Origin of the sequence: Micromonospora narathiwatensis, from assembly GCF_900089605.1 — a bacterium.
GTDB lineage: Bacteria > Actinomycetota > Actinomycetes > Mycobacteriales > Micromonosporaceae > Micromonospora > Micromonospora narathiwatensis.
The window spans coordinates 2,792,462-3,715,207 of record NZ_LT594324.1; the positions used below are offsets into that span (position 1 = coordinate 2,792,462).

Annotated in this window: 684 protein-coding genes, 2 tRNA genes and 9 pseudogenes (1 of these 695 running past the window's edge); 288 read left to right on the forward strand and 407 right to left on the reverse strand. The window is 72.6% G+C overall.

Features of this window, described 5'->3' with window-relative positions; all coding sequences use genetic code 11:
* Positions 1–390 carry the end of a tryptophan synthase subunit alpha gene (gene trpA, locus GA0070621_RS12310; RefSeq protein WP_167666837.1) on the forward strand. 438 nt of this gene lie to the left of the window's left edge, so only the last 390 of its 828 coding nucleotides appear in the window; the start codon falls outside the window, past its left edge; its stop codon occupies positions 388–390.
* Positions 391–403: 13 nt separating this feature from the next.
* Here trpA (GA0070621_RS12310) and GA0070621_RS12315 read toward each other — a convergent pair whose 3' ends face one another.
* Positions 404–3,238, reverse strand: coding sequence for a condensation domain-containing protein (locus tag GA0070621_RS12315; RefSeq protein ID WP_091194764.1), 2,835 nt, complete (start codon positions 3,236–3,238; stop codon positions 404–406).
* A 140-nt stretch (positions 3,239–3,378) separates the two neighbouring features.
* Here GA0070621_RS12315 and GA0070621_RS12320 point away from each other — a divergent pair, with 140 nt between their 5' ends.
* From GA0070621_RS12320 to GA0070621_RS12335, 4 genes are read left to right on the forward strand one after another with little or no spacing between them, the layout of a single operon-like run.
* Positions 3,379–8,931: a non-ribosomal peptide synthetase/MFS transporter gene (locus tag GA0070621_RS12320; protein ID WP_167666838.1), complete on the forward strand. Its 5,553-nt coding sequence runs from the start codon at positions 3,379–3,381 to the stop codon at positions 8,929–8,931.
* 1 nt (position 8,932) lies between these two features.
* The gene (locus GA0070621_RS12325) at positions 8,933–10,465 is read left to right on the forward strand and encodes a class I adenylate-forming enzyme family protein (protein ID WP_091194768.1); all 1,533 of its coding nucleotides are present in this window, start codon (positions 8,933–8,935) and stop codon (positions 10,463–10,465) included.
* Positions 10,466–10,483: 18 nt separating this feature from the next.
* Positions 10,484–13,600, forward strand: a complete 3,117-nt coding sequence (locus GA0070621_RS12330) for a non-ribosomal peptide synthetase (protein WP_091194769.1) — start codon at positions 10,484–10,486, stop codon at positions 13,598–13,600.
* Entirely contained in the window at positions 13,600–13,884 is a 285-nt protein-coding gene (locus GA0070621_RS12335; RefSeq protein WP_091194772.1) for an acyl carrier protein, read from the forward strand. The genes GA0070621_RS12330 and GA0070621_RS12335 overlap by 1 nt, the downstream gene beginning before the upstream one ends.
* A gap of 63 nt (positions 13,885–13,947) precedes the next feature.
* On the opposite strand, the gene GA0070621_RS12340 is transcribed toward GA0070621_RS12335, so the two are convergent.
* Positions 13,948–15,243, reverse strand: a complete 1,296-nt coding sequence (locus GA0070621_RS12340) for an MFS transporter (protein WP_091194776.1) — start codon at positions 15,241–15,243, stop codon at positions 13,948–13,950.
* Between the two features lie 174 nt (positions 15,244–15,417).
* Between GA0070621_RS12340 and GA0070621_RS12345 the strand changes: the two genes are divergently transcribed.
* The gene (locus GA0070621_RS12345) at positions 15,418–16,641 is read left to right on the forward strand and encodes a L,D-transpeptidase (protein ID WP_091194779.1); all 1,224 of its coding nucleotides are present in this window, start codon (positions 15,418–15,420) and stop codon (positions 16,639–16,641) included.
* Between the two features lie 44 nt (positions 16,642–16,685).
* Here GA0070621_RS12345 and GA0070621_RS12350 read toward each other — a convergent pair whose 3' ends face one another.
* The 4 genes from GA0070621_RS12350 to GA0070621_RS12365 all read right to left on the reverse strand — a co-directional run bounded on the left by GA0070621_RS12350 (position 16,686) and on the right by GA0070621_RS12365 (position 31,861).
* Entirely contained in the window at positions 16,686–18,173 is a 1,488-nt protein-coding gene (locus GA0070621_RS12350; RefSeq protein WP_167666839.1) for a DUF7405 family protein, read from the reverse strand.
* Positions 18,174–18,176: 3 nt separating this feature from the next.
* On the reverse strand, positions 18,177–18,620 hold the full coding sequence (locus GA0070621_RS12355; protein ID WP_091194783.1) for a hypothetical protein: 444 nt from the start codon (positions 18,618–18,620) through the stop codon (positions 18,177–18,179).
* Positions 18,621–18,678: 58 nt separating this feature from the next.
* Positions 18,679–28,443, reverse strand: a complete 9,765-nt coding sequence (locus GA0070621_RS12360) for a pre-peptidase C-terminal domain-containing protein (RefSeq protein WP_091194786.1) — start codon at positions 28,441–28,443, stop codon at positions 18,679–18,681.
* A 334-nt stretch (positions 28,444–28,777) separates the two neighbouring features.
* The gene (locus GA0070621_RS12365; RefSeq protein ID WP_091194788.1) at positions 28,778–31,861 is read right to left on the reverse strand and encodes a discoidin domain-containing protein; all 3,084 of its coding nucleotides are present in this window, start codon (positions 31,859–31,861) and stop codon (positions 28,778–28,780) included.
* Between the two features lie 210 nt (positions 31,862–32,071).
* Here GA0070621_RS12365 and GA0070621_RS12370 point away from each other — a divergent pair, with 210 nt between their 5' ends.
* The 5 genes from GA0070621_RS12370 (at position 32,072) to mce (ending at position 39,744) form a co-directional block, all read left to right on the forward strand.
* Positions 32,072–33,847, forward strand: coding sequence for a discoidin domain-containing protein (locus GA0070621_RS12370; RefSeq protein WP_091194791.1), 1,776 nt, complete (start codon positions 32,072–32,074; stop codon positions 33,845–33,847).
* Positions 33,848–34,073: 226 nt separating this feature from the next.
* A complete protein-coding gene (locus tag GA0070621_RS12375) occupies positions 34,074–36,245 on the forward strand; it encodes a discoidin domain-containing protein (protein WP_167666840.1) in 2,172 nt (723 codons plus the stop codon).
* A 166-nt stretch (positions 36,246–36,411) separates the two neighbouring features.
* The gene (locus GA0070621_RS12380; RefSeq protein WP_091194794.1) at positions 36,412–37,953 is read left to right on the forward strand and encodes a ricin-type beta-trefoil lectin domain protein; all 1,542 of its coding nucleotides are present in this window, start codon (positions 36,412–36,414) and stop codon (positions 37,951–37,953) included.
* Between the two features lie 124 nt (positions 37,954–38,077).
* A complete protein-coding gene (locus GA0070621_RS12385; RefSeq protein WP_091194797.1) occupies positions 38,078–39,196 on the forward strand; it encodes a LacI family DNA-binding transcriptional regulator in 1,119 nt (372 codons plus the stop codon).
* Positions 39,197–39,273: 77 nt separating this feature from the next.
* Positions 39,274–39,744 carry a methylmalonyl-CoA epimerase gene (gene mce, locus GA0070621_RS12390; RefSeq protein WP_091194804.1) on the forward strand — a complete coding sequence of 157 codons (471 nt, stop codon included), beginning with the start codon at positions 39,274–39,276 and terminating at the stop codon, positions 39,742–39,744.
* A gap of 91 nt (positions 39,745–39,835) precedes the next feature.
* Here the strand turns inward: mce and GA0070621_RS12395 are convergent, their stop codons facing one another.
* The 14 genes from GA0070621_RS12395 to GA0070621_RS12460 all read right to left on the reverse strand — a co-directional run bounded on the left by GA0070621_RS12395 (position 39,836) and on the right by GA0070621_RS12460 (position 85,952).
* Positions 39,836–42,160, reverse strand: coding sequence for an MMPL family transporter (locus GA0070621_RS12395; RefSeq protein WP_091194807.1), 2,325 nt, complete (start codon positions 42,158–42,160; stop codon positions 39,836–39,838).
* Positions 42,161–42,293: 133 nt separating this feature from the next.
* Positions 42,294–43,277, reverse strand: coding sequence for a TauD/TfdA family dioxygenase (locus tag GA0070621_RS12400; protein WP_091194810.1), 984 nt, complete (start codon positions 43,275–43,277; stop codon positions 42,294–42,296).
* Positions 43,278–43,418: 141 nt separating this feature from the next.
* Entirely contained in the window at positions 43,419–46,316 is a 2,898-nt protein-coding gene (locus GA0070621_RS12405) for a non-ribosomal peptide synthetase (protein WP_157739953.1), read from the reverse strand.
* 127 nt (positions 46,317–46,443) lie between these two features.
* Entirely contained in the window at positions 46,444–47,214 is a 771-nt protein-coding gene (locus GA0070621_RS12410; protein WP_091194814.1) for a thioesterase II family protein, read from the reverse strand.
* On the reverse strand, positions 47,168–48,898 hold the full coding sequence (locus GA0070621_RS12415) for a cyclic peptide export ABC transporter (protein ID WP_091194818.1): 1,731 nt from the start codon (positions 48,896–48,898) through the stop codon (positions 47,168–47,170). The genes GA0070621_RS12410 and GA0070621_RS12415 overlap by 47 nt, the downstream gene beginning before the upstream one ends.
* Complete coding sequence (locus GA0070621_RS12420; RefSeq protein ID WP_091194821.1) at positions 48,895–53,580, reverse strand: condensation domain-containing protein; 4,686 nt, start codon at positions 53,578–53,580, stop codon at positions 48,895–48,897. The genes GA0070621_RS12415 and GA0070621_RS12420 overlap by 4 nt, the downstream gene beginning before the upstream one ends.
* Positions 53,581–53,582: 2 nt before the next feature.
* Positions 53,583–58,310 (reverse strand): non-ribosomal peptide synthetase, encoded by a 4,728-nt coding sequence (locus GA0070621_RS12425; RefSeq protein ID WP_091194824.1) that lies wholly within the window; start codon positions 58,308–58,310, stop codon positions 53,583–53,585.
* Positions 58,311–58,404: 94 nt separating this feature from the next.
* A complete protein-coding gene (locus GA0070621_RS12430; RefSeq protein ID WP_091194826.1) occupies positions 58,405–64,095 on the reverse strand; it encodes a type I polyketide synthase in 5,691 nt (1,896 codons plus the stop codon).
* A 16-nt stretch (positions 64,096–64,111) separates the two neighbouring features.
* Entirely contained in the window at positions 64,112–67,501 is a 3,390-nt protein-coding gene (locus tag GA0070621_RS12435) for a non-ribosomal peptide synthetase (RefSeq protein WP_091194829.1), read from the reverse strand.
* 1 nt (position 67,502) lies between these two features.
* Positions 67,503–72,335, reverse strand: coding sequence for a type I polyketide synthase (locus GA0070621_RS12440; RefSeq protein WP_091194832.1), 4,833 nt, complete (start codon positions 72,333–72,335; stop codon positions 67,503–67,505).
* Entirely contained in the window at positions 72,332–81,475 is a 9,144-nt protein-coding gene (locus GA0070621_RS29945; protein WP_331715208.1) for an SDR family NAD(P)-dependent oxidoreductase, read from the reverse strand. Before GA0070621_RS29945 ends, GA0070621_RS12440 begins: the two co-directional genes overlap by 4 nt.
* Before the next feature lie 660 nt (positions 81,476–82,135).
* A complete protein-coding gene (locus tag GA0070621_RS12450; RefSeq protein WP_091194835.1) occupies positions 82,136–83,746 on the reverse strand; it encodes a flavin monoamine oxidase family protein in 1,611 nt (536 codons plus the stop codon).
* 121 nt (positions 83,747–83,867) lie between these two features.
* Positions 83,868–84,845 (reverse strand): SIS domain-containing protein, encoded by a 978-nt coding sequence (locus tag GA0070621_RS12455; protein WP_091194838.1) that lies wholly within the window; start codon positions 84,843–84,845, stop codon positions 83,868–83,870.
* 12 nt (positions 84,846–84,857) lie between these two features.
* Complete coding sequence (locus GA0070621_RS12460) at positions 84,858–85,952, reverse strand: hypothetical protein (RefSeq protein WP_157739954.1); 1,095 nt, start codon at positions 85,950–85,952, stop codon at positions 84,858–84,860.
* Between the two features lie 112 nt (positions 85,953–86,064).
* Between GA0070621_RS12460 and GA0070621_RS12465 the strand changes: the two genes are divergently transcribed.
* From GA0070621_RS12465 to GA0070621_RS12480, 4 genes are read left to right on the forward strand one after another with little or no spacing between them, the layout of a single operon-like run.
* Entirely contained in the window at positions 86,065–87,177 is a 1,113-nt protein-coding gene (locus tag GA0070621_RS12465) for a polyamine ABC transporter substrate-binding protein (protein ID WP_167666842.1), read from the forward strand.
* Positions 87,178–88,101: an ABC transporter permease gene (locus GA0070621_RS12470; protein WP_091194847.1), complete on the forward strand. Its 924-nt coding sequence runs from the start codon at positions 87,178–87,180 to the stop codon at positions 88,099–88,101.
* A complete protein-coding gene (locus GA0070621_RS12475; protein WP_091194850.1) occupies positions 88,094–88,864 on the forward strand; it encodes an ABC transporter permease in 771 nt (256 codons plus the stop codon). Before GA0070621_RS12470 ends, GA0070621_RS12475 begins: the two co-directional genes overlap by 8 nt.
* Positions 88,861–89,919, forward strand: a complete 1,059-nt coding sequence (locus GA0070621_RS12480; RefSeq protein WP_167666843.1) for an ABC transporter ATP-binding protein — start codon at positions 88,861–88,863, stop codon at positions 89,917–89,919. The genes GA0070621_RS12475 and GA0070621_RS12480 overlap by 4 nt, the downstream gene beginning before the upstream one ends.
* Before the next feature lie 29 nt (positions 89,920–89,948).
* Here GA0070621_RS12480 and GA0070621_RS12485 read toward each other — a convergent pair whose 3' ends face one another.
* The gene (locus GA0070621_RS12485) at positions 89,949–90,599 is read right to left on the reverse strand and encodes a TetR/AcrR family transcriptional regulator (RefSeq protein ID WP_091194852.1); all 651 of its coding nucleotides are present in this window, start codon (positions 90,597–90,599) and stop codon (positions 89,949–89,951) included.
* Positions 90,600–90,719: 120 nt separating this feature from the next.
* Here GA0070621_RS12485 and GA0070621_RS12490 point away from each other — a divergent pair, with 120 nt between their 5' ends.
* The 4 genes from GA0070621_RS12490 (at position 90,720) to GA0070621_RS12505 (ending at position 95,817) form a co-directional block, all read left to right on the forward strand.
* Positions 90,720–92,018 carry a glycosyltransferase gene (locus GA0070621_RS12490; protein WP_091194855.1) on the forward strand — a complete coding sequence of 433 codons (1,299 nt, stop codon included), beginning with the start codon at positions 90,720–90,722 and terminating at the stop codon, positions 92,016–92,018.
* On the forward strand, positions 92,015–93,460 hold the full coding sequence (locus tag GA0070621_RS12495) for an NAD(P)/FAD-dependent oxidoreductase (RefSeq protein ID WP_091194856.1): 1,446 nt from the start codon (positions 92,015–92,017) through the stop codon (positions 93,458–93,460). Before GA0070621_RS12490 ends, GA0070621_RS12495 begins: the two co-directional genes overlap by 4 nt.
* Before the next feature lie 9 nt (positions 93,461–93,469).
* Positions 93,470–94,876, forward strand: a complete 1,407-nt coding sequence (locus tag GA0070621_RS12500) for an aminobutyraldehyde dehydrogenase (RefSeq protein ID WP_091194858.1) — start codon at positions 93,470–93,472, stop codon at positions 94,874–94,876.
* Between the two features lie 113 nt (positions 94,877–94,989).
* Complete coding sequence (locus GA0070621_RS12505) at positions 94,990–95,817, forward strand: DUF72 domain-containing protein (protein WP_197674027.1); 828 nt, start codon at positions 94,990–94,992, stop codon at positions 95,815–95,817.
* A 44-nt stretch (positions 95,818–95,861) separates the two neighbouring features.
* Here the strand turns inward: GA0070621_RS12505 and GA0070621_RS30800 are convergent, their stop codons facing one another.
* The 3 genes from GA0070621_RS30800 to GA0070621_RS12520 all read right to left on the reverse strand — a co-directional run bounded on the left by GA0070621_RS30800 (position 95,862) and on the right by GA0070621_RS12520 (position 100,485).
* On the reverse strand, positions 95,862–97,520 hold the full coding sequence (locus GA0070621_RS30800; RefSeq protein WP_091194861.1) for a cellulose-binding domain-containing protein: 1,659 nt from the start codon (positions 97,518–97,520) through the stop codon (positions 95,862–95,864).
* Between the two features lie 389 nt (positions 97,521–97,909).
* Positions 97,910–99,286 (reverse strand): transaminase, encoded by a 1,377-nt coding sequence (locus tag GA0070621_RS12515; RefSeq protein ID WP_091194864.1) that lies wholly within the window; start codon positions 99,284–99,286, stop codon positions 97,910–97,912.
* Positions 99,287–99,420: 134 nt separating this feature from the next.
* Positions 99,421–100,485: an acetylxylan esterase gene (locus GA0070621_RS12520; protein ID WP_091194867.1), complete on the reverse strand. Its 1,065-nt coding sequence runs from the start codon at positions 100,483–100,485 to the stop codon at positions 99,421–99,423.
* Between the two features lie 482 nt (positions 100,486–100,967).
* Between GA0070621_RS12520 and GA0070621_RS12525 the strand changes: the two genes are divergently transcribed.
* The 7 genes from GA0070621_RS12525 to GA0070621_RS12555 all read left to right on the forward strand — a co-directional run bounded on the left by GA0070621_RS12525 (position 100,968) and on the right by GA0070621_RS12555 (position 111,087).
* Complete coding sequence (locus tag GA0070621_RS12525; RefSeq protein ID WP_091194869.1) at positions 100,968–101,957, forward strand: ABC transporter permease; 990 nt, start codon at positions 100,968–100,970, stop codon at positions 101,955–101,957.
* On the forward strand, positions 101,954–102,883 hold the full coding sequence (locus GA0070621_RS12530) for a carbohydrate ABC transporter permease (RefSeq protein ID WP_091202301.1): 930 nt from the start codon (positions 101,954–101,956) through the stop codon (positions 102,881–102,883). The genes GA0070621_RS12525 and GA0070621_RS12530 overlap by 4 nt, the downstream gene beginning before the upstream one ends.
* Positions 102,884–102,933: 50 nt before the next feature.
* Entirely contained in the window at positions 102,934–104,571 is a 1,638-nt protein-coding gene (locus GA0070621_RS12535; protein WP_091194872.1) for an ABC transporter substrate-binding protein, read from the forward strand.
* A gap of 86 nt (positions 104,572–104,657) precedes the next feature.
* Entirely contained in the window at positions 104,658–106,217 is a 1,560-nt protein-coding gene (locus tag GA0070621_RS12540; RefSeq protein WP_091194874.1) for a GH39 family glycosyl hydrolase, read from the forward strand.
* Positions 106,214–106,903 carry a DUF624 domain-containing protein gene (locus GA0070621_RS12545; protein ID WP_091194877.1) on the forward strand — a complete coding sequence of 230 codons (690 nt, stop codon included), beginning with the start codon at positions 106,214–106,216 and terminating at the stop codon, positions 106,901–106,903. The genes GA0070621_RS12540 and GA0070621_RS12545 overlap by 4 nt, the downstream gene beginning before the upstream one ends.
* Entirely contained in the window at positions 106,900–108,942 is a 2,043-nt protein-coding gene (locus tag GA0070621_RS12550; protein WP_231921007.1) for a beta-galactosidase, read from the forward strand. The genes GA0070621_RS12545 and GA0070621_RS12550 overlap by 4 nt, the downstream gene beginning before the upstream one ends.
* A gap of 36 nt (positions 108,943–108,978) precedes the next feature.
* On the forward strand, positions 108,979–111,087 hold the full coding sequence (locus GA0070621_RS12555) for an alpha-glucuronidase (RefSeq protein ID WP_091194880.1): 2,109 nt from the start codon (positions 108,979–108,981) through the stop codon (positions 111,085–111,087).
* 43 nt (positions 111,088–111,130) lie between these two features.
* Here the strand turns inward: GA0070621_RS12555 and GA0070621_RS12560 are convergent, their stop codons facing one another.
* The 4 genes from GA0070621_RS12560 to GA0070621_RS12575 are packed head-to-tail and all read right to left on the reverse strand — an operon-like array spanning position 111,131 to position 116,653.
* Positions 111,131–113,449 (reverse strand): beta-xylosidase/alpha-l-arabinosidase, encoded by a 2,319-nt coding sequence (locus GA0070621_RS12560; protein ID WP_091194883.1) that lies wholly within the window; start codon positions 113,447–113,449, stop codon positions 111,131–111,133.
* A gap of 38 nt (positions 113,450–113,487) precedes the next feature.
* The gene (locus GA0070621_RS12565) at positions 113,488–114,354 is read right to left on the reverse strand and encodes a carbohydrate ABC transporter permease (RefSeq protein WP_091194885.1); all 867 of its coding nucleotides are present in this window, start codon (positions 114,352–114,354) and stop codon (positions 113,488–113,490) included.
* Positions 114,351–115,349: a carbohydrate ABC transporter permease gene (locus GA0070621_RS12570; protein WP_091194888.1), complete on the reverse strand. Its 999-nt coding sequence runs from the start codon at positions 115,347–115,349 to the stop codon at positions 114,351–114,353. The genes GA0070621_RS12565 and GA0070621_RS12570 overlap by 4 nt, the downstream gene beginning before the upstream one ends.
* On the reverse strand, positions 115,346–116,653 hold the full coding sequence (locus GA0070621_RS12575; protein ID WP_091194890.1) for an ABC transporter substrate-binding protein: 1,308 nt from the start codon (positions 116,651–116,653) through the stop codon (positions 115,346–115,348). The genes GA0070621_RS12570 and GA0070621_RS12575 overlap by 4 nt, the downstream gene beginning before the upstream one ends.
* Before the next feature lie 139 nt (positions 116,654–116,792).
* On the opposite strand from GA0070621_RS12575, the gene GA0070621_RS12580 reads away from it, so the two are divergent.
* Positions 116,793–117,797, forward strand: coding sequence for a LacI family DNA-binding transcriptional regulator (locus GA0070621_RS12580; protein WP_091194893.1), 1,005 nt, complete (start codon positions 116,793–116,795; stop codon positions 117,795–117,797).
* Positions 117,798–117,828: 31 nt separating this feature from the next.
* Here the strand turns inward: GA0070621_RS12580 and GA0070621_RS12585 are convergent, their stop codons facing one another.
* On the reverse strand, positions 117,829–118,848 hold the full coding sequence (locus GA0070621_RS12585) for a LacI family DNA-binding transcriptional regulator (protein WP_091194896.1): 1,020 nt from the start codon (positions 118,846–118,848) through the stop codon (positions 117,829–117,831).
* Positions 118,849–119,226: 378 nt separating this feature from the next.
* On the opposite strand from GA0070621_RS12585, the gene GA0070621_RS12590 reads away from it, so the two are divergent.
* The 4 genes from GA0070621_RS12590 to GA0070621_RS12605 all read left to right on the forward strand — a co-directional run bounded on the left by GA0070621_RS12590 (position 119,227) and on the right by GA0070621_RS12605 (position 124,688).
* Positions 119,227–120,852, forward strand: coding sequence for a glycoside hydrolase family 43 protein (locus GA0070621_RS12590; protein ID WP_091194899.1), 1,626 nt, complete (start codon positions 119,227–119,229; stop codon positions 120,850–120,852).
* Between the two features lie 122 nt (positions 120,853–120,974).
* Positions 120,975–122,168: an endo-1,4-beta-xylanase gene (locus tag GA0070621_RS12595; protein WP_091194902.1), complete on the forward strand. Its 1,194-nt coding sequence runs from the start codon at positions 120,975–120,977 to the stop codon at positions 122,166–122,168.
* 489 nt (positions 122,169–122,657) lie between these two features.
* Entirely contained in the window at positions 122,658–124,091 is a 1,434-nt protein-coding gene (locus GA0070621_RS12600; RefSeq protein WP_091194905.1) for an endo-1,4-beta-xylanase, read from the forward strand.
* A 135-nt stretch (positions 124,092–124,226) separates the two neighbouring features.
* On the forward strand, positions 124,227–124,688 hold the full coding sequence (locus GA0070621_RS12605; protein ID WP_091194909.1) for a hypothetical protein: 462 nt from the start codon (positions 124,227–124,229) through the stop codon (positions 124,686–124,688).
* A gap of 66 nt (positions 124,689–124,754) precedes the next feature.
* Here GA0070621_RS12605 and GA0070621_RS12610 read toward each other — a convergent pair whose 3' ends face one another.
* On the reverse strand, positions 124,755–125,540 hold the full coding sequence (locus GA0070621_RS12610; protein WP_091194970.1) for an SGNH/GDSL hydrolase family protein: 786 nt from the start codon (positions 125,538–125,540) through the stop codon (positions 124,755–124,757).
* A 304-nt stretch (positions 125,541–125,844) separates the two neighbouring features.
* Here GA0070621_RS12610 and GA0070621_RS12615 point away from each other — a divergent pair, with 304 nt between their 5' ends.
* Complete coding sequence (locus GA0070621_RS12615) at positions 125,845–126,807, forward strand: EamA family transporter (protein WP_091194971.1); 963 nt, start codon at positions 125,845–125,847, stop codon at positions 126,805–126,807.
* A 47-nt stretch (positions 126,808–126,854) separates the two neighbouring features.
* Here GA0070621_RS12615 and GA0070621_RS12620 read toward each other — a convergent pair whose 3' ends face one another.
* Positions 126,855–127,589, reverse strand: a complete 735-nt coding sequence (locus GA0070621_RS12620) for a hypothetical protein (protein WP_091194972.1) — start codon at positions 127,587–127,589, stop codon at positions 126,855–126,857.
* Positions 127,590–127,744: 155 nt separating this feature from the next.
* Between GA0070621_RS12620 and GA0070621_RS12625 the strand changes: the two genes are divergently transcribed.
* The 4 genes from GA0070621_RS12625 to GA0070621_RS12640 are packed head-to-tail and all read left to right on the forward strand — an operon-like array spanning position 127,745 to position 131,031.
* Positions 127,745–128,674, forward strand: coding sequence for a hypothetical protein (locus GA0070621_RS12625; protein ID WP_091194974.1), 930 nt, complete (start codon positions 127,745–127,747; stop codon positions 128,672–128,674).
* On the forward strand, positions 128,671–129,126 hold the full coding sequence (locus GA0070621_RS12630) for an ABA4-like family protein (RefSeq protein WP_091194976.1): 456 nt from the start codon (positions 128,671–128,673) through the stop codon (positions 129,124–129,126). Before GA0070621_RS12625 ends, GA0070621_RS12630 begins: the two co-directional genes overlap by 4 nt.
* A gap of 4 nt (positions 129,127–129,130) precedes the next feature.
* Positions 129,131–130,408, forward strand: coding sequence for a sensor histidine kinase (locus tag GA0070621_RS12635; RefSeq protein WP_091194978.1), 1,278 nt, complete (start codon positions 129,131–129,133; stop codon positions 130,406–130,408).
* The gene (locus GA0070621_RS12640) at positions 130,405–131,031 is read left to right on the forward strand and encodes a response regulator transcription factor (protein WP_091194980.1); all 627 of its coding nucleotides are present in this window, start codon (positions 130,405–130,407) and stop codon (positions 131,029–131,031) included. Before GA0070621_RS12635 ends, GA0070621_RS12640 begins: the two co-directional genes overlap by 4 nt.
* 29 nt (positions 131,032–131,060) lie before the next feature.
* Here GA0070621_RS12640 and GA0070621_RS12645 read toward each other — a convergent pair whose 3' ends face one another.
* The 3 genes from GA0070621_RS12645 to GA0070621_RS12655 all read right to left on the reverse strand — a co-directional run bounded on the left by GA0070621_RS12645 (position 131,061) and on the right by GA0070621_RS12655 (position 133,841).
* Positions 131,061–132,005 (reverse strand): ion transporter, encoded by a 945-nt coding sequence (locus GA0070621_RS12645; RefSeq protein WP_091194982.1) that lies wholly within the window; start codon positions 132,003–132,005, stop codon positions 131,061–131,063.
* 224 nt (positions 132,006–132,229) lie between these two features.
* The gene (locus tag GA0070621_RS12650) at positions 132,230–132,889 is read right to left on the reverse strand and encodes a response regulator (protein ID WP_091194984.1); all 660 of its coding nucleotides are present in this window, start codon (positions 132,887–132,889) and stop codon (positions 132,230–132,232) included.
* Positions 132,882–133,841 carry a sensor histidine kinase gene (locus GA0070621_RS12655; protein ID WP_091194986.1) on the reverse strand — a complete coding sequence of 320 codons (960 nt, stop codon included), beginning with the start codon at positions 133,839–133,841 and terminating at the stop codon, positions 132,882–132,884. The genes GA0070621_RS12650 and GA0070621_RS12655 overlap by 8 nt, the downstream gene beginning before the upstream one ends.
* A gap of 343 nt (positions 133,842–134,184) precedes the next feature.
* On the opposite strand from GA0070621_RS12655, the gene GA0070621_RS12660 reads away from it, so the two are divergent.
* Both GA0070621_RS12660 and GA0070621_RS12665 read left to right on the forward strand, forming a co-directional pair.
* Positions 134,185–134,496: a hypothetical protein gene (locus tag GA0070621_RS12660; protein WP_091194988.1), complete on the forward strand. Its 312-nt coding sequence runs from the start codon at positions 134,185–134,187 to the stop codon at positions 134,494–134,496.
* On the forward strand, positions 134,493–134,993 hold the full coding sequence (locus GA0070621_RS12665; protein ID WP_091194990.1) for a cation:proton antiporter regulatory subunit: 501 nt from the start codon (positions 134,493–134,495) through the stop codon (positions 134,991–134,993). The genes GA0070621_RS12660 and GA0070621_RS12665 overlap by 4 nt, the downstream gene beginning before the upstream one ends.
* Positions 134,994–135,254: 261 nt before the next feature.
* Here the strand turns inward: GA0070621_RS12665 and rpmG are convergent, their stop codons facing one another.
* Together rpmG and rpmB are read right to left on the reverse strand one after the other, a co-directional pair.
* Complete coding sequence (gene rpmG / locus GA0070621_RS12670) at positions 135,255–135,422, reverse strand: 50S ribosomal protein L33 (RefSeq protein ID WP_091194992.1); 168 nt, start codon at positions 135,420–135,422, stop codon at positions 135,255–135,257.
* Positions 135,422–135,658 carry a 50S ribosomal protein L28 gene (rpmB, locus tag GA0070621_RS12675; protein WP_091194994.1) on the reverse strand — a complete coding sequence of 79 codons (237 nt, stop codon included), beginning with the start codon at positions 135,656–135,658 and terminating at the stop codon, positions 135,422–135,424. The genes rpmG and rpmB overlap by 1 nt, the downstream gene beginning before the upstream one ends.
* 177 nt (positions 135,659–135,835) lie before the next feature.
* Between rpmB and GA0070621_RS12680 the strand changes: the two genes are divergently transcribed.
* From GA0070621_RS12680 to GA0070621_RS12695, 4 genes are all read left to right on the forward strand, one after another.
* Positions 135,836–137,134, forward strand: coding sequence for a CobW family GTP-binding protein (locus GA0070621_RS12680; protein WP_091194996.1), 1,299 nt, complete (start codon positions 135,836–135,838; stop codon positions 137,132–137,134).
* A complete protein-coding gene (locus GA0070621_RS12685) occupies positions 137,131–137,400 on the forward strand; it encodes a type B 50S ribosomal protein L31 (protein ID WP_091194998.1) in 270 nt (89 codons plus the stop codon). The genes GA0070621_RS12680 and GA0070621_RS12685 overlap by 4 nt, the downstream gene beginning before the upstream one ends.
* Before the next feature lie 110 nt (positions 137,401–137,510).
* Positions 137,511–137,903, forward strand: coding sequence for an SCO5389 family protein (locus GA0070621_RS12690; protein WP_091195000.1), 393 nt, complete (start codon positions 137,511–137,513; stop codon positions 137,901–137,903).
* Positions 137,904–138,077: 174 nt separating this feature from the next.
* The gene (locus GA0070621_RS12695) at positions 138,078–139,055 is read left to right on the forward strand and encodes an ATP-binding protein (RefSeq protein ID WP_091195001.1); all 978 of its coding nucleotides are present in this window, start codon (positions 138,078–138,080) and stop codon (positions 139,053–139,055) included.
* 18 nt (positions 139,056–139,073) lie between these two features.
* Here GA0070621_RS12695 and GA0070621_RS12700 read toward each other — a convergent pair whose 3' ends face one another.
* The gene (locus GA0070621_RS12700) at positions 139,074–139,478 is read right to left on the reverse strand and encodes a Fur family transcriptional regulator (RefSeq protein ID WP_407940344.1); all 405 of its coding nucleotides are present in this window, start codon (positions 139,476–139,478) and stop codon (positions 139,074–139,076) included.
* Positions 139,479–140,127: 649 nt separating this feature from the next.
* Between GA0070621_RS12700 and GA0070621_RS12710 the strand changes: the two genes are divergently transcribed.
* A complete protein-coding gene (locus GA0070621_RS12710; protein ID WP_091202303.1) occupies positions 140,128–140,847 on the forward strand; it encodes a TIGR03943 family putative permease subunit in 720 nt (239 codons plus the stop codon).
* A gap of 155 nt (positions 140,848–141,002) precedes the next feature.
* Positions 141,003–141,611, forward strand: a complete 609-nt coding sequence (locus GA0070621_RS12715) for a DedA family protein (RefSeq protein ID WP_091195005.1) — start codon at positions 141,003–141,005, stop codon at positions 141,609–141,611.
* Positions 141,612–141,665: 54 nt separating this feature from the next.
* Here GA0070621_RS12715 and GA0070621_RS12720 read toward each other — a convergent pair whose 3' ends face one another.
* The 3 genes from GA0070621_RS12720 to GA0070621_RS12730 are packed head-to-tail and all read right to left on the reverse strand — an operon-like array spanning position 141,666 to position 144,362.
* Entirely contained in the window at positions 141,666–142,694 is a 1,029-nt protein-coding gene (locus tag GA0070621_RS12720; protein ID WP_091195007.1) for an ABC transporter substrate-binding protein, read from the reverse strand.
* A gap of 29 nt (positions 142,695–142,723) precedes the next feature.
* Positions 142,724–143,560 carry an ABC transporter permease gene (locus GA0070621_RS12725; RefSeq protein ID WP_167666847.1) on the reverse strand — a complete coding sequence of 279 codons (837 nt, stop codon included), beginning with the start codon at positions 143,558–143,560 and terminating at the stop codon, positions 142,724–142,726.
* Positions 143,553–144,362: an ABC transporter ATP-binding protein gene (locus GA0070621_RS12730; RefSeq protein ID WP_091195009.1), complete on the reverse strand. Its 810-nt coding sequence runs from the start codon at positions 144,360–144,362 to the stop codon at positions 143,553–143,555. The genes GA0070621_RS12725 and GA0070621_RS12730 overlap by 8 nt, the downstream gene beginning before the upstream one ends.
* Before the next feature lie 121 nt (positions 144,363–144,483).
* On the opposite strand from GA0070621_RS12730, the gene GA0070621_RS12735 reads away from it, so the two are divergent.
* The 4 genes from GA0070621_RS12735 (at position 144,484) to GA0070621_RS12750 (ending at position 149,463) form a co-directional block, all read left to right on the forward strand.
* Positions 144,484–146,073 carry a sensor histidine kinase gene (locus GA0070621_RS12735; RefSeq protein WP_167666848.1) on the forward strand — a complete coding sequence of 530 codons (1,590 nt, stop codon included), beginning with the start codon at positions 144,484–144,486 and terminating at the stop codon, positions 146,071–146,073.
* Positions 146,070–146,759 (forward strand): response regulator, encoded by a 690-nt coding sequence (locus tag GA0070621_RS12740; RefSeq protein ID WP_091195011.1) that lies wholly within the window; start codon positions 146,070–146,072, stop codon positions 146,757–146,759. The genes GA0070621_RS12735 and GA0070621_RS12740 overlap by 4 nt, the downstream gene beginning before the upstream one ends.
* Positions 146,760–146,812: 53 nt before the next feature.
* Positions 146,813–147,685, forward strand: a complete 873-nt coding sequence (locus GA0070621_RS12745; protein WP_091195012.1) for an LLM class F420-dependent oxidoreductase — start codon at positions 146,813–146,815, stop codon at positions 147,683–147,685.
* A 488-nt stretch (positions 147,686–148,173) separates the two neighbouring features.
* Positions 148,174–149,463, forward strand: a complete 1,290-nt coding sequence (locus GA0070621_RS12750) for a D-alanyl-D-alanine carboxypeptidase family protein (RefSeq protein ID WP_091195014.1) — start codon at positions 148,174–148,176, stop codon at positions 149,461–149,463.
* A gap of 99 nt (positions 149,464–149,562) precedes the next feature.
* On the opposite strand, the gene GA0070621_RS12755 is transcribed toward GA0070621_RS12750, so the two are convergent.
* On the reverse strand, positions 149,563–151,608 hold the full coding sequence (locus GA0070621_RS12755) for a S8 family serine peptidase (RefSeq protein WP_167666850.1): 2,046 nt from the start codon (positions 151,606–151,608) through the stop codon (positions 149,563–149,565).
* A gap of 468 nt (positions 151,609–152,076) precedes the next feature.
* Here GA0070621_RS12755 and GA0070621_RS12760 point away from each other — a divergent pair, with 468 nt between their 5' ends.
* From GA0070621_RS12760 to corA, 3 genes are all read left to right on the forward strand, one after another.
* Positions 152,077–152,658: a LemA family protein gene (locus GA0070621_RS12760; RefSeq protein WP_091195017.1), complete on the forward strand. Its 582-nt coding sequence runs from the start codon at positions 152,077–152,079 to the stop codon at positions 152,656–152,658.
* A gap of 16 nt (positions 152,659–152,674) precedes the next feature.
* Positions 152,675–154,552, forward strand: coding sequence for a DUF2207 family protein (locus GA0070621_RS12765; protein WP_091195018.1), 1,878 nt, complete (start codon positions 152,675–152,677; stop codon positions 154,550–154,552).
* 391 nt (positions 154,553–154,943) lie between these two features.
* Positions 154,944–156,089 (forward strand): magnesium/cobalt transporter CorA, encoded by a 1,146-nt coding sequence (gene corA, locus GA0070621_RS12770; protein ID WP_091202306.1) that lies wholly within the window; start codon positions 154,944–154,946, stop codon positions 156,087–156,089.
* A gap of 54 nt (positions 156,090–156,143) precedes the next feature.
* Here corA and katG read toward each other — a convergent pair whose 3' ends face one another.
* The gene (gene katG, locus GA0070621_RS12775) at positions 156,144–158,375 is read right to left on the reverse strand and encodes a catalase/peroxidase HPI (protein ID WP_091195020.1); all 2,232 of its coding nucleotides are present in this window, start codon (positions 158,373–158,375) and stop codon (positions 156,144–156,146) included.
* A 33-nt stretch (positions 158,376–158,408) separates the two neighbouring features.
* Positions 158,409–158,813 carry a Fur family transcriptional regulator gene (locus GA0070621_RS12780; protein ID WP_091202307.1) on the reverse strand — a complete coding sequence of 135 codons (405 nt, stop codon included), beginning with the start codon at positions 158,811–158,813 and terminating at the stop codon, positions 158,409–158,411.
* A 392-nt stretch (positions 158,814–159,205) separates the two neighbouring features.
* Between GA0070621_RS12780 and GA0070621_RS12785 the strand changes: the two genes are divergently transcribed.
* From GA0070621_RS12785 to GA0070621_RS12795, 3 genes are all read left to right on the forward strand, one after another.
* The gene (locus GA0070621_RS12785; RefSeq protein ID WP_091202308.1) at positions 159,206–160,144 is read left to right on the forward strand and encodes a serine hydrolase; all 939 of its coding nucleotides are present in this window, start codon (positions 159,206–159,208) and stop codon (positions 160,142–160,144) included.
* A gap of 203 nt (positions 160,145–160,347) precedes the next feature.
* The gene (locus GA0070621_RS12790) at positions 160,348–162,222 is read left to right on the forward strand and encodes a Xaa-Pro dipeptidyl-peptidase (protein ID WP_091195022.1); all 1,875 of its coding nucleotides are present in this window, start codon (positions 160,348–160,350) and stop codon (positions 162,220–162,222) included.
* A gap of 290 nt (positions 162,223–162,512) precedes the next feature.
* The gene (locus GA0070621_RS12795; protein WP_157739955.1) at positions 162,513–163,595 is read left to right on the forward strand and encodes a ribosomal eL19 family protein; all 1,083 of its coding nucleotides are present in this window, start codon (positions 162,513–162,515) and stop codon (positions 163,593–163,595) included.
* A 113-nt stretch (positions 163,596–163,708) separates the two neighbouring features.
* Here GA0070621_RS12795 and GA0070621_RS12800 read toward each other — a convergent pair whose 3' ends face one another.
* From GA0070621_RS12800 to GA0070621_RS12825, 6 genes are all read right to left on the reverse strand, one after another.
* A complete protein-coding gene (locus tag GA0070621_RS12800) occupies positions 163,709–164,761 on the reverse strand; it encodes an esterase-like activity of phytase family protein (protein ID WP_167666852.1) in 1,053 nt (350 codons plus the stop codon).
* A gap of 314 nt (positions 164,762–165,075) precedes the next feature.
* Entirely contained in the window at positions 165,076–166,539 is a 1,464-nt protein-coding gene (locus GA0070621_RS12805) for a hypothetical protein (RefSeq protein WP_091202309.1), read from the reverse strand.
* Positions 166,540–166,556: 17 nt separating this feature from the next.
* A complete protein-coding gene (locus tag GA0070621_RS12810; protein WP_167666853.1) occupies positions 166,557–167,114 on the reverse strand; it encodes a DUF3558 domain-containing protein in 558 nt (185 codons plus the stop codon).
* Entirely contained in the window at positions 167,111–167,434 is a 324-nt protein-coding gene (locus GA0070621_RS29520) for a hypothetical protein (protein ID WP_157739956.1), read from the reverse strand. Before GA0070621_RS29520 ends, GA0070621_RS12810 begins: the two co-directional genes overlap by 4 nt.
* 375 nt (positions 167,435–167,809) lie before the next feature.
* Entirely contained in the window at positions 167,810–169,969 is a 2,160-nt protein-coding gene (locus GA0070621_RS12820; protein ID WP_091195026.1) for a BTAD domain-containing putative transcriptional regulator, read from the reverse strand.
* A gap of 334 nt (positions 169,970–170,303) precedes the next feature.
* Positions 170,304–170,708, reverse strand: coding sequence for a hypothetical protein (locus GA0070621_RS12825; protein WP_091195028.1), 405 nt, complete (start codon positions 170,706–170,708; stop codon positions 170,304–170,306).
* Positions 170,709–170,836: 128 nt separating this feature from the next.
* Between GA0070621_RS12825 and GA0070621_RS12830 the strand changes: the two genes are divergently transcribed.
* Positions 170,837–172,105: an ROK family transcriptional regulator gene (locus GA0070621_RS12830; protein ID WP_091195030.1), complete on the forward strand. Its 1,269-nt coding sequence runs from the start codon at positions 170,837–170,839 to the stop codon at positions 172,103–172,105.
* 3 nt (positions 172,106–172,108) lie between these two features.
* Here GA0070621_RS12830 and GA0070621_RS12835 read toward each other — a convergent pair whose 3' ends face one another.
* From GA0070621_RS12835 to GA0070621_RS12850, 4 genes are all read right to left on the reverse strand, one after another.
* Complete coding sequence (locus GA0070621_RS12835; RefSeq protein ID WP_157739957.1) at positions 172,109–173,275, reverse strand: glycoside hydrolase family protein; 1,167 nt, start codon at positions 173,273–173,275, stop codon at positions 172,109–172,111.
* 290 nt (positions 173,276–173,565) lie between these two features.
* Positions 173,566–174,096, reverse strand: coding sequence for a P-loop NTPase family protein (locus tag GA0070621_RS12840; protein WP_091195033.1), 531 nt, complete (start codon positions 174,094–174,096; stop codon positions 173,566–173,568).
* A gap of 10 nt (positions 174,097–174,106) precedes the next feature.
* Complete coding sequence (locus GA0070621_RS12845; protein WP_091202312.1) at positions 174,107–175,018, reverse strand: NAD-dependent epimerase/dehydratase family protein; 912 nt, start codon at positions 175,016–175,018, stop codon at positions 174,107–174,109.
* A 103-nt stretch (positions 175,019–175,121) separates the two neighbouring features.
* The gene (locus GA0070621_RS12850; protein WP_091195035.1) at positions 175,122–175,628 is read right to left on the reverse strand and encodes a hypothetical protein; all 507 of its coding nucleotides are present in this window, start codon (positions 175,626–175,628) and stop codon (positions 175,122–175,124) included.
* 233 nt (positions 175,629–175,861) lie between these two features.
* Here GA0070621_RS12850 and GA0070621_RS12855 point away from each other — a divergent pair, with 233 nt between their 5' ends.
* On the forward strand, positions 175,862–177,238 hold the full coding sequence (locus GA0070621_RS12855; RefSeq protein ID WP_091195038.1) for a glycosyl hydrolase family 18 protein: 1,377 nt from the start codon (positions 175,862–175,864) through the stop codon (positions 177,236–177,238).
* Between the two features lie 140 nt (positions 177,239–177,378).
* On the opposite strand, the gene GA0070621_RS12860 is transcribed toward GA0070621_RS12855, so the two are convergent.
* The gene (locus tag GA0070621_RS12860) at positions 177,379–178,356 is read right to left on the reverse strand and encodes a DMT family transporter (protein ID WP_091195041.1); all 978 of its coding nucleotides are present in this window, start codon (positions 178,354–178,356) and stop codon (positions 177,379–177,381) included.
* Here GA0070621_RS12860 and GA0070621_RS12865 point away from each other — a divergent pair.
* Positions 178,355–179,761 carry an aminotransferase-like domain-containing protein gene (locus GA0070621_RS12865; RefSeq protein WP_091195043.1) on the forward strand — a complete coding sequence of 469 codons (1,407 nt, stop codon included), beginning with the start codon at positions 178,355–178,357 and terminating at the stop codon, positions 179,759–179,761. The two genes, GA0070621_RS12860 and GA0070621_RS12865, sit on opposite strands and share 2 nt — an antisense overlap.
* On the opposite strand, the gene GA0070621_RS12870 is transcribed toward GA0070621_RS12865, so the two are convergent.
* The 5 genes from GA0070621_RS12870 to GA0070621_RS12890 form a co-directional block, all read right to left on the reverse strand.
* The gene (locus tag GA0070621_RS12870; RefSeq protein WP_091195046.1) at positions 179,736–180,935 is read right to left on the reverse strand and encodes a metal-dependent hydrolase family protein; all 1,200 of its coding nucleotides are present in this window, start codon (positions 180,933–180,935) and stop codon (positions 179,736–179,738) included. The genes GA0070621_RS12865 and GA0070621_RS12870 overlap by 26 nt on opposite strands.
* 79 nt (positions 180,936–181,014) lie before the next feature.
* Positions 181,015–181,713: a GntR family transcriptional regulator gene (locus GA0070621_RS12875; protein ID WP_167666854.1), complete on the reverse strand. Its 699-nt coding sequence runs from the start codon at positions 181,711–181,713 to the stop codon at positions 181,015–181,017.
* A gap of 97 nt (positions 181,714–181,810) precedes the next feature.
* On the reverse strand, positions 181,811–183,196 hold the full coding sequence (locus GA0070621_RS12880) for an aldehyde dehydrogenase family protein (protein WP_091195051.1): 1,386 nt from the start codon (positions 183,194–183,196) through the stop codon (positions 181,811–181,813).
* Positions 183,197–183,232: 36 nt separating this feature from the next.
* Positions 183,233–184,243, reverse strand: coding sequence for a proline racemase family protein (locus tag GA0070621_RS12885; RefSeq protein ID WP_091195053.1), 1,011 nt, complete (start codon positions 184,241–184,243; stop codon positions 183,233–183,235).
* A gap of 18 nt (positions 184,244–184,261) precedes the next feature.
* Positions 184,262–185,158, reverse strand: coding sequence for a dihydrodipicolinate synthase family protein (locus tag GA0070621_RS12890; RefSeq protein ID WP_091195055.1), 897 nt, complete (start codon positions 185,156–185,158; stop codon positions 184,262–184,264).
* A 233-nt stretch (positions 185,159–185,391) separates the two neighbouring features.
* On the opposite strand from GA0070621_RS12890, the gene GA0070621_RS12895 reads away from it, so the two are divergent.
* The 3 genes from GA0070621_RS12895 to GA0070621_RS12905 are packed head-to-tail and all read left to right on the forward strand — an operon-like array spanning position 185,392 to position 188,323.
* A complete protein-coding gene (locus tag GA0070621_RS12895) occupies positions 185,392–186,588 on the forward strand; it encodes an NAD(P)/FAD-dependent oxidoreductase (protein WP_231921009.1) in 1,197 nt (398 codons plus the stop codon).
* Positions 186,585–186,854, forward strand: coding sequence for a (2Fe-2S)-binding protein (locus tag GA0070621_RS12900; RefSeq protein ID WP_167666855.1), 270 nt, complete (start codon positions 186,585–186,587; stop codon positions 186,852–186,854). The genes GA0070621_RS12895 and GA0070621_RS12900 overlap by 4 nt, the downstream gene beginning before the upstream one ends.
* Positions 186,851–188,323, forward strand: a complete 1,473-nt coding sequence (locus GA0070621_RS12905; protein WP_091195060.1) for an FAD-dependent oxidoreductase — start codon at positions 186,851–186,853, stop codon at positions 188,321–188,323. Before GA0070621_RS12900 ends, GA0070621_RS12905 begins: the two co-directional genes overlap by 4 nt.
* A 55-nt stretch (positions 188,324–188,378) precedes the next feature.
* Here the strand turns inward: GA0070621_RS12905 and GA0070621_RS12910 are convergent, their stop codons facing one another.
* The 4 genes from GA0070621_RS12910 to GA0070621_RS12925 all read right to left on the reverse strand — a co-directional run bounded on the left by GA0070621_RS12910 (position 188,379) and on the right by GA0070621_RS12925 (position 195,751).
* On the reverse strand, positions 188,379–189,008 hold the full coding sequence (locus tag GA0070621_RS12910; RefSeq protein WP_157739958.1) for an alpha-galactosidase: 630 nt from the start codon (positions 189,006–189,008) through the stop codon (positions 188,379–188,381).
* A 363-nt stretch (positions 189,009–189,371) separates the two neighbouring features.
* Positions 189,372–191,969, reverse strand: a complete 2,598-nt coding sequence (locus GA0070621_RS12915; RefSeq protein ID WP_091195065.1) for a M64 family metallopeptidase — start codon at positions 191,967–191,969, stop codon at positions 189,372–189,374.
* 95 nt (positions 191,970–192,064) lie between these two features.
* Positions 192,065–194,191, reverse strand: a complete 2,127-nt coding sequence (locus tag GA0070621_RS12920; RefSeq protein ID WP_091195067.1) for a Xaa-Pro dipeptidyl-peptidase — start codon at positions 194,189–194,191, stop codon at positions 192,065–192,067.
* Between the two features lie 363 nt (positions 194,192–194,554).
* A complete protein-coding gene (locus GA0070621_RS12925) occupies positions 194,555–195,751 on the reverse strand; it encodes a cytochrome P450 (RefSeq protein ID WP_157739959.1) in 1,197 nt (398 codons plus the stop codon).
* A gap of 732 nt (positions 195,752–196,483) precedes the next feature.
* On the opposite strand from GA0070621_RS12925, the gene GA0070621_RS12930 reads away from it, so the two are divergent.
* From GA0070621_RS12930 to GA0070621_RS12965, 8 genes are all read left to right on the forward strand, one after another.
* Positions 196,484–199,582 (forward strand): beta-L-arabinofuranosidase domain-containing protein, encoded by a 3,099-nt coding sequence (locus tag GA0070621_RS12930; protein WP_167666856.1) that lies wholly within the window; start codon positions 196,484–196,486, stop codon positions 199,580–199,582.
* A 653-nt stretch (positions 199,583–200,235) separates the two neighbouring features.
* Positions 200,236–200,934 (forward strand): L-ribulose-5-phosphate 4-epimerase, encoded by a 699-nt coding sequence (locus GA0070621_RS12935; protein ID WP_167666857.1) that lies wholly within the window; start codon positions 200,236–200,238, stop codon positions 200,932–200,934.
* 145 nt (positions 200,935–201,079) lie between these two features.
* Positions 201,080–202,084 (forward strand): ABC transporter substrate-binding protein, encoded by a 1,005-nt coding sequence (locus GA0070621_RS12940; protein ID WP_091202335.1) that lies wholly within the window; start codon positions 201,080–201,082, stop codon positions 202,082–202,084.
* A 190-nt stretch (positions 202,085–202,274) separates the two neighbouring features.
* On the forward strand, positions 202,275–203,819 hold the full coding sequence (locus GA0070621_RS12945) for a sugar ABC transporter ATP-binding protein (protein ID WP_091195076.1): 1,545 nt from the start codon (positions 202,275–202,277) through the stop codon (positions 203,817–203,819).
* Positions 203,816–204,886 (forward strand): ABC transporter permease, encoded by a 1,071-nt coding sequence (locus tag GA0070621_RS12950; RefSeq protein ID WP_091195078.1) that lies wholly within the window; start codon positions 203,816–203,818, stop codon positions 204,884–204,886. Before GA0070621_RS12945 ends, GA0070621_RS12950 begins: the two co-directional genes overlap by 4 nt.
* Positions 204,886–205,881: a galactofuranose ABC transporter, permease protein YjfF gene (gene yjfF / locus GA0070621_RS12955; protein WP_091195082.1), complete on the forward strand. Its 996-nt coding sequence runs from the start codon at positions 204,886–204,888 to the stop codon at positions 205,879–205,881. The genes GA0070621_RS12950 and yjfF overlap by 1 nt, the downstream gene beginning before the upstream one ends.
* A 28-nt stretch (positions 205,882–205,909) precedes the next feature.
* Complete coding sequence (gene araA / locus GA0070621_RS12960; RefSeq protein ID WP_091195086.1) at positions 205,910–207,415, forward strand: L-arabinose isomerase; 1,506 nt, start codon at positions 205,910–205,912, stop codon at positions 207,413–207,415.
* 210 nt (positions 207,416–207,625) lie between these two features.
* Positions 207,626–208,618: a LacI family DNA-binding transcriptional regulator gene (locus tag GA0070621_RS12965; protein ID WP_231921011.1), complete on the forward strand. Its 993-nt coding sequence runs from the start codon at positions 207,626–207,628 to the stop codon at positions 208,616–208,618.
* A 66-nt stretch (positions 208,619–208,684) separates the two neighbouring features.
* Here the strand turns inward: GA0070621_RS12965 and GA0070621_RS12970 are convergent, their stop codons facing one another.
* The 18 genes from GA0070621_RS12970 to GA0070621_RS13055 all read right to left on the reverse strand — a co-directional run bounded on the left by GA0070621_RS12970 (position 208,685) and on the right by GA0070621_RS13055 (position 232,921).
* On the reverse strand, positions 208,685–208,939 hold the full coding sequence (locus GA0070621_RS12970; RefSeq protein ID WP_091195091.1) for a hypothetical protein: 255 nt from the start codon (positions 208,937–208,939) through the stop codon (positions 208,685–208,687).
* A 148-nt stretch (positions 208,940–209,087) separates the two neighbouring features.
* Positions 209,088–210,413: an extracellular solute-binding protein gene (locus GA0070621_RS12975; RefSeq protein WP_157739960.1), complete on the reverse strand. Its 1,326-nt coding sequence runs from the start codon at positions 210,411–210,413 to the stop codon at positions 209,088–209,090.
* The gene (locus GA0070621_RS12980) at positions 210,410–212,281 is read right to left on the reverse strand and encodes a vWA domain-containing protein (protein WP_157739961.1); all 1,872 of its coding nucleotides are present in this window, start codon (positions 212,279–212,281) and stop codon (positions 210,410–210,412) included. The genes GA0070621_RS12975 and GA0070621_RS12980 overlap by 4 nt, the downstream gene beginning before the upstream one ends.
* A 241-nt stretch (positions 212,282–212,522) precedes the next feature.
* Positions 212,523–213,593 (reverse strand): hypothetical protein, encoded by a 1,071-nt coding sequence (locus GA0070621_RS12985; RefSeq protein WP_091195100.1) that lies wholly within the window; start codon positions 213,591–213,593, stop codon positions 212,523–212,525.
* A 228-nt stretch (positions 213,594–213,821) separates the two neighbouring features.
* Positions 213,822–216,032 (reverse strand): glycoside hydrolase family 31 protein, encoded by a 2,211-nt coding sequence (locus GA0070621_RS12990; RefSeq protein WP_167666859.1) that lies wholly within the window; start codon positions 216,030–216,032, stop codon positions 213,822–213,824.
* A 14-nt stretch (positions 216,033–216,046) separates the two neighbouring features.
* Positions 216,047–217,162, reverse strand: coding sequence for a glycoside hydrolase family 15 protein (locus GA0070621_RS12995; RefSeq protein WP_091195103.1), 1,116 nt, complete (start codon positions 217,160–217,162; stop codon positions 216,047–216,049).
* 83 nt (positions 217,163–217,245) lie between these two features.
* Positions 217,246–218,526, reverse strand: coding sequence for an ABC transporter substrate-binding protein (locus tag GA0070621_RS13000; protein WP_091195108.1), 1,281 nt, complete (start codon positions 218,524–218,526; stop codon positions 217,246–217,248).
* A 36-nt stretch (positions 218,527–218,562) separates the two neighbouring features.
* The gene (locus tag GA0070621_RS13005) at positions 218,563–219,375 is read right to left on the reverse strand and encodes a carbohydrate ABC transporter permease (RefSeq protein WP_091195110.1); all 813 of its coding nucleotides are present in this window, start codon (positions 219,373–219,375) and stop codon (positions 218,563–218,565) included.
* Complete coding sequence (locus GA0070621_RS13010; protein ID WP_231921012.1) at positions 219,368–220,318, reverse strand: carbohydrate ABC transporter permease; 951 nt, start codon at positions 220,316–220,318, stop codon at positions 219,368–219,370. The genes GA0070621_RS13005 and GA0070621_RS13010 overlap by 8 nt, the downstream gene beginning before the upstream one ends.
* Positions 220,315–221,532 carry an ROK family transcriptional regulator gene (locus GA0070621_RS13015; protein ID WP_167666860.1) on the reverse strand — a complete coding sequence of 406 codons (1,218 nt, stop codon included), beginning with the start codon at positions 221,530–221,532 and terminating at the stop codon, positions 220,315–220,317. The genes GA0070621_RS13010 and GA0070621_RS13015 overlap by 4 nt, the downstream gene beginning before the upstream one ends.
* A 154-nt stretch (positions 221,533–221,686) precedes the next feature.
* On the reverse strand, positions 221,687–224,020 hold the full coding sequence (locus GA0070621_RS13020; RefSeq protein WP_091195116.1) for an FUSC family protein: 2,334 nt from the start codon (positions 224,018–224,020) through the stop codon (positions 221,687–221,689).
* Between the two features lie 180 nt (positions 224,021–224,200).
* Positions 224,201–224,917 carry an FHA domain-containing protein gene (locus GA0070621_RS13025; protein WP_091195118.1) on the reverse strand — a complete coding sequence of 239 codons (717 nt, stop codon included), beginning with the start codon at positions 224,915–224,917 and terminating at the stop codon, positions 224,201–224,203.
* Positions 224,917–226,206: a VWA domain-containing protein gene (locus tag GA0070621_RS13030; RefSeq protein ID WP_091195121.1), complete on the reverse strand. Its 1,290-nt coding sequence runs from the start codon at positions 226,204–226,206 to the stop codon at positions 224,917–224,919. Before GA0070621_RS13030 ends, GA0070621_RS13025 begins: the two co-directional genes overlap by 1 nt.
* Entirely contained in the window at positions 226,203–227,198 is a 996-nt protein-coding gene (locus GA0070621_RS13035) for a PP2C family protein-serine/threonine phosphatase (RefSeq protein ID WP_091195124.1), read from the reverse strand. Before GA0070621_RS13035 ends, GA0070621_RS13030 begins: the two co-directional genes overlap by 4 nt.
* Positions 227,195–229,450, reverse strand: coding sequence for a serine/threonine-protein kinase (locus GA0070621_RS13040; protein ID WP_091195126.1), 2,256 nt, complete (start codon positions 229,448–229,450; stop codon positions 227,195–227,197). Before GA0070621_RS13040 ends, GA0070621_RS13035 begins: the two co-directional genes overlap by 4 nt.
* Positions 229,447–230,631, reverse strand: a complete 1,185-nt coding sequence (locus GA0070621_RS13045; protein WP_091195128.1) for a hypothetical protein — start codon at positions 230,629–230,631, stop codon at positions 229,447–229,449. The genes GA0070621_RS13040 and GA0070621_RS13045 overlap by 4 nt, the downstream gene beginning before the upstream one ends.
* Before the next feature lie 20 nt (positions 230,632–230,651).
* Positions 230,652–231,620 (reverse strand): glutamate ABC transporter substrate-binding protein, encoded by a 969-nt coding sequence (locus GA0070621_RS13050; RefSeq protein ID WP_091195131.1) that lies wholly within the window; start codon positions 231,618–231,620, stop codon positions 230,652–230,654.
* A complete protein-coding gene (locus GA0070621_RS13055) occupies positions 231,617–232,921 on the reverse strand; it encodes a hypothetical protein (protein WP_091195134.1) in 1,305 nt (434 codons plus the stop codon). Before GA0070621_RS13055 ends, GA0070621_RS13050 begins: the two co-directional genes overlap by 4 nt.
* Positions 232,922–233,251: 330 nt before the next feature.
* Between GA0070621_RS13055 and GA0070621_RS13060 the strand changes: the two genes are divergently transcribed.
* The gene (locus GA0070621_RS13060; RefSeq protein WP_091202352.1) at positions 233,252–234,913 is read left to right on the forward strand and encodes a Na+/H+ antiporter; all 1,662 of its coding nucleotides are present in this window, start codon (positions 233,252–233,254) and stop codon (positions 234,911–234,913) included.
* A 250-nt stretch (positions 234,914–235,163) separates the two neighbouring features.
* Here the strand turns inward: GA0070621_RS13060 and GA0070621_RS13065 are convergent, their stop codons facing one another.
* The gene (locus GA0070621_RS13065) at positions 235,164–235,916 is read right to left on the reverse strand and encodes a YcnI family protein (RefSeq protein WP_091202353.1); all 753 of its coding nucleotides are present in this window, start codon (positions 235,914–235,916) and stop codon (positions 235,164–235,166) included.
* A 528-nt stretch (positions 235,917–236,444) separates the two neighbouring features.
* Positions 236,445–237,119, reverse strand: a complete 675-nt coding sequence (locus GA0070621_RS13070; protein WP_091195136.1) for an HNH endonuclease family protein — start codon at positions 237,117–237,119, stop codon at positions 236,445–236,447.
* 58 nt (positions 237,120–237,177) lie between these two features.
* Between GA0070621_RS13070 and GA0070621_RS13075 the strand changes: the two are divergent.
* Positions 237,178–238,584, forward strand: a pseudogene (locus tag GA0070621_RS13075) (potassium channel family protein); the annotation flags it as partial.
* A 329-nt stretch (positions 238,585–238,913) separates the two neighbouring features.
* On the opposite strand, the gene GA0070621_RS30440 reads toward GA0070621_RS13075, so the two are convergent.
* From GA0070621_RS30440 to GA0070621_RS13095, 4 genes are all read right to left on the reverse strand, one after another.
* Positions 238,914–240,305: a glycosyltransferase 87 family protein gene (locus GA0070621_RS30440; RefSeq protein WP_231921013.1), complete on the reverse strand. Its 1,392-nt coding sequence runs from the start codon at positions 240,303–240,305 to the stop codon at positions 238,914–238,916.
* Positions 240,302–241,711: a polyprenol phosphomannose-dependent alpha 1,6 mannosyltransferase MptB gene (gene mptB / locus GA0070621_RS13085; RefSeq protein ID WP_091195143.1), complete on the reverse strand. Its 1,410-nt coding sequence runs from the start codon at positions 241,709–241,711 to the stop codon at positions 240,302–240,304. The genes GA0070621_RS30440 and mptB overlap by 4 nt, the downstream gene beginning before the upstream one ends.
* A 127-nt stretch (positions 241,712–241,838) precedes the next feature.
* Positions 241,839–242,504: a methyltransferase domain-containing protein gene (locus GA0070621_RS13090; RefSeq protein ID WP_091195147.1), complete on the reverse strand. Its 666-nt coding sequence runs from the start codon at positions 242,502–242,504 to the stop codon at positions 241,839–241,841.
* Positions 242,505–242,608: 104 nt separating this feature from the next.
* Positions 242,609–243,520 (reverse strand): GNAT family N-acetyltransferase, encoded by a 912-nt coding sequence (locus tag GA0070621_RS13095; RefSeq protein WP_091195150.1) that lies wholly within the window; start codon positions 243,518–243,520, stop codon positions 242,609–242,611.
* A 249-nt stretch (positions 243,521–243,769) separates the two neighbouring features.
* Between GA0070621_RS13095 and GA0070621_RS13100 the strand changes: the two genes are divergently transcribed.
* From GA0070621_RS13100 to GA0070621_RS13120, 5 genes are all read left to right on the forward strand, one after another.
* A complete protein-coding gene (locus tag GA0070621_RS13100; RefSeq protein WP_091195152.1) occupies positions 243,770–247,012 on the forward strand; it encodes a S8 family peptidase in 3,243 nt (1,080 codons plus the stop codon).
* Positions 247,013–247,222: 210 nt separating this feature from the next.
* The gene (locus GA0070621_RS13105; RefSeq protein WP_091195155.1) at positions 247,223–247,735 is read left to right on the forward strand and encodes a hypothetical protein; all 513 of its coding nucleotides are present in this window, start codon (positions 247,223–247,225) and stop codon (positions 247,733–247,735) included.
* A 52-nt stretch (positions 247,736–247,787) separates the two neighbouring features.
* Positions 247,788–248,990, forward strand: coding sequence for a sensor histidine kinase (locus tag GA0070621_RS13110; protein WP_091195158.1), 1,203 nt, complete (start codon positions 247,788–247,790; stop codon positions 248,988–248,990).
* The gene (locus GA0070621_RS13115; protein ID WP_269455582.1) at positions 248,987–249,661 is read left to right on the forward strand and encodes a response regulator; all 675 of its coding nucleotides are present in this window, start codon (positions 248,987–248,989) and stop codon (positions 249,659–249,661) included. The genes GA0070621_RS13110 and GA0070621_RS13115 overlap by 4 nt, the downstream gene beginning before the upstream one ends.
* 133 nt (positions 249,662–249,794) lie before the next feature.
* Complete coding sequence (locus GA0070621_RS13120) at positions 249,795–250,631, forward strand: CPBP family intramembrane glutamic endopeptidase (protein WP_091195161.1); 837 nt, start codon at positions 249,795–249,797, stop codon at positions 250,629–250,631.
* 101 nt (positions 250,632–250,732) lie between these two features.
* Here GA0070621_RS13120 and GA0070621_RS13125 read toward each other — a convergent pair whose 3' ends face one another.
* Positions 250,733–252,862: a cellulase family glycosylhydrolase gene (locus GA0070621_RS13125; protein WP_091195164.1), complete on the reverse strand. Its 2,130-nt coding sequence runs from the start codon at positions 252,860–252,862 to the stop codon at positions 250,733–250,735.
* Positions 252,863–253,095: 233 nt separating this feature from the next.
* Between GA0070621_RS13125 and GA0070621_RS13130 the strand changes: the two genes are divergently transcribed.
* Complete coding sequence (locus GA0070621_RS13130; protein ID WP_091195167.1) at positions 253,096–253,662, forward strand: hypothetical protein; 567 nt, start codon at positions 253,096–253,098, stop codon at positions 253,660–253,662.
* A 63-nt stretch (positions 253,663–253,725) separates the two neighbouring features.
* Here the strand turns inward: GA0070621_RS13130 and GA0070621_RS13135 are convergent, their stop codons facing one another.
* Positions 253,726–255,102, reverse strand: a complete 1,377-nt coding sequence (locus GA0070621_RS13135; RefSeq protein WP_157739962.1) for an FAD-dependent oxidoreductase — start codon at positions 255,100–255,102, stop codon at positions 253,726–253,728.
* Between the two features lie 212 nt (positions 255,103–255,314).
* Between GA0070621_RS13135 and GA0070621_RS13140 the strand changes: the two genes are divergently transcribed.
* On the forward strand, positions 255,315–256,160 hold the full coding sequence (locus GA0070621_RS13140; protein ID WP_091195170.1) for a trypsin-like serine protease: 846 nt from the start codon (positions 255,315–255,317) through the stop codon (positions 256,158–256,160).
* 45 nt (positions 256,161–256,205) lie between these two features.
* Here the strand turns inward: GA0070621_RS13140 and GA0070621_RS13145 are convergent, their stop codons facing one another.
* The 4 genes from GA0070621_RS13145 to GA0070621_RS13160 form a co-directional block, all read right to left on the reverse strand.
* On the reverse strand, positions 256,206–261,437 hold the full coding sequence (locus GA0070621_RS13145; protein ID WP_231921014.1) for a DNA repair ATPase: 5,232 nt from the start codon (positions 261,435–261,437) through the stop codon (positions 256,206–256,208).
* Positions 261,430–263,451 (reverse strand): flotillin family protein, encoded by a 2,022-nt coding sequence (locus GA0070621_RS13150; RefSeq protein WP_091195173.1) that lies wholly within the window; start codon positions 263,449–263,451, stop codon positions 261,430–261,432. Before GA0070621_RS13150 ends, GA0070621_RS13145 begins: the two co-directional genes overlap by 8 nt.
* A gap of 166 nt (positions 263,452–263,617) precedes the next feature.
* Complete coding sequence (locus tag GA0070621_RS13155) at positions 263,618–264,256, reverse strand: hypothetical protein (RefSeq protein WP_091195177.1); 639 nt, start codon at positions 264,254–264,256, stop codon at positions 263,618–263,620.
* A gap of 204 nt (positions 264,257–264,460) precedes the next feature.
* Entirely contained in the window at positions 264,461–269,941 is a 5,481-nt protein-coding gene (locus tag GA0070621_RS13160) for an ATP-binding protein (RefSeq protein WP_091195180.1), read from the reverse strand.
* Positions 269,942–270,235: 294 nt separating this feature from the next.
* Between GA0070621_RS13160 and GA0070621_RS13165 the strand changes: the two genes are divergently transcribed.
* From GA0070621_RS13165 to GA0070621_RS13180, 4 genes are all read left to right on the forward strand, one after another.
* A complete protein-coding gene (locus tag GA0070621_RS13165) occupies positions 270,236–272,218 on the forward strand; it encodes an ABC transporter ATP-binding protein (RefSeq protein ID WP_091195182.1) in 1,983 nt (660 codons plus the stop codon).
* Positions 272,219–272,375: 157 nt separating this feature from the next.
* Positions 272,376–272,936 (forward strand): hypothetical protein, encoded by a 561-nt coding sequence (locus tag GA0070621_RS13170; protein ID WP_091195185.1) that lies wholly within the window; start codon positions 272,376–272,378, stop codon positions 272,934–272,936.
* A gap of 91 nt (positions 272,937–273,027) precedes the next feature.
* Positions 273,028–274,365: an SWIM zinc finger family protein gene (locus tag GA0070621_RS13175; protein ID WP_091195187.1), complete on the forward strand. Its 1,338-nt coding sequence runs from the start codon at positions 273,028–273,030 to the stop codon at positions 274,363–274,365.
* The gene (locus GA0070621_RS13180; RefSeq protein WP_167666863.1) at positions 274,362–277,016 is read left to right on the forward strand and encodes a DUF6493 family protein; all 2,655 of its coding nucleotides are present in this window, start codon (positions 274,362–274,364) and stop codon (positions 277,014–277,016) included. Before GA0070621_RS13175 ends, GA0070621_RS13180 begins: the two co-directional genes overlap by 4 nt.
* Before the next feature lie 67 nt (positions 277,017–277,083).
* Here GA0070621_RS13180 and GA0070621_RS13185 read toward each other — a convergent pair whose 3' ends face one another.
* The 4 genes from GA0070621_RS13185 to GA0070621_RS13200 form a co-directional block, all read right to left on the reverse strand.
* The gene (locus GA0070621_RS13185) at positions 277,084–278,175 is read right to left on the reverse strand and encodes a hypothetical protein (protein WP_091202362.1); all 1,092 of its coding nucleotides are present in this window, start codon (positions 278,173–278,175) and stop codon (positions 277,084–277,086) included.
* Between the two features lie 49 nt (positions 278,176–278,224).
* The gene (locus GA0070621_RS13190) at positions 278,225–279,322 is read right to left on the reverse strand and encodes an SPFH domain-containing protein (RefSeq protein ID WP_167666864.1); all 1,098 of its coding nucleotides are present in this window, start codon (positions 279,320–279,322) and stop codon (positions 278,225–278,227) included.
* A gap of 159 nt (positions 279,323–279,481) precedes the next feature.
* Positions 279,482–280,330: a GNAT family N-acetyltransferase gene (locus GA0070621_RS13195; RefSeq protein ID WP_091195191.1), complete on the reverse strand. Its 849-nt coding sequence runs from the start codon at positions 280,328–280,330 to the stop codon at positions 279,482–279,484.
* Between the two features lie 116 nt (positions 280,331–280,446).
* The gene (locus GA0070621_RS13200) at positions 280,447–281,475 is read right to left on the reverse strand and encodes a LacI family DNA-binding transcriptional regulator (protein WP_091195194.1); all 1,029 of its coding nucleotides are present in this window, start codon (positions 281,473–281,475) and stop codon (positions 280,447–280,449) included.
* 649 nt (positions 281,476–282,124) lie between these two features.
* On the opposite strand from GA0070621_RS13200, the gene GA0070621_RS13205 reads away from it, so the two are divergent.
* A complete protein-coding gene (locus GA0070621_RS13205) occupies positions 282,125–285,535 on the forward strand; it encodes a family 43 glycosylhydrolase (RefSeq protein ID WP_167666865.1) in 3,411 nt (1,136 codons plus the stop codon).
* A gap of 91 nt (positions 285,536–285,626) precedes the next feature.
* On the opposite strand, the gene GA0070621_RS13210 is transcribed toward GA0070621_RS13205, so the two are convergent.
* The 12 genes from GA0070621_RS13210 to GA0070621_RS13265 form a co-directional block, all read right to left on the reverse strand.
* Positions 285,627–286,082: a hypothetical protein gene (locus tag GA0070621_RS13210; protein ID WP_157739963.1), complete on the reverse strand. Its 456-nt coding sequence runs from the start codon at positions 286,080–286,082 to the stop codon at positions 285,627–285,629.
* 128 nt (positions 286,083–286,210) lie between these two features.
* Positions 286,211–286,999, reverse strand: a complete 789-nt coding sequence (locus GA0070621_RS13215) for a rod shape-determining protein (protein ID WP_157739964.1) — start codon at positions 286,997–286,999, stop codon at positions 286,211–286,213.
* Between the two features lie 157 nt (positions 287,000–287,156).
* Complete coding sequence (locus GA0070621_RS13220; RefSeq protein ID WP_091202363.1) at positions 287,157–287,360, reverse strand: hypothetical protein; 204 nt, start codon at positions 287,358–287,360, stop codon at positions 287,157–287,159.
* Between the two features lie 100 nt (positions 287,361–287,460).
* Positions 287,461–289,629, reverse strand: coding sequence for a carbohydrate-binding module family 20 domain-containing protein (locus tag GA0070621_RS13225; RefSeq protein ID WP_091195202.1), 2,169 nt, complete (start codon positions 289,627–289,629; stop codon positions 287,461–287,463).
* Positions 289,630–290,026: 397 nt separating this feature from the next.
* Positions 290,027–291,415: an FAD-dependent oxidoreductase gene (locus tag GA0070621_RS13230; protein WP_091195205.1), complete on the reverse strand. Its 1,389-nt coding sequence runs from the start codon at positions 291,413–291,415 to the stop codon at positions 290,027–290,029.
* Positions 291,416–291,605: 190 nt separating this feature from the next.
* Entirely contained in the window at positions 291,606–292,157 is a 552-nt protein-coding gene (locus GA0070621_RS13235) for a copper resistance CopC family protein (protein WP_091195207.1), read from the reverse strand.
* Between the two features lie 12 nt (positions 292,158–292,169).
* On the reverse strand, positions 292,170–292,766 hold the full coding sequence (locus GA0070621_RS13240) for a hypothetical protein (protein WP_091195210.1): 597 nt from the start codon (positions 292,764–292,766) through the stop codon (positions 292,170–292,172).
* A 99-nt stretch (positions 292,767–292,865) separates the two neighbouring features.
* Positions 292,866–293,657 (reverse strand): YaaA family protein, encoded by a 792-nt coding sequence (locus GA0070621_RS13245; RefSeq protein WP_091195213.1) that lies wholly within the window; start codon positions 293,655–293,657, stop codon positions 292,866–292,868.
* Entirely contained in the window at positions 293,657–294,058 is a 402-nt protein-coding gene (locus GA0070621_RS13250) for a DUF1801 domain-containing protein (protein ID WP_091195216.1), read from the reverse strand. The genes GA0070621_RS13245 and GA0070621_RS13250 overlap by 1 nt, the downstream gene beginning before the upstream one ends.
* A 129-nt stretch (positions 294,059–294,187) precedes the next feature.
* Positions 294,188–295,207, reverse strand: coding sequence for a hypothetical protein (locus GA0070621_RS13255; protein ID WP_157739965.1), 1,020 nt, complete (start codon positions 295,205–295,207; stop codon positions 294,188–294,190).
* A gap of 79 nt (positions 295,208–295,286) precedes the next feature.
* On the reverse strand, positions 295,287–296,849 hold the full coding sequence (locus GA0070621_RS13260; protein ID WP_091195222.1) for an MFS transporter: 1,563 nt from the start codon (positions 296,847–296,849) through the stop codon (positions 295,287–295,289).
* Positions 296,850–297,030: 181 nt separating this feature from the next.
* Positions 297,031–298,215 (reverse strand): epoxide hydrolase family protein, encoded by a 1,185-nt coding sequence (locus GA0070621_RS13265; protein WP_091195224.1) that lies wholly within the window; start codon positions 298,213–298,215, stop codon positions 297,031–297,033.
* Between the two features lie 374 nt (positions 298,216–298,589).
* Here GA0070621_RS13265 and GA0070621_RS13270 point away from each other — a divergent pair, with 374 nt between their 5' ends.
* The 8 genes from GA0070621_RS13270 (at position 298,590) to GA0070621_RS13305 (ending at position 308,473) form a co-directional block, all read left to right on the forward strand.
* The gene (locus GA0070621_RS13270) at positions 298,590–299,795 is read left to right on the forward strand and encodes a pyridoxal phosphate-dependent aminotransferase (RefSeq protein ID WP_091195228.1); all 1,206 of its coding nucleotides are present in this window, start codon (positions 298,590–298,592) and stop codon (positions 299,793–299,795) included.
* A gap of 4 nt (positions 299,796–299,799) precedes the next feature.
* Entirely contained in the window at positions 299,800–301,395 is a 1,596-nt protein-coding gene (locus GA0070621_RS13275; protein ID WP_091195231.1) for a class I adenylate-forming enzyme family protein, read from the forward strand.
* On the forward strand, positions 301,392–302,195 hold the full coding sequence (locus tag GA0070621_RS13280) for an SDR family NAD(P)-dependent oxidoreductase (protein WP_091195234.1): 804 nt from the start codon (positions 301,392–301,394) through the stop codon (positions 302,193–302,195). The genes GA0070621_RS13275 and GA0070621_RS13280 overlap by 4 nt, the downstream gene beginning before the upstream one ends.
* Positions 302,192–303,610 carry an aldehyde dehydrogenase family protein gene (locus tag GA0070621_RS13285; RefSeq protein WP_091195238.1) on the forward strand — a complete coding sequence of 473 codons (1,419 nt, stop codon included), beginning with the start codon at positions 302,192–302,194 and terminating at the stop codon, positions 303,608–303,610. Before GA0070621_RS13280 ends, GA0070621_RS13285 begins: the two co-directional genes overlap by 4 nt.
* Positions 303,607–305,010, forward strand: coding sequence for a UbiD family decarboxylase (locus GA0070621_RS13290; RefSeq protein ID WP_091195241.1), 1,404 nt, complete (start codon positions 303,607–303,609; stop codon positions 305,008–305,010). Before GA0070621_RS13285 ends, GA0070621_RS13290 begins: the two co-directional genes overlap by 4 nt.
* Positions 305,011–305,162: 152 nt before the next feature.
* On the forward strand, positions 305,163–305,480 hold the full coding sequence (locus tag GA0070621_RS13295) for an ArsR/SmtB family transcription factor (protein WP_091195244.1): 318 nt from the start codon (positions 305,163–305,165) through the stop codon (positions 305,478–305,480).
* Between the two features lie 265 nt (positions 305,481–305,745).
* Positions 305,746–307,077 (forward strand): FAD-dependent oxidoreductase, encoded by a 1,332-nt coding sequence (locus GA0070621_RS13300; RefSeq protein WP_091195247.1) that lies wholly within the window; start codon positions 305,746–305,748, stop codon positions 307,075–307,077.
* A gap of 166 nt (positions 307,078–307,243) precedes the next feature.
* Positions 307,244–308,473, forward strand: a complete 1,230-nt coding sequence (locus tag GA0070621_RS13305) for an acyltransferase family protein (protein ID WP_091195250.1) — start codon at positions 307,244–307,246, stop codon at positions 308,471–308,473.
* Between the two features lie 229 nt (positions 308,474–308,702).
* Here the strand turns inward: GA0070621_RS13305 and GA0070621_RS13310 are convergent, their stop codons facing one another.
* From GA0070621_RS13310 to GA0070621_RS13365, 12 genes are all read right to left on the reverse strand, one after another.
* On the reverse strand, positions 308,703–309,305 hold the full coding sequence (locus GA0070621_RS13310; RefSeq protein ID WP_091195252.1) for a hypothetical protein: 603 nt from the start codon (positions 309,303–309,305) through the stop codon (positions 308,703–308,705).
* A complete protein-coding gene (locus tag GA0070621_RS13315) occupies positions 309,302–310,366 on the reverse strand; it encodes a glucose-1-phosphate thymidylyltransferase (RefSeq protein WP_091195255.1) in 1,065 nt (354 codons plus the stop codon). Before GA0070621_RS13315 ends, GA0070621_RS13310 begins: the two co-directional genes overlap by 4 nt.
* A gap of 69 nt (positions 310,367–310,435) precedes the next feature.
* Positions 310,436–311,437, reverse strand: coding sequence for a quinone oxidoreductase family protein (locus GA0070621_RS13320; protein WP_091195258.1), 1,002 nt, complete (start codon positions 311,435–311,437; stop codon positions 310,436–310,438).
* Complete coding sequence (locus GA0070621_RS13325; RefSeq protein ID WP_091195260.1) at positions 311,437–311,703, reverse strand: ubiquitin family protein; 267 nt, start codon at positions 311,701–311,703, stop codon at positions 311,437–311,439. Before GA0070621_RS13325 ends, GA0070621_RS13320 begins: the two co-directional genes overlap by 1 nt.
* A 14-nt stretch (positions 311,704–311,717) precedes the next feature.
* Positions 311,718–312,584 (reverse strand): formylglycine-generating enzyme family protein, encoded by an 867-nt coding sequence (locus tag GA0070621_RS13330; RefSeq protein ID WP_091195263.1) that lies wholly within the window; start codon positions 312,582–312,584, stop codon positions 311,718–311,720.
* Positions 312,585–312,700: 116 nt separating this feature from the next.
* Positions 312,701–313,915, reverse strand: coding sequence for an aminotransferase class V-fold PLP-dependent enzyme (locus GA0070621_RS13335; protein WP_231921050.1), 1,215 nt, complete (start codon positions 313,913–313,915; stop codon positions 312,701–312,703).
* A gap of 593 nt (positions 313,916–314,508) precedes the next feature.
* The gene (locus GA0070621_RS13340) at positions 314,509–314,925 is read right to left on the reverse strand and encodes an SgcJ/EcaC family oxidoreductase (RefSeq protein WP_091195271.1); all 417 of its coding nucleotides are present in this window, start codon (positions 314,923–314,925) and stop codon (positions 314,509–314,511) included.
* 35 nt (positions 314,926–314,960) lie between these two features.
* Positions 314,961–316,142 carry an acyl-CoA dehydrogenase family protein gene (locus GA0070621_RS13345; protein WP_407940336.1) on the reverse strand — a complete coding sequence of 394 codons (1,182 nt, stop codon included), beginning with the start codon at positions 316,140–316,142 and terminating at the stop codon, positions 314,961–314,963.
* A gap of 129 nt (positions 316,143–316,271) precedes the next feature.
* Complete coding sequence (locus GA0070621_RS13350; RefSeq protein ID WP_091195276.1) at positions 316,272–317,069, reverse strand: helix-turn-helix domain-containing protein; 798 nt, start codon at positions 317,067–317,069, stop codon at positions 316,272–316,274.
* Positions 317,070–317,907: 838 nt separating this feature from the next.
* The gene (locus tag GA0070621_RS13355; protein ID WP_167666869.1) at positions 317,908–318,921 is read right to left on the reverse strand and encodes an enediyne biosynthesis protein; all 1,014 of its coding nucleotides are present in this window, start codon (positions 318,919–318,921) and stop codon (positions 317,908–317,910) included.
* A complete protein-coding gene (locus GA0070621_RS13360; protein ID WP_091195279.1) occupies positions 318,918–320,837 on the reverse strand; it encodes a CRTAC1 family protein in 1,920 nt (639 codons plus the stop codon). The genes GA0070621_RS13355 and GA0070621_RS13360 overlap by 4 nt, the downstream gene beginning before the upstream one ends.
* A gap of 429 nt (positions 320,838–321,266) precedes the next feature.
* Complete coding sequence (locus tag GA0070621_RS13365) at positions 321,267–321,956, reverse strand: MerR family transcriptional regulator (protein ID WP_091195282.1); 690 nt, start codon at positions 321,954–321,956, stop codon at positions 321,267–321,269.
* 538 nt (positions 321,957–322,494) lie between these two features.
* On the opposite strand from GA0070621_RS13365, the pseudogene GA0070621_RS31345 reads away from it, so the two are divergent.
* A pseudogene (locus GA0070621_RS31345) lies at positions 322,495–322,665 on the forward strand (helix-turn-helix domain-containing protein); the annotation flags it as partial.
* Between the two features lie 503 nt (positions 322,666–323,168).
* Here the strand turns inward: GA0070621_RS31345 and GA0070621_RS13375 are convergent.
* The 6 genes from GA0070621_RS13375 to GA0070621_RS13400 all read right to left on the reverse strand — a co-directional run bounded on the left by GA0070621_RS13375 (position 323,169) and on the right by GA0070621_RS13400 (position 333,466).
* Positions 323,169–324,539: a cytochrome P450 gene (locus GA0070621_RS13375; protein ID WP_091195284.1), complete on the reverse strand. Its 1,371-nt coding sequence runs from the start codon at positions 324,537–324,539 to the stop codon at positions 323,169–323,171.
* Positions 324,536–325,087: a flavin reductase family protein gene (locus GA0070621_RS13380; RefSeq protein ID WP_091195287.1), complete on the reverse strand. Its 552-nt coding sequence runs from the start codon at positions 325,085–325,087 to the stop codon at positions 324,536–324,538. The genes GA0070621_RS13375 and GA0070621_RS13380 overlap by 4 nt, the downstream gene beginning before the upstream one ends.
* Entirely contained in the window at positions 325,084–325,524 is a 441-nt protein-coding gene (locus GA0070621_RS13385; RefSeq protein ID WP_091195290.1) for an acyl-CoA thioesterase, read from the reverse strand. The genes GA0070621_RS13380 and GA0070621_RS13385 overlap by 4 nt, the downstream gene beginning before the upstream one ends.
* Complete coding sequence (locus tag GA0070621_RS13390; RefSeq protein WP_091195292.1) at positions 325,524–331,334, reverse strand: polyketide synthase family protein; 5,811 nt, start codon at positions 331,332–331,334, stop codon at positions 325,524–325,526. Before GA0070621_RS13390 ends, GA0070621_RS13385 begins: the two co-directional genes overlap by 1 nt.
* A gap of 42 nt (positions 331,335–331,376) precedes the next feature.
* Positions 331,377–332,363: a DUF1702 family protein gene (locus tag GA0070621_RS13395; RefSeq protein ID WP_407940337.1), complete on the reverse strand. Its 987-nt coding sequence runs from the start codon at positions 332,361–332,363 to the stop codon at positions 331,377–331,379.
* A gap of 101 nt (positions 332,364–332,464) precedes the next feature.
* Positions 332,465–333,466: a DUF1702 family protein gene (locus tag GA0070621_RS13400; RefSeq protein WP_091195295.1), complete on the reverse strand. Its 1,002-nt coding sequence runs from the start codon at positions 333,464–333,466 to the stop codon at positions 332,465–332,467.
* A gap of 305 nt (positions 333,467–333,771) precedes the next feature.
* On the opposite strand from GA0070621_RS13400, the gene GA0070621_RS13405 reads away from it, so the two are divergent.
* From GA0070621_RS13405 to GA0070621_RS13425, 5 genes are read left to right on the forward strand one after another with little or no spacing between them, the layout of a single operon-like run.
* Entirely contained in the window at positions 333,772–334,602 is an 831-nt protein-coding gene (locus GA0070621_RS13405; protein ID WP_091195298.1) for a TIGR03084 family metal-binding protein, read from the forward strand.
* Positions 334,599–335,168: a DUF5987 family protein gene (locus GA0070621_RS13410; protein WP_407940345.1), complete on the forward strand. Its 570-nt coding sequence runs from the start codon at positions 334,599–334,601 to the stop codon at positions 335,166–335,168. Before GA0070621_RS13405 ends, GA0070621_RS13410 begins: the two co-directional genes overlap by 4 nt.
* The gene (locus tag GA0070621_RS13415) at positions 335,165–336,802 is read left to right on the forward strand and encodes a GMC family oxidoreductase N-terminal domain-containing protein (protein WP_091195304.1); all 1,638 of its coding nucleotides are present in this window, start codon (positions 335,165–335,167) and stop codon (positions 336,800–336,802) included. Before GA0070621_RS13410 ends, GA0070621_RS13415 begins: the two co-directional genes overlap by 4 nt.
* A gap of 32 nt (positions 336,803–336,834) precedes the next feature.
* Complete coding sequence (locus tag GA0070621_RS13420; protein ID WP_091195307.1) at positions 336,835–337,938, forward strand: carboxymuconolactone decarboxylase family protein; 1,104 nt, start codon at positions 336,835–336,837, stop codon at positions 337,936–337,938.
* A complete protein-coding gene (locus GA0070621_RS13425) occupies positions 337,935–339,263 on the forward strand; it encodes a cation:proton antiporter (RefSeq protein WP_091202367.1) in 1,329 nt (442 codons plus the stop codon). The genes GA0070621_RS13420 and GA0070621_RS13425 overlap by 4 nt, the downstream gene beginning before the upstream one ends.
* A 126-nt stretch (positions 339,264–339,389) precedes the next feature.
* Here the strand turns inward: GA0070621_RS13425 and GA0070621_RS13430 are convergent, their stop codons facing one another.
* Positions 339,390–340,634, reverse strand: a complete 1,245-nt coding sequence (locus GA0070621_RS13430) for a class I SAM-dependent methyltransferase (RefSeq protein ID WP_231921015.1) — start codon at positions 340,632–340,634, stop codon at positions 339,390–339,392.
* Positions 340,635–341,209: 575 nt separating this feature from the next.
* On the opposite strand from GA0070621_RS13430, the gene GA0070621_RS13435 reads away from it, so the two are divergent.
* Genes GA0070621_RS13435 through GA0070621_RS13445 form a run of 3 tightly spaced genes read left to right on the forward strand, consistent with a single transcriptional unit; the run spans position 341,210 to position 345,074 of the window.
* Positions 341,210–342,541, forward strand: a complete 1,332-nt coding sequence (locus GA0070621_RS13435; RefSeq protein WP_269455586.1) for a nucleotide sugar dehydrogenase — start codon at positions 341,210–341,212, stop codon at positions 342,539–342,541.
* Positions 342,538–343,533 (forward strand): NAD-dependent epimerase/dehydratase family protein, encoded by a 996-nt coding sequence (locus GA0070621_RS13440; protein WP_091195309.1) that lies wholly within the window; start codon positions 342,538–342,540, stop codon positions 343,531–343,533. The genes GA0070621_RS13435 and GA0070621_RS13440 overlap by 4 nt, the downstream gene beginning before the upstream one ends.
* The gene (locus GA0070621_RS13445) at positions 343,530–345,074 is read left to right on the forward strand and encodes a 4-hydroxyphenylacetate 3-hydroxylase family protein (RefSeq protein ID WP_091202370.1); all 1,545 of its coding nucleotides are present in this window, start codon (positions 343,530–343,532) and stop codon (positions 345,072–345,074) included. The genes GA0070621_RS13440 and GA0070621_RS13445 overlap by 4 nt, the downstream gene beginning before the upstream one ends.
* Positions 345,075–345,143: 69 nt before the next feature.
* On the opposite strand, the gene ligA is transcribed toward GA0070621_RS13445, so the two are convergent.
* The 7 genes from ligA to GA0070621_RS13480 form a co-directional block, all read right to left on the reverse strand.
* Positions 345,144–347,312 carry an NAD-dependent DNA ligase LigA gene (gene ligA / locus GA0070621_RS13450; protein ID WP_091195312.1) on the reverse strand — a complete coding sequence of 723 codons (2,169 nt, stop codon included), beginning with the start codon at positions 347,310–347,312 and terminating at the stop codon, positions 345,144–345,146.
* Positions 347,313–347,391: 79 nt separating this feature from the next.
* Positions 347,392–348,810, reverse strand: a complete 1,419-nt coding sequence (locus tag GA0070621_RS13455) for a nucleotide disphospho-sugar-binding domain-containing protein (RefSeq protein ID WP_091195315.1) — start codon at positions 348,808–348,810, stop codon at positions 347,392–347,394.
* A gap of 66 nt (positions 348,811–348,876) precedes the next feature.
* Entirely contained in the window at positions 348,877–349,587 is a 711-nt protein-coding gene (locus tag GA0070621_RS13460; protein ID WP_091195317.1) for a class I SAM-dependent methyltransferase, read from the reverse strand.
* 201 nt (positions 349,588–349,788) lie between these two features.
* On the reverse strand, positions 349,789–351,201 hold the full coding sequence (locus GA0070621_RS13465; RefSeq protein ID WP_091202371.1) for a condensation domain-containing protein: 1,413 nt from the start codon (positions 351,199–351,201) through the stop codon (positions 349,789–349,791).
* Positions 351,198–352,733: a tryptophan 7-halogenase gene (locus GA0070621_RS13470; RefSeq protein WP_091195319.1), complete on the reverse strand. Its 1,536-nt coding sequence runs from the start codon at positions 352,731–352,733 to the stop codon at positions 351,198–351,200. The genes GA0070621_RS13465 and GA0070621_RS13470 overlap by 4 nt, the downstream gene beginning before the upstream one ends.
* Before the next feature lie 33 nt (positions 352,734–352,766).
* Positions 352,767–354,377: a tyrosine 2,3-aminomutase gene (cmdF, locus tag GA0070621_RS13475; protein WP_091195321.1), complete on the reverse strand. Its 1,611-nt coding sequence runs from the start codon at positions 354,375–354,377 to the stop codon at positions 352,767–352,769.
* Positions 354,370–357,585, reverse strand: coding sequence for an AMP-binding protein (locus tag GA0070621_RS13480; protein WP_167666872.1), 3,216 nt, complete (start codon positions 357,583–357,585; stop codon positions 354,370–354,372). Before GA0070621_RS13480 ends, cmdF begins: the two co-directional genes overlap by 8 nt.
* A gap of 186 nt (positions 357,586–357,771) precedes the next feature.
* Between GA0070621_RS13480 and GA0070621_RS29950 the strand changes: the two genes are divergently transcribed.
* The 3 genes from GA0070621_RS29950 (at position 357,772) to GA0070621_RS13485 (ending at position 359,770) form a co-directional block, all read left to right on the forward strand.
* Complete coding sequence (locus GA0070621_RS29950; RefSeq protein WP_167666873.1) at positions 357,772–358,050, forward strand: phosphopantetheine-binding protein; 279 nt, start codon at positions 357,772–357,774, stop codon at positions 358,048–358,050.
* Positions 358,051–358,204: 154 nt separating this feature from the next.
* Positions 358,205–358,408, forward strand: a complete 204-nt coding sequence (locus tag GA0070621_RS29525; protein WP_157739968.1) for a hypothetical protein — start codon at positions 358,205–358,207, stop codon at positions 358,406–358,408.
* 309 nt (positions 358,409–358,717) lie between these two features.
* A complete protein-coding gene (locus tag GA0070621_RS13485) occupies positions 358,718–359,770 on the forward strand; it encodes an alpha/beta fold hydrolase (protein ID WP_091195325.1) in 1,053 nt (350 codons plus the stop codon).
* Positions 359,771–359,917: 147 nt separating this feature from the next.
* Here the strand turns inward: GA0070621_RS13485 and GA0070621_RS13490 are convergent, their stop codons facing one another.
* Positions 359,918–361,684 carry an FAD-dependent monooxygenase gene (locus GA0070621_RS13490; RefSeq protein WP_157739969.1) on the reverse strand — a complete coding sequence of 589 codons (1,767 nt, stop codon included), beginning with the start codon at positions 361,682–361,684 and terminating at the stop codon, positions 359,918–359,920.
* Positions 361,685–362,004: 320 nt separating this feature from the next.
* Here GA0070621_RS13490 and GA0070621_RS13495 point away from each other — a divergent pair, with 320 nt between their 5' ends.
* From GA0070621_RS13495 to GA0070621_RS13520, 6 genes are all read left to right on the forward strand, one after another.
* Positions 362,005–363,051 carry a methyltransferase gene (locus tag GA0070621_RS13495; RefSeq protein ID WP_091195329.1) on the forward strand — a complete coding sequence of 349 codons (1,047 nt, stop codon included), beginning with the start codon at positions 362,005–362,007 and terminating at the stop codon, positions 363,049–363,051.
* A 69-nt stretch (positions 363,052–363,120) separates the two neighbouring features.
* Positions 363,121–368,310, forward strand: coding sequence for a type I polyketide synthase (locus GA0070621_RS13500; protein ID WP_091195331.1), 5,190 nt, complete (start codon positions 363,121–363,123; stop codon positions 368,308–368,310).
* Complete coding sequence (locus tag GA0070621_RS13505; RefSeq protein WP_091195333.1) at positions 368,310–369,953, forward strand: (2,3-dihydroxybenzoyl)adenylate synthase; 1,644 nt, start codon at positions 368,310–368,312, stop codon at positions 369,951–369,953. The genes GA0070621_RS13500 and GA0070621_RS13505 overlap by 1 nt, the downstream gene beginning before the upstream one ends.
* A gap of 238 nt (positions 369,954–370,191) precedes the next feature.
* Complete coding sequence (locus GA0070621_RS13510; protein ID WP_157739970.1) at positions 370,192–370,650, forward strand: enediyne antibiotic chromoprotein; 459 nt, start codon at positions 370,192–370,194, stop codon at positions 370,648–370,650.
* A gap of 499 nt (positions 370,651–371,149) precedes the next feature.
* Positions 371,150–372,016 carry an alpha/beta fold hydrolase gene (locus tag GA0070621_RS13515; RefSeq protein ID WP_091195340.1) on the forward strand — a complete coding sequence of 289 codons (867 nt, stop codon included), beginning with the start codon at positions 371,150–371,152 and terminating at the stop codon, positions 372,014–372,016.
* A 243-nt stretch (positions 372,017–372,259) separates the two neighbouring features.
* Positions 372,260–373,018 carry a hypothetical protein gene (locus GA0070621_RS13520; RefSeq protein ID WP_091195343.1) on the forward strand — a complete coding sequence of 253 codons (759 nt, stop codon included), beginning with the start codon at positions 372,260–372,262 and terminating at the stop codon, positions 373,016–373,018.
* Positions 373,019–373,135: 117 nt separating this feature from the next.
* Here the strand turns inward: GA0070621_RS13520 and GA0070621_RS13525 are convergent, their stop codons facing one another.
* Positions 373,136–373,537, reverse strand: coding sequence for a DUF6069 family protein (locus GA0070621_RS13525; RefSeq protein WP_157739971.1), 402 nt, complete (start codon positions 373,535–373,537; stop codon positions 373,136–373,138).
* 544 nt (positions 373,538–374,081) lie between these two features.
* On the opposite strand from GA0070621_RS13525, the gene GA0070621_RS13530 reads away from it, so the two are divergent.
* Positions 374,082–375,191 (forward strand): hypothetical protein, encoded by a 1,110-nt coding sequence (locus GA0070621_RS13530; RefSeq protein ID WP_091195348.1) that lies wholly within the window; start codon positions 374,082–374,084, stop codon positions 375,189–375,191.
* A gap of 89 nt (positions 375,192–375,280) precedes the next feature.
* Here GA0070621_RS13530 and GA0070621_RS29530 read toward each other — a convergent pair whose 3' ends face one another.
* The 4 genes from GA0070621_RS29530 to GA0070621_RS13545 form a co-directional block, all read right to left on the reverse strand.
* Entirely contained in the window at positions 375,281–375,940 is a 660-nt protein-coding gene (locus GA0070621_RS29530; RefSeq protein WP_157739972.1) for a hypothetical protein, read from the reverse strand.
* Between the two features lie 582 nt (positions 375,941–376,522).
* Entirely contained in the window at positions 376,523–378,904 is a 2,382-nt protein-coding gene (locus tag GA0070621_RS13535) for a DUF4132 domain-containing protein (protein ID WP_091195351.1), read from the reverse strand.
* Positions 378,904–379,290, reverse strand: a complete 387-nt coding sequence (locus GA0070621_RS13540; protein WP_091195353.1) for a hypothetical protein — start codon at positions 379,288–379,290, stop codon at positions 378,904–378,906. The genes GA0070621_RS13535 and GA0070621_RS13540 overlap by 1 nt, the downstream gene beginning before the upstream one ends.
* Positions 379,291–379,815: 525 nt before the next feature.
* Positions 379,816–380,142 (reverse strand): integrase core domain-containing protein, encoded by a 327-nt coding sequence (locus GA0070621_RS13545; protein ID WP_157739973.1) that lies wholly within the window; start codon positions 380,140–380,142, stop codon positions 379,816–379,818.
* A 20-nt stretch (positions 380,143–380,162) separates the two neighbouring features.
* Here GA0070621_RS13545 and GA0070621_RS30815 point away from each other — a divergent pair.
* From GA0070621_RS30815 to GA0070621_RS13560, 3 genes and pseudogenes are all read left to right on the forward strand, one after another.
* A pseudogene (locus GA0070621_RS30815) lies at positions 380,163–380,633 on the forward strand (helix-turn-helix domain-containing protein); the annotation flags it as partial.
* 595 nt (positions 380,634–381,228) lie between these two features.
* Positions 381,229–381,597, forward strand: coding sequence for a hypothetical protein (locus tag GA0070621_RS13555; RefSeq protein ID WP_157739974.1), 369 nt, complete (start codon positions 381,229–381,231; stop codon positions 381,595–381,597).
* A 148-nt stretch (positions 381,598–381,745) separates the two neighbouring features.
* A pseudogene (locus GA0070621_RS13560) lies at positions 381,746–382,148 on the forward strand (cyclic-phosphate processing receiver domain-containing protein).
* 105 nt (positions 382,149–382,253) lie between these two features.
* On the opposite strand, the gene GA0070621_RS13565 reads toward GA0070621_RS13560, so the two are convergent.
* Entirely contained in the window at positions 382,254–382,595 is a 342-nt protein-coding gene (locus tag GA0070621_RS13565) for an HflX-like GTP-binding protein (protein ID WP_167666876.1), read from the reverse strand.
* 267 nt (positions 382,596–382,862) lie between these two features.
* Here GA0070621_RS13565 and GA0070621_RS13570 point away from each other — a divergent pair, with 267 nt between their 5' ends.
* Together GA0070621_RS13570 and GA0070621_RS13575 are read left to right on the forward strand one after the other, a co-directional pair.
* The gene (locus tag GA0070621_RS13570; RefSeq protein ID WP_091195364.1) at positions 382,863–383,213 is read left to right on the forward strand and encodes a PadR family transcriptional regulator; all 351 of its coding nucleotides are present in this window, start codon (positions 382,863–382,865) and stop codon (positions 383,211–383,213) included.
* Positions 383,210–384,277 (forward strand): hypothetical protein, encoded by a 1,068-nt coding sequence (locus GA0070621_RS13575; RefSeq protein WP_167666877.1) that lies wholly within the window; start codon positions 383,210–383,212, stop codon positions 384,275–384,277. Before GA0070621_RS13570 ends, GA0070621_RS13575 begins: the two co-directional genes overlap by 4 nt.
* A gap of 364 nt (positions 384,278–384,641) precedes the next feature.
* On the opposite strand, the gene GA0070621_RS30820 is transcribed toward GA0070621_RS13575, so the two are convergent.
* The 11 genes and pseudogenes from GA0070621_RS30820 to GA0070621_RS13630 form a co-directional block, all read right to left on the reverse strand.
* On the reverse strand, positions 384,642–384,800 hold the full coding sequence (locus tag GA0070621_RS30820; protein WP_167666878.1) for a hypothetical protein: 159 nt from the start codon (positions 384,798–384,800) through the stop codon (positions 384,642–384,644).
* 527 nt (positions 384,801–385,327) lie between these two features.
* Positions 385,328–385,609, reverse strand: a complete 282-nt coding sequence (locus GA0070621_RS29540) for a hypothetical protein (protein WP_157739975.1) — start codon at positions 385,607–385,609, stop codon at positions 385,328–385,330.
* Positions 385,610–385,954: 345 nt separating this feature from the next.
* Positions 385,955–387,037 carry a tyrosine-type recombinase/integrase gene (locus tag GA0070621_RS13585; protein WP_091195370.1) on the reverse strand — a complete coding sequence of 361 codons (1,083 nt, stop codon included), beginning with the start codon at positions 387,035–387,037 and terminating at the stop codon, positions 385,955–385,957.
* The gene (locus tag GA0070621_RS13590) at positions 387,027–387,512 is read right to left on the reverse strand and encodes a hypothetical protein (RefSeq protein ID WP_157739976.1); all 486 of its coding nucleotides are present in this window, start codon (positions 387,510–387,512) and stop codon (positions 387,027–387,029) included. The genes GA0070621_RS13585 and GA0070621_RS13590 overlap by 11 nt, the downstream gene beginning before the upstream one ends.
* A 249-nt stretch (positions 387,513–387,761) precedes the next feature.
* A complete protein-coding gene (locus tag GA0070621_RS13595) occupies positions 387,762–390,476 on the reverse strand; it encodes a DUF2075 domain-containing protein (RefSeq protein ID WP_167666879.1) in 2,715 nt (904 codons plus the stop codon).
* Positions 390,477–391,017: 541 nt separating this feature from the next.
* Positions 391,018–392,109, reverse strand: a complete 1,092-nt coding sequence (locus tag GA0070621_RS13605) for a tyrosine-type recombinase/integrase (RefSeq protein WP_091202376.1) — start codon at positions 392,107–392,109, stop codon at positions 391,018–391,020.
* Positions 392,109–392,582 (reverse strand): hypothetical protein, encoded by a 474-nt coding sequence (locus tag GA0070621_RS29545; protein ID WP_157739977.1) that lies wholly within the window; start codon positions 392,580–392,582, stop codon positions 392,109–392,111. The genes GA0070621_RS13605 and GA0070621_RS29545 overlap by 1 nt, the downstream gene beginning before the upstream one ends.
* 315 nt (positions 392,583–392,897) lie before the next feature.
* Positions 392,898–393,239, reverse strand: a complete 342-nt coding sequence (locus GA0070621_RS13615) for a hypothetical protein (RefSeq protein WP_157739978.1) — start codon at positions 393,237–393,239, stop codon at positions 392,898–392,900.
* A 253-nt stretch (positions 393,240–393,492) separates the two neighbouring features.
* Positions 393,493–394,873: pseudogene (locus GA0070621_RS13620) on the reverse strand (IS1380 family transposase).
* Between the two features lie 810 nt (positions 394,874–395,683).
* Positions 395,684–396,703 (reverse strand): tyrosine-type recombinase/integrase, encoded by a 1,020-nt coding sequence (locus GA0070621_RS30825; protein WP_091195382.1) that lies wholly within the window; start codon positions 396,701–396,703, stop codon positions 395,684–395,686.
* The gene (locus GA0070621_RS13630) at positions 396,700–397,065 is read right to left on the reverse strand and encodes an AbrB/MazE/SpoVT family DNA-binding domain-containing protein (RefSeq protein WP_167666881.1); all 366 of its coding nucleotides are present in this window, start codon (positions 397,063–397,065) and stop codon (positions 396,700–396,702) included. The genes GA0070621_RS30825 and GA0070621_RS13630 overlap by 4 nt, the downstream gene beginning before the upstream one ends.
* Positions 397,066–397,631: 566 nt before the next feature.
* On the opposite strand from GA0070621_RS13630, the gene GA0070621_RS13635 reads away from it, so the two are divergent.
* The 4 genes from GA0070621_RS13635 to GA0070621_RS13650 all read left to right on the forward strand — a co-directional run bounded on the left by GA0070621_RS13635 (position 397,632) and on the right by GA0070621_RS13650 (position 402,063).
* Positions 397,632–398,597: a hypothetical protein gene (locus GA0070621_RS13635; RefSeq protein ID WP_091195385.1), complete on the forward strand. Its 966-nt coding sequence runs from the start codon at positions 397,632–397,634 to the stop codon at positions 398,595–398,597.
* Between the two features lie 175 nt (positions 398,598–398,772).
* A complete protein-coding gene (locus GA0070621_RS30830) occupies positions 398,773–399,126 on the forward strand; it encodes a hypothetical protein (RefSeq protein WP_167666882.1) in 354 nt (117 codons plus the stop codon).
* Positions 399,083–399,340, forward strand: a complete 258-nt coding sequence (locus GA0070621_RS30835; RefSeq protein ID WP_167666883.1) for a hypothetical protein — start codon at positions 399,083–399,085, stop codon at positions 399,338–399,340. Before GA0070621_RS30830 ends, GA0070621_RS30835 begins: the two co-directional genes overlap by 44 nt.
* A 1,508-nt stretch (positions 399,341–400,848) precedes the next feature.
* Entirely contained in the window at positions 400,849–402,063 is a 1,215-nt protein-coding gene (locus GA0070621_RS13650; protein WP_157739979.1) for a hypothetical protein, read from the forward strand.
* A 270-nt stretch (positions 402,064–402,333) separates the two neighbouring features.
* Here GA0070621_RS13650 and GA0070621_RS13655 read toward each other — a convergent pair.
* From GA0070621_RS13655 to GA0070621_RS13670, 4 genes and pseudogenes are all read right to left on the reverse strand, one after another.
* Positions 402,334–402,870: pseudogene (locus GA0070621_RS13655) on the reverse strand (DUF2201 family putative metallopeptidase); the annotation flags it as partial.
* Between the two features lie 30 nt (positions 402,871–402,900).
* A complete protein-coding gene (locus GA0070621_RS13660) occupies positions 402,901–403,209 on the reverse strand; it encodes a YgjP-like metallopeptidase domain-containing protein (protein WP_091195389.1) in 309 nt (102 codons plus the stop codon).
* Positions 403,206–403,427, reverse strand: coding sequence for a hypothetical protein (locus tag GA0070621_RS13665; RefSeq protein ID WP_167666885.1), 222 nt, complete (start codon positions 403,425–403,427; stop codon positions 403,206–403,208). The genes GA0070621_RS13660 and GA0070621_RS13665 overlap by 4 nt, the downstream gene beginning before the upstream one ends.
* Before the next feature lie 194 nt (positions 403,428–403,621).
* Positions 403,622–405,985, reverse strand: coding sequence for a DISARM anti-phage system protein DrmE domain-containing protein (locus GA0070621_RS13670; RefSeq protein WP_157739980.1), 2,364 nt, complete (start codon positions 405,983–405,985; stop codon positions 403,622–403,624).
* 162 nt (positions 405,986–406,147) lie between these two features.
* Here GA0070621_RS13670 and GA0070621_RS31105 point away from each other — a divergent pair, with 162 nt between their 5' ends.
* The 8 genes from GA0070621_RS31105 (at position 406,148) to GA0070621_RS13705 (ending at position 425,459) form a co-directional block, all read left to right on the forward strand.
* Positions 406,148–412,573 carry a hypothetical protein gene (locus GA0070621_RS31105; protein WP_091195394.1) on the forward strand — a complete coding sequence of 2,142 codons (6,426 nt, stop codon included), beginning with the start codon at positions 406,148–406,150 and terminating at the stop codon, positions 412,571–412,573.
* Positions 412,570–414,741, forward strand: coding sequence for an MBL fold metallo-hydrolase (locus tag GA0070621_RS13680; protein WP_091195395.1), 2,172 nt, complete (start codon positions 412,570–412,572; stop codon positions 414,739–414,741). The genes GA0070621_RS31105 and GA0070621_RS13680 overlap by 4 nt, the downstream gene beginning before the upstream one ends.
* Positions 414,742–415,027: 286 nt before the next feature.
* On the forward strand, positions 415,028–418,444 hold the full coding sequence (locus tag GA0070621_RS13685) for a P-loop NTPase family protein (protein ID WP_091195398.1): 3,417 nt from the start codon (positions 415,028–415,030) through the stop codon (positions 418,442–418,444).
* 58 nt (positions 418,445–418,502) lie between these two features.
* Positions 418,503–420,338 (forward strand): hypothetical protein, encoded by a 1,836-nt coding sequence (locus tag GA0070621_RS13690; RefSeq protein ID WP_091195401.1) that lies wholly within the window; start codon positions 418,503–418,505, stop codon positions 420,336–420,338.
* Positions 420,314–421,153: a phospholipase D-like domain-containing protein gene (locus GA0070621_RS13695; RefSeq protein WP_091195404.1), complete on the forward strand. Its 840-nt coding sequence runs from the start codon at positions 420,314–420,316 to the stop codon at positions 421,151–421,153. Before GA0070621_RS13690 ends, GA0070621_RS13695 begins: the two co-directional genes overlap by 25 nt.
* A 762-nt stretch (positions 421,154–421,915) precedes the next feature.
* Positions 421,916–423,499, forward strand: coding sequence for a PIN-like domain-containing protein (locus GA0070621_RS29550; protein ID WP_157739981.1), 1,584 nt, complete (start codon positions 421,916–421,918; stop codon positions 423,497–423,499).
* A 100-nt stretch (positions 423,500–423,599) separates the two neighbouring features.
* Positions 423,600–423,905 carry a hypothetical protein gene (locus GA0070621_RS13700; protein ID WP_091195406.1) on the forward strand — a complete coding sequence of 102 codons (306 nt, stop codon included), beginning with the start codon at positions 423,600–423,602 and terminating at the stop codon, positions 423,903–423,905.
* 258 nt (positions 423,906–424,163) lie between these two features.
* Positions 424,164–425,459 (forward strand): protein NO VEIN domain-containing protein, encoded by a 1,296-nt coding sequence (locus tag GA0070621_RS13705; protein WP_091195409.1) that lies wholly within the window; start codon positions 424,164–424,166, stop codon positions 425,457–425,459.
* A 68-nt stretch (positions 425,460–425,527) separates the two neighbouring features.
* Here GA0070621_RS13705 and GA0070621_RS13710 read toward each other — a convergent pair whose 3' ends face one another.
* The 4 genes from GA0070621_RS13710 to GA0070621_RS13725 are packed head-to-tail and all read right to left on the reverse strand — an operon-like array spanning position 425,528 to position 433,466.
* Positions 425,528–428,092 (reverse strand): RNaseH domain-containing protein, encoded by a 2,565-nt coding sequence (locus tag GA0070621_RS13710; RefSeq protein ID WP_091195413.1) that lies wholly within the window; start codon positions 428,090–428,092, stop codon positions 425,528–425,530.
* A 15-nt stretch (positions 428,093–428,107) separates the two neighbouring features.
* Positions 428,108–431,353: a DEAD/DEAH box helicase family protein gene (locus tag GA0070621_RS13715; RefSeq protein WP_167666886.1), complete on the reverse strand. Its 3,246-nt coding sequence runs from the start codon at positions 431,351–431,353 to the stop codon at positions 428,108–428,110.
* 23 nt (positions 431,354–431,376) lie between these two features.
* The gene (locus tag GA0070621_RS13720; RefSeq protein WP_091195416.1) at positions 431,377–432,558 is read right to left on the reverse strand and encodes a restriction endonuclease-related protein; all 1,182 of its coding nucleotides are present in this window, start codon (positions 432,556–432,558) and stop codon (positions 431,377–431,379) included.
* Between the two features lie 2 nt (positions 432,559–432,560).
* Entirely contained in the window at positions 432,561–433,466 is a 906-nt protein-coding gene (locus GA0070621_RS13725; protein WP_157739983.1) for a hypothetical protein, read from the reverse strand.
* Between the two features lie 322 nt (positions 433,467–433,788).
* On the opposite strand from GA0070621_RS13725, the gene GA0070621_RS13730 reads away from it, so the two are divergent.
* Entirely contained in the window at positions 433,789–434,472 is a 684-nt protein-coding gene (locus GA0070621_RS13730; protein ID WP_157739984.1) for a DUF6236 family protein, read from the forward strand.
* Between the two features lie 341 nt (positions 434,473–434,813).
* Here the strand turns inward: GA0070621_RS13730 and GA0070621_RS13735 are convergent.
* The 3 genes and pseudogenes from GA0070621_RS13735 to GA0070621_RS29555 all read right to left on the reverse strand — a co-directional run.
* A pseudogene (locus tag GA0070621_RS13735) lies at positions 434,814–436,178 on the reverse strand (IS1380 family transposase); the annotation flags it as partial.
* Between the two features lie 168 nt (positions 436,179–436,346).
* Entirely contained in the window at positions 436,347–438,155 is a 1,809-nt protein-coding gene (gene ltrA, locus GA0070621_RS13740; RefSeq protein ID WP_231920987.1) for a group II intron reverse transcriptase/maturase, read from the reverse strand.
* An 838-nt stretch (positions 438,156–438,993) separates the two neighbouring features.
* Positions 438,994–439,164 (reverse strand): hypothetical protein, encoded by a 171-nt coding sequence (locus GA0070621_RS29555; RefSeq protein WP_157739985.1) that lies wholly within the window; start codon positions 439,162–439,164, stop codon positions 438,994–438,996.
* 140 nt (positions 439,165–439,304) lie between these two features.
* Here GA0070621_RS29555 and GA0070621_RS13745 point away from each other — a divergent pair, with 140 nt between their 5' ends.
* Entirely contained in the window at positions 439,305–440,084 is a 780-nt protein-coding gene (locus GA0070621_RS13745) for a helix-turn-helix domain-containing protein (protein ID WP_157739986.1), read from the forward strand.
* Between the two features lie 387 nt (positions 440,085–440,471).
* Here the strand turns inward: GA0070621_RS13745 and GA0070621_RS13750 are convergent, their stop codons facing one another.
* The 3 genes from GA0070621_RS13750 to GA0070621_RS13760 form a co-directional block, all read right to left on the reverse strand.
* On the reverse strand, positions 440,472–441,488 hold the full coding sequence (locus GA0070621_RS13750) for a tyrosine-type recombinase/integrase (RefSeq protein ID WP_167666888.1): 1,017 nt from the start codon (positions 441,486–441,488) through the stop codon (positions 440,472–440,474).
* The gene (locus GA0070621_RS30845; RefSeq protein ID WP_167666889.1) at positions 441,485–441,961 is read right to left on the reverse strand and encodes an AbrB/MazE/SpoVT family DNA-binding domain-containing protein; all 477 of its coding nucleotides are present in this window, start codon (positions 441,959–441,961) and stop codon (positions 441,485–441,487) included. The genes GA0070621_RS13750 and GA0070621_RS30845 overlap by 4 nt, the downstream gene beginning before the upstream one ends.
* Before the next feature lie 117 nt (positions 441,962–442,078).
* Positions 442,079–442,162 (reverse strand) — tRNA-Leu (locus GA0070621_RS13760).
* A gap of 101 nt (positions 442,163–442,263) precedes the next feature.
* Between GA0070621_RS13760 and GA0070621_RS31280 the strand changes: the two are divergent.
* From GA0070621_RS31280 to GA0070621_RS13795, 7 genes and pseudogenes are all read left to right on the forward strand, one after another.
* Positions 442,264–442,557, forward strand: a pseudogene (locus GA0070621_RS31280) (hypothetical protein); the annotation flags it as partial.
* Between the two features lie 1,851 nt (positions 442,558–444,408).
* Complete coding sequence (locus GA0070621_RS31110) at positions 444,409–445,368, forward strand: fibronectin type III domain-containing protein (RefSeq protein WP_269455618.1); 960 nt, start codon at positions 444,409–444,411, stop codon at positions 445,366–445,368.
* Positions 445,369–445,519: 151 nt separating this feature from the next.
* Entirely contained in the window at positions 445,520–448,156 is a 2,637-nt protein-coding gene (locus GA0070621_RS13775; protein ID WP_091195427.1) for a fibronectin type III domain-containing protein, read from the forward strand.
* 32 nt (positions 448,157–448,188) lie between these two features.
* The gene (locus GA0070621_RS13780; protein WP_091195429.1) at positions 448,189–449,184 is read left to right on the forward strand and encodes an AAA family ATPase; all 996 of its coding nucleotides are present in this window, start codon (positions 448,189–448,191) and stop codon (positions 449,182–449,184) included.
* 16 nt (positions 449,185–449,200) lie between these two features.
* Positions 449,201–450,355 (forward strand): DUF58 domain-containing protein, encoded by a 1,155-nt coding sequence (locus GA0070621_RS13785; protein WP_091195432.1) that lies wholly within the window; start codon positions 449,201–449,203, stop codon positions 450,353–450,355.
* Positions 450,331–452,664 (forward strand): transglutaminaseTgpA domain-containing protein, encoded by a 2,334-nt coding sequence (locus GA0070621_RS13790; RefSeq protein WP_407940338.1) that lies wholly within the window; start codon positions 450,331–450,333, stop codon positions 452,662–452,664. The genes GA0070621_RS13785 and GA0070621_RS13790 overlap by 25 nt, the downstream gene beginning before the upstream one ends.
* Positions 452,665–452,695: 31 nt before the next feature.
* Positions 452,696–453,016 (forward strand): hypothetical protein, encoded by a 321-nt coding sequence (locus GA0070621_RS13795; RefSeq protein WP_091195436.1) that lies wholly within the window; start codon positions 452,696–452,698, stop codon positions 453,014–453,016.
* Positions 453,017–453,095: 79 nt separating this feature from the next.
* Here the strand turns inward: GA0070621_RS13795 and GA0070621_RS13800 are convergent, their stop codons facing one another.
* Together GA0070621_RS13800 and GA0070621_RS29985 are read right to left on the reverse strand one after the other, a co-directional pair.
* Positions 453,096–453,995 carry an META domain-containing protein gene (locus GA0070621_RS13800; protein ID WP_157739987.1) on the reverse strand — a complete coding sequence of 300 codons (900 nt, stop codon included), beginning with the start codon at positions 453,993–453,995 and terminating at the stop codon, positions 453,096–453,098.
* Positions 453,992–455,326, reverse strand: coding sequence for a permease-like cell division protein FtsX (locus GA0070621_RS29985; RefSeq protein ID WP_167666892.1), 1,335 nt, complete (start codon positions 455,324–455,326; stop codon positions 453,992–453,994). The genes GA0070621_RS13800 and GA0070621_RS29985 overlap by 4 nt, the downstream gene beginning before the upstream one ends.
* A gap of 143 nt (positions 455,327–455,469) precedes the next feature.
* Here GA0070621_RS29985 and GA0070621_RS13810 point away from each other — a divergent pair, with 143 nt between their 5' ends.
* From GA0070621_RS13810 to GA0070621_RS13820, 3 genes are all read left to right on the forward strand, one after another.
* A complete protein-coding gene (locus tag GA0070621_RS13810) occupies positions 455,470–456,087 on the forward strand; it encodes a DUF6518 family protein (RefSeq protein WP_091195441.1) in 618 nt (205 codons plus the stop codon).
* 87 nt (positions 456,088–456,174) lie between these two features.
* The gene (locus GA0070621_RS13815; protein WP_091195444.1) at positions 456,175–456,780 is read left to right on the forward strand and encodes a permease-like cell division protein FtsX; all 606 of its coding nucleotides are present in this window, start codon (positions 456,175–456,177) and stop codon (positions 456,778–456,780) included.
* Complete coding sequence (locus GA0070621_RS13820) at positions 456,744–457,370, forward strand: SigE family RNA polymerase sigma factor (protein ID WP_167666893.1); 627 nt, start codon at positions 456,744–456,746, stop codon at positions 457,368–457,370. The genes GA0070621_RS13815 and GA0070621_RS13820 overlap by 37 nt, the downstream gene beginning before the upstream one ends.
* A 16-nt stretch (positions 457,371–457,386) precedes the next feature.
* Here GA0070621_RS13820 and GA0070621_RS13825 read toward each other — a convergent pair whose 3' ends face one another.
* Together GA0070621_RS13825 and GA0070621_RS13830 are read right to left on the reverse strand one after the other, a co-directional pair.
* Positions 457,387–458,187, reverse strand: coding sequence for an SDR family oxidoreductase (locus GA0070621_RS13825; protein WP_091195446.1), 801 nt, complete (start codon positions 458,185–458,187; stop codon positions 457,387–457,389).
* Positions 458,174–459,163 carry an LLM class F420-dependent oxidoreductase gene (locus GA0070621_RS13830; protein ID WP_091202390.1) on the reverse strand — a complete coding sequence of 330 codons (990 nt, stop codon included), beginning with the start codon at positions 459,161–459,163 and terminating at the stop codon, positions 458,174–458,176. Before GA0070621_RS13830 ends, GA0070621_RS13825 begins: the two co-directional genes overlap by 14 nt.
* 458 nt (positions 459,164–459,621) lie before the next feature.
* On the opposite strand from GA0070621_RS13830, the gene GA0070621_RS13835 reads away from it, so the two are divergent.
* The 3 genes from GA0070621_RS13835 (at position 459,622) to GA0070621_RS13845 (ending at position 462,979) form a co-directional block, all read left to right on the forward strand.
* Complete coding sequence (locus GA0070621_RS13835; RefSeq protein ID WP_091195450.1) at positions 459,622–460,608, forward strand: DUF4331 family protein; 987 nt, start codon at positions 459,622–459,624, stop codon at positions 460,606–460,608.
* 218 nt (positions 460,609–460,826) lie between these two features.
* Positions 460,827–462,053, forward strand: a complete 1,227-nt coding sequence (locus tag GA0070621_RS13840) for a low temperature requirement protein A (protein ID WP_091195453.1) — start codon at positions 460,827–460,829, stop codon at positions 462,051–462,053.
* Between the two features lie 71 nt (positions 462,054–462,124).
* On the forward strand, positions 462,125–462,979 hold the full coding sequence (locus GA0070621_RS13845; RefSeq protein WP_091202396.1) for a DUF1028 domain-containing protein: 855 nt from the start codon (positions 462,125–462,127) through the stop codon (positions 462,977–462,979).
* A 30-nt stretch (positions 462,980–463,009) separates the two neighbouring features.
* Here GA0070621_RS13845 and GA0070621_RS13850 read toward each other — a convergent pair whose 3' ends face one another.
* On the reverse strand, positions 463,010–463,684 hold the full coding sequence (locus GA0070621_RS13850; protein WP_091195456.1) for a maleylpyruvate isomerase N-terminal domain-containing protein: 675 nt from the start codon (positions 463,682–463,684) through the stop codon (positions 463,010–463,012).
* Between the two features lie 106 nt (positions 463,685–463,790).
* Here GA0070621_RS13850 and GA0070621_RS13855 point away from each other — a divergent pair, with 106 nt between their 5' ends.
* On the forward strand, positions 463,791–464,243 hold the full coding sequence (locus tag GA0070621_RS13855; protein ID WP_091195459.1) for a YbhB/YbcL family Raf kinase inhibitor-like protein: 453 nt from the start codon (positions 463,791–463,793) through the stop codon (positions 464,241–464,243).
* Here GA0070621_RS13855 and GA0070621_RS13860 read toward each other — a convergent pair whose 3' ends face one another.
* Positions 464,244–465,131, reverse strand: a complete 888-nt coding sequence (locus GA0070621_RS13860) for a phosphatase PAP2 family protein (RefSeq protein ID WP_197673960.1) — start codon at positions 465,129–465,131, stop codon at positions 464,244–464,246.
* Between the two features lie 85 nt (positions 465,132–465,216).
* On the opposite strand from GA0070621_RS13860, the gene GA0070621_RS13865 reads away from it, so the two are divergent.
* On the forward strand, positions 465,217–465,900 hold the full coding sequence (locus GA0070621_RS13865; RefSeq protein ID WP_091195462.1) for a DUF3159 domain-containing protein: 684 nt from the start codon (positions 465,217–465,219) through the stop codon (positions 465,898–465,900).
* 285 nt (positions 465,901–466,185) lie between these two features.
* Here GA0070621_RS13865 and GA0070621_RS13870 read toward each other — a convergent pair whose 3' ends face one another.
* The gene (locus GA0070621_RS13870) at positions 466,186–469,074 is read right to left on the reverse strand and encodes a glycoside hydrolase family 48 protein (RefSeq protein WP_197674041.1); all 2,889 of its coding nucleotides are present in this window, start codon (positions 469,072–469,074) and stop codon (positions 466,186–466,188) included.
* An 863-nt stretch (positions 469,075–469,937) separates the two neighbouring features.
* On the opposite strand from GA0070621_RS13870, the gene GA0070621_RS13875 reads away from it, so the two are divergent.
* On the forward strand, positions 469,938–471,434 hold the full coding sequence (locus tag GA0070621_RS13875) for a GH1 family beta-glucosidase (protein WP_091195467.1): 1,497 nt from the start codon (positions 469,938–469,940) through the stop codon (positions 471,432–471,434).
* A 53-nt stretch (positions 471,435–471,487) separates the two neighbouring features.
* Here GA0070621_RS13875 and GA0070621_RS13880 read toward each other — a convergent pair whose 3' ends face one another.
* The 3 genes from GA0070621_RS13880 to GA0070621_RS13890 form a co-directional block, all read right to left on the reverse strand.
* On the reverse strand, positions 471,488–471,913 hold the full coding sequence (locus tag GA0070621_RS13880; RefSeq protein ID WP_091195470.1) for a roadblock/LC7 domain-containing protein: 426 nt from the start codon (positions 471,911–471,913) through the stop codon (positions 471,488–471,490).
* Entirely contained in the window at positions 471,910–474,534 is a 2,625-nt protein-coding gene (locus GA0070621_RS13885; RefSeq protein WP_167666895.1) for a sensor histidine kinase, read from the reverse strand. The genes GA0070621_RS13880 and GA0070621_RS13885 overlap by 4 nt, the downstream gene beginning before the upstream one ends.
* Positions 474,535–474,670: 136 nt before the next feature.
* Positions 474,671–476,047 (reverse strand): FGGY family carbohydrate kinase, encoded by a 1,377-nt coding sequence (locus GA0070621_RS13890; protein ID WP_091195472.1) that lies wholly within the window; start codon positions 476,045–476,047, stop codon positions 474,671–474,673.
* A gap of 271 nt (positions 476,048–476,318) precedes the next feature.
* Here GA0070621_RS13890 and GA0070621_RS13895 point away from each other — a divergent pair, with 271 nt between their 5' ends.
* Positions 476,319–478,232 (forward strand): chorismate-binding protein, encoded by a 1,914-nt coding sequence (locus tag GA0070621_RS13895; protein ID WP_091195475.1) that lies wholly within the window; start codon positions 476,319–476,321, stop codon positions 478,230–478,232.
* 54 nt (positions 478,233–478,286) lie between these two features.
* Here GA0070621_RS13895 and wrbA read toward each other — a convergent pair whose 3' ends face one another.
* Complete coding sequence (gene wrbA / locus GA0070621_RS13900; RefSeq protein ID WP_091195478.1) at positions 478,287–478,904, reverse strand: NAD(P)H:quinone oxidoreductase; 618 nt, start codon at positions 478,902–478,904, stop codon at positions 478,287–478,289.
* A gap of 382 nt (positions 478,905–479,286) precedes the next feature.
* On the opposite strand from wrbA, the gene GA0070621_RS13905 reads away from it, so the two are divergent.
* From GA0070621_RS13905 to GA0070621_RS13930, 6 genes are all read left to right on the forward strand, one after another.
* Positions 479,287–480,018, forward strand: coding sequence for a YsnF/AvaK domain-containing protein (locus GA0070621_RS13905; RefSeq protein WP_091195481.1), 732 nt, complete (start codon positions 479,287–479,289; stop codon positions 480,016–480,018).
* A gap of 109 nt (positions 480,019–480,127) precedes the next feature.
* Complete coding sequence (locus tag GA0070621_RS13910) at positions 480,128–481,225, forward strand: winged helix DNA-binding domain-containing protein (RefSeq protein WP_091195484.1); 1,098 nt, start codon at positions 480,128–480,130, stop codon at positions 481,223–481,225.
* A 75-nt stretch (positions 481,226–481,300) separates the two neighbouring features.
* Complete coding sequence (locus tag GA0070621_RS13915; protein ID WP_091195487.1) at positions 481,301–482,275, forward strand: hypothetical protein; 975 nt, start codon at positions 481,301–481,303, stop codon at positions 482,273–482,275.
* Positions 482,272–482,688 (forward strand): immunity 51 family protein, encoded by a 417-nt coding sequence (locus GA0070621_RS13920; protein ID WP_167666896.1) that lies wholly within the window; start codon positions 482,272–482,274, stop codon positions 482,686–482,688. Before GA0070621_RS13915 ends, GA0070621_RS13920 begins: the two co-directional genes overlap by 4 nt.
* A gap of 3 nt (positions 482,689–482,691) precedes the next feature.
* On the forward strand, positions 482,692–483,126 hold the full coding sequence (locus tag GA0070621_RS13925) for a hypothetical protein (RefSeq protein ID WP_091195490.1): 435 nt from the start codon (positions 482,692–482,694) through the stop codon (positions 483,124–483,126).
* Between the two features lie 326 nt (positions 483,127–483,452).
* On the forward strand, positions 483,453–483,659 hold the full coding sequence (locus GA0070621_RS13930) for a hypothetical protein (protein ID WP_091195492.1): 207 nt from the start codon (positions 483,453–483,455) through the stop codon (positions 483,657–483,659).
* Between the two features lie 55 nt (positions 483,660–483,714).
* Here the strand turns inward: GA0070621_RS13930 and GA0070621_RS13935 are convergent, their stop codons facing one another.
* Positions 483,715–484,584: a hypothetical protein gene (locus tag GA0070621_RS13935; RefSeq protein ID WP_407940339.1), complete on the reverse strand. Its 870-nt coding sequence runs from the start codon at positions 484,582–484,584 to the stop codon at positions 483,715–483,717.
* 130 nt (positions 484,585–484,714) lie between these two features.
* On the opposite strand from GA0070621_RS13935, the gene GA0070621_RS13940 reads away from it, so the two are divergent.
* Genes GA0070621_RS13940 through GA0070621_RS13950 form a run of 3 tightly spaced genes read left to right on the forward strand, consistent with a single transcriptional unit; the run spans position 484,715 to position 487,536 of the window.
* The gene (locus GA0070621_RS13940) at positions 484,715–485,611 is read left to right on the forward strand and encodes a helix-turn-helix domain-containing GNAT family N-acetyltransferase (RefSeq protein WP_091195497.1); all 897 of its coding nucleotides are present in this window, start codon (positions 484,715–484,717) and stop codon (positions 485,609–485,611) included.
* 45 nt (positions 485,612–485,656) lie between these two features.
* Positions 485,657–486,634 carry a sigma-70 family RNA polymerase sigma factor gene (locus GA0070621_RS13945; RefSeq protein ID WP_091195500.1) on the forward strand — a complete coding sequence of 326 codons (978 nt, stop codon included), beginning with the start codon at positions 485,657–485,659 and terminating at the stop codon, positions 486,632–486,634.
* Positions 486,635–486,693: 59 nt separating this feature from the next.
* Positions 486,694–487,536 carry a YybH family protein gene (locus GA0070621_RS13950; RefSeq protein WP_157739988.1) on the forward strand — a complete coding sequence of 281 codons (843 nt, stop codon included), beginning with the start codon at positions 486,694–486,696 and terminating at the stop codon, positions 487,534–487,536.
* Between the two features lie 52 nt (positions 487,537–487,588).
* On the opposite strand, the gene GA0070621_RS13955 is transcribed toward GA0070621_RS13950, so the two are convergent.
* A complete protein-coding gene (locus GA0070621_RS13955; protein ID WP_091195506.1) occupies positions 487,589–488,692 on the reverse strand; it encodes an XdhC family protein in 1,104 nt (367 codons plus the stop codon).
* A gap of 78 nt (positions 488,693–488,770) precedes the next feature.
* Here GA0070621_RS13955 and GA0070621_RS13960 point away from each other — a divergent pair, with 78 nt between their 5' ends.
* From GA0070621_RS13960 to GA0070621_RS13970, 3 genes are read left to right on the forward strand one after another with little or no spacing between them, the layout of a single operon-like run.
* A complete protein-coding gene (locus GA0070621_RS13960) occupies positions 488,771–489,319 on the forward strand; it encodes a 2Fe-2S iron-sulfur cluster-binding protein (protein ID WP_091195508.1) in 549 nt (182 codons plus the stop codon).
* Positions 489,316–490,302, forward strand: coding sequence for an FAD binding domain-containing protein (locus GA0070621_RS13965; protein ID WP_091202402.1), 987 nt, complete (start codon positions 489,316–489,318; stop codon positions 490,300–490,302). Before GA0070621_RS13960 ends, GA0070621_RS13965 begins: the two co-directional genes overlap by 4 nt.
* Complete coding sequence (locus GA0070621_RS13970; protein ID WP_091195511.1) at positions 490,299–492,395, forward strand: xanthine dehydrogenase family protein molybdopterin-binding subunit; 2,097 nt, start codon at positions 490,299–490,301, stop codon at positions 492,393–492,395. Before GA0070621_RS13965 ends, GA0070621_RS13970 begins: the two co-directional genes overlap by 4 nt.
* A gap of 51 nt (positions 492,396–492,446) precedes the next feature.
* On the opposite strand, the gene GA0070621_RS13975 is transcribed toward GA0070621_RS13970, so the two are convergent.
* The 4 genes from GA0070621_RS13975 to GA0070621_RS13990 are packed head-to-tail and all read right to left on the reverse strand — an operon-like array spanning position 492,447 to position 496,831.
* Complete coding sequence (locus GA0070621_RS13975; RefSeq protein WP_091195514.1) at positions 492,447–493,655, reverse strand: ABC transporter ATP-binding protein; 1,209 nt, start codon at positions 493,653–493,655, stop codon at positions 492,447–492,449.
* A 9-nt stretch (positions 493,656–493,664) separates the two neighbouring features.
* Positions 493,665–494,501, reverse strand: coding sequence for a carbohydrate ABC transporter permease (locus tag GA0070621_RS13980; protein WP_091195516.1), 837 nt, complete (start codon positions 494,499–494,501; stop codon positions 493,665–493,667).
* Position 494,502: 1 nt separating this feature from the next.
* Positions 494,503–495,498, reverse strand: coding sequence for a carbohydrate ABC transporter permease (locus tag GA0070621_RS13985; RefSeq protein ID WP_091195519.1), 996 nt, complete (start codon positions 495,496–495,498; stop codon positions 494,503–494,505).
* Positions 495,499–495,544: 46 nt separating this feature from the next.
* Positions 495,545–496,831, reverse strand: coding sequence for an ABC transporter substrate-binding protein (locus GA0070621_RS13990; protein ID WP_091195522.1), 1,287 nt, complete (start codon positions 496,829–496,831; stop codon positions 495,545–495,547).
* A gap of 225 nt (positions 496,832–497,056) precedes the next feature.
* Between GA0070621_RS13990 and GA0070621_RS13995 the strand changes: the two genes are divergently transcribed.
* The 3 genes from GA0070621_RS13995 to GA0070621_RS14005 all read left to right on the forward strand — a co-directional run bounded on the left by GA0070621_RS13995 (position 497,057) and on the right by GA0070621_RS14005 (position 498,700).
* A complete protein-coding gene (locus tag GA0070621_RS13995; RefSeq protein WP_091195524.1) occupies positions 497,057–497,761 on the forward strand; it encodes a VOC family protein in 705 nt (234 codons plus the stop codon).
* Between the two features lie 184 nt (positions 497,762–497,945).
* The gene (locus GA0070621_RS14000; protein ID WP_091195526.1) at positions 497,946–498,377 is read left to right on the forward strand and encodes a RusA family crossover junction endodeoxyribonuclease; all 432 of its coding nucleotides are present in this window, start codon (positions 497,946–497,948) and stop codon (positions 498,375–498,377) included.
* A 47-nt stretch (positions 498,378–498,424) separates the two neighbouring features.
* On the forward strand, positions 498,425–498,700 hold the full coding sequence (locus GA0070621_RS14005) for a hypothetical protein (protein WP_091195529.1): 276 nt from the start codon (positions 498,425–498,427) through the stop codon (positions 498,698–498,700).
* Between the two features lie 75 nt (positions 498,701–498,775).
* On the opposite strand, the gene GA0070621_RS14010 is transcribed toward GA0070621_RS14005, so the two are convergent.
* The 7 genes from GA0070621_RS14010 to GA0070621_RS14035 form a co-directional block, all read right to left on the reverse strand.
* Positions 498,776–500,656 (reverse strand): AfsR/SARP family transcriptional regulator, encoded by a 1,881-nt coding sequence (locus GA0070621_RS14010; protein WP_091195532.1) that lies wholly within the window; start codon positions 500,654–500,656, stop codon positions 498,776–498,778.
* 221 nt (positions 500,657–500,877) lie between these two features.
* A complete protein-coding gene (locus tag GA0070621_RS31350) occupies positions 500,878–501,030 on the reverse strand; it encodes a DUF7919 family protein (protein WP_456237996.1) in 153 nt (50 codons plus the stop codon).
* A 254-nt stretch (positions 501,031–501,284) separates the two neighbouring features.
* Positions 501,285–502,250, reverse strand: coding sequence for a hypothetical protein (locus tag GA0070621_RS14015; RefSeq protein WP_157739989.1), 966 nt, complete (start codon positions 502,248–502,250; stop codon positions 501,285–501,287).
* Between the two features lie 32 nt (positions 502,251–502,282).
* A complete protein-coding gene (locus tag GA0070621_RS14020; RefSeq protein WP_157739990.1) occupies positions 502,283–510,931 on the reverse strand; it encodes a golvesin C-terminal-like domain-containing protein in 8,649 nt (2,882 codons plus the stop codon).
* Between the two features lie 103 nt (positions 510,932–511,034).
* Positions 511,035–511,673, reverse strand: a complete 639-nt coding sequence (locus GA0070621_RS14025) for a L,D-transpeptidase family protein (protein WP_091195539.1) — start codon at positions 511,671–511,673, stop codon at positions 511,035–511,037.
* Positions 511,674–512,057: 384 nt separating this feature from the next.
* Positions 512,058–512,843, reverse strand: a complete 786-nt coding sequence (locus GA0070621_RS14030) for a DUF4184 family protein (RefSeq protein WP_091195542.1) — start codon at positions 512,841–512,843, stop codon at positions 512,058–512,060.
* Positions 512,844–512,864: 21 nt separating this feature from the next.
* Entirely contained in the window at positions 512,865–513,539 is a 675-nt protein-coding gene (locus tag GA0070621_RS14035; RefSeq protein WP_197674045.1) for an HAD family hydrolase, read from the reverse strand.
* Positions 513,540–513,730: 191 nt separating this feature from the next.
* Here GA0070621_RS14035 and GA0070621_RS14040 point away from each other — a divergent pair, with 191 nt between their 5' ends.
* Positions 513,731–515,068, forward strand: coding sequence for a hypothetical protein (locus GA0070621_RS14040; RefSeq protein ID WP_167666897.1), 1,338 nt, complete (start codon positions 513,731–513,733; stop codon positions 515,066–515,068).
* Positions 515,069–515,146: 78 nt separating this feature from the next.
* On the opposite strand, the gene GA0070621_RS14045 is transcribed toward GA0070621_RS14040, so the two are convergent.
* Positions 515,147–517,867, reverse strand: a complete 2,721-nt coding sequence (locus tag GA0070621_RS14045; RefSeq protein WP_091195545.1) for an MGH1-like glycoside hydrolase domain-containing protein — start codon at positions 517,865–517,867, stop codon at positions 515,147–515,149.
* 42 nt (positions 517,868–517,909) lie between these two features.
* Between GA0070621_RS14045 and GA0070621_RS14050 the strand changes: the two genes are divergently transcribed.
* The 12 genes from GA0070621_RS14050 to GA0070621_RS14105 all read left to right on the forward strand — a co-directional run bounded on the left by GA0070621_RS14050 (position 517,910) and on the right by GA0070621_RS14105 (position 533,940).
* On the forward strand, positions 517,910–519,850 hold the full coding sequence (locus tag GA0070621_RS14050; protein WP_091195547.1) for an amylo-alpha-1,6-glucosidase: 1,941 nt from the start codon (positions 517,910–517,912) through the stop codon (positions 519,848–519,850).
* A gap of 146 nt (positions 519,851–519,996) precedes the next feature.
* On the forward strand, positions 519,997–521,322 hold the full coding sequence (locus GA0070621_RS14055; protein ID WP_091195550.1) for a glycosyltransferase family 4 protein: 1,326 nt from the start codon (positions 519,997–519,999) through the stop codon (positions 521,320–521,322).
* A 78-nt stretch (positions 521,323–521,400) separates the two neighbouring features.
* A complete protein-coding gene (locus GA0070621_RS30865; protein WP_091195552.1) occupies positions 521,401–523,254 on the forward strand; it encodes a serine/threonine-protein kinase in 1,854 nt (617 codons plus the stop codon).
* Positions 523,255–523,452: 198 nt separating this feature from the next.
* A complete protein-coding gene (locus tag GA0070621_RS14065) occupies positions 523,453–524,262 on the forward strand; it encodes a metal-dependent hydrolase (protein WP_091195553.1) in 810 nt (269 codons plus the stop codon).
* A 42-nt stretch (positions 524,263–524,304) separates the two neighbouring features.
* Complete coding sequence (locus tag GA0070621_RS14070) at positions 524,305–525,216, forward strand: amidohydrolase family protein (RefSeq protein ID WP_091195555.1); 912 nt, start codon at positions 524,305–524,307, stop codon at positions 525,214–525,216.
* Between the two features lie 147 nt (positions 525,217–525,363).
* On the forward strand, positions 525,364–526,479 hold the full coding sequence (locus GA0070621_RS14075) for a LacI family DNA-binding transcriptional regulator (RefSeq protein WP_091195556.1): 1,116 nt from the start codon (positions 525,364–525,366) through the stop codon (positions 526,477–526,479).
* 37 nt (positions 526,480–526,516) lie between these two features.
* On the forward strand, positions 526,517–527,821 hold the full coding sequence (locus tag GA0070621_RS14080; protein ID WP_091195558.1) for an ABC transporter substrate-binding protein: 1,305 nt from the start codon (positions 526,517–526,519) through the stop codon (positions 527,819–527,821).
* Between the two features lie 61 nt (positions 527,822–527,882).
* Positions 527,883–528,860, forward strand: a complete 978-nt coding sequence (locus GA0070621_RS14085; protein ID WP_091195559.1) for a carbohydrate ABC transporter permease — start codon at positions 527,883–527,885, stop codon at positions 528,858–528,860.
* Positions 528,860–529,735: a carbohydrate ABC transporter permease gene (locus GA0070621_RS14090; RefSeq protein WP_091195561.1), complete on the forward strand. Its 876-nt coding sequence runs from the start codon at positions 528,860–528,862 to the stop codon at positions 529,733–529,735. Before GA0070621_RS14085 ends, GA0070621_RS14090 begins: the two co-directional genes overlap by 1 nt.
* Positions 529,732–531,954, forward strand: coding sequence for an alpha-xylosidase (yicI, locus tag GA0070621_RS14095; protein ID WP_091195563.1), 2,223 nt, complete (start codon positions 529,732–529,734; stop codon positions 531,952–531,954). Before GA0070621_RS14090 ends, yicI begins: the two co-directional genes overlap by 4 nt.
* On the forward strand, positions 531,951–533,354 hold the full coding sequence (locus tag GA0070621_RS14100) for a GH1 family beta-glucosidase (protein ID WP_091195566.1): 1,404 nt from the start codon (positions 531,951–531,953) through the stop codon (positions 533,352–533,354). The genes yicI and GA0070621_RS14100 overlap by 4 nt, the downstream gene beginning before the upstream one ends.
* A 214-nt stretch (positions 533,355–533,568) precedes the next feature.
* Entirely contained in the window at positions 533,569–533,940 is a 372-nt protein-coding gene (locus tag GA0070621_RS14105; protein ID WP_091195567.1) for a hypothetical protein, read from the forward strand.
* Positions 533,941–534,081: 141 nt separating this feature from the next.
* On the opposite strand, the gene GA0070621_RS14110 is transcribed toward GA0070621_RS14105, so the two are convergent.
* The 7 genes from GA0070621_RS14110 to amcA (GA0070621_RS31195) all read right to left on the reverse strand — a co-directional run bounded on the left by GA0070621_RS14110 (position 534,082) and on the right by amcA (GA0070621_RS31195) (position 540,190).
* Positions 534,082–535,035, reverse strand: coding sequence for a helix-turn-helix domain-containing protein (locus GA0070621_RS14110; RefSeq protein ID WP_231921055.1), 954 nt, complete (start codon positions 535,033–535,035; stop codon positions 534,082–534,084).
* A gap of 270 nt (positions 535,036–535,305) precedes the next feature.
* The gene (locus GA0070621_RS14115) at positions 535,306–537,864 is read right to left on the reverse strand and encodes a CHAP domain-containing protein (RefSeq protein ID WP_157739992.1); all 2,559 of its coding nucleotides are present in this window, start codon (positions 537,862–537,864) and stop codon (positions 535,306–535,308) included.
* 421 nt (positions 537,865–538,285) lie between these two features.
* The gene (locus GA0070621_RS14120) at positions 538,286–538,855 is read right to left on the reverse strand and encodes a kinase (protein ID WP_091195575.1); all 570 of its coding nucleotides are present in this window, start codon (positions 538,853–538,855) and stop codon (positions 538,286–538,288) included.
* 15 nt (positions 538,856–538,870) lie between these two features.
* A complete protein-coding gene (locus GA0070621_RS14125; protein WP_091195578.1) occupies positions 538,871–539,533 on the reverse strand; it encodes a pentapeptide repeat-containing protein in 663 nt (220 codons plus the stop codon).
* A 63-nt stretch (positions 539,534–539,596) separates the two neighbouring features.
* A complete protein-coding gene (gene amcA, locus GA0070621_RS31190) occupies positions 539,597–539,731 on the reverse strand; it encodes a multiple cyclophane-containing RiPP AmcA (protein WP_331715214.1) in 135 nt (44 codons plus the stop codon).
* Positions 539,682–540,029: a hypothetical protein gene (locus tag GA0070621_RS14130; RefSeq protein ID WP_091195580.1), complete on the reverse strand. Its 348-nt coding sequence runs from the start codon at positions 540,027–540,029 to the stop codon at positions 539,682–539,684. The genes amcA (GA0070621_RS31190) and GA0070621_RS14130 overlap by 50 nt, the downstream gene beginning before the upstream one ends.
* Positions 540,026–540,190, reverse strand: coding sequence for a multiple cyclophane-containing RiPP AmcA (amcA, locus tag GA0070621_RS31195; protein ID WP_331715177.1), 165 nt, complete (start codon positions 540,188–540,190; stop codon positions 540,026–540,028). The genes GA0070621_RS14130 and amcA (GA0070621_RS31195) overlap by 4 nt, the downstream gene beginning before the upstream one ends.
* Before the next feature lie 424 nt (positions 540,191–540,614).
* Here amcA (GA0070621_RS31195) and GA0070621_RS14135 point away from each other — a divergent pair, with 424 nt between their 5' ends.
* Together GA0070621_RS14135 and GA0070621_RS14140 are read left to right on the forward strand one after the other, a co-directional pair.
* Positions 540,615–541,958 (forward strand): hypothetical protein, encoded by a 1,344-nt coding sequence (locus GA0070621_RS14135; protein WP_091195583.1) that lies wholly within the window; start codon positions 540,615–540,617, stop codon positions 541,956–541,958.
* Entirely contained in the window at positions 541,955–542,530 is a 576-nt protein-coding gene (locus tag GA0070621_RS14140; RefSeq protein ID WP_091195585.1) for a flavoprotein, read from the forward strand. Before GA0070621_RS14135 ends, GA0070621_RS14140 begins: the two co-directional genes overlap by 4 nt.
* Before the next feature lie 184 nt (positions 542,531–542,714).
* On the opposite strand, the gene GA0070621_RS14145 is transcribed toward GA0070621_RS14140, so the two are convergent.
* The 7 genes from GA0070621_RS14145 to GA0070621_RS14175 form a co-directional block, all read right to left on the reverse strand.
* Positions 542,715–543,308, reverse strand: a complete 594-nt coding sequence (locus GA0070621_RS14145; RefSeq protein ID WP_091195587.1) for a nucleotidyltransferase family protein — start codon at positions 543,306–543,308, stop codon at positions 542,715–542,717.
* A gap of 142 nt (positions 543,309–543,450) precedes the next feature.
* Positions 543,451–545,124, reverse strand: coding sequence for a bifunctional 3'-5' exonuclease/DNA polymerase (locus tag GA0070621_RS14150; protein ID WP_167666900.1), 1,674 nt, complete (start codon positions 545,122–545,124; stop codon positions 543,451–543,453).
* A 100-nt stretch (positions 545,125–545,224) separates the two neighbouring features.
* Positions 545,225–546,175, reverse strand: coding sequence for a carbohydrate ABC transporter permease (locus tag GA0070621_RS14155; RefSeq protein WP_091195590.1), 951 nt, complete (start codon positions 546,173–546,175; stop codon positions 545,225–545,227).
* Positions 546,176–546,188: 13 nt separating this feature from the next.
* Positions 546,189–547,130 carry a carbohydrate ABC transporter permease gene (locus tag GA0070621_RS14160; protein WP_091195591.1) on the reverse strand — a complete coding sequence of 314 codons (942 nt, stop codon included), beginning with the start codon at positions 547,128–547,130 and terminating at the stop codon, positions 546,189–546,191.
* Positions 547,131–547,152: 22 nt separating this feature from the next.
* The gene (ngcE, locus tag GA0070621_RS14165; protein ID WP_091195594.1) at positions 547,153–548,565 is read right to left on the reverse strand and encodes an N-acetylglucosamine/diacetylchitobiose ABC transporter substrate-binding protein; all 1,413 of its coding nucleotides are present in this window, start codon (positions 548,563–548,565) and stop codon (positions 547,153–547,155) included.
* Between the two features lie 25 nt (positions 548,566–548,590).
* Positions 548,591–549,340 (reverse strand): SIS domain-containing protein, encoded by a 750-nt coding sequence (locus tag GA0070621_RS14170; RefSeq protein WP_091195596.1) that lies wholly within the window; start codon positions 549,338–549,340, stop codon positions 548,591–548,593.
* Entirely contained in the window at positions 549,337–550,299 is a 963-nt protein-coding gene (locus GA0070621_RS14175; protein WP_091195598.1) for a MurR/RpiR family transcriptional regulator, read from the reverse strand. The genes GA0070621_RS14170 and GA0070621_RS14175 overlap by 4 nt, the downstream gene beginning before the upstream one ends.
* Before the next feature lie 198 nt (positions 550,300–550,497).
* Between GA0070621_RS14175 and GA0070621_RS14180 the strand changes: the two genes are divergently transcribed.
* Both GA0070621_RS14180 and GA0070621_RS14190 read left to right on the forward strand, forming a co-directional pair.
* Positions 550,498–551,487, forward strand: coding sequence for an N-acetylglucosamine kinase (locus tag GA0070621_RS14180; protein ID WP_091195599.1), 990 nt, complete (start codon positions 550,498–550,500; stop codon positions 551,485–551,487).
* 645 nt (positions 551,488–552,132) lie between these two features.
* The gene (locus GA0070621_RS14190) at positions 552,133–564,108 is read left to right on the forward strand and encodes a hybrid non-ribosomal peptide synthetase/type I polyketide synthase (RefSeq protein ID WP_091195603.1); all 11,976 of its coding nucleotides are present in this window, start codon (positions 552,133–552,135) and stop codon (positions 564,106–564,108) included.
* Between the two features lie 267 nt (positions 564,109–564,375).
* Here the strand turns inward: GA0070621_RS14190 and GA0070621_RS14195 are convergent, their stop codons facing one another.
* From GA0070621_RS14195 to ngcE (GA0070621_RS14210), 4 genes are all read right to left on the reverse strand, one after another.
* The gene (locus GA0070621_RS14195; RefSeq protein ID WP_167666901.1) at positions 564,376–564,735 is read right to left on the reverse strand and encodes a hypothetical protein; all 360 of its coding nucleotides are present in this window, start codon (positions 564,733–564,735) and stop codon (positions 564,376–564,378) included.
* A 90-nt stretch (positions 564,736–564,825) separates the two neighbouring features.
* Positions 564,826–565,731, reverse strand: coding sequence for a carbohydrate ABC transporter permease (locus GA0070621_RS14200; protein ID WP_091195605.1), 906 nt, complete (start codon positions 565,729–565,731; stop codon positions 564,826–564,828).
* The gene (locus GA0070621_RS14205) at positions 565,728–566,636 is read right to left on the reverse strand and encodes a carbohydrate ABC transporter permease (protein WP_091195607.1); all 909 of its coding nucleotides are present in this window, start codon (positions 566,634–566,636) and stop codon (positions 565,728–565,730) included. The genes GA0070621_RS14200 and GA0070621_RS14205 overlap by 4 nt, the downstream gene beginning before the upstream one ends.
* Before the next feature lie 64 nt (positions 566,637–566,700).
* A complete protein-coding gene (gene ngcE, locus GA0070621_RS14210; protein ID WP_091195609.1) occupies positions 566,701–568,113 on the reverse strand; it encodes an N-acetylglucosamine/diacetylchitobiose ABC transporter substrate-binding protein in 1,413 nt (470 codons plus the stop codon).
* A gap of 213 nt (positions 568,114–568,326) precedes the next feature.
* Here ngcE (GA0070621_RS14210) and GA0070621_RS14215 point away from each other — a divergent pair, with 213 nt between their 5' ends.
* Positions 568,327–569,751: an acyltransferase family protein gene (locus GA0070621_RS14215; protein ID WP_091195611.1), complete on the forward strand. Its 1,425-nt coding sequence runs from the start codon at positions 568,327–568,329 to the stop codon at positions 569,749–569,751.
* On the opposite strand, the gene GA0070621_RS14220 is transcribed toward GA0070621_RS14215, so the two are convergent.
* Positions 569,723–571,213, reverse strand: a complete 1,491-nt coding sequence (locus tag GA0070621_RS14220) for a CoA-acylating methylmalonate-semialdehyde dehydrogenase (protein WP_091202405.1) — start codon at positions 571,211–571,213, stop codon at positions 569,723–569,725. The genes GA0070621_RS14215 and GA0070621_RS14220 overlap by 29 nt on opposite strands.
* 14 nt (positions 571,214–571,227) lie before the next feature.
* Entirely contained in the window at positions 571,228–572,535 is a 1,308-nt protein-coding gene (locus tag GA0070621_RS14225) for an aspartate aminotransferase family protein (RefSeq protein WP_091195613.1), read from the reverse strand.
* Between the two features lie 205 nt (positions 572,536–572,740).
* Here GA0070621_RS14225 and GA0070621_RS14230 point away from each other — a divergent pair, with 205 nt between their 5' ends.
* Complete coding sequence (locus GA0070621_RS14230; RefSeq protein ID WP_167666902.1) at positions 572,741–573,718, forward strand: hypothetical protein; 978 nt, start codon at positions 572,741–572,743, stop codon at positions 573,716–573,718.
* A 162-nt stretch (positions 573,719–573,880) separates the two neighbouring features.
* The gene (locus GA0070621_RS14235; protein ID WP_091195614.1) at positions 573,881–576,487 is read left to right on the forward strand and encodes an MXAN_6230/SCO0854 family RING domain-containing protein; all 2,607 of its coding nucleotides are present in this window, start codon (positions 573,881–573,883) and stop codon (positions 576,485–576,487) included.
* A gap of 61 nt (positions 576,488–576,548) precedes the next feature.
* Here the strand turns inward: GA0070621_RS14235 and murD are convergent, their stop codons facing one another.
* Complete coding sequence (gene murD / locus GA0070621_RS14240) at positions 576,549–577,895, reverse strand: UDP-N-acetylmuramoyl-L-alanine--D-glutamate ligase (RefSeq protein ID WP_091195616.1); 1,347 nt, start codon at positions 577,893–577,895, stop codon at positions 576,549–576,551.
* A gap of 89 nt (positions 577,896–577,984) precedes the next feature.
* On the opposite strand from murD, the gene GA0070621_RS14245 reads away from it, so the two are divergent.
* The gene (locus tag GA0070621_RS14245) at positions 577,985–579,352 is read left to right on the forward strand and encodes a hypothetical protein (protein ID WP_091195618.1); all 1,368 of its coding nucleotides are present in this window, start codon (positions 577,985–577,987) and stop codon (positions 579,350–579,352) included.
* Positions 579,353–579,434: 82 nt separating this feature from the next.
* Here the strand turns inward: GA0070621_RS14245 and GA0070621_RS14250 are convergent, their stop codons facing one another.
* The 8 genes from GA0070621_RS14250 to GA0070621_RS14285 form a co-directional block, all read right to left on the reverse strand.
* The gene (locus GA0070621_RS14250; protein WP_091195619.1) at positions 579,435–581,327 is read right to left on the reverse strand and encodes a PucR family transcriptional regulator; all 1,893 of its coding nucleotides are present in this window, start codon (positions 581,325–581,327) and stop codon (positions 579,435–579,437) included.
* 258 nt (positions 581,328–581,585) lie between these two features.
* Positions 581,586–582,509, reverse strand: a complete 924-nt coding sequence (locus GA0070621_RS14255; RefSeq protein ID WP_157739993.1) for a hypothetical protein — start codon at positions 582,507–582,509, stop codon at positions 581,586–581,588.
* A 252-nt stretch (positions 582,510–582,761) separates the two neighbouring features.
* Positions 582,762–583,658: a TrmH family RNA methyltransferase gene (locus GA0070621_RS14260; protein ID WP_091202408.1), complete on the reverse strand. Its 897-nt coding sequence runs from the start codon at positions 583,656–583,658 to the stop codon at positions 582,762–582,764.
* 71 nt (positions 583,659–583,729) lie between these two features.
* Positions 583,730–584,287 carry a dihydrofolate reductase family protein gene (locus tag GA0070621_RS14265; RefSeq protein WP_091195624.1) on the reverse strand — a complete coding sequence of 186 codons (558 nt, stop codon included), beginning with the start codon at positions 584,285–584,287 and terminating at the stop codon, positions 583,730–583,732.
* A gap of 113 nt (positions 584,288–584,400) precedes the next feature.
* Entirely contained in the window at positions 584,401–586,599 is a 2,199-nt protein-coding gene (locus GA0070621_RS14270; RefSeq protein ID WP_091195627.1) for a transglycosylase domain-containing protein, read from the reverse strand.
* Positions 586,600–586,708: 109 nt separating this feature from the next.
* Positions 586,709–587,557, reverse strand: coding sequence for a hypothetical protein (locus GA0070621_RS14275; RefSeq protein WP_167666904.1), 849 nt, complete (start codon positions 587,555–587,557; stop codon positions 586,709–586,711).
* A gap of 146 nt (positions 587,558–587,703) precedes the next feature.
* Positions 587,704–588,813: an SPFH domain-containing protein gene (locus tag GA0070621_RS14280; RefSeq protein WP_091195629.1), complete on the reverse strand. Its 1,110-nt coding sequence runs from the start codon at positions 588,811–588,813 to the stop codon at positions 587,704–587,706.
* Between the two features lie 5 nt (positions 588,814–588,818).
* Positions 588,819–589,292, reverse strand: coding sequence for an NfeD family protein (locus tag GA0070621_RS14285; RefSeq protein WP_091195631.1), 474 nt, complete (start codon positions 589,290–589,292; stop codon positions 588,819–588,821).
* Between the two features lie 119 nt (positions 589,293–589,411).
* Between GA0070621_RS14285 and GA0070621_RS14290 the strand changes: the two genes are divergently transcribed.
* From GA0070621_RS14290 to GA0070621_RS29995, 3 genes are all read left to right on the forward strand, one after another.
* The gene (locus GA0070621_RS14290) at positions 589,412–590,725 is read left to right on the forward strand and encodes a serine hydrolase domain-containing protein (RefSeq protein ID WP_091195634.1); all 1,314 of its coding nucleotides are present in this window, start codon (positions 589,412–589,414) and stop codon (positions 590,723–590,725) included.
* A gap of 47 nt (positions 590,726–590,772) precedes the next feature.
* Positions 590,773–593,055 (forward strand): DUF1707 domain-containing protein, encoded by a 2,283-nt coding sequence (locus GA0070621_RS14295; RefSeq protein WP_091195636.1) that lies wholly within the window; start codon positions 590,773–590,775, stop codon positions 593,053–593,055.
* 79 nt (positions 593,056–593,134) lie between these two features.
* Positions 593,135–594,655 (forward strand): DUF1707 SHOCT-like domain-containing protein, encoded by a 1,521-nt coding sequence (locus GA0070621_RS29995; protein ID WP_167666906.1) that lies wholly within the window; start codon positions 593,135–593,137, stop codon positions 594,653–594,655.
* A 4-nt stretch (positions 594,656–594,659) separates the two neighbouring features.
* On the opposite strand, the gene GA0070621_RS14305 is transcribed toward GA0070621_RS29995, so the two are convergent.
* Positions 594,660–595,472, reverse strand: coding sequence for a DUF3097 domain-containing protein (locus GA0070621_RS14305; RefSeq protein WP_091202410.1), 813 nt, complete (start codon positions 595,470–595,472; stop codon positions 594,660–594,662).
* 238 nt (positions 595,473–595,710) lie between these two features.
* On the opposite strand from GA0070621_RS14305, the gene GA0070621_RS14310 reads away from it, so the two are divergent.
* Positions 595,711–596,505, forward strand: a complete 795-nt coding sequence (locus GA0070621_RS14310) for a hypothetical protein (RefSeq protein WP_091195641.1) — start codon at positions 595,711–595,713, stop codon at positions 596,503–596,505.
* Between the two features lie 66 nt (positions 596,506–596,571).
* On the opposite strand, the gene GA0070621_RS14315 is transcribed toward GA0070621_RS14310, so the two are convergent.
* The 4 genes from GA0070621_RS14315 to fabG all read right to left on the reverse strand — a co-directional run bounded on the left by GA0070621_RS14315 (position 596,572) and on the right by fabG (position 599,993).
* Positions 596,572–597,351 (reverse strand): HAD-IIA family hydrolase, encoded by a 780-nt coding sequence (locus tag GA0070621_RS14315; RefSeq protein ID WP_091195644.1) that lies wholly within the window; start codon positions 597,349–597,351, stop codon positions 596,572–596,574.
* 30 nt (positions 597,352–597,381) lie between these two features.
* Positions 597,382–598,419, reverse strand: coding sequence for a ferrochelatase (locus tag GA0070621_RS14320; RefSeq protein WP_091195647.1), 1,038 nt, complete (start codon positions 598,417–598,419; stop codon positions 597,382–597,384).
* An 80-nt stretch (positions 598,420–598,499) separates the two neighbouring features.
* Entirely contained in the window at positions 598,500–599,267 is a 768-nt protein-coding gene (gene fabI / locus GA0070621_RS14325; protein WP_091195650.1) for an enoyl-ACP reductase FabI, read from the reverse strand.
* 21 nt (positions 599,268–599,288) lie between these two features.
* Positions 599,289–599,993, reverse strand: a complete 705-nt coding sequence (gene fabG, locus GA0070621_RS14330) for a 3-oxoacyl-[acyl-carrier-protein] reductase (protein ID WP_091195653.1) — start codon at positions 599,991–599,993, stop codon at positions 599,289–599,291.
* A 152-nt stretch (positions 599,994–600,145) separates the two neighbouring features.
* On the opposite strand from fabG, the gene GA0070621_RS14335 reads away from it, so the two are divergent.
* From GA0070621_RS14335 to GA0070621_RS14350, 4 genes are all read left to right on the forward strand, one after another.
* Positions 600,146–601,375, forward strand: coding sequence for a sensor histidine kinase (locus GA0070621_RS14335; RefSeq protein ID WP_091195656.1), 1,230 nt, complete (start codon positions 600,146–600,148; stop codon positions 601,373–601,375).
* Positions 601,372–602,034: a response regulator gene (locus GA0070621_RS14340; RefSeq protein WP_091195658.1), complete on the forward strand. Its 663-nt coding sequence runs from the start codon at positions 601,372–601,374 to the stop codon at positions 602,032–602,034. Before GA0070621_RS14335 ends, GA0070621_RS14340 begins: the two co-directional genes overlap by 4 nt.
* A 99-nt stretch (positions 602,035–602,133) precedes the next feature.
* Positions 602,134–603,033, forward strand: coding sequence for an alpha/beta hydrolase (locus tag GA0070621_RS14345; RefSeq protein WP_091195661.1), 900 nt, complete (start codon positions 602,134–602,136; stop codon positions 603,031–603,033).
* A 176-nt stretch (positions 603,034–603,209) separates the two neighbouring features.
* Positions 603,210–604,427: an acyltransferase family protein gene (locus GA0070621_RS14350; protein ID WP_157739994.1), complete on the forward strand. Its 1,218-nt coding sequence runs from the start codon at positions 603,210–603,212 to the stop codon at positions 604,425–604,427.
* Positions 604,428–605,024: 597 nt separating this feature from the next.
* On the opposite strand, the gene GA0070621_RS14355 is transcribed toward GA0070621_RS14350, so the two are convergent.
* From GA0070621_RS14355 to GA0070621_RS14365, 3 genes are read right to left on the reverse strand one after another with little or no spacing between them, the layout of a single operon-like run.
* Positions 605,025–605,975: a VWA domain-containing protein gene (locus tag GA0070621_RS14355; RefSeq protein ID WP_091195668.1), complete on the reverse strand. Its 951-nt coding sequence runs from the start codon at positions 605,973–605,975 to the stop codon at positions 605,025–605,027.
* Positions 605,972–606,988, reverse strand: coding sequence for a DUF58 domain-containing protein (locus GA0070621_RS14360; protein ID WP_197674046.1), 1,017 nt, complete (start codon positions 606,986–606,988; stop codon positions 605,972–605,974). The genes GA0070621_RS14355 and GA0070621_RS14360 overlap by 4 nt, the downstream gene beginning before the upstream one ends.
* Positions 606,967–608,073, reverse strand: coding sequence for an AAA family ATPase (locus GA0070621_RS14365; RefSeq protein ID WP_091195674.1), 1,107 nt, complete (start codon positions 608,071–608,073; stop codon positions 606,967–606,969). Before GA0070621_RS14365 ends, GA0070621_RS14360 begins: the two co-directional genes overlap by 22 nt.
* Positions 608,074–608,313: 240 nt before the next feature.
* Between GA0070621_RS14365 and GA0070621_RS14370 the strand changes: the two genes are divergently transcribed.
* The 3 genes from GA0070621_RS14370 to GA0070621_RS14380 all read left to right on the forward strand — a co-directional run bounded on the left by GA0070621_RS14370 (position 608,314) and on the right by GA0070621_RS14380 (position 610,653).
* Complete coding sequence (locus GA0070621_RS14370) at positions 608,314–608,544, forward strand: hypothetical protein (protein WP_091195677.1); 231 nt, start codon at positions 608,314–608,316, stop codon at positions 608,542–608,544.
* Positions 608,545–608,575: 31 nt separating this feature from the next.
* A complete protein-coding gene (locus tag GA0070621_RS14375) occupies positions 608,576–609,103 on the forward strand; it encodes a PH domain-containing protein (protein ID WP_091195680.1) in 528 nt (175 codons plus the stop codon).
* A 269-nt stretch (positions 609,104–609,372) separates the two neighbouring features.
* On the forward strand, positions 609,373–610,653 hold the full coding sequence (locus tag GA0070621_RS14380; protein WP_091202411.1) for a PH domain-containing protein: 1,281 nt from the start codon (positions 609,373–609,375) through the stop codon (positions 610,651–610,653).
* 40 nt (positions 610,654–610,693) lie between these two features.
* Here GA0070621_RS14380 and GA0070621_RS14385 read toward each other — a convergent pair whose 3' ends face one another.
* Positions 610,694–611,761: a phosphatase PAP2 family protein gene (locus GA0070621_RS14385; RefSeq protein ID WP_091195683.1), complete on the reverse strand. Its 1,068-nt coding sequence runs from the start codon at positions 611,759–611,761 to the stop codon at positions 610,694–610,696.
* 110 nt (positions 611,762–611,871) lie between these two features.
* On the opposite strand from GA0070621_RS14385, the gene GA0070621_RS14390 reads away from it, so the two are divergent.
* Together GA0070621_RS14390 and GA0070621_RS14395 are read left to right on the forward strand one after the other, a co-directional pair.
* A complete protein-coding gene (locus GA0070621_RS14390; RefSeq protein ID WP_091195686.1) occupies positions 611,872–612,279 on the forward strand; it encodes a thioesterase family protein in 408 nt (135 codons plus the stop codon).
* Positions 612,276–613,106, forward strand: a complete 831-nt coding sequence (locus GA0070621_RS14395) for an MBL fold metallo-hydrolase (RefSeq protein WP_091195689.1) — start codon at positions 612,276–612,278, stop codon at positions 613,104–613,106. Before GA0070621_RS14390 ends, GA0070621_RS14395 begins: the two co-directional genes overlap by 4 nt.
* Before the next feature lie 176 nt (positions 613,107–613,282).
* Here the strand turns inward: GA0070621_RS14395 and GA0070621_RS14400 are convergent, their stop codons facing one another.
* Positions 613,283–614,215, reverse strand: coding sequence for a carbohydrate kinase family protein (locus tag GA0070621_RS14400; RefSeq protein ID WP_091195691.1), 933 nt, complete (start codon positions 614,213–614,215; stop codon positions 613,283–613,285).
* A gap of 371 nt (positions 614,216–614,586) precedes the next feature.
* On the opposite strand from GA0070621_RS14400, the gene GA0070621_RS14405 reads away from it, so the two are divergent.
* Positions 614,587–615,714: a lytic polysaccharide monooxygenase gene (locus GA0070621_RS14405; RefSeq protein WP_091195693.1), complete on the forward strand. Its 1,128-nt coding sequence runs from the start codon at positions 614,587–614,589 to the stop codon at positions 615,712–615,714.
* 77 nt (positions 615,715–615,791) lie between these two features.
* Here the strand turns inward: GA0070621_RS14405 and asnB are convergent, their stop codons facing one another.
* Complete coding sequence (gene asnB, locus GA0070621_RS14410; protein WP_091202412.1) at positions 615,792–617,753, reverse strand: asparagine synthase (glutamine-hydrolyzing); 1,962 nt, start codon at positions 617,751–617,753, stop codon at positions 615,792–615,794.
* Between the two features lie 112 nt (positions 617,754–617,865).
* Between asnB and GA0070621_RS14415 the strand changes: the two genes are divergently transcribed.
* The 3 genes from GA0070621_RS14415 to GA0070621_RS14425 all read left to right on the forward strand — a co-directional run bounded on the left by GA0070621_RS14415 (position 617,866) and on the right by GA0070621_RS14425 (position 623,524).
* Positions 617,866–619,341 (forward strand): aminopeptidase P family protein, encoded by a 1,476-nt coding sequence (locus GA0070621_RS14415; RefSeq protein WP_091195696.1) that lies wholly within the window; start codon positions 617,866–617,868, stop codon positions 619,339–619,341.
* Positions 619,342–619,637: 296 nt separating this feature from the next.
* Positions 619,638–621,398 (forward strand): hypothetical protein, encoded by a 1,761-nt coding sequence (locus tag GA0070621_RS14420; RefSeq protein ID WP_091195698.1) that lies wholly within the window; start codon positions 619,638–619,640, stop codon positions 621,396–621,398.
* 452 nt (positions 621,399–621,850) lie between these two features.
* A complete protein-coding gene (locus GA0070621_RS14425) occupies positions 621,851–623,524 on the forward strand; it encodes a hypothetical protein (protein WP_167666909.1) in 1,674 nt (557 codons plus the stop codon).
* Between the two features lie 80 nt (positions 623,525–623,604).
* Here the strand turns inward: GA0070621_RS14425 and pulA are convergent, their stop codons facing one another.
* The gene (gene pulA, locus GA0070621_RS14430) at positions 623,605–629,091 is read right to left on the reverse strand and encodes a pullulanase-type alpha-1,6-glucosidase (RefSeq protein ID WP_091195705.1); all 5,487 of its coding nucleotides are present in this window, start codon (positions 629,089–629,091) and stop codon (positions 623,605–623,607) included.
* Positions 629,092–629,249: 158 nt separating this feature from the next.
* A complete protein-coding gene (locus GA0070621_RS30870; protein ID WP_167666910.1) occupies positions 629,250–629,540 on the reverse strand; it encodes a cellulose binding domain-containing protein in 291 nt (96 codons plus the stop codon).
* Here GA0070621_RS30870 and GA0070621_RS30875 point away from each other — a divergent pair.
* Positions 629,515–629,961, forward strand: a complete 447-nt coding sequence (locus GA0070621_RS30875; protein ID WP_167666911.1) for a hypothetical protein — start codon at positions 629,515–629,517, stop codon at positions 629,959–629,961. The genes GA0070621_RS30870 and GA0070621_RS30875 overlap by 26 nt on opposite strands.
* A 115-nt stretch (positions 629,962–630,076) precedes the next feature.
* Here GA0070621_RS30875 and GA0070621_RS14440 read toward each other — a convergent pair whose 3' ends face one another.
* Both GA0070621_RS14440 and GA0070621_RS14445 read right to left on the reverse strand, forming a co-directional pair.
* Positions 630,077–630,466, reverse strand: coding sequence for a hypothetical protein (locus GA0070621_RS14440; RefSeq protein WP_091195711.1), 390 nt, complete (start codon positions 630,464–630,466; stop codon positions 630,077–630,079).
* A 39-nt stretch (positions 630,467–630,505) separates the two neighbouring features.
* The gene (locus GA0070621_RS14445; RefSeq protein ID WP_091195713.1) at positions 630,506–631,168 is read right to left on the reverse strand and encodes a hypothetical protein; all 663 of its coding nucleotides are present in this window, start codon (positions 631,166–631,168) and stop codon (positions 630,506–630,508) included.
* A 19-nt stretch (positions 631,169–631,187) separates the two neighbouring features.
* Between GA0070621_RS14445 and GA0070621_RS14450 the strand changes: the two genes are divergently transcribed.
* On the forward strand, positions 631,188–631,379 hold the full coding sequence (locus GA0070621_RS14450) for a hypothetical protein (protein ID WP_091195716.1): 192 nt from the start codon (positions 631,188–631,190) through the stop codon (positions 631,377–631,379).
* A gap of 12 nt (positions 631,380–631,391) precedes the next feature.
* Here the strand turns inward: GA0070621_RS14450 and GA0070621_RS14455 are convergent, their stop codons facing one another.
* The gene (locus GA0070621_RS14455) at positions 631,392–631,769 is read right to left on the reverse strand and encodes an ArsC/Spx/MgsR family protein (protein WP_231920961.1); all 378 of its coding nucleotides are present in this window, start codon (positions 631,767–631,769) and stop codon (positions 631,392–631,394) included.
* Positions 631,770–631,841: 72 nt separating this feature from the next.
* On the opposite strand from GA0070621_RS14455, the gene GA0070621_RS31115 reads away from it, so the two are divergent.
* Both GA0070621_RS31115 and GA0070621_RS14465 read left to right on the forward strand, forming a co-directional pair.
* A complete protein-coding gene (locus tag GA0070621_RS31115) occupies positions 631,842–632,564 on the forward strand; it encodes a dienelactone hydrolase family protein (protein WP_091195718.1) in 723 nt (240 codons plus the stop codon).
* A gap of 604 nt (positions 632,565–633,168) precedes the next feature.
* The gene (locus tag GA0070621_RS14465; RefSeq protein ID WP_091195721.1) at positions 633,169–633,786 is read left to right on the forward strand and encodes a C39 family peptidase; all 618 of its coding nucleotides are present in this window, start codon (positions 633,169–633,171) and stop codon (positions 633,784–633,786) included.
* 159 nt (positions 633,787–633,945) lie between these two features.
* Here GA0070621_RS14465 and GA0070621_RS14470 read toward each other — a convergent pair whose 3' ends face one another.
* A complete protein-coding gene (locus GA0070621_RS14470) occupies positions 633,946–634,602 on the reverse strand; it encodes a DedA family protein (protein WP_091202417.1) in 657 nt (218 codons plus the stop codon).
* Between the two features lie 292 nt (positions 634,603–634,894).
* Here GA0070621_RS14470 and GA0070621_RS14475 point away from each other — a divergent pair, with 292 nt between their 5' ends.
* The gene (locus GA0070621_RS14475) at positions 634,895–637,750 is read left to right on the forward strand and encodes an aconitate hydratase (RefSeq protein WP_091195724.1); all 2,856 of its coding nucleotides are present in this window, start codon (positions 634,895–634,897) and stop codon (positions 637,748–637,750) included.
* Positions 637,751–637,847: 97 nt separating this feature from the next.
* Here GA0070621_RS14475 and GA0070621_RS14480 read toward each other — a convergent pair whose 3' ends face one another.
* From GA0070621_RS14480 to GA0070621_RS14510, 7 genes are all read right to left on the reverse strand, one after another.
* Positions 637,848–638,453 carry a GTP-binding protein gene (locus GA0070621_RS14480; RefSeq protein ID WP_091195726.1) on the reverse strand — a complete coding sequence of 202 codons (606 nt, stop codon included), beginning with the start codon at positions 638,451–638,453 and terminating at the stop codon, positions 637,848–637,850.
* On the reverse strand, positions 638,434–638,823 hold the full coding sequence (locus tag GA0070621_RS14485) for a DUF742 domain-containing protein (protein WP_091195729.1): 390 nt from the start codon (positions 638,821–638,823) through the stop codon (positions 638,434–638,436). The genes GA0070621_RS14480 and GA0070621_RS14485 overlap by 20 nt, the downstream gene beginning before the upstream one ends.
* The gene (locus tag GA0070621_RS14490; protein ID WP_091195732.1) at positions 638,820–639,245 is read right to left on the reverse strand and encodes a roadblock/LC7 domain-containing protein; all 426 of its coding nucleotides are present in this window, start codon (positions 639,243–639,245) and stop codon (positions 638,820–638,822) included. The genes GA0070621_RS14485 and GA0070621_RS14490 overlap by 4 nt, the downstream gene beginning before the upstream one ends.
* Before the next feature lie 67 nt (positions 639,246–639,312).
* The gene (locus GA0070621_RS14495) at positions 639,313–641,802 is read right to left on the reverse strand and encodes a sensor histidine kinase (RefSeq protein ID WP_091195734.1); all 2,490 of its coding nucleotides are present in this window, start codon (positions 641,800–641,802) and stop codon (positions 639,313–639,315) included.
* Positions 641,803–641,913: 111 nt separating this feature from the next.
* Positions 641,914–643,551, reverse strand: a complete 1,638-nt coding sequence (locus GA0070621_RS14500; RefSeq protein WP_167666912.1) for a prenyltransferase/squalene oxidase repeat-containing protein — start codon at positions 643,549–643,551, stop codon at positions 641,914–641,916.
* A gap of 2 nt (positions 643,552–643,553) precedes the next feature.
* Positions 643,554–644,447 (reverse strand): terpene synthase family protein, encoded by an 894-nt coding sequence (locus GA0070621_RS14505; RefSeq protein WP_091195737.1) that lies wholly within the window; start codon positions 644,445–644,447, stop codon positions 643,554–643,556.
* Positions 644,444–645,790 (reverse strand): cytochrome P450, encoded by a 1,347-nt coding sequence (locus GA0070621_RS14510; RefSeq protein WP_167666913.1) that lies wholly within the window; start codon positions 645,788–645,790, stop codon positions 644,444–644,446. The genes GA0070621_RS14505 and GA0070621_RS14510 overlap by 4 nt, the downstream gene beginning before the upstream one ends.
* Positions 645,791–646,449: 659 nt before the next feature.
* Between GA0070621_RS14510 and GA0070621_RS14515 the strand changes: the two genes are divergently transcribed.
* Positions 646,450–646,698, forward strand: a complete 249-nt coding sequence (locus GA0070621_RS14515) for a DUF2630 family protein (protein WP_091195741.1) — start codon at positions 646,450–646,452, stop codon at positions 646,696–646,698.
* A 220-nt stretch (positions 646,699–646,918) separates the two neighbouring features.
* Here the strand turns inward: GA0070621_RS14515 and GA0070621_RS14520 are convergent, their stop codons facing one another.
* From GA0070621_RS14520 to GA0070621_RS14530, 3 genes are all read right to left on the reverse strand, one after another.
* Positions 646,919–647,848, reverse strand: a complete 930-nt coding sequence (locus tag GA0070621_RS14520) for a serine protein kinase RIO (protein ID WP_091195745.1) — start codon at positions 647,846–647,848, stop codon at positions 646,919–646,921.
* Positions 647,849–648,014: 166 nt separating this feature from the next.
* On the reverse strand, positions 648,015–648,659 hold the full coding sequence (locus tag GA0070621_RS14525) for an HAD family hydrolase (protein ID WP_091195748.1): 645 nt from the start codon (positions 648,657–648,659) through the stop codon (positions 648,015–648,017).
* A gap of 56 nt (positions 648,660–648,715) precedes the next feature.
* Positions 648,716–649,558 carry a carbon-nitrogen hydrolase family protein gene (locus GA0070621_RS14530; RefSeq protein WP_091195750.1) on the reverse strand — a complete coding sequence of 281 codons (843 nt, stop codon included), beginning with the start codon at positions 649,556–649,558 and terminating at the stop codon, positions 648,716–648,718.
* Between the two features lie 105 nt (positions 649,559–649,663).
* Here GA0070621_RS14530 and GA0070621_RS14535 point away from each other — a divergent pair, with 105 nt between their 5' ends.
* A complete protein-coding gene (locus tag GA0070621_RS14535; RefSeq protein ID WP_091195753.1) occupies positions 649,664–650,236 on the forward strand; it encodes a TetR/AcrR family transcriptional regulator in 573 nt (190 codons plus the stop codon).
* A 115-nt stretch (positions 650,237–650,351) separates the two neighbouring features.
* On the opposite strand, the gene GA0070621_RS14540 is transcribed toward GA0070621_RS14535, so the two are convergent.
* Positions 650,352–651,563 carry an RNA-guided endonuclease InsQ/TnpB family protein gene (locus tag GA0070621_RS14540; protein ID WP_091202422.1) on the reverse strand — a complete coding sequence of 404 codons (1,212 nt, stop codon included), beginning with the start codon at positions 651,561–651,563 and terminating at the stop codon, positions 650,352–650,354.
* Between the two features lie 154 nt (positions 651,564–651,717).
* Here GA0070621_RS14540 and GA0070621_RS14545 point away from each other — a divergent pair, with 154 nt between their 5' ends.
* The 6 genes from GA0070621_RS14545 to mug all read left to right on the forward strand — a co-directional run bounded on the left by GA0070621_RS14545 (position 651,718) and on the right by mug (position 655,957).
* Positions 651,718–652,632: a TIGR04222 domain-containing membrane protein gene (locus GA0070621_RS14545; RefSeq protein WP_091195756.1), complete on the forward strand. Its 915-nt coding sequence runs from the start codon at positions 651,718–651,720 to the stop codon at positions 652,630–652,632.
* The gene (locus GA0070621_RS14550; RefSeq protein WP_167666914.1) at positions 652,629–653,510 is read left to right on the forward strand and encodes a DUF692 domain-containing protein; all 882 of its coding nucleotides are present in this window, start codon (positions 652,629–652,631) and stop codon (positions 653,508–653,510) included. Before GA0070621_RS14545 ends, GA0070621_RS14550 begins: the two co-directional genes overlap by 4 nt.
* Before the next feature lie 155 nt (positions 653,511–653,665).
* Positions 653,666–654,100 (forward strand): hypothetical protein, encoded by a 435-nt coding sequence (locus GA0070621_RS14555; RefSeq protein ID WP_091202424.1) that lies wholly within the window; start codon positions 653,666–653,668, stop codon positions 654,098–654,100.
* 77 nt (positions 654,101–654,177) lie between these two features.
* Entirely contained in the window at positions 654,178–654,396 is a 219-nt protein-coding gene (locus GA0070621_RS14560) for a hypothetical protein (RefSeq protein ID WP_091195760.1), read from the forward strand.
* A gap of 74 nt (positions 654,397–654,470) precedes the next feature.
* Positions 654,471–655,232 carry an SDR family oxidoreductase gene (locus tag GA0070621_RS14565; protein ID WP_091195764.1) on the forward strand — a complete coding sequence of 254 codons (762 nt, stop codon included), beginning with the start codon at positions 654,471–654,473 and terminating at the stop codon, positions 655,230–655,232.
* 161 nt (positions 655,233–655,393) lie between these two features.
* Positions 655,394–655,957: a G/U mismatch-specific DNA glycosylase gene (gene mug, locus GA0070621_RS14570; RefSeq protein WP_091202425.1), complete on the forward strand. Its 564-nt coding sequence runs from the start codon at positions 655,394–655,396 to the stop codon at positions 655,955–655,957.
* A gap of 161 nt (positions 655,958–656,118) precedes the next feature.
* Here mug and GA0070621_RS14580 read toward each other — a convergent pair whose 3' ends face one another.
* From GA0070621_RS14580 to GA0070621_RS14595, 4 genes are all read right to left on the reverse strand, one after another.
* Positions 656,119–658,101 (reverse strand): ABC transporter ATP-binding protein, encoded by a 1,983-nt coding sequence (locus tag GA0070621_RS14580; protein WP_091202433.1) that lies wholly within the window; start codon positions 658,099–658,101, stop codon positions 656,119–656,121.
* Between the two features lie 114 nt (positions 658,102–658,215).
* On the reverse strand, positions 658,216–658,983 hold the full coding sequence (locus GA0070621_RS14585; protein ID WP_091195771.1) for an enoyl-CoA hydratase/isomerase family protein: 768 nt from the start codon (positions 658,981–658,983) through the stop codon (positions 658,216–658,218).
* Between the two features lie 46 nt (positions 658,984–659,029).
* Positions 659,030–659,257, reverse strand: a complete 228-nt coding sequence (locus tag GA0070621_RS14590; RefSeq protein WP_007462679.1) for a helix-turn-helix domain-containing protein — start codon at positions 659,255–659,257, stop codon at positions 659,030–659,032.
* Between the two features lie 223 nt (positions 659,258–659,480).
* Entirely contained in the window at positions 659,481–661,088 is a 1,608-nt protein-coding gene (locus tag GA0070621_RS14595) for an ABC-F family ATP-binding cassette domain-containing protein (protein WP_091195774.1), read from the reverse strand.
* A 248-nt stretch (positions 661,089–661,336) separates the two neighbouring features.
* Here GA0070621_RS14595 and ypfJ point away from each other — a divergent pair, with 248 nt between their 5' ends.
* The 6 genes from ypfJ to GA0070621_RS14625 all read left to right on the forward strand — a co-directional run bounded on the left by ypfJ (position 661,337) and on the right by GA0070621_RS14625 (position 669,744).
* Entirely contained in the window at positions 661,337–662,248 is a 912-nt protein-coding gene (gene ypfJ, locus GA0070621_RS14600) for a KPN_02809 family neutral zinc metallopeptidase (protein WP_091202435.1), read from the forward strand.
* Positions 662,249–662,420: 172 nt separating this feature from the next.
* The gene (locus tag GA0070621_RS14605; RefSeq protein ID WP_091195776.1) at positions 662,421–663,725 is read left to right on the forward strand and encodes a CapA family protein; all 1,305 of its coding nucleotides are present in this window, start codon (positions 662,421–662,423) and stop codon (positions 663,723–663,725) included.
* A 136-nt stretch (positions 663,726–663,861) separates the two neighbouring features.
* Positions 663,862–666,093 carry a cache domain-containing protein gene (locus tag GA0070621_RS14610; protein ID WP_157739995.1) on the forward strand — a complete coding sequence of 744 codons (2,232 nt, stop codon included), beginning with the start codon at positions 663,862–663,864 and terminating at the stop codon, positions 666,091–666,093.
* A gap of 1 nt (position 666,094) precedes the next feature.
* Positions 666,095–668,203: a poly-gamma-glutamate synthase PgsB gene (gene pgsB / locus GA0070621_RS30890; RefSeq protein ID WP_091195782.1), complete on the forward strand. Its 2,109-nt coding sequence runs from the start codon at positions 666,095–666,097 to the stop codon at positions 668,201–668,203.
* Positions 668,200–668,682: a poly-gamma-glutamate biosynthesis protein PgsC/CapC gene (locus GA0070621_RS14620; protein WP_091195785.1), complete on the forward strand. Its 483-nt coding sequence runs from the start codon at positions 668,200–668,202 to the stop codon at positions 668,680–668,682. Before pgsB ends, GA0070621_RS14620 begins: the two co-directional genes overlap by 4 nt.
* 39 nt (positions 668,683–668,721) lie before the next feature.
* Positions 668,722–669,744 carry an NlpC/P60 family protein gene (locus GA0070621_RS14625; RefSeq protein ID WP_091195788.1) on the forward strand — a complete coding sequence of 341 codons (1,023 nt, stop codon included), beginning with the start codon at positions 668,722–668,724 and terminating at the stop codon, positions 669,742–669,744.
* A 54-nt stretch (positions 669,745–669,798) separates the two neighbouring features.
* On the opposite strand, the gene GA0070621_RS14630 is transcribed toward GA0070621_RS14625, so the two are convergent.
* The 13 genes from GA0070621_RS14630 to GA0070621_RS14690 form a co-directional block, all read right to left on the reverse strand.
* Positions 669,799–670,725 (reverse strand): hypothetical protein, encoded by a 927-nt coding sequence (locus tag GA0070621_RS14630; RefSeq protein WP_157739996.1) that lies wholly within the window; start codon positions 670,723–670,725, stop codon positions 669,799–669,801.
* A gap of 124 nt (positions 670,726–670,849) precedes the next feature.
* Entirely contained in the window at positions 670,850–671,119 is a 270-nt protein-coding gene (locus GA0070621_RS14635; RefSeq protein ID WP_091195793.1) for a DUF6225 family protein, read from the reverse strand.
* Positions 671,120–671,182: 63 nt separating this feature from the next.
* A complete protein-coding gene (locus GA0070621_RS14640) occupies positions 671,183–671,836 on the reverse strand; it encodes an acVLRF1 family peptidyl-tRNA hydrolase (RefSeq protein WP_167666919.1) in 654 nt (217 codons plus the stop codon).
* A gap of 95 nt (positions 671,837–671,931) precedes the next feature.
* Positions 671,932–675,624 (reverse strand): M12 family metallo-peptidase, encoded by a 3,693-nt coding sequence (locus GA0070621_RS14645; protein WP_167666920.1) that lies wholly within the window; start codon positions 675,622–675,624, stop codon positions 671,932–671,934.
* Positions 675,625–676,016: 392 nt separating this feature from the next.
* The gene (locus tag GA0070621_RS14650) at positions 676,017–676,640 is read right to left on the reverse strand and encodes a LysE family transporter (RefSeq protein WP_091195801.1); all 624 of its coding nucleotides are present in this window, start codon (positions 676,638–676,640) and stop codon (positions 676,017–676,019) included.
* Positions 676,641–676,864: 224 nt separating this feature from the next.
* On the reverse strand, positions 676,865–677,284 hold the full coding sequence (locus GA0070621_RS14655) for a metal-sulfur cluster assembly factor (RefSeq protein WP_091195804.1): 420 nt from the start codon (positions 677,282–677,284) through the stop codon (positions 676,865–676,867).
* Positions 677,281–677,754, reverse strand: coding sequence for a Fe-S cluster assembly sulfur transfer protein SufU (sufU, locus tag GA0070621_RS14660; RefSeq protein ID WP_091195806.1), 474 nt, complete (start codon positions 677,752–677,754; stop codon positions 677,281–677,283). Before sufU ends, GA0070621_RS14655 begins: the two co-directional genes overlap by 4 nt.
* Positions 677,755–677,799: 45 nt before the next feature.
* Entirely contained in the window at positions 677,800–679,104 is a 1,305-nt protein-coding gene (locus GA0070621_RS14665) for a cysteine desulfurase (RefSeq protein ID WP_091195809.1), read from the reverse strand.
* A gap of 23 nt (positions 679,105–679,127) precedes the next feature.
* Entirely contained in the window at positions 679,128–679,901 is a 774-nt protein-coding gene (gene sufC / locus GA0070621_RS14670) for a Fe-S cluster assembly ATPase SufC (protein ID WP_089006138.1), read from the reverse strand.
* Positions 679,901–680,245: a non-heme iron oxygenase ferredoxin subunit gene (locus GA0070621_RS14675; RefSeq protein WP_091195812.1), complete on the reverse strand. Its 345-nt coding sequence runs from the start codon at positions 680,243–680,245 to the stop codon at positions 679,901–679,903. The genes sufC and GA0070621_RS14675 overlap by 1 nt, the downstream gene beginning before the upstream one ends.
* A complete protein-coding gene (sufD, locus tag GA0070621_RS14680; RefSeq protein ID WP_091195814.1) occupies positions 680,245–681,387 on the reverse strand; it encodes a Fe-S cluster assembly protein SufD in 1,143 nt (380 codons plus the stop codon). The genes GA0070621_RS14675 and sufD overlap by 1 nt, the downstream gene beginning before the upstream one ends.
* Before the next feature lie 94 nt (positions 681,388–681,481).
* Entirely contained in the window at positions 681,482–682,912 is a 1,431-nt protein-coding gene (gene sufB, locus GA0070621_RS14685; protein ID WP_091195817.1) for a Fe-S cluster assembly protein SufB, read from the reverse strand.
* Positions 682,909–683,664, reverse strand: coding sequence for a helix-turn-helix transcriptional regulator (locus tag GA0070621_RS14690; RefSeq protein WP_167666921.1), 756 nt, complete (start codon positions 683,662–683,664; stop codon positions 682,909–682,911). The genes sufB and GA0070621_RS14690 overlap by 4 nt, the downstream gene beginning before the upstream one ends.
* Before the next feature lie 97 nt (positions 683,665–683,761).
* Here GA0070621_RS14690 and GA0070621_RS14695 point away from each other — a divergent pair, with 97 nt between their 5' ends.
* Entirely contained in the window at positions 683,762–684,724 is a 963-nt protein-coding gene (locus GA0070621_RS14695; RefSeq protein ID WP_407940287.1) for a COX15/CtaA family protein, read from the forward strand.
* Between the two features lie 108 nt (positions 684,725–684,832).
* The gene (locus tag GA0070621_RS14700; protein ID WP_091195825.1) at positions 684,833–686,500 is read left to right on the forward strand and encodes a right-handed parallel beta-helix repeat-containing protein; all 1,668 of its coding nucleotides are present in this window, start codon (positions 684,833–684,835) and stop codon (positions 686,498–686,500) included.
* Between the two features lie 36 nt (positions 686,501–686,536).
* On the opposite strand, the gene GA0070621_RS14705 is transcribed toward GA0070621_RS14700, so the two are convergent.
* The 3 genes from GA0070621_RS14705 to GA0070621_RS14715 all read right to left on the reverse strand — a co-directional run bounded on the left by GA0070621_RS14705 (position 686,537) and on the right by GA0070621_RS14715 (position 689,011).
* The gene (locus GA0070621_RS14705) at positions 686,537–687,457 is read right to left on the reverse strand and encodes an ATP-grasp domain-containing protein (RefSeq protein WP_091195828.1); all 921 of its coding nucleotides are present in this window, start codon (positions 687,455–687,457) and stop codon (positions 686,537–686,539) included.
* Between the two features lie 6 nt (positions 687,458–687,463).
* Positions 687,464–687,799 carry a hypothetical protein gene (locus tag GA0070621_RS14710; protein ID WP_091195830.1) on the reverse strand — a complete coding sequence of 112 codons (336 nt, stop codon included), beginning with the start codon at positions 687,797–687,799 and terminating at the stop codon, positions 687,464–687,466.
* 252 nt (positions 687,800–688,051) lie between these two features.
* Entirely contained in the window at positions 688,052–689,011 is a 960-nt protein-coding gene (locus tag GA0070621_RS14715; RefSeq protein WP_091195833.1) for a heme o synthase, read from the reverse strand.
* A gap of 264 nt (positions 689,012–689,275) precedes the next feature.
* On the opposite strand from GA0070621_RS14715, the gene tkt reads away from it, so the two are divergent.
* From tkt to pgl, 6 genes are all read left to right on the forward strand, one after another.
* Positions 689,276–691,414: a transketolase gene (gene tkt, locus GA0070621_RS14720; RefSeq protein WP_091195837.1), complete on the forward strand. Its 2,139-nt coding sequence runs from the start codon at positions 689,276–689,278 to the stop codon at positions 691,412–691,414.
* A gap of 16 nt (positions 691,415–691,430) precedes the next feature.
* Positions 691,431–692,600, forward strand: a complete 1,170-nt coding sequence (gene tal / locus GA0070621_RS14725) for a transaldolase (protein WP_091202437.1) — start codon at positions 691,431–691,433, stop codon at positions 692,598–692,600.
* 89 nt (positions 692,601–692,689) lie between these two features.
* Positions 692,690–694,324 carry a glucose-6-phosphate isomerase gene (locus tag GA0070621_RS14730; protein ID WP_091202439.1) on the forward strand — a complete coding sequence of 545 codons (1,635 nt, stop codon included), beginning with the start codon at positions 692,690–692,692 and terminating at the stop codon, positions 694,322–694,324.
* A 97-nt stretch (positions 694,325–694,421) separates the two neighbouring features.
* Positions 694,422–695,936 (forward strand): glucose-6-phosphate dehydrogenase, encoded by a 1,515-nt coding sequence (zwf, locus tag GA0070621_RS14735; RefSeq protein ID WP_091195840.1) that lies wholly within the window; start codon positions 694,422–694,424, stop codon positions 695,934–695,936.
* Positions 695,937–695,958: 22 nt separating this feature from the next.
* Positions 695,959–696,975: a glucose-6-phosphate dehydrogenase assembly protein OpcA gene (locus tag GA0070621_RS14740; RefSeq protein ID WP_091195843.1), complete on the forward strand. Its 1,017-nt coding sequence runs from the start codon at positions 695,959–695,961 to the stop codon at positions 696,973–696,975.
* A gap of 93 nt (positions 696,976–697,068) precedes the next feature.
* Positions 697,069–697,839 (forward strand): 6-phosphogluconolactonase, encoded by a 771-nt coding sequence (pgl, locus tag GA0070621_RS14745; RefSeq protein ID WP_091195845.1) that lies wholly within the window; start codon positions 697,069–697,071, stop codon positions 697,837–697,839.
* 9 nt (positions 697,840–697,848) lie between these two features.
* Here the strand turns inward: pgl and GA0070621_RS14750 are convergent, their stop codons facing one another.
* From GA0070621_RS14750 to rapZ, 8 genes are all read right to left on the reverse strand, one after another.
* The gene (locus GA0070621_RS14750) at positions 697,849–698,193 is read right to left on the reverse strand and encodes an RNA polymerase-binding protein RbpA (RefSeq protein ID WP_091195848.1); all 345 of its coding nucleotides are present in this window, start codon (positions 698,191–698,193) and stop codon (positions 697,849–697,851) included.
* 135 nt (positions 698,194–698,328) lie between these two features.
* Positions 698,329–698,589: a preprotein translocase subunit SecG gene (gene secG, locus GA0070621_RS14755; protein WP_073837985.1), complete on the reverse strand. Its 261-nt coding sequence runs from the start codon at positions 698,587–698,589 to the stop codon at positions 698,329–698,331.
* 94 nt (positions 698,590–698,683) lie between these two features.
* Positions 698,684–699,475: a triose-phosphate isomerase gene (tpiA, locus tag GA0070621_RS14760; protein ID WP_091195852.1), complete on the reverse strand. Its 792-nt coding sequence runs from the start codon at positions 699,473–699,475 to the stop codon at positions 698,684–698,686.
* Positions 699,476–700,675 carry a phosphoglycerate kinase gene (locus GA0070621_RS14765; protein ID WP_091195854.1) on the reverse strand — a complete coding sequence of 400 codons (1,200 nt, stop codon included), beginning with the start codon at positions 700,673–700,675 and terminating at the stop codon, positions 699,476–699,478.
* On the reverse strand, positions 700,672–701,676 hold the full coding sequence (gene gap, locus GA0070621_RS14770) for a type I glyceraldehyde-3-phosphate dehydrogenase (RefSeq protein WP_091195857.1): 1,005 nt from the start codon (positions 701,674–701,676) through the stop codon (positions 700,672–700,674). The genes GA0070621_RS14765 and gap overlap by 4 nt, the downstream gene beginning before the upstream one ends.
* Positions 701,677–701,941: 265 nt before the next feature.
* Entirely contained in the window at positions 701,942–702,922 is a 981-nt protein-coding gene (gene whiA / locus GA0070621_RS14775; protein WP_091195860.1) for a DNA-binding protein WhiA, read from the reverse strand.
* A gap of 54 nt (positions 702,923–702,976) precedes the next feature.
* Complete coding sequence (locus GA0070621_RS14780) at positions 702,977–703,963, reverse strand: gluconeogenesis factor YvcK family protein (RefSeq protein WP_091195864.1); 987 nt, start codon at positions 703,961–703,963, stop codon at positions 702,977–702,979.
* On the reverse strand, positions 703,960–704,868 hold the full coding sequence (gene rapZ, locus GA0070621_RS14785) for an RNase adapter RapZ (protein WP_197674050.1): 909 nt from the start codon (positions 704,866–704,868) through the stop codon (positions 703,960–703,962). Before rapZ ends, GA0070621_RS14780 begins: the two co-directional genes overlap by 4 nt.
* Before the next feature lie 274 nt (positions 704,869–705,142).
* On the opposite strand from rapZ, the gene recQ reads away from it, so the two are divergent.
* Positions 705,143–706,984, forward strand: a complete 1,842-nt coding sequence (gene recQ / locus GA0070621_RS14790; protein ID WP_091195867.1) for a DNA helicase RecQ — start codon at positions 705,143–705,145, stop codon at positions 706,982–706,984.
* A 67-nt stretch (positions 706,985–707,051) separates the two neighbouring features.
* Here the strand turns inward: recQ and GA0070621_RS14795 are convergent, their stop codons facing one another.
* The 5 genes from GA0070621_RS14795 to rsgA form a co-directional block, all read right to left on the reverse strand.
* A complete protein-coding gene (locus GA0070621_RS14795) occupies positions 707,052–707,669 on the reverse strand; it encodes a C39 family peptidase (RefSeq protein ID WP_091195870.1) in 618 nt (205 codons plus the stop codon).
* 484 nt (positions 707,670–708,153) lie between these two features.
* A complete protein-coding gene (gene uvrC, locus GA0070621_RS14800) occupies positions 708,154–710,094 on the reverse strand; it encodes an excinuclease ABC subunit UvrC (protein WP_091195873.1) in 1,941 nt (646 codons plus the stop codon).
* Positions 710,095–710,186: 92 nt separating this feature from the next.
* On the reverse strand, positions 710,187–710,678 hold the full coding sequence (locus GA0070621_RS14805) for a Rieske (2Fe-2S) protein (protein ID WP_091195876.1): 492 nt from the start codon (positions 710,676–710,678) through the stop codon (positions 710,187–710,189).
* A 151-nt stretch (positions 710,679–710,829) separates the two neighbouring features.
* On the reverse strand, positions 710,830–713,775 hold the full coding sequence (gene uvrA / locus GA0070621_RS14810; protein WP_091195879.1) for an excinuclease ABC subunit UvrA: 2,946 nt from the start codon (positions 713,773–713,775) through the stop codon (positions 710,830–710,832).
* Positions 713,776–713,979: 204 nt separating this feature from the next.
* A complete protein-coding gene (gene rsgA / locus GA0070621_RS14815) occupies positions 713,980–715,059 on the reverse strand; it encodes a ribosome small subunit-dependent GTPase A (RefSeq protein ID WP_091195881.1) in 1,080 nt (359 codons plus the stop codon).
* A 196-nt stretch (positions 715,060–715,255) separates the two neighbouring features.
* Between rsgA and GA0070621_RS14820 the strand changes: the two genes are divergently transcribed.
* Positions 715,256–715,972, forward strand: coding sequence for a maleylpyruvate isomerase family mycothiol-dependent enzyme (locus GA0070621_RS14820; RefSeq protein ID WP_091195884.1), 717 nt, complete (start codon positions 715,256–715,258; stop codon positions 715,970–715,972).
* A gap of 8 nt (positions 715,973–715,980) precedes the next feature.
* On the forward strand, positions 715,981–716,634 hold the full coding sequence (locus GA0070621_RS14825; RefSeq protein ID WP_091202442.1) for an MBL fold metallo-hydrolase: 654 nt from the start codon (positions 715,981–715,983) through the stop codon (positions 716,632–716,634).
* 13 nt (positions 716,635–716,647) lie between these two features.
* Here GA0070621_RS14825 and GA0070621_RS14830 read toward each other — a convergent pair whose 3' ends face one another.
* Together GA0070621_RS14830 and GA0070621_RS14835 are read right to left on the reverse strand one after the other, a co-directional pair.
* Positions 716,648–717,268 carry a DedA family protein gene (locus GA0070621_RS14830; protein ID WP_091202443.1) on the reverse strand — a complete coding sequence of 207 codons (621 nt, stop codon included), beginning with the start codon at positions 717,266–717,268 and terminating at the stop codon, positions 716,648–716,650.
* A 99-nt stretch (positions 717,269–717,367) separates the two neighbouring features.
* Complete coding sequence (locus GA0070621_RS14835; RefSeq protein ID WP_407940288.1) at positions 717,368–718,054, reverse strand: class I SAM-dependent methyltransferase; 687 nt, start codon at positions 718,052–718,054, stop codon at positions 717,368–717,370.
* Positions 718,055–718,221: 167 nt separating this feature from the next.
* On the opposite strand from GA0070621_RS14835, the gene GA0070621_RS14840 reads away from it, so the two are divergent.
* On the forward strand, positions 718,222–718,425 hold the full coding sequence (locus GA0070621_RS14840; protein ID WP_091121867.1) for a cold-shock protein: 204 nt from the start codon (positions 718,222–718,224) through the stop codon (positions 718,423–718,425).
* 143 nt (positions 718,426–718,568) lie between these two features.
* Here the strand turns inward: GA0070621_RS14840 and GA0070621_RS14845 are convergent, their stop codons facing one another.
* From GA0070621_RS14845 to GA0070621_RS14855, 3 genes are all read right to left on the reverse strand, one after another.
* Positions 718,569–719,477 (reverse strand): hypothetical protein, encoded by a 909-nt coding sequence (locus GA0070621_RS14845; protein ID WP_091195889.1) that lies wholly within the window; start codon positions 719,475–719,477, stop codon positions 718,569–718,571.
* Positions 719,478–719,644: 167 nt separating this feature from the next.
* Positions 719,645–721,300, reverse strand: a complete 1,656-nt coding sequence (locus GA0070621_RS14850) for a CocE/NonD family hydrolase (RefSeq protein ID WP_091195891.1) — start codon at positions 721,298–721,300, stop codon at positions 719,645–719,647.
* Between the two features lie 2 nt (positions 721,301–721,302).
* The gene (locus tag GA0070621_RS14855) at positions 721,303–721,899 is read right to left on the reverse strand and encodes a MarR family winged helix-turn-helix transcriptional regulator (RefSeq protein ID WP_157739997.1); all 597 of its coding nucleotides are present in this window, start codon (positions 721,897–721,899) and stop codon (positions 721,303–721,305) included.
* 82 nt (positions 721,900–721,981) lie between these two features.
* On the opposite strand from GA0070621_RS14855, the gene GA0070621_RS14860 reads away from it, so the two are divergent.
* Complete coding sequence (locus tag GA0070621_RS14860; RefSeq protein ID WP_091195897.1) at positions 721,982–724,111, forward strand: MMPL family transporter; 2,130 nt, start codon at positions 721,982–721,984, stop codon at positions 724,109–724,111.
* 54 nt (positions 724,112–724,165) lie between these two features.
* Here GA0070621_RS14860 and GA0070621_RS14865 read toward each other — a convergent pair whose 3' ends face one another.
* The gene (locus GA0070621_RS14865; protein ID WP_091195900.1) at positions 724,166–725,038 is read right to left on the reverse strand and encodes a lytic transglycosylase domain-containing protein; all 873 of its coding nucleotides are present in this window, start codon (positions 725,036–725,038) and stop codon (positions 724,166–724,168) included.
* Between the two features lie 101 nt (positions 725,039–725,139).
* Positions 725,140–726,519, reverse strand: a complete 1,380-nt coding sequence (locus GA0070621_RS14870; protein WP_091202445.1) for a DedA family protein — start codon at positions 726,517–726,519, stop codon at positions 725,140–725,142.
* A gap of 129 nt (positions 726,520–726,648) precedes the next feature.
* Between GA0070621_RS14870 and typA the strand changes: the two genes are divergently transcribed.
* On the forward strand, positions 726,649–728,517 hold the full coding sequence (gene typA, locus GA0070621_RS14875) for a translational GTPase TypA (RefSeq protein ID WP_091195904.1): 1,869 nt from the start codon (positions 726,649–726,651) through the stop codon (positions 728,515–728,517).
* A 73-nt stretch (positions 728,518–728,590) separates the two neighbouring features.
* On the opposite strand, the gene GA0070621_RS14880 is transcribed toward typA, so the two are convergent.
* The gene (locus GA0070621_RS14880; protein WP_091195908.1) at positions 728,591–729,256 is read right to left on the reverse strand and encodes a class I SAM-dependent methyltransferase; all 666 of its coding nucleotides are present in this window, start codon (positions 729,254–729,256) and stop codon (positions 728,591–728,593) included.
* Between the two features lie 66 nt (positions 729,257–729,322).
* Between GA0070621_RS14880 and GA0070621_RS14885 the strand changes: the two genes are divergently transcribed.
* Positions 729,323–730,189: a serine hydrolase gene (locus GA0070621_RS14885; RefSeq protein ID WP_091195911.1), complete on the forward strand. Its 867-nt coding sequence runs from the start codon at positions 729,323–729,325 to the stop codon at positions 730,187–730,189.
* 34 nt (positions 730,190–730,223) lie between these two features.
* Here the strand turns inward: GA0070621_RS14885 and GA0070621_RS14890 are convergent, their stop codons facing one another.
* A complete protein-coding gene (locus GA0070621_RS14890) occupies positions 730,224–731,021 on the reverse strand; it encodes a tyrosine-protein phosphatase (RefSeq protein WP_091195912.1) in 798 nt (265 codons plus the stop codon).
* Positions 731,022–731,065: 44 nt separating this feature from the next.
* Between GA0070621_RS14890 and GA0070621_RS14895 the strand changes: the two genes are divergently transcribed.
* Positions 731,066–732,163, forward strand: a complete 1,098-nt coding sequence (locus tag GA0070621_RS14895) for a mandelate racemase/muconate lactonizing enzyme family protein (RefSeq protein ID WP_091195915.1) — start codon at positions 731,066–731,068, stop codon at positions 732,161–732,163.
* Positions 732,164–732,207: 44 nt separating this feature from the next.
* A complete protein-coding gene (locus GA0070621_RS14900) occupies positions 732,208–733,137 on the forward strand; it encodes a C40 family peptidase (RefSeq protein WP_167666926.1) in 930 nt (309 codons plus the stop codon).
* A gap of 58 nt (positions 733,138–733,195) precedes the next feature.
* Here the strand turns inward: GA0070621_RS14900 and GA0070621_RS14905 are convergent, their stop codons facing one another.
* Positions 733,196–734,194, reverse strand: a complete 999-nt coding sequence (locus tag GA0070621_RS14905; RefSeq protein ID WP_091195918.1) for a TerC family protein — start codon at positions 734,192–734,194, stop codon at positions 733,196–733,198.
* A gap of 392 nt (positions 734,195–734,586) precedes the next feature.
* On the opposite strand from GA0070621_RS14905, the gene GA0070621_RS14910 reads away from it, so the two are divergent.
* Together GA0070621_RS14910 and GA0070621_RS14915 are read left to right on the forward strand one after the other, a co-directional pair.
* Positions 734,587–734,880, forward strand: coding sequence for an antibiotic biosynthesis monooxygenase family protein (locus GA0070621_RS14910; RefSeq protein ID WP_091195921.1), 294 nt, complete (start codon positions 734,587–734,589; stop codon positions 734,878–734,880).
* 135 nt (positions 734,881–735,015) lie between these two features.
* Positions 735,016–735,774 carry an SDR family oxidoreductase gene (locus GA0070621_RS14915; protein ID WP_091195923.1) on the forward strand — a complete coding sequence of 253 codons (759 nt, stop codon included), beginning with the start codon at positions 735,016–735,018 and terminating at the stop codon, positions 735,772–735,774.
* Between the two features lie 75 nt (positions 735,775–735,849).
* Here the strand turns inward: GA0070621_RS14915 and GA0070621_RS14920 are convergent, their stop codons facing one another.
* Both GA0070621_RS14920 and uvrB read right to left on the reverse strand, forming a co-directional pair.
* On the reverse strand, positions 735,850–736,788 hold the full coding sequence (locus tag GA0070621_RS14920) for a DUF5753 domain-containing protein (RefSeq protein WP_091195924.1): 939 nt from the start codon (positions 736,786–736,788) through the stop codon (positions 735,850–735,852).
* Positions 736,789–736,908: 120 nt separating this feature from the next.
* Complete coding sequence (uvrB, locus tag GA0070621_RS14925) at positions 736,909–739,017, reverse strand: excinuclease ABC subunit UvrB (RefSeq protein ID WP_091195927.1); 2,109 nt, start codon at positions 739,015–739,017, stop codon at positions 736,909–736,911.
* A gap of 477 nt (positions 739,018–739,494) precedes the next feature.
* Here uvrB and GA0070621_RS14930 point away from each other — a divergent pair, with 477 nt between their 5' ends.
* Complete coding sequence (locus tag GA0070621_RS14930; RefSeq protein ID WP_091195931.1) at positions 739,495–741,081, forward strand: hypothetical protein; 1,587 nt, start codon at positions 739,495–739,497, stop codon at positions 741,079–741,081.
* A 17-nt stretch (positions 741,082–741,098) separates the two neighbouring features.
* On the opposite strand, the gene coaE is transcribed toward GA0070621_RS14930, so the two are convergent.
* Together coaE and rpsA are read right to left on the reverse strand one after the other, a co-directional pair.
* A complete protein-coding gene (gene coaE, locus GA0070621_RS14935) occupies positions 741,099–742,277 on the reverse strand; it encodes a dephospho-CoA kinase (protein ID WP_091202450.1) in 1,179 nt (392 codons plus the stop codon).
* A 285-nt stretch (positions 742,278–742,562) separates the two neighbouring features.
* Positions 742,563–744,047 carry a 30S ribosomal protein S1 gene (gene rpsA / locus GA0070621_RS14940; RefSeq protein WP_091195933.1) on the reverse strand — a complete coding sequence of 495 codons (1,485 nt, stop codon included), beginning with the start codon at positions 744,045–744,047 and terminating at the stop codon, positions 742,563–742,565.
* A 354-nt stretch (positions 744,048–744,401) separates the two neighbouring features.
* On the opposite strand from rpsA, the gene GA0070621_RS14945 reads away from it, so the two are divergent.
* From GA0070621_RS14945 to GA0070621_RS14955, 3 genes are all read left to right on the forward strand, one after another.
* On the forward strand, positions 744,402–745,202 hold the full coding sequence (locus GA0070621_RS14945) for a class I SAM-dependent methyltransferase (RefSeq protein WP_091195936.1): 801 nt from the start codon (positions 744,402–744,404) through the stop codon (positions 745,200–745,202).
* Positions 745,203–745,297: 95 nt separating this feature from the next.
* Positions 745,298–745,516 (forward strand): hypervirulence associated TUDOR domain-containing protein, encoded by a 219-nt coding sequence (locus GA0070621_RS14950; RefSeq protein ID WP_091202452.1) that lies wholly within the window; start codon positions 745,298–745,300, stop codon positions 745,514–745,516.
* Positions 745,503–745,934, forward strand: a complete 432-nt coding sequence (locus GA0070621_RS14955; protein WP_091195938.1) for a DUF3140 domain-containing protein — start codon at positions 745,503–745,505, stop codon at positions 745,932–745,934. The genes GA0070621_RS14950 and GA0070621_RS14955 overlap by 14 nt, the downstream gene beginning before the upstream one ends.
* Before the next feature lie 119 nt (positions 745,935–746,053).
* On the opposite strand, the gene polA is transcribed toward GA0070621_RS14955, so the two are convergent.
* The 11 genes from polA to GA0070621_RS15010 all read right to left on the reverse strand — a co-directional run bounded on the left by polA (position 746,054) and on the right by GA0070621_RS15010 (position 758,803).
* Positions 746,054–748,753 carry a DNA polymerase I gene (polA, locus tag GA0070621_RS14960; RefSeq protein ID WP_091195941.1) on the reverse strand — a complete coding sequence of 900 codons (2,700 nt, stop codon included), beginning with the start codon at positions 748,751–748,753 and terminating at the stop codon, positions 746,054–746,056.
* A 138-nt stretch (positions 748,754–748,891) separates the two neighbouring features.
* On the reverse strand, positions 748,892–749,701 hold the full coding sequence (locus GA0070621_RS14965; RefSeq protein ID WP_091195943.1) for an amino acid ABC transporter ATP-binding protein: 810 nt from the start codon (positions 749,699–749,701) through the stop codon (positions 748,892–748,894).
* Positions 749,698–750,678, reverse strand: coding sequence for an amino acid ABC transporter permease (locus tag GA0070621_RS14970; protein WP_091195944.1), 981 nt, complete (start codon positions 750,676–750,678; stop codon positions 749,698–749,700). Before GA0070621_RS14970 ends, GA0070621_RS14965 begins: the two co-directional genes overlap by 4 nt.
* A gap of 1 nt (position 750,679) precedes the next feature.
* Entirely contained in the window at positions 750,680–751,591 is a 912-nt protein-coding gene (locus tag GA0070621_RS14975) for an ABC transporter substrate-binding protein (protein WP_091195948.1), read from the reverse strand.
* A gap of 29 nt (positions 751,592–751,620) precedes the next feature.
* Complete coding sequence (locus GA0070621_RS14980; RefSeq protein ID WP_091195950.1) at positions 751,621–752,331, reverse strand: ABC transporter ATP-binding protein; 711 nt, start codon at positions 752,329–752,331, stop codon at positions 751,621–751,623.
* Positions 752,321–753,166: an ABC transporter ATP-binding protein gene (locus GA0070621_RS14985; RefSeq protein WP_091195952.1), complete on the reverse strand. Its 846-nt coding sequence runs from the start codon at positions 753,164–753,166 to the stop codon at positions 752,321–752,323. The genes GA0070621_RS14980 and GA0070621_RS14985 overlap by 11 nt, the downstream gene beginning before the upstream one ends.
* On the reverse strand, positions 753,159–754,304 hold the full coding sequence (locus tag GA0070621_RS14990) for a branched-chain amino acid ABC transporter permease (protein ID WP_091195955.1): 1,146 nt from the start codon (positions 754,302–754,304) through the stop codon (positions 753,159–753,161). Before GA0070621_RS14990 ends, GA0070621_RS14985 begins: the two co-directional genes overlap by 8 nt.
* Positions 754,301–755,251: a branched-chain amino acid ABC transporter permease gene (locus tag GA0070621_RS14995; RefSeq protein ID WP_091195957.1), complete on the reverse strand. Its 951-nt coding sequence runs from the start codon at positions 755,249–755,251 to the stop codon at positions 754,301–754,303. The genes GA0070621_RS14990 and GA0070621_RS14995 overlap by 4 nt, the downstream gene beginning before the upstream one ends.
* Before the next feature lie 105 nt (positions 755,252–755,356).
* Entirely contained in the window at positions 755,357–756,517 is a 1,161-nt protein-coding gene (locus tag GA0070621_RS15000; RefSeq protein ID WP_091195960.1) for a branched-chain amino acid ABC transporter substrate-binding protein, read from the reverse strand.
* 263 nt (positions 756,518–756,780) lie between these two features.
* Positions 756,781–758,121 (reverse strand): beta propeller repeat protein, encoded by a 1,341-nt coding sequence (locus GA0070621_RS15005; RefSeq protein ID WP_157739998.1) that lies wholly within the window; start codon positions 758,119–758,121, stop codon positions 756,781–756,783.
* A 61-nt stretch (positions 758,122–758,182) separates the two neighbouring features.
* Positions 758,183–758,803 (reverse strand): ANTAR domain-containing response regulator, encoded by a 621-nt coding sequence (locus tag GA0070621_RS15010; protein ID WP_091195965.1) that lies wholly within the window; start codon positions 758,801–758,803, stop codon positions 758,183–758,185.
* A gap of 92 nt (positions 758,804–758,895) precedes the next feature.
* Here GA0070621_RS15010 and GA0070621_RS15015 point away from each other — a divergent pair.
* Together GA0070621_RS15015 and GA0070621_RS15020 are read left to right on the forward strand one after the other, a co-directional pair.
* Positions 758,896–758,972: transfer RNA gene (locus GA0070621_RS15015), tRNA-Leu, on the forward strand.
* 88 nt (positions 758,973–759,060) lie between these two features.
* Positions 759,061–759,750 (forward strand): transcriptional regulator, encoded by a 690-nt coding sequence (locus GA0070621_RS15020; protein WP_167666931.1) that lies wholly within the window; start codon positions 759,061–759,063, stop codon positions 759,748–759,750.
* A gap of 56 nt (positions 759,751–759,806) precedes the next feature.
* Here the strand turns inward: GA0070621_RS15020 and GA0070621_RS15025 are convergent, their stop codons facing one another.
* A complete protein-coding gene (locus GA0070621_RS15025) occupies positions 759,807–760,964 on the reverse strand; it encodes a trans-sulfuration enzyme family protein (protein ID WP_091195968.1) in 1,158 nt (385 codons plus the stop codon).
* Between the two features lie 102 nt (positions 760,965–761,066).
* Here GA0070621_RS15025 and GA0070621_RS15030 point away from each other — a divergent pair, with 102 nt between their 5' ends.
* Complete coding sequence (locus tag GA0070621_RS15030; protein ID WP_091195972.1) at positions 761,067–761,546, forward strand: Lrp/AsnC family transcriptional regulator; 480 nt, start codon at positions 761,067–761,069, stop codon at positions 761,544–761,546.
* A gap of 35 nt (positions 761,547–761,581) precedes the next feature.
* Complete coding sequence (locus GA0070621_RS15035; protein ID WP_167666932.1) at positions 761,582–762,592, forward strand: LLM class flavin-dependent oxidoreductase; 1,011 nt, start codon at positions 761,582–761,584, stop codon at positions 762,590–762,592.
* Positions 762,593–762,768: 176 nt separating this feature from the next.
* On the opposite strand, the gene GA0070621_RS15040 is transcribed toward GA0070621_RS15035, so the two are convergent.
* Complete coding sequence (locus tag GA0070621_RS15040; RefSeq protein WP_091195978.1) at positions 762,769–765,048, reverse strand: rhamnogalacturonan lyase family protein; 2,280 nt, start codon at positions 765,046–765,048, stop codon at positions 762,769–762,771.
* A 217-nt stretch (positions 765,049–765,265) separates the two neighbouring features.
* Here GA0070621_RS15040 and GA0070621_RS15045 point away from each other — a divergent pair, with 217 nt between their 5' ends.
* Positions 765,266–766,699 carry a pyridoxal-dependent decarboxylase gene (locus GA0070621_RS15045; protein ID WP_167666933.1) on the forward strand — a complete coding sequence of 478 codons (1,434 nt, stop codon included), beginning with the start codon at positions 765,266–765,268 and terminating at the stop codon, positions 766,697–766,699.
* Positions 766,700–766,831: 132 nt separating this feature from the next.
* Here the strand turns inward: GA0070621_RS15045 and GA0070621_RS15050 are convergent, their stop codons facing one another.
* From GA0070621_RS15050 to GA0070621_RS15070, 5 genes are all read right to left on the reverse strand, one after another.
* Complete coding sequence (locus GA0070621_RS15050; protein ID WP_091195983.1) at positions 766,832–767,854, reverse strand: sulfite exporter TauE/SafE family protein; 1,023 nt, start codon at positions 767,852–767,854, stop codon at positions 766,832–766,834.
* Positions 767,855–768,020: 166 nt separating this feature from the next.
* Positions 768,021–768,506 carry an RrF2 family transcriptional regulator gene (locus GA0070621_RS15055; RefSeq protein ID WP_091195986.1) on the reverse strand — a complete coding sequence of 162 codons (486 nt, stop codon included), beginning with the start codon at positions 768,504–768,506 and terminating at the stop codon, positions 768,021–768,023.
* Positions 768,507–768,577: 71 nt separating this feature from the next.
* A complete protein-coding gene (locus tag GA0070621_RS15060) occupies positions 768,578–769,462 on the reverse strand; it encodes an acyl-CoA thioesterase (protein WP_091195988.1) in 885 nt (294 codons plus the stop codon).
* Positions 769,463–769,517: 55 nt separating this feature from the next.
* Positions 769,518–770,966, reverse strand: a complete 1,449-nt coding sequence (pyk, locus tag GA0070621_RS15065) for a pyruvate kinase (protein WP_091195991.1) — start codon at positions 770,964–770,966, stop codon at positions 769,518–769,520.
* A gap of 416 nt (positions 770,967–771,382) precedes the next feature.
* Positions 771,383–771,748 carry a YciI family protein gene (locus tag GA0070621_RS15070; protein WP_091195993.1) on the reverse strand — a complete coding sequence of 122 codons (366 nt, stop codon included), beginning with the start codon at positions 771,746–771,748 and terminating at the stop codon, positions 771,383–771,385.
* A 244-nt stretch (positions 771,749–771,992) separates the two neighbouring features.
* Here GA0070621_RS15070 and GA0070621_RS31120 point away from each other — a divergent pair, with 244 nt between their 5' ends.
* A complete protein-coding gene (locus tag GA0070621_RS31120; protein ID WP_091202455.1) occupies positions 771,993–773,597 on the forward strand; it encodes a GMC family oxidoreductase in 1,605 nt (534 codons plus the stop codon).
* A gap of 65 nt (positions 773,598–773,662) precedes the next feature.
* Here GA0070621_RS31120 and GA0070621_RS15080 read toward each other — a convergent pair whose 3' ends face one another.
* From GA0070621_RS15080 to GA0070621_RS15105, 6 genes are all read right to left on the reverse strand, one after another.
* Positions 773,663–774,481, reverse strand: a complete 819-nt coding sequence (locus GA0070621_RS15080; RefSeq protein WP_091195996.1) for a lipase family alpha/beta hydrolase — start codon at positions 774,479–774,481, stop codon at positions 773,663–773,665.
* A gap of 187 nt (positions 774,482–774,668) precedes the next feature.
* Positions 774,669–775,109 carry a hypothetical protein gene (locus tag GA0070621_RS15085; RefSeq protein ID WP_091196000.1) on the reverse strand — a complete coding sequence of 147 codons (441 nt, stop codon included), beginning with the start codon at positions 775,107–775,109 and terminating at the stop codon, positions 774,669–774,671.
* Between the two features lie 6 nt (positions 775,110–775,115).
* Complete coding sequence (locus GA0070621_RS15090) at positions 775,116–775,379, reverse strand: DUF6244 family protein (protein WP_091196003.1); 264 nt, start codon at positions 775,377–775,379, stop codon at positions 775,116–775,118.
* A gap of 233 nt (positions 775,380–775,612) precedes the next feature.
* Positions 775,613–776,392: a hypothetical protein gene (locus GA0070621_RS15095; protein ID WP_091202456.1), complete on the reverse strand. Its 780-nt coding sequence runs from the start codon at positions 776,390–776,392 to the stop codon at positions 775,613–775,615.
* Positions 776,393–776,405: 13 nt separating this feature from the next.
* Positions 776,406–778,994 (reverse strand): FtsK/SpoIIIE domain-containing protein, encoded by a 2,589-nt coding sequence (locus GA0070621_RS15100; protein WP_091196005.1) that lies wholly within the window; start codon positions 778,992–778,994, stop codon positions 776,406–776,408.
* A gap of 166 nt (positions 778,995–779,160) precedes the next feature.
* Complete coding sequence (locus GA0070621_RS15105; protein ID WP_091196008.1) at positions 779,161–779,754, reverse strand: TetR/AcrR family transcriptional regulator; 594 nt, start codon at positions 779,752–779,754, stop codon at positions 779,161–779,163.
* A gap of 226 nt (positions 779,755–779,980) precedes the next feature.
* Between GA0070621_RS15105 and GA0070621_RS15110 the strand changes: the two genes are divergently transcribed.
* The gene (locus GA0070621_RS15110) at positions 779,981–781,447 is read left to right on the forward strand and encodes an MFS transporter (RefSeq protein WP_091196010.1); all 1,467 of its coding nucleotides are present in this window, start codon (positions 779,981–779,983) and stop codon (positions 781,445–781,447) included.
* A gap of 220 nt (positions 781,448–781,667) precedes the next feature.
* On the opposite strand, the gene GA0070621_RS15115 is transcribed toward GA0070621_RS15110, so the two are convergent.
* The 3 genes from GA0070621_RS15115 to gltB all read right to left on the reverse strand — a co-directional run bounded on the left by GA0070621_RS15115 (position 781,668) and on the right by gltB (position 789,859).
* Positions 781,668–783,311 (reverse strand): MFS transporter, encoded by a 1,644-nt coding sequence (locus tag GA0070621_RS15115; RefSeq protein WP_091196013.1) that lies wholly within the window; start codon positions 783,309–783,311, stop codon positions 781,668–781,670.
* A gap of 220 nt (positions 783,312–783,531) precedes the next feature.
* Positions 783,532–785,049: a glutamate synthase subunit beta gene (locus tag GA0070621_RS15120; protein ID WP_091196015.1), complete on the reverse strand. Its 1,518-nt coding sequence runs from the start codon at positions 785,047–785,049 to the stop codon at positions 783,532–783,534.
* Positions 785,042–789,859, reverse strand: a complete 4,818-nt coding sequence (gene gltB / locus GA0070621_RS15125) for a glutamate synthase large subunit (RefSeq protein ID WP_091196018.1) — start codon at positions 789,857–789,859, stop codon at positions 785,042–785,044. The genes GA0070621_RS15120 and gltB overlap by 8 nt, the downstream gene beginning before the upstream one ends.
* Positions 789,860–790,005: 146 nt before the next feature.
* On the opposite strand from gltB, the gene GA0070621_RS15130 reads away from it, so the two are divergent.
* Positions 790,006–790,851 carry a GNAT family N-acetyltransferase gene (locus GA0070621_RS15130; RefSeq protein WP_091196021.1) on the forward strand — a complete coding sequence of 282 codons (846 nt, stop codon included), beginning with the start codon at positions 790,006–790,008 and terminating at the stop codon, positions 790,849–790,851.
* 48 nt (positions 790,852–790,899) lie between these two features.
* Here the strand turns inward: GA0070621_RS15130 and GA0070621_RS15135 are convergent, their stop codons facing one another.
* A complete protein-coding gene (locus GA0070621_RS15135) occupies positions 790,900–792,087 on the reverse strand; it encodes an FAD-dependent oxidoreductase (RefSeq protein WP_091196023.1) in 1,188 nt (395 codons plus the stop codon).
* A gap of 11 nt (positions 792,088–792,098) precedes the next feature.
* Positions 792,099–793,268, reverse strand: a complete 1,170-nt coding sequence (lgt, locus tag GA0070621_RS15140; RefSeq protein ID WP_091196026.1) for a prolipoprotein diacylglyceryl transferase — start codon at positions 793,266–793,268, stop codon at positions 792,099–792,101.
* A 104-nt stretch (positions 793,269–793,372) separates the two neighbouring features.
* Between lgt and GA0070621_RS15145 the strand changes: the two genes are divergently transcribed.
* Positions 793,373–793,960 carry an NUDIX hydrolase gene (locus GA0070621_RS15145; RefSeq protein ID WP_091196030.1) on the forward strand — a complete coding sequence of 196 codons (588 nt, stop codon included), beginning with the start codon at positions 793,373–793,375 and terminating at the stop codon, positions 793,958–793,960.
* A gap of 258 nt (positions 793,961–794,218) precedes the next feature.
* Here the strand turns inward: GA0070621_RS15145 and trpA (GA0070621_RS15150) are convergent, their stop codons facing one another.
* From trpA (GA0070621_RS15150) to trpC, 3 genes are read right to left on the reverse strand one after another with little or no spacing between them, the layout of a single operon-like run.
* The gene (gene trpA / locus GA0070621_RS15150) at positions 794,219–795,022 is read right to left on the reverse strand and encodes a tryptophan synthase subunit alpha (protein WP_091196033.1); all 804 of its coding nucleotides are present in this window, start codon (positions 795,020–795,022) and stop codon (positions 794,219–794,221) included.
* A gap of 4 nt (positions 795,023–795,026) precedes the next feature.
* Positions 795,027–796,256 (reverse strand): tryptophan synthase subunit beta, encoded by a 1,230-nt coding sequence (gene trpB / locus GA0070621_RS15155; RefSeq protein ID WP_091196036.1) that lies wholly within the window; start codon positions 796,254–796,256, stop codon positions 795,027–795,029.
* 38 nt (positions 796,257–796,294) lie between these two features.
* Complete coding sequence (gene trpC / locus GA0070621_RS15160) at positions 796,295–797,098, reverse strand: indole-3-glycerol phosphate synthase TrpC (RefSeq protein WP_197674055.1); 804 nt, start codon at positions 797,096–797,098, stop codon at positions 796,295–796,297.
* 474 nt (positions 797,099–797,572) lie between these two features.
* On the opposite strand from trpC, the gene GA0070621_RS15165 reads away from it, so the two are divergent.
* Positions 797,573–797,845 carry a hypothetical protein gene (locus GA0070621_RS15165; protein ID WP_091202457.1) on the forward strand — a complete coding sequence of 91 codons (273 nt, stop codon included), beginning with the start codon at positions 797,573–797,575 and terminating at the stop codon, positions 797,843–797,845.
* Here the strand turns inward: GA0070621_RS15165 and GA0070621_RS15170 are convergent.
* The 5 genes and pseudogenes from GA0070621_RS15170 to GA0070621_RS15185 form a co-directional block, all read right to left on the reverse strand.
* Positions 797,838–798,416: a Trp biosynthesis-associated membrane protein gene (locus GA0070621_RS15170; RefSeq protein ID WP_091196041.1), complete on the reverse strand. Its 579-nt coding sequence runs from the start codon at positions 798,414–798,416 to the stop codon at positions 797,838–797,840. The two genes, GA0070621_RS15165 and GA0070621_RS15170, sit on opposite strands and share 8 nt — an antisense overlap.
* Positions 798,417–798,530: 114 nt before the next feature.
* Positions 798,531–800,084: an anthranilate synthase component I gene (locus GA0070621_RS15175; protein WP_091196044.1), complete on the reverse strand. Its 1,554-nt coding sequence runs from the start codon at positions 800,082–800,084 to the stop codon at positions 798,531–798,533.
* Positions 800,081–800,515 carry a phosphoribosyl-AMP cyclohydrolase gene (gene hisI / locus GA0070621_RS30910; protein ID WP_091202459.1) on the reverse strand — a complete coding sequence of 145 codons (435 nt, stop codon included), beginning with the start codon at positions 800,513–800,515 and terminating at the stop codon, positions 800,081–800,083. Before hisI ends, GA0070621_RS15175 begins: the two co-directional genes overlap by 4 nt.
* Before the next feature lie 180 nt (positions 800,516–800,695).
* Positions 800,696–801,370, reverse strand: a pseudogene (locus GA0070621_RS30915) (phosphoribosyl-AMP cyclohydrolase); the annotation flags it as partial.
* A gap of 219 nt (positions 801,371–801,589) precedes the next feature.
* A complete protein-coding gene (locus GA0070621_RS15185) occupies positions 801,590–801,979 on the reverse strand; it encodes a MerR family transcriptional regulator (protein WP_091196046.1) in 390 nt (129 codons plus the stop codon).
* A gap of 105 nt (positions 801,980–802,084) precedes the next feature.
* On the opposite strand from GA0070621_RS15185, the gene GA0070621_RS15190 reads away from it, so the two are divergent.
* From GA0070621_RS15190 to GA0070621_RS15200, 3 genes are read left to right on the forward strand one after another with little or no spacing between them, the layout of a single operon-like run.
* Positions 802,085–802,828, forward strand: coding sequence for an ABC transporter ATP-binding protein (locus GA0070621_RS15190; protein ID WP_091196049.1), 744 nt, complete (start codon positions 802,085–802,087; stop codon positions 802,826–802,828).
* Positions 802,825–803,580: an ABC transporter permease gene (locus tag GA0070621_RS15195; protein ID WP_091196051.1), complete on the forward strand. Its 756-nt coding sequence runs from the start codon at positions 802,825–802,827 to the stop codon at positions 803,578–803,580. Before GA0070621_RS15190 ends, GA0070621_RS15195 begins: the two co-directional genes overlap by 4 nt.
* A complete protein-coding gene (locus tag GA0070621_RS15200; RefSeq protein WP_091202461.1) occupies positions 803,580–804,179 on the forward strand; it encodes a TetR/AcrR family transcriptional regulator in 600 nt (199 codons plus the stop codon). The genes GA0070621_RS15195 and GA0070621_RS15200 overlap by 1 nt, the downstream gene beginning before the upstream one ends.
* Positions 804,180–804,225: 46 nt before the next feature.
* On the opposite strand, the gene GA0070621_RS15205 is transcribed toward GA0070621_RS15200, so the two are convergent.
* Positions 804,226–806,004 (reverse strand): ABC transporter ATP-binding protein, encoded by a 1,779-nt coding sequence (locus tag GA0070621_RS15205; protein WP_091196053.1) that lies wholly within the window; start codon positions 806,002–806,004, stop codon positions 804,226–804,228.
* Positions 806,001–807,875 carry an ABC transporter ATP-binding protein gene (locus tag GA0070621_RS15210; RefSeq protein ID WP_091196056.1) on the reverse strand — a complete coding sequence of 625 codons (1,875 nt, stop codon included), beginning with the start codon at positions 807,873–807,875 and terminating at the stop codon, positions 806,001–806,003. The genes GA0070621_RS15205 and GA0070621_RS15210 overlap by 4 nt, the downstream gene beginning before the upstream one ends.
* Positions 807,876–808,006: 131 nt before the next feature.
* Between GA0070621_RS15210 and GA0070621_RS15215 the strand changes: the two genes are divergently transcribed.
* The 3 genes from GA0070621_RS15215 to GA0070621_RS15225 all read left to right on the forward strand — a co-directional run bounded on the left by GA0070621_RS15215 (position 808,007) and on the right by GA0070621_RS15225 (position 811,686).
* Positions 808,007–808,636, forward strand: a complete 630-nt coding sequence (locus GA0070621_RS15215) for a TIGR03085 family metal-binding protein (RefSeq protein ID WP_091202462.1) — start codon at positions 808,007–808,009, stop codon at positions 808,634–808,636.
* Between the two features lie 129 nt (positions 808,637–808,765).
* Entirely contained in the window at positions 808,766–809,716 is a 951-nt protein-coding gene (locus GA0070621_RS15220; protein ID WP_091196059.1) for a terpene synthase family protein, read from the forward strand.
* A gap of 143 nt (positions 809,717–809,859) precedes the next feature.
* Positions 809,860–811,686: an AMP-dependent synthetase/ligase gene (locus tag GA0070621_RS15225; RefSeq protein ID WP_091196062.1), complete on the forward strand. Its 1,827-nt coding sequence runs from the start codon at positions 809,860–809,862 to the stop codon at positions 811,684–811,686.
* A 168-nt stretch (positions 811,687–811,854) separates the two neighbouring features.
* Here the strand turns inward: GA0070621_RS15225 and GA0070621_RS15230 are convergent, their stop codons facing one another.
* Together GA0070621_RS15230 and yczR are read right to left on the reverse strand one after the other, a co-directional pair.
* Complete coding sequence (locus GA0070621_RS15230) at positions 811,855–813,168, reverse strand: low temperature requirement protein A (protein WP_167666938.1); 1,314 nt, start codon at positions 813,166–813,168, stop codon at positions 811,855–811,857.
* A 62-nt stretch (positions 813,169–813,230) separates the two neighbouring features.
* Positions 813,231–814,688, reverse strand: coding sequence for a MocR-like transcription factor YczR (yczR, locus tag GA0070621_RS15235; protein WP_091196064.1), 1,458 nt, complete (start codon positions 814,686–814,688; stop codon positions 813,231–813,233).
* A gap of 58 nt (positions 814,689–814,746) precedes the next feature.
* On the opposite strand from yczR, the gene yczE reads away from it, so the two are divergent.
* Positions 814,747–815,421 carry a membrane protein YczE gene (gene yczE / locus GA0070621_RS15240; protein WP_091196067.1) on the forward strand — a complete coding sequence of 225 codons (675 nt, stop codon included), beginning with the start codon at positions 814,747–814,749 and terminating at the stop codon, positions 815,419–815,421.
* 140 nt (positions 815,422–815,561) lie between these two features.
* Complete coding sequence (locus tag GA0070621_RS15245) at positions 815,562–816,023, forward strand: hypothetical protein (protein ID WP_091196070.1); 462 nt, start codon at positions 815,562–815,564, stop codon at positions 816,021–816,023.
* A gap of 115 nt (positions 816,024–816,138) precedes the next feature.
* Here the strand turns inward: GA0070621_RS15245 and hisF are convergent, their stop codons facing one another.
* The 9 genes from hisF to hisD all read right to left on the reverse strand — a co-directional run bounded on the left by hisF (position 816,139) and on the right by hisD (position 822,378).
* Positions 816,139–816,906 (reverse strand): imidazole glycerol phosphate synthase subunit HisF, encoded by a 768-nt coding sequence (gene hisF, locus GA0070621_RS15250; protein ID WP_091196073.1) that lies wholly within the window; start codon positions 816,904–816,906, stop codon positions 816,139–816,141.
* Between the two features lie 91 nt (positions 816,907–816,997).
* Complete coding sequence (locus tag GA0070621_RS15255) at positions 816,998–817,390, reverse strand: RidA family protein (RefSeq protein WP_091196076.1); 393 nt, start codon at positions 817,388–817,390, stop codon at positions 816,998–817,000.
* A complete protein-coding gene (priA, locus tag GA0070621_RS15260; RefSeq protein ID WP_091196079.1) occupies positions 817,387–818,115 on the reverse strand; it encodes a bifunctional 1-(5-phosphoribosyl)-5-((5-phosphoribosylamino)methylideneamino)imidazole-4-carboxamide isomerase/phosphoribosylanthranilate isomerase PriA in 729 nt (242 codons plus the stop codon). The genes GA0070621_RS15255 and priA overlap by 4 nt, the downstream gene beginning before the upstream one ends.
* A gap of 15 nt (positions 818,116–818,130) precedes the next feature.
* A complete protein-coding gene (locus GA0070621_RS15265) occupies positions 818,131–818,454 on the reverse strand; it encodes a hypothetical protein (RefSeq protein WP_091196082.1) in 324 nt (107 codons plus the stop codon).
* A 73-nt stretch (positions 818,455–818,527) separates the two neighbouring features.
* Positions 818,528–819,151, reverse strand: coding sequence for an imidazole glycerol phosphate synthase subunit HisH (gene hisH / locus GA0070621_RS15270; protein WP_091196084.1), 624 nt, complete (start codon positions 819,149–819,151; stop codon positions 818,528–818,530).
* Positions 819,151–819,321: a hypothetical protein gene (locus GA0070621_RS30015; protein WP_167666939.1), complete on the reverse strand. Its 171-nt coding sequence runs from the start codon at positions 819,319–819,321 to the stop codon at positions 819,151–819,153. Before GA0070621_RS30015 ends, hisH begins: the two co-directional genes overlap by 1 nt.
* Complete coding sequence (hisB, locus tag GA0070621_RS15275) at positions 819,321–819,932, reverse strand: imidazoleglycerol-phosphate dehydratase HisB (protein ID WP_091196087.1); 612 nt, start codon at positions 819,930–819,932, stop codon at positions 819,321–819,323. Before hisB ends, GA0070621_RS30015 begins: the two co-directional genes overlap by 1 nt.
* A gap of 53 nt (positions 819,933–819,985) precedes the next feature.
* Positions 819,986–821,059, reverse strand: a complete 1,074-nt coding sequence (locus tag GA0070621_RS15280; RefSeq protein ID WP_091196091.1) for a histidinol-phosphate transaminase — start codon at positions 821,057–821,059, stop codon at positions 819,986–819,988.
* Positions 821,056–822,378, reverse strand: a complete 1,323-nt coding sequence (gene hisD, locus GA0070621_RS15285) for a histidinol dehydrogenase (RefSeq protein ID WP_091196094.1) — start codon at positions 822,376–822,378, stop codon at positions 821,056–821,058. Before hisD ends, GA0070621_RS15280 begins: the two co-directional genes overlap by 4 nt.
* Positions 822,379–822,485: 107 nt before the next feature.
* Between hisD and GA0070621_RS15290 the strand changes: the two genes are divergently transcribed.
* A complete protein-coding gene (locus GA0070621_RS15290) occupies positions 822,486–823,175 on the forward strand; it encodes an LON peptidase substrate-binding domain-containing protein (protein ID WP_091196097.1) in 690 nt (229 codons plus the stop codon).
* Here GA0070621_RS15290 and GA0070621_RS15295 read toward each other — a convergent pair.
* The 25 genes from GA0070621_RS15295 to mraZ all read right to left on the reverse strand — a co-directional run bounded on the left by GA0070621_RS15295 (position 823,141) and on the right by mraZ (position 849,492).
* Positions 823,141–824,046 (reverse strand): DUF2567 domain-containing protein, encoded by a 906-nt coding sequence (locus tag GA0070621_RS15295; RefSeq protein WP_091196099.1) that lies wholly within the window; start codon positions 824,044–824,046, stop codon positions 823,141–823,143. The two genes, GA0070621_RS15290 and GA0070621_RS15295, sit on opposite strands and share 35 nt — an antisense overlap.
* Before the next feature lie 41 nt (positions 824,047–824,087).
* Positions 824,088–825,605, reverse strand: coding sequence for an AAA family ATPase (locus GA0070621_RS15300; RefSeq protein WP_197673904.1), 1,518 nt, complete (start codon positions 825,603–825,605; stop codon positions 824,088–824,090).
* Between the two features lie 118 nt (positions 825,606–825,723).
* Positions 825,724–826,602 carry a hypothetical protein gene (locus GA0070621_RS15305; protein ID WP_167666940.1) on the reverse strand — a complete coding sequence of 293 codons (879 nt, stop codon included), beginning with the start codon at positions 826,600–826,602 and terminating at the stop codon, positions 825,724–825,726.
* Between the two features lie 49 nt (positions 826,603–826,651).
* A complete protein-coding gene (locus GA0070621_RS15310; protein ID WP_091196105.1) occupies positions 826,652–827,596 on the reverse strand; it encodes an RluA family pseudouridine synthase in 945 nt (314 codons plus the stop codon).
* A complete protein-coding gene (gene lspA, locus GA0070621_RS15315; RefSeq protein ID WP_091196108.1) occupies positions 827,593–828,219 on the reverse strand; it encodes a signal peptidase II in 627 nt (208 codons plus the stop codon). Before lspA ends, GA0070621_RS15310 begins: the two co-directional genes overlap by 4 nt.
* Positions 828,220–828,287: 68 nt before the next feature.
* The gene (locus tag GA0070621_RS15320) at positions 828,288–828,707 is read right to left on the reverse strand and encodes a TraR/DksA family transcriptional regulator (RefSeq protein WP_091196111.1); all 420 of its coding nucleotides are present in this window, start codon (positions 828,705–828,707) and stop codon (positions 828,288–828,290) included.
* 224 nt (positions 828,708–828,931) lie between these two features.
* On the reverse strand, positions 828,932–830,434 hold the full coding sequence (locus tag GA0070621_RS15325) for a potassium/proton antiporter (protein WP_091196114.1): 1,503 nt from the start codon (positions 830,432–830,434) through the stop codon (positions 828,932–828,934).
* 22 nt (positions 830,435–830,456) lie between these two features.
* The gene (locus tag GA0070621_RS15330; protein ID WP_091196117.1) at positions 830,457–830,765 is read right to left on the reverse strand and encodes a DUF167 domain-containing protein; all 309 of its coding nucleotides are present in this window, start codon (positions 830,763–830,765) and stop codon (positions 830,457–830,459) included.
* A gap of 2 nt (positions 830,766–830,767) precedes the next feature.
* Complete coding sequence (locus tag GA0070621_RS15335; protein WP_091196122.1) at positions 830,768–831,439, reverse strand: hypothetical protein; 672 nt, start codon at positions 831,437–831,439, stop codon at positions 830,768–830,770.
* Positions 831,440–831,512: 73 nt separating this feature from the next.
* Positions 831,513–832,319: a DivIVA domain-containing protein gene (locus GA0070621_RS15340; protein ID WP_091196125.1), complete on the reverse strand. Its 807-nt coding sequence runs from the start codon at positions 832,317–832,319 to the stop codon at positions 831,513–831,515.
* A gap of 41 nt (positions 832,320–832,360) precedes the next feature.
* A complete protein-coding gene (locus GA0070621_RS15345; protein ID WP_091196127.1) occupies positions 832,361–832,666 on the reverse strand; it encodes a YggT family protein in 306 nt (101 codons plus the stop codon).
* 28 nt (positions 832,667–832,694) lie between these two features.
* Positions 832,695–833,402 carry a cell division protein SepF gene (locus GA0070621_RS15350; protein ID WP_091196129.1) on the reverse strand — a complete coding sequence of 236 codons (708 nt, stop codon included), beginning with the start codon at positions 833,400–833,402 and terminating at the stop codon, positions 832,695–832,697.
* A gap of 194 nt (positions 833,403–833,596) precedes the next feature.
* On the reverse strand, positions 833,597–834,346 hold the full coding sequence (locus tag GA0070621_RS15355) for a YggS family pyridoxal phosphate-dependent enzyme (protein ID WP_091196130.1): 750 nt from the start codon (positions 834,344–834,346) through the stop codon (positions 833,597–833,599).
* Positions 834,347–834,355: 9 nt separating this feature from the next.
* Positions 834,356–835,471, reverse strand: coding sequence for a cell division protein FtsZ (gene ftsZ, locus GA0070621_RS15360; RefSeq protein ID WP_091196132.1), 1,116 nt, complete (start codon positions 835,469–835,471; stop codon positions 834,356–834,358).
* Between the two features lie 243 nt (positions 835,472–835,714).
* Complete coding sequence (locus GA0070621_RS15365; protein ID WP_091196134.1) at positions 835,715–836,533, reverse strand: cell division protein FtsQ/DivIB; 819 nt, start codon at positions 836,531–836,533, stop codon at positions 835,715–835,717.
* Positions 836,530–838,020, reverse strand: a complete 1,491-nt coding sequence (gene murC, locus GA0070621_RS15370; RefSeq protein WP_091196135.1) for a UDP-N-acetylmuramate--L-alanine ligase — start codon at positions 838,018–838,020, stop codon at positions 836,530–836,532. Before murC ends, GA0070621_RS15365 begins: the two co-directional genes overlap by 4 nt.
* Before the next feature lie 28 nt (positions 838,021–838,048).
* A complete protein-coding gene (gene murG, locus GA0070621_RS15375) occupies positions 838,049–839,155 on the reverse strand; it encodes an undecaprenyldiphospho-muramoylpentapeptide beta-N-acetylglucosaminyltransferase (protein ID WP_091196137.1) in 1,107 nt (368 codons plus the stop codon).
* Positions 839,155–840,561, reverse strand: coding sequence for an FtsW/RodA/SpoVE family cell cycle protein (locus tag GA0070621_RS15380; protein ID WP_197674057.1), 1,407 nt, complete (start codon positions 840,559–840,561; stop codon positions 839,155–839,157). The genes murG and GA0070621_RS15380 overlap by 1 nt, the downstream gene beginning before the upstream one ends.
* A 221-nt stretch (positions 840,562–840,782) precedes the next feature.
* Positions 840,783–841,910, reverse strand: a complete 1,128-nt coding sequence (gene mraY, locus GA0070621_RS15385; RefSeq protein WP_091196141.1) for a phospho-N-acetylmuramoyl-pentapeptide-transferase — start codon at positions 841,908–841,910, stop codon at positions 840,783–840,785.
* Positions 841,907–843,304 carry a UDP-N-acetylmuramoyl-tripeptide--D-alanyl-D-alanine ligase gene (locus GA0070621_RS15390; RefSeq protein WP_091196142.1) on the reverse strand — a complete coding sequence of 466 codons (1,398 nt, stop codon included), beginning with the start codon at positions 843,302–843,304 and terminating at the stop codon, positions 841,907–841,909. Before GA0070621_RS15390 ends, mraY begins: the two co-directional genes overlap by 4 nt.
* The gene (locus GA0070621_RS15395) at positions 843,301–844,866 is read right to left on the reverse strand and encodes a UDP-N-acetylmuramoyl-L-alanyl-D-glutamate--2,6-diaminopimelate ligase (protein WP_197673905.1); all 1,566 of its coding nucleotides are present in this window, start codon (positions 844,864–844,866) and stop codon (positions 843,301–843,303) included. Before GA0070621_RS15395 ends, GA0070621_RS15390 begins: the two co-directional genes overlap by 4 nt.
* Before the next feature lie 52 nt (positions 844,867–844,918).
* Complete coding sequence (locus GA0070621_RS15400; RefSeq protein ID WP_091196145.1) at positions 844,919–847,144, reverse strand: peptidoglycan D,D-transpeptidase FtsI family protein; 2,226 nt, start codon at positions 847,142–847,144, stop codon at positions 844,919–844,921.
* 3 nt (positions 847,145–847,147) lie between these two features.
* Positions 847,148–847,747, reverse strand: a complete 600-nt coding sequence (locus GA0070621_RS15405) for a hypothetical protein (protein ID WP_091196147.1) — start codon at positions 847,745–847,747, stop codon at positions 847,148–847,150.
* On the reverse strand, positions 847,744–848,853 hold the full coding sequence (rsmH, locus tag GA0070621_RS15410; protein ID WP_091202468.1) for a 16S rRNA (cytosine(1402)-N(4))-methyltransferase RsmH: 1,110 nt from the start codon (positions 848,851–848,853) through the stop codon (positions 847,744–847,746). Before rsmH ends, GA0070621_RS15405 begins: the two co-directional genes overlap by 4 nt.
* A 207-nt stretch (positions 848,854–849,060) precedes the next feature.
* The gene (gene mraZ / locus GA0070621_RS15415) at positions 849,061–849,492 is read right to left on the reverse strand and encodes a division/cell wall cluster transcriptional repressor MraZ (protein WP_091202469.1); all 432 of its coding nucleotides are present in this window, start codon (positions 849,490–849,492) and stop codon (positions 849,061–849,063) included.
* Between the two features lie 355 nt (positions 849,493–849,847).
* Here mraZ and GA0070621_RS15425 point away from each other — a divergent pair, with 355 nt between their 5' ends.
* The 4 genes from GA0070621_RS15425 to GA0070621_RS15440 are packed head-to-tail and all read left to right on the forward strand — an operon-like array spanning position 849,848 to position 853,282.
* Positions 849,848–851,095: a MurT ligase domain-containing protein gene (locus tag GA0070621_RS15425; RefSeq protein WP_091196150.1), complete on the forward strand. Its 1,248-nt coding sequence runs from the start codon at positions 849,848–849,850 to the stop codon at positions 851,093–851,095.
* Positions 851,085–851,807: a type 1 glutamine amidotransferase gene (locus GA0070621_RS15430; RefSeq protein WP_091196152.1), complete on the forward strand. Its 723-nt coding sequence runs from the start codon at positions 851,085–851,087 to the stop codon at positions 851,805–851,807. The genes GA0070621_RS15425 and GA0070621_RS15430 overlap by 11 nt, the downstream gene beginning before the upstream one ends.
* A gap of 53 nt (positions 851,808–851,860) precedes the next feature.
* Positions 851,861–852,517, forward strand: a complete 657-nt coding sequence (locus GA0070621_RS15435) for a TVP38/TMEM64 family protein (RefSeq protein WP_231921060.1) — start codon at positions 851,861–851,863, stop codon at positions 852,515–852,517.
* The gene (locus tag GA0070621_RS15440) at positions 852,518–853,282 is read left to right on the forward strand and encodes a phosphotransferase (RefSeq protein WP_091196156.1); all 765 of its coding nucleotides are present in this window, start codon (positions 852,518–852,520) and stop codon (positions 853,280–853,282) included.
* A 158-nt stretch (positions 853,283–853,440) separates the two neighbouring features.
* Here the strand turns inward: GA0070621_RS15440 and leuS are convergent, their stop codons facing one another.
* Entirely contained in the window at positions 853,441–856,281 is a 2,841-nt protein-coding gene (leuS, locus tag GA0070621_RS15445; RefSeq protein ID WP_091196157.1) for a leucine--tRNA ligase, read from the reverse strand.
* 391 nt (positions 856,282–856,672) lie between these two features.
* Between leuS and GA0070621_RS15450 the strand changes: the two genes are divergently transcribed.
* The 3 genes from GA0070621_RS15450 to GA0070621_RS15460 all read left to right on the forward strand — a co-directional run bounded on the left by GA0070621_RS15450 (position 856,673) and on the right by GA0070621_RS15460 (position 861,578).
* Complete coding sequence (locus tag GA0070621_RS15450; RefSeq protein ID WP_091196159.1) at positions 856,673–857,719, forward strand: AAA family ATPase; 1,047 nt, start codon at positions 856,673–856,675, stop codon at positions 857,717–857,719.
* A gap of 1 nt (position 857,720) precedes the next feature.
* Positions 857,721–859,019: a DUF58 domain-containing protein gene (locus GA0070621_RS15455; protein ID WP_091202472.1), complete on the forward strand. Its 1,299-nt coding sequence runs from the start codon at positions 857,721–857,723 to the stop codon at positions 859,017–859,019.
* A gap of 96 nt (positions 859,020–859,115) precedes the next feature.
* The gene (locus GA0070621_RS15460) at positions 859,116–861,578 is read left to right on the forward strand and encodes a transglutaminase TgpA family protein (protein ID WP_091196160.1); all 2,463 of its coding nucleotides are present in this window, start codon (positions 859,116–859,118) and stop codon (positions 861,576–861,578) included.
* Positions 861,579–861,803: 225 nt separating this feature from the next.
* Here the strand turns inward: GA0070621_RS15460 and GA0070621_RS15465 are convergent, their stop codons facing one another.
* From GA0070621_RS15465 to GA0070621_RS15505, 9 genes are all read right to left on the reverse strand, one after another.
* A complete protein-coding gene (locus GA0070621_RS15465) occupies positions 861,804–862,196 on the reverse strand; it encodes a DUF3040 domain-containing protein (RefSeq protein ID WP_091196162.1) in 393 nt (130 codons plus the stop codon).
* A gap of 115 nt (positions 862,197–862,311) precedes the next feature.
* Positions 862,312–863,571, reverse strand: a complete 1,260-nt coding sequence (locus GA0070621_RS15470) for a DNA polymerase IV (protein ID WP_091196165.1) — start codon at positions 863,569–863,571, stop codon at positions 862,312–862,314.
* A gap of 55 nt (positions 863,572–863,626) precedes the next feature.
* Entirely contained in the window at positions 863,627–864,790 is a 1,164-nt protein-coding gene (locus GA0070621_RS15475) for an alkaline phosphatase family protein (protein ID WP_091196166.1), read from the reverse strand.
* Positions 864,787–865,536: a methyltransferase domain-containing protein gene (locus GA0070621_RS15480; protein ID WP_197673906.1), complete on the reverse strand. Its 750-nt coding sequence runs from the start codon at positions 865,534–865,536 to the stop codon at positions 864,787–864,789. The genes GA0070621_RS15475 and GA0070621_RS15480 overlap by 4 nt, the downstream gene beginning before the upstream one ends.
* A gap of 14 nt (positions 865,537–865,550) precedes the next feature.
* Positions 865,551–865,730 (reverse strand): hypothetical protein, encoded by a 180-nt coding sequence (locus GA0070621_RS15485; protein ID WP_091196170.1) that lies wholly within the window; start codon positions 865,728–865,730, stop codon positions 865,551–865,553.
* A 95-nt stretch (positions 865,731–865,825) separates the two neighbouring features.
* Positions 865,826–869,206 carry an error-prone DNA polymerase gene (locus GA0070621_RS15490; protein WP_091196171.1) on the reverse strand — a complete coding sequence of 1,127 codons (3,381 nt, stop codon included), beginning with the start codon at positions 869,204–869,206 and terminating at the stop codon, positions 865,826–865,828.
* Between the two features lie 102 nt (positions 869,207–869,308).
* Positions 869,309–870,982, reverse strand: a complete 1,674-nt coding sequence (locus tag GA0070621_RS15495) for a DNA polymerase Y family protein (RefSeq protein ID WP_091196174.1) — start codon at positions 870,980–870,982, stop codon at positions 869,309–869,311.
* Positions 870,979–871,731, reverse strand: a complete 753-nt coding sequence (locus tag GA0070621_RS15500) for a hypothetical protein (RefSeq protein WP_091196178.1) — start codon at positions 871,729–871,731, stop codon at positions 870,979–870,981. Before GA0070621_RS15500 ends, GA0070621_RS15495 begins: the two co-directional genes overlap by 4 nt.
* Positions 871,732–871,872: 141 nt before the next feature.
* The gene (locus GA0070621_RS15505) at positions 871,873–872,376 is read right to left on the reverse strand and encodes an SAV_6107 family HEPN domain-containing protein (RefSeq protein ID WP_091196181.1); all 504 of its coding nucleotides are present in this window, start codon (positions 872,374–872,376) and stop codon (positions 871,873–871,875) included.
* A gap of 559 nt (positions 872,377–872,935) precedes the next feature.
* On the opposite strand from GA0070621_RS15505, the gene GA0070621_RS15510 reads away from it, so the two are divergent.
* From GA0070621_RS15510 to GA0070621_RS15520, 3 genes are read left to right on the forward strand one after another with little or no spacing between them, the layout of a single operon-like run.
* Positions 872,936–874,333, forward strand: coding sequence for a ferredoxin reductase family protein (locus GA0070621_RS15510; RefSeq protein ID WP_091196184.1), 1,398 nt, complete (start codon positions 872,936–872,938; stop codon positions 874,331–874,333).
* A gap of 20 nt (positions 874,334–874,353) precedes the next feature.
* Positions 874,354–874,830, forward strand: a complete 477-nt coding sequence (locus tag GA0070621_RS15515; protein ID WP_167666943.1) for an FMN-binding protein — start codon at positions 874,354–874,356, stop codon at positions 874,828–874,830.
* A 14-nt stretch (positions 874,831–874,844) separates the two neighbouring features.
* Positions 874,845–875,654, forward strand: a complete 810-nt coding sequence (locus tag GA0070621_RS15520) for an FAD:protein FMN transferase (protein ID WP_157739999.1) — start codon at positions 874,845–874,847, stop codon at positions 875,652–875,654.
* Here the strand turns inward: GA0070621_RS15520 and GA0070621_RS15525 are convergent.
* Positions 875,636–876,799: an FAD-dependent monooxygenase gene (locus tag GA0070621_RS15525; protein ID WP_167666944.1), complete on the reverse strand. Its 1,164-nt coding sequence runs from the start codon at positions 876,797–876,799 to the stop codon at positions 875,636–875,638. The two genes, GA0070621_RS15520 and GA0070621_RS15525, sit on opposite strands and share 19 nt — an antisense overlap.
* A gap of 109 nt (positions 876,800–876,908) precedes the next feature.
* On the opposite strand from GA0070621_RS15525, the gene GA0070621_RS15530 reads away from it, so the two are divergent.
* A complete protein-coding gene (locus GA0070621_RS15530; RefSeq protein ID WP_167666945.1) occupies positions 876,909–877,634 on the forward strand; it encodes a TetR/AcrR family transcriptional regulator C-terminal domain-containing protein in 726 nt (241 codons plus the stop codon).
* 59 nt (positions 877,635–877,693) lie between these two features.
* On the opposite strand, the gene GA0070621_RS15535 is transcribed toward GA0070621_RS15530, so the two are convergent.
* Together GA0070621_RS15535 and GA0070621_RS15540 are read right to left on the reverse strand one after the other, a co-directional pair.
* On the reverse strand, positions 877,694–878,365 hold the full coding sequence (locus tag GA0070621_RS15535; protein WP_167666946.1) for a lysophospholipid acyltransferase family protein: 672 nt from the start codon (positions 878,363–878,365) through the stop codon (positions 877,694–877,696).
* Positions 878,366–878,382: 17 nt separating this feature from the next.
* Complete coding sequence (locus GA0070621_RS15540) at positions 878,383–878,973, reverse strand: TetR/AcrR family transcriptional regulator (RefSeq protein ID WP_091196192.1); 591 nt, start codon at positions 878,971–878,973, stop codon at positions 878,383–878,385.
* A gap of 108 nt (positions 878,974–879,081) precedes the next feature.
* Between GA0070621_RS15540 and GA0070621_RS15545 the strand changes: the two genes are divergently transcribed.
* From GA0070621_RS15545 to GA0070621_RS15570, 6 genes are read left to right on the forward strand one after another with little or no spacing between them, the layout of a single operon-like run.
* Entirely contained in the window at positions 879,082–879,591 is a 510-nt protein-coding gene (locus GA0070621_RS15545) for a YbaK/EbsC family protein (RefSeq protein ID WP_091202478.1), read from the forward strand.
* Positions 879,588–880,340: a monooxygenase gene (locus GA0070621_RS15550; protein WP_091196196.1), complete on the forward strand. Its 753-nt coding sequence runs from the start codon at positions 879,588–879,590 to the stop codon at positions 880,338–880,340. The genes GA0070621_RS15545 and GA0070621_RS15550 overlap by 4 nt, the downstream gene beginning before the upstream one ends.
* A complete protein-coding gene (locus tag GA0070621_RS15555; protein ID WP_091196198.1) occupies positions 880,337–880,915 on the forward strand; it encodes a GNAT family N-acetyltransferase in 579 nt (192 codons plus the stop codon). Before GA0070621_RS15550 ends, GA0070621_RS15555 begins: the two co-directional genes overlap by 4 nt.
* Complete coding sequence (locus tag GA0070621_RS15560) at positions 880,912–881,808, forward strand: carotenoid biosynthesis protein (protein ID WP_091196201.1); 897 nt, start codon at positions 880,912–880,914, stop codon at positions 881,806–881,808. Before GA0070621_RS15555 ends, GA0070621_RS15560 begins: the two co-directional genes overlap by 4 nt.
* Positions 881,805–882,932, forward strand: a complete 1,128-nt coding sequence (locus GA0070621_RS15565; RefSeq protein ID WP_091196204.1) for a glycosyltransferase — start codon at positions 881,805–881,807, stop codon at positions 882,930–882,932. Before GA0070621_RS15560 ends, GA0070621_RS15565 begins: the two co-directional genes overlap by 4 nt.
* A gap of 12 nt (positions 882,933–882,944) precedes the next feature.
* A complete protein-coding gene (locus GA0070621_RS15570; protein WP_091196207.1) occupies positions 882,945–884,432 on the forward strand; it encodes a phytoene desaturase family protein in 1,488 nt (495 codons plus the stop codon).
* A 125-nt stretch (positions 884,433–884,557) separates the two neighbouring features.
* On the opposite strand, the gene GA0070621_RS15575 is transcribed toward GA0070621_RS15570, so the two are convergent.
* Together GA0070621_RS15575 and metF are read right to left on the reverse strand one after the other, a co-directional pair.
* Positions 884,558–885,247 (reverse strand): CDP-alcohol phosphatidyltransferase family protein, encoded by a 690-nt coding sequence (locus tag GA0070621_RS15575; protein ID WP_091196209.1) that lies wholly within the window; start codon positions 885,245–885,247, stop codon positions 884,558–884,560.
* A gap of 45 nt (positions 885,248–885,292) precedes the next feature.
* Complete coding sequence (gene metF, locus GA0070621_RS15580; RefSeq protein ID WP_091196212.1) at positions 885,293–886,210, reverse strand: methylenetetrahydrofolate reductase [NAD(P)H]; 918 nt, start codon at positions 886,208–886,210, stop codon at positions 885,293–885,295.
* 228 nt (positions 886,211–886,438) lie between these two features.
* On the opposite strand from metF, the gene GA0070621_RS15585 reads away from it, so the two are divergent.
* On the forward strand, positions 886,439–887,815 hold the full coding sequence (locus tag GA0070621_RS15585) for a helix-turn-helix domain-containing protein (protein WP_091196215.1): 1,377 nt from the start codon (positions 886,439–886,441) through the stop codon (positions 887,813–887,815).
* Positions 887,816–887,825: 10 nt separating this feature from the next.
* Complete coding sequence (locus GA0070621_RS15590; RefSeq protein ID WP_091202480.1) at positions 887,826–888,908, forward strand: polyprenyl synthetase family protein; 1,083 nt, start codon at positions 887,826–887,828, stop codon at positions 888,906–888,908.
* Between the two features lie 101 nt (positions 888,909–889,009).
* Here the strand turns inward: GA0070621_RS15590 and GA0070621_RS15595 are convergent, their stop codons facing one another.
* On the reverse strand, positions 889,010–889,399 hold the full coding sequence (locus GA0070621_RS15595; RefSeq protein WP_091196218.1) for an Rv2175c family DNA-binding protein: 390 nt from the start codon (positions 889,397–889,399) through the stop codon (positions 889,010–889,012).
* A gap of 164 nt (positions 889,400–889,563) precedes the next feature.
* On the opposite strand from GA0070621_RS15595, the gene pknB reads away from it, so the two are divergent.
* Together pknB and GA0070621_RS15605 are read left to right on the forward strand one after the other, a co-directional pair.
* A complete protein-coding gene (gene pknB / locus GA0070621_RS15600; protein WP_091196221.1) occupies positions 889,564–891,546 on the forward strand; it encodes a Stk1 family PASTA domain-containing Ser/Thr kinase in 1,983 nt (660 codons plus the stop codon).
* A 5-nt stretch (positions 891,547–891,551) separates the two neighbouring features.
* Complete coding sequence (locus GA0070621_RS15605; RefSeq protein ID WP_091202482.1) at positions 891,552–892,448, forward strand: deoxyribonuclease IV; 897 nt, start codon at positions 891,552–891,554, stop codon at positions 892,446–892,448.
* 112 nt (positions 892,449–892,560) lie between these two features.
* Here GA0070621_RS15605 and GA0070621_RS15610 read toward each other — a convergent pair whose 3' ends face one another.
* From GA0070621_RS15610 to GA0070621_RS15620, 3 genes are all read right to left on the reverse strand, one after another.
* Positions 892,561–893,595: a threonine aldolase family protein gene (locus GA0070621_RS15610; protein WP_091196224.1), complete on the reverse strand. Its 1,035-nt coding sequence runs from the start codon at positions 893,593–893,595 to the stop codon at positions 892,561–892,563.
* Positions 893,596–893,654: 59 nt separating this feature from the next.
* Positions 893,655–895,061: a class II 3-deoxy-7-phosphoheptulonate synthase gene (locus tag GA0070621_RS15615; protein ID WP_091196227.1), complete on the reverse strand. Its 1,407-nt coding sequence runs from the start codon at positions 895,059–895,061 to the stop codon at positions 893,655–893,657.
* Between the two features lie 110 nt (positions 895,062–895,171).
* The gene (locus GA0070621_RS15620; protein WP_091196230.1) at positions 895,172–895,675 is read right to left on the reverse strand and encodes a hypothetical protein; all 504 of its coding nucleotides are present in this window, start codon (positions 895,673–895,675) and stop codon (positions 895,172–895,174) included.
* A 258-nt stretch (positions 895,676–895,933) separates the two neighbouring features.
* Between GA0070621_RS15620 and GA0070621_RS15625 the strand changes: the two genes are divergently transcribed.
* Positions 895,934–896,914 (forward strand): AraC-like ligand-binding domain-containing protein, encoded by a 981-nt coding sequence (locus tag GA0070621_RS15625; protein WP_167666949.1) that lies wholly within the window; start codon positions 895,934–895,936, stop codon positions 896,912–896,914.
* Positions 896,915–896,979: 65 nt separating this feature from the next.
* On the opposite strand, the gene GA0070621_RS15630 is transcribed toward GA0070621_RS15625, so the two are convergent.
* Positions 896,980–898,608, reverse strand: a complete 1,629-nt coding sequence (locus GA0070621_RS15630) for a glycosyl hydrolase family 18 protein (protein WP_091196237.1) — start codon at positions 898,606–898,608, stop codon at positions 896,980–896,982.
* A gap of 143 nt (positions 898,609–898,751) precedes the next feature.
* Between GA0070621_RS15630 and GA0070621_RS15635 the strand changes: the two genes are divergently transcribed.
* A complete protein-coding gene (locus GA0070621_RS15635; protein ID WP_091196240.1) occupies positions 898,752–899,240 on the forward strand; it encodes a glutathione peroxidase in 489 nt (162 codons plus the stop codon).
* A 165-nt stretch (positions 899,241–899,405) separates the two neighbouring features.
* Here the strand turns inward: GA0070621_RS15635 and GA0070621_RS15640 are convergent, their stop codons facing one another.
* Together GA0070621_RS15640 and GA0070621_RS15645 are read right to left on the reverse strand one after the other, a co-directional pair.
* Entirely contained in the window at positions 899,406–901,379 is a 1,974-nt protein-coding gene (locus GA0070621_RS15640) for a glycoside hydrolase family 44 protein (protein ID WP_091196242.1), read from the reverse strand.
* A gap of 148 nt (positions 901,380–901,527) precedes the next feature.
* Positions 901,528–902,334, reverse strand: coding sequence for an SGNH/GDSL hydrolase family protein (locus GA0070621_RS15645; protein ID WP_091196245.1), 807 nt, complete (start codon positions 902,332–902,334; stop codon positions 901,528–901,530).
* A 248-nt stretch (positions 902,335–902,582) separates the two neighbouring features.
* On the opposite strand from GA0070621_RS15645, the gene GA0070621_RS15650 reads away from it, so the two are divergent.
* Positions 902,583–903,272, forward strand: coding sequence for an NADPH-dependent F420 reductase (locus GA0070621_RS15650; RefSeq protein WP_091202483.1), 690 nt, complete (start codon positions 902,583–902,585; stop codon positions 903,270–903,272).
* A gap of 99 nt (positions 903,273–903,371) precedes the next feature.
* Here GA0070621_RS15650 and GA0070621_RS15655 read toward each other — a convergent pair whose 3' ends face one another.
* The 6 genes from GA0070621_RS15655 to GA0070621_RS15680 form a co-directional block, all read right to left on the reverse strand.
* Complete coding sequence (locus GA0070621_RS15655; RefSeq protein WP_091196247.1) at positions 903,372–903,857, reverse strand: GNAT family N-acetyltransferase; 486 nt, start codon at positions 903,855–903,857, stop codon at positions 903,372–903,374.
* 106 nt (positions 903,858–903,963) lie between these two features.
* Positions 903,964–904,314 (reverse strand): DUF2203 domain-containing protein, encoded by a 351-nt coding sequence (locus tag GA0070621_RS15660; protein ID WP_091196250.1) that lies wholly within the window; start codon positions 904,312–904,314, stop codon positions 903,964–903,966.
* Positions 904,315–904,446: 132 nt separating this feature from the next.
* Entirely contained in the window at positions 904,447–905,040 is a 594-nt protein-coding gene (locus tag GA0070621_RS15665) for a maleylpyruvate isomerase N-terminal domain-containing protein (RefSeq protein WP_091196252.1), read from the reverse strand.
* 62 nt (positions 905,041–905,102) lie between these two features.
* Positions 905,103–905,921 (reverse strand): pyrroline-5-carboxylate reductase, encoded by an 819-nt coding sequence (gene proC / locus GA0070621_RS15670; protein ID WP_091196255.1) that lies wholly within the window; start codon positions 905,919–905,921, stop codon positions 905,103–905,105.
* A 72-nt stretch (positions 905,922–905,993) separates the two neighbouring features.
* Positions 905,994–907,022, reverse strand: coding sequence for a 6-phosphofructokinase (locus GA0070621_RS15675; RefSeq protein WP_091202485.1), 1,029 nt, complete (start codon positions 907,020–907,022; stop codon positions 905,994–905,996).
* Positions 907,023–907,199: 177 nt separating this feature from the next.
* The gene (locus GA0070621_RS15680) at positions 907,200–907,694 is read right to left on the reverse strand and encodes a polyadenylate-specific 3'-exoribonuclease AS (protein WP_091196258.1); all 495 of its coding nucleotides are present in this window, start codon (positions 907,692–907,694) and stop codon (positions 907,200–907,202) included.
* 249 nt (positions 907,695–907,943) lie between these two features.
* On the opposite strand from GA0070621_RS15680, the gene GA0070621_RS15685 reads away from it, so the two are divergent.
* A complete protein-coding gene (locus GA0070621_RS15685) occupies positions 907,944–908,636 on the forward strand; it encodes a Crp/Fnr family transcriptional regulator (protein ID WP_091196260.1) in 693 nt (230 codons plus the stop codon).
* A 224-nt stretch (positions 908,637–908,860) separates the two neighbouring features.
* Here the strand turns inward: GA0070621_RS15685 and GA0070621_RS29580 are convergent, their stop codons facing one another.
* Positions 908,861–909,037 carry a hypothetical protein gene (locus GA0070621_RS29580; RefSeq protein ID WP_157740000.1) on the reverse strand — a complete coding sequence of 59 codons (177 nt, stop codon included), beginning with the start codon at positions 909,035–909,037 and terminating at the stop codon, positions 908,861–908,863.
* Positions 909,038–909,241: 204 nt separating this feature from the next.
* On the opposite strand from GA0070621_RS29580, the gene GA0070621_RS15690 reads away from it, so the two are divergent.
* Positions 909,242–910,456 (forward strand): MFS transporter, encoded by a 1,215-nt coding sequence (locus GA0070621_RS15690; protein WP_091196263.1) that lies wholly within the window; start codon positions 909,242–909,244, stop codon positions 910,454–910,456.
* 57 nt (positions 910,457–910,513) lie between these two features.
* On the opposite strand, the gene GA0070621_RS15695 is transcribed toward GA0070621_RS15690, so the two are convergent.
* The gene (locus tag GA0070621_RS15695) at positions 910,514–910,756 is read right to left on the reverse strand and encodes a hypothetical protein (RefSeq protein WP_091196266.1); all 243 of its coding nucleotides are present in this window, start codon (positions 910,754–910,756) and stop codon (positions 910,514–910,516) included.
* Positions 910,757–910,894: 138 nt separating this feature from the next.
* Between GA0070621_RS15695 and GA0070621_RS15700 the strand changes: the two genes are divergently transcribed.
* Positions 910,895–914,371, forward strand: a complete 3,477-nt coding sequence (locus GA0070621_RS15700) for an ATP-binding protein (RefSeq protein WP_091196269.1) — start codon at positions 910,895–910,897, stop codon at positions 914,369–914,371.
* Between the two features lie 16 nt (positions 914,372–914,387).
* Here the strand turns inward: GA0070621_RS15700 and GA0070621_RS15705 are convergent, their stop codons facing one another.
* Entirely contained in the window at positions 914,388–915,080 is a 693-nt protein-coding gene (locus GA0070621_RS15705) for a lysophospholipid acyltransferase family protein (protein ID WP_091196271.1), read from the reverse strand.
* A 250-nt stretch (positions 915,081–915,330) separates the two neighbouring features.
* Between GA0070621_RS15705 and GA0070621_RS15710 the strand changes: the two genes are divergently transcribed.
* Positions 915,331–916,167: a hypothetical protein gene (locus GA0070621_RS15710; protein ID WP_091196274.1), complete on the forward strand. Its 837-nt coding sequence runs from the start codon at positions 915,331–915,333 to the stop codon at positions 916,165–916,167.
* Positions 916,168–916,344: 177 nt separating this feature from the next.
* Entirely contained in the window at positions 916,345–917,763 is a 1,419-nt protein-coding gene (locus GA0070621_RS15715; RefSeq protein WP_091202486.1) for an alpha,alpha-trehalose-phosphate synthase (UDP-forming), read from the forward strand.
* Positions 917,764–917,779: 16 nt separating this feature from the next.
* Here GA0070621_RS15715 and GA0070621_RS15720 read toward each other — a convergent pair whose 3' ends face one another.
* The 5 genes from GA0070621_RS15720 to GA0070621_RS15740 all read right to left on the reverse strand — a co-directional run bounded on the left by GA0070621_RS15720 (position 917,780) and on the right by GA0070621_RS15740 (position 922,732).
* Positions 917,780–918,601: an alpha/beta hydrolase gene (locus GA0070621_RS15720; RefSeq protein ID WP_091196278.1), complete on the reverse strand. Its 822-nt coding sequence runs from the start codon at positions 918,599–918,601 to the stop codon at positions 917,780–917,782.
* A gap of 233 nt (positions 918,602–918,834) precedes the next feature.
* Positions 918,835–920,241: a flavin-containing monooxygenase gene (locus tag GA0070621_RS15725; RefSeq protein WP_091196281.1), complete on the reverse strand. Its 1,407-nt coding sequence runs from the start codon at positions 920,239–920,241 to the stop codon at positions 918,835–918,837.
* A gap of 102 nt (positions 920,242–920,343) precedes the next feature.
* Positions 920,344–921,045: an endonuclease/exonuclease/phosphatase family protein gene (locus tag GA0070621_RS15730; RefSeq protein ID WP_091196284.1), complete on the reverse strand. Its 702-nt coding sequence runs from the start codon at positions 921,043–921,045 to the stop codon at positions 920,344–920,346.
* A 1-nt stretch (position 921,046) separates the two neighbouring features.
* A complete protein-coding gene (locus tag GA0070621_RS15735; protein WP_197673907.1) occupies positions 921,047–922,003 on the reverse strand; it encodes an ROK family glucokinase in 957 nt (318 codons plus the stop codon).
* A gap of 63 nt (positions 922,004–922,066) precedes the next feature.
* Positions 922,067–922,732, reverse strand: coding sequence for a hypothetical protein (locus GA0070621_RS15740; RefSeq protein ID WP_091196290.1), 666 nt, complete (start codon positions 922,730–922,732; stop codon positions 922,067–922,069).
* Between the last annotated feature and the right edge of the window lie 14 nt (positions 922,733–922,746).

Sequence of the window (922,746 nt, forward strand, 5' to 3'; positions counted from 1 at the left end):
CTGCTCGCCTCCCCGTCGACCACGGCGCGACGCCGGGTCGAGATCGCCAGGCGCAGCCGCGGCTTCGTGTACGCGGTCAGCATCATGGGGACCACCGGCGAGCAGGCACAGCTACGGGAATCCGGTCGCCACCTGGTGACCTCGCTCCAGCAGGCCACGGATCTGCCGGTGCTGCTCGGGTTCGGGATCTCCGGCCCGGAACAGGCGGCCGAGGCGTGCGGATACGCCGACGGGGTCGCCGTGGGCTCGGCGCTGATGCGCCGGGTGCTCGACGGCGCCGGGGCGGCGGAGCTGGGCGCGTTCCTGGCCCGGCTGCGTACGGCGCTGGACGCGTCCGACCAGTGGGTCTCCCCTGCCGTGGACACCTCGGCGTCGGGCGGCGGTTCGTGACGGGTGCCGGCGGTCAGCCGGCCGGGTCCCGGCCGGGGAAAGGGGACCACGGCCAGGGCACGTCACGGAAGGCCGCCTCGACCAGCAGCGCCTCGACGCCGCGCAGGAACGGCTCGACCCGCTCCGCCGGGAGATACCGGGTGTCGGCGGTGACGACCAGCTCGACCGCGCCGGGCGCGTCCAGCGCCTGCACCCGGCAGCGCCAGGCGAACTGGTCCAGCGGCTCCCGCCAGCGGAACGCGCCGCGGGCCACCGTCGCCCGCAGAGCCGCCTCGTCCGGGCCCGCCGCGTCGGTGCCGACGTCGTGCGACAGCCGGATGTCGTTGAGGTAGCAGAACGGGGCGAGCACGCTCCGGTGGTCGTGGCCCAGGTCGGTGAAGGCCTGCTCGAACGCGGCCGGGTCGTAGTAGGCGTGCCGGTAGGCGTCCAGCGCCGCCCGGCGGGCACGGGGCAGCAGCTCGGCGAAGCCGGGCCGGTCGGCCAGGTCGAGCCGGCAGAGCCCGATCTGGTTGACGGTGCCGACGGCGCGGTCGTACCCGGGCAGGAAGCGGTTGTTCGCCATCACGACGATCCCGCAGGTGTCCTGCCCGGGGTCCGCGCTCAGCACGGCGGCGGTGGCCGCCAGCAGGGCCGTCGAGGAGCTGACGCCGTGCCGGGCCGCGACCAGCCGCGCCGCCTGGTGCACCGCCGGCGAGACCAGCGAGCCGCGCCGGTAGCGGGGGCCCGGCGCGGGCCCGACCGGGTCGGACAGGCTCGCCGTGAGGCCGTCGAACTGCCGGAGCCAGTACTCCACCGCCCGCTCCGAGCGCCGCCGCTCGACGCCGCGCTCCCGCTCGGCGAGGTCCAGCGACTGAAGGCCCGGCGGGGTGTCCAGCGACCCGCGCAGCAGGAGCACCCGCAGGTCGCGCAGCACGGTCTCGGCGGCGTGGAAGTCGACGGTGGAGTGGCTGAACACCGCCACGACCTGCCGTACCCGGTCGTCGACCGTGACCAGCGCGACCCGCAGCGGCCACTCGGTGACGTGGTCGAAGGGCGACCCGCCCAGCCGCTCGGCGAGCTCCGCCGCGGCGGTCCGGCCGTCGGGGTCGTCCGCCGGCCGGGGCACGGCGTGGACGAGGACGGACAGCCGCCCCGACGCCGCCGCCTCCTGGTGCAGCTCGCCGTCCCGGCGGCGGATCCGGGTACGCAGCGACTCGTGCCGGGCGACCAGCCCGCCGAGCGCCCCCAGCGCCCGTGGCACGGCCACGTCGGCCCGCGCCGAGACGGCCAGGGTGCGGGGCAGGCTCAGCACCCGGTACGCGGCGGGGGACGCGAACTCCTCGACGGTCCGCCACATCGCCCGCTGCCCCCAGCTGAGCGGCCCGGTCCCGGCCCGCCCGCCGTGGAACTCCGCGTACGCCGTCTCCTCGACGCCCGCGACGGGGACCGGCACGGGGGCTTCCCCCGGCCGGGCGTCTACGGGCGACCACGGCCACGGCACCTCGGCGAACGCCGCCTCCACCAGCAACTCCTCCAGTCCCCGTAGGAACGGCTCCACCGTGTCCAGCGCGACGTGCCGGGTGTCGACGGTGAGGGTGAACCCCACCCCGGCCGCCTCGTCGACCACATGGGTCAGCAGGTGCCAGGACGCCTGGTGCAGGCCAGCCGTCCAGGAGAACGTGCTGTGTGCCAGGGCGGCCCGCAACTCGCTCCGGGTCGCCGCCGGCACCGGGTCGACGCCGCCGACGGGCAGCCGGACATCGTTGAAATAGTAGTGCGGCAAAAACGCCGAAGCGTGGTCGACGCCCTGTTCCCCGAATGCGTGCCGCAGCGTAGCAGGATCGTAATAGGCGTGCCGCAGGCCGTCCAGGGAAGCGGCCCACACGCGGGACAGCAGTCCGGCGAAATCGGGGCGTCCCGCCAGGTCCACCACGCAGAAACCGATCTGGCCGAGATTTGCGACGGCATTCGCGTACCCGGCGCGGAACCGATTGTGCGCCATCGGAAAAAGGCCGCAGATCCGTCGCCCGGAACGACCCGCGGCCAGCGCCGTCACGCCCGCCAGCAGCACCGCGGAGACGCTGACCCGGTGCCGCGCGGCGATCAGCCGGGCGGCCGCGCCGGCGGCCGGGGAGACCAGCACACCCCGGCGCAGCGGCGGCTCCAGCCCCGGGCCGGCCGAGGGCAGCGGCTCCGCCGGCAACCGGCGGAACTCCCGCAGCCAGTACGCCACCGCCCGCGCCGAGCGGCCCCGGTCGGGCCCGTGCTGCAGCCGCGCCACGTCCAGCGACTGGGGGCCGGCCGGCGTGTACAGACCACCGCGCAGCAGAATCAGCCGCAACTCCCGCAGCACCTGCTCGGCGGCGTGCGCGTCCACCGTGGAGTGACTGAACACCGCCACGACCTGCCGTACCCGGTCGTCCACGATGATCAGGGCGACGCGCAACGGCCACTCGGCAGCGTGGTCGAACGCCACGTCACCGAGCCGGCCGGCGACCTCCCGGGCGGCCCGGGCGCCGTCGCCCGTGCCGGCGCGGACCAGCAGCGGCAGCACCCCGGCCGCCGCCGTCTCCTGCCGCGGCTCGCCGTCGACCACCCGGACCCGGGTACGCAGCGACCCGTGCCGGCCCATCCACGCCCCCACCGCACGGACCGCCGCGGCCAGGTCCACCCCGGCCCGGGCGGACACCGGCACGGTACGCCGCAGGTTGAGGAAGACGTGGTTCGAGCCGTACCGGGCGACCGAGCGCCACATCACCTGCTGCGCCCAGGTCAGCGGCGCCGACCCGGTCCCCGCGCCCGAGAACTCGGCCCGGACCAGCGTCTCCGATGCCCATTCGGCGGGCACCACCACGTCGACGAATCCCATTCCCGACCGTACGTCGGATCCGTTCGGTGTCGATTCGCTCGATCGTGTTTTGCACAGTGGACCATTCAGCCGATCCGGCGCCTCGGGCACGGCGGGCACACTACTGGCTCCTGCCCGCCATCGCAGTGAGAAGGCACCGCGTGACCAACGTTGACGTACCGACGCGGGCCGCCCCCATCCCGCCGAATTCGACCTTTTACCGCGCCACCGGAAGTCCCTGCCTGTCATTCGGGCAGGAGCGGATCTGGTTCACCGAACAGCTCACCCCCGGCACCGCCGCGTACGTCGTCCACACCACCGTGCGGCTGCGCGGACCGCTGGACGTCGACCTCCTGCGCGCCGCCCTCGACGCCACCGCCACGCGGCACGACAGCCTGCGCATGCGGTTCACGGAGAACGCCGACGGCGAACCCGTCGTGGCCGTGCTGCCCGAGGTGCGGGTACCCGTCACCGTCACCGCCGCGCCGACCGAGCCCGCCGCCCACGAGCTGGTGGCCGCCTCCGTCCGCACCCCGTTCGACCTCGGCGCCGCTCCCCTGCTGCGGGCGCTCCTCGTCCGGCTGGCCGACGAGGAACACGTCCTGCACCTCGCGATGCACCACATCGTCAGCGACGGCTGGTCGCTGGACCTGCTGCTCGGCGAGGTCGCCGCCACCTACGGCGCGCTGCGCGACGACGGCACCCCGCCCCCGACCCCGGCGACCGCGTACGTCGACTACGCCGCCTGGCAGCGGGACCGGCTCGACGGGCCGGCGACCGGCGACGGATTCGCCTACTGGGCCGGCGCGCTGGCCGGCGTACCCCCGCTGGAGCTGCCCACCGACCGCCCCCGCCCGGCCGTGCAGTCGTACGCCGGCGACACCCACCGCTTCGCCCTCGACGCCGACCTCACCGACGGGCTGCGCCGGCTGGGCCGCGCCCACCGGGCCACCCTCTACATGACCCTGCTCACCGGCCTGCAGGCCGTGCTGTTCCGCTACACCGGCCAGCGGGACTTCGCCATCGGCTCCCCGGTCGCCGGCCGGGTGGTGCCGGAGCTGGAGAACCTCGTCGGCCTCTTCGTCAACACCCTCGCCCTGCGCGCCGACCTCACTCCGGTCCGGGCGGCCGACGACGCCCCCGGCGCCGAGCCGAGCTTCGCGGACCTGCTGCGGCGCACCCGTACCACCGTCGTCCGCGCCCTGGCCCACCAGGAGATCCCGTTCGAACGCCTGGTCAAGGAACTCAACGTCGCCCGGGACGTCAGCCGCGCCCCGGTGTTCCAGGTGCTGTTCGCCCTGCAGAACTACGCCCGGGGCGGCGGCCGGTGGCCCGACGGCCTGAGCGCCGAGGGCGTCGGCACCGACGCCGCCGCCGCCCGTTTCGACCTGTCGCTGTACGTCGGCGAGACCGCTGACGGCCTGCGGGGCATGTTCGTCTACAGCACCGACCTGTTCGACGCCGCCACCGTACGCCGGCTGGCCGCGAGCTTCGAGACGCTGCTGCGCGCCGCGGTCGCCCGGCCCGACCGGCCCGTCGCCGACCTGGACCTGCTCGGCCCCGCCGAGCGGGACCGGATGTTGGCCCTCGCCCGGCCCGACCACGACGGCGCCGCCGGCGCGGTCACCGGCCCGGCGACCACCCTGGCCGACCTGCTCGGTCCGCACGTCGCCGCCACCCCCGAGGCCCCGGCCGTGGTCTGCGGCCCCGACACGGTCAGCTACCGGGAGCTGGACCGGCGGGCCAACCGGCTCGCCCACTGGCTGCGCGCCCACGGCGTCGGCCCGGACCGGCTGGTCGGGGTCCTATTGGAACAGTCGGTCGAGTTGGCCGTGACGCTGCTCGGCGTGCTGCGGGCCGGCGGGGCCTACCTGCCGCTGGACCCGGAGCAGCCCGCCGCCCGGCTGGGCCTGATGCTCGCCGACGCCCGGCCGACCGTGGTGCTGACCAGCTCCGACCTGCGCGGCCGGCTGCCCGCCGAGACGGTGGCGACCGGCCTGGACGAGATCGCCGCCGAGGTCGCGGCCCGGCCCGACACCCCACCCGCGACCGCGACGACCGGCGGGAACCTCGCGTACGTCATCTACACCTCCGGCTCCACCGGCACGCCGAAGGGGGTGGCCGTGGCGCACCGGCAGGTGCTGCGCTACCTCGACGGGGTGGCCGACCGGTTCGGGATCGCCCCGGCCGCCCGGTACGGGCTGCTGCAGTCGATGTCGTTCGACTTCAGCGTCACCGTCTTCTACCTGGCGCTGGCCACCGGCGGCGCGGTGCACCTGCTCCCCCGCCGGTGCACCGGCGCCGAACTCGCGCAGCGGCTGCGCGCCCAGCGCATCGACTACCTGAAGATCACCCCGTCGCACCTGGCGGCGCTGGCCGCCGACGCCGAGCCGGGCGATCTGCTGCCCACCCGCGCGCTGGTCCTCGGCGGCGAGTCGTCCGACCTGGACCGCGTCGTCCCGCTGGCCGCGGCCGGCCCGGCCCGGGTGTTCAACCACTACGGCCCCACCGAGGCCACCGTCGGCGTCGCCACCCACGAGGTGACCGCCGACGCGCCGGGCACCGGCCCGGTGCCGACCGGCCGGCCCCTGCCGCACGCCCGGGTGCACGTGCTCGACGAGCGGATGCGGCCGGTGCCGGTCGGGGTGACCGGCGAGCTGTACCTCGGCGGGGACCGGCTCGCCCGCGGCTACCTGAACCGGCCGGGCCTGACCGCCGAACGGTTCGTGCCCGACCCGTACGGGCCGCCCGGCGCGCGCCTCTACCGCACCGGCGACCTGGGCCGCTGGCGCTCCGACGGGCAGCTGGTGTTCCTCGGCCGCCGCGATCACCAGGTGAAGATCCGTGGCTACCGGGTCGAGCTGGGCGAGGTCGAGGCCGCGCTGCGGGACTGTCCCGGGGTGCGGCAGGCCGTGGTGCTGCTGCGCGACGAACGGCTGGTGGCGTACCTGGAACCGGTGCCCGACGCCGTCGCACCGGAACCGGCGGAGCTGCGCCGCCGCCTCGCCGACCGGCTGCCCGAGCACATGGTCCCCAGCCGCTGGGTACGCCTGGACCGGCTGCCGTTGCAGGAACACGGCAAGGTGGACCGGCGGGCCCTGCCCGAGCCGACCGACGACGGGCCGGCCGGCGAACGGGTCGCGCCGGTCGGGCCGGTCGAGACCCTGGTCGCCGGGATCTGGCGGGCGGTGCTCGGGGTGGCCGAGGTCGGCGCCACCGACGACTTCTTCGACCTGGGCGGGCACTCGCTGCTGGCCACCCAGGTGGTGGCCCGGCTGCGCCGGGAACTGCCCACCGTCGGCGTCACGGCGGCGGTCAGCGTGATGGACCTGTTCCGCCACCGCACCGTACGCGAGCTGGCCGGCCTCGTCGTCGGCACCGGAGCCGGCACCGGTGGGCTGCTGCACGAGCTGACCCCGCCGGTGCCCGCCGCCGACCGGATCGCCACCCTGGTCTGCGTCCCGTACGGCGGCGGCAGCGCCGTGGTGTACCAGCCCCTCGCCGACGCGCTGCCGCCCGGGTACCGGCTGCTGTCGGTGGCCGTGCCCGGACACGACATCGGTCTCGCCGACGACCCCGCGCCCATCGAGGACGTCGCCGCCGACGTCGTCGCGGAGATCCTGGCCCGGGTGGCGGGCCCGCTGATCCTGTACGGGCACTGCGGCCCCGGCGGCGCGCTGGCGGTGGAGGTCGCCCGGCGGCTGGAGGCCGCCGGTCGGGACCTGCTGGCGGTCCACCTCGGCGCGGTCTTCCCGTTCGGCCGGCCCGCCGGCGGGCTCCTCGGGCCACTGCTGCGGCAACGGCTGGTCGAACGCCTGCGCAGCGACCGGATCTACCGCACCTGGCTGCAGGCGCAGGGCACCGCCGTCGGGTCGCTCGCTCCCGACGAGGTCCGCTTCCTGATCCGCGCGATGCGGCACGACGCCCGGGTCTCCGAGGACTACTTCACCGAGCTGATGCGCCGGCGGGTCACCCCGCTGCGCGCGCCGGTCGTCTCCGTGGTCGGCGAGCGCGACCGCGGCACCGACTACCACGAGGAGCGGTACCGGGAGTGGCACTTCCTCGCCGACCGCACCGCGCTCGCCGTGATCGACGAGGGCGGGCACTACTTCCTGAAGTACCGGGCCGGTGAGCTGGCCGAGATCGTCACCGGCGTACACCGGCGGCTCGACGCGCCGCCCCCACCCACGCCGGCCGAGCCGGACGGTACGCCACCGGCCTGGCAGCTCGCCGGCGTCTCCCACCGGCCCGCCCCGGTCGTCGACGCCGAAGCCGCGCCCGGCGGCCCGACCGCCCGGCAGCCGGGGCGGGACGAGCGGACCCCGGCGACCGCGCCGCCGCCGAGCATGCGCCGCTTCGGCCTGGTCGCGGCCGGCCAGGTCGTCTCCGGCATGGGCACCGCCCTGACCACCTTCGCGATCCCGCTGTGGATCTACACCCAGACCGGGTCGCTGGCCCGGTTCGCGCTCTTCGCCGTGCTCGGCCTGCTGCCCGGCCTGCTCGTCGCGCCGCTGGCCGGGGCGCTCATCGACCGCACCAGTCGGCGTCGCGTCCTGCTGCTCGCCGGCGTGGCCGCGGGGAGCGCCAACGCGGTCATGGCCGGGCTGGTGCTGGCCGACCGGGTCGAGGTGTGGCACTTCTACCCGTTGACCGGCTGGCTGTCGGTGGCGCTGGCCTTCCAACGCCTCGCGTTCGTCTCGGCCGTGCCGCAGCTCGTGCCGAAACGTTTCCTCGGCCACGCCAACGGCCTCACCCAGACCGCCGTCGGCCTCACCCAGTTCACCGTCCCGCTGGTCGCCGTCGCGCTGCTGGAGGCCGTCGGGCTGCGCGGCATCCTGCTCCTCGACGTGGCGTCGTACGCGTTCGCGCTCGGGGTGCTGGCGACCGTCCGGTTCCCCCGCACCCTGGCCCTGCAACGCCGCGAGAGCATCGGCGCGGAGATCGTCGCCGGGCTGCGCTACTCGCTGCGGCGCCGGGAGTTCCGCGCGATGCTGGCGTTCTTCGCCGCGCTGAACTTCTTCCTCTTCCCCGCCCTGTTCCTGCTCTCCCCACTGGTGCTCGGCTTCGCCGACCTGAGCGACGTGGCGCGGGTCGCGTTGACCGGCGGGGTGGGCGCGGCCACCGGCGGCCTGGTGATGCTGGTGTGGGGCGGCCCCCGCCGACGCCGGATGCGGGCGGTGCTGCTGGGCACCCTCGGCATCGCGGTGGCCGCCGTACTGACCGGGCTGCGGCCCAGTCTGCTCGTCGTCGGCGCGGGCGCGTTCGGCATGTATCTGGCGCTCGGCATCGTCAACGGCGTCTACAACACGATCATCCAGACCAAGGTGCCGCCCCGCGCGCACGGCCGCGTCTTCGCGCTCAACCAGATGGTCGCGCAGTCCACCCTGCCACTCGGCTGGGGGCTCGTCGCGCCGTTCGCCGCCCGGGTGGTCGAGCCGCTGCTGCTGCCCGACGGCGCGCTGGCCACCACGGTCGGCGCGGTGATCGGCGTCGGCCCGGGCCGGGGTCACGGGCTGCTCTACGTGCTGTTCGGGTTGTGCATCGCGATGACGGCGCTGGTGTCGCTGGCCACGCCCGTCCTCGCCCGGTTCGACGACGAGGTGCCCGACGCGCCACCGGACGACCTGGTCGGCATCGAGGAACGCCGGGCCAGGGCCGCCGGCATGCCGGAACACCGGGCACGGGTGGCCGTGGCCGGACGGGAGGTGGGCTGAGATGACCACGACGACCACCGGCCGGGGGGCACCTCCGCCCCGGACCGTGCCCGAGTTGCTCGACTGGCGTACCGCGCTGCACCCGGACCGGGTGGCGGTCGAGGTGCACGGCGTGGCAAGGCTGACCTTCGCCGAATGGTCCGCCGGTGCGGGCGCCGTCGCCGCCGCCCTGCGGCACCGGGGCCTGCGCCACGGCGACCGCGTCGGCCTGGTGTTCGGCGCCCACGACTGGACGCGGTTCGCGGTGGCGTACTGCGGGGTGCTGCGGGCCGGCGGCGTCGCCGTACCGCTCTCCGACCGGCTCGCCGCCGGGCAGCTCGGGTACGCGCTGACGCACTGCGCCGCCACCGCCGTCGTACACGGCGACGACACCCCCACCCCGCCCGTCCCGCCCGGCCTGCCGGTCTGGACCTGCGGCGACCTGCTCGCCGATCCCGGCACCAACCCCGACCAGGCCGACACCGACCCCAAACTGTCGGCCGCCCGGCCCGGCGACCTCGCGCAGATCCTCTACACCTCCGGCACGACCGGCCGCCCGAAGGGCGTGGCGGCCAGCCACGCCAACCTCACCGCCGGCGCGCCCAGTCACCCGCGCCGGCTCGCCCTGGCCCACTCGGAACGGTTCCTGCACGCGTTCGCCATCGGCACCAACGCCGGACAGACCATGCTGCTCAACGCGCTCACCGCGAAGGCCGGCGCGCTCACCCTGCCCCGGTTCACCCCGCTCCGGTTCGCCCGGCTGGTCGAGGCCGCCGGCACCGGAACCGTGTTCGTCGTACCGTCGATCGCCGTCGAGCTGCTCGACTCCGGGGCGCTGCGCGGCCGGGACACCTCCGGCGTACAGCTGATCGGCTCCACCGCCGCGCCGCTGGCCCCGGCGATCGCGGCCCGGCTGGCCGCGGCCTTCCCGCAGGCCACCATCGTCAACTACTACACCTCCACGGAGGCGGCCCCGGCCCAGACCACCATGATCTACGACCCGACCCGGCGGGACGCGGTCGGCCGGCCGGTCGGCGGCCAGCTGATGGTCGCCGACGCCCACGGCAACCCGCTGCCCGCCGGTACGACCGGCGACGTGTGGCTGTGTGCCCCGTACCCCCGGGCCTACTACCGGGACGAGGCGGCCAACCGGGCCACCTTCCGGGACGGGTGGGTACGGATGGGTGACGTCGGACGCGTCGACGCCGACGGCTACCTCTACCTCACCGACCGGCACCAGGACGTGATCAAGACCGGCGCGTTCAAGGTCTCCACCCTGGAGGTCGAGGCGGCGCTGCACGAGCACCCCCTGGTCGCCGAGGCAGCCGTCGTCGGCGTGCCCCACCCGGTGCTCGGCTCGGCGGTCGCCGCCGCCGTCGTGCCCCGGCCGCCCACCGGCCCGGACGGGCTGTCGCTGCCGGCGCTGCGCGGGTTCCTCGCCGACCGGCTCGCCGACTACCAGCTGCCGGCCCGGCTCCTGCTGCTGGACCGGCTGCCCCGCAACGAGGGCGGCAAGGTGCTCAAACGGCAGCTCACCGGCCTGTTCGACAACTGACCACCGGATTGAACGATCATGGGAGAGCATGTGGGCACCGCCGAGGCGACATCCGCGCAGCACGCCGTCTGGTTCACCGAGCACGCCGGGGTCGCCGGCACGGCGTACCACATGGCGCTGGGCGTACGGTTCGCCGCCGAACTCGACCGACGGGCCCTCGTCGCGGCGTGCGCCGCGGTCATCGAACGGCACCCGGTCCTGGCCGCCCGGGTCACCACCGACGACGACGGCACACCCCACCTGGCGCCGGCTGAGACCCGCCCGACGGTCACCGTCGGTGAACTGACCGACGCCCGGGTCGCCGAGGAGATCGCCCGCCCGCACGACCTGCGGACCGGACCACTGGCCCGGTTCACCCTGCTGACCGGCGCCGACGGGACGCACCTGCTGCTCGTCACCGCCCACCACCTGGCCTTCGACGGCATGTCCAAGGACGTCCTCGCCCGCGACCTGGCCACCGCGTACACCGCCACGCACCGGGGCGGCCCGACCGAACCCGCGCCACGCTCGGACGGGTACGCGGGTCTCGCGGCGGCCGAACAGCAGCGGGTCGCCGTCGATCTGCCCGCCGCCCGCGCCTACTGGGCACGGCACTGGTCCGGCCCCGGCGACGTCGTCCTGCCCGGCCTGCGCCGGCTGCCCACCGGTGCGGAGCCGGGCGTCGCCGTGACCGTCGACCTGCCCGCCGACCTGGTCGACGGCGTCGAACGGGCCGCCCGGTCGCTCGGGGTGACCCGCTTCGAGCTGCTGTTCGCCGCACTGCACGCCCTGCTCGCCCGCTACGGCAACCGGGGCACCCCGGTCGGCGTGGCCCTGTCCACCCGTACCCCGGACCAGGCCGACCGGATCGGGCTGTTCGTCAACGAGCTGCCCGTCGCCGCCGACCCGGCCGGCGGAACGTTCCGCGACCACGCCCGCGCCGTCCGGTCCCGGCTGCGCGAGGTGTACCGGTACCGCGCCGTGCCGCTGGCCCACGCCGTGTCCGGCCTACGGCCCGCGCCGGCGTTGACCCCGGTCAGCATCGGCTACCGGCGGCGCGGCGGCGAGCCGGCCTTTCCCGGGGTGGCCGGCGAGGTCGACTGGACGCTGTTCTGCGGCGCCGCCCGCAACGCCCTGCACGCGCAGATCGTGGACGCCCCCACCGGCATCACGGTCAGCCTCCAGCACAGCCCCTCGGCCATCGACACCGAGGCGGTACGCCGGATCGGCGGGCACCTGCGTACCCTGCTGACCGCCGCGGTCGCCGACCCCGACCGGCCGGTGACCGATCTGCCGGTGCTGCCCGCCGACGAGCTGGACCGGGTCACCCGCGCCTGGAACGACACCACCCGGACGTACCCGGCCGGGGCCAGCGTGCCGGCCCTGTTCGCCGCCCGGGTCGCCGCCGCACCGGACGCGCCGGCCCTGGTCGACGGCGACCGGACGCTGAGCTACGCCCAGCTCGACGCCGCCGCCGCGCGCCTCGCCGAGCTGCTGCGGCAGCGGGGCGTCGGCCCCGGGTCGCTCGTCGCGGTCGCGCTGGACCGCTCCTGGCAGGCGGTGGTGACCCTGCTGGCGGTGCTGCGCCGCCGGGCCGCGTACCTGCCGGTCGACCCGGGACATCCGCCGGCCCGCCGGGAACTCGTCCTCGCCGACGCCGCCCCGGCGCTGGTCGTGACGCCCACCGCGACCGAGGCGGCCCGGCCCACGCTCGCGCTCGACCGGATCGACCTGCTCGACGGCCCCGTGCCGGCGGAGACCGCCGAACCACCGAGCGCCGACGATCTCGCGTACATGCTCTACACCTCCGGCTCGACCGGCCGGCCGAAGGGCGTGGCGGTGCGGCACGGGGCGCTGGCCAACCTGCTGCTCGGCGTACGGGACGTGCTGGGCAGCGGCCCGGCGGACCGGTGGCTGCACCTGACGTCGCTGTCGTTCGACATCTCCGCCGTGGAGGTCTTCCTGCCGCTGGTCACCGGCGGCCGGGCGGTCGTCGCGTCGACCGTCAGCGCGCTGGACGGCGCGGGCGTGCTCCGGCTGGTCCGCGCCGCCGGGGTGACCCACGCGCAGGCCACCCCGTCGGGCTGGCGGGTGCTGCTGGAGGCCGGCCTCGGGGCGCCCACGCCGGGCGCCGCCGAGGTCGTGCCGGAGCCGCTGGTCGCGGTCGCCGGCGGCGAGGCGCTGCCGGTCGCCCTCGCCCGGGACCTGCGGGCCCGCACCGCCCGCCTGGTCAACGGGTACGGGCCGACGGAGGCGACGGTGTACGCGACGATGGCGGACCTGCCCGCCGACCCCGACGAGGTCACCATCGGCCGGCCGCTGCCGAACGTGCGCGCCTACGTGCTGGACGAGGCGCGCCGGCCCGCCCCCGTCGGGGTGCCTGGCGAGCTGTACCTGGCCGGCGCCGGGCTGGCCGCCGGCTACCTGGGGCGGGACGACCTCACCGCCGAGCGGTTCGTGCCGGACCCGTTCGGGCCGGCCGGCGGGCGGCTCTACCGCACCGGCGACCGCTGCCGATGGCTGCCGGACGGGCGGATCGACTTCCTCGGCCGCGCCGACGACCAGGTCAAGATCCGGGGGCACCGGATCGAACTGGGCGAGATCGACACCCGGCTCCTCGACCATCCCGGCGTGGCCGGAGTGGCGACGGTGCTCCGGCGGGACGACGACGAGCCGCGCCTCGTCGCGTACGTGGTGGCCTCGGCCGGCACCGCCCCGGAGCCGGCCGAGCTGCGCCGGCACCTGGCGCTGACCCTGCCGCAGGCCGTGCTGCCGACCGACTTCGTGGCGCTCGACCGGCTGCCGTTGAGCCCGAACGGCAAGGTCGACCGGGCCGCCCTGCCCGCCCCGGCGCCCCGGGACGCCGTCGTGGACGCCTCCGGGGCGGCGGACGCGGACCCCGCCGACGCGGGCGACGCCGGCGACGACCCGGTGGTGGAGCAGCTGCGGCAGATCTGGCAGGAGGTGCTGCGGATCCCCGACATCGGCGTGCACGAGGACCTGTTCGACCTGGGCGGGCACTCGTTGACCGTGACCCGGATCAGCGGCCGGATCCAGCAGCGGCTCGGGGTCGAGGTGCCGCTGGACGCCTTCTTCGACACCCCGACCATCGCGGAGATCGCCGAGATCGTCCGGCGGTCCGGAAAGGAGTTCTGATGGGCAGCACCGACCTGCGCGCACGGATCGCGGAGCTGGTCAGCGAGGCCACCGGAGGGGAGGTCTCGGCGGCCGACGTGCTCGCCGGCGGGTCCATGATCGCTCTTGGCGTCGACTCCCTGGGGCTGCTGCGCCTGGTCGACGCGATCGAGCTGGAGTACGGCGTCGAGATCGAGCTGAACGGGCCCGGCCGCCCCCTGGACACCCTCGACGACCTGGTGGCGCTGCTGGCCGCCGTCGCGCCGGACGAGTCGTCGCCGGGGGCGGTGGCCGCCCAGGGTTGACCGGTCGACGGGGCGGCGGGCGCTGCGGCCCGCCGTCCCCGGGTCCACCGCGTCCGGTGTGGATCAGGCGCGGACGGGTGGTTCGGCGGGCGCGGCGGCGTCGCCGGGGTCCGGTTCGCGGTCAACCGGATCGGCCGGTGCCGTGCCGGTGGCGCGGGCGGCGGCTCCGGCCTGGAGCCGCCGAACGTCTCGGCTGGTCAGCATGCCGAGGACGGAGAACACCATCAGCGCCGCGAGGATGAGCAGCGTGTCGCGGTTGCCGATCGCCGCGGCGACGGGCCCCACCGCCACCTGGCCGAGCGGGATGGCGACGAAGGACCCCAACATGTCGTACGAGTAGACGCGGGCCAGCCGGTCGGCCGGGATGTGCTGCGCGATCGACGTCTCCCAGGCCACCGCGAACTGTTCGACGGCGATCCCGGCCGCGACCCCCGCCGTCACCAGCACGACGACGGTCGGCGCCAGGGCCAGCCCCAACAGCAGCAGCGACTCGGCGAACATGCACGCCACCCCGAGCAGCAGCAGCCGGCGTACCCGGATCCGCAGCGCGATCAACCCGCCGACGACCATTCCGGCGGTCTCCGCCGCCAGCACCACACCCCAGGCGCCGCGGCCGATCGTCGCGTCCGCGACGGCCGGGCCGAGCACGTTCAGGCCGCCGGCGAGCGCCGCGTTGAGGATCATGAAGCCGAGCACCACCACCCAGACCCAGGTACGCGCGGTGAACTCGGTCCAGCCCTCCCGGAGGTCGGCCACGATGCTCGTGCCGGTCCTGCCCGCCCCCGGTGCGGCGACCCGCAGGCCGGTGAACGCGACGGCGGCGACGGCGAAGGTGAGCGCGTCGATGCCGAGGCCCCACCCCGGTCCGACGACCGCCACCAGCACGCCGCCGAGGGCGGCGCCGCCGATCATGCCCGTGTTCATGCCGAGCCGGATGATCGCGTTGGCGGGCTGGATCAGCTCCGGCGGCACGGTCTGCGGCGTCGCGGCGGCCGAGGCCGGCTGGGCCAGCGCGCTCACGATCCCGTTGGCCGCGCTCAGCGCCAGCAGCAGCGGGATCGACGCCGTGCCGGTGAGCACCAGGGCGGCCACCGCCGCCTGGGTCAGCGCGCCGAGCAGGTTGGAGCCGACCAGGACCACCCGGCGCGGGAGCCGGTCGGCCACCACCCCACCGAAGAGCACGAACAGCACGTTCATCAGCGACCGGGCGCCCACCACCAGGCCCAGGTCACGCACCGAGCCGGTCAGGTCGAGCACGGCGAAGGCGAGCGCGATGGGAGCCACCCCGTTGCCCAGCATGTTCACCAACCGGCCGGCGGCCAGGTAACGGAACGCGGCATACCGCAGTGGCGCGAACATCGCCGTCCTCCCTCCAGAACTGGGCAACGGTACCGCCGACGTGGATCATGCCGGGGGCGGGTGGCGCCGGGGGCGGGGTGTGGAGTCACATTTTTCGATCGACTTCCCACGACGCGGCACCGGCACTCCCGCGGCGCGCCGCCGGCAAGTACTCTCCCCGCGGAGAGGAACGCAATGATCAGTCGTCGAAAGTTGATCGCCACCGGTCTCGGCGTCACGGCCGGCCTGGTGACGGCAGGTTGCAACCAGAAGACCTCGTCCGGCGCCGCGTGGTCGCAGGCGGACCCGGACCCGTCGGCGACGAGCTCGCCGGTGGACGAGGCGCGGGTGACCGTCACGCCGGCTGCCGACGCCACGAAGGTGTCGCCGCTCGATCCGGTCGTCGTGGCGGCCGAGAGCGGCACGCTCAAGCACGTCTCGGTGGCGACGGGCGGCAAGACCGTCGCCGGCAAGCTGGACGACGATCAGACCTGGCGATCGACCGGCAAGCTGGCCTACGGCAAGACCTACACGGTCACCGTGTCGGTGGCCGACTCCGCCGGCACGCTGACCGAGCACACGAGCAGCTTCAGCACGGTGAAGCCGTCCGGGGTCGCTTCGGTCACGTTCCAGGCAAGCGCGCTGGCCGCGCTCCGGACGGGCGGTACGTACGGGGTCGGTCAGCCGGTCATGGTGAACTTCAGCAAGCCCGTCAAGAACCGCGCCGAGGCCGAGAAGGCGATGGTGGTGGAGACCACCCCGGCCGTCGAGGGGCGGTGGCGCTGGATCGACGGGCAGAACGCGCACTGGCGGCCGGAGAAGTACTGGGCCTCCGGCACGAAGATCTCGGTGCAGATCAACCTCTTCGGCGTGGACCTCGGCAAGGGGGTGTACGGCGGCTCCAACGCGAGCACGAACTTCACCATCGGCCCGTCCCGCATCGCCATCGCGGACGCCGGCACCCACCGGATGAAGGTCTACATCGACGGCAAGATGGTGCGCGACGTCCCGATCAGCATGGGCAAGGGCGGCACCACCAAGGGCGCGAACGGTGAGGTCATCAGCTACTGGACGCGCTCCGGCCCGCACGTGGTGATGACCCGCGAGCCGTCGCACCGGATGACCTCGGCCAGCTACGGGATCGTCGACCCCAAGAACCCCAACTACTACGACGAGGTCATCCAGCTCTGCCTGCGGATCTCGTACTCGGGCGAGTTCGTCCACCTGGCGGACTGGAACATCGGTGCACAGGGCAACCGGAACACCTCGCACGGCTGCATCAACGTCGGCCCGGCCGACGCCCGGTGGTTCTACGACACGTTCCGGCTCGGTGACGTGGTCGACGTACGCAACACCCCGCGACCGATGACGCTCACCGACGGGGTGGGTGACTGGACCATTCCGTGGGACAAGTGGTGACCCCGGGCGACGCCCCGCCCCGGTGAGCCGGGGCGGGGTGCGGCTCAGTCGGCCAGTTCGACCAGCGGGAACGCCCGGTGCCGCCGGGGCGGGACGAGGAAGTTCTGCCGGCGGGTACAGGTCAGGAAGCGTTCCAGGCCGTTGTCCTGTTCGGCCACCCGGTGCTTGCGGGCCAGGTCCACGGCCGCCTGGCTGTGCCGCATCCGGGCGAAGAAATCGGCGGTCGGCACGAACACGCTGAAGTGCAGCTTCGGCTGACTGCTGCCGTCCGGCACGTCCAGGACGTCGAAGCCGGGGCCGTCGATGCGCAGGTGCATCGGGGTGCCGTCCGGCGCCCGGGAGCTGCGCTGGAGCGTGGACAGGTGACCCATCCGGCGCTCGCCCCGGGGCAGGCCGATGCCCTGGGCGGTCCGCTCGGCGTACCCGGGGCCGCGGTTCTCCGCCGGCAGGAACGACGGCCCGCCGCCGTCGGTGAGCTGGTCGGGGTTGCCGGGGTGCACCGCCGGGGCGTGGAACATGTACTGCACCCGTTTGGTGAAGTTGCCGTTGTCGCTCGGCGGGGTGTCCGGCGAAGCCATGTCATAGAACTGGAGCATGTCGAGGATGACGTGTGACAGGTGCTGGATGCTGCCGTTGTCCAGGTAGTCGCCCGCCTCGGCGGTGGTCAGCCGGGCCGACGGGTGGCCGGCGAAGGTGCAGATCGCCGGCGGGCCGGAGGCGTTGGACTGCTGGTCGGAGAAGCCCATCCACATCGGCGAGTCGCGTTGGATGAACCGGGCGTACGGCAGCCGGTTCTGCTCGGCCACCGAACGGGGCAGTCCGACCTGGGTGAACATGTGCCGGCTGGAGGTGACGGTGAGCAGCCCGGCGAAGGCCGGCGAGGGCGTCGGCCGGGCGGCCAGGGTGCCGCTGCCGTCGAACCAGGCCAGCACGTCCTGGATGACCGTCGCCCGGTCGCTGCGGAAGGTGAACAGCAGGTCGTTCTGCTCGATCCGCACCGGGACGGTGAAGCGCTGCTTGGTGACCCCGGGGTTGTCCGGGTGGACGTCGGTCGGCGCGGGTGCCGCCTCCTCGAGCACGGACCGGGACGGGTCCGCGAGCAGCCGCGGCAGGTGCGCGCTCACCAGGTCACCGGTGAGGCCGCCCGGCAGCCGTCGGAAGTACGGCAACCCGTACGAGACGAACGTCATCAGGCCGGCCGCGCCGAACGGGTACCGCGACTCCAGCGCGGCGAGCACCCGGGCCAGTTCCCGCTGGTCGTCCGGACCGGGGCTGCGGGACAGCGCGGCGGTGAGGTAGACGGTGTGCACCGGCGGCATGACGAACGGGCCGCCGGTGGGCGAGGACTGCTCGGGCGCGCTGAACCGGGCGACGTCGAACTGGATGTCGGGCAGGCCCGCCGCCGGGTGGGGCGCGGCGGGACGCTGCGGCGTGCGGGCGCCGGTGGAGCAGGCGGCGAGGGCGGACGCGGCCATCGCCAGCGCGCCGCCGGCCAGCACCGTCCGGCGGCGGACCCGGGACTCGTCGACCATGCGTCAGCGGGACCGGTCGAGCGCGGCGCGCAGGGCCTCGCCCAGCTCCGCGTCGCCCGGGTCGGTCAGCCGCACCGCGTGCTCGGTGAGCCCGACGAAGCCCTCCCGGGCGCCGCCGTTACGGGTCGGGCTCACCACCACCGTGCCGGCGTCCTGCTCGACGTCCACGTGCCGGGTGCCCTTGGCGTAGGTGGCCCAGGTACGCAGACCGAGCGCGTCGAGGACGGGCGCGAACGGCGACGGGCCGTCCCGCAGGGCGGGGGTGGGGACGCCGGCGCGCGAGGCGCCGAGCATCCGGCGTACGGCGGCGCCCAGTTCGCGGGCGTCGGCGGGCTCGTCGAGGACCTGAAACGTGCCGTTGGCGATCCACATGCCGTCGGCGGTCAGCGACGAGGAGTGCGCGACGTAGCGGCCTCTGCGCAGGTCGAGCGCGGCGAGTCTGGTCATGAGGGTCCTCGATGGGGAGGGGGACGCCCCAGGATAACCGTGGGACGTCCCCGCCGGTCTATCTCATCGTGATGACGCGGACGGTGACCCCCTTGCTCGCGCCGTACTGGACGATCTGGTTGAGGACGTTCTGCTGGGCGGCGGTAGCCGTCCCTCGGGGAATCGCGATCTCCAGTTCCCGGGCGGCGACCTGGCCGGGTCTGATGGTGACCCCGTCCCAGGTGACCGCGTTGTTCTTGGCGAACCCGGCGGCCTTGTCCACGTAGCCGGTCAGCCGGCTGCTGAGCTGGCTGGCACTCTGATACGTCTTCGCGGTCAGGTCGACGCTCTTGATGCTGGTGGCGGTGCCGTTGGCGAACCGGTCGATGGTCGGGAAGCTGCGTGGCAGGTTGCCGCCGAGCTTCGCCTCGATGGCCAGGCCACGCTCGAACTGGTTGAGCTTCCAGACCGAACTGCCGCCCTTGAGGGCCGCCCCGAGGCCGCCGCTGAGGGCGCCCAGCGCGCCGCCGATGGCGAAGTCCTTGAGGGCGTCGCCCATGGTGTACTTGCGCCCGGTCAGCGCCGCGATTCCGGCGCCGATGCCGACCGAGGAGGCGCCACCGATCAGCGCCCCGATCAGGATCGGCACGCAGATCGGGCAGTCGCCGTTGGGGTCGGAGAGGTTGACCGGGTCGTTGAGGGCGTAGCTGTAGAGGTTGGCGCTGCCGCCGCCGAAGCCGGCCGGGTCCTGGCTGAGGAAGCGGCCCGTCTCCGGGCTGTACCAGCGGGCCCGGTGGTAGGACAGCCCGGTGTCGGGGTCGCGCTCGCGGCCGGTGAACTGCTGGGTGTTGCCGCTGGCCGCGCCGCTGGCGGTGGCCACACCGAACGGGTCGTACCGGTATTCGGTGGTCAGGGTGCCGGCGGAGTCGGCGAGACCGAGGACGCTGCCGAGCGCGTCGGTGACCGGCACCCGGGCGCCGGCGGCGTCGGTGCGGACCAGGGTCTGGTCGAGCCCGGCGGTGAGCCGGTCGACGGCGGTCGCGCCGGTCGACTCCCGGACCAGGTTCGGGCCGTCGTAGAGGTTGTTGGTGGTGGTGCCGGCGGCGGTCCGGTCGGCCAGCCGCCCGGCGGCGTCGTAGCCGTAGGAGACGGCCAGGCCGGGGCCGGTGACTCCGGTCAGCTCGCCCCGGGCGTTCCAGGCGTAGCCGAGGATCCCGTCACCGGTCAGGTTGCCCTCGTCGTCGTAGCTGAACGTCCGGTCGCCCCGGCTGGTCAGCCGGTTCGCGGCGTCGAAGCTGGCCGGCGGTCCGGTGCCGGGAACGGTGACGTTGGCGAGGCTGCCGGTGAGGCCGAGCACCCGGCCGGCGCCGTCGTACGAGTACGCGAGGTGGCCGATCGGCACGCCGCCGGTGCTCTCGTACGACATCCCGGTGAGCTGCGACGCCGTGTCGTACGCGTACCGGGTGACCACGCCGGCCTGCTCGACGCGGTCGGTGCGGCCCGCGCCGTCCCGGTGCCAGGTGGCGGTGGTCCCGCCCTGGGTGATCTGCTCGATCAGGCCGGTCGGGTCGTAGTGGTAGGAGATCGCCGGCTGCCCGGGCACGGTCATCCCGGAGCGGCGGCCGGCGGCGTCGTAGGAGTAGCCGACGGTGCCGGCCGGGCTGGCCACGCTGACCACCTGGTCGAGGTCGTTCCAGCCGAGGGTGAGCAGCCCGCCGGCCGAGTCGTCGATGGTGGTGAGGCGGTCCAGCGTGTCGTAGCCGAACCGCTTGGTGCTCTCGTAGCCGCCGCCGGTGGTCGCGCCGTAGCCGACGAAGGTGGTGCGGCCCAGCGCGTCGTACTCGGTGACGGTCCGTTGCCCGCGCCGGTCGGTGGCGGAGACGACCCGGCCGAGCACGTCGTACGTCTGCCGGGCCTGCTTGCCGAGCGGGTCGGTGACGGTGGTCGGGCGGTCGGAGTTGTCGTAGGCGATGTTGGTGCTGTTGCCCCGGGCGTCGGTGACCTTCGTCAGGTTGCCGTTGCCGTCGTACTCGTAGCTGGTGCCGCGGCCGAGGCCGTCGGTGCTGGTGACGATCTGGTTGTCCGGGTCGTAGCGGACGTGTTCCTGGACCCCGGTCGGGTCGGTGACGGCGACCGGTCGGCCGACGGCGTCGACGAAGGTGCGGGTGGTGCGGCCCAGCGGGTCGGTCACCGCGACGAGGTCGCCGTGCTCGTACGTGTAGTGGGTGGTGTTGCCGAGCGGGTCGGTGAACGCGGTGACCTGGCCGGCGGCGTTGTACGCGTACCGGCGGGTGCGTCCGGCGGCGTCGGTGGCCGCGGTGAGGTTGCCGTGGTCGTCGTACGTTGTGCGGGTGGTGCGGCCCTGGTCGTCGGTGACCGAGGTGACCTGCCGGTACGGCCCGCCGGAGGTGACCGTGGCGGACTGGGCGGCGGCGGTGCCGGCGAGGGTGGTGAGCGAGGTGAGCTGCCCGTCCGTGTCGTAGTCCAGGGCGGTCCGCCGCCCGTACGGGTCGACCAGCGCGGTGGGCAGGTGGGTGACCGGGTCCCGTTCGGTGGTGGCGGTCCGGGCCTGGGCGGTGCCGGCGGCGGTGGTCTCGGCGACCACCCGCCGGTTCGCGTCGAAACTGGTCTCCCGGACCTGGCCGTCCGGCTCGGTGACCGCCGTCTTCACCACCCGGCCGCCCGCGTCGGTGGTGTACGCGAACCGGTAGGTGACACCGTCGGGCATGGTCTGGGTGGCCACCCGCCCGGCCGCGTCGTAGCTGTTGGCGAGGTAGGTGACGCCTCGGGCGTCGGTGACGGTGGTCATCCGGTTGGCGGTGTCGTACGTGTACGTGGTGGTGCGCCCGCCCGGCGAGGTGACCGTGGTGAGCCGGCCGGCGGTGTCGTAGCCGTACTGCACGGTGCGGCCGGCGTTGTCCTGGGCCCGGGTGACCCGGCCGCTGGTGTAGGAGAGCTTGATCCAGCGGCCGTTGGGCGAGGTGATCTGGGTGATGTCGCCGGACTGCCCGCCACTGGACCGGGTGAGGGTGATCTGGTTGCCGTGCCGGTCCCGGACGGACTGCAGCGGCGTGTTCTCGCCGAAGACGTAGGTCATCCCGTCGGTGCGGACCAGGTCCCAGCCGTTGCCGTTCCAGGTCATCACGGCGTCCCGGAACGGCCCGGTGGTGTCGACGGCCTTGAAGACCGCGTCGGTCCAGCCGGTGCCGGGGCTGATCCGGTCCATGTGGACCTTGCCGCTGTCCGGGAAGACCAGGTCGGCCTCGCTGTACTGCCGCTCGGAGTAGATGAAGATGCCGTAGGTGAAGTTGGCGCCGATGCCGAACTCGCGGGTCTGGGTGTCGTTCTGCCGGTAGGTGCGGGTGATGGCGATCGGCAGGACGTCGTTGACCACCAGGTCGGTGTGCTCGTCGACGAAGAGGCCGCTGGCCAGATCGACGGGGTCGCCGCCGGAGTCGCCGTCCTCGCCGGGGCCGCTGCCGGCGGGCCGCTTGCCGCTGCCGTTGAACATCGCCCCGGTGAACTCCCAGACCCGCACGTCCGGGTCGGGCACGATCTGCCGTCCGTCTGGGGTGACGGTGCCGTGGCCGTAGATGTACCAGCCGGCCTCCGCGCCGGTCACCGCGCAGACCGAGGGCGCCTTCGCCGCCTTCCCCGGCTTCTTCGGGTACGACTTCACGGGCGCCTTGGTGCACGGCACACGGCCCGGGTCGTAGTCCCAGAAGTCGAGCCGGCTGCCCGGCGCCAGGCCCTGGGTGTTCGGGTAGATGATCTGCGCGCCCTCGGGCAGGATCACCGAGCCGCCGGGCTGGACGGTGAAGTAGACCGGCGTACGCACGCCGGCCGGGAGCGGGAACGGCGGCTGGTCCACCGGGAGCGCGGTGATGGACAGCTCGGTGACCGGCTTGCCGGCCCGGTCGCGGATCACCGCGCCCTTGGGCAGCCGCACCTCGAAGCCGGGGATCGCCGGGGTGGTGATGACGGTCTGCTTCCGGGTGGGCGACGGGAAGCGGACGCTGTGGTCGGTGTCGAGCCGGGTCATCCAGATCGGGTACGACAGCTCGACCGTCTCCCCCGCCCGCAGGTCCACGCCGGTCTCGAAGCGGCCGAAGGCGCGACCCGGGCTGCTGGCCGTCGCGCCGTCGATGACCAGGACGTGGTGCCCGGCGGTGAGCCCGGTGAGCAGGAACCGGCCGCTGGCGTCGGTGCGCGTGCTGCGCCGGCCGACCGAGAGGGTGACGTCGGCCAGCGGCCCGCCGTTGAGCAGCAGGGCCTGACCGGCCAGCGCGGTCACTCCCGCGTCGGCGCGCAGCGCCGGCTGGAGGTGGCCGTACGCCCCGGTGCGGTGGCTCGCCCAGTCCTCGCCGGCGAGGTTGAACCGGTCCGGCGTCCAGGTCTCGGTCACGTCGCCGGCGGCCCGGGCGGCGCTCGTGGCCGACGTGGTCCGCGCGTCGGCGCTCTTCGCGTCGGAGGTCCTGCCTGTCGGCGCGGCGAGGCCGGCGGGCAGCCGGACCTCCCCGGTCAGCGTCCCGACGGTGGTGGACGACGGGTCGACGAAGACGCTGTACGTGCCGGTGACCGGCAGGGTGACCGAGGTGAAGGTGCAGGTGTCGCCGCAGTAGGTGCTGCTGCCGAGGTTCGACCCGTCCGGCTTCCGGATGACCGCCGTGGCGTTGTAGCGGCCGTACGTGCCGGCGCTCATCACGACGGTGACCACCTGGCCGGCGGTGCCGGGGAAGGTGAACGCCGCGTTCTGGCCGGGCACGGTGGTGGTCAGGGTGACCGCCGGGCCGCCGGGGGTGGTGGCGGCGGTGGCGTCGGCGGGCACGTCGTACACCTGGAGGGTGACCGTGCCGGTGTACATCCCGTCCGGGTTCAACAGGATCGTGTACGTCCCGCTCACCGGCAGGGTCGTGACGTCGAAGAAGCACGTCGCCCCGCAGTAGGCGCTGCCGCCGAGGTTCGACCCGTCCGGCTTGCGGATCACCGCCGTGGCGTTGTACGTCCCGTACGTGCCGCCGCTGCCCTGCACCGAGATCCGCTGACCGGCCGTGCCGGCGAACGACAGCACCGCGTTCTGGCCGGGATCGGTGGTGGTGAGGGTGACCGGGGCGCCGCCGACGGTGGCGGTCGCGGCGGCGTCGGCCGGCACGTCGTAGAGCCGGAGGGTGACCGCGCCGGTGTACATCCCGTCCGGGTTCAACAGGATCGTGTACGTGCCGCTCACCGGCAGCGTGGTCACGTCGAAGAAGCACGTCGCCCCGCAGTACGCGCTGCCGGTCAGGTTCGACCCGTCCGGCTTGCGCACGATCGCCGTCGCGTTGTACGTCCCGTACGTGCCACCGCTCCCCTGCACCACGATCCGCTGACCCGCCGTGCCGGCGAACGACAGCACCGCGTTCTGGCCGGGATCGGTGGTGGTGAGCGGCACGCCCGGGCCGCCGATCGTCGCGCTCGCCGCCACGTCGGCGGGCACGTCGTAGACCCGCAGGGTCACCGCGCCGGTGTAGGCCGCGTCGGGGTTCAGCAGGATGGTGTACGTGCCGCTCACCGGCAGCGTGGTCACGTCGAAGAAGCACGTCGCCCCGCAGTACGTGCTGCCGGTCAGGTTCGACCCGTCCGGCTTGCGCACGATCGCCGTCGCGTTGTACGTCCCGTACGTGCCACCGCTCCCCTGCACCACGATCCGCTGACCCGCCGTGCCGGCGAACGACAGCACCGCGTTCTGCCCGGGGACGGTGGTGGTCAGGGTGACGGCGGCCCCGCCGGGGGTGGTGCTGGCGGTGGCGTCCGGCGGCACGTCGTAGACCCGGACGGTGAGCGCGCCGGTGTAGCTGCCGGCCGGGGTGAGCAGCAGGCTGTATGTGCCGTCGACCGGCAGGACGGTGGTGTCGAAGATGCAGGAGCCGCCGCAGTACGTGCTGCCGATCAGATTGGACCCGTCCGGTTTACGCACCACCGCCGTCGCGTTGTACGTGCCGTACGTGCCGCCGGTGCCCTGGATCAGGATGCGCTGGCCGGCGGTGCCGGGGAACGACACCACACCCTTCTGCCCGGGGACGGTGGTGGTGACGGTGACCGGGTCGCCGCCCGGGGTGGTGCTCACGGTGGCGTCCGGTGGCACGTCGAACACCTGGACGGTCAGGCTGCCGACGGCCGCCGCGACCGGGTCGACCAGCACCGTGTAGGTGCCGGCGGCGGCGAGCGACACCGAGCTGAACGAGCAGCTCGTGGCGCAGGACGAGGTGCTGGTGACCGTGCTGCCGTTGGGGGCGCGCAGCGCCACGGTCACGCTGCCGCCGCCGAACGCGCCGGCGGAGAGGTTGACGGTGACGACCTGCCCGGCGGTCGCCGGGAACGACACGACGGCGTTCTGCCCCGGCACGGTGGTGGTCACGGTGACGGCGGCCCCGCCGGGCGTCGTGCTGGCCGTACGGTCGGCGGGCACGTCGTACACCCGGACGGTGAGCGCGCCGACGGCGCTCGCCCGGCCGTCGACCAGCACGGTGTACGTGCCGTCGGCCGGCAGGGTGGTGACGTCCAGGAAGCACGACGTGCCGCAGGACGAGTTCGACACGATCGACGTGCCGTCCGGCCGGCGCAACGTCACCGTCGCCTCCGACGACCCGAACGTACCGCCGGAGAGCTGCACCGCCACCCGCTGACCGGCGGTGGCGGGGAACGACACCAGCGCGTTCTGCCCCGGCACCGTGGTCGTCACCGTCACCGCCGCGCCGCCGGCGGTGGCGGCGGCCGTGGCGTCGGCCGGCACGTCGTGCACCTTCGCGGTGATGCTGCCGACGACCGTGCCCTTCGGGGCGACGAGCACGGTGTACGTGCCGGCCGTGGACAGCGCGGTGACGTCCAGGAAGCACGACGTGCCGCAGGACGAGTTGGAGACGATCGACGTGCCGTCCGGCCGGCGCAACGTCACCGTCGCCTCCGACGACCCGAACGTACCGCCGGAGAGCTGCACCGCCACCCGCTGACCGGCGGTGGCGGGGAACGACACCACGCCCTTCTGCCCCGGCACCGTGGTGGTCACCGTCACGGCCGCGCCGCCGGGGGTGGTGTTGGCGACCGCGTCGTTGGGCAGGTCGTACACCCGGGCGGTGATCGCGCCGAGGGTGGTGCCGGTCGGGTTGACGAACACCGTGTACGTGCCGGTGGTCGGCAGGGTCACGGCGTTGAACGAGCAGCTCGCGCCGCAGTAGCTCTCGCTGACGATGGTGGAGCCGTCCGGGGCGCGCAGGGTGACGGAGGCGTTGTAGGTGCCGAAGGTCCCGTTGGCCAGGGTGACCGAGACGGACTGCCCGGCGGTGCCCGGGAAGGAGACGACGGCGTTCTGCCCGGGGACGGTGGTGGTCACGGTGACGGCGGCGCCGCCCGGGCTGGTGGTCGCCGAGGCGTCGGCGGGTACGTCGTGGACCTGGGCGGTCACCTCACCGACGTAGGTGGTGTCCGGGTTGAGGAAGATCGTGTACGTGCCGTCGACCGGCAGCACCACCGTGTCGAAGAAACACGACGCCCCGCAGTACGCACTGCCCGTCAGGTTCGACCCATCCGGCTTCCGGACCACCGCCGACGCGTTGTACGTCCCGTACGTGCCCGCACTGAACTGCACCGAGACCCGCTGCCCGGCGGTGCCGGCGAACAAGATCACGGCGTTCTGCCCGGGGGTCGTGGTGCGTACGGTGACCGCGGCGCCACCCGGGCCGGCGGTGGCCGTGGCGTCCGGCGGCACCACGTGGACCTGCGCGGTCACCTGACCGTGGTAGACGCCGTCGGGGTTGAGGAAGATCGTGTACGTGCCGTCGACCGGCAGCACCACCGTGTCGAAGAAACACGACGCCCCGCAGTACGCGCTGCCCGTCAGGTTCGACCCGTCCGGCTTGCGCACGATCGCCGACGCGTTGTACGTCCCGTACGTGCCCGCGCTGAACTGCACCGACACCCGCTGCCCGGCGGTGCCGGGGAAGGAGATCACGGCGTTCTGCCCGATCGTGGTGGCCACGGTGACCGCGGCGCCGCCGGGGTTGGCCGCCACCGTCGCGTCCGCCGGCACGTCGTACACCTGGGCGGTGACCGCCCCGACGTAGCTGGTGTCGGGGTTGACCAGGATCGTGTAGGTGCCGTCGGCCGGCAGGACGGTGCTGTCGAAGACGCAGGAGCCGCCGCAGTAGACGCTGCCGGTCAGGTTCGACCCGTCCGGCTTCCGCACGATCGCCGACGCGTTGTAGGTGCCGTAGGTCCCGGCGGTCAGGTGGACGAGGACCCGCTGGCCGGCCGTGCCGGGGAACGAGACGACGCTGTTCTGGCCGGGCACGGTGGTGGTGACGGTGACCGGGTCGCCGCCCGGGGTGGTGCTCACGGTGGCGTCCGGCGGCACGTCGTACACCTGGACGGTGATGGCGCCGGTAGCGGTGGACTGCGGGTCCACGACGATGGTGTACGTGCCGTCGGTGGGCAGCACGGTGGTGTCGAGGAAGCAGGCGGTGCCGCAGGAGCCGTTGGAGACGATCGTGCCGCCGCCCGGCTTGCGCAGCGTGACCGCGGCGTTGTAGGTGCCGTACGTGCCGCCGCTCAGCTTGACCGAGACCCGCTGTCCGGTGCTGCCGGCGAAGGTGACGGCGGCGTTCTGCCCGGGCACGGTGGTGGTGACGGTGACCGGGTCGCCGCCCGGGGTGGTGGCCGCGGCGGCGTCGGCCGGCACCTCCCGCACGGTCGCGGAGATCGAGCCGGTGGCCGTGCTGGACGCGGCCAGCAGCAGCGTGTACGTGCCGGCGGTGCGGGCCGTCACCGTGTCGATGAAGCCGGTGGCACCGACGCAGCCGGACGAGGCCGCGGTACGCCCGAAGGGGTCGAGGAGCTTCGCGGTGGAGATGCCGCAGGAGCCGAAGGTGCCGTTCGCGAGCTGGACGCTGGCCTGCTGCCCCTCGGCCAGGTCGAACACGACCAGCGCGATGCGGCCGGCGCTGGGGATCGACACCGAACTGGTGCCGCCGATCGCGACCCGGGCGGTGTGCACCACGTCGGCGACCGTGTACGGGGCGGGCGCGACGAAGACGTCCGCGGCGCCCTCGCCGCTGCCGTGGCGGGTGCGTACGCCGATCCGACCGGAACCGGCGCCGGCGGGCACCTGGACGGTCAGGCTGCCGGCGGCGACCGCGGAGGTGGAGGCCCGGGTGCGGTTGAGGGTGACGGCGTTGTCGGCGGCGTCGGGCGCGAAGCCGGTGCCGGTGACGGTGACCGTGCCGCCGGCCACGACGACGTTCGGGGAGACGCCGGTGACGGTGGGCGCGGACTCGTCCGGGCCGGTGACCACGAAGGACTGCGGGCTGGTCGCGGTGGCCCCGGCGACGGAGACGGTGACCAGTCCGGTGCTCGCCCCGGCGGGAACCCGGGCGACCAGGCGCCGGCCGCTGGCCGAGGCGACGACGGCCGGGACGCCGTTGAACTCGACGGTGTTCTCGCTCGCCACGGTGGAGAAGCAGCCGCCCTCCAGGGTCACCTCGGCGCCGACCGCCGCCCGGGCCGGCACCACGGAGAGCAGGGCGAGAGCCGGGCTGCCGTCGTTGGTGACGGAGGTGATGTTGCCGGCGGGGTCGTACCGGTAGCGGGCGGTGCGACCGGCCTGGTCCTGCACGCCGGCCAACTGCCCGGCGGCGTCGTAGGCGTAGCCGACCGAGTCGCAGGAGACCGAGGCCGGGACGATGTCGGGCAGGTCCGCCCGGGCCCCGAAGGCCAGCAACAGGACCAACGCCCCGAGACTCGCGGTGAACCGCAGGCGGGCTCCGGCCCAGACCTTCGATCGGATGCTGCGGCGGCCGAGCGGTCCTGACATGGTGCCTCCCCCAGACGCGACCTCTGCCTGCAAGGTAGGCGAGCGCCATCGGCCGGCATAGATGCGTACGGGAGCGGAGGCCGAACGACAGGGATAACTGTCGGTGAACGATCCATCTACCGGCTGAAATGATCCGGGCAGCCCGTGATCGTGTCGACTATCGGACACTCAGTTGTGTTGCCCGATCCCGGACGAAAAGAGGGCAGGTCAGAGCGATCCACCGCAGCGTGCCCGAAGCCGGCCGGATGACGCCATCACGACTGCGGGACGGCAGTGCGGCGGGGCCGCCGGTCCGGGGCACGGACCGACGACCCCGCCTCCCGATCGCCGTGGCTCAGAACCCCGTCCGCCCGGCCCCGTACGGATAGAGCGGGTTCCCGTACGTCGTCGCCGGCGGCTGGCCGGCGTCGATGCTGGCCCGGATCTGGTTACGTTCGGCCGCCGTGGCCCCCAGGTCGTACGGCAGGTCCCAGGCCTCGACGGCGTCGGCCGGTACGTCGGTGCCGCCGGGCCGGAGCACGTCGGCCAGGCTGCGCGGCAGCTGCCACGGCAACTTGCCGCTCGGCACGTAGTCGCCGAAGAGCAGGCTCGCCAGCGCCGGGCCCATCTCCTCGCCGCCGCGATAGGTGACGACGATGGCGTTGGCCAGGTCGCGCCATTCGGTGATGACGTACGGCCGGGGCATGACCAGCGCCACGACCACCGGGATTCCCCGGGACCGGAAGTTCTGGATCAGCGCGAGCTGGTCCGGTGGGAGGTAGGGCTGTTCCTTCGGCCAGTTGGTGGCGTGCGTGTAGGACGCCTCCCCCACCGCCACGACGGCCAGCTTCGGGTTCGGCCCGTCGTCCGCGTAGACGTTGACCCCGTTCTTCGTGGCCCGGCTCCGGACCGCGTCCAGGATGGTCTGCGAGCCGTACTCCTGATGGAAGAAGCTGGTCCAGACGCAGCAGCCGGCGGGGTCGGCCGCCCGCGGCCCGGCCACCACGATGTTGTCGCCCGGGTTCAGCCGGACCGGCAGCACCGCCCCGTCGTTCTTCAGCAGCGTCATCGCCTCACGGGACGCCTGGTTGGCCAACGCCGTGTAGGACGGCTGGTGGAAGCGGTACGGACCGTTGACCGGGTCGCCGTAGGGGTTCTCGAAGATGCCGAGCTGGAACTTCAGCCGCAGCACGCGCCGGACGGCGTCGTCGATCCGGGCGGCCGGCACGTTCGCGGTGAAGGTGGCCATCGAGAAGCCGGTCGCGCCCGGGTCCGCGCCGCCCATGACGTCGGATCCGGCCTTCGCCGCGCCGACCCACGAGCCGGACGGCAGCCAGTCGGTCGTGATCAGGCCCTGGTAGCCGAGGTTCTGGCGCAGGTACGCCAGGATCGGCGCGCTGTCCCCGGCGCCCGGTCCGCCCGGGTCGAGGAAAGAGCTGCCCGCGTACCCGGGCATGATGTTGACCGCGCCCGCCTCGATCGCCGCGCGGAACGGGATCATGTGGTACTTGATCGTGACCCCGTCGTAGACGATCAGCGCCTCGCCGCCGGCACCCTCACCGGGCCAGTGCTTCACCGTCGCGAGCACGGACTGGGGGTTCAGCTCCGGGCCGCCCTGGAGCCCGGCCACCAGCGCCCGCACCTGGGCGGCGGCGACCTGTGCGTTCTCTCCGTTGCCCTCCTGGATACGCGGATAGATCACCTTGGTGCCGACCTCGGCGAGCGGCCCGAGGACGCCGCGTGTGCCGACCTCGAGCTGCTCCCGCCGCTGCATGTCGCCGAGCTTGTAGTCCAGCGGGTAGTTCTTCGCGGCGGCCAGCGCGCTCTGCATCGGATAGGTGGTCTGGTAGCCGTGGATGGTGTCGCCCGCCGAGACGAACGGGATGCCCAGCCGGGTGCCGGACGACGCGAGGAGCTGGTTGTGCAGGTCCTGCGCCCCGGCGGGGCCGAAGTGCCAGCCCGAGCGGGGGTACGCCTGGGCGTTGTAGAACATCTGGTACGCCTTCTCCTCGGCCGTCATCCGGCTCAGGAGGTCGGTCACCCTGGTCTCGACCGGCTGCCGCCAGTCCTCGTACGGCTCGATGGTGCCGTTCCTGTTGAGGTCCCGGCTGCCGGCGACGATGTTGACGCCGTCGGCGACGGTCTCGAGGGTGGGCAGGTAGACGCTGAACCGGCGGATGTTCGAGGTGGTCGTCGTGGTGCCGACCGAGGTGACGTACCACATGTAGGTCCAGCGGTCCGGCAGGTCCCAGGTCGGCGTGTAGGAGGTGCCGGTCGGCTCGGCGACCTTCGTGTAGAGGTCGAGGAGGTTGCCGGCTGCGGTGAAGTCGTAGTCGGTCCGGCTGATGTTGATCCACACCTGGTAGCGGGTGGCGCCGGCGACGGCCGCCCAGGAGAGGGTGGGCCGGCGGGTGGTGGTGATCATGGCGGCGTCCGCCGGGGCGGCCAGCGCGAACTGGTTGAGCGTGCCGGGCGGCCTGGTGGGGCCGGAGAGCATGGGTGCCGTGGTCGCCGTGTCGTCGAGGGTGCCGTAGACCTGGAACTCCCACAGCGAGTACCCGTAGCCGGTGGCGCGGGCGGTGCCGTAGAACCGGAGGTAGCGCCCGGTGCCGGTGACGGTGAGCTGCTCGACGCCGCCCCGGCCGGTGGTGGTGGAGTAGATGGTCGTCCAGGTGTTGGCGTCGTTGGACGTCTCCAGCCGGTAGCCGGTGGCGTACGCGGCCTCCCAGTTGAGGACGACCTTGTTCACCGTGGCAAGGCCACCGAAGTCGACGCGGAGCCACTGCGGATCGCTGAACTCGCTCGACCAGCGGGTGTTCGTCCGGCCGTCCAGCGCGGCGGCGGGCGCGTTGCCGCCCTCCCAGGAGGACGCGGCGACCGTCTTGAACTCCGAGATCGGCCGGCCGCTGGGCGGACCCGAGCCGCCGCCGGTGGTGCCGTAGACCTTGAACTCCCAGAGGGAGTAGCCGTAGCCGGTGGCGCGGGCGGTGCCGTACATCCGTACGTAGCGGCCGGATCCGGAGACGGTCAGCGTCTGGGTGCCGCCGGTGCCGGTGGTGGTGCTGTAGATCGTCTGCCAGGGTCCGGACGCGCTGTCGGAGACCTGGATCTGGAAGGACTTCGCGTAGGCGGCCTCCCAGACGAGTTCGACCTGGTCGACCGTGGCGGACGAGCCCAGGTCGACCTGGAGCCACTGGGGGTCGGCGAAGGCGCTCGACCAGCGGGTGCCGGGGTCACCGTCGGTGGCGGCCGACGCGGGGAAGACGGCGTTCTCGACGGAGGACGCCGTGGTCGGTTTGCCCTGCGAGATCAGCGGCCCGGCGGCAGCGGCGGTCTGGACGGGGACGGCCGCGTAGGTGGCGAGCAGGGTGAGCAGCGCCGCTATCGCGGAGGCGAGGCGGCGGCGCGGGCGGGATGGCGGTGGTGGCGCTGTCGGCATGGTGGGCTCCCGGACGGGTGGTGGTGGCGACGGGAACGGAGAGCGCTCTCCACCAGAGTTATCGAGCTGCTTCTATCAGTCAAGAGGGCGTGGCGGACGGTCGCCCGCCGTTAGTTCCGGAACCGCAGCGGCCTTGACACGGGTACGACCGAGGGGTGACTCTCGGCGCGAGAGCGCTCTCCGCCGGACACCACCCCGCAGGAGACATCCATGAATGTCGCTCACCCAATCCCCCGCCGGCGTCGCCCGGCCCGCCTCCTCACCACCGCCGTCGCCCTGCTGGCACTCCTCGCCGGCTACGCGGCGGCGACCGCCTCGGCACCCGCCGACGCCGCGTCCGCCCTCCTCTCCCAGGGGCGGCCCGCGACCGCCTCGTCCACCGAGAACGCCGGCACGCCCGCCTCGGCGGCGGTCGACGGCAACGCCGGCACCCGCTGGTCGAGCGCCTTCGCCGACCCCCAGTGGCTCCAGGTCGACCTGGGCTCGTCCGCCACGGTCGACCAGGTCGAACTCGTCTGGGAGGCCGCCTACGCGAAGTCCTTCCAGATCCAGGTCTCCGACAGCGCGTCCGGACCCTGGCAGACGATCTACAGCACCACCACCGGCACCGGCGGCACCCAGACGCTGACCGTCTCCGGATCCGGCCGCTACGTACGGATGTACGGCACCGCCCGCGCCACCGGCTACGGCTACTCCCTCTGGGAGTTCAAGGTCTACGGCACCACCGCCACCAGTTGCACGGGCAACGCCGCGCTCAGCCGTCCGGCGGCGGCCTCGTCGGCGGAGAGCGCCGCCATGTCCGCCTCGGCGGCGGTCGACGGCAACGCCGGCACCCGCTGGTCCAGCACCTTCGCCGATCCACAGTGGCTCCGGGTCGACCTGGGCAGCACGCAGACGCTCTGTCAGGTGGTGCTGCAGTGGGAGGCGGCGTACGCGCAGGCGTTCCAGATCCAGGTCTCCGCCGGCCCCGACGGGCCGTGGACCACGGTGTACGCCACCACGACCGGCACCGGCGGCACCCAGACGCTCAACGTGTCCGGATCCGGCCGCTACGTGCGGATGTACGGCACGGCGCGCGCCACCGCGTACGGCTACTCGCTGTGGGAGTTCGTCGTGCGGACCACGTCGTCGGGCACCACCCCGCCGCCGACGAGCCCGCCGCCCACCGGCGGTTTCTGGGGCGACACCGGCTCGATTCCGCCCGCCCAGAACGTGCTCATGGTGAAGGTGCTCAACCGCACCAACGGCCGCTACCCCGACAGCCAGGTCTACTGGAGCTACAACGGGCAGACGCACTCGATCGCGGAGCAGCCGTACTTCGACATGCCGGTGAACACCGCCGGCCGGATGTACTTCCGCCTCGGCTCGCCGACCAGCCAGTACAGCGACTTCATCGAGTTCACCGTCGGGCCGAACCAGTTCAACGGCAACACCACCCGGGTCGACGCGTTCGGGTTGAAGCTGGCGATGCGGCTGCACGCCCGCACCGGGTACGACGTCTCCGTCGGTGAGACCGAGGCGACGTTCGCCGAGGACCGGACGGTGACGTTCCAGCGATTCTCGGACGCGATGCCGGCCGAGTTCAAGCACCTCGCCACTGTCGAGTCGCCGTACCGTATCCCGTCACCGGGCAACACGCCGCAGTTCCGCGCCGGCGGCCAGTACGCGAGCTACCTGAGCGGATACGCGTCCTCGGTCGGGCTGCCGGCCGCCACCTCGGACATCTTCGGCTGCGCCGGGCCGCTGGCGGGCGATCCGGCCGGCTGCGCGGCGCTCAACCGGCACGTCGCGCACCTGCCACGGGCACAGTGGTCGGACCCGAGCCTGTTCTACCAGCAGGCGCCGGCGAACTACTACTCGAAGTTCTGGCACGACAACGCCATCGGTGGCCGGGCGTACGGCTTCCCGTACGACGACTACGCCGACCAGTCCTCGTTCGTCTCGACCGGCGATCCCCAGTGGCTGCTCGTCGCCGTGGGCTGGTGACCCGCCTGAGCTATTGACATCTTCCGATTGAAGCGTGACCCTGCTCCTCGGAGAGCGCTCTCCGACCCGATGGTCACCGACCGGGCGTCCCGCCGTCCGTCCCGGCCGCCGCCCACCACCACCCGGCGGCCGGGACCGGACCCGGCCCGCACCGCACCCGCCGGGCGCGCCGGCGAACTGGTCCGCCGCGCGCGCCCGGCCCGACCGCTCCGCTCAGGAGACGCCAATGTCTGTCCTCCCCGTCCCGGCCCTCGCCCCGCCACCTCCCGTGTTCGCCCGACGCCGGCTCGCCGTCGTCCTCCTCCTGGTGGCCGTCATGGTCGCCAGCCTCGTCGCGGCCGTGACCCCGGCCGCCAGCGCGGCCGATCCGCTGCTGTCGCAGGGCAGGCCGGTCACCGCCTCGTCCGTCCAGAACGCCTCCTTCCCCGCCTCGGCCGCCGTCGACGGCGACCTCGGCACCCGGTGGTCCAGCGCCGCCGCCGACCCGCAGTGGATCCGCGTCGACCTGGGCGCCACCGCCACCATCAGCCAGGTCGCGCTGAACTGGGAAACGGCGTACGCGACCGCGTACCAGATCCAGGTCTCCGCGGACGACTCCACCTGGACGACCGTCTACGCCACCACCACCTCGACCGGCGGCACCCAGACGCTCACCGTCACCGGCTCCGGCCGGTACGTGCGCGTCTACACCACCGCCCGCGCCACCCAGTACGGCGTGTCGCTGTGGGAGTTCCGGGTGTACGGCACGACCACCGCCACCGGCTGCGACACCGCCGGCAACGCCGCACTCAACCGTCCGGCGACCGCGTCGTCGACCGAGAACGCGGGCTTCCCCGCGTCGGCCGCCGTCGACGGCAACCTCGGCACCCGGTGGTCCAGCGCCGCCGCCGACCCGCAGTGGATCCAGGTCGACCTCGGGTCGTCCCGTACCATCTGCCGCGTCGACCTGAGCTGGGAGGCCGCGTACGCGACGGCGTACCAGATCCAGGTCTCCGACAACGGCTCCACCTGGACGACCGTCTACGCCACCACCACCTCGACCGGCGGCACCCAGACGCTCACCGTCACCGGCTCCGGCCGGTACGTACGGGTCTACGGCACCGCGCGGGCGACCGTCTGGGGCTACTCGCTGTGGGAGTTCGCGGTACGCACCTCCGCCGGACCACCGCCGTCGACTCCCCCGCCGTCGACCCCTCCGCCGTCCAGCCCCCCGCCGGGCGGGGACGTGCTGCTGTCCTACGGCAAGCCGGCGTTCGCCTCGTCGTACCAGGACGACGGCGCCTGCTGGCAGTGCTACCCGTCGCGCGCGTTCGACCTCGACCCGGCCTCGCGCTGGGCGACCAGCGCCACCACCGGGTGGGTCGACCCGGGCTGGATCTACGTCGACCTCGGCGCCACCGCGACCGTCCACCGGGTGGTCCTGCAGTGGGACCCGGCCTACGCGACCGCGTACCAGATCCAGACGTCGAACGACGCGGGCACCTGGACCACCATCTACAGCACCACCAGCGCCAAGGGCTTCAAGCAGACCCTCAACGTCACCGGCACCGGCCGCTACGTGCGGATGTACGGCACCGCCCGCAGCAGCACCTACGGCTACTCCCTCTGGGAGTTCCAGGTGTACGGCACGGGCGGTGCGCCGACCGCCCCGCCGGCCGCGCCGCCGGACCCGACCTTCCCCGCCACCCGGCTCGTCTTCGCCGACGAGTTCAACGGCGCGGCCGGCAGCAAACCCGACCCGGCGAAGTGGACCATCGACCCCGGCACCGGCCAGAACGGCGAGTTGCAGTACTACACGGACAACGCCAACGCCGCGATGAACGGCAGCGGTCAGCTCGTCATGGAGGCCCGGCGGGAGACGGCCGGCGGGCGCTCGTACACCTCGCACCGGATGAACACCAGCAACAGGTTCCACGTCCAGTACGGCCGGGTGGAGGCCCGGATCAAGGTGCCCAAGGGCAACGGGTTCTGGCCGGCGTTCTGGATGATGGGCGCCGACTTCCTGACCGGGCGCCCGTGGCCGTACAACGGCGAGATCGACATCATGGAGATCCTCGGCCGCGACACCTCCCGCAGCTACACCACCCTGCACGCGCCGGCGTACAACGGTGGCGGCGGCTACGGCCAGGAGCACGTCTGGACCGCCGACCTCTCCACCGCGTTCCACGTGTACGCGGTGGAGTGGGACAGCAAGGGGATGCGCTTCTTCGTCGACAGCACGGAGGTCTTCTACGCCAGCAAGGAGACGGTGGAGGCGACGCGCGGCCCGTGGGTCTATGACCACCCGTTCTACCTGATCCTCAACCTGGCGGTCGGTGGTGACTGGCCGGGGCCGCCGGACGCGTCGACACCCTTCCCGTCCCAGATGCTCGTCGACTACGTACACGTCTACCAGTGACCGGCGCCGTGCCGGGCGGGCCCGCCCGCCCGGCACGCGCCGTCGGACCGTGGGCCCGTCCGACTTGACAAGAGACTTAACTAATCGACAATCTCCGATAAGAGAGCGCTCTCACGCCCCCTTGTCTGCCGCCGGGCGCGTTCGCCGCCCGGACGGAAGGAGATCGATGAACAAGCTCCTCGGGCTGCTCACCTCCGGCGTCCTCGCCGCCGGCCTGACCGCACCGCCCGCCCAGGCCGCGCCGGAATCGGGCGCCGCCGGCCCCGCGCCCGGCGCCGCCACCGGCCTCGCCCCCGGCATGGCCGACGCCATGCGACGGGACCTCGGACTCACCGACCGCCAGATCGCCGACCGGCTCCGCGTCGAGGCCGCGGCGTCGTCGATCGACCGGCGGCTGCGGGCCCGGCTGGGCACGCGGTACGCCGGCTCCTGGCTGACCGACGGTCAACGGCTCACCGTGGCGGTCACCGACGGGTCCGCCGCCGCCACCGTCCGGGCCGAGGGCGCCGAGCCCCGGCTCGTCGCCCACAGCCTCGCCACCCTCACCGCCGCGAGCGCCACCCTCGACCGGTACGCGACCCGCCACCGACCGGCCGACGCCGTGCGCGGCTGGTACGCCGACGCCGTCGACAACTCCGTCGTGGTGCTGGTCGAGCCCGGCCGCACGGCGACGGCCCGGTCCTTCGTGGCGGCCAGCGGAACACCCGACGCGCTCGTCCGTTACGTCGCCGAGCCGGAGACACCCCGGCCCGTGTACGACATCCGCGGCGGTGACCAGTTCGTGATCAACGGGAATGTGCTCTGTTCGGTGGGCTTCGCGGTCGCCGGGGGCTTCGTGACGGCCGGGCACTGTGGCGGCACCGGTAGCTGGACCCTCGGCTACAACAACGCGTCCCAGGGCACCTTCGCCGGCTCGTCGTTCCCCGGCAACGACTACGCCTGGGTCCGGACCAACGGCGACTGGACCCCCCGGCCGTGGGTCAACAACTACGCCGGCGGCAACGCGCCCGTGGCCGGCTCCGCCGACGCGGTGATCGGCAGCTCGGTGTGCCGCTCGGGCCGGACCACCGGGTGGCGCTGCGGCACCCTCCTCGGCCGCAACGAGACCGTCAACTACGCCCAGGGCGCGGTCTACGGGCTGAGCCGCAGCAACGCCTGCGCCGAGCCCGGCGACTCCGGCGGCGCCTGGCTCTCCGGAGACCAGGCGCAGGGGGTCACCTCCGGCGGCACCGGCAACTGCTCGACCGGCGGCACCATGTGGTTCCAGCCGGTCAACCCGATCCTCGGCGCGTACGGCCTCTCGCTGGTCACCACCGGTGGCGGCGGCGGGACCCGGCTCATCAGCAACTGGAACAACCGGTGCGTCGACGTGCCGTACTCGAACTTCTCCGACGGGGTCCCGTTGTGGACCTGGACCTGCAACGGCACCTCCGCGCAGAGCTGGACGTTCACCGGCGGCACCCTGCGTACCCAGAACAACATGTGCATGGACGTGGCGTGGGGCTCCCGCGACAACGGCGCCGTCATCCAGATCGCCTCCTGCAGCGGCAACCCCGCCCAGCAGTTCGTCCTCACCGCCGCCGGTGACCTGGTGAATCCGCAGGCCAACAAGTGCGTCGACATCAAGGACTGGAACAACTCCGACGGCGCTCGCCTCCAGCTCTGGGACTGCGCGGGCACCGCCAACCAGAAGTGGCGCACCGGCTGAGCACATCGGAACGCCCGGCCCGCCGGGCCCGCCGGACGAGTTCCGCCGGGCCCGGCGTCCCCGCGCGGAGGCACGGAGAGCCAGGTCAGAGAGCGCTCTCCCGGTATCGTGCTATAACAACGGCATGGCGAATCCGTCCCGACCAGGTTCCCGCGCCACGGGGTACACACCGCGAACGGCCGGGCCGCACACCGCCGGACGGACCGCCGCGGACCGGCCCCGGCTGCCGACGCTGGAGGACGTCGCCCGCCTGGCCGGGGTCTCCCGGGCGACCGTGTCCCGGGTCATCAACGGCGTACGCAACGTCGACCCGGACCTGCACGCCGTGGTCTGGTCGGCGGTGGACGCCACCGGCTACGTGCCCAACCGGGCGGCCCGCTCCCTGGTGACCCGGCGCGCCGGCACCATCGCCCTGGTCGTCTCCGACAGCCACGACCACGACGCCGACCCGTTCTTCAGCCGCTTCCTCGCCGACCCGTTCTTCGGGCGGGCCGTCGGTGGCGCGATGAGCGTCCTCGGCGCGACCACCATTCAGCTCGCCCTGCACCTGCTCGGCAGCGAGCAGGCGCGGGCCAGGCTGGTCGGAGACCTGCGCCACGGCCAGGCCGACGGGGTGCTCCTGCTGTCCCTGCATCCGGACGACACCCTGCCGGCCCGCCTGGTCGAGGCCGCGATCCCGGTGGTCCTGGTGGGACGGCCGGCCCGACCCACCCCGATCAGCTACGTCGACGTGGCGAACGAACTCGGTGCCGCGCTCGCCGTCGACCACCTGCTCTCGCGCGGCTGCCGGCAGGTGGCGCTCGTCGGTGGCCTGGCGGACACACCGGCCAGCCAGGACCGGTCCGCCGGCTTCCGGCAGGCCATGGCGCGACGGGGACGCGCCTGGTCACCGTACGAGGCCGGGGACTTCACCCGGGACAGCGGCGAGGCCGCCATGCGCCGCCTGCTGGACCGGCATCCCGACGTCGACGGCGTCTTCGTCGCCAACGACCTGATGGCGCAGGGCGCGCTCAACGCGCTGCGCTCGGCCGGTCGCCGGGTGCCCGAGGACGTGGCCGTCGTCGGCTTCGACGACAGCAGCGCCGCGCAGGCCGCCCAGCCACCGCTCACCACCGTCCGGCAGCCGCTGGAGGACATGGCGGCGGAGGCGACCCGGATGCTGCTGGCCCGCGTCGACGACCCGGGGCTGGCCAACTCCTCGGTCATCTTCGACCCCCTCCTGGTCGTACGCGCCTCGGCCTGAGCGCGATCTCCGTCCCGAGCGGCCTCCGTCCTGATCGGACCCTTCGTCTGATCGACGACGACAACTAGGCTGGACCCATGTCTGACGATGTTTCCCAGCCCGCCGACGGGTCGGCGCTGTCCGGCGTAGGCCTACGCGGCATCGACCACATCGGCATGGCCGTCAACGACCTCGACGAGGCGATCCAGCGGTACGAGACCCTCTTCGGCATGCGCTGCGTGCACGTGGAGGAGAACGCCGAGCAGGGCGTACGGGAGGCGATGCTGTCGATCGGGCCGGACCCGGCCATGGGTCGGCTCCAGCTGCTCGCCCCGTTGACTCCCGGCTCACCGATCGCCCGCTTCCTCGACCGGTCCGGCCCGGGTGTGCAGCAGATCGCCTGGACCGTGGACGACGTCGAGAAGACCGCCGCCGAGCTGCGCGAGCGCGGGGTGCGGCTGCTCTACGAGCAGCCGAAGCGCGGCACGGCCGGCTCCCGGATCAACTTCGTGCACCCCCGCGACGCGGGCGGCATCCTGGTCGAGCTGGTGGAGCCGGCGGCCGAGTGACGACGCCCGGGGCGGCCCGGGCACGGACGTACGACGGAAGTGGGTCCCGCCGGTTCGTCACGATCCGGCGGGACCCACTTGTCGCGTCGGGTCAGTGCTGACCGGCGCGGGGCAGCACGCGGTCCAGCCAGCCGGGCAGCCACCAGTTCCCCCGGCCGAGCAACTGCATCAGCGACGGGACCAGCAACAGCCGGACGATCGTCGCGTCGATCAGCACGGCCAGGGCGAGCATGAAGCCCATCTGCTTGATCTCAAGGATCCGGGTGAACATGAAGGACGCGAAGACGACCACCATGATGGCCGCCGCGGCGCTGATCACCTTGGCGGTTCGGGTCAGGCCGAGTCGGACGGCCGCCCGGTTGTCACCGGTCCGGTCCCACTCCTCGCGCATCCGGGAGAGCATGAACACCTGGTAGTCCATGGAGAGGCCGAAGACCAGGGCGAACGCGAACAGCGGCAGGATCACCTGGATGAAGCCGGTCCGCTCGACGCCGAGCAGGCCGGCGGCGTGTCCTTCCTGGAAGACGAGCACCGCCATGCCGAAGGCGGCCCCCGAGGTGAGCAGGTTCATGAAGATCGCCTCGAACGGCAGCACCAGCGACCGGAAGGCGATCAGCAGGAGGACCCAGCTCGCGGCCAGCACCGCGCCGATGACCAGCGGCATGGCCCGGGAACTCTCGTCGGTGATGTCGACGATCTCGGCCGGGCCACCACCGACGTGGGCGGTCAGCCCGGTGCCGGCGAACGCGCCCGTGGCCTCGGTACGCAGTTCGCGTACCAGGTCGGCGGTCTCGTCGGTGTCGGCGCCGTGCCGCGGACGGATGGTGATGACCGTGGTGTCGGCGTCCCTGCTCACCACCCCGGCCAACGCGGCGCCGGCGGTTTGCACCGCGGCGTCGAGGTGGGCGGTGGTGTGCCCCTGGGCCTGGGCGTCGAGCACCCTGGTGATGCTGACGACGTCGGCGACCTCGCGGTTGCCGGCGGCCTGGTCGCTGAACCGGGCGACGGCGTCGAGCTGCGGGTCGTTGAGCTTCGTGCCCCCGGCGGAGACGACCACCGTGATCGGGGTGAGCACGCCGGGCGCGAACGCCTCGGAGACGACGGTGTACCCCTTGCCGGCCGGGGATTCGGCGACCGCGCCGGCGCCGAGGTCGACGCCGTACCGGAGGTGGAAGACCGGGATCGACAGGCCGCCCAGCAGGACGGTGCCGAGCGCGGCGATGAGCACCGGGCGACGCATGACCACGGCGATGGCCTTGGCCCAGACGGAGTGCTCCGGGTCGGGGTGCGCCAGGGAGCGGCGGGCCCAGGGCAGGGCGAGCCGGTTGATCCGGCCGCCGAGGAGGCCGAGCAGCGCGGGCAGCAGGGTGACCGCGATGAGCATCATGACCAGCACCGCCGTGCTCATGCCGACGGCCATCGAGTAGACCTTGGCCGACCGGACCAGCCAGAGCCCGGCGAGCGAGACGACCACGGTGACGCCGGAGAAGAGAACGGCCTGCCCGGCGGTGGCCACGGTCCGGCCGACGGCCCTGGCCCGTTCCTGCCGGCTGTCGTCGGCGGCCTTGGCCAGTTCCTCGCGGAACCGGGTGACGATGAAGAGCGTGTAGTCGATGCCCAGCGCGATGCCGACCATGCTGACCGCGGTCTGCACGAAGACGTCGAAGCTGGTGAAGTGGGCGGCGATGCCGAGGGCGCCGAAGGCGGCCAGCACGGCGACGATGCCGAGGAGCAGCGGAATGGCGGCGGCGACCAGCGAGCCGAAGGCGAGCAGCAGGACGATGGCGGCGGCCGGGAAGCCGATGGTCTCGGCCATGGAGAGGTCCTCGTTACCCTGCTCGACGGCGGCGGCGGCGAGCGGGGAGGCGCCGGTGAAGTAGACCTCGATCTGGTCGGTGCCGAGTTTCTCGGCGCTCGCGCCCAGCGGCCCGGCCTGTTCCTGGAGCTGCTTGTCGTCGCCGTCGAGCGTGATCGGGATGAGCGCGGTACGGCCCGCCGGGGCGATGAGCCGGTCCGGGGCGTCGTACGGGCTGGTCGCCCCGAGGACGTCGGGGTCCTGACGGTAGCGGTCGACGGCGGCGCCGACCACCGCGCGGAACGCCGGGTCCTGGGCGGTCAGCGTGGCCGAGTGCAGGACGACGAAGTCGGTCTCGCTCGGCGTGTCCGGGAACTCGTCGGCGATGAGCTGGTTGGCCTTCTCCGAATCGGAGCCGATCACGGAGTTGGTGTTGCCGGTGAGGTGAGAGGTGAAGTAGCCGGCCGAGACGACGGCCGCGGCGAGCAGCAGCAGCCAGACCAGCATGACCTTGACTGGGTTGAGCGCGGCCCAGACGGCCCACCGGTAGAGGCGGCCCTCTTCCAACGGACGGCGGCCGCCGCCGCCTCTCCGGGTGCGCCTCAGGGTCTCGGTCATCATGTCCCTTTCTCGGCTGGCGACCGGTGTCCCGGCCGGCCACGGGGGCGGCGGTCGGCGGCCGGCGCTAACGCTCCGGCGCCGGCCAGCCTACCGTCGGTAGAAGTGGATCTATGGAAATTTACGCGTGTCGGGATCAGTTGAGCACGGCGCCGGCATCGTCCCGGTGCGCCCGGCTGCGCCGGTTGTCCAGGTGCACGTAGACCCGGTGCAGCCAGCGATCCCGCCCGTCGAAGCGGGGGGTGAACTCGGTCCGGCCGTGCAGCACCAGCCGGTTGTCGATGATGGCCATCGAGCCGGACTGGAGCACCAGCGAGGTGGAGACGTCGGTGAGGATCTGCTTGAGCCGGGCCATCACCTCGCGGGCCTCGTCGTCCAGCCCTGCGGTGGCGTTCAGGTCGAGGCAGATGTTCGGGTCCTCGGGGCTGCCGGTCAGCACCGGGTGCGGCATGGTCCGGTCGCCGTGGTGGAACGAGGGAGGCGGGGCGGTGATGAACCGGGGCTCGCGCAGCACCTTCCGGTCGGTCTCCTCGATCAGCGGCAGGGCCTGCCGGATGCAGGTGACCAGGGTGCCGGCCCGCTTGGCGTGGTCGTTGCGCAGACAGAGCAGCCCGACGTAGTCGGGGCGCTGCGGGTGGAAGGCGTTCTCCACATGGAACTCCAGCGGCACCGATCCGGCGTTGCTCTGCGTCCCTTCCAGACCGGGCACCGGAACCACGTTCTGCACCAGGGCGCCGGTCTTCTCGTTGCGGTAGGCGATCACCTCGCCGAGCTGGAGGCCGACCAGCATGGCCACCACGGCGGGCACGGTGGCCGCCCGCTCCACCGATTCCCGTTCGCTCGGCGTCTCCGGCAGGCCGTCCTCGTCGACGGGGAGTCCGGTGAGGATCAGCGCGCCGGTCGCGCCGGCATCGTTGCGGAAGGCGCGCAGCGTCGCCATCAGCCGTAGCGGCAGCCGGCAGCTCGCCTGCCGGACCTGCGCCAACCAGGCCAGATCGTCCAGCAGCGCCGGCGGGGTGGCCACGAGCTGCCGGGCCAGCTCCCCCAGCGCGGCCCGTTCGTCGTCGGTGAGATCCAGCGTCAGCCCCTGCGGGGTACGCGTCAACTGGTCGAGGGTCATCGGTTCGGTCCTCTCGTAGGGATTCCGGGGTCGCCCCCTCCGGCAGGCCCCCGTCGGCTCCGCCCGGATCCAGCCGGCGGCTGGCCCGGGTGCAGCGCGGTGTGGTGAATGGACGGATGTTCGGCGGTGCGGTGTGGCGGCTCACCCGGCGGGCAGCGCACGGTTGTCCACCTTCCCGTTGGTGGTGAGCGGGACGTGGTCGATGGCGACGAAGGCCGCGGGGATCATGTAGTCGGGCAGGTCGGCGGCGAGGTGTACGCGCAGCGCGGCCGGGTCCAGCCGGTGCCCGGCGCCGAGGACCAGGTACGCCACCAACCGCTTCTCGCCCGGGCCGGATTCGCGGGCGATCACCACGGCGTCGCGCACGTGCGGGTGGGCGGCGAGCCGGGCCTGGATCTCGCCGAGTTCCACCCGGTATCCACGGATCTTGACCTGGTTGTCGATCCGGCCGAGGAACTCCAACGTGCCGTCGGGCAGCCACCGGGCCAGGTCCCCGCTGCGGTAGAGGCGGCTGCCGGCGGCACCGTACGGGTCGGGCACGAACCGCTCGGCGGTCAGGTCCGGTCGGCCGAGGTAGCCGCGGGCCACCCCGACGCCGCCGATGTAGACCTCCCCCGGCACGCCGACCGGCACCGGCTCCAGCCGATCGGTGAGCACGTACATGGTGGTGTTGACGATGGGTGCGCCGAGCGGCACCAGCTCGGTGGCCGGCGGCTCGACGATCGGCTGCCCCGAGTTGCCGATGGTGATCTCGGTGGGGCCGTACTCGGTGGCCACCTTCGTGCCGTCCGGTCCGGCCAGCTCCAGCCAGCGGGCGGCCAGCGCCTCGGTAAACGAGTCCCCCGCCGCGATGACCATGCCGGCCAGGTCCCGGGCCTGCTCGGCGGTGAGCTGCCAGGTGAGCAGGTCCAGGTGGCCGGGGGTCATCTTGATGAAGCTGTACGGCGACCCGTCGAGCAGGCACGCGCCGAGGTCGGCCGTGTCCAGCGGCTCGGGCAGCAGGTGCACCGGTTCCCCGGTGATCAGCGGAGTGAAGATGTCCGGGATGCCCAGGTCGAAGGAGATGGAGGAGAAGACCGGCGCCCCACCCGGGCCGTGCGCGGCGTACGCGTCGACCGTCCAGAGCAGGTAGTTGGCCAGGCCGGCGTGCGGCACCAGCACCCCCTTCGGGCGGCCGGTGGAGCCGGAGGTGAAGATGACGTACGCGAGCTGCGCCGGGTCGATCGGCACGTCGACCGGGGTGTCCGGGCGGGCCGCGAGGGCCGCCGCGTCGGTGTCGACCAGGACCAGGGTGCCGTCGTACAGCTCGGTGAGGGCGGGCCGCTGCACGGTGGAGGTGACCACCACCCGGGCGTCGGCGGCGTCGAGCATGTGCCGCAGCCGCTCCGGCGGCAGTTCCGGATCCAGCGGCAGGTAGCCGGCCCCGGTCTGCCAGACGCCGAGCAGCGCGGGGACCAGGTCCGGCGTCCGGCCCAGGCAGACCCCGACCAGGGTGTCCCGGCCGGCCCCCAGGTCGAGCAGGTGGTGGGTGAGCCGGTTGGCCCGTCGGATCAGCTCCCGGTAGGTGAGCCGGACGTCGCCGACCCGCACCGCGATCCGGTCCGGGGTGGCCGTCGCCTGGGCCCGGATCAGGTCCACCACGGTCATTCCGCCCCGGTCCACGGTCCCGGCTACCGCCCAGTCGACCAGCACCGCACGCCGCTCGTCGGCCGGCAGCCGGGCGCCCCGGGCGTCGCCGTCCGGGTCGGCGGCCATCGCCACCAGCACCTCCCGGTACAGGGCGGCGAGCCGGCGGGCGTACCCGGGGTCGACGGTCTCCCCGGCGGCGCGCAGCCGCAGCCGGTCCGGGCCGGCGGTGACCCGCAGGCCGTACGCCGTCCGGTCGGCCGGCAGGCCGGGTACCGGCTCGCCGGGGGTGTCGGCGGCGGCGTCCCACTCGAAGAGGGCGTGCTGTCGCTGCCCGCCCCCGGCGGTGGACGGCCGGTACGCGTACCGGTGGGTCCAGGCGGCCCGCTCCTCCTCGGCGACCCGGGTGACGAGGCGACGCCAGGTCGCCGCGCCGGTGACCATCGGCACGGGCAGGGTGAACCGGTGCAGCAGCCGTTCGCATCCGGTGCCGGCCGGCTGCCCGTACGGGGCGAGGGCCGCCTCGGTGTGCCCGGCCGGTTCGACGCCGAGCATGCCGAGCACCGTCTGGTGGGCGGCGAGCAGCACCGTGGACAGCGGCACCCCGGCCGCGCCGGCGAGCGTGGTCAGGCCGGCGACCAGGTCGGCGAGGTCGACGGTCAGTTCGGTGCTGCCCGGCTCGCCACCCCAGCCGCCGGGCAGGGCGAAGGCGGTGCCCGCCAGCAGCCGGGTCCAGTGCTCCGCGCCGTCGAAGTCGGCGGCGGCGTCGAGCCCGGCGGCCACGCAGGGCGCGTGCCGGGTGCCGGTGACGGCCGGGTCCGCGTCGGCGCGGCCCGCGCCCTGGTAGGCGCGGAGCAGCTCGGCGAGAATTCCGGACAGGTCCACCGCCGAGGTCAGCGCCCGGGGCGCGGCGACGACCAGCGTCCAGCTCCGCTCGGTCTCCAGGATCACGGTCAGCCGCAGCGGCCCGGGGGTGGTCGGGTCGAACGGGGTGGCCCGCTCGGCCGCCAACAGCGAGCCGAACATCGCCTCCCGTTTGGGCTCGTCCACGCTGCGGTGGTCGTGCTCGGCCAACGGGATCGCGGCGTCCGGGTGCACCAGGTACACCGGCTCGGTGCCGCCGGACACGTCGACCGAGGTACGGAGCAGCTCGTGGGCGCGTACCACGGCCCGTACCGCCGCGGCGAGGCGCTCCGGCGAGAACGGGGCCGGTTCGGTGATCCGCCGGCCGTCCAGGTCGACCTCGGCGAAGGCCGGCTCCTCCTCGACCAGCTCGGCCTGCGCCTCGGGCAGCGGGTAGGCGTCCCGCGCGCCGGCCGGGACGATCTTCCGGTCCCGGGGGCTGAGCAGCGTGAACGGCTCGATCTCGATCTCGTCCGGCCGCTGGCTGGTCACCGAATCGAGCGTGGTCATGTCTCGCCTCCTGGGGATCCGGTCCGGTCCCGGCGCACGTTGGGGAGCGCCGGTCGGGCCGGTTCGCGGTGGTCGTCTGGATCGGTCGGTCCTGGTGCTGGTCGGTGGCGGGTCGGTGCGGTGAGCGTCAGTGGGGCAGCCGGGCCGGCCCGGCGACGGCCGCCGCGCCGGAGTCCCGCACCACCGTCGACATCAGGTCGGCGGTGGCGCCGTGCAGAAAGAAGTGGTCGCCGGGGAAGAGGCACAGTCGGGAGCCGGCCGAGGTGTGCCGCTGCCAACCGTCGAGTGCCCTCGGCGGCACGATCCGGTCCGCCCGGCCGCCGAGCACGGTCAGCGGCACCGACAGCGGCGCCTCGGCGCGGTACTCGTACGTCTCCAGCACCGCGAAGTCGGCCCGCAGCACGGGCAGCATCAGCTCCATCAGCTCGACGTCGTCCAGCAGGCCCGGAGGTGTGCCGCCCAGCTCCGCCAGGCGCCCGAGGATCTCGCCGTCGGTGGCGCAGTGCAACAGCGGCCGGCCCGGCGCGGTGCCCGGCGACGCGGCGGCGGAGATGAAGACGTGCGCGGGCTGGCGGACCGGGCGGCGCCGCAGTGCCCGGGCCAGCTCGAACGCGAGCAGCCCGCCCATGCTGTGCCCGAAGAGGGCGTACGGGCGGTCGAGCGCGTCGGTCAGCGCGTCCGCCACGGACCGGATCAGCGGGGCGAGCCGCCGGAACGGCGCCTCCCGCAGCCGGGTGCCCCGGCCGGGCGGTTCCAGCGCCACCACCTGCACCCCGGCCGGAGCCGCCTCCTGCCAGGCCCGGTAGACCGCCGCGCCGCCCCCGGCGTACGGCAGGCAGAAGAGCCGGAAGTCAGCGCCCGGACTCAACTCCCGGCCGGCCAGCCACCGCCTGTCCACCCGGAATCTCCTCCTCTCTGATCTGGCCGTAGTCGAGCCGGACGAGCCGGTCGGCGGCGTGGAAGTACCGGTCGTCGTGGCTGATCACCACGACCGCCTTGTCCCGGTCCCGCAGTTCCGGAAGCAGCTCGCGGTAGAAGAAGTCCTTGAACGTCGGGTCCTGGTCGGCCGCCCACTCGTCGAAGAGGTAGAAGGAGCGGTCCTCCAGGTACGCGACGAGCAGGGCCAGCCGCTTGCGCTGCCCGAGGGAGAGCGCGGTCGTGGAGAACCGGTCCCCGGTGATGCGTACCTTGTGGTCGAGTTGCAGGCGGCGCAGGTAGTGCTCGGCCCGGGCGGCCCGGTCGGCCGGGAGCCCGAGCAGGCTGTCGAAGAGGTGGAAGTCGGAGAAGACCGCGGAGAAGAGGTTGCGGTAGTCCTCCCGGTCGGCCGCGGTGACCTCGACGCCGTCCACCTGGATCACCCCCGCCTCGGGCGGGTAGAGACTGGTCAGCACCTTGGCCAGGGTGGTCTTGCCGCTGCCGTTGGCACCGACGACGAAGAGGATCTCGCCCCGGCGGAACTCGAAGTCCAGCGGGCCGAGCACGAACTCCTCGCCGGTGGGGCCGGGATAGACGTGGCTGACCCCCCGGAAGGCGATGCCGCGCCAGTCGGCGAAGCGGTTGGTGACCACCGTCGACGTCCCGGTCGCGGGAGCCGGCGCGGCAACGACGGCCGCATCCGGCCCGGCGGTCGATGTCGAGGCGGCGGGCTCGCCGGCGGCGGGCTTCAGCGCGGCCAGCCGCTCCTCGATCGTGGCCAGCGCCACCGAGGCCCGGCCCAGGGCGGGGAACCAGACGAGGACGCCCTGGAGGCTGGAGACGGCGAAGAGCAGGATCAGCACGCAGGCCGCCAGCGTCTGCCCGGTGAGGGCGAACCAGGCGGGGAAGCCGAAGAGCAGCAGGCCGATGAAGGCGAAGAACACCGCCTGCCCGCCACCGGTGGCTCCCTCGTAGACGGAGAGGCCGACGACGCTGTGCCGGCGGTAGGCGAGCGCGGTGTGCTCCAGTTCCTGCTCGACCAGGGCGGCACGCCGGTCCCGGTTGAGCTTCAGCTCCTTGATGCCCTCGGTGACCGAACGGAAGTGGCCGAAGAGGACGTCCTGCTCCCGGCGGGCGGCCTTGAGCGCGCCGAGGCCGGTGGCGGACATGAGCAGGTAGAGCAGCACGCCGACGACCACCGTGCCGCCGGTGGCCAGCGCCACCACCGGCGAGACGATGACCAGGTACGCGATCGCCACCAGCACGAACGCGGCACCGGAGCAGATGCCGGGCAGACCGGGCAGCGCGTCGGCGATCACCACCACGTCGTCGGAGAGCGCCGAGTAGAGCCGGGCGGTGCCGGTCTTCTCGACCGTCCGCAGCGGGGCGCCCAGGATGCCGTCGATCAGACGACGACGCAGGTGGTAGATCGCCGCCTGGGAGAGCCGGTACAGCATGGCCTGGGAGACGAACCGGGTGAGCAGGGTGGCCAGGCAGAGCGCCACGTAGCCCCAGATCAGCCGGACCGTCGGAGCGCCGTCGGCGTCCAGGGCCAGGTTGACCATGGCGATGAACGCCGCGCCGGTGCCGCCGCTGACGATGCCGGCCACGATGGCAAGCAGGAACGGACCCCGGCGGTAGCGCAGCAGGTAGGCGAAGAGGCTCACGCGGCCACCCGCCCCAGCCGGGCGCGCAGGCCGGCCAACCCGGCGGCCGGCTCGTCAGCCAGCCAGCCGAGCAGCCGGTCCCAGCGGCGCATCATCAGGTCCAGGGCACGCGCGTCGAAGACGTCGGTGGAGTAGAGCCAGGTGCCCAGCAGCTCCGCCCCGCGTTCCCGCATGATCAGGGCGAGGTCGACCTCCGCCGGCTTGAGGTTGCTGCCGAGCACCTCGGAGAAGACGTAGTCGTCGCCCACCTCCAGCGAGCGCACCCGCAACCCGGGCAGCGTCAGCTCGGGCACCTCGGCGTTGAGCAGGTTGAACAGGACGCGGGTCGGCTCGCCGGCCGACCCGGCGTGGGTGACCATCCACAGCGGGGCGCCCCGGTGCGCGTACGCGTCCAGGGTCCGGTCACGGACCTGGCCGACCAGATCCCGGAAGGTCGACGCGGCGGTCAGGTCGGCCCGCACCACCAGCGGGTTGACGAACCAGCCGACCAGCTCGGCCGTCTCCGGCCGTTCCCGGCCCGCCTCGGGGAAGCCGACCGGGATGTCGTCCCGCCCGGAGAACGCCGCGAGCAGCAGGTCGTACGCGGCCAGCAACACCATGAAGAGGCTGGCCCCCTCCCCCTCGGCGAGCCGGCGCAGTTTCGCGGTGACCGCCGGGCCGACCCGGAACGCCCTGGTGAAGCCGGAGGCGGCCGGTGCGCCGGGGTCGACGCCGGTTCCCGTGGCCAGCGGTTGCAGGGTCAGCGCCGGGGGCAGGTCGGCCAGCGTGCGCCGCCAGTGGTCCAGGTGGACGTCCAGCGCCCCGGCGGCGAGCTGCTGGCGCTGCCAGGCCGCCACGTCCGGGTACTGCACGGCCAGTGCCGGCAGCCGCGGCGCCCGGCCGGTGGCGTGGGCCGTGTAGTGCTCGGCCAGGTCCCGCACCAGCACCCCGTACGACCAGTTGTCGGTGGCCAGGTGGTGGATGGTGAGCACCAGCGCGTGCTCGTCCGCGCCGAGCCGGGCCAGCAGGCCGCGCACCAGCGGCTCCGCGTCGATCCGGAACGGCCGTCGCCCCTGCTCCTCGATGAGGGCGCGGAGCCGGACGGGCTGGTCGGCCTGGTCGGCGTCGCGCAGGTCCACGGAGTCCAGCGGCCAGCCGCCGGCCGGGTCGACCCGCTGCGCCGGCCCGTGCGGGCCGTCGACGATCCGGGTACGCAGCGCCTCGTGCCGGGCCACGATGTCGTCGAGGCTGCGGCGCAACGCGGCCTCGTCGAGCGGCCCGGTCAGCCGCAACGCGGTGACCACGTTGTGGATCGGGTCCACCGGGCCGAGCGGGTGGTGCCGGATCAGGTGTTCCTGGGAGAAGGAGAGCGGCAGGTCACCGTCCCGGTCGACCCGGGGGATCGGCGCCGGCCCGGCGTCCGAACCGGTCCTGTTCCGCCGGACCTGCTCGGCCAGCCAGCCGACCGTCGGGTTGCCGAAGAGCTCACGCAGCGGCAGCCGTACGCCGTAGCGGGCGTCGATCTGCGCGGCGAGCTTGGTGGCGAGCAGCGAGTGACCGCCCAGGGCGAAGAAGCTGTCGGTCGGCCCGACCTCGTCCACCCCGAGCAGTTCGCGCCAGATGTCGGCGATCGCCTGCTCCACCTCGTCCCGCAGGGCCGGGCGGCCGGCCGGCGGCTCGACGGCGGCCGGGGCCGGCTCGGGCAGTACGGTCCGGTCCACCGTGCCGGTCAGCGTCCTCGGCAGCTCCGGCAGGTCGACGTAGGCGGTGGGGATCAGGTGTTCCGGCAGCCGCTCCTGCAGGTACGCCGTCAGCTCCCCGGCGGTCGGGACGGCGTCCCCGGCGAGGTAGCCGATCAGTCGGGCGTCCCGCCCCTCGCCCCGGACCACGACGGCCGCCCCGGTGACGCCGGGGTGCCCGGCCAGGGTGGCCTCGACCAGGTCCAGGTCGACCGGGAAGCCGCGCAGCCGCAGCCGCCGCTCCCGGTGCCCGAGGTGCTCGACCGTCCCGTCGGCGCGTACCCGGCCCAGTTCGCCGGTACGCAGCAGCCGCGCGCCGGGCTCCGGGGCGTACGGGTCCGGCGCCAGGCAGGCGGCGACCGGGACCGCTGCTCCCCCGACGTGCAACTCGCCGACCACGCCGACCGGGACCGGCTGGCCGGCCCGGTCCAGGACGTGCACCCGGGTGCCGGGCACCGGCCGGCCGACCGGCACCGGCCGGGAGCCGCCGTCGTCCACCGTGCCCGGTTCGGTCGGCTCGCCGTCGACGGCGCAGCGGTGGGCGGTGACCGGCGCGGCCACGTCCACCGGCACGAGCAGGTTGTGCAGGGCCGCCGGGGACCGCTCGACGAAGCGGGCCACCACCTCCCGGGTCAGCGGCGCGCCCGCGCAGAGCACGTGCCGCAGCGCCGTGCAGCGCTCGACCCCGCGCTGGTCGAGCAGCTCGGCCAGCAGGTCGGGCACGAAGCAGGCCACGCTGACCCGCTCCGCCCGGATCAGGCTGACCAGGTGCCGGGCGTCCCGGTGCCCGCCGGGTCGGGCCAGCACCACGGTCGCGCCGGCCAGCAGCGGGGCGTACAACTCCCAGACGGCGGAGGCGGCCGAGGCGGGGGCCTGCTGGAGCACCCGGTCGTCTGCGGTCAACCCGACCGCGTCCCGCAGCCAGCGCAGCCGGTCCCGCAGCGCGGCGTGGCGGTGCACGCTGATCCGCGGCGGGTTCGAGGCTTCGGCCGGATAGCTGACGTAGGCGGGGTCGCTGCCGGCCACCGGGGCGGAAAGGCCGCCGGCGGGGTCGGCCGCGGCGGACGCCGGGTCGGCGGACGGGTCGTCCACCAGGCAGGTCGGCCCGGCCCAGGGCAGCGCGTCGCCCTCCGAGCGCCGGGCGAGCAACAGCGCGACCCCGGCCGCCGTCAGCAACTCGACGGTCCGGTCGGCCGGCAGCGCGGGATCCACCGGTACGACCACCCCACCGGCCCGCCACACCGCCAGCGGCGCGGCCACCAGCTCCACCGAGCGACCCAGCCGGACACCGACCGGGGTGCCCCGGCGTACGCCCGCCGCCGTCAGCCGGCCGGCGAGGGCGTCGACCAGGGCGTCCAGCTCGCCGTAGCTGACCGTCCGGGAGCCGAACCGGACCGCCGGGGCGGCCGGGTCGCGGCGCACCGCCTCGGCGAAGGCGTCGACGACCAGCGGCAGGTCGGACCCGCCGGCCACGGCGGCGCGGGCCGGGCCGGCGGCCAGGGCGAGCAGCTCGTCCCGCTCGGCGACGCCGACCAGTGGCAACGCCCCGATCGGGGTGTCCGGGTCGTCGAGCAGGCCACGCAGCAGCCGGTGGAACATCCGCACGTAGCGCTCGGCGGTCGCCGCGTCGAAGAGATCCGTGCTGTACTCCAGCCGACCCCAGATCGTGTCGCCGTCCTCGAACAGATCAAGCAACAGGTCGAACTCGGCCTTGCGGGCGTCGAGCGAGACCGGCTCGACCCGGACCGGTCCGTCGTGCCAGGCCGGGAAGGGCACGTTCTGATACGAGAAGAGCACCTGGAAGACCGGCGTGCTGGCCGCCGACCGTTCCGGCTGCAACTGCTCGACCAGCCGCTCGAACGGGATGCCCTGGTGGTCGTACGCGGCCAGGCAGACCGCGCTGACCCGACGCAGCAGTTCCCGGAAGGACGGGTCGCCGCGCAGGTCGGTGCGGAGCGCGAGGGTGTTCATGAAGAGCCCGATCAGCGGCTCCAGCTCGACCAGCCGCCGGTTGGCCACCGGGGAGCCGACCACGATCTCCTCGTCGCCGGTGAGCCGGTGCAGCAACACCTTGAAAGCGGCCCCCAGCACCATGAAGAGAGTGGCGTTCTCCTCCCGGGACAGCCCGCGCAGCCGGGTCACCACTGCCGGCGGGATCTCCACCGGCACCGAGTCGCCCCGGTAGCTCTTCTCCCTCGGCCGGGGCCGGTCGCCGACCAGGCCGATCTCCGGTGGGGCGCCGCCGAGCTGGCCGGTCCAGTACGCCAGGTCCGCCGCCCACGCCTCCTGGGCGGCCGGCTCCTGCTGCCAGTGCGCGAAGTCGGCGTACTGCACCGGCAGCTCGGGCAGGTCGTTCGGCAGCCCGGTGACCAGGGCCCGGTAGCCGGCGATCAGCTCCCGCAGCAGCACCCCCATCGACCAGCGGTCGGAGACGAGGTGGTGCAGGTTGAGCAGCACGCCGGTCCGCTGTGGACCGAAGCGGAGCAGCCGGACCCGCAGCAGCGACCCGGCGGACAGGTCGTAGGGCTGGTTGATCAGCTCCTCCTCGCGGCGACGCAGCTCGGCGTCGACCGCCTCCGGCGCCACCCCGGGCACGTCCTCGATCCGCACGTCCGGGGGCAGCTCGGCCCGTACCTGCTGGTGCGGGCGGCCGTCCAGCTCGAAGAAGACGGTCCGCAGCGACTCGTGCCGGCGGACCACCTCGGCGCAGGCCCGCGCGAAGAGGTCGGCCCGGAAGTCGCCGTGCACCCGCATCGCCGTGGAGATCACGTACGCCGAGGTGTGCGCGGCGAACTGCTCCAGGAACCAGATCCGGCTCTGCGAGAAGGTGAGCGGGACCGGGGCGTCCCGATCCGTACGGGGCTGCACGGTCCGCGCCGGGGCGCGGTCGATGCCCTCCTCCTTGAGGAGGTTGCCCAGCAGCGCCAGCCGCTGCGCGGAGAGCGCGAACCGGCCTCTGGTCATGTTCAGCTCCTCCCGTCGGTGGTGTCGAGCGCCTGCTGCACCTCGTCGTCGGAGAGCTGGCTCAGCCTGATCAACAGCTCGGCGGTCTTCTCGACGATCGCCCGCTGGGCGGGGTCGGCGCTCAGGACGCGGGCGAGCCCGGCCACCGTCGGGTCGCTGAAGACCCGGTGCAGCGGCACGTCCACCCCGAACGCCTCCCGGACCCGGGCCACCATGCGGGTGCTGAGCAGCGAGTGCCCGCCGAGCGCGAAGAAGTCGTCCAGCACACCCACCCGGTCGACGCCGAGTGTCTCGGCCCAGATGCCGGCGATCACCTCCTCGACCGGGTTGCGCGGCGCCACGTACGCGGACTGCACCTGCCGCCGGCCGGCCTCCGGCGCGGGCAGCGCCTTCCGGTCGACCTTGTTGTTCGGGGTGAGCGGCAGCGCGTCCAGGAATACGTAGATGGCCGGCACCATGTAGTCGGGGAGCTGCTCGCCGAGGGCGGCCTGGAGCCGGGGCAGCAGCCGTCGGGTCCGGCGCCCCAGGGCGTCGTTGACGTACCGGTCCCAGCGCGGCTCCTCACTCACGCCAGGCTCCAGGTCGCGGCGCGGCGTCAGACGCGCCGAGCTGGAGTTGTCGGCGACAGGCTCCAGGTCGCGGCGCGGCGTCAGACGCGCCGAGCTGGAGTTGTCGGCGACAGGCTCCAGGTCGCGGCGCGGCGTCAGACGCGCCGAGCTGGAGTTGTCGGAGGCCTCGCCCAGTCGGGGCAGCGGCCGTTCGGGGCGGCCGTCCGGGTCCAGGCGGCGCAGCACCGCGTCCAGGTGCCCGGCCGGTCCGTGTCCGGACCAGTCGAGGTCGAGCCGGTAGCCGGTCTCGTCGGCGAGCCGGCGCAGCTGCTCCGGCTCGGCGGCGGCCGGGTCGTCCCCGGCGGCGACCAGCTCGGCCCAGAGGTCGGCGACCGTGCCGCCCGCCTCGGCCAGCGCCGTGGCGGCCCGGGTCCAGCGGTCGACCCGGGCGTTGGGTACGCCCCGCAGGGCGAGCAGCGCCGGGCGCTCGCCGGTCAGGCGGTCCCGGAGCCCGTCCGGGGTCAGCCGCTCGGCGTTCCAGTCGACCCACCCGACGTCGCCGGCCTCGACCGCCTCGGTGTCGCCGCCGGCCACGGTGAGCCGTACGTCGTAGCGGAACCGGGTCAGCTCGTTGCTCACCGCGCCGAGCTTCGGCAGCACCCGCACCTGCGCGAGCTGCGGGAAGCGGGCCGGCAGCGCGGTGAAGAAGCCCGGGTCGAAGACCAGCTCCTTGTCGTCGGCGACGGCCCGGCGCACCCGCTCGCGCAGCTGCTCTGCAGTGTCCTCCGGCGCGGCCCGCTCCAGCTGCACCGAGGCGTGGAAGGAGTCGAGCAGCGGCAGGCTGCGGATGTCGCCGAGGAAGAGCGAACCGCCCGGGGCGAGCCGGGGCAGCGCGCCCTCGATCACCCGCAGCAGGTAGCGCTCGTCGGCGAAGTACTGCACCACCGAGTTGAGCACGATCACGTCGAATCGCCGGTCGGGCAGGGTGTCCAGCTCGTCGGCCGCGCAGCCGAACAGCTCCACACCGGACAGCCCCCGGTCCGGCCTGGTGACGTCGGCGCGGAGCCGGTTCAGGGCGACCGCCGAGATGTCGGTCCCCCAGTAGCGCCACACGTGCGGGGCGACCCGGTAGAGGATCAGACCCGTCCCGCAGCCGATCTCCAGCACCGTCCGTGGGCCGGTCTCCAGGATCCGCTCGGCGGTGGCCTCGGCCCAGCCGCGCATCTCCGGCACCGGGATCGGCGCCCCGGTGTAGCTGCTGTTCCAGCCGCGCGTGTCGAAGGTCGGGTCGACCTCGCCGCTCTCCGCGACGTCGTACGCGGCGTCCCAGACGTCCCGCCACTGGTCCGTCTCGCGCGGCCACTCGACGTCCGCCTCGGCGTCCGCGTCGGGGTCGGCCACCACGTACGCCACCAGCCGCTGGTCGCCGGGGGTGTCCTCGCGTACGGTGAGCACCGCCTGCTTGACCTGCGGCTGCCGCTCCAGCACCGACTCGATCTCGCCCAGCTCGATCCGGAAGCCGCGCAGCTTCACCTGGTGGTCCAGCCGGCCGAGGAACTCGATGCTGCCGTCGGCACGGCGGCGGACCAGATCGCCGGTGCGGTAGAGCCGGTCGCCCAGCCCGACCGGGAACGGGTGCCGGACGAACCGCTCGGCGGTCAGCTCGGGTCGGTCCAGATAGTCCCGGGCCAGGCCGGCGCCGCCGATGTGCAGCTCGCCGGGGACGCCGAGCGGGACCAGCGCCCCGCCGCCGTCCAGCACGTGCAGTTCGGTGTTGGCGATCGGCTCACCGATGGAGATCGGCCCGTGGTCGACCCGCGCCACCGCCGACCAGATGGTCGTCTCGGTCGGGCCGTACATGTTCCACAGCTCGGCGCATCTGCCCAGCAGCCGCTGGGCCAGCTCGGCGGGGAGCGCCTCGCCACCGGCCAGCACCCGCAGCCCGGGGCGCCCGGCCCAGCCGGCGTCGAGCAGCATCCGCCAGGTGGACGGGGTGGCCTGCATCATGGTGGCGCCGGAGCGGTCCAGGGCGGCGGCCAGCCGCTCGCCGTCGGCAGCGACCTCCCGGCTGACCACGATCACGCTGGCGCCCTCCACCAGTGGCAGGAGCAGCTCCAGCCCGGCGATGTCGAAGGAGAGGGTGGTGACCGCCAGCAGCGCGTCACCCGACGTGATGCCGGGCCGTTCGGCCATGGCGAGCAGGAAGTTGCCCAACGCGCCGTGCGGGATCCGTACCCCCTTGGGGCGTCCGGTGGAGCCGGAGGTGTAGATGACGTACGCCAGATCGTCCGGGCGGACGTCGAGCGGCAGCGGCTCGGCCGACTCGGCGGCCAACTCGTCGCGGAGCAGGTCGAGGCAGAGCGGCTGCGCCTTCACCCCGCCCAGGCTCTCCAGCACGTCGCTGCTGGTCAGCAGCACGGACAGGGCGGAATCGGCCAGCATGAAGGCGATCCGGTCGGGCGGGAAGCCCGGGTCCAGCGGGACGTACGCGCCGCCGCTCTTGAGCACGGCGAGCATCGAGACGACCATGTCGGCCGAGCGCTCCAGGCAGATGCCGACCAGCGTCTCCCGGGCCACCCCGAGCTGCCGCAGCCGGTGGGCCAGCTGGGTCGAACGCCGGTCCAGCTCGGCGTAGGTCAGGGTTTCCCGGTCGGTGCGCAGCGCCGGGGCGTTCGGGGTGGCGGCGGCCCGGGCGGCGAAGCGCTGCGGCACGGACACCGGCTCCGGCCAGTCCCGTAGGGTGTCGTTCCAGCGCAGCCGCAGGTCGCGCTCCTCGTCGGCGGCGAGCATCGGAACCTGGTCGATCGGCCGGTCCGGCTCGGCGAGGAGGTTCTCCACCAGCTGCGCCAGGTGGCGGGACATCCGTTCGACGGTGGCCGGCTCGAAGAGGTCGGCGTTGTACTCGAACCAGCCGGTCAGCCCATCCGGCCGGTCGAAGACCTGTAGTTCCAGGTCGAACCGGGCGGTGGCGCTCTCCACGTCGACCGGCTCCAGCCGCAGTCCGGGCACGTCGAACTCGGGCATCGGGATGTTCTGGAAGATGAAGTGCACCTGGAAGATCGGCGAGCGGGACAGGTCCCGGCGCGGGGCCAGTTCCTCGACCAGCCGTTCGAACGGCAGCTCCTGGTGGGCGAAGGCGCCCAGGCAGGTCTGCCGGACCCGGCCGACCAGCTCGCGGAAGCTCGGGTCGCCGGAGAGGTCGGTACGCAGCGCCAGGGTGTTGACGAAGTAGCCGATCAACCGTTCGATCTCCGGCCGGTTCCGGTTGGCCACCGGCACCCCGACCACGATGTCGTCCTCGCGGCTGTAGCGGTGCAGCAGCACCTGGAAGGCCGCGAGCAGCGTCATGAACGGGGTGGCGCCCTCCCGCTGGCTCAGCGCGCGCAGCCGGGCCATCACCGGCTCGGGCAGGGCGAACGGGCGGGAGCCGCCCCGGGTGCTCTGGACGGCGGGGCGGGGCTTGTCGAGCGGCAGCTCCAACGCGGCCGGCGCCCCGGCCAGCGTGTCCTTCCAGTACGCCAGGTCGGCGTCGAGGGCGTCGCCCTCCAGCCGCTGCCGCTGCCAGACGGTGTAGTCGACGTACTGGATCGGCGGCTCCGGCAGGGTCGACGCGCGCCCGGCGGAGAAGACCCCGTAGAGCTCGACCAGCTCGGCGATGGCCACCGACATGGACCACAGGTCGGCCGCGATGTGGTGCATGGTCAGCAGCAGGACGTGTTCCTCCGGGCCGAGCCGGAGGAACTTCACCCGCAGCAGCGGGCCGTTGGTCAGGTCGAACGGGCGGGTGAACTCCTCGCGGGCCAGCTCCTGGATGCCGGACTCGCCCGCCGGGCCGCGCAGGTGGGCGCAGTCGACCACGGTGAACTCCGGCTCGCCGGTGGCGTTGACCACCTGTCGGGGTTCGCCGTCGACCTCGGTGAACGTGGTCCGCAGCGCCTCGTGCCGACGGGTGATCTCGTTGCAGCTGCGCCGCCACACCGCCAGGTCCAGCGGGCCGTGGATGCGGACCGCGCCGGGGATGTTGTACGCGGCGCTGCCCGGCGAGAGCTGCTCCAGGAACCAGAGCCGTTGCTGGGAGAAGGAGGCGGGGAACTCCCGCCGCTGCTTCTTCTGCCGCAGCCGCTCGGCCAGCAGCGCACGCTTCTCCGCGGCGGACAGGCTGCCCAGGTCGGTGGTCGTCACGGGCGATCATCCTCGGTTCGCTGGTGGGCCGGTGCGGTGACACGGGCCGGTGCGGTGGTGCGGGCCGGCTCACGCCGGGTGGTGCGGATCCGGGTCACGCTTCCCCTCCCTCGTCCTCGGCGAGCAGGGCACGCAGCTGCGCCTCGACCTCCTCGTCGGAGAGGTCGTCGAGGCCGGCCAGCTCGTCGTCCGGCCCCGTCCGGCTGACCGCCTCGATCCGGTCGGCCGCCGGATCGGTGGGGGCGCCGGGGTCGGCCAGCACGGTCACGGTGTGCGCCACGGTCGGGCTGTCGAAGAAGCCGCGCAGGTTCAGCTCCACCCCGAACCGGCCGCGGATCTTCGCGCCGATCTGCACGGCGGCCAGCGAGTGTCCACCGAGGGCGAAGAAGTCGTCGTGGACGCCGACCCGGTCCAGCCCGAGGACCTCCTGCCAGATCTCGGCCACCGCCCGTTCCGCGTCGGTGCCCGGCGCGACGTACGGGGTGGCCAGGTCGGGGCGCGGGTGGGTGCCCCGGGGCGGGGCGATCTGCTCGACCTCACCGGCGAGCAGCGCCGGGGTGATCGAGCCGGCGAGCCGGCGCAGCCCGGCCAGGTCCCGGCCGGTGACCACCACCTGCTCGGGCAGGACGGCCGCGCCGAGGAGCCGGTCGAAGGCGGCCATCCCGTCGGCGGCGGTCATCCCCTCACTGAGGACGTGCAGCGTGCCCGGAGTGGCCTCCGCACCTGGGTCAGGGACGGTGACCGCGCCGCCGCGTACCTGTTCCAGCAGGCCGTCGATGTCGTTGATCCGCTTGATGGTGAAGTCGACGATGCTGGCCAGCAGCCGTCCCTGCGGGGAGAGCAGCTCGATGCTGACGGTCAGCGTCTCGCGGGAGTCGCCCGACTCGGCGACCTCCACGTGGCAGTGGACCACCCGGGTCAGCGGGGCGAAGACCCGCAGGCTGCGGTAGGTGAACGGCAGATAGAAGACGTCCCGGGCCCGGATCCGGGCCGAGGCGCCGGCCACGTCGAGCAGCGCCGGGTGCAGCGGGTAGCGCTCCAGGTCGGCAGCGAACTCCTCGGCCAGTTCCAGGGTGACCATCAGCCGTTGCGCGCCGGCCTCGATCCGGCGCAGGCAGCGCCAGCGCGGGCCGAAGGAGAACTGCAACCGGCCGCCCTGCTCCACGCGGTCGAGCTTCAGCCGGCGCTTCAGCTCGTCCTCGGTGTCGATCACCTCGGTGACCGCGCAGTCCTCGCGCAGCCGCGCCAGATCCCGGTTGGACTCCGTGGCCCGTTCGAGGAAGGAGACCAGGCCGGTGGCGTGCTCCTGCCAGCGGGCCGAGTCCCCGTCGGCGCGGCTCTGCACGCTGAACCGGAGCTGCCCGTCGCGCTCCTCGACGGTGGTGAACAGCTCGCGGGTCTGCCCGTCGGGCACGATCACCGGCATCATGAAGAGCACGTCGTGCAGCTCGACCACCCGACCGGCGGCCTGCTCGGCCACCGCCGCGTTGACCAGCTCCAGGTAGGTCGTCCCCGGGACGAGGCCGTGCCCCATGATCCGGTGCTCGTCGACGATCCAGCTCTCGGCGGTGCTCAGCGTGGTGGCGTACGTCCGGGACTTCCCGGTCGAGGCGACCAGCCGGTGCAGCAGCGGGTGCCCGGCCAGCGTCGTACCGCCGTGCAACCGCTCGACGAGGCCGGCGGCCATGCCGGTGTTGCGCCAGGTGTCCCAGTTGACGGCGGCGACCGGTGCCCCGGTGGTGGCACGCCGCCACTGGGCGAACACGTCCAGGAAGGCGTTGGCCGCGCAGTAGTCGCTCTGCCCCGGGCCGCCGAGCAGCGCGGTGAGCGAGGAGCAGAGCAGCAGGAAGTCCAGTTCGTCGGTGCCGCAGACCGCGTCCAGGTTGAGCGTGCCAACGGTCTTGGCGGCCAGGACGTCCGCCACGTCCTGCGCGGACTTGACCGCGATCAGGCCACGGGACGGGAGCCCCGCCGCGTGGATCACGCCGTGCAGCCCGCCGCCGACCGCGCGCAGCCGGTCGACCGCGCCGGCCAGGGCGTCCCGGTCGGTGACGTCGGCCTCCAGCACGATCACCCGGGCGCCCAGGTCGCGGAACTGCTCAAGGCGGCGGATCCGCCGGCTGGTGTCGTCCTGCTCGCCGTGCCCGGCCAGCCAGGCGGGCCACTCCGCCTCGGTCGGGAAGGCCGAGCGGGTGAGCAGCCCGAGCACCGGGGCGTCGACCGCGCGGGTGATCTGCTCGGCCAGGGCCAGGCCGACGCCGCCGAGGCCACCGGTGATCAGGTAGACGCCGCCGGGGCGCAGCCGGCCGCCCACCGCTCCCGGGGGGTCCAGCCGGACCGCCTCGAAGGCGCGTACCCACCAGTGCCGGCCGCGCAGGGCCAGCTCCCGTTCGGCGGCGGGCGCGGTCAGCCGGGCCAGGACGGCGGCGGCGGTGCCGGGCCACCGCCGTCCGGTGGACCCGGCCGGGCCGGTCGGCGTGCCCCCGCCGGTGAGGTCGGCGCCGGTCAGGTCGAGCACCCGGCAGGTGACGTCCGGCACCTCCTGCGGGATGACGGTGGTGGCGCCGAGCAGCGGGGCGTTCTCGGGCTGGAGGTCCTCGTCGCCGGTCACGCCGAACAGGCCCCGGCTGAGCACGTCGAACTCGACCGGGCCGGTAGGCTGCACGTCCCCGACCGCCTGGGCCAGGGCCAGCAGGCTGTCGAAGCCGAACCGGCGGGCCCGGTCGACCCGGGCCGCGTCCAGCCCGTCGGCCGGCTCGACGGTCAGGCTCCACAGGTGCACCACCCGGACCGTCCCCGGGGCGTACGTCTCCAGCGACTTGAGCAGGCCGGCGTGCTGATCCCGGCTGGTCGGGTCCAGCGCCCAGGCCCGATCGCCGGTCTCCCGCAGCTCGTCCCCGGCGCTGACCCGCACCACGACGGCCCCACCGCCGGCCAGTCGCGCCGCCAGTTCGGCGCCGAGGGGCAGCTCGGCGCCGAGCAGCACCCAGATGGTCGCCCCGTCGGCGGTGCCGCCGACCGCCTCGGCGGCCGGCGTGGTCAGCCGCCGCCAACCGGGTACGTGGAACCACTCCGCGTCCGCCCCGCTGGTCAAGGCACGGCGCGGCGCCGGCGTGGTCTCCGGGTCGATCCAGTAGCGCTGCCGCTGGAAGGCGTACGTGGGCAGGCGCACCAGCCGGCGGGCCGCGTCGCCGTCCCGGGTCGTCCAGTCGACGGGCACTCCGGCGGACCAGAGATCCCCCAGCCCGGCCAGCAGGTACTCGTGATCGTCCCGTCGCTCGTCCGGGTGCCGTACCGAGCCGGCCACGGTCCGCCGCTCGTGCCAGGCCCGGTGCTGGCGTACGAAATTGCGCAGCGTCTGCCCCGGGCCCACCTCCAGCAGCGCCAGCTCCTCGTCGGCGAGGAGCACGTCCAGGGCGTCGGCGAAGCGCACCGGCGCCCGCAGGTGCCGACCCCAGTACGCCGGATCCGTGGCCTGCTCGTCGGTGATCCACGCGCCGGTCACGTTCGACACGAACGGAATCGCCGGTGGGTGCAACGTGACCTGACGCACCGCCTCGACGAAGGGCGTCACCGCCGCGTCCATGCTCGGCGAGTGGAACGCGTGCGAGGTCCGCAGCCGACGACGCGCCACCCCGGCCGCCGCCAGCCGCCGCTCCAGCTCGTCGACCGCCGCCGTCGGGCCGGCCACCACACACAGTCCGGTGGAGTTCACCGCGGCCAGGCACAGCTCGTCGGTCAGCCAGCCGGCCACCTCCGCCTCCGGCAGGAACACCGCCAGCATCGACCCGGTCGGCATCGACTGCACCAACCGGCCCCGGGCCGCCACCAGCGCCACCGCGTCCTCGAGGGAGAACACTCCGGCCAGGCAGGCGGCCACGTACTCGCCGACGCTGTGCCCGACCATCGCCGCCGGACGCACGCCCCACGACATCCACAGCCGGGCCAGCGCGTACTCGACCAGGAACAGCACCGGCTGGGTGATCGAGGTACGGGCCAACGCCCGTGCCGCCTCGGCCGGCTCGTCGTCGACCGCGAACAGCGGCACCCGTGGGTCCTCCCCCAGGTGCGCGGCGAACAGTTCGGCACAGCGGTCCAGCTCCACGGCGAACGCCGGCACCGACCGGTACAGGTCCCGGGCCATGCCCACGTACTGCGCGCCCTGGCCGGGGAAGAGGAACGCCACCGGCGTGTCCCGCCCGGCCGGCGTGCCGGTGCCCGCCGCCGCGACCTGCCGCAACGCGCCGACCAGGTCGGCGGCCTCCCGACCGACCACGGCCGTCCGGTGCTCGAAGGCCCGACGCCGGCTGGCCAGGGTGTACGCCACGTCGTCGAGGTCCGCCTCGGGGTGGGCCGCCAGGTGGTCGGCGAGCCGACCGGCCGCCTCGGCCAGCGCCGGCGCCGACCGGGCCGACAACGGCAGCACCCGGGGCACGGCACGGTCGGCGGCCCCGGCCGCGGCCGGCTGCCCGGCGGGCGCCTCCTCCAGGATCACGTGCACGTTGCTGCCACCGATGCCGAACGAGCTGACCCCGGCCCGACGCGGCGCCGCCCGCCGGGGCCACGGCCGCAGCTCGGCGTTGACGAAGAACGGGCTGCTCGGCAGCGCCAGCTCCGGATTCGCCCGGGTGTGGTGCAGGGTCGCCGGGATGGCCTCGTGCCGCAGCGCCAGCACCGCCTTGATCAGGCTGGTCACCCCCGCCGCCGCGTCCAGGTGCCCCACGTTGCTCTTCACCGAACCGATCGCGCAGTAGCCGACCCGGTCGGTGTGCTCCCGGTACGCGCGGGTCAGCGCCGTGATCTCGATCGGGTCGCCGAGCGCGGTGGCGGTGCCGTGGGTCTCCACGTAGCCGATGCTGTCCGCGTCCACCTCGGCCACGGCCAGCGCCTCGGCGACGACCTGCGCCTGACCGTCCACGCTGGGCGCGGTGTAGCCGACCTTCAGCGAGCCGTCGTTGTTGACCGCGGTGCCCAGGATGACCGCGTCCACGGTGTCTCCGGCCGCGCGGGCGTCGGCCATCCGCCGCAGCACCACCACGCCCGCGCCGTTGCCGGCGACGGTCCCCTGCGCCTGCGCGTCGAAGGGCCGGCAGTGCCCGTCCGGGGAGAGAATGCCGCCCTGCTCGTAGAGGTAGCCGCCGTGCAGCGGCACGCTGACCGAGACCCCGCCGGCCAGCGCGATGTCGCACTCGCTGTTGAGCAGGCTCTGCACCGCCAGGTGCACCGCGGTCAACGAGGTGGAGCAGGCGGTCTGCACGGTCATGCTCGGCCCGGTCAGGTCCAGCTTGTACGACACCCGGGTGGCCAGGAAGTCCTTGTCGCTGGAGATCAGCGTCTGGTAGCTGCCGGCCGAGTCCACGGCACGCTGGTTGGCGAGCAGGTTGAACAGCAGGTACGAGTTGAGGCTCGCCCCGGCGAAGACGCCGATCCGCCCGTCGAAGGTCCTCGGGTCGTACCCGGCCGACTCCAGCGCGGTCCAGACGCATTCCAGGAAGACCCGGTGCTGCGGGTCGAGCACCTCGGCCTCGCGCGGGTGGAAGCCGAAGAAGCCCGCGTCGAACCGGTCCGCGTCCGCGAGCACCCCCTTGGCCCTGACGTAGTTCTCCCGCGCGGCCAACTCCGGGTCGACCCCGGAACCGGTCAGTTCCTCGTCGGAGAGGCTGACGACGCCCTCCCGGCCGGCCGCGAGGTTGGCCCAGAGGGTTTCCACGTCGGGGGCGCCGGGAAAGCGCCCGGCCATCCCGATGACGGCGACCCGGTTCAGGTCTCCGGTTTCGTCTGACACCTGCCTCACCTACCGTTCATGCCCGCGCCCGACGAGCGGCCGCCTGTTGACGTCGACTCAGGGACTGCCGGCGGCTCTCCGCCCGATCCCGGGCGTCGGCCAGCACGTTTTCGCCGCCGCCGGCCCGGTTGAGGTGACCGGCCAGCGCGCCGACGGTGGGGAACTGGAACAGCTCGACCAGCGCCACGTCCCGACCGACCGCCGCGACGAGCCGGAGACGTACCTCGGCCATCAGCAGCGAGTGGCCGCCCAGTTCGAAGAAGTTGTCGTCCACCCCGACCCGGTCCACGCCGAGCAACTCCCGCCAGATGCCGGCGACGGTCCGCTCCAGCTCGCCACGGGGGGCCACGTACGGGCTGCGCAGCTCCGGGCGGGCCAGCTCCGGCTCGGGCAGCGCCCGCCGGTCGACCTTGCCGTTCGGGGTGAGCGGCAGGGCCGGCAGGGTGGTGAAGACCGACGGCACCATGTACTCGGGCAGCCGCTCCTTGAGCTGCGCGATCAGCTCACCGGCGCCCGGCACGGCCGGCCCGACCAGGTACGCCACCAGCCGGGTGTCCCCGGCGTGCGTCCGGGGCACCACGACCGCCTCGGTGACCCCGTCGCACCCGGTCAGCGTCGCCTCGATCTCGCCCAGTTCGATCCGGAAGCCGCGCAGCTTCACCTGGTGGTCGAGGCGGCCGAGATACTCGATCGCCCCGTCGGCGCGGATCCGGCCCAGGTCGCCCGTCTTGTAGAGCCGGGCCGGCGGCCGGTCCGCGTCCCGGTCCCCGTCGGCGGCCGGGCTCCCCGTTAGGCCGTCCCGCCGTCCGGTGCCGGCGGTGGCGAACGGGTCGGTCACGAACCGCTCGGCGGTCAGCTCGGGGCGGTTCAGGTAGCCGAGCGCCACGTTGACCCCGCCGATGTGCAGCTCGCCGGGCACACCCACCGGGACCGGCTCCAGGAACCGGTCCAGGACGTACACCTGGGTGTTGACGATGGGACGGCCGATGGGCACCGGCCGCGGGTCGTCCCGTCGGCAGGCCCAGAAGGTGACGTCGACGGCCGCCTCGGTCGGGCCGTACAGGTTGTGCAGTTCGGCCTTGGACGAGGCGAGGAACCGGTCCTGCAACTCGCGGGGCAGCGCCTCGCCGCTGCAGATCACCCGGCGCAGGCTGGTGCAGTCCGCCACGTCCGGCTCCCGCAGGAACGCCTGGAGCATGGAGGGTACGAAGTGCATGGTGGTGATCTGCTCGGCCTGGATCGTCTCGACCAGGTAGCGGCCGTCGCGGTGCCCGTCCGGGCGGGCCACCACCAGGGTCGCGCCGGTCATCAGCGGCCAGAAGAACTCCCAGACCGAGACGTCGAACGAGTACGGCGTCTTCTGCAGCACCCGGTCGCCGGGGCCGAGGCCGTACGCGTCCTGCATCCAGAGCAGCCGGTTACGGATGCCGGCGAAGGTGTTCGGCACCCCCTTGGGCTGGCCGGTGGAGCCCGAGGTGTAGATGACGTACGCGACGTCCGCGCCGCGTACCGGGGTGGCCGGATCGTCGTGGGCGTCGTCGGTCGTCGCGGTGAGCAGTTCGTCGGCGTACCAGAGCGGCCCGTCCCAGGAGAGCTTCTCGGCCAGCGGCCGCTGGGTGAGCACCACCGCCGGGTCGGCGTCGTCGAGCATCAGCGCCACCCGACCGGCCGGCAGTCCCGGGTCGACCGGGACGTACGCGCCACCGGCCTGCCAGATCGCCAGCAGGCTGACCACCAGCTCGACCGAACGCTCCTGCACCAGGCCGACCAGCACGCCGGGGCCGACCCCGGCGGTACGCAGTCGCCGGGCCAGCCCGTTGGCCAGCCGCACCAGTTCGCCGTAGCTGACCGTCCGGTCCGCGAAGCGCAGCGCCGGCAGCTCCGGCGTCCGGCGGGCCCGCGCCACGATCTGCTCGTGCACCCAGCCGGCGTCGGGCCACTGCCGGGCCTCGCCCCGGGACAGGGCCAGCACCGCGCGCCGCTCGTCGGCGTCCAGCAGCGGCAGCTCGTCGACCGGGGTCTCCGGCCGCTCGACGACCAGCTCGATCACCCGCCGGAAGTGGCCGGCCAGCCGGGCCATCGTCCCGGCCTCGAAGAGGTCCCGGTCGTACTCGAACCAGCCGCTCAACCCGCCCGCGTCGTTGAAGAACTGCAGCTCCAGGTCGAAGCGGGCGCCCTGGGCGCGCAGCGGCAGCCGCTCGAACTCCACCCCGGCCAGGGCCAGGGTCGGCAGCGGGTCGCTCTGGTACGACAGCCCCACCTGGAAGATCGGCGGCCGGCTCAGGTCCCGGGCCGGTTTCAGCTCCTCGACCACCTTCTCGAACGGCACCCGCTGGTGGGCGTAGCAGCCGAGGCAGGCGTCCCGGACCCGGCCCAGCACCTCGGCGAAGGTGGGGTTGCCGGCGAGGTCGGCCCGGACCGGCAGGGTGTTGACGAAGAAGCCGATCAGCGGCTCGACCTCGGCCCGGTCCCGGTTGGCCAGCGGTACGCCGACCACCACGTCGTCCTGCCCGCTGTAGCGGTGCAGCAGGACGCCGAAGGCGGCCAGCAGCGCCATGTACGGGGTGGCGCCGTGCCGCTTGCCGAGCGCGCCCAGCGCGGTGAGCACCGGTTCCGGCAGCTCGAACGGGTGGGAGGCGCCCCGGAAGCCCTGCACCGCCGGCCGGGGCCGGTCGGTCGGCAGGTCCAGCACGGCCGGCGCGCCGGTCAGGTGCTCCCGCCAGTACGCGAGGTCCGCCGACAGGTCCTCCCGGCGCAGCCAGTCCTGCTGCCAGGCGGCGTAGTCGCCGTACTGGACGGCCAGCTCGGGCAGCGCCGGCCGCGCGCCGGCGACCAGGGCGGCGTACCGGGTGGAGAGTTCGCCGAGCAGCACCCCGACCGACCAGCCGTCGGAGATGAGGTGGTGCATCGCCACCCCGAGCACGCAGTCGTCCGGGCCGAGCCGCAGCAGGGCCAGCCGCAGCAGCGGGCCGGTGGTGATGTCGAACGGCTCACGCAGCTCGGCGAGGATCCGCTCCTCCAGCTCGTCACCGTAGGGTGCCGTGCCGGACAGGTCCGTCTCGGGCAGCGGGAGGTCGAGACCTGCGCGGACCACCTGCACCGGGCGTCCGTCCCGCAGCTCGAACGTGGTCCGCAGCGACTCGTGCCGCTGGACGACCCCGTTGACGGCCTGGCGCAGCAGCCCGGTGTCCAGCGGGCCGCGGATGCGCACCGCCGCCGGGATCAGGTACGCCGGGTTCCCGGGCCTGAGCTGTTCCAGGAACCAGATGCCCTGCTGCATGACGGAGATCGGGAAGACGTTCTCCGCCCGGGTGGGCCGTGCCTGCCCGCGTTCCCGCAGCATCTTCTCGAACAGTGCCCGCTTCTCCGGGGAGAGCGAGGCGAGCCGTGCGTCGAGGTCGGTCATCTCACCCCTCCTGCTCCAGTGCGGCCCGTGCCTGCTTGTCGGAGAGGCCCTCCAGCTCGGCGAGGAGCTCCAGGGCGACGTCCTCGAAGCGCTCGACCCGGTGGATGCCCGCCGTGTCGGCGGATCCGTCGTCCTCGCCGACCGGCAGCCCGCTGATGATCTGGTCGGTGAGGGTGCGCAGGGTGGCGCCCTCCAGGAAGACCGCGATGGAGAGGGCGACGCCGAGCTGGCGCTCGATCTCGTTCTTCAGCTCCACCGCCATGAGCGAGTCCAGGCCCAGGTCGAACAGCGGCTGGTCCCGGCCGACCGCCTCCGGCCCGGAGCCGAGGGTGGCCGCGACGCTGAGCACCAGCTGCCCGATGAGGGTCTCGGCGCGCCGGTCGGCCGGTAGGGCCAGCAGTTGCGCCCGGCTGGGCAGCAGGCTGGCCCTGGCCCGGCGCCGGGCCGGGCGGGCCGGGCCGTCGCCGCGCAGCAGCGGGGCGAGCAGCGCGGAGCCGGACACCTCCTGGTAGCGGCGGCCCCACTCGGCCCAGTCGACCGGGACCACGGCGATCTGCGCGTCGTCGTGGTGCAGCAGCCGGTGGAAGACCCGCAGCGCCTGGCCGGGCCGCAGGGTGCCCATGCCCTTGCTGAGCCCGGGGTTGGCCTCGGCGCCCCGGTTCGCCAGGCCGACCCCGCCCCAGATGCCCCAGTTGACGCTGAGCCCGGGTAGTCCGGCGGCGCGGCGCCGGGCCGCCAGGGCGTCGAGGAACGCGTTGGCGGCGGCGTATCCGGCCACGAACGGCGAGCTGAGCAGCGAACTGGTCGAGGAGAAGAGGACGAAGAAGTCGAGTTCCCGGTCGGCGAAGAGGCGGTGCAGCACCCAGGCGCCGACCGCCTTGGGCAGCAGGGGCCGTTCCAGGTCGGCCCGGGTCAGTTCCAGCAGCGGCGCGACCTCACCGGTGCCGGCCGCGTGGATGACGCCCCGGATCGCCGGCCAGCCCTCCCGGTCGTAGCGGGTCAGCAGGGCCCGCATGGCGGCCTCGTCGGCGACGTCGGCGGACTCCAGGTGGACGCTGGCGCCGAGCGCCTCCAGCTCCCGTACCGCGGCGACCCGCCGCGCGATCGGGCCGTCGGCGGGCAGGTCGGCCCACTCGGCGCGGGGCGGCATCGTGGTCCGGCCGAGCAGCACCAGCCGGCGGGCGCCGGCGCGCACCATCGACCGGGCCACCTCCAGGCCCAGGCCGCCGAGCCCGCCGGTGATCAGGTAGCCGGCGTCGGGCCGCCACGGCCCCTCGCCGACGCCGACCTCGGGTACCGCCTGGCGGACCAGCCGGGCCACGTAGCGCTGGTCGCCGCGCAGCGCGATCTGGTCCTCGGCGTCCCGCCGGGTCAGCTCGCCGACCAGCCGGTCGGCCAGCGCGGCCGGCGTCGCCCGCGGGTCGAGGTCGATCAGGCCGCCCCAGAGGGCGGAGTGCTCCTGTTGCAGCGACCGGCCCAGGCCCCAGAGGGTCGACTGGGCGACCTCCAGCGACACCGGGCCGCCTGCGGTGTCGGCGGCGCCGGTGGGCTGCACCGCGCCCCGGGTGACCAGCCAGAGCCGGACCGACTCCGGGCCCTGCGCCCGGGCCAGGGCCTGCGCGGCGTACACCGCGCTCAGGCCGCCCCGCTCGTGGGCCCGCAGCAGCGCGGCGGCGTCGGCGGCGCCGGTGCCGGCGTCGACTCCGTCGAGGCTCCACAGGTGCAGCACCTGCAGGTCGGCGCCGTCGAGCCGCAGCTCGTCGAGGAGCCGGCCCAGGTCAGCCGGGCCGTCGATGCGGACCTCGGCCTCGGCGCCGCCGCCGAAGCGGTACGCCGCACCCGGCACCACCCGGACCGCCCGCTCGCCCCGGGCGGCCACCGCGTCGGCGAAACCGGTGCCGATCCCGGCCGCGTCGGCCAGCACCAGCCAGGTCCGGGCCGGTGCCGGCGGCGCGTCCCCGGCCGACGCGGGAGCCTCGGCCGGCTGCCAGTCGAGCCGGTAGAGCAGGTCGTCGTCGGCGTACTCGTCGGCCGGGTCGTCGGTGCCGACGGCGGCGCCGGCCGGGGCCGCGTACCGGTCCCGGTCCGTGCGCCGCCGCTCCTGCCAGCAGTGCGTCTGCTCGAACGGGTACGTCGGCAGCGGCACCCGCGCGCGCCGGTAGTCCCGGTCGAAGCCCGACCAGTCCAGGTCCACCCCGGCGGCGTAGAGCCGGGCCACCGTGTTGAGCAGCACCGCCCAGTCGTCGTGCTTGGGGCGCAGGCTCGGCACCAGCAGCGCCTCCTCCCCCGCCGGCAGGTTGTCGCTGATCATGCCGAGCAGGGTCGGCGCCGGCCCCATCTCGATGAAGGTCCGGTAGCCCAGCTCGCGGAGGGTGTCGATGCTGGCCGCGAAGCGCACCGGTTGACGGGCGTGCCGGCACCAGTAGTCGGCGTCCGGGGCGGTGTCCCAGGGCCACAGCTCGCCGGTCAGGTTGGCGACCAGCGGCACGCGCGGCGGGGTGAAGGACACCGAGTCGGCCGCCTTGCGCAGGCCGGGCAGGATCGGCTCGATCAGCGGGGAGTGCGACGACGTGGTGATGTGCAGCTGCTTGGTCTTCACCTCGCGCCGGTCGAACTCGGCGCAGATCTCGGCCAGCGCCTCCCGCTCCCCCGAGATGGAGGTGGTCCCGGGCCCGTTCACCGCCGCGATGGAGACCCGGTCGGCGTACGGGGCGAGCACGTCGGCGACCTCGGCCTCGGCGGCGAAGACGGCGACCATCGCGCCGTTCTCGGCCAGCTCCCACATCAGCCGGCCACGGTCGACGACCAGCCGCAGCCCGTCCTCCAGGCTCATCATGCCGGCCACGCAGGCGGCCACGTACTCGCCGAAGCTGTGCCCGAGCACCGCCACCGGCTCCACACCCCAGGAGCGCCAGAGCTGGGCCATGGCGTACTGCACGGCGAAGAGCGCCGGCTGCGAGTAGGTGGTCCGGTAGACCAGGTCGGACTCCGGGTCGGCCGGATAGATCACGTCCAGCAGCGGCACCTCCAGCAGCGGCCGCAGAATCTCGTCGCAGCGGTCGATGACCTGCCGGAAGGTGGGCTGGGTCTCGTACAGGGTGCGGGCCATGCCGACCCGCTGCGGACCCTGTCCGGTGAAGAGGAACACCACCTCGTTGCCGCCGGCCGTGCCGACCACCGGCAGGTCGCCGGGAAGCCCGTCGACGTAGTCGGCGAGCTGGTCGGCGACCTCCTGGCGGGAGCCGACGGCGGCCAGCCGGTGCGTGAAGTGGGCCCGGCCGATGCCGGCCGAGTAGCAGATGTCGGCCAGCGGGGTGGCCGGGTCGGCCGCCAGCCGCCGCTGGTAGCGCTTGGCCAGCTCCAGCAGGCCGTTCGGGGTCTTCGCGGACAGCGGCAGCACCGACCGGGGCCGCTCCGCGGCGGGCCCTTCGGGCGCGGCCGGCGGCTCCGGCGCGGCCTGGAGGATCAGGTGCGCGTTGGTGCCGCTGAAGCCGAAGCTGCTCACCCCGGCGATCGGTCGCTCGGCGACCGCCGGCCATTCGCTGAGCGCGGTCGGTACGACGAACGTGGTGCCGGCGAAGGAGATGTGCGGGTTCAGCCCGGTGAAGTGCACGTTCGGCGGGATGGCCCCCTGGTGCAGGGCGAGCACCACCTTGATCAGCCCGGCGATGCCGGAGGCCGCCTCGGCGTGCCCGATGTTGGTCTTCGAGGAGCCCAGGTAGACCGGGGCGCCCTCCTCCCGGCCGTAGACCTCGGCCAGCGCCTCGACCTCGATCGGGTCACCGAGGGTGGTGCCGGTGCCGTGCGCCTCGACGTAGGAGACCTGCTCGGGGGCCACCTCGCTGGCCTCCAGCGCGCGGCGCAGCACGTCCCGCTGGGCCACCCCGTTCGGGGCGGTCACGCCGGAGCTGCGCCCGTCCTGGTTGACCGCGCCGCCCCGGATCACCGCGAGCACCCGGTCGCCGTCGCGGACGGCGTCGGAGAGCCGCTTGAGCACCACGATGCCGCAGCCCTCGCTGCGGACGTAGCCGTTGGCCCGGACGTCGAAGGTCTTGCACCGGCCGTCCGGCGCGACCATCCCGGGGAACTGCGAGAAGGCCACGCTGGGCAGCGGGGACAGCACCACGTTGACCCCGCCGCCGAGGGCCAGGTCGCACTCGCCGGTACGCAGGCTCTGCACCGCCATGTGCACCGACACCAGCGACGAGGAGCAGGCGGTGTCGACCGCCACACTCGGGCCGCGGAAGTCGAAGACGTACGAGATCCGTCCGGTCACCACGCTGTGCGCCGTGCCGGTGCTGGCGTACGCGGTGATGTCCTCCAGGCCGGGGAAGTTCTCGGTGGCGAAGTCGTTGCTGCACACCCCGAGGAACACCCCGGTACGGCTGCCGGCGAGCCCGGTCGGCGCGTGCCCGGCGTTCTCCAGCGCCTCCCAGGAGACCTCCAGGGCGAGCCGCTGCTGCGGATCCATGGCCAGCGCCTCGCGGCGGGAGATGCCGAAGAACTCGTAGTCGAACCGGTCGACCCGGTCCAGGAAGCCGCCCCAGCGGGTGCGCATCTTGCCGGGCTGCTGCGGTTCGGTGTCGTAGAACTCGTCGACCGGCCAGCGGTCGGCCGGGATCTCGTCGACCGCGTCCACCCCGTCCCGCAGGATCCGCCAGTAGCTCTCCGCGTCGACCGCGCCGCCGGGGAGACGCAGCCCCAGGCCGACGACGGCCACCGGCTCGGTACGGGTGCGCTCGTACTCGGCGAGCCGCCGGTGCAGCCGTTCCATCTCCAGATAGGCGCGCTTGAGCGTGGAGGTCGGCGCCTGCGCCTGCTGGCCAGTGGTCATCCCTGACGCCTTTCATCGATCTGGGTGAGCTTGGCCAGCAGGAGCGCCTCGACGTCGTCGTCGGAGAGCTGCTCCAGCTCCGTGGCCAGGTCGTCGTCGGCCGGCGCGGCACCCACTCCGGCGGGTGAACCGCTGCCGGCCCCCGACGTGACGGCGGTGGTGGTCGCCGGGCCGGCTGCCGGGGGCCCGTCGGCGGCGGGTTGGGCCGCGAGCGGGATGTCCATCCGCTCGGCGAGGAACGGAACCAGCGCGTCGATGGTGGGGAACCGCCACGCGATGGTGGCGGAGAGTTCGACGTCCAGGGACGTCTCCAGCCGCTTGCGCAGCTCCAGCGACATCAGCGAGTCGAAACCCATGCTGGCCAGCGGCGCGGTGACGTCGACCCGGGCGACGTCGAGCTTGAGCACCCGGGCCACCTCCCCGGCCACGTGCTGGGTCAGCAGGTTGCGTCGGCGGCGGCCCGGTTCGACGGTGAGCAGCCGCTGGCGTACCTCGCCGGAGCGCTGCCGTTCCGCGGCGGCCGGCGTGCCGTCCGCCGCGACCAGGTCGGCCAGGAGCGCCGGCAGCAGCCCGCCGGTGGCCGCCGCGCGGAGCCGGTCCCGGTCCACGGGCAGGACGGCGGCCTGGGCGGCCGGGGTACGCACCAGCCGGTCCAGCGCCTCGATGCCGTCGCTCGGGTCGATGCTCACGATGCCCTGCCCGGCGAGCTGGCCGCCCCGGTCCGGGCGGGCCGCCAGACCCGCCTCCGACCAGGGACCCCAGTTGACGCTCAGCGCGGCCCGGCCCTGGCCCCGGCGCAGTCGCGCGAGGCTGTCCAGGAAGGCGTTCGCGCTGGCGTAGTTGGCCTGGCCCGGGGAGCCGAGCAGCGCGGCGGCCGAGGAGAAGAGGACGAAGAAGTCCAGGTCCTTGTCGAGGGTGGCCCGGTGCAGGTGCCAGGCGCCGTCCACCTTGGGCGCGGCGACCGCGCGGAACCGGGCCCGGTCGAGCTGGAGCATCAGCCCGTCGTCGAGCACACCGGCGGAGTGCACGATGCCGGCCAGCGGCGGCAGCTCCCGGTCGATCCCGGCCACCACGGCGGCGACCTCGTCGTAGCGGCCGATGTCGGCGTGCCGGACCTGGACGTCGACGCCGCGTCCGCGCAGCTCGTCGAGGATCCGCCCGGCCGCCGCCGAGGGCCGGCTGCGGCCGAGCAGCACCAGGTGCCGGGCGCCGCGGTCGGCGAGCCAGCGGGCGGTACGCAGGCCGAGGGCGCCGAGACCACCGGTGATCAGGTACGTGGCCGCCGGCCGGACGGGGACCTCCCCCGGCGGTACGACCGCCTCCCGCACGTCCGGCCGCAGCACGATCTTGCCGGTGTGCCGGGCCTGCGCCATCTGGCCGAACGCCTGGGCGGCGTCGGTGTAGCCGAAGGTGGTGACCGGCAGGGCGGAGAACTCGCCGTCGGCGAAGCCCCGCCGCACCCCGGCGAGAAGGCGCGCGATCAGCTTCGGCTGCTCGGCGAAGGCGCGTTCCAGGTCGACGGCGAGGAACGACCGGTTGTGCCGGAGCAGCTCCAGGCCAAGGTGGCTGTTGGCGTAGATGTCCTGCTTGCCGATCTCGACGAACCGGCCGTTCGGGGCGAGCACGCGGAGGCTGCGGGTCAGCGCCTCGCCGGTGAGCGAGTTGAGCACGACGTCCACGCCCCGGCCGTCGGTCAGCGCCAGCACCTCGTCGGCGAAGCGCAGCGACCGGGAGTCCATGACGTGCTTGACGCCGAGGCCGCGCAGCAGTTCCCGTTTCTCCTCGCTGCCGGCGGTGGCCAGCACCTCGGCCCCGTTGCGGCGGGCCACCTGGAGGGCGGCCAGCCCGACGCCGCCGGTCGCCGAGTGGATCAGGACGGTGTCGCCCTCGCCGAGGTGGCCCAGGTACTCCAGGCCGTAGAGCACGGTGAGGAAGGCGATGGGGATCGCGGCGGCCTGCTCGTCGGTGAGCCCGTCCGGGACGCCGGCGACCAGCTCGGCCGGCGTGGTGGCGTACGCGGCCATGCTGGACGGGGCGACCGCCATCACCCGGTCGCCGACCCGGTGGCCGGTGACGCCCGCGCCGACCGCGGTGATCCGGCCGGCGCACTCGCCGCCGAGCGGCACGATGCCCGGGGGTACGCCGGGGCAGATCTCCATCGCCTTGAGGACGTCGTTGAAGTTGAGCCCGGCGGCGGTGACCTCGATCTGCACCTGGCCGGGACCGGGCGGGGTCCGTTCCCAGAGCACCGGGGTCAGGCTGCCCAGGTGTCCCCGCAGGGACAGGAGGCGGTGATTGCCGTCGGTCCCGTCGAACGGGTGCGGCCGCAGGTCGGCGTCGGTCGGGGCGGGGGCCCGCCAGGGGGCCAGCCGGGGGGTGTGGCGCCGCCCGGCCCGGAGCGCGACCTGCTCTCCGCCGGCCCGGTGCAGCAGTTCGTCGGCGAGGCCGGCGATGGTGTGCGCCTCGGTGGCCGGGTCGAGGTCGACAATGGTGGGGCGCAGCTCGCCGTGTTCCAGGGTGACCACCCGGGCCAGCCCCCAGAGACCGGCCTGGGCCAGCGCCGGGGTGCCGGGCTCGCCGGCCACCACCTGCGCGCCCCGGGTGACCAGCACCAGCCGGGGCGACCGGCCGGCGGCCCCGGTGAGGGCCTGGACCAGGTGCAGGACGGCGACCGGGCCGAGCAGTTCGATCCGGTCGAGTTCGGCGTCCCGCCCGCCGGCCGGGGTGGCGTCGGTGGCCGGGTCCGCGACGGCCGGCTGGCGTTCTCCCCGAGCGGCGTCGGCGAGGGCATGTTCGGTGAGCGCCGTGTCGAGGCTCCACGCGTGCACCACCCCGGCGCATGGTTCCGGCCGGGCCGCGCGCAGCTCGGTGAGGAGGGTGACGAAGTCCTCCGGACGCGCCGGGTCGATCTCGTACCGGTCCGGGGCCGCCTGCCGGTAGGCGTCGCCGGGGGCGACGGTCACGGTGGCCACGCCCCGGCCGGCCAGCTCGGCGCGGAGTTCGGCGCCGACCGGGTCGGCGTCGGCGAGCAGCAGCCACCAGCCGGCGGCGGCGGTCTCCTCCGGCTGGTCGGCCGTCTCCCGCCAGGAGAGTTCCAGGAGAGACTCGGCGACCCGGTCGGCGGCGGCACCGGCCAGCCGCTGGAGCCTGACCCCGGTGATCTCGCCCGCCGGTGCGCCGGCCGCGTCGTAGAGCACGACCCGGGCGTCGGTGATCTCGGGCGCCCCGACGCTCGCCCCGTCGACCACGGCGTGCGCCCACCTCGGCACCACCCGCTCGGCGGCGAGCCGGAAGCGAGCCACCCCGACCGGCAGGTACGTCCCGGCGTCGGTGCCGTCGCCGGTCAGGGCGGCCGCCAGCACCTGGAGGCAACTGTCCAGCAGCGCCGGGTGGACCAGGTACGGGTCGTGGTCCCCGGTCAGCTCGGCCGGGTCACGCAGCTCGGCGAGCGCCTCGTGCCCGTCCCGCCGGATCGAGCCGACGCCCTGGAAGGCGGGGCCGTAGCGGAGCCCGGAGCGGTCCAGCCGGGCGTAGTGCTCGGCGGCGTCCAGCGGCTGCGCGCAGCGGGCCCGTACCGTGGCCAGCGGCTCGGCGGTCGCGTCCGGCTGGTCGGGGGCACCGGCGCCGTACCGGCCGTGGGCCACCTCGCGCCACGTCCCGTCGGGCTCGGTCGGGCCGCGGCTGTAGATCCGCAGCGCGCCGCCGGCGCCGGTCTCCGGCAGCAGGACGAGTTGGAGGGTGTCCTCCTCGGCCAGTTCGTCCACGACGGTGATCCGGGTCAGCTCGATCCGCTCGACGACGGCGGTCGGGTCGTCCAGCAGTCGCCGGGTGGCCGACAGAGCGGCGTCCAGCAGCAGGCTGGCCGGCAGGACCGGGGTGTCCTCGACCACGTGGTCGCGCAGGTAGCCGAAGCCGGCCAGGTCGATCCGGGCGCTGAAGTGGTGCCCGCCCGGCTCGGCGGCGGAGCGGACGTACGTCTCCAGCACCGGGTGTCCCCGATGGCCGGTACGGCGCGGTCGCGGGTACTCGTCGGTGATCCAGTGCCGGTCCCGTTGCCACGGGTACGCCGGCAGGGCGACCATCGGCACGTCCGGCCCGTGGACGCGGCGCCAGTCGACCGGGTGGCCGGCGGTGTAGAGGCGGCCCAACTCCCCGAGGATGGTGGCGTGGCCGGACTCGTCGCGGCGCAGCGAGCCGACGACGACGCCCTCGCGCTGCTGGCGGGCGATCCGCTCGGTGACCGGGTCGCCGAGCATGGCGTGCGGTGAGATCTCCACGAAGATGTCGTGCCCGGCGTCCACCAGGCCGGTGACGGCGGAGTCGAAGAGGACCGGCTGCCGCAGGTTGGTGGCCCAGTACCCGGCGTCGAGCGCGGTGCCCTCGATCGGGCGGGCGGTGACCGTGGAGATGATCGGCACGGTGGCCGGCCGTGGGGTGAGCCCGTCCAGCAGCGCGCCGAGTTCGGCGCGCAGCGGTTCCATCTGCGGGCTGTGCGAGGCGTAGTCGACCGATTCGAGCAGCCGACAGAAGATCCCCTCGGCCTGGACCGTCTCGGCGAGGGCGGCCAGCGCCGTACCGTCGCCGGAGAGCACGGTGGACTCCGGGCCGTTGCTGGCGGCGACCGAGACGGCGCCCGGTTCGCGCTCGGCGAGCAGCCGCTCGGTCCGGTCCAGCGGAAGCCCGATCACCGCCATCCGTCCGTTGCCGATGGCGGCCCGGATGACCCGGCCGCGCTGCCAGGCGACCCGCATCGCGTCGGGGACGCTGAGCGCGCCGGCGACCTGGGCCGCGGCCACCTCACCGACGGAGTGCCCGACCACGGCGGCCGGCTCGACACCCCAGGAGCGCCACAGCGCGGCGAGGGCGATCTGCACGGCGGTCAGCGTCGGCTGGGCCACCGCCGGGTCGCTGAGCAGTTGCTCGTCGGCCCGGCCGGTGACCAGGTCGAGCAGGGACCAGTCGACGTACTGCCGCAGCGCCCGGGCGCACTGCTCCAGGGCGTCCCGGAAGACCGGTACGGCGAGCAGGTCGTCGGTGAGCGGCCACCAGCGCGGGCCCTGGCCGGAGAACATGAAGACGGGCTTCGGGTGCCGGCCGACCCGCCGGCCGCCCCAGGAGAGTCCGGCCCGTTCCTCGTCCGCCGCGTACGCGGCGAGCGCCTCCCGCAGTTGGTCGGGTGAGTCGCCGACGCAGGCCAGCCGCTGCTCGTGGTGGCTGCGGCGGGTGGCCGCGGCGGCGCAGACGGCGGCGAGCCCGGCGCCGGCGTCCGGCGCGGCCAGCCGGTCGGCGTAGCGGGCGGCCAGCTCGCGCAGCGCCTCGGGGGTACGGGCCGAGATGGCCAGCAGCCGGGCCGCACCCCGCTCGGCCGGCTCCGACCCGTCGGCCGCTGTTCCGTCCGACGCCGGGCCGTGCGCGCCGGTCCGACCGTTGACGTCGATTCGGCCGTTGGCATCGGCCCGGCCATTGACGTCGGCCCGGCCGTTGGTGCCGCTCCGGCCGTTGGTGAGCGGTCCGCCGGTCGCCGCCGCCGCGTCGGACGTCCGGGCGATGCCGGCGGCCCGGGGCGACTCGCCGAGGACCAGGTGCGCGTTGGTGCCACCGAAGCCGAAGCTGCTGACCCCCGCCACGGCCGGGGCGTCCGGGGCGGGCCACGGCTGGCGCCGGTCGGCCACCCGGAGGGCGAGCCGCGCGAACGGGATGTGCGGGTTGGGCTGCTCGTAGTGCAGGCTCGGCGGGATCTCCCGGTGCCGCAGGACCAGCGCGGTCTTGATCAGCCCGGCAATGCCGGCGGCGGCCTCCAGGTGCCCGAGGTTGGACTTGACCGAGCCGACGAGCAGGGGCTGTCGCGGGTCGCGGTCGACGCAGGCCACCGCGGCCAGCGCCTTGGCCTCGATCGGGTCACCGAGGAGGGTGCCGGTGCCGTGCGCCTCGACGTACCCGACCCGCTCCGGCGGTACGCCGGCCCGCTCGTACGCGCTGCGCAGCACCGCTTCCTGGGCGTGCGGGTTCGGCGCCATCAGCCCGTTGGTCCGGCCGTCCTGGTTGACCGCTCCGCCGAGGATCACCCCGTAGATCGGATCGTGGTCGCTGACCGCCCGGGACAGCGGCTTGAGGACGACCACTCCCGCGCCCTCGGCCCGGACGTAGCCGTCGGCGCGGGCGTCGAAGGTCTTGCAGCGCCCGTCGCCGGCCATCGCGCCGGCCTTGCTGAAGTTGATCGCCAGTGCCGGGGAGAGGACCACGTTGACCCCCCCGGCGACGGCCAGCGTGCAGTCGCCCCGGGCCAGGCTGGCCACGGCCTGGTGGACCGCGACCAGTGAGGAGGAGCAGGCGGTGTCGACGGCGATGCTCGGGCCGCGCAGGTCGAACAGGTACGACAGGCGGTTCGCCGCGATGCTGAACGCGTTGCCGGTGCCGGTGTAGGCGTCCACCCGGTCCAGGTCCTGGAAGGTCAGCTGCCCGTAGTCGTTGGTCGCGATGCCGACGAACACGCCGGTGGCGGAGCCGGCCAGGTCCTCGGCGACCACACCGGCGTCCTCCAGCGCCTCCCAGGTCACCTCGGCGAGGAGCCGTTGCTGCGGGTCCATCCGGGCGGCCTCGTGCGCGGAGATGCCGAAGAAGTGCGGGTCGAACTTGTCGATCCGGTCCAGGAAGCCGCCCCACCGGGTGGTGGTCCTGCCGGGTACGGCCGGGTCGTCGGTGTGCAGTTCCTCGACGTCCCACCGGTCGGCGGGCACCTCGCGGATCGCGTCGCGCCCCTCGGTCAGCAGCCGCCAGAAGCTCTCCGGGCCGTCCACGCCACCCGGGAAGCGGCAGCCGATGCCGATGATGGCGACGGGTTCGGGCTGGCCCGCCGTACCCGCGTCACCGGCCCCGCCGGCGGTGGTCGCCGCCGCGCCGGGGCGGACGGCGGCGTCGCCGGCGGTGGTGGTGGCCGGGCCGTCGGAGGCCGGGGTGGCGCCGGAGGCCGGTTCGCTGAGGAACGCGGCGAGCGCGTCGATCGTGGGGTACTCCCAGATCAGGGTCGAGGAGAGTTCCCGGCCGAGCCAGCCCTCCAGCTCCCCGACCAGACCGACCAGGTCGACCGACTGCAGGCCGTAGGTGGCGATGGGCCGGGTCGGGTCGACCGCCCGCGGGCTGACCTTCAGCCGGGCGGCGAGCGTCTCGACGAGACGCCGTTCGACCTCGGCCCGGCCGGGCGTGCCGGCGGGCGCCGGGGGGACGGTCTCCGCCCGGCCGGGACCGGCGGTGACGCGCTCCGGGTCGGCGGCGCTCCAGCTCGCCAGGATCTCCAGGCGACCGGCGAGGTACGACCGGCGGGCGGCGTGCCGCTGGAGCTTGCCGCTGGACGTCTTGGGGATGCTCCCCTGTTTGATCAGGACCACGTCGTACGCCTGGAGACCGTGTTCCTGGGAGACGGCGCCCCGGATCGCCGCGATCAACCGCTCGGCGTCGAACCGGAGCCGGCTGCCGCCGACCTCGTGGATGACGACGAGCTGCTCCTCGCCGTCGACCTCCACCGAGCAGGCCACACCGCAGCCGGGCCGCAGGGTCGGGTCGCTCTGCTCGACCGTGAACTCGATGTCGCTGGGGTAGTGGTTCTTGCCGGCGATGATGATCAGGTCCTTGTGCCGGCCGGTCACGAAGAGTTCCCCGTTGTCGTCGACGAAGCCGAGGTCGCCGGTACGGAGGAAGGGCCCGTCGCCGGTGCCGGCGATCCGTGCCCGGAAGATCTGCTCGCTCTCCTCGGGACGCCGCCAGTAGCCCTGGGCGACGCTCGGGCCGCCGAACCAGATCTCACCGACCCGCCCGGCCGGGAGCCGCTCGCCGGTTGCGGGGTCGACGACGGCCAGCTCGTGGCCGGCGGCGGACGGTCCGCAGCTGACCAGGGTCCGGCTCTCCTCGTCGGGGCCGGCGTCGATCGCCCGGTTGCCGGCGAGGTCGGCGGCGCGCACGCGGCGGATGCCGGGCTCGGCCCCCGCGAGCCCGCCGGCGACGAAGAGGGTCGCCTCGGCCAGTCCGTAGCAGGGGTAGAAGGCACTGCGCCGGAATCCGCTGGGGGCGAACGCCTCCACGAACCGGTCGATGGTCTCGGCCCGGACCGGCTCGGCGCCGCTGAACGCCAGGCGCCAGCTGCTCAGGTCCAGCGCGGCCCGCTGCTCCGGGGTCGTCTTCGCCACGCAGAGCTCGTAACCGAAGTTGGGGCTGCCGCTGAGCGTGCCCCCGTACGTCGAGATGGCCTGCAACCACCGGACGGGTCGCTTGAGGAACGACGTCGGGGACATGAAGGTGGCGGAGAAGCCGGCGTAGAGCGGTTGCAGCATCGAGCCGATCAGCCCCATGTCGTGGTACGGCGGCAGCCAGCTGATCAACCGGGTGTTCTCGACGTCGGTGACGAAGCGCTGGTTGGTCACCTCGAGGTTGGCCAGCAGGTTGCCGTGGCTGAGCACCACGCCCTTCGGCCGGCCCGTCGAGCCGGAGGTGTACTGGAGGAAGGCGATGTCGCCGCCGTCGAGGTCGGGCTCCCGCCACCCCTCGGCGACGGCGTGGTCGATCCGGTCGACGGCCTCCCAGATCAGCGACCCCAGGGCGGGGGCGAGCGCGGTGATCGGGTCGGCCATCGCGATGATCTCGGCCGGGGCCAGCACGATGGCGGGCTGCGCGTCCTCGATCACGCCGATCAGCCGGGGCAGGGTCCGCTTGAGCAGCACCGGGTTCGGCGGATACACCGGTACGGCGATCACCCGGGCGTAGAGGCAGCCCAGGAACGAGGCGAGATAGTCCAGGCCCGGCGGGCAGACGATGAGCGCCCGGTCGCCCTCGTTCACCCGCTCCCGCAGGGTGGCCGCAATGGCCCGTGCCCGCCGGTCCATGTCGGCGTTCGAGATGACCAGTTCGTCATCCTCGCCGTCGACCAGGAACCGATACGTCGACGCCTCCGGATGTCCCAGAAGAACAGCCCGAAACTGGTCGACGAGTGTGCGTGGCTTTCGGGAGCGGCCGGTGGACCCGGCCGGTCGCCCCACCGGGCCAACCTGGCTCTCATGTACGTCGTCTCGCCCTGGGACCGACATGCTCACAATCCGGTTCCTTCTGACGTCTGCTCCACGGATCAGCGGGGTCCGGGCGGGCGAAGACATTGCTCCACAATCACGCCCCGGTAAGGTCGCGAAAAGCCGCACACGAATTCCACGACGTGTTTTGCATTCACCCCCGCCGATGATCCTTTCGATCGCGACGCCAGCATGGCAGCGCCACCAGTCCAATGTCAACGATTGCTGGTCGACTCCGATGAAACCCCTTGTGAACAGCAGCTTCAGCCCACCCCTAGCGACCGACGGGGGCACCCCTACCCACCATTAAGCTGACCCCTGACCGGGATCGAACCAAGCCTCCACTAAGGAGGGAGTCGGGCGATCCGCCGCGGTGCGAGATTCGTCGCACAATGGCTGACCCCACACACTCCCGGTCGCACCACGACGTCGTCGGCAATTATGGGAATTCGGAATGAAATCTGGCGCTCGACCGGCACGGCCACGGGGCGACGTCCGCCGCGTCGTTTCGGCGAATGATGGAAGCGCGCCCATTGACAGAAACAGCAGGTCGGCATGACGGGCACGGCCGGTGGGTGGATGCGGTATGCCGGGTCGACACGACGACATCGGCGGCGCCGGAGGGTGAACCGAATCGGCCGGGCGCACGATGTCGCCGGCGAAAAGGAATGGTGCTGCCTCACACCCCGGGACCGCGCCCGGATGAGGCAGCACCATCGCACACGTTGCCGTTGAGACCCCGGTCGGCTACGGCCCCGCGACCTCCTTGGCGGCGCGCTCGCCGGATTCGACCGCCCCGTTGAGGTAGCCGAAGTACTCCACCGAGGTGTGCTCGCCGGCGAAGTGGACGTTGCCCTCGCGGGTGGCCTCGACGCCGAAGAAGCGGGTGGACTGGCCCGGCTTGAGGGACGAGTAGGCGCCCTTCGACCAGGGGTTGAGCGGCCAGGCGTCCCGGTACGCCCGGCCGTTGTAGGCGGCGGTGATGCCCGGGTAGATCGGCTCCAGCTGGTTCAGGAACGACGTGACCTGGGCGGCCGGTGCCGCGCCGAACGCCGCGCCGGTCCACGCCCTGGTCTGGCTGCCGCCGGGGAACTCGCAGAGCACGCCGGTGGTGGTCGACTGGTTGACCGCGTCGTCCCAGGCACACTGGAAGCCGGTGACGTTGGTGTAGGTGGAGCCGCCGTAGCCCTGCGCGACCCAGGGTCGGCTGGTGAACTGGACGTGGAGCTTCGCGTTGCTGCCCAGGTCGAACTCGTTGACGGAACGCATCTTCACCGTCGAGAACCCGGCCCTGGACAGGTCACACTCGCGCAGCGTGGTGAACGGCAGTGCGAGGATGACCTTGTCGGAGGTCACGTCCGTGTACGTGGTGCCGGTCTGGAAGGTGCAGGTCACCGAACCGTTGGCGTTGGCCTTGACCGCCACCAGCTTACGGTCCAGCGTCACGGTGCCCGCCGGCAGCTGGGCGACCATGGCGGTCAGCAGCTGGTCGTTGCCGCCGATGATCGTGTACTTCTCGTCGCCGCCGGTGAGCGGGGCCAGCGAGTTCGGCCCGTTCCAGCCGAGCAGGTAGATCAGGTTGAGCGCCGACTGCTGGTCCGGGTCCATGCCGTACTCGGCGACGACGTTGCTCTGCATCAGCTTCGCGAAGCGGCTGGAAAGCCCTCCGGGGATGTTCGCGTCCAGCCACTGGTTGACGGTCTGATTGTCCAGTTGCAGCCCCGCGGCGGTGTAGCTGTCGTATCGCTGCGGGTAGGGAGCGGCCTGCACGGCCGACTTGAACGCCTGGTAGACCTGACCCCAGTCGGCGTTCGCCGCGCTGTAGGGATAGTTTGCGCCGTCGATCCAGTACTTGTCCCCGCCGGGCGGCTGGTTGCCGCCGTTCACCAGGCGCAGGCTGAGGCCGAGGTTGTTGGCGAGGCTGCGGATCGTGTTGTGCTCGGTGTTGATGAACGCGCCGCCGTGCTCGACGACGACCCCGTCGTCGAAGAAGCCGCGCAGGGTGTGGCAACGGCCACCGATCCGGGAGCTGCCCTCGTAGACGGCGGCCCGGATCCCCTTGACCTTGTAAAGCCAGTGGGCGGCGCGGATGCCGGCGAGCCCCGCCCCCACGATGGTCACCGACGGTGGCGGGGCGGGTGCGGCGGCGGCCGCGGCGGGCCGGGGCAGGCCGGCGGCCGAGGCGACGGCGGCCGCGCCGACGACCGCGGCGCCGCCGAGCAGCCTGCGCCGGGACAGCCCGGCGGCGCGCATCTCGATGACCTCGTCGACCGGGATCCCGGTCCGTTCGGATTCGGCGTGCGCGGCGAACGTCGCACGCAGTTGGCTGGTGAGTTGTGTTCGACCCCTGGAACCCATGGCTGACCTCCGGTCGCGAACGCCTGAGCTGGCGTGACCGACATTTAAAGGCCGATTCAGTTAGGTAGTCAAGAACTTCACTGGCCAGTCAGGGGGTTTGCTGTTGAAGCTGACCTCTGATTCAGGAACGGGACCACCAGCGGGCGGCCACGAGTTCGGCGACCAGGGTCTCGGTGAGCAGTCGTACCCCCGGGTCGTCGTCGCCGTGGTAGCGGATCACCGCCGCGGCGCCGGCCACCTCCGCGCCGACCGCGAGCACGGTCGACCTCCGCTGCCGCAGCCAGTCCAACGCCGGCGCGTCGTACCGGGAGCCGGGGAAGAGCAGCGCCCGGTAGTCGAGCGTCTTGGTGAGGTAGACGTCGACGTGCGACCAGTCACCGGTCTCGCATCCGACGGCGGGCCGGCGGGGGCCCTCGCGGACCATCAACGCCGACTGCATCGCGGAGGAGAGCCGCTCGACCGGTGCGAGGGCGTGGACGCCGTGCGGGCCGTCCAGGAGCGCGTCGGCCGCGGTCAGCCACTCGTCGCGGCGGGCGAGCAGGTCCTCGGAGGCGTCGGCGGCGCGCCGGGCGAGGCCGGCGACATCCGGCCGCCCGAGGTCCGCGGCGGCGGTCCGCGTACTCAGCCGGGCCGCCAGGTCCAGCAGCAGGACCAGGGTGTGCTGGAAGGTCCGGCAGGCCACCCCGCCGGTCTCGGCGCCGGCGTGCATCGGTACGACGAGGTCGGCGACGTCGGCCAGCGGCGAGTCCGGCGCGTTCGTCAGGGCGACTAGGCGGCCCGACCCCTGGTAGCGGTCGGCGGCGTCGAGGGTCTCCTGGCTGGTCCCGCTGGCCGAGATGGCGACCACCAGGGTGCGCGGTCCCGGTGGGCAGGTGGCGGCGGCCGAGGCGTACTCGGCAATCGCGTCGACGCCGGCGGCGCGCAGCCGCAGCGCGGCCATCTCCGCCGCGTAGCGCGAGCTGCCCATGCCGAGCAGGAGCACTCGATCAACCGGGTCGGGCAGCCCGTGCCACACGTCGCCGTCGGCGAGCGTCGCGGCCAGGCGGCGCAGCGACTCCGGCTTGGCTTCCAGGTCGGCCAGGAACAGGCGCGGGTCCATCGGCTCCTCGTTCTAGTCGTACCAGCGGCGCAGCACACCCATCGGGGCGTACCGCCAGCGGGGCAGGAAACGGGCGGCGTAGCACAGCTCGCGGCACTCCTGCTCGACCTCGAACGGCCGCAGCAGTCGCGCGTCGAAGAGGTACGCCATGCCGCGCTCGTCCAGGGTGCGCAGGTAGGTCGCGAGAAGCTCGTCGACCGCCCGCCGACACCAGTCGGTCACGGCCGACCGGTGTCGGCCCCCGGTACGCCGGTTGGCGATCTCCCCGACGTGCAACAGGCTGGTACGCAGCTGCGCCACGTCCCGCGCGGTCGGTTCGGTGAGGGTGCCGCCAGGGGTGTCGAGGGTCGGGTTCCCGTCGAAGTCCGTCACGGCGAGCCCGCCGCGCCACCGCAGGACCTGCCCGACGTGCAGGTCACCGTGCGGCTGGATCACGTACGTCCGGTCCACCTGGCGGGAAGGCTCGATGTCGGCGGCGAGCCGGGGCACCCGCGCGGCGAACCAGCGGGCCTCCTCGTCGTCGACGGCCGCGACGAGCCGCCGTGCCTGGTCGAGGACGGCCAGGCCGCCGGCCGCCCAGTCCCGGTCGCTGACCGCGACGGGCGCCGGGACGGTCTCGGACGGCGTGGCCAGGGCGCAGTGCAGCTCCGCGGCCAGTACCCCCAGGTCGCCGGCCAGGTCGGCCGGCGGCCCCCCGTCGAGCTGGTCGAGCAGGGCGTCGACGCACCAGTCCCAGCCGTCGGCGGCGTCGGGCAGGAAACCGGTCACCACCGCCACCAGACCGCCCGCCGCCGCGTCACGGTAGACGGCCGCGTACGGCGTCGGCGTGCGGGCGAAGCCGGCGGCCGTCAGATGCGCCAGCAGGTCGGGGGCCCGGCCCGGCGAACCGTCACCGGTCACGGGCCGCATCCATTTCACCACCACGCGCTCGCCCACCACGACCGAGGTGTTCGTCTGGTCGACGGTGATCAACCGTTCCCCGAGGGGGCCCGGGGCGAGCGGGACGAATCGGCGCACCCGCAGACCGGTCACCGCGCCACCGGTGGCGATGGCGTCGACGAGCGCGGCGGAGGCACCGGGCGGGACCTGAGCGTCTGTTGAATCCAAGTTCAGTTTCCGACGTAAAAACTCAGCTACAAAAGGCGGCATGAGTCTTGCGCACGTTGACGCTCGTTGCAACACTCCGGTTCACTGTCTCGACTCCCGACAGGAGCGGCGAGTGTTGCTGTTGAGAAGAGCCCGGCGTACGGCCGTCCCGGCGGCCCTCGCCGCGGGCCTCGTGCTCGCCCTGGCGGCGTGCGGCGGTGGCGCCGACACCGCCGGCGGATCGAGCGCGGACACCCTCGACCCGAACGCCGACCTGAGCAAGCAGAAGCTCACGGTCTCCAACTGGGACGGCTACATGCCGGAGGACCTGCCCGCGAAGTTCAAGGCGGCGAAGGGATCCGCGGTCACCGTCACCAAGCACGCCACCAACGAAGAGATCATGGCGAAGCTGACCGCGGGCGGGGACAGCGGCATCGACGTCGCGTTCGTCTCCGGCCAGTTCGCCCAGGCGCTCGCCGAGCAGGGTCTGGTCGAGCCGATCCACGCCGATCTCGTGCCCAACCTCAAGAACCTCTACCCGGAGGCCGGGCAACTGGCCTACGACAAGGGCAACAAGTACTCCGTGCCGTACACCTGGGGCACGACCGGCCTGTGCTACCGCACGGACCTGACCGGCTACACCCCGGACAGCTGGGAGGACCTGCTCTCGCCGAAACCGCAGCTCGCCAAGAAGGTGACCATGATGGCCACCGAGCGATGGCTCATGCTCCCGGCGCAGAAGTCCCTCGGCTTCTCGGCGAACACCACCGACGCGGAGCAGCTGGAGCAGGTGAAGCAGAAGCTGCTCGCGGCGAAGAAGACGCTGCTGGCCTACGACGACACCACCTTCGGCGACCGGCTCAAGTCCGGCGAGGCCGCCCTGGTCGAGGCCTGGGACGGCTGGTGCCCCACCGACGACCCGAGGATCAAGTTCGTGGTGCCGAAGGAGGGCAGCGACCTCTGGGTGGACACCATGGTCGTGCTGAAGACGTCGAAGAACAAGGAGGCGGCGCACGCCTTCATCAACTACATCCTCGACCCCGACAACCACTCCTGGGCCGCCGCGAACATCCTCTACAAGGTGCCGAACGGCGCCGCCATGGCCAAGGTCGACGCCAAGCTGCTGGAGACCCATCCGCAGCTGAGGACGGCCCCGGCAGACCTGTTGAAGGGCGAGGTTCCGGTCGACCTGGGTGACGCCGCTCCGGTTTACACCCGGATCGCGACCGAGGTCTCGGCCAGCTAGATGAGCTCCACTCTCGCCCCTCAACGCGCCGCCCGCGCGGACGTCGGTCCACGCGGGCGGCGCGCGGCCCGACGTGAGCGGCTGCTCGGGCGGATGGCCACGCTCGGGCCCGGGCTGGGCTACCTGATCGTCTTCATGCTGGTGCCGCTCGCGCTCGTGCTCAGCTACACGCTGTTCCACCGGGGTCGCTTCGGCGGGATCGTCTACGAGGCCTCGGCGGAGAACTTCACCCGGGTCGCCGACGGTCTCTACCTCAACGTCGTCTGGACCTCGGTGAAGCTGGCCGGGCTCACCACGCTGTTGGCGCTGCTGCTCGGCTATCCGACCGCGTACCTCATCGCCCGGCTCCCCCGCCGCTGGCGCACCGTCGCGCTCGTCCTCGTGGTGCTGCCGTTCTGGACCAACTTCCTCATCCGCACCTACGCGTGGATCATCCTGCTCAACAGCGAGGGCGTGATCAACCGGACGCTGACCGGGATCGGGATCATCGACCGGCCGCTGGAACTGCTCTACACCCCGGGCGCCGTCGTCGGTGGCCTGCTCTACGCGTACCTGCCGCTGATGATCCTGCCGCTGTACTCGGCGATCGAACGCCTCGACCCGCAGCTCCGCGAGGCGTCGGCCAACCTGGGCGCCCGACCGGCCCGGACCTTCTGGTCGGTGACCCTGCCACTGACCCTGCCCGGCGTGCTGACCGGCTGCGTCTTCGTGTTCGTACCCAGCCTCGGCAACTTCGTCGTCCCCGAGCTGCTCGGCGGCGGTCGGACGGTGCTGGTCGGCAACCTGATCCGCGACCAGTTCCTCAAGGCGCGGGACTGGCCGTTCGGGTCGACCCTCGCGCTCATCGTGATCGCCCTGCTCGTGCTGCTGCTCATGGCGCAGGCCTGGGCGGCCCGACGACTGGCGGGCGGCAACCGTGCGTAGATTCAGTTGGCTCCACGTCCCGGCGGGCCTGACGTACCTCTTCCTCTACCTGCCGATCGTGGTCCTCGTGATCATGTCCTTCAACGCCGCCGACACCCCGTACCGGTGGGACGGGTTCGACACCGCCTGGTACGGGCGGCTGTTCGCCGACCGGGCGGTACGCGAGGGCCTCGTCAACACGCTGATCGTCGCGACCGGTGCCACCGCCCTGTCGACGGTGCTCGGCACCCTGCTCGCCGTCGGTCTCGCCCGGTACACGAGGTCGAAGCTGCTCGACGCGATCGCGGTGGCGCCCGCCGTGCTGCCCGACATCGTGCTCGCCATCGGCCTGCTCGCCTTCTACACCGCGGTTCAGTTCACGCTCGGCCTGCACTCGATCCTGCTGGCGCACACGGTGTTCGGCACGGCCTTCGTCGCGGCCGTGGTACGCACCCGGCTGGCCCACGTCGACGGCTCCCTGGAGGAGGCCTCCCGCGATCTGGGCGCCACGGCGGTGCAGACCTTCGTCCGGATCACGCTCCCGTCGCTCGCCCCGGGCATCGTCGCCGGCGCGCTGCTGGCCTTCTCCCTGTCCCTCGACGAGTTCGTCATCGCCTTCTTCACCGCCGGCCCGCAGGACCCGACGCTGCCCATCGTGATCTATTCGATGGTGCGGTTCGGCGTCACCCCCGAGATCAACGCCCTGGCCACGCTGCTGCTGGCGGTCAGCTTCACGTTCGTCATCCTGGCCCAGCGCCTGTCCCGCCTGACGGAGTCACTGTGAGCAATCCCCCGGTCAGCGAACCGCTGGTCAGCATTCAGGGCGTCAGCCGGCGCTTCGGCGACATCCGCGCCCTGGAACAGGTGAGCCTCGACATCCGCCAGGGCGAGTTCTTCGCCCTGCTGGGTCCGAGCGGCTGCGGCAAGACGACGCTGCTGCGGATCCTCGCCGGCTTCGAGCACCCGGACAGCGGCTCGGTCACCCTCGACGGCGCCGACCTGCTCGCCGTTCCCCCGCACCGGCGACCGGTCAACCTGATGTTCCAGTCCTACGCGCTGTTCCCACACATGAGCGTGGCCAAGAACATCGCGTACGGGCTGGAACGCGAGCGGGTGCCGAAACGGGAGATCCGCGAACGGGTGGACGAGGTGCTCGCCACCGTCGGGCTCACCGGCCTGGCCCGCCGCCGGCCGCACCAGCTCTCCGGTGGCCAGCGGCAGCGCGTCGCGCTGGCCCGGGCGATCGTGAAGCGCCCCCGGCTGCTGCTGCTCGACGAGCCGCTGTCCGCGCTGGACAAGAAGGTACGCGCCGAGATGCAACTGGAGCTCAAGCGGTTGCAGCACGAGGTCGGCATCACCTTCGTGGTCGTCACCCACGATCAGGAGGAGGCGATGTCGCTGGCCGACCGGATCGCCGTGCTGAGCGAGGGCCGGGTGCGCCAGGTCGACGCCCCGGTGCCCCTCTACGAACGGCCCGCCGACCTGTTCGTGGCGGACTTCGTCGGAGCCAACAACCTGATCACCGGCGTGGTCACCACGGACGGCCTGCGGGTGCCCGGGGTCGGCGTACTGCCCTGTCCCGCCTCTCCGGACGCCGTCGGGGACACCGCGACCCTGGCGGTCCGTCCCGAGCGGGTCCGGCTGGGCGCCGACGGCGGCCTGGTCGGGGTGGTGCGGGACGTGACCTTCTTCGGCGGGACCACCCGGGTGGCGGTGGACGTGGCCGGGCTCGATCGACCGCTGCTCGCCACGGTCGCCGGCGCGGCCGTCGTGAGGCTCGGCGAGAAGACCCGGGTGGACTGGTCGGGCGCCGAAGCGGTGCTGCTCGGCCCGGTCTGACCACCGGTGCCGCGCCCGCCCCGGCCGCGCTACGTCGTAGCCTTGCGGGCGCGCGGCGGCTTGGCCGGCTCCTCCGGTACGTCCAGCGGATTGCCGGTGACCAGCCGGGCGTACGACAGGATCAGCTCGACGGCCTCGGCGGCGTGCAGGGTCGGGTGCCGGGCGACGATCCGGTAGCCGTACGCGTCCTCCAGCGCCACCAGGTTGCGGGCGATGGTCTGCGAGTCGGCCGCGAGGGTGAACGCGCTCTGGGCCGCGCCGAGTTCGAGGATCATCTGGTACATGGAGACCTGCCGGTCGTAGAGCGTGGTCAGCAGGGCGGCGTAGACCCGGTTGCGGCCGGCCGCCCCGCCGAGTTCGCAGAGCAGGCGCACGTCGGCGTCCTCGGCGTCGGTGGGCAGGCCGGAGCGGATGGTCACCACGAGCTTGCGTACCGGGTCGGAGATGTCGGCGATCTTCTTCACCCGCAGCTCGTAGAAGCGCTCCATGCCGGCGTGGTGCGCCTCGAGCAGCAGGTCCCGCAGGTCCGGATAGTGGTAGAGGACCGCGCCGGAGGTGAGGCCCGCCTGCTCGGCCACCTGGTTGAGCAGCACCGTGTCGGTCCCGTGCTGGAGCATTGCCCGGCGCGCGGCCTCGATGAGGTCCTGCCGGCGCTGGGCGCGGGACTTGCGGGTTTTCATGTGGCACCCGATCCGAAGTACGACGTCAACACTCTCCCCAACACCATAGTGCCTGCGTATTGACTGCCGAGCGAGGACCTTGTTGAATTTCGATTCAACAGTCACCCCTCTGGAGATGCGATGTCTCAGCTGACGGTCCTGTTCATGCCCGAGAGCGCGTACGGCCCCACGAACAACTGCATCGGCATCGGCGACGTGCTGCGCCGACGCGGGCACCGGGTGGTGTTCGCGGCCGAGGCGTCGTGGCGGGGCAAGCTGACCGCGCTCGGGTTCGAGGAAGACCTCGTCGACCTCGCCCCGCCGCCGGAGAACGTCGAGGAACAGGACGCCGGCCAGTTCTGGAAGGACTTCATCCGCGACACCGCGCCAGAGTTCCGCAAGCCGACGATCGAGCAGCTGGAGACCTGGGTCAAGCCGGTGTGGGTCGAGCTCATCAACGGCGCCCGGTACTGCCAGCCCCGGCTGCTGGAGATCATCGACCGGGTACGACCGGACGTCGTCGTCGAGGACAACGTGGTCGCCTTCCCGGCGCTCAACACGGCCGGTGTGCCCTTCGTCCGGATCGTCTCCTGCAACCCGCTGGAGATGAAGGGACAGGACATCGCTCCCGTCTTCTCCGGATACCCGGCCGCGGACCGGTCCGGCTGGGCGGCGTTCCGGGCCGAGTACGACCGGGTGCACCGTCCGGTGTGGGAGGAGTTCGACGCCTGGGTCCGCGAGCAGGGCGCGCCGGGCCTGCCCGAGCTGGAGTTCATCCACGAGGGCGACCTCAACCTCTACGTCTACCCGGGCGTCGCCGACTACGCCGACGCCCGGCCGCTCGGCCCGACCTGGCAACGCCTGGAGTCGTCGGTACGCGAGACCGACGACGAGTTCACCATGCCGGCCGAACTCGCCGACCGGGACGGCGCGCTGATCTACTTCAGCCTCGGTTCGCTCGGCTCCGCCGACGTCGAGCTGATGCGACGGGTGATCGACTCGTTGGCGAAGACGCCGCACCGGTACATCGTCTCCAAGGGTCCGCTGCACGCCGAGATCGAGCTGGCGGAGAACATGTGGGGCGCCGAGTTCCTGCCGCAGACGAAGATCATTCCTCGGGCCGACCTGGTCATCACCCACGGCGGGAACAACACCACGACCGAGGCGTTCCACTTCGGAAAGCCGATGATCGTGCTGCCGCTCTTCTGGGACCAGTACGACAACGCCCAGCGGGTCGACGAACTCGGCTTCGGGGTGCGCCTCGACCCGTACCGGTTCACCGACGAGCAGTTGCACGGGGCGATCAAGCGCCTGCTGGCCGACGAGGACCTGCGCGGCCGGCTCGCGGCGCACGGCGCGGCGATCCGGGCCGCCGACGGCCTGCGGCAGGCGGCCGACGCGATCGAACGGTTGGGCATCACGGCCGGGACTCCTCGTTGACGAACTGGTACGCCCCAGCGGCCCGGAACGGCTCGGGCGCGGCGTCGGCGAGGGCGGAACGGGCCCTCGCCGACGCGGCACCCACCATCTTCTGGACCGACCGTCCCGATCGGCCGCCGCCGCGGCCACGGCTGACCGGCGCGCACACCACCGACCTGGTGGTGATCGGCGGCGGGTTCACCGGCCTGTGGGCCGCCATCCTGGCCAAGCAGGACAACCCCGCCGCCGACGTGGTGCTGGTGGAGGGCGAGCGGGTCGCCTTCGGCGCGTCCGGCCGCAACGGCGGGTTCGTCGCCGACTCACTCACCCACGGCCTCTCCCACGGCACGTCGCAGTGGCCGACCGAGACGGCGGCGCTCGTCCGCCTCGGTCGGGAGAACCTCGCCGCGATCGCCGAGACCGTGCGGCGGTTCGGTATCGACGCGGGCCTGCGGCTGTGCGGCAAGACCACCGTGGCGGTCGCCCCGCACCAGGTGGCCGAGCTCGCCGCCCTGGCCGAACTGCACCGGGCGTACGGCGACGACGTGACGCTGCTCGACGCCGAGCAGGTACGCGCCGACGTGCCCTCTCCCCTGTATCTCGCGGGCGTACGGCTGCGCGGCACCGGCGGCCTGGTCGACCCCGCCCGACTGGCCTGGGGCCTGGCGAGCGTGGCCGAGTCGCTCGGCGTGACCATCCACGAGGACACCCGGGTCACCGGCCTCGACCGGTCCGGGGGCGGCGTCGTGGTGCGCACGGCCGCCGGACGGATCAGCGCCCGGCGGGTGGTCATCGGCACCAACGCCTATCCCCCGCCGCTGCGGCGGTTGCGGCACTGGATTCTGCCGGTCTACGACTACGTCCTGGTCACCGAACCGCTCGACGACGCCCGGCGGGCCGAGCTGCGGTGGCCCGAGGCGCAGGGCGTCACCGACGCCGGGAACCAGTTCCACTACTACCGCCTCACCGACGACAACCGGATCCTGTTCGGCGGCTACGACGCCATCTACCGGTTCGGCAACCGGGTGGACGCGGCACTGGACCAGCGCGACGCCACCCACCGGCTACTGGCCCGGCATTTCGCGCAGACGTTCCCGCAGCTCGACGGGCTCCGGTTCACCCACCGTTGGGGCGGGGTGATCGACTCCACCACCCGGTTCACCCCGATGTTCGGCACCACCCGCGACCGGCGGATCGCGTACGCGGTCGGCTACACGGGTCTCGGCGTGGCCGCGTCCCGTTTCGGCGCGCGGGTGGCGCTGGACCTGCTCGCCGGGCGGGAGACCGAACGGACCCGGCTGCGGATGGTACGGCGGCGGCCGGTGCCCTTCCCGCCGGAGCCGCTGCGCTATCCGGTGGTGGAGATGACCCGCCGCGCGCTCGCCGCCGCGGACGCGCGTGACGGGCGCCGGGGGCCGTGGTTGCGGCTCCTGGACCGATTCGGTGTCGGTTTCGACAGCTGAGGAGCGACCGTGGCGATATTGACCAACCCGGCGACCGGTGCCGTCATCGGCGAGTTGCCGGATACCGACCCCGCGCAGGTCGCGGAGCGGGTGGCCCGGGCGCGGGGCGCGTTCGAACAGTGGCGGGAGGCCACCCCGGCGGAACGTTCGCGCGTCCTGCTGCGCCTGGCCGACCTCGTGGAACGGGACGCCGAGGAGCTGAGCCGGCTGGAGGTCGAGGAGACCGGAAAGCCGGTGTCGGTCATGCGCGACGGCGAGCTGCCGTTCGGCGTGGACAACCTGCGGTTCTTCGCCGGCGCGGCGCGCTCCCTGGACGGCACGGGCGCGGGCACCCTCTCCGCCGGCTACACGTCGCTGCTGGTACGCCGGCCCGTCGGCGTCGTCGGCTCGATCGCGCCCTGGAACTTCCCGCTGATCATGGCCGTCTGGAAGATCGCCCCGGCGCTGGCGGCCGGCAACGCGGTGGTCGTCAAGCCCGCGCCGCAGACACCCCGCACCACCCTGGCGTTGGCGCGACTGGTCGAGGAGGCGGGTGCGCCGGCGGGTCTGGTGCAGGTCGTCACGGGTGGCGCCGACGTGGGGACGGCCCTGGTCGCGGACCCGGGCGTGGACATGGTCAGCGTCACCGGATCGACCCGGACCGGGCGCGAGGTGATGCGTGGCGCGGTGGCCGGGCTCAAGCGGGTGCACCTCGAACTCGGCGGCAAGGCGCCGGCGATCGTCTTCGACGACGCGGACCTGTCCGAGATGGCGTTCGGCGTGGCGATGGGCGCGACGTACAACTCGGGCCAGGACTGCACGGCCGCCACCCGGGTCTACGTCCAGCGGTCCGTCTACCCGGACGCGGTCGGTGCGCTGGAGGCGGCGCTGGCGAAGGTGCGTGCCGGTGACCCCTGGTCGGCGGAGACCGACATCGGCCCGCTCATCTCGGCCGACCATCGGGACCGGGTGGCGGGGTTCGTGGCCCGCGCGGCGGCCGAGGGCGCCACCGTCGCGTTCGGTGGTTCGCCCGCGGAGGGGCCCGGGTTCTTCTTTCCGCCCACCCTGGTCGTCGGCGCCGAGCAACGCAGCGAGATCGTGCAGGGGGAGGTCTTCGGGCCGGTGGTCGTGGTGCTCGCCGTCGACGACGAGGACGACGCGGTGCGGCTGGCCAACGACAGCCAGTACGGCCTCGCGTCGTCGGTCTGGACCCGCGACGTCTCGCGGGCGCTGCGGGTCAGCCACCGCCTCGACGTCGGCGTCACCTGGATCAACGACCACCTGCCCATCGCCTCCGAGGCGCCGCACGGCGGCGTGAAGGGCTCCGGCTTCGGCAAGGACATGAGCCAGGAGGCGGTCGCGGAGTACTCGGTCACCCGGCATCTCATGATCAAGCACGCGGCGCCGGCCGCCCGCGACTCGTTCCGGCCCGCCTGACCGCCGTCGGCCGCTCGGGCCCCGGGCCGGATACGGTACCCGCGGCGCGGGTCACCCCCGCCCGGGTGGTCGAGCGATGGGAGGGCCGGATGCGGCTGCACGTGGGGTGCGCGATGTGGACGCACAAGTCCTGGCAGGGGCGCTTCCTCGCGCACCCGCTGCCGGCACACGAGCGGCTGCGCGCGTACGCCGGGTGGTGCACCGCGGTCGAGGGGAACACCACCTTCTACGCGACCCCGTCCCGGGAGACGGTGGCGTCGTGGGCGGGGCAGACCGGCCCCGACTTCCGGTTCGTGCTCAAGCTGCCGAAGGTCGTCACGCACGAACGGCGACTCACCGGCGCCGACGAGGAGCTTCGGGCCTTTCTGAGCGCGATCGAGCCTCTCGGCCCCCGGGCGCACGCGCTGTGGATCCAGTTGCCGGGCTCGTTCGGCCCCGCCGACGTGCCCGCGCTCGCCCGCTTCCTGCGCGGGCTGCCCACCGCCCACCGGTACGCCGTGGAGGTCCGCCACCCCGCGTTCTTCGACGATCCCGGGGCGGTGCGGACGTTGGAGGAGATGCTCGTCAGGGTCGACGCGGAGTGGATACCGTTCGACACCACCGCGTTCTTCCGCACGCCGCCGACCAGCGACGCGGAACGGGAGGCGTGGACCCGGAAGCCGCGTACGCCGCTGCGCACCCGCGCGCTGACCGAGCGGCCGATCGTCCGGTACCTGGGCCGGGACGACCCCGCGCGGACGGTCGAGGGTTGGCAACCGTGGCTCGACGTGGTGACCGGCTGGCTGCGCGAGGGCCGTTCGCCGACCGTCTTCCTGCACACCCCGGACAACGCCGACGCGCCCGACCTCGCGCGCCGGTTCCACGACGAGGTCCGGGCGCGGCTGCCCGAGGTCGAGCCGCTGCCCGAGCCGACGCCGGTCGGGCCGCAGACCCTGTTCTGAGGCCCGGTGCGGAGGCTCGCCGCCCCGCACCGGGCCTCAGCGGGCTATCTGGCGGTGCAGGTGGGGGTCTGCCCCGGGGCGGTGCCGGTGCCCTGGAAGCCGAACTCGGTCGACTGGCCGGGCGCGATGGAGCCGTTGTAGCTGACGTTGGTGAACTGGACCGTGCCGGTGCTCCCGCTGGCGGTGGCGTTCCAGGTGTTGGTGACGCTGCTGCCTGACGGCAGGGTCACGCCGACGGTCCAGCCGTTGACCGGCGAGGAGCCGGCGGTGACCCGCACCGTGGTGGTGAAGCCACCCACCCATTGGTTGTTCGTCACCGACGCCGAGCAGCCACCGGTCGGCGGGTTGGTCGTCGGCGGCGCGGTGGTGGGCGGCGCGGTGGTGGGCGGGGTGGTCGTGGGCGGCGCGGTGGTGGGCGGCGGCGTGGTCGGGCCGCCGTCGGAGAGGGTCGGCGTCTGCCAGTCGCGCCAGTCGGCGAGGTTGCCGGCCTTCTTGCTGGCGATCCTGATCGTGCCCGGGTCGTTGCCCGTCCTGGTCAGGAACTTCTTGATGAACTTCTGCAGGGGGTCGCGCCACTCGGACCGGACCGCGCAGTGGGTGCCGTCCTGGATGTCGGACCAGTAGGTGATGTTGTCGCCCGCGCCGAGCGCCTTGTAGACCTCGGCGCCGCCGAGCGCGGCGACGCTGCCGGACCTGGCGGCCAGCCAGTCGATGTGGGGGTTCTCCATGATGAGCAGCCCGCGCGGGGCGACCATGGCCACCATCTCGTGGGTGTCCACCGGCAGCGTGTTCGGGTTGCCGGTGAAGGAGTTGAACGCGTCACCCAGCCACGGCTGCTCGCCGTAGGCGCTGCTCAGCGGCTGCGATCCCGACTCCCCGGGGGTGCCGCGGAAGATCGGAGCCCCACCGCTGCCCGACTCGATCGGCATGGTCAGCGCGATGCGCTGGTCGAACGCACCGGTCACGAAGGTGCCCTTGCCGTATCGCGAGCATCCCGTGACGCCGGTCGCGTCCGCCTTGAGGATGTTGCCGCCCGACTGCTCGATGACGTCGATGATGCGGCTCACCCCCCAGGCCCAGGCCATCAGCAGACCGGTGCTGCTCGTCGCGCCGTAGATGCTGTAGAACGCGCCCTGCTTGTTGTTCCGTGGCGTGCCCTCCTTCCCGACGGAGAGGGGGTCGTAGCTGATGACGGCGGCACCGGCGGCCTTGATGGTCGCCGTGTCCGCGCCGAGTCCGCCGAGGACGACGACGGCCGGGAAGGGCCCGGTGCCGCTCGGCAGTTCGACCCGCGTCGAGAAGCTGGAACTCCTGCCCTGGTCGGTCACGTTCACCGTGATGTTGGTGGCCGAGACCGTACCCGTGACGGTCGCGGGCTTCCGGGGTTTCCTGCCGTAGACGTACCGCTCCGCCAGGTCCTTGATCTCCGCCCGCCGGCACCGCCAGTCCGACCTGGTGGTGATCCGCGTACCGTTGATCTTCTTGAAGGGATCGGGAAGCTTGGCGTTGGCCGTCAAAGAGCCAGGGTCGGGCACCGCGCAGTCGGCCCCCTCGTCCTCGACGGGCGCGGCGGCCGCGAGGACGCCGGCGGCGGCGGTCGTGGTTCTCGCTACTACCGTCACCGTTCCGGTGACCGCGAGCGCCGCCGCCGCCAGCACGACGACCGCCGAACGGGTCCTGGAGCGGCCCGAGCCGATGATCACTACGGCTCTCCTTCCGGTTGGGGTGATGGACGGGATCGTGATCGATGATCACAGATGTCCAGGTACGCCCCAGGGTCGAGCAAGACACCGCTGCGGGTCAACGACTTCCGGAAATTTTCGGCATTCTCGCCGTAATCGTTTCGTCATCGGAAGAGGTCGCCGCAATCGGCTGCCACGGACGCGTTGCGGCTCGGCGTGTGGCCAAGGCGCTTCACCTGCCGGCACCGGGCAAACCGCGCCGTGCCGGCGGCACCCGACGACACGGGGGCGCGCCGACCCGACCTACGCCGACGATCGGCGGCGGTTCCGAAACTTCCGAGGGCCAGGGCCGTCATCGACCCGATCCGATCGCTCGCCGCCCGGCGGCCACCCGGCCCGCCCCGGCACGCTCAGCGCAGCAGTTCGCCGAGCGCGTCGGCGAAGACCTCGTGGTGCCGGGCGACGTCCTCGACGGTGGTCTGCGGGCACATCAGGGCCATGTTGTGGAACGGCGTCATCAGGACGCCCCGGTTGATCAGGTAGACGTGCAGGTAGTCCTCCAGGCCCGGGTCGGCGCAGCCGGCCGACTCGGTGCCGGTGCGGGGCGCCGGAGCGGCGAAGCGGTACTCCACCCGCGCGCCGAGCTGGCTCACCGACCAGGGCAGCGCGCACCCGTCGATGATCTTGCGGATACCGTCGGCGAAGACGGTCGCCACGTCGATCATGCCGGCGAACGCGTCGTCGGTGAGCACCTCCCGCAGGGTGGCCGCAGTGGCCGCGATCGAGACCGGGTTACCGGCGAGCGTGCCGCCCACCCCGCCCATGTCGACCAGGTCGAGGTCCGGCCGTCCGGTCAACGCGGCGGCGAGTTCGGCGGAGAGGCCGTACGCGCCGACCGGGACGCCGCCGCCGATGGCCTTGCCGATCGTGACCACGTCCGGCGCCAGGCCCCAGGCTGCCGTCGCCCCGCCCGGGCCGGCGGAGAACGTGTGCGTCTCGTCGTTGATCAGGTAGGTGCCGTGCTGCCGGGTCAGCGCCCGGACCCCGTCGAGGTAACCGGGCTCGGGCAGCACGATGCCGATGTTGGTCAGCGCCGGCTCCATCAGCACCGCGGCGACGTCGCCGTGTGCGAGTTCGCGGGCCAGCCCGTCGAGATCGTTGAACTCGGCGACCCGGCTGGTGACGGTCACGTCGCAGGGGGCGCCGACGTTGCCCTCGCGGCTGCGCGGACGCCCGTCCGGCCCGACCACGATCAGTGACTCGTCCACGGAGCCGTGGTAGCAGTAGCTGTTGACCAGGATGCGCGGACGGCCGGTGACGGCCCGCAGCAGCCGGATCGCCCACCGGTTGGCGTCGGTGGCGGTCAGGGTGAAGCTCCAGGCGGGGAGCCCGAAGCGGCGGCTGAGTTCGGCGCCGACCGTCGCCGCCTCCTCGGTGGGCAGCATCGTGCTCGCCCCGCCCAGCTCGGCCAGTCGCCGGGTGACCGCGGCGACGACCGGTGCCGGCGAGTGGCCGGCCATCGCCCCGGTGTCGCCGAGGCAGAAGTCGACGTAGTCGTTTCCGTCGATGTCGGTGAGCCGAGCCCCGCGGGCCCGCTCCACGTACACCGGGAAGCCGGCCGCGTTCTTGTTCATCCAGGTCATCGGCACCTTGCCGAACAGGTGCTCGGCGCGGTCGTACGCGGCGGCCGACCGGGGGTGCCGGGCGACGAACGCGGCCCGCTCCCGCTCCAGCAGCCTGCCGAGGCGTTCGCGGTCGACCCCGCCAGCTTCGAAATCCGTAGGCATCGGGCGACGGTACCAACGAAGTAGTCATCCAACCAGTGGCCGCGCGACTGATTCCCGCCCTCGACGCCGGGCGGACCGCCTCCGCAACCTCATCGCGCGCCGGCGCGGCAGAGGGACCAGGCCCGCGCGGGTGGCTACGGCCGGCCGGCCACCGGCTCGACCGACCGACCGATCGGCCCGGGTACGCCCGGCCGATCGACCCGTCCGGGCTCCGGCAGCACCGACGCGAGCCACCGCAACTGGCGCCGCACGTGCAGGGCCTCCCCGCCCTCGTGCTGGTTGAACGGATAGACGTGCAGCTCCCGCGCCGGTGGCGTCGGCCGACCGTTGGCGGCGCCGTACTGGTTGTGGGCGGCGAAGCCCGTGCTCGGCGGGCACACGTTGTCGCGCAGGCCGATCCCGAAGTGCGCCGGGGCGGTGGCCCGGCGAGCGAACGTGACACCGTCGACGTAGGACAGGGTCCGCCGGACCGCCCCCTCCGCCTCCCGGTTGACCGCCAGGTAGCGCACGATCTCGCCGTACGGGGCGGCGTCGGTGATCTCGATGGCTCGCTGGATGTGGCAGAGGAACGGGGCCGTGGTGAGGACCGCGGCGAGGTCGGGCACCAGCCCCGCCACGGCGAGAGCGAGACCGCCGCCCTGGCTGTTGCCGGCCGCGACGACCCGGGCGGGGTCGACGCCGGGCAGGGCACGCGCCGCCTGGACCGCCCGCACGGCGTCGGTGATGAGCCGACGGTAGTGGTAGTCGTGGGGCGACAGGATGCCCCAGGTCGCCGGCCAGGGACCGCCGGCGGCCCCCTGCCCCGGGTCGGGAGTGTCCCCGCCGCCGTGCTGGCCGGCCTGTCCCCGGCAGTCCATCAGCAGGTGCGCGTAGCCGGCCACCGGCCAGGTCAGGCGCTCGTGCGGCAGGCCGCGTCCGCGCCCGTAACCGGTGAACTCCACCACTGTGGCCAGCGGTTCGTCCACTCCGGCCGGACGGGTGTACCAGGCCCGGACCGGATCGCCGCCGTAGCCGGAGAAGGTGACGTCCCAGGAGTCGACCAGGCGCAGGTCGGTCGGCTCCGGCCGCACGTCGAGCAGGATCGGCCGGTTGGCGGCCTCCGCGAGCGTCGTACGCCAGAACGCGTCGAAGTCGGTCGGCTCGGCGACCACCGGCGCGTACCGGCGCAACTCGTCGAGGGGCAGGTCGAACAGGGGCATGGCTCCTCGCGGGGTCGGCGCGGCGGGCGGCGGGCGGCGGGTCGGTGACACGGCGACTGGTGGGTCATACGGCGCGACGCCCCGCCCGGCACCACCCACGATCACGGCGGGGTCGGGAACGCGCCCGCCGACGACCGTCGCGGATGCCTGCAAGAGCGTCCGGAAGTTTCGCCGAACCGTATCACGTTTGCCGTCGGGCCTACGCCCTCGCGAGGGCCGCCACGGTCGACAAGGGAATTCATCTTCGTCAGTGGCGCCTGCCGTAACAACCCTTCGTAACCTTCACTTGGTGGCCCTTGACACATTCACGCCGACACCCCTAGGTTGCCGAAAAAGTACCGTCGCGCCGCCGAAAGTTTCGGTGGCCGATACCGTGCGGACCGGGTGGCATACGGATTGCCCGGGTCGGTCGAGGGGGTCCACGTGAACAGCAGATTGCCCGACGACGGTCGTTCGACCAGCCGGGCCGAAGCGCGCCGACCATGACCACGTCGGACACGGTGAGCCCGGTCGCGGGGCCGGAGAGCCCGCCCGGGCCAGCCAGCGGTACGCGCCGCCGACGCGCCGGTCGGCGTACCTGGCGGCAGGCGCTGCGGCGGGACTGGCAGCTCTACTCCCTGGCGATCCTGCCGCTGCTGTTCTTCCTGATCTTCCGCTACCTGCCGATGCTGGGCAACGTGATCGCCTTCCGGCGGTTCCAGCCCGGCGGGAGCGTCTTCGGCGAGCGCTGGGTGGGCCTGCGGTACCTGCGCATGTTCCTGAGCGACCCGACGTTCTGGGACGTGTTCACCAACACGCTGGTGCTGGGCGCGCTGACCCTGTTGTTCTGTTTCCCGCTGCCGATCGTCCTGGCGTTGCTGCTCAACGAGTTGCGCAGCCGCCGGCTCAAGCGGTTCGTCCAGTCGGTGTCCTACCTGCCGCACTTCCTGTCCATCGTGATCGTGGCGGCGATGGTCATGCAGCTGGTGTCCGTCGACGGGGCGGTGAACCAGTTCGTCCGCGCCCTCGGGGGCGAGGCGGTGCCGTTCCTGCAACAGGCCGGTTGGTTCCGGACGATCTACGTCTCCTCCGAGGTCTGGCAGACCGTCGGCTGGGGCACCATCCTCTACCTCGCCGCGCTGACCGCCGTCGACGAGGACCTGTACGAGGCGGCCCGCATCGACGGCGCCAACCGGTGGCGGCAGACGTGGCACGTGACGCTGCCCGGGATCCGGCCGACGATGGTCACGCTGCTGATCCTCAACATCGGCACGTTCATGGCGGTCGGCTTCGAGAAGATCCTGCTGCTGTACAACCCGCTGACCTACCCGACGGCCGACGTGATCTCCACCTACCTGTTCCGGGTCGGCATCGTCTCCAGCAACTTCAGCTACGCGGCGGCGATCGGCCTGTTCGAGTCCGTGATCGGGCTGACGCTGGTGCTGTCGGCGAACGCGATCTCCCGGCGCACGGTGGGGACGAGCCTGTGGTGACCCTCGACACGAGCACGCCCGCCCCCGCGACCAACCGCCGGCACGGCCCCCACAGCAGCCGGGGCTACCGGATCTTCCGGGTGGTCAACGCCGTCGTCCTGACCGGCGTCGTGCTGGTGACGTTGTACCCCTTCGTCAACATCGTGGCGCGCTCGCTCAGCGACAACGCGTCCATCGTGTCGGGTGAGGTGAACCTGATCCCGCGCGGGTTCAACATCGCCGCGTACAAGGCCGTGATGGCCGACCCGATGTTCTGGACGAACTATCGCAACACGCTGGTGTACACGGCCGTCGCCACGGCCGTCTCGCTCGTGCTGACCACCTGCTACGCCTACGTCCTGTCCAAGAAGCACCTCAAGGGCCGGACGGCGCTGGTCGGGATCGCCGTGTTCACCATGTTCTTCAGCGGCGGGCTGATCCCCAACTACATCCTGGTCACCAGCCTCGGGCTGAAGAACACCGTGTGGGCGATCGCGCTGCCCAACGCCATCAGCGTGTTCAACCTGCTGGTGATGAAGGCGTTCTTCGAGAGCCTGCCGGTCGAACTGGAGGAGGCCGCCGCCGTCGACGGGCTCAACACGTACGGCATCCTGCTGCGGATCGTGCTGCCGCTGTCGAAGGCGGTGGTCGCCACGATGTTCCTGTTCTACGCGGTCTCCTTCTGGAACTCCTGGTTCGCCGCGTTCCTGTACATGGACCGCATGGATCTGTTCCCGGTGACCGTGTACCTGCGCAACCTCATCGCCGGCGCGACCGACGCGACCTCGACCGGCGGCGGCCTCGGCAGCGCCAGCGACGTCGTGCAGTCCGCCGCGACCATCCAGTCCGTGACCATCGTGCTCACGGTCCTGCCGATCCTGGCGGTCTACCCCTTCATCCAGCGGTACTTCGTCTCCGGAGTCATGCTCGGCGCGGTCAAGGGATAGCCGCCGGCGCAACCACCCCCCACCGCTCCCCCACCCGAAAGGAATTCCCCATGGTTCAGCTGTCCCGGCGCCATCTGCTGTTCGCCGCGGGCGCGGCCGCCGTCGTCTCGATGGCCGGCTGCGGCGACGACGACGCCGACAACAAGGACCTCGCCGACAACCGGGTCGGCGCCATGGACAAGTACGGCGTCGGCGACCAGTTCAAGGCCACCTCGGCGGTGTCCTTCTCGATGCTCTACAACAACCACCCGAACTACCCGTTCAAGGACGACTGGCTGTTCTGGTCGGAGCTGCTCAAGCGGACCGGGGTCAAGATCGAGCCGGTCGCCGTGCCGCTGAGCGACTACGAGCAGAAGCGCAGCGTCCTGATCGGCGCCGGTGACGCGCCGTTCATCATCCCGAAGACGTACCACCCGCAGGAGGACGCCTACGTCTCCTCCGGCGCGATCCTGCCGGTCAGCGACTACCTCGACCTGATGCCCCACTTCAAGGACCGGATCGAGAAGTGGAACCTCCAGCCGGAGATCGACTCGCTCCGGCAGGAGGACGGCAAGTTCTACCTGCTTCCGGGGCTGCACGAGAAGCCGTGGCAGGACTACACCCTCGCGGTCCGGATGGACATCCTCGAGGAACTCAAGATCCCCGTCCCGACGACCTGGGACGAGGTGTACGACATGCTCAAGGCGATGAAGGCGGCGTACCCGGACGTCTACCCGTTCTCCGACCGGTTCGGTAAGCCCAACCCGGCCGGCAACCTGCTGAACATGCTCGCCGTCTCGCACGGCCTCGCGGGGGCAGGCTGGGCCTACCAGCACACCAGCTGGGACGCGAACGCCAAGAAATTCGTCTACACCGGCGCCTCCGACAAGTACAAGGCGATGCTGGAGTTCCTGCACAAGCTGGTCGACGAGAAACTGCTCGACCCGGAGACCTTCACCCAGACCGACGACCAGGCCCGCCAGAAGCTCGCCAGTGGCAAGTCCTTCGTCATCAGCGCCAACGCGCAGTCCATCGTCAACGACTACCGGCCCGACATGGCGAAGAGCCTGCCGAACGCGCGGATGGCCAAGATTCCGTTCCCGATCGGACCGGTCGGGCCGATCAACCCGGCGAGCCGGCTCGAGAACGGCGTCATGATCTCCAAGAAGGCCCGCGACAGCAAGAACTTCGTGGCCATGATGCAGTTCATCGACTGGCTCTGGTATTCCGACGCCGGCCAGGAGTTCGCCAGGTGGGGTGTCGAGGGGACCACCTACACCAAGGACTCCGCCGGCAAGCGCACCCCCACCCCCGACGTCGACGTCCTCGGGCTCAACCCGAAGGGGACCAAGCATCTGCAGAAGGACTTCGGCTTCTACAACGGCATCTTCGCCTACGGTGGCCACCTCGAACTGGTCCAGTCGTTCTTCTCCGCGGAGGAGATGGAGTTCCAGAAGGTGCTCAACGAGCGGCCGAACGTCACGGTCGCGCCCCCGCACCCGCTCAGCGACACCGAACGCGAGCAGGTGACCCTCTGGGAGACGCCGCTGAAGGACTACGTCTACCAGAACACGCTGAAGTTCACCCTGGGCCAGCGCCCCCTCGGCGAGTGGGACGCCTACGTGACCGAGCTCAACGGCAAGAACATGGGCTCCTACGTGGACGTCGTCAACAAGGCGTACGACCGCTACCAGCAGAAGCACGGCTGAACCCGGCCGCGGTCGGGTCCGGCACCGGGCCCGACCGCGCCGGTGAGACCGGCCGGCAACCCGCCCGGGCGGAGGAGAGGAACGAGATGCGGATCGTCGTACCGGAGCAGGCCACGGGCCGGCTGACCGACGCGTGGCGGGCCTGCGTCGGCACCGGCCGGTTCGAGCTGGCGCTCCGGCGTGACTACCAGGAGTCGCTGGCCGTCGTCCAACGCGACATCGGTTTCCGCCACATCCGCGGGCACGGGCTGTTCAGCGACGGCACCGGCGTCTACCGGCCCTACGAACACCAGGGGTCGCGCCAGGTGCGGTACGCGTTCACGTACGTCGACCAGGTGATCGACGCCTACCTCGCGCTCGGCGTCCGGCCCTTCCTGGAGTTGGGCTTCATGCCCGCCGCCCTCGCCTCCGGCGACCAGACCGTCTTCTGGTGGCGCGGCAACGTCACCCCGCCGAGGTCCTGGACGGACTGGGCCGACCTGGTCCGGGCCACGCTGCGCCACCTCGTCGACCGCTACGGGCTCGACGAGGTACGCCACTGGCCGATCGAGGTGTGGAACGAGCCCAACCTCACGGTGTTCTGGCAGAACGCCGACCAGGACGCCTACCACCGGCTCTACGAGGTGACGGCGCACGCGGTCAAGGAGGTGGACGCCGCGCTCCAGGTCGGCGGCCCGGCCATCTCCCCCGGCTCCGACGAGTGGCTGCTGCCGTTCGCCGAGTTCGTCACCGCCCGGTCGGTGCCGGTCGACTTCGTCAGCCGGCACGCGTACACCTCCGGGCCCGCCCAGCACGTGCCGTTCGGCACCCACCAGACCCTCGCGCCCGCGTCCAGCCTGCTGGACCAGTTCGCCAGCCCGCGCCGGCACCTGCGCGGCAGCGCGCTGGCGGAGCTGCCGGTGCACATCACCGAGTTCAACTCCTCGTACCGGCCCGACAACCGGGTCCACGACACCGCCTTCAACGCCGCCTACCTCGCCCCGGTGGTGGCCGTCGGCGGCGACCTGGTCGACTCGTTCTCCTACTGGACCTTCAGCGACATCTTCGAGGAGGAGGGGGTGCCGACCTCGCTGTTCCACGGTGGGTTCGGCCTGCTCACCCACCGCCAGATCAAGAAGCCCACCTACCACCTGTACGCGTTCATGGCCCGCCTCGGTGACGAGGTCCTCGCCCGCGGCCCGGACCACCTGGTCACCCGGGACGCCGCCGGTCGGATCGCCGTGCTGGCCTGGGCGCCGGTGGACGCCGCCGGAGACACCCCCGGCCCGGACCGGCACACGGTCCGCCTGTCGCTGCCCCTGGGCACCGCGACGGGCGCGGCGTTCCTGCTGCGCTCGTCGGTCGACGAGGAGGTGGGCAACGCCTGGACGGCCTGGTGCGAGATGGGCCGCCCGCACTCCCCCACCACCCGGCAACTGGACAACCTGCGGGAGGCCGCCGAAGCGGCCCGGCGGCACGCCAGGCTGCCGATCGAGGGCGGCCGGGTCGCGCTCGACCTGCACCTGTCCCGGCACGAGGTGACCCTGGCCGAGCTGACGGCGGTGGCCGACGAGACCCCGCCGTGGTGGGACGACGACCGGCTGCTCGGCCGCACCGCCGGCGACGGGTCGCCGCGCGGTGCCGGGCCCGACAAGGAGGCGACGTGAGCGACGTCCTCGGCGCACGGCGCCAGTTCGGTGACGGGCCGCTGTCCCGCGCCACGGCACGGATCTACACCGTGCTGGTGGTCGAACTGCTGCTCCTGGTCACCACCGCACCCGGCCTGGTCGCGCTGCTGCTGCTGGACCGGGACGTCAGCAACCTCCCGCTGGTCGTGGCCTGTGCCCTGCCGCTCGGCCCGGCCGGCTCCGCCGCCCTGTACGCGCTGCACCACCAGCGTCCCGACCCGACGGAGCTGCGCCCGGCCCGCGCCTTCTGGCGCGGCTACCGCACCAACCTCGCCGACGTCCTGCGGATCTGGGTCCCGCTGCTGCTCTGGCTGGCCGTCATCGGGGTGAACCTCGCCCACCTCCCGGCCGCGGGCGTCCCCCGCTGGTGGGCGGTGCCCCTCGTGCTGGTCGGGGCCGGCGTGACGCTGGTCGGGATCAACGCGCTGGTGATCACCTCGCTGTTCTCCTTCCGCGTCCGGGACGTCCTGCGGCTGGCCCGGTACTTCCTCGGCCGCACCCCGTCGGTCACCCTCGGCAACAGCTGCCTGCTGGTCGCGGTCGCCGCCCTCACCCTGGTCACCTCGGAGGCGGTGGTCGCGGCACTGGGCGCGGTGCTCGTGCTGGCCCTGCTGGCCGGCAGCGGCCCGATGATCACCGCCATCCGGAAGGACTTCACCCCGTGAGCGAGCTGAGCCTGCCGGTCACCGTCAAGATCGGCTTCGGGGGCGACTACAACCCCGAACAGTGGCCCGAGCCGGTGTGGAAACAGGACTACGAACTCTTCGATCTCGCCCGGATCGACACCGTCACCCTCGGCGTCTTCGACTGGGCGCTGACCCAGCCGGCCCCCGACGTCTACGACTTCACGCTGCTGGACCGGATCGTCGGACGGGCGACCGCCGAGGGCCGGAGGATCTGCCTGGCGACCGGGACGGCGGCCCACCCGCCGTGGCTGGCCCGCCTCCACCCGGAGGTCACCCGGGTCGACTTCGAGGGCCGCCGGCACCGGTACGGGCAGCGGCACAACTCCTGCCCCAGTTCCCCGGTCTTCCGCCGGCTCTCCGCCGAGCTGGCCCGCCGCGTCGCCGCCCGGTACGCGGCCAACCCGGCGATCGTGGCGTGGCACGTCGGCAACGAGTACGGCGGCGCGTGCTATTGCGAGCTGTGCGCCGCGGGCTTTCGGGACTGGCTGCGCCGCCGGTACGGGACCCTCGACGCGCTGAACACGGCCTGGTGCACCACCTTCTGGTCGCACACCTTCACCGACTGGGACCAGATCGAGCCGCCGTCGGCCCTGACCGAGCACTGGCGCGGCCCCGACCACACCGCGTTCCAGGGCATCACCCTCGACTACCTCCGGTTCTCGTCCGACGCGATGCTGGCCAACTTCCTCGACGAGAAGGCGGCGATCCGCGAGTCCAGCCCGGACGTGCCGGTGACGACCAACCTCATGGGCATGTACCGCCCCATCGACTACCACCGCTGGGCGCCGCACCTCGACTTCGCCTCGTGGGACAACTACCCCCCGAACGACGACTCCCCGGCCTGGATGGCGCTGAGCCACGACCTGATGCGGGGCCTCAAGGACGGCCAGCCGTTCTGGTTGATGGAACAGACCCCGAGCCACACCGCCTGCCGGGACGTCAACCCGCTGAAACGTCCCGGGGTGATGCGGTTGTGGAGCTGGCAGGCGGTGGCGCACGGCGCGGACGCCGTGCTGTTCTTCCAGCTCCGGGCCGCCCGTGGGGCCTGCGAGAAATACCACGGCGCGGTCGTCGGCCACGCCGGCCGCGCCGACACCCGAGTCTTCCGGGAGGTCTCGCAACTCGGCGCGGAGTTCGACCGGCTCGGCGGGGCGACGCTGGGCGCCCGGACCCCGGCCCGGATCGCGCTGCTGTTCGACTGGGACAGCTGGTGGGCGCTGGAGATCTCCGACGGTCCGTCCCGCCTGGTGCGCTACCAGCAGGTCGTGCTGGCCTACCATCGGGCGCTCTGGGACGCGGGGGTCGACGTCGACGTCGTCGCGGTGACCGCGGACCTGTCCCGCTACGACGTGGTCGTCGCGCCGGCGCTGCACCTGATCAAGGGCGACCTGCCGGTACGGCTGGCGGAGGTGGCCGCCCGGGGCGGGTCGGTGGTGACCACCTTCCTCTCCGGACGGGTGGACGAGAACGACAACGCCTTCCTGATGGACGTGCCCGGCCCACTGGGAGAGCTGATGGGCGTACGCGTCGACGAGTGGGACGCCCGCGGCCCGGAGTTCGTGAACCCGGTGCTGCTGCGGGCGGGCACCGACCGGATCGAGGTGGCCTCCCGGCTGGTGTTCGAGCTGGTCATCCCCCAGGGCGCGGAGGTGGTCGGCACGTACCAGGCCGACTTCTACGCCGACACCCCGGCGGTCACCAGGAACGCGTTCGGCGACGGCGAGGGCTGGTACGTCGCGGCGGGGCTGGATCAGGAGGGGGTCTCCTGGGTGATCCGCCAGGTCCTCGACCGGCACCACCTGGCCGGCCCCTACGCGGACGTGCCGGACCTGGAGACGGCCGTCCGGGTCGCCCCCGACGGGGTGCGACTGCGCTTTCTGCTCAACCACCGCGCGGAGCCCGTCGAGGTGACCGCGTACGCCGGCGGGGTCGACCTGCTGACCGGCGACCGGGTCGAGGGCGGCCAGCCGGTCCGGCTCGACCCGCGGGGGGTCATGGTCGTACGTGAGGACGGCTGAGGTCCACGTGATCGACCCACTCGACCGGGAGGTCCGGTGAACACCGTACTGCCGAACGACGTCCACCCCGCCTGGCTGCCGCCGGAGGCGTTCCGTGCCCTCGGTTCGCGGCGCAGTCTCGTCTGCGGCGAGGGCACGCTCGTCGACACTGTGCGCCACGAGCTGGCCCTGGCGTGCGCCCGGTACGGCGGCAGCACGGACCAGCCGCACCCGCGCCCGGACGCGCCGCCGTCCGACGACCGGCCGGCCGCCGGCACCTCGTACGAGCTGGTGTTCGCGCTGGTCCCGGCCGGTCTCCTGCCGATCGCCGCGGCGGCGGTCGACGTCGTGTATCGGCGGCGGCACGGGGCGGGCGCGCTCGGCGAGGAGGGTTTTCTGCTGGCCCGGCACGCCGAGGTCACGGTGGTGCTGGCCGAGGCGCCCGCCGGGCTGCTCCACGGCCTGTTCCACCTGGTCCGGCTCGGCGAGTCGGCGTTCGGTCTCACCCGCCCGATGGAGCTGCACCGCCCGGCGACGCGGCTGCGCATGCTCGACCACTGGGACAACGTCGACGTGCACCCGGTGATGGGGCAGGTCGAGCGCGGCTACGCGGGCGGATCGATCTTCTGGCAGGACGGGGCGCGGCGGGAGGACCTGACCCGGGTGGGGGCCTACGGACGGCTGCTGGCCGCCGGCGGCGTCAACGCGGTCTCGGTGAACAACGTGAACGTCCACGCCACGGAGGCGCGGCTGCTGACCGACCGGCTCGGCGACGTCGCCGCGTTCGCGGACGTCCTGCGGCCGTACGGGATCCGGGTGCACCTGTCGGTCAGCTTCGCCGCGCCCGTCACCCTCGGCGGCCTGCCCACCGCGGATCCGCTCGACGACGGCGTGCGGGGATGGTGGGCCGACACCACCAAGCAGGTGTACGAGAGCATCCCCGACTTCGGCGGCTATGTGGTGAAGGCGGACTCCGAGGGGCAGCCGGGCCCGTTCGGGTACGGGCGCAGCCACGCCGACGGCGCGAACGTCCTCGCCGACGCGCTGGCGCCGTTCGGCGGTGTGGTGCACTGGCGCGCCTTCGTCTACAACCACCGGCAGGACTGGCGTGACCGGTCGACCGATCGGGCCCGCGCCGCCCACGACCACTTCGCCCCGCTCGACGGGCAGTTCCGGGACAACGTGATCCTGCAGGTGAAGCACGGCCCGATGGACTTCCAGCCCCGGGAACCGATCTCCCCGGTGATCGCGGCCATGCCCCGCACCCGGCTGGCGGTGGAGTTCCAGGTGACCCAGGAGTACACCGGCCAGCAGCGCCACGTCTGCTACCTGGCCCCCTGGTGGAGCGAGGTGCTCGGGTTCGCGCCGTGGGGCGACGACGGGCCGACCGTCGCCGCCGTGGCGGCCGGCGGGCCGGCGGACGGCGGTGGTCTGGTCGCGGTCTCCAACGTGGGCGACGATCCGTTCTGGACCGGGCATCCGTTGGCGCAGGCGAACCTGTACGCCTTCGGCCGGCTGGCCTGGGACCCCCGGCTGGACCCGGCGGCGGTGCTCGACGAGTGGATCGAACTCACCTTCGCGGGCGCGTCGCCCGGCGGCCCCGGGCCGGTGCGCCGGGCGCTGCACGCGATCATGGACGACTCCTGGCGCACCTACGAGCGGTACACCGCCCCGCTGGGCGTCGGTTTCATGGTCCGTCCCGGCCACCACTACGGACCCGACGTGGACGGATACGAGTACACCCCGTGGGGGACCTACCACTTCGCCGATCGGGACGGCGTGGGCGTCGACCGTACCCGCGCGTCGGGGACCGGTTTCACCGGCCAGTTCCCGCCGCCCTGGCGTGACGTGTACGAGTCGATCGAGAGCTGCCCCGACGAACTGCTGCTCTTCTTCCACCACGTGCCGTACGGGCACGTGCTGCACAACGGGTCGACCGTGATCCAGCACATCTACGACACCCACTTCGACGGCGTGGAGCAGGTGGCGGCGATGCGACAGCGCTGGGAGCGGCTCGCCGGCGTGGTCGATCCGGGGGTGCACGCCCGGGTGCGGGAACGCCTCGACGAGCAGTTGCGGTGCGCCGAGGAGTGGCGGGATCAGATCAACGCCTACTTCTTCCGCAAGTCGGGGGTGCCGGACGCCCGTGGCCGCCGGATCCACTGAAAGGTCCGCCGGCCGCCCCGGGGGGACGGCCGGCGGACCGACCTCAGCTGATCTCGGACGTCGTCCACCGCGCGGAGGCGCTGGTGACCGGCACGATGCCGCCGACCAACGTGGTCAGCGCCTGCGTGTCCCGCTGCGCGCTGGTACCGACCCAGAGTTCGACGTCACCGGGCTCCACGACCCGGGTGAGGGTGCGGTCGGAGAGGGCCAGGCGGGTGGTGGGCACCGTCAGCTCGACCGTGACCGACTGGCCCGGTTCCAGGTGGACCCGGCGGTAGCCGAGCAACTGCGCCACCGGTCGGGTCACCGAGGCCACCAGGTCGCGGCCGTAGAGCTGCACCACGTCGTCGCCGGCGACCGCACCGGTGTTCGTGACGCGTACGGTCACCGGCAGCGCGCCGTCGGTCGGCACCGTGGCGGGCACGGTCAGGCCGGTGTGCTCGAACGTGGTGTAGGACAGACCGTGGCCGAACGGCGCCGCCGGCGTCGCCGGCAGGTTGGTCACCTCGTTCCCCTCGCCGAGCGTGGGATGCAGGTACGAGTACGGCTGCGCCCCCGCCGAGGCGGGCAGGCTGACCGGCAGCTTGCCCGACGGGTTGACCCGCCCGGAGAGCACTCCCGCGATCGCCCCGGCACCTTCCTCACCGGGGAAGAACGCCTGTACCACCGCCGCGCACCGGGCCAGCGCCCAGTCGACCGCGTACGGTCGGCCGGTGAGCAGCACGAGGACGACCGGCGTACCCGTCGCCAGGACCGCCTCGACGAGTTCGCGCTGGACCCCGGGCAGCTCCAGGTCGTCGCGGTCGCAGCCCTCGCCGACCGTGCCGCGCCCGAAGAGGCCGGCGTGGTCGCCGACGACCAGTACGGCGACCTCCGCGGCGGCTGCCGTGGCGACGGCCTCGTCGAAACCGGACCGGTCGTCGCTGTCCACGTCGCAGCCACGCGCCCAGGTGACGTGGTCGGCGCCGAACTCGTCGCGCGTCGCGTCGAGAACGGTCGGCACCTCGATGCCGGTCTCCACGTCGGGGTGCTGGACGAGCACGTGGTTGAGGAACGAGTAGCACCCGAAGAGCGCGCCCTGCCGGTCGGCGTTCGGGCCGATGACCGCCACCCGTCGTCCCGCGGGCAGCGGAAGCACGTCCCGGTTGGCGACCAGGACGATCGACTTCTCCGCGAGGCGGCGGGCGATCGACCGGTGTTCGGGCGAGTCGAGGTCGACCGCCTGGGGCGGTTCGTCCGTGAAGGTGGCGTCGAGCAGCCCGAGGTCCAGCTTCTGGCGCAGGACCCGCAGCACCGCCCGGTCGACGAGCGCCTCGTCGAGCCCGCCGGCCCGTACCGTCTCCCGCAGCGTCAGATAGGCGTCGCCCGTCGGCAGCTCGATGTCGACACCGGCGGCCAGCGCCTGCCCGGCCGCCTCGGCGTGGTCGCCGGCCACGTGGTGCAGCAGGTTCAGGAACGCCACCCCGTAGTAGTCGGCCACCACCGTGCCGTCGAAGCCCCACCGGTCCCGCAGCACGCCGGTCAGCATGGTCGGATCGGCGGCGACGGGCACGCCGTCGATCTCGGCGTAGGAGTGCATGACCGAACGCGCGTTGCCGTCGAGGATCGCCATCTCGAACGGGAGGAACAGCACGTCGGCGAGTTCCCGCGGGCCGGCGTGCACCGGGGCGAAGTTGCGCCCGGCGCGCGAGGCGGAGTAGCCGGCGAAGTGCTTCAGCGTGGCGTGCACCCCCTGGGACTGCAGGCCCCGCACGTACGACGTGCCGACGGTCCCGACCAGGTAGGGGTCCTCGGAGATGCACTCGTCGACCCGACCCCAGCGCGGGTCGCGGATCACGTCGAGCACCGGGGCGAGCCCCTGGTGGATGCCCAGGTCCCGCATCGACGCCCCGATCGCCGCGGCCATCTCGGTGACGAGAGCGGGATCGAACGCGGCGCCCCAGGCCAGCGGGGTCGGGAAGGTGGCCGCCTTCCACGCGGAGAGCCCGGTGAGACACTCCTCGTGGACGATCGCCGGTATGCCGAGCCTGGTGCCCGTCACCAGGTCCGACTGGAACTTCCACAGCCACGACGCGCGCGCCGCGGGCTCGACGGGACGCGTGCCGTAGGCCCGGGTGAGATGCCCGAGACCGTGCCGGGAAAAGTCCTCGAGCTTGGTGATGTCGCCGAACTCGCCCTGCAGGGGTGCGACGGCCTCGCCGTCCTCCTTCTCCCAGAAGCCGACGAGCTGCGCGACCTTCTCCTCGATCGTCATCCGGCTGAGCAGCTCACGTACGCGAGCCTCGCCGGCTTGCCCATCCGGCCGGTCGTGGTCCGGACCTGCCGGTGCCGGCCCGTCCACCGCCCCGTGGACCTCACTCATGCTGTGCCTTTCTCTGGTTGTGCTGGTACCGCTGTCGCTCAGCCCTTGACCGCGCCCTGCAGGCCACCGACGATCTGCTTCTCGGCGAACGTGAAGAAGAGCAGTGCCGGCAGCATCGCCAGCGACGTGAAGGCGAGAACGCCCGCGGTGTCGGTCGTGTACTGGCTTGAGAAGTTCTGCACGCCCAGCGGCAGGGTGTGCAGGTTGACGTCGCCGAGGACGAGCAGCGGCAGGAGGAACGCGTTCCAGCTCGCCACGAACGCGAGGACCCCGACGGTGACGAGCGCGGGCCGCGACAGCGGCAGCACGATGCGCCAGAGGAAGCCGAGCCGGCCCGTGCCGTCGATCGCGGCGGCGTCCTCCAACTCGCGGGGGATGGCGGACAGGAAGGGACGCAGGATCACGATCGTGAGCGGCAACGAGAACGCGACCTGCGGGAGGATCACGGCGTAGTAGGAGTTGGTCAGGTTCAGGTCACGCAGCATGAGGTAGAGCGGCAGGATCGCCGCCCCGGCCGGGAAGAGCAGGCCGAGGGTGAAAAAGGTGTAGAGCCCCTCGCGCCCGCGGAAGGTGTACCGGGCGAGCACGAACGCGGCGCAGACCCCGAGCACCACGACGCTGAGCGTCGTGCCCAGGGCGATCACCGCGCTGTTGAACGCCTGCTGCCAGAAGTTGCTCTGCGTCAGCACCCTGGCGTAGTTGTCCCAGACCCAGGGGTCGGGCAGCCCGGACGGGTTCGCGACGATCTGCGGCGTGGTGCGGAAGCCGCCGATGATCACGTAGAGCACCGGGGCGATCGACACGGCCGCGACCGCGAGCGCCAGCGCGTACGTCAGCGGTGTGCTCCACGCCACCGGGCGACGGTCGGAGGGCCGGGAGAGGACGGTGTTCGCGGCCACGGTCAGTTCACCCTTCCGGTGGTGGCGCCCTGGATGTCACGACGCAGGAGGAAGCGCTGGAACAGCAGCGCCGCGACGAACGAGATGACGAACAGGATCACGGCGACCGCGTTGCCGTAGCCCCACAGCCGGGCGAAGAAGCCGTTGTCCACCATGTACGTCGCCATGGTGGCGGACGCGCCGAGCGACCGCACGGCGGGCACCGAGGTCACCCAGATCACGTCGAAGACCTGCAGCGAACCGATCATCGACAGGAACATCCAGATCCGGATCGTCGGACCCAGCAGCGGGAGCGTGATGTGGCGCTGGATCTGCCACCAGCTGGCGCCGTCGATCGCGGCGGCCTCGGTCAGCTCGTGCGGCACGTTCGACAGGCCGGCGAGCAGGAGGATGATGGCGAAGCCGACGTACTTCCAGGTGAGGACGAACAGCAGCGTCCAGATCACGACGTCGAGGTCGGCGAGCCACGCCTGCACCAGGCCGCCCAGTCCCAGCGACCGCAGCATCGCGTCGACCGTGCCGCCGTCGGTCAGGATCAGCTTCCACATGATGCCGACGGTGACCTCGGCCAGCACGTAGGGCACGAACACCAGCAGGCGGAACACGGTACGCCCGCGGAAGCGACGGTTGAGCAGCAGGGCGATGCCCAGCGCGATGGGGCCCTGGATCAGCAGCGACCCGAACACGATGATGGCGTTGTTGCGCAGCGCGTCGAGGAAGATCGGATCCTGGAAGGCGAGCTTGTAGTTGTTGAACCCGACGAACTCGGTGGGCGGTCCGACCCCACGCCAACGGAACAGGCTGTAGTAGACCGCGAAACCCATCGGCACCAGCACGAACATCACGTACACGACGATCGCCGGCGTGGTGAGGCCGATGATCTCGTACCACTTGCGTCGGGTTCCGGCCGCCCGGGAGGAGGAACGGCGGGCAGGCCGGACACCCGCCGGCGACGCGGACGCGCCGCCGGCGGGGTTCAGGGTTGGGTGGATGGAGGTCACTTGCTTGCGGCCGACTTCATTGCCGAGACGACCTTCTCGGGCGTGCCGGTGCCCGCGAAGATGGCGACGATCCCGTCGTTCATCGCGTTGCCGACGGTGCTGCCGTAGGCCGTGTCCAGCCAGAGCTGCACGTAGGTCGCGCTGGACGTGGCCTCCAGGATGGACTTCAGCGCGGGGTCCTCGACGCCGCCCTCGGCGCCCTTGGCGACAGGCAGGCCGGTGCCGGTCTCGGCGTAGCCCTTCTGCACCTCGGGGCTGACGATGTACTTGAGGAACTCGACGCACTCGGCCGGGGCGTTCTTGGCGCAGGCGAAGCCGTCGCCGCCGCCCAGGGCCGCCTTCGGGTCACCGGCGGAACCGGAGATCGCCGGCACGGGGAACCAACCGAGGAACTTGGCCAGGGCGGCCTTGTCCGCGGCGACGGTCTCCAGGGTGCCCTTGTTCCAGTCGCCCATCAGCTCCATCGCGGCCTTGCCGTTCGCGAGCAGTCCGTTCGCGCTGGTCGGGTCGTTCTGGCCCGGCGTGGCGATGAAGTTGGGCTGGAACGGCTTGGTGTCGATGAACTTCTTCAGGTCCTCGCCGGCCTTCACGAAGCACGGGTCGTCGAAGACGCGGTCGGTGGACGCCTTCTTCAGCGTGTCGATCGAGCAGGCGCGCAGGGCGAAGTTGTACCACCAGTGCGCGGCCGGCCACTTGTCACCGGCGCCCACGGCGATCGGGATGACGTTGATCGCCTTGAGCTTCGCGACCGCGTCGTTGAGCTCGTCGAACGTGGTCGGCGGAGCCGCGATGCCCGCCTTGGCGAACATCTCCTTGTTGTACCAGATGCCCTCGATGCCCATCCGGAACGGCAGGCCGTACTGCTTGCCGTTGACCTGCCAGATCTCGACCGCGCTGCCGATGTTGGCGACCTCGCCCTTGACCTGGTCGGTGATGTCCTTGAGGTAGTCGGCCTCCACCTGCTCGCGGATCTCGCCACCGCCCCAGGCCTGGAAGATGTCCGGCGGGTCGTTGGTCAGCAGCGCGGCGGGGAGCCGGGTGCGCTGGAGCTGATTCGTCTCGATCGCCTCGATCTCGATCTTGACGGTCGGGTGGAGTGCGGAGAAGTCCTTGGCGACCTTCTCCCAGTAGGTCTTGCCGGGTCCGTCCTGCGAGGCGTTGTGCCACCAGGTCAGGGTCACCGGGTTCTTGTACAACTCGTTCGCGCTTGGCGCTTCGCTGTCGCCGCTGTTACAGCCGGCGGCAAGGAGTGCGCTGGTCGCGATCAGCGCTAGGACGGCGCCGGCGCGGCGCTTCATCGCCATTGAAATCTCCTCGACTAGCAGTCGCGGTACTCGGCCTGACGGGGAGTTTTACAGCCGTGTAACTCGATGTCAATCGGTATCGATAACGTTTTCGACTCGGCCCGCAGTGAGATGCTGGGGGGCCTCTATCATCGTCGGCGTGGTGTTCTCGCAGCGCGTGAAGATGTCGGACGTGGCCCGAACCGCCGGCGTCTCCGTGGCAACCGTGTCCAAGGTTGTCAACGGGCGGTACGGCGTGGCGCAGGCGACCGCGGAGCGCGTCCAGCAGGTCATCCGCGAACTCGGGTACGAGGCCAGCCTGGGCGCGCAGGGCCTGCGCAGCCACCGCACGAACGTGCTGGGCATCCTGGTCGCCGAGTTCGAGCCGTTCTCGACCGAGCTGCTCAAGGGCGCGTCCCGGGAGGTCGCTGGCAGCGGATACCAACTCCTGGCCTATTCCAGCGGCGACGGCGACGGCGCGGCCATCGGCTGGGAACGACGGTCGTTGGCCCGTCTCTCCGGCACCCTCATCGACGGGGCCGTGATCGTCACGCCGACCGTGCTCGAGACCAAGCACGGCTTCCACGTCGTGGCCGTCGACCCCCACACCGGCCCGTCCGGCCTGCCCACCGTCGACTCCGACAACTTCGCCGGCGCCGTGCTCGCGACCAACTACCTGCTCGGTCTCGGCCACCGCCGGATCGGGCACATCAGCGGCCGCCCCGACCTCGAGTCGGCCCGCCTGCGCGAGGCCGGCTTCCGCAAGGCCATGACCGACGCCGGCGTGCCGGTGGACGAGAGGCTCGTACGCGTCGGCGGATTCCGGATCGAGAGCGCCGCCGGCACGGCCGCCGAGCTGCTCGCGCTCCCGGACCGGCCGACCGCGATCTTCGCGGGAAACGACCTTTCGGCGATCTCCACGATGGACACCGCCCGGAGCATGGGCCTCACGGTGCCCGATGACCTGTCCGTGATCGGCTTCGACAACGTCCCGGAGTCGGCGCTGGTCAATCCGCCGCTCACGACGATCATGCAACCGTTGCAGCGGATGGGCGCCGAGGCACTGCGCCTGCTCATCGACCTGATCGGCGGCGTCGAACGCGACACCCACATCCAACTCCCCACCGAGCTGGTCATCCGCGCGTCCTGCCGCCCTCATCGCTGACCGGTGATGATCATCGCCGCTCACCCGAAAGTCAGGCGTGCAGCGGGGCGGCGCTGTCACGGACGATGAGTTCGGTGGCCAGTTCCACCCGCGGGCTCTCGATCCGCTCGCCCTGGGCCAGCCGCAGGACCGTACGGGCGGCGAGCAGACCCATCTCGGCGAGGGGCTGACGGACGGTGGTCAGCGGCGGGGAGCACCACCGGACCTCCGGCAGGTCGTCGAAGCCGACGACGCTGATGTCGTCGGGCACCCGCAGGCCGCGTTGCCGCACGGCCTCGTAGACGCCGAGGGCCATCTGGTCGCTGGAGGCGAAGATGGCGGTGGGCGGGTCGGGCAGACGCAGCAGGTGGCTGCCGCCGGCGAAACCGCCCTCGTGGTAGAAGTTGCCCTGGTAGATCAGCTTGTCGTCGACGCCGAGACCGGCGGTCTCCAGCGCCGCCCGGTAGCCGTCGAGGCGAGCGCGGCTGCACATCAGCTGCGGTGGCCCGGCGATGAAGCCGATCCGGCGGTGGCCGAGACCGAGCAGGTACTCGGTGGCGCGCAGGCTGCCCACCCAGTTGGTCGCGCCGATCGTGGGCGCCTCCTGCGGGGGCACCCCGGCGGGGTCGACGATCACCACGGGGATGTTGAGGCGGCGCAGCTCGGCCTGTAGCGGCGGCTCCAGGGTGGAGGTCACGAAGATGACCCCCTCGGTGGAACGGGTGCGCATGTTGTCCAGCCACTGCTTGGCCGACGAGCTGCGCCGGTGGATCGCGGACACCACGGTACCGATACCGGCCGCGTGCGCGACGTCCTCGACCCCACGGATGATCTCGACCGCCCACGGGCTGTCCAGGTCGTTGAAGACCAGGTCGACCAGGCCGGAGCTGGCCCGCATGCTTGGCGGGCGACGGCGGTAGCCGTGCCGGGTGAGCAGCTCCTCGACCCGTTCCCGGGTCTGCGGTGAGACGTCGGAGCGGCCGTTGATGACCCGCGAGACGGTGGGCACCGAGACGCCGGCCAGGCGCGCAATCGTCGCGATGGTGACTTTCCGGGAATCGTCCAAGGCCACGGTTAGCCCTTTCGTCATCGCCGGAGCCCACGGCGGGAATCTCCCCGGCCCGGCCACCACGGCGGTGGGGCGCCGTGTCGCCGCCCGCCACCCGAGGGGCGGCGTCCACCAGCCCTGGCCGGTGCGGTCATGCGCCCTCCCTTTCGCGGGCCGTCGAGGTGCTCGGAACCGATCAACGGTGGGTGCGGAAGCGTGGTCCCGGAACTTTCGGCCGGGTGCCGGTATTTCTGAGTGATTGCGGGCACGTTATGACGCGCGGCGTTCCGGGTCAAGGCTCTGTCGCATCTCGATCGGAACCGATACGGTGGGCGGGATTTCTGAAACTTCCGGCCATCCTTTCCGGAAGCTCGTCGGGGCACTCGACCAAAGGAGCCGTACATGTCGACCGAGACCGCAGACGTGGCCACCACCGCCCGGTCGATCCGCAACCCGGTCCTCACCGGCTTCCACCCGGACCCGTCGATCCTGCGGGTGGGTGACGACTACTACCTGGCCACCTCCACCTTCGAGTGGTATCCGGGCGTCCGCGTCCACCACTCCCGCGACCTGGTCCACTGGCGCGCGCTGGGCGGCATCATCACCAACCGTCGCCTGCTGGACCTGCGTGGCTGTGGCGACTCAAACGGCGTATGGGCGCCCGACCTGACGTACCACGACGGCTTGTTCCACCTGGTCTACAGCGACGTCGCCAGCTTCGCCAGCGGCTACTGGGATCCGCAGAACTACCTGGTCACCGCCCCGGACATCAGCGGGCCATGGTCGGACCCGGTGAAGCTGCACTCGCACGGCTTCGACGCCTCGCTGTTCCACGACTCCGACGGCAGCACCTGGCTGCTCAGCATGAGCGCGGACTGGCGACCGGGGCGCGACCGCTTCGGCGGCATCGAGATCCAACGCTACGACCGCGAGCGACGCCGGATGGTCGGCGAGCCCCGGATCATCTTCCGCGGCACCTCGGCCGGCCTGACCGAGGGACCGCACATCTACCGGCGGGACGGCTGGTACTGGCTGGTCACCGCCGAGGGCGGCACCAGCTGGGAGCACCAGGTCACCGTCGCGCGGTCACGGCACCTGCACGGCCCGTACCTGGCCGACCCGAACGGTCCGCTGCTCACCTCCGCGGGCCACCCGGAGCTGCGGCTGCAGAAGGCCGGCCACGGCTGCCTGGTGGAGACCCAGCACGGCGACTGGTACCTGGCCCACCTGGTGGGACGCCCCTACACACCGCTGGGCAACTGCGTGCTCGGCCGAGAAACCGCGATCCAGAAGGTCGACTGGGCCACCGACGGGTGGCCCCAGGTCCCCGGTGGGGTGCCGGCCGAGGCCATTCCCGCGCCAAACCTGCCCGCGCACCCCTGGCCGGACGAGCCGGCGACCGACCACTTCGACGGCCCCCAACTGGCCACGTGCTGGTCGACGCTGCGCCGCCCGGCGGACGCCGACTGGCTCGACCTGCGGGCGCGTCCGTCACACCTGCGCGTCCACGGCGGACAGTCGCCGGTCGGCAAGCAGACGCCCAGCCTGATCGGCCGACGGGTCGGCGCGGCGCGCTGCACGCTGGAGACCGTGGTCGAGTTCGATCCCGTCAACCACCGGCACCTGGCCGGCCTCACCGCCTACTACAACACCCTGAACTGGCACTACCTCTACCTGACCCGGGCCGACGACGGCCGGGCGGTGCTGGAGTTGCTCAGCTGCGACCAGGGCCGCCGGCGCGTCCACCCGGACTTCACCGTCGATGTCGCCGACGCCGTCCGGGTCGGCCTGCGGGCGGAGTTCGACGGGCCGGTGGTGCGCTTCGGCTACGACCTCGGCGCCGGCTGGCGGGAGCTGCCGATGGAACTGGACGCGACGATCCTGTCCGACGAGCACGCCGCGATGATCATCGACGGCGAGCCGGCGGCCTGGGGTTTCACCGGCGCCTTCCTCGGGCTGTGGGTACAGGATCTCGGCAACGACGGCGTCTACGCCGACTTCGACCACGCCACCTACCTCGAGCACTGACCCCTCCGCCGCCACGGACCCGTTGACGCACGCCATCGACCTCCGCACGTCTGTGGCGTCACCCGCACCACCCCACGTTCCCGTGCCCTCGACCCAGTCGACCCCGCCCCGGAAGGAACACCATGAAGCTGAGACGCTGGCTCGCCGCCGGCGCGGTCGCCGTCGCGACCGTCGCCGCCCTCAACGTCACCCCCGCCACGGCGGGCCGCCCGTACGACCCCGCGGCCCAGAGCCTGCGCGACCTGGCCATCCGCCACGGCCTGTACGTGGGCACCGCGGTCGACATGGCCGTCCTCAACGACGCCGCGGACCCGCGCTACCGCGAGCTGACCGCGTCGGAGTTCTCCACCGTCACGGCGGAGAACGTGATGAAGTGGGAAAGCCTGGAGCCGACCCGCGGCAGCTACAACTGGGGGCCGGCCGACGAACTCGTCGCCTTCGCCCGCCAGCACAACCAGCGCGTACGAGGTCACGTGCTGGTCTGGCAGAACCAGCTGCCGAGCTGGTTGACCAGCGGGGTCGAGAACGGCTCCATCAGCAAGGCGGAGCTGCGCCAGATCCTGCGCAACCACATCACCAACGTGGTCACCCACTTCAAGGGCCGCATCTGGCAGTGGGACGTCGTCAACGAGGCGGTCAGTGACCCCTGGGACAACCCGTCGACCCTGCACTACAAGGGCTTCTGGGCCCAGCACCTCGGGCCGGACTACATCGCCGACGCCTTCCGTTGGGCCCGTGCCGCCGACCCGAAGGCGCTGCTGTTCTACAACGACTACAACATCGAGGCCTTCGGCTCCGGCAACCCGGCCAACGACAAGACCCAGTTCGTGTACGACATGGCCCGCGACCTGCTGGCCAAGCGCGTGCCGATCGACGGTGTCGGCAGCCAGGGCCACCTCGGCACCCAGTACGGCAACTACGACACCCTCCAGGTGGCCGCGGCGCTGAAGAAGTTCGCGGGGCTGGGTCTGGCCACCGCGTTCACCGAGGTCGACGTGCGCAGCCAGCTCACCGCGGGGGTCCAGGCGGGCGACTCCGCCGAGATCAACCCCCGGCTGCAGGCGTCCGCGGCGAACTTCAGCGTCCTGCTGCGGGCCTGTCTGGCCGAACGGCACTGCCTGTCGTTCACCCTCTGGGGCTTCACCGACCGGCACTCGTGGGTGCCGGGCTGGTTCTCCAACCCGCCGGAGGGCCTGGCCACGGTGTACGACGAGAACTACCAGCCGAAGCGGGCGTACCAGGAGATCAAGGCCGACCTGATCTTCGCCGGGCCGCCCTACGTGCTGCCCCGGGCGGTGCAGACGCCCCGCCGGTAGACGCCAACCGACGGCGGGGCGGTCAGCCGACCGGCCCCGCCGTCGCCCCGTCGCCGCCCAGCGGGTGGCAGGCCGCCTACCCGGCGGAAAGCTCCGAAAATTCCGGAAGTTGGTTCCAGCGCGGCGCGGCGATCTCGGCGGCGTACCGGGCCAAGTGGCCGGCTCCGGCCGGCGTACCCTCGCCCGGTCCCGCTGCAGGCCACATCGGATCGTTGGCGCCCCGGGCAGTCCGGTGTACCGGTCGCCACGCCGGCCCCGCGACGCCGTCCGCAGGCACCGACGGCCGCTGGATACGACGCGATCGTGAGTTGAGAATTCGGTACCGTCCCGGTACTTTTTCGGGAGAGATGGCTTTCGATCAGCTCACGGTGAACGGGAGACGATCCCGGTACGCGCGGCCCCCGGGCAGCCGCGCAGCGAGCCGACCACCGTGGCGGGCAGCGGTCGAAGCACCTTCCTGATGCCACACAACTACGGAAAGGTTTCCTGATGGACAAGGTGCTAGCCCGCGGCAGCGGGAGCTCGGTGGCCCGGCCACGCGCGCGTACCGCCCTCGCGACGGCGGTGGCCGGTGCGGCGGTGATCGCCGGGACGGTGGCGGTCGCGTCCAGCGCCAGCGCCGGCACGACCCTGGGTGCCTCGGCGGCGGAGTCGGGCCGCTACTTCGGCACGGCGGTGGCGGCGAACAAGCTGTCCGACAGCACGTACGTCGGCATCCTGAACCGCGAGTTCAACATGGCCACCCCCGAGAACGAGATGAAGTGGGACGCCACCGAGCCGTCCCAGGGGCAGTTCAACTACAGCAACGCCGACCGGATCGTCAACCACGCGCAGGCCAACGGGATGCGCGTACGCGGGCACGCGTTGGCCTGGCACTCGCAGCAGCCCGGCTGGGCGCAGAACCTCAGCGGCACCGCGCTGCGTCAGGCGATGACCAACCACGTCACCCAGGTGGCCACGTACTACAAGGGCAAGATCTACGCCTGGGACGTGGTGAACGAGGCGTTCGCCGACGGCGGCACCGGCGCCCGCCGCGACTCGAACCTCCAGCGCACCGGCAACGACTGGATCGAGGTGGCCTTCCGGGCCGCCCGGGCCGCCGACCCCGGCGCCAAGCTCTGCTACAACGACTACAACACCGACGGGCAGAACGCGAAGTCCAACGCCGTCTACGCGATGGTGCAGGACTTCAAGTCCCGGGGCGTGCCGATCGACTGCGTCGGCTTCCAGTCCCACTTCAACAGCGCCTCGCCGGTGCCCAGCGACTACCAGGCCAACCTGCAGCGGTTCGCCAACCTCGGCGTCGACGTGCAGATCACCGAGCTGGACATCGAGGGCTCCGGCACCGCCCAGGCCGACAACTACAACCGGGTCGTCCGGGCCTGCCTGGCCGTGTCCCGCTGCACCGGCATCACCGTCTGGGGCATCCGTGACTCCGACTCGTGGCGGGCCAGCGGCACCCCGCTGCTCTTCGACGGTAGCGGCAACAAGAAGGCCGCGTACACCTCGACCCTGAACGCCCTGAACGGCGGCGGCACCACGCCGCCGCCCACCACCGCTCCCCCGACCACCGCTCCCCCGACCACCGCTCCGCCGACGACGGCCCCGCCGACCACCCCGCCGCCGTCGGGCACCGGCTGCACCGCGACCCTGTCCAACAACCAGTGGCAGGGCGGCTTCGTCACCAACGTCACCGTCCGGGCCGGCACGAACCCGGTCAACGGGTGGGCCGTCACGCTCACCCTGCCGGGCGGCTCGATCATCACCAACACCTGGAGCGCCCAGCCCAGCGGCACCAGCGGCACCGTGACGTTCCGCAACGTCGACTACAACCGCACCATCGCTGCCGGCCAGTCGACCGAGTTCGGCTTCCAGGGCAACGGCACCGCACCCACCGGCACCGCCACCTGCAGCGCGAGCTGACCCACCCGGGGCCCGGCGCGGAAGCCACCGCGCCGGGCCCCGTCCTGGTTCGTTCGGCCGGCGTCGCGGGAGCCGACGATTCCGCCGGCATCCACTGACATCACGTGTCAGCGGTACGGCCCTAGCGTGCCCGCCATGACGAACACCGATTTCGACTTCCTGGCCGGCCAGTGGAACAGCCGCCAGCGCCGACTGGTCGAGGTGCTGGCGGGATGCGACGAGTGGTACGAGTTCGACGCGACGCTGGACTGCCAGGTGCTGCTCGACGGCGGCGGCGTCTTCGACGTGCTCCGCGCGCCGGAGCGCGACCTGGAGGGCCTCACCCTGCGGTTGTACAGCCCGCAGGAGCGGGTGTGGCGGATCTGGTGGGCGGCCAAGAGCAGCGGAGGCCAGCTGGATGTGCCGGTCGTCGGCCGGTTCGCCGACGGGATCGGCACCTTCGAGTGCGACGACACCTGGCAGGGCACCCCGATCCGGGTGCGCTACCGGTGGTCCCGGATCGACACCGCGCACCCCCGGTGGGAACAGGCGTTCTCCGCCGACGGCGGGCAGACCTGGGAGGTCAACTGGGTCGCCACGTTCAGCCGCCGCCCGTGACGTGACCAGCCGTGCCGCGGCCTGCGCCGGGTGTGACCGGACGCAGGCCGCGGTGGGTCCGGCGGATCAGGCGCGCAGCGCGGGCTCGACGATGTTCGCGTACCCGAGGTGCCCGTTCCGGTTCGGGTGGTACGACTCGCCGATCGGCAGGGACGTGCCGTTGATCCACTCCACGGCGTCACAGACGGCGTGGCCGGTGAACGGGCCGCGCGCGTCCACGAAACCGAATCCCCGCGCCTCGGCCCGCGCCTTGATGGTGGTGGCCAGGAGGTCGGCGGTCGCGTTCAGCTCGGCCTGCTCGCCGGGCGAGATGCGGGCGATGGCGTTGCACTCCACGCCGTTGAACAGCCGTGGGTAGCCGACCACGACCACCCGTGCGTTCGGGGCGAACGCGCGGATCCGGGTGTAGAGCTGGTCGAGCTGGCCGGGAAGGGTGTTGCGGATGTACGCCTCGGCCTTGTCGATGTCACCCCAGCAGGTGTACGGCCAGGGCTTGGCGCACTGCACGATCACCGACGACCAGCCGATGTCGTTGCCGCCGACGCTGACCGTGACGTAGCGGGTGCTGGCGTTGAGACTGCCCAGCTGGCCGTTGAGGACGTCGGGCACCTTCGCCCCCGCGCAGGCGGCGAAGGTGAGCGTGGCGCCGAGCCGGGCCGCGTCGAGCACGGGGTAGGCGTGCGGCGAACGCTGGCAGCCGCTGTTGTCGTAGTACTCGCGGGTGCCGGTGCCGGAGGCGTACGAGTCGCCGAGCGCGGTGTAGCCGGGTGCGGCGGCGTGCGCGGGTGGCGCGACCAGCACGAACGAGAGCACCGCCAGCAGGGGTACGGCGGCGCGGAGCGAAAGGCGCATGTGGGCTCCATCACGGGAGGGGTGAGTGGTGCGCACATGGTGTCAGAAACATCGAAGAACATAAAGATCGATCCGCGTCGCCGTCCAGGTTGGGCGAGGACGGGAGGTCACGGAACGGCAGGTACGATCGCCGCGTGAACACCTACTGGCACGTCGTACTGCCGCCGTTGTGCGTCTGACCGGGCGCACCCCCTGACGGTTTGATCCGCGGCCCCGGCCGACCCACTGGGCGGTCAGGGAGCAGTGTCGTGCGTCCGTTTCGAAGCCAGATCCCCGCAGGTTCTCGACGACGGAGTTCACGACTGTGCCGACCCACGCCTCTTCCCCGTCCCGCACCCGCCCGGCTCACACCCGGCCACGGGCGCACCACGTCAGCCCGCTCACCGGGCCGGTCCCCATCCTGGTCGCCGCCGCGCTGTGGGGCACCACCGGGACCGCCAGTTCCCTCGCGCCGGCCGGAGCGCCGGCCGCGGCCGTCGGCTCCGCCGGTCTGGCCCTCGGCGGCCTGCTGCTGTTCCTCTCCACCCGAGGTGCCCACTCGCTTCCCAGGAGGTGCACCCGGGGCGAGCGGTGGCTGCTCCTGCTGGGCGCGGTGACGGTGGCCGGATACCCGGTCAGCTTCTACCCGGCCGTGACGCGCTCGGGGGTGGCTGTGACCACCGTGATCGCGCTGGGCAGCGCACCGGTCTTCGCCGGCGTGCTGGCCTGGCTCACCCGGCAGGGCCGGCCGACCGCGCGCTGGACGTACGCCACCCTGGCGGCGGTGCTCGGCTGCGCCGTCCTGGTCCTGGCCCCCGCGCTCGCCGACGGCGCCTCGGCCGTCGACCTCATCGGCGTGGCACTGGCCGCGCTCGCCGGCCTGTCGTACGCCGGCTACTCGCTCATCGCGGGCAAGCTCATCGCCCGCGGGCATCACTCGGGCGCGGTGATGGGGGCGATGTTCGGTGCGGCGGCGCTGCTGGTCCTTCCCGTGCTCTGGTACGGCGACGGGCAGTGGCTGTTCACCCTTCGCGGCGCGGCGGTGGCCGCGCACCTCGCGGTGGTCACCACCTTCCTCGCCTACCGGCTCTTCGGGTACGGCCTGCGGCACACCACCGCGCAGGTGGCCACCACACTGACCCTGGCGGAGCCGGCCGTCGCGGCGGTGCTGGGCGTCGCGGTGCTGGGCGAACGCCTGCCGGCCCTTTCCTGGGGCGGACTGCTGGTGCTCGGCGTGGGCCTGGCCTTCCTCACGCCCAGCGCCGGCGATCGCCGGCGCGGGCACTGAGCGCGGCCGGGCGAGGGTTCGACCGGGGCCGGCAGGTCACGGCCGCGTCAGCAGGCGCCGGCCCCGGTCTCCCAGTTCAGCTTGCCCCGCCCGAACGGCACCACACCGGGCTTGAGGGTCTGCGGGATGCTCCAGTTCCCGGCCACCACGTACCAGGATTGACCGCAGCTGCCCGGAAGGGCGAGTCGCATGGTCCAGGTCGGTGCGGACCGGTCGAGGTAGTGCACCTGCGACCCGTACAACTTCGCACCCCCGTCGGCCGTACGGCTGTAGGTGGCCCAGAAGACCCGGATCCGCTCGCCCGGGCAGAGCTGGTTGGTCGACTCGCCGTCGGTGCGGGCCGCGACCTTCGCCACCCCGTAGGTGACGACCTGGACCACGTCCACCACGCCGGCGGGGGTGCAGCTCGGTTTGGGAGTGGTGGTCGTCGCGGAACGCCGTGGGGCGGACGTCGTGGTCGACCGGGCGGGCGCGGGCCGCCGCGTCGGCACCGACGTGCGGGAGGGGACGGCCGTGGGGCTCGCCGTGGGAGTCGACGTGCGGGCGGGATCCGGGGTGGCGCTCGGGGCGGCGGCACCGGTGGTCGGCGGGAGCGAGGTCGCCGGCAGCGGGGTCGGCACGGCGGCGGGCCGGGCCGCGGGACGCTCCGTCTCGGGTCCGGTCGCGGCGACCGTGACGAGCGGCACCACGACGGCCGCGGCGAGCCCGGCCGCCGGCAGCAGCCAGCGCCGCCGGGCCCGACCGGCCTCGGGTACGTCGATGGCGGGCGGCGGATCGGACATGCGGACTCCCGAGGGGTGGCGGCGAGGATTCGCCACGGCGGGTGGATCTTATCGGCGCCTCCTACCCGGGTAGGAGGGAGCGCTCCGACCGCCGGCCGCAACCGGGGCTTCAGGTCGGGGGCCGTCCGGTGACCCGTTCAGCAGCATCTACAGGCATGACTACCACGTTGCGCCGGGCGGCACACTGGCACCGCCCCATGATGGTCTTCGTCTCGGCGATGGCGGTGCTCGCCGTCGTCTCCGCGGTCGGCGTCCTCGCCGATTCACGCGTCCTCACCGGCGCGCCGATCTGGCTCAAGCCGCTCAAGTTCTCCGTGTCCTTCGTGCTGTACGGCACCACCCTGGCCTGGATGCTGTCCCTGTCGCCGAGGCGGATCCGGATCGCGGAGTGGGCCGGCACCGTCATCGTCGCGACGGGGGTGGTCGAGATGGTGGTGATCGTCGGGCAGGTGCTGCGCGGCACGACCAGCCACTTCAACGCGACCACCCCGCTGAACGGCGCCCTGTTCGGACTGATGGGCGCGGCGATCCTGGTGCTGGCCCTGGCGCACCTCGTCATCGGGATCGTGGTGTTGCGTCAGCCGGTCGCCGACCGGGTCGCCAGGTACGCGGTGGGGCTGGGGCTCGGCCTTACCCTGCTGGGCATGTTGGTGGCGATACCGATGGTGCTGCCCAGCCAGGAGCCGGGCATCGAGGGGATCTCCGGGGCGCACAGCGTGGGCGTACCGGACGGCGGACCCGGGCTGCCGCTGGTCGGCTGGAGCACCACCGGCGGCGACCTGCGGATCGGGCACTTCGTGGGGTTGCACGCCCTGCAGGCGTTGCCGATCCTGGCGATCCTGCTGAACCGCTTCCTCGGGGCCCGGCTGGACGAGCGCACCCGGGTACGGCTGTTGGTCGTCGGGGGCGGCGCCTACGGCGTACTCACGATGCTGTTGACCTGGCAGGCGCTGCGCGGGCAGCCGCTGCTGCGACCGGACGCGCTCACCCTGGCCGCGGTGGCCGCCCTGGTGGTCGCGACCGCGACCGCCGCGGGCGTGGTCCTGACCCGCGTGGGCCGACCGGAAATGGCGCGGGTCGCATGACCGGGACGCTGTTCACGCTGACGTTCGCGGTGGCCGCGCCGTTCTGGGCGCTGATGATCCTGCTGCCGCGCTGGGTCTGGACCGTCCGGATCGTCACGTCGCCGCTGATCGTGGCACCGGTCCTGGTGATCTACGCGGTGCTGGTGGTCCCGGCGTTCGGCGAGGTGCTGCCGGCCGTGGCGGCGCCGACCCTGGACGGCGTACGCGATCTGCTCGGCACGGCGGACGGCGCGGCGGCGGCCTGGGCACACATGATCGCGTTCGATCTGTTCGTCGGCCGGTGGGCGTTCCTCGACAGCCGGGAGCGACGGGTGCCGGCGCTGGTCATGGCTCCGGTGCTGGTGCTGACGATCCTGCTCGGGCCGCTCGGCCTGGCCGCCTACCTCGGGGTCCGGGCCCGGTGGGCGCCGCCGGCGGCGGCTCGTGGCCGCGCGCCGCAGCACCTAGGCTGACCGGATGGGGTGGCTGCGACGGCTGTTCGACGAGCGGGACAAGCTCGTACGGACGGTGCTGCTCGACCTCAGCGGCGTCGGCTATCTGGTCTTCAGCACCCACGACGGACGCTCCCCCACGGCGACCCAGTGGCTGCTCGCGGTGATCGCCTTCACCGTCGCGCTGTCGCTGCACCGCCGGCAGGTGGTGAACCTGGTGGGGCAGTCCGCGCTGTTGCTCGTCGCGATCCACTCGATCGACGACATCACGATCAATCAGGTGGGTGCCAGCTGGGCGTTGCTCGAGGTGACCATGTCGGCGCGCCGACCACGGACCATCTGGTTGGCCGCCGGGCTGCTGGTCGCGGTCGACCTGACCGATTCGATCGGGGATCCGCTCGACCGGGTCCTCTCCGGCGTCTTCGGGCTGGCTGTCGAGGTCGGCGTGCCGCTGCTGCTCGGCCTGGTCATCCGGACCAGCCGGGAACTCGGCCGGCAGGCCGAGGAGCGGGCCGAGGAGGAGCAGCGCCGGCGCGCCTCGGAGAGCCGGGCCGCGCGGGCCGACGAACGCAGCGCGATCGCCCGCGAACTGCACGACGTGGTCGCCCACCATGTGGCGTCGATGGTGCTGCGGGTCGGCGTGGCCCGGCACGTGCTCACGGATCTGGATCCGCGGGTGAGCGAGGTGTTCGACGACGTGCACGGCACGGGCACCGCGGCCCTGGCCGATCTGCGCCGACTGGTCGCGGTGCTGCGCGACCCGGACGGCGTCCGGGGCGACGCGGCACTCACCGCGATCGACCCGTCGGCGCTTCCCGCCGCACTCGGCGCGGCGGTCGACCGGGCCCGGCAGGCCGGCGTCACGGTGGAGGCCGACATCGACCCCGCGGTCGGCTCACTCGACGCGGTACGGGGCATGGCGGTGTTACGACTGACCCAGGAGGCGCTGACCAACGTGGCCAAGCACGCCGGCACGTCCGCGCTGGCCCGCCTGTCGGTCTCCGTGGTCGACGGGGCGGTCCATTGGGAGGTCTCGGACAACGGGGGTGGATGGGTGCCCACGGCGGTGCCGCCCGGCGGCGGCCACGGCATCACCGGAATGCGCGAGCGCGTCGAGGTCCTCGGCGGTCGGCTCGATGCGGGACCGACCGGCGCGGGTTGGCGGGTGAGCACCGTCCTCCCGTCGACGCTCCCGCCGCCCGCCGCCGCGCCGGCACCCGCTTCCGTCCCGTCCGCTGGCCCGCCGCCCTCGCCGCGGGGGCACGACGCGCCGGCCGGGCCGCCCGCGCCGGAGCTGGCATGATCCGCGTCCTGCTGGTGGACGACCAGCACCTCATCCGCGCCGGCCTGCGCATGCTCTGCGACGCCCAGCCCGACATCGAGGTCGTCGGCGAGGCCGACAACGGCCGGGAGGCCGTCTCCCTCGCCGCGCGGCTCCTGCCCGACGTGGTCGTCATGGACCTGCGCATGCCCGGTGTCGACGGGATCACCGCGACCAGCCGCATCCTCGCCGAACGCCCCGCCACGCGGATCCTCGTGTTGACCACGTTCGGCGACGACGACCACCTCTATCCGGCGCTGACCGCGGGGGCGTGCGGGTTCCTGCTCAAGGACGCACCGCCGGCCGACCTGCTGGACGGCGTACGCCGCGCCGCCGCGGGCGACAGCCCGTTCAGCCAGGAGGTGCTGCGACGCCTGGTCCAGCGCGCGGTGCACGCCCGTGCCGAGACTCCCTCACCGGCCCAGGGGCTGACCGCGCGCGAGCAGGATGTGCTGAACCTCGTCGCGGAGGGCCTGTCCAACACGGAGATCGCCGACCGGCTGCACATCGGCGTCACCACGGTAAAGACCCACATCACCAGCCTGATGACCAAGACCGCCAGCCCCAACCGGGTACGCCTCGCCCTGTTCGCCCGCGGCCTCTGAGCGTCGCCGCACTCGCCGGCCGGGCCCGCTCACCCTGGTGGCGGTCGTCGGTCCCGGGGGCTCGATCTCGGTTGTCCGTCCTTGCGGTCGATCTGCAGCTCCCGCTCCAACGCGGCCACCAGCGCGCGCAGGTCGTCCAGCCGCTGGCTGATCATGATCCGGTCGAGGTGGTCCGGTACGCCGTCGCGGTCCTCGTCGACCGCCATCCGTTCGGTCATCTCCAGCCGGCGGGCCTCCTCCATCGAGTTCACGATCACCGCGATCAGGATGTTCAGCAGCAGGTTGACGGTGAGTATCACGAAGCTGACGTAGTAGACGAGGGTCCATGGCGACAGCGCCACGCCCTGTTCGATCAGATCGGGCAGGTTCTCCAGCGACAGCAGCACGAACAGGGTCAGCACGGCCTGCCCGATGGTGCCGTACTGCTCGGGGTAGGTGTCCTTGAAGATGAGCCAGCCGGCCATGCCGTACACGTACAGGGAGACCAGGGCGAGGGCGAGGAATCCGCCGACGCCGGGAAGGCTGCGCAGCAGGGCGACGACGATGGTGCGCAGCCCGGGTGAGAAGCGCACCAGTCGCAGCACCCGGGCGATGCGGATCACCCGCAGGGCGGCCGACTCGCCGTGCAGACCGGGGATGAACGCCGCGGCGATCACCGCGAAGTCGAAGACGTTCCAGCCGTGCCGGAAGAAGTCCTGCGGCCGGCGGCCGTGCGCCAGCACCCGGATGGCGATCTCGACGACGAACACCGCACGGAAGAACCACTCCAGCGCCCGCAGCAGTGTCCCGAGCGAGCCCGGGTGCGGGTAGGTCTCGACGCCGAGCAGCAGCGCGTTGAAGCCGATGACGAGGACGATCGTCAGATCGAACCAGCGTGATTCGACGATGCCGGCACACCCTCGGGCCAGGTGGGCCAGCCGGGACGAGGAGTCCGCCGGGACGGCTCGCTGGCGCGGCAGCGGCTGCTCGCTCACCGCTGCGCCCCCGCCGCGGTCGCCGTGCTGGCGGCCCCGCCCCCCGCAGCACCGGCCCGATCGGTGACGGGCAGTCGACGCCCTGCCGCACTCCGGTCCGACCCGGGCAGCCGGTCCTGTTCTGCGGACGAGGAACGCGTCACGGCCTCGGCGCGGGGCGGCGACAACAGCGGGAAGATCACCGGGTCAGCCTACGGGTGCCCGGCCCTCCCCACGTGACGTCGCTACGGCTCGATCAGTCCGGCGCGGATGGCGTACCGGGTCAGCTCCAGCCGGTCCCGCAGCCCGAGCTTCTGCAGCAGGTTGGCGCGATGCCGTTCCACCGTCTTGACGCTGATGACGAGCATGTCCGCGATCTGCTTGGACGAGTAGCCCTCCGCCACCAGTTTCAGGACCTCCTCCTCCCGGTCGGTGATGGCCCGGCCGGGCTGGTCGTCGCCCTTGGCGACGCGTTCGAGGTAGTTGCGGATCAGCGCGTTGACCGCACCGGGATACAGGAACGGTTCGCCGCGCACGGCGGCGCGGCACGCCTCCACCAGGTCACGGTCGGCGACGGACTTCAGCACGTACCCGGACGCCCCGGCCTTCAGCGCCTCGAAGAAGTACTGCTCGTTGTCGTACATCGTCAGGATCAGGATGCGCATCTCGGGCAGCAGCCGAGACAGCTCCCGGGCGGCTTGCAGGCCGGTGAGGCGCGGCATGGCGATGTCCAGGATCGCCAGGTCGGGCCGCTCGTCACGGGCCCGGGCGATCGCTTCGGCGCCGTCGGCCGTCTCGGCGACCACGGTCAGATCCGGTTCGTTGTCGAGGATCAGTCGCACCCCGCGCCGGACCAGGGCGTGATCGTCGGCGAGCAGGATGCGCACCGGTCGGACCTCAGCCATCGGCAACCGGCTCCTGACTGCTGGGGACCCGCAGCCGCACCTCGCTGCCGCGACCGCCGGCCGGCCCCACGGTCAACTCCGCGCCGATGAGCAGCGCCCGTTCCCGCATCCCCCGGATACCGGCACCCTCCACCGCGTCACCCAGCCCACGTCCGTCGTCGCGGATGCACAACTCTACGCCACCGGGTCGACGGCGCAGGGTGAGGACGACGTGGCTGGCGTCGGCGTGGCGGGCGGCGTTGGTCAGTGCCTCCTGGGCGACCCGGTAGAGCACCAGTTCGGCCTCCCTGCCCAGCTCGGGGAGGTCGTTGTCGACGCTGGGCCGCACGGTCAGCCCGGCCGTGGCGAACTCGCCGGCCAGGGCCCTCAGCGCGCTGGCCAGGCCGAGTTCGTCCAGCACGCCGGGGCGCAGCCGGCGGGCGATCCGGCGGATCTCGTCGAGGCTGTTCCGGGTCGTCTCCTGCACCTGGTGCAGCTGGTCCCGCACCGCCGGCGGCGCCTGGTCGGCCACGCGTTTGAGTTCGAGCAGGACGGCGGTGAGGGTCTGGCCGATCTCGTCGTGCAGTTCCTGGGCGATGCGGCGCCGCTCGGCCTCCTGGGCGGACAGGGCACGGGCGGAACTGGTGGCGCGTTCGGCCTCCAACCGATCGAGCATGGTGTTGAAGGCGCGGATCAGCGCGGCGATGCCGGCGTGGCCGGTGACCGCCAGGCGATGCCCCGGACGCAGCAGGTCGATGGTGCCCATGGTGCGGCTGAGGCGTTCCAGCGGGGCCAACCCGATACGCAGCAGCACCGCGTTGGCGACCAACATGGCGGAGAGCCCGCCGGTCAGGATGAGCGCCTCGGTCAGCAGCACCGGGGTGGACACGGTGACCGGGCCGAGCATGAGCAGCGCCAGGGCCACCGCGAGCACGGCCGCGTTGAGCAGGAAGATCCGCCAGAACAGCGACACTCCGGGTGGTCTCCTCGTGGGTGTTGTCCGATTGGGCCGGCAGCCGGCCAGGTTACCTCCGACCGTAGCCGCACCAGCCTGACTCGCCCTCGGACGGCTGTCGATCGGGGCTGACACCCATTTCGCCATGGGGGCGGGGCCCCAGATGGGCCGGCCCGCCCGCACGATTTGGGTGTCGGCACCGATGGTGGTCGCCGGGTCACCCGGGGCAGGGTGGAACCCGACGCCGGATCGCGCGACACGACCCGGCGTCGGCACGGCCGGATGGCGCGTCCGGCACCTCCGCCCGGTCCGGCTTCTCCGCACCCGGTGGGGACAACGGCCGCGCCCGGAGGGAGGAGTGATGGATCGCAGCGGCCGGCGGGAGAAGAGCCGGAGGCGGTCGCCGCGGGGCGGCTGGGCACTGCTGGCGTTCGCGGTGGTCACCATGGCGTTCGGCATCGCCATCGGCAACGGACTGGTGCTCGCGGCCGGCCTCGTCCTGGCCGCGACCGCCGTTCACCTGCTCACCCCGGCCACGGCGGCCCAGGTGCCGGCCAGCACCGAACCGCCTGACCACGCCCACCTCACCGACATGCCCGACGCGCGCCGGCCGCACGGCGCATCACCGCGACCGAGGTCGGCCGACACCGCGTCCGGCTGGAGGAGATCATGAGAATCGAACGCACCGCGCTGCCCGGCGTCGGCGTCAACCACGCCACCACCACCGCCGACGGCCAGCGCCTCGGCGTCATCTGCCACCTCACCGGCCGCCGCGACCTCGTCTTCTACGACCCCGAGGATCCGCAGGCGGTCGCCGCCACGGTCGTCCTCCAACCCGACGAGGCGCACCAGATCGCCGACCTGCTCGACGCCACGATCACCATCGACCACCTCGCCCACCTCGAGGAGCAGATCACCGGCATCACCGCGGCCCGCATCCGGATACCGGCGGGGTCCGCGTACGCGGACCGTCCGATCCGCGACACCCGCGCCCACCCGGGCGCCTTGATCGTCGCCGTCATCCACGACGAGCGGATCACCACCACACCCGATTCCGACCTCGTGCTCCGCCACGGCGACACCGTCGTCGCCGTCGGCGACCAGGACGCCATCACCGCGCTGGCCGACCTCCTCACCACGGAGCACCACCACCCGTCGGCGCACCGGTAGCCGGCCTTCGGCCGGGGAGCGGCCGAGGCACCAGCCGCTCCCCGGCTCCGACGACCGCGACACCTCGGGGCCAGGGCCCGGCTCAGCCGTCCCCCGGCCGGGACGCACACCGTTCGGGCCGTCCCGTGGCGACAGGTCCGCTCGGGGCCGTCGCGGTCACCGGGCGGCTCGCAGCCGCCTCACCTCCGCCCGCCGTGGCCATGCCGCGCGACCAGTTCCGCGCGGCGGGACCGCCGGTTGGGTACGCTCCGGCGCGTCATCTCAACGCTCCTCGCGGTACTCGACGTGCCGGCGCAGGACGGGGTCGTACTTGCGCAGGACGAGGCGGTCCGGATCGTTGCGGCGATTCTTGCGGGTCACGTACGTGTGGCCGGTGCCGGCGGTGCTGCGCAGCTTGATGATCGGACGGATGTCGGTCCGGCGGGCCATCAGAGCCGCACCCCCCGGCCGCGCAGCTCCGCCACTACCTTGTCGATGCCCCTACGGTCCACGGTGCGCATCGCCTTCGCGGTCAGGGTCAGGGTGACCCACCGCTTTTCCGACGCCAGCCAGTACCGGTGGTGCTGCAGGTTCGGGTTCCAGCGGCGGCGGGTGCGCCGGTGGGAGTGGGACACGGCGTTGCCGAAGCTCGGCTCGGCGCACGTGACATCACAGCGTCGGGACATGGTCTTCTGCTCTCCTTCGACGATTCGGGGCAACGGGAACGTGCGCGCTTCTGTCGCAACCGTCCGACCGGATCCGGGTGGGTCGCGTGTCCGTCGCCACCCGCACCTCCCTGGACGTGTCCTCGCCCACCGACTCTATAATGACAATCGTTTTCAGTAAGAGTCGAGAGGACTGTGATGTCGACGTCACCGCTCGCGCCACCCGACCAGGGGGCCACGGACACCGGAGCGCGCCCGTCCCTGACCGTGCTGGCCGGCTTCTGGCCCGCCGCGACGTACGCCGTCGCCCGTGCCCTGCTCGCCGCGGACGCCTCCCTGTTGCTGGTGCGGCACGACCTCACCGGCGTACGGGACGGGCACGTGCACCGGGTGGTGCGCGACCGGGACGGCCTGCTGGAGGACGAGCGGGTCAGGCTGGCCCACGGCTGCGTCTCCTGCACGCTGCGCGAGGACGTGCTGCCGACCCTGGCCCGACTGGCCCGCCACCACCCCGACCGGGATCTGCTGCTCATGCTGCCCGAGGTGGTGGAGCCGGAGGCGATGGCCGCCGCGTGCGCCCACTGCCTCGTCGACGGTGCGACCGTCACCGACCTGGTGCACATCGACTCGTACCTCACGGTCGTCGACATGGAGCACCTGCTCGACGGGCTGGCCAGCACCGACGACCTGAAAACCCTGGGCATCCAGGCCGCCGACGACGACGACCGGGCGCTGGCCGACGTGATCGTCCGCCAGATCGAGTACGCCGACACGCTGGTCCTGTGGGGCCGGTCCCGCGACGGGGCGTACGACACCGGCCGACTGTCGGTGCTGTTGGCGCGCATGGCGCCGTGGGCCACCCAGGTCCAGGTGGACGGCGAGGTCCTCGACGCCGGCGTCCTGACCCGCCGGCTGCGCGGCACCCTCCGGCATCGTCCGGAGACGCCGGGCGTGCTGACCCGCGGGCTGGAGGGCTACCCGCTCGGCCTCCACGAGCCACACGCGGAGCAGGGTGTCGTCTCCGCCGTGTTCCGGGCCCGCCGCCCCTTCCACCCCCGCCGCCTGCACGACGTCCTCGAGACGGTGAACGTCGAAATGATCCGCTCCCGCGGGCACCTCTGGCTGGCCAGTCAACCCGAGACCGTCCTCACCTGGGACTTCGCCGGTGGCGGACTGTCCATGGGCGCGCTCGGTCGCTGGCTCACCGCCCTGCCCGACCACCGCTGGGGCGACGTGTCCGACCATCGCCGGCTCGCCGCCGCGCTGGAGTGGGATCCGTACTACGGGGACCGGCACCAGCATCTGGTCTTCATCGGCCTGGACGTCGACGCCGCCGGGCTGCACCGCGCCCTGTCCGCCTGCCTGCTCACCGACGCCGAGCTCGCCGACGGCGAGGAAGCCTGGCGGGACTACGACGACCCGCTCGCCGGCTGCTTCCCCCTCATCGAGCCCGATCCGACCCGGCACCGCACCGACCACGAAGGAGAATCCGCGTGAAGCGCGACATCCACCCCGAGTACCGGCCCGTCGTCTACCGCGACCGCGCCGCGAACTTCGCCTTCCTCACCCGCTCCACCGCCACCAGCGATCAGACCGTCGAATGGAGCGACGGCAACACGTACGCGGTGATCGACGTGCAGATCTCGTCCGCCAGCCACCCCTTCTGGACGGGCCGGCAGCGCCTGCTCGACACGGAGGGGCCGGTGGAGAGGTTCCGCGCCAGGTACGCCCGCCACCGCCACCGGCATGGCGCGGGCAGTTGAGCGGGCGCAGCCCTATTGACGGTACGGCGGGTGACGTGGTGTGCTCGATGCGTAACGCTAACGAAAACCGTGATCGTTAATTCGTGATCGCTGCCATGACGAGGAGGAGCATGTCTCTCACCGTGCCGCCCAGCCTGCTCGAGGCCGCCGAGTCCGGCCCCGTCGACGACGAGGACTTCGCCGCCTGCGTACGCGACTCGCTGCCCTACGCGTGGCAGACCGTCAGCCGCGTGGTCGCCGACCTGCGGTCCGGTGACGCGGAGTTCGCCGACAACGCGGTTCCGCCGCCCACCGAGGCGGAGCGCGGGCAGTTGTTGAGAGCCCTGGCGAGCGACGCCATCCGGGCCAGCCTGGAGAGCCACTTCGGGGTGCGGTTGGCGTTCCAGAACTGCCATCGGGTGGCGGCCTTCCGACCGTCCGCCGTGGACTCCGACACCTACCGCAGGTTCGTCTCGACCCGGGGCCAACTGCTCAACCAGTCGCCCGAGCTGCGCGACTGCTGACCCGGCCGGTGCCCGGCGGGCACGGTGCGGGCGCGGACGCGCCTGAACCCGCCCGCCGGGCATCGGCGGAGCCGACACGCCGAACGGGTGATCCCCGCCCCGGAGGCGCCACCTTCCGGTAGCGTTACCGCTCATGACAACGGTTTGCAATAGAAGTGTCGGAGGGTGTCAGCGGTGAAGGTCGCTTTCGTGGGCAAAGGCGGCAGCGGAAAGACGACGCTGGCGGCCCTGTTCGCCCGCCACCTCGCCGGCCAGGAGCGGCCGGTGCTGGCCATCGACGCCGACATCAACCAGCATCTCGCGGTCGCCCTCGGCGGCGACGCGCACGCCCTGGCGGGACTGACCCCGCTCGGCGAGCACCTACCGGCGATCAAGGAGTACCTGCGGGGCGGCAATCCCCGTATCGGCACGGCCACCCAGATGGTCAAGACCACTCCGCCCGGGCGCGGTTCGCGGCTGGTGCGGGTGGTCGAGGAGAACCCGGTCTACGCCGCCTGCGTACGCCGGCTCGGCGGGGTACGGATGGCGGCGACCGGCGAGTTCAGCGCCGAGGACCTGGGGGTGGCCTGCTACCACTCGAAGGTGGGCGCGGTGGAGCTGCTGCTCAACCACATGCTCGACGGGCCCGGCGAGTACGTGGTGGTGGACATGACCGCCGGCGCGGACTCCTTCGCCTCCGGCCTGTTCACCCGGTTCGACCGCACCTTCCTGGTGTGCGAGCCGACGGTGCGCAGCGTCGGGGTCTACCGGCAGTACGCCGGCTACGCCCGCGACTACGGAGTGGCCCTGTCGGTCGTCGGCAACAAGATCGAGGACAGCGACGACGTGGACTTCCTGCGTGAGCACGTCGGCGCGGACCTGCTGACCTGGGTCAGCCGCTCGCCCTACGTACGCCGCGCGGAACGGGGCACCGTCGCTCCACTGGCGGACCTCGAGGCCGCCAACCGCGCCGTTCTGGCGACGTTGGCGGAGACCGTGGACGGCACGGCGCAGGACTGGGCGGCCTTCACCCGGTGGGCGCACGAGTTCCACCGACGCAACGCCGCCGCCTGGGCCAACGACCGCGCCGGGACGGACCTCGCCGCCCAGATCGATCCCGACTTCCGGATGGGCACGCAGGTTCTCAGCGTGCCGGCAGCGGTGACCGCGTGAATCCGTCGGCCGCCATGGTCACCCGGCGCACTGCGCGCAGGTGCCGAAGATCTCCAGGGTGTGGCCGACGTCGGTGAAGCCGTGCTGGCTGGCGATCTGGTCAGCCCAGCGCTCCACCGCCGGGCCGGCCACCTCGACCGTGCGCCCGCACTCCCGGCAGACCAGGTGGTGGTGGTGCCGGCTCTGGCTGCACCGGCGGAAGAGCTGCTCCCCGCCGGGCAGCCGGGTCGAGTCGATCTCCCCGGTGTCGACCAGCAGTTGCAGGGTCCGGTAGACGGTGGTCAACCCCACCCGCGCCTTGCGGGCGACGAGCATCTGGTGCAGCTGTTGCGCGGTATGGAAGCCTTCCACCTCGCGCAGCAGCGCCAGCACCTCGGCGCGCTGCCGAGTGTTCCGGGTCGCCTTCGGGATCACCTGGGTCACCGTACCGCCGTCTCCGCTCGTCGCCACGCGCCGATCACGACGCCGTTCCTGCGCCCCTGCGCACCTGCCGGCCGCGCGGGCACCCGACCCATTATGCGTTGCGCATACGTGCATGCCGCGAGCCGGCGAGCGGGAGCGTGGACGTTCCCCCGCCTCTGACCCTACGTCACATTGTCGTCACTCTAGGATGTTCGGGTTGGACATCGGAGAAGGTGATCGCCCTGAGCACGACCGACCCCGCCCCTCCCGTCGCGCCGTACCCGCCCCCGCCCCGGGCCCCCGACGCCACGCCCGCGCCGCCGTCCCGGCGTGGTCGGGTGTTCGGTTCGGTTGAGGTGTTGTGTGTGCTGCTGATTCTTGTCGGTGTCCTGCATCGGCAGGTGGGTGGGTTGGTGGCGGATGCGTGGTTGCGGACGCGGTTGACGGTGTTTGTGTCGGTGCTGGTGCAGGCGGTGCCGTTCCTGGTGTTCGGGGTGGTGTTGTCGGCGGTGATCGCGGTGTTCGTGCCGCGGTCGTTCTGGTCTCGGGCGTTGCCTCGGCGTGGGGGTTGGCGGTGCCGGTGGCGGGGGTGGCGGGGGTGGTGTTGCCGGGGTATGAGTGTGGGTCGGTGCGCGGTGGGTGTCGCGGCGGTGGTCGGGATGGTGGTCTGGTGAACCGGGGCGCTCAGGCGGTGGTGATGGTGTTCCTGGGCGGCGCGATCCTGCGCGCGAGTGTCACCGACGTGTATCTGCGCTACGTCAAGCAGGGTCTGCGGCCGTTCCTCATCGTCGCCGGTGTCCTCCTGGTCGTCACCGCACTGGCCGCCCTGTGGCAGGAGTTCCGCGACCACCGCCGGACCGGCGAGGAACACGACGACGGGCACGGGCACCATCACTCCGGGCCGGCGGTGGGTTGGTTGCTGCTGCTGCCGGCCGTCGCCCTGCTCTTCGTCGCGCCTCCCGCACTGGGCGCCGACACCGCCGCCCGCGCCGGCTCCGCCCTCACCGGCAACCAGGACACCGCGTACCCGCCCCTGCCGCCCGGCGACCCGGCGAGGCTCACCCTCCTCGACTACGGCTACCGCGCCGTCTACGACAACGGCCGGACCCTGCGCGACCGGCAGATCCAGCTCACCGGCTTCATCGCCCCCGGCCCCGACGGCCAACCCATGCTCGCCCGCATCATCCTGTCCTGCTGCGCCGCCGACGGCATACCCATCAAGATCGGACTGGGCGGCGACGTGCCCCAACTGCCCGCCGACACCTGGGTGCAGGCCACCGGTCGCTGGCTCCCCCACACCGCCAAGGATCCCGTCAACGACTCCGACATCCCGTACTTCCAGGTGGACGCCTGGCAGAAGGTCAATCCACCCGCCGAACCCTACGAATAGTCACCCCGGGGAGATCGACGGGTACGCGAAACAACCGGCATGCCGCTCGCTCTGGCGGGGAACCAACCGATCGTGTCCGCCGTACCCAAGCCGCGCCCCCGCCCGGCGCTGCCCGGCCTCGGGGCAGCCGCCGATGAGGCGGCCGTGCCAGGCCGGTGACCGCTGGCGGCCCTCTCACCAACCTGGTGGCCCAGTACGGCTACCTGGGCGTCGCCCTGCTCGTCGGGGTGGAGAGCTTCGGTGTTCCCGCGCCGGGTCAGACAGCGATCATCCTCGGCGCCGGATACGCGGCGCACGGCCACCTGGCCGTTCTCGGGGTCGCGGTGACCGCGTTCCTGGCCGCCGTGGTCGGAGACAGCATCGGCTACCTGATCGGTCGCGCCGGCGGGCGGCGGATCATTCTGCGCTACGGCAGCTACGTCCGGCTGACGCCGGAGCGGTTCGCGCGGCTGGAGGGGGTGATGCGCCGGCACGGGCCGAAACTCGTCGCGGTCGCCCGTTTCGTCGAGGGTCTGCGCCAGTTCAACGGGATCATCGCTGGCGCCACCGGCATGCCGTGGCGACGATTCGCCGTCTTCAACGCCATCGGTGCCGCCCTCTGGGTGGCTGTGTGGGTGACCGTCGGCTACTTCGCCGGGGACCACATCCGCGCCATCGTGGCGCAACTGCACCACTTCCAGTGGTACCTCGTCGCCGCCGCGCTCGTCGTCGCGCTCGCCTACCTCGGATGGCGGTTGGCCCGTCGACAGTCCCGCCCGGGATGATCGATCTCTTGGTGGTCCCGCCGGGCCGCGCGGAGGCGGCCCGGCGGGACGATCTCAGCTGGCAGCCTTCACGAACTCGGTCGTGTACGTCTTGGTCAGGTCGATCTGGTCGGCCTTCGCCTTCACCGCCTCGTTCGACGGCTTCAGCACCTCCAGGACCGTCTGCGGGCCGTCGGCCGGCATCACGCCGTCGGCGGTGAACATGCCCTTGGAGTCGTTGATCGACTGCTCGTAGAGCTTCGGGTCGGAGCCCGCGTAGTCGGCCGGCATCTTCGCGGCGATCTCCGCGGCGGTGTGCGTGTCGATGAACGTCAGCGTCTTGACGAAGGCGTTGACCATCTTCTGGATGGTCTCCTTGTGCTTGGCGACGAAGTCGCACGGCATGTAGAGGGAGGCGCCGGGGTAGAGGCCGCCGAGGGCCGCCCTGGTGCCTTCCTGCGTCCTCATCTCGATGAAGACCTTCGCCTTGCCGGAGCTGGTCAGCTTGGCGATCGTCGGGTCGGTGGTCATGCCGGCGTCGATGCCGCCGTTGTCGATGGCGGCGATGAAGGTCTGGCCGGCCCCCGCCTTGACCGTCGTGTACTTCGACGGCTCGACGCCGTTGCGGACGGCCAGCGCCCGGGTGATCATGTCGGTCGAGGAGCCGGGGCTGGTGACGCCGAGCTTCTTGCCCGCGAAGTCCTTCGCCGAGGTGATCGTGCCGGCCTTGCCGCTCGCGACGACCTCGGCCTCCCCGGGGACGTCGGCGAACTGCACGACGCTCTCCACGCACTTGCCCTTGGCCTGCAGGTCGACGGTGTGGTCGTAGAAGCCGACGACGCCGTCGACCTCGCCGGCGAGCATGACGTTCTCCGCCTGGGCGCCGGACGGCTCGCTGAGCAGCTGCACGTCGACGCCGGCGTCCTTGAAGTAGCCGAGTTGCTCGGTGAGCTTCGCCGGCAGGTAGATGACCTTGTCCAGCCCGCCGACCATGATCTTGATGGTGGTGGGCTGCTCGCCGCCGGCGGCGGGCGACTGGCCGCGGCAGGCGGTCAGACCGAGCGCCAGGGCGGGGATCGCCAGCAGCGCGATTGACTTACGCATGTGCAACTCTCCTATTGTGATGGGGGTTTTCAGCGGGGTTGCCATTTGGTCAGCCGGCGTTCGACGACCGTGAGCACGGCCTCGGCGAGCAACGCCAGCACGGTGGTGATGATCATGGCGGCATAGATGCCGGCCGCGTCGAACGTGCCCTGGGATTGCGAGATGAGCAGGCCGAGGCCCTTGTCGGCGCCGGCGTACTCGCCGACGATCGCGCCGATGAGCGCGAAGCCGAAGGCCGTGTGCAGGCTGGCCAGGATCCAGGTGGTCGCGCTGGGCAGCACGACGGTACGCATCAACTGCCAGCGGGTGGCCCCGAGGATGCGGGCGTTGTCGTCGATGACCTTCGACACCTCGCGGGCACCCTGGAACGCGTTGAAGAAGACGCCGAAGAAGACCAGTACGAACGCCGTCGCCACCTTCGAACTCATGCCCAGGCCGAACCAGATGACGAAGAGCGAGGCGAGGACGATACGTGGGATCGCGTTGGCGGCCTTGATGAACGGCGCGAGGACCTCGGCGATGAACCGGGCCCGGCCGAGGACCACGCCCATCACGACGCCGGCCAGAGCCCCGAGCACGAAGCCGAAGACGGCCTCCTGCAGCGTGTAGGAGATCTGGGTCCAGATGGAGCCGACGGCGGTGCCCTCGGCGAACCAGACGACCAGCTTGTGCCAGATGGCGCTGGGCGAGGAGTAGAAGAACGGGTCGATCCAGTAGGTCGCGGCGAGCTCCCAGGAGCCGAGCCAGAGCGCGACCAGCGCCAGGCGGGCCGCCAGGACGCCCCACCGGATCCCGCGCCCCACCGATGACCGGGGGGTGGCGGTCTCGACCTGGGCCGGGGATTCGGCCAGCGCGATGTCAGCCACGGGAGGCTCCCTTCTTGCGGGCGATCTCGACCTCGTCGCGCAGCGGTTCCCAGACCTTCCGGTAGAGGTCGAGGAAGTGCGGGTCGAGGCGGATCTCGTCGACGTTGCGCGGTCGGGGCAGATCCACCGTGACGACGGTCTTGACGGTGGCCGGCGCCGCGGTCATGACGACGACCCGGTCGGCCAGGGCGATCGCCTCGGTCAGGTCGTGGGTGACGAAGACGACCGCCGCGCCGGTGCCCGCCCACAGCCGCAGCAACTCGCCCTGCATGAGTTCGCGGGTCTGCACGTCGAGCGCGCCGAAGGGCTCGTCCATCAGGATGATCTCGGGCTCGGTGATGAGGGTCTGCGCCATCGCCACACGCTTGCGCATGCCGCCGGAGAGCTGGTGGGGGTAGTACCTCTCGAAGCCGGTCAGGCCGACGGTGTCGATCCACCTCTGGGCCCGGGCGCGGGCGTCGGCCTTCGACACGCCGCGGTAGCGCAGGCCGAGGGCGATGTTGTCGCTGACCGTACGCCAGGGCAGCGTCGCGTCCTGCTGAAACATGTATCCGACGGTGCGTGGGATTCCGGTGACCGGGGCTCCGCCGACGGTCACCGTTCCCCCGCTCGCCGGTTCGAGGCCGGAGATCAGCGAGAGGGTGGTCGATTTGCCGCAGCCGGTGGGACCGACGACGGTCACGAACTCCCCGGGCGCCACGTCGAGCGTGACCTCCCGCATCGCCGTGAAGGAACCGCCGTTCGTGGACGGGAATATCTTGGTGGCCCGATCCAGCCGGATGGCGGGTGTGCTCTGGGTCATAGCGGCAGACCGTAGCTGTGAAGAAGAAGTTTCCGCGCGGTTTCGTCCATTGCGCGGCCAACTCGCGTAGATCCCTTTCTGCGCGTTCTGCTCACCACGTTTGCGCAGGTAGCGTGGCGGCGTGAAGCGACGCCCCCTCCGCCTGGTCACGCAGACGATGCTGCTGCAGGTGGTCGTCGTCGCGATCGTGGCCGCCGCCGGATTCACCCTCGCCACCCTGCTGCTGCGCGAGGAACTGGAGCAGCAGTACGAGCAACGGGCGCTGGCCATCGCCCGCTCCGTCGCCCAACGTCCGGGCCTCGCCGAGGAGGTCCGCACCGGCACGCCGTCGGTCGCCGGCGACGTGCAGCGGTACGCCGAACAGGTCCGCACGGCGAACAACGCGTTGTTCGTCGTGATCGCCGACCGCGACGGGATCCGCTTCTCGCACACCGACGGCCGGCTGATCGGCGAGCACGTCAGCACCGATCCGTCCGGGCCGCTCGCCGGCCGCGAGGTGGTCAACGTCGAGCGCGGCACCCTCGGGCTCTCCGCCCGCGGCAAGGTGCCGCTGCGTGACCAGTCCGGTGTCGTTGTCGGCGAGGTCAGCGTCGGTATCGACGCCGACGAGATCGACAACCGCCTCCACGAGCTGCTGCCGGTCGCGGAGGTCTTCACGGCCCTGGCGCTCGGCGTGGGCGTCGGAGGGGCGGCGCTGCTCGCCGTCCGCCTCAAGCGGCGCACCCTCGGCCTGGAACCCACGGACCTCGCGGACCTGGTCCGGGAGCAGGTCGCGGTGCTGGAGGGCGTACGCGACGGAGTGCTGGCGGTGGACGCGGAGGGACGCGTGAGCGTCTGCACCAAGCAGGCGACGCGCCTGCTGACCGAGCCGGTGACACCGGGCGCGCCGGCCACCGACGAGGTGCTCGACCTGCTCGAGGACCGCTCCCCGCTCACCGGCGGCCTGCGACTGCTCGGCGACCGCGTGGTGGCGGTGACCCGCCGGCCGGTCCGCCGCAACGGTCAGGATCTCGGCGTCGTGTTGACCCTGCGCGACCACACCAACCTCGACGACATGGCGCGCGAACTGGAGGCGACCCGGGCGCTGACCGACGCGCTGCGGGCCCAGGCGCACGAGCACACCAACCGGCTGCACGCGCTGAGCGGGCTGCTGCACCTCGGCGACATCGGCCGCGCGCAGGCGTACCTGCGGGAGCTGACCGCCACCGCGTCGGTCACCGCGCCGCCGGGGCGGATCGGTGACCCGTATCTGGATGGCCTGCTGGCGGCGAAGACGGCGGTGGCCTCGGAGGCCGGGGTGACGCTGCGCCTGGGCGAGGACACCTGGGTGCCCGGTCGGCTGACCCGCCCGCTGGACGTCTTCACGGTGCTGGGCAACCTGGTCGACAACGCGATCCGAGCGGCCACCGCGGGAACCCGGCGGCCCGGCTGGGTCGAGGTGAGCCTCCTGGCGGACGAACGTGACCTGCACATCTACGTGGCGGACAGCGGCGACGGGATCGCTCTGGCGGACCCCTTCGCGCCCGGGACCTCGACCAAGGAGGAACCCGGGCGGGGGCTCGGGCTCGCCCTGGCTCGCCGTATCGCCCGCAGCCACGGCGGCGACGTCCGCGTCGGCCCGGTCGTCCCGGGGCAGGGCGCGGTGTTCGTCGCCGAGATCCCCGGGGTGCTGAACCCTGCCGCCGCGCTGAGTTGGGAGGGCACTGGATGATCCGGGTACTCGTGGTGGACGACGACTTCCGGGTCGCCGCCCTGCACTCGTCCTTCGTCAACCAGGTGTCGGGCTTCACCTCGGTCGGTGTCGCGCACACCGCCGAGGCGGCGGTGGCGGCCTCCGCCCGGCTCCGGCCCGACCTCGTCCTGCTGGACCAGTACCTGCCCGACGGCCTGGGCACCTCGGTGTTACGTGATCTCGCCGCCGACGTCATCATGCTGACCGCGGCCGACGACTCGGTCACGGTCCGCGCGGCCCTCTCCGCCGGGGCGCTGAACTACCTGGTCAAGCCGTTCACGCCGGCTCAGCTCGGGGAGCGGTTGCTCGCGTACGCCCGGTACCGCGGCCAACTGACCGGCGAGCGCGGCCTCGGGCAGGATGAGATCGATCGAGCGATGGCGATGCTGCACGACGCGGACGCGCCCGCCGCGGGGCTGCCCAAGGGCCGTTCCGCGGTGACCGCGCAGCGGATCCTGTTCGCGATCCGGGACGCGGTCGCCCCGATGACGGCGGTGGAGATCGCCGACGCGACCGGTGTTTCCCGCGCGACCGCCCAGCGCTACCTGGCCGACCTGGCCCAGAGCGGCAAACTGGAGCTGAGCCTGCGGTACGGGTCGGCGGGACGCCCCGAGCACCTGTACCGGTGGCGGGGCACCTCCCGTGCCGGCGGTGGCACCGGCTGACCCGCCTGCCCGGCATAATGCCAGTTGTCCGAACAGGAACGGGAAGGATGGCGATGAGGTTAGGTCTGCACTACTGGAACTTCTCCACGCCCGCCGACCCGGCGGAGATCGCGCCGACGCTGGCGGAGACCGCCCGGATCGCGGAGCAGGCCGGTGTGTCCGCGTTCTCGGTCATGGACCACTACTTCCAGATGGAGTTCAGGACGGCGGCCGAGGAGCCGATGCTCGAGGCCTACACGACGCTGGGCTACGTGGCGGCGAAGACCGAGCGGATGACGCTCGGCGTCCTCGTCACCGGGGTGATGTACCGCTACCCGGGCCTCCTCGCCAAGATCGTCACCACTCTCGACGTGCTCTCCGGCGGCCGGGCCCGGCTCGGCATCGGCGCGTCGTGGTACGACCGCGAGCAGCATGGCCTCGGCGTACCGGTCGTCCCGGTCGGCGAGCGCTTCGAACGGCTCGAGGAAGCCCTGCGGATCTGCCGGCAGATGTGGAGCGAGGAGAACGGCCGGTTCGACGGCAGGCACTACCAGCTGGCCGAGACGCTGAACGTGCCGGCGTCGATCAGCCGCCCGCACCCGCCGATCATGATCGGTGGCGGCGGTGAGAAGAAGACCCTGCGGCTGGTCGCCCGCTACGCCAACCTGTGCAACCTGTTCGGCGACAGCCCGTCCGAGGTCGCGCGGAAGCTCGACGTGCTGCGGGAACACTGCCGGGCCGAAGGCCGTGACTACGACAGCATCGAGAAGACCGTGCTGGTCATGCGACCGCCGCTGGCCGACGTCGACGCGTTCGTGGCCGAGGTCGCCGAGTACGCCGCGCTCGGCGTGACCGAGGTGCAGACGATGCCCGACCGCCACCCGGTCGAGTTCGCCCGGCAACTGGCCGAGCGGCAGGTCGTCGCGCGGCTGGCCGGACTCGCCTGATCCCGCCCGGAGGCGGAGCCCCGGCCTCGTGCGGATACCGGGCTTCCCACGCCCCGGCTCGCTGTCGCGTGATCGCCTGTCGGCTCAGACCACGGTCGAGCCAGAGCCGGAGCGGGTGCGGCGGCGGGCCGGGTCAGGATGGTCCTCGTACGCGGTTCGTACGGGTCGTCGGCTGAACCGGGTCGACGCCTCCTCGCGTATCTGGATGACCGGCACCGCCCGGGCTCCTGCGGCACGATCTCACCGACGTGGCTGGTGACACCGGCCGCGACAAGCACGGCGTCCGGCCCGGTCAGGCCGTCCACCGGAAGGCCCCGCACGAGCGCGAAACCTCGGCCGGTGATGCAACCGCTGGGGGCGGATCGCGCGTGTAACACGACGGTGGGAAACTCGATCTTGACGGTACGCCGACGGCAGCGACACCGACATCAGCGCGCCGGCGGCAGCGTGGGGCGGGCCGGCGGGCCGCCCGGGGGGAGACATTCAGGATGCTCGACGCTGCGACGACCCAGGTGATCGGGCCGGTCCCGACACGACCACCGGGCCGGCGTCGAGCCCGCGGCCCCTGGATGCTGATCAGCGGCCTGCTCACCCTGCTCCTGGCCGGCACCGCGCTGTTCGCGGTCGCGCCGCTGCGCCGCCCGCTGCCCGCGCCGACGGTCACACGGACCGTGCCCGCGTCGACGGTCATCCCCGGCACGGCCCCGGTGGTGCCGTGGCCGAAGATCGGGCAGGCCGCCCTCTCGGTGGAGGGGGTCGGCTCGCTCGGCACCTCGGGCGGAAGCAAGCCGGTGCCGATCGCGAGCGTGACCAAGGTGATGACGGCCTACGTCATCCTGACCGAGCATCCCATCGGCCGGGGCGAGCACGGACCGAAGCTGACCGTCAGCTCGGCGCAGGCCGCCGCGTACCCGAAGGAGCAGGCGCGCGGCGAGTCCCTCGTGCCGGTGGTCGCGGGCGCGGTCTTCACCGAGCGCCAGGCGCTCCAGGCGCTGCTGCTCCCGTCGGCGAACAACATGGCGCGGATCCTCGCCGCGTGGGACGCCGGCAGCATCGAGGCATTCGTCGCCAAGATGAACGACACCGCCGCCGCGCTCGGCATGACCCACACCCACTACACCGATCCGTCCGGGTACGACCCGGGCACCGTGAGCACCGCCGTCGACCAGGTGATCCTGGCCCGCAAGGCGATGAAACTGCCGGCGTTCGCGGAGATCGTGGCGCAGAAGACAGCCACCCTGCCGGTCGCCGGCACCGTGCGGAACTACAACTCGCTGGTGGGCCACGACGGCGTGGTGGGAATCAAGACCGGGTCCACCGACGAGGCAGGGGGCTGCCTCGTCTTCGCCGCCGTCGTCAAGGTGGACGGCCGGAAGATCACCGTCGTGGGTGCCGTCCTGGGGCAGCCCGGGGCCAACACCCCCGTGCAGTTGGCCCGGGTGTTCCGGGTGACCCGTCCGCTGGTCCGCACCGCCGCCGGCGCGATCGGGGTGCACCCCGTCGTACGGGCCGGCGACGAGGTCGCCCTCGTACGGGGGCCGCTCGGTGCGGTCACCACGCTCGACGCCGCGCGGGACGTGACCGTGGTGGGCTGGCCCGGCATGCGGGTACGGCTGGACGTCGACGTCCCGGAGGTGCCGGCACGGCTGCCGGCCGAGGCCGAGCATGGCCGGATCACCGCGGCCGCCGGCGGGATTGTCTCGGCCGGGGTCCCGCTCCGCAGCGCCGTCGAGCTGGAGCCGCCCAGCACCTGGGACCGCATTCGCCAGCATCGCTGAGCCGCATTTGGTCGACCGCGGCTGGCCGAGGTGGCGGCATCCCTCTTCCCGGGATGCCGCCACCTCGGCGATCTGGATCAGTTGCCGTTCGGACGAACGCTAGTTGAACAGGAAGTTCGCCGAGTGGGTGGTGCCGTCGACGAGGGTGACCTCCAGGCGCCCGCACGTCTTCGCCAGCGACTTGTCCGTCTTCCAGACGTACTGGTACTGCTTGCTGACCGGGTCGTACGTCAAGGTGCTCGCGCCCGCGGTGACCGTCTCCACGGCCACCTCCTGCTGGGCCGACGTGTCACAGGTCGTCGCGCGCAGCTTCGGGAAGCCCGCGGCGAGGATGCCCAGGCCCTGGTCGCCACCGAGGCCGAACTTGACCGGTACGGCGCTGCCGGCCTTCACGACGTTGACCTTGTCGGCGCTGACCGGCGCCCCGAAGGTGCGCCAGTCGTAGACGACCTGGTAGGTGACGCTGACCGGGGCGGCCTTGTTGCCGGCGCGGTCGCGAGCGCCGGAGCAGGTGGCGGTGAAGTATCCGACGCTCGGTCCGCCGGTAACGGACAGGGTGGCGGACGCGGCGACGCCGCTGCTGCCGTCCGTGGTCGAGCAGCCCGGCGTCACCGGCTGCCCGAGGGTGATCTGCTCACCCTGGGCGACCCCGGTGACCTTGACGGTCGGCGGCGTCACGTCCTCGTCCTCGGTGACCGCCTTGTAGGCGTTGACCAGGCCGTAACCGAAGAAGCCGTTGACGTTCGGGTTGTTCGGGTCGACCTTGCACCGGCCCTGGGTGTAGTCGGTGCCGGAGGTGGGGCAGGCGAGCGGAATGGCCTGCTTGCGCAACAGCTCCGCGATGTAGTCGGGGGTGGCCCCGGGGTGCTTCGACACCAGCAGCGCGGCGACGCCGGCGACGTGCGGCGAGGCCATGGAGGTGCCGGAGAGCGTCCGGTAGCTGGCCACCCCGGTCGACGGCGAGGTGGAGTAGATGCTCGATCCGGGAGCTGCCACGTCCACGGCCCCGAGCCCGAAGCTGGAGAACGACGAGCGCGCCGGCTGTGTGGTCAGACCCGGGTACCACGGCCCGACCGCGTTCGCGGGGGCGGTGGGCTGGGTGGTCGACGACACCGACACCACGTTGGGCAGTTCCGTCGGCAGGTTGAGGCAGCTCGGGTCGAGAGTGCGTCGGACCGGCTTGGTGTCGTCCGGGCTGGTGGTGTCGACCGTCTTGTTGGCGAGGTCCTGGTTCTCGTTGCCCGCCGCGGCGACGTTCAGGATGCCATTCTCGGTGGTGTAGTTCACCGCGCGCCGGACCGCCTCGACGATCGCCGCCTGGTCGGCCTGGCTCTCGCACCAGTACAGCCACGGGTCGATGTAGTAGCTGTTGTTCGTGACCTGGATGCCGTGCTCGGCCGCCCACACGAAGCCGCAGATCGCGTACTCCGGGTAGATGAAGCCGTCGGAGTTGACCACCTTGATGGCGGCCAGCTTCACGCCGGGTGCGACGCCGACGATGCCGACGCCGTTCTTCGCCGAAGCGATGGTCCCGGCCACGTGCGTGCCGTGGTAGTCGGCGGTGAGGCTGGTGGGCCGCCACGCGCCCGGCGTGGTGTCCGGAGCGCCGGTACCGACGCAGTTCACCGACTTCGACTGGTCCACCACCGGGGCGAGGTCCTGGTGGTTGGCGTCGATCCCGTCGTCCAGCACGCCGACGGTGACCGTCGAGCTGCCCAGGTTGACCTCGTGGGCCGCGCGCGCCCCGATGAGGATCATGTCGCTCTGCCGGGTCGCGTTCTCCAGGGCGTCCGGCTCGTACGCGTCGAGTTCCGCGGTCTCGTCCGTCATGGCGGGCAGCGCGGCGGTCCGGGTGGCGCCGGCGGAGTGGACGGCAGCGCCGTGCGCGACGGACTTCACCTTCTCGGCGAACGCCGGGTCGGTGGAGCGGGCGATGACCACGCCGATCTGCGCGTACGAGGCCATCACCTGACCACCGGCCTCGGTGACCGCGGCGGCGGCGTCGGTCGTCTGCGCCTTGCCGACGGCGTTGACGACGTAGCTGAGGTTGGGACCGTCCGCCGCCGCGGCGCTCGGCGCGAGGACCGCACCGAACGCCGCGACGAGGCTGGTCGCTGTTGTGACGATAAGGGATCGTCTGCCCAACCTGGAATGCATTCCGGGCCTTTCGAAAAGAGGGTGAGGGGGTCACCCGATCTTGAGTTGAGCGATCATAGGGTGAATTTTCAGCGGAATGCACTCGGCTGGACGGCTGATGACCCTGCCCAGGTGAACACCTAGGTTCCCGACGGATCGGGAACCCCAGAAATCGAAATACGCCGAGGAATGTTGGCGATCGGTGCTTACGGGAGCTGTTTGCCCTGGGGCGGTTGGGACGACGATTCCGCCGCCCCGACCGTTCGCCTGATTGCGCCGGGCGGCCCGGCTGCGCATGCTCGTGGCAGTTGGGACGCTGGTGGTGGCGACCCGTCGCGGCCGGCGGCGGTGACGGGCGGGACCAGGGGTCGGGGCCCCTGCCCGGTACGGAAGTCCGATGGCCGACAGCCGCACGTGGCTACCGGCTGCGCGCCCGCATCATGATGCGGACACGAAGATCCAATGCGGGAGTCACAGATGGGCAGTGGCGTCATTCTGGGCCTGGTCGGCGGGCTGTTCTGCCTGCTCGTGGTGGCCGTGATCGGCTGGGCGCTGGCCGCGTACAACCGGCTGGTGCGCCAGCGCAACCAGGTGCAGGCCTCCTGGGCACAGATCGACGTCCAACTCAAACGCCGGTACGACCTGATCCCCAATCTGGTGGAGACGGTCAAGGGCTACGCGGCGCACGAGCGCGGCACGCTGGAGTCCGTGGTGTCCGCACGCACCGGCGCGATCCAGGCGGCCGGGGCGCCCGGCGTGGCCGACCGCGCCGCTGCCGAGAACGTCCTGACCCAGGCGCTCGGCCGGCTCTTCGCGCTCGCCGAGGCGTACCCGGACCTGAAGGCCAACCAGAACTTCGCGGCCCTGCAGGGCGAGCTGGCGCACACCGAGGACAAGATCGCCTACGCGCGGCAGTTCTACAACAGCGCCGTCCAGACGTTCAACACCACGGTGCAGTCCATTCCCACGAACATCATCGCGGGCGTCGGTGGGTTCCGGGCGATGGACTTCTTCGAGACCTCCGACGGCGAACGCGTCCCCGTCCAGGTTCGCTTCTGACGACGCAGAGCGCGCGATGGACCGGCGCCTGCTCCTCGACCTGGCGGTGAGCGCGGTCGCGCTCGCCGGCTGGTTCCTCGTCTACGGCATCGCTCGGCTGGTCACCCGGCCGGCCAGTCCGGCGCCCGCGCCGGCCACCCCGGAGCTCGGTTCCGAACCGCCCGCGGTGGTCAGCCTGCTGGTCAATCGCTGGTCGATCACCGAGGACGCGGCCGAGTCGACGCTGCTCGACCTCGCCGCCCGCGGCTTCGTCGAGCTGCGCCAGCCGGGCAACGACCCGATGCAGACCACGCTGCACCTGCCGCCGGCGCCGCCGGACGACGGCGGGCTGCGGCCGTACGAGCGCCGGGTGCTCGACCGGGTGCGCGGGCTCGCGGTGCACGGCGTGGTACCGCTGACCGCGCTGACCTTCCGTGACCAGGCGCAGGCCAAGGCGTGGAACAAACGGCTGCGCAGGCAGGTCGTCGCGGACGCCCGGACGGCCGGACTGTCCCGGCGGCGGTTCGGTCCGGCGGTGACCTCCCTTCTGGTCGCCGCCGCGGTGGTCGCCGGGGTGGCCGTCGGTCTCGCCGTCCTGCACTACGGCGTCTGGCACCAGGAGGACGACAATCCTGGTCTCGCCGCCGGTCTCGTCACGTTCGCCGCGCTGACCGCCATCGCCGGGGCCTCCCCCGGCGAACGCGACACCGCCCTCGGCCGTGAGGTGGCGGCGCGGTGGCTCGGCGTCCGCGCCTGGCTACGCGGGCACGAGCAGTTCGACGAGCTGCCGCCGGCCTCGGTGGCGATCTGGGACCGATATCTGGGCTACGGCGCCGCCGTCGGCGCGACCCGCCTGGCCAGTGCCGTCCTCGACCTCGGCATGGGCGACCGGACGCTGGTCTGGTCGTCGTTCGGCGGCACGTGGCACCGGGTGCGGGTGCGCTACCCGCGCGTCTTCGCGCGCTACGGCCGGACGGTGCCGAGACTGCTGCTGCCGGCGGTGATCAGCATCGCGGTCGGTGTATTCCTGCTGAAGGTGTTCGGCGGCTCCGTCGACCTCGTACCGTCCGCAACCGACCAGGTGGACCGGACGCTGATCTTCGTGGCCGACGGCATCGTCGCCGTGGCGCTGCTGTCGCTGGTGTCCGGGGGCTACAAACTCGTACGCGGTCTCGCCGACCTCGCCACCGAGCGCACCATCACCGGGGAGGTGCTCTGGGTGGAGGTGTGGCGCTCGACCGCGCAACGTGACAACCGACCGTCCCAGCCCTGGCTGCACTATCTGGCGGTGGACGACGGAACCGGCGACCGCACCACCGCCTGGGCGTTGCCCAGCCAGTGGGCGGCCGGCTGCCACGACGGCGACGCCGTCACGATCCGGGTACGGCCCTGGACGAGGCGGGTGGTCAGCCTGTCGGTGGTCGGCCAGGGCCGCTCGCGACAGTTGACGGAGCCGGTCGGGTCCGACGACACCGATGACCTGCTGCCGGCGAGCGGACTCCGCGCCGGCTCCGGACCGGCTCCGTCAACACGACCGGCGGAACTCTTCACCCCCGAGGAGGTCGGGCAGGCGCTGGATCTGCCGGTCCTGCCCGCCGAACGGCTCGACCTGCCCGGCCCGCTGGCCGGCGCCCAGTTCCGCTCGGCCACGGACGGCCAGCCCGTCCTGATGGTCCAGGCGGTAAGCGGGGCACCGGGACGGTGGGTCTGGCGACTCCACTCCCGGGGGCAGGAGCTGCCCGGCATCGGCGACGGGGCGTACGCGTCCGGCGAGCAGGTCGTCATGCGGGTCGGCGACAGTACGGTGGTGGTGCGGGCCGTCGGCGACGCGCGCGGCCAAACCGGCCACCTGCCCTGGCTGCTGACCCAGGGCGCCACACGGCTGTCAGCCGGGCACGACGAGGCGACCACCTAACCCGAGCCGACCCGTCGGCACCCTCCCCGCCCCCACCCCTCCCCGCGATCTTGCAGGTTCTGTCGCCGATGGGAGGCTTTTGTCCGGCTTGACTCGACCGAAAGTGCAAGATCGCGGGGAGGGGTGGGGTGGGGAGGGGGCGGGGTTGGTCTATTGGGGCGGGTTGCGGGTACACCTCAGGGAGTGGTCTGGGGCGGGTGGGTAGACTGCGGCGCACGAAGGCGTGCGGCGGAGCGTGCGGCGGAGGGAGGTGGTACGCGATGGGCAATGAGCCCCCCAGTACCACCGGCATCCCGAGCACCACCACCCCCGCGACCGCCGTTTAGACAGCAGGTGCCGTCGGCGGACTGTCGGGGTGTGCCCCCTCTCCACCGCCCTGAGGGAGACCCTCATGCCTGCGAAGCGCCGCACGTTTCTGCTCCCCACCGCCCTGAGCCGCCGACGGGTGCACGCCGGCCGGCCCGACGCCACCGCACCGGCCACGGACGCGACGGTCGCTGCCGCCGCCCCGCCGGACAGCCGGCTCATCGACAGCGCCGTCTACACCAACGGCCACCGGTACGCTTCCCCGAACAGCCTCGCCGAGACCTACCAGTGCCTGCACGAGCAGGACGGTGCGATGGCCTGGATCGGGCTCTACCGGCCCAACGCCGACCAGATCGCCTCCCTGGCCGAGGAGTTCAAGCTGCACCACCTGGCCGTCGAGGACGCCATCACCGCCCACCAGCGGCCAAAACTCGAACGCTACGGGGACACTCTCTTCGTGGTGCTGCGCGCCGCCCGCTACGACGACGCACGCGAAGAGGTCGAGTTCAGCGAGCTGCACCTGTTCATCGGGCCCGGCTTCGTCATCACCGTCCGGCACGGCGAGGCGCCCGACCTCGCCGCCGTTCGCCGGCGGATGGAAGCCGAGCCCGAGATGCTCGCCCGCGGCCCCGAGGCCGTGCTCTACGCGGTCCTCGATCAGGTCGTCGACGGGTACGCGCCCGTCGTATCCGGCCTAGAGAACGACATCGACGAGATCGAGACCGAGGTGTTCGGTGGCGACCCGAAGGTCAGTCGCCGCAGCTACGAACTCAGCCGCGAGGTCATCGAGTTCCAACGGGCCGCCCGCCCACTCCTCGGCGTGCTGAACGCCCTCAGCACCGGCTTCGCCAAGTACGGCACCGAGGAGGAGCTACAGCGGTACCTGCGCGATGTCGCCGACCACCTCACCCAGGTCGTCGAACGCGTCGACGGGTTCCGGCACCTGCTGCAGAACATCCTCACCGTCAACGCCACGCTCGTGTCCCAGCAGCAGAACGAGGAGATGCGCAGCCTCACCGCCGCCAGCTACGAGCAGAACGAGGAGATCAAGAAGATCTCCTCGTGGGCCGCGATCCTGTTCGCCCCCACCCTCATCGGCACCGTCTACGGGATGAACTTCGACAACATGCCGGAGCTCAAGTGGCACCTCGGGTATCCGTTCGCGATCGCCCTCATGGGCCTTGTCTGCCTTGGCCTCTATCTCATCTTCAAGCGCCGCAACTGGCTCTGATCGGCGGGCCCGGGCATCCGGGCCGGCCCACCAGGGCCGGCCCGGACGACGGGATCACGCGAGGTCGAACCGGTCGAGGTTCATCACCTTGACCCACGCGGCGACGAAGTCCCGCACGAACTTCTCCCGGGCGTCGTCGCTCGCGTAGACCTCCGCGAGCGCGCGAAGTTCCGAGTTCGAACCGAAGAGGAGGTCGACGCGGCTGGCGGTCCAGGTGACCTCGCCGGTGGCGGAGTCACGACCCTCGAAGGTGTTCGCGTCCTCGGACGTCGCCGTCCACGTCGTGCCCAGGTCGAGCAGGTTGACGAAGAAGTCGTTGGTCAGCGACCCGGGGGACGTGGTGAGGACGCCCAGCGACGACTGCTGGTGGTTCGCACCCAGGACGCGGAGACCGCCGACGAGCACCGTCATCTCGGGCGCGCTCAGGGTCAGCAGGTTCGCCTTGTCGACCAGGAGGAACTCGGCCGGCAGGCGGTGGCCCTTGCCGAGGTAGTTGCGGAACCCGTCCGCGGTCGGCTCGAGCGCGGCGAAGGACTCCACGTCGGTCTGCTCCGGCGAGGCGTCCGTGCGGCCCGGCGTGAAGGGTACGTCGACCACGTGGCCGGCGTTCCGGGCGGCCTGTTCGACGGCCGCCGAACCGCCGAGCACGATCAGGTCGGCGAGGGAGACCTGCTTGCCGCCGGTCTGGGCGGCGTTGAACGCCTCCTGGATCCCCGTCAGGGTGTTCAGCACCCGCGGCAGTTCGTCGGGGTTGTTGACCTCCCAACCCTGCTGCGGCTCAAGGCGGATGCGCGCCCCGTTGGCGCCGCCACGCTTGTCGCTGCCGCGGAACGTCGATGCCGACGCCCACGCGGTGGAGACAAGCTGGGACACGGAAAGCCCCGAGTCGAGGATCTGCCCCTTGAGGGTGGCAACGTCCTCAGCGTCGACGAGCTCGTGCGTCACCGGCGGCAGCGGGTCCTGCCACAGCAGCGTCTCGGCCGGGACCTCCGGGCCGAGGTAGCGGGCGATCGGCCCCATGTCGCGGTGGGTCAGCTTGAACCACGCCCGGGCGAAGGCGTCCGCGAACTCGTCCGGGTCGGCCAGGAAGCGCCGCGAGATCTGCTCGTAGACCGGGTCGAACCGGAGCGCGAGGTCGGTCGTGAGCATCCGCGGCTCGCGGCGCTTCGACGAATCGTGCGCCTCGGGCACCATGTCGGCGCCCGCGCCGTTCCTGGGCCGCCACTGGTGGGCGCCGGCCGGCGACTGCGTCAGTTCCCACTCGTACGCGAAGAGGATGTGGAAGAACTCGTTGTCCCACCGGGTCGGGTGGTAGGTCCAGGTGACCTCGATCCCGCTGGTGATGGTGTCGGCGCCCTTGCCGGTGCCGAAGCTGTTCTTCCAGCCGAGGCCCTGCTCCTCGAGCGGGGCGCCCTCGGGCTCCGGGCCCACGTGGTCGGCAGGACCCGCACCGTGGGTCTTGCCGAAGGTGTGGCCACCGGCGATGAGCGCGACGGTCTCCTCGTCGTTCATCGCCATCCGGCGGAACGTCTCACGGATGTCCCGGGCCGCGGCGACCGGGTCCGGGGTGCCGTTCGGCCCCTCCGGGTTGACGTAGATGAGGCCCATCTGCACCGCGGCGAGCGGGTTCTCCAGCTCCCGGTCGCCGGTGTAGCGCTGGTCACCGAGCCAGGTGGTCTCCGGGCCCCAGTAGACGTCCTCGTCGGGCTCCCAGACGTCCTCGCGGCCACCGGCGAAGCCGAAGGTCTTGAAGCCCATCGACTCCAGGGCCACGTTGCCGGCGAGGATCATGAGGTCGGCCCAGGAGATGTTCTGGCCGTACTTCTTCTTCACCGGCCACAGCAGGCGACGCGCCTTGTCGAGGTTCCCGTTGTCCGGCCAGCTGTTGAGCGGCGCGAAGCGCTGCTGACCGGCCCCGGCGCCGCCGCGGCCGTCGCTGATGCGGTAGGTGCCAGCGCTGTGCCACGCCATCCGGATCATCAACGGGCCGTAGTTGCCGAAGTCGGCCGGCCACCAGTCCTGCGAGGTCGTCAGGACCTCGGCGATGTCCTGCTTCACCGCGGCCAGGTCGAGGCTCTTGAACGCCTCGGCGTAGTCGAACCGCTCACCGAGCGGGTTGGCCACCGCGGGGTTCTTGGCGAGGATCTTCAGGTTGAGCTGGTTCGGCCACCAGCCGCGGTTGCCACCGCCCTGGGTCGGGTGCGGGGCGCGTCCGTGCGCGACCGGGCAGCGGGACTCGCTCCCCGCTTGCGCGTCGTGGACAACGGCGTCGTGGTTCTCGGACATCGGATTCCTTCCATGACATGGCGGATCGAAGGGTCAGGAATTGCTTGCGGGGGAACAGTCGGGGCACACGCCCCGGTAGACGACCTCGGCCTCGTCGATCGAGAATCCGTGATCGTCGGACGCGGTCAGGCAGGGCGCCTCGCCGACGGCGCAGTCGACGTCGACGATGCGACCGCAGGACCGGCACACGACGTGGTGGTGGTTGTCCCCGACCCGCGACTCGTAGCGCGCCACGGAGCCGGGCGGTTCGATGCGCCGCACCAGCCCCGCGACGGTCAGCACCCGCAGCACGTCGTAGACGGCCTGGTGGGAGACCGTGGGGAGATCTCTCCGCACGGCCTCGAGGATCGAGTCGGTGCCGGCGTGCGGATGCGCGTGCACCGCGTTCAGCACCGCCACCCGGGGACGGGTCACGCGTAACGCGGCCCCGCGCAGCATCCGCTGGAAGTCCAGGGGCGTGGCCACGTCCCACAGTCTGGCCCGCTTTCTGGAATCAGTCAAGAAAATGCCCGGCTCATCACACCGGGCTCGCGCGAGGTCACGCACCGTCGTAGGCGTTCGGTCGCCACCGCGGGGACCCGGACGATCGCGGCGTCCCCGGATCGTCCTATGGGGACGGCGGATCCGGACAGGGTCCCCTATGGTGGCCGGACAGGACGGGCGCGGGTCGGGCGGCAGGCTTGCCACTCACCCCGCCGACGTCTGAGGACCGTTTTTCCGCGTTTGGGACGGGAGAGTTACGAGTGGCGAGCAAGGTGAATCGTCGGACCGCACTGGGTCTCGGCACGGTGGCCACCGCCGGTGCCGTACTTGGGGTGTCGGGTCCGGCCATGGGGGCACCAGGCAGCGCGACCAGTGGCGCGTCGGACACCGGGGCAGCCGGCTCCCCGGCGAACCGGGTCGCCGAGGCGTACCAGCGGGAGAAGGCCCGGGCCGGCGGGAACTGGTACGCGTACCTGAGCGTCGCGGGCGGCGGCGGAGCGCCGCAGGTGGCCGTACAGGATAAGGCCGACGTGGTGGTCGAGGCGTACAGCGTCAACAAGATCGCGGTGGCGGTCGCGGTGCTGGACAAGGTCGACCGGGGCCTGCTGACCCTGGACCAGCGGGTGGAGGTCACCGCGGCGATCGTGGTGCCCGGCGGGGACGGCATCTTCGGCCTCGACAGCGCCTACCCGAGTTCGGTGACCCTGGGGCACGCGCTCGCCGCGTTGCTGACCATCTCGGACGACACGGCGGTCCGGCTCTGTGGGCTGGTCTGCCCCGCCGCCGAACTCAACCAGATCCTGGTCGCCAAGGGCTTCCCCAACACCCAGGTGGAACCGGTCGCCAACCCGAACCGGTTCTTCCTCGGCACCAGCACCGCCCGGGAGACCCACAACCTGTTGCAGGCGCTGGTCGCCGGCACCCTGCTCTCGCCCGCCTCGACGGCCTTCCTGATCAACGTGCTGCGTGCCCCGATCGCGTTCACCGACGGGATCCGCCGCACCATGTCGTCCGACGAGCGGGCCCGGGTCGCCACCAAGGCGGGCTGGTTCGCCGACGCCCGCCACGAGGCCGGGATCATCTTCAACGCGGCCGGCGCGCCGGTGCTGACGTACGTCCTGTTCGCCGACGGGCAGGCGGACCCGGACAACTTCGGCGCCACGCACCCGGCGGTACAGGCCCGGGCGGCGATGGGTCCGAAGTTCCTGGCGGCGGTGAGCGGGGTGACCAACTCCGCCGTGCCGACCCGCCGGCCGCGGGCCTACCGGCCGACCAACGGCGGCTGAACCGGCCGGTCCCGGTCCGTTCGGCACCCGGTCAGCCGCTGCCCGGGCCCACCGTCGGTGGGTGGGCCCGGGCAGCGCGTCACGCGATGCCACGCCGCCGGACCGAGTTCGGCGTGCGCTTACGCCCCGGCGGTCATCGACCGCGATGACTGGCGCAACTACCATGGTTGCCCCCGGGACCGCCCCCATCACGGGAGGAATCCATGCGTTCACCGCGCCACCGCGCACTTCTCGCCTCCGCACTGGCCGTCACGTCGGTCCTGGCCGCACCCGCGGCACCGGCCGGCGCCGCACCGGTGCCGTCACCGGGCATCGTCGTCAGCGACGGGCTCACCCAACCGGTGTTCTCGTTCGCGGATGCCATCGAGGAACGGGTGTGGGTCGAAACGCCTCTCGACACCGACCACGACGGCGTGCTCGACCGGGTCGTCGCCGACATCTCCCGCCCTCGGGAGACCGCCACGGCGGGATTCAAGGTCCCCGTCATCTTCGAGCACAGCCCGTACCGCAAGAACACCTGGGACGACGTTCCGTACCCGAGCGTGCTGGTGGACGAGCTGCCGCAGACCGGGTTCAGCCGGCGGTTGAGCGCCCGGTCGCAGCCGGTCGGGATCCAACGGGCCAAGGCCAACCTGCCCGGCTCCCTCGACGACTACTACGTCCCGCGCGGGTACGCGGTGGTGCTCGGGCAGAGCATCGGCACCGCGGACTCCGACGGCTGTCCGACCAGCGGCGACATGGCGGAAACGCTGGGCGCGAAGGCGATCATCGACTGGCTGGGCGGTCGGGCGCGGGCGTTCGACGCCGCCGGTGACCCGGTCACCGCCGACTGGACCACCGGAGCGGTGGGCATGACCGGCGTGTCGTACAACGGGACGCTGCCCAACATGGTGGCCACGACCGGTGTCGAGAACCTGAGAACCATCATCCCGGTCTCCGCGATCAGCAACTGGTACGACTACTACCGGGCGAACGGGCTGGTGGTGGCGCCGGGCACCTTCCAGGGCGAGGACCTCGACATCCTGGCGCAGTACACCGCGGGCCGGGCACGCGCCGAGGGCAGGTGCGCCGACGAGATCGCCCGGCTGACCGCGGAGCAGGATCGGGCCACCGGGGACTACAGCGAGTTCTGGCGGACTCGCGACTACCTGCCCGGCGTCAAGGACATCAAGGCCAGCGTCTTCGTCGTGCACGGGCTCAACGACTGGAACGTGAAGACGGAGAACTTCGCCGGCTGGTGGGACCGGCTCGCCGCGGCCAAGCTGCCGCGCAAGATCTGGCTGCACCAGGGCGGGCACGGCGGCCCGGGCAACTCGGCGACGGTGACCCTGCCCGGCGGGCGGGCGTGGACCTACAAGCAGACCGAGAACCGCTGGTTCGACCACTGGCTGTGGGGCGTGCCGAACGGCATCATGGACGAGCCGAGGGCGGTCCTGCAGCGGGAGGACCGCTCCTACACCACGTACGCCAACTGGCCGGACCCGGGCGCACGCGAGGTGACGCTGCGGTTGACCGCCGAGAACGCGACGGAGCCCGGCGGCCTGACCACCGCTGGCGCCTCGGATCAGCCCGTCGGGCAGTCCTTCGTGGACGAGGGCCGTACGATCGGCCCGGCCGCCCTGGTGGCCGGTCCCGACTCGGCCAGCGCCAACCGGCTCGTCTACCGCTCGCCCGTGTTGACCCGCGACGTGCGCCTGTCCGGGCGGCCCGAGATGCGGTTGCGCATGTCGATCGACAACCGCGCCGACGCGAACCTGTCCGTCTACCTGGTCGACTACGGCGCGCCCGGCTCGACCGCGCCGCCGTTCGTGGTGACCCGGGGCTGGATGGATCCGCAGAACCGGACCGGCTGGTCACACACGACGGCGGTCAAGCAGGGGTCGATGTACGACTACCGGTGGACCCTGCAACCGAAGGACTACGTCTTCGCGGCGGGGCACCGTATCGGGGTGGTCGTCTTCTCCAGCGACCAGGAATACACGCTGCTGCCCCTCGGCGGCACCCGACTGACGGTTCAGCCCGGCGCCAGTCGTCTCACGCTGCCGGTCGTCGGCGGTCGAGCGGCCGTCGGCTTCTGATCCGCACCGCCGGCCCGGACGGTTCGCGAGCCGTCCGGGCCGGCATACGCACAGTGGCGTCGAGGCGATTCCCCGTCGAGGGAAAAGGCATCCTCGCGCAATTCCCGGCGGCGGTTTGGTGCGAGTTCGACGCGGAACGCCGGCACGCCCATACACATTCATAGACGTAAATGCATGTCGGGCGGCCGCATTTTCCTTCATCTGCCCAATAAATCTGGTGATTGATGACAGTCGATGAGCTGTTCGGCAGCATTCTGGGCACCCGGTCCGCTACCCGGAAGGTAGGGAACATGTCCACAAGACTGCTCCGCGGCCTGGCCGCAGTCGCCGTGATGACCGCGGCGACGCTGGTCACGGCGGGCACCGCGAGCGCCGCCCCGGCCACCCTCACCGCGTCGACCAGCGCCGTCATCGGAAGTCCCGCACAGCTCAGCCCGGACCTGGCCCGTAACGTCGCGGGCAACGGCGCCGACGCCCGGCAGCAGGCCCTCGCCGCGTACTGGACCCCGGCCCGGATGAGGGCGGCCAAGCCGGACACCGAACTCCCCGCGGTGAAGGCGGCGCTCGCCGACAGGGCCCGGAACCAGGCGACGAGCGCCACCCGTCCGCAGGGCCCGTCCGGCAGCGTGGCGCCGGTCGCGCCCGCCACCGAGCCGAAGGCGAGCGGATCCACCGTCGCGCCGTCGGACATGTCGACGCAGGCCTACTACCCCAACTACCCGGTCGGCCACCCGGTGGCCCGCACCTCCGGCAAGGTCTACTTCACCCTCAGCGGCGGCAACTACGTCTGCTCGGCGACCATCGTGAACACCGAGGGCAAGTCCGAGGTGTGGACCGCGGGTCACTGCCTCACCGGCAACCGGGTGTGGGCGAGCAACTGGACCTTCGTTCCGAACTACAACAACGGTTCGGCCCCCTACGGCTACTGGTACGCCACTCAGCTCTGGACGACCACGGCCTGGTTCAACAACAACAACGACTTCGCCAACGACGTCGGGTCGGCGGTGATGGCCCGCAGCAACGGCTGGCGGATCACCGATTACCTCGGCGGTCAGGGCATCGCCTGGAACTACCCGATCGGCCAGTACGACTACGCCTTCGGTTACCCGGCGGCGTCTCCGTTCAACGGCGAGGTGCTCACCGCGGAGAACGGCTCCACCTACGACGGGGGTGGCGGCACCATCTACATGGTCAACTACATGACCGGCGGGTCGTCCGGCGGCGGTTGGCTGATGGCGTTCGACGGCAACTGGGGTTACCTCAACGGGCACAACGACTTCAAGTACAACACCCTCCCGCAGTACATGTTCTCGCCGTACTACGGCAACCAGGTGGCGGATCTGTACAACACCGTACGGAACATCTCCAGCTAGTCGCCGAACGGACGGCGCCGGGTCCGCTCGGACCCGGCGCCGGTTCGTGGCACGGACGTCGACGCCTCCCGGGAGCCGGGCTCGTCGCGGCGGGGCGACCGGTTCGACGGCCGTCAGGATCCGTTACGCCGGGACCTGGCCGTTCCGAGCAGGCCCACCCCGACCAGACCCGCCCCCGCCAGAACCAGTGCGCCGAGTACGCCCGCCAGGTCCCCGTGGCGACCAGGGCCGGCGGCGGCCGGCGCCCCCGTGGCGGCCGTGGCCGACGCCGACGCCGGGGCCGAATGCGGCGTCGTGGCCGACGCCGATGCCGGGGCCGAACGCGGCGCGGTGGCCGGGAGGCGGGGCGTCGGGTACCGCGTGATGGTCGGTCGGGTGCCCGGCGGCTGGTCCGCGGTCTCCGAGACGGTGAGCAGGAATCGGCCGTCCGGGGTGTAGGTGATGGACTCCCCCTGTGGCTCGTCGGGCAGGGGGACGATCCGCGGTGTCCCGGTGGTCAGCGCACGGACCACGTCGCCGTCGGGGACGTCGAACTCGAACGCGTCGGCGTACGTGCGCAGCACCACCCGCCGCCCGTCCGGCGCGGCGGCGGCGCCGGTGACGACCGCACGACCGAGGAAGCCGAACGGGTTGCTCGTGTTCGTGCCGGGAAGCCGCACCTGCCCACGCCGCGTCATCGGCACCGTACCGCCTGGCACCGGGTCCCGGGTCGGGGCGTAGACGCCCGCCGCGCCGCCCTGTTTCGTCACGATGAGTGGCCGGCCGTCGCCGGTCAGCAGGAGCGCCTCCGCGTCGTGCGGCCCGTCCGGGTAGGTCAGCCGATGCAACACCGGTCGGTCACCGCCCGGTGCGAGCCGCCACACGGCGACGGTCTCCCGGGAGCGGCGGTTGTCGCCGATGTCGGCGATCCAGATCGTGCCGTCCCGTCCGAGTGCCAGGTCCTCCGTGTCGCGCGGCCGCGAGGGATATCGCAGCGTCCGTACCACCCGGCAGTCGGTGTCGAGAAAGAAGATCCGTCGCCGGGACTCCTCGTCGGCGCTGTCGTTGACCACGACGTAGCCGCTACGGGTGGCGGCCATTCCGGAGATCTCGGTCAGCCGGCTGTCGCGTACCTGGCACAGCGGCGTACCGCCGGCCGGCGAGGGGCTGGGTGCGACTCCGGCCACCGCCGCGCCGGCCGGTCCCGTGACGAGGGCGGCAACGGCGGAACACGCCAACACCCGCCACCGCGCTGACCTCCGGCGCTCCCCCACAGCCCTCGCTCCGATCCCACCGGGCCGTACTCGGCCATCCACCGCGGGTCACGCATCGGCGTGCTCCGCCTGTCTGCCATGGATGATCCGGGTCGAGGGCGTGTGCTGCCAGTCCCGTCGCGGGTCGGCCGCCTTCGGACGGGCGCGGGTCGGAATGATCCCGCACAGGGTCGAACGCGCCCGGGAGCCGGCCCACCACTACGGGTACCGGCTCCCGGGCCGGGGTTTCAGCCCCGGCACAGCGGCACGTCGGGCTCCACGACCGTCCGGTTGACCACGTCCTTCTTGATGAAGTCGGCCTCCTTGGGAATGCTGACCCCCAGCACGTGCTCGATCGCCTTGGTCAGCGGCGCCGACACGCTGATACCCTCGCCGGCCCGTACGGTGAGGACGAGGGTGGATCCCCGGCACTTCACCCCCGGCCCCACGGGCAGCGGCATGCCGATCCGGCCGGCCGCCGATCCGTTGGTCACCCCGACCGACGCCACGATGCCGACGAACGGCCCGGCGCCGGCCACCGGCAGGCCGAGCATGAGTCCGAAGCGGAACTCCGCGGCCACGACGATCCCCTCGACGCCGATCGAGATGCCACGGATGGACTTCACGATGCTGTCCCGCACGGAGAAGGTCGGCGTCAGGACGCTCGACTGGACGTACCCGATCGGCCCGTCGAGGCCCCACCTGCCGGTGGCCTTGATGTTGCCGTTCTTCGCCGAGAAGCCCGTGGTGACGAGGAACTTGAACGTCTGCGTGAGGGTCGCCGGGAACCCTCCGATGAGGATGGGCTGCTTCACCTCGATGGGAAGCTCGATCTTCGCCTTCTTGTTGTCCGCCAACCCGCCTTCGGCGCCGGCGGCGATGGTGATGGCGAGCCCCTCGACCCCGTCGATGCGGAACTGCGGGTTGGGGATCACGCCGTGGGTCACCCGGATGTCCCCCCACGCCCGCAGGTTTCGCACCAGCAGTTGGATGTCGAAGTCGACCTTGAGCCGCTTGACGGCGGTCGAGTGCGAGGCGGTCAACCCCAGCTTCGACCGGCCGCGGTACGCCTCCACGTCCCAGTCGCCGACCTTCTGCTTGAGGCTCTTGGCCCCCTGCGATCCCGGCTCGCGCGCCGGGGCGAGGACGATCGGCGGCACGGCGAGCCGGACGTCACCCGCGCCGATGGCGTTGACGCCCAGCCCGGTTGCCTGCGCGGCGTCCGGCACGACCGGTTTCGCGCCGGACGAACCGTCGTCGACGACCTCGCCGAGCAGGTCAGGAAGCGGGCTGAAGGTCTGCGCCTCAAGGTCGAGCGGTTGGTCGATCTTGAAGTGGCCGTCCCGCACCACATCGGTGAGCCGCACGGGGGCCAGGGTGACGGCCTTGTCACCGCCCGACCGTTCGACCTTCACCACCCGGCCGACCGCCTCGCTCGTGGCGAACATGATCTTACCGGGCGCGACGTCCTTCACCCCTCGGGCGCTGCCGTCGATCACATAGGTGAACCCGTCCCTGCTCACCGAGCGGATGGCCCTGCTGCCGCCCTCCACGATCACGACATCCGGCTGGTAGACCACGGAGCGGTCCGGCTTCGGGCCGTACCCGTACCGGTCGTCGGTCGCGGCGTCGCCACCGAGACCGACCTTTCCGCACCCGCCGGTCAGCAGGGCCACGACCAGCCCGGCCGCCAGCCACCCGCGCCTACGCATGTTCGTCGCCACCTCGTTCACAGTCGATCGGCCACCACCCGGACCAGGTCCTTCAGGGGCTTGTGGTTCTCCTTCGGGTCGTTGAGCAGCACCAGACGGATCGCCACCCACGTGCCCGTCTTCTGGACGAAGACCTCGTTCGCCTGCGTGTCCAGGTACGCCTCGTCGCCGACTCCGGACAGCGTCTCCAGTTCGTGCCCCAGCTGGCGCTCGATGTCGAGGATCTTCTTCGCGCCGTCGCCGACGTAGACCTCCACCTGGCCGGTCGGGCCGGTGACCGGGGCCGTCCACGTGCAGCCCTGTTGGCCGGCCCGCTTCGGGTCGAGCTTGAGCCGGGCCAGCGCGGCCGCCTCCTTGTCGGTCACCAGGTCGCACGCCTCCGGCTCCGGCTTGTCGGGTGCGGCCGGCGAGTCGCCGTCCCCCGTGGGTTCCGCGGGACTGGTCACCGACGGTTCACGGTCGGCGCCCGCCGTCTGGGACGGCTCCGCCGAGCGTCCGCACGCCGACGCCGTGAGCAGCAGCACCGTGGCCGACGGCACGAGCAGCCACCGGCCGACACCCGTCCGCCCGGTCACCCCTCGCCCACCGGCAGCTGCTTGTCGAGCCCGGGGCAGTGCTGCACGGTGTAGTCCGACACCGGCGGCATCGCCGTCTTGAGCTTCTGGGCGGACTTCCCGATGCGTGCGTAGGCCGCCGGATCTTCGGCCATGCTCTTGCCGGCGCTGTCGATGACGGCGGCGTAGAACTCGCTGAGCGTCGTCACCTGGGCCTTGATCTCGGCCGGTGCCGCCGCCTTCAGGTCCTTCAGCCGAGCGCGCGCCTGGTCCGCGTCGGCCTTGGGGTTGGCCGCATCCTTCTCGAACAACGGTTCCGTCGAATCGGCGAACGCCTTCACCGCGTCGCACCAGCGACCCCCGCCACCCGGCTGGCCCTGGCCGGTGGTGCCCCCGCCGTCGGCCTGGCTGGTCGAGCCCCCGCCATCGGCCGAGGCGGTCGCGTCCGCGCTGCCGGCCGGGTTGGCACCGCCCGCCGCCGGCGTCGCGCTGTCGGGCCCGCAGCCCGCCAACAGGAGCCCGACCGCCAGTACGGCGACACTCCCCCGAATCCGTGTCATCGATCCCCCTCCGACGAGAGCGAGCCGATCGGCTCGCGTACGTCCGACCTCGCTGACGGCTCACGGCAGGTGCCGGCGATCCCGCCGACAGCAATGGCCGCGCCCGTTCTCCTGAGGAGTCTGCCCGGTGGTCTTCGGGAGTCGTTCGGGAATTGTTCAGGCGGGCCGCTCGGGCACCGGGAAGGGGGCCGGCTCGACGTCTATCTCCCGCATCCGGGCGACGTACTCGTGGTAGCGGCGGCTGGCGTCACCGTGTCGCCGAGCGGCCGACAACGCGCTGATCAGCCCCAGGTGGGCCGGCTCGTCGTAGCCGTCCTCGCCCGTCAACCGCAGGTACCAGCCGATCGCCGCCTCGGTGCGGTCCGACCCCAGACACCGCCGGGCGAGCCGGTGGATCGCTTCGCGGTGCAGATCGGCCAGGACGGCCCGGGGTTGCCGCACCCAGTCTCCGGCGGTCTCCCCGTCGTCGCAGAGATCGCCGGTGTACATGGCCACCACCGCCTCCAGGCGTCGCAGCAGCCGTACCTCGCCGTCCTCGGGGACGCCGCCGGTGGTCGCGGCGTCGTCCGGGCTCGGTCCGCCGCTTCGCCGGGCCGTCGTCGGGTTCGCGCCGTCCGCCGCGATGGCCGCGCGGGCCGCGTCGTGAAAGCGCAGCGCGTCCACCGCGACGTGCGCCGCGTTGAGCCGCACGGTCGCCGGGTCGGTGGCGAGGTAGCGGTCCGCGGGATGCCGCCGATCCGGATCGAGTACGCCTCGGACGGTCGAGATGAGGACCGACAGGCGGCGCAGTGCCACCTCGGCTCGGGCCTCCGGCCACAGCGCGGTGGCCAGGGCCTCGCGGGCAACCGGCTTCCCGAGCTTCCCGGCCACCATCTTGAGCAGGTCACGCGCCTTCCGGGACTGCCAACTGCCGGCCGGCACGGGTAGGCCGGCCAGCCGTACGGTGAAGTCGCCCAGGGTCAGCACCTCGACCTCGGGGACCGGGGTCGGTCCGATCGCCGCCAACGGGCCGGCGACCTGCCAGGCGCCCTCCTGCACGCCGATCTGGTTCAGCCGTTCGTGCGCCATCTCCTCCGCCACCCGGTCGCCGGAGAGACGCGCCTGCAACAGGGCGTTGGTGGCGAGCGCGAACTCGTTGCCGAGTTCGGCCCAGATCGCCGCCGCCTCGACCAGGCTGGCGTGAAGGCGGCGCATCGCCCGGGCGGAGGTCGCCGCCGGGCTGACCCGGTGGGCGGCGAGCGCGGCGAGTTCCATGGCCTCGGCCAGGCCGGCGGCGTCCCGGCGACGGCCGGCCTCGGTGCGGACCTGTTCGCCGTATCGGAGCGCGGTCTGCGGATCGTCGGAGCAGAGCGCGACCCAGCCCGCGGCGAGTTCGGCGATGGTGGGCCCGGCGGCGCTCGGCATGGACAGGGCGCGCTCGGCGTACCGCGCCGCCGCCGCCCGGTTGTCGACGTAGCTGATCCGCGCGAGCCCCGCGCACGCCTCGACCAGCACCTGCGCGTTGCCGTCCGGCTCGCCCATCGCCAGCGCCGCCTGGTAGGCGGCCACCGCCTGGCGGGCCGCGCCGCGTACCCGGTGCACCCGGGCGGTCAGCGTCAGCCCGAAGGCGGCCAGCGGCGACCCGGCCCGCTGCCACAGGGCCAGGGCCTCGTCCGCGTCGCCGCGCGCACGGCGCAACTCGCCCAGCCCCAGCCACGCCTCCGCCCGGTTGTGCAGCGCCAACGCGAGCAGCGTGTGGTGCCCGAGCAACTCGCCGAGCCGGACCGCCTCGCGGAGTTCCTCGACGGCCGGCCGGTAGCGTCCCTCCTCCACCAGCCGTGAGCCGATGTTGCACCGGATCCGGAGCTGCTGGCCGAAGTCTCCGGCTCGTTCGGCCGCCGCGAGCGCCCGGGCGTACGCGTGCTCGTTGTCGGCCCGGTCGCCGTCGCCGAACGCGGCCAGCGCCTGTGCCACGTACGCCGCCGCGACCGCGGAGTCGTCCCCGCTCTGCTCCGCGACGCGGACGGCCTCCTCGGCGAGTTGCCGGGTCCGCGCCTGGTCGCCCTTCGCCCAGCGGGTCGCGGCCCAGCCCGCGAGCACCTGTGCCCGGTCCGCCAGCATCGACGGCTGATGCTGGTCCGCGGCGTCGACGGTCGCGCGTCGGTAGCAGGCGTCGGCCGCGTCGAACCGCCCCCGTTGGTGCAGCAGTACGCCGAGACGCCAGGCCAGCGCCGCCGGCAACGGCACCTCCGCCGGCACGTCCGCGAGCTGGCGCAGGGCCTCGTCGTACCGCCCTTCCTGAACGGCCGTCTCGATCGGGACGAGAACTGCGAGCATGTCAGCACCACCCGCGCCGGCGGTAACGGCGGAAGGTTGTCGACCGTGCGCGACAACCCGCGGTCGCGGGGCCCACTACCGGTGGCCGGGTCTTTGCCGGTGGTCCTTCACGACGGCCACGCCGATGCGGCAGGGGCCGAACGGTCCGGCCGGGACCAGCCCGACGACGGGAACCCGAGAGGGCATCGCTTCTCCTTGAACCGGGGAGATACCACCGATTTTCGCAGCATAGGCCGCCCGTACCAAGCTGGGATCGGTGCTACCTCGAATCCCGATCACCGACACCGTGACCGGGGCGGTCGCCCGGCCGCGTCGCGGGCCCGCGAGCCGCCGGTCACTGGCGTGCGATCCGGGGCGGTGACACCGGGTTGCCGGTCACCGCGTCCACCACGTGCCGATCGCCGAGCGGCTGTTCGAGCCGCACCCGCACCCATCGCACCTCGGCGTGGTCGTCGCCCGACCACCACAGTGTCGGCTGGCGCGCGGTCACGTGCAGGATCACCCGGTCGTCCTCGTAGTCGGCGTCGGAGCGCACGATCGCGAAGTCGGGGTGCACCTCGACGCGCGCGTAGAGGAGTCGAGGGTCGCCGCTCGTGTTGTAGGAGTTGACCGACAACTCCTGCTCCTGCCCGCGACGCACGGCGGTCACCGTCGCGAACACGCAGATCAGCAGGACCGCGACGACCGCGCCCGCGACGAACATCTTCCGCTTCGGCATACGCATCCGCTCGCCGGCCATGGGACCTCCGTCCGAACTGCACGAGGTGGTGACTCAGTCTCGACGCGGCCGGTGACGCGGGCAAGACTCCCGCTCGGCCTGCCACGGAATAATCGACGCCGAGACGTTGCAGGACGCCGGAGGTCGGGATGGTCCAGGAGGAGATCCGCCGGCGCAATCTCGGCGCGCTGCTGCGACACGTACACCTGGACGGGTCGCTCTCCCGCGCCGCGCTGGCCGAGCGGATGGGGCTGAACCGCAGCACCATCATGGCGCTGACCGCCGAGCTCACCGCGGCCGGTTCGGTCCGGGAGGAGGTGCCCACGGACACCGGACGGGCGGGTCGGCCGTCGCTGGTGGTGCGGCCCGAGTCCACTCGGGTGTACGTGCTGGCGTTCGACGTCGCCGTGGACTGGCTGGTCGCCGCCCGGGTCGGGCTGGGCGGGGTCGTCCTGGACCGCCGGTGGGCGGCTCGGCCGCGTGCCGGGGCCGACCTCGACCGGGTGGTCGAGGTCCTCGCCGGGTTCGGTCGCCAGCTGCACGACGCGGCGCCGCCGGGCTCGGTGTGCGCCGGCGTCGGCGCGTCGTACTGCGGGATGATCCGACCGGGCGACGGCATGGTCCGCTTCGGACCCGACATGGGCTGGGTGGACCAGGCGTTCGGTGCCGAACTCGGCCACCGGCTGGGCCTCGGCCTGCCGGTGCCGGTGGGCAACGAGGCGCATCTCGGGGCGGTGGCCGAGCATCAGCGCGGGGCGGGCGTCGGCTTCCAGAACCTGATCTACCTGCATGGGGACGTCGGTGTGGGCGGCGGGATCATCGTCGGCGGCAAGCTGTTGGACGGCGAGGGCGGGTACGGCTGCGAGCTGGGGCACATGGTGGTGAACCCGTACGCGGGGCGGCCCTGCGGATGCGGCTCGCACGGCTGTCTCGAGGCGGAGGTCGGCGAACGTGCCCTGCTCGACGCGGCCGGACGGCCCGCCGACCTGATCGGCCGCGACGCGCTACGCGCCGTGGTCGGCGACGCCGACCGGGGCGATGTCTCGGCCCAGGACGCGCTCCACCGTATCGGTGACTGGCTCGGCATCGGCGTGGCGAACCTGATCAACCTCTTCAACCCGGGCGTCGTGATCTTCGGCGGCATGCTGCGCGACGTGTACCCGGGCGCGGCGGAGCCGGTCCGCGCCCGGATCGCCCGCCATGTGCTGCCGGTCGCCAAGGAGCGGGTACGCCTTCGTACGTCGGCGCTCGGCGACGATGCCACGCTGGTCGGTGCCGCCGAACTCGGCTTCTCGCGGCTGCTGGCCGACCCGCTGGGGGTGCTCGCCGGGGCGGAGACCCGGGACGGGCGACGACGCCGAGCCGGCGGCCGGCGCGTCACCCGGCCCGTCGCCGGCCGGCCCGGCCCGCCGGCCTGAGTCCTACGGCCTGCCGACGATGTTCCAGCGGACCAGGCTGCCGCCCTCGGGCGGGTCGTTCGGGGTCACGATGCCTCGGACGTCGCCGAGGAGCTGCCAGGAGGGCATGTCGTAACCGCAGCTGAGGCCGTCCCGGCCGTAGATCAACGGGGTCGGTGCGACCGACCAGGTCACGGCGTCCGCGCTACGCGCGATGCCGACCACCGTCTGGGTGTCCGTACGACCGCACTCTCCGCTGGCTCCCGAGAACGCCTCGAAGATGATGTACCAGTAGCCGTCGGGCTCACGGGTCATGTCGGCCTTGCCCACCCCGTAGTTGGCCCAGTCCGGGGTCGGCGACAGGTTGATCCTCTGGCGGACGCCGGTGTACTCGTGGTCCAGCGTGTCGAGCCGGACCACCCCGCGCATCTGGTTCATCCGCCCGGTCGCGTCGTGCCCGTGGAACGTCAGGAGATAGCCGGTCCCGTCCTTTTCGATGTCGGGCGTCCCGATCTCGTCGTCCCACGCACCGACCGCCCCGGGGCTGAGCAGGAGCGAGCTGTTCGACCAGTTGTGCCCGTCGGTGCTGGTGACATATCGAATGGAGTGCAGGCTTCGTCCCTGTCCGGGGCCGGCGTAGTCCGGGTCGTGGTCACGCTGCTCGAACACCATCACGAGGCGGTCTCCGTCGGCGATGACGTCCGGCGCGTACACCCAGGTGCTCTCGACGCTGTCGTCGAAGCGGCAACTCTGACCCTGCTGGACCGTCTGCAGGGCGGACAACGGGCGGCCCCCGTTCACCGGCGTCCACGTGGCGCCCTGGTCGTTCGAGGTCGCCAGCGCCACACCCTGCGGGATGGAGCAGGAGTCCCCCGCCGGGCTGACGAAGGTCCGGTAGTACATCAGGTACTGCCCGTTCCAGATGATCGAGGTGGTCTCGGCGTGACCGCCGATGGCGTCGGGAAACGGGGACCCGCTCGGCCGGGACAGGGTTGCCGCCCCGTTGAACAGGTCGGCCGCCGTGGCTGGGGGCCCGCTGCCGGCCAGATCCGGGTCGGACACAGCTCCAATTCTGGACCACGCCGCCGCCGAATCGAGTTCGAACGGCCGCACACCGGCGATTCGGCCGATGATCGTCGCGACTGAAAGGGCGACGAGCAGGACGGCCAAACCTCGCATCTTCTTCGTCATGTCTCTCCACGCCGGTTCGGACGCATCGGGGGCATTGTCGGGAAAACTGTTGAGGCACAACCCGGCCCGCCGCCGTTTCACGCGGTGGCCGGCCTTTCCGGGGTACGGCGTGAAGAGTAGTGCGCGCACCCCGAAAACTGCGACCGCGCGATTACATGGAGTGCAATTCATTACACCCAGATCGGCAGGCGCGAACAGCGACCGGGGCACGGGTCCGTATCCGGGGCGAACCGCCCGACGATGCCCTCAGCCGGCCATCGCGCCGAGACGGTGCGGGAATCCCGAGGGCCTCACCGGCGGGGCAGCCCGGCCAGCCAGCGGTCCAACTCGGCCGGGGAACGAAACAGCAGCACCGGCGGTCCGTACGGGTCCCGCTGCCACGCCCGCATCCGCCGCCGGGCCCGGGCGAACGCGAAGACGTGCCACACCAGAATCGAGTCGTGGGACAGCACGCTGCCCAGCGACTCGCGGTTGCCGTTGCAGATCTCCTCCCCCGTCACCAGCCGGCGCCCGGTGCGGCGCAGCAGCCGCCAGAACGAGAACCAGCGCGGGTAGTCGAGGCCGACCACCAGGTCGGCGCGCGCCAGCGGCACGTCCCGCCACCCGTGGTACGCGCCGTCGAGGATCCAGCGGTCCCGCTGGCAGATCCCCTCGATCCGGCTACGCTGGCGCGCGACCGGCACCTCCACCCAGCCGGGCTGCCAGAGCAGGTCGTCGACCGGATACCACGGCAACCCGAGACGCTCGGCCAACCGCGCCGCGAGGGTGGACTTGCCGGCACCGTACACGCCGTAGACGAGGATCCGGCGTGGCCCGCTCATCGTCGACGCGTCAGCGGCCGGCGGGGTCCACGTGGTCCCGCCAGGAGTGCCGCGGCTCGTAGCCCAGCACCCGCCGCGCCTTGTCGATGCTGAGCAGGGTCTCGTGCTCGCCGAGCTGCTTGCGGACCTCGACACCCGGGTAGACCTCGGCCATGAGGCTGGCGCTGGACCGGCTCATCACGGTGTCCGCGTTGGCGATGATGAAGACCTCGGCGCCGGGCCGGCCGTGGGCGAGCGCCCGCTCGACCGCCTGGGCCCCGTCGCGGGCGTCGATGTAGCCCCACAGGTTCCACCGGCGCAGCCGTGGGTCGGCGTCGAAGGACGGGAACCGGGCGTAGTCCTCGACGTCCATGACGTTGGAGAACCGCAGGCCGACCATGACCAGCTCGGGATCCCACCGGCAGAAGTGCCGCGCCATCTCCTCCTCGAGCGCCTTGTTCAGGGAATAGGTCGACTCCGGGCGGGGCGGGTAGCCCTCGTCGACCGGCGCGTACGGCGGCGGGGTGTCGAACGGCAGCCCGAGCACCGTCTCGCTCGACGCCCACACCACCCGCTTGATCCCCGCTGCCCGGGCCGCCGCGAAGACGTTGTACGTCGCCGCGGAGTTGTTCGCGTAGGTGGTCGCGTTGGGCAGCAGCCCGGGAGCCGGCACCGCCGCCAGGTGCACGATCGCCTCGACCCTGCCGGCGTGCTCGTCGGCGCCGCCGGTGAACGCCTCCACCACCTGCCCGTAGTCGGTGAGGTCGACGAGGAGGAACTCGCCGTCGACGTCGCGGGGGTCGCGCCCGCCGGCGCGGTCCACCGCCAGCACGTCCACGCCCACGTCGCGCAGGTGCGCGACCACGGCGCGACCGAGTTTGCCGGCGGCCCCGGTGACGACGACGCGCTTGGGAGGTGCGGATCCGAGAACGGGTTGAGCCATGGTCACATCTTTCCCTGTCCTGCCCCGTGCCGCGCGCGGGGGTGGCGTCCACCTGATCTTCGTCCTCACTCGACGCGCACGTCGTCCCTGGCCGCGGCGGCGGTCAGCGACAGCCGAGGAGGATGCCGCGCATCGAACCCGTTCCGTGCCGGTCCGCGTCGCTCGACATCGCGGCCACCTCGCGCAGAACGGCTTCGACGTCGACTCCGGCCCGCCGGGCCCGGTCGCACAGGTCCCGCAGTGCCAGGATCTCATCGCGCGGGTCCGCGCCCTGGTCGCAGGCGGAGAGGTGGATGAGACGGGCCCGGAACTCCTCGGCCGTGTCCCAGTCGGGGGGCAGGTGAGCCGCCCACCGGAACGACGGGTACCGGTCGAACAGGTGCCGGGTCGCGGCACGGGCGGTCTCGTCGCCCGCGGCGTACAGGTCGATGGCGGCGCGGAGAACCGTCTCGGCCTGGTCGTCCACGGCGAGTGCCGCGAGATCCGCCTGGACGGCGTCGCCCAGGTTCTTGAACCTGTCGAGATCCGCCACGTCCACCGGCCTGATGGCCACCGGCCGGTAGGCGGCGTCCAGGCGCGCCATCTCGCGTTCGACATCCACGAGATCCATGCGTCCTTCCTAGCCCATCGGGGCCAGTGCTCACCCGGTCAGGACGAACCGCCGCCGGGCAACGCCCTCCGGCATCGACGGACATCGTTGACGTCTTAGTTAAGGCTCTTTAATATTTTGCCTACCTCGAGGAAGACCACGTTGCCCCACCCGTACGCCCGGCCCGGTGGCTGGCCGAATCCGGCCCCGGCCGGGCGACACGGTGCCGCGACCCACCAACGGGAAGGCCCTCGATGTCCTCACCACGCCCCCGCCACCGTTCCGCCCTGGCCGCCGGCCTGCTCGCGCTGGCCACCGCCGGCGCCACCCTGGCCCTCACCCCGGCCGCCGCCGACGCCGCGGTCCTGCCCAACAACTTCAAGAGCGTCGGCTACATGCCATCCTGGAGCGGCAGCGTCAACACCATCCAGTACGGCAAGCTCACCCACATCAACTACGCGTTCGCGCTGCCCAACAGCGACGGCAGCCTGCGCCCGGTGGACAACCCCAGCAAACTCTCCTCGCTGGTGTCGCTCGGGCACGCCAACAACGTCAAGGTGTCGATCGCGATCGGCGGCTGGAACGACGGCGACGACTCCGCCTTCGAGGCCCTCGCCGCCAACTCCGGCGCCCGGGGCGCGTTCGTCACCAACGTGGTCAACTTCGTCAACCAGTACAACCTCGACGGCGTCGACATCGACTGGGAGTACCCCGACCCCGGTGCCTCGGCCAACAACTACTCGCTGTTGATGCAGCAGCTCAGCAGCGCGCTGCACAGCCGCGGCAAGCTGCTCACCGCCGCCGTGGTCTCGGAGGGCTACTACGTGCAGGGCGTACCGACGGCGGTGTTCGGCTACGTCGACTGGCTCAACATCATGGCGTACGACGGCGGCAGCCCACACGCCAACTACGACTGGTCGATCAACAGCGTGAACGGGTGGAAGTCGCGCGGTCTGCCGGCCAGCAAGGCGGTGCTCGGCGTGCCCTTCTACAGCCGGCCCGGCTACTACACCTATTCCGCGCTGGTCGGCATGGACCCGGCGAACGCCAACCGGGACTGCACCACCGCCGGTGGCGCGCAGCAGTGCTACAACGGCGTACCGACCATCAAGCGCAAGACCCAGTGGGCGCTGGCCAACGCCGGCGGCATGATGAACTGGGAACTCTCCCAGGACACCACCGGCTCGACCTCGCTGGTCAGCGCGATCTACGACACGGTCATGGGCGGCACCCCGCCGCCGAGCGGGCGGACCGGCCCGATCACCGGCATCGCCGGCAAGTGTGTCGACGTGGCCGCGGCCGGCACCGCCAACGGCACCGCCATCCAGCTCTACACCTGCAACGGCACCGCCGCGCAGAACTGGACCGTGGGCACCGACGGCACGCTCCGCGCCCTGGGCAAGTGCGCCGACGTGACCAGCGGCTCCACCGCCAACGGGGCGAAGATCCAGCTCTGGGACTGCAACGGCACCGGCGCCCAGGTCTGGCAGGCCCAGTCCAACGGCACGCTGCGCAACCCGCAGTCGAACAAGTGCCTGGACGCCACGGACAACAGCTCCGCCGACGGCACCCGCCTGCAGATCTGGGACTGTTTCGGCGGTGCCAACCAGGTCTGGCGCCTGCCGGCCTGACCCCATCGGCGGCCCCCGCCCGCGCCAACTCGGCGCGAGCGGGGGCCGCCGCGTTCCCACCGGCGAACCGGCGACCTCTCTCTTACAAGGCGGTTGCTCCGGCACGGGGCGCGAGCCCACACCGCGACCGCCGGATCGCGTCATCGGTCGGCACCGGTCCCCGTGGCGATCCGCGTTGCCGGATGAGACGTGTCAGCGGCCGGCCGGTGTTCCCGGGCCGGCCCGCTGCCGCGGGCCCGCTGGGTGAGGGCGACACAGGCCAGGACGAGCATCGAGGTCCCGATGGCCAGGGGCGTGACGGGTTCGTTGAGCAGCAGGGCCGACCAGGCGAGGGTGAGCACCGGCTGGGCGAGCTGGATCTGTCCGATGCGGGCGATGCCGCCGCGGGCCAGTCCGGCGTACCAGGCGAAGAAGCCGAGGAACATGGACACGACGGTCAGGTAGCCGAACCCGAGCCACCCGGCGGTGTCGGAGCGCGGTGGATGAACGAGCGCGGCGACCGCGGCGACCGGCACGGTGACCGGCAGGGACAGGACCAGCGCCCAGCAGATGGTACGGGCACCCCCGAGTTCGCGGGCCAGGCTGCCGCCCTCGGCGTACCCCAGGCCGCACAGCACGACGGCGGCCAGCAGGAACAGGTCCGTGGGTGTCGCGGCGCCCGTCACGCCGCTGCTGGCGACCATGAAGGCGAGCGCCGCGGCCAGTCCGGCTCCGCTGGCGATCCAGAACGCCGGCGGCGGGCGTTCCCCGGCCCGAAGTACGGCGAACACCGCCGTCGCGGCCGGCAGCACGGTGATGACGACGGCACCGTGTGCCGCGGTCTGGGTGGTGAGGGCGAGCGAGGTGAACAGGGGAAACCCGACCACGACGCCCGCGGCGACAACCGCCAGGCGGCGCCACTGCGCGGCGGTCGGCCTCGGCGCCCCGGTCACGCGCAGGTACGCCCACGCCATGAGGCCGGCCCCGACGGCACGGCCGAAGGCGACGACCCAGGGATCGATCTCGCCGACCGCGATCCGGGTGGCGGGCAGCGACATGCTGAAACCCAGAACGCCCAGCCCGCCGAGGGCCAGGCCCGTTATCCGATCCCGCGCAGTAGTGTTACTCTTCTCTCCCATGAATGACGATAACGCAGAGGTACGCGTTATCCAAGATCTACGTGCCCGCGTCGCCGCCGCCGCACCCGGCACCCGGCTGCCCTCCATCAGGGAGCTGACCGGCCGTCATCGTGCCTCGCCGGTGACCGTGACGCGGGCGATCCGGAGACTCGTCGCCGACGGCCTCGTCGAGGCACGGCCGGGCCGGGGCACCTTCGTGGCCGCCCGCCCCGACCGGCAACCGTTACCGGACCTGTCGTGGCAGGCGGTCGCCCTCGGCCCCCGGCCCGCCGGCGAGGAGACGATGCAGGCTCTGCTCGCCGTCGCCCGTCCCGGCACGATCCCCCTCTCCAGCGGCTACCTCGACGCCGAGCTGCATCCGACCGCCGCGATCGGTGCCGCCCTGGCCCGGGCCGCCCGGCAGCCGGCCGCCTGGCAGCGCGGCCCGGTCGAGGGTCGACAGGATCTGCGGGCGTGGTTCGCCCGGGAGGCGGGGGGCGGGCTGCGCGCCGATGACCTGGTGATCTGCCCCGGCGGGCAGGCCGCGCTGTCGACGGCGTTCCGCGCCCTGACGACACCCGGTGACACCGTGCTGGTGGAGTCCCCGACGTACCTCGGCGCGCTCGCCGCCGCTCGCGCGGCCGGCCTGCGCGTGGTGCCCGTACCCGCCGACGGCGACGGCGTCCGGCCGGAGCTGCTCGCCACGGCGCTGGCGCGGACCGGTGCCCGGCTGTTCTACTGCCAGCCGCTGTACGCGAACCCGCACGGCGCGGTGCTCGCCACGGCGAGGCGTACCCAGGTGGCCGACGCGGTCCGGGCCGCCGGAGCGTTCCTGCTGGAGGACGACTACGCCCGGGATCTCACCATCGACGGCGAACCGCCCCCGCCGCTGGCCGCCGACGACCCCGACGGGCACGTGATCTACCTACGGTCGCTGACCAAATCGGTCGCGCCCGGTCTGCGGGTGGCCGCGATCGGCGCCCGCGGCCCCGCCGGAGCGCGGCTGCGTTCGGCCCGGGTCCTCGACGACTTCTTTGTGGCGGGGCCACTGCAGCAGGCCGCGCTGGACCTTGTCACCTCGCCCGCCTGGGCCCGTCATCTGCGCGCCCTGCGGAAGGCGTTGCGGGCCCGTCGTGACGCCCTGCTCGCGGCCCTGCGCCGGCACCTGCCGGCGGTCACGCCGGTCTGCGTACCCCGGGGTGGCCTGCACCTGTGGGCCGGCCTGCCCGACGGCCTGGACGACGGCGAACTGGCCGTCGCCGCGGCCGCCGAACGCGTCGTCGTCTTTCCCGGACGCCCCTGGTACGCCGCCGAACCGCCGGCCCCACATCTGCGCCTGACCTTCGCCGCGGCGCCACCTGACGTTCTCGACGAGGGCGTACGCCGACTCGCCCGAGCCGTCACCGCACTACAGACCCGTCCTTGACGACCGTGCGGTGTCGCGGGTCCGCCCACAGGATCGACGGCTCCTCGAACGGATCACCGGGCAGGATGACGAGGTCGGCTCGCGCACCCACGGCGATGCGTCCCAGGTCGGGCCGGCCGATCATCCCGGCGTTGACGGACGTCGCGGAACGCAGGGTCTCGAACACCCCCTCGACCTCGACCTGGAGCCGCAGCCCGGTGAGTTGCTCGTCCTCCAGCGTGCCCATCAGATCGGTGCCGAACCCGATCGGCACACCGGCCGCCCGGGCCAACTCGATCGCCCGCTGGCCGGCCGCCAGCACCTCACGGTTCTTCGCCTGCCCGATCGGGGAGAGTCCGACCTGTTCGCCGCGCCGCTCCATGGCGTCGTACGCGGCCAGCGTGGGCACGAGGAACGCACCGTGCTCCGCCATCAGGTCGGCGGTGGGCGCGTCCAGCAGGTTGCCGTGCTCGATGGTGCGTACGCCGTTGGTCACGGCGTGCGTGATCGCCTCCGGCGAGTAGGCGTGGGCGGCGACGTAGCTGCCGCGCCGGGTGGCCTCGTCGGTCACCGCCTGGATCTCCGCCGCCGAATACTGTGGAATCCGGATCGGGTCGGTCAGCGAGACCACCCCGCCGGAGGCCATGATCTTGATGGCGTGCGCGCCTCGGCGGAACCGGTCGCGGACCGCGCGACGCAGCGCGTCGACCCCGTCCACGATCTCGGCCAGGTGCGCGCCGCCGGCGCACACGTCCAGGTCGCCCGGGCGGGGATCGCCGTGCCCGCCGGTCTGCGACAGCGCCGCTCCGGTGTACAGGTACCGCGGCGCCGCGATGAGTCCCTCGGTGACGGCCCTCGCCAGGCCGGGATCGCCGCCCGCCACGTCCCGGACGGTGGTGAACCCTCGGCCGAGGGCGGCGCCGAGCCGACGGGCCCCGGCCAGCGAGAGGTAGCTGAGCGGGCTGGACTCCAGCACGAGCAGATCCAGTTCGGTGCCGTACGCGTGGAAGTGGGCGTCGATGAGGCCGGGGATGACCGTGCCCCCACGCGCGTCGATCACCTGGCCGGCCGGCCGGGAGTCGTCGACCGCCACGATGACGCCGTCCTGGATGTGGATCACGCCCTCGGCCAGCTCGGCCGACACGCCGTCGAAGATGGCCGCGTTGACGACACTCAGCGGGTGCGCCGCGCTCATCGGGTTCGCGACCGGGCCGTCCGGGTTACCCGGAGCCGGGTCGCTCCCTCCTTTCTGGTGGGCAGGGCCACGCGGGCGATCAGCTCGCGGTCTCTGGGCTGGTCGCCGCGGCCCGCGACCGCTGCCGGCGCGGGCGTTCCTCGCGGCCGGCCCAGCTGCCGCGCGTGTGGCCGATGTGCGCCTTCATCAGGCGTTCGAGGCCGCGCCGGTCGTTCGCGGCGATGAGGTCGAGCATCTGAAGGTGTTCGGCCGCCGAGGAGGCCAGCTCGCCGTTGGCGGCGAGCCGGGTGAGGCCGTACAGCCTCGTCCGGGACCGCAACTCGCCCACGAGCGAGACGAGGTTCGCGTTGCCCGCCAACGAGAGCAGCTCCAGGTGGAACACCCGGTCGTGCTCGATGTACGCGATCAGGTCCTTCTCCTGTGCCGCGTCAACGATCCGTTGCGCCATCGGCCGCAGGCGGGCCAGGTCGTCGGCCGTCGCGATGCCGGCCGCCCGGATGGTCGTCGGAACCTCGAGAAGCTGCCGGATCTCGGTGATGTTGTCCAGTTCCTCGTCGGTCAGCTCGGTGGCCCGGAAGCCCTTGTTGGGCACCGTCTCGACCAGGCCCTCCTTGACCAGGTCCAGCATCGCCTCCCGTACGGGCGTGGGCGAGACGCCGAACTGCGCGGCCAGCGTGGGCGCGGAGTAGATCTGGCCGGGACGCATTTCACCGGCGACGAGGGCCGCGCGAAGGGCGTGAGCGACCTGGCCACGCACGCTGCGCCGCGCCTCGAGCATCGGCAAGTGTAATGACTGCGCCATCACCGCATCCCCTCCGCCTGCAGGATAGTTGGCCCCGATCCGGCCGCCCCGCCCCACCCAGTTCGTCTCCTGCTCACGTCGGGGCGACCGCCGTGGTGACCGTGTGCAGCGAAGTGTAGAACTCCTGCGCGGCCTTGCCCTGTTCGCGCTGGCCGAAGCTGGAGTCCCGCTCCCCACCGAACGGAAGGTAGAAATCCACGCCCGTGGTCGGGGCGTTGATCTTTATCTGCCCCGCCGCCAGCCCGTCGGCGCACCGCAGCGCCGTGTCCAGGTCGTTGGTGAAGACCGAGGCGGTCAGGCCGTAGCGTACGTCGTTCGCCGCGTCGATGGCCTCGGCGATGCTCCCGGCCCGGCTCACCGCGCAGATCGGCCCGAACACCTCCTCCCGCAGCAGCAGGTGGTCGGCCGGCAGGTTGTCGACGAGGGTCGGCGCGACGAACCAGCCCGCGCCGGGTCCCGGGTGTCCACCGGTGAGCACCCGGCCACCGCTGGCCCTGGCGCTGGCCGCCGCGTCGAGCACCCGGTCCCGCGCGGCCTGGTCGATGACCGGGCCGACGCCGGTCGCGGGATCGGCCGGGTCGCCGAGGCCGAGCGCCTCCGTCGCGGCGACAAGCGCCTCGGTGAACCCGGCCGGGTCGCCCACGACGATCACCCGCTTCGTCGCGGTGCACTTCTGCCCCGCGTAGCCGAAGGCGGCGTAGGCGACCTGCCGGGCCACGGCGGCGACGTCCACGTCGGGCATCACGATGGTCGGGTTCTGGCCCCCCATCTCGCACTGGGTGGCGACCCCCCGGCCCGCCGCCGCCGACGCCACGAGACTGCCGACCGCGGCGGATCCGGTGAAGGAGACGACGTCGCCGGCCGCGACGACCGCCTGACCGGCCTCGGCGTCGCCGGGCAGGACGGCGAGCAGCCCGTCGGGGAGGTGCGGTTCGATCAGTTCGGCCAGCCGCAGCGCGCACGCCGTCGCCTGCGGCGCCGGCTTGATCACGGCCGCGTTGCCGAAGGCCAGCGCCGGCGCGGCCTTCCACAACGGGATCGCCAGGGGGAAGTTCCACGGCGTGATCAGCGCCGCGATCCCGCGTGCCCGGCGGCGGGTGTAGGCCAGCCCACGACCGCCACTGCTCGGCTCGTGGAGGGCACCGATCGGATCGAACACCTGCTGGGCGTAGTAGCGCAGGATGGCCACGGACCGGGCGACCTCCCCGACCGCCTCGGCCCGCGGCTTGCCGACCTCGCGCACCACCAGCGTGGCCAGCTCGTCCGCCGCTGCCGCCACCGCCTCACCCGCGCCGTGCAGGGCCGCGGCCCGCTCGGCCGGCGGCGCGGCGGCCCAGGCGCGCTGCGCCTGGCGGGCCCGGCGTACGGCCTGGTCGACGTCGGACCCGGTCGCCTCGGCCACCGTGACGACCAGATCGGTGGGGTTCTGCGGAGATGTGGACTGTACGACAGACACCATGGGCTCCAGGCGTTCGCTTCCGTTGGGCAGAGGTGGTCAGAGCAGGAATCCGGCGGGAAACGGGTCGGTCGGGTCGAGGAAGTACTGCGCGGTGCCGGTGATCCAGGCACGACCGGTGAACGTCGGGACCACCGCCGGCCGGCCGGCGACCGTGGTGGCTTCGAGCAACCGGCCGACGAACCGGCTGCCGATGATCGACTCGTTGACGAACTCGGTGTTCAACGGCAGCTCGCCCCGGGCGTGCAGCTGGGCCATCCGGGCCGACGTGCCGGTGCCGCACGGCGACCGGTCGAACCAGCCCGGGTGGATGGCCATCGCGTGCCGGGAGTACCGGGCGTCCGATCCCGGCGCCGCGAGATAGACGTGATGGCAGCCGGCGATGTCCGGGTTCTCCGGATGCACCGGGTCGAGCTGCTCGGTCACCGCGTCCATGATGGCCAGTCCGGCGTCCAGCATCCGCTGTCGGAGCCGCGCGTCCGTCGGGGTGAACGCGATGCCGAGCTGGTCGAGCCCGAGGATGGCGTAGAAGTTGCCGCCGAACGCGAGATCGAGGGTGAGCGTACCCAGCCCCGGCACCTCGACCGTCGCGTCCAGCTCGTGCACGTACGCGGCGACGTTCCGCAACGTGACCGATTCGGCACGCCCGTCACGTACGGCGACCTCGGCGACCACCAGGCCGGCGGGCGTGTCGAGCCGGATCTCGGTCACCGGCTCGGTGACGGGCACCATGCCGGTCTCCACCAGCACGGTGGCCACCCCGATGGTGCCGTGCCCGCACATCGGCAGGCACCCGCTCACCTCGATGTACAGCACACCCCAGTCGGCATCCGGACGGGTGGGTGGTTGCAGGATGGCCCCACTCATGGCCGCGTGGCCGCGGGGCTCGTACATCAGCAGCGTACGGATGTGGTCGAGATGGTCGAGGAAGTACTGGCGGCGTTCGGCCATCGAGTTGCCGGGGATGACACCGACGCCGCCGGTGATCACCCGGGTCGGCATGCCCTCGGTGTGCGAGTCGATCGCGTGGAACACCCGATTGGTGCGCACGTGTCTACCGCCCTCTCACTACCGGCATCCGGCCGCGATCGCCTTTTCGGTGGCCTCCCGGACGGCGCGCTCCTGCTCGGCGGTGAGCGGCACCCGGGGCGGGCGGCAGGGCCCACCGTACCGGCCGACGATGTCCATGGACAGCTTGATCGCCTGGACGAACTCCGTCTTCGAGTCCCAGCGCAGCAGTGCGTGCAGCGTCCGGTAGAGCGGCAGCGCGGTGGCCAGGTCACCGCTGGTGGCGGCGTTGAACAGTTGCACGCTCGCCCGCGGCAGCGCGTTGACGTACCCCGCGACCCAGCCCCGCGCTCCGCCGAGGGCCACTTCCAGTGCGACGTCGTCGGCGCCGATGAGCACGTCGAGGTCCGGGGCCAACTCGGTGATCTCGTAGGTCCGACGGACGTCGCCGGAGAACTCCTTGACGCCCACGATCAGGCCCTCGCCGCTCAGCCGGGCGAGCAGGGCCGGCGTCAGATTGACCTTGGTGTCGATCGGGTTGTTGTACGCCACCACGGGGATCCCGACCTTCGCGACCTCGCGGTAGTGCTCGACGACGGCCCGCTCGTCGGCCCGGTAGGCGTTCGGCGGCAGCAGCATGACCGCCGCGCAGCCGGCCTCGGCGGCGTCCTCGGCCCACCGCCGCGCCTCCAACGCGCCGTACGCGGCGATGCCGGGCATCACGGTGAAACCGTCCGGGGCGGCGTCGACCGCCGTACGCACCACGGCGCTGCGTTCCTTCTCGGTCAGCGTCTGGTATTCCCCCAGCGACCCGTTCGGGGTCACGCCGTCACAGCCCTCGGCGGCCAACCACCGGACGTGCTCGGCGAAGCGATCGAGGTCGACCCCCAGCCCGTCATCGAAGGGCAGCGCCGTGGCGACCAGCACTCCGTGCCATGGCTTCAATCGCGCGTGCATCCGGTACTCCTTGTCCCCTGGTCGCTTGTGTCCCAAGCCGAAGCCGAACGACTCGGCCCCCGTCGTCGCGGGCAACTCACCCGGCGGCGAGGGCGTACAATGTCACACTACAACAGCGCAAGCAAACGACTCCAGCCGCAACGCCGCATCGAGGTGCACATGCCCGACCACCCTCCCGCGCCCGTCGGCGTGGCTGCGCGCCGCCGCGACAGCCGAGCACCGGCGGCCGCGTCGTGACCCGGCACGACCACCGCACCGCCGGCACGACCAGTCCTGATCTCGTCGTCGTCGGAGCTGGAATCGTAGGCGCGGCGTGCGCCTACCACGCCACCCGAGCCGGCCTGTCGGTCACCGTCATCGATCGAGGACCGATCGCCGGCGGAACCACCGGGGCCGGCGAGGGGAACATCCTGGTATCCGACAAGGAACTCGGCCCCGAACTGGACCTCGCGCTGCTGTCGAACCAGCAGTGGCGGGCCCTGGCCGACCTGCCGCTCGACGGCACGACGTTCGGTCGCGCGGTGGAGCTCGAAACCAAAGGCGGCCTTGTCGTGGCAACCGGCCAGGCACCCCTGGACGCTATGCAGCGGCTCGCCGGAAAGCAACAGGCGCTCGGGGTCGAGACGCTCGCCGTACCCGCGTCCGACCTGCGCGAACACGAACCGCATCTGGCCGACGACCTGGCCGGCGGATACCTCTACCCGCAGGACATGCAGGTGCAACCGATGCTCGCCGCGGCACACCTGCTCCGGCTCGCCAGGCAGCGGGGCGCGACCGTGCTGCCGCACCAGCCGGTGACCGGCTACCTGCGCGACGGCGACCGGGTGGTGGGCGTCCGCACGCCACACGGTGACATTTCCAGCGGCGCCGTCCTCAACGCCGCCGGCACCTGGGCCGGTGAACTCGCCGCCCTCGCCGACGTACGCGTTCCGGTGGCCCCGCGCCGCGGCTTCATCCTGGTCACCGAGCCCCTGCCGCCGATCATCCGGCACAAGGTGTACCTCGCCGACTACGTCGCCGACGTCGCCAGCGACTCCGCCGCCCTGCAGACCTCGACCGTCGTCGAAGGGACCCGCGCCGGCACCGTGCTCGTCGGCGCCAGTCGCGAGCGGGTCGGCTTCGACCGCACGTTCTCGCTGCCCGCGCTCCGGGCACTCGCCCGCGGAGCCGTACGGCTGTTCCCCAGACTCGCCGAGGTCTCGGCGATCCGTGCCTACCGCGGGTTCCGCCCGTACTGCCCCGACCACCTCCCGGTGATCGGACCGGACCCGCGCGCCCCCGGCCTCCTCCACGCCTGCGGCCACGAGGGGGCCGGCATCGGCCTGTCCATGGGTACCGGCCGACTCGTCGCCCAGGTCCTGGCCGGCGACCAGCCCGACCTCGACCTGCACCCGTTCCGGCCCGACCGCTTCACGGAGGCCCCCGCATGACAAGCCCCGCCCGGTTCGACATCACGTTCGACGGCGAACCGATCGCCTGCCGCGACGGCTGGACGGTCGGCGCCGCCCTCACCGCCGCCGGTGTCCGGTCCTGGCGGACCACCCGGCACGGACAGCGTCCGCGTGGCCTCTTCTGCGGCATCGGCGTCTGCTTCGACTGCCTGATCACCGTCAACGGACAGCCCTCGGTGCGGGCCTGCCTGGCGCCCGCCCGGCCGGGCGACGACGTACGCAGCCAGCTCGGAACCGGACAGTGAGCGCCCCCAGCGTCGACGTCGCCGTCGTCGGAGCCGGGCCGGCCGGCCTCGCGGCGGCGCTGGCCGCGGCCGAGGCCGGGGTGGTCGTGGCGCTCATCGACGCCGGAGTCCGCGCCGGCGGGCAGTACTGGCGGTCACCGGCGCCCGGCGCCGGCCGGTTCACGCCGAACACGCTGCACCACTCCTGGCGCCGCTTCACCGACACCACGGCCCGGCTGGACCGGCTCGCCGACCAGCGCAAGCTCCAGCGCTTCGCCGAGCACCACGTCTGGTCCGTCGAACGCGTCGACGACCGGTGGGCGATCCACTGCCTGGTGGGCCCGGAGCCCCGGCAGCATCCCGGCCGGCCACCGGTCACCATCCGGGCCCGCCGGCTGATCCTCGCCACCGGCGCGTACGACCGGCAGCTGCCGTTCCCCGGCTGGGACCTGCCCGGGGTGCTGACCGCCGGCGGGGCGCAGGCGCTGCTGAAGGGCCACCTCGTCGTAGCCGGGGCGACCGCCGTGGTGGCGGGCACCGGCCCCTTCCTGCTGCCGGTGGCCACGGGCCTCGCCCGCCACGGCGCCCGGGTCCGGGCCGTCGTCGAGGCCAACACCCCGCTCGGCTTCGCCCGCGCACCTCGCGCGCTGCTCGGCGCCGTGCGCAAGGTGGGCGAGGCGTCGGCGTACGCGGCCCAGCTCGCCCGGCACCGGGTCGCGGTACGGCACCGGCACATCGTCACGCGGGCCGTCGGGACCGACCGGTTGACCGGGGTGGTGGTCGCCCGACTCGGCCGGGACGGACGCCCCGAGGCGCACACCGAGCGAACCGTCGAGTGCGACCTGCTCGCCGTCGGGTGGGGCTTCACCCCGCAGCTCGACCTGCACCTGCAGGTCGGCTGCGCCACCCGGATGGACGTGGACTCAAGCCTGGTGGTGGCCGTCGACGACCGCCAGGGGACCACCGTCGACGGGGTCTGGGCCGCCGGCGAGTCCACCGGCATCGGCGGTGCCGACCTCGCGTCGATCGAGGGTGCCGTCGCGGGCCGGACGGCGGCCGGTTCGCTCGGCGTGCCGCCCGACCCGGCCGCGCTTGCCCGGCTGCTTCGGCGGCGGGCCGCCCTGCGCCGCTTCGCCGAGGTGATGCACCGCGTCTATCCCGTGCCGTCCGGCGCGCTCGACGGTCCGACCGACGACACCCTGCTGTGCCGGTGCGAGGAGGTGACCGTCGGGGCGGTCCGCCAGGCCGTCGACGATCTCGGCGCCACCGATCCGCGCACCGTCAAGCTGCTCGCCCGCCCGGGCATGGGCTGGTGCCAGGGCCGGGTGTGTGGCTTCGCCACGGTCTGCCTGACGGCCCACCAACTGCGGCGCCCCCCGACGCCGGAGGATCTGCGCGCCTTCGCCCAACGGCCGATCGCCGCGCCCACCCCCCTCGGTCAGCTGGCGATGCCGTCGGACGAGGGTGACCCGCGCGGCGACGGCGGGTAGGCGCGGTCGCGCGAACGGCCCCGCGCGCCGCCGGCCCCGGCGCGCGGTCCCCGCCTCACCGGGCGGGCGGCTCGCCGACGGCGTCCAACCGGACCAGAACGGCCTGCTCGGGGGCGAGCAGCGGTGGTGGCAGCCCCAGCACGCCGAACACGTGACCGCCGACGTCGACCGACCCCGCCGCGTACCACGCGGGGTCGGACCGGCCACTGGTGGCAGGCGGCCCGATCTGGTCGAGGACCGTGACCCGGTACGAGCGGCGCGGGTCGAGCCCCGGCATCCGCCACGGAGCCGGCACGGCGTCCACGGAGGTGGCCAGCTGCACGTAGGCGAACACCGCGGCCGAACGGTCCGGCGACACCACGCCGTGTGCCCAGGCCGACGGGTCCGGGTGGTCGACGCGGACCACGGTTCCGGCGTGCAGCAGCGGGCGCAGGTCCCGATACAGGGCGATCGCCCGGCGCAACCGCCGCCGTTCCTCCTCGGTGACGGTGGAGACGTCCCATTCCAGGCCGAGGTGGCCGAAGATCGCCGTCGCCAGACGGAAGGACAGGTCGTGGGTACGCGAGGTGGTGTGCGAGCGCGACGGCCCGACATGGGAGCCGATCAGCTCCGGGGGGAGGAACAGTCCCGTCCAGCGCTGGATGGCCTGGCGCTCCAGCGCGTCGTTGCAGTCGCTCGCCCACACCCCGCGTACGCCGGCCCGGCGGCCACGGCACCGGGCACGACGAGTGCACCGAGCGCGATGGCGGCCGAGAAACGCCTGGCCATAGCGGCTCCCTCCGTTTTCTGGACGCGATGGATCCACGACGGTGCCCGCCGCCGGGCGATCACCACCGCGAAAGGAATCTTGTTCCAGAATTGCATTGCCGCATTCACCAAGATAACTATCCACACTTGTCGCGGCTTTCTGCCGGCGGATCGAACCACTGTCGCATTGACAGCCGCGCCATTCCCCGTGAGCGATTCGCGCCGGTGATTCGGGCACGCAAAGAGTGGTGGGCCGGCGATTGCCGGCCCACCACGTGTTCCTTATTGCCGCGACAGCCCGCTACAGGGCGGCGCAGTCACCGCTCTTGACACCGTTCACCGTGTTCGGCGCGCCGAAGTCCTTGACCGCCGCGCTGTTGCCGGCGCAGTTCAGCGGACCGTTGACCCGGCTACCGACCAGGATCGGCCCGTAGGCGCCGGACAGCCGGCTGAACCGCTCGTTGGCGCTCACCTGGACGTTGTCCGAGACGGTCAGCGGGCCGTTGAAGGTGCTGCCGGCGATCGTCACGTCCCGGGTGGTCCCGTTGATCCGGGAACCGCCGTTCACCGTGCTGCCGAAGAGCTGCACCGCCTGGGCGCCGGCCGAGGCCAGCCCGCCGTTGATCGAGCTGTCGGTGACCACCAGCGAAGCGCCCGGCCGCACCGACACCCCACCGTTCACCTGGGCGCCCTTGAGGCAGGTCACGCCCTCGCCGGCCACGACCCGCGACTGCTGGCCGGTCAGCGTCCTCGTGCAGTCGGGCGACGAGCCCGGCAGCACGGTGGCCCGGTAGGCGCTCGGCTCGCCGATGTTGCCGGCCGCGTCGATCGCCCGGTGCTCGACCAGGTGCGTGCCGAAGCCCGGCACGAACCCGCCGCTCGGGTGGTTGTCGGGCAGGGTCTGCTCGAACGCCGCCTTCGACAGCCCACCGGTGCCGAGGTTGCCGTACGTCAGGGCCTTGATGTTCGTGCCCGAGTGGCGGAACTGGAACGGCGATTCGGGCATCGGCTGCTCGGGGAAGCCGAAGTAGTTGAACCACCCGTCCTTGTCCAGCCGGAGCTGGCCGACCACATAGCGGTCCTCGTCGTAGCCGGTGTGGTCGTCCTGCGGGTCCAGCCACATGTCCCAGCCGTCGAAGTACACCGGGTGCTCCAGGTTGCCCGCGAGCCGGGTCAGCGGCTCCGACAGCGTACGCGGCGCGGTCGGCATGGCATTGTCGACGGTCCATTCGATCCGGTCGGAGACGCCACCCGGATCGGCCGGGTCGGTCACCACCGCGGCCAGCTCGTGGGTGCCCGACGCCAGCTCCAGCGCGCCGAGGTCGAGGTCGCGGCTGTTGTGCGGGTTCGGCAGCGCCTCGCCGTCGAGCGACCAGGCCACGTCGAGGATCCGGTCCGCCGGGTGGTTGGTGCGCACGTAGACCACCTCGTCGCCGGCGACCGGCTGGGTGTTCGGCGTGGAGCCGGTGATGGTCGCGGCCGGCGACGACGGCGTCGCCGTGGTGTCACCCACCGTCCACTGCCGGGTCTGCACGAACCGTGGCCCGTTGTAGCCCGAGTCGGTGGCCGTGTTACCGGTCGACGGGTTGCGGACCCAGTCGGTGCCGTCCGGCCCCACCGGGTCACGCACCTCGACGTGCACCACGGTCCCAGCGGGCAGGTTCAGCTCGCCGAGGTCGAGGTTGCTGCTGTTGTGCGTGTCGAGCACGGTGCCGTTCGGGCCACCGATTCGCCAGGTGACCTTCAGTTCGTGGTAGCGCGGCTGGCCGGGCTCGACCCACAGCACGCTGTCGGACGCCACCGTGCCCAGCGGGGTGTGCCGGACGTTCATCTGCCCGGAGTTACGCATGCCGGTCACCCGGGCGACCATGTGCTCGAGGCCGATCTGGTCGAAGTCGAACCCGATCCAGCGCATCATCGAGTGCTCGCTCGGCCGGCGCTGGCCGCACGGGTACATGCCGCCGCCCTCGTGCGTTCCGATCGTGCCGCCGGAGAGGCTCTCCTCGCCGACCCAGCGCCACCACTTCTTCTGGTCCTCGACCATCTTCTGCGGATCGGTGTAGGTGGTGTGGTGGAAGCTGCTGGGCTCACCGCCGGTGTAGCAGGACCGCACCACGTCACGGGAGGAGTACGGGTACTCGTCGACCAACGTGCCGAGCGAGTGGCCGATCTCGTGCAACGAGATCAGCGGGCCCTGCGGCGAGCCGCCCGAGGTCGTCGCCTGGGTGCCGCCGATCCCGCCGTAGGTGAACGTGTTGAAGATCGCCAAGGTCTGCAGATTCTGCGCCGTACGCGGGATACCCAGGACCGGCGCGACGTAGTTGTCGATGATCCGGTTGTGCGCCTGGTTCCCGGTCTCGCAGGGGTTGACCCCGGCCGGGTAGTAGGCGGCGTAGTTCGCGCAGTTCACCGGCGCCCCGCCGTAGACGGTGCCGCGCGACAGCGGGTCGCTACAGCCATCCTGGTAGATCATGCGCAGGGCGGTGTTCTTGGCGTTGATCGGCCCCTCACGCTGGCCGGTGTCGCGGATCGTGCCGTCCGGGTTGCGCACCCGGCCGTCCGGGTCGCACCGGACGCCGTAGTCGATCGAGGCGATCTCCACCGCGTACACGTTGATGTAGTCGCGGTAGGTCCGGAACGGTTCCGTGGCCCACATGACGGCCAGGTTGCGGTCCACGTCCGCCAGGAAGAGCTTCTGCTGGTCCCACTGGTAGCCGTCACCGAGAATGATCAGATTCAGCCGCTCGGCCGCCGGCCCGGTGACCTGGATCGGATGCACCTTCGGGTTGGGCAACGGCATCGGCGGGCCGTCCGCCGGAGCGCCGCTCGCCGGGCCGGCGCCGGTCAGCAGACCGGTCACCAGGGCGAGCGCCGCGAGTATCGCGACCTTGAATCTCACTGGCTCTCCACCTCACCTTCATCCTTGAGCCTCCGTGGGCGCCGGCCGGCCGACGTCGCGGCGCGCGGCGCCCACGGAGGCTCCGTACTACTTCGTCACTTGCCGACGTGCGACCTGGCGGCGGCCGACACGACCGATCCACGCTGGTTCGGCGCGAGCACGCCGGCCGCGACCAGCTGGTCCACCACCGTGTTCACGTGTGTCACGAACTGTCCGTGGTTGGACCACCGCTCCCCGTCGAGGAGGTGGTCGTTGATCGTGCAGTTGCCGGCCAGCGGGTGGTTGGGCACACCGCTGTCGACGCCGCCGACCACCACCGTCGTCCGGGTGTCGGTGGTCGCGCAGACCGGCATCGCCAGCGGCCCGCCGACCACGGGCAGCCGCAGGCTCGTCGCGGCCAGGTCGACACTGAGCACCGTGCCCGGGGCGGGCTGCAGGGTGAACTCGCGGTCGGTGGAGAAGACCATCAGGCCGATCCGGTAGCCCGCCGGGATGACCTGGTCGTCCGGCTGCAACGGTACGGTCACCTCGACGAACTCACCGGGCACCAGCGGCTCGCTGCGGGTGAGCGAGTGGCGGTTCTGCGGGTCGGCCCAGCCCCGGGTGATGACGCTCGTCGTGCTGCTCTGGGTGCTCGACGTGCAGCCCGACGCGCTGGTCCACGGCAGCCGCACCAGGGCCACCGACAGGTTCGCCGCCGGCTTGCTCGCGCTCATCCGCAGCGTCACGCTCGCCGTACCGGAGATGTGCACCGGCGCGGTGAGCTCCGGCGTCACGTAGAGCAGCCGCTGGTCGGACACGGTGGTGGCCAGGGTGCCGGCGTTGCAGGCGGTGTTGCCGGCGTCGACCAGCGACTCGACACCCGTGCCGGGACGCGCCAACGAGGTCAGCTCGCCGGTGGTGTTACCGCCGGGCTTCAGCACCATCGTGACCGGGGACGCGGCCGGGTTGGGGTAGTCCGCGTACGGGGTGAGCTGGCTGGCGCCGGTCTCGTTGCGCACGATCCACGCCCGCGGGTCGTTCTCGACGCCGTTCTGCACGCCGTACAGGTAGCGGGTGAACCACCGGTTGCGCATGTCCAGCGGCGGGGCGCCACCGTGCCCACCCTGGTGGTAGTACGCCTGCACCGGCGTGCCCTGCGCCTTCAGCGCCTCGAGGATCCGCACGCTGTGCTCCGGCACCACGTTCCAGTCGTTGAACGCGTGCGCCATCAGGGTGGCGGCCTTGACGTTCCCGACGACGTGGAGATAGTCCCGACCGGCCCAGAAGTCGTTGTAGTCACCGTTCGCCCGGTCCTGGAACCGGTTCATCTCGCCGACCCGGACGTTCTCGATGCAGTACGCCCGGCGTTCGGGGTAGCCGCTGTTGATGTAGTCGAAGAGGTAGTCGATGTCCTCGCCGACCCAACCGCCGGGATTCCGGACCAGGCCGTTGGAGCGGTAGTAGTGGTAGTACGAGGTGTTCGGCGCGATCGGGATGATCGCCTCGAGGCCGTCGACCCCGGTGGTCGCGGCGGCGAGCGGCAGGGTGCCGTTGTACGACGTACCGGTCATCCCGACCTTGCCGGTCGCCCAGCTGGTCGCCGAGACCTCCTGGTCCCCGTTCACGCTGGTGTAGCCCTTCGCCCGGCCGTTCAGCCAGTCGATCACCGCCTTCGGCGCCAGCGACTCGTTGAGACCGCCGACGGTCGGGCAGCCCTGCGACAGCCCGGTGCCCGGGGAGTCGGAGTGCACCACGGCGAACCCGCGCGGCACCCAGGTGCTGACCTCGCTCGTGGACACCGCGGTCCGGTTCGGCTGGTGGGTGATCGGTGGCGGCGAGGTCCGGGCCGGCGGCTGCTCACCGAGTTCGTGCCGCACGTTCCAGAAGTACTGCGACTGGCTGGACGCCGTACCGGCGTAGTAGGGGCTGCTCTCGTAGACCACCGGCACCTTCAGGCCCTGTGCCGTCTGCCCCGGCCTGGTGACGTCCACGTGCATGCGGTCGGGCTTGCCGTCGCCGTCGGAGTCGAACTCGGTCTCCACCCACAGCTGCTGCCGGATCCAGCCGCTGGAGTTCGCGAACTCGGGCACGACCTGCGCCTGCCCGTCCACGAAGACCGGTCCGACCTCGTCCGGGCTGGCAACCGCCGGTCCGGCGACACCCAGGGAAAGCGCCAGCGCCGCCGAACAGAACGCGGCGGTCAGGCCGACACCCCGTGGGCGGACCCTTCGTCGCACCATTGTGAGTCCCTCTCTATCGTCTGCTGGCGCCGAACGGCGGCGGACCGCTCGCCGCAGTCGGTGCGGCGACCCGGCACCGGTCGACGTGAGCAGTGAGGCTCGCCCAGTCGGATCCGGTTCGCGCCATGGCTGAGGCTGTAAGCCGTCCGATCGAACGCCGTTTCCTTGCTGGGATCTACCGCTTCCCCCGGCATCGACCGCACCGTGGGTCCGTCCGCCGGGAGACGGCCACCTCGACCGCCTCTATTCACCGACCTCTCTGCGCCGGCCCGTCGACCGTAGCGGTCCGCCCGAAGCGGGAGCACCAGACACCTGACGAAACTTGGGTGGGGTTCAGGCCGTCCAACGTCGCAACGACGCCGGTCATCGCCGGGCCAGCAGCGGCAGTCCGTCCTGGTGCAGGCGGAAGCCGTCGAGATCGGCGGATTCGTCCGCGAGACGCAGGTCGGGAAGCCGCCGCGCGATCCGTTCGAACATGATGCGGCTCTCCAACCGGGCCAGGTGCGCGCCCAGGCAGAAGTGGATCCCGTGCCCGAAGGCGATGTGCCGGCGAACGTCGGCGCGGTGGATGTCGAACACGTGCGGCCGGTCGAACACCGTCGGGTCGCGGTTGGCTCCCCACAACGACAGTCCCACCCGGTCGAACGCGGGTATCCGTCCACCGGCGATCTCGATGTCCTCGAAGGCGAATCGGGGTGGCACGATCTCGACCGGCCCGCGGTATCTGAGTGTCTCCTCCACCACCGCCGCCGCCAGTGACGGGTCGGCTCGCAGGGCCTGCCATTGCTCGGGGTGGGTGAGCAGGAGTCGGATGCCGTTGACGATCAGGTCGACGGTCGTCTCCTGGCCGGCGACGAGCAGCAGTTGCACCAGCGCCACCAACTCGTCGCGGTCGAGTCGGTCGCCCCGCTCCTCCAGGGCCACGAGCTGCGAGATCAGGTCCTCTGCCGGGTCCGCCCGGCGCCGGGCCGCCAGCTCGTCGAGGTACGCCCCGAACTCGACGGTGGCCGCCGGCCCGTCGACGCCGGCCGACACGATCGCGGCCGACCACCCCCGGAACCGTGGTCGGTCCGGCCTCGGGACGCCGACCAGCTCCGCGATGACGTTGACCGGCACCGGGTCGGCGAGATCCCGCACCCCGTCGATGCGTCCCCGGTCGCGCGCCCGGGCGATCAACCGATCGGCGAGGTCCGTGATCCAGGGCTCCAGCCGGGCCACGGCCCGTGTCGTGAAGCCGCCGCTGACCAGCCCCCGCAGGCGGGTGTGGTCGGGCGGGTCGAGGCTGATGAGCTGCCGGGACTCGATCCTCGCCGCCTCGGACAGCGGCCGCGGGGCCGATTGCCGCGGACGGGGACAGTGCCGGTGCACCTCGTGCCCGATCGCCGGGTGACGCAGTCCCGTCAGCACGTCGGCATGTCCGGCGATCACCCAGAACCGGTTGCCCGCCGGGTCGACCTGGAGCACCGGACCGCCGCTGTCCCGTACCCGGTCGTAGAACCGGTGCGGGTCACGACGAACCGCGGGATCCCACAACTCCGAGTTGCCGAACTCCGCGAACAAAGCTGCCTCCTCGAACGGGAAGTCCACCGTGTACTGCGGTCGCCGTGCGTACCCGCCTGGCCGCCGCGCCACGAGTTCCGGCTGCGGGCGTACGGCCCAAACCGGCCGGGCCGGCGTGGTTGAGCGCTAACATAGATATGTTTCACGCAGGTGTCAACGAGCGAGTCTTACTCGTACGTAGGGATTGACGACCCTGCGAGTTAGCGCTCACACTGCCTGTCATCAGGGGCTCCGGTACCGGTGGCCCATTCCCCCTCGTGGCCGCTATGGACGCCGACTTCGGTGGACCAGCACGACGGTTGATGGAGGAGGTCCGATGCAGTAGGTCCATGCCAACGACGAGCCGCGTCCCGGCTTGCGGGCGGGAACGTGCCACGCCGCCCGCCGGGCTCATGCCGTACGCGTTGCCACCGGCGCCGCGCTCGGCCGGCGCGCGCCACGGACCGCGCGACCGTCCGCTGTGGCCGGCCGCGCGCGATGGTAGGCCGCGGCGCGACGAGTTGCCCGCGACGGGCCACGCCGGGTGAGCCGATCCGCCACCGGCGCGACGCCACCGGGCCGCAGCTTCCTGGACCCACCCAGCGGCACCCGCCGCCGGTCGCCGCCCAGCCGACGGGTCGGCGTTCCGGCGCGATCGGCCCGACGCGGGTCCCTCACCCGAGCCATCCAGATACCGCGACCAGAAGCCTGGCCGAGCGGTCAGCGCACACCCATGTGGAAGGACGTTCCCCAGTGACTGAATCCGACAAGCGCACCGTCAACCGACGTCAGGTTCTCCAGGCATCGGCCATCGGCGTGGCCGCGGTGGCAGGCGCCGGCGTGCTCCCGGCGGCCGCCGCCCAGGCGGCGACAACCACCGAGCCGGCAACCGGCCCGACGGCGCTCACCTCGGCCACACCCGATCTCGGCCCCGGCGGCACCGCGCCGATCCGGCCCTTCCAACTGCGGGAGGTGAAGCTCGGCGACGGGCTGTTCCAGGAGAAGCGCGACCGCATGAAGAACTACCTGCGGCAGTTCGACGAGCGGCGCTTCCTCGTCCTGTTCAACAACCAGGCCGGTCGGCCGAACCCGTCGGGCGTCTCGGTCCCCGGGGGCTGGGAGGACGGCGGGCTGCTCAGCGGCCACTGGGCCGGTCATTTCATGACGGCCCTCGCGCAGGGCTACGCCGACCAGGGCGAGCCGATCTTCAAGAGCAAGCTCGACTGGATGGTCGGCGAACTCGCGGCGTGCCAGGCGGCGATCACCGCCCGGATGGGCAACGGCGGCCCCGGCGGCGGGGATCCGCAGCAGCCGCAGATCGGCCGGGTGGCGGGCCGCTTCGGCAACGGGCTGCGCCTGAACGGACCGAGCAAGGCGCAGCATGTGACCCTGCCCCAGGAGGCGATCAGCCAGATCACCAGCTTCACCATCGCCACCTGGGTGAACCTCGCCTCCACCCAGACCTGGAGCCGGCTGTTCGACTTCGGTCAGAACACCACGGTCAACATGTTCCTGACCCCGCGCGCCGGCGTCACCGGCAACGTGCCGAGATTCGCCATCACGGTCGGCGGATCCGGTCAGGAACAGCAGATCAACGGTAACGCCGCGCTGCCGACGAACCAGTGGGTGCACCTGGCTGTCACCCTGTCGCAGAACACCGGAACGCTGTACGTGAACGGTCAGCAGGCCGGCGTGAACACGAGCATGACCCTCAGCCCGGCCAACCTGGGCAACCCCGGGAACCGGTGGATCGGGCGTTCGCAGTACGGCGATCCGTACCTGGACGCGACCATCGACGAGTTCCACATCTTCGACCGCGCCCTGAGCCAGCAGGAGGTGCAGTCGCTGCTGGACTCGCCGGCCGGGACCACCGGCGGCGGGACCATCGCCTGGTACCGGTTCGACGAGGACGGTGGCACCACCCTCAAGGACTCCTCGCCCAACGGCCGCGACGCCGGCGTCGTGGCGGCCCAGGACAGCGGGACCGGCCTGTGGATCCCGACCCACCCCGGCTACCTCGGTGCGATCCCGGAGGACGCGGTGCTCCGGCTCGGTCCGCCGCGCTGGGCCGTCTACGGCGGCAACGCGAGCACCAACACCTGGGCTCCCTGGTACACGCAGCACAAGATCATGCGTGGGCTGCTCGACGCCTATTACCACACGGACAACGAGACGGCGCGCGACGTCGTGGTCAGGATGGCGAACTGGGCCCACCTCGCGCTGACGGTCGGGGACAAGAACCACCCCGCCTACACGGGTCCCATCACCCGGGACAACCTGAACTACATGTGGGACCTCTACATCGCCGGGGAGTCCGGTGGGGCCGGCGAGGTGTTCCCCGAGATCTACGCGCTCACCAGCGACCCGAAGCATCTGGAGACCGCGAAGTTGTTCGACAACCGCGAGTCGCTGTTCGGGGCGTGCGTCGAGAACCGGGACATCCTCGTGACGACGCCGCAGAACCGGCCCGGTCGTCGCCGCCCGGACCGGCTGCACGCCAACTCGCACGTACCGCAGTTCGTCGGGTACCTGCGCGTCTACGAGCACAGCGGCGATCAGGAGTACTTCCAGGCCGCGAAGAACTTCTTCGGCATGGTCGTCCCGCACCGCATGTTCGCCCACGGCGGGACCGGCGGCAACTACCCCGGTTCCAACAACAACATCGAGATGTTCCAGAACCGGGACAACATCGCGAACGCGATCGCCCAGGGCGGCGCGGAGACCTGCACCACGTACAACATGATCAAGCTGGCCCGTAACCTGTTCCTTCACGAGCACGACCCGGCGTACCTGGACTACTACGAGCGGGGCCTGCTCAACATGATCCTCGGCTCGCGCGCCGACAGCACGAGCGTCAGCAACCCGCAGGTCACCTACTTCCAGCCGTTGACCCCGGGCACCACCCGCAGCTACGGCAACACCGGCACCTGCTGCGGCGGGACGGGCGTCGAGAACCACACCAAGTACCAGGAGACGATCTACCTCAAGTCGGCCGACGGCGGCACGCTCTGGGTCAACCTGTTCATACCGTCCACGTTGACCTGGGCCGAGAAGGGCTTCACCGTCACCCAGGAAACGAGCTTCCCCCGCGACGACCGGACGAAGCTGGTCGTCAACGGCAGCGGCCGGCTCGACCTCAAGCTGCGGGTACCGGGCTGGGCCGAGCGCGGCTTCTCCGTCACGGTCAACGGCGTCGACGCCCAGGTCAACGCCAAGCCGGGGACGTACGTCACGCTGAGCCGGACCTGGACGTCCGGCGACACCATCGAGGTCCGGATGCCGTTCAGCATCCGGATCGAGCGGGCGCTGGACCGCCCCGACACCCAGGCGATCTTCTGGGGTCCGATCCTCCTGCAGATCCTCGGGAACCCGGGTGGTGGCAACTACCGCGAGCTGTCCCTCTACCGCCACCTGAAGCGGGACGCCGACTACGCCCGTTCGGCCGTCACCCCCGCGGGCACCACGGCGGCCGGTGACCCGCTCTTCACCACGCACGGCCTCACCCTGCGGCCGTACTACATCAGCGACTCGCAGGCCACCTCGTCGTACTTCCGGCGGGTCGAGCCGACGATCGTGTTCGGCTCCGTCGACACCGGCGTGCCGAACTACAAGCGCAACGACGGTCTGCCGAACTACGACGTCCCCGTGACGGGCATCCCGTCACCCGGCGAGGACGGCCCGACCTTCCTCGATCTGGTGTGGGACCAGGCGCCCTTCGCCAACCACGGTGGCTTCCAGTCGGCGGTCGCCCGGACCGCCGAGGCGTTCCTCAACGCCGGCATCTTCACCAGCGCGGAGAAGGACCGCGTCGTGTCGAGCGCCGCCCACGCGAAGAACGACCTCGCCCCGTAGGTGACGCCGGCGGTTGTCCGGCCTGCCTCGTGTGCGGGGGCGTGACGCGACGTTTTGCCGAGGAAGAGGCCGCGGCCCGGCCGAGTTGAGTCGACCGGGCCGCGGCTGTTCCGAGAGCTGCGCCGACGGAACCGCGCGGGAAGCGGGCACGAGACACGGGGACGATGCGCGCACGAGGCGCGGATGCGGCGCGCATGGATGTGAGCGCGCACAGGACAGCGCCCACCATGACGGCCTTCCAGGCAGGTCAATGGGCCGCGCGCGGGCGCAAGAGTGCGCCCGTCCACCATAACATCCAATGCCCTCGATGCGGCCAGGCTTCCGCGGCACCCCGGCGACACGTGGATTCCGGGCGCCACGATGATCTCCACGAGGACCCCTGGAAGCGACCACACGATCGGGTGGCAGCGCACGACGCCCAGAGCGGGAGCCTCCACAAGCGATTAGATGACCTCCGACCTCCGCGCAGCCGGGGGTTCGCGAGGCGGGGCGACAGCGTTACGAGGACGTTTCCAAAGAGTCCTTGACGGATCCTATGTGAGCGCTAACACTAGGGCGAGCGGGTGAGCGGAGGATGTCATGACTGCTTCGGGGGGACCCGACGACCACCTGGACGTGCCGCCGCGTCCACACGCCACCCTGGAGGTGACGGCATGAGTGAGCAGTTCCGCATGGGCGCCGAGGTGGCGCGGCTACGCGAGACGGTGGCCGCCCTGCACGCCGAACTCGTCCGGTACGGCCTGGTGGCCTGGACGGCCGGCAACGTCTCGGCACGGGTGCCGGGGCGAAGCCTGATGGTGATCAAACCGAGCGGGGTGTCCTACGACGACCTGCGACCCGACAACATGGTCGTGTGTGACCTCGACGGGGTCGTGGTCGAGGGCGACCTCGCACCGTCGAGCGACACCGCCGCACACGCCTACGTCTACCGGTCGATGCCCGACGTCGGTGGCGTCGTGCACACCCACAGCACCTACGCGACCGCCTGGGCCGCGCGGGGCGAGTCGATCCCCTGCCACCTGACCGCGCAGGCCGACGAGTTCGGCGGCGAGATCCCGGTGGGCCCGTTCGCCCTCATCGGCGGTGACGACATCGGCAAGGGCATCGTGGCGACCCTCTCCGGGCACCGCTCGCCGGCGGTGCTCATGCGTAACCACGGGGTCTTCACCATCGGCCGGAACGCGCGAGCGGCGGTCAAGGCCGCGGTGATGTGCGAGGACGTGGCGCGCACCGCACACCTGGCCAGGACGCTCGGTCAGCCGACGCCGATCGCCGCCGAGGACATCGACTCGCTCTACGAGCGCTACCAGAACGTCTACGGACAGACCACGGTTCCGGCCGCCAACCGGTAGCGCGGACCCGTGCCGGCCGGCGCCCCCAGGGCTCCGGCCGACTCACCACACCTGGACAGAGCACCTTCCCACGGCCTGGCTCTCCGGCACGCCGGTACGCCAGGCACGGCTGGTTACCCACCTCACCCTCGTAAGGAGTCACATGATGAACACCGGCAATTCGATCAGCCGCCGCGGGTTCGGCGCCATTCTGGCGGCCGGGCTGCTCGCCACCGGGCTGGCCGGGTGCTCCAACAGCGACACCGGCGGCGACGGCGGGAAGAGCGGGGACGGCAAGATCGTGCTCGGGTTCTCGCAGGTCGGCGCGGAGAGCGGCTGGCGTACCGCGAACACCAACTCGATCAAGGAGGCCGCCGCCACGGCCGGCATCGAGCTGAAGTTCGACGACGCCCAGCAGAAGCAGGAGAACCAGATCAAGGCGATCCGCAACTACATCCAGCAGAAGGTCGACGTCATCGCCTTCTCGCCGGTGGTGGAGTCGGGCTGGGACACCGTGCTCAAGGAGGCCAAGGACGCCGGTATCCCGGTGATCCTGACCGACCGCGCGGTCGACTCGGCCGACAAGTCGCTCTACAAGACCTTCCTCGGCTCGGACTTCGTGAAGGAGGGTCGGCTCTCCGGCGAGTGGCTGGTCGAGCAGACCAAGTCCGCGACGGGCCCGGTGAACATCGTGGAGTTGCAGGGCACCACCGGATCGGCGCCCGCCAACGACCGTAAGAAGGGCTTCGCGGAGGCGATCGCCGCCAACCCCAACCTGAAGATCATCGCGTCGCAGAGCGGTGACTTCACCCGTGCCGGCGGCAAGCAGGTCATGGAGCAGTTCCTCAAGGCCAACCCGAAGATCGACGTGCTGTTCGCGCACAACGACGACATGGGCCTGGGCGCGCTGGAGGCGATCAGCGCCGCGGGCAAGGTGCCGGGCAAGGACATCACCATCATCACCGTCGACGCGGTGAAGGACGGCATGCAGGCCCTGGCCGACGGGAAGTTCAACTTCATCGCCGAGTGCAGCCCCCTGCTCGGCCCCCAGCTGATGGACCTGGCGAAGAAGGTCCACGCCGGTGAGACGGTGCCGACCCGGATCGAGACCGAGGAGACCACCTTCACGCAGGAACAGGCCAAGGAGGCCCTGCCGAACCGCAAGTACTGACGAGCCGGGCACCCGCACTCGCCACGCGTCCACGCCGTGAGTGCTCGCCGGCACGACGAGCGGGCCGGCGGTGTGTCGACCACACCGCCGGCCCGGGGCACTCTCCCGCTCCGTGAGCCGACGGGCCGGGACCGTCGCGCACGGTGGCGGTGGCCGCGCACCTGACGACAATCACGAAAGGTCTGGTGGGATGTCGGACAGGCATCCGGTCCTGACGATGACCGCGATCAGCAAGTTCTTCCCCGGGGTTCGCGCCCTCGACGGTGTCGACTTCCGGATGTTCCCCGGCGAGGTGCACGCCCTGATGGGCGAGAACGGCGCCGGCAAGTCCACCTTGATCAAGGTGTTGACCGGGGTGTACGGCAGCGACGCCGGCACCGTCACGCTCGACGGCGCCCCGGTCTCCTTCACCGGCCCCATGCAGGCCGCCGCGGCCGGGGTGAGCACCGTCTACCAGGAGGTGAACCTCTGCCCGAACCTCTCCGTGGCGGAGAACATCTTCATCGGGCGTCAGCCGCGACGGTTCGGGACGGTGAACTGGCGCGAGATGCGCCGCCGCGCGAAGGCCCTGCTGGCCCGCCTCGACCTGCACATCGACGTCACCGAACTGCTGGGCGGTTACTCGCTGGCCGTACAGCAGATGGTGGCGATCGCGCGCGCGGTCGACGTACGCGCCCGGGTGCTGATCCTCGACGAGCCCACGTCCAGCCTGGACGCCGACGAGGTCGCGCAACTGATGCGCATCATGCGTCAGCTACGCGACGAGGGCATCGCCATCCTCTTCGTCACCCACTTTCTCGACCAGGTGTACGGGATCGCCGACCGCGTCACCGTACTGCGCAACGGACGCCTCGTCGGCGAGTACCCGATCGCGGAGCTGCCGCAGTTCGCCCTGGTGGAGAAGATGATCGGCAAGGAACTCGACACCCTGGAACGTCTCGACGAGCAGGCCGGGCGGGACCTGGCGGCCGTCGAGACGGGCACGCCGGTCGTCGAGGCGACCGGGCTTGCCCGGACCGGCTCCGTGGCGCCGTTCAGCCTCACCATCCACGAGGGTGAGGTGGTCGGCATGGCCGGGCTGCTGGGATCGGGGCGCTCCGAGGTCGCCCGGTTGCTGTTCGGCGCCGACCGGGCCGACCGGGGCCAGCTCGCCGTGGACGGCCGGCCGGTCACCATCCGGGGGCCGGTCGCCGCCATCGACCGGAACATCGCGTTCTGCTCGGAGAACCGACGCACCGAGGGCCTGGTGGGCGACCTGTCGGTGCGGGAGAACGTCATCCTGGCGATGCAGGCGGCCCGCGGGTGGCTGCGGCCGGTGCCCCGGCGCCGCCAGGACGAGCTGGTCCGGCGCTACATCGACGCGCTGAGCATCCGTCCGAGCGACCCGGACATGCCGGTGCGCAACCTCTCCGGCGGCAACCAGCAGAAGGTCCTGCTCGCCCGGTGGCTGATCACCGAGCCACGGCTGCTCATCCTGGACGAGCCGACCCGTGGCATCGACATCGGCGCGAAGGCCGAGATCCAGCGCCTGGTGGTGCAGCTCTCCGACGACGGGATGGCGGTGCTGTTCATCTCCGCCGAGTTGGAGGAGGTGCTACGGCTCAGCCACAAGGTCGCCGTGATGCGCGACCGGCAGCTGGTCACCCAACTGGCCAACGACGACAGCCTCGACGCCGAACGCGTCATGCGCGTCATCGCCAGCGGAGCGGAGCAGAAGGGGCGGGACCAGGCATGACCACCTGGAGAACACGCCTGTCAGGCGTCACCGGTCACCGACTGTTCTGGCCGGTCGTGGTGCTCGTGGCGTTGCTGGTGGCGAACACGGCCTACCGGCCGAGCTTCCTCGCCGTCGAGGTCAAGGACGGACACCTGTACGGCAGCCTGATCGACATCGTCCGGCTCAGCGCCCCGCTGATCCTGGTCGCCCTGGGCATGACCCTGGTGATCGCCACCGGCGGGATCGACCTGTCCGTGGGGTCGGTGGTGGCCGTGAGCGGCGCGGTGGCCTGCCTCTACATCAGTCGCCAGCCGGACCAGAGCGACCTCGGCGGCGTACTGACCGCCCTGGCCCTCGCGTGCGGGGTGGCGCTGCTCCTCGGCGCCTGGAACGGGGTGCTGGTCGCCGTGATCGGCATCCAGCCGATCATCGCCACCCTGATCCTGATGGTCGCCGGACGCGGCCTGGCCCAGTTGATCACTTCCGGTCAGATCATCACCATCAACAGCGGTCCCTATCGGATGATCGGGCTCGGCCACCTGTTCACCCTGCCGTTCGCGATCATCATCGCCCTGTTGGTGACCCTGACCGTGGCGGTGCTGACCCGCCGTACCGCGCTCGGGATGACCATCGAGGCGGTCGGCGGCAACGCCGAGGCCAGCCGGCTGGCGGGCATCCGCGCGCGGCGCGTCAAACTGCTCGCGTACGTGGTGAGCGCCGTCTGCGCCGCCGTGGCCGGGTTCATGATGACCGCGAACGTGTCCAGCGCCGACGGCAACTCGGCCGGGCTGTGGGTCGAACTCGACGCGATCCTCGCCGTGGTCATCGGCGGCACGTCACTGGCCGGGGGTCGTTTCCACCTCGGCGGCACCGTGGTCGGCGCGCTGCTCATCCAGACCCTGACCACCTCCGTGTACGCGATGAACATCGACCCGCAGACCTCCCTGCTGTTCAAGGCGATGGTGGTGATCGCGGTCTGCCTCATCCAGGCGCCGGCGTTCCGCGCCAGGTTCCGCCGCCGGCGGGTACGCGGAGCGCCACCGTCGGCCGCGGCGGCCCAGGAGAAGGAGCAGGTGGCAGCCTGATGAGTACGACGCAACTGACCACGCGGCTGACCCGACCGGCGTGGTTGCGGCTGCCTCGGCGGCAGGTCCCGGTGCTGGTCAGCCTCGGCCTGCTGCTGGTCATGTACGGCATCGGCGTCTCGCAGTACCGCGCCTTCTCCAACGTCCAGGTCATCTTCAACGTCTTCATCGACAACGGCTTCCTGCTCGTCGTCGCGGTCGGCATGACCTTCGTGATCCTGACCGGCGGCATCGACCTGTCGGTCGGCTCGGTGGTGGCGATGACCGCGATGGTGTCGGCCGCCCTGCTGCGCGACGGCCTTCCGCCCGCCTTGGTGCTGCTGATCGCGCTGCTGATCGGTCCGACGCTCGGGTTCGTGATGGGCTGCGTCATCCACTTCTTCGAGATCCAACCGTTCATCGTCACCCTGGCCGGCATGTTCTTCGCCCGCGGCCTGTGCACCTGGATCAGTTCGGTCTCCATTCCCATCTCCGACGGCTTCTGGACCGACGCCGCGCAACAACGGATCAGGATCGGCGACAACTTCGTGACCGTCAGCGTCCTCATCACGGTCGCGGTGGTCGCCGTGGCCGCGTACACGCTGGCCTACACCCGGCTGGGCCGCAACGTGTACGCGATCGGCGGCAACCCGCAGTCGGCCCTGTTGATGGGCCTGCCGGTCGGTCGTACCCGGATCGCCGTCTACACGATCAGCGGGCTCTGCTCGGCGATCGGGGGCATCCTGCTGTCGTTCTACACCCTGTCGGGGGCCCCGCTGATCGCCGTGGGCATGGAACTGGACGCGATCGCCGCGGTGGTCATCGGCGGCACCCTGCTCACCGGCGGGTCCGGCTACGTGCTGGGCACCATGCTGGGTGTGCTGGTGCTCGGCGTCATCCAGACACTGATCACCTTCGACGGCACGCTCAACTCGTGGTGGACCAAGATCGTGATCGGCGGCCTGCTATTCGCGTTCATCCTCCTCCAGCGCCTCATCGCCATCCGCAAGAAGTAACCCCGACCCGTTCATCGGAAGGCACCCCATGACTAGCCCAGCCCCGGCCGCGGAGGTCTGGTTCCTGACCGGCAGCCAGAGCCTCTACGGCCCGGAGACCCTGCGTCAGGTGGCCGCTCAGTCCCAGCAGATCGCCGCGCGGCTCGACGCCGACCCGGCCATTCCCGCCCGGGTGGTCTGGAAGCCCGTACTCACCTCCAGCGCCGAGATCCTGGCCGTCTGCCGCGACGCCGCCGCGCAGGGGGTCGTGGGGGTCATCGCGTGGATGCACACCTTCTCGCCGGCGAAGATGTGGATCGCCGGCCTGGACGCGCTGCGCACCCCGCTGCTGCACCTGCACACGCAGGCGAACGTGGCGCTGCCGTGGTCCGAGATCGACATGGACTTCATGAACCTCAACCAGGCCGCCCACGGCGACCGGGAGTTCGGGTACGCGCAGACCCGCCTCGGGGTGGCCCGCAAGACGGTGGCCGGGCACGTCAGCAGCCCGCGGGTCACCGCCCGGATCGCGGCGTGGACCCGGGCCGCGACCGGGTACGCGACGATGCGTTCGCTGCGGCTGGTCCGCTTCGGCGACAACATGCGCGACGTGGCCGTGACCGAGGGCGACAAGGTCGAGGCAGAGCTGAGGTTCGGCGTCTCCGTCAACACGTACGGGGTGAACGACCTGGTGCACGCCGTCGACGCCGTCCCCGACCCGAGAATCGACGAACTGGTCGAGGAGTACGCCGACCTCTACCGGCTCGACCCCGCGCTGCGACCCGACGGCGAGCGCCACGGTTCGCTGCGCTACGCCGCCCGGATCGAGGCCGGGTTGCGGGACTTCCTCAGGGCTGGCGGGTACGGCGCCTTCACCACCAACTTCGAGGACCTCGGCGGGCTGCGGCAACTGCCCGGCATCGCCGTGCAGCGGCTGATGGCCGACGGCTACGGCTTCGGCGGGGAGGGGGACTGGAAGACCGCCGTGCTGGTGCGCACGCTCAAGGCCATGTCGGTCGGCACCACCGGCGGCACCTCCTTCATGGAGGACTACACCTACGACCTCACCCCGGGTCGGGAACTCGTCCTCGGCGCGCACATGCTGGAGGTCTGCCCCAGCATCGCCGCCGCGACGCCGACCGTGGAGATCCACCCGTTGAGCATCGGCGGGCGCGAGGACCCGGTGCGGTTGGTCTTCGACGCCCGGCCCGGCCCGGCGGTCGTCCTCGGACTGGCCGACCTCGGCGAGCGATTCCGGCTGGTGGCCAACGAGATCGACGTGGTCGCCCCACCGCAGCCGCTGCCCAAGCTGCCCGTCGCCCGGGCGGTGTGGCGGCCCCGCCCGGACCTCACCGCCTCCGCGGAGGCGTGGCTGACCGCCGGGGCACCGCACCACACCGTCCTGTCCCAGGCCGTCGGGATCGAGGAACTGGACGACCTCGCCGAGATGACCCGCACCGAGCTTGTCGCCATCGACGCGGACACGACCCCCCGGCGGCTCGCCCACGAGATCCGCTCGAACCAGTCCTATTTCCGGCTGGCCAGAGGATTCTGAGTCCCAATATAAATTGACCGAGGTCGATTGGATTTTCGGGCACGTCCGGGCCGGAGCGCACCGACGACCACGCCGGAGACCGGGAGTCGCACGGCCCTCCCCACCGCTGTCGCCGTGGAGGGCCGTGCGACTCCGCCTTCGACGGCGGGGTTACGATGGCCGCGACGTGGAGGTGCCATGATTCAACAGCCGGCCGTGCGTGCCGCAGTGATGAGCGATGTCGCACGGCTGGCCGGCGTCTCCCACCAAACCGTCTCCCGGGTGCTGAACAATCATCCGAGCGTCCGGCAGGAAACCCGGGAACGGGTACTGCGGGCCGTACACCAGCTCAACTACCGGCCCAACGCACTGGCACGCGGGCTGGCCACCCGGCGTTCCCGCGTCATCGGCGTGGTCAGCTTCGACACGATCCTCTACGGCCCGGCCGCCACCCTGCTCGGCATCGAGCGCGCGGCCCGCGCCGCCGGCTACGGAATCAACATCGTCACCCTGGAGCGGCTCGACCGGGCCGGGGTGTCCTCGGCCATCGACGCCCTGGCCGAACAGTCGGTGGCCGGGGTCGTGCTCATCGCCCCGGTGGTCAGCGCCGCGATGGCCGTACACGGCATGCCGACCGGCGTACCGGCGGTCGTGGTCGAGCTGGGCGGCGACGGTGAGTTGCCCAGCGTCTCGGTCGACCAGGTGGCCGGCGCCCGCCTCGCCGTCGAGCACCTCCTCGAACTCGGGCACGAGACCGTGTGGCACATCGCCGGGCCGCGCGACTGGCTGGAGGCCCGCGACCGCATCGACGGGTGGCGGCTTGCCCTGGAGACGGCCGGCCGCCGCGTCCCGCCGGTCATCACCGGGGACTGGAGCCCGCGGGCGGGTTACGAGATCGGGCAGTCTCTCGTCGACCGTCCGGAGATCTCCGCGATCTTCTGCGCCAACGACCACCAGGCCCTCGGCCTGCTCCGCGCCCTCCACCAGCGGGGCGTGCGGGTGCCGGACGACGTCAGTGTGGTCGGCTTCGACGACATCCCCGAGGCCGCGTACTTCTCCCCTCCGCTGACCACCATCCGCCAGGACTTCGACGAGGTCGGCCGTCGGTGCGTCGCCGCACTGCTGGAACTGCTGGCCGCTGACCCGTCCTCCGGGCGAACTAAGCCGCCCCCGGTGCAACCGACGCTCGTGGTCCGGGACAGCAGCGGCAGCCGGAAGTCCTGAGCCGGGACCGTCGACCGGCCCGGCACGGCACGGCCCGGGCCGGTCGACGTCAGCAGAACCGGACGGTCACGGGACCAGATCCCGCTCGGACCTGGCAGCCGCGAGAAAAATGGCCTGCCGCTGCGATTCGGTGTGCCGCCCGGCGATGAGCCATTCGTTCGACACCTCCCGCACCCGCTGGAGGAACTGTCCGTGGTTGCGGAACGGCGCCGCCTCCCAGACCCGGTCGAGGAACGTCTCGCCGCCCTCGTCCCGGATGCCGTCGTTGGGTACGCCGGTGCTGGCCGAGCCGAAGACGACCTCTGGTTCGACGCGCTTCACGTACGGGTGGTAGGCAGCCGCCCAAGTGTTACCGCTAACATCAAGGTTGTCAATGCGGACGCGTTCCGGCCAGCGGCGAACGCGCGTTCGTCCGCCGAGACTCGTCATGCCTGGGCCGGTGGCTCCGAGGCGGCCACCCTGGCTGCGCTCAGCTGACCCGCCCATGGAGGGCGTCGGTGAGCCGCTTCACGGCGTCGTCGGGCAGGTTGCCGCCGTTGCTCAGGGCCTCCGTCACGATCTCCTGGAAGGTGCTGCTGAACAGCGCGTAGTGCGGGGTCACCGGTCGTGGCCGGGCCTTGGACAACGCCTGCCTCAGCGTCGGGGCGTATGGACGGACCAGTCGCACCTGCGGATCGTCGTACACGGTGGCCCGGGTGGCCGCGAGCCCGCCGTTGCGAAACAGTGCGCGCTCGCTCTCCTCGCTGGTGAGGAACGTGACCAGTTCCTGCGCCACCCGGGGATTCCTGGTGCTCGTGGCTACGGCGAGGTTCTGCCCGCCCAGCACACTCCGGCCGGGCAGCGGCGTGACGTCGAAGTCGGTCATCGGCCGGTCCCCGGTACGGAGCTGGCCGTACGCCACCGGCCAGTTGCGCATCAGCGGCACCTCACCGCGCTGGAAGGCCGCCCGGCTGGTGTCCTCCCGGAAGTCGTTCGACCGCGGATCGACCGCGGGCGGCAGGTCACCGACCGGTTTCATCGCCTCGGCCAGCCGCTGCAACCCGGCGTGCGCCTGCTCGCTGTCGATCACGACGAGGTCCTTCTCCGCGTCGTACACGTCGCCCTGGGCCGCCCAGATGGCCTCCAACGCGCTGACGGTCAGCCCTTCGTAGGCGGCGAGTGGGGTGACAAATCCGGCTTGCAGAGTCGGTTCGGCGTCCCTCAGCGCCCGTACGTCGTTCTGGCGCGGCGGCAGCGTCGCCGGCAGGGCGTCCGGCGGCACTCGTTTGCGGTAGAACAGCAGCCCGGCGTCGGTGTTGAACGGCAGCGCCCAGAGCTTTCCATCGAACTGGCAGGTCTTGAGCGGGGCGTCGAGGAAGCCACTGGTGTCCACCGAGTCGTCCAGCGGGCGGATGTAGCCGGCCGTGGCGAACTCGGCGGTCCAGGTGACGTCCAGGTTGTAGACATCGACGTTCGGGTTGTCCGACTGGGCTCTGGCCACCATCTCGCTGTGCTGCTCGTCCGCGCTGCGGGACAGTTTCTCCAGCCGGGCCGGCGTGTCCGGGTGCGCGAGGTTCCACTTGTCGACCAGCAACTGTCGCTGCCCGCCGGTGCTCTCGTCCGCCCCGGACAGGATCACCAGTTCCCCACTCCGCGCCTCCTGAGGCGGATGGTGGATCAGGCTACGGGCACTCGCGGCGGCGACCATCGCGAGCACACCCAGCGTGAACCAGGCGAACGGGCCGGAGAACAGCCGTCTCGCCCACGCCGCCGTCGTCCTGGCCTGCCGGTTTCCGCCGGCCGCCGATCCGGTCATCGTCCACTCCACAGGGTCGCGAAGAGCTGAGCCATGGTTCCCGGCACCCTCCCCGGGCTGGCCGGCAGGCATTCGCCGTGGCTGACGTCGGTCAGGAGGTGCAGCCCCGTCCCCTCCCTGCCCTTGATGTCCTCGCACCGCGCGTCGCCGGTGGCGATCACGTAAAGCCGGACACCCGAGGCGCCGGCCAGCTCCCTGACCTGCTGGGCCATTTGCCGCAGGCTGCGCCCGCTGCTGGTGTCCTCGCCGTCGGTCAACACCACCAACGCCCGGATCCGCTTGTCGTCGCCTCCGGCGGCCACCGCGCGCATACCCGCGAGGATGGTGGTGTAGAGCGGCGTCGCGCCGGCGGGCCGGACGCCGCGCAGCGCGCCGGCGGCCACCTCCCGATGCCGCGGCGAACCCGCCGCGATGCCGACCAGCTCGTGGGAATTGCGGCCGTTGGCGCCCGGGAACGACCACAGCCCGAACTCGTCGTGCGGACCGAGCTGCCCGAGTGCCTCGACCACGCCCTGTGCGGCGACCGTGAACCGGGTCACCTTCCCGGAGCCGGCGCTCTCGGCCATCGATCCCGAGGCGTCCACCGCGAGCAGGACCCGTCCGGAGAGCTTGGCCTGCCGGTACAGCTCCAACGTCGCCGCCAGGTCCCCCGGTACGCACGGGTTGCGGTCGAGGCTGGCGCACCCGGCGATCGGCGGATCCAGCCCCACCTCGCTGAGGTACGGACGGGTCCTCCCGTCCAGGAGCCAGTCGCGGAAGGCGTCCACCGCCTGGCTGTGCCGGGCACCGGTCCAGGCGAACTGCACGAAGGGGTGGTCGAGATTCGGTCCCTCGGCCACCGCCGGGCCGACCGTGCCCAGAATCGCGGGCGGGTCGATCGGAGCCTGGCAGCCGGCCCCGCCCAGGGCCCTGCCGGCCGTCAGGCGCCGCCAGGTCCGAAGGCTGGTGAGCACGGCTACGGGCAACTGCCCGGTCCGCAGGTGCGCGCACAGCAGGCTGACCTCGTCGGTCCCCGAGATCGTGGAGTTGAGCACGATCTGCTCCCGCCGCCGGGCCACGACCGGATCCACCATCCTGTCCCGGCCGTCGTGCAGGTAGGCGGCGGCGGCGAGCAGCCCGGCGGTCGAGGACTCGGGATCGGCGGCCGACAGCGACGATCCGGGGCTGTCCAACAGCGCCGACACCAGCCTGGACAGCGTCGCGGCGTCGTCGCGCGCGGCGGACGCGGCCGAACCGGCGAGCACGATCGGCGATGACGCGATCGACGTGATCCGCCGCAGCGGCGGCGGCAACCTTCCCTTCGCCGTCTCGTCCTCGGGTAGCGTACGGGCGAGAATGTCGCGGACCTGCCGCACATCCAACGTGGAGTCCGGCAGCCAGACGTCCGGACGCGGGCCCAGGTCGACGAGCGGGTGCTCGGTCCGCGAGTCGACCCAACCACGCGCAAGGGCGCCGCTGACCGACGCCGTGCCGGCCGCGTAGACGAAGGGGAACACGGTCGGGCATCCGCCGTTGTCGCGGGCGGTGCTGCGGGCGTACTGCTGGGCCACCTCACGGGTCGTCTGAAGGCCCTCGGGGGAGGTGAGGATGCGCAGTTCGGTGGTGTGTGGGCAATCGCCGTCGGCCGATCGCCAGACAACAACGACCATGGTTACGGCGCCGAGCAGGAGAACGGCGAGGGCGCCGGCCACGGCCCTTCTGACCCGACGCGGCACCGCCCCGTACAGCAGCTCGATCCATTCGAGCAACCAGTAGACGAACCGGCGGAAGTCGGTGAACCAGAGCTGAACCGCGAAGGCCACGATCGCGCCGATCAGCACGAGCCAGTTGTTGGTGGCCTGCTCCTTCACGAGCTCCGCGCCGCTCACGAGTGCCACCGCGAGCAGGGCGAACACGAATGCGGCCAGGCGGCGGCCCGTCCCGAATCGGCCCGGATCGTCAGGCACTCGGAATTCGCCCTCCACCAGACGCGCGGACGTGGCCTGGCGCCCCGTCTATGCCGCACTGCCCAGTTTAGGCGTTACCGCAAGCCTGATCGATTCACGCCGCCGAATCGCGGCTCGACTCGCCGCCCACGATTCGGCGCGACCACGCGGCCGATGTCGGCGCTCAGCAGGTGGGCGCGGTGAGCAGGTAGGCGCCGCGCGGATCCCAGCCGACCCGCCAGCCGGCCGCCAACGCCTCCTGCAACACGCCGCCGACGGCGTGCTGCCAGGCGCTGGCCACGGCCGGGGCGTCCCGTCGCAGCGCGGAGATGTCGGCCGGCACCGCGACCAACGCGGCGGGCGCGACGGCCCAGGCCGGGTCGAGCACCGGCAGCCCGTCGGCGGCGGCGACCGCCCACACCGGCTCGACGGCGCAGGTGGGTACGGCCGGCTCGCCGGTGAGGTGCCAGGCCACGAGCAACCGGTTGTACGGCAGTGGGGTGGGGCTGTCGGCGTCGCGAAGCCCCTCGTACCCGGGCAGGAACGCCTCCACGGTCGCGCCGAGCCGACGCAGGTTGAGGTTGGCGTTGACCGCGGCCATCGCGTCGAACGTCCAACGGATCTCCGTGACGCCCCGCTCGTGCGCCCAGGCCCGCTGGGCCAGCTTCAGCGCGATCGACACGCCTCGGCCACGGGCGCCGGGCAACACCGCCATCGGGCCGGACTGCACCAGTGGCTGGCCGTTGGCGGTCCACCCCGGCAGCGCGAGCAGCACGCCGACGGGCACCTCCCCGTCCCAGGCCAGCAGGACCGGGGAGCCGGCGGCGAGCAGGTTGCGCAGCAGGCTCGGCGGATAGAAGTGATGCCCCGCGCCCGGGGCGAAGACCCCGTCGAGGACGCTGACCGCGGCGGCGACGTCGACATGCGTGTCGACCGGGCGGATGTCGACGCCGGCGCGGGCGGCGGCCGCCACGGCCGGGTCGGCCGGCTCCGCCGCGGGCGATGGACAGGTGAGGGCCGCGACCGGATCGGCCAGCGGGTCGGGCGCGAACACCTGCCGGGTGGCGGCCTCGACCAGCTCGGTGATCGCGGCGACGGTCTCCACCGGATCGTCGGTGAGCACCTGCGATCCCTCGGCGGGCAGCAGTTCGGCGATGACCTCGCCGATGACGGCCTCGGGCACGTCGGCGGGCAGGACGTCGGCGACGATCTCGGCGAGCGGGCCGGCCACGGGGTCGGTGACGGGGTGGGACACTGCGTACTGCCTTCGGCTTGCGACGGAACGGTGCGGCGACGCCGGTGTCCGGAGGCCGGGCGTCGGACGGTCACTGTCCCGGAACCGGGGGCCGGGACAGTGACCGGCCGGTGACATGCCGGTGAAGATGTCGCAACCGGCCGAGCGTACCGGCGGTGTCGCGTCGCTGCTGACGGTGGGTCCGCCCGTTCCCCCGGCCTCGGGTGGCCAGGGGAACAGGCGTTTCCGTCACCCCGGGAGCCGCCGGTAGACGGGAATCTCGTCGATCGGCACGCTTCGCCGCACCTCGACCGGTCCGGTGTGCCGCTCGCCGGTGAAGAAGTCCTCCCACTCCCCCGCCGGCAGCCACACCGCCCAGGTCGTCGCGCCCGGCTCGGTGACCGGTGACACGAGCAGGTCGTCGCCGAGGTGCCACTGCTGCGGCCAGTCCCACACCCGCTCGTCGTCGGGGTGATCGAAGAACAGCGGCCGCATCAGGGGCTTGCCGGTCCGCACCGACCGCTCGGACTGCTCCACCAGGTAGGGCACGAGTTCCTCGCGCAGCCGCGCGAAGCGCCGGAACACCTCCAGCACGCGCGGCTCGCCGGCGCGCTCGGCGATGTTCCACGGCGTGCGGTCCACCGACGGCTCACGGTGATGGTTGAACTCGGAGTGGTACTGCATGATCGGAGCGAAACACGCGGCCGCGGCCGAGCGCAGGTAGAGTTCGGCGTCGGGGATCTCGCCGGAGAAGCCGGCCAGGTCCCAGCCCCAGTAGAAGACGCCGCCGACACCGGCGGTCAGCCCGGCGGTGATCGACGCCCGGTAGGCCGCCCACGTGGAGTCCTCGTCACCCGCCCAGTGAGCCGGGAACGCCGCCGAACCGGTGAAGCCGGCCCGGCTGAACGTCACCCCGTCGACCCTGGCCGAACGCATCAGCTCGTGGTAGGCGGCGGCGTAGTGCACCGGGAACAGGTTGTTCGCCTCGTCACCGCGCGACCCGTCGAAATAGCGCAGGTCATGGCCCCAGGGGTGCTCTCCGCCGTCGGTCTTGAAGCCGTCGACGCCGAGGTCCTCGACCAGGTAGCGGCGCTTCTCCAGCCACCACCGCCGCGCCTGCGGGTTGGTCCAGTCGGGCAGCAGCGCGCCGGGGAACCACCAACCGCGGTTGCGGTGCGACGACCCGTCGGCGTCGCGGACGGCGTACCCGCGCTCGGCCAGGGTCGCCAGGTCGGCGGCGATCTGGCCGTCGTCGCCCCGGTCGGTCGGCAGCAGCGGGATCTGCCACAGCAGCACCTTCACCCCGGCCTGGTGCAGCTCGTCGACCATCGCCTTCGGGTCCGGCCACGCGCCGTCGGGCGGGAACTCGAAGTCCGCGAGACGGTGCGGCGCGCCGTCCGGATGCACCGGGTAGCGCGCGTCGCGGAAGGCGACGAAGGTCGACTCGTCGCTCCACGCCTCGATGACGATCGCGCCGACCGGGATCTCCTCGGCGAGGCTGCGACGGACCTCGGCCAGCACCCGGGACTGGGTGTTCCACTCGTTTCCGCTCATCCACGGACGGAACACCCAGGACGGCGGCACGGTCGGCCGCCCGGTCTCGTCGAGGAACTGCCGTACCACCGCCGCCGGCTCACCGGCGTAGAGCCGCAGTGGCAGGGCGGGCTTCGCCGGGTCGACCTCGGCCTCGACGAGGATGCGGTCCGGCTGGGTGGCACCGACGTCGTACCAGGTCCGCCGGCTGGTCACCGTGTGGAACCCCCAGCCGGTCCGCCCGCCGGTGACCACGGCGAACGGCATCGGCAGGTAGGTTCGGTGACCCTGTCGCTTGTACTGCTCGAAGACGGTCGCGTCGAGCACCTGGCCGCGCTGGTCGAGCGCGTGGTAGCGCTCGCCGAAGCCGACGACGTGCTCGCCCTCGGCGAGCCGGAGCGCGAAGCGCACCCGCCGGGGCCCCTCACTGCCGGTCAGCCATTCGACGCTGTCGGGGACGACGGCGTCGACGGCGTCGGGGTCGCGTACCTCGAACCGCCCGCCGGCGCGCTGCCAGGCCAGCGGCCGTACCGGGAACGGGCCGGTCCGCACGTCGCCGCCCGCGCCGGTGCGGCCGACGACGTTGTACGCGTCGTCGCCGTCGGCGGTCACCCGGGCGATCCAGGCCGTGCGGCCGCCGGTGTCCGGGGCCGCGGTCGCCGCCGCGGCCAGGTGGCCGGCGGTGCCGACGGCGGGCGCGGGCGGCGCGCCGAAGTCGAGGGTCACCGTGGCCGGGTCGACCCGTCGGGCGGTCACCCGCGTGCCGTCGCCGAACTCGACCTCGACGGCGGCCACCGCCGGATCGGCGAGCACCCGGATCTCGTACGCCTCGCCGCTCAGCGGGTGCAGCGGGACGCGCTGGTCGAGGTCGTACCGGTAGGGGTGGCCGGTGCCGGCCGGGCGGTGGCTGATCAGTGGGGTGCTCACAGGACTCCTCGCGCTCACAGGCCGACCTCCAGGGCGAGCGTGACGAACATGGCGTGCGACCAGAGCAGGGGCGTGGCGACGGGGCCCCAGCGGTCGGTCCACTCGGCGATGTACGCGGGTCGTTGGGTGTCGCCGCTGACCTGCTCGGGCAGGTGCCCCTCCGGAGTGGCCTGCGCGGCGATCCAGTCGAGTCGGCGCGTCGCCTCCTCCGTGCGGCCGGTACGTGCCTCGTGCCAGCCGAGCCAGGCGGTGAGGATCAACCACTCCCCGCCGCCGTAGAAGGTGTCGCCGAGGTAGCGGTAGACGCCGCCGCGCAGCAGTTGCCGGCGTACCTGGTGGTAGGTGTGCTCGGCGACCGGGCCGCGGGGGTCGACCACCTCGAACGGGGTGAGGCAGGCCAGCAGGCTGCCGTCGACGGCGGTGCCGCCGAGCCATTTGGTGAGGTGTCCGTCGGAGACGCCCTCGCCGGTGACGAGCGTTTCGAGCGCTGTGACGCGCTCGGCGGCGGCGCGGGCGCGGGCGGGGTCGAGCACGGGGTCGCCGTGTTCGTCCCGGGCTCCGACGGCGGCGCGCAGGCCGGCCAGGACCGCGCCGAGCGTGGCGACGTGGCGGTGTTCGGCGTGCTCCTCCCACCAGTCGTAGCAGGGTCGGTCCCCGAACGCGGTCAGGTAGTCCACGGTGGACCGGATCGCCGACCGGTAAGGGGCGAGCGGGCGGGCGTGCCGCGCCGCGTGGGCCGCCAGGACCCACAGCCAGGTGCCGTAGCCGTCGAGCTGGAAGTTCCACCAGGGCTCGTCGCCGTCGCCGCCGTCGAGGGTGTAGCGGGTCGGCAGCATCTCGTCGGCCGGGACCTCGTCGCCGGCGGCGGCCCGGGCGACGAGCTCGGCGATCCGATCGGCCCGGGCGTCGATCACAGTGGCGCACCAGCGCAGGAACCGGTCGGCGCTGTCCGTCCGGCCGGCCCGGCTCATCGCGTCGGCGATGAAGGCGCCGTCCCGCAGCCAGCTGTACCGGTAGACCGGGTAGTCGGGGCTGGCCGGGTACGCGCCGGAGGGATGCTGATGGGCTTCGATGAGGGTGAGGCTGGACTCGACCAGGGTATGCAGGTCGGACCGTGCGGCGGTCGGCACGGGAGACTCCTTGAGGAAACGTCGGTATGGTACGTGCGGGGGTGCGGCCGAGCGCGAGACGGCCGCACCCCCGTCCTTCTGAACTACTTGATGAGGGCGGTGACGGCGGCTGCCGCCTCGTCCAGCGCCTGCTGCGGGGTCGCCTGCCCGGAGGCGGCCTTCTCCAGCGCCTGGGTGACCGTGTCCTGCATCTTCGCCTGCTGGGCGTCGAGGACCGGCGGCAGCGCGATGTTCTCGAGTGCCTCGAAGACCGCCTTGCGGTTGGCCGGCGGGGTCTTCGTGAGGTAGCTGTCGAACGCGGCCTGGTCGTTGACGGCGGGCAGCTCCCAGTTGGCGGCGAGCCGGGTCTCCACCGCCTTCTGGGAGGAACCGAGGAACCGGGCCCACTTCCAGGCCGCGGTGGCCTTCTTCGTCCTGGCGGAGACCGCGGTGGCGTTCATGAACACCGCGTTGGCCTTCCGGGCGTTGCCCGGCTCGGTGACGATGTCGAAGTCCAACCCGGCGGTGTCGGCGAGCCCCGAGATCTGCCAGATCCCGTTGTGCCACATGGCGAGCTTGCCCGACTTGAACAGCGCGGTGTCGTAGTCGGCCTTGCCGCCGATCTCGGCGACCGTCGGCTGCACCGTGCCCGGCTTGCCGAGCAGCCACTGCGCCGCCTCCAGGCCCTTGGCGTCGTTGAACGTCGCCTTCTTGCCGTCCTCGGACAGGAAGGATCCGCCGTTCTGCGCCAGCGCCTTGTAGAACTCGTGGAAGGTGACCGGCTGGTAGTCGCCGTAGACGCCCTTGCTCCGGTCGGTCAGCTTCTGCGCAGCGGCGCGCTCGTCGGCCCAGGTCCAGTCCGCCGTCGGGTAGGCGACGCCGGCCGCGTCGAAGAGCTTCTTGTTGTAGAACAGCACCACGTCGGAGAACGTCGACGGCACCGCGTAGAGCTTGCCCTTGAACTGGAAGGACTCCAGCGCCTTCGGGTAGAGCCGGTTCGCGTCGTAGTCCTTGTCGGCCTTGGCCCGCTCGTCCAGCGACAGCAGCGCGCCGGCGCGGGCGTACGTCACGAAGTTCTCGTAGTTCAGCTCGAACGTGTCGGGCGCGGTGCCACCGGCGATCGCGGTCTGCAGCTTGGTGAAGTAGTCGTCGTACGCGGCGGTCTGGACCTGGACCTTGATGCCTGGGTTCTGCTTCTCGAACTCGGCCTTGATCGCGTCGAGGTCCTTGAGGTGGTCGGGGGCGGCCGAGAAGGTGAAGTAGGTGATCGTGCCGGTGGCACCGTCGTCGGCGCCGCCGGAGGTGTCCTTTCCGCAGCCGGCGAGGAGGGTGGTCGCGGCGAGGGCTCCGGCAGCGGCGGCCAGGAACCGTCTTCTGGTGGTCATCGGATCTCCCTTTCGGGGGTGAGGTGGTGGTGAGGGTTAGGACTTGATTCCGGTGAAGGTGATGCCGCGTACGACGTAGCGCTGGGCGAGGACGTACAGGGCGAGGATCGGCAGGACGGACAGGGTGGAGCCGGCCATCACCACGTTCCAGGCCGTGCTGTACCGGCCCTGGAGCAGCGACAGCCCGACCGGCAGGGTCATGTGCGCCTCGGTCTGCGCGATGACCAGCGGCCAGAGGAAGGCGTTCCAGCTGGACATGAAGGCGAACACGGCGAAGGTGGCCAGCGCCGGGGCCACCAGCGGCAGCAGCACCTGGGCGAAGACCCGCAGGTGGCCGGCCCCGTCGACGTACGCCGCCTCGTCCAGTTCCTTCGGCAGGGCCAGGAACGCCTGGCGGAGCATGAACACCCCGAAGCTGGAGACCATCGTCGGCAGCAGCAGACCGGCGTAGCTGTCCACCAGCCCGAGGTGCCGCATCTCGATGAACAGCGGCACGATGATCACCTGCATCGGGATCATCATCGTGGCCAGGTACAGCACGAACACCGCGTTGCTGCCCGGGAAGCGCAGCCGGCTGAAGGCGTACGCGGCGGTGGCGCTGGTGAACAGCTGCAGCAGGGTGGACACGACGGCGACGCCGACGCTGTTGGCGGCGAAGCGCCAGAACGGGAAGGCCTCGCCCAGCCGCTGGTACGCCTCGACGGTGGACGGGTCGGGCAGCAGGGGCGCGTCGACCCGGGCGAGCTGCGGGTCACCGGTGAGCGAGGTGATCAGCATCCAGACGAACGGCCCGAGCATCGCCACCGCGCCGAGCGTGAGCGCGAGGTAACGCAGGATCTTCTTACTCATAGTGCACCCACCTGCGCTGTAGTCGGAGCTGGACCAGGGTGACCAGGAGGATCACCGCGAAGAGCACCATGCTCATGGCGGAGGCGTAGCCGACCCGCCCGTACGAGAAGGCGTAGCTGACGATCTGCTCGACCACGACGCTGGACGCGCCGCCCGGACCGCCCTCGGTCATCACCCACACCTGGTCGAAGACCTGGAAGCCGTTGATGAGGCTGATGACGGTCACGAAGAACAGCGACGGGGAGAGCATCGGCAGGGTGATGCTGCGCAGCCGGCGCCACCAGCCCGCGCCGTCGAGGGCGGCGGCCTCCAGCAGGTCGCGCGGGATGGCCTGCAGGCCGGCCAGCAGGATCACCGCGACGAAGCCGACGTCCTTCCAGACGGAGGCGAGCACCACGGACGGCATCGCCCAGTCCGGGTCGGTCCACCAGCCGGGTCCGGCCACGCCGACCGCGCCGAGGATCCGGTTGACCAGCCCGTCGGCCGGGTTGAGCAGCCATTTCCACAGCAGCGACACCGCCACCCAACTGCTGATCACCGGTAGGAAGAAGATGGCCCGGTAGAGGGTCATCGCGGGCAGCTTCGCGTCGAGCAGCAGCGCCACGGCGAGCCCGCAGACCAGCACCAGGGGCAGGTAGCCGGCCAGGTAGGCCAGGGTGTGGCCGAGCGCGGCGTGGAACTCGGCGTCACCCAGCAGTTCGGTGTAGTTGTCCAGCCCGACGAAGGCCGGTACGCCGATCAGGTTCCAGTCCTGGAGGCTCACCCAGGCGGTGCCGACCATCGGGCCGATCCAGAACCCGAGCAGCAGCACCAGGCTGGGGGCGAGGAAACCGGCCGCCGCGGCCACGGTGCGCGCCCGGCGCCCGGTGGTCCGACGGCGGTAACGCGCCCGGGGACCGCCGGATGCCGGCCGGGTGGTCGCGGCGGTGGTCGGCGCGGTCACTGGGTCACCTCGGCACCGGGGAACGCGGCCAGCCGGGCCCGGATCGCGTCGGTCTGCGCCTCGGCGTTGAGCGTGAACGGCGCCCGGAGCACCAGCGCAGCCGCGCCCAGCGCCCACTTCGCGTCGTCCCACGGGTCGACGTGGACGCTCACCCCGTCGGCCATCGGCGGGAACATGCCCGCGCGCAGGGCGGTGAGGAATCCGTCGGCCAGGTGGTCCCACGCCAGCGTTCCCTCACCGCTGACCAGCACCGCCTGGGGGTCGAGCACGGTGGCCAACCCGGCCGCGACGGCGCCGAGGCGCTCGCCGGCGGCGCGGTAGACGGCCAGGGCGCCCGGGTCGCCACGATCCGCCGCCGCCCTCAGGTCGGCCGACCCCGCGTCCGGGCCGACTGCGCCCGCGTCCCGCGCCTGCGCGAGCAGGGCCGCGTCGCACACGTACGTCTCCAGGCAGCCGCGCTTGCCGCAGTGGCAGGTCGGCCCGTCGGGGTCGATCGGCAGGTGCCCGAGTTCGCCCGCGGCACCGTGCCCGCCCCGGCGCAGGTCGCCACCCAGGACGACGGCCCCGCCGACGCCCTGCCCGAGGGTGATGGTCAGGAAGTCGTCGTACGGTCGGCCCAGTCCGTAGAGGTGCTCGTAGGCGGCCAGGGTGTTGACGTCGTTGTCGACCAGCACCGGCGCGTCGAGCAGCCGCGTGAGGTAGTCGCGCAGGGGCATGTGCCGCCAGCCGAGCAGGGGCGCCTCGACCAGGCCGGTGCGGCTGTCGACGAAACCGGGAACACCGAGCCCCACCCCGAGCAGCGGTGGATGGCCGGGCGCGGCGACGTGCGGCGCGAGCAGTTCGGACAGCGCGTCGAAGGGGTTGACGGCGCTCTCGTCGAACGGCGCGGCGAAGGTGTCCAGAACGGTGCCGTCGAGGTCGGCGCGTACCCCGGTGAGCCGACCGGCGGCGACCTTCACGCCGATCGCGTGCGCGGCCGGGCCCACCACCGCGAGGAGTTCGCTCGGTCGGCCGCCGCGGGGCATGCCGTCGTCGACCTTCTGGATGACGCCCGCCTCGATCAGGGAGCGGGTGACCGCGGTGACGGTCGGCGGGCTGAGGCCCAGTCGCCGGGCGACGTCCGCGCGCGAGATCGGGCCGTGTCGCCCGATCAGGGCGAGCACGGCGACCCGGTTGACGTCTCGCAGGCGGGGACCCGACGTCGCAGCCGTCACAGCACACTTCCTTCCGAAGCCAAATTCGATGGCCGAAGAAAGTCTCGGAAGATAGGGCCTGCGTGTCAATCCCCGAGGGAGACGAATTTGCTCGTACCCGCCCGACCGCCCGTGAAGCGGCGAGCGGCGGCCGGGCGGCGGTCGATGTCGCTGGTCAGCGCCACCACGGCCGGCTCGCCACCGCGACCGCACGGCCGACCGGCCCGACCAGATCGTCGCCCACCTGGTCGATGCCGCGGATCCACTCGGCCGCGACCACCAGGGCGGTCGCCGACCCGGCGACCGCCTCGTCGCCACGCCAACGTTCCAGGCAGGTACGCACCGGCACATTCAGATCCGGCAGGATGGGCCAGTCCGGTGCGCCTCCCGTGCCGGCCAGCCGGTCGGCCAGCCGCTCCAGCCCGTCGAGCAGAGCCTGCTGCGCCGATCGGACGGGCTCGACCGCGTCCCGGCACCGGTCCGCCCGATAGCCGTGATCGGTGGCCGCGCCCTCCAACAGGTTGGCCGCCAGGGCCAGGTAGTTGGCCCCCGTCATCAGGACCACGGCGTTCGAGGAGTCGAGCGGCCCGGTCGGCCGCTCGGCCAGGTAGGCGCCGAGTGCCAACTCGGCCCGGGTACGCGCGCCCGCCGGCGGGGCCGGAGCGGGCCGCTGTTCGGCGGCGCCGACGGCCAGCAGCCGGTCGAAGGCGTACCGGAGCCGCCCGATCGCGGCCCGGTGGTACGCGGCGGCGCTCCGGATGAACTGGCGGCGCGTTCCGTGCGGCCACATCAGCAGGCTGAGCGCGACGCTGACGGCCACGCCGACCCCGATGTCCTCCAGCCGAACCAGACCCAGGCGCCAGCCGACCGGGGCGAGCAGATTGAAGATGATCATCAGGTCGAGCGTGAACGCGGCCTGGCTGAGCAGGAACCGCTGGGAGCCGGAGGTGTACGCGGACAGGAGAACCGCGACCGGGAGCGCCGCCCACAGCCACGCCGGACGGCCGGCGGTCCCGATGATCACTGCCGAGCCGACGACGACGCCCACCACGTTGCCGGCGACGGCCCGTACAACCGAGCGGGCGGTACCCAGGGCGTTGGTCCGCAGCACCTGCAACGTACCCAGCACCACCCAGAACGCGTGCGGCAGGCCCAGCCGCCCGGCGAGCCACACCGACACCGCCAGGCCGAACCCGGTCCGCAGGCCGTCGCGCAGCGCGGTGGAGCCCGGTGCCGCGGAGGACGCCAGCCACCGCAGGCGACGGTGGCGAGCCGGGTAGTCGGCCAGGACCTCCTGCCCCGCTCCGCCGCCCCGCGCACCGGTGTCCCGGCCGGCCGCCGCCGAGGCGTTGGCGGCCACCGCCGTCGCCAGGTGCGCCAGCACACGCAGCGTATGGTCGACTTCCAGCGCGTCGAGGATCTGCTCCCCCGGCGCCGAACGGCCCAGCAACCGCCGCACCCACCGCCCCACCGCGCGCCGGTGCGCCTGCCGCCGTTCCTCGACCACGCGTACGTCCGGCACGCCCGAGGCGCCCTCGATCGAGGCGGCACTGGCACGCAGGACGTCCGACACCGCCGCCACCAACGCCCCCTCGGTCCCGGTGCCCCGCCGGGACAGGTGTTCCGGCCGGTACAACGGATGACCGGCGACCCCCACGATCAACTGGAGGTCGCCGATGAGCTCGGCGTACGCGCGCAGCCGGCGCCGCGAGCCGAGCGACCGGCTCGCCGTGCCGGCGTACCGGCCGCGAGCCGCGTCCACCGCCTGCGCCGCCGCCCTGAAGCGGCTGAGGCCGGGATCGTCCGGACGACGCGCCAGCGCGTCGATCAGGTCCGCCACCGCACGGCAGGCCGCACCGACGGCGCGGGCCAGCGCCACCGGCCCGGCGCGGGGCAGCAGCAGGGCGGCACCGGTCGCGGCGAGGCCGGCGAAGAGCCAACCCGCCACCCGCATCGGGATCTGCCCCGCGCCGTAGGGCAGCGTGACGGCCAGGACGAACGAGAGCAGCAGGCCCAGCCGCGCCGTGCTGACGTGGCCGCCCACCACCGCGGCGAGGAAGGTGGCGACGAACGCCACCACGAACATCACGGCCGGGACGGCGACCGACGACCGGGACACCACCGTGCCCAGCGCCACCAGGACCGCTCCCGCCGCCGTGGCGAGCAGGTAGGAGCGGGCGCGTTCCCGACCGGTGCCACCGAAGTCACTCATGATCAGCAGGGCGAACCCGCCGAAGATGGCGAACGTGGCGAAGGACTCGTTTCCCACCACGTACCGTCCGACCGCGAACAGACCCGGCAGCACGACCGCGGCGCGAACCGCGGCCCGGGGCGCGCTCCGCTCGGGATCGGCCAGCGACGTCACCAACCGGCGTACGGCCCGACCGAGACGCCCGCCCGCGTCCCGGACAGGTGCGGACAGCCCGCCGGCTCCGCCACCGGCACTCCCGGTCCCGTGGTCCGGCCGGCCCTCGGCGCCGTCTCGTCGCACCCCGTCGGGCTCTCCCATGAAGCCCCTGTAGCCAGCAGCGCCCCCGCTACACCCCCGACCCGCCCGGCCACGGCTCGGACACCTGCCCGCACCTACCCCGGAGGTGGGCCGCCGGCCCCGGCATCGGCGGCGAACCGGGCACGAACCGCCGCCGGCCGGGGCGTCTTCCCATGCCTCGCTGCCCTGATCGTGTCGCGCTCAGGACGCATGGACGGTCAGGACGGTCCAGGCCCCCAGGTAGATCTTGTCGCCGCCCTTGATCGGTACCTGGACGTTCGGGTCGATCGGGTTCGAGGAGGGGTCGTTGAGGAAGGTGCCGTTGGCCGAATCCAGGTCGACCACCGCCCAGCCGTCCTGCCGGGCGACCAGGAGCGCGTGCAGATGGGACACGCCAGGGTCTTCCGGCGGGCCGACCAGATCGATGTCCGGATTGATGCCCCGCGACTGGCTGCGCCGCCCGATCACCATCTGCTCGCCGGTCAGCACGAAGCGCCGCTCGGCCGCGAACCGCGGGAACGCCATCGCGGCGGCGTCCTCGCCGCCCATCGCCTTGACGACCTCGAAGTAGGCCGGGTCCGGGTGCACGGCGACCGTCCACCGCTGAGCCGCCGGCCCGGCCGGTGGCGACGCCGGGGCGTCCGCGGGCGGGGCGCTCGGCGGGTTCACCGGGGGTGCGAGCAGGAAGTCGTACCCGTCCTCCTCGCAGAAGCGCCCCGGTTGGGGCGTACCGCACACCGGGCAGGTCCTGACGTCGGGCGGGGCGGCCGGAGGTGTCGCGGTGGCCGGCTCCGCCGAGGCCGGCGGGGGTACGGCGGGAGCCGCCGCCGGTGGTGCGGCCGCGCCACCCATCAGCGTGCCGCAGACGTCGCAGTAGTCCAGGGTGCCGGACTCGTGTCCCCTGGGGCAGCTCGCCATCAGCCCTCCTGCTTCTTCTTCACCCGGACCGTCTTGACGGACCGCACGTTGGTGAGTTCCGCGTCGACGCCGGCGACCTGCTTCTTGAGCCGTACGGTGCCGGTGGGCGCGTCGACCACGTCGACCACGCGGGCGAGCAGCTTGGCCGTGCCTTCGTGGCCGGACGCCGCCGCGAGTTGCACGGCCCGGCCGAGCTTCGCCGTGGCGGTCTCCACGTCGCCGGCGTCGCGCGCCTTGAGTCCCTCCTGGATCACCGCGGCGAGTTCGGCCTGCCCGGTGTAGTGCGCCACCTGCGGGTTGATCTTCGTGGAGAGGGCGGTGTCGTCGGTCCACCGGGCCAGCACCAGCTTTTCGGTGAGCACCTGGCCGCCGCTGACGAGGCTGAACCGCGCGGCGAGCACCTCCTCGCCGACCGCGTCCGGCTCGACCTCGACCGAGATGTGGTAGTCGCGGCTCTCCGCGCCCCACGCCCCGGTCGGGTAGTCGCCGATCCGGCCGCTCACCTCAACCCGCCGGCCGGTGAGGTCCTCCACCTGCGGGTACACCTGCTTGACGAACCGGATGGTGGCCCCGGCCGGGGTCCACACCCGCAGCGACACGTCGGCGACCGACTTGCCCATCGCGGCCTCCGTCATGGCCTGGAAGGCGGCCGGCAGCTCGGCCGGGTCCTCCAGGCCGTCGGCGGTGCCCAGCAGGGTGGAGGCGATCAGCCGCAACTCGCGCGCCACCCAGTCGTCGCCGACGCCGCGGCTGTCGCAGACGAACCTGCCCTCGCAGACGTCCAGCACGCGCTGGAGGTCCTGCGGGCTCTCGTGCTGGTTCTGCCCGTCGGTGAGCAGGATCGCGTGCTTCACCTCGGCCGGCTGCCCCGCGAAGAGATAGTTCGCGAGGTCCAGCCAGCGGCCCATGGCCGTACCCCCGTCGGCTCGCAGTCGGGCGACCGCCGCCTTCGCCTCGGCCCTGGTCTGCGGGGAGGCCGGGACCATGCGGGCGTCGGCCGGATAGACCATGTTCGCCCCCGCCGTGCCGGCGACGACGGCGAACGCGACCCCGTCCCGGAGGGTGTCGACGGCGATGGCGGTGGCCTTCTTCGCCTCGGCGATCTTCTTGGCCGGCATACCCATCGACCCGGAGACGTCGACCATGATGACCTCCGCCGCGCTGGGCGCGGCACCCGTGTCGCGCAGGGCGCCGCCCTGCGCGGTCACGGTGATGATGGCGTCGACGACGCGCCCGCCCTCGGGCAGGTATTCGTTCTGGTCGACCTCGGCGGAGAACTGTGCGGTCATGGGACGGAGCCTCCCGGGGGTGGATAGGAGAGTACGGCGACGGTGATGTTGTCGTGGCCCCCGCCGTTCACCGCGATGGCCGTGAGGTGCCGCGCGACGTCGATCAGCTCGCCGGCGGACTCCGCCGCCAGCGCCGCCGGGTCGGACAGGTAGTCGTGCAGACCGTCGGAGCAGAGCAGCAGCCGGCCGGGGCCGGCCGGTCGCAGCGAGACGACCTGCGCCTCCGGGTCGTCCGAGTCGGCACCGAGCCAGCGGATCAACGCCCGGGACTCGGGGTCGGCGTCGAGGGCCGGTGGGAGCGGACGCCCGGCGGCGAGCTGGCCGGCCACCGAGTCGTCGACGGTGAGGCAGGCGGGGTCCGGCCCCAGCCAGTAGGCGCGGCTGTCGCCGATCCAGCCCACGGTCACGGCTTCGGCGGTGACGACTCCGGAGACGTACGTGCAGCTCGGCGGCGAGGCCCCGGCGTCCGGACCGGCGGTGGCCCGGGCCGCCGCCGCGGCCGCCCGCGCGCCTTCGAGGGTCGCCTTGGCGGGGTCGGTGCCGTGGGCCAGCGCCGCCAGGAGCGCGGCGATGCCGGCCTCGGCCGCGTCGTGCGCCGCGGTGTCCGCGTGGATGGAGGTGGACACCCCGTCGCACACGACGGCGGCGCCGGCGCTGCCGGTCCGGCCGATCGCGAGCGCGTCCTCGTTGCCGCGTCGACGTTGGCCACGGTCGGTCACGCCGGCGGCGCCGCCCAGGGCCAGCTCGGCGTGAGCCCGTCCGATCGGCCGCCGCCGTCCGCAGTGGTCACAGTAGGCCTCGTCGCCCGCGTAGGCCGTGTCGCAGGCCGCGCAGGCGGTGCCGGTGGTCCGCGACGACAGCCAGGTGGTGGAGACCGACTGCGCCGCCGGCTCACCGGTCGCCAGGTTGCGCCCGCACACCTCGCAGAAGCGGTGCTCCGGCTCGCTGGGCGGGCCGTGGTCGGGGCAGCCGTTCATCAGCGCGCCGTTCATATCAGCGTCCTCGGCCGGACCGTGTTGGCCCGGTCGACGAGCGCGATCCGCGTGTCGCTGTCGCGCGCCAGCTGCGCCATCGCCCGGTACGCCTGCTCCAGGCCGAAGCGCAGCCCTCGCTCGGTCAGCTCGTGGCCGAGTACCCGGTCACCGGCCGACGGGCGCTGCCGGGGCACCTGGGCCGCGGTGATCCAGCCGAGGGCCGCCTCCAGCAGCTCGACGGCCAGTCGGGCGCGACGCTCGACGTCGAGGCTGAGCCGTTCCAGCCGGACGGAGGCGTGCAGCAGGTCGTCGGGCTCGACCGGTTGCCGCGTCGTGGTGTGCAGGCTGGCGCGTACGGCGGCCACCTGGGCGATGGCGTGCATGCTGGAGCTGTCGGGCACCTGGTCGAGTACCGCCAGCGCGCCGGCCCGGTCCTCGGCGGCCAGCCGGATCCGGGCCAGCCCGAAGGCGGCGCTGAGGTAGCCGTGGTCGACCCGCCAGACCCGGGTGTAGAGCCGTTCGGCGGCGGTCGGGTCGCCGGTGCACTCCATCGCGGCGGCCAGCGCCAGCCGGGCGGCCGGCTCGCCCGGCAGCTCGTCGTAGACCGCGTCGAACGCGATTCTCGCCTCGCCCGGGTTGTTCGCGGCCAGCGCGGCGAGGCCCCGGTACCAGTCGATCCGCCAGTCGTACGGATCGGCCGCCGCCAACTCGTCCAGCCCGGCACGCGCGCCGGCCTGATCCCCCTGCTCGATGCGCGCCCGGACCAGCCGGAACGTCACCTCCACGCTCCGCGTCGGCGTGGCAGTCAGTTGCCGGACGACCTCACCGGGGTCGGTGACGCTCAGGGTGGCCAGCACGCCCGCGCCGGGATCGAGGACGTCGACCTGCGGCAGCGGCAGCGCGGCGGCGACGCTCGCCGGGCGGAGGTCGGCGACCACCGCGTCGCCGACCTCCCCGGCGCCGGTGCCGAACGCCCGGCGTTCGGGGGTGAACCGGCGGGACAGGGTCGGCCGTGGCACGCCGTCGACGGCCGACACCACCTCCCGGAGGACGCCGAGCAGTTGCTCGCTCATCTCGGCCGCGGACTGGAAACGCCGGGCCGGCTCCCGGTGCGTGGCCCGGCGCAGCAACCGGAAGTACGACTCCTCCTGAGCCAGCAGCGGCACCTGCGCCTGCTCGGGCAGCCGATCGGCGTACGTGCTGGCGAATCCGCGGAACTCGAAGCTGAGCACGGCGAGCGACCGGCCGACGGTGTAGATGTCCGAGGCGACCGACGGGCCCGCGGTGGCCACCTCCGGTGCCTGGTAACCGGGCGTGCCGTAGATCGCGCTGACGTCGTCGTCGGCCCGCCGGACGCCGCCCAGGTCGATGAGCTTGAGCTGCTCCTCGGCGTGGATGACGTTGTCCGGCTTGAAGTCGCAGAAGATCAGGCCGCGGTCGTGCAGGTAGCCCAACGCGGGCAGGATCTCGACCCCGTACGCGATCACCTCCGGCAGCGGCAGCACCCGTACGCCCTCGGCACGGCGGGCCACCAGCATGTCCCGCAGCGACTGGCCGCCCACGTACTCCATGACGATGTAGCCGACCCGCTCGCCCGTCTTCGGGTCGGGGTGCTGCACAAAGTCGTGGATCTTGACGATGTTGGGGTGGTCGATCTCGACCAGGAAACGCCGCTCGGTCACCGCCGCCGCCATGGCGTCGGCGTCGCCGGTGTTGATCAGCCCCTTGAGCACGACCCAACGGTCGCTGACCGAGTCGCTGACGTTGCGGTCCCGAGCGAGGTAGATCCAGCCCAGCCCGCCGTACGCGAGCGCGCCGAGCACCTCGTACCGGTCGTTGACGAGGTCGCCGGCGCGCAGCCGCGGCACGAACGAGAACGGGTGGCCGCAGTGCGGGCAGTAGCCCTCCACCCGGCCCGGCCGGCCGTCGCGCCCGCGGCCCACCTCGGCGTCGCACCCCGTGCAGAATCGCCGTGACTCGGCCACCTTCGGGTCGCTCATGACCGCCGTGGCCGGGTCGCGCAGCGGCACCCGCGGAATGTCGATCAGCCCGGCGCCGAGCCCGCCGCGCGCCGAGGGCCGGCTGCGCCCGGATCCGGTACGCGCCGAGCCGGCGCTGATCGTCGCGACGGACGGCATCGTGGCCGCGGCGGTCGCCACGCTGCCGCCCGGAGGCGCCACCACGGCGCCCGCCGGCGCCCGGCGCCCGCACTCGTCGCAGTAGCCCTCGGCGCCGTACGAGCCGGGGCAACCGGACCGGACACACCTCATCGGTGCCCCCTCTCCGTGAGCTCGTTGAGAAATCGCTGGTAGGCGACCACGGCGCGGGTGGCCGCCGGCAGATCGCAGGGGCTGGTGTAGAGCAGGTCCCGCGCGGTCCGGTGCCGCTCGGCGAGTGCGGTGTGCTCGGCGAGGCCGAGCCGCCCCGCGCGCGCGTGGTAGGCGTCGAGCCGGCCACGCAGCTCGGCCCGGCGGTGCAGCAGCCCTTCGGCCGCGTCGCGCAGCCGCGTCGCGCTCTCCCGCGACTGCGCCACCGAGCGGTCGACGACAAGCAGTTCGTCGGCGAGCCGGGGCCAGCGCTGCTCGCGGTGCAGCTGGTCGAGCTGGGCCAGGTGCGCCCGCAGCGCCGCCGCCGTGTCGGGGGCCGGCGGCAGGCCGGGGTTGGCGATCTTCGTGGCCGCGACGGCGTACGCCCGGCCGGTCGCGGCCTCGGCCTCGGCCACCTCGTCCACTGCGGCGCGCAGCCGCCCCATTCGCTCCGGGTAGGTGTCGCGCAGCCGGGTCAGGTCGGCCAGCCGGACGGCGAGCGCCTCGATCTCGGCGGCCAGCGCCGGTGCGGGTCCCGCCGCCTCCAGCAGGTCGCACATCGCGTCGAAGGTCGCCTCGGCCAGGCGTACGCCGAGGCGCTCGACCTCGGCTCCCGTGGTGGCGTAGCCCAACGCGTCGGCGGCCGTCCGGGCTCGGTCCAGCGCCCTGGTCAGCGGCTCGAACCGGCTGGCGACCCGCGCGTACGCCGACTGGACGCCGTCGAGGGCCCCGGCGACCTCGGCGCTGGCCCGCTCCAGCTCCTGGGCCAGGCCCATCGCGGTCACCCAGTTCGGCGGCGGCCCGGCCAGCGGGTCGTCGACCACCATGCCGTCGGGCGCGAGCGGCAGGACGGGACCGCGCAGCAGCAGGGTCAGCTCGGCCAACTCGTCGTCGCCGGGCCTCGCCCGCGCCCCCCGTACCGTCCTCACCCGGTCGAGCAGCGACCGCAGCGCGGCGAACTGGGACCACAGGGCGTCGAGCCGGCCGAGCGTCTCGGTGGCGACCTGGCGCGTCTTGCCCCGCAGTTCGTCGCCGCGCAGCACGACGAGGCCGGGATGGCCGTCCAGCGCGAACATGGCGGCGGAGATCCGGTCGTGTGCCGCGACGAGACCGACGACGGCGGCGTCGACGTCGTTGCGGCTCATCGGTGCCGGTGTCGTCACGGTCAGTCCTGGTAGCGGGCTGCCGGTGGCGGCGGGGTGCTGCCCAGCGCGGTGAGCCACCGGTCGTAGAGCCGGGTCCAGGCGCCGTCGGCGCGCAGCCGCTCCAGCACCGCGTTGACGAACCGCACCAGGTCGGGTGACTCCTTCTTCATCGCCATGCCGTACGGCTCCTCGGTGAACCGGTCGGGCAGGACGGTCGTGCCCGGATCCTGTGCCGCGAAGCCGGCCAGGATCGCGTCGTCGGTGGAGACCGCGTCGACCTGGTTCTGCTGCAGCATCACCAGGCAGTCCAGCGCGTCGGCCGCCGACACCGGTAGCGCCTGCGGCGCCCTGGTCGCGATGTTCCGGATCGACGTGCTGCCGGTGGCCGCGCAGACCTTCCTGCCGGCGAGGCCCGCGAGGTTCTTGATCGGCGATCCCTTGGCCACCAGGATCGCCTGGCCGGCGCTAAAGTATTCGGTGGAGAACGACACTCGCTGCCACCGGTCGCAGGTCATCGTCATGCTGCGGATGACGAGGTCGACGGCGCCCGACTGGACCGCCTGCTCCCGTTCGGCGGTGGTCACCGCCCGGAACAGCACCTTGCCGGGGTCCCCGAAGATCGCCCGGGCGATCTCGTGCGCCAGGTCGATCTCGAAACCCACCAGCTCACCGGTGCCCGGGTCGCGGTATCCGAAACGGTAGTTGTTCTGGTCGACGCCGACGACGAGCCGCCCCCGCTCGGCGATCCGGGCCATCGTCGAGCCGGCCGGCATCCGCCCCGGCGCGGGCGGCGCGGCGGACGGCCGGAGGCTGGCGCGCGGATCACACGAGGCGGGCGTCGTCGCGGTCGCGGTCGGAATGCTCGCCGGGTCCTGCGCGCCGACCGGTCGGGGCGCCGACACGTCGACCCGCGCGTCGGGCAGGGGCCGGCTCGCCGCGCAGCCGGTCAGGCAGAGGACGGTCAGCAACGCGAGGGCACGTCGGGTCATCGGTACTCCGCCAATCGCCGCTGGATCCCGAGCGCCGCACCGACGATCAGCAGCGTCGCCAGCACGGCGACGGCGGTGTCCGCCCCGGCGAGCGCCCCGGCGGCCCGGTGGACGTCCCGGTCGAAGCGTTCCCCGTTGTGTTCGATGGCGTCGGCCAGGTGGGCGTCGAGCTGGTTGAAGATGCTGGCCGTCGACTCCGGGCCGGTGCCGACGGCCGCGGCGACCGCCCGGGCGTACTCTCCGCCGTCGTCGAGCGCGCGCAGCTCCTGGTGGGCCGCGAGCCACCGCCGCACCTCGCCCGTCGCCGCGTCGACCGAGTTCCTGGTGGCCGGGTCCGCGTTCGAGACCGCCGGCAGCCCGCTCCGCCCGGTCACGTCCGCCATGGCCCGTACGTAGTCCTCTTCGAACCGCGCGCCGTTGCCGCGGGCGATCAGCGTGTGCGCCTCGTCGGCACGCGCCTGCAACGCCGCGACCCGCACCCCGGCGAGCCGCGCGACCGGTTCCGAGCCCTGCTCCCGGCTGGCGTCGAGCCGCCCGGCGGCCAGCACCGCCGACACCCCGAGCCACAGCACGAGGCCGACCGTGGCGGCGGTGGCGGCCACCAACCCGATGTTGAGCACCCGGTTGGTGGTCCGGGCCAGGTAACGCTGGACCGCCACGAGCGCCGCGATCGTCAGCAGCCCGAGCAGCACCGCGAACCACGGAAACGCGGCAGCCCGGTCGCGTGCGTCGTCGAGCTCCCGAGCGGTCGCCTCGGAGAGCCGCTGGACCGCGGGCAGCAGCCGCTCGCGCATCAGACCCGACGCCTCGCGCAGGTACGCACCACCGATCGGCACGCCCTGCCGGTTGTACACCCGGGCCGTCTCGACGAGTCCCGTGTAGACCGGCAACTCGGTGGTGATCTGCGCGACCGCCGCGTCCCCCCGGTCGCCGCCCGCGCGCCCGGCGGACACCAGGGCCAGCGCCGCCGCCGCGTCGTCGATGTCGGACTGGTAGCGCTCGCGCAGGGCCACCGGCTCGACGCCGCCGGTGAGGAAGGCGCTCGCCGCGGTGGCGTCGGCGTCGGACAGCGCACGGTAGAGCCGCTGCACGGCAACCGTCAGGTCACCACTGCGGGCGACGGCGCCGTTGACGAGGTCGATCCGCTGGCGTACGCCGAGCGCGCCGGCCACGCCGGTCGCGAGCCCGAGGACGACGAGTACGGCGGTGGCGAGCGCCAGCCGACCAGGGGTGCGACGGAGGCGCCGCCGGACGCCGGGAAGCCGTGTCGCGACGGTTGCCGGGCCACGAACGAGAGTCACGCCTACCACCCCCGGGGCTCAAGATAGTGGACGACATCAAGCCCGAAGATCAGCTTGTCGTTCGGCTGGGTCGGAGCTTGTGGCCCCGAACCGCCCGACCGGTCGGACATCGACGGACTCGATCCTCGACGTGCGGGCACGTGGCGACGTCGACGCCAGCGGGTACGCTCCGGACTGCTGAATGTTGCGCGGCCAGCGCAGATGCGCCGCCGATGCCGTCACCGACCCGCTCCGACCGGCCGATCCTGGCCCGGTCCGGGGTGGTCGACCGCGCCGTCAGCTCGGACCGTCCGTCGGACAGGAGGAAGTAGCCGGGTGAGCCACCAGACGATGTTGTTGTTCGTCCTCGCCGCCGTCGCGGTCATCGTCGTCGTACGGTGGGTGGCTTCGCACACCGGCCTGCCGGCCGCCGCGCTGCTGCCGCTCATCGGCATCGCGTACGCGCTGCTCCCGGGGCCCAACATCAGCCTTGATCCGGGTCTCGTGCTGACGATCGTGCTGCCGCCGCTGCTCTACAGCGCGGCGTTGGACTCGTCGCTGCTGGGCATCCGCCGCAACCTCCGCATCGTGGTCAGCCTGTCCGTGGTGCTGGTGCTGCTCACCGCCGTACTGGTGGGAATCGGCTTCCACTGGTTCGTCGCCGGGGCGACGCTGGCCGCGGGGATCGCGATCGGCGCGGCGGTCGCGCCGCCCGACCCGGTGGCCGCGCTCGCCGTGGGCCGACGGGTCAACCTGCCGCCGAAGCTGGTCACGATCATCCAGGGCGAGGGGCTGCTGAACGACGCGACCGCGCTGACGATCCTCAAGGTCGCCGTCGCCGCCGCCGTGGGCGGCGGATTCTCGTTCCCGTCCGCGGTCGGCCAGTTCGTGCTGGCGGCGGCCGGCGGCGTCGCGGTGGGCGCCGTCGTCGCCTGGGCGGTACGCCTGGCCCGCCCGCTCACCGCGGATCCGCTGCTGTCCAACGCCATCTCGCTCGCGACGCCGTTCGTGGCCTACCTGCTGGGCGAGGAGCTGCACGTCTCCGGCGTGCTCGCCGTGGTGATCGCCGGGCTCATCGTCGGCCACCACACGCCCCGGCTCACCTCCGGCGCCAGCCGGCTGCAGACCAGCGCGGTGTGGCGGCTGGTCGACTTCCTCCTCGAGGGCTTCGTCTTCCTGCTGATCGGCCAGCAGCTGCCCACGGTGGTGCGGGGTCTGCACCAGTACGACGTCTCCACCGTCGTCGCCGCGGTCGCCGTGTCGGTCGGCGTGGTGCTGCTGCTGCGCCCCGCGTGGCTGGTGCTGACCCAGGTGCTCCCCCGGTCGCTGCACACCCGGCTGGGCGGCACCTCCGACGACGAGCCCGACGAGACCAGCAGCACGCGGGAGGCCGCGCGGGCCGAACGCAACGCCCGTCGGCTGACCCGTCGCGAGGTCGTGGCGCTGAGCTGGTCCGGAACCCGCGGCGTCATCAGCCTGGCCGCGATCTTCACTCTGCCGCTGACCACCGACAGCGGCGCGCCCTTCCCCGACCGCAACCTGCTGCTGTTCTGCACGTTCGTGGTCGTGCTCGTGACCCTCGTCGGACAGGGCCTGACGTTCGCGCCGCTCGTCCGGGCGATGGGCCTGCGCGCCAACGACAACGACCAGGCCCGGGTACGCAACGAGGCCCGCTCGGCGGCCGTCGAGGCGGCCCTGGCCCGCCTCGACGAGGTCGCCGCCGACGAGCCGGACCTGGCCGAGGCCGTCGGCACCACACGCAAGCAGCTGAACACCCGGCTGGCCCGCTACCGGGGCCGCCTCGACCTGCTGCAGAGCGCCGAGTCGGCCGAGGTGCCCACCTCGCCGCAGTACGAGGCGGCGCTGCGCATCCGGCGGGCCGCGATCGAGGCCCAACGGGAGGAACTGCTGCGCTGGCGCGACGCCGGCCGGCTGCCCGACGAAGGGCTCCGCATCCTGGAACGTGAACTCGATCACGAGGAGCTGTTGCTGCCGAAACGCGCGTCCCGCTGACGGGCCGCCGTCCGCACGCGGTCCCGGCGCGGCTGCCGGTGGCCACGGCGGCCGACCATCGGTCTTTGGTCGGCGACAGGGGCGGGAACTGCCACGAGGGCTGGGGGGAGTTGTCCCGCCCCTGTCGCCTTAGGATGCCGTCGCCTGGCACCCGTCCAGATCGCGCGGCCGGGACCGCGCATCGTCTCACTGCCGCACCGCCGGGAACCCGACCGCCGTCGACGCACGGCCGGGTGTCCCGGACGAGGGATCAGCCCGCCGCGGTGTCGGCTCCGGGTCGGCGCCGCCACGCCAGCAGACCGAAGGCCAGTCCGGCGAGGCCGGCGACCAGTCCGGCGACGCCGAAGCCGAGGGCCCATCCGGTACGGCCGTCCTCGCCGTCGCCGGTGTCGGCGGCACTGACCGTGGCGACGTCGTTCGCGCCGGTCGGCGTGGCGGCGACCCCCTGCGCGGGAGCCTTCGCGAGCTTGAGCACCGGGGCCGGGTGGTCGACCTCGGAGCCGTCGGTGCTGGGCTCTTCGATCCAGCGGACGACCTCGCCGTTGGAGTAGGTCTGCAACGCCTTGAAGATCATCGTGTCGGCCTCGGGCAGCGGGCCGGCGGAGATCTCGAACTCCTGGAACTGACCCGGCTTGATCGCGTTCGCCTCACCGTCGGCGGTCCACGTGATCTTGGAAGGCGCCTCGGTCACCTGGCTGCCGTGCATCTCGATCGGCGTGGCGAGCTTGGTCTTCTCGACCTGTACCGTCCAGCCCGCCATCGGCCGGACCGACACCGAGGCCACCGGCGCGTCAGCCGGCAGGGCGACCTCCAGCCTGGTCGTGCCGGCATTGTCCCGCTCGTTCGGGACCCGGAAGGCGAGCTTGGCGTAGCCGCCCTGGATCGCCTCACGCGGGTTGACCGTCACGTGCGCAGCCGCCACACCGACTCCGACGGTCGCAGCGGCCAGCGCTCCGACCACGCTCGCGGCCAGCAGCCCGGCCACCGATCGTGCACGTATCAACAGAAGCTCCTCGATCAACAGTTGCGCGCCAGCCGGCTCGGCGACCCGCACGAGATGGCTCCACAGCCACCCGCCCTTGTTGGTCGGCTCCGGAGCCGTTCGAGTTCCCGGCGAACTGAGCACGCCGCGCCGTCCTCGTCCACGGAAACGCGAGGTGGACGTGCCGCCGGGGATCGCCCCGATGATGTCGAAACATCGGCGGTTCCGGTGCGCCCAGTCGGCCAGTCGTGATCCGCTTCAGCCATGCCAGATGTTGCTGACGTCCCGATCGTGGGCGGGCCGGCCGACGGACGCACCGCCACCGTCGAACTCGACGAGCACGGGAACCCGCCCGCGGAGCTGCCCCCGGCGAGATCGACGTCGAGGGCAACGGCCTCTACGTGTGCCAACCCGTCACCGGGTCCGGGCCGCCCTGGAGCTACCAGTGGCAGGCGCGGACCTCGTGACCGCTCCGACGCGCCGACACCCTGGCCGCGAGGGTCAGGGTGTCGGCGTCGGTGCGACCGGCTTGGCCGATCCGCCCGGACGTCAGGAGCTGCAGGTGTTCAGCATGGTCTGCAGGGCGGACTTCTCGGCGGACTGCAGGCTCAGCCCCCAGCCGTACTTCACGGTGATCCACATCTTGCTGTAGGTGCAGCGGTACGACGACAGCGGCGGCTGCCAGGTCGACGGGTCCTGGTCGCCCTTGGACCGGTTGACGCCGGCGGTGACGGCGGTCAACTGCGGGCGGGTGAGGTCGTTGGCGAAGCTCTGCCGCTGGCTGGTGGACCAGGTGTTGGCGCCGGACCGCCACGCCTCGGCGAGGGGCACGACGTGGTCGATGTCCAGGTTCGAGGCGGCGGTCCAGGTCACGCCGTCGTACGGGCTGTACCAGCGGCCCGACACGGCGGCGCAGCTGCTGTCGGTGACGACGGACGTACCGTCGCGCTTGAGGACGGTCTCCCGGGTGTTGCAGGTGCCGCTGATGGTGATCCAGTGCGGAAACAGGTCGCGGGAGTAGCCGGTCATCGAGCCTTCGGCCTTGACCGTGAGGGCGTTGAGCTGCGCCTGCGCGGTCGCCTTGGACGGGATTCCCGGCGGGGCGGCCGCGGCCGGCTGCGCGTTCACCGCGGCCAGGCCGACGCCGGCCAGGACGACCGCCGCTGTCGCGGCCAGCCGTCGCCGCCAGGCCGCGGATCGGTTGGAGAGTCGATTTGCTCGCATGTGGTCCTCCGAGGGTGTCGGGCTGAGAAGCGACCCTCTCGAAAGATCATGTCCATCGATGGTCTTGTTCCTGAAGAGGTCGGGGCCGTTCCGCGAAATCCGGTTCCGGGACACGGCGGCCCGCTGCCACGAGCGGGGGATCGGACGGCGACGAGCGCGGGCGACCGCTGGCTACCATGCGGGTGTGCCCGATGACACCAGGCAGGGGTCCGGCCCGGAGCCGGCGGGGCAACGGTTCGTGGTCTGCGGAAACGGCGCCCTGGCCCGCCGACTGGTCACCGAGCTGACGGACCGCTACGGCGCCGCCGTGACGGTGGTCCTGCCGTCGTTGACCGACAGCCACGCGCCGGACATCGCCGAGTTCGGCCCGCAGACCGGAGCGACGCGCCCCCGTCCCCGCCTCGTCGTGGCCCCCCGCCTGACCGCTGAGGTGCTGGCGCGGGCCAGGGTCCGCGATGCCGCCGCCGTGGCGCTGGTCGGCGACGACGACGTGACCAACGTGGACAGCGCGATGATCGTGCGGGAACTGGCCCCGGACGTACGGCTGGTCGTTCGGCTCTTCAACCCGGTGCTCGGCGAGGGCGTGGCCACCATGCTCGGGGACTGCGCCGTCCTGTCCGGCTCGGAGATCGCCGCGCCGGCGTTCGTCGCCGCCGCGCTCGGCGAGGACGCCCCGACCTACCTGCGGCTGCGCGACGACGAACTGGTGCGCACCGCCGGCCGCGCCACCCTCGACCCGACCGCCGACATCGTCTGCGGCCTGGCCGACACGACCGGCTCGGAGGCGGTCACCCTTCCTGCGGACGAGCCCGCCGCCGACCTGGTCCTGGTCCGGATGTACGGTCGACGCCGCCGGGAACCGCCACGCCGACGCCGGCGCCTGCTGCGGACCGCCGGGCTGGTCTTCGGCCGCAACCTGCGGCTGGCGCTGGCCGCGATGGTCGCGCTGTTCGTCGTCGGCAGCGCACTGCTCGCGTACGCCCGCGGCCTGAACCCGGCCGAGGCCGGCTATCTGACGCTGCTCACCGCGATGGGCGGAGCCGACGCCGACCCGGCCGCTCCGCTGGTCGAGAAGGCCACCGTGGTCGTGCTGGCGATCGCCGGTGCAGCCCTGCTACCCACGATCACCGCCCTGCTGGTCGATTCGCTGGTGCACGCCCGGTTGGCGGTGGCCGCCGGCGGGCTCACCGACCCGGTCGAGAACCACGTGGTCGTGGTGGGCCTGGGCAACATCGGCACCCGGGTGATCGAGGAGTTGCACTCGCTCGGCATCGAGGTGGTCGCGGTCGACCGGGCGGAGTCGGCCCGGGGCGTGGCGGTCGCCCGCGGGCTGGGCCTGCCCGTGATCGTCGGGGACGCGACCCGGCCCGAGACGCTGCGGGCCGCCTCGGTGCGAACCTGCCGGGCGTTGGTGGTGCTGACCTCCGACGACGTCACGAACCTGGAGACCGCACTGACCGGGCGCTCGGCGCACCGGGCGCACCCCACCGCGCCGGGCGCGGCGGTCGAGCCCCTGCGGGTGGTCCTCCGGCTGTTCGACGACGGCTTCGCCGAGCGGGTGCAGCGCACCTTCGGCATCCACCAGTCGCGCAGCGTGTCCTACCTCGCCGCCCCCGCGTTCGCCGCCGCGATGATGGGCCGCCAGGTCATCGACACCATCTCGGTCGGCCGCCGGGTGCTGCTGGTGGCCGACCTCCCGGTGGGCGCCGGATCCGACATCGAGGGCCGCTACTGCGGCGACCTGTCCCGGCCCGGCTCGGTACGGGTCATCGCGATGCGGACCGGGCGGGCCGATCAGACGATCTGGTCCCTGCCGGAGCGCCGGCCGCTGGTCCGCACCGACCGGCTGATCGTGGTGGCCACCCGCGCCGGGCTCGCCGCGCTGCTGCCGCGTACGGTGCCCAGCGCCGATCCGCCCCCGCTGGCCGAGGCGCCGCCGATGCGGCTGCTGGGTGTCCCGCCGGTACGTTCGTCCGGGCATCCGGCGGAGCCGGAACCGGCGTGACCCGCGCCGTCCGGCGCGCCGGGGTGGCCGCCGGCCGCTGCGACCGGCAGGCGGACGAGCAGGCCGACGGCGATCAGCACGTAGGCGTTCCCGCCGACCAGGGCGACCGGCCCGCCACCGCCGTTGGCCCACAGCCAGACCACGCCACCGACCAGCACGAGGTACCCGGCCACGCCGATGCCGAGCCGGCGGCGGAGGCGGCGGGCGGCCGGTGGCCACGGCAGGGTCGAGTCGGCGAGCACCACCAGCGCCGGAACCACCCAGACCAGGTGGTGTACCCAGGTGACCGGGCTGATCAGGCAGCCCACGACGCCGGTCAGCGCGAACCCGGCCCGGTCGTCGCCGAGTCGGCCGGCCTGCCGGGCCCGGACCACCCACACCACCAGCACCGCGGCGACCAGGACGAGCCAGAGCAGGCGGTTCGGGTGGGCCGGGTGCAACCGGGCGACCAGCCCCATCAGTGACTGGTTGGAGACGTACGCCAGCTTGCCGACCCGGTCGGTGTCGAGCAGGGCCGCGAGGAAGTACTGCCGGGAGGCGCCTGGGACCAGCAGCGCGGTGCCCGCGGTCGCCACGGCGGTCGTACCGGCGGCCACCACGGCCGCCCGCCAACGCCTGGTGACCAGCAGATAGCCGATGAAGACGGCCGGGGTGAGCTTGATCGCCGCAGCCAGTCCGATGCCGACGCCGGCCAGCCGGTGCCCGCGCTCCAGCAGCCACAGGTCGACGTAGACCAGGGCGAGCAGCAGCAGGTTGACCTGCCCGAAGCTGACCGTGTCCCGCACCGGGTTGAGGGCGGCGAACAGGCAGGCGGCCAGCGCGAAGGTGAACCAGCGGCTCCAGCCGGCCCGCCGGGCCAGCGGATCCACCAGCAGGCGCAGCACGAACGCGGACGCCGCCACGGTCAGCGCGAGGCTGATCACGATCGTCGGGTACCAGGCCAGGAGGGTCATCGGCAGCATGCAGACCGCGGCGAACGGCGGATAGGTGAACCCGTATCCGTTGGTGGTGGTCCAGTCGTAGAGCCCGCCGCCGCGTACCCAGTGGTTCACCGCGCCGTGGTAGACGCCCACGTCGAACCATCCGCGATGCCCGGGAACCACCGCGATGCCCACGCCGATCAGCACCGCGAGCGCGGTGACGACCAGAGCGCGACGCTGGTTCTGGGTAAGTTCGGTCATCGTCGGTCCACTTCCAGGGGGCGGCGGGGAATCAGCAGCAGGCGCAGGTAGCCGGCGGTGATCAGTCCGAACAGGACACCGAGGGCCGCGAGCGCGAACTGCCGCGGCTGCGGGCCGAACCCACTCGGCAGGGTGACGAAGGCCAGGACCGCCGCCCCGATCGCGGCCAGCAGGCGTACGGTGCGCCCGGGCGCGCCGGCGGCGATGGGCACCAGCCCCCACAGCCCGTACCAGGGTCGGGTGGCCGGACCCAGCAGGGCCGCCGCGGCGAGCACCAGACCCAGGGCGTACGCGAGGCCGAGCGCGCGGCGCCGCCACCATGCGTACGCGGCGGTGGCGACCGCGCCGAGCAGGCCGGCCCAGAGCCAGAACCGCATCGGGCCGTCCCCGGGGTCCAGCCCGTTGGTCTGCATGATGTGCACGGTCGCCCGACCCAGGGCGCTGGAGATCGACCAACTGTGCCTGTACAGCGGCGTGCCCAGCGCGGTCAGCCAGCCGTACCCGGTGCCGGCGGCCCAGGTGACGACGATCGTGGTGGCGGTCGCGGCGGCCGTGGTACGCCAGACGGCGGGCCAGCGGCCGTGGTGGCGCGCGGCGAGCAGCGCCACCACCACCAGGCCGACCGCGGCCGGCGCCTTCACCAGCGCGGCGAGCGTCACTAGCACGGCGGCCGGCAGGTACGACCGCTCGAAGGCCAGGCACAGCCCGGCGACGAGCAGGCCGAGCATCAGTGCCTCGTTGTGCGCCCCGGCGATCAGGTGCAGCGGCACGAGCGGGTTGAGCACGCCCAGCCAGAGCGCGGCGGCGGGGTCGACGCCGCAGTGCCGGGCCAGGCGCGGGACGAACAGCACCAGCAGCGCGACTCCGAGCAGCGCCACCAGCCGAAGCCCGAGCAGGCCGAGCCCGACGCCGGTGCCGGCGACGGCGGACACCGCCGCGGACACGCCGAGGAAGACCGGCCCGTACGGTGCCGGCGTCTGCTGCCACATCTCCGGCACCTCGGCGGCCAGCCGCCCGCCGAGCCGGGCGACGCCGAACCGGTAGACGTCGAGGTCGGCCAGCACCATCGCGCCCTGGGCGAGGTAGCTGTAGGCGTCCCGGCTGAACAGCGGCGGGGTGAGCAGCAGCGGAGCCGCCCAGCAGGTGAGCGTGACGACGGCGCCGCGTCGGGACGCCGACGGGTCGCTCAGGTCGCGGCCGGCCCACCACCAGGCCGCCACCAGCAGCGTCAGGCCGACGAAGCCGGCGAGCAGGGCCGGCCCCGCGTAGCGGTGCGGGCCGGCCGGCCAGGGCGTACCGGTGTCGTCGACCGGCAACGCGCCGACAGCCGTTCCGGCGACGGCGAGCAGGGCCGCACCGCAGGCGCCGACGATCCGGTACGCCGGCACGGTGGGCGGGAGCAGCACGCAGGGAGCATGCCGGCCCTACCTGACCGGAAGGCGAGCGTTTGTTGATCGCCTCGCGGCTCCCAGGCGTACTGCAGCAAGACAGCCGGCCGGTCCGGCTCGATCGTGCCTTCCCCGGCGGCCGGATTCAGCGCTGCTCGCGGCGGCGGACCAGAACGACGTGGTCGACGAGGGTGCCGGTCTCGCCGTCCGGGCCGGTGCCCGTCCGGCGCACGGCCCCGAGCCGTTCGGTGTGCCAGCCGTCGGGGTCGAGGTCGAGCGCGGCCAGGATCTCCTCCGGGCTGGCGAATCGGGCGTGCGGGTGGCTCTCGCGGGCCCACGACGGCGGCTCTCCGTGCTCGACGACCAGGAGCCGGCCGCCGGGCGCGACCGCCCGCGCCGCCGCGCGCAGCACCGCCTCGCGGGGCAGTTCCAGCGGGGACTGGAGGAACTGCGCCGAGACCAGGTCGTACCGGCCCGCCGGGAAGGTCCGGGTCAGGTCGTGCCGGGCGACGGTGATCCGGGACGCCAGGTCGGCCCGGGCCGCCGCGGCGCTGAGCCGGCCCAGGGCGGTGGCCGAGACGTCGACGGCGGTGACCTGCCAGCCCCGCCCGGCCAGCCAGATCGCGTCGCCTCCTTCACCGCAGCCCAGGTCGAGCGCGGCGCCGGGCGGCAGCGGAGCCACCACCTGGGCCAGGACCGCGTTCGCCCGCCCGCTCCACACCTGGTCGCGCTCCTGGTACAGCTCGTCCCAGAATCGGGCGGTGGCCGCGTCCACCGCCGGTTCCACCGGGTACGCCCCGTGCTCGGTCATGCTTCCCCTCCTCGCCGGCGGACGGCTGCCGCCCGCCCCGGCGATGGTGCGTCGCTAGAACACGGACGGCAAGTTTCTTTGCCGGTTCGGCAAATGCTGAATGATCAGCGGACGATGACAAGGTTGGCCATGTCGACCACCGGCCGGTAGCCGAGGGCGGCGTAGATCTTGTTCGAGGTCGGGTTCGCCTGATCGGTGAACAGGCACACCCGCGCGCCCGCGGCCTGGATCAGGCGGGACACCTCGGCGACCGCGTTGCTGGCCCAGCCGCGTCCCCGCTGGGCCGGCGGCGTGTAGACCGGACCCACGCGCGCCACCCCGAACGACGGCGGCTTCACGCCGGTCAGATGCACCGGCTGCCCGGTCTCGTCGACCCAGAACCACAGGCTTCCGGCGCCCAACTGGCGCAGCAGCTCGGCGCGGTCGGGTACCTCGTGCGCGCTGGTGCCGCGCGGGCGGCCCGCCTGTTCGTCGGCGTCGCCCATGAACGCGCCGAACCACTCCGTGACCAGGTCCACGTCGTCCTCGGTCGCGAGTTCCAGGCGGCCGGGCACGGGCGCCGGGCACACCAGCTCGCCGAGCTCGTGCAGCCGCGTGTGCTGGCCGACCTCGACGCGGCCGCCACGGATCCGGGTCAGCTCGGTGGCACACAGTTCGACGGCCGGGAGCGCTCCGTTGACCGCGAGCACCTCCTCCCCTCGCCCGTGCAACGCGTGGGCCAGGGCCACCGCCGCCTCGTTCGGCATCGGCAGCAGGAATGGCGGGTAGGGGGCGAACGGCGCCGCCCGCATCCCGACGCCGACCACCGCCCCGGACGGGTCCCTGACCACCAACCACCAGTTGCGGTCGGGCTGCGCGATCCCATCGGCCCGCTGCGCCGACAGTCGGTGCGCGACGCTGGCCACGACCGTGCTGACCACCGGGGCGGCGGCCAGGTGGTCACCGGCCGCGGCAAGAAACTCGCCCGGATCGGTACGGAACTCCAGACGCGGCCCGGCCGTCGAGATTGTGCGCATCGGCGCAAGCTATCCGTTCCGACGTCCCACCCGCACGGGATTTCCGGGCTGTCCGGAAAGTGACTCGACGGTTGCCATCGCCTACCACCGCTGCGTCTTCCCTGGTCCCGGGGGTGCCACGGACACCCGCCGCATGCGCCGGCCCGTCGATCGCCCTCAGATCGCAGTCCGTTGCGCAACGTATCGACGGGTCAAGGCGTCTCTACAAGAGACAGTCAAAGCGGACTGTACGAGTGAACGGGGAGGCGTATGCGATCCAGCAGAAGCAGAAAGGCGTTACTGGCCGGGGGAATCGCCGTCGCGCTGCTGACGGTGGCGCCCGGCACCGCGGGCGCCCGGCAGGCGGCCGCACCGCAGGCGGTGAAGCCGGCGCCCACCACCGCCGAGGCCCAGACGGTAACGCTGATCACCGGTGACCGGGTGACCGTACTCGGCAACGGCCACCTCGACGTCACACCGCGCAAGGGCGTCACGTTCCACAGCTATCGCACCGAGGGTCACCAGTACGTCATCCCGTCCGACGCGGTGCCGCTGCTGCGGGCGGACCGGCTCGACCGGCGGCTGTTCGACCTCACCGAACTGCTCGCGACGCAGGCCACGCGTCCGTCGTCGCTGGGGCTGATCGTCTCCGGTGCCGCCACCGCGCCGGGCCTGACCGCGCAGCGGCGACTGCCCGCGGTGCGGGGCTTCGCCGCCGAGCCGGCCACCGAGTCGCTCGCCGCCCGGTGGCAGGCGACACGCACCGGCCTGAAGGCGGGCAAGATCTGGCTCGACGCCGTACGCCGGCCGGCGCTGGACCAGAGCGTCCCGCTGATCGGCGCGCCCGCGGCCTGGTCGGCCGGCTTCGACGGCGCCGGGGTCCGCGTCGCGGTGCTCGACACGGGCATCGACGTCACGCACCCCGACCTGGCGGGCAAGGTCTCGGCCCGGCAGAACTTCACCGAGGGCGAGGAGGACGACCGCGACCGTGTCGGCCACGGCACCCACGTCGCGTCCACCATCGCCGGCAGCGGCGCCGCCTCCGGCGGGAAGTACCGGGGCGCCGCGCCCGGCGCGTCCCTGCTCGACGGCAAGGTCTGCGTCCAGTACGGGTGCATGGAGTCCTGGATCGTGGCGGGCATGCAGTGGGCCGCCGAGTCCGGGGCGAACGTCGTCAACCTGAGCCTCGGCGGACCGAACACCCCCGAGGTCGACCCGCTCGAACAGGCCGTCAACGCGCTGACCGCGCAGCACGGCACGCTCTTCGTCATCGCGGCCGGCAACGACGGTGGGGACGAGACCGTCGGCTCCCCGGCGACCGCCGAGGCGGCGCTGGCCGTCGCGGCGTTCACCAAGTCCGACGAACTCGCCGACTTCTCCAGCCGGGGCCCCAGCGCCGACGGCTGGGCGGTCAAGCCCGAGATCGCCGCGCCCGGCGTCGACATCGTCGCGGCGCGCAGCAAGGACGGATTCCTCGGCGAACCGGGGCAGCTCTACATGCCGCTGGACGGCACGTCGATGGCGACCCCGCACGTCGCGGGCGCGGCGGCGCTACTGAGCCAGGCGCACCCGCAGTGGACCTCGGCGCAGCTCAAGGCGGCGCTCATGGCCTCGGCCAAGCCGTCGAGCGGCGTCGGCGTGTTCGCGCAGGGCGCCGGTCGGGTGGACGTGGCCCGAGCGATCACCCAGCAGGTCACGACCACGCCGACGTCGGTGACGTTCGGGTTGCAGGACTGGCCGCACGACAACGACGAGGTGCGCAGTGACGTCGTCACCTACCACAACGGCGGCAGCACGGCGGTGACCCTGCGGCTCGCGCTGACCACCGACGCGCCGGCCGGGATCTTCTCGCTCAGCGCCGACACGCTCACCGTGCCGGCCGGCGGGCAGGCGTCGGTGACGCTCACCGCCGACACCCGCGAGGGCGGCGACGTGACCGGTGGCCTCGGCGGTCAGCTCACCGCGACCGCGGCGGGCGTCTCCGTGCAGACGCCCTTCGGCGTGATCCGCGACGAGCTCAAGCACGCGGTGAAAATCACCGCGACCGAGCGCGACGGCGACCCGGCCGAGAACGCGTTCACGGTGATCATGCGCAAGGACCTGACCCGGGAGTACCTGGCCTTCGGCGCGAGCAGCGACCTGCGCCTGCCGCCGGGCGAGTACTTCGCCTTCAGCTGGATCGACGAGCAGGACGGAGGGAGCTACAGCACCTCGCAGCTGGTGTATCCGAAGCTGTCCGTGAGCGGGCCGAAGACGGTGTCGATGGACGCCCGTGGCGCGAAGGGCTTCGACGTCACGGTGCCCGACCCGAGCGCGGTGCCGCTGCTGGCGGCCTACGAGGCAAACTACACCGAGGGCGAGAACTTCGGCGTCGGCGTCGGCGTCCTGAGCATGGACTTCGGCTCGATCTTCACCAAGCTGGTCGGGCCCAAGCCGGCGAAGGGCCTGAGTGCCCAGCTGACCGGCGCCCTGACCGAGGTCGACGAGGAGGGCGATCCGCGCGCCACCCCGTACGTGTACAACGTCGGCTGGCACAGCAGGAACGATCTGCTCGGCGGGCTGGTCAAGCACCTGCGGCCGAAGGACTTCGGCACGGTGACGGCGTCACACGCGGCGACGGTGACCGGCAGCAACGGCGCGAAACTCGCCTTCCTCGCACCGGACGGTGCCGCCTCCGGCTGGGCGGTCAGCTGGCCCACCCCGCTCCCGTTCACCCGCACCGAGTTCTACGCGGGTGACGCACCGTGGCAGACCGAGTTCAGGGAGGAACTGCCCGCCGAGGGCGACGAGTGGCCGGAGACGCTGTCCGCACACGGCGCGCTGTCCAGTTACAAGCCTGGGAAGACGTACCAGGAGCAGTGGAACAAGGCGGTGTTCGGGCCGAGCATGACGTCGTTCTTCCCCGGTGAACTGCCGGGCGCACGCGAGGGCGACAGCATGTACGTCTCGCCGGGGCTGCTCGCCGACGGCCAGGGCCGGGCCGGCTTCGGGCAGATCACCTCGGGGCACGGGGCGCTCTACCGCGACGGCAAGCTGATCGCCGAGTCCACCGAAGGCCCGGAGGCGTACGCCGAGGACGTGGGCCCGCGTGCGGCGGCGTTCCGCTTCGACGGAAGCGTGGAGCGTAACGCTCGCCTGAGCACCAGGGTGTCGGTGAGCTGGACGTTCCGCTCGGCGCACACCGGCAAGTCCAAGGCGCTGCCGCTGACCGCGGTCAGCTTCGCGCCGCCGCTCGACGACCACAACGTCGGCAGGGCCGGCGGCGTGGGCGTCTACCCGGCGACGATCACCCAGACCGAGGGCTCGGGACCGGTGGTCAAGCTGACCGTGCAGGTGTCGTACGACGACGGGAAGACCTGGAAGAACGTGCCGGTGCTGAAGCACGCCGGGTCGTGGCAGGTACAGGTGCCGCACCCGGCGGCCGGCGGCTTCGTCTCGCTCAAGGCGTCGGGGTCGGACGCGAAGGGCAACACCTTCGACCAGACCGTCATCCGGGCGTACGAACTGCGCTGATCATCGTATGTTGGGGGCCCTGGCGGGCGTGTTGTCCGCCGGGGCCCCTTCCCGTCGCGTCACCGGGGCGGCCGGCGGGCGGAGCCCCGCTCTCCATCCTGGGGTGGAGAGCGGGGCCGGGGCGGATCCATCCGTACGCCGATGGCGGCGACGCCGCCCGCTGGGACGCTGGGTGCCGTTGACATCCCGACGCCCCGACGGAGTTCCTCGATGACCACCAGCCAGTACCTGCTCAACCTCGGCCTGCTCGGCTACGTGCTCTACAGCAACCTGGGCACCAGGACGCTGACCCGGCTGCGGGTGATCCTGCCGTTGGGCGTGGTCGCGATCGCCGCGGCGGTGTTCCTGCGTGACGTTCCGACGCTCGGCAACGACGTGCGGCTGGAGGTCGTCGGCGCGGTCGTCGGCGCGGCGCTCGGGGTGGCGGCCGGGCTGCTGATGCGGGTACGGCACGTCGGCGGGCGGACGGTCACCGTCGCCGGTGCCTCGTACGCCGCGCTGTGGGTGGTGGTGATCGGCGGGCGGATGCTGTTCGCGTACGGCGCCGACCACTGGTTCTCCCGCGACATCGCGCTGTTCTCCCGGGCCCATCTCATCACCGGCGCCGACGCGTGGACCGCGGCGTTCGTCCTGATGGCCCTCGCCATGGTCGTCACCCGGGTCCTGGTCACCGCGGCGCGGGCCCTTGGCGCACCGGCCCGGGCTGTCCCCGTACTGTCCTGACCAGTCCGAACGCGGACCGGACAGCGCCGCCACCACCCCGAGGAGACAAGACGTGAACCTGCGGTCCCTCCGGCGCGGCCGGCGCTCGGTGTCCGCTCGCCGGGTCGGCGACCACCGCCGGGCGCTCGTCCTGCTCGGTTGGGTCGCCGCCGCGGTCGTCGCGCTCAACACCGCCCTGGCCGGTCTCCCCGCCGACGCGGCGGCCCGCGTCGCCGTCCCGGTGCTGACGGCGGTGGCCCTCGCGCTGTGGCTCGCCGGTTTGGCCCGCACCGTCACCAACGTGTGGCTGCTCACCGGCTGCCTTGCGGCCGGGGGCCTCTGCGGGGCCGTCCTCGACCTGCTGCACCCGTCCGGGCCCGGATTCATCCTCGCCTACATGGCGATGGCCGCGATCGGGCTGCGGCTCCCCCGCCCGGTCGCCCTGCCCACCGGCGCGCTGGTCGTCGTCGCGGCCGCCTGGGCGGAGTCACGCACCTCGACGAACGCCGCCGGCGCCGCACTCAACCTGGGCATCGGCGCGGGCTTCCTGTTCGTGGCCTCGGCGTTCGCGGCGGTGAACCGCGACGCCCACGCCCAGGCCCAGGCGCTGCTGGCCGAGGAGGCCGCCGCCCGCGCCGCCCGCGAGCAGGCCGCGGTACTGGCCGAACGCGGGCGGCTCGCCCGCGAGCTGCACGACGTGCTCGCGCACACCCTGTCCGGACTGGCCGTGCAGTTGGAGGGCGCCCGCCTGCTGGCCGAGAAGACCGGTGCCGGGGCGCTGCTCGTCACCCAGATCCGCACCGCGCAGCGACTGGCCCGCGACGGCATGGTCAGCGCCAAGGGCGCCGTCGCGACGCTGCGCGGCGACGCGCTGCCCGGCATCGACCACCTGCCCGACCTGGTGACGCAGGCTCGGCTGGCGACGGGTACGGCGGCGCACCTCGTCGTGTCCGGCGAGCCGCGGGCGCTCCCACCGGAGTCCGGGCTCGCCGTCTACCGCACGGTGCAGGAGGCGCTGACCAACACCGCCAAGCACGCCGGCCCCGACGCGGGGGTCACCGTTACGCTCACCTGGGCGCCCGACGACGTGACCGTGGAGATCGTCGACACCGGCGGCGCCCCGGCCACCGACCTGCCGCCGGGCGGCTTCGGACTGACCGGCCTCGCCGAACGCGCCGAGCTGGCCGGGGGGCACCTCGACGCCGGCCCCACCGTCGACGGCTGGCGCGTCCACCTCGTCATGCCCACCCGCGCACCGCAGGAGAACCAACGGTGAACCCGGCACCCGCTCCCATCAGGGTCCTCATCGCCGACGACCAGAAGGTGGTCCGCGACGGGCTGGCGATGATGCTGGGCCTGCTCGACGGCATCGAGGTCGTCGGCACCGCCGTGGACGGCGCCGACGCCGTACGCCAGGCCGCCGCGGCGGACCCCGACGTCGTGCTCATGGACCTCAGCATGCCCAACGTCGACGGGGTCGAGGCGACCCGGCGGTTGGCCGCCACCGGCAGCCGCGCCCGGGTCGTCGTGCTGACCACGTACGCCGACGACGACTGGGTGTTCGCCGCCCTGCAGGCGGGCGCCCGGGGGTACCTCACCAAGGACGCCGGCGCGGACGACATCCGCGCGGCGATCGTGGCGGTCGCGTCGGGCGAGGCGCAGCTCGACCCCTCGGTGCAGCGGCGGCTGCTGGACGCGCTCGCCAAGACACCCGCCGGCGTGACGGGGACGCCGTCCGTGCCCGACGACGGGCTGACCGCCCGCGAGACCGAGGTGCTCACCGAGATCGCCCAGGGTCGGTCCAACGGCGAGATCGCGCAGCGGCTGTACGTCTCCGAGGCCACCGTGAAGACGCACGTCAATCACCTGCTCGCCAAGACCGGCTGCCGCGACCGGGCGGCACTGGTCGCCTACGCGTTCCGCACCGGCCGGGCGCGGGTGGACTGACCCGTCGCGGTCTCCACCCCTGGGTGGAGACCCGACGACCGGCAATCCATCCGCGACCCGATGATCGCGGCGGCGCCGTCGACGACAGTGGTCACCGACCCGCTCGGGCTCCCACGACCGGAAGGCGACCACCATGACGACCACGCTCACCCCTCGCGCCGACAGGTCGGCGACCAACCTGTCGGTGGTGGCCCGTACCGCCCGTACCGGGCAACTGGTCGCCGTCGGCGTCGCGATGACCACGCTGCCCTGGCTGGTCTGGGGATCGGCCATCGCCCAGGCGCACGGCCTCATCGACTGGCGGCTGCCACAGGGCATCGCGCTGTGGGTCCTCGCCCCGTCCATCGCCGCGGTCACCGCCCTGATCGGTGGCCGCCCGGCGCTGCGTGACCTCGGTCGCCGCCTCGTCGCCTGGCGGGTGCCGCCGGCCACCTACCTGCTCGCGTTGGCCGTGCCCGCCGGCATCGCGGCGGCCGCGGTGGCGCTCGCGGCGGCCGCCGGCCACCAACCCCGGCCGGGTGTGCTGATGAGCCTGCCGGCGGCGCTGGCCTACCTCGGCTACGGCATCGGTCTGTACCTGCTCACCGAGGAGGCCGGCTGGCGCGGGCTGCTGCTGCCCCGGCTCCAGGCCAGGATGCGTCCCGTGCCGGCGAACCTGCTTCTCGGGGTGACGTGGTCGGTGTGGCACTACCCGCTGCTGCACGTGCCCGGCGAGAGCGACAGCGGCCTGCCGTTCGTCGGTTTCCTGCTGCTGACCACCAGCACCACGATCCTCATCGGCGCTCTCGTCAACGCCGCCGCGGGCAGCGTCCTCGTGGCCGCGCTGTTTCACGCCGCCTTCAACGCCACCTACAGCTACAGCGGCGTCGTCGGCCCCGACCACACCCCGCTCTGGACGGCGGCCGCCGCCTCGGCGCTGCTCGCCGCCGTCGTGTGCGCGGCCACCCGCGGTCGCCTGTACCTACGCTGAGCCCGGCACGCCGCACATCAGGACGACGGCCGGCCCGGTGCCGGGAGGTCCCCCGACGGGCCGCCGCGCGGCGGGCACGCGGCCCGCCGCGCCGCGCCCGGTCAGGAGGTGCTGCCGGTGACGTTGCCACCCGACTTGGTCACGTAGTAGGTGACCGTCGTTCCGCTCCAGAAGTGGAACGTCAGGGTGACCCGCCGGCCGTCGTTGACCTCGGCGAAGAACTCCGGCTTCAACGTGATCGTGTTGCCGCTGTAGTTCGGCGCGAACGCCACGTCGAACTCCTTGAACGAGGTCCAGTTCTGCGGGCCGGCGTTGCTGCCGTCCGCGTATTTGGCCTCCATGGTGGCGAGTTGGTCACCGCGGAACTGGGTCGGCACGTTGAACGAGCCGGTCGTGCCGGTCGCGCCGGAGAGCACCGGCGGGTCGTACGAGATGATGCTGATCCGCCAGGGCACGCCGGAGGAGAAGCGGGCCTGGATGTTCGCGTTGACCCCGTACGCCCGGGAGCCGACCAGGCGGGTGACCGCCGCCGCGGTGAGCGTCAGGGTGCTGCCGGAGACCGTGTAGTCGGTGCCGTTGACCAGGTCGGTGCTGCCCTGGCGCAGCCCCTGGAAGGTCGTCCCGTTCAGGTTGAGCGTCAGGCTCTTGCTGGTGATCGAGCCGGTTCGCGGCACGTACACCTGGTCGCTCGACGCGGTGCCGGAACGCGTGGTCCAGCTCGACTTGATCTGGGCGAACAGCTCCGGGTCGCTCCACTGGAACGACGTACGGCCGAAGTGCTGCCCGTTGTCCCAGAGCTGCGTGGTGATCTTCCGGTTGCGCGCGTAGTAGCCGAGGTACTCGAAGAACTTCAGCTTCTCGCCCTGCTCGATGGTGCCGGTGTGCCGGTCGAAGCCGAGCAGGCCGTACTCGCCGATGATGACCGGGATGTTGCGCGCGACGAAGGCGTTGTAGACCCGGTCGAACTGGTCGATCAGGTCCTGCTGCACGGTGGCGTCGAAGCGGGTGCCGCCGGCGACGTTCACACTGAACGGCCAGTAGCCGTAGAAGTGGACGGTCGCGACGAGGTTCCGGTCGTTGAGCGTGTTGAAGGTGCTCACCAGCTCGTTCACCCGGGCCTGGTCGGCCGACGTGTGCAGGGTCGGGAGCACGAGGAGCCGGGTGGCGTTGCCGCCACCGGACTGGCGCACGATCCGGTGGAACGACGTGTTGAGGTCGTTCAGCAGCGTCGCGTTCTGGGCGTCGCCGGAGCTGCCGGTGAACTGCGGCTCGTTCACGCTCTCGAAGACCAGCCGCGACGAGGCGTCCCGGAAGGCGGCGGAGATCTGCGTCCACAGCGCGTTGTACCGGTTGAGCACTCCGGTGCGGTCGGTGGGCATCGTGTTGATCCACTGCCACGAGTCGTGATGGATGTTGATCACCACGTAGAAGCCGTCGGCGAGCGCCCAGTTGACCACCTCGCGTACCCGGTTGAGCCAAGCCGCGTCGATGGTGTGATTCGGCGCGCCGCCGTGGTGGTTGCTCCAGGTGACCGGGATTCGGATGCTGTTGAACCCCTGCGCCCGGATGTTGTCCAGCAGCGCCGCGGTCACCCGCGGGTTGCCCCACGCGGTCTCGTCCGCGCCGACCGCGTCGAACGAGTTGCCCAGGTTCCAGCCGGGCTGCATCGCGGCCACCGCGGCCATGGCGTCGCCGGCCGGCGGCGGCGTGGTCGGGGGCGGCGTGGTCGGGGGCGGCGTGGTCGGGGGCGGCGTGGTCGGGGGCGCGGTGGTCGGGGGCGGGGTGGTGCCGCCGACAGCGCCGGTGCAGGTGACGCCGTTGAGGGCGAAGGAGGTGGGCGGGGTGTTGGCCCCCGACCAGGAGCCGTTGAACCCGAAGGAGACGGTGGCGTTGGTGGCGATCGCGCCGTTGTAGTCGACGTTGGTCGCCGTGACCCGGGCGCCCGAGGAGGCGACGTTCGCGTTCCACGCCTGAGTGACCTGCTGGCCGGACGGGAAGGTCCAGACCAGGCTCCAGCCGTTGATCGGGTCACCGAGATTGGTGATGCTGACGTCGGCGCTGAAGCCGCCGGGCCACTGGCTGCTGGTCGCGTACGTCACCCGGCAGCCGGCCGCCGCCTGGGCGCTGGTCGCGGCCACCAGGCCGGCGCCGGCCACCAGCGTCGCGGTGGCCGCCGCGACCATGCCGAACCGCCATCGGATCCGCCGCGCTGTGCCTTGCAAGCCGGCCATGCTGCTCCTTCGTGGTGTCGCGGGCGTGCGGGCACCCGCGGTCAGCGGAAGGCGAGCGGCGCACTGCGCCACCCGCGTCCCGCGAGAGTAAGTTTGGTTTCCCAACTTTGTCAATCGGGCTTGGTCGATACCCGCAGGTGTTTCCGCAGCCTGATCTCGGCGGCACGCTCCGCTCCGGCCGGGCGCTCGCCGAGCCACGCGACACGGTCGGACCCTGCGGTTAGGATCCGCCGGTGACGCTCAATGCCGATGACCTGACCGGGTACGTCGAACGCGACCTCGACGCCGACCTGACGCGGTGGTTCCCCGGCCGGCCTCCGGTCACCGTCCCGGCGCGGACCCGGCCGGTGGCGCCGCTGCTCGACCGGCTGCCGCCGGCGGACGCGGCCGCGCTGGCGGCCTTCGACCGCCGGGTACGGTCGGGGCGTATGCCGCAGTTCCTGGACGTGTACGACTGGTCCTACGGCTTCGACTTCGCCGCGAACGACTGCGGGCTTCTCGACGCCGACTACCGGACGGAACTCACCGACGACGACGTCTACTCGATCGGCGCCGACGGCGGCGGCAACCTCTACGTGGTGCTCGCCGACGGACAGGTCGGCCTCTGGTTCCACGAGGAGGAGGTCGTCGAGGGCAACACCCGCTTCGACAACCTCGACGTGTTCCTCTGGTCGGTCGTGCGCTACCACGCGGTGCGGGCCGGAACGCTCGACCGGGCCGAGGTCGAGGCGGACTTCCGGTCGCTGGGCCAGGACGGCGCGCTCGAGCCGAACGTCGGGCTGCTCAGGTCCATGGCGTAGCCCGGGGGCGGCGGCATCCCGGCCGGCCCCGGCGGGCCGGTCACCCGCCCCGGGGTGACCGGTTCAGCGGGCGCGGCGGTTGGCCCGCAGGGCGCCGAGAACCACCCCGGGGGTGGCCAGCGACCGCGGGTGCGTACGCATCGAGACGACCTCGTTGAACCGCCGCGCGATCGTCACGTCCGTGGTGGTCGCCGCGATGATCTGCCGGCTGACCCAGTTGGAGAGGCGGTACCCGCGCGGGTAGGGCCCGTCGACGTGCGGCAGCGCCAGGTCGGCGGAGGTGGACATCGACCAGGCGGCGTCGACCACGACCTTCTGCAGGGCGAAGAACCGGCGCGCCGGCAGGCCCAGATCCGGGCCGGACCGCAGGTACGTCGACAGGCAGGCCGCGTGCAGGGCCGCCGCCGTCATCCCCTGCCCGTACACCGGGTTGAACGACGCGACCGCGTCACCGACGCTGACGAGCCCGGCCGGCAGCCGCCTCAGCGCGTGGAACTCCCGCCGTCGGCTGTCGGCGTGGCGGTAGGTCCGGACGTCACCGAGCAGCTCGTTCCCGGCGACCTCGCCGAACTCGGGTGGGAACTGCTCCCGCAACCGCCGGACGAAGTCCGCCGGGGTACGCCCCGGGCGGTGTTCCCCGTAGCCGGCCATCATGGCCATCCAGCGGCCGTCCTCGACGGCGAAGAACGCGGCACCGGCCACGTCCGACGACATCGCCGGACTGTGCAGCGCCAGGACGAGCGCCAGCTCCGGGTTCGTCTCACGGCGTCGGAACAGCGCCGTCGCGTAGTTCAGGTTCACCGTCATCCGCCGGGTGACCGGGCGCTCCCAGCCGGCCTGCTCCAGCCACTCGGATAGCCGGCTCGAACGCCCCATCGCGTCCACCACGAGATCACCGGACTCGACGCCCGGCACCCCGCCCACGTCGTAGCGGACCCCGCTGGTCACGGCGCCGTCGAACACGAGGCCCGTGGCGCGGGCGGTGACCGCCTTGACGTTGGGCAGGCGGAGCACGTGCTGGCGGATCAGGTCCTCCAGAAGAGGTCGGCTGGCCGTCAGGCTGTCGGCGTCGTCGGGTACGACAACCTTCAGGCGGCCGTCGAGATAGTTCCGCCGGGCCGCGGGCGGCGCCTCCACCGCCCCCTGCGCCAGCGCCTGTTCGCGAAATCCCGGGCACAGGCGTTCGAACTGAAGGAAACCGCCGGGCAGCAGCGCGTGCAGTTGCGTCCCCTGCGGCACGCCGGGCCGCCCGCCGCGCACGTCCAGGTCGTCCCGGTCGATGACGACGACGCTCTCCGCGTGGTCGGCCAACACCCGGGCGGCGAGCAGCCCGGCGACGCTGCCGCCGAGCACGACCGCCTTGCCCAGGACCGGGGACGCCTGATCGGGTGGCCGCACCGCGTTCAGCGCGGCGAACACCCGAGCCGGGGAGCGGAACATCGTGCCCTCCAAGGGTACGAGGTGCGGCGTGACGCCCGAGATCGTTGCACAGGCACCGGGCGGCAACACAGCGCAATGTGGAGTTTCCGTCAGCAATCGTCGTCGGCGGGTGGGCTGTTCGTGCGGCCGTACCCACCGTCCGGCCCGTCACCGCACCCGTCCGGTGGCCCAGACCTTCCCGAGACCGTGTGGAAAGGGCAGGATGATCCGGCATGAGAGCACTGCGTCGTACCCTGGCCGCGATCGTCGCGACGGCGTTCGCGCTGGTGGCCACAACCGCCCCCGCAGCCGCCATCACCGGCGGCGAACCCGACGGCAACCGTCACCCCAACGTGGGCCTGATCATGTTCTACGACGAGACCGGCCGGTACCGTTGCTCGGCCACGCTGATCTCGCCGACCATCGTCCTCACCGCCGCGCACTGCACCCAGGGGACCCTCGGCAAGACCCTGGTCACCTTCGACTCGTTCATCGCCGAGGCGCCGCCGAGCCCGTTCCCAGTGGCGGCGAACCCCGGCGCCGGCTACACGGCCGCGGAACTCGCCGCGGCGGGTTACCGGTCCGGCACGGCGTCCACCCACCCGCAGTACTCGGACTTCACCGACCTGAAGAACTGGAACGACGTCGGCGTGGTCGTGCTGGACAAGCCGGTGACCGGCATCGTTCCCGCCACCGTGGCACCGAGCAACTACCTCGACCAGTTCGCCCAGCCGAAGCTCAACAAGACCATCTTCGACCTGGTCGGGTACGGCACCGAGGTCCGCAAGCCGGACTCGGGCCCGCAGAAGCCGCAGCCCATGAGCTACCCGCTGCTGCGCCGCTACACGACCTCCCCCGGGCAGAAGCTCACCCCGCAGATCGTGCAGCTGAACGGCAACCCGAACGACGTCCACGGCGGTGGCGGCACCTGCTTCGGTGACTCGGGCGGCCCGACCTTCCTCAACGGATACCTGGTCGCGGTCACCAGCTACGGCTACACGGACAACTGCCGCTACCTCGGCGGCTACCAGCGGGTCGACATCCCCGTGGTCCAGAACTGGCTCGCCACGATCCGGTAACCCCGGCCCGGCGGGTGCCTCGCTCGGGAGGCACCCGCCGTCGGGTCAGTCCCGACCGACCGCGCGGCCGATCGCCGCCTCCACCCCGCCGACCCGGTCCGCGAGCAGACCCAGCGCGCCCACCGCGCGGTCCAGCGGGTCGTCCGAGGCGCCACCGAGCGCTCGGGCCCGCCGGAAGCCCGCCTTCACCTCGGCCCAGCGCCGGGCCTGCGCCGGCGTCAGCCGGCCCCGCAGCTCGGCGAGCTTGAGCAGGTTGGCCTCCGCCCCGGCGGCCAGGGTCTGCGCCTCGCCGAGGTAGTGGTCGTCGATGACCGCCTCCAGTTCCTCGTCGGTGAGCACCGGGACGATTCGCTCGGCCAGCTTGTTCATGTTCCGGTACGAGCCCTGGAGCTGGAACGGCGGCTCGGTGCGGGAGTCGTCCGACTGCGCCGCCGAGGCGATGTACGCCTGGTTGTTGGCCAGCACCACCCGCTGCACCCGGAGCAGCTTGCGCAACACCGCGACGATCTGTTCCAGCTCGACCGGCGCGTACGGGTGGGCGAGCTGATCCGCCCGGACCGTGTCGTCGCCCCACGCCATCCGGACCAGCAGCTCGACGTCGCCGCGCTCCCGCCCGGCGAGCGGCGCCAGCACCGGGTTCGAGGTGAGCGCGTTCTCGAGGTAGCTGAGCGCGAACACCTCCTCCCGGCCGGAGAGCACGTCGCCGAGGTTCCACACGTCGGCCCGGTTGGCGAGCATGTCGGGCACCCGGAACCGCCGCCCCGACTCGGTGTACGGGTTGCCGGCCATGCACACCGCGAAGCGCTTCCCGCGCAGGTCGTACGTGCGGGTCCGGCCGGCCCAGACCCCCTCCATCCGGCGCTGCCCGTCGCAGAGCGGAATGAACTTCTGCAGCAGCTCCGGGGAGGTGTGCTGGATGTCGTCGAGGTGGAGCAGGACGTTGTTGCCCAGCTCCAGCGCGAAGGAGATCTTCTCCACCTCCTGCCGGGCGGTCGCGTCGGGCGCCTCCGCCGGGTCCAGCGAGGTGACCGCCGCGCCCAGGGCCGGCCCGTCGACCTTGACGAAGACCAGACCGAGCCGGCTGGCCACGTACTCCATCAGGGTGGTCTTGCCGTAGCCGGGCGGGGAGATCAGCAGCAGCAGGCCGGACTGGTCCACCCGCTTGGCGTCGCCCGTCGCGCCGAGCTGCCGGGCCAGGTTGTCGCCGATCAGCGGCAGGTAGACCTCGTCGAGCAGGCGGTTGCGGACGAAGCCGTTCAGCACCTTCGGCCGGTACTCCGCCAACCGCAGCCGCTCCCGCTCGGCGGCCACCAGCGCGTTGCGCCGGCGCTGGTAGTCCCGGTACGCCGGCACCCGCTCCACGCGGAACCGGCGGGTGCGGGCCAGCGTCTCGTCCAGCCGCAGCGTGATCGCCGACCCGTCGATCCGCGGGTGCGCGCCGAGCAGCCCGCCGACCGTCTCCGACACGACCGCCGTCGCCTCGTGTCGGGGCAGCTCCGCGCCGCACAGCTCGACGGCGATCGCCTCCGGCAGGTCGTGCCCGGGAAGCGAGCCGTCGTCGGTGGCGAGGAACGCGGTCAGCCACGCCTCGACGACCTGGTGCCGGCTCGCCAGGTCGCCGTCGAGCGCCCGCAGGTCGTCGTCGAACTCCCGGGCCGAGGGCGACCGCGGGCCGCCGAGGGCGAGGCGGAACCGGTCGAGCAGGGTGCGTGCCCCGGCCCCGGTTCCGAAGCCGACAGGTCGTCGGGACAGCTCCTCGAAGAGGTACTCCCCCGCCAGGTCGGCCTCCCCGGCCGGCCCGGTCAGCCCGGCGTCGCGCAGGAACCGGCCGATCTCGGCGGCCAGTTCGGCGTGCAGCCGGTCGATCGCGTCACCGGCCGGCCGCGGTCCGGCCCCGGCGACCTCGCCGGCCCCGGTGGCGTCGGTGGCGGGCGGCGACGGTGGGTGGGCCGGACGGCCGAACCGTTGCCGCGACCGGGCCAGCGAGGCGGCCCGGGCCGTCCAGGAGCGCCGGGCCGGCTCTGCGGCGCCGAAGCGCCAGAAGAGCTGCGCCGCGGCGCGGGCGGCCGGCGGGTAGCGCAGCAGCCCGGCACCGGCGTGCAGGCGCAGCAGCGTCCGCAGGATCTCGGTGCCGTCGTGGTCGTGCACGCCGCCCTCGTAGCCCTCGTCGTAGCGGGCCTCGGCGTACTGGCGGACCAGCTTCCGCAGGTCGTCCGGGTCGTCCGCCGCCGCGTGCAGCGCGTCCAGGGTGAGCCCGTCGCGGCCCGCCTCGGCGTCGGCGAGGATCGAGGTGGCCAGGTACTCCGCGCGGTAGACCTGCGGCGACTCCGAGACCAGCAGCTGGTCCCAGAACCGGCGGGTGCGCTGGAACTCCTCGTCCCGGATCGGGGCGCGGTAGTCGGTGCCGGTCACCGCGACCGTCAGCCGCCCGTCGTGCGGGACCACGCTCACGTCGATCGGCTGGGTGTTGACCGCGAACCGGTGCCGGCCCAGCCGGATCGTCTCGCCGCCGTCGGCGTACAGGTCGAGTCGGTCGCGCAGCCCCCGGGCGGCCTCCTGCCGGGTGGCGCGGATCCGCCCGTCCAGCTCCTCGGCCCGGACCTGGTCACCGAGCGTACGCAGCTCGTCGACCACCGCGCGCAGCTTGCCCACCATCGGGTCGGCCGCGAAGTAGGTGTTGATGTCGTCGAGCGAACCCAGCGTGGCGCCCCGGCGCCGCACGCCGACCAGGATGCGCTCCGCCGACGAGACCAGCCGGTCGGCGCGGCGGGCCCGCTCGTCGAGCAGCGCCTGCTTGCGTGACGAGAACGCCTCGTAGATCTCGGTCCGGCGGGTGGCCAGCTCGGCGAGGAAGTCGTCGAACTCGCCGAACCGGGATTCGAGGTCCTCCACCCGCAGCAGCAGCCGGCCGAGCTGTTCGTCGCAGCGCTCGGCGGTGTCCGCCGCCGCCAGCGCGCCGGTCACCGCCTGACCGAGCAGCGCGAACTCGGCGGCGAACCCCGCCCTGCCCTCGGCCTCCACCAGCGCCCGGCGGCGGTTGTCGAGCACGGCCCGCGCCCGGTTCACCCCGCCGAGCACCTCGCCGACGCGGGCCAGGATTCCGGTACGCACGGTCGCGTCGGCGATGTCCAGCCCGCCCACCACGTCGGTGATGGTCTGCAGGCCCTCGGCGCGTTCGGTCAGCGCGTCCCGCACGGTCGCGGAGTCGGCCACCGTGCCGATCTCGGCGGCCCGCCCGGCGAGCCGCTCCACCTCGCCCTGGTACCCGGCGAACGCGTCGTCCCGGCGCAGGAACTCCACCGCCCGGCGGCCGGCGGCGGCCAGCTCCTCGTCGAGCCGCGCGGCCAGCTCGTCGACCCGCTCGTGGTCGACGTACCGCAGCTCCCGCAGGGTCTCCAGGTGGCCGCGCGCCTGGCGCAACCCGCCCAGCTGCGTCACCCAGTCGTCGGCGGACAGCGGCACCTCGCCACGGGCACGGCGGGCCAGCGAGGCGATCCGGGCGGCACTGTCGTCCAACGCGCCGCGCGCCTGCTCGGTCAGCGCCCGGACCTTCTCGTACTCGTCGAGCACCGTGGCCGCGGTGCGACGCAGCTCGGCCAGCGGTGCCAGCAGGTCGCCGAGTTCGGCGTCGCCGAGCCAGTGGTAGTGGTCCACGGCCCGGGCACAGGCGGCGATGAGCGCCTCGTACACCCCGGACGTCGGGGCGGTGCCGTCGACCATCCGGGCCACCGACAGGCAGTCGGAGATGCCCCGGACGAGATCGGCGTTGCCGACCCGTTCCAGCGGCCCGGTCCCGGCCGGCTGTGCGGCGGCGTACGCGTCCGAGACGTACGGGGTCTGCCAGATCTGCACCGGATGGACCCGGGTCGGCTCCTCGGAGGTACCGCGCAACACCACCAGCGTGCCGTCGTCGAAGAGCGAGAAGCCATGGCACGGGATCGGTGCGGCCACCTCCTTGCGGATGGCGTTGTACGGCAGCAGCAGCGAGCGCCCCTCGGCCCGGGCGTGGAAGACGTAGAGGACGTCCTCGCCGTTGGGTGACCGGATGACCCGGTCGAACTCCAGGCCGGAGACGTCGGTGTCGAAGGTACGGGTGACCCCGGTGGCCAGGTGGTAGCCGCCCGGGAAGATGATCCCGTGGTCCTCGGGCAGCCGCTGGCAGGCCGGCCCGATCCCGTCGAGCCGGACCACCGTACGGGTCAGCGTGTTGAAGACCAGGTGTCGCCACTCGGTCTCCTTGTACGGCCGCATCCGGAGCAGGATCAGCGGGCCGACCCGGGCCCAGCCGATGTCGGCGTCGGCCAGGCTCTGCAACGGCTCGTCCACCGGCTCGCTGTAGATGCCCTCGCCGGTCTCGGTGTTGTTCTCCACCTTGACCGTCAGGGTGCCGCCGATCGTCTCGACGAAGATCTCGTCCTGGACGGAGATGTGCGGGTACCGGCCCGGGACGTGGTCGTCCCGGGTGGTCTCGACCCACTCGAAGTCGTGCGCCGGCGGGAGGATGTGCTCCCGCTCGCCCCGGTTGTCGAGGTACTCGACGCCGCCGTCGGTGTCGATCCGCCAGCGCAGCACCCGGATGTCGTCGGTCCGCGGTCCGGTCTGGAAGATCGCCAGCAGCCGCCCGTCGAGGCGGCGCAGCTGCAACAGGCGGGTCTGCCGGTAGTAGCGGTACAACTCGCCGAAGTCGCGCATGAACCCCGGGTCGCGCAGCAACCCGGGCAGCTCGTCCGGGCCGGCCACGTCGAACCGGAACACGTCCCCGTCGGCGCCGGTCTCGCGGGTGAAGCGGTGCACTGAGAAGACGTCGTCGACCGTCGTCTCCGGCCGGAGACCGATGAAGACGTTGTAGCCGAGGACCATCAGCCCGCCGACCGAGACGATGTCCCGCGACACGCAGTTGTGCCCGGTTCGGATCCGCTCGGTGCTGAGCAGGCGCAGTTCGGCGCTGCCGAAGACCTCCAGGCGCCCGACGTTCAGCGCCTCCGCCCGCCGGGTCAGCTCGGCGGCCTGCCCGCGCAGCCGGTTCCGTAGCACCTCGTAGCTGCTGGCGTCCAGCCCCACGCCGTCGGCCGGGCCCGCGGTGGCCGGGCCCTCGGCCGCCACGCTGTCGGCGGCCGGGCCCGCGGTGGCCGGGGGTCGCGGGTCGACGGCCGGGTCCCGGCCCGCCGGGCCTCCGGTCTCCGCCCGGCCCGCCGCGGCGTCGACCCCGCCGGGCGTTGCCGTGGGCGTACCGGCCCCGGCGCCGACAGCGCCGGGGCCGGTCACCGGCTCACTCACCGGTGCGCTGCCGCGCGCCGGCCAGGGCGGCCACCGGGGTGTCCGCCACGCCGAGGCGCTGCGCGGCCTTCAGCAGCTCCTGAAGCTTGCCCTGGTCGGTGCCGCTGGCACGCATCTGTTGCAGGAGGAACGCCGAGAGGGTGAGGTTCTGCACGTCGCCGCTGTTGAGCGAGCTGAGCATCCGGGTCAGGTCGTCGGTGAAGCTGGCGGTGCCGTCCCGCCACGACCGCGTGAGGTCCTGGGCGACGTCCGAGTGGGCGACGAAGCCGTCCACACTCTTGCCGAACGAGATCGAGTTGAGCAGGCGGTCGAAGAAGACGCTGTCCCCACCGACGATGTCGATGTTCGCCTGCTCCAGGCCGGTCGAGACCATCTTCGCCTGCGCCTCGGCGACCTGCCGCTGGGCGTCCAGCCCGGCGAGGCGTACCTCCTTCTCCAGTTCGAGCCGGAGCCGGTACTCCTCGTGCCCGCGGGTGGCGTCGTCCAGCGCGGCCATCGCGGCGGCCTTGTCGGTGAGCCCCTCGGCCTCGCCCTTCAACTTCTCGCGTACCGCCTCGGCGGCGATCAGCGCCTTCTCGCGCTCGACGGCGGCCTCCGCGCGACCGACCTTCTCGATCGCCTCGGCGCTGCGCTCCTGGACCTGCACCTCGGCCAGCCCGGCGGCCGCGGCCTCGGCCTGGAGTCCCTCGGCCAGCTGGATCTTCGCGCGGGCGTCCAACTCGGCGGCCTGTTGCCGCGCCTCGGCCAGCACCAGTTCCTCGCGGGCCTTGAACTTGGCCGCCGCCTCACCGGCCTCCGCCGCCTTGATGTCCTTGACCAGGTTCTCCTGGGCCTCGGCCTCGGCCTGGATCACCACCGCCTGGCGGGTCCGCTCGGCCTCCTCGACCACCCGCAGGCGCTTGATGTTCTCCTCCTGCTCGGCGACGGTCTTCTCCACCGCGATCCGCTCGCGGATCACCTCGGCCATCGTCCGCTTCTCCGCCTCGACCTCCTTGTCCTTGGAGATCGTGCTCAGCTCGGTCTCCCGCTGCCGGGCGATCACCTCCAGCAGGCGGTCCTTCTCGATCCGCTCGGTCTCGATCGCGATGACCCGCTCCCGGTTCTTCTCCGCGACCGCGATCTCCCGGGCCCGGTTCTCGTGCTGGACGCCCAACTGCTCGTCGGTACGGATGTTCGCCGTCTCGGCCCGCAGCCGCTCCTCCGCCCGGACCCGGGTGACCTCCGCCTCCTCGCGGGCCCGCACCGTCTCGATCTCCCGGCGCTGCTTGGCCTCGGCGTCCGCCTGACGCCGCTCCAGCTCCAGGATCGCCTCCCGGGCCTCGACGTCCTGACGGGTTATCTCCTTCTCCTCGCTGCGCCGGAACTCATTGGTCCGGACGTGCTCGATCGCGGTCAACTCAGTGATCTTGCGAATGCCCTGGGCGTCGAGGATGTTCGCCGCGTCCAGCTGGGACATCGGCGTCTGCTCCAGGAAGTCGATCGCGGCGTCCTCCAGGCTGTAGCCGTTGAGGTCGGTGCCGATCACCCGGATGATCTGGTCCCGGAACTCGTCGCGCTTGGTGTAGAGGTCGACGAAGTCGAGTTGCTTACCCACCGTCTTCAGCGCCTCGGAGAACTTGGCGTTGAACAACTCCTGCAGCGTCTCACGGTCGCTGGCCCGGGCGGTGCCGATCGCCTGGGCCACCTTGACCACGTCCTCGATGGTCTTGTTGACCCGCACGAAGAAGGTGATCCGGATGTCGGCCCGGATGTTGTCCCGGCAGATCAGACCCTCGTGGCCGGTCCGTTCGATCTCGATCGTCTTGACCGAGATGTCCATGACCTCGGCCTTGTGCAGCACGGGAAGCACGACCGCGCCGGTGAACGTGACGTCGACCCGGCGGACCTTCGACACGATCAGCGCCTTGCCCTGATCGACCTTGCGGAACATCCGGCTGATCAGGAAGACCACGCCCAGGGCGACGAGAAGAAGGACGGCGAGCAGTACGCCGATTCCGGTGGCGATGACATCCATGGTTGAGCGCGCGGGGCGGATCCGGCGGTACGAGCGGACCGAACGCCGCGCATCCTCCTTTCAACGGGGGCGGGGGCAGGGTGGTACGAGTCGAGTGGCGGGGAAGCGTCTGTCCGATCCGGATCTCCAGCGATCCGCCGTCGCGGCGGACGGTCACCGACGACGGTTACCTCGGTCGATGACGGGAAGGATCGGGATCGACGGCGAAGTCGGCGGGCGTCACCCAGAAGAACTCGCCGTCGACGTCGTAGTCGTAGATGAGCGCGCGAACGCCGGCGTGCAGCGGTTCGGCGCCGGGCTGACGCACCTGCACGATCGCGGAGGAACCGTCGGCCGCGGCCACCTCCGCCTGACCGAAGTCGACGGTCACCCGGCCGGTGCGGATGGTGCAGAGGCTGCCGACGAAGGCGTGCCGGCTGGACTCCGAACCGGTGTGGAAGAGGCGACCCAGGGGCACCGCGGCCAGGCGGGTCACCAGCCAGGCGGCGAGCGCGGCCACCAGCAACACCCCGACCGACACCGCGATCCGGGCCGCCGCGCCGAGGCCGAGCCCGTCGAGCAGCGCGCTGCCCGCCAGGCTGACGAACCAGGCCACCGCGACGAGCAGCGAGAAGCCGATGGCGCTGGGCAGGCCGCCGAGCCCGAGGCCGGCGAGGATGCCGCCGGGCACCCCGTCGACGTCGAGGTCGTCCCCGAAATCCAGCACGCCGGTCAGCGCCAGGAGCCAGTAGCCGACCACGACCAGCAGCAGGAAGCTGAAGAGCACGGTGGGAAAGCTGAGTGCCGCACCGAGAAAGCCGGCCACCGCGCCCCCCTCCGTATCCGGCGGGCCGCACGCCCACCGGCATGATGATCGTGACACGAGGTGTCAACGGCCGGCGGACCCCCAGCCACCGCCGCTACGACGGCCTCGTCTCGCGCCGTCATCCGTCAACCCCGCCTGACGCGGTCGGCGCCGACGAACGGGCCGCCCGCCCACCGGCGTACGGTGGGCGGGCGGCCGGTGGCGTCACGCGCCCGCGAGGCCCCGCTCGACGGCCGCGACGATCTGCGGACGCAGCTCCTCGGGGCGGATGATGGCGTCCACGGAGCCGACCTCGACCGCGCGCTGGATGCTGTGCACGCCGTCGAACTCGGCGGCCACCTCGCCCAGCTTCTCCGCCCGGACCGTCGCCCGGACGTCCATGAGCTGCGTGACCAGCGCCGCCCGCTCCCCGCCGGCAGCCGCGGCGACGCGCGCCTCCAGTTCGGCCACCCGCGGGTCCTTCGCGGTACGCGCGTTGACGTCACTGGCGAAGACCACGGCCGCCGCGGGCGCCCCGCCGATGACGGACGCGAACGAGCCCTCCACGGCGAGCACGGTCATGTTCGGGTTGAGCGCCTTGGAGAACACCACGAACGCGCCGCCGTGGTACCGCGAGATCACGCAGAAGACGATCGGCCCCTCGAAGTTCACGATCGCCCGGCCGATCTCCGCGCCGTACTCCAGTTGCAACTGCCGCATCGACTCCGGCGAGCCGTCGAAGCCGGACAGGTTCGCCAGCACGACCAGCGGTCGGTTGCCGCTTGCCGCGTTGATCGCCCGTGCGGCCTTCTTCGACGAGCGCGGGAAAAGCGTGCCCGCGGTGTAGGTGTCCGGGCCGTCGGTGGGCGGGAAACCGCGCCGCGGCACCGACCGGGACTCGATGCCCAGCAGGCACACCGGGATGCCGCCGAGGTGCACGTCCTGCACGACCGCCGTCTCGGCGTCGGCCATGCCCGCCCAGCGCTCCAGGACCGCGTGGTCCTGGTCGGCCAGGGCCCGCATCAGCGTACGGATGTCGAACGCCTTCTTGCGATCGGGGTTGCGCTCCCGGGAGAAGATCTCGCCGACGGTCGCGAAGTCGCTGTCCGGCACCGCGTGCGGGTAGCCGGAGATGTCCCGGTCGACCGGGTCGGTCGTGACCGCCCGACGCGGCCGGGTCTCGCCGGGCGCGATGTAGGTGTGGTCGTAGTGCGCCATCAGCACGTTGCGGGCGGCCCGCAGGTCCGGGGCCCAGTACTGGGCCTGGCCGTTGGGACCCATCACCCGGTCGTACCCGCCGATGCCGAAGTTGTCCTCGGCCGACACGCCGCCGGAGAAGTCCAGCGACTGCTTGCCGGTCAGCACCATCGCCGAGTCCGGGGTCATCACCAGGATGCCCTTGGTGTGCATGAGCATCGTGGCCTCGGCGTTCCAGTACGGCTGGGCGCCCACGGTGATCCCCGCGACCACGATGTTGATCTCGCCGCCCTGCTGGGTGAACTCCACGATCCGCTTGAGCGCGGCGGCCACCCAGTCCATGTTCTCGGTGCCCGAGCCCATCGAGATCCGCGCGCCCGCCGACAGCGCGAACCAGTCCAGCGGTACGCGCATCCGCTCGGCCAGGTCGAGCGCGGCGATCACCCGCGCGCACTCCGGCTCGGCCAGCGCGCCCAGCGCCTTGGTCGGGTCGCCGAGCAGCACCACCCGCGTGACGCCCTCGGGGTACCGCTCGGTCGGCGTGCTCACCACACCGGCGACGATGCCCGCCCTGTTCTGCCCCTTCGGCCGTTCGACCGGGGCCAGTTCGCCGGTGTCGTCCAGGTCGTACTCGGTGAAGCTGCCGCGCTGACCGGCCAACATCTCGGTCAGCTCGTACGGGTACGTCGTGCCGCGCCGCCGCGCCGAGAGCACCTTCTGCCGGTAGTCGTCGAGCGGCTGGATCGGCTCGGTGGTCGGCTCGGTGACCGACACCCGCATGCCGGCGTCGTAGGAGATCTGGACCGCGATGTCGGTCAGCTCGCCGGTGGCCGCGTCGCGCTGGCGGCCCAGGAACAGGACCTCCTCCAGGCCCGCGCCGGCCGTGATCGGCAGCACGCGCTGGGCGACGGTGTTCAGCTCGTCGATCGTCAGATCGTTCGGCGGCCAGACGTAGATGGTGATCCGGTTGGTGTCGAACCGCTTCTTCGCGGGCCGCTGCGCCTGGACCTTGCGGATCGCGTCGAGACACGCGTCCAGCGCGCCCTCGACCGCGGGCAACGCGAGGATCCTGCCGTCGGCGTCGCGCAGCGGCGTCAGGTCGCGGACCTGGGCCATCGCGGTCAGCCGCTCGTCGGCCGGGTTGTTCGGGGCGACGCAGTGGAAGAGGTAGACCTCCTCGTCCACGGACGGCAGCCGGGTCAGGTCGAAGTTGCGCAGCCTCGGCAGTTGCAGCCGCTGGGCGATCAGCGGGTGCAGCCCACGGATGACCCGGTCCTCGCCCATGCCGGGCCGGAACGTGAACTGGTGGTGCATCGCCGTGCCGGTACGCCCGGCCACCGACATCGTCACCCGCTGAAGCACGTCCAGCAGCCCGGCGCGGTCGAGAATCTCCCGCAGGGTGGCGGCCATCGCGTCCGTGTCGGGCTGGTCGGCCCAGGTCAGGTACACGTCGGCGACCGACGCCGCCGGGTCGCGGCGCGCCGGGCCGGAGTCCTGGTTCACCAGCCCGGCGACCCGCTCCAGGGCCGCGGGCAACTCGGCGAAGTCCGTCGCCGCCGCGATCAGCCGGAACCGCTCGCCGTCGCGGTCGTACGCCGCGGTGAAGAACGAGTGCCCCGCCACCTCGACGGTACGCGCGTCGCTCGCACCGCGGTTGCCGTAGTAGCGGCGGCTGAGAACTTCGAGCATCGGGCTGTGGTCGGCGTCCGGCTTGCCGATGCGCTGACCGAGCAGCCGGACCAGCGGCTCGGGCGACGCGACCATCTTCGCGATCCGCTCGGCGCGGTCGGCCGCGTCGGGGTTCCGGTCGAGGTGGCGGAGGTGACCGCGGACGCCCGCGTACACCTCGGCCCGCTTGCGGCGCAGCATCGGCTGGGCGGCCCACCGGAAGACGATGCTGCGGGCCAGGTCGGCGACCACCGGGAACCGGAGCTGGGTGGCGAGGATCAGGTGCTCCAGCGCCTGCCCGACCAGCTCGCGCAGCCCGTCGCCGGGCAGCGGCTCGGTCAGCCACTGCTGCAGGAACGTGACGATCACCGAGACATCGGCCGAAACCCGTCGCTGCGCGAGGAAGATCCGGAACACGGCCTCCTCCAGCGCGGGCGTGCGCTCGAAGTCGTTGACGCCGTAGTGGGCGAGCACCCGCGCGAGCCGGTTACGGAAGGTGTCCGGCAGCGCGGCGCGCTCGACGTCGAGACACTGCAGGTACGCGTGGAAGTACTCGCGCGGGCTGTGCACCCGGGTGTCGGCCCTGGTCTCCTCGCCCACCGGCCGGTTGCGGCTGAGCTCGGACAGGTCGGCGAACACCTGCAGCAGCCCGACCTCCTCCTCGAGCGGACGGTGGCTCAGCTCGGCCCGCGCGGCGAGGTAGTTGGACAGTGCCCGGCGCTCGTCACGGGGATCGAGGTCGTAGCCGAGCAGCAGGCTGCGCAGGTCGGCGATACCGCGCGCGACGCGGGCCTCGGCGGAGAGGCCGGTCCGCTCGGGCGGCAGTTCCAGGTCGACGGCCTCGGTCTCCGCGGCCTCGCCGGCGGTCTCGTCGCCGACCGGTTCCAGGCGCATCAGCGGCGCACCGGTCTCTACCTGGCTACCGACGGTGACCAGACATTCCCGCAGCTTCGCCTTGAACGGCGCGCGAAGCACGGTCTCCATCTTCATGCTCTCCAGGACGAGCACGGGCGCGCCCGCCTCGATCTCGTCACCGACCTCGAGCGGGGTCGCGACGACCAGCGCGGGCGCCGGGGAACGCAGCACGCCGCCCTCGTCCCGGCTGACCCGGTGCGTGATGCCGTCCACCTCGACCAGGTGGATGGGCCCGTGCGTGTCGGTGACGAGCCGGAACCGCCGGCCGTTGACCAGGATCCGGCCGGTGTGCTCGTCGAACCGCTCGGCCTCGACGTCCACGGTGGACACCTCGCCGATGCCGACGCGGAACTGGCGCGGCCCGGTCTGCGCGACGGTCACCCGGTAGCTCGCGCCGCGGAGCTTGAGGTCGATCGGCCGGCCGCTCTCGTGCTGGACCTGCGGGCGGCCGCCGTGTGCGGTGGACAGCAGCCGCTGCCGCTCGACGAGCGCCTCGTCCTCGTACGCCTCGATAGCGGCCGCGGCCAGCGCGATGCCGGAGTGCTTCGTGGAGACCAGGCGGCCCTGCGTACGGACCCGGTCGATCCAGCCGGTGTCCGCGCTGGCGTCGATCACCTCAGGCTGGTCGAGCAGGTCGAGCAGGAAGCTCTTGTTGGTGGCGCCGCCCTCGATGATCACCGTCGTCTCGGCGACCGCGCGGCGCAGCCGGCCGAGCGCCTCGTCGCGGGTACGACCGTAGGCGATGATTTTGGCGATCATCGAGTCGAAATCGGCCGGGATCACGTCGCCCTCGCTGACCCCCGTGTCCACCCGGATGCCCGGGCCGCTGGGCAGCGCCAGCCGGACGATCCGGCCGGGCGACGGCGCGAAGTCACGGTCGGGGTCCTCGGCGTTGAGCCGGGCCTCGACGGCATGCCCGGCCTCGGCCGGGACCCGGTCGCCGAGCCGGCCGCCGGCCGCCACGTGGATCTGGGCCTTCACCAGGTCGAAGTCGGTGGTGGCCTCGGTGATCGGGTGCTCGACCTGCAGCCGGGTGTTGACCTCCAGGAAGGCGAACAGCCGCTCACCGGGGTGGTAGAGGAACTCGACGGTGCCCGCGCCGCGATAGTTCACGGCCAACGCGAGCCGCTCGGCCGCCGCCTTCAGCTCGCGGGTCTGCTCGGGGGCGAGTACGGGGGACGCGGACTCCTCGATGACCTTCTGGTTGCGCCGCTGCACCGAGCAGTCCCGCACGCCCAGCGCCCACGCGGTGCCCTGCCCGTCGGCGATCACCTGCACCTCGACGTGCCGCGCGCCGGTGACCAGCCGTTCCAGGAACACGACGCCGCTGCCGAACGCGCGCTGGGCCTCCAGGCTCGTCCGCTCGTACGCCTCGGCGAGTTCCTCGTCGCTGCGGACCACCCGGATCCCCCGGCCGCCACCGCCCGCGGTCGCCTTGAGCATCAGCGGATAGCCGATCTCGGCCGCCGCGCGCTTGGCCGCGTCCAGGCTCTCCACCGCGCCGCGGCTCCACGGCGCCACCGGGACGCCGACCTCCTCGGCGATCAGCTTCGCGCCGATCTTGTCACCGAGCTCGCGCATCGCCTCGGCGCTCGGGCCGATGAAGGTGACGCCGGTCTTCTCGCAGAGCTCGGCGAAGGCTGGATCCTCGGCGACGAACCCCCAGCCCACCCACGCCGCGTCCGCACGCGTCTCGACCAGCGCACGTTCCAGGACGCGGTGGTCCAGGTACGGACGCGCCGACGCGGGCCCGAGGCAGTAGCTGTCGTCGGCCTCGCGAACGAAGGTGGCACCACGCTCGGCTTCGGTGTAGAGCGCGATGGTCTCGATCGGCGGGGCCCCGGACTCGGCATTGAGCTCGCGAACGGCGTGGATCAGCCGCATGGCGGCCTCTCCCCGGTTGACGATGGCGATGCGGCTGAACACCGAGTAACCCTCCCAAAGGTCAGTTCCCAACACAACGAGGACTCCCTCGGGCAGCGGTCCCCGTCACAACCTTCGCCGATACCGGCCGGTATGTAACCGTCGTACCCGCCAGCCGGGGAGGGCGAAAGTTTGTGGACACCCACCAACTCGCCTTGTAGACCGCGTGTTGTCGAATCTACGGCAATAACTGTCAGTGCCGGGACGGATACTACGAGCCATGCGGGCATGCCGGTCGCCAGTCGCCGGCGGAGCTGGCCAGCCAGAGAGAGTCCGCCACCTTTGGGAGGTACGCCCATGGCAGAGACCGCGACCGCGACCGGGCGGGGCACCCCGGCCGAGCCGCCGGGCCGGCAACGGGTGGAGTCGGTGCTGCCGGAGCTGCGGGAGATGTGGTGGGAGACCGGGGTCCGCGCCCGGGCCACGGCCGGCCTCTTCGCGGTGTTCGCCGAGTTGCCCCGGCTGCTCCGGGCCGCGCTCGCGGTCAGCTGGCGTGCCGACCGCGCCCGCACGCTGGTGGTCGCGGCGACCACGGTCGGGGCGGGGGTGATGGCGGCGTTCGGGCTCCTCGCCACGCAGCGGGTGCTCGTGGAGCTGTTCGCGGGGGGACCGACCGCGGACAAGGTGGTCGCGGCGCTGCCGGCACTGACCGCGCTGGCCGCGGTGACGGCCGTGCGGGCCGGCATGGCCACCGCGATGGGATACGCCCAGAACGGCCTGAGCCCGAAGGTGGACCGGGAGGTGGAGCGCGGGCTGTTCGAGGTGACCACCGCGGTGCGGCTGGAGGCGTTCGACGCCGACGCGTTCGCCGACGACATGGAACGCGCCTCCCGCGGCGCGGAGTCCACCACATCGCTGGTGCAGTCGTCGATGAACCTGCTGGCCGGGCTGGCCGGGCTGCTCGCCGTGGCCGTCGCCGTCGTGGTCATCCACCCGTTGCTGTTGGCGGCGCTGCTGGTGGCCACGGTGCCGAACGCCTGGGCGTCCCTGCGGGCCGGGCATCTGCGTTACCAGACCTACGCGGCCGGCTCGGTACGGCGACGCCGGGTGTGGCTGCTGCACCGGCTGATGGCGGAACGGGAATCCGCGCCCGAGCTGCGCTCCTACGGGCTGCGCCGGTTCCTGCTCGACCAGTACGACCGGGTCATGAGCGTGGAGACCGACATCCAACTCGCCATGGCCCGGCGGGTCACCACGACCACCACCGTGGGATCGATGATCGCGGGGCTGGCCACCGCCGTGGTCTACCTGCTGCTCGGTCTGCTGCTCGTCGACGGGCAGATCCCGCTCGCCGCCGCCGCGACCTGCGTCGTCGCGGTGCAGTCCGCCCAACGTTCTCTGTCCGTCGTCACCTTCCAGATCGACCGCGTCTACACCGAGGGTCAACACTTCAGCGACTACACCGGCTTCATGACCCGGGCCGTCGCCTACCTGCCCGACGAGACCACCTCCTCCGCCCGGGACACGCCGGACCAACTGCGTGAGGTTCACGTGGACGCCGTCAGCCTGCGCTATCCCGACCGGGACTCCCCGGCCGTCGACCAGGTGACGCTGACGATCCAGGCGGGGCAGACCGTGGCGTTCGTCGGCGAGAACGGCTCCGGCAAGTCGACCCTCGCCGCGATGATCGCCATGCTGCGGGCTCCCACCGGGGGCACCATCCGCTGGAACGGCCGGCCGTTGTCCGAATGGGACGTCGACGCGCTGCGCGGCCGCATCGCGGTCGTCACCCAGGAGTACCACAAGTGGCCCTTCACCGCCGCGACGAACCTCGCCATCGGCGACATCGCCGCCGAGCCCGGCCAGGACCGCATCGAGGCCGCCGCCGCCCGCGCCGTCGCCCACGAGATGATCACCGAGCTACCGCACGGGTACGAGACGCTGCTCGACCGCACCTTCGCCAACGGCCAGGACCTCTCCGGCGGGCAGTGGCAGCGCATCACCGCCGCCCGCGGTTTCCTCCGCGACGCGGAGCTACTGATCATGGACGAACCGTCCTCCGCCCTCGACCCGCGCGCCGAGGACGCCCTCTTCCAGGCCATCCGTGACCGGCAGGGCCGTGTCACGACCATCCTCATCACCCACCGGCTCGCCAATGTCCGCCACGCCGACCGGATCTACGTCCTGCACCACGGCACCCTGGTCGAGGCCGGCACCCACGACGAACTCACGGCCGCCCGTGGTCGGTACGCCGAGCTGTTCGCCCTCCAGGCCGCCGGCTACGACACCACCCGTGACGCCGCCACCCCGCCGCTGCCCCACCAGGCCACCGCCTCGTGACGGATCACCTGCGTACGCCCCCACGGAGTCCTCCCTGCGGCGGTGTCAGGCGCCGCCCGGCGGTGATCGGGCCGCACAAGGGACTGTCCGGTCCTCGGACTTCGGCAGAAGGGCGAACGCGCCTTGACAACGACAAGGCGCGGGTTAGACATGACCCATGCCTTCCGATCTCGCCGCCCCGCTCATATCGGCCGTTGTCGCGTTGTTGATCGCCGCCGGAAGTAGCACGCTGACGTGGGCGCAGGTTCGTCGCGAGCGTCGCAAATGGCTGATCGACACAAAGGTGTCGTTCAGTATGGAGATCTACAAGATGCGCCTGGCCGCCTATCCGGCCGCCTTCCAGGCCATAGCAGGACTGTCTCACGGCGCGTCAGAATCCGTCACCCCCGAGAATGCGGGTGCGGTCGCAGGAAAGCTCAATGACTGGCTGTATTCGGCCGGCGGGATGTGCGCGTCCGCAACGACCAGGGGCGCGATCCTCGGGCTGCGGCAGACCTGTCGGTCGTGGCACAGGGAAGGCGGCAGCCGCCCGAAAGAGCTGTATCAATTCCGGAATCTGGCACTGACCTCTCTCCGGCTGGATCTGGATCTGGAGGGCTTGGAGTCGTACGACTTCAACGACGCGTCGACCTGGCTGAAAACGCTTCAGGACGAGCTCCGCCAACTTGAGAAGCGCCGACCAAGGGCAGAATTCCACGGCGTGGGCACCGTGTCGTAGCAGTTCGGACGCGGCCCGGCTTCGTCGCCCCTCACCTGGTGTGCCTCCCGGCCGGGGCGTCGTTGTCGGTGGGTTGTCCTACCGTGCCGGCGTGACCGCGACGCAGACCTACCGGTATCTCGCCTCCTCCGCCCTGGGGCACGGATCCCTCGCCCTCCAGACGAGTGGTGGCCCCGCCCCGAACCCCCGCTTCTTCCGTGGCTTCCTCACCACTCCACAGGCGGCAGCCGTCGGCCTGCTGGCCGTGGCCGAGGTCGCCCGTACCCGCTACCACCGGCCGGTCAGCCCGGCCAGCCTCGACCCGGTGGTCACCGGCAGCCGGGACCGGCTCCGCTTCGAGTCCTTCTCCGGCTGCTGCGGGGTGTACGCGCGCCTCGACGCCCTGCCCGCCGGCCTCGACGGCGACGTGGTGGAGCACGGCACCACCAACGTCGACGTCAACAACCCGCTGCGCGAGGCGCTGTCGCGGGTCGCCGGCCTGGACCCGCTGCACCTGTCGGTCGGCCCGGACGACCTCACCGTGTCCACCCTCGACGGTGCCGTGGTCGAGAAGAAGGTACCGCTGCCGACGCGCTGGCTGCGTGGCTTCGCCGAGGTGCAGGTGCTGGCCGCCCGGTTCGAGCCCCGGGCGGAGATCCCGGCGGCCGAGGCGGCGGCGTTCCTGCGCCGGCTGCCCACCACCGCGGACCGGTCGGTGCTCTGGGTGGTGCCGGCGGGGCGCACGCTGCGGCTGACCTCCCGACCCGTGCCCGGGGCGGTCTGCCTCGCCGGGGCGAGCCGGCTGACCGCCCTGCGCCCGATGCTGCGCTTCGCCCGGACCCTGCGGGTGTACGGGCCGACCGTGACGGCCGCCTCGGCGCCGCTGCCGAGCACCTGGGAGCTGGACACCGGAGCGCTGCGACTGTCGGTCACCCTCTCCCCCGAGCCGTACCGGGGGTTCTCCGGCGAGGGCGCGGCACTGACCGCGCTGGCCGGCGACGACGTGGTCGACGACGCCGACCTGGTCTCCGCCCTGCTCTCCTGGGACCCGACGGTCGACGTGGACCGGCTGGCGTCGCAGGCCGGCATCGACGCCGACCGGGTCCGGGGCGCCCTGGCGCAGCTCGGCACCGCCGGCCGGGTCGGCTACGACGTCGCCGAGGCGGCGTACTTCCACCGGGTGATGCCGTACGACGCGGGCCGGGCCGAGCGGGACAACCCCCGCCTGGTCGGGGCGCGGGCGTTGCTCGACGCCGGGGCGGTGGAGCCGGACGGGACGTCCGCCACGGTGCGCAGCGGCGACCACGTCTACCGGGTCCGGCAGCTCCCGGACGGTGGCCTCACCTGCACCTGCCCGTGGTGGGCGAAGCACCGGGGGCAACGGGGGCCGTGCCGGCACGCCCTGGCCACCCGGATGCTGCGCAACGAGCGGGTCGAGGTGCCGGCGTGAGGCGCGTGGAGCGGGAACTGTTCGTCAAGAGCACCCTGCGCCGGCGGCGGGAGCTGGCGGAGGGTGGCACCGGTGACCTGTTCGAGCTGGTGAAGGCGGGTCCGGCCACGCTGGTCGCGGCGGCGCTGGAGGGGATGCCCGAGCCGCGCCGCCGGGAGATCGGCGTCGCGCTGACCGACTGGTTCCGGCGGCAGGACGAGTCGACCTGGTGGTCGAGGGGCGCGAGCACCGCCCTGGCGGTCGCCGTGGTCGGCTGCCTGCCCACCGCCGCCCAGGCCGCGGCGATCCTCGGCCGCAGCTCGGTCGAGCCGGACGGCGAGCGGGCGGCGGGGCGGGTGTCCGGCGTCGCGGCCGAGCGCGGCGTCACCTGGCTCGGCGACCTGGGCCACCGGCTGGCCGCCAAGCTCAGCCGGCAGGCGTCGATCGAGCGGTGGCGCTTCGTCGCGGCGCTGCTGCGCGACGCCGGGGCGCCACCGCCGACCGACGACACATCCGTGCAGCTCTGGCTGAACTCGGTGGCGTTCCCGGACCACCGCAGCGGACGATCCGTGCCGCTGGTCGACCGGCTGCGGGCGGACCCGTTCCGGTCGGTCATGCTGCCCCGGCTGTTCGAGGTGGACGGCCTCGGCACGACCATGATGTTCGACGAGGTCGTCACCACCTGGGAGGAGCGGCGGCGGAACGTCCTGCCGGCCGCGCTGGCGCAGCTGGCCGCCGAGGGCGTGCTCGACCGGGCGATGCTGATCGACCGTTCGATCGGCCGGCTGCTGCGCGGCGACCGGCCCGCCGCGCTACGCGCCTTCACCGTCCTGCTCGACCTGCTGCGGCCCACCACCGCGGAGGTCGCCGCCCGCTCCAGCGACTACCTGCGCCTGCTCACCGACGCGCCGGCACCGGTCGCCACGACGGCCCAGAAGGCACTGCGGGAACTGCCCGACCTGGCCCTGGAGTCGCTCCTCGACGCCTCCCGCGAGGTGCTGTACCGGCCGGACAAGGCCCTGGTGAAGGCACAGCTGACCTGGCTCGACCGGCTGGCCCGGCGGCACCGGGACCGGGCCACCGAGATCGCCGGGGTGATCGCGGTCGCCGGCACGCACCCCGCCGTCGAGCTGCGGGACCGGGCGGTCACCCTGGCCGCCCGGCACGGCCTCGACCCGGCGGCGGCCGATCCCGGCCCGGCGGTGGCCGCGCCACGCGGCGACGACCTCCCGGCGCCCGCGCCGCCCGCGCCGGCGCCGGCCCCGATCGCCGACGTGGACGAGCTGGCGGAGGAGGTCGCCGCCCTGCTGGGTACGCCGTCGCAGGGCACGCCGCTGGACCGCGTCCTCGACGGGCTGGTCCGGCTCGCCGCGGCCGACGCCAGCCGGGTGCACGCCGCCCTGGCGCCGGTCATCGAGCGCCGGCACTGGTCGTGGGGCAACGAGCACCGCTGGGAACCGCTGTGCCTGTGCGAGGTGGTGGTGGACGTGCTCAGGACGCCCGGCGCCGACCACCAGCCCCGGCGGCGCAGCCGGTGGGAGTCGTTGCTCGCCGCCGTCCGCCGTACCGACCGGCCCTCGTCGGCCCTGGTCGCCACCGATCCCCGGGTACCGCCGGTGCACCGCCTGCTGCGGGCCCGGCTCGCCGAGATCGGCGTACACGTCGGCGGGCCCGGCAGCCCGGGGCTGCTCGCCACTCCGACGTCGGCCAACGGCCTGCTCGACCCGTTGGCGCTGCTGGAGCGGCTGGCCGCGCTGGGCGACCGGGCTCCCGGGTTCTGGGACCTCACGCAGGCCCTGCTGCGGCTGCCCGCCGAGTCCGACGAGGCGGTCGCCGACAAGGCCGCCGCGCTGGGCACGCCGGCCGGGGACCGGCTCGCCGGATGTTTGCGCGGCGGCGGGCTGCCGCAGCCGGTGGCGCGGGTCACCACGGTCACCCGCCGGGCCCGCAAATCGGCGTACGACTGGGAGTTCGCGCAGCTCGCGGAGCGGCGGCTGCTGGTCGAGCTGCGCCCGCCCGACGGGTACGACGACCCGTTCCGGCTGCTCACCGCCGACCCGGCGCCGATCGGCGTCGAGTACGGCGGCTGGCTCAACCTGTGGCCGTCCACCCTGCCCGGGCACCGCGGTGTCGTGGCCGCGTCAGTCCTGCCGGCGGTGGCCGCGAGCGCGGACATGGATCAGAAGGGCGGTGCCGCCGTACTGCCGCTGCTGGCCGAGTGCGCCGGTTCGGGCGGAACGGCGCTGGACCTGGCCGTGGCGTACGGGCTCGGCGCCCGGCACGGCGCGGACCGGGTCGCTGCCCTGGACGCCCTGCTCACGCTGGCCGGGGCCGGGCAGTTCGACCCGACCGGCACGGGGCGGCGGCTCGGGGAACTGGTCACCGCCGGGACGGTGAAGCCGACCCGGGTGGGCGAACCGTTGCGCGACGCGGCCCTGGCGGGGGCGCCGCTGACCGTGTGGCGGCTGCTGGCCGCCGCGCTGCCGGCGCTGCTGGCCGCGCCGAGCCCGGTGCGCGGCCTGCCCGACCTGCTGACCCTGGCCAGCGAGACGGCGGCCGCCACCGGCGTGCGAATCGAGGTTCCCGGTCTGGCCGACGTCGCCGCGCGCGGCGGGTCGGGCCGGCTGGTCACCGAGGCCCGTCGGCTGCACCGCGCGCTCGCCGCGGCCTGACCGGGTGGACACGGCACGGGCGGGGTGCGGGAGTTGTCGCCCGCCGCACCCCGCCCGGTCGCCCGGCTCAGCGGTTCATCAGGTACGCCACCACGATCGCCGCGACCACCGCCAGCGCGGCCAGCACCGCGGCCGTGATCTTGGCGGCGCTGTACGGACGCTCGCCGATCACCTCGCCGGTCCGGGCGTTGACCAGGACCTGGTACGACCGGCCGGCGTGCAGGTACGCGGCGATCCACACCGGCAGCAGAAGCAGTTTGTAGGTCACGCCCGAGTAGGTGGTGCGAACGGAGCTGACCCGCTGCTCGTCGCCGCCGATGTCCTTCCGGCAGTCCCGCTCGATGACCGGCGCCATCCGGGCCTTCGCCCCGGTCAGCCCCGCCTCGGGCTCGGTGTCGTACCGCAGCGCGTGATACCCGGCCAGGTAGTCCCCGTGGTACGCGACCGCCTGCGTCAGCGGCCACGGGGTCAGCTGGTCCAGCTTCTTCTCCGGCAGGTACGTCGTGGCGGGCACCAGCACGTCGTCGAAGTCCCGCCGGACGGTGCCGCTCGCCGGGTACCACCGGGTGTGCCGCACCTGCCGGGTGCGGGTCTCCTGCTTGCCGTCCACCGTCACCGTGTAGGTCTCGGTGACGTAGTAGTACTCGCCGCGCTGGCCCCGGTAGTCCGAGACGGTCCGCGCGTCGAACGTCCAGTGCGGCAGGTAGGTGCCCTTGAGCGTCTCCGCCGCGCTGACCTTCTTCAGGCTGTTCGGCGCGAACCAGCGGCTGCGGCACCATTTGCCCAGGGCGGTGCGCACACCCGACTGGTCGACCGCGAACGGCAGCACCGCCTCCGGCGCGATCAGCTCGCCCGCGGTGGCGTCCGCCACCAGCGGTGTGGCGCAGAACTGGCAGCGCTGGGCGAGTGCGTTGCTCTCGGTCCGGGCGCCGCAGCCCGGGCACACGAACGTGTACGCCCCGACGCTGGCCGCCGGCTTGCGCGGCAGCGTGGCCAGTTCGGTGTACGGGTGCTCCCGCACCTCCCGGCCGGCCCCGGCGATCTGCTGCTGGTGCCCGCAGTAAGGGCAGCGCAGCACCGCCGTGCCCGGTGAGTACTCCACCCGGGCGCCGCAGCCCCCGCACTGGTACGACGGCGGGGAGACGGCCGTGTCGCTCATCGCGGCGTCCTCCCGCTGGAGCGCCACCGCCCGCTCCCGTACCGCGCGCTCATTGCGGCGGCAGCGGCGGCGGGACGCTGGCCAGCACCGACGCCAGCTCCGGCACCTGTGCGGCCGGCTGCCACTGCGCCATGCCGGCCCGCCAGACCAGCGTGTCCGGGCCCAGCGTGCCCGCGCCCACCTGCTCGGCCAGCCCACCGAGGTCGTACGGGCCCTGCCGCTGCCCGGCGACGCCGACGTACCACTGCGTCTGGTTCGGCAGCGGCGGCGGCTCGGCGGCGCCGGACGGCTGCGTCCCCGCGCCCGCCATCGACCTGGCCACCTGCTGGCCCGCGGCCATGCCCATGCCCAGCCCGATGCCGGCGCCCGCGCCGCCGCCCGGGTTCTTCGCCGCCTCCTCCAGCGCGGTGGCCGCCTGGTAGCGGGTGAACCGGTCGAGGTCCCCGACCGCGCCCATGCTGGTCCGCTTGTCCAGCGCCTGCTCCACCTCGGGTGGCACCGAGACGTTCTCGATCACGAACTTGGGGATCGCGATGCCGACCTCGGCCAGTTCCTCGGTCAGCACGGCGGCCAGCCGCCGGCCGATCGCGTCCTGGTGCGCCGCCAGGTCCAGCAGCGGCACCCCCGCGGTGGCCAGCGCGCCGCCGAGCCGCCCCACGATGAGCTGGCGCAGGTATTCCTGCACCTCCTCGGTGCGGAACTGCGGATCCGTGCCGACCAGCTCCCGCAGGAGCCGCTGCGCGTCCACCACCCGCGCCGCGTAGGCGCCGAACGCCCGTACCCGGACCACGCCGAACTCGGCGTCGCGCAGGATCACCGGGTTCTGGGTGCCCCACTTCATGTCGGTGAACTGCCGGGTGTTGACGAAGTACACCTCGGCCTTGAACGGCGAGTTGAAGCCGTACTTCCAGCCCTTGAGGGTGGACAGGATGGGCAGGTTCCGGGTCTCCAGCGTGTACGTGCCGGGCCCGAACGCGTCGGCGATCTGCCCCTCGTTGACGAACACCGCCGTCTGGGACTCGCGGACGACCAGTTGGGCGCCCATCTTGATCTCGTTCTGGTACCGGGGGAAACGCCAGACGATCGTGTCCCGGCTGTCGTCCAGCCACTCCACGATGTCGACGAACTCGCCCCGGAGCTTGTCCATCAGCCCCACCGCGTCCCCCTCCCCTTCGCCGCCGAGATCACCGGCGTCGCGGCGACGATAACAAGTGCCGACAAGCCGTGGTCACGCGCCGATCGGTCCGGGGAGGCAGAAGCCCGCGGACACCCCGCCGCCGGCCGCGGGGTGTGCCGGTGGCCGGCGTCAGGCGAGTGCGGGCGAGGGTACGGAGCGGCGGGCGTCCAGCAGGTCGACGTGGGTGGCCATGTACACGTCCAGGTCCACCGGGCGCCATCCGGCCGCGAGCAACGGGCGGACGGCGGGGTGCGGGGCCGGCAGGCACACCCGTGCGCGGCCGTCGGTGCTGTCGAGCGCGGCGAGCACCGCCAGCACGCTGTCCGCGGCCTGGGCGTCCGGCAGACTCGGGTCCAGGGCCAGGTGCACCAGGCCGAAGCCGGCGCCCTCCCCCGCCGCGGTGCCGGCGGCCCTCGGCCGGCCGCCCAGGGCCGCGACCAGGGACCGGCCGTTCGGCCGCCGGCTCCAGGCGTGGTGGTCGGCGGCGCGGTCCAGGCCCGTCCAGCCCGCCTCGACCGTGCCGACCACATCCGGCGACGCCGGCTCGACGGTCCACCCGGCAGGCGGGCGTACGCCGCGGATGTCACCGGTCAGGTACAGCAGCGGCCACCACGCGTCCAGACCGACGCTCGTGTAGAGCGGCAGCGCGTGCGGGTGCTGGCTGCTGAACGTCAGCCGGGGCGTACTCGGGTCGGGCCACAGCTCGGCGAGCAGCGCCCTGCCGTGGCCGCGACCGTGCTGTGCCGGGTCGACGAAGAGGTCGCACAGCATCGAGACCGTGCCGGCCCGGCCGGCGATGACCCGGGTCGCACCGAAGCCGACGGTCCGGTCGTCGTCCGTCGCGACGGCGACCCGTCCGTGCCGCAGCAGATGCCCGATGTACGCGGGGTCGGCCCCGGTCCATTCGCCGCGCTGGCCCGTCGCCTCGGCGACGCGTGCGATGGCGGCGAGATCAGCGACGGTGGCGCCACGAATCATCCGGTCACGCCCGCGGGCAGTTCGTCGTCATCCGCCACATCATGCCCGCTCGATCCGCGGCGCTGCCGACCGCTCCCGGCAGCGGCCACCCGCCCGCCCGACCCCGGCCGCGTCACTCAGCCGACGGGCACGGTCGACTCGCGCATCACGAGGCGGCCCGGGAACTCCTCCGACGGCAGGGAGACGCCGTCGATGGCCGCGAAGAGCCGTTGGCCGGCGATGGTGCCGAGGCGTTGGAGGTTCATGTCGATGCTGGTCAGACGCGGACGGGAGTGCGCGGCGATGGCTTCCCAGTTGTCGAAGCCGAGGACGGAGATGCTGCCCGGCACGTCGCGGCCGAGGTCACGCAGTGTCTCCAGGACGCCGCGGGCGATCTGGTCGCTGCCGCAGAAGATCCCGTCGACCTCGGGATGCTGCCCGACGACCATACGCGCCGCGGCCCGTCCCCAGGACTCGTCCCACGACCCGAAGTACGGCCGGTCGCCGACCAGGCTCAGGTCGGCGGCGGCGAGCGCCGCGGTCGCGCCCTCGACCCGGTCCCGGGCCGCCTGGAAGCTGGCCTCTCCGGTGATGTGGGCGATGTTGCGCCGGCCGCAGGCCAGCAGGTGGTCGACGGCGAGCCGGCCACCGCCCACGTTGTCGACCGTGATCGAGATGTCGTCCGGATCCGCGGAGGGGGCGTACGCGTACACGACCGGCACCGGGATGTTGCCGGTCAGCGGCGGGCGGGCGTCGGTGCGGGATCCCACCACGATCAGGCCGTCCACCCGCCTGGACAGCAGCGCCCGGACGTGATGCATCTCCCGGATCGCGTCGCCGCGCGCGTCGCACAGGAAGACCGAGATCTGGCCCGCCCCGAAGGCGTCCTCCGCGCCCATGAGGATGGGAATCGAGAAGCGCCCCTCCAGGTCGCTGGTCAGCAGGCCGACGGTGCCGGTGCGGCCGCTGAGCAGTCCGCGGGCGAGGGCGTTCGGCGCGAAGGACAGCACCTCCGCGGCCTCCAGCACGCGTACCCTCGTGGCCGCCTTCACCTCCGCACGCCCGTTGATGGCCTTGGACGCGGTGGCGACCGACACCCCGGCGAGCTTGGCGACGTCGGTGAGCGTGGGCGCGCGGTTGCCGGGGATCTCGCGCTCACTGGTCATCTGCTGCTCTCTTCCGGCGGTCGGCACGGGTGCGGTGCGGGGCGGTGGGCCGCCGCTGGGGGTGTCTTGACCCGCCACTCCCTGCGGCAGTACATTTCTTAAACCTTTTCGTCGATGTTTCAGAACGGTTGCCGCCGGCCGACACCTCCGCTTGGCCCTCGATCGCGCTGAACACTACACCGAAGAGGACCCGCACCCCGCGCGCCAGGAAAGAGGTCGCGCCCCGCGCCCGAAACGCCCCTCGAAACGTCGACGAGCCGCCCCGACCGCGCCCAGCAGCCCCAGGGAGACCATGTGAAGATCCAGCAGGGCCTGCGGTGGCGACACGCAGCTGGGGAACCTCCGGTTCCGACGGGTGTCCGATGAGACGTCGCCGCACGCGCCGCTCGGGAACGGCGACCCGGTCTCCGACGGCGACCCGCTGACCAAGGGGCTCCGCCGGCCACCCGGGTAGCCCGAGGATCCCGGCCGGCGGTCCGTCCGCGTACCGAAAAATGTTAACGCTAACAGCCCCTTCGGGCGGCCGTCGTGACGCTTCCGAAAACCTTTGCGATTTTTGATTCGTTCCAACCCCGACGAGAGGTGGTGGGGGCAGAGCCACCGGCTGCCGACACCGCTTCCCCATCCCAACAGTGAGGAGATCCGTACCGTGAACACCACCCTCGGGCGCGGCGCCGCGCCACCGACCCGCCCCCGCCGGCCGTTGGGCCGGTTCCGCAGGGCCGCCGCCACGGCGGCGGTCGCCGGGCTCGTCGCCGGCGGCCTGGTCGGGGTCGCCGCGCCGGCCCACGCCGCCGACTCGTACACCTTCACCAACACCCGGAACCCGATCCTCGGCGACGGCAGCTACTACTCGGCCGACCCGGCGCCGGTCGTCGTGCCGGCCGGCGCGCCCGGCAACGACAGCGGCCGCGACCAGCTCTACATCTACACGGGCCGCGACGAGGCCGGACCGAACACCAACGACTTCATCATGAACCAGTGGGGCGCGCTCCGGACCACCGACGTCCCGTCGGGGCAGTGGACCCACTTCCCGTCGTTGACCCGCCCGGAACAGGTCTTCGCCTGGGCGACGCCGGGACGGGCGTACGCGGGCCAGATGATCCAGGGCGTGGACGGGCGCTACTACTGGTACCTCCCGGTCAGTGAGCGGAACAGCCCGGCGTCCGACAAGTTCGCCATCGGACTGGCCGTCTCCGACTCGCCCACCGGGCCGTGGAGCGACTACGTGGGCGGGCCGCTGATCTCCCAGCGGGTGCCCGGCACGAACAACATCCAGAACATCGACCCGACGATCCTCATCGACGGCGAGGCCCCCAACCAGCGGGTGTACGTCTACTGGGGCACGTTCGGCCAGTTGCGGATGCTCGAGTACAAGCAGGACATGAAGACCCCGGTCGGCACCCAGCGTTCCATCACCGGCCTGACCGGCTTCTTCGAGGCACCCTGGATCTTCAAGCGCAACGGCACCTACTACCTGGCGTACGCCGGGAACAACGCGGGCCCGACCTCCTCGTGCACCCCGGCGAACTACCACGCCTGCATCGCCTACGCGACGGCCTCGTCGCCCGAGGGGCCGTGGACCAACCGGGGGACCATCCTCAAGCCGGTCTCCTCGACGACGAGCCACCCGGGCATCCTGGAGTTCAACGGCCAGTGGTACATCACGTACCACACCGCAGACGCCGTGGGCGGCGGCCACTTCCGCCGGTCGGTGGCGATCGACCGGGTCGAGTGGGACGACACGCAGACCCCGCCCCGGATGAAGATGGTCACGACGACGCCGGTCAAGGGGCGTGACCTCACACCCCGGCCGAACGTCGCCCAGGAGGCGAAGGTCACCGTCTCCAACGAGCCCGTTCCCACCCAGTACTGGGTGAAGGCGCTCAACGACGAGATCGTCCGGTCGAACCCGCTGCCGCCGGACATGTGGGGCACGTGGACCGGCAACAATCCGCCCCAGCAGTGGGTGCAGTACACCTGGGACCAGCCGATGCGGATCTCCGGCTCGCAGATCGACTTCTGGAACGACCAGCCGCAGGGCAGCGGCATCGGCGTCGCCGCGCCCGCCCGCTGGCGCATCCAGTACTGGAACCTCGCCACCGGCCAGTGGGCCGACGTGCCGAACCCGAGCGGCTACCCGACCAGCACACAGGGCTTCCAGAACACCACCTTCGACCCGGTGACCACCACCCAGGTCCGCGCGATCTTCGACGCGTCTACCAACGGCAGCACCTACTCCGCCGTCGCGGTCGAGGAGTGGAAGATCCTCGCCGCACAGCCGGCGTCCGTCACCGCGCCGCCGATGACGGTCGAGGTGGGCGAGGCCGACCTACCCGGCACCCTCCCCGTGTCGTTCGGCAGCGAGACACTGCAGATTCCGGTCTTCTGGGACCCGGTGACGCCCGAGCAGGTCGCGCGACCCGGCACGTTCACGATCCAGGGCACCGTGCTCGGCTACGCCGCCGGGCGCGTCTCCGCGCTTGTCACCGTCATCTCGCCCGACGACACCGAGGGTGACGTGACCCCGCCGACCGTGACGCTCACGCCCAGCGGCAGCGCCGGCACCGCCGGCTGGTTCCGGTCCGCGGTGCGGGTCCGCGTCGCCGGCGTCGACGACCGCGGCGGCCGGATGACCATCGAGTCGCGGGTGGACGCCGGCCAGCCGGTCGTCGCCAACGACGTACGCTACGTCGACGTCAACGTCTCCGGGGACGGGCAGCACACGGTCACGGCGACCGCGACCGACCGCGCGGGCAACGCGTCGCCGCCCGCCAACCTCGCCGTACGCATCGACGCGACCGCGCCGGTCAGCGCGGCCACCGTGGACAGCGCCACCCGGCGGGTCACGGTGACCGCGAGCGACGCGACCTCCGGGGTCGCCGGCATCGAGTACGCCGTCGACACCGGAGCGTGGACCCCGTACACCGGGCCGGTCACGGCACCCGACTCCAACAAGCACACCGTGTCGTTCCGCGCGCTGGACGTGGCCGGAAACCTGGAGACGGCCAGGACGGTCACGATTCCGGCGGACCTCTCCGGTCCGCTCACCGGCAACATCGGGCCCATCGCCACCCCGTCCGCCTCCTACACCGCGAGCTGGAACAGCCTCACCGCGCTCAACGACGGCGCCGACCCGTCGAACCCGAGCCAGGCGCAGATCTGGGGCACGTGGTCCGGCAGCCGCCCGGCGACGCAGTGGGTCCAGTACGACTGGTCCCGGCCTGTGCGGATCACCGGCACAGAGCTGAAGTTCTGGCGGGACTCCAACCGCGGCACCGGCGACGGCGTCGCCGAGCCCGACGGGTGGGCGCTGCAGTACTGGGACGTGGCCGCCTCCGCCTGGCGGGACGTGACCGGCGCCTCCACCTACGGCACCAGCACCACCGCGTTCAACACCGTCACCTTCGATCCCGTCACCACGCCCCGGGTGCGGGCCACGATCCGGGCCAACGGCAACGGCACCACCTACTCCGCGGTCGCGATCACGGAGTGGCGGGTCTTCGCCGACGATCCGGGCGTCGCGGCCCAGCTGTTGAAGGCGGCGCAGGACGCGGTCGCCGCCGCCGAGGCCAACCCGTCGGCGGAGACGATCACGGCCGCCGAGACGGCCATCGCGAAGGTCACCGACGCCGCGCAGGTGGCGGCGCTGAACCAGCGGCTGGCGGTGGTGAAACTCCTCGTGCAGGCCCGCGACCTGCTCGACCGGATCGCCGCGAACGAGCTGGACAACGCCGATCAGCTCGGTGCCGCCGTCAGCGACCTCGCCGCGACGACGGCGGTCGTGGCTCAGGTGCCGGCCGACCGGCGGGGTGATCTGCCGGAGCAGGTCGGCGCGGCGAAGCGTCGAATCGCCGACGCGCTCGCCCGGTTTTTCGCCAGGCCCACCGAGGGGAAGCCGCGACCGATCGAGCGGCCCTGGCTGGACCTGGTCGTCTCCGACACCTACGACCGGTTCGGCGAGCCCGACCTGCACGACCGGGTGATCTCGATCGTGCGCAGTCACGCCACCGGCTGGCAGGTCACCGTCGCCATCAACGAGTTCCTCGCCCGCCGCTAGGCGGGGGCGCCTCGATTCGGGGCGGCGTCGGCGGTCCGACGCCGCCCCGAACCATCAGGTCAGGTCGTCACGTACCCGCGGCTCCTGGTGTTCAGCCGCAGTTGCCCCAGGCGTTCCGGCCGTTGGAGAACCACATCGTGAAGTTCATGACCTCGCCCTCGTACATGACGCAGGCGCCCCGCGCGGATCGCTGGATCGCGGCGTAGTACTTGTAGTTGCCCGAGTCGGTGACCCAGGAACTACCCTCGACCCGCAGCCTGGCGGCGACTCCGGTGGTCGAACCGACGGCCACCGCCTTGAGGGTGGCGACGCAGTTGTAGCCGGTCGCGCTGTTGTACATCAGGTAGACGTCGCCCACCTTGGTGCCGCTGTCGGTGATCGACCGGTGTCCGTCGGAGACCTGGGTCCACGAGCCACCGAAGTCGTTGCTGCAGGCCTGCGCCGCGGTGTACGGGTTCGCGGCGGCGCGGGCCGGCGACCCGAACGTCGCCACCGCGACAGCCAGCGAGAGGGTTGAGATCGACAGTCGTCGCGCTAGTACACGCACGCGGTCCTCCAAGTTCCGGCGCACGGATCACCTACGTGTCCGGCGCCATGAGCCCATATCAGATGATCAACAGTACACAGTGGGGCAACCTGGCCAATGACGGCACCGCACCGTAGATCGCCGCGATCTCAGTCGGGGCGACTGGCGTCGGTGGCCGTGAGCAGCAGACGCAGCCCGGTGAGCGTGGCCAGCAGCGGATTCGCGGGCACCGTGACGGATCGGCCGGTCAACGCGGCCAGGCGCGCGGCGACCCCCGGGGACACCGCACCGCCGCCGGTGATCAGGAGTCGCCGGCGCGCACCGGCGTCGCGGACACCCATCCGCCGTACGCAACGGGCGATCGCCGGGACCTGGTCGACGGGATCTCCCCGGTCGACGCGTTCGGCGGCGGCGACGCTCCGGTCGACGATGCGGGCGACCTCGGTGCGGCCGAACCCGATGTCCACGGTGACCAGGTCATCGCGGCCCGGATCCGGTCGGCAGGCCAACGCGGCGGCCAGCGGCTCCTCCACCGCGCTGACCCGCCCGCCGGTGGCCCGACGGACCGCGGCGACCAGTACGTTCTTCTGCCGCATGGTCGCCGTCGCGGGCACACCGACGAGCACGGGACAGACGGTGTCGTACGGGTGCCCGATGTCGGACAGCAGGATCCGCAGCAGCTGTACGCAGGCGACGAGGTCACGCACCACCCCGTCGCGTACCGGCCAGATCAGCGTCGCGCCCTCGGTGTCCCGCGCGTCCAGCGCGGCCCGCCCTGCGGCGTGCCGGCCGCCGGGGCGACGGGCGATGACGGCGGGTTCGCTGATCACCGCGTCGGTCACCGGAGTCCAGAGCCGGACCGTGGAGGTGCCCAGATCCAGGGCGAGGCGGTTCCCCACGCCGGGGCGGGCGTACGCGCCGGCAGCCAGCACGCTCACCACCCCCGCACCGGCACGCGACGGGTGCGGCATGGCCGCCGCGACGCAGAGCGGATGACGCCGGGGGGCACGGCAGGGTGGGACTGATGACGGAACATCGGTGTTCGGCTTCCAGGTCAGGGGCGGCGCCAGGGACGACGACGCGGAGCGGGCGGATTCAGACGACCGCCGGACGAGGCGGAGCCCGGTCCGCCGACCACTCCGGCACACAGCCCGGTATCGCGCGCCTGGTCAACCGGAACACGATGCACAGCCCGATCGCCCGAGCGGAGGCCCACACCACGAGCAGCACCGCCAGCAGGGCCAGCATCGGCAGCGGGCCTCGCCCGCCGAAGCCACGAATGCTGTGCCCGTCACGCATGCCGGACACCATAGCCCGCACCAGGCGACCCGGCCACGGCCCGCCGGTGGGGAGGGCGAGGGTGGTTGGCCCCGGCGCGCGGGCCAACCACCCTGACCCGTCACTTCCAGGTGTCGTTGTTGGTGTACGTGCCGGTCGACGGGGTGGTGAAGCTCCGGTTGCCGCCGGACTCCCAGGTGACCGAACCGTCGGGGTTCTTCTTGACGTACTTGTACTCGACGGCGGTACCCGGGGGCAGGTTCACCGTCGCCCGCCACACCGGGTAGTCGGCCGACGAGAGCGCGACGGCGCTGGCCGGGTTCCAGGCGCCCAGCGCGGCGACGTTGCCGACGACGAAGACGTTCTGGCCGTAGTAGGTGGTGACGGTGGCGTTGAACGCGGTGGCGATCTGCGCGGGGGTGACGGTGTCACCGCGGAACGTCTCGGTCACCGCGTACGTGCCGCCGGCCGGGGTGGTGAAGCTCCGGTTGGCGCCGGACTCCCAGGTGACGGCGCCGGTGGCGGTCTTCTTGATGAACTTGTACTCCACCGCCGTGGAGCGGGGCAGGTCGACCACGGCGCGGTAGGTGTTGCCGCCCTGCGCGGTCAGCTTGACGGCGCTGGCCGGCGCCCAGGAGCCCAGCTCGGGGATGCTGCCGACGACGTACACCTCCTGGTCGGCGGCCGGGGTCGCGGAGACGGTGAAGGTGGTGGCGACCTTGTCGGTGGGGCTGCTCGTCGGCGACGGGGTCGGCGACGGGTCGGTGCCCGGTCGGGCGTTGACGTGGACGGCGACGGCGTTGTTGGCGGGGATGGTCACGGTGGCCCGGCCGCCGGAGACGGTCACCGCGCCGCCGGTGCAGCCCGTGCCGGTGGCCACGCCGGTGATGACGTCGCAGTACCGGCCGTCGGCGAGGCCGGTGGTGAAGGTGGCGGTGGTGGCGGAGCCGCTGTCGTTGATGCCGATCCAGGCGCGATCGCCCCGATGGAAGCCGATGACGTTGCCGTTGACGGCGGTGAAGTCCGAGACGGACCGGACGGGCCGTGCGGCGTTGGCCCAACCGACCATGCCCTTGATGCCGGTGGTCTGGGTCAGGCAGTTCCAGGCGCTGCCGCAAACCGTGTCGGTGACGCGGCCGTTGCCGTCGGCCGGCGGGGACTGGTTCCGGTTGTCCCAGGAGAAACTGTCGTAGACCGACGGCTTGCCGTGCGGGTAGGCCAGCACGAAGTAGTTGGCCAGGAGGTAGTCGGTGCCGTTCTTGTACGACAGCACGACCCCGTCCCGCTCCAGGTCATGGTTGGTGACCATGGCGAAGACGTTGGCGCTGGGCGCGTCGAGGTTCCAGCTCGCGACGTTGGCGAGGCTGGAGATCGAGCCCTGGAACGCCGACCGGACGCCCTTGGCGTAGGCGAAGTCGAGGACGTCGCCGTTGCCGGTGAACGCACGGGCCTTGAGCGCGTCGTTGCTGGCCCCGTCGAAGATCTCTTGGGCGACGTACGGCCGCCGGCTCTCCGCGACCGTGTTGTTGAGCTTGCCGAGGATGGCCGCGAAGTCGTCCTTCCTGATGTGCTTGACCGCGTCGACCCGGAACCCGTCGACGCCCAGCCCGACGAGGTCGTTGAGATAGCCGGCGATCGTGGTGCGGACGTGCTCCTTCTCGGTGTACAGGTCCGCCAACGACAGCAGCTCGCAGCTGGTGACCTGGCTCTCGTTGTTCCAGTCGTTGATCGCGCCGGAGGTCGGACAGTTGTCACCCGGGTGGTGGAAGTCCGCGTACCCGTAGGGCACTGCCGGGTAGCTGTAGCCGGAGAACTGGGTGCCGGCGTAGCCGACGGTCCCGGCCGGGTTGTTCGTCCCGGCCATGTGGTTGACCACCGCGTCGACGTAGACCCGGACGCCGGCGTTGTGGCATGCGGTGACCATGGCGGCGAACTGCTGCCGGTTGCCGAACCGGCTCTCCAGCTTGTAGGAGACGGGCTGGTACACCTCGTACCAGGGGTGCACGCCGTCCGGGCTGTTGGGCAGGCTGACCGATTCCTGCGGCGGCGCGACCTGCACCGCCCCGTAGCCGGCGGGGCCGAGGTGGTTGGTGCAGGCGGCGGCGACGGAGGTCCAGTTCCACTCCCACAGGTTGGCCGTCACCTCGCTGTCGTTCAGGTTGACGGCGGCGCGGGCGGGGGTGGGAGTGGCGGCGGCCGCGACGACCGGCGTGGCGCCGGCCGCCACGAGCGCGACGGCGAGCAGCAGGCGAGTGGGGCGGCTCCGCGGTGATGGTCTGAGGGTGCGCATGGACGGACCTACTTCCGGGTCGGCAGGGCGCGTGGGCGGATGGCCATCCGAGTGACGATGAGGATGCTCGATGCCTGCAAGTCATGCAAGAGATTGCGGCAACATTTCCGAAACCTGCCGGCAAATGCGCCACCACGGCAGCCCCAGCGTCCACAGTGCGGAATGACAGCCCTCGGCGACCACCACGGGCGACCGCAACGGGGCCCACATCCGCATCGCAAGCCCTTCCGAATCTTTCAACCGGATTGCGGCACCAGCGTCCAACATGGCCGGCGCCGCTGGCCGACCGCCCCCTCCCGATCCCGGCCGGGAACACCGACGCGGGTCGGCGCGGCGCCGGTCGGCGCGTGGGGCACGCCGACCGGCGCCGTCGTCGGTGACGATCGGGCCGACGTCGTCAGCCCGGCCACGAGGCGGCGGCACCCGGCGTCGCCGCGTCGTGCCAGGACGGTCCCGGCGCGGGTCGCCGGATCGCGTGGCGGAACACCCGGCGCATCATCGCGGGCCGCATGAGCGCCTCGGGCGGGTCCATCAGACCGGCCACCCGCATGAACCCGTTCGTCACCTCGGGATCCTTGGTCGCGGCGTACTGCAGGCGTGCCATGTAGGCGTTGCCGACGCGCACCTTGAGGGTGCGTCGCCCCTCGACGCCCGGGAAGTCGAGGTCGCCACCGGCCGAGATGTCCCACGGGGTGTCGATGACCCGGGACAGGTCGGCGAAGAACGGGGACGAGGCCGGCGACCGACCCGTACGCAGGTGCGAACGCAGCGTCATCGCCTGGATCGCGGCCACGCTCATCCCCTGCCCGTAGACCGGGTTGAAGCTGCAGAAGGCGTCACCGATGACCAGGTATCGGTCGGGAAACCGCAGGAGCCGCTCGTAGCGCCGACGAACGCTGGCGGGAAAGCGGAAGGAGACCGGATCGTCGAGCGCCTCGGCGTCCCGCACCGCCTCGTACACGTCCGGCACGGACAGCGAACGGACGAATTCGAGGAACGCCTCCGGGTCCGTCGGCGGGTAGTCGCCGAGCAGGCCGGTCAGCGAGAGGATGCAGAGGTCGGTTCCGACCTGGCCGAAGAACGCGCCGCGCGGGTGCGCCGGCGAGGCCACCGGGTTGATCGACTGCACGCCGTCGAACATCTCCGGGCGGGTGCGGTAGTGCCGCGTGGTGTAGGCGAGCCCCACCTTGACCCGTTCCTCCTCCGGCCGCTGATACCCCAGCTCGTCGAGCCAGGCCGGGGTGCGCGACCCCCGACCGGTCGCGTCCACGACGAGATCGGTCTCCAGCACCTCGGCCTCGGCGTTCGCGGTCCGCGCCTGCACCCGTACGCCCACGATCTGTTCGCGGTCGTCGGTGGCGACCAGGCCGAGCACGTCGCACTCCTCCATGAAGGTGACGTTCGGGATGGCGGCCACCCGGTTGCGGACGTGGTTCTCCAGCACGGGACGGGGAGCGGTCACCGAGAGGAGACCGGTGCGGGCCGGTTGGATCTTCCGACCGTTGAAGAACCACCGCATCTCGCCCAGGTCGCCGGTGGGCACCCCGGCGGCACGCAGCTCGTCGGTGATGCCGGGGAAGAGCTCCTCGAGGATGAGGTGTCCGCGGGCGTGCAGGCCGTGGGCGTGGACCGTGTGCGGCGCGCCCCGGCGCGGCGTGCTGACACCCAGCACCTTGTCCCGCTCGACGACGACGACCTCCGCGTACGATTCGGCCAGCACCCGGGCGGCGAGGACGCCGCCCATGCTGCCGCCGAGCACGACCGCGCGGGCTCCGAGTTGACTCATCGACACGTACCTTCCTGATGGGTGGACCTCGACCGGGTGCCCGGACGACGACGGCCCGACAGCCCGCCGGGGTGGGCTGGCGGGCCGGAGCCCGTTCTCCTGGGTCTTCACCGGGCGGACGCCGTTCGCGGGGCTACCGCCAGCGTGGTCAGCGATGCCGGCCGAGGCACCTCCGAGCGTGCGGCGCCGGTCAGGAGGGGTCGGCGTCGACCGGGCGGCGGACGAGCAGCACGACGACGACCAGCAGCGCGAGGCCGTCGACGACCAGCAGGGTGGCGCCGAAGGGATCGACGCCGTGCGCGTGCGCCTCGGCCGTCGGCGCCGCGGGCGGGGCGGCCCCGCCCGCGGCGCCGACGGTGAACCGGACGATGCCGGAGACGTCGCGTCCGTCCGTGGTCACGACGTGGTAGGCGACGGTGAGGTCGGCGGGGCGGTCGAGGCGAATCGTCTGACGCAGGCCGTCGTCGCCCGCCGCGCTCACCTCCCCGGTGTCGAGCCGAACGGAGTCACCGTCGTACACCGAGATGTGGGACCGGCGGACGTCCGGCCGGCCCGAGACGCGTATCTCCACCGCGTCGGGCGGGTCGGCCAGGACCGCGCCGTCGGCCGGGGCGATCGAGACGACCTCGGCCGGAGAGTCGGCCGACGGTGCGGGGTCGACGCGGGCGGCGAGGGCGAACAGGGCGACGAGAGCCGCCACGGCGAGGGCGGATCCGGCGTAGATCCGGGTCGTGGTCGACATTGCCCGCGGCGGTCAGTCGCCGGTGGCCAGGGTCGGCCGGCCGAGGCTCACCCGCCCGGTGCGGCGCGCGCAACCGCAGGCCATGGCGGCCCGCTCCATGGTGCTCGGTCGCATGTGCAGGTAGACGGCGATGAGCATGGGGATGAACACGACCGAGTTGTAGAACAGGTGCAGCTCCACACGGGGGACGACGAGCTGGAGCAGGCTGGTCGGAACCGTGGTGCCGGGGAACCGGAACGAGCTGTGCGCCTGGATGAGCAGCAACGCGTGTTCGATGTGGTGCCAGAACTGGAGCGCGAGCGCCACCGTCCACCACGCGTTGCCACGGCCGGTGAAGCCGCGACGAAGGAGGAACAGGCCGATCAACATCAAAATGGCGTAGCCGTAGTGCAGCCACTCCGAGGACACGAGCCAGGGAAACGGCATACCCAGAACGCCGCGGGCCTGCGGCCGCGGCCAGCCGAGCACCCAGATCTGGTACGCCTGGACGAGGTGCTCCGCCCAGTGGGCGAGCACCACGACCATGTAGACGGTGAGGGCGGTGCGGTGGAACCGACCGTTGAGTGACGACAGCAGGCCGGGCGGGGCCGGCTTCGCAGCGATTGCCATGAGTCCTCCAGTGGGACACCGAGCGGGCCGTTCGGGTCCACGGTAGGCAGCGGCAAACGCTGACCGTCACTTTTAAATTGCTGAACGTCACGGCCGGGGTCACGCGGGTTCGTGCAGGCGGACGCTGAGCCCCTTGCCCTCGAACTCCTTGCACACGAACGCCGGTTGGCGCGGTTTGCTCAGCGCGGGATCGTACCGGTAGCCGATCTCGGCGAAGTCGGTGATGGCCTCGGGATCGTCGACGCGGGCCGTCAACAGCCATCGCGCGAACGCGCCCCGCGCGATCTTGGCATGCACCACCACGAACCGCGGCTCACCCGTCTCGGGATGCACGGTCAGGAACCGGGGGCTGACGAACCGGTCCCGGTCCAGGAACGCCGAGACGGTCTTGTGGTATTCCACCGCGGCGAGGTTGACGATGACTCCGGTGGGCGGGAGGGTCTCCGCGATGCTGGCGCCCCAGAAGGCGTACAGGCTGGTGTAGGGCGGGTCGGGCAGCCGGTAGCCCATCTCCAGCCGGTACGGCTGGACCGCGTCGTGCGGACGCAGGATTCCGTACAGCCCGGAGAGGATCCGCAGGCGCTCGTCGGCGTACGCCCGGTCGGCGTCGGAGAGGTCACACGCGCGCAGGCCGCTGTAGATGTCACCGGCGAAGCTGTCCATCGCCGGCGACTGTCGGTCCGGCTCGACGCCCCAGTCGGCGAGGAGCGCATGGGTCCGGGCGGCCAACGCCGGCGAGATCTCCATGACGGTCGCCAACCGCTCGACCGGGAGGGTCTTGAGGTACGTCGCCAACTCCTCGGCCCGGCCGCGCAGCGCCGGCTCGGTCAACGCGCGGCCACCGGCCGGAGCCGAGCGCATCACCTTCGAGGTGTGGATGAGAATGATCATTACTTGCCGATCGCCTTGACGAGCTGCTTGATGATCCGCTTGAGCTCGGTCTTCTTGGCCTTCGCGTCCTTCATGTCGGCGAAGTAGGCCATGCGACGGCCGTCGGTGTAGTTGCCTTCGAGCAGTTCGCTGTCGATGTCCACCACCAGCGGGTTGTGGAACACGAGATGGACGCGCTCCTTCGACCACAGGTTGAACGTCGCCAGGTACTCGCCCTGGTAGGAGAACGACGGCGCCTTCCACTTGATCTGCTCGGTGATCTTGGGGTTGGCCGCCTTGATGCTCTCGCGGAGCAGCTCGACCTCCGCCTTGAAGGGGTGGTCGAGCTTGTCCATGAACGCGTCGACCTCGTCGGTCTTGTTGACGGTGTTGTCGACCTTGCCCACGTTCGCCTCCCGCATCGAGATCGATACTCGCGGTGAGCATACCGAAGGCGGGCGTACCGATCACGATGACGAGCGGACGCCCCGCCCGGTCGGCCGGTGGCGACGCGACCCCGCCGTCGCGCCACCACCGGCCGACCGTACGGCTCAGCCCTTCTTGCGGTGCACGAAACCCTCCAGGGTGGTCACGAGCTCCGACCGGTTGTCCCGGTGGCGCACGCAGTACCTGGTCGGGTACCAGCCGGCGGTCTGCCACGCCTTCGGCTGCTTGATCGGGAAGCAGCCGCCGGCCTCGGAACCGGAGGCCACGCGCCGGTACCAGTCCTCGGTGATCATGGGCTCGTAGAAGGTCAGCCGCCCACCGTACGAGCCGTAGATGAACGTGTGCCGGAAGGGCTCCCCGTTCAGCTCCGGCCCGGTCAGGTCGATCAGGTGGTTGCCCATGCCGGGCTCGACCGCGCCGAAGTCGCTGTAGTCGGCCGGCATGTACCGCGCGGGGATGGGCTTGGCGCCGACCTCGAAGTCCTCGCAGTTGACGAGCATGCCACACGGTCCGGGGCGGATGGCCAGCCGCTCCTCGTTGGAATTCATGTAGAAGTGCACGTCGAAGTGGGGCCGGTCATAGATGTGCTCGGGCATGTGCCCCGCCGGATTCCAGTTCATCAGCACGTACTGGAAGGGGGTGTCCACCCGGGTACGGAACTGCTTGCTGAGCTGCAGCGGGTACTCGTACCCGCCGGTGCACTCGGTGTGCTGGTCGATCTTGCCGTCACCGTTGAGGTCGTAGCACCACAGTCCCGCCGTCGGCGGGTGGTTCGGCAGACCCTTGAGCGCGTCGTCGCTCATCACCAGGCCGATGGTGTCCGGGACCCCGTTCCGGGACTGGGAGAACGCCCGGATCGTCCCCTTGCCCATCTTCGTCGACTGACCGTAGGAGGCGCAGACGCCGAGGTACGAGGCGGTGCGGCGGACGAGGATGTCCGCGGTCCGCTTCGGCACCGTGGCGTTGACCTCGACACCGCTGCGCACGGTCGGCGCGATGCAGACGGCGACCTTCGGCCCACGGGCGGAGGCAGGACTCGGAGCGAGGGCGGTGACGAGGGCGAGCGCGGCCAGCACGGCCGCCACCCCCAGGGCGACGGTGCGGATTCTTCTTCGACGGGGCATGGCATCTTTCCTCTGTTCGTCGGGCGGCGGGCACCCGTTTCGGCGGGGTGCGGGCCGGGGACGGCTCGCGGAAACGGAGTCAGGGGGCGGGCGGCGCGGCCTCCGGCGGCATGCCGGGGTGGCCCGTACCCGTGGGTGGCACGCTCTTGAGCCGGGTGGCCAGGAGGACCGCGACGGCGAGGAACAGCACGAGGTTGATCAGGCTGGCGCCGTGCAGGGCCTGGGTGAACGCCTCGCGGGCCGAGTCGAGCAGCTCCGCCGCCACGGGCGCGGGCAGGGTGTCCGCCACCGCCGCCGCGCCGACGATGCTCTCCCCCGCCGGGATCGCCGCCTCCGGAGGCACCGCGGCCGGCACCTCGACCGCGGAACCGTAGACGGCCCCGGCGACGCTGCCGAGGACGGCGACGCCGAGCGCGACGCCGAGTTCCCCACCGGTGGACGACAGCGAGCCGGCTGCGCCCGCCTTCTCCGGCGGCGTCGAGGACATCAGCACGGCGTTGGCCAGGGTGGCGCTGGGGCTGCCGCCGACGTACATGATGACCAGGCCGACGAGCAGGGTGGCGAGCCCGCCGGAGACGCTGACCTGGGTGATGACCAGCGCACCGACCGCCGCGAGGACCATGCCGGCGGCCAGGACGTACGCGGGGCGCACGGTACGGGCGAGGGCCGGCCCGATGTTGCCGCCGACGATCATCGCGCCGGCGGGGATGAGCATCCACAGGGCGACCTTCAGCGGCGTCAGGCCCTCCACGAGCTGCATGTAGAGGGTGGAGACGAGACCGGCGCCCGCGGTGATGAAGCCGAACGCCAGGCCCAGCAGGACGATGGTGCTCACCACCGGGTTGCGGAACAGCGCGAGGTCCAGCATCGGGTGGGTGAGGTGCCGCTGGCGGTGGACGAACATCAGGCCGAAGGCCAGCCCGACGACGACGGCCCCGATGGCCGTGGGCGCCCAGCCGGCGCGCGCGATCTCCTTGAGGCCGTAGACCACCGGCAGGAGCGCGGCGAGCGTGAGCAGCGCGCTGAGCGGGTCGAGTCGGCCCGGGTGGGGATGGCGCGCGGCGGGCAGCAACCCCGGCCCGACCAGCAGCAGCAGCGCCATGACGGGGACGCCCATCAGGAAGATCGAGCCCCACCAGAAGGAGCCGAGCAGCAGGCCGCCGACCACCGGGCCGAGGATCACGCCGAGCATGATGGCGGTGCCCCAGACGCCCATGGCGGCGCCCATCTGCGCCGGGTTGGGAAAGAGCTGGGCGATCAGGGCGAGCACGCACGGCATGACCGTCGCCGCCGAGATGCCGAGGAGGGCCCGGGAGGCCAGGAGCATCTCGATCGAGGTCGAGTACGCCGCCAGCAGCGACGCGACCATGAAGCCGACGGCGCCGCCGAGCAGCACGTTGCGGTGACCGACCCGGTCGCCGAGGGTGCCCATGAGAACGAGGAAGCCGGCGATCATGAAACCGTAGATGTCGGTCACCCAGAGCTGCTGGGTGCCGCTGGCCCCGAGGTCGGTGGCGAGCCTGGGCAGCGCGAGGATCAGGACGCTGATGTCCACCGTGGTGAGCAGGGTCGGCAGGCACAGGACGGCGAGCGCCATCCACTCCCTGCGGCCCGCCCGGGCGCCCATGTCAACTGTCGTCACGTTGGGTCCTTCCGTCGATGAATGTCACCTGTACGAAGCGGCCCCTCGGCGTGCGGTTGGACCGCAGCCGTGCCCGGGTGCGGCGGACCGCCGGCGGGACCGCGACGGTGCGGAACGGGGTGGCCGGATCGGAAGCGGCGGTCCCGATCCCGGTTCGCGCGAAGCGGTCCCGCCGCCGGCCTCAGGAGGCGTCGCGCAGCGACCCGAAGAAGGTCCGGAGGTCGCCGACGAACAGCTCGGGCACCTCCATGGCGGGGAAGTGCCCGCCCCGGTCGAACTCCGACCAGTGGGTGATGGTCGGGAAGTCCCGGTCGGCGAGCCGGCGGATCGGGACGATGCAGTCCTGCGGAAAGACCGCCACGCCGAGCGGCACGGTCAGGGGCTGCTCCCGGTAACCGCTCAGCATCTCCCCGTTCGGGTCCTCGGTCGCCTTGCGCTGCTCCTCGGTGACCTCGCGGTACATCTGGGCCGACGAGCCCGCGGTGTTGGTCAGCCAGTAGATCATCACGTTGGTCAGGAGCAGATCGCGGTCGATGACCTCGTCGGGCAGTTCGGCGTCCGTCCACTCCTTGAACCGTTCGACGATCCAGGCCAGCTGGCCGGCCGGCGAGTCGTTGAGCGCGTAGGAGACCGTCTGGGGACGGGTCGACAGCAGCTTCCGGTAGCCGGAGCCGTCGGCGTCGAAGCTGGCGAGCCGGCCCAGCCGGGCCATGTCCTGCTCGCCGAGCCCGGCCAGTTCGGCGGGGTCGCCCGACGGGAAGACGGTGAGCATGTTGCAGTGCACGCCGACGACGCGCTCGGGGTCGAGCCGGCCCACCGCGAGGGAGATCGGCGAGCCGAAGTCCCCGCCCTGGGCGCCGTAGCGCTCGTAGCCGAGGCGGCGCATCAGCTCCACCCAGGCGGCACCGACGCGGTCGACGCTCCAGCCGGGGGCGGACAGCGGACCGGAGAAACCGAAGCCTGGAATCGACGGGATGACCAAATGGAACGCGTCCGAGGCGGAGCCGCCGTACGCGACCGGGTTGGTCAGCGGGCCCACCACGTTCAGGAACTCCGCCACCGACCCCGGCCAGCCGTGCGTCAGGATCAGCGGCAGCGCGTCCGGCTCGGGCGAGCGGACGTGCGCGAAGTGCACGTTGGCGCCGTCGATGGTCGTGGTGAACTGCGGCAGCCGGTTGAGCTGCGACTCCGCCAGTCGCCAGTCGTAGCTGGTCAGCCAGTGGGCGACCAGCTCCTTCAGGTACGCCAGAGGCACACCGCGCGCCCAGCCGGTCTCGGGCAGGTCCGGCGACCACCGGGTCTGCGCCAGCCGGCGGCGCAGGTCGTCGAGTTCGGTCTGCCGGATATTGATCGTGAATGGCTGCACGTCTTCTCCTCGTGGTTGCCGTCCATCAGCGGATTTCGAACGCCCGGTCGCCCCTCGACTCACCGCGGGTAACGCTCCGGTCATGCCGAAGGCATTGACGTCGCCCATGACCGTGGCACCGGGTACGGGGCCGTCGCATCTTCCGGAGTGCGGCGCGGGTCAGCCACACCTGCGCGTACGGCCGAGGCCGGAGCCGGCCGCGGGGAGGAGGTCGGGCCGGTCCGGACCCGACGCGCGACAGCACGGTCCGCGACGACGTGCGCACGTACAGAGATGCCTACCCGAGGCGGCAGTTGGAATCGTGAGCCGCACGTCGCCACCCGTGGACCGAGCGGCGTCCCATCCCTGCCCCGACACGAGGAGTGTGATCTCGGGTGACCACGCCGAACACCCCACCGCCGACCGCGCGAAACCCCCTGTCCAGCAGGACCAGCCACTTCGTCCTGCCGAAGCAGTGGGCGTCGATGCGCCGCGCCGAGCAACTCGAACGGGAGACCGGTAACCGGGTCATCCACCTGGAGAAGGGCGACTTCCAGGGCGAGGAGTTCCGTCCGGCGCCGCACATTCTCGACGCCTGCGCCAAGGCGGTGCACGACGGGCACGTGCGCTACGTGCCCGGCCCCGGCCTGCCCGAGCTGCGCGACGCCATCGCCGAGGAGGCCACGCGGCGGGGCCGGCCGACCGTACGCGAGGAGGTGCTGGTGACCATGGGCGCCAAGCACGCCCTGACGCAGAGCCTGCTCACGCTCATCGACAACGGCGACGAGGTGATCTTCCCCAACCCGGGCTATCCGCCGGACGAGTTCTGGATCACCTACGCCGGCGGGCGGGTCGTCTACGCGCCGCTGGTCGAGCCGGACTTCCACTTCGACATCGACCACCTCGCGCGGCTGATGAACGAGCGCACCAAGGTTCTGATCATCAACACCCCGCAGCGGCCCAACGGCATGACCGTCGACCGGCTGGCCGAGATCAGCGAGCTGTGCCGGCGGAACGACGTGATGGTGATCTCGGACGAGATCTTCAGCCACATGGTGTATCCGCCCGCCGAGCACCACACCATCGCCGCCGTCGAGGGGATGGCCGACCGGACGCTCCTGGTGGACACGTTCAGTAAGAGCTACATCATGACCGGCTTCCGGATCGGCTGGTGCGTCGCGAACCGGGACCTGATCACCGCGATGGACATCTTCCAGCAGAACTCGGTGACCAACGTGCCGGCGTTCGTGCAGTTGGCCGCCCTGGCGGCGCTCACCGGCCCGCAGGACCACGTCATCGCCACCCGCGAGCGCCTGCGCGCCAAGCGGGACCGGGCGGTCGCGGCGCTCAACGCCATTCCCGGTATCAGCTGCCCGACCCCGGACGGCTCGTTCTACGTCTTCCCGGACATCCGCGGCACGGGGTTGACCGCGCAGCAGTTCACCGACCACCTGATCGACCGCTACTCGGTGGGAGTCGTCGCCGGGACGGCGTTCGGCGACCGGGGCGAGGGACACGTACGGATCACGTACGCCGTTCCGGACGACGTCCTCGACGAGGGCCTGAGCCGGATCCGCCAGGCCGTCGAGAACCTCGGGTGACCTGATGGACATCGGACGGATGTTGGCGTGGAGCGCCGAGCGCCACCCGCATCGGCGGGCCGTCGGCGGGGCGCGGCCGATGACCTTCCGCCAGTGGGACGCGTACACCAACCAGCTGGCCCGGGCGCTGGCGGACCTCGGGGTCCGCCGCGCCCACCGGGTGGTGCTCCACATGGGCAACGGGACGGAACTGGCCAGCTGCTACCTGGCGGTGCAGAAGCTCGGCGCGGTCGCGGTGCCGCTGTCCACCCGGTTCGGCCTCGCCGAGGTCGAACACTGCCTGCGGGACTGCTCCCCCGCGCTGGTCGTCACCGACGCCACCACGTCCGATCTGTCCGCCCAGGCACGGGCCGCGCTGCCCGGCCCCCCGGCGTCGGCGCACACCGGTGACCCGGACGACGCGGCGCCGGGCAGCGTGGCCCTGGCGCCGCTCGTCCAGGGCCAGCCCGACGGGCCGCTCTCCGTCGGCATCGTCGACCGCCAACTGAGCGTGCTGCTCTACACCTCGGGCACGACGGGACGCCCGAAGGGGGTTCCCCGGACCCACGCCGCCGAGCACGCCGCCACCGTGGCGCACGTCCTGCAGTCCGGGCAGCGCGGCGACGACGTGACGCTCGGCGTGATGCCGCTGTTCCACACCATGGGCGTACGCACCCTGCTGGCCAGCGTCCTCACCGGCGGCACCTGGGTGCCCCAGCGCCGCTTCGACGCCGACGAGTCGTCGGACCTCATCACCCGCGAGGGCGTCACCGCGCTGTACCTGGTGCCCACCATCTACTGGTCGCTGCTGCGGACGGGCCGGCTGCCCGAGCTCACCTCGCTGCGCCGACTCGGGTACGCCGGGGCGCCGATGACCCCGGACCTCGCCGGCCGCCTCGTCGAAGCCGTCCGTCCCCGGTCGTTCGTCAACCACTACGGCAGCACGGAGATCTTCACGTTCACCGTGGAGCCGGACGTGGCGGCGCGGCCCGGCAGCGCCGGACGCGCGGGTCTGTTCTCCCGGGTGCGCGTCATCGCCACCGACGAGGGCGCCGGACCCACGGACGTCGTGGCGCCGGGCGAGCCGGGCCAGGTGATCGCCTCGATGGACTCCCCCGAGGCGTTCGCCGGCTACTGGAGACGCCCGGACGCCGACCGGACGGCGATCCGCGGCGGCTGGTACCACACCGGCGACCTCGCGATCCGCGACGAGGACGGGAACCTGTGGTACCAGGGCCGCGTCGACGACATGATCATCTCCGGGGGCGAGAACATCTACCCGGCCGACATCGAGGCGGCACTCGCGGCCTGCCCCGCCGTCGCCGACAACGTCGTGGTCGGGCTCCCCGACGAACGGTGGGGGCAGACCGTGACGGCGTTCGTCGTCCCCCGCACCGGGGCCGACCCCGCCCGGGCCGTCCGGGAGGTGCAGCACTTCATCCGCGACTCCTCCGGGCTGCCGTCGCTGAAACGCCCCAAGCGGGTGATCGCCGTGGACCGGATACCCCGCTCCCCCGTCGGCAAGATCCTGCGTCGGCGGCTCACCGGCGGCGGCTACGACGCCCTCGCGGACACCGCCGCCGGGCCCGGCGCCCCTGACCGAACGGAGACGACCCGATGAGCAACCTCCCGGCGAGCGCCGCGCCGGCCCCGGCCGGTCTGGCCGGCCGTACGGTCGTGGTGACCGGGGCCGGCGCCGAGATCGGCGGCGCGTACGTGCGGGCCTTCGCGGCCACCGGCGCGAACGTGGTCGCCGTCGACCTGCTCCGCACGGCCCGGCAGGCGCTGGAGACGACCCGTACGGCGAGCCGGACCGGGCCCGGGCGGGCGGTCTTCGCACCCGCCGACGTCACCTCGCAGTCCGACTGGCAGCTCGTGGTGGAGCGGACGATCGCGGAGTTCGGCCGCCTGGACGTGCTGGTCAACAACGCCGCCGTCTACCGGGCGCTCAGCGGCAAGCGGCCGCTGACCGAGCTGGTCGTCGAGGAGTGGGACCAGGTGTTCGCGGTCAACGTCCGGGGCACCTGGCTGGGCATCAAGGCGGTGGCCCCGGCCATGGTGGACTCCGGCGGCGGAAGCATCGTCAACGTGTCCTCGGTGGTGGGGCGTACCGGCGCCGTCGGTTTCGCCCACTACGTGGCCTCCAAGGCGGCGGTCGAGGGGCTGACCCGCGCGGCGGCCCGGGAACTCGGCGAGCACAACGTACGGGTCAACGCGGTCGCCCCCGGCCTGGTGGACAACGACGCCAGCCGGACGCTGAACACGGAGACGTACCTCGCGGCGGCGGCCCGCGCCCGGTCCCTGCCCCGGCCGATGCAGGCCGACGACCTGGTCGGCGCCCTGCTCTGGCTGGCCTCCCCGGCGTCGTCGTTCGTCACCGGCCAGACGGTCGTCGTCGACGGCGGGCAGGTGTTCACATGAGGCCCGAGGCGGCGGCGACGGGGGAAAGCCACGCCCGACCGGTCGACCCGGCGACCCTCGTCCCGCTGTCCCCGGTCGCGGTCACGGCCACCGCGGAACTCGACGAGGCCGCGGCGCGGGCCGACGCGGCGCTGCGCGGCCCCTGGGCGACCGACGGCCGTCGCCGCGCCGCCGTCCTGCACGGGTGGGGCGAGGCGCTCACGGCGCACGCCGACGAGCTGGCCGAGGCGCTGGTGACCGAGACCGGCAAGACCGTCGCCGAGGCCCACCAGGAGATCCGGGCCTGCGTGGACGCGCTGACCTACAACGCGGGACTCGCCCGGCACCTCGGCGGCGTCGCCGGCACCCTGCCCGACGGCACCGTGGCGCACGTCGCGCGGCAGCCCGTCGGCGTCACCGCGTTCGTCGTCCCGTGGAACTGGCCGATGCTGCTGCTCCTGCGGGATCTCGCGCCGGCCCTGGCCGCCGGGGTGACCGCGCTGGTCAAGCCGGCGCCGCAGACCACCCTCGTCACCGGCCGGGTGCTGGCTCTCGGCCGCGCGGCGGGCCTGCCCGACGACGTCGCCCACCTCGTCGTCGGTGGGCCCGAGGTCGGGCGCGCCGTCGTCGCGCACCCGCTGGTGCGGGCCGTCGCGTTCACCGGTTCGACCGGGGTGGGCACGGAGATCCTGCGGGCGGCGGGGACCGGCATGAAACGCACCCTGCTCGAACTCGGCGGCAAGGGAGCGCTGGTCGTCTGCGCCGACGCGGACGTGCCGGCCGCGGTCGCCGCGGCGGTACGGGCGGCGGTGGTGACCGCCGGGCAGATGTGCATGGCCTGCACCCGCGTGCTGGTGGCCCGGCCGGCGTACCGGGACGTGCTCGAAGGGCTCACCGACGGGCTGGACCACGTCCGGGTCGGCCACCCCGGCGACCCCGCCACCGGCATGGGGCCGCTGGTGTCACCGGCGGCCGGCGAACGGTTGGCGCGGACGCTGGCCGACGCGCGCGCACGACACGAGGTGCACGGCGGCCAGCGCGTCCACCTCGACGGCCTGCCCGGGTACTTCGTGCGGCCGGCCGTCGTCTCGGCGGTGACACCGGAGTCGCCGGTCGTCCAGCGGGAGCTGTTCGCGCCGGTCGTGACGGTGGAGCCGTTCGACGACGAGGCCGAGGCGGTACGGCTGGTCAACGCGACGGAGTACGGCCTGGCGGCGAGCGTGTGGACCCGCGACGTGCACCGCGCGTGGCGGATCGCCCGAGGCATCGAGGCGGGCACCGTGTGGGTCAACGGCTACAACCACTCGTACCCGGAGACCCCCAGCGGAGGCTTCAAGTCCTCCGGCGTCGGCCGCACCCGGGGGGTGGCCGGGGTGGAGCAGTTCACCGAGCTGAAGCACATCCACTTCGCCGTACCGGCGGGTGAGTCGTCATGAACCCGCCCGCCGTGTCCCCGGACCCACCGTCGCGGTGGCCGGCCGAGCAGAACCTGCGGTCCTGGCTGTCGCACCTGGACGCCCGGGGCCGGCTGGGCCGGGTACGGTCGCGGGTGGACCCCGACCAGGAGGTCTCGGCGGTTCTGGAGCGCCTCGACGGGCGACGGTCGGTGCTGTTCCGTGACGTGGCGGGCGCCGAGTTCCCCCTCGCCGGGAACCTGGTGCTCAGCCGCGCCGACCTCGCCGAGGCGATGGACTGCCCGGCGCCGGAGACCACGACCCGCTACCTGGCCGCGCTCACCCGACCGCGCCCCTGGGCGCCGGTGCCCGACACCGAGGCGCCGGTGCTCACCCACCGGCTCGACGGCGACACCCTGCTGTCCCGCCTGCCGCTCACCGTGCAGCACGAGCACGACGCCGGCCGGTACCTGACCTCGGGCCTGCTCGTCGTCCGGGACCCGGCCACCTCCGCGACGAGCCTGTCGATCAACCGGATGCTGGCCGTCGGCGAGCGGAACCTGCGCACCCTCGTGCTGCCCGGGCGGCTCCGGCGGATCCTGGCCGCGACCGAGCGGCGCGGGCTCGACCTCGACGTGGCGATCGTGGTGGGCGTCGACCCGCCGCTCGGCCTGGCCAGCCAGGTGCCGGGCGCGGGCCGGACCGTGGACGACCTCGAGGTGGCCAGCGCCCTGCGCGGCACGCCGCTGCCGGTCACCCGCTGCCCGGCCAACGGCCTGCCGGTGCCCGCCGACGCGGAGTTCGTCCTCGCGGGGCGGTTCCGCGCCGCCGTGCGGGAACCGGAAGGGCCGTTCGGGGAGTTCCCCCGCACGTACGGGCCCAGCGCGCCGGCGCCCGTGATCGAGCTGACCGAGGGTTGGCACCGCGGCGCGGCGGTGTTCCAGACGATCCTGTCGGGCGGCCGTGAGCACTTCCTGCTCGGCGGGATACCGCGCGAGGCCGCCCTGCTCAGGACGCTGCGCCAGGCGCATCCCGACGTGGTGGCCGTACGGCTGACGGAGGCCGGGTCGTGCCGGCTGCACGCCGTCGTGTCCGTACGCGAGGGCGCCGACGGGTCGGCGACGAACGTCCTGCTGGCCACGCTCGGCGGCCCCGGCGCGGTCAAGTACGCGGTGGTCGTCGACGACGACGTGGACATCCACGACGACGAGCAGGTCGGCTGGGCGCTGGCCACCCGGGTCCAGGCGGACCGGGACGTCCTCGTCGTACCCCGGGCCGCCGGCAGCGGCCTCGACCCGTCCGCGTCCGCCGGGGTGACGGCGAAGCTCGGCATCGACGCCACCGTTCCGGCCGACGGCCGGCACCGGCACGCCCGGATGCGGGTCCACCCCACCCGGCCCGAGTGGATCGAACGGTTCCTGGCCGAGGCCGCGACCTCGTGATCGCCCGACCGCCGGCCGTGCGGGCCGGCGGTGCCGCGCCGGACACCGGCGTGGCCCTCCGTCGGCGACCGGGCGTTCGACAGCCGTCCGGCCGCCCCGACCCCCAAGACGGAAGGTCAGCACCTGTGGCAAGCGACGATCTCAGTCGAATCATGGCGGCCCTGGCCGACCCGACCCGGCGGGCCATCCTCTCCCGGCTCGCCCACGGCGAGGCCAGCGTCACCGAACTGGCCGCCCCGTTCGCGATAACCATGCCCGCCGTGAGTCGGCACCTGCGGGTGCTGGAACAGGCGGGTCTCGTCCGGCGACGGCAGGACGCCCAGCGGCGTCCCTGCCGGCTCGACACCGGTCCGCTGCGGGCCGCCGCGGCGTGGCTGCGAGAACTCGTCACCGAGGCGGGCGACGGGCCCGACGGCCCGTCCGGGGAACATCGTCAACCGCCCGACCCGGCACCCGGCGCCGCGCGTTGACGGCATTCGACCGGCGGCCTTTTCGGTCGCAATTTCCGGCGACCGCGCAACCGCATTCCCGGTCCGCCGTCGAATCGCCGTACCCACCCGCCACCAGCAGGTCACGAGGCCAGCAAGGGCAGGCAGGGAGATGCCCGGCGACCGCCCCGGCTGGAACGATCCCACACAGAGCCAGCCTGGATGTCGGTCCGACGCCGCCCAGGTGCCGAAATGGTTTTCCGCGACGTCGCCGAAATCGTCCATCACGTAAGGGAGACGACCGTTCATGAGCAGATTCGTCGGAGAACGCGCCGTGGTGCTGGGTGGCAGCATCACGTCGCTGTTCGCCACCAGCGCGCTGTCCGAAAGCTACCGCGAGGTCGTCATCGTCGACCGCGACGAGCTCCTCGGGGTACGCGAGGCGCGTCGCGGCGCGCCCCAGGCACGCCACATCAACGGGCTGCTGGCCCGGGGCGCCCGCGCCATGGAGGAACTCTTCCCCGAGATCACCGCGCAGATGATCAGCGCCGGCTGCCCGCAGACCGACCTGTCCGGCACGGTGCGGTGGTACTTCAACGGCAAGCCGCTCAAGCAGATCCGGGCCGGGCTGACCAACGTGGGCGCCCGCCGCCCGATCATGGAGGCGCACCTCCGGGAGCGGGTGCAGGCGCTCGGCAACGTCACGTTCATGGAGCGGTACGACATCACGGGCCTGGCCACCACGCCGGACCGGTCGACGGTGACCGGGGCGCGGGTGCAGCGGCGCGACGGCGGCGCGGAGGAGACGCTGGAGGCGGATCTGGTCGTCGACGCGACCGGCCGGGGCTCCCGTACCCCGTTGTGGTTGGAGGCCATGGGCTACCCGCGCGTCGAGGAGGAGGGCACGAAGATCGGCCTGGGCTACGTGACGCGGCACTACCGGCTGCGTACCGACCCGTTCGGCACCGACCACTCGATCATCGCGGTGGCGAACCCGGTGCTGCCCCGCGGGGCCATCTTCACCAAGACCGACAGCGGCCTGGTGGAGCTGACCGCGTACGGCCTCCTCGGCGACCACCCGCCCACCGACCCGGACGGCTTCAACGCCTTCGTGAAGACGCTGGCGGCCAAGGAGATCCACGAGGCGATCATCGAGGCCGAGCCGCTCGACGACCCGGTGCTGTTCCGGTTCCCGACCACGCTGCGGCGCCGCTACGACCGGATGGACCGGTTCCCGGAGCGGCTCGTCGTGCTCGGCGACGCCGTGTGCACCCCCAACCCGGTGTTCGCGCAGGCGCAGAGCCTCGCCGCGTTGCAGGCCCTGGCGCTGCGGGACGAGCTGCGGCGCGGGGTCACGCCGAACTCGCTGGAGTTCACGCGGCAGGTGGGCCGGATCATCGACCCGGCCTGGGACATGACCGAGGGCATCAACCTGAGCTTCCCCGGCGTCGAGGGCCAGCGCACCCCCATGCTCAAGCTGGTGCAGGCCTACATGTACCGGGTCCAGGTCGCGGCCACCCGCGACGCCGCCGTCACCGAGCAGTTCATGCGGTCGGCCGGCCTGGTCGACCCGCTGGAGGCGCTGATGCGTCCCAGCATGGTGCTGCGCGTGCTGCGCAACTCGCGCGCCGCTGCCTGAGCACCGGCTACGTCGTCCCGCCCGCCGGCGGGACACCGAGGCCAACGGGTGGGCGCCGACCCAGGCCGGTCGGCGCCCACCGTCGCCTCTCCCGTCGCACATCGCCCCAGTTCCCGACCGTCGGTCGGCCACCGACCGACGTCGCCCACCCGGAGGTGCCAGCAAAATGACGATCACACAACCCGGAGCGCGGCCGGAGAGCCCGCCAGGGCTCGGAGAACGCTCCCGCCTGCCGTCCCTGACCGGGCTGCGGGCGCTCGCCGGCCTGTCGGTGTTCATCACGCACGGCATCGCGCTCGGCCTGTTCACCGACCCGAACGTGATCCTCAACTACATCCACTACGGCGCGAACGCCGGAATGTTCGGTCTCGGCTTCTTCTTCGTCCTCACCGGCTTCGTGGTGACCTGGACGGCGTCGTCGAAGGACAGCGCCCGGCAGTTCTGGCGTCGCCGCTTCTTCAAGCTCTTCCCGAACCACGTGGTGGTGTACGCGATCATCCTCGCCCTGTGGATCCCGACCGGCGTGCCGATCAAGGCGTTGGAGGCCCTGGCCGGGCTGTTCCTGGTCACCTCCTGGTTCCCGTCCGAGTCGTTCCTGTTCAACAATCTGAACGGTCCGATGTGGTCGGCGAACATCGACGTGCTCGCGTACGCGGCGTTCCCGCTGCTCTACTTCCTGGTCAAGAAGATCGCGCCGAGCCGGCTGTGGGCCTGGGCGATCGGCGTGACGGCGCTGTCGGCGCTGGTCCCGGTGATCGCCAACGCGTTCCTGCCGGACCACCCGCCGTCGATGGTCGCCCCGGAGGTCTCCTGGCCGCGGCACTGGTTCGGTTTCTACTTCCCGCTGACCCGGGCGTTGGAGTTCGTGGTCGGGATCCTCATGGCGCGGATCGTCCTCACCGGCCGGTGGATCGGGCTGCGCGCACTCCCGGCCTCCCTGCTGGCCGTCGGGACCTACCTGGTCACCCTCGACGTGCCGATCTTCTACGGGTACACGTTCGTCCCGCTGATCCCGATGGCGCTGCTGATCCCCGCCTTCGCCACGGCGGACGTACGTGGTCAGCGGACGCTGGTCAACAGCAGGCTGATGGTGTGGCTGGGCGAACGGATGTACGCGTTCTTCGTCATCCACGTCACCGTGCTGTTCATGGTGCACGCGGCGTTCAGCGGCGAGAACGGCGTGGTCGGCATGTACGACCGTGTGACGTTCGACCTGGGCACCGGCATCCTCGTGTTGATCGCGACGTATCTGGTCTGCCTGGTCCTGGCGTCGATCCTCTACGCGGTGGTCGAGCAGCCGATCATGCGCCGGTGGGCCCGGCCCCGACGGCGCGGCGAACCGAACGGCGGCGTGGTGGGACCGCTGCCCGGCACCGCCGGCGGTCGAACGACCTGAGGGGGCCGGACGGCGGACCACGGCGCCTGCGGCGCCACGCGACCGACGGCGGCGATGCCGCCACGACAGGGGTCGAGCCCGGTGCACGGGCGCGGCCCCTGTCCTCGTGCCCCGGGTCGGGCCGGGCGCCGGCCGGACGTGGGCGCCGTCACGGGTGAACGGGCCGTCGGAAACGGTCCGGCCGCCCGGTGGTGTCCGGGCGGCCGGTCGGTGCGGACACGAGGCAGGGTCAGCCGTCGGTCAGGAACGCCAGGGTCACCGGCGGCAGCTCCGACCGCCGGCGCACGACGAGGGTGGCCACCCGCAGCGTCCCGGAGACGTACACCAACCAACCCGGCCGGCGCGGCGGAGCGATCACCAGCGGGACGCTCGTCGGCAGCCGCAGCGCCCGCAGGCAGCGCAGCACGGCGTCGGTACGACAGGCGGCGGTGTCGTGACGCTCCCCGGCGAGGCCCATCGCCTCCCGGGCCAGCGCGGCGTGCTCGGCCAGCAAGCGCTCCCAGTCACCGAGGGGACGCGGGCGTACCGCGGCGACGTCGCACGCCAGCCGGCCCGCGCCCGTCACCTCCAGCGTCAGTCCGTCGCCCGTCGCCCGCGCGGTGCTCGCCCCGTCGGGCTGCCGGCGTCGGCCGGCGGAGGCGGCGGGCACGGCGGCGGCCGGCCAGTCCACCGGGACCAGGTCGCCGGTGGGCCGCACCGTGGCGGTGAGTTCGACACCGAGCAGGTCGTGCAGCGCCGCCGTGACCGCGGACGACACCGTGGACGGCCCCGGCGGCGCGGCCGGCCGCTCCGGGAACGGTCGCGGGGCCGGCGCGATCGACGGCGCGCTCACCCGGGCACCTCGATGCGACTGTGGTCGCCGGAGACGATGCGGTAGCCGGCCTGGCGGTCACCGCATCCGACCTCGGCGGCACGGCCGATGATCGAGTCGGTCAGCCGGATCACGCCCGAGATCCGCGCCCCGTCCATGACCACGGAACCGGACAGTTCGCTGCCCCGAATCACGCAGTCACGGCCGATCGCGGTGTAGGCCCCCACACGGCTGTCCTCGATCACCGAGCCGGCGCCGACGATCGCCGGCCCCGCAAGGTGACTGCGGACGACTCGCGCACCGGGCTCGATGTGCACCCGGGGGCCGACGACGCTGAACGGGTCGACGTCCCCGCCGCGTACCGCCTCGATCGTCGCCAGCAGACGTCGGTTGCCGGCCAGGACGTCCTCGCTGTCGGCGATGTCCCGCCAGTACCCGGCGTACTCGGTGGCCCGGACGATCACCCCCTGGTCGACGAGCCACTGGACCGCGTCGGTCAGTTCCAGCTCGCCTCGCGCGCTGGGCCGGATCGCGTCGACGGCGCTGTGGATCGCCGGGGTGAGGAAGCACGCTCCGATGAGGGCGAGGTCACTGCGCGGCCGGCGGGGCTTTTCCACCAGGCGGACGACCCGGCCGTCCCCGTCCAGCTCGACCACGCCGTACGGGCGCGGGTCGGCGACCTTCTGGACGAGCAGGTGGGCGCCGCCTCCCCGGCGGCGGAACTCCGCGGCCCCGTCGCCGAGGCCGTCGGGCAGCAGGTTGTCGCCGAGGTGGAGCAGGAAGTCGTCGTCGCCGAGGTACGGCCGGGCGACCCGCACGGCGTGGGCGAGCCCGCGCGGGGCGTCCTGCGGCAGGTAGGTGATGGTGACGCCGTGCTCGGCGCCGTCCCCCAGCGCCTGCCGGATCTGTGTCGCGTGGTCGCCGACCACCATGCCCACCTCGGTGATGCCGAGATCGCGGACACCGCGCAGGACGTGTGCGAGCAGTGGCCGGTTGGCCAGCGGAACCAGTTGTTTGGGCAGCGCGTGGCTGACCGGCCGCAGGCGGGTGCCTGATCCTCCGGACAACACCAGGGCCTTCATGGGCTTCTCCCATCGGTTCGGGCGCCGGATCACGGTCGGGCCGGCCAGGTCGGCCGGCCCGAGCGTGGGTCAAGGCACGAGCAGGATCTTGCCGAGCGTGCGGCGGGAAGCCAACTCCTCGTGGGCCGCCGCGGCGGCCGCGAGCGGGAAGACGGCGTGGACGCGGACCCGCAGTCGACCGGCCAGCACGTCGTCGAAGACGGCCGAGGCGCGCCGGCGCACACGCTCCGGGGTGCGGTCGTAGTGGCTCAGCGACGCCTTGGTCAGGAACAGGGACCCGTACGAGTTCAGCAACTGCGGGTCGACCGGGTCGACCGGCCCGCTGGCCTGGCCGTAGAGCACCATGGCGCCGCCCGGTCGCAGGCAGGTGAGCCCGTCGGCGAAGGTGTCCCGGCCGACCGCGTCGTACACCACGTCCGCGCCCCGGCCGCCGGTGAGTTCCCGTACCCGGCCGGGGAAGGACGTGGCGCGGTAGTTGACGACGTGGTGCGCGCCGGCGGCCAGCGCCGCCGGGATCTTGTCGTCCCGGGACACCGTGCCGATGACGGTCGCGCCGAGCCCGGCGGCCAGCTGGCAGAGCACTCCGCCGACGCCACCGGCGGCCGAGTGCACGAGGCAGACGGCACCGTCGGTGAGCGGATACACGTCCGTGGTGAGCAGGTGCGCGGTCATGCCGTGGATGAGGATCGCCGCCGCGTCCGTCAGGCTCATGCCGTCGGGCACCGGCACCAGTCGCGTCGCCGGCACCACGCAGTGCGTGGCGTACGCCCCGGGCTGTCCCATCCAGGCGACCCGGTCCCCGACGGCCACGCCGGCGACGTCGGCGCCGACCCGGAGCACCGTGCCGCTGCCCTCGATGCCGGGCGTGAAGGGCAGGGACACCGGGTAGACGCCGCTTCGCTGGTACAGGTCGACGACGTTGACGCCGGCAGCGGCGACGCGGACGAGGACCTCGCCGGCGGACACCTGCGGCAGGTCGGTGTCGCGCGGCGTCAGGACCTCGGGCGGCCCGTACGCGTCCAGGACCACCCGCCGCGCCCCGGCGGGCGACGGCGGATCCCCCGTCGCCATCAGCCGCCCGCCATCGGGGAGATGATGGTGACGACGGTGTCGGGACCGACCGTGGCGCCGACGCGCTGGTGGCGGGGGATCATGTCGTCGTCGAGGCAGATGTTGAGGTAGCGCAACGGTGTGCCGTCCGCGTCGAGCAGCCGTCGGGCGAACTGCGGATGACACGCGGCGAAGTCGCGGATGACCTCGTCCAGCGGACCGGCTGTGCCCTCGAAGTCGGTCCGGCCCTGGGGGGTCCAGACGGCGGGCACCACGATTCTGACCATGTCTCTCCTCGGTGCTAGGCGTCGGCCGCGCAGCGGAATCCGTGGGCGAAGCTGGACCACCCCTGGGGATCGCCGTGCATCCGCTCGCTGCAACGGACCTGGTAACGGAAGTTCATCCACGAGCCGCCCCGGATGACGCGGTAGCGACCCATCGCCATCCGTACGGTGGGGTCACATCGGACGGTGTCGTCGTAGAGGCGGGACACGGTGGCGGTCCACTCGTAGACGTTCCCGGCCATGTCGGCGCAGCCGAAGGGGCTGTCGCCCCGTTCGGAGAAGGAGCCGACCGGCGACGTCCGGGGCACCGGGCCGTGCCGTCCGCACTCGGCCCGCCACCACTGCTGCCAGGCCGGCAGCGAGGTCAGCGGACCGGCGTGCAGCTCGGCGGTGTTGGCCGCCTCGACGTCCCACTCGTCGCCCCACGGCCAGACGCGGAAGTCGGGGCCGCGGGCGGCGAACTCCCACTCCGCCTCGGTGGGCAGCCGCCTGCCGCACCACGCGGCGAACTCGTTGGCGTCGTTCCAGGAGACGTGGACGACGGGGTGGTCGTCGAAGTCACGGCTCTCGGTTCCCGGGCCGCCGGGCGCGCGCCAGGTGACGCCGGCGCGCTCCGCCCAGCCCTGTTCGGTGTAGACCAGACCGAAGCCGCGCCGCTCCGCGTCCGTGCGGTAGCCGGTGTCCCGTACGAACCGGGCGTACTCGCCGACGGTGACCGGGAACCGGTCGATCCGGAACGGCGCCACGACGGTGGTCACCTGAGGGGTCTCGTCGGCGAACCACAGGCGGGGCAGCGGCTGGTCGGCGGCATCGAGCCAGTCGAGCACCCACGGCGCGGTTCCCTGCCGGAACATTCCACCCGGTATCCGGCGCATCTCACCCATCGCATCCAGCCTTCTGCCGCCGGGCGCCGTGGCCCCGGTCCGCGTCCTGGATCAATCCTTCTGTCGGCCCCTGGCCGGTGCACCTCTCGCTGTGCCCGGCAGGTTGGTGGCGGCCGTCAGCGCGTCCGCCGGCCCATGCTCCGCACGGCGCCGGCCAGCGCGTCGATGTCGTCGCGGTCGGTGTATAGGTGCAGGGACGCCCGGACGGTGCCGGGCACCCCGTACCGACGGCAGACGAGCGCGGCGCAGTGGCGGCCGACCCGTACCTGGACCCCGTGGGCGTCGAGATGCCGTCCCACCTCGTCGGGTTCGAAGCCGTCGAGCACGAAGGAGATGACCCCGCCGCGGTCGGCCGTACCGGTCGGTCCGAGGATCCGCACACCCGGTACGTCGCCGAGGACGTCCAGCGCGTAGCCGGTCAGCTCCGACTCGTGGCGTCGTACCTCGGCCATGCCGACGGCGCCGAGGTAGTCGACGGCCGCGCCGAGGCCCACCGCCTGCACGATCGGCGGCGTGCCGGCCTCGAACCGGGCCGGCGGTGGCCGGAAGGTCGCCTCCGTCAGCTCCACGGCCGCCACCATGCCGCCGCCGGCGAGCATGGGCGGCAGGGCGTCGAGGAGTTCCGCACGCCCCCACAGCGCCCCGATCCCCGTCGGTCCGCACATCTTGTGGCCGGTGAAGGCGAGGAAGTCCACGCCGAGCGCCCGTACGTCGACGGGCCGGTGCGGAACGGACTGGGAGCCGTCGAGCAGCGTCAACGCGCCCACCTCACGAGCCCGCGCGACGAGCACGTCGACCGGGTTGGCGGTGCCGAGGATGTTCGACACGTGCACCCAGGCGACCAGCCGCGTCCGCTCGTTGACGATGGTGTCGAGGTCGGTCAGGTCCAGCCGCCCGTCCGCGGTCAACGGGACCGACCGCAGCGTGGCCCCGGTACGCCGGCACAGCAACTGCCATGGCACGAGGTTCGAATGGTGCTCCATCTCGGTGACGACGATCTCGTCCCCGGGGCCCAGCCGCAGCCGGGGATCCCCGACCTGGCGGGAGTCGCGCCCGACGAAGGCGTGCGCGACGAGGTTGACGGCCTCGGTGGCGTTCCCGGTGAAGACGATCTCCCCGGGGCGGGCGCCGACGAACGCGGCCACCGACGCCCGGGCGGCCTCGTAGGCGACGCCGGCCTCCACGGCGAGGGTGTGTGAGCCGCGCCCGACGTTGGCGTGGTGTTCACCGTGGTGGCGCCGCATCGCGTCGAGGACCTGCTCGGGAACCTGGGAGCTGCTCGCCGAGTCGAGGTACGCGAGGCGGCGTCCGGCGAGCCGGCGGCGCAGCATGGGAAAGTCCGCCCGTACGCGTTCGATTTCGTACCGCCGCCCGGTCACCGCCGGGCCTCCCGGCCTCCGGCCCACCCGGTCGGGCGTACGGGGGCGACCCGCGTGTGGCGCCCCGGGCCGGTGGCCGGGGCCGCACACGTACCGCCCCGGACCGGTGCTCCGCCTCTGCGGGACGTGGTGGGCATCGTTTCTCCTCCGAGGTTCCTCACGGCAGGGGTGGGGCCAGGGCACGCCCGTGGCGCTCCGCCGGTGCGTCTGAGGCGACCCTGCCACCGCGTGCCGGTGTGGGCACCTCTCCCCGTGCGGGGCGGGGGGCCTTGTCGGGGCGCCGGCACGCACGATCCCGGCCGACCGTGGAGAGCATCGCGGAAGATGAATCAATGACATCGATCGGATGCAATGAGATCAGGCCCTGTCGGCAGTAGATGACTGGTGTCGGCAGGTGCACGAAGGGGGCGGGCGGCAGCCGCCCCCTTTTCTCGTGGGCAGGCGGTCGCGGGCGCGGGTCGGCGGCCGGCCGCCGAACGGCAGACGGCCACCGCGCGTACCTCCGGACTGGCCGGACGACGCGCGGTGGCCGTGGTGGGAAGCGGTCAGGCGTTCCCGGCGGGGCTGTTCTGGTACGCCGCGAGGTGCCAGGCGCCGTCGCGCTTGACCATCAGCCAGGAGGCGCGGATCGCCCGCTCCTGGGCGACGGCGGTCTCGCCGGGCAGGAGCACCCCGCCCTCGGTGAGCACGAGGGCGACGTCCGCGCTGAGGAAGCGGACGTCGATGGGCTGCCCCGTGACGTTGGTGCCCTGGTAGGGGCCGGCGAAGGCGTCCCGCATGAAGGCGACGATGGCGTCACGACCCTTGAGGTACAGGTCCGGCAGGATCATGGTGCCGTCGTCGACGAAGACCGCGCCGAAGGCGTCGGCGTCGCCCTGGGCCCAGGCCGACACGATCCGGCCGGGAAGGGCGGCCACGCCGGCCTGGTCGATCGGGCTGGGACGGAAACTTGCGCTGGTCACTGTGGTGCTCCTCCTGGGTTGGGACCGGGTGCCGGTCAGACGTAGAGGGTGTTCGGCTCGAGTCCGCTGAGCAGACGGCCGTACAGCTCGGTGTTCGTGTTCGGGTGCATGAGCGCGTGCAGGCTCAGCGCCTGGATGTCCCGCTGGATGCGCTGGATGGGGACGTCGAGGTAGATGGACGACCCGCCGCTGGCGTTGGCCAGCGTCTCGACGGCCTCCCGGGCCCGCTGGACCGCCGCGCCCATGTCGGCGCGCGCGAGCACCCGCTCGTGGATCGTCCACGGGGCCTGCTCGGCCGCCTTGCGGTCGACGAGCGCGGCCAACCGGTGGGCGTGGAACTGGGCCTCGTCGACCCGCATGGCCGCGTCGGCCAGCTGGAGGTGCGTGATCGGCGCCTCGCGCTGGCTGGTGTAGTTCGTGTACGTGATCTTGCGGTCGGCGAGCCGCTGGGTGAAGGCGTCCAGGGCCGCCCTGGCGAGACCGAGCGCGACGCCGACGGACGAGGCGGAGGCGACCGGGAGCAGCGGAGCCTGGTAGATCCCGCTGGACTGGTTGGCGTGCGAGACGCCCTGCCCCTGCAGGACCGCGCCCAGCGGCAGGAACCGGTCCTGGGGCACGAAGAGGTCCTGGGCGACGGTGCTGACGCTGCCGGTGCCCTTCAGGCCGGCGGTGTGCCAGTCGTCGACGATGTGCAGGTCACTGGTGGGCACCAGGGCGAGGACCGGCATCGGCTCGGCCTCCGGCGCGATCAGGACGGCGATGACGGCCTGCCACTTGCTGTGCAGCGCGCCGGTGATGAAGCCCCACTTGCCGTTCACCACGATGCCGCCCTCGGCGGGCGCGGCCATGGCGCTGGGGCTCAGCGTCCCGCAGATGAGCGAGTCGGGGCTGGCGAACACCGTGTCCTGGACGTGGTCCGGGAAGTGGGACGCCATCCAGGTGGGGATCCAGTAGACCGAGGCCGTCCACGCGGTCGATCCGTCGCCACGGGCCAGCTCCGCGGCGACGTCGACGAGGGTACGGGTGTCGCACTCGTAGCCGCCGTACCGCTGCGGCGTCCGCAGCCGGAAGATGCCCGCCTCGGCCAGCGCGGCGACGGCGTCGTCGTGGACCCGCCGGTTCTCCTCGTTCCACGTCGCGAACTTCCGCAGCGTCGGGACGAGTTCGGACGCTCGGCGCACCAGCTCGGCGCGTCCGGGTAGGTCATTGCTCAACACATGCCTCCTTGAGAGATCCGGCTCGGATGAGCCGAGACAGCGGCACTCTCCGTCGCGGGCCGTCGCGGTGCCGTCGACGGTGAGCCACATTCATGAACATCCGTCACGGATGTTGCGGCGCCACGACGCTCACGCGGCGCGACCGACACCGACACCGCCACCCCAGCGGGATCGGCGCACGGTGGCGACGGTGCGTACGTCCGGCAGCGCCAGGAGCATCGGCGGGTCGCAGAGCCGGGCGGGCCCGAGCCGCACGACGACGTCCAGGGTCTGCTCGGCACCGATGTGGAACGGACCGTGGCAGCCGAACAGCGCGGCCGTCTCCCGCCTGGTCCCGCCGTCGCCGCCGAGACCGGGGCCGAGGCCGTGGCAGAGCAGGTACCAGGTGCCCTCCGGCACCTTGTCGAGCACGAAGCGGCCGGGGCCCGCGAGAGTGGCGCAGCTGACCGGGCGGCCTTCGGGTATCCGGCTCTTGAACAGACCCATGAACACCACCTCGATCGCCGCCGACGAGCAGGCGGAGACGACACCCGAGACGACCCCGCCGGCGCCGGCGGCGGCGTCGTCCGGCTCCGCCGCGGCGATGGAGCGCAGGACGCCACCGCGCCGGCGGTACTCGGTGGGCGGCAGGCCCACGCTGCGGGTGAAGCGGGAACTGAAGGTGCCGACGCTGTTGTACCCGACATGCACGCTGATGTCGGCGACGTTCATCGACGTCGACAGCAGGAGCGACTTCGCGCGCTGCAGGCGCAGGGCCGACAGGAATCGACCTGGCGAAACGCCGGTAACCCGCTGGAAGACCCGCGTGTAGTGGAACTTGCTGAACATGGCGGCACGCGCCATGTCGTCCACGGTCAACTGCTCACCGAGGTTGTCCCGCATCAGCATTATGGATCGTTCGACAGCATCAACGAAATGGCTGCTCATTATGCCCTCCCCAGCCGACGACGCGCCGAATTACCGACATCTGCCACGGCGAGGAATACACAGGACTCCGGCCCGTGGAATTGTCGGGAATTCACCGGCCGCGCTCGAACAGACTCCACGCCGGTAACAATTCCTGAGATGATCTGCGGTGTACGCGGGACCTGAACCCGTTCGGTTCGGGTCGACACCTACCCCGTACGAATCCGCATCAGGAGCTGCCGCTGCCGAACCGGCCACCGCCCCGCGTACGGCGGTTCGGCGCCGGATGACTGACGCCAGATGACGGACACAAGTATTGGCGGCCCATCTTCCGCTCCCCCTTGGACTCCGAATGTCTTCGCACTTGCGAGTGCGGTAATCCTCGCGTTACGGAGAAGAGTCGAGCATCTTGAAAAGTGCGGTCAATCCCGCACGCTCGAAGAAGCGCGCGGTGTCGAATATCACGCCTGGCCGCCCACGGCGCCGGAAAGGCACGCCCATCACCGTGACAACGAGTCATGCGCGCGAGCGGGGATCCCCTAATTGGTCCCGGGGCGTCGCCGCCGCACGTGAACGCTGCGTTAAGGCATTCGCGTGGCGGAAGCGGGTGGACACCCCTCCGACGTAACAGAACGTGCTGCTGCGGCATACGGGATTGCCGTGTCCGACGTCCGCACGTCATCGACGGTCGGTCACCGCTTGACGGCAGCCAGCGACCGGAGGGCGAACGTCTCATTAGACAACACGTCGACGCCGATCGCCATAAGCAGTGCCGTGGGTGCTCCGGTCTAGTGCTCCGGTGCTCCGGTGCTCCGGTCGCGCCGGCCGGGACGGGCTCGCCGTCCCGGCCGGCGCCAGGTCATGCCCTTGCCGGATCGGTCGCCGGCACCGGGCCGGCGAGCCGGCCACCCGTCCGCGCGGGTCGGCGGAGCCAGATGAACCACCACATGAGACCACGGGCGAGACACACGATGGTGACCGCGAAGAAGGTCGTGTAGACGACGTTGAGCGCGAGCAGGACGCCGTAGACCGCGGCGACACCGGAACCGAAGGCGAACTGGTTCCAACCCTTGGTCGGCGTGGTACCCGGATCGGTGATCATGTAGTTGGTGAACAGGACGAAGGCCACCCCGGTCATCGGCACCAGGGCGCCCCACAGCGCCACGTCGAGCGTCCAGTGCCGGACCAACGCCTGGATCACGAAACCGCCGACCCAGCCGAGGATGAGCGGCACCTTCTTGGTGAGCATCGCGTTGAGGACGGTCCCGGAGGTGATGATGACCAGCGGAATGACGATGCTGATCGCCTCCGGGACGTGCTCCGTGAAGTGATACGGCGGCGCGACGTTCACCCACGGGAACAGCAGCAGGGCTGCCGAGATGCCCAGGTTGGACGGGTTCATGAAGTGCCGCATCCGCCCGTTGATGGGTGCCCGGAGGATGGCCTTCTGGCCGATGGCGACCAGGACCGCGAACGCGATCGGCCAGAACCGGTCATTGGCGTAGAGCAACATGTTCGCCGCGAGGGCGGTGATGTGCGTCGGTAGCAGGAACTCGTACATTCCCCGCCATCCGCGGCCGGAGAACTCCGGCGGGCGCCGGTACGCGGCGGCGGTGATCACCTCGATCAGGATCTCCGCCGCGTAGCCGATCAGCAGCGCGAGGATGGGCCAGGCCCACGGCTGCTCGAATCCGAGCACGGTGTAGCCGAGGATGTTGAAGATCGTCATCGACAACGCGAAGTTTCGCAGCGCGATGTAGCGCGGGTCCTTCGGCGCCGCGGGCGCCACCGGCTTCCGTACGGGCGGGTCCCCGCCGGCCCGCTCGGGACCCGCCCTGTGGACCGACCTGTCGATGGACTGCGTGCTGCTCATCGCACCCTCACCTCCCGTGCCTGATCGGTGAGCATCAGGCTGTGCCAGCCGCGGGTCATCTCCCGGGTCTCGGTGTGGACCACGCCGTCGAGGTCACGCCAGGTCACCTCGACGGAGACCGGCTGGTCGCCGATCTCACCGAGGCCGAAGAACACGTCGAAGCTGCGCTTGCCGGAGTGGCCGCCGCCGCCGTCGAGCTGGGCCAGCCGGGTACGACCGTCCGGGGTCCGGACGCGGACCTGGGCTCCGTAGGCCGGCGTCCCGATCGCCTCCGGCGACGCGGCCGGCCGGTAGAGGCGCAGACCGACGAAGTCACCCGGGTGGGCGATGGTGTTGCGGTAGAAGCTGGGTTGACCCCACTGCCGTGCGACGGCGAAGTCCTGGGTGCCGTTGCCGTCGACGTCCGCGATCGCGACGCCCCGGCTCGGCGTGTCATCGCCCATGCCCAGCTCCGTGGCGAGGTTGACGTAGCGACCGTTGCCCTCCGGCGTCCAGAACGAGATCGGTTGGGATCCGGCGATGTCGTCACCCGGCTTCGCGTTCGGCCACATGCCGGGGTTGCGCAGCATGAGGTCGTTGGCCATCGCCAGTTCCTGAAGCCAGGCCCACCTGTTGAGGCTGCCCTTGATGAAGCCGTTGGCCTGGATCACCTCGACTTCGCCGTTGTTGTCGAAGTCCGCCATCTTCGCGTCCCAACCCCAGCCCGACCAGGCGAGGTTGCGTTCGGCGGCCTCGTTCTCGTACGGCGCCCGGCCGTCGCGCAGCATCTGCCCCGCCGCCTGTGGGCTCGACGCGGTGTTGCGCCAGACGAACGTGCTCTCCTCAAGCCCCCACGAGGTGGTGATGTTGCTGACGAACGCGTCGAAGCGTCCGCTGCCGTGCAGGTCACCGAATTCGACGGACATGCCCTTGAACGAGTCGTGGCCCAGGACCAGCGACTTCGGCGTGAACGCGTCGCGCTTGCCCTCGACCAGCTCGAAGCGGATCTGGCCGGGCACGGACCGGTTGTGGAAGAAACGGTCGTTGCCGAAGTCGTTGGCGAGGTACAGCTCCGGCAGCAGGTCGCCGTCGAGGTCGGCCGACGCCGCGCCCAGGGTCCAGCCGGTCGCCACGGCCGGGTCCAGCGCCTTCTGCTCGGTGTAGGTGACCGACGGTTGCTTGCCGCTCTGGGCGGCGGTCCAGCGCAGGATGTGCGCCCCGCCGGCGTTGCGGGCGTGCGACATCGAATGGTTCATCTGCACCCCGGCCAGCCCGTCCGGGTCCAGCACGGCCGAGTCGGGGAAGTAGTTGAAGACACCGATGTCCACGTGCCCGTCGCCGTCGAAGTCCGCCACCGCGACGGCGTTGGTGTTCCACAGCGGCCCGTGATAAACGCCGTCGCCGCCGTTGAGGTTCGGGACGAGCTCGGTCGGCCGGAAACTCTCCGGGCTCAGGGGCGCGCCCGTGCCCCGGTTCATGAACAGCACCGGCGTACGGCCCCAGTAGTAGACGAGCAGGTCCATCCAGCCGTCTTCGTTGAAGTCGCCGGGGACGCACCCCATCGGGGCCATCGCCCCGTGCACCGGCAGCGGCGCCGGTTCGAGGACGAACGGCTGGTACACGTTTCCGCTGCCCGGCGCCGGCGTGACGATCACACTGTCGCTGCGCGTGTCGACCAGACAGATGTCGTTGGCGACACCGCTGGCGTCGAGGTCGTTGACGGCGATCGCCGCGCCGACGGAGGACACCCAGGAGCGGATGTGGTCGTACTCGGGGTTGACCGTGCGGACGGTGCGCTGGGGCAGGCCCGGCGGCAGGACGATCGGCAGCTCCGTGAACGAGAACTGAGCGGCCAGTCTGGATCGGTCGGTCGGGGACGCTGACGGCAGCCGTGCGAGCAGATAGGTGGAAGCCAATAGGATGGCTACCACGAGCATGGGTATCAGGCGGCGTAGAATGCCGACCGGTTGCGAGGCCAACGGCTCCCCCTCGGAATCGGCAGCGCCCTCGCGCTGCACCAGAAATGCGACTGCTCGGGACGGTCGGTCAGTTCTGCCGCATTTCGGGGACGGCCGGATACAGCGCCCGGGAGGCGCGATCGGAGTCGTCGCCGTTTTTTACGGCAGCCAAGGATCACCGGTAGGACTCACCGGTGTTTCATCGGCTCCGGAGGGACACGTGACGTGCCCTGGGAACGATGACCGCACCATCGGAGTGGTCCCGAACCACCATCATCATGGCTGACGACCCGAATCAGTTCTTCTTGCATGTTGCGGGCCCGGCGGATCTGATCCTGATTGGTGACGGCGCTGTCGGACGCGGTGGCGCATTTCGCACTTTCGTTTTGCGTCCGACAGCGCCGGACATCACGTCGGCTCGGCGCCGACCCGGTCAGCCGCCCGGATGAGGTGCTCGCGGGCCAGCCGCCGCAACGCGGCCATCGCCGCCTCCAGCAGCACGACCCGCGCGATCAGGGTCGCCCGATCGTTGTCGGACTCCACGCTCGACGGCAGCGACGCGGCCTCCAGGGTGGTCAGACACATCGCCGCCTCGGCGTACGGCGCGAAGACGCTCACGTCGGTGTCACCGGTCAGCCGCTCCAGGGCGGTGAGCACCCGCGCCAGCGTGTGTCGGCCGGGTGAGTCGCCGGCGACCCGCCAGCCCAACACGTCGATGAAGGAATCGATCCGGGCGGCCGCCCCCTGCCGCTCCGGCATTGCCAGCAGACTCGGGTCCTCGGCGAAGAGAGCGTCGTTGATCACCGCGCAGAGGCCGGCGATCTGCAGGCCCCGGCTGTCGACCGCGTGCAGGACCTCGCGGACCGAGGCGAGACTCAACCTGCCCACCGCGGTCAGTGTGCGTATCAGCATCAGCCGGGACAGATGCCGCTCGTCGTAGTTCAGATGCCGCCCGCCGGGCGCGGTCCGACCGGGCGGAAGAAGCCCCTCCCTCAGGTAGAATTTGATGGTCGGCACCGGAAGTTCGGCACGGCGACTCAGCTCCACGATCTTCAATCGGATCCCACCGTACGTCTGGTTCACGAGTTTGGCCGGCATTCGGCGATAGGACACTGTTGCCCGGTTGTGTCGTACGGCAGGGCTCACCCCCCTCGACCAAGAAGTCTCCCTCCACGACGAGCCGGCGCCCTCACGCACGGTGCCGGGCTTCCGCGGCCCATCCGGCGGACGGAACGCGTCGCCGCAGCACAGACCATTAGGACCGGTCACTTGCGACGGTTTTGCGGGCACCTCACCGAATCGGGCTGATAGCGCAACTATCCCTTACAGGCCGTCACATATTCGCCGGCACTCCGGGCGGCCGCGGAACGACGGGGAGTTGCCCAGGCCAATTGCGGGCGCTAGCATCTAGCCACCGCAAGATCGTGATCAATGAGGAAACCTTGAGCCAGCATATTTGCTTTTTATATATAGGCACCTTTGACGAAGCATGCCCTCGCGCTCGCTGGGCCCACTTCCGGCATCCGGGAGCGGCGCGATGTTGTTGATGGGAGAAATCGCCGTGCGGCGAGCGTTGTGGGCGATGCGGGAAAGACTCGGAGAACCCCTGACAATCGACGAACTGGCAAGCGTCGCAATGTTCAGCAGATTCCATTTCTCGCGTCTCTTCAGAACGATCACCGGAATATCGCCCGGTCGTTTCCTGGCCGCCGTCCGGATCCAGGAGGCCAAACGCCTGCTCACCACCACGTCCCTGACCGTGGCGGCCATCAGCACCTCCGTCGGCTACACCAGCCTCGGCACCTTCAGCTCCCGATTTCACCGCAGCGTCGGCGTCTCGCCCGCCGCGTACCGGCACCGGCGTCTGGAACCGCCGCCGATACAACAGATCCGCCCCCCGCAGGGAAGCGCCGTCATCAGCGGCGAGGTACGCCCGTTCTGCCCGCGATTCGCGGCGCCCATCTTCATCGGGTTGTTCCCCGACGCCATCGCCGAGGGGGCGCCGGCGAGCTGGGCCGTCATAGACCGCCCCGGCCCGTACCGGCTCTCCGGGGTCAGTCCCGGATCCTGGTACCTCATCGCGCACTCCCTCGGCGAGTGGCGATACCCGACCGACGATCCGGACCAGATCGAGCAGGTCACCGCGGTGGCTCGGTACGGGCCGCTCCAGATCGCCGAGGGCGGCAACCTCCAGGGCGCGGAGGTGATCGTCCGCCCGCGCCGGGACGTCGACCCGCCCGCCCTGCTGTCGCTGCTCGACCTGCCCGAGGTCGCGCTGAAGGCTGCCCGGCGCTCGCCGGAGCGGGAGCGTCATCCGGCCGCCGGATCCACCGTCCTCACCAGCATCGGCAACCCGCCCCGGATCCTCAGCGACAGCATCGGTTCCGGCACGACCCGGTGCCTGCGCGGGGTCGAGAGCCGGAACTCCCGTGCGATCATGGCCAGCACGAACACGGCCTCCATCAGACCAAGGTTGCTGCCGACGCAGACCCGCGGACCCGCGCCGAAGGGAATGTAGGCGTACCTCGGCCGGTCCCGGGCCCGGGCCGGATCGAACCGGTCCGGGTCGAACCGCTCCGGCCGCACCCAGAACTCCCGGTGACGGTGCAGGGTGTACGGCAGGATGACGACGTCGGCGCCGGCCGGCACGTGGTAGCCGCCGACCAGGTCCGCCTCGTGGGCGATCCGTGGCAGCAGCCACACCGGCGGGTAGAGCCGCATCGCCTCCTCCACCACCATGGTCGCGTAGCGCAGGTGGTGCAGGTCCTCGTAGGTGGGCAGCCGTCCACCGAGGACCTGGTCCGCCTCCTCCCGTAGCCGCCGCCGGACCTCGGGCTCCCCGTCGATGAGGTACAGGGTCCAGCCGAGGGTGCTGGCGGTGGTCTCGTGACCGGCCAGCAGCAGCGTGACCAGTTCGTCGCGGAGCCGGTCCCGCGCGACCCGCGGATCCGACTCGCCCCGGGTGGACACGATGAGCCGGGAGAGCACGTCGTCCTGCCCGGCGGCCTGCCCCTCACGTTCGGCCACCAACTGGTCGACCACCCGCTGCAGTTCCCGCCGGGCGCGGCGGAACCGCAGCTGGCGCGGCAACGGCAGCCAGGTGGGCACCATCCCGAGCGTGGCGAGCTCGAACATCGCCTGGTCCTGCACGGCCGCGAACTCCGCGCCGATGGACCCGAAGGCACTCAGGTCGGCGTCGAGCAGGGTCCGACCCAGTACGCCCAGCGTGAGGCCGGTGAACTCGGCGACCACGTCGACCGGGCCGTCGTCGCGCCGCCGGCGGAGCCGGTCCATCAACCGCTCGGCCTCGGCGGCGATGAGGCCGGCGTGATGCGCCAGCCGTCGCGGGTGGAACGCCGGCTGGATCACCTTGCGCTGCTTGCGCCACAGCTCACCCTCGCTGGTGAGCAGGCCGTCGCCCAGGGCGCGGCGGGCGTGCACCAGGCCGATGCCCTTGCGGTAGTTGGCGGCGTTGTCGGCCAGCACGTGCTTGGCGTGGTCCGGATGGTTGAACACGTGGAGGCTCTTGTGCCCCACCGGCAGCCGGACGGCGTCGCCGTAGCGGTCGACCGCGTCCGTGATCATGCCCAGCCGGTCGCGCGCCATCACCGCCAGCATCCGCAGCGCGGCGTGCCGGGGCGGTCCGGGCGGTGCCGCGGGTCGTCGGTCCAGCGGGCTCATGTCGGCACCTCCCGGTCGGGGCCGGTCGTGCCCAGCCGTCCGTTGTGGAACAGCAGGGCCTGATCCGTGGCAGGCTGCGTGTAGGAGAGCAGCCGGCCGACGACGATCGTGTGGTCGCCGCCGTCGTACCGCCGCCACAGCTCGCACTCGAACCACGCGAGCGCGTCCGCGATCATCGGCGCGCCGGTACGCTCCCCGGGCACCGCGGCGATGCCCGTGAACTCTCCGGGGCCCACCGGCCGGCGGGAGTCGGCGAAGTACCGGGCCACCTCGGCGTGGCCGGCGGCGAGCACCGAGATGCCGAAGACCGGGGCGGCGTCGAGGCAGGTGTGCATGACGGTGCTCTTGTCGACGCAGACGAGCACGAGCGGCGGATCGAGCGAGACGGAGGTGAACGAGTTCGCCGTCATCCCGTGCGGCTGCTCGCCGCCGACGGTCACCACCGTCACGCCCGTGGCGAAGGTGCCGAACGCCCGCCGCAGCACACGACGTTCGGCCGGATGCCGGCCCGTCGGCGAATCGGGCCGACCACCGTGCGCCGCGGTCATGACCCGTCCGTTCGCGCGAACGGCGCCAACGCCTGGGCCAGCGCGTCCGGTACCCGGGTGGGCGCGGTCCGGGTGTTCGGCCCCCGCATGCAGGCCACCCGCTGCCTGCCCCGGGCGACGAGCGTCTCGGCGCCCGGCCCGTCGAGGCGCACGTAGTCGAAGCCGAACTCCACCTGGGTCTGCGCCAGGTCGACGAGCCGCATCCGCACGGACAACTCGTCGAAGGCGGTCAACTCGGCGAAGAACTCACAGTCGACCCGGAGCGTGAACAGTTTGAGATCCGCGCGCAGCTCGTCGAGCACCCGCGGCGCCCGCTCCTTCAGGAACAGCTCGCGGCACCGGCCCTGCCAGCGCAGATAGTTGACGTAGTAGACGTTCCCGACAAGGTTGGTCTCCTCGAACCCGACCACGTGCCGGTACTCGAAATACCGGGACATCACCGGTCCTCCCTGATCAGCAGGCCGAACACCACCGGCTCCGGGTGGTCGCGCAGCGCCGTGACGAAGGTCGCGACGGTGTTCGGCCCGGCGGTGAGGAGCACCCAGCCGGGGCGCTCGACCGGTCGTACGGTGAGGCCCCCGGCGGCCAGCGGCTCCCCCGCCTTCTGCAGGCACTCCATGGCCACCCAGACGCGGGTGCCCGCCGTGTCGCGGTCCTCGCCCCCGTCCCCGCCGGCGAGCACGGGCAGCAACTCCGCGTACGCGCCGAGCAGACCGCGCCACTCGGCCGGTGACCGGGGCACGACCGTCTCGACGTCGCAGGCGGTCGCCGCCGACGCGACGGCGCACACCGTCACCCCGGCCCCGTGGGCGAACGACACCTCCTGGCCGCCGTCGATCTCCGGCCGGCCGTCCGCCCGGTAGCGCACCGGCCGCGTCCGGCCGGTGGCGCGCGCCAGCGCCCGGGCCGACCGGGACCGGCGTACCGCCCGGACGTCGCCGTCGGCGTCGTCGGCGCCGTCCGGCTCGACCCCGACCGCGATCTCGGCCCCGGTCAACTCCTCGACGGAGCGTTGCAGGAACGGCCCCAGCAGCGGCGCGACCCACGGTCCCCGCCCGTCGTTGCGGCGCACGGCCCGCAGGTTCAGCCCCTCCCAGCGCTCGACCACGTCCCCGTCGCCGGAGCGCAGCACCACGTCGTAGACGTAGCTGTCACCGTCCCGCGACCGCTCTACGGCGCAGTACCGGAACCGTCCCGGCCGGACCGGGCCACCCGACGTGCGGATCCGCTCGACGCTCACCGGCAGCAGGGTCGCGTTCGGGACGCAGACCTGGTTGCCGTGCATGAGCGCGTCCCGGATCCCCGGGTCGCCGAGCACCAGCGTGCCCGGGTGGAAGGGCGCGAACCAGTCGTGCTCCTCCAGCACCAGGTCGGCGTCGACCTCGCGGGCCGCGGCGTGGTGGTAGCGCAGCAGGCGCTGGAACCGCCGGCCCTGGAACAGCAGATCGCCGTAGAGGTCCGCCGCCGGCCGCAGCGGCACGTCCGGCAGGTCCGCCGGCACCGGCAGCGGCGGACCGTCGGGTACGGGCTGCCCGTCGTAACGCAGCCGGGCGCGGAAGTGCTCGGCGGCGAACCGGGTCTCGCTGCTGTGGATGGCCACCCGCACCGTGTGGGTGTCCGTGGCCACCGCGGCGATCCGGATGCGGGTCGTGCCGTCGGGCGGTACGACGATCGGCCGCAGGAACCGCGCCTCCTCGATGGCCGGGGCGGACGATCGGCCGGTGAGCGCCGACGCCACCTGGGCCATCGCCTCCATCCCGAGCACGGCGGGGAAGAGCAGGTTGCCGTCGAGATGGTGGTCGGGGAGATAGTGGTCGGCACCCGCGCTCAGGTCGACCTCCGTCACCAGCTCGACCCGGGGGTAGTGCACGAGCGGCCGTTCCAGGAACCGCAGGAGCGGCAGCTCCACCGGCTCGTAGCGCACCGTGTCGATGCCGGAGGTGCGTCCGCTGATCACGACCACGGGTGGCACGGCCGGATCCCCGAGCAGTCGCCTGAGCAGTTCCACCCCCTGGGCGGGGGTGATCGGCGTGACGCCCTCCCGGGCCAGGCTCTCCACGACGGACAGCCGTTCGCCCATGCCCACGCCGGACCACACCGACCACTCGAGGCAGACCGCGCGGCAGCCCGGGTGCTCGTCGCCGACCGCCCGGGTCAGGTCGGCCAGCCATTCGTTGGCGGTCGCGTAGTGCGCCTCGCCCCGGAGCCCGGCACGGCCGATGATGCTGCCGAGCGTGACCAGCAGCTTCAGGCCGCCCGGCCCGACCGCGTCCAGCACGGCCCGCAGGCCGCCGACCTTGCTGGCGAAGGCACGCCGCACCGCCTCGACGTCGAGGTTGCCCAGGGCGGCCGGCTCGTTGGTGCCCGCCCCGTGCAGGACGGCGGTCACCGGGCCGAGCACCCGGGCGACCTCCTCAACGGCCGTACGGACCCGTGCCGGGTCGGTGACGTCGGCGCGGACGTAGTGCGCCACGACACCGTGGTGCGCCATCCGTTCCAGGTTCGCCGCCAGCTCGGCGTCCGTCGCCGGGTCGGACCGGCCGAGGAGGGCGAGCCGGGCGCCGGTGTCCACGGCCACGGTGAACGCGCACTCCGCCGTGATTCCCTTGCCGCCGCCGGTGACCAGCAGCACGTCCGATCCGTCCAGGGGTTGCCGGGAGTGTTCGGGGCGCGCGGGCATGGCCCGCAGCGTGGGCAGCCGCCGCACGCCGTCGCCGTCGTAGTGCGCCTCGACGTAGTGGCCGGTGCCGCGTACCTCCCCGACGACCTGCTCGATCGCGTCGGCTGTCGACGCGACGTGGACGATCGTGACGCGCAGGCGCGGCGCCTCCAGCCGTAGCGTCTTCGCCAGGCCGGCGGCTCCACGATCGTGCTGCACGAGCACGAACCGGTCGACCGGGTCACCGGCAGCCAGCGCCGCCTGGGCGCCGTGCAGCGCGAGTTCCAGGTCGGACTCCGCGCAGCCGGGCGGCAGGCAGACCAGCACCCCGGACCCGACGTCGGCGTCCGCCAGCCGGCGGGCCAGGGTCGCCGCGAACGGATGGTCCGCCGGGGCGTACAGCCGCCAGCCGCCCGGACCGAGCGGCTCGACCGGGGCCGGTGGCGGGGCCGGGTCGAGGTCGACCGTCCAGGCGCGGGCCCAGGTCTCCGCGCCGACGACGGGCGGGTCCGACTCCGGGGCGTCCGCCGCGCCGGTGGCCCGCAGTTCCTCCAGCGTGCCGGCGAGTTCCCGGACCGAGGCGGTCGCGAAGTTCATCGGCGTACGCACCGCCGACACGCCCAGTCGCTCGGCCGCCTCGTTGACGATCTGTCCGACGGTGATGGAGCTCAGGTGCAGCTCGTCCAGGAGGCGGCTGTCCGGGCGTACCATCTCCAGCGGCAGCTCCGCGCGGCTGGCGGCCATGCGTCGCAGCAGGTCGACGGCCTCCTCCCCGGGTTCGCCGCCGGTGTCCGCCGGTGCCGGGTCCGCCGGCCAGGCCGGGCCGTCCGCCACGGCGACGGCGGCGCCCTGCCCGCCGGCGACGTCGGCGACGGGTGCGGCCTCGCAGGGGTTGGCCAGCACCGCCGGCGGCGCGGCGAGGTCGATCGGCCGGGCCAGGCGGTCCTCGAACAACGCCTCGGGGATCTCGGCGGCCCCTCGGGTGTACGCCATCGCGACCACGCGCAGCAGGCTCGCGATCGACTCGTCGTCGGTGTCGAGCGAGACGGCCGGTACGTCGGTCGCGTCGGCGGCGAGACGGGACAGCACCCGGCCGGGGCCGACCTCCACGAACAGGTCGACCTCCTCGGCCGCGACGGCGGCGGCCTGGGTGAACAGCACCGGTGCGGTGATCTGCCGGTGCAGCAGCGAGAGCACGTCGGTCTCGTCCGGCAGCGGTTCGCCGGTCACCGTGGAGACGACGCGGCGGCCGACGGCGGCGAGGTCGACGCCCACCAACGTGGCGGCGAACGCGTCGGCGGCCGGCGCCACCAGCGGTGAGTGGAACGCGTGCGAGACGGCCAGCGGGACGGCGGTGACACCGTCGGCGGCGGCTCGCCGGCACACCTCGTGCACCGCGGCGACCTCGCCGGAGACCACCGTCTGTCCGGGACCGTTGTATCCGCTGACGACGACCGGGAGCCCGTCGACGTACCGACCGACGGTCGACGGCGGGGCGCCGATTCCCGCCATGGTTCCCGAGGCGCTGTGCTGTGCCATGGCCTCGCCCCGCGACGTGGCCAGCCGCAGCAGGGTCGCCTCGTCCATCACGCCGGCCCAGTGCAGGGCGGTCAGCTCGCCGAGGCTGTGCCCGACGGCAACGGTGGCGTCGACGCCGAGCAGCGCCAGCGCGGACAGGCCGGCGGCGGACCCGGCGACGATCCGGGGCTGCGCGACCTCGGTGGCGACCGCGTCGCCGGCGGCCGGCAGCGCCGCGAGCCGGTACACGGAGTCCACGACCGGGAACCTGCGTCGCAGCGCCCCACCGCCGACGCCGCGGCCGGATCCCTGCCCCGGGAAGAGGTAGCCGATGCGGCCCCGGCCGGCGACCCGGCCCAGGAACACCTGGTCCTCGCCCGAGGCCAGGGTCTCCTGGCCCGCGTCGATGGCGTCGACGATCCGGCGGAGCTGGCGTTCGGCGTCCTCCGGGTTCAGCACCACGGCGGCGGCCCGGTACGGCAGGTCGCGCAGCTCGCCGCGCAGTGCCACGGCGAGGTCGGTGAGCTGGGCGTACGAGGCGGCGCCGGCGAAGGCGGCGAGCTGTTCCGCCCGCTCCCGCAGCGCCGTCCAGGACATGCCGTCCAGCACGAGCAGTTCGGCGTCCTGCATCCCGGCGGCCAGCGTCGCGGTCCGCGCGTCGAGCCGGCGCGGACGTCGGCTCCGCTGGTTCTCCACCACGACGTGGGTGTTGATCCCACCGAAGCCCATGGCGGTGACCCCGGCCCGCAGCGCGGCGTCGGCCGGCCACGGTTCGGCGCCGGAGAGCACCCGCAGGGTACGGTCGGCGCCGGTGAGCAGCTCGTGCGGCTCGGGGCAGCCGAGCGCCGGGGGCAGCACCTCGTGGTGCACCGCCATGACCGCCTTGATCAGTCCGGCGATCCCCGCCGCCGCCTTGGTGTGCCCGATCATGGCCTTGATCGAACTGATCACGGCCGGTGCCGCGGCGGCGTCGGCCGTCCGCCGGGCCTGGGACAACGCCGACAGCTCCGTGGTGTCGCCCACCTTCGTCCCGGTGCCGTGCCCCTCGAACAGCGCGACCGTCTCCAGCCCGAACCCGGCCCGCGCGTACGCCCGCTGCAACGCCAGCCGGTAGCCGCCGACCTCCGGCCGGGTGATGCCGCCCCGACCGTCCGAGGAGACGCCCCAACCGGCCACGGTGGCGTAGATCCGGTGTCCGGCCCGCCGCGCGTCCGGCTCGCGCATCAGCACGACCATGCCGCAGCCCTCGCCCGGCCAGAACCCGTTCGAACCGCGGTCGTACACCCGCATCTCGCCGGTGGCCAGCGCCCCCGTCTTCGCGAAGCCGATGATCTCGAAGGGGTCGATCGAGAGGTCGACCCCGCCGGCGACGACCACGTCGACGTCGCCGTCGACGAGTGACCGGCAGGCGGTGGTCACGGACAGCAGCGACGACGAGCAGGCGCCGTCGACGGTGTATCCGCCGCCCTTGAGGTCGAAGTGGTTGCAGATGCGGCCGGCGATGGTGTTCGACAGGGCTCCGGCGAGGGTGTCCTCGTCGATCGGCGGGAAGGGCCGCTTGTAGTCGGCCTCCACGCGGTCGAGGAGTTCCCGCACCCGCCGCTCGTCCCAGTCCAGGTCGGACAGGGCGGACGCGAGCACGCGACGGACGTACGGCCAGCGCAGCCGGAGCTGGTTGGCGCGGGAGAACTCGCCGGTGAGGCTGTTGCCGACGATCACGCCGGTCCGCTCGGCCGGCAGGCCCGCGCCCATCGGGAACCCGGCGTCGGCCAGGGCCGCGGCGGCGACGTCCAGGGCCAGCCAGTGCGTCAGGTCGGTGGAGCGGTACGTGCTGCCGGCCACCCTGAAGGCGAGCCGGTCGAACTCCCAGTCCTGCAACACGGCGGCGTTGCGGGCGTAGAAGCGGTCCGGCGCGGCGGGGTCGGCCGACCAGTAGTCGGCGAGCCGCATCCGGGCGTCTGGCAGCCGGCGGAAGGCACGTCGGCCGGCGACGGCGTTCTCCCACAGTTCCCTGGGCGACGCCGCGTCCGGATATCTGCATGCCATGCCGACGATGGCGATCCTCGTCATGTTGGGCGAATCTCCGATCTGGTCGCGGTTGCGACCGCTGTGCTAGCGGCTGTCCGAGGCGCGGTCCTGCCCGCCGACGGCGACGTGGTCCCGGATCCAGTTCCGCCAGATCTCGTACGTCGGCGGCTCGCCGGGAAGCGACAGTCCCGGCCGGACCCGGTCGGTGATCGCCGCCGCGTCGACCGGCGACCGGCCGCAGAACAGGCGGGTGGCCGCCGCCACGTGCGGCACCACGAGCCCGGCGCGTACCCGGGCCGCGGCGGCGAACGCCGAACCCTGCGCCAGATGGGCGCGGTAGGCGCCCGCGCGGCGCCACAGCTCACGCAACTCGGTCTCGTCGGCGCCGCCGGCGTAGGTGGCGGCGAGCCCGACGCCGCTGTACAGGTCGGCCCGGCGGGACTCGGCGAACGCCTCGATGAGGCGGCTGACCTGGAGCACGTCGGCGCCGCCGACGAACCACAGGGCGCGGCCGATCCCCTGGTCGATGACCCGGGGGGCGTAGCCGCTGTCGTCGTCGACCGGCCAGGGGAACCGCTCGTGCCGGAACTGCTCGATCACGTACTTGTGCGTGTGGAAGTACGCCTGGTGGAAGCCGTACCCGTCGAGCACGAGCCACCGCAGCAGCGGGTCCGGGGCGTGCAGCCGGGACCACCGGAACCGGGGCAGCCGGGCCATCGCCCAGCCGACCCCGACGTAGGCCATGTAGATGTGTGGGTTGCCGGGACCGTCGAGGAACCGGGCCACCCGGTCGCCGCCGAAGGGCATGGCGTCGCGGATGGCCAGCCCCATCGCCGCGCCCTCGTAGGCGAAGCCACGGAAGCGCGTCGGCACCCGCTCCAGCGCCGGTTCGATGTCGACGACCCGGCTCGCCTCGGCGGCCTCGCCGTACCCCTCCAGGAAGGTCCGGCCGATCGTCTCCAGGAGGTGCCGCCCCTCCGGGGACTTGGTGTGGAAGCCCCGCACGCTCACCTGCGTCTCGCGTATGTCCGGCGTCAGGACGCTGCGACGCAACGAACCGATGAAACCCACAGTTACCCCTCAGGTGGTCAGCGTCGACCGGACGGACCGGGTCCGACCGGTCCGCCTGCGGCGACGTGGGTGGCGGCGGGGCGGTCGCCCGCCGGGGATGCTCAGGACCCGGGCGCGCCCGCCGGCTCGGCGTCGAAGTGCGCGCGTACGCGCCGGCGCCACACCTCGTACGCCGGTTCGCCCCGCGAGGCCGGGAGGCCGCCGACGGCGACCTCGTCGGCCAGCGCCGACGCGGCGGCGACCGGAAGGCCGGTCAGCGCCACGACGGTCTCGTCGGTGTGCGGCGGCACGGCGCCCGAGAACGTCCGCGCCCGGGCGGCGAAGACCGCGCCCTGCGCCAGGTGCGATCGATACCCGCCGGCGCCGCGCCGCAGCGACGTGAGCCCGGCGCTGTCGCAGCCGCCGGCGAAGGTGGCCGCCAGCCCGACACCGGCCCACAGGTCGGCCTGCCGTTCGCCGGCGAAGCGGCCGACCGCCGTCGTCACGTCGTCGGGGCGGCCGGCGTGGACGAACCACAGGGCCCGACCGATCCCCTGGTCCACGGCCCGCATGAAGTACTCCGGCGCGTCCTCCCACGGGTACGGCCGGGGCCGTTCCTGGCCGCCCACCCAACGGTCGACGTCGAAGTAGGCGAGGTCGAAGCCGTACCCGTCGACGGCGAGCCAGCTCATCGTCGGGTGGTACGGCACCCCGGACAGGTCCGGTACGATCCGGCGCCACAGCGGCCGGGGCAGCCGTGCCATGGCGAAGCCGATGCCGATGTAGTTCAGGAAGATGTGCGGGCGCCCCGGCCCGGCGAGCAGGTCCCGGGCACGGCTCGTGCGGTACATCGACATCGCGTCACGGATGGTGAACGCCATGGTGACGCCCTCGTAGGCGAAACCGCGCAGGTACGGGTCGACAAGTGTCAGGCGGCGCTCCGCCTCCCACAGGTCACACGGCCCGATGCCCCACTCGAAGCCGCACACGACGGCCTGCGGGATCGCCTCCAGGTGCCGCGTCGCGGCCGACGAGCCGACGGGAAACCGCCGTTCGGTGAAACCGACCTGCCGCAGTGACGGGGCCAGCACGTGACGACGTAGCGAACCGACGATGGTGGGCATCGCTCCCGCTCTCCTACCGAGGTCGACCGGTCACCGTCAGCTATCGACGGCCGTTCCATCGTCGGTCAACCGGGAGGGGGAGTCTTCTTCCGCTGTGCCCAGTCACCGGGACCGAGCAGGCGACGGCCGCTCGACCGCCGGCCCTGGCGCGGCGGGTACGCCGGTCAGGACCGCACAGCGGGAGAGGACGACGTCGAGCCTCGTCGGCAGGCTGAATTCGCGACCTCCCCCGCGCGTGCCCGTCCTGCTGCGCCGTCCTCACGGCGCGACGGCCGAATTGGGGGCCACGCCAAGCCGTAAGGACAATGATGGAAAAGTCCAACGTGTTCGCCGATCTGGCGGACGACTGCGCGGAACTCGACCGGTTGCTCGCCACGCTGGGCCCCGACGACTGGGCCCGGCCGACCCCGGCGCCGGGCTGGGAGATCCGCCACCAGGTCGCGCACCTGAGCGCGGTCTTCCGGATGGCCGCCGTCGCGGCCTCCGACGCCCCGGCGTTCCGGGCCCTGATGGAGCAGCTCGGCGACGACTTCGACGCCAACGTGACCGCGGCGCTGTCCCGCTACCTGGACGCCGGGGCGGCGGCGCTGCGCGGGCGCTGGCTCGAGGAGTGGACCACGGCGGTGGAGGCGCTCGCCGCCGTACCGGCCGGGCAGGTCGTGCCCTGGCTCGTCCGCCCGCTGCCGGCGCCGATCCTCGCCGCCGCCGGGATGATGGAGGTGTTCGCCCACGGCCAGGACATCGCCGACGCCCTGGGCGTACGGCGGGAGCACACCGACCGGATCCGGCACATCGTCGACTTCGCCGTCCGGACGTGGGACTTCGGCTACCTCAGCCGCAACCAGACGCCGCCGGAGCGGGGGTTCCGGTACGAGCTGACCGCGCCGTCCGGCGAGCTGTGGACGCACGGCCCGGAGGGCGCCGAGCTGATCCACGGTCCCGCCGTCGACCTCTGCCTGCTCGTCACCCGCCGACGGCACCGGGACGACCTCGCGCTGAGCGCGTCCGGCGCCGACGCCGACCACTGGCTGGACATCGCCCAGGCGTACCGCGGGCCGGCCGGCCCGGGCCGGCGACCGGGCCAGTTCGACCCGCCCGCGGCCGGCGCGTCCGGCGGCACCGGGGGGACGCGCTGATGGCCGGGGCCACGTCGGTCGATCCGGTACGGACCGCGACGCTGGAGGCCTTCGCCGACACGATCATCCCCGGCGCCAAGCGCTTCCCCGAGGACCGCGCGATCGCCGGTGTCGTGGACGACCCCGGCGCGGTGGAGGCGGGCGCGCTGGAGCTGCTCGCGCACTCCGCGCTGGGGCTGGCCGAGGCGCTGGACGGCATGGCGGGGTTGCTCAACATGCACGCGCAGAACCACGCCCGGGCCAGGCAGCTCCTCCTCGACCCGGCGGTGCCGCCGTTCGTCGCGCTCGACTTCGACGCCCGGACCGCCCTGGTCCAGGAGCTGACCGATCCGTCGCACCCGGAGCGGGAGGTGTGGTTCGGCGTCGCCCTCTTCTGCACCATGGCCTTCGACAGCGCCCCGCACCTGTCCACCGTCGACGCGCTCGAACAGGGGCACGTCGGCCTGACCGTCCTCGGCTACCGCAGCCCGGACGGGGACGGGCTGTGGCGCTTCCCGCGCTTCTCCTACCAGCGGCAGCTGGCCACCGTCCACCCGCAGACCACGGCGACAGGAAGCCCGGCATGACCAGCATCGAGCAGACCGACGTCGTCGTCGTGGGCAGTGGCTTCGGCGGCGCGATCCCCGCGTACCACCTCGCCGCGGGCGGGGCCCGGGTCGTGGTGCTGGAGCGGGGACCGTGGCTCGCCAGCGACGAGTTCGACCACGACTTCCTCCTCGGCTCGTCGTACACCCGGATCTTCGACTTCACCGTCGGCGACGGAATGAGCGTGCTCGCCGGCAACTGCGTCGGCGGCGGCAGCGTCGTCTACTTCGCCACGATGCCCCGCGCGCCCCGGTTCGTCTTCGAGCGCAGCGGCAGCCTCGGGCGGCGGATGTGGCCGGCCGCGATCAGCCGGGACACCCTGGACCCGTGGTACGACGTGGTCAGCGGCGCGCTGCCGGTGACCGAGCAGTCCTGGAACGACGTGCCTTTCGCCGGCGGCCTCTTCGCCGCCGCCTGCCACCACGCCGGACGTACCGCGAACCCCGTCCCGTCGGCGATCGACAAGCCGCGCTGCACCAACTGCAACTGGATGATGGCCGGCTGCCGGTTCGACGCCAAGCGGTCCCTGCTGCTGAACTACCTGCCCGCCGCGCTGGCCCACGGCGCGCAGATCCGGCCGCTGCACGAGGTGCAGCGGCTGTCCCGGACCCCGGAGGGCGGCTACCGGATCCACTACGACGTGATCGACGACGAGGACTACCGGGTCACCCGGGGCGGCGGCGTGATCGAGGCGAAGATCGTGGTGCTCGCGGCCGGCGCCGGGGCCACCCCGGTCATCCTCCAGCGCTCGACGGCCGACCTGGGCGCCATGCCGGCGGCCGTCGGCCGCTACTTCTCCGGCAACGGCGAGCGGCTGAACACCGCCGTGGTGAACGACGAGCGGGCCCGCGAACTGCTCGGGCTCGACCGGGGTGACGGCACGGCGTACGAGGCCTACCAGATCGGCAAGGGCCCGTGCGTGGCGACCTGGGACAAGCTCGACGCGTCGCTGCCCGAGTACAGCCGCTACTCCCTGGAACAGCTGTACTTCCCGCCGGGCCTGGGCACCGTACTCGCCCAGGTGCCCGGCGCCACCGGGCCGACCTGGTTCGGCCGGGAGAAGAAGGAGATGCTGCGCCGGTGGCGCTCCTGGCTGACCGTCTTCGCGATGACCGAGGACGACAACGAGGGCGTCTTCGGCGCCCCGCCGGCACGCGGAAACGCCGAGCGGATCGCCCAGCAGATGCTCGGACGCGGATCGCTGCGCTACGACCCGACGGAGAACACGCTGCGCGGCTGGGCCGAGTCCGACGCCGACGTCCGGGACATCCTGGAGCGGGACGGGCTGGCCCGGGTACGGCCGTGGACGAACGACCAGGTGGGCGCGTACACCGTGCACCCGTTGTCCTCCTGCCGGATCGGAGACGACCCGGCGACCTCCGCCTTGGACGACCGGCACGAGCTGCGCGACCACCCGGGCATCTTCGTCACCGACGGCTCGGCGGTCCCGGGGGCGCTGACCGTCAACCCCGCCCTGACCATCGCCGCGCTGGCCGAACGCGCGATCCCCGGCCTGGTCCGCGCCGCGCAGCAGCGGGGCGTCGCCGTCACGTACGGCGCCCCGTCCCCCGACGGCAGCCGGACGACGGCCGTGCCTCCGCCACGGGACGCGTGAACGATGCGCCGGACCAGCACAGGAGAACGCCCATGGGCACACTGCTCGCCCGGCTGACCCGCCGGGTGACCCAGAGCCACATCGAACACCTGAGCGCTGTCCCGGCACGGGCCGCTCCCGGTCTGGTCCGGCACGTCTACCGGCGGCTCGAGCGGGAGTTCGGCCTGCTCGCGCCGCCGGTCACGCTGCACGCCGCCGCGCCTCCCCTCCTCGCCGCCTGCTGGTTGATGCTGCGCGAGGCGCTGCTCGCCGACGGCCCGGTCGGTCGGGACACCCGGGAGGCGGTGGCGGCGGCCGTCTCCCGGGCCAACCGCTGCCCGTACTGCGTCGAGGTCCACGGCAGCGCGCTGCGCGGGCTGCTGCGCGGCCCGGACGCCGACGCGGTCGCCGACGACCGGCTCGCCGAGATCACCGCGCCACGGCTGCGTGAGGTGGTCGAGTGGTTCCGGCACGGCGGCGACGCCCCGGGCGTCCGCCCGCCCCGGCTGGACGCCACCGAACTCGCCCAGCTCATCGGCGTCGCGGTGCTCTTCCACTACCTCAACCGGATGGTGAACGTCTTCCTGGCGCCCTCGCCCCTGCCGGTCGGGCTCCCGCCGGCCGCGACCCGGGCGGCGCGCTGGCTGGCCGCCGTGACGATGGGTCGCCTGGCCCGCCGGGGCGGCGACGCGGGGGCCGACGTGGACCTGCTCCCGCCGGCCCCGGTACCGCCGGACCTCGCCTGGGCGGCGGCCGACACCACCCTGGCCACCGCGTTCGCCCGGGCCTGCGCCGCCGTCGACGAGGCCGCGGAGCAGGCGGTGCCCCCGTCCGTACGGGGGCTCCTGCTCGACCTGCTGGCCGGACCGGCCGGGCTGCGGGCGGTGGCCGACCGGGCCGCGCTGGAGGCGGCGCTCGACGAACTGCCGACGGAGGACCGGGCGGCGGGGCGGCTCGCCCTGACCGTCGCGTTCTTCTCGTACCGGGTCACCGACGCGATGGTCGCGGGCTACCGCCTCGACGAGCCCGCCGACCGCCGGCTGCTGGAGCTGGTCTCCTGGGCCAGTCTCACCGCGGCCCGGGCGGCCGGGTCGCACCTGCACGCGGCGTGGCACGACGGTCCCGGCGCACCGCCGGCGGAAGGGCGGGCCCGGTGAGGCTCGACGTGATCCCGCCGCTGGGCGCGGATTCCCTGCTCGTCCTGCTGGTCGGCCTCGCCGCGCTGCTGCTGGTGGCCCGGGTCCTCGGCCGCCTGGCCACACTGGTCGGTCTGCCCACCATCGTCGGCGAACTGCTCACCGGGGTGCTGCTGGGCCCCTCCCTGCTCGGGCACCTGTATCCGCAGGCGTCCCGGCTGCTCCTGCCCTCCGAGGCCGGGGACATGCACCTGATCGACGCGGTCGGGCAGCTCGGCGTCCTGCTGCTCGTCGGCATCACCGGCACACACCTCGACCTGGGCCTGCTGCGCGACCGTCGGCGCACCGCGGTCACCGTGAGCCTGTCCGGGCTGGTGCTGCCGCTGCTGTGCGGGGTCGGTCTCGGCCTGGCCCTGTCCGCGCCCGCCGGCGACGGGCGGACGGAACGGACGTTGTTCGCCCTGTTCCTCGGGGTGGCGATGGGCGTGACCGCGCTGCCGGTGATCGCCAAGACCCTGACCGACATGGGCCTGCTGCACCGCACCGTGGGTCAGCTCATCCTGATGGCGGGCACCGTGGACGACGCCGTCTGCTGGTTCCTGCTGTCGCTCCTGGCCGCCGCGGCCACGACCGGGCTCACCGCCGGCTCGGTGGCCGTCTCCGTAGCCGCCCTGGCGGGCTTCGCCGTCGTCGCGGCGACCGTCGGCCGGGTCGCGGTACGGGCGGTGATGCGCCGCGCCGCGCGGTCGCCCGACGCGGGCCCGACGGTCGCCGCGACCGTGGTCATCGTGCTGATCGGCGCGGCGACCAGTCACGCCCTGGGCATGGAGGCGGTGCTCGGGGCGTTCGTCGCGGGCCTGCTCGTCGGCACCCCGGACCCGGCGAAGCTGGCGCCGCTGCGGACGGTCGTGCTCACCGTCCTGGCGCCGATCTTCCTGGCCAGCGCCGGCCTGCGGATGGACCTGACCGCGCTCGCCGACCCCGGCCTCGCCTGGACGGCGCTGGCCGTCGTCCTCGTCGCCATCGGGGGCAAGTTCTGCGGCGCGTACGCCGGCGCCCGACTGAGCGGGCTGTCGACCTGGGAGGGGCTTGCCGTCGGCGCGGGCATGAACGCCCGGGGCGTGGTCGAGGTCATCGTGGCGTTGGCGGGCCTGCGGCTGGGCATCTTCGACGTCGGCATGTACACCGTCGTCGTCCTCGTCGCCATCGTGACCTCGGTGATGGCGCCGCCGATGCTGCGGGTGACGCTCGGCCGGGTGCGGGTCGACGCCGAGGAGCAGCGACGGCGACTGCGCATCGAGGGACCGGATCCGGTGCCGGCGGCCCGGGCGTCGCCGTCGCCGTAGACACCGCGCCCCGGTCGCGGACCGTCCCGGACGGTTCGCGACCGTCGCCGTGGCCGGCCGTCGCGTCGGCATGGCGGGGCCGTGGCGGCCCGCCGCCGCGGGCCGCCACTCCGGCGGGACGGTCGATCACACGATGTGTACGTGCGGGACGTAGAGGATCCAGCGACCGCCCTGCTCGACGAACCGGCGCTCCTTGGCCATGATCTCCTCCGCGTGGTTCCACGCGAACAGCAGCGCGTAGTCGGGATACGGGTCCGCGAACGCCTCGTGCGGTCGTACCGGGATGTGCGCGCCCGGGGAGAGCCGGCCCTGCTTCTCCGGGGTGGTGTCGCAGATGTACGGCACGAGGTCGGGCCCGATGCCGCAGTAGTTGGTGACGGTCGCGCTCTTGGAGGTGGCGCCGTAGCCGACCACCCGCCGCCCCGCGCCACGCAGGTCGGTCAGCAGCGCCACCAGGTCCGCGCCGATGCGGTCGATCTGCCGGCCGAAGCGGGCGTACGTGTCGTGCTCGCCGAGGCCGTACCGGGCCTCGTCGTCGATCATCCGGGCCACGCTCGGCCGGCGCGGACGGGCCCCGGGGCGGGCAACGGTGTAGCGCAGCGACCCACCGTGGATCGGGATGTGCTCCACGTCGACCAGCTCGAAGCCGAACCGGGCCACCATCGCGTCCACCGCGCGCACCGAGAACAGGTAGAAGTGCTCGTCGTAGATCTGATCGAAGTACGCGTACTCGACGATGTCGGCGACGTACCGGTCCTCGAAGACGAAGATCCCGTCCGGCGTGAGCAGGCGGTCGACCCCGCGGAACACCTCGTCGATGTCGGCGATGTGGCTGATGGTGTTGGCCGAGAAGACGACCTTCGCCGGGCCCCGCTCGGCCCGGATCGCGGTGGCGGAGCGCTCGTCGAAGAAGTCGACCCGGACCTCGACGCCGTGGGCGGTCGCCGCCTGCGCGGCGCCGGCCGACGGGTCCACGCCGAGGTGCCGTACACCGGCCGCGCCGAGCGTACGGAGCAGCAGCCCGTCGTTGCAGCCGATCTCGACGACCAGGTCACCGGGGCCGGTCAGTTCGGTGTCCCGCAGCCGACCGGCCACCGCCTCGAAGTGGCGGCGCAGCCCGTCCGAGGTGGACGACCGGTACGGGTAGTCGGCCCGGAACATGTGGTCGGTCGGCATGGCCTCCAACTGTTGGACCATCGCGCAGTCGGCGCAGATGCCGACGGCCAGCCGGAAGAACCTCTCCGCGCCGACGTCCCGCGGCCTGAGGAAGGCGTTGGAGACCGGCTGCCGACCGAGGTCCACCCATTCGCGTACCGGCCCCGCGCAGATTCGGCACGCCGGGGCGGCTGACACCAGCTCGCGGCTATTCACGTCGTCAGGCTCCTTCGTGGTGTCGCACCCCTCGGCCCGCCCGCGTCGTCGCCGTACCCGGGAACGGTCGGCCGGGGCGACGGCGCCGGTCGGTGCGGGCCCGCCGCGCCGGAGGTCGTCGGCGGCCGGCCCGCCGGTGCCGATGGTGCTGGAGGCGGCCCTTCCGCCAACGGCCATCGTCGCGACCGGCGCGGGGCCGGGGCACATCTCAGCGTGCTCGACCGCGCGGGCCGGGACGCGGGCCCACCTCGACGCCGTCGGGCCAGCCGGTGGCCGGACGGGTGGGCACGGAGAGAGATGCCGGTGCAGGTGATCAGCGACAGGATCGGTGGCATCGGGCGGGACGCAGCGCATCCCAGATCACCGACCCACAGGCTGAGGCCGATGGCTGTCGATCCCGCCGCGTTCCCTCCCGGTCCGGCGTTGCGGCAACAGCGCCGGACCGGGAGTTGATCTTTGTAGCGAGGGTGAGGAGACGAGCATGCCCAGTGCCACCACACCGGTCGACTCGCCGGATCCGCCGGGCCACCCGGCGACCGGAGCCGCCGGGCGCCGGACCGGGGAGGAGGACCGGCGTGGCTGAGCCGCACACCGTCGCCGTCGTCGGCATGGGCTACGTCGGCTCCTGCGTCGCGGCCACGCTCGCCGACCGGGGGCTCTCCGTCATCGGTGTCGACACCGACACCGACCTGGTGGCCCGCCTCAACCGCGGCGCCACCCCACTGGCGGAGCCGGGACTGGCCGACCTCGTCGCGGCCGGGATCGGCAACGGCCGGCTGCGGGCGACGACGGACCAGGACGCCGTCGCCGACGCCGACGTCGTCCTGCTCACGGTCGCCACCCCGGTACGGCCCGACGGGTCACTGGACGACGACCACCTGCGGGCGGCCTGCGCGGCGCTGGGCAGGAGCCTGCGCGCCGGCCAACTGGTGGTCCTCAAGAGCACCGTCCCGCCCGGCACGACGAGGGACCTCGTCCGGCCGTTGCTGGAGTCGAGCGGTCTGCGGGCCGGTACCGACTTCGCCCTGGCCTTCGCGCCCGAGCGGCTCGCCGAGGGAACGGCGTTGCACGACCTGCGGACCCTCCCGGTCGTCGTCGGCGGCATCGACCCGCACAGCACGCGGGTCGCCGCGGACTTCCTGCGCGGCGCGCTCGGCGCCGACACGCTCCCGCAGGAGTCCCTGGAGGCCGCCGAGATCGTCAAGCTCGCCGACAACTGGTGGATCGACCTCAACATCGCCCTGGCCAACGAACTGGCCATGTTCTGCGACCTGTACGGGGTCGACGTGCTGGACGTGATCAGCGCCGCGAACTCCATCCCGAAGGGGAACGGAAACGTCAACATCCTGCGACCGAGCGTCGGCGTCGGCGGCTCCTGCCTGACCAAGGATCCCTGGATGGTGTGGCAGTCCGCGCGGCGGCACGGGCTGGAGATCACCACCGCGCCGGTGGGCCGCGAGGTCAACCAACGCATGCCCGGCTACACCGCCCGGCTGGTCCTCGACGACCTCGACGCCCGCCGGGTGCCCCCGTCCGAGGCGACGGTGGCGGTGCTCGGCCTGGCCTTCAAGAACGACACCGGCGACCTGCGAGCCACCCCGACCCGGGCGGTGGTGGAGGCGCTGCTGGCGGCCGGCGTCCAGGTAAGGATCCACGATCCGCTGGTCGATCCGGCACGGGCCCGCGAGATCTTCGGCCTGCCGGTCACCGCCACCGTCGAGGAGGCCGTACGGGACGCACACTGCGTCGCCCTGCTGGCCATGCACCGGGACTTCGCGGCCCTCGACTTCGCCCGACTGCCCGTCGCCGAGTCCTGCCTCGTCCTCGACGGCCGCGCCTACCTGCCCAAGGAGAGGATCGCCATGCTGGAACGCCTGGGCTACACCTACCGCGGGGTCGGCCGGTGAACGCCCCCCGGGTCGTCGTCACGGGCGGCCACGGGTTCGTCGGCAGCCACCTGGCGGAGCGGCTGGTCACCGCGGGGGCCGACGTCACCGTGCTCGACAGCGGCGACCCGCCGCCGCACCTGGACCTGCTGCGCCGCAACGCCCGGCACGTCCGGGGCGACGTCCGGGACCCCGACGGGCTGGCGGCGGCGATCACCCCCGACGTGGACGTGGTCTACCACCTCGCCGCGGCCGTCGGGGTGGACACCTACCTGGACAGCCCGCTGGACGTCATCGACGTCAACTTCGTCGGGACGAAGCGGGTGCTGGAGCGCGCCACGCTGGTCGACGCCCGCGTCGTGGTCGCCAGCACCAGCGAGATCTTCGGCAAGAACCCGGCGGTGCCGTGGCGTGAGGACGCCGACCGGGTGCTCGGGCCGACCACCGCCCAGCGGTGGTGCTACTCCACCAGCAAGGCCCTCGCCGAGCACCTCACCTTCGGGTTCGTGCAGCAGCACGGCCTCGCCGCCGGCGTGGTCCGCTACTTCAACGTCTACGGTCCCCGGCAGCGGCCGGCGTACGTGATCAGCCGCAGCGTGCACCGCGCGTTGAACGGCCGTCCGCCGATCGTCTACGACGACGGCCACCAGACGCGCAGCTTCACCTACGTCACCGACGCCGTCGAGGGCACGATCCTCGCCGGGGCCAGCGAACAGACCATCGGCGAGGCGATCAACATCGGCAGCATGCGCGAGACCACGATCGCGGACGCGGTCGCCCTCGTCGCCGCCGTGACCGGGGCCGACGGCGACGCCGTGGCGGTCGACACCGCCGAGCAGCTCGGCACGGGATACCAGGACCTGCCGCGCCGCATACCCGACGCCAGCCGCGCCCGGATGCTGCTCGGGTGGAGCGCGGAGACCGAACTCCGGGAGGGCCTGACCCGCACCGTGGAGTGGGCACGGGCCAACCCGTGGTGGCTGTCCCGGCCCGACACCGGAGCCGGCCGGTGAGCCCGGCCACGCGGCCGCTGACCGGGGACGAGTACGTCGAGACGCTCCGCGACGGCCGGGCGGTCTACCTGCACGGCGAGCGGATCCGGGACGTCACGAGCCATCCCGCGTTCCGCAACCCGGTGCGGATGACCGCCCGGCTGTACGACGCGCTGCACGCCGAGGAGCACCGGTCCGTGCTCACCACGGCCTGCGACGCACCGGGCAGCGACGGCTACACGCACCGGTTCTTCACCACCCCGCGCAGCGCCGACGACCTGGTCGCCGACGAGCGCGCCATCGCCGCCTGGGCCCGGATGAGCTACGGCTGGCTGGGGCGCAGCCCGGACTACAAGGCGTCGTTCCTCGGCACCCTGGGCGCCAACGCCGAGTTCTACGAGCCCTTCGCCGACAACGCGCGCCGCTGGTACCGGGAGTCGCAGGAGAAGGTCCTCTACTGGAGCCACGCCATCGTCCACCCGCCGGTGGACCGCTCGCGTCGTCCGGACGAGGTCGCCGACGTGTTCGTGCACGTGGAGCGGGAGACCGACGCCGGCGTGGTGGTCAGCGGCGCGAAGGTGGTGGCGACCGGGGCGGCCCTGACCCACCACACGTTCGTCGCCCACTACGGCCTCCCGGTGGCCCGGCGGGAGTTCGCGCTGGTCGCGGCCGTGCCGACGGACGCGCCGGGCGTACGGCTGATCTGCCGCCCGTCGTACACGGCCACCGCGAACGTGATGGGCAGCCCGTTCGACTACCCGTTGTCGTCCCGGCTGGACGAGAACGACACCATCCTCGTACTCGACAAGGTCCTCATCCCGTGGGAGAACGTCTTCGTCTACGGGGACCTGGCCAAGGTGCAGACGTTCGCCGGCCGGTCCGGGTTCACCGAGCGGTTCACCTTCCACGGCTGCGTACGGCTCGCGGTGAAGCTGGAGTTCCTGGCCGGTCTGCTGGCCAAGGCGCTGGAGACGACCGGCACCGCCGACTTCCGGGGCGTGCAGAGCCGGCTGGGTGAGGTGCTGGCCTGGCGCAACCTGTTCCAGGGGCTGGCCGGCGCGGCGGCCCGCGACCCGGTGCCGTGGCACGGCGGCTCCGTCCTGCCCAATCCCCGCTACGGCCTGGCCTACCGGTGGTTCATGCAGGTGGGGTACCCCCGGGTACGGGAGATCGTGCTGCAGGACGTGGCCAGCGGCCTCATCTACGTCAACTCGGGTACGGAGGACTTCGCCAGCCCCGAGGTGCGCCCGTACCTGGACCGGTACCTGCGCGGCTCGCAGGGGGTCGAGGCGGTCGACCGGGTGAAGGTGATGAAGCTGCTGTGGGACGCCGTCGGCTCGGAGTTCGGCGGCCGGCACGAGCTGTACGAGCGCAACTACGCCGGCAACCACGAGAACACCCGGGTCGAGCTGCTGTCGGCGGCGATCGCCGGCGGCGACCTGGAGCGGTGCAAGGCCCTCGTCGACGCGTGCCTGGACGAGTACGACCTGGACGGCTGGCGGGTGCCCGACCTCACGTCGTACGAGGGCCCGCGGCCGTTTCGCGGCCCCGGCGCCGGTTGACCGTAGGGCCGCCGAACGGGTGCCGCCACCGGTGACCGGTGGCGGCACCCGCGCGTACGGGAAGCCGGCTCAGCCGTCCGCGAGGATCGCGGCGGCCGCCTCGGCGTCCCCGGAGTCGTGGGCCGTGACCAGGGCGGCGAAGCGTTCCGCCGGCATGACGCGTACCCCGAGGGTGGCGGCCTTGTCGGCCTTGGAGCCCGCGCCCTCGCCGACGACGACCAGGTCGGTACGGGCGGAGACCGACGAGGACGCCGTCCCGCCCAGCCGCTCCACCGCCTCGTTGCCCTCGTTGCGGGTCAGCCCCGGCACGGCGCCGGTCACCACGACCCGCATCGGCGCGCCGTCGGGCCGACGCAGCGGCCCCGGCCCGGACGCGGCGGGCGCGACGTCGGCCCCGGACGCATCGGTCCCGGTGCCGCCGGCGGGACGGGCGGCGTCCGGCTCGACCATGTTGACGCCGCGCGCGACCAGCTTGTCGATCAGCGGGGTCAGTTCCACGAGGTCGGCGGCGATGGTCGCGGCCCGTTCCGGGCCGATCCCCTCCACCTGCTGGAGTTCCGCCACGCCCGCGTCGAGCAGCGCCCGCATCGAGCCGAAGTGCCGGGCGATCCGACGGGACAGGGCCCGCCCGGTCATCCGGACGCCGAGCCCGATGAGCACCCGCGACAGGGGGCGTCGGGTGGTCGCCTGGATGCTCGCGACGAGCTTGGCCGCCGAGATCTCGCCCATCCGGTCGAGGGTGACCAGCCGGGCCGGGTCGAGGTCGTACAGGTCGGCCGGATCGGTGACCATTCCCGCGGCGACCAGCCCTTGAATGATCTTGTCGCCGAGCCCTTCGATGTCCATCGCGTCCCGGGTGGCGAAGTACGCCAACGCCTCGTGCGCGCCGCAGGACCGTCCGCGCGCGCACCGCCAGCGCTTCTGCGTACGGTCCAGCGGGCCGTCGCAGCGGGGGCAGGTCACCGGAGCCTCGTACGGGGTCGAGGCCGGGTCGCGTTCGTCGAGCTTGGCGCCGGTGATCTCGGGGATGACGTCGCCGGCCCGGCGGACGAAGACGACGTCGCCGACCCGGACGTTGCGCCGGGTCAGGTCGTCGAAGTTGTGCAGCGTCGCCGACGTGACGGTGACGCCGCTGATCTGCACGGGTTCGAGCACGGCCACCGGCGTGACCACCCCGGTGCGGCCGATCTGCACCTCGATCCCGAGCAGTCGGGTGGTGCGGGTGTCGGCGGGGAACTTGCAGGCGATGCCCCAGCGCGGCGCCCGGCTCGACGACCCGGCCAGCTCCCGGTCCTGCGGCAGGTCCGCCTTGACGACCGCGCCGTCGACGCCGTACCCGAGGGTGCCGCGCGCGGTGCGCAGCGCCTCCACCGCCGCGACCGCCTCGTCGACGGTGGCGCAGGCCGTCATCCCGCCGGTGGCGGCGGTGGTCGTGACGCCGAGGTCGGCCAGGGCGGCCATCTCCACGGAGTGGGGCACCGGGCCGGCCGCGTCGGCCACCGCCCCGCGCACGCCGTAGGCGATGAACGACAGCGGCGCGTCGTAGGCGCGTCCCTCGGCACGGAGGGTGCCGGCGGCGGCGCTGCGCGGATGCGCGAACGGCGGCTCACCGTGCCCGGTACGCATCTCGTTGGCCACCACGAAGTCCGCGTCGGTCATGAAGACCTCGCCGCGGACCTCGATCGTCACCGGCCGGGCGAGCTGCCCCGGCAGTCCGACCGCCCGCCGCGCCTGGCCGGTCACGTCCTCCCCGGCCCGGCCGTCGCCCCGGGTGGCGACCCGCGCCAGCCGGCCCTCGACGTACCAGGCCGCGATGGCGAGCCCGTCGATCTTCGGCTCGACCACGAGCCCGGCGGCGGGACGGCCGAGCAGCTTCTCCAGGCGGCCGGCCCACCGGCGCAGCTGCTCCTCGCCGAAGACGTTGTCCAGCCCGAGCATCGGCTCGCTGTGCGGCACGTCGCCGCCGGCCGCCACCCCAGCGGCGACCAGGTCGGTGGGGGAATCCGCGGGCTTCCAGTCCGCCCGGAGCGTCTCGGTGGCCGCGACCCGAGCCAGCAGCGCGTCGTAGGTGGCGTCGTCCATCAGCAGGTCGCTGCCGTTGTGGTACGCGGCGGCGGCGGCGCGGACCGCGGCGAGCGCCTCGGTGTAGCCGGCCCGTTCGGCGAAGGGGGTAGCCGCCTCGGCGTCCACGATCGGCGGGTCGGCCGGCGACGACGGCGTGGTCCAGGTGTCGGTCATCTGGGGCGGTTGCCTCCTCGATCGGCCGTCAGCCCGCCCCCTGGGAGCGGAGGCGGGCTGACGGGAAGCGTGGGGATGTCTATCGCCGGTTCCGCGCGTCCTGGGCGAGGCTTTCGAGGACCGACACGACGTCGTTCGGGCTCGGCATGGCCCGCCAGACATCATAGATCGCGTCGGCGCCCCGCTGGTAGGACGGATCGGTGAGCACCGCCTCGATCGACTCCCGCAGCTCCGCCACCGACTGGGTCTGGTGGTTCAGCCGCACGCCGGCGCCGCGCGAGACGACGTAGTTCGACACCGGGGTCGCCTCGAGCTTCTTGGCCGGCATCACCCAGCGGACGGTGGGCTCCTGCTCCCGCTCCTCCGCCTCGCGCACACCGTACTCGACGCCGGAGCGGTAGATCCCGGTGTCGTCGGGCGCCTCCTCCGGGGTCTCCTCCTCCACCCGCAGCATGATCGATTCCAGGGTGTCGCAGACGAGCTGCGGCACCCGGCTGGCCACGGCCGCCTGGAAGGTACCCAGGCCACCGTGGTGGATGACCGCCGAGCAGGTCGGCAGGATCTGGTTGAGCGGCAGGTACTCCATCGTCCGCACGTTCGGCGGCGGGGTGTACCCGTCCAGCTGCACGTCGTTGAGGGTGGCGACGACCTCGACATCGAGGTCGGCGAGGGCGTCGAGCAGCATCGGCGCGCGGTTCCAGTCGCCCCGGATGAAGCGCCGGTAGGACTCGCCGAGGGTCAGGCAGATCCGCGGTCGCTGCGGCGGCTCGCGCAGCCAGTCCGGCACCGGCTCGGCGCCGTTGTAGGGCACGTACCGCAGCGGGACCTTGCGGGTCCGGGTCGGCAGGCCGAGCCCGGGCGGCGCGGTGTCGAGGGTCCACTGCCCGACCAGCAGTTCGTCGTCCAGCTCCACGCCGTAGCGCTCGGCGAGGGGACGCACCAGCGCGGCGAGCGGATTCGGGTCGAGGCCGGCCGCGACGAGGGCGTCCCGGCCGGCGGCGAGGCGGTCGAGGCTCCAGCCGGACGGGTCGTACGCGAAGACGAGCCGGGCGTGCGCGGCGCCGCAGACCCGGGCCGCGACCGCGCCGGCCGCCTGGGTGAGGTCCCAGATCACCAGGTCCGGTCGCCAGGTGCGGGCGTAGTCGATGAGGGCGTGGGCCTCGGGGCGGTCCGGGCGCAGATAGTCGGCGGTCGGGGTGAGCAGGTACTGGAAGAAGAGGTACCAGTACTCGCGCTCCTCCGGGTTGAGGCCGAGGGCGTCGGCGTACCGTTGGGCCTCCTCGGCCCCCTTCGGCTCCAGCGGGTCGTCGCTGATGCGGGCGGCCCAGGAGGCGTCGCCGAGCGGGACCGGGGTCAGGCCGGTGGCGGCGATCCGGTCGGCGAAGCCGCCGAAGGACGCGAGGCGTACCTCGTGGCCGGCGTTCTGCAGCGCCCAGGCGGTGGGCACCATGGGATACAGGTGGGCGATCGACGGGTCGATGGCGAACAGGACACGCATGTCTCTCCCTCGCAAGCGGTCGGGTCAGGACGTGGGGACGGTGCCGGGCGCGGGTCGGGTCACCGGTCAGCGGCGTACGCCGACCAGCAGCGGCCGCCCGGCGAGGCCGGTGGGGAGGAAGTCGGCGGCGCACCCCGCCGCAGCCAGCGCGCTCAGGTGCTCGCGCCGGCCGAACGCCCGCAGCAACCGCGTGTCGGCGACGTGCCGTACGCCGTCACCGTCGGCCACCAGGGCGTGCTGTTCGACGCGGTGGGCGCCGTCGCGGGGTACGCCCCGCGCGATCCGGGTGACCGTGCGGCCGTCGTCGCCGCGCGTCAACGCCTCGCTGGCCGTGCGGCGGATCGGCACGTCGGGCATCCAGAACGGCGCGATCAGGATCAGCCCGCCGGGGGCCAGGTGCCCGGCCAGGGCCCGCAGCGCCGCGCGGTAGCCGGAGAGTGGGTACTGGGCCAGCGCGTCGTGCAGGCAGGTGACGACGTCGTAGCGGCGGCCCAGGTCGAGGTCCGGCAGGCCCGTCTCGTGGATCGTGGTGCCGGGCAGCGCGTGCCGGGCGGCGGTCGCCATCGCGGCGTCGACGGCGACCCCCTCGGCGACCGCGAGGTGCGGGCCCAGGTGCCGCAGGTGGTCGCCCGCGCCGCACGCCACGTCGAGCAGGGACGTGGCGTGCGGGTGGCGGGCCCGGATGACCCCCAGCAGCGCCTCGGCCTCGGCGGCGGGGTCGCGGTTGTCGTCGGCGTGGAGCAGGTCGTAGAACGTGGACTGTGCCTCGGCGGGCATCGTCACCTCCGGTCAGGGTCGGCCCGGTACGACGTCGGCTTGCCGTGCGCACCGGCTCATCGTCGTGTCGCCCGGCGACGCGGGCGTGGTCGGCATTGCCCGCCGGTCAGGCGGGCGTGGTCGGCATTGCCCGCCGGTCAGGCGGGCGTGGTCGGCATTACCCCGCCGGTCAGGCGGGCCTGGTCGGCATCGCCGCGCCGGTCAGGCGGGCAGTGCGCGGTCCAGGGTGTCGCGGTAGCCGGCCACCAGCGCGGCCACGGTGTCGGCCCGGAACTGGCTGCGGCAGTAGCCGACGCTGCCGACGATCCCGCCCGCCGCGTCGAACTCCACCGCCCACAGCGCGCCGTCGGGGATCTGCGAGCCGCGCTCCTGCGAGCGCAGCCGCCGCCGCATCGCCCGGTACGTGAGGTCACCCACGCGCTGGTCGACGGCCATGAACGGGGACTGGACCAGCTGGAACACGCACGAGGCGTGCTCCTCGCCGGCCGCCGCGGCCATCAGCTCGGGCGCCACCCCGAGCAGGTCCACGAACGGGATCTCGTGCCGGTACGCCGCCAGGCACGCGCCCCGGACCCGGTCGACCAGGTCGGCGAAGTTGTCCGCTCCCCCGGTCCGGACCCGCAGCGGCAGCAGGTTGAAGAACGAGCCGACCATGTCGAGCGTCCACGCCGGGCGACGCCCCGGGGTGAAGGTCGGCATGACCACCTCGTCGAGCCCGGCGGTGTCGGCGAGTTGCCGCACGTACGCCGCGGCCATGACCATGAACGGCGTACAACGTCGGCTGGTGGCGTACGCCTGCACGCGCCGGCGCAGGTCGTCCTCGTGGTGGAACCGGTACCAGGCGGTGCCGTCGGGCCGCTGCGCGCCGCGTGGCCGGTCCAGCCGGATCGGCGTGACCGCCGCCCCGCGCAGCCGCTCGGCCCAGTACGCGCGGGCGGCGGCGACGGCGGGGGTGCCCGCCGCCGCGCGCTGCCAGCGCACGTACTCCCGGTACTGGCGCACCGGAGGCAGCTCCGGTGGCCGCCCGGCGCGGCGGGCGGTGTAGCAGAGCGCCAGGTCCCGCAGCACCACCTGGATCGACCAGCCGTCGACCCCGGTGTGGTGGGCGGCGAGCACGAGCACCGCGTCGTCGGCGGCGAACCGGCCGAGCACCGCCCGCAGGGTGGGGTTGTCGTCCATCGGCACCGGCCGGGACTCCACCTCGTTGAGCAGGATCTCCGCGTGTCGCTCCCGGTCGGCCGGGGCGAGGGGCAGGTCCTCGACGTCGAGGCGGGGCGGCCGGGGTGGCCGTACCCGTTGGTGTGCGTTCCCGGGCGCCCGGACGATCGAGGTCCGCAGCGCCTCGTGCCGCTCGACCACGTCGGCGAGCGCGGCCCGGAGCGCCCCGACGTCGAGCGGGCCGGTGACCCGCCAGCCGCCGACGATGGTGTAGCGCGGGCCGAACGGTCCCGCGTCGTCCCCACCGTCGACCATGCGCAGGAAGTCCTGTTGGCGGGAGAGCGGGAAGGGCTCGTCCGGCCCGGACGGCGGCTCGGGCGGGTGGCCGCCGGCGGTCGTCGCGTCGTCCGGCAGCGTCCACAGCGACGTCGCCGGGCCACGCTCGTCCCGTGTCATGCCCCGGGCACCCGCGGCGCCGGCCCGGGGGCCGGGGCCACCGACTCCGACCGGCGCCACCGCATCCCGTCGGCGGACGGGACGAGGCCGCCGCCTCGGATGGGGCGCTGCTCGTCGACGTTGCCGCCCAGCGCCGCCTGGGTCTGGACGCGGACGCCCTCCTTGAGGACCTCCTTGAGCATCGACGCGCCGAGCAGGTTGCGGTCCTCCCCCGCCTCGGCGACCGGGCCCTGGACGACGTCGGCGAGCTCCCGGAACGCCGCCTTCCGCTCGCGCAGGTAGGAGTCGGCGTCGACGAACGCGCGTTCGTCGGAGCCCGCGCCGCCGACCAGTTGCACGAAGGCCTGCACGTCGCTGGCGACCCGGTCGTCGCTGACCCGCTTGGCGGTCCAGAAGTACGAGTCCTCGTCCTGCTGCATGTCGTAGAACGCCACCAGGAAGTCGTGGAAGAGTCCGTACTCGCGCCGGTACCGGGCCTCGAACTCCGCGAGGACGGTCGCCTCGTCCAGGTCCCCGGCGAGGACGCTGTTGATCGAGCGGGCGGCGAGCAGCGCGCTGAACGTCGCCAGATGCACGCCGGAGGAGAAGACCGGGTCGATGAAGCACGCCGCGTCGCCCACCAGCAACATGCCGGGCCGGGAGAAGGTGTCGCGGATGTACGAGTAGTCCTTGCGGATCCGCACCTCGCCGTACGGTCCGCTCGTCACCCGGGTGGCCTCGGCCAGGTACTCGGCGATCAGCGGGCACTCGCTGATGAGCTGGCGCAGCACGGTCTCCCGGTCGCCCTCCCGGACGCGGTCCAGCGCCTCGGGACGCAGCACCGCCCCGACACTGGTGAGGTTGTCGCTGAGCGGGATGTACCAGAACCAGCCGCCGGAAAAGGCGGCGGCGAGGATGTTGCCGCTGTTGGGCTCGGGGAGCCGCTTGCCACCCTCGAAGTAGCCGAACAGGGCGAGGTTGCGGAAGAACTCGGGATAGTGCCGCTCGCCGCCGACGCGGTTGTGGATCCGGCTGCGGTGGCCGGAGGCGTCCACGACGTACCGGCTGCGCAGTTCCTGGCGTACGCCGTCCTCGTCGTCGAAGCGGACGCCGCACACCCGCCCGTCCTCCTCCAGCACGTCCACGACCCCGCAGCGCTCGCGTACCGTCACGCCCTTGCGGCGGGCGTTGTCGAGCAGGATCTGGTCGAACTTCATGCGCTCGACCTGGTACGCCGTCGCCCCGTCGCTGGCGAACTTCGGCGAGATCGCGAAGGCGAACGTCCAGGGCTCCGGGTTGCGTCCCCAGCGGAACGTGCCGCCACGCTTGACGGGGAAACCGGCGTCGGCGAGTTCGTCGGCGACGCCGATCAGCCGGCAGATGCCGTGGATGGTCGAGGGCAGCAGCGACTCCCCGATCTGGTACCGGGGGAAGGTCTCCTTCTCCAGCAGCAGCACCCGGTGTCCCTGCATCGCCACGAGGGTGGCGACCGTCGACCCGGCCGGTCCCCCACCGACGACCACGAGGTCGTAGTCGAATCCGTCGTCGTTCACGTCAGTTCCTTTCGATTGCCGCGCGCCGGCCGGTCACCGCAGAACCACGTCGGCGCGCAGGACGGCGTCGAGCAGGTCCGCGCGGCCCAACGCGGCCGCCACGGCGGCGATGTCGTCGGCCATGTAGCGGTCCTGGCGCAGGGTGGGCGCGAGGGAGCGGGTGAGTTCGTACGCGGCGCGGCCGGCCTTGCTCAGGCCCGCGTACCGGCCGGCGACGTCGACCGCCTGGGCCGCGGCCAGCAGTTCCACGGCCAGGATGGCGTCGTTGTTCGTCAGGACCCGCCGGGCGTTGCGGGCGGCGATCAGGCCCATGCTGACGATGTCCTGGTTGTCCCCGTTCGAGGGGATGCTGTGGATACTGGCCGGGCCGATCGTGCGGTTCTCGGCGACGAGCGCGGTGGCCGGGTACTGCGCGCCGGCGAAGCCGCTGTTGAGCCCCGGTTCGCCCATCACCAGGAACTCCGGCAGGCCGTAGCTGAGATGCCGGTTGAGCAGCCGGTTCGTCCGCCGCTCGGAGATCACGCCGAGCTGGGTCAGCGCGATGGTGACGTAGTCCATGGCGAACGCGACCGGCTGGCCGTGGAAGTTGGCGCCGTGGAAGACCTCACCGCTGCCGAAGAAGAGCGGGTTGTCGTTGGCCGAGTTCAGCTCGACCTCGACGGTCGCGCGGGCGTGGGCGAGGGTGTCCCGTACCGCGCCCAGCACCTGCGGCACCGCCCGCAGCGAGTACGCCTTCTGCATGTAGATGTTGGTCCGCTGCACCGCCTGGTCGTGCTGCCACTCGTCGGCGAGCTGCTGGCGCAGGGCGGCGTGCGAGACGGTGAGACCGCTGCCGTCCAGCAGCGCCCGCATGTTCGCGGCGGAGTCGATCTGGCCCGGGTGGGGACGCGCCAGGTCGTGGCCCTCGCTGAGGAACGGACCGGTCGACCCCTGCAGGGTCTCGATCACCAGCGCGGCCACGATCTCGGCCTGGCGGACCTGCTCGATCGCCCGGCCGAGCACCAGCGCGCCCAGCCCGGTCATCGCGGAGGTGCCGTTGATCAGGGCGAGCCCCTCCTTGAACCGCAGGTCCATCGGCTCGATGCCGTGGTCCCACAGCACCTCCCGCGTCGGCACCGACCGGCCGTCGCGCAGCACGTAGCCCTCACCGAGCACGGTGCTGGCGATGTGCGACAGGGGCGCGAGGTCGCCGCTGGCGCCGAGCGAGCCGATCTCGGGGATGGCGGGCGTGATGCCGAGGTTCAGGTAGAGCTCCAGCCGGGTGATCAGCTCGGGGCGTACGGCGGAGTAGCCCTTGGCGAGGGCGTTGAGCCGGGTGGCGAGGACGGCCCGGGCCTCCACCTCGGAGAAGCACGGCCCGACGCCGGCGCTGTGGCTGCGGACCAGGTTGGTCTGGAGTTCCACCTCCTTGGTGTGGTCCACCAGCATGTAGATCATCTCGCCGTATCCGGTCGTGACGCCGTACACCGGGATGCCCTGCCGGACGATGTCCTCGAACCGCTGGCGGCTGCTGGCCGCCCGGGCCAGGGATCCCGCCGGCACCACACAGGGCGTGCCTCGTTCGGCCACCTGCCGGACCCCGTCGATCGTGAGGCCCGCGCCGTCGAGGACCACCGGTGTCGCGCCGCTGTCGATGTCAGCCATGCTCGTCTTCCCATCGTTCTGGTTGGCCGGCGGCGCCCGGAGCGCCGCCGGCGGTCGGATCGCCGTTGCCGGCGGTCGCCGCCCGCACCACCGCCGCCATGCCGGCCACCGTCGGCGCGGCCAGGAGGTCCCGCAGCGGTACGTCGACGCCGAAGCGTTCCGCGAGGCGGTGGGCGAGTCGGACAAGTAGCAGCGAGTGGCCGCCCGCCGCGAAGAAGTCGCCCCACCCGTCCGCCGGTGCGGTCGGGAGCAGCTCGGCCCAGACGCGCCCCACCGCGCCCTCGATCGGGCCGCGTCCCCTGGGGCCGCCGTCGCTGACGGCGCGGGGATCCGGCAGTCTCGCCCGGTCGACCTTGCCGCCGATGTTGCGCGGAATCCGGTCGAGCGGGGCGAAGACGGTGCGGTGGCTCACCGGCCCGTACCGCCGTCGCAGGTGTGCTCGCAGCGACGCCACGAGCGCCGGCCAGTCGGCGTCGTCGCGGGGCGCCACGAAGACGACCAGCCGGCTCACCAGGCCGTCCGGGTCGGTCACCGGCGACGCGGCGCAGTCGGCGACGAGGCCGTGCTCGGCGAGCGCCGCCTCCACCGCCGCGAGTTCGAGCCGGTGCCCGGCGAGCTTGACCTGGTGGTCCCGGCGGCCCACGTGTTCCAGTTCGCCGTCGAACCGCCGCCGCCCGAGGTCGCCCGTGCGGTACCAGCCGGCGGTCGCGGCGGCGGCCGGCGGCAGGCCCCGCAGCGGCCGGAACGGAACGTCGTCCGGCCCGCGCCCGGCCGCGTCGGGCAGGTAGCGGGGCACGGCGTACGGGCTGCGGACGACGATCTCACCGGTCACGCCGGCGGGGCAGGGGCGGTCCCGCCCGTCCACGACCAGCACCTGCCGGCCGGGTATCGACCGGCCGACCGGCACGCGTTCGCCGGGCACCGGACCCACGATCTCGTACGCGCTGGCCGCGACCGTCTCGGTCGGACCGTACAGGTTCCACAGTCGGGTTCCGGTGAGCGTGTGGCGCAGTCGGTTCGCGAGGTCGGCCGAGAGGGACTCGCCCATCAGGAACAGGTGGGTCAACCGCGCCGGTACGGCGTCGTCCCGTTCGAGCACCGTCGCCAGTTCCCGGGCGAAGCTGGGTACCGTCTGCAGCATCGTGACGCGTTCCCGGTCGAGCCATCCGAGGAAGCGCTCCGGGTGGACACGGACGCGATCCGGCACCGGAACGAGCGTCGCACCGCAGATCAGGGCCGCGAAGACCTCGCACAGGGCCGGGTCGTGCTCGACGGCGGCCCACTGCGCGACGCGGGCGCCGGGGTGCAGGTCCCCGGTGCGGGCCAGCCAGGTGGCGAACTGCGCGAGCGCCGCGTGGGTCTGGACGATCCCCTTCGGTCGTCCCGTGGAGCCCGAGGTGAACGCGACGTAGGCGGCCGTCCGCGCGGCCGGCTCCGGCGGAAGCGGGGCGGGGTCCACCGGTCGCGGGGCCGGGTCCACGGTGAGGACCGGGCCGCGCCGGTCGGACCGGTACCACTCGGCCACCCGGTCCTCGGCCGGGTCGCCGGCGACCAGCAGGGCGGCGGGCCGCAGGTCGGCCAGCACCGTCCGGGCCCGGTCCCCCGGGTCGCCCGGGCTCAGCCAGGTGAAATGGCCGCCGGCGCGCAGGACGGCCAGGGACGCGGTCACCAACGCTGGCCCCATGGGCAGGCGCAGGGCGACGGCACGGCCCGCGAGCGGGACCCGGTCCGCCAGCCACGCCGCCAGGTCCGACGCCCGGGCGACCAGCTCCGCGTACGTGAGGCTCTCCTCCTCGCCCCGGACGGCGACCGCCTCCGGGAAGCGCTCCGCGCAGTCGTCGATGAGCGCGGTCACCGGCCGGCCGGACGGCGGCGCGACGGCCGTGGCGTCCGCGGCGCGTACCGCGGTGGCCAGGTGCCGGGGGTCCTCCAGCGGCAGGTCGGCGAGCGGGAGGTCGGGGTCGCGGACGGCCGCGGTCAGCACGGTGCGCAGGTGGGCGAGGACGCCCTCGGCGTCCCGGGGTGCCATCCCGTGGGTGCGGAACGCGAGCGTGCCGGCGAGGGTCGCGGTGGTCGCCGCGACGGTGAGCAGCAGGTCGACGGGGAGCACCCCGGCGCGGGACGGCAGTTCCCGGACGTTCGCGCCGGCCAGCCGCAACGGCGCCGGCGGAGCCTCGGCGGCGAGCACCGCGTCGCACAGGGGCAGCCCGTCGGGAGGCCGGGGTGGGTTGACCGCGCGGACGAGCCGCGGGAAGGGCGGGTGCCGTTCCTCGGCGTCCCGCCGGCTGCGTGCCACCCGCCGCAGATGCGTCCGGAACGTCGCGTCGCCGGTGAGCCGGCCGACGACCGGCAGGAGGGTGGAGAGCGGGCCGACCGCGCTCTCCTGGCCGGGCCCGCGCAGGTCGTGTGGCAGGGCGACGGTCACGCTGTCGTCGCCGGCGTGGCGGCCCAGCACGACCTGGAACGCGGCCAGCACGACCGTCGGGACGGCGACGCCCTCCGCCCGGGCGAGGGCCTGGACGGCCGCCCGGGTCCGCAACCCCCAGTCGAAGGTCACCTCGTCCGCCGCCGCCGCCGTCGGCGCCGCGGCGGGCGGCGGGTCGGTCGGGCGGACGCCGTCGGAGGGGTCCGGGTCGGGGACGGCGGACCACGGGGCGGCCGGCGCGACACTGCCGGAGGCGGGAACGGACGACGGGTCGCGGCGGGCCGGGGACGACACCGCGGCGGTGGCCAGGAGCGCGTCGGCGTACGCCGCCGAGAGGTCGGCGGCCACGACGGACATCGACGGGGCATCCGCGACGGCCTGGTGCGCGGTGAGCACGACGCGGTGGTGCCGGGGGGTGACCCGCAGCACCGTCAGCCGGGCGAGCGGGCCGGTGTCGAGGTCGCCGGGCGGTGCCGGCGCCGCGGCGTCGCGGATGTCCCACCTGGCGAACGCGTCGGCGCGGGCGGGGCCGATCCGTCGGGCGGGTCGACCGTCCACGGTGGGCAGCGTGGTCCGCAGTGCCCGGTGCCGGTCGAGCACGGCGTGCCAGGCGGCGCGCAGGACGTCGACGTCGAGGTCGCCGTCGACCCAGTACGACCGGTGCAGGGTCAGTACGCGGGCGTCCGGGTGCAGCTTGTCGAGGAACCAGACGCCGTCCTGCACGGCGGCGACGTCCGGGGTCAGCTCGGGCGTCGGCGGTGGCGGTGGGGCGTCGGTCGTCACGCAGCAAGTCTCGGCGGGTGCCGGTGAGCGGGCATCTCTCGACGTGCGCGGTGGCGACCGGCCCCGCGTGGACGTCCGGCGACGGCCTCGGCGGTCTCCCGGGATGCGCAAACGCAGAGATGCGCGCCACTGCCCGCGCCACCCAGGATGACCGCAGAGCCGAGCGCAAGCTGAAAGAGAGTGACCATGAACGAGGCCCCGGGAACCGTCCCCACCCCGCAGGACCCGCCCGCGCTGGAGCTGCGGATCGGCGCCATCTGGCGGGACGTGCTCGGCGTCCGGGACGACGTGCCCCCGGACGCCACCTTCCTCGAGTTGCAGGGGCAGTCGATCTCTGCCGTTCGTATCGCCGGACGGATCGAGGAGGAACTCGGCATCGAGGTCGACGCCGCCGTCCTGTTCGAGGACCCGGATCTGCCGACCTTCATCGATCTGGTGATGAGACGCGCCCGGTCCGGGCGCTAGCCGACCGTCGGGGTCCGGGCGTCCCCGGACCCCGGTGGCCGCGTGGCTGGCGCGGCTGCGGCGGGTCGTCGGCGGCTGGCCGCGGGCATGCCGTCGCGTGGCGCGCGGATCGGCTGCCCTGGGCGACGGCGCGACTGGAGGAGGAGGAACGAGGGTGCTGGCCATCAGGCTCTACGACATCGAGACCGGCCATGTCCAGACGCTGACCGAGGTGACGGACGTGGCGAGCGCCGACCGGTGGTTGGAGCAGTTCGCCGCCGGCGGGATCGGCACCAACGACGTCGTGTACGTCGTGGAGGGTGCGCCCCGGGTCGCCGTGCTGCACCTGCGGGAGCCGGAGGCCGGCATGGCGGCCTGAGCGGGTCGGCCCGATCCTCCATTGTGGATCGACCGGCCCCTGCGCGTAGACGTGGCGGCCCACCGAGAATCATCGGTCGGGCCGCTTTTTCGTTCCCGTGATCGCGACTTCGACCCGGTGGGGCACCGCCCGGGGGTCCGGATGGATCATTGACGGCCATCTGCGTCTTACATAGGATCGGCAATATCGGCAGAACTTGTCACATAAGACCGCATCCTACGTAATCGGGTTCTGCCTCTTCCGCGCGCGGAGACAGCTGTACCACCGGATCGGCGCGCTCGCCCCTCGACGATCAGCGAAAGGGACCCCATGACACTGTCCGTACTGCGCCGTGGGCGACGGCGGCCCGACGGCGGCTCGCCCCGCCGGACGCGCTCGTTCATAAGCAAGGCGATCGCCTCCGTCGCGGCGGCCGCGGCGGTGCTCTTCGTCGGAGCGTCCTCGTCCGCCGCCGCGGACCCGTACGCCGAGCCGCTCACCGGCCGGGCCAACTTCAGCTCGTCTTTCCAGCACGGCATGGTGCGCGTCGACGGCGGCCAGCTCCACTACGTCAAGGGCGGCTCCGGCCCGGCGCTGGTGCTGCTGCACGGCTGGCCGCAGACCTGGTGGGCGTGGCACAACGTGATGCCGGCCCTCGCCCGCAACCACACCGTCATCGCGTTCGACCTGCCGGGCCTCGGCGACTCCAGCTCCTTCGCGACCGGGTACGACAAGGTGACCACCGCGAAGCGGATCCGCCAGGCGGTGAACGCCCTCGGGCACCGGCAGGTGTCGATCCTGGCGCACGACGTCGGGGTGCTCGTCGCCTACCCGTACGCGCGGGAGTTCCCGAACGAGGTCACCCGGATCGCGGTGCTCGACTCGACGCTGTCGGGGTTCGGGCTTGAGGACGCCTACACCCTGAGCTTCCACTTCCTGTTCAACGCCGCGCCCGCGCCCATCCCCGAGCGGATCCTCGACGACAAGGACGTGCCGACCTACCTCGGCATGATCTTCGACTTCAGCGTCAACCGCGCCGCCATCGACCGGGAGGTCTACTACCGCTTCTACCGGGACCCGGCCGACCGGACCGCCGGCTACAACTACTACCGGGCGTACGCCGGGGACGCGGAGAACAACCGGGCGAACGCGTCCCGGCGGCTGACCATGCCGGTCCTGGCGATGGGCTCGGCGGCCACGTTCGGCCCGGCGGTGGCGGGGTCGTTCCGGCAGGTCGCCGACGACGTACGCGAGGTCGTGGCGCCCGACTCGGGCCACTTCATCCCCGAGGAGAACCCGCAGTTCCTGGTCTCCTGCGTGAACCTGTTCACCGGTGTGACGGCCACCCCGCCGTCTGCGGACCTCGCCAACTGCGCCGCCTGATCACCCCGCGCCGGGCGTGAACCCGACCCGGCCGCCACGCGCCAGCCGCGCGTGGCGGCCGGGTCGCGTATCCGGCCCGCCGGCACCGGTCAGCCGACCCCGCCCCGGAGCACGCCGGTCAGCCGACCCCGCCCCGGAGCACGCCGGTCAGCCGGCCTCGTCCGGTGCGTGGGGCGGCGCGAGGTCCGCCGCCCGGCGCGGCCACTGCGCCACCAGGTCCAGGCGGGCCGAGACGAGGGCCAGGTGGATCCGGCCCGGCCAGGCGTCGACGGCCGGATCCCGGCACAGGTCGGTCGACCAGTCCATCGGCACACAGCCGGCGACCACCAGGCCGGCCTCCGTCCGGATCCGACCGCCGAACTCGACGAGGCGGTCCCACCACCCGGCCCGGCCGGGAAGCAGCAGCACGCCGTCCACGCCCCGGCGGCGTAGCGCGGCCACCTCGCGCAGCGCGTCGTCCTCGGCCACCGGGTCCGGCGCCGCCAGGGCCACGAACCGCAGCGCGTGCGGTCCCGGGGCCAGCAGCCGCCCCGGCGCGCCCGCCGCCCACCCGCCGTCCACCGGCCGGGGCCCGCCCGGCGACGGTTCGAGCCACCCGGCCGGTACGAGACGTGGCCCGTCCCCGCCGGACGGGCCGGACGCGGATGCGCCGACGCCGACCAACCGGTGCGGCAGGCGTGACCCGCGCGCGGTGAACGGCTCGGCGACAGCGTGCCGGGCGGGGGCGTCCGGGTCGACGCCGGCGGCCCGCCGGTACACCGTTTCGGCCTCGGCGATCCGCGTCGGGCAGCGCCGCCGCAGACCGAGGTGGCTGACCGCCGTCGTGCGGGTGATGAAGTGCATGCCGAACTGGGCCGGCGGCAGGTGCATCCGCCGCCCGTACGTCTCCCACCACCGCATGCTCGGCCCGGCCAAACGCTGCACCCGCGCCACCGCCGGCCGCCGGTCCCGCTCGTACGCGTCGAAGGCGGCGGTGACGGTGTCGTGCTCGCGCAGCGCGCCGGCCAACGCCATCGCGTCGGCGAGCGCCATCGTGGTGCCGGACGCCACGGTGAAGTGGGCGGTGTGCGCGGCGTCGCCGATGAGCACCCGGTTGCCGTCCGACCAGCGCCGGTTCGTCACGACGTCGAACCGGGACCAGCGGCTCCGGTTGCTGACCAGGCCGGCGCCGAGGTGGCCGGCGAAGACGTCGTCCAGCAGCGCCAGCCCGGCCGGGCCGATCTCGCCCGGCGCCCCGCCGGCGCGGTGCGCCGCGTCGAGTCCGGCCCGGCGCCAGGTACCGTCGTCGAGTTCCACCACGACGGTGCTCAGGCCGCCGCCGCAGGAGTACGCGTGGGCGGCCATCGGTCCGTGCTCGGTGGGGACGAAGAACATGGTGGCGGCGTCGCCGAGATCCGCGGTGGTGCCCAGCCAGATGTAGCGCGCGGCGCCGGTGTGCACGGTCGTGCCGAACGCCGCCGCCCGCGCCGTACGGTGGACCGAGCGCGCCCCGTCCGCGAGGACGACCACGTCCGCGTCCAGTTCGTCGGCGCGGGCCTGGCGTCCGTGGTGGACACGCGCGCCGGCGGCGCGCGCCTCCTCGGTCAGGACGGCCAGCACGGCGCCGCGGGAGACGGTGACGACCGGGAAGCCGTCGTATCGCAGCCGCCCGCCGGGCAGCCGCAGCTCCACACCGGACAGCGGCCGGGCGACGCGACCGATCCGGTCGGCGACGAGGGGATCGTGGCCGGCCAACTGCCGCATCGTCCGGTCCGACAGGGCGATGCCGAAGCCGCCGGCCCCGCCGGGATCGCTGCGCTCGTAGACGTCGATCTCCGCCCCGGGCCAGGCGCGGCCGAGCAGCCGGGACAGGAAGAGCCCGGCGGGGCCGGCACCGATGATCGCCACCCGCGTCGCGCCCATGTTCTCCCGCACCGTCCGTCGCCTGTGGGTGGGCCGGTACCGCGCCGTCTCCCGCAACGGACGCGGCCCGGCCCGATCGGAATCGTGGCAGCCGCCGGCCGCCGGCCGCATCTTCCGTGATGCGCACCGGACCGGCGCGTCGGCCGCCGGGGCGGGCGGCCGCCGGGGGCGTCGGGGCAGGCCGCCGGCCCGGGCGTCGGGCGTCACCGACGCGGCGCACTCACGAAGGTGCCCGGCACCGGCCGCCCCGATCACGATCGGTTCGTCCCCGCAGCCCGCCGCGTCGCCGGCGCGTACGGCCGGACTCCCCGAGCCTGGCCGAAAGGAGAACCATGGGCACCGATCGGCACGTGGCGATGACGGAGGCCGACTACCTCCGGCTGCTGGTGCACGGCACGACCGCGTTCGAACTGCTCCGCACCGCCCTGGAACTCGACCTCTTCGAGCACCTGGAGCACGCGGGCGGGATGACCGTGCGGCGGCTGTCGGAGGCGCTGGGCATCGAGGAACAGCCGGCCCGCGTCATGCTGCTCGGGCTCTGCGCGCTGCGGCTGGTCGACAAGCGCGGTGCGGCGTACGTCAACGCCGACATGACCCGCCGGAAGCTGCTCCGGTCGAGTCCCCGGTTCCTCGGTCCGCTGGTCGACGTACAGGCGAAGGTGATCAACCAGGCGCTGCCCGACCTCGCCGAGGCCGTACGCCGGGACACCAACGTCGGCCTGCGGCACCTGCCCGGCCCCGGGTCCACCCTGTACGAACGGCTCACCGCCCACCCGGAGTTGCAGCACGTCTTCTACGCGAACATGGGCGACGCCTCGCGCAAGGCCCTCGCCCCGCTGTTGGACAGCTACGACTTCAGCGGCATCCGGCACGCGGTCGACGTGGGCGGCGGTGACGGCACCAACGCCGTCCACCTCGCCCGGCGCTACCCGCACCTCACGGTCACCGTCTTCGACCAGGAGAGCGTCACCCGGCTGGCCGCCGACCGCATCGACGACCCGGACCTGCGTCGGCGGGTCCGCTTCCACGCTGGCGACATCATGACCGAGCCGCTGCCCGAGGGCGCCGACGCCGTGCTCGTGTTCCACATCTTCGAGATCTGGTCCCTCGAACGGAACACGGAGCTGCTGCGCCGGTGCCGGGCGGCGCTGCCGGACGGCGGGGTCTGCCTGATCTACAACTTCGTCTCGAACGACGAGGGCACCGGTTCGATGAGTGCCGGGCTGGTGTCCCCCTACTTCCTCACGCTCGCCTCCGGCGAGGGCATGGCGTACTCGGCCGGGGACATGGAGCGGGCCGCGCTCGACGCCGGCTTCTCCCACGTCGAGCGGTACGAGGGCCTGGGATTCAGTCACGCACTCGTCGTCGGCCGCCGATAGGGCGCCGCCCCGGCCGCGCACCGGCCACCGCGTCCGGTGCGCTCGCGACGCGTCAAGGAGAGAGCCCTCATGACCTCATCCGAACCCATCGCCATCGTGGGCATGGCCTGCCGGTTCGCCGGTGACGTCGATTCACCCGACCGGTTCTGGGCGTTGCTGCGCGACGGCCGGGACACGGTCGGCGAGATTCCCGACGATCGCTGGAGCTGGTACGCCGGCCAGAGCCCGGAGCACGCGGAGGCGGTGGCGGGGGCGACCCGGCGGGGCTCCTTCCTGACCGACATCGCCGGCTTCGACGCCGACTTCTTCGAGATCACGCCGCGCGAGGCGGCGCTGATGGACCCGCAGCAGCGCATCGTGCTGGAGCTGGCCTGGGAGGCGCTGGAGCACGCCGGGATCCCGCCGAGAGGACTGGCGGGCAGCGACGCGGGCGTGTTCATGGGAGTCGGCACGGACGACTACGGGCGGCGGCTGCTGGAGGACCTGCCCCGCGTCGAGGCGTGGACCGGCATCGGGGGCGCCTACTGCGCCGTCGCGAACCGGGTGTCGTACGTGCTGGACCTGCACGGGCCGAGCATGACCGTGGACACCGCCTGCTCGTCGTCCCTGGTCGCCATCCACCTGGCCGCCCAGGCGCTGCGGGCCGGCGAGTGCGACCTCGCCCTCGCCGGCGGCGTGCTGGTGATGGCGGCCCCCGGCCTGACCCTCGTCCTCGACGCGGCCGGGGCCACCGCGCCGGACGGGCGCTGCAAGTCCTTCGACGCCGCCGCCGACGGTTACGGCCGTGGCGAGGGCGGCGGCGTCGTGGTGCTCAAGCGCCTCGACGACGCCCGCCGCGACAACGACCGGATCCTGGCCGTCGTCCGCGGCAGCGCCGTACGGCAGGACGGGCGCACCAACGGCATCATGGCGCCGAACGGGCCGGCGCAGGCGGAGCTGATGCGCCGGGCGTGCCGGGACGCCGGCATCGACCCGCGGACCGTCGACTACGTCGAGGCGCACGGCACCGGCACCCCGGTCGGCGACCCGCTGGAGGCGGGCGCCCTCGCCTCGGTGTTCGGCGCCGGGCGGCCCGCCGACCGGCCGCTGCTGATCGGGTCGGTCAAGCCGAACATCGGTCACCTGGAGGCCGGCGCGGGCGTGGCCGGCGTGATCAAGACGGTGCTCGCCCTCGGGCACGGCGAACTGCCGCCGAGCCTGCGCGTCGCCCACCCCAACCCCGCCATCGACTGGGAGAGCGCCGGGCTGCGGGTGGTGACCGAGGTGACCCGGTGGCCACGGGAGGACGACGCGCCCCGCCGGGCGGCGGTCTCCGGCTACGGGTACGGCGGCACCATCGCCCACCTCGTCATCGACGGACCCGAGCCGCCGGTGGACCGGGACCGGGAACCCGAACGCGCCGGGCCGCGCCTGTACCCGCTGTCGGGCGCCGCCCCCGCCGCGCTCCGGCAGTACGCCGACCGCCTCGCCGACCGCCTCGCCACCGAACCGGGGCCGGACCTCACCGACGTGGGCCACACCCTCGCCCGCCGGCGCGGCCACCTGCCCCACCGCTGCGCCGTCGTCGCCGACGGACGGGCCGACCTGGTCCAGCGGCTGCGGGCGTACGCGGAGACCGGGCGCGGTGGTGTCTCCGGCGTGACGCCGTCCGGCGGCGAGCGCGGGGTCGTCTGGGTCTTCTCCGGGCACGGCTCGCACTGGACGGGCATGGGCCGCGACCTGATCGCCGACACCCCGGCGTTCGCGGAGGTGTTCGACCGGCTCGACCCCGTCTTCCGCGCGGAACTCGGGCTGTCGCCGCAGGCGGTGCTGTTCGACGACCGACCGCAGCCGGTGGACGTGATCCAACCGATGATCTTCGCGGTCCAGGTGGCGCTCGCCGCGACCTGGCAATCCCTCGGGTTGCGCCCCGCCGCCGTCATCGGCCACTCCGTGGGCGAGATCGCCGCGGCGGTGACCGCCGGGATCCTCACCCTGGAACAGGGTGCGCGGCTGGTCTGCCGCCGCTCCCTGCTGCTGCGGCAGGTCGCCGGCGCCGGCGCGATGGCCATGGTCGACGTCGACGCCGACGAGGCGGCCCGGCGGCTGGCCGGGCGCGACGACGTGGTCGTGGCCATCACCGCGTCGCCCGGCTGGTCCGTGCTCTCCGGCGACGCCACGGCGGTCGCCGCGCTGACCGCCCGGTGGCGCGACGACGGCGTGCGCGTACTGGCGGTCAACTCCGACGTCGCGTTCCACAGCCCGCACATGGACCCGCTGCTGGACGCGCTGCGGGCCGCCACGGCCGACCTTCCCCCGACCGAGGCGCGGATTCCGGTCTACACGACCGCGCTCGCCGACCCGCGCTCGGCCGCGCCCCGGGACGGGGCCTACTGGGCGACGAACCTGCGCGGCACGGTCCGCTTCGCGCAGGCGGTCACGGCCGCCGCCGAGGACGGCCACCGGCTCTTCCTGGAGGTCTCCGCGCACCCGGTGGTCGCCCACTCGGTCAGCGCGACCCTGGACAGCCTGCCGGTCGGCGACGCCCGCGTGGCGTACTCGCTGCGCCGTGGCCAACCCGGGCGCGAGGTCCTGCTGACCAACCTGGGTGAGCTGCACTGCCACGGCGCGGCTGTGGACTGGTCGGCGCTGTGGCCCGACGGCGACGTCGTGGACCTGCCCACCGTGGCCTGGCAGCGCCGGCGGCACTGGGCGGCGGAGCCGCCCGCCCCGGCCGCGGTGGCGAAACGGCACGACCGGGCCGCCCACACCCTGCTCGGCGGTCGCACCGTGGTACGCGGGGCCGCGCCGGCTGACGTCTGGTCCACCCGCCTCGACCGCGGCTCGCGCCCCTACCCGGGCGAGCACCCGGTCCGAGGTGTGGAGATCATTCCCGCCGCGGTGCTGCTGAACACCTTCCTCGCCGCCGCGTCCACCGGCCGGGGCTGGGTCGACCTGGCGGACGTCGCCCTGCGGGTGCCGGTCAGCGTGACCCGCCCACGGGAGGTCCAGGTGGTCCGTCAGGGCGAGACGCTGCGCCTGAGTTCCCGCATCCTCGACGCCGCCGGCGACGAGGACGAGGGCTGGGTGACGCACACCGCCGCCACCGCCGACACCCACGCGGGCCTGCCCGCCCGCGCCGACGTGCCGACCGAGGTGACGGAACCGCTGGGCGAGGGCTTCGTGGTCGACCGCCTGGGCGCGCTCGGCGTCGCCGCGATGGGCTTCCCCTGGGCCGTCCGCCGCCTCGGCCGTACCGCCGACGGCCTCGTCGCGGACGTCGACACCGGGGACGGCGACGCGACCGTACGCGGCTGGGCGGCCGTGCTCGACGCCGCGCTGTCGATCGCGTCGGTGGTCTTCCCCGGCCCGGCGGTCCTGCGCATGCCGGCACACATCGAACGGGTCACACTGTCACCGGCGGCGCCGAATCGGGCCCGGATCGCCGTACGCCGTCGGAGCGGCGACGTCGTCGACGTGGAGATCGTCAACTCGTACGGCGAGGTGGCCGGTCGGCTCACGGGCCTGCGGTACGGCCGGCTCGACCTCGACGTCGAGCACCTCGGCGACGCGGCCGGCCTCGTGCACGAGATCGCCTGGCGGCCCGGGCCGCAACCGGCCGGCCGCGCACCGGACGCGGTGGTCCTGGTCGGCCCGGTCACCGCGCTGGGCGACGGGTTGGCCGCGCGGCTGGACCGCCTCGGGGTGCCCTGCCGGCACGTATCCGACCCGCGCGACCTCACCGACGGCGAGCTGACCGACGGCCACGCGATCCTGGTGGTGCCCGCCGACGCGCACGCCGGCGACCTGGCCGCGGCGGTCGCCGCGAACGCCTGGCTGCTGGCCCGGACCGCGCGACGACTCGCGGCGGTCCGGTCGGCGCGGCCGGCCCGGCTGTGGTGCGTGACCCAGGGCGTCCTGGCCTGCGCGGACCGCGACACCCTCGGGCACGCCGCCCTGTGGGGGCTGGGCCGGATCGTCGGCGGCGAGCGCCCCGAGATCTGGGGTGGGGTCGTCGACGTCGGGGCCGCCCCGGCGGACCTGTCCACGCTCGTCGCGCTCGTCGCGGCGGGCCACGGCGAGGACGTGGTCGCGGTACGCGACGGGGAGGTCCTGGTGCCGCGCCTGCGCGCCGCCGCCGACGGACCGGACGCGCCGTCGCCGCTCTGCCGGCCCGACGGCACGTACCTGATCACCGGTGGGCTGGGCGCGCTCGGCCTGGAGGTGGCGTCCTGGCTCGCGTCGCGCGGCGCCCGCCGGATCGTCCTGGCCGGTCGCCGCGGCCTGCCCGACCGCGAGGCGTGGGACCGGGTCACCGACCCGGGGCAGCGGGCGGCCGTCGAGGCGGTCCGGGCGCTGGAGCGGGCGGGGGTCACCGTCGCGGTGGTGGCGCTGGACGTCGCCGACCCGGACCAGGCCGCGCGGCTGCTGCGGCCCGCCGCCCTCGGGCTGCCGCCGGTACGCGGGATCGTGCACGCCGCCGGCGTGCTGGACGACCGGACGGTCGACGCGCTCGACGAGGAGTCACTGCGCCGGGTGCTCCGGCCGAAGGTGACGGGCGCGCTGACCCTGCACACGCTGTTCCCGCCGGGCAGCACCGACTTCTTCGTCCTCTTCTCCTCGGCGGGCCAACTGCTCGGCCTGCCCGGGCAGGCCAGCTACGCGGCCGGCAACGCCTTCCTCGACGGCCTCGCCCGGCACCGACGCGCGGCCGGCGACGGCGGGGCGCGGAGCATCCTGTGGACGTCCTGGCGCGGGCTCGGGATGTCCACCTCGGCCGCGGTCATCGACGCCGAACTGGCCGCCCGGGGCACCGCCGACGTCAGCGCCGCCGAGGCGTTCTCCTCGTGGGAACGGGTGCAGCGGCACGACCTGGGCGAGGCGGTGGTGCTGCGGGTGCTGCCGGAGTCGGCGGGCGGCCGTCGTCCGCCGCTGCTCAGCGAGTTGCCCACCGGCGCCGGCGCGGACCCCGCCCCGGAGGCCGCCGCCCCGTCCTGGGCGGGCCTGGACGGGGCCGCGCTGCACGCCCACCTGCGGCAGCGGATCAGCGAGCAGGTCGCGGACGAGACGCGGCTGCCCGCCACCGAGGTCGACCCGCACCGCCCGCTGTCGGAGATGGGCCTGGACTCGGTGATGACGACGCGCATCCGGTCGGCGCTGGAGCGGGAGTTCCAGCTCGCGCTGCCGGCGACCTTGCTGTGGGACCAACCGACGGTCGGCGCGATCGCCGAGTACGTCGCCACCCGACTGAAGACCACCGGCACGGAAGGGGCCGAATGATGATCGAGGACGGACTCGTGCCCTGGCCGGAGGACCTGGCGTACGCCTACCGCACGGCGGAGTGCTGGCGTAACCGCCCGCTGGGGGCGTACCTGTGGGAGTGGGCCGACCGGTGGGGTCAGCAGGTCGCGGTGGTCGACGGCGATCGGCGGCTGACCTACCGGGAGTTGGCCGAGCTGGCCGACGGCCTGGCGGAACGCCTGCGCGAGCACGGGCTGCGCCACGGGGACAGCGTGCTGGTGCAGCTACCGAACTGCTGGGAGTTCGTGGTCGTCATGTTCGCCTGCTTCCGGCTGGGCGTGGCCCCGGTGCTGATGCTGCCGCAGCACCGCGAGCACGAGCTGTCCGCGATCGCCGCGCACGTGGGCGTCCGGGCGCTGGTGGTGCCGGACACGTGGCGCGACTACGACCACCAGGCGCTGGCGCACCGGGTGGCGGCGGGCCTGCCGGGGCGGACGGCCGTCTTCGTGGTCGGCACCGGCTCCCAGGCCCCGAGCGTGGACGTGCGGCACCTCGTCCACGCCGAGGGCGACGTCGAGGCGCGGCGGCACCGGCTGGACGGTCTCGCCCCGTCCGGCTCCGACGTGGCGCTGTTCCTGCTCTCCGGCGGCACCACCGCCGTACCGAAGGTCATCGCCCGCACCCACAACGACTACGAGTACAACATCCGGCGGTGCGCGGACGTCTGCCGGTTCGGCCGGGACACGGTGTACCTGGCGGTGCTGCCGGTCGGGCACAACTTCCCGCTGGCCAACCCCGGGGTGCTTGGGACGCTGTACAGCGGCGGCCGGGTGGTCCTGCTGCCCTCGCCCCGCCCGGACGCGGCGTTCGCCGCCATCGAGGCGGAGCGGGTCACGGTCGCCTCCGTGGTACCGGCGATCGCGGTCAGGTGGATGGCGGCCGCCGTCGGCGGCGATCACGACCTGTCCAGCCTGCGGCACGTCCACGTCGGCGGTTCCATGCTCTCCCCGCAACTCGCCGAGGCCATCGGCCCCGCTCTGGGGTGCGAGGTGCAGCAGGTCTACGGGATGGCCGAGGGCCTGGTCTGCTACACGCCGGTCGGCGCGCCTCCCGAGATCGCGCACGGCACCCAGGGGCGGCCGATCAGTCCCTTCGACGAGTTGGTGGTGGTGGAGCCCGGGACCGGCCGGCCGGTGCCGGCCGGCGCCGTCGGCGAGCTGCTCACCCGCGGCCCGTACACCCCGCGCGGCTACTACCGCGCTCCCGAGCAGAACGCCGTCTCGTACACCGCCGCGGGCTGGTACCGCACCGGTGACCTCGTCCGGGTCACGCCGGCGGGCGACGTGGTCGTCTGTGGACGGATCAAGGACGTGATCAACCGGGCGGGTGAGAAGATCTCCGCCGGTGAGGTCGAGACGCTCGCGCAGGAGCTGCCGGAGATCGCCGAGGCGGCGGCGATCCCCGTGCCCGACCCCGTGGTCGGGGAGCGGGTGTGCCTCGTCGTCCGGCTGCAACCCCGCCGGAGGCTGACCCTCGACCGGCTGGCCGCGGCGCTGACGGCGCGGGGCCTCGCGGCGTTCAAGGTGCCGGAGCGTCTCGTGGTGCTGGACGCCCTGCCGCACACCCCGGTCGGCAAGCCGGACAAGAAGGCGCTGCGGCTGATGCTGCGGCGGGAGGCGTAGCGGCGCCCTCCGCCACCGGTCGGGAGATCGCTGGAGATTTTTTCCCGGAGACCGCTCATTCACGGTCCGCACGGTCGTCATAACAGTTAGAGCGCTCTTGATGCGACGTCGACGGACGTCAATACGCCACGACACGGGTGCACGTTGCCGTTCCGTCGCGTCGCGTCACGCCGCTCCCACGGGAGCGAAACGACCGGTCCTGCCAGAACTGTGTCTCGTCAGGGAAATGGAGTCCTACGTGTCCGTCAGGAACTGGAAGCGCACCATGCCCGCCCTCGGCATCGCCGCCGTGGCGACCCTCGGCCTGACCGCCGCCGCCTCGGCACCGGCCGCCGCCGCCCCGAAGAAGCCCGTCGCGGCCGTCCCCACGGTCACCGTCACCCCGTCGACCGGACTGGCCGACGGACAGGTGGTGACCGTGCGGGCCAGCGGCCTCCGGCCGAGCACCGTCTACCACATCGGCGAGTGTGCCATCGTCGGCGAAGACCTGCCCTGCAACGGCGCCGAGACCATCCACGTCGCGTCGACCGCCACCGGCACGCTGTCCGCCAGCCTGCCGGTGCGGCGGGTCTACCAGGGCACGCTCGGCCCGGAGGCGACGCCGTGGGGCACCGTCGACTGCGGCAAGATGCCGTGCGGCATCGGCATGTTCAACGACCTCGGTGAGGGCGCCGGCGTCGGGATCTCGTTCCGGTAGTTAGCGTCTGACGCTGTGCCGGGTCGCGGCGCCGCGACCCGGCACAGCCTTTTCCAGAATCCCGCCGAGGGCGGCCCCCGAAAGGGAATCTGAAGCGTCGCCACAATTCTCGGAAACTGCGGACGCATAATGGCTACGGGGATCCGGCCGGATGGTTACGGCCACCATTCCCCGTTCACCACCGGCGGCCGACCGCCTCCCGTGCCCCGACCGCGCGCCCATTGCCGTACGCGTATCGCGGTCGGCGCTCCCGCGCATCCACAAAGGTGCCCGCCCGCACTCCTGGTTCTACGGTCGACTGACGGCTCGTCATCCGCGCACCGATGCAGCCCGGCCGATCCACGGCCGGCCACACGGATCACCCGGCGGCCCACCTCACCACCTCCGGCGAACACGTCCGGCCGATCTCACGCCTCCGCCAGCCGACGGGATCACCGGGGCGTCCTGCCCACGGGATGGGCTGGATCGGTGCGTCCATCGCCCGATCCAGGAGGTTCACATGCGCTCAACACGACACGGCACCCTCGACGTACCCGGTGCCCGGCTGTACTTCGAGGTCCGCGGCTACGGTCCGCCGCTGCTGTGCATCCCCACCGGCAACGGCGACGCCACCCCGTTCGGGCCCCTGGCGGACGCCCTCGCGGCGCACCACACGGTGATCACCTACGACCGTCGCGGGTTCTCCCGGAGTCCGGTCTTCGACCCGGTGGAGGACCACCGGCGGGTCCGCGTCGACGCCCAGGACGCACGGCTGCTCCTCGACCACCTCTGCGACGAGCCGGCGGAGGTGTTCGGCACCTGCTCGGGTGGCATCGTGGCGCTGGCCCTGCTGCAGGCCCACCCGCACCGGCTGCGCACCGTGGTCGTCCACGAACCGCCCCTGGCGTCGATCCTGCCCGACGCCGAGCACTGGCTGGCCTTCTACGACAACCTGTACCTGACCTACCGGGAGCGCGGCATGGAGGCCGCCCGGGAGGTGTTCCGCGCCCACGTGGGCATGGAGGGCGACACCCGTCCGCCGAGGGACGCCCAGCTCCCGCCGGACCAGCTGGAGCAACTGCTGGCCCGGCTCCGCCGCAACCAGGTGTTCTGGTTCGAGCACGAGACCCGCAGCTTTCCCGCGTACCGCCCGGACCTCGACGCGCTACGGCGGCACTCGGACCGGCTGGTGCTGGCCGGCGGCGCCGCCTCCCGAGAGCAGTACGCGTACCGCCCCAACCGGGAGCTGGCGCGGCTGCTCGGCCTGAAGATGGTCGATTTCCCCGGCGGACACGTCGGGCATGTCACCCACCCGTACGAGTTCGCCGACAGGCTCGCCGACGTCCTTCGGGGAAAGCGACGCGACAACGCGTCCGTTGCCGATTGATCCGGGCGGCCCGCACCGGCGGACATAAATGTCGCGTTCATTGTTCCGCGCGGAAAATAACCGCCCCGACACGACCTGTATGCAAAAGCCGCGCCGGCTGAGCAAGACGAGAGGCGGCACCGCCCCAACCGTCCGACATACTGATTCCACGAGGCGATCAGTAAAGGGAGGGCGACCCGACGCCTCAGTGATTGCGGAGGATTTCCGCATTCACCGAACCACCATTTCGACCAGGAGAACAACATGCGCAACAAGCGAACCGTCGTCACTCTCGCCGCGGTGGCCCTGGCCGCCCTGACCACGCTGTTCCTCGCGGGGAACGGGGCAGCCTCCGCCGGGGACCACGACACCACGGCGACCGGCCCGATGCACTTCACCACCGACGAGCTCCGGCAGCTGCTGAACCCGGACGCGCAGCGGGGCACCGCCTCGTCTGTCGAGCCCGTCATCAGCATCTCCGAGGCGCTCCACACCGGCCAGTTCGAGTCCGGCCCGGGTATCACCTCCGAGCCCAAGGCCTGCCTGAACATGACCGACGCGCTGGGCGACCTGAGCAAGGTCGACGGCTTCATGCTGTCCGGTGAGCGGTCGCAGGAGGCCGCCCCGGAGAGCTACCAGCGGTACTTCATGACCGCGGTGTTCCAGATCCCGGGTGGTGCCGACGCGGCGATCGACAAGGTGGCCAAGGTGCTGCGTACCTGCAGCGCCGGCACCGTGACGCTCGACAGCGGCAACGGCGACCCGCTGAAGGGCACCATCTCCTACGCCGAGGCGCCGGCCCCGTCGCTGGACGGTGCCCGCACCTTCGCGTCGACCCTCACGACCGTCCTGCCCGTGCCCAACGCGAACCGGGGCGTCACCGAGCCGATCGTCGCCGAGTGCGACGCCACGCTCGTCCTGACCGCCAACGGTGACCTGCTCATCTGGTCCGTCGAGCCGACGGACCAGCTGGCGACCGACTCGGTCGGCACCGTCTACGAGCGGGCCGTGGCCCTGAGCTGATCCACCGTCGCCCTCCCAGGTCGTGCCTGCGCCGTCCGGCGCAGGCACGACCGTCTCGCTTCTGTCGGCACGACCCCCCGGAGCGGTTCGCCCCCGGGGGGTCGTCGGCGTCTCGGTTCAGCGTCGGGCGCTGCGGATCATCGCCGCGATCAGCACCCCGCCGACGGCGAGGTGCATCAACGCGAGAGTGAGCATCGCGCCACCCGTCTCCGCGGTGCTCGGCCCGGCGAGGGAGAGCAGCGTGAAGACCCCCGCCACGATGACCCAGATGCGCAGGCCGTTGCGGGTGACCCGCTCCAGGAGGGCGAGGAGCCCCCAACCGAGCAGGGGCACGATCAGCGCCGCGGCGACCACCAGCCCCAGGTTGATCTGCATCAGCGCCTCCCCCTCGGCCACCGTGGCCTCCAGGTCCACGCCGGCGAGGGGAACCGCCACCACCCAGATGAGGACCGCGGCCAGCGCGGCCAGCAGCACGCCGAGCGCACGCTGACGCCATCTCGGCGCACGATTTTCGGCCAAATTTGCGACGGTTGGTGAGACCGCAGAATCCATGACACATCCTTTAGCTCGCGTGAGCGGTTTCGCGACACGGGTGCGGGGCACGCAAAGAGTTGCCCGATGCCTGAATCCTACAGTGCGGCAAGTATCCCGGGGAGGCCCTGACCGCACCCCTTTCGGTAGCCATTGCCGTCGATCGGCCGAACCATAATCAGAGCCGCTCGAATTCGGCACGGCGGGACTCGGTCGGCCCGCCCGCCGGTGCTTCCGCGGCCGTTCCGCGCCGCGGTCGCGGTGCCGCACGTGACGAGAAGACACCCAGCGGTCGCGCGGGCAGGCTGATGGGCGTCAGCGCACCTGACACCAGGTGGTGTGGCGGCGTCGAACGGGCGGTGATCCGGGCGGGCCGCCCCTCGGTCGGGGCGTGGCCGCACTGCGGTCCGGCGAGAACCCCGCGGACCGCGGTGGTGCCGGCGACCGCGCCCGGCGGACCCGGTCGGTCGCGGCCGTGGACCCGACGCGCGACGGCAGCCGCCCACCAGAGTTGCGACCATGAGGAGAGCGCATGTCGACCCCAGCAGCGACACCCGACGAAACCCTGGCCTTCCCGATCGGGCGGCAGTGTCCGTACCGGCCGTCCGCCGGCTACGACGCCTTCCGGGCCGACGGCCCGCTCTCCCGGGTACGGCTCTACGACGGACGCGAGGTGTGGCTGGTCACCGGGTACGCCGAGGCGCGGGCACTGCTCGCCGACCGGCGCGTGTCGATCAACCCCCGCGTCGCCGGTTTCCCCGCGCTCAGCGCGGAGATGGCGGAGCTGGAGACCACCGGCTACACCGATGTGCTGATCGGCGTCGACCCGCCGCTGCACACCCGGCAACGCGCCATGCTGATCCCCAGCTTCTCGGTACGCCGGATGAACGCGCTGCGGCCGGCCATCCAGGACATCGTCGACCAGCGCATCGACGCGATGCTCGCCGCCGGGCCGCCGACGGACCTGGTCGCCGGGTTCGCGCTGCCGGTGCCGTCGATGGCGGTCTGCGTGCTGCTCGGCGTCCCGTACGAGGACCGCGCGGCGTTCGAGGGGCCGGCCCGGGGCCTCTTCGACGCGGACCCCGAGCGGGCCGGCGAGGCGATGGCCGCGCTGACCGACTACTTCGGGCAGCTCGTCCGGGCCAAGGAGAGCAACCCGGGCACGGGACTGCTCGACGACCTCATCGCCGAGCAGGTACGCAAGGGGACGCTGTCCCGCGACGAGTTGGTCCTGTACGCGATGCTGATGCTGATCGCCGGGCAGGACACCACCGCCAACGTCATCTCGCTGGCGCTCGACGCCCTGTTGTTCGACCTCGGCACACCCATCGACCGAGCAATCGACCTCGTCCTGCCCGACGCCGAGGTCCTTCGCCGCCTGGCCGGCCGCCGCACCTGCCGCGGCTGCGGCAGAACCTGGCACACCGAGTTCGCCGCCCCAGCATGCCCCAACGTCTGCGACCGCTGCGGAGGCGAACTGTTCCAGCGCCACGACGACAACCCCGACCGCATCACCGCGGGCCTGCAGTCCTATCGACCAGCCGCGGCAGCCACGCTCAGCCACTACCGCGCATCGGGCAAGCTGACCTCCATCGACGCCACCCTCACACCGGCGGAGGTCACCGCTAAGGCACTCGCATGACCCGGTAGGGCGCCCGCCAGCCGAACACAACAATCCACGCGCCAACTCGGTGGACCTACTCGGATGCGCTGAGGAGCTTCCGCCGGGCTTCAGGGCAGGAGCAGCCGTTCAAGACGTTTGACCGCGCGCAGTGCCTCGCCTTGGTGCTTGGCCTGTTTGAGCCAGCCGGGCAGTCGAGACACCACTGAGGCGTTCGCCGTGCCGTGCCGTTCTCGAAGCCCGGCCTGCAGGAACTCCTTGAGGTAAGCGAGGTGGCGCGGGTTCAAAGCCCACAACGTGTGACCGGCGCACGGAGTCTGCAACCACAGCGGTAGACCGAAGCAGTTGTCCACCAGGGCTGCAGGCACCATGACCGGACGCAGTTCGTAGCTCGCGTTGGTCGCCGCACCGCAGCCGTCGCAGTGCAGAGTGACGAAGCGGTGATGCGGCGCTACTTTCGCCTGGCGGTCGACGTACATTCGGCGGCCGCAGTGGCTGCACCGCCGCCACACGCTGATGACCACCGGCCCAGCCCAGCTGTCGGGGAGGTGACGTCGGCAGCGGCCACATTCGCAGCCGGCGGGCCTGTGTTGCCGGCGGGAGAACCCACAGGTCACGCAGGCAACTGCCGCCGGCTTCCAGGTCCGCCCGGCAGGGTCCCATTCCCGCAAGACCTTCGCCGCCGCGCCGCACTGCGGGCATCGAACGACGAACTCACCGGAGAACCCAGCCAGCCACCGTCCGTTGTCGACGAAACGCCCCTTCATCACCGGCCGAGTGTAGGCAGCAAAATCAGGCATGGCCTCGAGATTTTCATCGCGAGGTTTCGTATCCGGCCGAACAATGACGGCCGCCCTGGACAGCTGCGCGTGCGACCCACGACAGGCGAGGCCTCGTGCGGTAGGTTCCCGGCCGGGCGGACACACTGACATCGGCATGTCCGCACGCCGAGCAGCCGGGCGGAGCCGTTACGTACGTAGCGATCGCACCGCGGCCATGAGCGGATGGCCCCTTGTCAACGCGGCCAGTTCTGTCGGCGGGCCATGAGACGCCGAAACTGGGCGGACAATGCGGCGTTTCCGACGTTGAGGGCCGGTCCAGTCGGATCACCCAACAGCTCCGGGATGTCCTACCCCATCGCCGCTGAGATCCTTGTAGAAACGTTGTCGGCAACCTCAGCGAACGTGTGGCCGTGACAGAACGGGTCGTGACCGCCACAGCACTCATCAGCCGCCAACCTCCCAAGCGCCTCTTCGAGCAGCTCAATCTGACGGTTCGAATCAGCGAGCGTGCCGTCCACGATCTGCCAGGCGGATCATGGGCGCCGAGGCGGGCCGGGCCAACGACGGCGGTCAGCCGATCTGGCGGAGGATCGACGGATCGGTGATGCGGTGGTCGTCGGCCAGCAGGAATGCCTTGGAGAGCACGACCGCTAGCATCTCGTCGCCCTCGAACGGGACGAAGCGCACGCCGGTGACCTTCTTCGTGCCGCGCGCGGGGACGATGCAGAGGTACTGGTCGTTGGGAGACATCAGGATGTTGCCGCTGCCGACGTGGATGCGGTAGGTGCGCTTGCGCCCCTCGACCACCAGGTAGTGGCCGGCGAGGCGGGCCCGATCGCGGATCTTCAGCTTGGGCAGCAGGTGCTCGATGACCTGACGGCGCACCTGCCCGCCCGGCGTGAGGTCGCCGAACGCGACACCCTGCCAGTAGGCGAAGCGGCGGTCGGTGCCGCGGTCGGCCCAGGTGGGGTCGGTGGCGATCGAGGCGACGCCGATGAAGAGGTCGACATCGCGCATGGCCTCGGAGAAGACGACCGGCGGCACCTCGGCCAGCGACACGGTCTCCCACTGCCGCCCGCAGGACCGCTGAAACCGCACCTGGTCGGTGGTGCAGAACATCACCTCGTGGCCGCCGCCCTCGTCGCCCGCCTGCTGGTGGTAGAAGGCCGCGCGAAGGCCCTGGGCCGGGAAGTCCCGCTTGGCCTCGCCGTCGTATCCGCCATCCCAGCCGCCGAGGTAGTTGGTGGCCCAGCGGCGCTCCTTCATCAGCGCGTACGTCTGCTGGTAGCGCAGCACGTGCGCGGCAAACCGGTTGGAGTAGACGCCGGTCTCCTCCTCGGCTGGGGTCAGCAGGTAGACCTCGCGGAAGGCCTGCTTGAATGGCTGGGCCACCTCGTGCGCAAGGATGTACGCCCGCCAGAGGCGGACCTCCTCGGGGTCGGCGGCGACCGGGTGCCACACCCGCACCCGCGCCTGCGGCCCCGGCACGATCGTCTCGCCGGTGACGAGCGTGAACCGGCCGTCCGCGGCTGGGAGGGCGGTCACGGCCCGATCGAGGTCGATGACCGTCCACAGCAAACGCAGGGCGAGGCTGCCGGTCACCGGGTGATCGGCATAGCGTTGCCGCCAGGTCTCCAGCGGCCACTCGCGCTCCTCCACGAGGAGGTCCTCGAGCCGGTCACGCTCGGCGGTGACCAGCTTTCGCAGCTCAGCGGCGTCGTGCTTGAGCGCCTTTACCAGCTCGGGATCAGCGTGCTCCGGCGGCCTGGCCGTGCGGGTGCCGCCGTATTCCCAGGCGGCGCTCACCTTGGCGAGGTCGTCGAGCGCGAGGATTCCGGTCACCGCGCCGCCGGCCATCCGCCGCTCCCGCCGCTCATCGAGGCCGGCGTCGGAGATGGTCTGCTCGGTCAGCTCCGAGCGGCTGATGCCGGCGCGGTCGGCGGCCTCGTCGAGCGCCTTCGCGATCTGGGCGAGATCTCCGCGATCGCGGGTGGCCCGCTGCAGCCGCATTAGCACGCCGACCGCCTGGGTGCCGCTCCGCCCGAGCACCGCATAACAGGTGTTGAGCACCCGGGGCTCCGGACGCGACTCGGCCAGGGCCAACACCAGCGACGGCAGCCACTGCTCGCCGGTGACCTGCGCCGACCACAGCAGACCCCGGACCAGATCCGCGCTGCTGGGGCCGACCCGCGCCCGGTAGGTCACCCCCCAATAGTCGAGCTCGGCCGGCTCGCAGGTGTGCGCCAACTCCAGCAGCTCCCGCACCAGCGCGACCACACCGCGCCGTCCGGCCAGCAGGTCGCCGGCCCGCTTGAGCCAGGACCGGCTCGGGCGCGGGCCGGGCGGGATCCTCCCCGCATGGTCGAGAAGATCGGACACCGCATCCGTATCGACGGTGACCGCCAGCAGCCGCTCGACCGCCACCTGGCTCCAGCCGTCTTCGACATGGATCACACCGACCCGGACCCGGCCCGGCGCCGCGGGAACGGCGGACTCGATCAACGCCCGCAACCGCAACGCCACACGGCCCCGCTGGCTCGGGTCGTAGCTGTCGGCCTCGACCTGCCGCAGCGCCTCCCGGAAGTGCGCGACAAGACCGGCCCGATCCGCCGGATCGAGCGACTCGGCGGCACCGGCGGCGGCCTTGAGCACGGTGATGACCGTCTGGTGCGTCGCACCGCGGGCGAGCGTAAAGAGCAGGTCGACGTCAGCCGGCGTCCAGGGCAACGAGCGCCGGCCCAGGTCGGCCAGGAGCCGGCCGCCGGTCCACTCCCAGCCCCGGTGTGCGGCGGCGCTTTCGACCAGCACGACGCAGAGGGAGAGCGCCCGCTCGTCGCTCAGGGTCCGCAGGATGTCGTGGTCAATGGGGGTGGGCGCCGCCGGATTGTCCATCCGCACGCCCCGGATGAGGACGCCCGCTCGGTCGCGATGCGCGGCCAACAGGGTCCCCATCAGCCACCCACAAGTGGCATGAGCCGGACGAACGCCACATCAGCGGCCTCGTTGAGAGTCAGCTCCTCATCCAACTCCTCGACCTGCTGGTCGGCGACGAGCACGAAGAAACCGTTACGCTCGAACGCGGTCACGGCCGCGTCAGCCTGCCGCTCCCAGTCGATCCGCATCGGGGTGCGCATCCGGTAGCCGTTGAGATCCTCCTCGGCCTCGGTCGGGCGGACCAGGCCCTGAAATCGCTCGGTGGGCGCGGCGTTGTGGCGAGCGACCTCCTCACGCACCCGAAGCCGGATCAGCTCCCGCAGCGTGACAGTGCCCGGAACGTCGAGCACGATCGAACCCACCGCGCGACCGGCAGCGGTCTCATCGCGGACCGTCATCAGCATGGACGGGAGCGTACCGGGACCAACCGACAGCAAGGTCCCACCCGACCACTGCGGCAACGACAGGCGGGCGACCTCCGCCTCCCGCTACAGGTGACGGCCAGCCACGACAGAAGCGGCCTACACCGGATCGGTCACAACAAATAGCGGCCCACCATCGATGACATGTGTGCGGGCCACGATCGCCGGGTGCTAGCGGACGCTGAAAAATGGCCTGACCCTTGACACCGGGCACGGGGCGGGCCGCGGACCCCGGGGGGCGCGCAGTTGCCATCCTCGACGCTGACGAGCACATGCACCGGAGGCTCCATGGCCGCCGTCCGCTCCTCCTGCACGTTCGCCCGAAGCTGAGTTCAGGCCCGAACGCACGCCATGCGGCAAATCAATGCGCGGCTCTCACGTGCTCGTATGGGAGATCACCAGAGCCTTCGGTGAAGCTTCGGCCTGGTTAGCGGGGAGCCCGCACAGGTATCGTCTGCTGCAGGCTGGGCTTGACCCGTTTCGACGGACAGGGTCGATGTGGTGGTCTCAAGCTACCTTGCTGGCTGGTAGCGGGTTGATGCTGGCGGTGGCTTCGTAGGCGGCGGGGCTGAGGTAGCCGAGGCTGGAGTGCCGGCGGCGGGTGTTGTACCAGCCTTCTACGTATTCGAATATCGCCTGTCGGGCGGCGTTGCGGGTGGACCAGGCCTGGCGGTGCAGCAGTTCGGTTTTGAGGGTGGCGAAGAACGACTCGGCGACGGCGTTGTCCCAGCACTGCCCGCGCCGGCCCAGTGATAGCCGAACTCCGTGCCGCTTGGCGAGGCGGGCGTGCTGGGTGCTGGTGTATTGGGCGGATTCCAGTGGTCGTCGCAACACCTCGATCAAGGGGTGTGGACATGGGTAGGCCATCGGGCTGGGTGACGGCGGTGACGGGCAGGCCGGCGATGCGGTCGCCGGGGCGCCCGGGTGTGAACGAGCACCGGGAGGTGCGGCGGAAGTTCTGGCGGCGGATCGCTGAAGGTCTGTCGAGCGAGGAAGCTGCGGCGGCGTGTGGTGTGTCGCAGCCGGTGGGCGGGCGCTGGTTTCGTCAGGGTGGCGGTATGTCGCCTTTGTCGCTGGTCCCGGTGTCGGGCCGGTTTCTGTCGTTCGCCGAGCGCGAAGAGATCGCACTGCTCAAAGCGCAAGGTAAGGGCGTCCGGGAGATCGCTCGGGCGGTAGGGCGTGACGGCTCGACGATTTCGCGGGAGTTGCGCCGCAACGCCGCGACTCGTGGCGGCCGCCTGGACTACCGTGCCTTGGCCGCGCAGTGGCACGCCGAGCGCCGTGGCCGTCGCCCGAAAGTTGCCAAGCTGGCCGCGAATCTCAGGAAGCTGGTCAGAGCGTCGTACTTCCCACGGCGAGGCCATCCCGGCTCGTCAACGTAGTTCATACGCAGGGTTCACGATGGCATCGGCCCTGATCGTAGCCGTCGTAACCTGAACAGCGTCGCCGCTCACATCGGCTACTTCGCGACCGTCAACAGAGGCGTGTTGGTAAGGAGTTCCGGCACCAGGTTGGCCCCGGTGGCAGCCCGGGGCCAATCCAGTCCAGGTAGGGTGGCTGTCAGCCGAGCGGGATGGCACCGTGTAGGTGCAGCGGGTGTTGGGCATCGGTTTGTGTCGATCCCGACACACACCCGAAGCCAACACTCCAGGTCAAGCTCGATTTCCAGGTGTTGATCCTCGGAGCGACTCGAACCCCAACGCGTGCCCATCAGTGCGCGTTCTCTCATCGGTATGTCCGTAGGATCCACGCCGAGGGTGACCGACGCAGCGTGACTATCGAGGCCCCAGCGCGCATGGTCTGAGGCAGATCCGTGCACGTGAGCTCGCTGGAGCCGGGTCGTTCGGCGAGCTGCGCGCAGTGTGGAACTGGGTAGCGCTACTCATGCGCCGGTTAGCCTTCGGTGGTCACAGTGGCAGCATGTCCGCACCAGAGGTTCCGGCGTCCGGCACGTCCCGCAGCACCCGCGACAAAGTCGCCGCGATCGTCACCGTTCCGGCGTGGTACGCGATGCTCTATCTTGCCTTCGTCGGCTGGGTCGCGTGGCAGGCCAGAACTGGTGTCGACGGATGGGAAGACCTGATCGTGTTCGCCGCCATAGCCTACGGGGCGCTCGCGTTCGTCCTGGGTAGCACGATCGGGATCGTGATCATGCCGATCAGGGTCCGCAGCGCCAAATGGAGGGCCAGCCCGGTCATCTCCGGAACCGTCGCGGCGGCTATCGGACTGGTCGGGTGCGCTTTGATCCCCCTGATCATACGGCTGCTGGACCTCCTGCAAAGCGCGTAGCCCAGCGCACCAGTTGGCTCAGGCGATGCCTGCGCCTGCGGTGCCGAACCGGCTGCAGGCCGTCCTCGACGAACGGGACTGCATGCCGGCCGATCTACCTCCATCTCGTTAGGCAGCCACGACCGCGTGTTGTCCGCGGCGGATCCGGATGGCGGATCGTGACGGTGCAAGGCATCATCACCGCGTGGATGCCCGCCGAACGATCGTTCTGGTCGATGACCTCCGTTCGTTCGTGGATGGCCGCAGCGCCGAGGTGGCCTGTACGAGCGCTGCCGGAGTCGAGCTCCTCAATCGTTACCGGGACGGGCGCCTGGACGAGCTGTGGCTGGACCACGACTTGGGCGGCGACGACACGTCTGGCCGTCGTGGAGATCCTGGAGCAGGCCGCCTTCGAGAAGTGCCCCTTCGGCATGGGCGTCATCAATGTCCACTCGTCTAACCCGGGCGGCGCCGCGAAGATCGCACAGGTCTTACGGCACTGGGGCTACCGCGTCCAGGTCGCGTCGGGCTCCACGGACGTCGGCTATCTCGATGGCTCTGCGATGAGCTGATCGGTTCGAACGCGCCGTCGGCGGCCGTCACACTCGATCTGCGGCATGTGCGTGCGCTGCGTCCGGGATCGCGATGGTCATCGGATCCAGGCACGTGCGGACGCCTCACTGATCAGGGGTGAGGAGGTCCTCGCCGCTGATCACGAGGCACCCGAACATGTTGCCGAGGACAGCTCGTTGGTGTTCCGTGAGCGGGTTTGCGAAGACCGCAACGCCGACCTTCGCGGCCCGGCACGCTTGCGCGATTTCGTGCGCTTTGCCAAGGCTAAGCAGTGTTCGCCGCGAAAACGACTCGATCATCTTGGCCGCACCGCCGTGCGAGACACCCCGCCGCTGGACGTGCCGGCTCACTACCCGCCCACCATGTGCCTTCACCGAAGCCGCCAGCCGATCGAGCTTTGCGCCAAACTCCTTATCCTTCGCCGAGAACAGGCCTACGAGCACCACGTCGGCGCTCGCTAGTAGGGAGGTCGGTGGCTCCGTCGGATCTCGCCGCACGGGGCCATGGTGCCAGATGTCTTACGGGCACCCGCTCATCGGCGCGTCCGGACGTGAGTCAGCCCGGATGACGATCACCGTGCGTAACGAGCGCTTCGCGGCAGATGAGCGCGCCTGGATCTCGCTGTCGGAGCATTGCTCGGAGCGGAGTGTGCACTCGCAGGTGGCCGTGACGGCACTGGGTTGCTATACCTTCGCAGCCGATATATTACTCGCATGGAAACCCCGCTACGCGAACCCACATTCCTGATCCTCACTGCCCTGGTCGGCGAGCCGATGCACGGGTACGGCTTGATCGCTGAGGTGGCCCGGCTTTCCGACAACCGCATCTCGCTGCGGCCTGGCACGCTCTACGGCGCGCTCGACCGGCTGGTCGACGCGGACCTGGTCGCCGTCGATCACGAGGAATTCGTCGACGGCCGGCTGCGCCGTTACTACCGGCTCACCGAGCCGGGCGGCGCGTTGCTGGCCGCCGAGGCCGAACGCATGCGCCGCAACGTCGAAGCGGCGACCACCCGGCTGCGCGCCACCACGACCTCGCCTCGCCTGAGTGGAGGACTCGCATGAGCCCGGTGAAGAGCCGACACGACAGCCCTGGCGAACATGACGAAGGGGGCACTGCCGTGACCGGGCTGGAACGCCGCTATGCGCGCTGGACGGCGCTGTTCTATCCGGCCAACTATCGGCGAGGGCGCGGTTCGGAGCTGATGGATACCTACCTGTCCCTGGCCGCGCCCGGCCGGAAGAGACCCTCGCCGGCCGACATTGCGGACCTCGCGGCCGGTGGCCTGCAGCAGCACCTACGGATCGCACAGGGACTCGGCCCCGGCTTCCGGCTCGCCGGCCTGCTCGCGCTGATGACGGCGACCGTGTTCGCCACCGGGGCGATGGTCTTCGAGGTGCTCGCCCCCAGGCAGCCCTGGTTTTCGCACGTCGGGCCGTTCCAGTCGCTCGCCGCCGCGGCATGGGCGGCCTGGTTGCTCGCCGCCGTGGTGCACGTCGCGGCGAGCGGGCGGTGGTTGCGCTGGACGGTCGGCCTGGCCGTACTGGTGACGGCCGGCATCGTGCCGGCCACGGCGCTAACCGGATTGCCCCGCCCGCCGCTGGCGGTGCTGCTGCCCCAGATCGTGCTCGGTGTCGTCGCGCTCAGCGTGGCCGGTCGGCACCCCTGGTGGGTCCGGCTGATGCCGATCGCCGCCACCGCAGCGACCCTGCCGGTCGCCATCGACACCGCGCCCGACCTGACCTATTACACCGGCTACTTCGATCTCAGCAGATCTGCCTTGCCGGCCGCTGCGGTGACGCTGCTGATCGGTGCGCTGCTGCTCGCGCTCGGCCTGGCCGCCCGGCGCGATTACCGCGGCGCCTGGGCGATGCTGATCCTGCTCACACCGATCGGGATGCTCGCGGTGAACCCGCTCGGCGCGGTGTTTGACGACTCCGGCCCCGGCCGGGCCGTGATTCCGGCGTGGTCGGCCATGGTCGTAGCGTCGGTGCTGGTAGCCGTGACCGGACCGATGCTGGTACTGCTGGCCCTAGTAGCACGGGGTCGGCTGTCGCCGGGCCGCCGTGCACCCGGCGCGGACAGGGGTCGCTGCCCAACCTGCGGCGAACCCTCGCCATCCGCGTAGTCCACCGCACGACCGAAGCTCAGCCCGCAAGCCAGACAAGACCGGCCTCCGGCCACACCCGAGCGAAGGCCCGGGCACAGCGGTAGAGCTGCGGCGCACGCTCATCACCATGATCAAGTGCACCGTTCTCGGCAGATCCGGACACCACCGGGGCTCGCCGAACGTCACTGTGTGTAGTCGATGATTTCGGTGTGCGGGCAGCGGCTCGACCATCAGGCCGCCGCTGGGCTTGCGGATGTCGATGGCCGCTGTGTACTCGGTGGCGTACGCGGCCCTGCACTGCAACTCGTACGCCGACATCATCCACACTGAGCACTTGTCATCGTGGTCCGCCAGCGGCCTTGCCCACGAAACCTCTGTCTGGCTACTGCCCGAAGGTGTAACGCAGGTTCGCGTTGATCAGCTCGTTGAGGCGCTTGCGCAGATGTCCTAGGAGCGACGGGTCGGGTAAGGGCTCGGTGACCAGCAGCGTCCAGCGCAGCTGCGTGCCTTCTCCGCCATCGGACTCCAGGTCGAAACGCACCTGTGCATCCGGCCGCTTGGGCCACAGCGATGACCAGATGACCAGGTGCGGGTGCTCGGAGCGCAGGACCTGCGGCGATCGTTCGTCGTCCAGCAGCTGCAGCCGGGGACGCGCCGGTCGCGGTCGGGCTCGGTGAGCGCCTCGAAGACGATGGCAGGTGGGGGTGGTTGGGTGCGCGTCCGGCTGCCGGCTTCGAGCATGCCTCAGACTAAGCCCACGGGGCTGACCCAACCCGTCGCCTTGCCGCCGGCCAGGCCGGTCCGTCCAGTCGAGAGCAGGAGCTGACATTCTCGATGTCCATGGAGACGGTCGCTCGCCGCACTACAGACGACGCCTTGACGCAGCAGGAGTCGGAGCTGGTGCGGGCGATGCTGGCTCATCAGGTGGGGATCGATCCGGATCGGGTGGGACCGGTTCTGGATCTCGCTGCCGTCGGTGTGGTCAACAACGCGTGGCGCAACAGCCCGGTGGAGGACTGGCACGCCGGGGACGGGCCGCTCGGCGACGGCGACATGCTCCGCATCAATTCACACACCTGTTGGCGGGTACGGCAGACCATCCGGCGTTGGCGCCGCGAGGTGGGCCTGGCGGCAGATGCCGACGCCGGGCGGCTTGACGACGGCAGCGTGGACGATTGGGACGGGCTGGCGGTACGGATCTGGCGCTGGCTGGTCAACCCACAGCGCCTGATGCCAAGTGGCTTCCGGCTCGTCGAGATCGCCGGCGATGACCTCGCGGACTTCAGCGACCACGTCGCCGGCGTGGTGGGCGGGCGGGCAGCCGCAACTGAGGAACGGGGTGGCCGACACGCCGCCTGGTCTGTGGCGGCACACGGTGGGCTGGCGTGCCGCCATTGGTGGGGCACGCCGACCGGCCCAGCCTGGTCGACGACTTCGTCACCGTCCTTGACGAGCCGTCGCATCAGCACTGGGGGCCAACGGCCAGCGGCGTCACCGACTGCAGCCAGAACCCGCGCAGGTGGCGGACCGCGGCGCTTTGCGCAGAATGCTTCTGCGCGAGCCGTGGGCTCTCCAGCCGCTGGCAGCCCAGTGGGTTGTTGCGGCGGGTATCGGCCACCTGCGGCCGGGTATCCCGCCATTGCCCACCAGCGCCGACATCAACACGTCCACGAGCCGCGTCGCCTGAGGACTGGGTCAACGCCGAGTTCCAGGGCGGTGCGACCGGCCGCCGTCTTCCCTGGCCTGGTGCGTGGGCAGGGACTGTCCGTCTTGTCCTCCGGCTAGCGGATGGGGTTGGCCGGTCATGGCGGCCAGGGCGGTGGCGACGGCGTGGAGGTCGGCTTTGATGTAGGTGGTGGTGGCGGGTCCGCGGCTGTCGGTGTGGCCGGCGTAGGCGCGAGCTACTCCATAGCCGAAGTGCCGTTCGACCCAGGTGAGGGTGGTGTGGCGTAGCCAGTGGGTGGAGATGCCCTGCGCGGCTACCCACGGGAGCTGACGTCCGATGCGTTTCCACAGCAGGTCGTAGCGGCGGTAGCTGGCGGGTTGGCCGTTGCGGTAGCGCAGCAGCTTGTCGGTGGGTGCGACGGCGCCGCGGGCGTGGGCGTGCTCGAGCAGCCGGGCGGCGAGCATCGGGGTGATGGGTTGCCACCGTTGGGTGCCGCCCTTCTCGGTGAGCCGGATCAGTGCGTGGTCGGGGTCGAGGTCGATCAGGCGCAGCGCCAAGGCACCGCCGCGGCGGCAGGCGGTTTCGGTGTGCAGGCGCAGCAGCCGGGCGTCGAGGACGATGTCGTTGCCGCCGCTGCGGGCGGCGCGGTTGATCTCCTCCAGCTCTTTCGGGGTGAGGGCGCGGCGGGTGTTGGGCAGCCGGCGGGGCTTGCGCACCCGGTGGGCGGGGCTGTCTACGGCGCTGAGGTAGCCGTCGGCGATAGCACGGGTGTAGAAGGCGCGGGCGGCGGCGACGAAATGCTCGCCGGCGTGCCGACCGTGACGGGAGTTGCGGCGAGAGCGGGCACCAGAGGTGGCCTGACGCATGAGGGCTTCGATATCGCTTGCGGTGACCGTGTCCAGGCGGCGGTCGCCGAGGGTCGTGGCCATGCGGTTCCAGTAGCTGTGGTAGCTGTGCCGGGTGCCGGGGCTGGCCGCCGCCTCGACGCGGGGCAGGTATTCGGCGATTGTCGGCACCGCGCGGCTGGTCGTGTCGGTGAGGTCGGCGGCGGTGAGGCCGAGATGGTCCAACAGCGCCCGGACGATGGTGACACGGTCGGGGTCAACGGTCATCGAGGGCTCCGAAGATGTGGGCGTGCAGGTCGGCCAGGAGCGCGGTGATGGTGTTTGAGGGGTGCACGACGATCAGGTCCCGCCCACAGAAGGCGGCCAGGAGCACCGGTTCCCCACCGGTGATGCCGCACAGGTGTCGTGCGGCGGCCGGCAGGGGAAGCTCCTCACGGGACCCCACGACGTGCCCCCCATTAGCGGCAGGAGTGATGAGCACTGCGGCGTGCACGACGTCGACGCGCAGGGCGAGGCCGGGCATCCAGCCCAGGGCGCGCAGCAGTGGACGGGCGGTCACCCGACCCGCGGAATCGGGGCGGGCGACGTCGAACAGCACCCCGCTGGACGGCTGGTCAGCGGGCGGCGGCAGGGCCGGCATGAGCGCCGGCTGCGGCGGCGGCGGGGCCGGCAGTGGGGTGGGCACGAGCGCCTCGACGAGCTGCTCGTCGTGCCAGCGAGAAGGGAGCGGTCGACGGCTCACAACCGCCCCCGCCAGGGCCGCGCCAGTGTCAGCGCAGGCGGGAGCGTCCCCCGAGGTTCGTCATGAGCATGGATGCCGCCGGCGGTGACCCGCTGATCCGCCGTTACCGGTCGATCTTGCGCGAATCTCCACGAAAACTGGTGTCCGAGGGGGGATTGAACCCCCACGTCCAGCATCCATGCACCGGATAGGTGCTCATGCATCCAACCTACCAGTCGCGAGATCGACCGACAGTCCCGCGTGCCGGGCCTACATGAGGGAGGCCAGGAAGGCACGGGTCTCTGGATCTGTGGAGTAGAGAAGCGTGCCACGCATGCCCCGGGTCATCAGCACCCTGTAGGTGTTGCGGATGAACCGGTCGGCGGCCTCGTCGCTTACGTCTTGTCTGTTGCGGAACGCCGGGTCCTTCGACTCCGAGCGGCGGGTGACCAAGCGACCATCGCGGGCAACAAGGTCCGGGCCGATGATGACACCGGACCAGTCGTACTCGAAGCCTTGGGCTGTGTAGACCGAGCCGACCTGACCGAATCCCCCGGGATCGGTTGCCCAGAAGGCAGAACCTGGGGCGTCGCCGACGCTTCGGTCACTCTTAACGTTCCAGGGCCGTGCCCACCGGCCGACTTGCACGTCCGCCACAAGCGAATCGTCCGGCTGCGGGTCACTCCATGGCCAGCAGTAGCCGGCCGACATCCTCGCCGTCTCACCAGCGGCTTGCTTGTCGGCGAGGAACGCCTCCATCTCTTCTGGCGAATCGGCTATTCGCAGGTCGAAGCGGCCGTCACCCGCCCACTTCATCGGCTCACCCTCGTGGAGGCCGAGCAGGTCCTTCGTCCACCGGTCGTAAGTGCTACTGCCGCCACAGCGGAACTGATCATGCAGAGATACCACCTCGACCTCTAGGCCGCGTTGTGCCGCGTACCGAGCGATGAGCGTCAGGCTGCCCAGTTCACCCGGCTTAACGACCTGGTCCTCGTCGAGGAGAAACACCGGCACCCGAGCGGCTTCGATCAGCTCAGCGATCTGCGGACGGGCACGATCCCGCCTGATCTTCGGGGTAAATCGGTTAACCGACGTCGCGCGGATGCCGTGCGCCCCGTCACAAACCAGCACGTCGAAGCTGTTACGCTCGATATTCATGAAGCTGTTAAAGTAGCCGAAAATGTTTCGCATTCGGCTCGAACCCTGACCGACGTAGCGGCGAAGTGTCTGCGTGAACGACCGCGACCCGGTAGCGTGCAGGACCGCATGGCCCTGCCTGACCAGCTCACCGAGCGCGGACAACCCGATGACGCTCTTCCCGCTACCAGGTCCACCGGACACCACCACAACCGTTTTGCGGTTGGCGGTGCGGGCGCGCTCTACCGCTCGCAAGACCATCTCGTAGGCCACGCGCTGCTCGTCCAGCAGCCTGAAGTGGGACCGCTCCTTCAACTCTTGATCGGCGTACGTCAGCAGGTGTCTGCTGGCGCGTACAGGGCTCGCCAGCAGACGGTCAGCGGCACCAGATCCCGAGGCGTTCCTGAGATGAGCGCGTAGATAGTCGATGAACTGCACACGCTGTTGCTTGGTAAAGACTCGAGTCTGGTTGGTAGGGCGGTGCGCGAGAACGTCGCTGACATCCTGGTCTACGGCGTTGTACAGATAGGCGGCACCGTGGATCAGACCATCCCCGTCTGCCGGCGCGCCGAGAGCGTCACTCAGGTATTCGCAGTAGGCGCCAACCTGCACGCCCGGGTGCAGCTGCACTGTCCCCACGCGCCTGACCACCACCAGCGAGTCAGATCCCTGAATGGACTGCGCATGCGTCCACGACTTTAGCTCAACGATTACATAGGAGTCGTCGCCAGTTACGGGGTGCACGCCGGCGAGCACCACGTCGACTTTCCTGCTGGTCAGCGGAAGCTGGTAACCCATGATCATTGAGACTGCGCCAAGGCCAGCCTGCACAAGATCATCAGCCAAAGCGACAGCACGGCGCATCGCAGCGCGGATCGAGGCCGCCAACGCGGGACCTGAGGCGGGATGGGCGGGGCTGGTAAACGTATCAGGCAAAGCGTCCTGGGCGACGAGTTGCTGCAATTCGGCGGCAGACAGGGTGAACGTGACTCCAGCGAGGGCCAGGTCAGGGGTGACGGGCAACGGACCACCGCTTCTCGTCATGGCGACGCTTAGATCGCCGCCATGATGAGATGGGCGGCGCGGCAAGGCGCCAGCAAACCCCGCCTGTGGCCCGCCCACCAGGAGCGCGGCGACCGGCGCGCTCGGCCCGAAGCGTGACTTTGTCAACGCCGACGACACCTCATGTGGCGGCTGCGGACGGTCCTGACGGCGGCCTGAGGCCACCCACTCGTTCCAAGCCACGAGCCACGAAAGTGCTCGAAGATCCGAAAACAGCATGGCGCGCCGGAGGCAGGCGCTAAGCGCGGCCCGATGTTCCGGACGGCGTGCTAGCGGCTCCGCAGCACCACGCAGCCGTAGCCGGCCAGCGGACAAGATCTCGACGTCAGGCGCAGCACGCAGCACCGCACGGAGCCGATCCCAAGAGCACCGCAGCTGCACCTGAACATCCGCCTGGTCCGGCAGGGCCACCGTGACTACATTACGAACAGAGGTCACCAAGAGTGTCTCGCCCTCTGAGCTCGCGTCCGAGGCGCAGAGCATGGCGGCAAACTGCTCGACCGCATCAATCGGAACCGTGACGCGGAGCGCCGCCGACAGCGGTCGTACAGCCTGCACCGGCAGCGGATGACATTGGCCCGTAGTGTCCACAGTGAGCAGCCGCGAGGCAGTGAGGAGTCGGTTCATCAAGGCCGACTCCACCGCCGCTTGAGCAGCGCTGTGCGCATCTGGCAGCAACGCCTCGCCAGCCGGCACGGTCGCGACGAGGCCCTGAGCCTGCTGGTAGGTCTCGCCGGTATAAAGAGTCCGGACGCGTGCGAGATCTTTGGTCTGGACGCGGGTCATCGAGTACGCCGACCGCTCGCAGCGCCAACCGCGTCTCGGCTCCAGGTCCGCAACTCGCAGAGCAGACGGACGGCCAGGTCACCGTGCGACTCGGGTCTTACTGCGACAAACAGCAAGATTGGTGCAATACACAGCGCCAAAAGCATGATCGGAATATGGGCAATCGCGACAATCAGCGGTCGTACCACTGTGGTCGGCAGAGCCGCAAGGTCGATTGAGGGCACGGTCGTCTCCCGGTCCGTTGCCCGGCCAACGGCAATCGAGATGACGCACCTACAGAAACAAGCTAGGACACGCGGAGGGCGCCTCACCCTTCAGTCGCCCTCGCTGGACCTCAGCCGGGAGGTCCATGACGACTCGGTCACCGTGGTTGACCAACACGATGATAGCGACCCTGTCAAGCCCGACCCAGCAGCGGTGCCCAAGCTTCCACCGAAGCTACCGGCCGATCATCTGCTGCGCCTCGGACCTGGCCAACTCATAACGAAGATCCCCGCAGTCCTCACCCCCTGTGAGGGCGTAGCCGGGATCGCCAGCGGCCTCAGCGACCGCGTCGCCACGCTGTCGCCCGGCTTGCGCGTCCTCGACTGTCCGAAGGCGCTCCCGCCGCTGTGCACAGCAGCGGGTGTGACTCGCCTGTAAGTGCAACCAGAGCTTGTGCGACCTCGTAGACATCTGCTCGGACATAGGTGCTGGTCGTGCCCGCATCGGACCTGCCGTTATGACCTGCGAACGCTCGAGCTACGGCGTAACCAAAGCTCCGCTCCACCCAGGTCAAGGTTGTATGGCGTAGCCAGTGCGTGCTGACCTGCTGGGTAGCCACCCAGCGCAGGCACCTTCCGAGGCGCTGCCACAGATGGTCGTGGCGCCGGCTCGTGATGGGCCGACTGTTTCGATATCTGAGCAACCGGTCAGTCAGGTTGCCGCCCTCTCGGTCATCCCAATGCTGCTCAAGTTGAGTGGCCAGCGTCGGTGAGATGGGCTGCCACCGCACGGTCTCCCCCTTCTCGTGCAGCTGGACCATGCACTGCTCCGTATCGAGATCCGCGCGGCGGAGGGCGAGACCTCCGCCCCTCCTGCACGCAGTCTCGATGTGGAGTCGCAGTATCAGAGCATCTAGCTCCGGGTCGTTGCCGGTGGTAGCAGCGACCTCGTTTATCGAAGTAAGCTGATGCTCGGATAGGGCCCGCCTCGTGCTGGCGAGCCGTCGGGGCTTCGGCACCCGCTTCGCTGGGTTGGCGGACTCGGTGATGAGCCCGTCGGCTTCGGCGTAGCTGTAGAGGCACCTGAGCGACGAGATGAGGTGCTCCGCGGCTGTCCGCCCACCTCGAGAGTTCCGCCGTACAACGAGCTGTTCCTTCATCCGCTCGGCGAGCTGCCGGATTTCCAGCGGCGTCGGCTCGTTCAGGCGGCGGTTGCCCCAGACCTCTCGGACTCTGTTCCAGTAGGTGCCGTAAACCCGTCCCGTGCCCGCCGTTACCGCCTCAGATACGCGTTCGATGTACTCGTCGAACGTGGGGACCACGCGAGGTGTGCTCTGCACGGTCAGGAGCTGCTCCGGCGTTACCCCTAGCCGAGTCAGGAGGAGCCGAGCCGTCTCCAGATCGTCGCCCCCGCTGAAGGCCGACCCCATCACGCTGCCTCACGTACGTCGTATCGCGAGACCATGAGCTCCAGTGCGCTCATCGTGTAGATCAGCAACACGGAGCGGTCCGGGTATGCCAGCACCAGGAGACGATGACCTCGTTCGACGCCGCAGCTCCGCCGCACTGAGGACGGCAGCACCAGGTGACCTTGCCGGTTGATCGTCCACCGCCCGCCGCGCCGCGCGGTCACCGTGATCACGTTGTCCCTAGCGACGAGGTCGACGGGACGACCGGCGAACCACCCGAGGGCTTGTAGTGGCCTGCGGTCGGCTAGACGGCCGCTTACGTCAACGGACGTAACTGCGCAATGTACCGCCTGAGGCTTGAGGGTCCGCGCGAGGCGCGGCAACGGCAGGCCGCGGGCGATAAGGCTGTAGTAGTCGTAGGGACCGGCTCCCACCTGACCATCCTCGCGTCCCTTGCTTGCCGATACGGCTATCTCACCCTGTTCATGCAGCACGCGATCCCCTCCCGTGAGCAGCAGACCCCCGGCCAGACGTCGCGCTGGTGGCTTCGTCCCGCTGTGATCAGTGGGAGTGCTCCCCGACGCCAGCTCAAACCATGCCGAGGTCCAGCTACCGTGCCGCTACCTGTGAGAGCCACGAAAGGCGGCAACGGTAACGCATTCGCCGCTGGGCCAAGCGCAACCGAGGCTGCGCCGTCGCAACCAGGCCACGCCAGCCGTTCCAGAGCTTGGTGACATCGGCGAACATAGGTGCGTGTGGAGCGAAGGCATTCCAACGCGTCGCAGCAGCTGACCCATATAGCCGCAGATCTACAAAAAGAGGTCTGCGGTCTTGGGGAGCCCGACTGCCGCGAGATCGATGTCTAGCCAGGCGGGCTCGTCACCGTACGCGGCTGCCCACCAGTCGGTGTGTTCGGTCGCCTCACTGGAGAGAGGAACGATGAACGTCTCACGCACGAGGTAGGGATGGGTGAGTCGTCGGAGGAAGACTCCGGACTCCGAACGACCGGTAACCGCTTGGGCAGCGGCATCGTTACCGTCGAAGTTCACCCCGGGCCCACTCGACAGTACGACGCCGTGGGCGTTCGTAGGCCAGGTGATCTTGCTGCGGATCAAGGCAGCGATTGCGTCGATGCGGTCTGCTGGCTCCATCGTGGTCCACTCTGTGAACTGAAAGAGCCCATCCAGGCAGTCCACGCGAACCCAGGCAGGCAGCGGGCCGGCGATCTGCGCAGCCTTCTTAGCCTTGATGATTCGTCGGTGACGTCTGCCGGCTCGACCAGGCCGCTTTGATTGAGCTGTGTTGATGGGTGGTGCGGTCTGGGCATGCTGGCGGGCCGTCTGTCGCGGCGGTGGGCGTGGTCTCCTGAGGTTTCTCCGGTCGTAGGTGTCGGGCTGAGGTGGGTCAGCCGGGTGCGGGGATCGCCGCGATTCGGGTGAACGCGGTGGTGAGTTGGGTGGCCCAGGGCCAGGCGGCCGGGAATGCGTAGCCAGCGGCGGCGTTGACCGTGGGTCAGTCGGGCGGCGGTGTGCAGCAGGCGGTAGCGCAGCCGTTTTGGCTCGGCGGTGGCGAGGTCGCCGTCGAGGGCGTGTAGTTGCAGCCAGGCGATGAGGTCGGCGGCGATCGCGGCGGCGGTGCACCATGCCTGGTTGATGGCGAACTCGCGGGATGGTAGCCGGCGAAGGCCGGTGTCTTTGGCGCAGCGGATCCGGTCCTCGACGCGGGCGTGGGCGCGGTGCCGGGCCTCGAGCCACTGCAATGCGCCGACGGGGGTGTTGGTGATGAAGGCGGTGTAGCGCCAGCCGTCGCGTTCTTCGAACAGTGACAGCTGGGCGCCGGGATGAGGCCGTTCCCGGCGGACGATGACCCGCATCCGGTCCGGCCAGCCGGTCAGGGTGAGCAGGCCGGTCAGCTCGGCCACCTCGGCTTTCTCGCGGACGCCGCCGTCGGCGGCCAGTGCCGGTGTCCACGCGGTGGTGGGCAGGGTGGTGATGGCGGTGCGTTCGGCCTCGCCGATTGACCAGCCGATCGAGTACTCGACGGTGCGGCGGCGGGTGTTCTGGGTGGTGAGCCAGTCGAGCACGGTGTGGGTGCCGGCGGCGCTGTCACCGCGGATGAGCAGGTGCCGTCGATGCTGCGCGGGGATCTGCGCGATCGCGTCGGCCAGCACGCGTAGGTGGTCGGCGGCGGTGTTGGCGCCGGCGTTGCCCGCCCGCAGCTCGATGGCGAGCAGCTCGTTGGTGTTGTCGCAGGTCACAAGGATGGGGTGGAAGCCGTACGTGTGTTTGTAGGTGGCGGCGGCGTTTTCCTTGTCGGAGTGGGCGATCACGATCGTGGAGTCCACGTCGAGCACCACCACACCGCCACCGATCCCGCGGCCGGCCGCGCAAGCCTGCGGTGGGCCGCCGAACAACTGCCACATCCGGGTCCGGGCCTTCGCCCGTGCCATCGCGATGCGCCGCAGCTGCGTCACGCCGATCTCGTCCAGTGCCCGCCACACGGTGGTGTCTGAGGCGACCGACCCGAACACCTCGCCCTGATGACGCAACACATCGATGTCGCAGATCGCCTCGCCGCCGTCGGCGATCATCACCGCCAGGTCGACCAGAACCCGACCCCGGTCATGGACCGGGTACCAGCCGGTCCGAGCCAACGCGGCAGACAGGGCGGCAGTCAGCCCGGCCCGATCCGCCAACATCCGTAGCAACGCGGCGCCGACGTGCGACACCACACCCGTTCCGTCCGCGGTGACCCGCAGATCCTTCGACCACGCCGTAGACTGCACGCCGGAAGTGCCTCCCCGGTAGAGATCCTTGTAGATGTCGCAATCACAAGTTTCCCCTGCCAGAGAGGCACTTTCGTCTATTTACACGCCGGTCGGACCCACCAATTGATGATCACCGCGAATCACCCAGGCTAGCAGTCAGCCCTTGCTTCCGCGCGTAGCCGCGGATGGTTGCTCCCGAGAGCGCAAACCACACGCGGAGCTCCTCCGCGAGTTCTCGCCTGACTCCGGCGATCTCTGGAGGGATCGATCGCAGACTGCTGTGACCACCACGCACCTGTCATTCATACCGGCACCCTCGTCTGAGGTACATAGCGTTGCGCGCAACTTTGCAACGCGTTGCACTCGATGCAGCACCCCCTACGGAGGCCATCCTGGTTGCAATCGCGTCACGGAAGGATCAACCGAATGCCCTCGACCCAAGGACCGTCGCCCGTCCTCGCACTACGCGGCCCCCTTCGCCGACTGATCGGCCGGACCATCGCTCTCAGCTTGGTGAGAGGCATGGCCACGACAGCGGGCAGCCTCATCGTTTCGTCGATCGTGTGGTGGGCCACGCATCGCTAGGCCAGGGACCAGTCAGCTCCCAGCGATCGACCACTCGGTCTTCGGGCGACTGAGTCGGCACACTCGCCACGGTCGAGCACTGATCCGCCGATTCAGCATGTAGCGCGCCTCCCACTATCGACCCTGGAGCGTGGGGACGGACGGCCGTCCGTCCCCACGCTCCCCCGTCCTTGGGCTGGGATTGGCGATTCCCGACACCTTGCAGCGGAGGAGCGACGGAGCCAACCCTCCAGCAGGCCCAGCTCAGGCCAAGGGATGAGGCTCGTGGGTTAATGCCGCTAGAGCACCGGCGACTTCCTGGAGACTCGCCCGGACGTAAGTACTAGTGGTACCGGCGTCGCTGCCACTGTCGGAATGCCCTGCGTACGCACGCGCCACGGCGTATCCGAAGTTCCGCTCAACCCACGTCAACGTCGTGTGCCGCAACCAGTGCGTGCTGATCTGCTGCACGTAGACCCACGGCAGGTGCTCGCCGATGCGCACCCACAGGTGGTCGTAGCGCCGGTACGTGATCGGCTGCCCGTTGCGGTAACGCAGCAACTGGCCCGTTCCCGTCGTTTGGCGTTCCTCGGCATGCTGCTGCAGATGCCTCATCAGCGTCGGTGACACCGGCTGCCACCGCACAGTGTCGCCCTTCTCCCGTAGCAGGATCAGGCACTGGTCCGGGTCCAGGTCGACCGGGCGCAGAGCCAGCGCACCACCCCGGCGGCACGCCGTCTCGGTGTGCAGCCGCAGCAGCAAACTGTCCAGCGCCGGGTCATCGCCCGTGCTGGCAGCGACGGCGTTGATCTCCGCCAACCTGCTGTCTGCCACAGCTCGTCTGGTGCTGGGCAGGCGCCGCGGCTTGGCCACCTTAAGGGCGGGGTTGTCCGCCGCGGCGAGGTACCCATCGGCGACGGCCCGCTTGTACAGGCACCGCAGCGCGGCGATCAGGTGCTCCGCGGCGCTGCGCCCGCCTCGCGCGTTGCGCCGGGCCACCACGTGCTTCTTGGTGTACTCGGCGAGCTGTTCGATCTCCGACGGGGTCGGCTCGTCGAGCCGCCGCTGTCCCCAGTGCTCCAGGACCCGCTTCCAGTACGAGCCGTACGCCCGCCGGGTGCCGTCGCTGACCGCCGCCGCTACCACCGGCACGTACTCGGCGAACGTCGGCGCGGGTGGACGGTCCGACGCCGCCTCAACGAGGTCAGCCGGCGAGATCCCCATCCGCGCCAGCAGTAGCCGCGCGGCGTCCAGCTCGGCCCGGCCCACGGTGGTGTCGCTCATGCCCGACCACCGCCCAGCAGGTCTGCGTGTACCGCCACGACCATCGCGTCCAGGGCGGCGGGAGGATGCACCACCAGGAGGCCGTCAGCCGGGTTGGCGGCCAGGAGCACGCGGTCACCGGCGGTCAGCCCGCACAAGTGCCGGACGGCCGCCGGCAGGTGGAGATGGCCTTGTCCGGTGACGGTGAAGACGCCCTGCCGGTCCAGCCGGACGACGATGACGCCGGAGGCCTCGCGGATGTGCAGCCGTGTGCCCGGCCCCCATCCGAGGGCCCGGATGACCGTACGGTCGGCGATTCGACCGCTGTTATCGATGGCAGCCAGCCCGTACACCAACGTGCCGGCGCGCGGCGTCGGTAGCACCGGCAGGGGCAATGGCGGGCGACGAGCGCCTCCACCACGTGGCCGATGCGGGCTCTGCTCCCGGTCCGACAGCCTCACGGGAGGGATGACGGGAGCCACGGAACGATCAGCCACGACAACCGCCCCCAATCGAGACAGGCTCGGTCGAGGGCGTCGCTGAGATGAGATTTGCGTGGTCAAGCGTGCTTGACCACCAGTACGTGAAACACAGCATGGATGCTGCAATTTGGTGTCCGAGGGGGAAGATGAACCCCCACGCGTAGCACCCACGCACAGAAATGGGTGCTCATGCGATAAAGGATAGCTCAATACAGAGCGTAAACGCTATTCGTGTCGCTCGGGCGCGCGACAATCCTCTGGTTCTTCGTCAGCCGATCACCGCGTCCAAATGCCCTCGGGCGGGGCATTCCGGAAGGGTCTACGGGATATCGTTCCGGCTCGGTCGGTACCGGACGGCGGTGCGGGTGAGACGTCCAAAAAACCGGGCAAATCCCGTACGAGCCCGGCGGTCCGCCAATCAGGCCATCCTGCCTCGGAGCGAGCGCGCGGTTCTAGTATTAGCGGCCATGGGCAGCCGGGTGAACTACGTGCTCGTTCGGGACGGACGGTACGAGCGGTACGCGCAAGGCGGTGGCGCCGGCTACGGGCTCGATTATCACTTCGCTGTCGGGCCTGACATCACGCTTCGCTGGCTCGCCCAGCTCAACGACTACCAGGACGACTTCTGGTTCGACGACCTCAGTTGCGAAGGCGGGGTGCTCATCGACGTCGACGCCCGGCACCTGCTGCTCTTTACCGAACTGGGACAGTTTTACCTTCACGAGCGGTACGCCTACCGCGCGGGGCTGCTCGACGCGTACCGGCGCACCTGGAGCGGGTGGACTGTGAGCTGGGCGTACGACGGGATCGCCGACCTAACGGCATACGTGGGGGAAGACCGCGACCAGGTACGCAGCGACTCCACGTGGTGGGACGGCCTGTACCCCGACGGCGGCGAGCGGCCGGACGGCCCGGTGGAGTACCTCGTCAGCGTGGCTGACGCTGACGGGTGCCGGGCGTACGCCCTGCCCTTCGAGTCCTGCCCGCCGTGGCTGGTCGGCCCGCGCCTGCTGGACCGGCTCGGCCCACGCGACCTCGTCACTGCGTGCTCGACACATCCGACGGCGGGGCTGCACCTCGACCTGGCGCGGCGTCGGGCCGGGCTGTGGACCATCCGACCGTTGGTCGGATTGGCCGAGAGGTGGTCCGGGGTGTGGCCGGGCTGGGAGTTGGAGCTGTGGGGCGACGACCTCGGCAGACAGGTCGGCGCGTGCCGCGGAACGGTCGCGGTGCCCGGCGTTGACGTCGCCGCCGGGCGGGCCACGCTGGCCGACCGGGTCGACCGGTACTGGTTCGTCGAGGAGCGGATGCGCGCGGCCGGGCAGGACGTCGACCAACTCCGAAAGTGGAACTCGGGCGGCATCGCAGCCATCCTCGACGCCCGCGTCACCACCGACAAACTCGCCAAGGTCGTCGCCCTGATCCGCGGCTGACCGCTAAACCGATACGGCGTCAACCCAACTCGCGACGCCGCCCTGCCCGACATCGGCGTGACGATGACCGCGAGGTGATCTGGCATGCCGAGCACAACCATCATGTCAAACTGCGGCTGCTCGGCGATACCGCCGTCGGCAGCGAAGAGCAGGAAAGCAACGTTGAGGTGGACTGATGAGCCCGGTGTGGTTGCTCGACGTCGACGGAGTCGTCAACGTCGCACGTCCGGGGTGGGGTGCCCCGTTACCGCGTAGCGGCAACGCCTACTCCAGTGCAACCGCCTACCGCATGCGGTGGGCACCGACGTTGATCGAGCGCATCCGCCTGCTGCACGGAAGCGGCAAGATCGAAATTCGTTGGTGCAGCACCTTGTGTGCCGAAGCCGAGCAGATCGAACGGCTCTTCGGCCTGCCCCGGCTGGAACGTTCCTGGTACCACGAGGTTTCCGCCGCCACAGCCCCAGCTGCGAAGCTGAACGCCGCCCGTGCTGTCCTTAAACCAAGGACTGCACCTGATCTGGACCGATGACACCGAGGCACCCACCAGCGGACCGATCTACGAGGAACTGACCCGAACCGGCCGAGCGCTGCTGATCGCGCCCTCGCCCCGCCTCGGGCTGCAACCGGAGCACCTGGACGCCATCGGGGCGTTCACCGCCAACGCCATCACGGCCAGCACTTCCACCCAGGCCGAAGCGCTCCTCCTGGCCCGCCGTCTCCTGGGTGACGACAGCGACTCGTGAACTGGCATACCTCCACCACCGTCAAGGCAGGCTAAAACGCTGGCGCTCCGGCCCACGTACCGAGCGGGCCGGCCGATCCCAACAAGGCCGAGCCCCGGCGCCAGCAAGAGCTGATCCTCGGCTCGCGACTAGGCCGTCGCTTCGTGCGGCGTAGTCCAGGGCTGCTCCCCCACCGGCTACACGAAGCGACAGGACCTCATCCGGAAAGCCGATCAATGGCCAGTGTTCCTCGGTCAGGGAACCGAGGTTCCTCCCGTCGTGGCGAGTGGGTGCGGTGGGCCGGTCATCGCCGACAACGCGTCAGCGACCGCGTGGAGGTCGGCCTTGATATAGGTGGTGGTGGAGGAACCTGGGCTGTCGGTGTGGCCGGCGTAGGCGCAGGCGACTCCGTAGCCGAAGTGGCGTTCCACCCAGGTGAGGGTGGTGTGCCGCAGCCAGTGCGTGGAGATGCCCTGGCGCGTCGATCAGACCGTCAGCGACAGCCCGGGAGTAGAAGGCGCGGGCGGCGGCGATGACATGCTCGCCGGCGTGCCGGCCGTTGCGGCTGTTACGCCGCGACCGGGCTGTGGCGACCGTCTCTTGTTTCATCGCCTCGATGTCGCTGGCCGCGACGCGGTTCAGAGGCCAATCACGCCACGCGGTGGCCATGCGCTCCCAGTAAGTGCCGTAGGTGCGTCGCGCGCCGGGGCCTGCTGCCGCGACAACGCGGGGCAGGTACTCGGCGACCGTTGGCAGAGCGGCTGGCGCGCCGGTGTCGGATTGAAGGTCGGTCAGGGTGACGCCGAGATGGGCCAGGACCTGCAGCGCTGTGGCGACGGCCGTTGGATCAGCAGACATGGGCGCCCGGCATCTGGCGTGCAAGTCGGCAACGAGTCGGGCAGGCGTGCTGACGGAATGGATGACGAGCAGGTCAGAGGTGACGAGATCGGCAAGCAGCACCGGGTTGGCCGGGCTCGATCCCGCACATTCGCCGCGCAGATGCCGGTAGGGGCAGCGCGCCTCGGCTGCCCACCCTGTGCCGACCGTCGTCGGCCGAACCGACGACGAGCAACCCGTTGTACACCTGAATGCCGAGGCGGCGTCCCGGCTGCCAGCGCAGTGCGTGCAGGAGGTGCCCTTCGGTCACTCGGCCGCAGCGAGACGGGAGAGCCATCCCGAGTAGAAGTTCAGATGCATTGACCGACGCTGGTAGGGCAACCCGGGCGGGCAGTTCCGGCATCGGAACCGGACGGGGACGTGGACGGGCAGGCAGGGCGGCAGGAACAAGCGGACGGACAAGCCGTTCACCGCTCGGGACAGGAGGTCGTGTCATGGCGGTGACAACCGGGGACGACGTCTTGGGCCTCGTCATTCCCGACGGCCGGGAGCCACCGGTGGCCGACGCGCTCCGCGCGGCACCTCTCGGCCCAATGATCGGGCCCCCTCTCGAGGAACCCGACTTGGCTGATGGCTGCAGCGATCACCGAGGGGTACCCCATGGTGGGCTCACCTCGTGGAAAATGCGGCGGGTGCGACTTGATCTGGACAGCATCGACTGGGCGTCGTTGACGCACGCGTACGGAAGTGCCGAGGACGTGCCTGGCCTCATCCGTGATCTGCGGTCGTCCGACGCCGAGGTCCGTAGCGCGGCAATGTACGAGCTGTACGGCAACATTTACCACCAGGGCACCCGCTACGAGGCCAGCGCATACGCGGTCCCGTTCCTGCTGGAGCTGCTGGCCGACCCCGCCACGCCCGCCCGGCACGAAGTCATTCAGCTGCTCTCCTGCCTCGCTGTCGGTTACACGCCTTACGACATACCCGCCGGCGGCTTCCCCATCGCCGAAATCCGCAACGACCTGGCCCAAGTCCCCGAGGAAACCTGGCGCCGCTGGTCGCAAGCGATGAAGGACTGGTACGAGGTCGTCAGTACAGGGCAGAGGCGGCCGCTTCCGCTCACCAAGCCCGAGCGGCGCCTGCTCGAGACCCGGCACGCGCTCGCCGCATACGATGCCGTCCGGGCCGGCGTCCCGCTGCTGTTGTCATGCCTGGCTGACCCAGACGCCGAGGTGGTCGGGGAGGCGATCCATGCCTTGGCCTGGTTTTCGGAGGAGATGACCTCGATCCGCCCCCGCCTGCTCGACATCGCCTCCGACGACCAGCGCCCGGCGCAGACAGTGGGAGCGGCGCTGGTCGCGTTAGGACTGGTCGGCGGTGCGTTGACGCAGCCGGTAGCGGACCTGCTCGACAGGAACCTCGCAGGTACAGATCCCGACTTGAGATGGGCGGCTGCTGTGGCGTGGGCGCAGCTGGCCGGTGAAGAGGTGCCGGAGGCGGCAATAGCCGAGCTACGCGGATGGGCGGCGGCCGTTCGCCAACAGGACACCGGGCAGACAATCTGGGAAGCGAGCCCCAGCTACGTGGCACTCGACGTGCTCGACGCCTTCGCCGCGCCGGTGGCCGCGCAGGTGCGGTCGGACCTCGTTGCGGCGGTGCTCGCCGAGCAACCCACGTCGAACTGGCACAACCATTTCAACGTGGTGCTGGGGTACGCGTTTCCGCGCATGGAGTCGGATCATGGCCGCGGCTTCGAGGAGCTGACGGCGGCGCAGCGGGCGGCGGTCGCCTGGCTCATCGATAACCCGCATGTGTTCGGCTCTTCGGGGCCTCAAGGCCCGCTCCGCCAACACGGCCTGCCGACAACTCACGAGGCGCTACGCGCTTACGCCGGCCTGATCGGGTAACAGCCCACGCCGCCGCCGTCACGATCGTGCAGGCCATCCTTGTCCTGCAAGCTGCACAGGACGCCGGCCGCTCAGGATGAAGATGGCCAGCAGTTGTTGGCTAGCCGTTGAAGTGTTCCCAGTCGAGGCGAGAGCGTAGGGGCCGCAGGGCTGAGCGTTGCCGGCTGCCGATGCTCAGCCAGATACCATTCTCGCCATAGTCGGCGGCCATGACGACCAGTCCGGAAGCCACCCAATGGCGCGTCGGATCGCCAGGTACCAGCATCGGCTGGGTGTGCCAGCAGAGCGCCGCGATGACCGGCCATAGGTGTAGTCCTCACCCACACCGGGCGCGGAGACCGCAGAGCGGACCGCCGCACCCAGAAGTTCCCGCCACGGCTGCGGCGGATGGAACGCCTGTTCCGCCCCAGCGCCGCCAGCTCTGGGGGACGTTTCCCGGTCGGCCGGTGATTTCCTCGGCCACCCGGAACCGCACCGCGTCCCGCTCCTGCGGGCTGAGGGCATGCGCGCGCCTTGCGGTCCGAGGTCCCACTCCCGCAGCAGCGCGTCGGCGCCGCTGCCGCAGTCTAGCCAGGCCAGATGCTGGGTACGCGGCCCGAGCCGGAACTGCCGCAGGTAGTCCTCCATCAGCTGGCCCTCGGGCAGCAGGTGGGAGTTGGGATCGACGGCGCCGTCGGGGCTGGCCAGCCCGTCGCCGAAGACGTCGTCGTTGATCTCGCAGTCCGCGGCGATGTTCATCCGCAGCCGCTCCCCCGGCCAGGTCAGCCCCCGTTCCCGCGCGACCCGATCGCCGCGCCCGTGGCGGTCGGCCCTCGGTTGCAGGAGCCCACTTGGTCTTCATGCGCCCGAATAGTCCAAACGGCAACGTTGACTAGCCGCTCCCACTTTAGTCCAGCGGTTCAGCATTTCCCGGCGCCGATCGACGGCCCGCGCGCTCGGGAACGTAAACAACAGGCGTTCACCGTCGATCTCGAAGTGCGCCCGGCCGGGCCTTTCGATGACCTTCAGCCGGTGGCGGCGGCCCCAGACGTAGTGCGATTCGCCCGTCACCATGTCCCGCTCGGACTGCCGCTCCGCGGCCTGGAGTTGCTCGCGCTGCCGCCTGATCGGGTTGATGAGGTTGGTCTCCTCTGGAGTGAGGCTCAAGGGCCGCGCCGCAGCAGCGCCGGCGTGCCGCCGATGAGCGCGTTGCCGATTCTGACGTGCGCGTCGAGGAAGGTGAGTGGCCTGCCCGGCTCAAGGGACTCAATCCAGAGCGACGCCTTGGCCAGTTCGACGGCCATCGGGGTGACAGCCACTCTGCTGGAGAGCAGCTGCGAACTGATTGCCCGATTCTGGACCACGAAGCGGCTGGCGAAGATCACCGTCGACGCCGTAGATGCAGCGGGAGACGACCTTGCGCAGCGCGTGGCGCACGGCGTCGACGGTCGGTTACTGCTTACTTCGACCTCGTGAATGACGACCGTCGTTTGCTGGGATCGATGGCGCAAAGTGTTCGCCCGCCAGCGCCTTTAGCGATTCGCATCGGCGGGTGTCAACCTGCAAATCCGCCGATTGATCAAGCAGAAGCAAGCACGCCGACGAGGTGCGCTGGGACCAGTTGTTCGGCCGGGTCGACGTCCGCCACCGGGTGCTCGGTAATCGTATCGAGCAGGTCGGCGACGTGCACGCCAAGGTCGGCATCGACCACGTTGTCCTTCGCCCGGCTGGCGGCCGTCTCCACCTGCCCAGCCAGCCACGCGCCGAGCTTGCGGTGCACGATGTGCAGGGTCCGCAGCGCCCACGCGACCCGTTCGGCCTCAGCCAGCAGCGCGTCGTCGTTGACGGCGCGGGCGAAGCGGGCCACGTCGGCGCTGTCGGCGGGGCCGTCGACGGTGCCGCGCATCCAGTGCCCGACCGCGCCGGCGGTCGTGACCGTCGTGCCGGTCATCCGGTCCAGGATCTGCTGCTGCGTCAGGCCGCGGTCGCGGGCCGCCGCAGCACGGGCGTGCCAGAAGTCGACCAGCATGCGCAGTGCCGCGTACTCGGTTCGCTCGGACAGCTTCTCCGTCAACGCCACCCGCAGGTAGGTGCGGGCGGCCCTGTCGACGAGCAGCAGCACGTCGCCGCTCTGCAGCACCTTCGCTGCGACCCGGGACAGGGTTGGGCCGCGGCGGCGGGTCACGAGCTCGTTCGCCGGCAGCCACAGCACCCGGGGGCCGTTCGGGTCGTCCAAGTGCACCGCGATCGCCGGCACGTCGCTGTCGGTGCTGGTTTGCTCGCGGACGGGCAGGGTATCCGGGTCGTCCTCGGCGGCGGCCATCACCGCACGCAGCACCCCGGTCACGTCGACGGCGAACGGGTCCCACGCGGTGTCTTCCGCGCTGGCCATCTCGTTCGCGTCAACGGGCCGCAGGACGCCTCCGTCAACGACCCGGATCGCGGCAGCCGGGTCGGTCTCGACCGGCCCGCAGCCCGAAGTCACACCTAGCGCCGCGGCCGACACGGTGACGGCCTCCGTCCGCAGGTGCGCCATCCGCGCCCGTGCCGCGACCGCCTGGCGCACCGCACGGCGTCCTTCCAGCGGCCCGCACGTCAACTGCAGCACCGCCGGCGCGGGCGGCAACGTCAGCAGCCCGGACCGGCTGCGCGGCAGCGTCCCGACGACGGCCAGCGGCACGCCCGGCCCCACCATGCCACGCGCGGCGGCGGTCACCGTCCGCACCGCGACCGTCTGCTCCCATCCGAGCGGGGTCCGTGGCGATTCCGTGAGTGCGGCCGTCACCGTGGCGGCAGCAGACGCGCCGCGCACCAGCAGGATCGCCCGCTCCCCTGCCTCGACCCGGGCCGTGACCCAGTCGATGAGCTGGCCGGTCCGTGGCTGCTCAGTCGCTGCGCGGAGTGCGTCGGTGAGCGCGTCCGCGAACCGCAGCCACGCGTCCCGGCTCGAGCCGGCCGCGTGCTCGGCGTAGCCCCGGGCGATCTCGACCAGCGTCCCAAGCCGCATCCGGTACGGGTTCGCGCCGGGGAGCCGGTCGTACACGTCCGGGCGAACCGGGATGGACGCGACCGCGTGGAACGCCTGCCACGCCCATCGCAGCCCGACGGGGTCAGCAGTCGCGGTACCTGCTAGCTGGCCTGCCGCCTTCCACAACGTGTCGAGGGCCGGGTCCAGCACCGTGCCCGGCTGCGGCACGACGATGTCGACCACGGCGGCGCCGGTGGCCTGCAGCTGCTGCGCCGCGGCGAACACCGCCCCGGCGCCGGCCGTGCGGGGCGTCGCGGCCGGGCCGGCGAGCGCCGGCAGGCAGGCGGCGTCCCACGCCCACACCACGCCTCCGACGCTGCGGACGACGTCCAGGCCGGCGTCGTACGGATCGCCGGTCAGGTAGACGACCGGGATCCGGCGCCCGGTCTGCTGTAGCACCGCGGCGAGCTCGTCGGCCGTGGCGGCGCCGGCCGCGACGATGACGCCCTCGAGCCGCTCGAGCAGCGGGAGCAGCCGCGCCACCCGCCCGGTCAGGTACACCCGGCCGCCCGCGTCGAGCTTCGACCGGCCGATCACTTGCGGCTGCCCTGCCGCGGTCACCACTGCGCGCGGCACGAAGTCGACCAGACGCTGCGTCCGGAACGCCAGCTCGTCGTACAGGTCCCGGTCGGCCAGCCGAACAGACGCGACTCCGATCTGCGGGTTCAGCCTGCCACGGTGTAGCGCGGCCGCGACGGCCGCGGACGCGGCCAGCACCACCGGCGCCGCGGTGACGGATGCCGGCACCACGACTGCCAGCGGAATGCGGGCGGTCATTGCGGCGTCCGCCGCCCGCAGCAGTTCGGCATCCAGGACGGTCGGTGCGAACGGCAGCGGCCGGCTGCCACCCCTTCCGCGCATGAGGAGTCCGGACAGGACGCAGTCGCTCAACCCGCGGGTCCCGGCAGCTGCCATGAGCCAGAACGATAAACCTGCCCCGATTGGGGCCGATCAGCCATCTCGAGATCATCTTTCTTGTCGGTCGTACCTTGGTCGTACAGTGACCCGAACATCGGCGCGGCTGCCACGACGGCAGCTCCGCGGGCGGCGGCAAGCCACCAGGGGAGGACGCGGGCAGTGCGCAGCAGCGAACACAGCGCGGACCACGACACCGGCGACACCCCGGGCATGGCGGCTGCCGCCGTCGAGGGCGCCGAGAGCAGCGGCCAGGACGGGAAATCGCACACCGCTGGCTCCGCTCTCACTGAGCAGGAGAGCGAGACGCTGCGCCGCGCCAAGATCTGCCGCGCCGCGGCCGGGCACCTCACCCAGGCCGACTTGATGAGCGAGCTGCCGCGGCTGAGCGGCGGCGATGCCTCGTGGGTGCGGCGGCAGACCAAGATGCGCCCCAACGCTCCGATCGCGGCGCTAGCCCGCGCGGTGCGCACGAGGCTGGTCCGCTCGGATGAGAAGCGGATTGCGTTGATCCTGCACGACTGCCTGCACTATGGAGTCCTGTCCACTCACGCCGCCTCCAAGCTAGAACTCGCCGAGCTGGCCGCCCTGCTGGCTGGCGACATCGACGGCATGAACGGCCTGGGTGACGAGCCGATCTACCAGTCCCTGCTCGACGCCGAGGAGTTCGGCACCACCCGGACAGCGCGGGTTGCGGCCTGGGCGTCGATGGTGTGCATGGGGCACTCGGCCGACGTCGCGGCGCTGGCCTGGCTGGTCGCCGACCCGCCGGAGGAGTGGTCGGATGCGCAGCGGCAGGTGCTGGCCGACGTGTGGGACAGCGTGCGGGCCCGGACGCCGGACATGCCGGAGAAACCGATGCGGTTCGAGGATCTGGTCGAGGTCATCATCGACGCCGACGCTGTGCTGCACAGCGACGAGTTCGACGACGTCGACGAGCCCGCCGGCCTCGAGGAGCCCGCAGCGGCACTCCCAGCCGTGACCGATGCGCCCGGCGGCTCCCCTCCGGCAGCGGTCGGCGCGCCGGCTGTCGAAAGCGGCGTCGCGGCCGAGCCGACCGAGCGAGACATGCCGTCGTTGCAGCGCGAGCTCGACGACCTCGAGCAGCTCCGCAGCCACGTGGAGGACGAGGTGGCTCCCGCCCTCGCCGCCGCCGCGGCTGCCGGACGACTCCCGGCGGAAGCCTACGTCGTCGCGGTCACGATTTACACCCGCCAACTCACCTCGGCGTTCGAGGCGGTCGCGCGGCTGACGGGAAATGCGCGGCCAGAGACGCTCGCAGACGCCCGGCATGCGGTCGAGGATGCGTTGGCCGCCGCGCAGGAAGCGGACCAGGCGACCGCCCGGCTGGACCGGGTCCGGCAGCTCGCGACGCTGCGCGCGCCGGAGTACGTCGCCGCGGCCGTCGCGCAGGTGGCGGAGCTGGCCGGCAGCGTCGACGACACGACTGCGGCGGAGACCGTCGCGGGCCTCGATGCGCTGCTGGAGATCGTTGAGCTGGACGGCCGTGATCCGGCGCGCGCCGTCGGGCTCGGCAGGCTCGTCAGCTCGGCGGTGCCGGTCGCGATCCCGCTGCTCATGTTCGCCACCACCGCCGGCACCCTCACCTACACCCCGGCCGCCGCCGAACGCGCCAGCGCGGAACCCGCTGGAACCGAGGCCGCGGACGTGCCCGGCCCGGCTGAGCCCGCCGCAGAAACGCCTCCCGCCGCCGAGGCCGCCGCAGACGAAGCGGGCACCGCTAGCGTGACGGACGAGCAACGCGCCACCCAACTGGCTGCCTCCGCCACCGACGAGCAGGCCACCAGCTCGGCCGAGCACACCGAGACCCCTTCCCCGGCCGCCAACCTCGCCAGCACGGACGAGCCGAGCCCGCAGGGAACGGTCACGGAGGAGGGCGCCGAGGCCAGCACCCATTCGGAGCCGGACCTCGAGGACATCCTCGCCGGGCTCAACCTCACCGTCCCGCCGCCGCCCACCACCCCCCAGCCCCGCCACGCCCCGCCAGAGGAGATCACCGAGCCCGAGCTGTCGACCGCTGAGCCGTTGGCCGCCGATGCACCGGACAACAGCGACGCGTGCACGATCTACGCCGACCTGCTCAACCACGACCAGTACGCGCTCGCGTACTGGCTCACCACCGCCGAAGGCGCCCCGGCCTCGCTCCGCACCGCGAACCGGCTCGCCGCGCACGCCGCCGCGATCAAGACCTCCACCGGCTCAAACGCGGCCGCCTTCGCCGCCGCCGTCACCGACCTCGACGCCGACGCCGTCCGCGACATGCCCGCCACTCAGATGCTGATCTACGGCGCCGCCGTCCGCGCCGGGCTGCTGTCCCCGTCGGCCGGTGCCGCCGGTCCCCTCCGCGACATCGCGACCAGCATCCCTCGCTACGGCAAGGCGGTCGATGAGCTCCACGAAGCGCTGCTCACCGCGATCTACAGCGGCGTCTACCTCACTCCGCGCAGCGTCGACGCAGTCGCCGAAGCCGCCGAAGCAGACCAGGTCCTGCAGACCTTGACCGCCGGCGCCGAAGAACTGCTCGCCACGTCCCGCACCATCCGCTACGCCCTTGCAACCGACCTGTGGCAGACGTGGAGGGCCCCCGACGGCTACCTCGGCCGACCGTTGAGCATCGTCGCCGCCGGGCAGACGGCCCCCGACGCGGTCGCGCTCGTCCGCGACCGGGTCGCCGAACTCCGCTCACGCGCCACCCTGGAAGCGACCATCGACCGCGACACGCCCCGCAGCTCGGGCAAGCGCAGCAAGCGGATCGAGTCCCGCGCCCGGGAGAAGCTGCTCGCCTGGACCGGGGAGGTCACCGAGCTGCTGTCGAACTGGATCACTGCCGTTGAGAACCTCACCGGCCCCGACGCCGAGTCGTGGATGAGCGACCCGATTACCGACCTGCGTACCCGGGTCGTCGCCGTCCGCAACCAGGCCATCGCCGAACTCGGCCGCCGCGGCGACACCGGCGTCAAGGCGCGGGACGCCGTTCACGAGGCCGGGCTGCGGCTGCTGACCGACGCCCTCGACCTGCTCGCCGGCACCGCCGCCGTCCCCGCCGGGCCGGAAGTTCCGGCCGACCGGCTCCTCGGCGGGCCGCTCTCCGGCGCCGCCGACCTGCCGCTCACCGGCGCCGGAGAGCCCACCCGCCCGATCACCACGGACGACGTCGTCACGGCCGACCGGACCGCTCTGACTGGCGCGGCCGGGTGGCGGGCCGCGTACGAGCAGCGGGCCGCCCGCCACGACCACGTCGGCACGCAACTGCTCATCGAGCACGTGCGCGCCCTCGACCCGCCGCTGGCCGCCGAGCTCGCCACCGCCCGGGACCAGGCCGTCGCCGCGTCCACGACCGCACTCGATACCGCGATCACGGCCCTGGTCACCCAGATTGACTCCGACCGGCTCTTCGGCCGCGTCACAGTTCAGGAGTGGACCGACCTGTCCACCCGGGTCCGCGCCCACCAGGCCGGACCGCGCGGCACCCGCCGCGACTACGACGTCATGTTCGCCGACCTCGCCGCCATCGAGGCCGACCGGGCCGCCGCCGTCGGGCGCACCATCGTCGCCGCCCGCGCCGCGCTCGACACGACCGGCATGGACCCCGAGGACGCCGACCGGATCCAGCGCCGCCTCGACGACGGGGACCTCACCACCGCCGCCGAGTACGTCGAGACGCTCGCCTCCGGCCGACAACTACCCGGCCCGCGGGACGACGTCGACCACCTGCGCCGATTCTTCCCCGCGTTCTGCGACGTGTTCGCCGCCCGCCAGGCGCTGAGCAACGGCACGCACCCGCTGCTGCGCGACCTGCAGCTGGCGCTGCCGGCCGGGCGGGTCCCAAGCGACCCGGCACTGGCCGCGCTGCTCACTGACGCCGGCCTAAACCTGGCCGAAGTGACCCGTGGCAAGACCGTCGCCGAACGGGTCGAGCACTGGAACCGGCTCGCGGTCAGCCGCTCGTTCGACGCCCGCATCGGCAGCGTCAAGGCCGTCCTCGAGCAGGTCGGGTTCATCTTCGACAAGTCGACCAACCCGCCGGTCAAGCGCGGGCAGGGCGGCGGGCGGGGCTCGTGGCTGGACCTGCACGGCGTCCGCGCGACCGCCGGCAAGGCGCTCATCCCGGCCTTCGGGACGGCGATGAGCCCGTCCGGGGACACGCTGCGGCTGCTCGCGGTGTGGAAGACCCCGACGCCGGCCGAGCTGGTGGAGATGCTGCGCAGCGAACCGACCGACCGGTCGATCGTACTGCTGTACTTCGGCACCCTGGACGCCACCGCCCGCCGCGAACTGGCCCGCCAGTTCCGCAGCGGCCGCAAGCTGCCGCCGACCGCGGTCATCGACGACGCGGTGATCGCCTACGTCGCCTGCCAGCCGGCCCCCGGTCGGGACGTGACGATGTCGGTCACGCTGCCGTTCACGTTCTCGTCCCCGTTCACCCCGGACGTGCCCGGCGTCAACGTGCCGCAGGAGATGTTCTACGGCCGGGCCGAGGAACGCGACAAGGTCGTCGACATGATGGGTCCGTGCGTCGTGTACGGCGGCCGGCAGCTGGGCAAGTCCGCGCTACTGCGCGCCGCCGAGCGCGAGTTCGACGACGGCACCACCCGGCACGCGATCTACGAGTCGATCTTCCACATCGGCAAGTCCGCCCCGGCCGAAGCGGTCTGGACGACGCTGTGGCCGCGGCTGGCGAACAAGGGCATCGTGCCCGAGACCGTCCCGGCCGGCGACGTTGCGGCCGCGCTCACCGGGCACGTCGCCGACTGGGTGACTGCCCGCCCGGGCCGGCAGCTGCTGCTCCTGCTGGACGAGTCCGACTCGTTCCTCGACGCCGACGCGAACGCCGTCAGCGGAATGTTCCCCCAGGTCGTGCAGTTCAAGTCGCTGATGGAACTCACCCACCGCGCGGTCAAGGTCGTCTTCGCCGGCCTCCACCAGACCGCCCGGTTTGAACGGCTCGCCAACCACCCACTCGCGCACTTCGGCGAGCCGGTCTGCGTCGGGCCGCTCGCGCCCCAGGCAGCGTACGACCTTCTCACCCGGCCGCTGCACGCACTCGGGTTCCGGTTCGCCGACACCGACCAGGCCGCCCGGGTGCTGGCGCTGGCAAACAACCAGCCGGCTTTGATCCAGCTGTTCGCCGCGCGGCTGCTGCGCAACCTGCAGGGCGCGCCCGTCCTCGGCGACGCGCCGCCGCAGATCATCGTCGCTGACGACGTCGAGCAGGTGTGGGCCGACCCGACGCTGCGGCGCCAGTTCCGCAAGCGGTTCGACTGGACCCTCGACCTCGACCCGCATTACAAGGTGATCGCGTACAGCGTCGCGCAGAACGCGCACGCAGTCGGCGTCGACGCCGCGATGTCCCCCGGCGAGCTACGCGCCGAGTGCGAGCAGTGGTGGCCAGCCGGCTTCGCCGCCGAGGACATCCGCGCTAGTGAGTTCCGCGCCCTGCTCGACGAGTGCGTCGACCTCGGGGTGCTGTCGGTAACCGAGCGCGGCTACCGGCTTCGGACCCCGAACGTGCTCGACCTGCTCGGCAACCGCGACGAGATCGACGAGGTCCTCGAGCGGGCTGAGTCGTTCGAGGCGCCGGAGTCGTTCGACGGGTCGCTGATGCGGCCGGTGTACGGCGCCGGGCCGACCCGGGCGCCGCTGACCGCGCAGCAGATCGCCGACCTGCTCGCCGCCCGCCGCCAGGTCCGGATGCTGGTCGGCTCGGCCGCGCTCGACGTGGACCGGTGCCTGGCGGTGCTGGAGAAGGAGAACGAGAACGCTGCGTCCGGCAACCGGAAGGCGGTCCTGTCCCGGGCTACGCCGGGCGGGCTGAAGAACAAGTGCCGCAGCTTGCCGCTCCAGAGTGCTGGGCACCACGCCGTCGTCCTGGTCGACCTGAAGGACGCGACCGCCGACGCGGCGCTCGAGGTGTGGCGGCAGGCCCGGGAGCTGATTGCGGCGCACATCGGCGGCACCCTCGGGATTGTGCTGGTCAGCGGCCCCCCGCAGGCCGCCGCGTGGCCGGTCGTGGCGCGGGAGTCGGATACGTCCTCCGGCCTGACCGAGCTGCGCCGCTACGACGACACCGATCTGCGTCTGTGGTTCGCGCAGGAGTCGCTGCCCTTCCAAGACGCCGCGTCGCGGGCCGAGCTGCTGGCCACGACCGGCGGCTGGCCGAGGCTCCTGGACCGGCTCGCGCAACACTTGGCCGGCCGGGACAGCGGCACGGTCAGCGACCCGCTCGACGACGTGCGGACCTGGCTGGGCAGCCACGCCCGGGACCTGGTCGTCGCCGCCGGCGTGACCGCAGACGGGTCGCTGCAGCAGGCGTGGGAGTTCCTGGTGAGGCAGATGGCCGGCGAGGCCGTCGACCTGGAGACGTTCGCCGAGTTCCTCGAGCTGCACGCCGCGACCGGCGAGCCCGGCAGCGAACAGCTCACCGCCGCCAGGCTGGCCGCGAACGGATACACCGGCACCGGGGACGTCGTGCAGGTTCTGCGCGCGCTCGGCGTGCTGCTCGGCGACGGCCTGGGCGAGTACCGGATAGAGCCGATCCTGGCCACAGCGACCCGGAGCGCCGCGTGAGCCGCACCCTGCCGCAGCTCGTCCAACAGCTCGTCCTCGACGCGGCCCGGCACGCCGTCCAGGCGCCGGCGCTGGCCGGGACCGACCCGCACCGGCTCGCGCAGGCCAACCGACGCGCCATGCTGCAGCTGATCGCCCGCCGCCGGCCGTTGCGCGAGGAGCTCACCGCCCGGTACGCCGACGAGCCGACGCTGCAGCAGCCGACCGTGCGGGCCCTACTCAGCGGGGACGCGGCCGTGGCCGAGTCGGCCGCGAACACGCTCACCGACCCCGCCGGCGTGCGCCGCCTCGCCCGCAGCTGGGTCGGCAGCGCCACCCCTGCTCCCGTGCAGGCCAGCCCCGCCGACGGGGTGGCGCCGGTGGACCGGCGCCGGCACGCGCGGACCGCCCGCAAGATCGCCGACCTGCAGGAGGCCCGCGACGTCGCACGCGCCCAGCGCAACACCGCGCAGGCCGAGGCCCGCGACTTGGCCCGGCAGCTAGCCGCCACCCAGGGCGACCTGGAGGAGGCCGGCACCGTCATCGAGGCGCTGCGGGCCGAGCTGAACCTGGAGCGGGAAGCAGCCGCAGCCCGGTCCACCGACCTGCTCGCCGCCGCTGCGGTCCTCGCCGCGGCCGCCGCCCCGTCCGGCACCGGCGACACCGACGACCCGCGCACACGCGAGCTCGCCAACGACGCCACCGCGGTCCCGTCCGACACGCGGCTCGCCGCCGCGCTCGCCGCCGCCGGTGTGGCGCCAGCCGCGTTCCGGGCCGTGCTGGCCACCCTGCTCACCCCGCCGATCGCGCCGGTGCCCGCGGTGGCGACGCCGCGGGAGATCGCGTTGACCCCGCTCGGTGCCGGCACCGAGATCGGCGGGTCGGCCATGCTCGTCTCCGCCGGCGACGTGCGGATCCTCGTCGACGCCGGGATGCGGCCCAAGCGGCGCATCGACGACGCCGGCCCGCCGCACATCGACGTCGTCCGCCGCGGCGGCCGCCTAGACGCGATCGTGATCACGCACGCGCACAACGACCACGCCGGGTACGTGCCGGCGCTGACGGCTCAGTTCGCGAACGTGCCGGTGTTCTGCACCGCGGAGACCGCGGCGCTGCTGCCGACGATGTGGCAGGACTCGGTGAAGGTGTTCGACCGGACCCGCAGCGACTACGTCGAGGCAGGCGAGCCGCCCGCCGAGCCGCCGTACACGCGGACGCAGGCCCTCGCCGCGCAGCGGCGTCTCGAGCCGATCGCGCTCGCCCGGACCGTCGAGGTGGCCGACGGCGTCACCATCGAGCTGTTCCCGGCCGGGCACATCCTCGGCGCGGCCGGCGTCGTCGTCACCGCCGGCGACCGCCGGGTCACCGTGACCGGGGACGTGTCCACGCTCGCGCAGCTGTCCGTGCCCGGCCTGATCGTGCCGGACGCGGCCCGCGGCTCGGACCTGCTCGTCATCGAGTCGACGTACTGCGGCCAGCGCGGCACCAACCGGGACCTGGAGGTGGAGAAGTTCATCAACATGGTCGCCGAGACCGTCTCCGCCGGCGGACGGGTGCTCGTCCCGGCGTTCGCGCTCGGCCGGGCCCAGGAGGTTGCGCTCACCCTGCGCGACCGGCTGCCGGACGTCCCGGTCCTCATCGACGGGCTGGCCCGGCACGTGTCCTGGATCTACGAGCAGGAGACCGCCGGGACCGACCGGCCGCTACGGATCTACGGCGACGGCGTGCAGGAAGTCCGCGACACCAACCGGCCCTACCTGCTCAAGAGCTTCCGCAAGGGAGTGGTCGTGACGACGTCCGGGATGCTCGCCGCAGGACCCGCGGTCCGGTGGGCCCGGGAGATCCTGCCGGACCCGAACTCGGCGCTGCTGGTCGCCGGCTACCAGGACGAGGACTCCCCCGGCGCGGAACTGCTCGACCTGTCCAACGGCGGCAACGGCACCCCGGGGGGCCGCGGCGGGCCGCGCACGTTCCGCCTCGACGCCGACGACGTCGCGGTGAACGCGCGGGTGGAGCAGTTCGGGCTGTCCGCGCACGCCGACCGACGCGGCCTATCCGCGATCATCAACGAGGTCGCGCCGCGCGAGGTAATGCTGGTGCACGGCGTGGAACGCAAGCAGCGGGACTTTGCCGACAACCTCACCCGGCGCGGCTACGCTGTCGCGCCGACCCGGCACTGGCAGCGCTGAACCCCGCCGTCCGGCGGTGATCTTCCGCAATGTGGGTGGTGGCGGGTACCGTCCGGGTTAGCCCACGCGCCAGCCGCTGACCGCCCCGGCCGCACCCGGCGCCGCAGGCCGACAACTGCACACTGACCGTCCCCGTCCCGACCAATGACTGCCGCGCGAGCCCCTGGGTGGGCGGACGCGGCCCGGTGCCGCGCGCCGCCACCTGCAGGAGCCCAGCTTGACGGTCTCACCCGCTCCGATCTCGGGCGCCGTACCCGCCCCGGTTCCGGCTGCCGGACCCGCCGCGGTGCCTGCTGCGACGGCGGCGCAGCGGTACGACGCGCTGCTCGGCAGCCTCGCCCGCCGGGTCATCGACATCGCCACCGGCACGCTCATCCCGACCGGGACGCGGCTGCCCGACCCGCCCGCGCAGCAGCGGCTGTGGCTCGGCATGCTCGCCAGCGCTCCGAAGCTCATTGCCGAGGCCGCCAACGGCTACACGTACGGGGAGCGGCTCGTCCCGCCCGCGCAGGGCTTCACGTTCCGGGTGCCGGCGCTGCCGGTCACGCTCGAGTTCACGGTGTCCGCAGCCGCGTACGTCGCGCTGCACCCGACCCTGGAGGAGCAGAAGGCGGCGGTAACTGCCGCCTCCGACCCGGGCGCCGGTGCCGCTGCCCCGGCGGCGGGGTCGGCCGGGGCCCCGACGGCCGGCCGCGGGCGTCCGCTGGCTGCAGTGTGGACGAAGGTCGCGATCGACCCCGTCACCGTCACCATGCCCCTTGCCGCCGGCACCACCGGCACCGTACGGGCCGGAGAGGACGAGCTCGCCGCCGCGCTGCGGTCCGCGGTCCGGCCGCCGGCCGGCTCGGAACTGCACCGGCCGCGGCGCCTTTCCCCCGCGCCCGGCGGCAGCCTGCCGCGCCCGGACGACATGCTGGATGCGACCACGTGGGCCGGATACTGCGCGGCGAACCTCCTCGACGCCGACGACGTGCCGCCGCCGGAGTTCCGCGCCGCCATCGAGCTCGACATCACCCCCGGCGACGGGTACGTCGAGATCCTCGCCGCGGTCGTCAACCTCACCCCGGCCCCAAACCAGCAGACCGTCGACGGCGCGCACGCCTACCAAGCGAGCTACCTGAACACGCATCTGTACGAGGTGCAGCTGACCTGCGACACGGACGCGCCGCTCGTGCCATATCAGCTCGAACAGGTGCAGCAGTCCTACCGGTACGACCGGACCGTCCCCGCGCTCGGGCACGCCTGCCCCGTCGACGTCACCCGCACCAGCGGCCGCACCCGGCTAACGACTCTGTACGCCGCCGAGCAGGCGACCACTCGGGTCCACCCGCGCCGGAGAGTCACGCTCCCGGACGGGACCCTGTCCACCCTCGACACGTCGTTCACGGCCCTGATCGCCGACCCGGTTGCAGCGGTGAGCGCGCTCGTCGACGCGCACCGCGCCTGGGCCGAGGGCGAATGGAGCACCGCCGCGCTCGACGTCCGCGCCGCGGCCCGCGGGTGGGACACCACAGCCCGCGCCGACGCCGACGCCGACGCCCAGGCCGCTCGTGACGAGGTCGCCTGGGTCGCCGCCGGGCTGGAGCTGCTGCGGACCGACCCGCAGGTCCGGGACGCGTTCGTGCTCGCGAACCGGGCCGTCGCGGCTGCCGCGAACGGCAGTTACGACGCGTGGTTCCCGTTCCAGATCGCGTGGCTGGTTGGCTGCCTGCCCGGCATGGTCGACCCGACCGGGCACCCGGACGTCGAGATCGTGTGGTTCGCCACCGGCGGCGGGAAGTCCGAGGCGTACCTGGGCCTGATGCTCACCACCCTGTTCTACGGGCGGCTCACCGGCGTCACCGCCGGCGCGCAGGTGTGGGCCCGGTTCCCGCTGCGGCTGCTCGCGCTGCAGCAAACCGAACGGTTCACCGCGATGGTGCTGCACGCCGAGCTGCTACGCCGCGACCACCCGCACATCGCCGCCGGTGACCCGTTCGGCATCGGGTACTTCGTCGGCGGCACCAACACCCCGAACCGGCTGCAAGCGCCGGACCCGACCAACCCGTACTACCGCGGCCAGGACCCGCACTCCGCCACAACCGCCGAGGCGTGCCGGATCCTCGCCGACTGCCCGCTGTGCCGGCAGCCGCTCGAGGTCGCCTTCGACGAGCCGTCCTGGACAATGCAGCACCGCTGCCGCAACGCCGCCTGCCGGATGACCGGCGTGCTGCCGGTGTGGGGCATCGACGACGAGATATACCGGCACGCACCGGCGGTGCTGGTCGGCACCGTCGACAAGCTCGCCCAGCTCGGCCAGTCCCGCGAGTTCCAGGTACTGCTCGGTCGCGCGCACTCCCGCTGCCCGCGGCACGGCTACACCGGCAACCCGACGTGGTGCGCAGTGTTCGGATGCAAGCAGAGCCGGCAGCCGATCCCAGCAGGGTTCGGGCACGTCCGGCTCGAGATCGCCGACGAGCTACACCTGCTCGATGAATCCCTCGGCGCGCTCGACGGCATGTACGAGACGCTGCTGCAGGCCATCAGCGAGGACCTCGGCAACCCGCCAATGCAGATCGTCGGCGCGACCGCAACCATCGAGGGCTACAAGAACCAGGTGCAGCACCTATACCGCCGCGACGCACGCCGGTTCCCGGTCAACGGGCCCGACGTCGGGGAGACGTTCTGGTCCACCACAGCCGCCGAGGAGCCGCAGCGCCGCTACCTCGGAGTCCGGCCCCGGTCGATCACGATGGTCACCGCGACCCGCGAGGTCGCGCTCACCCACGCCGCCTGGCTCGCCGAACTGCTCACCGACCCGGCCACCGTGCTCGCCGAAGCCGGCCTCGACGCGACCGACCCTCTGCTGGTCGACGAGGCCCGCGCCGCCGGCCGCGACCTGTACGAGGTGTTCATCGCGTACTGCCTGCGCAACGAGGACCTGACCAGCTTCACCCGCGACCCGGAGGTCCGGGCTCTGCTGGGCAGCCAGCCGAACCTGGCCGTCATCAACGGCGACGCCGAACCGGCCGCGATCCGGCGCGCCGTCGCCCGGCTGACGAACCCGCCGGCCGCCGCCGACGACCGGGTCACGATAATCGCCGCGACCAAGGCGATCGGGCACGGCTTCGACGTCGGCCGGCTCGGCGTCATGACGGTGATGGGCACCCCCACCTCCGCCGCGGAGATCATCCAAGCGTCCGCCCGGGTCGGGCGCCGCTGGCCCGGCCTGGTCGTCAATGTGATCAATCCGACCCGAGACCGGGACCTGTCGGTGTTCCGGTACTACGCCGACTGGATCCGGTTCCTCGACCGGCTGGTGCACAAGGTCCCGGTCAACCGGGAGTCACTGCCGGTGCTGCGCCGGGTCCTGTCCGGCGGGCTGATGGCGTGGCTGCTGCAGGTTCACGACCGCGACTGGCTCACCGGCGCCCCCCGCCGCAAGACCCTCGCCGACTCGACCGCCTTCGCGGCCGCAGTCACGGCCGGGTTCGTCGACCGCGCCCTGCTCATCGGCAACCTCTCCCGCGGGTTCGGGATCCACCCGAGCAGCGTGTACCACCAGCTGCACCGGAATGCGGTCGCGGCGTGGGTCGACGACCGGCTCGCCGGGCTGCCGATGCAGGCCGAGCCCGGCAAACGGCTTCCGGACCTGCTCACCCCGCCGGTGCCGCGGTCGCTGCGCGACGTCGAGGAACCCATCACCATCTATGCCGACCTGTAACCAGCGCCGGCCCGCCCTCCCCGTTCTGCCCGGCCCTGCTTCAAGGAGACGCCCCCCGATGGCGATCGAGACGCTCAACCGGACCAACATCCAGGCGCTGTGGCGGTACATGCCCGGGCAGCCGTACAACTTCGGCACGAAGGCCGCCGTCGTCGGGGAACCGCCGCGGCAGACCAGCCCGCTCGGCATCCCGGAGGCGTGGGTAGAGGCGCAGCTGCGCCGCCTGATCCGCCCGTTCGCCGAGGCCGCGTCGAACATCCCGAACAGCGGCCCGGAGCTCGACATCATCGACCGGCGCAAGTATGAGCTGGTCCGCGCCGACGACCTGCGCGCCGCCCGGTTCCCGAACACGTACCTGTGCAGCGACTGCGGCGTGTTCCGGACCGTCCGCGCCGGCGAGCGGGTCCCGGACTGCGCCACGCACGGGCCGATGGAGCAGTTCACGTTCGTCGAGATCCACGAGTGCGGGCACCTCGGCGAGCTGCGGCCGCCGCATTGCGCGAACAGCTGCCGGGCCGCGATGCGGCTGTTCAACACTAAGTCGTTCAATATCGGCCGCTGGTACTGGTCCTGCTCCCGGTGCGGCACCCGCTCCGACCGGCCGGTCGCCCGCTGGTGCGAATGCCGGGGCGGCAAGGTCACCGTCACCCGGGTTCCGCAGACCTCCGCGTACTACCCGCAGCAGGTCACGGTGATCAACCCGCCGACGCGGGACACGTACGCCGCGCTCGCGCACGAGCACACCCACGCCGCCGCGCTCGCCCAGGCACTCGCCATTCTGCCGCCAGGCGTAGACGGGCTGCGGACCGCGGCCGGCGGGTCCGACGACGCGGTCGCCCAGTTCGAGGCGCTCGCCGCGGCCCTGGGGTGGAAGCCGGGGAATCCGCTGTACGACGCCGGCCTGGCCGACGCGCAGGCCAAGGCCGGCAGCGGGCCGGCGTGGCGCGACGACGTCGACGCGCTCGGGCTGGAGCCGGAACGGCTAGACCTGCTCGGCGAGGAATGCCTGCAGCTGTCGCTGGCCCGGTCGGCAAACGCGATGAGCGTCGAGGACCTGCTCGGCGAAGCCGCCGGCGGGCCGCTCGCCGCGGCGTACGGCACGTACCGGCCGCTGTTCGACCGGTACGGGCTGGCGGACGTGACACTGCTGCGGCAGCTGCCGGTCGCGTACCTCGTCGCGGGATACACCCGGGTCTCGCCGCGGGCGAGCACGGTGAACCGACGCGGCGACACCGTCATCACCCGGTTCAGGTTCTTCCCCGGCACCCGCAACGGGAAGTTCCCCATGTACGGGGTGCGGACTGAAACCGAAGGGCTGCTGTTCCGGATCGACCCGCTGCGGATCGTGACCTGGCTGGTTGACTCCGGTGTCGTCGACGACCCCGGCATCACCGACGCGGCCGCCGCGCAACGCTGGCTGTTCACCGTGTGCGACCCGGTCGTCGACCTGTTCGCCGAGCCGGAGAACAGAATCACCCGCGCCGTGCTCGGCCTGACGCACTCGTTCGCGCACCGCGCGATGAAGGCGCTCGCGGCCCGGTGCGGGCTGAACGTCGACTCCCTCGCCGAGTTCCTGTTCCCGAGCAACGGCGCGTTCCTCATCTACGCCAACACTCGCAGCGAGTTCATTCTCGGTGGACTGGAGCACGTGTTCCGGTTCGACCTGCCGGACGCGCTGACCGAGTTGGCCGCGGAGTCCCGGTGCGTGTTCGACCCGCCGTGCCGAGGCGCGTTCGGCGGGGCGTGCGCGGCGTGCCTTTACGTGTCGGAGGTGGCGTGCGCCCGTTTCAACACGGTCCTAGACCGGAATCTGCTGTTCGGGTCGCTCCCACCGGCTGGCGGCGCGGCGCCCAGCCCGGAGGAGATCACGTGGCGCGCGTTCTGGACGCCCTGACCCCGCTGACTGGGCTGCTTACACAGGCGGGCGACCCGGTGGCGGCCGCGCACCGGCTGGCCGCCTCCGCTGCGGCGGGCGCGGCGGGCTGCACGCTGGTCGCGCAGCTGCAGGCCGCGGTCGCCGACTCCAGCCTGGCCCGGGTGGTGCTGCAGCACGCCGGCGTGCTCGACCCGGCCGGGGCGGTCACGCTGGATGCCGCGGTGCGGCTGGCGCAGGCCGCGGTTCTCGCCGAGGCGCACGCGGCGGACACCGACCGCTGGGAGCTGGTGCTGACCGTGCCAGGATTCCTGCGTCTGGCGCTGGACGAGCTGGTCGCGGTGCATGGCGAGGCCGCCCGCCCAGTCGAGACGACCCGAGCGGTGCTGGAGGTCGCCGGGCGTGCGGACAGACGGCTGCTGATTGGGGCGCCGTTCCTGCATGGGGAGTTCGTCGGGCTGCTCGCCCCACACGTGCAGCGGGTGCTTGCCGGCGGCGGGCAGGTGGTCGTCGTGACCCGGGCGCTGTCGGTGGCGGCGCCGGGTCGCTCGAGCGCGAACGCCGCCGCGGTGACCGTGCTGCGAGACGCGGCGGCCGCGGTGGGCGGAACACTCACGGTCCGGTCGTGGGAGGAGTCCGGCCTCGGCATCCATTTCAAGGTCGTCATCGCGTACGGGCACGCGGCCTATCTCGGGTCGGCGAACCCGACCCTGGCCGGGTCGGCCGGGCACGCGGAAGCAGGGGTGCTGCTGCACGGCCCGCGGCTGGTGCCGCTCGAGCGGTGGCTGGACGCGGTGTGTGACGAGCTCGCCCGGCGGCGGCTGCCGCAAGCGTGACTGCCCGCCACGAGGATGAATCCGCGGGGGCACGGGCAGGCGTGTGGCCGCGGCTGTCTTGGCTGGCGTGGGCGGGACAGCCTCGTCTGCGGCGGGCGCGACGGTGGCAAGGGTTTCTGCGGCGGCGCGATCAAGGTGGGGTGAGCTTCCCCCGGTTCTCTGGACGGCTTCCGAGACCGCTGCTGCTGCGGGATTCGGTGTCGTTCTGACGTCCTTCGCCCCAGCAGTCGCCGGGTACTGGTCTGTCAAACGAACTCGCACGACAACGACGAGATTAGCGATGATGGCAGCGCGGGCATGGCTCACTTCGGACGGATCAACAAGGCCTCGAGAACCTCGATGATCTTCTGAAGCAGTCATGCCCGCCCTGCTACCACCAGCAAGGGCGCGTCTACTCCAACCACCTCAAGCCAGACACCCCACGACTTTGCCGGGGCCCTGCGTTACCGGGCCTGCTCGATCAGCCTAAAATCCTTGAGTCCTCGACAACCAGAACGCAACGTTCTCCCTGGTCAGAGACCTTCTCCCGTGTAGTGCGACTTTCGGCGCGGGCACCCAGGCCAAGGGCACGAACCCGGATCTTGGTTACCGGTCAGTGGAGCTACCCGTGGAGCGAACTGCACTATCGTGCGTCCGCCACGTTATGCAGAACGAGAAGTCTGCTGAGCGTGGCGGCACACCGGCGCAGCGGCACTCCTCACCCTGTCATACCCTAACCCTGTCGCAGGTCCGAATCCTGCCGAATGCCAAGGTCAGAGTCGGGTGTGTGCCGAAGAGCTGCTGAGGGAAATCCCCTCCTCGCCTTCGGTTTGGGGAGAACAGACTGTGGATGCCGATATGCCCCAAGGGCTATTCGACGGTTTTGAGGGGTATCGGACACCCTCGGATGAGGATTACCACCACGCACTTGCGAACGGCCTTGTGGTGCCTGACACCAACGTCCTACTGAACGTATATCGCTATAATGCCGAGGCTCAAAATGATCTGTTCGCGATCTTCGACACTGTCGGCGATCGACTCTGGGTTCCGCATCAAGTGCTTGCGGAATTCTGGCGAAATCGCGAGGCCGCAATCAGGGACCCGCAAGTCAAGGCCGAGCAGACGTCCGTAGATCTACAAGATCAATGCAAACGCGCACTTCAGCTAGTGAGAGCGTGGGCCAATCGTATTGCCTTGCCGGATGACCGGCTGACGGCAATGCAGGGTAGTATCGCCCGAGCATTCGATGAACTTGTGGGATCTATTAGAAACTTCGTGGATGTTGATGCTATTGAGATGGCGCGGAATACGAACAGCGATCCCGTGCTGCGTCGCCTTGAGCCCCTTCTTCGCGGCCAGGTGGGCATGCAACCTAACGTGGAGGATCTCGCGCAGATGGTCAAGGAAGGATTGCGCCGCGTAGAAATGGGGGTGCCACCGGGTTACAAGGACAAGGCTAAAGAAGGTGATGCGGCGGCAGGTGACTTCCTGGTCTGGGGGCAGGTTCTAAGAGAAGCAAAGAAGCGCCGCAAGCCTGTCCTCTTTGTCACCGGCGATGTTAAGGAGGATTGGTGGCGACGGGTGGGGGGAGAGATCCGTGGCCCTCGGCCTGAGCTTGTTTCTGAAATGTGGCGGATCGCCGGCGTTCCCTTGTTCATGATGCAACCTAAGCGCCTAATGCAGCTTGCCGTGCAAGCATTGCACGTGCAGGTTCAAGCGGGTTCCCTTGAGGACGTCGCCCGCATCGACAGTCTGCAGGTGAACCCGGAGCCGTCGGAGCTGATTCCGCGTAGCATCTCGGAGCAGGTTCTATCTGAGCTCTTCCGCGAAGCCGACGAGATCAATTGGGAGAGCTTGACCGGGCGCGAGAAATCCGCCCAGTATGACAGGTGGGTTGAATCTCCTCTGATTGGAGGAGCGCTCAACCGCTATCTTCCATCAGATCGGATACGGCCTTGGCTCAAAGATGGGCCGATGAAAGAATATTTACGTGCTCGCGAGGGTATTGGAAAGTTTGCGGCATATATGCCGCGGCAGTATATACGGGCTGACGATCTAGTACGGCAGGCCATGGGGCCGGGGTGGCGAATTATCGATGAATCTTTAGGTGACAAGCCAGGACATTGCCATATTACCGACGGCTCCATGCAGAGGTACGTCTGCTGGGGATGGTCGGCCAACTTTCGTCAATTGATCTGGTCTGCTGTTGAGGATCATTCGGATGGCACTGGAAGCCCTGTCGTTATCGTGACGTTGCGTGAAGGAGAGCCCATTTCGCCGGAAGAACAGCAGAGTCAACTTGAAATCGGCGATCGGTTCGGATTCCAGGTCATTCACTTGGTCCGACCACTGCTCCCTGCACCATGACCGCAACTATTGGTGCCCTGCCCTCAGCGTCTGCGCGTGCCTCGATAGCAATTTTGCGCATCGCTTACTGAGGTAACACTGAGGCAAGACGCGCTACGGTATGGTCATTTCCTCGAAATCGAAGGCGCAAGCGTTCTCGCGGCCAAATCGAGACGCTATCGAGCGTTTCTTCGTCCTGGAGGTAGGCACCCGGTACGTGCATATCCTCGACGTCACCGCACGCGCCGCACGGGCACGCGACGCCACCAGGATCGGCGCCCTCGGCGACGTCAGCGGCATCGAGCGTCGCGCGTCGGTCACCGCACAAGTGATAGACGCCGCCCACAAGTCAACCAAGTGCGGCCGATACCGCCCAACCGTCAAGCGGGCCGAACTGACCGCGGACCAGCCGTGCGCGTCGACGTAGAGCTCCACCGACGGCAAACGCGGGCCGGTGCCAGTGAGAGTGAGCACTTTCGTTTGATGGCGGGGGCGATCTGGGTGAGCAGGCCGCGCACTGCCGCTATCAGCTGGGGTCGTGTCGGCCAGGATGTAGTCCCTGTGCCAGTCCGCGGCGCTGCCTGGGGCCATGGCGGGGAGGGCTGTGCCTGTGAGGCCGGCCAGCTTGTCCGGATCAGCCCTGCCGGCTCTAGCGTTCGACAGACCACCGCGGCAAGATGCGCGGATGGCCGTGAACTTCGTGCTGACCGAGGCGCGCCGCGTGCCGCCCGGTGACCCGCTCGGACGTACCTGGGTGGGATGGAAGGCGACCGCGACCGACGACCAACTGTGGGAGGTCAACCGCGGCGTCTGGATTCTCGGGAGCCGAGTCGACGGCGAGCGAGTCGCCACCCTGTCGTTCGGCGGCCGCGTGCAGGTCGTTGCGGAGATTGACGGCCGCACGCGCCACGATGTTGACGGCGTGACAAAGTGGGCTCTATTGGGCCGGGTGCTGCGGCCCGGCGATCGAGTGCATGATGCGCTGAAGGGCGCGCCGGCGCCCCGACATCGCAACCCGGTTGGCTACTTCGACACTGCGGCGCTGGATTTACTCCCAGCGGCCGAACGGGCCGGCCTCGACCGGCGTGAGCGGGTCACGATGGTGGTGACGTGGAACCCCGAGCGGTGGAACCCGGACGGCTGGGCCGAGAACGTCTACCCGCGTGACGTCGAGGCGGTCGAGTCGGGGCGGATCCTGCGGGGGCAGTGGGCCACCGGGAACCGCAAGACCGGCATCGAACCTGGCGACCGCGTCTTCTTCTTGCGGCAGGGGCCCGAACCGCGCGGCATCATCGGCAGCGGCACCGCCACCAGTCGAATCTTTCCGGCCGAGCAGTGGGACGACAGCCGCGCTGACGAGGACGCCAACTACGTACTGATCGACTGGGACACGCTCCTGCTGCCGGAGGACGGCCTGTCGCACGCATTCTTGGTCGGCCAAATCCCCGAGGGCGGCCCGTGGCGGCCGCAGAGCAGCGGGTGGGTACTACCGCCGCGCGCCGCCGCGAAGCTCGAAAAGCTCTGGGCGGACCACCTCGGCCATCCGGTCCCCCTGCCGGCGCGCGGTTCGCCTCGGCAGGGTTGGCAGATGGATCCCGCGCGGCGCCGGAAGGTCGAAGACGCCGCCCAGGACCGGCTGATGGCGTACTTCCGCGACCGCGGCTGGGTCGTGCGGGACGTCCGGTTCGGCAATCCCTATGACGCCATCGCCATTAAACACGGCCGAACGCTGTGGCTGGAGGCCAAGGGCACCGAGACCAAGGGTGCAGCTGTGATCGTCTCACGCCGCGAGGTGCAGTGGGCCCGGGAGCACGTCGGCGACTGCGTGCTCGGCATCCTGTCCGATGTCGTCTTCGGGTCGGACGGTGAAGTCGACCCGACGAGCGGGAGATTCCGGGTTTTCACCTGGAACCCGGACGGCGGCGCGCTCTCGGCCCGTGACTTCGACTTCACGCCGGCCGAGGCCGACCGACAGGACTGATGCGGGTTGCCGGCAGCGGCTTGCGGTGATGGTGGCGCGCCCCCTTGTGATGTCCAACAGGCGGTTCGTTATGCGTTGGCTTCCTCGTCGTCGGTCCTGTAGTCGGGGTGTGTTAGGTCGGCGCGGATGGCCAGGTGCAGCGGCATGGGTGCAAGGGTGCGGTCGTCCCAGGTGATGGTGTGGTCGCACAGGCGGGCGGTGAGCAGGACGAGGGCGCGTTCGCTCCAGATGCCGGCCTGCGGGACGGCGATCTCGGTGCCGGTGTAGGCGTGCCAGTCATCCTTGAGCAGGTGCCTGAGGTTGTCGGGAAGAGTCCACGGGGCGTAGCGGGCTCCGATGCTGCCGCCTTTGGCGCGGTAAATCCGCGACGATTTGGGAAATAGCCAGACGTTGCTGCTGGCCAGCTGATACACGTATCGGTCCGGGGCGGCTGGCTGGCGGGGGTCACCGGGCTGGTGGCCGCCGTGGCGGTGGACCGGCCGAGGCACCTCACGGCTCGTGTTGCAGCGGACGATGGCGACGTCACGCTGAGCGGTAAGGCTGACCGCAGGCAGCGCGCCGACGGCGAACTGGTGGTTCTGCAGGCCGGGATAGATGGACCGCAAGGCCGCCGCGTCGACCATGATGACTACAGGGCCGGCAGGTAGCGCATCGAGGATCGACTCGACGTGGAGACGGGTCTGGACGGCCTTGGCGCCGCGGCGGCCGTGCTGGGCCGAGCCGATCGGTCCGGCGTGGAAATGCGCGATGCCGGCAGGTTGCGGTACCCAGCGGTTGGCGGTGTCGCTCCACATGCGTACCTGCCAGAACCGGTGTGGGTCCTGGTGGGCGTGGATGGCAGTTGCGGTGATCACGAGCTTCGGTGCCGTGCCGTCGACGGCGGAGTGCTGCAGGCGAGAGTGCAGCCCGACCAGGTGTACTGACGAATGGCCTGTGCCATCAAGGAAGTCCCGGAGAATATCGCGGGCCAGGTCCGGGTGCAGAACGCCGGTGGTACGCAGCAGCAGGTCCGCTGCTGCCGCCATCGCGGGATGGTCGGCCTTGGCGGTGGTCGCAGTCGTGGCCTTGACGGGCTGGCGCCGGGGCGCCGTAGTGGTGGTTGGTGGTGGGGGTGTGGCGAGGAACTGGGCGGTGATGTCGAGGCGGGACAGGAGACGGCGTACCGGGTTCTTGGCGTCGTCGGTGGCCTTGCCGGTCTTCGGGTCGTACTCAGTCTCGACCCATGCCACGACGGCGCCGGTCTCCTGTTTGGCGATCACCTCGATGTCGCTGGCCAGTGCGACACGGTCGCGGTTGCCATGTTCGAGCAGTTCGGGGACGCGATGAAAGGATACGACGAGGCCGGGATGCACGTCGACGGCTTGATCGTCGAGGGCTGTTGCGGTCGCGGAAGCGATGGCGGCCAGTTGCTTGACCATGCGATGACGGGCTGCGGACGTCGCGTACAGGCACAGCAGGCGGAGCCGGTGGGATCCGGCAGCCGCGACAGCGCCGGTGATGATGTCGGGTGTTACCAGCAGGGTGGTCTCGGTGCCCTTGTCCTTGGGGTCGGTGAGGACCTGCCGCCGGGGCGTTTTGACCTTGGTGTGTTTGTCCTTGGCCCACTCTAGCGGTTCGAGGTGGGGGCAGGTCCTGGCAATGTGTTCAGCCAGACGCAGCATGAGTCGGGCTCCGGGGCCTTTGCCGACGGGGTGGACTCGCGGTCCGGGGACCAGTGGCCGGGTGCGCCCGGGCCGTGGTGGGAGGTCTTGGTCGAGGTCGAGTCGCTCCATTCCGCACGCCTGCGCGATCGCGGCGGCGTGGTTGGCGACTTCTGTGGTCCACCGGCCACCATCCGTCTTGGGGGGCACGTTCTTGACAGGTACCCGCAGGACTGGCAGTTCCGGCTTGTCGCGCTCGATCCAGGCGTTCTTGGATCCGCGCCACTGGTTGTTGATCCTGGATAGGTGGGCGTCGAAGACAACGGCGAGGTCCGGTACTCGGGGTAGCGTGATGATGCGGGCGGTGACGCGCAGCATGGCGTAGCCCGTGTAGTCGGCACCCCATTGGTTGCTGACCAGTTCATCCCAGGCCAGCAGTGACCCGTCGGTGTCCATGCGGAGCGCGAGGTAGGGTCCGTTGTCGTCCAGGGCCAGCTTCCGTGAGCCGACCCGGGCCATGATCGCCCAAGTGGCGGAGTCGAAGAGCCAGCCGGGGGCGGTGGCGGTGCCGGACTCGGCGACGGTGATGTGGTCGCGGAATGCCCGGGTGGTGTCGGCCGACGGCAGCGCCGGGGCGAGGGTGTTGAGGTCCTCGCCCTTGCGGAGCTGCCGCTCGAAAGTGCGCAGGCACATGGTTAGGCGGAAGGGATCGATCGGATCGCTGGTGAGGATCATGCCTTTGATACCGGCGGCGCGGTCATCGTCGGATAGCTGCCAGTCGTCGATGATGCGTACCGGCTGGCCGTGGACGGCGGCCAGCCCGGTGAGCAGTTGCCGGTATGGCGGGGTGGCGGGTGCGCCGCCCCGGCGCGGCGTGCGGGGCAGGCGCTGCCAGGCACCGGCGAAGTCGTCGCCCCACGGATAGGCGGTGACCTGTCCGAGAAGATCGGTGACGTGCTCAGCCGGGATGCGGTATCCCAGGGTGGCGAGCATGGCGTTCCCTTTCCGTCAGGCGAGGAGCTTGGCTTCGTCGTCGGCGTAGCGGAAGAACTCGGCCAGCGTGGTGCCGTATAGCTCCCGCATTCGGGGCAGCTGGCCGGTCTGCTCCCAGTGGTCGCGTAGCCTGCGGACGAGCGTGCCGAACGTCGGCCCGCCGGCGGGGTCCAGCATGGCGCCGTCGGCGAGGTAGATCGTGGCTGGCGTGCCGCCGCGCCGGGCGCGTCCGACGAGTTGCACGATGCCGTTCATGATCTCCGCAGTGACGGAGAGCTGGACCTCACGGGGCATGGTACGGAAGTAGGGCAAGCTGGTCACGATCTGTTCGAAGTAGTGGCCGGCGGCCTGCTTGCGGGCGTCGAGGACGTCCGCGGGCCGGCGCTCCAGGTCGCGCAGTACATCGTCGTTGGCATCTGGGGCGAGCGGGTGGGCGTTGACGTGGGCGACGAGCTCGGTGGGCTCGTCGATGATCGGCACCGGGCGTACCAGCAGCCAAATCGAGCCCAGCGCGGACCGGTCGCCGGCGCCGATGATGTTGACGCCGCGTTGGACCCGGGCCAGCGGGGCGATGAGGACGTCCACGCCCAGGCCGGGAGCCTCTTCGAGCCGGTCGGCGGCCAATTCCCGCCAGCCGGCCTGATCGGGCCGATCGTCGCCGATATCGCCGATGTCCGGTGCGTCTCGAGGGCGGACCGCAAGGCAGATGCGGCGGGGGTTGGCACCGGCCCTGACCAGACCTTCCGCGGCCGCCCGCGCCCCGTCGTAGGAGGTGGTGGCCAGCAGCACCAGGCGCCGGTCCGGGTCCTCATCCGCGAGGCGTCGCAGTTCCTGCTCCAGGCGGGTGCGCCACAGCAGTTCGGCGAGGCGGCGCAGTGCCTCCTGCCGCCGCGCCCCCTCGGTGCCCGACACCCGCAGCAGCGCGCGCTCGTCGCCGATCTGCTCGTTGACGTAGGCGGGCAGAATCTGGACACCTTGCGGATCGTCGTCGGTGACCCACCAGTGCGGTTCGAGGTGGACGTGGTGGTGCGGCGCCTGCGGGAAGAACGCCGTGGCCGACAGTCCCAGCACTGCCCGGCGTGTCCCAGCTCGGCACAGCGCGGTGATGTCGGCGAGGGTGGTGGTGTAAACGTGCGGATCTCCGCCGAACGCGGCCGCGTTAAGCCGGATGGGCAGGCGCCCGGTCGGGTCGACATGATGGCTGAACGCGAACAGCAGCCGGCCGAGCGGCCCGTTGGGCAGCGCTCGCCACCGGCTGTAAGGGCCGAACGTCTCGGCGATCTCCCGGGCGGCTGGGACGCCAGCGGCGGCCAGGTGCGGGGCGTCGAAGACGAACTGGCGTAGGTGCTGGCGCAGCCGGTCCAAGATGGCCCGTTGCAGCAGCCGATTGATAGCTTTTGCTCTATCTTGATCGTCGCGAATGCGCTCGGTCAGGAGCTCGTCGAGGCGTTCGCGGCTGTCCTGCAGCCTAGTCGCGCCACTGCCGACCTCGGTCACGGTGGCCAGGATTTCCCGCACCGCAGCGAACTCGGCGGGCTCGTCCGCCTGCGGGGGCTCCTCACCTGGGAACAGCGACCTGAACCCGCTGACCATTTCCGGTGTCAGCGGCTCGTGCTCGGCGAGGTCGTGCAGCTGTGCGGTAAGGGCGCCGTCCCAGCGGCGGGGCACCAGCCAGTACCGGCCGGTCGCCGCTCCCGCGGTGCCCTCGACGCCGATGGTGCCGAAGTACAACGCGGCGGTGTACAGCGAGGCCAGGAACTTCGAGTGGTGCACCATGTCCCGGACGCTGGACTCGACCTCCCGGTTGATCCGGCCGGCCGCCCGCACGTACTCGGCCTCCAGCTCATGCAACGGGGTACGGGTGCTGCCGCGACGGTCCAGGACCAGCCCGCGGGCGGCCTGTGACACCACGTTGTTTTGAAAGGCGTCAATCTCGTCTATCACGACCAGGTGGCTGCGGCGGAACACCAACTCCTCGACCGTCATTCGATCGGTAAGCCCATGCTCATCACGGACTGGAAGGTGCAGCCGGCCACCATGGAAGTTGGCGTGACTGGTCAGGATTACCGAGGCGTCAACCGCGGCGCGGGCGAGGCGGAACTTCCCGCACGTCGTCCGCCACGGACAGGCCCGACGGGTCGCTGTCTCCTCACCAGTTGGCTGCAGGCTGGTGCACGGCTCCGCCCCGGCCGTCCAGCCGTCGACTGATCCTTCGGTCTCTGCAGCCGCGGCCAGCGCGCACCCGTAGCCGAGCCGGTCCATCGTCCACTCGCCGTCAGGGTCCCAGACTGGCCGCGTGCGAACCACCTTCTGGACGACCTCGAACACCGACGACGGTGACATCAAAGCGGTAGCCGAGGCATCCACGCCCAGTGCCTCAAGGTCCTGTTCTACGGCTCGGGCGAGCTTGAGAACGTCGGCATTGGTCGGCACCACGATGGTGACGACCAGCTCGTGGGCGGCCATCCAGCAGGCGACCACTTCCATAATCACGCTCTTGCCAATGCCGGTCGGCGCGTTTAGCAACCGGGTCTCGCCGGCGGGCAGTTCGAGGATTCCGTTGACTGATACCGCTCCGTCGGCGGTCCGGAGCCGCTGGCACAGCTTCGTCACGTAGCGGGCGCGGTAGCCGGCACCACCACGAGCGGCGTCGATCTTGCCAGCTAGCTCGATGAGTTCGTGCGCGGGAATCAGGATCTCGTCTGCCGGCGGGGAGGTGCGCACCACGGGACCCGCCGGTTCCGCCATAGAGGGGTAGGCCGGCAGAACGTACCGCTGGTCCACCACCTGCGCCGCGCCACTACCGGCTGCGACCCGAATGGTGGTGTGGTATCGGCCGGGGCCAGCCACCGGGGTGTTCCCCCGGCCGACCGTGCTACGCCGCTCCAACTCGCGCAGCGCCTCATCGACGAAGTCACGCAGCGGCATCCCCGGCGCGCACGCCACGGTCAGCGCGTCGTCCGCATCGGTGACCAGCCGGCAGGCGGGCAGCTCGTCCTCGTCCAGGCCCCGTCGCAGTGCCCGGCGCACCCATTCGCCGTCGGCGCACTCCGCCCGCCGCAGCCGCAGCAACCGCACAATCCGCTGCGTGTCATCCCCGCTCAGGACGCGCCAGGCAGGCCATACATCAACGTGCCCGTCGAGCAGAAACGCCACGTCCCGGCTGGAGACCAGTACCGCGCATGCGTCCGCCTTGAGCGGAAAATGCACCGCGGCTAGCCCCACCGCCGCGCGGAGCAGCAGCAGGCTGTTCTGCTCCAAACCCTCACCCTGCCGCTGATGAGTCACGAAGCACTCCGCTTCCGGCGCCGCACCGCGCCCTTGACCTGGCTCACCAGCTGCCCCTCAGTCAGGATCGTGTAGGTAGGCAACGCCTCCCGTACCGCATGGACCTGGCCCGCGTGGGTGTCGGGCAGCACGATGTGCCGCGCCGAGGGTTGGTTCTCCCCGATGTGCCGCAGCAGTCCTTCCACAGTCGCGTGTTCCTTCACATCAACGTCCCAACGCCGATCGCCCACCACGATGTCGAGGTCGTAGCGGTCGCAGCCCGGATACAACCGGACCGTCGCCCCGGCCTCAGTAAGCAGTCGAGCCAGCCGTAGCTCGGTGGCCCCCGGAACCACGACAAACCGCCACACCGGCTCCTCCACCTGCACCGCACCGTCGGCGTCGTACCGTTCCGGCAGGCCGCGCCCCACACCGGCGGGCAGTCGCCGGTCCACAGCGATCAGCCCCGGGCCGCCCTTGCCCCGGTCGGTCACCTGGTACGTCGCCGTGTGGTAGGGGTACCGGCAGCGCACCATCTGTCCCCGCACGTCCATCGGCCATCCGCACACCCGGCAGGGCCACCACCACCGGCGTTCACCGCAGCGATACGACTGCCCCTCGGTCACCGGCACGTAGCGTGCCACCCTGTTCGCCTGCCGCCGGTTGCACTCCTCGGCCAGCAAATGCTCCCGACCGGCGGGGCACTCGACCAGGAACTGCCGGGCCGTGCGGTACGCGGCCTCATCCGCGGTGCCGATAAGCCTCGCAAAAAGCTCGTTCTCGACATCGTTCGCCCGCATCCACGACCACGACGGCAGCCAGTCCCGCCCCGGGTCGAGCCCGCTGATCACCTCACGGACATAGTCTGACCCGATCTCGTACGCGGCGTCGGCCAGCACGTCGCCACCGTCAAGCAGCACTACCTCGTCAACGCCGATACCGTAACGGCCATCGTCGCCATCTTGGATCGGGGGCAATAGCGCGCCCAGCGGCCGGCGAAGGCAACGCACCAGGTCCAGTGGCGCCACCGGCCCCCGGCCGGGGCCCAGCTCAAACATCACGACACCGGTCATCCGCGCGACCTCATCGAACGCCCGCAGCTCACGGTCGCGCACCGACCAGGCGTACGCGGCCCGTAAGGCGGCCGAGGTGATCCGGGCACGACGATCAAGCACGCTTGTGTCGGGCCCACCCCGCATTGTCACTTCGAGTCCGCCCCTTCCTGGCGATCGACCACAAGAAGACTCGCCTCTGTGCGTCGGTCACGACGCACAACCTGTCCGTCAACACCGGTGGCGCTCGCCGTCGCGGCGACCGAACACTGCCGGGCGAATTCATCGCGTAACTGGTGCAGCGGCAATCTCGCGCCCAGCAACCCGAAAAACTCATCGACCTTCCAGGACGCCAACCAGCCGACTCGCGACATGTAGAACGCCATTTCGTCGAAGCGATACTCGTCGTCGTAGTCGAGCAGCACGTACCCCGCCAGCTGCCAGATCGCCTGGTCCGTGAGCACCTCCGGGCGCGACACCGACTTGATCTCCATCAAACGCCTACCGATGACCAGATCCGCGTCGGCACCCCCAACATCTGCACTGCCCGCGAACGTCGGCGCAGCCTGGCAGACGGCCACCTCCGCAGCGCTGCGCAGCTGTCCGAGAGCGCGCTCGGCCAGCATCACCTGCACCTGCAAATCCATAACCACGTACTCCGGAACGCACCCCAGCAACGCGTCCAAGTCGCCGTCATCCACCATGTCAGCCAGAGGCGACCCAGGGGCGATCGCACCATCCCGGAAGACCCGATCAAACCAGGCCAGAGCGAAACACATCCGGTCCAGGCGTGCCTCCGCCTCTCGCTCCAGCAGCCAGCGGCGCCCTCGGATGTGCGGCCCGAAGGTACGCAGGTGCTCCACGTACGCGTCGACCAGCGCCTCACCGACGCACCGCGGACCCGGCCCGCCGATCACGCCGGCCAAGGCCACGCCCGCAACTGCCGACGGCGGCGCCTGCGGCGCCACGAACGCACAGCGAAGGCGGAAATCCACCGCCACGCCCAGCAGATCCCACCGCACGACGGTCCGACCCGCCGCCACCGGCCGCTGCACCCGCCGGACAGGAAACGCCGAGGTATACGACACACGAACCGCCGCCGTACGCCGAAGGTGGGTAGCCAACCAGCGGGTCAACGGGTGCCCATCATCAGCGATGACCGACGTTAGGCTCACAAACCGCAGGGTAAGGGCCGCCACTGACAATCCGGACCATGCGCGCCGGAACCCTGGCGCCGTCTGGCACAGCGCCAACGTCGCCGTGTGACTGAGGTGCCCTCCGGCACCGGACGCCTCCTGGCTTGGAGTCCTGTGTGCCGTCGACCCGCCCGACGGGCACGCCCGGACCTTGCATGTCGACAAGCTGCACCGTAGCGTCGTGCGGAATTTGCTCCGCCGTGAACTGGTGTACCAGCATCCAGACTCGCCGAACCGCCTGGTGGGCTCGCCCGCATTGATGCACCTCGTCGTGAGCATCATTGCTGACCAAATCGCCGCGAACCGCAACGCCCGCTTCGGCGGCCAGGGACCTCTCGGGCTGCATCCACACACCGACGTGCCATCCGCTCACCGGATGGGCGCCGACCCGATCCCCGGCCGGGAGAACGTCGCCGGCTGGAAAGTCGACATCGGCGCACTCTTCCCGGTGCCCCAGGGAGACATCAGCATTGGCGATCTCGTCGCGTTCCGAGAGAGGTACACCGACGAGCGGGTGCGCCTGATGGTCACGGTTCAGGATCTGCTGCACAGCTTGCGGAATCTCCACCCGAACGACGCCTTCCTGCGGGTCAAGCACGAGATCGAGGAGGCCGTCCGTGATCTCCAGGGAGCTGCGCGGGCACGCAAGCTGACGCTGGTCAAGCAGTCGGTGGCTGTCACGGTGGCCACGACCGCAGTCGCGGTCGCAGCTGGCCTGCCTGAGACGGCGCTTCCGGCGTCGGCGCTGACCGTACTGGGCAATATCGCCGTGAATGTAGCGACCAATCAGACCCGCTACGACCGCAGCGGCAGCGTTGGAAGCCCTTCCGCCTACCGCTACCTGCATCGGGTCCAGAAGCAGTGAGTGGCTTCCCCGGACCAAAGGGAGCGTCTTCCCGCTGCCGACCAGTAATGCCGGGGATCAGAACGCGGGAAAGCCGGACCTCCACCGACGAGCCGAGGCGATCAATCAGGCCGGGTAGCGGCGGCGCATTGCTGCGCCGCCGCCCCCTTAGCCTCGATCCGTGGACCGGTTTCGAGTCGGCCGGTGATCGGGTGATTCGATCTTGGTGTTGGTTTGAGGGTGTGGTTGTGCTGCTGGTCTGCCCAGCGTTCTCGGTTCATGGTCGTGTGGTGAGCGTGGATGCGTGTGGTGGCCGGGGTGCTGTGCGCGGGTCGGGGTGTTTATGTGGTGAAGACGGCGTTCCAGAGGGTGAGCCATGCCTGGGTTCGGGGCCAGTGGCTGGGTAGGTGCAGCACGGGGCGGCGTTGTGGGCGGGCGAGTCGGGCCGGGATGTTGATCAAGTGGGTGCGCAGGGTGGCGCCTCGGGCCGTGGCGTAGCGGGCGGTGCCGGTGAGGGTGCCGGCGGCGCGGAGCAGGTTGTGGGTGATCGCGGCCAGGATGCACCAGGCTGTGTTGGCGTTGAACGAGCCGGAGGGCTGGTGGGCCCAGGGGCCGTCGATGAGGTCGGACCAGACGGTTTCGCAGGTGGCGTGGTGTCGGTGGGTGATGTCGGCGCTGGTGACGGGCTCGGGGTTGTTGGTGAAGAACGGGTGGTAGCGCCAGACCGGGAACAGGGGGTCCTGGGTGTTGGCGTCCAGGACGCGGCGGACGATGAGCCGGCCGGTGATGCGGTGGCGGGTGTCGGCGAAGGCGGTGTATTCGACTTCGGCGACGTGGGCGTCGGAGATCAGTTGCCCGGTGTCGGGGTCGGTGACGGCGCCTGGGTAGTGCACGGGCGTGTACTGCTCGTCGCCGATGGTGGCGATCGCGGCGTCGACGGCCGGGTTGCGGGCGATGGCGAACGAGAACTGCGCTGCGGCTTTGACGACCGCGGTGATGACCTTGCCGCTGCAGTAGGCGGAGTCGCCGCGTACCAGGATCTTTGCCGGGTCCGCGCCGCAGGCGATAGCGGTGTTGATGCCCTCGGTGAGCATGGACGCGGCGCCTTTGGCTGAGCCGGCGCGTCCGGCCCGTAACCGCACGCCGGCCAGCACGGGTGCCGCCGTCGCGGTGCAGATCGTGACGGCCAGGGGCGACAGGCCCCGGCGCAGGATGGTTTTGCCCGCGATCTTCGTGTGCCCGAACGAGGCGCCCTGCTTGGCGTGCCCGTATACCGGGCGCAGCAGTGAGTCGATGTCGATGAAGACGTGGTCGTTGATGCCGTCCAGCACCGGGGTCTGCTGCGCGAGGGCGACCAGGTGCCGGCGCAGCACCGCTGACAGTTGGCGGGTGTGGCCGTGGGTGAACTCCCGCAGGAAGATCCCCAACGTGGAATTGGCGTAGACCCGGCTGAACAGCTTCTTCATCCCACCGGACCGGATGACGTCCAGGTCATCGATGCTGTCCGCGCCGGCGGCCATCCCGGCGATGATCGAGGTCAGCTTCGGCGTCGGGTTCGCCGCACCGGACTTGAGCCGCTCGCAGGCGAACTGGACGTGCTCGTCCAACAGGCGGGACAACCCTGCCTGCTCCGCCAGTTCCAGCACAGGCACCAGCCCTGCACACGACACGAGATTGTCCTCGTCGAACACCGCGCTGTCCGCACGCCAGGCATGAGATCCTTGCACCGAGAGTGCCCTTCCGAGCTGGTGAGATTCGCGTTCTAGACAAACCCGATCATCCCAGCCCAGAGGGCACTCTCGTCATATTTCCACGCCGCCCCAGCCACAATGGACCAGCCCTCGTCCACGGATCCAGGCTTAGAACCGGACGTGCACGATTTCCATGCATCCGGCTCAAGCAAGCCCTGTGGCTCGCTGGCGTGCAGTTGGCTGGCCTGCCGTTTTGCCGGTGTTCCGGCGGTGGCAGTGGGTGTGGAGCAGACGGAGTTGCGGATCGTGCGGGGTGTTGTCCTGTCGTAGGCTGATGGTGTTGTGATCCATAGCTTTTCGCAGGCCGCTATACCATTGTTCCCATTCTCGTGGGGTTTGTGGTGGGCGGTCGGCGTGCAGGAGGAGTTGCCCGCAGTAGGTGCACCGGCCCTGCTGGCTGTCGAGCAGCCGTTGGGTGGTGCGGTCGACTGGGGGTTGCAGCGTCGGGCGTCGCCGTCGGCTGGTCCAGTAGTCGGTCAGCGCCGAGTCATCGGGTGACGCGGTGCCGGGGACCATCTGGTGCCGCACGATCCTGGTCCAGGCGAATTTCTGCAGGTAGGCGCCGCTGTCGCGGTCACCGAAGACCCACCGATCTCGCCGGGACTTGTTGAACATGCCGAAGTAGCGGGCGATGACCCAGCTTGTCGGCTTGTTCGGGTGGGTGTGCCTGGCCCATTTGTAGACCAGTTTCCACAGGTAGTGGTCCAGCGAGTTGAAGATTTCGCTGGACACCACCGTCCGGTAGTAGGCCGCCCAGCCCCGGATGATCGGGTTGAGGCGGGCGATCACCGCGGCGGCGTTGCTGCCGCGCAGTGCACGCACTTCGGTGCGTAGCCGTTTCCGGATCCGTCTGATCGCCGTTTTGCTCGGTTTGATCAGCAGTAGGCCGTGGTGGCGGCGGACGGTGAACCCGAGGAAGTCGTAGCCCTCATCGAGGTCGACCACGCGGGTCTTGTCCTCGTTGAAGGCCAGTCCTCGGGGCGTCAGCCATGCGGCCAGCCGCGCTTTGACCTGCATCGCTTCGTCCTTGGTGCGGCACATCGCGACGAAATCATCGGCGTATCTGATCAGCACCGGGCTGTCCGGGACGCTGGCCGCACCGTCGGATCCGATGGTGCGGTAGCGAACCCCGGCGGCGTGTTCCATCCCGTGCAGCGCGACGTTCAACAGCAGTGGGCTGACCACCCCGCCTTGAGGAGTTCCCTCCTCGGTCGGGGTGAACCGGCCCTGTTCAACTACCCCGGCGCTCAGCCAGTCCTTGACCTGTTCCCTGGCGGGGAACCCGCCGAGCTGGGTGAGCAGATGGTGGTGGTCGATGCGGTCGAACGCCGCTTTCAGGTCCGCGTCCAGCACCCAACGCCGGGCCGGGTTCTTGCCCTTGACGGTGTTGAAGATGGCCTGGATGGCGTCCTGACAGCTGCGTCCGGGCCGAAATCCGTAGGACCTCGGCTCGAACCGGGCTTCCCATTCTGGCTCCAACGCGGCCGCGACCCGGGCTTGCAGCACCCGGTCGACGAGCACGGGGATACCGAGCGGTCGGCGGCGGCCGTCCGCTTTCGGGATATACACCCGTTTGACGGGGCGGGCCTGCCAGGGCCGTAGCCGGCGGTGAATACCGTCCGCCAGTGCGGCCTTGTCCTGGCTGTGAAGGACGGTCCTGCCGTCCACGCCCGCTGTCAAACGTCCAGCGTTGATCTCCGTCACCCGGCGAACACTCAACAACGTGTTCGACCGGGAACGCAGCATCAACTTCTGCAGGTTCCGGACCCGCTTGTGGTCCCCCGCCTGCGATGCCGTGAAGATCCGTTGGCGCAGACGCCGTACGCGATCCTCGCAGGCACGCCAATCCACCGCGTGCCAGTCGAGGACGTCCTCCGGTCCGTTCACCACCCCCACAGGAGTGGCACCCAACTTGCCCTTCGGTTCCAGCCTCGTCGTCATCGTCTCTTTCACGGGCTCACCTGACCCGCGTCAGCCTGCTTTCGCAGCCGGGCACCCGGCCCGGTATCCGGCCAGTTATCCACGACACCGCCCAGAAGGAGACGGCCACGTCGTCGCGGTTTCCTGCCGCCTTTCGGCCACCGGCGTTCGCTTCTCAGGTCATCCTGTTCCCGCCCGGGGAGCTGGGCCTTCCTCACGGTCGGCTTACCGCCCGCCGTCACCGGCGGCGGACCCCGTCGGGGTTTCCACGTTCCACACTCACGAGATACGACCGGGTTGGGTGCCCTCTCTACCCCGGGGACCGGCGGTGCTTCCCTGACCAGATGCCGTGCCCGGCCAGCGCCTGCCGCCTCACGACGGCCCGTCCCAACACCCCGCCCGAACATCCCACCGCGCAGGGCCACTATTCACGAGGCATCAACGAAGGTTCACGCGATTCACCCGTCCGGTCTGCCCCTCACCCGTGGCCCCCTCGATGGGACGAGGACCCTTCGGCTTTCCCCTCGGGCTTCGCACCCCGCCGTTACCAGCAGCGCACGCCAAGGGCAGGGCCAGGCAGCAAGCACGCGCCTGGGACTACACAACCGACATCACGCCGGTCCTCCTAACTGCGAGTCCACTCGCAAAGTGCGACATCGTGTCGCAACGGCAGATCAGTGCATCGCCCTGCTAGATCTGACCGACGCGCAGTGGGAGATCATTGAGCTGATGCTGCCGCAGCAGCCAGCCGCCCGGACATCGGCGATCGCCGCTGCGGGCGGTCCCACCACCCCGGCAAGCACAACAACGATCGCCACCACAGAGGCCTCGCCATCGCATCACAGTGACCCACCAACCTAAGCGGCTTAGCCTAACGCCGGTTACGCCGCTTCCACTCCGCGACGAGCGGAGACACGGCCGCATGAACGTCCTTGACGCCGCCGATGACCACCAAAACCACGTCCACGTATCGCCTGAAGTCCTGGCCCGCCTGCTCAACCCTGTCGACGTTTCGGCGCTTGTTCGAGTCCTCGTGGCTCATCGGGAACTTCCCTCTCTTGTACCGAGGTGGCTGCGTCGGACGCACGGATCGAGCGACGCCTCGTGTTACGGTTTTCGGGCTACTCCGTGTTGCCAGTGAAAAAATATCAGCAACACAGTTCACGAGGAAGGGGTGTTGCCGTGAAATCCGGATCGGGTTCGGCGGTGGCGTTCGGCCGCGTGCTGCAGGCGGTACGCAAGCACCTGTCGAAGAACCAGGCCGACGTCGCCGACTCCTTCGACCCCAAGCTCTCTGTGGCCGCCGTTTCCATGGCCGAGAGCGGCAACCGCCCACCCAAGACCGAGGCGGTCGTCCGGGGCTACGCCGCCGCCTTGGAACTCGACGAGGATGCGCTGCTCGACCTCTGGTGGGCGATGCAGGGGATGGTCGCACTGGAGAGCGAGGCGGAAGAGCGCATGGTCAAGCAGTGGTGGCGCGAGCTGAGGCCGGGTTTGGACGCCTCACTCGACCTTCACTGCGCCGAAACCGCCGCCAAGACGAAGTGGACTCCGAACGACGACTATTACGCGCCTTCGGCGGCACTGTTCGCCCTAGCCGAGGCGATTTGCGGGATCCTGGCGCGCATGCTGGGCGAATCATGGAAGGTTAGCTATAAAGCCGAGATCGGCCTCCGTGAGCCCTCCGACGGCTACCCCGCAGTGGTGAACATCGAGCTGCGGGCACAGGTTTCGGACGAGTCTCTGGAGATGATGGCCGCCTTCGCGTGCCCTGAGCCCGTGACACGGCCCTTCCCGGCCCAACTGATGAGGGCGAAGCCTCAGGGAGGCCCCTCCCCCGACGTCGGATGGATCCTCAATGCGCTGATGGCGATGCCCGCCCGCGAACGAGCGGCCGTCGCCGGGTTCATCCACGGCCTGCGAGAGGGCTCCAGCCTCTACGGAGGCGGCGAAGACAAGTAACGGCGCCACCGACCACGAATCAAGGCCGTGGCTCAGCGGTCGGCGTGGGTCACCGAGTCCGGAAACCTGGGCCGCACTATGCGCACGCCGTCGGCCAGCAGCCCGCAGGCGAGGAAGAGCACCGCCATGCTGACGCCGGTCCGCCAGACGGCGTACCCGGCAGGCAGCGTGATCCACCAACGATGCGCAGTGCGGCACCGGCAGCAGCGAACTTTCCACGTGTTCTCCCCAGGCGAGACGCGGCGAACCCCTCCGCACCCGACGCTAAAGGCAAGGTGAGCACCTCGGATAGCGGAGGCCAAAAGCGAGCTCAGCACAGAGATCCGAGTGGTGGAACGGTTGGGGCGGACCAAGTCCGCTGAATCCATGGTCCGCCCCAACACCCCGTTATGCCAGTGGGTGTGGCTCACCGGTGAGTGCCGCCAACGCCGCAGCAACCTCGTGGACGGTTGCGCGTACGTAGGTGGCGGTGGTTCCGGCATCTCCCCCGCCGGCGGAATGACCGGCATAGGCCCGGGCGATGGCGTAGCCGAAGTTGCGCTCCACCCAGGTCAACGTGGTGTGCCGTAACCAGTGGGTGCTGATCTGCTGCGCGTGCACCCACGGCAGGTGCTCACCAATGCGCACCCACAGGTGGTCGTACCGCCGGTAGGTGATCGGCTGCCCGCTGCGGTACCGGAACAACGGTCCCATCTCGGTCGCGTGCCGCTGCTCGGCATGGCGCTGCAGGTACCGCATGAGTGTGGGCGACACCGGCTGCCACCGCACCGTCTCGCCCTTCTCCCGCAGCAGGATTAGGCACTGGTCCGGGTCCAGGTCAACCGGCCGCAAAGCGAGGGCCCCACCGCGACGGCACGCCGTCTCGGTGTGCAACCGCAGAAGCAGACTGTCTAACGCCGGATCATCACCCGTGGACGCCGCCACCTCATTAATCTCCGCCAACCGGGTATCCGCCAACGCTCGCCTGGTGCTCGGCAACCGCCGTGGCTTCGCCACCTTCAACGCCGGGTTCTCTGCCTCAGACAGGAGTCCGTCGGCGACCGCCCGCCGGTACAGGCACCGCAACGACGCGATCAGATGCTCCGCCGCGCTGCGCCCGCCCCGCGCGTTACGGCGGGCCACCACATGCGTCTTGACGTACTCCGCCAGCCGCTCGATCTCCGACGGTGTCGGCTCATCGATACGCCGCTGGCCCCACTGCTCGACCACGCGCTTCCAGTACGACCCGTACGCCCGCCGCGTCCCAGCACTCACCGCAGCGGCAACCACCGGCACATACTCCGCGAACGTCGGAGCCGGCGGACGATCGGACGTGGCCGCCACCAGATCCGCTGGAGAGATGCCCATCCGCGATAGCAACAACCGAGCGGCCTCCAGTTCGGCCTTGCCCGCCACGCCGCTCACGACTCACCACCCGCGAACGCCTCGTCCTGCACGCGCGCGACCACCGCGTCCAGAGAGGCCGGCGGGTGAAGCACGAGGCGTCCGGCCTTCGGATCGGCCGCCAGCAGCACCCGATCGCCGGCTGTCAGCCCGCACCACTGGCGGACCACCGCAGGCAACCGCACATGGCCCTCTTTCGTCACTCGGAACACCCCGCGCGGGTCAGGGTCGACGATGATCAGGCCGCCGCTTTCCCTGATGCCCAGCCTGAGGCCGGGAGCCCAGCCGAGGGCGATCATCACCGCCCGATCAGCGACGCGGCCATGCACGTCAAGAGTCGCCAGCCCATACACCGTGCTGCTGTCGCGAGTAGGAGCTAGTCGCGCCAGCGGCAGAGGCGGTCGCTTCATCGCGGCACGCGAGTCGCCGCGGATCTTGAGCCCGCCTGATGGAACCACCGCCGGGATCACCGAATCGATCGGCCGGTCTGTCATGACCCACCTCGCCCAACGACGAGGCTGCCACCAACGGCGGTAACAGAGAGTGAAATCAGGTGGTCAAGCATGCTTGACCACCTGAACGTCCAACGTCGCACGGTTGCTACGCGGGAGTGTCCGAGGGGGGACTTGAACCCCCACGCCCTATACGGGCACTAGCACCTCAAGCTAGCGCGTCTGCCATTCCGCCACCCGGACCTGCTCGTACAGCCTACCCTGTCAGCCGAGGTGATCTTCTCACCGGTTCGGCCGCCCCGGTGGGCCGCACGGGGGATTACTGTACACGGCCCAGATGGATCATGCACATCGCCGCCCTTGGGCCACGTTTCCGCTGGTCAGAGAGGCGAGGTGGCACGGCGCGCACGAGATCGGGCGTGCCGGGTAGCGTCCGAGCGCCGATTCCGGGCAGCATTGCTCACGTGTCCCACCCCTCCCCCCTGACCGCCGCGCAACACCAGGCCCTCGCCCTGCGTAGCGCGGGTGATCTGGCCACTGCCCGCCGTATCCTCGCCGACGCGATCACAGCGGCTCGACCGACGTACGGGGAGGACCACCCCGATGTGCTGGCCACCGGCCACCTGCTGGCCCGCCTGCATCGGGAGGCCGACGACCCGGCCGCCGCCCGGCGGGTTCTGGAGGAGGCGTACGCGGCCGGCGAGCGTCGCCGTGGTGAAGCGGATCCGCTGATGTTGGCGCTCAGCTTCGACCTGGCTCAGGTGGCGGAGGAACTGGGCAACCGGCACGAGGCCCGCCGCAACTACACCCGGGTGGCCACCGCCGGGCCCGCGGTGCTCGGGCCGGACCACCCTGCGGTACGCGCAGCCCAGCAGTACCTCGGCGGCTCCGCCGCCGCTCCCGGCATGCACTTCCGCGGCCCTGCCGCCGGTCCGCAGCACGACCCGTCGGCGTTGTCCGGGCCCACCATGTCGCTACCAGCCGTGCCCGCTGCGCACCAGCCGCCGGTCACCCCGCCCGGGCCCGGTGTCACCGCCGTTCCCCCGCCGGCACCACCGGCCCCGCCAGCGTCGGCCCCGCCGCATGCCGGTTCGCCCGGCACGCAGTGGGCCGGACCGGTTCCGGCGCGGCCGTCACCGTGGGCACCGCCCGCTACCGGTCCGGGTACGCACCTGCCCCCGCCGCCGGTCGTTCCTGGTCCGACGCCGCCCGGTACGGCTGCCCCCACCGCGCCGCTGCCACCGCCACCGGCCATCCGGGCACCCGCCTCGGCTCCGCCGGTGTCCGGCCCGTACAGCGGTTCGGGTCCGGTCAGCGCGCCGCCGGCGCGCGTCACGCCCGTCCCCGCGCCATCTTCGGCCGCCCCGGCACCGCCGCCGCTCGTTCAGCCGGCCGCACCGGCTTCGGCACCGCCGGTCCCGCCCCAGCCCGTCTCCGCGCCGCCCTCGGCCGCCGTGTTTGCACCGTCGGTTGTCCCGCCACCCGCACCGGCCTCGGCACCGCCGCCGGTGTCCATGCCACCCACGCCTAGTCCGGTTCCGCCGGTAGCCGCCCCGCCGCCTCATCTGCCGCCGGCCCCGGTCATTCCGCCTCCCAGCGGGCCGGTCTCGGCGGCGCCGGCGCCCGGCGCGGCGTCTTCGCCGACCCCGCCGGTGTCACCGCCGCGGGTTCCGGCGCCGAACTCCGCCCCGCCGGCGGCAGGTCCGCTGCCTCCGCCACCGTCGATCCCGGTGCCCGCCGCGCCGGCGGGCCCGGAGGCCGCGCCGGTTTCCGGGCCGCCGCTCACCGCGCCCGTCTCGGTGCCGCCGGCTGCACCCTCGATGAGCCCGGCCGGTCAGCCGCAGCGTGCGGCCGACCAACCGGTCGTACCCGGGCACGGCTCGGCCGACGGTACGCCCGCATCGCCGGCGATGCCCGCGCCACGTTGGGACAAGCCGACGGTCCAGGTGCAGCAGATCGGGCCGCTGCTGCGGGAGGAGGCGGAGCGGGCCGCGTCCGGCCCGGCCCCTGCCGCCACCCCGGCCGCCCCGCCGGTCAACACCCCGCCGGCAAGTCGCACGCCGGTCAGCGCGCCGCCGGCAAGCCGCCCGGCCGGCGGCCCGTACACCGGCGAGGCACCGCCAACCGGAGTAGCCGCCGAGGCGGCTCCGACGGGCGCTGCACCCGTCGCCGTGGCCCCGGCCGGAGGGACACCGGTGAGCGCGCCGCCGGTAGGTGGCCCACTGGCGGGCGCAACCCCGGTCAATGCCACGCCGGTCAGTGGCCCACCGATGAGCGGCGCGCCGCACAGCGCACCGCCGGTGACCGGTCCAGTTCATGGGACGCCGCCCGCCAGCGGTCCGCCGGAGGGCGGCGTCCCCTTCCACACGCCACCGGCCAGCGGCCTACCGTTCAGCGGGCCGCCCGTCAGCAGCCCGCCGGTCAGCGCGCCACCCGTGAGTGGCCCGCCCGTCGGCCCGCCGCCGGGGCCGCCCGCGCCGATGCCACCGGTGAGCGGTCCGCCGGCGCCCGCCTACCAGGCGTACCCGCCGGCTGCGCCGCCGCCGATCAGCGGCCCGCCCGTCGCGGCACCGCCGGTGAGCGGCCCGCCGGTTGCGCCGCCGCCGGTCACCGGTGCACAGATGAGCGGCCCGCCGGCGGTGGCGCCGGTCAGCGCGTCGCCGGTGCCGCCGTGGGGGCTGACCGCCCCGCCGTGGAGCAGTGTGGCCCCGCCGCAGCCGCTGGACCGGCCGGCCGACCCGCAGCCGGAGCCGGAGCCGGAGCCGGAGCCGGAGCCGCGTGACGAGACCGCGCCGGACGCAGCGGATCCCGCGTACCGGCCGGGGCCGGAGACCGACGACGTGAGTCCGCGGCCGTTGCCGGTCTACGACGAGTTGTTGGAGTTTCCCGAGCCGGCCCGTCCGGAACAGCCGCCCGGCCCGGCCCCGTACGCGGAGCAGGGGGCCTGGCCGGCGGTGCCGGCGCCGTTCCACCAGCCGCCGGCGTACCCGATGCCGGTGGAGCCCGAGCCGCGCGGCCGGAACCGGACGGTGGTGGCCGTGGTGGCCGGTGTGGCGCTGGTCGCGGTGGCGGCGGTCGTCGGGGTGGGCGTGGTGGTGCTCAACCGCGACGAGGCCCCGCCGCCGGTGGCGGACCCGACTGCGGCGAAGCCGAAGGTGAGCGGACCTCCACCGGGGGACCTGCGGCTGCGGGACGAGACGACCACGATCACGGTGACCTGGTCGGATCCGTCCAACGGGGCGGTGCCGTTCGTGGTGGCCGGCGGCCAGGCGGGGCAGCGGCTGGGCATGATGGCCACGGTGGACCCCGGGGAGACCCGTTACACGGTCAACGGTCTGAGCCCCAAGCTGGACTACTGCTTCACGGTGCTGGCGGTCTACTCGACGGACACGTACGCCACGTCGGGGCAGGTCTGCACCGACCGGGATCGGGGTACGCCGACCCGCTGACCCGCGATCGCGCCGGCGACACGCTGGGTGTCCACAGGAGGACGGTTCGGGTTTCACGGCTGTCGGCCGGCCCCTATGATGGCTCCCGGCTCTGGGGAGGGTCGATCTCGCGTGGCCCCTCCCCCAACCGACACGGGGAAGGCAGCCGGCAGTGACCACCATCGAGGAAGTCACGAGCACCGGGGCGCAACCGCCCCGACCCCGTTCCCGCAGGCTGCGGGGCGGGCTGGTAACCATCGGCACCGTGGCCGCGTTGCTGGCCGCGATGGGGTTGACCGTGCTCGGCCTGGGGGCCGCCGACAACGCGGTGGCCAACTATGACGCCTCCTCCTGGCTGTGGAGCACCACCCGCAGCGAGATGGCCCGGGTCAACGGGATCACCGCGCGGGTGGACACCCGCACGGAGGTGCCCGGGGCACGCCGGCACCAGATGCAGGTCGCCCAGACCGATCGGCTGCTGATCCTGCGGGATCTGAACACCGGCCAGGTCTCCTCGCTGGACCTGGCCACCCTCAAGATCATCGCGACCACGCCGACCGCCCCGGGGCTCGGGGTGAACGTGGCGCTGCACGACAACGACGCGTTCGTCATCGACGCGGTGCAGGGCATCGTCCGGCAGCTCGATCCGCGCGCGCTGACCCCGGTGGGTGAGCCGGTGCGCTATCCGCCGGGCATCACCGGTGGGGCGTTCGACGGCGCCGGTCGGCTGTGGGTCGCGGTCCCGGGCGAGGGCACCGTGTCGGCGGTCACCGCCGCCGAGCTGCCGGAGACGCCGGGATCAGCGCCGCCGGCGGGCCTGAGCCCGAAACAGATCGAGACGTACGAGGTGGCGGAGCCGAGTCACGAGTTGGTGGTGTCCACCCTGGACGACGGGGTGGCGGTGCTGGACCGCACGTCGGCGTCGCTGGTGACGGTGCAGGCCGGCCGGACGCAGCGGGCCGACCTGAAGGGCATGACCGCCCCGGGCAGTCTGCCGCCGCGTACCAGTGGCCCGCAGGTGCCGGTCACCGTGACGGGCGAGCGGACGGTGCACGTGGTCCACGACGGTGGCGAGGTGCGGCAGTTCACCGTGCCCGGCGCGGGTGAGCAGCTGACCCCGGCGGTGGCCTGGGCCGGCCGGTTCTACTGCGCCGACGAGAGCACCGGCACGGTGTACTCGTTCGACGCCAACGGGCAGCTCGTGGACACCATCAAGGGCTCCGGCCGGCCCGGCCCGATCGAGCTGGAGGTCCGCGAGAACCACCTGTTCATCAACCCGCCGAACTCGTCCACCGCCCAGGTGGTGGACGACAAGAACCAGGTCCGCGAGGTCAACAAGTACGCCAACGACGTGCTCGGCGGTGACCCGCCGCCGGCTCCCCCGCCGCCGCCCCCGCCGAAGAAGCCGAAGGTGGGCAAGCCGGGCGCGCCGCGGGCCGTCACCGCCGCCGCCGGCAACGCGTCGGCGCGGGTCAGTTGGCAGCCGGCCGCCGCGAACGGCGCCGAGATCACCAAGTACGTGGTGGAGGGTGCCGGGCAGCGCCACGAGGTGGGCGCGAACCAGCGCTCGCTGGAGATCACCGAGCTGACCAACGGCGAGACGTACACGTTCGAGGTGCACGCGGTCAACGCCAAGGGTGACGGGCCGGCGAAGCGGAGCAACCCGGTCACCCCGACCGCCGAGGTGCCGGACCCGCCGGCCAGCGTCACCGCCGAGGCGCGTCCCGACGGCACGGTGCTGGTCAAGTGGCCCGAGGCGAACGGGCAGGGCAACACCGTCGCCCGCTACTCGGTGACGGCCACCTCGGCCGGCGCCAGCGCCCCGGCCGGCGACTCCACCAAGACGGAGCTGGTGATCCCGGCCGGTCAGCTGGAGTACGGCACCCAGTACGCCTTCACCGTCGTCTCGGTCACCGACAAGGGCGCCGGTTCGAAGGCGTCCCCGGTGAGCGACACGGTGGTGCCGTTCACCGCCCCGGACAAGCCGACGGAGCTGCGCGCGTCCACGGTGGCCGACCAGCCGGGCACCGTGGCGGTGCAGTGGGTGCCTGCGGTGGACAACGGCCGGCCGGTCACCAAGTATCTGGTGGACGTCGGCGGGAAGACCAGCGAGGTGACCGACGTGCAGACCACGGTCGGCGGGCTGGGCGACGGGCAGAACGTCACGGTGAAGGTGAAGGCGGTCAACGAGGCCGGCCCGGGTGCGGAGGCCACCACGACGGCGCGTACGGTCGCCGCGCCCCGGGTCACCGTGACCGGGTCGTCGGCGGACGTCACCTCGGTGACGGTGTCGTTCACGGTGGACGCGGGCGGCGGCAACGCCACCTGCACCGCCACCGTCAGCGGCGGCAGCCCGGCCGGCGGGAGCTGTTCCAGCCTGCGGGTGACCGGCCTGACGCCGGGCACCGCGTACACGGTGACGGTGACCGCGTCCAACGCCGCCGGCAACGGCACCGCCACCAGGGCCCAGTCGACCGATGCGCTCTACGGCATCGCGACCTGCAACAACGGGTCCTCCGGCGCCGAGGCCACCTACTGCGACACGGACGTGGCCGGCAAACGCAACGGCAACGAGATCTTCTCGGTGCCGCAGCAGGTCAACGCCAAGCAGGTCGGCTGGGCCAAGCCCGGCACCCGGCTGCAGGCGTACTGCAGGGTGCAGGGTGAGGAGGTCTACGCCTACATCTACAACAACGACAAGCGCAGCACCTGGTGGGTGCAGGTCAACTACAGCGGCAAGAACTACATCCCGTGGGCCTGGCTGAACCTGGAGGGCGGCGACAACATCAACCTCCTGCCCACCTGCTGACCACGTCCCCGTCTCGAGGAGCACCCGCTCACGTGAACACCCACGAACCGCTCACCCAGCCGGAGGTGCAGGGCTTCGCCGCCCTCGCCGCCCGGCTGGCCGAGAACATCAACGCGGTCGTGCTGGGCAAGCCGCAGGTGGTGCGGCTGGCGCTGACCGCGCTGTTCGCCCAGGGGCACGTCCTGCTCGAGGACGTGCCCGGGGTCGGCAAGACCACCCTCGCCCGGGCGATCGCGGCGACGGTGCAGGGCAAGTGGCGGCGTATCCAGTTCACCCCGGACCTGCTCCCCTCGGACGTGTCCGGGGTGACGATCTTCAACCAGGCCACCCGCGCGTTCGAGTTCCACCCCGGGCCGGTGTTCGCCAACATCGTCATCGCCGACGAGATCAACCGGGCGTCACCGAAGACGCAGTCGGCGCTGCTGGAGGTGATGGAGGAGCGGACCGTCACCGTCGACGGCGTACGCCATCCGGTGCCGCAGCCGTTCCTGGTGGTCGCCACCCAGAACCCGGTCGAGATGGACGGCACCTACCGTCTTCCCGAGGCCCAGCTCGACCGGTTCCTGGTGAAACTCTCCGTCGGCTACCCCGACGAGTCGGTCGAGGTGGAGGTGCTGCGTGGGGCCACGGTCCGCTCCCCCGACTCGCTCACCGCGATCACCGACACCGCCACCGTCGGCGAGATGGTGCGCATGGCCCGGCGCGTGCACATCGCTGAACCGCTCTACGCGTACGCGGTGCGGCTGGCCGCGGCCACCCGCAACCACCCGCAGGTCCGGGTCGGGGTCAGCCCCCGCGGCGTGATCGCCCTGACCCGCGCGGCGTGCGCGTACGCGCTGGTCGACGGCCGGGGCTGGATCATGCCGGAGGACCTGAAGACCCTCACCGAGCCGGTCTTCGCGCACCGGCTGCTGCTCACCCCGGACGCGCAGGTACGCGGTGTCACCGCCGCCGAGGTGCTGCGCCAGGCGGTCGCCTCGGTGCCGGTCCCGCTGCCGTCCGGCCAGCCCGCCCCGGCGCAGGGCTGAGACGGCACGACGGATCGTGGGAATCACCGCCCGCGGCGTCGGGCTGCTCGCCGCCGCCGCCGTGCTGCTCGGCGTCGGCTTCCGCTTCGCCTACCCGGAACTGGTCGTGCTCGGCACGGCGGCCGCCGTCGCCGTCGGGTACGCCCTGGTCAGCGCCGCCTGGCGGCCCCGACTCTCGGTCGAGCGGGCCGCCGACCCGGACCGGGTGGCCCGCGGCGAGCCGGCCGCCATGACGCTGGCCGTACGCAACACCGGGCGGCTGCGGTCGGCGAACCTCGTCGCCGAGGACCGCTGCGGTGCCGCGCTGGTGCCGGTGCCGCTGTTGCGGCTGCGGCCCGGCCGCGACACCGAGGTGCGCTACGACGTGCCGACCCGCCGCCGCGGCGTGGTGCCGGTCGGGCCGCTGCGGGTGACCCGCCGCGACCCGCTCGGCCTGGTCGCGCTGGCCCGCTCCTACGGAGGCACCGTGCCGGTCTGGGTGCACCCACGTATCCACCCCCTGACGGCGGTGCCCACCGGCGCCGGACGCAGCCTCGACGGACGCACCGACAGCGTGCCGCACGGCTCGATCACCTTCGACTCGCTGCGCGAGTACGTGGTCGGCGACGAACTGCGCCGGGTGCACTGGCGTACCAGCGCCCGGGTGGGCGAGCTGATGGTGCGGGAGAACGTGGACACCAGCCTCCCGCGCATCGTGGTGGTGCTGGACAACCGGGCCTGCGCCCATCCGCGACGGGCGGCCGGGGTCGCCGAGTCGTTCGAGTCGGGTTGCGAGGCCGCCGCGTCGGTGCTGGCCGCCGCCGTCGGGGAGGGCCTGCCGGTGAGCCTGCTGCTGGTCGTGCCCCCCGGCGAGGATCCGGCCGGGGCCGCCGGCCCGCTGGACCGGCTCGCCGCCGTCGAGCTGACCGACGGCGGCGACGACCCGCTGCGTACCACGATGAGCCGGCTGCGGCAGGAGCGGCTCGGCGACACCGTGGTCTTCCTCACCGGGCCCGGCGCCGCCGCCGACCTCGGGCACGTCGGCGCGCTGCGCGGCGCGTACCCGTCGCTGGTGGTCGGGATGTTCGGCGCGGCGCAGCCGACGCGGCCGGGCGCGGCCGGCCTGGTCGTCGTCGACGCCGCCGACGGCACCGAGTTCGCCGCCGAGTGGGACGGGATCCGCCGGTGGTGACCCTGACGCCGGCCCCGGCCCCGGCCCCGCCGACCGAGCCGACCGCCGCGCGGGCCGGCGGCCCGCTGGCCCGGCTGCTGCGGGCCGTGCCGGTGCCGCTGGCCCTGATCACCATGATCACCCTGGCCGGCGTGGTGCTGGACCGGGTGTACGCCGGCCCGCTGCTGACCCGCCTGATCCTCGGCGCGGCGATCGGCTCCGTGCTGGTCAGCGTCGCCGCCCGCCGCCTGCCGTCCTGGCTGGTCGCCCCGATCTCCGTGGCCGCCCTGGCCGGCTGGACGCTGCTGTCGCTGCGCCTGGCCGCCAGCCACGCCGCCCTGCCCGGCAGCCTCGCCACGGTGGCCGCCGACGCCGCCCGCAACGCCATCCCCCGCCTCCTGACCGCGATGATCCCGGTGGAACCGGCACCGGACACCGTGCTGGTGCCGGTGGTCGCCGCCTGGCTGACCGGGCTGGCCGCCGCCGAGGTGGCGCTGCGGGCCGGCCGGGTGCTGCTCGGCTACCTGCCACCGGTGCTGCTCTACGCCGGCGCCGTCTACGTCGTCGGCCCCAACGCCGACCCCGCGATCGCTACGACCGTCGTGTTCACCGCGGTCGCCGCCGCCGGCCTGGCGGTACCGTCGCACCGCGACACCGCAACCACCGGCGACCCGACGACCGGACTCGCCCCGGCCGTACGCGCCGCGGTACGGCTGCGCCTGCTCGCCGCGAGCGCCGCCGGCGTGGCCGTGCTGGTCGCACTCGCGGCCCTGCTCGCCCCGATCCTGGCCGCCCGGGTGGACGACCGTCCCGTCGACCCGCGCCGCTACGTCGAACCGCCGCAGGTGGATTCGCTGGACGAGAACCCGCTCATCCGCATCTCCGGCTGGGCGCTGAACCCCGACCAGAAGCTGCTGGACGTGCACACCGAGGCCGGCCCGGCCGCACCACCCCGCATCCGCCTCGCGGTGCTCAACGACTACGACGGAGTCACCTGGCGCGTCGGGGCCACCTACCGCAACGCCGGACGCATCCTGCCCGTCACCGAACCCGCCCCGGGCGTCACCACCGACACCGTCCGCCAACAGATCACCGTGGCCGACCTGACCGGACGGCTGCTGCCCGCCGTACCGACCCCACGCGAGGTCACCGGCGCACGAGTGGCGTACGACCCGGCCACCGCGACGCTGATCCGCCCGGAAGGGCTGACCCCGGGGCTGCGCTACACCGTCACCTCGGCCCGGGAACACCTCGACGTAAACCTGCTCGCCACGGCAAACGTACCGGCCGGCGACCCGGTCGCCCGGGTGCTGCAGGTGCCCGACGGGACCCCGGAGCCGCTGCGCCGCCTGGCCACCCAACTCGCCGAGGAGAACGGCGCCCCGTACGCCCGCGCCACCGCCATCCAGGACTTCCTCGCCGAGCACTACCGGGTCACCGCCGACGCGCCCAGCGGCCACGCCTACCCCAACCTGGCGTTCTTTCTGTTCGGACCCCGCAACGGCGGCGGGCAGCGGGGCACCTCCGAACAGTTCGCCGCATCGTTCGCGGTCCTGGGCCGACTGGCCGGCCTGCCCACCCGGATCGTGGTCGGCTTCACCCCCGACGGCGACGGCCCCGTCCGCGCCGCCGACGCGTCCGCGTGGCCGGAGGTGCTGTTCGACGGCGTCGGCTGGGTGCCGTTCGACCCGATGCCCCGCCCCGACCAGGAGCCCCGCGCGGTGGAGGAGGATTTCCGCGCCACCCCCGACAACCCGCCCCCGTCCCAGGTGCCGGAACCGGCCGTGGAGCCCACTGCCACACCCCCGGCGGCGGCCCCACCCGGCCCCGCCCACGGCCGGGGTGGGTTGAGCACCCCGGTGCTCGTCGGCGGCGGCACGGGCACGCTCGCGCTGCTGGCCGTACTCGCCCTGCTGACCCTGGCCACCCTGCGCCGCAACCTCACCCGCGCCCGCCTCCACCACGGCGACCCCGGCCGACGCATCGCCGGCGCCTGGCGGGAACTGACCGACGCGCTACGGCTCGCCGGCCGACCGGCCGGCGGCGACCTGGCCGCCGCCGAGGTCGCCGAGCAGGCCCGCCGCACCCTGGCCGACGCCCGCGCGGCACGGCCCGGGCAACCCGGTACCGAGGCGGTCGACGACGAAGCCGACGAGCTGGCCGGGCTGCTCAACCAGGTCGCCTTCGCCCCGCACACCGCCACCCCCGCCCAGGCGGACCGGGCCGCGGACCTGGCCGGACGGTACGCCACAGCGCTGCGCGCGACCCGCCCGTGGTGGCGGCGGCTGCTGTGGACGGTCCACCCGGGTCCGCTGCGCTGGCGCCGCTGACCGCTTGCCGACCAGCCCTACCCTCGAAGGCATGTCCGCACCTGCCTGGGCGGTCGTCACCGCCCTCACCGGCGTACTCCTCGCCACCGCCGGCTGGCAGTGGCACGTCCGCGCCCGCCGCGCGCGGACCCGGACCCGGGCCGAGCACCTCGCCGCGGCCCGCAAAGCGACCCGGCAGCTGAAACGTTCCGGCCCCCGCCCACACCGGGACACCTTCGAGCGGGGCGCGGTCCTGGAGAACAGCGCCTACGGCGACGCCGCCGGCCACGGAGGCGGCCACCACGGCGGCTCCGACGGCGGCTACGCAGGCGGCTTCGACAGCGGAGGGAGCGACAGCGGCGGCTCCTACTGAACCGTGACGCGGACGCGTACCTGCCGGCCGACCGGCCCTCCGGCGCCTCGGTCCGGTGGCCGGCCGACCCGGCGGGGCGTCAGCGGTCGCGCCGCAGTCGGCCCGTCTCCTTGCCCTGGGCGTCGAGGAACACCAGCACGTCGCCGTTCAACCCCGCCCGCCACGCTCTGGCGAGCCAGACCCCCACCGATTCGTTGTCGCACCCGATCAGGGTGCTCGGTCCGGTGGTGCCGAGAAAGGCGCCACCCGGCCCGGCCGCCCATCGTCCACTCTGCCCGTTGCACCCGTCGGAGCCCTTCCATCCGCCGTCGGCGCGCAGCTCGACGTACGGCGCCTTCGACCTGCCCCACCTACCCTGAACGGACACCCATCGACCGAGCAGGGTTTCCCGGCCCGCCGGGTTCAGGGCCGCCGGCAGGGCGGCGGCCGGCGCGAAGGCACGTCGGACCTCGTCGGTGACCTCGGGCGGCTCCGCCAGGGACGGCAGCAGGTTCGGCCCGGGGGTCGGCTTCGCGCCGGCCACCAGCCGGGCCACAGTCCCGCCCCGGTCATCGAGCAGGACCGGCCCGTCGGCGTCCACCCGGAAGGCAGCGGCCCGCCCCAGCCAGGTGTCGGCGATCTCCGCACCCGCCCGGCAGTCCCGGCCGTCGACAGGAACCGAGTTGCCCCAGAGGTCGGCGACGAACAGGCCGTTCACGTCGGCTCGCCAATTCCCCATCAACGGACCGCAGCGGCCGAACAACAGCAGGTCACCGCTCGTGTCGTAGGCGAGCCGCAGGACGTCACCCGCGCTACCGTCGGCCTCCGCCACCGTCCAGGATCCGATCAGCGCGACCGGATCCTGCGGCGGTCCGAGGGCGGTCGGGCCGGGATCGACGACCTGGTCCGCGGCGGGCCCCTCCGACCCGATCCGCTCGCCGCAGCCCGCGAGCAGTGCCCCGACCGCCACCGCAGCCACCAGGTACCTGATCCGGCTCATCTCCGCCCCCATGTCCCACCGGACGCCCGCCGGTGTTGATTGCCTGCTGAGGGCTTGGACGCGGCGCGGCGGCCAACGGTTGCGTCACGCGAGGCCGGAACGGGCGGCGACCGCAGACCGGGACACTTGTCGTAGTAGAAGTCGGCGGCCTCCCCGAACCGCGCCGGCGACTTGATCTTCAGGGCGGTCCCGTGCCCGCTCATCGTGGTGGTCATCGTCAGCTTCGGGCCCGTACGAGGGGTGAGCTCCACCACGATCGAGGTGACCCAGCCCTGCTCGTCGGTCGTGATCGTGAACGGCGACAGCGGCATACCGATCGAGACCATGCTCGGCGCGCCCACGGGAAGGAACGACGTGATGTCCTTGCCGTCCGGGTCGAAGCGGCCGGTGTACGTGTGCGGGCCGGTCCGCTGCGCCGAGGTGATCGCCGCGCTGAACGTCTTCAGGCCGGTCGGGTCGGCCCAGTCGAAACGCAGGAAGGGATCGTCCCGCTTCACCCGCTTCAGATCGACGTGCACCCAGTCCTTCTGCTCCGCCGACCGCACGTAGCTGTCGGTACCGATCACCACCCGGCTCCCCGCCGCCGGGTACTTCCCGCCGGTGACCGAGATCGTCGCCTGGAACCGCCGCGCCTTCGGGTCGAACGCGCCACTGCCCTTGACGCTCTGCCCCTCGGGCAGGTTGCCGCGCACCGCATACCGGTGGGCGACGCCCTGCGACCGCCGCAACGCCTCAACCAGCTCGGCGCGAACCGTGTCGGGCGTCGGGGACGGCGCGGCGGCGCTCGGCCGGGCCGCCGGCGCGGCGCCGCAGCCCACCGTCGCGCCGGGTTTCCCCTCGGCGGGCTGCTGGATCACCTGGATCTCGTCCACCCCGGGCAATCGGCGGATCGGCGTCAGCCGTCCGCAGTCGAAATCCCGGCCCTCGGTCGTGAGCCGGAACGACTCGGGCAGGGCAGCGGCCGACGCCTGCTCGATCAGGTCCGGGCTGTCCTTGAACGTCTCCTTGAAGTGCTGCCACGCCTGCTCGCGGCTCTCGAACCGGATGGCCTCCACCGGCCGCAGGTCGTGCAGCGCCGACTCGATCGCGGTCTTCTGCTCGGCGCTGACGTCGCGGGTCAGGAACACGTTGACGGCGTACCGGTGCTGGTCACCGCGGTTGACGAACAGGACGCCCGCGGTCGCGGCGAGCGCCCCGACGAGCATCGCCGCCGCGGCCACCACGAGGAGCAGCCCGCGGCGACGGCGCGGGGCGGGCGGCTCGGGGTCAGCAGGCGGGGTACCGGTGGGTGGCTGCTCGTGCACTGCTGGCAGGGGGATCGGGTCCGACACGGCGGACAGTAAAACAGCCGGAGCGGTCCCGCGTTGTCCCTGGCAGCGGTCGGCGCGGGCGTCGGCCGGGCCCGCGTCGCCCGGGTCGGGCGGCCGAGGGCGTCGACATCACCGCGCGGGCATACCGAGTATGCTGCCGGGTCATGCGCCCCGGTCACAAGACGGTTGCCCTCACCGCCGTGGCGGGAGGTTTCCTGCTCGGCTTCCTCGACTTCCTGTGGATCAAGTGGGTACCGTATCCGTTCGCCGAACTCGGCAACTCCACCGCCACCTGGGCGGTCGCCGCCTTCCTCTTCGGGTACTGGCTCCGGTCGGGCTGGGCGCGTACCGCCGTGGCCGCCGCCGCCCTCCTCGTCGTGGCGGTACCCAGCTACTACCTCGCCGCGACGCTCGTTCAGGGAGACGAACTGTCCGTGGCGTGGGCGCCGTCGTCGCTGCTCTGGATGGCCTTCGGCGTCCTCGCCGGGGTGGTCTTCGGCATCGGCGGCAACTGGGCGCGCGCGACCGGCTGGCGGCAGATCGTCGGGACCGCGCTGCCGGCAGCGGTGTTCTTCGAGGAGGCGGCACGGTTCGTCCGCAGGACCCGCGATCCCGGCTACCCGCCGGGCACGGCCTGGAACGTCGTCATCGACGTCGCGCTCGGCGTCCTGGTCGTCGTGCTCGTCGGCGGATCGAACCGTCAGCGGGCGCTCGCACTGGCCGCGGCCCTGCCCCTGGCCGGAATCGTCTTCGTGGGATTCGCGACGGCCACCGGGTTCTGAACGATTCGCCTCGCCCCGCGATGTCACCGATCCGGGGTCCCAACCAGTCGTCACAGGTGGAAGTCCACCGAAGCACGGGAGGGAACCTTGGACCAGAACCTGCGGCAACTGTTCGACCGCGCGCTGGCTGACGAGCCCGATCCGCCGGGTGACCTCGCCGGCCAGGCCATGGCCACCGGCACCAGCCTGCGCCGCCGCCGACACCGGTTGGTGGCCGCGAGCGCGGCGGGCGTCACCACCATCGCGGCCCTGGCGGTGGTGAACGTGGCGACCCCGCCGGACGCTCCGACGCCACCGGCGACCGTGCCGGCGGCGTTCGCGATGCTGGTGAACCCGGCGTGCGAGTCCCCGGCCCGGGACACCGCCACCGATGTCTCGATCTTCCTGAGAATGGACGTCACCGATCAGCAGCGCAACGCGGTGAACCGGGAGCTGGAGGCGGATCCGGCAGCCCGGACCATGGTCTTCGTCAGCCGCGAAGAGGCCCTCGCCAGGTTCAGAAAGATATTCGAGGACAAGCCGGAACTCGTCGCCGCCGTCCAGGCCGACCAGCTGCCGGAGTCGTTTCGGGTCAAGGTCACCGGACGGTCGTCGTACGCGCGCCTGACGGCCCGCGTCGAGCGCATGCCCGGGGTCGACGAGATCATCGGCAGCGCGTGCCCCGCCGGCACGAGCGCCTGGACGACCAGGTGATGCCGGACGCCGGGACCGCCCCGGCTGCGGGCTCGCCCCGGGAGCCGAGACACGGTCTGATGGCCCGATGGGGCGCCGCCCGGCGGCGCGAGCAGGCCGCCTGGCAGGCGGAGTTCACCGCCTTCGTGACGGCCACCGCGCCGAACCTGCGGCGTACCGCCTACCTCATGTGCCGCGACTGGCACCTCGCGCAGGACCTGACCCAGATCACCTTCGCGAAGATGTACGCGGCGTGGGGCCGGATCCGGCGCACCACGAATCTCGAGGCGTACAGCCGTCGGGTCCTGATGAACGCGGTCTTCGACCAGAAGAAGCGGCGCAGCGACTCCGAGGTCGTGCTCGCCGAGCTGCCCGACGCGCCGCACCGACGGGCCGCCGACACCGTGGAGCTGCACGTCACCCTGCTGCGGGCCCTGGCCACCCTGCCCGTCCGCGACCAGGCCATCGTGGTGCTGCGCCACTGGGAGGACCAGAGTGTCGACGCCGTGGCCGGGATCCTCGACGTGTCCGCGTCGGTGGTCAAGACACAGAGTGCCCGTGCGCTGGGCAGGCTGCGGGCGTTGCTGGGCGAGGACTTCGTACGGATCTGACCCCTGTGCCGGCCACCTAGTGATCTGCGGCGCGCAGCTTGCGGACCAGCTTGCGCAGGCCGGCCTGCCAGCCGTCCGGGTCCTCGGCGCGGCGGCGGGCGTACGCGGCGACCTCCGGATGCGGCAGGATCAGGAACCGCTCCTCGGCCAGCCCGGCGATGGTGGCCTCGGCGACCTGGTCGGGGGTGAGCACCGGGCCGGAGGCGGCGATCACCCGGGCGCCCAGATGCCCGGTGGCGAGGCCGTCGGCGAGCATCGGGGTGTCCACGCCCTGCGGGCAGAGCGCGCTGACCCGGATGCCGGCGTCCCGGTAGGTGATCGACAGCCACTCGGCGAAGCCGAGCGCCGCGTGCTTCGTCGCGGTGTACGGGGCGTCCCCGACCGCGGTCAGCACGCCCGCCGCCGAGCAGGTGAGGAGCACGTGTCCCGAGCCGCGACGCAGCATCGCCGGCAGCACCGCCCGGGCGGCGTACACGTGGGCCAGCACGTTGACCCGCCAGGCTCGTTCCCAGTCGGCGTCGGGGGCGTCGACTCCCCCGCCGGTGGCCACCCCGGCGTTGGCGCAGAACAGGTCGATCCGGCCGTACCGTCGCTCGGTCTCCTCGACCAGCGCACGGACCTGGGCCTCGTCGGCGACGTCCAGCCCGACGCCGTGCGCGACCGGCCCGATCTGCTCGGCCACCGTGCGGGCCGCGTCGGCGGCCAGGTCGGCGAGGACGATCGCGGCGGCACCCTCCGCGGCGAACCGGCGGCCCAGCGCCGCGCCGATGCCGCCCGCCCCGCCGGTGACCACCGCGACCCGGTCAGTGAGGTTCATGCCCGCACCCGTCCGTGGGCCCGAGCCGGGAGATGAGCGCGGCCAGCGCCGCAGGACCGCCGGCGGCCAGCTCCGGGGTGGGCAGCAGGGCGAGCACCGGTACGTCCACCCCGTGGTCGGCGTACCGGCGGACCTGCGCGACGCACGCCTCGGGCGAGCCGTGCAGGACCAGCGCGTCGACCACCTCGTCGGGCACCGCCGCCGAGGCGGCGCGCCGGTCGCCGGCCGCCCACGCCTCCCACATCGGGCCGAGCAGCCTGTCCCGGCCGAGCCAGCGGTGGAAGGCCGCGTACGCGGGGACGGTGAGGTAGCCGGTGATCAGCCGGCGGCCCAGTGCCCGGGCGTGCGCGGCGTCCTCGGTGGGGCAGACGAAGATCCGGGCGGCGACCTGGAAGCCGGGGCGGCGCTGGCCCAGTTCGGCGAGCGCGGTCGGCACGTCGTCGGCGGAGAGCCAGTTGAGGATCACGCCGTCGGCCTCGGCGGCGGCGAGCCGCAGCATGCCGGGGCGCAGCGCGGCCAGCAGCACCGGCGGCGGTACGGCCGGCGGGCGTTCCAGGGTGAACCGTCGGACGGTGAATGTGTCGTAGGCGTGGTCGATGGTCTCGCCGTGCAGTGCGGCGCGCAGGAAGCGCAGCATGTCGCGGGTCCGCCGGTACGGTTCGGCGAACGGGGTGGCGTTCCAGTCCCGCACGAGCACGGGCGAGGAGGCGCCGATGCCGAGCGCGAAGCGGCCGGGCGCGGCCTCGGCGAGCGCGGCGGCGCTCATCGCGAGCAGTCCGGGGCCGCGGGTGAAGACCGGGGTGACCGCGGTGCCGAGGCGGAGCCGGGGTTGCCACGCCGCGGCGAGCGCCAGCGGGGTGAACGCGTCGGTTCCGGCCACCTCGGACGACCAGAGGTCGGTGAAGCCGGCCCGGTCCAGGGCCGCGTAGACCGGGGCGTGGTCGGCGAGCGGGACGCCGGCCAGCGGCACCGTGATGCCCCATCGGTTCGTCACCGGTCGATCGTGCCCGCTCGCGGTTACCTGGAGCAAGATTCCGCACCCGTCCTTCGATACGTGATCGCCCCTGTGCGTCCGGCCGGATCCGTCCCGTCGGCACTCACGCTGCCACCCCCGGCGGTTCGACATGCACCGCTTATTTCACCGACAGTGAGCGGGACCGCCCTGGTAGGAGAGACACACGCTGTCGTGAGGTTCTCCGCCGGGTAGGACGGGCTCTGGCATCGCCGAGTGAGGGCACCCGATCGGTTGACCGCCGCCGTCAGTCCAGCGCCACCTCACGGACGTTGTGCAAACGTGAGGAAAGACGTCGCGGAGGTGGCTGCTCCGACGTCTGCTGGCCTTGCACGCCGCCATGAGCTGATCGTTCACCGGCCTACCGATCCCGGAAGGCCCCGGCTCGGCCGCCCACACACCGAGCCTCCAAAGGAGTCACCTTGTCCAACCACTTCAGCGCCGACAAGCTCAAGTTCCCCGGCGACGACCGTCGCCTTGACCTCACCGACTTGTATGTCTTTACCGCACCGGAGGACCCCGGCAAGACGACGCTGATCATCGACTCGAACCCGACCAGCGCGCCGCCCCCGATACCGGCCCCTACCACCGGCCCGGAGTTCTACCCCGGCGCGGTCTACCGGATCAACATCGACACCGACGGCGACGCGCACGCCGACATCGCGTTCACGTTCACCTTCTCGGACTACGAGAACGGCGGCCAGACCGGGACCGCCTGGTACGCCACCGGCCCCGAGGCTCGCCGGCCTGAGCCTGCCGGCATGGTGCTCGCCGACTCCTTCCCGGTCAGCTTCGACGGCACGGCCCAGCCAGTGATGGTCGCTGAGCCAGGGCAGATCCGGCTGTTCGCCGGGCTGCGCAGCGATCCGTTCTTCGCCGATGTCGAGGGCGCTCTGCACGGAATGAAGTGGACCGGACACGACGACTTCGCCGGCAACAACGTCGACTGCATCGCGGTGGAGGTGCCCACCGACCTGCTCGGCCCCGGCCCGGTGATCGGGGTGTGGGCCTCGATCAGTCGGCGCACCGACGGCGTACTGGAGCAGATGGATCGCGGCGGGAACCCGACGATCAATCCGTTCATCAACCCCGACGGCGAGAAGAACCTCTACAACTCTCGGCAGCCCGCCGACGATGTGGCCAACTACCTGGGACCGTGGTCTCAGATGCTGGAGAAGGGCGGCTATTCGGCGCAGGAGGCGAAGGAGACCGCCATGCAGGTCCTGCCCGACGTCCTCCGCTACGACCGCACCAAGCCGGTCTCCTACCCCAACGGCCGCAAACTCATCGACGACGTCTTCAGCTATCGCTTCGGGTGGCTGACCCGCGGCAAGCTCCCCCCGACCGGTCTCAAGCCGCACGACGACCTCACGTGGCAGTTTCCCTACCTCGGCCCACCCAATCCGTAGTCCCCGCGCAATCGGCGGGCGCCAGCGGCGAACCGAGAAGACGCCGCCGATCAGAACGGTCATGGAAGGGCGGTGCGGCAGCTTCCACGAACGTGAGGTGAGCAGGCACGCAGGTCTCGGCACCCCGGTGGCGGCAATCACCGATCCCGGTTGGGTGCGGCTGGGGAGGGTGTGAGGACAGCCAGTGTGGCGCGGAACGACGGCGGGAACCGCCAGCCATGACGAGCGGTGACGAGGCCGGTGGGCAGGTCGGTCGCGGCGAAGGCACGGTCGCCACGGCTCGGGCGACGTTCCTGGAGCTCTTCTTCGACCTGGTGTTCGTCTTCGCGCTGACCCGCATCACGGCCCGTTCCTTCGAGGACCTGGCGCTGGAGCCGGGCGGGACCACCGGGTGGTCGCCGATCACCGGCGGCGCCAAGACCCTGCTGCTGCTGTTGGCGCTGTACACGGTGTGGCAGGGCACCGCGTGGACCACCAGTCGCTACGACCCGTACCGGCTGGATCTGCAGCTCGTCGTGGTCATCGCCCTGGTGGGCAGCATGGTGATGGGCGTGGCCGTTCCGCGCGCGTTCCGGATCGCCGGGCTGGCGTTCGCGGTCGCGTACGTGGTCACCCAGGTTTCCCGGCCGCTGATCTTGTTGGTCACCCTGGGCCGCCAGGGCGACAGACAGCTCAGAAAGCGGATGCTGATCGTGTACTCCGTGACCGGGGTGCTCTGGCTGGTCGGCGCGTTCCTGCCGGTCACCCCGCGGGTGTGGGTGTGGGCGGTGGCGTTGGGCACCGAGTACCTGGCGGGGCGAACGGGCTGGCCGGTGCCCGGGATGGGGCGCTCCAGGGTCTCTCGCTGGGACATCGCCGGGGAACATCTGGCCGAGCGCTACCAGCAGTTCTTTCTGGTCGCGCTCGGGGAGACGATTCTCGTGGCCGGGTTCTCCTACAGCAGCCGTCCGTTCGCTCTGAACTCCACCGCCGCCTTCGCCGTCGCGCTACTCACCTCGATCATGCTCTGGCGGATCTATTTCCAGCGGGCCGGACAGATCCTCGGCGAGGCGGTCCTCAAGGCGCGGCACCCCGCGACGATCGGCCAGTCCGCCGCCGACACCCACATGGTCATGCTGGTCGGGATCGCCGCCACCGCCATCGGGTACCAGTTGACCATCGAGCATCCCCTCGATCACGCCGAGTCGGCTTGGATCGCGCTGATCATCATCGGCCCGGCGCTGTTCATGCTCGGTCGAGCACGGTTCGAGTACGAGGTCTTCGGCCGGGTGTCGCCGTCCCGTTGGATCGCGATTCTCGCCCTGCTCGGCTCGGTGCCGCTGTTCCTGCACCACCCGCCGCTGATCGCCTCGGCCGTGGCCACCGCCGTGCTGGCCGGGGTGGCGGTGGACGACGCCCGCCGAGCGTGGGGCAAGCCGCCGGAGGCGGCCGCGCCGCCGTTCTGAACCACCACCTGGCGAACCGCCGGACGTGCAGGACCGGTCGGGCCGCTGGCTGCCGGCGCTACCATCCGCGAATGACTTTCTCGATCGTCGCCCGCTCCGCCGACGGCCGCCTGCACGGCGTAGCCGTGGCCAGCAAGTTCCTTGCCGCCGGGGCGCTGGTCCCGGCCGCCGAGGCCGAGGTGGGCGCGGTGGCCACCCAGGCGCACGTCAACCTGGCCTACCGGTCGCAGGGACTGGCGCTGCTGCGCACCGGGGTCGCCGCCGCCGACGTGGTGGCCGGCCTGGTCGCCGCCGATGCGGGCCGCGACGACCGGCAGGTCGGCGTGGTCGGGGCCAGCGGCGACGGGGCCACCTGGACCGGGCCGCGCTGCCACCCGTGGGCCGGTGGCCAGGTCGGGGACGGTTGGGCGGCGCAGGGCAACATCCTGGCCGGCCCGCAGGTGATCGACGCGATCCGGGACGCCTGGCTGGGTGGTGCGGAGCTGCCGTTCCCGCGCCGGCTGCTGGCCGCCCTGCATGCCGGCGACCGGGCCGGCGGCGACCGGCGGGGCCGGCAGAGCGCGGGCCTGCTGGTGGTGCAGCGCCGGGGTGGCTACGCCGGCACCGGCGACGAGCTGGTCGACCTGCGGGTGGACGACCACCCCGATCCGGTCACCGAGCTGGGTCGCCTGCTCGACACCCACACCATGCTGTTCGGCAAGCCCGATCCGGCCACCCTGCGCGACCTGGCCGGTCCGCTCGCCGACGAGGTGGCCGCGCTGCTGGCCGCCGCCGGTTATCCGGTCGGCGTGGCCGGCCTGGACGGGGCGCTCGCCTCCTGGGCCGGCGTGGAGAACCTGGAGGAGCGGCTGGTGGTCGGCCGGATCGACCCGATCGTGCTGGAGCACCTGCGCCGCACCGCCCCGGCCGGGCGCGTCGGCGGCTGAGCCGGTGTCCGCCTCGGCGGCGTCCCCGGGTCAGCCGCCGAAGGTCAGCCAGCGCACGCCGGCCTGGTCGACCAGGGCCTGTTCGCGGTCGGTGAGCGCGGCCCGCCCGGTGGCCTTGCGTACCAGGGTCAGCCGGTCCCAGCCGAGCGCGTCGGGCACCGACTCCAGGTCCCCGGTCAGCAGGCCCGCGATCACCTCGGCCGCCGTCGGGGTCAGCCACGGTTGCCGGTGCAGCGCGTCGGCCAGGTCCAGGCCGTGCACCCCGACCTCCACCACCCGGGTACGCAGGAACTCGGTGAGCGTCATCGCGTCGCCGTGTCGGGTGCGTACCAGCCGTCCGGGCGGTTGGGCGGTCACTGCCGCGTCGGCGGAGCGCCAGGCCCGCGCGAAGCCGTCGGCGACCTCGCGTACGGCGGGCAGCTCGCGTGCCTCACGCCGGGCGACGTCGATCCGGGCGCGGTCCACCTCCGGGGTGAACTTGGCCGTGCCGAAGTATTCGGCGGCGTCGACCTCGGCCCGCTGCGGGGCGGGCGCGGCGAGCATGTCGACCAGCCGTCCCGCGCCGGCGCGTACGTGCGCGAGCAGGTCGCGTACCGCCCACGGCGGGCAGGGGGTGGGGCGGTCCAGGTCCGGCTCGTCGAGGCCGCGCAGCACCTCCTCCAGCCGCTGGCACTCGTTTCGGAAAGCCGCGCGTACCGTGTCCATCCCCGTCCTTCCCGTCCGGTCCCTGCCGGGGCCAGCCTGCCACCGGCCGTTTCGCCGCCGGCGGGCCGGGTACGCGCCGCGGGACGAGGAGAGGAGGCGCCGAACGATGGCCGGCATCATGCTCCGCAGCACCGCCTTCAACGACCACGACATGCTTCCGGGACGCTTCTCCCAGGAGGGTGGGAACGTCTCACCGCCGCTGGAGTGGTCCCAGGTCCCCGGCTCGGCCGAGGAGCTGATCCTGTTCGTGGAGGATCCGGACGCCGGGAAGACTCCTTTCCTGCACTGGCTGGTGACCGGGATCTCGCCCCACTCGAACGGGGTCGCCGAGGGCGGCGTGCCGCTCGGCGGCCGGGAGTGGCCCAACGGCTTCGGCACCACCGGTTGGGGTGGCCCGCACCCGCCGCAGCACGAGGACCCGCACCGGTACTTCTTCCGCCTCTACGCGCTGGAGCGTCCGCTGCATCTGCCGGACGCGCCGCAGGTCACCGACGTGCGTGAGGCGCTCACCGACAAGGAGATCGCCAGCGGCACGATGGTGGGCACCTTCTACCGCTGATCAGCCCTGGTGGCGGGGCACCAGGCGGTGCACCGTCGCCAGGACCAGCGCGGCCACCACGGCCATCGTGCCGACGATGCCGGCCGCGGCGCCGGCGTACCCGACGAAGAGCGCACGGCGGCCGAGTTCGTCGGCGGGGATGTCGGCGAGTCGGACCAGCCAGACCACGGCGAGTCCGGACGCCGCGACGGCGAGCACGCCGCCGAGGCCGAGCACGGCGGCGGCGACCCGGTGCGCGTCGGCCGGGGAGACCGTCGCCCGTTCCCGCTGGAAGAACAGCAGCGTCAGGCCGGCGGCCGCCGTCCAGGCTCCCACCACCAGGTACGCGGCGATGGCGTCGCTGGGCCGGTGCCAGCCGGCGGAGAGGGTGGCGACCCCGGCGGCGGCCGCGTAGCCGGCGCCGAGAAACGCCCCGACGGCTCTCACCTTCGGGGGCAGTACCAGGATCAGCGCGACCGCCACCGACGCGGCTACCGTGGTGTGCCCGCTGGGCAGGCTGTTGCCGGCGAGCGCGCGTTCGGGGTCGATGCCGAAGTCGGGGCGGGTCAGGTGGTGCTTGAGCAGTTGGGTGCTGAGGTTGGCGCCGGCGATCAGCAGGGTGGCGGTGACGGCGAGGGCGATGCGGCCGCGGATCAGCGCGATGAAGCCGATCATCGCGGTCGCGGCCAGCAGGGACACCACCGACATGGCGTTGAGGATGCGGTTCACCGGTCCGTCGATGTGGTCCTGGCCGATCCGGTTGCCGGTCAGCGCGACCGTGTCGAGCCACTGGCCGAGTGTGGTGTGTACGGCGAAGCGCCAGAGCAGGATGAGCGCCGCTGTCTGGGCCAGGGCCAGTACGACCAACCAGACCGCCGTTCCGCCCCTCGCTGTCTTGCGCACCCGCACAACTTAACGGCCGGCCGGCGGGGCCGCTCGTCGGGCGGCCCCCGTGCCGCGGTTAGGTTGGGAACGCGACCAGAGGAGGTGGCGGGTGACCAGCACACCCGAACGTGAACGGCCGACGCGGGAGCGGTCGGAGTCCCTGGCGGAGCTGCTCGGTGGCCGGCGTGGGGCGTGGGACGCGACGTTGCCGGCGGTGGCGTTCGCGGTCGGCTGGCTGGCCGCCGGGCTGTGGGGTGGGGTGGCCGCGGCGGTGCTGGCCGGGGCGGCGGTGGCGGGTTGGCGGCTGCGTCGCGGGGACCGTCCACGTTCGGTGCTGATCGGTCTGCTCGCCGTCTGCGTGGCCGCGCTGATCGCCCTGCGCACCGGTCGGGCCGGTGATTTCTTCCTGGTGCAGTTGTTGTCCAACGCGGCCAGCGCGCTGGCCTGGATGGTCAGCATCGTGGTGCGCTGGCCGCTGCTCGGGGTGGTGGTCGGCACGGTGCTCGGTCAGCGCGGTCGGTGGCGGCGCGATCCGGCGTTGCTGCGCGCGTACGGGCGGGGCAGTTGGGTGTGGGTGGCGACGTATCTGCTGCGGCTGGTGGTGTTCGTGCCGCTGTGGCTGGGCGGGCAGGTGGTCGCGTTGGTGGTGGCCCGGGTGGCGCTGACCTGGCCGTTGGTCGCGGCGGCGCTGGCGGTGAGTTGGCTGGTGATCCGGCGGTCGCTGCCGGCCGGGCATCCGGGGTTGCGGCACCCGTCGCCGGCGTCCGATGCGGACGGCGGGCGAGCCAATTAGAAGAGAGGCCGCCACGGGGGGAGCGGCCTCTCCGGTGATGTACGTTACTCCCTCCACGGCCCTGATGTGATCCCGTGGCGGCTGGATTTTTCGCGGGGGTTTTCGCGGCAAGTTCGTCTAAGGACGCAAGGGTGGGCCGGCGCGTCCGCTGCGTCGGCCAGACGGCCGGCCCACCCGGCCTGACGGGAATCAGGCCGTGCGCCGATCGGGTCCGCTGCGTTCCCCCTTCGACCCGATCGGCCTCCGCCACGGGTGGGCCTGGCCACCCGTGGCGGAGCCGTCAACTCACCCCGCGGGGAAGTAGTTGCCGTAGTCGGCGTAGGCCATGGCGACGTCCGCCTGGGCCCAGAACCGGTGGTAGTTGAACGTCGGCGCGGCCCCACCCTTGAGGTACGCGTCGACCTTCGGCCAGTCCGGGTCGTTCTTGTAGAACGACCGGATGTCCAGGAAGCTCTTGCCCGCGGCGATGGTGTCGCCGTTGGGCATCTTGCCGGTCCATCCCGACGGGATGTAGAGGCCCTGGCCGGTGCTGGCGTTGTACACGTCGGCGAAGCGCTTGTAGTCCTCGCGCGTCTCCGGCCGCGAGACGCCCTTGCTGTCGGCGGCGGCGGAGAGCGCGTCGAGCAGGCCCTTCGCGGTGTTCTTGGCGGAGGTGTTGCCGGACTTGGCCGCGTACGCGATCAGGGTCCGGGCGTAGGCGGCGGCGACGCCGACGTCCTGGCCGCCCTTGGTCACCGTGACGTGCAGGTTGGTGTTCGGCTGCGGGTTGGTCGGGTTCCAGTTGGTCGGCTGGCCGCTCCACTGCAGGTCCGACGGGATCGACCAGTTGGTGCCGACCGTGGTGTTGGCGATGGCCCACGGCACCCACTTGTCCAGCAGCGCCTTGGCCTTGGTGTTGCCGGTCTGCAGGTACAGCTCGGCGATGCGCTGCATCGACCACGCCTGCATGCCGAACCACTGGTTGGACGGCGGGTCCCGGTAGACCGGGGCGACGTCGTAGAACATGCCGTAGAAGGTGGCGGTGCCGGCCGGCGGCTGGGAGTAGCTGCCGTCCCAGCTGTTGGTGGCGCCGCCGGCGATGCCGCCCTCGGCCGACTGGAGCCAGGTGTAGAACTCCAGCTGCCGGTCGAAGCTCTTCTGCCAGTCGGAGACCGCGGTCGGCGACTGGGGCTTGAGTTCGGGGGTGTTGGTCATGGCCCAGGCCGCGAACGGGTTCTGGTAGCCGAAGTGGTTGTGGCTGGAGCCGATGCGCCACGACCAGTTCTGGCTGGTGTCGTTCGCGCCGCCCCAGGCGTAGTACCAGGAGAGCAGGTAGTGCGCCGAGTCGCGACCGCTGCCGGCCGGGCAGGCGGACGCGCCGACGCAGTTGCCGATCTTCTTGAAGTACTTGTCGAACAGCGAGTACCGCAGGTAGTCACCCATCTTGGCGGCCTTGGCCACGGTCGCCGCGACGTCGGCCTGCTTGCCCTGCGCCTTGGCCCAGGTCAGCGCCCAGTACGCGGCCTGCACGGCGCGGGCGTCGGCGTCCGGGGCGTTGGTGTACTTCCACTGCTTGGCCGGGGCGCTGGACTCCTTGACGAACAGGTCGAGGTAGCCGTACTGGCCGCCGTGCTTGAACGTGTCACAGGTCGGCTGCGGCACGGTCTCCCACACCGACTCCTGCGGGCCCCGCTGGAAGGTGTTGATGTACGCCGGGCGGGTGGTCCCGTCGCCGCAGCGGCCGTAGCCGTACTTGTTGTCGACGTCCAGCAGCCAGTGCATGCCGTAGATGTCGCCGGTGCCGTAGGTGGACTGCAGTTCGGAGCGCAGCGGGTCCTGGCCGACCGGCACGTCGGGCTGCAGCTGCGACGGGTACTGGCTGGGCTGGTTGTACTCGGCCGCGTACTGCGCGGTGCCCGGGGCGCCGGCGGTGGGCTGGTCGGCGTGCGACGGGATGATGTACTTCTCCATCACCGTCCAGGAGTTGTTGAACGGCGCCCAGTTCTGGGTGACGCGGCCGTACTGCGCCTCGAGCCAGATCCAGAAGCTGAACGCCTCCGAGGTGGTCTCGTGGCCGTAGTCGGGCGCCTCGACGATCAGCGTCTCGATCGAGTGGTAGGGCACGCCCTCCGGGCTGAAGTACCCCGAGTTCTTGATCTTGTTGTACTGGTCGAGGAACTTCTGGATGTAGGTGTTGTCGCCGCCGCCGTTGTCGATCGCGGTGGCGGTGACCGACACGGGCGTGTATCCGGTGGCGGAGGCGGTGATGGTGGCGGTGCTGCTGGTGTCGGCGTTCGCCGCCGCCGCGACGGTGATGTTGACGCCGGTGTTCCAGTTGGACGTCGTCAACGTCGTCGAGGTGGGCGAGACGGTGATGCCGGTGTTACCGGTTTTGGCCAGCGTGACCGGCACGTTGCCGCTCGGTGCGGCGCTCAGCTTCAGGTTGAACGTGGCGTTGCCGCCCTTGAGCACGCTGAGCGCGAGCGGGGTGGCCACCAGGGCCGGACCGGTGGCCGGGTTGACCGTGAAGGACTTCTCCGCCACCGCGCTGGCGCCGAGGTTGTCGTACGCCTTGGCCTGCACGGTGTAGCTGCCGGCAGGCAGGCTCTGCAGGGTGTAGGTGTACGGGGCGGCGGTGGCGGTGCTGACCAGCAGGCCGTTGCGGTAGAACTCGACCTTGCTGATCGTCCCGTCCGGGTCGCTGGCGGTCGCGGTCAGCGGCACGTTCGCCGGCGCCACGAACGGCCCCGCCGGCACGTCGAGGGCGACCGTCGGCGGCTTGTTGGCGGGGGTGCCGTTGCAGGTGACCCCGTTGAGGGTGAACGAGGTGGGCTTCGGGTTGCTGCCCGAGTACGAGCCGTTGAACCCGATGTTGGTCGTGGCGCCGGTGGCGAGGCTGCCGTTCCACGTCTCGTTGGTCGCGGTCACCTGGTTGCCGGACTGGCTCCACTTGGCCGACCAACCCTGGGTCACCTGCTGGCTGCTGTTCGGGAAGGCGAACTTCAGCGTCCAACTGTTGATCGGGTCGCCCAGGTTCTTGACGTCGATGTTGGCGGTGAAGCCGTTGTTCCAGTCGTTCGTCACGTACGTCACGTCGCACGCCGGGGCGGCCTGCGCGGCGCCGGCCGGCAGGGCCACCCCGGCGATGGCGACGGCGGTGGCGACGAACATCGCCATGCGGCGACGTCTGGCCATGAGTCTCATGTGCGCGGTGTCTCCTCGGACCGGGCCGGGACCGGTGCGGCCCCGGCGGGGCGCCTCCACGCGTCGACGGGGGTGACACGGGGGGACGGAAGCGCCCGGGAAGGTGGTCGACCCGGTCGTACCGGGATCGCGGGGCGCCGCACCGGAAGTACCGGGTGCCCTCGGCGGCCCAACGCTCGCGCGTGCTGGCTCCGTGTCGCGGTTGTGTGCAGAGTTTGACATGGAAGCGCTCCCACCACAACGGGCAGGCCACTCAGCCACGTCCATGTTTCGATCTCGTTTAGGGGCTTTCACAAACCGGTGACGGGCGTTACAGTCGCAGCATCGCCGATGGGAGCGCTTCCATCGATCGAGATGCAAGTCCGAGATCGCTGGGGAACCTTGTGCCCCCGGCGCACCAGCCCAGGAGGCTGACGACGGGCCAGCCCGGACACCGTCGTCAGCCATCACCCACCGGCATGGAGGGAGGTGGAACCAGAGCCACTCGCGTGGCCCGGCTCCCGCGCGACACGCACGACAGGACGCCAATTCCGACTCGTGTGTGTGTGCACCACTCGTGGGGACGGGGGTTGCCCTCCCCCGTCCCCACACACTAAACCCCCGTTGTCGACGGGAAAAGAGGCCGACGGGACAGGCGCCTCACGCCGCCCGGTCGGCCTCCTTTCGCTATCTGCCCCACCCTCGCCGCTCAGCCCAGCCCCCGAGCGACACCCACCCACCTACCACAGCCGTCTGCCCCGACCCGGCCCGCAGCCTGCGCCGCGGTCCGCCCACGGGACGCGGCCGGCCACGCCTGGCCTATGCTGGGAGCGCTCCCGGCCCAGGGGTGGCCAGTCACTTCGAGGAGAACCTCCATGTCGCTACTGACCCGACGGCGCCTGCTCCGCCGCGCCGCCCTTTCCGCGACCGCCGCCGGCGCGGCCCGTGCCGGGCTCGCCGGCGCCGGCGCGGCCGGGACCGCCGCGTCCACCACCGCCCTCGTCGCCGGCTGCGACGCCACCCCCGACAGCGCCACCGACCCGACCCCGCACGGACCGCTGCGCTTCCCACCCGGCTTCCGCTGGGGCGCCGCCACCTCCGCCTACCAGATCGAAGGCGCGGCCAAAGAGGACGGCCGCGGCGCATCCGTCTGGGACACCTTCAGCCACACCCCGGGCCGCACCCGCAACGGCGACACCGGCGACGTCGCCGCCGACCACTACCACCGGTACGCCGAGGACCTCGACCTCATGCGCGACCTGGGACTGCGCAGCTACCGGTTCTCCATCTCCTGGTCCCGTATCCAGGCCGACGGGGCTGGCCGGCCCAACCAGCGCGGCCTCGACTTCTACCGTCGCCTCGTCGACGGGCTGCACGAGCGCGACATCGCCCCGATGGCCACCCTGTTCCACTGGGACCTCCCCCAGGCCCTGCAGGACGCCGGCGGCTGGGAGAACCGGGACACCGCCGAACGCTTCGCCGAGTACGCCGACATCGTCTTCCGCGCCCTCGGCGACCAGGTGCCCGTCTGGCTGACCATCAACGAGCCCAAGACCGTCGTGCAGAACGGCTACATCTGGGGCCACCACGCGCCCGGCCGGCAGGACCCGGCGGCCGCGTACCTGGTCGCCCACCACCTCCAGCTCGCCCACGGTCTCGCCGTACGCGCGCTGCGCGCCACCGGCGCCAAGACCCGGATCGGCCCGGCGCTCAACCTGCACCCCTGCTACCCCGCCGACGACACCGCCGAGGCCGCCACGGCGACCCGCCTCTACGACGGCTACGAGAACCGGCTCTACCTGGACTCGATCCTCAAGGGCGCCTACCCCGAGGACGTGCTGGCCGACCTCGGCCCGGACAGCCGGATGGTCCGCGGCCTCCGCGACGACGACCTGAAGATCATCTCGAGCCCGGTCGACCTGGTCGCCGTGCAGTACTACACGCCCATCTACGTCACCGGCCAGGGCGACACGGTCAGCAGGTGGCCCACCTCGGAGGCGAGCTGGCAGCAGATCTACCCCGACGGGATGTACGACATCCTCACCCGGGTCACCCGCGACTACGGCCCGGTCCCGCTCACCATCACCGAGAACGGGCTGCCCTGCCCGGACACCCTCGCCGCGGACGGCACCGTCGACGACGCCGCCCGGATCGACTTCCTGCGCGACCACTTCGCCGCCGCCCACCGGGCGATCGGCGACGGTGTGCCGCTGGAGAGCTACCACGTCTGGTCGCTGCTGGACAACTTCGAGTGGGCCGAAGGGTACGACCAGCGCTGGGGCCTGGTCTACGTGGACTACCCCACGCAGCGCCGGGTGCTCAAGCGCAGCGCCCACTGGTACCGCACCGTCATCCGCGACAACGGACTCTAGGTCGTCCGCGGCCCGGCCGGGGCACCACACGCCGCCGGCCGGGCCGCCCCCGCTCAGCGGGGCAACGCCTGCTGAAGCTCCGCCCGCAGCGCCGGGGTGAGCATCTCCCCCGCCTGCTTGGCCAGCCGCGCCATCTCGTAGCCGACCACACCGATGTCGGCTTCCGTCCCGGCCAACGTCGCCAGGATCGAACCGTCGCGGATCTGCATCACCAGGAAGTAGCCGCGACCCATCTCCACCACGGTCTGCTTCACCACGTCCCCGTCGAACATCTGCGCCGCCCCAGCGGTGATGCTCATCAGACCCGAGGTCACCGCGGCGAGCTTGTCCGCGTGGTCACGCGGCAGGTGCGCGGAGATCGCCACCAGCAGACCGTCGGAGGACACCACCACCGCGTGCGCCACCCCCGGGACCCGCTCCGCGAACGCGTTCACCAGCCAGCTCAGGTCACGTGCCTCCTGGCTCAACGTCGTCGTCACTGTTGTGGTCTCCCTTCGCTGGGTACGCCGGTGGGCGGAATGATCATTTCTTGGGTCTCGTCGGCCTCGGCCTGCCGCACCCCCTGGTAGAAGCGGGTGAGCATGCCGCCGACCGCGTCCGGGTCCGGGTCGTGGCGCGGAGCCGGCACGTCCGGGCGGGCCGACTGGGTGACCGCGGTGAGCTGAGCCATCGGCACCCGTACCGGAAGCCCCCGCTCGTTGGTTCCGGCGGTGACCGGCGTCGCGGGCGATGGCGGGGCCGTCCCGCGCGCCGCCGCCGACGGGCCCTGACGGCTGAACCAACCCCCGCCGCCGGCGGGCGCCCCGGCCGCCGGGGACAGCACGTCCTCGGCCCGCACCGGCACCGGGCGGGACGGCCGCGGCACGGCCGGCGCGGGTCCGGACGCCGACCCCGGACCCGCCGCGACGTCCGGGCGACGACCCGCCACCGGCACCTCGACCCCCACCGGCCCGGGCAACCGCCCCGCCGGCAGCTCAGCCCCGGGCGACGCGGGCAGCCGGCCCGCCGCCGACGCGGCGTCCCGGCCGTTGGCCACCGACCGGGAGGCCGCGGCGAGCTGCGGAGTCAGCATCCGCGGCGAGCGCGGCGAATCCAGCTCGACCGGTGGCGCCGCAGCCAGCAGCGCGGCGGGCAGCCGGACCCGGGCCACCAGGCCGTCCCGGCCGCCCCGCAACCGCACCGAGACCCCGTGCCGGGCGCCCAGATGGCTGACCACGAACAGGCCCATCCGCTCGGACGCCGCCACGTCGGCCGCCGGCGGCCGGGCCAGCAACGCGTTCGCCTCCGCCAACGCGGCCGGACTCATCCCGAGCCCCTGGTCGACGATCTCCACCAGCGCGCCCGTCCCGTCCGCGCCCGCCACGACGCGCACCAGCGTGTCCGGGCGGGAGAAGGCGGTGGCGTTCTCCAACAGCTCCGCGAACAGGTGCACCAGTTCGCCGACCGCGTGCCCGACGACATGCACCTCACCGCCGGACTCGTGGCGGACCCGCTGGTACTGCTCGATCTCGGCGCTGGCCGCGAGCAGCACCGCGCCGAGGCCGACCGGCCGGTGCCAGCGCCGGCTGGACTCCGTGCCGGCCAGCACCAGCAGGCTCTCGTCGTTACGCCGCATCCGGGCCGCGAGGTGATCGAGCCGGAACAGGTTCTCCAGTTGCTCCGGGTCGCCCTCCTCCCGTTCCAGCTCGTCGAGAAGCTCCAACTGCCGCTCGACCAGCACCTGGCTACGCCGGGCCAGGTTGACGAACATCGCGTTGACGTTGCGCCGCATCAGCGCCTGCTCGACGGCGACGTCCACCGCGCTGCGGTGCACCGCCACGAACGCCTGCGCCAGCTCGCCGATCTCGTCCCGCGCCCGGACCACCGCCGGCGGCACCTCGATCGCCCCCACCGGACGGTCGAGCACCCGCAGCCGCTCCAGGGTGTGCGGCAGGTCGACCTGCGCGATCCGCAACGCCTGGCCGCGCAGCAACCGAATCGAGCGGGCGACGGAACGACCGACCAGCAACGAGATCAGCACGGCGACCAGCAGCACCGCCACGATGCCACCGACCACCAGCAGGGTGTTGCGCAGCTGCCGGGCACTGGCCTCGTCGGCCCGCCGCGCGGCGTCGTCGAGCACCTCGCTCTCCAACTGACGCAGCAGCTCGTGCCGCTGCTCGCTGGCCGCCCACCACTGCGACGCGGGCAACACCGCCGGCTTGCCGGTGACGGTGGGCAGCGTCCGCTCCTCCAGCGCCGCGGCCGACGTGAACGCCGGATCCCGCGAGATCTGGTCGTAGCGGGCGACCTGACCGGCGGTCGCCGTGACCCGGAACGCGCCCAGCGCGGTGAGCTGTTGGGCCCGCAGGTCGGTCAGGGTGGCCTGGTCGTCCACCTCGTACCGGCCGGCGCGGGCCGCCGTGTACAACTCGGCCCGGATCCGCGAGGAGAACTCCTTGACCCGGGAGAGCTGCACGTACCGCAGCACCGCGTCGGTGAGCGCCCGCTGATCGTCCCCGGGCGACGGCTCGGCCAGCAGGTTGAGCAGGGCGGCGACGGCCCGGTGGTAGTTGCTCAGGATGGTGTCGCTGCTGAGCACCGCCGGCGCAATCGCCGAGCGAATGTAGACGACCTGGTCGTACGCCTCCAGGACCTGCGCGTACGCGACCCGCCAGCCGGCGTTCGCGTCGGCCAGCGGTTCGGCCGCCGTACGCAGCTCGGCCACCGCCTGATCGGCGGCGGCCTGCAACGGCTTCAGCGCGGCGACCGCCGCGTCGCGGTCGGCGCTGCCGCCCGAGCGGCGCAGCGCGGCCAACTCCCCGGCGGAACGGTCCCGCTCCTGCTGCAACCGGTCCACCACCGCGGTGATCTGCCGGCCGATGCCGACCTGCTCGGCGAAGTCGCTCAACGCCGTGGTCTGCCCCACCAGCCCGCGGGCCTGCACCCCGGCCAGCACCAGGAACGCCAGCGACGGAATGACCAGCACGGTGGCGAGCTTGGTGCGCATCCGCCAGTCCCGCAGCCGCAGCACCGAGCGCCGCCGATGCGGCGCGACCCGATCGCCGGAACGGCGCGGGCGCGAACCCGCCGCGCGAGCCGGGTCGGGACCTGCCCCCACGCGAACGCCTCCTCGGTCCCCTCGACTCCGCCACCGGCGGTGGCCGCAGTCCATCCAACCAGGCCGGTGGGCGGTGTCAACGGGCCGACCGGTCGCATGACCAGGAAGGTCAGCGCGGCGGGGCACCGCCTACCGTTTACGGCGCGTCCCCCTCGTCCGTCCGGCCGATGCCCGCGAGATGCGCCGCGTCACCGACCCGGCCCAGTGCCACCAACGCCGCACCGGTCGCCCCGACCTCCGGATTACGCTGGTGGCGCACCGCACGCGGCGCCAGGACGTCGGCGAACGCCGCGCGCCACCAGGCGGACGCGGTTATCGCACCGCCCCCGAGCACCACCTCGGTCGGCTGGTCGAGACCGGACTCCAGCACCGCGAGGTCGTCCCCGACCTGCCGGCACAGACTGGTCATCAGCCCGGCGAGCAGGTCGACGGCGGTGGTGCCGAAGCTCAGCCCGTGCAGTTCGCCGCAGCCGGCGGGCGCGCGGCCGGGCGGCCGGTCCCCGCCGAAGCGCGGGTTGGCCGACACCCGCAGGCCCTCGGCCGCCCGCGCCAGGGCCACCTCCAGCTCGGCGCCCGCGGGCAGGCGCAGCTCCCGCTCGGCCCAGGCGAACAGGTTCCCGCCGCTGGAGTACGCCGCCCCGGTGACCACGTGCTCGTGGTCGACCCGGTAGCGCCACAACCGATCGGGCAGCGGCGGCAGCGCCGCCCCGGCGGGAACCGCCTGCAGGAGGCGTACCGCGGCGGAGGTGCCCACCGTCACCGCGGCCCGGGACACGTCGACACAACCCGAACCGACGTTGGAGGCGGCCCCGTCGCCCACCGGGGCGGCCCAGCCGGCGTCGGCGAGCTGCGGCCAACGCCGGGCATACCCACGGCGCAGCCGGCCACGCCACCGTCGCGGCGCCAGCGCCGGCAGGTCCGCCGGGCGCGACCCGGCCAGCTCGCACGCCTCGGCGTCCCAGTCCACCCGACACAGGTCGAGCAGCCCGGCACCCGAGGCCAGCGACACCGACATCGGCGCCTCGTCGAGCAGCGCGCCGAAGACGTACTCGGCGAGCCCGACGAAACGAACCACGCGCCCGCCGATCCGCTGCCGCAACCAGGGCAGCCGGACCGTCCAGAAGCAGCGGTGCCACCACGCGCCGGTGCGCTGGTGGAACGCCTCGGGATCGGCCGGCCCCGCAGCCCCGGCGAGCGGCTGCGGCCGGGTGTCCAGCCAGGTCAGCACCGGGCCCAGCGGCTCACCGTCGCCGCCCAGCGGCAGCACCGAGTGCCACTGCGCCGACGTCGCGACCAGCTCGACGTCGCGCAGATGACCACCGCCGGCCAGCTCGTCCAGGCACTCCACCAGGCAGGCGAGGTAGCCGGCGGCGTCCAGGGTGCCGGTGCCGTCGTCGCCGGTGACCGGGTGCACCCGCCGACGGGCCAGCGCGCCGGCACGCGGGCTGGCGTCCGCGTCCAGCACGAGTCCCCGTACCGAGGAGGTGCCCAGGTCGAGCGCGAGAATGGCCATCGCCGTCAACCTACCCGCCAGGGGTGGCGCCGAAGCCAAGATGCGCGCCCACCGGGACCCCCGTTCCCGGCGAACAGGTTCCCCACCGCCGCCCCGTCGCGTACAGTGATCGCCATGCCCGCGCACCTGTCCTGCTGGTGGCCCGCCGACCCGGCGGCCCACCCCCGCGCGTAGCTTCCCCACGCGGCCGCCCGACGAGGCGGCCGCCGGTCTCTCCCCGGCACCCCGGGTCGCCCCGCCGGGCGGCCACCGGCCCACCGAGGAGACCCCGATGACCAGCCCGCACGACCCGCTCGCCGCCGTCGCCGCCGGCGTCGAACCCGGCCCGTTCGCGCTCATCCGCCGCGAGGGCGCCGACCACCTCGACCTGCTCACCGGCACCGTACGCACCACCGCACGGCTCGCCGACATCCCACTGCCCGAGGGCGGCCCCGGACCGCGCACCCTGGCCCTGGTGCCGTTCCGGCAGATAGCCGAACGCGGGTTCGCCTGCGTCGACGACGGCACACCACTGGAGTGTCTGCTGGTCGAGGGACACCGGCGTATCCCCCTCGCGGACGTGGTGGCCGCCCTGCCCGACGCGCCCGTGCACACCCGCGACGCGGCGTTCGACATCTCCGACGCCGAGTACGCGGCGACCGTCGACCGGGTGCTCACCGAGGAGATCGGCCGCGGCGAGGGCGCGAACTTCGTCATCCACCGCGCCCTGCGGGCCACCGTGCAGGGCGACCCCCTGACGGCGGCCCTGGCCGCCCTGCGCCGGCTGCTGCTACGCGAACGGGGCGCGTACTGGACCTTCGTCGTGCACACCGGCACCCGGATCCTGGTCGGGGCCAGCCCGGAACGGCACGTCAGCGTCGACGACGGGCTGGTCATGATGAACCCGATCAGCGGCACCTTCCGGCACGCCGGCGCCACGCCCGACCGCGACGCCCTGCTGCGCTTCCTGCACGACCCGAAGGAGATCGAGGAGCTGTACATGGTCCTCGACGAGGAGCTGAAGATGATGGCCACCGTCGCCGAGCACGGCGGCCAGGTCGTCGGCCCCTACCTCAAGGAGATGGCGCACCTGGCGCACACCGAATACCTGCTCGCCGGACGAGGCTCCCGCGACGTCCGGGAGGTGCTGCGGGAAACCATGTTCGCCCCCACCGTCACCGGCAGCCCGATGGAGAACGCCTGCCGGGTGATCGCCCGCCACGAACGCACCGGCCGCCGCTACTACGCCGGCGTACTCGCCCTGCTCGGCCGCGACGACGAGGGCCGGCAGACCCTCGACGCGCCGATCCTGATCCGCACCGCGGAACTGTCCCCCACCGGCGAGCTGCGGGTCCCGGTCGGGGCCACCCTGGTCCGGCACTCGACCACCGCCGGCGAGGTGGCCGAAACCCACGCCAAGGCCGCCGGCGTGCTCGCCGCGCTCGGCCTCGGCCCGGACGCGCCCGAGCCGGGACCCACCCCCGCCGCCCGGCTCGCCGACGACCCGCAGGTACGCGCCGCGCTCGCCGCCCGCAACGCGCCGCTGGCCCGGTTCTGGCTCGACCAACGCACCCCCGGCGCCACCGCGCTGCCCGGGCTGACCGGCCGCCGCGCGCTGATCGTCGACGGCGAGGACACCTTCACCGGGATGCTCGCCCACCAGCTCGGCGCCCTCGGCCTGGCCGTCACCCGCCGCGACTGGCCCCAGCCCGGCCCGCTCGCCCCGTACGACCTGGTGGTGGTCGGCCCCGGACCGGGCGACCCGAACGACCTGACCGAACCGAAGATGGCGGCGATGCGGACGCTGCTGGCCGAACTGTTGACCGGCGGCCGGCCGACCCTGGCGGTCTGCCTCGGCCACCAACTGCTCGCCGGGCTGCTCGGGCTGCCGCTGCGCCGCCGGGACGCGCCCTACCAGGGCCTGCAACGCGACGTGCCGGTGTTCGGCGTGACCCGCCGGGTCGGCTTCTACTCCAGCTTCACCGCCCACGCCGAGGCGGACCGGGCGGCCACCCCGTACGGCCCGGTGGAGCTGTCCCGGGACCCGGCCGACGGCGCGGTGCACGCGCTGCGCGGGCCGGGCTTCGCCGGCGTGCAGTTCCACCCCGAGTCGGTGCTCAGCCCTGACGGCCTGGCCGTCCTCGCGGACCTGCTCGGGCACCTGCTCGCCCATCCGGCGCTGACCGGGCAGGGAGAGCACGGATAGGCCGACCGACGGCCGGTGGTCGGGAGGACCCGTCCGGCCACCGGCCCGGCTCGCTCAGCCGGCCAGGCCCCGCCGCAGCGCGGCACCGATCTGCACCGCCCGCTTCGCGGTCAACGCGGTGGCCCCCAGGGCCATGTGGTCCGGGGCGATCTGCCCGTTGTTGCTGGTGTGCGAGGCACCGTACGGGTTGCCGGCGACGAACTGGCTGGGTTCGGTGTAGCCGGGGGTCACCACGATGCCACCCCAGTGGTAGACGACCGTGAACAGCGACAACAACGTCGCCTCCTGACCGCCGTGCGAGGTGGCCGTCGAGGTGAAGGCACTGTAGACCTTGTCGGCCAACGCGCCCTCGGCCCACAGCGGGCCGGTGGTGTCGATGAACTGCTTGAGCTGCGCGGCGACCATGCCGTACCGGGTGGGGGAACCGAAGATCACCACGTCGGCCCAGACCAGGTCGTCCGGCTGGGCCTCCGGCACGTTCTGGGTCTCCAGGCGGTGCGCCTCCCAACCCGAGTTCGACCGGATCGCCTCGTCCGGGGCCAGCTCACGCACCTTGCGTAGGCGCACCTCGGCCCCGGCCTCCTCCGCCGCCTCGCACGCCGCCTGCGCCATCTGGTACGTGATGCCGGTCGCGCTGTAGTAGATCACCGCGACCTTGACCGAGCCAGCCATCAGACGCGTCCTCCTCGATGTCGGTGCCGGGATCGGCTCCGGCGACTACCCCCTGCCGGCCGGGACAAACGCCGCAGACCGGCCGGCGCAGCCCGGCGAGCCGATCCCCCGCCCGAACACCTGCCATGGCTCAAGGTTTACGCAAATTCCCTGCCGATCCGCCGCGGCGACCCGGACACCGGGGATCCTGAACGCACCGGGTGCAGGCCGGCCCGCCGACCGACACCGGGAACCTGAACGGGGGATCGCGCTCCGCCCGCAGCGCGGCTGGCGTAGCGCGATCAGGGGTTCTGCTGCTGCCCCTCCTATTCGTCCGACTTCCCCGGCATGCCCGACCGCCCCGCGGGGATCCTCTCCGTGACCCCGAGAGGAAGGACGAACCATGCGACTGACCGAGCAGCAGATCCGCTCGCTGTACGGGCAGGACGTCCAGGACCGCTCGGGCGCGAAGATCGGCAGCGTGGGCCAGGTCTGGGCCGACGCCGCCGGCGAGCCCACCTGGGTCAGCGTGCGAACCGGCGTCCCCGGCCGCCACGAGTCGATGGCCCCACTGCACACCGCACGGTTGCAGGAGGGCCGGGTACGGATGCCGTACGACAAATCCACCGTACGCACCGCCCCCGCCGTGGACAGCGGCACCGACCAGCCGCTGGGCGTGGACCAGCTCACCCAGCTCTACCGCCACTACCAGCTGCCCACCGGGCAACCGGAGCAACAGCCGCCACCGCGCACGGCTGCCCCGCCGGAGCTGATCCGCTCCGAGGAACGGCTGCGGGTCGGCACCCGAAGCGAGCCGGTCGGCACCGCGCGGCTGCGCAAGCGGGTGGTGGCCGAGAACGTGCACACCACCGTGCCGGTCGAGCACGACGAGGTCAGCGTCGTCCGCGAGCCGATCAGCCCGGCGGAGCGCGGCGACGTCCGGCCCGGGATCGGCGAGGACCAACGCGAACTGGTGCTGTACGCCGAACACCCGGTGGCGGTCAAGGAACGGGTCCCGGTCGAACGGGTCCGGCTGACCAGCCACGAGGTCGTCGAGGAACGGCCGGTCCACGCGCAGGTCCAGCGGGAGGTGATCGACACCGACGTGCCGGAACAGGCACGACCCGCCGACTGACCGGCGACATTCCGGGTGGGCGGGCACGACCGCCCACCCGGTCGCGTCCGGCGGAAACGTCGGTGGGCCCACCTATGCTGGCCGTCCACCGACCGTCGGGAGGCTGGCCGTGCCCGTACGACTCACCGGCGCCGAGGCGCTGGCGTTGCGGATGACCAGCCTGCTGCTGCGCCCACACCCGCACGCCCGCCCCGGCAGCGTGGCCGGCGTGGTCGAGTGGTTCGGCGCCATGCAGGCCCAGGACGCGGCCAGCGGCCTGTGGTCACTCGGCGTACGCCTGCCGGGACGCACCCAGGCCGACGTACGGGCGGCGCTGGAACGGCGGGAGGCGCTGCGGACCTGGCCGATGCGCGGCACCGTGCACCTGGTCCCGTCCCGCGACGCCCACTGGATGCTGGCGGTGACCGGCGTACGCACCCTGGCCGCCGCCGCCACCCGCCGCGCCCAGCTCGGGCTCACCGAGGCCGACGCGCGGCGCGCCGCCGACGTGCTCGGCGACGCGCTGACCGGCGGCGGCCGGCTCACCCGCGCCCAGTGCCTGGCCGCGCTCAACGCCGCCGGCATCGACACCGGCGGGCAGCGCGGCTACCACCTGCTCTGGCACACCGCCGTGCACGGCATCACCTGCATCGCCCCCCACATCGGCAGCGAGCAGACGTTCACCCTGCTCGACGAGTGGGTGCCCGACCCGCACCACCCCGACCGCGACGAGGCACTCGGGCTGCTCGCCCTGCGGTACGTGCGCAGCCACGGCCCGGTCACCCGGCACGACCTCGCCCGCTGGACCGGCCTGACCGTCACCGACGCCACGCGCGGCATCGCGGTAGCCGGCGACGCCCTCGCCGCCGTGGACGTCGACGGCACGCCGGCGGTGGTCGACGCCGCCCTGCTCGACGCGCCCCGCGAACCGGTCGACGACGTGCACACGCTGCCCGGCTTCGACGAGTATCTGCTCGGCTTCAAGGACCGCACGCTGATGCTCGACCCGGCGCACGCCGCGGCCGTCGTCCCCGGCGGCAACGGCGTCTTCCAGTCCACCGTGGTCCGGGGCGGACGGGTGGTCGGCACCTGGAAGCGGACGGTCGGCAAGGCCGGCGTCACGGTGGCCGTGCACCCGCTGACCACGTTCGACACCGCGCTGCGGTCCCGCGTCGACTCGGCCCTCGCCGACTACGCCCGCTTCCTCGGTCTACCACTGCGTCCGTGACCTCGTCGCCGCCGCGGGTGGAACCCACGACGGCGTTCCGTCGTCTCACCGCACGTGACGACGTTGCGAGTGGGCATGACGGTCCGGGCAGCGGCCTGCATGATCGTCCTGGCGTTGGCGGTGGCCGGCTGCGCCCGCCCGGCACCGGCCGGCGACGGCACCTCGGAGTCCCCACGCCTCCCGGGCACGCTCACGGTCCACCCGCAATGGGAGTCGTGCGAGGCCGCCACACCCGTGACCGGGATCGAGCCCGACGACAGCCAGGCGGCCCTCTCGCTGCCCCACATGGATGACGGGTTCCAGCCGGTGGCCGCGGTCGTCTGTCTGGTACAGCCGCGGCAGCGGCCCAGCGGCGGCTCGGACTGGGTCGCCGTGGAGGAGCGGGCGGACGACGTGGCCGCGCTGACGGCAGCCCTACGGCTGCCCGACGCGAAGCCGACGGCCGGGTTCTGCACCATGGAGATGCCGTTCGTCCCGTGGCTGGCGCTCCTGGACGCACAGGGCCGCTGGGTACGCCCCGGCATCCCCACCAACGCCTGCCACAAGCCACGGCAGGAGTTCCGCACGGCGTACGAACAGTTGCCGACCCGGCAGGTCACGACGCGCGTGCTGCGGGAAATCGAGTCGGACCAGGCCGTGGCCAGCGGATGCAGCCAAAAATGGGCGGACATGGTGTGGGTGGCGGGCCAGTCCGGCGGGGGCCGGCACGACGTCCCGGCGTCCCTGGCCGGCGACGACGCGGAGGTCCGCGTCTGCGTCTACCGGGTTCCCGAGAGCGAACAGGGCGGCGGAAAGCCGGCCGGCGACTTCGAGTCGGGCGGCAAGCTTCCCGCCGGGCGGTGGACGGCGATCCGGCACGAACTGACGACCGCCGCTCCGGCCACCGCGTGCAGTACGCCGAGCAGCCGCTTCGCCGTGTTGCACCTGCCCACCGGAATGGTCTACGCCGAGGCCGACGGCTGCCGGCGGGTGCTGATCGAGGCCGCCAACGGCCCGGGCGCCCTGCGACAGGGTACGGCCAGACTCGGGTCTCTCCTCTTCGAACGGTGATCGGCCGGCAGACCCGTTCGGACGCGCGCCGGGTCTCCTTGCCGCTCGTCATCGGGGTGTGCCAGCATGCCTCGGTGCATCCGCTGAGACTCGTCGAAACGAACCCCGGCAAATACTCCCTGCTGCTGGACGCGGGAACCACCGCGGTGGACGACGTGATCGAGGAACTGGGGCACGAACCCAACGGATATTTCTGGGAAGGCGTCGCGCAACTGCTCGTCAGCACCGAGGCACCCGCCCTGGAGTCCCGCTTCGCGTACGACCCCGAGGGCGGCATGTTCTGCGCCTACGGTACGGACCGATCGGCGCTGGAAGAGTTGGCCGCGCGGATGGCGGCCGTCGCCACCGACGCCGACCGAATGCGCCAACTGGTCGCGACCGCCGCCGCCAACGGGTTCGAATTCGACGACTGACCCATGACGTTCTGGGTTCACTACGTGTTGCCGCCCGGCGCGGCCCGCGACGGCATGGCCCTGCCCACCGGGGACGAGATCATCGGTTTCGCACAGACGGTCGACGTCGGCACGCGTGATCGAACGGTCGAGTTCTCCATCGTCGCGGTCGGCGACGGATACCAGATCGCCACGGACATCGACTGCACCGCCCTGCTGCGCGGGCATGCCGAGGAGGTCGCCGCCGCCGTGGACGCCTGGGTGCTCGAATTCGCCGACCGCGCCGTGCGCGTACACGAGTTGCTGTTGCACCGGTGGTACGACGTCTGCTCGGAGTCCCACCGGGCGTCGATCGAGGCGATGCAACGATGGCTGACAGCTCAGGACCCGGTACGAGATTACTGGGCATTGCTGGACCGGACGGCCGGTGCCGGCGTGTGGCGATCTTCCGGGTGCTGATGCGAGAATCGGACCCATCGCAGGAGGGGAGTATTCCTCAGCGATGGTGTCGTCAGCACGGAGGTGCTGGTCGGGGCTTCGGTAATCCGGCCAAGCACCTGTACTGACCCGTCGTGGTCACCCGGCATCATCGGTCACCGCTCTGTTGAGCCGTGACGGAAGAGACCTCCGGACAACGGGACCAATGTGTCCCCCGACTTGTTGGAGCGCGGGCTCGGCCCGCATCTGAGACCCGCCGGAGCAGGAACTCAGCTTCTTCAGCGTGTTCGCTGATCGAGCTGAGCTTGCACGACGCCCCGCTCGTTCAGCAGAGAATGGGGCGAGAAATGAATCTCTCCACGGTCGGATTCCTCCTGCTGATCTCTCTCACCGCGCCGGCCTGCCTGCTCGCGCTCGTCGCCATCGTGGCGCTTCGGGGAACGGAACCTCACGATCGACCCGAGATCCTCCGGGCCCTCGCGGTGTTCGCGCGAGCCACCTTGCGCGGATCCACCTCGTTGCGGCGCCGCCGAAGCGGGCCGGCCGGTGACTGACTACTGGCGCGCGGCCCCGGAAACAGATGACAGCGACGGAGGCCTCTCGATGCCGCTATCCGGCCGGCTCCGTCGTCACGGCGCGGGTCGGGCGGCGGGAACCGGTCAGGCCCACAACGAGCAGCAGGTAGGCGGCCAGTTCCACGGCCACGGTGAGCGCCGGAACGGGGCGCGGCAGCGACAACGTGGGCGTGATGGCGTTGCCGGCGAACATGGCGGTGCGGTCGGCCGCGTACAGGGGCAGCGGCACCGCGCCGATGCTCGCGTCCAGGTACGGCAGCGCGACCACGGCGAGCAACACCGCGCCGGCCGAGGCGAGCCGCCGGCCGTGCCCGGCCAGCGCCGTGGCGAGTGCCAGCGCGGTCAACCCGAGCGCCAGCGGCGGCAGCACCGCCAGGCCCACGGCGATCACCGGGTCGGCCGAGTCGGTGCCGTGCAGGTACGGCCGGGGTTCGGCCCGGACGGCGAGCCAGATGTCGACGACCCGGACGACGGCGTACCCGGCGACCAGTAGGGCGGCCACCGCCGCGCCGGCCGTGACCCGCCGGTGCCAGCCGTCGCGGCGCCACACGGTCAGCAGCACCGCCACGGCGGTCAACGACGCCCAGCAGAGGGTGAGGCCCGACTCGAAGCCGGACGGCACGTCGAGGTCGGCGCCCCGCTCGATCATCAGGACGTGGCGTTCGGTGCCCGGGGCGGGTGGCGTCGTCCGGACCGCGTCGAGGAGCAGCACCGTGAGGGCCGCCGGAACCGCCCAGCGGGGTGCCGGCACTCCGCTGACCAGGGCGTAGGCGAGGAGCAGGCCGAGGCTCAGCACCTCGGCGTAGCGCCAGACCGGCTGGGCGACCAGTACGCCGGCGGCGTGCAGCCCGGCGAACGCCACCGCGCCGATCAGGAGAGGTGGTCCAGGACGCACGGGCCGCATCCTGTCACGGCCTCCCGCCCACCGCTGCCCCACGACGGCACGAGCCGAGGTCGACGTCGGCGGCGGGTGCCCGTTCGCCGATCGGCCACCTACTGGCGCCACCCTCAATTGCCTGACTAAAGTCAGGCGTATGGACTCGGAGCTTGTCGCCGCGGTGCGGCGGTTCAACCGGACGGTCACCCAGCGGGTGGGGGCGCTCGACGACGAGTACATGGCCCGGGGACGCCCGCTCGCGCAGGCACGGCTGCTGTGGGAGATCGGCCCCGGCGGCGCCGAGGTCGCGGCGCTGCGGGCCCGGCTCGGCCTGGACTCGGGATACCTGAGCCGGCTGCTGCGCGCCCTCGAAGGCGACGGGCTCGTCACCGTCGGCCCGGCCGAGCAGGTCGGCGGCGACGCACGGGTACGGGCGGCCACGCTCACCGAGGCCGGGCAGGCCGAGTGGGTCGAACTCGACCGACGTTCCGACGAACTCGCCTGGTCGATCCTCGCGCCGCTCACCGAGCACCGCCGTGAACGGCTCGCCGCGGCGATGGCCGAGGTCGAACGGCTGCTCGTCTCGTCGATGGTGGTCATCGAGCCGTGCCCACCGGGCGATCCCCGGGCCCGGGCGTGCGTACGGGCGTACGCCCGCGACGTCATGCGACGGTTCGACGACGGGTTCGACCCGGCGCTGAGCAACCCGGTCCACGACGAGGAACTGGTCCCGCCCGCCGGCGTGTTCCTGCTCGCCACCCTCAACGCCGAGCCCGTCGCCTGCGGCGCGGTCAAGCTGCACCGCGACGCACCCGCCGAGATCAAGCGCGTCTGGGTGGCGGACACCGTGCGCGGGCTCGGGGTCGGCCGGCGGATGCTGAGCGAGCTGGAACGGTACGCCGCCGAGCGCGGCTGGGCCGCTGTCCGGCTGGACACCAATCGCAACCTCACCGAGGCGATCGCGATGTACCGCTCGGCCGGCTACCGGGAGATCGAGGCGTACAACGCCGAGCACTACGCCCACCACTGGTTCGAGAAACGCCTCGCGCCGTGACGGCGTACGCACCGGCTGATCGGGGCGCTGTGGAAGGCTGACCTGATGGCGTACGCGACGGATCCCGACGTGCTGCTGGCGGCGCGGGCCGGAGACGCGGACGCCTTCGCCGCGATGGTCGGCCCGCTGCGCGGGCAGTTGCACGCCCACTGCTACCGGATGCTCGGCTCGACTCACGACGCGGAGGACGCGGTACAGGAGACCCTGGTACGGGCCTGGCGCGCGCTGGAGCGTTTCGAGGACCGGGGTTCGATCCGGCCGTGGCTCTACCGGATCGCCACCAACCGCTGTCTGTCGATGCTGGACCGGCGTACCCGTCGGGAGTTGCCCGCCGACCTTCATGCCGCCGGCGCACCCGACGCCGAGGCCGCCTGGCTTGATCCGTACCCGGACGACCGGTTGGGCCCCGAGGGGCGGGCCCTGGCCAGGGAGAGCCTGGAGCTGTCGTTCGTCGCGGCGGTGCAGCGACTGCCCGGCCGGCAGCGGGCGGTGCTGCTGCTGCGGGAGGTGCTCGGCTTCACCGCGCGCGAGGTGGCCGAACAGCTCGACACGAGCGTTGCCTCGGTCAACAGCGCGTTGCAGCGCGCCCGCGGGGTGCTCGACGCGGGGCTGCCCGCCGTCACCCAGCAGGCGACGCTGCGCGAGTTGGGCGACCCGGCGGTGCGCGATCTGGCCCGGCGGTACGCGGCGGCGTGGGAGGAGGGCGACGTCGACCGGATCGTCGCCATGCTCACCGACGACGCGAAATACTCGATGCCGCCGCTGCGGTCCTGGTTCACCGGCCGGGACGCGATCCGTGGGTTCCTGCTCGACGGCCCCCTGGCGTGCCGCTGGCGTTTCGTGCCGGCCACCGCGAACGGCCAGCTCGCCTTCGGCACCTACCGCCGGGACGGCGACGTCGGCGTCTTCGTCCCCGGCGGGCTGGACGTGCTCACGCTGCGCCGGTTCGGCGTCGCGGAGGTCGTGTCGTTCCTCGACGCCGACTTCGGAGCGTTCGGCCTGCCCGCGAACCTGCCGGGCTGACCGCCGGTGCGATGAGTTCGGCCGTCTCGCCGGGTTCCACCGGTGAAGGAGGCAGTCAAATGCAGAGATACGAGGATGACGAGAAGCTCATCGGTGACCTCATCGAGCGGTGGGTGGCCGCGATCCAGAAGGGCGACCTGGCGGGCGTGCTCGCCGACCACGCCGAGGACGTCGTGATGTTCGACGTGCCGCCGCCGCAGGACGGCGTGCGGGGCATCGACGCGTACCGCGACGCGTGGCCGCCGTTCTTCCGCTGGCTCGCCGGCGGGGCGGTCTTCGAGATCGTCCGGTTGGAGGTGACCGCCGGCGCCGACGTGGCGTTCGCCCACGCGCTCCTGCGCTGCGGCGCGCCGGAGCACCTCGCGCGGCACCCCGGCCACCGGCTACGGATCACGCTCGGGCTCCGCAAGGACGACGGGCGGTGGGTGGTCACGCACGAGCACCACTCGTTCCCGCTCGCCGGGGCCGAGGACGCCGCGGCCTCCGAGCAGGAGATCCGGGAGGTGCACGAGCGGTGGTTCGACCGTACGGCGGCGAAGGACCTGGACGGGCTCATGGCGCACATCGCCGATGACGTGGTGTCGTACGAGCACGAGGTGCCGCTGGAGTACGTCGGCCTGGCGCGGGTGCGGCAGGTGTGTCAACGCGGCCTGGCGGCCGGCTCCGGCGAGGTGACCTGGCAGGTGCCCGACCTGACCGTCGTGGCACGGGACGACCTCGCCGTGGCGTGGGGATTCAACCGGGTACGGGTCGAGACGCCGGACGGGCGACTCGACGAGTCCTGGTCGCGGGGCACGCGCGTGTTCCGGCGTACCGAGGGCGGCTGGTCGATGGTGCATCAGCACCTGTCGTTCCCGTACGACCCGGGGTCGGGTGCCGCCCGCACCGATCTGCGGCCGTGAGACGCGGGCGGGGCCGTCATGGCCCCGCCCACCCGAACCGGTCCGGCCGGCGTCACCGCGTCGCCGCCTCGGGTACGCCGGTCGGGCGGGCGGCGTGGATCGGGCCGGTCAGCCCGGACAGTGGGTGGCCGGTGCCGCCGTGCCGCCAGGCCACCAGCTCGGCGGCGATCGCCAGCGCGGTCTCGACGGGGCCGTGTCCGCCGAGGTCCAGCCCGGCGGGCGCGCGTAGCCGGGCCAGGTGCGCCTCGGGGACCCCGTCGGCGCGTAGCCGGGCCAGGCGGGCCGCGTGTGCCGCGCGGCTGCCGAGCACCCCGAGGTAGCCGGCGGGGGTGTCCAGGGCCGCACGCAGCAGCGGTTGCTCGTAGCGGGGATCGTGGCCGAGCAGGCAGAGCACCGTGTCCGCGGTGACCGGGGTGGCGGCGAGCAGGCGGTGCGGCCAGGCCCGGTGCACCTCGTGCGCGGCGGGCATCCGTGCGACGGTGGCGAACGCGGGTCGTGGGTCGCAGACGACAACCCGGTAGCCCAGGTCCGATCCGAGCCGGGCGAGGGCCGCGGCGACGGCGGTGGCGCCGAACAGCAGCATCCGTGGCGCGGCCGGTGTCACCTGGAACAGCACGCGTACGCCGGGGCGTTCGCCGTGGCGCAGCACGACCGTGCCGGCCGGCAGCCCGGCCGCCCGGTCGACGGCCCATTGGTCCAGGTCGGCGGTGCCGAGCGTGCCGTCGGTCCGGCTCCGACGGATCACCAGTTCGGCGGCGAACGGTGCCCGGCCGCCCACCACGGTCGCCACGGCGGCCGGGTCAGGCCCGGTGAGCGCGGCCAGGGAGCGTGCGGTCGGCCCGTCGGCGGTGACCCGGCGTAGCAGGATCTCGACGGTTCCGGCGCAGCCGGGCCGGGCCGGCCAGGGGCCGTCCTCGCCCACCGGGTAGCGGGCCAGCCGGGCCCGGCCGGTACGCAGGGTCTCGGCCGCGGCGTCGAGCACCGCCGACTCGACGCAGCCGGCCGGGACGCCGCCGCGTACGTCGCCGGTGGGGTCGACGGCGAGCAGGTCGCCGGGGGCGGTGGCGGTGCCCGCGCTGCTGGCGACCACGGTCGCCAGTCCGAAAGGGATCCGGCGTAGCCGCCAGTCGTGGGCCGCGGCCAGGACGTCGCGCATGCGGCTTCACCGATCGCCAGTTCCGGGCGTATGCCCGTATTTGTCAGTGGATGTCGCGGTAAACGGTAGTCTGACGCGGTGCGCAGCGGGCGGGACAGCGGAAAACCGGCGGACGACGACTGGTCGTCCCGGGTCACCCTCGTCGTCAACGGCGTCGAGCACGACCTGAGCCTGGACAACCGCACCACCCTGCTGGACGCCGTACGGGACCGACTCGGCCTGACCGGCAGCAAGAAGGGCTGCGACCACGGCCAGTGCGGCTCGTGCACCGTGCTGCTCGACGGCCGGCGGGTCAAGAGCTGCCTGATCCTGGCCGTGACGCTGGACGGCCGCCCGGTGGTCACCGTGGAAGGGCTCGCCGGCCCCGACGGCCTCGCCCCGATCCAGGCCGCCTTCATCACCCACGACGCCTTCCAGTGCGGCTACTGCACCCCCGGACAGCTCTGCTCCGCCCAGGGCATGCTCGACGAGGTGGCCCGCGACTGGCCCAGCGCGGTGACCGCGGACCTGACCGCGCCCGCGGAACTCACCGACCCGGAGATCCGGGAACGGATGAGCGGAAACCTGTGCCGCTGCGCGGCGTACCCGAACATCGTGGCCGCGGTCCGCGAGGCGGCGGCCCGGTGAGGCCCTTCCGCTACCACCGGCCCACCGAGGTCGCCGAGGCCGTCGCCCTCCTCGACGCCGAGCCCGACGCCGCGTACCTGGCCGGCGGCACCAACCTGGTGGACCTGATGAAACTCGGGGTGCAACGGCCGAGCCTGCTGGTCGACGTGACCCGACTGCCGCTGGACACCGTGCAGACCCTGCCCGACGGCGGGATACGCATCGGCGCGAACGTACGCAACAGCGACCTCGCCGCCCACCCGGTCGTCCGGCGCGACTACCCGGTGCTCGCCCGGGCGCTGCTCGCCGCCGCCTCCGGACAGCTGCGCAACATGGCCACCACCGGCGGCAACCTGCTGCAACGCACCCGCTGCGCCTACTTCCAGGACACCTCGAAGGCGTGCAACAAGCGCGAGCCCGGCACCGGCTGCGCGGCGCGGCACGGGCAGAACCGCGACCTGGCCGTACTCGGCTGGTCCGAGCACTGCGTGGCCACCCACCCGTCCGACATGGCGGTCGCCCTGGTCGCGCTCGACGCCGAGGTCGAACTGCACGCACCGGACGGCCCCCGGCAGATCCCCCTCACCGAACTGCACCGCGAACCCGGCGACCGGCCCGAGCAGGAGACCACCCTGCCCCGGGGCGCGCTGATCACCGCCGTACGCCTGCCGCCGTCGCCGGTCGCCCGCCGCTCGTCGTACCACAAGGCGCGCGACCGGGCGTCGTTCGCCTTCGCGGCCGGCTCGGTGGCCGCCGCCCTCGACCTGGCCGGCGACGTGGTCCGCGACGTCCGGCTGGCGTACGGGGCGGTGGCGCACCGCCCGTGGCGGGCCCACCGGGCGGAGCAGACGCTGCGCGGCCGGCCGTTCACCCCCGAGCTGGCCGCCCACGCCGCCGACACCGAACTCGCCGCCGCCCGCCCGCTGGAACACAACGCCTTCAAGGTGCCGCTGATCCGCAACCTCACCGTACGGGCGCTGACCGAGCTGGCGGGCCGGCCGTGAGCACCGAGGTGGGCGTGGCGCACCCCCGGCTGGAGGGCCGGGACAAGGTGACCGGCGCCGCCCGGTACGCCGTCGAGTTCCCGACCGACGACGTGACGTACGGCTGGGCGGTGCCGGCCGGCGCCGCCCGGGGCCGGATCACCCGGATCGACGCGGCCCCGGCGCTGGCCGTACCCGGAGTGCTCGACGTGCTGCACCACGGCCACGCGCCGCGCCTGGTGCCCGGCGTGGACGCCACCCTGTTCCTGTTGCAGGAGCCGGCCGTGCACTACCGGGGCGAACTGATCGCGGTCGTGGTCGCCGAGACCCTCGAAGCGGCCCGGGAGGGCGCCCGGCTGGTCCGCGTCGACTACGACACCGAACCGCACAGCACCGTCCTCACCGAACACCACCCGGGCCTGTACCGGCCGGACAAGGTCAACCCGGCGTACCCGGCCGACACCGCCGACGGGGACTTCGACGCCGGCTTCGCCGCCGCCCAGATCCGCGTCGACGCCACCTACCGCACCCCGGCCCACCACAACAACCCGATGGAACCGCACGCCGCCACCGCCCGGTGGCGGGACGGGCGGCTGCTGGTGCACGACTCCAACCAGGGCTCGACCTCCGTCCAGGCCACCCTCGCCGGGCTGTTCGGGCTGCCCGACGAGGCGGTCCGGGTGATCACCGAACACGTCGGCGGCGGCTTCGGCAGCAAGGGGGCCGCCAAGGCGCCCGTGGTGCTCGCCGCGCTCGCCGCCCGGCAGGTGGGCCGCCCGGTCCGGCTCGCCCTGACCCGCCAGCAGCTCTTCGGCCCGATCGGCTACCGCACCCCCACCATCCAGCGGGTCCGCCTCGGCGCCGACGCCGACGGCCGGATCACCGCGGTCTGCCACGACGCGATCAGCCAGACCTCGACGATCCACGAGTTCACCGAACAGACCGCTGTCTACACCCGCGGCATGTACGCCGGCCGCCACCGGCGCACCACCCACCGCGTGGTGCGGCTGGACGTGCCGACCCCGTTCTGGATGCGCGCCCCCGGCGAGTGCCCCGGCGCGTACGCGCTGGAGTCGGCGATGGACGAGCTGGCGACCGCCTGCGGCGTCGACCCGGTCGAGCTGCGGATCCGCAACGACCCGCCGGTCGACCCCGAGCAGGGGCAGCCGTTCAGCAGCCGGAACCTGGTCGCCTGCCTGCGCGAGGGGGCCCGCCGGTTCGGCTGGGCCGACCGGGACCCGACGCCCGGCCTCCGGCGCGACGGGCGGTGGCTGGTCGGCACCGGGGTCGCCGGGTCCAGCTACCCGGCCCGGTCCCGGCCCGCCGCGGCGGCGGCGACCGCCGCACCGGACGGCACCTTCGAGGTACGGATCAACGCCACCGACATCGGCACCGGCGCCCGTACGGCCCTGTGGCAGGTGGCCGTGGACGCCCTGGCGGTGCCCGCCGACCGGGTGGCGATCCGGATCGGCGACAGCGCGCTGCCCCCGGCCGGCGTGGCCGGCGGTTCGATGGGCACCGCCTCCTGGAGCTGGGCGGTCATCCGCGCCTGCGAGGGGCTGCGCGAGCGGCTGCGCGAGTCACCCGGCGACCCGGTGCCGGCCGAGGGGCTGACCGTCGAGGCGAGCACCGCCGACGAGATCCGGGCCCAGCCGGCCCGGCCCCGGTACGCCTACGGCGCCCACTTCGCCGAGGTACGGGTCGACGTCGACACCGGCGAGATCCGCCTCAACCGGATGCTCGGGGTCTTCGCCGCCGGGCGGATCGTGAACCCGACCACCGCCCGCAGCCAGTTCATCGGCGGCATGACCATGGGCGTGTCGATGGCCCTGCACGAGGAGGGCCTGCTCGACGAGCGGTACGGCGACTGGGTCAACCACGACCTCGCCACCTACCACGTCAGCGCCTGCGCCGACGTCGAGCGGATCGAGGCGTACTGGCTGCCGGAGGAGGACGCCGAGCTGAACCCGGCCGGGGTGAAGGGCATCGGCGAGATCGGCATCGTGGGCAGCGCCGCGGCCGTCACCAACGCGGTGCACCACGCCACCGGCGTCCGCATCCGCGACCTGCCCGTCCGGCTGGACAAGCTGCTGGACCGGCTGCCGGCGCGCTGAGGGGCCGGCGGAACGCCACCGGCCCCTGTCCCGTCCGCCCGGTTGCGCCGGTCAGTCCGCGAGCGCGCCGCCCGCCCGCCCCTCGTGCACCGTCAGGTTCCGGCCGGAGGCCGGGTCGAAGAGGTGGATCTTCTCCAGGTTGAACCAGACCCGCCGGCTCTCCCCCTCCCGCGCCGGCGACTCCGCCGACAGCCGGGTGACCAGGCCGGTGCCGGCGCCGCTGAAGTCGGCGGCGCCCACGTCGGCGGCCAACTCCTCCAGCTCGGCGGCGCTGGCCCGCTCCCCCTCGACCGTGAGGTGGACGTACTTGTCGGAACCCATCGACTCGACGATCTCCACCGGCGCCTCGAACTCCATGCCCCGGCGGCGGGTCTCGTCGTCGATCAACGCGGCGTCCTCGAAGTGCTCCGGGCGGATGCCGAGGATCAGCTCGCGCGGCGCGTCGGCCCCGGACAGTTGCCGGCGTACCCGGTCGCCGATCGGCACGTCGCCCAGCGCGGTCCGCAGGTGCCCCTCCTCGACGGCGGCGTGCAGGAAGTTCATCGACGGCGAGCCGATGAAACCGGCGACGAACAGGTTGCCCGGGTGGTCGTAGAGCTCCTGCGGCGGGCCGACCTGCTGCACCGCGCCGCCCCGCATGATCACCACCCGGTCGCCGAGGGTCATCGCCTCGGTCTGGTCGTGGGTGACGTAGACGGTCGTGGTGCCGAGCTGCCGCTGCAGCCGGGACACCACCGTACGCATCTGCACCCGCAGCTTGGCGTCCAGGTTGGACAGCGGCTCGTCCATCAGGAACGCCTTGGGCTGGCGGACGATCGCCCGGCCCATCGCCACCCGCTGCCGCTGGCCACCGGAGAGGTTGGCCGGCCGGCGGTCCAGCAGCGGCGTCAGCTCCAGGACCTTCGCCGCCTCGTCCACCTTCTGGTTGATCGTCTCCTTGTCCAGCTTCGCCAGCCGCAACGGGAAGGCCATGTTCTCCCGCACGGTCATGTTCGGATACAGGGCGTACGACTGGAACACCATGGCGATGTCCCGGTCCCGGGGGGCCCGGTCGTTGACCCGCTGCCCGGCGATCCGCAGCTCGCCGGAGCTGATGTCCTCCAACCCGGCGATCATGTTGAGGGTGGTGGACTTCCCACAGCCGGACGGGCCGACCAGGATCACGAACTCGCCGTCGGCGATCTCCAGGTCGACGTCCCGCACCGCCATGGTCCCGTCCGGGAACCGCTTGCTCACCTTGTCGAGCACGATGTCAGCCACGACTGTCACCTATCCCTTGACGGCGCCGGAGGTCAGTCCGGAGACGATGCGGCGCTGAAAGAAGAGGACGAAGAGAATGATCGGAACGGTGATCACCACGGCGGCGGCGCAGATCGCCCCGGTGGGGTCCTCGAACTGCGACGCGCCGGTGAAGAACGACAGCGCCGCCGGCACCGTACGGGACCGCTCGGTGGAGGTCAGCGAGATGGCGAACAGGAAGTCGTTCCAGCAGAAGATGAACACCAGAATCGCCGTGGTGAACAGACCCGGCGCCGCGAGGGGCGCGATCACCCGCCGGAACGCCTGGCCCTGGGTGGCGCCGTCCATCTTCGCCGCCTTCTCCAGGTCCCACGGGATCTGCTTGAAGAACGCCGACAGCGTGTAGATCGCCAGCGGCAGGGCGAAGGTGATGTACGGCAGGATCAGCCCCGGCCAGGTGTCGAAGAGGCCGAGCTGCCGCTCGATCTCGAACAGCGGCGACACCAGCGACACCTGCGGGAACATCGCGATCAGCAGGGACACCCCGACCAGCAGCCGCTTGCCCGGGAAGTCCAACCGGGCGATCGCGTACGCGGCCATCGCGCCGAGCACCACCGCGATCGCGGTGGCGATCAGCGCGATGCCGATCGAGTTGACCAGGGCCCGGACGAACTGGTCGGTGTCGAGGATCGTCCGGTAGTTGTCCAGCGTCCACTCCCGGGGGATGAACCTCCCGTCGGTGAGCGTGGCCGGGGTCTTGAACGACAGCGAGGCGATCCAGAGCACCGGGATCAGCGCGAAGACGACGACGATGACGTCCAGCAGACCCCAGCGAAGCTTCGCCCGCACGGTGGTTTCGGTGGCCATGTCAGCGCCTCTCCCCGTCGTCGCTGCCGGGGGCGGCGGTGCCGAACAGTTTCACGAAGACGAAGGCGATGATCGCCACGCTGATGAAGATCAGCACCGACATCGTCGAGCCGATGCCGAGGTTCAACCCGCGGATCAGGTTGTTGTAGGCGAGCATCGACACCGAGGACGTCTCGTTGCCCCCCGCGGTCAGGATGAAGATGTTGTCGAAGACCCGGAACGCGTCCAGGGTCCGGAACAGCAGCGCGACCAGGATCGCCGGCTTCATCACCGGCAACATCACCTTGGTGAACCGCTGCCAGCCCGTCGCGCCGTCGGTCGCGGCCGCCTTGAGCAGGTCCTCCGGCACCAACGCCAGGCCCGCCATCAGCAGCAGGGCCATGAACGGCGTGGTCTTCCAGATCTCGGCCAGCATGATGATCGCCAGCGAGCTGGCCCGCTCGGTCAACGGCGCACCGCCGTCGAAGAGGTTCGCCAGGTAACCGGTGCCCGGCGTCCACGCGTACCGCCAGGAGAACGCGGCGACCACCGTGACGATGCCGTACGGGATCAGCGCCGCCGTACGCACGATGCCCCGCCCGACCAGCGTCCGGTGCATGACCAGCGCCAGCCCCATGCCGAGCACCAGTTCCACCGCGACGGTGACCACGGTGATCAGGGCGGTGACCCCGAACGCGGTCCACCAGAACTGGTTGGTCAGCACGGTGGCGTAGTTGTCCAGCCCGACGAACTCGCGCTGGTCCGGGAAGCGCAGGTCGAAGCGCTGCAACGACAGCCAGCCCGAGTACAGGATCGGATACGCGGTGACCAGCAGCATGACCAGCGCGGCCGGCGCGCAGAGCAGCCAGCCGAGGCGCCGTTCGGCCCGCTTGTTCTCGCTCAGCGGCGGCTTCGTCCGGCGGCGGGTCCGCTGCGCCGGCACCGTCGCGTGCCGCCCCGCGGTGCGTTCGGTCCCGGCGGCGACGTCCGCGCCGGCCGGATTCGCGTTCACGCTCATGCCGTCACCTCCGGGCGGTCGGCCCGCTGCGGGTGGATCAACTCGCTCACGGCAGGACCCCCTTCGACTCGAGGGCGTCGGCGATCGCCTTGCGCAGGTCGTCGGCGGTCTGCTCGGGCCGGATCGCCGACGGCGGCGACAGCATCGCCGACATGACTGTGGAGATGCTCTGGTAGGCCGGGGTCAGCGGCCGGACCGCCGGCTCCCTCAGCTCCGCCAGGATGGTCTCCCTCATCGGGTACGCCTTGTCCATCTCCGGGTCGTCGTAGACCCGCTCGATGGTCGGCGGCACACCGTCGTTGACCGCGGAGAACTTCTGGTGCTCGGCGTCGCGCAGACACCGGGCCGCCTCGAAGGACTCCGTCGGGTGCTTCGAGTAGGCGCTGACCGCCAGGTTCACACCGCCGATGGTGACCTTGCTCGGGGTGTTCGCGTCGATGCCGGGCACCCGCGCCCACTTCACCTTCTTCGCCATCTCCGGCGCCGCCTCCTGCATCGCCGGATAGACGAAGGGCCAGTTGACCTCGAAGGCACCGCCGCCGGACTGGAACTCCAGCCGTACCGGATCCTCGGTGGCGTTGCTGAACGACGGCGACGTCACCCCCGACGTCGCGAGCTTGCGCAGCTGGTCGAGGGCCTTGACGGCACCTTCGTCCAGCACCGCCCGCTTGCCGTCGTCGCTGAGGATCTTCCCGCCGGCGCTCTCCGCGAGGGTGTTGTAGAGGACGACCAGACCCTCGTACTGGGCGCCCATGGTGAGCACCTGGTAAGGCTTGCCCTGCTCCTTCAGCCGCTGTGCGGCGGAGATCATCTCGTCCCAGGTCTTCGGCGGCTCCGACACCAGATCGGTGCGGTACCACAGCAGCTGGACGTTGGTGTTCTTCGGCGCGGCGTAGAGCCTGCCCTCGTACCGGGCGGTGTCCAGCGGGCCGGCCAGCGTGCCCTGCTCCGCCTCCGCCTTGTCCTGACCGGTCCACTCCCGGATCCAGTGCGCGCTGGCGAACTCCTGGGTCCAGGTGACGTCGAGGCCGAGCACGTCCATCCCGCTGTCCCGCGCGGCCAGCCGGCGCACCAGCTGCACCCGCTGGTCGTCGGCCTGCCGCGGCAGCACCCGGTAGACGATCCGGTAGCGGCCCTGGGCCTGGGCGTTGCAGTCGTCGACGACCTTCTGGAGGTTCTGCTCCGGCGGGTAGTACAGGTTGATGGTCGGCGCACCGCCGTCGCCGCCGGACCCGCAGGCCGCCAACGGGGCCACCAGCGCCAACGCGGCGACCGCCGCCGCACGTCTGGCCGGCCGCCGCCGGTGCGCGGTCGCGTCGGGGTCTGTCGTCATCGCCCTCCCCCTTTCATCGGCGAGAGCCGGGGGGAGTCACCCGTGCCCCGGCGCACGGCGAGACGGTCGGGACGAACGGTGGCGGCAGGTCCGCCCACGCCCCGGGCGTTTCGATGCGCCCAACAGTGCCCGACCTGCGCCGTTACGAAACCTGACAGTGACGAGACGAGCACGACAGGCCGCCCCGGGCCGCGTGTGTCGGGGGCGGCCGGCATAGTGGGCCGCATGATCGCGCGCTTCAAGGACCTGTGCATGGACGCCGCCGACGCCCACCACCTCGGCGCCTTCTGGGCCGGCGTCCTCGACGGTGACCTGGTCGACACCGGCGACGGCGACACCCGGATCGATCCCCGGGCGGCCACCAGCAAGGCCGAGTCGATCTGGGTCAACAGGGTGCCCGAACCGCGCACCGGCAAGACCCGGGTCCACCTGGACCTGCGCCTCGCCGAGCCGGAGCGGGCCGCGCTGCTGGCCGCCGGCGCGCGGCTGGTCCGCGAGCCGGACGCGGAGATCAACTGGTGGGTGCTGGCCGACCCGGAGGGCAACCAGTTCGGTGCGTTCCGGCCACGCGGGGACGCCCGGCCCGGCGTCCTCGCGCTGGTCGTCGACAGCGCCGACCCGGCGGGCCAGGCGACCTGGTGGGCCGGGGTGGTCGGCGGCCGGGTGGAGACCACCGCGGAGGGCGCCGCCTCGCTGGTGGACGCGGACGGCTTCCCCTGGGAGCGCTGGGTCTTCGATCCGGTGCCGGAACGCAAGCGGGTGAAGAACCGGGTGCACTGGGACGTCGACCTGACCGGCCCGGACCCCACCGCGCTGATCGCCGCGGGCGCGACCCTGCTGCGCGAGCCCGACGACCGGATCCCCTGGTGGGTGCTGGCGGACCCGGAGGGCAACGAGTTCTGCGCCTTCGCGCCGCGTCCCACCCAGTGAGCGGCGAGGCTACCCAGCATGCGCCGGGTGGTTTAGCGTTTGCGTAGCTCCTAGTCAGCGCGTCGCCGTCGAAGTCGATACGCCTCCGGCCGACCCAGGCCGCCCGATCGGTTGGTTCTCGCGCGAACTCGCCTCCGCCGTACCACCGGTTGGGCAGGATCGTCCCAACGAGGAGGTAGCCGTCGTGCAGGACACCCGCGCTCTCGCCCTGACGTTCGAGGTAAGCGGCCTGCCCCCGGTCAAGACCGAGGCCCTGTCCATCTTCGCCGCCGGGCACCGGCAAGCGGCGAGGGTCCGCGCCCTGCTCCAGGCCGCCTGCACGGCGGCCCAGCACACCGGGTGGACCCCGCTCGGCGGTCCCGTCGAAGTGGACGTGACCCTGCGCTGCCCGCCCGGGCACCGCACCTCCGACGCCAGCACCCTGCTGGGCGGAGTCTGCGCGGTGCTCCAGGACAAGAAGCGGGTGGCGAACATCGGCCTGGCCCACCTCGGGGTGCTGGTCGACGTCGCCCTCTACGACGACGACCGGCAGATCCGCCGGCTGTCGTACGCCGAGGAGCCGGCGGAGGAATTCTCGTACCAGGTCCGGGTGGCCGCCGTACCGGCGGCGGTTTGACCGACGGCCGCGGTGGGGTATCGCGGACGCCGACGAAGGGAGCGCCAGTGTCGGAGCCACACGTCACGCTCGACCCGAGCGGGCTGGACCCCGTGCAGCGCAAGCTGCGCGGCCCGCTGGAGGATCAGCTGACCTCGGCCCTGCAGGCGGCCACCGAACGGGTCCGCGCCAGTTACGCGGGCGAGCCTGTCGAGGACGTCTGCCGTCGGCTCCTCGACGAGACCCGCGCCGGCCTGCACCCCGACATCGCCGCCGGCTTCCAGCCCGACATGGACGAGTTCTGCCGGGTGGCGGTGGCGATCGTCCGGGGCGAGGTCGCCTGAACCACGCGTGACGCGACCGCGTCGGCCCAGCGGCCGGCGCGGTCGGCCCGCCCCGACCAGGGGCGATCGTCCCGATCAGGCGGAACGCGCCGGGCGCTGGACCCGCACGGGTGTCATCGGCACCGGGCCGGCCGGCCACGCGGGCAGCGGATGCAGCATCGAGGGAGCCGGCGGCTCCGCCAGCTCGGCGGCGTAGTCGCACACCAGCGGAGGCAGCCGGTAGCCACCGGACTCGTCGACGCAGACCAGGTGGGCGTCCAGCAGCTTCTCCAGTGCCTGCCGGACCCGTTCGACGGAGACGCCGAGCCGCGCCGCTGTCGTGTGGGGCGCCGTCGCCTCCTCGGGCGCGGACCCCAGCAGCACGAAGACCTGGCCGATCAGCTCGTCGTCGGCGCACAGGGCCGCGTAACCGAGGTCGAGCCGGTCCCGCACCGACAGGTCGTCGTCGGTCAGCCAGTCCAGCAGGTCGTCCCGCAGTTGAGCGACCAGGTCGGCCACCGACGCCGTGGGCCGACGGGCCAGCCGGGAGGCGGCGATCCGCAGCGCCAGCGGCGAGCCGGCGCAGAGCCGGACCAGTGCGGCGGCGTCGGCCGGCGCGGCGGCGAGCCGCTCGGCGCCTCCGAGCGCGTCGAGCAGCGTGTGGCCCTCGGTGGCGGGCAGGCCGCCGAGCGTGACGCGGCACACCCCGTCGAGGCCGCGCAGGCAGCGCTGGCCGACGACGATCAGAGCAGGCCCCGGAACGGCGGGTACGAGCGGACGGACCTGGGCGGCGTTCGTGACCCCGTCAACGATGAGCAGGACGCGACATCCGGCGAGCAGGGAACGCAGCCGGCCCGCCCGCTCGCCGGTCCGCTCGGGGATCTCGTCGGCGTCGACGCCGACCGCGCGCAGGATCCGGGCCACCACGTCGTCCCCGCTGAGCGAAGGCTGGTAGCCCAGGTCGACAAAGACCTGACCGTCGGGGAAGTCCGCGGCGACCACGTGCGCCGCCCGGACGGCCAGCGCCGTCTTGCCGATGCCAGCCATACCACTGACGGCCACGGCGGGCGGCGCCGAGTTGGTCAGCCCCGCCACGACGTCGGCGGTCTCCCGGGTACGTCCGACGAAGGGGACCAGGTCCGCCGGCAGCTCCCGCGGCACGGTCCAGCCGACGGTGGGCCGCACCTCGACGGCCGGCGCCGGCACGGTGACGGTCGGGGTGGCCGGTGGGGCGTACGAGAGCTCCGGCGCCCGGTCGAGCACGGCGCGGTGCAGGCCCGCCAGCTCCCCGCCGGGCTCGATGCCGAGTTGCTGGTCGAGGATCGTCCGGGCGTCCTGATAGACGTTGAGCGCGGCCAGGGCGTCCCCGCAGCGGTAGAGGGCAAGCATGAGCTGAGCCCAGGCCCGCTCCCGCAGGGGGTGGGCGGCGAGGTGGGTACGCAGCTCGGCCAACATGGGTCCGTGTTCTCCGACGGACAGCCGCGCCTCGGCCAGTTCCTCGAAGACCTGGAGTCGCTGCTCGTCGAGGCTGGCCCAGCGGTTGTCCAGCGCCGTACCCTGCGGCAGACCGTCACCCGACGCCCCGCGCCAGTGGGCCAGTGCCGCGGTCAGCGCCGCGATGGCACTGGCGAAGTCCTCCGTGGCCAGCAGGGCACGGCCCTCCCCGGCGAGCCGCTGGAACTCGGTGACGTCCAGCTCGTCCGGCGCCACCCGCAGCTCGTAAGCGTGCGGGCGGGCGATCAGGCGCTCACCCAGGGCGCGGCGCAGCGCCGCGGCGTGGGTACGCAGATTCGCCACGGCGGACGCCGGCGGGGCGTCGGCCCAGACCATCTCCGCCAGCCGGCTGAGCGACACGGGCCGGTTGGCGTCCAGTGCCAGCCCGGCGAGGACCGCGCGTCGCTTCGCGGCGCCGAGCGGCACCAATTCACCGTCGACGTATAGCTCCACCGACCCCAGAAGCCGAATCCCCAGTTTCATCTCGCGCTCCCCCGTTGAACCTCGAGCGCGCTCAGGCTAAAGGGACTTTGCGGGCGAAACAAGGCCGGAAAGTCAGCGCCGGCATGTGACGAACATCAATGCATATCGCAGCGTGTCGCGGTAACAATAATTGCGTTGAAAGCGCCGCAGAATTTCGCTACGCACGGTAACCAGCATGCCGGCGGCCAGGCGAGGCTGGCGGGAATCCCGACCAGCCCCCTTCACCACCACTGCCGTAGCCGCGACAGGAACCCTGCCGGCACCGAGCCGGACGTGAATTCCTCGCCCGCCGCCAACCAGCCTACGTTGAGAGCCTTCGAACACCAGCCCTCGGCCCGGTTGTACCCGTAAGGACTGAGATCCGGGTAGTACACGTCAGAAGAACACCTCTCGGCAGACCGTGTGCGGGCAGGGCGTTCGGGTAGCCATCGACCTGTTCGGCGTCGGCGGGCAGCGACATCGATGCCGTCACCGTCGAGATCGAGTCACGACTCTGCCTGACCCCAAGAGACACTCCCCATCGACGCCTTCAACGCCCGAGGCCCCACGGCGAGACGTCCGGAGGACGGAGACCGGGGCGACCCGTACCGGTCGCCCCGATCCCCCGTCCGTACAGGTGCGGTGACAATCAGAGGGACAACACGGATGGCCGACTGACGTCACCGAAGTGCATCAGGACAAGGTCCCCCTTGGCGGAGACGCCCTGCGGCACGCCGGGCAGCGCAGACCCATCTGGTAACACCAGCCGTGACTCCTCCGACAGCTCGAGACCCGCCCCGGTTAGGTGATGCCGGCTCACCACATCGAATCCGGCGGGCTGGTCGCCTCTCCGCTTCGGCCATTCGTAGCGCCCCAGAAGAAGCAGGTCGTCTCCCCGCTTCGCCAGCCCCGACGGAGACTGGTTCTCCGTCGCCCAGAACCGGGATTCCCCTGAGACGGCAAGTTCGACCACCGAGTTCCGCCAGTCGACCGCGGCGAGCCGACCAGCGGCCGACACGTTGAGCGAGTAGCAGTGGAAACCCGGCTCGGCCACCCCAGCGTCCCTGGACAGAACCCACGAGAGGTGGCCCTCCGGCGACCACCGGCAGACGCCGGGGAGTAGGACTCCATCCGCGAGATCCGGCCGCCCGGCGGCTGGCGGTGGAACCCACAGGCCGGCTTGGTCCCGGTACCCGACCCACAGGGCGCCCTCATCGTCCATGGCCAGATGAGAGAACTGGCTACCCACTGAAATGCCCCGGAACACCTTGCCGTCCCCGTCTGCGAACCAGACGTTCTCCGCCGATTCAGCGGTGCCGTCGTCGCTTTCGACGCCAACGGCACGACTGGCGAACACGTAGCCCTGCGGACCGTGGTCGGCGGTGTCGGCGACTTGAGGCAGGTCGGGCAGCGGCACGAGCTGCCCGTCCCGCCATACCGCCATTCCGCGTCCTGTCGGGGGCTTCCTGCTGCCTACTTCTGGCTCGACCGCGGCCAGGTCCGCTCCGGCCGGAGCCAGCAGGAAGATCTCCTTCCCCCAGAAGTCCAGCCCGGAGTAGACCACCCTCCACGTGTCGTCAATTGGTGGAGCCGAAACTTCCCGCAAAACGTACATGGCACTTCCCAAACCGATCGGTCCGACGATTACTACTTGGGATAGGCGGTCCAGATCCTGCCGTCCGGCTTGACCACGATCTCGATGACGCTCGTCCGGCGGTTACCAGCCCAACCGATCTCGTTCCCCGCACCATAGTCGTACTGATAGATGAAACCCTCCCCGTTCGGATTCGGCTGCGGGTTGCTGTTGTTGACGGCGTCGACCAGCTTCTGGTCGAAGACATCGTCGTCCGCACTGTTGTAGAAGAAGTCCTCGTCGAACTCGCCGGCCTGCGGATCCCTCGTCCGGGCCCCCGGACCGTGCGCGCCGCGAATGTGCCCGGAGCGATCCTTCGGCACGTGTGGCTTCCCGGTCGGCCCGGCGGGGGTCGCGCTCCCGCCACTCGGCGGGTTCTCCAGCTTGCCGAGGTCCCTGATCCCCTTGCCGACTCCGTCCGCCATGGCGAACAGTCCGAGGCCGGCCACGAGAACGCCGCCACCGGCGATGGCAGCGCCGCTGGCACATCCTGCCGCCGTCACCACGGCTCCGATACCCGTCGCGACCAGCGGCACGGTGATGCCGCATTCGGCAGCACCAAAAGCGATCATACCGAGACCGATCTCGGTCGCCGCCCAGCCCAGGGCGACCTCGGCGGCGTCTACCGCCAGATCCCGGAGCGTGTCGGCGTTGTGGTTCACCCAGTTGGCCACCGTCTCCGCGGCGTCACAGATGCCCTGAGCCCACTCCCAGCAGTGTCCGTCGATCTCGATGGCGCTGATGGGGTTGCCGCCGCCGAACGCGTACCTGTTGCCGGTGAACGGGTTTGTGCCGAGCTTCAGGTCGGCCAATGCCCCCTCGTAGGAGTCGCGCGCCAAGAACCGGTTCAGGCCAGGGCTGTAGTCCCGGAAACCCATGTCGTAATTGCCCGAGGCCTGGTCCCAGCGCTTGGCATTGAACCGGTATGAGTTGTAAGGGTCCTTGAGTGGATCGGCCGCTTGCGGCTTGTCGATGCCGGTGAACTGGGCGTCGTCGTTCTGGCCGTAGGCCGTGTAACCGTAGGTGGCCTTTGTGTCGCCGGACCCGTCAGTCAGCGTCTCGACATCGGAGTGCTGGTCGTAGCCGTAGTAAGCGTCGTCCTGGGTGCCGTCCGCGTTGTAGGTGACCTGCGACAGCCGCCGTCCCCAGGGCGAATACTGGTACGACTTCGTCAGCTTGCCGGCGACGCTCTCGTCCAGCACCTCGCTGGCCAGGCCCAGGTAGCTGAAGGTGGTGGTCTTCTCCTTCGACCCGCCGGCATCCGTGGTCTTGGTGGACGTCCGATCCATCGGGTCGAACGTGTACTTCGTAACCGTGTTCGTGGCGCCGTTGGACTGCCGGTTCTCCACCACGTGGTCGAAACCGTCGTAGATGTTCCGCTCGACCACTCTGCCCGCCGAGGTGACCGTGTCCAACCGACCGAACGGGTCGTAGTTGTACGCAGCGGTGACTCCGTCGGTGACGGCAGTCAGCAGCCGGTTCCGGTCATAGTTGAACGCCGTGGAGAAACCCTTGACGGTCTGACTGATGACGTTGCTGTTGGCGTCGTGGATGTACCGTTCCGATCCGGCACCGTCACCGGTCTTGTCAACCGACGCGATCCGGTCCCGCGGATCGTAGCCATAGCTGCTGGTGGTGTTCAGGTACCCCGCGTGATTGTCGGCGTTCTGCTTCTTCGCGACGTCCTGGATGCGGTTGCCGTTGAGGTCGTACTGGTAGGTGTGTTCGCTGACCACCGTTCCGTTGGACTTCTTCTCCACCTGGTGGCGCAGCGACTGATCCAGGTTGTAGTCGTGCTCGACCTTGTTGCCGTTCGGCTTCGTCTCGCTGGAGATCTGCCTCCGGGCGGTGTAGTCGTAGTTGGTGATCTTGGGAGTGGCGTCGGTCGCGGTCGCGCCTACGCTGATCCGCGAGACCAGGTCCCGGACATCGTAGGTATACGACGAGTACTGCTTGTCATGGCTTACCGTGAGCGGCTCGCTGTTCGCGTTGTATGTGAAGGACGTCGCGTTCACCACAACGCCGGACTTCGACTCGGTGACCTTCTCGACCTGGTTCAGCTCGGTGTACGTGACGGCGTAGGTGTCCACCCGGGCACCCGGCGAGGCGTCCGTGATCGTGGTCAGGTTGCCGTTGAGGTCGTACCGGTAACGGAAGTCGTGCTTCTCGTCGTCGACGTCCGCCGAGTTGTCTCGAACGAGTTTCACGGCGTCCGCCACCACCGTTCCGGTGGCCTGGTCCGAGAGCGTGATCTTCTGGCCAGCGCCCTCCGCGAAGCTGTAGGAACCGAGGCTGACCCAGGTGCCGGTGCTCGCGGTCTGGTCGACCGTCTTCACCGTGCTGCCACCGTTGTAGGTCACCGTGTACCTGGCGTCCTTGGCCGCTCCCGAGACCTGCGGGTACCGGGCGTACACCTGATAGGAGCCGGCCTGCGGGACGTTCAGCTCCCAGGTGAACGCGTTGGAACCCGCGCCGGCCGCGTGGGTGGCGTAGTCGGTGCCGTACTTGCCGGAGGCCGAGCCGGCCGCCGGCCATGTCCCGGTGACACGGGTGTTGTTGAAGTCGGAGTTGTCGACCAGCACCACCTGCTTACCGACCGGAACACCGTCATCCGACCGGGCCTTGAGCTTCCCATCCGGGAAGTACGACCAGGTTATGGTGCGGTTGGAGGAACCGCCGGCCGACGTCTGCGTCCGGGCCGTCTGGGCACCCAGGTCGTTGTAGTCGTACGAGGTGACGATGTCCCACGGATCGGACGAGGTCCTCATCCACCCGTTGTCGTAGTAGCTGTAAGTGGTGTCGTTGCGCACCGACTGCCCTGCCGACGGTGGCGCCGACATCGTCACCAGTCGACCCACGGCGTCATAGGCGTACGTGGTCTTGTCCGGCGTCGTGTAACGCGAGTCGTCCTTGTCGTACGCCGACTGCGTCTCCCTCACCCGGTTCAGCGCATCGTAGAGCGTGACCTGGGCGAAGTCGTCCGGGTCGTCGGTCGTCGCCACTCCCCGAGGGGTGATGACCCGGGTTCGGTTGCCGACCTGGTCGTACTCGTACTGCACGGTGCGGTAGGTGACGGCCCCCGATGCGTCCTTGGTCGTCGGCACCTTGCGCTCAATCAGGTCGCCGCGCGCGTTGTACCGGAGCAGCGTCCTGTTCCCCAGCTGGTCGACCGTGGCCGTGACGTTGCCGTCCCGGTCGTACTCGGTGGAGGTCGTGTAGGCGCCCGCGTCCGTGGTGACGGTGGACCGGTGGTTCAGGTCGTAGGAGAACCTGGAGGTGTAGTCGGTGGTGTCGGCCGTGGCGTTCTTGCGGGGGTCCGTCACCGTGACCACGTTGCCGACGGAGTCGTACTCGTAGGAGATCTTCTCGCCCTTGGTGTTGGTAACCGAGGTGAGCTGGTAGATCTCGTCGTACGCATTCGTCGTCACGTAGTCGGTCGGATCCGACGTGGTCAACGTTCCCTTCGGGTCTGTAGTGGTCACCAGGTTGCCGACCTTGTCGTACGTGAAGGACGTCTTGCGTGCCGGATCCCCGGCGATGTCGGCCGGTGCCGACACCTCACTCGCCTGGTCCGCCGCGTCGTACGCGGCCTTGTAGACCGCCCCGTTGGTCGCGATCGACTGAGTGACGTTGTCGTTCGCGTCGTAGGTCGGCGCTGGCGTGATGATGAACGCCCCGGCGGCCTCGTCCTTCGGCGTCTTGCTCTCCAGCGGTCGGCCGAAGGTGTCGTACGCCTGGGTCGTGCTCTTGCCCAATGCGTCGGTGACCTTCGTGACCTGGCCACGGGCGTCGTAAACAAACGCGGTCGGGTTGTTCAACGCATCCGTGATCGTTTGCGGATAGCCGTTGGGGTCGAAATTGCCGTTGGTGGTGACGTTGCCGTTGGCGTCCTTGGCCGTCAGCATCTGGCCCCAGGCGTCATAGGTGTAGGACGTCCTGTAGTCGTTCGGGTCCGGTGTGGTGTTGCCAAGCGGGTCGACCACCCACGCCAGGTCACCGTCGGGCTCGTAGCCGAAGGTCCACTTCCGGCCCTCCGGGCTGGTTTTCTCGGTCAGGTCGGCGACGTAGCCGTTGAGCTGCCGCTGGTAGCCCAGAACCGTGCCCGGCGAGCCGTTCTTGACCGCCTCGGCGGACTTGATCTCGGTCGGGTAGCCGGTCTTGGCGTCGTATGCCCAGGTCGAGCTGGCGCCGTTGTTCTCGGTGAGCTTGGTGACGTTGTGGTCACCGTCCCACTCGAGCTTGGTGACCTCGTTCTTGGCGTTGGTGGTCTGGACGGGTCGGCCGTAGCCGTCCATCTGGTAGCGGGTGGCATGGTTCTCGGCGTCAGTGACGGTGGTGTTGATCGTGTTGCCCTGCGGGCCGTCCGGGTCGACGTAGTCGAACTTGGTCAGGTGGCCGAGCCGGTCCGTGTAGGACTTGGTGGTCCAGTGGAACTTCGGGTCATCGCCGGTCTGCGGGTAGTTGTAGACCAGGTCGGTGGCGTTACCCCGCGGGTCGGTGACCTTGACCAACTTGACGTTCTTGTTCCCCTGCGTCATGTCGTAGCGGAACTGGAACCTCTTCGGCGCGCCGTTGGTGGAGCCGGCGCCGTCGATCAGCTCGCCCAGCAGACCCTTGTCGGTGTATGTGAAGGTGAGCTTGCGCCCCGAGATGTCGGTGATCTGCGAGACGTGATCGATGATCTTCGGATTGGTCAGCTTGGTCGCGGACTTCCGCGTCCAGGTGGTGTCGTCGATGTAGTCGTAGTCCTGGCCTTTGACGAAGTAGTCGACGGTCAGGGTGATCCGACCGGTCGGGTCGGTGATGTACCTCAGGAACTTGGTCGGCTTGTTGTTCGACTTCCGCTCCTCGTAGGTGAACACCATCTCGTTGCCGTTGTTGTCCACGATGCTGGACACGAAACCGTCGCAGTCGTAGAAGAACTGGGTACGGTCCGGCTTGGTGACCACCCAGGCCTTGCGCTCCTGCGTGTTGGGCTTGCAGTCCACGCTGCTGTACTTCTGCAGGTAGAGATGCACGCCCTTCGGGCTCTTCCACCCGTTCGAGGCGGCGTCCCAGGTGAACCGGTGGCTGGTGCCGTCACCATCGGTCAGGGTGACCTTGGTGGGGTTCGGGTTCGGGTGGAAGTCCAGCGGCGTACCGAGCCGCATCATCGAGCTGGCCTGAAGCGACCATCCGTAGCCGGCGACGGTGTCACTCGTGTCGAGCGAGTTGTACGCCAGGCTGACGAACGTCGAAAGGCCCCGGGAGGGGTTGATCAACGCGTTGTACGACCAGACGGTGTTGCCGGCGTACAGGTTGTTCATCAACGTTCCGCCGGCACCGGTGTTCTTGCCCGCGTACGAGTAGAACTTCTCCAGGCCCAGCTGGTCGGAGGTCGGCTCCTCCACGGTCACGTTCTGCGTCAGGGCGGTGATGGGCGTGGTCTCGGAGAGCTTGTCGCCGGTCAGCTTGTTCTGCAGCTCCCACTGGATCACGTAGTCGGTGCGCTCGTTGCCCTCCGTCGACGGCGGCGGGGTCTTCACCTGCGCGCTGATGTCGACCGTGCCGCCGGCCGGGACGCTCTTCGGCAACGGTGAGGTCAGTTCGTAGCTGGCGTCCGCGCCGTCGGTAACCCCGTCGGCCCGCTTCCAGTCGTACGACAACTCCCACTCGTTCGGGTTCCACGCCGTCAGGGTCGGGTTCGACAGGGTGAGCGGCACCGTGTACGTCGAGTCCGCCGCGGCCACCGTCGGGGTGGACGCCGCGTAGTAGGTCGACTCGGGGGTCTGCTCCAGGTAGGTGACCTCCAGCGTCGGGCGCAGCAGCGGCTCCGGCGCCTCGGAGGAGAGCAGCATCGCCCGGGCGGTCTGGTTGACCTCGTCGCGCTGGCGCAGCAGCAGGCCGTAGTTGCTCGCCGGGTTCTTCAGCCAGCCGTCCACGGCCGGGGTGACGTCCCAGGTCTCCCACTCCGGGTCGTTGGTGAACCCGTTGAAGCCGGCCTTCCATGTGGTGTCGTAGTCGCCACCGGGCGTGGTCCACGCGGTGGTGCCGTTGCTGGTGTTCCAGGTGGCCTTGGTCTCGCTGAACGCCCGGGTCAGGCGGTAGACGTCGACGTACTCGTTCTGGTTCGTGCCCGGGTACAGGTAGGTGTTGTACATCCGCAGCTCGGCGCCCACGATCCTGGCGGCGCCGGGAATACCGGTCAGCGTGGGGAACCGGACCAGGCCGCGGGTGTCGCCGTAGTAGGACGAGTTGTTGCCCGGGCTGACGTACGGGTCACCGCCGTAGACGTCGACGTTCTCCGTCGGCCGCGCCTGCGACAACGTGGTGTCGATGACACCGTCCGAGCCGGTGTCGTCGGTCGCCGCGGTGCGGTAGATCCGGGTGATCTGGCCCGCCTTCGGCAGCATCGCCGGCTGCGTCGGACCTGCGATCACCTGCCCGTCGCGGGTCTTCACCGCGACCATGTAGTAGTAGAACTTCCGGTCCATCGGATCGGTGTTGTCCGCCGCCGTCGGCACGGCGGTGGTGTCCTGGTAGCTGCGGGTCGAGGTGGGCACCGGCGCGACCAGCGTCGCCGCCGACGGGGCGAAGTTCTGGAAGACGCTGCGGTGCACCTGGTACTCCACCGCGTCGTCCGCGCTGCTCGACGACGGGTCCACGTACGCGGGCCAGTCCAGCGCCGCCCCGGTGGAGGTGATCGTGGTCGGTGGGTTCACCGCCACGCCGGGGCGGCCATAGGTGACGACCAGCTTCGGCAGGTTGAAGTCCCGCCGGTCGTTGGCGTACGCGTACTCGGACGCCTCGAAGACCGGACCGCCCTGGTTCAGGGCGGACTCGTTCTTGGCCTGCAGGGAGAAGCCGTGGTTCTGGGTCCCGTTGACCCACTGCTGCACCACGTTGCGCACCGGGAACGACATCCAGGTGCTGGACTTCCCGGCGTTCTTCACCGCGCCGTTCTTGACGAACCGCACCGCGTCGGCGATGACGGCCTTGTTGGCGACGTCCCCGAGCACGACCTTGCCGGCGGTGCCGGCGACGAACGGATGGGTGCCGAGGGTGACCCAGGCGCCCTTGCTGTCCGGGACCGTCTGGTTGACCGGGTACTCCTTCGACCCGCCGTTGTAGTGGACGGTGTACGTGGCGGGGTTGGCCCGGTCGAACGCCCCGACGTAGTGCGCCTCGACCGTGTAGTCGCCGGACTCGGTCAGCGTCGGCGTCCAGGTGTAGGTGTCACCCGTCGTCGAGTCGTTGTTGACCCGGTAGCCGCCACCGACCGCCTCGGCGGTGAGGGGGCTCGTCGAGACGGTCCACGTGCCCTTCGCCGCGGTACCCGCGCCACCGTCGTCCACCGTCACGAAGTTGCCGGCGGGACCCGTGTCGACCTCGGTGGACATGGTGTTCCAGGTCGCGGTGGTCTCGTTCCACGCCTTGGTGATCCGCCGCACCTCGATCGGCACGTCGTACTCCCAGGCGGTGTGCGTCTGGGAGTAGTACAACTCCAGCCGGGCGTCGTCGACGGGGGTGTTCGCCGGGATGGAGCTGGTGTCGAACCGCACCAGCGACCGCCACTTGCCGTCCGACGTGGTGCCCACGTGCAACGGCCAGGTGACCTCGTCCTGCCCGTAGGCGTGGTTCGGGTCGGCCGAGTAGATCTGCGTGTCCTGGGCATCCGTCGGCACCGGCTGGATCTTGATGGTCGGATCGATCACCACCGGGTAGACCCGGGCCGGATCGGCCAACCAGGCGGCGTCCGCGGAGACCGTGACGCTGGTCTGCCCGTACATCTGCCGCACGCGCTGGGTGACGCTGTCGCTCCACACCTTGCCGTGCGGGGACGTCTTGTCGTCCTTCGAGTCGTACATGAACGGCGCTGGCATCACGAACACCGGCTCGCCACCGCTCGGCCGGACGAACGCGATCGAGCCATCCGTCCGCTGCTGCGCGACCAGTCCCGCGGTGTCAAGGGTGAACGTGTACGACACCGGGCCACCCGGGGCCCGTCGCAGCACGATCTTCTCCTTCAGCGCGGAGCTGGTCACGTCGTAGACCACGTCCGCGCCCCCGGCGACTCCGGGGTAGGTCACCGTCGAGCCGGAGACCTTCGGCGTGACCGCCCTCGCCGCACCGGCCAGACCCAGCTCGATGCTCCGGCCGTCCCGCTCGAATCGGATCAGGTCGCCGGTGCTGGCCCCGAACAGGCTGGTGAAGGTGTTCGTGCGGTTGCCCTGCACGTATCCCTTCTCGGTGACGGGACGGACGGTGGTGTCGATGGGCTGGAACCGGCCCTTCGCGTCCCGGTAGTGCACCGGCACTGCGGAGATCTCCGCCTGGGTGCGCCCGTCGGCCAGCTCATAGACGCGGCTGTTCGCCGTCCGCTTGCCGGTCAGCTCCCGTACCCGCTTCTGCGGCGGCCACTTCTTCGCCGCCGGCGGCTTCTCGTCCCGGAACAGCCCGGCGCTGACCACCTCCGGCCGCGCCCGGCGCGGACCACCGTCGACCAGCCCGTGCGCGGCGTCGCCGAACCGGGACAGGAATCCGCCCCCGTCGTCCTTGGCGCTGCCGACGGCCTGGTCGGTTCGGCCGGGATCGCGGCCCGGTACGGCCTCCGTCCCGCCCAGCGTGGCCACCACGGCCACCGCCAGCCCCCCGATCAGGAGGCCCCGTGATCGTCCCTTCACCGTCACCCTCCGGTCCCTTGGAGACACGTCGAGTGGACGCTAAAGGTGATCGATACATTTGCCGATATCGTCTAGATACTTCCGGAGCGGACCGGCCGCCCGCTCAGTAGCGATCGAGGTGCTGCGCGGGAGTCAGGACGACGTGCGGCGATGCCTCCGGGTCCAGCCAGGTCAGCACCTCGACCAGGTGGTCGTGCGACAGGCCCACGCAGCCGGCCGTGGCATTGCCGACGGCCTTGCTGAACTCGTGCAGGAAGACGCCGCTGCCCGCGTCCGGCACCGGCGTCCCGACCGTCGGCGGCATGTTGTAGGTGATCACCGCGAAGTGCGTGTAGGCCGGATCCTCCCGCCAGAGCGCCTCGCTGTGCCCGCCGGGGTTCGTGGCCGACCGCTGGAAGCTGTTGTAGTGCGGAGAGTCGGGGTTCGCGTTCCACCACTCGTCGGCGGCCAACCGGTGGTACGGGTAGCGGACGCCCGGGTCCGCGGCGATGCCGTACATCGTCGGGCCGATGGCGTAGACGCCGGTGGGTGTGGTCGGCACGCCCTCGACGTGGTGATCACTGAACCCGTCGGCGCCGATCCGCGCCGGCAGCGGCGGACCGACCGGGCTCCAGCCGTCGTCGACCCTCGCGTACGCCCGCAGGATGGCGTGGGTGGTGCGGTAGCCGTCCCCGGTGACGACGACGGCCTGCCGCGCGTGCGGCGGCAGGGTGGTCAACTGGACGGGGCCGGTCGGGTACATGCGCAAGATCCTCGCATGTGGCCGGCGATCGCGGCGCGAGCGGCGGCCGGACCGGACCGGACCCGAACCGTCGGAGCGGGTCAGGACCGGGTCCGCAACTCCCCGGCCCTGACCCTGGCCGTCCGGTGTGGTAGCGGATTTCGCCGTCGCGAGCACGGCGGGCGTGGCACGTCGCCCACGCCGAGCTCAACACGGCGAACCGGCCCGCCTGCACTCAGCTCCACGGTGCCCAACTACCGGACTCGGCGCGTTCCCGGCTCACCCCGACAAGCCGTGAACGCCGGCTCAGGTTAGGCAGCTTGCCGTAGGCCGAACAAGCTCTACCGAGGCCGGGAGAATGTGATTGATACCAACGTCGAAATCCGGCATGTCGGCGTAACAGGGTCAGCCGGCCTGGCGCTGTTTCTGCGCGAGACGACCCACGGCACCCGGCCGGGGCGGGGTCAGGCCGCCGGCCGCGACGGCCCCGGCGATCAACGCGAGCGCCGCCAGGTGCAGCAGCCGCACCCCGGCCGGCGCCGGGACGGTCGCGGCCGGGAGGCCGGGCAGCAGCAGCGCGCCGGCCGCGGTGACCGGCAGCGCCACTCCCCAGAAGACGACGGGCCGGGCCGGCGGCGCGGGCGGCCGTACCCCGTGGAAGATCTCCCGCCGGCGGGCGGCCCGCAGCGCCAGGGCGACCACGACGACGGCACCGACCGCGGTGCTGAGCAGGTCCGAGAACAGCCACCAGTAGATCCCGGTCGCGGCGTGGAAATCCTGGATCCCCAGCAACCGCAGCCAGCGCTCGGTGTGGGTGACCCGATCCCAGGCGACATGGCTGAACGCCCCGATGAGCACCGAGCAGACCGTCACCTGCCAGGGATGGCGGACCCCGGCCAGGGCCGCGTGGTCCCGCCAGGCGAACAGGCGCTCGCCCGGCAGGTGCACCGACACTCCGGCGATCACCCGGCGGACGACCCAGGCGTACGCGAGCGCGACCGGCAGGCACCACCAGAGCAGCCCGCCGAGGGTGTGAGTGCGCAGACCGAGATCGAACCGGGTGCCGGTGAACAGGTAGCCGACGTCCGGCGCCACCGCACCGGTGGCCAGCGCCACGCCGTCGAACCAGTGCGGCCGCCACAGCTTCAGCGGCAGCACCGGCGCCAGGTGCGACGGAAAGGTCAGCGGCACGAACCGGACGTTACCCGACCGTCAGAAGTGCTGGACCAGGTCCGTGAACGCGGCCAACCGGATCACCCCGGTGTCGTTCGGGTCGAGTTCGTCGTGTTCCAGCACCCAGGTGTTCTCGTTCGGGATGAAGACCGCGTTCAATCCTGCCGCGCGGGCGGGCAGGATGTCCGACCGCGGCGAGTTGCCGATCATCCACGCGCCCGCCGGGTCGAAGGCGTGCTCGCGGGCCAGCCAGCGGTAGGTGTCCACGTCCTTCTCCGGCACGATGTGCGCGGCCCGGAAATGGTGCAGCAGCCCGCACGCGTCGAGCTTGCGCTGCTGCTCCTCCTGCTCCCCCTTGGTCAGCAGCAGCAACTCGTGCCGGGTCGCGAGATCGTCCAGGGTCTGCGCGACCCCGGGCATCAACTCGACCTGGTGGCCGATCAGCGCCACCGCGAGGCCGTCGATCTCCGCGCGCTCCCGCTCGGTCGCCGGGCGCCGCCGCAACTTCTCCAGGCACTCCCCCAGGCTGCGCAGGAACACCTTGCTGCCGTACCCGTGCGCGACGGCGTTGGCCCGCTCGATGTCGTCGAGCACCGCCCGGATCGCCACCCGGTCCAGCGTCGGGTGGTCCAGCCAGTCGAGGAAGTCGTCGATCACCCGCTCGAAGAGGACGTTGTTTTCCCAGAGCGTGTCGTCGGCGTCGAAGACGAGCATCGTGGCCTCCCGGCGCTGTCGCATCACGTACTCCTCCCGTGTGGCGGCCCCGACACGCTACAGCGGCCACCCGGCCAGCACAGCCGGGTTTCCGGCCACTCGGGCCGCCGGGCGCAAACTGCCTGAATACGGCGGTTCGGGCGACGGCAACCCGACTGCGCGTACCGGGGCACAGGCGACATGCTTCGACGATGACGAATCATCGCGAGCATCCACCCGCGACCCACGCCCGGCGCCGACGTCGCCGGCGGGCGGCCGCCGCGCTGCTGGCCGCCCTCGTCGCGGCCGGCGGCGCGCTGCCCGCGACGCCGGCCCGCGCGGTCAACGCCCCGCATCCCAGCGTGGTCGGCGCGAAGCCGGCGGCCTGGACGCCGCACGCGCTCGACGGGACCGTGTACCGGATCCTGCGGATCGGCAACCGGGTGTACCTGGCCGGATCGTTCACCAAGGTCCGCAACGCCGGGAGGAGCGCCCAACTGGCGATGCCCCGACTGGTGGCCTTCGACGCCACCACCGGCCGGATCGACACCACCTTCCGACCGGCGGTCAACGGCACGGTGACTGCCCTCGCCGCCGCGGCGGACGGCCGGTCGCTCTACCTCGGCGGCGCGTTCACCTCGGTCGACGGGGTGGCCGCCGCCCGGGTGGCGCGGATCGACGCGGCCACCGGCACGCGCGTCGCCGGGTTCACCGCCGCCGCGCTCGACAACCAGGTCAACGACCTGCGGCTGGTCGGCGACCGGTTGCTGGTGGGCGGGGCGTTCCAGACCGTGGCCGGGGTGACCCGGCGCGGCCTGGCGGCGTTGAACGCCCGCACCGGCGCCGCCGACCCGTCGGTCGACCTGCGACTGGCAAGTCCCCGCAAGACCACCACCGGGGCCACCTCCCCGGTCAGGGTGGAGGCGCTGGACGTCTCGGCCGACGGCGCCCGGCTGGTCTTCGTGGGCAACTTCGGCACGGTCGCCGGCCAGGCCCGCCCCCAGCTCGCGGTGGCGAAACTGACCGCCACCGGGGCCGCCCTGTCCGGCTGGTCGACCGACCGCTACCAGCCGCAGTGCGCCAAGACCATACCGAGCTACCTGCGCGGGGTGGACATCTCGCCGGACGGCCGCTGGTTCGTGGCCGTCACCACCGGCGGGCCGTTCCCGGGGACGCTGTGCGACGCGGCGTCCCGCTTCGAGTTCGGCACCGAGACCGCCGGCATGCAGCCGACCTGGGTGAACCACACCGGCGGGGACACCCTGCTGTCGGTGGCGATCACCGGCGCGGCGGTGTACGTCGGCGGCCACCAGCGCTGGCTGGACAACCCGCTCGGGCGGAACTCGGCCGGACCGGGCGCGGTGCCCCGCCCGGGCATCGGCGCGATCCACCCGAGCACCGGCAGGGCGCTGGCGTGGAACCCGACGAAGGAGCGGGGCGTCGGCACGGGCGCGCTGTACGCCACCGACCGGGGGCTGTTCGTCGGCAGCGACACCACCACGGTGGCCGGCGAGTACCACGCCCGGGTCGCTTTCTTCCCGCTGCCCTGACCTCGCCCCTGGGGGCGCGGCGGGCTCCGGCCTCCGCCGGCAGAGGTCGGCGACGGCCTCGGCCTCCGCTGGCGGGGGTCAGCGGCGCAGGGTCAGGATCAGGTCGGCGACCAGCGCGGTCCACCCGGTCTGGTGCCACGCCCCGAGCCCGGCGCCGTTGTCGCCATGGAAGTACTCGGGGAAGGCGATCAAATCCCGCCAGTCGGGGTGGGTCTGGAAGAGTTGGCAGGCGCCGTAGATGGGGCGCCTGCCCCAGTCGTCCCGGGTGAACAGCGCGATCAGCCGGGCGGACAGGTCGTCGGCGATCTCGTCCAGGGTCCGCTTCTGGCCGGAGCGGGTCGGGTATTCCACCTGCAGGTCGTCGCCGAAGAAGGCGGCGTAGTCGCGCAGCGCGCTGACCAGCAGGAAGTTGGTCGGCATCCAGATCGGGCCGCGCCAGTTGGAGTTGCCGCCGAACAGCCCGCTGGTCGACTCGGCCGGCTCGTAGCCGACGCTGAACTCCTGCCCGCCGAGGGTCACCGTGAACGGCTTGTCCAGGTGGGCGCGAGACAGCGTACGCAGGCCGTACTCGGAGAGGAACTCGTCGGTGTCGAGCATCCGGGCGAGCAGCCGGACCACCTGTTCGGGGCCGACCATGGACAGCAGCCGCTGCTGCCGGCCGTCGGGGCCGATCCGGCGGGCGCCGATCACGTCGGCGTACTCGGGGCGGTTGGTGAGGAACCAGCGCAGCCGGGCGCCCAGCTCGGGCAGCCGGTGCAGGGTACGCGCGGTGAGCCGGGTGGTCGCCGCGAGCGGCAGCAGCCCCACCACCGAGCGGACCTTCAGCGGCACCTTCGTGCCGTCGGCGAGCCGCAGCACGTCGTAGAAGAAGGCGTCCTCGTCGTCCCAGAGCCCCTGGTCGTACGCGGCGGCGGCGATGTACGCGAAGTGCTCGAAGAACTTCGTGGCGATGTCCTCGTACGCCCGGTCGTGCTCGGCGAGCACGATCGCCATGTCGAGCAGGTTCAGCGCGTACATGCCCATCCAGCCGGTGCCGTCGGACTGTTCGAGCACCCCGGCGACCGGCAGGGCGGCCGAGCGGTCGAACGGGCCGACGTTGTCCAGCCCGAGGAAGCCGCCCTCGAAGACGTTGTTGCCGCCGGTGTCCTTCCGGTTGACCCACCAGGTGAAGTTCAGCAGCAGCTTGTGCATCACCCGGGCCAGGAACTCGTGGTCCCGGCCGCCGTCGATCTCGAACACCTTCAGCGCCGCCCAGGCGTGCACCGGCGGGTTGACGTCCCCGAACGCCCACTCGTACGCCGGGATCTGCCCGTTGGGGTGCAGATACCACTCGCGCAGCAGGAGCAGCAGTTGGTCCTTGGCGAAACCGGGATCGACCCGGGCGATGGTGACGCAGTGGAAGGCGAGGTCCCAGGCCGCGTACCAGGGATACTCCCAGGGGTCGGGCATGGAGATCACGTCGAAGCTGTTCATGTGCCACCAGGCGCTGTTGCGCCCGTGCCGCCGCCCGGCCGGCGGCGGCGCGGAGCCCGGGTCGCCGTCCAGCCACCGCTTGACGTCGAAGTGGTAGAACTGCTTGCCCCACATCAGCCCGGCGATGGCCTGTCGGGCCACCAGGGCCTCGTCGGTGCTGGCCCCGGCCGGGATGACGCTGTCGAAGAAGCGGTTGGCCTCGGCGCGGCGCGCCCAGAGCACGCTGTCGAAGTCGTCACCGAGGTCCGCCCGGGGCGGCGGCGCGCTCGCCGGCGGCGGGGCGGTACGGGTCAGCCGCAGCCGGATCTGCCGCTGCCCGCCGGCCGGCACGTCGAGCACGTAGTGCAGGGCGCCCTTGGTGCCCTCCCGGTCCGGGTTGACGGTGTCCGCGCCGGCCACCACGTGGTCGTTGATCCCGTCCTTCGGGTACGGCGACCGCCCAGGCAGCCCCCACAGCCGCTCGGCGTTGGAGTCGTTGTCGCACAGCAGGGGGGTGGGCTCCCCGTCGCCCTCCAGCAGGAGCTGCCCGAGCACCCAGTGGTCGCCGAGCAGCCGGGCGCCGGTGTCGGGGCCGGCCGTGGTGCCGACGATCACCGGCACCCGGTCACCGCCCGGCAGCCCCCACGCCCACGTGTTGCGGAACCACAGGGTGGGCAGCACGTGCAGGGTCTCGTCCCGGTCCCCCCGGTTGGCGACCGTGATCAGGACGCACAGGTCGGTCGGGGACGCCTTCGCGTAGTCGACCGTCACCGCCCAGTACCGGTCGTCGTCGAAGATCCCGGTGTCGACCAGCTCGTACTCGGTGTCCTCCCGACCGCGCAGCGCGTTCACCGCGACCAGCTCGTCGTACGGGAACGCGGCCTGCGGGTAGTGGTAGCGCCAGCGCATGTACGAGTGGGTCGGGGTGGAGTCCTCGTACCACCAGTACTCCTTGACGTCCTCCCCGTGGTTGCCGCCGTCGCCGCCGAGGCCGAACATCCGCTCCTTGAGGATCGGGTCCCGCCCGTTCCACAGCGCCAGGGCGAGACAGAACGTCTGCCGGTCGTCGCACACGCCGGCCATGCCGTCCTCGTTCCACCGGTAGGCTCGCGACCGCGCGTGATCGTGGGGAAAATAGTCCCAGGCCGTGCCGTGTTCGCTGTAGTCCTCCCGTACCGTCCCCCAGGCCCGCTCGGACAGATAGGGGCCCCATGCGCGCCAGTCCCGCACCCCGGCGTCGGCCTGGGCGAGCCGGTGCCGCTCGGGGTCGGGACTCTCGGAGGTCGGGCGGTCAGTGATCACCTGCACATCTTCGACGCCGCCGGGGTACATAACCACAGCGGCCATTGTCGTCGTGGCGCGTCACACCTCGCCGCCGGTGGAGGAAAGTTGATCGAGATTCGTTTCGGCCCGCAGGTCTGCGGGGAGCTGCCGGCCGCCTCCAGCCGCGAGTGGCTGGTCACCGACGGCCTGGGCGGCTACGCCATGGGCACGGTCGGCGGGCTGCGCACCCGCCGCTACCACGGGCTGCTGGCGGTGGCCGGCGAAACCGCCGCCAGCCGCCGGATCGGGCTGGTCAGCCTGGACCCGACGGTGGTGCTGCCCACCGGCGGGCGGGTGCGGCTGGGCGCGCATGAGTGGTCCACCGGGGTGGTCGACCCGCGCGGCTTCGAGCTGCTGGAACGCTTCGACCTGACCGACGGGGTGCCGCGCTGGCGGTGGCGGATCGGTGACCTGGTGATCGAGCGGGAGATCGCCATGGCGTACGGCCGGCCCTGCGTGGCGGTGGTGCACCGGCTGGTCTCCGGCGGCCCGGTCCGGCTGGACCTGGCCGCGGCCTGCACCTGGCGCGACGCGCACGGCGAGCGCCGCGCGGACGGGCCGGCACCGCGGCTGGAGCCGGTGGCCGGCGGGGCGGTCATCGAGGGCGCGTTCCGGCTGGCCGGGCCGGACTGGACGCCCGAGGGGCAGTGGTGGCTGGGCGTGCACCACCGGGAGGAGGCGGCGCGCGGCCTGAACCCGGACGAGGACCTCTGGCACGCGGGCCGGTTCTCCGGCGCGCTCGACGAGCCGGGCGCCACGGTGACGGTGCTGGCCTGGGCGGGCGACCTGGCCGACGAGCCGCCGCCGGCGACCGCGCTGGTCGAGGCGGCCCGGCGGCGCAACCGGGCGGTGGTGGCCGCCGCGCAACCGGACGATCCGGTCGAGGCCACCCTCGCCCTGGCCGCCGACGCGTTCGTGGTCCGCACCGGCGCCGGGCCGGACGTGGTGGCCGGCTACCCGTGGTTCGGCGCCTGGTCACGCGACACCATGACCTCGTACGAGGGGCTGTTCCTGTGCACCAACCGCGCCGACGAGGGACGCGAGCTGCTGCGGGCGTACGCGGCGACACTGTCGGAGGGGATGCTGGCGAACACCGCCGACACCGGGCGGGTGGAGTACAACACGGTCGACGCGACGCTGTGGTTCCTGCACGCGGTGACCCGGCACGTCACCGTCACCGGGGACACCGACCTCGGCGACGAACTGCTGCCCGCGCTGCACGCCGTGGTGCGGGCCCACCTGGCCGGCACCCGCTACGGCATCCGGGTCGACCCGGCGGACGGGCTGATCACCCAGGGCGGCACCCCGGGCACCGCGCTGACCTGGATGGACGCCCGGGTGCACGGGGTGCCGGTGACCCCGCGTACCGGCAAACCGGTGGAGGTGAACGCGCTCTGGGTCAACGGGCTGGCCGGGCTCGCCGAGCTGACCGAGCTGCTCGGGCGGGACGCCACCGCCCTGTGGGGGTTGCACGCGAAGGCCTCCGACGCGTTCCGGACACGGTTCCCGGCACCGGTGGGCTGGCTGCACGACGTGGTGGACGCGCCGGCCCCGGCGTACCCCCTCGGCGGGGCGCCGTACCACGACGACGACCTGCTCCGCCCCAACCAGCTGCTCGCCTGGTCGCTGCCGTACGCCCCGCTCGAACCGGACGAGGCGACCCTGCGCCGGGTCGCCGAGGGGCTGCTGACCCCGCTCGGGCCGCGCAGCCTCGCCCCCGACTGCCCCGGCTTCGTCGGCCGGCACCGGGGCGGCCCGGCCGACCGCGACGCCGCCTACCACCAGGGGACGGTCTGGCCCTGGCTGATCGGGCCGTTCGTCGACGCGTACCGCCGGGCCGGGCTGCCCACCGACGACCTGCTGGTGGGTCTCGAGGCGCACCTGGTGGAGTTCGGTCTGGGCTCGGTGAGCGAGACGGCCGACGGGCTCGCCCCGCACGCGGCCACCGGCTGCCCGTTCCAGGCGTGGTCGGTCGCCGAACTGCTCCGCGTCCACCGCAGCGGCTGACCCCCCGCTGTTACACCCCGGCAATCGCCACGTCTCCGCTGGTTAGCGACCGCTGGGCAGGATGGGCGACGACCCGGCACGGCGGCGGGCACCGACGCGGTGCCGACCGGCGCGCGGGCCGGGAACCACAACTCAAAGGGGGCCGCATGTCCGCCGACGCCGACGTGATCGACATCCAGCCCGCCCGGCACCAGCGGGTGCTGGTGCTCTCCTGGGAGTACCCGCCCGTGCTCGTCGGCGGCCTCGGCCGCCACGTGCACGCCCTCTCCGTCGCCCTGGCCACCGCCGGCCACGAGGTCACCGTCATCACCCGACACACCGACGGCGCACCCCTCGAGGAATACGCCGACGGCGTACGCATCCTGCGCGCCCCCGAAGACCCCGTCCGCTTCCCCCTGGCCACCAACTCCCTGCTCCCCTGGACCATGGCCTTCAACCACACCCTCACCCGCACCGCCCTCCGCGCCACCCAAACCGGCCACTACGACGTCATCCACGCCCACGACTGGCTCGTCGCCCACACCGCGATCACCCTGGCCGAACACCTCGACATCCCACTCGTCACCACCATCCACGCCACCGAGGCCGGCCGACACCAGGGCTGGCTCCCCGAGGAGATGAACCGCACCATCCACGGCGTCGAACACTGGCTCAGCAACGCCTCGACCCGGGTGATCGCCTGCTCCGGATACATGCGCGAGCAGGTGACCCGGCTGTTCGACGTGCCCACCGGACGCGTCGACGTGGTCCCCAACGGGGTGGACGACCGGGCCTGGCGCCCCCGCCCCCGCGCCGTCGCCGCCGCCCGCGCCCGCTTCGCCGGCGTCGGGCCCCTGGTCGGGTACGCCGGCCGGCTGGTCTACGAGAAGGGCGTACAACACCTGGTGCACGCCGTGCCGTACCTGCGCGACCGGCACCCGGGGCTGCGCGTGGTGATCGCCGGCAACGGCCCGTACCAGGAGGAGCTGCTCGACCAGGCGCGGCGACTGCACCTCGACGACACCGTCCGGTTCGCCGGCTTCCTGGACGCCACCCAGCTCCCGGCGATGCTCGCCGCCACCGACGCGACCGTCATCCCCAGCCTCTACGAGCCGTTCGGCATGATCGCCCTGGAGGCCGCCGCCGCCGGAGCACCACTCGCGGTGGCACACACCGGCGGGCTCGCCGAGATCGTCGAACCGGGGATCACCGGCGTGACCTTCCCGCACAGCGACCCGGACGCCCTGGCCGGCGCGGTCGACCAACTCCTCGGCGACGAGGTCTTCGCCCGCCGGGTGGCCCGCCGCGCCCGCACCATGGTCACCGAGCGGTACGGCTGGGCGAGCATCGCCGCCCGGACCGCCGCCAGCTACGCGATCGCCCGCCGGGAACACGGCGCGTTCCAGGCCCGCCGGGCCACCACCCTGCTGGCCGGCGGCCGGGCCGACATCGCCATTCCCGACGGGAACCTGCTGACCGGCGCCGCGAGCTGAACCTCGGCACCCCGACGGGCAATAGGTGGCCCCCGATCCGTTGGCTATGGTGGACGTCCACCAGCGGTGAGGAGAACGGTGCAGCAGGTAGTGATCGCCGGCCGGTACCGCCTGCTCGAACTAATCGGACGCGGCGGAATGGGCCGGGTCTGGCGGGCCCGGGACGAGATGCTGCACCGCGAGGTGGCGGTGAAGCAGGTCGCGCCACCGCACTGGCTCGGCCCGGAAGAACGGGACGAGCTGCGCGGCCGGACGCTCCGCGAGGCACGGACGGCCGCCCGGCTCAGCCACCCCCACGTGGTCCACGTCTACGACGTCGTCCAGGTCGACGGCGACCCATGGCTGGTCATGGAGTACGTCCCGTCCCGGTCGTTGCAGGACATCGTCGACACCGACGGCCCGCTCGACCCCCGACGCGCCGCCCGGATCGGGCTGGCGGTGCTGGCCGCGCTGCGCGCCGCACACGCCGCCGGGGTGCTGCACCGCGACGTCAAGCCGGCCAACGTGCTGCTGGCCCGGGACGGGCGCGTCCTGCTCACCGACTTCGGGCTGGCCGTCTTCGACGGCGGCGACGGGGCGATGACCCGCCCCGGGCTGGTCCTCGGCTCCCCGCAGTACGTGGCCCCGGAGCGAGCCGCCGAGGGAGTGTCCAGCGTAGAGACGGACCTGTGGTCACTGGGCGCCACACTGCACGCGGCCGTCGAGGGGCGCTCGCCGTACGCCCGCACCACCGCGATGGCCACCCTCAGCGCGCTGGCCAGCCAGCCGCCGGATCCCGCCCCGCACGCCGGCCCGCTCGCACCGGTGCTCGCCGGGCTGCTGCGCCGCGACCCCAGCCACCGGCTCCGCCACGACGGTGCCGCCCGGCTGCTCACGGCCGCCGCCGCTCCCGCCGCCGGCCCCGCCCCGACCACCTACCAGCGCGACCCGGCCGGCGACCCCGAGATCCGCCCCCGCGCCGATCGCGCTCATCGGCCCGCCACCCTCCCGGCCGCTTCCACCGCCCACGACACCCCGTCCGGCTCGGGCGGCGACCCTGGGCCGGGCGATCCTTCACGGCCGGGCGACCCGACCGAGCCGGGTGGCCGTTCCGAGCCGGGCACCGCCGGGCCGGGTGCCGGCCCTTCCGAGCCGCGCGGCGCCGCCGGGCCGGGTGCCGGTCCTGGGGCGTCGCCGGCCGGCGACCACGGCCCGGATCGCCGCCGGGCCGCGCTGCGACGCTGGGGGCTCGCCACCGCGTCCTGCGTGCTGGCCGTGGCGGCCGGGGTGGGCACCGCACTGGCGGTCACCAGCGGGTCGGACGAACGGCCGCCGGGGGAGCCGTGGGGGGAGCCGCCCACCGGCGAGCCGTGGCAGCACGCACCCCCACCGCCCGGACCACCGCCGGACGGCGGCCCGGTGCCGCCGCCGCCCTTCCCGTGCGTCCGCCGCGACGTGGCCGGCGAGCCGGTGACCGCGGGCACCCCACCCGCCGACCGGACGGTCACCCCGCCCGCCGGCTGGATCTGGTACGGCGACCACGGCGGCTTCGGGATCGCCGTGCCGGCCGGCTGGCGCCACCTGCGGTGGGGCGACACCACGTGCTTCCAGGACCCGGCCACCCGACGGATCCTCGGCGTCGAACTGCGCCTGGGCAGCGCCGACCCGGTGGCCCAGTTGCGGACGGCCGAGCGAGACCTGATCGAAGGCGGCCGGTTACCCGGGTACGAGCGGATCCGGCTCACCGCCGTCGACGGCGGCGCGGAGTGGGAGTGCCGCTGGACCACGCCGTACGGGGAACGGATGCACGCCCTGCGGGTGCTCCCCGGCCACGCCGACGGCTGGACCCTCGGCTGGACCACCCGGGACGCCGACTGGGACGCCAGCCTCGCCCAACTGTCGATCATCCGGCGCGGCTTCCAGCCGAGCGGCGCCACCCGCTCGACCGGCTGACGCCACCGCGTCCCATCGCCGACAGTTTCTCCGGTGCGACCCGCCCGAGAGGGCATACTTCCTGGTGGTCCGGCACCGCCCGGCGGACCGGTCCGCCATCCTCCTCAGTGGACCGTCCGGGTGATGCCCCTCGACCCCACGGCCTGACTACAGTGGCGTAGTTTTGTCGATCAAGATCTCTGGGGAGGGCGAGCCGAGATGATGGGACCGTCCCACGCGCTGTCCGGCGCGGCGGTGTGGCTGACCGGGTCCTGGGCGTTGGACCAGTTCGCCGACTACCACCAGACGCCGCTGGCACTGGCGGTCGGCACCGCCGTCTGCGCGGGCGGGGCACTCTTCCCCGACCTCGACCTCTCCGGCAAGGTCACCCGCAACCAGGGCGGCGCCACCGTGGCGCGCACCTTCGGCGTGGTCAGCCTCTTCGTCGCCGAGGTGATGGAGAAGATCTCGCTCGGCGTCTACTACGCCACCAAGCTCAGCAAGGACCCGCGCCGCAACAACGGACACCGGACGCTGACCCACACCATCCCGTTCACCGTCCTGGTCGGCTGGGGCACCACCGCGCTCTGCGCCCACTACGGCAAGTGGGCGGTGGTCAGCATCCTCTTCTTCATGATCGGGCTGGCGCTGCGCGGGCTCTTCGACAAGTGGGCCGAGCGGGCCGGCTGGGTGGTCGTCACCCTCGTCTCGGCCGCCGCCGCCTGGTTCACCTTCGCCAACCTTCCCGGCGACCGGGGCTATCCGCTCATCGGCACCGCGGTCGGGGTCGGCTGCTTCGTACACATCCTCGGCGACATGATCACCCGGGCCGGCGTGCCGATCCTCTGGCCCATCCCGATCAAGCGCCGCATGTGGACGATGATCGGGCTGCCCGACAGCATCGCGCTGCGCACCGGCAGCAAGGCCGAGGTGGTCGTACTGCGTACCGCGATGACCATCATCGCGATCCTCGCCGCCGTGGGGCTGGTCGCGCCGTCGGTGTTGCAGCGGTTCAACATCGAGGGCTGACCGACGACGCGCCCGCCGGCTGACCATCCCGGCTCCCCCGAGGTGCCGGCCGGCGAGGCGCGGCCACCGGTCGAGGATGCGGCGGTGCCCGCGTTCTGGCGGCGGCTGGGGCTGCCCGGGCTCGCCGACGTGCACACCCACTTCCTGCCGCCCCGACTGCTGCGACGGGTGTGGGCGTACTTCGACGCGGCCGGTCCACTGCTCGGCACCGAGTGGCCGATCCGGTACCGGTGGGACGACGCGGAGCGGGTGGCGCACCTACGCCGGCTGGGGGTTCGAGCGTTCACCGCGCTGGCGTACCCGCACCGGCCCGGGATGGCCGAGCCACTGAACCGGTGGACGTTGGACTTCGCCGCGCGTACCCCGGGCTGCCTGCCCTCGGCCACCTTCTTCCCCGAGCCGGAGGCCGTCCACTACGTCACCGAAGCACTGGACGCCGGTGCTCGGGTGTTCAAGGTGCACGTGCAGGTGGGCGGCTTCCCACCCACCGACCCGGCGCTCGATCCCGTGTGGGGACTGCTCTCCGACGCTGGCGTACCGGTGGTGGTGCACGCCGGGCACGCGCCGGTCGGCACCGCACACACCGGGCCGGCGCCGTTCGCCGCCGTGCTCGCCCGGCACCCCCGGCTGGCCGCGATCGTGGCGCACCTGGGCGCCCCCGACTACACCGCGTTCCTCGACCTGGCCTACGCATACGAGCGGGTCCGGCTGGACACCACCATGGCGTTCACCTCGTTCTTCGACCGGTTCGACCCGTTCCCCACGGCGGAACTGCCCCGGCTGCGCGAGCTGGGACTGGCCGGCAAGGTGCTGCTGGGCAGCGACTTCCCGAACCTGCCGTACCCGTACGCCGAGCAGCTCACCGGGCTGGGCCGGCTCGGCCTCGGCGACGACTGGCTGCGGGCGGTCTGCTGGCACAACGCCGCCGACCTGTTCGGCCTGTCCACCGGTTGAGTCGGCCGCCGACCAGGCCGGTTCTCTCCTCGACATCGGCTATTGACGTGCGTGTAACACGTGACCTACCGTCTGTCGAAACGCTTCGTCGAAGCGCTTCGACAACTCCCGGGCACGGCCGGGAACCGCCGCCGGAGGAGGTGCGCGATGGCCACCATGCAGGACGTCGCCCGCCTCGCCCGGGTGTCGGTCAGCACCGTGTCGTACGTGCTCACCGGAGCCCGGCCCATCTCGCAGGCGACCCGCGAGAAGGTGCTCGCGGCCATGGCCGAGCTGGACTACCAGCCCCACGCCATGGCCCGGGGCCTGGCCAGCCGGCGCAGCCGCATCGTCGGACTGCTGCTGCCGATCGACGAGCGTGGCCTCGGCGCCACCGAGACCGCCTTCGTCACCGGGGCCGCCGCCGCGGCCAGCGCCGCCGGCTACCACCTGGTCCTCTCCCCCGTCGGCGTCAACGACCTGGACGAGCTGCGCCGGCTGGCCAGCCAGCGGATGCTCGACGGGGCGCTGCTGATGGAGGTGCAGCTCGCCGATCCCCGGGTGGCCGTCCTCCAGGAGGTCGGCGTGCCACTGGTGCTCATCGGCCGCACCGAGGACCCGTCCGGCCTGTCGTACGTCGACATCGACTTCGACCTCACCGTGCGTGACGCCGTCGACCACCTGGTCGGGCTCGGCCACCGCCGCATCGTCTACGTGAACCACTCCGCCGCGGCCCTCGCCGACGGCTACGGCCCGGCGCTGCGTACCCGGGACGCGTTCGCCGCGGCGATGGCCGGGCACGGTCTGGCGCCGCTGATGATCCCCGCCGACGACAGCGCCGCCGGCGGGCGGGCGGCGATGGCCGCCGCCTTGGCCCAGGCCCCCGACCTGACGGCGGTCCTCGCCATGAACGAGAGCGCGGTCTTCGGCATCCTCGGCGAGTTGGCCGGCCGCGGCCGGAGCGTTCCCGGGGACGTCTCGGTCGTCTCCATGGTCACCTCGCCGCAGGTGGCCGAGCTGGCGACCCCGGCGCTGACCGCGATGACCTCGCCCGGTTCGGCGCTCGGCCGGATCGCGGTCGAGACGCTGCTGCGGCATCTCGACGCCGACAACGGCGAGATCCACCAGCAACTGCTGCCCTGCGCGCTGGAGGTCCGCGGGTCGAGCGGACCGCCCCGCGCGACGGGCGGAGACGGCATCACCGGCGCCGGCCCTGCCAGGCCGGCACCGGCGCCTACCGAGGAAGCAGCCCGCCGCCGCGCTGCCACGCGACGACGGGCCTGAAGGAGTACCGGCTCGATACTCACCGAGGAGACTAGCAATGCAGCGACTCCGGAGAGTCGCCGTGGCGGCCATGGTGGCCGTGCTCGCGGCGACCGGCGTAACCGCCTGCGGCGGCGACGACGGCGAAGACGGCAGCGGGGCGAAGGTCCTCAAGCTCTGGCACTACGAGGGCGCGAACAGCGCCATGGGGGTCGCCTGGGACAAGGCGATCGAGATCTTCAAGCAGGAGCACACCGGCGTCGAGGTGCGCTTCGAGCGTAAGGCGTTCGAGCAGATCCAGCAGAACGCGGCAATGATCATCAACTCGTCCGAGGGCCCGGACGTGATGGAGTACAACAAGGGCAACGCCACCGCCGGCCTGCTCTCCTCACAGGGCCTGCTCACCGACCTCACCGCGCAGGCCACCAAGCGCGGCTGGGACAAGACGCTCAGCCCCAGCCTGCAGACCACCGCCCGATACGACGACAAGGGCGTGATGGGCTCGGGCAACTGGTTCGGCGTGCCGAACTACGGCGAGTACGTAACGGTCTACTACAACAAGGACCTGTTCACGAAGTACGGCGTGCAGGTGCCCACCACGCTCGACGAGATGACCACGGCGATGGACACCTTCGTCGGCAAGGGTGTCACGCCGCTGGGCACGGCCGGCGCCGAGTACCCGGCCGGTCAGCTCTTCTACCAGCTCGCCCTGGCCCGGGCGGACCGGACGTTCGTCGACAACTACCAGCTCTACAAGCACCCGGTCGACTTCCACGCCGACCCGCTGAGTTTCGGCGCGGAGACCTTCGCCGACTGGGTACGCAAGGGCTACGTGTCGAAGGACGCGGCCAGCGCCAAGGCGGAGGACATGGGCACCGCGTTCATCGCCGGCAAAACGCCGATGATCGTCTCCGGCAGCTGGTGGTACGGCCGGTTCAAGGACGAGATCAAGTTCGACTGGGACACCTTCCTCTTCCCCGGCAACACCCTCAACGCCGGCTCGTCGGGCAACATCTGGGTGGTCCCGGCCAGCAGCAAGGCCAAGGACCTGGCGTACGACTTCATCGACATCACGATGCGTCCGGAGATCCAGGCGTTGATCGCCAACAACGGCGGCGTACCGGTCGCCGGTGACCCGGCCCAGGTCAGCGACCCGAAGGACCGGAAGCTGATCGAGGACTTCAACAAGATCAGCGCCCAGGACGGGTTGGCGTTCTACCCCGACTGGCCGGTGCCCGGCTACTACGACGTCCTCGTCGCCGGCCTCCAGTCCCTGATCAACCAGTCCAAGTCGCCCGATCAGGTGCTCGACGCGATCGCCAAGCCCTACCAGGACGGCGTCGCGGAGATCAAGCGCAACTGACGACGGCGGGGCAGGCGCCCCGGCGCGACCGGAGCGCCTGCCCACCCCGGAAGGACCCCCCATGGCAGTGCCCGACACCGTCGTCGCCCGCCGACGGGCGACCACGGCACCCCCGACAGCGACGGCCGGCGCCCGGCGCCGCCCGTCCCGCCGCGACGCCGCGTACTGGCTCTACCTGGTTCCCGGCGCGATCCTCTTCCTGCTCGTCATCGGCGGACCCCTGGTCTACACCGGCTATCTGTCCCTCACCCGGTGGTCCGGCGTCGGCGACCCCACCTTCATCGGCCTGGACAACTACCGCGACCTGCTGCACGACGACGTGTTCTGGACCTCGTTCAAGAACACCCTCGCGATGATCGTCGCGATGGTGCTGCTGCCCACCCTGATCGGGCTGGTACTCGCCGCGGTGCTCTTCGACACCATCGGACGCCGGTTCCGCCCCCGCACCGCCGCCGCGCTGCGGGCCGCCTTCTACCTGCCGCAGGTGCTGCCAGTGGTGGTGGCCGGCATCGTCTGGGGTTGGATCCTGCGCCCCGACGGCGCGTTCAACGGCCTGCTCGACACCGTCGGCCTCGGTTCGCTGCGCCACGACTGGCTCGGCGACCCGGACACCGCGCTGCCCGTGGTGATGGCGGTGATGATCTGGGTGCAGCTCGGCTATCCGGTGGTCGTCTTCATGGCGGCGCTGGAGCGGGTCGACCCGGAACTCTACGAGGCGGCGGAGATCGACGGCGCCGGCTGGTGGCGGCGGTTCCGGGCGATCACCCTGCCGCAGATCCGGCCGGAGACCTTCGTGGTCGGGCTGACCTGCACCATCGCCGCGATGAAGGTGTTCGGGCCGATCTACGCGCTGACCCGGGGCGGCCCGGAGAACGCCACCAACGTCCCGTCCTACTTCGCCTACTACACCTTCTTCAAGAAGCTGCACGTCGGCTACGGCTCCGCGATCTCAATGGTGCTCACGCTGATCATCGTCGTGGTGAGCGTGCTGTTCATCCGGGCGCAGAACCGCGCCGAGCGGCGGGACGGGGAACTCTGATGGTCGCCACGCTCACCCCGGCCGCCGCCACCCGGCGGGCACCGGACCGGCACCACCGCGGCGTCACCCGGTGGATCGTGCTGGCGCTGGTCACCGCCGCGGCGCTGGCGATGCTGGTGCCGTTCGCGTTCATGCTGCTCAACGCCTTCAAGTCGCCCGGCGACTACTCGACCAACGGCCCGCTGAGCTGGCCGTCCGAGTTCTACACCAAGGGGCTGCGGACGTACTGGGAGCAGGTCGACTTCCCGCTGAAACTGTGGAACTCGGTCCTCATCGCCGGCTCCGTCGCGGTGCTCGCGGTGCTCGTCTCGCTGCTCAACGCGTACGCGTTGGGCGTCGGCCGGGTCCGCGGCCGACTCTGGATCATCGGCCTGTTCCTGCTGGCCAACATGATCCCGCAGGAGTCGCTGATCTACCCGCTCTACCACCTGGCCAAGGAGGCCGGGCTCTACAACACCCGCCTCGCCGTGATCATCATCTTCACGGTCATCCAGAGCGCGTTCGGCACGTACCTGCTCGCCTCCGTGCTCGGCACCTTCCCCCGCACGCTGCTGGAGGCGGCGGCGCTGGACGGCGCCGGCAAGTGGCGGATCCTGTGGCGGGTGGTGCTGCCCAACCTGCGGCCCACCCTCTCGGTGCTGCTCGTCTTCTTCTTCATCTGGACCTGGAACGAGTTCCTCATCCCCCTGGTCATGCTCATCGACAACCAGACCCAGACCGTCCCGGTCGCGCTCGCGTCATTGCAGGGCGACCGGCTGATGGACGCCCCGACCACCAACGCCGGCGCGCTGCTCAGCCTCGTACCGGCGATCCTGTTCTTCCTCATCTTCCAGCGCACCCTGGCGCGCGGCATCACGGCTGGAGCGGAGAAGTGAAGTTCACCGACGGATACTGGCAACTGCGTCCCGGGGTCAGCGTGCTACGCCCCGGCACGGTGGAGTCGGTGGAGCCGGACGAACGCGGGTTCACCGTGTTCGCGCCCACCGGCCGGATCACCGGGCGCGGCGACACCCTCAACCGGCCGGTGGTGACCGTACGGTTCTTCTCCCCCGCGCCCGGCGTGGTCGGGGTGACCATCGGCCACCACTGCGGCGGGCTGCCCCGCGAGCCCCGGTTCGCCCTGGCCGAGTCCACCGACCATCCCGTACACGTGGAGGTCACCGGGCTCACCGCGACGCTGACCACCGGCGAACTGTCCGCGCGGGTCGCGCTGGTCGGCCCATGGCGGGTCGACTTCCTGCGCGGGGACCGGCCGGTGACCTCCTCCACCGAACGCAGCGTCGGCATCGTCACCGACGCCGAGGGCCACAAGTACGTGCACGAGCGGCTGGCGCTGGGCGTCGGCGAGACGATCCACGGCCTCGGCGAACGGTTCGGCCCGTACGTGAAGAACGGTCAGACCGTGGACATCTGGAACGCCGACGGCGGCACAGCCAGCGAGCAGGCGTACAAGAACGTGCCGTTCTATCTGAGCAGCGCCGGGTACGGGGTGTTCGTGGACCACCCGGAGCTGGTCTCCTTCGAGGTCGGCTCGGAGGTGGTGTCGCAGACCCAGTTCAGCGTGGCGGGGCAGTCGCTGACCTACCACGTGATCGACGGCCCGACCCCGAAGGACGTGCTGCGCCGGTACACGGCGCTGACCGGGCGGCCGGCGCGGGTGCCGGCGTGGTCGTACGGGCTGTGGCTGTCCACCTCGTTCACCACCTCGTACGACGAGAAGACGGTGACCGAGTTCATCGACGGGATGGCGGAGCGGAACCTGCCGCTGTCGGTGTTCCACTTCGACTGCTTCTGGATGCGGCAGTTCCACTGGGTCGACTTCGTCTGGGATCCGGAGACCTTCCCCGACCCGGAGGGCATGCTGCGCCGGCTGCACGAGCGCGGCCTGAAGGTCTGCGTCTGGATCAACCCGTACATCGCGCAGCGGTCGTACCTGTTCGAGGAGGGCCGGCGGGCCGGCTACCTGGTCCGCAACCCGGACGGCTCGGTCTGGCAGTGGGACAAGTGGCAGGCCGGCATGGCGCTGGTCGACTTCACCAACCCGGACGCGGCCCGGTGGTACGCCGGCAAGCTCAAGGTGCTGCTCGACATGGGGGTCGACTGTTTCAAGACCGACTTCGGCGAGCGCATCCCGACCGACGTGGTGTGGCACGACAGCGCGGACCCGCAGCGGATGCACAACTACTACGCGTACCTGTACAACCGGACCGTCTTCGAGCTGCTGGAGGCCGAGCGCGGCGCGGGCGAGGCGGTCGTGTTCGCCCGGTCGGCGACGGCCGGCGGGCAGCAGTTCCCGGTGCACTGGGGCGGCGACTGCGAGTCCACCTTCGTGGCGATGGCCGAGTCGCTGCGGGGCGGGCTGTCGCTGGCCGCGTCCGGGTTCGGGTACTGGAGCCACGACATCGGCGGCTTCGAGGGCACACCCGACCCGGCGGTGTTCAAGCGGTGGATCGCCTTCGGCCTGCTCTCCTCGCACTCCCGGCTGCACGGCTCCGGCTCGTACCGGGTGCCGTGGGCGTACGACGAAGAGGCGGTCACCGTGCTGCGCCACTTCACCCGGCTCAAGCTGCGCCTGATGCCGTACCTCGCGGCGGCGGCCGAGGAGGCGCACTCCGACGGGGTGCCGGTGCTACGGCCGATGATCCTGGAGTTCCCCGACGATCCGACCGCCGCGTACCTGGACCGGCAGTACATGCTCGGCCCGGACGTGCTGGTGGCGCCGGTGCTGAGCGCCGACGGGCAGGTGACCTACTACGTGCCGGCCGGCACCTGGACCCATCTGGTCAGCGGCGCGCGGGTGACCGGTCCGGGCTGGGTCACCGAGAAGCACGACTTCGACAGCGTGCCGGTGCTCGCCCGGCCCGGCGCGGTCGTCCCCTTCGGGGCCGTCGAGGACCGGCCCGACTACGCCTGGGCCGACGACGTACGGCTGCGGCTCTACGCGCCGGTCGAGGGGCAGCGCACCCGGGTTCGGGTCCCGGCGCCGGCCGGCGGTGTCGGAGCCGAGTTCGAGGTGCGGTACGACAACGGGAGCGCCACCGTCGACCTGGTGGCGGGGGCATCGTCGGGTTATCTGGTGGAGGTGGCGGAATGAGCGGGTTCGTGTTTCCGGAGGGCTTCGTCTGGGGCTCCGCGACGGCGGCGTACCAGATCGAGGGGGCGGCGAAGGAGGACGGCCGGGGGCCGTCCATCTGGGACACCTACAGCCACACCCCGGGGCGTACCCGCAACGGGGACACCGGCGACGTGGCGGCCGACCACTACCACCGCTGGGCCGAGGACGTGGAGCAGATCGCCGCGCTCGGGCTCGGGGCGTACCGGTTCTCGATCTCCTGGCCCCGGGTGCAGCCCGGCGGCTCGGGCGACTTCAACGCCGCCGGAGTGGACTTCTACTCCCGGCTGGTGGACCGCCTGCTGGAGCTGGGCATCGCGCCGGTGGCCACGCTCTACCACTGGGACCTGCCGCAGGAACTGGAGGACGCCGGCGGCTGGCCGGCGCGGGACACCGCCGCACGGTTCGCCGACTACGCCGCCGGCATCGTCGGGGCGCTCGGCGACCGGGTGCACACCTGGACCACGTTCAACGAGCCGTGGTGCTCGGCGTACCTCGGTTACGCCTCCGGGGTGCACGCGCCGGGGCGCACCGAACCGGCTGCGGCGCTGGCCGCCGTACACCACCTGAACCTGGCGCACGGCCTCGCCGGCCGGGTGATCCGGGACCTCGCACCGGCGGCCCGGCTCTCGGTCACGCTGAACCTGCACGTGATCCGGCCGGCGTCGGACTCGGCGGCCGACCGCGACGCGGTGCGCCGGATCGACGCGCTCGCCAACCGGGCGTTCCTCGGGCCGATGCTGGACGGCGCGTACCCGGCGGACCTGCTCGCCGACACCGCGGCGGTCACCGACTGGTCGTTCGTACGCGACGGCGACGAGCGCACCGCCGCGGTGCCGCTGGACGTGCTCGGGGTCAACTACTACGCCACCACCCTGGTCCGTGCCTGGGACGGGGCCTCGCCCAGGTCGGAGGCGGACGGGCACGGCGCCTCGGCCCACACCCCGTGGGTGGGCGCCGGCGACGTCGAGTTCCTGCCCCAGCCGGGTCCGCACACGGCGATGGGCTGGAACATCGACCCGGGCGGCCTGACCGAGCTGCTGCTGCGGCTGCGCCGGGAGTACCCCGGCCAGCCGTTGATGATCACGGAGAACGGCGCCGCGTTCGACGACGTCGTCGCGCCGGACGGCGCGGTCCACGACGACGAGCGGGTGGACTACCTGCGCCGGCACATCGCCGCGGTCGGCGACGCGCTGGCGGGCGGGGCCGACGTCCGGGGGTATTTCGTCTGGTCGCTGCTGGACAACTTCGAGTGGGCGTACGGGTACGACCGGCGGTTCGGCATCATCCGCGTCGACTACGACACCCTCGCCCGCACCTGGAAGGACAGCGCCCACTGGTACCGCCGGCTGGCCACCACCAACCGGCTGCCGGACGCCTGACCGGCCACGGGAACTGCTCGCCGCGCGGGCGAGCAGCCCCCGCGGCGTGATGGCGGTGCGGGCGTCGGCGCTCCACGAGAGTCACCTGGCGTGAAAGGTCAAGCACCCGTCACTCGCGTACAAGGAGCGTGCGCCGATGCCTGCCAGGCTGTGTTGGACAGTCCAGGTCAGGCCCGGCACCTCCTGCCGGGCCTTACACGAAAGGTGCCAGTCCATGCATCTTCGGAGACGACTCCCCGCAGCGGTCTTCGGTGCCGCGCTCGTCACCACCGGCCTCGCCGCTCCGGCACAGGCGTCGGCCGACAACTTCGCGCCCGCGGCCAACTGCCGCCAGCACTCCCACACGGCCAAGGACAACACGATCGGCGGCCCCGCCAAGTCGAGCGTGCCCATCCGCAGCGCCGGCCCGTACTCGGACTGCTCCATCGACGGGTACGTCGCGAGCGGCACCAACCTCGCCTACCACTGCTACGTCGTCAACGACGTCGGCAACACCTGGACCTGGGTGCGGGTTCCGGGAACGTCCATCGCCGGCTGGGTCTGGGACGACAACCTGCTGGGGTACGGATCGGGCGTGCGGTGCTGACGGCTGCGTAGGGGTCCGACAGCGGCACTTCAGGCCAGAGCGGTGGCATGCGGCCTGACCAGGACGGCCCGGGGGCGACAATTCGTCCCCGGGCCGTTCTTCTGTACGGCAGCCACACCCGACTTCGGGGAAGAGAGCCGCTCAGGAATAGTGCTTTCGGTAGTCCTTGGGGGACATGCCGTAGGCGCTGCGGAAGAGGCGGCTGAAGTGGGCGGCGTCGCTGAACCCTCGCCGGAACGCGACCGACTGGATCGTTCGGTGCGCCTGGCGCGGATCGGCCAGGTCGTGGCGGCAGTGTTCGAGCCGGCGATGACGTATCCACCCGGCCAGGGAGAGGCCCTCGTTCTCGTACAGCCGGTACAGGGCACGGACCGAGATCCCGTGCGCGGCGGCGATCACCTGCGGGGACAGCTCCGGGTCGTCGATCCGCCGCCGGACGAAGTCATGGATACGCAGTCGCAGTACCCGCTGGTGCGTTTCCGGCGCGGAGCGGGAGTCGGTCAGGCGTTGGCCGTGCAGGAAGGCGGTCAGGAGGTCCACGGTGACCGTGGACAGCCGGGGTACGTCCGGCGTCCGGTAGTGCTCCGCGTGCCGCACCAGATCGACGAGGTAGCGGGTGAGGAGGGCCCCGAGCCCTGCCCGACCGGGCATCGATGTCCCGAAGAGTGACGCGGCGGCCTTCGACGCGGGAAGCAACTCCGCCGGCAGTTGCACCACCAGTCCTTGGACCGGCTTCCGATTACGGACACGGAAGGGCTGTGAGCTGCTGTAGAACAGTGTTTCTCCCGCACGGACGAAGGAGGAGCCGCTGGTGAGGTCGAATTCCACGCCGCTGCTCAGACTTATCCACACGGCCAGTTGCCCCGGATCATGGCGGCGGATCAGCTTCGGCGACCGGTAGGATTCCAGCGGCGAGAACGCCAGACTGGTCACCTGGACGTCGCCGAGTGCCACCATTCGCACCGACGCCTGGAACTCGTCCGGGTGCTCGGAACGCGTGACCGCCGGGATGAGGCCATTGGTGACCTCCTGCCAGGCGGCGAAGCGTTCCGTCTGCGGCAGAAATTCGGTCCGGAACTCTGCATGGATCTTCATCCACAACCCCGCGTCCTTCAGGCACACGCCAGCGAGCTGTGACCCGGCCACCCCACTCGCTCCAACGACTGCCGCCAATCTCGCATTCCGAACTGATCGTCGTAAATGCCCGTGGAAGGTCAGTGGAGGCGTGTGGAAGGCGGGTGGAATCCGACGACTGCTGCTTCCACCACCGTCCGCCAGCACACAACATGCCAGGGTGCGATGCCACCCGAGGCATCAGCGCCGTCGTGCGCCGCGACTTTACGCGGCGCACGACGGCGCGGTGCGTCAGATCTTCGGCGAGATGGTGGTGATGTCGCCGGGCACCTCGGCGGCGTTCGCCGCGGTGATCAGCTCGTCGAGGGTCATGTCGTGGGTCGTCGCGTCCCACGGGTCCCATACCTTGAAGGTGCTGGTGTACTGACCCGTCGCACCGGCGGTGCTGTCGACCGATCCGTACCCGTAGATCATGACGTAGTGACGGAGCAGGCCGCTGCCGCCGGACGTACCCCAGGGCAGCAGCTGGGGCTTGACCAGCAGGATCGACGGTTGGCCCTGCTTGATGCCGCGGCGGACGCGGTCGATGCCGTACTCCAGGGGCAGGTTGCGGTCGCCGAACGAGTACCAGCCGTAGAAGTCGTAGCCCATGCCGATCGGGGTGTTGCCCGACAGGGTGGACGCCATGTCAGACGGCAGGGTGCCGGTGGAGCTGGTGTGTGACTCGCTCGCCAGCTCGTTCTGGCTGGGCACGGTCGAGATGCCCATGGTCGCCGCGGCGGCCTGCAGGGTCCCCGGGCCGCAGTAGTTGCCCTTCTCCTGGGCCCAGCCGCGCAGCTTCAGCACGCCGGTGTGCAGCTCGGGACGCTCGCTGCCGCCGGAGGTGACGGTCGCGTCGGCGTCCGCGCCGCCGTACTTGATTGTCTTCCAGGCGGTGACACATTTTCGCCAGGTGTTGGCCCTGAGCATGGTCGACTGGCAGACCACGGAGTCCCAGTCACCGGCGCCGCCGAGGTAGACGCTGGCGCGGACCACCTGGTCCTTGCTGGACCAGACCTCCAGCACCGACCGCACCAGGGTCCCACTGACCTCCTGACACAGCTGGTAGTCGACGCCGTTCGAGGACCTCTCGGCCGTGCAGGTGGCGTCGGACGTGACCGCACCGTTCTGCCACACGTCCGAGGAGTCGTTCACCGGGGCCACCACGCCGTAGATGTTCTCGTGGGTCGGCCCGGGGCTGTACGGGTCGTACGGGCCGACGACCTTGACCTGGTCGCCCCAGTTGCCCTCGATGGTGGTGATCCGTCCGTCCGGCTCGACACCGGCGACCACGCCGATGTGATTGCTCGTGCCAGGGCTGCTACCGAACAGCACCACGTCGCCGGGCCGGATGTTGTTCTTCGAACGAAGCAGGCCGCGTGCCTGACCCCACGTGTAGAAGGTGCCGCTGTACGGGAAGAACACGTTGATGCCCGCCTGACGCCAGGTCCAACTGGCGAACATGCTGCACCAGGCCCAGCCGCACTGGACGCCGTTCTGGCCGTACGGGTTGCAGTTGTCGCCCCACTCGTGGACGCCGACCTGGCTGAGCGCGGCGTTGACGATCTTGTCGCGGATCTGCCGGTCGGACACCGAGCCGGGGGCCGGGTCGCCGGGCACCGACGGGTTGCCCGGGCCGCCGGTGGGCTTCGGATCGTTGTCGCAGCGGCTCATGACGATGTCGGTGGAGGCCGTGTAGACGTAGTAGTCGGGGACCCACAGTCCGTCGCTGGTCTTGTCCCAGATCGCCGAACCACCGTAGTTGAACTCGCCGTACGCCTGGCAGACGAGCGTAATGTAGCTGCCGCCTGGGTACTTGTCCTCGACCCTGGTCGAGCTGAGGCTCTTGCCCTGGTAGCCGTTGAGTGTCGTCTTCGCCAGGTAGCGGTTGCCGGCGCCGGACGGGCCGTCGTTGTCGCAGCGGTTCATGACGATGTCGGTGGAGCCGGTACGCACGTAGAAGTCGGCCACCCACAGCCCGTCGCTGGTCTTGTCCCAGATCGCCGAACCACCGTAGTTGGCCTCACCGTACGCCTGGCACATCACGGTGATGTAGGTGCCCTCGGCGTACCGGTCAACGACCTTGCTCGCGGACAGGCTCTTGCCGTGGTAGCCGTTGAGCGTGGCGCGGGTGAGGAACTGCCGCCCGCCGTTCGGGTTGCCGGCCACGCCGCCGTGGATCCCCAGGGACGAGCACGACGGCATACCGGGGATCCAGCCGTTGGTGCCGGTGGTGACGTACACGTCGGGCACCCAGTAGCCGTCGTACGTGTAGTTCCACAGCGTGCTGCCGCCGACGGCGACGCCGTAGTCCTGGCACTTCAGGTACAGCAAGCTGCCGGCCAGGTATGCGTCGGTGCGCACCCGGTCATTGGGATCGGCACTGCCTCGGCCGTCGATGTCCACCTTGGCCGAGTACGGGCCGTGGATGGTCCCCGTCGAGGCGTGGCCGTCGATACCCAGCGCCAGGCAGCGCGGCACACCCGGAACGAACCCGCTGTAGCCGGTGGTCACGTAGGCGTCCGGGATCCAGTGGCCCTCACGGGTGTAGTCCCAGATCCCGCTGCCGCCCATCGACGGGCCGGAGTCCTGACAGCGCAGGTAGATCTGCTCGCCGGTCGTATAGAGGTCGATGGCGTCGCGGTCGTCGGGGTTCATGCTGCCGCGCCCGTCGATCGCCGTCTTGGCCGGGTACGGCCCGTACAGCGGGAACGTGGGGTCGGCGTGTGCCGGCTGCGCCAGCACGACACTCGTGCCGATCGGCACGAGCACCAGCGCGAGGGCGGACAGCAGCATTCGTTTGAGGCGCAAGGGAAGCGACTCCTTCTCGGTGCGTACGCGATCTCCGCCTGTCCTGACGGATGATCATCAATCGCCCGGAAGGCTACCGTAGCCGGTCCGATAAGGATCGAGATGCCGCCGTCTCGGCGGCGACGACCCGACTGGTGTGCGGCCACCCACCGCTGTTTGGCGGGGGCCAACCGGCCCGTTCCGGACGGCGGACCGCCCGTCCGACGGAGGCCGCCCGTGACGCCCCTTGCGGTTGCCCGCCCTGGGCACCGACGCGCTGCTCGGCGACGGACAGTCCGTACCGGGCCATCAGCTCCATCGCGCTGGCCTTTCTTGATGGATGTTCTTGCGTCCGGCGAGCCAGTCGGTGAGTAGCCGGCCACGGCCGGTAACCCGGCTGGAGTGATCTCCAGATGCAGTGAACCGGCGGATCTGGTCGGGGTTACGGGACGATCGGGAGCAGGTCGTCGTCACGTCCGGTTTGGGGTAGCCCGGCGGCAGCGGCAATGGCCTCGACGGCCTCTTCGAGCTTGGTGGTCTCCGGGAGCACGAGTTCGTCGGGCCAGCCCAGGACGTCGTGGACGGCGTACCAGCCGTTCATGTGCTCGGCCGTGAACTCGCTGGCCTGCGGACGGGTCAAATGCCGCCGCAGTGTCTCGGGCAAGGAAACGTCGAGGTAGCAGAACAGCGATCGCCCCCGGTGACCCTCGCGCAGGGCGGCCAGCATGCCCCGGTAACGGTCGGTATGCATGATGCCCTCCAGCAGCACGTGGTAGCCGTGGTCGAGCGCGAACCGGACGGTCTGCGCGATCAGCGCGGGGGCCGCGCCGCCGGGCTTGTCCCGCTCGCGCAGCACGATGCGGCGCAGGTAGTCCTGCTCGACCAGGGCGCAGCCCCGGCCGTGCCGGCGCCGCAGCTCACGGGCGATGCTGCTCTTGCCCGAGCCGGAGTTGCCCCGGATGCACACGAGGATCGTGTCCGGGCTCCCGGTGAACACAGGTTCAACCCGCATGATGCCTCCTCGGGGTCAGTCGTTGCGCACGGCGAGGCCCAGAGCGTCGACGGCCAGTTGGGTGAGGTCAGGAAGTTGATCCTCGGTGAGGGTGACGCCGTGCAGATTGTCGAGGGGCGTCCTCAGCCCGTGGAGGCGGCTGCCCCGCAGGTCGGTGCCGTCGAGATGGCAGGAGTCCAGTTCCAGGCCGGCGAGGTCGCATGCCCGCATGGCTAGACCAGGAAGTCGACAGGTGGACCAGGTGGCATTGGTGAGGGTGCAGTCGGTGAAGGCGACTGAGCCGGCGGCGGTGACACGCTGGAAGGTGGCGTAGTCGAAGCGGCAGCCGTCGAACAGCACGTCCTTGAGGCGTACGTCGGTGAGTCTGGTGCCGGTGAACCGGGAGCCGGTGATCGCGCACCGGTCGATGGTGATGCCGGTCAGGGTCGCGCCGGAGAAATCGGTGCGGGTGATCTCGCAGCCGTAGAGGCTGCCGGCTTCCCAGGTGCTTCCGCTGAGGTCCCCACCGGTGATCCGGCTGCTGCGCAAGCGGCAATCCTCCAGCTGCACGCCATGCCAGGATGCGCCTTCGACAAGAGCGTCGGTGAGGCCGTCCCCCAATTCGGTCACGGAGTCGAGGTCGTCCGGGTCGAGATCAGGCAGCAAGATCCTCACGTCGCCGATCGTGGTGGTGCGCATATGTCCTCAACCTGTGTGAGCGCGGGGTGGGCACGCCACCCCGCGCGTCCCGTGTGTGGGTGGCTACTTCTTCTTGTTCCAGTTGTCCCAGCCGGGACGGCTGTCGAACTTCCTGCGGTTGTCCCAGGTGGATCGGTTGTCGAACTTCTCACGACGAGGTCCCCTCGCCCCGAATGGCCTCGGGCGTGGTGACTCGATAGGAGTCCGTGTGTCGAGCGGGCCAACCGAGGAACCGGTCGAACATGCCGGAGGCGCTGCCCGTCTCACTCGGATTGAGCTGGTGCAGATCGTCGATCGCGTCGTGCATGCAGCCCGCCATGTACAGGAACAGGCTCACCTGGTTGTCCCGGTACTCGGCCACAAGAGCCAGCTTCGCCGCCCCACACGGCCACGGCTGCCCGCACCGGCGACACAACCACAACGGACGCAACGGCAGATGCTCGACCACATCCGGCACGCTCCGGTGCGCCGAGGAACGGCGCTGCTGGCCGGTCACCGGCGATCACGCTCCCTAGCCTGCTGTTCGAACAGCCGGCACCACACATGGGTGAGCAACGGCGGATCAGCAGGCCGCACCTGCCACTGCGACGACGTGCACCCGGGCTCAGGCCGCCGGTGCTGGTCGGCGATCGCGTTACGCGAGGCGTACACCGTCATGCCGGCACCGCCGTTTGAAACGGTGAGCGGTGGGCTCGCCGGGGGAAAGGCGTGCCCACCGCCGCACCACGGCGGGTGGGAGCAGCCCGCCGGTCACCCACCCACGCAGCCCTCATGGCAGTACGCAGGCGAGGCTTCAACCGCACGCGTACGGGGGCGTCACGCGATGGCGCTGGCCATCGCGCTGAGGAACGCTCTTGCCTTCCGGCGGTCCCGTCGTTCATCTCCGGCTCCCTCCCTGGCGTGAGGCTGCGATTGCGTGCCGGCCACCTACTCCCGAGAACGGCGCACCAGCACGATCAGGTTCGCCCGCTGAGCGCGGCTATGGGGATGTCCCGGCGGTGCACTCACGGTGCACCTGCAAGCACGCCGAGTGCCGTTACGATCGTCCGGCCGATAACTGCTCGCAGCGAGAGGACGTGCGATGGCCGCGGTGACGACCTGGACCGGCCGGGAAGCGAACGCACTGCGCCAAGCGCTGCGGATGAGCGTTACCGGCTTCGCCGAGCACTTGGGCGCGGCCCGTCGGACGGTGGCCAAGTGGAGCAGCCAGGGCGACAAGGTCCATCTGCGTGCCGACATGCAGGCTGCCCTGGACACCGTGCTGGCGCGTGCGACCCCCGACGTCCGCGAACGCTTCGAAGCACTGTTGAGCACAGATACCAACGGTGCATTTGCGGATCCCGCGACGCCGACTATCACCGCCACGCACCTTCATACTGACGAAGGCAGCATTCACGACATCGACTCGGACGGCGACGTGCGGCGCAGAGACCTCCTGACAGGCGTCACGATCAGCGGCATGGCCCTGCCGAACGTCGCACTGCTGCTCAACGCACTGGTCACACCCCCCTCGAAACACCAACCAGTTGCCCTACCGCTTCGGCAGTTCGCTCAAGGTGTCTCCGCAGCCAAGACCGACTACCAGGCCTGCCGGTACGAGCAGCTTCTCGCCGGACTCGTGGCCCTGTTGCCCGCCCTGGAACCGACTCGCGCGGACACCGAAGGCGAGCAACGAGCGCAGGTAGACGCCCTGGCCAGCGACCTCTACCACGTCGCCGGCAGCGTGCTGCTCAAGGTCGGCGACAAGGGCATGGCCCTGGTCGCCGCCGAACGCAGCACCCGCGCCGCCTCGATCAGTCAGGACCCGGTGGCGATGGCCACCAGCGCACGGATCATGACCCACGCCCTCATGAGCAACGGCCACAGCCAACAGGCCAGGCAGCTCGCCGAAGACGCGGCCGAAACTCTTCGACGCGACACCCGGCTCGCCGCGACCGATGCGGTGGCCGTCCACGGCGCCCTGCTGCTGCGTGGTGCTGTCGCCGCCGCCCGTGACGACAACCGAGACAGCGCACAAGCCATGCTCGACGAGGCTTCCCATGCCGCTGGACGACTCGGCTACGACGGCAACGACCGGTGGACCGGCTTCGGCGCCACCAACGTCCTGCTGCACCGCGTCAACATCGCGCTGACCCTGGGCGACGCCGGCACCGCTATCGCCCTCGCCCGCCAGGTACCGCTCGACAAGATCGACCTCGCCGAACGCAAGGCATCCCTATTCGTCGACGTGGCTCGCGCCTACACGCAGTGGGGCCGCTACGAGCAGGGCCTGAACGCACTGCGCAGCGCCTATCAGGTGGCACCAGAAGAGATCCGGTGCCGGCCAGCGGTGCAGCGCATCGCCTGCGACCTGGCAGTCCTCACCCGCGGGCACGTCCGCACCGCCGCCCTCGGCTTCGCCCAGCACGCCGGGATCCAGGTATGACTCGCGGCCATCTGCAGATCGTCGTCTGCGCTGCTGGGCCCGCCGCAGACGTAACCCGGCTGATCGACGCCGCGACGAAACAGGCGTGGACAACAGCGGTCACCGCCACCCCCAGCGCCCTCGACTTCCTCGACGCGGAAGCGATAGAACAGCAGACGGGACACTCGGTCCGATCCACCTACCGGTCGTCCCCCGGCACCCGCCGCTCCCTCCCTACCGCGGACGCGCTCATCATCGCCCCCGCCACCTACAACTCGGTCAACAAGATCGCCCTCGGCATCGCGGACAACTACGCCATGATCACGATCGCCGAGTTGATCGGCCGGCAGGTGCCGACCGTGGTCGTCCCGTTCGTCAACGCCGCCCTGGCCACCCGCGCACCCTTCCAGCGTGCCGTGGCGAATCTCCGCGACGAGCGCATACGGGTCATCCTCGGGACCGACGACGGATGGGAGCCGCACCCGCCTGGCAGCGGCAACAGCCGCCAGCGGGCTTTCCCGTGGACGGCTGCGTTCGAAGCAGCGACCCGGATGGCCGGCGACCTGCCTGCCAGCAGCACCGATCGGGGCTGACCCACCTCGCGCGGAGACAGGAGGCAAGGTCAGACCCCGAGGTCAGCCAGCCGGTGGCTGTTGGCGTCCCCGGGCAGCCTCCACACCTGATCATTGGGCCAGTGTCGATACATCACACCCGTGCGCCGCCAGGGACTCGAACCCCCAAACCGGCGGATCAAGAATTCCCGGGCACGTCGAGCCCTCAGGCGCCGACACGCTGCTCGGGGACGGACAGTCCGTACAGGGCCATCAGCTCCGGGCTGTCGATCCGGCTGCCGTCGGCCACCGAGTCGCAGGAGATGTCGACGATCTGGTCCTTGTGCGCCAGCAGGTACGGCCGGGCGCCGACGTCGGCGCTGGCCAGGGTGGCGATGCCGGACCAGTGGCGGCGGCCGAAGAGCATCGGGTAGCCGCGCAGCCCGTCGTAGGTGGCGCAGACCAGCACGTCCGGGTAGGGCAGGGCGGCCACCCGCCGGACGGCGGCGGCGGTGAGCCCGGGCATGTCGACGGGCACCACGACGACGGCCTCGATCCCGTCGTCGGTCAGCGCGGCCAGCCCGGCCCGGATCGAGGAGCCGACGCCGGTCCCCCACGCGCGGTTTACCACCACGGTGGCGCCGGTCAGGTCCGTCGTCTCGCGGACCTGGTCGGCGGCCGCGCCCAGCACGACCACGATTTGCTCGCAGCCCGCCTCGCCCATTGTGTCGATCATCTGGCTGACCAGTGGTTTCTCCCCCTGGTGCAGCAACGCCTCGGGTCCGCCGATCCGACGGCCCCCACCAGCGGCGATGATCATTCCTGCGATCCGGTTCAGCGGTGCCCCCTCGTCCTGGGGGACGGAGCGGCGCAGCCGGCGTCCGGTCCGTCCCGTCGTACGCACACCGGACCAACGAGCGCCCCCGCGAGCGGGTAGCGGGGCAAAACGGAAAATTGTGCGACTATGCCGCGTCGGCGTAGCAGTCGACGACGGACAGGTCCAGCGGGAACCGGACCGGGGTGTCGCCGAAGAGCAGCCGGGTGGCCTGGGCGCCCGCGGCGGTGACCGCCGCCGCGACCGCGTCGGCCCGCCCGGCCGGGCAGTGCACGATCACCTCGTCGTGCTGGAAGAAGACCAGCTCGGCCCCGGTGCCGGCGAGGGCCGTACGGAGCGTGGCCAGCAGCGTGGACGCCCACTCGGCGGCGGTGGCCTGGATGACGAAGTTGCGGGTGAACCGGCCCCGGGAACGGGCCGCCCGGGCCCGGGGACCCTGCGGATCCGCCCCCGCGTCCGGGTCCGCCTCCTCCCCGTCGCCGAGGCCCACCGACCCGGGCGGGCAGGTACGCCCCAGCCACGACCGCACCAGCCCGCCCGCCTCCCCGGTGCGGGCCGCCGCCTCGACGTACCCGAAGGCGGTCGGGTAGTTGCGCTTGAGCACCGCGAGGGCGGGCAGCGCGGCGCCGCCGGTCTGCCCGTACATCGCACCGAGCAGGGCCACCTTGGCGCGGGCCCGGTCACCGCCGAAGGCGTCCCGGGCGAGGGCGGCGTAGAGGTCGCCAGCGCCACCGGCGGCGGCCAGCCGTTCGTCACCGGAGACCGCGGCGAGCACCCGGGGTTCGAGCTGCCCCGCGTCGGCCACCACGAACGTCCAGCCGGGATCAGCGACCACCGCGCGCCGGATCACCTTCGGGATCTGCAGCGCTCCACCGCCCCGGGTGGCCCACCGGCCGGAGACCACCCCGCCGGGCACGTACTCGGGTTGGAAGCGGCCACCGGAGACCCAGGCGTCCCGCCACGCCCAGCCGTGCGCCGTCCAGATCCGGTAGAGCTCCTTGTATTCCAGGACCAGCGGCGCCGCCGGGTGCTCCACCTCGCGCAGCACCCAGGCCCGGGTGTTCGGCAGCTCCACCCCGGCCCGGGCGAACGCCTTCAGCAGCTCCGCCGGGGAGTCGGCGTGCACCTGGCGTACGCCGAACGCCTCGGCGATCCCGGCGGCCAGCTCGGCCAGCCGGCGGGGCGGCCCGCCGACCGGCGACGCCTCGCCGAGCAGCTCGGCGAGGATCGTGTCGTGCACGTCGGCACGCCACGGCAGGCCGGCCGCCCCCATCTCGGCGGCGATCAGCGCACCGGCCGACTCGGCGGCGACCAGCAGCCGGAACCGGCCGGGGTGCGCGGTCGCCGCGATCCGGGCGAGCTGGTCGGCGTACACCCGGGTCAACGCCTCGATGCCCGGACCGGGCGGGCCGGACGGCGCGTCGAAGAGCGCGCCCTGGCCGTGACCGGGCGGCTCCGCCGGGCGGGGCGCCGGGTCGGCCGGCACCGGCGCGCCGGTCAGCCGGGCCCACGCGGCGGCGAGCGAGCGGGGCTCACCCCAGCGGCCGGCGTGGCCGAGCAGCAGCGCCTCGGTCAGCTCGACGTCGTGGCAGCGGTCCAGCCGGACGTCGGCGCGCAGCAGCGCCGGATAGATCGGGACGCCGGTGGCCCAGACCCATCGGGGCCGCTCGGCGGCCTCGCGGGCGGCCACCGCGGCGGCCAGGTCGGCCACCGGCTCGGCCGGACCGGTGGGTCGGCCGGCCGGGTCGAGGGGTTGCAGCACACCCCCGCCCCGCTCGTCGGACACCACCGCCACCAGCACGAACGTGATTCTGCCTCGCCCGTCTGACACTTCGGAGAAGGCAGGGCCCCTTCTTGACACGCGTCAAGAAGGGGCCGCTCCGAACCCGGGGGCCGGAGGGTTACTTGCCGACGCCGGCGGTGAGGCCGGACTGGACCTGGCGTTGGAAGACGATGTACACGATCAGGACCGGCAGCATGGCCATGGTGACGCCGGCGAAGAGGCCGGACCAGTCGGACTTGTAGCCCTGGTTGACCGACAGTTCGATCAGCCCCTGGGAGATCACCTGGTGCTTCGGCTCGCCGGAGAGCGACTGCATGAGCAGGGTCGGCAGGTACCACTGGTTCCACTGGCCGAGCACGTTGAAAATGCCGATGCTGATCAGGCCCGGCTTGGCCATCGGCAGCATGACGTTGAAGAAGGTCCGGGTGTGTGAGGCCCCGTCGACCATGGCCGCCTCGGCGATCGAGTGGGGCAGCGTCCGGAAGAACGAGTGCATGAAGAAGATCGTGAAGGACAGCGACCAGGCCACGTAGACCAGGATCAGCATCAGGTGCTTGTTCGGGCCGAGCAGCGGGAACACCACGTTCATGTTGTAGACGCCCTTGAACAGTGGCACCGCGGCGAGGTAGATCGGCAGGGTCAGCCCCGACAGGAACATCCAGTAGATCAGCCGGTTGCCGCGGAACTGATAGCGGGCCAGCGCGTAGGCCGCCATCGAGCCCAGCAGCATCGTCAGGGTCACGCTGCCGACGAGCACGAGCACCGTGTTCAGGAAGAAGCTGTCGATCCCGGCCGTCCACGCCCGAGCGAAGTTGTCCCAATGCAGCCTGCTCGGGATCAGGGAGAGCGGCTTGCGGATGACTTCCGAGTCGCTCTTGAGCGCCGACATCACCACCCACAGCAGCGGGTAGATGACCATCAGGGCCCAGACGACCAGGAACAGGTGGGAGAAGCCGTTGAAGATCCGGCTTCCGATTCCGGCCGCGCGGGGCTCGGCCCGCCGTGCGCGCGCCGGGTGGGCAGGCGTGGTGTGATCGGCTTGGCCGAGACCGTGCGTCGCCGTGCTCATCGTCGCGCCTCCTTCAGAACTCGATACGATCACGACGGGTGATCCTCAGCTGCACCGCGGCGAGCAGGATCGTGAAGATGGCCAGCGCCACGGCGATCGCGCAGGCGTAGCCGAACTGGCCCTTCTGGAACGCGTTGAACTGGATCACCGAGGCGAAGATCTCGCTGGCGTGGTTCGGCCCGCCCTGGCTCGGGGTCATGACGAAGACCAGGGCGTACATGTCCAGGGCGATGAAGCCCAGGTAGACCCAGGCCACCGAGACGGTGTCCCGCAGCAGCGGCAGGGTCACCCGGAAGAAGGTGTGGAACCGGCCCGCGCCGTCGAGGACCGCCGCCTCGTAGATGTCCTTCGGGATCGACTGCATGGCCGCGGAGAAGAGCACCATGTAGAAGCCGGCGCCGCTCCACACCGCGATGAGCAGCAGCCACCACAGCACCGCCGGCACGCCGAGGAACGGCTCCGGATCGGCGGTGAACGCGATGGGGTTCTCCGGGTCGACCAGTCCGATCTTGATGAGCAGGCCGTTGATCAGGCCCTGGCTGTCGGTGCGGTAGATCTGCTGCCACATGACGGCGATGACCACCAGCGACAGCACCTGCGGGAAGAAGAAGATCACCTTGTAGAGCCCGGAGCCGAACACCCCGCGGATGCCGGCCCTGTCCTCGCGTCCGCCCACGTTGAGCAGGAACGCGAGGAACAGGGCCAGCGCGATGGTGAACAGCGGCACGGTGACCAGGAAGAAGACGTTGTGCCAGAACGCCTTCCGGATCAGCTCGTCGGAGAGCAGCCGGACGTAGTTGTCCAGCCCGACGAAGTGCTGGGAATCCGAGTACCCGCCCCAGTCGGTCAGCGAGTAGCCCGCCGCCTGCGCGAATGGCCACACCACGTAGAACAGGTACAGCGCGACGGGCAGGGCAAGGAAGCCCGTGACGAAACGCGCGACACCGTGCCGCATTCGACTCACACTTCCGATCGGGTCAGGAGGTACGGGTCTGCTTCTTGATCGACGAGTCCTTGGCGACCTTGTCGGCGGCCGCCTGCATCTTGTCGACGAACTGCTGCGCGGTGAGCCGGCCGGCCATCAGCTCCTCGGACAGGTTCTGGCTCTCCTTGTCCAGGTCGGCGTAGAAGTCCTGGAACTTGACCGAGATGAGCTCGCTGCCGCCGTTCTTCATGAGGTTGTTCGCGCTGGACAGCGCGGAGTCCTGCACGTTGTCGCCGGAGCCCTTGGTGGAGGCCAGGGACTTGGTCAGCTCGGCGAACTTGGCCGAGCCCTCCTTCGACAGGATCGCCCGCAGGAACTCCTTGGCGGCCGCCTTGTTGGGCGCCTTGCTCGGCACGACGAAGCCCTCGCCGGCGGCGGCGAAGACGTCCTTGGGCGCCTTGTCGTCCGCGTTGGACCAGTAGTCGGAGATCGCCATGTCGAACCCGGGCGGGATGGTCGCCGCCATCTCGTTCTTCAGCCAGGTGCCGACCTGGATGAACGCCGCCTTGCCGTCGAGCCACGCCTGCTGCGACTGGGTGTGGTCGAGCTTGCCCGGCAGGAGCAGCTTGTCCTTGACCAGCTTCTCCCACGGCTCCAGCGCCTTGAGGACGCCGTCGGCCTTCCAGGCGTTGTCCTTCAGGTTGTCGATGTCGACGACCACCTGCTTGCCGGCGGTCTTCCAGATGCTCGCCATGAGCGCCCACCGGGGGTAGTAGCCGTGAGCCGCGTCGTGGACGTACGGCGCCATGCCCTTGGCCTTGATCTTCGGGGCGAGGTCGAAGAACTCGGCCCAGGTGGTCGGCGGCTGCCAACCCTCCTTCTGGAACAGGGCGGCGTTGTACCAGTTGCCCCAGACCGTGAACGCCACGTTCACGACGTAGAACTTGCCGTTCTGGGTGCCGTCGGACACCGTGCCCGGCAGCAGCGAGTCGGCTACCGTGCCCTCGCTGTCCCACGCGGGGGCGGTGAGCAGGTCGTCGAGCGGCTCGATGGCACCCTCGTTGATCAGCGTGCTGCGGTCCATCATGTCCGAACCCGAGTTCATGACCAGGTCACTCGGCTGCGTCGCCATCTTCGGCTGCTCTTCGGTCTTGATCTTCTGGGTGGAGCTCATGTTGACCGTGACGTTGGCGTGCTTGGCGTTGAAGATGACCTTGTCTTCCTTCGCCCACTGGTCACCGAGGCCGCCGTTGAAGACGACCACCTTGACCGCACTGCCGTCCTGCACGCCGAACGGGTTGTCCTTGCTCTTCGCGCCGCCCTTGTCCTCGGGCTTGCTCGGCTCGCTGCCGGCGCAGGCGCTGAGCAGGCCCATGGCCGGGGCGGCGAGCAGGCCGGCCGCGGCGGCCCGCTGCAGCAGGGTCCGGCGGCTGAGGTCGCCGAGGTTCTCGGGAGTAACCGACATCTTCGTCTCTCCTTGTGGTGTCGGGTCAGGCGGTCCGCCGGAGGCGTCCGGCGTACCGCGACTCGAGGGCGAGGTTGTGCTCGTCCCCACCGGGGACGTTGGCGGAGAGGTAGATAGGGGGTACCTCCCCGGCCTGGTGGAACCGTCGTACGACCTCGGCGGTCAGCAGCTGCGCCAGCAGCGCCGCGGTGACCGACGAGACCGCACAGACCGCGCCGCCGCCCTCGAGCGGCAGCAGTGCGTCGCCGTACGGCGCGCCGTTGTCCAGCACGACGTCGGCGAGGTCGGCGAGCCGGTGCCCGGACGGGTGCCGAGGAGCGACCCGGGCGCTGTGCTCGACCGAGGTGACCGCGATCAGCGGGTGGCCGTGCTCCCGGACCAGCGTCGCCAGCTCGACCACCGAGCCGTTGATGCCGGACTGGGAGGCGACCACGAACACGTCCTCGCGCTGCGGCGCCGCGAGGGCGTAGAGCTGGTGCGCCACCGCCGGGTCGCGCTCCAGCTTGGGGTCGGCGAGCACGTCGCGGGGCGCGTCGCCGTGCAGCACGAGATCGTGCAGGGAGAGTCGGTTGGTGGGGACCAGGCCACCGGCGCGGGCCACCAGCTCGGCGGCGAAGGCCTCGGAGTGGCCGGCGCCGAAGGCCTGGAGCACCCCGCCAGCGCGCAGCCCGGCGGCGATCAGGTCGGCCGCCCGGTCCACCCCGTCCGCCTGCGTGTCGACCAGCCGGTCGAGCACCGGGCGGACGGCGTCCGCGTACCGCTGGGCACTGATCATGAGGGGGTCCCCTTCGCGGCCTTGTGCCCGTCGACGGCCTGGGCGGTACGCCGGAAGGCCGCGTGGGCGCGGTCGTGGGTGCGCTGCGCCACCGCGATGTAGAGCAGGTCGAGCACGACGAGCTGCGGGTGCCGGGCGGAGAGCGCGTCGGGCCGGAAGGTGGTGGCCTGGCTGGCGGTGACCAGCACGATGTCGGCCAGCTCGGCCAGCGGCGAGCGGGGGAAGCCGGTCAGCGCCACGGTGGTGGCGCCCCGGCTGTCCGCCTCGGCGAGCATCTCGATGGTCTCCCGGGTCTGCCCGGTGTGTGAGATGCCGAGCGCGACGTCGCCGACGCCGAGCAGCGCGGCGCTGGCCAGCCCCTCGTGCACGTCGCTCCAGGCCCAGGCGGCCACCCCGATGCGGTGCAGGCTGAACTGCATCTCCTCGCCGACCAGGGCGCTGCCGCTGGCGCCGAAGATGTTCACCCGGCTGGCACCGGCGATGGCGACGGCGGCCTTCTCCACCTCGGCGAGGTCGAGCAGCGCGGCGGTGTCGTGCATGGCCCGGGTGTCGGCGGCGATGATCTGGTCGAGGACCCGGGACAGTGGATCGCCGGGCTGGATCTCCCGACCGATGTCGACGGTCCAGCCGGCGGAGCGCGCCCGGCCGGTCTCCGCCGCGATGCCGAGCCGCAGGTCGGCGTAGCCCTCGAAGCCCATCGCCCGGCAGAAGCGGGTGATGGTCGCCGGTGAGGTGCCGCTGCGCTCGGCCAGCTCCACGATGGTGGCCCGGGCCGCCGCCTCCGGGTCGCTGAGCACGTGCTCGGCGACTCGGCGCAGGGCGCCCGTCAGCTCCCCCGCCCCGGCCCGGACCCTGGCCAGCACACCGTCGGAGGAGACCGCCACCGCACCCCGCCGGTCGACCGCTTCGGCGTCGACCACCGCGGTCCCCGCGGAGGTGTCCACCTCATGATCAACCATGGGACGCCTTTCGGAAAAGAGTGTTAACTGTTAGTGGTAAAAGTTCTTACTGAGGGCCCCTCCGTGTCAAGGCCGTGGGCGAAGTTTTCAAACTGTTACCTGGCACACAACCGCACGCCCGCCGGTGGATCTTGCTTCGACCCGCCGGGCCGACCAGCATGAAGAGCCACCAGGCCCGAGCCCAGGGAGGCCCACCGGATGTCCGACAGCGTCGTGGTCGGCCTCGACGTCGGAGGTACGTCCACCCGCGCCGCCGCCCTCAGCCTCGACGGCGTACGACTCGGCACCGGCCGGGCCGGCGGCGGCAACCCGACCAGCCACGGCGCCGACCGGGCCGCCGCCGAACTGCTCGCCGCGCTGCGCGCCGCGCTCGCCGACATCGACCCGACCCGGGTACGCGCCGGCACCATCGGCCTCGCCGGGGCCGGCCGGCTCCTCGCCGACCCGCAGGGGCGGGCCGCCTTCGACCGCGCCTGGGCCGACGCCGGCCTACGCTGCCCGTACGCCGTGCACGGCGACGCCCTGGTCGCGTACGCCTCGGGCACCGCGGCCCCGGACGGCACCGTGCTCATCGCCGGCACCGGCGCGATCGCCGCCCAGGTTCACGACCTGCGCCTGGAGCGCACCGCCGACGGGCACGGCTGGCTGCTCGGCGATGCCGGCTCCGGATTCTGGCTGGGCCGCGAGGCGGTCCGCCGGCTGCTGTCCGACCTGGACCGCGCCGACCCGCCGGGCACGCTGGCCCACCGGGTGCTCGCCGAGCTGACCGGCTCAGCCGACGTGGCCGACCGGCCACGGACGACCGCCGAGGCCGTGGTGCAGGCGGTCACCCGACGTCCGCCGGTCGAGCTGGCCCGGCTCGCGCCGCTGGTGGTGGCCGCGGCCCGGGAGGGGGAACCGACCGCCCGGACGCTCATCCGGGAGGCCGCCGCGCTGCTCGCCGAGAGCGTCACCCGGATCCGGCCGGCCGGCGCGGCCGACCCGGTGGTGCTCGGCGGCGGGCTGCTCACCGGGGACACCCCGCTCGCCGACGCGGTCCGCGCCGAGCTGGCCCACCGCTGGCCGGACGCGCCACTGCGGACCGCCGGGGACGGCGCCGCGGCGGCAGCCTGGCTCGCCGCCCGCGAGCTGCCCGAGGTGACCGATCCGACGGCCCTGCACGCGCTCCTGGTCCCGCCGACCGCCTGACCCTCGCGCCTCGCGCCTCGCGCCCCGCGCCTCGCGCCCCGCGCCCGATAACCGAGGCTGGCCTTTGGAGCTGATATCACGAACGAATCGCCGGCCGGACCCGTCCCGGTGCCCAGCCGGCGGACCGGATGAATCGTTTGCGACATCAGCTCCAAAGCGCTCGAAAAGCACTCTGGCAGGACGGCTCCGAACGGCAGACCGAGCCTTGCCCTGAGTGCCCGTGCGGCGGTCAATCGTGGGTGCGACAGCTTCCGGGTAAGAGATCCTGCCGCCGCCAGAAAAATAGACGAACGTGCAACGACGTCGGCACCGAAAGCATCGACAGCCGACACAATCCGGGGATCCCTCAATCAAGATCACCAGTGCCATGATGTCGACGGGCTGTTCCTGTCAAAGAAGCTACCTCTGTCGTATGAATGAGCCGATCATGGAGACCGGGACGGGCACCTTCCGACCTGCGGAATCAGCCCGCCGGCTGGTCGTGTCACCACACCCCGCCGCCGTGTTCCAGCAGGCCGGGCAGGCGCCAGGTCGACCGGCCGTCATCGACAGGTTCGGCCCAGCGGACGACGAGCAACTGGTGGAACGGGCCGCCGCCTTGGCGGCGCTCCTCCGGCCGGTGCTGGCACAGAGGAGGCGGACGCGATGACCGATGTCCTGAGTTCCCGGCAGGCGGCGCCCATCGAGCCGCTCCGGGTCGACGCCGGAGGCGCTGCCCCTGCCGGCGGCCCTGTCGCGGCCTCGTACGCGCAACGCCAGATGTGGTACCTGAGCCGCCTCGACGCCGGGACGGCCACCTACCTGGTCCCGCTGGCGTACCGGCTGCGCGGGCCGCTGGACGTGACGGCGTTGTCGGCGGCGCTCGACGGGCTGGTGGCCCGGCACGACGCGCTGCGTACCACCCTCGCGCCGGCGGCGGACGCCACGGCCGGACCGTCGGAGCCGGCCGGCTTGACGCAGCGCCTGGTCCAGGTGGTCCACAACCCGCACCCGGGGCTGTTGCGGGTGCACGACCTGAGCGGGCTGCCCACCTGGCAACGCAACCAGGAGCTGCGGGCCCGGATCCACGCCGAGGCGTCCACCCCGATGGACCTGGAACGCGGACCGGTGCTGCGCGCCAGCCTGCTGCGCTGCGCGCCGGAGGAGCACGTGCTCCTGCTGACGCTGCACCACGTCGCCGTCGACGAGTGGTCGCTCGGCATCCTCCACGACGAGTGGGCACGGCTCTACACCGCCCACCGCACGGGGCAGCCGGCAGACCTCGACCCGGTCGACGTCGACCACCGCGACCACGCGGCGTGGCAGCGCGACTGGCTCGGCGGTGCGGAGGCAGCCGCCCAGCGCGAATACTGGCACGCTCAGCTCGCGGACGCGCCCGCCGTTCTCGAGCTGCCCACCCGCGGGCCACGGCCCGCCGTACCGTCCAGCGCCGGCGCCACGCTGTCGTTCCCGCTGGACATGTCCACCGAGACGCTGATGGCGCTGTGCCGCCGGATGGGCGTCTCCCCGTACATGGTCCTGCTCGCGACCTTGCAGGTGCTGCTGGCCCGCTGGACGGGACAGCGCGACATCGTGGTGGGCACGCCGACGGCCAACCGGCAGCGGGCCGAGGCGCAGAAGCTCGTCGGGCTGCTGTTGAACACCGTGGCGATCCGTGCCCGGTTGGACGACAACCCGTCGTTCGAGACGCTGCTCGAGCGGGTACGCGCCGCCGCCCTCGATGCGCTGCGCAACGAGGAGCTTCCCTTCGAGGCGCTGGTCGAGTCGCTGCGCCCGGCCCGCCAGCCCGGCTTCTCCCCGCTGTTCCAGGTGATGTTCGTCTACGGCCGCGAGGCGGCACCCCCGCGCCTGGACGGCCTCGAGGTCACCCCGCTCGAGGTGCCCGGCACCACCGCCAAGTTCGACCTCACCGTCTCGGTACGGGAGAACACCGACGGCGTGCGGACCGTGCTGGAGTACCGCACCGACCTGTTCGACGACGACACGATGGTCCGCCTCGCCGGACACTTCCAGACGCTGCTGCGGTCGCTGCTGGCCGATCCGGGCGCACCGGTCGGCTCCGCCGCGATGCTCACCCCGGACGAGCACCGGCAGCTCGTCGTGGAGTGGAACCACACGGCCACCCCCACCGAGCCCGACGACCTGGTCCACGTACTGATCGAGCAGCAGGCGCGCCGGACCCCTGACGGCGTGGCCGTGACCGACGGCGACACCGCGCTGACCTACCAGCAGCTGCACGCGCGGGCCGAGGCGCTGGCGGAGACCCTGCGCCAGCGCGGCGTCGGCATCGGCGGCCTGGTGGGGGTGCTGCTGCCGCGCTCGGTCCCGTTCGCCGTGGCGGTCCTCGCCGCGCTGAAGACCGGCGCGGCCTACGTACCCATGGATCCGGCCAACCCGCCCGCCCGATTGCGGTACCTGCACGACGACACGGCCGCCCCGGTCGTCCTCACCTGCGCCGAGCTGGCGCACCTGGTGCCCGACGACGCGGCGCTGCTCGTGCCGGACCTGGACCCGCCTGTCGTGCCGGCCGACCCCGGTCGTGGCACCGGCAGGTCGGGGCCGAAGCGGCGGCCGCGGCGCCGGCCGACGCCGTCGGCGGAGGATCTCGCGTACGTCATCTACACCTCCGGGTCCACCGGCCGACCCAAGGGCGTCATGGTCACCCACCGGGGCGTGTGCAACTACGTACGCTGGGCCGCCCAGGCCTACCGCCTGCAGCCCGGCGACACCGTCCCGTTGCACTCGTCGATCGGGTTCGACCTGGCCGTCACGAGCCTGCTGGTCCCGCTGACCAGCGGAGCCACCGTCCTGATGATCGGCGAACAGCTCGGCCCCGAGGCGCTGGGCGAGGCGCTGCGCCAGCAGCGGACTCCGTTCGGGCTGGTCAAGATCACTCCGGCCCAGCTCGACCTCGTCAACCACCAGCTGCGCCCCGCCGAACTGGCCGACCGCACCCGGTGCTTCGTCATCGGCGGCGAGAACCTGCGCGCCGACCAGGTGGCACCCTGGCGAGCCCACTCCCCCGCCACCGCACTGGTCAACGAGTACGGGCCGACAGAGACCGTGGTCGGCTGCGCCGCGTACGAGGTCGACCCGGCCACCCCGACCGGCGGCTCGGTCCCCATCGGCCGGCCGGTCGCCAACACCCAGTTGTACGTGCTCGACGCCTGGCTGAACCCGGTTCCGGCGGGCGTGCTCGGCGAGCTGTACGTCGGCGGGGCCGGCGTGGCGCGCGGCTACCTGCACCAGCCGCGGCTGACCGCCGAGCGGTTCGTCCCGGACCCGTTCTCGTCCGCCCCCGGCGCGCGGCTGTACCGCACCGGCGACCTCGTGCGGCTGCGCCCGGACGGGAACCTGGAATACCTGGGCCGCACCGACAACCAGGTCAAGCTGCGCGGCTACCGCATCGAGTGCGGCGAGATCGAGGCGGCCATCCGACGGCACCTGCCGGACGGCGACGTCACGGTGCAGCTCCGCCGGGACGACCCCGACGACCCGCGGCTCGTCGCGTACGTGGCGGGTGTCGTGGACAGCGACCGGGACAGCGCGGTCCTCCGGGCTGCCCTCGCCGCCGATCTGCCGTCCTACCTGGTTCCCGCCGCGTTCGTCTTCCTCGACGCGCTGCCGCTGACCGGCAACGGGAAGGTGGACCCCACCGCGCTGCCCGCTCCCGGCCGATCACCGGAGGTGCCGCGGCAGCGATCCACGCCCGAGCCGGACGCCGCCCCCGACGCACCGGTGGCCGCGCCCGCCGACCCCGGTCCGGCGCAGTGGGACGCCGCACGGATACGCCTCGAGCGGCTGGTCGTGGAGGTGTGGCGCGAGGTGCTCGGCGTGCCCCGGGTCGGGGTGCGGGACAACTTCTTCGACCTCGGCGGCCACTCGATGCGCCTGCTGGCCGTCCTCGACCGGCTGCGCGCGCAGCTCGGCGACGTCGTCACGGTCACCGACCTGTTCCGCAACCCCACCGTCGACTCCCTGGCGGCGTTCCTCGTCACCGCCACCACCGGGACGGCGACCGCCCCGCGTCCCGCGCCGGCCCGCGTCGCCCGGCCATCCGCCGGCGCGGGCGGCGACATCGGCCGGCCCAGCGGCATGATCGCCGTGGTCGGCATGGCCTGCCGCTTCCCCGGCGCCCGGACGCCTGACGAGTACTGGCACAACATCCGCGCCGGCGTGGAGTCGGTGCGGGAGTTCACGGTCGAGGAGATGCTGGCCGACGGGGCGGACCCGGCCCGGCTCGACGACCCGGCGTACGTGCGGGCCGGCACCTACCTGCCCGGGATCGACGAGTTCGACGCGGCGTTCTTCGGCATCACGCCCCGCGAGGCGCAGACCCTCGACCCGCAGCACCGGCTGCTGCTCGAATGCGCCTGGCACGCGCTGGAGCACGCCGGCTACGACCCGTCCGACCACTCCGGCCGGATCGGCCTGTTCGCCGGGTCAGGTCGCAACAGCTACCTCCTCGACCACCTCAGCAGCAATCCAGAGTTGATGAGCGCCATCGGCGAACACCAGCTGTCGATCAGCAACGACAAGGACTTCCTGCTCAGCCGGGTCGCCTACAAGCTCGACCTCACCGGCCCCGCCGTCACCGTCGCCACCGCCTGCTCGACCTCGCTGGTGGCCGTGCACCTCGGCCGGCAGAGCCTGCTGACCGGCGAATCCGACCTGGTCCTGGCCGGTGGGGTCAGCATCTTCCCCGCGCAGCGGCGCGGCTACCTCTACCACGACGGCGGGATCTACTCCCCCGACGGGCACTGCCGACCGTTCAGCGCGGACGCCCGCGGCAGCATCGAATCCAGCGGGGTCGGCATCGTCGCGCTCAAGCGGTTCGAGGACGCCGTCGCGGACCACGACACCATCTACGCCGTCATCCGCGGTTCCGCGATCAACAACGACGGCGCCCGCCGCACCGGATACACAGCGCCGGGCGTCGACGGCCAGGTCGAGGTGATCAGCAACGCCCTCGCGGCGGCCGGGGTGGACCCCCGTTCGGTGAGCTACGTGGAGGCCCACGGGACGGGCACCAGCCTCGGCGACCCCATCGAGGTGACCGCGCTGACCGAGGCGTTCCGGCGCGGCACCGACGACCGCGGCTTCTGCGCCCTCGGCTCCGTCAAGGCCAACATCGGGCACACCGACGCCGCCGCCGGTGTCGCCGGCCTGATCAAGACCATCATGGCGCTGCACAACCGAACCCTGCCCCCGACGATCAACGTCAGCCGGCCCAACCCGGCGATCGACTTCGGGGCCAGCCCGTTCTACCTCAACGACAGCGCCCGCCCCTGGCCGGGCGACGGCCCGCGCCGTGCCGGGGTCAGCTCCTTCGGCATCGGCGGCACGAACGCGCACGTCGTACTGGAGGAGCCGCCCGCCGCGGCGCCCGCCCGGCCGCCGGCCCCGGGGCCGCAACTGCTGGTCCTGTCGGCCCGTACGATCGGGTCGCTGGACCGGCAGACGCGCCAGGTCCGCGACCACCTCGACGCGCATCCCGAGGCGGACCTCGGGGACGTGGCGGCCAGCCTGGGCCGGCGCCAGCCGATGACCCACCGGCGGTTCCTCGTCGCGGCGGACCGCACCGACGCGCTGGCCGCACTCGACTCGCCGCAGCGGCAGTTCACCGGCACCCACCCCGGCGGCCGGCGGCCGCTGGTGTTCGCCTTCCCCGGGCATGGCGCCCAGCACGTGGCGATGGGCGCCGGCCTGTACCGCGCGGACCCGACCTACCGGGCCGTGGTGGACGAGTGCGTCGAACAGCTCGCCGACGAGCTGCGGCTCGACCTGCGTACCCTGCTCTGCCCGGCGCCCGACGGCCACGAGCGGGCCGAGCGGCTGCTCGCGCAGCCCCGGCTGATCCAACCCGCGCTGTTCGTCACCGAGTACGCCCTCGCCCGGTCGCTGCTCGCCCGAGGCGTGACCCCGGACCTGATGGTGGGGCACAGCCTCGGCGAATACGTCGCCGCGTGCCTCGCCGGGGTCTTCTCCCCAGCCGACGCGTTGCGCCTGGTGTGCGCCCGCGGTGCGCTGGTCGAGCGGACCCCGACCGGGGCGATGCTCGCGGTGAGCCTGCCCGAGACGGCGGTGACCGGGCTGCTCGACGACCGGGTGGCGCTGGCCGCCGTCAACGCCCCGGAGCTGTGCGTGCTGTCCGGCGACCCGGAGGCGATCGAGGAGCAACGCCGGCGGCTGACCGGAGACGGGGTCGACTGCCGGCCGCTGCGAGTCACCCGCGGCTACCACTCCGCCCTGCTCGACCCGGTGCTCGACGAGTTCGCCGACCACGCCCGCCGGGTCACCTACGCCGAACCCGAGCGCCCCTACCTGAGCAACCTGACCGGCGCTCCCGTCATCCCCGGGCAGGTCACCGACCCCGGCTACTGGGTGCGGCACATGCGCGAGCCGGTACGGTTCGCCGAGTCCGCCGCGCTCCTCGCCGAACAGGACGTGGTCCTCGCGGAACTGGGCCCCGGGCACGCCCTCGGCGGCCTGGCCCGGCTGGCCGGCCTGCGGCCCGGCCAGGTCGTGGCGGCGATGCGCCATCCGCGCAGCGACGCCGACGACCTGACCACGATGCTCGACGCGGTCGGCCGGATGTGGCTGTCCGGCGTACCGGTCGACTGGACCCGGTTCCACGGCGGCTCGCGCCGCCGGCTGGCGCTGCCCGGCTACCCGTTCGAGCGGCACCGCCACTGGGTGGATGCCGGGCCACGGACGATCACGGCCGAGCCGGCGTCGGACGCCACCTCGCCCGACACTCCCCCGGCCACCGCCGACGAGCCCGTCAGCGCCGGCAATCGACCGGCCGTCAGCACCGCATACGTCGCCCCCAGCACATCTCACCAGGAGTGCGTGGCGGAGATCTGGAGCGAACTGCTCGGCATCCGACCGATCGGGGCGCTCGACAACTTCTTCGAGCTGGGCGGGCACTCGCTGCTCGCCACCCAGCTCGTCGTACGGCTGCGGGCCCGACTCGGCGTGGCGCTGCCGCTCGAGACGGTCTTCACGCAGCCAACCGTCGCCGGGATCGCGGCGGCGCTGCCGCCGACCGGCACCGAGCCCGCCCCCGCCGCGGCGGCCGTCGCCGGGCAACCCGCCGCCGCGCCGGCCCAGCCGGCCATCCCCCGCGCCGCGCCCGGCGCCGGCCCCGCGCCGCTGTCCTCCGGGCAGCACCGGCTGTGGTTCCTCGACCAGGCGTACGACCAGGACGCCTACACCGTCGGCACCGCGCTGCTGCTGGACGGCGCCCTCGACGTCGACGCGTTGCGCGGGGCGCTGGCCGAGCTGGTCCGGCGGCACGAGTCGCTGCGTACCGTCTTCCCGCTCGGCCCCGACGGCGACCCCGTCCAGGAGGTGTCGCCGCCGGGCCCGGTCGACCTGACGATCACGTCCGCGCCGACCGGCGTGGCCGCGGACACCCCCGAGTCGGTGCGGAGCATCGTGGAGTCGGCGGTCGCCGACGCGGTGCCACGATGGGTCCACGCGGCCCTCGCCGCTGACGTCCGACGCCCGTTCGACCTGGCCCGAGGGCCGCTGTTCCGGGCCGTGCTGCTCCGGATCGACGACGACCGGCACGTGCTGTCGCTGACCATGCACCACACCGTCTCCGACGGGTGGTCCCTCGGCATCATCGCCGGCGAGCTGGCCACGCTCTACGACGCCGTCCTCGGCGGCCGTCCCTCGCCGCTGCCCGAACTGCCCGTCCAGTACGGCGACTACGCGCGCTGGCAGCACGGCCGGATGACGGACCCCGACAACGACGACATCCGGTACTGGCGCCGGCAACTCGACGGTGTGGCCAGCGTCCTGGAGGTGCCCGCCGACCGGCCACGGCCGCCCGTGCAGACGTTCGACGGCGCGGTCAGCACCCGCGTCCTGCCGCCGCAGGCCGCCGACGAGCTGCGCCACTTCAGCCAGGCCCGGGGCGCCACCCTGGCCATGACGGTGCTGGCCGCGCTGAAGGCCCTGCTCTGGCGCTACACCGGCCAGGCCGACATCTGCGTCGGCACCCCGGTCGCCGGGCGGGTCCGCGCCGAACTCGAACCGATGGTCGGCTTCTTCGTCAACATGCTGCCGTTGCGGACGCTGCTCGACGGCGACTGGACCTTCGAGGAACTGCTCGGGCAGGTACGGCGTACGGCGCTGGGGGCGTACGACCACCAGGAGGTGCCGTTCGAGCGCCTCGTCGACCTCGTCGACGTACCCCGCGACCTCAGCCGGAACCCCCTGTTCCAGGTGATGTTCAACATGCTGAACGTCCCCGAACAGGACCTGCGGACAACCGGGCTGCGGATGGTCCAGTTCGCCGTCGAGCCGGGCATCGCCCAGCAGGACCTGGCCCTGTACGCGTACGAGGTGGCCGAGGGGCTGCGGTTCCGGCTGGAGTACAACACCGACCTGTTCGACGCGGCGACCGCCGAGCGGATGATGGGACACCTGGAGACGCTGCTCGCCGCCGCCGTCGCCGACCCCGGCGTCCGGCTCGCGGACGTGGCCATCCTCAGCCCCACCGAGCTGGCCCGGGTGGCCGAATGGAACGACACCGCCACCGCGCTCGACTGGGCCACGCAACGACCGGACGGGCGGCGGGTGCCGACCCTCGTCGAGCTGATCGAACACCAGGCCGCGACGAACCCCGACCGGCCCGCCGTGACGTTCGGGACGACCACCATCACCTACGCCGAGCTCAACGCCCGGGCCAACCGGCTCGCCCACCGGCTCCGCCGGACCGGGGTCGGCCCCGACGTCACCGTCGCCATCTGCCTCAACCGCTCGCACGAGCTGCCGGTCACGCTGGTCGGCGTGCTCAAGGCGGGCGGCGCGTACGTCCCCGTGGACCCCGACTACCCGATCGAGCGGCAGCGGTACGTGCTGGCGCACAGCGACGCCGCGGTGCTGGTCACCGAGGCAGTCCTCGCCGACCGGTTCGCCGGATACGCGGGCGCGGTGGTGCACAGCGGCCCGGCGTTCCTGGGCACCGAGCCGGACAGCGACCCCGAGCCGCTGGCCGGGCCGGACGACCTCGCGTACGTGATCTACACGTCCGGGTCGACGGGACGCCCCAAGGGCGTACGGGTGACCCACGGCGCCGTCGTCAACACCCTGGCCGCCATGCGGGAGCGGCCGGGTCTGACCGGCGACGGCACCATGCTCGCGATGGCCAGCTTCGCCTTCGACATGTCGGTGCCGGAGCTGTTCCTGCCCCTCGTGGTCGGCGCCCGGATGCTGCTGGTGGGCCGGGACGTCGCCTACGACGCGACGCGGCTGGCCGAACTGCTCGCCGCGGAAGGGGTCACCCTGGCCCAGGGCACCCCGGCGACCTGGCGGCTGCTAATCGAATCCGGCTGGCCCGGACTGCCCGGCCTGACGGCCGTGTGCGGCGGCGAGGCGGTGTCCGCGCCGCTGGCCCGGCAGTTGGCCGAACGGGTCGGCGCGTTGTGGAACCTCTACGGCCCGACCGAGGCCGCCGTGTGGTCCACCATGGAGCGTATCGAGCCCGCCTTCACGCACCTCACCATCGGCCGGCCGATCGGCAACATGCGCGTCTACGTGCTCGACCCGCAGTTGTCACCCGCCCCCGTGGGCGTACTGGGTGAGCTGTACCTCGGCGGTGCGGGGCTGGCCCGCGACTACCACGGCGACCCGACGCTGACCGCACAGCGGTTCGTGCCGGACCCGAACGGCTGCGGCCGGCTCTACCGCACCGGCGACCTCGGCCGCTACCTGGCCGACGGCCGCATCGAGTTCGTCGGCCGCAGCGACTCCCAGGTGAAGGTGCGCGGATTCCGCATCGAACTCGGTGAGATCGAGGCGGTGCTGCGCCGCCACCCGTCGGTACGGGACATCGCCGTCGTGGTCCGCGAGGACGCGGGCGAGAAGACCATCGTGGCCTACCTGACGCTGACCACGGGGGCGGAGCCCGGCGATGACGCCGATCAGGGGGCGACGGGGGACGTCACGGCCGACTTCGACGTCGACCCGGCGCCGTGGCGGGCCTTCGCCCGTACCTACCTGCCCGACTACATGGTGCCGTCCGCGTTCGTGGTGCTCGACCGCATGCCGCTCAACGCCAACCGCAAGGTCGACCGCGCGGCCCTGCCCGCACCCCGCCGCGGCGGCGCCACCGTCGGCGCCGCCCCACCCGACACGCCGCTGCGCAAGGCGCTGGCCGAGCGGTGGGCGGCGGTGCTCGGCTACGACAGCGTCGGCATCGACGACGACTTCTTCGACCTCGGCGGCGACTCCTTCAAGGCCATCAAGGCGCTGGCCGGCAACGACCCGGCGATCAGCGTCCTCGACCTGTTCCGCCACCCGACCATCCGGTCGTTGACCGAGCACCTGGACGCGACCGGGGGCTCCGTCGGACGGCTGCTGCACGAGCTGACCCCCGCGCGACCGGCGGTGCCGACGCGGTTGACGCTGCTGTGCGTACCGTTCGGCGGCGGCAGCGCGATCACCTTCCAGCCGCTGGCCGACGCCCTCCCACCGGGCGTGTCGCTGTACGCCCTGGAGCGGCCCGGACACGACATCAACCGCCCGGACGAACCCCTGCTCGACCTGGACGAGCTGGTGGGCCGCTGCGTCACCGAGGTCGTCGAGGGGATCACCGGCCCGGTGGCCGTGTACGGGCACTGCGTGGGTGGTTCCGTCGCGGTGGAGCTGGGCCGCCGGCTTGAGGCGGCCGGCGTCGAGGTGACCAGCGTGGTCATCGGCGCCCACTTCCCCGCCCCGAGGCTGCCCGGCCGGCTGTTCGCCTGGCTGCGGCGGTGGTTCCCGGTGGAGCGCTGGACGTCGAAGCGGCGCACCCTGGAAGGGCTGCGCGCGCTGGGCTTCTTCACCGACGTATTCGAGGAGCACGAGAAGGACTTCGTGATGGGCGTGGTCCTGGCCGACTCCACGATGGGCGAGGACTACTACACCGACGTCTACGCCAACGGTCTGCCCCGGAAACTGTCGGCACCGATCGTCTGCGTCGCCGGCACCGGTGACCGCGCCACCGAGCTGTACCAGGAGCGGTACCTGGAGTGGGAGTTCTTCTCCGACCGGGTGTCGCTGGAGGTCATCGAGGGCGCCGGACACTACTTCGCCAAGCACCAGCCCGACGAGTTGGCGAAGATCATCGTGGCGAGCTGCGGCGTGACGCCCCTGGCCGCAGCGCCGCAGCCAGCCGCCGCGTCCACGCTGCCGCGGGAGCAGCCGCAGACGAAGGCGGCGAACCGTGCGACCGTCCCGACCGCACCGGACGCCCACCGGCCCGCCGCGCAGCGTGCGATGCCCAGCCTGACGGTGTTCTACCTGATCGCGATCGGTCAACTCGTCTCGCTCATCGGCAGCGGCCTGACCGGCTTCGGCATGAGCCTCTGGGTCTACCAGCAGACCCGGTCGGTCTCGCTGTTCGCCACGGCCACCGTCCTGGCGCTGCTGCCCGCCGTGGTCCTCTCCCCCATCGCCGGTGCGCTGGCCGACCGGTGGAACCGACGGCTGATCATGATCCTCGCGGACTCCCTGGCCGCCGCCGGCACGGTGAGCCTCGCCCTCCTCCTGTGGTTGGGGCAGCTCCACCTCTGGCACGTGTTCACCGCCATCACCGTCACCGCGGTGGCGACCGCCTTCCAGCAACCCGCCTACCTGGCGGCCGTCACGCAACTGGTACCGAAGCGCTACTACGGGCGCGCCAACGGCATCGTCTCCCTCGGCACGGCGACCAGCACCGTGCTGGCACCGCTGGTCGGCGGTGCGCTGGTGATCGCGGTCGGACTGCGCGGGATCGTCGTCATCGACCTGCTCACCTTCGCCATCGCGGTCACCGTCATGATGTCCGTCCGCTTCCCGGACACCCTGTTCGTCAAGCGCGAGGAGCCGTTCCTGCGGGAGGTCCTGGGCGGCTGGCGGTTCATCACCCGCCGGCACGGCCTGGTCGCGTTGGTCGTGCTGACCGCGTCGCTGAACTACTTCTTCTCCATGGTGGAGGTCCTGGTCACACCGCTGACCCTGTCGTTCGGCGACCCGGCGGTGCTCGGCAAGGTGCTCGCCGCCAGCGGGATCGGCATGGTCGTCGGCTCGGTCCTCATGGGCGTGTGGGGCGGCACGGCCCGACGCACCACCGGCATCCTGGCCAGCGTCGTGCTCCTCGGCGCGTCGCTGCTCACCGTCGGCCTGCACCCGAGCCCGCTGTTCCCGGCCGTCGGCCTGTTCGGGATGGGTCTTGCCACGGCGCTGGTGAACACGCACTGGCTGGCCATCGTGCAGGCCAAGGTAGGTCTCGACCTCCAAGGACGGGTGCTGTCGATGGGCCAGATGCTGTCCTGGCTGATGGTGCCGGCCGGTTTCCTCACCGCCGGCCCGCTCGCCGAGCACGTGTTCACCCCGATGGTGTCGCCCGACGGTGTGCTGGCCGCCGTCGTCGGCACCGGACCGGGCCGCGGCATGGCCCTCGCGGCAGTCGTGGCCGGACTCTGCGCGCTCGCCCTTGCCGCCGCCGGCATCGCCTACCGACCGATCCGCGACGTCGAGAACGAACTTCCCGACAACGACCCCGGCAGCGTCATCCTCGCCGACAAGGACCGCCTGCAGGAGGCGGCCGACCGCCAGCTCGCGCTGCACCGGACCGGCCGGCGATGAGCGCGCCCGACCTGCCGGCCCGGCGGACGCCTGGCCGCTGCCGCGGGGCATGCGTACGCTGCCGCTACACGTGGAGCGGCACAACGCCGACGCCCTGGCCCGGCCGCTGGAGGCCGATCGACGTGGGTTAGCCGGGCGTCGCAGGCGGCCCGACTGAAGCTGGCTGGTTTTCCGCCCCCTCTTTACGGCCGCGCGGGCGCTGCCGCTCAGAGACGTAGGACGGGACGGGCCGGCCGACCCGCGTCGACCGGCCCACCGCTTCGCGTCTCAGACGGTCGGCTGACCCGGCTGCCCCTGCGGCTGGCCCTGCGGCGCCGGCTGGCCATAGCCGAACTGGCCCGGGGGCGGCCCGGCGACCTGCTGCGCCGCGGCCTCCTCCTGGGCCTGCTTGCGCGCCTTGACCGCCTGCACGATCAGCAGGATCGGCAGGACGAACGCGTAGAAGAAGATCCGGTACTCGCCGCCGTCGAAGAGAAAGAACAGGTAGAAGCCGTAGCAGAAGAAGGCGATACCGGCGACGACGCTGGCGATCCTGGCGAGGGTGGACTGCTGCTTGATCGCCAGGCCGACGACGACCATCGCGATGCCGCTGAGCATCAGCAGGAGGGTGTAGATGAGAAAGAACATGTGATTCCTGTCAATCAGCTGAAAGGTGCCGGCACACGATAGAGGAGCCGTCACCGTCGCGCTGCCCCGTTGCCTGTGGCAACCGCCACCTCACTTGAGCTGGCCGGCGGTGAGGCCGGTCTGGATCTGCCGCTGGAACGCCACGTAGACCACCAGCACCGGCAGCGTGGCGATGGTCAGGCCGGCGAACAGCCCGCTGAAGTCACCCTGATAGCCCTGGCTCACGGCCAGTGCCGTGAGGCCCTGGGCCAGCACGTACTTCGAGTCGTCGCCCTGCATGAGCACCTGCGGCAGGATGAACTGGTTCCAGTGGCTGAGGAAGTTGAAGATCGCCACACTGATCAATCCCGGACGCGCCATCGGAAGCATCACCCGGAAGAAGAGCCGGAAGTGGCCGCAGCCGTCGATCAGGGCCGCCTCCGCCACCGCGGTCGGCAGGGTACGGAAGAACGCGGTCAGGAAGAACACCGTGAACGGCAGCGAGTACGCCGCGTACACCAGCATGAGACCGGTCCAGGTACCGAGCAGACCGGAGTTGCGGACCACGAAGAACAGCGGCACGAGGGCGAGGAAGACCGGGAACATCATGCCGCCGACGAACAGGTAGTAGGCCAGCTGACGGCCGCGGAACTCGTAGCGCGCGAAGACGTACGCCGCGGTCGCGCCGAGCAGCATCGTCAGCGTGAGCGAACCGGCCACCACGATGGCGCTGTTGAGGAAGTACCGGCCGATGTGCGCCTCGGTCCAGGCCCGGGCCCAGTTCTCCAGGCGCAGCGCGCCGGGCAGCCCCCACGGGTCGGAGAGGATCTCGCCGTCGCTCTTGAACGAGCTGAGGAACATCCACAACAGCGGCAGCACGGTCAGCGCGCCCCAGACCAGCAGGAAGGAGTGCGACGCGACCTTCACCACGCCCAACTCGCGGCGGGGCGGCCCCGGGTCGCGGCGGCTCGGGCCAGGGTCCGCGCCCGTCGTGGTGGGCCTGTCCAGTGTGGTCATGAGTATTCGATCCGCTCGCGCCGGGCGGCCCGCAGCGCCAGCACCGCCACCGTAAGGGTCAGGAAGAACATCACCACGCCGATCGCCGAGGCGTACCCGAACTTGCTCTCACTGCCGAACGCGGTCTCGTACATCCGCAGCCCGATGACGTCGGAGGAGAAGTTGGGTCCACCGTTCGTCATCTGCTGGACGAGGATGAAGCCGTCCAGCGCGGCGATGGCCAGGTAGATCCAGGCGACCTGCACGGTGTCCCAGAGCAGCGGCACGGTGATCCGGCGCAGCGTGACCCAACGGGACGCGCCGTCGAGCAGGACCGCCTCGTAGATGTCGCGCGGGATGGCGGACATCGCCGCGCCGAAGAGCACCACGTAGAAGCCGACGTTGCTCCACACCATCACCGCCAGGACGCACCAGAAGGCGGTCCGCGGGTCGCCGAGCCAGGTCGGGGCGGGCAGTCCGACGGCGCGTAGCGCGCCGTTGAGCAGGCCGTTGTTCGGGTGGTAGATCTCCCGCCAGAGCAGCGCGATGATCACCACCGAGAGCACCTGCGGGAAGAAGTACACCAGCCGGTAGAAGGCGCTGCCGCGGACCCCGGTCACGCCGGCGCGGTCGCCACGGCCGCCCATCGACAGCATGGTGGCGAAGAACAGGCCGAGAACGATGGTCAGCACCGGCACCACGGCGAGCAGGATGGCGTTGTTGCCGATCGCGTTCCACACCCGGTCGTCGTGCAGCATGGTGCGGAAGTTGGCCAGGCCGACCGGGTCGGCCTGGGCCGAGTAGCCCAGCCAGTTCGTCGTCGAGATCTGGAACGCCTGCAGGTACGGCGAGATCACGAACAGGACGTAGAGCGCCAGCGGTGGCACCAGGAACGCGATGATCAGCGGGTACTTGCCATGTCGCACGACGGGAATCCTTCTCCAACCGGCCAGGGGTGGGGGCGGGCGGGTGCCCGCCCCCGCCGAAGGGCTAGGCGGCCCGCTTGTACTTCTTGATCGAGCTGTCCTGGGCGATCGAGTCGGCGCCCTTCTGGCACTGGTCGAGGAACTCGTCCGGGCCGATCCGCCCGCTGAAGAACTCGCCACACGCGGCGTCGACGAGTTCCCGCTCCAGCTTGCGGTAGTAGTTGTTGTAGACCCAGTTGAAGCCGTTGGAGCCGGACGCGTCCAGCGCCTTCGACACGGTGTCCAGGCCGAACGGCAGCTCGACGCCCTCGGTGGCGCCGGCGACCACGGGCAGGCTGGAGACCTTCTTGGTGAAGTCCTGGGAGCCCTTCTTGGAGAGCATCACCCGCAGGTACTCCAGGCCGCCGGCGACGTTCTTGGCCTTGGCCGGGACCATGAACGGCTCGCCCGCGGTGCCCCGGATCGCCTCGAACGGCAGCTTGTCGCCGCTGCCCAGGCTGGGTGTGGGCGCGATGGACATGTTGAAGCCGGCCGGGGTGACCTTCGCCTGCTCGTTCTCCAGCCAGGAGCCGCAGGAGATGAAGGCGGCCTTGCCCTGGCACCAGGCCGTCTGCGACTGGATGTGGTCCAGGCCCGGCGAGCCGTCCAGGATGTACTTGTCCTTGACGATCTGGTGCCACGCGTCGGCGGCCGCCTTCATCGCGTCGGACTTCCACGCGTTCGGCTCGAGGTTGTCGATCGCCATCGCCACGGACGGGCCGCCGAACTTGATCGCGGTGGCGATCAGCGGCCAACTCATGTAGCGGGGGTGCTTGCCCGCGTACGTCCACGGCGCGATGCCGGCGGCCTTGATCTGCTTGCAGAGCGCGATGTGGTCGTCCCAGGTCTTGCCGTACTGCCAACCCCGCTCCGTGAAGAGCTTGGTGGAGTACCAGATGCCGTACGCGGTGTACGTGTAGTTGAGGACGAGGAACTTCCCGTCGTACGAGCCGACCTCGACGGTGCCGGGCAGCAGCGTGTCGCGCACCTTCTTGCCGGGGATGTCGAGGCTCGGGGCGTCGAGCAGTTCACCCAGGTCGGCGATGGCGTTCTGGCTGACCAGGCCGTTGAAGTCGATCTGGCCGGCGCCGGAGTTGTTCACCACGTCCGGCGGGTTGCCGTCGACGAAGCGCGGCTGGAGGGTCTTGTTGATCTCCTGCGTCGCGGCGTGCTTGATCTCGGCCTTGGGGTACTTCTCCTTGTACATGGCCTCGTGGGCCTTGGCGTACTCCTCGCCGAAGCCGCCGTTGAAGATCACCACCTCGAGCGGGGCGTCCTCCTTGACACCGAGCGGGTTCTGCTCGCTCTTGGCGCCCTTGTAGCCGGCGTCCTTCTTGTCGTCGCCGCCGGAGGTGGCGCAGCCGGCGAGCAGGCCGGCGGCGGGGGTGGCCAGCAGACCGGCGGCGGCGGTGCGCCGGAGGATCTCACGCCTGTTCATCGCATCTCCTCGGTTCGGGTACGGGCGGCCCGCCGAGGACTGGGGGAACGGCGGCCGCGGCGTCGAGGCACGGGTGGTGGGGTCATCTGTTGCTTGTCTTCAGTTCTCTAGATCTTGCTGAAGAATTTCTACGGCAGTGCGGCGCAGACCACAAGACCCGACGACCGAACCGTTATCACCACACGCCGGCAACGGCTGGCCTAGCCTGAGCACATGCGCCGCCTGCGGCAGCTCGCCGAGCGCACACCGCCCGGACGGGAGCGCTACGCCGACCTGCTCCGGGCGCTCGCCATCATCCTGGTCGTCCTCGGCCACTGGATCATCAGCGTGATCGGGCGCGACCAGGCCGGCCGGCCGACCGGGCAGTCCGCCCTGGGCTACCTCCCCTGGGCCTGGCCGCTGACCTGGGTGCTCCAGGTGATGCCGGTCTTCTTCCTGGTCGGTGGCTACGCCAACGCCGCCGCGCTGACCTCCTGGCGGTCACGGGGCCGACAACTCCAGCTCGGCGCGTCTGCCGCCGCGCCGCGACCTGGGGCCGTCGGCGGGGACGCCACCGGTTGGCTGATCGACCGCAGCAGCCGGCTGATCCGCCCGACCACCGCGCTGCTGGTGATCCTCGCGATCGGTGGGGCGATCGCCTGGCTGAACGGCGTCGACCCCACCCAGATCCGTACGGTGGTCTGGTTCGCCACCATCCCGCTCTGGTTTCTCGTCGCCTACCTGGTGATGGTTCCGCTGGCCCCGGCCATGTACGCGCTGCACCGCCGCTTCGGGCTGGTCGTACCGCTGGTGCTGGTCGGGCTGGTCACGCTCGGCGATCTGGGCCGGATCCTCGGCCCGGCCAACCTCGCCACCGCCAACTACCTGTTCGGCTGGCTGGCCATCCACCAGCTCGGCTTCGCCTGGTACGACGCCCGGAGCGGGAGCCCCGTCGAACCGGGTCACGACCGTCCCGGACTGCACCGGCGGCGGCTGCCCACCTCGCGGCGGGCCGGGGCGGTGCTGCTGCTCGTGGGGCTGGTCGCACTGGTGTTGTTGACCCACGTCGGACCGTATCCGGTGGCGATGCTGAACGTGCCGGGCGAGCGCCTGAACAACACCGCCCCGCCCAGCGTGGCGCTACTCGCGGCGGCCACCGCGCAGCTCGGCCTGATCCTGTTGCTGCAGAACCACGCCCGGCGGTGGCTACGCCGCAGCGGCCCCTGGCAGGCGGTGATCGCGGTGAACTCCGTGGTGCTGACCGTCTTCCTCTGGCACCTGACCGCCGCCGTCCTGCTGGTCGGCCTGTTGAACGCCCTGGGCGTGCTGCCCACCCCGCAAGTCGGAACAGCGGCCTGGTGGGCCTGGCGGGTGCCCTGGCTGCTCGCCCTGGCGGTGGTGCTGGCCGCGCTGGTCGCCGTGTTCGGCCCGATCGAGGCCCGCACCCGCCGGCACGGCAGGGTGCGCACCAGCCGCCCCGTCCAGACCGCGCTGGTGGCGATCGGCTACGCGGGCGTGACCGTCGGGCTGCTGATCAACAGCCTGACCCCGAAGAGCGCGGCCGAGCCGCTGGGGCTGCCCGCCCCGACGCTGGTGGCGTACCTGGTCGGGGCGGGACTGCTGCGACTGCTCAGGTCTGGGTGGGGAAGCCGAGGTTGACCCCGCCGTGCCGCGGGTCGAGCCAACGGCTGGTGACCACCTTGCCCCGGGTGTAGAAGGCCACCCCGTCGGCGCCGTGCGCGTGCAGGTCACCGAAGAGCGACGCCTTCCAGCCCCCGAACGAGTAGTACGCCATCGGCACCGGGATCGGCACGTTGACGCCGACCATGCCGACCTCCACCTCGTGCTGGTACCGCCGGGCGGCCCCGCCGTCGTTGGTGAAGATCGCCGTGCCGTTGCCGTACGGGTTGGCGTTGACCAGCTCGACCGCCTCGTCGTACGAGCCGACCCGGACCACACAGAGCACCGGGCCGAAGATCTCGTCGGTGTAGATCGACATCGCCGGGGTGACGTGGTCGAAGAGGGTCGGGCCCAGCCAGAACCCCTCCGCCGCCCCGTCCGGGGTGACGTCCCGCCCGTCCACCACCGGCACCGCGCCGACCGCGATCCCGGACTCCACGTAGCCGCGGACCCGCTCGGCGTGCGCGGCGGTGACCAGCGGCCCCATGTCGCAGCCCCGCCGGCCGTCCCCGGTGCGCAGCCCGGCCAACCGCTGCGCGATCTTCTCGACCAGCGCGTCGGCGACCGGCTCCACCGCGACCAGCGCGGAGATCGCCATGCACCGCTCCCCCGCCGAACCGAAGCCGGCGTTGACCGCCGCGTCGGCGGCCAGGTCCAGGTCGGCGTCCGGGAGCACCACCATGTGGTTCTTCGCCCCGCCCAGCGCCTGCACCCGCTTGCCGGCCAGCGAGGCGCGCTGGTGCACGTAGCGGGCGACCGGGGTGGAGCCGACGAACGACACCGCCTTCACGCCCGGATGGTCGAGCAGCGCGTCGACCGCCTCCTTGTCGCCGTTGACCACGTTGAGCACCCCGTCCGGCAGGCCCGCCTCGCTGAACCACTCGGCCAGCAGCAGCGCCGCGCTCGGGTCCTTCTCGCTGGGCTTGAGCACCACCGCGTTGCCACAGGCGACCGCCACCGGCACGAACCACAGCGGCACCATCGCCGGGAAGTTGAACGGCGAGATCACCGCCACCACGCCGAGCGGCTGGCGCAGGCTGTACGAGTCGACCTCGGTGGAGACGTTCTCGCTGAAGCCGCCACGCAGCGCCGACGGGATGCCGCAGGCGTACTCGATCACCTCCAGGCCGCGCTGCACCTCGCCGCCGGCGTCCGCGAGCACCTTGCCGTGCTCGGCGGTGATCACCTCGGCCAGTCGGTCCCGTCGGGCGTTGACCAGCTCCCGGAACGCGAACAGCACGGCCGTCCGCTTGGCCAGGGAGGCGTCCCGCCAGGCCCGCACGGCCCGCTCGGCGGACTCCACCGCACCCGCCACGTCCGCGGCCGAGGCCAGCTCGACCAGCGCGGTACGCCGACCGGTGGCCGGGTCGAAGACGTCCCCGCGCCGCTCCGAGTCGCCGCCCACCCGCTTGCCGTCGACAAAGTGCCCGATGACCGGCACGTCGTTCCCCGTGCTCACGCCGGCACCGCCGACTGTGCGCAGGAGCGGATCGCGTCGACCAGGATGGCCAGCCCCTCCCGGGCCTCGTCCTCGGTCAGCGTCAGCGGCGGGCCCATCCGCACCACGTTGCCGTACAGGCCGCCCTTGCCGACCAGCAGGCCACCGGCCCGGCACGCCTCGAAGACCCGGGCGGTGAGCGCCGGATCGGGTTCGGTGGTGCCCGGGCGGACGAACTCGACGCCGAGCATGAGGCCCTTGCCGCGTACCTCGGCGACGCAGGCGAGGTCGGCCGTCGCGGCGCGCAGGCCGTCGCCGAGGATCGCGCCGACCCGCTCGGCGTTGGCCTGCAGGTCGTGTTCGAGCAGGTAGTCCAGGACCGCGCTGCCGGCGGCCGTGGAGATCGGGTTGCCGCCGAAGGTGGAGAAGCTGATCGCCGGCACCGACTCCAACACGTCGGCCCGCCCGACGACGCCGGCCAGGGCGAACCCGTTGCCGATGCCCTTGGCGAAGGTGAGCAGGTCCGGGGTGACGCCGTGCGCCTGGTAGCCCCAGAAGTGCTCGCCGGTGCGACCCCAGCCGGTCTGCACCTCGTCGCTGATCAGCAGGATGCCGTGCTCGTCGAGCACCTTCTTCCAACCCGCGAAGAGCCCGTCCGGGCCGTGCACGAACCCGCCGACGCCCTGGATCGGCTCCGCGATCAGGCAGGCCACGTCGCCGGAGGTCTGGGTGGCGAGCACCTCGCGCAGGTCCTCCACCGCGGCGTCGATCCGGTCGTCGGAGTCGAGCCGGGCCAGCAGGCCGCGCAGCCGCTCACCGGAGTGCAGCCAGGCCACCTGCAACGGGTTGAGCGCGCTCGCCGACCAGCTCCGGTTGCCGGTCACGCCCATCGCCGCGTACGACCGGCCGTGGTAGCTGTTGCGCACCGCGAGGATCTGGTGCGAACGGCGGTAGTTGGTGGCGACCAGCAGCGCCGCCTCGTTCGCCTCGGTGCCCGAGTTGGTGAAGAAGACCCGCGCGTCGGGGATGCCGGAGACCCGGGCGATCTTCTCGGCCAACTCCACCTGCTGCCGGATCAGATAGAGCGTGGAGCTGTGCACGATCCCGGTCCGCAGCTGCCGCTCGACCGCCTCCCGGATCTCCGGGATGTCGTAACCGATCATGTTGGTCAGCACGCCACCGAAGAAGTCCAGGTAGCTGCGGCCCTGCGCGTCGGTCACCCGACGGCCGGAGCCGGAGACCAGCTCGATCGGTTCGGCGTAGTAGAGCGGCATCCAGGACGGAAGCACGGCCCGGTGCCGGGCCAGCAGGTCGTCGGAGGTCATCGTCGCACCCTTCAGCGGCGTCAGGTCCTCGCACGCTCTCACCGCCCGGACGACAGGGACAACTGCCACTGTGTAGCGCAGCGCCCGCCGCCGCCTGACACCACGTCAACCACCGTCGGCGGCCCCCTCTCCGAGGGCCCGACCCGGGCGGCCACGATCCACGACGACCGGTGTCGGCGTACGGACGCGCGGTAGCATCCGCCGGGTGCGGACGCAGGAGGTGGCGCTGCCGGGCGGCGCGGCGGACACGACCGACGGGCGACTCGGGGCGGGGGTACGCGCCTGGGTGGAGTCGCCGCCGCTGCGCGCCCTGGTCGGGCGGTTCGGCGGCGACTGGCCGGCCGGCGACCTGTCGGCGGTGCTGGCCGCGCTGGACGACTTCTCCGCCCGACACTGGGACTTCCGGCAGGGGCGGGAGCGCCCCGACGCCCGGGAACCGGCCTTCGACCCGGCCACCGTCCGGCTGGTGCTCGACGCGGCGGCGACGCTGGGCATGGTCCGGGCCGCCCCACCGGCCCTGCCCCGCTACGTGCACCTGCTGGTGCTCGGCGGACTGGCGCACGCCTGCCTGCGGCGCACCGCGTACGCCGCACACCTGGTGCGTACGGTCGCCGGGATCTCCGGCGAGGTGGCGGCGCTGGGCAGCTGCCGGGCGCTCTCCCCGGCCGAGTCGCGGCTGCTCGCCGACGCCGGGACAACCGACTGCGCGACCGAGGTGGACGCCCTCGACGCCGGAGTGCGCGCCGCGTTCGGGGTGAGCGCGCCGAGCGAGGAGACCGGCGAGGAGGCGGACCACCCGCACCGGGCCTGGTCCTCGCGCACCTACCGGCCGGCCGGCCTGCCCCCGGTCCGCGTCCTCGCCGCCCCGTCCAGCGAGCCGGACCGGCGCCGGGCGCACACCGCCGACACCCAGCGCTTCTGGGCCGAGCACATCCGGCTGCGCCCCGGCGACCCGGTGCTGATGGTGACCGCGCCGATCTACGTGCCGTTCCAGCACTGCGACGCGTTGCGCACCCTCGCCGTGCCGTACGGCTGCGGGATCGACACGGTCGGCGTCGACCCGGCGCTGGCCACGCTGGCGGGCGTGCCGGAGCCGACGCTGACCCCGGGCCGCTACCTCCAGGAGATCCGCTCGGCCATCCGGTCGATGCGCGCCCTGCACACCGCCCTGCCAGCCGCCTGAAACCCGGATGGCCGGAAACCCGGCTGCGCCCGCCGACCCGGCCCCGGTAGCCTTCCGGCACGGCGAGGACGGCTCCGGGCGCGCTTCCTTCTCGAATCTTTCGCAGAGACCTAGCGCGCCCGATCTCCGTCCTCGCCGCTTCGGCTACAGAGGGTGACGGCGATGACGCGACCGACGGCTCCGACCACGACCGCCGGCGTACACCCGGTCGCGGTGGCCCTGGTCCGCCGCGCCGGCCTGGTCGCCACCGGCCTGCTGCACGGCGGGCGCAAGGTCCGCCGCGCCGGTCGTCGGCCGGTCGGCACCGCCGAGGCCGTGACCGCGCTGGAGGCGGACGTCCTCGCCCTCGGCTGGCTGATCGGCCCCCGGCTGCGCGCCGCGCTGGCCGCGCTGCCCGCCGAGCGGCTCGCCGCGGTCGGCCACGGCCTGCTGGCCACCCTGGAGACGGCGGTCGGCGCGCACGCCCCGCACGTCCCGCTGTTCAAGGACTTCCCCCGCCGAGTACCCGCCGACACGCGGGAGCTGCACGTCCGGCGCATGTTCGCGCTGCTCCTGCAGCAGCCGGAGCAGCCCTGTGTGCTCTGCGGTCGGGTCCGCACCGTCCAACCGGTGTCGCCCTGCGCCCACCTGACCTGCGTCGCCTGCTGGGACGAGGGCTACACGGCCTGCCCGATCTGCCACCGCCGAATCACCGACGGGCCCTTCCTGCCGGTCGTCGCACCCCCGAGCGGCGGTCGTACCCTGCCGCTGCCCCGCCGCGCCGAGGTGCTGGAACTGGCCGACGACGTCGACCGCGCGGTGCACCAGGCGCTCGGCGCGCTGCTGGCCCGGCGTACCCCGCTCTCCCCCACCGACCAGCGCGACCTGTTGGCCCTGGTCGACCACGCCGGCCCGGCCGAGCCGGCCTGGCTGCCCGACGAGGTGCCCGTCCGGGAGACCCGGGCGCTGTTGCTGGACCGGCTGCTCACCGGGCCGGTCGACCCGGCCCGCACGGCGGCCCTGCTGGACCGGTACGTCACCACCGCCACCGACGTGCTGCGGCTGCTCGCGGTCCGCGACGGTGGCGACCCGGGGCTGGTGGAGCCGCCGAAGCGGCGCGGCTCGCCGCCCCGCCCGCTGCGCCGGGCGCTGCTGGCCCGGCTGGACGCGCTCGGGCTGCCCGCCCTGCTGGCGGACCTGCCCCGGCACCGGGACCGCTGGCTCGCCGCCGCCGAGAACCTGCACCCGTTCGAGCAGCCGGCCCGGCACCCGGAGGCGGCCACCGCCTTCGCCGTGCTGCGCCGCACCACGGTCGCCCCGGACAGCCGCCTCGGCCGGGTCGTCGCCGAGGTGGTGGCCGCGTACGCGCCGCTGGTCCGGCCGGCGGCGGGTCGGCTGCACGCCGCGTCCCCGGCCGCCCGGGTGGAGGCCGCCCTGGCCGACGGGGACGTCGACGCGGCCGTCGACCTGCTCGCCCGCCGGCCGGGTGAGCTGCTGCGGCGGACCGTCGCGCTGGCGGCCCGTGGGGGCGACCCCGAGCGGCTGCGCGCGGCGGTGGCGGAGGCCGCCCGTACCGTGTCGCCCGGCGTGCTGATCGCCGCCCTCGGCGCGGTACGCGCGGCGACCTGGCCGGCCGGCACCCGGCTCTTCTTCCCGCGCGGCGGCCGTGCCCGGCTCTGGGCCGAGCCGGACCGCCGCCCCCGGCTGCCCGCCCTCGTCGGAGGCGAGCTGGAGGACCTGCTGGTCACCGAGCTGCGGGACCGGGCGTCCCGGCTGCCCCGGGTCGACGTGGCGCTGGTGGACGCGGCGCTGGCCGACCTGACGGCGCCGTTCGCCGAGCGGACCGCCTCGGACGCGTTGGTCCGCCTGCCACGCGGCAGCGCCCGACCCCTGCCGGACGGTCGGCGGGTCCGGCTCTTCCTGCACTGGACCGAACCGGCCGGCACCCGCGTCGACCTGGATCTCTCCGTCGCGATGATCGCCGACGACGGCGGTTTCGTCGGCTGGTGCGACTACACCCGGCTGCGGTTCTTCGGGACGGCGGCGGTCCACTCCGGAGACCTGACCTCGGCGCCGGCCCCGCTCGGCGCGAGCGAGTTCGTCGACCTCGACATCCCCGACCTGACCCGGCGCGGGATCCGGTACGTGGCGATGGTGGTGTTCAGCTACAACGACGTGCCGTTCGAGGAGATGACCGACGCCTTCGCCGGGTTCATGGGCGACCCGGGCGACGGGGCGCCGTTCGAGCCGAAGGCGGTCGAGCAGCGGTTCGACCTCACCGGCCGTGTCAAGATCGCCACCCCGCTCCTGGTCGACCTGCGCTCCCGGACGATGCGCTGGATCGACGCCACCATGACCGGCACCGGTGACGAGCATTCGGTGGCCCGCTACTCGCGCACCCTCGCACGGCTCACCGTGGCCGCCGACGAGCACTTCGCCGCCGGCCGACGGGTGAGCCTGTGGGAGCTGGCCTGCTGGCACGCCGCCGGCCGGGCCGACACCGTGCTGGTCCGGAGCCGCGACGGCGCGCTCACCGGCTACCGCCGCACGGCCGGCGAGTCGGCGGCGGCCTTCGCGGGGCGGCTGACCGCGCTCGGGCCGGCCGACCAGGCGCCCACCGACGGGGTGCCGGCCGACGCCGAGCCGCGTTTCGCCGCGCTGGTCCGCGGCGACCTCCCGCTGCCCGCCGGGGCGCAGGCGTACGCGCTGCACCGGGCCGACCTGGACGCCGGGCGGGTCACCCCGCTCGACGCGGCCGACCTGGTCGCCGCCCTCGCGCCCCGGCGCTGACCCGGCTCGACGGAACCGGGCCGCCGCCAGGGCGCTCCGCCGGAGGTGCGCCCGACAGCACTCAGCGGGCGGTGTCGGCGACCGCCTGCGCGAACACCTCCGACCGGTGCTCGAAGTTGCGGAACCGGCCGTAGCTCGGGGCGGCCGGGGAGAGCAGCACCACCCCGCCGGCCGGGGTCAGCTTGCGGGACAGCCCCACCGCGGCGACCAGGTCCTCGGCCAGCTCGGTCCGCACCGCCGCCAGCCCGGCGAGCGCCTCGACGATCCGCGGGCCGCTGTCCGGGATGCCGATCACGGTGATCTCCCGCTCGGCCAGGTGGTCGCGCAACGGGGTGTAGTCCAGGCCCCGGTCGGTGCCGCCGACGATCACGGTCAGCGGCCGTCCCTCGTACGCGTCGATCGCGTGCATCGCCGCGTACGGGCTGGTGGCGAGGGTGTCGTCGACGAACGTGACGCCCGACGGGTCGGGGATCTCGGTGAGCCGGTGGGCCAGCCCCTGGAACCCGGCGACCGCCACGGCGAGGGTGTCCTTGCGGCCCGCCACGTCCACGCCGAGCGCGTCCAGCACGGCGAGGGCCACGCAGAGGTTGGTCTCGTTGTGTCGGCCCACCAGGGGCAGCACCCCGCGCGGGAACAGCGGCGTGTCCCGCAGGTGGAACCAGGGGGTGCCGTCCGGGCCGGAGGCGACGTGGGTGGTGTCCGGCAGGCCGGCCCGTACCGCGGCCCGGTCCCCCAGCTCCAGGGCGAGCCGCGGGTCGGCGCCGTTGACCACCACCGTGTGCGGGCCGTGCCCGAGCAGGTTGAGCTTGTCCCGGTAGTACTCCCGCTCGCCGCCGTGCGCGTCGAGGTGCTCGGGGAAGAGCGCGGTGACCACCGCCACCCGGGGCGAGTCGGTCAGGTCGGCGCACTGGTAGCTGGACAGCTCCAGCACGTACAGCTCGGCCTCGGGCAGGTCGAGCAGCGGCACCCCGATGTTGCCGCCGAAGACGTTCGGCCGGTCCATCGCGGTGAGCAGGTGGCTGATCAGGCTGGACGTGGTGCTCTTGCCCTTGCTGCCGGTGACCCCCACCGTCCGGTCGCCGTGGTCGGCCATCCAGAGCGCGCTGCCCTGGGTGACCGGTACGGCGCGGGCGCGCAGCTCGACCATCCACGGGTGGGTGCTCGGCACCCCCGGCGACCGGACCACCACGTCGGCGGCGGCCAGCCGGGCGAAGCCCTCCTCCCCGGTCACCAGCGGCGCGGCCGCGGCGACCGGCCCCTCCCAGGGCAGGCTGAGGAAGTTCGCGCTGTCGTCGACGGCGACCAGGCCGGCCGGGCCGTGCGCGGCGATCGCGGTCACCGCGGCTCGGCCCTCCCGGCCGGCTCCCCAGACGGCGACATGACGTCCACGCAGATCAGACAGGCGCACAGGCACTCCTCAGGGGTAGCGACGGCGGTCGGCGGGCACGGTCCGGCACAGCCGGACACGGCCGGACGAACCAGGGCTTAGTATTGCGCGTGCCCAACGAGCAGCTCCGGCGGATGGACGCCTTCACCTTCCCGTCCTACTCGATCGACCTCGCCACCGGCGAGGCGTTGTTCGACTACGCCCTGACCGGCCCGGACGGCGAGCAGCGGTTCACCGAGGCGATCACCCTCCCGCTGCCGGCCGAGCCGGTGTCGGACGAGACCGCGGCCACCCTCACCCGGGTCCTCGAACTGCTGCACGTCGTCGCCGGCGTCAGCTACTACAAGGCCGCCGCGCCGGGCCGGCTGGTGCTGCCGGCGCCGCTGGGCGCCGCCGCCGTCGAGCTGGTCACCGCCGTCTACACCAAGGGCCTCGCCGAGTACGCGTACCGCAACCAGCTGCCGCACGTACTGGAGCTGCGCCCGGAGGTGCCGGCCGGCGAGGTCGCCCCGCCCCGGGTGTACGACGACTCGGACCGCCGGCCGCTGTCCGCCGTCGGCGGGGGCAAGGACTCCATCGTCACCCTGGAGGCGCTGCGCCGGGCCGGCTTCGACCCGGTGCCCTTCTCGGTCAACCCCAACCACGTCATCGTCTCGGTCAACGAGGCGTCCGACCTGGTGCCCCTCGCCGCCCGGCGCCGGATCGACCCGGTGCTGTTCGACCTCAACGCGGCCGGCGCGCGCAACGGCCACATCCCGGTCACCGCGATCAACTCGCTGATCGCGGTCGCCACCGCCGTGCTGCACGGGCTCGGTCCGGTGGTGATGTCCAACGAGCGCTCGGCGTCCGACCCGAACCTGGTCTGGAACGGCCACGAGATCAACCACCAGTGGTCCAAGGGCGTCGAGGCGGAGGGGCTGCTGCGGTCCGCCCTGGCGGAGCACGCCGGGCTCACCGAGCCGTACTTCTCGCTGCTGCGGTCGCTGTCCGAGCTGCACATCGCCCGGCTCTTCGCCGAGATCGACCGGTACGACGCGGTGGTGACCAGCTGCAACGCCGCGTTCAAGCTGCGCGACGCGAGCGACCGCTGGTGCCGGGACTGCCCCAAGTGCCGGTTCGTCTTCCTGGCCATGGCGCCGTTCATGACCCGGGAACGGATCACCCGCATCTTCGGCGGCGACCTGCTCGCCGACCCCACCCAGATCCCCGGCTACCGGGAACTGCTCGGGGTGGACGGGCACAAGCCGTTCGAGTGCGTCGGCGAGGTCGAGGAGTCGGTGGTGGCGCTGAGCCTGCTCGCCCAGCAGGAGCAGTGGCGCGACGCGCCGGTGGTTCGCGCCCTGGTGGACGCGCTGCCGGACACCGCGTGGTCGGCCGCGGCCACCTCCGACGTCTTCACCCCCGGCGGTCCGAACTTCGTCCCGCAGCGGTACGCCGCCGCGCTCACCGCGCTGGCTTGGGCGTCTCTCCCCGGCTGATCGTCCAGCCATTTGGCCCGCCGCTCGACGGCTCAGGGCGTACTCGGGCCACCGGTGTGCGACGGCGACACCGGTGCCCGGCTCAGCTACGGCGGACCGCGTCCAGGGCGAGCAGGGCGACGTGTAGGGAGAGGCAGGCGTCGACCGAGTCGAGGTCGACGTCGAGGATCCGACCGATCCGGGCCAGCCGCTCGTAGAACGCCGGTCGGGACAGGTGCACCGCCGCAGCCGCAGCCGACTTGTTCCGGCCCGACTCCAGGTAGGCCCGGAGGGTGCCGAGCAACTGCTCCCGAGGGTGCTGGGCGTGGTACGCCAACAGCGCGCCGAGTTCCCGCTCGACGAAGGTCTGCACCCGGGGCTCGTCGCGCAGCAGATGCAGCAGACCGGCGAGGCCGACATGGGGCAACCGGAAGATCAGCAGATCGCGCCGGTCCCGGCGGGCTGCCTGGGCGATCTGCCTGGCCTCCACCAGCGACCGGCCGGCTTCCCGCAGGCTGCTCACACTGGAACCGGCGGCGACGATCACGGCGGCCGGACCACCCGCGGCGGCCGGGCGGAACGTACCGCCGACGGGCGAACGGGGCGCCGGCGGACGGGCCGGAGCGGCGTCGAGGCGTACCCGCCGCAACGCCGCCGCGAACGCGGCGAGTGCCTTCTCCTCCGCGGCCGGATCGGGCAGCGCGAGCAACGCCCCCACCGCATGGTCGTCCACGGCGCTGGTCAGGCCGGTGAGCTTGGCCTCCAACAGCGCGTGGCCGACCGCCTCGGCGAGGTCGCGCAGCCGGGCGGGACCGGCCTCCGGCCCGGCGTCGACGCCCGGCGCCGCCCCCTCCCCGACCGGCTCGTCGGCCCGGTAACGGACCACCACGCCGACCAGATGCCGGCGGTCCAGCGGCACGCCGAGCGCCTTGGCCCGCAGCGCCACCTCGTCCACCGGGCGGGAGTGATCGATCAGGGCGGTGAGCAGGGTGCGGTGGATCTGACGTTCCAACCCCTCGGCGTCACGGCGGATCAGCCGGCCCAGGGCGAGGGTGGAGGCGGCCCGCTCGACCAGGATGGTGAGCCGGGTGGGCGGGGCACCCGACCCGACGGCGTACGGGCCGGCGATCCGGCCGGCGAGCGCCACGTCGCCGCCCCGGTCGCCGTCGGTCCGCCCGGCCGGGGCGGCATCGGTGCGGACGGCACCGGTCGGGGCGGCCCGTGACTCGAAGCCGTCGTCGGCCGGCAGCGCCCGGCCGGTGGTCAGTTCCCCGCCGGCCGGCCAGCGCAGCAGCAACCGCCCCCAGTCCTGGCCGCGCGCGCCGACCGTGGTCACCAGCCACCCGCTGTCCGGGTCGTACGCGGTGCGCCCGCCCGGACGGATCCGCCGGGAGTGCTGCTCCCAGCGCTCCAGCAGCAACTCGGCGCTCTGCCCCGCCGGGTCGTACGCGAGCACCTGCCGGGACAGGTTCTCCAGCACCACGGGGCAGCCGGACAGGTCGGCGGCCTGCCGCACCACCTCGGCCGCGTCGGCGCCTTCCACGGACAGCTCGGTGAACCGCTGGTGGATCTCCTCGGTCGCTCGCAGCTCGGTGAGCTGGGCGTCCACGATCAGCGCGTGCACCGCCTCGGTGATCCGTACGAACGGGATGGCCCGGCGCAGCTCGACCAGGGGCAGCCCGCGCCGCTCGGCGGCGGCGGCCATCACCCGCGGCACCCCGCTGACGTAGCGGCGGCCCAGCTCGACCACGAGCCCGGAGACCCCGACGTCGGCCAGGTCGCCGATGAAGGCGCGCAGCCCGGCGTCGTCGGCCGGCAACCCGATGCCGGTGGTGAGCACCAGTTCGCCGCCGCCGAGCAGGGTGGCGATGTCCGGCACCTCGGCGGCGTGCACCCAGCGCACGGGCCGGTCCAGGCCCGCGTCGCCGGCGACCAGGCGCGGGGCGCCGTGGCGCACCGGCACCAGGGCGAGCACCTCACGCACGGTAGGGAACACGGGCGACACGCTACCCTGCGTCACCGTGATCTCGAAGAACCGGCCGGCGGGGATCAGCCCGGGTCGTCGCGGCCCAGCTCCCCGCAGGCGCAGGTGGAGCGGCGAGGCGAGGGTGAACAGGTCTGGTTCGGGTTTGGCCAGGCGTAACGGCCAGAGAATCGTGATCGGCGGAGTTGCGCGACGTGGGCTGGGCGGGGGGTGCTGGTGCCTTGTGACGGAGCGGTCCGCGACAGGCCACCAGCGCCCCGCGTCGGGTGGCTACAGGGTGCCGAGGTCGGTGATGGTGCCGCGGTCCCAGTAGTAGGCGTGTAGTTCCAGGGTGGCAAGGTGGGACTGCCCGACGACCTCGCTGCGGTCGTTGATGCCGTAGGCGGGGCTGTTGGGGCCGCCGAGGGTGCCGATCTCGGTCATGGTGCCGCGATCCCACAGAAAGCCGCGGGTGGCGTCGGCCGTGTAGCTGAAGCCGACGACGTCGCCTCGCTCGTTGATGTCGTACGCGACGCTGACGTCGCCGGCGAACGCGCCGAGGTCGGTCTCCTCGTAGCCACCACCCTCGGCCGTGGGGGTGAAGAGCCGGGCGTGGTCGCTGAAGTTGGACCAGTTGCCGACCACCTCCCTACGGTCGTTGACGTCGCCGTAGCTGGTGGTGTTGGTGCCGGCCAGAATGGTGCGGGTGGTGCCGCTCCAGAGAGCGAGACCCTGTTCCCGCACGCTTCCGTAGACGTCGCCGCGGTCGTTGATGCCCATCGCGATGCCGGAGCCGCCACGGCTGGCGTCGAGGTCACGGACCTGCCCGTTGGACCACAGCACGGGGCGGTTGGTGGACAGGGAGCCCACGCCAACGGTGCAGTAGCCGACGACCTGGCTGCGGTCGTTGATGTCGTTGGCTTCACACCACGTGGAGCCGGATACGCTGCCGAGGGCGGTCATGCCGGCGGTGGAGGTCCACAGGAAGGCGCGACGGGCGCCGCCGGCGTCCTGGCTGACGCCGACAATTTCACCGAGGTCGTTGATGGCGGTGGCCCAACTGTAGAGCCCGCCGAGGGTGCCGAGGTCCTGGGCGGGGTCGTAGCCGCCACCGCCCGGTCGCGGGGTCCACCGGACCGCGTGCCGGGTGCCTGCGCTGGTGCTCGACCAGCCCACGATCTCCCCCGGGTTGTTGATGGCGCTTGCCTCGCTCATGAGCGCGGCTTCCGCCGCCGCGGCCACTGTCGGAGCCTGGGCGACATCGGGGCGCGCGATGGTCGCCGCCGCTGGTGTGGCGGCCAAGGCGAGTGCCGCAGTGAGGGTGAGTACCGCCGCGTATGAAGTAATCCTTCGCCGCACGAATCCTCCTTGCAGGAAAGCAACAATGCGAGGATCATCGTAGGTACGCGGCACAAGTCGCCTACGGGGCAAGGCGATCCAGGCCCAGGACGGCGCCGGGAAGAGGTGCTATCCGCCACCGAACGGTGGGTCGTCGCGGCCCAGCTCCCAGCAGGCCACCGCGGTGGCGGCGGCGACGTTGAGCGAGTCCACCCCGCGCCGCATCGGGATCACCACCCGCACGTCGCTGGCGTCCATCGCCGCCCGGGTCAGTCCGGCCCCCTCGGCGCCCATCAGCAGCGCCGCCCGGGCCCGCTGGCCGGCGTCGAGCCGCTGGATCGGCACCGCGTCCGGCGCGGGCGTCATCGCCAGCACCGTGAAGCCCGCCGCCCGGACCTGGGCGAACGCGTCCGGCCAGGGCTCCAGCTTCGCGTACGGGATGGCGAAGACCTCACCCATGCTGACCCGGACGCTGCGCCGGTAGAGCGGATCGGCGCAGGTCGGGGAGAGCAGCACGGCGTCCACCCCGAGCGCGGCCACGGCCCGGAAGATCGCGCCGAGGTTGGTGTGGTTGTTGACGTCCTCCAGGATCACCACCCGGCGGGCATCGGCCAGCACCTCGACGGCCGAGGGCAGCGGCTTGCGGTGGAACGAGGCGAGCACGCCCCGGTGCACGTGGAAGCCGGTGGCCTTCTCCAGCACGCCGGGCGTGGCCGCGTAGACCGGGGCCTCCCCGGTGTCCAGGTCGGCGAGCTGGTCGACCCGCTTGGCGTCGACCAGGTACGACCGGGCCGGGTAGCCGGCCCGCAGCGCCCGCCGCAGCACCAGCTCCCCTTCGGCGATGAACAGGCCGTGCGGCGGCTCCCAGCGGGTCCGCAGCTCGACGTCGGTCAGCGCGCGGTAGTCGGCGATCCGGTCGTCGTCGGGGTCGGTGATCTCGTGGACGGGCACCGGACGATTCTGCCTGGCCGGCTCGGTGGCTCCGGCCGCCGGGCACCCCGCCGGGCTTTCGAGGTGCGGCGGCACGGCGGCACCCACGCCGGGCGCCGGCACGGCCGGACCGGCGCGCTCGGCCGGAGCCGCCGACCCGTACCGCGTCACGCTCGCACGTAGCGCAGCAGCACCGAGCGGCCGTCGAAACCTCGGGTCTCCTCCAGTCGCAGGTCGAGGCGGTCCTTGCCGGGAAAGACCGGCGTGCCGCCGCCGAGCACCACCGGGTGCACGACCACCTGGTACTCGTCGACCAGGCCCAGGTCGGTGAGCGCCGCGGCGGCCCCCGAACCCCCGGTGAGCAGCAGCTCCCGGCCCGGCTGGGCCTTCAGCTCGGCGACCTCGGCGGCCAGGTCACGGCCGATCACCCGGGCGCCGTACTCGGCGGTCTCCAGGCTGCGCGAGATGACAACCTTGGGGGTACGCCGCCAGACCGGGGCGAACCGCAGGTCGTGCGGGTCCTGGGACAGCTCCTCCGCCCGGGGCCAGTAGTAGGACATCAGCCCCCACACCTTGCCGCCGTAGAGGAAGGCGTCGGCCCGGTCGCACAGCTCGAAGGAGTACGCGGACAGCTCCGGCCCCATTGCCGGCCAGTCGAACTCACCGTTGGGCCCCTCGATGAAACCGTCGACGGACTGGTGCACCCAGTAGACGAGCTTGCGCATGGTGTCCTCCTGCTCGGTGGCGCCCTGACGGGCGCGCTCACCGGTGGGTCGGAGCCGGCAAGTCGGATCCGACACCCGCGGACGGGCTTTTTCGCCGGGTGCCTTCCCTCCGGTCAGCCGCGGTTGCGGTTCTGGAAGAAACGCAGGAGGTTGGGGGGCAGGCCCTGGTCCTGCTGCTGTTGCCACTGCGGGGTCGGCTGCGGGTCCGGACGCTGCGGGTCGCCGGCCAGCTCGTGGCTCGGCGCGGTGAAGTCCTTCACCGGCTTGCCGTCCACCGCCGTCGAGATCACCCGGGCGACGGCGTCGATCACCTTGGCCTGCACCGCCGCGCCGACCAGGTCGGTCGAGTCGTCGGGGTTGGCCGCGATGCCGGCGACGGCCACCTGCGGGGTGAACCCGACGAAGGTCTCGGTGGCGTTCTGCTCGGAGCTGCCGGTCTTGCCGGCGACCGGCCGGCCGACGATCCGGTCGACCGAGGTGGCGGTGCCGCCGTTGCACTGCCCGTACGCCGACTGCTGGCCGACCGGGCAGCGGGCCGCGTCGGTGGCGGCCCGGGCCACGTCCGGGTCCAGGACCTGCTTGCAGGACGGCTGGCCGACGTCGACCTTCTCGCCGTTGGCGGCGGTCACCGAGACCACCGGCAGCGGGGTGCAGTACGTCCCCTCGGCCGCCACCGTGGCGTACGCGTTGGCCAGGTCGAGCGGGGTGGTGGCGGCCACGCCCAGGGTGAACGCGCCCCAGTTGTCCGCGTTGTTCTTGGCGAAGGCGGCGTCGGACGAGGCCCGGAAGGTGATGCCGAGCCGCTGCGCCATCTCCACCGCCTTCGCCGGGCCGATCTGCTCGGCCAGCCAGACGAAGTACGTGTTCACGGAGCGACCGAAGCCGTCCCACATCATCCGGTAGCCGTCCATCCACTGCGGGTTGGCGTTGGCCGGGCACCACTTGCCGCCGCAGTTGCCCTCGGCGTCGGAGGCGTAGCGGGTGGGCAGCTTGGCCGGGGCGTCGAAGCCGGTGGCGAGCGGCTTGCCGGCCTCCAGCGCGGCGAGCATGGTGAACATCTTGAACGTCGAACCGGCCTGGTAGCCGTTGACACTGGCGCCGCCGGAGATCAGCGGGTTGACGGTGTTCGGGCGGTTGGCCTGCCCGGCCGGGTTGTCGGCCAGGCTGTAGTGCCGGTTGACCGCCATGGCGAGCACCCGGCCGGTGCCCGGCTCGACCGCGGCGATCGGCAGGGCGCGCTTGTTGTCGTACCCGTAGACGGCGGTGGCCTGCTGCTGGGCGGTCTGCTGGATCTTCGGGTCCAGCGAGGTGACCACCGTGTAGCCGCCACGGCGCAGCGCCTGCTCGCGCTCCTTCACCGTGTCGCCGAAGGCCGGCTGGGCCAGCCACCACTGGCGGAGGTAGTCGCAGAAGAAGCCCCAGTCGTCGTGCCCCTGGGCGACCGCGGTGCAGCCGTTGGGCTGCGCGGTCGGGTGCAGGGTGAGCTTCTCCGCCTTGGCCGCGGCGGCCTGCTGCGCGGTGATCGCGCCGGTCTCGGCCATCGCGTCGAGCACGTACGCCCGGCGCTGGAGGGCCTTGTCCTGGTCCCCGTCGATCGGGCTGTACGCGTCGGGCGACTGGACCAGGCCCGCGAGCAGGGCCGCCTCGGCCAGGGTCAGGTCGGCCGGCGCCTTGCCGAAGTAGCGCTGGCTCGCCGCGGCGACGCCGTACGCCCCGGAGCCGAAGTACGCGATGTTGAGGTAGCGGTTGAGGATCTCGTCCTTGCTGAGCGCCTTCTCCAGTGCGTTCGCGTACCGGATCTCCTGGAGCTTGCGCCCGATGGTCTGCTCGGTGGCGGCCTGCCGCTCCTCGGCGCTGCGGGTGGGGTCGGTCTTGAGCACGTTGCGGACGTACTGCATGGTCAGCGTGGAGCCGCCCTGCTCGGTGCCGCCGCCGGTGACGTTGGCGACCAGGGCGCGGGCGAGGCCGCGCAGGTCGGCGCCGCCGTGGGAGTAGAAGCGGCGGTCCTCGGCGGCCACGATCGCCTGCCGCATCACGGGGGCGATCTCGGCCAGCGGCACGTCGGTGCGGTTGACGTCGTAGAACGTCGTGATGAGGGTCTTGCCGTCGTTGGCGTAGAGGTAGGAGCGCTGCGGCTGGGCGGGGGTGCGCAGCGCGTCGGGCAGCTGCGCGTACGCCCCGAGGGCCGCCTTGGCGACGAACCCGCCGAGCAGGTTGCCGGGCAGCACGGCGACCGCGAGGACGAGCCCGGCGAGGACGCCGGTGAGCAGCACGGTGAAGAGCCGCGACAGCGGCGACCGGGGAGACGGCATGGACTCCAGATTGCCGCGAAAGCCGCCAACCGACCACCCCGCCAGGCAACTGTCAGCCACTTCACGGTGATCTCCCAGCCATCCCTGGTCGACCCCGCCGGGAGACGGGTCAGCCGGGGAGGGGGCCGTTCGGGGTGGTGGGCTTGGCGGGACCGGCGGGTGGGGCGGGGGCGCCCACGACGCTGGCGGCGATCACGTCGCGGGCGATGGCGGCGGGCACCAGGCGCCCGGAGCGGTAGCCGATGCCGAGCCCGGAGACCAGCGCGAAGATCGCGCCGAAGGTCTGCAACGAACCGAGCAGCGCGCCGCCGAGGCCGAGCAGCGGGGCGGCGATCATCAGCATGATCCCGTCGCCCCAGGAGAACATCCCGGACCGGGCCACCGCCCAACCGGTGCACAACCACCCGATGCTGTAGCAGGTGGCACCGACCAGGACGAGGTTGCGCGCGCTGGTGCCGAAGACGGGTGCCTGCTCGTCCAGCCCGGCGAAGGGCAGCATCAGCACGACGCCGGCGATGCTGACCAGCAGCCCGGTCGCGGCGACCCGCCGGCTCCGGGTGGCGGCGAGCAGGCCGGTGAGCGCCAGCAGCGCGAGCAGCCCGAGCCAGACCGCGGCCACCCAGCCCACCAGGTAGAGCGGGTTGCCGTCGGCCGGGTACGGGGCGTTGCCCACCCCGCCGTCGCTGGCCATCGCGACCAGGCCGTAGAGGACCGCGTACGCGGGCAGCAGCCAGACCGCGGCGCGGGCGAACCGGCGTACCGACCAGGCCCAGCTCGCGTTGGTGGCGGGGGCGGCCGGTCCCGGCTCGGAGACGAACGGCAGCACCCCGAAGCCACCCCCGGTACGCCGGGTGCCGAGCGGTCCGGCGGGATCGTGCGCGCCGGGGACCGGTTCCCGGGAGAAGAGTTCCTTGGAGAACAGATCCTTGGGAGACAGTTTGTTCGCCGGGTCCTTCATGGCTCACCTCGCTCCGCCTGCGGGCGGCGCGGGACGCGCCGGCGCCCCGGGCCTGGTCACCACCCGTCCTCAGACCGATGGTGGCAGGCACCGGGGCGCCGCATGAGAGTTTTTCGTATTTGCCGTCCGAGATCGGACGGCCCCGCTCAGCCCCGCTCGCGCTGGTCCGAGGGGTCGTTGAGCAGGCTCTCCGGGGAGACCGGCTCGGGAGCCGGCAGACCCTGCTGCGGGACGTTGCCGCCGCTGGCCTGCGCCTCGGCGTGGCGTACCTCGGCGTGGATCTCCTGGGCGGCGCTGGCGGCGGCCTGCGCCGCCTCGGCGGCCTCCCGCTCCACCTCGCCGGCGCCCTTGCTGGCCTCCGGCGACGGCACGTCGCCGACCATGTTGGCCAGCCCGCCCAGCGCGCCGCCCATCCCCTCCAGGGCCTTGGTCAGCTCGGCCGGGACGATCCAGACCTTGTTCGCGGAACCGTTGGCGATCTGCGGCAGCGCCTGGAGGTACTGGTAGGCGAGCACCTTCTGGCTCGGGTTGGCCTGGTGGATCGCGTCGAAGACCGTCCGGATCGCCTTGGCCTGGCCCTCCGCCTGGAGGATCCGGGCCTGCCGGTCACCGTCGGCCCGCAGCACGGCGGCCTGCTTCTCGCCCTCGGCGGTGAGGATCTGCGACTGCTTGAGACCCTCGGCGTTCAGGATCGCGGCACGGCGGTCCCGCTCGGCGCGCATCTGCTTCTCCATCGAGTCGCGGATGCTCGGCGGCGGCTCGATCGCCTTGATCTCGACCCGGGTGACCTTGATGCCCCACCGGCCCGTGGTCTCGTCCAGCACGCCGGACAGGTGCCGGTTGATCTCCTCACGGCTGGTCAGCGCCCGCTCCAGGTCCAGCGAGCCGATCACGTTACGCAGCGTGGTCACGGTGAGCTGCTCGATGGCCTGAAGGAAGTTGGAGATCTCGTAGGTGGCCCGCACCGAGTCGACCACCTTGAAATAGAGCACCGTGTCGATCGAGACGACCAGGTTGTCCGAGGTGATCACCGGCTGCGGCGGGAAGCTGACCACCTGCTCCCGCATGTCGACCTTGGTACGCACCGCGTCGATGTACGGCACGAGCAGGTTCAGCCCAGGGTTCAGGGTCCGCTTGTACCGCCCCAGCCGCTCCACCACGTCCTGCCGCTGCTGCGGCACGATCCGCACCGCCTTGGCCAGCGTCACCACGACGATCACCGCAATCGCGATCAAGACGACCGCTGCAAACTCCATACCGTTCACCTTTTCGTCTCGGGCAGTGCGCCCGGGGTGGAAATCTCGTCCTGCCAGACCAGGGCGGTGGCGCCCCGGACCTTTATCACCTGCACCCGCTCACCCACGGCGTAGCTCCGCGTCGCGTCGTACGCCCGAGCGGTCCACAACTCTCCGTCGATCTTGATCAGGCCGTGCTCGACGTCCACCGGCTCCACCACCAGCGCCGCCGTCCCCTCCAGCGCCTCGACGCCGAACGACCGTTCGCCACCTTCCAGCGCCGCATTGGCGTGCCGCCGGATGACCGGCCGGAGCAGCGCCACGCAGAGCGTGGAGACCACGGCGAAGACCAGCGCCTGGATCGCGACCGGAGCGCCGAGCGCGGCGGCGGCCGCGGCGGCGAACGCCCCGGCCGCGAACATGATCAGGAACAGCGTCGTCGTAAAGATCTCGGCGACCGCCAACACCACACCAAGCACGATCCACAGCACTGCGTTCACCCCACGATCGTGACACGCCGACGCACATCCCACGAACCCGTCATGATCAGTAAGCTCGGCGGCACCCGCCGTCGTGCTCCTCGGCGGTGCCGAGGTCGACGTCGACGAGGAGGACGACCATGGCCCTGCTGCCCGAAACGGCCCGACGGGTCGACGCGCTGGTCACCCGGGCCCAGGCCGAGGGACGCGGCCCCTCGGTCGCCCTCGGCGTGGTCCGCGCCGGCAGCCTCGCCCACCTCGCGCTCGCCGGCGACCACCCCGTCTCCGACGCGGACCTGCAGTACCGGATCGGCTCGATCAGCAAGACCATGACCGCCGTGCTGGTGATGCAGCAGCGGGACGCCGGCCGGCTGGCCCTGGACGACCCGCTGGACAAGCACCTGCCCGGCACCCCGGCCGGCGCGCTCACCCTGCGCCAGCTGCTCGGGCACGCCAGCGGCCTGCAACGCGAGCCGGACGGCCGGTGGTGGGAGCGGACCGAGGGCGTCGACCTGGGCACCCTCGTCGCCGGGCTGACACCGGAGAAGATCGCCCACCCGCCGCACCGCGCGTACCACTACTCAAACCTGGCGTACGGGCTGCTCGGCGGGGTGCTGGAGCGGGTCACCGGGACGCCCTGGGCCGACCTGCTCCGGGAACGGCTCCTCGAACCCCTGGGCATGCGGCGCACCACCTACCACCCGACCGAGCCCTACGCCCGGGGGTACGTGGTGCACCCCTGGCACGACACGCTGCGCGAGGAGCCCCGTACCGACACCGGGGCGATGGCGCCCGCCGGTCAGCTCTGGTCGACCGTCGCGGACCTGGCCCGCTGGGCGGCGTTCCTGGCCGACCCGGCCCCGGACGTGCTCGCCCCGGCCACGCTCACCGAGATGTGCGCGCCGGTGGTGATCAGCGACCTGGACTCGTGGACCGGCGGGCACGGCCTCGGCGTGGAGCTCTACCGGGTCGGCGACCGGGTGTACGTGGGCCACGGCGGCTCGATGCCCGGGTACGTGGCCGGCCTGGCGGTGCACCGGCCAAGCCGGACCGCCGTGGTCGACTTCGCCAACTCCTACGGGCTACGCGCCGGCCACCACGTCGTCGAGCTGGCCCGGCAGGTGCTCACCCTGGTGCTGGACGCCGAGCCGGCCCCGCCCGCCCCGTGGCGTCCGGCCGGCCCGCCGGCCCCGGAGTTGGCCGAGCTGACCGGCCGCTGGTGGTGGATGGGCATGGAGTACGAGTTCCGCCCGGACCCGGCCGGTGACCTGGTGGGCGGCCCGGTCGGTCGACCGCTGCTCCGCTTCAGCCCCGAGGGCCCGGACCGTTGGCGGGGCCGCTCCGGCTCTCAGGACGGCGAGATCCTCACCGTGCTCCGGGACGGGGCCGGTCGCCCGGTGGCACTGGACATCGCCACCTTCGTCTTCACCCGCGATCCCGACGAGGTCCCGTGACGCGTCGGGGCTGACGGGCGTGTGCCCCGGGCCCCTACGATGGCCGCGTGCCACGTGATGATCAACGTCGGACCGGCCGGACCATCAAGCTTCGCGCAACGAACGCAGACCGTCGCCAGGCGGCAGACGTGCTCCAGATGGCGTTGCGGGAGGGCCGGCTCGACGCGGTGGAGTTCGACAGCCGCTCCCGGGCCGGCGAATCCGCGCGGTACGTCGACGAACTCGACGCTCTCGTGGCCGACCTGCCCCGCCAGCTCGGCGTCCGGGACTGGGCCGCCAGCCTCCGGGTCCGGGCCACTGACCGGGACCTGGCGATCCGTTGGCTCGCCGACGCGCTGGCCGAGGGGCGGCTGACCCCCGAGCAGCACGAACGGCGGCTCGCCGGTCTCGCCGGCGCGGAGACGTACGCCGATCTCAGAGGTCTCCTGGACGGCGTACCCGGACCCCCCTCCGCGACGCGGAAGAAGCTGCTGGTGTCCGCCGGCGACCGCGAGGCGACCCTCGACCGGTTGTCCCAGGCGTTCGCCGACGGCATGCTCACCGCCGACGAGCACGCCGAGCTGCGGACGTCCGCCCAGCGCGCCACCCGGTACCGGGACCTGGACCAGGTCGCCGCCGGCCTGGCCGGGCGGGCGGGCACGACGGACCGGGCCCGGGCGGTCCGTCGCCTCGATCAGGCCCACGCGGACGGGCGGCTCAACGCCGCCGAGCACGCCGAGCGGGTCCGCGCCGCCAACGCGGCGACCCGGGAGGACGAGCTGGCCCGGCTCCTCGACGACCTGCCCGGCCGGGCGCCCACCCGGTCGCTGCTGTCGTCGGTCCGCCGGTACCGGCTCTCCGACACCGAGCGCGACCAGGCCGTCCAGGAGCTGCAGCAGGCCTTGAACGACGGCCAGCTCACCCTTGACGAGTACGACGAACGAACCCGGGCGGCGTACGCGGCGCAAGCCGCCCGAGAGCTGAAGCCGCTGCTGGCCGACATCATCGAACCGGAACCCAGCCGGCGAGCGGCGGGCGCCGCCGACCCGGTCGAGAACCGCACGGTTGGCCGGCGGCGGGTGGCGATCGCCGCCGTCGTCGTGGGCTGCCTCGCCCTCGGTGTGGGCGGCCTCGTCTGGCACGGCGGCGGTAAACAGCAGCGGGAGCAGGGGGACACCTCCCACGCGGTCCACGTTCTCTGGTCGGCGCCGGTCGACCGGCCCTCGACCGTCAAAGGCGTCGGCAACTGGGTCGCGGGCGACACGGTGATCCGGGCGCGTACCGACAAGGTGGTGGCCTACCAGCTCGCGGACGGACAGGTCAGCTGGACGTTCCAGCTCCCCGCCCGGCAGCAGGTCTGCGCGATGAGTCGCACCACCGAGGGTGGCATCGGCCTGATCGCCTACTCACCCGACGGCGAGTACCGGTGCGCGACGCTGGTCGCCCTCGACGTCACCAACGGCCGGCTCCTCTGGCACCGCGAGACGCGGATACCCCCGGAGATTTTTCGCTGGTACGGCGGTTCCGAGGAGTTCGCGCTGACCACGGAGACCGCGGTGATCAAGGAACCGACCGGTTTCGTCGCGGTCGACGCACGGGAGAACAAGCCGCGATGGCGGCTGCCCGCCGCCCGCGGCTGCGAGCCGTACTCGGTGGCCGCGGGCGGCGGTGTTGCCGCCCTGCTGAGCACCTGCGAGGGGCGCACCGCCCGGCTGACCGTCGTCGACCTCGCCTCGGGGCGGGAACGGTGGCACGCCCAGCTGCAGACCAGCGACACCGACGAGCGGTACCTCTGGACGGGGAACGGGACGGTGGTGCTCTCGCTCGACCCGCTGGTCATCCGGGTCAGTGACGAGGACGGCCGGGGCGGCGCCTTCGTCTCCTTCGACGCTCACGGCGCCCGCCGGGCGACCATCCTGCAGTCGCAGGAGGAGTTCGACGTCGCCGGGTCGTTCCCCAGCGCGTTTCTGGCAACCATGTTCGAGGCGCGTTCGGCCTACCCGGTGGCGGTCGTCGGGGACACGCTCGTCGCGCCGGTGACCAGGGCGGGCGACGAGAGACCCAGTCACGTGGCCGCCTTCTCCCTCACCGACGGTCGCCGGTTGTGGCTGACCGACCTGGGCGACCTGGTGGAGGCCATCACCGCGGCGGACGGAAACATCCTCGTCAAGACCGGCGGCGAGGTCGTTCTGCTGACACCGCAGGACGGCCGAAAGACGGAACGACACGATCTTGATGAGATCCTCGGGGAGAGCGCCTGGATCGACGAGTTGCGGGCCGTGGGCCAGCGATGGGTGTTCCTCCGCGTGGACGGCACGAAGTCGAACCCGGCGGTCATGGTGCTCGGCTGACCAGCCGCCAACCCGTCAGATCCGTCCGGGTAAAGCCGACGCCGTACCGTTGTTGATCTTTGGGTCTACGATCTTGGCCGTGAATCTTGGGTGGTCCGACGACGGGCAGCACGGCCTGCGTGCGACGAACGATGACCGTGCGGCCGTGGTGCGGATTCTGGACATCGGACGGGACGAGGGGCGGCTGGACAGCGTCGAGCATGCCCGGCGTGTGGACGCGGTGCAGGCCGCGAAGACCCGCGGTGAGCTGGTGGCGCTGACCCTCGACCTGCCGGACCGGCGTGGTGAGCACTGGTGGTTCGATCCGGCTCGGGTACGCGGCGACGACCGTGAGCGGGCGGTGCGGTGGCTGGCCGAGGGCGCGGCGCAGGGCCGGCTGACGGCCGCCGAGGTCGAGCGACGCTCGGCTGCGCTGCCCGGTGTCGGCACCTACGCGGAACTACGCGCACTGCTGCGCGGGCTGCCGGGCTGGCCGGGCACGGACGACAATGATCTGCTGGCCGGTACCGCCGACCGCGATGCGGCCCTGGCCCGGCTGACCGAGGCGGTCGTCGACGGCCGGGTGGAACCAGCCGAGCACCCGGGGCTGGAGGCCGACATCGGCCAAGCCCGCCGGCTCCGTGACCTGCGAGCCCTGCTGGCCGATCTGGCCGCCCGGGCCAGCGACCAGCAACGCCACGACGCCGCGGCGGAGCTGGCCGCCGCCCACCACGACGGCCGGCTCGACGGCACCGAACACGCCAACCGCACCGCCCGCACCCAGCATGTGGCCATGACCGCCGACCTGGCGCAGCTCACCGGGGACCTGCACGGCGACGCCCGGCGACTGTCCCAGGCAGAACGCGACGACGTCGCCCGCCGGCTCAAACGCGCTCTCGACGAGGGCCGCCTCGACCTGCCCGAATACGAGTCCCGCCTGCGAACCGCGTACGCGGCGGGCAGCATCGCCGACACCGCGCCGCTCTTCGCCGACCTCGTCGACCCACCCCGACCGGCCCGACGCGGCCCCCTCGACCGCGCCTTCGACAGACTCCTGTTCAACTCCGCGCTACTGCCCGCACCGACCCGCTGGTGGCAGCGCCTGTTCCCCAAGCCGGCCTGGAAGATCCTCACCGTGGGCGCGCTGCTGACATGCTGCCTCGGTGTGACATGGCACGGCGGGGTGCTGTTCCTTGGCGTTCCGCTGCTGGTCTTCCTGATCTTCGTCTATGAAGAGATGTTCTACGGCGGCTCCGACAACGCCGAAAAGCGGCAGCAGGCGGTCTTCGATGAGCTGGGGTCGGCCCTGAGGCGATACGACCCGTCGATCCGTGCGGCCAGGGTGTCCAAGTTCGCCGTAAACGTCAGCGAGGTGACCGTCGCGGTCAGGTTCGACAACGACCGCGACACCGTCCCACCGTTGATCATCGACGAGGCGGTGCGGCTGTTCTGGCTCAGCCGGCTGTACCCGCTCAAAACCATCAACATTTACAGCAGTTGCCACACCGAGCCCTACCTTCGCGGCCGGTGGACGGTACAGCTCGACCGTGCCGTGAGCGAACGGCTTCGGCGCCGGTACGGGCCACGCCCGTACGGACCGCTGCCACCCCCGGCAACCTGACGGCTCAGCCGGGCTCGGTGACGAAGTCGATCAACCGCTCCATCGCGTTGATCAACGGCGTCTCCACGTCGGCGAAACTGTTCACCCGGGACAGGATGCGCCGCCACATGTCCGCCGGCTCGACCACCCCGAGGGCCGCGCAGACCCCCTCCTTCCAGGGCCGCCCCGGCGGCACCACCGGCCAGGCCGGGATGCCCAGCGCCTTCGGCTTCACCGCCTGCCACACGTCCACGTACGGGTGGCCGGTGACCAGGACGTGCGGCGAGGTCACCGCCGCCACGATCCGGCTCTCCTTCGAGCCGGCCACCAGGTGGTCGACGAGCACGCCGAGTCGGCGGCCCGGGCCCGGGTCGAACGCGCGTACCTCGGCGGCCAGGGCGTCGATGCCGTCCAGGGGTTCCACCACCACGCCCTCGATGCGCAGGTCGTCGCCCCAGATCCGCTCCACGAGGGCCGCGTCGTGCACCCCCTCGACCCAGATCCGGCTGGCCTTGGCGACCCGGGCCCGGACCTTGTCGACCGCGATCGAGCCGGAGGCGGTACGCCGCCGGGCCGCCGGCACCGGCGCGCGGGCCGGCCTGCGCAGGGTGACCGGCTTGCCGTCGAGCAGGAACGCGGCGGGCAGCAGCGGGAAGTTGCGCCGCCGGCCGTGCCGGTCCTCCAGCACCACCGCACCGGCCTCGAAGCCGACGACCGCGCCGCAGAACCCGGAATCGGCGTCCTCGACCACCAGGTCCGGTTCGGCGTCCACCTCCGGGGTGACCTTCCGCCGTCGCCAGTCCCCCGCCAGCACGTCCCCGTCGTATCGCCCCGCCATGTCGATCACGCTAACCAGCGGTCCGCCACACCGCCCGCCGACGCGCCGCCGCACGGTTTCGATCATGGAGCCGTGGTCCCGAACAGAAGTCGCGGACGACGCCAGGCCGGCACCACCCATCCATGGTCGGTGGGACCTCGGGCGGGGTGGAAAGGGGCGAAGCGGGTAGTTGGGGGCAGGTCACGCCGCGGGTGCGGCAGTCGAGACAGGGGCGGTGGGGAGCACGTACCCTTTCGGCATGTCCTCCCCCGCAGCGGGCGCGGCCACCCTGGCTCCGCGTCGGTCGAGCCGGTTCGTTGCCTGGGTACGCGCCTGGCGGGCCGGCCTGGTGCCCTTCGACGAGGTCGCCGACGAGATCGCCGGCGACGAGGAGCACCTGGTCGCGGACGCGCCCGGCGCCTGGACCGACGTGTCCCTGCGGGAGGCGCTGCCCAGCCTGGCGAAGCTCTCCCCGGACGAGATCCGTCTGGTGCTGCCCGCCCCGGGCGACCCGCGCGGGCTGCCCGGCCCCGGCGACTTCGCCGGCGCGGCGCTGCTCGCCGGCGAGGCGGTGGTGGCCAGCGGGCTCGGCCTCGTGCCGGAGGTACGCACCCACACCTCCGGGTCGGGCATGACCTGGGAGACCGTGCTCTGGCGGGTGTACCCGTTGCCCGCCGACGCGCCCAAGGCGTCCCTCGCGGTGCCCGGGGCGGCCGAGGCGGAAGCCGAGCTGGCCGCCGTGCTCGCCGAGACGACCGCCGCGCTCACCCGGCTCGACGTGGCCCAGTGGCGGCCCGAGCTGGCCGGCGCCCTCGCCGCACTGCGCCGCCCCGACGGCACCACCGACCTGCCGCCCGGATTCGACCCGCGGGCGCGCCGGCTGTTCGCCCGGGCGGCCGTACTGGACCGGGTGCTCGCCCTGGCCGGGGAGAGCGCCCCGGGCGGCGCGGTGAACACCTACGAGGCGCAGCAGCGGGACGCGGCGCTGCGCCCGCTGACCACCGCCTGCCGGCAGGCCCTGGTGGCCGCCTGCAACGCCCCGCTGCGCCCCTGAACGGCGGCCGGCGGCCCGCCGGAGCACGCCGCATGTGGGCCGGCGGCCCGCCGAGCCCGCCGCGGCTCAGATCTCGTCGATCAGGTCGGCCACCGAGTTGACGATCCGGGACGGCCGGTACGGGTAGCGTTCCGCCTCCGTCCGGGAGCTGATCCCGGTCAGCACCAGGATCGTCTCCAGACCCGCCTCCAGGCCGCAGAGGATGTCGGTGTCCATCCGGTCGCCGATCATCGCGGTGCTCTCCGAGTGCGCCTCGATGGTGTTCAACGCCGAACGCATCATCATCGGGTTGGGCTTGCCGACGAAGTACGGCTCCACCCCGGTCGCCTTGGAGATCATCGCGGCCACCGAGCCGGCGGCCGGCAGCGCGCCCTCGACCGACGGGCCGGTCGCGTCCGGATTGGTGCAGATGAACCGGGCCCCGTCGTCGATCAGCCGGATCGCCTTGGTGATCGCCTCGAAGCTGTAGGTGCGGGTCTCCCCCAGCACCACGTAGTCGGGGGCGAAGTCGCTGAGCACGTACCCCACCGCGTGCAGGGCCGTGGTCAGCCCGGCCTCACCGATCGCGTACGCGGTGCCGCCGGGCCGCTGGTCGGCCAGGAACTGCGCGGTGGCCAGGGCGGACGACCAGATCGCCTCCTCGGGCACGTCCAGCCCCATCCGGGCCAGCCGGGCCTGGAGGTCACGCGGGGTGTAGATCGAGTTGTTGGTCAGCACCAGGAAGGGCTTGCCGGAGGCGCGTAGCTTCTTGACGAACTCGGGCGCGCCGGGCACCGGCTGCCCCTCGTGCACCAGTACGCCGTCCATGTCGGTGAGCCAGCTCTGCACCGGCTTGCGGTCATGCATGTGTCGTCCCCAGGGGTGTCGGGAGATCGGTCAGGCTCCGGGCCGGCGGGCCGGGGGCACGCAGCACGCCGTCGGGCAGGTGTCCCACATCGGCAGCTCGCCGAGGCGGCGGCGCAGCCGCTCGCCGGCCGGGTTGGTGCGTTCCAGGACCAGTTCGCGCACCATCGCCACGAACCGCGGGTCGGTGCCGGGGGTGCCGGCGCGGGCGAAGTCGAGGCCGAGCTGCTTGGCCGTGTCGAGGGCCTCGGTGTCCAGGTCCCAGACCACCTCGAGATGGTCGGAGACGAACCCGATCGGGCTGACCACCACGCCGGTGACGCCCTGCGTGGCGAGGGTGGCCAGGTGGTCGTTGATGTCCGGCTCCAGCCACGGCACCTGCGGCGGCCCGGAACGGCTCTGCCAGACCAGGTCGTACGGCAGGTCCGGCGCGGCGGCGGCGTGCACCAGCCGGGCGGTCTCGGCGAGCTGGGCGGTGTACCGGCCGCCGTGCGGGCCGGCGGTCGCGGCCATCGAGGTGGGCACGGAGTGCGCGGTGAAGACCAGCCGGGTGCTCTCCCGCCGGGCCGGGTCGAGCTGCGCGAGCGCGGCCCGCACCGCGTCGGCGTGCGGCTGGACGAAGCCGGGGTGGTCCCAGAACTGGCGCAGCTTCTCGATCACCGGGGCGTCCGGGCCGACCGCGGCCCGGGCCGCGGCGATGTCTTCCTGATATTGCCGGCAGGAGGAGTAGCCGCCGTACGCGCTGGTGACGAAGGCGAGAGCCCGCTGGACGCCGTCGTCGCGCATCCGCGCCACGGTGTCGGCGAGCATCGGGTCCCAGTTCCGGTTGCCCCAGTAGACCGGCAGGTCGACGCCGTTGGCGGCGAAGTCCGCGCGGATCGCCGCGAGCAGTTCCCGGCACTGCCGGTTGATCGGGGACACCCCGCCGAAGTGCAGGTAGTGCTGGACCACCTCTTCCAGCCGCTCCGGGGGCACGCCCCGCCCCCGGGTCACGTTCTGCAGGAAGGGCCGCACGTCCTCCGGCCGCTCCGGTCCGCCGAAGGAGACCAGCACCAACGCGTCGTACGCCATGGTCCCATTCTTCCCCGACGCCGTGACGGCCCCGCGACGCCCCCTGGTCGGGGGGCGTCGACAGGGCCGTTCCTCACACCTCAGGAGCCGATCGCGTGGTAGCCGCCGTCGACGTGGACGATCTCGCCGGTGGTGGCCGGGAACCAGTCGGACAGCAACGCCAGGCAGGCGCGGGCGGCCGGCTCCTGGTCGGTGAGGTTCCAGCCGAGCGGGGCCCGCTCGGCCCAGGCGTCCTCGAACTGCTCGAAGCCGGGGATGGACTTGGCTGCGATGGTACGCAGCGGCCCGGCGGCGACCAGGTTGCTGCGGATGCCCCGCTTGCCCAGGTGCAGCGCCAGGTAGCGGGAGGCGGACTCCAGCCCGGCCTTGGCCACGCCCATCCAGTCGTACACCGGCCAGGCCTTGGTGGCGTCGAAGGTGAGGCCGACCACCGCGCCGCCCGCCGACATCAGCGGCAGCGCCGCCATGGCCAGGGACTTGTACGAGTACGTCGAGACGTGCACCGCGGTGGCCACGTCCTCCCACGGCGCGTCCAGGAAACCGCCACCGAGGCAGCTCTGCGGGGCGAACCCGATCGAGTGCACCACCCCGTCCAGGCCGTCGACGTGCTCGCGCACCTTGTCGGCGAGACCGGCCAGGTGCTCCTGGTTCGTCACGTCCAGCTCGATCACCGGGGCCGGCTCGGGCAGCCGCTTGGCGATCCGCTCGACCAGGGAGAGCCGGCCGTAGCCGGTGAGCACGACCTGGGCGCCGTTCTCCTGGGCGAGCTTCGCCACGGAGAAGGCGATCGAGGCGTCGGTGATGACGCCGGTGACCAGCAGCCGCTTACCGGCCAGCAGTCCGGACATTACGCAGTTCCTCCGTGTTTCTCAGTGACCCATGCCCAGGCCGCCGTCGACCGGGATGACGGCGCCGGTGATGTACCCGGCCGCGTCCGAGGCCAGCCAGGCGACCACGCCGGCGACCTCCTCCGGCTCGGCGAACCGGCCGGCCGGAATCGCCTTGCGGTATTCGGTGCGCCGCTCCTCGGGCAGCGCGGCGGTCATGTCGGTGTCGATGAAGCCGGGCGCGACCACGTTCGCGGTGATGTTGCGGCTGCCCAGCTCGCGGGTGATCGAGCGGGCCACGCCCACCAGGCCCGCCTTGCTGGCCGCGTAGTTGACCTGGCCGACGCCACCGTAGAGGCCGACCACCGAGGAGATGAAGATCATCCGACCCCACCGGGCCCGGAGCATCTTCGTCGAGGCCCGCTTGGCGCAGCGGAACGCGCCGGTCAGGTTGGTGTCGAGCACCCGGGTGAACTGCTCCTCGGACATCCGCATCAGCAGCGTGTCGTCGGTGATGCCGGCGTTGGCGACCAGCACCTCGACCGGGCCCAGCTCGGCCTCGATCGCGGTGAACGCGGCGTCGACCGACTCGGCGTCGGTCACGTCGCACTTCACGCCGAACAGGCCCGCCGGGGCGTCGCCGCTGCGATGGGTCACCGCCACCCGGTCGCCCTGCTTGGCGAAGGCCTGCGCGATGGCCAGGCCGATCCCCCGGTTTCCGCCGGTCACCAGCACGGTACGGGCCACGGTTCCCCCTCTGCTCAGCTGATCTCGCCGGTCGGAGCCTAGGCGTTACCGGCAGGTAAGCGCTAACGCGCGCCGGTCACACCGGGGTATGACACCGGTCCTCACCCCCTGGCGGGACGACGACGACCCCACCGGCCCGTACGCTGCCGCTGATGGAGCAATCGTGGGTCGGAACCTGGTGGCCGGCGCTGCGACGGGTCGTCGCCGGACCGGACGTCCCGCCCGCCCGGACGCCGCCCGAGCGCTGGCCCCGGCTGGCCCGGTTCCTGCGCCCGGCCGGCCTGTTCGCGATGGTCGGCCTCTTCGCCGCCACCCTCGCCTGGGAGTACAACCGGCACCTGCCCGGGATCGTGCCGCCGTTGTTCGCGGCGCTGACCATCGCCCCGCTGCTCGTCCTGCCCCGGCGCCCCCTGCTCGCCTGGCGGCTCACCATGGTCGCGCTGGCCACCTGCACGTTCAACGCCCCGCCACGCGCGCCCTGGCCGTGGAGCCCGGTGCTGGTGCTCGGGTCGCTGCTCGTGCTCGCGATCGTCGCCGCCCGGGTGGACCGACCGATGCTGGTCTGGGTGGGGCTGATCACCGTGTTGCCGGTGCTCACCCTGGTCCACCCGAACAACCGGGTCGGCGTCCTGCTCCTGGTCCTGGTCCTGCTGGTGCTCGGCGACCTGGTACGAGGCAACCGGCTCTCCCGCCACGCGCTGGCCGCGCAGACCGAACTCAGCGAGCGGGAGCAGGAGCGCCGGGCGGTGCTGGAGGAACGCGCCCGGATCGCCCGGGAACTGCACGACGTGGTCGCCCACCACATGTCGATGATCGCCGTGCAGGCGGAGACCGCGCCGTACCGTCTCGCCGAGGTGCCGGACGGCGCGCGCGCCGAGTTCACCGCCATCGCCGGCTCGGCCCGGGAGGCGCTGACCGACATGCGCCGCCTGTTGGGTGTGCTGCGCAGCGAGTCGACCGGTCCACAGACCGCGCCGCAGCCCGACCTGACCGACGTCCCGGCGATGGTGGACGCCGCCCGCCGGGCCGGCCTCGCGGTCACCCTGCACGCCCCCGCGCCGGCCGCCGGGGCGCCCGCGCCGGTCGGGCTGGCCGCGTACCGGATCGTGCAGGAGGGGCTGGCGAACGCCGCCCGGCACGCGCCCGGGGCCGCGGTGCGGGTCAGCGTCCGGCCCGGAGCACGGGGCCTGGCGGTCCGGGTCGAGAACACCGCCGGCCCGGCCGGCCCGAGCACCGCCGAGCGGGGCGCCGGGCACGGGTTGACCGGCATGCGCGAACGGGCCCTCGCGCTGGGCGGCACGTTCGCCGCCGGACCACTCGACGACGGCGGGTACGCCGTCGACGCGCTGCTGCCGTACGACGGGGAGGACGGGAACGGATGATCAGGGTGCTGATCGCCGACGACCAGGCGATGGTCCGGCAGGGGTTCGGCGCGCTGCTGGCCGCCCAGCCGGACCTGCTCGTGGTCGGGGACGCCGCCGACGGCGCGGCGGCCGTGGCGGCGACCCGCCGGCTGGACCCGGACGTGGTGCTGATGGACGTGCGGATGCCGGTGCTGGACGGGCTGGCCGCCACCCGCCAACTGCTCGGCGACCGCCGTGCGGACCGCCCCCGGGTGCTCATCCTGACCACCTTCGACCTGGACGACTACGTCTACGAGGCGCTGCGCGCCGGGGCGAGCGGGTTCCTGCTCAAGGACGCCCCCGCCGCCGACCTGGTGCACGCGGTCCGGGTGGTGGCGGCCGGCGACGCGCTGCTCGCGCCGGCCGTGACCCGCCGGTTGATCGCCGAGTTCGCCGCCCGGCCCGGGCACCGGCGGCCCCGCCCGGCCGACCTGGCCGGCCTGACTCCCCGGGAGACCGACGTGCTGCGCCTGATCGCCCGGGGCCGGTCCAACGCGGAGATCGCCGCCGACCTGGTGGTCGCCGAGCAGACGGTCAAGACCCACGTCGGGCGGATCCTGGCCAAGCTCCAGCTCCGCGACCGCGCCCAGGCCGTGGTCGTCGCGTACGAGACCGGTCTGGTGGCCGCGGGCGAGTAGCCCTCGGGTAGCACGCCGGGAACCACCCGGCGGGGTGACGATCCTCGCCCCGTCCGCGCCGCATGCTCCCGCCGGAGGACCATCCGGAGGGAGACGACGATGCACTGGACCCGACCTGCCCGCGCGGCGCTGACCGTGCTGCTCGGCCTCGGCCTGCTGCTGCCGGACCGCCCCGACCCGCTGGCACCGGCCGCGTACGTCGAGGCGTATCCGGTGGTGGCGGCGCGGCTGCGGGCGGCCGGACCGCCGTACGAGGGCTGGGCCGAGGCGGGCCGACGGTTCCTGGTCTTCGATCCGCGCGGCGACGGCCTCGCGGTGGAGGTGCTCGGCGACCTGGCCACCGCCGACCGGATCGCGGTGCTGGTGCCCGGGGTGGGCAGCACGCTGCGCGACTTCGACCGGGGGCTGGGCGGGGTGGCGCGGCGCGCGCCGGCCCGGCAGGGCGCCGAGCTGTACGAGGCGCTGCGTGCCCGAACCCCCGACGCCCGGGTCGCGGTGCTGGTCTGGCTCGGCTACGACCCGCCCGACGGGGTGACGACGGCGGCGGGCCCGACCGCGGCCCGCCGGGGAGCCGACGCCCTCCTGGCTCAGCTACGGCTGCTCGCCGCCCGCCGCCCGGACGCCACGGTGACGCTGGTCGGGCACAGCTACGGGGCGCTTGTCGTGGGGCTCGCCGCCCGCCGGTCGCCGGTCGAGGTGACCGACGTGGTGTCGCTCGGCGGGGTGGGCGTCGGCGTGGATCGGGCCGACGAGCTGGCTCGGGTACGGATCTGGGCCGCGGAGGCGCCCACCGACTGGATCCGCCGGGTGCCGGAGGTACGGCTGCCCGGTCTCGGCCACGGCGTCCGCCCGGGCGACCCGGTCTTCGGGGCGCGACCACTGCCCACGGCAGGCGTGACCGGCCACGACGGCTACCTGGCACCCGGCAGCGCCACGACGGCCGCGGTGGCGTCGGTCGTGCTCACCGGCACCGACGACGAAGGCACGGTGGCACCGTGAGCGCGAGGAGCGAGCCGGGCCTGCGAGCCCCGCAGCCGCGAACAGAAGGCGGCACCGTGAGCGCGAGGAGCGAGCCGGGCCTGCGAGCCCCACAGCCGCGAACAGAAGGCGGCACCGTGAGCGCGAGGAGCGAGCCGGGCCTGCGAGCCCCACAGCCGCGAACAAACGACAACACCGTGAGCGCGAGGAGCGAGCCGGGCTGGCGGGCCCCGCGGCCACGTACCGCGCCGTCTTCGCGGCGGGACCGGGTGGTCGACGCGCTGCGGGCGTACGCGATCGGCGGGGTGGTGCTCGGGCACTGGCTGGTCACGGCACTCGTGCTGACCGCCGACGGTTCCCTGCACACGGCCAGCCCGCTGACCGCGTTGCCGGCCCTTGCGCCGGCCACCTGGCTGCTGCAGACCCTCGGCCTGTTCTTCTTCACCGCCGGTTACGCGGCCACCCGGTCGCTGGCCGGGTACCCGCAGGGCGCCGGGCGCTGGCTGGCCCGGCGGCTGGGCCGGCTGCTGCGCCCGGCGCTGGCGCTGGCCGGCATCGGGTCCGGGCTGCTGCTGGCCGCGATCGTCCTGGGCACCCCGGAGGGCACCCTCACCGTGGCGGTCACGCTGGCCGTCAGCCCGCTGTGGTTCCTGCTGCCGTTGGTGGCGCTCTCCGTGCTGACCGGGCCGCTGCGGGCGGCCGTACGCCGCTGGGGCCCGCTGCGGTGCGCCGCCCCGGCGGTGGCCGTGGTGGCCGCCGCCGACCTGGCCGCGCGGGTGCTGTCGGCGACCCCCGGGCGGCTGCCGGTCACGCTGTTGGCCGCGTGGGCGGTGCCCTGGCTGCTCGGGGTCGCGCACGCCGACGGACGGCTGACCGGTTCCCGCCCGGCCGCCGGGCTCGCGGCGGCCGGCGGCGTGGCGCTCGCCGGGCTGGTCGCGCTCGGCTACCCGGCGAGCGCGGTGGGGGTGCCCGGAGCGGGGATGTCGAACCTGTACCCGCCGTCGCTGTTCGCCGTCGCGCTGGCGGTGGGCCAGGTCGGCCTCGCGCTGCTGGCCCGGCCCGCGCTGGCCCGGCTGGTGGCCCGGCCCTGGCCGGCGCGGCTGGTGACCGCGGTCAACCGGGAGGCGATCGGGATCTATCTCTGGCACCAGCCGGTGCTGCTCGCGGTGACCGCGCTCACCGCGCACCTCGTCCGCCCGCTGCCGGGTCTGCACACCGCGCCGGCCGGCCCCGGCTGGGTGGCCGCCCGGCTCTGCTGGCTGCCGCTGTTCGCCCTGGTCCTGGTCGCGCTGTTGGCGCCGAGGCGCAGGGCGTCGGGTGGCCGCCTCGGCACGGTCGCGGCCGGGTCGTCCGCCGACCGGGGCGTTCCGGCGGCGGGAAGGGTCGGGGCCGGGCCGACTGCCACGCCTCGCTGACGTCAGCCCGGCCCGCGCGGCGCGGGCCGTCCCGGAGGAGACGGCGTCGGCCGGGTGCCGCGACCCGGCACCCGGTCGGCCGAGTGCCGGGTCGCGGCACGGCGGGTGTACGATGATCCCGTTCGCGGGCCGTGGTATCGCCCGCCTTCCGGAGCCCCGCCGACCGCAGGAGGTGATCGCTGTGCGAGATGGCGATCCTTCCAGTCGTGGCCGGGCCCGTCGTCAGCCCCGCTGAGCCATGACTCAGTCGTCGAGCTGACCCAGCTTCCCGCGCCTCCGCACCGCCCGTCTCCCGACCGAACAGCCGGGGACGATCGTGTCGCGCGGCCCGTCGGCCGCCCGTGGAGGAGCACCCCGGTCACGACTCTCGTGTGCGTACGCCCCGATCCACCCTGCGGCCCGGCCGTCGAGCCCGGACCGCCGTCGCCACGGAGCAGTCCCATGAGCCGTTACGTCGCCCCGCTGGGCTTCACCCTCGCCGCCGTCTGGGTGGCCGTCCTCTTCATCCTGACCGGCGCTCGCTGACCGCGCCGGCCGGGACGCCCCCGACCGGCCGGTACCCGAGATCGCCGATCGGCCGGCCCCGGCCGTCCCGCCTCAGATCAGGCGGGACGACCAGAGCAGGCTCAGCCCACCGGCGCAGAGGGCGAAGAGCAGCGCCAGCCCCGCGTACCACTGAGTGATCTCGCGCGGCTCGGTCCGGAACCCGATCGAGCTGCCCATGTCCTGGTACACCTGCTTCAGCTCGGTCACCGAGGCAGCCTCGTAGAAGTAGCCCCGAGTGGTCTCCGCCAGCTGCGACAGCGCCGTACGGTCCACCGGCACCCGCTGGAGCTGGCCACCGATGTCCACCTGACCCGAGTCGGTGCCGAACGCGATGGTGGAGACCGGCACGTTCGCCGCCTGCGCGGCGGCCGCCGCCTCCTCCACCGACCGCCCCGAGGTGCGGTAACCGTCGGAGAGCAGCACGATCCGGGCCGGCGGGATGCCCGCCGCGCCGTCCGCGGGCACCGAGCGGATCGCCTCCAGGCAGGTGAAGACCGCCTCACCGGTGGCGGTCGCCTCGGCCAGCACCAGGCCGTCGATGGCGGTGGTCACCGCCGCCCGGTCCTTGGTCGGCGGCACCAGCACGTTCGCCGCCTTGGCGAAGGACACCAGCCCGACGTTGTAGCTGTTCGGCAGCTCCCCGACGAACTGCTTCGCCGCCTCCTGGGCGGCCTCCAACCGGTTCGGCGCGACGTCATCGGCCTGCATCGACAGCGACACGTCGATGGCGAGCATCACGGTGGCCCGCTCCAGGGGTTCCCGGGTGTCCACCGCCGGCCGGGCCAGCGCGCTGGCCAGCACCAGCAGACAGAGCAGGAACACGGTGGCCGCCGCGTGCCGCCGCCAGCCCAGGCCCTTGGGCGCGAGGGTACGCAGCAGGTCGACGTTGGTGAACCGCATCGCGTACGACCGGCGGTGCAGCTGCCGCCAGACGTACGCGGCGGCCAGGGCGAGCACCGGCAGCACGGCCAGCAGCCACCACGGTTGCAGAAAACGGATCATCGGGTCGTCCCTCGGGTCCGGGCGTGCCGCTGCGCGGCGACGAACCGCACCAGGTCCAGCAGCCAGTCTCGGTCGGTACGCAGCCGCAGGTGGGCCGCGCCGGCGGCGCGCAGTTCACCGGCGATGGCCGCGCGCTGGGCGGCCGCCGCCTCGGCGTACCGGCGGCGCAGGGCCGGGTCGGCGGTCTGCACCTCGTGCAGCTCGCCCGACTCCGGATCCACCACCGGCAGCACCCCCACGTCGGGCAGCTCCAACTCGCGCGGATCGACCACCTCGACCGCCAGCACGTCGTGCCGGACCCGCAGCTTACGGATCGGCCGACCCCACTGCTCCGGCGGCGCGAGGAAGTCGGAGATGACCACCGCCACGCCGCGCCGGCGCGGCGGCCGGTTGAGCATGTCGACCAGCGTCCCGAGGTCGCTGCGCCCGGGGCGGATCTCGGTGCCGGCGATGGCCCGGAGCAGCCCCTGCGCCTCCTTGCGGCCGGCCCGGGCGGGCAACCGCAGCAGCGTACCGGGGCCGGTGGCCTCCGGGTCGCCCCGCCGGCGGCCGGTCCGCGAGCCCGCCCCACGCCCCGCACCCGCGGTGGCGCCGGTGCCGACCACCGCGCCGATCCGGTTGCCGCCACGAACGGTCAGGTGGGCCAGGGCGGCCGCAGCGGCGACCACCACGTCCCGCTTGAGCCACCGCCCGGTGCCGAAGTCCAGGCTGGCCGACAGGTCGACCGCCAGCCAGGTCTCCAGCTCCCGGTCGGCCACGGTCCGCCGGACGTGCGGCAGCGTCGTCCGCGCGGTGACCGGCCAGTCCATCCGGCGTACGTCGTCGCCGGGGCGGTACTCGCGGGACTCCCCCGCCTCGCTGCCCGGCCCGGGCAGCAGCCCGGCGTAGTCGCCCTGGAGCAGGCCGTCGAGCTTGCGGGTGACCATGAGCTGCAACCGGGCGAGGACAGCCCCGGAGCGGTCGCCGGTGGCCGGCAGCCGGCTGGGTGGGGTCACGGCCGCTGCCCGGGCCAGCCGTTCCCCTGCGGAACGGCCGGTTGCGGCGTGGCCTGCTGCCGGGGCGCCACCGCCGGCAACGGGATGGTCGACATCACCCGGTGCACGATGTGGTCGGCCGGTACGTCGTCGGCGAGCGCGTCGTAGCTGAGCACCAGCCGGTGGCGCAGGATGTCCGGGGCGATGTCCTGCACGTCCTGCGGCAGCGCGTAGTCCCGGCCGCGCAGCAGCGCCAGCGCCCGGGTGGCCCGGACCAGGCCGAGCGAGGCGCGTGGGCTGGCGCCGTACTGGATCAGCTGCGCCACGTCCGGCATGCCGTGCTCGGCGGGCGCGCGGGTCGCCAGCACCAGCCGGACCGCGTAGTCGACCAGCGCGTTGTGCACGAAGACCTGGTCGGCCTTGTGCTGCAGGGCGATCAGGTCCGGGGTGTCGAAGACCCGGGCCGGCTCGGGCGGCGCGACACCCATCCGGTAGACGATCTCCCGCTCCTCCGCGTCGGTCGGGTAGCCCACCACGATCTTCATCAGGAAGCGGTCCCGCTGCGCCTCCGGCAGCGGATAGACCCCCTCCTGCTCGATCGGGTTCTGGGTCGCCATCACCAGGAACGGGTCCGGCACCCGGTGGGACTCCCCGCCGATCGACACCTGGCGCTCGCTCATCACCTCCAGCAGCGCCGACTGCACCTTCGCCGGCGCCCGGTTGATCTCGTCGGCGAGCAGGAAGTTCACGAAGACCGGGCCCAGCTCGACGTCGAACTTCTCGCTGGACTGCCGGTAGATCCGGGTGCCCATGATGTCGGCCGGCACCAGGTCCGGGGTGAACTGCACCCGGGCGAACGAACCGCCGACCACCTTCGCGAGGGTCTCCACCGCGAGGGTCTTGGCCACGCCGGGCACCCCCTCCAGCAGGCAGTGCCCCCGGGCGAGCAGGGCGACGAACATCCGCTCGACCATCCGGTCCTGGCCGACGATCACCCGCTTGATCTCGAACAGCGCCCGCTCCAGCAGGGTGGCGTCCTGAGCCGGGGTGGTGACCGCCGGCGGCGGCGCGCCCGGCGCGGCCTCGGTCGGAATCGGGGCGTCGGGCGTGGTCGGCTGGGCCACCGGTCCTCCACAGCTTGGTCGTCGTCGCGGCTTGGTGCGTATCAAGACTGTCATGCCCGGCTGTGAGCCGAGTGTGGGAGAGCGACGATTTTCGCCGCGCCGTCCCGCTGCACGGAAAACGCTGAACACGGGTGGACAACCACGGGTCCGGCGTGTGTACGATTCACCCCGTCGCCGGGCGGCTCCCCCCGTGGCCGCCCGGCGCTAAACCTCCCGGTGCGCGGGCCTAGAATCGCCCCGGTGACCACTCCCGCCCCCGCCGACGAGACGCCGATCTGTTCGGCGCGGGGGTGCCGCGTCCCCGCCGTCTGGGCATTGCGCTGGAACAATCCCCGCCTGCACGACGCCGACCGGCGCAAGACCTGGCTGGCCTGCGCCGACCACCGCGAATCGCTCGGCGCCTTCCTCGACGCACGTGGCTTCCTGCGCGAGGTGGTGGCGGTGCCGCAATCGCCTACGCTCGAACCGTGAGCGAGCGGAGCGAGCGCAGCGGAGCACCCCGGTGAACGGTGACGACCTCGTCGGCCCCCCGCCGGCCCCGCCCAGCCCCCTGGAGCCCTGGCCGGCCACCGTGCGGTGGCAGCCGATCTCCCGCGACCTGATCTGGGTGGAGCTGATCCGGCTCGGCATCCTGCTCGCCGTGGTGCTGTTGGTGCTCGCTGTGGCGTGGGCCGTCACCGGTCACTGGCTGCTGGGCGCCGCCCTCGGCGTGGTGCTGCTGCTCGCCGCCTGGCGCACCGTCACCATCGTCCGCGCCGTGCACGCCTGGGGATACGCCGAACGCGCGGACGACCTGCTGGTCCGGCACGGGCTGCTGGTACGGCGGTTGTCCATCGTGCCGTACTCGCGGATGCAGTTCGTCGACGTCACCGCGGGACCGCTGGAGCGCGCGTTCGACCTGGCCACCGTGCAGTTGCACACAGCCGCGGCGGCGAGCGACGCCCGGGTCCCCGGCCTGCGGCCGGCGGAGGCGTCCCGGCTGCGGGACCGGTTGACCGCGCTGGGCGAGGACCGGGCGGAGGGGTTGTGAGCCACGGCCCGGCCGACCCGGGACCCGGCGCCCCACCGCCGTACCCGGGCGGCGACGACCGGCCCCCGCCGCCGTCGTGGCCGCCGGCGCCAGGAGGTTCCGGCCCCGCCCCGACGGCGACCGGCCAGCCCGGCCCGTTCCCGCCCGGTACCGGGCACCCCGAGCCTTTCCCACCCGGTCCCGGTCCGTGGCCGGCGTACGGGCCGGGTCCCGGCTGGTCCGCGTATCCGGCGCCGCCGGCAGCGGGCGGGGAGGAACCTCGGCAACGGCTGCACCCGCTCAGCCCGGCGCTGCACGGCGCCAAATCACTGGTCGTGGTGATCGCCGGCCTCTCCTGGTCGACGCTGTCCCGGGTCGGGTTCGGCTGGTTCGCCGCGCTGGTCACCGTCTTCGTCCTCGCCGCCACCGTGCTGGCCGTGGTCAGCTGGTGGAACACCGGCTACCACCTGGTGGGCCGGGAGCTGCGGGTGCACGAGGGGCTGATCTGGCGGCGTACCCGGGCGATCCCGCTGGAGCGGCTGCAGGCGGTGGAGGTGGTCCGGCCCCTGCTGGCGCAGCTCACCGGGCTGGCCGAGCTGCGCCTGGAGGTGGTCGGCGGGGGCAAGACCGAGGCGCCGCTGGCGTACCTGAGCGTGGCCGAGGCCACCGCGCTGCGCCAGCGGTTGCTCGCGGTGGCCGGCCCCGCCCGCGAGGCCGGCCCGCCCGCCGCCGGCGAGCCGCCCGCGCCCGCCCCGGCCGGGCGCCGGCTGCACACCGTACGCAACGCGGACCTGCTGGTCAGCCAGCTGCTCACCCCGCAGGCGTTCCTGCTCCCGTTCGGCGTGGCCTTCGTGGCGACACAGTTCCTCTCCGAAGGGTCCTGGTCGTTCATCGCGGTCGCCAGCACGCTGACCGCGATGGCCGGCGTGCTGCTGCAACCGGTCCGCCGGGTGCTCGACGACTGGAATTTCCGGCTCGACCGGGACGCCGACACGCTGCGGGTGCACAACGGCCTGCTGGAGACCCGGGTGCAGACCGTGCCGCTGCACCGGGTGCAGACCGTCGGCGTCACCTGGCCACTGCTCTGGCGGATGAAGGGCTGGCTGCGGCTGCGGCTGGAGGTGGCCGGCTACTCGGCCGCCGAGCCGGACGACCGCAACCGGCCGGACCGGCTGCTGCCGGTCGGCGACACGCAGGCCGGCGAGCTGATCGTCGCGGAGGTGCTGCCCGGCGTACGACTGGACGCGCTGCCTGCCACGGCACCGCCCCCGCGGGCACGCTGGCTGCGCCCGCTGACCCGTACGGCGGTCGGCGCCGGCCTCGACGAGCGGGTCTTCGTCGCCCGCTCCGGGCTGCTGACCCGCCGGCTCACGCTGGTGCCGTACGCCCGGATCCAGAGCGTGCGGGTCACCCAGGGCCTGGCGCAGCGGTGGCTGCGGCTGGCCACGGTGCACGCGGACACCGCCGGCGGGTCGGGCGCCGCCGCGCCCGACCGCGACCTCGCCGAGGCGTGGCGGCTGGCGGCGGAGCTGATCGAGCGGGCGCACGACGCCCGGCGCCGGCGGGGCTGACCCCGCGGTCAGCGCCCCGCGCCGGGCGAGTGCGGCGTGGTCAGCGCTCGGCCGGCACCGCGTCGACCGTGGTCGGAACCTCCACCGGGCTGCCCGGCTCGGCCGGGTCCGGAACCTCCGGCGCCTGCCGCTCCCCGGCGGACGCCACCGCCGCGCGCCGGGCCCGCCAGGCCGCCCACCAGCGCTCGACCAGGCCGACGACCAGGAAGGTCAGCCCGACGTACGCCCAGCCGACCAGCACGTCGATCACGTAGTGCTCGCCGCTGTAGACCAGGGTGAAGGTCATCGCCAGCGGGTACGCCAGCAGCAGCGGCCACCAGCGCTTCCGCAGCGAGCGCAGGAAGAAGAGCACCACGAACAGGGCGAACGCGGTGTGCAGCGAGGGCATCGCGGCGACCGGGTTGGAGGCGAACTGCCCGGCGTTGAGCAGGTTGCCCGCGCCGTGCATGCCGACTTCCTTCCAGCCCCGGGTGGAGATGCGAGCGACGTCGGTGAGCAGGCCGTTCTGCGCGGCCCACCACGGCGGGGCGGCCGGGTAGAGGAAGTAGGTGGCCAGCCCGGCCGCGCAGAGGAAGCCCCAGCGCCGCATGTACGCCGCCCAGCGCGACCGGTCGCGCATCCAGAGCACCGCCGCGGCGGCCAGCGTCGCCACGAAGTGCGAGAAGTAGACCCAGCTGACCAGCACGTCCCACCAGTGCACCTCGGGCCGGTAGAGGTGCTGCTGGAGCCAGATCGTGGGCACCTCACCGCCGGTGGCCCAGCCCACCAGGAACCGGTCGGCGACGATCAGCTCCATGGCGTGCGGCGTCGCGCCGTTGGCGGCGAACCCACGGGAGATGGTGTACCCGACCAGCAGCAGCACCACGGGGATCCAGTCCCGGGCGAATCGCAGGTGGCTGCGCCACGGCCGGTCGGAGTGCCAGGCGACGGTGGCCGCCCAGATCCAGACGAAGGCGTACGCCGGGTCGGTGGGCAGGCCGATGCCGAGCCAGGCGGCCACGAAGGCGACCGCCCAGATCGTCATCGCCACCACCCGACGGCGTCCACCGTCGGGGGCGGCGGGGGCACCGGTCGGGGCGGGGGGCTGGGGGTCTGTCACGACGGCCATCGGGGTCAAGGTTAACGGCGCACCACGCATCGACGGACGCCGACCACCCGTCGGGGGCCCGCGGCCCGCCGGACCGGGCGGCCCGGCCCGGGCTCGTCTAGGCTCGGAGCATGCAGGAACAGCCGGAGCAGCCGCCCTTCGCGCCGGGCCTGATCGCCCGGGTCGAGCTGACCGTCACCGACGCCGACACCGCGCAGGCGGTGGGCTCCGGTGACGTGCCGGTGCTCGGCACGCCGCGGGTGCTCGCCCTGGCCGAGGCGGCGACCGTGGCGGCCACCGCGGCCCGGATGCCAGCCGGGTCGACGACCGTCGGCGTCCGGGTCGAGCTGGAGCACCGCGCCGCCACGCCGGTCGGGCGGACGGTGACCGCCGAGGCCCGGCTCGCCAAGGTCGACGGCCGGCGGCTGCTGTTCGAGGTGACCGTCACCGACGGCGACGAGATCGTCGCCGAGGGCCGGGTCGAACGCGTGCTGGTCGACCGGCAGCGCTTCGTCGAGCGCGCGTCGCGGGCCTCATGACCGCCCGGTTCGTCGAGGTCGCCGACCGCGTCCACGTGCTGCGCGAGCCGCTGCTGCACGTCAACGTGACCCTGGTGGTGGGCGAGGGCGCGGCGCTGCTGGTGGACACCCTCTCGACCGCCGCGCAGGCCCGGGAGCTGGCCGAGGCCGCCCGGACGGTCACCCCGCACCCGTGGACCGTCGTCAACACCCACCACCACTTCGACCACTGCTTCGGCAACGTCACCCTGGCCGCCGACCCGCCCCGCCCGGTGTACGCACACGAGCTGGCCGCCGTCGCGCTGCGCGACCACCCGGACGAGCTGCGCCGGGCGGCGTACGAGGAGATGCGCGACGAGCAGCCGGCGCTGGCCGCCGAGCTGGCCCGGACCGAGCTGCTGGCCCCGACGCACGCGGTACGCGTCGAGACCGTGCTCGACGTCGGTGGCCGACGGGTGGTGCTGCGCCATCCCGGCCACGGGCACACCGACGCCGATCTCGTGGTGCACGTGCCGGACGCGGACGTGCTGGTCGCCGGCGACCTGGTGGAGCAGAGCGGGCCACCGGCGTTCGAGGAGTCGTACCCGATCCAGTGGCCGGACGCGCTGGCCGACCTGCTCCGCCTCACCACGCCCGACACGGTGGTGGTGCCGGGGCACGGCACGCCGGTCGACGTGGACTTCGTCCGCGACCAGCACGCCAAGCTGGCCCGGCAGGCCTGGCTGATCCGGGCCGGCCACACCGGCAACGCGCCCCCGGAGCGGGTGGCCGCCGAGTCGCCCTTCGGCGCCCGGCCCGGCCTGATCGCCGCCCGCCGCGGCTACGCCGAACTCGACGGCACCGCCTAACCCCCAGCCCCCTCCCTCCCTCTCCCGCCCTCTCCCTCCCTCCCTCCCTCCCTCCCCGTCGATCATGGACTTGTGGTCGCCAGCTTGTCCGGAATCGCGCCTTTCACACCCGCCATAACTCCATGATCGACGGAGGGGTGGGTGGGGAGGGTGGTGGGGTGGGTGGGTGGGGTGGGTCAGGAGGGGAAGCGGGTGGAGAGGGCGGCGCGGGTGGGCATCGAGGTGGCGCCGCCGGGGGACTCGCACACCAGGCCGCCGACGCGTAGGGCGAAGGCGACCCGGTCGTGCCAGCCGACCGGGTCCACCGGTTCGCCGGAGGCGAGCAGCTCGGCGATGAGCGCGCCCATCACCGAGTCCCCGGCGCCGGTCGCGTCCACCGCGGCGACCTTCGGGGCGGGCACGCGTACCACGTCGTCGGCGGCCGCCACCAGGGCGCCGTCCGCGCCGAGGGTGACCACCACGGTCCCCGCGCCCAGCTCGCGCAGGTACGCGGCGACCCCCTCCACCGGCTCGCCGGGATAGAGCACGGCCGCGTCGGCGGTGCTCAACTTCACCAGGTGGGCGCTCGCGGCGAACTCCGCGACCACCTCGCGCAGCGCGGCCAGGGCGCCGGGCCCGTCCAGCAGCCGGGTACGCACGTTCGGGTCGAACACCCGCAGCGCCCCGGCGATGGACCAGGCTCGCCGGGCGGCGGCCAGCACCGGTGGGTCGAGCAGCACGATCGACCCGCAGTAGAGCACCTGCGCGCCCTCGATCAGGGACACGCTCAGGTCCTCGGCGGTGAGCAGGGCGTACGACCGGGGTTCGCCGTAGAAGCGGAAGTCCGGTTCGGGGCCGGCGAAGGTGGCCACCGCCAACGCGGTCGGGGCCGGTACGGTGACCGCCCCGGCCAGCCCGACGCCCGCCTCGGCCAGGAACGCCCGGATCCGCTCCGCGAGCGCGTCGTCGCCCAGCGACCCGACGAACTGCACGTCGCCGCCGAGCCGGGCCACCGCCACGGCCACGTTGAGCGGTCCCCCGCCGATCGCCTGTCGGTAGACGGGCTGCCCGTCGTACTCGGCGTCGAGCAGGTCGACCAGCGCCTCGCCGAGCACCACCGCGTACCCCATCCTGGCTCCCTCCGTTCGTGGTACCCCGATCCTGACGCATCCCGGGGGCGCGGCGCGCGGGGACGACCCGGACGCCGCGCAACGAGACCAACGTCATCGACGTACGACTATTGCGTGGACCACGGTGACGTGATGGGATGGCGTCTGCCGGAGTGGTGCGGGGGCTGCCGCGCCGCCGGCCGCCGGGTCGAGCCGACGCGAGGGCACACCGGTCCGTGGCACGGACCGCAGATGGTGCGCGCCCAGTCGGCCCCGGCCGCACTCCGACCGCCGGGCGTGGCACCGCGATCGTCGCATCCGCTCGTCGCAGCGGGGCGGACCGGTGCGGATCCCGCCCCGCGAGTCAGGAGAAACTCGTGCACCGATCCCGTATGGCCGCGTTGCTCACCGCGGCCGCCACCACCCTGGCCGCGGGCGTCTTCGCCCTGGTCACCAACTCCGGCCCAGCCGCCGCCCACGGCGCGGCGATGACGCCGGGCGCCCGGACCTACCTGTGCTGGAAGGACGGTCTCACCCAGACCGGTGAGATCAAGCCCAACAACCCCGCCTGTTCGGCAGCGGTCGCGCAGAGCGGGACGAACTCGCTCTACAACTGGTTCAGCGTGCTGCGCTCCGACGCCGGCGGCCGGACCGTCGGCTTCATCCCCGACGGCCAGCTGTGCAGCGGTGGCAACCCGGGCTTCAGCGGGTACGACCTGGCCCGCAACGACTGGCCGATCACCCACCTGACCGCCGGGCGAGCCATGGAGTTCCGCTACAGCAACTGGGCCCACCACCCGGGCACCTTCTACTTCTACGTCACCAAGAACACCTGGAGCCCGACCCGGGCGCTGGCCTGGAGCGACCTGGAGGACCAGCCGTTCCTGACGGTGACCAACCCGCCGCAGCGCGGCTCGGTGGGCACCGCCGACGGGCACTACTACTTCAACGGCACCCTGCCGACGAACAAGAGCGGCCGGCACATCATCTACTCCCGCTGGGTCCGTTCGGACAGCCAGGAGAACTTCTTCGGCTGCTCCGACGTGACCTTCGACGGCGGCAACGGCGAGGTGACCGGGATCGGTTCGGGCGGCACCACGCCGCCGACGACCGCCCCGCCGACCACCACCCCGCCGACCACCACGCCGCCGACGACCGCCCCGCCGACGACCAGGCCGCCGACCACCGCGCCGCCGACGACCATGCCGCCGGGCAACGGCAGCTGCATGGCGGTCTACGCGCTGACCAACTCCTGGCAGGGCGGCTTCCAGGCCGAGGTCACGATCATGAACCACAGCTCCCAGACGTACAGCGGCTGGACGGCGAACTGGACCTTGCCCAGCGGCCAGAGCATCAGCCAGCTGTGGAACGGCAACCTGAGCACGAGCGGGTCGTCGGTGACGGTCACCAACGTCTCGTACAACGGCACGATCGCGCCGGAGGGCACCACCACGTTCGGCTTCCTGGCCAGTTCCTCGGGCACGAACAGCCTGCCGACGGTCACCTGCACCGGCCGGTGACCCGACGCGCGCAGTGAAGCGGGCCCCACGGTGAAGCGGGCCCCCGGTACGACCGGGGGCCCGCTTTCACTCTCGGATCAGCGGACCATGCTGCCCACGACGGGCTTGGTCAGCAGGGCCGACTGGTTGCGCTGGATGCCCGGATCGAGGGTCTTGGCCACGAAGATGGCGTGCCAGATGCAGAAGATCAGCACGGTCCACACCTTGCGGGAGTGATCCGCTTCCTCCCGCTTGTGCTCGTCGAGCAGCCGCATCGCGTACGACAGGTCGATCAGGTCGCCGGCGCCGGAGGTGGCCAGCACGTGCCGGGCCCACTCGTACATCTCGCCGCGCAGCCAGACCCGGGTCGGGGTGGGGAAGCCGAGCTTCTTGCGGTTGACGATGGCCGGCGGCACGACGCCCTGCAACGCCTGGCGCATGGCGTACTTGGTGGCCTCGGAGCGCGGCGGCAGCTTCAGGTCGACCGGGATGCCGGCCGCCACGTTGAACACCTCCCGGTCCAGGAACGGCACCCGCACCTCCAGCGAGTGCGCCATCGAGATCCGGTCGGCCTTGACCAGGATGTCGCCGCGCAGCCAGGTGTAGAGGTCGATGTACTGCATCTTGGTGACGTCGTCCAGCTCGATGCACTCGGCGTAGATCGGCGCGGTGACGTCGGTGTAGCGCACCGAGGGGTCGTAGCGGCGCAGCAGGTGCTGCTTCTCCTCCTCGGTGAACATCCGGGCGTTGCCGTAGTAGCGCTGCTCGATCGGGGTGGTGCCGCGCTCCAGGAAGCTCTTGCCCTTGACCCCCTGCGGGATGGCCTTCGACACCGCCCGCAGGCCCTTCTGCACGCCGCCGGGCAGGCCGTTGACCGAGCTGAGCGACAGCGGCTCCCGGTAGATCGTGTAGCCGCCGAAGAACTCGTCCGCGCCCTCGCCGGAGAGCACCACGGTGACGTGCTCGGCGGCCTTCTTCGCGACGAAGTAGAGCGGGACCAGGGCCGGGTCGGCGACCGGGTCGTCCAGGTGCCAGACGATCTTCGGCAGCGCCTCCATCATGTCCTGCGGCCCGATCTTCGTCGGGATGGTGGTCACGTCGAGGTGCCGGGCCGAGTCCTGGGCGACGTCGATCTCCGAGTAGCCGGGCACGTCGTACCCGACGGTGAAGGTGAGGATGTTCGGGTTGAACTCCCGGGCCAGCGCGACCACCGCGGTGGAGTCGATGCCGCTGGACAGGAACGAGCCGACCGGCACGTCCGAGCGCATGTGCATCCGGACGCTCTCCCGCAGCGTCTCCCGGATCTCGTGGTAGAGCTTCTGCTCGTCGGCCACCGGCGCCGGATGGAACACCGGGCGGTACCACCGGCGCACCTCGATCCGGCCGCCCGGGGTCCAGGTCAGGTACTCCCCCGACCCGATCCGGCTGATCCCCCGGTGCAGGGTGCCCGGCTCCGGGACGTACTGCAGGGTCAGGTAGTGGCTCAGGTTGGCCGTGTCGATCCCGGCGTCGCCCTGATGGGCCGACTGCGCGAACGGCAGCAGCGCCTTCTTCTCCGAGGCGAGGTAGAGCCCGTCCGACGTCTGCAGGTAGTGCAGCGGCTTGATGCCGAAGTAGTCGCGGGCGCCGAAGGCCCGCCGCTCCTGCCGGTCCCAGATCACGAAGGCGAACATGCCGCGCAGCTTGGTGAGCACCTGCTCACCCCAGTAGTGGTAGCCGGCGACGATCACCTCGCCGTCCCCGTTCGTGGCGAACTGGGCGCCGAAGTCCCGGATCAGCTCGTCCCGCAGCTCGATGTAGTTGTAGATCTCGCCGTTGAAGGTGAGCAGGTAGCGGCCGTTCGCGTAGGGCAACGGCTCGTGGCTGAGCGCCACGTCGATGATCGCCAGCCGTTTGTGCGCGAACACCCCGTCCGCGTACTGCCCGGTGGCGTCGCCGACCACCTCGACCCCGGTCTCGTCCGGGCCGCGGTGGTGCAGGCACTCCAGTGCTCTTGCGATGTGGTCGCGGTGGGCGGCGGCGTCACCGCGCGCGCTGAAAAAAGCCAGGAGTCCGCACATGATGGCCATCTTTCCACGCGGTCGGAGCAGCCGTCGCGGCACCGCAGGCTCTCCCCGCTCCCGTGCGCGCGGTACCGTCTGGACCAGCGACGAGGCTCAGGGAGGGCGGATCATGGCCGAGGAGCGGACGCAGCAGGGCAAGCCGGCGGACGGCACCGAGTCGCACGACCCGGACTTTCCGGAGGCGTTCCTGACGTTCATGCGGCAGGGCTGGCGGGACACCGAACTGCCGGTGGGGCCCCGCCCGGAGGTGCCCAACCACGCCAAGCGCCGCGCCGCGCTCGCCGCGGCCTTCCCCGGGGAGACGCTGGTCATCCCGACCGGCAACGAGAAGGTACGCGCCAACGACACCGACCACCCGTTCCGGGCGGGCAGCGACTTCGCGTACCTGACCGGTGACCTCGAACCGGACAGCGTGCTGGTGTTGCGCCCGAACGGCGACGCCATGCTCTACATGCGGCCCCGGTCGTCCCGGGAGACCGACGAGTTCTTCCGCAGCCGCAACGGCGAGCTGTGGGTGGGCCGGCGGCCCACGCTGCGCGAACGGTCGACCGAGCTGGGTCTGCCCACCGCCGACCTGACCGAACTGGACGCGGCCCTGGCCGACCTGGCACCTGGGCGTACGCGGGTGCTGCGCGGCTTCGACGCCCGGGTGGACGCGGCGGTGCGGCCGTACGACGGCGCCCGCGTCGACGGGCAGCCGGGTCGGGACCGGGAGCTGGCGGTCGCCGTCTCGGAGCTGAAGCTGGTCAAGGACGAGTGGGAGATCGCGCAGCTCCAGGAGGCGTGCGACGCCACCGTACGCGGCTTCGAGGACGTGGCCCGGGCGCTGCCGGCCGACCGCGGCGTCTCGGAACGGCTGCTGGAGGGCATCTTCGCGCTGCGCGCCCGGCACGACGGCAACGACGTCGGGTACGGCTCGATCGTCGGCGCCGGCGAGCACGCCACGATCCTGCACTGGGTGCACAACCACGGCGCCACCCGCCCCGGTGAGCTGCTGCTGATGGACATGGGCGTGGAGAACCGCAACCTCTACACCGCGGACGTCACCCGGGTGCTGCCGGTCAACGGCCGGTTCACCCCGCTGCAGCGCCAGGTGTACGACGCCGTCTACGCCGCCCAGCAGGCCGGCATCGACGTGATCAAGCCGGGCGTGGCGTTCCGGGAGGTGCACCTCACCGCGATGCGGGTCCTCGCCCAGGCGCTCAAGGACCTCGACCTGCTGCCGGTCAGCGTCGACGAGGCGATGGACCCGTCCTCGACCGTCTACCGCCGCTGGACGCTGCACGGCACGAGCCACATGCTCGGCATCGACGTGCACGACTGCGCCAACGCCCGCAAGGAGACCTACCGGGACGGGCCGCTCGGCGAGGGCTACGTGCTCACCGTCGAGCCGGGGCTGTACTTCCAGCCGGAGGACGAGCTGGTCCCGGAGGAGCTGCGCGGCATCGGCGTCCGGATCGAGGACGACATCCTGGTCACCGCCGACGGCGCGGTGAACCTCTCGGCCGGGCTGCCGCGCCGCTCGGACGAGGTGGAGACGTGGCTGGCCGAGCAGCGCGAGGCCGGCCCACGCCTCCCCGGCTGATCTAGGCCGTACGACCCGACGGCGGGCCCCACCGCCGGCGGCTGCGACGTTTCCGTCGTTCTGCCGCCGGTGGTGGGGCTCGCCACTGTTTGTGCTGCTCGGCACCCTCGTCACCGCGCGCTCCGAAGGTCGTCACACGCCTACCATGAGGCGAATGTGGGGTTTTTTCAGATACGTCCGCCTCGTGAGGATCCTTCTCATACGGTGTGCATCAGAGGCTACAACCGGTTTGTAGCTGGTCGCCCCGCCAGGGGCGGTGCGACCCCTTTGGGTAGCTGAAAGGGCGGAAGGCTCTGATGTCCAACGACGTAACCACTTCCGACGGCGGGGCCCCGATGACCCCGCCGACGAGCAGGCGGCGGGCGCTCTGGGTCGCCACCGGCGTGGCCGGGCTGACCGGCGTCGTCGGTCTGGCGGCGCTCGGTGGCCTCGCCGCTCGTGACGACAAGTCCGGCGACGCGCAGCGCGTCGCGGAGAACCACGCGGCGGCGCCGCAGAACGCGAGCGACACGGGCAAGGACGGCGACAACCAGCACGCCGAGGAGAACCGGCGGGATGAGGAGGGTCGCGACGGCAAGGACCGGGACAAGCGCGGTGAGGAGCGGGACGAGCACGGGCGGGTGCGGGAGGTTCCCTGCAACGACGACAAGCTGATCGAGGCCATCGATCTGGCCAACCGGGACCACGGTGGCACGTTGAAGCTGGCCCCGCACTGCGTCTACAAGTTGTCCTTCGCCGACAAGAAGACCGGCACGGCCCTGCCGACGATCCGGCAGGAGATCACGATCAAGGGCAACGACGCCACGATCAAGCGGGACTCCGAGGACGCCTTCCGGCTGTTCCGGGTCGCCGACGGCGGTGACCTGACCCTGAAGGACCTCACCGTCAAGGACGGCAACGCCGCCGAGTTCAAGTACGGCTCCGCGCCGTCCATCCCGCAGCCGGGATCCGAACCGCAGGCCGCACCCTCGATCCCGTCCCAGGACAAGAACAAGAAGGAGGGTGAGGCCGATGGTGGTGCCCTCCTGGTCGAGCGGGGTGGTAGCGCCCACCTGGAGAAGGTGGAACTGACCCGCAACAACGCCGAGGGCAACGGCGGCGCCATCGCCAACTTCGGCCGGGTCGACCTGAACGAGAGCAGCGTCGAGAACAACCACGCCCGCCGCAACGGCGGCGGCATCTTCAACATCGGCGTCCTCAAGATCAAGGAATCCCGCATCAACAACAACACCGCCGGCGAGAACGGCGGCGGCATCGCCAACGGCGAAGGCAAGGAAGAAAAGGAAAAGGGCAAGGAAGTCTGGGTCAAGGGCCGCGACGAGGCCGGCACCGTGGAGATCATCGGCCGCGTCGAGGGCAAGGAAATCGGCAAGACCGAGATCGAGAACAACCGCGCCGGCAAGAACGGCGGCGGCGTGTTCAGCTCCGGCGGCTTCGTCAGGATCTTCCTGACCTCCATCAAGAACAACACCGCCTGCGAGAACGGCGGCGGCATCTACGCCCGCAACACCGACCTCGACCTCCAGAAGGTCTGGGTCGAGAAGAACCACGCCGACCGCGACGGCGGCGGCGTCTACAACACCGGCGGGGAGAAGAAGAAGGAAGCCCCGTACGGCGACCAGAAGGACCAGAAGGAAGAAAACGAGCGGGAGGCAACCGCCACCATCGCCGACAGCGCCGTCCTCGACAACAGCGCCGGACGCTTCGGCGGCGGCATCTTCAACGGCAACCCGGACGTCAAGATCAAGGAAGGCTTCCTCGAATCCGAGGAAGACAAGGACAAGAACAAGGACGACAACGCCACCCTCACCGTCCGGGACACCGAGATCAAGAACAACACCGCCCTCAACGGCGGCGGCATCTTCAACAACGAGGGCCGGGTCACCCTGACCAAGACCCGCGTCACCAAGAACACCGCCACCGACTCGTCCAAGACCCACCGCGTCGCCGGCGGCGTCTTCAACAACAAGGGCAAGGTCAAGATCGACGAAAAGACCACCATCACCAACAACGACCCGACCAACTGCGCCGGCACCGTCAAGGACTGCTTCAACTGAACCACCACATAACTGCGGGAGTCCCTTTCCGCCGCCGAGCGGCGGAAAGGGACTCCCCTTCCCCGCACGTCGCGACCGGGTGGTTCGTCGCGGGCACCGCCGGTGCGGGGCGGTCGGGCCCCGCCGCCCGCTTTCCGCCCTCCGCCACGCTCTTCGCCGCCCGCGAGACGCTCCTGCATCGCGGTCCGTCGTGCCGCCCGCCGCGCCGCCCGCACCCAATGCGGGTTTTTTTCGTATACGCCCGCCAAGTGAAGAAGGTTCTCATACGGTGGTCTTCAGCAGCTACAACCGATTTGTAGCGAAGGCCGCCTCGCCGTGGCGAAGCGACCTTGTCGGATACAAGGAGAGGGCAGAGAGCTCCGATGTCCAACTACCTTCGCAATAACGATGACGCCGGCCGCCAGACGACCTCCCCGATCCGTCGTCGCCGGGTCTGGCTCGCCACTGGCGTCGTGGGCCTGACGGGAGCGGTCAGCCTCGCGGGAGTGGCGTACGCGACCACCGGCGCCGTGGGTCCCCACCGGCTCGCCGACGTGAAGTGGTCGACCGCCCAGCAGCTCAGCGACGACGGCGCCAAGGGCGACGAGAACAACCGGCGGGACGAGGAGAGCCGCGACGGCAAGGACCGGGACAAGCGCGGCGAGGACCGGGACAAGCGCGGTGAGGAGCGGGACGAGCACGGGCGGGTGCGGGAGGTTCCCTGCAACGACGACAAGCTGATCGAGGCCATCGATCTGGCCAACCGGGACCACGGTGGCACGTTGAAGCTGGCCCCGCACTGCGTCTACAAGTTGTCCTTCGCCGACAAGAAGACCGGCACGGCCCTGCCGACGATCCGGCAGGAGATCACGATCAAGGGCAACGACGCCACGATCAAGCGGGACTCCGAGGACGCCTTCCGGCTGTTCCGGGTCGCCGACGGCGGCGACCTGACCCTGAAGGACCTCACCGTCAAGGACGGCAACGCCGCCGAGTTCAAGTACGGGGCGCCGCCGATGGCGCCGAACGCGCAGGACGGGTCCTCGTGGTCGGACGGCAAGGACGGCAAGAAGGAAGAGAACAAGAAGGAGGGTGAGGCCGATGGTGGTGCCCTCCTGGTCGAGCGGGGTGGTAGCGCCCACCTGGAGAAGGTGGAACTGACCCGCAACAACGCCGAGGGCAACGGCGGCGCCATCGCCAACTTCGGCCGGGTCGACCTGAACGAGAGCAGCGTCGAGAACAACCACGCCCGCCGCAACGGCGGCGGCATCTTCAACATCGGCGTCCTCAAGATCAAGGAATCCCGCATCAACAACAACACCGCCGGCGAGAACGGCGGCGGCATCGCCAACGGCGAAGGCAAGGAAGAAAAGGAAAAGGGCAAGGAAGTCTGGGTCAAGGGCCGCGACGAGGCCGGCACCGTGGAGATCATCGGCCGCGTCGAGGGCAAGGAAATCGGCAAGACCGAGATCGAGAACAACCGCGCCGGCAAGAACGGCGGCGGCGTGTTCAGCTCCGGCGGCTTCGTCAGGATCTTCCTGACCTCCATCAAGAACAACACCGCCTGCGAGAACGGCGGCGGCATCTACGCCCGCAACACCGACCTCGACCTCCAGAAGGTCTGGGTCGAGAAGAACCACGCCGACCGCGACGGCGGCGGCGTCTACAACACCGGCGGGGAGAAGAAGAAGGAAGCCCCGTACGGCGACCAGAAGGACCAGAAGGAAGAAAACGAGCGGGAGGCAACCGCCACCATCGCCGACAGCGCCGTCCTCGACAACAGCGCCGGACGCTTCGGCGGCGGCATCTTCAACGGCAACCCGGACGTCAAGATCAAGGAAGGCTTCCTCGAATCCGAGGAAGACAAGGACAAGAACAAGGACGACAACGCCACCCTCACCGTCCGGGACACCGAGATCAAGAACAACACCGCCCTCAACGGCGGCGGCATCTTCAACAACGAGGGCCGGGTCACCCTGACCAAGACCCGCGTCACCAAGAACACCGCCACCGACTCGTCCAAGACCCACCGCGTCGCCGGCGGCGTCTTCAACAACAAGGGCAAGGTCAAGATCGACGAAAAGACCACCATCACCAACAACGACCCGACCAACTGCGCCGGCACCGTCAAGGACTGCTTCAACTGACCGACGGTCAGCGAAACGGCTCCGCGCAGCACTCCGGCCCCCTGTCACCGAGGTGACAGGGGGCCGGATCGTCGTCGGGGTCAGCTCTGGACGAAGACCGCCACGCTACGTGCCGGCACGGTGAACGTGCCGTTCGCCCGGTCGAACGAGGCCGTCCGGAGCACCGGGTCGACCGAGCTACGCAGCACCGGGTGCAGCGCCACGTCCGCCCCGCGCAGGCCGGTCACCGCCTGCTTCGCCGCCTCCGGGGTGGAGTTGAAGACCACCGTGACCGACTTCCACGACCCACCCAGGCCGCGGGCGTCCAGCGTCATGGTGACCACGCCCGGGGTCTCCTGGGCACCGGAAAGCGGGAACGCGACCCGCTGCTGCACCTGGTCGGCCGTGGTCAGCCCGAAGACCGGCGAGGACTGCCGGACCTTCAGCAGCTCCGCGTACCGGGCGTCGGCCAGGTTGATCGCCGCGCAGTCCGGCACCAGCTTCGGGTCGGCCAGCAGCGGCCTGGCGTACGACCACTTGCTCTGGTTGTCCGCCGCCGGCGGGAGACCCGCGCCGAACCCGTTGCCCTGGGCGCAGTCCCAGCGGATCTGGTTGAACCAGTCCCCGGAGTTGTACGAGTTGCGGTCCAGCGACTTCGAACGCAGCCGCTCCGAGCCGGCCGTCACGAACCCGGTCCCCTGCCCGAGCGCGGTGGCCGCCAGGGCCAGCACCTGCATCCGGGCCCGATCCGTCGCCGAGGTCCCCGGTGGCAGCTTGTACGCCAGCGCGTCGTACAGGATCTCGTTGTCGTGCGCGTCGACGTAGGTGACCGCCTCGCCGGGCGCGGCGGTGTAGCCGGCCGGCGAGCCGTTGTAGTCGACCTGGGCGCCGGTGACCTGCCGGCCGGACGAATCGGTGAACCGGTAGTCGCGCAGGTTGCCGGCGAGACCCACCTTGATCAGGTCCTGCTGGTGCAGCAGCCGGGCCTTCTGCTCCGCCGCCGACCCGTTGACCGGGTCACCGTTCGGGTCGCTCCACAGGCCGGACGCGAAGCCCTGGATCCGCGGGTTGTCGTCGAACGGCCCGCCGCCGCGCACCGCGTCGCGGAGCCGGTCGTTGAACGTGCCGATCCCGGTGCCCGCCATGTTGGCCTGGGTGGCCTGCACGAACCGGGCGTCGCCGGCGACCTCGCCGAAGTCCCAGCCCTCGCCGTAGAGCAGGATCCGCTTGCCGTCCACGCCGTCCTTCGCCACGGTGAGCCGGTCCAGCGCGGCCCGTACGGCCAGGATGTTCGCCTTCGGGTGGTGACCCATCAGGTCGAACCGGAAGCCGTCCACCTTGTACTGCCGGGCCCAGGTGACCATCGAGTCCACCACGAGCTTGCCCATCATGGCGTGCTCCGGGGCGGTGTTGGCGCAACAGGTCGAGTTGGCGACCGTGCCGTCGTCCAGCAGCCGCTGGTAGTAGCCCGGCACCACCTGGTCGAGCACCGACTTCGGGTCGGTGCCCGCCGCCGAGGTGTGGTTGTAGACGACGTCCATCACCACGCGCAGCCCGGCCTGGTTGATCCCGGCGACCATCTGCCGGAACTCGGTGGTCCGCCGCGCCCCCGTCGGGTCGACGGCGTAGCCGCCCTCCGGCACGGTGTAGTGCAGCGGGTCGTACCCCCAGTTGTAGCCGTCGGTGTCGGCCACCGCCGCGACGCACTTCTGCTGCTCGTCGGAGTCCGGCGGCAGCGCGGCCAGGTCGCAGGCCGGCTGCCGCTGGTCGGCCCGCTTCTCGGGGATGGTGGCGAAGTCGAACGCCGGCAGCAGGTGCAGGTAGTTGACCCCCGCGTCGCCGAGCGCCTTGAGGTGCTTCATGCCGGCCGTGCCCGGGTCGGTGAAGGCGAGGTAGGTGCCCCGCCGGTCGGTGGGCACGGTGGCGTCGGCGACGGAGAAGTCGCGGACCGACAACTCCTGGATCTGCGCCCGCGACGACGACACCGCCGCCGGCTTGCGCAGCTTGGCCCAGCCGGCCGGGGCCAGCGCCGGGTCGTCCAGGTCGACGATCTGGCTGTGCGTCGAGTCCGGCGCGAGCGCCACCGAGTACGGGTCGGTCACCGACGCGGTGACCACCTTCTGCGCCGCCGGCTGCCAGGCCTCGACCTGGTAGCGGTAGTACTGCCCGGTCCACGCCTTCGAGCCGCGCACCGACCAGACGCCGGTGCGGTCGTCCCGGCTCATCGACACGGACCGCGGCTGCGCCGTCGGCGAGTCGAAGAGCTGGAGCGACACGGTGCGGGCGGTCGGCGCCCAGACGGCCAGGGTGGGCACCTTGCCGGCGAACGTCGGCCCGAGCTTGGCGGTGGTGGCGGCCCGGTAGACGTCGTCGAGCACGCCCGGGATCTGCACCCCGGTCGCGCCGAGCAGGTGCCCCCGCGCGTCGCGCTCGGTCACCACGAGCTGCCCGCGCAGCGCCGCCGGCACCTTGGCCAGGTCGGCCCGGTCGAGGGTGAACGCCTGGTACTCCCACAGGTGCGGCCAGGCCGCCCGCTGGGCCTCGGTGAGCCCGTTGCGCTCGGCCCGCAGCGGCAGCGTCGTGTACGACCCGGTCAGCTCGCCGTCGGTGACGCTCAGCCCACCGGTCGGGGCGGCCACCAGGGCGTACCGCCTGCCGTCGGTCGGCCCGGTCCGCCAGGCCACCGTGGACCGGTCGATCCACTGCGCCTTCTGCTTGGTGATGTCGAGGTCCTTGGCGACCCCGGTGGAGGTCGACGGCAGCAGCCGGCCCTTGACGCCGGCGAGCAGCCAGACCTCGCGCCCGGCGGCGGCGAAGTCGAGCCGCTGGTCCTCCGGGTGGTCCTTCTCGTCGCCGCGGTGCACGATGTAGCTCAGCCCGGTGGCCCCGGCGGCCAGAGGCACCCGGAACACCGCGCCGAAGGAGTCGACCTTCTCCGGCTTGAGCGGGCTGCCCCAGTCGGTCGGGTTGGCCGCGCCGTCCCACAGGTGCAGGCCCCAGCCGTCGTAGTTGCCGTCCGCCTTGCGCCAGTGCAGGAGCGCGGTGTTCTGGTCGGCCGGCGGGTCGGGCTCGCCGGTGGCGGCCTGCCGGGTCGGGTACAGCGTCGGGTCGCCCTGCTTGACCCAGACCTCGCCGGTCTGCGTCACGTCGATCGTGCGGTCGTTCTCGACGTCCTTGGTGCCGTTCCGGTCGACCACGAGGAAGCCGACCGACTTGGCGCCCGGGTTCAGCTTGACCCAGGCGAACCGGCCGTACGAGTCCTCACCGGCGAACGGCTGCCCCTTGGGCCAGTCGGTCTGGTACGCCGGGTCGATGTCGCCCCAGGTGTAGAGGCCCCAGTCGGCGTACCCGCCGGCCGGGCGCTGGTAGTGCACCACCACCCAGTCCCGCGACGCGCTCTGCGCCGGGGTGCCGACCAGGCCGGTGGCCCGGGTGCTGGCGGTACGACCCTTGCCGTCGCGGACGACGGCCTTGTACTGGATCTCCGTCCCGCCCGGCAGGCCGGTCAGGTCGTGGTGGACGGTGTACGGGGCCCGGTTCGCGCTGCCCAGCAGGGTCCACTTGCCGCCGGGCACCCGGGCGGCGAAGGTGACGGTCGCGAGGGGGTCGCCGGTGACCTGCGCGGTGACGGCGGCCCGGGTGGCGACCGGGGTGTCGCCGGGCTCGGTGACGGTGATCTTCGGGGCGGCGCCGGCCTGCGGGATCGCCCGGTCGGCCCGGAGCACCACGGCCGACATCGCCGGAACCGTCACGCTCAGCCTGCCGTCGGCGCCGGCCTTCGAGGTGCCGGCACCGCCGTAGACGCCGGTGAACGTGGCACCGGCCGACCAGGTGTCCACGGTGACAGTCTGCGCGGTGCCGGCGTTGTTCACCGCGACCACGTACTCGGTGCGGTCGGCGGGCAGGATCCGGGAGAAGGCGAAGACGCCGGGGCCGTCGGCCGCGTACCGGGTGACCTGGATGCCGTCGCGCAGCGCGGGGTGGGCCTGCCGCAGCCGGCCCAGCTCGGCGATGGTCCGGTAGAGCGGGTGGGTGGTGTCGTACTGGTCGCTGGCGTGGGTACGGGTGGTGCCGATCAGGTCGTCGTCGAGGTAGTCCGGCGTACGGCTGGCGAACATGTCCTGCCGGGCGTCCTTGTCCCCGCCGGGGCCGGTGAAGCCCTGCTCGTCGCCGGAGTACACGACGGGCTGGCCACGGGTGAGGAACATCAGCTGGTGGGCGAGCTGGTCGCGGCGCAGCTGGGTGGCGTCGTCCCCGCCGTTGGCGGCGATGAACGAGCCGATCCGGCCCATGTCGTGGTTGCCGAGGAAGGTGGTGAGCCGGTTGGCGTTGGTGTCCCGGGCGGCGTAGAGGTCGTCCCGGGCGTACACGTCGGCGAGCGCCTTGGCCGAACCGCCGGCGGCGGTGTAGCCGCGGGCGGCCTCCTGGAACGAGAAGTCCAGGGTGGCCGGCAGGCCGCCCTGCCGCACGTACGTCGACTCGATCTCCTGGTCGGCGCTGTAGACCTCGCCGAACATGAAGAAGTCCTTCTTGCCGGCCCGCTGCGCGGCGGCGTTGACGCCCTGGGCGAACTGCGGCCAGAAGTCGAGGTTGGTGTGCTTGACCGTGTCGAGGCGGAACCCGTCGACCCCGGCCCGGGTGATCCACTGCGCGTAGATGTCGGTCATCCCGCGCACCACCTCGGGCCGCTCGGTCCACAGGTCGTCGAGGCCGAAGAAGTCGCCGTACTCGCTGTTCTCGCCGGCGAAGGTGGAGTCGCCCCGGTTGTGGTACATGGTCGGGTCGTTCAGCCACGCCGGGACCTTGACCTTCGCGTCGGCCGCGCTGGCGAAGGTCGGGGTGTACGGGAACGACTTCTCGTCGACCTGGGGGAAGGTCCGGCTGCCGTCGGCGTAGTTGCGGTCGTCGAAGGCCCGACCCTGCGCGTCCCGGTACGGCGCGGTCTTCTTGTCGATGTAGCCGTACTTGTTCTCGGCGTACCGGATGACGTCCGCGGTGTGGTTGACGATGATGTCGAGGTAGACCTTGATGCCCCGCTGGTGGGCGAGGGTGACCAGCCGCTTCAGCTCCTCGTTGGTGCCGAAGTGCGGGTCGACCTGGGTGAAGTCGGTGATCCAGTAGCCGTGGTAGCCGGCGGAGACGTCCGCGCCGCTGCCCTGCACGGGCCGGTTCTTGAAGACGGGGGCCATCCAGATGGCCGTGGTGCCCAAGCCCTGGATGTAGTCCAGCTTGTCGATGAGTCCCTTGAGGTCACCGCCGTGGTAGAAGCCCTTGTCCGTCGGGTCCAGGCCGGTGGTGAGCCGGTCGCCGGTCAGGCCGCCGGTGTCGTTGCGCTGGTCGCCGTTGGCGAAGCGGTCCGGCAGGACGAAGTAGAACTGCTCCGCCCGGGCGGTGTTGCTGCCGGCCTTGAGCAGCGCCTCGGCGGACGGCTCGCTGCTCCACTGGGGTGCGCCGGCGGCCGCGAGGGCGTCCGGGGTCGCGGTGCGGTCGCTGGCCCGGGCACCCAACTGGGGCACGGCGACCAGGGTGAGCACGACGGCGGAGATCAGGGCGAGCAGGGCCTTGGCAGATATCGGCGGGGGTTTCATCGACGGCCTTTCTCTGGTCGCTGATTCGCCCGCACGCTAGCCCTTGCCGAAACATTCTGCAATAGTTTGCAAACCGAGCCGCAACAAAGCAGCCGGCTTGCGCAAATTGACATGGTGAGCCCGGCCCGCCACGACGCGGACCCGGGCCGGGGTGGACCTCAGGAGCGGGCACACTCCGTGGTGCCGACCAGGCAACTCGTCGGCCGGCTGCTGCCGGCCTTCTCGTAGTGGAACCGCAACGGCACCGACGCCCCCGGCGCCAGGTCCACCCCACTCCGATACGTGAAGACCCCGTCGGAGAAGCTCGCGGTGCCCTGCTCCGCACCCTCCACCCAGGACGACGAGAGGCGTCCCCGCGCGAAACTCAGCGTCACCGTCCAGCCGCTGGGCCGGTCACCGCTGTTGACCAGCAGCACCTCGCCGATGAAGCCACCGTGGAAGCTGTTCACCACCCGGTACCGGCCGGTGACCGGCGACGCCGCGGGCGGGGCGATCAGCGGCGCCGGCGGCGAGGACGAGGAAGGGGCCGATCGGCTGCCCTCGGTGGCGCCGGTCGACGGGCTCGGCGTGGGCCGGCTCGGCAGCACGGCGGTCGACTTGGGCAACGGCCTGGGCGGCACCGGCGTGGCTGCCGAGTTGGGCGCGGACGACGTGGTGGCCGCCGCCGGCAGCTCCGGCAACGACATCGCCGGCTCCGGTGGTGCGCCGTCGGCGTACGTCCGCCGGTCCCGTGCCGAGCCGAGCGCGACGACCAGCAGCACCACCATGACGACCACGCCGATGGAGACGACGATCCACGGCGAGGAGGCGACAGCGGCGCCGAGTGACGGACGTGCGCGACGCATGCCGAACATGACCCTCCCCTGTTGATTCCGCCGGGTGAGCGTAACGACCAGCGATGACTCCGCAAAGTCAGCCGATCCGCTTTACTCACGGTCGTGCCGGCGCCCCGGCGGATCGGGGCCACGCAACGGTGACCGATCCGTCAGGCGGTCCGGATGACGGTGCAGATGGTCGGACCGGCGTCGGTGGCGCGCAGCAGGTACCGGTACCGCTCGCCCGACACCGCCCGGCCCTGGCTGTCCAGGAACTCCCAGCGCACTGCGACGTCGGTGAGCAGCGCCGAGACCTGCCGCACGTCCTCGATCTGCGCGTGGGCCGCGACCAGGGCCCGCTCCCGGTAGTCCGGGGCGGCGCCGACGAAACTGAGCGCCACCGCGGCCGGCGAGGTGAAACAGAAGCTGTACGTGTCAGCCACCACCAGCCCGGGCAGGGCGTAGCAGCCGGCGATGGCGGGCACGTCGCCGGTGGTCAGCGCGGCCCCGTAGCGGTCGAAGAAGTCCGTCAGCGCGTCGAGATCCGTGGAAGCCGTCACGGGCTCTCCATTTCCGCGCGGTGGCCCCGGCAAACCCGGTCAGCGCGGCGGGACGCGTACCTCGATCTCCGTCCCGAGCTGGGCGCCCCCGACGAGTTCCAGGTCGTCGCCGCTCCAGAACCGCCCCGGGTCGTACCAGTTGGGCCGGCGGCCGGCCGGCAGCAGCCCCATGGCCTCGTAGGTCACCGCCACCACCTCGGCGCAGTACGCGGTCTCCAGCGCCCGATCGCGTACCGGCACGGCCCCGCCCTCCGGTGTGGACGGCGGCCGGCGGCGCGGGTCGGGCACCCGGCCCCGAGCCCAACGCCAGGCGAGCTGGGCGGTGGACGGGAACGGGGTGCCGTCGAGGCGGGCCACGGTCCGCAGCACCGCCTCCTCCATCGCGGTGTCGGCCGGCGGTTCGAGCTGGCGCAGCCAGGCCCGCTGGCCGTACCGGTTGGCCCAGACGCGGACCGCGTCCCGCAGGTCGTGCAGCTGCACGCCGCGCTGATGGCTGCCGGTCCACATGTCCGGCAGCGACCGGCCCAGCTCGGCGTGCCACATCAGCGGCGGCATGTCGTCGAGCACCACCGCCATGCCGACGTGGTTGACCGGGCTGTTGGTGGTGAGCTGGATGGCACGGTCGGGGACGCTGCGCCCGCGGAACACCCACACGTCTCCGGTCCGGGTCAGCTCCACGGCCTCGTCCAGGCTGATGCTCACAACGGACTACCCTAAGCCGATGCGGCGACGGATGCGGTGGTGGAAGGTACTCGGGCTGGCCGGCCTCGCCGGCGTCGCGGCGACCGGGGTGGTGGTGGCCCGGGCGGAGCGGCGGCGCCGGGCGTACACCCCGGAAGAGATCCGGGACCGCCTGCGCGAGCGGCACGCCCGTGCCACCGGGCCCGCCGCCCCCACCGACGACCGGCCCTGACCTGCCCGCGGCTCACCGGTCCGCGCGGCGCACCGCCTCGTCCAGGGCCTCAGGGGTACGACCGACCAGCGCGCCGCCGTCGTCCAGCAGCAGGATCGGACGCTGAATCAGCTCCGGGTGCTCGACCATCGCGGTGATCCAGCGCGGCTCGGTCGCGTCGTCGCGCGGCCAGTCCGCCATGCCCAGGGCCGCCGCGGCCGGTTCGCCGGTACGGCAGATGTCCCAGGCCCGGGCGTCCAGCCGGCGCAGCACGTCGGTCAGCTCGACCGTGCTCGGCGGCTCCGCCAGGTACGCCCGCAGCCGGTAGGGCACTCGCGCCTCGTCCAGCGTCGCGCGGGCCCCGGCGCACTTCGAGCAGGACGGGTTGTGCCAGATCTCCACCCGCAACATGTTGGCACACCGTACCGACTCTCTCCTGTGGACGGCCGACCGGATCGCGCCGCCACCACGTAACATGGGCGGATGGTGAGCCCGTTCTGGGAGTCCCCCTTCGTCCTGTCCCCGCCGTCGGCGCCGGTCGAGCGGCACGGGCACGTGGACCTGCATCTGCCGGCGGGAGCCGGCCCGCGCCCGGCGGTCGTGCTGGTGCACGGCGTCCCGCTGCCACCCGAGGCGCCCGACCCGCGCGACTGGCTGCTCTACCGCGGCTACGGCGCACTCCTGGCCGAGCAGGGCGTGGTGGCCGCCGTACCCGCCCATCCCCTGCACAACCCGGCCGATCTGTCGGTCGCGGCCGAGCAGGTGAGCCAGGCCGTGGATCTGGTCCGGGCCGATCCCCGGGTGGACCCCGACCGGCTGGTCCTGTGGTTCTTCTCCGGCGGCGGGCTGCTGCTGGCCGACTGGCTGCGCCGGCCGCCGTCCTGGCTACGCGGCCTGGCGGCCACGTACCCGCTGCTCGCGCCGCTGCCCGGATGGCAGGTGGACGACCGGTTCCGGCCGGTCGAGGCGCTGGGCGCCGCCGAGATCCCGCCCCTGGTGCTGACCCGTGCCGGGCTGGACCGGCCGGAGATCCTCGGTCCCACCGAGGAGTTCCTCGCCACCGCGGCCCGTCCGGGTTCGGCCGTGCGCCTGGTGGACGTACCGGATGGTCGGCACGGATTCGACGCCCTCGACCACACCGACCAGTCCCGGGACGCGGTACGCGCCGGCCGCGACGCCGTCCTCGACCTCCTGGCCGCCCGCTGACCACCCCCTGATCCGCCCGCCCGCCGGCGGGGCTTCACGATCCGCGCCGGATCGGGGAGGTTGCTGCCTCCGCGCGCCTGGTAGCAGCAACCTCCCCGAACGTGTGCGGACCTTGGCAGGCGACCGTGGCGGCCCCACCGCTCCCGGGGCGTCACATGCGCTGCTTGGGCGGAATGTCCGGTCCCGCGTTCGGGCGGCGTGGCCGGACTCCGGCGGTGGGCGGTTTGCGCCCTGCTGTCGCGTGACCGGGGCCACCCCCGGGGCGGAATCATGCCCGGGCCCGGGTCGTTGAACATGGCAGACCGCGTGGCAGAGCCAGCCCGCCCGGCCGGCCGAGCCCGGTCGGAATGACCGGCCACCCCCGGTCGTTACACCCCCGGGACCATGCCCGCCGGCCCACCGCTCAGATGACCCGGGACCGCGACAGTCCCGAGCCGGTGAGGCCGTGGGAATCACCGCCCACCCCCGGTCGTTACATCCCCGGGCCGCCCGAGCAGGTCACCCCGATCGCCGGGCCCCGAACCTCAAGACTTCCCCCCTCGCGGCATCCACCGCACCCCCCATTGCGGGCTGCCGCGTATCCCCCGAACAGGAAGGCTTCATCATGCGTACCGACATCCTGCGCAAGACCGTCCTGACCGCTGCTGGCGTCGCCGCCACCGCCGGTGGCATCGCCGGCCCCGCCGTCGCCGCCCACGCCGCCGACAACAAGCCCGCCCAGCGCGAACTCAACGTCCGCTACGAGGCCCAGCCCAACTTCTACTACTGCGGCCCCGCCGCCACCCGCAACGCCCTCTCCGTCCAAGGCAAGGACATCAACGTCGACGCCATGGCCAAGGAAATGGGCACCACCGAGAACGGCACCAACAGCATCAACGACATCACCCCCGTCCTGAACAAGGAAACCGGCAAGGACGCCTACCACTCGGTCGAAATCAAGAACAACAAGGCCGACACCAAGCAGACCGACACCCTGCGCACCGACATCGTCCACGCCGTGAACGACGGCCGCGCCGTAGTCGCCAACATCGCCGGCACCGCCACCGACACCGACGGCAACACCCACTCCTTCGAAGGCGGCCACTACATCAGCGTCGTCGGCTACCACAACGACGGCAAGACCGTCACCATCGCCGACTCCGCCAACCCCAACACCGCCTCCTACCAGATCAGCGTCGACAACCTCGCCAACTGGATCGCCACCCGCGGCTACTCCGCCTGATCCAACAAGCGACACACGAAAGGGCCGGCCCCCACCCGGGGCCGGCCCTTTCGTCATCCCCACAGCAACTTCGGAGATGTTGCCGCCTCCCGGCACCGGGACACAGCAACATCCCCGAAAAGGGAGCGGATCTCGGTCCGCGTCAGGACGCCGGCGCGGTCAGCGATCGCTGCCGGCGCGTACCGGCTCGGACTCGGCGGCCGTCTCGGCCGACGCCAGCCGGTGGGCCCGACGGCGCAGCCACCAGGTGCTGGCGAGGCCGGCGATGATCGCGACGGCCAGGCCGGCCCAGGACAGGTCCTTGAGCCAGCGCTCAGCCGCCCGGCCCACGGTGAACAGCAGGTAGGTGGTGCCGAAGGCCCAGACCAGGCCGCCGGCCGCGTTCGCCAGCAGGAACCGTCGGTAGGGCACGTGCAGCGCGCCCGCGAGGGGCCCGGCCAGGATCCGCAGCAGCGCCACGAAGCGGCCGAAGAAGACGGCCCAGACGCCGTACCGGGCGAAGCTCTCCTCGGCGTGGGCGATCTGCGCCGGACCGAGGTGCCGGGGGAAGCGCCGGCCCAGCCGGGCGAGCAGCGGGCGTCCGCCGCGCCGCCCCACGGCGTACCCGATGGAGTCGCCGACGATGGCGCCGAGCGCCGCGGCGGTGGCCACCCACTCGGGTTGGACCACGCCGGCGGCGGCGAGCAGCGCGGAACTGACCAGGACGATCTCGCCGGGCAGCGGTACGCCCATGCTCTCCACGCCGATCACGCCGGCGACGATCAGGTAGACCACGCCCGGGGGGAGCGCGGAAAGCCAGTGCTGGACGTCGACCACCGCCACCCCTTCCGGTTCGACCTCGAACCCTACCTCCGGTCCGACGGTACGGGGGCCTCTCAGCTTGCGGCCACCCGACCGGACCCCCGTCGCTCGGCACCGCGTGGGCCGGCGGACGGAACGTGTTGGATCATGGTGGCACCTCCTCGTCCCGAACGCTGGCACGAGGTTGCATGGATAGCAAGACGGACGTACGGTTTTGTTGAACGAGAATCGGCGGTAAGTGTTGCCTAACCCGGGCGACCTTCCGACCGGTGCGACAGACTGCTCAGGACTACTCACGGTCGCTGGTGTGAAGGAGTACGACGTGGCGAGCCTCGACACCTTCGGTGCGAAGACCCAGCTACGCGTCGGTGACGCGAGCTACGAGATTTTCAAGATCGACAAGGTGGAGGGCCACGACCGGCTGCCCTACAGCTTGAAGATCCTGCTGGAGAACCTGCTGCGGACCGAGGACGGCGCGAACATCACCGCCGACCACATCCAGCAGCTCGGCGCCTGGGACCCCACCGCCGACCCGAGCGTGGAGATCCAGTTCACCCCCGCCCGGGTGCTGATGCAGGACTTCACCGGCGTACCCTGCGTCGTCGACCTGGCCACCATGCGCGAGGCGGTACGCGACCTTGGTGGCGACGCCACCAAGGTGAACCCGCTCGCCCCGGCCGAGCTGGTCATCGACCACTCCGTCATCGCCGACCTGTTCGGCCGCGAGGACGCCTTCCAGCGCAACGTCGAGCTGGAGTACGAGCGCAACAAGGAGCGCTACCAGTTCCTGCGCTGGGGCCAGACCGCGTTCAACGAGTTCAAGGTCGTCCCGCCGGGCACCGGCATCGTGCACCAGGTCAACATCGAGTACCTGGCCCGCACGGTCATGGAGCGGGGCGGCCAGGCGTACCCGGACACCGTCGTCGGCACCGACTCGCACACCACCATGGTCAACGGCCTGGGCGTGCTGGGCTGGGGCGTCGGCGGCATCGAGGCCGAGGCCGCGATGCTCGGCCAGCCGGTCAGCATGCTGATCCCGCGGGTCGTCGGCTTCAAGCTCTCCGGCGAGATGCCGGCCGGCACCACCGCCACCGACCTGGTGCTCACCATCACCGAAATGCTGCGCAAGCACGGCGTGGTCGGCAAGTTCGTCGAGTTCTACGGCCCGGGCGTGAGCGCGGTGCCGCTGGCCAACCGGGCCACCATCGGCAACATGTCCCCGGAGTACGGCTCCACCGTCGCGATCTTCCCGATCGACGCCGAGACCGTCCGCTACCTGGAGCTGACCGGCCGCGACCCGCAACAGGTCGCGCTCGTCGAGGCGTACGCCAAGGAGCAGGGCCTCTGGCACGACCCGGCCCGCGAGCCGGAGTACTCCGAGCGGCTCGAACTCGACCTGAGCACGATCGAGCCGTCCCTGGCCGGCCCGAAGCGCCCGCAGGACCGGGTGCCGCTGGGCGCCGCCAAGACCCTGTTCCGCTCCGCCCTCACCGACTACGTCGCCGACGGCGCCACGGCCGGCGAGAAGGAGATCAAGCCGGGCGTGGCCCGGGAGCAGCTCCCCACCGGTGTTGCCGGCCCGGCCGACGAGGCCAGCGCCGAGTCGTTCCCGGCCAGCGACCCGCCGGCCAACGAGACCAGCGACCCGGCCGACCAGCCGCGCGACCTGGTGACCGCGGCGGTCGGCGCCGGCGGCCGGGCCACCAACCCGGTCCGGGTGACCGGCACCGACGGCGTCGAGTACGAGCTGGACCACGGCGCCGTGGTGATCGCCGCGATCACCTCCTGCACCAACACCTCGAACCCGCAGGTCATGATCGGTGCCGCGCTGCTGGCCCGGAACGCGGTGGAGAAGGGCCTGGCCCGCAAGCCGTGGGTGAAGACCACCCTGGCCCCCGGTTCCAAGGTCGTCATGGACTACTACGACCGGGCCGGCCTGACGCCCTACCTGGAGAAGCTCGGCTTCAACCTGGTCGGCTACGGCTGCACCACCTGCATCGGCAACTCCGGCCCGCTGCCGGAGGAGGTCTCCGCCGCGGTCAACGAGGGCGACCTCGCCGTCGTGTCGGTGCTGTCCGGCAACCGGAACTTCGAGGGCCGGATCAACCCCGACGTCAAGATGAACTACCTGGCGTCCCCGCCGCTGGTGGTCGCGTACGCGCTCGCCGGCACCATGGACATCGACCTGGCCAACGAGCCGATCGGCGAGGACGCCCAGGGCAACCCGGTGTTCCTGCGGGAGATCTGGCCGAACAGCGCCGAGATCCAGGACGTCATCGCCTCGGCGATCGGTGCCACCGGCTTCAGCTCCGCGTACGCCGACGTCTTCGCCGGTGACGAGCGCTGGCAGTCGCTGCCCACCCCGACCGGCGACACCTTCGCCTGGGCCGCCGACTCCACCTACGTGCGCAAGCCCCCGTACTTCGAGGGCATGCAGCACAGCCCGCAGCCGGTGCAGGACATCACCAGTGCCCGGGTGCTGGCCAAGCTGGGCGACTCGGTGACCACCGACCACATCTCCCCGGCCGGCTCGATCAAGGCGGACTCCCCCGCCGGCAAGTACCTCGCCGAGCACGGCGTGCCGCGGCACGAGTTCAACTCGTACGGCTCACGCCGGGGCAACCACGAGGTGATGATCCGGGGCACCTTCGCCAACATCCGGCTGCGCAACCAGCTCGTCCCCGGCGTGGAGGGCGGCTTCACGGTCAACCACCTGAACGGCGAGCAGACCTCGATCTACGACGCCTCGATGGCGTACCAGGAGGCGGGCGTCCCGCTGGTCATCCTGGCCGGCAAGGAGTACGGCTCCGGCTCGTCCCGCGACTGGGCGGCCAAGGGCACCATGCTGCTCGGCGTCAAGGCGGTCATCGCCGAGTCGTACGAGCGCATCCACCGCTCGAACCTGATCGGCATGGGCGTCCTGCCGCTGCAGTTCCCGGTCGACACCACCGCCGAGTCGCTGGGGCTCACCGGCACGGAGACCTTCTCCATCGCCGGCGTCACCGCGCTGAACGACGGCGAGACCCCGCGTACGGTGAAGGTCACCACCGACACCGGCGTGGAGTTCGACGCCGTGGTCCGCATCGACACCCCCGGTGAGGCGGACTACTACCGGCACGGCGGCATCCTGCAGTACGTGCTGCGTCGCATGATCGCCGGCTGACCTCGCACACCGAAAGGCCCCCTTCCCGCTCTCGGCGGGAAGGGGGCCTTCGCGTTCACGGCGTCCGAGCGCCCGCGTCGCCGGCGAGCCGCCCGGCTCAGTCGGCGGTGCGGCGGCGCTCCTCGCGCAGCTTCATGGCGTGCTCCAGCAGCGTGATCAGGACCTCCTTGGCCGACTCCCGCTGCCGCGCGTCGCAGAGCACCACCGGTACGCCCGGGTCGAGGTTGAGCGCCGTCTGCACCTCGTCGAGCCGGTACTTCTTGGCGCCCTCGAAGCAGTTCACCGCCACCACGAACGGCGTGCCCCGCTCCTCGAAGTAGTCGATCGACGGGAAGCAGTCGGCCAGCCGGCGGGTGTCGGCGAGCACCACCGCGCCGAGCGCGCCGAGCGACAGCTCGTCCCAGACGAACCAGAAGCGGTCCTGGCCCGGGGTGCCGAACAGGTAGAGCACCAGGTCGTCGCTGATGGTGATGCGGCCGAAGTCCATCGCCACGGTGGTGGTCTTCTTCCCCTCCACCCCGGAGAGGTCGTCGATGCCGATCCCGGTCTCGGTCAGCACCTCCTCGGTCCGCAGCGGGCGCGTCTCGCTCACCGCGCCGACCATGGTGGTCTTGCCGACGCCGAAACCGCCGGCGATCAGGATCTTGATCGCGGTGGGCAGGGGGGCCGCTCCCGCCGGCCGCTCAGAGCGCCCGTAGTCCATTGATTACCGCCTCGAAAACGCTGTCGTCGGGAAGGCCGGCGGGGGTTGCGCGCGGCTCACGGACCTGCACCAGGTGACGGGCCACCAGATCACCGAGGAGGACCCGGACGGTGCCCACCGGCAGGTCCAGGTGGGCGGCGATCTCGGCCACGGACTGCATCCGCTGGCAGAGGCCGACGATCGCCATGTGTTCCGGGCCCAGCCCGGACTCCGCGCCCACGTCCGGCCGAGTCGCGGTGACCAGGGAGATCAGGTCGAAGGTGCCGGTGACCGGACGGGCCCGGCCGCCGGTCACCGCGTAGGGGCGCACCACGGGACCCGCGTGGTCGTCCACCCACTCCTGCTCGGCGGACTCCGCCTGGCCGGTCATCGTGCCGGGTTCTCGCCGGCGGATGCCTCACGGGTCGGCGAGGCGACGAACCGGCCGACGCGGGTCACCAGCATCGCCATCTCGTACGCGATCAGGCCGACGTCGGCGTCCTCGGAGGCCAGCACGGCCAGGCAGGCGTTGCGCCCGGCCGCGGTGACGAAGAGGAACGAGGACTGCATCTCGATGATGGTCTGCTGCACCTGGCCACCACCGAACCGCTTGCCCGCGCCCCGGGCCAGGCTCTGGATGCCCGCCGCCATCGCCGCCAGGTGCTCGCCGTCGTCCCGGCTCAGCCCCCGCGACGAGGCCATCAGCAGGCCGTCGGTGGACAGCGCCACGGCGTGTTCCGCCTGCTTGACCCGGCCGACCAGGTCATCCAGCAACCACGTCAGGTCCGCGCTCGAAGCCGTCTTCTGGGCCACTCGTCGTCCTCTTCTCCCCGGCTGGTGTCGCCGTACTCGTCTGGGATCCGCCGCCACGGCGTCTCCCTCAGATCGCCTGCCCGTCCCCCGGGTCCGGCTCCTCGCCGGCCCCGTGCGCCCCGCCGAGCAGCCGCGCGGCATCGGTCCGGCCGCGTCGGGTACCGCTCTGGTAGGAGCTCATCATCCGGCGCACCTGCTCCGGCGGTCGCACCGCTTCGTCGTCCTGGTCATCGTCCGGGGTGGACGGATCCTGCCGCAGCTCCGGCGCGAGGCTCGCCTGGCGTACCCGGACCGGCAGGCCGACGTCGGACCGCGTCGCTCCGGCGGCGGCCGTCGGCCCGTCACCCGCCGCGTCCGCGTCCGCCGGCGCGTCCACCGTGGTCAGGCCCGCGGGCGCGGCCGGCCCGTCGGCCGCCGACTGCCGCCTGCGGGTACGCGCCGGCAGCCCGGACGGGGTGAGCGCGGGCGCCTCGGCGCCGACCGGCGCCGGCAGCGGCTCCGTCACGGTGTCCCCCGGCACCGGCGTGGTGGGGTCGGCGAGGGCCACCGGGGCGGTCGCCCGCTCGACGGCCGGCGCGGACGACCCGCCCTCCGGCGCGCCGTGCCCCGCCGGCACGTCCCGGTCCGACGCGGTCCCGGTGCCCGCCCGGAAGCCGCCCGAGGTGCTGGCGTCCGGTCCGTCGGCGGTCACCAGGTCGAGCGGGATCATCACCACGGCCGTCGTGCCGCCGTACGCGGACTCCTTGAGCTGCACCTTCACGCCGTGCCGCTCGGTGAGCCGGCTGACCACGTACAGGCCGAGACGGGCGGCGTTGGCCAGGTTCAGTTCGGACCGGTCGACGATCCGGTGGTTCGCGGCGGCCAGATCCTCCCCGGTCATGCCCAGCCCGCGGTCCTCGATCTCGATGGCGAAACCGTTCGCCACCATCTGGCCGCGTACCTCGACGGTGGTGTGCGGGGGCGAGAAGGAGAGGCCGTTCTCGATCAGCTCGGCCAGCAGGTGGATGACGTCGCCGACGGCCCGGCCGGTCAGCGACACCGGCCCGATCGGCAGCACGTTCACCCGGGTGTAGTCCTCGACCTCGGCCACCGCGCCGCGGATGACGTCCACCATCGGCACGTTGCGCCGCCAGGACCGCCCGGGGGTGGATCCGGAGAGGACGATCAGGTTCTCGGCGTTGCGCCGCATCCGGGTCGCCAGGTGGTCGACGCGGAACAGGTCCTCCAGTTCCTCGGCGTCGTGCTCCCGGCGCTCCATCGCGTCGAGCAGGGTGAGCTGGCGGTGGACCAGCGCCTGGGTGCGCCGGGCCAGGCTGAGGAAGACCTCGCGGACGTTGCGGCGCAGCTCGGCCTGCTCGACGGCGGTCCGGATGGCGGTCTCCTGCACGACGTTGAACGCCTTGCCGACCTGCCCGATCTCGTCGTCGCCGAACTCGAGTGGGGGCGCCTCCCGCGCGACGTCGACCTCGTCGCCTCGGCCGAGCCGCTCCACCACACCGGGCAGTCGCTCGTTGGCCAGCCGGAACGCCGCCTCGCGCAGCCGTTCGAGCTGCCGGATGAGCGCACGGGCGGTGCTGATCGACACCACGACGGAGGCGATGACGGCGAGCAGACCGAGGCCGGCCGCGAGCACCACCCGGACGATGACGCCGATGGCGACCGGGGTCGCCCGGGACACGATGTCCTTGCCGCCGGCCAGGATGACCCCGCGCAGGTCCTCCATCGCCTGCTCGACGGCGGCCTGCCAGGCCGGTGCCGACACGGGCGGCCGGACGTCGCTGCCCTTGGCGGTCAGGATCCGGTCCTGCAGGGTGCGCAGTTGCTGGAACGAGGCACCGTCGATCATCGCCTGGTAACGGTCGCGGTCGCTCGGCGCCAGGGACTGCGCCGTCCGGTCCGCGAGGTACCACTGCGCACCGACCAGTCGGGAGAAGGTCGTCTGCTCGGCCACTGTCATCCGGTTGGCCGCCAGGACGCCCGTCAACAGCGCGTCCTGCTGCGACAGCAGCTCCCGGGCGCGGTTGAGGTCGATCAGGGCGGTGGTGTCGCGGGCGATCTCCTTGTCGTCGAGACCGCCGAGCGCGTCGAAGACGTCGAAGATGCCGTCGACCGCGTCGTTGTACGCGGCCAGCGTCGCGGCCCGGTCGATCGTCTTGCGTCCCACCTCGGCCCGTACGCCACCGAGCTGTTCGACCTTCCGCCGCAGCTCGGCGATCCGCCGCACGAGCTGGTCGCTCGCCGGCAGCTCGGCACGCCAGTCCTGGGCGGACTTCCACAGGGTCGCGGCGGTCTCGTCGGTCCGCCGCTGCTGCGCGACCAACTCCTCGAGCTGACCCGGGTCGGACTGTCCGAGGTAGGACAGCGACAACCGGCGTTCGTCCTGTAGCTGCAACAGCAGCGGGTCACTCGGCTCGAAGACCCGGGCGTTGAGCGTCTGGACGCCCAGCAGGTTGAAGCCATCCCGTACGGTCACCCACGCCGCGAACGCCCACAGGGCGAACAGCGACATGAGCAGTGCGACGATCTTCGTACGGATATTCGTACTGCGGGAACCCATCACAACTTCCTGGCCGGGTGTTCGGTCACGTGCCCGAAATCGAGTCGTCGGCGATCCGATCGACTCCGGCGCACGCTAGCAGCGTCCCGAACTTCACTCAAGCGATCCTGATCATGGGTGGTCGTCGGGGTGCGGTCGGAACCCGGTCGCCGCGTCATCACTCCACAGCGCCGCGCACACCGCTGAGCGTACTATCAACTCCGGTCGATAGAGGTCCTTGTCGTGCCACAGCAGCGGCCCGTCGTCACCCGCCTCGTCCATTTCGGACAGCCGGCGCCGGCCCCGCCCGACGGCCGCGGCGACCTCGGCATCGGCCGACAGACCGGCCCCGACCAGCGCCAGCACCGAATACGCGGTCTCCTCCGCGGTGCCGGCCCACCGCCCCCACGAACCGTCCGGCCGCTGGGCGGCCAGCAGCCAGTCGACCGCCCGCCCGACGGCGGCCCGGCCCGCGGCGCCACGGGCGTGGTCGCCGAGCGCGAGCACCGCGCAGTAGGTGGCGTAGTAGGGCGAGGCGTGCCACCGGTCACACCACCGCCCGTCGGCCTCCTGCCGGGCGATCAACCAGGCGGCCACCCGGTCCACGGCCGCCGCGACGCGGGCGTCGGCCATCGGCCCACCGTGCGCGAGGTGGTGACCGAGGGTGTCGAGCACGTGGGCGTTGGTGGTGATCGAGGTACCGTCCTCCCCCGGCCAGGTGCAGAAGTGGGCGCCGGTGTCGTAGGTCCAGAGGCTGGACGGGTCGACCGGCTGGCCGAGCCGGGCGAGGGCGTACAGCGCCACCGAGGTGGTGTCCGCGTCGGCGGGCAGCCCGGGCCCGGTGGCCACGCCGGCCGGGCCGACGGCGGCCCGCAGCTCGGCCACCAGCGCGGCGGGCACCGCCATCGGTACCCCCGCCCGGGCCAGGATGCTGAGCACCCAGGCGCGCTCGAACACGGCGATCGGGCTGGCGCAGGGCACCGCACCGCCGCGACCGACGCCCCGCAGGTAGTCCACGGCCGATCCACCGGGCTCGTCGGGGCCGCCGAGCCAGGCGGCGGTCGCGGCCGGAGACGCACCGACCGCCCCGGGGCCGACCGGTGACACGCCGGCAGCCCGGCGGGCCCACCCGCCACCCACCTCAAGGGCGTGCGCCAGCTTCTCCGGGACCGGTCCACCGGCGGCCAGCAGACCGCGTACCCGGTGCAGGCGGCCGGGGTCCAGGCCGGACGGAAGCGGCAGACGGGGTCGGCCGCGCCACCCGGCGAGACCCGCCGGAGGAGACTCCGGGCCGTTCAGCCACCCGTCGACCGACTCGACCAGCGCCGGCACGATCAGGTCGGTGGCCGGCAGGTCGGGCAGTGCCGGCGCGGCCGGGTCGCCGAGCCGGGCCGCCACGAAACGCAGGCCCCGCTCCGCCGCGCCGGTCAGGTCGGCGGCCGTCGCCGGGCCACCGTCGCCCCGACCGAGCACCGTCAGCAGCGCCTCGACGGCGCTCAGGCTCGGCACCACGGCGTACCCCTCCGGGCCGCCCCAGCCGCCGTCGGCCCGCTGCCGCGCGAGCAGCCAATCGATCCGTACGTCGTGGCCGGGCAGCCACGGCGCGAGCGACAGCAGCCGGCCGGTCTCGTAGACCGATGGCGAGGTCTGCCCGGACGGGTCGTGTGCCATCGCCGCGATCAGGTCCCGGACCCGGTCGGCTCCGAGCCCGGCGTCGGGCGGCGCGCCACCCGGACCACGACGGGCGGGCAGCCGACGGTTCGTGGTCACACTCACCGCGTACCCCAGAAGTCGGTGAGGCGGTAGAAGCCGCTGGTGAAGCCGAGCTGTCGGGACAGGTAGTCGGCCTCCCGCGGACAGTCGGGCCGCAGCTCGGCCAGCAGGTGCCGGCAGTGGTCGATCCGCGTCGCGACCTGCCGTTCGATCTCCGCGCGGTCGTCGTCCACCAGCATGATCGCGTTGAGGTCGCCCCACTCGCGGTCCCGCTGGTAGGTGCCCAGGTCGTTGATCAGCCGCAGGGCCCGCTGCACCTCGTCGCTGACCGTCACGAGCCGGGGCAGCTGGCGGTGGGTCTCGGCGGATCCGGTGTGGATCCAGTGCGCGACGTTGACCACCGTGGCGGCGAGATTGTCGGCGTTGTCGAGGTACTGGGCCAGGGTGGGCGGGGCCGCGGTGCCGTGCTGCGCCGCGGCCTTCCACTCCCACTCTCGGGTCATCGCGGCCAGGGTGCGGGCGATCTCCTCCTGCCACAGGCCACGCAGACCGGCGAACGCCGGGGCGGCGGCGAGGTCGTCCCGCAGCTCGGCGAGGAACCGACCCAGAGGGTCGTCGGCCGGGGCGCCGCCGGCCACCGCCAGGCACGTCTTCGCGACGAGGTCGACCTCCGACCGGGACGTCGCCTGGTGGTCGACCTGCCAGTCGATCACGAAGCCCCAGAGCACCGCGCGGTTGGTCAGACCCAGTTCCTCGGCGGTGCACCACGGCGCGCTGAACGCCATGGCCAGCGCGATGCTGCTGAACAGCGCCGCGTCGAAGGGCCGGCTGGGGAAGAGGTCGGGGTGCGCCGCGGCCCGTCGTTGCAGGTCCCGCTGCCCCCGGGCGGCGAGCGCGCAGATCCGTCCCTGCTCGGCGGCCTCGGCGAGCTGTCCGCCGTCCACGTCGGTCATGCCGGTGCCGTCCCTGGCGAGGGCGAGGCGGCCAGCAGCGTCAGCTCGACCCGGTGGCGCGGTCGCAGCGCCGCGGCCAGCCGCAGGCCGGGCACGCCCGGGCGGCGCATCCGGAAGCGGTAGCGGCTGAGCATCGTGGCGAGGATGAGCTGTGCCTCCAGATAGAACAGGTACATCCCGAGGCACTGGTGCGGGCCGCCGCCGAAGGGGAAGTGGGCGTAGCGGTGCCGGGCCCGGACCTGCTCCGGCCGGAACCGCTCGGGGTCGAACTCGTCCGGCCGGTCCCAGAACCGCGCCATCCGCTGGGTGACCAGCGGGCTCGCCACCACGGTCGCCCCGGCCTCGATCGGCACGCCGTCGATCTCGTCCGCGGCGACCGCGCGACGCGGGATGATCCAACCGATCGGGTAGAGCCGCAGCAGCTCGTCCAGGACCATTCGGGTGTACGTCAGTTCGGGCAGGTGCTCGCGGCGGACCGGTTCGCCGCCCACCACCCGGTCGATCTCGGCGTAGAGCCGGTCGGCGATGTCGGGCCGCTGTTCCAGATGGGGCCAGAACCAGGTGAGCACGTTGATGGTGGTCTCCGTGGTCGCCGCGAACATCGCCACCGTGTCGTTGCGTACCTGCTGCTCGTCGAGCTGCCGGCCGTCGTCGGTCCGGGCCCGCCACAGCGTGGAGATGACGTCGTCGCCCTCGTCGGCGACCGCCCGGGTGGCCCGGACGACCGGCACCAGCACGTCGTCGACGATGCGCTTCGCCCGACGGAACGGCCGGTCGCCCGGCATCGGCAGCGACAGCGGGGCGAACGGCACGATGATCCGGGGAATCACCGCCGTGGCGATGACGTCCTGGGCGTCGACGACCCGCATCGCGTCCGCCACCGAGATCTTGTCGGCGAAGAGCACCCGCATGATCGCGCGGCAGACGATCCGCGCCTGCTCGGCGCCGATGTCGACGGTGCGCCCGGCGCTTGACGGCTGGTCCAGCTCGTCCACCGCGTCGCGGATGGCCTCGGCCATCCCGTCGATCATCGCCTCCACCCGCTTGGCGGTGAACATCGGCTGGAGCATCCGGCGGCTCGCCGACCAGATCTGGCCCTCGCCGAGGATTCCCTCGCCGAACAGCCGCTTGACCGGGCGCCAGAACAGCCCGTCACCCGCCCGCTCGTAGTTCTCCGCCCGGTCACGCAGGACGTGCTGCACGTGCCGGGGATGGGTGACCAGGTAGGGACGGAAGGACCCGAGGTTGATCCGGACGAGCGAGCCCTGCGTCCGGTTGCCGACGTCGATCAGCGCGCGGGCCGGGTCGCGGAGCATGCCGGGCAGGATCTGACGCAGCGGCACGGTACGGAGCTGACCAGCGGATTCGGCAGCTGTATGCGGTTGGTCCACGTGATGCGTTCCCCCCTGGGTCTACTCGGTGTCGCGAAACCGTCATGACCCGTGAGCTTGCCGCCGAGCATGCCAGCCTTAACGGCCGATCAAAAGAGCAAAGAGGAATAGATCTCACACGACAAAATTCCCACTGTCGACAATGGAGGCTGCGGACTTCCCGTCCGTCCGGCCGGCTACGCAGGCATCCTTGCCTGTCGATAACCGTCCGGTAACCCCACGGCCAACCGGACGCCACCTCCATGTCGCCTCCGGCGCAACTGGCCGGTCACGACGTACCGGTGGCCGGTCACGGCGCGCCCGGTCCGGCCGACGCGACCGCTCGGCCGTGGTAGCGGGTTCCGCCGGCCCGGCAGCGCGGCGGTCCGTGGGCGGCCGGGCCGGTCGCGGCGGGCAGCGCCACCCCCGGCGGCACCGGCCGGTCGGTCGGTCAACTCCGCCGGAGCCGGCTCCGGGCCGAGGCGCGGGCCGCGCCCGGGTCCCGGCCACCCGTCAGGTACGAGGGCGGCGGGGCCGCCGGTTTCGACCGCCGGCGCGGCGCCGGGGTGGGCGAGCGGGACCGGGGACGAGGAACCCGGGCGCGGCACCGCACCCTGTGCCAAGCTTCGGGCATGGACGACAAGACCATCCTGAACCGGATCACCGAACTGGTCGACGAGGAGCACCGGCTGCGCGCGGCGGCACAGGAGCACGAGGCCGGCACCGACGACGCGGCCCGGGAACGGCTGCGGGCGCTGGAGGAGTCCCTCGACCAGTGCTGGGACCTGCTGCGCCGCCGGCGGGCGGCCCGCCAGGCGCACGGTGACCCGGACGCCCAGGGCGAGCGCCCCCTGCCGGAGGTCGAGCGCTACCTCCAGTGACCTCGCGGTCCCGCGCGCTCCGTTGATCTTCGATTCTCGCGCGCACTCTCGACGAGCTGTATGAGGCGGCGTCGCCGGACGCCCCGGCGGCGGCCCGCCGGCACGCCGCGCTCCGGCGACGCGCCGATCCGGGTCCGGCGAACGTCGCCCTCCGGGGCGTCGGTGCGCGCCGGTTGGCCGGTGTCCCGGGCGGGGCTGACCCGCCCGGGACACGACGCGCTCAGCGGATGCCCGCCTCGCGCAGCAGCAGCCCGGTCAGTTCGCCGGGGTCGACGTCCCCGGCGGGCAGGCCCCGGGCGGCGAACCAGGTGCCGACCACCCGCACGTCCCGGGCCAGGAACTCCGGCCCCTGCGGGTTGGCCACCACGTCCACCACCTGCGGCAGGTCGATCATGACCAGCCGCCCCCGGTGCACCAGCAGGTTGTACGGCGACAGGTCGCCGTGCGCGTACCCGGCCCGGGCCAGCACGACCAGGGCGTCGACCAGTTGCTCCCACAGGTCGCGCAGCTCGGCGGCGTCGGGACGGACCTGGGCCAGCCGGGGCGCGGCCTGCCCCGCCTCGGCGTCGCCGACGAACTCCAGCATCAGCTCGGTGCCGAGCAGTTGCACCGGGTACGGCACGGCGATCCGCCCGGAGGCGGCGCCGATCTCCCAGAGTCGGGCGAGGGCGGCGAACTCGGCGGCGGCCCACTGCCCGGCGATCATCTGCCGGCCGAACGCGGTCCGGCCGGCCATCGCCCGGTTCTCCCGGGACCGGCGGACCCGGCGCCCCTCCAGGTAACCGGAGTCGCGGTGGAAGAGCCGGTGCTGGGCGTCCCGGTAGCGCTTGGCCGCCAGCAGGCAGGACCGGTCGGTGCCCGGCACGGCCCGGCGGACCAGGTGGACGTCCGCCTCCTTGCCGGTTTTCAGCACGCCGAGTTCGGTGTCCTTCGCGGCCAGCTCGGTGACCAGCCACTCGGGGTGGGGTTCGGGCCCGTGCACGGCCTCGTCCCAGGAGGACCACTGGTCCTCGGGCTCGGGCTCGTCGTCGGGTTCGGCGAGGGCCGGCTCGGCGGGCCCGCCGCGCTTCAGGAAATACGGTTCGTCGTCGTCGAAGCGGCTCTTGCCGCGGCCACGGCGCTGCGGCGCCGGGAAGTCGTGTTCGCGCACGGGTGGGTTGATCCTTCGATCGAGGCAGGTGGAGGCAGCTGGAACGACCCTGCGATGACGGCCATTACCGACCTCCTCTCCTCGACCGGGCTCCGCCCGGCTGCGCCCTCGCGCGGCCCCCATGCTCACCGGCGGGCGCGAGCGGGTCAACCGAATTTCCCGGCGCTCACCCGGCCAGCACCGCGGCCACCGCGGCGATCAACCCGTCGACCGTACGGGTCGGCGCGAACCGGGTGTCCGACCAGCGACGCCCGCGGTGCAGCCAGACGCTGGGCAGCCCGGACGCGCTGGCCCCGCCGATGTCCGCCTCCGGGCTGTCCCCGACCACCCAGGCGCCGCGCAGTGGCATCCGGGCCCGCTGCGCGGCGAGCGCGAAGATCCTCGGGTTGGGTTTGCTGACGCCAGCCTCCTCGGAGATCACCCAGTTGGCGACGTACCGGTCCAGGCCGGTCCGGCGGATCTTCGCGTCCTGCTGGCGTACCGCGCCGTTGGTGACCACCACCGGCACCCACCCGGCGTCGTCGGCGATCCGGAGCGCGCAGGCGACCAACGGATCCAGTCTGGTCTTCGCCGCCACCCCGTCGTGCAGCTCATCCACCAGGTCGATGGCGCGGACGCTGAGCTGGTACCGGTTCCGGATGGCGTCCGCGACGTCCCACCGGTCGGTCAGCCCGTCCGCGTCGACGGAGAGCAGCCAGTCGATGTCGGTGGGTGGAGCGCCGATGTCGTCCAGGAATCGCTCACCCCAGGCACGGAACGGCCCATCCCGGTCGAGCAGCGTGTTGTCCAGATCGAGCAGGAGCAACGGCACTCGGGAACCTTACGGGACCGGGGCGGGCCACCGACAGGGTTGCGGGCCGGTATCCGTCAGCCGATGATCGCCGTACGGGGCAGGCCCTGGTCGGACAGGCGGTCGGCGAGCATGGTGTGCGCCGCCCGGGTGGCCGCGAGCGCCGCCGGGTCGAGCGTCGCCACCAGCACCTCCGTGCCGGTGTCCGCGCCCCGGACGAGCGGCCGGCCCTCCGGGTCGTACACGGCGGCACCGCCGTTGAACCGCCACGGGTCAACGCCGTCGACGGCGTTGGCGAAGACGACGTACATGGTGTTGTCCAGGGCGCGGGCGGCGTAGTAGACGTCCCGCCGATGCTCCGAGCCGGCCAGGTAGCCGCTCGGGCAGAGGTAGCCGTGCGCACCGTCGTCGGCGGCGGCCCGCCCGTGCTCCGGGAAGCAGCCGTCGTAGCAGATCCCGAGACCGAGGCGCCAGTCGTCGACCAGCAGGGTGGCGCCCCGTCGGCCCGGGGAGAACAGCTCGCGCTCGCCGCCCCAGAGCTGCTGCTTGTCGTACGCCGCCCGCACGGCCCCGGCCGGGTCGATCACCAGCGAGGAGATGGTGCGCCGCCCGTCGGGGTACCGGACCGCCGCGCCCACCACCACCGTGGTCCCGCCGTCGCGGGCCGCCTGCCGCAGCGGGTCGAGGCGCGGATCGGCCACCCCGCCGTCCGGGCCGGCGACCACGTCGGTGCCGATCGGGTCGGCCGCGAGGGTCGGCGGGTGGTACGCGGGCAGGAACAGCTCCGGCAGCACGACGACCCGGGCGCCGGCCGCCCGGCCGACGAGGCGGGCCGCGGTGGCGGCGTTGCCGGCGACGTCGCCGGGAACCGGCTCGGCCTGCACGGCGGCCACGGTCAACGGGTGGGCGGGGGCGGTCATCCGCTGATCGTAACCGGATCGCGTCCTCGTGCTGATCATGCGAACGCGCATCTCAAGCCGTACGTACGGTTTGCGTCGACGGGATACGCCTGGAACGATCGGTACGTGCCCAGAGTAAGCCAGGACCAGCTCGACGCGCGCCGGCAGGAGATCCTCTCCGCGGCACGGGCGTGTTTCGCCCGGCACGGCTACGAGGGCGCCACCGTGCGGCGCCTGGAGGAGGCCACCGGGCTCTCCCGCGGCGCGATCTTCCACCACTTCCGCGACAAGGACTCCCTCTTCCTCGCCGTCGCCGAGGACGACGCGGCGGCCATGGTGGAGACCGTCGCCCGCAACGGCCTGGTCCAGGTGATGCGGGATCTGCTCGCCCGCGCCCTCTCCCCGGACACCACCGGCTGGCTCGGCAGCCAGCTGGAGGTGTCCCGGCGACTGCGTACCGACCCGGCGTTCGCCAAGCGCTGGGCGGAACGCTCGGCGGCCATCGCCGAGGCCACCCGCGAGCGCCTGCTGCGCCAGCGGGAGGCCGGGGTGCTCCGCGACGACGTGTCGATCGACGTGATGGCCCAGTTCCTGGAGCTGGCCTACGACGGGCTGGTGCTGCACCTGGCGATGGGGCGCCCGGCCGGTGACCTGGGCCGGGTGCTCGACCTGGTCGAGGAGGCGGTCCGCCGCCACTGACCGCCCGGGTCTCGGTCCGGTAACTCGCCCGACCGACCGAATCCCGGCTGGCGGCCCTGCTCCACAATGGCGGCACCACCTCGCGACAGGAGCAGAGCTTGACATCCTCCCCTCCCTAAAGGAAGGGGATTCCCTGGGTCACCCCAGAGGTTTCCTGTTTCACCGCCGGTCGCCCCGTCCGGGAGGTTTCCCGTTGAGGACTTACGCCAGCTCCGCAGGCAGTCACCGCCAGCCCGGCGGCCAGAAGGTTACGTGCCGCGTTGACATCGCGGTCGTGAACGACGCCGCATCGACACGTCCACGACCGCACATCCAGCGGCATCGTCTCGGCCAGCGCACCGCAGGTCGAGCAGAGTTTGGAGGAGGGGTACCAGCGGTCGACCGTGATGAGGTGACGGCCGTACCAGTTGGCCTTGTACTCCAGCATCGCGCGGAACTGCCGCCACCCCGCGTCCGAGATCGCCCGGGCCAACGTGTGGTTGCGAATCATGTTCCGCACAGACAGGTCCTCGATCACGATCGTTTGGCTGTCACGAACGAGTCGAGTGGTCAACCTGTGCAGATGGTCCCGCCGCCGGTCAGCGATGCGGGCGTACACCCGCGCCACCTTCAGGCGGGCTTTGGCCCGGTTCGCCGAGCCCTTCTCCTTACGGGCGAGATCCCGTTGGGCGCGGGCCAACCGGGCCCGGTCGGCGCGCTCATACCTCGGGTTGGTGATCTTCTCCCCGGTCGAGAGCGTGAGCAGACTGTCCAGGCCCGCGTCGACCCCGACCCCGACCGCGGTGGTGGCAGGGGCGTCGGGGATCACGTCGACGCAGAGCAGGGACACGAACCAACGCCCGGCCGGATCCTGGGACACGGTCACCGTGGACGGGGACGCACCCTCGGGCAGCGGCCGAGACCACACGATCGCCAGGGGTTCGGTCATCTTCGCCAGGGTCAGCGAGCCGTCGCGCCATCGGAACGCGCTGTGGGTGTACTCCGCCGAGCGCCGCGACTTCTTCTTCGACTTGAACGTGGGGTACCTGGACCGCTTGGCAAAGAAGTTCGTAAAAGCGGTCTGCAGATGCCGCAGCGTCTGCTGCAACGGCACCGAGGAAACCTCGTTGAGGTAGGCCAGGTCCTCGGTCTTCTTCCATCGGGTCAGCATTGCCGAGGTCGCGGTGTAGGTCACCCGCTCCTGGCGCGATACCCACGCCTCGGTGCGTGCGGCCAACGCCAGGTTGTACACCTTCCGGATACATCCGAACGTCCGCGCCAGCTCAGCGGCCTGCGTATCGGTCGGGTAGAAGCGGTACCTGAATGCCCGCTTCACCGCCCTGACCACGGCCCACACGTTAGCACACCCGTTCGAGATTCATGCGGTTGCATCTGGACGCACGCCGATCCGCCTTGGCGGCGAATCGGTTTTCCCTGCCCTGCTCTGCAGAAGTTCCGTTTCCTCCCCGCCTGAAGGTCGGGGTATCCACGGAAGGAATCTGATGACCGTCCTCGCCGCACCGGACGACACCTGGGGCATCCCCGGCCCGGTCTTCCTACGCTGGTATCTGGTGGTCGCGGCCGTGCTGGTCGTGGGCACCCTGGTGCACCGGTTCCGCGCGCTGGCCGGCACGCCGGTCGCCGGGGCCGGGCAGCTCGGGCCGCAGCAGGTCGCGTACCTCAACGGCGGCGACGAACTCGCCGTCTGGACCGCGCTCGGCGGGCTGCGCCACGCCGGCGTCGTCGCCGTACGCCCCGATCGGCGGCTCACCACCGCCGGCGCGCTGCCGGCCGGGGCCACCCCGCTCGACCAGGCCGTGGTCAACGCGGCCGCCCGAGGCGTACGCTCCGGCGAGCTGCGCCGCGACGAGTGGGTGGTCCGCGCCCTCGACCAGCTCCGCGACGAACTCCAGCGGCGCGGTCTGGCGCTCGGGCCGGACCAGCGGTCCGCCCTGCGGCGCGGCCCGCTGCTGATCGCCGCCCTGCTGGTGCTCGGCGGGATCAGAGCCGTCGTCGGCCTGTCCAACGGCCGGCCCGCCGGCTTTCTCCTGCTCAGCCTGATCCCGCTCGTCGTCGCCTTCGCGCTGCTCGTCCGGGTGCCCTGGCGGACCCGGGCCGCCGACCGGGCCCTGCGCGACCTGCAGCGCGAGCACACCTGGCTGCGGCCCTCCGCCGCGCCGGCGTACGCCACGTACGGCCCGTCGACCACGGCGATGGGGGTGGCGCTGTTCGGCACCGCCACCATCTGGGCCATGGATCCCGGCTTCGCCGGCCAGGCCGCGATCCAGCGCCAGGCGCTCGCCACGGGCGGGGGCACCTCCGGCGGCTCGTGCGGCTCGGGCGGCACCGGCAGCTCCTGCGGCGGCAGCTCGTGCGGGGGCGGCGGTGGGTGCGGCGGTGGCGGGTGCGGCGGATGACCGGCCGGACCGTACCCCCGACCGGCCCCTCGGCGCCCCTGACCGACTCCTCGGCGCCCTCGACCGGCCCGTACGGGGTCGGCATCGGCTGGCGACCCGAGATCGCCGGCTTCGTGGCCGACCTGCCCGGGCTGCGCTTCGTCGAGGTGGTGGCCGAGACGGTCGCCCCGGCCGGGCCGCTCCCGGACGACCTCGCCGCCCTGCTCGGGCGCGGTGTCACCGTCGTACCGCACGGGGTGCGACTCTCCCTCGGCGGCGCGGAACCCGTCGACCCGGCCCGGCTGGCGCACCTGGCCGGCGTGGCCGCGGCGGTGGACGCGCCGCTGGTCAGCGAGCACATCGCGTTCGTGCGGGCCGGCGGCCTGGAGGCCGGTCACCTGCTGCCGCTGCCGCGCAGCCGGGAGGCGGTCGCGGCGGTGGTGGCGAACGTCCGGCGGGCCCAGGCGGAGCTGCCGGTGCCGCTCGCGCTGGAGCCGATCGCCGCGCTGTTCGACTGGCCCGACGACGAGCTGGACGAGGCCGCCTTCCTCACCGAGATCCTCGACGCCACCGGGGCGCTGCTGCTGCTCGACATCGCCAACGTGCACGCCAACGCCCGCAACCGCGGCGGCGACGCCCTCGCGCTGCTGGACCGGCTGCCGCTGGACCGGATCGCCTACGTGCACGTGGCCGGCGGCGCCGAGCAGGGCGGCTTCTACCACGACACGCACACCGACCCGGTCCCCGCCGAGGTGCTCGGCCTGGTCCGCGAGCTGTGCGCCCGCCGCCGTCCTCCGGCGCTGCTGCTGGAACGCGACGGCCACTACCCACCCGCCGCCGAGCTGCGCGGCGAACTGGACGCGCTCGCCGCCGCCTCCGGGTACCCGGTGATCACTTGACTCGCGGAGCCGCCGGCACCGGCCACGGCCGCGCCACCGCGACGGAGTCGGCCGCCTCGCCATCCGCCGCTCCCCCGGCCGGGAAACCACCGTCGTCCGCCGCTCCCCCAGCCGGGCCGTCGCCTGCCGCTTCCCCGGCCGGTCCGGGTGGTGGCCTGGCCGCACGGCAGGCGGAGCTGGTCGCGGCGCTGGTCGCCGGTGCGCCGCTGCCGCCCGGGTTCGCCCCCACGCCGGTGGAGGCGGCCCGCCGGGCGCTGCTGCGCAAGCGTGCGGGCGAGGTGGCGCGGCACTGGCCGCTGCTCGCCGCCGGTCTCGCCGCGGCCTGGCCGGGCACGTTCACCGAATGGGCGGCCGGCCGCCCCGGCAACGGGTCGCTGCGCGACGGCTGGGACCTGGCCCGGGAGCTGCGCGATCGGGGCACGCTGCCGTCGCTCGGCGCGGAGGAGCTGGCCACCCGGGAGGCCGCCGCCCGCTACGACGGCCGCACCCCGCCCCGGCCCCGCCGGCTGCCGGCCGTCGCCCGGGCCGGCGGCGCCGTCGCGGTGCAGCTCGCCGGTCGGGTACGCCTGATCCGCCCGGCCCACCGCTGAGCATCTCGGTTCGGCGGGCCGCCGAACCGTCGGGCCACGGCCGACCGCGATTCCGTGCCGTCGGCACGTTCGCAAACGTGCGGGACAACCGGGGCGGGTTGCACACGGTTTCGGTCGACGCCCGCTGCACCGGCAGCGGACCGGTGGTGACCACGGTCAACGGGCCGGGGTCGAAGCGCAAGGAGCGCGCGGCGACCGCGACGGCGACGATCGCCTTCGACGGCAACACGTTCGCCGATGGAGCCGGCAACTTCCCGTTCCCCGCGCCGTTCATCCGAGTCGATACGGAGAGGTGATTCAGCTCCGCCATCCGCCCGGCCACCGCTGAGGCGGCTGGCCGGGCAGGTCCGGGGTACGGCAGGATCGGCCCATGGATCTCGGACTCGCCGACCGGGTGTACGTGCTGACCGGCGCCTCCCGTGGCCTCGGCTTCGCCACCGCCGAGGCCCTCGTCGCCGACGGCGCCAAGGTGGTGATCTCGGCCCGCCTGCCCGAACAGGTGGCCGCCGCCGTGGAGGCGCTGGGCGGCCCGGAGCGGGCCGTCGGGCTGACCGCCGACCTGACCGACCCGGGCACCCCGCGGCGGCTGGTCGCCACCGCGCGGGAGCGGTTCGGCCGGCTCGACGGGGCGCTGATCTCGGTCGGCGGGCCGCCTCGGGGCACCGCCGCCCAGGTCACCGACGAGCAGTGGCGGGAGTCCTTCGAAACGGTCTTCCTGGGCAGCGTCCGGGCCGCCCGTACGGTGGCCGCCGCGCTCACCGACGGCGGCGCGATCGGGCTGGTCCTCTCCACCTCGGCGCGTGGGCCGGTGCCCGGGCTCGGCATCTCCAACGGCCTGCGCCCCGGCCTCGCCGGGGTGGCCAAGGACATCGCCGACGAGTACGGCCCGCGCGGCGTACGGGTGTTCGGCCTGCTGCCCGGCCGGATCATGACCGACCGGAACCGGGAGCTTCTCGCCGCCACCGGCGACCCGGAGCGGGCCCGGGCCGAGGCGGAGGCGTCGATCCCGCTCGGTCGGTTCGGCGAGCCGGGTGAGTTCGGCCGGGTGGCCGCCTTCCTGCTCTCCCCCACCGCCGGTTACGTCACCGGGGTCACCGTGCCGGTTGACGGCGGCGCGCTGCGCGGCCTGTGACGGGACCTGTGAGCGGACGACGCCGACCCCGGAATGCCCGGCCCGACACGCGCCCGGCGCGCCCTGGCGCGGCTGAGCCGAGCCGTACGGACGCGATCCGGCCCGGCGCGGCCGAGGCTGGCCCGAGGCGGCTCGACGGGGCCGAGCCGCTCCCGGCGAGCCTGACGCCGGCCACCCGGCGCTATCCCCGGCCGACGAAGGAGCAGCTCGCGGCGGCGGCCGACACGCTGCTGCCGGACGTGATCGCGCCCGGCCTGGACGTGCTCTTCGTGGGAATCAACCCCGGGCTCTGGTCGGCGGCGACCGGCTGGCACTTCGCCCGGCCGGGCAACCGGTTCTGGCCGGCGCTGCACCGGGGCGGCTTCACCCCGCGCCGGCTGCACCCCAGCGAGCAGGACGAGCTGCCCCGCCTCGGGCTGGGCATCACCAACCTGGTGGCCCGGGCGACCGCGCGCGCCGACGAACTGACCCCGGCGGAACTGGTGGCCGGCGCGGCGGAGCTGACCGGCAAGGTCGAGCGGTACCGGCCGCGCTGGGTGGCGGTGGTCGGGGTGACCGCGTACCGGATCGGCTTCGCCCGGCCGAAGGCCGGCTTCGGCCCGCAGCCGGAACCGCTCGGCGGCGCCCCGCTCTGGGTGTTGCCCAACCCGAGCGGCCTGAACGCGCACTTCACCCCGGAAACGCTCGGCGCCGCCTTCGCGGGGCTACGCGCGGCGATCGGCTAGCCGGTGGCAGTCGGCGAGGGCGCTCGGACAGAAACGCCCGCTCGGCCTCGTTCCTGGTCAACTCCAGCGCCTGCCGGTAGGTGACCGCCGCCTCGTCGGTGCGGCCCAGCCGCCGCAGCAGGTCTGCCCACACGCGCCAACCCGCCCCGGGACGGGGGCTCCTAGTTGGCCGCGGCCGGCGGCACCGGCTCCTGCGCCACGTAGGTGCCCAGCGGCACGGTGCTGACCACCGGCTGTGGCGGCGCCGGCTCGGCGTACGGGGTCGGCGAGTCGGCCACCGCGAACTGGGTGCGGTACAACTCGGCGTAGAGGCCGCCGACGGCAACCAGTTCCTCGTGCCGGCCGCGCTCGACGATCCGGCCCTCGTCGAGGACGAGGATCTGGTCGGCGTCCCGGACGGTGGAGAGCCGGTGCGCGATCACCAGCGCGGTACGCCCGGTCAGCGCCACGGAGAGCGCCCGCTGCACCGCCGCCTCGCTCTCCGAGTCCAGGTGTGCGGTCGCCTCGTCGAGGATCACGATCGACGGGGCCTTGAGCAGCAGCCTGGCGATGGCGATGCGCTGCTTCTCGCCGCCGGAGAAGCGGTAGCCGCGCTCACCGACCGTGGTGTCCAGCCCGTCGGGCAGGGACCGGACCAGGTCGGCCACCTGCGCGCCGGCCAAAGCCGCCCAGATCTCGTCGTCGGTGGCGTCCGGCTTGGCGTAGCGCAGGTTCTCCCGGATGGTCTCGTGGAACAGGTGGGAGTCCTGGGTGACCACGCCGATCTCGTCGCGCAGCGAGGCCAGGGTGGCGTCCCGCACGTCGACACCACCGACCAGCACCTGGCCGTCGCTGACGTCGTAGATCCGGGAGATCAGCATGGACAGCGTCGACTTGCCGGCGCCGGAGGGACCGACCAGGGCCACCATCTGCCCGGGCTCGACGCCGAACGAGACGCCCTTGAGCACCGGCTCGTTCACCGTACGGTCGAGCGCGGCGACCTCCTCCAGTGAGGCCAGCGACACCTCGGCGGCGCTCGGGTAGCGGAACCGCACGTCACGGAACTCGACCCGGCCACTGGCCCGGGGCACCGGAACCGCGTCGGGCTTCTCCTCGATGCCCGGACGCAGGTCGAGCACCTCGAAGACCCGGTCGAAGGAGACCAGCGCGCTCATCACGTCGACCCGGACGTTGGACAGCGCGGTGAGCGGGCCGTACAGGCGGGTGAGCAGCAGCGCGAGCTTGACCACGGTGCCCGCGCTGACCGCGCCGGTGACGGCGAGCCACCCGCCCAGCCCGTACGTCAGGGCCTGGGCGAGGGAGGCGACCAGCAGCATCGCCACGAAGAACGTGCGCGAGTACATGGCGGACTGGATGCCGATGTCGCGGACCCGCTCGGCCCGGCCGGCGAACCGGGCCGCCTCCACCTCGGGCGAGCCGAAGAGCTTGACCAGCAGCGCGCCGGCGACGCCGAACCGCTCGGTCATCGTCGCGTTCATCTTCGCGTCGAGGTTGTAGGACTCGCGGGTGATCTCGGCGAGCCGACGGCCGACCCGGCGGGCCGGGATGATGAAGATCGGCAGCAGCACCAGCGCCAGCACGGTGATCTGCCAGGACAGCAGGAGCATCGCCCCGGCGGTGAGCACGAGCTGGATGACGTTGCTGACCACCCCGGACAGGGTCGAGGTGAACGCCCGTTGGGCGCCGAGCACGTCGTTGTTGAGCCGGCTGACCAGTGCGCCGGTCTGGGTCCGGGTGAAGAACTGCAACGGCATCCGCTGGACGTGGTCGTAGACCCGGGTCCGCAGGTCGAGGATGATGCCCTCCCCGATCCGGGCCGAGTACCACCGCTGGGCCAGCGAGAAGAGCGCGTCGGCGACGGCCAGCGCGGCGATGACCAGGGCGAGCCGGACCACCGTCGAGCGCGCGTCGGGGCCGCCCTTGGCGATCGCGTCGATGACGTCACCGGCGAGCAGCGGCGTGGCCACCCCGACCACCGCGGCGATCACCACGGTGATCAGGAAGATGATGATGTCGCGCCGGTAGGGCCGGGCGAACGCGACGATCCGCTTGGCGGTGCCGCGATTGAGCTGGTGCGTGGCGACCTCGTCCTGGTTGCGCATCGACCGGAGCATGCTCCAGCCGCCCATGCCGCCACCGGCCATGTGGTTGGACACTCGTCACCTCCGGGTCGTCGGGGAGCCCTCGATCGTCGGGTCAATTCTCCCGACGACTACGACAACTTCGCGAGTAACCCGGATCTTCCCCTACGGTCCTTACTATTCTCCGCGCCCGGCCAGATCGCGCAGCCGCCGGGTCTGCGCCTCGCGCTCGGCCCGCTGCTGCTGCGCGTGGGTACGCCCGGCCGCGCCGGCGAGCAGCGCCTTGATCTCCACGACCGCGTCGCGGTTGTTGGCCAGCAGGCCGGCGGTCAGGTCCCGTACCGCGGCGTCCAGTTCCGCGTTCGGCACGACGAGCGTGGCCAGCCCGATCCGGTCCGCCTCGGCGGCGTCCATCCGGCGGCCGGTGGCGCAGATCTCCAGCGCGCGGGAATAGCCGACCAGCTCGACGAGACGCTTGGTGCCGGCGAGGTCGGGGACCAGGCCGAGGGTCACCTCGGCCATGGAGAGCCGCGCGTCCTCGGCGAGCACCCGCAGGTCACAGGCGAGGGCGAGCTGGAACCCGGCACCGATCGCGTGCCCCTGCACGGCGGCCACGGAGATCACGTCCGGGCGGTGCAGCCAGGTGAAGCCGCCCTGGTACTCGGCGATCCGGTCGGCGCACTCCTGCTCGGGCAGGGTGGCGAGTTCGGCGAACGAGCCCGGGCCGGACGCGCCGGCCACGGACAGGTCGAGGCCGGCGGAGAAGGCCCGCCCCTCGCCGCGCACCACGACGACCCGGACGTCGCCAGGCAGATCCCGGGAGAAATCGCTCATCGCGCGCCACATCGCCGGGGTCTGCGCGTTGAGCACGTCGGGCCGGCACAACGTCACTGTCGCGACCGGCCCGTCGCAGTCGAGTCGTACTCCGGTCGTTGCGGTGGTCACCAGACCATCCGGAGCACGGCGCTGATGGACGACACTGGCCGGCGGGTCACGCCTTCTTGCGGCGCCGGGCACCGCCGCGCTGCCGCAGCTGCACCCCGGACTCGGTGAGCACCCGGTGGATGAATCCGTAGGACCGGCCGGTCGAGGCCGCGAGCGCACGGATGCTCTCACCCGAGGTGTACCGCTTTACCAGGTCCTTGGCGAGCGTCTGACGCTCGGCTCCGACGATCCGGCGACCCTTCTCAGTGCTGGTGGCTGTGCCGGTGGCTGCCATGCTGATTCCTCACGTCCCAGACTGTGCGGTTCGGATACGGTCCCACCTATTAGACCGTCTCGAACGATCATGCGCCAGATATCAACTCTTCGCCAACCGACACGCTATGCAATGTCAGCTTCCCGATACCGTGATGCTACTGACCGGTCAGCTCGGGCCGTCCGGGTGGATCATGGCGGCCTGACCTGGCGGATGACCCGTACGCCGCGGTGACGGGTGGAGGTCAGGCGAGTTCGACGAGTTCGAGCAGGTCGTCACTCCAGGCATCCTCGTCGCCGTCGGGCAGCAGGATGGCCCGATCGGGCTTGAGCGCCGTCACCGCGCCCGGGTCGTGGGTGACCAGCACGATCGCCCCCGGGTAACGCGCGATCGCGTCGAGCACCTGCTCCCGGCTGACCGGGTCGAGGTTGTTCGTCGGCTCGTCGAGCAGCAGCACGTTCGCCCCGGAGCAGACCAGCGTGGCCAGGGCCAGCCGGGTCTTCTCGCCACCGGAGAGCACCCCGGCCGGCTTGTCGACGTCCTCCCCGGAGAACAGGAACGCGCCGAGGATCTTGCGCAGGTCGGTGTCGGTCTGCTCCGGCGCGGCGCTGCGCATGTGGTCCAGGATGGTCCGGTCCACGTCCAGGGTCTCGTGCTCCTGGGCGTAGTAGCCGAGCCGCAGGCCGTGCCCGGGGCGCACCTCGCCGGTGTCCGGTTCGAGCAGGCCGCCGAGCATCCGCAGCAGGGTGGTCTTGCCGGCGCCGTTGAGGCCGAGGATGGCCACCCGGGAGCCCCGGTCCACCGCCACGCTGACATCGGTGAAGATCTCCAGCGACCCGTACGACTTGGACAGGCCGGCGGCGGTGAGCGGGGTCTTGCCGCACGCCGCCGGGGTGGGGAAGCGCACCTTCGCCACCCTGTCGGCGACGCGGACCTCCTCCAGGCCGGCCAGCATCTTCTCGGCCCGGCGGGCCATGTTCTGCGCGGCGACGGTCTTGGTGGCCTTGGCCCGCATCTTGTCCGCCTGGGCCATCAGCGCGCCGGCCTTCTTCTCGGCGTTGGCCCGCTCCCGGCGGCGGCGCCGCTCGTCGGTCTCCCGCGCCTCCAGGTACGCCTTCCAGCCCAGGTTGTAGACGTCGACCACGGAGCGGGTGGCGTCGAGGAACCAGACCTTGTTGACCACCGCCTCCAGCAGCGACGCGTCGTGGGAGATCACGATCAGGCCGCCCTTGTGGTTGGCGAGGAACCCGCGCAGCCAGGTGATCGAGTCGGCGTCCAGGTGGTTGGTCGGCTCGTCGAGCAGCAGGATGCCGCCGCCGTTCTCGCCGGCGTCGCGGAACAGGATCCGGGCCAGCTCGATACGCCGGCGCTGGCCGCCGGAGAGGGTGCCGATGGTCTGGGCCAGGGCCCGGTCGGGCAGGCCGAGGTTGGCACAGATCCGGGCCGCCTCGGCCTCGGCCGCGTACCCGCCGAGGGAGGCGAACTGGTCCTCCAGCGCGCCGTAGCGGCGGACCAGGCGCTCGTCCTCGGCGCCCTCGGCGAGCTTGGCCTCCAGCTCCTTCATCTGCGCCATCAGCACGTCCAGGCCACGGGCGGAGAGCACCCGGTCCCGCCCGGTGACGTCGAGATCGCCGGTACGTGGATCCTGCGGCAGGTAGCCGATCGCGCTGCGCCGGTCGAGCTGCCCGGCGTACGGCTGTCCCTCCCCAGCGAGCACCTTGAGCGTGGTGGTCTTGCCGGCGCCGTTGCGGCCGACCAGGCCGATCCGGTCACCCGGCTGCACCCGCAGCGTGGTGTCGGACAGCAGGATCCGGGAACCGGCGCGCAGCTCCAGGCCGGTGGCAGTGATCATGTCGAGGTACTCGCTCTCGGGTTCCGGAAGGGCTGATTCAGGGCACGCGAAAGCGCCGGCGGGTCACACTTCCCGTCGGCGCGGGGCGGTTCAGCCTTCGCAGCGCAGCACGGGGGCAAGTGTACCGGGGCGGGCCCTACCGCTTCCTCCCGATTACCGGGCAAGATCATCGGGTATCGGAAACGCCGTCCGGACCCATTCCGGTACCGCAACCAGCAGACACGGACAAATCGGTGATCGGGGTCGACATGGAGCTGAACGAGAACGCGGAGATCGACACCAGCGAGGTGGATGATCGGCGAGGGTCCGGCGGAGGCGGCGGATTGGGCATCCCGATCCCGATCGGCGGTGGCCGGGGCGGGATCATCGGCATCGTGATCGCCGTCCTCGTCGCGCTCGCGGGCGGCGGCTTCGGCCTCAACGCCCTGAGCGGCGGCGGTTCCGACCAGGGCGACAACACCTCACTGAAGCAGAAGTGCGCGGCACCGGACGCGCTCCAGCAGCTCGATTGCCGCAACACCCTCTACGTCAACTCGATCCAGGCCTACTGGCGTACCGCGCTGCCGGAGGTCTTCGGCCAGCAGTACCAGCCCGCCAAGACCGTCTTCTTCAGCCAGGCCGTACGCACCGGCTGCGGCGCGGCCGACTCCGGCGTCGGGCCGTTCTACTGCCCGGCCGACCACCAGGTCTACATCGACCTCACCTTCTACCGGCTGCTCGCCGACCAGCTCGGCGCGAAGGGCGAGTTCGCCCAGCCGTACGTCCTGGCCCACGAGTACGGCCACCACGTGCAGAGCCTGCTCGGCACCGAGGCACAGATGCGCCGCCAGCAGCAGCGCGACCCGGCCAACGCCAACGCGCTCTCGGTACGGCTGGAACTCCAGGCCGACTGCTACGCGGGCGCCTGGGCGCGCAGCGCCACCGGCACCTCCGACAAGCGCGGCCAGAAGATCTTCAAGAGCATCACCGAGCAGGACGTCCAGCAGGCGATCGACACCGCCGAGAAGATCGGTGACGACGCGATCCAGCGGCGCGCCGGGCGGCCGGTCAACCCGAACGAGTTCACCCACGGCACCTCGGCGGACCGCAAGCAGTGGTTCACCCAGGGCTACTCCACCGGTGACCCGAAGTCCTGCAACACCTTCGGCGGCACCCGCTGACGCCACCCCGGCTCGGCGGTTCACGGTGTGCTACCGAGGCTCGACCGCCGACGACTCCACTGAGGAGGGATGCCCGGCAGGAGGCGACCGATGACGCAGCGTGAGGCCAGTCACGTGATGTGACTGTTTTTGGGCGTTGCCCTAGTCTGTCGCGGTGTCCAAAGGGCGTGACATGCGTGAAGGATCCGGCCGTGGCAAGGTGATCACGGTCGGTTTGCTGGTGCTTGTGCTGCTGGCCGGCGGCGTCTTCTGGGTGCTCCGGAACCGGGACGAGAGCCGTACCCCGGCCGGCCCGTCGCAGGCGGGGCAGCCGGTGGCCGCCGGCTCGGTGCCCACGCCGCCCGACCCGAAGCCCCGCCGGGACTCCTCCGGGCGTCGGATCTTCACGGTGCTCGGGGCCGGCGACATCCTGATCCACCCCGAGCTGACCTCGCAGGCACGCCGGGACGCCGAACGCGGCGGCAACCCCGGCGGACTGGACTTCAACCCGCTCCTCCAGCAGGTGCGGCCGGCCGTGTCCGGCGCCGACCTGGCCATCTGCCACCTGGAGACGCCGCTCGCGCCGCCGAACGGCCCGTTCATCGGGTTCCCGAAGTTCAACGTCCCGCCGCAGATCGTGGACGCCATCCGCGGCACCGGCTTCGACGCCTGCTCCACCTCGTCCAACCACACCATCGACCAGGGCGAGCAGGGCGTGAAGCGCACGCTGGACGCGCTCGACGCTGCCAAGATCCGACACACCGGCAGTGCCCGCACCAAGCAGGAGGCGCTCACTCCGGCCATCTACGTCAAGAACGGGGTCAAGGTCGGTCACCTCGCGTACGCCCTGCACTTCAACGGCCTGAAGCGGCCGGCGGGCAAGGAGTGGATGGCCAATCTCATCGAGCCCGCCGAGATCCTGGCCGCGGCCAAGCGGCTGCGGGCGGCCGGCGCCGAGATCGTGGTGCTGAGCATGCACTGGGGCACCGAGTACCTGCACCAGCCGGACGCCGACCAGGAGAAGTGGGTACGACCGCTGATCGCCTCGCCGGACATCGACCTGATCCTGGGCCACCACGCTCACGTGGTGCAGCCCATCGAGAAGATCGGCGCGGACTGGGTGGTCTACGGCATGGGCAACCAGGTCGCCCGGCACCTCGAGCCGATCTTCGACAACCGCGAAGGTGTGATGGCCCGGTTCACCTTCACCGAGGTCGCCAGCAAGAAGTGGCGGGTCACCCTGGCCGAGGCCATTCCGGTCTGGGTGGACCTCAACCCGGACGTCCGCCTGATCGACCTGCCCGCCGCGCTGGCGGACGAGACGACCTCCCCGGCCCGCCGCGTCAGCTACCAGGCCGCGCTGGACCGGATCCGCGGCCACCTGCTCGCCAAGGGCGGCGCGGATGCCGGGCTGAAGGTGCTCGGCCCACCGCCGGCGCAAACGGGCACCGCCGGGCCCTCGGAGCCCGAGGGCGCCCGACCGGCGCTGGACGGATGAGCGTGGACGGCGCGGTGAACCCGGTACGACGATCGGCTGACCGATTCGGGCAGCGCGAGGCGGCCGTTGGCCTCGCCTGCCCACTGTCTCATGGAGGACTGTCGTTGCGTGACACCGGCCTGAACGGGGTGTGGAGATGAACTTCGCGCCCACCGCGGGTCGTGCTCAGCACCCCGGGGGCGATCGGGACCAGCTCGCGCGCTGGCGCCTGATCAGCCTGGAGAAGCAGCTCCCGCAGTCCCGTCTCCTCACCGGCATCGGCACGCCGGCCCTGGTGTCGTCCCTGCTGCTCACCCTGCTGGCCATCTTCGCCTTCGCGTACCTGAGCCAGGGCGACTCGGGCGGAGTGCCGAAGGCGGTGGTCGACTCGCAGCGGGACTTCGTCCACGAGATCTCCCGCAGCCTCAACAACCTGGTGATCCGCAGCCGTGACGAAGTGTCCCGGACCGTCGACGCCTACAACGTCCGGCCGGACGCCGCCGCCGCACAGCTCGCCTCGCTGACCACCGACCAGCCCAAGTGGCGGGGTGCCGCCGTGTTCGGCCCCGACGGCAAGACCGCGGTGACCGCGGTCGGCGAGCCGGTCGTGCTGCCCGAGGGCACCGCCCCGGAGCGGGCCGCGCTCCCGCTGGTCGACAACAACGCTCCCCGACTGCTGCTGGTCGAGCCGCTCGGCGACGGCAAGCTGCTCGTTGCCGAGCTGAACCTGAACGTCCGTACCCTGCGGCTCAATCCGCGCTCCAAGCAGGCGGTCATGATCGCCGTGCCGAACGGCGGCCGGACGCTGGCCCAGGGCACCCCGGTCCAGGCCGAGCCACAGCTGGACGCCCTGATCAAAAATGCCGTCGAGGGCAGCTCCCGCACGGCGACCGCCACCCGCAACGGCACGGCGGTCGCGCCCCCGGCCGGCAGCGGATCGAACACGCCGGTTGTCCCGCTGGTCACCGCCGACGCCGTCGGCAAGTTCGGGTTCGTGATCGTCTCCCTGGTCTACACCCCGATCACCGACGCCGCGGTGGTCCGGGAGCCCCTGGTCGCGGCGCTGGCCCTGCTGGTGGCGGCCGTCGCGGTGCTGCTGATCCTCCAGTACGGCCTGGCCCGTCCGGTCCGCCGGCTGCTCGGGTACGCCAAGGCGGTCGCTTCCGGCAACTCGCCGGGCGAGCCGCCGCGCACGAGCAACGCCGAGGTCAATCGGATCGCGGTGGCGCTCGGCACGCTCGCCGACCGACAGGGCTCCGGCCGGTCGGCACGGCGCGACTCCGCTCCCGGGGGCGTCCCGGCCGGGCTGATCGTCGTACTGGCCGTCCTCGCCGTGCTCGGCGCGGCCGGCGGTGTCCTGACCACCCTCACCGAGGCCGAACGCGACCTCCCCGCCCAGGTGGTACGGGACACGGAGAACCAGGCGAGCTCGGTGGCCGGGGCGGTCGGCGACACGCTGGACGGCGGCTACCAGAAGCTCACCCTGCTGGGCCGGGACCACGGCAAGGCCGACACCGCGCAGATGCGCCGGGCGTTGGCCAATCTGGTCGACGACAACAATCGCTTCCGCAGCGCCTACCTGGTGTCGGCGAACGGGAGCGTGGTCACCAGCGCCGGGCGGGAGCCGCTGCGACCGGCGGGCCTGCTCCCCGGTGAGGGCGGCGTGGTGCTGCACGACGTGGCGGGCCGGCTGCCGATCATCTACGCGTACCGGCCGTTGTCCGACGGCCGGTCGCTGGTCGCCGAGTTCGACGTGCGCTACCTGACCCGCCTGCTGCAACGCGTGGACGGGCGGGTGCGGGTCCTCGACGTGGACCAGCGGGACCTCCTGGACAGCGACGGCTACCTGGCGTTCGAGCAGGTCAGCACGCCGCCGGTGGTCAGCGCCGCGGCTCAGGCGCTCACCGGCCGCCCGTACGCCGAGGTGACCGACGTCGAGGGCGTACGCAGCCTGCTGATCGCGGCGCCGGTCGCGCTGGACGGCTCGGCCGCGCAGCTGGAGTGGACGGTCGTCGCCCAGCGTCCGGTGGTCGACTTCGCGATGCCCGGCAACAAGCTGCACCACGGTGCCCTGCTGGTGGTGGTCGTGGCGGTCGGCATCGGTCTGCTGCTGTTCAGCTGGCACTACTTCTTCCAGCTCCGTGCGCTGCGCGGCCTGGCGCGGGAGGCGGCCGCCTTGGCCGGTGGCGACACCACCCGGGTGGTCTCTCCGCGCGTGCATGACGACATCGGCGCGGTGGCGGTCTGCCTGGAGGTGTGCCGCCAGGCGGCGGTGCACGGCGAGCAGCGGCTGGGCGGCGCGGCACGGTTGCGCGGCACCGAGGGCATGCCGACCACGATCATGACCAAGGTGCCGGAACGGGGCCGCGGCGGCCGGAGGGGTGACTGAGATGCTCTTCCTCTATCTGGTGTTTCTTCTCGCCTGCGTGGGTTTGCTGGTCGCCGGGATCATCGAGCAGCGCAACCACCACCGGAGCCTGCACAGCATCCCGCACCGGGTGCTGGTCAACGGCATCCGCGGCAAGAGCTCGATCACCCGGCTCACCGCCGGCGCGCTGCGTGGCGGCAAGCTGGTGGTGGTGGCCAAGACGACCGGCACCGCGGCCCGGTTCATCTTTCCGGACGCCAGCGAGGAGCCGGTATACCGGAAGTTCGGCATCGCGAACGTGGTCGAGCAGATCGGTATCGTCCGCCGGGCCGCCGCCTACTACCCGGACGCGCTGGTGATCGAGTGCATGGCGGTCATGCCGCCGTTGCAGGAGCTGAACCAGACCAAGCTGATCCAGTCCACCATCGGCATCCTGTGCAACGTCCGGGAGGACCACCTCGCCGAGATGGGGCCGACGCTGGATGACGTGGCCCGGTCGCTGAGCCGGTCCATGCCGGTCGGCGGGATCTGCGTCACCGCCGAGAAGGAGCGGCTGCACATCCTCCAGGAGGAGGCGGACAAGCGGAACTGCAAGCTCGTCGCCGTCGACCCGGAGTCGGTCGCCGACCAGGAGATGAAGGGCTTCACCTGGACCACGTTCAAGGAGAACGTGGCCATCGCCCTCAAGGTGGCCGAGCTGCTCGGGGTGCCCCGCAAGGCCGCGCTCAACGGCATGTGGACCGCCCCGCCGGACCCGGGCGTGCTGAGCGTGGAGGAGTACCGCTCGGGGCCGAAGTCGCTGCGCTTCGCGAACATCTTCGCGGCGAACGACCCCGAGTCGACCTACATGAACATCCAGCAGCTCGCCGACCAGGGCTCCATCCCCCGGCCGCTGCACGTGCTGATCAACTGCCGCCCGGACCGGGTCGAGCGGAACGGCCAGATGGGTTCGCTGATCTCCCGGATCGACCCGGACAAGATCATCCTCATCGGCGAGCCGACCCGCAGCGCCCGCGTCAAGATCGACGACAAGTGGCAGGACCGGGTCGTCGACCTGGGCGGCAAGATCGGTGCCGGCGAACTGCTCGACGGCGTGCTGGGCACCATCGACACGTTCGCCTCCGTGCTGGCGATCGGCAACATCCACGGCCAGGGCGAGATCCTGCTGGCCCAGCTCGCCGGCCTGGAACGGCCCACCCCGGAGGAGCGCACCGCGCCGCCCTTCCCCGTGGCCACTCCGGATCGGCCACCCTACGACGCGCCCCGGGGCGCCCAGCCGTACGGGCGCGGGGGACGGCAGTACGGGCCCCGTGGGGCACGGCCGTACGGGCCCCGTGGGGCGGGGCCGCACGGTGCGCCGCCCCGGCAGCCGCGCGAGTACGGCGCGCCTGCCCAAGCACAGGCCGCCCGCGTCCAGCCGCACGACGGACGCCCGCCGGCCGGGGCGCATGACGGTCGTGGACCGCAGATCCCCGGCGCCAACGGCCCCCGCCCGCCGCAGGGCCCGCGCCCCCCGCACGGCCCGCGGCCTCCACACGGCCCGCGCCCTGCGTACGGCGCCGGCCCGGGACCCGACCCGCGGGCCCCGTACGCCCCCGGCCCGGCACCCGAGCAGTTCCCGCACGGCCCGGGTACGCCGAGGCCGCCGCGCTACGACGGTCCGGGCCACCACGGCGGCCACGTCGAGGGGCCGCACGCCCGCCCCCGGCAGGTGCCGCCGGCCCGGCCCGTCCCGCCCCAGCGCACCCCGCCGGCCGGGTACGACCCGGACCGGAGGCGGCCCGACCAGCACGCCGGATACGACCCGGGCCAGAGGCGGCCCGACCAGCACGCCGGATACGACCCGGACCGGAGACGGCCCGACCAGCACGCCGGATACGACCCGGGCCAGAGGCGGCCCGACCAGCACGCCGGATACGACCCGGACCGGAGGCGGCCCGACCACCCGGCCGGGTACGACCAGGGCCGGGTGATGCCCGACCAGCCGGCCGCCTACGATGCGGACCGGGCCACCCCGCCCGTCCGGCGCCCGTCCGGCGCCACCCGACCACCAGCGCACCCGTCCGACCAGCAAGAGTCCGATCAGCAGCCGCCGCAACAGCGGCCGTCCGCCTACTGGAGCCCCTCGTGACGAGCGGAGAACTGACGCCCGAGCTTGCGACGCTCTGCCTGGGCGTGGGGTTGGTGCTCGCACTGGCCTGCTACCTGACCACCAACCTCTCGCCAGGCGGCATGATCACCCCGGGCTGGCTGGCGTTGACGCTGGTCGAGGAATACCAGCAGGCGCTGGTGATTTTGGCGATGACCGCCGTCACCTGGGCCCTGACCAAGGTCATGCAGCGGGTGGTCATCCTCTACGGCAAGCGGCTCTTCGCCGCGATCGTCCTGCTCAGCGTGCTGTTGCAGACGACCCTGTTCCTCGTCATCCAGCAGGACTTCCCGCTCCTGTTCTCGCACCAGACCCTTGGATTCGTCGCGCCCGGCCTGATCGCCTACCAGCTGGTCCGACAGCCTCCGGTGGCGACGATGCTCGCCACCGGGGCGGTTTCCGTGGGCACCTATCTGATCATCGTCAGCGGTGTGCTCGCCGGCCTGGTGCCGGTCAGCTGACCACTCTCCGGGCCGCAACCGACCACAGGGAGACCACTCATGGCGTCGAAGAGCAGCAACTGGATATGGGCGGCCCTGGTCGCCGTCGTCGTCGTCGCGGGCGTGATGGTCGCGGTGGCACTCCGGCCTTCCGCGCCGGTAGCACCGGCCGCGATCGAGACCGCGGGGCCGGCGGACCCCTCCGGCGAGCTGACCTACACCCGGCTCGACCGGCCGGCCCGCACCCAGGTCCAGGACGCCGCCGGTCGGGTGCTGGCAATGTTCACCGACAAGTCCCGCACGGTACGGATCTCCGGGCCCGAGCGGACCTTCCGGGAACCTCGGTTCACCCAGGCGACCGTGACCACCGACGCGTGGATCAGGCTGGCGCCGAAGCCGTGGGCGGAGGGCGCGGAGCAGGCTGCCTGGTTCCGGCCCTGGCTGACCAAGCAGGTTCAGGACACCAGTCCGGACGCGCTCGCCATCGCGATGGATTACCTCGACGGCGCCCCGGCCCGCAAGGACGCCAAGGGTGTCCAGTACGCCGGTGACGCCTCGTTCGGGCCGCTGGCGCCCAATGACCCGGACGGCCGCGCGGAGAACTCCGACTTCTACGACTACATGGGCGTCTCGTGGGACTTCCCCGACGGCAAGCACGAGCGCCCGGACAAGGCGCACCTGCGCAGCCTCGACTGCTCCGGGTTCATCCGGATGGTCTACGGCTACCGGATGAAGTACCCCCTGCTCGGCAAGAACATCAAGGGTCCCGGCCTGCCGCGCCGGGCGTACGCGATGGCCGAGCTGGGTCCCGGCACGCTGCTCATCCCCAACACCAGCAAGCCGGCCCGCGACTACGACCTGCTCCAAGAGGGTGATCTGGTGTTCTTCAGCCACGGTGAGGAGGCCGGCCCGACCATCCAGCACTCGGGGATCTTCATCGGCGTCGACGACTCGGGCCACCACCGCTTCATGTCCAGCCGGGTCAAGGCGGACGGCCCGACCTTCGGCGACTTCGGTGGCGAGTCGCTGCTGGACGGCCCGAGCTACTGGTCGAACCGCTTCCTCACCGCCCGCCGGATCTGACGTCCGCCTACGCCCCCGGCGGGATCCGACGCCCGCCGGGGTTGTCCCACCGGGTCAACTGCGTGGCAGGTCGGCCGAGCTGAGCGCCGCCACCAGCTCCGCCCGGCGGTCGGCGTCCCGACGGATCGCCCAGGTGATCTCAAGGTGAATGAAGACCGACCTGTTTCGGCGGGCCTCGTCGGCCTGGGTGTTGGTGGTGCCCTCCAGTTGCCCGCAGCGGACGGCCCAGGCCCGGCAGGTGACGAAGCCGGCGTCCTCCAGCGCGTCCGCCATTCGGCGTAGCGGCGCGTTGGAGCTGCGCTGGCCGTTCGAGACCACCGCGTCCTCGTCGGGCAGGCTCTGCTCGGCGAATCCGTGCAGCTGGATCTGGTTGAGGCCGCGCCGGGCAAACCGGCCGGTGACGACCTGGAACATCCCGACGGCGTTGTGCGCGGCGTCGGCCCGGTCGCCCCCGGCCCGGCGGTGTGCGCCGGCGACCACCAGCATCGACCCGGGCACCGCCCGGAACAGCCGTAGCCCGACGTCCTCGGTCTGTAGGTCCGAGTTCGGGTGCGGCACCTCGATGGCCAGCTTCAGCTCGCCGGAGAGGTCCACCAGCAGCATCCCCCAGGAGCCGTCGCCGCCCGGCTCGGTGGCGAACATCGCGTACCGGCGGCCGGTCTCGGGATCGTCGGTGACGCGGGCGGTGTAGCCGACCGTGTCGAGGAGACGGGTTGCGTCCTCCAGCCCGTCCGGGCCGTCAAGGAGCAGATCGACCGCGTCCCGAACGGCCCGGCGCTCCGTCGCGGTGGGGTCGCGGTACGGCGCGGTGGGCTTGAGCTGCCTGACGAAGTCGGTGACGATGCCGGCCGGGTCGACCGATGCCGACGCCGGCACCACCCGCGGAGCCTCGGGGGCAGACGGTCCGCAGGCCGCCAAAAGCAGCGCGGTGCCGAGCCCGGCGACAACCAGTCCGACCCGGGATGAGCGATTTCGGGACATCGTCGGAAGGGTACCGGGCCCGCCCGAGGCACCTGCGCGCGAGTCAGGGCCCGAGGGCCCGATGCGGGGTAGGCGTCGACGAGGACTCCGCTCGGGACCTGACCGGGCGGAGGTCGACCGTGCCTCAGATGACCCGGACGTACCAGTCGGCCGGGTAGTCGACCCGCACGACGAACTCGTCGACCGGCAGGTGGTCGCCGTCGTCGACCGTCGCGGCGGTCACCACGAACTGGTCGTTACCCCATGGATCGGGATGGGCGCTGCTCGGCCCGAACGGGACCTCGACCCGCAGCACCATGTCGTCCGGGAGCCCGTCCAGCGCAGCACGGAGTTGACCGACCGTCCAACGATCGACCTCGTGCCGGTAGCGCTCGACCCTGCTGGTTTCCACCACGGTGGGAGGCTACTGGAGATACCTGCGGAGCCACAGCGCGGTGGTGCGGGGAACGCGAACGGGTCAGTCGCGGTCGGGGTCGCGGACCAGGATCCGCACCGCGCGGGCGGCGGCCACCGCGCCGACCAGCACCGTGTGCCGGGGCTCGGGCACGTCGAGCAACCGGTCGGCGCGCAGCGCGGCGAGCGGGGCCAGCCGCCGGTCGGCCAGCACACCGTCCACCGCCCGCCGGTCACCGCCGCAGACCAGCGCGGCCAACGTCGCCGCCTCCGGCAGCAGCAGGCGTACGGCCAGCTCCGCCGCGTCGCCGAGCGCCGCCTTCGCCTGGTTGTCCCGCCGCCGGGCGAACCGCTGCTGCGACCAGCCACCCGCGGCGGTGCGCCCCTGCACGTAGCGGGTGTCCACCTTGGAGACGATCAGGTCCGGACCGTCGGCGACGCCGACCGCCACCGCGCCCTTGCGCGCCAGCAGCAGGCCGAGCCGCCGCGGCGCACCGGCGGCGGCCACGAACCCGGGTACGTCGGCGCTCGCGGGGGCGCCGGGCGGGGTGTGCAGCTCGGCCGTCGCCCCGTCCGGGGCGGCGAGCAGCAGACCGTACCCCTGGACGGTGGTGGTGGGCGGGCCGTGCCGGTCGGTGAGGCCCTCGACCCAGCGGGCGACGCGGGCCGGGTCGACCTCGACCCACCGGCCGCCCCCGGCTGCGGGTCGGCTGCTCATGCCACGACGGTACGGCACGGGGAGTCGCCGTGGCTCGGCGGGAAAAGCAACGCGGGAGGACACCGCGACCGGCGTCCTCCCGCGCTACCCGTTGGTCAGTGGACGGTGAGGTTGCCCGCCGTCAGGTTGACCTCACCGGTGCCGTTCCCCGTCCAGTCGGACGAGAAGAGCAGGGCACCGCCGTTCCACAGGGTGATGCCGACGGTGTCGTCCCGCCCGGGAGCGCCCCGGTCGGTCACCGTCACGGCCAGCGTCAGGCCGCTGGCCACCACCTTGCCGTTGCTGTCGTACAGGCTGGCCTGGTAGCGCACCTGAGCGACCTTGCCGGCCGAGGTGATCCCCAGCCCGTCGACCGTACCGGCCTTGATCGTGTAGGACTTGCCGCCGGAGCGGAACGCGATCTCGGCCTGGCCCGACGCGGCCTTGTTGGCCGTGGCGGGCTTCCCGGTCAGGTTCACCGCGACCTTCGACTTCGCGTCGGCCGGGTACGCCCCCGCCGAGCGGTCGACGGTGATCTCGCCGTCACCGGTGAGGAAGCCACCGTCGGAGACGGCGACCGTCACCTGCGCCGTGGTGCTGCCGGTGTAGTACCCACCGACCGTCGCGGTGACGGTGTGCGTACCCGCCGGCAGGGCGACCTCGCACGCCGCGGAGGCGCTCGTGGTCGCCGCGCCGAGCAGCTCCACCGTGCCGGTGCAGAGCGTCACGCCACCCTCGGTGAAGGTGACCGTGGCGTTGCGGATGTCACCCGCGGTGGTGTCCGTCGCCGAGGGCAGCACCGAGCTGTCCTGGACGACGGCCCGCAGCAGCGCCTTGCCGGAGGCGCCGCTGGTCGCGGTGCTCACCAGCGTGTCACCGGCCCAGGTCGCCGCCGCGTCCTCGGCGGTGACCGTGACGGTGAACGAGGTGCTGCCGGCCAGGCCGGTGCCGTCGGAGACGGTCACGGTGACCGGGTAGGTGCCCGGAGCCGCCGTGGTGGTACCGGCGACGGTCCAGCTGCGCGTACCGGGCAGGGTGTCGGTGCCGGAGGTCGCCGCCACGGCCAGCGACAGGCCCGCGGGCAGGCCGGCGGCGGACGCGGTCAGCGCGGTGCCGGCGGTGTCACCGTCGGTCGCCGAGACGGTGACGGTCGGCGAGAGCGCGTCACTGTACTGGACGCGGGCCCCGCCGGCCGGAGCGTCGTTGGTGACCACGGGGGCGGACCGGACGGTGAGGTCGGCGTCGTTGACATCGAAGAAGATGTTGCCAACGGCTTCGATCTTGATCCGGGCCTGCTTGGTCGCCACGTTGGGCAGGGTCACCGTGGCGCTGCCGTTGTTCGGGGTGCTCTCGGCCAGCACGTACGGGAAGGTCTGTCCACCGTCGGCGGACAGCGAGATCTTCACCTGGCTGGCGTTCACCGGCGCCGCGTCGGTGCCGGCCACGTCCCAGGTGACCGTCTGGCTCGAACCACCGTCGAGGACGGCGGCGGAGCCCTGCGAGGTGACCAGGAACGGCCCGGCGTTCGGGGCCAGCGCCACCGCGACGTCGGCGCTGCCGATGCCGCCGCCACCCAGCCGCCCGTCGCGGGCGGTGAGCTTGAAGTGCAGGGTCCGGTCGTTGCTGAAACCGACCCAGTCCTTGGTGGGCAGGAACTCCGAGAAGCAGTCGACGATCTCCGCCGGCACGTTCGAGGCACCACCGGTGGGCGGCGGGGCCGGCGCGGCCGGGCAGGCGCCCGTCTTGGCGTTCGTGTTGCCCGCCAGGATCTGCTTCATGTCCGGGAAGATCCGGGTCGAGTCGGTGGTCACCGCGTTCTGACCCGGCGAGTGGTACTTCAGGGTGTCCTCGGGCGACACGTTCGCCGCCTCGCCGAACACCCGGAACAGCGGACCGTTGGTCTTCGTGTTGTTCACCAGCGCGGTGCCGGCGGAGGCGCCCCGGTCGTTCTGCTCCCACATGTACGTCACCGTGTCGCCGTCGACGTCGGTGGCACTGCCGGTCAGCGCGAACGGGGTACGCACCGGGATGGTGACGGTGCCCGGCACGGTGACCACCGGCGCGTGGTTGGCGGTGTCCTCGACCAGGAAGCCGCCGTTGTCGATGGCACCGCCCTTGGCGGTCTCACCGACGAAACCGGAGGCGCCGGTGAAGTCGGTCAGCTCCAGCGCGGCCACGTTGGTGTTGGCCAGCGTGCCGCCGAAGGTCACCTGGAAACCGGTGTCGTTCAGCGTGCCGCTGCCGCCGAAGGCGGCCACGGTGACGGTCGCGCCGGCCGGCCAGCCGGCGATCCCCTCGATGGCGGCCTTGATGCCGGCGGTGGTGTAGTTGCCACCCCGCACGATCGGGGCCGAGTCGTTGCCGTTGTAGCGGACCCGGAACGAGTCACCGTTGGCGTCGAAGTCGTACAGCGAGGCGGTCTGCACCTCGCTGATCGCCGCGCGGTTCGAGGTGACGTACGTGGTGATCTCGGTGTAGCTGCGGTGCGACCAGTACGGGTCGGTGTGCGGCTGGAGGTTGTCCTGCTGGCAGATGCCGGCGTACGCCATGATCGACGAACCGCTGCCCGGCTCGTACGAGTTGGCCGCGCTGCGGTTGCCGCCCGAGCAGTTGTACTGCGTGCCGTTGAAGGTGTGGTTGCCGGCGAACTGGTGGCCCATCTCGTGTGCCACGTAGTCCACCGCATAGAAGTCACCGGTCGGTTGTGGCAGACCGGTGCAGCCCTGCGCCTTGCTGCCGCCGCCGATAACACCGAGGCTGGCGATGCCGCCGCCGTTGACGCCGAGGCCGATGTGGCCCACGTCGTAGTTGCTGGCGCCGACGATCTGGCCGAGCACGATCCGGTTCCGGCTCAGCGTGCTGCTGCCGCAGGAGCTGATCTGCGCCGTGGTGAAGCACGCCGCCGCGCCACACGGGCCGTTCGGCTCGGTGGCCAGCGCCGGGGTGTTCAGGTTGGTCTTGTCGGTGTCGTTGATCAGCACGAGCCGGATCGCGGTCTCGTCCTCGTAGATCTGGGTGACCCGGTTCATCAGGGTGACCTTGGCGGCGGTGACGTTCTCCGCGCCGAAGAAGTTGGCGTAGGAGGGGTCGGTCACCAGCGCCACCCGGTAGGTGCGCAGCTTCACCAGCGGACCGGCCGGGACCTCGGCCTGGGCGGTCGCGATCTCGTCCGCCAGGGCGTGCGCCTCGCTCGCCACGTCCTCACGCTCGACGAACTCGCCGTGCGGGTTCTCCAGGTCGCGGGCGAAGTAGCTCGCGTAGAGGCTCTCGTCGAGGTGGTAGTACGGGTCGACGTACCAGTTCCCGGCCGCCGAGCGGACCGACGCGTGGAAGCCGAGCGGAGTGAGGTCCGCCCGGATGGTCGCGGTCGGGTCGTCCAGGCCCTGACCGGCGTACGTGGTGATCTCGGGGTGCTTGGCGGCCAGGCCGGCCTCCATCACGGGCGAGTTCACCAGTTCGAAGCGCTGGAGCGTCCCGTCGGGCGCGGGCAGCGACACGATCTGCCGCTGCTGGCGCGCCGCCTTGCCGCGCTCGCGCGGAGCCTTGTCGAGGGTGCCCTTCAGGCTGGCCCGGTCGAGGGTGAACGCGGAGAGCCGCTTGGCGTTGACAGTGGCCTTCTTGCCGGCCTTGGTCGGTGCCGGCTTGCCGTCCACCTTGTGCCACGGGCCGTTGGGGGACGGGGCCGCGCTGGCCGCTGCGGGCGCCGCCAGCGCCGGCAGCGCCGCCGCTACCAGCGCGGCAGCGAGTAGGGTTGCGATCCGCCCACGCCGCGGTTGACCGTCTCGTTCACGGTGCCGCGGTAGACGCATCAGGGTGATCCTCAAGACGTCTCCCTGCTCGGTGAGGAGTGGTGGAGCCGTCGCACCGTCCCGGGTCGGCGGGGCCGCGCACGGCTGATCCACAGATTGGTCAAGGACCCTAAACGGATGACGGACTCCCGACATCAGCCGAACAGTGGAGGCGATCCTGACAGGACGTCGAACGGCGCACGTCGGCCAGGTGATCATCAGCCGACGGCGACGACGGGGTACACGGGAGCGGCCGTCCCGACGGCGGAGCATCGGTGGTCGAAGATGCGAACAGAACTGTGCGTTCGACGGATAGACCTGCCGATTCGACCGACGTCGTCGTAACACCCATGAAGATCAACCGTCATGAGACTGTAATACATCGATCATCCCCTGTGGATGATCAGGCCGGTTCAACCCAGCAGCACGGCGACGGCGAGCGCCGCGATGATGGTGCTGGACGCCAACGCGGTGACCAGACGCCCCCGCGGGCCGGTGAGGGCCCGACCGACCAGCGTGCCACCCCCGGCGATCAGCAACTGCCAACTGGCCGAGGCGAGGAAGGCCCCGAGCACGAACAGCCCGGCGGCCACGACGTCGGCACCGCCCGCATCGCGCCGGCCCAGGACGAGCGCCGCGAAATAGACGACGGTCGCCGGATTGAGCATGGTCAGCGCGAGGATCGCGAAGTAGGCCCGGGTCGGGGTGTCCAGCCCGCGCCGCACCACCTGCCGACCGGCCGCAGCCGGAGGGCGCAGGGCCCGCCACGCGCCGTGCCCGGCGAGGACCAGCAGCACCGCCGCCGCGACCAGCCGCAACGGATCGGCGAACGGGGCGAGCAGACCGGCCACCGCGGCGCCGCCGAGGGCAGCCACCCCGGCGTAGACACCGTCGGCGGTGGCCACCCCGAGCGCCGCGCCCGCGCCGACGCGGAAAGAGGTACGTGCACTGAGCCCGAGAATGAGCACCGCGATCGCGCCGACCGGGACGGCGACGCCGTAGCCGGCCACCAGACCGGCGAGGAACGCCCCGGTCACGACGGCGGGCGGCAGGTCGAGGCGGACCCCGGCCAGGTGCGCTGTCGACGCGCGGCGGTGGCCGCGCGGACAGGAACCTGCTTCGGGTACGCCTCGATCACCCGGCCATCCTGCGCCCCGCGCGCCCGCCCCGCCACCGGATTTCCCGCCCCCGAGATCGGACGGCGGAGACGCGTCGAGCGCGGCGCCCCGCGAAGGGGATGCCGCGCTCGACGAGGGTGGAATCAGACGTTGAAGCCGAGGGAGCGGAGCTGGTCACGCCCCTCGTCGGTGATCTTGTCGGGGCCCCACGGCGGCAGCCACACCCAGTTGATCCGGATGTCGTTGACCAGTCCGCCGCCCGGACCGGTGGTCAACGCCTGCCGGGCCTGGTCCTCGATCACGTCGGTCAGCGGGCAGGCCGCCGAGGTCAGCGTCATGTCCAGGGTGGCCACGTTCTCGTCGTCGACGTGGACGCCGTACACCAGACCCAGGTCGACCACGTTGATACCCAGCTCGGGGTCGACGACGTCCTTCATCGCCTCCTCGATGTCGGCGATCGCCGCCTTGCCGCCGGCCGGGGCGTCCCCGCCGGTGGCCGGCGTCGCCGCGCCGTCGGTCGCCACGGCGCCGGCCTCCGGCGTGGTGGTGTCCTCGCTGCTCATGCCTTCACCTCCGGGCTCACGCCCACCCCGGCGCGTGCCGCGGCGTCCTTGAACGCCATCCACGACAACAGCGCGCACTTCACCCGGGCCGGGTAGCGCGCGACACCCGCGAACGCCACCCCGTCTCCGAGCACGTCCTCGTCCGGCGTGACCTGGCCACGCCCGGACATCAACTCGACGAACGCCTCGTGCACCACCGTGGCGTCGTCCGCGGACCGGCCGCGCAGCAGCTCGTGCAGGACGCTCGCCGACGCCTGGCTGATCGAGCAGCCCATCCCGTCGTACGAGATGTCGGTGAACACCTTGCCGTCGGTGGCCACCCGTACGGTGATCTCGTCGCCGCAGGTCGGGTTGACGTGGTGCGCCTCTCCGACGTGGGCCCGCGGATCCTCGGCATCCCGCAGGCCCCGGCCGTGCGGGTGCTTGTAGTGGTCCAGGATGATCTCCTGGTAAAGAGACTCAAGCTGCATCAAGCTGAACTCCCGTCGATTCGCCGGGCTCCTGCGTCGCCCGGTTCATCGGAACACCTTCCGCACCTGCTCGAGACCGGCGACCAGCGCGTCGATCTCCTCCGTGGTGGTGTACAGGTAGAACGACGCCCGCGTCATCGCCGGCACCCCGAACCGGGTACACACCGGCTTCGCGCAGTGGTGCCCCACCCGCACCTGCACGCCGAGCGAGTCGAGCACCTGCCCGACGTCGTGCGGGTGCACGTCGCCGAGCGCGAACGAGATCGTCCCGCCCCGGCCGACCGGCACGTTCGGGCCGAAGATGCGCAGCTCCGGCACGGTGGCGAGGGCGTCCAGCGCGTACGCCGTCAGCTCCTTCTCGTGCCACTGGATCGCCCGCATCCCGATCCCGCTGAGGTAGTCCACCGCCGCGCCGAGCGCCACGGCCTCGGCGATCGGCGGGGTGCCCGCCTCGAACCGGGCCGGCGGCGCGGCGAACGTCGACCGCGCCATCGTCACCGTCTCGATCATCGAGCCGCCGCCGAGCACCGGCGGCATCGCGGCGAGCAGCTCACCGCGCCCCCAGAGCACGCCGATGCCGGTCGGCCCGCACATCTTGTGCCCGGTGAGGACGATGAAGTCGGCGTCGTAGTCGACCACGTCCATCGGCATGTGCGGCACCGACTGCGAGCAGTCGAGCAGCAGCAGGGCACCCACCTCGCGGACCCGCGCGGTGATCCGCGCGGTGGCGTTGACCGTGCCGAGGATGTTGGAGGTGTGCACCAGCGAGACGATCTTCGTCTGCTCGGTGACCAGGTCGTCCAGGCCGGACTCGTCCAGCCTCCCCTGCTCGGTGATCGGGAACCAGCGCAGCGTCGCGCCGGTCCGCTCCGCGAGGAGCTGCCACGGGACGATGTTCGAGTGGTGCTCCATCTCGGAGATCACGATCTCGTCGCCCGGGCCGATCCGGAACCGCGGGTCGGCGTCCGGCCGCGCCGAGGCGTTGGAGAACGCGTACGCCACCAGGTTGATCGCCTCGGTGGAGTTCTTGGTGAACACCACCTCGTCCACGCTCGGGGCGTTGATGAACGCCGCGATCTTCGCGCGGGCCCCCTCGTACGCCTCGGTCGCCTCGGTGCCCAGGGTGTGCACCGAACGCGACACGTTGGCGTTGTGCCGCGCGTAGTGCTCGGCGAGCACGTCGAGCACCTGCCGCGGCTTGTGCGAGGTGTTGGCGCTGTCGAGATAGACCAACCGGTGCCCGTTGATCTCCCGGTCCAGGATCGGGAAGTCGGCGCGCACCGTGGCCACGTCGAAACGCGGCACGTCGTCGTACTGCGGCATCCCCTGCGGGATGGCGATGGTGGTCATCTCTGCGGCCCCCGTCCGTGCTGTCAGGCCCGCGCCGAACCGGCCCCGGCGACGTACCGCTCGTAGCCCTCTTCCTCGAGCTTGTCGGCCAGCTCCGGGCCGCCCTGCTCGACGATCCGGCCAGCGACGAAGACGTGCACGAAGTCCGGCTTGATGTAGCGCAGGATCCGGGTGTAGTGGGTGATCAGCAGCAGGCCGGTGTCGCCGGTGTCGCGGACCCGGTTCACGCCCTCGCTGACCACGCGCAGCGCGTCCACGTCGAGGCCGGAGTCGGTCTCGTCGAGGATGGCCATCTTCGGCTTGAGCAGCTCCAGCTGCACGATCTCGTGGCGCTTCTTCTCGCCGCCGGAGAAGCCCTCGTTGACGTTGCGCTGGGCGAACGCCGGGTCCATCTGGAGCTTCTCCATGGCGCCGCGCAGCTCGCCGGCCCAGGTGCGCAGCTTCGGCGCCTCGCCGTCGATCGCGGTCTTGGCGGTACGCAGGAAGTTGGCGACGGAGACGCCGGGCACCTCGACCGGGTACTGCATGGCCAGGAAGAGGCCGGCGCGGGCCCGCTCGTCGACGGACATGGCCAGCACGTCCTCGCCGTCGAGGGTCACCGAGCCGCCGGTGATCTCGTACTTGGGGTGACCGGCGATCGAGTACGCCAGGGTCGACTTGCCGGAGCCGTTCGGGCCCATGATCGCGTGAGTCTGGCCCGAACTGACCGTCAGGTTTACCCCATCGAGGATCGGCTTGAGCTCACCCTCGGGCAGCTTGACCGACACCTTCAGGTCGCGGATCTCCAGGGTGCTCATTATCGGCTTACTCCATTGCTCGGCTTCGGGCGGCCGTCGTCGCCCACGGGAAGGTAGATCTCGCCGTCGCGGACTTCGACGGGATAGACGGGAACGGGTTCGGTCGCGGGCAGCCCGGTCGGCTCACCGGTACGCAGGTCGAAACGGGATCCGTGCAGCCAGCATTCCAGCGTGCAGCCCTCGACCTCGCCCTCGGAGAGAGCCACGGCGGCGTGCGAGCACTCGTCGTACACGGCGTAGAAGTTGTCGTCCTCGCCGTGCACGATCGCGAGCTGGGTACCGTCGACGTCGGCGCTGATCGCGGTGCCCTTCGGCACGTCCTCGGTCGAACAGATCCTGATCATCAGGCGCCGGCCCTGGTGAGCCGGGCCTCGATCGCGTCGCCGAGCCGCTCCCGCAGCTCCTCGACCGGGATCTTGTTGATCAGCTCGGCGAAGAAGCCGCGGACCACCAGCCGGCGGGCCTCGGCCTCCGGGATGCCCCGGGCCATCAGGTAGAAGAGCTGCTCGTCGTCGAAGCGGCCGGTCGCGCTGGCGTGCCCGGCACCGGCGATCTCGCCGGTCTCGATCTCCAGGTTGGGTACGGAGTCCGCCCGGGCGCCGTCGGTGAGCAGCAGGTTCCGGTTGATCTCGTACGTGTCGGTGCCGGTTGCCTCGGCCCGGATCAGCACGTCACCGACCCAGACGGTGTGCGCGCTGTCGCCCTGCAGGGCACCCCGGTAGCCGACGTAGCTGCGGCAGTCCGGCACCGTGTGGTCGACCAGCTGCCGGTGCTCCAGGTGCTGCCCGGAGTCGGCGAAGTACAGCCCGTACAGCTCGGCCTCGCCGCCCCGGTCGCTGTATTCCACCGAGGTGTACTGACGGACCAGGTCGCCGCCGAGGCTCACCTGCACGTGGGTCACCTTGGCGTCGCGGCCCAGCCGCACCTTGAGGTGCTGCGCCTGCACGGCGTCGTCGGCCCAGTCGGCGACGGTGACCAGGGTCAGCTTCGCGCCGTCGGCGACCGCCACCTCGACGTTGTCGGCGAGGGTGGCCGAGCCGGTGTGCTCCACCACCACGGTCACCTCGGCGAACCGGTCCACCTCGACGAAGGTGTGGCCGAAGGCGAGCGCGTCCGCGCTCTCGCCGACCACCCGCAGGCTCACCGGGGTGGTCACCACCGCCTCGCGGGCGACCCGCACCAGCAGCGCCTGCTCCACCCCGCCGTACGCCAGCGCGCTGACCCGGTCGAACGGGGTGAGCACGCTGCCCACCCGCGGATCGTCCTTGCCGATCCGGTCGACGGTGACGCCCTCGGGCAGGTCGGCGTACTCGTGGCGGACCGCGCCGGTCGCGGCCGGCGCCTCGCCGGTCAGGCCGCGCAGGCGCTTGAGCGGAGTGAAGCGCCACTCCTCCTCCAGGCCCGTGAGGGCCGGGAAGTCGGCGACGTCGTACGAGCGGAGCGCCTGCGACTTGGTCGCGGGCGGCGCGGAAGCCTGGGTAGTCATCTCTTCCTTGGTCTGTTCAGCGATTGATCGGAGGGTCGGTCGGGCTGGTCGCGACGCGGCGCGACGGGTCCGGGCCGCGCGAGGGCCAGCCGGGTCAGCCGACCGCGCCTTCCATCTGGAGCTCGATCAGGCGGTTGAGCTCCAGGGCGTACTCCATCGGCAGTTCCTTGGCGATCGGCTCGATGAAGCCACGCACGATCATCGCCATCGCCTCGTCCTCGCTCAGGCCCCGGCTCATCAGGTAGAAGAGCTGGTCCTCGCTGACCTTGGAGACGGTCGCCTCGTGGCCCATCGACACGTCGTCCTCGCGGATGTCGACGTAGGGGTAGGTGTCCGAGCGGGAGATGGTGTCGACCAGCAGCGCGTCGCACTTGACCGTGCTCCGGCTGCTGTTGGAGCCCTCCAGCACCTGCACCAGCCCCCGGTACGAGGTGCGGCCACCGCCCCGGGCGATCGACTTCGACACGATCGTGCTGCTCGTGTGGGGTGCCGCGTGCACCATCTTGGCGCCGGCGTCCTGGTGCTGGCCCTCACCGGCCATGGCCACCGAGAGCACCTCGCCCTTGGCGTGCTCGCCGGTCATGTAGACCGCCGGGTACTTCATCGTGACCTTGGAGCCGATGTTGCCGTCGATCCACTCCATGGTCGCGCCCTCGTGGCACACGGCCCGCTTGGTGACCAGGTTGTAGACGTTGTTCGACCAGTTCTGGATGGTCGTGTAGCGGCACCGGGCGTTCTTCTTGACGATGATCTCCACGACGGCACTGTGCAGCGAGTCCGAGGAGTAGATGGGCGCGGTGCAGCCCTCGACGTAGTGCACGTACGCGCCCTCGTCGACGATGATCAGCGTCCGCTCGAACTGGCCCATGTTCTCCGTGTTGATCCGGAAGTAGGCCTGCAGCGGGATCTCCACGTGCACGCCCTTCGGCACGTAGATGAACGAGCCACCGGACCAGACGGAGGTGTTCAGCGCGGCGAACTTGTTGTCGCCGACCGGGATCACCGTGCCGAAGTACTCCTTGAACAGGTCCTCGTGCTCCTTGAGCGCGGTGTCCGTGTCCAGGAAGACGACGCCCTGCTCCTCAAGGTCCTCGCGGATCTTGTGGTAGACGACCTCGGACTCGTACTGCGCCGCGACACCGGCGATCAGCCGCTGCTTCTCCGCCTCGGGGATGCCCAGCCTGTCGTAGGTGTTCTTGATGTCCTCGGGCAGGTCCTCCCAGCTGGCGGCCTGCTTCTCGGTGGACCGGACGAAGTACTTGATGTTGTCGAAGTCGATCCCGGTCAGGTCGGCGCCCCAGGCCGGCATCGGCTTGCGGCCGAACAGCCGCAGGCCCTTCAGACGCAGGTCGAGCATCCAGGCCGGCTCGTTCTTCTTGGCCGAGATGTCCCGTACCACCGCCTCGTTGAGGCCACGCTGGGCGGAGGCCCCGGCGACGTCGGGGTCGGCCCAGCCGTACTCGTAGCGACCGAGGGCGGCGAGCTGCTCTTCCTGGGTCAGGGGCTGGACGATCTGCTCGGTCATCTGATTGTCCTCACAGTGGTGACGGTGTTACCGGACTTACGCGGCTGGGCGGGGATGTGCGTGGTGCACACCCCGTCGCCGTGCGCGATGGTGGCCAGGCGCTGCACGTGGGTGCCGACCAGACGGGAGATCACCGTGGTCTCGGCCTCGCACAGCTGGGGGAACTCGGCGGCCACGTGCGCCACCGGGCAGTGGTGCTGGCAGAGCTGGCCGCCGGAGGCGATCGTGGACGCGTTGGCAGCGTAGCCCTCGGCGGTCAACGCCCCGGCGAGCGCCTCCGCCCGGGCGAGCGGGTCGTCGCCGGCGTCCTCCATGGCGGCCCGGCAGCGGGCCTCCAGCGCCGACACCTGCTCGGCCGCGAACGCCTCCACCGCCTCCGGTCCGCCGCTGCGGGCGATCCAGCGCAGCGCGGCGGTGGCCATGTTGTCGTAGTGGTGGGTGCCGCAGCGCAGCCGGGCCGCGTCGGTCAGCACGAAGACCTTGGCCGGTCGACCCCGGCCCCGGCTGCCCCGCACGACCTGCTCGCGGGCGACCACGTCCCCGTCGGCGAGCATCGCGTCGAGGTGCCGGCGGATCGCCGCGGGGCTGAGCCCGAGCGCCGAGCCGAGCTGGGCGGCGGTGGTCGCCCCCCGCTCCAGCAGCAGCTGGGTGACCCGGTCCCGGGTGGAAAGATCGGCGGACACAGCCGGCTCGCCACGCCGCGGCGTGGCGCCGTCGGCCTGGTGCCCGGAGAGCCCCGCCGCCTTTTTCACAACGCCAACGTTACGTAATTCGCCGGAGGGCCGCAAACCGGGTCCCGGTGATTCCCGACACCGGGGTGTCGGAGTCACCCGATCGTGCTCCACTACGGTGCGTAGGATTCGCTTCGTGAAGCCTTCCGTCCGGTTCCCGGTCTCCCCCACGCTGCTGCGTCGGCTCGCGTACGCCTCGATCATCGCGAACGTGGCGATCGTGGTCACCGGCGGGGCGGTCCGGCTGACCGCCTCGGGCCTCGGCTGCCCCACCTGGCCCCGGTGCACCGACGAGTCGTACCACACCACGCCGGAGATGGGCGTGCACGGGATGATCGAGTTCGGCAACCGGCTGCTCACCTTCGCGGTGGGCGTCATCGCCCTCGCCGTGCTGCTCGCTGTGCTGGCCCAGCGGCCCCGCCCGCGCGGGCTGCTGCCACTGGCGATCGCGGTCTTCCTCGGCATCCCCGCCCAGGCGGTGATCGGCGGGATCACCGTGCTGACCGACCTCAACCCGTGGGTGGTCGGGCTGCACTTCCTCGCCTCGATGGCGGTGATCGCCGCCGCGTACGCCCTCTGGCGCCGCACCGTCGAGCCGGACGGCCCGGCGATGCCCACCGTGCCGGCACCGCTGCGTACCCTCGCCCTGCTCACCACGGTGGTGAGCGCGACGGTGCTGGTGGTCGGCACCTGGGTGACGGGCAGCGGCCCGCACGCCGGCGACAAGGGCGCGGCCCGCAACGGCCTCGACCCGGAGTCGATCTCCCAGGTGCACGCCGACGGGGTCTTCCTGCTGATCGGCCTCTCGGTGGCACTGGTCTTCGCGTTCCGCGCGGTGGGCGCGACACGGGCCGCCCGGGCCGCCGCCGTGCTGGTCGCGGTCGAGCTGGGCCAGGGCCTGATCGGCTTCGTGCAGTACTTCACCCACCTGCCGGGGGCGCTGGTCGCCGCGCACATGCTCGGCTCCTGCCTGGTGCTGCTGGCGACCCTGGCGATGCTCTGGTCGACCCGGGAGCGCCGCCCGGTCGCTCCGGAGAACCGGCCCAGCCCGGCCGCCGAGCCGGTCCCCGCCGCCGTCTGACCGGCACCCGGCACCCGGCACCCGGCACCCGGCACCCGGCGAGGTTACCCACCAGCGGCTGCGGGAATGCCGTCCGCCGACGGACTGTCCGCCCCGAGGGGAGTTCCGGTGTCGCGCAAGGGCCTGTCCACGAGCGTCCCGCAACGGCTCACCCCGGTCGCCGGTGCGCCGCTGTGGTGCGACGCGCGCGACTTCGGGCTCACCGGCGACGGGCTGACCAACGACCAGCCGGCACTGGCCGCGCTGGTGGACCGGCTGGGCGAGGGGTACGCCGCCGACGGGCGGGCCCGGGTGATCTACTGCCCGCCCGGCATCTACTCGATCCGGGACGCCGGCACCGTCTGGCGCAGCGGCGTGTCGCTGATCGGCGCCGGTTCCGCGGCGACCCGCTTCCTGCTCAGCAACGAGGGAAACCGCAGCGACCCGGTGCCGCTGGCCTACTGGACCACGGTGCAGCACGGCGCGGACCGGGACCGGCACATCGCCGACTGCACGTTCGCCGACTTCGAGATCGACGGCTCGGGCGTCGGCATGGCCGAGTACAACTACCTCGCCAAGGGCCTCGGGCTGCAGTACGTGGTGCGCGGGGTGTTCCGCAACCTCTACATCCACCACACCGGGGCGACCGGGCTCGGCTGCGACTTCCTCCAGGACAGCCTGATCGAGGGGGTGGTCGTGGTGGGCTGCGGCCGGCTCGACAACGGCGAGCAGATGGGTGGCGCGGGCATCGGCGTCGGCATCGGCGGCTGGGGCGACGTGGAGCGCCTCACCATCGCCAACTGCACCACGGTCGGCAACGGCACCAACGGGATCTTCCTGGAGCTGCAGAAGGACCACTGGTCGCCGCCACGCGGCTTCCGCATCATCGGGTGCCACAGCCAGGCCAACCGGTTCGGCATCTCCGACTGGGGAGCCGACGGCCTCGTGGTGTCCGCCTGCACCCTCACCAACAACCTGGAGGCCGGGTTCGACGTCTCCGCCAACGGCACCTCGGGCGTGGCCGGCCGGGGCGGGCTGCTGACCGGGTGCGACATCGACCGCAACGTCGGCGACGGGATCAGCATGGGCAACACCCCCGGCGCGTACGCGGTGCGGGGCAACCGGATCAGCCGCAACGGCGGATACGGCTACCACGAGCACGACCTGGGCAACGGTTACCGCGGCCCGGCGGCGGACGTGGTGATCGAGGGCAACGACATCCGGGACAACGCGCTGGACGGCATCCGGATCGACCGGCCGATGATCGACGCGACGGTCCTCGGCAACCGGATCCGCGACAACGGGCGGCGCTCCGCGCCGGCGCATCGCGGCAGCGGCGACGCGGTGCGCTACGGGCCCCGCACGGTGGTCGACGGCGCGGCGGACTGGCCCTGGGACGGGCACCGGGGCAAGGCGGTGCGGGTCGACTCGCGGGTGGCCGTGGTGGCGGCCAACACCGCCACGGAGCTGTCCCTGGCCGAGGTGCGGCCGGACGGCGCCACCGGATGGAACGAGGCGACCCCCGCGCCCGGAACCCCGTACGAGCTGCCGGCCGGTCCGGCGGTCCGCGCCGGGATCGCCGTCAACGCCCGGATCGAATCGGCCACCGTACGGGGCAACCGGATCTGGAACCGGGACGAGGAGACCCAGACCTACGGGTTCTGGATCACCGCGGCGGGCAGTTGCGTCTCCTGCCGGATCGAGGACAACGACTTCGCCGGCACCGAGGCGGCCGTCCGGCTGGAAACGCCTCCGGTCGGCGGTCGCTGGGACCACAACCACGAGGACGTGGCGTGAGGCCGCCTCGCCCCGGCCGGGCCGGGCCCGGCGGGGTCAGGACCGGTGGGCCAGGTGGGTGGTGATCGCCGCGGCGAGGCGGTCGGCGGCGGCGGCGGCGTACCCGATGAACAGGCTGGGCTCGGTGAGCTCCAGCTCGACCAGGACGGGTGCGCCGTCCGGGCCGGGAATCAGGTCGACCCGGGCGTAGAGCAGCCGGTCCGCGCCGCCCGGGACGGCGGCCAGGGCCCGTTGGGCCACCGCGAGCTGCTCGGGCAGCGCCGTCCGGCGGTCGATCCGCTCCTCCTTGTAGAGCTCGGCCACGCCCCGGTCGGGGCCGGTCAGCATCGGCCCCTTGCGGATCGCGTGGCTGAACGCCAGGCCGTCCGGCCCGGCGAGGAAGAGCAGCGCGGTCTCCCCGGCCGTGTCCACCGCCCGCAGGTACGGCTGGACCATGGCGACCCGGCCGGCGGCGGTGAGCCGGCGCACGTGCGCCACGGCCAGCTCCCGGTGCTCCGGATCGGCCAGGTCGTACCGGCCGGTGTCCTGGCTGCCGGCGCTGACCGCCGGCTTGACCACGTATTCGCCGGAGTCGGCGGGCGGCGTCCAGGTCTGGCCCGGCTCGACCCAGACGGTCGGCACGGTGGGCACGCCGGCGGCGGAGAGCTCGGCGAGGTACCGCTTGTCGGTGTTCCAGCGGACCACGTCGGCGGGGTTGACCAGCCGGGGCACGGTCTGCGTCCAGGCGACGAACTCGTCACGGCGCAGCGCGTAGTCCCAGGGTGAGCGGAGGACTACCAGGTCGTACCCGGACCAGTCCACGGCCGGGTCGTCCCAGATCGCCGCCTCGGCGACGACGCCGCGGGCGGCCAGCGGAGCGAGCACGAGCCGGTCGTCCGGGTCGAGGCCGGGCAGGGCGGAACAGGTGGCGAGAGCGACCCGGGGCTCCCCCCGGGTCGGCTGGTGGTGGTTGGTCAATTTATGTCAACGGGCCATCGTGCGCCGGGCCATCGACCGCCAGAGGTCGTTGCTGGGCCGCATCTGGTCCATCAGTTCACGCTCCCAGGCGTTCTCGACGGCGACCCCGGCCAGGGCGCAGGCCTGCCGCGCGACGTCGGTGCCGTCGGCGAACTGGTCGGCCCACTCCCCGTCGGAACCCACGAGGACGATCCGCGCGCCGCGCTTGCCGACGTACTCGATGACCGCCTTCGCGCCGCCGTGTCCGGCGGCGAACGACTTGATGCCGGCAACCAGGCCGTTGGGAGCCGGGTCGGCGGCCGTCTGTTCAGCCGTCAGCGTCGTATCGGAACCATCTGCCATGACGCGAAGCCTAAGCAGACTTCCACCCACATGTGCGAGAACGATGAACCAATTGTGATGCCAATTACCTACGGGCTTAAGGAAGACCACAGGTAATTTGCCCAGTCATGTCGCACTAAGTCCCCACGAAGCGGACAGGTGAGATCGTCACATTCTGTCCGAGTTGAGCCGCCCTCGCTCAGCCTGAAAAAAGTTCTGATAAACGGCGCGACCTGCGGTGACGCATTCCACCCGGGTCCACGCCCCGCCGGATCAGAGCAGGGCGTCGAGCGCGACGGCCGCGAAGAGGATCGTCAGGTAGGTGGTCGACCAGTGGAACAGCCGCATCGGCTTGACCGCCTCACCCCGCATCGCGCGCCGGCAGAGCTTGTGCGCCTCGACGACGAAGATGCCACCGACGACCAGCGCGGTCACCCCGTAGATCGGGCTCATCCCCAGCGGCCAGACGGCCAGCGAGGAGATCAGGGTCAGCCAGGAGAAGATGAGGATCTCCGCGTTCACCCGACGGACCGAGGCCACCACCGGCAGCATCGGGACACCGGCCCGGGCGTAGTCGGCCTTGTACTTGATCGCCAGCGCGTAGAAGTGCGGCATCTGCCAGAAGAAGACCACCGCGAAGAGCGCCCACGCGGCCGGGGCCAGCGAGCCGGTGACCGCGGCCCAGCCGATCAGCACCGGCGCGGAACCGCAGATGCCGCCCCAGAACGTGTTCGCCGCCGTGGTCCGCTTCAGCCAGAGCGTGTAGACCAGGTCGTAGTACGCGATCGCGGCCAGGGTCAGCCCCGTCGCCAGCCAGTTGGTGAACGTGGCCATCAGCGCGAGCGAGACCGCCGCCAGCACCAGGCCGAAGATCAGCGCGCTGCGCGGCGACACGGTGTGCGCGGGCAGCGGTCGGCGCTTGGTGCGCCGCATCAACTGGTCGATGTCCCGGTCGATGTAGCAGTTGAGCACGCTGGCCGCGCCGGCGGCGAGTGAGCCGCCGACCAGCACCACGGCCATCAGCCCGAGCTTGGGCATGCCGCCGGCGGCGAGCATCATCGCCGGCACCGTGGTGACCAGCAGCAGCTCGACGATCCGCGGCTTGGTGAGGGTCACGTACGCGGCCACCACCGCCCGCACGCTCCGCCGACCGCTCGTCGCCTCCTCGTCCACCGTGCGCACCGGCGGCTGCCCGGCAGAGTTGCTGACGGGGCGCTCGGTGATCGTGCTCACGGATTGCCACCTTCCGGCGTCGGCAGGGGGAGGTCGGGTCGGCCGGACCCGTCCGGGTCCACACACCGACCCACAGACTACGCGTCGTCGTTTTCGCTGCCCCCGAGACCCGACGACGGTGCCTGCCGTCACAGTCCGCGGTGAACGACGGATCCGGTCGGACCCTACAGAACAGCATGCGAGAGATCCCCGGGCGCACGTTTAGGACCGCTCGATAGGGTCATCGGTGAGGGTTCCGCCCATCTGCCGAGGAGCACAACCATCGTGGCTGCCAACCGACCCGAGCTTCCCGCTCTCAACTGGTCCGACCTCGACCGCAGGGCCGTCGACACGGTCCGCGTGCTGGCCATGGACGCCGTGGAGAAATCCGGCAACGGCCACCCGGGTACGGCGATGAGCCTCGCCCCGGCCGCGTACCTGCTCTTCAACCGGGTCATGCGGCACAACCCGGCCGACCCGAACTGGGCCGGCCGGGACCGGTTCGTCCTCTCCGCCGGGCACTCCAGCCTGACCCTGTACATCCAGCTCTTCCTCGCCGGCTACCCGCTGTCGCTGGACGACCTGAAGGCGCTGCGCCAGTGGGGCTCGCTCACCCCCGGCCACCCCGAGCACGGGCACACCCCGGGCGTGGAGACGACCACCGGCCCGCTCGGCCAGGGCCTCGGCAACGCGGTCGGCATGGCCATGGCGGCCCGCCGCGAGCGCGGCCTGTTCGACCCGACGGCGGAGGCCGGCGAGTCCCCCTTCGACCACGACATCTGGTGCATCGCCTCGGACGGCGACATCGAGGAGGGCATCAGCCACGAGGCCAGCGCCCTCGCCGGCCACCAGCAGCTCGGCAACCTCTGCGTGATCTACGACGACAACGAGATCTCGATCGAGGACGACACCCGGATCGCCAAGAGCGAGGACGTCGCCGCCCGCTACGCGGCGTACGGCTGGCACGTGCAGACCGTCGACTGGCGCCGCGGCGACGCCGACCAGGGCGAGTACCACGAGGACGTGGAGGCGCTGCACCAGGCGCTGCTGGCCGCCCGGGCGGAGACCGACCGCCCCTCCTTCATCGCGCTGCGCACCATCATCGGCTGGCCCGCGCCGAACAAGAAGAACACCGGCAAGATCCACGGCTCGGCGCTCGGCGCCGACGAGGTGAAGGCCACCAAGGAGATCCTCGGCTTCGACCCGCAGCGGACCTTCGAGGTCGACGAGGAGGTCCTCAAGCACGCCCGTCAGGTGCTGGAGCGCGGCGCCGCGGCCCAGGCGGCGTGGACCACCACGTTCGACGCGTGGTCGCAGGCGAACCCGGAGCGCCGGACGCTCTGGGACCGGCTCGCCGTCCGCCAACTCCCCGAGGGCTGGGCCGACGCGCTGCCGACCTTCCCGGCCGACGCCAAGGGCATCGCCACCCGGGCCGCCTCCGGCAAGGTGCTGGAGGCCCTCGCCCCGGTGCTGCCGGAGCTGTGGGGCGGCTCCGCCGACCTGGCGGAGAGCAACAACACCACCATGAAGGGCGAGCGGTCGTTCATCCCGGCGGTGCACGCCACCAAGGACTTCCCCGGCGACGAGTACGGCCGCACCCTGCACTTCGGCATCCGCGAGCACGCCATGGGGGCGATCCTCAACGGCATCGCGCTGCACGGCGGCACCCGCCCGTACGGCGGCACCTTCCTGGTGTTCAGCGACTACATGCGCCCCTCCGTACGGCTCGCCGCGCTGATGAAGCTGCCCGTGGTCTACGTCTGGACGCACGACTCGATCGGCCTCGGCGAGGACGGCCCGACCCACCAGCCGGTGGAGCACCTGACCGCGCTGCGCGCCATCCCCGGCCTGGACGTGGTCCGCCCGGCCGACGCCAACGAGACCGTGTGGGCGTGGCGGCAGGCCCTGGCGCACACCGACCGCCCCACCGCGCTGGCGCTCAGCCGCCAGGCGCTGCCGACCCTGGACCGCGCCGGCCTGGCCGGCGCCGAGGGCACCGCCAAGGGCGGTTACGTGCTGGCCGAGGCGTCCACCGGCATCCCCCAGGTGATCCTCGTCGGCACCGGCTCCGAGGTGCAGCTCTGCCTCACCGCGCGGGAACGGCTGGAGGCCGACGGCACCCCCACCCGGGTCGTCTCCATGCCCTGCCAGGAGTGGTTCTTCGCGCAGGACGAGGCGTACCGGGAGTCGGTCCTGCCGCGCGGGGTAAAGGCACGGGTGAGCGTGGAGGCGGGCATCGCCATGTCCTGGCGCGGGATCGTCGGGGACAGCGGCGAGAGCGTGAGCCTGGAGCACTACGGGGCGAGCGCCCCGCACACCGTGCTCTTCGAGCAGTTCGGGTTCACCCCCGACCGGATCGTGGCCGCCGCGCACGCGGCGCTGACCCGGGTGGGCGAAATCACCGGTTTCACGACCGGCAACTGAGGGGAGCGTGGACGGCATGACCGACAGGCTGGGTGAGCTGAGCGCCGCAGGGGTGGCGATCTGGCTCGACGACCTTTCCCGGGTACGACTGAGCTCCGGCGGGCTGGATCAGCTGCGCCGGGAGAAGCACCTGGTCGGGGTCACCTCCAACCCGACCATCTTCGCCAAGGCGCTGAGCGCCGCCGACGAGTACGACTGGCAGCTCAAGGACCTGGCGATCCGTGGGGTGGACGTCGAAGAGGCGGTCCGCATGCTCACCACGTACGACGTGCGGTGGGCCTGTGACGTGATGCGCCCGGCGTACGACGCCGGCGCGGGAATCGACGGCCGGGTCTCCATCGAGGTGGACCCGCGGCTGGCCCACGAGACGGAGAAGACCGTCGCCGAGGCCGGGGCGCTGTGGTGGCTGATCGACCGGCCCAACCTGTTCATCAAGATCCCCGCCACCGAGGCGGGGCTGCCGGCGATCACCGCCACCCTGGCCCAGGGGATCAGCGTCAACGTCACCCTGATCTTCGGCCTGGACCGCTACTCGGAGGTCATGGAGGCGTTCCTGGCCGGCCTGGAGCAGGCGAAGGCGAACGGGCACGACCTGGCCAAGATCGGGTCGGTCGCGTCGTTCTTCGTCTCCCGGGTCGACAGCGAGGTGGACAAGAGACTTGATCGGATGGCCGGCGAGGCCGCGGACCCGGCAGGCAAAGAGCGTGCGCTGGGACTGAAGGGACGCGCCGCCATCGCCAACGCCCGGCTCGCGTACGAGCGCTACTGCGAGGTCTTCGCCTCCGACCGGTGGCAGGCCCTCGCCGACGCCGGCGCCCACCCGCAGCGCCCGCTCTGGGCCTCCACCTCGACCAAGAACCCCGACTACCGCGACGTCATGTACGTCGAGGACCTCATCGCCCCCGGCACGGTGAACACCATGCCGGAGGCGACCATCCACGCCTTCGCCGACCACGGCGAGGTGCGGGCCGACACCATCACCGGCTGCTTCGACGACGCCCGGAAGGTCTTCACCGACCTCAAGGCGGTCGGGGTGGACATGGCCGACGTGGTCGCCGTCCTCGAACGGGAGGGCGTGGAGAAGTTCGAGGCCAGTTGGGTGGAGCTGCTCGACGGGGTACGGAAGTCCCTCACCGAGGCGGCCCGGGGCGCCGGGATGCCGGGGCAGGCCGGGAGCAACGCGTGACGGACGGCGCCGGAAGCGTCCCGGGGCACCGCCCCGGGACGCCCCGCGCCGCGGTCGCCCACCCGGACCCGGGTGGCGCCGTCACCGACCTGCTGGCCGGCCCGGCGGACGCCGCCGCCGGGCTGGCCGTACGCGGCGCGGACGCGCTCGGCCGGGCCGCGCCGGTCCGCGACGCCCTGACCGCCCGGGACGTCCCCGCCCGGCTCGCCGCGAAGGACCCCACCCTCTGGGGGCCCGGGGCCGAGACCGGGGCGAAGGTACGCCTCGGCTGGGTGGACACCCACCGGCGCAGCCGGGAGCTGCTCCCCCAGCTCGCCGAGCTGACCGAGGAACTGGCCGACCTGGACCACGTGGTGCTCGCCGGGATGGGCGGCTCGTCGCTCGCCCCGGAGGTGATCGCCCGGGCCCTCGGCCGGCCGCTGACCGTGCTGGACACCACCGATCCCGGGCAGGTCCGGGCGGCGCTCGCCGACCGGCTGGAGCGGACCGTGGTGGTGCTCGCCAGCAAGTCCGGCTCGACGGTGGAGACGGACAGCCACCGGCGGGCGTACTGGCACGCGTTCCTCGACGCCGGGATGACCGAGGCGGAGGCCGCCCGGCACTTCGTGGTGGTCACCGACCCGGGTTCGCCGCTGGAGGCGGTCGCCGCCGAGATGGGCGTGGTCACCATCGTCGCCGACCCGGACGTGGGCGGCCGATACTCGGCGCTCACCGCGTTCGGCCTGGTCCCCACGGCGCTGGCCGGGGTCGCCGTGGCCGACCTGCTGGACGACGCCGACGCGCTGGCCGTATCGCTGGGCCGCGACCAGGACAACCCGGCCCTGGCGCTCGGGGTCGCGCTCGGCGCGGCGGCCACCACCGGCCGGGACACGGTCGCCCTGGTGGCCGACGGCACCGGCGCCGAGACGCTGGGCGACTGGGCCGAGCAGTTGCTGGCCGAGTCGACCGGCAAGGCCGGCCTGGGGATCCTGCCCGTCGTGGTCGAGTCGCCGGACGCACCCGGCGCCACCGGCCCGGGCGTCCTCACCGTGAGCCACGGCGGGGCCCTCGCCCCGGGCGTGGCGCCGCTCGACGCCGGCGTCGCCGACGTGGCGGTCAACGGTCCCCTCGGCGCCCAGTTCCTGGCCTGGGAGTACGCCACCGCGATCGCCGCGGCGGTGCTGGGCGTCGACCCGTTCGACCAGCCGGACGTCGCCGAGAGCAAGGAACACACCGCCCGTATCCTCGCCACCGGCCCGACGGCGGAGACACCGTCGTTCTCCGAGGGCGCCGTCGAGGTGTACGCCCCGGCCGGCGCCCCCGGCGACCTGGCCGGCGTGCTGCGCTGGCTGCTCGACGGGCTCACCGACGACGGCTACCTGGCGGTGACCGCGTACCTCGACCGACACGCCGACGCGGCGGTGGCCGGGCTGCGCCCGCCGCTGGCCGGGGCGACCGGGCGACCGGTCACCTTCGGCTGGGGGCCCCGGTCGCTGCACTCGACCGGCCAGTACCACAAGGGCGGCCCGCCGGTCGGCCACCACCTCCAGGTGACCGGCGCGGTCACCGACGATCTGCCGGTGCCCGGCCGCCCGTACACCTTCGGGGAACTTCAGGCGGCGCAGGCGGCCGGCGACCGGCAGGCGCTGGCCGACCGGGGGCGGCCGGTGCTACGCCTGCACCTGACCGAGCGGGCGGCGGGCGTCGCCCAGCTGCTGGATGCTGCCGGACGGACACGGACGTGACGATGATTGACGTGACATCAGCGGAGCGAGGAGGCAGCGTGAGCGCGAGGAGTGAGCCGGTCTTGCGAGCCCCGCAGCCACGAACTGAGGTGGCCCGGTGAACCCGCTGCGCGACCCTCAGGACCGACGGCTGCCGCGGATCCCGGAGCCGTGCGCTCTGGTGATCTTCGGGGTGACCGGTGACCTGGCCCGCAAGAAGCTCCTACCGGCGGTCTACGACCTGGCGAACCGGGGGCTGCTGCCGCCCGGTTTCGTGGTCCTTGGCTTCGCCCGGCGGGACTGGGGCGACGGCGACTTCGAGTCGCTGGCGTACGAGGCGGCGAAGAAGCACGCCCGCACCCCGTGGCGGGAGGAGGTCTGGGCGCGGCTGGCCGGCCACATCAAGTTCGTCGGCGGCTCGTTCGACGACGACGCCGCGTTCGACCAGCTCGCCACCACCCTCGACGAGCTGCGCGACACCCAGGGCATCCCCGGCAACGCCGCCTTCTACTTCTCCATCCCCCCGGCGGCCTTTCCCGTGGTGCTCAAGCAGCTCGCCCGCACCGGCATGGCCGACAACGCCAAGTCCGGCGGCTGGCGCCGGGTGGTGGTGGAGAAGCCGTTCGGCAACGACCTGCCCTCCGCCAAGTCGCTCAACGACCTGGTCGACGACGTCTTCACCCGCAAGGACGTCTTCCGCATCGACCACTACCTGGGCAAGGAGACCGTCCAGAACATCCTCGCCCTGCGGTTCGCCAACAACCTGTTCGAGCCGCTGTGGAACTCCAAGTACGTCGACTCGGTGCAGATCACCATGGCCGAGGACGTCGGCATCGGCACCCGCGCCGGGTTCTACGACTCGGCCGGCGCCGCCCGGGACGTGCTCCAGAACCACCTGCTGCAACTGCTCGCCCTGGTGGCGATGGAGGAGCCGACCAGCTTCGACGCCGACGAGATCCGCACCGAGAAGCTGAAGGTGCTCAAGGCCATCACGGTGCCCGGCGACATCTCCCGGGACACCGTCCGGGGCCAGTACCTGCCCGGCTGGGTCGGCGGCGAGCGGGCCGTCGGCTACCTGGAGGAGAAGGACATCCCGGAGGACTCCACCACCGAGACGTACGTCGCCGTCAAGCTCGGCATCCAGAACCGGCGCTGGGCGGGGGTGCCGTTCTACATCCGGGCCGGCAAGCGGCTCCCCCGGCGGGTCACCGAGGTGGCGATCATCTTCAAGACCGCACCGCACCTGCCGTTCGACCCGGCGGACGTGGAGTCGCTCGGCAACAACCAGCTCGTCATCCGGGTCCAGCCCGACGAGGGCGTGGTGCTGAAGTTCGGCTCGAAGGTGCCGGGCACCGCCATGGAGGTCCGCGACATCGCCATGGACTTCCAGTACGGCGAGGCGTTCACCGAGTCCAGCCCCGAGGCGTACGAGCGGCTGGTGCTGGACGTGCTGATCGGCGACCGGACGCTGTTCCCGGACGCCGCCGAGGTGGAGCAGAGCTGGCAGGTGGTGGACCCGCTGGAGCACGCCTGGACGGGCCACAAACCGGAGCAGTACCGGGCCGGCGAGTGGGGCCCCCGGGCCGCCGACGAGATGCTGGCCCGCGACGGCCGGTCCTGGCGGCGGGCATGACCGAGCAGACCTGGAGGATCCGTTGATCGGGCTGTGGGACACCACCGGCAACGAGGTGGTCAAGGCGCTCGCCGCCGAACGGCGCAGCGCGGGCGGGGTGGCCAGCGGCATGGCGCTCACCCTGATCGTCGTGGTGGACGAGAAGCGGGTACGGGAGGCGGAGGCGGCGGCGACCATAGCCGCCGCGGCCCACCCGTGCCGGCTGCTCGTGGTGGTCCGCTCCGACGTCGAGCGGGACCGCAACCGCCTGGACGCGGAGATCGTCGTCGGCGGCCGGCTCGGCCCGTGCGAGGCGGTGGTGACCCGGATGTACGGCCGCCTCGCGCTGCACGCCGAGTCGGTGGTGATGCCGCTGCTGGTGCCGGACGTGCCGGTGGTGACGTGGTGGCACGGCGAGCCGCCGGAGGAGATCGCGACCGACTTCCTCGGCGTGGTGGCGGACCGGCGGATCACCGACTCGGCGCAGGCCGCCGACCCGGTCGCCGCGCTGCGGCAGCGGGCCGTGGACTACGCCCCGGGCGACACCGACCTGGCCTGGACCCGGATCACCCCGTGGCGCACCCTGGTCGCCGGGGCGTTCGACACCGCCCAGTACGGGATCACCGAGGCGACGGTGGTGGCGCCGCGCAGGGATCCGACGGCGGCGCTGATGCGCGGCTGGCTCGCCGCCCGGCTGCACATCGACCCGGTCTGGGAGCCCACCGACGAGTTCCCCCGGATGCGCGAGGTGGGGCTGCGCTGCGCCAACGGCGACGAGCTGGTGCTGACCCGGGAGGACAGCATGGCGACCTTCCGGCGTACCGGCCAGGAGGACCGGGCCCTGCCGCTGGTCCGCCGCCCGCTCGGCGACGAGCTGGCCGAGGAACTGCGCCGCCTCGACGCCGACCAGGTCTACGCGGAGGCGCTCGGCGCGGCCGCCGGCATCTCCGGGCTGGAGCAGCGCCCCGGCAAGCGGGTGCACGTGTGGAAGGATCCGGCGACCGCCCAACGGGCCGAGGCCGGGGTCACCGCGCACGCCGACGCGACCGCCAACGGGTGAGCCAGCCCGCCGTCACGGCGAAAGCACGGACCGCACGGCGGTCGGACAGTCAGGTGACCGCCGTGGGGCGGTCGGAACACGAAGGCACGATCGATGAGTGAGGCGAGTGTCGCCGTACATGCGGACCCCGACCTGCTGGCGCAGGCGGTGGCGGCCCGGTTGGTGGTGAAGCTGCTCGACGCGCAGGCGGATCGGGGCCAGGCGTCGGTGGTGTTGACCGGCGGGCGGATCGCCGCTGCCGTGTACCGGGCCGTGGCGAAGCTGCCGGCCCGGGACGCGGTCGACTGGTCCCGGGTCGACCTCTGGTGGGGCGACGAGCGGTTCCTGCCGGCCGGCGACCCGGAACGCAACGAGACGCAGGCCCGCGCGGCGCTGCTGGCCGCCCTGCCGATTGACCCGGCACGGGTGCACCCGATGCCGGCCTCCGACGGACCGGCCGGCAACGACCCGGAGGCCGCCGCCGCCGGGTACGCCGAGGAACTCGCCCGGGCGGCCCGGCCGGGCAACGCCGCGCTGCCCCACTTCGACGTGCTGATGCTCGGCGTCGGCGAGGACGGGCACGTGGCGTCGGTCTTCCCGGAGCACCCGGTGCACCACGACAACCGGCCGGTCAGCGCCGTACGCGGCAGCCCGAAGCCGCCGCCGGTGCGGACCACGCTGACCCTGCCGACGATCAACACCGCCGAGGAGGTCTGGCTCGTGGCCGCCGGCGCGGACAAGGCCCGGGCGGTGGGGATGGCCCTCGCCGGGGCCGGGCCGGTGCAACTGCCGGCGGCCGGGGTGCACGGGGTGTCCCGTACCCTCTGGCTGCTCGACCGGGCGGCGGCGGCCGGCGTGCCGCCGCGCTTCCGCAGCCTCCGCTGACCGCGCGGCTCAGGCCCGCCCGCGACGGCGGGCCAGCGCGGCCAGGGCCTCGGCGAGGAGCGCCTCCCCCTGCTCCGGGGTACGCCGCTCCTGCACGTACGCCAGGTGGGTCTTGTAGGGCTCCGCGCGCCGGTCGCCCGGCGGGTTCCCCCGGTCCGGCCCGGCCGGCTGGCCGCAGCGCGGGCACTCCCACGTCGGCGGTGTCTCCGCCTCGGCGGCGATGAGGAACTGGACGCGGTGGGCGTTACGGCACCAGTAGGTGACCGGGCGACGCGGCGCCGGCGCGGTGAGCCGGTCGAAGCGCTCGGGGGCGGACCCGATCCGGGTGCCGCGGATGACGTTGCCACTCGGCACGGCTGCTCGCTCCTGTCGTCGGAGGGGACCGCCGCGCGCGGGGACGGGCGGCGGGCGACGCGGTGCAGCGCAAAAAACAATCTGCGCGCGGTCCGTGACGGACCGCGCGCAGATTGTACGACTCGACGGGCTGTCTCAGGCGCCGCTGCTGAGCTGCAGGCGAAGCCAGAGCCCGATCCCGACGATGCACGCGAACCAGATGATCCCGACCAGAACGGTGTAGCGGTCGAGGTTCTTCTCGGCGACCGAGGAGCCGGCGAGGCTGGAGCTGACCCCACCGCCGAACATGCTCGACAGGCCGCCACCCTTGCCGCGGTGGAGCAGGATCAGCAGGGTGAGCAGGACGCTCGTGATGACCAGCAACACGATCATCGTGTAGGCGAACCAGATCGGCATGGCGGGGGTCAGTCCTCTCGTTGCGATCACTGCCCGTCCTGTCGGGCACGGTGGCACCGACCGGTGGACGGGCAGCGTCAAGGATAGCGAGCGATCAGCGAGCGATGTGCTCCGGGAACCGGCAGATCTGCGCGAACTCCTCGGCGTCCAGGCTGGCGCCACCGATCAGCGCCCCGTCCACGTCCGGCTGGGCCATGATCGCGGCGATGTTCGACGCCTTGACCGACCCGCCGTAGAGGATCCGGACCTGCTGTGCGGTGTTCTCGTCGAAGGTCTCGCCGAGCCGCTTGCGCACCTCGCCGCAGACCTCCTGGGCGTCCTCCGGCGTGGCCGTCTTGCCGGTGCCGATCGCCCAGACCGGCTCGTACGCCACGACGACCTTGGTGACCTGCTCCGCGGTGAGCCCCCGGAGGGCACCGTCGAGCTGGTCGCAGCAGTGCGGCACGTGCCGGAGCTGCTCCCGGACCGCCAGCCCCTCACCGATGCAGAGGATCGGGGTGAGCCCGTTGGACAGGGCGGCGTTCACCTTGTCGTTGACCAGCGCGTCGTCCTCGTTGTGGTACTGCCGCCGCTCGGAGTGGCCGACCACCACGTAGGTGCAGCCCAGCTTGGCGAGCATCGGCCCGGAGATCTCCCCGGTGTACGCGCCCGACTGGTACGGCGACAGGTCCTGCGCGCCGTAGCCGATCAGCAGCTTGTCGCCGTCCACCGCGGTCTGCACGGTCCGCAGGTCGGTGAAGGGCGGCAGGACCACCGTCTCGACGTCGGTGAGCTGCTTCTCGGTGAGGCTCGCGGCCAGCTTCTGCACCAGCAGGTTGGCCTCGAGGTGGTTGAGGTTCATCTTCCAGTTGCCGGCCATCAACGGCCGGCGGGGGGTGCTCGCCATTCAGCTCTCCAGGGCCGCGATGCCGGGGAGGGTCTTGCCCTCCAGGTACTCCAGGGAGGCGCCGCCGCCGGTGGAGATGTGGCTGAACGACGACTCGTCCAACCCCAGCGCCCGGACCGCCGCCGCCGAATCACCGCCGCCGACCACACTGAACGCGTCGGCCTTGGTGATCGCCTCCGCGACACCCCGGGTGCCGTTGGCGAACGGGGCCATCTCGAACACGCCCATCGGGCCGTTCCAGAAGACGGTCTTCGCCTGGGACAGCGCGGCCGCGAAGCCGGCCACCGTCTCCGGACCGATGTCCAGGCCCAGCCGGTGGCTCGGGATGCCGTCGGCGGGCACGGTGTCGTGCGCGGCGTCCGGGGCGAAGGCGTCCGCGGCCACCACGTCGACCGGGAGCATGATCTTGCCCGGCGCGCGTTCCATCAGGTTGCGGCAGGTCTCGACCATCTCCTCCTCGAGCAGTGAGGAGCCCACCTCGTGGCCCTGCGCCTTGAGGAAGGTGAAGCACATCCCGCCGCCGATGAGCAGCCGGTCGACCGTCGGCAGCAGCGCCTCGATCACCGCGAGCTTGTCGGAGACCTTGGAACCGCCCAGCACCACCACGTACGGCCGCTCCGGGTCGGCGGTCAGCTTGCTGAGCACCTCCACCTCGCGCAGCACCAGCCGGCCGGCGACGTGCGGCAGCCGGGCCGGCACGTCGTACACGCTGGCGTGCTTGCGGTGCACGGCGCCGAAGGCGTCGTCGACGTACGCCTCGCCGAAGGCGGCGAGCTGGTCGGCGAAGGCGCCCCGCTCGGCGTCGTCCTTGCTGGTCTCGCCCTTGTTGAAGCGCAGGTTCTCCAGCAGCGCGACCTGACCGTCGGCCAGCCCGTCCACGCAGGCGCGGGCGGAGTCGCCGACGGTGTCCTCGGCGAAGTGGACCGGAGCCCCGAGCAGCTCGCCGAGCCGCCCGGCGACCGGGCGCAGGCTGAACTGCGGATCCGGCGCGCCCTTCGGGCGGCCCAGGTGCGAGCAGACGACCACCTTGGCGCCGGCCTGGACCAGCGCGCTCAGGGTCGGCAGGACGGCCCGGATCCGACCGTCGTCGGTGATCTCACCGGTCTGCTTGTCGAGCGGGACGTTCAGGTCGGCGCGCACCAGCACGCGCCGACCCGAGACCCCCTCGGCGAGCAGATCGTCGAGGTTCCGGATGCTCACAGCGAGCTACCCACCAGCTTGACCAGGTCGACCAGGCGGTTCGAGTAGCCCCACTCGTTGTCGTACCAGCCGACGACCTTGACCTGGTTGCCGATCACCTTGGTCAGCGGCGCGTCGAAGATGCACGACGCCGGGTCGGTGACGATGTCGGCGGAGACGATCGGGTCCTCGTTGTAGACCAGGATGCCCTTGAGCGGGCCGTTCGCGGCGGCCTTCAGCGCGGCGTTGACCTCGTCCACGGTGGTCTCCCGGCCGACCGTGACGGTCAGGTCGGTGGTGGAGCCGGTCGGGATCGGCACCCGCAGCGCGTAGCCGTCCAGCTTGCCCTTCAGGTCGGGCAGGACCAGGCCGATCGCCTTCGCGGCGCCGGTCGAGGTCGGCACGATGTTGAGCGCGGCGGCCCGGGCCCGGCGCAGGTCCTTGTGCGGCGCGTCCTGCAGGTTCTGGTCCTGGGTGTACGCGTGGATGGTGGTCATCAGACCCTGCTGGATGCCGAACGTGTCGTGCAGCACCTTCGCCATCGGGGCGAGGCAGTTGGTGGTGCAGGAGGCGTTCGAGATGATGTTGTGCTTGGCCGGGTCGTACTGGTCCTGGTTGACACCCATGACGACGGTGACGTCCTCGTTCTTCGCCGGAGCGGAGATGATGACCTTCTTGGCCCCGCCGTCGAGGTGCGCCTTCGCCTTGGTGGCGTCGGTGAAGAAACCGGTGGACTCGATGACGACGTCGACGCCGGCCTCGCCCCACGGCAGCTGGGCCGGGTCCTTCTCGGCGTACGCCTTGATGGTGTGGCCGCCCACGCTGATCTCGTCGTCGGTGGCCTTCACCTCGTGCGGGAGGCGACCCAGGATGCTGTCGTACTTGACAAGGTGGGCGAGCGTCGCGTTGTCGGTCAGGTCGTTGACCGCCACGACCTCGATGTCAGCGCCGGACGCCAGCACTGCCCGGAAGAAGTTGCGGCCGATCCGGCCGAAGCCGTTGATGCCAACCCGGATGGTCACAGGTCCCATCTCCTCGCGTTCTGGTCCGCCGGCGTCAGACCTGGGCCGGCGGAGGTGTGTGCGCCGACCGTTGGAGCCGGCCGTTGACGGTTCATCTCGGCCACCCCGCCGCGGTCCTCAGGACCTGACCGCCCGAGGCGGTGATTACGGCGAGGAGTGCCTTGTGCCGGCCCCCTTGCCGTACGCAGCGACCTTATCCGAGCGCGCGACGTCGCGCTGCGGCGGGTGGTGGTCCCGCCGGGCGGAACGACGCCCCACCGTCCTATCAGACCACGAGCATGTCGGGCGTGACGGCTGCTTCCGTATCCGGGATGCCCAGGTCCCGCGCCCGCTTGTCGGCCAGCGCGAGCAGCCGGCGGATGCGGCCCGCGATGGCGTCCTTGGTCAGCGGCGGCTCGGCGAGCGCCCCCAGTTCCTCCAGCGAGGCCTGCCGGTGCTCCAGGCGCAGCCGCCCGGCCGAGGTGAGGTGGTCGGGCGCGTCCTCGGCGAGGATCTCCAGCGCCCGGGTGACCCGGGCGGCGGCGGCCACCGCGGCCCGGGCCGAACGGCGCAGGTTGGCGTCGTCGAAGTTGGCCAGCCGGTTGGCGGTGGCCCGCACCTCGCGGCGCACCCGCCGCTCCTCCCAGGCCAGCACGCTGGAGTGGGCCCCGATGCGGGTGAGCAGGGCGGCGATCGCGTCGCCGTCCTTGACCACCACCCGGTCCACGCCCCGCACCTCGCGGTTCTTGGCGGTGATCCCGATCCGCCGGGCCGCGCCGACCAGGGCGAGCGCCGACTCCGGCCCCGGGCAGGTGATCTCCAGCGCGCTGGAGCGGCCCGGCTCGGTCAGCGAGCCGTGCGCCATGAACGCCCCCCGCCAGGCGGAGACCGCGCAGCAGACGTTGGCGGCGACCACGTGCGGCGGCAGCCCGCGCACCGGGCGGCCGCGCACATCCAGCAGGCCGGTCTGCCGCGCCAGCGCCTCGCCGTCCTTCACCACCCGTACGATGAAGTGGCTGCCCTTGCGCAGCCCGCCGGAGGCGAGCACGTGGATCTCGCTCGGATAGCCGTAGACCTCGGCGATCTCCCGACGGAGCCGCCGGGCGACCGCGCCGGTGTCCAGCTCCGCCTCGACCACCACACGACCCGACACGATGTGCAGGCCGCCCGCGAAGCGCAGCAGGGCGGCCATCTCCGCCCGCCGACAGCAGGGCTTGGGCACGTCGACCCGACTCAGCTCGTCCTTGACCGCAGCCGTCATCGCCATAGTGCGCCCCCTCACGGACCGGTTCCGGCGTGTCGCCGGTGATTACGTACGTGTCTAACGATCGGCGCCCAGGACAGGCACCAGCGCGGCGCCCAGGGCGGCCGGATCATGGCGGGGCGTGCCGTCGCGGACGGCGATGGGGGCGAGGACCAGCCGGGCACCCAGCGATTCTGCCGCACCTTCGACCGCCACGGGGTCACCCACCGCCTTGGAGTCGGCCAACACCATGTCCACCTTCAGCTCGGGCAGATAGCGCCGCAGGGTGTCCAGATGGTCGGCCGGGGAGAGCCCCAGGGTCTCCTTCTCCGCCACCAGGTTGAGCGTCACCAGCCGCCGCGCCGGGCTGGAGATGATCGCGTCGGCCAGCCCCGGCACCAGCAGGTGCGGCAGCACGCTGGTGTACCAGCTGCCCGGCCCGAAGATCAACCAGTCGGCCTCGCGTACCGCGGCCACCGCCTCGGCGCAGGCGGCCGGCGCGGCGGGGGTGAGCCGCAGCGCCTCGACCCGGCCGGTGGTGACCGCCACCTGGTGCTGGCCACGCACCGCGCGTACCTCGTCGGGGTGGTCCGGGTCGGCACCGCGCACCCGGGCCTCGATGTCGACCGGCTGCCGCGACATCGGCAGCACCCGGCCGACCGCGCCGAGCATCGCGCCGGCGTGGTCGAGCGCGGCCACCGGGTCGCCGAACAGCTCCATCAGCCCGTGCAGCAGCAGGTTGCCGACCGCGTGCCCGGCGAGCGCGTCGGCCGCTCCCCCGCCGGCGCCGACCCGGCCCGCCGCGGCGAACCGGTGCTGGAACAGGCCGGCGGTGCGCCGGGTGGCCGGGTGGTCGCCGGCCAGCGCGACCAGCGCCTGCCGGAGATCACCCGGGGGCAGCCCGCCGCGCTCGGCCCGCAACCGGCCGCTGGAGCCGCCGTCGTCGCCCACCGTGACCACCGCGGTGATGTCCAGGTCCAGCTCGGGTACGCAGTGCCGCAGCGCCCGCAGGGACGCCGAGAGCCCGTGCCCGCCGCCGAAGGCGACCACCCTGGCCGGGCTCATTCCCGCCCCAGGTCCCGGTGCTGGGCGTTCGCGGCAATGCCGGACTGGCGCAGCCGGGCGGCCAGTTCCTCGGCGATCGCGACGCTGCGGTGCTTGCCGCCGGTGCAGCCGACGGCGACGGTCAGGTAGCGCTTGCCCTCCCGCTCGAAGCCGCCGGTCGTGGCGTTGACCAGGTCGGCGTACCCGGCCACGAATGCCTCGGCGCCCTCCTGGCCCAGCACGTACGCGCTGACCGCCTCCTCGCGCCCGGTGTGCTCGCGCAGCTCCGGCACCCAGTACGGGTTGGGCAGGAACCGGGCGTCCATCACGAAGTCGGCGTCCGGGGGGAGGCCGTACTTGAAGCCGAACGACAGCACGGTGATCCGCAGCCGGCGGGAGTCCTCCCCGCCGAACAGTTCCTCGACCCGGCGCCGCAACTGGTTGACGTTGAGGTGGCTGGTGTCGATGATCACGTCGGCCTGGTCCCGGGCCTCCTCCAGCAGGGCGCGCTCGACGGCGATCCCGTCGGCCAGCCGCCCGTCGCCCTGCAACGGGTGGGAGCGCCGGACGCTCTCGAACCGGCGGATCAGCACCTCGTCGTCGGCGTCGACGAAGACCACCCGGGGCTGGAAGCCACGCTCGCGCAGCTCCCGGATCGCCCCGGCCAGGTCGGTGGAGAAGGCGCGCGAGCGCACGTCCAGCACCATCGCCGTACGCCGGGCCGCGCCGCCGGCCTTGAAGGCCAGCTCGGCCATGTCGAGCATGAGGGCCTGGGGCAGGTTGTCGACCACGTAGAAGCCGACGTTCTCCAGCGCCCGGGCCACGGTGCTCCGGCCGCCGCCGGAGAGGCCGGTGACCACCACCAGGGTGGTGTCCGCCTCGGCCGGCGCCGGCCCGCCCAGGGCTGTCTCCGTACCGGTCGGCACCAGGTCTCCCGCCGTGCGCGCCTCGCTCACCCGTTACACCCCCAAGCCGTGGCGCCGCGGCCGGTCGGCCGCGCGTGGTCAGTCAGCGACTCTAACGGCTGCGCCCCCGTACGGGATTCCACGGGGTGACGACCGGAACAGCAACTTGTCCGATTTGCCGGTGACTGCCCCCGGCCTGTCGTACTGCCGACAGCCCGGCCGGGTCGCCCGCCCAACCTTCGGCACGCGCCCGCCGCGCCCGGGCCTTGTCGGCGGGCGCTCGTAGACTGCGCGGATGGTCTCCCCCACCGATCAGCGGACCGAGGACGCCCTGCGGGTGCTGCGCCGGGTGTTCGGCTACGACGCCTTCCGGGGCTTCCAGCAGGAGGTCGTCGAGCACGTGGTGGCCGGCGGCGACGCGCTGGTGCTGATGCCGACCGGGGGCGGCAAGTCGCTCTGCTACCAGATCCCCGCGCTGGTCCGCGACGGCGTCGCGGTGGTGGTCTCCCCGCTGATCGCGCTCATGCAGGACCAGGTCGACGCGCTCACCGCGGTCGGCGTCCGCGCCGGGTTCCTCAACTCGACCCAGGATCTCACCGAACGGCGGCGGGTGGAGACGGCCTTCCTCGCCGGGGAGCTGGACCTGCTCTACCTCGCCCCGGAGGCGCTCGCCGTCCGCTCCACCGTCGCCCTGCTCGAACGCGGGCGGATCGCGCTGTTCGCCATCGACGAGGCGCACTGCGTCTCCCAGTGGGGGCACGACTTCCGCCCCGACTACCTCAACCTCTCGATGCTGCACGAGCGGTGGCCGGGGGTGCCGCGGATCGCGCTGACCGCCACCGCCACCGGGGCCACCCGCACCGAGATCGCCACCCGGCTCCAGCTCACCGAGGCCCGCCACTTCGTGGCCAGCTTCGACCGGCCCAACATCCAGTACCGGATCGTGCCGAAGCGGGAGCCGCGCAAGCAGCTGCTGAGCCTGCTGCGCGACGAGCACCCCGGCGACGCCGGGATCGTCTACTGCCTGTCCCGCGCCTCGGTGGAGAAGACCGCCGACTTCCTGGTGGCCAACGGCGTGCCGGCGCTGCCGTACCACGCCGGGCTGGACGCGGCCACCCGGGCGGCCAACCAACAGCGCTTCCTGCGCGAGGACGGCCTGGTCATGGTCGCCACCATCGCGTTCGGCATGGGCATCGACAAGCCCGACGTGCGCTTCGTCGCCCATCTCGACCTGCCGAAATCGGTGGAGGGCTACTACCAGGAGACCGGCCGGGCCGGGCGGGACGGGCTGCCGTCGACCGCGTGGCTGGCGTACGGCCTCCAGGACGTGGTCCAGCAGCGCAAGATGATCGAGACCTCGGAGGGCGACCTGGCGCACCGGCGCAACCTGGCCGCCCACCTCGACGCGATGCTGGCCCTCTGCGAGACGGTGCGCTGCCGCCGGGCGCAGCTCCTCGAATACTTCGGCGAGACCGGCACGGCCGGCTGCGGCAACTGCGACACCTGCCTGGAGCCGCCCGAGTCCTGGGACGGCACGGTCGCCGCGCAGAAGCTGCTCTCCACCGTCTACCGGCTGGACCGCGAGCGCAACCAGCGGTTCGGCGCCGGGCACAGCATCGACATCCTGCTCGGCAAGCGCACCGACAAGATCGACCAGCACGGCCACGACTCGCTGTCCACGTTCGGCATCGGCAGCGAGCTGCGCGAGGCGGAGTGGCGGGGCGTGGTGCGGCAACTGCTCGCCGAGGGCCTGCTGGCGGTCGAGGGCGACTACGGCACCCTGGCGCTGACCGAGGCGAGCGCCGAGGTGCTGGGCCGCCGGCGTGCGGTCACCATGCGGCGGGAGCCGGAGAAGCCGGTGTCGACCCGGTCGGCGAAGCCCCGGGGCGCGGCCACCGCCGTCGCCGAACTCGCCCCCGACGCGGCGCCGGTCTTCGAGCGGCTGCGGGCCTGGCGGGCGGCCAGCGCCAAGGAGCAGGGCGTGCCGGCGTACGTCATCTTCCACGACGCGACCCTGCGGCAGATCGCCACCGAGGCTCCGGCCTCGCTGGCCGAGCTGTCCCGGGTCAGCGGCGTCGGCGAGAACAAGCTCGCCAAGTACGGCGAGCAGATCCTCGCCGTACTCGCGGAGGGGTGAGCACGCCACCGAGACGCCGAAGGGCCCGACCCCCGTTCGGGGTCGGGCCCTTCGTCACTGCCTCGGGTCAGGAGCTGTAGCCGCGGCTGGCGATCCAGTGCGCCAGGGCGTCCACGTCCATCTGGTACGAGGCCATGTTCGGGTTGGCCGAGTCGGCGATCGTCACGGTCTTCCCACCGTCGCGGTAGCCCACCACGCTGATGTAGTGGCCGCCCTCGAAGGAGTGGGTGTTGCCGTCGGTGTCGGTCGCGGTGCCCGCGATGTTGGCCACCACGGCGCGGCCGTCGTCCACGGCCTTCACGACGTCGGCGCGCAGCTGCTCGACGTGCTTGACGTCGACCTTGTCGACCGGCATCTCGGTGCTGTGGTAGGCGTTGCGACCGGTCTCCTTGTTCAGCACCGGTGTGATGTCGTTGATGCTGTTGGTGCCGTTCTCGGTGGTGCCCATCTCCTTGGCCATGGCGTCGACGTTGATGTCCTTGCCCTGGACGGAGAGGGCGTTGCGGGTGGCGGCGGGGCCGCAGTAGTAGAAGTTGGGCTGCGCCTCGTAGCGGACGTTGAGCTCACGCTGGGCCGGCTTGCTGTCGGCGGCGTGGGCGGCGACGGCGGGGCCGGCGATGCCACCGGCGGTGGCGGCGACGCCAGCAGCGGTCAGGACGGTCTTGCGCAGGATGTCGGTACGCATGATGAAGCCTTCCTGTTCGGGGGATACGCGGCAGCCCGCAAAGGGGGGTGCGGTGGATGCCGCGAAGGGGGGAAGTCTTGGCAGGGACCGGGCGGCCAGTGGGCCTGCTCGGCGGTCCCGGGGATGTAACGACCGGGGCTGGCCGGTCATTCCGCCGCGGCCGGGGCCCCATCGTGCTGGCGGGCCGGAGATCCGGCGCGGTCAGCCATGTTCAACGCCCCCGGCCCGGCCGTCATTCCGCCGAGCACCCCCGGCCACCTGGCCATTACCCGCACAACCGGATGCCCGGGCACATTTTGCCCAAACGCCGAACCGGGCAAGACGACCGATGGGCCCTTCAGCCCACCACCGACCCTGAGCGGGCGCCGCCGTTGGGCGAGCCAGGTCGCCGATACGGCGGTAAACCTGTCGGCCGAACCCGCCACCTCGCCGACCTGGCTGGCCCAACCTGGCCAACCTCGCCACATCAGCGCCGCTGGGGCCGTCAGGGGGTGGGGGTCGGCTTGGCGTCCCCGTCGAGGGCGGCCAGGATCGCCTCGGCGGTCCGGCGGCCGACACCGGGAACCTCGGTGATCTCCTCGACGGTGGCGACGGAGAGCCGCTTGAGCGAGCCGAAGTGCCGTAACAGGGCCTTACGGCGCACCTCGCCCAGCCCGGGGATGTTGTCCAGCGCCGACTCCGTCATCCGCTTCGAGCGCCGCTGCCGGTGGAAGGTGATGGCAAACCGGTGCGCCTCGTCGCGTACCCGTTGCAGCAGGTAGAGCGCCTCCGAGGTGCGCGGCAGGATGATCGGGAACTCGTCGTCGGGCAGCCAGACCTCCTCCAGCCGCTTCGCCAGTCCGCAGAGCGCCACGTCGTCGATGCCCAGCTCGGCGAGGGCCTGCGCGGCCACCGCCACCTGCGGCGCGCCACCGTCGACCACGACCAGCTGCGGCGGGTACGCGAACTTGCGTGGCCGCCCGGTGGTGGGGTCGATGCCGGGCCGGTCCGGGTCGCCGGCGGTCTCCTCGCCGATCTCCCCGGTCTCGGCGCGGGCGTCGAGGTAGCGGGCGAAGCGCCGGCGCAGCACCTCCGACATGGCGGAGAGGTCGTCGGTGGCGCCCCGGACGATGAACCGGCGGTACTCGCTCTTGCGGGGCAGCCCGTCCTCGAAGACGACCATGCTGGCGACGACGTCGGTGCCCTGGATCTGGGAGACGTCGAAACACTCGATGCGCAGCGGCGAGGTACGCATGCCGAGCGCGTCGGCGATCTCGTCGAGGGCCTTGCTGCGGGTGGTCAGGTCGCCGGCCCGCTTGAGCTTGTGCCGGGCGAGCGCGTCGTTCGCGTTGCGTTCCACCGTCTCCAGCAGCGACCGCTTGTCGCCGCGCTGCGGGACGCGCAGCGACACCCGACTCCCCCGACGGGCGGTGAGCCAGTCGGCGAGCGCGTCGACGTCGCCGGGCAACTCGGGCACGAGCAACTCGCGGGGCACGTCGGCCTCGCCCTGCTCGCCGCCGTAGACCTGGGTGCAGAAATGGTGGACCAGGTCGCCGGTGGTCAACTCCTCGGTCTTCTCCACCACCCAGCCGCGCTGGCCCCGTACCCGCCCGTCGCGGACGTGGAAGACCTGGACCGCGGCTTCGAGCGGATCCTCGGCGAAGGCCACCACGTCGGCGTCGGTGCCGTCGCCGAGCACCACCGTCTGCTTCTCCATGGCCCGGCGCAGCGCGGCGACGTCGTCCCGCAGCCGGGCGGCCCGCTCGAACTCCAGCCCCTCGCTGGCCTCCTGCATCTCCCGTTCGAGCCTGCGGACCATGGTGTCGGTGCGGCCGGCCATGAAGTCGCAGAACCCGTCGACGATCTCCCGGTGCCGCTCGGCGGTCACGCTCCCGACGCACGGCGCGGAGCACTTGCCGATGTAGCCCAGCAGGCAGGGACGGCCGACCTGGCCGGCCCGTTTGAACACGCCGGAGGAGCAGGTCCGCGCCGGGAAGACGCGCAACAGCAGGTCCAGCGTCTCGCGGATCGCCCAGGCGTGCGAGTACGGCCCGAAGTAGCGCACCCCCTTGCGCTTGGCGCCGCGCATCACCTGCAACCGCGGGAACTCCTCGTCGAGGGTCACCGCCAGGTACGGGTACGACTTGTCGTCGCGGTAGCGGACGTTGAACCTCGGGTCGTACTGCTTGATCCAGGTGTATTCCTGCTGGAGCGCCTCCACCTCGGTGGCCACGGTGATCCAGTCCACCGACTCGGCGGTGAAGACCATCTGCCGGGTGCGCTGGTGCAGGTTGACCGGGTCGGCGAAGTAGGAGTTGAGTCGGCTGCGCAGGCTCCGCGCCTTGCCGACGTAGATCACCCGGCCGGTGCCGTCGCGGAAGCGGTAGACCCCCGGCGACTCCGGGATGGTGCCAGGTGCGGGTCGGTAGGTCGAGGGGTCAGCCACGTCGCAAGCCTAGTCCGCACCACCGACACCCCACCGCCGCCGCGCGCCCGCCCGGCAGCGGACAGGCGGGGCAGGGACGCCGCAGGCAGCGGTCAGGCCAGCGTGATCTGGTCGCCGGTGACCTTGATGTTCTTCGGGGCGAGGGGCCGGGTGGCGGGGCCCTGCTTGACGGACCCGTCGACGATCGAGAAGCGGCTGTTGTGGCAGGTGCAGTTGATGGTGCCGCCGTCGACGTTCGACACCGGGCAGCCCTGGTGGGTGCAGATCGGGTCGAAGCCCTTGAACTGGCCCGCCACCGGCTGGGTGATGACCACGCCCTTGCTGGCGAACACCGCCCCGCCGCCGACCGGGATGTCGGTGGTGCGGGTGAGCGGACCGATGCTGTCCCGGTTGCCGCCCCCGGCGTCGCCGACACCGGCGGTCGCGCCCGGGCCGCCGCTGGTGGGGCCGGCGGCACCCGGGCTCGTCTCGTCGTCGCTGCCGCAGGCGGCCAGCACCACGGCCGCGCCGACCGCGCCGGCGCCCGCCAGCAGTGCCCGCCGGGTCTGCGTACCCGGTCCGGTCAGCGCCTCATCGTCACTCATGTCCGGCCTCTCTCTCGCCGCCGCGTCGGGCGCGGCGTACGGCTACAGTTTTGAACACGGATCACTGTGCCGCACGGTTCATACTGCAGCGTCACGAAATCGCGGTCTGACGGGCGAACCGGCACCCGGCCCGCCCGTCGTATCCCGTCGCTCAGCGCGCCCCGGCCGGCACCTTTCGGGTACGCGGCTTCGCGGCCCCGCCGTTGGCCTTCGCCGCCCGGGTGGTGGCCGCCTTGGCGCCCTTGGCCGCGCCGTCGAGCTTGAGCATCGGGCGCAGGAACTGGCCGGTGTGGCTCTCCGGCACCTCGGCGACCTCCTCCGGGGTGCCGGTGGCGAGCACCGTGCCGCCCCGGTGGCCGCCCTCCGGCCCCATGTCGATGATCCAGTCGGCCGTCTTGATCACGTCGAGGTTGTGCTCGATGGTGATCACCGTGTTGCCCTTGTCGACCAGGCCCTCCAGAACCATCAGCAGCTTGCGGATGTCCTCGAAGTGCAGGCCCGTGGTCGGCTCGTCGAGCACGTAGACCGTCCGGCCGGTGGAGCGCTTCTGCAGCTCCGAGGCGAGCTTGACGCGCTGCGCCTCGCCGCCCGAGAGCGTCGGGGCGGGCTGGCCGAGCCGGACGTACCCGAGGCCCACGTCGACAAGCGTCCTGAGGTGCCGGTGGATGGCCGGGATGGCGGAGAAGAACTCGGCCGCCTCCTCGATCGGCATGTCCAGCACCTCGGCGACCGTGCGGCCCTTGTAGTGCACCTCCAGGGTCTCCCGGTTGTACCGGGCGCCCTTGCACACCTCGCACGGGACGTAGACGTCCGGCAGGAAGTTCATCTCGATCTTCAGGGTGCCGTCGCCGGAGCACGCCTCGCAACGGCCGCCCTTGACGTTGAACGAGAACCGGCCCGGGCCGTACCCCCGGACCTTGGCCTCGGTGGTCTCGGCGAAGAGCTTGCGGATGTGGTCCCAGACACCGGTGTAGGTGGCCGGGTTCGACCGCGGCGTACGCCCGATCGGCGACTGGTCGACGCCGACGACCTTGTCCACGTGCTCCAGCCCGGTGATCCGGGTGTGCCGGCCGGGCACCAGCCGGGCGCCGTTGATCTGGTTGGCCAGGACCGCGTGCAGGATGTCGTTGACCAGGGTCGACTTGCCGGAGCCGCTGACCCCGGTGACCGCGATGAGCTGGCCGAGCGGGAAGGACACGGTGAGGTTGCGCAGGTTGTGCTCGCGCGCCCCGTGCACCACCAGCTCACGCTCCGGGGTCTGCGGGCGGCGCTGCCTCGGCGTCGGGATCTCCCTGCGCCCGGACAGGTACGCCCCGGTGACCGACTCCTCGTTCTCCAGCAGGGCCGGCACCGAGCCGCTGTGCACGATCCGGCCGCCGTGCTCGCCGGCGCCCGGCCCGATGTCGACGATCCAGTCGGCGACCCGGATGGTGTCCTCGTCGTGCTCGACCACGATCAGCGTGTTGCCCAGCCCACGCAGCCGCAGCAGTGTCTCGATCAGCCGGTGGTTGTCCCGCTGGTGCAGGCCGATGGACGGCTCGTCGAGCACGTACAGGACGCCGACCAGGCCGGAGCCGATCTGGGTGGCCAGCCGGATGCGCTGCGCCTCGCCGCCGGAGAGGGTGCCCGCCGGACGGTCCAGGGAGAGGTAGTCCAGCCCGACGTCGAGCAGGAACCGCAGCCGGGCGTTGATCTCCTTGAGCACCCGCTCGGCGATCATCTTCTGCCGGTCGGTCAGCTCGATGCCGGCAAGCAGCTCGGCCGCCTCGCCGACGGACAGGTTGCACACCTCGGCGATGCTCTTGCCGGCCACCGTGACCGCGAGCACCTCCGGCTTGAGCCGGGTGCCGCCGCAGGCCGCGCAGGGCACGTCCCGCATGTAGCCCTCGTACTTGTCCCGCGACCACTCCGACTCGGTGTCCGTGTGACGGCGCTCGATCCACTGCACCACGCCCTCGAAGCCGGTGTAGTAGGAGCGCTCGCGGCCGTACTTGTTGCGGTAGCGGACGTGCACCTGGTCGTCGGAGCCGTGCAGGATCGTCTTCTGCGCCCGGGACGGCAGCGCCCGCCACGGGGTGTCCAGGTCGAAGTGCTCGGCCTCGCCGAGGGCCTCCAGCAGGCGGAGGAAGTATTCCAGGTTGTGCCCGGTCGACCAGGGCTGGATGGCGCCGTCACGCAGGGTGCGCTCCGGATCCGGGATCACCAGCTCCGGGTCGACCTCCTTCTTGGTGCCCAGCCCGGTGCACTCCGGGCACGCGCCGTACGGGGCGTTGAAGGAGAAGACCCGGGGCTCCAGGTCCTCGATGGCGAGGGGGTGATCGTTGGGGCAGGCCAGGTGCTCGGAGAAGCGACGCTCCCGCTCCGGGTCGTCCTCGGCCAGCTCCACGAAGTCGAGCAGCACCAGGCCGCCGGAGAGGCCGAGCGCCGCCTCGACCGAGTCGGTCAGCCGCTGCTTGGCGCTCGCCTTGACGCTGAGCCGGTCGATCACCACCTCGATGGTGTGCTTCTCCTGCTTCTTGAGCTTCGGCGGCTCGGTCAGCGGGTGCACCACGCCGTCGACCCGGGCCCTGGCGTAGCCCTTGGCCTGAAGCTCGGCGAACAGGTCGACGTATTCCCCCTTGCGGCCGCGCACCACGGGGGCGAGCACCATGAACCGGGTGCCCTCGGCCATGGCGAGCACCCGGTCGACGATCTGCTGCGGGCTCTGCCGGGAGATCCGCTCCCCACAGACCGGGCAGTGCGGCTCGCCGACGCGGGCGAAGAGCAGCCGGAGGTAGTCGTAGACCTCGGTGATGGTGCCGACGGTGGAGCGCGGGTTGCGTGAGGTGGACTTCTGGTCGATGGAGACCGCGGGGCTGAGGCCCTCGATGAAGTCGACGTCGGGCTTGTCCATCTGGCCGAGGAACTGCCGGGCGTACGACGACAGTGACTCCACGTAGCGCCGCTGGCCCTCGGCGAAGATGGTGTCGAACGCCAGGCTCGACTTGCCCGACCCGGACAGCCCGGTGAAGACGATCAGAGCGTCCCGGGGCAGGTCGAGACTGACGTCACGCAGGTTGTGCTCGCGCGCGCCACGGATGATCAGTCGGTCGGCCACGGTCCGTGTACTCCCGGAAGAAGAATGTGAGGCGGATCTGTCCGCTCGGAGGACGGTCTGAGCGGTTTTCGAGGTTGTCGAGGCGCAGGAAACACGCCTCGGAAACTCTAGCCCCGACGTACGACAACTTTCGTCGCGCGCACATTCCACCAGGTCAGCCCGGTCGCGCCGGCCCGGGGCGGGTCGGCGCGACCGTACTCTTACTCAGTATCCGCCGGGCGACGGCGGTGCCGCCGGACGCGCCCTGCGCCGCCGCTCGCCCCGCCAGCTCCCCCGCCGCTCGGCGGCCAGCCGGGCCTCCCGGCGCCCGCTCTCGTGCGACAGCTCCCGCTGGAGCCGGCGCCAGCTCTCCCAGCGCCGGGCGGTCAGCTCGCCGCTGTCCAGGGCCGACCGCACCGCGCAGCCCGGCTCGGCCTCGTGCGCGCAGTCGGCGTACCGGCAGCCGGCGGCGAGGTCGGTGATGTCGGCGAAGGCCCGGTCCAGCCCGGCCGAACCGTCGAGCAGGCCGACCGCCCGGACACCGGGGGTGTCCAGCACCGCGCCCCCGCCGGGAATCGGCACCAGCGCCCGCCAGGTGGTGGTGTGCCGGCCCTTGCCGTCGGAGCGACGGATCGCCTGGGTACGCATCACCTCCGCCCCGGCAAGGGCGTTCACCAGGCTCGACTTGCCCGCCCCGGAGGGCCCCAGCAGGCCGAGCGTCCGCCCCGGCGCGACGTACCGGCGCAGCGGGTCCAGCCCGGTGCCCCGCTCGGCGCTGACCGGCAGCACCGGCACCCCGGGCGCGACGGCGGCGAGCTGGCGGGCGACCGCCGCCGGGTCGGCCGCCAGGTCAGCCTTGGTGAGCACGACCAGCGGCTCCGCGCCGGACTCGTGGGCCAGGGAGAGCAGCCGTTCGATCCGCTCGGCGTCCGGCTCGGGGTGCACCGGCTCGATCACCGCGGCGGCGTCGAGGTTGGCGGCGAGCACCTGCCCGCTGGCGTCCTTGCCGGCGGTGCGCCGGACCAGCGCGGTACGGCGCGGCAGCACCGTCTCGACGGTGACCGGCCCGTCCGGCCAGGTGGCCAGCAGCACCCAGTCGCCGGCGCAGGGCAGCGCGGTCAGGTCGCGGGCCGCGGCGGCCAGCACCGCCCCGCCGAGGCTGGCCCGCACCGGACCCTCCGGCCGCAGCACGGTGCAGACGCCGCGGTCGACCCGGGCCACCCGGCCCGGGCGGTGTTCGGTGTGTGGTCGTACGTGCGCCGCCCGGTCGGCGTCCCAGCCGAGGGCGGTCAGGTCGAGTGTCATGGGGTCCTCATCGGTGTCGAGGGGATTCATGGCGGAACACGCGTGCTACGACCGGCATGCTCACCACCTCCACTCCGACTCCCGGTGCCGCGTTCGATGCAGACGGTAGGCGGCCCGTCGACGCGCCGAAAGCGATTTCCCCGGCGACGCGGCGGTCTCGCAACCACTAGGGTCGGTCTTGCGAGGAGGTGTTGCCGTGACCAGTGATCCGCTGTTGCTGACCGGCGAGGTGGACGCCGCCACGGACCGGCTGCTGCGTACCGTGGCCGCCTTCGACGCCGCGGACGTCGCCGCTGCCTCCCCGCTGCCGGGCTGGACCCGCGGCCATGTGCTGGCCCACCTGGCCCGCAACGCCGACGGCTTCGTCAACCTGCTCACCGCCGCCCGCACCGGCGAGCCCATCCCGATGTACGCCAGCGCCGAGGCCCGGGCCACGGACATCGAGGCCGGGGCCGGCCGGGCGCCGGCCGACCTTCTCGACGATCTGCGCCGCAGCGCGGAACGGTTCGCGGCGGCGGTCGACGCGATGCCGGTCGAGGCGTGGGCGGCCACCGTGCAGACCCGGCGCGGCCCGTGGCCGGCGGCCACGCTGGTCTGGGGGCGACTGCGCGAGGTCGAGGTGCACCACGTCGACCTGGCCGCCGGCTACCGGCCGGGCGACTGGCCGGACGCGTTCGCCCAGCGACTGCTGCACGAGGTGGCGACCGGGCTGGCCGACGATCCCGAAGCGCCGGCCATGGTGCTGCGCTTCGACGGCGTCCGCCACGAGATCGTCGTGGGCGAGCCCGCGGGGGCGCCCACGATCACCGGCGCCGCGCCGGAACTCGCCGCCTGGCTGATCGGCCGCAGCGCCGGCGAGGTGCTCTCCGTCACTCCCGACGGTCCCCTGCCAACCCCGCCAGGATGGATATAAGAGTGGTCATGCCCTACACCGGAGACGTCACGCCCGGCGGCCCGCCGGCCTTCCGCGAACTCGACCGGCTCACCGTCACCAAGGTGTCGGTGGGGCCGATGGACAACAACGCCTACCTGCTGCGCTGCCGCGACGGCGGCGAGCAGGTGCTGATCGACGCCGCGAACGAGGCGCCCCGCCTGCTCGACCTGGTCGGCGACGGCGGCCTGGCCGCGGTGGTCACCACGCACCGGCACATGGACCACTGGGTGGCCCTGGAGGAGGTCGTAGCCAAGACCGGCGCCCGGGCGCTGGCGCACGCCGACGACGCCGAGGGGCTGCCGATCGACGTCGAGCCGCTGCGCGAGGGCGACACGGTCGCGGTCGGGAACTGCGCCCTGGAGGTGATCCACCTCAGGGGACACACCCCGGGTTCGATCGCGCTGCTCTACCGTGACCCGGCCGGCGTTCCGCACCTGTTCACCGGCGATTCGCTGTTTCCCGGCGGAGTCGGCAACACCGACCAGGACCCGGAACGGTTCGGGCAGCTCGTCGACGATGTCGAGCAGAAGCTGTTCGACCGGCTGCCGGACGAGACGTGGTTCTACCCGGGGCACGGCAAGGACAGCACCCTCGGCGCCGAGCGGCCCGCGCTGCCGCAGTGGCGGGCCCGCGGCTGGTGACCGGCCCCGCCGGTCAGGGGGCGCCCGCGCCGGTCACCGCACGGAGCCGGCGCCGGGCGCCGAGCAGCACCGGACCGGCGAGCAGCAGCCCGACCGCCATGGTGAGCCACGCCGGGTTCGGTGCCCCGGGCAGCAGCCCGGTCAGCGCCCGCGCGGTGGTGCCGAGCAGCACGTAGAGGCCGGCCCAGAGCGCCGCGCCGAGCGCCGCGCACGACACGAACCTGCGGTACGGCATCCGCAGCCCGCCGGCGGCCAGGGGCAGCAGCGCGTTGAACACCGGCAGGAACGGCGCCACCAGCACCATCCGGCCGCCGCCACGCTGCAGGATCGCCTCGGCGGCGGCCCAGCGCGACTCGCCGATCCAGCCGCCCACCCGGCTGCGCCGCAGCCGCTCGCCCCAGTGTCGCCCGGCCAGGAAGCTCAACGACCAGCCGGTGAGGCAGCCGGCCATCACGGCCGCGACGGTGGCCGGCCCGGTCGCCGGTCGGCCTCCGGCGACCGCGGCGAGCACGGCGGCGTCGCCGGGCACCAGCACGCCGAGCAGGGGTACGGCGTCGGCGAGCATGACCAGGCCGAGCATCCCCATCAGCAGGCTGGTGGGCAGATCCCCGATCCGGGCCAGCAGATCCGTCATGCCGCGCACCATACTCAGCAACCGACCGCGCACACATCCGGTCGGATCCCCCACCGTCCCCTGATTCCGTCTCGGGGTCTGCGGGAGCCGACGTTGCGCTCAGCGGGGGCGCAGCACCTGGACCCGGCGTACCGGGGAGTCCACCGAAGGCTCGGTGGTGGGCACCGGGTAGCTGGCGACCACCTCCAGCCGGTCGGGTGGCAGGTGCCCCCGGTCCGGGTCGCCGACCAGCACCTCGACGCCCCGGTCGGCGGCGCGTTGCAGGAACGGCAGCACCCGCTCGGCCAGCGCCGCCTCGTAGAGCACGTCGCCGGCCAGCAGCAGGTCGGTCGGCACGGTGGCGTCGAGCAGGTCGTCGCCGGTGGCCGCCACGTCCACCCGGTTGGCCCGCGCGTTGACGGTGACGGCAGCGACCGCGTACGGGTCGATGTCGTTGGCGACCACCCGGTCGGCGCCGGCGAGCGCGGCGGCGATCGCCACCAGCCCGGATCCGGCGGCCAGGTCGAGCACCCGCCGGCCGGCGGCCAGTTCGGGGTGGTCGAGCAGGTGGCGGGCGAGCGCCTGCCCGCCGGCCCAGACCGAGGCCCAGTACGGCGGCGGCAGCGAACGGCCGGCCGCCGCCTCCATCCGGGCCCACCAGAGGATCGCGTCCTCGGCGAGGTGCAGCCGTACCTCGGGCACGAACGGCGGGGCGACCAGCCGGAGGCGGTCCGGGCCGCCGCCGGGCACGGCGATCTCCCGTTCCAGGTCGGCCAGCGCCGTGTGTGCCCCCACCGGGGCAAGCATGCCGGGCGCCGGCCGGTCGCGGGGGGATTTTCCCGGCTCGGCGCGTATTCACGGGGCGCGCCGGCACTTCCGCCAGCGGATCCCGGTTCGGGCGGTTACTGTCGGGAAGGTACAGGGCGAGCATCGGCCGCGGCCGGTGCTCACCCGCATTGAACAGGGAGAGACGCATGGCAACCGGCACGGTCAAGTGGTTCAACTCGGAAAAGGGCTTCGGCTTCATTGAGCAGGACGGCGGGGGGCCGGACGTGTTCGTCCACTACTCGGCCATCCAGAGCAGCGGCTACCGGGAGCTGCAGGAGGGCCAGAAGGTCGAGTTCGAGGTGACCCAGGGGCAGAAGGGTCCGCAGGCGGACAACGTCCACCCGCTGTAGTTCCGTGCCGGCGACGGCGGTCGGAGGCCCGACCGCCGTCGCAGCGCATGCTCACGGCGGCGGCGACGTCACGCTCGCACCGGTACGCCGAGGGCGTCCGGGCGGTGCGGCGCGGCAGCCGCCCCGCCGGCCGGACGCCCCGGTCAGGAGGTCAGCCGCCGGGACAGTTCGTCGGCGACATCCTTGGCCACCTGGGGTGGGATCGCCGCGGCGATCTTCTCCGCCGGCAGCCCGGCGAGTACGCCGTTGACGATCTGCTGCTCGTCGGTGAAGTCCTTGTTGGACAGCGCGGTAACCTGGGCGACGAGGTCCGGCCAGCTCTTCGCCATGGTGAGAATCTGCTGCAGCGGTGACCCCGGCTGGGGCGGGTTTATCAGGCCGGTCGTGTTGGCCGGTGAGATGAGCCAGTTGCGCAGGTTCTCCAGGTCGGCCAGCACGTTGCCGACGGTGCGGTTCTTGTTTCCGGTGTCGTTGACGAGCTTGTCGGTCTGTTCCATGTCGATCTCCGGTTTCACTGGGGCGATCAGGCCGATCGCGGTGAGGTAGCGGCGGAACAGCGGGGTCTGGTCCCGGTTCGCCTTGGTGGAGTCGCGGAAGAAGCTGAAGTGGGTGTGGAACAGGTGGCTGCTGTCACCGGTCGTGCGTTTGCGCAGCCGATCCCAGCGCTTCACGGTTCTGCCGTCCGGTGAGTAGATGATTTCCCGGATGTCCCCGGTGTCCGCGGCGCCGGCGACGCACTGCGCCACGCACCAGGTGGAGAAGGTGCGCAGGTTGTTGGTGGCACCGCCGGAGCGGATCGAGAACATGCCCACGTCGAGGGCGGACGCGTCGAGGGTCAACCCGGAGGAGTCCCGGGTGGACTCGACCACCGAGTAGTCGTTGCGCACCACCCGGTCGGAGCCGCAGTGGTATCCGCCGCGGTGGTTTGCGTCACCGACGATGCCGACCTCTCCGGGTTCGAGATCGTCGGGGCGGACGACGTTCTTGTCGACGTTGAGATAGGTGAGCAGAAGGTTGCGGACGGCCAACAGATTTTCCGGAGCCCGTGTCATGGGATCCCCCTTTCCGGATCGTTCGCCCGATCGGACGCGGGGTCACTCAACGTGAAGTTGTCCGAGCCAGGGACGCGTCTGGCCGGGTTAGTGCACGGCACCGGGCAGTTGCACCGAGAATATCCACACAGTTGAAGACACGCCCAGGTCAGAGGCACTATCTGGAACTAAGGTCGAGGGGCGGGCGGCGGCTGCGCGTGGGGGAGCACAATGGCCGACGGGTGCGCGGGGTCATGCAGGATCTCCCGCCATCCGGCACGAAGAGTGACGGCGGTGCCGAGCGGTTCTCCCGTTCCGGGGTTGCGCGCGTAGCGCGGATGGGCGCCACCGGAGACCTGGACGCGTAGCCGGTGCCCGGGCGCGAAGCGGTGCGCGGCCGGCCAGAGGGTGAGCGGCACCCGGACCACACCGGACGGGTCGGTCGGGAAGCGGCCGGGGGCGACCCGGACCAGGCCGTCGCAGACGTTCCACGACCGTCCCCGGCGATCCACGTCGCAGAGCCGCACGAAGACGTCCAGGTAGGACAACTCGCTGCGGACGTGCACCTCGGCGCGGACCGGGCCGACCACCTCGACCGGCGCGTCCAGCGGGGCACTGGTGTAGGTCAACACGTCCGGCCGGGCCTCCACCGGCCGGTTGTCCACCTTGCCGGCCCGCTGGGCGACCAGGAGCGGCCCGCCGAGCGACGGGGTGGGGTCGGCCGGGTCGTACCAGATCCGGTCGGGTGGGGACGGGATCGGCGCGGTGGTGCCGAGGGCCCGGTCGGCGTGCAGGTGCCACCGGGTCGGCACCGCCGGCGGGGGCCAGTCGGGCAGGTCCCGCCAGCCGCCGCCGTCGCCGCCGACGTGCACCCGTACCGGGGCGCGGGGCGGCGTCGGGCGGCCGGCCAGGTGCTCGTCGAGCCAGTCGAGGCCCGTGCGGAGGGCCGCCACGAGCAGCCCCGGGCTGCCGTGGGTCCACGGGCCGACGGTCAGCCGCGGCCGGGCGCCGGCCGCGCGCAGCCGGACGTAGTCGTCGAGCTGGGCCGGGAGGAAGATGTCCTGCCAGCCGCTGAGCATCAGCACCGGCGCGCGTACCTCGGCGATCCGGTCACCGAAGACCCGGGACCGCCAGTAGTCGGCGTCGGGGGTGTGGTGGCGCAGCCACTCCTGGAAGAACGGCACGGTGACCCCGGTGGCGATCCGGTCGGCCTCGGCCAGCGGCAGGTGGGTCAGCGCCCGGGCCAGCCGCGGCTGTCCCCGCCGCAGCTCCCACTGCCGGGCCAGCCACGGCACGGTCTGCGCCTGGAGCAGCTCCGCCCAGGTCAGCACGGTGTCCAGGGCGAACGACTCACCCGCGTACGTCGAGTCCCGGGTGGCCGAGGCGGTCGCCACGGCGACCATCGCGCGCAGTTCGTCGGCCGCCTCGGCGGCGAGCGCCCACTGCACGAAGCCCTGGTAGCTGGCGCCGAACATGCCGAACGCCCCGGACCACCAGCGCTGCCGGCGCAGCCAGTCGAGGGTGTCCAGCCCGTCGTCGCGCTCGTGCACCAGCGGTGCGAACGCACCACCGGAGCCGTGCGTGCCCCGGCAGGACTGGATCACCACGTGGTAGCCGCGTTCGGCGGCGAGCCGGCCCAGCAGCCGCATCGGCCCGCCCCGCCCGTACGGGGTGCGGATCAGCACGGTGGGCGCGCCCGGCAGGTCCGGGGCGTAGTGGTCGGTGCGCAGCGCCACGCCGTCGCGGACCCGGACCGGGATGTCCCGGGTCACCGTGATCCGCCGGGTGCGGGCGGCGGGCAGCCGCAGCGCGGCGCTGGCGAGCCGGGTGAGGAGCCGGTCCACGGTCAGTCCGACGACGGTCCGGGTTCGGCGCCGCCCGCCCGTCGGGCCGGCTCGCCGCGGGCCCCGCGGACGACGTCGCGGTGCTCCCGGATCGAGACCACCATCTCGGCCATGAACCGGTGCACGGTCGCCAGTTCCTCGTCGCTGAACCGGGCCATCACCCGGTCGTTGCGGCGGCCGAGCGGGGCGAAGAAGCTGCGGGCCAGGGCGGCGCCCTGGTCGGCGTAGCGCAGGAACACCTTGCGGCGGTCGGCGGTGTCCCGGTCACGCCGGATGTGGCCGGCCCGTTCCAGCCGATCGATCAGCGCGGTCACCGAGCCGGAGGAGAGGTCGAGCTGCTCCCCGAGGCGCCCCGGGGTGATCGGGTCGCCGAGCAGTTCGGCGTCCATCACGGCGATCAGCGCTTGCAGGTCGGTGGCGTTGAGCTTGTGCAGGCCGGCGAACGCCTGCCCGACGTGCTGCGCGTCCACTGAGTAGCGCCGCAGGTCGTTGGTGATGTCCGCGATCATCTGCGCGCGCCGGTCGTCCGGCCGCCGATATCCGCCCTGTGGTGCCACGTCTCGCCGATGCCCCCTGTCCGACCGGTCCGGTTGCAGCATAGAGCAGTCGCCGATAATCTCGGCTATCAAGATACTTGCCTGGCGAGAGTAATCTCCGCCGGCGATCACGTGAGGGCAACCGATGGCACTGTTCACCCGCGTCGCCCGGGGCCGGCTGGCCGCCTGGCTCACCGTCGCCGCCGCGCTCGTCGTCGGCGCGTTCGTCTTCGGGCTGCCCGAGCCCGACAACCCCACCCCCGTCTCGGCCACCGGCCTGTCCGCGCGGTGGCAGTCGACGCAGGTCGAACGCCTCCAGCGGGACCTGCCCTCCGGCCACGTCCAGCCCGCCGTCGTCGTGGTCAGCCGCGCCGACCGGACCCCGCTGACCGAGGCCGACCGGGCCACCCTCGCCGACCGGTCGGCCGCGCTGGCCCGACTCGCCGCCGACGGCCGGGTCGGACCGCCGCAGGTCTCCCCCGACGGCACCGTGGCCCTCCTCGCCGTACCGCTGTCCACCGCCGACGGCCAGCAGGCCGTGGTCGACGAGGTCGCCCGGCTGCGTGCCGCGGTGGCCGACCTGCCCCACCCGCTGACCGTGGCCGTCACCGGCGCGCCGGCCTTCACCGCCGACCTCACCAAGGTCTTCGACGGCGCCGACGTCACATTGCTCGCGGTGACCGCCACCGTCGTCGCCCTGCTGCTGCTCGTCACCTACCGCAGCCCGTTCCTGTGGCTCGTGCCGCTGCTGGTGGTCGCCGCGACCGAGCAGCTCACCCAGCGCGCCGTCGACACGATCGTGCCGGCGCTCGGCATCCACCTCCAGCCGGGCCAGGTCACCGGCATCGCGAGCGTGCTCGTGTTCGGCGCCGCCACCGACTACGCCCTGCTGCTGATCGCCCGCTACCGGGAGGAACTGCGCCGCGAGGCGGACCGGTTCGCCGCCATGCGGGCCGCCCTGCGCCGTACCGCCGAACCGATCCTGGCCAGCGGCGCCACCGTCGTCCTCGGCGTGCTCACCCTGCTGCTGTCCGAGCGGGAAACCAACCGGGCGCTCGCGGTCGCCTGCGCCATCGGCGTCCTGTTCGCCATGCTCTCGGCGCTGTTCGTGCTCCCCGCCGCCCTGGTGCTGCTCGGGCGGCGGCTGTTCTGGCCGCTCGTACCCCGGGTCGGCGGCCCGACGCGGGAGGGCCGGCTGTGGGGCCGCCTCGGCGCCGCCGTCGTCCGCCGGCCGGTGCCGGTCGCGGCGCTCGCCACACTGCTCCTCGCCGGCCTGGCCCTGGGCGGCCTGGGCGTGCGCACCGGGCTGTCGGAGACCGAGCGGTTCCGGGTGAAACCGGAGGCGGTGGCCGGGGCGGAGACCCTCGCGCGGGCCTTCCCGGCCGGGATCACCCAGCCGGTCGCCGTGCTCACCAATCCCGGCGCGGCGCAGGCGGTGCTGGCCGCCGCCGGGACGGTCGACGGGGTCGACACCGTCCGGCCCGGCCCGGTCGGCGACCGGGTCGCCCAACTCGACGTGGTGCTCACCGCCGAGCCCGGCACCGCCGCCTCGGACCGGACCGTGGCGGCGCTGCGCGACGCCGTCGCCGCCGTACCGGACTCCGCGCCACCCCCGGTCGCCGGCGCCGACGCTCCGCACGGCGCGGTGGTCGGCGGCACGGTCGCCGCCGGCTACGACGCGCAGCGGGCGGACACGAAGGACCTACGGCTGATCCTGCCGGTCATCCTGCTGCTCGTCGGGGCGGTGCTGGTGCTGCTGCTGCGCGGCCTGCTGGCCCCGATCCTGCTGGTGCTCACCGTCATCGCCTCGTTCTTCGCCAGCCTCGGCGCGGCGTGGCTGCTCTTCGACCACGTGCTGGGCTTCCCGGCGCTGGACAGTGGCGTGCTGCTGCTCGCCTTCGTGTTCCTGGTGGCCCTCGGCGTGGACTACAACATCTTCCTGGTCACCCGGGCCCGCGAGGACGCCCGCCGCACCGGCACCCGGGACGGCATGCGCTCGGCGCTACGGGTCACCGGCGGGGTGATCACCAGCGCCGGGGTGCTGCTCGCGGCGGTCTTCGCCGTGCTCGGCGTACTCCCGCTGATCACGCTCACCCAGATCGGGATCATCGTCTGCCTGGGCGTACTGCTCGACACCCTGCTGGTCCGCACGGTGCTGGTCCCGGCGCTGGCGTTCGTGCTCGGCGACCGGTTCTGGTGGCCGGGCCGGATCCGGCGCGTACCCGACGCCCCGGCCGAAGCGGTGCCCGCCCAGCCGTCCGGCGCCCGGGACTGACCGCCGTACACCGAGGGGCCCCGGCGCTCGGCCGGGGCCCCTCGGCGCGACAGATCAGTAGCTCAGGCACTTGCACGTGGTCATCAACGACCGCACGTTCTCCACGTACTGCGGGTTCGGGACGGCGAGCGGCTGGCCCTCCCGGGCCACCGCGTTGTGCCCGTAGTTGTACGCCGAGATGACCGCGTTGAGCAGGCACGAGTTCAGCTCGCTGGTGCACAGCGCGGCGTCCAGCCGGTAGTCCGACTCGAAGTACATGTCGCCGATGTACTTGGTGAGCCAGGCGAGGTAGTTCGCCCCCAGGTAGGCGTTGTCCCGGTAGTCGTTGATGTCGTACGACTGGCCGAAACGCTGGTTCATCCAGTCCGCGGTGGCCGGCATGACCTGCATCAGGCCGATGCCGCCGTCGCAGGCCACGACGTTGGACTGCCAGCCGCTCTCCTGCCAGGCCGTGGCCTTGACCAGGTTCAGCGGGATCTTGATGTCGGGCGCCGAAGTCGGCCAGTACGTCCGCGCGGCCGCGTCCGACAGGGCCGACTTCACCTGGCTGACGGTCGCCTGGGTGCCCTTGTAGCTGTGCTGGCAGCCGCTCGACGCCGGCTTCGGCTGGGGCGGCGGGACCCGGGTCTCGGTCGGCGGCTTCGGCTTGGCGAGCGGCGCCGTGGACGTCCGGGTGGGCTTCGGCTTGGCCTTCGCCGTCGGCGTGGCGCTCGGGCTGGGCTTGGTGCTGGGCGCCACGCCCATCGCCTCCACCGCCGGCGGCGCCGCCTCGGTCGGCTGGTCGGCCAGAACGTCGACGGGCACCTCGCTGGGCAGGTCGACGGCCACCTCTCGGGGTGGGCGTTCCTCGCCACCGCACCCGGCGATCCCGACCGCCAGCAGCAGTGCGGTGCTCGCCGTGGCCCATCGGCTGATTCCCCGACGCATCAGACCCTCCCCCACGGTTGTCCGCCGCACCTTAGCAAGGATCGACAGGCCGCCGGGGGCCACGCGTCGCCGCCGGCGCGGGTGCAACCGGGACCGCGACGTCACCTCACCGCACTGTCGGACTCCGCTGTGGACGGCGGACCGGCCGCGCGGACCGCCCGGTCCCGGGTGGCCCAGGCGACCATGAACACCATGGTCCAGGCCGCGCCGAGCAGCACCGACGTGGCGGTGCCGCTGGCCGTGCTCCACCCCAGATACAGGCGGGCGCCACCGACGGCGAGCACCCCGGCGACGGCGGCCGTCCACGCCGCCACCGCCGCCGGCCACCGCACGCCCCGGGACAGCAGCCAGGCCAGCGTGCCGAAGCTCGCGGTCACCACCGCGTTCTGGGCGGGAAAGAGGGCCCGGTCGTCGCCCGGACCGATCAGGTCGGCGACCACGGCCAGCACGACCAGCGGCACGAACGCCCCCACCGAGCCGAGCACGCTGAGCAGGTCCGCCCGCCAGGGCCGGTTCCGCCAGGCCAGCACCGCGGCGACGACCGCCACCGCGACGATCAGGACCGACCCGCGCAGCACCGAGACCACGGCCAGCGCCACGTCCACCACCCCAGGGGTACGCCGGGCGGCGAACCAGTGGGCGATGAGCCCGTCGAGCACGGCCAGCCCGCTGTGCCGGACCACCGCCTCCAGCAGCACCGCGACGGCCAGCCCGACGGCGAACAGCAGCAGCAGACCGACGGCCAGATTGAGCAGCAACGTCCAGGCCGCCCCGACCCGCCCGGCGATCAGGAAGAACAGCACCCCGTACCGGCCGCGCAGCCAGCGGACCGGGCGCAGGGCGGCGGCCCGGGCGGCCAGCGCCCGCGCCGGGTCGGGATTACGGCCGAGCCAACGGCCGGCCAGCAGCACGGCGGCCAGGCAGAGCAGCAGGAGCAGCACCGCGCCGGTGGCCTGGCCAAGCAGCCGGGAGACCTGCTGGTACGACTCGCCGGCGACGTACCCGGCCAGCACGGACGCGCTGACCCAGCTGGCCACCCCGGCCAGGTCCCACGGCGCGAACCGCCGGTACGGCAGGCCCGCCGCGCCGGCCAACCGGGGCGCCAGGGTGCGGGCGACGGCCACCCAGCGGGCGGCCAGGACGCCGCGACCGCCGAGCCGCTTGAGCAGAGAGTCGGCCCGCCGCCACCGGTCGGCGCCGATCCGGGCACCGAGGCCGGAACCGCGCAGCCTGGGCCCGTACCGGCGGCCCGCCCGGAAGGCGAGTGTGTCTCCGATCACGGCGGCGGCCGTCATCACCAGTAGCGTTGGGACGAGCCGCAGCGTCCCCGCGTACGCTAGGAACCCGACCAGCAGCAGGGTCGCCTCACCCGGCACCAGCAGTCCGACGATCACCCCGGTCTCACCAGCGACGATCGTCGCGGCGACCAGGTAGATCAGCGGGGCCGGCAGGCCCTGCAGCCACGTCAGCAGGTCAGGCATCGGTCCCCCGCACGGGGCCAGCATGCCAGTCGCTGAACCGGTCGGGACAGCAGTTTCGGCAGAGATCCGGGCGATCTCGGGGTGACCCCGGGGCGTCCACCGGCAACCGCAGACAGGAGTATGGAGGGTATGCAGCTTCGCACCGACCTCCGCAACGTCGCCATCATCGCCCACGTCGACCACGGCAAAACGACCCTGGTCGACGCCATGTTGCGGCAGGCCGGCGCCTACGGCGCCCGCGGTGAGGTCACCGAACGGGTCATGGACTCGATGGACCTCGAGCGGGAAAAGGGCATCACCATCCTGGCCAAGAACACCGGCGTGCGCTACCTGCCGGCGGACGGGTCCGACCCGGTCACCATCAACATCATCGACACCCCCGGTCACGCCGACTTCGGCGGCGAGGTCGAGCGCGGCCTGACCATGGTCGACGGGGTGGTGCTGCTGGTGGACGCCAGCGAGGGCCCGCTGCCGCAGACCCGGTTCGTGCTCCGCAAGGCCCTCAAGGCCCGGCTGCCGATCATCCTGGTGATCAACAAGGTGGACCGTCCCGACGCCCGGATCAAGGAGGTCGTGGACGACACCTACGAGCTCTTCCTCGACCTGGACGCCGACGAGGAGCAGATCGACTTCCCGATCGTCTACGCCTGCGCCCGCGACGGCATCGCCTCGCTCACCCAGCCCGCCGACGGCGCGGTGCCCGACGACAGCCACAACCTCGAGCCGCTGTTCCGCACCCTGCTCGACACCATCCGGCCGCCCGCGTACGAGGAGGACGCGCCGCTGCAGGCGCACGTCACCAACCTCGACGCCTCGCCGTTCCTCGGCCGGCTGGCGCTGTGCCGGGTCCGGCAGGGCACCATCAACAAGGGCCAGACGGTGGCCTGGTGCCGCACCGACGGCAGCACCCAGCGGGTCCGCATCTCCGAACTGCTGATGACCGAGGGCCTGGAGCGCAAGCCGGCCGAGTCCGCCGGGCCGGGCGACATCATCGCCGTCGCCGGCATCCCCGAGATCATGATCGGCGAGACCCTCGCCGACGCGGAGAACCCGGTCCCGCTGCCACTGATCACCGTCGACGAGCCGGCCATCTCAATGACCATCGGCACCAACACCTCGCCGCTGGTCGGCCGGGTCAAGGGCGCCAAGGTCACCGCCCGGATGGTCAAGGACCGCCTCGACAAGGAGCTGATCGGCAACGTCTCGCTGCGGGTGCTGCCCACCGAGCGCCCCGACGCCTGGGAGGTGCAGGGCCGCGGCGAGCTGGCCCTGGCGATCCTGGTCGAGCAGATGCGCCGCGAGCACTACGAGCTGACCGTCGGCAAGCCGCAGGTGGTCACCCGGGAGATCGACGGGAAGACCTGCGAGCCGGTCGAGCGGCTGACCATCGACGCCCCCGAGGAGTACCTCGGCGCGATCACCCAGCTCCTCGCGACCCGCAAGGGCCGGATGGAGCAGCTGGTCAACCACGGCACCGGCTGGATCCGGATGGAGTGGCTGGTCCCGGCCCGCGGCCTGATCGGCTTCCGGACCGAGTTCCTCACCGAGACCCGCGGCACCGGCATCCTGCACCACGTCTTCGAGTCGTACGAGCCGTGGGTCGGCGAGCTGCGGACCCGCAACAACGGCTCGCTCGTCGCCGACCGCTCCGGCGCGGTCACCGCGTTCGCCATGACCAACCTGCAGGAGCGCGGCCAGCTCTTCGTCGAGCCCGGCACCGAGGTGTACGAGGGCATGATCGTCGGGGAGAACTCCCGCTCCGACGACATGGACGTCAACATCACCAAGGAGAAGAAGCTCACCAACATGCGCTCGTCGACCGCGGACGAGACCGAGAAGCTGATCCCGCCGCGCAAGCTGTCGCTGGAGCAGGCCCTCGAGTTCTGCCGCGAGGACGAGTGCGTCGAGGTGACCCCGGCCGCCGTGCGTATCCGCAAGGTGACCCTCGACCAGACCCAGCGCGGCCGGATGGCCGCCCGCCGCAAGCACGCCGGCTGACCACCGACCCACCCGGAGCCCGGACCGCCCCTCGGCGGCCCGGGCTCCGCTGTCTCCCCGCCGAGCAGACAGGTCAGGCGGGTTTGGTGGCCTGGAGGGCGAGGATGTCAGGGATGGCAGTGGAGCCGGACTCGTCGACGCGGGTCACCGCCAGCCCGGCGTCGGTGACCGCGTTGACCAGGTCCGCCAGCGGCAGATGCCAGGCGCCCACCCGGGCCCGCACCCCGCTCGCGTTCCAGGACCGGAAGCTTCGCTCACGCTCGGCGTACCCGCCGTCGATGACGATCCGCCCCGGATCGGACCGGTCGGCGAACGCGCCACAGAAACACGGGTGCACGCCGACGTGCACGAAACGCCCGCCCGGCGCGAGGACCCGGGCCGCCTCCGCGATCACCGCCGGGTAGTCGGGCAGGTCGGTGTGCCCGAGTACGCAGGTCACCGCGGGCACGCTCGCGTCGGCGACCGGCAGCCGGGCCGCGTCCCCCCGGGCCACCGGCAGCCGGCCGCGGGCATGCCGCAACTGCCCCGCGGACAGATCCACCCCGACCGGCTCCCAGCCCAGCCGGCGCAGCTCGGCGGCGTGCGCCCCGGTGCCGCAGCACAGGTCGAGACAGCGGCCCGGACCGGTGCCGAGCAGGCCGGCGAGCTGCCTGCGGACCCGGTCCATGTAGTCGGCGGAGGTGTCGGAGGCGTACACCTCGTACCAGTCGGCGATGGCGTCGTACGCGGCGGTCGTCATCCCCGCACGCTAGACGGACCACATGCCGGGCCGCAGCCCCGCCGATGATCCGCTACGGTCACCGGCATGACCTGGGAGGAACTCGACGCGCATCTCGACAAGGTGCCCGGCACCGTCTCCGCGTACGTGGGACGGCTCGACGCCCGGCCCGCCTGGACGCGGCAGGCCGACGCCACCCACTACGCGGCCAGCACCATGAAGGCGGCCGTGCTGGTGGCGCTGTACCGCGCCGCCGAGTCCGGCCGGCTGGACCTGGACGCACCGATCCCGGTGCACAACGTGTTCGACTCCGCGCTGGCCGGCGCACCCCGCTACGCCAACGACCGGGACTACGACAACGACGAGGCGGTCTGGGCCCGCGTCGGCGGCACCGCGCCGCTGCGCTGGCTCGCGGAACGGATGATCATCCGATCCAGCAACCTGGCCACCAACATCGTCATCGGCCACGTCGGGCTGCCAGCGGTGGCCGAGGCGTGGGCGCTGGCCGGGGCGCGACACAGCGTCACCGGCCGGGGCATCGAGGACTACGCGGCCCGGGACGCCGGCATCGACAACCTCGTCACCGCCGCCGACCTGGCCGCCCTGCTCGGTGAACTGGCCCTCGGCGCGCGCCGCTCCGGCCCGCTGGCCGCCCCGGCCGGCTGCACGTCCATGCTGGACGTGCTGTTCGCCCAGGAACACCGGGAGGACCTCGCCGCCGGACTGCCCGACGGGACCCGGATCGCGCACAAGAACGGCTGGGTACGCGGGATCCGGCACGGCGCCGGGGTGGTCTTCCCGGCCGACGCCCCGCCGTACGCGATCGTCGTCTGCACCACCACCGACCTGGCCGACGGCGGCCCGAGCGGCGAGGAGACCGAGGACGACGCCTGCCGCCTGATCGCGAACATCTCCGCCCAGGTGTGGGCCTCCCGGCACGAGCTGGCCGACTGACCCGGCGCGGGCCGCCGACACCCCGGCGGCCCGCTCAGTCCAACAGGTTCGCGCGCAGCGCGGCGACCATCCCGTCGGTCACCCCCAACCCGTCCCGCAGGTACGCCCCGAACGAGCCGTGCACCCGCCGCACCTCGTCGTACGCGGCGTCCAGGTACTCCGGCCGCACCTCCAGCAGCGGCCGCGCGACCGCCGGATCCAGGTCCGGCCGCTGGCGGGTCATCGCCACGAGCAGCACCTCGCGCAGGCTCTCGGTCAACTCGTTGTGCCGCAGGTAGTCGGCCCGGATCACCGCCTCGTCGACGCCGAGGGCGGTGAGCAGCACCGCCGCCAGCCAGCCGGTCCGGTCCTTGCCGGCCGAGCAGTGGAACAGCAACGGCAGGCTCGCCCCGTCGGCGGCCAGCCGCACCGCCGCGCCGAACCCGGCCCGGGCCGACTCCCCGGTGACGAACCACCGGTAGATCGCGGCCATCGCCGCCGGCATCCCCTCCCGGGCCAGTTCCTCGTACGCGTCCAGGTCGTGACCGAGCAGCACCGCCGAGACGTACGTGAAGACCGGATGCGCCGGGTCGTACACGGGCAGGTGCACCACCCGCGGCTCCCCGACCAGCCGGTCCGACGGCGCGACCGCCTGCTCGGTGCCGTGCCGCAGGTCCACCACACAGGCCGGCGCCAGCTTGCCCAGCACCGGCAGGTCGTCGTCGGTGAGCCGGCCCAGCGCGGCGGTGCGGATCAGCCGGCCCGGGCGTACCCGCCGCCCGTCCGCTGTGGGCAGGCCGCCCAGGTCACGGGCGTTCGGCGCGCCCACCAGTTCCCAGTCCCGTGCCGCCATCGGCCCTCCCCGGTCCTCGGCCACCTCTTTATAGAGTGCAGCACATGACCATCGCCGCGGTACGCACCCATCGGCTTTCCGCCCCCTTACACACCCCGTTCGTCACCGCGCTGCGCCGAACGACCACGGTGGACACCCTGGTCGTCGAGGTGGTCGACGCCGACGGGCGGTCCGGGTTCGGCGAGGCGCCGCAGGTCTGGCAGGTCACCGGAGCGTCCATCGCCGGTGCCGAGGCGTGCGTCCGGGACCTCCTCGCGCCCGCGTTGACCGGGCGGGACGCCGACGACCTCCAGGCCCGCTGCGCCGAGGTACGCCGCACGGTGGTCGGCAACGAGTCCGCCAAGGCGGCCGTCGACGTCGCCCTGCACGACCTGGCCGCGCGCCGGCTCGGCGTACCCCTGGTCCGGCTGCTCGGCGGCACGGCGCTGCGGGTCCCGACGGACGTCACCCTGGCCGCCGGCGACGCGGTGGACCTGGCCGCCGCCGCGAAGCAGCGCCGGCACGAGGGCTTCACCGTGCTCAAGCTGAAGGTGGGCACCGACGCCCGGGGCGACCTCGACCGGGTACGCGCGGTCCGCGCCGCGGTCGGCCCGGACGTCCGCATCCGGCTGGACGCCAACCAGGGCTGGACGCCGCGCGAGGCGGTCCGGGTCATCCGTGGCATCGAGGACGCCGGGCTCGACGTCGAACTGGTCGAGCAGCCGGTGCACCGCCGCGACCTGGACGGTCTCGCCTGGGTCAGCGACCGGGTCGACCTGCCGATCCTCGCCGACGAGTCGGTCTTCGACGTCCGCGAACTGGTCGAGGTGATCCGCCGGCGGGCGGCCGACATGGTGAACGTCAAACTGGCCAAGTGCGGCGGACTGCACCCCGCGCGGACGCTGCTCGACCTGGCCGCCGCCCACGGGATGGGCACCATCGTCGGCTCCATGATGGAGAGCCCGGTGGGCGTGGGCGCCGCAGCCAGCCTGGTCGCCGCGTACGGCACCAGCGCCGTCTCCGACCTGGACGCCGCGTGGTGGCTGGCCTGGTCGCCGGTGCACGGCGGGATCCGGTACGACGGCGCGAGCGTCCTGCTGCCGGACGCGCCCGGCCTCGGCATCTCGCACATGAGTGAAGCTAAGGTTCAGTCCCGCGGTTGAGGGTTGGTGAATTTTTTCATAGGGTCGCCACAGAGGGGCGCGAGATGGGGGTGGACGTGGAGCTGCAACCCGGCCGCGAGGCCGTCGTCCGGGTCCCGGTGGCGACCCTCTGGGCCGCCCCGGAGACGGTCCGCCCCGTCGACCGCCCCGCCCTGGCCGACCCGCCGGACATCGCCGCCTGGATCGGCGGCATGGACCGCGACCAGCAGGTCGGCGACTGCGTGCTCAGCCAACTGCTGCTCGGCGAACAGGTGCTCGTCACCGAGGTGCGCGACGACGGCTGGACGCACGTGATCGCCCTGGACCAGCCGGCCGGCAAGCTCGACTGGCGCGGCTACCCCGGCTGGCTGCCCACCGCCCAGCTCGCCGCCGCGCCGCAGGCCGGCCCGTCGACCACCCCGCTGGTGGTCGACGCCATGCGCACCGCGCTGCGGGCCGCCCCGGACGGTCCGGTGGCGCTGCCCGCCGTGGTCTTCGGCACCCGGCTCGCCCCGGCCGGCCGGCCCGTCGACGGGTGGCGGCCGGTCCAGGTGCCCGGCCGGGCCGACCCGCTCTGGGCCCCCGAGGGCGACCTCGTACCGCTGCCGGCCGAACGGCCGGAGGCCAAGGAGGTGCTCGCCGCCGCCGAGCGGCTGCGCGACCTGGTCTACCTCTGGGGCGGCGTCTCCAGCCACGGGATCGACTGCTCCGGGCTGGTGCACCTGGCCTGGCGGCGGTACGCGGTGACGCTGCCCCGCGACGCCGACGACCAGGCCGAGGCGACCACTCCCCTGGCGCTGGGTGAGGAACGCCCCGGCGACCTCTACTTCTTCGCCCGCCCGGGTCGTCGGATCCACCACGTCGGCATCGTCAGCAGCGAGCCGCACGGGGAGGTCCGGCGGATGTTGCACGCCTGCTATCTCCAGCGCCGGGTGGTGGAAGAGCGGCTTCCCCCCGACCGGGAGGCGACGCTGGTCGGCGCCCACCGCGTCTGAGCCGTACCCGGCAGGGGGCGCGCTCCCGGGCGCGGGGACGCCCCCCGCGCCCGCCCGGTCAGCGCCGGGCTCGGGCCAGCTCGCGGCGCCGGTCCCGGGCCGACTTGAACAGGCTCGCCGCGGTGGCGATCGACAGCGTGCCGAGGATGACGGCCAGCGAGAGCCAGATCGGGATGTGCGGCGCCCAGGCCACCGGCTTACCGTCGTTGACGAACGGCAGGTTGTTCTCGGCCAGGGCCTCCAACATCAGCTTCACGCCGATGAAGCCGAGCACCACGGAGAGTCCGTAGCTGAGGTAGATCAGCCGGTCCAGCAGCCCGCCGAGCAGGAAGTAGAGCTGCCGGAGCCCCATCAGCGCGAACACGTTCGCGGTGAAGACCAGGTACGCCTCCTGGGTGATGCCGAAGATCGCCGGAATCGAGTCGAGGGCGAAGATCAGGTCGGTGGTGCCGATGGCGATCATCACGATCAGCATCGGGGTGAACAGCCGCCGCCCGTTCTCGCGGGTGGTCAGCCGCGCGCCGTCGAAGTTCCGGGACAGCGGCAGCGCCTTGCGGCTCCACCGGATCAGCACGTTCTCGCTGAACTCGTCGTCGACCGGCTCGCCCTGCCGGGCCAGGTTGATCGCGGTGTAGATCAGGAACCCGCCGAAGAGGTAGAAGACCCAGGAGAACTGGGCGAGCAGGGCGGCGCCGGCGGCGATGAAGCCACCCCGCATGACCAACGCGAGCAGGATGCCGATGAGCAGCACCTTCTGCTGGTACGGCCGGGGCACCGCGAAGCGGCCCATGATGATCACGAAGACGAAGAGGTTGTCCACCGACAGGCTGTACTCGGTGAGCCAGCCGGTGTAGAACTGGCCGGCGATGCTGGGCCCGGCGGTGAGCCAGAGCCCGCCGCCGAAGAGCAGGGCCAGCCCGACGTAGAAGGTGACCCAGAGGCTCGACTCACGGACGCTGGGCTCGTGCGGACGCCGACCGATGATGAAGAGGTCGGCGAGCAGGACTGCGGTCAACGCGACGAGGGTCCCCGCCCACACCCATGCGGACACGTTCAATTCCATCCTCCGGCAGACACGCAGCGTCGGGCACACCGTACGCCGAGTGAGGGGCCGGGGTGCGTCTACGCTGACTCTGGTGACTGTCGGAGGTCTCTTCCGCCAACGACCCGGGCTGGGCCGCTGACCGACGGAGCCGGGTCGTAACACCGGGGGTCGGCGCTCTTCCGTGCTGACGACTCCGTCGCGGGGGAATACTCCCCTCCGGGCGCCATTCTTCACCATCGAACCCGCGCCGCGCATCTCCGGGGGCCAGGATTGCTGAGGGAATCACGTTCCGGTGTGCCGTGGAGCGCGCCGCGCAGTGCGTCCTAGGAGGCTAGGTGCTGTTCGGGGACCGGGCCGACCCCCGGGGCGTACGGACCGGGGGCCGGCGTGGGAGGCTTTCGCGCATGGTTCTTGAGGTCGCGCTGATCGACGTGACGCCCGGACATGAGGACGCCTTCGCCGCCGCGTACGCGCAGGCGTACCCGATCCTCAGCGGCACCGACGGCTGCCGCTCGGTGCGGATGACCCGGGGCGTGGAGTCACCGTCCCGGTTCGTGCTGCTGGTCGAGTGGGACTCGGTCGAGGCGCACGACGTCAACTTCCGGCAGAGCGAGCGGTTCCAGCAGTGGCGGGGGCTGATCGGCCCGCACTTCGCCAACCCGCCGCTGGTCGAGCACTTCGTCGACGTGCCGGCCTGAGCTGTCGTACCTCTCGCATAGCCTGCGCGCGACGCGCCGGCCACCGGTCCCGACGGCAATCGGGGGCGCCGGGCCCGGTGGCCGCGCGACGATATTCCGTTGCGTGCCCGGCCCACAGGCGATTGGCTGCGGTGCATGGATCGGGTGGCCCTGGTGACCGGCGTCAGCCGGCGGATCGGCATCGGCGCGGCGGTGGCCCGCGCCCTCGCGGCGGACGGGTGGCGGCTGCTGCTGACCGGCCTGCCCGGTTACGACGACGCCCAGCCGTACGGCGGCGACCCGGACGGGGTGCCGGCGCTGCTGGCCGAACTCGGCGGCGACGTGCCCTACCTGCCGGTCGACCTGCTGGACCCGTCCGCTCCGGCCGAACTGGTCGCCGAGACGGTACGCCGGCACGGGCGCCTGGACGCGGTGGTGGCGGTGCACGCCTACTCCACCTCGACCCCGCTGGGCGGGCTCGACGCCGCCGAGATCGACCGGCACCTGCTGGTCAACGTCCGGGCGACGCTGCTGCTCGCGGAGGCGTTCTCGGCCGCCTACGTAGGCGGGGACGGTGGCCGGCTGGTGCTCTTCTCCAGCGGCCAGCGGCTCGGCCCGATGCCGGACGAGCTGGCGTACGCGGCCAGCAAGGCCGCCGTGGAGAACCTCGTGGTCCAGCTCTCCCCACTGCTGATGGCCAAGGGCATCACGGTCAACTGCGTCAACCCCGGGCCGACCGACACCGGCTACGCCGACCCGGAGCGGCTGGCCGGGGTGGCCCGCCGCTTCCCCGGCGGCCACTGGGGCACGCCGGAGGACGCCGCCCGGCTGGTCCGTTTCCTCTGCTCGCCCGACGCCGGCTGGATCACCGGTCAGGTCATCGACTCCGAGGGCGGCTTCCAGCGGCACGGCTGACCGCCCTCGGCGAGAGCGGAGGACGGCTACCCGCGGCACGGCTGACCGCCCGCCGCGAGAGCCGCGCCCGGTCGCTCAGTGCGGCTCGGAAACCGCAGCGTCGCGCGGCTCGGGGAGCGGAGGGTCACGCGGCTCGCGCGGGCGGGGCACGAGTGCCGACCCGAGCCGGCGCGCCAGCAGCTCCGCCGTCTCCTCCGCCGGCAGCGCCGCCGCCAGCAGCCACTCGACCAGCCGCTCGTACCGGGCGACGTCGGCCTCGGCGACCAGCCGCAGGTCGGTGGTGAGGGTCTCCACCAGCACCGTCCGGGGATCGGCCGGATCCGGGTACGCGTAGTAGGAGAAGGCGGTCAGCGGGTGGACACCCCCGTGCGGGACGGCGTCCCGCGACAGCAGCCGGATCGTGACGTGCGGCCGGTCGGCCAGGGCGACCAGGTGCCGCAACTGGTCCCGCCAGGCGTCGGCCGGCACACCGCCCGGCTCGCATACCCGCTCGTCGAGCAGGGCGATGTAGTGGGGCGGGTCAGACCGGCGCAGTGCCTCCTGACGCACCGCGCGGCCCCGTACGTCGGCCTCCACGTCCACGTCATCGTGCAGCAGCGCCCCGGCGGCGACCCGCAGCCGGGCGTACGCCGGGGTCTGGAGCAGCCCGGGCACGACCGCGGGTTGGTATTCGACGATCCGGGCGGCGCCCGCCTCCAACTCCGCGTACGCCCGTTGCCGCTCCCCCATCTCGCCCAGCGCCCGGGACCAGCCCCGACCGGTGGCGGCGTCCCGGGCAATGACGATCAACTCGTCCCGCTGGCCGGGCGGCACCTCGTAGACGTCGAGCAGGTCGAGCACGTCGGCCAGGTCCGGCCGGCTCTGACCCAGCTCGATGCGGGACAGCTTGGACGTGGACGCCCAGCCGAGCCGGCCACAGACCTGCTCCAGGGTGAGCGCCTGCCGGCGTCGCAGCCGGCGCAGCTCCGCGCCGAGCCGCGCTCGCCGGACGACAGGACTTGTTGACAACGGCATGCGAGCCTCCCATCGAGGGAGACTACGCATCAACAATCACGGACGGCAATACTTTGATTGCGCAGTGCGATCGATGCGGCGAGGTCATCACCTGTCTTCCCGGCACCCCTGGACCCCCCGTCACTTCACGCCGGCGACGTCCATCCCGCGCAGTTCCTTCTTGAGGTCGGCGATCTCGTCCCGGATCCGGGCCGCCAGCTCGAACTGCAGTTCCCGCGCGGCGGCGAGCATCTGCTCGTTGAGCTCCTGGATGAGGTTGGCCAGGTCGGCCCGGGCCATCCCCTCCCGCGACGGCGTGGCGGCGCCACCCCGGCCGCGGCTGCGGGTCTCCTTGACCGGGGCCTTGCCGCGGGACAACTGGCGGGCGGCCCCGCCGACCCGGGTGTTCTCGGTGTCCTCCGCCTCGCGGTAGATGTCGTCCAGGATGTCGTGGATCTTCTTGCGCAGCGGCTCCGGGCTGATCCCGTGCGCCTCGTTGTGCGCGATCTGCTTGGCCCGACGCCGGTTGGTCTCGTCGATCGCGTCCGCCATCGACGGCGTGATCTTGTCGGCGTACATGTGGACCTGGCCGGAGACGTTACGCGCGGCCCGACCGATGGTCTGGATCAGCGACCGGCCGCTGCGCAGGAAACCCTCCTTGTCGGCGTCGAGGATGGCCACCAGGGAGACCTCGGGCAGGTCGAGACCCTCCCGCAGCAGGTTGATGCCGACCAGCACGTCATAGTCGCCCTTGCGCAGCTCGCGCAGCAGCTCCACCCGACGCAGCGTGTCGACCTCGGAGTGCAGGTAGCGCACCCGGATGCCGTTCTCCAGGAGGTAGTCCGACAGGTCCTCGGCCATCTTCTTCGTCAGGGTGGTGACCAGCACCCGCTCGTCCCGCTCGGTACGCAGCTTGATCTCGTGCATCAGGTCGTCGATCTGCCCCTTGGTGGGCTTCACGACGACCTCGGGGTCGACCAGGCCGGTGGGACGGATCACCTGCTCGACGAACTCGCCCTGGGCCTGTTCCAGCTCCCACGGGCCGGGGGTGGCGGAGAGGAAGACCATCTGGCCGACCCGCTCCAGGTATTCGTCGAAGCGCAGCGGCCGGTTGTCGGCCGCGCTGGGCAGCCGGAAGCCGTGGTCGATCAGCATTCGCTTGCGGGAGGCGTCGCCCTCGTACATGCCGCCGATCTGCGGGATCGTCACGTGCGACTCGTCGACCACGGTGAGGAAGTCGTCGGGGAAGTAGTCGAGCAGGCAGTGCGGCGGGCTGCCGGGCAGCCGGCCGTCGATGTGCATGGAGTAGTTCTCGATGCCGGAGCAGAAACCGACCTGCCGCATCATCTCGATGTCGTACGTGGTGCGCATCCGCAGCCGCTGCGCCTCCAGCAGCTTGCCCTGCCGCTCCAGCTCGGCCAGCCGCTCGCCCAGCTCGGTCTCGATGTCGCGGATCGCCCGCTCCATCCGCTCCGGGCCGGCCGCGTAGTGCGTGGCCGGGAAGATCATCAACTGGTCGACCTCGCGGACCACGTCGCCGGTGAGCGGGTTGAGGTAGTAGAGCTTCTCGATCTCGTCACCGAAGAGCTCGATCCGGACGGCCAGCTCCTCGTACGCCGGGATGACCTCCAGCGTGTCGCCCCGGACCCGGAAGGTGCCCCGCTGGAACGCCATGTCGTTACGGGTGTACTGGATGTCGACCAGCCGGCGCAGCAGCTGGTCACGGTCGAGCTCCTGGCCGACCGCGACCCGGACCGCGCGGTCCAGGTATTCCTCCGGGGTGCCCAGGCCGTAGATCGCCGAGACGGTCGCCACCACGATGACGTCGCGCCGGGTGAGCAGCGACATGGTCGCCGAGTGCCGCAGCCGCTCGACCTCCTCGTTGATCGAGGAATCCTTCTCGATGTAGGTGTCGGTCTGCGGAATGTACGCCTCGGGCTGGTAGTAGTCGTAGTACGAGACGAAATACTCCACCGCGTTGCGCGGGAGCAGCTCGCCGAACTCCTTGGCGAGCTGGGCGGCGAGGGTCTTGTTGGGCGCGAGCACCAGGGTCGGCCGCTGCAACCGCTCGACCAGCCACGCCGTGGTGGCGCTCTTGCCGGTGCCGGTCGCGCCGAGCAGCACCGTGTTACGGTCGCCACGCCGCACGCGACGCTCCAGCTCGTCGATGGCTGCCGGCTGGTCACCGGCCGGCTGGAACTCGCTGACGACCTGGAAGCGGCCTTCGAGCCGGGGAATGTCGAGCGCCATGGCCTCAACGGTACGCCCGGCGTACGACAGTTCCGGCGGACCGCCGCAAGTCCGAGACCTGCTTCGATATTCCCATTGTGTGCCCCAACTCACCCGGCTACGCTCCTACCGTAGGCCGCTCGCGGCGGCCGACCGGGCCGGTGGCCGCCCTTCCAGGGCCGGCCGCCCCCGGCACGGACGGTCGCAGCACCCGGGACGACCGGCGTGCGCACCGCGTGGTCGCGCTGGAGGCGCAGACCGGCCGCCGCGAGCGCCCTGCTCGTCACCCAATCCCCGCAGCCGCGTTCTCCACTTGTGGAGACCTCTCGCGGACGGTGGTTCCGACGCGTCCAGCCACCGAAGTACGGAGGCCCGGCCGTCACAAGGCCTGAGAGTGCGGCCGCGCCGCCCGGGAGCCCCACCGCCGCAGAGCCGGAGAACCCCACCACGTCACCCGAGGACCCCGCCGCCGCGCCACCGGCCCCTTCGGCCGGTGCCGTGCCACGCGAACCCGGTCGCGGCCACCGGCGCTCCCGCCCCACCACCGGGGCTCCGGCCGGGACCACCCGGGGCCGGCGGCGGGCCGACCGGGACGCCGACGGACCACCGGACGGGACCCGTACCGAAGCGGCACCGCCGGACGACCACGACCCGGATGACGGCGACGTCGCACCGCGGCGGCCGACCCGGCGGCGCGCCACCCTCGTCGCGCTCGGGGTGACCGCCGTCGTCTCGGCGGCGGCCCTGGTCGCCGGGCTGCCGGACTGGTCACCCCCACCGACCGACCCGGCCCGGACGCTCACCGCGGCGGAGGCCGACCGGCTGGCGGCGATGCGGGTCACCAACCAGCGGGACGTCCGCGCCGGGGTGCGGGTCACCATCGGTACGGGCCGAGCCGCCGCCGAGCTGGTGGGTTGGGTCGACTGGGCCCGGCCGCTGGTCTACCTCAGCGTGCGCGGGCCGGACGTGGGCACCGAGCAGGGCCTGGTCCAGGCCACCCGGTCGGCGATGGTGGTCCGGCCCGACCCGGCCGCGGCGTCCGCCCCGCCGCCGCTGGTGCCCCCGGCCGACCGCTGGCGGTTGCGGGAGCCGCCCGCCGGGCGCGGCGTGGCCGCCGTACGCGACCTGCTCCTCGGACTGACCGCGGAGCGGACCGACGCCGTGCCCGCGACGGCCCGCTGGGTGGGCCGGGACACCGTGGACGGCAGTCCGGTCGACATCGTGGAGACACCCCTGCCCGCGCCCCCGTCCGATCCCGCCGCGGACGCCGAGGCCACCGCCGGCCCCGACTCGGGCACCCCGGACACCGACGACCCGACCGACGGCGCCGCGCCGGGCCGGCCGCCCCGCCTCTGGCTCGACCAGGACGCCCGGCTGCACCGGCTGCGGGGGTGGCTGCCGGACGGTGTCCCGGTCACCGTCGAGCTGGCCCGCACCGACCGGCCCGTGCTCCGCCCGGTGGACGCGCTCGGCGGTCCACCCGGCCTGCCCCGCGCACTCGCCGACGCCGAGGCGGACCGGCTCGCCCAACTGTCCACCCGGCTACGGGCCGCCGGGGGTGCCACGCTGACCCTGACCGCCCCGGCCGGCCCCGCCGCCAACCTGCGGGCCGCCGGCTGGGTGAGCTGGGCGGCGGCCTCGGCGTACCTGGCCGTGGGTGAGGCCGACACCCCCGGGCGCCGGACCCTGCTGCGGTGCCGCCCGGGGCGGGTGGCCCGGGTGGAGGTGCCGGCGGACGGCACGCCGGCCGAGGTCCCCGCCGCACCGCCGCTACCGCCACCGGCCGGGCTGGCCTGGCCGGCCGCCCGGCCGCCCGGCGACGACGCCCTGGACCGGCTGCTGGAGACGGCGCTGCGCGCCGGTGGGACCGCGGTGCCGGCCGGATCGGCGGTACGGCTGCGCGACGACCGGGTGGCCGGCCGCGTCGTGGACGTCGTCGAGGTCCCGGACGGACGGACGGCCCTGCGCTACTGGATCGACCGGGGCGGCCTGCTACGCCGGCTGGAGCTGCGGACCGGACGGAAGGTCTGGGCGCAGCTCGACCTCACCCCGGGCCGGGTGCCGGCGCTGCCCACCGCCGCCTGACCGGGCAACGGGCCCGGTCAGGGCCGCCAGCCGGTCCGTGCGGCCCACTCCTCCGCGCGCAGGTGTTCCTCGTCGAACCAGGGTTCCTTGCGGGCGCAGTACGTGTCGACGTCCTGGCTGGAGGCCGCCAGTTCCCGCTTGAGCCGCAGGTACGCGGCCCGCTGATCCGCGTCGGCGCGCAGGTGGTCACGCGTGAGCAGCGCGTACCGCCAGCCGGGCGAGCCGGCCTCCCGCAGGTGCAGGTGCACCGGGCGGGCCGGATCGGCGCTGCCGTGCAACCGTTTCTCCCACCGGCCGCCGCCCGGCGGGCGCGGGTTGTCCCACCAGTCGCCGGGCAGTCGCGGGAACCCGGCGTCGGCGAGCCGCTGGGCGAGCGGGCCGTCCGCCTCCGCCAGCGACGGCACGCTGAGCTGGATGTCGATGACGTCCTTCGCGGCCAGCCCGGGTACGGCGGTGGAACCGATGTGGTCCACGCGCAGGTCGGAGCCGACCGCGTGCCGGATCCGGGCGGCCAGCCGGGCGTACTGCCGGGGCCAGGTCGGGTCGGGGTCGGTGAGCACCAGCCGCTCCGGCCGGACCGCGCGGCGCTCGCGGACGTTGCGTTCGTAGGGCACCAGGCGGTCGCGCCAGAGCGCGTCCACCGCCGCGTGCAGTTCGTCCCGCGTGCCGTCGTTGGTGAGCAGCACGTCGGCGGCCGCGTCCCGGCGGGCGTCGTCGGCCTGCGCGGCGATCCGCCGCTCGGCCTCCGCGCGGTCCATGCCGCGGTCGCGCGCCAGCCGCTCCACCCGGGTACGCATCGCCGTCCGCACCACGAGCACCAGGTGGTACGTCGGCGCGAGCCCCACCTCGACCAGCAGCGGCACGTCGTTGACCACGATCGCGTCCACGGGCGCGGCGGCGGTCAGCTCCACGGTCCGCGCCCGGACCCGGGGATGGGTGATCGCCTCCAACCGGCGGCGGGCCGCCTGGTCGGCGAAGACGACGGAGCCCAACGCCGCCCGGTCGAGGGCACCGTGCGAATCGAGCACCCGGTCGGAGAAGGCGGCGACGATCTCGGCCAGCCCTTCGCTGCCCGGGGCGACCACCTCGCGGGCGATCCGGTCCGAGTCGATGACCACCGCGCCGAGCCCGGCCAGCCGGCTAGCCACCGCGCTCTTGCCGGACCCGATGCCCCCGGTCAGTCCCACCATCAGCACCGGACCAGTCAACAGGATCACCGGCCGCACGCCAAACCAGCCGCGGGACCTGTCGCCGGGGGCGATGCCCGCCATGATCGACCCGCGTGCGTCCCGTCACCGGGACAGCCCCACCTGCCGCACGCCGAATCGATCAAGAGCAGGCGCGGTGCCGGCGGCGGGCGTGCCTGACCGGAGATACGCGAGGGCCCCGCCCCCGGCAATCCGGTGAACCGGATCGCGGGGGCGGGGCCCGTCGTCGTTCAGCGACGGCGTCAAACGCGCCGAGCTGGCGTTGTCACCGGGTCACTTGCCGCCGGCGAGCTTCTCCCGCAGCGCGGCGAGCGCCTCGTCGGTGGCCAGGGTGCCGGCCGGCTCCTCGGCCTGACGGCTCGGGGCCGAGGTCGAGGTGGTGGTGCCGGACACGGCCGGAGCCGGGTTGGCAGCGGCCTCGGCGTCGGCGGCCCGGGAGGTCTGCACCTGCTTGGTGTGGGCCTCCCAGCGCTGACGCGCCTCGGCGTACTGGTTCTCCCAGGTCTCGCGCTGCTTGTCGTAGCCCTCGAGCCACTCGCCCGTCTCCGGGTCGAAGCCCTCCGGGTAGATGTAGTTGCCCTGCTCGTCGTAGGTCGCGGCCATGCCGTAGAGGGTCGGGTCGAAGTGCTCCTCGCCCTCGACGAAGCCCTCGTTGGCCTGCTTGAGCGACAGCGAGATCCGGCGACGCTCCAGGTCGATGTCGATGACCTTGACCATGACCTCGGAGCCGACCTGGACGACCTGCTCCGGGATCTCCACGTGGCGCTCGGCCAGCTCGGAGATGTGGACCAGACCCTCGATGCCGTCGTCCACCCGGACGAAGGCGCCGAACGGCACCAGCTTGGTGACCTTACCCGGCACGATCTGCTGGATCGCGTGGGTACGGGCGAACTGACGCCACGGGTCCTCCTGGGTCGCCTTCAGCGACAGCGAGACCCGCTCGCGGTCCAGGTCGACGTCCAGGACCTCGACCTCGACCTCCTGGCCGACCTCGACGACCTCGGACGGGTGGTCGATGTGCTTCCAGGACAGCTCGGAGACGTGCACCAGGCCGTCCACGCCGCCCAGGTCGACGAACGCGCCGAAGTTGACGATCGAGGACACGACGCCCTTGCGGACCTGGCCCTTCTGCAGCTTGTTGAGGAACTCGGTGCGCACCTCGGACTGCGTCTGCTCCAGCCACGCCCGGCGGGACAGGACCACGTTGTTACGGTTCTTGTCCAGCTCGATGATCTTGGCCTCGAGCTCCCGGCCGACGTACGGCTGCAGGTCACGCACCCGCCGCATCTCCACCAGCGAGGCGGGCAGGAAGCCGCGCAGGCCGATGTCGAGGATGAGACCACCCTTGACGACCTCGATGACCGAACCGCGGACGACGCCGTCCTCGTCCTTGATCTTCTCGATCGTGCCCCAAGCCCGCTCGTACTGCGCCCGCTTCTTCGAGAGGATCAGGCGACCCTCCTTGTCCTCCTTCTGGAGGACAAGGGCCTCGATGTGGTCACCGACCGAAACCACCTCGGCCGGGTCCACGTCGTGCTTGATCGACAGCTCGCGAGAGGGGATCACGCCCTCGGTCTTGTAGCCGATGTCGAGCAGGACCTCGTCCCGATCGACCTTGACGACGGTGCCTTCGACAATGTCGCCGTCGTTGAAGTACTTGATGGTCTCATCGATCGCGGCGAGGAAAGCTTCCTCGGAGCCGATGTCGTCGATGGTGACCTTGTTGGCGCTCGAGGTGGCCTCGATGCTGCTCGTCATGTGGGCGGTTGCTCCGGTCGGATGGGTTGTCACAGCAGGCGTGGGCGTCGCGGTGACCTGTCCGCGCCAGCGGATCCGTCGCCGGGCACACCGAACGATCGCCGTCAGAAGATCATTAGTGGCTCCGGTGACCGCGCACCTGCTCCCTGCCGAGGCACACGATCCGCGAGCGCATCCTCTAGCCTACCCGCTGCATTACCACAGCGTGCAAGCCCTCCCGGGTCCTCGCGACCTCGCCAGCTGCGAAAGCGGAGATTTTGCGCGGTAAGGTGCCACGGCTGTCTCGTCCGTCACATCTTCCCCACCCGTCACACCGCTGGCGGCAGCGCGCCGGGCTGAGGCTAGCGTGAACGCGTGGATGACAGGGTGACCCGACGCCGGGTGGGAGCCGCCGAGGTCCGCCGGGCCAACCGCGGCTGGTGGGACACCGACGCCGACGACTATCAGGCCGAGCACGGGGCGTTCCTGGGCGAGGTGGACTTCGTCTGGTGTCCCGAGGGGCTGCGCGAGGCCGATGCCCGACTGCTCGGTGAGGTGGCCGGCCGCCGGATTCTCGAACTCGGCTGCGGGGCGGCGGCCGCCGCCCGCTGGCTGGCCAGCCAGGGGGCCCGGCCGGTCGCCCTGGACCTCTCCGCCGGCATGCTGCGGCACGCCGCGGCCGCCGCCGACCGCACCGGCGTACGCGTGCCGCTGGTGCAGGCCGACGCGCTCGCCCTGCCCTTCGCCGACGCCGCGTTCGACACCGTCTGCACGGCGTTCGGCGCGATCCCGTTCGTGGACGACTCGGCGGCGGTGATGCGGGAGGTGTCCCGGGTGCTGCGGCCCGGGGGCCGCTGGGTCTTCTCGGTCACCCACCCGATGCGCTGGATCTTCCTCGACGACCCCGGGGAGGGCGGACTCACCGCGGTGCACTCGTACTTCGACCGCGCCCCGTACGTGGAGCAGGACGAGCACGGGGTGGCCACGTACGTCGAGCAGCACCGCACCCTCGGCGACCGGATCCGCGAGCTGGTCGGGGCCGGGTTCCGGCTGCTGGACCTGGTGGAGCCGGAGTGGCCGGCGGGCCACGAGGGCGTCTGGGGTCAGTGGAGCCCGCTGCGCGGCCGGCTCTTCCCCGGCACGGCGATCTTCGTCGCGGAGAAGCCGGCCGGATGAGCCGGCCGGAGGAGCCTCAAGCCGTCCGTCGCTGAGATCACCGCCTGAGCAACCGGCGTTTGTTTCCGCCGGACGCCCCCGGGTACGCCGTCGGCATGGCCGAGAAGGAGTTCCGCGAGGGCGACCACGTCTCCTGGGCCGCCCACAGCGGCCGGGCGTACGGCGTGGTCAAGGAGAAGCTGGTCGACCGCACCCACGTACGCGGGCACACGGTGAACGCCTCGCCGGAGGAGCCGCAGTACCGGATCCGCAACGACCACTCGGGCCGGGACGTCGCGCACCGGCCGGAGGTGCTGCGCCGTGAGCCGGAATGAGGACGGCCGCGACACCTACCACGAGTTCACCGAGGCGGTGAACATGACGCCCGGCGAGCTGCGGAAGTGGCTGGAGACCGACGAGTCGAAGCACGTCGGCTGGCGGAGGAAGGGCAGCAAGGGCGGCGAGTCGGTCGGCCACGAGTCCGGCCGGAAGATCATCGACCTGCTGCGCCGCAGCCGTGACCAGCTCTCCGAGGCCGACTACCGGCACATGCGCAAGGTCGTCGGGTACGTCCGGCGGCACATGGCGCAGCGACCCAGTGGCGACGTACGCCGGACCCGATGGCGGTACTCCCTGATGAACTGGGGCCACGACCCGGTGAAGGCGCCGCTGCCCCCACCGGGCGGCCCGTCCCGCAAGGCCCTGGAGCGGCACGGCGCCCCGCCGAAGGCGCGCCGAGGACCGGCACGCTGAGCCGGTCCCGGCGGGCGGTGGTCGGCTGAGCGCCACCGGATCGGCGATGTCGCCGGGTCCCGACCCGGTGGATGCCGCAACGTCGGCGAGGCAAGGACGATCCCGGTGGCGATGCTCAGTCAGTGGTCGGCGCTGTTCCAGTCGTGGCCCTCGCCGACGGAGACCTCCAACGGCACCGACAGCGGGTACGCCTCCCCCATCTCCTTGCGGACCAGGGCCTCCAGGGTCTCCCGTTCGCCCGGGGCGACCTCGAAGACCAACTCGTCGTGCACCTGGAGCAGCATCCGGGAGCGCAGCCCGGCCTCGCGCAGCGCGGTGTCGACGTGCAGCATGGCGACCTTGATGATGTCGGCCGCCGAACCCTGGATCGGGGCGTTGAGCGCCATCCGCTCGGCCATCTCCCGGCGCTGACGGTTGTCGCTGACCAGGTCGGGCAGGTAGCGACGGCGGCCCAGGATGGTGGAGGTGTAGCCGTCCTGCCGGGCCCGGGCCACCACCTCGTGCAGGTAGTCGCGGACCCCGCCGAAGCCGGCGAAGTAGTTCTCCATCAGCCCGCGCGCCTCCTCGGCGCTGATCCCGAGCTGCTGCGAGAGCCCGAACGCGCTCAGCCCGTACGCCAGGCCGTAGTTCATCGCCTTGATCTTGCGGCGCTGGTCGGCGGTGACCTGGTCGACCGGGACGGCGAAGACCGAGGAGGCGGTGGCGGCGTGGAAGTCGTGCCCGGAGTTGAACGCCTCGATCAGCGCGTCGTCCGACGACAGGTGCGCCATGATCCGCATCTCGATCTGGCTGTAGTCGGCGGTGAGCAGGCACTCGTAGCCCGCGCCGACCACGAAGGCCCGGCGGATCCGCCGCCCTTCCTCGGTGCGGATGGGGATGTTCTGCAGGTTGGGCTCGGTCGAGGAGAGCCGGCCGGTGGCCGCCACGGTCTGGTTGAACGTGGTGTGGATCCGGCCGTCGTCGGAGACCGACTTGAGCAGCCCGTCGACGGTCGACTTGAGCTTGGCCACGTCCCGGTGGCGCAGCAGGTGCGCCAGCACCGGGTGCGGCTGCTGGGCGTAGAGCCACTGGAGGGCGTCGGCGTCCGTGGTGTAGCCGGTCTTGATCTTCTTGGTCTTGGGCAGGCCCAGCTCGCCGAAGAGGATCTCCTGGAGCTGCTTGGGCGAGCCGAGGTTGAACTCCCGCCCGATCTCCGCGTACGCGCCCTGGGCGGCGGCCTTCACCTCGGCGGCGAAGTGCGCCTCCAGCTCCGACAGGTATTCGGTGTCGGCGCCGATCCCGGTGCGCTCCATGGTCGCGAGGACCCGCATCAGCGGCAGCTCCACGCCGGCCATCAGCCGGGCGGACTGCTCGCCGTCGCGGGACAGCTCGGCGTCGATCGCGTCGGCCAGGTCGAGGGTGGCGCGGGCCTGGAGCATCAGGTTCTGCTCGGCCTCGCCGTCGTTGCCCAGCCCCTCCAGGGTGAGTTGGCCGGTCTCCGGCGCGTCGACCCGCAACTCCCGGTGCAGGTAGCGCAGCGCCAGGTCGGTGAGGTCGTACGACCGCTGGTCGGGGCGGGCCAGGTAGGCGGCGATCTGGGTGTCGCGGGAGATGCCCTGCAGGTCCCAGCCGTGCGCGGCGAACGCCAGCACCGCCGGCTTGCTGTCGTGCAGCACCTTCGGGCGGGAGCCGTCGGCCAGCCAGCCGGCCAGGGCGGCCTCGTCGGCCGCGCCGAGGGTGGCCGGGTCGAACCAGGCGGCCGCGCCACCGGCGGTGGCCAGGGCCATCCCGGTCACCGAGGCGGTGTGCCGCCGGTTGGGGCCGGTGTCGAGCTTGACCGCCACGCCGACCGGGGTGCCGGCCGGGGCGTGGGTCTCCAGCCAGCCGGCGAGGCCGCCGGGCTCGGTGAGCACCTGCCCGGCCAGCTCGAAGCCGGCCTCGGCCTCCGGCTCGACCGCCTCCAGGTACTGGTAGAGCCGGTCACGCAGGATGCGGAACTGGAGGGTGTCGAAGACCTGGTGCACGGCCTCCCGGTCCCAGCCCTGCCAGCGGGCGTCCGCCACGCGCAGCGGCAGCTCCAGGTCGGCGATCAGGCAGTTGATCTCGTAGTTGCGGATCACGTCGGCGAGCCGCTCGCGCAGACTGTCACCGGCCTTGCCCTTGATCTCGTCGGCCCGGGCGATCACGCCCTCCACCCCGCCGTACGTGTTGATCCACTTGGCGGCGGTCTTCGGGCCGACGCCGGGGATGCCGGGCAGGTTGTCGCTGGTCTCGCCGACCAGGGCGGCCAGGTGGCGGTAACGGTCCGGGGCGACGCCGTACTTCGCCTCGACCGCCGCCGGGTCCATCCGGGCCAGGTCGGAGACGCCCTTACGCGGGTAGAGCACGGTGATCCGGTCGCCGACGAGCTGGAACGCGTCCCGGTCGCCGGTGGTGATCAGCACCTCCATGCCCTCGTCGCGGGCCTGGCAGGCGAGGGTGGCGATGACGTCGTCGGCCTCGTAACCCTCCTTCTCCACCACCGGGACGCGCAGCGCGGCCAGGACCTCCTTGACCAGGCTGACCTGGCCCTTGAAGTCGGTCGGGGTCTCGCTGCGGCCGGCCTTGTACTCGGCGTACTTCTCGGTGCGGAAGGAGCGGCGGGAGACGTCGAAGGCGACCACGATGTGGGTGGGCTGCTCGTCGCGGAGCACGTTGATCAGCATCGAGGTGAAGCCGTAGACGGCGTTGGTCGGCTGCCCCGTGGTGGTGGAGAAGTTCTCCACCGGCAGGGCGAAGAAGGCCCGGTATGCCAGGGAGTGTCCGTCGACGAGGAGCAGGCGCGGCGTCGTAGCTGTCACGGCAGCGACTCTAGTCCGTACCGCCGACAAGCCCGGCCCGCGGCACGGCCGATCGGCCGCGACCTGTCCCGGATCGACGGGGATGTCCCGTTGCGCGGGTCCGGTGCGGCGGCGGACGCCGCACCGGACCCCACCGGGTCACAGCACCTTGGCCAGGAACGCCTTGGTCCGGTTGTGGCGCGGGTTCGCGATCACCTCGCGCGGGTTGCCCTGCTCGACCACCACGCCGCCGTCCATGAAGACCAGCGAGTCGCCGACCTCCCGGGCGAAGCCGATCTCGTGGGTCACCACGATCATCGTCATGCCGTCCCGGGCCAGGTCCTTCATCACGTCCAGCACCTCGCCGACCAGCTCCGGGTCCAGCGCGCTGGTCGGCTCGTCGAAGAGCATCAGCTTCGGCTGCATCGCCAGCGCCCGGGCGATCGCCACCCGCTGCTGCTGGCCGCCGGAGAGCTGACCCGGGTACGCGCCGAGCTTGTCGCCCAGCCCGACCCGTTCCAGCAGCTGCGCCGCCCGGTCCCGGGCCTCGGTCTTCTTGGCCCGGCGCAGCAGCACCGGCGCCTCGACGATGTTCTGCAGCACGGTCATGTGCGGGAAGAGGTTGAACCGCTGGAACACCATGCCGATCGCCCGGCGCTGCGCGGCCACCTCCTTGTCCCGCAGCTCGTGCAGCTTTCCGCCGCGCTCCCGGTAGCCGATCAGGTCGCCGTCCACCCAGATCCGGCCGGCGTTGATCTTCTCCAGGTGGTTGATGCAGCGCAGGAACGTCGACTTGCCGGAGCCGGAGGGCCCCAGCAGGCAGCACACCTCGCCGGCGCGCACCTCCAGGTCGATGCCCTTGAGCACCTCCAGGGGCCCGAACGACTTGTGCACCTGCTCGGCCCGGACCATCGGGCCCGGCGACTCCTCCGCCGAACCCGCCTGCCGGGGAATGGCCATCTCAGTCATCGCTCCGCCATCCCGCTCGTGGTGCCACCGTTCTCGGCGGTGATGTCCCGCAGCCGCTGCCGGGCCCGCGCGCTACGCCCGAAGCCCTTCGAGAAGTGCCGCTCCAGGTAGTACTGCCCGACCAGCAGGATGCTGGTCAGGAACAGGTACCAGAGGGTGGCCGCGACGTACATCGGGAAGGGCTGGAAGGTCCGGGTGACGACCGCCTTGAGCTGGAAGAACAGCTCGGCGCTGACCGGCACGTAGGCAACCAGCGAGGTGTCCTTGAGCATCGCGATGGTCTCGTTGCCGGTGGGCGGGATGATCACCCGCATGGCCTGCGGCAGCACGATCCGGCGCAGGATCTGCGTCCGGCTCAGCCCGAGCGCCTGCGCGGCCTCGGTCTGCCCCTCGTCCACCGACTGGATGCCGGCCCGGACGATCTCCGCCATGTACGCGGCCTCGGAGAGGCCGAGCGCCAGCACGCCGGCGACGAACCCGGTGAGGATCTCCACCGCGGAGAAGCCGAACAGGCGCGCCTCGAAGTCGTGGACGCCGAAGAGCGCGCCGATCTGCCGGTCGAACGGCAGGCCGAACTCCACCCGGGCCCAGAGGATGCCCAGGTTGCCGAAGAGGATGCCCAGCACCAGCCGGGGCACCGCCCGGAAGAACCAGGTGTAGACCCAGGAGACACTGCGCAGGATCGGGTTCTCCGACAGCCGCATGATCGCGATGACGATGCCGAGCCCGATGCCGAGCAGCATCGAGAACACGAGCAGCGCGATGGTGCCGCGCAGCCCGGCGATGATCGGCGGCCGGAACATCTCGTCGACCATCAACGACCAGTTGAACGCCTTGTTCGTCACCAGCAGGTGCACGAACATGGCGACCAGCACCCCGATCACCGCGACGGCGATCCAGCGGCCGGGATGCCGCACGGGCACGGCCTGGATGGGTTCCGGCCGTGCCCGTTCGGGTGTTTCGATGTCGGCTGACATGTCAGCCGGCGGGGTTGAGTTCGGAGCTGGTCACGGCGCCGCCCTCGACGCCCCACTTCTCCAGCGCCGCCTTGTAGGTGCCGTCGGCGATGACCGCCTGCACGGCCTCCTTGAGCACCTCGGCGAACGCCTGCTGGTCCTTCTTCACCGCGTAGCCGTACGGGGCCGACTCGTAGATGTCGCCGAGCAGCTCCAGCTGGCCGCCGCTCTGCTTCACCGCGTACGCGCCGACCGGCGAGTCGGCCAGCATGGCGTCGTCCTTGCCGCTGACCACGGCGGCGGTCGCGTCGCTCTGCGCCTGGTACTGGTCGATCGTGATGGCCGGCTTGCCGGCGTCGGTGCACTTCTTCGACCGGGCGGTGATGTCGTCGACCTGCACGGTGCCGGTCTGCACGGCGATCTTCTTGCCGCAGGCGTTCTCGTTGTCGACGCCGCCCGGGTTGCCCTTCTTCGTCGCCCACTGGGTGCCGGCGGAGAAGTAGCTGACCATGTTGACGCTCTTCAGCCGCTCGGCGTTGATCGTGAACGACGAGACACCGACCTCGTACTTGCCGGAGTCGACACCGGGCAGGATCGCGTCGAACGGCGCCGACTCGTACTCGGCCTTGAGGCCGAGCTTCTGGGCGACCGCGTTGAACAGCTCGACGTCGAAGCCGATGACCGTACTGCCGTCGTTGTCGAGGAACTCCGCCGGCGCGTACGTCGAGTCGGTGCCCACCTTGATCACACCGTCGGCCTTGATGGCGTCCGGCACCTTCGCGGCCAGGTCAGCGTCGGCGGACGCCGTCACCGACGGGCCCCCGCCGGGCGTGCCGGCATTCTCCTTCTCGCCACAGGCGGCGAGAGAGAGCAACAGGACGGCCGCACCGGCGACGCCCATCGCCGCCCGCCGACCACCATTGAGGTTGCGCATGGTTGAAACTCCTTCGAGGGGATCGTCGGTCAGGCCACGCCGAGGTAGGCCTCTTTGACCGACGGGTCGTGCAGCAGCTCGGCGCCGGTGCCGCTCTTGACGATCCGTCCGGTCTCCAGAACGTACGCCCGGTGCGCCCGAGCCAGCGCCTGCTGCGCGTTCTGCTCCACCAGCAGGATCGTGGTGCCCTGTTCGTTGATCTCCGTGATGATGCTGAAGATCTGCTGGATCAGCATCGGCGCCAGGCCCATCGACGGCTCGTCGAGCAGCAGCAGCTTCGGCCGGCTCATCAGCGCCCGCCCGACGGCCAGCATCTGCTGCTCGCCGCCGGAGAGGGTGCCTCCTTGCTGCTTACGCCGCTCCGCCAACCGGGGGAAGAGCTCCATCACCCGGTTCAGGTCCTGCGCGATGCCCGCCCGGTCCCGCCGGGTGTACGCCCCCATGTCGAGGTTCTCCAGCACCGTCATGCCCGGAAAGATGCCACGCCCCTCCGGGGCCTGGCACAGCCCGCGCCGCACCCGCAGGTCCGCCCGGAGCTTGGTGATGTCCTCACCCTCGAACCGGATCCGCCCGGAGGCCACCGGCCGGATCCCGGAGATCGCCCGCATGGTGGTCGACTTACCGGCCCCGTTGGCGCCGATCAGGGCGACGATCTCGCCCTCGTTCACGGTGAGGCTGATGCCGTGCAGCGCCTGGATCCGCCCGTACAGCAGGCTCACATCGTCGATCTCAAGCAGCATCGTCCGGCACCCCCAGGTACGCCGCGATCACCTTCGGGTTCTCCCGCACCTCGGCGGGCAGCCCCTCGGCGATCTTCTTCCCGAACTCCAGCACCACGATCCGGTCGGTCACCCCCATCACCAGGCGCATGTCGTGCTCGATGAGCAGCACGGTCACGCCGGTGTCGCGGATCTGCCGGATGAGCTGGAGCAGCTCCTCCTTCTCCGCCGGGTTGAAGCCGGCCGCCGGCTCGTCCAGGCACAGCAGCACCGGGTCGGTGGCCAGCGCCCGGGCGATCTCCAGCCGCCGCTGCTCGCCGTAGGAGAGGTTGCGGGCGAACTCGTGCATCCGCTTGCGGATGCCGACGAACTCCAGCAGGCGCTCGGCCTTCTCCCGGCCCTCGCGCTCCTCCCGCCAGTGCCGGGGCAGCCGCAACAGCGCCGAGACGACGCTGGTCTTGTGGTGCGCGTCCGCGCCGACCTGGACGTTCTCCAGCGCGGTCATCTCGGGGAAGAGGCGGATGTTCTGGAACGTCCGCGCCATGCCCATCTGCGTGATGACGTGACGCTTCCGCCCGCTGATCTTCTCGCCGCGGAACCGGATCGCCCCCTCGGTGGGCTGGTAGATACCGGTCATCGCGTTGAAGCAGGTGGTCTTGCCGGCGCCGTTCGGACCGATGAGACCGAGGATCTCGCCCTTGTAGAGGGTGAAGTCCACCTGGTTCAGGGCGACCACACCGCCGAAGCGCAGCGTGACGTTGTCGACCTCCAGCAGCGGCTCCCGGGCGGGCACCGTCTCCACCGCCGGTGCGGCGGCCTGCGCCGGAACAGCCGGCGTCTGCTCGGTGTCACTCACCGACGATCACCTCCTTGCGGCGATCCTTGAACTCCGCCGCCCGTCGTCGGTTCGGGATGAGGCCCTGCGGCCGGAAGATCATCATCACCACGAGCACCAGACCGAAGAAGAGGAACCGGTACTCGTAGAGCTCCAGGCCGAACAGCTCGATGCCGCGGAACCGCTCGATCATGTACGCCACCAGGCCACCGCCGACGATGGCGCCGACGATGTTGCCGGATCCGCCGAAGATGACCGCGGCCAGAATAATGATCGAGTTCAGCAGTTCGAAGTTCTGCGAGTTGACGAAGTTCTGCTTGCCCGCGAAGAGCGCGCCGGCCAGACCGGCGATCGCCGCGCCCGACGCGAACGCCCAGAGCTTGAACTTGAACGTCGGCACGCCCATGAGCTGGGCGGCGTCCTCGTCCTCCCGAATGGAGATCCACGCGCGGCCCACCCGGCTGTGGGTCAGGTTCCGCACCCCGATCACCACCAGGATGATCAGCGTGAGCACCAGCCAGTAGTACGGCCGGGCGTCGAGAATGCCGAACACCGGCTTGCCGTCGGCGTACTTGCCCGGCGGGTGCGGGATCTGGTTGAAGCCCCGCTGTCCCTTGAGGAACGGAAGGCTGACCGCCGAGATCCGGATCATCTCGGCGAAGCCGAGCGTCACCAGCGCCAGGTAGTCGCCACGCAGCCGCAACGTCGGCGTGCCCAGCATGACGCCGGAGACCATGGTCAGCGCGATCGCCACCGGCACCACCAGCAGCCACGGCCAGAGCGTCTTGATGTCGCTGCTCGGCGAGGTCAGCACCGCCACCGTGTACGCGCCGACGGCGAAGAAGCCGAAGTAGCCGAGGTCCAGCAGGCCGGCGAAGCCGACCACGATGTTCAGCCCGACGGCCATCAGCACGTAGATCGAGACGGTGAACATCACCTGGGTGAAGTTCGAGCCGGTGGTCGGGATCGGCCCGAGGTACTGGTAGAACTCCTTGTTCGGCAGCGCGTAGAAGAACACGATGACCGCGGCCAGCAGCGCCCAGCGCACCCAGCGCGGCGCGCCGTGCCACCGCTCCCCGACCGCCGCGCGTGCGTGGCGCAGCCGGTCCATCGCCGTATCCCGTTGCTCGGGGCTCGGCGGATTAACGGTCGTCGTCATGCCCGTGCCCTCCCCAGCGACTCGCCCAGCAGACCGGTCGGCCGGAACATCAGCAGCACCACCAGCACGGCGAACGCCGCGAAGTCCTTCCACTGGGTGCCGAACAGGCCCGACGCGTAGTTCTCCACCAGGCCCAGCATCAGACCGCCGACCAGAGCACCGCGCAGGTTGCCGATGCCGCCGAGCACCGCGGCGGTGAACGCCTTGAGGCCCAGCAGGAAGCCGACGCTGTAGGTCAGCGTGCCGATCCTCACGTCGTAGAGCAGGCCGGCCACACCGGCCATCGCCCCGCCGGCGATGAAGACCATCATGATGATGCGGTCCTTGTTCACGCCCATCAGCGCGGCGGTGTTGGCGTCCTGGGCCACCGCCCGGATGCCACGGCCGACGCGGCTGCGGTTGATGAACAGGTCCAGCGCGAACATCATCCCCAGCGCGGCGCCGACGGTGAGCAGCTGCACCGAGTCGATCGGCACACCGGCGATCGTGAACAACGGCTCGGTGCTGACCAGCCCGGGCGCGCCCTGCGGGCGCCGGCGGGTGTAGACGCCGAACGCCTCCGAGATCGCGATCGAGGCGCCGATCGCCGTGATGAGGAAGGCCAGCGGCGGAGCGTTCCGCTTACGCAGCGGCCGGTACGCCACCCGCTCGATCACGGTCGCGGTGCCCGCCGAGGCGATGGCCGCGGCAATCACCGCCACGAGCAGGTAGAACATGATCGACCCGAGCCCGCTGACCTGCGAGTTCTGGTCGAGGCCGAATCCGTTCCAGGTCCACAGCGCGGCGAACGCACCGGCGATGAAGACCTCGGAGTGGGCGAAGTTGATGAGTCTCAGCACGCCGTAGACCAGCGTGTAGCCGAGCGCGACCAGGGCGTAGATGGCGCCCTGTGTCAGGCCGGTCGTGGTGAGTTCCCCGAAATTGGAGAACAGTCCGTCGAAGTTCAAGGGCGGGACGCTCCATCAGGTCTGGCGAGAAAAAGGGGTGCGGCCGGGAGCGAGCTCCCGGCCGCACCCGCGATCACGACGCAATCGCTGTAGCAGCGACCGGCGTCAGGACTTCGGAATCTCCTGGTCCGGAACGACCTGGCCACCCTGGACCTTGAAGGCCCAGACCTTCACCTGCGCCGGGTCCAGCTCGCCACCCTCGACGAACTTGTAGGTGGCCGCCACGCCCTCGCCGCTGTAGTTCTTCACGAACTCCAGCAGGGAGGCGCGGTCGGTCTTGCCCGCCTTGATGCCGGCCAGCAGGATGTTCGCCGCGTCGTACGCGGTGTCGCTGTAGGTGCCCGGCTCGGCGCCGGTGAGCTTCTTGTACTCCTCCTTGAACGTGCCGCGGGCCTCGGCGGCCGGCTGGCACGGGCAGGTGAGGATGGTGCCCTCGGCCGCCGCCGCACCGGCGGAGTCGATGTACGCCTGGTCGTTGACGCCGTCACCGGCGACCAGCGGAGCGGTGACCCCGGCAGCGGTGAGCTGCTTACGGATCAGGCCGGCCTCCTGGTAGTAGCCGCCGTAGAAGACCGCCCCGACGTTCGCGGCCTTGACCTTGGTGACCACACCGGAGAAGTCGACCTGCTTGCCGTCGCCCTGGACCTTGTCCGAGCCGGCCACCGCGGAGCCGAGCACCTTCTTGACCTCGTCGGCCAGGCCCGCGCCGTACGCCGACTGGTCGTCGATGACGTAGACCTTCTCGGCCTTCATCACGTTCTTGATGTAGTTACCGGCCGCGGGGCCCTGGCTGAAGTCGTTGCCGACCGCCCGGAAGAAGGTCTTCCAACCCTGCTGGCTCAGGCTGGGCCGGGTCGCCGACGCGGTGATGTGCACCAGGCCCGCCTCGTTGAACAGCGGGTCCGCGGCCTCCGACTCACCCGAGTACGCCGGGCCGACGAGGCCGAGGATCTTCTCGTCGTCGATGGCCTTCTGCGCGAGGCTCGGGGCCTGGTCCGGGCTGCCCTGCGAGTCGAGCGGAACCAGCTCGACCTTGCAGTCGGCGTTGTCCTTGTTGTACTGCTCAACGGCCAGCTTGACGCCGTTGTTCTCGTTGATGCCAAGTGCCGCCGAGCTACCGGTCAGCGCACCGAAGAATGCGATCTTCTTGCCACACTTGTCACCGCCGGACGCGGTGTCGTCGCCACCACTGCTGCAGGCGGTGCCGCCGGCGACGAGCGCCAGCATGGCCACTCCGCCGATCACGCGAGCGAGCTTCTGCCTCAAGGCCCGAACCCTCCTCCGTCGCATGGTCCGAACCACCCGCTGCCAATTGGCCCTTGCGGAGGGGGCGGACGAACCAGACCGTCGTCGCCGGTCTGGGCCGGGACGTTATCCCACCTCGGAGCTGTGGCGTAAGTCCCACGGGAGCGGGTTGACCGAACCGTTACACGCGGTGGCCGATTGGAAACGATCGCTGTAAGAACGATCGATCAGGAGCAAGCCGTCCGGTTTTCCCGACCGGTAACGGGCAGACCGCCATCCGCCCCCTACCGATCGACGACCGGCAACCTCGCCCACCAGGCACGGGAGACCCGACCGTCATCCGCCGCCAACCACAGTCGATCTCCGTCGGCCGCCACCACCAGCGCGGTGTCCCCACCCCCCGCCACCGATACCGGCACCGTCACGGGCCGCCACGACGCCCCGCCATCCACCGAGACCCACACCCGCCGGCCGGCGCCGTCACCGACCACCGCCACCAGGGCCCGCCCCGCCACCGCCAGGCCGGAAACCGACGACACCCCCGGACCCGCCGACCCGAACCCGCCGACCCGACGCCAGCCGTCCACGCCCGCCGACCCGTCCACGCCCGCCGACCCGTCGTCCAGGCCCCTCGACCCGTCCACGCCCGTCGATCCGCCCGCCGGACCCAGGTCGGCCGCCCGGGCCGGGGTCGCCGCGGCCGGCTCCCCCGAAACCAGATCTCCCGAAACCGGAACCGGATCTCCCGAAACCGGCCGCCACGCCGCGAAACCGTCGCGCACCGGGCCGACCACCACCGGCGCGCCGTCGAGCAGCACCACCCGATCCGCCCGCCCACCGCCGTCCGGCGCCGGCAACGCCGCCCGCCGCCACGACCGCCCCTCCGCCGAGCGCCACACCAGCGGGGCCAACGCCGCACCGCCGGCCGGCAGCACCGACCCCACCACCAGCCAACCCGACCCCAACGCCACCGCGTCATACGCCGCCGTGCGCCCCCGGGCGTCGCCGGTCAGCTCCGGCACCCCCTCGCGCAGCGTGAACCCGGACGCGTCCAACGACGTCCACACCGCGGCGCCGTCAACCCGCGCGCCCGCGATCAGCCAGCCACCCGACCCCGCCGCCAGCCGCGCCACGCTCACCGCCCGCGGACCGCCGAACAGCTCGAACGCCGCCGGCACCTCCCGCAGCACCCCGTCCGGCCGCAGCACCCAGCTACCCGTACGCGGATTGCCGTGCACCCCGCCGACCTGCGCCCCGAGCGCCGCCAACCGGCCGTCCCGGCACGCCGCCGCGTACAGCACGTGCTGCGCGCCGTAGAAGGTCTCCGCCCGCACCGGCACCGCCGACCAGGACATCCCGTCCGCGCTCGCCCACGCCGCCGGCCGCGTCTCGCCCGCCGCGTCGGCCACCGCACCGACCGCGACCCAGCGCCCCGCGCAGGCCACCGCGTCGCGCAACACCAGCCGCCCCGGCGCGCCCGGCGGCGTCGGCAGGTCCGCCACGTGCCAGTCGGGCCGCACCGGCTCCGCGACGGCCTCGGAATGCCCCACCGACCGGCAGCCGGCCAGCAGCACGGCACACCCGACCAGCACGCCGAGCGCCATCCGCGGCCACCGAGGAAGCACGCATCCGATCGTATCGATCAGAAGGGCCGCCGGGCAGCCCACGCGGGCGAACCCGGAGTCGTCAGGCGGTCGGCTGCGCCACCTCGCCGCCGGCGGTCTCCGCGAGGATCCGCTCGGCGACCTCCTTCATGGTCATCCGGTGATCCATCGCCGTACGCTGGATCCACTTGAACGCCTGCGGCTCGGTCATCCCGTACGTGGTCATCAGCGCGCCCTTGGCCCGCTCGACGGTCTTACGGATCTCCAACCGGTCGGTGAGACCGGCGACCTCCGCCTCCAGCGCGGCGATCTCCGAGTAGCGGGACAGCGCGATCTCCACCGCCGGCACCAGGTCGCTCTTCTGGAACGGCTTGACCAGGTACGCCATCGCGCCGGCCGCCCGGGCCCGCTCCACCAGGTCGCGCTGGCTGAACGCGGTCAGGATGATCACCGGGGCGATCCGCGCGCCGGCGATCCGCTCGGCGGCGGCCAGCCCATCCATGATCGGCATCTTGATGTCGAGGATGACCAGGTCCGGCTTCAGCTCCTCGGCGAGCTTCACGGCGGTCTCGCCGTCACCCGCCTCGCCGACCACCTCGTAGCCCTCTTCGGCCAGCATCTCGGCCAGGTCCAGCCGGATGAGCGCCTCGTCCTCGGCGATCAGTACCCGCCTGCGCTCGGCATCCGTCTGCGTCTCGGCCACGAGCCTCTCCCACCAGTTCGAGCTCGACACCCCCGTGCCGGGTGTCGCCGCCCTTAGCCTAGTGGGTAACCTAATGGGGCCGAACTACAGAAGCCCCTGTAGCCCAACCGGCAGAGGCGCGATTCTCAAAAGATCGACAGTGTGGGTTCGAATCCCACCGGGGGCACCAAGATGTCATACGGGTGTTCGAAACTGCCCACATTCATCCACCCGAGATACGCGCCCGAGCACGGCGTCTGTACCTCGCCGGAGCAACCGTGGCCGAGGTCGCCCGAGCTGTCGGCCTTCCCTATCCCACGGCCCGGCACTGGTGCAAGGATCGACCGGAGCCGAAGCAACAGGTTACGGCGATGCGCTGCTTCCGGTGTCGTGACAAAGTCGGCAGTCCGGCGACCCTCGGGCAGTACGCCTACCTGCTCGGTCTCTACCTTGGCGATGGGCACCTGGTCATCGCGCGGGTTCCGGTGTTACGCATCTTCTGTGCCGATGCCTGGCCGGACCTGATTACCGCATGTGAGAACGCAATGAGGAAGGTCCTGGCCACCTCGGTGCAGCGGGTGCAGAAACAGGGCTGCGTCGCGGTGCAGAGCTACGGCAAACACTGGCCATGCCTGTTCCCGCAGCACGGGCCGGGCAAGAAGCACGAGCGCCCGATCGTCCTGGCCGACTGGCAACGGCGCATCGTCGAGGCGTGTCCGGGCGACTTCCTGCGCGGGCTATTCCATTCCGACGGCTGCCGCGTGAGCAACCGGGTCACGGTGAGGGGCAAGCAGTACGTCTACCCCCGCTACATGTTCGTCAACGAGTCGACCGACATCATGGGCCTCTGCCAGTGGGCACTCGACCTGCTCGGCATCGCCTGGCGGATGAACCGCCGCAACTGCCTCTCCGTCGCACGACGCGACGCGGTGGCCACACCGGACCACCACGTCGGCCCGAAGTCCTGACGCTGGCGGCGCCCCGGGTGCGGACGGCGGGACGCCCGGGACGCAGCCGTGGTGGGTCAGATCGCGGCGAGCGCCCGCGCCAGGTCCGCGCGCAGGTCCTCCGGGTCCTCCAGGCCGACGGAGAGGCGCAGCAGGCCCCCGCACGGCTTGGCGTCGTTTTCGACCGGCCGGTGGGTGAGCGAGGCGGGGTGCTGGATCAGCGTGTCGACGCCGCCGAGCGAGACGGCGTGGGTGATCAGCCGGCAGGCGCCGGCGACGCTGGCTGCGGCGGGGGCGCCGCCGCGTACCTCGAAGGCGAGCAGGCTGCCGGTGCCGGACATCTGGCGGCCGACCAGCCCGGCCGGGTCGTGCAGCGAGGGGTGGTGGACCCGCTCGACGGCGGGGTGGCCGGCGAGCCAGCCGGCGAGTTTCTCGGCGCCGGCCTGCTGGGCGCGGACCCGCAGCGGCAGGGTCTGCAGGCCGCGGTGCAGCAGGTACGCGCCGAGCGGGTGCAGGATCGCGCCGGTGACGGCGCGGACCTGGCGTAGCCGGGCGGCCCAGTCGGGGTCGCAGGCGACGGCGCCGGCGAGGACGTCGCCGTGGCCGCCGATGCTCTTGGTGGCGCTGTGCAGCACGAGGGTTGCGCCGTGCCGGGTGGGCTGTTGGAGCACCGGGGTGGCGACGGTGTTGTCGACGAGCAGCGGGACGTCGCCGGCGGCGGTGGCGAGGGCGGCGATGTCGACCAGGTCGAGGGTGGGGTTGGCCGGGGTCTCGACGACGACGAGCGCGGTGTCGGGGCGGATCGCGGCGGCGACCTCGTCGGGGCGGGCCCAGGTGACCTCGGTGCCGAGCAGGCCGGTGGCGAGCACGTGGTCGGTGCCGCCGTAGAGGGGGCGGACGGCGACGACGTGGCGGTTCCCGTCGCGGGTGGCGGCGAGCAGGGTGGCGGTGAGGGCGGCCATGCCGCTGGCGAAGGCGACGGCCTCGGCGGTGCCTTCGAGGGTGGCGAGGGCGGTCTCGAAGCGGGCCACGGTGGGGTTCCAGAGCCGCTGGTAGACGGCGCTGCCGCCGGGCGGGAGGGTGCCGCCGGTGGCGAGGGTCTCGTACGCGTCGCCGCCGCCGGAGACGGACGGCAGGGGGTTGGTGGTGGAGAGGTCGATGGGCGGGACGTGGACGCCGAGCCCGGCGAGGTCGTCGCGCCCGGCGTGTACGGCTGCGGTGTCCACGGCGGTCATGGCACGAAGGGTCGAACATGAGGACGTTGTTGGGCAATAGGAGCGAAGAAAATTCTGCCGATGGCCCTTTTGCTATCGGGAGATTCGGAGAATGATGCTGGCATGCCCGTCGCACCGAATGATGTACGGCCGTTCGCGGCGCTGGACGACGTCGACCGCGCGATCCTGACCGAGTTGGCGGCCGACGGCCGGCTGCCGAACAACGCGCTCGCCGAGCGGGTCGGGGTGGCGCCGTCCACCTGTCTGGCGCGTACCCGGGCGCTGCGGGAGAGCGGGGCGATCCGTGGGTTCCACGCCGAGGTGGATCCGGCGGCGGTGGGCCTGCCGTTGCAGGCGCTGGTGTCGGTGCGCCTGGCCGCGCACGAGCGGGCGGCGGTGGACGCGTTCCGGGCCCGGTCGGTACGGCTGCCGGGGGTGGTGTCGGTGTTCCACGTGGCCGGCGCGGAGGACTACGTGCTGCACGTGCGGGCGGCGTCCGGGGACGCGCTGCGGGACTTCGTGCTGGACCACCTGGCGGTGGATCCGGCGGTGCAGCACACCCAGACCAGCCTGATCTTCGAGCAGGCGCGCGGTATGGGCTAGGAACAAGTTCGGCGTCCGGCGGGTTGGTCAGTTTCGTGATCGACGTACCGCTCTCTGTTCTTGATCTTGCTCCGGTTGCCGGGAACGGCAGCGCCGGTGAGGCCCTGCGGCACACCACCGAGCTCGCCCGCCGCACCGAGGAGCTGGGCTACCGCCGGTTCTGGGTGGCCGAGCACCACAACATGCCCGCGATCGCGAGTTCCGCGCCGGCGGTGCTGCTCGCCCATCTCGCGGCGCACACCACGACGATCCGGCTCGGCTCGGGCGGGGTGATGCTGCCCAATCACGCGCCGCTGGTGGTGGCCGAGCAGTTCGGCACCCTGGAGGCGCTGCACCCGGGCCGTATCGACCTGGGTATCGGCCGGGCGCCGGGCACCGACCAGGTGACCGCGCTGGCGCTGCGCCGGAGCATGGAGGGGCTGTCGGCCGAGCACTTCCCCCGGGAGCTGGCGGACCTGATGAACTACTTCAGCGGCGCCGAGCCGGGCCCGATCACCGCCACCCCGGGCCGGGGTCAGTCGCCGGCGGTCTGGCTGCTCGGGTCGAGCGGGTTCAGCGCCCAGCTCGCCGGGCTGCTCGGGCTGCCGTTCTCGTTCGCGCACCACTTCAGCGCGCAGAACACGCTGCCGGCGTTGCAGCTCTACCGGCAGAGTTTCCGGCCGTCGCAGTGGCTGGAGCGACCGTACGCGATGGTCGCGGTCAACGCGGTCTGCGCGGAGACCGACGAGCGGGCGCAGTGGCTGGCCGGTCCGGCCGGGCTGTCGTTCCTGAGGCTGCGTTCGGGGCGGCCGGAGCCGTTGGCCACGCCGGAGGAGGCGGCGGCCTACCCGTACTCGGAGCTGGAGCGGGAGTTCGTGGCGCAGCGCCGGGAGGGCCAGGCGACCGGCTCGCCGGAGACGGTGGCCCGGCAGCTCGGGGCGCTGCTGGAACGCACCGGCGCGGACGAGTTGATGCTGACCACGATGGTGTACGACGTGGCCGACCGGGTCCGTTCGTTCGAGCTGATCGCCGAGCGGGTGGCCGGCGGTCTACGCCGAAACGGCTGAAACACGCTCTTCATAGCCATGTCACCCCACCGTCGCGCGACACCTCTAGTTTTGGTTCCGGTGGTGGTACGGCACTCCCGGTCGGGACGGGTCGGGAGTGCCGCGGTGTGGTGCACCGGGCCGCCGTCGCGGATTCCGCGGTCGGCGGCCCGGTGCCTTCTGCTACCGGGCCGGGTTCAGCGCAGGTAGATGTTCGGTGCGGGCGGGGTGGCCATGCCGTCGCCGAGGAAGAACCCGGTGTGCGGCGGCTGGTTGTAGGCGGTGTTCTGCCAGGCGATCGAGACCCGGTACTGCGGGTCGTGCATCAGGGTGTGGATCCGCAGGCTGGTCGGGGTCGGTGTGCTGTAGATGCGCAGCGCGGTGCTGTCGCTGGTCCGCCACACCACCTCTTCCCGCCAGTCGCCGAGGATGTCGCCGGAGAGCGCCGGGGTGGATTTGGTGCCGTTGTTGGACGCCACTCCGCTGCCGGTGAGCAGCCGGGTGTCGCCGCTGGGGCCGTACTTGTCGATCTTTGTGGCGTCGAGGAGTTCGCGGACCGGGTCGCCGTCCCACCAGATGAGGAAGTTCTGCGAGGACGGTTTGCGGCCGATGTTCTGCCCCTTGGTGTTGAGCAGGCCGTCGACGGCGGCGGACCAGGACTCGGCGCCGGGGCTGCCGGCCCAGATGTCGTCGGAGACGCCCCGGCCGTTGTCGCCGTTGGGCGCGGTCTGCCAGAGCACCTGGCCGGTGCGGGCGTCGGCGAGGTAGGAGCTGGGCTTGGTGCCGTCCTCGTCGACCTTGAACACCTCCAGCCCGGGCCGGGACGGGTCGAGGTCGCCGACGTGCAGGGCGTCGCCGTGCCCGTTGCCGGTGGACCAGAGCAGCCGGCCGTTGTCGTCGATCGCGGCGGCGCCGTACACGATCTCCTGGCGGCCGTCGCCGTCCACGTCGGCGACGGAGAGGTTGTGGTTGCCCTGGCCGGCGGCGGCGCCGTTGCCGCTGGTGTTGGAGTCGAAGGTCCAGCGTTTGCGCAGGGTGCCGTCGCGGAAGTCCCAGGCGGCGATCACCGCGCGGGTGTAGTAGCCGCGCGCCATGATCAGCGAGGGGCGTTCCCCGTCGAGGTAAGCGGTGGCGGCGAGGAACCGGTCGACCCGGTTGCCGTAGGAGTCGCCCCAGGAGGAGACCGTGCCGCGCGGCGGGTCGTAGTCCACGGTGGAGAGGGCGGCGCCGGTGCGGCCGTCGAACATGGTCAGGTACTCGGGGCCGGCGAGGACGTAGCCGCTGGAGTTGCGGTGGTCGGCCGAGGACGAGCCGATCACCTGGCCGGTGCCGGAGCGGGTGCCGTCGGCGGTCTTCATGGCCACCTCGGCGCGGCCGTCGCCGTCGTAGTCGTACACCTGGAACTGGGTGTAGTGGGCGCCGGCACGGATGTTGCGGCCGAGGTCGATGCGCCACAGCCGGGTGCCGGTGAGGGAGTACGCGTCGACGTAGACGTTGCCGGTGTAGCCGGACTGGGAGTTGTCCTTGCTGTTCGACGGGTCCCACTTGAGCACGAACTCGTATCGGCCGTCGCCGTCGAGGTCGGCGACGCTGGCGTCGTTGGCCGAGTAGGTATAGGCCTCCCCGGTCGGGGTGGTCCCGCCGGGCGGTGGCTGGATCGGCACGTCCAGGTAGCCGTTGGGGAACTGCAACGCGGGGGCGGACGCCGCCTGCTCGGCGCCGTTCACCACGGCCCGCACCGTGTACGCCGAGCCGGCCGCCGCGCCGCCGTCGAGGTAGTTGGTGGCGCCGGTGATGGGGGTGCTGTTGACCTTGGTGGAGCCCCGGTAGAGGTTGAACGCCACCCCGGTGGTCTCGGTGCCGAGCAGCCGCCAGGAGACCAGGTTGGCGCTGCCGGAGCGGACGCTGATCAGGCCCCGGTCCAGCTTCTCCATCTGTTTGGCGCCGGTCGGCGGTGGCGTGGTGGTGGGCGGGGCGGTCGTCGGCGGGGCGGTGGTCGGGGGCGCGGTGCTCGGTGGCGTGCTGCCGCTCGGCGGCGTGCTGGTGGGCGGTGCCGCGCCGGTGCAGGTGGTGCCGTTGAGCGCGAAGCTGGCCGGGGCCGGGTTGCTGGTGTCGTTCCACGAGGCGTTGAAGCCGAAGGCGGCGGTGCCGCCGGTGCCGATCGCCGCGTTGTACCCGGCGTCGCGGGCGGTGACCTGGGCGCCGGACTGGGTGACGGTGGCGTTCCACGCCTGGGTGACCTGCTGGCCGGCGGCCCAGGCCCAGGTGAGCGTCCAGCCGTTGACCGGGTCGCCGAGATTGGTGACGGTGACGTCGGCGCCGAAGCCGCCGCCCCACTGGTTGGTGACCCGGTAGTCGACCCGGCAGCCGGCGGCGGCCGCGGCGGCGGTGACCGCGGTGAGGACGCCGGCGAGGAGGGTGGCCGCCGAGGCCGCGGCGAGCAGTGCGGTGCGGCGGCGCGGTGTGGTGGGATGCACGGAAGCTACCTTTCGCGCAGGTCAGGCACGCGGCGGGAGGCGCCGGCCTGCCCGGACCGGCTGGAGGGTACGCCGCGCTGACGGTGACGGTGGACGACACTTATCGACGCCCATGATTTGGCTCCGCGCACCGGCATCGTAGGACGACGCTTTCGGCGCGCACAACCACCACCGCGTCCCCTTGCCCCGGCCGGACCCACCTGATCGACTCCAGGGCATGGCTGAGCACATGGACCCGGAGGAGTTCCGCCGCGCCGGGCACGCCGTGGTGGACTGGATCGCCGACTACTGGAAGACGGTCGGGCAGCGGCCGGTGACCTCGCAGGACCCGCCCGGCGCGGTGGCCGCCGCGCTGCCCGCCGGGCCGACCGAGCAGGGCGAGCCGGTCGAGGCCGTGCTGGCCGACCTGGACCGCGTCGTCGTCCCCCGGCTGACCCACTGGCAGCACCCGGGCTTCTTCGGGTACTTCCCGGCCAACACCTCCGGCCCGAGCGTGCTCGGCGACCTGGTCAGCTCCGGCCTCGGGGTGCAGGGGATGCTGTGGGCGACCGGCCCGGCCTGCACCGAACTGGAGACGGTGCTGCTGGACTGGCTCGCCGACCTGCTCGACCTGCCGGAGCGGTTTCGCTCGACCGGCCGTGGCGGTGGCGTGATCCAGGACTCCGCCTCGTCGGCGACGCTGGTCGCCACCCTGGGTGCGCTGCACCGGGCCAGCAAGGGCCGCTGGCGGACCGACGGCATCGACCGGCGCTACCGGGCGTACACCTCCACGCAGGGGCACTCCTCGATCGAGAAGGCGGCCCGGATCGCCGGGCTGGGTGCCGACGGGGTACGGGCGATCGAGGTGGACCCGGCGACGCAGGCGATGCGTCCGGCGGCGCTGCGGGCGGCGATCGAGGCCGACCTGGCGGCGAACGTGGTGCCGGCGATCGTGGTGGCCACCATCGGCACCACGTCCAGTACCGCCGTGGACCCGCTGCCGGCGCTCGGTGCGATCTGCGCCGAGTACGGCGTGTGGCTGCACGTCGACGCCGCGTACGCGGGCGCGGCGGCGGTCTGCCCCGAGCTGCGCTGGTCGCACGCCGGGGTCGAGTACGCCGACTCGTACTGCTTCGACCCGCACAAGTGGCTGCTCACCGGCTTCGACTGCGACGCGTTCTGGGTCGCCGACCGGGGTGAGCTGATCGAGGCGCTCACGGTGATGCCGGAGTTCCTGCGTAACGCGGCGACCGAGTCCGGGGCGGTGATCGACTACCGGGACTGGCAGGTGCCGCTGGGCCGCCGGTTCCGGGCGCTCAAGCTCTGGTTCGTGCTCCGCTGGTACGGCGTCGAGGGGTTGCGGGCGCACATCCGTTCGGGGGTGGCGCTCGCCGAGCGCTTCGCCGCACGGGTCACCGGCGACGACCGGTTCGAGCTGGCCGCGCCGCATCCGTTCTCGCTGGTCTGCTTCCGGTTGCGGGCCGGCGACGAGGCGAGCGCCGAACTGCTGGGCCGGGTCAACGCGACCGGACGGGTGCTGCTGACCCACACCCGGATCGAGGGGCGCTACGCACTGCGCCTGGCGGTCGGCTCGCCGCTGACCACCGAGCAGCACGTCGACGAGGCGTGGGAGCTGCTCACCGCCGCCGCCGACGACCTCCTCGTCGGCTGATTCCGCCGCAGGGCCGGCGAGATCGCGCCCGATCCGGGAAGTAGGGGCCTCGACGTCACCGGGATACCACTACTTCCGGGAGGTAGCACGATCTTGGCGGTCGGTGGCGGTTGTCGGGGGCGGCGGGAAAGGTCAGCTCTCGACGGTGGCGGTGAGGCGCTGGGGCGCCTCCGGCGTCGGGGCGCCGGCCGGGGTCACGGGCACGTCGGTCGGGGTCACGGGCACGTCGGTCGAGGTCACGGGCGCATCGGCCACGGGCACGGCCTCGGCGAGGGCCGCCGCGGCGACGGCCCGGGCCCGGCGGGTGCGGCGCAGCGCCCGTACCGCCAGCGCCAGGGCGACCAGCCAGCCCGCGCCGAGCAGCGCGTAGACCAGGGGCGGGAGCGGGCCGCTCGCCGCGCCGGCGCGCAGCAGCGTGCGCGCGTTGGTCAGCACGATCACCCCGCCGATGACCGCGCCGAGCAGCTGGGCCGGGACGATGCGGACCAGCCAGGCGGCGATCGGCGCGGCGATCAGGCCGCCGATCAGCAGGGCGGCCACGGTGGACAGCAGGAAGCCCTCGGTGCCGAGTCCGATGAGGAAACCGGCGCTGGCCGCGCCGGCCACCAGGAACTCGGCCGTGTCGACCGAGCCGATGACCTTGCGTGGTTCCATCCGGCCGGAGACCAGCAGCGCCGGGGTGGCGACCGGGCCCCAGCCACCGCCGCCGGTGGCGTCGACGAAGCCGGCGACCAGCCCGAGCGGGGCGAGGAAACGGCCCCGCAGGCGGCCGGCGGCCCGGTTGGCGCGCAGCGGCCGGGAGAAGCGGATCAGCAGGTACGCGCCCAGGGTGAACAGGATGGCGGCCATCCACGGGGCGGCGGCCTCGGTGGAGATGGAGCTGAGAAAGGTGGCGCCGGCGAACGCGCCGATCGCGCCGGGTACCGCGATCCGGCCGACCACCCGCCAGTCGACGTTGCCGAACCGCCAGTGCGACACCCCCGCGGCGAGGGTGGTACCGATCTCCGCCAGGTGCACCGAGGCGGACGCGGCGGCCGGCGCCACCCCGGCGAACAGCAGCAGGGTCGAGGAGGTGAGCCCGTACGCCATGCCGAGCGCGCCGTCGACCAGCTGCGCGGCGAGCCCGACCAGGGCGAGGATCAGCAGCTTGCGCACGAGCGCCCTCCGACTTTTCGGCATCTCCTATCGACTTGGTCGACAATGCGGCACGGAGGCGCTCCGGTCAAGTCCTACATCCGGTTGCTGGGACGCGCCGGACGGCGCGGAGGGTGAGCGGGTCAGTCGCCGCGCGCCGGACGGTGGGGCGGCGGGAGGCCGGCGGTCAGCTCCAGGCGCTCGGGTCGGCGGCGAGCTCGTTGACCCGGTCGGGCAGCGTGCCGCTGGCCACGTCGGCGACGGTGACCAGTTCGAGGATCTCCCGTTCGCTGGCCCGCAGGGCGATCCAGACCTCCTGCAACGCCCGGGCCGCCCCCTGGTAGCCGAGCTGCTCCGGCCGCTGGCCGCGCACGTGCGCCAACGGACCGTCGATCACCCGGATCACCTCGGCCAGGGAGATCTCCGAGGCGGGCCGGGCCAGCCAGTAGCCGCCCTCGGGGCCGCGCTGGGCGTGCACGATGCCGCCCCGGCGCAGCTGGAGCAGGATGCTCTCCAGGAACTTCGGCGGGATGTCCTGGGCGCGGGCGATCTGCTCGGCGGTCACCGGGCGGCTGCGCCCGGCCGCCGCGCCGCCGGCCACCGCGCTGCTGTCCACCGCCGCCAGTTCGGCGGCGGCACGTAGGGCGTAGTCGACGCGGGCGGAGAGACGCATGCCGGCTAGGTTAGTCCGCTGGTCAGCCGGCCGGTCTCCCGGCCCTCGGCCGAACGGTCACGGCCCGCCGGTCAGGCGCCGACCCGGCGCAGCAGCCCCTCCTGCACGGCGCTGGCGATGTGCCGGCCGTCGGTCGTGAACATCCGGCCGGTGGCCAACCCACGGGCACCGGAGGCGGACGGGCTCCAGCAGTCGTAGAGGAACCACTCGTCGGCGCGGAAGGACCGGTGGAACCACAGCGCGTGGTCCAGGCTCGCGCCCACCACTCCCCCGGGCCCCCAGACCTCGCCGTGCACCGAGAGCACCGAGTCGAGCAGGGTCAGATCCGAGGCGTACGTCAGGGCGCAGGCGTGCAGCAGCGGATCGTCGGGCAGCTTGCCGTCGATCCGCATCCAGACCCGCTGGTGCGGCTCGGCGGGCCGGTCGCCGGGGCGTACCCAGCCGGGCTCGCCCAGGTAGCGGACGTCGATCGGGCGGGGGATCTGGCCCCAGATGCCGAGCCGCTCCGGGTAGCGGGAGAGCCGGTCGGTCATCGTCGGGACCTGCTCCGGGCCGGGCACGTCGAGGGGGGCGGGAGCCTGGTGGTCCAGCCCCTCCTCGTGCCGCTGGAACGACGCCGACATGAAGAAGATCGGCCTGTCGTGCTGGAGCGCGACGGACCGGCGTACCGAGAAGGAGCGGCCGTCGCGGACGTTCTCCACCTGGTACTCGATCGGCTCGGCCGGGTCACCGGGGCGGACGAAGTAGCCGTGCAGGGATTGCACGAAGCGCTCCGGGTCGACGGTGCGCCCGGCGGCGACCAGCGCCTGGCCGGCGACCTGGCCGCCGTACACCCGCTGCGGACCGACCGGCGGGCTCATCCCCCGGAAGGTCATCTCGCCGGTGTGGTCCAGGTCCAGCACGGCCAGGAGCTGGTCGACCGCGGCCTGGCCGGTCGCCGCCGCCGGCTCGGTCACGGAGTCACCTCGGTTCGCGACCGCGGGGCTCGCAAAACCGACTCACTCCTCGCGCTCACTGCAAGGCCCGCGCCGCGGCGGCGTCGACCAGCGAGCCGAGCTGGTGTACCCGCAGCGTGTTGGTGGAACCGGGGGTGCCGGGGGGGCTGCCCGCCACGATCACCACGTAGTCGCCGGGGTTGGCCCGGTTGAGGCCGAGCAGCGCCTGGTCGACCTGGCGGAACATGTCGTCGGTGTGCTGGACGAAGGGCATCAGGAACGTCTCGACGCCCCAGGAGAGGGCGAGCTGGTTGCGCACCTCCGGCACCGGGGTGAACGCCAGCAGCGGCAGGTCGCAGTGCAGCCGGGCGAGCCGCTTGACGGTGTCACCGGTCTGCGAGAAGGCGACCAGCGCCTTGGCGCCGATGGCCCGGGCGATCGAGGACGCGCCGATGGTGAGCGCGCCGCCGTGCGTACGCGGGTCGTGCTGCAGCCGGGGCACGGAGATCGAGCCGGACTCGGTGGTCTGGACGATCTTGGCCATGGTGCTGACGGTGAGCACCGGGTACTTGCCGACGCTGGTCTCACCGGAGAGCATCACCGCGTCCGCGCCGTCGAGCACCGCGTTGGCCACGTCCGACGCCTCCGCGCGGGTCGGCCGCGAATTCTCGATCATGGAGTCGAGCATCTGGGTGGCCACGATGACCGGCTTGGCGTTCTCCCGGCAGAGCTGCACCGCCCGCTTCTGCACCAGCGGCACCTGGTCCAGCGGCAGCTCCACGCCGAGGTCGCCGCGGGCGACCATGACGCCGTCGAAGGCGAGCACGATCGCCTCCAGGTGGTCGACCGCCTCGGGCTTCTCGACCTTGGCCAGCACCGGGCGGAACACGCCCTCCTCGGCCATGATCGCGTGCACCAGCTTGATGTCGTCGGCCGAGCGGACGAAGGAGAGCGCGACCAGGTCTACGCCCAGGCCGAGCGCGAAACGCAGGTCCGCGGCGTCCTTCTCCGACAGGGCCGGGACGCTCACCGCCACGTTCGGCAGCGAGACGCCCTTGTTGTTGGAGACCGCGCCACCCTCGGTGACCAGGCACCGGATGTCGTTGCCGGTGACGTCGCTGACCTCGACCGCGACCCGGCCGTCGTCGATCAGCAGCCGGTCACCCGGCTTCACCTCCTGCGGCAGCTTGCGGTAGGTGCAGGAGACCCGGTCCTTGGTGCCGAGGATGTCGTCCCCGGTGATCACCACCGAGTCGCCGGTGCGCCACTCGTGCGGGCCGTCGGCGAACCGGCCGAGCCGGATCTTCGGGCCCTGGAGGTCGGCGAGCACCGCCACCGGCCGTCCGGCCGCCTCGGCCGCCTCCCGGACGAGCCGGCAGACCGACTCGTGGTCGGCGTGACTGCCGTGGCTGAAGTTGAGCCTCGCCACGTTCATGCCGGCCTCTACCAGGCCCCGGATGCGCTCCGGGGACGACGTGGCGGGGCCGAGTGTGCAGACGATCTTCGCGCGGCGTGTCACGCCCATCAGGCTAGTCTCTCCTCCGGGTCGACCTGCCGGCCGGCCCCTTTCGGAATGCGGAACAGTTGTCCAACGACGCGAGATTCCCGCCCGGCGGGCGGGTGCCCGACGGCACCCGGGGCGTCGTGAGTGGCGGGCATCGGCGACCGCGCGGCGGAAATCGTACCGCCCGCCGTCATCCTCCGGCGGAGCGCTCCCGAGGTGCCCGCGAGCGCCGGTCGAGGCCGCCTCGACCAGCGATCGACCGCCGCTGTCCGGGCGGGGCGACGCCGGCCGGAATAGGCGGCGACGGACCGTGGTCCGGCCATCGACACGCCGACACCGCGCGGGGGCGAGGTGGTCCGGCGTCCGCGAGCAGAACTTCCCCGGTTCGAGGCGCGTCAGCACCGACGCGGCCGACGTGGGCGCGGGTCGCCCCGCCGTCAGCTCTGCGTCTTGGCCAGCGGGAACTCCAGCGAGCCGGCCGGGCAGAGGAAGGTAAGCACGTCCACCCGGTAGAGCCCGGCCTGCACCGCCGGGTCGGCCTCCATGACGCCGCGCACGTCGTCGACCGAGCCGGTGCGGGCCAGGCCGAAGCCGATCGGCGGGTCCGGCTGCCGGGCCGGACCGTCCACCGAGCCGGCGACCAGGATGACGCCCCGCCGTTGCAGCGCCCGCATGTGGTGGATGTGCTCGGCCTGCAACCGCTGCACCGTCTCCGCCGGCAGGGCGCGGCCCGACGGCCCCGGGTAGAGCACGATGCACTCGTACGTGTCGAGCGCGAAGTCGACCTGCGGGATTCCGGTCATGTCGCACCTCCAGACGTACGCCCCGACCCAGACTCGCACGGCGCGGACCGTCGTCGCGGTCGCTCGCCCCAACTGCCCGCGCCGGCGCCGGGTTGCGGACCCGTCGCGCCGTTCGTCCCATCGCCGCCCTGCGCTCCCATGGACGTACGTCGTCCCGGCCGGCGGGCCGATCGGGACTTTTCGTTAGGTGATCGATTCGCTACCGTGTGAAAGATTCTCGCTCAATGGGACAGTGGGGTCCGAGGTGGACGAATTCGACTACGTCATCGTCGGTGCGGGCGCGGCCGGGTGCGTGCTGGCCAACCGGCTCACCGAGGACCCGGGCACCCGGGTGCTGCTGATGGAGGCGGGCGGCTGGGACCGCAGCCCCTTCGTCCGCGTACCCAAGGGGTTCTCCCGCCTGATGGACGACGGGCGTACCGCCTGGCACTACCCGGCGACGACCGGGCCGGGGCGGGAGGAGACGTGGCAGCGCGGGCGGATGATCGGCGGCTCGACCTCGATCAACGGCATGATCTACAGCCGGGGCGCCCAGCCGGACTACGACGCGCTGGAACGCCTCGGCAACCCCGGCTGGGGCTGGTCGACCATGCTGCCGATCTTCAAGCGGCTGGAGGACAACCCGCTGGGCGCCTCACCGGTCCGGGGCGTCGGCGGCCCGCTGCGGCTCTCCACCACCACCGGCACCGACGAGCTCTGCGAGGAGATGATCGCGGCCGGTACGGAACTGGGCTGGCGCCGGGTCGACGACCTCAACGCCGACGACGGCGAGCGGATCGGCTACGCCATGGCCACCATCCGCGACGGACGCCGGGTCAGCGCCGCCCACGCCTTCCTGCATCCGGTACGCGCACGGCCGAACCTGACCGTCGCGGTCGACACCGTCGCGTTGCGGGTGCTGGTCCGGGACGGCCGGGCGGTCGGGGTACGCGCCGAGCACCGGGGCCGGCCGGTCGAGCACCTGGCGTCCGCCGAGGTGATCCTCGCCGCGGGCGCTCTCGCCACCCCGCAACTGCTACAGGTCTCCGGGATCGGGCCGGCCGACACGCTGCGTTCCGCCGGGGTGGAGGTGCTGCTCGACCGGCCCCGGGTGGGCGCCGGCCTGCGCGAGCACCGGTCGATGGCGTTGCAGTACCGGCTGGCCGGGCCGGGCGGCTACAACGCGCGGCTCGGCGGACCGCTCGGGCAGGCCCGGGCCGCGCTCGGCTACCTGCTCACCCGGCGCGGCCCGCTCGCCCTGCCGGTGCTCGACGTGGCGGCCCACATCAAGTCCCGCCCGGAGCTGGACCGTCCGGACGCCCACCTGCTGATGGCCCCGTTCTCGGCGGCGCCGCGCCGGCCGGGGCGGGCGCTGGAGCTGGAGCGGGAGCCCGGCCTGATGTGCCTGGGCACGGTGACCCGCCCGGACAGCGCGGGGAGCCTGGCCGTCACCGGGCCGGATCCGCGTACCCCGCCCGCGATCGTGGCGAACTACCTCGACACCCCGCACGACCGCACGGTCGCGGTGGACACCTTCCGGCGGATGCGGGAACTCTTCGCCACCGCGCCGATCGCCAAGCGGCTCGCGGCGGAGATACTGCCCGGGCCGGCGACGAGCACCGACGAGGAGATCGTCGAGGCGGCCCTGGCGGACGGCTACTGCGGCTACCACGCCATCGGCACCTGCGCCATGGGCCCGGACGACGAGCACGTGGTCGACCCGCAACTGCGCGTACGCGGAGTGGCCGGGCTCCGGGTGGTCGACGCGTCGGTGCTGCCGGTGATGGTCGCCGGCTGGATCAACGCGCCGGTTACCGCGCTGGCGTGGCGGGCCGCCGACCTGATTCTCGGCCGCGACACCCGGGACTGACCGACGGGCGGCGGGCGGCGTGTCCACGTCGAGGTGGCCGGGCGCCGCCCGTCGGCGTGCCCGCGTCAGAGGGCGAAGCAGTCGGGCCGGATGGTCGCGTCGGCGAGCGCCTGCCGGACGACGGTGTACGTCGTACCGTCGAGGACCAGGCCGAGGTGGCCGACCACCCGCAGCGGGCACCACGCCTGGACCAGCACGTTGGTGGCGCCGTCGGCGAGCATGGCGTTGTCGACCGGCCGGACCAGTTCGTCCTGCCAGGTGCGTACGGCGGTCCAGCGGAGCGCGCCGGGGGTCTCGTCGCCGTCGTTGAGGCCGGCGAGGAAGTCCGAGCCGATCGACATCTGCTGGCAGGCGACGACGCCGGCGCAACTGCCCAGCCCGACGAAGTTCACGATGTTGGCGACGTAGGTGCCGTGCTGCGGGGTGCCCAGGCTGACGTAGTGGGCCACCTTGTCGGCGCCGCCCAGGAACTTGACGTACCAGCGGGAGACCAGGCCGCCCTCGGAGTGGGTGACCAGGTCCACCTTGGTCGCACCGGTGGCGGCGCGGACCTGGTCCACGTAGGACGACAGCGCGCGGGCGGAGTCGCGGATGTCGCCGACGCCGAGCCCGGGCAGTTGGTAGATCCACACCCGGTAGCCGTCGGCCCGCAGCCGGGCGGCGATCGGCTCGTACGCGATGGAGATGCCGATCAGCCCGCCGACGACGATGACCGGGTTGCCGGAGGCCGCCGCCGCGACGGTGCGGCCGGCGGTGGCGGCGCTGGTCGCGGCGGCGGAACCGGTCGCGGCGGGGGAAGCCGTCGGGGTGGCCTGGGCGGCGGTGGCGGGGACGAGCAGGGCGGCGACGGCGGCGGTGACGGTGAGGATCTTTCGGAGCAGCATGGCTGCACCTCCGATGGGAGGCACCCGGGGAACCGGGAGGGACGGGTGGGGGAATCCGATCGATCGTGGAACGATGATGCGCGACTGTTTTCATGCTCGTCAATGAAAAGTTACGCGTCGGTAACCATTGTTCCGCCCTCGGCACAAACCGGCATATCGGACGCCTCCGGGGCGGGCCGGCCGGCCACTACGTCGGTGTTCTGGTCACCGCCGCCGCGACGGCCGGGAGCGCGCCGGCCTCCGGGTGCTCCGGGTCGAGCAGCACGGCGACCGCGACACCCGGTTCGACCAGCCAGAAGGCTTCGCTCTCACAGATCAGGCCGGGGCCGTCGGGGTGGGAGAAGTCGTCCATTTCCCACTCCGCTGCGTCACGCTCGTGCCAGTCGGCGAGGAAGTCGTGCAGCGCGGCGAGATCGCAGAGCCGGTCGCCGCGGAGCACGTGCACCCTGAGGTCGACCCGGTAGCCCCCGTCCACCCGGCGCTCCCAGACCCGGGTCGCGACGGCGATCTCGTCCCACTCGCCGGCGGAGTCGGACATCTCCGGGCCCACGCCGTCCGGGACGTGGCCGATCCGGAAGCCGTCCAGTTCCCCGCCGGTGCGGTCGACGGGCTCGTCGATCCCGCTCATCGGTGCTCAGTTCCCCAACGCCTGGACCCTGGCGATCGTCTCCTGAACGTGCTGCCGGGCGGGCGCGCCGCCCTGGGCGGCCTGGGCCAACGCCTGCCGATAGGCGTCGATCATGCCGACCAACGGTCCGGCCGCCGCGCCCTCCAACGCGCCGGCCACCAACGCCCGCGCCTCGGCGGCGTCCTGCGCGGCGGCCGCCGACTTGGCCTTCGCCTCGTCCAGCTTCTGGGCCGCCGCCACCAGCCTGGCGATGATCTGCGCCGCGCTCACGCCGCCGCCCCACTTCGCCCCACGACGGCACCGAGCCGGATGACCCGCTCGCTCACATGCCCCTCCCCGACGTCGTCCGCCTCGCCCGACCCGCGCCACCGCGGCGGCACCGGGCACAGAGGAGCCTACGAGACGGACGCACGCCCCGCGACCACCCGATCACAGGAACCACCGGCAGCCGCCGGCCCGCCCGGGCGAACCGGGCGGAAACCGCCGCCGGGGCCAGCACCGGTTCACGTGAGGCGGGTGACCACCAGGACGGCACAGTAGAGCGACGGGGACAGCAGCGCGCAGATGACGAAGCCGAGCGGGACGTACCGCGACGACGGCAAATCGCCACCGATCACCGGCCGGCCCCAACGGCCCAGGATCAGGTGACCGGCGAGGAACGACAGCAGCGGAATCCCGGTACAGGCCACCGCGAGCACCGGGCCGAGGCCGACCGCCTGGTTCGCCGGGGACAACGCCGCACCGCACATCAGCACCGAGCCGGCCAGCGCGCAGGCCGCGTAGACCGCGACGGCCCGGGCCGCCGGCGACCAGGTGGGCAGCAGCATGGGCCGGTGCCCGATGGCCTCGGCCTGCTGCCCGTACCGGTCGGCCTCGTCGGCGAGCTGCCGGGCCGCGGCCAGTTCCGCCGCCGGGTCCGGCTCCGGCGCCCGCGGCCCGGGCACCGTCCCTTCCGGATACGCCCCGACCTCCGGCCGCCCCGGCGCGGCGGCTGCGCCGCCGGTCGCCCCCGCCCCGGTTCCGGGCGGCGGTGCGCCTCCCGGGGACGCCGGGACGGACACGGCCGGCGCGCCCTCCGGCACCGTCACCGAAGCGGAGCCGCCGATGGCGCGGCCGAGCTGGTCGAGGCGCTGCCCCTGGGCGGCCAGCCGCTGGCCGAGCTGGTCGGCGGCGGCGTGCAGGCCGCGACGGCGTTCCGCCTCGGCGGCGACGGCCTGCTCCCCGCCGCGCTGCCGGGCGGACAGCTCCCGGACCAGGGCCGCGTACTCCTCGAATCCGGTCACCACTCGTCTCCGGTCACCACTCGTCTCCGTCGCCGACGAAGGGCACGATCAGGTCGGTGCGCTGGTCGTGCCGGTCCACCAGCAGGGCCCGCCCGTCCCGCGGGGTGTAGGTGAGATCGTGCACGCCGAGGTGCAGGCCCAGGTCGGCGCCGGACACGTTCAGCGCGACCAGGCAGGCCACGTCGTCGCGGTTCTGCGTACCGCCGAGGTCCTCGCCGAGCCGGCGCAGGCCCCGCCACCAGCCGAGCAGGTGCACGCCGTGGGCCGGGCCCTGGCGCAGCACCGCCCGCAGGTCGTCGTGCCCGGAGCGGAAGGTCTCCGGGTCGGCGGCGGCGAGCGCGCCCGAAGCGGCGTCCATCCCGAACACCACGAGGTAGGTCCGGGCGGCCTCCGGGGCGGGGCCGGCGGCCAACTCGGCGAGCTGGGCACGCAGGGCCGGGGCGTCGAGCCGGCGCACCGGGTGCCCGGCGGCGGCCAGCGTCATCGCCAGGTCGTCGGCGCGTTCGGTGGTGCCGGACGCCAGGGGGGCGAGCAGGAAGCGGGCGGTGCCGGGGGCGTGCTGCCGGGCCAGGCTGAGGGTGGCCGAGCGGAGCACGTCCGCCCCGGCGGCGGCGGTGCCGACCACCGCCAGGTGCCGGCCGGGTGCGGGGTCGAGGCGGACCGCCGCGCCGCTGCCGACCACGTCGACGGTCCGGCCGAGCAGGGCGAGCGGCGGATCGGCGTCGGGTCCCAGCCCGGCCCAGCCGGGGTCGTCGGCCAGCCGAGGCGTCTCGTACCCCCGGAAGACGACCGGCGGCGGCGAGCCCGCCGGCCGGGCCTGGAACAGCTCGTGCCGCAGCGCGGCCAGCTCGGCGCGGGCGGCGTGCGCGTCCGGGAAACGGACCTCGGTGTCCGCGCCGGCCGCACCCCCGGCGTGGTTGACCACGGCCGTCCCCACCGGAAGCGCCCTCGCGGCGTCGTTGACCGGGTCGAGCACGCCGCCCCCACCCGGCAGCGCGACCCGCAGCGGAAACTGGCCGAAGATGGTCTCGGCCCGGCCGTAGAGGGCCTCGATCCCGGTGGTGCTCTGGCTGGCCAGCACCAGGTGCAGGCCGTACGAGCGGCCCTTGCGGGCCAGCTCCTCCAGCAGGTCGACGGCCTGCCGGGCGAGGGCGTCGTTGCCGGCGAAGAGGACGTGGAACTCGTCGACCACGGTGACGATCCGGGGTGGCCGGGCGTTCGGCGGCAGGTCGGCGAGCTTGGTGACGCCGTGCTTCTTGAGCAGGGTGGCCCGACGGGTCAGCTCGGCACGCAGCTCGCGCAGCACGGCGACGCCGTACTCGCGGTCGGACTCGATGCCGACCGCGCGGGCGTGCGGCAGCCAGGACGGGTCGCGCTCGGTGGGGACGAACTCGGTGAAGCTGACCCCTTCCTTGAAGTCGAGCAGATAGAGCTGGAGTTCGGCCGGGGAGTAGCGGGCGGCCAGCCCGTAGAGCACGTCGAGCAGGAACACCGTCTTGCCGGCACCGGTCCGCCCGCCGACCAGCCAGTGCGGGGTGGCGTCGTCGAAGGCGACGGTCACCGGTTCCCGACCGACGGCCGCAGGGGCGGCTCCAGATCGCGGCGCGGCGTCAGACGCGCCGAGCTGGAGTTGCCGGCCCGCCCGGCCCAGCACGGTCCGCAGTCCGTCTCCGGACGACTCGGCCCAGCGCCGCGCCGGGAGCAGGTCGGTGAAGGTGACCGCGGTGGCCTGCCGGGTGGCCGCGCCGAGCTGCCGGGCCAGCCCCGTGACGGTGGCGTGCGACGGGTCAACGTCGAGCAGCACCGGGGCGGCCAGACCGCTGCCGTCGGCGCTGAACCGCTGCCCTGGTGGGTCACCGACCAGCACGTACCGGTCGTTCAGCCGGAGCTGGGTGGTGGCGCCGAGCGGCGGTGGCGGGTCGCCCGGGCCGGCGGCCGGGTAGCCGGCGAACAGGACGCAGACGGCCGCCGCGGGGCCGGCGTGGGTGAGCGCGGCGAGCCGGGCCAGCTCCCGGGGCGGCGGGGCGGACGCGACGACGACGAGCAGCAGCTCCTGATCGTCGCGGGCCGCCCGCTGAGCGGTCCGGGCGTGCCGTTCGGCCTCGTCGAGCAGCGCGGTGATCTCGGCCGCGGTGGTGGCGGCCGGGGCGAGCACGCCGGCGTCGTGCAGCGGGCGCAGCGGCAGGAACGCGGCGCCGAACGCGGCCGGGTCGATGCCGGCGACCCGGACCGTGCCGGCCGGCAGGGCGGCGAGCAGCCGCACCACCACCGCCCGCAGCAGTTCGCCGACCCGAGGGTCGCGGGCGTCGGCGTCCACCGCCAGGTGGGTGCCACCGGCCAGCGGCACCAGCACCGGGAAGCCGCCGTCCAGGGTGGTCGCCTCGCCGAGGCGTACCGGGACGGGGTTGGTGGCGGGCCGGGCCGCGTCGGGCGCCGGTTCGGCCAGCTCGGCGCCGAGCCGGGCCAGCCGGGCCACCAGCTCGGGGCTGCCGGGGGCCACCGGTCCGGCGGCGGCGAGCGCGCGTCGCACGGCCTCCCACCGGCGTACGGCCTGCCGGTGGCAGGCGACCGCCTGCCCGTACACCGTCGCGAGCCTGCCCACCGTCCACCCTCCGACGTCGCCACGGTCTGCGATCAAGGGAACCCTAACGGACGCCCGCCGGCCCGGCACAGTACGCGGCCCTGGTCCACATCGCGGTGACCGATCCCACCGGGCCGGCGTTCCTCCGGCCGGCGACCGCGTCGCCCCGGGGCGAACGCGCCGGGCGTCAGCGGCGCGCGGCCGGGTGGCGCAGGCCGTCCAGGGCGATGGCCAGCACCCGGTCGCGCTGGGCCGGCTCGGGGAACTGGTACGCCGTGATTCCGCTGATCAGCCGCACCACGTCGTCGAAGCCGGCGTCCGGCCGGGCCACTCCGGCCTCCTGGGCGCGCCGCAGCAACGGCTCGCCCGCGGCGTAGATCTCGGTACGGCAGCTGCGGAACACCTCGGAGTCGTGCACCAGTTCCTCGGCGAGGGCCCGCTTGGTGCCTACGTAGGCAACGAACCGGTTCAGCCAGGCGACCAGGGCATCCCACGGCGGGAGCTCCGCCAGGTCGGCGGCGGACCCGCTGAGCGCGCGCACCTCCTCGACGTAGACCGCCTCGAACAGGTCACGCCGATTGGGGAAGTTCCGGTACAGCGTCCCGATGCCGACCCCGGCCCGCCGGGCGATCTCCTCCAGCGATGCGCCCGCACCGCACTCCCCGAACGCCTCCCGCGCGGCGGCGATCAACGCGTCGTAGTTGCGCCGGGCATCCGCCCGCTTCGGGCGCCGCGCAACGACCTCCCCCAGCTGGTCGGCGCTGGCCATGACGGGCGTCACCTCTCCTACCTTGCAACCGGAGGCATCCCTCCGCTAGCTTAATGGAGGCACCCCTCCGGAACTGACCGGAGCCATGCCTCCGGATAGCTTACTCCGGCTTTTCGGGCCGATTCCCGGCTGGCGCGATTGACGCCCCAGACACCCGGACCCGGGTCCCGCCATGCCCTCATTCGGCCGAACACCGGCAGCTCCGGCTGCCACCGCTACGCGAACGGGAGTCCTCTCCGTGATCGAACCCACCCGACGCGACTCGCGTCGGTTGACCTTCCTCGTCCTCGCGGCCGGCACCGGCTTCTTCTCGATGCTCCAGTCGCTGATCACCCCGGTGCTGCCCACCATCCAGCACGACCTGCACACCTCCCAGAACACCGTGACCTGGGTCCTGACCGCCTACCTGCTCTCCGCGTCGATCTTCACCCCGGTCCTCGGCCGGGTCGGCGACATGGTCGGCAAGGAGCGGATGCTGGTCGTCTCCCTCGCCGCGCTCGCGCTGGGCTGCCTGCTGGCGGCCATCGCGCCCAGCATCGGCGTGCTCATCGCCGCGCGGGTCGTCCAAGGCGTCGGCGGCGCCGTGTTCCCGCTCTCGTTCGGCATCATCCGCGACGAGTTCCCCGCCGCACGGGTGAGTTCGGCCGTCGCGGCGATCTCGGCGATCGTCGCCGCCGGTGGGGGCCTCGGCGTCGTCCTGGCCGGCCCGATCGTCGCCACCCTGGGGTACCGCTGGCTGTTCTGGATCCCGCTGGTCGTCGTCGGGCTCACCGCACTCGCGGCGCACCGGTTCGTGCCGGAGTCACCGATCCGTACGCCCGGCCGGATCAACTGGGCAGCCACCCTGCTGCTGTCCGGCTGGCTGGTGGCGCTGCTGCTGCCGATCAGCAAGGGCGCCGCCTGGGGCTGGACCTCCGGTCGGGTGACCGGTTCGCTGGTGCTCGCCGGAGTGCTCCTGGTCAGCTGGCTGCTGGCCGAAGCCCGCTCGGCGAACCCGCTGATCGACCTGCGGATGATGCGCCTGCCCGGAGTCTGGACGACCAACCTGGTCGCCCTGCTCTACGGCGGCTCGATGTTCGCCGTCTACGCCTTCCTGCCGCAGTTCGTGCAGATCCCGACCAGCGCCGGATACGGCTTCGGCGCCAGCGTCACCCAGGCCGGGCTGCTGATGCTGCCGATGCTGGTTGCCATGTTCGTCGCCGGCCTCGCCGCCGGCCGGATGCAGGCCAGGTTCGGCGCCAAGGCGCTGCTCGCGGCCGGCGCGGTTTGCAACGTGTTCGCCTCGGCGATGCTGACCGTCGCGCACGACACCCGCTGGGAGATCGGCGTGGCCGGCGGGCTGGTGGGCCTGGGCATCGGGCTGGCGTTCGCCTCGATGGCCAACCTGATCGTGGCCAGCGTGCCGCCCGGGCAGACCGGCGTGGCGACCGGCATGAACGCCAACATCCGCACCATCGGCGGCGCGATCGGTGCTGCGGTGGTGAGCGGGGTGATCACCGCTCACCCGCAGGCGAGCGGGCTGCCGCGCGAGGCCGGGTTCACCATGGGCTTCCTGGTCCTCACCGGGATCGCGCTGGCCGCCGCGATGGCCGCACTGATCGTCCCCTCCGGCCGCCGGCCGGCGGTGCGTGGACAGCGCGGGGAGCGGTCGCCGCGGCACGCCGAGCCGGAGCTGACCGGCGAACTCGCGACGGCGGGACGCTGAGCCGCTCGCGGCCCGGGCCGGCATCGTCCTGAACGGGGCGGTCAGCGCGCGAGCACCAGGTGGGCGAAGGCCAGCCCAGGCGCTCCTCGACGTCCATACCGGCAGCGTAACGATGATCTTCGTGCCGCCTGGGTCCCGGACGGGCATGACCTCGCTCACCCGGGGGCAGAGATCACGCTCGATCGTGGAAGTTAGTGGCCTACCGCGCCACGCGAGGCCACTACATCCCGGATCGGGCGTGACCTTGGGGTGCCGGCGCCAACCCGGCGAGGGCGCAGTCCGCCGCGTGGGCCACCGTCGCCCGGGAGCGGCGCCGGGACCGGTGCGGCGCGCAGGCCGCGCACTCCCGTGCCGGGCGGACGGACGGACCGGCCACGAGACGCCCGGACCGGGGACGCAGCCCGGCGAACCGCGTACCGGCCGGCCGTGGTCCCGCCGGGCGGCTCGCCGGAACCGGGACGGGGCCGTCGGCGGTCGCCGGACGGGCGGCACCAGCGGTGGCCGGGCGGACGACGCGGGCGGCGGTGGCCGCGAAGCGGCGTACCGGGCGGCGCACGGCGGGCGCGTTGAGCACCAGGGTGAGCCGGCGCCGCAGCCGCCGCTCGCGGAGCCGGTCGAGGGACGCCCCGGCCGCGACGGTGGCGACCGAGGTGAGCACGCCGGCCAGCACCAGCGTCTGCCGCGGCCCGGCATGCTCGGCGAGCCAGCCGAGCAGGGGCGCGCCGACGGCCGCGGAGATCGAGCCGGTGACCGCCAGGGCGGCCAGCACCCGGCCCCGCATGGCGTAGTCGGTGTCGAGCTGGGCGCGGGCGCCGACCGTGGTGTCGATGATCACGGCGGCCGCCGCGATGGGCAGGATCACCGCGGCGAAGCTCAACGTGCCGGGGGCCAGCCCGGCGACGATCTGCCCGGCGCTGGCCAGCAGGCCGGCCCCGACCAGGACCCGGTAGCCGAGTTCCCGGCGGCGGGCCGCCACCAGCGCGCCGAGCACGGTGCCGACCGCGAAGACGGTGGAGAGGAAGCCGTAGCCGGAGGCTCCGGCGCGCAGCGGCCCGTCGCTCATCGCGGCCATGGTGACCTGGTAGTTGCGGCCCAGGCTGCCGAGCACGAAGGACAGCGCCAGGGCGACCAGTACCACCGGCTGACGCAGCAGATAGCGGAAACCGGCCCGGATGCCGCCGTCCACCGGGGACGCGTCGGCCTCCGACGACTCCAGTTCGGCGCGTCCTGCGCCGCGCCGCGACCTGGAGCCGTCGTCCACTGCGCCGGTGTGCCGCTCCTGCTCACGTACGGCGAACAGGGCCGCGACGACCGCGACGAAGCTGGCGGAGTTGATCGCGAAGAGCAGCGCGGGGCCGACGACGGCGACCACGACGGCGCCGACGCTCATGCCGAGGATGCGGCCGGCGGAGTTGGTGAGCGAGCCGAGGGCGAGGGCGTTGCCGAGGCTCGCCCGGTCCACCAGGGTCGAGCACCAGCGGCCCATCACCGGGCCCTCGATCGCCGAGACCGCACCGGTGGCCAGGGAGATCGCGTAGATCGCCGGCAGGCCGCCGGCGCCGGTGACGGCGACCAGGGCCAGCCCGGCGGCGAGGGCCGCGTGGACGCCCTGGGCGACGATCAGCAGCGGCTTGGCGGGCAGCCGGTCGGCCAGCGCGCCGCCCCAGACGCTCAGCACCAGGCTGGGCAACGCCTGCAACAGGACGGTGAGGCCCATCGAGGTGGCGGATCCGGTCTTCGCCAGCACGTACCAGTTGACGCCGAGGACCTGCATCCAGGTCCCGACGACCGACACGAAGCCGGCGGCGGCCCAGATCCGGTAGTTGCGGTGGCGCAGCGCGGCGAACGTGGCGCCGAGGGCCATGAGGATTTCCTGTCCAGGTGATGACACGACGAAAGCCGGACCTCGCGGGTCCGGCCAGCCGCCAAGTCTGACCGCGCGCACACCGCATCGCCGCACTTCGTGAGGCGTCTCACGGGCCGCGTCCGGCATCCGGGGCGGGCCGGGCAGGAAGCGGACGCGGAGCCGGCCGCCCTGGTCCGGGCCGGTTCGACCCGGACCAGGGCGGCGTGACCGCGACGGGTCAGCGGGCGGCGAGCGGCTCCCGGGCCGGGTCCACCGGCGCGGGCAGGGCACCCACCCCGCCGAGGTACGCGTGGATCGCCGCCGCGGCGGCCCGCCCCTCGGCGATCGCCCAGACGATCAGCGACGCGCCCCGGTGCATGTCCCCGGCGACGAAGACGCCGTCGGCGTCGGTCTGCCAGTCGGGGCGGGCGTCGACCGCGCCCCGGGCGTTGCGGGTCACCCCGAACTGGTCCAGCAGCGGCTGCTCCTCGGTGCCCTCGAAGCCGATGGCCAGCAGCACCAGGTCGGCCGGCAGCTCCCGCTCGGAGCCGGGCAGCACGGTGACGATCCGCCGGCCGTCCCGCTTCTCCACGGTCACCTCGGCGATCCGTACCGCCCGCACCTGGCCGGTGCCGTCGTCGACGAACTCCTGCACCGCCGCGGCGAAGACCCGCTCGCCGCCCTCCTCGTGGGCCGGGTAGTCGCGCAGGATCCACGGCCAGGTGGGCCACGGGTCGCGGGCGGCGTCCCGGGCGGCCGGCGGCTCGGGGTAGCGGTCGAGCTGGTGCACGCCCGCCGCGCCCTGCCGGTGCGCCACGCCGAGGCAGTCGGCGGCGGTGTCGCCACCGCCGATGATCACGACGTGCTTACCCGCCGCGTCGATCAGGGTGCCGTCCGGCATCCTGGGCGGGGCGGGCCGCCCGTCACCCGCCGCGGCGACCACACGGTTGGCGGCCACCAGATGCTCCATCGCCTGGTGTACGCCGCGCAGCGCCCGGCCCGGCGTCTCCGGGGTGTCCCGGCCCTGCAACGCGCCGCAGGCCAGCAGCACCGCGTCGTGCTCGGCACGCAACCGCTCGGCGGTCACGTCGACACCCACGTTCACCCCGGTACGGAAGACCACGCCCTCGGCGGCGAGCTGGGCCAGCCGCCGGTCGATGTGCTGCTTCTCCAGCTTGAAATCGGGGATGCCGTACCGGAGCAGGCCGCCGAGCGCGTCGTCCCGCTCGTACACGGTGACGGCGTGTCCGGCGCGGGCCAGTTGCTGCGCGGCGGCGAGCCCGGCCGGGCCGGAGCCGACCACGGCGACCGACTTCCCGGTCGGGGCCGCCGCCGGGCGGGGACGCAGCCCGCCGCGCGCCACCGCCGCGTCGGCGATCTCCACCTCGACCTGCTTGATGGTGACCGGCTGCTGCCCGCCGAGGCCGAGTACGCAGGCCGCCTCGCAGGGCGCCGGGCAGAGCCGGCCGGTGAACTCGGGAAAGTTGTTGGTGGCGTGCAGCGAATCCACCGCGGCGTCCCAGTCACCGGTCCGGACCAGGTCGTTCCAGTCCGGGATGCGGTTGCCGAGCGGGCAGCCGGCAGTGTCGCTGTGGCAGAACGGGATGCCGCAGTCCATGCAGCGGGTGGCCTGCTCGCGGATCAGCTCCTCGCCGGCCGGCGGGTACACCTCGCGCCAGTCCATGATCCGCACCGGCACCGGCCGGCGCGCCGGCAGCCGCCGGTCGTAGCGCAGGAAACCGTTCGGGTCAGGCACGAGCCACCTCCTGGGCGACCGCCCGGGGGGCGGGCGGCACCGGCGTAGACGCGTCGGACGGCACCGACTGTGATGCCGACGCGTCGGACGACACCGACTGTGATGCCGACGCGTCGGACGGCGCCGACTGTGATGCCGACGCGTCGGACGGCGCCGACTGTGATTCTGCGGCGGCTGGCGCCGCCAGTGCGCTCATCACCGCGTCGTCGACGTTGTGGCCGGCGGCTTCGGCGGCCCGCATGATCTCCAGCACCCGGCGGTAGTCCCGGGGCACCACGGTGGTGAACTCCTCCACCGCCTCCGGCCAACGCTTCAGCAACTCCCCGGCGACCGCCGAGTCGGTCTCGGCGAAGTGCCGCTGGACGAGGTCGTGCAGCACGTCCCGCTCCTCGTCGCGCAGCGGCGACAGGTCGACCAGTTCGGCGTTGACCAGCCGCCGGTCGAGCCGGTGCACGAACGCGGTGCCACCGGACATGCCGGCGGCGAAGTTGCGTCCGGTCGGCCCGAGCACCACCACCGTGCCGCCGGTCATGTACTCGCAGCCGTGGTCGCCGACGCCCTCTACGACGGCCACCGCGCCGGAGTTGCGTACCGCGAACCGCTCGCCGACCCGGCCGCGCAGGAACAACTCGCCGCCGGTGGCCCCGTACAGGATGGTGTTGCCGGCGATGATCTGGTCCTCGGCCCGCTCCCCCGGCCGGGCCGCGCCGTCCGCGAAGGGCGCGGCCGGGTCCGGACGGACGATGATCCGCCCGCCGGAGAGGCCCTTGCCGACGTAGTCGTTGGCGTCGCCGTGCAGCCGCAGGGTCACCCCGGGCGGCAGGAACGCGCCGAAGGACTGACCGGCGGTGCCGCGCAGCAGGAACTCGATGGTGTCGCTGGGCAGGCCGACGCCGCCGAACCGGCGGGTCACCTCGCCGCCGAGCATCGCGCCGACGCTGCGGTGCTCGTTGCGGACCGCCACCACGGCCCGGACCGGTTCGACGTCGGCCGCCTCCGCCCGGGAAGCCGCCTTTCGCAGCGCCGGCTCGGCCAGGGCGATGAGCTGGTTGTCCAGGGCCAGCTCCAGGCCGTGGTCCTGGGCCCGGATGCCACGCCGGGCCGCGCCCTCGGGCAGCTCGGGCAGGTGCAGCACCCGGCCGAGGTCGAGCCCGTGGCCCTTCCAGTGATCGATGGCCGGGGTGACGTCGAGCAGCTCGGTCTGCCCGATCGCCTCCTCGACGCTGCGCAGGCCCAGCTCGGCGAGGTAGCCCCGGACCTCCTCGGCGAGGAAGAGGAAGAAGTTCTCCACGAACTCCGGCTTGCCGGTGAAACGCTCCCGCAGCACCGGGTTCTGGGTGGCGATGCCGACCGGGCAGGTGTCCAGGTGGCAGACCCGCATCATCACGCAGCCCTCGACGATCAGCGGGGCGGTGGCGAAGCCGAACTCCTCCGCGCCGAGCAGCGCCGCGACGAGCACGTCCCGGCCGGTCTTGAGCTGGCCGTCGACCTGCACGGTGACCCGGTCGCGGAGCCTGTTGAGCAGCAGGGTCTGCTGCGCCTCGGCCAGGCCAAGCTCCCACGGGGTGCCGGCGTGCTTGAGCGAGTTGAGCGGGGAGGCGCCGGTGCCGCCGTCGTGCCCGGAGATCAGGATGACGTCGGCCTTGAGCTTGGCGACGCCGGCCGCGACGGTGCCCACGCCGACCTCGCTGACCAGCTTGACGTGCACCCGGGCGGCCGGGTTGACGCACTTGAGGTCGTGTACGAGCTGGGCCAGGTCCTCGATGGAGTAGATGTCGTGGTGCGGCGGCGGGGAGATCAGGCCGACCCCCGGGGTGGCGTGCCGGGTACGCGCGATCCACGGCCAGACCTTGTTGCCGGGGAGCTGGCCGCCCTCGCCCGGCTTGGCGCCCTGGGCCATCTTGATCTGGAGGTCGTCGGCGTTGACCAGGTATTCACTCGTCACGCCGAACCGGCCGCTGGCGATCTGCTTGACCGCCGAGCGGCGCTGCGGGTCGTGCAGCCGCTCGACGTCCTCGCCGCCCTCGCCGGTGTTGGACTTGCCACCGAGCCGGTTCATCGCGATCGCGAGGGTCTCGTGCGCCTCCGCCGAGATCGACCCGTACGACATGGCGCCGGTGGCGAACCGCTTCACGATCTCGGCGGCCGGCTCCACCTCGTCCAGCGGCACCGGTGGGCGTACGCCGGTGCGCAGGGTGAACAGGCCGCGCAGCGAGCCGGCCCGGGCGGCCAGCTCGTCGACCTTCGCGGTGTACCGACGGAATACGTCGTACTGGCGGCTGCGGGTGGCGTGCTGGAGCAGGAAGACCGTCTCCGGGTTGAACAGGTGCAGCTCGCCCTCGCGGCGCCACTGGTACTCGCCGCCGACCTCCAACCTGGCGGACGGCTGTGCGCCGGGGGCCGGCCAGGCCAGGGCGTGCCGGGCGGCCACCTCGGCGTGGACCTCGGCCAGCCCGATGCCGCCGATCGTGCTCGGGGTGCCCCGGAAGTAGCGTTCGACCAGTCGGGTGTCCAGGCCGACCGCCTCGAACACCTGCGCGCCGCAGTACGACGAGACCGTCGAGATGCCCATCTTCGACATGATCTTCAGGACGCCCTTGCCGAGCGCCTTGACGTAGTTGCGGACCGCCTTCTCCGGATCGACGCCAACCAGGGACCCGGTGGAGATCATGTCTTCCACCGACTCGAAGGCCAGGTACGGGTTGACCGCCGCCGCGCCGTACCCGATCAGCACGGCCGCGTGGTGCACCTCGCGGCAGTCGCCGGACTCCACGATCAGCGCCACCTGGGTACGCGTCTGCTCGCGGACCAGGTGCTGGTGCACCGCCGCGGTGAGCAGCAGCGACGGGATCGGGGCCAGGTCGGCGTTGGAGTCCCGGTCGGAGAGCACCAGGATCCGCACGCCGTCCTCGATCGCCTCGGAGACGTGCCGGCAGATCTCGGTGAGCCGGGCCTTGATGCCCTTCGCGCCCTCCCGGATCCGGTAGAGGCCGGAGACCCGGACCGCCTTGAAGCCGGGCAGGTCGCCGTCCTCGTCGATGGAGAGGATCTTGGCCAGCTCGTCGTTGTCGATCACCGGATAGGGCAACACGATCTGCCGGCAGCTCGCCGGACCCGGGTCGAGCAGGTTGCCCTCCGGCCCGATGGTCGACGCCAGGCTGGTCACCAGTTCCTCCCGGATGGCGTCCAGCGGCGGGTTGGTGACCTGGGCGAAGAGCTGGTGGAAGTAGTCGTAGAGCAGCCGCGGCCGGGTGGACAGCGGGGCGATCGGGGTGTCCGTGCCCATCGAGCCGATCGGCTCCGCGCCGCTGCGGGCCATCGGGGCGAGCAGGATCTTCAGCTCCTCCTCGGTGTAGCCGAAGGTCTGCTGCCGGCGGCGTACCGAGTCGTGGGTGTAGACGATGTGCTCGCGCGGCGGCAGCTCGTCCAGCTCGATGAGGCCGGCGTGCAGCCACTCGCCGTACGGCCGGGCGGCGGCCAGCTCCGTCTTGATCTCGTCGTCGTGCACGATCCGGCCGGCGACGGTGTCGACCAGGAACATCTTCCCGGGCTGGAGGCGGCCCTTGGCGACCACGGTGGCCGGGTCGAGGTCGAGCACGCCCGCCTCGCTGCCCAGCACCACCAGGCCGTCGGCGGTGCGCCACCAGCGGCCGGGACGCAGGCCGTTGCGGTCCAGCACCGCGCCGACGATCTCCCCGTCGGTGAAGGCGACCGAGGCGGGGCCGTCCCAGGGCTCCATCAGGCTGGCGTGGAAGCGGTAGAAGGCGCGCTTGTCGGCGCGCATGTCGTGATCGTTCTCCCACGCCTCGGGGATCATCATGAGCACCGCGTGCGGCAGGCTCCGCCCGGCCAGGTGCAGCAGTTCGAGGACCTCGTCGAAGTTGGCCGAGTCGGAGGCGTCGGGGGTGCAGACCGGGAAGACCCGGCGGATGTTGCCGGGGAGGTCGGGGCTCCGGAGCAGGGCCTCTCGGGCCTGCATCCAGTTCCGGTTGCCGCGGATCGTGTTGATCTCGCCGTTGTGGGCGATGAACCGGTACGGGTGGGCCAGCGGCCAGGACGGGAAGGTGTTGGTGGAGAACCGCGAGTGCACCAGGGCGACCGCGCTGACCACCCGCTCGTCGGTCAGCTCGGGATAGAACGCGGGCAGCTGGTCGGGGGTGAGCATGCCCTTCCAGACCATGGTCCGGGCGGACAGCGACGGGAAGTACGCGGGTACGCCCCGCTCGGCGGTCTCCCGCTCGGCCTGCTTGCGTACGCAGAACGCCACCCGGTCGAGGTCGAGCCCGGTGAGCGGGGAGCCCGCCGGGCCGGCGGGCGAGGCGGTGAGCCGCCGCGCGGCGAGGAACAACTGCCGGACCCGGGGCATCGCCGCCAGGGCGGTCTCGCCGAGGCCGCTCGGGTCGGTGGGCACCTCCCGCCAGCCGAGGACCGCCGCCCCCTCGACCAGGGCGTACTTCTCCACCACCAGGCGGGCCCGGGCCTCGGCCGCGTCGTCGTCGGGGAGGAAGACCAGGCCGGTGGCGTACTGGCCGACGGGCGGCAGCGGAAAGTCGGCGACCGCGCGCAGGAACGCGTCCGGCACCTGGATCATGATCCCGGCGCCGTCACCGGTGTTGTGCTCCGCGCCCCGGGCGCCTCGGTGGTCCAACCGGCAGAGCGCCGCGAGACCGTGCGCGACCACCCCGTGCGAGCGGCGGCCGTGCAGGTCGGCCACGAAGGCCACCCCGCAGGCGTCGTGCTCGTGGACGGGGTCGTAGAGCCCCGTCTTCTGGGGGGCCGGCCGCGGGCTGAGAGGGTACGGAAAGGCCACCGGGCCTCCTGTCGTCACTCAGTCGGATCTTGTTTCGGGACGACGTCGGCCCTTGCTGGCTTATTGAGTCTACGTTAGGGCGAGTGGCGCAAGGCCAGTGCAGATTGATCACACATTCCAAAGTCTGGGACGTGTAGTCTCGCGCGGTGGATGTCGTACGCGCTGACGTACTCGACCGGTTGGAGCGCTTCTACGACGCGGTGCCCCGGGACGGCGCCCGTGTCGAGGAGTACGGCGCTCTGGTGCTCTTCGTCCGGGACGGCGCCGGCTGGCCGTTCTACGCCCGCCCCCGGCGGGACGCGACCACGCCGCCCGCGCTGGCCGACGTGACCGCCGTCCGGGCCCGGCAACGGGAGCTGGGCCTGCCGGAGGCGTTCGAGTGGGTGCACGAGACCACCCCCGACCTGCTGGCGGTGGCCCGCTCGGCGGGGCTGTCCGTGCTGGAGGCGCCGCTGATGGTGCTGGACCCGGACCGCCTGCCCGACCCGGCGACGCTCAGCGACGTACCGGTGCGGGTCCTCGACCCGACCGACCCCGGCTTTCCGGCGGACGTGGCGGCCCGGCGGGCCGTCGCGGCGGTCGGCTTTTCCAACGGCGGCACCGGGCGGGGCGAGGCCGGTCCGGCCGAGCGGGACGCCGCCGTGCCCCGGCTGGACGTGGCCGCCCTGGACGAGGAGGCCGTCCGGATCGCCGACGGGCGACGGATCTCCGTGGTCGCCGAGACGCCGGACCAGGGCCCGCTGGCCAGCGGGATGGCGATGCGGGTCGGCGACGCGGCGGAGATCGCCGGGGTGGCCACCCTCCCGGCGGCCCGCCGGCGCGGCCTCGGCGCGGCGATCACCGCCACCCTCGCCCGCGAACTGCGCGCCGCCGGCACCGACCTGGTCTTCCTCTCCGCCGGCAGCGAGGAGATCGCCCGGGTCTACCTGCGGGTCGGCTTCCGTCGGGTCGGTACCGCCTGCATCGCCGAGCCCGCCGCCCTGGTCGGCTGACCGGGCCGCGGCGGGGCCCGACGGGGACGGCCGCCCCGGGCGGCCCGATCAGGTGGGCGGTTGCCAGGAAGCGGCGGCCGAGGCGGCCGTGTTGCGCAGCCGGGGGCTGATCGTGCCGAGGGCGGCGTCGCGGGCCCGCAGCGCCAGCCGGCCCCGGGTCTGCAGGACGGCCGACATCCGCCGGGTCTGCCGCACCATGGTCGCCGCGCGGGGCCGGCGCAGCCGGTCGTACGCGGCCACCGCGTCGGGCAGCCGGGACTCGCGCAGCAGCGCGGTGAGCGTGGCCGCGTCCTCGAAGGCGAGGCAGGCGCCCTGCCCGAGGTGCGGCGGCATGGCGTGCGCGGCGTCGCCGAGCAGCACCACCCCGCCCGGCCCGGCCGGGAAGCCGTACGCCCGGGGCAGCGGGCGCAGCTCGCGGATCTCCTGCTGCACCAGGTCGGCCGGGTCGGTGGCGGCGAGCAGCTCGGCGATCGGCGCGGGCCAGCCCGCGTACCAGCGCTTGAGCAGGGCGAGCTGGGTCTCCGGCGGCTCCGGGCGGGGCGCGCCGGCGGCGGTGGCCACCCAGTAGATGCCGCCCCGGCGAGAGGCGCCCGCGGTGCCCCGCTCGCCCAGCGAGGCGGCCACGAAGCGGTAGCCGGCGCCCAGCGTCTCCCCGAACACCGGCTGGTCGACGGCGAGCTGCGGGACCCGGTACCAGGGGATGACGGCCCGCCAGGCGGCGCAGCCGGAGCTGACCACCGCCGCCTCCGGCGCGAGCTGCCGGCGGATCTCGCTGTCGGTGCCGTCGGCCGCGACCACCAGATCGGCGGTCACGGTGTGCCGACCGTCACCGACCGCCGGGCGCTCCCCGGAGACCGCCCGCACGCTCCGCACGGTCACTCCGGTACGCAGCTCCACCTGGTCGCCCAGGCCGGCGATGAGCGCGTCGTGCAGGTCCTCCCGGTGCACCACCACCGGCATCCGCTCGGCCGGGGTGGGGCGGGGCTGCACCAGCCAGTGCCCGTCGGGGCGGCGTACCCCGCCGTCGGGGAGCGGGGTGGCGATCGCGTCCAGCCCGGCGCCGAGGCCGAGGGCGCGCAGCGCGCGTACCCCGTTGGGCCAGAGCACGACGGCGGTCGGCTCCGGGCGGACCCGGTCGGTCCGTTCGAGGAGGGTGACCCGCCACCCGGAGCGGGCCAGCGCACCGGCCACCGCCAGGCCACCGAGGCCGGCGCCGACCACCACCGCGGTACGCATTGCTCCCCCGCTCAACTGTCCCGGTCGCGGACCGCCGCCGGGGCCTCGTCGCCCGTCTCGGCACCGGTGCGGGCGCCCGCCTCGGCGCGGGGCTCGGCGTCCGCCGCGGTCGGTTCGTCGACGTCCGCCTCCGGGACCGCGTCGGCCGCCGGCGGCTCCTCGTCGGGAACCGCGCCGGTCTCCTGGTACGCGCGGAACTGCTCCTCGTTCACCACCCGGTAGCCCTCCGGGACGACCTTGCGCGGCCCGGTCTCCTGGGCGGCGAGGTCGACCTGCGACACGTCGCCGCCGGCGGGCGGGACCGGGGTGGCCGGGGTGCCGAGCGGGATCAGGTACTCGCGCGGCCCACGGACCCGCACGAAGTAGGCCAGCGCGCCGAGGAAGACCAGCACCGCGGTCCACACGTTCAGCCGCAGGCCGAGGATGTGGTTGGCCTCGTCGGTGCGCATCATCTCGATCCAGAACCGGCCCGCCGTGTAGCCCATCACGTAGAGCGCGAACGCCCGGCCCCGGCCGAACCGCAGCTTCCGGTCGAGGAAGTAGACCAGGGCGGCGACGCCGACGTTCCAGAGCGCCTCGTAGAGGAAGGTCGGCTGGTACAGGCCCGGCTGGAGGACCGGGTTCCCGGCGTCGTCGCGCAACGCGTGGCCGGGATTGTCCGGATCCATCACGTGCACCTGGAGGCCCCAGGGCAGGCTGGTGCGGCCGCCGTACAGCTCGTTGTTGAACCAGTTGCCCAACCGGCCGACCGCCTGGGCCAGCGGCAGGCCCGGCGCCAGCGCGTCGGCCACCACCGTCAACGGGATGCCGAGCTGGCGGGCGGCGATCCAGGCGCCGAGCGCGCCCCCGGCGACCGCGCCCCAGATGCCGAGCCCGCCCTCCCAGATGGCGAACGCCTTGAGCGGCTCGCCACCGGCGCCGAAGTACTTCTCCGGCGAGGTGATCACGTGGTAGAGCCGGGCGCCGACGATGCCGGCCGGCACCGCCCAGACGGCGATGTCGAGCACCGCGCCGGGGGCCACACCGCGCCGGCGCAGCCGGTACTCGGTAACCACGCAGGCCACCACGATGCCGACGATGATGCAGAGCGCGTACGCCCGGATCGGAATCGGTCCGAGCTGCCAGACGGCGGTGGCGGGGCTGGGCAGGGCCGCCAGTGGGGTCATCGGGGCGAGGGTCACGGGTGAACACGCTACCCGTGCGGAGGGTGCTTGCGGCACCCCCGGTCCGGCCCGCTTCGCGGGTCGGCTGACTTCTGCTTTGCCCCGTCGTACGCTGTTTTTCCATGAGCGCGCTCATCTGGGCGGTCGCCGCGGTGGTCACGGACCAGGCCGGTCGGGTGCTGCTCTGCCGGCGCTCCGGAGGCGGCCGGCGCTGGGCGTTGCCGGGCGGGCGGCTGCGCCGCGACGAGAGCCCACTCCCGGCGGCGGCACGCGAGATCCGCGCGGAGACCGGCTGGCAGGTCGAGCTGGTCGACCTGGTGGGCCTGTACCGCCTCGGCGACCCCGGCACCTCCCCGCCGCCGCCCGGCCGCTGCGGGCCACCGCCGGACGTGCTGGTGCACGTGTTCCGCGCCCGGGCCCGCGGCGACGGGCCCGCCGGCACCCCGGTCGGCGGCTGTCAGCTGGGCTGGCACCCCCCGGACGCGCTCCCCGAGACGCTGACCCCGATCACCCGCGCCGCCCTCGCCGACGCCCTCGCCGGCCGGTCGGGGCTGCTACGGGAAGCGCCACCGGAAACCGTGCCGACCGTCCAGGACGGCGCAGCGGGCTCGATCGGGGGCGGGGGCGCGCCACCCGGACAGCGGACCGCCGACCCGTTCGGGACCGGCCAGGGGCCCCGCCTGATCGGCGGTGTCTCGGAAGGGCGGTGACCCCGGTCCACGGCGACCCCGGTCGACAGCCTCGCGGTTGATCGGCGCGGGCGGGGTGACTGACTCAACAGCTCCTTCGGAGCTGATGTCGCATCCGACTCAGCCGGGACCTCGCGGTGGTCGCACCGCGGCGCGAGGTCGGACCGGACAGTGCCGCGATATCACGGACGACTCAGCTCGAAAGGGCATGAACAGCGATGCCACGGGCGACGCGGGGCCCACCGCCGGCGGCCCGGCCAGCCAGGAGGGCCGGCGCGGTCAGCGGACCGGGTTGCGGACCCCCTCGGCCAGCTCGGCGCTCAGCGCGCGCAGCGCGGCCAGCCCGGCGGCCTGGTCCGGGGCGTCGAGCAGGCAGCGGATGAGCGCGCTGCCGACGATGACGGCGTCGGCGTACCCGGCGACGGTGCCGGCCTGCGCGCCGGTCCCCACGCCCAGCCCGACACCGACCGGCAGATCGGTGACCGCACGCGCCCGGGAGACCAGGATCGGCGCCGCGTCGGAGGTCTGCGCCCGGGCGCCGGTGACACCCATGATCGCGGTGGCGTAGACGAAGCCCCGGCAGTGCTCGACGGTCATCTTCAGCCGCGCGTCGGTGGACGACGGGGAGACCAGGAACGTCCGGTCCAGCCCGTACGCGTCGGAGGCGGCCAGCCACTCGCCGGCCTCCTCGGGAATGAGATCCGGGGTGACCAGGCCGGTGCCCCCGGCGGCGGCCAGGTCGCGGGCGAACGCGTCGACGCCGTACTGCTCGATCGGGTTCCAGTAGGTCATGGTGACCACGGAGGCGCCGGTCGCCGCCACCGCGTCGATGATGCGCAGCGTGTCCCGGGTACGCACGCCCCCGGCCAGGGCGATGTCGCTGGCCCGCTGGATGACCGGACCGTCCATCACCGGATCGGAGTACGGGATCTCCACCTCGATGACGTCCACGCCCGCCTCGACCATGGCCTTCATGGCGGCGATGCTGCCCTCGACGCTCGGGAACCCGGCCGGCATGCAGCCGACCAGCACGGCCCGACCGTCCGCGCGGGCCTTGTCGAAGGCCACCCCGATCCGGCTCACGATGTCACTCCTCCTTGTCGAGGATGCCGAAGTACTCACCGGCGGTGTGCACGTCCTTGTCGCCCCGGCCGGAGAGGTTGACCACGATGACCGGTTCCCGGCCCAGTTCGGCGGCGAGCCGCGGGGCGATCTTGCACGCGCCGGCGAGCGCGTGCGAACTCTCGATCGCCGGGATGATCCCCTCGGTACGGCAGAGCAGCTCGAACGCGGCCATCGCCTCGTCGTCGTCGACCGGCAGGTACGTCGCCCGGCCGGTGTCGTGCAGCCAGGCGTGCTCCGGCCCGACGCCGGGGTAGTCCAGCCCGGCCGAGATCGAGTGCGACTCGATCGTCTGCCCGTCCTCGTCCTGGAGCACGTACGTGCGGGTGCCGTGCAGCACGCCGGCCGAGCCGCCGGTGATGCTGGCCGCGTGCCGGCCGGTCGTCACGCCCGCGCCGCCGGCCTCGAAGCCGTAGAGGCGGACGCCGGTGTCGGGCACGAAGGCGTGGAAGATGCCCAGCGCGTTGGAGCCACCGCCGACGCAGGCGGCGACCGCGTCCGGCAGCGCGCCGGTCAGGTCGAGGCACTGCCGGCGGGCCTCCTCGCCGATGCCGCGGACGAAGTCCCGGACCATCTCCGGGAACGGGTGCGGGCCGGCGGCGGTGCCGATCAGGTAGTGGGTGCTGTCGACGTTGGCGACCCAGTCCCGCATCGCCTCGTTCATCGCGTCCTTGAGGGTCCGCGAGCCGGTGGTGACCGGGACGACGGTGGCGCCGAGCATCCGCATCCGGGCCACGTTGAGCGCCTGTCGCTGGGTGTCGACCTCACCCATGTAGACCACGCACTCGAGGTCGAACAGCGCGGCGGCGGTGGCGGTGGCCACGCCGTGCTGCCCGGCGCCGGTCTCGGCGATCACCCGGGTCTTGCCCATCCGCTTGGTGAGCAGGGCCTGACCGAGCACGTTGCGGACCTTGTGCGCGCCGGTGTGGTTGAGGTCCTCCCGCTTGAGCAGGATCCGCGCCCCGGCCTTCGCGGAGAACCGCCGGGCCTGGTAGAGCGGCGAGGGGGTGTCGGCGTAGTCGCGCAGCAGGCCGTCGAACTCGGCGAGGAAGGCCTCGTCGGTCATCGCCTTCCGGTACGCCGCGTCCAGCTCGTCGAGCGCCGCGACCAGCGCCTCCGGGACGAATCGCCCACCGAACCGGCCGAAGTGACCGGCGGCGTCGGGGACCCGGGCGGCCGGGGCGTCAGCGGTCATCGGGCTGTCCTCTCGCTGTGTGTGCGGACCGGCGCGGCTCAGCGCACCGGGCGGGGCGTGGCCGGGTGGTTGCCGGCGTTGACCAGCTCGGCGACCGCCTCGCGGGGGCTCTTCTGGGTGACCAGGCCCTCGCCCACCAGGACCGCGTCGGCGCCGGCCGAGGCGTACCGGATGAGGTCGTGCGGGCCGCGTACGCCGGACTCGGCGATCTTGACGACGCTGCTCGGCAGGCCGGGTGCGATCCGCTCGAACACCGAGCGGTCGACCTCCAGGGTACGCAGGTCACGGGCGTTGACGCCGATCACCTGCGCGCCGGCCTCCAGGGCCCGGTCGGCCTCCTCCTCGGTGTGCACCTCGACCAGCGCGGTCATGCCGAGCGACTCGATCCGCTCCAGCAGGCCGACCAGCGCGTTCTGCTCCAGCGCGGCGACGATCAGCAGCACCAGGTCGGCGCCGTGCGCCCGCGCCTCGTGCACCTGGTAGCTGGAGACCACGAAGTCCTTGCGCAGCACCGGGATGCCGACCGCGGCCCGTACGGCGGCCAGGTCGTCCAGCGACCCGCCGAACCAGCGGCCCTCGGTGAGCACGCTGATGGCCCGGGCGCCGCCGGCCGCGTAGTCGCCGGCCAGGTCGGCCGGGTTGGCGATCTCGGCCAGCCGCCCCTTGGACGGCGAGGAGCGCTTCACCTCGGCGATCACCGCCACGCCGGGCCGGCGCAGGGCCGCGTACGCGTCCAGCGGCGGCGGCGCGGCGCCGGCCAGCTCGCGGATCCGCTCCAGCGGCACCTGTTCCTGCCGCCGGGCCACGTCCTCACGCACACCGGCCAGGATCTCGTCGAGCACGCCTGTGGTCGCCGCCGGACCGGCGTCGTCCCCCTCCGCGTGCGCATGCTCAGCAGTCACCAACGGACTCCCCTCTCCGGGTGTCATGGGCCGATGCTAGGGGGCGCCACCTGGCGACAAGTGCCGGGGGTATGGCGCACCTCACCACATGGGCTGTGGCATGATGGCCGGCCTCTGTGAACGGGATGTCACGCAGTGCCACCTCGCTCGGCGACCGGCACCACCCGGCCCGACCATCACATCGATCCACGCCCATGCTCCATCTCACCATGGACGCCCCGGGCCCGCAGGACCACGATCGTCCTCGATGTTGTGACCAAGCTCAAGGACGAACGGCCCTGCCCAGGTCGCCCCCGCTGCCGGACTGTTGACCTGGGCGTCACGGCGGCGAAACGCGAGCCCGGCAGGATTCCGATCGGGCAGACTCGATGAGGCGCCCGCCAACCGGCGTTAACGATCTCGTGCGGGGTGACCATGAGCGCCAACGGGCCGAACCACATCGGGCTCACCACCATCTCCCGGACCGTCGCGTCGCTCGCCGTCGGTGTGGTGCACACCGTCGAACGCGCCGTGGTCGGCGACGGCCGGATGCGGACCGCCCGTGGCAACGCCTGGGAGGCGGTCTGCGCCGACCGGGCGCGCGCCGCGCAGCGCCGCGAACTGGACCGCCTGGTCGCCGAGCTGGGCGCCGCCCGTGCCGCGGCCCGGGAGCGCCGCGACGCGCGGGACGGCCAGCCGGTCAGCTGACCGTCGGGTCCTCGCCCCGGTCGAGCGCCTCCCAGGCGTCCCGGGTGCCCCGCTCCACCGCCGGCCGGCCGGCGTCCGCCGGGGCCGACGGGCGGGCGGACCGCTCGTAGCGGGCGCCCATCGCCGGCCAGCCGCCGCCACGCAGCGCGGTGAACCCTCCGCCGGTCGCCGCGACCAGCCCGCCGAGCAGCACCAACGCCGGCCACTGCCGGCTCACCCCGCCGCCGACGGCAGCGGTCAGGCCGTACCCGCCGCCGGCCGCCACGGCCAGCCCGACCAGGGTCAGCAGGGCGCCCAGCAGGCGCCGGACCCGACGCCGGGTGGCCAGCACCGCGCCGCCGCCGGCCAGCCCGACCAGGGCCAGCGCCGAGACCCAGGGCAGCAGGTCCGCGCCGGTGCGGGCGTGCCGCACCGGCGGCAGCGAGCCCCGGGCGGCCAGCTCGACCGACCAGGTCCGGGTCACCGCCCAGCAGGCCAGGCCCGCCCCGGCCAGGCAGAGCAGCACCGCGTACGTCAGCTCGCGCCGGCCCCGCGCGGCGGGTGCCCCGGCCGCCGCGGTGGTCCCGCTCACCGGGCCTGCCTTTCGTTCGCGACTGCGGGGCTCCGCTCCGCTGCGCTCCTCGCGCTCACCGGGCCTGCCTTTCGTTCGCGACTGCGGGGCTCCGCTCCGCTGCGCTCCTCGCGCTCACCGGGCCGGCCTCAGTGTCTCGGCGGCGGCGATCGCGGCGAGCACCGCAGCGGCCTTGTTCCGGGTCTCCTGGTCCTCGGCGGCGGGATCGGAATCGGCCACCACCCCGGCCCCGGCCTGCACGTATGCCCGGCCGTCGCGGATCAGCGCGGTCCGGATGGCGATGGCCATGTCCAGGTCGCCGCCGAAGCCGAAGTAGCCGACGGTGCCGCCGTAGAGACCCCGCCGAACCGGCTCCAACTCCTCGATGATCTCCATGGCCCGCACCTTCGGCGCCCCGGAGAGGGTGCCGGCGGGGAAGGTGGCGGCGAGCGCGTCGAAGGCGGTGCGGTCGCCGCGCAACTCCCCCACCACGGTGGAGACGATGTGCATGACGTGGCTGTACCGCTCGATGGTGGCGAACTCCGGCACCTCGACCGTGCCCGGGCGGCACACCCGACCCAGGTCGTTGCGGCCCAGGTCGACCAGCATGACGTGCTCGGCCCGTTCCTTCGGGTCGGCGAGCAGCTCGGCGGCAAGCCGGGCGTCCGCCTCCGGGGTGCCACCGCGCGGCCGGGTGCCGGCGATCGGGTGCAGCAGCGCCCGCCGCCGCCCGTCCGCGCCGGCGCTCACCTTCAGGTGCGCCTCCGGCGAGGAGCCCACGATGTCGAAGCCGTCGAAGCGCAGCAGGTACATGTACGGGCTGGGGTTGGTGGTGCGCAGCACCCGGTAGACGTCGAGCGGGTCGGCGTGGGTGTCCCGCTCGAACCGCTGACTGAGCACGATCTGGAAGCACTCACCGGCCCGGATCGCCTCCTTGGCCGCCGCCACCGCCTTCGGGTAGCCGCCGTCGGCCGTACGGCTGACCACGTCGCCGGCCGGGGGCCGGGCCACCGTCGAGATCATGGGCGGAATCGGTCGGGACAGGGCAGCGGTCATCGCGTCCAGCCGCCCCACCGCGTGGTGGTACGCCGCCGCGACCAGGGCCTCCCGGTCCGGGGTGTCGAGCGGGGGCAGGACCGCGTTGGCGACCAGGATCGCCGACCCCTCGTAGTGGTCGAGCACCACCAGGTCGGTGGCGAGCATCATGCCCAGCTCGGGCACGTCGAGGTCGTCCTCGGTCAGCTCGGGCAGCCGCTCGAAGCGCCGGACCAGGTCGTACCCGAGGTAGCCGACCATGCCGCCGGTGAGCGGCGGCATCCCGCTGGCCGGGTCCCAGGCCGGGCCGGCGAGCGCGGCGACGGTCTCGCGGAGCACCGCCACCGGGTCGCCGGAGGCCGGTACGCCGGCCGGCGGCGCACCCGTCCAGACCGCCGCGCCGTCCCGCTCGGTCAGCGTGGCGCTGCTGCGTACGCCGATGAACGAGTAGCGGGACCAGGCCATCCCGGCCGAGCCGACGCCCTGCTCGGCGGATTCCAGCAGGAAGGTGCCGGGGCCGCCGGCCAGCTTGCGGTAGACGCCGACCGGGGTCTCCGCGTCGGCCAGCAGCCGCCGGGTGACCGGCACGACCCGCCAGCGGGACGCCAGCTCGGCGAAGGTGGTCTGGTCCGGGCTGACCGTGCCGTCCGTCATGACGTCGCCTCCGGGAAGCTGACCGGCAGCTCGGTGAAGAAGCAGGTGCGGTGCCCGGTGTGGCAGGCCGCGCCGACCTGGTCGACGCTGACCAGCAGGGCGTCCCCGTCGCAGTCCAGGGCGACGGAGCGGACGTACTGGTGGTGGCCGGAGGTGGCGCCCTTGACCCAGTACTCCTGCCGGCTGCGCGACCAGTAGGTGGCCCGGCCGGTGGTCAGGGTGCGGTGCAGCGCCTCGTCGTCCATCCAGGCGACCATCAGCACCTCGCCCGAGTCGTGCTGGCGTACCACCGCGGCCACCAGGCCGTCGGGGGTGCGGCGCAGCCGGGCCGCGATGGCCGGGTCGAGCCGGGACGGGCGGGCCGGGCCGGGGGCCGCGGCGTCGCCGGAGCTGGCGGGGGCGCCGGTCACCGGCGCGTCAGAGGCGGGCACGGTGAGCCATTCTCCCGCACGCGGCGCCGGTACCGACGACGTGTCCCGAGGGGTGGCCCCGGGACGGCCGAGGGCGCGGGTCAGTTGCGCCAGGTAGCGGTCCAGCCGGCCGTCGACCAGGGCGTCCGCCAGGTCGGCGCCGGCCACCGCGGCGATCTCTTCGGCGTACGGGCGGACCAGCGGGACGATCCCGGCGACCAGCCGGCCGGCGGCGGCGGCGACCTCGCCGGTGGCGCCGGGGCGCAGCCCGAGGCAGCGCAGCATGTCGTCGCGGTAGCCGGGCGGGGCGACCGGGAGGTCCAGCGCGGCGGCCAGCGCGTCCCGGCGGGACACCACCCGGACCGAGGGGTTGACCAGCCGCAGCACCGACGGGCAGAGCCGGGCCAGGTCGGCGGCGGCGAGCCGGACGCCCAGCGGGTCGTCGGCCCACCGGGCGCCGGCGACCTTGCCGAGGCTGGCGATCAGTTCCTCCAGCCGGGGTTCGTCGGCGGGCTGGCAGAGCACGGGCAGGTCGATCCGGCGCCGCCACTCGGGCGTGGCCCAGATCAGCCGGGCCGGCGCGGTGACCGGCAGCCCGAACGCCCAGTCGGCCGGCTGGCCGAGCCGGTGGACCCAGGACCGGACGTCCCGGGCGGCCACCGAGACGTGCACGAGACGTCCCTCGAACTCGGCCAGGTACGCCCGCCGCGCGGCGTACGGGTCGGCGGCCGGCGAGGCGTACGGGTCGGCGGCCACCGACGGGACCGCCGGCGCGGGGGCCGGGTCGGCGGGCGGCTCCTCGTTGGCGACCAGCACGTCGACGTCGACGTCGCTGTGCTCGGTGGCGGCCCGGCGGGCGTGGCTGCCGCGCAGCATGATGCCGACCACCGGGCGATCGGCGGCCTGCCGCAGCCGGACGGCCCACTCGTCGAGGAATCCGGTCTCGGGCAGCGCTGCGGGACCCACCGCGACATGGTGCCGGAGTCCGATCTCCGACGCAATGACCGTTGCCGGACCTGGTGTCCGGTGAGATGGCTAGTGCCCGACGAATCGCATTGCTGCCTCGGGGTACCTTTCCCCGGGCACCGCGCCGGATCAGGCCAGTTCCTCCTCCGCCCGGCGATACGCGTCGATCTTGTGGTCGAGCACCCTGAGGTCCTCCCGCAGGTCGGCCATCCGGGCCAGCACCCGGGCCCGGTGTGCCTCGAAGAGCGCCCGCCGGGCGCCCAGCGTCCGGTCGCCCTGCCGGGCCAGCTCGGCGTAGCGGCGCATGTCCCGCACCGGCATCCCGGTCCGCCGGAGCCGGGTGAGCAGGAACAGCCAGTTGACGTCGGACTCGGTGTAGCGCCGGCGGCCCGAGGAGTCCCGTCCCACCGGGGCGACCAGCCCCTCCTGCTCGTACCAGCGCAGCGTGTAGGTGGTCAGGCCGACCCGTTCCGCCGCCTCACCGACGGTGAGGCTCGTCTCCCGCGTGCTGATGTCCACCCGGTCAAGGGTTCCAGTTCGAGCGCACTCGAAGTCAACCGTTGCGCGGAGAGGTGAAACTCAACTAGCGTTGAGTTCAACGCATGATGAGTTTTGGAGGCGGGCATGGACGGCACAGTCGTGGTCCGTGACCTGGTGGTCGACCGGGGCCGACGGCGGGTGCTCCAGGGCATCTCCTGTGCGGTGCCCCGCGGCACGGTCACCGGGCTGCTCGGGCCGAGCGGCAGTGGCAAGACCACCCTGATGCGGGCGATCGTCGGGGTGCAGACGATCACCTCGGGCACGGTGACCGTGCTCGGGGCACCGGCGGGCGCGGCGGAGCTGCGCAACCGGGTCGGCTACCTGACCCAGGCGCCCAGCGTCTACGCCGACCTGACCGTCCGGGAGAACGCGCGCTACTTCGCCGTGCTCCAGGGCCGCGGCCGGGCCGAGGCGGACCGCGCGGTGACCGACGTCGGGCTGGCCGACGCCGCCGACCAACTGGTCGGCACGCTCTCCGGCGGTCAGCGCAGCCGGGCCTCGCTGGCCTGCGCCCTGGTCGGCGATCCGGAGCTGATCGTCCTCGACGAGCCCACCGTCGGCCAGGACCCGGTGCTCCGGGCCGACCTGTGGGCCCGGTTCCACGCCATGGCCGCCACCGGGACCACCCTGCTGGTGTCCAGCCACGTCATGGACGAGGCGGCCCGCTGCGACCGGCTGCTGCTCATCCGGGACGGTCGGCTGATCGCCGACGACACCCCCGACTCGGTCCGCGCCACCACCGGCGCCGACGATCTGGAGGAAGCGTTCCTCCGGCTGATCCGGACACACGAGGCGGGCCGGGCGCCCGCCGGAGGGGAGCGGTCGTGAACCCCCGCATCCTGGCCGCCACCACCGGGCGGATCCTGCGCCAGCTCCGGCACGACCGGCGGACCGTCGCGCTGCTCGTCGTGGTGCCCACCGCGCTGCTCACGCTGGTCTACTACATGTACGCCGACCAGCACGCCCCACCGGGTCAGCCGGCCGCCTTCGACCGGGTGGCGCTGATCATGCTGGGCTTCTTCCCGTTCATCATCATGTTCCTGGTGACCAGCATCGCCATGCTCCGGGAGCGCACCACCGGCACGCTGGAGCGGCTGCTCACCACCCCGCTGGGCAAGCTCGACCTGCTCTTCGGCTACGGCATCGCGTTCGGGCTGGCCGGCGTGGCGCAGTCCACCATCGCGTCGCTGGTCGCGTACCGGGTGTTCGGGCTGGACACCGCCGGCAGCCTCTGGCTGGTCGTCATGATCGCCGGGATCAACGCGGTACTCGCCGTGGCACTCGGGTTGTTCTGCTCCGCGTTCGCCCGTACCGAGTTCCAGGCCGTGCAGTTCATGCCGGTGGTGGTGGCTCCGCAGCTGCTGCTCTGCGGGCTGTTCGTGCCCCGGGGGCAGATGGCCGGCTGGCTCCAGGCGGTCAGCGACGCGCTGCCCCTGTCGTACGCGGTCGAGGCGCTCCAGGAGGTCGGCGCGCACGCCGAACCGACCACCACGATGTGGCGCGACGTGGCGGTCGTCGCCGGGGCGGCGGTCGCGGCGCTGGTGCTCGCCGCGGCCACGCTGCGCCGGCGCAGCGGGTGATGGCGCGACGCACCGGACGCCGGCCCGGCAACCCGGACACCCGGGAGGCCATCCTCGCGGCGGCCCGGGCGGCGTTCGCCGAGCGCGGCTTCGACGCCACGTCGATCCGGGCCATCGCCACCGCCGCGGGGGTGGACCCGGCGCTGGTGCACCACTACTTCGGCACCAAGGAGGAGCTGTTCCGGGCGACCGTGGCGATCCCCCTCGACCCGGCCGAGCTGCTCCCGGCCGTGCTGGCCGCCGGCCCGGACGGGGCGGGCGAGCGGCTGGTCCGCACGTTCCTGGCGGTCTGGGACTCCCCGGCCGGGGTGGCGGCGGTGGCCCTGTTGCGCTCGGCGGTCAGCAACGAGTGGACCGGCCGGCTGCTGCGCGAGTTCCTGGTCACCCAGGTGCTGCGCCGGGTCCTCGACGGGCTCGACGTCGACCCCACCGAGCTGCCGCTGCGCGGCGCGCTGGTCGGCACCCAGATGATCGGCCTGGCCATGATGCGGTACGTCCTCCGCCTCGAACCGGTCGCCTCCGCCGCCCCGGAGACCCTGGTCGCCACGATCGGCCCCACCGTCCAGCGCTACCTCACCGCCCCCCTCCCCACCCCCTGACCCACCCCCCACAGGTGTTGATCAAGAAGTTTGCCAGGGGTGGGAGTCAGCGGGTCTGTTCGAGCCAGGAGGCGTAGAGCAGGGCGTAGACGGAGTCCGGGTCCTTGACCAGGTCGTCGTGCGGGCCACGCTGGACGATCCGGCCGCGGTCCACCACGATCACCTCGTCGGCCGCCTGTGCGGTGGAGAGCCGGTGGGCGATGGCGAGCGTCGTCCGCCCCCGGGTCACCGCGTCGAGGGTGCGCTGGAGGCGCACCTCGGTGGCCGGGTCGACGGCGCTGGTCGCCTCGTCCAGCACCAGCAGGTCGGGGTCGGCGACGTACGCCCGGGCCAGCGCGACGAGCTGCCGCTCCCCGACGCTGAGCGCCTCGCCGCGCTCGCCGACCGGAGTGTCCAGCCCGGCCGGCAGGCCGTCCAGCCAGTCCGCCAGCCCCAGCTCGGTGAAGGCCGTGGTGAGCTGCGCGTCGGTCAGCTCCGGGCGGGCGAAGCGGACGTTCTCCCCGACGGTGGCGTCGAAGAGGAAGCCGTCCTGCGGCACCATCACCACCCGGGAGCGCAGCGAGTCGAACCGCACCTGGCGCAGCGACACGCCGGAGAGCAGCACCTCGCCCTCGCTGGGGTCCATCAGCCGGGTGAGCAGCTTGGCGAAGGTGGTCTTGCCGCTGCCGGTCTCGCCGACCACGGCCACCCGGCTCTTCGCCGGAATGTCCAGGGTCACCCCGTGCAGCACCGGCGGCCCGCCCGGATAGGCGAAGGTCACCTGCCCGAAACGGATGTCCAGCGGCCCGGGCGGCAGCTCCCGCCCCCGCTCCCCCGGGTCGGCCACGTCCGGCGCGACGTCCAGCACGTCGAGCACCCGGCGCCAGCCGGCGATCGCGTTCTGCGCCTCGTTGAGCACCTCGGTGGCGATCTGCACCGGCTGGATGAACAGGGTCACCAGGAACAGGAACGCGGTGAGCTGGCCGATGGACAGGGTCCGGTCGACGCCGAGGTTGACCCCGACCACCACCACGCCGGCCAGGGCCAGACCGGCCGCCAGCTCCCCCACCGAGCTGCCCATGATGCTGATCCGGATGGCTCCCTGCTGGGCCCGCCGCTGCCCCTCGATCGCCGCGTCCAGCCGCCGGGCCGTCCGCCCGGCGATCCCGTACGCCCGGATCACCGGGGCGCCCACCACGCTCTCGCCGATGGTGCCGAGCAGGGCGCCCGTCCGCTGGCGGACCAGGCCGTAGGCGGCGGCGAGGCGGCGCTGGAGCACCCGGATCACCAGCACCGCCGGCGCGAAGGCGACGAGCACCACCAGCGTCAGCTGCCACGAGTACGCCAGCATGACGCCCGTGGTCACCACGAGCTGGCCCAGGTTGACGATCAGGATCACGCCGCCCCACTGGAGGAACTGGGTGATCTGGTCGACGTCGCTGGTGACCCGGGAGACCAGCGAGCCGCGCCGCTCGGACTGCTGGTGCAGCATGGACAGGTCGTGCACGTGCCGGAAGGCCCGGGTACGCACCCCGGCGAGGGCGGTCTCGCTGACGGTGAAGAGCCGACGCATCATCAGGTAGCCGCAGGCGGTGGTGACCACCAGCACGGCGGCGGTGGCGATCACGGTCAGCGTGATCACGTCCACGTCGAGCCCGCCCACGATGCCGTGGTCGATGCCGCGCTGCACCGCCACCGGCACCGCGACCCGGCCGACCATGTAGACCAGCGCCAGCCCGAGCGTGCCGGCCAGCCCGGTCTTCAGCTCGGGGGAGAGGGCCAGCCCACGCCGCAGCGTCCGCCAGGTCGACTCGGTCGCCTCGGCCGTCGTCGTACTCGCGCTCACCGGTCAACCTCGACTTCCAGGCCGGACGTCAGCGGTGGGCTGACCTCGTACGGGTGGGTCTGCTCGCGTTCCTGCTCGGCCTGCTCGTACGCGGTGACCAGGTCGGCGTAGCCGGGCACGGTGGCGAGCAGGTCGGCGTGCGTGCCCCGGGCGACCACCCGCCCCTGCTCCACGTAGATCACCTCGTCGGCGAGCGCGATGGTGGCCCGCCGGTACGCGACCACCAGGATCGACGCGGGCGCGACGCCATCGGCCGGGGCGCGCAGCCCGGCCAGGATGGCCGCCTCCACCCGGGGGTCGACCGCGCTGGTGGCGTCGTCGAGCACCAGCAGCCGGGGGCGCCCGGCGAGCGCCCGGGCCAGGGTGAGCCGCTGCCGCTGGCCGCCGGAGAGCGACGTGCCCCGCTCGCCGACCATGGTGTCCAGCCCGTCGGGCAGCGCGGCGACGAACCCGTCCGCCTCGGCCAGCCGCAGCGCCGCCCAGGCCTCCTCGTCGCCGACCCCGGGCCGGTCCAGGGTGATGTTGGCCCGGACGGTGTCGTCGAAGACGAACGGCACCTGGGCGACCAGGGCCACGTTCGCGGCGAGCGAGGCGGCGGTGAGGTCGCGGACGTCGACGCCGTCCAGGGTGACCGTGCCGGCGCGCGGGTCGACCAGCCGTACGGCCAGCGAGGTGATGGTGGACTTGCCGGCGCCGGTCGGCCCGACGAGGGCGACGGTCTTCCCGGCCGGCACGGTGAAGGTAACCTCGCCGAGCACCTCCGTGCCGGGCAGGTGCGCCTCGGCCGGCTCGTACCCGAAGTGGACGTCGTGGAAGGCGAGGGTGGCCGGCGTCGGCGCGGCCGGGTCGAGCGACACCTCGCCGTACGGCATCTCGCCGGTGGCGTCGAGGACGCGGCGCACCCGGTCCCAGCCGGCGACGCTGCGCGGCAGCTCGGCCAGCACCCAGCCGATGGCCCGGACCGGGAAGGCCAGCACGGTGAACAGGAAGGCGACGCTGACCAGCTCGGTGACGGTGATCGCGCCCTGCCGGAGCCGGACCGCGCCGACCACCAGCACGGCGAGGGTGCCGAGGCTGGGCAGCGTTTCCAGCATCGGGTCGAAGACGCCACGCAGCCGGCCGACCGAGATCAGCGCGTCGCGCAGCTCACCGGCGCGGGCGCCGAACCGGGCGGTCTCCTGCGCCTCGCGACCCATCGTCTTGACCACCAGCGCGCCGTCGAAGCTCTCGTGCGCGATGCCACTGACCTCCGCGCGCAGCCGCTGGGCGCGGGCCTGGCGGGGGGCCATCCGGCGGGAGTAGACCACGTTGAGCGCGAACAGCGCCGGGAAGACGGTGACACCGACCAGGGCGAGCGCCCAGTCGGTGAGGAACAGCGAGACCACCGCGCCGACCAGCATCACCACCGTGCCGACCGCGAACGGCAGCGGCGCGATCGGATACCAGGCGGCCTCCACATCGGAGTTGGCGTTGGACAGCAGGGTGCCGGTGGAGTTGCGGTGGTGCCAGGACAGCGGCAGGTCCAGGTAGCGGCGGGTGACCCGGCGACGGTAGGTGGCCTGCATCCGGTACTGCATGTAGCCGGCGCCGAGGCGACGGCCGAGGATGCCGACCACCCGCAGGACGCTGATCCCGAACAGCGCGGCCGCGGCGAGCGCGAGCGTGCCGCCGGCCACCGAGCCGTGGGCGACAGCGGGGACCACCACCTCGCCGACCACCGCGCCGACCACGGCCGCGCTGGCGATCACCATGAGGCCGAAGAGCACGCTGCCGGCCACCGCGACCGCGAAGATCCGCGGCTGTTCCCGGATGGCCTGGCCGAGTACCCGCAGCCCCCTGCCGAGGACGTCCCGACTTGTCCTGCTCGCCACGCTCTCCCCCGCCGTAAGCCGCAAGTTTCTCCCACATCCTTACCGGTCCGGGCCAGCTCCGACGACCCGGGCCGGATATGTCCACCGTCACGTCCCACCGGCCCAAGCGGCGACGGGCCTACGATCGGGCCATGCCGCGGTACGCCCGATCGGAGCGCGAGGCGCTCGCCGATCTGCTGCTGGACCTGGGACCGAACGCGCCGACGATCGACGCGGGATGGTCCACCCGTGACCTCGCGGCGCACCTGGTGGTGCGGGAACGCCGGCCGGACGCCGCCGGTGGCATCCTGCTGCCGCCGCTGCGCCGGTACGGCGAGGCGGTCCGCCGGCAGGTGGCCGCCGGGCCGTACCCGGACCTGGTGGCCCGGGTCCGGCGCCCGCCGCTGTGGAGCCCGGTGAGCAATCCGCTCACCGACGAGCTGGCGAACACCCTGGAGTTCTTCATCCACCACGAGGACGTACGCCGGGCCCAGCCGGGATGGCGGCCCCGGGAGCTGCCGGCCGGGTTGGCGGCGGCGCTGTGGAAGCGGGCGTCGACGCTGGCCCGGGTGGCGTTGCGGCGTTTCCCGGCGGACCTGCTGATTCAGGCGCCCGGCCACGGCGAACGCACCGCCGGCCGGGGCGGCGAGCGGCTGCGGGTGGTGGGCAGCCCCGGCGAGCTGGCGCTGTTCCTTTCCGGTCGGCAGCGGGTGGCACGGGTGCAGGTGGACGGCCCGGCGGCACCGGCGAACAGGTTGCGGACGGCCCGCCTGGGCTTCTGACCTGGTGGGTGGCACCGGTCACCGGAAACGTGAAACATCCCCGACCCGACTCACTTTCGCCGATCCCCGCTGCCGTACGCTGCTTTCCCGTCGCCGGACTGCCGGGACGGCGGGACAGGGGGGCCAGGGATGCGGAGCTTCGCGGTCTCAGCACTACGCGAACCCCCCTTCCCGACACGTCGACACGCCGCCGTCGAACTGGTCGCCGCGCAGAGCGCCGAGTGGGTACGCGACCTGGGCCTGATCGACACCCCGGCGGGGATGCGCCGACTCTCCGGCGCCAGCCCGGCGGAGCTGGCCGGCCGAGCCTGCCCGGAGGCGCCGGTGTACGCGCTGCGCCTGCTCACCGACCTGATCTCCTGGCTGTTCGTGATGGACGACGCCTGCGACGAGGACGGCCTCGGCGCCAGCCCGACCCGGCTCGCCCCGACCGTCGCGGAGCTGCTGGAGGTGCTCGAACGGCACGGCGACCGGACGGTGGCGGCGCCGACCAAGGTCGGACCGCTCGGGGTCGCGCTGGACGACCTCTGCCGGCGGGTCCGCGCCCGGCAACGACCGGCCCTGCTGCTCCGCCTGGTCTCCGAGCTGCGGGAGTACCTGCTGGCGCTGTTGTGGGAGGCGGCGAACCGGGAGCACCGCCGGGTCCCCGGAGTGGCCGAGTACGTGCAGATGCGCCGGCACACCGGGGGTGCCCGGCCCAGCTTCACCCTCACCGACCTGGCCCACGACGGGCTGCCGGAGGCGGGCCGGTGGGCGGACCCGGCGCTGGTCGCCCTGGACGCCCTCGCCGCCGACCTGGTCTGTTGGTGCAACGACGTGTTCTCCTACGGCAAGGAGCGTTCCGGCACGCCGGACGCGCACAACCTGGTCGCCACGATCGTCGGCGAGACCGGGCAGGGCGAGGCGGTCGCGCTGCGCGCGGCGGCCACCCGCTTCAACGAGGGGCTGGCCGAGTACGCGACGCGGGAGGCGGCGCTGACCGCCGGGGCCGACGAGGCGGTCCGGGCGGTTCTCACCACCCGGCGGAACTGGATCCGGGCCACCTACGACTGGTCGCTGGCCGCGGCCCGGTACGCCTGACGGCGGCGGGCCCCGTCGCGGGCCGCCGGTCCGCGTGGAGGCGCCAGGGCTAGCCGCTGGCCGGGGACAGGCCATACTCTTCGGTAACCGCAAAGTGGCGTGACCCCCGTCACGTCCCTCCATCCCCGAAGGCGGCTACAGCGATGGCTCTCGATGTACCGTACCGTTCCATTCCCGACATGTTCCTCAAGCGCGTGGCGGCGACCCCCGACCGCCCCGCGTTCGGCCGCCCCGCCCCGGACGACTCCGGGCCGGTCTGGCTGAGCTGGGAGCAGGTCGGGCAGCGTGCCAAGGCCGTCGCGGCCGGCCTGCACGGGCTCGGTGTCGGCCCGGAGGACCCGGTGGCGATCCTGGCGAACACCCGGCTCGACTGGGTGATCGCCGACTTCGGCATCATGTGCGCCGGCGGGGCCACCACCACCGTCTACCCGACCACCGAGCCGGAGGACGCGACCTACATCGTCGCCGACTCCGGGTCGAGGGTGCTCTTCGCCGAGAACCCGGCCCAGGCGGCGAAGATCGCCGGCGCGGAGCTGCCGGCGCTGACCCACGTGGTGCTCTTCGACGGCGAGCCGGACCCGGCCGCCGCGGTCCCGCAGCTCACCCTGGCCGAGTTGGAGGAGCGGGGCGGGCAGGCCCTGGCCAACGAGCCGGATCTGATCGACATGCTGGTCGCCGGCATCGGCCCGGACCACCTGGCCACCCTGATCTACACCTCGGGCACCACCGGCCGGCCGAAGGGCGTCGAGCTGCTGCACGGCGGCTGGTGCTGGGAGGGCGTGGCGCAGGCCGAGCTGGACCTGCTACGCGAGGACGACCTCCAGTACCTCTGGCTGCCGCTGTCGCACTCGTTCGGCAAGACGCTGCTCTGCGGCGTCACCCACCTCGGGCTACCCACGTACGTCGACGGTCGGGTGGACAAGCTGGTCGAGCTGCTCGCCGTGGTCCGGCCGACGCTGATGTGCGGCGCCCCCCGGGTCTTCGAGAAGGTCTACAACAAGGCGGTCACCACGGCCCAGGACGCCGGCGGCGCGAAGGCGAAGATCTTCGGCTGGGGCGTCGCGGTGGGCAAGGAGAAGGTCGCCCTGGAGCAGGCCGGCCGGCCACTGCCGATCGGGCTGAGGCTGCGGTACGCGGTGGCCGAGAAGCTGGTCTTCAGCAAGCTCCAGGCCCGGCTCGGCGGCCGGATCCGGGTGCTGGTCTCCGGCGCGGCGCCGCTCAGCCAGGAGATCGCCACCTTCTTCGCCGCCGCCAACCTGCCCATCTCCGAGGGGTACGGCCTCACCGAGACCAGCGCCGGCAACTTCGTCAACCCGCCCGACGGACTGCGCATCGGCACCGTGGGCCGGGCGATGGGCGACCTGGAGTGCCGGATCGACACCGACGGCGAAATCCTGGTCCGCGGTCGGCCGGTGATGCGCGGATACCACAACCTGCCCGAGGAGACCGCCGCCGCGTTCACCGAGGACGGCTTCTTCCGTACCGGGGACATCGGCAGCCTCGACGACGACGGCTACCTACGGATCACCGACCGGAAGAAGGACCTGGTCAAGACCTCGGGCGGGAAGTACATCGCGCCGTCGCACATCGAGGGCATGTTCAAGGCGATCTGCCCGTACACCTCGCAGGCGGTGGTCGTCGGGCAGGCCCGCAACTACTGCACCATGCTGGTCACCCTCGACCCGGACGCGATCCGGGGCTGGGCGGCCGGCGGCCCCCTCGACGGCCGCGACTACGCCGACATCGTCACCTCGCCGGAGGTGCGGGCGATGGTCGAGGGCTACGTGGCGGAGCTCAACGCCAGGCTCAACCGCTGGGAGACGATCAAGAAAGTGGCGGTCCTCCCCCGCGATCTCACCATCGAGGACGGCGAGATCACCCCGTCGCTGAAGATCAGGCGCCGGAGCGTGGAGAGCAACTTCGCCACCGAGATCGAGCAGATGTACGCGGGCACCCTCGCCGAGCTGTAGCTCCGACAACTCCAGCTCGGCGCGTCTGGCGCCGCGCCGCGACCTGGAGCCGTCGTCCGACAACTCCAGCTCGGCGCGTCTGGCGCCGCGCCGCGACCGTCGTCCCGCGCCCGGCGGCGGCCGTGCCCCTCCGTCCCGGGGCACGGCCGCCGCCGCTTCCGGCGCCGGTCACAGGTGCTGCCGTCGCCACCGGCTCTGCTCCTCCTCGATGGCGACCTGCTCGTCCAGCGCGAGCTGCCTGATCCGCCGCCGCCGGCCGTCCTCCCGCATCGTCTCCACGGCGGTGCCCGCGACGCAGAGCACCGCCAGCACCACCACCGCCAACAGCTCCGGCAGCCGGGCCGCCCCCGGCGCGACCAGGACGATCGCCGCCACCGCCCCCAGCAGCGGCCAGCGCACGCTGCGCAGCACCAGCAGCGCGCAGGCCGCGAGACTGAGCAGGAAGAGGCCGACACCGCCGTAGAGGACGGTGATCCAGAAGGCGCCGAGCGCTTCCCCCCAGGCCGGTGTCCCGGGTGCCGCCGCCTCGGCGAGCATGTCCTTGACCCCGAGCGCGAAGAAGATGATCCCGGCGATCATCGGCATGTGCAGGTAGGTGTACGCGTTGCGGGCCAGCCGGGCCCGGGCGCCCGGCTCCCGGGTGCGGTGCAGCGTCTGCTCCGCGCCGAGGGAGAAGGTGTCGAAGTACGCCCACCAGAGCGCGGCGGCGATCGCGACACCGAGCACGGCGGCGGTGATCACCGGGCCGGTCAGTGGCAGGGCGCTGATGGACTTCGCACCGAGACCGAGCGCGATGATCGACTCGCCGAGCGCGATCAGGATCATCAGGGCGTGGCGTTCCGCCCAGTGCCCGGCGGAGATCACCGCCCAGTACGAGCTGCCCAGCGCGACCCCCGCCCCGTACTCCACCAGCACCGCCGCCGTCCAGAGGCCGAGCTGGAGCACCACCGCCACGGTACGGTCGCCGAGCCGCGGCGGCACCTGCCCGGCGGTGAGCAGCAGCACCGTGGCGATCACCGGCAGCGCGGCGAGCAGCAGCCAGCGCCGGAACGCGGCCGGGTCGGTCCGGGCCACCCAGCCGAAGATCGCCAGCTGCGCGGCCCGGACCAGGAAGTAGCAGACGGCGAAGACGATCGGCCCGTTCAGCCCGCCGGGCTGGTCGACGAACGCCCCCGGGATGCTCAGCACCAGCAGGAAGGCGGAGGCCACGGTGACGAAGCCGACCAGCGGCAGCACGCCCTGGTCGGCGCGGACCATGTTGCCGAGTCCGGCGAACCCGGTCCAGCACCACCAGAGCAGCGCCAGCACCAGCAGCGCCCGGAACAGGTTGCCCCAGGAGGGATGCTCCACGGTCAGGCTGGTGACGTTGAGGAACGCGAAAACGAAGACCAGGTCGTAGAAGAGTTCCAACCGGGTCGTCCGGGACCCCGGCGCGCCCGGCCGGACCGCACTCGCCCACCGGCTGCCGCCACCATTCCCCACCTGCGCAGTCTCCCAGCCGGCCCGGCCCGGCGAGCGCGATCCGGGCAGCTCGGCGTAGCCGGTCAGGCGATGACGGACGGCTCCCGCCACTGCGAGCGGCCGGCCCGGTCCAGGTCGTAGCGGACCGCGGCGAGCCGGCCGACCGCCTCCACCAGGTCGGCGGCGGGCAACGTGAAGGGCAGCCGCAGGAACCGTTCGAGGGTGCCGTCCAGGCCGAACCGGGGTCCGGGCGCCAGGCGTACGCCGACCTCCTCGGCCGCCCGGGCCAGGGCGCTGGAGATCGGACCGTCCAGCTCGGCCCAGAGCGTGACCCCGCCGCGCGGCACCGCGAACCGCCAGTCGGGCAACCGCTCGGCCAACGCCCCGACCAACGCGTCCCGCTGGGCGACGAGCTGGTTCCGCCGCGCGGTCACGATGCTCGTCGCCTCGGCCAGCAGGTGCACCGCGACGAGTTGGTCGAGCACCGGACTGGCCATGTCGACGCCGACCCGCGCGGCGGCCAGCCGCTGCACCTGCGGGGCGGACGCCCGGACCCAGCCGATCCGCAGCCCACCCCAGTACGGCTTGCTCATCCCGCCGATGCTGATCACCCGCGAGTGCCGGTCGAACAGGGCGACCGGCGGCGGCAGCGGGGCCCCGTCCAACGGCAGGTCCACGAAGGACTCGTCGATGACCAGGTCAGTCCCGGCGGCGTGCGCGACGCCGACGAGCCGCTCGCGCAGCTCGGCCGCCATCAGGTGGCCGGTCGGGTTCTGGAACTCGGGAATCAGGTACGCCAGCTTCGGCCGGGTCTGCCGGATGCTGCCCAGCAGCAGGTCGGCGTCCCAGCCGGCGCCGTCGGTGGCCAGGCCGTGGGTGGTGATCCGGGCGCGGCGGGCGGAGAGCGCGGCGAGGGCGTTGGGATAGGTCGGGGACTCCACCAGCACCGCGCCGCCGGGCGACAGGGCAAGCCGCAGCACGAGGTCCAGCGCATGCTGGGTGCCGCTGGTGACCATGATCTGCTCGGGGCTGGTCGGCAGCCCCCGCCCGGTGTACGCGTGGGCCACCGCCTCGCGCAGCTCGATGATGCCGGTCGGGTGGTACCCGGCCCCACCGAGGTAGCGCGGCAGATCCTCGGTGGCGGCCCGGGCGGCGGCCACGAGCTGCGGCGGCGCGGCGAGCGCGGCCACCCCGAGGTCGATCATGTCCCGGTCGTCGAGCGGGGTCCAGAGCCCGGTGCTGGCGACCCGGTGGGTGCCGGGCAGCATGGTCCAGCTCCCGGCGCCCCGGCGGCTGGCCAGGTGGCCGCTGTCCCGCAGCTCCCGGTACGCGGCGGTGACCGTGGTCCGGCTGATCCGCAGCGCCTCCGCCAGCTCCCGCTCGGCCGGCAGGCGTACCCCGAGGGCGAGCCGGCCGTCGGCGAGCAGGCCGCGCACGGCGGCGGCGAGCGCGGCGTAGTCGGGGCTGCGCCGCCGGCCGGGCAACGCGTGCCACTGACCGAGCAGCCGAGCCAATTGGATGCCACGCACCTGAGTAGTCATGGCCACCCCTCCGCAATTGGCTCTATCATCGGCAGGATTGGACCCTAGAGTGGCACGCATGGCTGCGATTGGCAATCTCCGGTACCGGCCGACCCGCCGGCTGACCCAGCTCTACGTCGGGCTCACCCTCTACGGCGTCAGCATGGCGTTGATGATCCGGTCCGGCCTCGGCCTCGACCCGTGGGACGTGTTCCACCAGGGCCTCGCCCGGCAGACCGGGCTCTCGTTCGGCACGGTCACCATCGCGGTCGGCGCCATCGTGCTGCTGCTCTGGATCCCGCTGCGACAACGCCCCGGCCTCGGCACGGTCAGCAACGTCGTGGTGATCGGCCTCGTGGTGGACGCCACCCTGGCCCTGCTGCCACCCGTCGGCGGGCTGCCGGCGCGAATCGGCACGCTGGCCGTCGGGATCATCGCCAACGGCGCGGCCACCGGGCTCTACCTGGGCGCGGCGCTCGGCCCCGGCCCGCGCGACGGTCTGATGACCGGGTACGTGGCCCGCCGCCCCGGCCGGTCGATCCGGCTGGTCCGGACCGTCATCGAGGTCACGGTGCTGGCGCTCGGCTGGCTGCTCGGTGGCAAGGTCGGCATCGGCACCGTCGCGTACGCGCTCGCCATCGGGCCGCTCGCCCAGCTGTTCATCCCGCTCTTCGCGCTGCCGGCGCAGCCGGTCGGGTCCACCGTGGAGCCGACGATCGGCCGCGCGCCCGGGCCGGCCGGCGAGGCGGCGTGACCCCCGTTCGGCTACGTACCGTAGCCCCGGCGGTGCCGACGGCCAGGAAATGGGACGGCCGGCACGTCGATGAGCTGCGCTGACACGGTTCGACGAAACCGGGTGTTTCCTCCGCCGTCGACGCCGGGCAGAATTCCCACATGGGGGAGAACGGATGGCGTAGGACCGACGCCTGGATCTTCGTCGCACTGGTGATCGCGAGCGGTGCCGGCCGGCACCGCCGGTCGGCCGCCACGCGCCGGCCGGAGGGCGTCCGCCTCGCCGACGTCCTCTCCACCGCCGACCACCTCAACCGGTCCATTCCCGAACGGCACGAGGTGGAGGGCGCGGTCCGCCGGCTGGCCGGCGCCGGTCTGGTCAGCGTCTCCGACGGCTGGTTCCGGATCACACCGGACGGTGAACGGCTGTGGCGCACCCGGCCGAGCGCCGGGGTGGGGACCACTGTGGACACCGTCCAGGGCGTGCTGACCCGCCGGCACGCGCCGGGCCAGTCCGACTGGCACCTCGACGCGGACGACCACGCCGCCGCGGTCCAGGAGTACGCGGTCCGCTCGATCCCGATGCCGCGCCGCTCCCCCGAGGGCCACTCCGGCCGGGCCTGACCTCGGGCTGGCACCACCAGATCGGCGGTCCCGCGGTGTCCGGGCCGGCACGACACCACCACGTCGCCGATCCGATCACGGCGGGACCGGGGCCGGGGTCGCCCGACGGAACGGGTCAGCGCACCGGGTGGCCCGCGCCGCGCAGCGCGTCCTTGACCTCGCCGACGGTCAGCTCGCCGAAGTGGAAGACGCTCGCCGCGAGCACCGCGTCGGCGCCCGCGCCGATCGCCGGCGGGAAGTGCGCCACCGCGCCGGCACCACCACTGGAGATCACCGGCACCTCGACGACCTCCCGGACCGCCTGGATCAGCGGAAGGTCGAAGCCCGCCTTGGTGCCGTCGGCGTCCATCGAGTTGAGCAGGATCTCCCCCGCGCCCAGCTCGGCGCCGCGCCGGGCCCACTCGACCGCGTCGATGCCGGTGCCCCGGCGACCGCCGTGGGTGGTCACCTCGAAACCGCTCGGCGTGGTGCCGCCCGGCGCCCGGCGTACGTCGAGGGAGAGCACCAGCACCTGCCGGCCGAACCGGTCGGCGATCTCGGCGATCAACTCCGGCCGGGCGATCGCGGCGGTGTTCACCCCGACCTTGTCCGCGCCCGCCCGCAGCAGGGTGTCGACGTCGGCGACCGCCCGTACGCCACCGCCGACGGTGAGCGGGATGAAGACCGACTCGGCGGTGCGCCGGACCACGTCGAGCATGGTCCCCCGATCGCTGGACGAGGCGGTGACGTCGAGGAAGGTCAGCTCGTCCGCGCCGGCCCGGTCGTACGCCGCGGCCAGCTCCACCGGGTCACCGGCGTCGCGCAGGTCGAGGAAGTTGACCCCCTTGACCACCCGCCCGGCGTCCACGTCCAGACACGGGATCACCCGTACCGCCACCGTCATGCCGCGAGCCTATCCAACCCGTCCCGCCCGGCGGCCGGCCCGAGCGGGCCGACCGCCCGGAACGAGTCCCGCGTCACAGGCGGCTGGCGGATCAGCGGCCGGGGAGGTACGCCTCCAACTCGACCTCCACCAGGTGATCCGGGTCGATCAGCCCGGCCACGACCACCATCGTCGCCACCGGGCGGACCGCCCCGAACACGGCGTGGTGCGCCCGGCCCACCTCGTCGGCGTGGCTCCGGTCGGTCACGTACATCCGGGTTCGGACCACGTCGGCCGGCCCCGCGCCCACGTCGGCCAGCGCGGCCAGGCCGATCCGCAACGCCTCGGCGGTCTGCGCCGCCGCGTCCCCGACGTGCACCACCCGCCCGTCGACCGTGGCGGTGCAGCCGGCGGTGATCGCCAGGCGCCCGGCCCGGACCACCCGCGAGTAGCCGTACGCGGCCTCCCAAGGGCCGCCCGAGCCGAGCCGGGTGACGGCCGTCACCCGGCGGCCCGCAGCGTGGCGAGGGCCTCGGCCACGGTGAACGCCCCGGCGTAGAGCGCCTTGCCGGCGATCACGCCCTCCACGCCCACCGGCTCCAGGGTGGCCAGGGCGCGCAGGTCGTCCAACGTGGAGACGCCCCCGGAGGCGATCACCGGGGCGTCGGTGCGGGCGCAGACCTCGCGCAGCAGGTCCAGGTTCGGCCCGCGCATGGTGCCGTCCTTGGTGATGTCGGTGACCACGTACCGGGCGGCACCGGCCTTGTCCAGCCGCTCCAGCACCTCGTACAGGTCACCGCCCTCGCGGGTCCAGCCCCGGGCGGCGAGGGTACGGCCGCGCACGTCCAGCCCGATCGCCACCCGGTCGCCGTACTCGCCGCAGATCCGGTCGCACCACTGCGGGTCCTCCAGCGCGGCGGTGCCGATGTTGACCCGGGCCGCCCCGGTCGCGAGGGCGGCCCGCAGCGACGCGTCGTCCCGGATCCCGCCGGAGAGCTCCACCTTGACGTCCAGCTTCCCCACCACCTCGGCGAGCAGCTCGGCGTTGGCGCCCCGGCCGAAGGCGGCGTCCAGGTCGACCAGGTGGATCCACTCCGCGCCGTCGGCCTGCCAGGCGAGGGCCGCCTCCAGCGGGTCGCCGTACGCGGTCTCGCTGCCGGCGGCGCCCTGCACGAGCCGGACGGCCTGACCGTCGGCGACGTCCACGGCGGGCAACAGGGTGAGGCTCAAGCTCTTCTCCTCGTCTCAGGTACGGCGGTCCAGGGCGATCACCACGATCGCCGGCAGGACCAGCAGCAACAACACGACCAGCGCCAGCCGCAGCGCCAGGTCGTCGACAAAACTCCAGATGCCGGCCAGCGCCAGCCCGGTGAGCAGCACGATCGCGGCGCGCTCGCCCCGGGTGTGCCGGGCCAGCCGGCCGGTACGGCCGCGCCGCAGCGTCGGGGTCAGCCGGCGTACCACGGCCCGCCGCCACTCCCGGCGGGCCACCCGCCGCCGGCGGACGGCGCGTTCGGCCGCCAGCTGGGCCTCACGGGCCTCCCGGCGGCGGGCCCGCTCCTTGCTCACCGAGCCACCACGCCCGCGCCGAGCGCGGTCCCGCCGGTCACCGTGCCTCCCGACCGGGTGGCTCTCCCGGCGCTCACAGCGTCGCCAACCAGTTGCGCAGCAGGATCGCGCCGGTGTCGGCCGACTTCTCCGGGTGGAACTGGGTCGCCGACAGCGGACCCCGCTCCACGGCGGCGACGAACTCGGTCCCGTGCGTCGTGGTGGTCACCGCCGCCCCGGCCGCGGCCAGCCCGGTCGGGTCGGTCACCCCGTAGGAGTGGACGAAGTAGAACCGGGCGTCGGCCGGCAGCCCGGCGAGGAGCACCGAGCCCCGCGGCGGGTGGACCGTGTTCCAGCCCATGTGCGGCAACCGCTCGGCGGGCAGCCGGGTCACCCCGCCGGGCAGCAGCCCGAGCCCCTTGGTGACCACGCCGTGCTCGTCGCCGTGCTCGAAGAGCACCTGCATCCCCACGCAGATGCCGAGCACCGGACGGCCGGCGCCCACCCGCTCGGCGATGACCGGGCCGGCGCCCAGCGCCTCGATCCCGGCCATGCAGGCCGCGAACGCGCCGACGCCCGGCACCACCAGGCCCTCCGCCTCGGCGGCGGCGGTCAGGTCGTCGGTCACGGTGACGTCCGCGCCGGCCCGCTCCAGCGCGCGCTCGGCCGAGCGCAGGTTCCCCGAGCCGTAGTCGAGCACCACGATCCGCTTGCCCATCACGCCTCCCCGGGTAGCAGCCAGAGCAGCCCACCGGCGGTGGCCAGCGCGGCGAGCAGCCCGGTGATCACCACAGCAGCGCGCGACGCCCCCTGGCGGTAGAGCGACCACGTCCCGCCGACCAGCACCCCGGCCAGGATCAGCAGCAGCGTCGGCAGTACCGCCTTCATCACAACGCACCCTTCGTGCTGGGAATCGCGCCCCGCGCCCGCGGGTCGATCGCGGTGGCCTCGCGCAGCGCCCGGGACACCGCCTTGAACTGGGCCTCGACGACGTGGTGGGCGTCCGGGTGGCCACCGGGACGGGCCGCCCGCAGCACGTCGACGTGCAGGGTGATCCGGGCGGCCTGGCCGAACGACTCCCAGATGTGCCGGGTCATGCTGGTCGGATAGACCGGCCCGATGTACGGCGCGAGCGCCGGCTCGTCGTGCACCACGTACGGCCGCCCGGAGAGGTCGACCGCGGCCCGGACCAGGACCTCGTCCATCGGGACGGTGGCCGAGCCGTACCGCCGGATGCCGGCCTTGTCGCCCAGCGCCTGGTCGAACGCGGCGCCCAGGGCGAGCGCGGTGTCCTCCATGGTGTGGTGGGCGTCGATCTCCAGGTCACCGACGGTGTGCACGGTGAGGTCGAAGCCGCCGTGCCGGGCGATCTGGTTGAGCATGTGGTCGTAGAAGCCGACGCCGGTCTCGATGTCGGCCTTGCCGGTGCCGTCCAGGTCGATCTCGACGAGGACCTTGGTCTCCTTGGTGACCCGCTCGATCCGGGCGGTGCGACTCATTGCCTGCCTTTCGATCGCGGCTGCGGGCCTCGTCCGCCGCACTCCACGCGCGCTCACGAGAGCTTCTCCACGGCGGCGAGGAAGGCGTCGGTCTCGGCGGGGGTGCCGGCGGTGACCCGCAGCCAGCCGGGCAGGCCGACGTCGCGGACCAGAACGCCGGCATCGAGCAGGGTGCGCCAGGCGGTGGCCTGGTCGCCGCCGACGGAGAAGAGCACGAAGTTGGCGTCGCTGTCGGCGACCCGGTGGCCCCGGGCGCGCAGCTCCGCCACGATCCGGTCGCGCTGCGCCATGATCGCGGCGACCGTGCCGAGCAGGGCGTCGCGGTGCGCGAGGGCCGCGCGGGCGGCGGCCTGGGTGAGCGCGGAGAGATGGTACGGCAGCCGCACGAGCTGCACCGCCCGCACCACCGCCGGATCGGCGGCCAGGTAGCCGAGCCGCCCGCCGGCGAAGCCGAACGCCTTGCTCATCGTCCGGGTGACCACCAGCCGGGGGTGGCCGGGCAGCACGGCGAGCGCGCTGACCGTGCCGGGCCGGGCGAACTCGGCGTACGCCTCGTCCACGATCACCATGCCGGGCGCCTCGTCGAGCACGGCGGCGACCACGGCCGGGTCGAGCGCGGTGCCGGTCGGGTTGTTCGGCGAGCAGAGGAAGACCACGTCGGGCCGGTGCGCCCGGACCTGGGCGACCGCCTCGTCGGCGGTGAGACCGAAGTCGACGCCCCGCTCGGCCGGGACCCAGCCGGTGCCGGTGCCGAGCGCCAGCAGCGGGTGCATCGAGTACGCCGGGGTGAAGCCGAGCGCGGTGCGCCCCGGACCGCCGAACGCCTGGAGCAGCTGCTGCTGGATCTCGTTGGAGCCGTTGGCCGCCCAGACCTGGTCGACGGTGAGCCCGTGGCCGAGGTACGCCGCCAGGTCGGCGCGGAGCGCCACCGCGTCCCGGTCCGGGTAGCGGTTGAGGTCGCGCAGCTCGGCCGCGAGGGCCTTGGCGATCGCGTCCACCACCGGCTCGGGCACCGGGTAGGAGTTCTCGTTGGTGTTCAGCCGGACCGGCACGTCGAGCTGCGGCGCCCCGTACGGGGTGAGCCCGCGCAGGTCGTCCCGGATCGGCAGGTCGTCGAGGGTCGTCACGCGATCTCTCCCGCGAAACGGACGCTGACCGCCTGGCCGTGCGCCGGCAGGTCCTCGACGCCGGCCAGGGTGACCACGTGCGGGGCGACCTCGCGCAGCGCGTCCTGGGTGTATTCGACCAGGTGGATGCCGCGCAGGAAGGACTGCACGGAGAGCCCGGAGGAGTGCCGGGCGCAGCCGCCGGTGGGCAGCACGTGGTTGGAGCCGGCGCAGTAGTCGCCGAGCGACACCGGCGACCAGGCGCCGACGAAGATCGCCCCGGCGTTGCGTACCCGCATCGCCCAGTCGCGGGCGTGCTCGGTCTGGATCTCCAGGTGCTCGGCCGCGTACGCGTCGACCACCCGCAGGCCCGCCTCGAGGTCGTCGACGAGGACGACGCCGCTCTGCTCGCCGCGCAGCGCGGTGGTGATCCGCTCGGCGTGCTTGGCCGCCGGCACCTGCCGGGCCAGCTCCGCGTCGACCGCGTCGGCGAGCGCCACCGACGGGGTGACCAGCACGCTGGCGGCGAGCGGGTCGTGCTCGGCCTGGCTGATCAGGTCGGCGGCGACGTGCGCCGGGTCGGCGGTGTCGTCGGCGAGGATGGCGATCTCGGTGGGGCCGGCCTCGGCGTCGATGCCGACCACCCCGCGCAGCAGCCGCTTCGCGGCGGTGACCCAGATGTTGCCCGGCCCGGTGACCAGGTCGACCGGCGCGCAGCGCTCGGCCCCGTCCGGGTCGACGGTCGCGCCGTACGCCAGCATGGCCACCGCCTGGGCGCCGCCGACCGCGTAGACCTCGTCGACGCCGAGCAGCGCGCAGGCGGCCAGGACCCGCTGGTCGGGCAGGCCGCCGTTGTCCTGCTGGGGCGGGCTGACCACCACCAGCGAACGGACGCCGGCCGCCTGGGCGGGGACCACGTTCATCACCACGGTCGACGGGTACATGGCCAGGCCGCCGGGGACGTAGAGGCCGACCCGGTCGACCGGCACCCAGCGCTCGGTCACCGTGCCGCCCGGCACCACCTGGGTGGTGTGGTCGGCGCGGCGCTGGTCGGCGTGCACCCGCCGGGCCCGGCTGATCGACTCCAGCAGCGCGGCGCGGACCTGCGGGTCGAGCGTCCCCTCGGCGGCGCGGATCGTCTCCACCGGCACCCGCAGGCGCTCCGGGGACACGCCGTCGAACCGTTCGCTCGCCTCCCGGATCGCCCGGTAGCCATGCTCCCGGACCGCCTCCACCAGCGGACGGATCCGCTCGACGGCCACCGACACGTCGAGCTGGGCACGGGGCAGCAGGCGGCGCGGGTCGTGGGTCGCGCCGCGCAGGTCGATCCGAGTCAACACCCCTGCGAGTCTAGGCGGGCCGGCGCCGGGCCGACCGGCGCCGCCCGCACGGCGGGACGGTGAGCCGGGACACGCCGCCCCGGCGCGGTCGGGCTACGCTCAACCGCGTGACCGCACGGCTGCCGGTGTTTCCGCTCGGGACGGTCCTCTTCCCCGGGCTGGTCCTCCCCCTGCACATCTTCGAGGAGCGCTACCGGGCACTGGTGCGCCACCTGGTCGGGCTGCCGGAGGGCGCGCCCCGGGAGTTCGGGGTGGTGGCGATCCAGGCCGGCTGGGAGGTGGCCCTCGGCGCGGAGCGGGCCGGACGCGAGGTGACCCTGCACGAGGTGGGCTGCACCGCCGAGCTGCGGCAGGTCACCGAGCTGGCCGACGGCGGCTTCGACATCGTCACGGTGGGCCGGCGGCGGTTCCGCATCGCCGGAGTCGACGAGGCCGCCGCGCCGTACCTGACCGCCGAGGTGGAGTGGCTGCCCGAACCGGCCGGCACCGACGAGGTCGCCGACCTGCTCGCCGCCCGGGTGATCTCGGTCTTCCGGCAGTACCTGGGCCTGGTCCGGCCGGATCCGCAGGAGATCTCCGAGCAGCTCCCGGAGGATCCCACCGTGCTGTCGCACCTGGTCGCCGCCACCGCCGCGCTGACCGTCGCCGACCGGCAGCGCCTGCTCGCCATCGACGACACCGCGGCCCGGCTCCGGGCCGAGCTGCGGCTGCTCAACCGGGAGACGGCGCTGCTGCGCCACGTCCGGGCGGTCCCGGTCCCGCTCAACGAGCTGGCGGGTCCTCCGACGCCGAACTGAGCTCGGGGCCGACCGGTGGCCAGCCGCCGTCGTCGTCGGGCTCCGGACGCAGCGACGGCCACCGCGACCAGCCGGCCAGCAGGGTGTACGCCACGGCCACGCCGAACGCGGGCAGCAGCAGGTTGCCGTACGGCACCGGCAGCACGTGCAGATACCAGTCCACGCCGCCGGCCCGCAGGTCGGCCGGCTTGGTGAAGGCGGCCCCGTCCGGCGCGGTCTCCAGCAGCCGGTGGTAGGTGCCCAGCCCGACCCGGCGGCCGAGCTGCCAGGCCACCAGGGCCGCGCCGAGGCCGCCCAGGGCCCCGGCGAGCAGGCCCACCGGGCCGCGTCGGCGGCGCAGCAGGAACCACAGCGCGATCGCGGCGAGCACGCCGAAGCCGAGCCCGAGCAGGCTGAACCAGCCGTCGGCGGCGATCGGCTGTTCCGGCTGCGACGTGGCGTAGATGGCACCCTCGGCGGTCTTCCGCACCGGGGTGCCCGGCGCCACTGCCGCCCAGAGCAGCCCCAGTGGCGCACCCAGCCCGGTCAGCACGAGGGCCACGCCGAGCGTGATCCAGAGCGGCCGGCCCCGACCGGCGGCGGTGGACGGCTCACCGGGTGCCGCCCAGACGACGCCGGGAGGCCCGGCGAGCGGGTCCAGCCCGGGATGCCCGGCAAGTGGGTCCGCGCCGGGCGCGGGGACCGGGGTCCCGGCGGGCGCCGGCAGGCCGGCCGGCCATCCGGGGAGGTCGCCCGTGGCCGGCGACCCGTCGGTGGCCGGGTGGTCGGGGCCCGACGCGGGACGGTAGCCGCCCGCCGGACCGCCGGACAGGCGGTCGGCGGGGCCGGGACGGTCGGCGTCCCGCTCGGGATCAGGGGTGTCCGGACTCACCCGGTGATCCTCTCAGGCGGCGGCCCGGCGTGGGGCGGCGGTCAACGGGTGAACGGCTCCAGCATCACCGCGGCGGCCTTGAGCCAGGCATGCCGGGTCTCCGCCTGGAGCTGGTGGTACTCGATCGAGGAGCCGGTCTCCAGCGCCGGGTCGTAGGGCACCACGGCGACCGCCCGGGTCCGGGTGGCGAAGTGCCGCTCCAGGTCGTCCTGCAACGTGCTGCGCCCCGGCGTCGGGCAGGAGATCAGGGTCACCGCGTTGTCGGCCAGCTCGCCCATGCCCACCTCGTGCAGCAGGTCGAGCATCCAGTCCGCGCTGAACGCCGCGTCCTCGCGCGGCACGGTGGTCACCACGAGCTGGTCGGCGGCCTGCATGACGGTACGCCAGTTCGGGCTCTCCACGTTGTTGCCGGTGTCCACGCAGACCACCTCGTGGGTACGCCGCAGCAGCTCCAGCACCCGCTTGACGGTGAACTGGTCCAGCCGCTGGGCGAACCGGGGGCTCTCCTCGCCGGCCAGCACGTCGTACGAGCCGTCGGAGGCGTGCCGCAGGTAGTCGTCGAGGTGCTCCAGCAGGGTGTTGCCCTCCAGGATCTCGATCTGGGCGAGATCGTGGATCAGGTGCCGGATGGTGCGGGCGTGCCGGGCGCTGCCGGCCCGCAGCCCGAGGGTGCCGCGCAGCTCGTTGTCGTCCCAGGCGAGCACCCCGCGCCCGCGTACGCTGCCCACGGTCGCGGCGGCGAGCACGGTGGCGGTGGTCTTGTGCACCCCGCCCTTCGGGTTGGCGAAGGCGACCACCCGGGGGCCGCCCAGCTCGCGTCGGAGCACCCCGGTGGCCCGCTCCAGCCCGTTGTCCGGCTCCGGGGCGCGCCACTCGACCCGGGCCCGCTCGACCCGCGCCGGGTAGCCGTCGGCGGCCGGCGGGGCCGGGTACGTCGGCGCGGGCGGGGCCGGATAGCCGTCGGCGGCCGGCGGGGCCAGCTCCGCGGGCTGGTGGTCCTCCGGGCGGTAGCGGCCCCGGTCCAGCAGCGCGTACCGGGACTCGGGCGGGGACGGGTCGGCCCGGTGGCCGTTGTCGAGCAGCGCGTACCGGGAATCCACGGAGGCGGTGCCCCGACCGCGCGCCGGCTCGGGGTCGGCCCGGTACGTCGGCTCGGCCCGCCACGACGGCTCGCCGCGCTGTTCCGGCTCGGTGCGGTACGTCGGCGCCCCCTGGTACGGCGGCTCGGCGCCGTAGCCCGGGTCGGCCCGGTAGGCCGGCTCCACCCGGTAGGTCGCCTCGGCGCGGTAGGGCGGCTCGGCGCCGTACCCGGGCTCGGCGGGTGGCCCCACGGGCTGGGCCCGGCCGGTCCACCCGGTGCCGCCGCCACGCCGGGGCATCGGCTCGGGGGGCTGCGGTGGGTACTCCTCGGCGCGGCGGTCCGTCTCGGCGTGTTGCTCCACGCCGCGACCGCCGAGCCGGGCCCGGTCGAGCAGCGCCCGCCATCGCGGTGCCGGCTCAGCCTGCCGACCCCAGCCGGTCTCGCTGCCGTCCACGGCTCCGCCCCTCCCCAGCACCATCGATCATTGCCTGACAGGCTACGAACGAAACCCTATTCGGACCACACCCTGCTTCGCACATCCCCCGGGTGTTCCTGCCCACCACCGGTCCGGCCGGCGACCGGTCGACGAACGTGTCTCAGGAGGTGGGGGCGGGGTTCGGAGGTCCCGCACCGGTCGGCGAGCGGCCGGAGGACGGTGAGGACCCGCTCACCGTCGGTGCGGCTTCCGACGAATCGCCCGGTTCCGGGTCGGCCAGTCCGGTGTCGGCCGGTGGCCGGACGACGTCCTGCTGCTCGGGCAGCGGCGGGGTGAACACCGTACGGTCCAGCCGCCGCACCTCCGGCGCGGCGTCGACCACCCGTACGCCGGGGTGGTCGGCCAGGGCCCGCAGCGCGTCCGGGCTGTCCCGGACCACGGCGGCGTACACGCAGGCGCAGCCCGACCGGTACGCGTCCGCCTCCCGGGCCGAGACCGCCGCGCCCGTGTCGTACACCCGACGCAGTTCGGCGTCGGCGGTGGCCGCCGGGGCGGCGGCGCGGGCCCGGTAGTCGGCGGCCTCCCGGTCCTTGCGGGTGGCCACCTCGACCATCCCGGCGACCACGTCGTCGGGCAGGCGCATCGCGGCGATCCGGACGATCTCGGTCTGCCGGTCGGGCAGCGGCAGCCGGGCGACCACCTCGGCGACCGGGGTGCCGCCCAGCGTCTCGGCCAACCGGGCCGGCGTCAGGTACGCCGCGAACGAGACCAGGGCCCAGTCGCCCGGACCCGGGGTGGCCGGTGCGGCCAGGGCGGTCAGCTCGGCGGCGGCCCGGCGCCGGTAGTCCGGGATCGAGTCGCCGTCCGCCACACCGACCCGGGTGACCTCGCCGACCGTGCGGTCCGCGACCGGCTCGCGCCGGCGCTCCCAGAGCCCGGCGGCCAGTACCGCCAGCGCGCAGGCCAGCGCGATCCAGGTGAGCGGGCCGGACCGCGACGGTCGGCGCCGGGACGGGCGCGGCGACACGTCGGCGGACACGGTGCTGCTTCCCCTCGTCGGGCGGTGGGCGGTTCGGGTACGGGACGGGTCAGTCGCGGAGGATCTCCAGCGCCCGGGCCAGGTCGTCCGGGTAGTCGCTGACGAAGGTGACCTCCACGCCGGTGCGCGGGTGCAGGAAGCTCAACGAACGGGCGTGCAGCCACTGCCGGGCCAGCCCGAGCCGGGCCGAGAGCGTCGGGTCGGCGCCGTAGGTGAGGTCGCCCACGCAGGGGTGCCGCAGCGTGGAGAAGTGCACCCGGATCTGGTGGGTACGCCCGGTCTCCAGCTTCACGTCGAGCAGGCTGGCGGCCGGAAACGCCTCCAGGGTGTCGTAGTGGGTGATGCTCGGCTTGCCGCCGGAGACCACCGCCCAGCGGTAGTCGTGGTGCGGGTGCCGGTCGATCGGCGCGTCGATGGTGCCGCACAGCGGATCCGGGTGGCCCTGCACCACGGCGTGGTAGCGCTTCTCCACCTCGCGGTACTTGAAGGCCCGCTTCAGCGCGGTGTACGCCGGCTCGCTCTTGGCCACCACCATGATCCCGGTGGTGCCGACGTCGAGCCGGTGCACCACGCCCTGCCGCTCGGCGGCGCCGCTGGTGGAGATCCGGTGGCCGATGGCGGCCAGCCCGCCGATGACGGTCGGGCCGGTCCAGCCGGGGCTCGGGTGGGCGGCCACCCCGACCGGCTTGTCCACCACCACGATGTCGTCGTCGGCGTGCACCACGGTCAGCCCCGGCACGGCCTGCGGCACCACGGTCGGCGGGGCGTCCGGCGCGGGCAGCGTCACCTCCAGCCAGGAGCCGGCCTTGACCTTGTGCGAGTTGGCCCGGGCCGTGCCGTCGACCAGCGCGTCCCCGGAGTCGACCAGGGTCGCCGCGGCCGTCCGGGAGAGCCCGAAGAGCCGGGCGACGGCCTGGTCGAGCCGCATCCCGTCGAGGCCGTCCGGGACCGGCAGGGACCGGTGGTCGCCACCCGTGGCGAAGGCCGAGGTCACGCCCGCCCCCGCTGCTCGCCACCGGGGGCGGCCTCGGCGGACGTGGACGCGACGGGCTCCGCCGCCTCGGCGCCGGCCCGGCCGCCGTCGCGCTGCCGGCCGGTCAGCTCCAGCAGCACGGCCAGGATCACCCCGCACACCAGGGAGCTGTCGGCCAGGTTGAACACCGGCCACACCTGCCCGTACGGGTCGAAGAGGCTGACCATGTCGACCACGTGGCCGACGAAGTGCCCGGGCGCCCGGAAGATCCGGTCGGTCAGGTTGCCCAGCGCCCCGCCGAGCACCAGCCCGAGCGAGACGGCCCACGGCAGCGAACGCAGCCGCAGCGCCATCCAGCCGATCCAGGCGATGACCCCGAAGGTGATCAGCGGGAACACCCAGGTGTGGCCGGACCCGATGCTCCAGGCCGCGCCGCTGTTGCGGGTCAGGGTGAGGTAGACCGTGCCGCCGAGCAGCGACACCGGGCCCCGGCCGGTGAGCTCCGAGAGCGCGAGCTGCTTGGTGATCACGTCGGCGACGAGCGAGAACAGGGCGACGCCGAGGAGGACCCCGACCGCCCGGCGGCGGGGCGTGCCACGCCCGGACTCAGTGGTGCCGGACCCGGCGGGCGGTGCTGCGGTCATCTGCTCCCCATCGACGCGTTGCGACGGTGACCCTCACCGTCTGGCGGTCAAGCCGCCGGGAGCGTGCCTCAGCGTCGCTCCTCCAACTGCTTGCAGGTCACGCAGAGGGTGGCCGACGGGAACGCGGCGAGCCGCTCCACCGGGATCGGGTTCCCGCACCGCTCGCACCAACCGTACCCGCCCTCGTCGAGGCGCTCGAGAGCGCGCTCGACCTGCGTGATCCGTTCCTTGATGCTGTTGGCGAGGGAGATCTCCTGCTCCCGCTCGAACGTCTTGGTGCCGGTGTCGGCCTGGTCGTCCCCGGCCGAGTCGGTCAGCCGATCGCGCTGCAGCTCGGTGATCTCGCTCAGCGTCTGATCGTACTCGGCACTCAACTCGTCCCGCCGTGCCGCCAGGGCGGCCCGGATCTTCTCGGTCTCCGCCGCGCTGCGGGTGGCCTTCGCCACCGGCTTTCGGCCGGCGGTCCTGGTGTCGACTGGCTTCGCCATCGTCAGCTCCCTCGGCCGCGTTGCGCGGCGGTCGGCGGTGCCCGGGCAGGGGAGACCGGCACCGGTGTCCCCCGTGTACAAAACGGGCGCACGGCCACTCGGGCCGTGCACTCCGGAGGGTGGCAAGAATACGGAACGTACAGGCGTCCGACAACGTGCCGCACCGTCGCACCGCGATTCAGCCCCGAACACCCATCAATCGGGGCAAAGGGAACGCTAGCAGATCAGTCGTCCCGGTCCTCGCCGTACTCGCCAAACCAGCGGGCCAACCGACCCCGACGGCTCACCGCGCGCAGCCGCCGCTCCACCTCGTCACGTACCTCGGCGGTGGCGACGATGAGCAGGCTGTCCCCGACCTTGAGCCGGGTGCCCAGGCCGGGTACGAAGCCCGCCCCGTCGCGCAGCACCAGGGTCACCGAGGCGCCCACCGGCAGCCGCAACTCGTCCACGTGCACCCCGCCCAGCCGGGACCCCGCCGGCACCTCCAACTGGAGCAGGTCGGCCCGCATCCGTTCCAGCGGAGCCGTCTCGACCCGGATCTCGGCGGCCTCGGCCGGCGCGGTCACCCGGAGCCGGCGGGCCGCCGGAGCGAGGGTCCCGGCCTGGAGCAACGTGAAGATCACCACCAGCACGAAGACCGCGTCGAAAAGCCGGTCCGCCCCGGGCACCCGGAGCGACAGCGGGATGGTGGCCAGCACGATCGGCACCGCGCCGCGCAGCCCGGCCCAGGACAGGAAGAGCTGCTCGCGCGGGTGGAACCGGAACGGCAGCGCGGAGATCGCCACCGACAGCGGACGGGCGAGGAGCACCAGGGCCAGCCCGGTGACCATCGCCGGCAGCACCGCCTCGCCCAGCCGGCCCGGGGCGACCAGCAGGCCCAGCAGGACGAACAGGCCGATCTGGGCCAGCCAGGCCAACCCGTCGGCGAACCCGAGGATGGCCTGCCGGTGCGGCAGCCGGGCGTTGCCGAGCAGCACGCCCGCGACGTAGACGGCGAGGAAGCCCGAGGCGTGCAGCACCGAGCCGACCGCGTACGCCAGCACCGTGAAACCGACCACCGCGATCGGGTAGAGGCCGGCGGAGGGGAGCGCGGCCCGGCGCAGCGCGTACCGACCGGTGATCCCGGCGGCGACCCCGACGGCGGCACCGACACCCAGCTCGTACCCGACCAGGATGACCTCGTACCACCAGGGGTGGCCGGCCGCGGCGTCCCGGGACAGCAGCAGCACCAGGATCACCGCCGGGGCGTCGTTCATGCCCGACTCGGCCTCCAGGGTGGCCACCAGCCGAGGCGGCAGGCGCAGCCGGCGCAGGGTGGCGAAGACGGCCGCCGCGTCGGTGGAGGAGAGCACCGCGCCGTAGAGCAGCGCCAGCCGCCAGTCCAGCCCGAGCAGGAGGTGCACCACCGCACCGACGACCAGGATGCTGACCAGCACGCCGACCGTGGAGAGCGCGGTGGCCATCCCGAGCACCGGGCGCAGGGTGCTCCAGCGCGCGCTCAGCCCGCCCTCCGCGATGATCACGATGAGGGCGCAGAACCCGAGCACCCGGGTCAGCTCCACGTCGTGGAACCGGATGCCCAGCCCGGCCTCGCCGATCGCGACCCCCAGTGCGAGGTAGACCAGCAGACTCGGCACGCCGAGCCGGGTGGAGAAGCGCACCGCCCCCACCGCGACCAGCAGCACGGCCGCGCCGAGCAGCAGCGCGAGATCGAGCCCGGGGGTCATCCGCGGCCGGCCCGGGCGGTCCTCACTCGGCCGATCCGTCCCGCAGCCGACGCAGCACCTCGGGCAGCCCGGGAGCCGGGCGCTCAACCAGGAAGAGCTTGTCCCGGCTGGCCGCACCCGCCCGCAGGGAGACCCCCGCGGGCCGGACACCGAGGACGTCCGCGAGGGCCCGCCGGGCCGCCTCGGTGGCGCGACCGTCCACGGCGGGAGCGGTCACGGCGATGACCAGGGCCGGCCCGTGCGGGCCGTCGTGCCGCCCGCCGACCCGGGCACGGGAAGAGCCGGGCTTCACCCGGACGGCGACGGTGAGCGAGTCGTCCACGGCAGCCATGATCAGGCAGGCTCGGCGTCGGCGAGCAGGACGGTGGCGGGGGCGCAGCGGGCGCACGGGGTGAAGCCGAGCCCGACCGCCTCGGCGACCGGCAACGCCTCGTCGTCCCGGCCCAGCAGGTGGGGGCACTCGGGCAGGTGGAACCGGGGGTGGCCGTCGACCACCCGGACCGCGTCGTCGAGCCGGGCCAGCCGGACCAGATCGGCCGGCGACACGTGCTGCGGGGTCGGTTCGTCGTCGAACGGCTCCCCGCCGCCTGGCGAGGTGGGCGCCGGGTCGTCGCCGACGCCGTCGGACGGCTCCCGCTGGCCGGGCGGGGCGTACGGGTCGGTGGCCGACGGTTCGTTCGGGTCGGCGACCGGGGAGCCGGGCGGTTGCCGCCACCCGGACCCACCGGCACCGACCGTCGACGGGATGTGCTGAACGGGGATCTCCGGCTCGCCGGGCCGGGCCACGTACGGGGTGCCGGCCGGTTCGGTCCGGCTGCGGGGGCCGGTCACGCGGTCCGCCGTGGCCCGGTTGGCGGCCGCCTGGCGGGCAGCCGCGACGAGGGCGACGGCGGCCAGCAGGCTGGCCGCGATGGAGGTGGTCAGCAGCGGGCTGGACCCGTTGGCCAACCCGACCACCAGGAGCACGACCGCGACGAGGATGAGCAGGACACTGGCGAATATCACGACTCACCCCCGCCGCGTCGTGTCGGTCTGCGCAGTCGGCGCGGCCGTCAACCGACGGCCACCGACCGCGGGATCAGCGGCCGGACTCGAGCGAGCCGGCGCGACCGCCGCCGTAGGAGCCGGCGAGGCCGGCGGCGGCGAGCCCGTTGCTGCCCCCGGCGGCGCGGTTGCCCTCGCCGCGGTTGATCTCGACCTCGAGGCCCTGGCCGCGACCGTCGAGGTCACGCAGCTGGCTCTCCAGGTACGCCTTGAGGCGGGTGCGGTACTCGCGCTCGAACTGCTTGAGCTCCTCGATGTGCTTCTGCAGCGCGGTGCGCTTGGCGTCCAGGCCGCCCATGGCCTCCTGGTGCCGCTGGCGCGCGTCCCGCTCGAGGGCGTCGGCCTTGGCGCGGGCCTCGCGGGTGACCTCCTCGGCCTTGGCGCGGGCCTCGGAGAGCAGCGTGTCCGCCTCGCGGCGGGCGTCCGACACGTGGTCGTCGGCGGTGCGCTGGGCCATCATCAGCACCCGCAGCGCCTGCTGCTCGCCGTCGGCGGCGGAGGCAGCCGGGCCGCCCTGGGCGCGGACCTGCTCCAGCTCGGCCTGCATCGCCCGGGCCGCCTGCTCGGCGGCCGCCTTGTCGCGCTGCACCCGGTCGAGCTGGGCCTTGGCGTCGTTGAGCTCCGCCGCGAGCCGGGCGTCGCCGCCGGGGCCGGCGGGAGCGCCGCCCCGACCGCCGCGCTCCACCTGGGCGCGCAGCTCGTTGTTCTCCTCGATCAGACGGGCGAGCTCGCGCTCGACCTCGTCCAGGAAGGCGTCGACCTCCTCCTCGTCATACCCCCGCTTACCGATCGGCGGCTTTTTGAAGGCGACGTTGTGGACGTCGGCCGGGGTCAGCGGCATCGAAACTCCTCGGGTCAGTTGCGGCCGCGAAAGCGCGCTGGTCAGGCAAATGCCAGGAACAGCCGCCTAAACACGAGCTCCATCAGCACGAACAGGATAACCAGGAGCACAAGCGAGGCCAGGTCGATGCTCACGGTACCAATTCGCAGTGGTGGGATCACCCGCCTCAACGCGCGGAGGGGGGGATCAGTGACGCTCCACACCAGTTCCAGTCCGGCGGAGGCGCCCCGCCCGGGTTGCCAGCGACGGCCGTAGGCCAGCACGGCGCTGAGGACAAAACGGGCCAAAAGCACGAGCAGGAAGAAGTAGGCGATCAGGTAGAGCACCTGGAACAGGATCGACAACACGGCAGGCGACGTCCCTCGGTCGAGCGGGCTAGCTCAGGCTGAAAAAGCCGCCCTCAGCGATCTTGGCCTTGTCCTCCGCGGTGACCTGCACATTTGCCGGTGAGAGCAGGAACACCCGGTTGGTCACGCGCTCGATCGTACCGCGCAGGCCGAAGGCGAGCCCGGCGGCGAAGTCCACCAACCGGCGGGCGTCGGCCTCGTCCATCTCGGTGAGGTTGATGATCACCGGCACGCCGTCCCGGAAGTGCTCGCCGATGGTGCGGGCCTCGCGGTAGGTGGTCGGGTGCAGGGTGGTGATCTGGTAGCGCTGCTCCTCCTCGGCCACCACCGCCCGCTCCCGCGACTGCACCTGCGGCGCGAGGGCGAGGTTGTCCCGGGTGTGGTAGGTCAGCGCCCCGGAGGTCTCGCCGGCGCCGGAACGGGTGATGGACCGGACGCTGGACCGCTCGGTCCGCTCCGGGCGCTCGCGCTCACGCTCGACCTCGGCCCGGTCGGTGTCCACGGCGCGGCTCGCGGCGCGCTCGGACAGCCGGCCACGGTCGCCGAGCCGGGAACGGCTCACCGGCGGCTCCTCGGACTCCTCGTCCTCGTCGTCGGCGAACTCCTCCGCGTACCGGCTCGACCGGTAGCGCGAGTCCCGGTAGCCACCCTTGTCGTAGCCACCGTCCTCGTACGCCCGCTCGTCGTCCTCCTCGACGAGCCCGAGCCAGACCCCCGCCTTGCGCAGTGCACCCATCCCCGCGCCCTTCCGTCCGCCGTGCGGCACGCGCCCCCGTGCCGTGTCGCTTGATCACGAGTGGGCACCAAATGCCCACCGGACCGGATCGGCAATCCCCGGCAGGCGGTTCGCGGTCCGCCCACCACGGCCCCCGGGCTGCGGGAACGCCGCTCCTAACCACACTGATGTAATTTGCTTCTCTCGCGGCCAGGCTACCGCAGCGTGGGGCGCATTCCGAGCAACGCGCTCCCGACGCGGACATGTGTCGCGCCGTAGCCGATCGCGGCCTCCAGGTCGCCGCTCATCCCGGCCGAGAGCACGGTCGCCTCCGGATGCCGGTCGCGGAACCGTTGCGCCACCGCCGCCAGCCGGGCGAACGCGCGTTCCGGCTCCCAGCCCAGCGGGGCCACCGCCATCAGCCCGCCCAGTCGCAGCGCCCCGGCGCCGGCGACCGCCTCGGCCACCGGATCGAGCCCCCGGTCGGGATCCGCCGAGTCCGGCAGCGCCCCGCCCCGGGTCGGGTCCCCGTCGATGCTCACCTGCACCAGCACCTCCAGCGGCCGGTCCCGGCCGGCCGCCGCGGCGGCGGCGTCGAGCGCGGCGGCGAGCCGCCCGCTGTCGACCGACTGGACGACGTCGGCGTACCGGACCACCGACCGGGCCTTGTTGCGCTGCAACTGCCCGATGAAGTGCCAACGCGGCGTGACCCCGGCCGCCGCCACCTCGGCCGCCTTCGGCGCCGCCTCCTGGTCGCGGTTCTCCCCCACGTCGGTCACCCCGAGCCCGGCCAGGGCCACCACGTCGCCGGCCGGGTACGTCTTGGTAACCGCGACCAGGGTCACCGCGCCGCGGTCCCGGCCGGCGGCCACGCAGGCGTCGGCGATGCGCGTACGGATCCGGGCGAGCCCGGCCGCCAGCTCGGCGCGGCGGTCGGGTCGCACCGGGGCAGGTGTGTCGGTCATCGGCGCGGCTCAGGACCCGTTCTTGAGGAAGTCGGGCACGTCGACGTCGTCGAAGAGAACCCGACGCGGCGACTGCTGCGGGGTGCTCATGGTGGTCGGCGGCGTGACCGGCGTGTTCGCCTGGGCCGGCTGGTTCTGGTTGGACTTGCGGGCCGGCTCGACCGCCTTGTACGCGGGCGCGCCCCCGTCGAAGCCCGCCGCGATCACGGTCACCCGCACCTCGTCGCCGAGCGCGTCGTCGATGACCGCACCGAAGATGATGTTGGCGTCCGGGTGCGCCGCGTCGGTGACCAGCTGCGCGGCGTCGTTGATCTCGAACAGACCCAGGTCGGAGCCGCCGGCGATGGAGAGCAGCACACCGCGCGCGCCGTCCATGCTCTGCTCCAGCAGCGGGCTGGAGATGGCCGCCTCGGCCGCCTCCACGGCACGGTTCTCGCCGCGGGCGCTGCCGATGCCCATCAGCGCGCTGCCGGCGCCGCTCATCACGCTCTTGACGTCGGCGAAGTCCAGGTTGATCAGACCCGGCGTGGTGATCAGGTCGGTGATGCCCTGGACACCGGAGAGGAGCACCTGGTCGGCGGTGCGGAAGGCGTCCATCATGGAGATGTTGCGGTCGCCGAGGGCGAGCAGCCGGTCGTTCGGGATGACGATGAGGGTGTCGCACTGGTTGCGCAGCTCCTCGATGCCCGCCTCGGCCTGCACCTGGCGGCGCTTGCCCTCGAACGAGAACGGCCGGGTGACCACGCCGATGGTGAGCGCGCCGAGCTTGCGGGCGATGTTCGCCACCACCGGCGCGCCGCCGGTGCCGGTGCCGCCGCCCTCGCCGCAGGTCACGAAGACCATGTCGGCGCCCTTGAGCACCTCCTCGATCTCGTCGCGGTGGTCCTCGGCGGCGTTCTTGCCGACGTCCGGATTCGCGCCGGCGCCCAGCCCCCGGGTCAGTTCCCGGCCGACGTCGAGCTTGACGTCGGCGTCGCTCATCAGCAGCGCCTGCGCGTCGGTGTTGATCGCGATGAACTCGACGCCCTTGAGCCCAACCTCGATCATCCGGTTGACGGCGTTGACGCCGCCGCCCCCGATGCCGACGACCTTGATGACCGCCAGGTAGTTGTGCGGAGGTGTCATCTCCGGTCCTTTCCCTTCGAGATTGGCATGGGCCGACCCCACACGGCTTGGCCTGACCAGCGGTGGAGCATTGCTTTGCCCGACGAGGCCGACGACCGAAACCCTCACCCTCTACTAGAGGCTTAGAGCTATGTCAACCACTGATCTCTTCGGGGCAAGGTATGCGCCGCTGCGCGATGAGCCAAGGACCCTTCCGGCGTGTCGCCAGCCGGAGCGGGACGGCTCACTTTCCTGACCGGCGGATCATCGGAAGGTGACCACGTCCGGCGCGCTGACGTCGATCGTGTCGGCCTTCCGACCGAGCAGCGCGCTGGCCACCTTGGACTTGTCCGCGCCCCGGGTGGCGTCGCCCCAGACCACCGTCCGGTCGCCGCGCAGCCGCAGGCTGATCCGGGCCAGCCCGGCCACGTCCACGGAGACCAGTTCGGCGCGTAACCGCGGGTCGAGCGCGGCGAGCACCGCCAGCCCGGCCCGGGTGCCCGGGTCGTCCGGGGCCGGCCTGCCGACCCGGATCACCGGCAACCCGTCCGGGAGCCGGGGCACGCTCTGGAAGACCACCCCGGTACGGTCGATCACCGCGTACCCGTCGCCCTGCGGGACCGCCGCCACCGGGGTCCGCTCCACCACCCGGATCACCAGCGCGTCCGGCCACTCCCGCTCCACCGTGGCCCGCTCCACCGGAGCGAGCGCGCCTACCCGCCGGGCGGTCGCCGCCAGGTCCACCCGGGCCAGCGGCGTGTCGTCCGGGACGGCCGCGGCGGCGCGTACCTCGACCGGGGTGACCAGCCGCGCGCCGACCACCCGCACGTCGCGTACGCCGAACAGGCCGGTGCCCAACACGGTCCAGGCGACCAGCCCGGCGAGGGCGAGCACGGCGACGGTGACCGCCCAGGGCAGCGCCGCCCGCATCCGGCGCTGGCGGGCCCGCGCCATGAACCGCCGGGTGGACGGCGGCACCGCGTCCGCGCCGGCCCGGACCAGCTGCCACCGCCGCGCCGGGTTGCGCCGGCCGGTCCCGCCGTCCTGCCCACGGGTCCGGCCACGGGCCGGGCCGGGGCTCATCCGGCCGGGGTCGCCGCGCCGTCCGGGCCGACGCCGGTGCCGACCGCCGCCGCGTCGCCCGCCCCACCGGTACGGGCCAGCAGGGCGTCGAGCAGTTGGTCGCCCATCAGCGAGATCGGCGGCGCGCCCATGGTCACCACGACGTCGCCCGGTCGGGCCCGGCGGGCCACCTCGGCCGGCACGTCGTCCCACGCCTCGACGAAGACCTTCCGGTCGGCCGGCAGCGGCACCGCCCCGACCAGCGCGACCGAGCCCTCGCCCGGCTGGCGCAGCTCGCCCGGGCCGAACACCTCCAGCAGCACCAACTCGTCGGCGATGCCCAGGGCGGCGGCGATCTCCGCCTGCAAATCCCGGGTGCGGTAGAGCCGGTACGGCTGGAAGACCACGATCAGCCGGCCCTCGCCGGCCACCTCGCGCAGCGTCTGCAGGGCCAGCGTCATCGAGGTCGGGTGGTACGCGTACTCGTCGTAGACCAGCACGCCGTCGGCGACGCCCTTGCGCTCGAAGCGCCGCCGCACGCCGGGGAACGCGCCCAGCGCCGCCTCGGCCGCCTCGATCGGCAGCTCCAGCAGGTACGCGGCGAGCACCGCGGAGGCGCTGTTGAGCCCCATGTGCCGCCCCGGCACCGGCAGCCGGATCTCGCCCAGCGACCGGCCCTCGATCTCGGCCAGGTAGCGCACCCCCTGGGCGGACGAGGCCATCCCGCTCAGCCGCAGGTCGGCGTCGGGCGACTCGCCGTACGTCCAGACCCGGCGCCCCTCGGTCCGCAGCGTGTCGGCCAGCCGCCGGCCGCCCGGGTCGTCGGCGCAGGTGATGATGAACCCGTCGGGGTCGGTGAGCCGGGCGAACTCGGCGAACGCCGCCTCCAGGGTGGCCAGGTCGCCGTAGGTGTTGAGGTGGTCCGCCTCGATGTTCGTGATGATCGAGACGTACGGGCGGTAGATGAGGAACGAGCGGTCGCTCTCGTCCGCCTCGACCACGAAATGTTCACCGGTGCCGTGGTGCGCGCCGGAGCCGACCTCGGAGATCTCCCCGCCGATCACGAAGGACGGGTCGGTGCCGGCCTGCTGGAGCACCATGGTGACCATCGAGGTGGTGGTGGTCTTGCCGTGCGTGCCGGCGACCGCGACCGTCCGCCGGCCGGTCATCGCCGCGGCCAGGGCCTCGGAGCGGTGCAGCACCCGCAGCCCGCGCCGGCGCGCCTCGACCATCTCCAGGTGGTCCTGCGGGATCGCCGAGGAGTAGACCACCGTGTCCACGCCGTCCAGGTTGGCCGCCTCGTGGGTCATGTGGATGGTGCCGCCCAGCGCCCGCAGGCCGGCCAGGGACGGCCACTCCCGCAGCTCGCTGCCGGAGACCGGCAGGCCCCGGGTGAGGAAGAGCCGGGCCAGCCCGCTCATGCCGACCCCGCCCACCCCGATCAGGTGGATCCGGCCCAGGTCCTCCGCGGTCATGGTGCCGGCGGGGGTGAACTGCGCGGTGTTCATGCCAGGTACCTTCCGGTCGCGGCGCCGCTCATCGGGACACCGCCTCGTAGACGAAGTTCAGCAGGGCAACGTCGCCGTCGCGCCGGCCGTACGCGGCCGCGGCGGCACCCATCGCGGCGAGCCGCTGCGGGTCCCGGACCAGCGGGATCACCGTCCGCTCCAGCCAGGCCGGGGTCAGCTCGCCGTCGTCCACGAGCAGCCCGCCACCGGCCTCCACCACGGGCAGCGCGTTGCGCTTCTGCTCCTGGTTGCTGTGCGGGTACGGGACGTAGATGGCGGGCAGGCCGATCGCGGCCACCTCGGCGCAGGTCATCGCGCCGCCCCGGGCCAGCATCAGGTCGGCGGCGGCGTAGCCCAGCTCCATCTCGGACAGGTACGGCAGGGTCACGTACGGCACCGGCAGGTCGGTGGGGACGGAGACCGGCTCGTTGCGCGCGCCGATCACGTGCAGCACCTGCACCCCGTTGCGGGCCAGTTCCTTGGCCGCACCGGAGACCGCCAGGTTGATCGAGCGGGCGCCCTGCGAGCCGCCGGCGACGAAGAGCACCGGCAGGTCGGGGCGGAGTCCGAAGTGGGCCCGGGCGGCGTTGCGCATGGCGGCCCGGTCCAGGCCGGCGATGCCCCGGCGCAGCGGCACCCCGACCACCCGGGCGTCGCGCAGCGACTCCGCCTGCGACGGCTGGTGCGGGAAGCCCACCGCGACGTTCTTGGTGAACTTCATCCCGAGCCGGTTGGCCACGCCCGGCGGCACGTTCACCTCGTGGATCACGATGGGCAGCTCGCGCCGCCACGCGGCCAGGTAGCCGGGCACCGAGACGTACCCCCCGAAGCCGACCACGACGTCGGCCCGCACCTCGTCGATCACCTTGCCCGCCGCGCGGGCCGCCTTCCACATCCGGTCCGGGGTGCGGACCAGGCTCATGTTGATCGAGCGGGGCAGCTGGTAGGCCGGAATCTGCCGCAGGTCGTAGCCGGCCGGCGGGATCAGCTCGTTCTCCAGGCCCTTGGGTGTGCCGAGGCAGGTGATCCGGACGCTCGGGTCGTGTCGGCGCAGGCAGTCGGCGAAGGCGAGCAGCGGGTAGATGTGCCCACCCGTACCCCCTCCGCAGAGCACCACCGAACGCAGCGGACCCATCAGCGTCTCCTCTCGCTCGCCGTGCCGGCGCGCGTCCGGCCCGGCCGTGGGCCGCGGGCAGCGGCCTGGTCGTCGGAGCGCCGCGTCCGGGACCGGGGTACGGACCCTCGGTCCGGCGGTGGCGTCGCCGGCCGGCGACGCCGGCCGGGAAGCGGCGGCAACGGGGCCCAGACTAGTCGGACCCATCGGGCCGGTGGACGGGCATGCAGGGCTCGGGCCGCGTCCGGCTCGGCGCGGGCGAAGGAGGCGAGCATGCCGACCGCCGCGAGGGTCACCACCAGGGCGCTGCCGCCGTCGGAGATGAACGGCAGCGGCACGCCGGTCAGCGGCAGCAGTCCGGTGACCCCACCGATGTTGATCACCGCCTGGCCGACCAGCCAGGCCGTGACGCCGGCCGCGGCGAGCCGGCGGAACGGGTCCTCCACCCGCCGGGCGATCCGCAGCCCGGTGTACGCCAGCACGGCGAAGAGCACCAGCAGCACGGTGCAGCCGACCACGCCCAGTTCCTCGGCGACGATCGCGAAGATGAAGTCGTTGTGCGCCTCGGGCAGCCAGTCCCACTTGAAGGTGCTCTTGCCCAGGCCGACCCCGAACCAGCCACCATGGTCGATGGCGCTGCGGGCCTGGACGGTTTGGTAGCACCAGCTCTCGAAGCACTCCTTCGGATCGGGCGGGTTGACGAACATGGTGAGGCGGGCCAACCGGTAGTTGTCGGCGTCCCGCGATCCCGAGCCGGCGCCCAGCGAGGCGGCGGCGACCAGCAGGCCGACGCCGGCCAGGCCGACCCCGGTGAGCGCGGCGAAGACCTGGAGCCGGACGCCGGCCGCCCAGAGCAGGCCGACCACCAGCGCGAGGAGGCAGAGCATGCTGCCCAGGTCGTTGTAGCCGACCAGCACGAAGAGCAGGCCGACCACCGGGAAGAGCGGGGTGGCCAGCTCCTTCCACCAGCCCAGCGTGGCGCCCTTGCGGGCCAGCACGTGCGCACCCCAGAGCACCAGCGCGAACTTGGCCACCTCGACCGGCTGGATGGTGACCGGGCCGAGGAAGAGCCAGAGCAGGTCGGCCTTGAGCGGGCCGATCGACTCCACCCGGAACAGCGCCTCCAGGGCGACCAGCAGGTTGAGGATCAGCAGCAGCACCACCGCCACGCCGAGGGCCGGCCGGGCCAGCGCCCGGAAGGTCCGGGCCGGCAGCCGCTGGCAGGCCCAGAACGCCACGATGCCGATCACCGCGAAGACCGACTGCCGGACCAGCGACGCCGACGCGTCGCCGCCCGTGGCGAAATCCCGCACGCTGGTGGTCGAGAAGACCATGGTCAGGCCGATCAGCAGCAGCAGGCCGGCGCTGGAGAGCAGCAGGTAGTAGGAGGCCAGCGGCCGGGCCAGCAGCCCGCGCAGCGCAGCCAGCCCGCCGGCGGCGTCCCAGCCGAGCAGCGGGGCCGGCGGGTCCGCCGTCCGGGTCGCGGCGGGCGGCCGGCGGACCGGCGTGTCGGTGGTGCCCTCGGTGTCTCGTCCCTCCCCCACCCGCTCATCATCGCGGCTCGGCCCGCCCGCCCGTGGCGCAACCGCCCGGTCGGCGTGTCGGATCGCCGCGAAGGACGGGCCCCAGGGCCCGTCCTTCCCGGCGCTCAGCTGACCGCGGCGAGGAACTCGCTGTAGAACAGGCCCAACGCGATGGCCACCCCGATGCCGGCGATGATCCAGAACCGGACCACGATGTTGACCTCGCTCCAGCCGGCCAGCTCGAAGTGGTGTTGCAGCGGCGACATCCGGAACACCCGCTTGCCGGTGGTCCGGAACGAGATGATCTGGATCACCACGGACATCGTGATGATCACGAACAGCGCGCCGATGATCGGCAGCAGCAGGATGGTCCGGGTGGACATCGCCATGCCGGCGATCAGGCCACCGAGGCCGAGCGCGCCGGTGTCGCCCATGAAGATCCGGGCCGGTGAGGTGTTCCACCAGAGGAAACCGACGCAGGCCCCGGCCGCCGCCCCGGCGATCAGGGCGATCTCCAGCGGGTCGCGGACCGTGTAGCAGTACGCCTCGGTGTAGTTCGGGTCGGCGCACCAGTGCCGGTACTGCCAGAACGCGATCAGCCCGTACGCGGCGAGCACCATCACCGAGGCGCCGGTGGCCAGGCCGTCCAGCCCGTCGGTGAGGTTCACCCCGTTGGTCGCGGCCATCACCACCAGGACGATGACGATCACGGAGGCGACCTTGCCGATCTCCAGCGCGGGGATGTCCCGGATGAAGCTCAACGTGGTGCTGCCCACCGTCTCGGCGTTGGTCCGGTTGCCGGCCCGGTCGTACATGGTGCTCGGGAAGTAGAGCGCGATGACCCCGAAGACCGCGCCGACGATGATCTGGCCGGCCAGCTTGCCCCGCTTGTTGAGGCCACCGCTGTGCCGCTTGCGGACCTTCAGGAAGTCGTCGATGAAGCCGACCGCGCCGGAGAACACCATCAGCCCCAGCAGCACCAGCGCCGTGATGGTCGGCTCGACCTGGGCGATCTGCATGTCCGGCAGGGTGGTCAGGGCCAGGTGGCCGGCGACGTACGCGATCACCGTGGCCAGGATGAAGACCACGCCGCCCATCGTCGGCGTGCCCTTCTTGCCCTCATTGCTGGCGAGCCCGAGGTTTGACCGGATCGGCTGGCCGGCCTTCAGCCGAGCGAACACCTTGATCGCGATCGGGGTGCAGAACAGCGAGACGATGAAGGCGACCCCGATGGCGACGATCACCGCCCTCATGAGGCGGCCTCGTTCCCGGCGGCCGCGCGCAGCGCGTCGGCCACCTCCCAGGTGCGGTACCGGGAGCCCTTCACCAGCACCACGTCACCCGGACGCAGCTCGCTCCGCAGCACCTCGACGGCCGCCGCCTGATCGGTGAGCAGCACCGACTCTCCTCCCCAGTTACCTACCGCTGTCGCGCCTTCGTGGATCGGCGCCGCCGGCTCGCCCACCACGAGCAGCCGGTCGACACCCAGCTCGGCCGCGAGCCGGCCGACCTGCTGGTGCCCCTCCCGTTCGAAGTCGCCCAGCTCGGCCATGTAGCCGAGCACCGCGACGGTACGCCCCGACCCGCCCATGCTGGCCAGCGACCGCAGCGCGACGGTCATCGAGGCCGGGTTGGCGTTGTACGAGTCGTCGATCACGGTCACCCCGTCGGGGCGCTCGAACACGTCCATCCGCCGGGTGGAGACCAGGCCCAACTCGCCCAGCGCGGCGGCCAGCTCCGCCAGGGGCATCCCCAGCTCACGGGCGACCGCCGCGGCGGCGAGGGTGTTGGAGACCTGGTGCCGCCCGGTCAGCCCGAGCCGCACCGGCGCGCTCCCCTCCGGGGTCACCAGGGTGTACGACGGCCGCCCCCGGGCGTCCAGCGTCACGTCCACCGCCCGCACGTCGGCCCGCTCCGACTCGCCGTACCGGACCACCCGGGCCCCGGTACGGGTGGCCATCGCGTCGACGAGGTGGTCGTCGGCGTTCAGCACGGCCAGCCCGTCGGCGGGCAGCGCCTCGACCAGTTCCCCCTTGGCCAGGGCGATGGTCTCCACCGAGCCGAACTCGCCGAGGTGCGCGACCCCGACGTTGAGCACCACCGAGATCCGCGGCGGCACCACGTCGCACAGGTAGCGGACGTGCCCCACCCCGCGGGCGCCCTTCTCCATCACCAGGTAGCGGGTCTCCGGGCCGGCCTGCAACGCGGTGTACGGGTGCCCCAGCTCGTTGTTGAACGAGCCGGGCGGCGCCACGGTCGGGCCGAGTCGGGCGGCGAGCTGCGCGATCAGGTCCTTGGTGGTGGTCTTGCCGGAGGAACCGGTCAGCCCGATCACGGTCAGCGCGGGCAGCCGGTCGACCACCGCGCGGGCCAGCCGCCCCATCGCGTCGAGCGCGTCGGCGACCAGCACCATCGGCACGCCGGGCACCTCGCGGGTGCCGAGCACGGCCACCGCGCCGGAGGACACCGCGGCGGCGGCGTAGTCGTGCCCGTCCACCTGCTCGCCGGGGAAGGCGACGAAGAGCCCGCCGGGGCCGATCTTGCGGGAGTCGAACTCGACCGTGCCGGTGACCCGGGCGTCCGGGTCGGCGGCGACCAGCCGGCCGGCGACGGCGGCGGCGACCTCGGCCAGGGTCAGCGGGATCATCGCTGCCCCACCAGGTCGCCGAACCGGGCGCGCAGCGCCTCCGCCAACTCCACCCGGTCGTCGAACGGCAGCACCTCGCCGTTGATCTCCTGACCGCGTTCCTGGCCCTTGCCCAGCAGCGCCACCACGTCGCCCGGCTCGGCCAGCCGGACCGCCTCCTCGATGGCGGCCCGCCGGTCGGGCACCTCGATGATCCGCGCGGCGGTGTCCGCCGCGTACGCCCCGGCCAGCACCTCGGCCCGGATCGCGCCGGGATCCTCGGTACGCGGGTTGTCGTCGGTCACCAGCACCACGTCGGCGCCCGCCGCCGCGGTGGCGCCCATCACCGGCCGCTTGCCCCGGTCCCGGTCGCCGCCGGCGCCCAGCACGCTGATCAGCCGGCCGGCGGTCAGCTGCCGCAGCGCGGCCAGGACCGCCTCGATGGCGTTCGCCTTGTGCGCGTAGTCGACCACCCCGCGGACCGGGGCGTCGCCGCTGACCAGTTCCAGCCGGCCGGGCACCCCGCCGCAGGCGGCCACCCCGGCCGCCGCGGTGCCCGCGTCGACCCCGGCCGCCACCAGGGTGGCGATGGCGAGCAGCGCGTTGGCCACGTTGTGCCGGCCGGGCAGCGCCACGCCGGTCGACAGGGTCAGCCCGTCCGGGCCGTGCACGGTGAAGCGCTGGGCGTACCCCTCGCCGTCGACGCCGTCGGCCCACCAGGTGGCGGACGGGTCGCCGGCCGACGAATAGGTCACGGTCGCCGGCTTGAGCAGCGGTCGCAGCGCCGGGTCGTCGTGGTTGAGCACCTCGACCTGGCAGCGCCCGTCGAAGAGCTTCGCCTTGGCGGCGAAGTAGTCCGCCTCGTCGGCGTGGAAGTCGAGGTGGTCGGAGCCGAAGTTGGTGTAGCCACCGACGGTGAACCGCACCCCGCCGACCCGCCCCATGGCCAGGGCGTGGCTGGACACCTCCATGACCACCGCGTCGACCCCGCGCTCCCGGGCCACGGCGAGCATGGCGTGCAGGTCGGTCGCCTCCGGGGTGGTCCGGACGCTGTCGATCACCAGGTCGCCGAGCCGGGTCTCCACCGTGCCGATCAGGCCGGTGGTCCGCCCGGCGGCGCGCAGCCCGGACTCGATCAGGTAGCTGGTGGAGGTCTTGCCGGCGGTGCCGGTCACACCGATCACGGTCAGGCCGGCGGTCGGGTCGCCGTAGACGGTGGCGGCGACGTCACCGAGCACCGCCCGCGGATCGTCGACCAGCAGGGTCGGCAGTCCCGTGGCGGCGGCCAGTTCCGCGCCGGCCGGGTCGGTCAGCACGGCCACCGCGCCGGCCTCGGCCGCGGCGGCGGCGAACTCCGCGCCGTGCCGGCGGGCACCGGGCAGGGCCGCGTAGAGGTCGCCGGGGCGGACCTCCTGGCTGGCGTGGGTCACCCCGGTGACGGCCACGTCGGCGGCGGCCCCCTCGGGCACCGGGACAGCCACCTTGGCGGCGAGGTCGCCGAGCCGGACGGGATTCACGGTACGGGGACGTGGATTGCCGGGCACGGCGTCAGACCCTACCCGGTCGTCCGGTCCCGACCGCACAGCCGCCCCGGTGGTTCGTCGCCACTCACCGATGATGTCCCTCCGTGCCCGCTCAGCGCGGAAAGACCTCGAACTTGGGGGACTTGTCGGTCGCCGACGGCGGCACCCGGTAGTGATGGAGAGTGAAACCCATCATCTCGCGGAAGGCCGGTGCGGCCACCGCGCCGCCCTCGCCGCCCGGGCTCCAGACGAAGACCGCCACCACGTATCTCGGCTTCTCGGCCGGGGCCATTCCGATGAACGAGCCGACCTCGCCGGGCTGGCGCTTGCCGTCCACGTACCGCAAGCCGGTGCCGGTCTTGCCGGCCACCCGGTAGCCGGGGACCGCTGCGGCCAGGCCGGTGGCCCGTTCGCCGGGGCCGTTGTCGACCGTGGTGACCGCCTCCAGCATCCGGCGCAGCTCGGCCGCGTGCTTCGGGCTGAGCACCGAGCGGCGGACCGGAGCGGCGGCCGGGGTCCGCTTCCCCGCCGGGTCGATCGTCTCCTTGATCAGGTGCGGCTGGACGTACGTACCGTCGTTGGCGATGGCGGCGTACGCGGCGGCCATCTGCAACGGGGTGGCGTCCACGCTGTGCCCGATCGGGACCGACCCGTACGACGAGTCGCTCCACTCGTTGGCGGGCAGCAGCCGCCCGGAGGCCTCTCCGGGCATGCCCTCGCCGGTGGGCTGCCCCAGCCCGAACCGCTTCTGGTAGTCGATCAGCCGGTCCCGGCCCAGCTTCTCGGCGATCTCGATCGTCCCGACGTTGGACGAGAAGGCCAGCATGCCGGGGATGCTCATCCGCCGCCCGTTGGCCGGATGGGTGTCCGTGAAGGGGGTGTCGCCCATGATGACCGAGTTGGCCACCGGGAGGACGGTGTCCGGGGTGATCACCCCCTCCTGGAGGGCGGCGCCGTAGGTGATCGCCTTGTGGATCGAGCCGGGGTCGACCACGAAGCTGGTGGCCGCGTCCTCCCGGTCGGTCGGCGAGCTGACCTCCGTCGGGGCGGCCGCGTTGTAGCCGGGGTAGCTCGCCTGGGCCAGCACCTCGCCGGTGGACGAGTCCAGGACCACCGCCGCGCCGACGCTGCCCCGGGTCTGGGCCATCTGGTCGGACAGGATGCGCTGGCACTGGAACTGCAGGTCGCGGTCGATGGTCAACGCCAGCGAGCTGCCCGGCTTCGGCTGCGTGGTCTCGCTGTAGCCGCCGGGGATCGGCGCGGCCAGGTCCCCCCGCCCCACCTCGTACCGCTTCCGGCCGGGCTGCCCCCGCAGCAGGTCGTCGTACTTCGCCTCCAGGCCCTCCAGCCCGACCATGTCGGAGCTGACGAAGCCGAGCAGGTTGGCCGCCAGGTCGTTGCCGGGCACCTCGCGCCGCTCGTCCCGGTGCACGCTGATGCCGTCCAGGCCCAGCGCCATGATCTGCTTGGCCTTGTCGATGTCGACCCCGCGGGCCAGGTACTCGAACTGGGACGGCGTGCCGGTGCCGGGCAGGTTGCGCCGCTTCATCTTCTCGGCCAGCTCGGAGACGGGCCGCCCGAGCATCGGCGAGAGCTGTCTCGCGGTGGCGAACCGGTCCTTGACCAGGGTCGGGTCGGCGTAGACGTACCGTGCCTCGACGCTGTGCACCAGCGGGGCGCCGGTGCGGTCGTAGATGGCCCCGCGCGCGGCCGGCAGCTCGACCACGGTGAGCCGCTTGCCCAGCCCGCCGTCGGCGAACGCCGGGGTGTCCACGGTCTGGAGGTAGATCAGCCGGATGCCGATGGTGGTGAAGAGCGCCAGGGCGAGCAGCGTGCCGAGCCGCAGCCGGCGGCGCGGGTCGGCGAGCTTCGGCGGGCGGCGCGGCTTGCGTACCGGCCGCCGGGCGGCCGGCCGCTCCGGGCGGCGCGGGCCCGGCCGACGCCGCAGCGGCGGCTCGTCGTCGTCGAACGGCTCGCGCACCGGCCGAGCCGACACGGTCCGCACCGGGGCGCCCCGGCCGCCCGCGGCGGCCTCCCGGCGGCCCGCGCGGGTCGCCCCGGCCCGGCCGCCGTCGAGCACCTGCAACGCCGGGCGGAACGGGTCGCCGGAACGCCCGCCGCGCGGGGTACGCCGCTGCTCGGCGCCCCCGCCGACGCCGGCCCGGGCCGTGCCGCCGCCCTCCCGGATGGTCCGCCCCCGGGGCGTGTACGCCCGCGCGTCGGAGATCCCGCCGACCCCCGGCTCACCGGAGCGGGGGTCGCCACCCCGGCCGCTCCGGGACGAGCCGCGCCGGGAGCCCGTGGCGTCCCGGCGCGGTTCATCCGATCTCGGCGGCACTGCTCAGCCTCCGTTGCCCTGCTGGCTGGTGATGGCCGGCGTGCCCTCCGCGGGATGCGGAACGCCGATCATCTTCCCGTCCGGCAGTCGCATGTACGCCGGGTCGTCCGACTCGACCAGGCCGAGCTTGCGGGCGTTGGCAGTCAGGTTGCCCGGCGCCTCCTGGTCGGCGATCTCCTTCGTCAGCTGCTGCTGGTCGACGTCGAGCCGGGCCTGCTCCTGCTGCAGCCGCTCCAGCTTGAACGCGTTCTCGTTGATCTTGGTGTTGATCGCCAGGATGCCGAGCACCCCGCCGACCACCAGCACCAGGATCAGGCCGACGAACGGTGCCCGGGGCACGGACACCGGCGGCGGCGGGGCGACCCGCAGCCGCGGTGCCGCCGTACCGGTCTTCCCGGCCCGCTCGGCCGGCCGCAGCGCGGCGCTGCCCTGGGTGGGGAACTCGCGCGCCCCCCGGGCGCGAGTCTCCTCCCGGCGGTCGAGCCGGTCGGCCCCCGCCGTCGCGGTCGTGGCCCGCGTGGTGTGCTGCGCCGCGGTCCGGCCCCCCGACCGCGGTGCGCGCTGCCCGACGGCGTCCCGGCCGTCGCGCTGATTGACGTTCATGTCCCCTCCCCCTCTTCGTCCGTCCCGTTGCCGTCCCCCGGGGCCGAGCGGGGATCCGAACCGGATCCCGGCGACCCTGTCCCCGGTTGGTGCATCGCCTTCACCCGGCGGCGGTACCGTTCGCGGTCGGTACGCCCCTGCTGGGCCGCCTCCGGGTCGATCCGCTCGGCGGCCCGCAGCCGCACCGAGGCGGCCCGCGGGTTCGCGGCGACCTCCGCCTCGCCGGGCAGCTCGGCGCCCCGGCTGAGCAGCCGGAACGTCGGGCCCGACCCGGGCAGTTCGACCGGAAGGTCGACCGGGCCCTTGCTGCGGACCCGGTCGGCGAGCGCCTGCTTGGTGAGCCGGTCCTCCAGCGAGTGGTAGGACAGGATCACCGCGCGACCGCCCACGGCGAGCTTGTCGAGTGCGGCCGGCAGCGCCGTCTCCAGCGCGGCCAGTTCCCGATTTACCTCGATGCGCAAAGCCTGAAACGTTCTCTTTGCCGGGTGTCCCCCGGTTCGTCGGGCTGGTGCCGGGATGCTCTCCCGAACCAGCTCGGCCAGTCGCGCCGACGAGGTGATCGGGGCCCGCTCGCGCTCCCGGATGATCGCCGAGGCGATCTTCCCGGCGAACTTCTCCTCGCCGTACACCCGCAGCACCCGGGCCAGCTCCGGGTGGGCGTAGGTGTTGACCACCTCCTCGGCGGTCACCCCCCGGGTCTGGTCCATCCGCATGTCCAGCGGCGCGTCCTGCGCGTACGCGAACCCGCGGTCGGGCGCGTCGAGTTGCAGCGAGGACACGCCCAGGTCGAACAGGACCCCGTCGATCGCCGGGTACCCGAGCCGGTGCAGCACCTCGGGCAGTTCGTCGTAGACGGCGTGTTCGAGGTGGATCCGGTCGGCGAACCGGGCCAGCCGGACCCGCGCGTGGGCCAGGGCCTCGGTGTCCCGGTCCAGGCCGATCAGCACCGTGTTCGGGTGCGCGGCCAGCACCGCCTCGGCATGGCCGGCCAGGCCCAGCGTCGCGTCGACGTGCACGGTCCGTCGGTTCCGCCCCAGCGCGGGGGCCAGCAACTCGAGACACCGCTCGAGCAGCACCGGCACGTGCGTGCCGCGTAGCTCCCCCATGTCGACCCCCACCGGTTGAAACCCACTTCCGTCCATGCCGCGTCCGTTGTCGCCACGACGCCCCGCCATACCGCCAGATCCCCATCCGCTCCCCGCCCGCCGGAGGCCGCGGCCCTCCGATCGGATCGTGCGCCTGGCACCGGGGAAGGGGTGCCAGGAACTCGAAAGCGGCTGGAGATCTCGCAGTACGTCGGGCGTCGTCACGCCCTACAGACCGCCGGGCAGCACCCCCTCCTCGATGTCAGCGAAGTCGTCTTCGCTCTCCGCGAGGTAGGCCTCCCAGGCCGCCTTGTCCCAGATCTCCACCCGGGTGCTCGCGCCGATCACGACCAGGTCGCGGTCCAGCGCGGCGTACGAGCGCAGATGCCCGGGGATGGTTACCCGCCCCTGCTTGTCCGGCACCTCGTCGTGCGCGCTGGCGAAGAAGACCCGGCTGTAGGCACGGGCCGTCTTGCTCGTCATCGGCTGCGTGCGCAACTGGTCGGCGATCCGCTGGAACTCGGGCATCGGGAAGACGTAGAGACAGCGCTCCTGCCCTTTGGTGATCACGACACCCCCCGCCAGCTCATCCCGGAACTTCGCCGGAAGAATCAACCGGCCTTTGTCGTCCAGGCGCGGAGTGTGGGTGCCGAGAAACATCGGCCCAACCCCCTCGCCCTGAGCGACGTTCGCGGCGCCGCTGACCCCCCGGGCCGGTGTGGCCCTCCCGGCCTCACCATCGCGCCCCACTCTACTCCACTTCCCTCCACCTGCAACCGGAAACGCCCGCGTGGCGCGGCGTTTCCGCGCCCAAAAGAGCACGTCAAACGGGGTGGAGTGGAGTGGAGGGCAGGGCGGCCCCACGGCGCGCGTCCGCTACCCGACATAGATCGACTCCATCCGGGCGACCGCGCGCTGGCCGTCCGCCGGGCACTCCCGCCCGAACGGTTCGCCGTCGGCAACGATCTGGCGGGCCCCGGGGTCCGGTAACCTCGCTCGCGTGACGGACGCGAAAATGCCCCTGCGGGCGAAGGTGGCCAGCTCCGTGTCGCGCACCGCCGCGGCGCTGTCCCGAGCCGCGGGCCGTGGCGACGGCTCGGTGATCGGCGGCTGGATCGGCCTCAAGATCGACCCTGACCTGCTCGCGCACCTGTCGGCCGGCCGCGCCATCGCGCTGGTTTCCGGCACCAACGGCAAAACCACCACCACCCGGCTCACCACCGCCGCTGTCGGCGTGCTCGGCCGGGTCGCCACCAACTCCTTCGGCGCCAACATGCCCACCGGCCACACCTCGGCGCTGGCCAAGGCCGGCAGCACCCCGTACGCCGTGCTGGAGGTCGACGAGCACTACCTCGCGCAGGTGCTGGAGGCCACCGAGCCGCACGTGGTGGCCCTGCTCAACCTCTCCCGCGACCAGCTCGACCGGGCCAAGGAGGTCGCCATGATGGCGCAGCTCTGGCGCGCCGCGCTGGTCCGGCACGCCGACGTGCGGGTGGTGGCCAACGCCGACGACCCGATGGTGGTGTGGGCCGCCACGCCGCCCGCCGACCCGGCCCAGGGCCACATTCCGCCGCACGTCACCTGGTTCAGCGCCGGCCAGCGCTGGCACGACGACTCGTGGGTCTGCCCGGAGTGCGGTTCCACCATCCAGCGCTCCGGCGAGCGGTGGTGGTGCACCGGCTGCCCACTGCGCCGCCCCGAGCCGCACTGGACGGTCGAGGACGACGGCGTGCTCGACCCGGCCGGCGCCTGGCACAAGGTGCGGCTCCAGATTCCCGGCAAGGTCAACCTCGGCAACGCGGCCACCGCGCTGGCCGTCGCCGCCGAGTTCGGTGTACGGCCGGTGGACGCGGTCTCCCGGCTCGGGGCCGTCACCTCGGTCGCCGGCCGCTACGCCCAGGTCGACCGGGACGGGCGCAACGTCCGGCTGCTGCTGGCCAAGAACCCGGCCAGCTGGCTGGAGGCGTTCGACATGGCCGACGAGGCGCCGACGCTGCTCTCCATCAACGCGCGCGACCCCGACGGGCTGGACACCTCCTGGCTCTTCGACGTCGACTTCGCGCCGCTGCGCGGCCGTCAGGTGCTGATCACCGGCGACCGGGCGTACGACCTGGCCGTCCGGCTCGACGTCAACGGCGTGCCGTTCCAGCACGTACGCGGCTTCGACGAGGCGGTCCGGTCGGTGCCACCGGGCCGGCTGGAGGTCATCGCCAACTACACCGCCTTCCAGGACATCCGAGCGGAGCTGGACCGTGTCAACTGAGAGCCTGCGCATCGTCTGGATCTACCCCGACCTGCTGTCCACCTACGGGGACCGGGGCAACGCCCTGATCCTGGCCCGCCGGGCCCAGCTGCGCGGCATGCCGGTCGAGGTGCTGGAGGTCCGCTCCGACCAGCGGCTGCCCGCCACCGCCGACATCTACCTGCTCGGCGGCGGCGAGGACGGCCCGCAGGCGCTGGGCGCGCAGCGGCTGATCGCCGACGGCGGCCTGCACCGGGCGGTGGCCCAGGGTTCGGTGGTGTTCGGCGTCTGCGCCGGCTACCAGCTCCTCGGCACCTCCTTCTTCGCCAAGGGCACCAAGTGCACCGGGCTGGAGCTGCTGGACATCTCCTCCGACCGGGGGCCCACCCGGGCCGTCGGGGAGCTGGCCGGCGACGTCGACGGGCGGCTGGGCATCCCGTACCTGACCGGCTTCGAGAACCACGGCGGCCGGACCCACCTCGGACCGGGGGTGGCGCCGCTGGCCCGGGTCACCACCGGGGTCGGCAACGACGGGGCGACCGAGGGCGCCTGGCGGGGCAAGCTGCTCGGCACCTACTCGCACGGCCCGGCGCTGGCCCGCAATCCGGCCCTGGCCGACCTGCTGCTGCGCTGGGCGACCGGCATCCACCAGCTGCCCGCGATCGACGACACCTGGGCCGACCGGCTCCGGTCCGAGCGTCGCGCCGCGGTGGCCGCCGCCGCCCGGGTGTGACCCCCACCGCCCGGCAGCAGCGCCCCCGGCCGTCCCCCCGTCGGTTCGCCGCGCTGCTCCGGCAGCCGTCCGCGCGCCGGTTCGGGCTGCTGCTCCTGCTGCTCGCCGGGTGCGGGGTGGCCCTGCTGCTGGTGCCCCGGCCGGATCCGGCCGACCTGCCCCGGCTCGCCCACTCCCTCGGCGGGTACGCCCCGCTCGCGGCGATCCTGGGCGGAGCGCTGCTGATGGTGGCGCTGGTCCCGCGTACCTTCGTCACGCTCGCCGCGGGCGCGATCTTCGGCCCGCTGGCGGGTGCCGCGTACGCGCTCGGCGCGGCGCTGCTCGCGGCGGCGCTCGGCTTCACGGTCGGCCGCCTGCTGGGCCGGGAGTTCGTCGCCGAGCGGGTCCGCGGCCGGCTGGCCCGGCTGGACGGCTGGTTCTCCCGACAGAGCGTGCTCGGGGTGATCACCGTACGGCTGCTGCCGATCGCCGGGTTCGGGCTGGTCAGCTACGGCTACGGCACCACCGGGGCGCGGGTGGCGCCGTTCCTGGCCGGCAGCGTGATCGCCTCCGTCCCCACCGCCGTCGGCTACGCGGCACTCGGCGCGGCGGTCACCTCCCCCGGCCAGATCAACTGGTACGCCGTCGCGCCGGCCAGCCTCGGCCTGATCGCCAGCGTGGTCATCATCCGCCGCTGGTGGCGCGCCGAGCGCCAGCCAGCCCCGAGCTGAATGACCACCGTCGAGGAGCCGCTGCCCGGCGGCTTCATCGCCGAGGTGGTCCGGATCGGCGACACCGTACGCCGCAGGCCACCCGCGAACGCCGAGTTCGTGGCGGCCCTGCTGCGGCACCTGGCCACCGCCGCGCCGGGGCTGGCCCCCGACCACCTCGGGACGGATGAGCGGGGACGGCAGGTGCTGACCCACCTCGACGGGCGGGTGCCCTGGCGGGAGCGGGAGGAACCGGCGTACTTCTCCGACGCTGCGCTGACCCGGCTGGCCGAACTGATCGGGGCGCTGCACGACGCGTGCGCTGGCACCCACCTGGCCGGGAGCGCGGAGACGGTCTGCCACCGCGACCTGTCCCCGAAGAACACGGTGTACCGGGACGCGCCTGCCGGGGTGCTTCCGGTGGCGCTGCTGGACTGGGACCTGGCCGCACCCGGGCGGCGGATCGAGGACGTGGCCTTCGCCGCCTGGCACTGGGCCGCCCTCGGCGGCGACGCGGACCCGGGCGAGCTTGGTCGGCGTTGCCGACTGCTCTGCGACGGCTACGACGCGGCGACGCCCGGCGCTCCACTCCCCCGGGATGAACTGGTGGACGTCATGCGCGACCAGATCGAGGGCACCTGGCGCGGAATCGACGCCGGGGCCGACCGGGACGAACCAGGCATGCGCCGGCTCCGCGCGGCCGGCGCGGTCGACGCGGTACGCGGCTGGCAAGAGTGGCTGCTCCGTCGCCGTCCGGCGGTCGAGGCGGCGCTCGGCATCCGCTGAGGCCGTCCCGCTCCCGCCCCGGGCTCCTGCTTCCGCGATCGCCCTCGTTCAGGGAAAGAGTGGCCATTCTCCGCGGAATGACCGCTCTTTCCCTGAAACTACGCGACGCGTCGAAACCGCGCGGCGTGCCGAACGAGCGCGCGAGGCGCACCGAACGGTCAGGCGACGACGGAGACCATGCGGCCCTTCACCACGATGACCTTGCGGGGCTCCTTGCCGGCCAGCGAGGCGGCCACCGCCTCCAGCGCGGCGGCCCGGACGTCGTCCTCGGACGCGTCGGCGGCCACCTCGATCCGGCCGCGCACCTTGCCGTTGACCTGCACCGGGTACGTCACCGTCTCGGCGACCAGCAGGGCCGGGTCGGCGGTCGGGAAGTCCGCGTACGCCAGGGAGGTGTCGTGGCCCAGCCGCTGCCACAGGTCCTCGGCGATGTGCGGGGCGAACGGCGCCAGCATCAGCACCAGCGGCTCGGCCACCTCGCGCGGCGTGGCCGACAGCCGGGTCAGCGCGTTGGTCAGCTCGATCAGCTTGGCGATGGCGGTGTTGAACCGGATCGCCTCCATGTCGTCGCGGACCCCGTCGATGACCTTGTGCAGCAGTCGGCGGGTCTCCTCGTCGGCCGGCGCGTCGGTGACCCGCGTCTCGCCGGTCTGCTCGTCGACCACCGCCCGCCAGGCCCGCTGCAGGAACCGGTACGAGCCGACCACCGCCCGGGTCTCCCACGGGCGGGACACCTCCAGCGGGCCCATCGACATCTCGTACACCCGGAAGGTGTCCGCGCCGTACGCCGCGCACATCTCGTCGGGGGTGACGACGTTCCTCAGCGACTTGCCCATCTTGCCGTACTCGCGCCTGACCTCGGTCTCGCCGTGGAAGAACCGGCCGTCGACCTCGACGACCTCCTCGGCGGGCACGTAGACGCCCCGGGCGTCGGTGTAGGCGTACGCCTGGATGTAGCCCTGGTTGAACAGCTTGCGGAACGGCTCGAACGACGAGACGTGGCCCAGGTCGTACAGGACCTTGTGCCAGAACCGGGCGTACAGCAGGTGCAGCACGGCGTGCTCCTGGCCGCCGACGTACAGGTCGGTTCCCCCGGTGTCGCCGGGGCCCTGCGGGCCCATCCAGTACGCCTCGTTCGCCGGGTCGACGAAGCGCTCGCCGTTCGTCGGGTCCACGTAGCGCATCTCGTACCAGCAGGAGCCGGCCCACTGCGGCATCACGTTGGTCTCGCGGGTGTAGCGCTTCGGCCCGTCACCCAGGTCCAGCTCCACCTCGACCCAGTCGCGCCGCCGGGACAGCGGGGTCTCCGGGTTGCTCGCGGCGTCCTCCGGGTCGAAGGTGCGCGGCGAGAAGTCGTCCACCTCGGGCAGCTCGACCGGCAGCATCGACTCGGGCAGCGCGATCGGCGTGCCGGTCTCGTCGTACACGATGGGGAACGGCTCGCCCCAGTAGCGCTGCCGGGAGAACAGCCAGTCCCGCAGCCGCCAGGTCACCGCGCCGACGCCGCGCCCGTTGGCCTCCAGCCACTCGATGATCCGCGCCTTCGCGTCGGCCACCCCCAGGCCGTTCAGGTCCAGGCCGCGGTCGGGCGCGGCACTGTTGACCGCCGGACCGTCCCCGGTGTACGCCTTGCCCTCGAAACCCTCCGGCGGCTGCACGGTACGCACGATCGGCAGGTCGAAGACCTCGGCGAAGGCCCAGTCCCGCTCGTCCTGGGCGGGCACCGCCATGATCGCGCCGGTGCCGTAGCCGGCCAGCACGTAGTCGGCGATGAAGATCGGGATGCGCCCGCCGGTGACCGGGTGGGTGGCGTACCCGCCGACGAAGACACCGGTCTTCTCCTTGGTCTCCGCCTGCCGCTCCACGTCCGTCTTGGCCCCGGCGGCCTTCCGGTACGCCTCGACGGCGGCCCGGGGGCTGGCGTGCCCGCCGGTCCACGCCTCCTTCGTCCCGGCCGGCCAGGCGGCGGGCACCAGCACGTCGACCAGCTCGTGCTCGGGGGCCAGCACCAGGTAGGTGGCGCCGAAGACGGTGTCCGGCCGGGTCGTGAACACCCGCACCGGGCCCTGGTCGGTCGGGAAGTCGATGTGTGCGCCCTGGGACCGGCCGATCCAGTTGCGCTGCATCAGCTTGATCGGCTCGGGCCAGTCCAGCTTGTCCAGGTCGTCCAGCAGCCGGTCACCGTACGCGGTGATCCGCATCATCCACTGCTTCAGGTTCCGCTTGAAGACCGGGAAGTTGCCCCGCTCGGAGCGGCCGTCGGCGGTGACCTCCTCGTTGGCCAGCACGGTGCCCAGCCCTGGGCACCAGTTCACCGGCGCCTCCGAGACGTACGCCAGCCGGTGGTCGTCGACGACCTGCCGCCGCTCGCCCACGGTCAGCTCGGCCCAGGGGCGGCCGTCCGGGGTGGGCCGGGTGCCCCCCTCGAACTCGGCGATCAGCTCGGCGATCGGCCGGGCCCGCTTCGCGTCCCGGTCGTACCAGGAGTTGAAGACCTGCAGGAAGATCCACTGGGTCCAGCGGTAGAAGTCGGTGTCGATGGTGGCCACCGAGCGGCGCTCGTCGTGGGCCAGGCCCAGCCTGCGCAGCTGCGCCTTGTAGCGCTCGATGTTCGCCACGGTCGTGGTCCGCGGATGGGTGCCGGTCTGCACCGCGTACTGCTCGGCGGGCAGGCCGAACGCGTCGAAGCCCATCGCGTGCAGCACGTTGCGCCCGGCCATCCGCTGGTAGCGGGCGAAGCAGTCGGTGCCGATGTAGCCCAGCGGGTGGCCGACGTGCAGGCCCGCGCCCGACGGGTACGGGAACATGTCCAGCACGTACAGCTTCTCGGCGCCGGCGCGCGGGTGGTCCGGGTCGGCGAGCGGCCCGGTCGGGTTCGGCGCGTGGAAGGTGCCCTCCCGCTCCCAGGTGTCCTGCCAGCGGTGCTCGATCTGCGCGGCCAGGGTCGCGGTGTACCGGAACGGGGGAATGTCGGTCGCCGGTGCGGCTGCCTCACTCATGGCGTCTCCTCGGCGCGGGTCATGTCGGATTGGGAGGTCTGCTGCGGACACGAAAAAGCCCCTCGCGCAGGAGGGGCCGCCGTGCTGTCGCGCGTTCAGCGCATCAGCACGGCTCGGTAAGAAGCAGGAAGACTCCGGCCATGACCGGCAGTGTACTCCTCCGACCTGACGGTCATCCGGCCCGCTCCACCGACCGGGACATTCCCCCGGTCCGGGGAATATTCCGGGCGTAAGCGACCGACCGGCTGCGGGGGTCGGCGAGGACGACAAACATGGTTAGCCTGAGAGACCAGTGAGATTTCTGCGGCAGACGAGGCTCGGCGTCGCGAACCCAACGGCGGGTCCAGGTGCTCTATACAGAGCTGCCGTCCAGGCGACGAGGAGGAGGCCCGTGACACAACAGACCTGGGACGAGGTGGGCGGTCTGCTGCCGCACGACGAGTTCCGCGCCGCCAGCGAGGCCATCGTGGCCAACATCGAGCAGGTCATCGAGGGCAAGACGGCCACCGTCCGACTCGCCCTGGCCGTGCTGCTCGCCGAGGGCCACCTACTGATCGAGGACGTGCCCGGCGTCGGCAAGACCAAGCTGGCCAAGGCCCTCGCCCGCTCGATCGACTGCTCGGTCCGGCGGATCCAGTTCACCCCCGACCTGCTGCCCAGCGACGTCACCGGGGTCAGCGTCTACAACCAGGAGACACACGACTTCGAGTTCCGCCCCGGCGCGGTCTTCGCCAACCTGGTGGTCGGCGACGAGATCAACCGGGCCTCGCCGAAGACCCAGTCCGCCCTGCTCGAGTGCATGGAGGAGCGGCAGGTCACCGTCGACGGCGTCACCTACCAGCTACAGACCCCGTTCATGGTGATCGCGACGCAGAACCCGATCGAGATGGAGGGGACGTACCCGCTGCCGGAGGCGCAGCGCGACCGGTTCACCGCCCGGATCGCGATGGGCTACCCGGACGCGGGGGCCGAACTGGCCATGCTGGACGGCCACGGCGCCACCGACCCGCTGACCGAGCTGCGCCCGGTCTCCGACGCGGCCACCGTCCGCCAGCTCATCGGCCACGTCCGCCAGGTGCACGTCGCCGACGCGGTCAAGCAGTACGCCATCGACCTGGTCACCGCCACCCGTGAGGCACCCGACCTGCGGCTCGGCGCGTCCCCGCGGGCCACCCTCCAGCTGCTGCGCACCGCCCGCGCGGTGGCCGCCCTGGAGGGGCGGGACTACGCCCTCCCGGACGACCTCCAGGCCCTCGCGGTGCCGGTGCTGGCGCACCGGATCATCCCGACCGCCGACGCGCAGCTGGCCCGGCGCACCACCGACGCGATCGTCGCCGAGCTGGTGCACCGGCTGCCGCTGCCCACCGACCGCAAGCGTTCCCCGTACGACACCCGGCCCGGCAGCGGCCGTGGGCCGTTCGAGCCGCGGAGGCCGTGAGGTGCGCGACGGGCTGCGCGGGCTGACCACCCGCGGCCGCTCCTTCCTGGCGGCCGCGGTCGCCGCCGCCCTCTCCGCCGCCATCCTCGGCGAGAAGGACCTGCTCCGGGTGGCCGTCCTGCTCGCCGTCCTGCCGCTGCTCGCGGCGTGGTACGTGGGCCGCAGCCGCTACAAGCTCGCCTGCAACCGCTCGCTGGAGCCGCACCGGGTGCCGGTCGGGGCCAGCTCCCGGGTGGTGCTGCGCCTACAGAACCTGTCCCGGCTGCCCACCGGCACCCTGCTGCTGGAGGACCGGCTGCCGTACGCGCTGGGCAGCCGGCCCCGGGTGGTGCTGGAGCGCCTCGGCGCGCACCAGGCCAGCTCGGTGGCGTACACCGTGCGGGCCGACGTGCGCGGCCGGTACGAGGTGGGTCCGCTGGTGATCCGGCTGAGCGACCCGTTCGGGCTCTGCGAACTCAGCCGCGCCTTCCCCAGCGTCGACCACCTCACGGTGATCCCGCAGGTCACCCCGTTGCCGACGGTCCGCCTCCCCGGCGAGTACGCCGGCAGCGGCGACAGCCGGGCCCGCTCGGTGGCGGTGCACGGCGAGGACGACGCCGCCACCCGGGAGTACCGGATGGGCGACGACCTGCGCCGGGTGCACTGGAAGTCGACCGCCCGCACGGGCGAGCTGATGGTGCGCCGGGAGGAACAGCCCTGGGAGAGCCGGGCCACGGTCGTCCTGGACACCCGGGCCGCCGGGCACCGCGGGGACGGACCGACGGCCAGCTTCGAATGGGCGGTCTCGGCCGCCGCCAGCATCGCCGTGCACCTGCGCCAGGCCGGCTACAAGCTTCGCCTGGTCACCGGCTCCGGCGCGGACGTGGACGCCACCGAGGCGGCCGGCGAGGGACTGCTCCTCGACCACCTCGCCGACGTACGCCTGGCGCAGCGCGGTGAGATCACCACGCTGGTCCAGCAGGTCCGGCAGCGGTCCGACGGCGGGCTGATCATCGCGCTGTTCGGCACGCTGAGCACCGCCGAGGCGGAGTTGCTGGCCGGCCTGCGCGGCAACGGCGCGACCTGCGTCGGCTTTCTGCTCGACAGCACCACCTGGCTGAACCTGCCGCCGAAGGCCCGGGCCGAGGCGGAACGCGCGCACGGCACCGCCGCGCTCGCCCTGTTGCAGAGCGGATGGCGGGTGATCGGTGTGGCGCACGGCAACCGGCTGCCCGTGCTCTGGCCGCAGGCGGCCCGGGGCTCGCAGGGCTTCGCGCTGCGGGCGGCGCTGGCGGAGACGGTGGCCGGAGGCGTGCGATGACCGAAAGGGCGGACTCGTGAGCGAGCGGAGCGAGCGAACCATGTGGCTCAGCACCGGGGCGCGTCGCGCCGCCGGGGAGCGCAGCGAGGCGACGGCGTGACCGCGCACCGCAACCTCGGCTTCGTCGCGGCGGCGGCGACCCTGCTGGCCGCGGCGCCGCTGTCGGCGATCTTCCAGCGCTGGACGTGGCTGGTCGAGGCGACCATCGCGGTCGGCGCGGTGGCCGCCGCCGCCGCGCTGAGCCGACTGGCCCGCGCACCCCTGTGGGGTCAGATCCTGGCCATGCTGGCCGGGCTCCTCATCGCCCTGACCTGGCTCTTCCCAGGCGGCACCGAGTTCCTGGCGTTCCTGCCCACCCCGGCCACCTTCGGCCACTTCGGCGAGTTGCTCGGCGCGTCTATGCAGGACATGCGCTCGTACGGCGTGAAGGTGAAGGACCTCGACTCGCTGCTCTTCCTCGCCGTGCTGGGCATCGGCGTCGTGGCGGTGGTGGTGGACGTGCTCACCGTCGCGCTGCGCCGCCCGGCGCTGGCCGGGCTGCCGATGCTGGCCATCTACTCGGTGCCGGTGGCGGTCTACGTGGACAGCGTCCCGGCCACCCCGTTCGTGGTGGGCGCCTGCGGCTACCTGTGGCTGCTGGTCACCGACAACGTCGACCGGGTACGCCGCTTCGGCCGCCGGTTCACCGGCGAGGGCCGCGACGTCGACGTCTGGGAGGCGTCGCCGCTGGCCGCGGCGGGTCGCCGGCTGGCCGTGGTCGGGGTGGCCGTCGCGGTGGCGCTGCCGCTGGCCGTGCCCGGGATGACCGGCGGGCTGCTGGACCGGATCGGCGACTCGACCGGCGACGGCAACGGCCGGCCCGGCCAGGGCGGCAACGCCGGCCGGATCGACCTGTTCGCCGCGCTCAGCGGCCAGCTCAACCAGAGCGAGGTGACCGAGCTGGTCAAGGTCACCACCAATGAGCCGGCGCCGTTCTACCTGCGCTTCGGGGTGGCCGACGAGCTGAGCCCCGACGGCTTCCGGGACCGCGTACCCAGCGGGAAGTCGGTGAACCGGGACCTGGCCGACCCGTCGGAGCAGCCCGGCCGCGGCGTCGAGCGGCATCGGTACCGGGCCAGTGTCGAGGTGAAGAACCTCAACATGCCCCTGCTGCCGGTCTACGCCGAGCCGGTGAAGGTGGACAGCCTCGGCGGCAACTGGCGCTACGACCCACAACTCCGGATCGTCTTCTCCAACCGCGAGAACTCGCGGGGCAAGCGCTACTCGTTCGACTACGTTCGCTCGACGTACAGCCCCTCGGCCCTGCGCGCGGCGCCTTCCCTGCCGGCCGACGACCCGATACTGCGCCAGCAGCCCATCCCACCGCCGGTCCGCGCGGTCGACGATCTGGTCGCGCGGCTGGTCAAAAACAAGCAGAACGACTACGACAAGGTCCGGGCGATCTACGACTACTTCTCGGTGGAGAACGGGTTCAGCTACTCGCTCTCCACCCGGGGCGGCACCAGCGGCGACGACATCACCGACTTCCTCACCAGCAAGGTGGGCTTCTGCCAGCAGTACGCCGCCGCGATGGCCTGGCTGGTCCGGGCGGCCGGCATCCGGGCCCGGGTGGTGTTCGGCTTCACCAACGGCAGCAACTCCGGCGGCAGCTACGTGCTGACCAACAAGAACCTGCACGCCTGGACGGAGGTCTTCTTCAACGGGTTCGGCTGGGTGCCGTTCGACGCCACCCCCGCGGCCAGCGTGCAGGGCTCGGTCCGGTCGGCCTGGGCTCCGGACGCCGACGCCCCCGACGAGATCACCCCGTCGCCGGGGAGCACCTCCGCGCCGGGCGGGGTCGACCCCTCGGCCGGCCCGAACGGCCCGGACCGGCTCGACAAGGACGCCGACCAGGGCCTCTCCGTCGGCGACGGCGGCCCCACCCGGCAGTCGCCGGTCTGGCCGTGGTGGGCGGCCGGCCTGGTCGCCCTGCTGGCGCTGCTCGCGATGCCGGCGCTGCGCCGGTCCACGCTGCGCCGGCGTCGACGGGCCCGGGCTGCGGCACCGGCGGCCACCACGCTGGCCGCAATCCCCGGCCCGCGGGGCGAGGTGCGTGACATCGTGGTCGGGGTGGACGCCGACCGGGCCCGCACGGACGCGCACGCCGCCTGGGACGAGCTGCTGGACACCCTGGTCGACTTCCAGGTCCGCGTCGACGGGACGGAGACCCCCCGGGCGACCGCCGAGCGGCTGGCCCGGGAGACCCTCACCGAGGACGCCGGGGCGGTCGACGGGGTACGGCTGCTCGGCCGGGCGGAGGAGCGGGCCCGCTACGCCCGCGACCCGCTGACCGGCGAGGCACTCCACCCGGCCCTGCGGTCGGTACGCGGAGCGCTCGCCAGCCGGGCGGACCGGCGTACCCGGATCATGGCGGCCCTGCTGCCGCCGTCGGTGCTGCTGCGCTGGCGGACCGCGGCGGCGGAGCGCTCGGCCCGGCTGGTCACCGGCGGCGGGCAGCTACGGCAGCGGCTGCTGCGCTGGAGCCCGCGACGCCTGCTGGCCGGCCGCCCGGCCCGCTGACCGTCCCGCCCGCCGGCGCTCCCCCGCCGGCGGGCGGGCCCATCACGGCCACGGCCACGGCCACCGAGCCGACCTTTCGTTCACGGCTGCGGGGCTCCGCTCCGCCACGCACCTCGCGCTCACGCCTGCCGGGCGGAGAGCCGGGGCATGGAGAAGCGACCGCGCTCGCCGGACGGTTCCGGCGACGCGCCGTCGCGTGCGGCCCGCCTCAAGGGCGGGACGTGGTCAGCGGTGCCCCTCCGGGCGCTGCCGCCAACGATCCTCCATCCGGTCGAGGAACGATCCCCGCCGGCCCGTCCGGCCCCGGGTTCGACGGCTCGTCGTGCCCCCCACCACGTGCAGGTCGGGGGACTGGGAGCGCCGGTGCGACTGCACCGCGTAGCCCAGTGAGGCCAGCATGACGACAAAGCCCGCCACGGCCAGCGGGGGCGTCTTGATCACGGCACCGTAGATCAACAGGGCCAGACCAGCGATGACCACGCCGGCAGCGACGAGCACGCGACGCCGCGCGTGGAAACGCGGGTCGCTGGCGCGCACAGCCGAGGCGAACTTGGGGTCCTCGGCAAGCGACCGCTCGATCTGCTCGAACAGCCGCTGCTCGTGCTCCGAGAGCGGCACGGCACTCCTCCCCGGTCACGTTGGTCGGCCCGGTCGGGCCGACAGACCGTGGCAGCCAACCGGCTGCTTACCCGCAAGTCTACGAGGGGGCTCGCGCGTCGGAAAGCGGGACGACCTATGGCCCGGCCGGTTTTTCGACCCGTCGCGGATCACGCCTGCCGAGCAGACTAGCCGGACCTATGACGGACCGCCCGAATCGGGCAGCCGCCGCGTCCGCCGCCGCCTCCGCCTCCCGCCAGCCACGCTCGGGCGCGCCGAGAGCGAGCTGGCGCGGCGTCTCCTGGGCGGCGGCCAGCCCCTCCAGGCGTACGCCGACCAGGCGGACCGGCTCGCCGGGGGCGAGCGCGGTCCACAGCGCCCAGGCCGTGTCGAACATCTCCCGCGCGGTGTCGGTGGGCACCGTGAGGGTGCGGGAGCGGTTGACCGTGCGGAAGTCGGCCAGCCGGACCTTGAGCGACACGGTGCGCCCCACCTGCCCGGCCGCCCGCAGCCGGGCGCCGACCTTCTCGGCCAGCGCCAGCAGGGCGCGGCGGATCTCCGTCGGATCGGTGACATCGGTGTCGAAGGTCACCTCCGCGCCGATCGACTTCTCCACCTGGTCCGGGGAGACCCGGCGCGGGTCCCGCCCCCAGGCCAACTCGTGCAGGTGGGTCGCGGCAGCCTCGCCGACCGCCCGCCGGAGCAGGCCGGCCGGTGCCTCGGCCAGCTCGCCCACGGTGTGCAGGCCGAGCCGGCGCAGCGCCTCCGCGGACCGCTCCCCCACGCCCCAGAGCGCCGCCACCGGCAGCGGGTGCAGGAACTCCAGGACCCGGGTGGCGGGCACCACGAGCAGGCCGTCGGGCTTGGCCCGGGTGGAGCCGAGCTTGGCCACGAACTTGCTCGGCGCCACGCCGACCGAGCAGGTGAGCCCCTGCTCCTCGGCGACCCGCCGGCGGATCAGCCGGGCGATCCGGGACGGGGGGCCGAAGAGCCGGCGGGCGCCGGCCACGTCGAGGAACGCCTCGTCCAGGGAGAGCGGCTCGACCAGCGGGGTGACGTCCCGGAAGATCCGCATCACCGCCCGGGAGGCCGCTGAATACCGGGCGAAATCCGGCGGCAGGTAGACCGCGTGCGGGCAGAGCGCCCGGGCGCGGGCGGTGGGCATGGCGCTGCGGACGCCGTAGCGGCGGGCCTCGTAGCTGGCCGAGCTGACCACCCCGCGCGGCCCGATCCCGCCCACCACGACCGGCCGGCCGCGCAGCTCGGGCCGGTGGCGCACCTCGACCGAGGCGAAGAAGGCGTCCATGTCGACGTGCAGGATCGGGCAGCCGGTGTCGTCGGCGTCCGGCCCGAAGCGTGGATCACCGCCCCGGGGCAACGACTGGCTGCGGCCCATTCCGGCAGGCTAGCCGTCCGGTCCGACAGTCCGGCCGACCGGTGGGCCGGGGCCGTCAGCCGCGGACGACCAGGAGCGGGATGGTCATCTCGGCCGCGGTGTCCGCGCCGTGGTACGCCACCAGCCGGGACTCGATCGGCAGCTCCGAGCGGGTGGCGACCACCGCGTACGTGCCCCGGCAGACCACCACCACGTCGCCGATCCGGCGCAGGTGCTCCTCGGGCACCGGCCCGAACCAGCCGGTGGCCACCGCCTCGTCCCGGGTCATCACCCGGGCAGCGCCGTCGAGCACCGTCGACCAGGCGGCCACCACGTCGGCGGCGGCCCCCGGCTCCACGTGCAGGTAGCGGACCCGGGGCTCGCCGGCGACCACCCGCACCCCGGCGCGCAGCCGGGGATCGGTGTCCAGGTCGATCCGGTGGTCGTCCGGCACGTTGAGCTGACCGTGGTCGGCGGTGACCAGCAGCGCCGCGTCCGGCGGCAGCCCGTCGACCAGCCGGGCGAGCAGCCGGTCCACCTCGGCTGCGGCGAGCCGCCAGGGCACCGAGTCGACGCCGCTCAGGTGCCCGTGCCGGTCCAGGTCGGGGTGGTAGCCGGAGACCAGGGCCGGCCCGGCGCCGGCCGCGAGCGCGGTGAGCAGCTGACCGGCCAACTCGTCGACGTCGGAGGCGCCCCGGTAGTCGCCGCCCCGGTTCGCGGCCAGGGTCAGGCCGCTGCCCCCGTACTCGGGGCGGCTGACCACGGTGACCGCGACCCCGGCGGCGCGGGCCCGCTCGTACCAAGTCGGGACGGGCTGCCAGCGCAGCGGTTCCGGGTCGCCGGCCCAGTCGATGTGGCTGAGCACCCGGTCGGTGCCGGGGACCCGGACCTTGAAGCCGAGCACGCCGTGCGCTCCGGAGGGCGTGCCGGTGCCGAGGGTGACCAGGCTGGTCGGGGTGGTGGACGGAAACCCGGAGGTGAGCGGGGCGCCGACGGTGGCGGCCAGGCCGGCCAGGGTCGGGGCGTACGGGGCGGCGGTGGGGATCTGGTACCAGCCGAGCCCGTCGACCAGCAGCACGGCGATCCGGCGTACCCCGGCCAGCCGGGGACCCAGGCCGAGCAGGTCGGCCGCGCCGGGCACGCCGAGCACCGCGAGGGCGCTGGGCAGGATGTCGGCGAGACTGCCACCGCCGTAGCGGGGCGCGACCTGCTCGAACGGATCCGCCGCCGGGCCGGTCATGCCGGGCGGCGGGCGAACAGGTGCAGCTGGGCGGCGAGGTCCCGGTAGGGCGGCCGGGCGGCCAGGGCCCGCTCCAGCTCGACCAGGGCGGCCGGCTGACCGTCCGCCACCGCGGCCGGGAGCAGGTCGGCGAGCACGCGTACGCCGTGAATCTCCTCGACGACGAGCCCGGCGGCGGCGAGCAGCGCCGCCGCGCCGTCGGCGTCGTAACGCCGGCGCAGGGTGTCCCGGGGGCCGGCGCTGCCGGCCGGGTCGGCGGCCAGCGCGGCGGCGACGTCGAGGTGCCCGTTCATCGCCCGGGTCAGCACGGCGGCGGCGCGGCCGGCGACCAGGACGCTGGCCGCGCCCCCGGGACGCAGGGCGGCGGCGAGTGCGGCGACCACCGGGACGGGGTCGTCGACCACCTCCAGCACGGAGTGGCAGAGCACCAGGTCGACGGCGGCCGGCTCGACCAGCCCGGCGAGCGCGTCACCGTCGCCCTGGATCGCGCGTACCCGATCGGCGACCCCGGCCTCGGCGGCCCGGCGGGTCAGCGCGGCGAGCGCGTCGGGACTGGCGTCGACCACGGTGACCCGGTGGCCGGCCTCGGCGAGCGGGACGGCGAAGCCGCCGGTCCCGCCGCCGACATCGAGCACGGTGAGCTGGTCGCCGGTCCGCCGGTCCAGCTCGGCCCGGAGGACCGCCCAGATCACGGCGGTACGAGGGGTCAGGGTTCGGGTCTGCTCCACGCCGCCGAGCCTAGTCACCCCGGGACACCGGGTCAGGAGTCGCCGCCGCCGGCGGGGTCCTCCTCCGCGCGGGACCGGTGGGCGTTGGCCACCGGGCCGTCGGTCACCTGGTATTCGCGGGGCTCCACCTCGTGGCTCGGCGACCAGCCGGCCGACAGCCGGGTGCGCCGGGTGTTCGCCACCCCACCGGAGTACGTGCTGTGCACGGTCATGTTTTCTTCCCCCCAGACGAGCGGGCCACTCTGCCCGCGCGTGCCGGCAGTCTCCCGTCTCCCGGTCCGGAAAACCGTAATGTGGATCACTCCACTCAGCGGAAATCCCGGGACGCCGGGGTGACGGGAGGCTCGATCGCATCCAGTCGGTCCGCGGTGAGGCTGGTGACGCCCTCGTGCCGCTGCAACCGGCCCCGCACCACCAGCGCCGCGCTGGTGCGGGCGATTCGACGGTATCGCTGCCAGAGCCCGGGGGAGCAAGTGACGTTGAGCATACCGGTCTCGTCCTCCAGATTGAGGAAGGTCACCCCGCCCGCGGTCGCCGGCCGCTGCCGGTGGGTGACGATCCCGCCGACCCGGATCCGCCGACCCGGATCCACCCCGCCGAGCCGGGCGATCGGCACCGCGCCCAGGGCGTCCAGCCGGTCCCGGATGAACCGGGCCGGGTGGCTCTCCGGGGACAGGCCGGTGGCCCAGACGTCGGCGACGAGGCGGTCCACCGCCTCCATCCCGGGCAGGGTGGGCGGGGTCGCGCCGGTCACCGTGCCGGGCAGCCGACCCGGCCGGTCCTGGGCCGCCGCGCCGGCGGCCCAGAGGGCCTGCCGCCGGGTCAGCCCGAAGCAGGCGAAGGCGTCCGCGGTGGCCAACGCCTCCAACTGCGCGGCGGTCAGGCCGACCCGCCGGGCCAGATCCGGCATGTCCCGGTACGGCCCGTGCGCCGTCCGCTCCGCCTCGATCCGCTCGGCCACGTCGTCGCCGAGGGTGCGTACGCTGCCCAGCCCGAGCCGGACCGCCGGCCCGCCCAGCCCCCAGGCGTGCGGCGGCTCCCCCGGTTGGCTCCCCCACCGGGTCTCCGGGGTGGACTCCAGCACCGCCTTGGCGCCGCTGGCGTTGATGTCCGGCCGGCGCACCTCGACACCGTGCCGGCGGGCGTCGTCGACCAGGGTCTGCGGCGAGTAGAAGCCCATCGGCTGGGCGTTGAGCAACGCGGCCAGGAACGGGCCGGGGTGGTAGCGCTTGAGCCAGGAGCTGGCGTAGACCAGGTAGGCGAAGCTCATCGCGTGGCTCTCCGGGAAGCCGTAGCTGGCGAACGCGGTGAGCTTGCGGTAGACGTCCTCGGCCAGCTCGCCGGTGATCCCCCGCTCGGCCATCCCGGCGTACAGCCGGTCGGCGATCTGCGCCATCCGTTCCACCGAGCGCTTCGCCCCCATCGCCCGGCGCAGCTGGTCGGCCTCGGCCGCGTCGAAGCCGGCCAGGTCGATGGCGAGCTGCATGAGCTGCTCCTGGAACAGCGGCACGCCGAGGGTCTTCTCCAGCGCGTTGCGCATCAGCGGATGCGGGAACGTCACCGGCTCCTGGCCGTTCTTACGCCGGATGTACGGGTGCACCGAGCCGCCCTGGATCGGGCCGGGACGGATCAGCGCCACCTCCACCACCAGGTCGTAGAACTCGCGGGGCTTGAGCCGGGGCAGGGTGGCCATCTGGGCGCGGCTCTCCACCTGGAACACCCCGACCGAGTCGGCCCGGCAGAGCATGGCGTAGACGTCGGGGTCGTCCAGGGTCATGTCGCCCAGGTCGAGCGTGGACCCGATCATGTCGTAGCCGTAGTGCAGCGCGGAGAGCATGCCGAGGCCGAGCAGGTCGAACTTGACCAGCCCGACGGCGGCGCAGTCGTCCTTGTCCCACTGCAGGACGCTGCGGCCCGGCATCCGCCCCCACTCGACCGGGCAGACCTCGATCACCGGCCGGTCGCAGATCACCATGCCGCCGGAGTGGATGCCCAGGTGCCGGGGGAAGGTCTGGACCTGGTTGGCGTACTCGACGACCTGCTCGGGGATGTCCGCCACGTCCACCGCCGCGACCGAGCCCCAGCGGTCGATCTGCTTGCTCCAGGCGTCCTGCTGCCCGGGCGAGAAGCCGAACGCCTTCGCCACGTCCCGCACCGCCGACCGGGGCCGGTACGAGATGACGTTGGCGACCTGGGCGGTGTGCTCCCGGCCGTACCGGGCGTAGACGTGCTGGATCACCTCCTCCCGGCGGTCGGACTCGATGTCCACGTCGATGTCGGGCGGGCCGTCGCGTTCCGGGGCCAGGAACCGCTCGAAGACCAGCTGGTGCCGGACCGCGTCGACGTTGGTGATCCGCAGCGCGTAACAGACCGCCGAGTTGGCCGCCGAGCCCCGGCCCTGGCAGTAGATGTCCTGCTCCCGGCAGAACGTGACGATGTCGTAGACCACCAGGAAGTAGCCGGGGAAGCCGAGATCGGAGATCATCCGCAGCTCGTGCTCCAGCTGCGCGTACGCCTCCGGGTGCGCCTCGGGCGGGCCGTAGCGTTCCCGGGCGCCGTCCATGGTCAGCTCGCGCAGCCAGCTCATCTCGGTGTGCCCGGGCGGCACCGGGTACGCCGGCAGCCTCGGCGCGACCAGTTGCAGGTCGAAGGCGAGTTCCGCGCCGAACTCGGCGGCCCGGGCCACCGCGCCCGGGTACGCGGCGAACCGCGCCGCCATCTCCGCGCCGCTGCGCAGGTGGGCGGTGCCGGCGGCGGGCAGCCAGCCGTCGATCTCGTCCAGGCTGCGCCGGGCACGGACCGCGGCCAGGGTGGTGGCCAGCCGACGCCGCCCCGGGGTGGCGTAGTGCACGTTGTTCGTGGCGACCGTGGGCAGCCCCGCCGCGGCGGCCAGCTCGGCCAGGGCGTCGTTACGGTCGGCGTCGACCGGGTGGCCGTGGTCGGTCAACTCCACCGCCACCGTGTCGGCGCCGAAGAGCGCGGTGAGCCGGTCCAGCTCCCGGGCGGCGGCGTCGACGCCCTCGGTGAGCAGGGCGCCGGGCACGTGCCCCTTGCGGCAGCCGGTGAGCACCAGCACGTGGTCGCGCAGCTCGGCGGCGACCTCGTCCAGCTCGCCGTAGACCGGGCGGCCCTTCTCGCCGCCGCGCAACTGGGCGCGGGAGATGGTGGCGGCGAGGCGGGCGTACCCCTCGTGGCCGTGGGCGAGGACCAGCAGGTGCGACCCGTGCGGGTCGGGCTCGCCGTTCTGCGGGCCGGGCAGCCCGAGGGAGAGTTCCGCGCCGAAGATGGTCGGCAGGTGCAGCGCGCGGGCCGCCTCGGCGAAGCGCACCACGCCGTAGAAGCCGTCGTGGTCGGTGACGGCGAGCGCGGTGAGGCCCAGCCGGGTGGCCTCCTCGGCCAGTTCCTCGGGGTGGCTGGCGCCGTCGAGGAAGCTGAAGTTGGAGTGGGCGTGCAGCTCCGCGTAGGGCACCGGGTCGTCCGGGCGGGGCAGCTCGGGCGGCTCGTACTGCTCCCGCTTGCGGTTCCACGCCGGGGAGTCGCCGCCGTCGGCGTCCACCGCGAGCGGGTCCACCACGTGCAGGTGCCGCTCGTCCCGGGACCGGCCCCTGCCGGACCGCCCACCGCGGGGCCGGCCGGAGAGCACCTCTTCCAGCTCCGACCAGGACAGATTCGGGTTGTGGAAGCTCACCGGCCCGCCCCTCGCCCGGCCCGCTGCGAGATCTTGGCAGGTTCAGGCCCCTCCAGGGGCCGAAATCTTCCAAGATCCGATGTCGCGCGGGCCCCTGCGCGGTCAGTCATAGATCGCCTCCACCAGCCACTGGCCGGCCTCGACGGCGAGCAGCAGGGCGGTCCCGTCGGCGAGGCAGACCTGGAACCGGGCCCGACGCCGGGCCTCGGCCGGCGCCCACCAGCGCTCGTCCACCGGCCACGGGCCGGCCCAGCCGACGATCTCGGTCGGCCGGCCGGTGCCGACGGCCAGCCGCGCGGGCGCGGCGCTCACCGCCAGCCGGGCGCTGACCACGACCGGCTCACCGGCCGCGTCGTGCACGGCGGCGAGGATCGGGGTCGGCAGCACGACGGCCGGCGCGGGCGGCGGCAGCCGCCCCGGCCACGGCGGAGCCGCCGCCCCGCCCGACCGCGCCGCCTCACCCAACCGCGCCACCTCACCCGACCGCGCCGCCTCACCCGACCGCGCCGCCTCGTCCGTTGGGCCGGTGGGCAGTGGCGGTGGGCCGGGGCGGGCGGGCAGTCGCTCGTCGCCCCACGGGACCAGGCGTACCTGGTCGGCCGGGGACCGTCCGCCGCCGAGCACGGCGGTGACCACCGCCTCGGGGCCGAGGATGCCCTGCACCCGGCTCAGCGCGCGGTGCGCCCGCTCCCGCTCCTCACCGGTCTCCCCCCACAGCCCCGGTTGCAGGCCGGCCTGGGCGAGCACCCCGTCCGGCACCAGCCGCAGCCGGATGATCCCGGCGGTGGGGCGGGCCTGGCGGGCGCCGCCCCGGCGGGTGCTGCCGGAGAGCCAGCCGTCCAACTGCCAGCGGACCCGGTCGGCGATGGCCGCGGCGGTGAGCAGGCCGTCGTGCCGCCAGACCCGGTGCAGCTCCTGGCCGTGCGCGGTGACCGCCTCGATGCCGAGCCGGGTGCAGGCCAGCCCGTACGCGGCGAGCCGCTCGTGCAGCTGCTCGGCCAGCGTCCGGGCGGCGAACGCCGCGGCGTCGACCCGGTCGACCGGCTCGTCGTACCCGGCGGTGACCGTCAGGTCGGCCGGCGGCTGCCGGACCGCGAGCGGCCGATGGTCCCGGCCTGCGGCGAGCCGGTGGGCCAGCGCCCCGTCGAAGCCGAACCGGGCCAGCACGTCGCCGGCGGGCAGCGCGGCGAAGTCGCCGAGGGTACGCACCCCGAGCCGGCGCAGCAGGTCGGTCAGGGCGGGCCGGCCGAGCGCCTCGACGGGCCGGGCGGCCAGGAACTCCGGGGTCCCGCCGGGCGGCACGATCCGCCCGTCCCGCGCGGCCAGCCCGGCGGCGAAGACCCCGTCGGCGATGCCGACCTGGCTCTCCACCGCGCAGCTCTGGGCGACGTGCTCGACGATCCGCTCGGCCGCCGCCTCCTCCCCACCGAGGTACCGGCTCGGCCCCCGGGCGGCCAACGCGCAGGCCCCGGGGCGGATCACCTCCACCCCGACTGCCACCTCCTCGACGGCGGCCACCACCGGCTCGAACGCCCGGGCGTCCCGGCCGGGATCGTGGTCGACGACGGTGAGCTGCGGGCAGCGCCCCTGCGCCTCCCGCTTGCGCAGCCCCCGGCGTACGCCCTCGGCGCGGGCCCGCTCGGAGCAGGCGATCACCCGGTTGGCGTGCAACACCGCGACCGGCCCGGTGGCGGGCACCCCGTCGACGATCTCGGCGGCGAGGACCGGCCAGTCCGGGCACCAGAGCAGCAGGGTCCGCACCGGCGTACCGCTCATGCCGGCACTCCGCCGCGCTGCGTGCCGCCATGAGGCACCACCCGGAGCCGGGGCGGGATGGTACGGGCGGCGGCACCGGCCGCCCGGGGGATGACCCGGGTCAGCTCGTCGCCGGGCAGCCAGACCTTGATCTCCTTGGGGCGGGCGGCCGCGCCCCGCCCGCGCGCCGAGACGGTCACCTCCCGGCGGCGCAGCCGCCCCCGGCCCGGCCCGAGCCCCTCCCAGACCCCCCGGACCACCTGGAGCGTGACGTCCGCGCCGTCCCACCGGCCGTACGGGACGAGCACGCTGCCGCGCTGCCGGGCCCGGGCGGCCAGCCGGTCGGCGACCGAGGCGGAGACCGTGGCCGGCACGGCGGCGACCACCACGTCGACCCCGTCGATGAGCGCGGCGACGACGGTGGGCCACTCGGGCCCGGGGTGCGGCACCAGGGCCAGCCGGTCCAGGGCGATCCCGGCCTCGGCCGCCGCGCCGGCACCGAAGGTAGGCACCCCGACCACGGCACACCACGAGCCGGCCCGGGACGCCTCGGCGAGCAGGGCGAGGAGCAGCGACGTCCCGCCGCCGCGCCGGGGCTGCCCGGCGCCGACCGCGATGGTGCTGCCGCGGCGCAGCCCACGGTGGGGCAGCAGCCCGGTCAGCTCGGGCCGGACGGGCAGCACCCGGTGACCGCCCGCCGGGTCGGGCGCGCTCGCCGGGCGTACCAACTCGGCCAGTGCGGCGGAACCGACCACCATGCGGCCCGCCATCGGACCTACCCCCTGTCGTATGTCGCCCACGGGTACCGATCCGTGGTGGTGCTGCTGGATTTCCGCGGCGGACACCGCCGGAACCGGGCACGGCGCGTCCGGCCACCCGCCTTCCCCGTCGGGTGGCCGGACGTCGCCCGGTCAGGCGGCGGCTGCTCCGGGTCGCGGCGCGACGTCGGCCACGCCGAGCCGGAGTGGCCGGAACAGATCGTCGAGCGCCGGCTGGTACGCCAGGCCGAGGGCAGCCTCCACCACGGCCACGAACTGCTCGGCGGCGCGGAGCAGGTCGTCGGCCTCCCGGGCGGTGACCACCCGGGGGATGCCGGCCTCGGCGGCGGCCCGCTTGCTCGCCCCGGCGGCGAAGTAGCCGGCCCACTCGTCGAGCTCGGGGGCGACGGCGGCGAGCAGGACCCAGACGCTGGTGATCCGGCCGCGCCGGGTGGGCGCGGGGCGGGCACGGGCGGCGAGCAGTGCGGCGGCGGCGCGCAGCGCCGCGAGGTGGGCGGCGGCGTATCGGAGGCCGTCGGGGCGGGTCCGGGCCGCCTCGGCCAGCCCGTGGCGGGCCACCACGAGCAGTTGGGCGGGGGTGCGGTGCGGCAGCACGTGCGCGGGCACCGTCGGTGCCTGGGCCGGACCGGTCGACATGATCTCTCCTCCGCGTGGGCCGGGGCGGGCGGGCCACGCGACGGATCGGATCCGCCGGTGGGACGCCCGGGGCGGGTGGTGCGGAGGAAGACGCACCGGGTGGGCCGGCCGGGTGTGGACGCTTCCCCACACCACACCCGGCCGGCGTACCGGCGGGTCCGTCGCCCGCCGCCCGGGGGTCGTGGGCGGCGGGCGACGATCCTGCCTGACGGGCCTCGGACTCGCGACTGTCCGGGCCCCGGTGCGGTCCGCGGAACCGCACCCTCCCGGGAGCCGGCGCCGCGAAACACCGCTCCCGACGTTGGAACGAACGTACGACTGAATCGAACACTCGTTCTAACTACCCTGACAGTACACCCCTCCCCCGACGAAAATGCAACGGTCCCGGGCCGGCGCGACAAGCCGCGTCGCCGAGGCCGCCACGGAACCGGCGGAGCCATGCCCGGGAGCGGACCTCGGTGGGATTCTCAGCGCGTACACAGGGTTGCCATAGGAACCGTCGAGGTCGGCCGGCCAAGGTTGGCCCCATGTACGTCAGCCGCACCGAAGCGACCGTCCGGTGACCGCCGCCGTCGCCGACCGGCGGGCCGTACGCCGCGCCCTGCCGGCGGCTCCCGCCTGGTGGGCCGACGTCGCCGGCAGCGCCGCAGTGCTCAGCCTGCTGGTCGTCACCGCCCTCTGGACCGCCGACCGGGGAGTGCAGGAGCTGCTGTCCGGCCCGGCCACCGGTCTCACCTCGCTCGGCCGGCTCGCCGGCCTGGTCAGCGCCGACCTGATGCTCGTCCAGGTGGTGCTGATGGCCCGGGTACCGCTGATCGAACGCAGTTTCGGCCAGGACCGGATCGCCCGCTGGCACCGGCTCGCCGGCTTCACCTCCTTCAACCTGCTGCTCGCCCACGTGGCGCTGACCACCCTCGGGTACGCCGGCACCGCCCGGCGGGGCGTGCTCGCCGAGACCTGGGACCTAGTCGTCACGTACCCCGGGATGCTGCTCGCCACCGCGGCGCTGGCCCTGCTGGTGCTGGTGGTGGTGACCTCGGTACGGGCGGCCCGGCGCCGGCTGCGCTACGAGTCCTGGCACCTGCTGCACCTGTACGCGTACCTCGGCGTCGCGCTGGCGCTGCCGCACCAGCTCTGGACCGGTGCCGACTTCGTCGGCTCGGCGGCGGCCAGCGCCTACTGGTGGACGGTCTACCTGCTGGCGCTGGCCAGCGTGCTGGTCTACCGGCTCGGGCTGCCCGCCTGGCGCTCGCTGCGGCACCGGATCGAGGTGGCCGCAGTGGTCACCGAGGCCCCCGGGGTCACCTCCGTCTGGCTGCGCGGGCGCGACCTGCACCGGCTGCCCGTCCGGGCCGGGCAGTTCCTCCTCTGGCGGTTCCTGGACGGCCCCGGCTGGTCCCGGGCGCACCCGTACTCGCTGTCGGCGCCGCCGAACGGGGACCTGATGCGGATCACCGTCAAGGACCTCGGCGACGGCAGCGCCCGGGTGGCCGCGCTGCGCCCCGGCACGAGGGTGCTGGTCGAGGGACCGTACGGGCGGCTGACCGGGGAACACTGGCGGGGCGGCGGGATCACCATGCTCGCCTGCGGGGTCGGGATCACCCCGCTGCTGGCGCTGCTCTGGGAGCTGCCGTACGCCCCCGGGCAGGCGGTGCTGCTCTACCGCGCGCGTACCCCCGAGGACCTGGCCTTCCGGGCGGAGCTGGACCGGCTCGCCGCGGAACGCGGGCTGGTCGTGCACCACCTGGTCGGCCCGCGGGCGCGACGCCCGTCCTGGCTGCCGGCGTACGCCGAGGGGAGGTCCGACGCGGAGGCCCTGCGCCGGCTCTCCCCCGGCGTCGCCGCGCACGACGTCTTCCTCTGCGGCCCGGACGGCTGGGTCGACGCCGCCCGCGACGCCGCCCGCGCCGCCGGGGTTCCCGACGCGCACGTCCACCACGAACGCTTCGCCTGGTGACAGGCGCGAAAGGAGGATCCGTGCGCCGGATCACCCTCTGGCTGCTCTCCACCGTGGCCGTCCTGGTGCTGCTGTTCAGCTACAAGACCAGCACCATGGGTCCGGGCGGGGAGAGCAGCGCGGTCGCCACGGGCTCCGACGGCTCGGCCGGCAACTCCTGGACCGGCACGGACGCCGGCTCCACCGGGTCGGGCCCGGTGAGCGGGTCGTCCAGCGGCGACGGCACGGCCACCGGGTCGGTGGCGCAGACCCGGTGGGGACCGGTGCAGGTGCAGATCACCGTCTCCGGCGGGAGGATCACCGACGTCCGCGCCGTACGGGTGCCGGACGGCAACCGCCGGGACCAGGAGATCAACGACTACGCGGTGCCGATCCTGCGGCAGGAGGCCCTGGCCGCGCAGAGCGCCCAGATCGACACCGTCTCCGGCGCGACCGTCACCAGTGACGGCTACCGCGAGTCCCTCCAGTCCGCGATCGACGCGGCACACCTGAAGTGAGCGGGGTGGCGACGATGAACCTGGCGACGGAGCCGGACCGGCGGGCCTGGGTGGTACAGGTGATGGGGCTGCCGGTGAGCGTGCACCTGCGCGGCCCCGAGGTGCGCACCGACGCGGTGGCGCAGCGGGTGGAGCGGGTCTTCGCCGAGCTGGGCGAGGTGGACGCGGTGTTCAGCACGTACCGGCCGGAGAGCGTGCTGGGCCGGCTCGGCGGCGTCATGCCCGACCCGGCCACCGCCGAGCCGGTGGTGCGCGAGGTGGTGACGCTCTGCGAACTGGCCCGCACCCGTACCGACGGGTGGTTCGACGCCCGGCGGCTGCCGCTGCCCGGCGGCGGAACCGGATTCGAGCCGTCCGGGCTGGTCAAGGGGTGGGCGGTGGAGCGCGTCGCGCGCCACCTCGCCGACCTGCCCGACCACGACCTCTGCCTCAACGCCGGCGGGGACGTGCTGCTGCGCACCGCGCCGGGCCGGCCGGCCTGGCGGGTCGGGATCGAGGACCCCGACCACCCCGAGCGGCTGCTCGACGTCGTCGAGCGGGCGCACGGCGCGGTCGCCACCTCGGGCACCGCGCGGCGCGGCGCGCACATCGTGGACCCGCGCGCCGGCCGGCCCGCCGAGGCCGTCCGGTCGGTCACCGTGGTCGGCCCCGAGCTGCTCTGGGCCGACGTGTACGCGACCGCGGCCGTCGCCCGGGGCGCGGACGCGCTCGACTGGCTGGCCACCCTCGACGGGTACGCGGCCCTGCTGGTGGACGCCGCCGGCCGGGTCCGGGCCACCTCGGACTGGCCGGGCACCCGGGTGGCTCACGCCCGCACCGCGTAGTCGGGCAGGCCGGCGTCGGTGGCCAGCGAGTTGGTGCCGCGTACCAGCATCGTCTGGACCGCGCGACGGGACAGCAGCCGGTCGCGCAGCCACAGGCCCCACCCGCTGGCCGGGGCGAGGAAGTGGCCGGGGTTGGCGCCGCGCTGCCAGCGGGACGCGTACCCGCGCATCCGCCGCTCGTACGCGGGCAGCGCCACCCGGGGGTTCCCGCCGGCCACGGCCAGCTCGCCGGCGAGCACGTACGCCCCGACCAGGCCGGTGCCGACCCCCATCCCGCCGAGGGTCACCCCCCACGCCGCGTCGCCGAGCAGCACGGTCCGGCCGGTGTGCCAGCGGGGCACCCGGACCCGGCCGATCGCGTCGAAGTAGAGCTCGGGCGCGGCGTGCAGGCCGGCGAGCAGGTGCGGCACGTGCCAGCCCAGCCCGGCGAAGGCGTCGGCGATCAGCGACTTCTGCCGGTCGGGGTCGAGCCGGTCGTGGTCCAGCCCGGCTCCGGCGAAGACGACGAAGGCGCCCGCCCGATCGGGGTCGCGCTGGTCGGCGGCGACGCTGGCCATCCGCCCGGGCACGTTGTACTGCCGGGAGACGGTGTCGAAGCCGCGGTCGTTGGGCAGGTCCCAGCCGGCCAGGTGGTAGCCGAGGTGGGTGAGGTACGCCGTCTCCGGGCCGTGGACCAGCCGGCGTACCCCGGAGTGCAGACCGTCCGCGCCGACCACCAGGTCGACGGCGCGGGAGCCGCCCCGGGCCAGCTCGACGTGCACCGTGTGGTCGGTCTCGGTGAGCCCGGTGATCCGGTCGCCGAACAGATACTCCACCCGGTCGGCGCCGTGCTCGTACAGGATCCGGGACAGGTCCCGGCGCAGCACCTCCAGCTCGCCGCCGGCGAACTCGGCCGGCAGCCGGAAGATCTCCCGGCCGTGCTCGTCCACCCGGCTCATCGCGCCGGCGTGGGTCTGCACCGCGCGCAACTCGTCGAGCACCCCCATCGCGGCCAGCACGCCGAGATGGGTCGGGCCCCGGAAGTCGACCGCGAAGCCGCTGGTCCGCAGCGCCGGGGCGGTCTCGACGACGGTGACCTCGGCCCCGTGACGGGCCAGCCACCAGGCCACCGCCGGACCGGCCACACCGGCGCCGGAGACGAGCACGCGTGAACCGTGCAGCGGAAGAGACATGATTCCCCCGAGATAGGAACTGTGTCCGTTGGATACAGAGTACGATAGACACAGTTTCGGTCCGAGAACAAGAGGGGTCATCGTGGAGACCGGTGATGCCGACCAGCGGCGGCTGTACGAGTTGCTGTGGGGCGTGCCCAGCGGACCGCGTCGCGGGCCCCGCCCCACCCTGACGCCGGTCGCGATCGCCCGGGCCGGCATCGCCATCGCCGACGCCGAGGGGCTCGACGGGCTGACCATGCAGCGGGTCGCCGAGTCGCTGGACGTCACCAAGATGGCGCTGTACCGGTACGTGCCCGGCAAGGCCGAGCTGGTCGCGCTGATGCTGGAGGCGGCGATGGGAGAACCGCCCCCGCCGCCGACGGGTGCCGACTGGCGCGGCCAGCTCGACGACTGGGCCCGGCAGCTGTTCGACCGGTTCCGCCGCCACCCGTGGGCTCACGCGGCGACCATCGGCCCCCGACTACCCGGCCCGAACGAGCTGGCCTGGCTGGAACGGGTCGTCACCGCCCTCACCGACACCGGGCTGACCGGCGACGAACAGCTCGACGTCGCGGTGCTGCTGGTCGGGCACGCCCGCAACCTGGCCCAGCACGCGCCGCCCCCCACCGACACCCCGGGACCGAGCCAGGAGGCCGGGTTCGCCGCGCTGCTGCGGGGTCGGGAGGAGCGCTTCCCGGCGCTCACCGCCGCCCTGCGCTCGACCCGGGGCAACGGCGACCAGGCCCTCGACTTCGGCCTCGCCCGCATCCTCGACGGCATCGAGGCCCTCATCACCGCCCGCGCCGCCCCACGCCGGGACATTTGAGGGTGGTCCCTTGCGCCGCCCGCCCGGACACGGGACACCCGAAGGACCTTGGTAGCAAGTCACCGGACGGTGGTGGCGGAGAGCTCGTTGTAGCCCTCGGCCAACTCCTGACCGGACAGTTCCCGGATCGCCGCCATGATCTCGTCGGTGACCGCGCGCCGGGCCTGACCGGCGCTGCCCGACCCCGGCGTGAAGTGCAGCGGGGCGCCGAAGCGTACGGTGATCCGCCCGATCCGGGGCAGTCGGGCGCCGACGGGCTGGATCCGATCGGTGCCGGCCACGGCGACCGGGACGACCGGCGCCCCGGAGGCGAGCGCGAGCCACGCCACGCCCGTACGCCCCCGGTAGAGCCGCCCGTCCCGGGAACGGCTGCCCTCCGGGTGAATGCCGAACGCCCGTCCGGCGGCGAGGATGCCGAGCGCGACCTCCAGCGACTCCTGGGCGGCCCGGTGGCCACCCCGCGGCACCGGCACGGCGTCGATCCCGGTGAGACAGGCCCGGGTCAGCCAGCCCAGGAACCCGGGCCGCCGGAAGTACTCGGCCTTGGCCAGGAAGGCCACCGGCCGGGGTGCCACCAGAGGGATCACGATGCTGTCGAGAAAGGAGAGGTGGTTGGCCGCCAGGATCACCGGCCCACGCTCCGGCACGTTCCCGCGCCCCTCGACGACCGGTCGGTAGACCAGCCGGGCGAGCGGCGCGACCAGTCGCCGTACGATCCCCTGCACCAGCACTGGGCGGCCTCGCTTTCTCAGTGGCCGGCGGACCCGAGATGGGCGTCCAGCGCGGCGCGCAGCAACGGTTCGGCCTCGTCGACCCCGGTCATCAACTGCAGGCTGCCCCAGAGCCTGAGCTGGGCCAGGCCGTGCAGGTTGGCCCAGAGGGCACCGGCGACCACCGCGGCCGGCGACCCGCCGGGCGGGGCGGGGCGGGCGCGGGCAACCAGGTCGACGAGGACCTCGAACAACGGGACACTGGCCGCCCGCAGGCCCATCTGGTTACCCCGTAGCAGGTCGTGCCGGAACATCAACTCGAACATGCCCCGGTTTCCGTGGGCGAACTCCAGGTACCGCCGGCTCAGCGCGAGCAGGAGGTCGTACGGGTCCCGGTCGCTGTCGGCGAGCACCTCGTCCGCCTGCCGGCCGAGTTCCCGGTAGCCCTCCCGGGCGATGGCGGCCAACAACGCCTGGTGCGTCGGGAAGTGCCGACGAGGGGCCCCGTGCGACACCCCGGCCCGCCGGGCGATCTCCCGCAGGGAGAGTCCTTCCGCGCCCTGCCCGGCCACCAGCTCAACACCCGTCGCGACCAGGCGAGCCCGGAGCCCGACGTTCGGTTGATCCATGGGAGGTGTCTACCAGAGATCCGTAGACAGTGTCTACTTCGGCGACGGACGAACCGTCCCGCCCGGGCGGGTGTGGTGCGGAACGGGGCAGGAAGCAGAATGAGCGGCATGCAGTCACAGCCAGACGTGCAGGCGACGCACCCGAACGTGCGGGCGGTACAGCGCGCGCTCGACGACGCGGGCGCCCGGGACGGCTCCGGCGCGGCGAGTCGGATCCGCCTGCTGCCCGAGGCGGTGCACACCGCCGCGGCGGCGGCCGAGGCGCTCGGCGTCGGCGTGGGCGCCATCGCCAACTCGCTCGTCTTCGACGCGGACGACGCCCCGCTGCTCGTGCTCACCTCCGGCGCGCACCGGGTGGACACCGCCGGCCTGGCCGCGTCCCTCGGGGTCACCCGGCTGCGCCGGGCCACCCCCGACTTCGTCAAGCGGCACACCGGGCAGGTGATCGGCGGGGTCGCCCCGGTCGGCCACCCCGGGCCGCTGCGCACCGTGGTCGACACCGCCCTGGCGGCGTACGACGAGGTGTGGGCGGCCGGTGGCGTGCCCCGGGCGGTCTTCCCCAGCACGTACGCGGAGCTGCTGCGGATCACCGCCGGCACCGCCGCCGAGGTGGCGTGAGCGAGCGAACCGTCAGGCTCGGCGCTCCCGGACTCGTCACCCTGCACGCGTGGCGGATCCCCCGCCGGGCGCTCCCCCGGGCGCTGGCCCGGATGGCGGCGCATCCGTCGCGGCTGCGCCGGACCCCCGGCGTACGGTTCGGCAAGCTGCTCGGCACCGGGACGGGCAGCGGCTTCGGCCCCGGCGACGCCGACCTGACCCGATGGGCCGCCCTGGTGGTCTGGGACTCCCCCACCGCGGCGGCCGGCTTCGACGCCTCGCCGGTCGGCCGGTCCTGGGCCCGGATCGCCCGCTCCTCCGTCCGGCTGGAGCTGCGCCCGTTGACCAGCCGGGGCGAGTGGTCCGGCCACCGGCCGTTCGGTGAGCCCTCCGGCGGCCCGGTCACCGGTCCGGTCCTGGCGCTGACCCGGGCCCGGCTGCGGGCCCGTCGGGCGGTCACCTTCTGGCGGGCCGTCCCGCCGGTGGCCGCCGCCCTGCGCGACGCGCCCGGGCTGCTCGCCCGGCTCGGCGTCGGCGAGGCGCCGCTGGGCTGGCAGGGCACGGTGACCGTGTGGCGGGACGCGGCGGACCTGGTCGCGTTCGCGTACCGTCACCCGGAGCACCGCGCCGCGATCACGCGCACCGCCGCCGAGGGGTGGTACGCGGAGGAGTTGTTCGCGCGGTTCGCGGTGTGCGACGTGGTCGGCGACCCCGCGGTGTTGGGATGGGCCGCCGAGGGCGACCCGGGATCGGTGAGAGGACACGCATGAGGCTGGTGCGGTGGACGCCGGACGACCTGGTCCGGCGGCTGGACGACGTGGTGGCCGTCTACGGCGAGGCGATGGGCTACCGCGCCGACCTGTTGGAGGCCCGGCGCGGCTACATCGCCACCCACGCCCGCCGTCCCGGCTTCCGCGCCGTGGCCAGCCTCACCAGCGAGGGACACCTGGCCGGCTTCGGATACGGCTACCTCGGCGCCGCCGGGCAGTGGTGGCACGACCAGGTGCAGCGGGCGCTGGGCGCCGCGGCCCGGCGGCGCTGGCTGACCTACCCCTTCGAGGTGGTGGAGCTGCACGTCCGCCCGCCCGCGCAGGGGCACGGCCTCGGCGCCGGCCAGCTCCGCGCCCTGCTCACCATGGCGGAGGGGACGACCACGCTGCTCTCCACCCCGGAGGCCGACGAGCAGAAGTCCCGGGCCTGGCGGCTGTACCGCCGGTTCGGTTTCGTCGACGTCCTGCGCGACTTCCACTTCCCCGGCGACGAGCGGCCGTTCGGGGTGCTCGGCCGGGACCTGCCGCTGCCCCCACCGGGCCCCGACGCCGCACCGGGCGCGGCCACGTCGTGAGCCGCGGCCGGCTGCCCTGGGCGCTGCTGGCCGTCCTGGTCCTCGCCCAGATCTGCTACCCGCTCACCAGCGGCGCCACCCGGGCCGGCCTGACCGTGGCCACCGTCGTGCTCGGGTACCTGCTCTCCGTCGGCCACGCGCTGCTCAGCCGGGGTACGCGTACCGCGGTCGCGCTGGTCGCGGTGGCCACCGGCGGCGGGTTCGCCGTGGAGGCGCTCGGGGTGGCCACCGGCTTCCCGTTCGGCGGCTACGACTACTCCGGCGAGCTGGGACCGAAGCTGGCCGGGGTACCGCTGATCATCCCCCTGGCGTGGACCTGGATGGCCTGGCCGGCCTGGCTCACCGCGGTCCGGATCACCGCGCCCTCGACCGCCGGGACGCGACCCGGACCGGCGACGGCGCCAGGTCGCGGCGCGGCGCCAGACGCGCCGAGCTGGAGTCGTCGGAGCCGCGCCGGCCGGATCGCGCTGGCCGCGGTCGGGCTCGCCGCCTGGGACCTCTTCCTCGACCCGCAGATGGTGGCCGAGGGCTACTGGGTCTGGCGGGACGCCACCCCGGCCCTGCCCGGGCTGCCCGGCGTCCCGGCCAGCAACTACCTCGGCTGGCTGCTCTTCGCGGTGCTGCTGGCGGCGGCGCTGCGCCCGCTGGCCGGGCCGGCCGTCGACCGCGCCGACCGGCGGGACGCGCCGATGTTCGCGCTCTACCTGTGGACGTACGCCGCCAGTGTGCTGGCGCACGCGGTCTTCCTCCGGCTGCCGGCCTCGGCGGTCTGGGGCGGGATCGGCATGGCGGTGGCCGCCGCGCCGCTGGCGGTGACGCTGCTGCGCGCCCGCCGCCGCGTCCCCGACCGACCGGCGGCCGACCCGGCGCCCCGCGTCGACGCACCGGCATGAGCGTCCTCCTCGCCCTGGTCGCCGCGCTCGCCGCGCTCACGACCCACACCTGGATCAACGCCACCCGCTGGCTGCGTCGCCCCGCCGCCGGTCCGGTCGAGGTGACCGAGGCGGTGGCGGTGCTGCTGCCGCTGCGCGACGAGGCCGACCGGGTGACGCCGTGCCTGCGCGCGCTGCTCGCCCAGCGGGGCGTACCGGACCTGCGGATCGTGGTGCTCGACGACGGCTCGACCGACGGCACCGCCGACGTGATCCGCGCGGTGGCCGGCGACGATCCCCGGGTCACCCTGCTCACCGGGGTCGCCCCGCCGTCGGGCTGGCTGGGCAAGCCGTACGCCTGCTGGCAGCTCGCCACCCGGACCCACCCGGACCCGACCGTGCTCGCCTTCGTCGACGCCGACGTGGTGCTCACCCCGTACGCCGTCGCGGCGGCCGTGACCGAGCTGCGCGCGGCGGGTGCCGCGCTGCTGTCGCCGTACCCCCGGATCGTGGTGCGGACGGCGGGCGACCGGCTGGCGCAGCCGCTGTTGCAGTGGTTGTGGCTGACCTTCCTGCCGCTGCGCGCGATGGAACGCTCGCCGCGGCCGTCCCTGGCGGCGGCGGGCGGGCAGTTCCTGGTGGTCGACCGGGCCGGCTACCTGCGGGCCGGCGGGCACGCGGCGGTGGCCGACAGGGTCCTGGAGGACATCGAGCTGGCCCGGGCGGTGAAGCGGGCCGGCGGCCGGATCGCCCTGGCCGACGGCTCCGGGCTCGCCGCCTGCCGGATGTACGAGAGCTGGCCCCAGCTACGCGACGGCTACACCAAGTCGCTCTGGGCCTCGTTCGGGCACCCGGCCACCGCGGCCGTGGTGGTGGCGCTGCTGCTCCTGCTCTTCACCGCGCCTCCGCTGGTCGCCGCAGCGGCCCTGGTCGCGGGTGCGCCGGCGGTGGCCGGGGCGGCGTTCCTGGCCTACCTGCTGGGCGTCGCCGGGCGGGTGGTCAGCGCCCGGGCCACCGGCGGGCGGGCCTGGCCCGACGCGCTGGCACACCCGGTGTCGGTCGGGTTACTCGGTTGGCTGACCCTGCGGTCGTACCATCTGCGGAAGCGACGCCGGCTCAGCTGGCGGGGTCGCCCGGTCGGCTAGGAGGGGCACGCCATGGCGCGGATCGTGGTCATCGGCGCCGGCGTGGGTGGGCTGGCCGCCGCCGCGCGGCTGGCGGTCAACGGGCACGAGGTCACCGTCTTCGAGCGGGCCGACACGGTCGGCGGCAAACTCGGCCGGCACGTCCACGACACGCCCGAGGGCGCGTACCACTTCGACACCGGGCCGAGCCTGATCACCCTGCCGCAGGTCTTCCACGACCTGTTCGAGGCCACCGGCGCGAAACTCGACGAGTACCTCGACCTGGTGCCGCTGGACCCGATCGTCCGGCACGTCTTCCCCGGCGGCGGCCCCACCCTCGACTCGTGCGCCGACCCGGACGAGTTCGCCGCCCGGATCGGCGCGGCGTTCGGCGACCGGGCCGCCGCCGACTGGCAGCGGCTCTGGCGACGGGCCGGCCGGGTCTGGGCGGCGTCGCACCGGGACGTCCTGCGCCGCCCGGTCGACTCCCCCCGCGACCTGGCCACGCTGGCCTGGCGGCTCGGCGACCTGGCCGCGATCGCCCCCGGACACACCCTGCGCGGGCTCGGCCGCCGCGAGCTGTCCGACCCCCGGCTGCGGATGTTGCTCGACCGGTACGCCACGTACACCGGCGCCGACCCGCGCCGCGCGCCGGCCGCGCTGGTCGCCGTCCCGTACGCCGAGCTGGCGTACGGCGGCTGGTACCTGCGGGGCGGGCTGGGCGGCCTCGCCGACGCGCTGCTGTCCCGCTGCCTCGACCTGGGCGTGGTGGTGCGGACCGGCACCACGGTCACCCGGATCGACGCGGCCGGCGGCCGGGTGCACGGGGTACGCCTCGCCGGGGTCGCCGCGCCCGTCCCCGCCGACGTGGTGGTGGCCAACGTGGACGCGCTCACCCTCTACCGGGACCTGCTGCCCACCCCGCGCCGGCTGGCCGGGCTCACCGACCGCAGCCTCGCCGGCTTCGTGCTGCTGCTCGGCGTACGCGGCGACTCCGGACTGGCGCACCACACCGTCTTCTTCCCCGACGACCACGACGCCGAGTTCGACGCGGTCTTCGGCGACCCGGGGCGGGGGGTACGGGCCCGGCCGGCGCTCGACCCGACGGTCTTCGTCACCGTGGCCGCCGACCCGGTGGTCCGCCCGGACGGCCACGAGGCGTGGTTCGTGCTGGTCAACGCCGCCCGCCACGGCACCGCCGCCGGCGCAGTGGACTGGCGCCGGCCGGGGCTGGCCGAGGCGTACGCCGACCGCGTCCTCGACGTGCTCGCCGAGCGGGGCGTGGACGTCCGGGACCGGCTGGTGTTCCGCGAGACCCGTACGCCGGCCGACCTGGACGCGGCGACCGGCGCGCCCGGCGGGGCGATCTACGGCACGGCGGGCGGCCTGCTCCGCCCGGCCAACCGGGGCCCGGCGGCCGGGTTGTGGCTGGTCGGCGGTTCCAGCCACCCCGGCGGCGGCCTGCCCATGGTCACCCTCTCCGCGGAGATCGTCGCCAACGAGATCGGCCCGGCCTGGTAGGTGCCACCTCGGGCCGGCCCCGCCCGGCCGGCCGGCCACCGCCACGTCGGCGAGGTGGCGGGGACCTCGGCCGCCGGTTACCGCCACATCGGCGACACGGCGAGCAAAGGCGGACGGGACCAGGGTCAGCCGGCGTTGATCAGGGTGCGGCGAACGGTGGAGATGAGCTGCCCGAGGCCGAAGCCGGCCAGCAGCACCCAGACCGTGGCGGCCATGGTGATGGTGCCGGCGGTCACGTCGGTGTCGATCAGACCGGAGAGCCCGGCGACCAGCAGCCCGATCAGGGCCACGCAGACCCGGGTGGGGCGTTCGCCCACGGTCACCGTGCCGATCTCGCGCATGCCGGCGGCGACCGCCCGGGCCCGGACGTACTCGTGCAGCCAGGACAGGCCGCCGGCCGCGGCGACCACCGCCCCCGGCGCGCCGAGCAGCCAGAACGCGACCAGCCAGGCGACCTCGCCGAGCCGGTCGGCGATCGAGTCGTAGACGTAGCCGAGCCGGGTGGTGCGGTTGGTGGCCACCGCCACCGCGCCGTCCACGCTGTCCGCCACCGCGGCCAGCAGCACGAACAGCGCGCCGAGGAACGGCCCGTCGGTCGGCCGGCCGACCAGCAGCGGCACGCAGACGCAGAGCAGCACCCCGAACACGGTCACCGGGGTCGGGCCGACCCGGAGCCGGCCCAGGATGTATCCCACGTGGTAGGAGAAGCGCAGCCAGGCGCGGACCACCGGGGCGGCGGCCCGCGGGTCGAACCCGCCGTGCAGCCGCGCCCAGGCGGTCGCGTACTGGTCCCAGTTCAGCTGTGTGCCCACCACGGGATCAACCGTAGAAGGGCGGCGCGGGTGTCGCGGGCCGCCCGGTCACACTCGCGCTTCGGCCCGCAGGTGCTGCCAGACCTCCCGGGTGGCGGTGGACCGGTTGAGGGTGATGAAGTGGATCCCGGGCACCCCCTCGTCCAGCAGCCGCGCGCACATCTCGCTGGCCTGCTCGATGCCGAGCCGGCGGACCGCCTCCGGGTCGTCGGCGACCTTCTCGAACCGCGCGGCCAGGGCCGGCGGGAAGGGCGCCCCGGAGAGCTGCACGGACCGCTCGATGGTGCCCATCTGGGTCACCGGCATCACGCCGGCCAGGATCGGGGTGTCGCAGCCCGCGGCGGCCACCCGGTCCCGTAGCCGCAGGTAGTCCTCGGCGTCGAAGAACATCCGGGTGATGGCGAACGCGGCGCCCGCCCGGCACTTGCGGACGAAGTGCTCCGTGTCGCTGGCGACGTCGGGCGAGCGCGGGTGCTTGTAGGGGAAGGCGGCCACCCCGACGCTGAAGTCGCCGGCGTCGCGGACCAGCCGGACCAGTTCCTCGGCGTACCCCACGCCCTCCGGGTGCCGGATCCACTCGCCGCCCGGGTTGCCCGGCGGGTCACCCCGCACGGCCAGCACGTTGCGGACGCCGACGGAGGCCAGCCGGCCGATGACGTTACGCAGCTCGGCGACCGAGTGGTTGACCGCGGTCAGGTGCGCCATCGGCAGCAGGGTGGTCTCGGTGGCGATCCGCTCGGTCACCGCGACCGTGGTGTCCCGGGTCGAGCCGCCCGCGCCGTAGGTGATCGACACGAACGACGGGCGCAGCGACTCCAGCTCGCGGATGGCCTGCCAGAGCAGGCGCTCCCCCTGCGGCGTCTTGGGCGGGAAGAACTCGAACGAGAAGGTCGGCCGGCCGTCACGGATCAGCTCCCCGATGGCCGGCTGCGGATTGGGGAGGACCGAGGGAAGACCGAGCGCCACGGATCGACTCTAACCGGTACGCCGCGTCGTACCCACGATCTTCCCAGCCAGCGAGCAGGGGCGCGGGGGAGCGTCGTACCCGGGGGGTAGAACGGGGGCAGCGCGGTGAGGGCCGGTCGGTGTGCCGGCCCGGGGGCCCGCGCGGGGGTCAGCACGATCGGCGGCGGGCCGGTCCGGCACTGCCGGGCGTCCGCGCCGTCACCCGCGCCGACGCCCTCCGGAGGACCGATGACCCCGTTCCCGCCATCCGAGCCGCGCCCGCTCGGGCCGCTCCTCGCCGAGTTGCGGTCCGCGCGCGGCTGGAGCCAGCAGCGGGTCGCCGCCGCGCTCTGCGCCGCCTCGGGCGTGCCGACCCTGACCCGGCACGAGGTATCCCGGTGGGAGCGGCAGCGCCGGCTCCCCGGCGACTTCTGGTCGGGCTGGCTCGCGGTGGTCCTCGGGGTGCCGGGTGAGCTGCTGGCCGAGGCGGCGGCGCACACCCGCCGGCTGGGCATCGTACCGGCGGCGGTCGACCGGGCCGGCTCCCGCTCCCGGGTGGCGCTGCTCACCCTCGCGTACCGCTGGGCCGCCGACCCGTCCGGCGCGTCGCTGGGCGGTCCGCTCGCCGCCCGTACCCCCGGGGCGCCGGCACCGGCGGGCCCGGGCGTGGCCGAGCTGCGGCGCTGGGACGACCTGCTGGGCGGGGCCGACCTGGCCGGGCACGGCACCCGCCGGCTGCGCCGCGTGGCCCGGGAGTGCGCCGTCGCCGGGCCGGCCGGTCGCCGCCGGCTGCTGCCGGCGCTGGCCGAGTCGGCGCAGCTCGCCGGCTGGCTCGCGGCCGACGCCGGAGACCTGCGCGGGGGCCTGGACGCCTACCGGCTGGCGCTGCGGGCGGCGGTGGCCGCCGCCGACCCGGCGCTCGCCGGGCACGTGCTCGGGTCGGCCAGCCACCTGCTGGCCGGCGTCGGGGACCCGCTGGGGGCGCTGACCCTGGCCCGGATCGGGTACGCCGGCTGCCGCGACGCGGCCTCCCCCGGCCTGCGGGCGCTGCTGCTGCACCGGGTGGCGCTCGCCGCCGCGCTCGCCGGGCGGTCGCGCGCCGCCCGGCAGGCCCTGGACGCCGCCGAGCGGACCGGCGGGCCGGGCCCGGGCCGGGAGCCGCCCTGGCTGTACTGGCTCGACGAGGCCGAACTGGCGGCGATGACCGGCCGCGCCCTGGTCGCGCTGGGCCGCCCCGGGCCCGCCGTGCCGCTCCTGACGCCCGTCACGCGTGGGCGGGGCGCGCCGCGCCGCGCGGCGGTCTACGGCGGCTGGCTGGCCCGGGCACACCTCCAGCTCGGCGAGGTGACGGCGGCCTGCGCGGCGGCGGGCGACGCGCTGCTCGACGCCGTCCGGTCCGGCTCACCACGGGCGGTCGGCCAGCTCGTCGACGTACGCCGCCGGCTGGCCACGCACCGCGACGAGCCGGCGGCCCGCCGGTACGCCGGCCTGCTCGCCGCGGCCCGGCCGTACCTGCCGCGCGGGGCGGCGGTCGGGCCCGGCCGGGCGCGGTCGCGGCGGCCCCGCGCCACGCCGGGCACGGCACACCGACATGCCGACACGACGCGGCCGGCGGGGACCGGCTAGCGTCGTGGCCGTGACCGACGCTGCTCCCGTATCCCCCGTCGACCGCGCCGGCCTGCGTCAGCGGATCGACAAGGCGCTCACCGAGTTCCTCGCCGGCCAGCGCGGCTGGCTGACCGCCGTCGATGACGGCCTCGTGCCGGTCGCCGAGGCGATCGAGGCGTTCGTGTTGAGGGGCGGGAAGCGGCTGCGGCCGGCGTTCGCCTACTGGGGCTACCGGGGCGCCGGCGGGGTCGACTCCGACCAGGTGGTCGCGGCCCTCGCCGCGCTGGAGTTCGTGCAGGCCAGCGCCCTGATGCACGACGACCTGATGGACCGCTCGGACACCCGGCGCGGCGAGCCGGCGGTGCACCGGCGCTTCGCGGCCCGGCACCGCGCCGCCGGCTGGGGCGGCGACCCGGACGGGTTCGGCGACGCGGCGGCGATCCTCCTGGGCGACCTCTGCCTGGTCTGGTCGGACGAGCTGCTGCACTCCGCCGGCCTCGACCCGCGTACGGTGGCCCGGGCCCGCCCGGTCTTCGACGAGATGCGCACCGAGGTGACCGTCGGGCAGTACCTCGACGTGCTGACCCAGGTCACCAGGGACACCTCCCCGGAGCGGGCCGGCAAGGTGGCCCGCTACAAGTCGGCGAAGTACACGGTCGAGCGGCCGCTGCTGCTCGGCGCCGCGCTGGCCGCCGCCCCGGCCGAGGTGCACGCGGCGTACTCGGCGTACGGGCTGCCGCTGGGTGAGGCGTTCCAGCTCCGCGACGACGTGCTGGGTGTCTTCGGCGACCCGGAGCGCACCGGCAAGCCGGCCGGCGACGACCTGCGCGAGGGCAAGCGGACGTACCTGGTGGCGACGGCCCTGGAGGGGGTCGACGACGCCGGCCGGGAGCTGCTGCTCGCCGGTCTCGGCGACCCGGGGCTGGACGCGGCCGGGGTGAGCCGGCTGCGCGAGCTGATCACGGCGAGCGGGGCGCTGGAGCGTACCGAGCAGCGGATCACGGCGTTGACCGAGAGCGCGCTGGCCGCCCTCGCCGTGGTCGACCTGGACACCGAGGCCCGTCAGGCCCTGGTCGACCTGGCCATCGCCGCCACCCGCCGCACCGACTGACCCCACCTTCCCGGCCCGCGCCCGCTGATCATGAAATTGTCGCGCCGCTCATCGGCGTGTCGTGACAACAACCTCATGATCAACGAGCCCGCGGGGACGGGTCAGAAGCCGAGGGCCTGGGCGCGGCGTTTGACCTCGCGGGCCTGGTCGCTGCCGAGCACGGCGGCCGGCGTGCCGGGGAGGGTGGAATCCTCCTCGTAGAGCCAGCGCAGCGCCGCCTCGTCGTCGTACCCGGCGTCGGCGAGCAGGTTGAGCACGCCGGGCAGGTGCTTGAGCACGGTGCGGTTGGCCACCAGGTCGGCCGGGACGCGGCGGACGCCGGCACGGCGTACCGCGATCAACTCCCGGTCCCGGATCATCTGGTGCACCTTGCTGATCGACAGGTCGAGGCGCTCGGCCACGTCCGGCAGGGTCAGCCAGTCGGCCGGGTCGGCCGGTCCGGGCAGGTCGGCACCGGTGGCGGTCGCGTCGGCGGGTACGGAATCGGTCACCCGAACACCCTGCCACGTGCCGGGTCGACCCGGGCACCGGCACCCCGCCGTACGCCCGGAGGCCGGGCGCGAGGGGGCGGCCACCCCGGCGGGACCGGTGCGATCCGGCCCGGCTGTAGCATCCTGTTCAACCTTCACCCCCTGGACACATAGACTGCCTGCCGATGGACACACAGGTCGCCGACACGTTGCTGGGCTCGCTGATCGACGGGCGCTACCGCATTCGCGGTCGCGTGGCCCGTGGCGGCATGGCGACCGTGTACACCGCCACCGACGAGCGCCTGGAGCGCACCGTGGCGGTCAAGATCATTCACCCGACCCAGGCACCCGAGGCCCGCTCCCGGATGGCCGGTTTCGTCGAGCGGTTCACCGACGAGGCGAAGACCATCGCCCGGCTGACCCACCCCAACGTGGTGGCGGTCTACGACCAGGGCACCCACGGCGGGCTCCCCTACCTGGTGATGGAGTACGTCCGGGGCCGCACCCTGCGCGACGTGCTCGCCGAGCGGCGCCGGCTCCACCCGGACGAGGCCCTCGCGATCGCCGAGCAGATGCTCGCCGCGATCGCCGCCGCCCACCGGGCCGGCCTGGTGCACCGCGACGTCAAACCGGAGAACGTGCTGGTCGCCGAGGCGCCCACCGGCGGCACCTTCAACCTGGTGGACAGCGTGGTCAAGGTGGCCGACTTCGGGCTGGCCCGCGCGGTCGAGGCGAGCGCCGAGGAGGAGAACGGCAACCAGCTGATGGCCACCGTGGCGTACGTGGCCCCGGAGCTGGTCACCGAGGGGCACGCCGACCCGCGCACCGATGTCTACTCCGCCGGCATCGTGCTGTTCGAGATGCTCACCGGCCGGGTGCCGTACGACGGCGACCGCCCGGTCGACGTCGCGTGGCAGCACGTCGACCGGGACGTACCCGCGCCGTCGACCCTGGTCCCGAGCCTGCCGAAGATCCTCGACGACCTGGTCTGCCGGGCCACCCGGCGGGATCCGAACGCCCGGCCCGCCGACGCGGGCGCGCTGTTGACCGAGGCGCAGGCGGCCCGGGAGGACCTGGGCAACCCCAACTCGCACACCGCCGTGCTGCGGAGGGTGGCCGACGAGACCGCCCCGGTGGCCCAGCCCACCATGGTGGTGGCGGCGGTCCGCCCCACCGAGCGTCCCCCCTGGGCCCGGCTGCCCGAGGGCGGCGGGCAGCGCCCGCACCGTCGCCGGGCCGCCCCCTCGGACGACCGGGGTGGCGGGCTGGCCGAGCTGCGTACCCGGCTGATGGGCTCCCCGCGCGGCCGGCTCGCGGTGGCCGCGGCGGTCGTGGTGCTCGGCCTGGTCGCCGCGATCGGCGGCTGGTGGTTCGGAATGGGGCGCTACACGGTCGCCCCGCAGCTGGTCAGCCTGACCAAGGCCGACGCGGAGGGGCAGGCCGCCCGGGGCGGCTTCGTCCTGAGGTACACCGAACCCCGCTACGACGCGAAGGTGCCGAAGGACAACGTGCTGGTGCAGAGCCCGGCCGCCACGGCCCGGATCGTCAAGGGCGGCACCATCACCCTGACCCTGTCGCTCGGCCCGGAACAGCTTCCGGTGCCCGACGTGGTGGGCAAGGAGTTCGAGCTGGCGCAGGCCGAGCTGGCCGACGCCAAGCTGGTGGTGGCCAAGGGCCCCGCCCGGTACGACGACGAGCTGCCCGCCGGGGTGGTGCTGGACACCAACCCGAAGGTGGGCACGGCGGTCAAGCCGGGCACGAAGGTGACCGTGACCCTGAGCAAGGGTCGTGCCCCGATCACCGTGCCGAACCTGGTCGGCAAGAACCTCAACGAGGCCCGGAACACCCTCGGCCAGCTCGGGCTGACCCCGGTCGAGTCGTACAAGGACTCGGACAAGCCGAAGGATGAGATCCTCGGCCAGAGTCCGGCCGACGGCACCGGGGTCGAGAAGGGCGCCCAGGTCAAGCTGGAGATCAGCAAGGGGCCACCGCAGGTGCCCGTCCCGCGGGTGATCGACATGCCCTGTGAGCAGGCCAAGCAGGTGCTGGAGAGCCAGGGCTTCCCGGCCAACATCCAGTTCAACCCCAACGGGGTGGCCCGTTTCCAGAACCCGGGCGAGAACACGCCGGTGCCACCGGGCACCCCGGTCACGGTGACGTGCCTGTGAGCGGCCTGCGAGCCCCGCAGCCGCGGACGAAAGCCGACCCGGAGGCCGGGCGGCGACGGGTCGGCTCGCACACCCCCGCCTCCGGCGGCCTGGCGAAGGCGGCGCTGCCGTACGCCGACGCCGCGGCGTCCGAGGTGGTGCAGGTCTACGTCTCGAACTCCCGGGGCTGGGCCCTGCCGGCAGGCGACCCGGCGCAGGACACGCTGTTCCGGGACGGCTGTGCCGAGCGGAGTTTGCCGGCGTTCATCCACGCCTCGCTGCTGGTGAACCTCGGCTCCCCCACGCCGGCCACGGTCGAGCGGTCGACGCAGACCCTGGCGCACGCGCTGCGCCGGGGCCGGGCGATCGGCGCCGAGGCGGTGGTGTTCCACGCCGGCAGCGCGGTGGACGCCGGGCACGCCGAGACCGCGATGCGGCAGGTACGCGAGGCCCTGCTGCCGCTGCTGGACGAGGCGGCGGCCGTTGACGGGCCGATGCTGCTGGTCGAGCCGAGCGCCGGGGGCGGCCGGTCGCTGGCCTCCCGGGTGGAGCGCCTGGGCCCGTACCTGGACGCGGTGGACCGCCACCCGATGATGGGCGTCTGCTTCGACACCTGCCATGCCTGGGCGGCCGGGCACGACCTGGCCGTCGAGGGCGGGATGACCGCGACGCTGGACGCCCTCGTCGCCGCCGTCGGCGCGGACCGGTTGAAGCTGGTGCACGCGAACGACTCGAAGGACCTGTGCGGCTCCACCCGGGACCGGCACGAGAACATCGGCAAGGGCACCATCGGCGAGCCGGCGTTCGCCGAGCTGATGCGCCATCCGGCCACGGCGGGCGTCCCGGTCCTGGTGGAGACCCCGACGGAGCGGCACGTCGGCCACGCCGCCGACATCGCCACCCTCAAGCGCCTCCACCCCTGACCCGGCCCGGGCACCGGCCCGTCGGCGGGCCGGCGTTGGTCAAGAAGTTCGCGTCGGAGAACCCGGCGCGGACAACGCGAACTCCTTGATCAACAACGCCGGAGCGGGACGGTCAGGCGCGCAGGATGCCGGCGAGGAGTTCGCCGGCGCGGTCGACGGCGGCGTCGTCGACGTCCAGGTGGGTGACCAGGCGGGCGGTACGCGGACCGAGCACCGAGATCAGCACGCCCGCCGCCCGGGCGGCGGCCGCGAGGGCCTTCGCGTCGAGCGGGTGCTTGGTCAGGTCGAGCGGGACGACATTGGTCCGCACCGGCGTGGCGAGCACCCCGTACGGGGCGACGGCCTCGGCCAGCCGGGCCGCCTTGGCGTGGTCCTCGGCGAGCCGCTCGACGTGGTGGGCCAGGGCGTACCGGCCGGCGGCGGCGAGGATGCCGACCTGCCGCATGCCGCCGCCCATCCGCTTGCGGATCCACCGGGCCCGCTCGATCTTCTCGGCGCTGCCCAGGACCAGGGAGCCGACCGGCGCGCCGAGGCCCTTGGAGAGGCAGACGGACATGGTGTCGAAAAGGGCGCCGTAATCCGCCAGCGGCACCTCGTCGGCGACGTGCGCGTGCCAGATCCGGGCGCCGTCGCAGTGCAGGGCGAGACCGTGCTCGTCGGCGACCCGGCGCAGCTCGCGCAGCGTGGCGAGGGGAATCACCCCGCCACCGCCCCGGTTGTGGGTCTGCTCGACGGCGATCGCCCGGGTCGGCACCGCGAAGTAGCCGTCGGGCCGGACCATCCCGGCCACCACGTCCGGGTCGATCTCCGCGCCGACCGCGGGCCAGGTCCGGGACGAGATTCCGCCGTACGCGGCCGCCGCGCCGATCTCGTACGTGACGACGTGCGCGTCGGCGTCGCAGAGCAGTTCCTCGGCGGGCGGCACGACGAGTTGGAGGGCGATCTGGTTGGCCATCGAGCCGCTCGGGGCGAACAGCGCGGCCTCGTGCCCGAAGCGGGCGGCGACCTCGGCCTCCAGCGCGGCGACGGTGGGGTCCTCGCCGTAGACGTCGTCGCCGACCTCGGCGGTGGCCATCGCCTCCCGCATCCCGGCGGTGGGCCGGGTCACCGTGTCGGAACGAAGATCAACAAAGTCAGCCACGATCATCCTTTCGGCTGCCGACTGCGGGGCTCGCAGGCTCGCTCCTCGCCTCGGCCACCCTCACGTCAGCCACGGAGCATCTCCGCCACCAGGAAGGCCAGCTCCAGCGACTGCTGGGTGTTCAGCCGCGGGTCGCAGGCGGTCTCGTACCGATCGGGCAGGTCGAAATCCTCGATGCCCTGGGCGCCGCCCAGGCACTCGGTGACGTCCTCGCCGGTCAGCTCCACGTGCAGACCGCCCGGGTGGGTCTCCAGGCCGCGGTGCACCTCGAAGTAGCCGAGCACCTCGTCGACGATCCGGTCGAAGTGCCGGGTCTTGTAGCCGTTCGAGGACTCGTGGGTGTTGCCGTGCATCGGGTCGCACTGCCAGACCACCTTGGCGCCGGCCGCGGTGACCTTGGCCACGATCGGGGGCAGGGCGTCCCGGACCCGGTGGTTGCCCATCCGGCTGATCAGGGTGAGCCGACCGGGGATGTTGTCCGGGTTGAGCTTCTCGCAGAGCTCGATGGCCTCGTCCGGGGTGGTGGTCGGGCCGAGCTTCACCCCGATCGGGTTGGCGATCCGGGAGATGAAGTCGATGTGCGCCCCGTCGATCTGCCGGGTCCGCTCGCCGATCCAGAGGAAGTGCCCGGAGAGGCCGTACGCGCGGTTGTCGGAGATCCGGGTGAGCGCCCGGTCGTACTCCAGCGCCAGCGCCTCGTGGGAGCAGTAGAGGGTGACCGTGCGCAGCGCCTCGTCGTCGGTCATCCCGCAGGCGCGGATGAAGGCGATGGCCCGGTCGATCTCCCGGGCGATCGCCTCGTACCGCTCGCCGGCCGGCGACTGCTTGACGAAGTCCTTGTTCCAGTCGTGCACCGCGTGCAGGTCGGCCAGCCCGCCGGCCAGGTACGCCCGGAGCATGTTCATCGCGGCGGCCGAGTTGGCGTACGCCCGGATCATGCGCTGCGGGTCGGCGACCCGGGCCGCCGGCGTGGCCTCCAGCGAGTTGATCATGTCGCCACGGTAGGCCGGCAGGCCGCGCGCGTCGGTCGGCAGCGAGCGGGGCTTGGTGTACTGGCCGGCGACCCGGGCGACCTTGACCACCGGCAGCGACGCGCCGTACGTCAGCACGATCGCCATCTGGAGCAGCGTGCGGGCGTTGGCCAGCAGGTGGCTCTCGGTGTTGTCGGCGAAGGTCTCCGCGCAGTCCCCGCCCTGGAGCAGGAACGCCCTGCCCTCGCAGACCAGCGCGAGCCGCTGCCGGAGCTGGTCGACCTCGTAGGGCGCGACCACGGACGGCACCGTGTCGAGCACCTTGCAGACCTCGGCGACCTGGGCCGGGTCCGGCCAGGGCGGCATCTGCACGCGGGGAAGCTCCCGCCAACGGTCCAGACCGAGGGCCGCGTCCTCGGCGGAGTCGGCGGTCGGACGACTGGTCCGCAGTCCCGGGCTGCCCACCGCGGGGTGACTCAGCTGATGCCACTCATGGCGCATGGGAGAAAGCGTACGGCGACCGTGGTGGCGGTCCGCCGCCGAGGGGGATGGTTCCGGTGGTTGGGAGATCACCGACACACTCCGGACGGGGCGGGTCGGCCCGGTGCCGGTCAGGGGGTGACGGTGGGTTCCGGGGTGTTGCCACCCGGCGCCTCGGCCGAGATGCACCAGTCGGCGCCGCTGCGGGTGACCGTGAACAGCAGCGGCCGGGTGGCCTTGCGGGCCCCGACGGCGACGGTGATCGTGGTGCTGACCTCCTGGCCGCCCGGGCCGGACCGGACGTCGGTGATGGTGGCCTGCGGCACGGTGAAGTGGTCGGCGAAGTCGCCGTTGGGACCGGTCGCGGCGGCGTCGAAGGCGGTCTGCGCGGGCGCGCAGAACTGGCTGCGGCCCGCATCGGCGTCCTTGGCGGCCATCGCGTCGAGGTACGCCTGCACCCGCTCGCGGCTCTTGGCCGCCGCCTCGTCGGCCGGCGCCCGCTGCGCGTCGCTGGGCGCGGCGCCCCCCACTTCGTCGCCACCGCCGCCGAGGCCGAGGCCGCAGCCGGCCAGGGCGGCCGGCAGGAGCGCGAGCAGGGCGGCACCGGCCGCGGTTCTCGGGTGCGTCAGGCCCATCGGTCTCTCCCATCGGCGCGGGCGTCGAGACATGCCGAGCGGCGAGTGTGTCACATCGACACTTCCGCATGTCGTACCCGTGGTCGTAGTCCATCGCCGGCGGACGCGGACCCGGACCGGCGGCGCCCCCATCCTCGCCTCCGCCTGCCCCTGCCGCCAGACCGGCACGCGACGTGCGGCCGATCCGGACGGCTGGTTAGATCCGGGGCACGTCGCGGCGCCGGGCCGCACGCCCAGGAGGTGACGATCATCCTCGCCGTGGCGTCAGTCGACACCGCGTGGCTACCCCCGGCGGAGCGGTTCGACTTCTGGCAGGACCTGGTTGCCCGCGAGTCGGCGGCGGCCCGGATCAGCAGCGCGCACGCCGACGACTTCACCGCCTCGGCCCGGGCGGTCGACCTCGGCGTGGTGAGGCTCGGGACGTGGCGCTACCCGTCGCTGGAGCTGGCCCGTACGCCACGGATGATCCGCAGTTCGGACCCGGAGCTCTATCAGCTCGCCCTGCCTCTCTCCGGGCACGGCGTGGTGTACCAGCAACGCCGGTCGGGGCCGCTCGACCCGTCCGGCTTCACCCTCGTCGACACCGTCCGCCCGCACGGGTCCCGGCATTCGCCGCGCCCGGCGACGGCCGCGCCCCTGGAGACGCTGACCGTCCTGCTGCCGCACCAGGCTCTCCCGCTGCCCGCGCGCCGGGTGGAGGCGCTGCTCGCGGACGTCATTCCGGCCGACCGTGGGATGGGCGGGCTGCTCGCCGACTTCCTGCGACGGATCGTCACGCACCCCGAGCAGTACGCGACGGACGACGCGCCTCAGCTGGGCCGGATCGCCCTGGACCTGATCTCCGGCACCCTGGCCCGGCGGCTCGACGTCGAGCGGGAACTGCCCGCCGAGGTCCAGGACGCCGGCCTGCGGGCCCGGGTCGAGGCGTTCGTCCGGCGGCACCTGGCCGACCCGGACCTCACCCCGGCGACCGTGGCGGCGGCGCACCACATGTCGCTGCGGTCGCTGCACCGGCTCTTCGCGGGCACGGGCACCGGCATCACCGTCACGGCCATGATCCGCACCGAGCGGTTGGCCGGCTGCTTCCGGGACCTCATCGACCCACGCCGGCGTCACCAGGCCATCCACCAGGTGGCCGCCCGCTGGGGCTTCCGGGACCGGGCCCACTTCAGCCGGGCGTTCCGGTCCGCGTACGGGCTCTCGCCGCGCGAGCACCGCGAGCGCGGCCGGCGGGGCTGAGCACCGAGCGGGGAGGGGCCGGTGCGGCCCCTCCCCGACGGGTGGGTGGTGCGTCGGCCCTCGGCTCAGCCGAGACCGCCCTTGATGGCGCCGATCAGCTCGCCGTTGCTGGTGTCACCGGAGAGCTCCCAGAAGAACGCGCCACCGAGGCCCTGGTTCTTCGCGTACGTCATCTTTCCGCCGATGGTGGACGGGGTGTCGTAGCTCCACCAGTTGCTGCCGCACTTGGCGTACGCGGTGCCGGCCACGGTCCCGTTGGCGGGGCAGCTGTTCTTGAGCACCTTGTAGTCCTCGATGCCCTGCTCGTACGTGCCGGGGGCCGGGCCGGTGGCGGTGCCGCCCGGGGCGGACTGGGTGACCCCGGTCCAGCCACGACCGTAGAAGCCGATACCGAGCAGCAGCTTGTCCGACGGCACGCCCTTGGACTTGAGCTTCTGGATCGCCGCGTCCGCCCAGAAGCCCTGCTGCGGGATGCCCGTGTACGAGTAGAGCGGCGAGTGCGGGGCGGTTGGCCCCTGGGCGTTGAAGGCGCCGAAGTAGTCGTACGTCATCGGCATCAGCCAGTTGAGCTGCGGAGCGGCGCCCGCGTAGTCGGCCGCGTCGATCTTGCCGCCGTTGCTGCCGTCCGCGGTGATCGCCGCGGTGACCAGGAAGCTGGAGCCGAACTTGCTGCGCAGCGCGCCGACCACGTTCTTGAAGGCGTTCGGGCCACTGCTGTCGCACTGCAGGCCGCAGGCGTTCGGGTACTCCCAGTCGATGTCGATGCCGTCGAAGACGTCCGCCCAGCGCGGGTCCTTGACCAGCGAGTAGCAGGAGTCGGCGAACGCGGCCGGGTTCTGCGCGGCCTGGGTGAAGCCGGCCGACCAGGTCCAACCGCCGAACGACCAGAGCACCTTGAGGTTGGGGTACATCCGCTTCAGCTTGCGGAGCTGGTTGAAGCTGCCGCGCAGCGGCTGGTCCCAGGTGTCGGCCACGCCGTCCACGCTGTCCGCCGCGGTGTACGCCTTGTCGTAGTCGGCGTAGCTGTCACCGATGCTGCACCGGCCACCGGTGGTGTTGCCGAAGGCGTACAGGATGTGGGTCAGCTTGGCCGCGGACCCGCTGGTGTGGATGTTCTTGACGTGGTAGTTGCGGGCGTAGACGCCCCACTCGGCGAAGTAGCCGACGACCTTCTTGCCCCCGGTGGGCGGCGGGGTCGTGGGCGGCGGGGTGGTCGGGGGCGGGGTGGTCGGCGGGGCCGTGGTGGGCGGGGCCGTCGTCGGCGGGGCGGTGGTGGGCGGCGGGGTGCCGCCGCCGGAGCAGGAGGCGCCGTTGACGGTGCAGTTCAGCGGCCCCTTGTACGCCCCGGTGCCGTTGTAGCCCCAGCTGAAGCTGGCGCCGGGCGCGAGCGGGCCGGCCCAGCTCTTCTTCACCGCGACGTAGTGGTTGCCGCTGCTGGTGACGTCGGCGTCCCAGAAGGTGCTGATGGTCGTGCCGGCGGGCAGGTCGAACTCGAGGCGCCAGGTGTCCACGCTGGCGCCGGTGCCGTTGGTGACGGTCACCTTCGTCTCGTGACCGGTCCCCCAGTCCTGCACCTTGGCGAAGGTGGCGGTCACGCTGCCCGCGGCGGACGCGGTCGCCACCGGTACCGCCGCGATCGCCAGCGCGAAGACGGCACCGGTGGCCCAGAGGGCCTGGCGGAGCGATCTCTTCATACGGCGTCTCCCCAAACAGTTAGGAAACTTTCCAGATTGATGCTGAGACGCTACTCACGCCGTCATCACTTCGTCAAGATGTAGATGCATCGATTTGTGGCCGCCCCGGGCCGGCCGGCCTGGCGGGCGCGTAGCCTCGCCTCATGAGCGTTTTCGACGTACGGATCGACGCCCTCGCCGGCGGCCCGGCCGACCTCGACCAGTACCGCGGCCGTGCCCTGCTGGTGGTCAACGTGGCCTCCCGGTGCGGCCTGACCCCCCAGTACGCCGGCCTCCAGACCCTCGCCGACGAGTACGCCGACCGGGGCCTGACCGTGCTCGGGGTGCCGTGCAACCAGTTCGCCGGCCAGGAGCCCGGCACGGCCGCCGAGATCGAGGAGTTCTGCCAGGTCAACTACGGCGTGACCTTCCCGCTGACGGAGAAGGTCGACGTCAACGGGCCGGACCGGCACCCGCTCTACGCCGAGCTGGTGTCCACGCCGGACGCCGAGGGACACACCGGCGACGTGCGGTGGAACTTCGAGAAGTTCCTGGTCGCGCCGGACGGCGCGGTGGCCGCCCGATTCGCCCCGCAGGTGGCCCCGGACTCCCCCGAACTGCGCGCCGCGATCGAGAAGGTGCTGCCGGCCTGACCCCACGGCGGCGGGCCCGGGACGTCGCCGCGCCCCGGGCCCGCCGGTCCGGACCGGTCAGCTCAGCCGGCGGCCCGCCGGCCTGGACCGGTCAGCTCAGCCGGCGGGTCCGCCGGCCTGGACCGGTCAGCTCAGCCGCCGGTCCGCCGGCCGGCTCGGGTCGGCTCAGCCGCAGCGCCGACCGTTGAGGGTGAAGACGGCCGGCGCCGGGTTCGATCCGGACCAGGCGCCGTTGAAACCGATGACCGTCGAGGCGCCGGGCGGGAGCTTCGCGTTCCAGCTCAGGCTCGCCGCGGTAACGGCCGCGCCGGCCTGCCGCCAGTCCGCCGACCAGCCCTGGGCGACCCGCTGGCCGGCGGCCGGGAAGTCGAAGCCGAGCCGCCAGCCGTCGATCGCGGTGGTGCCGGTGTTGGCGATGGTGACCTGCGCGGTGAACCCGCCCGGCCAACTGCCGTGCACCGTGTAGCTGACCTGGCAGTCGCCCGTCTCGGGGCCAGGCGGCAGCACCAGGTGGGTGACCGAGTTGGCCGGGAAGGTGGCGGTGAAGCCGCTCGACGCGACGGGCTGGTCGGCCTCCCGGACGATCCCGGCGAGGTTCGCCCCGCTGTAGCGGTACACCTGGGCGGTGGTGGCGGACACGCCGGCCAGGGACACCGGGCTGGTCAGGTCGTCGCCGGACTTGTTCACCACGACCAGGGTGAGCGCCTTGTCGCCGGCCCGCTCGGCCGCGTACACCGCCAGCTTGTCCTGGTCGGCGCTGGTGGCCCGGACGGAGGTCTCGCCGAACGCGCCGCCCTTGCCGTCGTAGTTGCGGTAGATCCGGAAGGCGTTGGCGACCGGCTGGTCCGCCGACGGGGCGGTCCACAGGTTGGCCAGGTCGAGCCCCTCGCGGCCGAAGATGCCCAGCACGTCCGCCTCGGCGAGCGCCCCGTTCAACGACCCGTGCGCGCCCCAGTTGTATTCGGTGATCGCGAGCTTGGTGCCCGGGTAGTGCTGGCCGACCATGTCCCGCAGCCGCGGGATGAACCGCACCGGCTGGTTGATCCAGGATTCGTCCACGTAGGTCGGGTCCCAGAGCTGCCGGGTGGAGCGCAGCCGCAGCGCCTGGGTGGCCTCGTCGCCGGGCGCGTCGTTGAACACCCCCGACTGCTGCGGGTAGATGTGGATGTCGAAGTAGTCGAGGATCCGGGTGCCGTGCTGCTCCTCGTACTCGCGCATCCGGTCCAGGTACCAGGGGCCGAGGTCCTGCCCGCCGTGGGCGGCCCTGTCCGGTGGGTTCCCCCAACATCCGGTTCGGCTGCAGACGTCCTGGTCGAGGCCGGAGAAGATGGTCGAGTTGAGCCCCCAGCCGACCGGGCCGAGGGTCTTCGCCCCCGGGTCGGCCGCCTTGATCGCGGCGGCGTACTCGTAGGTGCGGTCGCGCAGTTCGTCGTAGCCGAGGCCGGTGGGGCGGACGTCGCGGTGGGTGGAGTGCCACAGGTCCGGCTCGTTGTCCAGGTCGTAGAACTGCACACCACCGTCGGCGGCCGAGCCGAACTCCCCCTTGAGGTGGGTGATCCAGTCGGTGACGTAACCGGGGCCGACGGCGACGCTGGTGTCCTTCGGGTCGTTGCCGGTGACCAGGGTGCCGTCCGGCGTCTTGCCGTTGCCGCAGTCCGGCGCCCACGGGTCGGTCGACTCCTGCGGGCCGTACTTTTCCACGCTGAACCCGCAGGAGCGGGCCCGCTCCTTGGCGATCCAGCCGATCAGCGGGACGGTCATCACCGTCTGCGCGCCGGTGGCCTGGTTCTGCTGGACGAACCGGTCGGTCTCGGAGCCCTTCGGCAGGCTCGCCGGGTCCGGGTTGTCGTTCGGGATGTTCTCGAAGTACCAGTCCGAGGCCCGGTTGGTGGTGTCGGCACGGAAGTTGTAGCGGGTGGTGTGGTTGCCGCCGTACCGGTGCGCCGGCAGCCGGATGTCCCGGGCCAGGGCCTCGTCGGCAAAGTTCATCCCGTAGATGTACGGGCTGATCGGATGCCGTCCGGCGGTGGCGTCGACGGTCAGGGCGGGGCCGGCAAGGGCGAGGGCGGGCTCCGGCAGGACCAGGCCACCGAGGGCGGCGGCCAGCACGACCGGGAGCAGTGCCGTGGTGGGGCGCACGAGCTTTCCCTTCCTGAAGGAATCGAAGCTCGCCGCTGGGAGCGCCTCCGTAGCATCACGCTTCCCCGCCCGTCCGTCAATCCCGGAGCAACAGGGCGGGCCGCGCCGATCCGGTACGCGGATCGGCGCGGCCCGTGCCCGTGCCGGCTCAGCCCGCCGTCGAGCGGAAGACCGGGTAGTAGCCGCCGGACTGGCCCGCGGCCGTCGGGTGGTAGGAGATGGTGAGGTTGAGGAAGTTCAGCGCGTGCAGCCACTTCTCACCGCCGCTGCACAGCTGGTGACCGACGAAGCTCGACCGGACGTCGGCGAACTTGAAGCCGGCCGAGGTGGCGGCCGTCCGGATGATGTCGTCGACCAGGTTGATGCCCTCGTTGATCTTCGCCCGGGACTTCTCGGTGAGCCCGACGCAGATCGGGTTGCCGAGCTGGTAGAAGACCGGGTAGCCGACGACCACCACGCGGGCGCTGGGCGAACGGCTCTTGATGCCGTTGTAGACGTTGGCCAGCTTGCCCGGCAGCTCGCTACGGGCCTTGTTCTCGGCCGCGTCGATGGCGGCGATGCACTGCGCCTCACTGTTGAGCACGCAGGTGGTCATGATGCTGGAGAAGCCGACGTCGTTGCCACCGATGGTGACGCTGACCAGGGTCGTGGTCGACGACAGCGCGGAGAGCTGGTTGTTGATGACGTCGGTCGTGGTCGCGCCGGAGCAGGCCACCGAGCGGTACGACGCCGGCTTGATGTTGGTGTTGTAGAGCGCGGGATACGCGTTGTTGCTGCGCATGCAGGAGCCGCTCTCGGACGTGTAGCTGTCGGCGCCGACGCCGGAGGCGTACGAGTCGCCGAGCGCGACGTACCGGTCGGTGGCGGCCGCCTGGGCGGGGACGGCCATGGCCAGTGTGACACCGAGCGAGGACGCCAGGGTCAGGGCAAAGGTGGCAAGACGGGATCTCCGCACGTCGCACTCCTGGGGGTGGAGGGTGTTGGTGGGAGATTGATATCAATAGATCAAACGCTGACGGAAGATCAACGATTCGCAGGGTTTGCCGATAGACCCTTTTGCATACAAATCATTACCAGGGTTGCCCTGATCACTGAAGGTTTTCGCCAGATGAACGTTACGCCACAATCCGGGTGTCGGCTCGGCCGGATAACCAACCACCACAGTGGGGAATGCCGGTCGCCTTCGGCCGGTTGGCAACGGACATGACAACTGTGGGACTGATCGGCAGCGGCAACATCGGCGGCACCGTGGCCCGGCTGGCGGTGGCCGCCGGCCACGACGTGGTGCTCAGCAACTCACGCGGACCGGAAACCCTCAAGGAACTGGTGGACGAGCTGGGTCCCCGGGCCCGCGCCGCCACCGCCGCCGAGGCGGCCGCCGCCGGTGACCTCGTGGTGGTCACCATCCCGCTGCGGGCCTACCGGGAGGTGCCGGCCGGACCGCTCGCCGGCAAGATCGTCATCGACACCAACAACTACTACCCCGAGCGGGACGGGCGGTTCCCGGAGTTGGACGACGAATCGACCACCACCAGCGAACTGCTCCAGCGGCACCTGCCGGAGTCGCATGTGGTCAAGGGCTTCAACAACATCTACTTCAAGCATCTGCTCGCCCTGGCCCGGCCGGCCGGCGCGGACGACCGCAGCGCGCTGCCGATCGCCGGCGACGACCCGGCTGCCAAGGGCACGGTCACCGCGTTCCTCGACTCGCTCGGCTACGACGCAGTCGATGTCGGCAGGCTCGCCGAGGGCTGGCGGTTCCAGCGTGACACCACCGCGTACGCCGCCCTCTACGCGGCCGACCCGGCCGGCGACTGGGAACGACCGGCGCCCGTCGACGCGGCGAAGCTGCGCGCCGCCCTGGCCGCCGCCCGCCGCTACGCCGACAACTGATCGCCGCGTCGGGGCGGGAGGTTCCCGCCCCGACGCCGGACGTATCGCGCTGGCCTCGTCCGGTGGTCGACGGCCGGCCCGATCGGTTCGGACCCCCGCTCAGTCCGCCGTCGTGGGCGGGAGCGACAGCCGCATCGCCGGGTCGTGGGTCACCTGGAAGCCGAGGGAGCGGTAGAGCGGCAGCCCCGCCTCGGAGGCCCGCAGGTCGACCGTCCGCACGTCCCGGTCGCGAAACCAGTCCAGCAGCGCGGTCAGGCAGGAGCGGGAATGGCCGCGCCGGCGATGGTCCGGGTCGGTGCTGACGTTGAAGACGTAGCCGACCAGGCCGCTCGGGTTGTGCGGGCTGCCGAGCCGGCGCTCGATCGTGCCGACCGCGCAGGCGGCCAGCCCGCCGTCCGACGCGTCCACCACGAAGGCCGCCAGCCATGGCTCGGGCTCGGCCAGCCACTCCCGCAGGTTCTCCCGCGCGACGTCCTGCCACCGGCCCGGCCCGGGTTCCGTGCCCCGCACCGCGGCGAGCATCAGCCCGCGCAGCCGGACCAGCTCGGCGGCGTCCTCGTGGCTCGCCCGACGTGCGTCGACCATGGCGGCACGGTACCCCGGCCGACGACGGGACGGAGGCGGCACCCGGCCGCCCCGGTCGGCGGCCCGGCGCCGGGATCGGCCGCGCGCCGGCCGTGCCGGGTCGGCGTCAGACCGGGCGGCGGCCGGCGAAGCCGCACTCCACCCGGTGGTACCAGCGGATGTCGTCGTCCCCCTCCAGCCAGCACCAGAGCACGGCCCGCCCGTTGCGCTCGCCGGGAAAGTCCAGCAGCACCGGAGCGATGCCCTTGACCTGGATGTCGTGCTGGTGGATCTCCTCCACGACGGCGTGCAGCCGGGCTTCGAGGGCCTTCACCTCGGCCAGCCCGCCGAGCGCGCTGACGCCGTGGTCGGCCAGGTCGACCCGGAGTTCGGCGAGGTCGGCGCGGAGCCGGATCAGCTCGTCGACGCGGGGCCGCAGCGTAGCCACCAGATGCCGCGCCTGGGCGAGAGTGAACACCGCGCCAGTATGCGGCACGAAGGGAGCATCAGGCGGCGGCCGTGGCCCGGCAGCCTGCCCGTGGGCCCGCGCGGTGAGGGTGCCTACGTGCGCGGCACGATCGCGAACCCGAGCGCCGCCGCCGGCGATCCGTCAGCCGCCGATCGGGGCCGCGCGCCACTGCCAGCGGCCCCGCCGCGGCCGGCCGGGCAGCGCGAGGCGGCCCGCGCACCAGCGCAGCCCGTCCCACGGGTCGACCTCGGCCAGCCCGGCGGCCACGTCGGGGAAGAGCCGGGCGACGACCCGCGCGCAGACCGGGCGCGGCGGGTCGACGGCCACGCCGAGGCCCGAGGCGATGTCCTCGCCGTGCAGGAGCACCTCCAGGCACCCCATCGCCGCGAAGCCCTCCGGATCGGCGTGGCCCGCGGGGTGGAACGCCCGCGCCCCCGACGGGGTGGCCCGGACCACGAGGGCGAGCATGCGGGCCGCGCAGGTGGCGAACTCCAGCAGCTGCGCGGCCGACGCGTCCGGATCGGCGACCGCGGTGAAGCGTACGTACCGGTCGTCCGGGCGGGCCACCAACTGGGCCGCGTACGACAGCAGGGTGTCGCCCAGGTGCTCGGCGGTGTGCCGGCAGTCCCACTCCAGCGCGCCGGCCGGCCGCGACCAGTCGACACCGGTCACCGGCCCCAGGGCCGCCGCCACGCGCGATGTCGCGGCGTCCAGGTCGTCAGCGGTGACCGTCATGCCGTCCTCCCGAGGTCCGCACGTGCGGTCCGCATCCTGGTCCGGTCGAAGCCCTGCCAGGGTCAGTCGGCCTGGGCGGCCAACTCGCGGGCACGGTCGCGGGCCGCCTCCAGGGCCGCGAGCATGGCGGCGCGTACGCCGTGGTTCTCCAGCTCCCGGATGGCGGAGATGGTGGTGCCGGCCGGCGAGGTGACCGCCTCGCGCAGCTTGACCGGGTGCTCGCCGGAGTCGCGCAGCATCACCGCCGAGCCGATGGCGGTCTGCACGATCAACTCGTGCGCCACCTGGCGGGGCAGGCCGAGCAGGATGCCGGCGTCGATCATGGCCTCGACCAGCAGGTAGAAGTAGGCGGGGCCGGAGCCGGAGAGGGCGGTCACCGCGTCCTGCTGGGACTCGGGGACCCGGACGGTCGCGCCGAGCGGCTGGAACATCTCCTCGGCGAGGGCCAGGTGCTCGCCGGTGGCGTACGCGCCGGCCGAGATCGCGCTCATCGCCTCGTCCACCAGCGCCGGGGTGTTGGTCATCACCCGGACCACCGGGGTGCCCTCGGGCAACCGCCGGTTGAAGAAGCTGGTGGGCAGGCCGGCGCAGAGCGAGATGACCAGCTTGTCGGCCGGCACCTTCGGGCCGATCTCGTCCAGCAGCGCCCCGGCGTCCTGTGGCTTGACCGAGATGGCGAGCACCGCCGCCTCGTCCACCGCGGTGAGGTTGTCCACCACCCGTACGCCGTACCGGTTGGCCAGTTCCTCAGCTCGGACGGGACGCCGGGCGGTGGCGAGCAGCCGTTCCACCGGCCAGCCGGAGCGGAGCAGCCCGGAGAGCATCAGCTCGCCGATCTTGCCCGCGCCGATCACCGCGACCGTGTGCACCTCGGGTGCCATGACGCCGTACCCCTCTCGATGGCGGCGGGGCGCGGCGGTCCCTCGCGGGCCCGCCGCGCCACCGGCCGTCGGTCAGCTGCCGAAGAAGACCTCGGCCTCGGCGTACCGCTCCAGCGGCACGGTCTTCAGCTCCCGGGTGGCCTCCGCGAGGGGGACCCGGATGATGTCCGTGCTCTTCATGGCGACCATCTTGCCCCAGTCGCCCTCGTGCACCGCGTCGATGGCCTGCAGGCCGAGGCGGGTGGCGAGGACCCGGTCGAAGGCGGTCGGGGTGCCGCCGCGCTGGATGTGGCCGAGCACCACGGTACGGGCCTCCTTGCCGGTCTTCGCCTCCAGCTGCTCGGCGAGCCACTGGCCGATGCCGCCGAGGCGGACGTGGCCGAACGAGTCCAGCTCCTGGTTGTGCAGGACCATCTGGCCCTCCAGCGGCTGGGCGCCCTCGGCGACCACGACGATCGGGGCGTACTGGTGCTGGAAGCGCTTCTCGACGTACCCGGCGACCTGGTCGACGTCGAAGTGCCGCTCGGGCAGCAGGATCACGTTGGCGCCGCCGGCGAGGCCGGCGTGCAGCGCGATCCAGCCGGCGTGCCGGCCCATCACCTCGACCACGAGGGTGCGGTGGTGGCTCTCGGCGGTGGTGTGCAGCCGGTCGATCGCCTCCATGGCGATGTTGACCGCCGTGTCGAAGCCGAAGGTGTAGTCGGTGGCGCCGAGGTCGTTGTCGATGGTCTTCGGCACGCCGACGACCTTGACGTCCAGTTCGTGCAGCTTGGTGGCGACGCCGAGGGTGTCCTCGCCGCCGATGGCGATCAGGGCGTCCACGCCCTGCGCGGCCAGGTTCTCCTTGATCCGCTCGACACCGTTCTCGATCTTGAACGGGTTGGTACGGGACGAACCGAGGATGGTGCCGCCGCGCGGGAGGATGCCACGGACCTCCGCGATGCCCAGCGGCCTGGACAGGCCCTCCAGCGGGCCCTTCCAGCCGTCCCGGAAGCCCACGAACTCGTGACCGTAGGTGGCGACGCCCTTGCGGACCACCGCCCGAATCACCGCGTTGAGACCAGGGCAGTCGCCGCCGCCGGTGAGCACGCCGATACGCATGATCTGCTCATCCTCCTGGAGCATCAGGTCAAGCCCGGATAAGCCCCAGGATATGTGTCAGATCAGACCATCGGCGCCGTTGCCGGCCCGGGGCGGGCCGTCAGTGCGCACTGTAGCCCGCGCGGGTGTACGACGACACCGCGCCCCAGGGGCTACCCGGCGGTAGGCAGATCTCGGCTAGCCGGTCATCGCCTGCCAGCGGGCCAGGTTGTGCCGGGCGTCGACCAGGGCGTCGTGCCGGTCCGCGTCGGCGTCCGGCAGCCTCGGCCGGCCCCGGTCGTCCCAGAGCTGGCGCAGCTCCTTGGTGAACCGCGGGATCTCCCGGGGCAGCGCCGGCATCGCCCCCCACAACTGGGCCAGCACCACGTGGTCGTACGCCGCGTACCAGGCCCACAGCTCAAGCTGCTCGCCCGGCCGGTCCCGGATCGGCTCCAGCAGGAACTCGTAGAGGTCGTCGCGGATGCGCGCCCGCGACCGCCAGGCCCGGTCGGCCGGCGACGGAAGCTTGTCGAGCACGTTGCGGCGCACCCACGGGATGGCGCGGGAGTCGTCGAACTCGGTGGAGACCGCGTAGAACTCGCGGCCGTACTCGTCGACGACGCCGATCGACACCAGGTCGACGATCCGGCCGTCCTCGATGAATTCGCAGTCGTAGAAATAGCGGTAGACCATCCCCGTCATCCTCACCCACCGTTGCCGACGGCTGTTCGGCGGGGCGTCCACCGAGGTCGACGCCGCTGCTCGCGGCGCAGCTCGGAAGGGTCACGGAAGTGTCTCCAGGGGTGTACAGCACGCGACCGGAGCGTCATGATCTGATGTGTACCGCTACCGGACGCCGAACCGGTTCAGATGCCTCGTACCGGGCTGTCAGGTTCACCCCGGTGAGCGAGTTGTGGTCCTTGACCGGGGAGGGGTTGGGCCGTGGAGGTTCGCCTGCCGGAGCCGGGTGACGCGCTCACGGGCGTGGAGATGTTCGCCGGGCTCGAGCCGGAGGTGCGACAGCGGGTCATCGCCGCAGCGGTGCCGCGCACGTACCGCAAGGGGCAGTTGCTCTTCGTGGAGAACGACCCGGGCGAGTCTCTCATCGTGCTGCGCCGGGGGGCCGTGGCCGTGTTCCGCACCGCGCCGACCGGCGAACGCGCCGTGCTGACGGTGATCCGACCGCCGGACGTGCTGGGTGAGGTCTCCCTGCTGGACGCCTCGACCCGGTCCGCCTCGGCCGAGGCCATCGAGGACTGCGCGGCCCTGGCGCTGTCCCGTCCGGCGTTCATGGAGCTGGTGCACTCCAACCCGCGCATCCTCGACGCGGTGATGCGGTCGCTCGGCGGGCTGATCCGCCGGCTCACCGAGCAGAACGCCGACCACGTCTTCCTCGACCTGCCCGGTCGGGTGGCCAAGACGCTGGTCCGGCTGGCCGGCGAGAGCCAGGCCCCCATGATCACGATCGAGCTCAACCAGAGCCAGCTCGCCGAGATGGCCGGCGGCTCCCGGCAGAGCGTCAACCAGGCGATCGGCTCGTTCGCCAGCCGGGGCTGGCTGCGCACCGAGGGACGCCGGATCGTGGTGACCGACGTGGCCGCGCTGCGCCGCCGCGCCGGGATGAACGACCGCTGACCCGACCGGCGTCCGCCGCGCCGCGAAACGGTCGGGCGGCATCGGACGGGGTCCGGTCGTGGGCCCTTCGGACCCCGGAGCGCGACGCTGGCCCGCCGCGCCGCCCGGCCGCGGCTCCGCACACGGCTACGGCTCCACACACGGCTACGGCTCCGCACACGGCTACGGCTCCGCACACGGCTACGCCGGCTGCCTTGGCAGCCGGCGTGACCAGGTAGTGCGGTTCAGCGGGTCGGACCCATCCAGTTGCTGGGACCGGACCAGCGACGGCTCGGGCCGTTCCACCGGGTCGGACCGGCCCAGCCGCGGGTCGGACCCGACCAGAAGCCGGGGCCCTGCCAGTAGCCCGGTCCGACCCAACCGGTCGTCGTGTCAGCGCTGGTGTTCGTCGAGGTGGACATCGTGCCTCCCTGGTTGTCGTCGCGGTTGCTCGGTGCAGCACAGACGCTACGGCAGGAACGATGGGCTCAAAATGGGACATATGTGCATACATCACTGGCTGAAGGGCCGTTGTCCTGGGTCGCCGCCCACTGCCAAGGTTGCCCGGCACGCCCCTGTCCCGGGGCCCCATCGGACAGACCTGCCGGAGCGAGGAGTTGACGGGCATGTCACTGATCCGCGGCAATGTCGCCTTTCGTCGGTACTGGTCCGCGCGCCTGGTCTCGTACGCCGGGGACCAGCTCGCGCGCACCGCCCTGCTGATCGCGACGTACGACACGTACGGCGGGACCGCCGTCGCCCTGCTGCTGCTGGCCACCACCGCACCGAGGCTGCTCGGCCCCCTGCTGGGCGCGCTCGCCGACCGCTTCGACCAGCGCCGGCTGATCGTCTGCTGCGACGTCGCCCAGGCGCTGCTCTACCTGGCGGTGGCGCTGCTCATGCCGCCGCTACCGATCTTGCTCGCGGCGGTCACCGCGGCGACCGTGGCGGCCACCGCCTTCACCCCGGCCGGTCGCAGCCTGCTGCCCCGACTCGTCGACCCGGACCGGTTGCCGGCGGCGAACGCGCAGCTCGCGGTCGGCATGAACATCGGCTTCGCGGCCGGCCCCGCGATCGGTGGCCTGCTCCTGGCCACCGTCGGGCTGACCGTGACGCTGGTCGTCGACGCCGGCACCTTCGTCCTGTCCGCGCTACTGATCGGCGGGGTACGGACCCTCTCCGCGCCGGCGGCGACCCGGACCGAACCGTTCCGCCAGGTGCTCGGTGCCGGGCTGCGCGTGGTCCGTGGCAGCCGGGTGGTCCGCGCGGTCTCGGTCGGGTTCCTGGTGCTGGTGGCGTTCGCGGCGCTGGACAACCTCGCGGTGGTGCCCCTGGGCCGGACCGAACTCGCGGCCACCGAGGTCATGATCGGCCTGCTCGGCACCGCGTACGGCGTCGGCATGGTGGCGGGTCCGCTGCTGCTGACCCGTACCGGGCGGCGGACCAGGATGGACCTGGTGCTCTACGCGGCCCTGCTCGCCCTCGGCGTGGGGACGCTGGCCACCGGCGTGAGCCCGGCGATCGGGATCGCCCTGGTGGGGCAGGCGCTGGCCGGGGCGGGGGCCGGTTGGCACCACGTGGCCGCCGACACCCTCATCCAGCAGAACGTGCCGACCGAGCGGCTGGGAGTGGTCTTCGGGACGGTCTACATGTTCCCGTACGCGGCCGAGGTGCTGGCGTACCTCGCCGGGGCCTCGCTGCTCGGGGCGATCGGCCCGCGCTGGCTGCTGGCCGTCTCCGGGATCGGCATCCTGGCCACGCTGGCACTGGTCGTACCGCTGCTCTCCCGGGCCCTGGGTCTCCGGGCGCGGCGCCGGGCCACGGTGGCGGCGGTCGCCTGAGACGAGCCTGGACGGTCGGTGGGGCCGGCGCGACGACCGCCGGCCCCACCGGCCGGGTCACTTCTCCTTGGTGTCGGCCGGCGGCGAGCTCGGGCCGGGGCCGATCTTCTGCGGGTCGGTCTTCGCGTTCTTGCTGCTCGTCGTGCTCTCGGTCGAGCTAGAGCTCTGACCCTCGGGCTGCTCCACCATGCCCATTTCCTCCAGTTCGGCGAGGGTGACGGCGTCGACGTCGACGGTGTCGCCCGGGGCCCAGACCGTCCCTCGTGGATCGATCCAGGAGGCGCACAGCCGGACGTGCACGGCACTCTCCCTATCGGCGTCTCTTTCTGGTACGGAAGACTAGACCCCGCCGATCAGCCGTGACGTCCCGCCGCACGTCGGGTACCCGACTCGGGGGCCGGGCGGGATACTGGGAACCTCTCGCGTACGGAGCCGGACATCGACCTCACCTGTGGACACTGTTCCCGGTCCGCCGGGCCGGACGACCGCTTCTGCGGCGGATGCGGTCGGCCGCTGACGGTTACCTGTCCGAGCTGCGGCCACACCAACAACGCCGAGGCCAACTTCTGCACCAACTGCGGCCAGCCGCTGCGCGACCACTCCGTCGCGCCCCAGGAGGACCGGCGCCAGGTCAGCGTGCTGTTCATCGACATCGTCGACTTCACCAAGTACGCCGAGCGCGCCGACCCGGAGCAGGCGCGAGGGCTGCAACAGGTCTACTTCGCCACGGTCCGGCGGCTGGTCCACCACTACGGCGGCGTGGTCGAGAAGTACATCGGCGACGCGGTGATGGCGCTGTTCGGCGCGCCGGTGGCGACGGACAACGACGCCCTGCGCTGCGTCCGGGCGGGGCTGGAGCTGCAGCGCAGCCTGGCCCGGCAGCCGGCCGGCCCGCACCCGCCCCTCGGGTTCCGGGTCGGCATCGCGACGGGTGAGGCGCTGGTCGACCTCACCGCGGCCCGCGACGGCGGCCAGGCGTTCGTCACCGGCGACGTGGTGAACACCGCCTCCCGGTTGCAGGGACTGGCGCCCACCGGCGGGGTGGTGGTCGACGAGAGCACCTGGGCGGCCACCCGGCACGAGATGGAGTACGCCGACCAGCCGCCGGTGACCCTGCGCGGGCGCTCCGCGGTCAGCCGGATCTGGCTGGCGGTCCGCGCCCGACCCCAGCGCGACGCGCACACCGCCGAGCTGACCCCGATGGTCAACCGGGACCACGAGCGGGGTCTGCTGGTCAGCGCGCTGCACCGCACCGTCACCGAGCGCACCTCGCAACTGGTGACGGTGTTCGGCCCGGCCGGGGTGGGCAAGAGCCGGCTGCTGCGCGAGCTGGCCCGGCACGCGGCGAACCTGCCCGGCTCCCGGGTGACCTGGCTGACCGGCCACTGCCCGCCGTTCGGCGAGAACGTCACGTACGCGGCGCTGGCCGACATCGTCAAGAGCTGGACCGGGCTGCCCGACTCCGACGATCCGACCGTCAAACGCGAGCGCCTGCGGGAACGGCTGGGCCGGTTGGCCGACCCGCACGCGGTGCGGCTGGCCGAGGCGCTGGGCCCGCTGATCGGCGTACCCGGCGAGCGGCTCACCTCCGCGGAGACCGAGGCGGCCTGGCGGCGGTTCCTGCTCGCGCTCGCCGCGACCGCACCGACGGTGCTCGTCTTCGAGGACATGCACTGGGCGGACGAGGCGATGCTCTCCTTCGTCGAGCAGCTCGGCGCGGCGGCCCGGGGCGTGCCGCTGCTGGTGCTCGCCACCGCCCGCCCCGAGCTGCGCGAGCGGCACCCGGCCTGGACCGGCACGATCAGCGGCGCGATGTCGATCTCGGTGCCGCCGATGCACGACGGGGACATCGACGTCCTCTACTCGCTGCTGCTGGGGCAGGCCACCCTGCCTTCGGAGGCCCGCGCCCCGCTGATCGAGTTCGCCGACGGCAACCCGCTCTACGCGCAGGAGTACGCGCGGATGCTGCTCGACGGCGGGCTCGTCGACCCGGCGAAGAACGCGGTCCGGCTCGACCCGGCCGGCGGGTCGGAGATGCCCCGCACCGTGCAGGCGGTCATCGCCAACCGGCTCGACCTGCTCGACCCGGCCGATCGCGGGGTGCTCCAGGCCGCCTCGGTGGTCGGGGTGCAGTTCTGGGCGGCGCCGGTGGCGCTGTCGCTCAACCGCCCGGTGGAGTGGGTGGAGCGGGCGCTGCACCGGCTCCAGCGCCGGGACCTGGTCTACGAGCTGCCCACCTCGACCATGCCCGGGCAACCGGAGTACCGCTTCCGCCACATCCTGGTGCGGGACGTCTGCTACCAACGGCTGCCCCGGGCCGAACGGGTGTCCCGGCACCAGCGCACCGCCGACTGGCTGGAACAGCTCGCCGACGGCCGGCCACACGACCTGGCCGAGGTGCTGGCCAACCATCGTTGGGCGGCGCACGAGATCGCCCGCACGGTCGGGCTCGACCCGGCCCCGTACGCCCGGGCCACCCGCACCGCGCTGCACCGCGCGGCCCGCCGGGCGTACGAGCTGCACGCGCTGGACACCGCGGCCACCCTGGTCGGCCGGGCCCTCGCGGTGGACTGCGGCCCGGACCCGACGCTGGAACTGTTCCAGGCCGAGGTGGCGTTCTACCGGGACAGCGACGGGTTCCTGGTCGACGGGGGCACCGAGGTCCTCACCGGGCTGGCCGAGCGGCTGGCCGGCGCGGGCGACCTGCCGGGCGCGGCGAAGGCCTGGCGGCTGCTGGCCACCGCGGCCTGGGCCCGGGCCGACCGGTCGGAGACGCTGCGCTGCCTGGACCGGGCGATCGGCCTGCACGCCGGGCTGCCGGACAGCGAGGACAAGGTCGGCGCGCTGCTCGAACTGGCCCGGGTGCACATGCTCGACGCGGCGGCCGAGCCGGCCTGCGCCGCCGCCCAGGCGGCCACCGAACTGGCCGAGCGGCTGGAGCTGCGCGAGGCGCGGGCGAACGGCCGCATCACCCTCGCCGTGGCCCGCTACCAGGCCGGGGCCGAGGAGGCGTACGCGGAGCTGGCCGCGATCACCGAGGAGTGCCGGGTGGAGCGGCTGACCAGCCGCCGGCGGGCCGTGCACAACCTGGCCTGGGCGTTGCAGGAGGAGGGCGATCTGGCCGGCTCGGCCCGGCTGATCGACGAGCAGCAGTCGATGGACCTGGCCGGCGAGCACGGCCTGACGGTGAGTTTCGCCGACCAGTGGACCCGGTCGTACTACAGCGGTGAATGGGCGGCGGCGCTGCGGATGGCCGAGGGGTCGACGCGGCGCCCGACCGACGAGTGGGACCTGCACATCGTGGCCGTGTCCGGCTGGATCCGTGCCCTGGGCGACGCGCCGGCGGCCGCCCCGCAGGGTGGCGCGGGGCCGGACCTGGTGGACCAGGCGCTGGTCGCCGCCCGGCGCAGCGGCTTCCACCGGGTGCTGCGCTCGACCGTGGCGCACGCGGCGCTGTGCCGGGCGGTCCAGGGCCGCCGCGAGGAGGCGCTGGCGCTGCTGCGCGAACTGGACGCCGACTGGCGGCGTACCCGGATGATCCCGTTCGCCGAGTGGGTGCCGGCGATCGGGCACGTGGCCGGGGTGCTCGGCGGCGAGGCGGCGCTGCTGGTGCGCGACCTGCTGGCCCGTGCGCCCCGGGCGACCCGGTGGGCGCGGGCGGCCGGGCGCTCCGCCGACGCGGCCCTGGCCTGGCGGGCCGGCGACGCGCGGCAGGCGGCCGACCTGCTCACGACGGCGGCCCGCAGCTACGCCGAGATGACCACCGTCACCGACCACGTCATCGCGTCCGCCCTGTCGGTCGGGCCGCTGGCGGAGGTTGACCCGAAGGGCGCGGCCGACACGCTCGCCCGGGTACGCGCGTTCGCCGAGCGGAACGCCGCGAGCGGACTGCTCCGCCTCGCCACGGCCGGCTGAGCCGGGCCGCCGCGCGTCAGGCGGGTGCCGGTCGCGCCGGCTGGCTCTTCGCCTTCTGCGCGTACGCGTCGACGTACTCGCGGCCGGAGAGCTCCATCAGCTCGTACATGATCTCGTCGGTGATGGCCCGCTCGACGTACCGGTCGCCGGCCCGCCCCGCGTACCGGGAGAAGTCCAGCGGGGCGCCGAAACGGATCCGTACCCGCTTGACGTTGGGGATGAGCTGGCCGGGTGGCTGGATCTCGTCGGCGTTGAGCATCGCCGTCGGCACCACCGGGGCGCCGCTGGCCAGGGCGAGCCGGGCCACGCCGGTCTTGCCCCGGTAGAGCCGGCCGTCGGGCGAGCGGGTGCCCTCGGGGTAGATGCCGGCGATCCCGCCGGCCCGCAGCACGTCGAGCTGGGTGTCCAGCGCGGCGCTGGCGGCCTGGCCGCCCGACCGGTCGACCGGGATGGTGCCGGAGCCGACGAAGAACATCTTGGTCAGCCAGCCCTTGATCCCCTTCCCGGTGAAATACTCCGCTTTCGCGATGAATGTGACTTTTCGCTTGACGACGAGCGGCGTGAAGATCGAGTCGGAGAAGGAGAGGTGGTTGCTGGCCAGGATGACCGGGCCGGTCGCCGGGATGTTCTCCAGCCCTTCGACCCGTGGCCGGAAGATCAGCCGCAGCGGCGGGCCGAGGATGACGTACTTCAGCAGCCAGTACAGCACCGGAGTCCTTCCAGGCAGGGGCGGTGACGACCACGGTCGGCCGGGCACCCGGCGCGGGCCGTCGGGGGCGCGTTGGGGCACGCCCCCGGGGGCACCGCCGGCGAGCGGGATCGTCCGGGAGAGCGTACGAACGGGAGCGGCACGCCACAACGCACTCCCGGAACCGGGTGTGGACGTGTCACGATTCAGGGCACGGCGTGCGGGGCGTCGGAACGGGACGCACCGACGGGTGCGGCGAGGAGGGTGTCCGGTGTCAGCGGGTGGGCCACGCCGAGGGCGGCGGGACAACGGGCTCGACGCGGCCGAGTACGCGGTCGCGGGCGACGTCGATCCGCGCGTCGGCGAACACCTGCTCGACGTGCTCGCCGCCGGCGGGATCGCGGCGTACCTGCAACCCTCCGCGGACCTGAACCCGGTCACCCGCACCACCACCGTCCCGTCCCGACCGGTCGACCGGCTCTACGTCGACCGGTCCCACCTGACCACCGCCCGGGACTACCTCACCCAGCTCGCCGACGAGGGCGGCCGCGAGTCGGCCCGGGACGAGCCGGACGTCGAGGCCGAGTGGGCGAAGATCGTGGCCGGCTTCCACACCGCGCCGGCCGCCGGGAGCCACCCGTGGCCGGCCGCCGAGGACGTCGACGAGCCCCTCGACCCGCCCGGTACGGGCGCGGGCGCCGGTGGCCGCACCGAGGAGACCGCCGGCCCGACCGCCACCGATGTGCGGCGCCTGCCGTACGCGGCGGACGTCTCCGGGATCTCGGTGAACCGCGGCCGGCCCGACGAGCCCTCGCTGCTGGACGGGCTGGACACCTTCGGCGCCGACCTGCCCGACGACGACGAGCACTACACCCCGCCACCGCCGCCCCCGCTGCCGCGCTTCTCGAAGTACGCGGTGATCGGCGTGCTCTGCATCGTGCTCGGGTTCGTGTTCTTCCTCTCCCCCACCGTGCTGCCGGTCACCGACCCGTCGGTGGTGACACTGCTCGGCTTCACCGGCATCCTGGCCGGTTTCGTGATGCTGATCTGGCGGCTGCGTCCGGGCGACTCCGACGAGGACGACCCGGACGACGGCGCGGTCGTCTGACCCACCTCACCCCCCGTCCGCCGCCCGAATCCCGGGACGGCGGCCCGCCGGGCCGGTCGCGTAACAGTGGTGTAACTTACTGTCAGTAGGAATATCGCTGTACGTCACTTCCCGTACCGGCTGTCCGGGTTGCCCGTCTCTCCGGGGGTCGGTCCTCGGCTGATCGGAATGCCCGAGATGCGACAGAGTCCCCTCGTGGTGGTGGCCAACCGCCTTCCCGTCGACGACAGTGTGGCGCCGGACGGCGCCTTCGAATGGCGCCGCAGCCCCGGCGGCCTGGTGAGCGCCCTGCACCCGCTGCTCCGCAACACCCCGGCCGCCTGGGTCGGCTGGGCCGGCGGCACCGGCCCGGCACCACACCTGCCCGACGTGGACGGCGTCCGGATGCACACCGTCGCGCTCACCGGCGACGACCTCCGCGACCACTACGAGGGCTTCGCCAACGCCACCCTCTGGCCGCTCTACCACGACGCCGTCGAGCAGCCCGAGTACCACCGCCGCTGGTGGGAGGCGTACCAGCGGGTCAACCAGCGGTTCGCCGAGGCCGCCGCCGAGGCGGCCGAGCCGGGCGCCACGGTCTGGGTGCAGGACTACCACCTCCAGCTGGTCCCCGGGCTGCTCCGGGAACTCCGCCCCGACCTGCGGATCGGCTTCTTCCTGCACGTGCCGTTCCCGCCGCCGGAGCTGTTCATGCAGTTGCCCCGCCGGACCGAGCTGCTGCGCGGGATGCTCGGCGCCGACCTGATCGGCTTCCAGCGGGCCCAGGCCGCGCACAACTTCGCCCAACTGGTGGCCAAGGTGCTCGGGTTGCCCGCCACCGACCGGCGGATCAACGTCGGCGAGCGGGTGGTCCGGGTCGGCGCGTTCCCCGTCTCCATCGACACCGCCGAGATGGCCGCGCTCGCCGCCCGGCCCGAGGTGGCCGACCGGGCCCGCCGGCTCCGCCAGGACCTCGGCGACCCCGAGCGCGTCGTCCTCAGCGTCGACCGGATGGACTACACCAAGGGCATCGAGCAGCGGCTCAAGGCGTACCGCGAGCTGCTCGCCAGTGGGGACGTCAAGGTCCGGGACACCGTCCTGATCCAGGTCGCGGTGCCCAGCCGGGACCGGGTCGCGCAGTACCAGATCCTCCGGGACCGGGTGGAACACCAGGTCGGCCGGATCAACGGTGAGTTCGGCCGGGTCGGCGAGCCGGCGATCCACTACCTCAGCCAGCCGTTCGACCGGGCCGAGCTGGTCGCCCTCTACCGGACCGCCGACGTGATGGCGGTGACCCCGCTGCGGGACGGGATGAACCTGGTCGCCAAGGAGTACGTCGCCGCCCGGGTGGACGACACCGGGGCACTGCTGCTCAGCGAGTTCGCCGGGGCCGCCGCCGAGCTGGAGCAGGCGTACCTGGTCAACCCGCACGACCTGGACGGGCTCAAGCAGGGGCTGCTCGCGGCGCTGCGGGCCACGCCCGAGGACGTCGCCGCGCGGATGCGCGCGATGCGCGGGCACCTGCTCCGCGACGACATCCACGCCTGGGCGCGGTCGTACCTGACCGCCCTGGACGAGACCGGCTCACTGCTGCGCCGGATCGGCACGACCGACTGAGGCCGGTGCCCGGCGCTCACCCGGCGGCCGGTGCCGGGTCCTTCTCCAGCCAGTCGAGGATCGCGTCGATCGGCTCCCGCCAGCGGGCGTCGAGCATCAGGTCGTGCCCCATGCCGGGGAAGAGCAGCGGGGCCGAGGCGTACCGGCGGGCGGCCCGGGTCAGCGCGGACGGCGACACCACCCGGTCGTCCGGGCTGCCCAGCACCAGCACCGGCGGGCGGCCCACGGCCGGCTCCGGCTGCCTGCCGGTGACCAGCTGCCACTGGGCCCGCCGGCCCGCGCGGCCCAGCCGCGAGACGTACCCGCGGGCCTCGCCGTCGGGCAGCTCCCGGCTGAACAGCTGCCGGCGGTGCAGTCGCAGCCGACCGCCGAAGACCGCCGGCAGGGTGCCGACCGGGTTGCGGCGCAGCGCGGTGCCGAACGTCCCCCAGCCGCCGAGCACCGGCGCCACCAGCACCGCCGCCCGGGCCGGGTAGCGGGCCAGGGCGTGTGCCACCACCCGGGCGCCGGCGCCGTGGCCGACCAGCACCGCCTGCCGCGGCAGGCCCGCCGCCGCCTGGACCACGTCATGGGTGTACGACCGCAGCGTCGCCTCCGGCGCCGGCGCGCTGGCGCCGTGCCCGCGCAGGCTGAGCGCGTACGCCGGGAAGCCCCGGGACGCGGCGTGCCCCAGCCAGTGCTCGGCGAACGCCCACGCCCCGTGCCCGAACCCGGGTACGAAAAGCAGCGGCGGCTTCGCCGCCTCCAGCTCGGGCACCACGGTCAGCACCTCGCGGCGGGCCGGGCGCTCCGGACGGGCCCACTCCCACGGCCGGACGATCCGGACCCGTTCCGTCATCGGGCCACCCTTTCGCTCGCGACTGCGGGGCTCCGCTTCGCTGCACTCCTCGCGCTCACCGGGCTACCCTTTCGTTCGCGACTGCGGGGCTCCGCTTCGCTGCGCTCCTCGCGCTCACCGGGCTACCCTTTCGTTCGCGACTGCGGGGCTCCGGCTTCGCTGCACTCCTCGCGCTCACCGGGCTGCCCTTTCGTTCGCGACTGCGGGGCTCCGCTTCGCTGCGCTCCTCGCGCTCACCGGCCGCCCTCCAGGTCGTACAGGGCACGCTGGAGCGCGCGTAGGTAGTCGACGTGCCCGATCTCGAACCAGTGCCGGGTGCTGTCCTTGACCTTCCCCGAGTAGCGCTGGCCGAGGCCGGCGGCCACCTTGCGGCCGAACGCGGCGGCCCGCTCCGGCCGGGTGGCGCGGAGGGCCAGCAGCCGGGCGAAGAGCACGCTCTGCCAGTGCGCGATGGGGAAGACCCCGGAGTCCGGCTGCACCAGGCCGACCACGGCCAGGGTGGGGTGGCCGGCGGTGAAGGCGTTCAGCCAGAGTCGGGGGCGGCCGGTGCCGTCGGCGTCGCCGAGCACCGCGCCGTCGAGGAACTCGAAGCGCGGCAGGTAACCGGTGGCGAAGACGACCAGCTCCGGGTCGATCTCCCGCCCGTCGGTCAACGCCACCGTACGGTCGTGGAACCGGGCCACGTCCGGCACCGGGGTGATCTGCCCGTGGCCGACGTGGTAGACGAGCTGGCTGTTGGCGATCGGGTGGGTCTCGTAGACCCGGTGGTCCGGCTTGGGCAGCCCGAACCGGGTCAGGTCGCCGACGGTCAGCCGCAGCGTCCAGTGGTAGAGCCACTGCCGCACGCGCAGCGGCACCCGCAGCGCGAGCAGGGTGTCGTTGACCTGGTCGGCGGGGCGGCCGAAGACATACTTCGGGGCGTACCAGTAGCCCCGCCGGGCCGAGTGCCAACAGCGGGACGCCTGCTGGGCCGCCTCGACCGCGATGTCGCAGCCGGTGTTGCCGGCGCCGACCACCAGCACCCGCTTGCCGCGCAGTTGCGCCGAGTCCTTGTACGACGAGGCGTGCATGACCTCGCCACGGAACTCCTCCAGCCCCTCGTACCGGGGCAGCTTCGGCGACCAGTTGTGTCCGTTGGCCAGCACCACCGCCGCGTACCGGGAGGTGCGTTCGGGTCCGTAGCCGCCGGTGCTGCGGGTGGTGACGTCCCAGCGGTCCCCGTCGACCGGCTCCACCCGGACCACCTCGGTGCCGAACCAGACGTGCTGGCGCAGGTCGAAGTGGTCGGCGTAGCGCTCGAAGTAGGACAGCAGCTGGGCGTGGTGCGGGTAGTCCGGCCAGTCGTCCGGCATCGGGAAGTCGGGGAACTGGGTGAACGGCCGCGACGAGATGAGGTGGGTGCTGGCGTACACCGGGCTGCGGTCGTGCCGCCAGTTCCACGCGCCGCCGACGCCGGTCTCCCGCTCGTAGCAGTCGACGCCGAAGCCGTGCTCGCGGAGGTTCTTCACGGCGGTGAGGCCGCTGGCGCCGGCGCCGATGACGCAGACGGTGTCGCCCCGGTCGGAGACCGGGCGGCCGTCCCGGGTCGGGGCGACCGCCGGGTCCGGGCCGGAGTGGCCGAGGTCGGTGGAGGAGGACACCGGGAAAATCTCCTTTGTGCGGCACGTGTGCCGGTCGGTGCGAAATCCTGCCGACAATGCCCGCCGTTGTCCAGCCCCACCGGGGCGCGGCGGGCCGGTGGTTCAGCCGGCGGCGGGCAGCAGCAGGTCGACCAGGATCGGGAAGTGGTCGCTGGCCCGGCGGGTGCGCGGGCTGTCCACCACGTCGTAGTCGACCACGTCGATCCGCGGGTCGACGAAGACGGCGTCGATGCGGCGGCGCGGGTCGGCGCACGGAAACGTGTGCCGGTCGGCCCGGTCCGCGGCGACCGCGGTGTCGGTGAGCCCCGCCGCGACGGTCCGCCACGCCGGCCCGTCCGGCCCCTCGTTGAGGTCCGCGCCGGCGACCACCGGCAGCGTCGCGGCGGCCAGCTCCCGCTTGAACGCGGTCGCCTGGGCCGGCCGCTCGGCCGGGTCGGTGGACAGGTGGGACCCGGCCAGCAGGAACCGGGCGCCACCCGCCAGGCACTCGGCGTACGCGGCGCCGCGCAGGTGCCGCCCGGGCGTCAGCGAATAGCGCCGGCATCGGGTGGCGAGTACCCGCACCCGCAGGCTGACCAGCAGCAGGTTGCCCAGGGCGGGCAGGCCGCCGGCCGCCACCACCAGCCCGAACGAGTCGGCCAGCGAGGCGCACTTCTGCCGCCACCGGAACCGCCGTGGCCCCTCCTGGACGATCACCACGTCCGGCTCGGCGGCCCGGACCACCTCGGCGAGCGCGGCGGTGTCGTCCCGCTGGCTGTGGATGTTGTACGACACCACCCGCAACGGCACGCCGGGCCCGGCCACCTCAGATCCGCCGGGCCAGGTCGGCGGCCCCGATGACGCCGGCGGCGTTGCCCAGCTCGGCCGGGCGCACCTCGGCGACGGGCAGGCGGCTACGCGCGGCGAGCGCGTCGGTGTACGACCGCCGGGTCGGACCCATCAGCAGGTCGCCGGCCTCCACCACGCCACCGCCGACGACCAGCACCTGCGGGTCGAGGATCTGCGCCATGTCCGCGAGGCTGGTGCCGAGCCAGCGGCCGACCTGGGCGAACGCCTCGGCGGAGACCGGGTCGCCGCCCTGCGCCGCGGCGGTCACCATCGGCCCGGTGATGGTGTCGGCCTCACCGCCGGCCAGCTCCAGCAGGGCGGTGGCCCGGTGCGGCTCCTGGCGGGCGGCGGCGCGGGCGAAGCGGACCAGGGCGCTGCCGCTGGCGTACTGCTCGATGCAGCCCAGCCGGCCGCAGCCGCACTGGTGGCCGTCCGGCACGGTGAGCATGTGGCCGAGTTCGGCCGCGATGCCGTTGGACCCGCGGACCAGCTCGCCGCCGAGCACGATGCCGCCACCGACGCCGGTGCCGATGGTGAACATGACCATCGAGTCCTCGGCGGCCCGGCCCGCGCCGTAGCGGAACTCCGCCCAGGCGGCCACGTTCGCGTCGTTCTCCACGATCACCGGCAGGCCGGTGGCGGTGCTGACGTAGTCGCGCAGCGGCTCGTCGCGCCAGGCCAGGTTGGGTGCGAAGAGCACGGTGGAGCGGCTGGCGTCGATCCAGCCGGCCGCGCCGATGCCGACCGCGTCGACGGTACGGCCGGTGGCCAGATCGGTGACCAACTCGATGATGACGTCCCGGGTCTTGGCCACGTCCTCGGCGGGGGTGTCCCGTCGGGCCTGCACGAGCACCTTGCCGGTGTCGTCCACGACACCACCGGCCACCTTCGTGCCACCGACGTCGACTCCGATGGTCAGCGTCACCGCTGCCACTCCCCTCTGCTGTGCTGCCCGGCATCGGCCGAACCGGCCGTACGCTGCCGGGATGTCCGGTGGTCAGGCCCCGTCGCCTGCTGCGTCCTCGCCCACCTCGCCGGACGCCCGCGAGGCGGGCACCACGGGCCGGTCGGCCGGCGGCCGGCGCGGCGCGGGCGCGTCCGACCCGGCGGCGTCGGCGGGCGGCACGACGGCACCCGGCGCGGCCCCGCCCTCCTCCCGGGTGGCGGCGGACCACACGTCCTGCTCGGGTGCCGGCTGAGAATCATGCCCGGTACGGGTCGCCTCGCGCCAGACGTGGTCCTCCGTCGGGGTCCCGGCGGCGCCGGCCGGGTCGGTGGTGGCGGCGGACTCGGCCGGGGCGAAGGCGCGCAGCAGACTGGCCACGCCGGCGGCGAGATCACCGGCGCCGGTGGCGAGCCGCTCGGCGAATTCCGGACTCGGATCCCGCAACGCCGCGATACCCCGGCAGACCGGGCAGACGCAGCACTCGGGCGATCCGGTGGCGAACCCGGCGCCGCCGACGGCCGCATCCGGGGACGCCGAAGCCTGGTCACCGGCATCGGCACCGCCCGGGTTGTGACCGAGCACACCCGCCAGGATCCCACCGAGCGGACCCCAGGGCCCCGCCCCGGGCGCGGCGGCGGTCAGCCGGGCGGTGGCCAGCAGCATGGCGACGAGGCGCTCGGCCTCCTCCCGGGCCGAACCCGGATCAGTGGTGCCCATGAGTCGGCTCCTCT

Coding starts and splice junctions, on each gene's coding strand:
- sufC (WP_089006138.1), bottom strand. CDS start 679,901: ATGAGCACCCTGGAGATCCGCGACCTGAAGGTGTCGGTCAAGCTGCCC.
- whiA (WP_091195860.1), bottom strand. CDS start 702,922: ATGGCGATGACGGCTGCGGTCAAGGACGAGCTGAGTCGGGTCGACGTG.
- GA0070621_RS13945 (WP_091195500.1), top strand. CDS start 485,657: ATGGCGTACGCGACGGATCCCGACGTGCTGCTGGCGGCGCGGGCCGGA.
- GA0070621_RS13025 (WP_091195118.1), bottom strand. CDS start 224,917: ATGGCGAGCTGCCCCAGGGGACACGAGTCCGGCACCCTGGACTACTGC.
- GA0070621_RS12790 (WP_091195022.1), top strand. CDS start 160,348: ATGCGTTCACCGCGCCACCGCGCACTTCTCGCCTCCGCACTGGCCGTC.
- GA0070621_RS29555 (WP_157739985.1), bottom strand. CDS start 439,164: ATGAGCCACGAGGACTCGAACAAGCGCCGAAACGTCGACAGGGTTGAG.
- GA0070621_RS12865 (WP_091195043.1), top strand. CDS start 178,355: ATGAATGACGATAACGCAGAGGTACGCGTTATCCAAGATCTACGTGCC.
- GA0070621_RS13320 (WP_091195258.1), bottom strand. CDS start 311,437: ATGGCGACGGGGGATCCGCCGTCGCCCGCCGGGGCGCGGCGGGTGGTC.
- ftsZ (WP_091196132.1), bottom strand. CDS start 835,471: ATGACACCTCCGCACAACTACCTGGCGGTCATCAAGGTCGTCGGCATC.
- GA0070621_RS14155 (WP_091195590.1), bottom strand. CDS start 546,175: ATGAGCACGGCGACGCACGGTCTCGGCCAAGCCGATCACACCACGCCT.
- GA0070621_RS15190 (WP_091196049.1), top strand. CDS start 802,085: ATGGACGGCACAGTCGTGGTCCGTGACCTGGTGGTCGACCGGGGCCGA.
- GA0070621_RS15545 (WP_091202478.1), top strand. CDS start 879,082: ATGCAGTCACAGCCAGACGTGCAGGCGACGCACCCGAACGTGCGGGCG.
- GA0070621_RS14975 (WP_091195948.1), bottom strand. CDS start 751,591: ATGCGCAACCTCAATGGTGGTCGGCGGGCGGCGATGGGCGTCGCCGGT.
- GA0070621_RS14605 (WP_091195776.1), top strand. CDS start 662,421: ATGCGTGAAGGATCCGGCCGTGGCAAGGTGATCACGGTCGGTTTGCTG.
- GA0070621_RS14405 (WP_091195693.1), top strand. CDS start 614,587: ATGGCCGCGTTGCTCACCGCGGCCGCCACCACCCTGGCCGCGGGCGTC.
- GA0070621_RS14160 (WP_091195591.1), bottom strand. CDS start 547,130: ATGCGGCACGGTGTCGCGCGTTTCGTCACGGGCTTCCTTGCCCTGCCC.
- GA0070621_RS14485 (WP_091195729.1), bottom strand. CDS start 638,823: ATGACCGGCCAGGCGGAGTCCGCCGAGCAGGAGTGGGTGGACGACCAC.
- GA0070621_RS15615 (WP_091196227.1), bottom strand. CDS start 895,061: ATGCGCCATGAGTGGCATCAGCTGAGTCACCCCGCGGTGGGCAGCCCG.
- GA0070621_RS12330 (WP_091194769.1), top strand. CDS start 10,484: ATGGGAGAGCATGTGGGCACCGCCGAGGCGACATCCGCGCAGCACGCC.
- GA0070621_RS13190 (WP_167666864.1), bottom strand. CDS start 279,322: ATGGACAAGCTCCGGGGCGAGTTCGTCGACATCGTGGAGTGGCTGGAC.
- GA0070621_RS14610 (WP_157739995.1), top strand. CDS start 663,862: ATGAACTTCGCGCCCACCGCGGGTCGTGCTCAGCACCCCGGGGGCGAT.
- GA0070621_RS13120 (WP_091195161.1), top strand. CDS start 249,795: ATGACGACCACGCTCACCCCTCGCGCCGACAGGTCGGCGACCAACCTG.
- GA0070621_RS14200 (WP_091195605.1), bottom strand. CDS start 565,731: ATGACCACACTGGACAGGCCCACCACGACGGGCGCGGACCCTGGCCCG.
- mraZ (WP_091202469.1), bottom strand. CDS start 849,492: ATGTTTCTCGGCACCCACACTCCGCGCCTGGACGACAAAGGCCGGTTG.
- GA0070621_RS15485 (WP_091196170.1), bottom strand. CDS start 865,730: ATGACCGTGCACAGCACGTACTCCGGTGGGGTGGCGAACACCCGGCGC.
- GA0070621_RS12605 (WP_091194909.1), top strand. CDS start 124,227: ATGACGAACACCGATTTCGACTTCCTGGCCGGCCAGTGGAACAGCCGC.
- GA0070621_RS14855 (WP_157739997.1), bottom strand. CDS start 721,899: ATGCTGCAACCGGACCGGTCGGACAGGGGGCATCGGCGAGACGTGGCA.
- GA0070621_RS13575 (WP_167666877.1), top strand. CDS start 383,210: ATGAGCCCGGTGAAGAGCCGACACGACAGCCCTGGCGAACATGACGAA.
- ngcE (WP_091195609.1), bottom strand. CDS start 568,113: ATGAACAGGCGTGAGATCCTCCGGCGCACCGCCGCCGCCGGTCTGCTG.
- corA (WP_091202306.1), top strand. CDS start 154,944: ATGCCTGCGAAGCGCCGCACGTTTCTGCTCCCCACCGCCCTGAGCCGC.
- GA0070621_RS14645 (WP_167666920.1), bottom strand. CDS start 675,624: ATGCGTCTACCGCGGCACCGTGAACGAGACGGTCAACCGCGGCGTGGG.
- GA0070621_RS15520 (WP_157739999.1), top strand. CDS start 874,845: ATGAACCTGGCGACGGAGCCGGACCGGCGGGCCTGGGTGGTACAGGTG.
- GA0070621_RS13495 (WP_091195329.1), top strand. CDS start 362,005: ATGGGCACCGATCGGCACGTGGCGATGACGGAGGCCGACTACCTCCGG.
- GA0070621_RS13845 (WP_091202396.1), top strand. CDS start 462,125: ATGACTTTCTCGATCGTCGCCCGCTCCGCCGACGGCCGCCTGCACGGC.
- GA0070621_RS13300 (WP_091195247.1), top strand. CDS start 305,746: ATGAGCAGATTCGTCGGAGAACGCGCCGTGGTGCTGGGTGGCAGCATC.
- GA0070621_RS14580 (WP_091202433.1), bottom strand. CDS start 658,101: ATGGCCGGTGGCGGCATGGGCGGCTGGAGCATGCTCCGGTCGATGCGC.
- GA0070621_RS13090 (WP_091195147.1), bottom strand. CDS start 242,504: ATGACCGAGCACGGGGCGTACCCGGTGGAACCGGCGGTGGACGCGGCC.
- GA0070621_RS14950 (WP_091202452.1), top strand. CDS start 745,298: ATGGCCGAGAAGGAGTTCCGCGAGGGCGACCACGTCTCCTGGGCCGCC.
- GA0070621_RS12900 (WP_167666855.1), top strand. CDS start 186,585: ATGACAAGCCCCGCCCGGTTCGACATCACGTTCGACGGCGAACCGATC.
- GA0070621_RS15365 (WP_091196134.1), bottom strand. CDS start 836,533: ATGAGCCCCGGCCCGGCCCGTGGCCGGACCCGTGGGCAGGACGGCGGG.
- GA0070621_RS13925 (WP_091195490.1), top strand. CDS start 482,692: ATGACGTTCTGGGTTCACTACGTGTTGCCGCCCGGCGCGGCCCGCGAC.
- GA0070621_RS14385 (WP_091195683.1), bottom strand. CDS start 611,761: ATGGCCGTCGTGACAGACCCCCAGCCCCCCGCCCCGACCGGTGCCCCC.
- GA0070621_RS13170 (WP_091195185.1), top strand. CDS start 272,376: ATGCCTTCCGATCTCGCCGCCCCGCTCATATCGGCCGTTGTCGCGTTG.
- GA0070621_RS12965 (WP_231921011.1), top strand. CDS start 207,626: ATGAGCGATGTCGCACGGCTGGCCGGCGTCTCCCACCAAACCGTCTCC.
- GA0070621_RS14335 (WP_091195656.1), top strand. CDS start 600,146: ATGGAGCAATCGTGGGTCGGAACCTGGTGGCCGGCGCTGCGACGGGTC.
- GA0070621_RS15215 (WP_091202462.1), top strand. CDS start 808,007: ATGCCGCGGTACGCCCGATCGGAGCGCGAGGCGCTCGCCGATCTGCTG.
- GA0070621_RS14795 (WP_091195870.1), bottom strand. CDS start 707,669: ATGCGTACCGACATCCTGCGCAAGACCGTCCTGACCGCTGCTGGCGTC.
- GA0070621_RS14545 (WP_091195756.1), top strand. CDS start 651,718: ATGACCGTCCTCGCCGCACCGGACGACACCTGGGGCATCCCCGGCCCG.
- GA0070621_RS14495 (WP_091195734.1), bottom strand. CDS start 641,802: ATGGGTTCCCGCAGTACGAATATCCGTACGAAGATCGTCGCACTGCTC.
- GA0070621_RS12720 (WP_091195007.1), bottom strand. CDS start 142,694: ATGCGTAAGTCAATCGCGCTGCTGGCGATCCCCGCCCTGGCGCTCGGT.
- GA0070621_RS29950 (WP_167666873.1), top strand. CDS start 357,772: ATGAACGAGGCCCCGGGAACCGTCCCCACCCCGCAGGACCCGCCCGCG.
- GA0070621_RS14270 (WP_091195627.1), bottom strand. CDS start 586,599: ATGCCGTCTCCCCGGTCGCCGCTGTCGCGGCTCTTCACCGTGCTGCTC.
- GA0070621_RS14805 (WP_091195876.1), bottom strand. CDS start 710,678: ATGAGTGACGATGAGGCGCTGACCGGACCGGGTACGCAGACCCGGCGG.
- GA0070621_RS29580 (WP_157740000.1), bottom strand. CDS start 909,037: ATGTCCACCTCGACGAACACCAGCGCTGACACGACGACCGGTTGGGTC.
- GA0070621_RS13095 (WP_091195150.1), bottom strand. CDS start 243,520: ATGCGCACAATCTCGACGGCCGGGCCGCGTCTGGAGTTCCGTACCGAT.
- pknB (WP_091196221.1), top strand. CDS start 889,564: ATGGACACACAGGTCGCCGACACGTTGCTGGGCTCGCTGATCGACGGG.
- GA0070621_RS14565 (WP_091195764.1), top strand. CDS start 654,471: ATGGATCTCGGACTCGCCGACCGGGTGTACGTGCTGACCGGCGCCTCC.
- GA0070621_RS13350 (WP_091195276.1), bottom strand. CDS start 317,069: ATGAGCAGCCATTTCGTTGATGCTGTCGAACGATCCATAATGCTGATG.
- GA0070621_RS13635 (WP_091195385.1), top strand. CDS start 397,632: ATGGGCAGCCGGGTGAACTACGTGCTCGTTCGGGACGGACGGTACGAG.
- GA0070621_RS13905 (WP_091195481.1), top strand. CDS start 479,287: ATGCGACTGACCGAGCAGCAGATCCGCTCGCTGTACGGGCAGGACGTC.
- GA0070621_RS14990 (WP_091195955.1), bottom strand. CDS start 754,304: ATGACGACGACCGTTAATCCGCCGAGCCCCGAGCAACGGGATACGGCG.
- GA0070621_RS14345 (WP_091195661.1), top strand. CDS start 602,134: ATGCACTGGACCCGACCTGCCCGCGCGGCGCTGACCGTGCTGCTCGGC.
- rpsA (WP_091195933.1), bottom strand. CDS start 744,047: ATGACGAGCAGCATCGAGGCCACCTCGAGCGCCAACAAGGTCACCATC.
- GA0070621_RS13330 (WP_091195263.1), bottom strand. CDS start 312,584: ATGGGTGAGATGCGCCGGATACCGGGTGGAATGTTCCGGCAGGGAACC.
- GA0070621_RS13890 (WP_091195472.1), bottom strand. CDS start 476,047: ATGGCCATTCTCGCGCTCGACCTGGGCACCTCCTCGGTACGGGGACTC.
- GA0070621_RS14860 (WP_091195897.1), top strand. CDS start 721,982: ATGGCACTGTTCACCCGCGTCGCCCGGGGCCGGCTGGCCGCCTGGCTC.
- GA0070621_RS14550 (WP_167666914.1), top strand. CDS start 652,629: ATGACCGGCCGGACCGTACCCCCGACCGGCCCCTCGGCGCCCCTGACC.
- GA0070621_RS14415 (WP_091195696.1), top strand. CDS start 617,866: ATGGCCGAGGAGCGGACGCAGCAGGGCAAGCCGGCGGACGGCACCGAG.
- GA0070621_RS14045 (WP_091195545.1), bottom strand. CDS start 517,867: ATGGCCGCTGTGGTTATGTACCCCGGCGGCGTCGAAGATGTGCAGGTG.
- GA0070621_RS12660 (WP_091194988.1), top strand. CDS start 134,185: ATGGATCGCAGCGGCCGGCGGGAGAAGAGCCGGAGGCGGTCGCCGCGG.
- GA0070621_RS13705 (WP_091195409.1), top strand. CDS start 424,164: ATGGCCGTGAACTTCGTGCTGACCGAGGCGCGCCGCGTGCCGCCCGGT.
- GA0070621_RS14825 (WP_091202442.1), top strand. CDS start 715,981: ATGCCCTACACCGGAGACGTCACGCCCGGCGGCCCGCCGGCCTTCCGC.
- GA0070621_RS14275 (WP_167666904.1), bottom strand. CDS start 587,557: ATGAAGGACCCGGCGAACAAACTGTCTCCCAAGGATCTGTTCTCCAAG.
- GA0070621_RS15300 (WP_197673904.1), bottom strand. CDS start 825,605: ATGGTGCTGGGGAGGGGCGGAGCCGTGGACGGCAGCGAGACCGGCTGG.
- GA0070621_RS13040 (WP_091195126.1), bottom strand. CDS start 229,450: ATGAGGTGTGTCCGGTCCGGTTGCCCCGGCTCGTACGGCGCCGAGGGC.
- GA0070621_RS14225 (WP_091195613.1), bottom strand. CDS start 572,535: ATGACCTCCGACGACCTGCTGGCCCGGCACCGGGCCGTGCTTCCGTCC.
- GA0070621_RS14640 (WP_167666919.1), bottom strand. CDS start 671,836: ATGAGCAGCCGACCCGCAGCCGGGGGCGGCCGGTGGGTCGAGGTCGAC.
- GA0070621_RS12680 (WP_091194996.1), top strand. CDS start 135,836: ATGTCGACGTCACCGCTCGCGCCACCCGACCAGGGGGCCACGGACACC.
- GA0070621_RS13135 (WP_157739962.1), bottom strand. CDS start 255,102: ATGTTCCGCTCCCCGGCTCGGGTGTTCGCCGCGCTGAACGCGGTGCGG.
- GA0070621_RS14675 (WP_091195812.1), bottom strand. CDS start 680,245: ATGATCAGGATCTGTTCGACCGAGGACGTGCCGAAGGGCACCGCGATC.
- GA0070621_RS13595 (WP_167666879.1), bottom strand. CDS start 390,476: ATGACCCGCGTCCAGACCAAAGATCTCGCACGCGTCCGGACTCTTTAT.
- GA0070621_RS13355 (WP_167666869.1), bottom strand. CDS start 318,921: ATGAGCAGCACGCAGTCCATCGACAGGTCGGTCCACAGGGCGGGTCCC.
- GA0070621_RS14710 (WP_091195830.1), bottom strand. CDS start 687,799: ATGGCAGATGGTTCCGATACGACGCTGACGGCTGAACAGACGGCCGCC.
- GA0070621_RS14880 (WP_091195908.1), bottom strand. CDS start 729,256: ATGACGACCGCCGCGTACGACGCCATCGCCGACTGGTACGAGGTGTAC.
- GA0070621_RS13325 (WP_091195260.1), bottom strand. CDS start 311,703: ATGGTCAGAATCGTGGTGCCCGCCGTCTGGACCCCCCAGGGCCGGACC.
- GA0070621_RS14915 (WP_091195923.1), top strand. CDS start 735,016: ATGGATCGGGTGGCCCTGGTGACCGGCGTCAGCCGGCGGATCGGCATC.
- GA0070621_RS13825 (WP_091195446.1), bottom strand. CDS start 458,187: ATGAACCTCACTGACCGGGTCGCGGTGGTCACCGGCGGGGCGGGCGGC.
- GA0070621_RS14025 (WP_091195539.1), bottom strand. CDS start 511,673: ATGTACCCGACCGGCCCCGTCCAGTTGACCACCCTGCCGCCGCACGCG.
- GA0070621_RS15740 (WP_091196290.1), bottom strand. CDS start 922,732: ATGGGCACCACTGATCCGGGTTCGGCCCGGGAGGAGGCCGAGCGCCTC.
- GA0070621_RS12370 (WP_091194791.1), top strand. CDS start 32,072: ATGAATGTCGCTCACCCAATCCCCCGCCGGCGTCGCCCGGCCCGCCTC.
- GA0070621_RS12835 (WP_157739957.1), bottom strand. CDS start 173,275: ATGACGAAGAAGATGCGAGGTTTGGCCGTCCTGCTCGTCGCCCTTTCA.
- GA0070621_RS12505 (WP_197674027.1), top strand. CDS start 94,990: ATGTGGACGCACAAGTCCTGGCAGGGGCGCTTCCTCGCGCACCCGCTG.
- GA0070621_RS12750 (WP_091195014.1), top strand. CDS start 148,174: ATGCTCGACGCTGCGACGACCCAGGTGATCGGGCCGGTCCCGACACGA.
- GA0070621_RS29945 (WP_331715208.1), bottom strand. CDS start 81,475: ATGTCTTCGCCCGCCCGGACCCCGCTGATCCGTGGAGCAGACGTCAGA.
- GA0070621_RS12485 (WP_091194852.1), bottom strand. CDS start 90,599: ATGAAAACCCGCAAGTCCCGCGCCCAGCGCCGGCAGGACCTCATCGAG.
- GA0070621_RS15630 (WP_091196237.1), bottom strand. CDS start 898,608: ATGAAGAGATCGCTCCGCCAGGCCCTCTGGGCCACCGGTGCCGTCTTC.
- lspA (WP_091196108.1), bottom strand. CDS start 828,219: ATGACCGCAGCACCGCCCGCCGGGTCCGGCACCACTGAGTCCGGGCGT.
- GA0070621_RS12935 (WP_167666857.1), top strand. CDS start 200,236: ATGAGTGAGCAGTTCCGCATGGGCGCCGAGGTGGCGCGGCTACGCGAG.
- GA0070621_RS13810 (WP_091195441.1), top strand. CDS start 455,470: ATGCGCCCCGGTCACAAGACGGTTGCCCTCACCGCCGTGGCGGGAGGT.
- GA0070621_RS15070 (WP_091195993.1), bottom strand. CDS start 771,748: ATGACCGGAATCCCGCAGGTCGACTTCGCGCTCGACACGTACGAGTGC.
- GA0070621_RS12405 (WP_157739953.1), bottom strand. CDS start 46,316: ATGACCACGCTCGATTCGGTGACCAGCCAGCGGCCGGACGAGATCGAG.
- GA0070621_RS12535 (WP_091194872.1), top strand. CDS start 102,934: ATGGTTCAGCTGTCCCGGCGCCATCTGCTGTTCGCCGCGGGCGCGGCC.
- mraY (WP_091196141.1), bottom strand. CDS start 841,910: ATGAGGGCGGTGATCGTCGCCATCGGGGTCGCCTTCATCGTCTCGCTG.
- mce (WP_091194804.1), top strand. CDS start 39,274: ATGTCTGACGATGTTTCCCAGCCCGCCGACGGGTCGGCGCTGTCCGGC.
- GA0070621_RS13485 (WP_091195325.1), top strand. CDS start 358,718: ATGACACTGTCCGTACTGCGCCGTGGGCGACGGCGGCCCGACGGCGGC.
- GA0070621_RS15655 (WP_091196247.1), bottom strand. CDS start 903,857: ATGGTCGACGCACGTCGGGCGAGCCACGAGGACGCCGCCGAGCTGGTC.
- GA0070621_RS13195 (WP_091195191.1), bottom strand. CDS start 280,330: ATGATTCGTGGCGCCACCGTCGCTGATCTCGCCGCCATCGCACGCGTC.
- GA0070621_RS15080 (WP_091195996.1), bottom strand. CDS start 774,481: ATGCTGCTCCGAAAGATCCTCACCGTCACCGCCGCCGTCGCCGCCCTG.
- pgl (WP_091195845.1), top strand. CDS start 697,069: ATGAGTGAGGCGAGTGTCGCCGTACATGCGGACCCCGACCTGCTGGCG.
- GA0070621_RS14980 (WP_091195950.1), bottom strand. CDS start 752,331: ATGCTGCTTGAGATCGACGATGTGAGCCTGCTGTACGGGCGGATCCAG.
- GA0070621_RS30845 (WP_167666889.1), bottom strand. CDS start 441,961: ATGACAGACCGGCCGATCGATTCGGTGATCCCGGCGGTGGTTCCATCA.
- GA0070621_RS12340 (WP_091194776.1), bottom strand. CDS start 15,243: ATGTTCGCGCCACTGCGGTATGCCGCGTTCCGTTACCTGGCCGCCGGC.
- GA0070621_RS12540 (WP_091194874.1), top strand. CDS start 104,658: ATGCGGATCGTCGTACCGGAGCAGGCCACGGGCCGGCTGACCGACGCG.
- GA0070621_RS14145 (WP_091195587.1), bottom strand. CDS start 543,308: ATGATCATCGCCGCTGGTGGGGGCCGTCGGATCGGCGGACCCGAGGCG.
- GA0070621_RS13840 (WP_091195453.1), top strand. CDS start 460,827: ATGACGAGCGGTGACGAGGCCGGTGGGCAGGTCGGTCGCGGCGAAGGC.
- GA0070621_RS13060 (WP_091202352.1), top strand. CDS start 233,252: ATGTTGTTGTTCGTCCTCGCCGCCGTCGCGGTCATCGTCGTCGTACGG.
- GA0070621_RS13275 (WP_091195231.1), top strand. CDS start 299,800: ATGGACATCGGACGGATGTTGGCGTGGAGCGCCGAGCGCCACCCGCAT.
- secG (WP_073837985.1), bottom strand. CDS start 698,589: ATGCCGATCTGGTTCGCCTACACGATGATCGTGTTGCTGGTCATCACG.
- GA0070621_RS13460 (WP_091195317.1), bottom strand. CDS start 349,587: ATGCCCGCCGAGGCACAGTCCACGTTCTACGACCTGCTCCACGCCGAC.
- GA0070621_RS12440 (WP_091194832.1), bottom strand. CDS start 72,335: ATGACCACTGGCCAGCAGGCGCAGGCGCCGACCTCCACGCTCAAGCGC.
- GA0070621_RS12805 (WP_091202309.1), bottom strand. CDS start 166,539: ATGCGTAGGCGCGGGTGGCTGGCGGCCGGGCTGGTCGTGGCCCTGCTG.
- GA0070621_RS12860 (WP_091195041.1), bottom strand. CDS start 178,356: ATGGGAGAGAAGAGTAACACTACTGCGCGGGATCGGATAACGGGCCTG.
- GA0070621_RS14255 (WP_157739993.1), bottom strand. CDS start 582,509: ATGAGCGAGGCAAGCGCCATCAACAACCCGGGGGAGATCGTGGGCTGG.
- GA0070621_RS15555 (WP_091196198.1), top strand. CDS start 880,337: ATGAGGCTGGTGCGGTGGACGCCGGACGACCTGGTCCGGCGGCTGGAC.
- GA0070621_RS13615 (WP_157739978.1), bottom strand. CDS start 393,239: ATGGAGCCAGCAGACCGCATCGACGCAATCGCTGCCTTGATCCGCAGC.
- GA0070621_RS13505 (WP_091195333.1), top strand. CDS start 368,310: ATGATCGAGGACGGACTCGTGCCCTGGCCGGAGGACCTGGCGTACGCC.
- GA0070621_RS12950 (WP_091195078.1), top strand. CDS start 203,816: ATGACCACCTGGAGAACACGCCTGTCAGGCGTCACCGGTCACCGACTG.
- GA0070621_RS13125 (WP_091195164.1), bottom strand. CDS start 252,862: ATGGCCGGCTTGCAAGGCACAGCGCGGCGGATCCGATGGCGGTTCGGC.
- GA0070621_RS12375 (WP_167666840.1), top strand. CDS start 34,074: ATGTCTGTCCTCCCCGTCCCGGCCCTCGCCCCGCCACCTCCCGTGTTC.
- GA0070621_RS12945 (WP_091195076.1), top strand. CDS start 202,275: ATGTCGGACAGGCATCCGGTCCTGACGATGACCGCGATCAGCAAGTTC.
- araA (WP_091195086.1), top strand. CDS start 205,910: ATGACTAGCCCAGCCCCGGCCGCGGAGGTCTGGTTCCTGACCGGCAGC.
- GA0070621_RS15055 (WP_091195986.1), bottom strand. CDS start 768,506: ATGCGTCTCTCCGCCCGCGTCGACTACGCCCTACGTGCCGCCGCCGAA.
- GA0070621_RS13150 (WP_091195173.1), bottom strand. CDS start 263,451: ATGGATGTCATCGCCACCGGAATCGGCGTACTGCTCGCCGTCCTTCTT.
- GA0070621_RS13950 (WP_157739988.1), top strand. CDS start 486,694: ATGCAGAGATACGAGGATGACGAGAAGCTCATCGGTGACCTCATCGAG.
- GA0070621_RS13540 (WP_091195353.1), bottom strand. CDS start 379,290: ATGCTGATGACGGTCCGCGATGAGACCGCTGCCGGTCGCGCGGTGGGT.
- GA0070621_RS15115 (WP_091196013.1), bottom strand. CDS start 783,311: ATGGCCCTCGGCGCCACGTTCGCCGCGCTGCGCCACCGCAACTACCGG.
- GA0070621_RS12400 (WP_091194810.1), bottom strand. CDS start 43,277: ATGACCCTCGACCAGTTGACGCGTACCCCGCAGGGGCTGACGCTGGAT.
- murG (WP_091196137.1), bottom strand. CDS start 839,155: ATGGGTCCGCTGCGTTCGGTGGTGCTCTGCGGAGGGGGTACGGGTGGG.
- GA0070621_RS15675 (WP_091202485.1), bottom strand. CDS start 907,022: ATGCGTATCGGCGTGCTCACCGGCGGCGGCGACTGCCCTGGTCTCAAC.
- rpmG (WP_091194992.1), bottom strand. CDS start 135,422: ATGGCCCGCCGGACCGACATCCGTCCGATCATCAAGCTGCGCAGCACC.
- GA0070621_RS13070 (WP_091195136.1), bottom strand. CDS start 237,119: ATGCGAGCAAATCGACTCTCCAACCGATCCGCGGCCTGGCGGCGACGG.
- GA0070621_RS14055 (WP_091195550.1), top strand. CDS start 519,997: ATGTCCGCCGACGCCGACGTGATCGACATCCAGCCCGCCCGGCACCAG.
- GA0070621_RS12380 (WP_091194794.1), top strand. CDS start 36,412: ATGAACAAGCTCCTCGGGCTGCTCACCTCCGGCGTCCTCGCCGCCGGC.
- GA0070621_RS15225 (WP_091196062.1), top strand. CDS start 809,860: ATGGCTCTCGATGTACCGTACCGTTCCATTCCCGACATGTTCCTCAAG.
- GA0070621_RS14180 (WP_091195599.1), top strand. CDS start 550,498: ATGTCCGACAGCGTCGTGGTCGGCCTCGACGTCGGAGGTACGTCCACC.
- GA0070621_RS13995 (WP_091195524.1), top strand. CDS start 497,057: ATGATCGCGCGCTTCAAGGACCTGTGCATGGACGCCGCCGACGCCCAC.
- GA0070621_RS14920 (WP_091195924.1), bottom strand. CDS start 736,788: ATGCCGTTGTCAACAAGTCCTGTCGTCCGGCGAGCGCGGCTCGGCGCG.
- GA0070621_RS13800 (WP_157739987.1), bottom strand. CDS start 453,995: ATGAGCCGGATCAGGTACCTGGTGGCTGCGGTGGCGGTCGGGGCACTG.
- GA0070621_RS14310 (WP_091195641.1), top strand. CDS start 595,711: ATGTCCTCCCCCGCAGCGGGCGCGGCCACCCTGGCTCCGCGTCGGTCG.
- GA0070621_RS14195 (WP_167666901.1), bottom strand. CDS start 564,735: ATGTTCTTTCTCATCTACACCCTCCTGCTGATGCTCAGCGGCATCGCG.
- GA0070621_RS13020 (WP_091195116.1), bottom strand. CDS start 224,020: ATGGGAGAGCCCGACGGGGTGCGACGAGACGGCGCCGAGGGCCGGCCG.
- GA0070621_RS12350 (WP_167666839.1), bottom strand. CDS start 18,173: ATGGTCGACGAGTCCCGGGTCCGCCGCCGGACGGTGCTGGCCGGCGGC.
- GA0070621_RS15340 (WP_091196125.1), bottom strand. CDS start 832,319: ATGCCGCTGACCCCGGCCGACGTCCACAACGTCGCCTTCAAAAAGCCG.
- pyk (WP_091195991.1), bottom strand. CDS start 770,966: ATGGGCGTGACACGCCGCGCGAAGATCGTCTGCACACTCGGCCCCGCC.
- GA0070621_RS14665 (WP_091195809.1), bottom strand. CDS start 679,104: ATGACCACCATCGCCATCCCGCAGGGGATGCCGCAGTACGACGACGTG.
- wrbA (WP_091195478.1), bottom strand. CDS start 478,904: ATGGCTGGCTCGGTCAAGGTCGCGGTGATCTACTACAGCGCGACCGGC.
- GA0070621_RS30015 (WP_167666939.1), bottom strand. CDS start 819,321: ATGAAGGCGGTACTGCCGACGCTGCTGCTGATCCTGGCCGGGGTGCTG.
- GA0070621_RS13700 (WP_091195406.1), top strand. CDS start 423,600: ATGGTCATTTCCTCGAAATCGAAGGCGCAAGCGTTCTCGCGGCCAAAT.
- GA0070621_RS14965 (WP_091195943.1), bottom strand. CDS start 749,701: ATGACTGAGATGGCCATTCCCCGGCAGGCGGGTTCGGCGGAGGAGTCG.
- GA0070621_RS13240 (WP_091195210.1), bottom strand. CDS start 292,766: ATGGCAATCGCTGCGAAGCCGGCCCCGCCCGGCCTGCTGTCGTCACTC.
- GA0070621_RS13710 (WP_091195413.1), bottom strand. CDS start 428,092: ATGCTCGCCACCCTGGGATACCGCATCCCGGCTGAGCACGTCACCGAT.
- GA0070621_RS15540 (WP_091196192.1), bottom strand. CDS start 878,973: ATGGATCAACCGAACGTCGGGCTCCGGGCTCGCCTGGTCGCGACGGGT.
- GA0070621_RS13390 (WP_091195292.1), bottom strand. CDS start 331,334: ATGACGAGGATCGCCATCGTCGGCATGGCATGCAGATATCCGGACGCG.
- GA0070621_RS15565 (WP_091196204.1), top strand. CDS start 881,805: ATGAGCGTCCTCCTCGCCCTGGTCGCCGCGCTCGCCGCGCTCACGACC.
- GA0070621_RS14895 (WP_091195915.1), top strand. CDS start 731,066: ATGACCATCGCCGCGGTACGCACCCATCGGCTTTCCGCCCCCTTACAC.
- GA0070621_RS13375 (WP_091195284.1), bottom strand. CDS start 324,539: ATGAGCCCGCTGGACCGACGACCCGCGGCACCGCCCGGACCGCCCCGG.
- murC (WP_091196135.1), bottom strand. CDS start 838,020: ATGAACACCGCGCAGTTCACCCCCGCCGGCACCATGACCGCGGAGGAC.
- GA0070621_RS13255 (WP_157739965.1), bottom strand. CDS start 295,207: ATGCCCCGTCGAAGAAGAATCCGCACCGTCGCCCTGGGGGTGGCGGCC.
- GA0070621_RS13245 (WP_091195213.1), bottom strand. CDS start 293,657: ATGATCATTCTCATCCACACCTCGAAGGTGATGCGCTCGGCTCCGGCC.
- GA0070621_RS14265 (WP_091195624.1), bottom strand. CDS start 584,287: ATGCGCAAGCTCGTCTACTGGGTGCACCAGTCCGTCGACGGTTTCATC.
- GA0070621_RS15390 (WP_091196142.1), bottom strand. CDS start 843,304: ATGATCCCGCTGACCCTGGCCGAGGTCGCCGCCGCCGTCGCCGGCCGG.
- GA0070621_RS15325 (WP_091196114.1), bottom strand. CDS start 830,434: ATGACCCCCGGGCTCGATCTCGCGCTGCTGCTCGGCGCGGCCGTGCTG.
- GA0070621_RS14900 (WP_167666926.1), top strand. CDS start 732,208: ATGGGGGTGGACGTGGAGCTGCAACCCGGCCGCGAGGCCGTCGTCCGG.
- GA0070621_RS13285 (WP_091195238.1), top strand. CDS start 302,192: ATGAGGCCCGAGGCGGCGGCGACGGGGGAAAGCCACGCCCGACCGGTC.
- GA0070621_RS15030 (WP_091195972.1), top strand. CDS start 761,067: ATGCCCGTCGCACCGAATGATGTACGGCCGTTCGCGGCGCTGGACGAC.
- GA0070621_RS12470 (WP_091194847.1), top strand. CDS start 87,178: ATGAGCTCCACTCTCGCCCCTCAACGCGCCGCCCGCGCGGACGTCGGT.
- GA0070621_RS13220 (WP_091202363.1), bottom strand. CDS start 287,360: ATGCGTGACGGGCACAGCATTCGTGGCTTCGGCGGGCGAGGCCCGCTG.
- GA0070621_RS12820 (WP_091195026.1), bottom strand. CDS start 169,969: ATGCTCGCAGTTCTCGTCCCGATCGAGACGGCCGTTCAGGAAGGGCGG.
- GA0070621_RS14015 (WP_157739989.1), bottom strand. CDS start 502,250: ATGTACGTTTTGCGGGAAGTTTCGGCTCCACCAATTGACGACACGTGG.
- GA0070621_RS14040 (WP_167666897.1), top strand. CDS start 513,731: ATGACGAATCATCGCGAGCATCCACCCGCGACCCACGCCCGGCGCCGA.
- GA0070621_RS13535 (WP_091195351.1), bottom strand. CDS start 378,904: ATGGGGACCCTGTTGGCCGCGCATCGCGACCGAGCGGGCGTCCTCATC.
- asnB (WP_091202412.1), bottom strand. CDS start 617,753: ATGTGCGGACTCCTGGCTTTTTTCAGCGCGCGCGGTGACGCCGCCGCC.
- GA0070621_RS14290 (WP_091195634.1), top strand. CDS start 589,412: ATGGCCCTGCTGCCCGAAACGGCCCGACGGGTCGACGCGCTGGTCACC.
- GA0070621_RS12385 (WP_091194797.1), top strand. CDS start 38,078: ATGGCGAATCCGTCCCGACCAGGTTCCCGCGCCACGGGGTACACACCG.
- GA0070621_RS13030 (WP_091195121.1), bottom strand. CDS start 226,206: ATGACCGCACAGTTCTCCGCCGAGGTCGACCAGAACGAATACCTGCCC.
- leuS (WP_091196157.1), bottom strand. CDS start 856,281: ATGAGTGAGGCAGCCGCACCGGCGACCGACATTCCCCCGTTCCGGTAC.
- GA0070621_RS12420 (WP_091194821.1), bottom strand. CDS start 53,580: ATGACCAGAGGCCGGTTCGCGCTCTCCGCGCAGCGGCTGGCGCTGCTG.
- GA0070621_RS13185 (WP_091202362.1), bottom strand. CDS start 278,175: ATGAGCGACACGGCCGTCTCCCCGCCGTCGTACCAGTGCGGGGGCTGC.
- GA0070621_RS12355 (WP_091194783.1), bottom strand. CDS start 18,620: ATGACCAGACTCGCCGCGCTCGACCTGCGCAGAGGCCGCTACGTCGCG.
- GA0070621_RS13985 (WP_091195519.1), bottom strand. CDS start 495,498: ATGAGCGTGAACGCGAATCCGGCCGGCGCGGACGTCGCCGCCGGGACC.
- GA0070621_RS14320 (WP_091195647.1), bottom strand. CDS start 598,419: ATGGCGTACGACGCGTTGGTGCTGGTCTCCTTCGGCGGACCGGAGCGG.
- GA0070621_RS13520 (WP_091195343.1), top strand. CDS start 372,260: ATGCGCAACAAGCGAACCGTCGTCACTCTCGCCGCGGTGGCCCTGGCC.
- GA0070621_RS13670 (WP_157739980.1), bottom strand. CDS start 405,985: ATGGCAGCTGCCGGGACCCGCGGGTTGAGCGACTGCGTCCTGTCCGGA.
- GA0070621_RS12870 (WP_091195046.1), bottom strand. CDS start 180,935: ATGAGCGCGGCGCACCCGCTGAGTGTCGTCAACGCGGCCATCTTCGAC.
- GA0070621_RS15720 (WP_091196278.1), bottom strand. CDS start 918,601: ATGACGGAACGGGTCCGGATCGTCCGGCCGTGGGAGTGGGCCCGTCCG.
- GA0070621_RS13290 (WP_091195241.1), top strand. CDS start 303,607: ATGAACCCGCCCGCCGTGTCCCCGGACCCACCGTCGCGGTGGCCGGCC.
- GA0070621_RS15475 (WP_091196166.1), bottom strand. CDS start 864,790: ATGACCGGCCCGGCGGCGGATCCGTTCGAGCAGGTCGCGCCCCGCTAC.
- GA0070621_RS14630 (WP_157739996.1), bottom strand. CDS start 670,725: ATGTCCCGAAATCGCTCATCCCGGGTCGGACTGGTTGTCGCCGGGCTC.
- GA0070621_RS13415 (WP_091195304.1), top strand. CDS start 335,165: ATGACCAGCATCGAGCAGACCGACGTCGTCGTCGTGGGCAGTGGCTTC.
- GA0070621_RS15505 (WP_091196181.1), bottom strand. CDS start 872,376: ATGTCGACCGGTCCGGCCCAGGCACCGACGGTGCCCGCGCACGTGCTG.
- ligA (WP_091195312.1), bottom strand. CDS start 347,312: ATGACCGACACCTGGACCACGCCGTCGTCGCCGGCCGACCCGCCGATC.
- GA0070621_RS14135 (WP_091195583.1), top strand. CDS start 540,615: ATGGCCGCGGTGACGACCTGGACCGGCCGGGAAGCGAACGCACTGCGC.
- GA0070621_RS12600 (WP_091194905.1), top strand. CDS start 122,658: ATGGACAAGGTGCTAGCCCGCGGCAGCGGGAGCTCGGTGGCCCGGCCA.
- ypfJ (WP_091202435.1), top strand. CDS start 661,337: ATGGAGCTGAACGAGAACGCGGAGATCGACACCAGCGAGGTGGATGAT.
- GA0070621_RS12640 (WP_091194980.1), top strand. CDS start 130,405: ATGATCCGCGTCCTGCTGGTGGACGACCAGCACCTCATCCGCGCCGGC.
- GA0070621_RS14090 (WP_091195561.1), top strand. CDS start 528,860: ATGGTCGCCACGCTCACCCCGGCCGCCGCCACCCGGCGGGCACCGGAC.
- yjfF (WP_091195082.1), top strand. CDS start 204,886: ATGAGTACGACGCAACTGACCACGCGGCTGACCCGACCGGCGTGGTTG.
- GA0070621_RS15320 (WP_091196111.1), bottom strand. CDS start 828,707: ATGGCGAAGCCAGTCGACACCAGGACCGCCGGCCGAAAGCCGGTGGCG.
- GA0070621_RS15570 (WP_091196207.1), top strand. CDS start 882,945: ATGGCGCGGATCGTGGTCATCGGCGCCGGCGTGGGTGGGCTGGCCGCC.
- GA0070621_RS12560 (WP_091194883.1), bottom strand. CDS start 113,449: ATGAGTGAGGTCCACGGGGCGGTGGACGGGCCGGCACCGGCAGGTCCG.
- GA0070621_RS12325 (WP_091194768.1), top strand. CDS start 8,933: ATGACCACGACGACCACCGGCCGGGGGGCACCTCCGCCCCGGACCGTG.
- GA0070621_RS13045 (WP_091195128.1), bottom strand. CDS start 230,631: ATGAGCCGCAACGACGTCGACGCCGCCGTCGTCGGTCTCGTCGCGGCA.
- GA0070621_RS12315 (WP_091194764.1), bottom strand. CDS start 3,238: ATGGGATTCGTCGACGTGGTGGTGCCCGCCGAATGGGCATCGGAGACG.
- GA0070621_RS14595 (WP_091195774.1), bottom strand. CDS start 661,088: ATGATCACTGCCACCGGCCTGGAGCTGCGCGCCGGTTCCCGGATCCTG.
- GA0070621_RS13720 (WP_091195416.1), bottom strand. CDS start 432,558: ATGCGGGGTGGGCCCGACACAAGCGTGCTTGATCGTCGTGCCCGGATC.
- GA0070621_RS12740 (WP_091195011.1), top strand. CDS start 146,070: ATGATCCGGGTACTCGTGGTGGACGACGACTTCCGGGTCGCCGCCCTG.
- GA0070621_RS15610 (WP_091196224.1), bottom strand. CDS start 893,595: ATGATCGTGGCTGACTTTGTTGATCTTCGTTCCGACACGGTGACCCGG.
- sufU (WP_091195806.1), bottom strand. CDS start 677,754: ATGCAGCTTGAGTCTCTTTACCAGGAGATCATCCTGGACCACTACAAG.
- GA0070621_RS13455 (WP_091195315.1), bottom strand. CDS start 348,810: ATGCGTGTCCTGTTCGCCATCGACCCGTCGATCGCCCACCTGTATCCC.
- GA0070621_RS12575 (WP_091194890.1), bottom strand. CDS start 116,653: ATGGCGATGAAGCGCCGCGCCGGCGCCGTCCTAGCGCTGATCGCGACC.
- fabI (WP_091195650.1), bottom strand. CDS start 599,267: ATGTCCGGACTGCTGGCCGGTAAGCGGCTGCTGGTCACCGGCGTCATC.
- GA0070621_RS13230 (WP_091195205.1), bottom strand. CDS start 291,415: ATGAGTCAACTCGGAGCCCGCGCGGTCGTGCTCGGCGGCAGCATGGGC.
- GA0070621_RS13980 (WP_091195516.1), bottom strand. CDS start 494,501: ATGGCCACCGAAACCACCGTGCGGGCGAAGCTTCGCTGGGGTCTGCTG.
- tal (WP_091202437.1), top strand. CDS start 691,431: ATGACCGACAGGCTGGGTGAGCTGAGCGCCGCAGGGGTGGCGATCTGG.
- GA0070621_RS12630 (WP_091194976.1), top strand. CDS start 128,671: ATGACCGGGACGCTGTTCACGCTGACGTTCGCGGTGGCCGCGCCGTTC.
- GA0070621_RS12450 (WP_091194835.1), bottom strand. CDS start 83,746: ATGGGTTCCAGGGGTCGAACACAACTCACCAGCCAACTGCGTGCGACG.
- GA0070621_RS30830 (WP_167666882.1), top strand. CDS start 398,773: ATGAGCCCGGTGTGGTTGCTCGACGTCGACGGAGTCGTCAACGTCGCA.
- GA0070621_RS15470 (WP_091196165.1), bottom strand. CDS start 863,571: ATGGGCCGCAGCCAGTCGTTGCCCCGGGGCGGTGATCCACGCTTCGGG.
- GA0070621_RS15715 (WP_091202486.1), top strand. CDS start 916,345: ATGCGACAGAGTCCCCTCGTGGTGGTGGCCAACCGCCTTCCCGTCGAC.
- pulA (WP_091195705.1), bottom strand. CDS start 629,091: ATGAAACCCCCGCCGATATCTGCCAAGGCCCTGCTCGCCCTGATCTCC.
- GA0070621_RS14305 (WP_091202410.1), bottom strand. CDS start 595,472: ATGGCGGGGCGATACGACGGGGACGTGCTGGCGGGGGACTGGCGACGG.
- rsmH (WP_091202468.1), bottom strand. CDS start 848,853: ATGGGGGAGCTACGCGGCACGCACGTGCCGGTGCTGCTCGAGCGGTGT.
- GA0070621_RS15135 (WP_091196023.1), bottom strand. CDS start 792,087: ATGCGTACCGCGGTGGTGGTCGGCGCCGGCCTCGGTGGCCTGGCGGTG.
- sufB (WP_091195817.1), bottom strand. CDS start 682,912: ATGACCGAGCAGATCGTCCAGCCCCTGACCCAGGAAGAGCAGCTCGCC.
- GA0070621_RS13585 (WP_091195370.1), bottom strand. CDS start 387,037: ATGACCGTTGACCCCGACCGTGTCACCATCGTCCGGGCGCTGTTGGAC.
- GA0070621_RS12515 (WP_091194864.1), bottom strand. CDS start 99,286: ATGCCTACGGATTTCGAAGCTGGCGGGGTCGACCGCGAACGCCTCGGC.
- GA0070621_RS14845 (WP_091195889.1), bottom strand. CDS start 719,477: ATGACACGGGCTCCGGAAAATCTGTTGGCCGTCCGCAACCTTCTGCTC.
- GA0070621_RS12760 (WP_091195017.1), top strand. CDS start 152,077: ATGGGCAGTGGCGTCATTCTGGGCCTGGTCGGCGGGCTGTTCTGCCTG.
- hisH (WP_091196084.1), bottom strand. CDS start 819,151: ATGGGCAAGCGGATCGTGGTGCTCGACTACGGCTCGGGGAACCTGCGC.
- GA0070621_RS14590 (WP_007462679.1), bottom strand. CDS start 659,257: ATGGCAGCCACCGGCACAGCCACCAGCACTGAGAAGGGTCGCCGGATC.
- GA0070621_RS14280 (WP_091195629.1), bottom strand. CDS start 588,813: ATGGAGTTTGCAGCGGTCGTCTTGATCGCGATTGCGGTGATCGTCGTG.
- GA0070621_RS14080 (WP_091195558.1), top strand. CDS start 526,517: ATGCAGCGACTCCGGAGAGTCGCCGTGGCGGCCATGGTGGCCGTGCTC.
- rsgA (WP_091195881.1), bottom strand. CDS start 715,059: ATGACACTCGACCTGACCGCCCTCGGCTGGGACGCCGACCGGGCGGCG.
- GA0070621_RS13235 (WP_091195207.1), bottom strand. CDS start 292,157: ATGTCGACCACGACCCGGATCTACGCCGGATCCGCCCTCGCCGTGGCG.
- GA0070621_RS15085 (WP_091196000.1), bottom strand. CDS start 775,109: ATGAGCGGGATCGACGAGCCCGTCGACCGCACCGGCGGGGAACTGGAC.
- recQ (WP_091195867.1), top strand. CDS start 705,143: ATGGTCTCCCCCACCGATCAGCGGACCGAGGACGCCCTGCGGGTGCTG.
- GA0070621_RS13305 (WP_091195250.1), top strand. CDS start 307,244: ATGACGATCACACAACCCGGAGCGCGGCCGGAGAGCCCGCCAGGGCTC.
- GA0070621_RS14530 (WP_091195750.1), bottom strand. CDS start 649,558: ATGACCGCCCCCGCCCACCCGTTGACCGTGGCCGCCGTGCAGGCCGAG.
- GA0070621_RS13405 (WP_091195298.1), top strand. CDS start 333,772: ATGATGGAAAAGTCCAACGTGTTCGCCGATCTGGCGGACGACTGCGCG.
- GA0070621_RS12765 (WP_091195018.1), top strand. CDS start 152,675: ATGGACCGGCGCCTGCTCCTCGACCTGGCGGTGAGCGCGGTCGCGCTC.
- GA0070621_RS15665 (WP_091196252.1), bottom strand. CDS start 905,040: ATGACGGTCACCGCTGACGACCTGGACGCCGCGACATCGCGCGTGGCG.
- GA0070621_RS14840 (WP_091121867.1), top strand. CDS start 718,222: ATGGCAACCGGCACGGTCAAGTGGTTCAACTCGGAAAAGGGCTTCGGC.
- GA0070621_RS13990 (WP_091195522.1), bottom strand. CDS start 496,831: ATGACGACAGACCCCGACGCGACCGCGCACCGGCGGCGGCCGGCCAGA.
- GA0070621_RS13280 (WP_091195234.1), top strand. CDS start 301,392: ATGAGCAACCTCCCGGCGAGCGCCGCGCCGGCCCCGGCCGGTCTGGCC.
- GA0070621_RS14830 (WP_091202443.1), bottom strand. CDS start 717,268: ATGACGGATCTGCTGGCCCGGATCGGGGATCTGCCCACCAGCCTGCTG.
- pgsB (WP_091195782.1), top strand. CDS start 666,095: ATGCTCTTCCTCTATCTGGTGTTTCTTCTCGCCTGCGTGGGTTTGCTG.
- GA0070621_RS12825 (WP_091195028.1), bottom strand. CDS start 170,708: ATGGCCGGCGAGCGGATGCGTATGCCGAAGCGGAAGATGTTCGTCGCG.
- GA0070621_RS14175 (WP_091195598.1), bottom strand. CDS start 550,299: ATGGTTGATCATGAGGTGGACACCTCCGCGGGGACCGCGGTGGTCGAC.
- GA0070621_RS13690 (WP_091195401.1), top strand. CDS start 418,503: ATGGCGATCGAGACGCTCAACCGGACCAACATCCAGGCGCTGTGGCGG.
- GA0070621_RS14515 (WP_091195741.1), top strand. CDS start 646,450: ATGGACGACAAGACCATCCTGAACCGGATCACCGAACTGGTCGACGAG.
- GA0070621_RS13400 (WP_091195295.1), bottom strand. CDS start 333,466: ATGCCCACCATCGTCGGTTCGCTACGTCGTCACGTGCTGGCCCCGTCA.
- GA0070621_RS12975 (WP_157739960.1), bottom strand. CDS start 210,413: ATGACCGGATCGGCGGCCGGCGGAAACCGGCAGGCCAGGACGACGGCG.
- GA0070621_RS12730 (WP_091195009.1), bottom strand. CDS start 144,362: ATGACCCAGAGCACACCCGCCATCCGGCTGGATCGGGCCACCAAGATA.
- GA0070621_RS14170 (WP_091195596.1), bottom strand. CDS start 549,340: ATGATCAGTGCCCAGCGGTACGCGGACGCCGTCCGCCCGGTGCTCGAC.
- GA0070621_RS12830 (WP_091195030.1), top strand. CDS start 170,837: ATGGTCCAGGAGGAGATCCGCCGGCGCAATCTCGGCGCGCTGCTGCGA.
- GA0070621_RS15585 (WP_091196215.1), top strand. CDS start 886,439: ATGACCCCGTTCCCGCCATCCGAGCCGCGCCCGCTCGGGCCGCTCCTC.
- GA0070621_RS14355 (WP_091195668.1), bottom strand. CDS start 605,975: ATGATCCGTTTTCTGCAACCGTGGTGGCTGCTGGCCGTGCTGCCGGTG.
- hisF (WP_091196073.1), bottom strand. CDS start 816,906: ATGACGGTGGCGGTACGGGTGATCCCGTGTCTGGACGTGGACGCCGGG.
- GA0070621_RS14505 (WP_091195737.1), bottom strand. CDS start 644,447: ATGACCGACGTGGACGGCGGACAGCTCGCCGAGGCCGCCGAGCAGGGA.
- GA0070621_RS14190 (WP_091195603.1), top strand. CDS start 552,133: ATGACCGATGTCCTGAGTTCCCGGCAGGCGGCGCCCATCGAGCCGCTC.
- GA0070621_RS13955 (WP_091195506.1), bottom strand. CDS start 488,692: ATGCGCGACGTCCTGGCCGCGGCCCACGACTGGCGGCTACGCCGGATC.
- GA0070621_RS13140 (WP_091195170.1), top strand. CDS start 255,315: ATGAGAGCACTGCGTCGTACCCTGGCCGCGATCGTCGCGACGGCGTTC.
- hisB (WP_091196087.1), bottom strand. CDS start 819,932: ATGAGTCGCACCGCCCGGATCGAGCGGGTCACCAAGGAGACCAAGGTC.
- GA0070621_RS14870 (WP_091202445.1), bottom strand. CDS start 726,519: ATGCCTGACCTGCTGACGTGGCTGCAGGGCCTGCCGGCCCCGCTGATC.
- GA0070621_RS12395 (WP_091194807.1), bottom strand. CDS start 42,160: ATGATGACCGAGACCCTGAGGCGCACCCGGAGAGGCGGCGGCGGCCGC.
- GA0070621_RS13360 (WP_091195279.1), bottom strand. CDS start 320,837: ATGCTCGTGGTAGCCATCCTATTGGCTTCCACCTATCTGCTCGCACGG.
- GA0070621_RS14780 (WP_091195864.1), bottom strand. CDS start 703,963: ATGAGCCCGGCCAGGGTGGTCGCCTTCGGCGGCGGGCACGGGCTCTCG.
- GA0070621_RS12650 (WP_091194984.1), bottom strand. CDS start 132,889: ATGGCTGAGGTCCGACCGGTGCGCATCCTGCTCGCCGACGATCACGCC.
- GA0070621_RS14125 (WP_091195578.1), bottom strand. CDS start 539,533: ATGCGCACCACCACGATCGGCGACGTGAGGATCTTGCTGCCTGATCTC.
- GA0070621_RS13940 (WP_091195497.1), top strand. CDS start 484,715: ATGGACTCGGAGCTTGTCGCCGCGGTGCGGCGGTTCAACCGGACGGTC.
- GA0070621_RS12365 (WP_091194788.1), bottom strand. CDS start 31,861: ATGCCGACAGCGCCACCACCGCCATCCCGCCCGCGCCGCCGCCTCGCC.
- sufD (WP_091195814.1), bottom strand. CDS start 681,387: ATGACTACCCAGGCTTCCGCGCCGCCCGCGACCAAGTCGCAGGCGCTC.
- GA0070621_RS13165 (WP_091195182.1), top strand. CDS start 270,236: ATGGCAGAGACCGCGACCGCGACCGGGCGGGGCACCCCGGCCGAGCCG.
- GA0070621_RS13380 (WP_091195287.1), bottom strand. CDS start 325,087: ATGACCGCGGCGCACGGTGGTCGGCCCGATTCGCCGACGGGCCGGCAT.
- GA0070621_RS12690 (WP_091195000.1), top strand. CDS start 137,511: ATGTCTCTCACCGTGCCGCCCAGCCTGCTCGAGGCCGCCGAGTCCGGC.
- GA0070621_RS14140 (WP_091195585.1), top strand. CDS start 541,955: ATGACTCGCGGCCATCTGCAGATCGTCGTCTGCGCTGCTGGGCCCGCC.
- GA0070621_RS13000 (WP_091195108.1), bottom strand. CDS start 218,526: ATGACCACCAGAAGACGGTTCCTGGCCGCCGCTGCCGGAGCCCTCGCC.
- GA0070621_RS15045 (WP_167666933.1), top strand. CDS start 765,266: ATGGCTGAGCACATGGACCCGGAGGAGTTCCGCCGCGCCGGGCACGCC.
- GA0070621_RS15165 (WP_091202457.1), top strand. CDS start 797,573: ATGAGCGCCAACGGGCCGAACCACATCGGGCTCACCACCATCTCCCGG.
- GA0070621_RS14105 (WP_091195567.1), top strand. CDS start 533,569: ATGCATCTTCGGAGACGACTCCCCGCAGCGGTCTTCGGTGCCGCGCTC.
- GA0070621_RS12525 (WP_091194869.1), top strand. CDS start 100,968: ATGACCACGTCGGACACGGTGAGCCCGGTCGCGGGGCCGGAGAGCCCG.
- GA0070621_RS14395 (WP_091195689.1), top strand. CDS start 612,276: ATGACCGCCCGGTTCGTCGAGGTCGCCGACCGCGTCCACGTGCTGCGC.
- amcA (WP_331715177.1), bottom strand. CDS start 540,190: ATGACGGTGTACGCCTCGCGTAACGCGATCGCCGACCAGCACCGGCGG.
- uvrB (WP_091195927.1), bottom strand. CDS start 739,017: ATGGCGCTCGACATTCCCCGGCTCGAAGGCCGCTTCCAGGTCGTCAGC.
- GA0070621_RS13855 (WP_091195459.1), top strand. CDS start 463,791: ATGGCCGGCATCATGCTCCGCAGCACCGCCTTCAACGACCACGACATG.
- GA0070621_RS12335 (WP_091194772.1), top strand. CDS start 13,600: ATGGGCAGCACCGACCTGCGCGCACGGATCGCGGAGCTGGTCAGCGAG.
- GA0070621_RS15495 (WP_091196174.1), bottom strand. CDS start 870,982: ATGAGCGGTACGCCGGTGCGGACCCTGCTGCTCTGGTGCCCGGACTGG.
- GA0070621_RS14110 (WP_231921055.1), bottom strand. CDS start 535,035: ATGAAGATCCATGCAGAGTTCCGGACCGAATTTCTGCCGCAGACGGAA.
- GA0070621_RS13315 (WP_091195255.1), bottom strand. CDS start 310,366: ATGAAGGCCCTGGTGTTGTCCGGAGGATCAGGCACCCGCCTGCGGCCG.
- GA0070621_RS15500 (WP_091196178.1), bottom strand. CDS start 871,731: ATGGCGGGCCGCATGGTGGTCGGTTCCGCCGCACTGGCCGAGTTGGTA.
- GA0070621_RS13005 (WP_091195110.1), bottom strand. CDS start 219,375: ATGAGTAAGAAGATCCTGCGTTACCTCGCGCTCACGCTCGGCGCGGTG.
- GA0070621_RS12795 (WP_157739955.1), top strand. CDS start 162,513: ATGTCCACAAGACTGCTCCGCGGCCTGGCCGCAGTCGCCGTGATGACC.
- GA0070621_RS14315 (WP_091195644.1), bottom strand. CDS start 597,351: ATGCATGACCGCAAGCCGGTGCAGAGCTGGCTCACCGACATGGACGGC.
- proC (WP_091196255.1), bottom strand. CDS start 905,921: ATGGCACCCGAGGTGCACACGGTCGCGGTGATCGGCGCGGGCAAGATC.
- GA0070621_RS12520 (WP_091194867.1), bottom strand. CDS start 100,485: ATGCCCCTGTTCGACCTGCCCCTCGACGAGTTGCGCCGGTACGCGCCG.
- GA0070621_RS15690 (WP_091196263.1), top strand. CDS start 909,242: ATGTCACTGATCCGCGGCAATGTCGCCTTTCGTCGGTACTGGTCCGCG.
- GA0070621_RS13035 (WP_091195124.1), bottom strand. CDS start 227,198: ATGAACGGCGCGCTGATGAACGGCTGCCCCGACCACGGCCCGCCCAGC.
- GA0070621_RS13875 (WP_091195467.1), top strand. CDS start 469,938: ATGTCGCTACTGACCCGACGGCGCCTGCTCCGCCGCGCCGCCCTTTCC.
- GA0070621_RS12345 (WP_091194779.1), top strand. CDS start 15,418: ATGATCAGTCGTCGAAAGTTGATCGCCACCGGTCTCGGCGTCACGGCC.
- GA0070621_RS30875 (WP_167666911.1), top strand. CDS start 629,515: ATGAAGCCACCGTGGAAGCTGTTCACCACCCGGTACCGGCCGGTGACC.
- GA0070621_RS12635 (WP_091194978.1), top strand. CDS start 129,131: ATGGGGTGGCTGCGACGGCTGTTCGACGAGCGGGACAAGCTCGTACGG.
- GA0070621_RS14480 (WP_091195726.1), bottom strand. CDS start 638,453: ATGGACTACGGGCGCTCTGAGCGGCCGGCGGGAGCGGCCCCCCTGCCC.
- GA0070621_RS15620 (WP_091196230.1), bottom strand. CDS start 895,675: ATGGGCCTGACGCACCCGAGAACCGCGGCCGGTGCCGCCCTGCTCGCG.
- GA0070621_RS12875 (WP_167666854.1), bottom strand. CDS start 181,713: ATGCTCGAGGCGCGGCGCAGCGTGCGTGGCCAGGTCGCTCACGCCCTT.
- rpmB (WP_091194994.1), bottom strand. CDS start 135,658: ATGTCCCGACGCTGTGATGTCACGTGCGCCGAGCCGAGCTTCGGCAAC.
- typA (WP_091195904.1), top strand. CDS start 726,649: ATGCAGCTTCGCACCGACCTCCGCAACGTCGCCATCATCGCCCACGTC.
- GA0070621_RS14065 (WP_091195553.1), top strand. CDS start 523,453: ATGATGGGACCGTCCCACGCGCTGTCCGGCGCGGCGGTGTGGCTGACC.
- GA0070621_RS14235 (WP_091195614.1), top strand. CDS start 573,881: ATGACGCGACCGACGGCTCCGACCACGACCGCCGGCGTACACCCGGTC.
- GA0070621_RS13335 (WP_231921050.1), bottom strand. CDS start 313,915: ATGCTGCGCCGCCGGCTCGCCGGACGCCGCCTCGCGTACCTCGACTCG.
- cmdF (WP_091195321.1), bottom strand. CDS start 354,377: ATGGCTGACATCGACAGCGGCGCGACACCGGTGGTCCTCGACGGCGCG.
- GA0070621_RS15145 (WP_091196030.1), top strand. CDS start 793,373: ATGAGCGCGCTCATCTGGGCGGTCGCCGCGGTGGTCACGGACCAGGCC.
- GA0070621_RS13385 (WP_091195290.1), bottom strand. CDS start 325,524: ATGTCCCGGTATTTCGAGTACCGGCACGTGGTCGGGTTCGAGGAGACC.
- GA0070621_RS14215 (WP_091195611.1), top strand. CDS start 568,327: ATGCGCCGCCTGCGGCAGCTCGCCGAGCGCACACCGCCCGGACGGGAG.
- GA0070621_RS14625 (WP_091195788.1), top strand. CDS start 668,722: ATGGCGTCGAAGAGCAGCAACTGGATATGGGCGGCCCTGGTCGCCGTC.
- GA0070621_RS12745 (WP_091195012.1), top strand. CDS start 146,813: ATGAGGTTAGGTCTGCACTACTGGAACTTCTCCACGCCCGCCGACCCG.
- GA0070621_RS14075 (WP_091195556.1), top strand. CDS start 525,364: ATGGCCACCATGCAGGACGTCGCCCGCCTCGCCCGGGTGTCGGTCAGC.
- GA0070621_RS14885 (WP_091195911.1), top strand. CDS start 729,323: ATGACCTGGGAGGAACTCGACGCGCATCTCGACAAGGTGCCCGGCACC.
- GA0070621_RS12620 (WP_091194972.1), bottom strand. CDS start 127,589: ATGTCCGATCCGCCGCCCGCCATCGACGTACCCGAGGCCGGTCGGGCC.
- GA0070621_RS14455 (WP_231920961.1), bottom strand. CDS start 631,769: ATGTTGCGGGTGGAGATCTGGCACAACCCGTCCTGCTCGAAGTGCGCC.
- GA0070621_RS14100 (WP_091195566.1), top strand. CDS start 531,951: ATGAGCGGGTTCGTGTTTCCGGAGGGCTTCGTCTGGGGCTCCGCGACG.
- GA0070621_RS14085 (WP_091195559.1), top strand. CDS start 527,883: ATGGCAGTGCCCGACACCGTCGTCGCCCGCCGACGGGCGACCACGGCA.
- GA0070621_RS12360 (WP_091194786.1), bottom strand. CDS start 28,443: ATGTCAGGACCGCTCGGCCGCCGCAGCATCCGATCGAAGGTCTGGGCC.
- GA0070621_RS13930 (WP_091195492.1), top strand. CDS start 483,453: ATGAATCTCTCCACGGTCGGATTCCTCCTGCTGATCTCTCTCACCGCG.
- GA0070621_RS13555 (WP_157739974.1), top strand. CDS start 381,229: ATGTCCGCACCAGAGGTTCCGGCGTCCGGCACGTCCCGCAGCACCCGC.
- GA0070621_RS12625 (WP_091194974.1), top strand. CDS start 127,745: ATGACTACCACGTTGCGCCGGGCGGCACACTGGCACCGCCCCATGATG.
- GA0070621_RS12890 (WP_091195055.1), bottom strand. CDS start 185,158: ATGCACGCGCGATTGAAGCCATGGCACGGAGTGCTGGTCGCCACGGCG.
- GA0070621_RS13465 (WP_091202371.1), bottom strand. CDS start 351,201: ATGACACGGGACGAGCGTGGCCCGGCGACGTCGCTGTGGACGCTGCCG.
- GA0070621_RS15680 (WP_091196258.1), bottom strand. CDS start 907,694: ATGGTCTACCGCTATTTCTACGACTGCGAATTCATCGAGGACGGCCGG.
- GA0070621_RS14120 (WP_091195575.1), bottom strand. CDS start 538,855: ATGCGGGTTGAACCTGTGTTCACCGGGAGCCCGGACACGATCCTCGTG.
- GA0070621_RS12850 (WP_091195035.1), bottom strand. CDS start 175,628: ATGGATCTCGTGGATGTCGAACGCGAGATGGCGCGCCTGGACGCCGCC.
- GA0070621_RS13250 (WP_091195216.1), bottom strand. CDS start 294,058: ATGCGGGAGGCGAACGTGGGCAAGGTCGACAACACCGTCAACAAGACC.
- GA0070621_RS15025 (WP_091195968.1), bottom strand. CDS start 760,964: ATGACCGCCGTGGACACCGCAGCCGTACACGCCGGGCGCGACGACCTC.
- GA0070621_RS14865 (WP_091195900.1), bottom strand. CDS start 725,038: ATGCGTCGGGGAATCAGCCGATGGGCCACGGCGAGCACCGCACTGCTG.
- GA0070621_RS12855 (WP_091195038.1), top strand. CDS start 175,862: ATGTCCTCACCACGCCCCCGCCACCGTTCCGCCCTGGCCGCCGGCCTG.
- GA0070621_RS13915 (WP_091195487.1), top strand. CDS start 481,301: ATGACGGTCCGGGCAGCGGCCTGCATGATCGTCCTGGCGTTGGCGGTG.
- GA0070621_RS12595 (WP_091194902.1), top strand. CDS start 120,975: ATGAAGCTGAGACGCTGGCTCGCCGCCGGCGCGGTCGCCGTCGCGACC.
- GA0070621_RS13935 (WP_407940339.1), bottom strand. CDS start 484,584: ATGCGGCCCGTGCGTCCTGGACCACCTCTCCTGATCGGCGCGGTGGCG.
- GA0070621_RS13225 (WP_091195202.1), bottom strand. CDS start 289,629: ATGCGCACCCTCAGACCATCACCGCGGAGCCGCCCCACTCGCCTGCTG.
- GA0070621_RS13100 (WP_091195152.1), top strand. CDS start 243,770: ATGCGATCCAGCAGAAGCAGAAAGGCGTTACTGGCCGGGGGAATCGCC.
- GA0070621_RS14450 (WP_091195716.1), top strand. CDS start 631,188: ATGCGGCGACGGATGCGGTGGTGGAAGGTACTCGGGCTGGCCGGCCTC.
- GA0070621_RS13895 (WP_091195475.1), top strand. CDS start 476,319: ATGACCAGCCCGCACGACCCGCTCGCCGCCGTCGCCGCCGGCGTCGAA.
- GA0070621_RS14340 (WP_091195658.1), top strand. CDS start 601,372: ATGATCAGGGTGCTGATCGCCGACGACCAGGCGATGGTCCGGCAGGGG.
- trpB (WP_091196036.1), bottom strand. CDS start 796,256: ATGACCGCTGACGCCCCGGCCGCCCGGGTCCCCGACGCCGCCGGTCAC.
- GA0070621_RS12840 (WP_091195033.1), bottom strand. CDS start 174,096: ATGAGCGGGCCACGCCGGATCCTCGTCTACGGCGTGTACGGTGCCGGC.
- GA0070621_RS12920 (WP_091195067.1), bottom strand. CDS start 194,191: ATGGTGCGACGAAGGGTCCGCCCACGGGGTGTCGGCCTGACCGCCGCG.
- GA0070621_RS14890 (WP_091195912.1), bottom strand. CDS start 731,021: ATGGCGGCACGGGACTGGGAACTGGTGGGCGCGCCGAACGCCCGTGAC.
- GA0070621_RS13570 (WP_091195364.1), top strand. CDS start 382,863: ATGGAAACCCCGCTACGCGAACCCACATTCCTGATCCTCACTGCCCTG.
- katG (WP_091195020.1), bottom strand. CDS start 158,375: ATGTCCGAGAACCACGACGCCGTTGTCCACGACGCGCAAGCGGGGAGC.
- GA0070621_RS12940 (WP_091202335.1), top strand. CDS start 201,080: ATGAACACCGGCAATTCGATCAGCCGCCGCGGGTTCGGCGCCATTCTG.
- GA0070621_RS12455 (WP_091194838.1), bottom strand. CDS start 84,845: ATGGACCCGCGCCTGTTCCTGGCCGACCTGGAAGCCAAGCCGGAGTCG.
- GA0070621_RS12590 (WP_091194899.1), top strand. CDS start 119,227: ATGTCGACCGAGACCGCAGACGTGGCCACCACCGCCCGGTCGATCCGC.
- GA0070621_RS15635 (WP_091196240.1), top strand. CDS start 898,752: ATGAGCGTTTTCGACGTACGGATCGACGCCCTCGCCGGCGGCCCGGCC.
- GA0070621_RS12880 (WP_091195051.1), bottom strand. CDS start 183,196: ATGGTGTCTGTCGTACAGTCCACATCTCCGCAGAACCCCACCGATCTG.
- GA0070621_RS13200 (WP_091195194.1), bottom strand. CDS start 281,475: ATGACCAGTGAGCGCGAGATCCCCGGCAACCGCGCGCCCACGCTCACC.
- GA0070621_RS15425 (WP_091196150.1), top strand. CDS start 849,848: ATGCCCCTGCGGGCGAAGGTGGCCAGCTCCGTGTCGCGCACCGCCGCG.
- GA0070621_RS15405 (WP_091196147.1), bottom strand. CDS start 847,747: ATGAACGTCAATCAGCGCGACGGCCGGGACGCCGTCGGGCAGCGCGCA.
- GA0070621_RS13365 (WP_091195282.1), bottom strand. CDS start 321,956: ATGCCGGCCAAACTCGTGAACCAGACGTACGGTGGGATCCGATTGAAG.
- GA0070621_RS14910 (WP_091195921.1), top strand. CDS start 734,587: ATGGTTCTTGAGGTCGCGCTGATCGACGTGACGCCCGGACATGAGGAC.
- GA0070621_RS14035 (WP_197674045.1), bottom strand. CDS start 513,539: ATGCTCGTCTTCGACGCCGACGACACGCTCTGGGAAAACAACGTCCTC.
- GA0070621_RS13515 (WP_091195340.1), top strand. CDS start 371,150: ATGCGCTCAACACGACACGGCACCCTCGACGTACCCGGTGCCCGGCTG.
- GA0070621_RS13105 (WP_091195155.1), top strand. CDS start 247,223: ATGACCACCAGCCAGTACCTGCTCAACCTCGGCCTGCTCGGCTACGTG.
- GA0070621_RS15650 (WP_091202483.1), top strand. CDS start 902,583: ATGACAACTGTGGGACTGATCGGCAGCGGCAACATCGGCGGCACCGTG.
- GA0070621_RS30825 (WP_091195382.1), bottom strand. CDS start 396,703: ATGAGCGACACCACCGTGGGCCGGGCCGAGCTGGACGCCGCGCGGCTA.
- GA0070621_RS13850 (WP_091195456.1), bottom strand. CDS start 463,684: ATGGACACGGTACGCGCGGCTTTCCGAAACGAGTGCCAGCGGCTGGAG.
- GA0070621_RS15350 (WP_091196129.1), bottom strand. CDS start 833,402: ATGGGTGCACTGCGCAAGGCGGGGGTCTGGCTCGGGCTCGTCGAGGAG.
- GA0070621_RS14835 (WP_407940288.1), bottom strand. CDS start 718,054: ATGCTTGCCCCGGTGGGGGCACACACGGCGCTGGCCGACCTGGAACGG.
- GA0070621_RS13530 (WP_091195348.1), top strand. CDS start 374,082: ATGTCGACCCCAGCAGCGACACCCGACGAAACCCTGGCCTTCCCGATC.
- tpiA (WP_091195852.1), bottom strand. CDS start 699,475: ATGGCGAGCACCCCCCGCCGGCCGTTGATGGCCGGCAACTGGAAGATG.
- GA0070621_RS12610 (WP_091194970.1), bottom strand. CDS start 125,540: ATGCGCCTTTCGCTCCGCGCCGCCGTACCCCTGCTGGCGGTGCTCTCG.
- GA0070621_RS14400 (WP_091195691.1), bottom strand. CDS start 614,215: ATGGGGTACGCGGTGGTGCTCGGCGAGGCGCTGGTCGACCTGCTCGAC.
- GA0070621_RS12785 (WP_091202308.1), top strand. CDS start 159,206: ATGGGGGCACCAGGCAGCGCGACCAGTGGCGCGTCGGACACCGGGGCA.
- GA0070621_RS13605 (WP_091202376.1), bottom strand. CDS start 392,109: ATGGGGTCGGCCTTCAGCGGGGGCGACGATCTGGAGACGGCTCGGCTC.
- yczR (WP_091196064.1), bottom strand. CDS start 814,688: ATGACTACTCAGGTGCGTGGCATCCAATTGGCTCGGCTGCTCGGTCAG.
- GA0070621_RS12490 (WP_091194855.1), top strand. CDS start 90,720: ATGTCTCAGCTGACGGTCCTGTTCATGCCCGAGAGCGCGTACGGCCCC.
- GA0070621_RS13870 (WP_197674041.1), bottom strand. CDS start 469,074: ATGGCCAGACGTCGCCGCATGGCGATGTTCGTCGCCACCGCCGTCGCC.
- GA0070621_RS15220 (WP_091196059.1), top strand. CDS start 808,766: ATGCGGAGCTTCGCGGTCTCAGCACTACGCGAACCCCCCTTCCCGACA.
- GA0070621_RS13050 (WP_091195131.1), bottom strand. CDS start 231,620: ATGACCCGACGTGCCCTCGCGTTGCTGACCGTCCTCTGCCTGACCGGC.
- GA0070621_RS14655 (WP_091195804.1), bottom strand. CDS start 677,284: ATGAGCAGCGAGGACACCACCACGCCGGAGGCCGGCGCCGTGGCGACC.
- ngcE (WP_091195594.1), bottom strand. CDS start 548,565: ATGTCGGTTACTCCCGAGAACCTCGGCGACCTCAGCCGCCGGACCCTG.
- GA0070621_RS14390 (WP_091195686.1), top strand. CDS start 611,872: ATGCAGGAACAGCCGGAGCAGCCGCCCTTCGCGCCGGGCCTGATCGCC.
- GA0070621_RS15355 (WP_091196130.1), bottom strand. CDS start 834,346: ATGACCGACACACCTGCCCCGGTGCGACCCGACCGCCGCGCCGAGCTG.
- GA0070621_RS15440 (WP_091196156.1), top strand. CDS start 852,518: ATGACCACCGTCGAGGAGCCGCTGCCCGGCGGCTTCATCGCCGAGGTG.
- GA0070621_RS12780 (WP_091202307.1), bottom strand. CDS start 158,813: ATGCTGCGCGGGGCCGCGTTACGCGTGACCCGTCCCCGGGTGGCGGTG.
- GA0070621_RS13795 (WP_091195436.1), top strand. CDS start 452,696: ATGTCCGCACCTGCCTGGGCGGTCGTCACCGCCCTCACCGGCGTACTC.
- GA0070621_RS15330 (WP_091196117.1), bottom strand. CDS start 830,765: ATGGCTGCCGTGGACGACTCGCTCACCGTCGCCGTCCGGGTGAAGCCC.
- GA0070621_RS14010 (WP_091195532.1), bottom strand. CDS start 500,656: ATGAAACTGGGGATTCGGCTTCTGGGGTCGGTGGAGCTATACGTCGAC.
- GA0070621_RS13420 (WP_091195307.1), top strand. CDS start 336,835: ATGGGCACACTGCTCGCCCGGCTGACCCGCCGGGTGACCCAGAGCCAC.
- GA0070621_RS15175 (WP_091196044.1), bottom strand. CDS start 800,084: ATGACGGACGGCACGGTCAGCCCGGACCAGACCACCTTCGCCGAGCTG.
- GA0070621_RS12845 (WP_091202312.1), bottom strand. CDS start 175,018: ATGGCTCAACCCGTTCTCGGATCCGCACCTCCCAAGCGCGTCGTCGTC.
- GA0070621_RS14970 (WP_091195944.1), bottom strand. CDS start 750,678: ATGTCAGCCGACATCGAAACACCCGAACGGGCACGGCCGGAACCCATC.
- GA0070621_RS15245 (WP_091196070.1), top strand. CDS start 815,562: ATGGGGGAGAACGGATGGCGTAGGACCGACGCCTGGATCTTCGTCGCA.
- GA0070621_RS30440 (WP_231921013.1), bottom strand. CDS start 240,305: ATGACCGAACTTACCCAGAACCAGCGTCGCGCTCTGGTCGTCACCGCG.
- GA0070621_RS14420 (WP_091195698.1), top strand. CDS start 619,638: ATGTCCAACGACGTAACCACTTCCGACGGCGGGGCCCCGATGACCCCG.
- GA0070621_RS12435 (WP_091194829.1), bottom strand. CDS start 67,501: ATGACCGACCTCGACGCACGGCTCGCCTCGCTCTCCCCGGAGAAGCGG.
- GA0070621_RS14465 (WP_091195721.1), top strand. CDS start 633,169: ATGCGTACCGACATCCTGCGCAAGACCGTCCTGACCGCTGCTGGCGTC.
- GA0070621_RS13295 (WP_091195244.1), top strand. CDS start 305,163: ATGGCGGCCCTGGCCGACCCGACCCGGCGGGCCATCCTCTCCCGGCTC.
- GA0070621_RS13500 (WP_091195331.1), top strand. CDS start 363,121: ATGACCTCATCCGAACCCATCGCCATCGTGGGCATGGCCTGCCGGTTC.
- yczE (WP_091196067.1), top strand. CDS start 814,747: ATGGCTGCGATTGGCAATCTCCGGTACCGGCCGACCCGCCGGCTGACC.
- GA0070621_RS15200 (WP_091202461.1), top strand. CDS start 803,580: ATGGCGCGACGCACCGGACGCCGGCCCGGCAACCCGGACACCCGGGAG.
- GA0070621_RS31115 (WP_091195718.1), top strand. CDS start 631,842: ATGGTGAGCCCGTTCTGGGAGTCCCCCTTCGTCCTGTCCCCGCCGTCG.
- GA0070621_RS12665 (WP_091194990.1), top strand. CDS start 134,493: ATGAGAATCGAACGCACCGCGCTGCCCGGCGTCGGCGTCAACCACGCC.